This is a genomic window from Leptothoe sp. ISB3NOV94-8A (genome assembly GCF_043421595.1).
Taxonomy (GTDB): Bacteria; Cyanobacteriota; Cyanobacteriia; order Phormidesmidales; family Phormidesmidaceae; genus Leptothoe; species Leptothoe turfae.
The window spans coordinates 519,044-1,441,789 of the sequence record NZ_JAXSQW010000001.1 but is presented as its reverse complement, the minus strand read 5'-3'; the positions used below and the strand labels follow the sequence as shown (position 1 = coordinate 1,441,789).

At 47.5% G+C, this 922,746-nt stretch carries 813 protein-coding genes, 3 tRNA genes, 15 pseudogenes, 1 CRISPR repeat array, 2 riboswitches and 1 other annotated feature (2 of these 835 only partly in view); of the genes and pseudogenes, 407 read left to right on the top strand and 424 right to left on the bottom strand.

The features are described from left to right. A protein-coding gene (locus SPB21_RS06320) for a glycerophosphodiester phosphodiesterase family protein (protein WP_499866013.1) crosses the window boundary here: on the top strand, window positions 1-3,995 show its 3' portion. The gene continues 67 nt to the left of window position 1, outside the view; the window shows 3,995 of its 4,062 coding nt (coding positions 68-4,062); its start codon lies off the left edge, out of view; the stop codon is at window positions 3,993-3,995. 426 nt (window positions 3,996-4,421) lie between these two features. Next, complete coding sequence (locus tag SPB21_RS06315) at window positions 4,422-5,300, top strand: response regulator transcription factor (RefSeq protein ID WP_499866012.1); 879 nt, start codon at window positions 4,422-4,424, stop codon at window positions 5,298-5,300. Window positions 5,301-5,373: 73 nt separating this feature from the next. Here SPB21_RS06315 and SPB21_RS06310 read toward each other — a convergent pair whose 3' ends face one another. Then, on the bottom strand, window positions 5,374-6,051 hold the full coding sequence (locus SPB21_RS06310) for a YHS domain-containing (seleno)protein (RefSeq protein ID WP_499866011.1): 678 nt from the start codon (window positions 6,049-6,051) through the stop codon (window positions 5,374-5,376). 69 nt (window positions 6,052-6,120) lie between these two features. Then, on the bottom strand, window positions 6,121-7,161 hold the full coding sequence (locus SPB21_RS06305) for a serine hydrolase domain-containing protein (RefSeq protein ID WP_499059220.1): 1,041 nt from the start codon (window positions 7,159-7,161) through the stop codon (window positions 6,121-6,123). A 242-nt stretch (window positions 7,162-7,403) separates the two neighbouring features. Between SPB21_RS06305 and SPB21_RS06300 the strand changes: the two genes are divergently transcribed. Further along, the gene (locus tag SPB21_RS06300) at window positions 7,404-10,142 is read left to right on the top strand and encodes a WD40 repeat domain-containing protein (RefSeq protein WP_499866010.1); all 2,739 of its coding nucleotides are present in this window, start codon (window positions 7,404-7,406) and stop codon (window positions 10,140-10,142) included. Here the strand turns inward: SPB21_RS06300 and SPB21_RS06295 are convergent. Beyond that, window positions 10,043-10,258: a tetratricopeptide repeat protein gene (locus SPB21_RS06295; RefSeq protein ID WP_163659329.1), complete on the bottom strand. Its 216-nt coding sequence runs from the start codon at window positions 10,256-10,258 to the stop codon at window positions 10,043-10,045. The two genes, SPB21_RS06300 and SPB21_RS06295, sit on opposite strands and share 100 nt — an antisense overlap. A gap of 17 nt (window positions 10,259-10,275) precedes the next feature. Continuing rightward, window positions 10,276-10,431: a tetratricopeptide repeat protein gene (locus SPB21_RS06290; protein ID WP_499866009.1), complete on the bottom strand. Its 156-nt coding sequence runs from the start codon at window positions 10,429-10,431 to the stop codon at window positions 10,276-10,278. 197 nt (window positions 10,432-10,628) lie between these two features. On the opposite strand from SPB21_RS06290, the gene hpsE reads away from it, so the two are divergent. The 3 genes from hpsE to SPB21_RS06275 all read left to right on the top strand — a co-directional run bounded on the left by hpsE (window position 10,629) and on the right by SPB21_RS06275 (window position 13,976). Then, a complete protein-coding gene (gene hpsE / locus SPB21_RS06285) occupies window positions 10,629-11,609 on the top strand; it encodes a hormogonium polysaccharide biosynthesis glycosyltransferase HpsE (protein WP_499866008.1) in 981 nt (326 codons plus the stop codon). Between the two features lie 134 nt (window positions 11,610-11,743). After that, window positions 11,744-12,898, top strand: a complete 1,155-nt coding sequence (locus SPB21_RS06280) for an FIST signal transduction protein (RefSeq protein WP_499868678.1) — start codon at window positions 11,744-11,746, stop codon at window positions 12,896-12,898. Window positions 12,899-12,905: 7 nt separating this feature from the next. Beyond that, on the top strand, window positions 12,906-13,976 hold the full coding sequence (locus SPB21_RS06275) for a sensor histidine kinase (protein WP_499866007.1): 1,071 nt from the start codon (window positions 12,906-12,908) through the stop codon (window positions 13,974-13,976). A gap of 78 nt (window positions 13,977-14,054) precedes the next feature. Here the strand turns inward: SPB21_RS06275 and SPB21_RS06270 are convergent, their stop codons facing one another. From SPB21_RS06270 to trxA, 5 genes are all read right to left on the bottom strand, one after another. Further along, entirely contained in the window at window positions 14,055-15,794 is a 1,740-nt protein-coding gene (locus SPB21_RS06270; protein WP_499866006.1) for an ATP-binding protein, read from the bottom strand. A gap of 311 nt (window positions 15,795-16,105) precedes the next feature. Beyond that, a complete protein-coding gene (locus tag SPB21_RS06265) occupies window positions 16,106-16,729 on the bottom strand; it encodes a Crp/Fnr family transcriptional regulator (RefSeq protein WP_163659334.1) in 624 nt (207 codons plus the stop codon). Between the two features lie 149 nt (window positions 16,730-16,878). Next, window positions 16,879-17,898 (bottom strand): hypothetical protein, encoded by a 1,020-nt coding sequence (locus SPB21_RS06260; RefSeq protein ID WP_499866004.1) that lies wholly within the window; start codon window positions 17,896-17,898, stop codon window positions 16,879-16,881. 202 nt (window positions 17,899-18,100) lie between these two features. Then, window positions 18,101-18,406 (bottom strand): DUF4342 domain-containing protein, encoded by a 306-nt coding sequence (locus SPB21_RS06255; protein WP_163659336.1) that lies wholly within the window; start codon window positions 18,404-18,406, stop codon window positions 18,101-18,103. Window positions 18,407-18,532: 126 nt separating this feature from the next. Beyond that, window positions 18,533-18,868 carry a thioredoxin gene (gene trxA, locus SPB21_RS06250; protein ID WP_163659337.1) on the bottom strand — a complete coding sequence of 112 codons (336 nt, stop codon included), beginning with the start codon at window positions 18,866-18,868 and terminating at the stop codon, window positions 18,533-18,535. Window positions 18,869-19,036: 168 nt separating this feature from the next. Between trxA and SPB21_RS06245 the strand changes: the two genes are divergently transcribed. Further along, window positions 19,037-19,363 (top strand): ArsR/SmtB family transcription factor, encoded by a 327-nt coding sequence (locus SPB21_RS06245; protein WP_163699212.1) that lies wholly within the window; start codon window positions 19,037-19,039, stop codon window positions 19,361-19,363. 118 nt (window positions 19,364-19,481) lie between these two features. Here SPB21_RS06245 and SPB21_RS06240 read toward each other — a convergent pair whose 3' ends face one another. Next, window positions 19,482-20,762, bottom strand: a complete 1,281-nt coding sequence (locus SPB21_RS06240; RefSeq protein ID WP_250565781.1) for a glycerate kinase type-2 family protein — start codon at window positions 20,760-20,762, stop codon at window positions 19,482-19,484. A gap of 278 nt (window positions 20,763-21,040) precedes the next feature. On the opposite strand from SPB21_RS06240, the gene crtL reads away from it, so the two are divergent. The 4 genes from crtL to SPB21_RS06220 all read left to right on the top strand — a co-directional run bounded on the left by crtL (window position 21,041) and on the right by SPB21_RS06220 (window position 26,732). Next, the gene (gene crtL / locus SPB21_RS06235) at window positions 21,041-22,285 is read left to right on the top strand and encodes a lycopene beta cyclase (protein ID WP_163699207.1); all 1,245 of its coding nucleotides are present in this window, start codon (window positions 21,041-21,043) and stop codon (window positions 22,283-22,285) included. A 399-nt stretch (window positions 22,286-22,684) separates the two neighbouring features. Then, window positions 22,685-23,173: a response regulator gene (locus SPB21_RS06230; protein WP_163699205.1), complete on the top strand. Its 489-nt coding sequence runs from the start codon at window positions 22,685-22,687 to the stop codon at window positions 23,171-23,173. Window positions 23,174-23,273: 100 nt separating this feature from the next. Beyond that, window positions 23,274-25,175, top strand: a complete 1,902-nt coding sequence (locus SPB21_RS06225; protein ID WP_163699203.1) for a thiamine pyrophosphate-binding protein — start codon at window positions 23,274-23,276, stop codon at window positions 25,173-25,175. Window positions 25,176-25,883: 708 nt separating this feature from the next. Next, entirely contained in the window at window positions 25,884-26,732 is an 849-nt protein-coding gene (locus SPB21_RS06220; protein WP_163699201.1) for a hypothetical protein, read from the top strand. A gap of 16 nt (window positions 26,733-26,748) precedes the next feature. Here the strand turns inward: SPB21_RS06220 and SPB21_RS06215 are convergent, their stop codons facing one another. Beyond that, on the bottom strand, window positions 26,749-27,717 hold the full coding sequence (locus SPB21_RS06215) for an integron integrase (RefSeq protein ID WP_163699199.1): 969 nt from the start codon (window positions 27,715-27,717) through the stop codon (window positions 26,749-26,751). 287 nt (window positions 27,718-28,004) lie between these two features. On the opposite strand from SPB21_RS06215, the gene SPB21_RS06210 reads away from it, so the two are divergent. The 4 genes from SPB21_RS06210 (at window position 28,005) to SPB21_RS06195 (ending at window position 30,337) form a co-directional block, all read left to right on the top strand. Then, window positions 28,005-28,634 carry a hypothetical protein gene (locus SPB21_RS06210; RefSeq protein WP_499866000.1) on the top strand — a complete coding sequence of 210 codons (630 nt, stop codon included), beginning with the start codon at window positions 28,005-28,007 and terminating at the stop codon, window positions 28,632-28,634. A gap of 250 nt (window positions 28,635-28,884) precedes the next feature. Next, window positions 28,885-29,499, top strand: a complete 615-nt coding sequence (locus tag SPB21_RS06205) for a HEPN domain-containing protein (protein ID WP_499865998.1) — start codon at window positions 28,885-28,887, stop codon at window positions 29,497-29,499. Window positions 29,500-29,532: 33 nt separating this feature from the next. Continuing rightward, window positions 29,533-29,679: a hypothetical protein gene (locus tag SPB21_RS06200; RefSeq protein ID WP_499865996.1), complete on the top strand. Its 147-nt coding sequence runs from the start codon at window positions 29,533-29,535 to the stop codon at window positions 29,677-29,679. Window positions 29,680-29,857: 178 nt separating this feature from the next. Then, window positions 29,858-30,337, top strand: a complete 480-nt coding sequence (locus SPB21_RS06195; protein ID WP_499865995.1) for a GNAT family N-acetyltransferase — start codon at window positions 29,858-29,860, stop codon at window positions 30,335-30,337. Window positions 30,338-30,376: 39 nt separating this feature from the next. Here the strand turns inward: SPB21_RS06195 and SPB21_RS06190 are convergent, their stop codons facing one another. The 4 genes and pseudogenes from SPB21_RS06190 to SPB21_RS06175 all read right to left on the bottom strand — a co-directional run bounded on the left by SPB21_RS06190 (window position 30,377) and on the right by SPB21_RS06175 (window position 33,615). Next, entirely contained in the window at window positions 30,377-30,505 is a 129-nt protein-coding gene (locus tag SPB21_RS06190; protein WP_284681678.1) for a hypothetical protein, read from the bottom strand. Next, window positions 30,505-31,462, bottom strand: a pseudogene (locus SPB21_RS06185) (reverse transcriptase domain-containing protein); the annotation flags it as partial. The gene SPB21_RS06190 and the pseudogene SPB21_RS06185, both read right to left, overlap by 1 nt. A gap of 466 nt (window positions 31,463-31,928) precedes the next feature. Continuing rightward, a complete protein-coding gene (locus SPB21_RS06180; RefSeq protein WP_163699272.1) occupies window positions 31,929-33,350 on the bottom strand; it encodes an MATE family efflux transporter in 1,422 nt (473 codons plus the stop codon). A gap of 25 nt (window positions 33,351-33,375) precedes the next feature. Next, window positions 33,376-33,615, bottom strand: coding sequence for an NADPH-dependent FMN reductase family protein (locus tag SPB21_RS06175; protein WP_163668305.1), 240 nt, complete (start codon window positions 33,613-33,615; stop codon window positions 33,376-33,378). A gap of 602 nt (window positions 33,616-34,217) precedes the next feature. On the opposite strand from SPB21_RS06175, the gene SPB21_RS06170 reads away from it, so the two are divergent. The 4 genes from SPB21_RS06170 to SPB21_RS06155 all read left to right on the top strand — a co-directional run bounded on the left by SPB21_RS06170 (window position 34,218) and on the right by SPB21_RS06155 (window position 40,989). Then, a complete protein-coding gene (locus SPB21_RS06170) occupies window positions 34,218-34,868 on the top strand; it encodes a pyroglutamyl-peptidase I (RefSeq protein WP_163699270.1) in 651 nt (216 codons plus the stop codon). A gap of 349 nt (window positions 34,869-35,217) precedes the next feature. After that, window positions 35,218-35,483: a binding site (T-box leader), on the top strand. A gap of 66 nt (window positions 35,484-35,549) precedes the next feature. Further along, a complete protein-coding gene (gene ileS, locus SPB21_RS06165; RefSeq protein WP_499865992.1) occupies window positions 35,550-38,834 on the top strand; it encodes an isoleucine--tRNA ligase in 3,285 nt (1,094 codons plus the stop codon). A 276-nt stretch (window positions 38,835-39,110) separates the two neighbouring features. After that, the gene (locus SPB21_RS06160; protein WP_499865991.1) at window positions 39,111-39,884 is read left to right on the top strand and encodes an isocitrate lyase/PEP mutase family protein; all 774 of its coding nucleotides are present in this window, start codon (window positions 39,111-39,113) and stop codon (window positions 39,882-39,884) included. Beyond that, window positions 39,838-40,989: a bifunctional transcriptional activator/DNA repair enzyme AdaA gene (locus SPB21_RS06155; RefSeq protein WP_499865989.1), complete on the top strand. Its 1,152-nt coding sequence runs from the start codon at window positions 39,838-39,840 to the stop codon at window positions 40,987-40,989. Before SPB21_RS06160 ends, SPB21_RS06155 begins: the two co-directional genes overlap by 47 nt. A 20-nt stretch (window positions 40,990-41,009) precedes the next feature. On the opposite strand, the gene SPB21_RS06150 is transcribed toward SPB21_RS06155, so the two are convergent. Further along, window positions 41,010-41,612 carry a TetR/AcrR family transcriptional regulator gene (locus SPB21_RS06150; RefSeq protein ID WP_499865987.1) on the bottom strand — a complete coding sequence of 201 codons (603 nt, stop codon included), beginning with the start codon at window positions 41,610-41,612 and terminating at the stop codon, window positions 41,010-41,012. A gap of 184 nt (window positions 41,613-41,796) precedes the next feature. Between SPB21_RS06150 and SPB21_RS06145 the strand changes: the two genes are divergently transcribed. The 8 genes from SPB21_RS06145 (at window position 41,797) to SPB21_RS06110 (ending at window position 46,319) form a co-directional block, all read left to right on the top strand. After that, the gene (locus tag SPB21_RS06145; RefSeq protein ID WP_163668294.1) at window positions 41,797-42,261 is read left to right on the top strand and encodes an ester cyclase; all 465 of its coding nucleotides are present in this window, start codon (window positions 41,797-41,799) and stop codon (window positions 42,259-42,261) included. 97 nt (window positions 42,262-42,358) lie between these two features. Continuing rightward, entirely contained in the window at window positions 42,359-42,985 is a 627-nt protein-coding gene (locus tag SPB21_RS06140) for a GNAT family N-acetyltransferase (protein ID WP_163668292.1), read from the top strand. A 192-nt stretch (window positions 42,986-43,177) separates the two neighbouring features. Further along, window positions 43,178-43,768: a hypothetical protein gene (locus SPB21_RS06135; RefSeq protein ID WP_499865985.1), complete on the top strand. Its 591-nt coding sequence runs from the start codon at window positions 43,178-43,180 to the stop codon at window positions 43,766-43,768. Between the two features lie 107 nt (window positions 43,769-43,875). Continuing rightward, window positions 43,876-44,214: a DUF2004 domain-containing protein gene (locus tag SPB21_RS06130; protein ID WP_163702194.1), complete on the top strand. Its 339-nt coding sequence runs from the start codon at window positions 43,876-43,878 to the stop codon at window positions 44,212-44,214. A 164-nt stretch (window positions 44,215-44,378) separates the two neighbouring features. Further along, window positions 44,379-44,843, top strand: a complete 465-nt coding sequence (locus SPB21_RS06125) for a Tse2 family ADP-ribosyltransferase toxin (RefSeq protein WP_163702192.1) — start codon at window positions 44,379-44,381, stop codon at window positions 44,841-44,843. Further along, window positions 44,827-45,351, top strand: coding sequence for a hypothetical protein (locus tag SPB21_RS06120; protein WP_499868677.1), 525 nt, complete (start codon window positions 44,827-44,829; stop codon window positions 45,349-45,351). Before SPB21_RS06125 ends, SPB21_RS06120 begins: the two co-directional genes overlap by 17 nt. Before the next feature lie 108 nt (window positions 45,352-45,459). Beyond that, window positions 45,460-46,014, top strand: a complete 555-nt coding sequence (locus tag SPB21_RS06115) for an alpha/beta fold hydrolase (RefSeq protein ID WP_499865983.1) — start codon at window positions 45,460-45,462, stop codon at window positions 46,012-46,014. Between the two features lie 38 nt (window positions 46,015-46,052). After that, window positions 46,053-46,319, top strand: coding sequence for an alpha/beta fold hydrolase (locus SPB21_RS06110; RefSeq protein ID WP_499865982.1), 267 nt, complete (start codon window positions 46,053-46,055; stop codon window positions 46,317-46,319). Between the two features lie 288 nt (window positions 46,320-46,607). Here the strand turns inward: SPB21_RS06110 and SPB21_RS06105 are convergent, their stop codons facing one another. Further along, window positions 46,608-49,307 carry a right-handed parallel beta-helix repeat-containing protein gene (locus tag SPB21_RS06105; protein WP_499865980.1) on the bottom strand — a complete coding sequence of 900 codons (2,700 nt, stop codon included), beginning with the start codon at window positions 49,305-49,307 and terminating at the stop codon, window positions 46,608-46,610. Window positions 49,308-50,294: 987 nt separating this feature from the next. Then, window positions 50,295-51,086, bottom strand: a complete 792-nt coding sequence (locus SPB21_RS06100) for an AraC family transcriptional regulator (RefSeq protein WP_499865979.1) — start codon at window positions 51,084-51,086, stop codon at window positions 50,295-50,297. A gap of 209 nt (window positions 51,087-51,295) precedes the next feature. Here SPB21_RS06100 and SPB21_RS06095 point away from each other — a divergent pair, with 209 nt between their 5' ends. Next, on the top strand, window positions 51,296-51,484 hold the full coding sequence (locus SPB21_RS06095; RefSeq protein WP_250565099.1) for a hypothetical protein: 189 nt from the start codon (window positions 51,296-51,298) through the stop codon (window positions 51,482-51,484). Window positions 51,485-51,511: 27 nt separating this feature from the next. On the opposite strand, the gene SPB21_RS06090 is transcribed toward SPB21_RS06095, so the two are convergent. From SPB21_RS06090 to SPB21_RS06070, 5 genes and pseudogenes are all read right to left on the bottom strand, one after another. Further along, window positions 51,512-51,880, bottom strand: a complete 369-nt coding sequence (locus SPB21_RS06090) for a transposase (protein WP_499865977.1) — start codon at window positions 51,878-51,880, stop codon at window positions 51,512-51,514. 218 nt (window positions 51,881-52,098) lie between these two features. Beyond that, window positions 52,099-52,488: pseudogene (locus SPB21_RS06085) on the bottom strand (transposase); the annotation flags it as partial. Window positions 52,489-52,683: 195 nt separating this feature from the next. Beyond that, window positions 52,684-53,958 (bottom strand): ISNCY family transposase, encoded by a 1,275-nt coding sequence (locus tag SPB21_RS06080; RefSeq protein ID WP_250564713.1) that lies wholly within the window; start codon window positions 53,956-53,958, stop codon window positions 52,684-52,686. A 65-nt stretch (window positions 53,959-54,023) separates the two neighbouring features. Beyond that, window positions 54,024-54,635, bottom strand: coding sequence for an IS110 family transposase (locus tag SPB21_RS06075; protein ID WP_499865975.1), 612 nt, complete (start codon window positions 54,633-54,635; stop codon window positions 54,024-54,026). Window positions 54,636-55,096: 461 nt separating this feature from the next. Next, window positions 55,097-55,276: a hypothetical protein gene (locus SPB21_RS06070; RefSeq protein ID WP_163668277.1), complete on the bottom strand. Its 180-nt coding sequence runs from the start codon at window positions 55,274-55,276 to the stop codon at window positions 55,097-55,099. A gap of 311 nt (window positions 55,277-55,587) precedes the next feature. Here SPB21_RS06070 and SPB21_RS06065 point away from each other — a divergent pair, with 311 nt between their 5' ends. Together SPB21_RS06065 and SPB21_RS06060 are read left to right on the top strand one after the other, a co-directional pair. Beyond that, the gene (locus tag SPB21_RS06065; RefSeq protein WP_499865973.1) at window positions 55,588-57,639 is read left to right on the top strand and encodes an ABC transporter ATP-binding protein/permease; all 2,052 of its coding nucleotides are present in this window, start codon (window positions 55,588-55,590) and stop codon (window positions 57,637-57,639) included. Window positions 57,640-57,825: 186 nt separating this feature from the next. Then, entirely contained in the window at window positions 57,826-58,278 is a 453-nt protein-coding gene (locus SPB21_RS06060) for a hypothetical protein (protein ID WP_163668273.1), read from the top strand. Window positions 58,279-58,350: 72 nt separating this feature from the next. Here SPB21_RS06060 and SPB21_RS06055 read toward each other — a convergent pair whose 3' ends face one another. Further along, window positions 58,351-59,619 (bottom strand): M23 family metallopeptidase, encoded by a 1,269-nt coding sequence (locus SPB21_RS06055; RefSeq protein ID WP_499865971.1) that lies wholly within the window; start codon window positions 59,617-59,619, stop codon window positions 58,351-58,353. A gap of 474 nt (window positions 59,620-60,093) precedes the next feature. Between SPB21_RS06055 and SPB21_RS06050 the strand changes: the two genes are divergently transcribed. Together SPB21_RS06050 and SPB21_RS06045 are read left to right on the top strand one after the other, a co-directional pair. Next, complete coding sequence (locus SPB21_RS06050) at window positions 60,094-60,465, top strand: hypothetical protein (protein ID WP_163668269.1); 372 nt, start codon at window positions 60,094-60,096, stop codon at window positions 60,463-60,465. A gap of 265 nt (window positions 60,466-60,730) precedes the next feature. Beyond that, window positions 60,731-62,551 (top strand): DUF2330 domain-containing protein, encoded by a 1,821-nt coding sequence (locus tag SPB21_RS06045; protein ID WP_499865970.1) that lies wholly within the window; start codon window positions 60,731-60,733, stop codon window positions 62,549-62,551. Here SPB21_RS06045 and SPB21_RS06040 read toward each other — a convergent pair. The 14 genes from SPB21_RS06040 to cpcB (SPB21_RS05975) all read right to left on the bottom strand — a co-directional run bounded on the left by SPB21_RS06040 (window position 62,548) and on the right by cpcB (SPB21_RS05975) (window position 77,968). After that, complete coding sequence (locus tag SPB21_RS06040) at window positions 62,548-65,196, bottom strand: phycobilisome rod-core linker polypeptide (RefSeq protein WP_163698676.1); 2,649 nt, start codon at window positions 65,194-65,196, stop codon at window positions 62,548-62,550. The genes SPB21_RS06045 and SPB21_RS06040 overlap by 4 nt on opposite strands. 95 nt (window positions 65,197-65,291) lie before the next feature. Then, window positions 65,292-65,552 carry a rod-capping linker protein CpcD gene (cpcD, locus tag SPB21_RS06035; RefSeq protein WP_499865968.1) on the bottom strand — a complete coding sequence of 87 codons (261 nt, stop codon included), beginning with the start codon at window positions 65,550-65,552 and terminating at the stop codon, window positions 65,292-65,294. A 64-nt stretch (window positions 65,553-65,616) separates the two neighbouring features. Beyond that, a complete protein-coding gene (locus tag SPB21_RS06030; protein ID WP_499865966.1) occupies window positions 65,617-66,489 on the bottom strand; it encodes a phycobilisome rod-core linker polypeptide in 873 nt (290 codons plus the stop codon). Window positions 66,490-66,578: 89 nt separating this feature from the next. Beyond that, window positions 66,579-67,397, bottom strand: a complete 819-nt coding sequence (locus SPB21_RS06025; RefSeq protein WP_163698670.1) for a phycobilisome rod-core linker polypeptide — start codon at window positions 67,395-67,397, stop codon at window positions 66,579-66,581. A gap of 94 nt (window positions 67,398-67,491) precedes the next feature. Next, the gene (cpcA, locus tag SPB21_RS06020) at window positions 67,492-67,980 is read right to left on the bottom strand and encodes a C-phycocyanin subunit alpha (protein ID WP_163698668.1); all 489 of its coding nucleotides are present in this window, start codon (window positions 67,978-67,980) and stop codon (window positions 67,492-67,494) included. Window positions 67,981-68,044: 64 nt separating this feature from the next. After that, the gene (gene cpcB, locus SPB21_RS06015; protein WP_499865964.1) at window positions 68,045-68,563 is read right to left on the bottom strand and encodes a C-phycocyanin subunit beta; all 519 of its coding nucleotides are present in this window, start codon (window positions 68,561-68,563) and stop codon (window positions 68,045-68,047) included. 539 nt (window positions 68,564-69,102) lie between these two features. Then, the gene (locus tag SPB21_RS06010; protein ID WP_499865963.1) at window positions 69,103-69,885 is read right to left on the bottom strand and encodes a phycocyanobilin:ferredoxin oxidoreductase; all 783 of its coding nucleotides are present in this window, start codon (window positions 69,883-69,885) and stop codon (window positions 69,103-69,105) included. Window positions 69,886-70,150: 265 nt separating this feature from the next. Beyond that, complete coding sequence (locus SPB21_RS06005) at window positions 70,151-72,070, bottom strand: response regulator (protein WP_499865961.1); 1,920 nt, start codon at window positions 72,068-72,070, stop codon at window positions 70,151-70,153. A gap of 9 nt (window positions 72,071-72,079) precedes the next feature. Continuing rightward, window positions 72,080-72,460, bottom strand: coding sequence for a response regulator (locus SPB21_RS06000; protein ID WP_163698660.1), 381 nt, complete (start codon window positions 72,458-72,460; stop codon window positions 72,080-72,082). Next, entirely contained in the window at window positions 72,457-74,673 is a 2,217-nt protein-coding gene (locus SPB21_RS05995; RefSeq protein ID WP_499865959.1) for an ATP-binding protein, read from the bottom strand. The genes SPB21_RS06000 and SPB21_RS05995 overlap by 4 nt, the downstream gene beginning before the upstream one ends. Window positions 74,674-74,897: 224 nt before the next feature. After that, window positions 74,898-75,767 carry a phycobilisome rod-core linker polypeptide gene (locus SPB21_RS05990; protein ID WP_499865957.1) on the bottom strand — a complete coding sequence of 290 codons (870 nt, stop codon included), beginning with the start codon at window positions 75,765-75,767 and terminating at the stop codon, window positions 74,898-74,900. A 26-nt stretch (window positions 75,768-75,793) separates the two neighbouring features. After that, on the bottom strand, window positions 75,794-76,609 hold the full coding sequence (locus SPB21_RS05985; RefSeq protein WP_163698656.1) for a phycobilisome rod-core linker polypeptide: 816 nt from the start codon (window positions 76,607-76,609) through the stop codon (window positions 75,794-75,796). Between the two features lie 230 nt (window positions 76,610-76,839). Next, on the bottom strand, window positions 76,840-77,325 hold the full coding sequence (locus tag SPB21_RS05980) for a bilin-binding protein (protein ID WP_163698654.1): 486 nt from the start codon (window positions 77,323-77,325) through the stop codon (window positions 76,840-76,842). Between the two features lie 124 nt (window positions 77,326-77,449). Then, window positions 77,450-77,968 carry a C-phycocyanin subunit beta gene (gene cpcB / locus SPB21_RS05975; RefSeq protein WP_163698652.1) on the bottom strand — a complete coding sequence of 173 codons (519 nt, stop codon included), beginning with the start codon at window positions 77,966-77,968 and terminating at the stop codon, window positions 77,450-77,452. Between the two features lie 620 nt (window positions 77,969-78,588). On the opposite strand from cpcB (SPB21_RS05975), the gene SPB21_RS05970 reads away from it, so the two are divergent. Then, the gene (locus tag SPB21_RS05970) at window positions 78,589-79,374 is read left to right on the top strand and encodes a phycobilisome rod-core linker polypeptide (RefSeq protein ID WP_499865955.1); all 786 of its coding nucleotides are present in this window, start codon (window positions 78,589-78,591) and stop codon (window positions 79,372-79,374) included. 102 nt (window positions 79,375-79,476) lie between these two features. On the opposite strand, the gene SPB21_RS05965 is transcribed toward SPB21_RS05970, so the two are convergent. Beyond that, window positions 79,477-80,391, bottom strand: a complete 915-nt coding sequence (locus SPB21_RS05965; protein ID WP_163698648.1) for a LysR family transcriptional regulator — start codon at window positions 80,389-80,391, stop codon at window positions 79,477-79,479. A 384-nt stretch (window positions 80,392-80,775) separates the two neighbouring features. On the opposite strand from SPB21_RS05965, the gene SPB21_RS05960 reads away from it, so the two are divergent. Beyond that, entirely contained in the window at window positions 80,776-81,516 is a 741-nt protein-coding gene (locus SPB21_RS05960) for a hypothetical protein (RefSeq protein ID WP_499865953.1), read from the top strand. Between the two features lie 35 nt (window positions 81,517-81,551). Here the strand turns inward: SPB21_RS05960 and SPB21_RS05955 are convergent, their stop codons facing one another. Further along, a complete protein-coding gene (locus SPB21_RS05955) occupies window positions 81,552-81,977 on the bottom strand; it encodes a GNAT family N-acetyltransferase (protein WP_499059495.1) in 426 nt (141 codons plus the stop codon). A gap of 84 nt (window positions 81,978-82,061) precedes the next feature. Then, window positions 82,062-82,805 carry a DUF2314 domain-containing protein gene (locus SPB21_RS05950; protein WP_163668259.1) on the bottom strand — a complete coding sequence of 248 codons (744 nt, stop codon included), beginning with the start codon at window positions 82,803-82,805 and terminating at the stop codon, window positions 82,062-82,064. A gap of 125 nt (window positions 82,806-82,930) precedes the next feature. Between SPB21_RS05950 and SPB21_RS05945 the strand changes: the two genes are divergently transcribed. The 4 genes from SPB21_RS05945 (at window position 82,931) to SPB21_RS05930 (ending at window position 86,893) form a co-directional block, all read left to right on the top strand. Next, the gene (locus SPB21_RS05945) at window positions 82,931-84,130 is read left to right on the top strand and encodes a MerR family transcriptional regulator (RefSeq protein ID WP_499865952.1); all 1,200 of its coding nucleotides are present in this window, start codon (window positions 82,931-82,933) and stop codon (window positions 84,128-84,130) included. A gap of 134 nt (window positions 84,131-84,264) precedes the next feature. After that, window positions 84,265-85,095: an AraC family transcriptional regulator gene (locus SPB21_RS05940; RefSeq protein WP_499865950.1), complete on the top strand. Its 831-nt coding sequence runs from the start codon at window positions 84,265-84,267 to the stop codon at window positions 85,093-85,095. A gap of 595 nt (window positions 85,096-85,690) precedes the next feature. Further along, the gene (locus tag SPB21_RS05935) at window positions 85,691-86,536 is read left to right on the top strand and encodes a leucine-rich repeat domain-containing protein (RefSeq protein WP_499865949.1); all 846 of its coding nucleotides are present in this window, start codon (window positions 85,691-85,693) and stop codon (window positions 86,534-86,536) included. A 48-nt stretch (window positions 86,537-86,584) separates the two neighbouring features. Beyond that, a complete protein-coding gene (locus SPB21_RS05930) occupies window positions 86,585-86,893 on the top strand; it encodes a hypothetical protein (protein WP_499865948.1) in 309 nt (102 codons plus the stop codon). A gap of 263 nt (window positions 86,894-87,156) precedes the next feature. Here the strand turns inward: SPB21_RS05930 and SPB21_RS05925 are convergent, their stop codons facing one another. Continuing rightward, window positions 87,157-87,819, bottom strand: a complete 663-nt coding sequence (locus tag SPB21_RS05925) for a hypothetical protein (protein WP_163664339.1) — start codon at window positions 87,817-87,819, stop codon at window positions 87,157-87,159. A 364-nt stretch (window positions 87,820-88,183) separates the two neighbouring features. Continuing rightward, window positions 88,184-88,909: a Uma2 family endonuclease gene (locus SPB21_RS05920; RefSeq protein WP_499865947.1), complete on the bottom strand. Its 726-nt coding sequence runs from the start codon at window positions 88,907-88,909 to the stop codon at window positions 88,184-88,186. Window positions 88,910-89,200: 291 nt separating this feature from the next. Here SPB21_RS05920 and SPB21_RS05915 point away from each other — a divergent pair, with 291 nt between their 5' ends. From SPB21_RS05915 to SPB21_RS05905, 3 genes are all read left to right on the top strand, one after another. After that, window positions 89,201-89,497, top strand: coding sequence for a helix-turn-helix domain-containing protein (locus tag SPB21_RS05915; protein WP_163703062.1), 297 nt, complete (start codon window positions 89,201-89,203; stop codon window positions 89,495-89,497). Window positions 89,498-89,993: 496 nt separating this feature from the next. Further along, complete coding sequence (gene katG / locus SPB21_RS05910) at window positions 89,994-92,231, top strand: catalase/peroxidase HPI (RefSeq protein ID WP_499865946.1); 2,238 nt, start codon at window positions 89,994-89,996, stop codon at window positions 92,229-92,231. 199 nt (window positions 92,232-92,430) lie between these two features. Continuing rightward, window positions 92,431-92,991, top strand: coding sequence for a redoxin family protein (locus SPB21_RS05905; protein ID WP_163664342.1), 561 nt, complete (start codon window positions 92,431-92,433; stop codon window positions 92,989-92,991). A 119-nt stretch (window positions 92,992-93,110) separates the two neighbouring features. On the opposite strand, the gene yddG is transcribed toward SPB21_RS05905, so the two are convergent. From yddG to SPB21_RS05885, 4 genes are all read right to left on the bottom strand, one after another. Continuing rightward, on the bottom strand, window positions 93,111-94,010 hold the full coding sequence (gene yddG / locus SPB21_RS05900) for an aromatic amino acid exporter YddG (protein ID WP_499865944.1): 900 nt from the start codon (window positions 94,008-94,010) through the stop codon (window positions 93,111-93,113). 68 nt (window positions 94,011-94,078) lie between these two features. After that, window positions 94,079-94,834, bottom strand: a complete 756-nt coding sequence (locus SPB21_RS05895; protein ID WP_499865943.1) for an AraC family transcriptional regulator — start codon at window positions 94,832-94,834, stop codon at window positions 94,079-94,081. 36 nt (window positions 94,835-94,870) lie between these two features. After that, a complete protein-coding gene (locus SPB21_RS05890; protein ID WP_163664346.1) occupies window positions 94,871-95,752 on the bottom strand; it encodes a DMT family transporter in 882 nt (293 codons plus the stop codon). Beyond that, the gene (locus tag SPB21_RS05885; RefSeq protein ID WP_499865942.1) at window positions 95,749-96,273 is read right to left on the bottom strand and encodes a MarR family winged helix-turn-helix transcriptional regulator; all 525 of its coding nucleotides are present in this window, start codon (window positions 96,271-96,273) and stop codon (window positions 95,749-95,751) included. The genes SPB21_RS05890 and SPB21_RS05885 overlap by 4 nt, the downstream gene beginning before the upstream one ends. Window positions 96,274-96,424: 151 nt before the next feature. Between SPB21_RS05885 and SPB21_RS05880 the strand changes: the two genes are divergently transcribed. Continuing rightward, window positions 96,425-96,982, top strand: a complete 558-nt coding sequence (locus SPB21_RS05880) for a TerD family protein (RefSeq protein WP_163664351.1) — start codon at window positions 96,425-96,427, stop codon at window positions 96,980-96,982. A 276-nt stretch (window positions 96,983-97,258) separates the two neighbouring features. On the opposite strand, the gene SPB21_RS05875 is transcribed toward SPB21_RS05880, so the two are convergent. Continuing rightward, on the bottom strand, window positions 97,259-97,843 hold the full coding sequence (locus SPB21_RS05875; RefSeq protein WP_163664353.1) for a DJ-1/PfpI family protein: 585 nt from the start codon (window positions 97,841-97,843) through the stop codon (window positions 97,259-97,261). 216 nt (window positions 97,844-98,059) lie between these two features. Between SPB21_RS05875 and SPB21_RS05870 the strand changes: the two genes are divergently transcribed. Then, window positions 98,060-98,431, top strand: coding sequence for a DUF7980 family protein (locus SPB21_RS05870; RefSeq protein WP_163664355.1), 372 nt, complete (start codon window positions 98,060-98,062; stop codon window positions 98,429-98,431). A 15-nt stretch (window positions 98,432-98,446) separates the two neighbouring features. Here SPB21_RS05870 and SPB21_RS05865 read toward each other — a convergent pair whose 3' ends face one another. Genes SPB21_RS05865 through SPB21_RS05855 form a run of 3 tightly spaced genes read right to left on the bottom strand, consistent with a single transcriptional unit; the run spans window position 98,447 to window position 100,250 of the window. Continuing rightward, complete coding sequence (locus SPB21_RS05865) at window positions 98,447-99,178, bottom strand: DUF2927 domain-containing protein (RefSeq protein WP_499865940.1); 732 nt, start codon at window positions 99,176-99,178, stop codon at window positions 98,447-98,449. A 41-nt stretch (window positions 99,179-99,219) separates the two neighbouring features. After that, window positions 99,220-99,840, bottom strand: a complete 621-nt coding sequence (locus tag SPB21_RS05860; protein WP_499865939.1) for a GNAT family N-acetyltransferase — start codon at window positions 99,838-99,840, stop codon at window positions 99,220-99,222. Between the two features lie 20 nt (window positions 99,841-99,860). Further along, window positions 99,861-100,250 (bottom strand): 2TM domain-containing protein, encoded by a 390-nt coding sequence (locus tag SPB21_RS05855; RefSeq protein WP_499865937.1) that lies wholly within the window; start codon window positions 100,248-100,250, stop codon window positions 99,861-99,863. 318 nt (window positions 100,251-100,568) lie between these two features. Between SPB21_RS05855 and SPB21_RS05850 the strand changes: the two genes are divergently transcribed. From SPB21_RS05850 to SPB21_RS05775, 16 genes are all read left to right on the top strand, one after another. After that, window positions 100,569-101,558: an NAD(P)/FAD-dependent oxidoreductase gene (locus SPB21_RS05850; RefSeq protein ID WP_163701904.1), complete on the top strand. Its 990-nt coding sequence runs from the start codon at window positions 100,569-100,571 to the stop codon at window positions 101,556-101,558. 70 nt (window positions 101,559-101,628) lie between these two features. Continuing rightward, on the top strand, window positions 101,629-102,177 hold the full coding sequence (locus SPB21_RS05845; protein ID WP_499865936.1) for a hypothetical protein: 549 nt from the start codon (window positions 101,629-101,631) through the stop codon (window positions 102,175-102,177). Window positions 102,178-102,315: 138 nt separating this feature from the next. Continuing rightward, complete coding sequence (gene hisC / locus SPB21_RS05840) at window positions 102,316-103,377, top strand: histidinol-phosphate transaminase (protein ID WP_163664366.1); 1,062 nt, start codon at window positions 102,316-102,318, stop codon at window positions 103,375-103,377. A gap of 683 nt (window positions 103,378-104,060) precedes the next feature. After that, on the top strand, window positions 104,061-105,098 hold the full coding sequence (locus SPB21_RS05835; protein ID WP_499865934.1) for a hypothetical protein: 1,038 nt from the start codon (window positions 104,061-104,063) through the stop codon (window positions 105,096-105,098). A gap of 95 nt (window positions 105,099-105,193) precedes the next feature. Then, window positions 105,194-106,489, top strand: coding sequence for a S8 family peptidase (locus tag SPB21_RS05830; RefSeq protein ID WP_499865933.1), 1,296 nt, complete (start codon window positions 105,194-105,196; stop codon window positions 106,487-106,489). A gap of 120 nt (window positions 106,490-106,609) precedes the next feature. Then, window positions 106,610-107,437, top strand: a complete 828-nt coding sequence (locus SPB21_RS05825; protein WP_499865932.1) for a hypothetical protein — start codon at window positions 106,610-106,612, stop codon at window positions 107,435-107,437. A gap of 123 nt (window positions 107,438-107,560) precedes the next feature. Continuing rightward, window positions 107,561-109,240, top strand: a complete 1,680-nt coding sequence (locus tag SPB21_RS05820) for a hypothetical protein (protein ID WP_499865930.1) — start codon at window positions 107,561-107,563, stop codon at window positions 109,238-109,240. 156 nt (window positions 109,241-109,396) lie between these two features. Continuing rightward, entirely contained in the window at window positions 109,397-110,428 is a 1,032-nt protein-coding gene (locus SPB21_RS05815) for a hypothetical protein (protein WP_163664375.1), read from the top strand. Window positions 110,429-110,482: 54 nt separating this feature from the next. Beyond that, window positions 110,483-112,858 (top strand): hypothetical protein, encoded by a 2,376-nt coding sequence (locus tag SPB21_RS05810; protein ID WP_499865929.1) that lies wholly within the window; start codon window positions 110,483-110,485, stop codon window positions 112,856-112,858. After that, entirely contained in the window at window positions 112,848-113,180 is a 333-nt protein-coding gene (locus tag SPB21_RS05805) for a hypothetical protein (protein WP_163697827.1), read from the top strand. The genes SPB21_RS05810 and SPB21_RS05805 overlap by 11 nt, the downstream gene beginning before the upstream one ends. Then, window positions 113,170-113,934: a hypothetical protein gene (locus SPB21_RS05800; protein WP_499865927.1), complete on the top strand. Its 765-nt coding sequence runs from the start codon at window positions 113,170-113,172 to the stop codon at window positions 113,932-113,934. Before SPB21_RS05805 ends, SPB21_RS05800 begins: the two co-directional genes overlap by 11 nt. A 197-nt stretch (window positions 113,935-114,131) precedes the next feature. Further along, window positions 114,132-115,412 (top strand): hypothetical protein, encoded by a 1,281-nt coding sequence (locus SPB21_RS05795; RefSeq protein ID WP_499865925.1) that lies wholly within the window; start codon window positions 114,132-114,134, stop codon window positions 115,410-115,412. Between the two features lie 90 nt (window positions 115,413-115,502). Continuing rightward, window positions 115,503-116,762: a hypothetical protein gene (locus SPB21_RS05790; RefSeq protein ID WP_499865923.1), complete on the top strand. Its 1,260-nt coding sequence runs from the start codon at window positions 115,503-115,505 to the stop codon at window positions 116,760-116,762. Window positions 116,763-116,869: 107 nt separating this feature from the next. Further along, window positions 116,870-119,098 (top strand): hypothetical protein, encoded by a 2,229-nt coding sequence (locus SPB21_RS05785; protein ID WP_499865921.1) that lies wholly within the window; start codon window positions 116,870-116,872, stop codon window positions 119,096-119,098. Between the two features lie 184 nt (window positions 119,099-119,282). Then, window positions 119,283-119,498 (top strand): hypothetical protein, encoded by a 216-nt coding sequence (locus tag SPB21_RS05780; protein WP_036019430.1) that lies wholly within the window; start codon window positions 119,283-119,285, stop codon window positions 119,496-119,498. A gap of 287 nt (window positions 119,499-119,785) precedes the next feature. Then, window positions 119,786-121,240 carry a cation:proton antiporter gene (locus tag SPB21_RS05775; RefSeq protein WP_499865919.1) on the top strand — a complete coding sequence of 485 codons (1,455 nt, stop codon included), beginning with the start codon at window positions 119,786-119,788 and terminating at the stop codon, window positions 121,238-121,240. 13 nt (window positions 121,241-121,253) lie between these two features. Here SPB21_RS05775 and SPB21_RS05770 read toward each other — a convergent pair whose 3' ends face one another. After that, complete coding sequence (locus tag SPB21_RS05770) at window positions 121,254-122,525, bottom strand: adenylate/guanylate cyclase domain-containing protein (RefSeq protein ID WP_163664391.1); 1,272 nt, start codon at window positions 122,523-122,525, stop codon at window positions 121,254-121,256. 890 nt (window positions 122,526-123,415) lie between these two features. Between SPB21_RS05770 and guaD the strand changes: the two genes are divergently transcribed. Both guaD and SPB21_RS05760 read left to right on the top strand, forming a co-directional pair. After that, window positions 123,416-124,759 (top strand): guanine deaminase, encoded by a 1,344-nt coding sequence (gene guaD, locus SPB21_RS05765; RefSeq protein WP_499865917.1) that lies wholly within the window; start codon window positions 123,416-123,418, stop codon window positions 124,757-124,759. A 196-nt stretch (window positions 124,760-124,955) separates the two neighbouring features. Further along, entirely contained in the window at window positions 124,956-125,540 is a 585-nt protein-coding gene (locus SPB21_RS05760; protein WP_499865915.1) for a PAS domain-containing protein, read from the top strand. On the opposite strand, the gene SPB21_RS05755 is transcribed toward SPB21_RS05760, so the two are convergent. The 4 genes from SPB21_RS05755 to SPB21_RS05740 all read right to left on the bottom strand — a co-directional run bounded on the left by SPB21_RS05755 (window position 125,532) and on the right by SPB21_RS05740 (window position 129,120). Continuing rightward, complete coding sequence (locus tag SPB21_RS05755; protein ID WP_163664398.1) at window positions 125,532-125,780, bottom strand: hypothetical protein; 249 nt, start codon at window positions 125,778-125,780, stop codon at window positions 125,532-125,534. The two genes, SPB21_RS05760 and SPB21_RS05755, sit on opposite strands and share 9 nt — an antisense overlap. Window positions 125,781-126,002: 222 nt before the next feature. Next, a complete protein-coding gene (locus SPB21_RS05750; protein WP_250564933.1) occupies window positions 126,003-126,656 on the bottom strand; it encodes a response regulator transcription factor in 654 nt (217 codons plus the stop codon). 357 nt (window positions 126,657-127,013) lie between these two features. Next, on the bottom strand, window positions 127,014-127,982 hold the full coding sequence (locus SPB21_RS05745) for a sensor histidine kinase (RefSeq protein WP_163664402.1): 969 nt from the start codon (window positions 127,980-127,982) through the stop codon (window positions 127,014-127,016). Window positions 127,983-128,319: 337 nt separating this feature from the next. Continuing rightward, window positions 128,320-129,120 carry a pre-peptidase C-terminal domain-containing protein gene (locus SPB21_RS05740; protein ID WP_163664404.1) on the bottom strand — a complete coding sequence of 267 codons (801 nt, stop codon included), beginning with the start codon at window positions 129,118-129,120 and terminating at the stop codon, window positions 128,320-128,322. A gap of 42 nt (window positions 129,121-129,162) precedes the next feature. Between SPB21_RS05740 and SPB21_RS05735 the strand changes: the two genes are divergently transcribed. From SPB21_RS05735 to SPB21_RS05725, 3 genes are all read left to right on the top strand, one after another. Next, complete coding sequence (locus tag SPB21_RS05735) at window positions 129,163-129,597, top strand: hypothetical protein (protein WP_250564934.1); 435 nt, start codon at window positions 129,163-129,165, stop codon at window positions 129,595-129,597. Window positions 129,598-129,868: 271 nt separating this feature from the next. Further along, window positions 129,869-130,228, top strand: a complete 360-nt coding sequence (locus SPB21_RS05730; RefSeq protein WP_499865912.1) for a hypothetical protein — start codon at window positions 129,869-129,871, stop codon at window positions 130,226-130,228. Between the two features lie 12 nt (window positions 130,229-130,240). Next, a complete protein-coding gene (locus tag SPB21_RS05725; protein ID WP_499865910.1) occupies window positions 130,241-130,720 on the top strand; it encodes a hypothetical protein in 480 nt (159 codons plus the stop codon). A gap of 142 nt (window positions 130,721-130,862) precedes the next feature. Here SPB21_RS05725 and SPB21_RS05720 read toward each other — a convergent pair whose 3' ends face one another. Both SPB21_RS05720 and SPB21_RS05715 read right to left on the bottom strand, forming a co-directional pair. Next, on the bottom strand, window positions 130,863-131,906 hold the full coding sequence (locus SPB21_RS05720; RefSeq protein ID WP_499865908.1) for a Shedu immune nuclease family protein: 1,044 nt from the start codon (window positions 131,904-131,906) through the stop codon (window positions 130,863-130,865). Between the two features lie 329 nt (window positions 131,907-132,235). Further along, on the bottom strand, window positions 132,236-132,451 hold the full coding sequence (locus tag SPB21_RS05715; protein ID WP_499865907.1) for a hypothetical protein: 216 nt from the start codon (window positions 132,449-132,451) through the stop codon (window positions 132,236-132,238). Window positions 132,452-132,829: 378 nt separating this feature from the next. Between SPB21_RS05715 and SPB21_RS05710 the strand changes: the two genes are divergently transcribed. Then, a complete protein-coding gene (locus SPB21_RS05710; RefSeq protein ID WP_499865905.1) occupies window positions 132,830-134,140 on the top strand; it encodes an IS110 family transposase in 1,311 nt (436 codons plus the stop codon). Between the two features lie 173 nt (window positions 134,141-134,313). Then, a complete protein-coding gene (gene glgB / locus SPB21_RS05705) occupies window positions 134,314-136,614 on the top strand; it encodes a 1,4-alpha-glucan branching enzyme (RefSeq protein WP_163664406.1) in 2,301 nt (766 codons plus the stop codon). A gap of 56 nt (window positions 136,615-136,670) precedes the next feature. Here glgB and SPB21_RS05700 read toward each other — a convergent pair whose 3' ends face one another. Both SPB21_RS05700 and SPB21_RS05695 read right to left on the bottom strand, forming a co-directional pair. Beyond that, window positions 136,671-136,922, bottom strand: coding sequence for a hypothetical protein (locus SPB21_RS05700; protein ID WP_163664408.1), 252 nt, complete (start codon window positions 136,920-136,922; stop codon window positions 136,671-136,673). Between the two features lie 144 nt (window positions 136,923-137,066). Next, the gene (locus tag SPB21_RS05695; RefSeq protein ID WP_499865903.1) at window positions 137,067-138,236 is read right to left on the bottom strand and encodes a metallophosphoesterase family protein; all 1,170 of its coding nucleotides are present in this window, start codon (window positions 138,234-138,236) and stop codon (window positions 137,067-137,069) included. A 259-nt stretch (window positions 138,237-138,495) separates the two neighbouring features. Between SPB21_RS05695 and SPB21_RS05690 the strand changes: the two genes are divergently transcribed. Next, the gene (locus SPB21_RS05690; RefSeq protein WP_499865902.1) at window positions 138,496-139,062 is read left to right on the top strand and encodes a Uma2 family endonuclease; all 567 of its coding nucleotides are present in this window, start codon (window positions 138,496-138,498) and stop codon (window positions 139,060-139,062) included. Window positions 139,063-139,140: 78 nt separating this feature from the next. Here SPB21_RS05690 and SPB21_RS05685 read toward each other — a convergent pair whose 3' ends face one another. The 4 genes from SPB21_RS05685 to SPB21_RS05670 all read right to left on the bottom strand — a co-directional run bounded on the left by SPB21_RS05685 (window position 139,141) and on the right by SPB21_RS05670 (window position 142,031). Continuing rightward, a complete protein-coding gene (locus SPB21_RS05685; protein ID WP_499865900.1) occupies window positions 139,141-140,853 on the bottom strand; it encodes a S1 family peptidase in 1,713 nt (570 codons plus the stop codon). Between the two features lie 14 nt (window positions 140,854-140,867). Further along, the gene (locus tag SPB21_RS05680; protein ID WP_499865898.1) at window positions 140,868-141,176 is read right to left on the bottom strand and encodes a CU044_2847 family protein; all 309 of its coding nucleotides are present in this window, start codon (window positions 141,174-141,176) and stop codon (window positions 140,868-140,870) included. Between the two features lie 255 nt (window positions 141,177-141,431). Continuing rightward, window positions 141,432-141,731, bottom strand: a complete 300-nt coding sequence (locus SPB21_RS05675; protein WP_499865897.1) for a hypothetical protein — start codon at window positions 141,729-141,731, stop codon at window positions 141,432-141,434. Between the two features lie 9 nt (window positions 141,732-141,740). Then, window positions 141,741-142,031, bottom strand: coding sequence for a hypothetical protein (locus SPB21_RS05670; RefSeq protein WP_499865895.1), 291 nt, complete (start codon window positions 142,029-142,031; stop codon window positions 141,741-141,743). 73 nt (window positions 142,032-142,104) lie between these two features. Between SPB21_RS05670 and SPB21_RS05665 the strand changes: the two genes are divergently transcribed. Further along, window positions 142,105-142,890 (top strand): DUF4058 family protein, encoded by a 786-nt coding sequence (locus SPB21_RS05665; RefSeq protein ID WP_499865893.1) that lies wholly within the window; start codon window positions 142,105-142,107, stop codon window positions 142,888-142,890. A 107-nt stretch (window positions 142,891-142,997) separates the two neighbouring features. Further along, window positions 142,998-144,377 (top strand): IctB family putative bicarbonate transporter, encoded by a 1,380-nt coding sequence (locus SPB21_RS05660; RefSeq protein ID WP_163699768.1) that lies wholly within the window; start codon window positions 142,998-143,000, stop codon window positions 144,375-144,377. Window positions 144,378-144,612: 235 nt separating this feature from the next. Here SPB21_RS05660 and SPB21_RS05655 read toward each other — a convergent pair whose 3' ends face one another. Further along, window positions 144,613-145,083 carry a nuclear transport factor 2 family protein gene (locus SPB21_RS05655; RefSeq protein ID WP_499865892.1) on the bottom strand — a complete coding sequence of 157 codons (471 nt, stop codon included), beginning with the start codon at window positions 145,081-145,083 and terminating at the stop codon, window positions 144,613-144,615. Between the two features lie 221 nt (window positions 145,084-145,304). On the opposite strand from SPB21_RS05655, the gene SPB21_RS05650 reads away from it, so the two are divergent. The 3 genes from SPB21_RS05650 (at window position 145,305) to SPB21_RS05640 (ending at window position 149,139) form a co-directional block, all read left to right on the top strand. Beyond that, window positions 145,305-145,847 (top strand): OsmC family protein, encoded by a 543-nt coding sequence (locus SPB21_RS05650; RefSeq protein ID WP_163664422.1) that lies wholly within the window; start codon window positions 145,305-145,307, stop codon window positions 145,845-145,847. Between the two features lie 264 nt (window positions 145,848-146,111). Then, window positions 146,112-147,281 carry an acyl-CoA dehydrogenase family protein gene (locus SPB21_RS05645; RefSeq protein WP_499865890.1) on the top strand — a complete coding sequence of 390 codons (1,170 nt, stop codon included), beginning with the start codon at window positions 146,112-146,114 and terminating at the stop codon, window positions 147,279-147,281. Between the two features lie 241 nt (window positions 147,282-147,522). Next, entirely contained in the window at window positions 147,523-149,139 is a 1,617-nt protein-coding gene (locus tag SPB21_RS05640; protein WP_499865888.1) for a CmpA/NrtA family ABC transporter substrate-binding protein, read from the top strand. Here SPB21_RS05640 and SPB21_RS05635 read toward each other — a convergent pair whose 3' ends face one another. Then, on the bottom strand, window positions 149,140-150,405 hold the full coding sequence (locus tag SPB21_RS05635) for a PAS domain-containing sensor histidine kinase (protein ID WP_499865886.1): 1,266 nt from the start codon (window positions 150,403-150,405) through the stop codon (window positions 149,140-149,142). It lies immediately after the preceding gene. A 222-nt stretch (window positions 150,406-150,627) separates the two neighbouring features. Between SPB21_RS05635 and SPB21_RS05630 the strand changes: the two genes are divergently transcribed. The 5 genes from SPB21_RS05630 to cynS all read left to right on the top strand — a co-directional run bounded on the left by SPB21_RS05630 (window position 150,628) and on the right by cynS (window position 155,570). After that, the gene (locus SPB21_RS05630; RefSeq protein ID WP_499865884.1) at window positions 150,628-151,404 is read left to right on the top strand and encodes a response regulator transcription factor; all 777 of its coding nucleotides are present in this window, start codon (window positions 150,628-150,630) and stop codon (window positions 151,402-151,404) included. A 249-nt stretch (window positions 151,405-151,653) separates the two neighbouring features. After that, window positions 151,654-153,294, top strand: a complete 1,641-nt coding sequence (locus SPB21_RS05625; RefSeq protein WP_163664432.1) for a CmpA/NrtA family ABC transporter substrate-binding protein — start codon at window positions 151,654-151,656, stop codon at window positions 153,292-153,294. A gap of 36 nt (window positions 153,295-153,330) precedes the next feature. Next, window positions 153,331-154,170: a nitrate ABC transporter permease gene (gene ntrB, locus SPB21_RS05620; protein ID WP_250564935.1), complete on the top strand. Its 840-nt coding sequence runs from the start codon at window positions 153,331-153,333 to the stop codon at window positions 154,168-154,170. Next, window positions 154,167-155,066 (top strand): ABC transporter ATP-binding protein, encoded by a 900-nt coding sequence (locus SPB21_RS05615; RefSeq protein WP_499059419.1) that lies wholly within the window; start codon window positions 154,167-154,169, stop codon window positions 155,064-155,066. Before ntrB ends, SPB21_RS05615 begins: the two co-directional genes overlap by 4 nt. A gap of 60 nt (window positions 155,067-155,126) precedes the next feature. Continuing rightward, window positions 155,127-155,570, top strand: coding sequence for a cyanase (gene cynS / locus SPB21_RS05610; RefSeq protein ID WP_006519990.1), 444 nt, complete (start codon window positions 155,127-155,129; stop codon window positions 155,568-155,570). 362 nt (window positions 155,571-155,932) lie between these two features. Here the strand turns inward: cynS and SPB21_RS05605 are convergent, their stop codons facing one another. Then, entirely contained in the window at window positions 155,933-156,616 is a 684-nt protein-coding gene (locus SPB21_RS05605) for a TetR/AcrR family transcriptional regulator C-terminal domain-containing protein (RefSeq protein WP_250565824.1), read from the bottom strand. 203 nt (window positions 156,617-156,819) lie between these two features. Here SPB21_RS05605 and SPB21_RS05600 point away from each other — a divergent pair, with 203 nt between their 5' ends. Together SPB21_RS05600 and SPB21_RS05595 are read left to right on the top strand one after the other, a co-directional pair. Further along, window positions 156,820-157,878, top strand: a complete 1,059-nt coding sequence (locus tag SPB21_RS05600; protein ID WP_499865881.1) for an NAD(P)-dependent alcohol dehydrogenase — start codon at window positions 156,820-156,822, stop codon at window positions 157,876-157,878. Continuing rightward, window positions 157,860-158,477, top strand: a complete 618-nt coding sequence (locus SPB21_RS05595; protein WP_499865879.1) for a gluconokinase — start codon at window positions 157,860-157,862, stop codon at window positions 158,475-158,477. Before SPB21_RS05600 ends, SPB21_RS05595 begins: the two co-directional genes overlap by 19 nt. Window positions 158,478-158,611: 134 nt before the next feature. On the opposite strand, the gene SPB21_RS05590 is transcribed toward SPB21_RS05595, so the two are convergent. Then, complete coding sequence (locus SPB21_RS05590; RefSeq protein ID WP_499865878.1) at window positions 158,612-160,186, bottom strand: carotenoid oxygenase family protein; 1,575 nt, start codon at window positions 160,184-160,186, stop codon at window positions 158,612-158,614. Window positions 160,187-160,283: 97 nt separating this feature from the next. On the opposite strand from SPB21_RS05590, the gene SPB21_RS05585 reads away from it, so the two are divergent. Beyond that, window positions 160,284-160,628, top strand: coding sequence for a hypothetical protein (locus SPB21_RS05585; protein ID WP_163699790.1), 345 nt, complete (start codon window positions 160,284-160,286; stop codon window positions 160,626-160,628). A 4-nt stretch (window positions 160,629-160,632) separates the two neighbouring features. Here SPB21_RS05585 and SPB21_RS05580 read toward each other — a convergent pair whose 3' ends face one another. The 5 genes from SPB21_RS05580 to SPB21_RS05560 all read right to left on the bottom strand — a co-directional run bounded on the left by SPB21_RS05580 (window position 160,633) and on the right by SPB21_RS05560 (window position 165,878). Further along, window positions 160,633-161,130: a TIGR03943 family putative permease subunit gene (locus SPB21_RS05580; RefSeq protein WP_163699792.1), complete on the bottom strand. Its 498-nt coding sequence runs from the start codon at window positions 161,128-161,130 to the stop codon at window positions 160,633-160,635. A gap of 6 nt (window positions 161,131-161,136) precedes the next feature. Beyond that, a complete protein-coding gene (locus SPB21_RS05575) occupies window positions 161,137-161,943 on the bottom strand; it encodes an ABC transporter ATP-binding protein (RefSeq protein ID WP_163699794.1) in 807 nt (268 codons plus the stop codon). A 77-nt stretch (window positions 161,944-162,020) separates the two neighbouring features. Next, window positions 162,021-162,890: an ABC transporter permease gene (locus SPB21_RS05570; RefSeq protein WP_499865877.1), complete on the bottom strand. Its 870-nt coding sequence runs from the start codon at window positions 162,888-162,890 to the stop codon at window positions 162,021-162,023. A 291-nt stretch (window positions 162,891-163,181) separates the two neighbouring features. Next, window positions 163,182-164,231 carry an ABC transporter substrate-binding protein gene (locus SPB21_RS05565; protein ID WP_163699797.1) on the bottom strand — a complete coding sequence of 350 codons (1,050 nt, stop codon included), beginning with the start codon at window positions 164,229-164,231 and terminating at the stop codon, window positions 163,182-163,184. A gap of 84 nt (window positions 164,232-164,315) precedes the next feature. Then, window positions 164,316-165,878 (bottom strand): amidohydrolase family protein, encoded by a 1,563-nt coding sequence (locus SPB21_RS05560; protein WP_163664452.1) that lies wholly within the window; start codon window positions 165,876-165,878, stop codon window positions 164,316-164,318. A 371-nt stretch (window positions 165,879-166,249) separates the two neighbouring features. Between SPB21_RS05560 and SPB21_RS05555 the strand changes: the two genes are divergently transcribed. From SPB21_RS05555 to SPB21_RS05545, 3 genes are all read left to right on the top strand, one after another. Then, window positions 166,250-167,728: an amidase gene (locus tag SPB21_RS05555; protein WP_499865875.1), complete on the top strand. Its 1,479-nt coding sequence runs from the start codon at window positions 166,250-166,252 to the stop codon at window positions 167,726-167,728. A 479-nt stretch (window positions 167,729-168,207) separates the two neighbouring features. Further along, on the top strand, window positions 168,208-172,818 hold the full coding sequence (locus tag SPB21_RS05550; protein WP_499865873.1) for a PAS domain S-box protein: 4,611 nt from the start codon (window positions 168,208-168,210) through the stop codon (window positions 172,816-172,818). Window positions 172,819-172,830: 12 nt separating this feature from the next. Beyond that, window positions 172,831-174,570, top strand: coding sequence for a two-component system response regulator (locus SPB21_RS05545; RefSeq protein ID WP_499865872.1), 1,740 nt, complete (start codon window positions 172,831-172,833; stop codon window positions 174,568-174,570). A 79-nt stretch (window positions 174,571-174,649) separates the two neighbouring features. Here the strand turns inward: SPB21_RS05545 and SPB21_RS05540 are convergent, their stop codons facing one another. The 6 genes from SPB21_RS05540 to SPB21_RS05515 all read right to left on the bottom strand — a co-directional run bounded on the left by SPB21_RS05540 (window position 174,650) and on the right by SPB21_RS05515 (window position 180,996). Beyond that, window positions 174,650-175,783 carry an aromatic ring-hydroxylating oxygenase subunit alpha gene (locus SPB21_RS05540; protein WP_499865870.1) on the bottom strand — a complete coding sequence of 378 codons (1,134 nt, stop codon included), beginning with the start codon at window positions 175,781-175,783 and terminating at the stop codon, window positions 174,650-174,652. A gap of 147 nt (window positions 175,784-175,930) precedes the next feature. Beyond that, the gene (locus SPB21_RS05535; RefSeq protein ID WP_499865868.1) at window positions 175,931-176,941 is read right to left on the bottom strand and encodes a fatty acid desaturase family protein; all 1,011 of its coding nucleotides are present in this window, start codon (window positions 176,939-176,941) and stop codon (window positions 175,931-175,933) included. Between the two features lie 188 nt (window positions 176,942-177,129). Further along, entirely contained in the window at window positions 177,130-177,777 is a 648-nt protein-coding gene (locus tag SPB21_RS05530) for a transglutaminase-like domain-containing protein (RefSeq protein ID WP_163664462.1), read from the bottom strand. Window positions 177,778-177,927: 150 nt separating this feature from the next. Beyond that, window positions 177,928-178,671, bottom strand: a complete 744-nt coding sequence (locus tag SPB21_RS05525) for a metal ABC transporter ATP-binding protein (protein WP_163699809.1) — start codon at window positions 178,669-178,671, stop codon at window positions 177,928-177,930. Between the two features lie 113 nt (window positions 178,672-178,784). Beyond that, window positions 178,785-179,741, bottom strand: coding sequence for an alpha-tubulin N-acetyltransferase (locus SPB21_RS05520; RefSeq protein ID WP_163699811.1), 957 nt, complete (start codon window positions 179,739-179,741; stop codon window positions 178,785-178,787). Window positions 179,742-180,135: 394 nt separating this feature from the next. Then, window positions 180,136-180,996, bottom strand: coding sequence for a metal ABC transporter permease (locus SPB21_RS05515; protein ID WP_250564939.1), 861 nt, complete (start codon window positions 180,994-180,996; stop codon window positions 180,136-180,138). Between the two features lie 447 nt (window positions 180,997-181,443). Between SPB21_RS05515 and SPB21_RS05510 the strand changes: the two genes are divergently transcribed. Further along, window positions 181,444-183,099, top strand: a complete 1,656-nt coding sequence (locus SPB21_RS05510) for a right-handed parallel beta-helix repeat-containing protein (RefSeq protein WP_163664468.1) — start codon at window positions 181,444-181,446, stop codon at window positions 183,097-183,099. Window positions 183,100-183,114: 15 nt separating this feature from the next. Here SPB21_RS05510 and SPB21_RS05505 read toward each other — a convergent pair whose 3' ends face one another. From SPB21_RS05505 to SPB21_RS05485, 5 genes are all read right to left on the bottom strand, one after another. Beyond that, entirely contained in the window at window positions 183,115-183,972 is an 858-nt protein-coding gene (locus SPB21_RS05505) for a transglutaminase family protein (protein ID WP_499865867.1), read from the bottom strand. A 111-nt stretch (window positions 183,973-184,083) separates the two neighbouring features. Beyond that, window positions 184,084-185,034, bottom strand: coding sequence for an alpha-E domain-containing protein (locus SPB21_RS05500; RefSeq protein ID WP_163664472.1), 951 nt, complete (start codon window positions 185,032-185,034; stop codon window positions 184,084-184,086). 63 nt (window positions 185,035-185,097) lie between these two features. Next, window positions 185,098-186,543 (bottom strand): circularly permuted type 2 ATP-grasp protein, encoded by a 1,446-nt coding sequence (locus tag SPB21_RS05495; RefSeq protein ID WP_250564940.1) that lies wholly within the window; start codon window positions 186,541-186,543, stop codon window positions 185,098-185,100. Between the two features lie 416 nt (window positions 186,544-186,959). Continuing rightward, a complete protein-coding gene (locus SPB21_RS05490) occupies window positions 186,960-187,484 on the bottom strand; it encodes a zinc ribbon domain-containing protein (RefSeq protein WP_499865865.1) in 525 nt (174 codons plus the stop codon). 124 nt (window positions 187,485-187,608) lie between these two features. Continuing rightward, window positions 187,609-188,961 (bottom strand): AAA-like domain-containing protein, encoded by a 1,353-nt coding sequence (locus SPB21_RS05485; protein ID WP_163664476.1) that lies wholly within the window; start codon window positions 188,959-188,961, stop codon window positions 187,609-187,611. Between the two features lie 1,262 nt (window positions 188,962-190,223). Here SPB21_RS05485 and SPB21_RS05480 point away from each other — a divergent pair. From SPB21_RS05480 to SPB21_RS05455, 6 genes are all read left to right on the top strand, one after another. Further along, a complete protein-coding gene (locus SPB21_RS05480) occupies window positions 190,224-193,316 on the top strand; it encodes a peptidase domain-containing ABC transporter (RefSeq protein ID WP_499865863.1) in 3,093 nt (1,030 codons plus the stop codon). A gap of 116 nt (window positions 193,317-193,432) precedes the next feature. Continuing rightward, window positions 193,433-194,767 carry an HlyD family type I secretion periplasmic adaptor subunit gene (locus SPB21_RS05475; RefSeq protein WP_499865861.1) on the top strand — a complete coding sequence of 445 codons (1,335 nt, stop codon included), beginning with the start codon at window positions 193,433-193,435 and terminating at the stop codon, window positions 194,765-194,767. A 152-nt stretch (window positions 194,768-194,919) separates the two neighbouring features. After that, window positions 194,920-195,258, top strand: a complete 339-nt coding sequence (locus SPB21_RS05470; RefSeq protein WP_163664482.1) for a HetP family heterocyst commitment protein — start codon at window positions 194,920-194,922, stop codon at window positions 195,256-195,258. Between the two features lie 381 nt (window positions 195,259-195,639). Further along, entirely contained in the window at window positions 195,640-196,407 is a 768-nt protein-coding gene (locus SPB21_RS05465) for a peptidylprolyl isomerase (RefSeq protein WP_499865860.1), read from the top strand. Window positions 196,408-196,463: 56 nt separating this feature from the next. Beyond that, the gene (locus SPB21_RS05460) at window positions 196,464-196,658 is read left to right on the top strand and encodes a hypothetical protein (RefSeq protein ID WP_163664486.1); all 195 of its coding nucleotides are present in this window, start codon (window positions 196,464-196,466) and stop codon (window positions 196,656-196,658) included. Between the two features lie 35 nt (window positions 196,659-196,693). Next, a complete protein-coding gene (locus tag SPB21_RS05455; RefSeq protein WP_163664487.1) occupies window positions 196,694-197,032 on the top strand; it encodes a HetP family heterocyst commitment protein in 339 nt (112 codons plus the stop codon). 172 nt (window positions 197,033-197,204) lie between these two features. On the opposite strand, the gene SPB21_RS05450 is transcribed toward SPB21_RS05455, so the two are convergent. The 7 genes from SPB21_RS05450 to SPB21_RS05420 form a co-directional block, all read right to left on the bottom strand. Then, entirely contained in the window at window positions 197,205-199,550 is a 2,346-nt protein-coding gene (locus tag SPB21_RS05450) for a GNAT family N-acetyltransferase (protein WP_499865858.1), read from the bottom strand. A gap of 386 nt (window positions 199,551-199,936) precedes the next feature. Continuing rightward, window positions 199,937-200,134: a hypothetical protein gene (locus SPB21_RS05445; RefSeq protein ID WP_163664491.1), complete on the bottom strand. Its 198-nt coding sequence runs from the start codon at window positions 200,132-200,134 to the stop codon at window positions 199,937-199,939. A 419-nt stretch (window positions 200,135-200,553) separates the two neighbouring features. Continuing rightward, window positions 200,554-200,829: a hypothetical protein gene (locus tag SPB21_RS05440; RefSeq protein ID WP_163699829.1), complete on the bottom strand. Its 276-nt coding sequence runs from the start codon at window positions 200,827-200,829 to the stop codon at window positions 200,554-200,556. A 284-nt stretch (window positions 200,830-201,113) separates the two neighbouring features. Beyond that, on the bottom strand, window positions 201,114-201,362 hold the full coding sequence (locus SPB21_RS05435) for a hypothetical protein (protein ID WP_163664495.1): 249 nt from the start codon (window positions 201,360-201,362) through the stop codon (window positions 201,114-201,116). 318 nt (window positions 201,363-201,680) lie between these two features. Then, the gene (locus SPB21_RS05430; RefSeq protein WP_499865856.1) at window positions 201,681-202,559 is read right to left on the bottom strand and encodes a hypothetical protein; all 879 of its coding nucleotides are present in this window, start codon (window positions 202,557-202,559) and stop codon (window positions 201,681-201,683) included. Window positions 202,560-203,204: 645 nt separating this feature from the next. Continuing rightward, window positions 203,205-204,959: an ABC transporter ATP-binding protein/permease gene (locus SPB21_RS05425; protein ID WP_499865854.1), complete on the bottom strand. Its 1,755-nt coding sequence runs from the start codon at window positions 204,957-204,959 to the stop codon at window positions 203,205-203,207. Between the two features lie 64 nt (window positions 204,960-205,023). After that, window positions 205,024-205,416 carry a YybH family protein gene (locus SPB21_RS05420; RefSeq protein ID WP_163664501.1) on the bottom strand — a complete coding sequence of 131 codons (393 nt, stop codon included), beginning with the start codon at window positions 205,414-205,416 and terminating at the stop codon, window positions 205,024-205,026. A gap of 595 nt (window positions 205,417-206,011) precedes the next feature. Here SPB21_RS05420 and amt point away from each other — a divergent pair. The 9 genes and pseudogenes from amt to SPB21_RS05375 all read left to right on the top strand — a co-directional run bounded on the left by amt (window position 206,012) and on the right by SPB21_RS05375 (window position 216,984). Next, window positions 206,012-208,612 (top strand): ammonium transporter, encoded by a 2,601-nt coding sequence (gene amt, locus SPB21_RS05415; RefSeq protein ID WP_163699835.1) that lies wholly within the window; start codon window positions 206,012-206,014, stop codon window positions 208,610-208,612. Between the two features lie 424 nt (window positions 208,613-209,036). After that, window positions 209,037-210,524 carry a tetratricopeptide repeat protein gene (locus SPB21_RS05410; RefSeq protein WP_499865852.1) on the top strand — a complete coding sequence of 496 codons (1,488 nt, stop codon included), beginning with the start codon at window positions 209,037-209,039 and terminating at the stop codon, window positions 210,522-210,524. A gap of 142 nt (window positions 210,525-210,666) precedes the next feature. Beyond that, complete coding sequence (locus SPB21_RS05405; protein WP_499865851.1) at window positions 210,667-210,849, top strand: hypothetical protein; 183 nt, start codon at window positions 210,667-210,669, stop codon at window positions 210,847-210,849. A 354-nt stretch (window positions 210,850-211,203) separates the two neighbouring features. Next, complete coding sequence (locus SPB21_RS05400) at window positions 211,204-213,021, top strand: hypothetical protein (RefSeq protein ID WP_499865849.1); 1,818 nt, start codon at window positions 211,204-211,206, stop codon at window positions 213,019-213,021. Between the two features lie 55 nt (window positions 213,022-213,076). Further along, window positions 213,077-213,331 (top strand): annotated as a pseudogene (locus SPB21_RS05395) (ATP-binding protein); the annotation flags it as partial. Between the two features lie 198 nt (window positions 213,332-213,529). Further along, the gene (locus SPB21_RS05390; RefSeq protein ID WP_163702958.1) at window positions 213,530-213,772 is read left to right on the top strand and encodes a hypothetical protein; all 243 of its coding nucleotides are present in this window, start codon (window positions 213,530-213,532) and stop codon (window positions 213,770-213,772) included. Continuing rightward, window positions 213,772-214,176, top strand: coding sequence for a type II toxin-antitoxin system VapC family toxin (locus SPB21_RS05385; RefSeq protein WP_163702957.1), 405 nt, complete (start codon window positions 213,772-213,774; stop codon window positions 214,174-214,176). Before SPB21_RS05390 ends, SPB21_RS05385 begins: the two co-directional genes overlap by 1 nt. A gap of 94 nt (window positions 214,177-214,270) precedes the next feature. Then, window positions 214,271-215,818, top strand: a complete 1,548-nt coding sequence (locus tag SPB21_RS05380; protein WP_499865847.1) for an ATP-binding protein — start codon at window positions 214,271-214,273, stop codon at window positions 215,816-215,818. Window positions 215,819-215,820: 2 nt separating this feature from the next. Continuing rightward, the gene (locus tag SPB21_RS05375) at window positions 215,821-216,984 is read left to right on the top strand and encodes an ARMT1-like domain-containing protein (RefSeq protein ID WP_499865846.1); all 1,164 of its coding nucleotides are present in this window, start codon (window positions 215,821-215,823) and stop codon (window positions 216,982-216,984) included. 28 nt (window positions 216,985-217,012) lie between these two features. On the opposite strand, the gene SPB21_RS05370 is transcribed toward SPB21_RS05375, so the two are convergent. From SPB21_RS05370 to SPB21_RS05300, 15 genes are all read right to left on the bottom strand, one after another. Further along, complete coding sequence (locus SPB21_RS05370) at window positions 217,013-218,023, bottom strand: sulfotransferase family protein (protein ID WP_499865844.1); 1,011 nt, start codon at window positions 218,021-218,023, stop codon at window positions 217,013-217,015. A 122-nt stretch (window positions 218,024-218,145) separates the two neighbouring features. Continuing rightward, window positions 218,146-219,306: a hypothetical protein gene (locus tag SPB21_RS05365; RefSeq protein WP_499865842.1), complete on the bottom strand. Its 1,161-nt coding sequence runs from the start codon at window positions 219,304-219,306 to the stop codon at window positions 218,146-218,148. Between the two features lie 311 nt (window positions 219,307-219,617). Next, window positions 219,618-222,128 carry an alpha/beta fold hydrolase gene (locus SPB21_RS05360; protein WP_499865841.1) on the bottom strand — a complete coding sequence of 837 codons (2,511 nt, stop codon included), beginning with the start codon at window positions 222,126-222,128 and terminating at the stop codon, window positions 219,618-219,620. Between the two features lie 2 nt (window positions 222,129-222,130). Next, the gene (locus SPB21_RS05355) at window positions 222,131-224,065 is read right to left on the bottom strand and encodes a condensation domain-containing protein (protein ID WP_499865840.1); all 1,935 of its coding nucleotides are present in this window, start codon (window positions 224,063-224,065) and stop codon (window positions 222,131-222,133) included. Beyond that, complete coding sequence (locus SPB21_RS05350; RefSeq protein WP_499865839.1) at window positions 224,062-225,438, bottom strand: glycosyltransferase; 1,377 nt, start codon at window positions 225,436-225,438, stop codon at window positions 224,062-224,064. The genes SPB21_RS05355 and SPB21_RS05350 overlap by 4 nt, the downstream gene beginning before the upstream one ends. 2 nt (window positions 225,439-225,440) lie before the next feature. Then, entirely contained in the window at window positions 225,441-226,166 is a 726-nt protein-coding gene (locus SPB21_RS05345) for a methyltransferase domain-containing protein (protein WP_499865837.1), read from the bottom strand. A gap of 1 nt (window position 226,167) precedes the next feature. Then, a complete protein-coding gene (locus SPB21_RS05340; protein WP_499865835.1) occupies window positions 226,168-228,993 on the bottom strand; it encodes a non-ribosomal peptide synthetase in 2,826 nt (941 codons plus the stop codon). Further along, the gene (locus SPB21_RS05335; RefSeq protein ID WP_499865833.1) at window positions 228,993-234,467 is read right to left on the bottom strand and encodes an amino acid adenylation domain-containing protein; all 5,475 of its coding nucleotides are present in this window, start codon (window positions 234,465-234,467) and stop codon (window positions 228,993-228,995) included. The genes SPB21_RS05340 and SPB21_RS05335 overlap by 1 nt, the downstream gene beginning before the upstream one ends. 2 nt (window positions 234,468-234,469) lie before the next feature. Beyond that, window positions 234,470-234,709, bottom strand: coding sequence for an acyl carrier protein (locus SPB21_RS05330; protein WP_023070732.1), 240 nt, complete (start codon window positions 234,707-234,709; stop codon window positions 234,470-234,472). 92 nt (window positions 234,710-234,801) lie between these two features. Next, entirely contained in the window at window positions 234,802-236,460 is a 1,659-nt protein-coding gene (locus SPB21_RS05325; protein ID WP_499865831.1) for an amino acid adenylation domain-containing protein, read from the bottom strand. A 9-nt stretch (window positions 236,461-236,469) separates the two neighbouring features. Beyond that, window positions 236,470-237,618, bottom strand: a complete 1,149-nt coding sequence (locus tag SPB21_RS05320) for an acyl-CoA dehydrogenase family protein (RefSeq protein WP_490793279.1) — start codon at window positions 237,616-237,618, stop codon at window positions 236,470-236,472. Window positions 237,619-237,648: 30 nt separating this feature from the next. Further along, complete coding sequence (locus SPB21_RS05315) at window positions 237,649-238,755, bottom strand: ornithine cyclodeaminase family protein (protein WP_499865830.1); 1,107 nt, start codon at window positions 238,753-238,755, stop codon at window positions 237,649-237,651. Window positions 238,756-238,814: 59 nt separating this feature from the next. Continuing rightward, window positions 238,815-240,023, bottom strand: coding sequence for a HupE/UreJ family protein (locus tag SPB21_RS05310; protein ID WP_499865829.1), 1,209 nt, complete (start codon window positions 240,021-240,023; stop codon window positions 238,815-238,817). A 701-nt stretch (window positions 240,024-240,724) separates the two neighbouring features. Further along, a complete protein-coding gene (locus tag SPB21_RS05305) occupies window positions 240,725-244,123 on the bottom strand; it encodes a GAF domain-containing protein (protein ID WP_163703116.1) in 3,399 nt (1,132 codons plus the stop codon). 82 nt (window positions 244,124-244,205) lie between these two features. Then, window positions 244,206-246,071, bottom strand: coding sequence for an AAA-like domain-containing protein (locus SPB21_RS05300; protein WP_163703117.1), 1,866 nt, complete (start codon window positions 246,069-246,071; stop codon window positions 244,206-244,208). 764 nt (window positions 246,072-246,835) lie between these two features. Between SPB21_RS05300 and SPB21_RS05295 the strand changes: the two genes are divergently transcribed. Next, a complete protein-coding gene (locus SPB21_RS05295) occupies window positions 246,836-247,726 on the top strand; it encodes a metal-dependent phosphohydrolase (protein WP_163665336.1) in 891 nt (296 codons plus the stop codon). Between the two features lie 198 nt (window positions 247,727-247,924). Here SPB21_RS05295 and SPB21_RS05290 read toward each other — a convergent pair whose 3' ends face one another. Continuing rightward, window positions 247,925-248,185 carry a hypothetical protein gene (locus tag SPB21_RS05290; protein WP_499865827.1) on the bottom strand — a complete coding sequence of 87 codons (261 nt, stop codon included), beginning with the start codon at window positions 248,183-248,185 and terminating at the stop codon, window positions 247,925-247,927. Between the two features lie 77 nt (window positions 248,186-248,262). On the opposite strand from SPB21_RS05290, the pseudogene SPB21_RS05285 reads away from it, so the two are divergent. Further along, window positions 248,263-248,406: pseudogene (locus SPB21_RS05285) on the top strand (transposase); the annotation flags it as partial. Between the two features lie 268 nt (window positions 248,407-248,674). Here SPB21_RS05285 and SPB21_RS05280 read toward each other — a convergent pair. The 6 genes from SPB21_RS05280 to SPB21_RS05255 form a co-directional block, all read right to left on the bottom strand. Further along, window positions 248,675-249,109 carry a hypothetical protein gene (locus SPB21_RS05280; protein WP_499865826.1) on the bottom strand — a complete coding sequence of 145 codons (435 nt, stop codon included), beginning with the start codon at window positions 249,107-249,109 and terminating at the stop codon, window positions 248,675-248,677. 524 nt (window positions 249,110-249,633) lie between these two features. Next, window positions 249,634-250,062, bottom strand: a complete 429-nt coding sequence (locus SPB21_RS05275; protein WP_163665342.1) for a DUF1622 domain-containing protein — start codon at window positions 250,060-250,062, stop codon at window positions 249,634-249,636. Window positions 250,063-250,161: 99 nt separating this feature from the next. Continuing rightward, complete coding sequence (locus SPB21_RS05270) at window positions 250,162-250,596, bottom strand: GNAT family N-acetyltransferase (RefSeq protein ID WP_163703119.1); 435 nt, start codon at window positions 250,594-250,596, stop codon at window positions 250,162-250,164. A 272-nt stretch (window positions 250,597-250,868) separates the two neighbouring features. Continuing rightward, on the bottom strand, window positions 250,869-251,243 hold the full coding sequence (locus SPB21_RS05265) for a VOC family protein (RefSeq protein WP_163665346.1): 375 nt from the start codon (window positions 251,241-251,243) through the stop codon (window positions 250,869-250,871). Window positions 251,244-251,345: 102 nt separating this feature from the next. After that, a complete protein-coding gene (locus SPB21_RS05260; protein WP_348918750.1) occupies window positions 251,346-251,804 on the bottom strand; it encodes a GNAT family N-acetyltransferase in 459 nt (152 codons plus the stop codon). Next, the gene (locus tag SPB21_RS05255; RefSeq protein WP_163665348.1) at window positions 251,773-251,922 is read right to left on the bottom strand and encodes a hypothetical protein; all 150 of its coding nucleotides are present in this window, start codon (window positions 251,920-251,922) and stop codon (window positions 251,773-251,775) included. The genes SPB21_RS05260 and SPB21_RS05255 overlap by 32 nt, the downstream gene beginning before the upstream one ends. Window positions 251,923-252,901: 979 nt before the next feature. On the opposite strand from SPB21_RS05255, the gene SPB21_RS05250 reads away from it, so the two are divergent. From SPB21_RS05250 to SPB21_RS05235, 4 genes are all read left to right on the top strand, one after another. Next, on the top strand, window positions 252,902-253,534 hold the full coding sequence (locus SPB21_RS05250) for a hypothetical protein (protein WP_499865824.1): 633 nt from the start codon (window positions 252,902-252,904) through the stop codon (window positions 253,532-253,534). 519 nt (window positions 253,535-254,053) lie between these two features. Continuing rightward, window positions 254,054-255,358 (top strand): cadherin domain-containing protein, encoded by a 1,305-nt coding sequence (locus SPB21_RS05245; RefSeq protein ID WP_499865823.1) that lies wholly within the window; start codon window positions 254,054-254,056, stop codon window positions 255,356-255,358. Window positions 255,359-255,642: 284 nt separating this feature from the next. Next, window positions 255,643-255,927 carry a transposase gene (locus tag SPB21_RS05240; protein ID WP_163665354.1) on the top strand — a complete coding sequence of 95 codons (285 nt, stop codon included), beginning with the start codon at window positions 255,643-255,645 and terminating at the stop codon, window positions 255,925-255,927. 13 nt (window positions 255,928-255,940) lie between these two features. After that, window positions 255,941-256,696 carry an IS3 family transposase gene (locus tag SPB21_RS05235; RefSeq protein ID WP_163665356.1) on the top strand — a complete coding sequence of 252 codons (756 nt, stop codon included), beginning with the start codon at window positions 255,941-255,943 and terminating at the stop codon, window positions 256,694-256,696. 78 nt (window positions 256,697-256,774) lie between these two features. Here the strand turns inward: SPB21_RS05235 and SPB21_RS05230 are convergent, their stop codons facing one another. The 18 genes from SPB21_RS05230 to SPB21_RS05145 form a co-directional block, all read right to left on the bottom strand. After that, window positions 256,775-257,569 (bottom strand): arylamine N-acetyltransferase family protein, encoded by a 795-nt coding sequence (locus tag SPB21_RS05230; protein WP_163665358.1) that lies wholly within the window; start codon window positions 257,567-257,569, stop codon window positions 256,775-256,777. A 373-nt stretch (window positions 257,570-257,942) separates the two neighbouring features. Next, window positions 257,943-258,428: a hypothetical protein gene (locus SPB21_RS05225; protein ID WP_163703123.1), complete on the bottom strand. Its 486-nt coding sequence runs from the start codon at window positions 258,426-258,428 to the stop codon at window positions 257,943-257,945. Window positions 258,429-258,455: 27 nt separating this feature from the next. Next, window positions 258,456-258,587, bottom strand: coding sequence for a hypothetical protein (locus SPB21_RS05220; protein WP_499865821.1), 132 nt, complete (start codon window positions 258,585-258,587; stop codon window positions 258,456-258,458). Between the two features lie 137 nt (window positions 258,588-258,724). Further along, a complete protein-coding gene (locus SPB21_RS05215; RefSeq protein ID WP_499865820.1) occupies window positions 258,725-261,631 on the bottom strand; it encodes an NHLP bacteriocin export ABC transporter permease/ATPase subunit in 2,907 nt (968 codons plus the stop codon). 40 nt (window positions 261,632-261,671) lie between these two features. Then, a complete protein-coding gene (locus tag SPB21_RS05210; RefSeq protein WP_006519918.1) occupies window positions 261,672-263,858 on the bottom strand; it encodes an NHLP family bacteriocin export ABC transporter peptidase/permease/ATPase subunit in 2,187 nt (728 codons plus the stop codon). 245 nt (window positions 263,859-264,103) lie between these two features. Continuing rightward, window positions 264,104-265,204 (bottom strand): agmatinase family protein, encoded by a 1,101-nt coding sequence (locus SPB21_RS05205; RefSeq protein WP_250564988.1) that lies wholly within the window; start codon window positions 265,202-265,204, stop codon window positions 264,104-264,106. Between the two features lie 101 nt (window positions 265,205-265,305). After that, window positions 265,306-266,589, bottom strand: a complete 1,284-nt coding sequence (speE, locus tag SPB21_RS05200; protein WP_163703126.1) for a polyamine aminopropyltransferase — start codon at window positions 266,587-266,589, stop codon at window positions 265,306-265,308. A gap of 308 nt (window positions 266,590-266,897) precedes the next feature. Continuing rightward, the gene (locus SPB21_RS05195; protein ID WP_163665372.1) at window positions 266,898-269,432 is read right to left on the bottom strand and encodes an EAL domain-containing protein; all 2,535 of its coding nucleotides are present in this window, start codon (window positions 269,430-269,432) and stop codon (window positions 266,898-266,900) included. A gap of 54 nt (window positions 269,433-269,486) precedes the next feature. Next, window positions 269,487-273,329: a CHAT domain-containing protein gene (locus SPB21_RS05190; RefSeq protein WP_499865818.1), complete on the bottom strand. Its 3,843-nt coding sequence runs from the start codon at window positions 273,327-273,329 to the stop codon at window positions 269,487-269,489. A 207-nt stretch (window positions 273,330-273,536) separates the two neighbouring features. After that, a complete protein-coding gene (locus SPB21_RS05185) occupies window positions 273,537-274,280 on the bottom strand; it encodes a DUF928 domain-containing protein (protein WP_499865816.1) in 744 nt (247 codons plus the stop codon). A gap of 660 nt (window positions 274,281-274,940) precedes the next feature. Continuing rightward, window positions 274,941-275,198, bottom strand: a complete 258-nt coding sequence (locus SPB21_RS05180; RefSeq protein ID WP_163703129.1) for a hypothetical protein — start codon at window positions 275,196-275,198, stop codon at window positions 274,941-274,943. A gap of 161 nt (window positions 275,199-275,359) precedes the next feature. Then, window positions 275,360-276,787: a dihydrolipoyl dehydrogenase family protein gene (locus tag SPB21_RS05175; protein ID WP_163671433.1), complete on the bottom strand. Its 1,428-nt coding sequence runs from the start codon at window positions 276,785-276,787 to the stop codon at window positions 275,360-275,362. 478 nt (window positions 276,788-277,265) lie between these two features. After that, window positions 277,266-278,042, bottom strand: a complete 777-nt coding sequence (locus tag SPB21_RS05170) for an ABC transporter ATP-binding protein (protein ID WP_499865813.1) — start codon at window positions 278,040-278,042, stop codon at window positions 277,266-277,268. 2 nt (window positions 278,043-278,044) lie between these two features. Next, complete coding sequence (locus tag SPB21_RS05165; protein ID WP_163702807.1) at window positions 278,045-278,890, bottom strand: ABC transporter permease; 846 nt, start codon at window positions 278,888-278,890, stop codon at window positions 278,045-278,047. Window positions 278,891-278,960: 70 nt separating this feature from the next. Further along, window positions 278,961-280,013 (bottom strand): ABC transporter substrate-binding protein, encoded by a 1,053-nt coding sequence (locus tag SPB21_RS05160; protein WP_163671430.1) that lies wholly within the window; start codon window positions 280,011-280,013, stop codon window positions 278,961-278,963. Between the two features lie 235 nt (window positions 280,014-280,248). Next, entirely contained in the window at window positions 280,249-280,944 is a 696-nt protein-coding gene (gene hypB, locus SPB21_RS05155; RefSeq protein WP_163671429.1) for a hydrogenase nickel incorporation protein HypB, read from the bottom strand. A 72-nt stretch (window positions 280,945-281,016) separates the two neighbouring features. Then, window positions 281,017-281,370 (bottom strand): hydrogenase maturation nickel metallochaperone HypA, encoded by a 354-nt coding sequence (hypA, locus tag SPB21_RS05150; RefSeq protein WP_163671428.1) that lies wholly within the window; start codon window positions 281,368-281,370, stop codon window positions 281,017-281,019. Window positions 281,371-281,377: 7 nt separating this feature from the next. Further along, entirely contained in the window at window positions 281,378-282,556 is a 1,179-nt protein-coding gene (locus tag SPB21_RS05145) for an agmatinase family protein (RefSeq protein ID WP_163671427.1), read from the bottom strand. Window positions 282,557-282,672: 116 nt separating this feature from the next. After that, a riboswitch (guanidine-I (ykkC/yxkD leader) is annotated at window positions 282,673-282,786 on the bottom strand. A 176-nt stretch (window positions 282,787-282,962) separates the two neighbouring features. Here SPB21_RS05145 and SPB21_RS05140 point away from each other — a divergent pair. Further along, window positions 282,963-283,538: a GNAT family N-acetyltransferase gene (locus tag SPB21_RS05140; RefSeq protein WP_499865810.1), complete on the top strand. Its 576-nt coding sequence runs from the start codon at window positions 282,963-282,965 to the stop codon at window positions 283,536-283,538. Beyond that, window positions 283,505-284,497, top strand: a complete 993-nt coding sequence (queG, locus tag SPB21_RS05135; protein ID WP_499865808.1) for a tRNA epoxyqueuosine(34) reductase QueG — start codon at window positions 283,505-283,507, stop codon at window positions 284,495-284,497. The genes SPB21_RS05140 and queG overlap by 34 nt, the downstream gene beginning before the upstream one ends. An 82-nt stretch (window positions 284,498-284,579) precedes the next feature. Here the strand turns inward: queG and SPB21_RS05130 are convergent, their stop codons facing one another. Next, window positions 284,580-285,356, bottom strand: a complete 777-nt coding sequence (locus SPB21_RS05130) for a hypothetical protein (protein ID WP_163663353.1) — start codon at window positions 285,354-285,356, stop codon at window positions 284,580-284,582. Window positions 285,357-285,562: 206 nt separating this feature from the next. On the opposite strand from SPB21_RS05130, the gene gcvT reads away from it, so the two are divergent. Further along, the gene (gene gcvT / locus SPB21_RS05125) at window positions 285,563-286,639 is read left to right on the top strand and encodes a glycine cleavage system aminomethyltransferase GcvT (RefSeq protein WP_163663351.1); all 1,077 of its coding nucleotides are present in this window, start codon (window positions 285,563-285,565) and stop codon (window positions 286,637-286,639) included. Between the two features lie 39 nt (window positions 286,640-286,678). On the opposite strand, the gene SPB21_RS05120 is transcribed toward gcvT, so the two are convergent. After that, a complete protein-coding gene (locus SPB21_RS05120; protein WP_163663349.1) occupies window positions 286,679-287,080 on the bottom strand; it encodes an NUDIX domain-containing protein in 402 nt (133 codons plus the stop codon). A gap of 201 nt (window positions 287,081-287,281) precedes the next feature. Between SPB21_RS05120 and SPB21_RS05115 the strand changes: the two genes are divergently transcribed. From SPB21_RS05115 to SPB21_RS05105, 3 genes are all read left to right on the top strand, one after another. Further along, the gene (locus SPB21_RS05115; protein WP_499865806.1) at window positions 287,282-289,678 is read left to right on the top strand and encodes a glycoside hydrolase family 9 protein; all 2,397 of its coding nucleotides are present in this window, start codon (window positions 287,282-287,284) and stop codon (window positions 289,676-289,678) included. A 52-nt stretch (window positions 289,679-289,730) separates the two neighbouring features. Then, entirely contained in the window at window positions 289,731-290,486 is a 756-nt protein-coding gene (locus tag SPB21_RS05110) for an aspartate/glutamate racemase family protein (protein WP_163663345.1), read from the top strand. A 192-nt stretch (window positions 290,487-290,678) separates the two neighbouring features. Then, window positions 290,679-291,149, top strand: coding sequence for a hypothetical protein (locus tag SPB21_RS05105; protein WP_163663343.1), 471 nt, complete (start codon window positions 290,679-290,681; stop codon window positions 291,147-291,149). A gap of 80 nt (window positions 291,150-291,229) precedes the next feature. Here the strand turns inward: SPB21_RS05105 and trmB are convergent, their stop codons facing one another. Beyond that, on the bottom strand, window positions 291,230-291,886 hold the full coding sequence (gene trmB, locus SPB21_RS05100; protein WP_490794563.1) for a tRNA (guanosine(46)-N7)-methyltransferase TrmB: 657 nt from the start codon (window positions 291,884-291,886) through the stop codon (window positions 291,230-291,232). A 155-nt stretch (window positions 291,887-292,041) separates the two neighbouring features. Between trmB and SPB21_RS05095 the strand changes: the two genes are divergently transcribed. After that, the gene (locus SPB21_RS05095; RefSeq protein WP_499865803.1) at window positions 292,042-293,145 is read left to right on the top strand and encodes a metallophosphoesterase family protein; all 1,104 of its coding nucleotides are present in this window, start codon (window positions 292,042-292,044) and stop codon (window positions 293,143-293,145) included. A 324-nt stretch (window positions 293,146-293,469) separates the two neighbouring features. After that, on the top strand, window positions 293,470-293,853 hold the full coding sequence (gene gloA2 / locus SPB21_RS05090; protein ID WP_163703694.1) for an SMU1112c/YaeR family gloxylase I-like metalloprotein: 384 nt from the start codon (window positions 293,470-293,472) through the stop codon (window positions 293,851-293,853). Between the two features lie 448 nt (window positions 293,854-294,301). On the opposite strand, the gene rpsU is transcribed toward gloA2, so the two are convergent. The 3 genes from rpsU to SPB21_RS05075 all read right to left on the bottom strand — a co-directional run bounded on the left by rpsU (window position 294,302) and on the right by SPB21_RS05075 (window position 297,296). Continuing rightward, entirely contained in the window at window positions 294,302-294,502 is a 201-nt protein-coding gene (gene rpsU, locus SPB21_RS05085) for a 30S ribosomal protein S21 (protein ID WP_163671611.1), read from the bottom strand. A 468-nt stretch (window positions 294,503-294,970) separates the two neighbouring features. Then, window positions 294,971-296,458 carry a tetratricopeptide repeat protein gene (locus SPB21_RS05080; protein ID WP_163702901.1) on the bottom strand — a complete coding sequence of 496 codons (1,488 nt, stop codon included), beginning with the start codon at window positions 296,456-296,458 and terminating at the stop codon, window positions 294,971-294,973. 79 nt (window positions 296,459-296,537) lie between these two features. Further along, window positions 296,538-297,296, bottom strand: coding sequence for a DUF1350 family protein (locus tag SPB21_RS05075; RefSeq protein ID WP_163671610.1), 759 nt, complete (start codon window positions 297,294-297,296; stop codon window positions 296,538-296,540). A 366-nt stretch (window positions 297,297-297,662) separates the two neighbouring features. Here SPB21_RS05075 and SPB21_RS05070 point away from each other — a divergent pair, with 366 nt between their 5' ends. The 7 genes from SPB21_RS05070 to SPB21_RS05040 all read left to right on the top strand — a co-directional run bounded on the left by SPB21_RS05070 (window position 297,663) and on the right by SPB21_RS05040 (window position 304,716). Further along, window positions 297,663-298,223, top strand: coding sequence for a PEP-CTERM sorting domain-containing protein (locus SPB21_RS05070; RefSeq protein ID WP_499865802.1), 561 nt, complete (start codon window positions 297,663-297,665; stop codon window positions 298,221-298,223). Between the two features lie 125 nt (window positions 298,224-298,348). Next, a complete protein-coding gene (locus tag SPB21_RS05065; protein WP_499865800.1) occupies window positions 298,349-299,929 on the top strand; it encodes an alkaline phosphatase D family protein in 1,581 nt (526 codons plus the stop codon). 128 nt (window positions 299,930-300,057) lie between these two features. Next, window positions 300,058-300,131 (top strand) — tRNA-Val (locus SPB21_RS05060). Window positions 300,132-300,617: 486 nt separating this feature from the next. Further along, window positions 300,618-301,211, top strand: a complete 594-nt coding sequence (locus SPB21_RS05055) for a TetR/AcrR family transcriptional regulator (RefSeq protein ID WP_163663331.1) — start codon at window positions 300,618-300,620, stop codon at window positions 301,209-301,211. Next, window positions 301,192-302,586 (top strand): HlyD family secretion protein, encoded by a 1,395-nt coding sequence (locus tag SPB21_RS05050; RefSeq protein ID WP_499865799.1) that lies wholly within the window; start codon window positions 301,192-301,194, stop codon window positions 302,584-302,586. Before SPB21_RS05055 ends, SPB21_RS05050 begins: the two co-directional genes overlap by 20 nt. Window positions 302,587-302,615: 29 nt before the next feature. After that, window positions 302,616-303,785, top strand: coding sequence for an ABC transporter permease DevC (devC, locus tag SPB21_RS05045; protein ID WP_163702897.1), 1,170 nt, complete (start codon window positions 302,616-302,618; stop codon window positions 303,783-303,785). Between the two features lie 229 nt (window positions 303,786-304,014). Continuing rightward, on the top strand, window positions 304,015-304,716 hold the full coding sequence (locus SPB21_RS05040; RefSeq protein ID WP_163663323.1) for a DevA family ABC transporter ATP-binding protein: 702 nt from the start codon (window positions 304,015-304,017) through the stop codon (window positions 304,714-304,716). Window positions 304,717-304,871: 155 nt separating this feature from the next. Here the strand turns inward: SPB21_RS05040 and SPB21_RS05035 are convergent, their stop codons facing one another. Beyond that, complete coding sequence (locus tag SPB21_RS05035) at window positions 304,872-305,045, bottom strand: hypothetical protein (RefSeq protein ID WP_163663321.1); 174 nt, start codon at window positions 305,043-305,045, stop codon at window positions 304,872-304,874. After that, a complete protein-coding gene (locus tag SPB21_RS05030; RefSeq protein ID WP_499865798.1) occupies window positions 305,042-305,989 on the bottom strand; it encodes an alpha/beta hydrolase in 948 nt (315 codons plus the stop codon). Before SPB21_RS05030 ends, SPB21_RS05035 begins: the two co-directional genes overlap by 4 nt. A gap of 264 nt (window positions 305,990-306,253) precedes the next feature. Here SPB21_RS05030 and SPB21_RS05025 point away from each other — a divergent pair, with 264 nt between their 5' ends. Beyond that, window positions 306,254-307,180 carry an AraC family transcriptional regulator gene (locus SPB21_RS05025; protein ID WP_499865796.1) on the top strand — a complete coding sequence of 309 codons (927 nt, stop codon included), beginning with the start codon at window positions 306,254-306,256 and terminating at the stop codon, window positions 307,178-307,180. A gap of 34 nt (window positions 307,181-307,214) precedes the next feature. Here the strand turns inward: SPB21_RS05025 and SPB21_RS05020 are convergent, their stop codons facing one another. The 15 genes from SPB21_RS05020 to SPB21_RS04950 all read right to left on the bottom strand — a co-directional run bounded on the left by SPB21_RS05020 (window position 307,215) and on the right by SPB21_RS04950 (window position 317,423). Next, complete coding sequence (locus tag SPB21_RS05020) at window positions 307,215-307,769, bottom strand: CPBP family glutamic-type intramembrane protease (protein WP_163663315.1); 555 nt, start codon at window positions 307,767-307,769, stop codon at window positions 307,215-307,217. Window positions 307,770-307,922: 153 nt separating this feature from the next. Beyond that, window positions 307,923-308,111 carry a hypothetical protein gene (locus SPB21_RS05015; RefSeq protein ID WP_499060370.1) on the bottom strand — a complete coding sequence of 63 codons (189 nt, stop codon included), beginning with the start codon at window positions 308,109-308,111 and terminating at the stop codon, window positions 307,923-307,925. Window positions 308,112-308,174: 63 nt separating this feature from the next. Beyond that, on the bottom strand, window positions 308,175-308,393 hold the full coding sequence (locus SPB21_RS05010) for a VOC family protein (protein ID WP_499061614.1): 219 nt from the start codon (window positions 308,391-308,393) through the stop codon (window positions 308,175-308,177). A 93-nt stretch (window positions 308,394-308,486) separates the two neighbouring features. Then, complete coding sequence (locus SPB21_RS05005) at window positions 308,487-309,212, bottom strand: carbon-nitrogen hydrolase family protein (protein WP_499865794.1); 726 nt, start codon at window positions 309,210-309,212, stop codon at window positions 308,487-308,489. Between the two features lie 102 nt (window positions 309,213-309,314). Further along, the gene (locus SPB21_RS05000; protein ID WP_499865792.1) at window positions 309,315-310,007 is read right to left on the bottom strand and encodes a hypothetical protein; all 693 of its coding nucleotides are present in this window, start codon (window positions 310,005-310,007) and stop codon (window positions 309,315-309,317) included. Between the two features lie 297 nt (window positions 310,008-310,304). Continuing rightward, window positions 310,305-310,985, bottom strand: coding sequence for a DUF8091 domain-containing protein (locus tag SPB21_RS04995; protein WP_163663307.1), 681 nt, complete (start codon window positions 310,983-310,985; stop codon window positions 310,305-310,307). Window positions 310,986-311,134: 149 nt separating this feature from the next. Beyond that, the gene (locus SPB21_RS04990; protein WP_499865790.1) at window positions 311,135-311,746 is read right to left on the bottom strand and encodes a glutathione S-transferase family protein; all 612 of its coding nucleotides are present in this window, start codon (window positions 311,744-311,746) and stop codon (window positions 311,135-311,137) included. A 32-nt stretch (window positions 311,747-311,778) separates the two neighbouring features. After that, window positions 311,779-312,417: a thiopurine S-methyltransferase gene (tmpT, locus tag SPB21_RS04985; RefSeq protein WP_499868675.1), complete on the bottom strand. Its 639-nt coding sequence runs from the start codon at window positions 312,415-312,417 to the stop codon at window positions 311,779-311,781. Between the two features lie 90 nt (window positions 312,418-312,507). Next, entirely contained in the window at window positions 312,508-313,311 is an 804-nt protein-coding gene (gene panB / locus SPB21_RS04980; RefSeq protein ID WP_499865788.1) for a 3-methyl-2-oxobutanoate hydroxymethyltransferase, read from the bottom strand. A 67-nt stretch (window positions 313,312-313,378) separates the two neighbouring features. Continuing rightward, complete coding sequence (locus SPB21_RS04975; RefSeq protein ID WP_499865787.1) at window positions 313,379-313,774, bottom strand: hypothetical protein; 396 nt, start codon at window positions 313,772-313,774, stop codon at window positions 313,379-313,381. A 161-nt stretch (window positions 313,775-313,935) separates the two neighbouring features. Continuing rightward, entirely contained in the window at window positions 313,936-314,565 is a 630-nt protein-coding gene (locus SPB21_RS04970) for a cysteine dioxygenase family protein (RefSeq protein ID WP_499865785.1), read from the bottom strand. Beyond that, window positions 314,562-314,954: a NifB/NifX family molybdenum-iron cluster-binding protein gene (locus SPB21_RS04965; RefSeq protein ID WP_499865784.1), complete on the bottom strand. Its 393-nt coding sequence runs from the start codon at window positions 314,952-314,954 to the stop codon at window positions 314,562-314,564. Before SPB21_RS04965 ends, SPB21_RS04970 begins: the two co-directional genes overlap by 4 nt. 304 nt (window positions 314,955-315,258) lie before the next feature. Then, window positions 315,259-315,963, bottom strand: coding sequence for an RraA family protein (locus tag SPB21_RS04960; RefSeq protein WP_163703177.1), 705 nt, complete (start codon window positions 315,961-315,963; stop codon window positions 315,259-315,261). A 104-nt stretch (window positions 315,964-316,067) separates the two neighbouring features. Continuing rightward, entirely contained in the window at window positions 316,068-317,003 is a 936-nt protein-coding gene (locus SPB21_RS04955) for an EamA family transporter (protein WP_499865783.1), read from the bottom strand. Between the two features lie 21 nt (window positions 317,004-317,024). Beyond that, entirely contained in the window at window positions 317,025-317,423 is a 399-nt protein-coding gene (locus SPB21_RS04950; RefSeq protein ID WP_499865781.1) for a VOC family protein, read from the bottom strand. A gap of 155 nt (window positions 317,424-317,578) precedes the next feature. Here SPB21_RS04950 and SPB21_RS04945 point away from each other — a divergent pair, with 155 nt between their 5' ends. Then, a complete protein-coding gene (locus tag SPB21_RS04945; protein ID WP_163703174.1) occupies window positions 317,579-318,079 on the top strand; it encodes a MarR family winged helix-turn-helix transcriptional regulator in 501 nt (166 codons plus the stop codon). A gap of 716 nt (window positions 318,080-318,795) precedes the next feature. Continuing rightward, window positions 318,796-319,506, top strand: a complete 711-nt coding sequence (locus SPB21_RS04940; protein WP_163703173.1) for a PEP-CTERM sorting domain-containing protein — start codon at window positions 318,796-318,798, stop codon at window positions 319,504-319,506. A gap of 59 nt (window positions 319,507-319,565) precedes the next feature. Here SPB21_RS04940 and SPB21_RS04935 read toward each other — a convergent pair whose 3' ends face one another. Beyond that, entirely contained in the window at window positions 319,566-321,533 is a 1,968-nt protein-coding gene (locus SPB21_RS04935) for a GumC family protein (protein ID WP_499865779.1), read from the bottom strand. A gap of 193 nt (window positions 321,534-321,726) precedes the next feature. Between SPB21_RS04935 and SPB21_RS04930 the strand changes: the two genes are divergently transcribed. The 5 genes from SPB21_RS04930 to SPB21_RS04910 are packed head-to-tail and all read left to right on the top strand — an operon-like array spanning window position 321,727 to window position 327,902. Then, complete coding sequence (locus tag SPB21_RS04930; protein WP_499057733.1) at window positions 321,727-322,524, top strand: glycosyltransferase family 2 protein; 798 nt, start codon at window positions 321,727-321,729, stop codon at window positions 322,522-322,524. 56 nt (window positions 322,525-322,580) lie between these two features. Continuing rightward, a complete protein-coding gene (locus tag SPB21_RS04925; RefSeq protein WP_499865777.1) occupies window positions 322,581-324,068 on the top strand; it encodes a hypothetical protein in 1,488 nt (495 codons plus the stop codon). 33 nt (window positions 324,069-324,101) lie between these two features. Further along, window positions 324,102-325,448, top strand: coding sequence for an O-antigen ligase family protein (locus SPB21_RS04920; RefSeq protein WP_163663239.1), 1,347 nt, complete (start codon window positions 324,102-324,104; stop codon window positions 325,446-325,448). After that, a complete protein-coding gene (locus SPB21_RS04915) occupies window positions 325,445-326,656 on the top strand; it encodes a glycosyltransferase (RefSeq protein ID WP_499865776.1) in 1,212 nt (403 codons plus the stop codon). The genes SPB21_RS04920 and SPB21_RS04915 overlap by 4 nt, the downstream gene beginning before the upstream one ends. A 13-nt stretch (window positions 326,657-326,669) precedes the next feature. Beyond that, the gene (locus tag SPB21_RS04910) at window positions 326,670-327,902 is read left to right on the top strand and encodes an O-antigen ligase family protein (protein WP_499865774.1); all 1,233 of its coding nucleotides are present in this window, start codon (window positions 326,670-326,672) and stop codon (window positions 327,900-327,902) included. Here the strand turns inward: SPB21_RS04910 and SPB21_RS04905 are convergent. Next, the gene (locus SPB21_RS04905) at window positions 327,826-329,016 is read right to left on the bottom strand and encodes a nucleotidyltransferase domain-containing protein (protein WP_499865772.1); all 1,191 of its coding nucleotides are present in this window, start codon (window positions 329,014-329,016) and stop codon (window positions 327,826-327,828) included. The genes SPB21_RS04910 and SPB21_RS04905 overlap by 77 nt on opposite strands. 90 nt (window positions 329,017-329,106) lie before the next feature. After that, window positions 329,107-331,002, bottom strand: coding sequence for an asparagine synthetase B family protein (locus SPB21_RS04900; RefSeq protein ID WP_499865771.1), 1,896 nt, complete (start codon window positions 331,000-331,002; stop codon window positions 329,107-329,109). A gap of 459 nt (window positions 331,003-331,461) precedes the next feature. Between SPB21_RS04900 and murJ the strand changes: the two genes are divergently transcribed. Continuing rightward, entirely contained in the window at window positions 331,462-332,844 is a 1,383-nt protein-coding gene (gene murJ / locus SPB21_RS04895; RefSeq protein ID WP_499865769.1) for a murein biosynthesis integral membrane protein MurJ, read from the top strand. Window positions 332,845-332,901: 57 nt separating this feature from the next. On the opposite strand, the gene SPB21_RS04890 is transcribed toward murJ, so the two are convergent. Beyond that, window positions 332,902-334,725 (bottom strand): ABC transporter ATP-binding protein, encoded by a 1,824-nt coding sequence (locus SPB21_RS04890; RefSeq protein WP_499865767.1) that lies wholly within the window; start codon window positions 334,723-334,725, stop codon window positions 332,902-332,904. A 348-nt stretch (window positions 334,726-335,073) separates the two neighbouring features. Here SPB21_RS04890 and SPB21_RS04885 point away from each other — a divergent pair, with 348 nt between their 5' ends. Beyond that, the gene (locus SPB21_RS04885) at window positions 335,074-335,361 is read left to right on the top strand and encodes a PqqD family protein (protein WP_023074026.1); all 288 of its coding nucleotides are present in this window, start codon (window positions 335,074-335,076) and stop codon (window positions 335,359-335,361) included. Between the two features lie 38 nt (window positions 335,362-335,399). Here the strand turns inward: SPB21_RS04885 and SPB21_RS04880 are convergent, their stop codons facing one another. From SPB21_RS04880 to SPB21_RS04865, 4 genes are all read right to left on the bottom strand, one after another. Further along, window positions 335,400-336,638, bottom strand: coding sequence for a cytochrome P450 (locus SPB21_RS04880; protein ID WP_499865765.1), 1,239 nt, complete (start codon window positions 336,636-336,638; stop codon window positions 335,400-335,402). 38 nt (window positions 336,639-336,676) lie between these two features. After that, window positions 336,677-337,447 carry an SAM-dependent methyltransferase gene (locus SPB21_RS04875; protein ID WP_499865764.1) on the bottom strand — a complete coding sequence of 257 codons (771 nt, stop codon included), beginning with the start codon at window positions 337,445-337,447 and terminating at the stop codon, window positions 336,677-336,679. Window positions 337,448-337,479: 32 nt separating this feature from the next. Continuing rightward, window positions 337,480-338,487: a P-loop NTPase family protein gene (locus SPB21_RS04870; protein ID WP_499865763.1), complete on the bottom strand. Its 1,008-nt coding sequence runs from the start codon at window positions 338,485-338,487 to the stop codon at window positions 337,480-337,482. A gap of 254 nt (window positions 338,488-338,741) precedes the next feature. After that, window positions 338,742-340,541, bottom strand: coding sequence for an asparagine synthetase B family protein (locus tag SPB21_RS04865; RefSeq protein ID WP_499865762.1), 1,800 nt, complete (start codon window positions 340,539-340,541; stop codon window positions 338,742-338,744). A 445-nt stretch (window positions 340,542-340,986) separates the two neighbouring features. Here SPB21_RS04865 and SPB21_RS04860 point away from each other — a divergent pair, with 445 nt between their 5' ends. Next, window positions 340,987-342,084, top strand: a complete 1,098-nt coding sequence (locus tag SPB21_RS04860) for a hypothetical protein (RefSeq protein WP_499865760.1) — start codon at window positions 340,987-340,989, stop codon at window positions 342,082-342,084. 25 nt (window positions 342,085-342,109) lie between these two features. Here SPB21_RS04860 and SPB21_RS04855 read toward each other — a convergent pair whose 3' ends face one another. Together SPB21_RS04855 and SPB21_RS04850 are read right to left on the bottom strand one after the other, a co-directional pair. Beyond that, window positions 342,110-342,313: a Nif11-like leader peptide family natural product precursor gene (locus SPB21_RS04855; protein ID WP_499865759.1), complete on the bottom strand. Its 204-nt coding sequence runs from the start codon at window positions 342,311-342,313 to the stop codon at window positions 342,110-342,112. Window positions 342,314-342,331: 18 nt separating this feature from the next. Then, the gene (locus SPB21_RS04850) at window positions 342,332-342,697 is read right to left on the bottom strand and encodes a lasso peptide biosynthesis B2 protein (protein ID WP_348918274.1); all 366 of its coding nucleotides are present in this window, start codon (window positions 342,695-342,697) and stop codon (window positions 342,332-342,334) included. Between the two features lie 630 nt (window positions 342,698-343,327). Between SPB21_RS04850 and SPB21_RS04845 the strand changes: the two genes are divergently transcribed. The 7 genes from SPB21_RS04845 to SPB21_RS04815 all read left to right on the top strand — a co-directional run bounded on the left by SPB21_RS04845 (window position 343,328) and on the right by SPB21_RS04815 (window position 351,491). Continuing rightward, window positions 343,328-344,299 (top strand): hypothetical protein, encoded by a 972-nt coding sequence (locus tag SPB21_RS04845; RefSeq protein WP_499865758.1) that lies wholly within the window; start codon window positions 343,328-343,330, stop codon window positions 344,297-344,299. Between the two features lie 400 nt (window positions 344,300-344,699). After that, window positions 344,700-344,981: a PqqD family peptide modification chaperone gene (locus tag SPB21_RS04840; protein WP_023074035.1), complete on the top strand. Its 282-nt coding sequence runs from the start codon at window positions 344,700-344,702 to the stop codon at window positions 344,979-344,981. 68 nt (window positions 344,982-345,049) lie between these two features. Then, the gene (locus tag SPB21_RS04835) at window positions 345,050-345,451 is read left to right on the top strand and encodes a lasso peptide biosynthesis B2 protein (RefSeq protein WP_499865757.1); all 402 of its coding nucleotides are present in this window, start codon (window positions 345,050-345,052) and stop codon (window positions 345,449-345,451) included. 16 nt (window positions 345,452-345,467) lie between these two features. Then, complete coding sequence (locus SPB21_RS04830) at window positions 345,468-347,384, top strand: asparagine synthase-related protein (RefSeq protein WP_499865756.1); 1,917 nt, start codon at window positions 345,468-345,470, stop codon at window positions 347,382-347,384. Continuing rightward, a complete protein-coding gene (locus SPB21_RS04825; RefSeq protein ID WP_499865754.1) occupies window positions 347,381-349,060 on the top strand; it encodes an O-linked N-acetylglucosamine transferase, SPINDLY family protein in 1,680 nt (559 codons plus the stop codon). Before SPB21_RS04830 ends, SPB21_RS04825 begins: the two co-directional genes overlap by 4 nt. Window positions 349,061-349,072: 12 nt before the next feature. Next, window positions 349,073-350,089 (top strand): NAD-dependent epimerase/dehydratase family protein, encoded by a 1,017-nt coding sequence (locus SPB21_RS04820; RefSeq protein ID WP_499865753.1) that lies wholly within the window; start codon window positions 349,073-349,075, stop codon window positions 350,087-350,089. Window positions 350,090-350,147: 58 nt separating this feature from the next. Beyond that, window positions 350,148-351,491, top strand: a complete 1,344-nt coding sequence (locus tag SPB21_RS04815) for a glutathione S-transferase family protein (RefSeq protein ID WP_499057695.1) — start codon at window positions 350,148-350,150, stop codon at window positions 351,489-351,491. Between the two features lie 95 nt (window positions 351,492-351,586). Here SPB21_RS04815 and SPB21_RS04810 read toward each other — a convergent pair whose 3' ends face one another. After that, complete coding sequence (locus tag SPB21_RS04810; protein ID WP_499865751.1) at window positions 351,587-352,591, bottom strand: alpha/beta fold hydrolase; 1,005 nt, start codon at window positions 352,589-352,591, stop codon at window positions 351,587-351,589. Window positions 352,592-352,742: 151 nt separating this feature from the next. Continuing rightward, window positions 352,743-353,672 carry a fatty acid desaturase gene (locus SPB21_RS04805; protein ID WP_163670582.1) on the bottom strand — a complete coding sequence of 310 codons (930 nt, stop codon included), beginning with the start codon at window positions 353,670-353,672 and terminating at the stop codon, window positions 352,743-352,745. Window positions 353,673-353,822: 150 nt separating this feature from the next. Here SPB21_RS04805 and SPB21_RS04800 point away from each other — a divergent pair, with 150 nt between their 5' ends. Together SPB21_RS04800 and SPB21_RS04795 are read left to right on the top strand one after the other, a co-directional pair. Then, complete coding sequence (locus tag SPB21_RS04800; protein WP_499865749.1) at window positions 353,823-354,542, top strand: GntR family transcriptional regulator; 720 nt, start codon at window positions 353,823-353,825, stop codon at window positions 354,540-354,542. A gap of 140 nt (window positions 354,543-354,682) precedes the next feature. Further along, a complete protein-coding gene (locus SPB21_RS04795) occupies window positions 354,683-356,110 on the top strand; it encodes a PDC sensor domain-containing protein (RefSeq protein ID WP_163670578.1) in 1,428 nt (475 codons plus the stop codon). On the opposite strand, the gene SPB21_RS04790 is transcribed toward SPB21_RS04795, so the two are convergent. From SPB21_RS04790 to SPB21_RS04725, 14 genes are all read right to left on the bottom strand, one after another. After that, window positions 356,107-357,429, bottom strand: a complete 1,323-nt coding sequence (locus SPB21_RS04790; RefSeq protein WP_499865747.1) for a dicarboxylate/amino acid:cation symporter — start codon at window positions 357,427-357,429, stop codon at window positions 356,107-356,109. The genes SPB21_RS04795 and SPB21_RS04790 overlap by 4 nt on opposite strands. Before the next feature lie 50 nt (window positions 357,430-357,479). After that, entirely contained in the window at window positions 357,480-358,577 is a 1,098-nt protein-coding gene (locus tag SPB21_RS04785) for a peptidoglycan-binding protein (protein WP_499865746.1), read from the bottom strand. After that, a complete protein-coding gene (locus tag SPB21_RS04780; protein ID WP_163670573.1) occupies window positions 358,574-359,377 on the bottom strand; it encodes an aspartate/glutamate racemase family protein in 804 nt (267 codons plus the stop codon). Before SPB21_RS04780 ends, SPB21_RS04785 begins: the two co-directional genes overlap by 4 nt. A gap of 79 nt (window positions 359,378-359,456) precedes the next feature. Continuing rightward, entirely contained in the window at window positions 359,457-359,849 is a 393-nt protein-coding gene (locus tag SPB21_RS04775) for a DUF4280 domain-containing protein (protein ID WP_163670571.1), read from the bottom strand. Window positions 359,850-359,862: 13 nt separating this feature from the next. Next, window positions 359,863-361,872, bottom strand: coding sequence for a VgrG-related protein (locus SPB21_RS04770; RefSeq protein ID WP_163670569.1), 2,010 nt, complete (start codon window positions 361,870-361,872; stop codon window positions 359,863-359,865). Window positions 361,873-362,086: 214 nt separating this feature from the next. Beyond that, window positions 362,087-362,572, bottom strand: a complete 486-nt coding sequence (locus SPB21_RS04765) for a CIS tube protein (protein ID WP_163670567.1) — start codon at window positions 362,570-362,572, stop codon at window positions 362,087-362,089. 65 nt (window positions 362,573-362,637) lie between these two features. Then, window positions 362,638-369,795, bottom strand: a complete 7,158-nt coding sequence (locus SPB21_RS04760) for a hypothetical protein (RefSeq protein ID WP_499865743.1) — start codon at window positions 369,793-369,795, stop codon at window positions 362,638-362,640. Between the two features lie 3 nt (window positions 369,796-369,798). Further along, window positions 369,799-370,347, bottom strand: coding sequence for a phage tail protein (locus SPB21_RS04755; RefSeq protein ID WP_490794745.1), 549 nt, complete (start codon window positions 370,345-370,347; stop codon window positions 369,799-369,801). 1 nt (window position 370,348) lies between these two features. Beyond that, entirely contained in the window at window positions 370,349-370,606 is a 258-nt protein-coding gene (locus SPB21_RS04750) for a hypothetical protein (protein WP_163670561.1), read from the bottom strand. A 7-nt stretch (window positions 370,607-370,613) separates the two neighbouring features. Then, a complete protein-coding gene (locus tag SPB21_RS04745) occupies window positions 370,614-371,045 on the bottom strand; it encodes a hypothetical protein (protein ID WP_348918745.1) in 432 nt (143 codons plus the stop codon). Between the two features lie 11 nt (window positions 371,046-371,056). Continuing rightward, window positions 371,057-371,542, bottom strand: coding sequence for a phage tail protein (locus SPB21_RS04740; protein ID WP_499865741.1), 486 nt, complete (start codon window positions 371,540-371,542; stop codon window positions 371,057-371,059). 8 nt (window positions 371,543-371,550) lie between these two features. Then, entirely contained in the window at window positions 371,551-372,033 is a 483-nt protein-coding gene (locus SPB21_RS04735) for a phage tail protein (RefSeq protein WP_006519850.1), read from the bottom strand. Between the two features lie 45 nt (window positions 372,034-372,078). Next, a complete protein-coding gene (locus SPB21_RS04730; protein WP_163670557.1) occupies window positions 372,079-372,576 on the bottom strand; it encodes a phage tail protein in 498 nt (165 codons plus the stop codon). Window positions 372,577-372,688: 112 nt separating this feature from the next. After that, window positions 372,689-374,401 carry a phage tail sheath family protein gene (locus SPB21_RS04725; RefSeq protein ID WP_163670555.1) on the bottom strand — a complete coding sequence of 571 codons (1,713 nt, stop codon included), beginning with the start codon at window positions 374,399-374,401 and terminating at the stop codon, window positions 372,689-372,691. A gap of 480 nt (window positions 374,402-374,881) precedes the next feature. Here SPB21_RS04725 and SPB21_RS04720 point away from each other — a divergent pair, with 480 nt between their 5' ends. From SPB21_RS04720 to SPB21_RS04705, 4 genes are all read left to right on the top strand, one after another. Then, the gene (locus tag SPB21_RS04720) at window positions 374,882-376,159 is read left to right on the top strand and encodes a Pvc16 family protein (protein WP_163702945.1); all 1,278 of its coding nucleotides are present in this window, start codon (window positions 374,882-374,884) and stop codon (window positions 376,157-376,159) included. Window positions 376,160-376,165: 6 nt separating this feature from the next. Beyond that, on the top strand, window positions 376,166-376,429 hold the full coding sequence (locus SPB21_RS04715) for a hypothetical protein (RefSeq protein ID WP_499057680.1): 264 nt from the start codon (window positions 376,166-376,168) through the stop codon (window positions 376,427-376,429). A 69-nt stretch (window positions 376,430-376,498) separates the two neighbouring features. Further along, window positions 376,499-376,714, top strand: a complete 216-nt coding sequence (locus SPB21_RS04710; protein ID WP_499865740.1) for a hypothetical protein — start codon at window positions 376,499-376,501, stop codon at window positions 376,712-376,714. Between the two features lie 328 nt (window positions 376,715-377,042). After that, on the top strand, window positions 377,043-378,995 hold the full coding sequence (locus tag SPB21_RS04705; RefSeq protein ID WP_499865739.1) for an ATP-binding protein: 1,953 nt from the start codon (window positions 377,043-377,045) through the stop codon (window positions 378,993-378,995). A 215-nt stretch (window positions 378,996-379,210) separates the two neighbouring features. Here the strand turns inward: SPB21_RS04705 and SPB21_RS04700 are convergent, their stop codons facing one another. Next, the gene (locus tag SPB21_RS04700) at window positions 379,211-379,420 is read right to left on the bottom strand and encodes a Nif11-like leader peptide family natural product precursor (RefSeq protein ID WP_163671186.1); all 210 of its coding nucleotides are present in this window, start codon (window positions 379,418-379,420) and stop codon (window positions 379,211-379,213) included. 202 nt (window positions 379,421-379,622) lie between these two features. On the opposite strand from SPB21_RS04700, the gene SPB21_RS04695 reads away from it, so the two are divergent. The 6 genes from SPB21_RS04695 to SPB21_RS04670 all read left to right on the top strand — a co-directional run bounded on the left by SPB21_RS04695 (window position 379,623) and on the right by SPB21_RS04670 (window position 389,300). After that, window positions 379,623-379,979, top strand: coding sequence for a GPW/gp25 family protein (locus SPB21_RS04695; protein ID WP_163671187.1), 357 nt, complete (start codon window positions 379,623-379,625; stop codon window positions 379,977-379,979). A gap of 8 nt (window positions 379,980-379,987) precedes the next feature. After that, on the top strand, window positions 379,988-382,162 hold the full coding sequence (locus tag SPB21_RS04690) for a putative baseplate assembly protein (protein ID WP_499865738.1): 2,175 nt from the start codon (window positions 379,988-379,990) through the stop codon (window positions 382,160-382,162). A 10-nt stretch (window positions 382,163-382,172) separates the two neighbouring features. Beyond that, on the top strand, window positions 382,173-383,189 hold the full coding sequence (locus tag SPB21_RS04685) for a phage tail protein (RefSeq protein ID WP_499865737.1): 1,017 nt from the start codon (window positions 382,173-382,175) through the stop codon (window positions 383,187-383,189). A 19-nt stretch (window positions 383,190-383,208) separates the two neighbouring features. After that, window positions 383,209-384,489: a hypothetical protein gene (locus tag SPB21_RS04680; protein WP_499865735.1), complete on the top strand. Its 1,281-nt coding sequence runs from the start codon at window positions 383,209-383,211 to the stop codon at window positions 384,487-384,489. Window positions 384,490-384,569: 80 nt separating this feature from the next. Next, window positions 384,570-386,720: a WD40 repeat domain-containing protein gene (locus SPB21_RS04675; protein WP_499865733.1), complete on the top strand. Its 2,151-nt coding sequence runs from the start codon at window positions 384,570-384,572 to the stop codon at window positions 386,718-386,720. 12 nt (window positions 386,721-386,732) lie between these two features. Next, a complete protein-coding gene (locus SPB21_RS04670; protein ID WP_499865732.1) occupies window positions 386,733-389,300 on the top strand; it encodes a COG1470 family protein in 2,568 nt (855 codons plus the stop codon). 260 nt (window positions 389,301-389,560) lie between these two features. Here SPB21_RS04670 and lexA read toward each other — a convergent pair whose 3' ends face one another. The 3 genes from lexA to SPB21_RS04655 form a co-directional block, all read right to left on the bottom strand. Beyond that, window positions 389,561-390,214: a transcriptional repressor LexA gene (lexA, locus tag SPB21_RS04665; protein ID WP_499865730.1), complete on the bottom strand. Its 654-nt coding sequence runs from the start codon at window positions 390,212-390,214 to the stop codon at window positions 389,561-389,563. 137 nt (window positions 390,215-390,351) lie between these two features. Beyond that, a complete protein-coding gene (locus SPB21_RS04660; protein WP_499865728.1) occupies window positions 390,352-391,017 on the bottom strand; it encodes a DUF4230 domain-containing protein in 666 nt (221 codons plus the stop codon). A gap of 212 nt (window positions 391,018-391,229) precedes the next feature. Further along, window positions 391,230-391,370, bottom strand: coding sequence for a hypothetical protein (locus SPB21_RS04655; RefSeq protein WP_499865727.1), 141 nt, complete (start codon window positions 391,368-391,370; stop codon window positions 391,230-391,232). A 177-nt stretch (window positions 391,371-391,547) separates the two neighbouring features. On the opposite strand from SPB21_RS04655, the gene tnpC reads away from it, so the two are divergent. Together tnpC and SPB21_RS04645 are read left to right on the top strand one after the other, a co-directional pair. Next, entirely contained in the window at window positions 391,548-392,765 is a 1,218-nt protein-coding gene (gene tnpC, locus SPB21_RS04650; RefSeq protein WP_499865726.1) for an IS66 family transposase, read from the top strand. Between the two features lie 17 nt (window positions 392,766-392,782). Beyond that, a complete protein-coding gene (locus SPB21_RS04645) occupies window positions 392,783-393,010 on the top strand; it encodes a hypothetical protein (RefSeq protein WP_499865724.1) in 228 nt (75 codons plus the stop codon). A 666-nt stretch (window positions 393,011-393,676) separates the two neighbouring features. Here SPB21_RS04645 and SPB21_RS04640 read toward each other — a convergent pair. Then, window positions 393,677-393,883, bottom strand: a pseudogene (locus SPB21_RS04640) (integrase core domain-containing protein); the annotation flags it as partial. A gap of 68 nt (window positions 393,884-393,951) precedes the next feature. Between SPB21_RS04640 and SPB21_RS04635 the strand changes: the two are divergent. Then, window positions 393,952-394,098, top strand: a complete 147-nt coding sequence (locus SPB21_RS04635) for a transposase family protein (protein WP_163671203.1) — start codon at window positions 393,952-393,954, stop codon at window positions 394,096-394,098. Window positions 394,099-394,100: 2 nt separating this feature from the next. On the opposite strand, the gene SPB21_RS04630 is transcribed toward SPB21_RS04635, so the two are convergent. After that, window positions 394,101-395,543: an MATE family efflux transporter gene (locus SPB21_RS04630; protein ID WP_250566036.1), complete on the bottom strand. Its 1,443-nt coding sequence runs from the start codon at window positions 395,541-395,543 to the stop codon at window positions 394,101-394,103. Between the two features lie 97 nt (window positions 395,544-395,640). Then, window positions 395,641-396,351, bottom strand: coding sequence for an SDR family oxidoreductase (locus SPB21_RS04625; RefSeq protein ID WP_499865722.1), 711 nt, complete (start codon window positions 396,349-396,351; stop codon window positions 395,641-395,643). A gap of 117 nt (window positions 396,352-396,468) precedes the next feature. Here SPB21_RS04625 and SPB21_RS04620 point away from each other — a divergent pair, with 117 nt between their 5' ends. Next, window positions 396,469-397,365: a LysR family transcriptional regulator gene (locus SPB21_RS04620; RefSeq protein ID WP_163671205.1), complete on the top strand. Its 897-nt coding sequence runs from the start codon at window positions 396,469-396,471 to the stop codon at window positions 397,363-397,365. Between the two features lie 205 nt (window positions 397,366-397,570). Here the strand turns inward: SPB21_RS04620 and SPB21_RS04615 are convergent, their stop codons facing one another. After that, window positions 397,571-398,251, bottom strand: a complete 681-nt coding sequence (locus SPB21_RS04615; protein ID WP_163671884.1) for a response regulator transcription factor — start codon at window positions 398,249-398,251, stop codon at window positions 397,571-397,573. Window positions 398,252-398,337: 86 nt separating this feature from the next. Then, the gene (locus SPB21_RS04610) at window positions 398,338-398,517 is read right to left on the bottom strand and encodes a hypothetical protein (RefSeq protein WP_163671206.1); all 180 of its coding nucleotides are present in this window, start codon (window positions 398,515-398,517) and stop codon (window positions 398,338-398,340) included. Between the two features lie 193 nt (window positions 398,518-398,710). Here SPB21_RS04610 and SPB21_RS04605 point away from each other — a divergent pair, with 193 nt between their 5' ends. Then, window positions 398,711-400,363 carry a phytoene desaturase family protein gene (locus SPB21_RS04605; RefSeq protein WP_499865720.1) on the top strand — a complete coding sequence of 551 codons (1,653 nt, stop codon included), beginning with the start codon at window positions 398,711-398,713 and terminating at the stop codon, window positions 400,361-400,363. Window positions 400,364-400,420: 57 nt separating this feature from the next. Here the strand turns inward: SPB21_RS04605 and SPB21_RS04600 are convergent, their stop codons facing one another. The 5 genes from SPB21_RS04600 to SPB21_RS04580 form a co-directional block, all read right to left on the bottom strand. Continuing rightward, on the bottom strand, window positions 400,421-401,419 hold the full coding sequence (locus SPB21_RS04600) for a sll0787 family AIR synthase-like protein (protein ID WP_499865719.1): 999 nt from the start codon (window positions 401,417-401,419) through the stop codon (window positions 400,421-400,423). Between the two features lie 196 nt (window positions 401,420-401,615). Next, the gene (locus tag SPB21_RS04595) at window positions 401,616-402,128 is read right to left on the bottom strand and encodes an MSMEG_0567/Sll0786 family nitrogen starvation N-acetyltransferase (RefSeq protein ID WP_163703163.1); all 513 of its coding nucleotides are present in this window, start codon (window positions 402,126-402,128) and stop codon (window positions 401,616-401,618) included. A 241-nt stretch (window positions 402,129-402,369) separates the two neighbouring features. Further along, complete coding sequence (locus SPB21_RS04590; protein ID WP_499865717.1) at window positions 402,370-403,452, bottom strand: MSMEG_0568 family radical SAM protein; 1,083 nt, start codon at window positions 403,450-403,452, stop codon at window positions 402,370-402,372. A gap of 114 nt (window positions 403,453-403,566) precedes the next feature. After that, window positions 403,567-404,565 (bottom strand): Nit6803 family nitrilase, encoded by a 999-nt coding sequence (locus SPB21_RS04585; RefSeq protein WP_499865716.1) that lies wholly within the window; start codon window positions 404,563-404,565, stop codon window positions 403,567-403,569. Window positions 404,566-404,762: 197 nt separating this feature from the next. Beyond that, window positions 404,763-405,245 (bottom strand): MSMEG_0572/Sll0783 family nitrogen starvation response protein, encoded by a 483-nt coding sequence (locus tag SPB21_RS04580; protein ID WP_006519826.1) that lies wholly within the window; start codon window positions 405,243-405,245, stop codon window positions 404,763-404,765. Between the two features lie 329 nt (window positions 405,246-405,574). On the opposite strand from SPB21_RS04580, the gene SPB21_RS04575 reads away from it, so the two are divergent. The 3 genes from SPB21_RS04575 to SPB21_RS04565 all read left to right on the top strand — a co-directional run bounded on the left by SPB21_RS04575 (window position 405,575) and on the right by SPB21_RS04565 (window position 407,758). Then, window positions 405,575-406,864 (top strand): MSMEG_0569 family flavin-dependent oxidoreductase, encoded by a 1,290-nt coding sequence (locus SPB21_RS04575; RefSeq protein ID WP_499865714.1) that lies wholly within the window; start codon window positions 405,575-405,577, stop codon window positions 406,862-406,864. Window positions 406,865-406,882: 18 nt separating this feature from the next. Next, the gene (locus tag SPB21_RS04570) at window positions 406,883-407,119 is read left to right on the top strand and encodes a WD40 repeat domain-containing protein (RefSeq protein ID WP_499865712.1); all 237 of its coding nucleotides are present in this window, start codon (window positions 406,883-406,885) and stop codon (window positions 407,117-407,119) included. 63 nt (window positions 407,120-407,182) lie between these two features. Next, a complete protein-coding gene (locus tag SPB21_RS04565) occupies window positions 407,183-407,758 on the top strand; it encodes a Uma2 family endonuclease (protein ID WP_163703159.1) in 576 nt (191 codons plus the stop codon). Window positions 407,759-407,788: 30 nt separating this feature from the next. Here SPB21_RS04565 and SPB21_RS04560 read toward each other — a convergent pair whose 3' ends face one another. Beyond that, complete coding sequence (locus SPB21_RS04560; protein WP_499057647.1) at window positions 407,789-408,013, bottom strand: hypothetical protein; 225 nt, start codon at window positions 408,011-408,013, stop codon at window positions 407,789-407,791. Window positions 408,014-408,282: 269 nt separating this feature from the next. On the opposite strand from SPB21_RS04560, the gene SPB21_RS04555 reads away from it, so the two are divergent. Both SPB21_RS04555 and SPB21_RS04550 read left to right on the top strand, forming a co-directional pair. Then, on the top strand, window positions 408,283-408,867 hold the full coding sequence (locus tag SPB21_RS04555) for a TetR/AcrR family transcriptional regulator (protein WP_163671134.1): 585 nt from the start codon (window positions 408,283-408,285) through the stop codon (window positions 408,865-408,867). A gap of 252 nt (window positions 408,868-409,119) precedes the next feature. After that, window positions 409,120-409,518, top strand: coding sequence for an allophanate hydrolase-related protein (locus tag SPB21_RS04550; RefSeq protein WP_499865710.1), 399 nt, complete (start codon window positions 409,120-409,122; stop codon window positions 409,516-409,518). 74 nt (window positions 409,519-409,592) lie between these two features. Here the strand turns inward: SPB21_RS04550 and SPB21_RS04545 are convergent, their stop codons facing one another. Together SPB21_RS04545 and SPB21_RS04540 are read right to left on the bottom strand one after the other, a co-directional pair. Beyond that, window positions 409,593-410,312, bottom strand: coding sequence for an MOSC domain-containing protein (locus tag SPB21_RS04545; RefSeq protein ID WP_499057640.1), 720 nt, complete (start codon window positions 410,310-410,312; stop codon window positions 409,593-409,595). Window positions 410,313-410,369: 57 nt separating this feature from the next. After that, on the bottom strand, window positions 410,370-411,038 hold the full coding sequence (locus tag SPB21_RS04540; protein WP_499865709.1) for a M24 family metallopeptidase: 669 nt from the start codon (window positions 411,036-411,038) through the stop codon (window positions 410,370-410,372). Window positions 411,039-411,189: 151 nt separating this feature from the next. Here SPB21_RS04540 and pdxR point away from each other — a divergent pair, with 151 nt between their 5' ends. Beyond that, window positions 411,190-412,650 (top strand): MocR-like pyridoxine biosynthesis transcription factor PdxR, encoded by a 1,461-nt coding sequence (pdxR, locus tag SPB21_RS04535; RefSeq protein WP_499865708.1) that lies wholly within the window; start codon window positions 411,190-411,192, stop codon window positions 412,648-412,650. 265 nt (window positions 412,651-412,915) lie between these two features. Here pdxR and SPB21_RS04530 read toward each other — a convergent pair whose 3' ends face one another. From SPB21_RS04530 to SPB21_RS04505, 6 genes are all read right to left on the bottom strand, one after another. Then, on the bottom strand, window positions 412,916-413,899 hold the full coding sequence (locus SPB21_RS04530; RefSeq protein WP_499865707.1) for a DMT family transporter: 984 nt from the start codon (window positions 413,897-413,899) through the stop codon (window positions 412,916-412,918). Further along, window positions 413,896-414,882, bottom strand: a complete 987-nt coding sequence (locus SPB21_RS04525) for an ABC transporter ATP-binding protein (protein ID WP_499865705.1) — start codon at window positions 414,880-414,882, stop codon at window positions 413,896-413,898. Before SPB21_RS04525 ends, SPB21_RS04530 begins: the two co-directional genes overlap by 4 nt. Continuing rightward, window positions 414,866-415,900, bottom strand: a complete 1,035-nt coding sequence (locus tag SPB21_RS04520) for an ABC transporter ATP-binding protein (RefSeq protein ID WP_499865703.1) — start codon at window positions 415,898-415,900, stop codon at window positions 414,866-414,868. The genes SPB21_RS04525 and SPB21_RS04520 overlap by 17 nt, the downstream gene beginning before the upstream one ends. Window positions 415,901-416,416: 516 nt before the next feature. Continuing rightward, window positions 416,417-417,283, bottom strand: a complete 867-nt coding sequence (locus SPB21_RS04515; RefSeq protein ID WP_163670669.1) for an ABC transporter permease — start codon at window positions 417,281-417,283, stop codon at window positions 416,417-416,419. Then, window positions 417,280-418,308, bottom strand: a complete 1,029-nt coding sequence (locus SPB21_RS04510; protein ID WP_163670671.1) for an ABC transporter permease — start codon at window positions 418,306-418,308, stop codon at window positions 417,280-417,282. Before SPB21_RS04510 ends, SPB21_RS04515 begins: the two co-directional genes overlap by 4 nt. Before the next feature lie 155 nt (window positions 418,309-418,463). Then, window positions 418,464-420,155, bottom strand: coding sequence for an ABC transporter substrate-binding protein (locus SPB21_RS04505; RefSeq protein ID WP_163703148.1), 1,692 nt, complete (start codon window positions 420,153-420,155; stop codon window positions 418,464-418,466). A gap of 141 nt (window positions 420,156-420,296) precedes the next feature. Here SPB21_RS04505 and SPB21_RS04500 point away from each other — a divergent pair, with 141 nt between their 5' ends. From SPB21_RS04500 to SPB21_RS04490, 3 genes are all read left to right on the top strand, one after another. Beyond that, window positions 420,297-420,917 (top strand): hypothetical protein, encoded by a 621-nt coding sequence (locus SPB21_RS04500; RefSeq protein ID WP_499865701.1) that lies wholly within the window; start codon window positions 420,297-420,299, stop codon window positions 420,915-420,917. Window positions 420,918-421,108: 191 nt separating this feature from the next. Then, window positions 421,109-421,402: a DUF433 domain-containing protein gene (locus SPB21_RS04495; RefSeq protein WP_163670677.1), complete on the top strand. Its 294-nt coding sequence runs from the start codon at window positions 421,109-421,111 to the stop codon at window positions 421,400-421,402. Then, window positions 421,399-421,743: a DUF5615 family PIN-like protein gene (locus SPB21_RS04490; RefSeq protein WP_163670679.1), complete on the top strand. Its 345-nt coding sequence runs from the start codon at window positions 421,399-421,401 to the stop codon at window positions 421,741-421,743. Before SPB21_RS04495 ends, SPB21_RS04490 begins: the two co-directional genes overlap by 4 nt. 108 nt (window positions 421,744-421,851) lie before the next feature. On the opposite strand, the gene SPB21_RS04485 is transcribed toward SPB21_RS04490, so the two are convergent. Genes SPB21_RS04485 through SPB21_RS04475 form a run of 3 tightly spaced genes read right to left on the bottom strand, consistent with a single transcriptional unit; the run spans window position 421,852 to window position 423,358 of the window. Next, on the bottom strand, window positions 421,852-422,295 hold the full coding sequence (locus tag SPB21_RS04485) for an HNH endonuclease (protein WP_499865699.1): 444 nt from the start codon (window positions 422,293-422,295) through the stop codon (window positions 421,852-421,854). Window positions 422,296-422,330: 35 nt separating this feature from the next. Next, window positions 422,331-422,762: a hypothetical protein gene (locus SPB21_RS04480; protein ID WP_499865698.1), complete on the bottom strand. Its 432-nt coding sequence runs from the start codon at window positions 422,760-422,762 to the stop codon at window positions 422,331-422,333. An 11-nt stretch (window positions 422,763-422,773) separates the two neighbouring features. Further along, on the bottom strand, window positions 422,774-423,358 hold the full coding sequence (locus SPB21_RS04475; RefSeq protein ID WP_499865696.1) for a hypothetical protein: 585 nt from the start codon (window positions 423,356-423,358) through the stop codon (window positions 422,774-422,776). Window positions 423,359-423,677: 319 nt separating this feature from the next. Here SPB21_RS04475 and SPB21_RS04470 point away from each other — a divergent pair, with 319 nt between their 5' ends. Genes SPB21_RS04470 through SPB21_RS04460 form a run of 3 tightly spaced genes read left to right on the top strand, consistent with a single transcriptional unit; the run spans window position 423,678 to window position 426,412 of the window. Beyond that, window positions 423,678-423,971, top strand: coding sequence for a DUF433 domain-containing protein (locus tag SPB21_RS04470; RefSeq protein ID WP_163670685.1), 294 nt, complete (start codon window positions 423,678-423,680; stop codon window positions 423,969-423,971). Window positions 423,972-424,030: 59 nt separating this feature from the next. After that, window positions 424,031-424,666, top strand: coding sequence for a LysE family translocator (locus SPB21_RS04465; RefSeq protein ID WP_499865695.1), 636 nt, complete (start codon window positions 424,031-424,033; stop codon window positions 424,664-424,666). A 9-nt stretch (window positions 424,667-424,675) separates the two neighbouring features. Next, window positions 424,676-426,412 (top strand): CHASE domain-containing sensor histidine kinase, encoded by a 1,737-nt coding sequence (locus tag SPB21_RS04460; RefSeq protein WP_499865694.1) that lies wholly within the window; start codon window positions 424,676-424,678, stop codon window positions 426,410-426,412. Between the two features lie 96 nt (window positions 426,413-426,508). Here the strand turns inward: SPB21_RS04460 and SPB21_RS04455 are convergent, their stop codons facing one another. Then, window positions 426,509-427,183, bottom strand: a complete 675-nt coding sequence (locus tag SPB21_RS04455; RefSeq protein WP_490795137.1) for a response regulator transcription factor — start codon at window positions 427,181-427,183, stop codon at window positions 426,509-426,511. A gap of 204 nt (window positions 427,184-427,387) precedes the next feature. Between SPB21_RS04455 and amiF the strand changes: the two are divergent. From amiF to SPB21_RS04400, 11 genes and pseudogenes are all read left to right on the top strand, one after another. Continuing rightward, window positions 427,388-427,640: pseudogene (amiF, locus tag SPB21_RS04450) on the top strand (formamidase); the annotation flags it as partial. 416 nt (window positions 427,641-428,056) lie between these two features. After that, window positions 428,057-428,287 (top strand): annotated as a pseudogene (locus tag SPB21_RS04445) (cysteine hydrolase family protein); the annotation flags it as partial. A 151-nt stretch (window positions 428,288-428,438) separates the two neighbouring features. Further along, window positions 428,439-428,966: a DM13 domain-containing protein gene (locus SPB21_RS04440; RefSeq protein WP_499865692.1), complete on the top strand. Its 528-nt coding sequence runs from the start codon at window positions 428,439-428,441 to the stop codon at window positions 428,964-428,966. 278 nt (window positions 428,967-429,244) lie between these two features. Continuing rightward, entirely contained in the window at window positions 429,245-430,177 is a 933-nt protein-coding gene (locus SPB21_RS04435) for an alpha/beta fold hydrolase (RefSeq protein WP_163670693.1), read from the top strand. Between the two features lie 291 nt (window positions 430,178-430,468). Beyond that, complete coding sequence (locus SPB21_RS04430) at window positions 430,469-431,131, top strand: YdcF family protein (RefSeq protein WP_163670695.1); 663 nt, start codon at window positions 430,469-430,471, stop codon at window positions 431,129-431,131. Window positions 431,132-431,170: 39 nt separating this feature from the next. Beyond that, entirely contained in the window at window positions 431,171-432,856 is a 1,686-nt protein-coding gene (locus SPB21_RS04425; RefSeq protein ID WP_163700793.1) for an ArnT family glycosyltransferase, read from the top strand. Window positions 432,857-433,020: 164 nt separating this feature from the next. Beyond that, on the top strand, window positions 433,021-434,523 hold the full coding sequence (locus tag SPB21_RS04420; protein ID WP_163670698.1) for a sodium-dependent transporter: 1,503 nt from the start codon (window positions 433,021-433,023) through the stop codon (window positions 434,521-434,523). A 111-nt stretch (window positions 434,524-434,634) separates the two neighbouring features. After that, entirely contained in the window at window positions 434,635-434,862 is a 228-nt protein-coding gene (nrtS, locus tag SPB21_RS04415; RefSeq protein WP_163670699.1) for a nitrate/nitrite transporter NrtS, read from the top strand. Window positions 434,863-434,979: 117 nt separating this feature from the next. Next, entirely contained in the window at window positions 434,980-435,507 is a 528-nt protein-coding gene (locus SPB21_RS04410) for a GNAT family N-acetyltransferase (protein ID WP_499865690.1), read from the top strand. Between the two features lie 103 nt (window positions 435,508-435,610). Next, on the top strand, window positions 435,611-436,534 hold the full coding sequence (locus SPB21_RS04405; RefSeq protein WP_499865689.1) for a helix-turn-helix domain-containing protein: 924 nt from the start codon (window positions 435,611-435,613) through the stop codon (window positions 436,532-436,534). 373 nt (window positions 436,535-436,907) lie between these two features. Beyond that, complete coding sequence (locus SPB21_RS04400; RefSeq protein WP_499057593.1) at window positions 436,908-437,405, top strand: YbhB/YbcL family Raf kinase inhibitor-like protein; 498 nt, start codon at window positions 436,908-436,910, stop codon at window positions 437,403-437,405. 400 nt (window positions 437,406-437,805) lie between these two features. Here the strand turns inward: SPB21_RS04400 and SPB21_RS04395 are convergent, their stop codons facing one another. Further along, window positions 437,806-438,003, bottom strand: a complete 198-nt coding sequence (locus tag SPB21_RS04395) for a hypothetical protein (protein WP_499057590.1) — start codon at window positions 438,001-438,003, stop codon at window positions 437,806-437,808. A 180-nt stretch (window positions 438,004-438,183) separates the two neighbouring features. Between SPB21_RS04395 and SPB21_RS04390 the strand changes: the two are divergent. Continuing rightward, window positions 438,184-438,331, top strand: a pseudogene (locus SPB21_RS04390) (transposase); the annotation flags it as partial. A 216-nt stretch (window positions 438,332-438,547) separates the two neighbouring features. Here the strand turns inward: SPB21_RS04390 and SPB21_RS04385 are convergent. After that, complete coding sequence (locus SPB21_RS04385; RefSeq protein ID WP_499865688.1) at window positions 438,548-439,468, bottom strand: ankyrin repeat domain-containing protein; 921 nt, start codon at window positions 439,466-439,468, stop codon at window positions 438,548-438,550. 758 nt (window positions 439,469-440,226) lie between these two features. Between SPB21_RS04385 and SPB21_RS04380 the strand changes: the two genes are divergently transcribed. Then, window positions 440,227-440,841: a hypothetical protein gene (locus SPB21_RS04380; RefSeq protein WP_499057584.1), complete on the top strand. Its 615-nt coding sequence runs from the start codon at window positions 440,227-440,229 to the stop codon at window positions 440,839-440,841. 56 nt (window positions 440,842-440,897) lie between these two features. Here SPB21_RS04380 and SPB21_RS04375 read toward each other — a convergent pair whose 3' ends face one another. Then, window positions 440,898-441,443 (bottom strand): hypothetical protein, encoded by a 546-nt coding sequence (locus SPB21_RS04375; RefSeq protein WP_163698644.1) that lies wholly within the window; start codon window positions 441,441-441,443, stop codon window positions 440,898-440,900. A gap of 389 nt (window positions 441,444-441,832) precedes the next feature. Between SPB21_RS04375 and SPB21_RS04370 the strand changes: the two genes are divergently transcribed. Then, window positions 441,833-443,014, top strand: coding sequence for an MFS transporter (locus SPB21_RS04370; protein ID WP_499865686.1), 1,182 nt, complete (start codon window positions 441,833-441,835; stop codon window positions 443,012-443,014). A gap of 147 nt (window positions 443,015-443,161) precedes the next feature. On the opposite strand, the gene mfd is transcribed toward SPB21_RS04370, so the two are convergent. Next, window positions 443,162-446,668 (bottom strand): transcription-repair coupling factor, encoded by a 3,507-nt coding sequence (mfd, locus tag SPB21_RS04365; protein ID WP_163698640.1) that lies wholly within the window; start codon window positions 446,666-446,668, stop codon window positions 443,162-443,164. A 403-nt stretch (window positions 446,669-447,071) separates the two neighbouring features. Between mfd and SPB21_RS04360 the strand changes: the two genes are divergently transcribed. Continuing rightward, window positions 447,072-449,252, top strand: coding sequence for an ATP-binding protein (locus tag SPB21_RS04360; RefSeq protein ID WP_499865685.1), 2,181 nt, complete (start codon window positions 447,072-447,074; stop codon window positions 449,250-449,252). Window positions 449,253-449,304: 52 nt separating this feature from the next. Here SPB21_RS04360 and SPB21_RS04355 read toward each other — a convergent pair whose 3' ends face one another. Continuing rightward, on the bottom strand, window positions 449,305-450,891 hold the full coding sequence (locus SPB21_RS04355; protein ID WP_163702561.1) for a glucose-6-phosphate isomerase: 1,587 nt from the start codon (window positions 450,889-450,891) through the stop codon (window positions 449,305-449,307). A gap of 426 nt (window positions 450,892-451,317) precedes the next feature. On the opposite strand from SPB21_RS04355, the gene ccsB reads away from it, so the two are divergent. After that, window positions 451,318-452,313: a c-type cytochrome biogenesis protein CcsB gene (gene ccsB / locus SPB21_RS04350; protein ID WP_163670705.1), complete on the top strand. Its 996-nt coding sequence runs from the start codon at window positions 451,318-451,320 to the stop codon at window positions 452,311-452,313. 89 nt (window positions 452,314-452,402) lie between these two features. Here the strand turns inward: ccsB and SPB21_RS04345 are convergent, their stop codons facing one another. Further along, on the bottom strand, window positions 452,403-453,056 hold the full coding sequence (locus SPB21_RS04345; RefSeq protein WP_499865682.1) for an SDR family oxidoreductase: 654 nt from the start codon (window positions 453,054-453,056) through the stop codon (window positions 452,403-452,405). Window positions 453,057-453,605: 549 nt separating this feature from the next. On the opposite strand from SPB21_RS04345, the gene SPB21_RS04340 reads away from it, so the two are divergent. Next, the gene (locus SPB21_RS04340) at window positions 453,606-454,214 is read left to right on the top strand and encodes a DUF1997 domain-containing protein (protein ID WP_250565196.1); all 609 of its coding nucleotides are present in this window, start codon (window positions 453,606-453,608) and stop codon (window positions 454,212-454,214) included. On the opposite strand, the gene SPB21_RS04335 is transcribed toward SPB21_RS04340, so the two are convergent. Further along, complete coding sequence (locus tag SPB21_RS04335; RefSeq protein WP_499865680.1) at window positions 454,211-455,026, bottom strand: DUF362 domain-containing protein; 816 nt, start codon at window positions 455,024-455,026, stop codon at window positions 454,211-454,213. The genes SPB21_RS04340 and SPB21_RS04335 overlap by 4 nt on opposite strands. On the opposite strand from SPB21_RS04335, the gene folP reads away from it, so the two are divergent. Both folP and SPB21_RS04325 read left to right on the top strand, forming a co-directional pair. Beyond that, a complete protein-coding gene (gene folP, locus SPB21_RS04330; protein ID WP_163670707.1) occupies window positions 455,025-456,140 on the top strand; it encodes a dihydropteroate synthase in 1,116 nt (371 codons plus the stop codon). The two genes, SPB21_RS04335 and folP, sit on opposite strands and share 2 nt — an antisense overlap. A 400-nt stretch (window positions 456,141-456,540) precedes the next feature. Then, on the top strand, window positions 456,541-458,529 hold the full coding sequence (locus tag SPB21_RS04325; RefSeq protein WP_499865679.1) for a ShlB/FhaC/HecB family hemolysin secretion/activation protein: 1,989 nt from the start codon (window positions 456,541-456,543) through the stop codon (window positions 458,527-458,529). 185 nt (window positions 458,530-458,714) lie between these two features. Here the strand turns inward: SPB21_RS04325 and SPB21_RS04320 are convergent, their stop codons facing one another. Continuing rightward, a complete protein-coding gene (locus tag SPB21_RS04320; RefSeq protein WP_499865677.1) occupies window positions 458,715-460,403 on the bottom strand; it encodes an EAL domain-containing response regulator in 1,689 nt (562 codons plus the stop codon). Window positions 460,404-460,928: 525 nt separating this feature from the next. On the opposite strand from SPB21_RS04320, the gene SPB21_RS04315 reads away from it, so the two are divergent. The 10 genes from SPB21_RS04315 to SPB21_RS04270 all read left to right on the top strand — a co-directional run bounded on the left by SPB21_RS04315 (window position 460,929) and on the right by SPB21_RS04270 (window position 476,222). Further along, window positions 460,929-462,131 carry a glycosyltransferase family 4 protein gene (locus SPB21_RS04315; protein WP_499865675.1) on the top strand — a complete coding sequence of 401 codons (1,203 nt, stop codon included), beginning with the start codon at window positions 460,929-460,931 and terminating at the stop codon, window positions 462,129-462,131. 329 nt (window positions 462,132-462,460) lie between these two features. Continuing rightward, entirely contained in the window at window positions 462,461-463,654 is a 1,194-nt protein-coding gene (locus SPB21_RS04310; RefSeq protein ID WP_163670711.1) for an SLBB domain-containing protein, read from the top strand. 76 nt (window positions 463,655-463,730) lie between these two features. Then, window positions 463,731-465,149, top strand: a complete 1,419-nt coding sequence (locus tag SPB21_RS04305) for a GumC family protein (protein WP_163670713.1) — start codon at window positions 463,731-463,733, stop codon at window positions 465,147-465,149. Window positions 465,150-465,237: 88 nt separating this feature from the next. After that, window positions 465,238-466,671: an O-antigen ligase family protein gene (locus tag SPB21_RS04300; RefSeq protein WP_163670715.1), complete on the top strand. Its 1,434-nt coding sequence runs from the start codon at window positions 465,238-465,240 to the stop codon at window positions 466,669-466,671. Between the two features lie 43 nt (window positions 466,672-466,714). Then, complete coding sequence (locus tag SPB21_RS04295; RefSeq protein WP_499057555.1) at window positions 466,715-468,025, top strand: oligosaccharide flippase family protein; 1,311 nt, start codon at window positions 466,715-466,717, stop codon at window positions 468,023-468,025. A gap of 893 nt (window positions 468,026-468,918) precedes the next feature. Beyond that, window positions 468,919-470,121 carry a glycosyltransferase gene (locus SPB21_RS04290; protein ID WP_499865673.1) on the top strand — a complete coding sequence of 401 codons (1,203 nt, stop codon included), beginning with the start codon at window positions 468,919-468,921 and terminating at the stop codon, window positions 470,119-470,121. A 267-nt stretch (window positions 470,122-470,388) separates the two neighbouring features. Continuing rightward, window positions 470,389-471,366 (top strand): alpha-mannosyltransferase, encoded by a 978-nt coding sequence (locus SPB21_RS04285; protein ID WP_163670722.1) that lies wholly within the window; start codon window positions 470,389-470,391, stop codon window positions 471,364-471,366. Window positions 471,367-471,706: 340 nt separating this feature from the next. Next, window positions 471,707-472,693, top strand: a complete 987-nt coding sequence (locus SPB21_RS04280) for a glycosyltransferase family 2 protein (RefSeq protein ID WP_499057550.1) — start codon at window positions 471,707-471,709, stop codon at window positions 472,691-472,693. Between the two features lie 109 nt (window positions 472,694-472,802). Next, window positions 472,803-474,683, top strand: a complete 1,881-nt coding sequence (locus SPB21_RS04275) for a glycoside hydrolase family 9 protein (protein WP_163699061.1) — start codon at window positions 472,803-472,805, stop codon at window positions 474,681-474,683. A gap of 219 nt (window positions 474,684-474,902) precedes the next feature. Further along, entirely contained in the window at window positions 474,903-476,222 is a 1,320-nt protein-coding gene (locus tag SPB21_RS04270) for a glycosyltransferase family 1 protein (RefSeq protein WP_163699063.1), read from the top strand. Between the two features lie 85 nt (window positions 476,223-476,307). Here the strand turns inward: SPB21_RS04270 and SPB21_RS04265 are convergent, their stop codons facing one another. After that, a complete protein-coding gene (locus SPB21_RS04265; protein ID WP_163699066.1) occupies window positions 476,308-477,024 on the bottom strand; it encodes a polysaccharide deacetylase family protein in 717 nt (238 codons plus the stop codon). An 805-nt stretch (window positions 477,025-477,829) separates the two neighbouring features. On the opposite strand from SPB21_RS04265, the gene SPB21_RS04260 reads away from it, so the two are divergent. After that, entirely contained in the window at window positions 477,830-479,236 is a 1,407-nt protein-coding gene (locus SPB21_RS04260; protein WP_163699068.1) for a type III PLP-dependent enzyme domain-containing protein, read from the top strand. A gap of 58 nt (window positions 479,237-479,294) precedes the next feature. Then, on the top strand, window positions 479,295-480,581 hold the full coding sequence (locus SPB21_RS04255) for a carboxylate--amine ligase (protein ID WP_163699070.1): 1,287 nt from the start codon (window positions 479,295-479,297) through the stop codon (window positions 480,579-480,581). Between the two features lie 202 nt (window positions 480,582-480,783). Here SPB21_RS04255 and SPB21_RS04250 read toward each other — a convergent pair whose 3' ends face one another. The 6 genes from SPB21_RS04250 to pcrA form a co-directional block, all read right to left on the bottom strand. Continuing rightward, entirely contained in the window at window positions 480,784-481,773 is a 990-nt protein-coding gene (locus tag SPB21_RS04250; RefSeq protein WP_499865670.1) for a glycosyltransferase family 2 protein, read from the bottom strand. 221 nt (window positions 481,774-481,994) lie between these two features. Next, window positions 481,995-483,671 (bottom strand): alkaline phosphatase family protein, encoded by a 1,677-nt coding sequence (locus SPB21_RS04245; RefSeq protein ID WP_499865668.1) that lies wholly within the window; start codon window positions 483,669-483,671, stop codon window positions 481,995-481,997. Between the two features lie 753 nt (window positions 483,672-484,424). Then, a complete protein-coding gene (locus SPB21_RS04240; RefSeq protein ID WP_163670741.1) occupies window positions 484,425-484,703 on the bottom strand; it encodes a GIY-YIG nuclease family protein in 279 nt (92 codons plus the stop codon). A 2-nt stretch (window positions 484,704-484,705) separates the two neighbouring features. Further along, window positions 484,706-485,038, bottom strand: a complete 333-nt coding sequence (locus tag SPB21_RS04235) for a hypothetical protein (RefSeq protein ID WP_163670743.1) — start codon at window positions 485,036-485,038, stop codon at window positions 484,706-484,708. 39 nt (window positions 485,039-485,077) lie between these two features. Then, window positions 485,078-485,731, bottom strand: a complete 654-nt coding sequence (locus SPB21_RS04230) for a hypothetical protein (RefSeq protein ID WP_163670746.1) — start codon at window positions 485,729-485,731, stop codon at window positions 485,078-485,080. Between the two features lie 197 nt (window positions 485,732-485,928). Beyond that, window positions 485,929-488,289 (bottom strand): DNA helicase PcrA, encoded by a 2,361-nt coding sequence (gene pcrA / locus SPB21_RS04225; RefSeq protein WP_163670748.1) that lies wholly within the window; start codon window positions 488,287-488,289, stop codon window positions 485,929-485,931. Between the two features lie 95 nt (window positions 488,290-488,384). Between pcrA and SPB21_RS04220 the strand changes: the two genes are divergently transcribed. After that, on the top strand, window positions 488,385-489,200 hold the full coding sequence (locus SPB21_RS04220; RefSeq protein WP_163671865.1) for an NAD-dependent epimerase/dehydratase family protein: 816 nt from the start codon (window positions 488,385-488,387) through the stop codon (window positions 489,198-489,200). Window positions 489,201-489,226: 26 nt separating this feature from the next. On the opposite strand, the gene SPB21_RS04215 is transcribed toward SPB21_RS04220, so the two are convergent. From SPB21_RS04215 to SPB21_RS04135, 17 genes are all read right to left on the bottom strand, one after another. Next, window positions 489,227-489,736 carry a hypothetical protein gene (locus SPB21_RS04215; protein WP_499865666.1) on the bottom strand — a complete coding sequence of 170 codons (510 nt, stop codon included), beginning with the start codon at window positions 489,734-489,736 and terminating at the stop codon, window positions 489,227-489,229. Window positions 489,737-489,911: 175 nt separating this feature from the next. Beyond that, on the bottom strand, window positions 489,912-490,268 hold the full coding sequence (locus tag SPB21_RS04210; RefSeq protein ID WP_499865664.1) for a hypothetical protein: 357 nt from the start codon (window positions 490,266-490,268) through the stop codon (window positions 489,912-489,914). Window positions 490,269-490,271: 3 nt separating this feature from the next. Next, the gene (locus SPB21_RS04205; protein ID WP_499865663.1) at window positions 490,272-490,895 is read right to left on the bottom strand and encodes a hypothetical protein; all 624 of its coding nucleotides are present in this window, start codon (window positions 490,893-490,895) and stop codon (window positions 490,272-490,274) included. A gap of 42 nt (window positions 490,896-490,937) precedes the next feature. Next, entirely contained in the window at window positions 490,938-493,286 is a 2,349-nt protein-coding gene (gene gpJ, locus SPB21_RS04200; RefSeq protein WP_499865661.1) for a TipJ family phage tail tip protein, read from the bottom strand. 15 nt (window positions 493,287-493,301) lie between these two features. Then, window positions 493,302-494,837, bottom strand: a complete 1,536-nt coding sequence (locus tag SPB21_RS04195; protein WP_499865659.1) for a terminase large subunit domain-containing protein — start codon at window positions 494,835-494,837, stop codon at window positions 493,302-493,304. Further along, a complete protein-coding gene (locus SPB21_RS04190; RefSeq protein WP_499057523.1) occupies window positions 494,809-495,390 on the bottom strand; it encodes a terminase small subunit in 582 nt (193 codons plus the stop codon). The genes SPB21_RS04195 and SPB21_RS04190 overlap by 29 nt, the downstream gene beginning before the upstream one ends. Window positions 495,391-495,422: 32 nt before the next feature. Continuing rightward, the gene (locus SPB21_RS04185) at window positions 495,423-495,842 is read right to left on the bottom strand and encodes a hypothetical protein (protein WP_499865657.1); all 420 of its coding nucleotides are present in this window, start codon (window positions 495,840-495,842) and stop codon (window positions 495,423-495,425) included. Further along, window positions 495,839-496,270 (bottom strand): hypothetical protein, encoded by a 432-nt coding sequence (locus tag SPB21_RS04180; protein WP_499865655.1) that lies wholly within the window; start codon window positions 496,268-496,270, stop codon window positions 495,839-495,841. The genes SPB21_RS04185 and SPB21_RS04180 overlap by 4 nt, the downstream gene beginning before the upstream one ends. Then, on the bottom strand, window positions 496,270-496,512 hold the full coding sequence (locus tag SPB21_RS04175) for a hypothetical protein (protein ID WP_499865654.1): 243 nt from the start codon (window positions 496,510-496,512) through the stop codon (window positions 496,270-496,272). Before SPB21_RS04175 ends, SPB21_RS04180 begins: the two co-directional genes overlap by 1 nt. After that, window positions 496,512-497,228, bottom strand: a complete 717-nt coding sequence (locus SPB21_RS04170; RefSeq protein ID WP_499865652.1) for a hypothetical protein — start codon at window positions 497,226-497,228, stop codon at window positions 496,512-496,514. The genes SPB21_RS04175 and SPB21_RS04170 overlap by 1 nt, the downstream gene beginning before the upstream one ends. Before the next feature lie 3 nt (window positions 497,229-497,231). After that, the gene (locus SPB21_RS04165; protein WP_499865650.1) at window positions 497,232-497,633 is read right to left on the bottom strand and encodes a hypothetical protein; all 402 of its coding nucleotides are present in this window, start codon (window positions 497,631-497,633) and stop codon (window positions 497,232-497,234) included. Continuing rightward, the gene (locus tag SPB21_RS04160; protein ID WP_499865649.1) at window positions 497,626-498,006 is read right to left on the bottom strand and encodes a hypothetical protein; all 381 of its coding nucleotides are present in this window, start codon (window positions 498,004-498,006) and stop codon (window positions 497,626-497,628) included. Before SPB21_RS04160 ends, SPB21_RS04165 begins: the two co-directional genes overlap by 8 nt. Then, entirely contained in the window at window positions 498,006-498,407 is a 402-nt protein-coding gene (locus SPB21_RS04155) for a hypothetical protein (protein ID WP_499057512.1), read from the bottom strand. Before SPB21_RS04155 ends, SPB21_RS04160 begins: the two co-directional genes overlap by 1 nt. Beyond that, the gene (locus SPB21_RS04150) at window positions 498,407-498,808 is read right to left on the bottom strand and encodes a hypothetical protein (protein ID WP_499865648.1); all 402 of its coding nucleotides are present in this window, start codon (window positions 498,806-498,808) and stop codon (window positions 498,407-498,409) included. Before SPB21_RS04150 ends, SPB21_RS04155 begins: the two co-directional genes overlap by 1 nt. Before the next feature lie 8 nt (window positions 498,809-498,816). Further along, window positions 498,817-499,758 (bottom strand): major capsid family protein, encoded by a 942-nt coding sequence (locus tag SPB21_RS04145; protein WP_499865647.1) that lies wholly within the window; start codon window positions 499,756-499,758, stop codon window positions 498,817-498,819. After that, complete coding sequence (locus SPB21_RS04140; protein WP_499865646.1) at window positions 499,755-500,264, bottom strand: structural cement protein Gp24; 510 nt, start codon at window positions 500,262-500,264, stop codon at window positions 499,755-499,757. Before SPB21_RS04140 ends, SPB21_RS04145 begins: the two co-directional genes overlap by 4 nt. 3 nt (window positions 500,265-500,267) lie before the next feature. After that, on the bottom strand, window positions 500,268-501,488 hold the full coding sequence (locus SPB21_RS04135; protein WP_499865644.1) for a DUF2213 domain-containing protein: 1,221 nt from the start codon (window positions 501,486-501,488) through the stop codon (window positions 500,268-500,270). 126 nt (window positions 501,489-501,614) lie between these two features. On the opposite strand from SPB21_RS04135, the gene SPB21_RS04130 reads away from it, so the two are divergent. Then, window positions 501,615-510,212 carry a tape measure protein gene (locus tag SPB21_RS04130; RefSeq protein ID WP_499865643.1) on the top strand — a complete coding sequence of 2,866 codons (8,598 nt, stop codon included), beginning with the start codon at window positions 501,615-501,617 and terminating at the stop codon, window positions 510,210-510,212. Window positions 510,213-510,263: 51 nt separating this feature from the next. Here SPB21_RS04130 and SPB21_RS04125 read toward each other — a convergent pair whose 3' ends face one another. The 3 genes from SPB21_RS04125 to SPB21_RS04115 are packed head-to-tail and all read right to left on the bottom strand — an operon-like array spanning window position 510,264 to window position 512,198. Next, window positions 510,264-511,070, bottom strand: coding sequence for a PspA/IM30 family protein (locus SPB21_RS04125; protein WP_499865641.1), 807 nt, complete (start codon window positions 511,068-511,070; stop codon window positions 510,264-510,266). 2 nt (window positions 511,071-511,072) lie between these two features. Then, window positions 511,073-511,510, bottom strand: a complete 438-nt coding sequence (locus tag SPB21_RS04120; protein WP_499865640.1) for a hypothetical protein — start codon at window positions 511,508-511,510, stop codon at window positions 511,073-511,075. A gap of 40 nt (window positions 511,511-511,550) precedes the next feature. After that, window positions 511,551-512,198, bottom strand: a complete 648-nt coding sequence (locus SPB21_RS04115) for a hypothetical protein (RefSeq protein ID WP_499865639.1) — start codon at window positions 512,196-512,198, stop codon at window positions 511,551-511,553. Between the two features lie 356 nt (window positions 512,199-512,554). Between SPB21_RS04115 and SPB21_RS04110 the strand changes: the two genes are divergently transcribed. The 4 genes from SPB21_RS04110 to SPB21_RS04095 all read left to right on the top strand — a co-directional run bounded on the left by SPB21_RS04110 (window position 512,555) and on the right by SPB21_RS04095 (window position 515,807). Next, window positions 512,555-514,225 (top strand): site-specific DNA-methyltransferase, encoded by a 1,671-nt coding sequence (locus tag SPB21_RS04110; RefSeq protein ID WP_499865637.1) that lies wholly within the window; start codon window positions 512,555-512,557, stop codon window positions 514,223-514,225. Window positions 514,226-514,286: 61 nt separating this feature from the next. Beyond that, entirely contained in the window at window positions 514,287-514,451 is a 165-nt protein-coding gene (locus tag SPB21_RS04105) for a hypothetical protein (protein ID WP_499865635.1), read from the top strand. Window positions 514,452-514,635: 184 nt separating this feature from the next. Beyond that, a complete protein-coding gene (locus SPB21_RS04100; protein WP_499865634.1) occupies window positions 514,636-515,427 on the top strand; it encodes a hypothetical protein in 792 nt (263 codons plus the stop codon). A 164-nt stretch (window positions 515,428-515,591) separates the two neighbouring features. Further along, complete coding sequence (locus tag SPB21_RS04095; protein WP_499865632.1) at window positions 515,592-515,807, top strand: hypothetical protein; 216 nt, start codon at window positions 515,592-515,594, stop codon at window positions 515,805-515,807. Here the strand turns inward: SPB21_RS04095 and SPB21_RS04090 are convergent. Continuing rightward, a complete protein-coding gene (locus SPB21_RS04090) occupies window positions 515,804-516,394 on the bottom strand; it encodes a hypothetical protein (protein ID WP_499865631.1) in 591 nt (196 codons plus the stop codon). The genes SPB21_RS04095 and SPB21_RS04090 overlap by 4 nt on opposite strands. A 56-nt stretch (window positions 516,395-516,450) precedes the next feature. Between SPB21_RS04090 and SPB21_RS04085 the strand changes: the two genes are divergently transcribed. Then, window positions 516,451-517,119: a phage minor tail protein L gene (locus SPB21_RS04085; RefSeq protein WP_499865629.1), complete on the top strand. Its 669-nt coding sequence runs from the start codon at window positions 516,451-516,453 to the stop codon at window positions 517,117-517,119. Here the strand turns inward: SPB21_RS04085 and SPB21_RS04080 are convergent. Together SPB21_RS04080 and SPB21_RS04075 are read right to left on the bottom strand one after the other, a co-directional pair. Beyond that, window positions 517,116-517,688, bottom strand: coding sequence for a tail assembly protein (locus tag SPB21_RS04080; RefSeq protein WP_499865628.1), 573 nt, complete (start codon window positions 517,686-517,688; stop codon window positions 517,116-517,118). The two genes, SPB21_RS04085 and SPB21_RS04080, sit on opposite strands and share 4 nt — an antisense overlap. Next, a complete protein-coding gene (locus SPB21_RS04075) occupies window positions 517,685-518,512 on the bottom strand; it encodes a M67 family metallopeptidase (RefSeq protein WP_499865627.1) in 828 nt (275 codons plus the stop codon). Before SPB21_RS04075 ends, SPB21_RS04080 begins: the two co-directional genes overlap by 4 nt. A 175-nt stretch (window positions 518,513-518,687) precedes the next feature. On the opposite strand from SPB21_RS04075, the gene SPB21_RS04070 reads away from it, so the two are divergent. The 3 genes from SPB21_RS04070 to SPB21_RS04060 are packed head-to-tail and all read left to right on the top strand — an operon-like array spanning window position 518,688 to window position 522,871. Beyond that, window positions 518,688-518,990, top strand: a complete 303-nt coding sequence (locus tag SPB21_RS04070; protein WP_499865625.1) for a hypothetical protein — start codon at window positions 518,688-518,690, stop codon at window positions 518,988-518,990. Window positions 518,991-519,011: 21 nt separating this feature from the next. Further along, window positions 519,012-522,161, top strand: coding sequence for a hypothetical protein (locus tag SPB21_RS04065; protein WP_499865624.1), 3,150 nt, complete (start codon window positions 519,012-519,014; stop codon window positions 522,159-522,161). Further along, the gene (locus tag SPB21_RS04060; RefSeq protein WP_499865622.1) at window positions 522,131-522,871 is read left to right on the top strand and encodes a hypothetical protein; all 741 of its coding nucleotides are present in this window, start codon (window positions 522,131-522,133) and stop codon (window positions 522,869-522,871) included. The genes SPB21_RS04065 and SPB21_RS04060 overlap by 31 nt, the downstream gene beginning before the upstream one ends. A gap of 122 nt (window positions 522,872-522,993) precedes the next feature. Here SPB21_RS04060 and SPB21_RS04055 read toward each other — a convergent pair whose 3' ends face one another. Further along, complete coding sequence (locus SPB21_RS04055) at window positions 522,994-525,393, bottom strand: NACHT domain-containing protein (protein WP_499865621.1); 2,400 nt, start codon at window positions 525,391-525,393, stop codon at window positions 522,994-522,996. 114 nt (window positions 525,394-525,507) lie between these two features. Between SPB21_RS04055 and SPB21_RS04050 the strand changes: the two genes are divergently transcribed. From SPB21_RS04050 to SPB21_RS04040, 3 genes are all read left to right on the top strand, one after another. After that, on the top strand, window positions 525,508-525,684 hold the full coding sequence (locus SPB21_RS04050; RefSeq protein ID WP_499865620.1) for a hypothetical protein: 177 nt from the start codon (window positions 525,508-525,510) through the stop codon (window positions 525,682-525,684). 326 nt (window positions 525,685-526,010) lie between these two features. Further along, window positions 526,011-526,355: a gamma-glutamylcyclotransferase family protein gene (locus tag SPB21_RS04045; RefSeq protein ID WP_499865619.1), complete on the top strand. Its 345-nt coding sequence runs from the start codon at window positions 526,011-526,013 to the stop codon at window positions 526,353-526,355. Window positions 526,356-526,566: 211 nt separating this feature from the next. Next, complete coding sequence (locus tag SPB21_RS04040; protein ID WP_499865617.1) at window positions 526,567-528,774, top strand: NACHT domain-containing protein; 2,208 nt, start codon at window positions 526,567-526,569, stop codon at window positions 528,772-528,774. Here the strand turns inward: SPB21_RS04040 and SPB21_RS04035 are convergent. From SPB21_RS04035 to SPB21_RS04025, 3 genes are all read right to left on the bottom strand, one after another. After that, a complete protein-coding gene (locus SPB21_RS04035; protein WP_499865616.1) occupies window positions 528,764-529,639 on the bottom strand; it encodes a hypothetical protein in 876 nt (291 codons plus the stop codon). The genes SPB21_RS04040 and SPB21_RS04035 overlap by 11 nt on opposite strands. A 176-nt stretch (window positions 529,640-529,815) precedes the next feature. Continuing rightward, window positions 529,816-530,097, bottom strand: a complete 282-nt coding sequence (locus tag SPB21_RS04030) for a helix-turn-helix transcriptional regulator (protein ID WP_499865615.1) — start codon at window positions 530,095-530,097, stop codon at window positions 529,816-529,818. Window position 530,098: 1 nt separating this feature from the next. Next, window positions 530,099-530,374: a helix-turn-helix domain-containing protein gene (locus SPB21_RS04025; protein WP_163671085.1), complete on the bottom strand. Its 276-nt coding sequence runs from the start codon at window positions 530,372-530,374 to the stop codon at window positions 530,099-530,101. Between the two features lie 354 nt (window positions 530,375-530,728). Here SPB21_RS04025 and SPB21_RS04020 point away from each other — a divergent pair, with 354 nt between their 5' ends. The 6 genes from SPB21_RS04020 (at window position 530,729) to SPB21_RS03995 (ending at window position 532,894) form a co-directional block, all read left to right on the top strand. Then, on the top strand, window positions 530,729-531,085 hold the full coding sequence (locus SPB21_RS04020) for a hypothetical protein (protein WP_499865614.1): 357 nt from the start codon (window positions 530,729-530,731) through the stop codon (window positions 531,083-531,085). Window positions 531,086-531,147: 62 nt separating this feature from the next. Further along, complete coding sequence (locus tag SPB21_RS04015) at window positions 531,148-531,324, top strand: hypothetical protein (protein ID WP_499865613.1); 177 nt, start codon at window positions 531,148-531,150, stop codon at window positions 531,322-531,324. Window positions 531,325-531,328: 4 nt separating this feature from the next. Next, on the top strand, window positions 531,329-531,520 hold the full coding sequence (locus SPB21_RS04010) for a hypothetical protein (protein ID WP_499865611.1): 192 nt from the start codon (window positions 531,329-531,331) through the stop codon (window positions 531,518-531,520). Window positions 531,521-531,529: 9 nt separating this feature from the next. Further along, complete coding sequence (locus SPB21_RS04005) at window positions 531,530-531,784, top strand: hypothetical protein (protein WP_499865609.1); 255 nt, start codon at window positions 531,530-531,532, stop codon at window positions 531,782-531,784. After that, window positions 531,768-531,965, top strand: coding sequence for a hypothetical protein (locus SPB21_RS04000; RefSeq protein ID WP_499865607.1), 198 nt, complete (start codon window positions 531,768-531,770; stop codon window positions 531,963-531,965). Before SPB21_RS04005 ends, SPB21_RS04000 begins: the two co-directional genes overlap by 17 nt. Before the next feature lie 50 nt (window positions 531,966-532,015). Next, window positions 532,016-532,894 carry a helix-turn-helix domain-containing protein gene (locus SPB21_RS03995; RefSeq protein ID WP_499865606.1) on the top strand — a complete coding sequence of 293 codons (879 nt, stop codon included), beginning with the start codon at window positions 532,016-532,018 and terminating at the stop codon, window positions 532,892-532,894. Window positions 532,895-532,989: 95 nt separating this feature from the next. Here the strand turns inward: SPB21_RS03995 and SPB21_RS03990 are convergent, their stop codons facing one another. The 3 genes from SPB21_RS03990 to SPB21_RS03980 all read right to left on the bottom strand — a co-directional run bounded on the left by SPB21_RS03990 (window position 532,990) and on the right by SPB21_RS03980 (window position 535,293). After that, window positions 532,990-534,738, bottom strand: a complete 1,749-nt coding sequence (locus SPB21_RS03990) for an anti-CBASS protein Acb1 family protein (RefSeq protein ID WP_499865605.1) — start codon at window positions 534,736-534,738, stop codon at window positions 532,990-532,992. A gap of 109 nt (window positions 534,739-534,847) precedes the next feature. Next, window positions 534,848-535,054, bottom strand: coding sequence for a hypothetical protein (locus tag SPB21_RS03985; protein ID WP_499865603.1), 207 nt, complete (start codon window positions 535,052-535,054; stop codon window positions 534,848-534,850). After that, complete coding sequence (locus tag SPB21_RS03980; protein WP_499865602.1) at window positions 535,051-535,293, bottom strand: hypothetical protein; 243 nt, start codon at window positions 535,291-535,293, stop codon at window positions 535,051-535,053. The genes SPB21_RS03985 and SPB21_RS03980 overlap by 4 nt, the downstream gene beginning before the upstream one ends. A 550-nt stretch (window positions 535,294-535,843) precedes the next feature. On the opposite strand from SPB21_RS03980, the gene SPB21_RS03975 reads away from it, so the two are divergent. The 3 genes from SPB21_RS03975 (at window position 535,844) to SPB21_RS03965 (ending at window position 539,646) form a co-directional block, all read left to right on the top strand. Next, the gene (locus tag SPB21_RS03975) at window positions 535,844-536,464 is read left to right on the top strand and encodes a hypothetical protein (RefSeq protein WP_499865600.1); all 621 of its coding nucleotides are present in this window, start codon (window positions 535,844-535,846) and stop codon (window positions 536,462-536,464) included. A gap of 181 nt (window positions 536,465-536,645) precedes the next feature. Next, window positions 536,646-538,886: a putative phage tail protein gene (locus tag SPB21_RS03970; protein WP_499865599.1), complete on the top strand. Its 2,241-nt coding sequence runs from the start codon at window positions 536,646-536,648 to the stop codon at window positions 538,884-538,886. Between the two features lie 4 nt (window positions 538,887-538,890). Then, entirely contained in the window at window positions 538,891-539,646 is a 756-nt protein-coding gene (locus SPB21_RS03965; protein ID WP_499865598.1) for an FHA domain-containing protein, read from the top strand. Between the two features lie 10 nt (window positions 539,647-539,656). On the opposite strand, the gene SPB21_RS03960 is transcribed toward SPB21_RS03965, so the two are convergent. The 7 genes from SPB21_RS03960 to SPB21_RS03930 all read right to left on the bottom strand — a co-directional run bounded on the left by SPB21_RS03960 (window position 539,657) and on the right by SPB21_RS03930 (window position 543,492). Beyond that, window positions 539,657-540,037, bottom strand: a complete 381-nt coding sequence (locus SPB21_RS03960; protein ID WP_499865597.1) for a hypothetical protein — start codon at window positions 540,035-540,037, stop codon at window positions 539,657-539,659. A 3-nt stretch (window positions 540,038-540,040) separates the two neighbouring features. After that, on the bottom strand, window positions 540,041-540,448 hold the full coding sequence (locus tag SPB21_RS03955; RefSeq protein WP_499865595.1) for a hypothetical protein: 408 nt from the start codon (window positions 540,446-540,448) through the stop codon (window positions 540,041-540,043). Between the two features lie 64 nt (window positions 540,449-540,512). Then, entirely contained in the window at window positions 540,513-540,770 is a 258-nt protein-coding gene (locus SPB21_RS03950) for a hypothetical protein (protein ID WP_499865594.1), read from the bottom strand. A gap of 619 nt (window positions 540,771-541,389) precedes the next feature. Next, entirely contained in the window at window positions 541,390-541,953 is a 564-nt protein-coding gene (locus tag SPB21_RS03945) for a hypothetical protein (protein WP_499865593.1), read from the bottom strand. A gap of 228 nt (window positions 541,954-542,181) precedes the next feature. After that, on the bottom strand, window positions 542,182-542,499 hold the full coding sequence (locus tag SPB21_RS03940) for a hypothetical protein (RefSeq protein ID WP_499865592.1): 318 nt from the start codon (window positions 542,497-542,499) through the stop codon (window positions 542,182-542,184). Then, entirely contained in the window at window positions 542,496-542,816 is a 321-nt protein-coding gene (locus SPB21_RS03935; RefSeq protein WP_499865591.1) for a hypothetical protein, read from the bottom strand. The genes SPB21_RS03940 and SPB21_RS03935 overlap by 4 nt, the downstream gene beginning before the upstream one ends. Window positions 542,817-543,027: 211 nt before the next feature. Further along, window positions 543,028-543,492, bottom strand: a complete 465-nt coding sequence (locus SPB21_RS03930; protein WP_499865589.1) for a hypothetical protein — start codon at window positions 543,490-543,492, stop codon at window positions 543,028-543,030. Window positions 543,493-543,756: 264 nt separating this feature from the next. On the opposite strand from SPB21_RS03930, the gene SPB21_RS03925 reads away from it, so the two are divergent. After that, window positions 543,757-543,939 carry a hypothetical protein gene (locus tag SPB21_RS03925; protein ID WP_499865588.1) on the top strand — a complete coding sequence of 61 codons (183 nt, stop codon included), beginning with the start codon at window positions 543,757-543,759 and terminating at the stop codon, window positions 543,937-543,939. On the opposite strand, the gene SPB21_RS03920 is transcribed toward SPB21_RS03925, so the two are convergent. From SPB21_RS03920 to SPB21_RS03890, 7 genes are all read right to left on the bottom strand, one after another. Beyond that, a complete protein-coding gene (locus SPB21_RS03920) occupies window positions 543,923-544,171 on the bottom strand; it encodes a hypothetical protein (protein WP_499865587.1) in 249 nt (82 codons plus the stop codon). The genes SPB21_RS03925 and SPB21_RS03920 overlap by 17 nt on opposite strands. Window positions 544,172-544,255: 84 nt before the next feature. After that, window positions 544,256-544,438, bottom strand: a complete 183-nt coding sequence (locus SPB21_RS03915) for a hypothetical protein (protein WP_499865586.1) — start codon at window positions 544,436-544,438, stop codon at window positions 544,256-544,258. Next, window positions 544,435-546,108 (bottom strand): hypothetical protein, encoded by a 1,674-nt coding sequence (locus SPB21_RS03910; protein ID WP_499865585.1) that lies wholly within the window; start codon window positions 546,106-546,108, stop codon window positions 544,435-544,437. Before SPB21_RS03910 ends, SPB21_RS03915 begins: the two co-directional genes overlap by 4 nt. Beyond that, a complete protein-coding gene (locus tag SPB21_RS03905; RefSeq protein WP_163701616.1) occupies window positions 546,105-546,800 on the bottom strand; it encodes a hypothetical protein in 696 nt (231 codons plus the stop codon). Before SPB21_RS03905 ends, SPB21_RS03910 begins: the two co-directional genes overlap by 4 nt. 2 nt (window positions 546,801-546,802) lie before the next feature. Next, a complete protein-coding gene (locus SPB21_RS03900; protein ID WP_499865584.1) occupies window positions 546,803-547,246 on the bottom strand; it encodes a hypothetical protein in 444 nt (147 codons plus the stop codon). Window positions 547,247-547,409: 163 nt separating this feature from the next. Further along, window positions 547,410-547,883 (bottom strand): hypothetical protein, encoded by a 474-nt coding sequence (locus SPB21_RS03895; RefSeq protein WP_499865583.1) that lies wholly within the window; start codon window positions 547,881-547,883, stop codon window positions 547,410-547,412. A gap of 307 nt (window positions 547,884-548,190) precedes the next feature. After that, window positions 548,191-548,589 (bottom strand): GIY-YIG nuclease family protein, encoded by a 399-nt coding sequence (locus SPB21_RS03890; RefSeq protein WP_499865582.1) that lies wholly within the window; start codon window positions 548,587-548,589, stop codon window positions 548,191-548,193. Window positions 548,590-548,759: 170 nt separating this feature from the next. Here SPB21_RS03890 and SPB21_RS03885 point away from each other — a divergent pair, with 170 nt between their 5' ends. The 3 genes from SPB21_RS03885 to SPB21_RS03875 all read left to right on the top strand — a co-directional run bounded on the left by SPB21_RS03885 (window position 548,760) and on the right by SPB21_RS03875 (window position 549,681). After that, window positions 548,760-549,014: a hypothetical protein gene (locus tag SPB21_RS03885; protein WP_499865581.1), complete on the top strand. Its 255-nt coding sequence runs from the start codon at window positions 548,760-548,762 to the stop codon at window positions 549,012-549,014. A 7-nt stretch (window positions 549,015-549,021) separates the two neighbouring features. Next, window positions 549,022-549,219 carry a hypothetical protein gene (locus SPB21_RS03880; RefSeq protein WP_499865579.1) on the top strand — a complete coding sequence of 66 codons (198 nt, stop codon included), beginning with the start codon at window positions 549,022-549,024 and terminating at the stop codon, window positions 549,217-549,219. Window positions 549,220-549,477: 258 nt separating this feature from the next. Beyond that, a complete protein-coding gene (locus SPB21_RS03875) occupies window positions 549,478-549,681 on the top strand; it encodes a hypothetical protein (protein WP_499865578.1) in 204 nt (67 codons plus the stop codon). Between the two features lie 716 nt (window positions 549,682-550,397). Here SPB21_RS03875 and SPB21_RS03870 read toward each other — a convergent pair. The 4 genes from SPB21_RS03870 to SPB21_RS03855 all read right to left on the bottom strand — a co-directional run bounded on the left by SPB21_RS03870 (window position 550,398) and on the right by SPB21_RS03855 (window position 551,533). Then, window positions 550,398-550,595 carry a hypothetical protein gene (locus SPB21_RS03870; protein ID WP_499865576.1) on the bottom strand — a complete coding sequence of 66 codons (198 nt, stop codon included), beginning with the start codon at window positions 550,593-550,595 and terminating at the stop codon, window positions 550,398-550,400. 2 nt (window positions 550,596-550,597) lie between these two features. Beyond that, complete coding sequence (locus SPB21_RS03865; RefSeq protein WP_499865574.1) at window positions 550,598-550,774, bottom strand: hypothetical protein; 177 nt, start codon at window positions 550,772-550,774, stop codon at window positions 550,598-550,600. Between the two features lie 62 nt (window positions 550,775-550,836). Then, complete coding sequence (locus SPB21_RS03860) at window positions 550,837-551,034, bottom strand: hypothetical protein (protein ID WP_499865573.1); 198 nt, start codon at window positions 551,032-551,034, stop codon at window positions 550,837-550,839. A gap of 13 nt (window positions 551,035-551,047) precedes the next feature. Continuing rightward, entirely contained in the window at window positions 551,048-551,533 is a 486-nt protein-coding gene (locus SPB21_RS03855; RefSeq protein ID WP_499865571.1) for a hypothetical protein, read from the bottom strand. 198 nt (window positions 551,534-551,731) lie between these two features. Here SPB21_RS03855 and SPB21_RS03850 point away from each other — a divergent pair, with 198 nt between their 5' ends. From SPB21_RS03850 to SPB21_RS03820, 7 genes are all read left to right on the top strand, one after another. Further along, window positions 551,732-551,995 (top strand): helix-turn-helix domain-containing protein, encoded by a 264-nt coding sequence (locus SPB21_RS03850; protein WP_499865570.1) that lies wholly within the window; start codon window positions 551,732-551,734, stop codon window positions 551,993-551,995. 173 nt (window positions 551,996-552,168) lie between these two features. Continuing rightward, window positions 552,169-552,891, top strand: a complete 723-nt coding sequence (locus SPB21_RS03845; protein WP_499865568.1) for a hypothetical protein — start codon at window positions 552,169-552,171, stop codon at window positions 552,889-552,891. Window positions 552,892-552,896: 5 nt separating this feature from the next. Then, window positions 552,897-553,361, top strand: coding sequence for a hypothetical protein (locus SPB21_RS03840; RefSeq protein ID WP_499865567.1), 465 nt, complete (start codon window positions 552,897-552,899; stop codon window positions 553,359-553,361). Between the two features lie 4 nt (window positions 553,362-553,365). Continuing rightward, complete coding sequence (locus SPB21_RS03835) at window positions 553,366-553,701, top strand: hypothetical protein (RefSeq protein ID WP_163697275.1); 336 nt, start codon at window positions 553,366-553,368, stop codon at window positions 553,699-553,701. A gap of 3 nt (window positions 553,702-553,704) precedes the next feature. After that, window positions 553,705-554,124 carry a hypothetical protein gene (locus tag SPB21_RS03830; protein ID WP_163697274.1) on the top strand — a complete coding sequence of 140 codons (420 nt, stop codon included), beginning with the start codon at window positions 553,705-553,707 and terminating at the stop codon, window positions 554,122-554,124. Window positions 554,125-554,812: 688 nt separating this feature from the next. Next, window positions 554,813-555,493 carry a thermonuclease family protein gene (locus SPB21_RS03825; protein ID WP_499865563.1) on the top strand — a complete coding sequence of 227 codons (681 nt, stop codon included), beginning with the start codon at window positions 554,813-554,815 and terminating at the stop codon, window positions 555,491-555,493. Window positions 555,494-556,547: 1,054 nt separating this feature from the next. Beyond that, window positions 556,548-556,748, top strand: a complete 201-nt coding sequence (locus SPB21_RS03820; RefSeq protein WP_499865566.1) for a hypothetical protein — start codon at window positions 556,548-556,550, stop codon at window positions 556,746-556,748. 236 nt (window positions 556,749-556,984) lie between these two features. Here the strand turns inward: SPB21_RS03820 and SPB21_RS03815 are convergent, their stop codons facing one another. The 4 genes from SPB21_RS03815 to SPB21_RS03800 all read right to left on the bottom strand — a co-directional run bounded on the left by SPB21_RS03815 (window position 556,985) and on the right by SPB21_RS03800 (window position 562,200). Next, window positions 556,985-557,509 carry a tellurite resistance TerB family protein gene (locus SPB21_RS03815; protein ID WP_499865565.1) on the bottom strand — a complete coding sequence of 175 codons (525 nt, stop codon included), beginning with the start codon at window positions 557,507-557,509 and terminating at the stop codon, window positions 556,985-556,987. A 245-nt stretch (window positions 557,510-557,754) separates the two neighbouring features. Continuing rightward, window positions 557,755-558,177: direct repeats of the CRISPR family, unit length 36 nt; unit sequence GTTTCCAACTATTCCGATCTGAACTGATCGGTAAAG. A 469-nt stretch (window positions 558,178-558,646) separates the two neighbouring features. After that, window positions 558,647-559,327 carry a thermonuclease family protein gene (locus tag SPB21_RS03810; RefSeq protein ID WP_499865563.1) on the bottom strand — a complete coding sequence of 227 codons (681 nt, stop codon included), beginning with the start codon at window positions 559,325-559,327 and terminating at the stop codon, window positions 558,647-558,649. A gap of 812 nt (window positions 559,328-560,139) precedes the next feature. Further along, on the bottom strand, window positions 560,140-561,120 hold the full coding sequence (locus tag SPB21_RS03805) for an IS110 family RNA-guided transposase (RefSeq protein WP_499865561.1): 981 nt from the start codon (window positions 561,118-561,120) through the stop codon (window positions 560,140-560,142). A 507-nt stretch (window positions 561,121-561,627) separates the two neighbouring features. Beyond that, window positions 561,628-562,200: a hypothetical protein gene (locus SPB21_RS03800; protein ID WP_499059895.1), complete on the bottom strand. Its 573-nt coding sequence runs from the start codon at window positions 562,198-562,200 to the stop codon at window positions 561,628-561,630. A gap of 442 nt (window positions 562,201-562,642) precedes the next feature. Between SPB21_RS03800 and SPB21_RS03795 the strand changes: the two genes are divergently transcribed. After that, window positions 562,643-563,428: a hypothetical protein gene (locus tag SPB21_RS03795; RefSeq protein ID WP_499865560.1), complete on the top strand. Its 786-nt coding sequence runs from the start codon at window positions 562,643-562,645 to the stop codon at window positions 563,426-563,428. 205 nt (window positions 563,429-563,633) lie between these two features. After that, a complete protein-coding gene (locus tag SPB21_RS03790; protein ID WP_499865559.1) occupies window positions 563,634-564,368 on the top strand; it encodes a hypothetical protein in 735 nt (244 codons plus the stop codon). Window positions 564,369-564,471: 103 nt separating this feature from the next. Here the strand turns inward: SPB21_RS03790 and SPB21_RS03785 are convergent, their stop codons facing one another. The 8 genes from SPB21_RS03785 to SPB21_RS03750 all read right to left on the bottom strand — a co-directional run bounded on the left by SPB21_RS03785 (window position 564,472) and on the right by SPB21_RS03750 (window position 570,062). Next, a complete protein-coding gene (locus tag SPB21_RS03785; RefSeq protein ID WP_499865558.1) occupies window positions 564,472-564,840 on the bottom strand; it encodes a hypothetical protein in 369 nt (122 codons plus the stop codon). Window positions 564,841-564,994: 154 nt separating this feature from the next. After that, window positions 564,995-565,492, bottom strand: a complete 498-nt coding sequence (locus SPB21_RS03780) for a GNAT family N-acetyltransferase (RefSeq protein ID WP_499865556.1) — start codon at window positions 565,490-565,492, stop codon at window positions 564,995-564,997. Window positions 565,493-565,587: 95 nt separating this feature from the next. Then, window positions 565,588-566,406 carry a hypothetical protein gene (locus tag SPB21_RS03775; RefSeq protein WP_499865554.1) on the bottom strand — a complete coding sequence of 273 codons (819 nt, stop codon included), beginning with the start codon at window positions 566,404-566,406 and terminating at the stop codon, window positions 565,588-565,590. Between the two features lies 1 nt (window position 566,407). Continuing rightward, the gene (locus SPB21_RS03770) at window positions 566,408-568,297 is read right to left on the bottom strand and encodes a DEAD/DEAH box helicase (protein ID WP_499865553.1); all 1,890 of its coding nucleotides are present in this window, start codon (window positions 568,295-568,297) and stop codon (window positions 566,408-566,410) included. A 183-nt stretch (window positions 568,298-568,480) separates the two neighbouring features. Next, window positions 568,481-568,741 carry a helix-turn-helix domain-containing protein gene (locus SPB21_RS03765; protein ID WP_163699263.1) on the bottom strand — a complete coding sequence of 87 codons (261 nt, stop codon included), beginning with the start codon at window positions 568,739-568,741 and terminating at the stop codon, window positions 568,481-568,483. A gap of 9 nt (window positions 568,742-568,750) precedes the next feature. Then, window positions 568,751-569,521: an NACHT C-terminal helical domain 2-containing protein gene (locus SPB21_RS03760; RefSeq protein ID WP_499865552.1), complete on the bottom strand. Its 771-nt coding sequence runs from the start codon at window positions 569,519-569,521 to the stop codon at window positions 568,751-568,753. 45 nt (window positions 569,522-569,566) lie between these two features. After that, window positions 569,567-569,818: a KilA-N domain-containing protein gene (locus SPB21_RS03755; protein ID WP_499865551.1), complete on the bottom strand. Its 252-nt coding sequence runs from the start codon at window positions 569,816-569,818 to the stop codon at window positions 569,567-569,569. Then, on the bottom strand, window positions 569,811-570,062 hold the full coding sequence (locus tag SPB21_RS03750) for a helix-turn-helix domain-containing protein (protein ID WP_499865550.1): 252 nt from the start codon (window positions 570,060-570,062) through the stop codon (window positions 569,811-569,813). Before SPB21_RS03750 ends, SPB21_RS03755 begins: the two co-directional genes overlap by 8 nt. A gap of 166 nt (window positions 570,063-570,228) precedes the next feature. Between SPB21_RS03750 and SPB21_RS03745 the strand changes: the two genes are divergently transcribed. From SPB21_RS03745 to SPB21_RS03700, 10 genes are all read left to right on the top strand, one after another. Next, window positions 570,229-570,714 (top strand): hypothetical protein, encoded by a 486-nt coding sequence (locus tag SPB21_RS03745; protein WP_499865549.1) that lies wholly within the window; start codon window positions 570,229-570,231, stop codon window positions 570,712-570,714. 80 nt (window positions 570,715-570,794) lie between these two features. Further along, window positions 570,795-570,971 (top strand): hypothetical protein, encoded by a 177-nt coding sequence (locus SPB21_RS03740; RefSeq protein WP_163701576.1) that lies wholly within the window; start codon window positions 570,795-570,797, stop codon window positions 570,969-570,971. Window positions 570,972-571,146: 175 nt separating this feature from the next. Beyond that, on the top strand, window positions 571,147-571,404 hold the full coding sequence (locus SPB21_RS03735) for a hypothetical protein (protein WP_499865548.1): 258 nt from the start codon (window positions 571,147-571,149) through the stop codon (window positions 571,402-571,404). Next, the gene (locus SPB21_RS03730) at window positions 571,388-571,591 is read left to right on the top strand and encodes a hypothetical protein (RefSeq protein WP_499865547.1); all 204 of its coding nucleotides are present in this window, start codon (window positions 571,388-571,390) and stop codon (window positions 571,589-571,591) included. Before SPB21_RS03735 ends, SPB21_RS03730 begins: the two co-directional genes overlap by 17 nt. Window positions 571,592-571,615: 24 nt before the next feature. Next, the gene (locus tag SPB21_RS03725; RefSeq protein ID WP_499865546.1) at window positions 571,616-572,119 is read left to right on the top strand and encodes an HNH endonuclease; all 504 of its coding nucleotides are present in this window, start codon (window positions 571,616-571,618) and stop codon (window positions 572,117-572,119) included. Beyond that, complete coding sequence (locus tag SPB21_RS03720; protein ID WP_499865544.1) at window positions 572,025-572,552, top strand: hypothetical protein; 528 nt, start codon at window positions 572,025-572,027, stop codon at window positions 572,550-572,552. Before SPB21_RS03725 ends, SPB21_RS03720 begins: the two co-directional genes overlap by 95 nt. A 1,017-nt stretch (window positions 572,553-573,569) precedes the next feature. After that, window positions 573,570-574,013, top strand: a complete 444-nt coding sequence (locus SPB21_RS03715; RefSeq protein WP_499865543.1) for a hypothetical protein — start codon at window positions 573,570-573,572, stop codon at window positions 574,011-574,013. A gap of 3 nt (window positions 574,014-574,016) precedes the next feature. After that, window positions 574,017-574,913, top strand: coding sequence for a hypothetical protein (locus SPB21_RS03710; RefSeq protein ID WP_499865542.1), 897 nt, complete (start codon window positions 574,017-574,019; stop codon window positions 574,911-574,913). Between the two features lie 37 nt (window positions 574,914-574,950). Continuing rightward, on the top strand, window positions 574,951-575,223 hold the full coding sequence (locus SPB21_RS03705; RefSeq protein WP_499865541.1) for a hypothetical protein: 273 nt from the start codon (window positions 574,951-574,953) through the stop codon (window positions 575,221-575,223). A gap of 192 nt (window positions 575,224-575,415) precedes the next feature. Further along, complete coding sequence (locus tag SPB21_RS03700) at window positions 575,416-575,688, top strand: hypothetical protein (RefSeq protein WP_499865540.1); 273 nt, start codon at window positions 575,416-575,418, stop codon at window positions 575,686-575,688. Between the two features lie 398 nt (window positions 575,689-576,086). Here the strand turns inward: SPB21_RS03700 and SPB21_RS03695 are convergent, their stop codons facing one another. The 19 genes from SPB21_RS03695 to SPB21_RS03605 all read right to left on the bottom strand — a co-directional run bounded on the left by SPB21_RS03695 (window position 576,087) and on the right by SPB21_RS03605 (window position 583,455). Next, on the bottom strand, window positions 576,087-576,353 hold the full coding sequence (locus SPB21_RS03695) for a hypothetical protein (RefSeq protein WP_499865539.1): 267 nt from the start codon (window positions 576,351-576,353) through the stop codon (window positions 576,087-576,089). Continuing rightward, complete coding sequence (locus SPB21_RS03690; RefSeq protein WP_499865538.1) at window positions 576,350-576,517, bottom strand: hypothetical protein; 168 nt, start codon at window positions 576,515-576,517, stop codon at window positions 576,350-576,352. The genes SPB21_RS03695 and SPB21_RS03690 overlap by 4 nt, the downstream gene beginning before the upstream one ends. Further along, window positions 576,507-576,677, bottom strand: a complete 171-nt coding sequence (locus SPB21_RS03685; protein WP_499865537.1) for a hypothetical protein — start codon at window positions 576,675-576,677, stop codon at window positions 576,507-576,509. The genes SPB21_RS03690 and SPB21_RS03685 overlap by 11 nt, the downstream gene beginning before the upstream one ends. 50 nt (window positions 576,678-576,727) lie before the next feature. Then, the gene (locus tag SPB21_RS03680; RefSeq protein WP_499865536.1) at window positions 576,728-576,940 is read right to left on the bottom strand and encodes a hypothetical protein; all 213 of its coding nucleotides are present in this window, start codon (window positions 576,938-576,940) and stop codon (window positions 576,728-576,730) included. Window positions 576,941-576,942: 2 nt separating this feature from the next. Further along, on the bottom strand, window positions 576,943-577,086 hold the full coding sequence (locus SPB21_RS03675; RefSeq protein ID WP_499865535.1) for a hypothetical protein: 144 nt from the start codon (window positions 577,084-577,086) through the stop codon (window positions 576,943-576,945). Beyond that, complete coding sequence (locus tag SPB21_RS03670) at window positions 577,076-577,480, bottom strand: hypothetical protein (RefSeq protein ID WP_499865534.1); 405 nt, start codon at window positions 577,478-577,480, stop codon at window positions 577,076-577,078. The genes SPB21_RS03675 and SPB21_RS03670 overlap by 11 nt, the downstream gene beginning before the upstream one ends. 49 nt (window positions 577,481-577,529) lie before the next feature. Beyond that, window positions 577,530-577,602 (bottom strand) — tRNA-Arg (locus tag SPB21_RS03665). After that, window positions 577,565-578,242 carry a 3'-5' exonuclease gene (locus SPB21_RS03660; protein WP_499868673.1) on the bottom strand — a complete coding sequence of 226 codons (678 nt, stop codon included), beginning with the start codon at window positions 578,240-578,242 and terminating at the stop codon, window positions 577,565-577,567. Before SPB21_RS03660 ends, SPB21_RS03665 begins: the two co-directional genes overlap by 38 nt. A gap of 2 nt (window positions 578,243-578,244) precedes the next feature. Next, on the bottom strand, window positions 578,245-578,670 hold the full coding sequence (locus SPB21_RS03655) for a hypothetical protein (protein WP_499865532.1): 426 nt from the start codon (window positions 578,668-578,670) through the stop codon (window positions 578,245-578,247). Next, window positions 578,657-579,025, bottom strand: coding sequence for a hypothetical protein (locus SPB21_RS03650; protein WP_499865531.1), 369 nt, complete (start codon window positions 579,023-579,025; stop codon window positions 578,657-578,659). Before SPB21_RS03650 ends, SPB21_RS03655 begins: the two co-directional genes overlap by 14 nt. 25 nt (window positions 579,026-579,050) lie before the next feature. Further along, the gene (locus tag SPB21_RS03645) at window positions 579,051-579,347 is read right to left on the bottom strand and encodes a hypothetical protein (protein WP_499865529.1); all 297 of its coding nucleotides are present in this window, start codon (window positions 579,345-579,347) and stop codon (window positions 579,051-579,053) included. A 4-nt stretch (window positions 579,348-579,351) separates the two neighbouring features. Then, the gene (locus SPB21_RS03640) at window positions 579,352-580,125 is read right to left on the bottom strand and encodes a hypothetical protein (RefSeq protein WP_499865527.1); all 774 of its coding nucleotides are present in this window, start codon (window positions 580,123-580,125) and stop codon (window positions 579,352-579,354) included. Window positions 580,126-580,234: 109 nt separating this feature from the next. Beyond that, complete coding sequence (locus SPB21_RS03635) at window positions 580,235-580,615, bottom strand: hypothetical protein (RefSeq protein WP_499865525.1); 381 nt, start codon at window positions 580,613-580,615, stop codon at window positions 580,235-580,237. Window positions 580,616-580,652: 37 nt separating this feature from the next. After that, window positions 580,653-580,862, bottom strand: a complete 210-nt coding sequence (locus tag SPB21_RS03630; RefSeq protein WP_499865523.1) for a hypothetical protein — start codon at window positions 580,860-580,862, stop codon at window positions 580,653-580,655. Between the two features lie 70 nt (window positions 580,863-580,932). Beyond that, window positions 580,933-581,103 carry a hypothetical protein gene (locus SPB21_RS03625; RefSeq protein ID WP_499865521.1) on the bottom strand — a complete coding sequence of 57 codons (171 nt, stop codon included), beginning with the start codon at window positions 581,101-581,103 and terminating at the stop codon, window positions 580,933-580,935. 33 nt (window positions 581,104-581,136) lie between these two features. After that, on the bottom strand, window positions 581,137-581,388 hold the full coding sequence (locus SPB21_RS03620) for a hypothetical protein (RefSeq protein ID WP_499865520.1): 252 nt from the start codon (window positions 581,386-581,388) through the stop codon (window positions 581,137-581,139). A 342-nt stretch (window positions 581,389-581,730) separates the two neighbouring features. Continuing rightward, complete coding sequence (locus SPB21_RS03615) at window positions 581,731-581,976, bottom strand: hypothetical protein (protein ID WP_499865519.1); 246 nt, start codon at window positions 581,974-581,976, stop codon at window positions 581,731-581,733. Between the two features lie 162 nt (window positions 581,977-582,138). After that, window positions 582,139-582,852, bottom strand: a complete 714-nt coding sequence (locus SPB21_RS03610) for a hypothetical protein (protein WP_499865518.1) — start codon at window positions 582,850-582,852, stop codon at window positions 582,139-582,141. Window positions 582,853-582,864: 12 nt separating this feature from the next. Beyond that, window positions 582,865-583,455, bottom strand: a complete 591-nt coding sequence (locus tag SPB21_RS03605) for a hypothetical protein (protein ID WP_499865516.1) — start codon at window positions 583,453-583,455, stop codon at window positions 582,865-582,867. A gap of 1,087 nt (window positions 583,456-584,542) precedes the next feature. On the opposite strand from SPB21_RS03605, the gene SPB21_RS03600 reads away from it, so the two are divergent. From SPB21_RS03600 to SPB21_RS03510, 19 genes are all read left to right on the top strand, one after another. Continuing rightward, complete coding sequence (locus tag SPB21_RS03600; RefSeq protein WP_499865515.1) at window positions 584,543-584,734, top strand: hypothetical protein; 192 nt, start codon at window positions 584,543-584,545, stop codon at window positions 584,732-584,734. Between the two features lie 155 nt (window positions 584,735-584,889). Then, window positions 584,890-585,351: a hypothetical protein gene (locus SPB21_RS03595; RefSeq protein ID WP_499865514.1), complete on the top strand. Its 462-nt coding sequence runs from the start codon at window positions 584,890-584,892 to the stop codon at window positions 585,349-585,351. Next, on the top strand, window positions 585,348-585,722 hold the full coding sequence (locus tag SPB21_RS03590) for a RusA family crossover junction endodeoxyribonuclease (RefSeq protein WP_499865513.1): 375 nt from the start codon (window positions 585,348-585,350) through the stop codon (window positions 585,720-585,722). Before SPB21_RS03595 ends, SPB21_RS03590 begins: the two co-directional genes overlap by 4 nt. Then, window positions 585,719-585,859 (top strand): hypothetical protein, encoded by a 141-nt coding sequence (locus tag SPB21_RS03585; protein WP_499865511.1) that lies wholly within the window; start codon window positions 585,719-585,721, stop codon window positions 585,857-585,859. The genes SPB21_RS03590 and SPB21_RS03585 overlap by 4 nt, the downstream gene beginning before the upstream one ends. Beyond that, window positions 585,859-586,173 carry a hypothetical protein gene (locus SPB21_RS03580; RefSeq protein ID WP_499865510.1) on the top strand — a complete coding sequence of 105 codons (315 nt, stop codon included), beginning with the start codon at window positions 585,859-585,861 and terminating at the stop codon, window positions 586,171-586,173. Before SPB21_RS03585 ends, SPB21_RS03580 begins: the two co-directional genes overlap by 1 nt. A 60-nt stretch (window positions 586,174-586,233) precedes the next feature. Next, window positions 586,234-586,461: a hypothetical protein gene (locus SPB21_RS03575; protein ID WP_499865509.1), complete on the top strand. Its 228-nt coding sequence runs from the start codon at window positions 586,234-586,236 to the stop codon at window positions 586,459-586,461. 1 nt (window position 586,462) lies between these two features. Then, window positions 586,463-587,557 (top strand): phage replisome organizer N-terminal domain-containing protein, encoded by a 1,095-nt coding sequence (locus SPB21_RS03570; protein ID WP_499865508.1) that lies wholly within the window; start codon window positions 586,463-586,465, stop codon window positions 587,555-587,557. Beyond that, the gene (locus SPB21_RS03565; protein ID WP_499865506.1) at window positions 587,554-589,128 is read left to right on the top strand and encodes a replicative DNA helicase; all 1,575 of its coding nucleotides are present in this window, start codon (window positions 587,554-587,556) and stop codon (window positions 589,126-589,128) included. Before SPB21_RS03570 ends, SPB21_RS03565 begins: the two co-directional genes overlap by 4 nt. After that, the gene (locus SPB21_RS03560) at window positions 589,119-589,490 is read left to right on the top strand and encodes a hypothetical protein (protein ID WP_499865504.1); all 372 of its coding nucleotides are present in this window, start codon (window positions 589,119-589,121) and stop codon (window positions 589,488-589,490) included. Before SPB21_RS03565 ends, SPB21_RS03560 begins: the two co-directional genes overlap by 10 nt. Further along, window positions 589,487-589,723, top strand: coding sequence for a hypothetical protein (locus SPB21_RS03555; RefSeq protein ID WP_499865502.1), 237 nt, complete (start codon window positions 589,487-589,489; stop codon window positions 589,721-589,723). Before SPB21_RS03560 ends, SPB21_RS03555 begins: the two co-directional genes overlap by 4 nt. Window positions 589,724-589,727: 4 nt before the next feature. Further along, window positions 589,728-590,177 (top strand): hypothetical protein, encoded by a 450-nt coding sequence (locus SPB21_RS03550; RefSeq protein WP_499865501.1) that lies wholly within the window; start codon window positions 589,728-589,730, stop codon window positions 590,175-590,177. After that, window positions 590,178-590,795: a GIY-YIG nuclease family protein gene (locus tag SPB21_RS03545; protein ID WP_499865499.1), complete on the top strand. Its 618-nt coding sequence runs from the start codon at window positions 590,178-590,180 to the stop codon at window positions 590,793-590,795. It begins immediately after the preceding gene. A gap of 59 nt (window positions 590,796-590,854) precedes the next feature. Beyond that, entirely contained in the window at window positions 590,855-591,370 is a 516-nt protein-coding gene (locus SPB21_RS03540; protein WP_499865498.1) for a DUF488 family protein, N3 subclade, read from the top strand. Beyond that, a complete protein-coding gene (locus SPB21_RS03535) occupies window positions 591,367-591,582 on the top strand; it encodes a hypothetical protein (protein ID WP_499865497.1) in 216 nt (71 codons plus the stop codon). The genes SPB21_RS03540 and SPB21_RS03535 overlap by 4 nt, the downstream gene beginning before the upstream one ends. Before the next feature lie 54 nt (window positions 591,583-591,636). After that, a complete protein-coding gene (locus SPB21_RS03530) occupies window positions 591,637-592,188 on the top strand; it encodes a hypothetical protein (RefSeq protein ID WP_499865495.1) in 552 nt (183 codons plus the stop codon). Next, window positions 592,181-592,666, top strand: a complete 486-nt coding sequence (locus SPB21_RS03525; protein ID WP_499865493.1) for a hypothetical protein — start codon at window positions 592,181-592,183, stop codon at window positions 592,664-592,666. The genes SPB21_RS03530 and SPB21_RS03525 overlap by 8 nt, the downstream gene beginning before the upstream one ends. Next, on the top strand, window positions 592,663-593,310 hold the full coding sequence (locus SPB21_RS03520) for a MazG nucleotide pyrophosphohydrolase domain-containing protein (RefSeq protein ID WP_499865492.1): 648 nt from the start codon (window positions 592,663-592,665) through the stop codon (window positions 593,308-593,310). Before SPB21_RS03525 ends, SPB21_RS03520 begins: the two co-directional genes overlap by 4 nt. Next, window positions 593,310-594,386 (top strand): DNA adenine methylase, encoded by a 1,077-nt coding sequence (locus SPB21_RS03515; RefSeq protein ID WP_499865490.1) that lies wholly within the window; start codon window positions 593,310-593,312, stop codon window positions 594,384-594,386. Before SPB21_RS03520 ends, SPB21_RS03515 begins: the two co-directional genes overlap by 1 nt. Then, window positions 594,386-594,616, top strand: a complete 231-nt coding sequence (locus tag SPB21_RS03510; protein WP_499865489.1) for a hypothetical protein — start codon at window positions 594,386-594,388, stop codon at window positions 594,614-594,616. Before SPB21_RS03515 ends, SPB21_RS03510 begins: the two co-directional genes overlap by 1 nt. A gap of 60 nt (window positions 594,617-594,676) precedes the next feature. On the opposite strand, the gene SPB21_RS03505 is transcribed toward SPB21_RS03510, so the two are convergent. Continuing rightward, window positions 594,677-596,119, bottom strand: a complete 1,443-nt coding sequence (locus SPB21_RS03505) for a recombinase family protein (protein ID WP_499865487.1) — start codon at window positions 596,117-596,119, stop codon at window positions 594,677-594,679. A gap of 315 nt (window positions 596,120-596,434) precedes the next feature. On the opposite strand from SPB21_RS03505, the gene SPB21_RS03500 reads away from it, so the two are divergent. From SPB21_RS03500 to SPB21_RS03490, 3 genes are all read left to right on the top strand, one after another. Continuing rightward, a complete protein-coding gene (locus tag SPB21_RS03500) occupies window positions 596,435-596,602 on the top strand; it encodes a hypothetical protein (protein WP_163670752.1) in 168 nt (55 codons plus the stop codon). A 38-nt stretch (window positions 596,603-596,640) separates the two neighbouring features. Beyond that, window positions 596,641-596,946, top strand: a complete 306-nt coding sequence (locus tag SPB21_RS03495; RefSeq protein ID WP_163670754.1) for a hypothetical protein — start codon at window positions 596,641-596,643, stop codon at window positions 596,944-596,946. 406 nt (window positions 596,947-597,352) lie between these two features. After that, window positions 597,353-598,402, top strand: coding sequence for a fatty acid desaturase (locus SPB21_RS03490; protein WP_163670756.1), 1,050 nt, complete (start codon window positions 597,353-597,355; stop codon window positions 598,400-598,402). Between the two features lie 205 nt (window positions 598,403-598,607). Here SPB21_RS03490 and SPB21_RS03485 read toward each other — a convergent pair whose 3' ends face one another. Then, window positions 598,608-598,874, bottom strand: coding sequence for a hypothetical protein (locus SPB21_RS03485; RefSeq protein ID WP_006519751.1), 267 nt, complete (start codon window positions 598,872-598,874; stop codon window positions 598,608-598,610). A 345-nt stretch (window positions 598,875-599,219) separates the two neighbouring features. On the opposite strand from SPB21_RS03485, the gene SPB21_RS03480 reads away from it, so the two are divergent. Further along, window positions 599,220-600,083, top strand: a complete 864-nt coding sequence (locus SPB21_RS03480) for a WecB/TagA/CpsF family glycosyltransferase (protein ID WP_163670758.1) — start codon at window positions 599,220-599,222, stop codon at window positions 600,081-600,083. Window positions 600,084-600,217: 134 nt separating this feature from the next. On the opposite strand, the gene SPB21_RS03475 is transcribed toward SPB21_RS03480, so the two are convergent. The 5 genes from SPB21_RS03475 to SPB21_RS03455 all read right to left on the bottom strand — a co-directional run bounded on the left by SPB21_RS03475 (window position 600,218) and on the right by SPB21_RS03455 (window position 604,472). After that, a complete protein-coding gene (locus tag SPB21_RS03475; RefSeq protein ID WP_499865485.1) occupies window positions 600,218-601,423 on the bottom strand; it encodes a bifunctional sterol desaturase/short chain dehydrogenase in 1,206 nt (401 codons plus the stop codon). A gap of 4 nt (window positions 601,424-601,427) precedes the next feature. Further along, window positions 601,428-601,712 (bottom strand): DUF427 domain-containing protein, encoded by a 285-nt coding sequence (locus SPB21_RS03470; RefSeq protein WP_163670761.1) that lies wholly within the window; start codon window positions 601,710-601,712, stop codon window positions 601,428-601,430. Between the two features lie 252 nt (window positions 601,713-601,964). Next, entirely contained in the window at window positions 601,965-602,873 is a 909-nt protein-coding gene (gene rimK, locus SPB21_RS03465) for a 30S ribosomal protein S6--L-glutamate ligase (RefSeq protein WP_163670763.1), read from the bottom strand. Between the two features lie 219 nt (window positions 602,874-603,092). Further along, window positions 603,093-603,557: an ATP-dependent zinc protease family protein gene (locus tag SPB21_RS03460; RefSeq protein ID WP_163670764.1), complete on the bottom strand. Its 465-nt coding sequence runs from the start codon at window positions 603,555-603,557 to the stop codon at window positions 603,093-603,095. Between the two features lie 69 nt (window positions 603,558-603,626). Then, a complete protein-coding gene (locus SPB21_RS03455; RefSeq protein ID WP_006519745.1) occupies window positions 603,627-604,472 on the bottom strand; it encodes an Npun_R2479 family HD domain-containing metalloprotein in 846 nt (281 codons plus the stop codon). A 671-nt stretch (window positions 604,473-605,143) separates the two neighbouring features. On the opposite strand from SPB21_RS03455, the gene SPB21_RS03450 reads away from it, so the two are divergent. Together SPB21_RS03450 and SPB21_RS03445 are read left to right on the top strand one after the other, a co-directional pair. Beyond that, window positions 605,144-606,514, top strand: a complete 1,371-nt coding sequence (locus SPB21_RS03450; protein ID WP_490794988.1) for an efflux RND transporter periplasmic adaptor subunit — start codon at window positions 605,144-605,146, stop codon at window positions 606,512-606,514. Window positions 606,515-606,528: 14 nt separating this feature from the next. Then, entirely contained in the window at window positions 606,529-609,654 is a 3,126-nt protein-coding gene (locus tag SPB21_RS03445) for an efflux RND transporter permease subunit (protein WP_499059977.1), read from the top strand. Between the two features lie 256 nt (window positions 609,655-609,910). Here SPB21_RS03445 and SPB21_RS03440 read toward each other — a convergent pair whose 3' ends face one another. Beyond that, the gene (locus tag SPB21_RS03440; RefSeq protein WP_163695726.1) at window positions 609,911-610,345 is read right to left on the bottom strand and encodes a hypothetical protein; all 435 of its coding nucleotides are present in this window, start codon (window positions 610,343-610,345) and stop codon (window positions 609,911-609,913) included. A 105-nt stretch (window positions 610,346-610,450) separates the two neighbouring features. On the opposite strand from SPB21_RS03440, the gene SPB21_RS03435 reads away from it, so the two are divergent. Continuing rightward, window positions 610,451-612,709, top strand: a complete 2,259-nt coding sequence (locus tag SPB21_RS03435) for a Tex family protein (RefSeq protein WP_499865483.1) — start codon at window positions 610,451-610,453, stop codon at window positions 612,707-612,709. 114 nt (window positions 612,710-612,823) lie between these two features. On the opposite strand, the gene SPB21_RS03430 is transcribed toward SPB21_RS03435, so the two are convergent. The 4 genes from SPB21_RS03430 to SPB21_RS03415 all read right to left on the bottom strand — a co-directional run bounded on the left by SPB21_RS03430 (window position 612,824) and on the right by SPB21_RS03415 (window position 614,101). Next, entirely contained in the window at window positions 612,824-612,970 is a 147-nt protein-coding gene (locus SPB21_RS03430; RefSeq protein WP_499865482.1) for a hypothetical protein, read from the bottom strand. A gap of 178 nt (window positions 612,971-613,148) precedes the next feature. Continuing rightward, entirely contained in the window at window positions 613,149-613,469 is a 321-nt protein-coding gene (locus SPB21_RS03425; RefSeq protein ID WP_163703108.1) for a hypothetical protein, read from the bottom strand. A 12-nt stretch (window positions 613,470-613,481) separates the two neighbouring features. Beyond that, window positions 613,482-613,865 carry an AAA family ATPase gene (locus tag SPB21_RS03420; RefSeq protein WP_499868671.1) on the bottom strand — a complete coding sequence of 128 codons (384 nt, stop codon included), beginning with the start codon at window positions 613,863-613,865 and terminating at the stop codon, window positions 613,482-613,484. Then, complete coding sequence (locus tag SPB21_RS03415; protein WP_499865480.1) at window positions 613,805-614,101, bottom strand: hypothetical protein; 297 nt, start codon at window positions 614,099-614,101, stop codon at window positions 613,805-613,807. Before SPB21_RS03415 ends, SPB21_RS03420 begins: the two co-directional genes overlap by 61 nt. A 1,705-nt stretch (window positions 614,102-615,806) precedes the next feature. On the opposite strand from SPB21_RS03415, the gene SPB21_RS03410 reads away from it, so the two are divergent. The 3 genes from SPB21_RS03410 to SPB21_RS03400 all read left to right on the top strand — a co-directional run bounded on the left by SPB21_RS03410 (window position 615,807) and on the right by SPB21_RS03400 (window position 622,260). Further along, window positions 615,807-617,414 (top strand): glycosyltransferase family protein, encoded by a 1,608-nt coding sequence (locus SPB21_RS03410; protein ID WP_499865478.1) that lies wholly within the window; start codon window positions 615,807-615,809, stop codon window positions 617,412-617,414. Window positions 617,415-617,806: 392 nt separating this feature from the next. Next, window positions 617,807-621,100, top strand: a complete 3,294-nt coding sequence (locus SPB21_RS03405; protein WP_499865477.1) for an NACHT domain-containing protein — start codon at window positions 617,807-617,809, stop codon at window positions 621,098-621,100. 251 nt (window positions 621,101-621,351) lie between these two features. Then, window positions 621,352-622,260 (top strand): TraB/GumN family protein, encoded by a 909-nt coding sequence (locus tag SPB21_RS03400; protein WP_499865476.1) that lies wholly within the window; start codon window positions 621,352-621,354, stop codon window positions 622,258-622,260. Window positions 622,261-622,270: 10 nt separating this feature from the next. Here the strand turns inward: SPB21_RS03400 and SPB21_RS03395 are convergent, their stop codons facing one another. The 3 genes from SPB21_RS03395 to SPB21_RS03385 form a co-directional block, all read right to left on the bottom strand. Further along, window positions 622,271-623,986: a WD40 domain-containing protein gene (locus SPB21_RS03395; protein WP_499865474.1), complete on the bottom strand. Its 1,716-nt coding sequence runs from the start codon at window positions 623,984-623,986 to the stop codon at window positions 622,271-622,273. A 462-nt stretch (window positions 623,987-624,448) separates the two neighbouring features. Next, window positions 624,449-624,751: a hypothetical protein gene (locus SPB21_RS03390; RefSeq protein WP_163670787.1), complete on the bottom strand. Its 303-nt coding sequence runs from the start codon at window positions 624,749-624,751 to the stop codon at window positions 624,449-624,451. Window positions 624,752-624,911: 160 nt separating this feature from the next. Next, a complete protein-coding gene (locus tag SPB21_RS03385) occupies window positions 624,912-625,811 on the bottom strand; it encodes a response regulator transcription factor (RefSeq protein WP_163670788.1) in 900 nt (299 codons plus the stop codon). Window positions 625,812-626,510: 699 nt separating this feature from the next. Here SPB21_RS03385 and SPB21_RS03380 point away from each other — a divergent pair. After that, window positions 626,511-626,816: a hypothetical protein gene (locus tag SPB21_RS03380; protein WP_499865472.1), complete on the top strand. Its 306-nt coding sequence runs from the start codon at window positions 626,511-626,513 to the stop codon at window positions 626,814-626,816. An 888-nt stretch (window positions 626,817-627,704) separates the two neighbouring features. On the opposite strand, the gene SPB21_RS03375 is transcribed toward SPB21_RS03380, so the two are convergent. From SPB21_RS03375 to SPB21_RS03360, 4 genes are all read right to left on the bottom strand, one after another. Next, on the bottom strand, window positions 627,705-629,588 hold the full coding sequence (locus tag SPB21_RS03375) for a sensor histidine kinase (protein ID WP_499865470.1): 1,884 nt from the start codon (window positions 629,586-629,588) through the stop codon (window positions 627,705-627,707). Beyond that, a complete protein-coding gene (locus SPB21_RS03370; RefSeq protein ID WP_163703102.1) occupies window positions 629,589-630,257 on the bottom strand; it encodes a response regulator in 669 nt (222 codons plus the stop codon). 256 nt (window positions 630,258-630,513) lie between these two features. Further along, window positions 630,514-630,654 carry a hypothetical protein gene (locus SPB21_RS03365; RefSeq protein WP_499060002.1) on the bottom strand — a complete coding sequence of 47 codons (141 nt, stop codon included), beginning with the start codon at window positions 630,652-630,654 and terminating at the stop codon, window positions 630,514-630,516. A 27-nt stretch (window positions 630,655-630,681) separates the two neighbouring features. Beyond that, on the bottom strand, window positions 630,682-631,407 hold the full coding sequence (locus SPB21_RS03360; RefSeq protein WP_163670797.1) for a DUF928 domain-containing protein: 726 nt from the start codon (window positions 631,405-631,407) through the stop codon (window positions 630,682-630,684). A 381-nt stretch (window positions 631,408-631,788) separates the two neighbouring features. On the opposite strand from SPB21_RS03360, the gene SPB21_RS03355 reads away from it, so the two are divergent. Next, window positions 631,789-632,988: a M20 family metallopeptidase gene (locus SPB21_RS03355; RefSeq protein ID WP_499865469.1), complete on the top strand. Its 1,200-nt coding sequence runs from the start codon at window positions 631,789-631,791 to the stop codon at window positions 632,986-632,988. A 108-nt stretch (window positions 632,989-633,096) separates the two neighbouring features. On the opposite strand, the gene SPB21_RS03350 is transcribed toward SPB21_RS03355, so the two are convergent. After that, entirely contained in the window at window positions 633,097-634,191 is a 1,095-nt protein-coding gene (locus SPB21_RS03350) for a CBS domain-containing protein (RefSeq protein ID WP_499060063.1), read from the bottom strand. 255 nt (window positions 634,192-634,446) lie between these two features. Beyond that, a complete protein-coding gene (locus tag SPB21_RS03345) occupies window positions 634,447-634,818 on the bottom strand; it encodes a recombinase family protein (protein WP_163670818.1) in 372 nt (123 codons plus the stop codon). Window positions 634,819-634,989: 171 nt separating this feature from the next. Between SPB21_RS03345 and SPB21_RS03340 the strand changes: the two genes are divergently transcribed. The 11 genes from SPB21_RS03340 (at window position 634,990) to SPB21_RS03290 (ending at window position 648,327) form a co-directional block, all read left to right on the top strand. Next, window positions 634,990-635,286, top strand: coding sequence for a 2Fe-2S iron-sulfur cluster-binding protein (locus SPB21_RS03340; RefSeq protein ID WP_006519722.1), 297 nt, complete (start codon window positions 634,990-634,992; stop codon window positions 635,284-635,286). 60 nt (window positions 635,287-635,346) lie between these two features. Next, on the top strand, window positions 635,347-635,571 hold the full coding sequence (locus tag SPB21_RS03335; protein ID WP_163700366.1) for a pyruvate formate lyase-activating protein: 225 nt from the start codon (window positions 635,347-635,349) through the stop codon (window positions 635,569-635,571). A gap of 85 nt (window positions 635,572-635,656) precedes the next feature. Next, the gene (locus tag SPB21_RS03330) at window positions 635,657-636,118 is read left to right on the top strand and encodes a CBS domain-containing protein (RefSeq protein ID WP_499865468.1); all 462 of its coding nucleotides are present in this window, start codon (window positions 635,657-635,659) and stop codon (window positions 636,116-636,118) included. Between the two features lie 189 nt (window positions 636,119-636,307). Beyond that, entirely contained in the window at window positions 636,308-636,856 is a 549-nt protein-coding gene (locus SPB21_RS03325; protein ID WP_163670824.1) for a CBS domain-containing protein, read from the top strand. A 1,580-nt stretch (window positions 636,857-638,436) separates the two neighbouring features. Next, a complete protein-coding gene (locus SPB21_RS03320) occupies window positions 638,437-639,720 on the top strand; it encodes a response regulator (protein ID WP_163670827.1) in 1,284 nt (427 codons plus the stop codon). Window positions 639,721-639,836: 116 nt separating this feature from the next. Further along, window positions 639,837-640,202: a response regulator gene (locus tag SPB21_RS03315; protein ID WP_006519718.1), complete on the top strand. Its 366-nt coding sequence runs from the start codon at window positions 639,837-639,839 to the stop codon at window positions 640,200-640,202. After that, the gene (locus tag SPB21_RS03310; RefSeq protein WP_163670829.1) at window positions 640,199-640,747 is read left to right on the top strand and encodes a chemotaxis protein CheW; all 549 of its coding nucleotides are present in this window, start codon (window positions 640,199-640,201) and stop codon (window positions 640,745-640,747) included. Before SPB21_RS03315 ends, SPB21_RS03310 begins: the two co-directional genes overlap by 4 nt. A 61-nt stretch (window positions 640,748-640,808) precedes the next feature. After that, window positions 640,809-643,139 (top strand): methyl-accepting chemotaxis protein, encoded by a 2,331-nt coding sequence (locus SPB21_RS03305; RefSeq protein ID WP_163700369.1) that lies wholly within the window; start codon window positions 640,809-640,811, stop codon window positions 643,137-643,139. 120 nt (window positions 643,140-643,259) lie between these two features. Next, the gene (locus tag SPB21_RS03300; protein WP_499865467.1) at window positions 643,260-646,766 is read left to right on the top strand and encodes a hybrid sensor histidine kinase/response regulator; all 3,507 of its coding nucleotides are present in this window, start codon (window positions 643,260-643,262) and stop codon (window positions 646,764-646,766) included. A gap of 8 nt (window positions 646,767-646,774) precedes the next feature. Next, window positions 646,775-647,344, top strand: a complete 570-nt coding sequence (locus tag SPB21_RS03295) for a chemotaxis protein CheW (RefSeq protein WP_163700374.1) — start codon at window positions 646,775-646,777, stop codon at window positions 647,342-647,344. A 545-nt stretch (window positions 647,345-647,889) separates the two neighbouring features. Beyond that, window positions 647,890-648,327 carry a peptidoglycan-binding domain-containing protein gene (locus SPB21_RS03290; protein ID WP_163700377.1) on the top strand — a complete coding sequence of 146 codons (438 nt, stop codon included), beginning with the start codon at window positions 647,890-647,892 and terminating at the stop codon, window positions 648,325-648,327. A gap of 19 nt (window positions 648,328-648,346) precedes the next feature. Here the strand turns inward: SPB21_RS03290 and chrA are convergent, their stop codons facing one another. Further along, the gene (gene chrA, locus SPB21_RS03285) at window positions 648,347-649,633 is read right to left on the bottom strand and encodes a chromate efflux transporter (protein WP_163670839.1); all 1,287 of its coding nucleotides are present in this window, start codon (window positions 649,631-649,633) and stop codon (window positions 648,347-648,349) included. 91 nt (window positions 649,634-649,724) lie between these two features. Next, window positions 649,725-650,741 (bottom strand): sulfotransferase family protein, encoded by a 1,017-nt coding sequence (locus SPB21_RS03280; protein ID WP_163670841.1) that lies wholly within the window; start codon window positions 650,739-650,741, stop codon window positions 649,725-649,727. Between the two features lie 2,068 nt (window positions 650,742-652,809). Here SPB21_RS03280 and sat point away from each other — a divergent pair. The 4 genes from sat to SPB21_RS03260 all read left to right on the top strand — a co-directional run bounded on the left by sat (window position 652,810) and on the right by SPB21_RS03260 (window position 658,950). Continuing rightward, a complete protein-coding gene (gene sat, locus SPB21_RS03275; protein WP_163670843.1) occupies window positions 652,810-653,988 on the top strand; it encodes a sulfate adenylyltransferase in 1,179 nt (392 codons plus the stop codon). 567 nt (window positions 653,989-654,555) lie between these two features. Beyond that, window positions 654,556-656,157, top strand: coding sequence for an LA_3751/LA_3752 family putative glycosyltransferase (locus tag SPB21_RS03270; RefSeq protein WP_499865464.1), 1,602 nt, complete (start codon window positions 654,556-654,558; stop codon window positions 656,155-656,157). 220 nt (window positions 656,158-656,377) lie between these two features. Beyond that, complete coding sequence (locus SPB21_RS03265) at window positions 656,378-657,613, top strand: glycosyltransferase (RefSeq protein ID WP_499060018.1); 1,236 nt, start codon at window positions 656,378-656,380, stop codon at window positions 657,611-657,613. A 242-nt stretch (window positions 657,614-657,855) separates the two neighbouring features. Further along, window positions 657,856-658,950 carry a tetratricopeptide repeat protein gene (locus tag SPB21_RS03260; RefSeq protein WP_499865463.1) on the top strand — a complete coding sequence of 365 codons (1,095 nt, stop codon included), beginning with the start codon at window positions 657,856-657,858 and terminating at the stop codon, window positions 658,948-658,950. Between the two features lie 11 nt (window positions 658,951-658,961). On the opposite strand, the gene SPB21_RS03255 is transcribed toward SPB21_RS03260, so the two are convergent. Then, window positions 658,962-662,075, bottom strand: a complete 3,114-nt coding sequence (locus SPB21_RS03255; RefSeq protein WP_163700392.1) for an efflux RND transporter permease subunit — start codon at window positions 662,073-662,075, stop codon at window positions 658,962-658,964. Between the two features lie 24 nt (window positions 662,076-662,099). Then, window positions 662,100-662,720 (bottom strand): permuted SH3 domain-containing protein, encoded by a 621-nt coding sequence (locus SPB21_RS03250; protein ID WP_163670853.1) that lies wholly within the window; start codon window positions 662,718-662,720, stop codon window positions 662,100-662,102. A 117-nt stretch (window positions 662,721-662,837) separates the two neighbouring features. Between SPB21_RS03250 and rppA the strand changes: the two genes are divergently transcribed. From rppA to SPB21_RS03235, 3 genes are all read left to right on the top strand, one after another. Then, the gene (gene rppA / locus SPB21_RS03245) at window positions 662,838-663,527 is read left to right on the top strand and encodes a two-component system response regulator RppA (RefSeq protein ID WP_163670855.1); all 690 of its coding nucleotides are present in this window, start codon (window positions 662,838-662,840) and stop codon (window positions 663,525-663,527) included. Window positions 663,528-663,629: 102 nt separating this feature from the next. Continuing rightward, window positions 663,630-665,021 (top strand): two-component system sensor histidine kinase RppB, encoded by a 1,392-nt coding sequence (gene rppB, locus SPB21_RS03240; protein WP_499865462.1) that lies wholly within the window; start codon window positions 663,630-663,632, stop codon window positions 665,019-665,021. A gap of 143 nt (window positions 665,022-665,164) precedes the next feature. Continuing rightward, window positions 665,165-665,695: a hypothetical protein gene (locus SPB21_RS03235; RefSeq protein ID WP_499865461.1), complete on the top strand. Its 531-nt coding sequence runs from the start codon at window positions 665,165-665,167 to the stop codon at window positions 665,693-665,695. Between the two features lie 139 nt (window positions 665,696-665,834). Here the strand turns inward: SPB21_RS03235 and SPB21_RS03230 are convergent, their stop codons facing one another. The 3 genes from SPB21_RS03230 to SPB21_RS03220 all read right to left on the bottom strand — a co-directional run bounded on the left by SPB21_RS03230 (window position 665,835) and on the right by SPB21_RS03220 (window position 669,164). Beyond that, window positions 665,835-667,040: a hypothetical protein gene (locus SPB21_RS03230; protein WP_499865460.1), complete on the bottom strand. Its 1,206-nt coding sequence runs from the start codon at window positions 667,038-667,040 to the stop codon at window positions 665,835-665,837. Between the two features lie 182 nt (window positions 667,041-667,222). Next, on the bottom strand, window positions 667,223-667,771 hold the full coding sequence (locus SPB21_RS03225; RefSeq protein WP_163700401.1) for a DUF4334 domain-containing protein: 549 nt from the start codon (window positions 667,769-667,771) through the stop codon (window positions 667,223-667,225). Window positions 667,772-667,982: 211 nt separating this feature from the next. Beyond that, window positions 667,983-669,164 carry a tetratricopeptide repeat protein gene (locus SPB21_RS03220; protein ID WP_163670864.1) on the bottom strand — a complete coding sequence of 394 codons (1,182 nt, stop codon included), beginning with the start codon at window positions 669,162-669,164 and terminating at the stop codon, window positions 667,983-667,985. 102 nt (window positions 669,165-669,266) lie between these two features. On the opposite strand from SPB21_RS03220, the pseudogene SPB21_RS03215 reads away from it, so the two are divergent. Beyond that, window positions 669,267-669,362, top strand: a pseudogene (locus SPB21_RS03215) (heavy metal-binding domain-containing protein); the annotation flags it as partial. A gap of 111 nt (window positions 669,363-669,473) precedes the next feature. Here the strand turns inward: SPB21_RS03215 and SPB21_RS03210 are convergent. Next, window positions 669,474-669,710: a hypothetical protein gene (locus SPB21_RS03210; RefSeq protein WP_006519698.1), complete on the bottom strand. Its 237-nt coding sequence runs from the start codon at window positions 669,708-669,710 to the stop codon at window positions 669,474-669,476. A 205-nt stretch (window positions 669,711-669,915) separates the two neighbouring features. Here SPB21_RS03210 and SPB21_RS03205 point away from each other — a divergent pair, with 205 nt between their 5' ends. The 3 genes and pseudogenes from SPB21_RS03205 to SPB21_RS03195 all read left to right on the top strand — a co-directional run. After that, window positions 669,916-670,401, top strand: coding sequence for a hypothetical protein (locus SPB21_RS03205; RefSeq protein WP_163670866.1), 486 nt, complete (start codon window positions 669,916-669,918; stop codon window positions 670,399-670,401). A 61-nt stretch (window positions 670,402-670,462) separates the two neighbouring features. Further along, on the top strand, window positions 670,463-670,591 hold the full coding sequence (locus tag SPB21_RS03200; RefSeq protein WP_499865458.1) for a hypothetical protein: 129 nt from the start codon (window positions 670,463-670,465) through the stop codon (window positions 670,589-670,591). A gap of 470 nt (window positions 670,592-671,061) precedes the next feature. After that, window positions 671,062-671,453 (top strand): annotated as a pseudogene (locus SPB21_RS03195) (transposase); the annotation flags it as partial. Window positions 671,454-671,524: 71 nt separating this feature from the next. On the opposite strand, the gene SPB21_RS03190 reads toward SPB21_RS03195, so the two are convergent. The 4 genes and pseudogenes from SPB21_RS03190 to SPB21_RS03175 form a co-directional block, all read right to left on the bottom strand. After that, window positions 671,525-672,409, bottom strand: a complete 885-nt coding sequence (locus SPB21_RS03190; RefSeq protein ID WP_163700403.1) for a mechanosensitive ion channel family protein — start codon at window positions 672,407-672,409, stop codon at window positions 671,525-671,527. 8 nt (window positions 672,410-672,417) lie between these two features. After that, window positions 672,418-673,596 (bottom strand): MarR family transcriptional regulator, encoded by a 1,179-nt coding sequence (locus tag SPB21_RS03185; protein ID WP_163671499.1) that lies wholly within the window; start codon window positions 673,594-673,596, stop codon window positions 672,418-672,420. Between the two features lie 274 nt (window positions 673,597-673,870). Further along, the gene (locus SPB21_RS03180; RefSeq protein WP_499865457.1) at window positions 673,871-674,068 is read right to left on the bottom strand and encodes a hypothetical protein; all 198 of its coding nucleotides are present in this window, start codon (window positions 674,066-674,068) and stop codon (window positions 673,871-673,873) included. 28 nt (window positions 674,069-674,096) lie between these two features. Next, window positions 674,097-675,160 (bottom strand): annotated as a pseudogene (locus SPB21_RS03175) (class I SAM-dependent methyltransferase). Window positions 675,161-675,341: 181 nt separating this feature from the next. Between SPB21_RS03175 and SPB21_RS03170 the strand changes: the two are divergent. The 8 genes from SPB21_RS03170 to SPB21_RS03135 all read left to right on the top strand — a co-directional run bounded on the left by SPB21_RS03170 (window position 675,342) and on the right by SPB21_RS03135 (window position 683,557). After that, window positions 675,342-678,440, top strand: a complete 3,099-nt coding sequence (locus SPB21_RS03170) for an ATP-binding protein (protein WP_499865456.1) — start codon at window positions 675,342-675,344, stop codon at window positions 678,438-678,440. 47 nt (window positions 678,441-678,487) lie between these two features. Continuing rightward, on the top strand, window positions 678,488-678,613 hold the full coding sequence (locus SPB21_RS03165; protein ID WP_499865455.1) for a hypothetical protein: 126 nt from the start codon (window positions 678,488-678,490) through the stop codon (window positions 678,611-678,613). Between the two features lie 45 nt (window positions 678,614-678,658). After that, window positions 678,659-680,008 carry a transposase family protein gene (locus SPB21_RS03160; RefSeq protein ID WP_499865454.1) on the top strand — a complete coding sequence of 450 codons (1,350 nt, stop codon included), beginning with the start codon at window positions 678,659-678,661 and terminating at the stop codon, window positions 680,006-680,008. Window positions 680,009-680,064: 56 nt separating this feature from the next. Next, the gene (locus tag SPB21_RS03155) at window positions 680,065-680,235 is read left to right on the top strand and encodes a nickel-binding protein (protein WP_499868669.1); all 171 of its coding nucleotides are present in this window, start codon (window positions 680,065-680,067) and stop codon (window positions 680,233-680,235) included. Between the two features lie 94 nt (window positions 680,236-680,329). Continuing rightward, the gene (locus SPB21_RS03150; RefSeq protein ID WP_499868668.1) at window positions 680,330-681,448 is read left to right on the top strand and encodes a class I SAM-dependent methyltransferase; all 1,119 of its coding nucleotides are present in this window, start codon (window positions 680,330-680,332) and stop codon (window positions 681,446-681,448) included. A 101-nt stretch (window positions 681,449-681,549) separates the two neighbouring features. Next, window positions 681,550-681,759, top strand: coding sequence for a hypothetical protein (locus SPB21_RS03145; RefSeq protein WP_163700408.1), 210 nt, complete (start codon window positions 681,550-681,552; stop codon window positions 681,757-681,759). A 59-nt stretch (window positions 681,760-681,818) separates the two neighbouring features. Further along, on the top strand, window positions 681,819-682,505 hold the full coding sequence (locus tag SPB21_RS03140) for a CpcT/CpeT family chromophore lyase (protein ID WP_499865452.1): 687 nt from the start codon (window positions 681,819-681,821) through the stop codon (window positions 682,503-682,505). 134 nt (window positions 682,506-682,639) lie between these two features. Continuing rightward, entirely contained in the window at window positions 682,640-683,557 is a 918-nt protein-coding gene (locus SPB21_RS03135; RefSeq protein WP_499865451.1) for a bile acid:sodium symporter family protein, read from the top strand. A 141-nt stretch (window positions 683,558-683,698) separates the two neighbouring features. Here SPB21_RS03135 and SPB21_RS03130 read toward each other — a convergent pair whose 3' ends face one another. Continuing rightward, on the bottom strand, window positions 683,699-684,289 hold the full coding sequence (locus tag SPB21_RS03130; RefSeq protein ID WP_499865450.1) for a hypothetical protein: 591 nt from the start codon (window positions 684,287-684,289) through the stop codon (window positions 683,699-683,701). A 331-nt stretch (window positions 684,290-684,620) separates the two neighbouring features. Between SPB21_RS03130 and SPB21_RS03125 the strand changes: the two genes are divergently transcribed. After that, the gene (locus SPB21_RS03125) at window positions 684,621-684,797 is read left to right on the top strand and encodes a hypothetical protein (RefSeq protein ID WP_163700415.1); all 177 of its coding nucleotides are present in this window, start codon (window positions 684,621-684,623) and stop codon (window positions 684,795-684,797) included. A gap of 136 nt (window positions 684,798-684,933) precedes the next feature. Here SPB21_RS03125 and msrA read toward each other — a convergent pair whose 3' ends face one another. After that, window positions 684,934-685,404: a peptide-methionine (S)-S-oxide reductase MsrA gene (msrA, locus tag SPB21_RS03120; RefSeq protein ID WP_499868666.1), complete on the bottom strand. Its 471-nt coding sequence runs from the start codon at window positions 685,402-685,404 to the stop codon at window positions 684,934-684,936. A 209-nt stretch (window positions 685,405-685,613) separates the two neighbouring features. Here msrA and SPB21_RS03115 point away from each other — a divergent pair, with 209 nt between their 5' ends. Beyond that, window positions 685,614-686,384 (top strand): CAP domain-containing protein, encoded by a 771-nt coding sequence (locus tag SPB21_RS03115; protein WP_499865449.1) that lies wholly within the window; start codon window positions 685,614-685,616, stop codon window positions 686,382-686,384. A gap of 79 nt (window positions 686,385-686,463) precedes the next feature. On the opposite strand, the gene SPB21_RS03110 is transcribed toward SPB21_RS03115, so the two are convergent. Beyond that, window positions 686,464-686,592: a hypothetical protein gene (locus SPB21_RS03110; RefSeq protein ID WP_284681687.1), complete on the bottom strand. Its 129-nt coding sequence runs from the start codon at window positions 686,590-686,592 to the stop codon at window positions 686,464-686,466. A 285-nt stretch (window positions 686,593-686,877) separates the two neighbouring features. After that, window positions 686,878-687,474 carry a DUF6151 family protein gene (locus SPB21_RS03105; protein WP_163700423.1) on the bottom strand — a complete coding sequence of 199 codons (597 nt, stop codon included), beginning with the start codon at window positions 687,472-687,474 and terminating at the stop codon, window positions 686,878-686,880. 347 nt (window positions 687,475-687,821) lie between these two features. Here SPB21_RS03105 and SPB21_RS03100 point away from each other — a divergent pair, with 347 nt between their 5' ends. Both SPB21_RS03100 and SPB21_RS03095 read left to right on the top strand, forming a co-directional pair. After that, entirely contained in the window at window positions 687,822-688,718 is an 897-nt protein-coding gene (locus SPB21_RS03100) for an ABC transporter substrate-binding protein (RefSeq protein WP_499865447.1), read from the top strand. A 35-nt stretch (window positions 688,719-688,753) separates the two neighbouring features. Beyond that, window positions 688,754-689,101, top strand: coding sequence for a DOPA 4,5-dioxygenase family protein (locus SPB21_RS03095; RefSeq protein WP_499865446.1), 348 nt, complete (start codon window positions 688,754-688,756; stop codon window positions 689,099-689,101). A gap of 89 nt (window positions 689,102-689,190) precedes the next feature. On the opposite strand, the gene SPB21_RS03090 is transcribed toward SPB21_RS03095, so the two are convergent. Further along, on the bottom strand, window positions 689,191-690,078 hold the full coding sequence (locus tag SPB21_RS03090) for an alpha/beta fold hydrolase (RefSeq protein WP_499865444.1): 888 nt from the start codon (window positions 690,076-690,078) through the stop codon (window positions 689,191-689,193). Between the two features lie 22 nt (window positions 690,079-690,100). On the opposite strand from SPB21_RS03090, the gene SPB21_RS03085 reads away from it, so the two are divergent. Together SPB21_RS03085 and SPB21_RS03080 are read left to right on the top strand one after the other, a co-directional pair. Next, window positions 690,101-690,277, top strand: coding sequence for a hypothetical protein (locus SPB21_RS03085; RefSeq protein WP_499865443.1), 177 nt, complete (start codon window positions 690,101-690,103; stop codon window positions 690,275-690,277). A 395-nt stretch (window positions 690,278-690,672) separates the two neighbouring features. Then, window positions 690,673-691,683 carry a hypothetical protein gene (locus SPB21_RS03080; protein WP_163671485.1) on the top strand — a complete coding sequence of 337 codons (1,011 nt, stop codon included), beginning with the start codon at window positions 690,673-690,675 and terminating at the stop codon, window positions 691,681-691,683. A gap of 306 nt (window positions 691,684-691,989) precedes the next feature. On the opposite strand, the gene SPB21_RS03075 is transcribed toward SPB21_RS03080, so the two are convergent. Further along, window positions 691,990-692,973 carry a leucine-rich repeat domain-containing protein gene (locus SPB21_RS03075; RefSeq protein ID WP_163671484.1) on the bottom strand — a complete coding sequence of 328 codons (984 nt, stop codon included), beginning with the start codon at window positions 692,971-692,973 and terminating at the stop codon, window positions 691,990-691,992. A gap of 457 nt (window positions 692,974-693,430) precedes the next feature. On the opposite strand from SPB21_RS03075, the gene SPB21_RS03070 reads away from it, so the two are divergent. The 7 genes from SPB21_RS03070 (at window position 693,431) to SPB21_RS03040 (ending at window position 702,344) form a co-directional block, all read left to right on the top strand. Further along, window positions 693,431-693,577 carry a hypothetical protein gene (locus SPB21_RS03070; protein WP_163671483.1) on the top strand — a complete coding sequence of 49 codons (147 nt, stop codon included), beginning with the start codon at window positions 693,431-693,433 and terminating at the stop codon, window positions 693,575-693,577. 144 nt (window positions 693,578-693,721) lie between these two features. Then, a complete protein-coding gene (locus SPB21_RS03065; protein WP_163671482.1) occupies window positions 693,722-694,552 on the top strand; it encodes a DUF2262 domain-containing protein in 831 nt (276 codons plus the stop codon). 54 nt (window positions 694,553-694,606) lie between these two features. Beyond that, window positions 694,607-695,266 (top strand): hypothetical protein, encoded by a 660-nt coding sequence (locus SPB21_RS03060; RefSeq protein WP_499865441.1) that lies wholly within the window; start codon window positions 694,607-694,609, stop codon window positions 695,264-695,266. An 840-nt stretch (window positions 695,267-696,106) separates the two neighbouring features. Beyond that, complete coding sequence (locus SPB21_RS03055) at window positions 696,107-697,822, top strand: tyrosinase family protein (RefSeq protein ID WP_499865439.1); 1,716 nt, start codon at window positions 696,107-696,109, stop codon at window positions 697,820-697,822. Between the two features lie 218 nt (window positions 697,823-698,040). Next, window positions 698,041-699,174 carry a phosphatidylserine decarboxylase gene (locus SPB21_RS03050; protein WP_499865437.1) on the top strand — a complete coding sequence of 378 codons (1,134 nt, stop codon included), beginning with the start codon at window positions 698,041-698,043 and terminating at the stop codon, window positions 699,172-699,174. A gap of 73 nt (window positions 699,175-699,247) precedes the next feature. Continuing rightward, a complete protein-coding gene (locus tag SPB21_RS03045; RefSeq protein WP_499865435.1) occupies window positions 699,248-701,722 on the top strand; it encodes a multicopper oxidase domain-containing protein in 2,475 nt (824 codons plus the stop codon). Between the two features lie 244 nt (window positions 701,723-701,966). Further along, window positions 701,967-702,344 (top strand): PH domain-containing protein, encoded by a 378-nt coding sequence (locus SPB21_RS03040; RefSeq protein WP_163700454.1) that lies wholly within the window; start codon window positions 701,967-701,969, stop codon window positions 702,342-702,344. Between the two features lie 157 nt (window positions 702,345-702,501). On the opposite strand, the gene SPB21_RS03035 is transcribed toward SPB21_RS03040, so the two are convergent. Next, on the bottom strand, window positions 702,502-702,741 hold the full coding sequence (locus SPB21_RS03035; protein WP_163700457.1) for a hypothetical protein: 240 nt from the start codon (window positions 702,739-702,741) through the stop codon (window positions 702,502-702,504). 512 nt (window positions 702,742-703,253) lie between these two features. Between SPB21_RS03035 and SPB21_RS03030 the strand changes: the two genes are divergently transcribed. The 5 genes from SPB21_RS03030 to SPB21_RS03010 all read left to right on the top strand — a co-directional run bounded on the left by SPB21_RS03030 (window position 703,254) and on the right by SPB21_RS03010 (window position 708,331). Continuing rightward, window positions 703,254-704,039, top strand: coding sequence for a hypothetical protein (locus SPB21_RS03030; protein ID WP_163700460.1), 786 nt, complete (start codon window positions 703,254-703,256; stop codon window positions 704,037-704,039). 81 nt (window positions 704,040-704,120) lie between these two features. Next, window positions 704,121-704,993 carry an AraC family transcriptional regulator gene (locus SPB21_RS03025; protein ID WP_499865434.1) on the top strand — a complete coding sequence of 291 codons (873 nt, stop codon included), beginning with the start codon at window positions 704,121-704,123 and terminating at the stop codon, window positions 704,991-704,993. 28 nt (window positions 704,994-705,021) lie between these two features. Next, entirely contained in the window at window positions 705,022-705,954 is a 933-nt protein-coding gene (locus SPB21_RS03020; protein WP_499865433.1) for a DMT family transporter, read from the top strand. 132 nt (window positions 705,955-706,086) lie between these two features. After that, window positions 706,087-706,452 (top strand): SH3 domain-containing protein, encoded by a 366-nt coding sequence (locus SPB21_RS03015; RefSeq protein ID WP_163700468.1) that lies wholly within the window; start codon window positions 706,087-706,089, stop codon window positions 706,450-706,452. A 310-nt stretch (window positions 706,453-706,762) separates the two neighbouring features. After that, window positions 706,763-708,331, top strand: coding sequence for a S10 family peptidase (locus tag SPB21_RS03010; protein WP_499865432.1), 1,569 nt, complete (start codon window positions 706,763-706,765; stop codon window positions 708,329-708,331). 14 nt (window positions 708,332-708,345) lie between these two features. Here SPB21_RS03010 and SPB21_RS03005 read toward each other — a convergent pair whose 3' ends face one another. From SPB21_RS03005 to SPB21_RS02995, 3 genes are all read right to left on the bottom strand, one after another. Beyond that, window positions 708,346-708,507, bottom strand: coding sequence for a hypothetical protein (locus SPB21_RS03005; protein ID WP_499865431.1), 162 nt, complete (start codon window positions 708,505-708,507; stop codon window positions 708,346-708,348). A 161-nt stretch (window positions 708,508-708,668) separates the two neighbouring features. Beyond that, entirely contained in the window at window positions 708,669-709,592 is a 924-nt protein-coding gene (locus SPB21_RS03000; RefSeq protein WP_499865429.1) for a hypothetical protein, read from the bottom strand. Window positions 709,593-709,737: 145 nt separating this feature from the next. Next, window positions 709,738-710,634, bottom strand: a complete 897-nt coding sequence (locus tag SPB21_RS02995; protein ID WP_499865428.1) for a hypothetical protein — start codon at window positions 710,632-710,634, stop codon at window positions 709,738-709,740. Between the two features lie 399 nt (window positions 710,635-711,033). Here SPB21_RS02995 and rsgA point away from each other — a divergent pair, with 399 nt between their 5' ends. From rsgA to SPB21_RS02980, 3 genes are all read left to right on the top strand, one after another. After that, entirely contained in the window at window positions 711,034-712,119 is a 1,086-nt protein-coding gene (gene rsgA, locus SPB21_RS02990; RefSeq protein WP_499865427.1) for a ribosome small subunit-dependent GTPase A, read from the top strand. Window positions 712,120-712,672: 553 nt separating this feature from the next. Continuing rightward, window positions 712,673-714,181 (top strand): catalase, encoded by a 1,509-nt coding sequence (locus SPB21_RS02985; RefSeq protein WP_163703571.1) that lies wholly within the window; start codon window positions 712,673-712,675, stop codon window positions 714,179-714,181. Between the two features lie 225 nt (window positions 714,182-714,406). Beyond that, a complete protein-coding gene (locus SPB21_RS02980; protein ID WP_499865425.1) occupies window positions 714,407-715,087 on the top strand; it encodes a winged helix-turn-helix transcriptional regulator in 681 nt (226 codons plus the stop codon). Window positions 715,088-715,110: 23 nt separating this feature from the next. On the opposite strand, the pseudogene SPB21_RS02975 reads toward SPB21_RS02980, so the two are convergent. Next, a pseudogene (locus tag SPB21_RS02975) lies at window positions 715,111-715,257 on the bottom strand (winged helix-turn-helix domain-containing protein); the annotation flags it as partial. A gap of 159 nt (window positions 715,258-715,416) precedes the next feature. After that, window positions 715,417-715,953: a hypothetical protein gene (locus tag SPB21_RS02970; protein ID WP_499865424.1), complete on the bottom strand. Its 537-nt coding sequence runs from the start codon at window positions 715,951-715,953 to the stop codon at window positions 715,417-715,419. A gap of 208 nt (window positions 715,954-716,161) precedes the next feature. Between SPB21_RS02970 and SPB21_RS02965 the strand changes: the two genes are divergently transcribed. The 3 genes from SPB21_RS02965 (at window position 716,162) to SPB21_RS02955 (ending at window position 718,593) form a co-directional block, all read left to right on the top strand. Then, window positions 716,162-717,340, top strand: a complete 1,179-nt coding sequence (locus tag SPB21_RS02965; RefSeq protein WP_499865422.1) for a sensor histidine kinase — start codon at window positions 716,162-716,164, stop codon at window positions 717,338-717,340. 8 nt (window positions 717,341-717,348) lie between these two features. After that, the gene (locus tag SPB21_RS02960) at window positions 717,349-718,035 is read left to right on the top strand and encodes a response regulator transcription factor (protein ID WP_499865421.1); all 687 of its coding nucleotides are present in this window, start codon (window positions 717,349-717,351) and stop codon (window positions 718,033-718,035) included. A gap of 240 nt (window positions 718,036-718,275) precedes the next feature. Further along, window positions 718,276-718,593: a hypothetical protein gene (locus tag SPB21_RS02955; RefSeq protein WP_499865420.1), complete on the top strand. Its 318-nt coding sequence runs from the start codon at window positions 718,276-718,278 to the stop codon at window positions 718,591-718,593. Window positions 718,594-718,598: 5 nt separating this feature from the next. Here SPB21_RS02955 and SPB21_RS02950 read toward each other — a convergent pair whose 3' ends face one another. From SPB21_RS02950 to SPB21_RS02940, 3 genes are all read right to left on the bottom strand, one after another. Continuing rightward, the gene (locus SPB21_RS02950) at window positions 718,599-719,885 is read right to left on the bottom strand and encodes a cytochrome P450 (RefSeq protein WP_499865419.1); all 1,287 of its coding nucleotides are present in this window, start codon (window positions 719,883-719,885) and stop codon (window positions 718,599-718,601) included. Between the two features lie 102 nt (window positions 719,886-719,987). Then, entirely contained in the window at window positions 719,988-721,664 is a 1,677-nt protein-coding gene (locus tag SPB21_RS02945; protein WP_163671461.1) for a di-heme-cytochrome C peroxidase, read from the bottom strand. 361 nt (window positions 721,665-722,025) lie between these two features. Next, window positions 722,026-723,159: a DNA alkylation repair protein gene (locus SPB21_RS02940; protein WP_499865417.1), complete on the bottom strand. Its 1,134-nt coding sequence runs from the start codon at window positions 723,157-723,159 to the stop codon at window positions 722,026-722,028. A 533-nt stretch (window positions 723,160-723,692) separates the two neighbouring features. Here SPB21_RS02940 and SPB21_RS02935 point away from each other — a divergent pair. The 10 genes from SPB21_RS02935 to SPB21_RS02890 all read left to right on the top strand — a co-directional run bounded on the left by SPB21_RS02935 (window position 723,693) and on the right by SPB21_RS02890 (window position 730,826). Next, entirely contained in the window at window positions 723,693-724,013 is a 321-nt protein-coding gene (locus tag SPB21_RS02935) for a winged helix-turn-helix transcriptional regulator (RefSeq protein WP_499868664.1), read from the top strand. Between the two features lie 280 nt (window positions 724,014-724,293). Then, window positions 724,294-724,635: an IS66 family transposase gene (locus tag SPB21_RS02930; RefSeq protein ID WP_499057463.1), complete on the top strand. Its 342-nt coding sequence runs from the start codon at window positions 724,294-724,296 to the stop codon at window positions 724,633-724,635. Window positions 724,636-724,744: 109 nt separating this feature from the next. After that, window positions 724,745-725,074 (top strand): DUF433 domain-containing protein, encoded by a 330-nt coding sequence (locus tag SPB21_RS02925; RefSeq protein ID WP_163671456.1) that lies wholly within the window; start codon window positions 724,745-724,747, stop codon window positions 725,072-725,074. An 8-nt stretch (window positions 725,075-725,082) separates the two neighbouring features. Then, on the top strand, window positions 725,083-725,394 hold the full coding sequence (locus SPB21_RS02920) for a DUF5615 family PIN-like protein (protein ID WP_499865416.1): 312 nt from the start codon (window positions 725,083-725,085) through the stop codon (window positions 725,392-725,394). Window positions 725,395-725,580: 186 nt separating this feature from the next. Beyond that, entirely contained in the window at window positions 725,581-726,501 is a 921-nt protein-coding gene (locus SPB21_RS02915; RefSeq protein ID WP_499865415.1) for an alpha/beta fold hydrolase, read from the top strand. Between the two features lie 198 nt (window positions 726,502-726,699). Continuing rightward, window positions 726,700-727,347 (top strand): GNAT family N-acetyltransferase, encoded by a 648-nt coding sequence (locus tag SPB21_RS02910; protein ID WP_348918285.1) that lies wholly within the window; start codon window positions 726,700-726,702, stop codon window positions 727,345-727,347. Window positions 727,348-727,617: 270 nt separating this feature from the next. Further along, window positions 727,618-727,857 (top strand): hypothetical protein, encoded by a 240-nt coding sequence (locus tag SPB21_RS02905; protein WP_499865413.1) that lies wholly within the window; start codon window positions 727,618-727,620, stop codon window positions 727,855-727,857. Continuing rightward, a complete protein-coding gene (locus tag SPB21_RS02900) occupies window positions 727,854-728,138 on the top strand; it encodes a type II toxin-antitoxin system PemK/MazF family toxin (RefSeq protein ID WP_499057460.1) in 285 nt (94 codons plus the stop codon). The genes SPB21_RS02905 and SPB21_RS02900 overlap by 4 nt, the downstream gene beginning before the upstream one ends. A gap of 126 nt (window positions 728,139-728,264) precedes the next feature. Further along, window positions 728,265-728,723 (top strand): hypothetical protein, encoded by a 459-nt coding sequence (locus SPB21_RS02895; RefSeq protein WP_499865411.1) that lies wholly within the window; start codon window positions 728,265-728,267, stop codon window positions 728,721-728,723. Window positions 728,724-728,888: 165 nt separating this feature from the next. Next, the gene (locus tag SPB21_RS02890; protein ID WP_499865410.1) at window positions 728,889-730,826 is read left to right on the top strand and encodes a sugar phosphate nucleotidyltransferase; all 1,938 of its coding nucleotides are present in this window, start codon (window positions 728,889-728,891) and stop codon (window positions 730,824-730,826) included. Here SPB21_RS02890 and SPB21_RS02885 read toward each other — a convergent pair. After that, window positions 730,792-732,177: a hypothetical protein gene (locus SPB21_RS02885; protein ID WP_499865409.1), complete on the bottom strand. Its 1,386-nt coding sequence runs from the start codon at window positions 732,175-732,177 to the stop codon at window positions 730,792-730,794. The two genes, SPB21_RS02890 and SPB21_RS02885, sit on opposite strands and share 35 nt — an antisense overlap. 317 nt (window positions 732,178-732,494) lie before the next feature. On the opposite strand from SPB21_RS02885, the gene SPB21_RS02880 reads away from it, so the two are divergent. The 3 genes from SPB21_RS02880 to SPB21_RS02870 all read left to right on the top strand — a co-directional run bounded on the left by SPB21_RS02880 (window position 732,495) and on the right by SPB21_RS02870 (window position 736,386). Continuing rightward, window positions 732,495-733,529 carry an alpha/beta fold hydrolase gene (locus tag SPB21_RS02880; RefSeq protein ID WP_499057454.1) on the top strand — a complete coding sequence of 345 codons (1,035 nt, stop codon included), beginning with the start codon at window positions 732,495-732,497 and terminating at the stop codon, window positions 733,527-733,529. Next, complete coding sequence (locus SPB21_RS02875) at window positions 733,516-734,901, top strand: aminoglycoside phosphotransferase family protein (protein WP_499865407.1); 1,386 nt, start codon at window positions 733,516-733,518, stop codon at window positions 734,899-734,901. Before SPB21_RS02880 ends, SPB21_RS02875 begins: the two co-directional genes overlap by 14 nt. 426 nt (window positions 734,902-735,327) lie before the next feature. Next, on the top strand, window positions 735,328-736,386 hold the full coding sequence (locus tag SPB21_RS02870; protein ID WP_163671447.1) for an aldo/keto reductase: 1,059 nt from the start codon (window positions 735,328-735,330) through the stop codon (window positions 736,384-736,386). A gap of 6 nt (window positions 736,387-736,392) precedes the next feature. Here the strand turns inward: SPB21_RS02870 and SPB21_RS02865 are convergent, their stop codons facing one another. After that, window positions 736,393-737,205: a peroxiredoxin-like family protein gene (locus tag SPB21_RS02865; RefSeq protein WP_499865405.1), complete on the bottom strand. Its 813-nt coding sequence runs from the start codon at window positions 737,203-737,205 to the stop codon at window positions 736,393-736,395. A 317-nt stretch (window positions 737,206-737,522) separates the two neighbouring features. On the opposite strand from SPB21_RS02865, the gene SPB21_RS02860 reads away from it, so the two are divergent. Next, the gene (locus tag SPB21_RS02860; protein ID WP_499865403.1) at window positions 737,523-741,173 is read left to right on the top strand and encodes a PAS domain S-box protein; all 3,651 of its coding nucleotides are present in this window, start codon (window positions 737,523-737,525) and stop codon (window positions 741,171-741,173) included. A gap of 13 nt (window positions 741,174-741,186) precedes the next feature. Here SPB21_RS02860 and SPB21_RS02855 read toward each other — a convergent pair whose 3' ends face one another. From SPB21_RS02855 to SPB21_RS02840, 4 genes are all read right to left on the bottom strand, one after another. Beyond that, window positions 741,187-742,128, bottom strand: a complete 942-nt coding sequence (locus SPB21_RS02855) for an aldo/keto reductase (RefSeq protein WP_499865401.1) — start codon at window positions 742,126-742,128, stop codon at window positions 741,187-741,189. A gap of 136 nt (window positions 742,129-742,264) precedes the next feature. Further along, the gene (locus tag SPB21_RS02850) at window positions 742,265-743,221 is read right to left on the bottom strand and encodes an RNA polymerase sigma factor, RpoD/SigA family (RefSeq protein WP_499865400.1); all 957 of its coding nucleotides are present in this window, start codon (window positions 743,219-743,221) and stop codon (window positions 742,265-742,267) included. Between the two features lie 832 nt (window positions 743,222-744,053). Further along, entirely contained in the window at window positions 744,054-744,839 is a 786-nt protein-coding gene (locus tag SPB21_RS02845) for an ABC transporter ATP-binding protein (protein WP_163671442.1), read from the bottom strand. A 77-nt stretch (window positions 744,840-744,916) separates the two neighbouring features. After that, window positions 744,917-745,786, bottom strand: a complete 870-nt coding sequence (locus SPB21_RS02840; RefSeq protein WP_499865399.1) for an ABC transporter permease — start codon at window positions 745,784-745,786, stop codon at window positions 744,917-744,919. 90 nt (window positions 745,787-745,876) lie between these two features. Between SPB21_RS02840 and SPB21_RS02835 the strand changes: the two genes are divergently transcribed. Continuing rightward, window positions 745,877-746,188: a hypothetical protein gene (locus tag SPB21_RS02835; protein WP_499865398.1), complete on the top strand. Its 312-nt coding sequence runs from the start codon at window positions 745,877-745,879 to the stop codon at window positions 746,186-746,188. On the opposite strand, the gene SPB21_RS02830 is transcribed toward SPB21_RS02835, so the two are convergent. After that, window positions 746,157-747,176 (bottom strand): ABC transporter substrate-binding protein, encoded by a 1,020-nt coding sequence (locus SPB21_RS02830; RefSeq protein WP_163671440.1) that lies wholly within the window; start codon window positions 747,174-747,176, stop codon window positions 746,157-746,159. The two genes, SPB21_RS02835 and SPB21_RS02830, sit on opposite strands and share 32 nt — an antisense overlap. Before the next feature lie 121 nt (window positions 747,177-747,297). Next, window positions 747,298-748,974, bottom strand: a complete 1,677-nt coding sequence (metG, locus tag SPB21_RS02825) for a methionine--tRNA ligase (RefSeq protein ID WP_163700528.1) — start codon at window positions 748,972-748,974, stop codon at window positions 747,298-747,300. 248 nt (window positions 748,975-749,222) lie between these two features. On the opposite strand from metG, the gene SPB21_RS02820 reads away from it, so the two are divergent. Beyond that, entirely contained in the window at window positions 749,223-750,524 is a 1,302-nt protein-coding gene (locus SPB21_RS02820) for a hypothetical protein (RefSeq protein WP_499865397.1), read from the top strand. 136 nt (window positions 750,525-750,660) lie between these two features. Here SPB21_RS02820 and SPB21_RS02815 read toward each other — a convergent pair whose 3' ends face one another. Further along, window positions 750,661-755,214 carry a caspase family protein gene (locus tag SPB21_RS02815; RefSeq protein ID WP_499865396.1) on the bottom strand — a complete coding sequence of 1,518 codons (4,554 nt, stop codon included), beginning with the start codon at window positions 755,212-755,214 and terminating at the stop codon, window positions 750,661-750,663. A 201-nt stretch (window positions 755,215-755,415) separates the two neighbouring features. On the opposite strand from SPB21_RS02815, the gene blaOXA reads away from it, so the two are divergent. Beyond that, the gene (gene blaOXA / locus SPB21_RS02810; protein ID WP_499865395.1) at window positions 755,416-756,264 is read left to right on the top strand and encodes a class D beta-lactamase; all 849 of its coding nucleotides are present in this window, start codon (window positions 755,416-755,418) and stop codon (window positions 756,262-756,264) included. Window positions 756,265-756,323: 59 nt separating this feature from the next. Here blaOXA and SPB21_RS02805 read toward each other — a convergent pair whose 3' ends face one another. The 6 genes from SPB21_RS02805 to SPB21_RS02780 form a co-directional block, all read right to left on the bottom strand. Then, window positions 756,324-756,743 carry a nuclear transport factor 2 family protein gene (locus tag SPB21_RS02805; protein ID WP_499057434.1) on the bottom strand — a complete coding sequence of 140 codons (420 nt, stop codon included), beginning with the start codon at window positions 756,741-756,743 and terminating at the stop codon, window positions 756,324-756,326. 119 nt (window positions 756,744-756,862) lie between these two features. Beyond that, entirely contained in the window at window positions 756,863-757,261 is a 399-nt protein-coding gene (locus tag SPB21_RS02800; RefSeq protein WP_163669157.1) for a hypothetical protein, read from the bottom strand. 98 nt (window positions 757,262-757,359) lie between these two features. Next, window positions 757,360-757,611, bottom strand: coding sequence for a hypothetical protein (locus SPB21_RS02795; RefSeq protein WP_163669155.1), 252 nt, complete (start codon window positions 757,609-757,611; stop codon window positions 757,360-757,362). A gap of 28 nt (window positions 757,612-757,639) precedes the next feature. Beyond that, on the bottom strand, window positions 757,640-758,785 hold the full coding sequence (locus SPB21_RS02790; RefSeq protein ID WP_499865393.1) for an acyltransferase family protein: 1,146 nt from the start codon (window positions 758,783-758,785) through the stop codon (window positions 757,640-757,642). 60 nt (window positions 758,786-758,845) lie between these two features. Then, a complete protein-coding gene (locus SPB21_RS02785) occupies window positions 758,846-760,132 on the bottom strand; it encodes a S41 family peptidase (RefSeq protein ID WP_499865392.1) in 1,287 nt (428 codons plus the stop codon). 65 nt (window positions 760,133-760,197) lie between these two features. Then, a complete protein-coding gene (locus tag SPB21_RS02780; RefSeq protein ID WP_499057427.1) occupies window positions 760,198-760,932 on the bottom strand; it encodes a DUF5673 domain-containing protein in 735 nt (244 codons plus the stop codon). 329 nt (window positions 760,933-761,261) lie between these two features. Between SPB21_RS02780 and SPB21_RS02775 the strand changes: the two genes are divergently transcribed. Genes SPB21_RS02775 through SPB21_RS02765 form a run of 3 tightly spaced genes read left to right on the top strand, consistent with a single transcriptional unit; the run spans window position 761,262 to window position 763,529 of the window. After that, window positions 761,262-762,101, top strand: a complete 840-nt coding sequence (locus SPB21_RS02775; protein ID WP_499865390.1) for an alpha/beta fold hydrolase — start codon at window positions 761,262-761,264, stop codon at window positions 762,099-762,101. Between the two features lie 43 nt (window positions 762,102-762,144). Further along, window positions 762,145-762,801 carry a hypothetical protein gene (locus tag SPB21_RS02770; protein WP_163700202.1) on the top strand — a complete coding sequence of 219 codons (657 nt, stop codon included), beginning with the start codon at window positions 762,145-762,147 and terminating at the stop codon, window positions 762,799-762,801. Window positions 762,802-762,824: 23 nt separating this feature from the next. Beyond that, a complete protein-coding gene (locus SPB21_RS02765) occupies window positions 762,825-763,529 on the top strand; it encodes a carbonic anhydrase (RefSeq protein WP_499865389.1) in 705 nt (234 codons plus the stop codon). On the opposite strand, the gene SPB21_RS02760 is transcribed toward SPB21_RS02765, so the two are convergent. Next, window positions 763,511-765,499 carry a protein kinase domain-containing protein gene (locus SPB21_RS02760; RefSeq protein ID WP_499865387.1) on the bottom strand — a complete coding sequence of 663 codons (1,989 nt, stop codon included), beginning with the start codon at window positions 765,497-765,499 and terminating at the stop codon, window positions 763,511-763,513. The genes SPB21_RS02765 and SPB21_RS02760 overlap by 19 nt on opposite strands. 297 nt (window positions 765,500-765,796) lie before the next feature. Here SPB21_RS02760 and SPB21_RS02755 point away from each other — a divergent pair, with 297 nt between their 5' ends. The 10 genes from SPB21_RS02755 to SPB21_RS02710 all read left to right on the top strand — a co-directional run bounded on the left by SPB21_RS02755 (window position 765,797) and on the right by SPB21_RS02710 (window position 782,997). Then, window positions 765,797-766,396, top strand: coding sequence for an FHA domain-containing protein (locus tag SPB21_RS02755; protein WP_163669146.1), 600 nt, complete (start codon window positions 765,797-765,799; stop codon window positions 766,394-766,396). Beyond that, window positions 766,374-768,545: a mechanosensitive ion channel domain-containing protein gene (locus tag SPB21_RS02750; RefSeq protein WP_499865386.1), complete on the top strand. Its 2,172-nt coding sequence runs from the start codon at window positions 766,374-766,376 to the stop codon at window positions 768,543-768,545. The genes SPB21_RS02755 and SPB21_RS02750 overlap by 23 nt, the downstream gene beginning before the upstream one ends. A gap of 53 nt (window positions 768,546-768,598) precedes the next feature. Further along, window positions 768,599-770,326 (top strand): protein kinase domain-containing protein, encoded by a 1,728-nt coding sequence (locus SPB21_RS02745; RefSeq protein WP_499865384.1) that lies wholly within the window; start codon window positions 768,599-768,601, stop codon window positions 770,324-770,326. A gap of 87 nt (window positions 770,327-770,413) precedes the next feature. Continuing rightward, window positions 770,414-770,941, top strand: coding sequence for a hypothetical protein (locus SPB21_RS02740; RefSeq protein ID WP_163702800.1), 528 nt, complete (start codon window positions 770,414-770,416; stop codon window positions 770,939-770,941). 170 nt (window positions 770,942-771,111) lie between these two features. Further along, window positions 771,112-772,143: an endonuclease/exonuclease/phosphatase family protein gene (locus SPB21_RS02735; RefSeq protein ID WP_163702799.1), complete on the top strand. Its 1,032-nt coding sequence runs from the start codon at window positions 771,112-771,114 to the stop codon at window positions 772,141-772,143. A 226-nt stretch (window positions 772,144-772,369) separates the two neighbouring features. Further along, window positions 772,370-773,344 (top strand): hypothetical protein, encoded by a 975-nt coding sequence (locus SPB21_RS02730; protein WP_163669142.1) that lies wholly within the window; start codon window positions 772,370-772,372, stop codon window positions 773,342-773,344. Window positions 773,345-773,408: 64 nt separating this feature from the next. Beyond that, the gene (locus tag SPB21_RS02725; protein WP_499868662.1) at window positions 773,409-774,845 is read left to right on the top strand and encodes a carotenoid oxygenase family protein; all 1,437 of its coding nucleotides are present in this window, start codon (window positions 773,409-773,411) and stop codon (window positions 774,843-774,845) included. Window positions 774,846-775,201: 356 nt separating this feature from the next. Next, window positions 775,202-777,400 (top strand): AAA-like domain-containing protein, encoded by a 2,199-nt coding sequence (locus tag SPB21_RS02720; RefSeq protein ID WP_499865382.1) that lies wholly within the window; start codon window positions 775,202-775,204, stop codon window positions 777,398-777,400. 3 nt (window positions 777,401-777,403) lie between these two features. Next, window positions 777,404-781,528, top strand: coding sequence for an AAA-like domain-containing protein (locus tag SPB21_RS02715; protein ID WP_499865380.1), 4,125 nt, complete (start codon window positions 777,404-777,406; stop codon window positions 781,526-781,528). 32 nt (window positions 781,529-781,560) lie between these two features. After that, window positions 781,561-782,997, top strand: coding sequence for an AAA-like domain-containing protein (locus tag SPB21_RS02710; protein WP_499865379.1), 1,437 nt, complete (start codon window positions 781,561-781,563; stop codon window positions 782,995-782,997). 40 nt (window positions 782,998-783,037) lie between these two features. Here SPB21_RS02710 and SPB21_RS02705 read toward each other — a convergent pair whose 3' ends face one another. The 6 genes from SPB21_RS02705 to fbp all read right to left on the bottom strand — a co-directional run bounded on the left by SPB21_RS02705 (window position 783,038) and on the right by fbp (window position 790,825). Further along, entirely contained in the window at window positions 783,038-783,454 is a 417-nt protein-coding gene (locus SPB21_RS02705) for a hypothetical protein (protein ID WP_006519597.1), read from the bottom strand. Window positions 783,455-783,737: 283 nt separating this feature from the next. After that, a complete protein-coding gene (locus tag SPB21_RS02700) occupies window positions 783,738-784,922 on the bottom strand; it encodes an HhoA/HhoB/HtrA family serine endopeptidase (RefSeq protein WP_499865377.1) in 1,185 nt (394 codons plus the stop codon). Window positions 784,923-785,426: 504 nt separating this feature from the next. Beyond that, window positions 785,427-786,767 (bottom strand): glucose-6-phosphate dehydrogenase assembly protein OpcA, encoded by a 1,341-nt coding sequence (gene opcA, locus SPB21_RS02695; protein WP_163669127.1) that lies wholly within the window; start codon window positions 786,765-786,767, stop codon window positions 785,427-785,429. A 132-nt stretch (window positions 786,768-786,899) separates the two neighbouring features. After that, window positions 786,900-788,429, bottom strand: coding sequence for a glucose-6-phosphate dehydrogenase (gene zwf / locus SPB21_RS02690; protein WP_163669125.1), 1,530 nt, complete (start codon window positions 788,427-788,429; stop codon window positions 786,900-786,902). Window positions 788,430-788,528: 99 nt separating this feature from the next. Further along, window positions 788,529-789,668 (bottom strand): transaldolase, encoded by a 1,140-nt coding sequence (gene tal / locus SPB21_RS02685; protein ID WP_163669123.1) that lies wholly within the window; start codon window positions 789,666-789,668, stop codon window positions 788,529-788,531. An 89-nt stretch (window positions 789,669-789,757) separates the two neighbouring features. Then, complete coding sequence (fbp, locus tag SPB21_RS02680; RefSeq protein ID WP_163669121.1) at window positions 789,758-790,825, bottom strand: class 1 fructose-bisphosphatase; 1,068 nt, start codon at window positions 790,823-790,825, stop codon at window positions 789,758-789,760. Between the two features lie 562 nt (window positions 790,826-791,387). Here fbp and SPB21_RS02675 point away from each other — a divergent pair. Further along, entirely contained in the window at window positions 791,388-797,012 is a 5,625-nt protein-coding gene (locus tag SPB21_RS02675; protein WP_499865375.1) for a CHAT domain-containing protein, read from the top strand. A 182-nt stretch (window positions 797,013-797,194) separates the two neighbouring features. Here the strand turns inward: SPB21_RS02675 and SPB21_RS02670 are convergent, their stop codons facing one another. After that, window positions 797,195-800,167: an NB-ARC domain-containing protein gene (locus SPB21_RS02670; protein WP_499865374.1), complete on the bottom strand. Its 2,973-nt coding sequence runs from the start codon at window positions 800,165-800,167 to the stop codon at window positions 797,195-797,197. Window positions 800,168-800,439: 272 nt separating this feature from the next. Here SPB21_RS02670 and SPB21_RS02665 point away from each other — a divergent pair, with 272 nt between their 5' ends. Continuing rightward, the gene (locus SPB21_RS02665; protein ID WP_284681998.1) at window positions 800,440-800,571 is read left to right on the top strand and encodes a hypothetical protein; all 132 of its coding nucleotides are present in this window, start codon (window positions 800,440-800,442) and stop codon (window positions 800,569-800,571) included. A gap of 302 nt (window positions 800,572-800,873) precedes the next feature. Here SPB21_RS02665 and SPB21_RS02660 read toward each other — a convergent pair whose 3' ends face one another. From SPB21_RS02660 to SPB21_RS02625, 8 genes are all read right to left on the bottom strand, one after another. Further along, a complete protein-coding gene (locus tag SPB21_RS02660; protein WP_499057397.1) occupies window positions 800,874-802,169 on the bottom strand; it encodes a dihydrolipoamide acetyltransferase family protein in 1,296 nt (431 codons plus the stop codon). A gap of 237 nt (window positions 802,170-802,406) precedes the next feature. After that, a complete protein-coding gene (locus tag SPB21_RS02655; protein ID WP_499865372.1) occupies window positions 802,407-802,904 on the bottom strand; it encodes a hypothetical protein in 498 nt (165 codons plus the stop codon). Then, window positions 802,901-803,452 (bottom strand): hypothetical protein, encoded by a 552-nt coding sequence (locus SPB21_RS02650; RefSeq protein ID WP_499865371.1) that lies wholly within the window; start codon window positions 803,450-803,452, stop codon window positions 802,901-802,903. The genes SPB21_RS02655 and SPB21_RS02650 overlap by 4 nt, the downstream gene beginning before the upstream one ends. After that, complete coding sequence (locus SPB21_RS02645) at window positions 803,433-803,804, bottom strand: Rho termination factor N-terminal domain-containing protein (RefSeq protein WP_499865370.1); 372 nt, start codon at window positions 803,802-803,804, stop codon at window positions 803,433-803,435. Before SPB21_RS02645 ends, SPB21_RS02650 begins: the two co-directional genes overlap by 20 nt. Continuing rightward, window positions 803,794-804,072 (bottom strand): HU family DNA-binding protein, encoded by a 279-nt coding sequence (locus SPB21_RS02640; protein ID WP_006519609.1) that lies wholly within the window; start codon window positions 804,070-804,072, stop codon window positions 803,794-803,796. The genes SPB21_RS02645 and SPB21_RS02640 overlap by 11 nt, the downstream gene beginning before the upstream one ends. Beyond that, window positions 804,072-805,211: a major capsid protein gene (locus SPB21_RS02635; RefSeq protein WP_499865369.1), complete on the bottom strand. Its 1,140-nt coding sequence runs from the start codon at window positions 805,209-805,211 to the stop codon at window positions 804,072-804,074. Before SPB21_RS02635 ends, SPB21_RS02640 begins: the two co-directional genes overlap by 1 nt. Window positions 805,212-805,238: 27 nt before the next feature. Continuing rightward, window positions 805,239-805,823 (bottom strand): hypothetical protein, encoded by a 585-nt coding sequence (locus SPB21_RS02630; protein ID WP_499865367.1) that lies wholly within the window; start codon window positions 805,821-805,823, stop codon window positions 805,239-805,241. Continuing rightward, window positions 805,820-807,208, bottom strand: coding sequence for a DUF4055 domain-containing protein (locus SPB21_RS02625; RefSeq protein ID WP_499865366.1), 1,389 nt, complete (start codon window positions 807,206-807,208; stop codon window positions 805,820-805,822). Before SPB21_RS02625 ends, SPB21_RS02630 begins: the two co-directional genes overlap by 4 nt. Before the next feature lie 529 nt (window positions 807,209-807,737). Here SPB21_RS02625 and SPB21_RS02620 point away from each other — a divergent pair. Together SPB21_RS02620 and SPB21_RS02615 are read left to right on the top strand one after the other, a co-directional pair. Next, the gene (locus tag SPB21_RS02620; RefSeq protein WP_499865365.1) at window positions 807,738-808,784 is read left to right on the top strand and encodes a pentapeptide repeat-containing protein; all 1,047 of its coding nucleotides are present in this window, start codon (window positions 807,738-807,740) and stop codon (window positions 808,782-808,784) included. A gap of 237 nt (window positions 808,785-809,021) precedes the next feature. Further along, complete coding sequence (locus SPB21_RS02615; RefSeq protein ID WP_499865363.1) at window positions 809,022-813,584, top strand: two-partner secretion domain-containing protein; 4,563 nt, start codon at window positions 809,022-809,024, stop codon at window positions 813,582-813,584. A gap of 47 nt (window positions 813,585-813,631) precedes the next feature. Here the strand turns inward: SPB21_RS02615 and SPB21_RS02610 are convergent, their stop codons facing one another. After that, the gene (locus SPB21_RS02610; protein ID WP_499865361.1) at window positions 813,632-814,012 is read right to left on the bottom strand and encodes a hypothetical protein; all 381 of its coding nucleotides are present in this window, start codon (window positions 814,010-814,012) and stop codon (window positions 813,632-813,634) included. Continuing rightward, complete coding sequence (locus SPB21_RS02605; protein ID WP_499865360.1) at window positions 814,009-814,335, bottom strand: hypothetical protein; 327 nt, start codon at window positions 814,333-814,335, stop codon at window positions 814,009-814,011. Before SPB21_RS02605 ends, SPB21_RS02610 begins: the two co-directional genes overlap by 4 nt. Between SPB21_RS02605 and SPB21_RS02600 the strand changes: the two genes are divergently transcribed. After that, window positions 814,334-814,669 carry a hypothetical protein gene (locus tag SPB21_RS02600; RefSeq protein ID WP_499865358.1) on the top strand — a complete coding sequence of 112 codons (336 nt, stop codon included), beginning with the start codon at window positions 814,334-814,336 and terminating at the stop codon, window positions 814,667-814,669. The genes SPB21_RS02605 and SPB21_RS02600 overlap by 2 nt on opposite strands. Here the strand turns inward: SPB21_RS02600 and SPB21_RS02595 are convergent. The 4 genes from SPB21_RS02595 to SPB21_RS02580 all read right to left on the bottom strand — a co-directional run bounded on the left by SPB21_RS02595 (window position 814,643) and on the right by SPB21_RS02580 (window position 818,456). Continuing rightward, window positions 814,643-815,839: a hypothetical protein gene (locus SPB21_RS02595; RefSeq protein WP_499865357.1), complete on the bottom strand. Its 1,197-nt coding sequence runs from the start codon at window positions 815,837-815,839 to the stop codon at window positions 814,643-814,645. The genes SPB21_RS02600 and SPB21_RS02595 overlap by 27 nt on opposite strands. Beyond that, complete coding sequence (locus SPB21_RS02590) at window positions 815,829-816,482, bottom strand: PD-(D/E)XK nuclease family protein (protein ID WP_499865355.1); 654 nt, start codon at window positions 816,480-816,482, stop codon at window positions 815,829-815,831. The genes SPB21_RS02595 and SPB21_RS02590 overlap by 11 nt, the downstream gene beginning before the upstream one ends. Window positions 816,483-816,485: 3 nt before the next feature. Further along, a complete protein-coding gene (gene terL / locus SPB21_RS02585; RefSeq protein WP_499865353.1) occupies window positions 816,486-817,850 on the bottom strand; it encodes a phage terminase large subunit in 1,365 nt (454 codons plus the stop codon). A 213-nt stretch (window positions 817,851-818,063) separates the two neighbouring features. Continuing rightward, window positions 818,064-818,456 (bottom strand): DNA-binding protein, encoded by a 393-nt coding sequence (locus tag SPB21_RS02580; RefSeq protein ID WP_499865352.1) that lies wholly within the window; start codon window positions 818,454-818,456, stop codon window positions 818,064-818,066. Between the two features lie 95 nt (window positions 818,457-818,551). On the opposite strand from SPB21_RS02580, the gene SPB21_RS02575 reads away from it, so the two are divergent. The 6 genes from SPB21_RS02575 to SPB21_RS02550 all read left to right on the top strand — a co-directional run bounded on the left by SPB21_RS02575 (window position 818,552) and on the right by SPB21_RS02550 (window position 827,803). After that, window positions 818,552-818,830, top strand: coding sequence for a hypothetical protein (locus tag SPB21_RS02575; protein WP_499865351.1), 279 nt, complete (start codon window positions 818,552-818,554; stop codon window positions 818,828-818,830). Window positions 818,831-818,997: 167 nt separating this feature from the next. Beyond that, a complete protein-coding gene (locus SPB21_RS02570) occupies window positions 818,998-820,335 on the top strand; it encodes an ATP-binding protein (protein ID WP_499865349.1) in 1,338 nt (445 codons plus the stop codon). A 2-nt stretch (window positions 820,336-820,337) separates the two neighbouring features. Next, the gene (locus tag SPB21_RS02565; protein WP_499865348.1) at window positions 820,338-822,836 is read left to right on the top strand and encodes a tetratricopeptide repeat protein; all 2,499 of its coding nucleotides are present in this window, start codon (window positions 820,338-820,340) and stop codon (window positions 822,834-822,836) included. 86 nt (window positions 822,837-822,922) lie between these two features. Further along, window positions 822,923-823,921 (top strand): hypothetical protein, encoded by a 999-nt coding sequence (locus SPB21_RS02560; RefSeq protein WP_499865346.1) that lies wholly within the window; start codon window positions 822,923-822,925, stop codon window positions 823,919-823,921. Window positions 823,922-823,959: 38 nt separating this feature from the next. Then, a complete protein-coding gene (locus SPB21_RS02555; protein WP_499865345.1) occupies window positions 823,960-824,208 on the top strand; it encodes a hypothetical protein in 249 nt (82 codons plus the stop codon). A 310-nt stretch (window positions 824,209-824,518) separates the two neighbouring features. After that, entirely contained in the window at window positions 824,519-827,803 is a 3,285-nt protein-coding gene (locus tag SPB21_RS02550; protein ID WP_499865343.1) for a tetratricopeptide repeat protein, read from the top strand. Window positions 827,804-828,244: 441 nt separating this feature from the next. Here the strand turns inward: SPB21_RS02550 and SPB21_RS02545 are convergent, their stop codons facing one another. Continuing rightward, window positions 828,245-828,535 (bottom strand): hypothetical protein, encoded by a 291-nt coding sequence (locus SPB21_RS02545; protein WP_006519629.1) that lies wholly within the window; start codon window positions 828,533-828,535, stop codon window positions 828,245-828,247. A 134-nt stretch (window positions 828,536-828,669) separates the two neighbouring features. Between SPB21_RS02545 and SPB21_RS02540 the strand changes: the two genes are divergently transcribed. From SPB21_RS02540 to SPB21_RS02515, 6 genes are all read left to right on the top strand, one after another. Continuing rightward, window positions 828,670-828,843 (top strand): hypothetical protein, encoded by a 174-nt coding sequence (locus tag SPB21_RS02540; protein WP_499865342.1) that lies wholly within the window; start codon window positions 828,670-828,672, stop codon window positions 828,841-828,843. A gap of 366 nt (window positions 828,844-829,209) precedes the next feature. Continuing rightward, window positions 829,210-830,004 carry a DNA methyltransferase gene (locus SPB21_RS02535; RefSeq protein ID WP_499865341.1) on the top strand — a complete coding sequence of 265 codons (795 nt, stop codon included), beginning with the start codon at window positions 829,210-829,212 and terminating at the stop codon, window positions 830,002-830,004. A gap of 38 nt (window positions 830,005-830,042) precedes the next feature. Next, the gene (locus SPB21_RS02530; RefSeq protein WP_499865339.1) at window positions 830,043-830,414 is read left to right on the top strand and encodes a single-stranded DNA-binding protein; all 372 of its coding nucleotides are present in this window, start codon (window positions 830,043-830,045) and stop codon (window positions 830,412-830,414) included. A 180-nt stretch (window positions 830,415-830,594) separates the two neighbouring features. Continuing rightward, window positions 830,595-830,858, top strand: a complete 264-nt coding sequence (locus tag SPB21_RS02525) for a hypothetical protein (protein ID WP_499865338.1) — start codon at window positions 830,595-830,597, stop codon at window positions 830,856-830,858. 112 nt (window positions 830,859-830,970) lie between these two features. Then, window positions 830,971-831,330 carry a hypothetical protein gene (locus tag SPB21_RS02520; RefSeq protein WP_499865336.1) on the top strand — a complete coding sequence of 120 codons (360 nt, stop codon included), beginning with the start codon at window positions 830,971-830,973 and terminating at the stop codon, window positions 831,328-831,330. A 180-nt stretch (window positions 831,331-831,510) separates the two neighbouring features. Further along, entirely contained in the window at window positions 831,511-831,990 is a 480-nt protein-coding gene (locus SPB21_RS02515; RefSeq protein ID WP_499865335.1) for a hypothetical protein, read from the top strand. 126 nt (window positions 831,991-832,116) lie between these two features. On the opposite strand, the gene SPB21_RS02510 is transcribed toward SPB21_RS02515, so the two are convergent. Both SPB21_RS02510 and SPB21_RS02505 read right to left on the bottom strand, forming a co-directional pair. Then, window positions 832,117-832,431 carry a hypothetical protein gene (locus SPB21_RS02510; RefSeq protein ID WP_499865334.1) on the bottom strand — a complete coding sequence of 105 codons (315 nt, stop codon included), beginning with the start codon at window positions 832,429-832,431 and terminating at the stop codon, window positions 832,117-832,119. A 72-nt stretch (window positions 832,432-832,503) separates the two neighbouring features. Beyond that, entirely contained in the window at window positions 832,504-832,701 is a 198-nt protein-coding gene (locus SPB21_RS02505; RefSeq protein WP_499865333.1) for a hypothetical protein, read from the bottom strand. Window positions 832,702-832,878: 177 nt separating this feature from the next. On the opposite strand from SPB21_RS02505, the gene SPB21_RS02500 reads away from it, so the two are divergent. The 3 genes from SPB21_RS02500 (at window position 832,879) to SPB21_RS02490 (ending at window position 835,131) form a co-directional block, all read left to right on the top strand. Then, a complete protein-coding gene (locus SPB21_RS02500; protein WP_499865331.1) occupies window positions 832,879-833,277 on the top strand; it encodes a hypothetical protein in 399 nt (132 codons plus the stop codon). After that, complete coding sequence (locus SPB21_RS02495; protein WP_499865330.1) at window positions 833,274-833,408, top strand: hypothetical protein; 135 nt, start codon at window positions 833,274-833,276, stop codon at window positions 833,406-833,408. The genes SPB21_RS02500 and SPB21_RS02495 overlap by 4 nt, the downstream gene beginning before the upstream one ends. A gap of 376 nt (window positions 833,409-833,784) precedes the next feature. Then, window positions 833,785-835,131 carry an IS110 family transposase gene (locus SPB21_RS02490; RefSeq protein WP_499865328.1) on the top strand — a complete coding sequence of 449 codons (1,347 nt, stop codon included), beginning with the start codon at window positions 833,785-833,787 and terminating at the stop codon, window positions 835,129-835,131. Between the two features lie 266 nt (window positions 835,132-835,397). On the opposite strand, the gene SPB21_RS02485 is transcribed toward SPB21_RS02490, so the two are convergent. Then, window positions 835,398-835,838 carry a YlqD family protein gene (locus tag SPB21_RS02485; RefSeq protein WP_163669113.1) on the bottom strand — a complete coding sequence of 147 codons (441 nt, stop codon included), beginning with the start codon at window positions 835,836-835,838 and terminating at the stop codon, window positions 835,398-835,400. A gap of 490 nt (window positions 835,839-836,328) precedes the next feature. After that, on the bottom strand, window positions 836,329-838,254 hold the full coding sequence (locus tag SPB21_RS02480) for an AMP-dependent synthetase/ligase (protein ID WP_499057396.1): 1,926 nt from the start codon (window positions 838,252-838,254) through the stop codon (window positions 836,329-836,331). 379 nt (window positions 838,255-838,633) lie between these two features. Here SPB21_RS02480 and SPB21_RS02475 point away from each other — a divergent pair, with 379 nt between their 5' ends. After that, the gene (locus tag SPB21_RS02475; RefSeq protein ID WP_499865325.1) at window positions 838,634-839,461 is read left to right on the top strand and encodes a metallophosphoesterase; all 828 of its coding nucleotides are present in this window, start codon (window positions 838,634-838,636) and stop codon (window positions 839,459-839,461) included. A 283-nt stretch (window positions 839,462-839,744) separates the two neighbouring features. Next, a complete protein-coding gene (locus tag SPB21_RS02470) occupies window positions 839,745-840,659 on the top strand; it encodes a branched-chain amino acid transaminase (RefSeq protein WP_163669107.1) in 915 nt (304 codons plus the stop codon). A 76-nt stretch (window positions 840,660-840,735) separates the two neighbouring features. Here SPB21_RS02470 and SPB21_RS02465 read toward each other — a convergent pair. Next, window positions 840,736-840,936 (bottom strand): annotated as a pseudogene (locus SPB21_RS02465) (hypothetical protein); the annotation flags it as partial. A 1,142-nt stretch (window positions 840,937-842,078) separates the two neighbouring features. Here SPB21_RS02465 and SPB21_RS02460 point away from each other — a divergent pair. The 4 genes from SPB21_RS02460 to SPB21_RS02445 all read left to right on the top strand — a co-directional run bounded on the left by SPB21_RS02460 (window position 842,079) and on the right by SPB21_RS02445 (window position 846,143). After that, window positions 842,079-844,784 carry a TIGR02921 family PEP-CTERM protein gene (locus SPB21_RS02460; RefSeq protein ID WP_499865324.1) on the top strand — a complete coding sequence of 902 codons (2,706 nt, stop codon included), beginning with the start codon at window positions 842,079-842,081 and terminating at the stop codon, window positions 844,782-844,784. A 252-nt stretch (window positions 844,785-845,036) separates the two neighbouring features. Next, entirely contained in the window at window positions 845,037-845,186 is a 150-nt protein-coding gene (locus SPB21_RS02455; RefSeq protein ID WP_499865323.1) for a hypothetical protein, read from the top strand. 127 nt (window positions 845,187-845,313) lie between these two features. Then, window positions 845,314-845,730, top strand: a complete 417-nt coding sequence (locus SPB21_RS02450; RefSeq protein WP_499865322.1) for a hypothetical protein — start codon at window positions 845,314-845,316, stop codon at window positions 845,728-845,730. Beyond that, window positions 845,727-846,143 carry a hypothetical protein gene (locus tag SPB21_RS02445; RefSeq protein WP_499865321.1) on the top strand — a complete coding sequence of 139 codons (417 nt, stop codon included), beginning with the start codon at window positions 845,727-845,729 and terminating at the stop codon, window positions 846,141-846,143. The genes SPB21_RS02450 and SPB21_RS02445 overlap by 4 nt, the downstream gene beginning before the upstream one ends. Window positions 846,144-846,152: 9 nt before the next feature. Here SPB21_RS02445 and SPB21_RS02440 read toward each other — a convergent pair whose 3' ends face one another. Then, window positions 846,153-849,617: a pentapeptide repeat-containing protein gene (locus SPB21_RS02440; protein ID WP_499865319.1), complete on the bottom strand. Its 3,465-nt coding sequence runs from the start codon at window positions 849,615-849,617 to the stop codon at window positions 846,153-846,155. A 239-nt stretch (window positions 849,618-849,856) separates the two neighbouring features. On the opposite strand from SPB21_RS02440, the gene SPB21_RS02435 reads away from it, so the two are divergent. The 3 genes from SPB21_RS02435 to murD all read left to right on the top strand — a co-directional run bounded on the left by SPB21_RS02435 (window position 849,857) and on the right by murD (window position 853,999). Next, window positions 849,857-850,051 (top strand): 4-oxalocrotonate tautomerase, encoded by a 195-nt coding sequence (locus SPB21_RS02435; protein WP_163697378.1) that lies wholly within the window; start codon window positions 849,857-849,859, stop codon window positions 850,049-850,051. 190 nt (window positions 850,052-850,241) lie between these two features. Continuing rightward, on the top strand, window positions 850,242-852,383 hold the full coding sequence (gene glyS / locus SPB21_RS02430) for a glycine--tRNA ligase subunit beta (RefSeq protein WP_499865317.1): 2,142 nt from the start codon (window positions 850,242-850,244) through the stop codon (window positions 852,381-852,383). Window positions 852,384-852,619: 236 nt separating this feature from the next. Next, window positions 852,620-853,999, top strand: coding sequence for a UDP-N-acetylmuramoyl-L-alanine--D-glutamate ligase (murD, locus tag SPB21_RS02425; RefSeq protein ID WP_163669092.1), 1,380 nt, complete (start codon window positions 852,620-852,622; stop codon window positions 853,997-853,999). Window positions 854,000-854,061: 62 nt separating this feature from the next. Here the strand turns inward: murD and SPB21_RS02420 are convergent, their stop codons facing one another. Together SPB21_RS02420 and puuE are read right to left on the bottom strand one after the other, a co-directional pair. Next, on the bottom strand, window positions 854,062-854,847 hold the full coding sequence (locus SPB21_RS02420; protein WP_163697382.1) for a VOC family protein: 786 nt from the start codon (window positions 854,845-854,847) through the stop codon (window positions 854,062-854,064). A 128-nt stretch (window positions 854,848-854,975) separates the two neighbouring features. Next, entirely contained in the window at window positions 854,976-855,881 is a 906-nt protein-coding gene (gene puuE / locus SPB21_RS02415) for an allantoinase PuuE (protein ID WP_499865314.1), read from the bottom strand. A gap of 200 nt (window positions 855,882-856,081) precedes the next feature. On the opposite strand from puuE, the gene SPB21_RS02410 reads away from it, so the two are divergent. Next, a complete protein-coding gene (locus SPB21_RS02410) occupies window positions 856,082-856,933 on the top strand; it encodes an aldose epimerase family protein (RefSeq protein WP_499865312.1) in 852 nt (283 codons plus the stop codon). A 235-nt stretch (window positions 856,934-857,168) separates the two neighbouring features. Here SPB21_RS02410 and SPB21_RS02405 read toward each other — a convergent pair whose 3' ends face one another. The 8 genes from SPB21_RS02405 to SPB21_RS02370 all read right to left on the bottom strand — a co-directional run bounded on the left by SPB21_RS02405 (window position 857,169) and on the right by SPB21_RS02370 (window position 866,613). Further along, on the bottom strand, window positions 857,169-859,022 hold the full coding sequence (locus SPB21_RS02405; protein WP_499865311.1) for a caspase, EACC1-associated type: 1,854 nt from the start codon (window positions 859,020-859,022) through the stop codon (window positions 857,169-857,171). A 32-nt stretch (window positions 859,023-859,054) separates the two neighbouring features. Continuing rightward, window positions 859,055-859,426: a hypothetical protein gene (locus SPB21_RS02400; RefSeq protein ID WP_499865309.1), complete on the bottom strand. Its 372-nt coding sequence runs from the start codon at window positions 859,424-859,426 to the stop codon at window positions 859,055-859,057. Window positions 859,427-859,556: 130 nt separating this feature from the next. Beyond that, window positions 859,557-860,504: a lysylphosphatidylglycerol synthase transmembrane domain-containing protein gene (locus SPB21_RS02395; protein WP_163699195.1), complete on the bottom strand. Its 948-nt coding sequence runs from the start codon at window positions 860,502-860,504 to the stop codon at window positions 859,557-859,559. A gap of 54 nt (window positions 860,505-860,558) precedes the next feature. Continuing rightward, entirely contained in the window at window positions 860,559-862,157 is a 1,599-nt protein-coding gene (locus SPB21_RS02390; RefSeq protein ID WP_499865307.1) for a hypothetical protein, read from the bottom strand. Window positions 862,158-862,265: 108 nt separating this feature from the next. Further along, complete coding sequence (locus SPB21_RS02385; protein ID WP_163669076.1) at window positions 862,266-863,249, bottom strand: glycosyltransferase family 2 protein; 984 nt, start codon at window positions 863,247-863,249, stop codon at window positions 862,266-862,268. Between the two features lie 22 nt (window positions 863,250-863,271). Beyond that, the gene (locus SPB21_RS02380; RefSeq protein ID WP_163669074.1) at window positions 863,272-864,789 is read right to left on the bottom strand and encodes a glycosyltransferase family protein; all 1,518 of its coding nucleotides are present in this window, start codon (window positions 864,787-864,789) and stop codon (window positions 863,272-863,274) included. Between the two features lie 200 nt (window positions 864,790-864,989). Continuing rightward, window positions 864,990-865,745 (bottom strand): ROK family protein, encoded by a 756-nt coding sequence (locus SPB21_RS02375; protein WP_490793050.1) that lies wholly within the window; start codon window positions 865,743-865,745, stop codon window positions 864,990-864,992. Window positions 865,746-865,803: 58 nt separating this feature from the next. After that, entirely contained in the window at window positions 865,804-866,613 is an 810-nt protein-coding gene (locus SPB21_RS02370; protein ID WP_499868661.1) for a creatininase family protein, read from the bottom strand. A gap of 170 nt (window positions 866,614-866,783) precedes the next feature. Then, a riboswitch (Glutamine riboswitch) is annotated at window positions 866,784-866,904 on the top strand. A 42-nt stretch (window positions 866,905-866,946) separates the two neighbouring features. Between SPB21_RS02370 and SPB21_RS02365 the strand changes: the two genes are divergently transcribed. The 4 genes from SPB21_RS02365 to SPB21_RS02350 all read left to right on the top strand — a co-directional run bounded on the left by SPB21_RS02365 (window position 866,947) and on the right by SPB21_RS02350 (window position 870,351). Further along, window positions 866,947-867,117, top strand: coding sequence for a DUF4278 domain-containing protein (locus SPB21_RS02365; RefSeq protein WP_006519530.1), 171 nt, complete (start codon window positions 866,947-866,949; stop codon window positions 867,115-867,117). Window positions 867,118-867,381: 264 nt separating this feature from the next. Continuing rightward, window positions 867,382-868,587, top strand: coding sequence for a PAS domain-containing sensor histidine kinase (locus SPB21_RS02360; protein ID WP_499865305.1), 1,206 nt, complete (start codon window positions 867,382-867,384; stop codon window positions 868,585-868,587). Between the two features lie 160 nt (window positions 868,588-868,747). Next, entirely contained in the window at window positions 868,748-869,482 is a 735-nt protein-coding gene (locus SPB21_RS02355; RefSeq protein WP_163669068.1) for a pseudouridine synthase, read from the top strand. A 71-nt stretch (window positions 869,483-869,553) separates the two neighbouring features. Next, complete coding sequence (locus SPB21_RS02350) at window positions 869,554-870,351, top strand: helix-turn-helix domain-containing protein (RefSeq protein WP_163699185.1); 798 nt, start codon at window positions 869,554-869,556, stop codon at window positions 870,349-870,351. A 28-nt stretch (window positions 870,352-870,379) separates the two neighbouring features. Here the strand turns inward: SPB21_RS02350 and SPB21_RS02345 are convergent, their stop codons facing one another. Continuing rightward, a complete protein-coding gene (locus SPB21_RS02345; RefSeq protein ID WP_163669064.1) occupies window positions 870,380-871,756 on the bottom strand; it encodes a sensor histidine kinase in 1,377 nt (458 codons plus the stop codon). 169 nt (window positions 871,757-871,925) lie between these two features. On the opposite strand from SPB21_RS02345, the gene SPB21_RS02340 reads away from it, so the two are divergent. Together SPB21_RS02340 and gor are read left to right on the top strand one after the other, a co-directional pair. After that, window positions 871,926-873,317: an aldehyde dehydrogenase gene (locus tag SPB21_RS02340; protein ID WP_163669062.1), complete on the top strand. Its 1,392-nt coding sequence runs from the start codon at window positions 871,926-871,928 to the stop codon at window positions 873,315-873,317. A gap of 20 nt (window positions 873,318-873,337) precedes the next feature. Next, the gene (gene gor, locus SPB21_RS02335; protein WP_499865302.1) at window positions 873,338-874,678 is read left to right on the top strand and encodes a glutathione-disulfide reductase; all 1,341 of its coding nucleotides are present in this window, start codon (window positions 873,338-873,340) and stop codon (window positions 874,676-874,678) included. Between the two features lie 78 nt (window positions 874,679-874,756). Here gor and SPB21_RS02330 read toward each other — a convergent pair whose 3' ends face one another. Continuing rightward, window positions 874,757-876,139, bottom strand: coding sequence for an aminopeptidase P family protein (locus SPB21_RS02330; protein ID WP_499865300.1), 1,383 nt, complete (start codon window positions 876,137-876,139; stop codon window positions 874,757-874,759). 140 nt (window positions 876,140-876,279) lie between these two features. On the opposite strand from SPB21_RS02330, the gene SPB21_RS02325 reads away from it, so the two are divergent. Beyond that, window positions 876,280-877,503 carry a molybdopterin molybdotransferase MoeA gene (locus tag SPB21_RS02325; protein WP_499865298.1) on the top strand — a complete coding sequence of 408 codons (1,224 nt, stop codon included), beginning with the start codon at window positions 876,280-876,282 and terminating at the stop codon, window positions 877,501-877,503. A 180-nt stretch (window positions 877,504-877,683) separates the two neighbouring features. Beyond that, window positions 877,684-879,726, top strand: a complete 2,043-nt coding sequence (locus SPB21_RS02320; protein WP_499865296.1) for a chromosome segregation ATPase — start codon at window positions 877,684-877,686, stop codon at window positions 879,724-879,726. A 44-nt stretch (window positions 879,727-879,770) separates the two neighbouring features. Here SPB21_RS02320 and SPB21_RS02315 read toward each other — a convergent pair whose 3' ends face one another. From SPB21_RS02315 to SPB21_RS02250, 14 genes are all read right to left on the bottom strand, one after another. Beyond that, on the bottom strand, window positions 879,771-880,682 hold the full coding sequence (locus SPB21_RS02315) for a phosphodiesterase (RefSeq protein WP_499865295.1): 912 nt from the start codon (window positions 880,680-880,682) through the stop codon (window positions 879,771-879,773). Then, window positions 880,630-881,433 carry a YmdB family metallophosphoesterase gene (locus tag SPB21_RS02310; protein ID WP_499865294.1) on the bottom strand — a complete coding sequence of 268 codons (804 nt, stop codon included), beginning with the start codon at window positions 881,431-881,433 and terminating at the stop codon, window positions 880,630-880,632. Before SPB21_RS02310 ends, SPB21_RS02315 begins: the two co-directional genes overlap by 53 nt. A 147-nt stretch (window positions 881,434-881,580) precedes the next feature. After that, a complete protein-coding gene (locus SPB21_RS02305) occupies window positions 881,581-882,891 on the bottom strand; it encodes an ABC transporter substrate-binding protein (protein ID WP_499865292.1) in 1,311 nt (436 codons plus the stop codon). Window positions 882,892-883,097: 206 nt separating this feature from the next. Continuing rightward, window positions 883,098-883,913: a carbohydrate ABC transporter permease gene (locus SPB21_RS02300; protein ID WP_163670980.1), complete on the bottom strand. Its 816-nt coding sequence runs from the start codon at window positions 883,911-883,913 to the stop codon at window positions 883,098-883,100. Between the two features lie 10 nt (window positions 883,914-883,923). Further along, window positions 883,924-884,850 carry a carbohydrate ABC transporter permease gene (locus SPB21_RS02295; protein WP_499057347.1) on the bottom strand — a complete coding sequence of 309 codons (927 nt, stop codon included), beginning with the start codon at window positions 884,848-884,850 and terminating at the stop codon, window positions 883,924-883,926. Then, window positions 884,847-886,052 (bottom strand): ABC transporter ATP-binding protein, encoded by a 1,206-nt coding sequence (locus SPB21_RS02290; RefSeq protein WP_499865290.1) that lies wholly within the window; start codon window positions 886,050-886,052, stop codon window positions 884,847-884,849. The genes SPB21_RS02295 and SPB21_RS02290 overlap by 4 nt, the downstream gene beginning before the upstream one ends. A gap of 799 nt (window positions 886,053-886,851) precedes the next feature. Next, window positions 886,852-887,748 carry a 3'-5' exonuclease gene (locus SPB21_RS02285; protein ID WP_499865288.1) on the bottom strand — a complete coding sequence of 299 codons (897 nt, stop codon included), beginning with the start codon at window positions 887,746-887,748 and terminating at the stop codon, window positions 886,852-886,854. 177 nt (window positions 887,749-887,925) lie between these two features. Further along, window positions 887,926-888,046 (bottom strand) — tRNA-Ser (locus tag SPB21_RS02280). A 519-nt stretch (window positions 888,047-888,565) separates the two neighbouring features. Next, the gene (locus SPB21_RS02275) at window positions 888,566-889,135 is read right to left on the bottom strand and encodes a hypothetical protein (protein ID WP_499865287.1); all 570 of its coding nucleotides are present in this window, start codon (window positions 889,133-889,135) and stop codon (window positions 888,566-888,568) included. Between the two features lie 114 nt (window positions 889,136-889,249). After that, window positions 889,250-892,120: a CHAT domain-containing protein gene (locus SPB21_RS02270; protein ID WP_499865286.1), complete on the bottom strand. Its 2,871-nt coding sequence runs from the start codon at window positions 892,118-892,120 to the stop codon at window positions 889,250-889,252. Window positions 892,121-892,278: 158 nt separating this feature from the next. Next, window positions 892,279-893,022 carry a hypothetical protein gene (locus SPB21_RS02265; protein ID WP_499865284.1) on the bottom strand — a complete coding sequence of 248 codons (744 nt, stop codon included), beginning with the start codon at window positions 893,020-893,022 and terminating at the stop codon, window positions 892,279-892,281. A 191-nt stretch (window positions 893,023-893,213) separates the two neighbouring features. After that, the gene (locus SPB21_RS02260) at window positions 893,214-895,655 is read right to left on the bottom strand and encodes a CHASE2 domain-containing protein (RefSeq protein ID WP_499865282.1); all 2,442 of its coding nucleotides are present in this window, start codon (window positions 895,653-895,655) and stop codon (window positions 893,214-893,216) included. Between the two features lie 3 nt (window positions 895,656-895,658). Next, window positions 895,659-896,771 (bottom strand): DUF1822 family protein, encoded by a 1,113-nt coding sequence (locus SPB21_RS02255; protein WP_499865280.1) that lies wholly within the window; start codon window positions 896,769-896,771, stop codon window positions 895,659-895,661. Then, window positions 896,768-898,135, bottom strand: a complete 1,368-nt coding sequence (locus tag SPB21_RS02250) for a hypothetical protein (protein WP_499865279.1) — start codon at window positions 898,133-898,135, stop codon at window positions 896,768-896,770. Before SPB21_RS02250 ends, SPB21_RS02255 begins: the two co-directional genes overlap by 4 nt. 261 nt (window positions 898,136-898,396) lie before the next feature. On the opposite strand from SPB21_RS02250, the gene SPB21_RS02245 reads away from it, so the two are divergent. From SPB21_RS02245 to SPB21_RS02215, 7 genes and pseudogenes are all read left to right on the top strand, one after another. Beyond that, complete coding sequence (locus tag SPB21_RS02245; RefSeq protein WP_499865277.1) at window positions 898,397-901,957, top strand: CHAT domain-containing tetratricopeptide repeat protein; 3,561 nt, start codon at window positions 898,397-898,399, stop codon at window positions 901,955-901,957. Between the two features lie 100 nt (window positions 901,958-902,057). Then, window positions 902,058-904,613 (top strand): annotated as a pseudogene (locus SPB21_RS02240) (CHAT domain-containing protein). A 139-nt stretch (window positions 904,614-904,752) separates the two neighbouring features. Continuing rightward, window positions 904,753-907,626: a CHAT domain-containing protein gene (locus SPB21_RS02235; RefSeq protein ID WP_499865276.1), complete on the top strand. Its 2,874-nt coding sequence runs from the start codon at window positions 904,753-904,755 to the stop codon at window positions 907,624-907,626. A gap of 136 nt (window positions 907,627-907,762) precedes the next feature. Continuing rightward, entirely contained in the window at window positions 907,763-910,876 is a 3,114-nt protein-coding gene (locus SPB21_RS02230; RefSeq protein ID WP_499865274.1) for a CHAT domain-containing protein, read from the top strand. A 541-nt stretch (window positions 910,877-911,417) separates the two neighbouring features. Next, window positions 911,418-912,011: a Uma2 family endonuclease gene (locus SPB21_RS02225; RefSeq protein ID WP_499865273.1), complete on the top strand. Its 594-nt coding sequence runs from the start codon at window positions 911,418-911,420 to the stop codon at window positions 912,009-912,011. A 68-nt stretch (window positions 912,012-912,079) separates the two neighbouring features. Next, window positions 912,080-912,853 (top strand): annotated as a pseudogene (locus SPB21_RS02220) (Uma2 family endonuclease). Window positions 912,854-912,932: 79 nt separating this feature from the next. Beyond that, the gene (locus tag SPB21_RS02215) at window positions 912,933-913,532 is read left to right on the top strand and encodes a Uma2 family endonuclease (RefSeq protein ID WP_499865272.1); all 600 of its coding nucleotides are present in this window, start codon (window positions 912,933-912,935) and stop codon (window positions 913,530-913,532) included. A 263-nt stretch (window positions 913,533-913,795) separates the two neighbouring features. Here SPB21_RS02215 and SPB21_RS02210 read toward each other — a convergent pair whose 3' ends face one another. The 4 genes from SPB21_RS02210 to SPB21_RS02195 form a co-directional block, all read right to left on the bottom strand. Continuing rightward, window positions 913,796-915,106 carry a hypothetical protein gene (locus tag SPB21_RS02210; RefSeq protein WP_499865270.1) on the bottom strand — a complete coding sequence of 437 codons (1,311 nt, stop codon included), beginning with the start codon at window positions 915,104-915,106 and terminating at the stop codon, window positions 913,796-913,798. Then, window positions 915,103-915,501, bottom strand: coding sequence for a hypothetical protein (locus SPB21_RS02205; RefSeq protein WP_499865269.1), 399 nt, complete (start codon window positions 915,499-915,501; stop codon window positions 915,103-915,105). The genes SPB21_RS02210 and SPB21_RS02205 overlap by 4 nt, the downstream gene beginning before the upstream one ends. Before the next feature lie 142 nt (window positions 915,502-915,643). Next, window positions 915,644-915,967, bottom strand: coding sequence for a hypothetical protein (locus SPB21_RS02200; protein ID WP_499865268.1), 324 nt, complete (start codon window positions 915,965-915,967; stop codon window positions 915,644-915,646). Window positions 915,968-916,057: 90 nt separating this feature from the next. After that, window positions 916,058-916,618: a hypothetical protein gene (locus tag SPB21_RS02195; protein ID WP_499865267.1), complete on the bottom strand. Its 561-nt coding sequence runs from the start codon at window positions 916,616-916,618 to the stop codon at window positions 916,058-916,060. 184 nt (window positions 916,619-916,802) lie between these two features. On the opposite strand from SPB21_RS02195, the gene SPB21_RS02190 reads away from it, so the two are divergent. The 4 genes from SPB21_RS02190 (at window position 916,803) to SPB21_RS02175 (ending at window position 920,609) form a co-directional block, all read left to right on the top strand. Then, window positions 916,803-917,021: a hypothetical protein gene (locus SPB21_RS02190; protein WP_499865265.1), complete on the top strand. Its 219-nt coding sequence runs from the start codon at window positions 916,803-916,805 to the stop codon at window positions 917,019-917,021. A 519-nt stretch (window positions 917,022-917,540) separates the two neighbouring features. Beyond that, on the top strand, window positions 917,541-917,768 hold the full coding sequence (locus SPB21_RS02185) for a hypothetical protein (RefSeq protein ID WP_499865263.1): 228 nt from the start codon (window positions 917,541-917,543) through the stop codon (window positions 917,766-917,768). A gap of 142 nt (window positions 917,769-917,910) precedes the next feature. Continuing rightward, window positions 917,911-920,220, top strand: coding sequence for a bifunctional DNA primase/polymerase (locus SPB21_RS02180; RefSeq protein WP_499865262.1), 2,310 nt, complete (start codon window positions 917,911-917,913; stop codon window positions 920,218-920,220). 74 nt (window positions 920,221-920,294) lie between these two features. Next, window positions 920,295-920,609 carry a hypothetical protein gene (locus tag SPB21_RS02175; RefSeq protein WP_499865260.1) on the top strand — a complete coding sequence of 105 codons (315 nt, stop codon included), beginning with the start codon at window positions 920,295-920,297 and terminating at the stop codon, window positions 920,607-920,609. Between the two features lie 23 nt (window positions 920,610-920,632). On the opposite strand, the gene SPB21_RS02170 is transcribed toward SPB21_RS02175, so the two are convergent. After that, window positions 920,633-922,746, bottom strand: partial view of a caspase family protein gene (locus SPB21_RS02170; RefSeq protein ID WP_499865259.1) — the 3' portion only. Its footprint extends 1,519 nt past the window's final position; the window shows 2,114 of its 3,633 coding nt (coding positions 1,520-3,633); the start codon falls outside the window, past its right edge — the gene reads right to left on this strand; the stop codon is at window positions 920,633-920,635.

Here is a 922,746-nt window from a genome sequence, read left to right as displayed (position 1 = left end):
CAGACAACGGTCGGATTGATGCGGCCAATCGCATTCAACCCATCTCTGCAAATGGCCGCACCGGTCCCTTTAATGGCCAGCCAGTGCAGGGGTTTAGTGCCGTACAATTCGCGCCTGATACCGACGCTAGAACATTTTGGTTTTTATCTGACAACGGCTTTGGCGGTGAAAGTAACAGTACCGACTATCTGTTGCGCATTTACCAGGCTCGACCAAATTTTCAGGGTCAAGGTGGTGATGGTAGCGTAGATCTGCAAGGGTTTGTTCAACTGAGCGATCCCGATAATTTAATTCCCTTCGATATTCAAAATGAAGAGAGTGCCGAGCGTCTTTTGACCGGTGCTGACTTTGATATTGAGTCATTTGTTATTGATAATAACGGTGATATCTGGGTGGGTGAGGAGTTTGGTCCTTATCTATTGCACTTCAACAGTGAGGGTGAACTCTTAGAAGCACCCATTGCCACTCCCAATCCAGTTGATCTCAACACCCTTAATGGTCAAGATCCTTTAGTCATTGGGCATCGGGGTGCTAGCGGTGACTTTCCAGAGCACACCTTAGCAGCGTATCGGGCTGCGATCGCAGCGGGTGCTGACTTTATTGAACCCGACTTAGTCACCACCTCTGACGGTGTTCTCATTGCCCGCCATGAGCCGCTTTTAGATGACACCACTAACGTGGCCGAGGTGTTTGGCCCCGAGCGCATGGCCACAAAACTATTGGACGGTGTTGAGATCACTGGCTACTTTGCCGAAGATTTTACCCTAGAAGAGATTAAACAACTGCGGGTCGTCCAATCCCGCGACTTTCGCGATCCGGCCTTTGATGGATTGTTTGAGATTCCCACCTTTGAGGACGTGATCGAACTGGTGCAAGCAGTTGAAGCTGAAACCGGTGTACAAGTTGGCATCTATCCTGAGACCAAGCACCCCACGTTCTTTGACCAGCAGGGACTGTCTCTAGAAGAACCCTTAATTGAAACCCTACAGCGGACTGGATTTACCGATCCCAACCGCATCTTTATCCAGTCCTTTGAGTTCCAGAACCTGATTGAACTTCAGGGCCAGCTAGATGCAGAAGGTCTGGGCGATATTCCCCTGGTGCAGCTATACGGCAACACCTTGCCCGATGCACCTGTAGATAACAGTTTCTCGGCTCCCTACGACATCCGCTTTAATGTGGAGCAGGGTAACGATCTAGAGGCCATTTATGGTGCAGACTTTTTAGCGGCGGTGGAGAATCCCCTGTCTAGCACCACCGTATATAGCGATCTGGATAGCGCTGAATTTTTGCAGGTGATCAGCGAGCAATATGCCGAAGGGGCAGGTCCTTGGAAGAATAATATTCTTATCCGGGAAGCTTTGGAGACTCCAGTGGATGGTAATGGTGACGGTGTGGCCGAAATCACAACTCGTCTCACCGGGGAAGTTACCTCCTTCATCGATGATGCCCATGGCGCTGATTTGCAGGTGCATCCCTATACCCTGCGCGATGAAGAACGTTTTCTCACCCTAAATCCTGACGGCACACCCCAAACACCAGAGCAAGAGTTTCAGCAGCTGGTTGACATTGGTGCCGATGGCTTCTTCACTGACTTCCCTCGCACGGGAGATCCTGTCGTAGATCGGTTGACGTCTGACGAGGTGCGCTCTCCCAATAATCCTGACTTTGACTTTAATACCCTTAATGGTCAAACTCCATTAGTGATTGGTCACCGGGGGGCCAGCGGTGATTTTCCTGAGCACACCTTAGAAGCCTATCGTTTAGCCATTTATCAAGGGGCTGATTTTGTTGAGCCTGACCTGGTGATCACCTCTGATGGTGTTCTCATCGCTCGCCACGAGCCTATGCTTGACGACACCACTAACGTGGCCGAGGTGTTTGGTGCTGAGCGCATGTCCACCAAGATGCTGGATGGGGAAGAAATTACGGCTTATTTTGCTGAAGACTTCACCCTGGCAGAAATCAAGCAGCTACGGGCGGTTCAGTCCCGCCCATACCGCAATCAGGAATTTAACAACGAGTTTGAAATTCCTACGTTTGAGGAAGTCATCGAACTGGTTCAGGAGGTCAGCGCCGCAGTGGGCCGTGACATTGGTATTTATCCCGAAACCAAGCACCCCACCTTCTTTGATCAGCAAGGGCTATCGTTAGAAGAACCCCTGGTGCAAACCCTGGTGGATACCGGATTTACAGATCGCGATCGCATCTTTATCCAGTCCTTCGAAATTCAGAACCTGCTGGAGCTACGGCATGAAATCCTCCCTGAGGCTGGTTTAGACGACCTGCAATTGGTGCAGCTCTTTGGTGATACTGAAGGTGCCTTTATCAATGAAGGCGGTGGCGGTTTCTCCGTGCCCTATGACCTGGTAGCCAATGCCAATCTATCTGAAGCTGAGAAAGGGGCCATCTACGGTGACCTGCTCCCCTTCCTAGATTTTGAAAACCCAGGCTATAACTCCCTGGCCAATACTGAAGCCATTACTGAAATTAGCAGCTATGCCGACGGAATTGGCCCCTGGAAAAACAACATCCTGCTGCGTGAGCCCCTGGCAACACCCGTAGACGGTAACGGTGACGGTATTGCGGAAATCACCACTCGCCTGACTGGAGAGATCTTTCCTCTAGTTGACTTTGCCCACGATGCAGGGCTGCAAGTTCACCCCTACACCCTGCGGGATGAAGAGCGTTTTCTCACCTTAAATGAGGATGGTACCCCCCAGACATCTGGAGATGAATTTCGTCAGCTGATTGAACTGGGTGTGGATGGCTTCTTCACCGACTTCCCTGAAACTGGACGGATTATAGTTGAACAGTTTGAAACCGCTGAAGAGTTTGCTAACCTACGGGGTTCACGGGGTTACGAAGGCATGGGCTTTAGCCCCGACCGGAGTACCCTCTATCCCATGCTAGAAGGCACAGTCCTTGGCGATCCTGAAGGGTCTCTGCGCATCTATGAATTTGATGTAGCCAGCCGCTCATTTGAGGGCATTATCGGCCTGTATCAGCTGGATGCCCCCAACCATGCCATTGGTGACCTCACCCCCATCAACGAGACTGAATTCTTAGTGATTGAGCGGGATGGTCGTCAGGGTGAAGCTGCCGAATTTAAGCGCATCTACAAAATCGATATCTCTAATGTTGATGAAAATGGCTTTGTAGAAAGAGAGCTGGTTGCTGATCTATTGGACATTGCCGATCCTAATGATCTCAATGGTGATGGTAGCACCACATTCTCCTTCCCCTTTGTCACCATTGAAGATGTCCTGGTGCTTGATGAAAATACCATTCTGGTGGCGAATGACAACAACTATCCATTCTCCATTGGTCGTGATTTCTCGGGTACCGAAATTGACAACAACGAAATCATCACATTGGCACTGGATGAGCCATTAAATCTAGATCCGCGTTTAGGTGTGGCATCGATACCAGAATCAGTCACTGTGGGTGATGATTCTGACAATACCCTGGTTGGCACTGTCAGTGACAACACGATTGCAGGCGGTTTAGGCGCTGACATGATCGCTGGCGGTGACGGTGATGACATCCTGCGGGGTGACCTCAATAGCCGCGATTCCCAGCGCGGTATCGGTGGCGATGACCTGATCTTTGGTGGTGCAGGCAATGATCGGATCGGCGGTAAAGGTGGCAACGACGAGCTATTCGGCGATGCTGGCGATGATCACATTTGGGGTGACGACGGTGATGACCTGCTACAGGGCGGCCTGGGTAACGACACCCTAGTGGGTGACGACTTTGGTCGTGGTCGAGGTGCTGACACCTTTGTCCTGGCCGCAGGTCAAGGTACAGATACTATCCTTGACTTCGAAGTGGGCACTGACCTGATCGGTCTGGCCGATGGCTTATCCTTCTCAGATCTATCCCTTGGTCAGCATGGCGATGCTGCGGTAATTTCCTTTGGCACTGAGGATCTGGCTCTGCTAAATGGCGTAGCTGCTTCAGCTCTAACTGAAACTGCATTTACTGTGGTTTAGGCATGTAGACGGTCTACAGTTCAAGCAACTCAAACTGTAGACCGCTTTGACGCATATCCTAACCGGGTTCACAAGCTCAGCCCTAAGGGGCGTTGACATTACGCAAACGTTTTTTGCGCAATTTATCCAAGATTGCATACGTCAAACGACTGAAGCGGTTCAACCATTGGCAACTTTGAACTACTTCATTGGTCGTACTTGATATGAGTGTCCTACTACTCACACTGGCATCGGGCATGTTTATTGCTTGCTAGTTATAGCTCCAACTGTACAGGCCATGATTTTTTATGGCCTGTATGCCAATCGCTGGCAGGCCTGCCGCCGGTTTGAGCAGAACTAGAGACAATGAATTTGTCCGTTTGGAACAGATTCACTGGTTCTCGTGGAAACTCAAGTGCATTAGGAAATGGCTCGTGAATCTTTTTTATGACCAAGAAAATCTTATTAATAACGAGCGATTCATCGCTCTGTAATACCCTTCGATCATGGTTTACCCAATGTAACTATGAGATAGTTCTAGCTACACAAGGGGGCGATGAAGGTATTTTATTGGCAGTTACTGAAGCACCAGATATTATTTTAATTGACACAGACCTGCCTGTTATCAGTGGTTGGCAAACAATTAAAATTCTTAAAGCATCAACAGTTACGCAAAAGATCCCCATAGTTGCCTTGACAGTTTGCACAACTGAAGCTGAGCGAACCAAAGTGCAGAAATCTGGCTGTGATGCGTGTGAGTTAAAACCCGTTGATCTACAGAGTATTTTAGCTACAGTAAAAACGCTGTTAGGTCCTGTTCCTATCGCTTCAGAAACAACAAATTCTCTACTCTTTCCCAACCCTTCGCGCTTATCCCAAGGATTGTTGTCAGCATCTCAAAATCAGGTGGTTTACATTGAAGATAGTCCATTAGATAGCCAGGCCATGGCGGCAATTATTCAAGGGGCAGGCTATGGTTATCAAAATATCTCTAAGCCCTTAGAGACCATGCCAAGACTCTTAGAATTCAGGCCTCAGCTGATTTTTTTAGATTTGGTGATGCCCTATACCAATGGTTACGAACTGTGTGCTCAAATTCGCCGGACTGCATCCTTACGGAGAACACCTGTAATCATGGTAACCAGCAACAATGGCCTGATTGACCGAGTACGCGCCAGATTAGTGGGTGCATCTGGATTCTTTAGCAAGCCTGTTAAGAAAGAAAAGATTCTCAAGGTGCTTAACAAATACCTGGCATCAAATGATCAGCATCTTGCTGAACGATCTTATCAAGGTGAATTCTTGAAGTTAGTGGGTCTAGGATAGACAATTGCTGTTGAATCTAGGGTAGCCCTGAGACCGCTCACATTCTCTCACATTCTATGGATAGCCGCCCTTCCTAAGATTCTTCAAGGACTCCAGGCCAGTTGGCATTGGCGTTGCTGATATGGCCGGGAATATCTTGTTCCCACCGTCTTTGTACCCCTCTGCTGTAGTTAAGATAGAGTTTGCCATCCACAATTTTCCAGGCATTAGGATCAATGGATGCAGTATATCCCTGGCTCACGGCCCAGGCACAGTATCCACCATATTGTGGAGCATACTGTGCGGGATTAGCTGCAAATAAGTCTCGATTTTCTGCACTGACAAACTGCCATGTGGCATTGTTCCAGGTATAGGTAAACTCTGAACTACCCGCAACCGGTCCACCTTGGGTAAAGTAAGCAACGGGGTCAGTGCCACGGATGGCCAGTCCACTATTGTCTGCAAAATATTGGATATTTTGGGTTTCAGGTGCAATAGTTTCTACGGCTGCAGTTGTATCTGGCCCAGCACAGGGATTTGCTCCAGCACAGGGATTTGCACTAGCACAGGGATTTGCTCCAGCACAGGGACTTGCACTAGCACAGGGATTAGGCATAGTTGCAACTTCAGTGGCTATGGCCGAACTGTCTTGGATATCGCTAGTTACAGTGGTATCCACGGATTGACTCGATGGATCTACGGCACAGCCTACTGCTAGAACTAAGCTTGCAAGTAGTGTGGCTGTGAATTTACCTGAGGAATTTATGTACATAATTAAAAGTAGTTTTGACTATGGCCATAGCTAATCACAGAAACCTTAATCTGGGCTTAGACAAAACAATTATTCTGAACTATTTTCACTACCACCATACAAATGATTTTCCAACGAAGCTATAGCTTTGGTAGCATCCTCGTCAGTACCAGCTGTAAAAATTAAATCACCCTGCTCTACGTAATCTATCCATTGGGCCGAAAACACTTCATTACCACCATCGTGCCAATAGACTTGCCCAATGCCGTCTAATTCTTCAACCACAAGCCCATAGCCATAAAAGCTCTCATCGTCTTCAAATTCCCGAATATGCGGCGTTTGCACAATAGTAAGCATATCTGGAGATATGACTTGACCAGCAACAACCGTTTGACGAAATTGAATCATATCTTCCACCGTTGAGACTAAGCCACCATTACCAATGAGATTCCAATAAGGTTTGTCGTTTCCCCAACTAGCCTGGCGAATTGTCTCGTCTTGCCTGGTTTTTAGTGAACGGCTATTGTCATAAACAGACTCGTACCCAGTATTTTCTAGCCCTAGTCCTGCAATCACATCTTCGCGCAAATAGGCTTCATAAGATTTACCAGAGCGTGCTTCGATGATCGCGGCGACAATGCCAAATCCGGTGTTGGAATATTGATATGTTTCTCCTGGAAGGAATTCAAGCGACGATTCAAATGCTCGAATGAGAAATTCATCTTTACTCAGCTGTTCTGGATCTGGACCAATAGATTCGCTAAATCCAGCGGAGTGTGTCAATAACTGATGTACTGTGATGTTCGATTTATCGGCTGGTACGTTGTCAAAAATATCACCAAGGGTTTCATCAAAACTGACCTTGCCTTGTTGCACAAGTTTTGCTGCCATCACTCCAGTCACAGTTTTTGTGATGGAATTGATGTCAATCAAGGTTTGTTCGGGTGGTATTGTGTCAATGGCTGGAGCCCCAAACTCTTTGAATTGAATAGGCTCGCTATGGTGAGAGACGGCGATAATAACATTTAGATTTTGTGCTTCAATTTCTGCTAGGGCAGTATCTAATCGCTGATCAAACGGAGCACTTATCGGCAGTGGTTGTGCTTTTGGCTGGCATCCAGTACCGAACATAATGATGACTACTCCAGCTAACCATAGGGACAACTTTGATCGACACATATAATTGCTTCAGTAGTCTGACTAACTAAAAAACCTTGGTGCCATAATAACTGTACAAAGCCCTATTTCAGAACGACAGCGCTTTGGGACGCAATTTGATTGAGGGCTCAAACCTTAAGGAATCATCCATAAAGGGATTGTATCTAGCTGTAGTGGCCTCTTATCAGCCATAAGCACCCTCAAGTTCTTGAAGCATGCTTTCCTTAATATCGTCATCCAAGTTTTCACCAGACGTTATCCACGACGACTTTATCAATATCGATATCACGCCAGAAGATAGAAATAATTTACCGCACCAGTTTTTGGATGTTATCAAACAGCTTAACCAAAACTACCTGCACTGGAAGCACCTTCGGGATACTAAGCAAGCTACCCACGCCACCTTTTATCTATACACCAAGGATGGCATTAAACAAGCGGTTGAAAAAGCAGCTGAGTCGGATAACCCCATAGAACAGAATGTTCTACTAATCTTAGAAACGAATCTTGCCTTGGCAACGATCAATTCATTATTAATCACCTGTGAAGAATATCTCAAGGCAGAGCAATTGCAAAATTGCAAAGACAGCATTGATACCGCCCTTTCTACGCTATATGAGTTTATCAAAACACGAGAAAAACTGAGTCAGTCACGAGATATTGCTATAGAAAGCATTCGACAAGATATTACTAATGATAACGAAAGCACCCAATATGCTTCTTACGGAGCGAGGAAGATTTCAGGTCTACAACATGACGCTAGAATTGATGACCCCAATCTCTACGTTGTTAGACAACAGCTCACATCCCTACAAGAAACCTTTACCCTGATCTACCCAGAAGATATTGGCCAGACTTCTTCCAACTTGGCAGGGAAGCAGCGACTAAATTCTCTGCTCTCCAATATCTTTATTGAATTGGTTAAGCCCAATGCAAAAATCACCACCAATAAAGCGAGTGCTAGTGATAATTTCTCAACTATTACAAATAGGTCTGATGTCCCAGTGGGTTTCTTTTCTCCCAACGGGGTTTACTATTTGAGGCAAGTGCCTGGTGAAGAAAGCATATCAGCGACCACTGCTAAGATCATTGAGGTGGAAACAGGTGAAGAGCTGAGAACAATCACCTATAAAGGTTGGCTTACAGCCATGTCGTTTTCAACGGATGGTGCGTATCTGGCCATTGTATTAGACCATCTTTTTAAAGTCATAGACGTATCGACGGGTAAAGAATTTGCTGCCGTGCAGCACCAAGGTATTGTACAGAAAACCTGCTTCTCTCCAGATGGCACTCACTTAGCCGCAGTTTCTATTGACAAAGCCATCAAAATTGTTGAGGTAGCTACAGGCAAGACGATTCGTACCCTGGCCCATAGCAAAAATGAAGCAGACATATCAAAGTCCATATGCTTTTCGCCCAGGGGGACATATCTGGCCGTTCCCAGTGATAAAACAATAAAGATATTGGCTGTTGCCACTGGCCATGAGGTTACAGCATTTTCCCATACAAGTTCAGCCGATGTCCTTTGCTTTTCGCCAGACGAGGCTTACATTGCCACAACCACTGGCTCAAACACCGAAATTACAAAGATATCCACCGGTGAGAAAATTACCTCTATCTCTCATCAGGGTAAACTGCGAGGTATATCATCATCTCCCTTTGGTACCTATCTAGCCATTGGCTCATGGAATAATACAATTAAACTCATCAAAGTAGTCACTAAAACAGGCGGCAGAAACGTTTATACCATTAAGCACGAAGGGGACGTTAATGCCATCGCGTTCTCTGCCGATGGAGGATACCTGGCCACAGCATCGTCAGATCAAACCGCTAACATAATCAAAGTTGCTACCGGTAGACGCGTTACCACCATTGCCCATGATGCCCACGCCATTGCCCTATCCTTTGCGGCCAATCGCTCGTACCTTGCTACAGCCTCTTTAGATGGCACAGTGAAGTTACTGGATTTACCCAAGCTTGTTGAAGAGGCAAGTGAAGATGAAAGTACTGCAGCTAATCCCCAAGTCGAAGAGTCTTCCCTTGTTCAAATGAACAAAGCTGAGGTCTTTTTTAAGGCTTGGCGGATAGAACAGGCAAATGTCAGCAGTTTCTATGAGTTTATGTTGGCCAAAGCTGAACAGGGTGGTTTATCGGCTAAATACAATGCACCTATTTTAGAGACTAATCTTTTACTGGAAGCTTTATTTTTCTTGGTAGCCAGTGCTGAGAAGAACTACCAAACCATTAGTCCCTATCTGGCTGATTTGGAAAATGGTGAACTGTATCTGCCTGCGTTGCAGGATCTCAGGGATAATGTTTCAGCAGCATTGTCGTCTCTCTATGAGTTTATCCATAGCCGTATGCGGTTAGATGATGATAGCTATCCCCAGGCGCTGGAACGATTTCAACGAGATATTGAGGTAGATATTTATACGAGTCAGCTGATTCTGACTATTTACGAGAAAATTCTGGCATTTCTGCGGTATGACGGCATAAAGCAGAGCAGTGAGTTCCACACGGTAAAGGGGATGCTGGATAAGATCTTTGACATCATTGATGCATTGTTGCCGGATGAGGTGAGGCGTCAGCGCAATGGTTCGCAAAATGGGATGGCCAATAATATTTCTATTGCAGAAGCACTGCAGGTGATTGAGGCATTTGATTTGACGGAAGCCGAGTTGGTGCCGTTGTTGTCGAAATTAAAGCACAGCGGTGTGATGAATGCGGCAATTGCACTAGCGGCGATGTCTAAAGTGACATCAGCGACGGTGGTGGAGCTATGCCGGGGGTTGCCAAATGAGGCGATTAATATACGGGTGGCATTGTTGGCGCTAAAGAAACGGCGGAAGACCCATTATATTGGGACGGTGATGCCCTGGGTGGAGATTACGCAAAGGGATGTTTTGTTGAGGAAGTTGGAGACAGCTCCTGTTAAGACGTGGTGGCGGCGGTGATAGAGCGTTGTTTGCGGATGGGAGAGATGATCTTCTCCAAGAGTTTCCTTGGCCATGCTCAGCGCTTGATCCAGATACTCCTGAGCTTGGGGCACATCATTTTGCGCGTAAGCCAATGTCCCCAGATTCTTAACTAGGTATTACCTTGATCTTGGTAAATAAGCCCTAGCAAATTTAAGCTGGCAGCCACATCGGGATGAGTGTCCCCATAGGCATTCACCTTCACATCGTATGCTTGCTGGGCCAACTCTGTAGCCAGCCTGGTCAAGCTGTCCCTGTCTTCCTCCATTGACCCACCTCAAGGCTCACCAATTTAGGGTCAGAACTTTACAAAAATTAAGTCGCTATGAGACACCCATTTAACAACCTTATCTTGGTCCAGGCTTAACCTGCGAAGTATAGTATTGCGCTGCTCAATACCGGGATATCTCGGTTTTATTTGGTGCATTTTTTTTCATCCTTGAATAAGCGCTTATTTACTTTATTGTGACTGACTTTTCTGTTGTTATCTGCACCTATAACGGTGAGCGTCGTCTACCTATATTATTAGAGCGATTGCGATCGCAACTCATCCCCAAGTCCCTAACCTGGGAAATCCTCATCGTTGACAACAACAGTCACGACCAGACGGCTCAATGTATTCGCGACTATCAGCACCAGTGGCCTAAGCATATTCCCCTGCGATACCTGTTTGAGCCTCGTCAGGGCCTTGCCTATGCCCGCCGTTGCGCCATGGGCTCTGTCAGCAGTGACCTTGTCGGTTTTTTAGATGACGACACCTTACCTGCCGAGGATTGGGTTGCTCAGGCCTATCAATTTGGTCAACTCCATCCCCAGGCAGGAGCCTATGGCAGTGCCATTGATGGACAATACGAAAGCAAACCCCCAGAAGGTTTTGAGCGTATTGCCAGCTGTCTGGCCGTCATTCAGCGGGGAGATACGCCCTTTCAATACCACACCAAGCAAGGGGTTTTACCCGCCGGGGCGGGTATGGTGGTTCGACGCCGAGCCTGGTTCACCTGTGTCCCCACAGAGCCAGCCCTCAGTGGCGTATGTGGCACGAGCCTGAAAACCAAGGGGGAAGATATTGAAACCCTAAGCCATATACGCCAGGGAGGTTGGCCCATTTGGCATAATCCCCAGATGCGCCTGCTCCACTCAATTCCGGCCAATCGTCTGCGCCCAGCCTATTTGCTAGACCTGTTTCAATCCATTGGTGTCAGTCGGTATCCCCTACGTTGTGTGCGCTATCGTCGGTGGCAGCGTCCTTTGATGCTACTCCTACATGGCCTCAATGACCTGCGCAAACTGATCATCCATATCCTTAAAACCAAACAGTTCCACCCAACCGATATTGTCACGGCCTGTGAACGAACATTACTGGTTCACAGTTTTATGAGTCCCATCCATGGATTATCAGTAGGCCAGACATATGGAAGCATAGATACGCCCATATTCCGAAGCTAAAGCGATAATTTGAACACATCGCAATTCTGCTGATTTGCAATATATCCATCGTATGTACAAGATTAAGTGGATATTTAATTAGTTGGGTATGCTGACTAATGGAAGAGTAGATATCAACGTTTTGCGTAGAAGCTATACTAAAAGCAGTAGTTGGTCATAGCAATGACCCAGATACGACGTTTGCAATCGCAGAAGTCTTAGAACAATGTCTGACTGCTTTAGCAGAGATTAAGCCTCAGGCAGGAATTTTGTTAGCCGCCCTTGATTTTGAGCATACTGAAATCCTTAAGCGTATTAACCAAACATTTCCAGGCATTCAACTCATTGGCGGCACAACTGACGGTGAAATTTCATCTATCCTAGAATTTCAGCAAGACTCTCTAGTCTTAATGTTGTTGTACTCCGACCAAGTGGGCTTTCATGCCGCTGTTGGTCGCCATGTTTCCTCAAACCCTGTTGCAATTGCTCAGCAAACCGTTCAATTAGCCCAAGCACAGTCCCAACGCCCAACAGCTTTATGTATCACCACACCTGAAAGTTTAACGACCAGTGGACTGTTAATTCTGGATGGCTTGCAACAAGCCTTAGGGGAAACAACTCCCATTATCGGGGGGACCACCTGTGACCAATGGAAATTTCGACAAACCTACCAATTTTTTGGGCAAGAAGTCTTAAGTGATGCTCTGCCCATTTTGCTATTGTCAGGGCCTGTACTCTGGGGCCATGGGGTGTCCACGGGTTGGACCCCGATAGGAAAAAAAGGAAAAGTGACTAAAGTCGATGGTAACGTTCTTCATGAAGTTAATGGACAGCCCATTTTAGAGTTTTATCGAGATTATTTAGGCGATATTCGTCCATCTCCTGCCTACCGGTTAGCTGTGTTTGAACCAAATCAAAACAGTTGGTATATGCGAGCGTCTAACGGCTCCTATGATTCAGAGTCTGGCAGCATCACCTTCTTTGCCGATATCCCACCCCAGTCAGAGGTACAAGTGGTTCGTTCCAGTCGGGATGAAATGGTGGCCTCGGCAAATTCATCCATGCGACAAGCCCTTAAGCATTATCCTGGAACTCATCCCACCGTAGCCTTATTATTCTCCTGCACAGGGCGTATGCGGGTTTTAGGAACCAGAACTAAAGAAGAATATCACGTCTTACGACAGGCAATTCCGCCTAACATGACGTGCGCTGGATTTTATACCTATGGAGAAATCGCTCCGTCCCGCACCCATGGCGCAGCCCAATTTCACAATGAAACCTTTGTAACGTTGCTGTTAGGCATGGAGTAGCTTCTTCATGGATAATATGGCCCCTGATCAGCTACAACAACGCATTGAGAAGTTAGAAAAACACAATCGGCTGCTACAGAAAAAATTGGCTCGTTCGGAAGCCAATCGGGCAGAATTAGAAAATTCTTACGAGATCCAATCAGAGTTAGTTCGTCAAATTATTCAAGGATTAGAAAAATCCAGAAGTGAGGCAGAGATTCGTAGTCAGGAGTTACAAGCAGCTTTCACCAATTTGCAACTGATGCAAACAAAATTGATACAATCTGAAAAGATGTCTGCCCTGGGGATGTTGGTGGCAGGCATTGCCCATGAAATTAATAATCCCATCAGTTTTATCTATTGTAATATTGACCATGCCTATGCCTATGTGCAAGATTTAATAGATTTGCTCAATCTCTATCAGAAAATCTATCCTGAACCACACAGCAAAATTACGGCCCTCAGCGAAGAGTTAGAGGTGGACTTTATTGTTGAAGACCTGTTCAGGCTCTTGAATTCTATGCAAATAGGTAGTGAACGCATTAGCAAGATTGTGTCAGGATTGAGAACCTTCTCACGACTTGATGAAGCTGATTATAAGGAAGCAGATTTGCATGACGGTTTGGACAGTACCTTGATGCTTCTACAGCACCGATTCAAAGGGTATGGCCACCGTCCTAACATCACCATCATTAAGAATTATAGTCAGTTACCTCAAATCTCCTGTTTTTCAGGGCAACTCAATCAGGTTTTTATGAACATCTTAGTCAATGCAGTCGACGCTATTGAAGATCGCTACACACAACAATCACAATATCCAGGTAAGCTTGAAGCTGGTCAAATTACAATTTGTACATCTACGATTAATTCACAATGGATAAACATATCCATTGCTGATAATGGCTTAGGAATGCCTGAAGAGATTTACAAAAAGATATTTAATCCATTCTTCACGACAAAACCTACTGGCGAGGGAACAGGCATGGGGTTATCGATCAGCTATCAGATTATTGTTGAAAACCACGACGGTACTTTAGAGTGTCGATCTAATGTAGGATCAGGCACTGAGTTTATCGTCAGCATTCCTATCAAGCAATGAATTGGTGAGGCAATCATCCATATCGCCCCAAGGGCCCGATATCTATAGCCTGGCACCCATAGTTCATAACATCAGTGATTAATGTTTAAGAACCGGTAACATCACCGTAACCGTAGTGCCGGACTTGGCACTTGAAGTTATGGAAAATTGACCTTTATGGGCATTCACGATTCGTTTAACAATGGCTAGACCCAAGCCATTACCATTAGGTTTTGTGGTAAAAAACGGTGTTGTAATCTTCTCCAAAATAGATGGAGGAATGGGATTACCTCCATTATGAATCTGCACTGTCAGGTGATTAGCTTTGGATGGATACGTAATCTCCCAAGTCACGATCTCGCCGGCAGCTGTCGCCTCACAGGCATTGGTCAGTAAGTTAATAAAGACCTGTTTGAGTTTGTCAGAATCTGCCGAAACGATGGCTGAAATTGGATTTGCATGGAATTCGATCACCTGATCTGCCACGGAGGGATGAGACTGTAGAGATTTTAGAAGATCCGCACTCCATGTGTTTAGTTCTAAGGGCTTACAATTCAGCGCTTGCGGTTTAGAGAACAGCAAAATTTCATTGAGCAATCGCTTTAAGCGATCGGCTTCTTCTAGGGCGATATCTAACCGGGCTTTAAATCGACCGTCCAGGTCTAGCTTCTGAAAGCTGGTTAGCCCCATCAGCACCGTTGTCAGAGGATTACGAATTTCATGAACAATCATGGAAGATAGTTCGCCAACTTCAGCTAAATGGGAGAGTGCTTTTTTAGCATGGGCTTCGGCCTGCTGGCGTTGGGCATCAAGTCGTCTTCTCTCGCTAATATCTCTAACCATGGCGAGAATACATTGCCGTCCCTCAAACTCAATGGGTGCAGCAGAAATCTCCGCTGGCAGCTTATGTTTCGACTTTGTTAAACAGGTCAGTTCATCGGTCCAGCCCCGACCGTTGTGAAAAACATTCCGGGTAAATTCCAATAATTTAGGCATTTCGTCTGGATGAACCTGAGAGATTTTAATGGCGTTTAGCAGCTCCTGGTGTGAATAGTTGAGTAGCTGGGTCGCCCTTGGGTTGGCCTCTAAAATTTGATCCTGGGCTGGGTCAATCACAAAGATAGCGTCGTTGGACCCGTCAAAAATTTTGCGAAAACGCTGCTCTAAGGATGAATGGGCAATACTTTCTACCTGTAGTCGAGCTGAGACCCGCTGTAGCTCAGTTCTATAGTGATCTAATTTTTGGGTCAGCTGCTGGTTAACGGTCATCAGCTTTTCCTGGAGCAACTGTAGAGGGTGCCTAGGGCTGACTGTCTCCAGGGTATGGTTGCTGACAGAATGACAGCAGCGTTCTAGCTCAATGGCCATGGCAGCCTGATGGGCCATTAACGTCAAAATCTGTTGATCTTCAGTTTGAAAGGGTTCGATGGCAGGTCTTAGGGCCAGCAAGATACCGCAGCAGCAACCTTTAGGGGTAACTACGGGCACACCGCAATAGGCCACATTCAGATTGGCCTGTAATATATAGACCCCCGTAGCTGAATTTCTCTGAGTTAAAATATCTTCAGCTAAGCGACTCCAATAGGCATAATTTTCAGGTTTACCTGGCTGCAGTTCTGGACTGACAATGAAGTCATACTTACCGGACCCTAAGTATTGACCGAGCATCACGCGACTGGCCCCCAAGCCATGACGCAATCCAGAAACTAGCTCTTCCAGATACGCTTCTAGATGGCCAGCCCTGTAGCGCAGTGACGTTAAGGCTGAAAGCCATCGAGACTGGATTTGATGATTGGGAATACAGGCAACCTGGAGCTGAGATTCATTCATCGCGCTCATGGAATCACTTAGATGAGATTTCCCAGAATTTTAGATGAGTAAACCCTGAGAATCTATGATTCAAATCAAGTTTGTTAAGAAAATTGAAATCCCAGGCTGAAATCAAAAAAGATTCTTAAGACTTACGGTAAGTAGGTTGGTGCAATCTTGCATCAGGCATTAACAAGTTATTTGACTGCTTAGAGTCTGCCCTCAAAGCAGTCAAAAGTGGAAAAAGGGGGCTGCAATATCTGATAGCTAAAGCGATTGCATCCCCCCATCCACCTGTATGTAATAGTGGGCAAACCTACGCCACAGCGTACTAGCTACACCTATCCCTCCAGAAATATAATTTTTCTCTGATTACGTTGAATAATGCCATCGTCTTGCAATTTTCGTAACGAGCGTGAAACCACCTCTGGTGTCAGGCAAATTTGCTCGGCAATGGCTTTGATCGGGCAATTGAGAACACAGATGTTTTGCCCCGGTGTTTTTAAATTGTAGAGATAGGCTAGTACACGGTCACTAGCGGAACGGATACATCGCAATGTCATGAGGTTTTTGGCGATGTGGAGCTGTTCTGTTAATTCACTAATAAAAATAAGGGAAATCTCAGGATCTTGATGTAATAGGGTGAGAAATGCCTGTTTGGGGATAGCAACAATGAGAGAGGGCTCAGTTGCGATCGCAGAATTAGCATAAACGCCATGAAACAAGGCGCTTTCGCCAAACCAGCTGCCATTGTCGATGGCGTATTGGTGACTCATCTGGCCATTTTCCAGATAGCGCACCAGCTGTACTTTTCCAGTTTTGACGCCAAAAATCTTCCCTGCTGGTTCTTCACCATGAAAGATAATCTCGCCGGTTTTAACTGTTGAGAGACTGGGAAGAGCCTCAATGAGGCCTTTCTCAAACAAACGCTTGAGGGCTTCAAGATAACGATCCAATGATTCCATTGAAAACCACTTAGATTACGATGCTGTCCAAAGTAAGCAACTCATCTAAGAGCTTCCCCAATAGCTGTCTAAAACCAGCCTCAATTATGCTGAGGGTTGACTTAAAATTTGCCTCTCAGTGATTCAGGTGGAACTTAAGACGATATCAGCTAATCTGCAAATCCCTTTCTATCTTCCACCATAGCAAACGGAATCAAACTTAGGGGCCAGATAAAGTATTGCAAGAACAACACGGAATTAAAGTATAGGAAGGCCATCATGGTGACTGTAGACGCTGCAAAGATGCCAACCCGCTCTGTTAAGAAACTTAGATAGGCCAGCCCCATTAGAAATAGCATCAGTGCTTTGGCCTTGAGGCCCACCAGCCACGGATAATTTTGAAATAGAATCACATCGATAGATGGGGCACCGCTAATATGGCTATCCCCTAGGCGTGTTGCTGAGAACAAAACAGACTTAAAGAAGCCATCGGCATCCCAAATAATAAAGGGCAGGGACGTTATCAACGGCACACTGAGAATAATCAAAAAGCCAATAATCAGGTTTTTAGCGTACTTATCGCGTTTTTTCCATAGATATATTAGATATAGCGGCAGTAAAAATATCGCGATCTGTTTGATGCCCAGGGAGATGCTAAACATCAGCAGAGCGAGTCGTGGTTTCTCCTTTAAAAGAACCAGGGAGAATACTAAAAAGAAAATGGCTGCAAATTCTAGATGATGGACACGAATAATATAAATACTCCAGCGGCCTAGCAAGAGAACAAGCGAGGCCGCTATCCCCAGTAGCCACAACCGACGCTTTTGAAAGTATCGTAGCGTTAGACCCACAATACCCATGTGGAATATAAAGGCTGTGGGTCGCCAAAAGTATAGCCAGTCGCGATAGTCTAGAAAACCAAGTTTTTGCACTAGCGCAGATACAAGATAGGCAATGGGAAAATAAGTGGCATATTTATCATTTTCCCTGAGGTTGCCTGCCAGAACTCTGGCATAGGGGTTTTCTCCAGCCAGAATTCGCTTGCCTTCTAGCCAGATATAGTACATATCATGGCCCTGAAGCTCTTCAGCCGGTGTGTGCCAAAAACTGTAGTGTATGAAAAATCCTGCAGACGCCAGCAGCAGGAAAATAAGCCAATATCGTTTATCCCATTTGTCTAACCCTGACATGGTAAATGCTTGAAACAACAAATTAGTGACTAGAAATAAGGCTTCAGTATGCCACTAAAATCTGACCATGATATGACCACAGGTTACAAAAAATCCACCCAATCCTTTACGCTGACAGGCTGGGTGGAAACAAGGGTAGGGGTAAGACTTTTTGCCTCTACTGTGTCTCTAGAAAGGTGAGTGTGACAAAAGAGACAATGGCCTAGGCACGGCGTTCGACCACTAGGGTAAAACGGGCAACCAGCATGCCAACGGATGCGATCGCAACCAGCGGTGCAAAAAAGGCCAGACCCACGGCTCCCCCCACTAGGCCCGCTGTCAGGGGAATTTCTAACAAGGTGCGGCCTTCAGCATTTTTAATCAAAATCCGTCGCACATTACTCTCATTAATGAGCTCTTGTACTTTGTTAACCAGGTTGTCGCTATTTACCACAAATTCTTCTGTAGTCGTTTCTGGATCAGATTCCGGTGGTGTTGAGTTGGGAGAAGAGGGATCAGAGTAGCTCATGGGTTGACTAACCTAACTTTAAAAAACGAATGTCTAAAGACAAACCTGTCCCTTTGATACTGGCTAGAGCAAGAGACAGGCTGTAATTCTAAGCTTTCTTTTGAGTTTTACGCTGTTATGCGTAACCTAATCCAAATATTTCTCAAGGGTGCTTGACAAGGTGCTAGCGGGTACAGCACCAACGACCGTATCGGCAACCTTACCATCCTTGAAAATTAGCAGTGTGGGAATGCTGCGCACACCGTAGTCACTGGCACTTTTAGGATTATCGTCTACATTGAGCTTGAGGACTTTGACTCGGCCTTCAAACTTAGTAGCCACCTCATCTACGACAGGTGCCACCATGCGACAAGGGCCACACCAGGGTGCCCAAAAATCGACTAGTACAGGGGTATCGCTGCCCAGTACATCATTCTGAAAATCGGCATCTGAAACTTCATTGACCAATGCATTTGTAGCCATCTTTTTGACCTCCTGAAAAACCAACGCGCCAGTAATACAGTAGCCCTATCGAGGCCCTTCTGCATTTACTGAGTGCATCAATTATAGTTCCATAAAGTTGAACTAACAAAGGACGGTCATCCGCCCACTCCCATTTTTACTGACATAGCCCCGTGTCATAATGCAAGTATGCGTCCAATTTCCCATCCAGATACAAACCAAATAACCCTGGCAGAGGTGCTGTACGCCCTGGGTGATCCAGTCAGGCTAAAAATTGTCAAAACCATCGCCCAAAAAGGCGAGCAAGCTTGTCGCAGCTGCGGTGGTGATGAGATTGCTAAATCCACCCTGTCGCATCACTTTAAAATTCTGCGCGAAGCTGGCATTGTCCATACCGAGAAGGTGGGCACCCAGCATTTGAATTCATTGCGCGTAGATGAGCTGGAAGCCAAATTTCCAGGTGTGCTGGCCTCGGTGCTGGCGGCAGCGGATGATGGGGACGTGTGTGAGGAGTAGGGGTTCGGCTTCGCTCACCCCTCGGGTATCGTTTTGAGTTAAGCAGAATCGGCTTCGCTCACCCCTCGGGTATCGTTAGCTGGTTGAGCGAAGTCGAAACCAGCGGCAACAACGGGTTTTATCCTTCAACAACGATGGCCCGAAAGTCATTCACATTGGTCAATGTGGGTCCGGTCACCACTAGTGCTCCAATGGATTCAAAAAAGCTATAGCTGTCGTGGGTGTTTAGATATTTCTGCGGGTTACGTCCTGTGCGCCAGAGGTCTGGTGTAATCAGGGCTCCGGCATTGTTTTCGCTACCGTCGATGCCGTCGGTGTCGCAGGCAATGGCGGTGATGCCGGTTTCGCCGTCCAGGTAACTGGCCAGGGCCAATAGAAACTCGCTATTGCGGCCGCCTTTGCCAACAAAGTTTTGTTTGACGGTAACGGTAGTTTCGCCGCCGGAGAGGATGACGCAGGGAGGGGCAATGGGTTGCTGATGGCGTTTGGCTTGACGGGCAATGGCTCCGTGCACCAGGGCGACATCGCGGGCTTCCCCTTCAATGGCATCGCTAAGGATCAGGGGAGTATAGCCACTTGCGATCGCAACCTTGGCGGCTGCTTCCAATGACTGTTGCGGCGTCGCAATCAGATGGTTGGTGGTGGTACTCAGCCGCTTATCCTCTGGAGGAATGACGGGGTTAGGATTACGCATTAGATAATCCCGAATGTGATTGGGAATGGTGATCCGATACCGGGCGATGATTTCCAGGGCATCGGCGGCTGTGGCCGTATCTCCCACGGTGGGACCAGAGGCGATGGCACTGAGGCTGTCCCCCGCCACATCGGAAATAATCAGCGATACCACCTTGGCCGGATATGCCGCTGCCGATAGGCGTCCCCCCGAGGAGCAGGACAACGACTTACGCACCGTATTCATAGAAATGATATCCGCCCCTGACGCCAGCAGTTGACGGTTGATGTCCGCTAGATTTTCTAGACTGATGCCTTCTGGTGGCAGGGTAAACAGGGCCGAGCCGCCACCGGAAATCAAGCAAATCACCAAGTCATCAGCGGTCAAGGTCCGCACCCGCTGGAAAATTTGCTGGGCTCCCCCCATGCCGTTGGCATCGGGCACCGGATGTCCTGCTTCGATCACTTCGATGGATTGGGTGGGGACAACGTGACCGTAGCGGGTAATCACTAGACCTTCCATGGGTTCTGTATTGCCTGCCTTTGCCCAGGTATTTTCCACAGCCTTGGCCATGGCGGCAGCGGATTTACCAATGCCAACCACCACCACACGTCCTGTGGGTTTTGTTTTTAGGTAAGGCTCTAGGGCACGGGCCACCTGTTCTTGGGGCATGGCCGCAGCCACGGCAGCATCAAATAATTCTCGCAGCAGATCGGCGGACGACATAGTTTGATTGGGTAGTGCAACAGGATTGGGGGAGAGCATAGCCTGATTTCTAAGTAATCATAGGTGGTTCAGATGTCATCGATAGGCCACCATGAGCAAAATGTTCCGGACGGGCCAATCGTAGGGATATTGCCCTAAAATCACGAATCCATAAAATCGCCAATTTGCAACCATTATCAAACCATCCATCGTAGAGACGTTCCATGGAACGTCTCTACGATCGGTAATTTCCCGTTAGGGTGATAATAACCATAGGGATATTTGGGAGAATCAACACGGTGTTTGACGTATTAATCATCGGGGCAGGGCCTGCCGCACTGATCATGGCATCCGCTTTAGCCAACCATGGTTTATCCCTCCAAGGCCTGGCTCCCACAACGCCAGATACTCCCTGGCCCAATACCTATGGCGTCTGGTGTGACGAACTAGAAGAGCTGGGCCTGAAGGACTTATTAGGGCAAAGCTGGCAAAACACCGTCAGCTACTTTGGCCGAGAAGCCGCCACTCAGCCCACACGTCACCATCGCGACTACGGTCTATTTGATAAAGACAAGCTACAGCAGCATTTTCTAACTCAACTGGGCGACATGACCTGGCACTGTGGCAAAGCTGCGACTGTGACCCACACTAGCGACCACAGCTGTGTGACCACCGAGGCTGGCGAAGACCTTAAAGCCAAACTCGTTATTGATACCACTGGCCACAATGCCGCTCTGGTGCAGCGATCGATATCTAAGAATCCGCCTGTGTCCTATCAGGTGGCCTATGGCATCGTGGGCAAATTTTCAAAACCTCCTGTGGCACCGGGGCAGTTTTCCCTGATGGACTACCGGGCAGAGCACCTGTCAGCCGAGGAGCTGGCCGGTCCACCCACGTTCCTCTATGCCATGGACATGGGCGATGACGTGTTTTTTGTGGAGGAAACCTCCCTGGCCCTGTCTCCGGCAATGGCCTACGACACCCTAAAAGACCGGCTGCAGAAGCGCCTTACGGCGGATGGTGTAGAAGTTAGCGAAGTACATCACACGGAATATTGCCTGTTTCCCATGAATCTGCCGCTGCCGGATTTGAACCAGCGGGTGCTAGGGTTTGGCGGTGCGGCCAGTATGGTGCACCCAGCTACGGGGTATATGGTGGGGGCGATGCTGCGGCGGGCTCCGGATGTGGCGGTTGCGATCGCCACATCTATTTCGAACGGAGACGTGGGGGAAGCGCTTGCCCAAGCAGGTTGGCAAACCCTATGGACCACCGAACGTTTACGCAAGCATCACATTTATCAGTTTGGGTTGGAAACCCTGATGCGCTTCAACCATCGTGAACTGTGCCAATTTTTTGACAGCTTCTTCAAGCTACCCCAGACCAAGTGGGCAGGCTTCTTAGCCGATACCCTATCCCCCTTTGAACTGGTCATGGCCATGGTCACCATGTTTAGCCAAACAACGAACCCAGTACGCGGCGGACTCATGGGGGGCGTCGGCACCGATGGACAACTGTTATTCAAGTCGCTGATGGGTAAAGTTTAACTCAGTCATCGGCTAAAGCCCTTTCATATAAGCGTTTGGCATTATCAGGAAAAGTCTCAGTAAGTTTAAGAGATTTCCATCTACCCGTAATATCTTTATGAGTTTTCCATGAAGGGGCACCATAACTTCACACTCTTTGAGGCAACCTGGAAACATCAAACACTTTTGGTGAGCGATGCATCGTAAACCTTCAGGGCAAGAATTTTTACGTGGGTGAATGAGCCGTTGAATACTCAGCTTTTCACCATCCTCCCCAAAATTGCTAGTACAGCGTCAGGCTTATTCACAAACTGTTTTTATACCTTGTTCCCACCCGTTTAGATTTTAATTTTAAGCTTGGCCATCTACTAATTGACGCAGTGCTGACCCCTTGTTTTGTTGCTAGCAAATCCAGTCACCATGCCACTTCTAACTAAGCCCACCCTCAAACGATTACCTTGTTTGCTACCGCGTCTTCGTCCAGATCAGTCTCCTTGCCGGGTGTTAGTGGTGGATGACCATCCCGTCAATCGCACCTTATTGCTGCGTTTATTGAAACGCAGTGGTTTTGCTGTCAGCCAGGCCGTTAATGGGGCCGATGCCTTCACCCGTTGGGAACAGTGGCAACCCCAGCTCATATTTATGGACTTGCTGATGCCTGGGATGGATGGTCGCGAGGCCACACGTCTGATTCGCACCGCCGAAACCATGGAGCAGCGGCAAAACCTTACAAAAATCATTGCCCTCACCGCACAACCAGCATTGGCCTGTGCCCATCAAGTGAATGTCGGCGGGTTTGATGACATTATTACCAAACCCATTCGGCCATACACTATGTTTGAACTCATCGCTCAATATCTTGATCTGCAATACGTCTATAGCTGTTCTGAAGAATGGAGTGCTAGTTAAATCAGTATTCCTCAATACAAACCTGTCTAATTTCCATGCATCCGGTTCCATGGAATGCGAGAATACCCCTTGACAACAAACGTCACAAGGGAGATATGACATGGCTGCATTTCCAATCGACTTGGGCGCTTACAAGCGTATTAGTCTTGATCCGTCTACACCGACGCTGACTGATGAGCAGCGTGAGGCTATCAAAGCAAATATTCAACTTTGCCGCGATGCCATTGTCTTCTTTACAGCAACCGGTGCTGCGCGGGGTGTGGGCGGTCATACTGGTGGCCCCTACGATACCGTCCCCGAAGTCATGCTCATGGATGCTCTTTTTCGGGGTGCGCCTGACAGCTATGTCCCCACCTTCTTTGATGAGGCCGGACACCGGGTGGGTACCCAGTATCTAATGTCTGCCCTGAATGGCGACCTGCCTGCTGAGCAGCTGATGAACTATCGTGCTGCCGGTTCTCACCTACCCGGACACCCTGAGCTGGGTCTTACCCCCGGTGTAAAATTTAGCTCCGGTCGTCTGGGCCACATGTGGCCCTACGTTAACGGTGTGGCCCTAGCTAACCCTGGCAAAACTGTTTTCTGTCTTGGTTCCGACGGTTCCCAGCAAGAAGGTAACGACGCTGAAGCGGCTCGTCTAGCGGTAGCTCAGCATATCAATGTGAAGCTGCTCATTGATGACAATGACGTCACCATTGCGGGTAACCCTTCTAAGTATTTGCCTGGTTACAGCGTTAAGAAAACTTTAGAAGGTCACGGTCTGAAGGTTCTAGAGTGCAACGGTGAAGATATCGATGCACTATACGCCAACATTTGCGAAGCCATCAATACTCCTGGACCGATCGCTGTTATCCTCAAGCGTCCCATGTGCCCTGGCATTGAAGGCTTGGAGGGGTCTAACCACGGTCATGATGTAATCTCTGTTCCTGCGGCTATCAAGTATCTAGAAGCTCGTGGTCACCAGACCGCAGCTGACATTCTCAAGAATACTGAGAAGCCCAGTAACCCCAACACCTACACCGGTTCCACCGATAAAATGGATGCCAACCGTAAGGTCTTTGGTGCTGCTGTGGTAGAAATGCTCGGTGCCATGGGTGAAGAAGAGCGCAAAAATAGTGTTCTCGTTGTGGACAGCGACCTGGAAGGCTCTTGTGGCCTGAACACCATCCGTGAAGCTCATCCTGAAGTCTTTATCAGCGGTGGTATTCAGGAGCGCGGCAACCTATCTGCGGCAGCTGGCTTTGGTATGGAGAAAGGCAAGCAAGGTATCTTTGCCACCTTTAGTGCGTTCTTGGAAATGTGTATTTCTGAGATCACCATGGCTCGTCTCAACTACTCCAACCTGTTGTGTCATTTTTCCCACGCAGGCATTGACGACATGGCTGACAACACCTGCCACTTCGGTATGAACAACCTGTTCGCCGACAATGGTTTGGATGACAGTCATCCCACTAACATTTACTTCCCTGCTGACGCTAACCAAATGCGCGCCTGCGTGAAGTCGATCTTTAACGCTCCCGGTCTGCGCTTTATCTTCTCTACCCGTTCTAAGGTACCCATGATTTTGGATACTGACGGTAACGAGATGTTTGCAGGAGACTACGCCTTTACCTCCGGTAAGGATGACATTGTTCGTGAGGGTACTGCAGGCTACGTTGTTGCCTTTGGTGCTGCACTTTACCGTGCTCTAGATGCGGTAGAGAAACTTAAGGCAGAAGGCATTGATGTGGGTCTAATCAACAAGGGTACTCTCAACGTTGTCGACGAAGAGACTCTTGCTAAAATTGGTGACACTCCTATGGTACTTGTGGTTGAGTCCTTCAACCGTCGTACTGGTCTAGGTAGCCGCATGGGCTCCTGGTTGTTGGAGCGTGGCCTGACGCCTAAGTATGGCTATATTGGTACTCACATTGAAGGTGGCGGTGGTCTTTGGGAACAGTTCCCTCACCAGGGGATTGATTCTACTGGCATTGTTGCTAAGGTAAAAGAGATGCTGGGTTAATTGCAGCGAATAATCTTTTGATTTTTTCTTGATAAAAAGCGGCAGAGCTCTTTGAAGGCTCTGCCGCTTTTTCTTATGTTGAAATTAATGGCTTTAACTAAGCCTAAAGAGTCTTTAAAGAAAGATAGTGAACCTTAACAATCGACCTCACCGTAACTCTCACTACACCTGCATCATTGCTATGAGCGATCACCCTGTCGGGGAAACCCCAATATGCCTAATTGGGATAGCTAATATGCTTCCGGAAAGGGGAGTTAGGCCCCCACGAAAGGGAGGGTTTCAGGGAGGAAAGCCCTGAGCAACCCTCTTCGCTATGGATCAATTTTCACTTTATGAACCTGAGCTGTTGGTTAAAAGCAAAACCGGTTGCTTGGGGTCCCTCCGAGTTCTCTTTCTGGAAGTAGTTAAGTTATCTCCTTTAGGCATATTGGGGTTTCCCATGGGTAGGGCCGTGACGACACCCTACGACCCAACGTACTGGATTGTTCCTAATCGCATTACGTTAAGGAGTTACGGCGGGGTCGATTATATTTATTTCGAACTTTCTCCCGTAAGACATTTCTCCTTAGTACGGCAATGAAGATGCCGAGATGGGGAGGTGGTAAAAATTTATAGGGTAAAAAAGTGAAAAAAGGAAAGTACCCTTACGGGTACTACGTGAATTTTATTGGGGTATTCCATACTTTAATTGGCATTAACTCGTGAATTATGCGATTTACTGGTTCCCCTGAGCATTTAGATACTCATATCTTACGTAGCTATTCTGTACTGCGCTGGTGTATGAGTGTGTTTGGTTTTATTTTGCCTCTGTTGCTTGTGATTGGTGGGCTTAGAAGCTGGTGGTGGCTTGCGGCACCGCTGCCGGTTCAGAATTCTCTGAGTGCTTACTACCATGCTGGGTCGAGCTGCACGGCTTTAGAGGGTGTTTATCGGGATTTATTTGTTGGCATTTTGGCTGCGATCGCAGCTTGCTGTGTTATTTACAGTGGGTTTGGCAAGCTGGAGAACTGGCTGCTTAATATTGCGGGTATTTGCCTTGCGGGTGTGGCGTTTTTCCCGACGGACTGGCCTGAACCTCAGGTGCTGGCATCATGTAAGGACACGCCTGGTTTTGTGGATTATGTGCCTAGTGAGCTGCTAGGGTTGCCGATGTCAATTCATTTTATTGCTGCGATCGCATTTTTTATTGCGATTATGGTGGTCAACATCTACACAGCAATGGACACGGTCAAAATTATTGAAGATGAAAAAAAGAGAGCTTTTTGGAAGGCTATTTTTAGTGTTGCCAGATTTCTGATGCCGATTTCCATTGGCCTAGTGCTGTTGCTGAGGCTGGCCACTGGTACGAGTATTATCGGTGATCGCCTGGTTTTGTGGATTGAGTGGGCAGGTATATGGGCGTTTTCTCTGTACTGGCTGCTCAAGAGTATCGAAATCCTTGGCAGCAAGGTGGATGTTGATATGGTCAATGGCAGGGTAGAGTGGGACACTCTTTCTAATGGTGATCAAGCCAGCAGGCAACTCCAGCGGTGTAAGGTATCCCATGATGGTCCCTGAACATTGTTTGTTTAGATTAGGTATCTAATGGGCTTTTGACTCCACGACCACCGCGATTAAGCACGTGGGTATAAATCATTGTGGTCTTCACATCCTTGTGGCCTAATAGCTCTTGTACGGTGCGGATATCATAGCCATCTTCTAAAAGATGGGTAGCAAAGCTATGGCGAAAGGTATGACAGCCACCATATTTTGTGACACCAGCACGCTGAAGCGCATGTTTCACCGCCCGTTGTATAGACCGCTCATAAACATGATGTCTTCTGATAATCTTGGTTCGAGGATCGACAGAACGTTTCCAAGAGGGAAACACAAATTGCCATTTCCATTCGCTATGGGCATTGGGATATTTACGTTCTAGGGCATAGGGCATTTCAACCGTTCCGTACCCCATTGCTAAGTCTTGGTCATGTAAACGCTTAGCTTTTTGCAACTGTTGCTGTAATGGATCAACCAATGAGTCAGGTAGCATCGTACGACGATCTTTCTGGCCTTTGCCATCGCGTAATGTAATCTGGCGATACTCAAAATCTAAATCCTTTACGCGTAAGCGCAGCCCTTCCATCAAGCGCATACCTGTACCGTAGAGCAAACTGACTATCAGATGTTGAATGCCGTCTAGATTGGCTAAAATGCGTTTTACTTCTGAGCGCGTGAAGACAGTTGGTAAGCGTTGAGGGCGTTTAGCACGCTCAATATCATCTATGTAAGGCAATTCTATATTGAGAACCCGACGATATAGAAATAACAGCGCACTGAGAGCCACCGTTTGAGTCGATGCTGCCACATTCCGGTGGATAGCAAGATGCGATAAGTAAGCTCTGATTTCAGATGCCCCCATGTCTTTCGGGTGTCGCTTGTTATGAAACAAAATGTAGTCCCGAATGTAATAGACATAGGATTTTTCAGTTGAAAGACTAAAGTGCTTTAGCCGAGCAACTTCCCTAACTTGATCAAGTAAGCGTGGTGGCTTTGATTTTGCCATCGTACATGACGTATAACTCCTGTATGGAGTGACTTAACTGTCAAATCTGACGGATAAGTACCCCATTCACCATACTTAACTGTCAAATATGACGTATAACACCCTATTTTCCCGGAGTTATACGTCATGAGTTGCATATAAGTTCTGTAAATAAGGGTGTTATTACCTAAAACTGACGGATAAGATCCGGAAATATGGATCTTATCCGTCAGATCTGACGCTGAATATATAGTTATCTAGTGGCTCCCGAATCGCTATGCTCCAATGCAATTACCAATAGGGTCAATATGAGCAATTGGACTGAGTTCGAGGCTGAATTTAAGATAGATTATCTTGTTCGCAGAATAGAGCACTATATTACAGAAAGAGGCAACTCTCGCAGAACCAATGCCGATATCACTTGCTTTTTGAGCCATAGTGGAGATGACGCAAAAGAGGTGACTCAGTTCGCCAGAGCACTAGAGGTAGACATGAGAGCGTTAGGTATCGAGGTGGAGGTATTCAACACGTCGGACCCTCGATACCGCTTCGATGAGTTCAAAGGTTACCGCTTCGATGAGTCCAAAGATTTTCTGAAGATGGGGGATGCCTTACAAGAGATACTGACGCGTCCTCTTGATGCACTGGCGCAGTACTTAGCCGACAACTTGATTGGATCCAGATTCTACCTCCTCTATGTAACTGAAAACAGCATCGCAAAGCGCAGTGCTTGGATCACATTCGAGATACACATGGCGAGACGCCTCGCTATCCAAAGTTTAGAGGGAAAACCACTGGCTTTCATACCTTGCGTGACTGCCTCCAGCTCATTCGCAAAATTGCCAAAACTCGCGATTTCCTTCCAAGGTATCGACCTCGCGTCAGAGCCTAAGAAGCTGTCGCAAGAGATGGCTCGGATCCTTAGCCACGATACTTGATCGGCTCTCATTAATGATTGAACAGGGTTATTTGCTACACTGCTCCCGAGACTTGTACTACACAGGTTATTGGAATATGCATTGCAAAAATCAAACGCCAGCTAACAGACACATGTACCAGGGCCGCCAATCTTAGCCAGATTTAAGTGGGGCATCGCCAGCAGCAGTGACTTGGTAATGTTGGGCGTTAGCCGACGTTTACAATCACCATATATGTTATTTGTTTATTTGCTTTCTTAAGTGTGTCAGTATGAATACCCCTCCACATAGCGGTACTTTTTTAGCCCAAGCAGACAACGATATCTTAAGTGCTGCAGTGCTACAGCATTATGACCAATGGGTTCACTCGCTATATCATGGTGTACAAGCCATCGAAAAATATTTAAAGGCTAAATTCATTGCTTTCCATGAAAAAAGAGGTGAGAACGGATACGAGGTCTACAATCAAAATAAAAACTTTTTGAAGACACACAATATTATCAAGCTTTGGAATAAAATTGAGTCGCTTGAACCAAGTTATAAAAGTTTTCCTTGGAAACAAGAGCTTCCAATGTTGTCTGAATTTGATCAGCTTACTCGCTACCCATACGTTGAACAGAAAGTTCATAATGGAATGTGTTCTTCTGACTTAGAGCTATGTCTTTTGGTTTCGTTACAGGTGCGACCGAACACTGTGATTCAGCAAGATAATTATCCCCTTGCAAGAGCACTCCGTGGATACTTAATGGAAAATCCCACAGATGTTAAGCCCACTCCTGCTGCACAAATTCTGAAAGATTATTTTCCAGATGCGAATGCACTGGTATGGTGGCCCAATAAACCACCAGGTGCAACACTTGTGCGCCGCATGCCCTACATCAGGTAGAGTTTCTCACCGAGATTTGAGAGAGAGGATAAAATGTATTCTTTGTATGATGCAGTCAGCTTTGTTTTGCTGAGCCAGCGCGACATGACTGATACGCTGACAACTGCCGTCACTTTGAGCAGGGGGGGTAAGATTGTTGCCACCACCCAGCTAACACTGCGTTGCAACGGCGGAGCATGAGGAGTTGAGCAAAATTCAAAGTTACTACTGCCGTTGAACTCCAACGTTATGCTGCTTGTAATTCAGTGAAGGTAGCCTAAAAGTTATCTGTAAGCATTCAGGGCCAAGCCACTAGATTTTGTAGTATATTGTAGTATGTTTATTGAGGTTTACAGAGTTAACTGGAGTTCACATGGGAATGCGAATTGAACCATACGCCCCCTGCTACCTTGATAGTGTTATTCGTCTTTCGCTTCGGGCATGGACTCCGGTCTTTGATTCGATTCAGAAATCGCTGAATGCTGATGTGTACCGGGCGTTCTATTCCGATAATTGGCGTGTGAGCCAGCAGGAGGCTGTCGAGAGTGTCTGCGCTGCAGAAGACACAAATGTATGGGTTGCTATCGATACAGATTCTACAGTGGGTTTCGTAGCCGTGAAACTACACTCAGAGGACAGCATGGGTGAAGTCTACATGGTCGCCGTCGATCCAGACTTTCAAGGTCACGGCATTGGTGCCGCTCTGATAGAACGCGCTCTTGATTGGATGAAAGATGCGGGGATGTCTATTGCTATGGTTGATACTGGAGGTGATCCCGGTCATGCCCCGGCCCGCCACACCTATGAGAAGGTGGGCTTCAAGTTGTGGCCAGTCGCTAGATACTTCAAGAAGCTCTAAGTTACAGATGTAAGTCTCAATGTATGCTTTGTTTTTGAGCTAATCAATTGCGATCGCCGCATAATCGGGATAGGGAGAATCCTCACGAATCCCCCCTCCCACACCACCCGGCATGCGGGTCCGCACCGGGCGGTTCAGCATCACGGAGCAAACACTAACCTGTGTCATCAAACGTAGCCCTGGGCTTTCATCCACAAGTCACGTATCGACAACAATCCCTGTTGTTCTAACCACTCATTGGTCATCCCAGTTTGCGTCGCCAACGTTCTCGACAAATGCCAATAGCCTCGTCGGCTAATGCCCGTCAAAATCGCATGGCGCTTATCTGTCCCGAGGGCCAAAAGCTTGCTGATGCGAGTACGCGGTCTGCACCACTGTTTCCAGTAACACATCCGGATGCGCCGTCGCAACCAACCATCGAGCTCGGGTATCGGGTGATAATACTGTGAGATGCCAAAATAGCCCATCCAGCCTCGCAGATACTGGTTTATGCGCTCCAAGCGGTAGTCCATTGAGACTCTCCAACTGCAGGCTGTTAATCCCTTCAGTCGGTGTTTGAAGTCTGCAAAGGCTTTATCTGACCAATACACCCGGATTCCCTTGAAATTGAAACCCGAGATATTCCAAGGCATGGACATTCACCACCTGTGACTTTTGCCGGTTCACCTTCAGCCTCAGCTTCTGGGTGAGATATCGGCTGATCTTAGCCATTACCCACTTTCCCGCTCGCATACTTTTGACCAGAATCACCAGGTCATCCATATACCGAACAAAGCGGTGGCCTCGTGTCTCCAGTTCCTGGTCGAGATCATCCAACAATATGTTGGCGAGCAACGGTGAAAGGGGAGATCCTTGAGGGGTACCCCAATCTGTTGACTGGATGATGCCATCCACCATTACGCCTGCTCGCAGATAGCGGCCTATCAGCGTCAAGAGCACTTTTTCGCGCACTTTCCGTGACACCCGGGCCATCAAAACGTCGTGCTGGACCGTATCGAGAAATTTCTCCAAGTCCAAATCTACGGCGATGCGATAACCCGCTTTGAGGTAACCTTTTATCTGCTTGATTGCTCCATGAGCAGAGCGCTGTGGACGACTCCCAAAACTTGACTCTGAAAAGCCAGGGGTTCACTTCACTCTGCACCACCGCGTCATTTACCCTGTTCCTTGGACCGTTAGGTTTCGTTGTGGTGTGCCAACTCACCCAGGAATCCAGGCCTTCTATGACGTTTCTGTACCCTTCGGGAAGTCTTACGCCTACGTCAGCTCGCAGATGTGCCGCTGGCTTCCTTCAGACCCTCCCTCGCGAGAGCGTCCTTGCCTTAGGCTAGTAGTACTCGTCTCTCGGATCCTATGACTTTCGAGCATTTGGACGGGGTCCTCCCTCCTACAGGGGACTTTCACCCCATTAGTTCACGTCCATGCCAGGCGTACACACGCCCATGCACACCGACCGCAGTAAGTGAGTCGGTATGATGCAGAGGTTATCTGCAGCGGGTGATGGGGATCGTTGGACTACCTCAGTTAAACCTTCAGGTGCTTATCCAGAGGACATTTGCGAGAAAACTGCACCTAATCAGTAGGCTATGCTCTATCTCGAACTAGTTTTTTGCCAGCCTCCAAATCGCCATCGCAAAAATAGAAATGAACTCAGTAGCAGAGTAAATAGGATTGCGGCGCTCCATCCACCAAAGATACCTACTCCTAATTGTGGCAGAAAATCAACCAGCCCTTCTCCTTGCTCAAATGTCAGGATATGAGTGAGTGGCACAAAGCCCAACCAACTCAATAGAACAGCAAACAGACTCGGCACCTTGACGTCGCCGGTACCTTGAAGGCAAAAGGCGCTGCCAATATTCAATGCATTAAAAGCGTTGTAGACAACGGCTAGCCAGAGTAATGTCTGGCTCAGTTGAATAACGGCTTCAACGTGGGCATCAGTCGTCGTGACGAATAGGGGTATTAGCCACTGCCCGTTAAAGGCAAGTAAGACATTCACTGAAATCGAGTACAGCACACATAAGGCGATCGCTATATTGCCTAATCGCTTTGCCCAGCGGCGATTACCTGCTCCAATTGACTGTCCGACCAAGGTTGTTCCTGCCTGCGCGATACCTAGCGTTGGCATGTAGGCCGTCGAGGTCAGCATCATGACAACCTGGGTAGCAGCCCCTGGTACGACACCAAGCTTGACCTGCATGATTTGAAAGAAGGCAATCCCGGTTAAATCGGCGGTCATAAGAAACCCGAGTGGAAGACCTACCGCAAAAAGATAGCGAATCGCTTGCCACTGGGGCTTCCAAATCCGATGAGATTGGAAGTCTTGACGAATCTCACGGCTGAGAAAAACCCAGAGAAAAAGCACCATGCCAGCCATGAGCGAAAGGGTTGTCGCCCATGCGGCCCCAGCCATTCCCATTCCCAACTGAAACATCAAGCTCTCATTCAAAACCACGTTGAGGAGGGCAATGGCGATCGATACCCACAGCGTAATCGTAGTTCTACCAACGCCATTGAAGAAGGCGGTCAATCCTAAATTTATAATTGCGATTGTCAAGCCCAAGAGACGGGGTATCCAGTAGTCGATGGCTAGCTGCTCAACGACTGGAGAGAATTGAAACAGCTTAAGCAACTCAACTCCTGAAATAGCCAGTAGAACGAACAGTGGGGTGAGCAAGAGTGCACCCCAAAATCCGGCCCCAACCGCTTGGGCGGCCTGATGATATTTACCCTCTCCATAGGCTTGAGCCACTAAAGTTTGTACATACATGCCGACCCCACCAAACAGGACGAACAGTACCAGGATAAGAAAGTACAGCGCCCCCATTGCAGCGATCGCATCGGTCGAGAGGCGTCCAATAAACCAAGAGTCTGTAAGGTTCAGAACAGCTTGAACCCCGTTACTGAGAAACAGTGGAAACGCAAGAAGCAAAATGCCTCGATAATCCACACGACGTTTGCCTCGCCAGTCAACTTTTGCGACAGGGAGGAGTGATTCCGTTTGATAAGCCATCGTAAAGCCCGCCTTTCCCTTGTCGCTACCAAGTTGTTGTCATCTGGCGAATTAAGTCATGAGTTTTAGCTAGAGACTGCCGACGAGAATCTTCTCTTTCGTTTGAGTTTGCAGCACGAATAAACGTGATGTCGCTCACGCCAATAAGTCCCAAAACCGCACGCAGATAAGGTTCTTGGAAACCATAGCTGACGAGGTCTGTGCCAGCGGCATAGCTACTTCCTCTCTCTCTTAGGCTAGAGTCGCGATGCAAAATATGTGACATGTGCAACTCGTTCCTTGAACGATATTTCAGCAGATACCTAGGAGTATGCAGTGGGTTAAGTCTTGATATCTTGCAGCTTTCTCCGATTTTTTGCACATTCTCACTAATGGTTGATAACGATTTTGGGGTCACTTCAGTCTCTACACAATCGCGTCATTTACCCTGTTCCTTGGACCTCTAGGTTTCGTTGTGTTGTGCCAACTTACCTGGGAATCCGGGCCTTCTAAGACGTTTCTGTACCCTTCAGGAAGTCTTACGCCTACGTCGGCTCGCAGATTTGCCGTTGGCTTCCTTCAGCCCCTCCCTCGCGAGAGCGCCCTTGCCTTAAGCTAGTAGTACTCGTCTCTCGGCTCCTATGACTTTCGAGCATTTGGGCGGGCCTCCTACAGGGGACTTTCACCCCATTAGTTCACGCCCATGCCGAGCGTACACAACCGTTTGCAGCGGACAATATGGAAATCCTGGGGTAGCATAAAGGTTGATTGTTGCCGCTGAACACGACCGTTAGACCGCTAGACCTCAGTGGTGACGGTGGCTTAAAAGCTATCTGTGAGTGTTTAAAGTTAAGTCAGTTTAGACTTTTGCTGAGATGGTGTTGTGAGATGAGAGTATTAATCACTGGCTTTGAGCCAAATGATGATGGGTTGAATGCGTCAGAGTCAGTTGTGGTTTCGCTGCGTGATAATCCCACTCAAGAGCTTAGTCAGTACCTTCATTACATTGATTTCAAGATTATGCCTGGTAATACCAACGGTCTTAGGCAGGTAGTCGATGAAACCCTCAAAGTCGTCTCGCCTGATCTTTGCATTGGGATTGGTCAAGCACGAGGCTACAACCGGATAGCTCTTGAACGAATGGCAAAGAATTTAAGATATTTTGTGACATTGGACAGAGCAGGTAATGCACCAAAAGGTGAGAAGGTTGTCCCAAATGCTCCCATAGCTTACTGGAATTCTTTGCTAGAGCAAGATAGTTTAGTTTCCTTGCTAGAAAGCCGCAATATTCCAGCTAGAATTTCCAATGATTGTGGAACTCATTTATGCAATCAGATTTTTTATCACTTTCTTCATTGGAGGGAAACTCGTAAATCTGACATGAAAGTTGGTTTTGTCCACATTCCAGTACTGCCAGAGCAGGTCATAAAGTATTGGGCAGAGTCACCATTTATGCCAATGGAGATGACCCGTCAAGCTCTCTCGCTAATTATCAGTAGACAAATACAGATGATTAATTCAAAACTAAGCGCGGTCTAACAACCCGGTTGGAGCGAGCTAACAAAGCTGGTCGGTGCTGTAGCAAAGGTTTTTGCAGCCGTTCAACCGGAAAGTTATACAGTGCTGCCGACTATCACTGAACTCCTGCAGTGTGCCATTACAGAAATATTAAAGTGATCTGACAAGCAACAGACTGAGAGTGCAGTTTGGCTCTACGCTGGAAAACAAAACGAATTGGCATCTCGCAGCTTCTTGGTTAACTACTCGCAACTTGAGTTTTCATTCGCTATAATCGGAAAAATCTAAATAAACCTTGACCACATCCAGACCTAGTCGTTTGACCTACGGGAAAAACTTAAGTTTTCAAACTAGATGTGGTCTAACCCCAACAAAGGCATTGATGGGAAAGAGTAATTTTTGTGTCGGTGTAGAGCGAGTCAGGGATGGTGTGAGCCTGACCATACGGCAAAAATGAATATCCTCCCTGAGCCGCCCTCCAAAAGAAGGATCGCTCGCGATCGCATTCGAGTAGACAGGGCCGTGGCCTGCACGTTATAGCAGGAGGCTCTTCCCATTTGGGAGTAGCTGCAAAGACCGACGTTGCAAAGCGTTGGCAAAATTGGGTGGTACCGCGCTCACCTCAGCGCCCCAATGTGGAGGAATAAGGTTGGCGATTGCCGACTTTATAACGGCTCTATACCCACAGGGAGTGCGGTAATCATGTTTCGCGATGTTGAAAAAACGCCCAGTTTCTCCAGCCTGGAGCAGACGGTTATAGCTTTTTGGAAAGCGCACCATATCTTCCAAAAGTCGGTAGATAAACCAGCCACCCAAGGCAATTTTGTATTTTACGAAGGCCCACCCACCGCCAATGGTAAACCGGGTGTGCACCATGTCATTTCTCGGGCCTATAAAGACCTGTTTGTTCGCTACAAAACCATGCAAGGTCATCGTGTTGTCCGCAAGGGCGGCTGGGATACCCACGGCTTGCCGGTGGAGCTAGAAGTCGAGAAGCGCCTAGGGTTTACTAAAAAATCAGATATTGAAGCCTTTGGCATCGCCAAGTTTAATGAACTTTGCAAGGCGTCTGTGTTCGAGCGTATTCAAGATTGGCAGGCCATGACCGAACGGATTGGCTACTGGCTGGATCTTGAAAATGCCTATGTCACCTACGAGAATAGTTACATTGAGTCTTGCTGGTGGCTGATGAAGTCGCTGTGGGATCGGGATCTGCTGTTTGAAGATTATCGAGCTACCTGGCATTGTCCACGCAACAACACCAGTCTCTCGGATCATGAGGTAGCGCAGGGATATCGAGATGCTGAGGACCCCTCAGTTTATCCGAAATTTCCGGTTAAAACCCGTCAGTTAATAGAGCGGGGCTGGTTAGATGAGGTGCATAGCCAGCGATCGGTCTACTTGCTGGCGTGGACCACAACCCCCTGGACACTGGCGGCGAATGTTGCGATCGCAATCAACCCCAATGCGATTTATGGCCTATTTGAAGCCCCTACCCAGCATGGCGAGGAGACCCAAAAAGATTTCTACCTTTTGGCGCAGGATCTAGCGGATCAGGTCTTTGGTGAAGGTCACTACCGTACCCTCAAAACCTTTTCAGGGGAATCTTTGGTGGGTCTGAATTATACCCCGATCTTGCAAGGGCGAGTCCCCGACGGAGAAGACCTCACCAATGCGTTTCGAGTCTGGGGTGACGATAGCGTCATGATCGATGAAGGCACTGGGGTACTACACATTGCCCCGGCTTACGGTGACCTGGACCTGGGTCGTAAATATCAGCTGCCCATGCTGTTTTCAGTTGATCTGCTGGGGCACGTCTATCCAGAGGTAAAACTGCCAGCGGCCTCGGCGGGTGACGGTCCCTACACCGGCAAATTTTTCAAAGACGCGGATCGGCTGATCAGCCAGGATTTGCTGGCCCACAATCTGTTATATAGGGCAGCGACGCTGACCCATACCTACCCGTTTAACTATCGGGACAATACGCCCCTGATCAACTACGCGAAAAAGAGCTGGTATCTGCGGACTACGGCAGTTAAACAACAGCTGCTGGACAACAATAACAAAATCAACTGGCACCCAGACTATATCCGGGCAGGTCGTTTTGGTGACTGGTTGAGAAACAATGTTGACTGGGCCTTGTCTCGTGAACGATATTGGGGAGCTCCCTTGCCGATTTGGGTAAGCGAAGATGAGAGCGAGCAAGTCTGCGTTGGCAGCGTCAAAGAGCTGGAGACCCTAACCGGACAGGATTTATCTGAGCTGGATTTGCATCGCCCCTACATCGACGACATTACCTTTGAACGAAACAGCAAGTTGTTTAAGCGTGTGCCTTACACCGTCGATGTGTGGTTTGAGTCAGGGGCGATGCCCTATGCCCAGTGGCACTACCCGTTTGAAAATCAAGATGTTCTGGCTCAAAGCTTTCCAGCCGACTACATTTGTGAGGCGATCGATCAGACCCGTGGCTGGTTCTACAGTCTACATGCCCTGGCCACGCTGCTGACAGATAATGGAGACGAGCAGCGATCGAGGGGTGCTTTGACCCACCTGGTGGAAAATTCGCCTGCCTTCAAAAATGTAATCGTGTTGGGGCATATCGTCGATGAGAACGGCGAGAAAATGTCGAAGTCCAAAGGTAACACAGTGGACCCTTGGACAGTCCTCAACGCTCAGGGGGCAGATGCCTTGCGATGGTATCTCTTTAGCGCTAGTCCACCGGAGACCACTAAACGCTTTTCCCAATCTCTAGTGGACGATACCGTCCAAGATTTTCTCATGACCCTGTGGAATACCTATGGGTTCTTTGTGCTGTATGCCAATCTTGATGCCCCCGATCTGATCCAAGCGGTGCCTGATCGTCCTGATTTTGACCGCTGGCTAGTGGCCAAAGTACATGCGCTGACCAGAGCCGTTACCGATCAGCTAGATGACTATAACCCTAACCAGGCCAGCCGTTTGATCCGCGATTTTGTGGTTAACGATCTGTCTAATTGGTATGTCCGTCGCAATCGTCGCCGCTTTTGGAAATCTGAAAATGATCGCGACAAAGCATCAGCGTATAAGACCTTATACGAAGCGCTGGTAACAGTGACTAAACTGATGGCACCGATGGCTCCGTTTGTTAGCGAACACCTCTATCAGAATCTGGTCCTGAGTGTTTTTCCAAATGAGCCTGAATCGGTACATTTGGCGGAGTGGAGCCCTTGGGAGGAAGAGGCTATCGATGCTGTATTACTGCAAGATATGGACATCTTGATCCGCCTGGTTGAGTTGGGACGAGCCGCGCGATCGACGGCTGGGGTAAAGCTGCGGCAGCCATTAGGAGAGCTTTTAGTACGAGTTCGAACAGCGGCTGAGATGGCTGGTCTCAAAAGATTTGAAGCTCAACTCAAAGCAGAGATCAACGTCAAACAGGTGACTTATTTAGAGTTAGCTACTGACTTTGTTGATTACATCGTAAAACCCAACTTACCGCTACTGGGCAAGCGATTGGGTAAACAGTTACCGATATTGATCCAAACGCTGACCACGCTCGATAGCCGCGAGATTGTCCATAATATCCGCAATCATGTTGACACCGTCATCGACATAGAGGGAGTCCTTGTTCATCTCGAACCAGAAGCCTTTTTAATCAAGGCTAAAAGTCCAGACGGGTACGCAGCTATCGAAGATCAGGGCTATCTTGCTGCTCTGAATACTCACCTCACTAACGAGCTAATACAGGAAGGACTGATGCGTCAAGCTATCCGACACTTACAGGAGGCCCGAAAAAATGCAGGGCTGGCCATCTCTGATCGGATTCAGCTAGGGTTGCAAACGTCGGGAATCGTTTTAGACTCCTTAAAGGCACACCGTGCTACAGTCGAAAGTGAGGTGTTGGCAACTGAGGTGAGGTTTGATGCGATCGCAGTTGCCGATTATAGTGGAACCGTAACGCTCCATAATACAGAGATGCGGTATTGGATTAAGCGACAAACCACATAGTCGCCCCTGCTGTAGAGTGCGTTCCCTACTAAACCCCTTAATCACTCTGCCGATAAATTCCTGGGAACGTACCATGTTTATGAATTCGTCGGAGCAAGCGATCTCAGCATAACAACGCCCATGCACACCGACCGCCGAAAGTAGATTTGTAGGATGCAGAGGTTATCTTCGGCGGGTGATAGGCAACGTTATGCGCCAAAATACTTGTCCAGTTTTCGGTTGTAGGTAAAATCACGCGTCAGTATACTTACCTTTTCACATAAAAGGAATGTACCAATGTCATTCAAAGCCCTACACAACCAGGAACACCCTTTATTACTTTGCAATGTTTGGGATGCCTCCAGCGCCAAGTTGGCTGAAAAGCTGGGCTTTCAAGCTATGGGCACGTCCAGTGCTGCGATTGCAGCAACGCTAGGGTATGCAGATGGTGAAGAAATAGCATTTTCAGAGCTGTATCAGGTCGTCAAAACTATTCAAAAGCATTCAACACTACCATTAACGGTTGATATTGAGTCTGGTTATAGTCGCGACCCCATTGAAATCGCCGAAAATATTCAAAAGCTTGCTGCTTTGGGTGTTGAAGGCGTCAATATTGAAGACAGTATTGTTGTTGATAGTGAACGCAGCCTTGTTGATACAGTCGTTTTTACTGACTGTATTGCGCGTATGCTTAACAAGCTGCAACAGGATAATATTGCCATGTTTCTCAATATACGCAGTGATGTCTTTCTTTTAGGCTATGATGACCCGGTGGCTGAAGCAAAATCAAGAATTCCCCATTACGAAAGTGTAGGTGTAAACGGTATATTCTTGCCGTGCATTCAGACTCCTAAAGACATCGAAGCAGTCATGCAATTTTGTACGCTTCCGCTCAATGTAATGTGTATGCCAGAATTGCCCAATTTTCAAGTACTCCAGGCCCTGGGTGTGAAAAGAATCAGCATGGGCAACTTTTTATTTAACTATATCCACCAACAGCTTGAGAATACGTTAAGTAGCATTTATGCCAAAGGTTCTTTTTCAGAGGTTTTTAACGGTGAAAATCACTGAGACAAGCCAAGCGGAAAAATACTATCAAGCATTACTCAATAAAGACCCTGCCTACATTGGTATTTTCTATGTCTGCGTGAAAACAACCTCAGTATTTTGCATTGCAACCTGCCGAGCCAGAAAACCCAAGTTTGAGAATGTCGAATTTTATACTAGCTATAAAGAGGCTTTAGAGTTTGGTTACAGGCCTTGCAAGATATGTAAACCAACGGAGAATGCCCATCAGGCTCCATCTCAGGTCGAGCATGCGATTAGTCTGGTGCGTGATAATCCCAAAGAAAAAATAACGGATTATGTCCTTAAACAGAATGGTATTAGCTCTAAGTCAGTGCGTCGCTGGTTTAACAAACACTACGGCATTACCTTCCATCAATTTCAGAGAATGTACCGGATTAACAATGCAGTGCATGAACTCAAAAGTGGCAAACGAGTGACAGACAGCGCACTTGATGGCGGTTATGACTCACTCAGTGGGTTTGGTTACACCTATAAAAAGCTGCTTGGTGTCTCCCCTATCAATACAGACAAAGTCATCCTGATTGACAGATTAACAACACCTATTGGCCCCATGTTTGTGTGTGCTTCAGATATTGGTGTTTGTCTGCTGGAATTTGTTGACCGAAAAATGTTGGAAACAGAATTCAAGGATTTACAACGTTTACTCAAGGCAAAAATTATTGCAGGAGAAAACAGCCACATTGCTCAAGCAAGGCAGGAGCTTGCAGAATATTTCAGCGGCAGTAGGAAAACTTTTAGCGTTGCCTTGGACACGCCAGGTACGAACTTCCAGAGAACGGTTTGGAAAAGCTTGCAACATATCCCGTATGGAACAACCAGTACGTATCAACAACAGGCATTGTCGATGGATAAAGCCAGTGCAATCAGGGCCGTAGCTTCAGCCAATGGGAGCAACAGAGTCTCAATTATTGTTCCTTGTCACCGTGTCATTGGTAAAAATGGCGATTTATTGGGCTACGGTGGTGGCCTGGAACGAAAACGTTGGCTCTTGGAGCATGAGGTGCATAACGTTTGCCTTGCAACTGACCGCCTTCCGCTACGCTCCAGGCGGCGGTTGAAGGCAAACGTTATGCGGCATGAGTTATAGGTCTAGGTACGCTGTTAGATTTATCCATTGATGTTGCAAGTCAAAATATCGTATTGCATTCGGATTTCGGCTTGACGATTCACTTGATGGGGGTCTATCCCAATCGTTAACTCACCCACCAAGGCATAGTAAGCTAGGCGGGCGCGAACCATTGCCTCAGCCTCAGAAAATCCAATTTTGAGAAATAATGTTTTGGTGTAGTTGAGCCTTTGTTGATCAACATGAGCAATGAGTTCAGCCACTTTCTGATTACTCTTTGCCCAAGCACGAATGGCATTCTCAATTCCGCCATCGGCCAAACCAGGCATAAAATCGTTATCTGCGTATGCCAGTTCCAATAGGTACAGTAACTTCGTCTTCGGATCAGCATCAAGTTGGTTGACCTGTTTAATAATACCGTTGGTATCGAGCTCTACCCATTCAGCCAAGATTGCATCCAGTAAATCATTTCGATTTTTAAAGTGCCAATAGAAGCTGCCTTTTGTCATCTTTATCCGCTTCGCCAATGGCTCTATTCGGACCGCTTCTGTACCACCTTCTGCTAGAACCATTAACCCTGCATTAATCCAGTCCTGCCGCCCAAGCTTAGATTCTGAAATTTTTTTACCTTGGTTTTTAGCCATACGCTACCGTATTGACATCTTCAAAATCATAGCTTAAGTTAGTTGCATACGGCAGCGTATGGAGAGTTTCATACACGCTTCACTACAAAAGCGAGCGTTCCAGCTTCTAGGCTGGACAGTCAAGCTCACCGTAGGTTTAGTTATTTGTTTTTCTTTGTTAATGTTTAGTTGTGAGGCTCCATCAATGGCTCAACCTATAAATTCATCACCTATCACTCAGGACTTAAGCCAAGTGAATAAGAAGATGGCTCTTCGGTTTGCGAAAGAAGGTTGGGGTACACAACCAAATTGGCAACAAGTTTGGGATGAGTTAATGGCTCCCGATATCATCTATCACTTCAATAGTTTGCCGGATAAAGTTGTTGGCTTGGAAGCTAATAAACAGTTCAATCAAGATCTGTTTGTTGGATTTCCCAAACTCAAGAACACCATCGAAAATGTTGTGGCTGAAGATGACGTAGTTATTTATCGATCGACCCTAGAAGGTAAGCAGTCCGGCCCCTTTTTAGGGATGCCTGCAACCAATAAAACGGTGAGAGTAAATGATTTTACAATGCTCAAAATTAAAGATGGCAAGATCAGCGAGTGGTGGTACGAAACTAACTTGCTATCTGTGATGCAGCAATTGGGACTTATACCCGATGCTTAGTCATTGTTGAAATTAAGAGACCGATAACACGTTTGGGCGATGTATCTGGAAATTCATCGCCTGATACACTTCAACCTCATGTTCAGGTCAGTAAATCATGCATTGCTTTGATGTGGTCCAGTTACAACAGTCACAAATTCCGGCTGCAAGTGAAATTGCCGCAAATGCATTTGAATCTGATCCAGTTTTTAGTTATCTGACACCAGACGATCCAGACCTACGATTTCAAGCTTTAACTTGGTTGACTAATAGGGTCATGGCCTACTGCAAACAGTATGAACATATCTACACGACATCAGCCTTGCAAGGCATTGCGGCCTGGTTACCACCTGGAGAATTCTCTAGCAACCTGCACCAGCAATTAAAGATTTTATGGCAACTTCAGTTATATCGGTTGCCGATGAAAGTGGGTTGGAATCGATTAGGACGATGGCTGAATGTCTTGTACACAACTGAAATAGCCCATCAACAAGACATGGGCAGTGCCCCCTTTTGGTATTTGGGGCTGATGGTGGTACATCCAGCACAACAAGGACAAGGGATTGGTAGTCGCTTACTACAGCCCATTTTGCGACGAGCGAGTGATGAGGGCTTACCCTGTTATGTCGTAACGTTTACAGGACAAGCAGTACGTTTTTACCAGAAAAATGGGTTCGAAATCGCTCACGAGCAAAGGTTCGCACCCGACGCACCGTCATTTTGGACACTCAAGCGTAATCCATGACCGATTAGCTACTTTAGACCAAGATTGTTGATGTTGCATAATAATTCTGTTACAGTAAATTGCCAAGAATTCATGGTGGAGTTGCGATATCATTTCAACCGCTGAACAGCAACGTTAGCTGACTTTGCGGTCAGAGGTTGCATCAGATCAGAACATGAGCGAGTAGCTAGTTCTAGATTTTTCCATAATTGTATGAAAGTACCAAGCTTCATCACTCATTATCATTTAGCAGATCGCCAACCATTCCTGACTTTATCTGATCTAGAAAATGGTAGTGATAGTCCTATCTTTCAAGAGCTAAGAAATCGACACAAATATGATGCTGGTTATCAGAGAAGATATGGGACTAATTACATTAACACTAGGCGAAAGATTGAGAATGACTTGCGCCGTCTTTTTATAGAACGTGGTGGAAAACCGATTAGAAACTATCCTTTCTACTTTGTTCTCGGTGCATCAACCTGGCTTAAGCATCTGGCTAAAGAGCACCTTGAAGTAAGCATACCAATTTGTGATTTGAATCCAGAAACGACGTCTTTTACTTTTCCAGATAGTTATGTCGCTTTATCTGACAATAAAAAGCCTTACCATGGGAAGGTTTTCCTGCTCCACGAACTCAATAGTTTGATTAGCGAGTATGGAATGCCATGTGATGATGACTACCATAATTATGAACGCTATTGGGAAGGAGATTTTGAAAAGTATATCGAGTTTCAGATTTGGGAAAATAACATAGTTGAACCTTTTATAGATAGATATTACAAAGAGATAGCACACAGGTAGAACTCTACTCAGCTAACACTGCGTTGGTGCTGACGGGCTCAAAGCTATCGACTAAAATCAGAAATACTGACCGCCGCTCAGCTCCCTGTTAGCCGCGCATCTTGAAAATGACCGCAATTCCAAACGAGCTAGCCCGACGAATACAGGTGGCTCTTGAAGTTATTCAAGGTTCTGTTGGAACTGAGGAAGGTGAATTCGGTGCTGATCTGTTTGTCTCACATCACTTAGACGAAATGGACGCTGCCTATTGGTTGGAAAGACTGGGAACTGCTAAGCCAGATTCAAAACAGATCTTGGGACTTCTGATACTGCTCTCTCCCTCCGGTGAAGAGGAAGGCGAATTCGAACAGCTTGACTTTACTCTGCCTGGAGACGTTTCAAACTACATTCTCAGTGTTCAGTTCGACGATAGCGGAAACATCGATGAGATTTGCATGGGATCCTAATATATAAGGATTTAGCTGGATCTCAGCGAAAAGCTCATAAATTCCTTAAAGCAAGAGGGTGAATGTCGCCGTTAGCTTCCAGCCTCGATGTACGAACCTTAATATTCCTTGGGTATTCCATAAATGATTTAACATAACCTCTGAAGTCAATTTCTGGTAACCCGATGGCACGGCTTTACTATCGAGGTATGGCAGCGACGAATGGCAAACCAAAAATAGGTCGTAGCGCTCGTCTTCTAGGCGTGAGACCTGGATTGGATATTGATGTGTCTCATATGCTGCAAGGTTGGCTAGATGCTCAAGGTTATTTGTATCTTGAGGCGGAACGAAATGATTCAGGTGTAGAAGTGGAAGTCGCCATCCGACATACAAAAGGCATGTCCACATCGCTATCTATTGAAGGACTACCGCCTTTTCGGAAACCGAAGGCTTTCGGAGGAACAGGTAGAGATCCATTATGGCAAATTGACAGCAAGCACATTAATGGAGATTTAGAAGCCATCCAAGACAGCGCTACCCATGTCAGCATTATGCCAAGGGTTACAATGCTATTAGAACGGTATGAGGAAGCATTAGCAAAAACTCAGAACTATTGGCAAAAGGTGATTGATGATGGCGTGGGTATTTAGTCTATCGGCGGAATGTGGCTCAAATCAGAACACGGCAGAGCAATTCGCTCAGCATTTTGAGACTGTTTCATGGTCTCTATCAAATGGTTCTCAATCCCAGTGCTGTCCCACTGTTTTTCAAGACATTAATGGAAACTGGTGGTGCCGAATATGTCCTGATGGCATAAGCGAAGTAGGTATTGAGGCACCGGACTCAGCTTACTTAATGACAGAGCTAGGTATTTTGCTTTATCAACATTTGCAGTCTGCTCCAACCTTTCGTTACGCGCTAGTCGGACTTGAAGTTGATGAATTCAGAACGTTTGATGAATTACTAGATGAGTCATCTACCCTGAGTATGCCAGGGTTGGTTTTATCCGAGAGTATTTGGCAGTCACTTAGTTCACCATCTGTATTTAGAGCGTTTAGTTCAGGCTATGTTTGGCAGCCCTACGAAGGTGAAACTTACAAGCCTTTGACAGTATCTCCATTACTGAAAGAACAGATGAGTCGTTTGCTAGCTGCATAATGGTGTCTGCTCAACCTAGCTAACTCAAATGTTAGCCTGCAAAGTTGAAGGACGTGAACTCCAAAACGATAAGATACTAAACTTAGCACCCAATTGAAAAAAGTCACGATGAAGACAACAAATTTGCTAACTCTACCTGACAACCGGCGATTAGCCTATGCAGAGTACGGCAACCCTAACGGGCATCCCGTTCTTTACTTTCATGGTGGCGGAGCTTCTCGTTTAGAGCCGTTGTTGTTAGGCGATGAAGTATTTATTCGATTAGGCCTACGACTGATTGCGCCAGACCGACCGGGCATAGGGCAATCAAACTTTCAACCGAATCGCGGATTTTCTGATTGGACTAAGGACGTTATATTTCTTGCCGATACTTTGGGGCTAGATAAATTTTCAGTGTTGGGTGTTTCGTCGGGAGGAGGTTATACTGCTGCCTGTGCTGCAAAGATTCCTCATCGATTATATTCAGCCGTTATCGTCTCAGGCGCATGGGAATTTACCGCTGCGGATTTGCTGAAATACAAGCGTTGGGATTTGTTTTTAATCAAGTATTTTCCCTGGCTCTATCAAGTCTCAATGAGATTAACACAGCGATCGCTTAATGCCCCTCCAGACAAACTATTAAAAACCTTAAAAAAAGACTTCCAGCAGCAGATTATGCGGTGATAAAATCGCCAGGTCAAATAAAGCAAAGCTGTGAAATTTTGAATGAGGGACTTCGTTCAGGAACACGAGGAACTGCCTGGGATCTTCAGCTTTACTTCAGGAAGTGGGACTTTAGTTTAGATGAAATTCGGATGCCGCTAACATTGTTCTATGGTGAAGAGGATAGGAACGTTCCACTTGATCTGGTAAAGCAGATTGCTGCGACTCTCCCGACGACTAAGCTAGTAATGTATCCAAATGAAGGACATATCTCAGTGGTGGTGAATCAGATTGAATCGATCGCCAAAGCGCTCCTAAGTGAATGAGAACTTTGTATTTGTTACGAACACTTCGGATTAAGATATGGCGATTTTCAGATTGTAATAAAGGCTATTGAGTATTTAGAGCAAATACAACAGCAAAACATTATTGAAGCACTTCGAGAAGCTATATTTTTCCATTAAATAGAGCGAAAGGCGGCATTCAAGAAGAGTAGAAAAAGCTGATTTGTGGCTAAACCACGTCCAATTTGAAACCCGGATTTTTAGCTTAAGGAAAAACTGTGGATCTGGACGCGGTGTATCTTGTGTAACCAGGCCTCACGAAAACAACCGTTAGGGGCAAGGAGCGACTCCCGCCGTACCTTCTACAAAGGCCGCATTGGTGGCAATATCGTTGGGGTTAAAGGTGCCAACATTCCTTGCGGTAACATTTGCCTGGTCAAGCACTTGAAACTGACCGGCCCCATTGCTCACCAATTCAAAGCCATCGCCGCCAGGATTAGTAACACTGTTGTTATCGAGTGCCAGGCAGAGGTCTGTATCAGCCGTGTGCTCGATTCGAACACCATTAGCGCCAGGATTGGTAATCGTATTGTCGGTCACCGTCGCAGTGACGTTGGCATTGTCTTCAATTAAGGTGAGTTCAATCCCGTCATCACCTGCATTGGTGATGGTATTACCAGTCACTGTAATCGCTGCTGTGGCATTTTCTTGAATATCATTAAAGAAAATGCCCTCTTCCCCTACGTCCGAGATTTGATTGTTGGTGACGGTAATCGTGGCATTGGCATTATCTTCGATAATGTCAAATTCTATGCCTTGCGTTGCCGCGCCGAGAATAGTGTTCTCTGCAATGGTGATATTAGATACGGTATCGTTTTCAATGTCATCAAAGATAATGCCTTCTTCATTCGCCACCGTAATCGTATTGCCGGTTACAGTAATGGTGGCGTTAGCCCGGTTTTCAATACTGTCAAACTCAATCCCTGTTTCATCACTAAGAATTTGATTGTTTTCAACGGTGATATTTGCGATCGCATCATTTTCAATGTCACCAAACTCAATACCCTCAAACGCTACATTGCTAATTTGGTTATTGGCGACGGTAATGGTGGCATTGGCATTATTTTCAATGTTATCAACTTCTATACCATCCCCCCCTGCGATCAGCGGATCCACATTTCCTGCATCAATCACATTGTCTGAGACTGTAATCGTGGCAACCGCATTGACCTCAATGTCATCAAAGAAAATATTGTCGAGTTGAGCATCCGTAATTTGATTGTTTTCCACCGTGATATTGGCGGTGGCGTCTCCCTCAATGAGGCCAAATTCAATGCCCGCTGCACCAATTGTGTTCAAGGTATTATTGGCGACGGTAACCGTTGCATTATCTGTTCCGTTAATGCCACCAAAGAAGATGCCATCGTCAGTTGTAGTCGAGATTTGATTGCGAACAATCGCCACGGTGCCATCAATATCAGGCAGGTTAATGCCGACATTGGCATTGGTAATTATATTATCTTCAATCGCAATACCCTCACCATTAGCCACAATGCCATCTGCCCCAGCCGGATCAATCGCCAGACCCGAAACTAATGTGTTGTTGCCGATTGTTGCAGTGCCGCTAACGGTCGGTAAGTTGCCGCTGCCAGAGCCTGGCAATATCACTTCCCCAAACTGAGTATTTAACAATTGTGTAGGCCCGACTGAGCGCACGTCTACCCCATCTGGCAGTGTAAAGGCACCGCCTGCATCACCCGCCTGCACATAAATAATGTTGTCGGCGTTAGCTGTGGCAATAGTAGTGGCATTGGCAATGGTATCAAGCGGCGCTTCAAAGGTACCCGTCGCTGTGGCTGCCCCTGTAGTCGGGCCGACATGATGGAAAACAAACGCCTGGTTCGTATCTGGGTTTATAGCAACAAAGGCAGCTTCGAGAATCGAGACATCCGTTCGTTCCTCTACCAAAACAGTGTTGGTCCGCGCAATGGGTTCTCCTGCTCTGGCCCACAGCCGCGCTTGTGAATTTTCTTCCGTATCAGATGGACGTTTTGTTGGGGCTCCTAACAACGCACTCACTGAAAAGACCGCGTTCGTGCCAAATACACCGTCATTCTGAACGCCTAGACCAACACGCAAGTTGTTTTGAATGCGGTAGTCTAGCGAGGCTCGAATACCTAAACTAGTTTGAGAGGCTTCTCCACCCAAATAATACACACCGCCTCGCCCCCACAAGCTACTCCTTTCACCAAAGTCAAACAGCTCAAGGCCACTGTCGAGTGACACGGTGGTCACGGCAGCTTGCACCTGGTCAACTCGCTGCTCATCAAACAACAATTGATTACCGACAAACTGAGGGTTTATGACCTGGGTTTCGGTGGCAATGACCTGACGGGCATTATCCGGAAGGTTGGCATTGAACGTTAAGTCCCAGTTCTCTCCTAGTAGCTCAGTGCCAATGCCCACCTGGGTAAAGGTACGCTCGCCCGTACTGCGAGCATCTAGCCCAGCATAGATCCCCCATATTGTGCTGTCGTTTAGCAGGGCTCGGTAGCCAGCTTGCAAGCCACCGCCAAAGTCGCCGGTATTATCTACGCTCACACGACCATCAATAAAGGTAACATTTTGCCCCGGTGTTTGAAACAGCGGGAGAAAACCACCAAAGCTACTAAAGCCCTTGAAGCCAGCACCTTCGTTGTAGTTGACATTGAAGAAGGGTTGCAGACGAAGCGCAGCAGCTCCTGTCTCTGTTGGGATTGTTTCTGGGGTAGTGGACTGGGCAGTCTGAGCTTGACTAGTCTGAGTTTGAGCGATCTCATCAATGGAAACCGGTGTGGCGATTCTCCCAGGGAGAGGTTGCGCCATCGCTTCAGCTGAAATGGCCAATATACTCGCTAAAGATAAGCAAGAACTCAGGCATAGCTTAACACCTTTATTGCCAGTAATCCGTAGCTTTTGAAAACATTTCGAGAGACGAGATAGATTTTTAGCATCCTGTGTGGGGATAATGGTAACACCATTGACTGTCATGGGATTTTCCTGTCGTAAATTGTTGTGAGCTATAAATGGTTGAACCTTGGCCACATCAAAACCAGCGTCTTCTCCGAAGAAAACTCTCGGGCTTGAAATTGAGTTTGGTTTAAATGAATTGGTGCGCTCTTTAGATGTGTTTAGGTCCTTAAAGAGCCACGCAGAAGGTTACTTCCAGTTATGTTGTTTGGATTCCAGAAACCATGGAAAAATTGTTTTTGAAATCCAAGGTGAGAAGAACTTAATCGATAGATCTTTCTTGCTGGACAGGCTAAAGAAAGAGAGCATTGACACACTTAAACGCCTCTGATGAAGGCGTTTAAGTGTTGTTTTAAATATTCTTTTTTAGGTAGAGCACAGCAAATAAAAAGCAGTTGCTTTTCAATGGCAATTCCATACGCGAAAATCTCACGTATGCATAAAGCTAGATAAGAACACAATTGGTTGTCAGTTATGGATACGAATAACAGTTAAACTTAGATGACTTTAATTTTTAGCACTTGTCGAACTTTTTATATTTAGATTAGACAAACCACCACAAAGCAAGCGATCTATAAACCAATCCTTGATGTTCAACGTGAATCTCCTCATATCAATCAATATTTACCTACTTGACTATCAATACGAATGAGGGGGCGATTTGGATGAAAAATATTTAAATTGACCTAAAAGCTAGCAAGCGTAAGGGTCAGGCCTTGCTGCAGCTTCAATGTCTCACCCATAATTTTTGAGGATCGCGCCCTGCTCATAACTTCCTTGACGCAGGAGATCCCAGGTTAATTCTAAGGCGGACACGGACAAAGCTTCTGGCCTTGACGCCTAACCCTGTGCAGGAGCGAACGAAGTGTCCGATATATTCAAAGCTGTCGGATGGGGAGAAAGGCTTTCGGAACAAGTTAAACTTTCATTCGAAAGAAGCTCCTGAAGTCCAAACCGCTATGCGACCTTAAATCGCATTAGCATCGCATCAGTTATTTTGTTGCAATCTTAGCTTTTTCGATAACGACTAGGAGTTATTCCAGTAGCTTCTCGAAAATGTTTGGTCAAGTGACTTTGGCTATTGAACCCACATTGCAGGGCAATTTCTGCGATCGCAAGTTTTGTTCCTTTTAATAACTGTTGAGCCTGCTCTACCCGCTGCTTAAGCATATACTGATGGGGGGTGATGCCCATCGACTGCTTAAACAAGCGGCTGAAGTGAAACTGACTCATACCGGCTACCTCAGCCAGGTCTGCCAATTGAATCGACCGATCGAGATGAGCCTGAATGTAGTCTGAAATTTGCAAAATCTTGCGATCGCCTAAGTCTCCCTTATACAAAGCAACGCGAGGCTGATCAGCAGAATACTCACGGAGCAAATTGATCGCTAACACATTCGCCAGCGATTCCACATAAAGTTGCCCCACCCAGCCATCACCCTTATGCATCTCGCTACGTAACAGCATCAAAACTTGTTCAAGCTGAGGATCGCGCATACAAAATACTGTGCGGAGTTCCAATCGAGCTGGGTCAAGCTCTACGACAGATTGGGCCACGAACTGCAGAAACTGTGCCGGAATTTGCACATGAAAATAGTGATCGTCCCCCTCAGCTCGATAGGACGCTGGGATCTGAGCTGGGATAATAGAAATGTCTCCTTTGGCATAGAGCCCCGTATACCGGCGGTCGCCCACCACCTGATGAATACGGTGGGGGCGGGGGGCCAAGCAGAGGGCAATAGCATGTCGTTCCCCTTCTAGCAGGTCTGTGCCACCGGGCGGTTCCTGAAATTCTTCCACCAATAACGGCTACCAGCCCAGGGTTTGGCTCGAAGCAATCGGTTTAGGTCCAGAGCTGCTCAGAGGGCTACTGTTATGCTGAGTTGCCTTTGCCATAAGACGTTTAAGACTTTTTCAAAAATTGGCCGCAAGATTCTGATAAATACGCAAGTTTCAATCAGAAAGCTATCTACGGTTCTCTGCAAGGTCTCCAGGATACTCAAGTACCCATGCTGCTGAATATGCTGGGCTACTGGGGCGTTGGGCTATCGGTGGGCTATGTGCTTGGCTTCCAGTTTGGGATGGGCAGTCGGGGACTATGGATCGGACAGTCGGTTGCGATCGCAGCCGTGGCTATCCTCTTCAGCTGGCGGCTTTACCAGCTAATCGGTCGCCGCAAGCATGTATTTTCGGCATAGAAATAGAGGAGACAGATGTGGAAAACATCACCATGAGATCTCCACGATAGGATAGAGCTGATCGTTTTTCCAAGTTTTAGGATTCAGTACAATATAGTGTCGCAGTGTTTGTAGCGCCTCGTTGTCACGGATAATGTGTTCGTAATAATTTCGTTGCCACAGGCGTTGATGGAAAGGTTCCCAATCCTGGTGATGTACCCCGGTAATATAACCGTGGGTCGTAATGGATTTGAATGCGCCAACAATATGTCCCAACGTGATTTTTTCTGTAGGGGCTGGCCTTGTACCTGCCCTGCGATCATTGTCGCCTAATATCGATCCGCTATGGGTAACGTTATTGCAGGATAGATTTGATAGGGATGCTGGATTATGGCATAGGTTGTCCAGGGCACCCACAAGCGATTATGTTTGCTGTCAAGGGCGGTTATTGAAAAAACGTGAGAATACAGCGTTGCAACAGTGGGTTCTCACCGTCTTTTTGACGGCAAATGTTGAAAATCAATCACACTCCTCTATTCTCTCTTTTCTAGTGTTAAAAAGGAGCAACAACTCATCTAAATTGATCAGAAAAAGGTTCTACATTTGCACAGAAAAAAGCGCTGTGACCATTGAAACTAGGTCGTTTGGAAGAATGCTGTGACTTTGTTGTCATCCCAGGGTTCATTCTTCTTGACCATTGCGTTCAAACAGATGATAAACTTTCTCATACACGCAATAATCGCCACTTTCTTAGCTTTCCCTCTGGCCAGTAGCTGTTGATAGAAGGCACGAATCGGTGGATTGCACTTCAGCGCTGATAAAGTGGCCATGTATAGCAGCGCCCGCACCGCGCCTCGACCGCCCCAAATACGTCGCTGTCCCTGAAAGCGACCGCTGTCTCGATTAAAGGGCGCAACACCGACCAACGCTGCAATCTGTCGCCGATTGAGCGTACCGAGCTCCGGCAACAACACTAGAAAGCTTGCCGAAATTAGCGGGCCAATGCCTTTGGGCGAACGCAAAATAGACTTGCGCGCTTTCCACTCAGAGACTGAATCGCTAAGGTCTGCTATTTTCTCATCAAGTTGTTTTATCTTCTTTTCTAACCAGTCGATATGCTCACTCACTTCATCTCTGGCTCAGCAATTCCAAATTCCAATGTACGGACAGGAGTGGTATGTAAGAGAGACTCCTGTTGAGGATGTCAGTCACGATGAGAATCAAGAGGTATTTCGAAAGGGACCCGTCGGCTTGGTATCATCGAGCATGAACTCAATCAATGCGTTCCAACTCTCAAACCAGAGGTACTTGGTCAAGGCGACAATATCTTGAAAAAAGCCTTTTCGGGTACCTCGAATCTGTCGAATTCGTTGATAGCGTTCGTCTACATATCCCAAGATGGTATGAAACAGGAATGCTAACAGATTTAGGGTCAATAAGAACGAGGCTAGATGCTGTTGCCCATGGCCAAAATTGTGCTCTAAATGATAGCCCTTCGTTTTGAGGACATTGTGGTTTTCGTTTTCAGTTTTCCAACGACTGCGAGCCGCCTCAACTACAGCAATGACCTGCTGCGGGGTATTGAGCTCTAGTGGAGTGATCCAACTGTTGTGATAGAGTCGCTTGCCGTCTCGTTGTCGAGTGACGGTGACCTCACACCAATTCAGTACCCGGTCCGACGGGGTGCCACCTAATGGAACATCGGTTAAATATCGGTACCGATAGTGGACGTTCTCCTTACCCTGAGTTCGCGTTTTCTCGATGGTTTTGACCTGACCCTTGGCCGCATTGAACTCAATCCAATCGTAGAGCACTGGATGCGACTCCGGTAAACACACGAAGATGAAACTCATTCCCTGAGCTAGGACTGTTTCACACATCGGTAGACGACTGTATAGATCATCGCCGAGCAAAATCACATCTCGCTGAGCGAACATCTGTCCATGAGTCGCTATCCAACGCTTAGCTGCAGCCTGCTCACAATCTTGCTTCTCATGACCATCTTGAGGATAAATAAATTCAGGGGACAACGAAATCACCGATGATTGGCTCGGCGACACCACCACTGGCAAGATAGCTTTATGACTGTAGGTGACCTGGCCATTGCGATGCGTCTGGATTGAACAACACGGACAACTTACCTCATGCGAACTGTAGTATTGGGTTCCATCTAGGGTGACCAATAGATGCTTGCCAAGTACCTCAAACCCACGCAGATATCCCTGTTTCTCTAAATCCTGATAATTCAAGATGAACACACCCGATAGCCCCCTCGCAGGAAGCGGGTCGAGAATATTACGAATTTGTTCGACACTCGGAATGTTGGTCAAGCCAAATAGACTCTGGGCATTGTCTTGACCATGACGGCTTTGCAACTGTCGTTGGTACTCTAAGAATGACGGGCTTTGCATGAAAAACGCACTAAATGCTCCTAAGACCGCATCTTGAAGGCTATAACGAGTCGCGTTACTAGGCTGACGTCCATCCTTCATCATTCCTATGCATGAGGTCAGACTTCCGAGCACACTGTCGAATCCGAGCACACTTGAGACCATGACGACTATCTTGCCAAGGGCAAGACCCATTCGAATGAATTGACTGTATCGGATAGGGGCACGCTGTGCACAACTCGATTGCTAGCTCCAGGACACAGACACCTGTTCTTAAGTCGGAATTTGGAATTGCTGTCTCTGGCTGCACCCTTCACCAACAGTGTCCGACGGTTCTTCTCCGCGCTTAGAATCTCAACTAACTGCTGCCGACGCGTGACCCACTGCTTTAGCTCGCTTTCGGCGGCAGAGGCAAAGACTGTCGCGGCAGGCTCGGTCACCTCACCGTACTTGGCAATCACATAGGCATCAATCGGGTCGGTCTTAGCCAGCTTACTCAGGGCTCTGGCTAAGTCTCTGACCGGACGTGGGTTGACCACGCTTACTCGGATGTCATGCTGATGTAGCCTCAGCGCCATTCGTGCCTCGTGGCCGCCTGTGGCTTCGCAGACAACGGCTGGATCCGGTCGTTCTAATACCTTTTGCCTCAGCGCTTCGATACCTGCCGCATCGTTGCTGTATGAGCAATACGTTTCTGCGCTCAGGTCATACACATCCAGCTTGTCTTTGCTGACGTCTATGCCTATCCAATTCACCGGAGTTACCTTAGCTGATGTCGTCATATGATCTCTCCTAAAGGAGTACGGTATTGAGGCTCCATCCACTGCACTCTACCTTGCGTGATCCGGTCTCCCATGGGAACCTGGCGATTTTTTCGAGCTCTCAGTTCGATGAATAGTAGCGGTAACCTTGCTTGCGGTCGGACTATGATGAGCTATCATGAACGGGAGGACCTGGTCTAGTGCTACTACGCTTAGCGTATTTGAGTAGACTCCTAAACAAACCCGTTCTTAACATTTGCTCATCGGTTCTAGGGGATGACGGTCTCCTGCTACCCCTCTAAACATACAAGGGGAGCCCCTACGTTTTCTGTATAGATTCAGTATTATGTTGACCATTTTGAATATCTTTGGGCATGGTGGATTTATATAGAGATAACAAGGTATCTGAATAACAAAAGGGCACCCACAAGGGGAGCCCCTACATCAACCATTTAGGTTTTATTCAAACCGTTTACTTGTCTCTATTTGCTTTGATTGTCTAGGTGCTCCAGGCGAGTCTCCTGGATATCTTTAACACTCTTAGACTGGTTATCCAAATGCTCTAAGCGTCTTTGATGTACGCTGTTGCCACCAGAAACATCTGTCAGCTGCTCATCAGAGATTTGCTCATCGGCCTGGGTGTTCTTAGTTTGATCTGTCATGGTGCATGCCTCAAAAAAATTAGGACAGTTACGAGCTGTGAAAGGAGAAACACAATGAACGCTTTTCCTTTCATGGGTATTACTTTATCCAGGCTCCATCGCTGTAGTTTTAATGGTTGCTTAGAAGTGAATGACAAAATGGCATAGGTTTGCTGAGACTCTTCTCATAGAAATCATCCTTGGTAGTGACCCTTGTCACCGGATAAACTCAGCCATTTTAAAGCAGTATTTACAGTTATCTCAGCATTTTGTCAGAAATTCTTCAGATAACTCTGCCATCCTTTGGAGCACCTTGTTACTAGATTGCTAACATGCAAGACCCATCGTCATCTTCATTGCCACTGGGTGCCACCCCCAGTCGCTTTCAGTTTAACCGCCAACTGTGGGAACGATTTGTGGCCATTGCCCAACCCTATTTTTATCCCACTGGCCCCAGACAAACTAGAGTCTATCTGGGGCTATTATTATTGTTGTTATTCGTTGTAGTCGCTGTTGCGTTTTGGCTCACAGTCGGTTTGACTTTACTGGGCAGAGCGCTATTTCCTGACTTTTTTACTACTTTGGCTGGACAACTGGTGGCGCAAGTGATGGCGTTATTGTTGTCTTGGATGCCCTATGGGGCCGTGGCAACTCTAGCCATAGGGGGTGCAGTTGCGTATCGGTTGAGGCGCGGCTTGCAACAGCGATGGTCCCAATGGAGTTTGCTCGGTCTTTTATTATTGTTGTCGTTTATAGTCAACGGCATCAATGTCTCCATTAGCTATGTTTTTAGATTTGTAGAAAATGCCCTAAATCAGCAGGATGCCAATACGTTTTGGCAATTTCTGTCTGTATATGGCGTGATTATTGTGGCGGTTATTCCAATTATTGTGTTGTACCGCTATGTACGCCTGAAGCTGGCATTGCGCTGGCGTATGTGGTTAACGGAACATTTCTTGGAGCGCTATTTTAGCAATCGTGCTTACTATGAGTTAGATTCGAATGCCGCCAATACGGAAATTGATAACCCAGATCAGCGGATTACCCAGGATATTAAGTCGTTTACAGCGGTTACGTTATCGTTTTTGCTCGATATTTTAGACTCGGTGCTGACGCTAGTTGCTTTTACTACCATTCTCTATACCATTTCTAAGCCGCTGACCATTGGGCTACTGGTGTATGCCATTGTGGGAACTGCGATCGCAGCCCTCACCGGTCGTCGCCTGATCAAAATCAACTACGATCAGCTCCGCCTTGAAGCCGACTTTCGCTACAGCATGGTGCATGTGCGAGACAATGCTGAATCCATTGCCTTTTATCGGGGTGAGCAACTAGAGAGAGAACAGGTCACCCAGCGTCTGCTAACAGCCGTCCGTAACTTTGACTTGTTGATTATTTGGCAATCCTTAATTGACATATTCCAGTATGGATACAACTATTTCACCCGGATTGTTCCCTATGTGATTGTTGCGCCGTTGTATTTTGCAGGGGAAACCGATTTTGGCACCTTCACCCAGGCAGCTATTGCCTTTAATCAGGTGCTGCGGGCGCTGTCGCTAATTACTAACCGTATTGACGAGATTGCCGAATTTGCCGCCAGCATCAATCGGCTTGGGGCTTTCTATGGGCACATGGAGCAGCCCTATGTTGCCCATCAGCACGAACATCGCAGTGAGATTCAGACGCATATTGATGCTCAATTGACGTTGGAAAAGCTGACGATTTTGACACCCAATTCTAGCCAGACCCTGGTCCAAGATTTGTCTCTACAGGTAGGGGCAAACGACCGCCTACTGATTGTGGGGGCAAGCGGTTGTGGTAAAAGCTCGCTATTGCGTGCGATCGCAGGGTTATGGACCAATGGCCAGGGTCAGATCCTAAGGCCAGAGGTGCGAGATATGTTGTTTTTGCCCCAGCGACCTTACATGCTGTTGGGCACCCTGCGAGAGCAGTTGACCTATCCCCATAATTATCAGCACCCAGAGGTGACGCTGCTAAACGTGTTAGAGCAGGTAAATTTGGGCGGTTTACCCGAGCGGTTTGGCGGTCTCGATACAATTCACGATTGGCTCAGTGTTTTATCGTTAGGACAACAGCAACGGTTGGCCTTTGCCCGGGTGCTACTCTCTCAGCCCCGATACGTCATGTTAGATGAGGCCACCAGTGCTTTAGATATTGAAAATGAGCGGCATCTCTATCAATTGCTAGCAGAAACTGAGACAGCCTACGTCAGCGTGGGACACCGGCCATCGTTGTTGGAGTACCACCATAGGGTACTGGAGTTAAGGGGCGATCAGCCCTGGCAGGTGGCGTCATCGGCAGCCTATGGCCGCAAATCCTCAGAGAGACAAGTATCATCGCCATTTATTTTTCACAAAGGCTAAAAAGCCCAATACAATTTCTTTATAGGCCAAAAATTACAGACCTATGGCAAACTGCTAACTGCATGCAGTCGTTTGCTGTGCCCATAGCTGCTGCCATCCATAGCTTCCAGCAATCACTGATGCTGTGAACTACATGCGCCAAGCTATTTTTGCTCAAGCTATATATTTACTACAGTTCGAAAAAAAATGATGAACATTAAGAAGTGGACGCCCCTTTCACTCTCTGTTTTAACAACGCTAGTCCTATGCGCGGCTTATCCAACTCCCCTGGTGGCCCAGGCACCAGCCCTGGGAGATCCTGTGACCACAGTGCCGGTGGCTCAAGACGGCATCACCATTCGCCTGGTAAATCAAACAACGGACACCATTACCTATGAAGCATTGGGGGATACTCAGCCTCGCCGCCTCACACCAACAGCAGACATCACCTTGCAACAGCTAAACACCCCAGCCACCCTGACGTTCTTTTACGAAGATATTCCGAAAGATCGCCAGACGGGGGTGGGCTTACTACAAACGGCCATCAACTTTGATGAAACGACCGGTGTCTTAGATATAATTATCCGCCCCACCAATGATTTAGATGCGGATGTCAGTAACCTGACCGTTGAGGCCAACGGCAACGTGTTTGTGTTTTAAGGAGATGCGGTCGCAGCTTATGTGCGGGCGCAGCTTATGTGCGGGCACAGCTAATGCGTACTGATTAATTGGCTAATTGGCGAGGGGCTGGGCTGGGCGGAACGGTAAGTCGGCTACAGCCTCTCCGCTAATGGGCTGAAGGGTGGAAGCCCCTGAGAAGGTTAGCAACGACGAATTACCCAGGGCCTGCGCCAGGGTGCCTAACGTTTGCTTAACCAGTGAGTCTGGATTTAGCACAACCCAACCATTGCTGGTGAGTTGGCGCAGCTCAAAGTGTAGGTGTGGCCCCGTGGAGTTACCTGTGCTACCCACCAAACCAATCACTTCACCTTGTTCTACCCATTCACCGGGCTGCACTAAAATCTGTGCCAGGTGGGCATAGCGGCTCTCCAGGCTGTTGTCGTTGTGGCGTAGTATGACCGTTAAACCGTAACCCCCTAAATATTCTGATACGGTGACGCGACCGGACTGGGTAGCAACAACGGATGTCCCCATGGGGGCGGCAATATCAGTCCCTGAGTGGAAGCGCTGTACTCCAAAAATAGGGTGCATCCGCCAGCCAAAGAGGGAGGATATGGAGGCAGGTACGGTCAATGGAAAAATGAATTTTTCACCCAGCTGTAGCTGCACAACGGCTTGGGCTGCTCTATTGTAATAGTCCCGAGCAGCGGCGGTTGTGCCGCCCGGCAGCGGTAGGCCTGGAATATTAATGGCAGAACCGGCAAAGCCACCTTGGGCTTGGCCAGGGGTTAAACGGTTTGCGATCGCACCTGCCAACCGACCCACGGTGCCACAGGCAGCATTGCTCACTCCATTGCGACCTTCTAACAAAAACTCACAGCCGCTAGAACGTTCAGAAATAACCACATCCGGCATCGTAGCGCCCACGCTATAGGATGTGGTATCAATCAGCCCAGCCCCATAGTCAGCGGGTGAAATCACCTCTACGTCAGGGGCACTGTTAGAAACCTCAGCCTGCCTGCCTGTCCTCAAGGACTCCAGGGTGGGGGCAGCCGCTGGCGCTGGCTCAATAAAAACTGTGCCATAATCAACAGCTCCAGACGATGGAGCCTCAATGGAGCTAGGCACAACGCTGCTGGGTGCTACAGGCTCTACCACTAAGGGGGCGGGAGCAACAGGAGGGGCAACTTGTCCTTGAGGGGTTTCAACGGCAGATTGAGGGGTGGCTAAATCACTGGCCGACCCCATCTCAGCTTGGGCCAAGACGGCCTGAGTACTCAACAGACCAACGACAGCAAAGGTGCTAACCCTCAAAAACTGTGAGCTTTGAAGCGGGAGGTTCTGCACTAGTTGAATAAATGTTTTATCAGAAGCGGTCATGGCGAAATTGGTATTTGAGTAGGAGGCCCTGCCAATCGTTAGAGTTAATTTAGGTGCCCGCTGAGCTTGAGAATTTTAGCGTTTAACTTAGCCATTTAGACTTACGTATAACAGAGTAGCAATAAACTGAAGGAATCATCATATCCGGAGTCCACTGAAACGTGGCAATCGATAGATACAGGTTAGGAATACCTAGTAATGGAGCCAATGTAGGCCCTCTCAGTTATGTATCGCGCCCTAGCCCATATACGGATACGGGATAGCAAAAAATGACATAATTTTTATGCCACTTCTCAAACCGGCATAAACGGCTTAATAAAGCTAACAATCCTGTCCTTAATGCTTGGATAGACGTGCTGAGAAATCTACCTTGAAGCTTTGACAAAGGCTCCTGCCCTATAGCTTCAAAGCGCTTAAGTCGATGCTAGGTTGAATAGGGACATTGTGTGATTAACGTTTCAGAGTTGAACTACCATGAGTCTGCTCCGTTTCTCCCAGTCTGTTGCTCTCCCAAGGGTTCTGGCCTGTCCATTAACAGTTTTAGCAGCCCTCTCGTCAGCCACACCGGCGTGGGCCAATGCTGATGAATATGCGTTTACACTGGTCAACGATACGTCCGTCGACATGCTGGAGTTTTATGCTTCGCCCCAGGTGGCTAACGATTGGGAGGGCGATCTCCTGGGGAATGAGGCGGTTCGAGAAAATGGCGATTGGACTATTATTACCCTGTCCGGTGACCGTGGCTGTATCTATGACTTTCTGGCCGTATTTTCCGATGGTGACAAACTGGAAAAATATGGCATTAACGTATGTGATTTAGAAACCCATACGTACTATGAAAACTAAACTTCTATCTTTGGAACAACGTCCCGCCCTAAATTGATACCCTGTTCTAGTGTCCTTTTTGTCAAGGATTTTCTTAGCCTGCAGCCACACTTGCCGTGTGCCTGAGCTTGATAAGTTCTCCCGTTCACTTGGGCAAAGTGGACGTAGCTGACTCGCCATTTTTCACTAAATGTCATCGTCATGGTTCGTGCGCTTGTTTACAATCTGTATCCGGTGGCTGAAACCCTTAGGGATTGTTTTGGTCACCGTTTGCCTCTGTATTGCCATGGCTGCACCCGTGCAGGCATTCTGCGGGTTCTTCGTTGCTAAAGCAGACAGTACTCTAGAAAATACGGCTTCCCAGGTTGTCATCGCCCATAGTGGAAATCGCAGTGTCTTTATGATGGCCAATGATTTCCAGGGGGATGTTCAAGACTTTGCCCGAATTGTTCCAATTCCGGTGCTCCCAAGTCGCGATCAAGTCAGTGTCGGTGACGGTGCACTCATAGAAAAGTTGGGTGCGTTTACGGCACCGCGATTGGCTCAATATTTTGATCATCCCTGCCAACAAGAATACGATTGGTATCGAGTTATCGTCTTTTTGGCTAGTCCGATCATTGTATTCTTTTTGCTCTCATGGATCTGGCCCAGACTGAACAAACTGGCACTGGCAATCACACTGTTGTTCCTGACGCTTCTGGCTGTGGCTGCTGTACCCTCCTTTCTCAATCAGGCGAATAAAGCAGGGGGGCCTAATCGAACCATTACCCAGTCTATGCCCGCTGTCACCGTTGAAGATGAGTTTACGGTTGGAGAATATGATGTTGTTATTTTAAGTGCTAATGAGTCAGATGACCTGGTGACCTGGTTGCAACAGAACGATTATCAGGTGAGCTCAGATGCAACTACAATGTTGCAATCCTACATTGATGCAGAGATGAAATTCTTTGTGGTGCGGGTCAATCTAGGAGAATTTCAAAAAGTGGGAGGACAATTTTTACGTCCCATTGTCTTGGACTACGAATCGGACGAGTTTATGCTACCCATTCGTTTGGGGACTCTGAACGCCAAGGGCGACCAGGATTTGATTATTCATGTTTTATCGCCTACTGCCTACGCTGAAATAGCTAATTATCAGACGCTGCCTGTGCCGACCGATGCAGAATCTAAACCCCGTTGGCCGTCTGGTCATGAGTTGCCAGCCTTTGTTCAAAGCGAATTTGGCGACTTTTACGAAACAATGTTTCAACGCACCCATGAAAAATATGCCAATGCTGTGTTTTTGGAGTATGCCACCCGCATATTTGGTGAAAATATTAAGTGTGATCCCTGTGCAGTGGCCCCTGAAGAACTGCCAACAGAAGAGGATCTAAAGGACATGGGCGTATGGTGGAGTGAGGAGTTTCCTGAAACCTGGATCACTCGATTGCATGTGCGCTACAACTCAGACACCTTTCCAGAAGATTTACGCTTCCAAGAAGTCACCCTTGAGAAACTGGCAGAAAAGCCTGGAATTGCAGGACGTTCGTTCCCGGAATGGGCGGGTGTGGACTTTCAGGCGAGATATGTGATTAGACGGCCGCTTGGATCTGCCGTTTGTATATCCCGCTGGCGCTATCAACGTACCATGGCTCAAGCTGCTGAGAATCTGGCGATGCTGACGGGCTGGGATAATGGAGAAATTCGGCAGAAAATGACTGCTGATCGTCGCGTTAATGCGCTAGATAAGCAGGGGCAAACTAAACTACACCAAGCCATTAATGAGAATGATCTTGCCAAGGTACAACAACTGATTGAGCAAGGGGCCAATGTGAATATTGTTGGTAATCAGTGGAGGGGGATGACGCCCCTGGTGAATGCGATCGCAAATGATCAGCCAGAGATCATTCAACGTCTGCTGGACAATGGGGCTGACCCTAACGTTAGTTGGCGAGGGGAGCCCATTCTCTTATGGGCCATTGGGTTTAGCGATCTGACAACGGTTGAACAATTACTGGCGGCTGGCGTTAACGATTCCACACTCCAAATGGTTTGGGAGACGGCTCAAACATCAGACAATGAAGCCTTAATTGAGGTGTTGCAACCCTATGTAAATCCTAAAACTTAAGGGGCCACGCTAGAGAGCACACTATTACTAGTCTGGCGTGTTAGCTGCTGATATAGCCGCTCAGTGTTGGGAAAGTTTGCAGCCGGTAGCGTTGGGAACCGACGATAGGGAACCGTATCATTGCCGAAGAACTCAGCATATTCTGGGGTCTTAATCATGGCTTGGATGAAGCCACGAATACCTTGGGTAGCCAGCAGTTGGTTATATTTCCGAATCTCTGTTTGGTTTAAAGGAGCACGTCCTAGAAAGTGCTTTGTTCCCAATTCAATTACTTTAGTGTTGGGATATGGAGCATAAAATTCTTTCATATATAGAGTGGAACAACCTAAGTCTTCAATGAATTTTTTTAGGTTGATTTCACCATGACTCAACTTACTTTCGAGAGAAGTAAACTCAGTTTTAACGATATAGGGAGAAATATCACGCTCAAATATCTGGCAATAGGCGGCTTGTATGACAGACTGTATATTTATCTTGTCGCCGAGGCTAGTGAGCTTGAAGATTCTTGTCTGAATGCGACGAGTATCCACACCCTGGCTAACACGCCGATTTAGTTCAACCTCGCCATAGACAGAATTTACGGTCCCTAGTTCTACAAATCGAGGTACCGGGTAGTGGGTAAGTGGCTTGAGACCTGTCGCTCCAACAGACCCTTGCCGGAGGGCACGCAGCGCTTGACCTGCTGGTGTAATATAACGTTCGTATGGAATGATATCATCGCCAAAGGCCTCGATATATTCCGTACTATCAATTAGGGCATCTACCAAAGCATAGAATCCCTGCTTAGCACAGATATCGAAGTATTTATTGGTTTCACAACGTCCGTAGGTGGGACGTCCCAGTAACCGACGATGGATATACTCCACTGCCTTCATGACATATAAAGGGGTCCAATAGGTCCGGCGAAATACTTCAGATTTGGCAAGGAGTCTCACAAAATCTCGGACACAAATCTCGCCATTCTCTAGACGGATTTCTGCGGACTTAAGCGCTTGACCCGCATACACATCACGGCCAAAAACCTGACGATAAACAGCTCGAATAATTGTCTGAGTAGAGCTTTCAGAGAACTTGACGCTCTGGCTATTTCTAGATGGCACTTGATCCAGTTTGAATACCTTAGGCCCTAAGGTTCCGGGTGGTTTATGCCAATCTCTAGGATTACTAACTTGGTTATCAATACCGGCACCATGGTGAATTAAAATCCGGCGAGTGTCTTTGCTAAAGAAAGCGGGACGAGTGCTGGGGTTACGGGTTTCTTTCGAGAAAATAGCTCCGAACTGGATTTCGAGGGGATCGTTGCCAGAACCATAGGGATGCTGATCGGGTAATGGTTGCCCATAGGCGGCAAATGTGGTGATGAACTGGGGGACTTTGCGAAAAGGCGCACTGTAGTTCAAAAGATCATGCTGAGGTCCCCAATTACTACATTCCTGGGCTTCTTGGCCAAAACCACGCAGGTAGGGAACAGTTTCCTCGCCAAAGTAATCGCTATACTCGTGGGAATTGATCAAGGCATCCACCAAGGTGGGCAGACCACCTTGAGAAACAATAGAGAAATACTTTTGCACCTCTTTTCGAGAACTGGGACCACGCCCTAAAAGATGTTTGAACGCTAGCTCAAGGGCACGGCTATTGATATATGGATCAAAGAAGTTCTTGCGGTAGAGAGGGGACTTTGCGAGGCGGCGAATGAATTCTCTCATGGTGATTTCACCACTTTTGACCTTGGATTCAATGTGGGAGATGTGGAGAGAATAGGTACGGGTGATATCGCGCTCAAATACCTGTCGGTAGGCAGCCTTAATGACTGAACTTTTCTCAAAGCTTGAAAGATCAGTCTTCATGACAAACTTAGGTCGACGTTCTGCTGCATTGAAATAAATCTGAGGCAACCGTAGACCTTGAAGATCCTGAGACGATCGTTGACGAACCTGATCCGAAGGAGCGGGCGCTTTGAATTCGTTGATCAATACATTGAAATATTGAATCACTATTTCTTGGGCTGCCAGATCTTGGCGAAAATACTTTAGGCTGGCTGTCTGCATTATCTGTAGTGCAGCGATCGTAGCAGCGGATGAACAAGCATTTTCAATGATCTCCCGCAGACCGCGCACGTTGACAGACAGAATATTGGGATCACCCGCAACAATGGCATAGGTGAGATAGCGCAGAAACCAACTCATATCGCGTAGCGATTTCTGCATTTTTTCAGGTCCGTAACGACCAATATTGATGGGGCGAAATCCAGGTGGTATGGGTGCATCGGCAACGGTTAAGAAATCGCGAAACCCACCAAAAAGCTTATTGTATCCGTTGACTGTTCTATTTGTGGTGCTAGCCTCTGCTGACAGTTGAGGCTCGGGGGCGAGTTCAATTTCAACTCTTTCTAAATACGAGAGGGGAGAACCACCGGTAAAAATACGGTTAGCTGCCTGGGAAATAATCAGTTCAGAGTATTGAGTGATTATGGTTGCGATCGCAAGCCGCTTTTTCCCCGACTTAAAAAACTCAGTTAGGGTACTTAGCTCACCCCTTTCCATATAGCGGTCTTGTTGTTCAGCCTGAACAATTGTGGCCAATGGTAGGGTCTGATAAAGTTGTGGCTGAACCAAAGGACTTCCACCACTTGCGGTTACAGTCATTCTGTTTCCAAGACTCCCTTGTAATAACGCGTTAGGTTGAGTTTTTTCAACGTGAAGCATTGTTAGCAGTGCCTATTTGCTCTGCTGAATCAACCTTAATCAGGGTCTGTTACCCCTATGGTTCCTTCTGAGATGTTCAGGGGACGAATGTTAACAATGGTACCGCCTAGCAAATGGATGCGCTGCATTTCTTCATTCATACGATGGAAAGGAACTTGAATGAATTGGGTATGACTTTGACGAATGGGGAACTGATGAATAAATGTCACCTCATTTTCGCTGAGCCCACTTAATTCATACACAAACATGCGGTTGTCTGAAGTAGACAACGTACTGGTTGAATATTGTCCTAACATAGTTATCACCTTTTAGTAACAATCGAGTGAAGGATAGTCATAAAGATTGATGACTTTGAATGTTTTACGCACGGGCAATACTGGCAACCCGTCCTCCAGTTTTGTTGATGCGTTGTAGAGTTTGAGATAGAGTTTCGTAGGGCACTATAAAAACTCGATTACTACGGCGAATACTGGGATAGCCTGGTGTACTCATACCAGCAACTTCAATTCGATATAGGGTGCCACGTTCCTGGGTTGTTTGAGGCCGTCCAAAAACACGGTTTTGAGTATTATTTTTCTCGGACCCTAAATACGTACTTACTCCACTGCCAGTACCTGAAGGGGTATTAATTACAGACGTTGTTCCTAGGGCCAATTCTGTTGCCAAACGAGATTTTTTGCCAGCGAGCTGTGAACGATCACTATTGGCATAGCCTCGATAGAGGTTAAACATTCTGGTGAACCCTGAGATACTTTGTCCTACTTCCGTTCTAAAACTACGATAATAGGGAACAATATTATCGCCAAATGCCTTTTCATATTCCGGTGTATCGATGTAGGAATCGATATCAGCATCAAACCCTTCGGTTTCATAGCGATCTAGGTGCTCAATAATTTCTGCTTCGCTATAGGGTGCCCGACCTAACAAATGCTTGAAGTTTAGTTCAATAACACGGGTTTGAAAGTTAGGATACAAAAACTTAGCCTTGTATAGCTCAGATTTAGCAACAGCTCGAACAAGCTCTCGAACGGTTAATGTTTCGTTAACAAATAGAGATTCTAAACCAACGAGCCGTTCTGATTCCATTAAGTAATCATTACCCAAGACATGTCGATAAACACCATGAATAATGGCTTGTATGGTGTCTGACGAGGCATTGGGACGAAACTCTATAGGATCTTGCTCATTAAACGGTGTAGTGCCTAGCCAAGCAGCCGATCGGGTAATAGCCACAGATCAATCTCCTTCAAATTGTTTGACTCGGTAACTTAATTACCTTGATTTAGATATCTGTATGAGGTAACACTCCAAACGTGGAAATATTACGCTGATGTAATATTGATAATGCGACTACCCCGCTGATTTAGTCGTTGCATTGTGGATGATAATTGTTCATAGGAAACTAGATATTCTTGGATACCGCGACGAATTTGCGGGATACGTCCACTAGCGGATTGAGAAACGCGAATGCGATAGAGTTTATCCCGTTTACCCCTGGTGATACCCTGCAATTCCTTACCAAAGCCTGATGTTCTTACAGGAGTGGCTGTATTCGTTGCTAATTCTGTTGTTAAGCATCCCTTTTTATTCTGGGTTCGGGCTCGATCGCTACTCGCATATCCTTGATACAGTTGAAACATTCTGACAAAGCCGACTGTTTTCTGATTCCTCTGGGTAGCAAATCCTCGATAATATGGGACAATTTGGTCACCAAAGGTATCGCGATATTCAGAAGAATCAAAATAGCTGTTAATTTCAGCCTCGTATCCTTTTTTGATATAAAGGTTCACATGTTCGGAAATTTCTGTTTGGTCATAGGGAGCTCGACCCAGAAAATGTTTAAAATTCAGCTCAATAAAACGAACCTGAGGGTTGTTACTAAAGAACTTGTGTTTGTAGAGATTTGACAATGCCAATGCTCTTACAAAATCACGAACATGAATATGTCTTTGTTTTAGCAAAGACTCAGCACTAGTCAGATGTTCTGAACGCATTATGTGATCGTTGCCAAACAACTGACGATAGGCAGCCTCAATAATGATTTTAATATCTGTTTCAGTTGCATTAGCCCTAAACTCAATGGGGGCTACCTGGGCAAATGGTTCAAATCCGAGTGAACTGGCTGATGCTGCGCTTGTCATAATGGCTTCCCAGAACTATCGTTGATTATCAATGCTGTTATGACATCCGCGGCCTGAGCCCTGATTGTGTCAGGCCGCGGATAAGGTTTAACCGTTAACTAAGAGCGTTAATGGCATAGTCAATGTAGGAATTTGCCTCAACGGCTGCATCTCCACTTAAGCCATGGTTCGCTTTGATATGACTGAGAGCTTCAACATACCAGCTTGGGGATAGCTCAAACGCTTTGTTAATTTCTGCTGCCCCAGCAACCAGGTAGTCGTCCATAGGGCCTGTACCACCAGCCACTAAACAATAGGTGATCATTCTCAAGTAGTAGCCAATATCGCGGGAGCACTTGGCTTTGCCTTCCGGTGTGGAGGCATAGTTGTTACCCTGCATTTGTGTGGTATAGGGGAACTTTTGGTATACAGCTTGAGCAGCACCATTCACTAGGCTATCTGCATTTTTTGTCAGGGTTTGAGCAGCCGATAAGCCTGCTTGAGCTTGACGAAAGCGACCAAAAGCAACTTGCATTTCAACGCTACTTAAGAAGCGACCCTGGGAATCGGCTGTTGAAACAGCTTCTGTCATGGGTGTTTTCATGATGCTAAATCTCTCCAAAAACTACTTACAAAATTGACAAAAGAGTTATTAGTGTTTTTTGAAATTAACCAACAGCACCTGCTGCTCGATCAAAGTAGCTACTGAGTTCGGCCATCAAGGAGCTGCAATCGCCTTGGGTAATGCCAGCTCTATCATTTGCGATCGCAATCGCCGCTTCTTTCATCTTATTCACACCTTCTGCCACTGAAGCACCCGGTACACCCAAGGCTAAATAGGTCTCACGCAACCCATTCAAACACCGATCATCCAAGACACTGGCATCACCTATAAAAATTGCATAGGTAACATAGCGCAGAATGATTTCCATATCCCGTAAACAGGCCGCCATACGACGATGGGTATATGCATTCCCTCCGGGTGCAATCAGTTGGGGTTGCTCCTTGAACAGAGCCCGTGCTGCATTGGTAACAATGGCACTGGCATTACCTGTTAGCCGGTTAACCACATCCATGCGCTTACTTCCATCTGCAACGAGTTGAGTCAGCGCGTTAATTTGGGAATCGCCAATGTATTCACCTCGTGCATCGGCTTGGGCAATCACCTTGGTAAAAGCATCGAACATGGAAAAATCTCCTACTTAAAACAAGCATATACAAGTACTGAAGCTGTTAAGAAAAGCTTCAAATTTCACCAACAAGATGTTCTAGATAAGTCAGATTCAAATGAGTGAAACTAATTTCCTTCTATTTGAGTGAGGAGAGCAACGCCCCAGCAGGAAAAATGGAAGAACATCTTAATAGAGAAAAACATCAAAAACATATCCCCCAAGGCACATAGACTTTATCGTCAATAAATCCTTGTGGCACAATGATCTAGGAACTGTTGGAAGGCAGCCTAAACATTGCTGTATAAGGCATGGAATCAATATTGCCTCTAATCTATTGCCGATCAAGTCCACTGTGCTGTAAAACAAAAAAATATTTGCCAACAAACTTTGAGGGAAGAGAGCCTTGACCGTAATCAAGGCCCTGACTTTTGAACCAATTTGATTTAATCAATTTGATCGTGCAGAAGCTGTGCATGGTTTTGTATCTGAATGCTTACAATCCCCAAGCGCTTGTAGAATAAGCCTTTGAGTGATTGATGATAGGCTTATATACCTTATGAAGGTTTACATCCTGTTGTATTTTTCTCAGTTACAGCCATATCTCCGCAGTCAAACAACATAGTCCGCAGATATCGATCAGCCCATTCAGTCCCAAAAGCAGACTCTAAAATTCGTCTGGTTTTATCATTTTTTTGTTGTTGTAAACAATAACGATGTTGTCCTTCTACAACGATTGCTTTCTGCTTCATGGATTCAACAGGACTGGTCTGATTACTTAATTGACAATGAATTGATAAAAAATCACTTGCTTGAGTTAGAAATGACATTTCTTCTTGTTCATTTGTAGGGCTAACAAATAAACAAAACTCAGAAAAAATATCCCCCCAAGTTGGTAGCTTCCTCGGTTTGACAAACCGAGGACTAGAGAGGTTTGTCAAAGCTTTGTGATACTTGATAGGTAAACCTTGGACAGCAGAAACAGGAGATAAGTCGACAATTGCAGCACTAATTTGTCCTCGACCCGCTACAATATCCACTCCAAAAATGGGTAAGGGAAAGTTGGTGCGTGGAAACATGACGCAATGCAGAATATCCAAATGTTGACCCACTTTGGCAAGCTCTAAATGAATTTTGCGAAACTGTACTGTTTGATAACAGTGGTTTTCAATGGTCAGTCTCTCACCTTCAAGGCTCCCTTCTATATAGCCTAAATCTTTGGGTATCTGATAAGGATAGAGTACAAACTGATTTTGCCAGGTTGCTTCAATGGTCTTGGCTAATTGAGCAATTAAAGGATGCTGGTGTTGACATAGGGAGTTATAACAAGCTTGCTTCATGATTGTACGTAAGTCACTGCGAAATCTTTAGGGCAAGGGTTGCTTTAGAGCAAGGGTTGCTTTAGAGCAAGGGTTGCCATTCTGTGTGTAATCACAATCGCCAATGCGTTGTCCTGTCGCATTGTTTAATTTTTTGAGTACACGGGAGAGTAAAAACCGATGGGTTGAGTATTGCAAAGGTATCTTTCTACCATGCCGTACCACTGTGCAGCCTTTGTGCACATCCAAGATTGCATAGACGAATATCTATCGCTAAATATGATGATTATTCTAAGGCTAACGCTATATTTTCTTGATTACACCAAGCGTGATAACGTCTTAATCGATTCAGGATACGGAACACTAAGTTCTGTCCCTGGGTTAATTTAGTGATGTAGTCATCTGCCCCAACAGCAAACGCTTTAGATTGGCTATCTTGATCCCCATGGACGCTCAAAAAAATGATGGGTATATGCTGCCAGTCAGGATGACTACGAAGCACTTTGCAAAGATCAAACCCATTAATTCCAGGCATCTCAATATCTAGAACAATGATATCGGGTATGACCTGGTTAAAGATTGTCCAAAAGCGCTGTGCATTTGCTAAAGGCGTAATTTGCAAATGCCAGGGTTGTAACAATTCCATCATCTGTTGTAAGTAATGACTGTCGTCATCGACTAACATGATTTTGCTGTGACGGTATCTCAGGTATGTTGCCTGATCAATAGCCTCTAGTACTTCTGCAGGACTCACTGGATACTCTAGTACTTTGGTAGCTCCTCGACGAGTTAAATCCAGGCGATTACTAAAATCTGCTTGAGGAGTGATTAATACCATGGGCAGCTGAGGCCAGTGAGTATTCAATTGGGTGCTCAATTGTAATAGCAGTTTTGAGTTAGATTCAGCCAGTACAAGATCGGTATCGCTACTAACCAGGTTGATGAGTACCAGGTCTGGAAGCTCGGTGACAACATCAAGGTTAGGGGTTTTAGAGTCATTTAGGCCTAAAACTTGAGATGCCATTTCAGTGGAGGTGGCCACATCTATGCCTAGGCCCTGGGCTACGGCCAACGCCATCAGTTGCTGAATATAAGAAGCTTCATTGACATCTACTATGAGAATTTTGGGCAAATGAGGGGCGTTTTCTGTCCAGGAAACTAGCTGTGGTGGATTGTCCAATGTATGGCCTAAGGTGGTCACCAATGCCTGAAATTGTTTTACCTGTGTCGGTGATAAGGTCGACACTGCGTCCAGGAGTTGCTCTATCTTTACAGCTAAGCGATGGCTCTCGATCAATCCAAAAATCCCCAAGGTCCCTGCTAGACTATGGGCCATTTGTTTGGCCTGTAGCTGCTGTTGCTCATTGATGTCTTGTTCTTTGAGAGTTTGTGACAAATGTGCTAAGTAATGCCAACGTCTAATGCTTTCATCTTTGTGAGTTTGCCAGGTTTGAGTCAGACCTTGCAAATACTGAGCCTGACGTTCAGATGAAATTGTTTTCGATAGTTTTTGGTGGTGAAGGGATGTTAATGGTGATGTCCCGAGGCGATATCCCAACCCTCGTACGGTTTCAATTACGTCAGCTGAAATTCCAGCCGTCTTAAGTTTTTGCCGTAGTCCCCGAATATGCGATCGCACAGTCGCTTCACTGGGAAATTCATCAGAAGACCAGATCTGATCCAATAGTGCAGATGTGCTAAAAACCTGATGGCCATGACGTAAGAAAAATTCTAGCAGAGCATACTCTTTAGCCGTCAGTTTGATGGGATGCCCCTGATAGGTGACATTACAGCTGGCTGGGTCAAGACAAAGGTCTCCCCATCCCCAAACGGGTTGTGGTTCAGCAGACGTACGTCGTACCAGTACGCGAATACGCACTAACAATTCTTTGATATCAAAGGGTTTGACTAAATAATCATCGGCACCAGCCTCCAACCCTTTGATTTTGTCGACTTGTTGATTTCTAGACGACAACAGTAAAATAGGCACACCGTATCCTTCACGGCGCAACCGTTGACAGAGTTGCATTCCATCCAGGTGAGGCAATCCCCAATCTAATAAAATCAGGTCATAGTTAAAGGTAGACGCATAGGACCACCCCATTTCGCCATCAGCCACCCGGTCAACAATATAGTTTTGTACTGTTAACTGCTGGATGAGAACTTCAGAAATTGCGTTGTCGTCGTCTACCAATAAGATTTTCATTAAATCCCCCTAGAGTTGCCACCCTATCAACTTGGCTATTTGACTGGCCAATGATAAAGGGTTAAAAGGTTTAGTAATAACCCCAGTCACCCCAATCTTTTGAAATAAGCGTTTTTCTGCTGTTCCAGTTTTAGCCGTCAACAAAATAACTGGAATATCTCTGGTCTGAAGATTATTATGTAACTTTTCAAAGGTACTAATGCCATCTACGTCAGGCATCATTACATCCAGTAGAATGGCATCTGGCTGGCGTGTTTCAGCCAGATGAATTCCTTCCTTTCCCGAAGATGCACAAATAATTTGCCAATTAGCTTCCATCTTTAAGCTGAGCCTAACCACCTTCTGAATAGGCTCTTCATCATCAATCACCAGTATCAGTTTGGATTTCATAATGTTTTTAATACCTGATCCTTGGAAAGCGGAACAGTAAAATAAAAGCTGCTACCAATTCCTATCTGGCTTTCGGCCCAAATTGTGCCGCCATGTTGTTCGATAATCTTACGACAGATCGCTAATCCTAGACCTGTTCCTCCCTTCTTACGAGAATCAGAAGAATCAACCTGTTGAAATCGTTCAAATATACTCTCTAGGTTATCGGAAGGAATGCCCTGTCCATGATCTCTCACACAGAAAAGTGCTGCCTCTAAATCAGATAATGAAGGTTTGGTAGAGCCATTAGGTAATTGTGGAGCAATAGAGTGTGATTGCAGGCTTAAGAGAATTGTTTTATTAGGAGCTGAAAACTTAATGGCATTTCCAATGAGATTGGTTAGAGTTTGCACAATATAGTCTGGGTCAGCCCAAATTAAGAGTGGTTCCAGCAGGGTATGGATCTCAATATCATGTTGTTGAGCTATGGGCTGCATGGCCTCAACCGCTTGCTCTGCTAAATCAGCAGCATTACATGTGCAATTATCCATAGTGACTTCACCGGATTCTATCCGCTGTAGATCCAGGACATTGTTGACTAAACGTACAAGTCTATCAGTACTTTCATCCGCCACCGCCAGCATTTGTTGACCTTCTTCTGATAAATGCCCTAAACGCCCTGTAGCAATCAGCTTTAATGAGCCATGCAGTGATGTTAAAGGAGTCCTTAATTCATGGCTAACAACAGCAATAAATTCATCTTTCATTCGTTCAATGGCTTTGCGATCGCTAATATCCGTGGTCAGTGAAAAGAAACCATTGATTATGGCTTGCCCCTGTTCCGTAAGTTCCAGATGAGGAATATAGCTGACACTCATCGAGTGGATATAGCCATCTTTAAAGATAAGTTCACTCTCATAGGTCACCTGGTTACCACTTAAAGCCGCTTCAATATGAGGACGAATTGTCTCATAATAGTCAGGATCCTTAAAAGCTTTGATGGGATTACCATAGAGGTCTGTAGGATCTTGACCTAGCCAGGAATTATAAGCCTGATTGTTAAATCGATAACATTGTTGAGCATCAACATAGGCAATGAGAACTGGCAAATTATTCGTAATCAGACGTATTTGTTCTTCACTTTGTCGCAGTGCTATTTCAATCTGCTTCCGTTCTTGAATTTCTTGGTACAGGGCTTTGTTGGTTTCAGTCAACTCTGCGGTGCGTAATTTGACCCGTTCTTCTAAATACTCCAGCATCTGCCCCTGGGAAAGCGCAATACTAATCTGAGCGGCGAGCTGCTGCATTAACTCTAATTCAAAGTCTGTCCACCGCCGTGGACTTTCGCATTGATGGGCAATGAGCAGCCCCCACAAGTCTTGGTGATTAGACTTATCAACTTTTGTTTGCTTAGGAGTCAGGGGATACACAATTGGAACAATCAACTTAGACTTAATGTCCCACCGCTCAGTAAATTCAACTAAACATTCAGCAACACCAGCCTCGGGGTCATGAACATCGGTAATAGCATGTACACGTCCTTTCGCATAGAGTTGTTGATAATCGGTTGGAAATACCTCTTCAGGAAAGGTCATCCCTAAAACGGCTGGATAGGAGTCCTTAACCGCCTCACTCGTTGCCTTACCCGTACCATCGGGCAAAACTTTATAGATTAAGACTCGGTCAGCATTCAGTAGTTTTTGAACTTCCTCAACGCTTGTCTGTAAGATTTCTTTGAGTTGTAATGACTGCCGAATTTTGAGGGTAATGTCTGCAAAAATCTGGGCCCGTTGATGCTTCCGCTTAAGAATGACTTCAGTATTCTGATAATTTGAAGCCATTAGCAGGCGCTTGTGAGAAATGACGCCCTTTAATCCACTCTGCTCATCCAACACGGGAAGATAGCTAATCTGATGACACTCAAATTGCTCTAGCAGTGATTCTATGGTGGATAATTCAGATGACACAACTGTTATCACAGGCCGTGTCATCACCTTAGATAATCGTAGTCTGGCCCAGTCCGTTCTTTTCGCAATGAGTTTTAGGACATCTTGTCGAGTGACAATACCAACCACCTGAGCCCGACGTAACACAATAATACAGCCAACTTCAGGATGAGTGGTAAATTTCGTTAATGCTCTTGGCAGCGAAGTTTGACTGGAAGCAGTCAATGGTTGAGCATCCATGACCTCTTTCCAGGAAGAAAATTCACTTACGCTAACGTCAAGCACCATCAGCGATAAACTCAATTGCGCTACTTACCAATTTATTAGGTATTTGACAGTTTTTTAATGATTGTTTAGTTTTTTTAAGTTTCAAGTAATTGTTCAAATTATCATTAGCAAAAAAATATTGCTGGTAGGGAAGTAATCACTTTCCTGCCAGCAATAGTCTGCTTGACCCTGGCCAGAGCTACATTGTCCCCGCAAGAGACTATGAGTTCTAACCTTGACGTAGTTTAGAGTTCTATGATGCTTGCGATTTTTCCCCTCTGACGCTGTACCCGTTGCATATGGGGGGTTAACTCTTCATAGGGAATAATGACAGCTTTGTTGACCCGTCGGACTTTAGGGTAGCCTGGGCCACTGATCGCAGCGACCTCAACCCGAAAAAGCCGACCAGACCCAAAAGCTTTGGAGCCACCAAATGTGCTAACGGATGCGTCTCCTTTAAGCGCAGGTATAAAGGCGATACTACCTGCGCTACTTAAAGGAGGCTGAACTACTGTAGCTGTGTTCCGTGCAAGATCTTTGACAAGTTGGGGGGCATTTCCAGTAAATTGAGCTTTGTCGCTACTGGCATAGCCACGATAAAGCTGAAAAAGACGGGAAAACCCTACGGAACGTTGCCCCACCCCCGTGGTCACCAAGTCCCGATAGTAGGGCACAATAGTCTCTCCAAAGTAGGTTTGATACTCAGCTGAGTCAATGTAAGCATCAATATCTGCTTCAAAGCCTTTAGATTCATACAAATCCATGTGTTCTACAATTTCAGCTTGATCATAGGGCGCTCGACCTAGCAGATGCTTATAGTTCAGCTCAATTGTCCGACTTTGAAAGGTGCTGTAGAAAAACTTTTGTTTGTACAGGTCTGATTTCGCCACTTGTCGTACAAATTCCTGTACGGTGATTTTATGATTGCGCAACAATGATTCCGCAATAACTAGCCGCTCAGACGACAGCAGATGAGGATTGCCCAAGACCTGCTGATACACGGCCAGAATAATCGCTTCAACGTCTTTTGCTGTGGTATTAGGTCGTAGTTCTAATGTGGCAGCATCACTAAACGCGGATGTCCCTAGACGAGAGGCTGCTGTTGTAATAGCCATCAGACATTTTCCTTTATTTCACAGAACTAAACAGCAGTTACACTCAGTACCTTATTGCCGGAACGATTTAACTGTTGTAGCTTGGTCGTTAACTGGTCATAGGAAACCAGTACCTCTGTCACACTTTGTCTAACAACAGGAGAACGCGTTGACGCTGCCCGGACCACTCGCAGTTGATAGACATCACCACGAGCCCCTCCTAAGGGGCCAGATAAAGCCACACGCTTAGACGCACTCAGCGGAGCCGGTAAGTTTTTAGCGACGGCTACGGTCAATTGAGGTTGTTTTTGCCCTTGTGCCCGATCGCTATTAGCATAGCCACCATAAAGTTGTAACAAACGGCTAAAGCCAACTGTCCGTTGACCCGGATGATCGGTTTTAAAATCTCTGTGGTAAGGAACAATATTGTCCCCAAAACTATTCTCATACTCTATAGAGCTGATGTAAGCGTCAATCTCAGCTTCGTATCCTTTGGTCAAAAAGAGATCTAAATGATAGGCAATTTCAGTTTGATCATAGGGCGCTCGACCTAGCAGATGCTTATAGTTCAGCTCGATAAAGCGAACATGAAAGTTGGGATATAAAAACTTCTGACGATAGAGATCTGACTCTGCAATTGCCCGGATAAAGTCTCGAACTGAGATGATGCCCTGAGCTAGAAGGGACTCTGGTTCTTCTAACCTATCGTTCTCCATAAGATGCTCATTGCCAAGCACCTGTCGATAGGCTGCTGAAATAACAGCTTGGACATCATTTCGGGTCCAATTGGGTCTCAATTCAACAGGGTTAGCCTCATCAAAGGGTTTAATTCCCAATCTCCCAGCTTCTTGCAAACCAGCCATCTTTTTACCTAACGTCACTACTTAATAAACAAGCCTTGCCATGGATTTTTAATGCTATAGCTCCCACCGTTGTCTAAAATGTCAAAAAATAACGTCGCTAATTCTCTAATCCTCTAATCTGAAAATGCGGTAAATTCTAGTGATTACAGATTCATCTCATAAATCAGCGACGTTAATACAGTCGGACTATGGATTTGAAAGGACCATGACCTCTGAGCGATTACTGGCCTCTAGAGAGCGTTGATAATGTAATCAATGTAGGAATTGAGCTCCAGACCAGGGTCTCCCGTTAAACCATGGTTGGCCTTAATATATTTGAGTGCCTCAGCGTACCAGCTTGGAACTAGCTCGAAACTACTGTGCATTTCAGCCAAGCCTGCCAGTAAATAGTCATCAGCTGGCCCCGTGCCACCTGCAATCAGACAGTATTGAATAATCCGTACATAGTAGCCGATGTCGCGCAAGCACTTGGCTTGACCACGGGTATCAAAGGCATAGTTGCTGCCTTGCATAGTCTTTGTATAGGGAAAGACCTGATAAACTGCATTCGCAGCACCTTCAGCCAATTGTTGTGCCTTAATACCGAGTTCCCTGGCTGCTTCTAAATCGGCTGTTGCTAAGCGTAAACGGCCAAAGGCAATTTGAAGTTCAACATTGCCCAAATAACGGCCTTGGGAGTCAGCAGCTACAACGGCTTCTGTTAATTGTGTTTTCATTGGTATGATTTTTTACTCGTGTTTTAGCAGGGATGATTGAGGAAAGCATTGATTAGAACAAGTTGCTTAAAGGAATAGCTTGTTCAGAGATTATTTGACGTTGTTGTTCAGGGCTAAGGCCAAATTAGCTGACAGCAGCAGCAGCTCGATCAAAGTAGCTAGCCAGTTCAGCCATCAGGGTACTACAATCACCAGGTTGGATGTTGTTGCGGTCATTTGCGATCGCAATCGCTGCATCTTTCATCTTGAGAATACTAGTCGCCATCGAAGAGCTAGGCACACCTAACGCTAAATAGGTTTCGCGCAAACCATTCAAGCAACGATCATCTAAGACACTGGTATCCCCTAGAAATACTGCATAGGTGATATAGCGAAGAATAATATCCATATCACGTAAACAAGCCGAAACTCGGCGATTTGTGTAAGCATTACCACCGGGAGCAATTAATTGAGGCTGCTCTTCAAATAATGCTCGTGCAGCATTAGTGACAATTGCAGAGGCGTTGCCCGTAATGCGATTCACAACATCAGTGCGCTTTGCCCCATCCTTAACGACAGCCAATAGAGCATCAATCTGATCAGGACCCACTAACTGACCCCGATTATCAGCCTGCGACACAACCTTCGTAAAGGCATCTAACATTGATTCAATCTCCTAATTTTTTCTTGTCCACTGAGTTAGGTGCTGAAGCCTGACTTCGCCAATGCCAGCTAACGTCTGCTTGAGTAGTCTAGAAAGATCGCTGACTAACCTCCCTGATGCCACAAAACCGTCTAAGAGTAGAGGCAGTGAACAAACTAAACTGTCAGGGTTCTCTACAGGACTCTTTCACAAGAACCTGATGAGATTTGGTATTAGCTTTATCAACGATAGAGTAGCAGTGTAAGAATCTGAATCTTTCAATACCTGATCTTAAGGGTTTACAAGCTCAAGATTCTAATTCTTGTAAGCTAATCTTATGTCACCCATTAGACCAAGGAAATTGTGCAGGAATTGTGCAGCCCCTAAGAAAGAATATGAAATAAAAGACACTTGAAATAGAAAAATATAGCTTGCCTAAGCTATTCATGGCAGGTTTTTAAGAGTTACTCTAGGCAAAATAAGAGTCAAAAATATTTAGTGATCTTCCCATGTTTGAGATTAAGGTCTGTAACATTTTTTTGATCCATTCAAGATTTGACGAGTTGTTGCCTTTTATAATTCACTGTGAGTTGATATGTTTTGGTTTTTCAAAATCTATAAGAGTGAAGACTTGAAAAAATATGACTATTCCTCTATTGGCTTATTCTCCTTCCTGTCCTAACCAGCGCGTTGATCCACTCGGTGCTCCAGATGACGAAACAATTATCTATTCAACCGATGATTTATTCTCGCCAACAGAAATGGGGGCTCTTATCGATGCAGCCTATCGACAAATCTTCTTTCACGCTTTTAGGTGGGATCGTGAAATTGCCCTAGAATCTCAGCTGCGCAATAGACAAATTACAGTGCGGGATTTTATTCGGGGATTGCTGTTGTCCAATACCTTTATCGATAGTTTCTACAGTAAGAACAGCAACTATCGCTTTGTCAAACACTGCATTGAAAGGGTTTTGGGACGTCGAGTCTATAGTGAAGCGGAGCAAATTGCCTGGTCGGCAGTGGTTATGAGCAAAGGGCTCCAGGGCTTTATTGCTGAGTTAATAAATAGTCATGAATATCTTGAAAACTTTGGCGAAAATGTTGTGCCTTATCATCGTCGTCGAGTTTTGCCTAGTCGTACTATAGGTGAAGTTCCCTTTAATATTGCTTCTCCTCGCTACGATGCTTACCATCGTGATCAATTAGGTTTTCCACAGCCAATCTGGCAAGAGGCGGTGCGTACTTTCCGCTCCTATGAGCTACAACCTAAGGTTGGAGATCCGGCTTTATTTCTCGATATGGCAAAGGGCTTTACTTCCCAAGCGTGCCAACCAAGTATTACATCTACCGATAGCATTGATATTGATGCCACTGTCCCTTATCGAGACAACAATGATATAACATCATCCCCATCATACAGATGGTAGCTGAGAAAATCTGACAACAAAAGGTTCGGGCTGTTGTCTTTGGGAGGTTAGCTAGGGTGCACCAATGAATGTCTTTCGGTGTAACTCTGAATGATGTTTATGTTAAATGCTTTGTGGTTCTGTCAAGTCATTACAGATATCTTGAATTAAACGTCGTAACCACTGGTGTCCAGCATCATTGTCATGGCGAGGATGCCACACCATGTGCATGGGAAACTGTCCAAAGTCAGTGGGTGGTGCAAATACACGATATTGAGGATTGCCTACATAATGTTGGGCAATGCGTTTGGGCAGTGTGGCACAGTAATCTGTTTTGGCAATGATGGGGGCAACTGCTAGAAAATGAGAAACTGCGATCGCAACCTTACGCTGAATCGATTGCTGTTTAAGCATAGTAAACACCCCATTTTCTAGTCGGCTAGGAGATGCAACAATCACATGCTTCATGGTTTCATAGGCGTCTATGGTCAGCATATCTCCGACACAAGAATTTTCAGCCCGCACAACACAGGCAAATTCGTCCTTCAAAATGGTTTGACACATCACTTGTTCAGGAGGGTGGTCAAACTGACTGAGGGCCAATTCAGTGACTCCGCCATTGGGTTTAGCTGCCGCTAAATCAGCTCCTATGGGCACTAGCGTTAACCGTACCTGTGGAGCTTGCTGGTGAACCATTTGAGCTAAACGAGGAATCAACACAGATTCAAAATAGGGATTTGCAGCAACATGAAATCTTCGCACACTTGTTTTTGGTGCAAAGATAGGTTCTCTTTGAACAACAGCATCTAAATCTTCCAGGGCTTTTTGCACAATGGGGGCAATGGCCTCAGCCTTTTTTGTCGGCACAATCCCATACCGAGTGCGGGTAAAGAGCGGATCGTCAAACAAACGCCGTAATTTTGCGAGTGAACCGCTGACCGCAGGCTGCGTCACACCTAATCGCTGACTGGCAGCTGTCACGCTTCGCTCCGTCATCAATGCCGAAAAGGTTCTGAGGAGGTTGAGGTCATAGTTCATCTTAGATATCACTCCCAGCGATATCTAAACTATAGCTTGGTGTACATAGTTCACAACATCAGTGATTGCTGAAAGCCATAAATAGTGGCAGCTATGTGCCCAGAAAGCGACTGCATGTAAGCAGCAGTTTACTAAGCTAGAAATTAATATTTGCTATATTACAGACGAACCACCAATTAACTGATGGAGGAACAGAACACTGGCACAGGATAATCTAGCTAACAGTTAGTAGAGACAGTGCATATTTGTATACTGGCCAGGCGATAGCATTAAACGACCTGAGGATCCTAAGGACCAGGAGATGGTTCAAGTGTGTCGAAATCCATCGCGTTGCACCCAGGCGAACAGATTTAAAGTTTATTTTGGAGGCTCGGTGACTGAATAATGCATGGCTGTTATCATCTAACACCGGGCAAAGATTTTGACGTTTCTTTTGAAGGATTTAGAGGAATCAGCTGTTTCGAGTCTTCCTATGAAATTACTTTAGTGGAGGCATCCTTCCAGCGGACAATCGATACTTTATTTGAAATAATAAATTCGAGACTGCACCTTAGGGATTGCTACAACAGAACTATTCTTCCAAGCTCAAAAAATGCCTTTGTAGTATTTAAACTAGTGGATCATAACTGGATTTATATCAGTGAATTAGCACCACAGATAATTTTTTCGGCACTAGATCTCTGTAGGCTTTCAGAATTAGGTAGTTGCAAAGTTATACATTTTGAGAATGGAAGCAGTGATGGAACAGTCAATCTATCTTTATTTAACTCAGGTATATTAGCTGAGCAATTGGAGTTCGTAGGCTCAAAAATCAGAGGTTATGAGGGTAGTGCTGACGACAATATTGATTCATTGCTAGATCGGCTACAACAAGCAGGAGAACCTATCATCACTGACCACTATTACCGATGTATTAACACCAAGCAGGAACTGGATTCAGTACAAGTTGTTTTTGATGCAGCCGGTATGGCGTCTGCTTCCTTAAAAATGCAGGGCGCATTTGCACCTTGTATTACCTGGGACAGACTGCAAACATCTCAAGAATTGAAGATTGCCATAAAAAACTTAGATGACCAAAAAATACAAAGACTCGATTATGTGGAAGTTAATGAAGCAAGGAATTAGTATTTAGTTAAGCTTTTTTCGTTGTATACCGCTTTTTATAGTTCTAGTTCCCAAAATTCTTGATCAAAATTTTGGCCATACTTTCTAATATTTTTCTTACTGCTCATTAAATTAAAGCCAAGAGTTTTATATAGTTTGCGAGCAGCGTTCAGACAGCTGTAGGTTTCCAAGCGTAATGTCTTGAAATTATGCTTGCGAGAGTGATTGATGATGGCATGCATCATGGTCCTGGCAATGCCCTGCCCCCTAAACTCATGGACTACCAGAACAAAATTCACAAATGCCGTTTTCTCTGATTCTTTTGAAACTGCTATGGAACCTGCTCGATGCCCCTGAAAATAGGGAATTAAGAAGAGATCAAAACCACTGGCATTATCGAAAAACAATACTATTTTTCGAGCAATGTCGATTTCAAATTGTGGCTCTAATTGAAAATCTTGAGCATAAATTTTTCCGTGCATTGAAATGACCCAGCCAATATCACCAGGTGTGGGTTTTCTGAGTACTATGTCCATCTAGCATTTTGAACAATAAGCCAATAATTTTTACCTTTCAGTGGTTGTTTCTAACAACTGAATGATATTCGACCATCCTAGGGAGCGCGCATAGTCAAGTGGTGTCCAGCCCCGATTGCAACAGGTGGTCTGACTGGCTCCCTGTTTTAACAGGACCTTGACGGATTCTATACGACCATGGAGTGATTCTAAGTGTAGCAATGTCTGACCAGTGTCAAATATTGCCCTGACAACATCTGGATTCTTCGCAATTTCCTCTGCTATTAGGTTGGCGATCGTCCCCTCAAATTCGTCATTCCGCTCAGGGATAAACACCGTATCTGGCTCTGGAAAGTCCAACCCCCAGGCCTGATCATATTCTTGACGTTCTACCGCCTCCATCCGCCCCCTGGTTACCTGTACAGTGTGGCCCCCATAGACCTTGCCTTCTAACACACAGAGCCAATCACTAAGATCGGTCAGCGGGCACCGGACCTCATCACCTTCGACCCAGGACGTGAGGTGGCTAGGTGTGTTGAGCAAAATGCCATAGATATCAATGCCGTCAAAGTTGATTTGATCAATCCACATATGCTCGACCGGTGCCTGTGGGTTAGCGGCATCATCAGAAAATGGAGCCTTAACACAAGCCAACTCCAGGGCAGGAATAATTCTGTTGAAGTCCAGAGCTACTTGATTCCAGAAATATCGAAACGTTTCCCTAGCCTGTTGTGATGCTTGTAGTAACTCCGGATCATCATCTTTATGAAAAATAACAGGATCGTCTTTGCTCATGACTGCCTCGTTTTTTATGGGTCAATGCAGTTCTATGCACAATGCCAACATACCTTACCCCCTTGCACCTGACGCGATGTCAGGTTTTAGCATGCAGACATCAACCGCAGCCCTAAGGAGCTGAGATGACGAGCCAAATGAAAATTGGTGAACTTGCCAAGCAAACTGGACTCTCGATCCGGACGTTACACTATTACGACCAGGTAGGGTTGCTGTCACCGTCTCAGCGCACCAAGGCAGGACATCGCCTCTACAGTGAGCGGGATATCATCCGGCTTCAGCAGATTGTATCACTCAGGCAGCTGGGCTTTACATTGTCAGAAATCCGTGACTGTCTAGATAGTCCTGATTATGCCTTACCTCAGGTGATTGATCTGCATCTGGCGCGCCTGCGGGAGCAGATGGCGCTGTCGCGGACATTAGTGCAGCGGTTGAGTGCGATCGCAACTGATCTTAAAACCACGAAATCTGTTGCGGTTGAAAACCTGATGGAAGCAATGGAGACCATTTCAATGTCTGAACAATATTTTACTCCCCAGCAGCAAGCTGTGCTCGCCGACCGTTTTCAGGAGCATCAAACAGAGTGGCAAGAAATGCTGAGCTTAGCCCGTTCTGAAATGACCCAAGGTAGTGATCTCAAAGGCATCAAGGTAAAAGCCTTGGCCAACTATTGGCAAGGCATTATGAACTCCCTAATTTGTGGTGATGAACAAATTTATGAGTCGTTTGCGAAAATATACCAGCAAGAAGGTGCCGCCGCCGCCAATTGGGGCACGATGGATGAGGCAACGTTTGACTATATTCTCAAAGCCATTGCCTTCTCTTCTTTAGCTGAAGATATTGAGCTGCACATATCGGCAAAAAACTATACCCCTGAAGCGATTAATGTCATTACGTTAGGACAAGAAATTGCCCGTCAGCTAAACCTGGGTGTCTTTGGCACAGAGACCATGTTGTTGGGATTGTTGGCTGAAGGGACCAGCCCAGCCGCAAACGCCTTATCCGCTGCCGCCGTCACGTTTGATGATGCCCAACGCCATATTGTGGCCTTACTGGGAGCCCGTCCTGAACCACCGGTCGACATTCCTCCCCCCCCGTCGCTACCGTTTGCCCCGAGGGTGAAACGGGTGTTAGAACTAGCCCGAGAGACCGTCAATGTGCTTGGACAGACTCATGTCGCCCCAGAACATTTGCTCGTTGGCATGCTAGAAGAAACTGAAGAAGTGGAATTAGCGGGCCATTTAGCCGGTTTGGCAGCCCGTGTGTTGAGAGAGAAATTTGGTATAAACCTTGATCGTCTGATGCAACAGTTAAAGGCTAGCTAAACATACAGAAACACAGATTTCGTCATTAGCTAATTTGGACCATCCCCATAGCAAAAATCCTAGGGAGCGCAAAAACTATCAAGCGTGAGCTTATAGACGTGACTAGGATTAGAAAAGACGCCAATGGAGTTTAGATGAACGTAGTACACAAGGGACTTTGGTACATTGAAAGCCACTTCCGTAATTCCGTAGGCCTGGAGGATGTGGCCAGAGCTAGCCACGTATCCAAGTTCCATCTCACCCGCGCATTCTCAGAAGTTATGGGAATGTCGCTGATGAAATACGTTCGTCGTCGTCGTTTGACAGAAGCGGCCAAGGTGTTAGCTGGGGGAGCGCCGGATATTCTCTCAGTTGCCCTTGACCACGGCTACAGTTCCCACGAAGCCTTCTCACGTGCCTTTAAGGAAGAGTTTCATCTCACACCTGAGGTGGTGCGATCGCAAGGGAACCTGAACAACTTATCACTGATGGAGCCAATTGCTATGACTACAACACCACTCCCTAAACTCAGTACGCCACGAATCGAGACTCTGGCCAACAAACGCTTGTTTGGCATTGTAGAACGGTACGATTGCGAATCGGCAGCTGGGATTCCAAATCAATGGCAACGATTTGTCCCGTATCTCGACAGCATGCCTAAAAAATTGGGCAGCGCTGCCTATGGTGTGTGCTACAACTACGACGATGACGGGGTGTTTGATTACCTGTGCGGTGTCGAAGTGCAAACAGATAATGGCTTACCGTTTGGGTTGGTGCAGTTGAATTTACCAGCCCAAAAGTATGCCGTGTTTAGCCACAATGGCCATATCTCAGAGATTCGGTCGGTAATTTCTGCCATTTGGAGTGATGGCCTACTGCAATCTGGGTATGAAGCCGCAGCAGGACCGATGTTAGAGAAATATGACGAGACATTTAACTCCGAAACAGGGCTAGGTGGCTTCGAGATTTGGGTTTCGATCAAATGATCGGTTGTATTTGCTTGCTACTTTGATTGGGTAGCTTAAGTAGAAATAGGCTATGGGCTTAAGTGCTTGAGTGAAGAGCCTTGGGCCCATGGCCTATTGTGTTCCGAGGGAAATATCCAGCATTGCTCTCTCGGCATGCCGCACAGGTATATTTTTACTACGAGTTATTACTGATATGCTTGACCATTTCTTCATATAAAAGCCGACATTATTTATCTCTTTCATACAGTCTATTCATTAGTCTATGGGTAATTGAGTGCTTATTGTTATTCCCGCTCTAACTAAATCAGTTTTCCAGCACTGGCTAGATTGCTTATGCGCTGATTATCGCCAGAAGGCTGACTATGCAAGTCATCTAGCTTGTAGTAGTACATAGCTTTTAGCTGTCGCTGTATTTAGATTTCAAGAGAGAGCGTTACGCGTATAGCTAAGGATATGCTCTCAAACCCAGATCCATAAATCAGACAATTTGATTGATATCAAGGCAATCCTTTGAAACCTGTATCCGGTTAAAATAAAGATGCTAAGACTGACAACTGTTCAAACTCTCTTCAAACGTTCAACATCAAGCATCAAACCTATCTCTAGAAAATTGATGCTAGTTTTCGCATTCAGTCTGCCGCTAATCTTCAATCAAGCAACCGAAACGGTAGGGCAAACTGAAACGGTAGAACAATCAGTTGAGACGCATACGTTCAGTAGCTTTTTAGATTGGTGTGCCAATCGAGATAACCTTGAAGAATCAGCTCGCATGACGGTCGATAGGCTGTTGCTGTTGACCGAAACGTCTGACTGCAATCAAGCGAATGAACGTCTCTTAACCCGAACTCACTTGAGTTTACCGGGCAACCAAGGGTTTAATGGCAGCCCGGCAAGTCCTACGACTAGTGCAATTTCAAACCTTGAGCCGTTGCGATCGCTAACGCATCTCACCAGCCTTGACCTGTCGTACAACAAAATATCAGATTTGAGTCCGCTACAGTCCTTAACTAATTTGAGAGCCATCAGGCTATGGTACACCCCTGTTGCCGATCTCGCACCTCTACAGACGTTAACAAATCTCACTATCCTTGAGCTGATCGGCACTGAGCAGGTTACTGATATTAGCCCCCTCAGTTCACTGACTCAGCTTTCCCGTTTAGCCATTAGCGATAGTCAGGTTACTGACATTAGTGCAGTGCGCTCACTCACTCAGCTGGAAACCTTACAAATTGCCAACAATCAAATTACCGACATTACCCCCTTAAGCGCCCTGAGCAACTTAAAGGAACTCACAATGAGCAACAACCAAGTCACTGATATGAGTCCGCTGCAATCGTTGACTAACTTAGAATTCGCCTATCTGTGTCGCAATCCCATTGATAACATTGACGTCTTACGCCCTTTGGCCGATAGAACAGAAATTCTGTTTGGAGCACTCTGTCCAGCATTTGATATTTGAATTTTGGCCCTACCGTTGCTTGGTGAACATGTCTTGTCAATCTCGACGATGACAACCGCTTTATTGAGATATCCGGTGAAGGTCATTTTCATCACTATTCAGCTTTGGGAACATAACCATGAGGCAGCAATATTGGGTCTTTATCAGTTCGGTGGTAACTTTGCTAAGTCTGCGATCGATGCGGGGGCGTTTATTTGGGATGCCGTCAATGGGATGCGTAGCTTACAGGCTGTCTTTACAGATGAATTTGGCCTTGATTTAACGGGTTGGAAATTGGGCGCAGCGACTGGAATTTCTGATGATGGTTTAACCATTGTCGGCACTGGCATCAACCCAGAGGGAAATTTTGAGGGTTAGATAGCTGACCTCCACGGCGCGTCTTAAGGTGGTCCATTATCGACTGATATGGAGCGAAACAGAATTCCTGCTTAAGGAATCAGAATTTATTAATGCCCAGCTTTTTGCCCTCATCCTAAATTCTTCTCCCGAGGGGAGAAAGACTTTGAATCTGACTCTCTCTCCCAGGGAGAGAGAGTTGGGGTAAGGGCTATCCGAACATCAGCAAAGTCATAGAACTTGAGATCTATGGGTTTCTGCGTAGCGTTATGGAGGTTGCTTAACTATCTTTTCTGTCTTGGCTGCCACCCATCGTCAAATCCCCAACTTAACCATGCAATATACTGGTTAACTAGAACACCGGCAATGTTAATAATCTGACTGGCTTCACGATAGCTAACAGATGTTCCGTCAATGCCAGCATTAGCTAACTTTAATATCTTTTGGATCAATTGTGCTTGTTGCAAGGTTATTGAACCAGCGTCGTGCAATTTCTTGATCAAGCGTCCTCCCGAATCTTTTGGGGTAACATCAATGCCAAAGCCTGTAGCAAGATTTTTAGCCAATACATCAACTTCCAAACGTAATCCGGCAAGCGCAAGGTTTGGATCATCCTCGACAAGATCACGATAATAGTTGACGTTAAGGCCACTTGGCGAAGGCTGCAACCCTAACTTTATCATCCTTAAATTAGCTTCTGTTAGAGGTAAATTTTGTACTCCTTTTGCCTGTGGGGATAGTGGTTCCGCAATTACTTGCTCAGACAATTTTTTCGCTTCGAGGATCTCGGCACGCAGGCTTATTGATACACCTCCAGGCAAATCAGCTTTTTCTAATCGTTTAATAAGGCTTTCGATTTGTTTACGAAACATCAAGACAATTGTCAGAATGACGGATGGCCATGCAAGAACTTTGATATATTCGAGAAGAAGCTTTGCAATTTCCATCAGCTGTTTCAGTAAATAAAAACGACTTCTAAGCTTTCAATATTTTGAAAACATAAAAAGAGAGAAGTAAGCGAAGTAAGCCTGTAGTACTACATCACCAAGTATTAAGCCCGTATAACTTGTAATTCAACTCAGACTTGCTGGATAAGATCCATGCTTCCGCATTTTATCCAGCAGATTTGCGTAATAACATCCCTATTTACAGAACTTATACCGAAATTTTGCTGTATAACTCCAGGAAAGTAGGTAGGCTCTTACCCAGCACTTTTGAGAGTTATCCAGCATTTACTATGGCACTATCCAAGCTGCCCTTAACTGCTAAACCAGCCGAAAAATTTCTCGACCACTCAGTTTTAGACAACCCCTAAAGAGTTTCTTCAAAAGCTCGTAATGCTCGACTACTGCCTACCTGCTGTGCCTGCTGAATCACCCGATCAACCATCACCTTGATAGGTAATCCAGGAAATGTAGGGCTATTCTCAACAACAAGATAATCCTCACCGCCTATCACATAAATTTTGAGTCCCCGATCATAAATCCAAAGCTCAGGAACTTTCACAGCTATGTAGGCATCCAATCTAGTCTTAGACGTATAATCTGACTCAATTGCCAGATCTGGAGGTGGGTCAACCGCTAAATTAAGACGACTTTTGCCAATAACAGCTTCGTAGTTTGCAATATAAAAACAGTCATCCGGTTCTACACCTGCAGTTTTAAGCTTACCTCGAAATGTTGTTGAACCAAGAGATTCCCAATCACAACTTTGACGACGCAACAAAATTTTAACAATGTCAGATATTAAAATCTTGCTACGCCCATGATCAGGCAAAGGAACCATAATTTCTAACGTATTCTGACTATAAGCAATACGGCTATTGCGAGACTCACCCAGCTCCTGCAAAATTGATTCAAATTTATGCCAGCTAATGTCGGGAATTATGATCCGACTCCCCGGTTCTAAGCAAATTTTATGAATGGCGATCGTAGCAACCATATGCACGCTAGCGACGGCAGTGACTTTAGGATAACACGATTCATTAGTACTAATGAATCGCTCCGTAAGTTGGCCATTATCTGCTGCAAACACCATCTGCTTCCCAGCAGATAACCTCCCAACAGTCAGAGGCGTGGGTCACATTGCGCCTAGCAGCAGAGCTAACGCCTCACAATTGATTGCAGAAAGCAGCTCAGAACTGCAAACCTACACAGAAAGCGATAAGCAATCATACTTATTGTTTTATTCTTAGACTGGAATTATTCTTAAATAAGACTAGATTCAGCAATAATTAGACTAATCTTGACTTGGTATAAGCCGCTTTGAGTCTGATTGCGAGTCTTCCAGCAAACATTAGGTTGTTCAGGCATTGGATAAGAGATCACAATGAGAGATGAGAATGATGGCTCCATTCCGGAAGATAGGTCTAGGTTGGCACGAGAAGGACATAACAACGTTGCCTTAGATCCTCGTGCAGAGTTAGGGCATCAGTTACGTCAAATTCTAATCAAAAAAAGGTTGAAGCAGCGAGAACTCGCAACATTGCTGGCTATTCAGCAACCTGAAGTATCACATCTATTTAATGGTCACTTTACTCGATTCACAATCGATAAATTGATTCAGCTTTTTTATCGATTAGGGTGGGTGGTTGAATTTCAAATCCATCCACGCGAGATCGACTAAATATATTTCAGATAAATACAAAAAGAGTGTCTGTAAATTAGTTTATTTTTGCATGCTCTTAAAAAAAAAAAAATTAAGATTAATAGATTTTTAATCCTAAAAATCTAAGTGGATTGGTTAAATAACCTGTGATTATATTTTTAGGGAGAAATATATCTCTGAAAACCTTATTTTTGATGGGCTTTAATTCTAAAATGCCTTTCTGGCAAAAGAATTTATAGAGGTCTAGCTATTTAATTGGTTGATTTCATCTCAAGGATTTATACTTATTTATTCCATGTAAAAACTCCTGTTAAACACCTATTTTTATAGGAAAAAAACTATAAAATTAAAGTTTTTAAAATTCAGCTATTTTTCATATTCAGGGATTATTATTGGATTAAATATGTTGTTAGCCATGCCAGCGACAAACAACTTGATTAATTTTTTTCGTGCCTATTGGAGCATATTGACGCGGCGTAAAGAAGTTTTCACTACACACTCTTTAGGAGACACTATGACCGACTTAAGCAGTAGCATGACCAGTCAGCCAAGTAGCAGTAAAGGAGGATGCCCATTTACTGGTGCGACCCAGAAGTTTACCGCTGGCACTGGAACCTCTAACCAAGATTGGTGGCCAAATCAGTTGAACCTGAAGATTCTCCACCAGCATTCTCCCCAGTCGAATCCCATGGGTGAGGTCTTTAACTACGCTGAAGCGTTTAAAAGTCTTGATTTAAATGCCGTTAAGAGAGATATTTTCGATCTGATGAGAACATCTCAGGATTGGTGGCCAGCAGACTACGGTCACTATGGACCATTCTTTATCCGGATGTCCTGGCACAGTGCTGGTACCTACCGCATCAGCGACGGACGTGGTGGCGGTGGCACCGGCAACCAACGGTTTGCTCCCGTTAACAGCTGGCCTGATAATGGCAACCTTGATAAGGCTCGCCGGTTGCTTTGGCCCATCAAGCAGAAATATGGCAGGAAAATCTCCTGGGCCGATCTGATGATCCTCGCTGGTAACTGTGCCCTGGAGTCAATGGGGTTCAAAACCTTTGGCTTTGCCGGTGGACGTGAAGATATTTGGGAGCCTGAGGAAGACATTTATTGGGGCTCTGAGTCTGAATGGCTTGGCGACAAGCGCTACACCGGTGACCGCGAACTTGAAAATCCGCTGGGTGCGGTTCAAATGGGTCTTATCTATGTGAATCCAGAAGGTCCCAATGGCCGTCCTGACCCAATCGCTTCAGGCCAAGACATTCGCGAGACCTTTGGTCGGATGGCGATGAATGACGAAGAGACTGTTGCCCTCGTTGCCGGTGGGCACACCTTTGGTAAATGCCACGGTGCTGGCGACGCCGCATTGGTGGGTCCTGAACCCGAGGCGGCTCGCATTGAAGAGCAGGGTCTAGGTTGGAAGAACAGCTTTGGTAGCGGTGTCGGTGTTCATGCGATCACCAGCGGCATTGAAGGGGCATGGACCACCAACCCAGTGAAATGGGATAACAACTACTTTGAAAACCTATTTGGTTATGAGTGGGAGCTAACAAAAAGTCCTGCCGGTGCCCACCAGTGGGTTCCCAAAGGAGGTGTTGCTGACGATGCGGTACCCGATGCCCACGATCCATCGAAGCGTCATGCTCCCATCATGACCACAGCGGACATGGCCATGAGAATGGACCCCATTTATGGGGCGATTTCACGACGTTTCCTTGAGCACCCAGACCAGTTTGCTGATGCGTTTGCCCGTGCATGGTTTAAGCTGACACACCGCGATATGGGTCCCCGCGTACGTTACCTCGGCCCTGAGGTTCCTGCAGAAGAGCTGATCTGGCAAGATCCGGTTCCGGCAGTCACCCATGAACTGATTGATGGGCAGGATATTGCAGTCCTTAAGGAACAGATTCTTGGTTCTAGTCTCTCCACCTCTGAATTGATTTCAACGGCCTGGGCATCGGCCTCCACATTCCGGGGATCTGATATGCGTGGCGGAGCGAATGGAGCCCGCATTCGTCTTGCACCGCAAAAGGATTGGGACGTGAATCAGCCGGGACAATTAGCCACTGTGCTACAGACGCTGGAGGCCATCCAAAGCACCTTCAACACGTCTCAGGCTGGTGGGAAAAGAGTTTCGCTGGCTGACGTGATTGTTCTGGGTGGATGTGCAGCTGTTGAGCAAGCGGCGAAAAATGCTGGTTGGTACGATGTTAAGGTTCCCTTCACCCCTGGGCGCACCGATGCATCAGAGGCGCAAACTGATGTGGAATCATTTGCTGTCCTTGAACCCATGGCGGACGGGTTTCGCAACTACGTTAAAGGCAAGTACACCATACCTGTAGAGAAACTGCTGGTGGATCGGGCTCAGTTACTGACGCTGAGTGCGCCTGAGATGACGGTTCTTATTGGTGGCATGCGTGTTTTGAATGCAAACGTTGGCCAGACCCAACACGGTGTGTTTACTAACCGGCCAGGGACATTGACCAATGATTTCTTCGTAAATCTGCTCGATCTTGATACAACGTGGAAGGCAACCTCTGAAGCGGAAGATGTATTTGAAGGGCGCGATCGCAAAACGGGCGAACTTAAGTGGACCGGTACCCGTATCGACTTGATCTTTGGTTCAAACTCTCAGCTGCGTGCACTTGCTGAAGTTTACGGCTGTGAAGATTCACAACAACAATTTGTGCAAGACTTTGTGGCAGCCTGGAATAAAGTGATGAACCTCGATCGCTTTGATCTTCTCGATTAGTCTCAGTAAATAGGCCTTCAAGGGGGGCTGAGCGTAGCCTCACCCGATGCTCGGGTGAGGCTATATAAACCTTTAGAAATCTTGAACGCAGATGGATGTATTTGCTGTTGGTCTCAGGGTAGTGTCTCTACTCAACAATCTCGTAGGTCAGGAGGGGATAACTGACTCCACTGTTGCCTGCAAGTAAGGAGTTAGTAAAGTGGTATTTAATCATAGGGGCCAGCGTGTTCCCCAAGTTGCCTTTTGGATGTTTGCTGACGGGGGATGGTACAAGACTTCGACGGCAGATCTCTTTAATAATAAAATCGTAGTGGCGTTTGCGGTGTCAGGAGCCTTTATCTATCCCTATGCTTCTATTCAGCTATTAGGCTACAACGAATACTCCAAGGTATTTCGTAGAAACGGTGTGGATGAGATCTTTTGCATTTCGGTCAATGATCCGTTTTCACTGGCAACCTGGGCTGAACAAGAGGGAGCCGATCAGGTCAGCTTTATCCCCGACGTAAATGGCGACTTTACTCGCGAGATGAGGATGATGGTAAATCTTTCCAGTCAAGGAATGGGTTACCGCTCTTGGCGTTATTCCATGCTAGTGAGAGACAGTGTGATTGAAAAAATATTCATTGAACGGGCCCCGATTGAAACAATTCCGGTGATTTCTAATGCTGAAACAATGTTGAACTACATTAACCCAGAGGCTGAAACGCCTGAGCAAACAGCTGTACTGATGCAAATGTGGCGGACGATGCTTTCTGACTAAAAAAGGGTGAATACAGGTAATGACATCGCATGACATCATGCAGTTCTTGGTTGGAATGAATATATCCTGGTGGTGTCAAGGAATAGACAGCAGGGGTTAGGGAGTAGGGTAGGGTCGATTCAATGCGATTGAAAATCGTTTGCTGGTTTAAAGAAATCCATAATGGCCAAAAATGCGCCACCTACAATTAGTAGACAGGCTAGCCAGATCGACCAGGTTGCTTCAGCCAACCCGCAGACGATCAATAGAATGGTCGATAACAAAGGAGCTGTGTAAGAAAGCGCGCCTAACACCTTAATATCACCATGTTTAACACCGTAGTCCCAGGTGAAAAAGGCCAGACCGACGGGACCCAATCCCAAACATAGAATCGCAATCCACTGCCAGCCTGTGGGTAAGATGGTTGGCTCAAACATAAAATGACAGAGCCAGGCCAAAATTGCCGTCGCCCCACAAAAGCCGCCCACGGCATTGGTGGGAATATTGCCAAACCGCCGTGACAATAACGAATAGCTTGACCAGGTCAACGCGCAGATAAGTGCGGCCAAATAGCCTGTAGTATAGCGAGGGTCAAAGCTTAAGGATTGCCCTTTGGTGATTAACAAACCAGCACCGATGAAACCTGCGATCGCACCTCCCACATGAAACCATTTCAGCCGCTCCCCCGGTAATAGTGCTGAAAAAAACACAATCAACAATGGCCACAAATAGGCAATCAAACTTGCTTCAACAGCAGGCGCATTTTGCAATGCCATAAAGTAGAAAAAGTGATAGCCAAACAGCCCGGCAATACCCAGAGCCCACACTGCTTTGGGCAGTTTTAGATGATCCAGCGGATTGCCTCCATCTCGTATCCAGGTGGCAACCCCAATGAAAAAGGCAACCGTAAATGACATTGCCGTCAGTTGAAACGGCGGGATCGGCCCACTAAGTTTGGTCAATAAGGCCAGAGTGGCCCACATTAAAATAGCTGTAAACCCAATAGTGGTAGTTTTTTTTCGACTCACACTCGATTGCACCGCAGCAACTCCCTAATGGTTACGCTGCCCATCATAGAAGCGTAGCCAATGGCTAACTTATCCAGATTTCAGGAATAAGTTAGCTGGATTTCGGATCCGGTGCGATAACGCTTTGGTGAGACACCTTCTAGCTGTTGAAACAAACGCGTGAGGGATGACGCCTGCTCAAAACCGACCTGTTGCGCAATTTGATAGATTGGTAAATCAGTATGCAGGAGTAGATTCTTTGCTTTTTTAAGCCGTAGGTCTTGAATATACACCTTAGGAGATTTTCCCGTTTTTGCCTTAAACCATTCGCTGTAATAGGAAAAGCTATACCCCTCAATCTGGGCTAAGTAAGCCACATCCAGATGACAATGGTAGTGTTGGTGAATATAATTCAGGGAACGAGAGCCGAACGATTGAGCCAGCAAGCTACTGATATAGTGCAACAGATGCAATAACGAGCCAGCTGGAGACGAGTTCTCCCCTAATTCACCCTGTTTATCAATTTCAGCTAACAAGAGTAAACGAAGAGCATGCCACCGCTCTTCAAAATCAGCTCGAATACCCTGGGATATTTCATGTCTGGCCAGATCTGCCACAAGATGAGCAGGAATATCGAGCACTAGAAACTCGTTTGTATCTTGGGCATAGAAATAGTGTGAACATCCAGAAGGTACAAAAAAGACAGACGACTCATCCAGCTCAAATTGATGTACCTGGGTTTTGATAAACAGGCTACCGGTAAGCGGCACAATTAACTGAGCAAAGGGATGATCATGGGTACAGCCCTTTGCAGCATAGGTTCGCTTTTCACCAATAATTGTCTGTAGCATGGACATAGCCTTAGGAACCCCACACTTACAATACTATCTCGCTTAGGTCACTTGCAGCTTGTTAGCCCAATAGGACGATGCGACAACTAGCAACCCACCAATTCCTTGGGCTAAGCTCGGTTGCTCGCCAATCATCACAATGGCACTGGCTACACCAAAAACAGGAATTAAAGCAAGATAAAATGCCGCATGGCTAGCAGGCACATGCCGCAATGCAGTGAGGTATAGCAAAAATGCTAAGGCATATTGCATAATTCCTGAACCAATTGCTAGCAACCAAAACTGTGGTGAAATATTGGCTGCACTGATCCCATAGCTGGGATTAAGCAGAGATAACGCCCCAAAACATAGCACCGTTGTCATCAAACCGATGGTCTGCTGCGATGTGGTGAGCTGTAAAGGATTTGCTGTTTGGATCTGTCGCTTACTTAAAAGAGCATAAAATACTGCAAAAAGTGTGCCCAGGAGTACGAGTAAATCGCCCCTGAGAGACGCATGGTCAATACTTTGAACATCTTTCAATATCAGTAAAGACACGCCGCCAAAACTAATGCTAGCCAAGAGTATTTTTCCTAATGTCAGTTTTTCACCTAAGAAAACGGCTGCTAACAAAATGGTTAGAATCACCTCAGTTGAACCAATTAATGTGGCATTGCTGGCAGTTGTCATCTTGACACCAAAAATACCAACCATATAGGCCAAAGCCGGTTCAAAGATACCGGCCACACCTTGCTTAAGTTGTTGCCAGGACAAGGGAACCTGATGCTCTGTCAGATAACAGACCGTAAAAAGAAAAAGAACACTGGACAGTAATTGAATAATCAGCAGTGTGGTTGCTGAAATTTCTGAAAGGGCAATTTTTGTCAGGGTTACCCCGACTCCCCAGCAAAAGGCATAGCTGAGGGCAATAATAATATTGTTCATGGGTTGTTCAGCAACTGGCAATATTTTTGTTCCACAGGGCAACTATCAGCTGGACACACGTCTTCTTCACAAAGACGACAAATTGCAAAACTTCGTAGCTCGCCAGTAGTCATCGCTGTCAGCATCTTTTCCAGCAACTTTGTTAGCTGTTGGCGTTCATCCAGACTCAGAGGCTCTACAGCCAGGTTCAACTGTTGTCGACGCTCGGTTAAAATTGCTCGCCGTCGACCTTGCCCTGCCTCCGTAAGAAATAGGGCAAGGGTGCGACCATCTGTCCCAGGTCGACGTTCCACTAACGCTTGGGAAGCCAAACGATCGATCAAGCGCACGGTACCTGGATGGGAAAGACTGAGAATTTGACTGAGGGTATTGATCGAAAGACCAGGGTTAGCACCCAATGTTACCAAGGCAGCAGGGGCTTCACCGCCATATCCAGCGTTGACTTTAACCACTGCATTTAAGGCATCACCAAGGCTGAGAGCCAACGCACCTAGAAGGTTTAGGGTTCTTTCATTATCCATAGAGCACATTCATCAGCCTATATTTATTTTATATGTATGCATTATGCATATATTTTTGAAAAATGAAATTGGTTCCCATGGTTTGCCATGGCTACCCTAAACTGCCCTTGATGTTTAATACTGTTTAGTTAGCGTCTGCATTACTCGCATTATGATCTCCGATTCTGCACCTCAACGTCTACCCAAGTATGTCTCTCAGCTCCGCTGTGGTCTCGGTTGGGATGCTCAAGCTGAAGCAGAACTAGATTTAGATATGGCAGTCTTAGCCCTCACTGCTGACGGTAAACTGGCCGCTGGAAAAGAAGGCGTCATCTATGCAGGACATCCGCATCACCCATCTGGCGCTATTCAATTACTCAATGACAATATTACGGGAGCAGGCGAGGGCGATGACGAACAGCTTTTAATTCGTCTACAGGTTGTGCCTGCTGAGATTACAAAGTTATTGTTTGTTGTCAATATTGACTGTGGGGAAGAGCAACAACAGGACTTTAGCCAAACTGAGAATGCATTTTGGCGCATCTTGGATAATGCTAATCAGCAGGTTTTACTCCGTTCCGCATTGTCTAACCCTCAGTGGCAAGGTATTACGACACTGTTTATTGCCACATTGGAACGTATAGAGACTCAATGGCAACTAGCTTCTTGTCTTGAGGCCAGTCCATTAAATAATCTCAATGAACTGCTTTATGGGTATCTGCCAGCCTAAACTTTTGTGTCTAAGACCAGGCAGGGAGTCCCTATCAGCTTAGTTATGCCTGCATTCTCTTTTTTCAAAAAACTGACCTGAACGCTCCCAGCGACTGCATTCTTGTAGCGTCTCAGTAAAGTTAATTTTAATCAGGGAGTGCATTTCTGACCCTAGGGTCTCTGTTGACAGTTCCTGGTTTGATATGTATGCATGGTGTGTGCCTATTGGATTTGATTGTACCCTAGCTATCCATCCGTCTCAAAAGCCTTCCAAAAGCGTTCTGACCGCTTAGTATCATTCAGGCTTTGTCCAGTCAAAATCCATTTGTTTGGCTGTTTTTTGAGCCAAGGCTTGCCCACAAAATTTACTCACTAAATATAAGCTCATATCAATACCTGCCGAGATACCAGCTGACGTCACAACCTTGCCAGTATCAATCCAGCGGATATCTTCTTGCACATCAAGATTAGGATACTGTTGGCGCAGATCGGCGATATCTTCCCAGTGGGTTGTCACAGACTCTGTAGTAATCACCTGAGCTGTAGCGAGTAGGAAAGCTCCAGTACAAACAGATGCTGTTAGTTTAGCGGTTTTGGATTGCTGAGCAATCCAGCTAATGACCGGAGGCTTGAGCATTTCTTCGGTATGCACACCTCCAACAATAATTGGCACATCAATTGGAGGATGATTATGAAATCCATACTCAGGAAGCACTTTATAGCCACCCCGAGCAGTAACAATTTCCCCCGTTTGGCTCACTAAAAATGTCGTGAAAGGTGTGCTGCCAGGACAAATTCTAGAGGCCGTGCAGAATACTTCAAAAGGACCAGAAAAATCTAGAACCTCTGCCTGGTCATAGATGTAAATCCCTATGTTCATAATGACATCCTAGAATTGATAACTGCTTTCCTCTTCTACCATGGAGTGATCGGGGAGCTTCTAGTTTAATGACGTTGCATTACAAGACCTAAAAATAATATAAATCACTTACATGCATGCTATCGATAGCTCAAACACACTTCTAGCTACCCTAGTACACGGTCACAAGTTACACTAGAATTTGAATTTAATCATTTAAATCTAACGGCTGCCCCCTTGACTCTATTTAAAAACCTGCGCGGTGGCGCACTGGTAAGCATTGGGTATATGTTGTCTCCCCTCTCATGGTGGAATGATCTATTTTTTAACCTGCCCATCGCTCTGGCTTTTGGTTATGGGGTGAGTTGGCTAAATTCCCATTGGTTTCTCCCAGGCACAATAATTGGCTACTGGCTCTCCAATGTGCTGGGGATGATTATGATGCAGTTGGGAGCAATCGATATATTTCTGCCCGACGATAAACGGAACATTATCCGAGATACCTTAATTGGCTTGGGCAGTGCCACCCTCTATACAATCATTGTTTCTGCCTTAGTTTACTTCCACGTATGGGATATTCCTGACTTTATAACGGACCTACAGCTCTAATCTCCAAGAACATTTTCATAGAGATTTAAAGACTGTATTGAAGTCCTGTTTGGTCATGTTGGCTTTTACTTTATCGCTGTATAAAATCTTGATTATCTGCTGATCAATCGCTGAATATTCTGTGGTTTCCGTCCACTTTTGGTAAAAAATACTCTCTGGATATTTATATGAGTCATTTAACAATCCTAAAGACTGAGTAAGCTCTTCTCGTAATATATGTTTCTGAGCATTTTCATCGGTAGCCCTCAGTACATCAACATACATTGAGCCCTGGTATATTTCACCATTAGCATCCCAATAAACCCAAAGCAGTCCCCAGTTATCATCCACATAGGGTTTAGCGTTCGGCTCTATATCTGAATACTCTGCTGCACTGCCAAAATGAATTAAATAATTAGACTCTTCTTTAGAGGCTGTTCGTGTCAGCTGAATTGACTCACTTAGCTGGTTAAGCTCGTCGATAATTTTGGTTAACTCTACATCTAAATATGTAGAGTATTGCCCAGAAATAAATATTTTTATATCCGTCTCCCATTTGATAACTCGGCCTGTGGATTCACCAAATTCTGAACTCAGAGCAACCTCATAGAAATAGTCTAGAATCTCGTTCGTTTGCTCCACTGACATATTCGTGATCTCAGCATCAGAGCCATCTGCAGTGGATATTGAAGAATTTTCACCATGGGGCTTAAGACAACTACTAAGGCTGACAAGCATTAGAGTAGTGCCGACCAAAAAACGGATCATCAATTGCTAGGTGGCATGGGATTAACTAGCCGGATCTTAGCCTAATCAGCCGGCGACGTAATCTGCGATAGCAACCAATATTGGAGGCCACTTTTGGGGGCTATATCAGTGTGAATAACTTCAAAGCCAAGGTGCTGGTAAAGGGGAACATTTTTCTCGTTATCCGTTCTCAGTAGACAGGTTGAGTAACCGCTACTATACATGTCCCTCAGTGCTGATTGGAGCATCCGTTTGCCCAGCCCCTGCCCCTTGGCCTGCGGATGCACACCCACGAGCCATAGGTAGGCAAACTCCTTTGGTGCTTTGGACAAAAGCACATGTTCACAAAAGCCATCATGGGCTTGTAAACGATTAAATGCATCAAAACCCATGTTCAACGGCGTCCAAATCAATCCGCTCCGGAGTAGCTGAAATAGATTCAAGGGAAGGACATGCCCTGGTAGCCAGGCAAGTACGCCATGTTCTGGAGCAAATTGAACGTTACCGTAAAGCATAGCAGAACGGATAATGGGTAGAAAAAGCTGTGCCAGATTTCTCTCCCGTGTTGCAGCATCGGGAAATAGATAGGCCATAAAGATGTCTTGGGCAAAGGCTGCGCCTAAAACGTCAGCAGCCGTTTCTTGTTGAGCAGTGGTTAAGGTATTCTCTGATTGTTTAATCATAATTCACTACCAAGCTTGGTTTAGACCTTTCCCCATGATTGAGTCTTGGTGCAGGGCAAGAAGTCTTCTGGCAACAGCAGACCTAGACCCCAACCTAAGAGGGGATAGATAGCCCAGGTAATTGTGCCGCTGAGGGTGACGTTTAGGGCAAGTAAAAAGGCATTGACAACCGCATAGGTTTTCAGACTCTGTTGGAATTTCTGGCGCTTTGAAGCTTGCATAGAGACGGACTGCTTGGGCACGGGTACCTGTTGCAAAGTTTGCTCTGCCTGCTGGAGAACCTCTGGGGAGATGCCTAGGTCAGTAGCCATTTCTATGAGTTGCGATCGCGAAAATCCATCTTCCTGCCGCTGTCCCATGGCCGCCACCAAAATTTGCCGCACCTGCTCAGCTGAGTAACTTTCTGCCATTACTAAACCTCCCTACAAACATCATTCAATATTTACGCTGTCAACTTAAAGATAGCCAATCATATTGACACTGTCAACATGGTTTTTTCGCCTGCCTTGGGGCCATTAGATAAATACGCTAAAGCTCCTTACACCAAGCTTTCAGGGCGCTGTAAGCCGCCAATGCCTTAGAAGTTCCTGAGAATTCAAGCCAATATACAGACCTGTCTATATAATTGAAGTTGTGAGCGACCTTAGACGGCTATTCTTGTCAGCTGTTTTTGGCTTATAAGTACAGACCTGTCTACCTATGCAGTTGCGTAAAGGAGATCCTTGACTATGAAACTTAATAAACGAAATCTCCAAGAACAAAATGATCATATTTACGATGCAGTTGTTGTAGGAGGCGGAGCCGGTGGTCTCTCTGCAGGGATCTATCTGCAACGCTATCTTCTCAATACCCTGATTATTGATAAGGGCAAAGCTCGCTCATTGTGGATGCAGGAATTACACAACTACCTGGGTCTGCCTCCGGATACGCCAGGACGGGAACTGCTTAAGCAAGGGAAAGAGCATTATCTTTCTCTGAATGGCGACTGGCTGAATGCTTTTGTAGAAGACGTGACCGACGCAGGCGACTATTTTATTGTGCGTGTCAAAATTGGACGTAGCAACAGTGTCTATCACAGCTTTAAGACCCGCTATTTAGTTGCTGCCAGCGGTGTAATTGATCATCTGCCCCAGCTTGAAAATATGCAAAATGTCTTTGATTATGCTGGCTACAATCTGCATGTGTGCCTGATTTGTGATGGCTATGAAGTTGTTGATCAGCGTGTGGGTATTTTTGGTGCCAGCGAAGCCAGCCTGGGGGTTGCCGAACCGTTAAGCTGGTTTACTCGCGATATTGTTCTATTGACCAATGGACAGTTTGAGGTCAGTCCAGAACGTAAAAAGTCTCTAGCTGACCAAGGCTTTGAATTAGTTGAAACGCCCATTAAGCAATTCCTCGGTGAAAACCATCAGATGACTGGTGTGGAGCTAGAAAATGGCTCCAAGGTTCAGCTGCAAGCTGGGCTAGTTTCCATGGGCTCTCGCTACCACAGCGATTACTTAAACGGTATTGATCTGGACTATAAAGGCGGCAACCTGATTACGGATGATATGTTGCGCACATCTCACCCACGTATCTTTGCCATTGGTGACCTTAAAGTCGGTATGAATCAGGTGATTGTGGCCGCCTCTGATGGCGCAAAGGCAGCTACCCAAATTTGGCGAGACATTCGCCGGGTAGAAGGTAGCCGACGTGCTGGGAAAGCAATTGCCGCCTAATAAATTTGTTGTTGCTGAGGATCGGCAACAACAAAAATCTCTTTTACCATCTCTATGTCTTTTCAGAATCATGCTCCCTATTACTATTGAACGTATCCTCCATGCCATAGCCCTTACTAGTCTGGTATCTTCATTTGCCCCCGTTGCCGTCGCTCAACCGTCTACTAACTTGGTAGATGCTGTACCTGAAGAGATCGCCTTAGATCTGAGATCGCCTGACGTACGCAACGGAACTTATCTCTTTAGTAGTGACCTACAGCCAACGTCATCCGATAGCCTTGCTGACAGCTCTGAATCTGCAACTGTTGAATATATGGTGTTACAGCTAGAAGAGAATCAAGTAGTCGGTGGATTCTATCAGCCACTATCAGAATATAGCTGTTTTACAGGAACTGTTCATGGAGAGAGTCTGGATTTGTGGGTGTCTCCTCCTGGTACCACAGAGGTTTATCCCTACAGCATTTTGACCCAGCTACAGCCTACCATAGCGGGGCATCCAGAGGCGACTGGTCTAGCCCCCTATGAACTAGAACTCAGAGATGCCCATCGTCTTAGCACGCTGGATCAGGTGAGCCAAAATGTTCTTAATGCTTGTCTGATTGAGCTGAGCGTTCGTTAACCTAGAAAAGGATAGTCGGGTCCCAAAGGCGTAACCCAGTTGCAGGAGGGGTCACCGAAGATTTAACGCGACAAATATCAGAGCATCACAACGATGACCTACAATGAATAGGTTTATGATCATGTTGCTAGAGCTGCCATGGGTTATTTTCGTTCTGCCATTGATGCGATGACGGGGTATGTACCTGGTGAACAGCCGGCACCAGGTACCAGGGTAATCAAACTCAACACCAATGAGAATCCTTATCCTCCTTCACCTCAGGTGGCAGTAGCGTTAAAAAATATCAATCTTGATCAGCTCAGACGCTATCCTGAGCCATCTGCCAGAGAGTTTCGTCAGGCAATTAGCGAGGTATTTCAGATACCTGCGGATTGGGTGATTGTGGGTAATGGCAGTGACGACATTTTGAATCTTTTGGTACGGGCCTGTGCTGAAGGGGATAATCGTAAAGTTGTCTATCCCATACCCACCTATGTGCTTTACAAGACACTGTCTGCAATACAAACCGCCGATATCGTTGAGATTCCCTATCCTCAGAATTTTCAGTTACCTATCGAGGCGCTAATTGCAGCAAACGGTGCACTCACATTTGTTGCCTCTCCCAATAGCCCCTCCGGTCACATGGTGTCCTTGGATGATTTACGGGCTCTGGCTCAAAATGTGTCAGGTGTGGTTGTGATTGATGAAGCCTACGTGGATTTTGCTGAATTCTCGGCCCTACCATTGGTGCAGGAATTTGAGAATGTTATTGTCTTACGAACACTGTCCAAAGGCTATGCTCTGGCTGGGTTGCGGGTGGGTTTTGGCATTGCCAATCCGACGTTATTAGCAGGGCTGTTGAAGGTGAAGGATAGCTATAACGTGGATGCGATCGCAATCACCTTAGGCGCAGCCGCCATCCGTGATCAAAATTATAAAAATGCCCGTGCCAGTCAAATTAAAGCCTCCCGGTCTAAGCTATCCATCGATTTAAAGCGTTTAGGATTTTCAGTCCCTGAATCCCATGGCAATTTTATCCTGGCCACACCCAACAGCCACCCTGCAGAGTCGCTGTATCTAGCTCTAAAAGAGCAAGGAATTCTTGTCCGTTATTTTAAGCAACCTGGCTTGGAGGATAAACTACGCATCTCCATCGGGACTGAGGAAGAAAACAAAACACTCATAGAAGCATTAGCTAGCTTGATTCAAAACAACCCATAAAAATTTCTCTATTGAGTTAAATATAGGGAAAGGTCAACCAATTTCGGTGTAACGTTGCGCCGAAATTGGCTTGCATACTATCTGATATGTGCTTAAACCAGATATTTGATTAAGTAATGTCTCATTTACTGAAAAAAGATAACATGTTCAGAAAGGTCCGTCGGTAATTTCTGTTCTCGCATATGATTAATCTAATAACTTAAGTTAGTGATTTTGCGAAAAGTCGTTTCGCTTTTTCTAAATCAAGTAGTACGAATCTATTTGATAGCGGTGTGTAGCGGGCACTGACATGAAGAGTCCCGCGTGTAAACTTCTGCTCTAACTGTAGTATGCTTGCCATAGGGCTACTGTATTCCTTCTTCTGGTCTGGTTGGAGACAGAGGGTATGACCCAGGAGGACATATGATCATTTTTCACAATGCTTTGTTTAGGCGTTATTCCCTGGCTTACATTTGTTGAAGATAAAGTTGTTCTAGCGAGCTATTACAGCTTTACAGAGAATTAGCGCTCTATAGAATTCTATAGGCGGTCCCTGACAAGGATCAGAGAAATTTTGGTCTGAGACTTCTGTCTGAGCGCGATCTAAGCTGGCGATCTCGGTGAGGTGATCGTTAAACTCTCCTGTTTAGCCTTGGTTTTAAGCACCATGGTGCCAGCTTTTGTTGGTTTCTATTTTAGAGAATATGGTTGAAACATCACTCTCAGTAGAAAACTGGGTGGCTGTTAGCCAAATGTTTGGGTTGACCGATTTAGTTGATGAGGTGAATGGATCAACAACATCGACTTCAACACCAGTTTTACTATCTTCTTTTCTCCACCATGGCCAGTTAACAGTTGTAGCTAGTGACAACCAAGGTACATTATTTACTAATCCCACGGACCTCAGCGCCAGGATAACCTTTATCCCTGATGTCAATGGACGATGGTTTATTGAGCGTCCACGCCCGATAGATCAAGCAGAATCAGAAATATTGGAACTTGATTCCCAAGGCAGTGAAGAGTGGGCCAATGTAGCAACTGTTGACTCTTATCGTCCTTTAGGTGCAATCCTCTTTAGGCGAGAAAGCTGGGATGACAATACATATAAAAAGGTTGGAACACAGATAACAAAAGGACTAGATCCTGGAGAAAACATCTACTTAGTCTGTAATTTCTATCGTGAAGGCTATGAGGTGCCGGGGAATGTCAATCTCGCTACCAATTTGTATTCTTCGAACAGCGATAGTATAACCGTTTGGTGGTTCCTTGAGGTTGATCAGGAGGAACCTACTCGAGGTGAATTTACAGTCAAAGCTACCTCGAGACGTCTATTTACCAATAACTTTGATCGCACATTAACATTTTATTTTGTGGCTGAGGGAACATGGCAAATTTTCCCAACCGGTCAGTTAATTGAATATATCGGTTATACCGCTATGTATACAGAGGCAGCCGCTACATACCTTCTACCTGGGGCACCCGCTGGCTGCGTACTGGTGGGACGAGGAGAAACAATAAAAGTGGAGACTGGTGATTCTGGGTTAGACGGAGATGATTTAGTCCCCCTTAACGATCAAAGAAGTTGGTCGTTAGACCCAGGAGAAACAATTCTTTTCGTGGCCAATGGCGATCTTTCGCATGCTACAAAACATGAGGATGGGCAAGATGGAGATATTGATTGGACGTTTGAGAAGCATTCTGGTGAGATTGCAGTTAAGTGGACTGTAGTGGAGGTGAGCTAACCACAGAGTACCATTTTGAGCTCGATAACATATTGTCATCTGATGATTAACTGAGCGGTATAAAAAACGCTGCTGGCACCGATGATTGATTTTTTATGAAACCCCATATCCTAGTCACCTTAACAAAAGACGTTGCCCCTGGTCAGATTCCTTATTGGGAGGATGTTGCCCAGCATAAAGCAAAGGCTCCTACTCAGCTCACGCCAGCTGTGGATCAGGTGGCGAAGAAATATGGTCATTCGTTTCAGGTGACGCGGGAGTATAGGTCTGCTAAACCTAATGGTTGGGACCAACATGAACAAGAGAGCAAATTTGATCGCACATATCGTCTGATTTTGCAGCAGAATACAGAAATTCCCGCCGCATTAATTCAGGATATTACGGTTATTCCTAACGTCGAAGCTGTCAACTCCGGTAAGGTGGCGACAGCCGAGCTGCCGGTGATTGCTAAGGGATTGAGTTTTGATACAGATATGCGATCGCGCCGGGCCATCTATCTACCAGAGGCCCATGACTACAGCCAGGGCGATTCCAAAATTACAGTGGCGGTGTTAGATACCGGCATCGATCTCGATCATCCCGAGTTAAAAGAGGTGTTGCTTCCCGGCTATGACTTTGTCGATATTCTCGATGGATCTGGAAAGTTTCTCGGAGACTATTTGGACTATGATGAGGACCCGGAAGACGAGGTGGGTCATGGCACCCATGTCGCTGGAATCATTGCTGGCCAGGGCTTAAAAATGCCGTTAGGAGTGGTGCCCAAGTGCAAGATTTTGCCTGTGCGGGTGTTGGGAGCGATGAAACGTGGCTCTAAAAAGGTCGGCGCAGGTTTGGTGGATAACATCAATTCAGGCATTAAGTGGGCCATTGACCACGGTGCAAATGTGATCAATATGAGTCTTGGCATTGAGCACACAGACGGTGGGCTACCCCATGAAGAAGTAGTGAACTATGCTCGCCGTAAAGGCGTTTCAATTGTTGCCGCGTCTGGCAATGATGGCCAGGAACACCTTTATTATCCAGGGGCACTCCCCCATGTGATTGCGGTGGGAGCCTTGGATGAGTCAGGGGAAATCACGTCGTTTTCCACCTATGGCAAACAGGTTGATTTTGCCGCTCCTGGCACAGATATTTATAGCACTTACATCGGTAATGACTATGGTTTTTCCACGGGAACATCCCATGCTTCACCCTTTGTTGCCGGAGCGATCGCCTTGCTCAAGTCCTATGCTCGACAAAAATACAAGACTAACTTATCTGATCGGCAAGTGAAATATTTGCTCAAGCATACCGCCGACAAACTGGATAAACGGTTTAAACATCCCAAGGCAGGCTTTGGCAAGCTTAACTTATTAGATGCCCTGCGACTATTGGACTACAAGCTTGCCTGATAATAAAAGGTTGCTCACGGGGAGGCATACAGTCTTAGGTGAACATGATTATTTTATCTCCAGTTGACTTTGAGATCACTGGTAACTATCCTCAAGCCCACTTCATCGGAGAATAATTTAATGTCAACAACAACGGTCGACCTTAATCTAGTTGTTTACGCAACTCCGGAAGAAATTCAAGCCGATAAGGCTTCTCTTGAAACAGACAACTACACTGCAAAGCTGGAAAATACTGCATATGCTCTGCTCAATGTGATTGAGGCTCTCAAAGACTATCTTCCAGATATTGAGGTATATAACGGTGTTTATCTTCCAGTTACAGTAGCATCAGCTGCCCTGGCAGAGCTTGCGAGGGTAGGAGAGACGTTGAGTCTAGCATCGTCATCAGCAAGTAGTTTTATTACAGAAATACAAGAGTCAGCCGAGTCAGCAGCCTCTTTCGATCCAGGTTCAACCGCAGCAACAGAGGCTCAAACATTACTAAGTAACGCTCAGACAATACAAACAACACTAGAAGAAAGTATCTCAAGCTTTAATGAAGATTCAGGTGAGATAGTTGAGAGTGGTAATTTCATAAAGTCTGTGCCTGCAAATATTCCAAAAATAAAAGAAGTAGCCTTGCTGTATATTTCGCAGCCTACTAAAAGCCCAGCCACCAACAATGATCCTTTAGAAGTAGCCACAGCTACACTAAAAAGTGCCATTCAAGAACAGGTTACTGACGTTTTAAGTGGTCTGGAAGCGAAAGTATTAGAGGCAGCAGCCTTAGCAGCTACAGCAGCGGCTGCATATGATAATTGGGACACCCTAAGTGACCTATTTGGGATTGAGAGTGCTGAGGGGGAGAGTCCTACTGATGGGGAAAGCACCGATCTAGCTCTGAGTGAAGTGGATAATTGGCTGGTTGTTCAACAACAGTTTGGTCTCTCAGACTTACTCGTCGGCTAGGCTACAGGCGTTAGTAGGCTTAGAGTTTGAAGCACTAAGGTTTATTTGATGACAGTTTTTGCCTTGAGAAATTGAAATTTCTGACTTTATCAGTTTTTTATTGATTTATTGCGGGAAATTACCATGGTTCTTACCTACGCTAACGGTTCTACCACCTACACGGAATACACTGCTGAGTTGGTACTACAAATCAATCCACCAAGCGTCACCTTAGATTCCTATGCTGAAACAGCCTTAAGTAATACAGAAACCTATTTCATCAATCAGGCAGGAGATGACGATCCTAGAGATTACATAACCAGCGAGGGTTTGTTAAGTAGAGTTAATACCCTGACTGAAAAGCTAAATGGCTCTGGATTAGACAATATTCCAAAATTATTACTTTCCAGACCAATCATTTATGCCACCTTGATTAAGGCTGCCCGCGAAGACGAGAGCGTATCAGATGATGATCTTGAAGGGTTATATAGCTCGGTACTGCGAAATGTAAACAATATTCCCAAGCGCTATTTCCTAGCCCAGATGCTTACCCTGGTGCTCAACGATAGGCGCATTCGGCTAAAGTCCACTGATAAGCGTTGGGAACAATTAGACGACCTCACGCTGTCCCAGGGGCTGCCCATCACCATTGGCCAGGTGGAGCCTGCCGTTACCGACCTGCTTTCCACTCTTTACACTGAAGGGAATATTCCTTACTATGTAGCCCAGTTTGCTGAAAGAGACGACAATCCAATCTCTCCCTATTCCTTTACGGCCTCGCTTCAGCAGGGAATGACCGATTATTTGGTCAAGCTGGGTATTGAGATTGATGATGACACCTTTACGGCTGGCGGCTACGATCAGTACTTCCTGATGGCCTACAATGAGGCCCTCAAAACCAGTACGGTTGCTGAAGACCCCATTGATGCTGCACGGGTTAAAGGTGGAGAGACTACTTGGGATTTCTCTGTCGACACCTTTGAGAGTATCGAAGAACAAGGGGTAAGCTCGGACAATATTTTGGCGGCGGGCGCGCTGGACTACATCTACTGTATTGGGGAACGCATGCATGTGTTTGATGTGGCCAATGCACTGGTATTACGCTGGGCTAGCGGCATGCTGGATGTACCTGAGGGGACGACAGCTGCTGCACTTTACCGTTACCACAAACTCCGTAGCGAACGCTCCACACCTCAAGAGCGAGCCATGCTCTACCGCCGAGTCCTGAATCGAGGTGCCGGTCGCCTGCTCTCGAATATGGTTCCCAATGAAGATTTTCCTCGGCTATGGCACCAGCTGATGTCTGAGGTGGCTGAGTACATTCGTAAGGCAGAGGGCAGCTACTCAGCAGATGGTTGGGTTTCCCGAGCCCCCATTTACCAGGCAACAAAGAACCTACAGTACAACCTGAGTGAAAACATGACTGGGATGTCTCACCTACAGGTAACTGAAGACTATGCCCACTTGCAAGAGGCGCTAGATATCATCAAGTCTGAGGATGTGGTGATCTCCTACGGTGGTCGCCGTCAGAGTATTTGGACGGTGATTGAGCAGATTGCCAAAGAAGATTTGGGAATTATGGTCTCCAGTGCTCCCATTCGTACCGCTGCAGTGGAGGGCAACAAGGTTTTTCAGTGGATTGCCAACTTTAACGAAGGTTCAGTTCAAGACAGTATTTTCCAGAATTTCCTCTCTTCGGCAGAGGCTTGGATTATTGCCCAGGCTGCCATGGAAGAGGACGATGACTCCTTTGGGCAGGACGATGACGATATGGACGACGATATCGACATGGATGAGGATGACGATTTTGATGATTGGAATTAGGTAACGAGTAACGAGTGACGAGTGACAAGTAACGAATAACGAATAACAAGTAACAAGTAATAAGTAACAAGGACAGAAACAAGTTACAGGTTACTCGTTATGAGTCAAACGGGGTCCATTTAACAGTTCTATTTGGCGTAGAGAGGCTAAAGTGCCATGTCACAATTGATGTATGACGAAAATATTCAGACAGAAGCGCGGGCGCGGGCGCGATCGCTACTGTCCCAATCCCAATCATTCCGGAATATGGATCGCAATGAACAGGCGGCCATGTATAAGGACGTAGTCATGGCTCAGTGTAAAGAATTGGCTGATGAAGACGGTGGTCAATTAGCAACTCAAAAAGGATTGTCAACGGGCTTGGCTGCCAGTGATCAAATCGATGACAAACGCCATCTCAATGAGCGAATTGGCCCAGAAACGGGAGAGATGGCTGCTGACTTTATCAGTGATGTCGATTTTCCTCAATTTGTCGAAGACTTGCTCACGGGTGTTTTTGACGCGAACTTAAACGTCACCGTAACGCAGATGCAGGAATATCAGAGCCTGTTAAAATCTGCGACCAAATCCCTCAGCAGCTTTGTCAAAAATGTCAGTGATGAAGATGCCTTTGCCCACATGGCAGATAGTATGGGCGATCAATTTAGTTTTATTGAAGATGAGCAGGGGCAACCGGCCCTCGGTAATGCCAGTGGACAACAGCTAGATATTGGCGATAACGAAGTTAGAGCCAGAATTATGGACGCTAAACTGGCACTGGCTCAAGAACAACGAGCCCTGCTGCGAGAAACTATTTTGATGGGTATTTCTCGATTAGTGGTCGAACGCGGTACGGTCAAAGCAGCCGTTGTCTTTGATGTTAAAGCAACTGAAAAGATTAGTAAATCTGACAAGGCTGCCGATTCATCTACCACCAAATCTGGTGGCACCCGTGGAGGCGGCCTGTTTGGGTTCTTGGGCAGACGTAGTTCCAGCACGAACAAGCGCAGCAAGATTAGCGTGTCTTCTGCCAAGAGTACCGCAACTACTGATTTAGCTGCGCAAATTACCGGTTCGGTCGAGCTTGTTTTTAAATCTGATTACTTTAAGTTAGACAACTTTGCCTCGATGTATGGTGGGGAAGCACCAAAACCCCAAAAGCAGGCTCAACCAGGAGGACAACCGGGGCAGTATTTGCCGGGGCAGTAGCTGATGTTTTGTTTCTAGACTCTCTCTTGGTTTTAATGACATCGGGTAAGCACAATGGCTCTGGCAATCTTAAGGTGGCAAGACACGGACGACGACTATACCCACGTCGATATTGATATCGGAATTACCAATCGATATTACCGATATCAGATTGGCGATGAAGCGATCCGTCGTTTTAATGGCCTCAAGCAGTTAGAAGATCCAACCTTTATCTCGCCCCTAATGGGGCCGCTGCCAGAGGAAAGTTTGGGCCGTAAGACATTGGAAATTCCAAATGAGCAGTTTGATCGCAAACATCGTTATCTTCAACTCTTTAGTTTTCGAACGGCTCAGCTAGAAGGCCCCGCTCTTTCTGAAATTGTTCAGATCCCCGCTTTCGGTTTGCAACGTGAGCAGGATGATTCCCACAACGCTGTCTCCCTAAGTTTGGAGGACTCTATGCCATCACAAACCATCGAACAGCCTCCGGTTGAGGTGGTCGCTTTTTCCTATAAAGAAGCCTCTCCGGTGAGTACGGCCATGGCCTTCAAAGGCTTATCATCCGTCATTGGTGGCCTTAAAAAATTTGCCCCCCTGGCAAAAAAAGCTACGGCTGTTGTCACCAGTCCCCAGGCTCAGAACGCCCTGAAACAGGCAGGTACGTTTCTCAAGAACCCTCAAAATCAGCAAATGCTGATGAATGCAGGCACGTCACTCCTGTCAAAAACTGGGCTCACAGGACAGCAGCCCATGAATAACCAGGCGATGATGCAGCTCTTGATGAATTTTCTCAATCAGAGCGGTATGGCGGGTACGCCCCAGATGGGCATGATGCCAGGGGCAGGTACCATGCCTGCTATGACAGGAGCTAATCTAATGGGGGCTCAACAAAATCCAATGCTGGCGGCAGGAATGTTTCCAACCCAGCAAATGGGCTCTCAACGGCCCAACTCCTCGGCAGTGAATACAGCGATGTTGGCGCAACAACAGTTGCAGAAAAATCAGCTGCAACGATTCCCCACAGGGACTGCCAATCGCACTACTAACTTGAGTCGAGCCCGATCTTTTTCAACAGCCGCATCCGTCCCCTACAGTGATCAAATGGCCCTGCCAGCCTTGGCAGCCCTGCCGTCACTATTAGGAGGATTAGGTGGCGCGGGGGCAACGGGCGGAGCTTCGGCCCTGATGGGAGGTGCCAACATGAGCGGTTTGGTAACGTCCCTAATGCCTTTATTGCAGCAGGTCTTAACTCCTGAAACGGTGCAGATGATGATGCAAAACATATCCCCCACCAAGATGTTGGGGGCGGTCACCGACAGCGTCACCCAGGTAGCCAAAGTCAGTCTGGAAGATAAAAAACAAGATCAGCAGCACATTGAGAAATTAATCGCGAATGCAGACGATACTGCCATGGAAAAGTGGGCCTATGGAGCGGCGGTGGTCAATGCCCTAGCTTGGTCACCTGAAGTTGTTGACTATCGGCGGGTGGGTCGGGTGCGGCTGGACTTTATGGATGTTACACCCCTGATGCTCCACGGGCGTTCTCGGGTGCTCTACCATCAGGATCACGACATTGCTTTTCCCCTTAAGTTAGAAACACCCCGCCCGATCCGTAAGGGAATTCTCCAGATCCTGGTGAAGGATCCAGAGAGTCTGGAGATTTTGCTTGAGAAGAAGTACAAAGTTGACGATCTCACCAGTGGGCCGTTGGATGTGGTGCCCACCTTAAGGCGAGACCAGCTGGAACTGCTGGAACCCAACGAGGATTATTTAGTGACGGTGGTGCTGGCCTGGAAGGGGCGATCGCAACGAAACCCCAGCCCACGCCGCAAGAAACCCATGGGCACCAGCATGACCCAGATGATCACCCTGATGCGAGACTATTGCTTTAATCGCATTGAAGGTCAGTCGGAAACCGTTGCCCTCAATGATGTGGATCGCTATCGGTCTTACTGGCACAAGGTATGGCAGGGGCAACTCTCTAGTCGACGGCGTAGGTTGACCCTGGACTGTAAGTACTACTACACATTGGAACGCGATCGCACTGTCCTGGCCCGGATGGAAACCCTCTCCCGCATTCAACAGACCAGCGACACCCGTCAGGAAGGAAAACTCAAGGCTGGGATGATGCTCAACCCCGAGCGTTTGAACGAACTGCTCGGTCAAATCTCTGACCATGAGCCCCTCGACGACGAACAGTTAAACGCCCTGTTTAATACCGACAACATCAGTCTGTTCAATGCCCTGGCCCGCACTGAGGTCAAATTTAAAGGACGCAAAGGCAGCAGCGTTGCCCTGTGGGTCTATCCAGAGTTAAAGATACAGCGGATTTTGCTAAAGCAAGCCTCAGAGATTGACGAAAACGGTCATGTCACCGAGCTAGTAGAAGCTCCGGTGTATTTCCCCATGCCCACCAAGGCCCACTTTATCGGAGTTAGCGATGATGACTAATGCAAATTCTTCTCCAGACGACCTCACTGGCCATGAACAGTTTGAGGAGCTGGATCCGTTGTTGCCCTTTGCCGATCTCGTTCATAGCCTGACGGACTACGAAAAACAGCGGGTAAACTCTGAGACGGGGCAGGTATTAACGGTGGAAGCAATTAAGGTGGATATGCCCATCGAGTTGCGGGTCACAGTGGATGATGCCGGCCAGGTCACCCTCAAGGGGGCGGCTCCCACCCAGCGGACGACAACAACAGTCTTGCCAGTGTTTCATCGTATGCAGCTGCGCATAGTTGAGGATCACGGGGAGGAGCGCCATGGCCAGTAGTGGAAACAAATCCTGGAATTTAGAATCTTTTCTTGACTCCTTGATCTTTGAGTTAGACAAGGCTCAAGACACCCTGTCGGTCAAAGGGTTAAACCGTCGGTTGACCTATATGGTGCAAGACATGAACCTAGAATTACAGTTGTTTCCAGAGTTTGATGGCGATAATGTGCGTTTTACCACCGCCAAACCCGGCGAAAAGGGGGCCTCTAAAATCTCTTTCCAGTTGGGGTCCATCAGCGATAGCCAAATTCGTGAAGTCACTCGGCCACCGATCCAACAGGGAGAAACCTCCATTGATGAGGTGGACCTGCCCGAAACTGAGCGCAAAGAGTTAAAAAAACTAGGGATTAAATCCACCGAAGATCTGCGTCGAACAGTCCAAGATCGCAATGTGGACCTGGGCAAAGTCACCGAAAAGAAACTCAACTACGGTAGCTTAGCCAACTTAATTAACAAAGCCCATCGTCAGGAAAAGCCCCCCAGTGTGGCCAAGGCCAGTCTCTCTAAATCCCAGGGCGACACGGTTTTAACCTTAGAAGGTAACAATCTAGCCAGTGCTCAGTCGTTGGATCAGTTTCCGGCAGCGGTGATCAACGATCAGCCGGTGGAGATTCTCTCAGCCAGTGATAAGCAGCTCAAGCTTAAAGTTAAGCAGCAGCATCTGCAAGGTCAGGGAGGGAATCAGCTGAAAGTGGCGTTGGATCCCTACGCAGTATTTACGATGAATTTAGAATCGCAGGTGCAACCACCATAGGGATGGAATTTGGGGGATCGGTTAGTGGCAATAGCGGTTAACCCACCCCGCCTTTTGGGAAGCCCCATTTTGCTATTTGGGATAACACTTCTCGATAGAGAAGCTCTATTGATCCCAGGAGAGGGATTTAAACAGAGACCTTATTAAAATCTTGTTACTTAAATTTTGAACTTTGAATTTTCACTTTTGAATTCACCATGTCTGCCTACATGCCACCTAGCCACAATCGTCTGTTAGCCTTGGAGCAACACATTCGACCCCAGCAGCCTCGGGTCAGGCCGTCGCGCCAGTCTCGCTTAAAACAGCCCCAGCCCCGGTACTATCGAGAGCTGACCACTCCTAACTCAGCGTTACAATCGCCCCGGCAGCCACAAACTCAGCAACCCGCCGGTCCCTATCGTCAGCTGGCGGCCCAGCTTGGTCAGCGTTACTATACTCCCTCCCAGACCCACACATCAAAATCCGACCTCCCCACCATTTCCACTCCCATTAGCCCAGCCATTGTCGAAACCTTTGAAGCAACTCCAACAACAGTTGCCCAAAAACATCGTCGCCAAACCCTCAACTCCCTACTGACATCTCCCCCTTGGGCTGAGGTTTCGACGGTAAGCTCAGCCGAATTACTTAAGCCCAAGGGCTCAGCCGAACTGCGTCAGTCGAAGCCTTCCCCTCGCTCACCCAAACCAAACCCGACTGCTCCCCTAGCCAGCTATAAGTCCCTTGCCACTAGTATCCGCCAGGCAAGACTAGGTCTCTCCACTGCCACTTCAGAGCCCACAACTCCGGTTGAACAGCCTCGCTCATCTGCAATGAATTGGGCTATTGACGAGGTTCTTACAACAGAAGCTGATGCCTCACCAGTAGCATTGAATAGTGTTGTGCAACAAGATGTTATGGAAGTAGAGAGTACACAACAGCCTATGACAAGGGAGACAATAGCATTAGAGGATAGTCTGCAAAATCCCGTCAGCGATTTGCCATTAGAGAATTACTCAGGGAGTGCTCCTGACCATGGGCAGGATACCCAGTCGGATGTTCCGTCGATTGAGATCCAAGTAATCGAGATATTCTCTGATGGTCAAGATCAGTCTCCATGTGAGGCTATGTCACCAGAAGAGGCTTTATCTGAGGATGATATCCTAGCTTCGGCAGCTACGATTGACGTAGTGCCAGTAGTCACTGCCAACGATACCTTTAGTGAGGTTGCACCACCGTCATTCTCTCAACCAATCGCAGATGAGTCCATCACTGTTCCTAAGAATTCTTCTGATGTCCCTCAGCAGGCCCATGAGAAAAGTGTGACTGCTGTTACATCGGCCTCTAATGCGGCAGCAGGATTACGCAACAATATGTTGCTGTTGACCTATCAGCTGGCCTGTCCGCCACAACTAGTGAACTATATGGCCCAGCTAAAACACAAACGCCATAAAAGAAAACGTTCCACACAACCTCCACCAATTACATCACCATTTGCCTAAAAAGTATCTTAATCACCTAATTAAATCCCAACCTCTCGCCCTTTTTACTTTTTACTTGTCCCTTTTTACTTGCCCTTAGGTACTGGTCCCATGAGAAATCGATTGCTGGAGTTAGAACGAAAAGTATATACCTCTCCAGGTAAGCCGGGCAAACCACCAAGAAAACGTCGGGGTAAACGCCGACCAGGCTTGCCCAAACGAGGACCACGCCCCGTGGCAGCCCGGTGTCGTCGTCGAGTACGGGTGAGGGCACAATCATTTGACTGGGATGAACCCATCGAGCTGATCTACAACAGCGAGCGTGATTCCTATGTGGCCCAAGAACCCTATGCAGCCGCCCATGACTATGAGGACGAGGGCTATGACGAGGGTTATGAAGCCAGTGCCTTTGGCTTAGACGAGGACGATGGGGCCGAAGCTTTTGAAGTAGAGTCCTTTGAGGTGGATGAGGATGACGAGTCGGATACACCCGTTGGGCAAGCATTTTCTGCCATTGATCTCGATGAGGAGACATTGGCAGAAGATTTAGATTTTAGTGATCTGGATTCGGCACTAGAGCAAGAAACGCCAAGCAAGGCAATGAGTGATAGCGATTTTGCGGCGGATCTGCAGGCGATTATCACTGGTCAGAAAACCTATGACAAAGACCGTGGTGGCATGGTGAGCGCCAATCCAGATGAGCAACAGATGTCGACAGCTGCTGCGACAGATTCTACATCAGCTCTCCCTGACGACATCAGAGAGACAGCGGATAATCCCCACGATGTATTTTCTCAAATGGCTCAACACATGCCTCACAATCAGATGAACTCCACATCATTGCCCCTGGCAAAAAGTAAAGAGGACACATCTGACGATGAACAAAAACCTCATGATGTATTTGATCGCATGGGGCACAACATGAGTTATGCCAACTCATTTGATTTAGGCAGTATCTCCCTGGAGCAGCGCTTTGATGAATTTGATGACTTGTTAAACAAGGAGAAGACCATACAATCCACAGCTCAATCAGTTCTGATGGATGAGTTTGATGAATTGCTAGACAACGAGAAAAGAGCCCAATCCAGGGCTCAATCAGCTCAACTAGAGGAAGGGGCGAGTGCTCAGTCAGTCAGTGCGTCGTTAGCCTTAGATGAGGCCGCGTTAGAAGAGGATCTAGCACAGATGTATGGAGTGATGACGGAAGAGCGAGAACCTGAACTTCAAAAGACCACGCCTGAAATGCATAAGGCAATGCCTGAGCCGGATGAAACGACATCGAACGCAGAATCTCAATCGAGGATAGCACAGGAAACTGTTTCAGAACTACCCGAAGAAACCTCGAATGGGGAAACGGAGGAAACGAAGTGAATATTTCCTGTTTCAAGTTTTTAGCCGCAATTGCACACTAGCTGAGCTAAGCAATTTGATTAACAAAATTAATCCAAGTACCCATATCCAAACGAGAAAAAATTATCATGACTGACCTCTTTGACTTAGAAAACACTGTTGCTAAAGCAAAGCAACAAGCATCCCCAAAAATTGCGGACTCACAGTCATATAATGGCGGTTCTTCCACACAGAATACTTCAGGCAATCGCTTACTGGCTGTGCAACAAGAGCTAGAAAGAACTCAACTGAGACAATCTCATTTCAAAGTCCACCAATCAGACAATATTTCTAGTCAGCTATCTTTACAAACAGGTCATGGAGAGATTAGCCGTTATAGTCCAGACAAAGGTGTAGGTGCAATCAAGCACAAAAGTCCAAAGAATGGCGAATTTATGGGCCTGAAAACAGTTAAGTTCAAAGATGATAATATATCTGGTGATAGGGAAAAGCTGATTAAAAAAGGCACACTAGTCAAATACAGAATTGAGACAACTAAGATCAAGTACGGAGATGCTAACGTTGTTGGTAAATCTCTCAAGATTGATACTGCCCAAATTGCTCAAAGGCTAGTGGGTAAGAATGGAATTATAATGTCACTTCCAGGCGATAGTAGCTCCGGTAAAATTAAGCAAACTAACGGTACTATAGTCAGCTTTAAATGGGAGAACCTTCTTAACGGTGGACAACTAAAAATAGAATACGACGACGCAAATACTCGACCTAATATCAGGAAATATACGCAGGTTAGCTATCGAGTTGATCCAGACTCCCCTAATAAAGTTGCTGGCAAAACTCTTGAGTTCCGCAATGCAATGGTACGCCTAAATGCTCTACCGATTTTACTTGAGAGGCAGACTCAATTAGAAAGATACCTGAGCCATACTCAAGGAGTTGGTTTCGAGTTGGAGTGTGCAGATTTTTATTTAAATGGCGTGAAAGGGGTTACGAATCATGACACGTATGGAGACCCCGTAATCAGCACAACCCACTTCGCTTCAAAAATTGATGAAGGACTGTCTCTGGTTAACGCTGCAGATCGTTTACCTGTGATTCAGGTCGTGTTGGAAGAGAGAAAAGGTGGAGCCGATCCGCATATAGAAGTCGTCACTGCTCCTTTCCACGAGCGAGGCCTTTTAAGGCAACTCAAAAACTACATTAACAATACTGTTCTCGCAACAGCCAACGGCAACACTGCTGGAACTTGGGCAGCAGCCATACCCACACCAGGCCCACAAATTACAACCTTGTACCACGCTGGTGGCCCTGCTGTCCCCGGTGTTTCAAACCAGGTGAATCTAGCCTGGCAGCAAGACCCAGGCTATCCAGTGATGTTTAATAATCTGCGGTTAGCGAAGAAGAAAGCTGGAGCGCGGCTTATTCAGTGTAATGTGGATCTGTTTTTGGATCAATTTTATCTTGCACCAGCTTTCATCCGCTCCATGATTCATGGCAAGTCACATTTGAAATTCTATAATGCGGCCTGGCGAACGGTAGATGCCTGGAAGCATACCTATCAAAACTTGTTAAGACCCAATGATCCTCGCCATCATGTAGCTGGACTCCTCACCTATGCTTTATACCAAGCCTTTGCTGCACGAGCATACGGTGGCAATTCTAAAGAGTTTGTTCAACCGCTCATCAAGTGTGGCGTTGATGTCCTTGCCAGAGTGGGGTTAAATGCAGCTGAGCGAGGATTGCTTTTAGATATTGCTAACTTTGTGGTTAATGGCTATGATGCAGCTACATCAGCTGCAGGCGCTGCACCTGTGTTGGGAGCACTAGCAGCGCAAACAGCAAGGCGTAATGAGTTAATGACCCCGTTGAATAAGGAGCTTGAAGGAGCTTTCTCTGTGGACGAAGATGGCTTGGAAAAGGATGATTTAGAAGGGCCATTAGACGACGTCCGCTTTTCTTTCGCTACATGGTTTTTAGTCAAGCAGGAAGTTACAAAAATCATCTCCAACAATGTTGATCGAGGCAATGCAACTGACTTAGTCAGTTTATATCCGGGAGGCCCGACTAATGAACAGCTGAGAAATTCTGGGATAAACGATAACCAGGATCTTGACAACTGGATAGATGACATACAGATGACTGATTCAGGCGACAATCTCATTGATTTGTATGATTCTTCACGCAGAGTCAGGACATTAGGCGATAGTGTAGATTGGGATGGCGAAAGGAAGGGAGGTGCTACCACAGCTGGGAAGCATCTAAAGCCAAGATTGCATGTGGCTGCAAACAAAACAATAGTTGTGGTTGAGGTTAGAAAGAGCGAGGCGAAATTCAACAAGCGTATGTATCACAACTTGTAATCAAGATTAGCGCCTCCGTGGGAGTATCCGAATTTTTGTGTCAGTGCGGGCAGCTTGCCTGCGCATCCCCGTCTGATCGAATGCCACCCAGAGGGTCGGTATCAAAAATTGACTACTCTCCCCTTGGGGGGGTGCTAATCTGCGCAACTCAGCCTACTGGCTGTCTACCTCTATTAGTCAGGTAATGATGATGCCCCAGACACCTCACCCTTTTGGTCGAGCTTTGGATATCGATCCCTTAGACGATCTCGACGACCTCACTGAATCCGACTTAGACTCAGCCGATGAATCCAAGTCTCCCGTGTTGCTCAACGGTATGAAAATCCTCTTTGATAAAGCCGTTCCTGTTTCTCCTGTCAATTTGTTACCAAAAATATCACACAGACGCGATCGCACATAGGGTAGACATTGTTATCTTCTTATTCCTTGAGGACGCGGAAGCTTTAGACGGATTGAAAGGCTTCCAAAAAGCCTGCGTGAACAATCCTATTGTATGCGTTTGTCATGGCTGATAGTGCCTGAGAGGCGGTAGAGTCTGGGTTATGTGCATTGAGTATCCCTGTATATAACTGGCAAGCCATATAAGTCAAAATCAACCACAGGATGCAAAGGCCTAGTTTTTTGCATCGATACACCTTGCTGGTCCGTCCCATGCTATTCCTACAATAGGATGCCTTAAAAGAAAAAATGATAGTAAACCATGAAACCCTTAGCCTTATTTGGATTGCCCTGCCCTTATTTATAGGCTTCAGCATTTACCTGCTACCCAAATTAGATCGGGCTCTGGCCATTATCATTTCATTGGTTTCATTCGGCTATGGGTTCTGGCATGTGCTCAATCCGGACCCGGTAACGTTTCAACTATTAGATAACTTCGGCGTCAGCTTACTTATTGATGGTCTGAGCGGCTTCTTTATCCTTACCAATGCCGTTGTCACCACAGCGGTCATTCTCTACTGCTGGCAAAGTAACAAAGGCGCTTTCTTCTACACCCAAGCTATCATTTTGCACGGCAGCGTTAACGCCGTCTTTATTAGCGCAGATTTAATTAGCGTCTATGTTGCCCTAGAAGTCATCAGCATTGCCGGATTTTTGTTGATCGCCTACCCCCGCACTGACCGTTCCATTTGGGTAGGGCTGCGTTATCTATTTGTCAGTAATACGGCCATGCTGTTTTACTTGCTCGGGGCTGTGCTGGTCTATCAAACCAATAATTCCTTTGCCTTCACTGGGTTGGCAAACGCTTCAGCAGAGGCCATTGCCCTCATTTTTATCGGCCTTTTAACCAAAGGCGGCATCTTTGTTTCAGGGCTGTGGCTACCGCTCACCCACTCTGAATCGGAATCACCCATATCCGCTCTGCTGTCAGGCGTCGTGGTCAAAACCGGTGTCTTTCCCCTCGTCCGGTTTGCACTCATGTTGCCTGAGATTGACACTATCGTTCGTTTCTTTGGTGTGGCAACCGCGCTTTTAGGTGTGGGCTACGCTGTATTTTCTAAAGATACCAAGCGTATCCTGGCATTTCATACCGTTTCTCAGCTCGGGTTTATCTTGGCGGCACCAGCTGTAGGTGGCTTTTATGCCCTCACCCATGGCTTGGTAAAATCAGCCCTTTTCCTGATTACGGGCAAGTTGTCCAGTCGCGACATTAAGGTACTGAAGAAAAACCCCATCCCCACGTCTATATGGGTAGCGTTAGCCATCGCCAGTTTTTCCATCTCAGGTTTTCCCTTACTGGCAGGGTTTGGCGCTAAAGTACTGACTTCTAAGAATCTGGTGCCCTGGCAAGTGATCGGCATGAATATTGCGGCCTTAGGCACAGCCATCTCATTTGCCAAGTTTATCTTTTTGCCCCATGTTCATAATTCGGAAAAATCCGAAGATGGCCCCAATGCAGGTTTTTGGTCAGCCCTGGTAATATTGCTGGGCGGATTGGTGTTGGCAAATGGCCTTTATTATGAAGCTTACAGTTTGAAAAATGTTGTCAAACCCCTGATCACCATTGCAGCTGGTTGGCTAGCGTACTTGCTAATTTTTCAAAAGCTATCGATCAAATTTCCCCGTGTACCTGAGCAGTTTGACCATTTGATTGGGACCATGAGCCTGATGTTAACCTTCCTGTTTTGGATGGTGCTGGCATAAGTGTGGGCTGAATCTACTTCTGCGTAAACTCCCAAATGCCTTGCCAGTCGTCGGGAAGTCCCTGTTTTTGTAGCAGCTGCAACCGCTCTAGATAAAGCTGCACCGTCTTATCGGTGGGGTTCGCTTGGCAAACCTGTTCAAAACAGGCCTGGGCTTTGGTTAGCTGGCCCTGTTGATAAAAATTTAGAGCCTCTAAATATTGAGGTAGGGTTTTGAGCTTGTGGGCTCGCAGGGTCTTTTCTTCGGCATCCAGCACTTCGTAGACAGTGATGGGGGTGTGCCGACCTTTGACAATGGCACGATCAATCAGGCGCACTGGGTAGCGATCGCAATCCGTCAGCTTCCGCAGAACATCTTCTGAAACCAGCAACTGAACACCATAGTATTTGGTGAGTCCCTCCAGTCGGGCTGTGAGGTTCACATTGTCAGATAAGGCATCCCCTTGCATGCGATGGCTCTCACCCACAATGCCCACCATCATGCGCCCCACGTGAATACCCATGCCTACACTTAGGGGGATATGACCATGGGCCCGGCGATGTTGGTTATAGTCTCGCAATCGCTGGGCCTGGGCAATGCAGGCCTGCAGCGCATCATCCACCCCATCTGGGAAGACGGCCATTAAGCCATCGCCCATGTATTTCATAATCAGACCGTTGTGATTAGCAATTTCTGGGCTAACGTATCCCAAATAGGTATTGATAAAATTAAAGTTTTCCTGGGGTGTCATGGTCTCAGCCAGGGTAGTAAAGCCACGAATATCGGAAAACAAAATGGCCATTTCTTTGCTGACGTGATCCCCTAGCTGTAGATCAATCACGCTCTCTTTTTGTAAAAAATGCAACAGTTCCTGAGGAACAAAGCGACTGTACGCCTGCAATAGTTGTTCTAAATGTTGGTTAGTCTCCACCAATGTTTGTTCATGGTGTTTGACGGCTAACACTGTTTCTGTAAATACCTTGGCTAGATTACCTAGCTCATCATCACGCTGGGCAATTTTTTCTAAGTGTTGGGAGGTAAACACATTTTGTTGAACTGCTGCCGCTGCTGAGGTAACAATTTTCACCTGGTCAATGTAGCCTAGCATTTCCCGCTTTTGTTGATTGAGCGAATTTTCCAGCACGGTGGAATGTTCGGTCACAATATTAGCTAAGGCCTCTAAACTGTCACGTTCGCTCTGGACGAGCGCTAGTAAATCACGCAATCGCTTATTTTCTGCGGCAAGCTGTTGCAGCGATTGGCCGTCAAGGGCGTGATCATCAGAGTTAGAGGAAAGAACATTCATAGGGGAGAGCAGCACCTTTAGCCATGTTTACATGGATGCTAAAAAAATCCAGGAGTATTTACATAAGGACGACTCAGCCATTTGGCGGATTAGTCATGAATGCCAGATAATGGGGGTCGCAAAATACCTTATCGCACAGTGGAGCTACCTGGATCATTAGGGACCATGGTCCCATAGCGGAACACAGGCGTAGACCTTGGGAGTCCTATAAAGGGCGTTCCTTAAACAATCTAACGTGGGGGCCTGAATTCGCCAATTTAGAACCGGTACGGTGATGATGCGATCGCACAGTGGTTTGAATCAGCAGTTAACCTAAGGTGATAAATGGCACTGGGCTATCTATTTCTTAGTATTTTTTCCAGAGACGGAAAACTCAGGCAGTCAATTAATATTAATCTCAGGGTAATCGACGGTTCGTTTGCTCAGCCACGATAGCTGTCCCTGATCAGCCATGGTGATGGGCATAGCGCTTAGGAAGGAGCCAAAATCAAACGGACAATTAACCTTGGGACATTCCTGGTAAAGAAGCCATCAGTTATCCAGGTCCCCTGTTAGGGGGAAAACTCCGGTCCTCCCCCTTGGTAAGGGGGAGTTAGAGGGGGTGATGCAATCGTCATCGCCATTTTCGATCACTTGTGTGTACACCGTAGCTTCCGTAAGGGGGGCCTTCAACCGATATAGTCTGTTCGAGAAAACCCCTTACACAGTAGTGGGGAGGGACCTGAAACCATGGCTTTACCCACATCATCTAAGTCAGAATTCTTTGGTCAGTTCGTTAGTGAGCTACAGGAAAAAATCTGTATTGTTTTATGAGAGTGGAGAGTAGAGATTGGGGTTCTGGGGACAGGATATGATGAGGTGGCTTATTCCTTAGTTTCTCTTTCTAGTCAATGTCTGCTTCAGATGGTCAGTCAGGTTGGTCCCTGCTCAAGGGTATTCGTGGGTCGTTTTTAGATTTTATTGACGATCCCTTTTATCAGCCCGAGACAGACAGCCTTCGCTATATAGCCGATGGGCTACTGGTACTGGATAATGGCAAGATCAAGGATTTTGGCCATTATGCTGACATAAAAGCTAAATATGGAAATATTTCAATTATTGAATATGCCAATCGACTGATTATGCCGGGTTTTATCGATACCCACATCCACTATCCCCAAACTGGCATGATTGCCGCCTACGGAGAGCAACTCTTAGAGTGGCTCAATCAATATACCTTTCCGACAGAAAGCAAATTTAAGGATAAGGCCTACGCCCGAGAGGTGGCTGAGATTTTCTTGAATGAGCTGTTGCGCAACGGTACCACAACAGCCCTGGTCTTTGCCTGTGTTTTTCCACAATCTGTTGATGCCTTTTTTGAAGCCGCAGAGCGTCGTAATCTTTGTATGATTGCCGGTAAGGTGATGATGGATCGCAATGCGCCTGAAGTGCTTTGTGACACAGCAGAATCATCCTATCAAGAGACTAAAGCGCTGATCCAAAAGTGGCATAAACGAGGTCGGTTACATTATGCAGTCACCCCTCGATTTGCCGTCACCTCGACCGATGAACAACTGCGCTTAGCTGGGAAGCTCTTAGCAGAATTTCCAGATGTTTATCTCCACACCCATTTGTCTGAGAATGTGGATGAAGTGGCCTGGGTAAAACAGCTTTTCCCTGATTATGAGGGGTATCTGGATACCTATGATCAGGCCGGTTTAGTTAAGGAGCGTTCGGTTTTTGCCCATGGGGTGCAGCTAACCGATAAAGAATTTAAACGTCTGGCAGAGGCTAAATCCGCCGTTTCTTTTTGCCCCACATCTAACCTGTTTCTTGGCAGTGGTTTGTTCAAAATCGAACAGGCCAAGTCAAAAGAGTATCCTGTCAAAGTAGGGCTGGGAACAGATGTAGGGGCAGGCACAAGCTTTTCAATGTTGCAAACGGCGAATGAAGCCTACAAAGTCGCCCAGTTGCGTCGTCAAAAGCTGTCTCCTTTTAAAGCATTGTTCTTAGCGACCTTAGGTGGTGCCAGGGCGCTCTGCCTGGATGACGTCCTGGGTAATTTTGACATTGGTAAAGCTGCAGATTTTATTGTGCTGAATCCACGGGCCACACCGCTAATGGCCTTTCGTAATGCGTCTGAGGCCCCCAGTAATCTTCAAGAACTGGCCGATCGCACGTTTTCACTGATCATGATGGGGGACGATCGGGTGGTCGAGGCAACTTACATCTTAGGAGAACGGGTTTCAATCTGATTTGCCGTTACTGATTTAGGCCACCCATGGATTAGCGAGTGTTTACAGCCAGTTGCTTACCCAACTATAGGGAGCCCAGAAAGGGTGATTTGTGTGCTTTTGATTAAGCCAGTCATAAGGTACATAATTTTCCACTTTTGGAAAGTATCTGACCATCAGGTCCTTTACAGTACCAGTAGTTATTCTTATTCGAGTTATGTCAGATAGTGATCATCCAGTCCCTCACGCTGTCGATGTTTCAGATCAACAGGCTGTGTTAGAACATCGATTGTCAGAGCTAGAACAGGAAAAAAATGACCTACAGCTGATGCTGGATATGGCCCTTGAACACTCGGATACACTTTTAGATACCCTACGAGAAGAAAATCAAAAGCTGGTGCTACAACTGGAGCATGCTACAGGCTTAACTGATTTTGAAGAAGCGCAGAAAAATCAGTCAATAGAACAGTTTCAGCTTGTTGCAGAAGCGTTGCCAGTGGGGTTAATGATCGCTCGCCTTGTGGATGGGCATATTGTTTATGGCAATCCGACCATCTGTCAGTTTCTAGGAGTTTCTGTCGAACAGTTAGGGCAACAGAAAATAACAGATTTCTGTTCTGACCCAGGGGACTCTCAGCAGCTAATCATGGCCATGGTTAAGCAGCACACATTCAGTGGTCAATTCCGCTGGGCACAGCCTGATGGTAGCTCTCTTGATGCAACGGTTTCGCTTCAACCGTTTATCTTCAAAGATGAACAAACCATCCTTACTGTTATTCAGCCTGTAACAACATTAAGCTAGCAGCAGTCCAGGTCGCCACAGATTGGCTCGACACACAAAGGCACTGTAGTGACAAATTAACTGGCGTTGCAGTTCTTGAGGTTGACATTGGGCAATGTCGTACTTTGCGATCGCAACCGCAATTGATCGCGCATGTTGCTTGGGAATACCAATGTGGATCAGTTGTTGCCAATAGCTAGAACCCACTTCCTTAATCTTGAGAAACTGCTTGCACTCTGCTGACGTTTGAGGCACTGGCATGGTTGAATCTCCCTAGAAACACACTTGGTTTAAATCTCTTGCTTTGCGGAACAATGATGGGTTGAGTGCAAGTTCGTCAGCCGTAGGCTGTATTGCTCAACCTAAGTGTGGCTTAATTCAATGGAAAAATCTTTCCTTGGGTGGCAATTCGGAAATCTGTTTTTTCCAAATCTGGCAATTTATAGTCCATCGTCAAACAGCGACGATGTGCCCCCGTAGCAATTAATGAATCAAGCCTATTTTGCGAGCTTCAATCTCAATTTGTACCTTTAGATCTTTGTCAGGCTCATCACCAATTAGCAAAGCATCCTGAATACGCACCCAATAGTTGCGAATGGTGCGATCGCTAGTGCCCATGCGTTTAGCCACAGCCTTATCCGTCAGCCCTTCCTGAAACCTGAGCTGCAGCAGTTCCAACCATTTAGGATGAAACTCCGGTCGTGACTTTACCTTTTGGGGTAAATACACCGACCCCCGCATCGCAAAATCAATATAGTTAAGCATCTCCTGTAGCGGCAAAGACTTATCCATGGCAGCAAAGCCCCCCTCATAGCCTTTAATCATGCTCTTCAACCGCACCAGAGGATTAATATCCGTACTAAGCACCGCAATGTTCGGAGCTAGGGTGCTGGTCAATAATTTCTCCACGAGTTTAAGACCCACCTCTGGGGTAGCCACCTCACCGGATGCATGGGGAATGCTCAGATCAACCACCATCAGCCCAGGTTGTACCTGTTGCATCTTCTGAATCGCCGCCCCATAGTCTTGGGCCGTAAAAATATCTGCCCAGGGATAGGCCTTTTGTAAAGCAGGCACCGTACCCTGCAACACAGCTTCATGGTCATCAACGACCAAAAAACATTGCTTTCTTGACATGTCTTCGCCTAAATCCATAGTGTTGCCCGATGGTATTTGGCATCACCATACTGGAGTAGAAAGGTGGGTGCAGCAAAACTGACAGCAAATTTTACCTATCTAGCAAGCCACAACCTCCATTTCCTACCCCATAAGCAAGACGATGCCCTGTGATGGAGTTACGTTCTAAAGCAAGAAAACTCAAAGATCAGAATTTCCAAGATTAGCAACCTAAAAACCAAAAACCAAGAACTAAAAACCAAGAACCAAGAACCAAGAACCAAGAACTAAAAACCAAAAACCAAAAACCAAGAACCAAGAACCAAGAACCAAGAACCAAGAACCAAGAACTAAAAACCAAAAACCAAAAACCAAGAACTAAGACGGCCAAACCAACTCACACCACATCCCCTGGGGCACATTACATCGGCGCTGGAATTTCCCAGACAGAGATTTAGCCAGTCGTTGGGCTTGATGCGTGCCCTGCTGGTCAGATGTGGAGAGCCCTTTTTCCTCAGTAAGGCCCTGGCCATTGTCCACAATGCTCAGATAGTGGCTATCTTGATGGCGTTCACACAGCACATCTAATCGGGTTGTACCTAAGGCATGTTTACCCACATTACATAGGGCCTCTTGCAAAAACAGACAGAGGCCCCGTTTCTGGTCCAGGGATAAGGCTGCCGTCGTCAGCGAGCTAAAGTCTGGCGTGATCTGAAACAGAATGGTCTTAAACCCAGGAAAGTCTCTTTCTAAGGTATGTTCAAAGGTTTGCAATAGTAACCCCGGTAAATCTTCACTCAGGTCTAAGGTCAAGCCACCTTCTAGACAAAGAACTTCATGATGATTATCCACAGCCCCCCGCATGGATTGATAGATGCCCCGCAGATCGGTATTGACTTTTTGGAGTTGCGATCGCAACTGTTCATCCGAAAACGAACTAATATCCGTCCGTAGCAGAACCGCTAATTCTTGCAATGGACCATTGTGCACTGCCTCGTAGGTCCGTTCGATGGTGAGCGAACGCTGCTCTAAAACCTGCCGGGCCAACGCCATCGCTTCTTCCTGCGCCTGCTGACGCTCAGCAATCTCCCGAGCCAAATTCTGATTCGCCGCTTCCAACTCGGCGGTGCGCTGTTTCACCCGCTCTTCTAATACACCATTCAACTCCCTGACATGGCGTTCAGCCAACTGTAGCTCATGCTCCAATAGGGTGGAATGCTCCACAACCGTATCGAGCATGATCTCTGCATCGTGCTTTTGAGCCTCTAACGCCTGTAGTTTCTGGGTTAAATCCTTAACCAACACCAATAGGTCGTCGCGGCTAGCATCCTCAAAAGATGAAGGCATAGGCATCTAAACGGGCCAGCGTCACAGCAAGCTAACACCTACATTACCAATACCGAGAAATATAGCGGTTGTGCACCGCCTAAACACTCGCTTTACTGCCCCTGCCAAGTTTTTCCTCAAAACCTAACCATCTACACCAGCAACCACCATAGACCGGCATATCCAGTAAAAATTAAGACAAAAAAAAATCCCTCAGCATTAACTGTGAGGGATATGTCAAGGTTCATCTACTCATTCACACTTTCTTAAAGACCCATAGCCATCCGGAAAGTTTTGACCATTGTGTAAAGAAATCGCCAATTTTCAATAAATCCAAAAAAATTGAAGTGTATTGATGCTACTGACCGGCACCATCCAATGAACCCTCAGGCGTCTGACCAGACCGGACAAATTCTGCCTGTTCGAGAATCAGCGAAGCAAAGTCCCCTTGCCCGTTCGCCCCATAAAGCTGAGCTGCTTTTTCATAGTTATCCACAATGTCTGCCCGAACGTCTGTCGGCAAACTGCCAGGCCCCGCAAACGATTCACCTTGCAATAACGCCTGTTGACGTAGCAAAGCATCAGCTCGACCCAAATAGGCATTTGGATCCTCAGGCATTAGAACGATGGCTGCCGAATAGGCCTCAGCCGCCTCACCATAGTCCTCAGACTGCATTAACTCTAATGCCCGATCATAAACCAGCTGATAGTCAGAAGCAGATTTGACCGAGAGGCGATAATTCCCCCCAAACTGTCCATAGAACGAGCCTGCTAGCAATGTATATTCACCATCTTCAGGCAACTCTGCCACAATCGTTGCCTGGGGAGTCCCGTTATAGTCGTCATTCTGTTCCAGAATTTCCCCAGCTGGATTTAATAGCGTGACAAACGTATCAAACTCCTCGCTCACCATCTCGATAATGATGGCTTGACCGGCTTCAGCCGTAAACGTATAAGTATCTTGCTGCGGTTGAAACTCAACCTGCTGCTCGTCAAGCAGGGTTTGAGCCGCAACCGGGGTAGCTACAGCCGTACACACCACTAAGGCTGTCCCCGCGTAGATTGCCCGTTGAGCCAGTTTCAATAATCTACCGAGTCGTCCACTAGACTCGCGATGTATCTGACGACCCATTAAACTGAGTATGAAAAAGCTAGGCATAGAACTCCTTAGCGCTGCCCACAGCAGCAATTATGATTAGTAATGCATCACGATAGCGGAAATTTTCCATCTAAACCCATGGTGCCCTGGCAAAAAATCTTAGGTATTAGCATCAGCTGTCTCGGACTCTGGTCTCACCTCAGCACTAATGGATTAGCACAATCCATTAGTCCAGCTATCATGCCCGCTGACGAGCAGCCTGTAGCAAATCCTGCTACCACTTCGGGAGTCAATATAGACCAAATTGTGCTGCCCCCCGCTGACGATGTGCCAGAAGAAATATTGAGAACTGAAATTATCTTTGAAGCCCGCTCGCCATTAGATGGCGCACCCTTATCACCCGCTGACTACGCCCAACTCCATTCAGAGCTCGCCACACGCCAAACCGTCCTCACCCTCAATTCTGACATTCGCTTCATCATTCTGCTATTGCAGGCCCGCCGTGCCTTTAAACCAGTGATTCCGTTTTTGCCATAAATTTTGGGGAGTAGGGCATGGGGTTAGAGAATGAGGGAACTGCCAAAACAACTTTTCTTAGAAAATCAACCTAGCACTTGTTTTTACATAACTTAATCAAGCTATTGTTTGAGATATGGCTTAATGCTACTTTTTTCACACATACGGGCTTTTGCGCAGGGCATTCCCTTCTGGCCTGACCTAATGAAAAGGCAACGTCATATCCAGAAATCATATGGAAATGCTTATGGAGTTGCCAATGGTTTAATCAGTCAGAATCTACGCAAAAGCTATGGCTAAGCAATCTAGGTCAGTTCCCACCGAAATAGCATCCCAGCTCGCCTCGGCAGAGTTAGCCATCCTGCAAGAAGCCCTCGATCATTTTGATGGCAGCTACCGCAGTCTGATGGACCATCTAAAATCCCTCAATGCGCCCCAGGTGGTTTACATGATGGTCAACGGTGCGGCTAAGTTTGAGATGGGTAAGCCCCGTAAGGACGTGGACTTAGGAAATGCTGAAGAAATGAATGTATGGGGTGATGGCTATACCCTCACTGAAGAGTCAATGGATGACCTGTCTGACCCTCGACAGACCACAGCTGATGCATTTGTGATGGCCAAGCGGTTGAATGGTTGGTTACCCTGGGAATAGGAGGTTGATACCATGCGATCTCAAGACCCAAACCCCATCACCCAGCTTAACCAGTTGGAACACCATGATTGGCTAGAAGCAGAGCCGCTAATCTTCCAGTGTTTTGAGCATGGGTTGTTTCAATGGACCAATCCCAAGTTTTTGTACTTTCTAGACAATGTTGTCATTGGTTTGCTTACCCTGCATCGGCATGAGCATCGGCAGCTACGGGGTGTGGTCTATGCCCGAGTGATTGAGGAAAAGATGCCCGTTGGCATTGATGATGGTTTACGGGATCGGATGGTTGCGATCGCAGAGGGTAAACCCCCAGCGGCCAGGCTAAAGAAGAATGGTTGGCATGGGCCGAGTTGTTCGTGGCCATCATATCGGGCTAACCTATGGAACGGTCGTGCTTTTTGGATCATGCAGCATCGGCAGCAGGACAAGAAATTAACCGTTAGCCTACTGCGAAGTAGGGCTAAACTTAAGCGAGAAAAGCGTGATGCTTCGTAGATTTGTTATGGATGAGTATGCGATCTCAGGAATAGCATTTTTGCCAGAAAACAACCATGAAGCATCCTTAGTAATGGGAAGAAGAAGACCTCAACGCGCTTATTACAAAATGAGTGCAGGTAAGAAGCAACAGAAAAGGAGACTATTCAAACAGATTTAAAAGATTTTCAGCTTTTCTAAAAAGTTCATCAAAAGAAATAATGGAAATGTTTTTTAGCTCACTTCGAAAAAGTTCAAAGGCATCTCTTTTCTCAGGGGATGTTAACTCCAAGCTTATATTCCCACCTAAGATCAAGCAGGTAGGGTTAAACGCATTAATCTCTTCATCAGTTTCACGTCTATGATCATGACTCAGGTGAACAAAAGATTTAAGTAATCTATCTCTATACGCTAGCATTTGACCTACTACACCCGATAGTTCAGGAGATATACCATATGTATTTCTATATTTTTTGCCTAAAAGCTTAGTTCCTGGAGTCTTTATTTCCAGTAAGACGACATTCTCGGTTAAACTATTCTTCAAAAGAAAATCGACTTCTCTGCCTCCCTTCTTGGTAAATCTCGTTCCGCCTACAAATGCCTTATCTTGAAATATTACTACTGGATAAGGAAAAACTTGACAAATAAAAGCAGGGTTTTCAGATAATTTGGTTTGCCAGAATTCTTCATCATTACAAGTCTTATTTTGGTTCCAAATATTTAGAATTCGCTTGAGAGCATTGACTTGTGAACCTTGCCAGAAAGTATTGATGAATCCATCATCACTTAAAAATAACGCATGGTACATCCAGAAAGTCCAGTACATAGAAAATGCTGATTTTCTAGTTTTTTCCTCTTGAAAAGATTGCTTTGTTTGAATTAAATTTCTAAGCAAATAAAATGCTAAATATTCTCTTTTATCTTCATTTTCATCAAGATAGCTCTCAATCTCTCCAATATCTATAGAACTCCTTTCCCATACAAAATCTTTTAATTTAGGACTTTCTCGCAGAGTAGTTTCTGCGTATGTTTCATATATTTTCAGTAGTCTATCTAGCTCTTCAGGAGTATTGGGACAACCAATAGCCAATCGAGCTTTCAATAGCTCTAAAGTACCTTGTTTATTCAGTTGAAGGGAAGTTCCACTTCTTTGTGTTAATCTTTCTAACCATTCAGGTAAAGATGTATTTTCTTTAAATTCTTCCATATTTCGACTTTTTGCCTAAACATCAGAAAGTGATTCTACCGGATTATTTCAGACTCCATTGATCCGCTGGTTCGACAACTAACTTCTGAGTTTTCCAGTGGTCAAGAACGTAATCTAGATATTCCGGGTTAGTGATCTAGTACCTGGCAACCCTCGCCCCACCGCAGCCGATAGTAATGTTTACCGTGGCTTGGATACTTAATAAATTCCAAATCACTCAGCATTCTCGCTAATGAAGCTTGCGCCCCGACAACATCACTTGTCATCGCTGTAGCCCAAAATCTGGTCGATAGCAGTCTCCGTCTTGCCTAAAAATTTTCTTAGTTCTGTCAACAGTCGTCGGAGAACCAATAACTGTTGACTACGAGTTCCCCCGGCGAACCTACCGGTATGGCCCCCCTGCCTATTTGTTCCAATAATTCAGACACACTGACCCCATAGGAGTCAGCCATATCCATCAAACCCTGTTTGCCATCCGGCGAAAGGGAAGCATTCAGACGTTCAGTTTTCGGCTGACCATGTTCACTATGTCCAGCTTTCGGCATCTTCAAGAGCCTAATGAAGAACGCCCATATTATACGCATAAACCTGGGAAACCTAATGCTGCAACTGCTTTCGTATTTACACAAATACGTTTGCTTCTAACTCTTGCATTATACACAAGATAAATATTATATTATGCGTAATATAGCTCAAGGGGCCCTCTTTATAGGACATCAAAAAAAGACAGGATCTAGCGCCGCCTGACGAGTCCTCTAGGGTTCAGAGGACGAAACCTCACAGATGCGAGGTCGCGGACTGAATCGCATGGTCTTAAACAGAACACGACCTGGTATGGGTTTCTTGTTACGCCGGACCATTTATCAAAAACACAGCAGCTTGTTATTCCATACCGTGACTAGACGATAAGGAATGGGTTCTCTATGAAAATTGTTGGGTGTGACTGTGGCAAAGACAGTCTTTATGTTTGCGTGCTCGATCAAGTACCACAAGACTTAAAGTCCTTCAGCAGAAGCTATAGACCAAATGTTGTTAAGGCCAGTAAGGAGGGCATTGACTGGCTGTTAGAGCAAGATGCTGATTGTTATGTTCTAGAACCTACTGGCTCTTATTCGTATCTTTGGATTGACCAGCTCAAGAAGCATGGAAAAGACGTCAGACTTGTCAGCCCAATTCGAGTCAGAGCTTATTGCCGTTACAAAAATATTTTTAATAAGGCAGATAAGCCTGATGCGGCTGCGATCGCATCCTATTCACTCGAAAACTATAGCGATGCCCACGCATTTCTAGGCACTGAACAAATGGAGCTGAGAGAACTGTATCTCTCACTGAAAAATACCGTTCGCAACCGTAACCCTTTAGCCAATCGACTAGGACAGCGGCTGACCTATGAATGCCCCGAAATAGCCCCTACAGTTGAAAAATGCCAACGCCCCTGGATGGACGAAAAGCCCCCAGCAATTCTTAGACGTGTAGCAGAGGAAGGCGAAGATAGAGCCCCCTACTGGAAGCAGCGACAGGAACGCATCGAAAACACAATCGGACGCGGATTAAGTCGGCACACTAAAGAGTTAGCCAAGGAACTCTGCAACTTCCACAGAATGGAATACTCACTTGAGTTGCAGATAGCCGAACTAATGTCGAATGAAATATTCGCTAAATACCAATCCATATTCGATCAGTTCTGCCTGCCACCCAAAACCAGAGCAGCCATCCTAGGAGCTATCTACCCCTTCGAATCATTTTTGAATGAGCACAGCAGACAGATTATCGAATACATCCCCGGCGATTTCAGCAAACGCAAGGACAAGCTAACCAAACGAAACCGCAGTGAAGCAAGTTTCAAACTAGCCCTTGGTATAGGAAAAGTACAGGTTCAGTCCGGCAAAAAGCTCGAATGGAAGGCTGGAGGACCCAAGCATGTACGTACTGCAATATGGATATACATATCAGTCGTAATTGTGATCCTCGGCAAAAATAATAAGGCTAAGCAGAAGGATATAGAAAAGCTTGTAGATTCACTAGGCAACTCAAAACAGAGTCATTGGCTGAATAATGAACTTGTCAGAGCCACAGCTGAGTATATGGAGATACCTAGACATGTGGCATCTCTAAGACTGCACTATAAGTTCGCCAGATCCAATGAAAAGGATAAACTCCGTAGAGCAGCAACAGCCTCCAGATTTGTGCGCAGTCTCTATAAAGAGCTCGTCAAAGAATTTGCCGTAAAGTAATGTAAAGTGAGAGGCAATTGTAGGTTAACGCTCCACAGATCTAGCTATGGAAATAATTCCGTTAAGGAACGTCTGTTAACCTAACTTCATAGTCTTTGCTCACACAAAGGCATTAAGAACCACCCTCTCTTTAAAAGCACGTTTTTATATACGGTTATTAGGTTTAGATTTCTATGGCACTTACAACGGCCCCAGAGCAAATTGACCGGATTGTTGGCAATTATCACCATAATCCTTTTGACGTTCTCGGTCCCCATCGCATTCAGATAGATGGCAAAGATGTATGGACGGTTCGTGCCTATTTACCCAAAGCTGAGTCTGCCTGGGTCATCATGCCTGATAGCCGTCAGGCAGTGTCGATGACTAACGAGCATCACGGTGATTTCTTTGAATGCATCCTGGACGTTGATGATTTAGCGAGCTATCAGCTTCGCTATGAAGCGGACGGCCACGAGCATGTGATTTACGATCCCTATGCCTTCCGGTCTCCCTTAGTTACTGAATACGATGCTCATCTATTTGGTGAAGGTAATCACCACCGGATTTACGAGAAACTAGGGGCACACCCCACCACCATTGATGATGTTACAGGCATTTATTTTGCCGTGTGGGCACCCAACGCTCGTAATGTATCGATTTTAGGAGACTTTAACGACTGGGACGGTCGCCAACACCAGATGAATATTGGCCATGGCGGCATTTGGGGCTTATTTATTCCAGAACTGACCGTCGGTGCCCACTATAAGTACGAAATTAAAAACCACGAGGGACACATTTACGAAAAGTCCGACCCCTATGGGTTTCAGCAGGAAGTTCGTCCCAAAACAGCGTCCATTGTAGCTGATCTCAACAGTTATGGATGGCAGGATGACGCCTGGATGGAACAACGCCGTCATCAGGAACCCTTATCTCAACCCATTTCGGTGTATGAATTGCATCTGGGTTCTTGGATGCATGAATCTTCTAACAATCCTGCTCTACAGCCAGACGGGACTGAATCACCGGTTGTAACCGTTGCAGACCTTAAACCCGGAGCCCGTTTTCTCACCTATCGAGAACTCGCCGATCGCTTAATTCCCTACATCAAAGAATTGGGATTCACCCACATTGAGCTATTACCCATAGCTGAGCATCCATTTGATGGATCCTGGGGCTATCAGGTCACAGGTTATTATGCCGCCACCTCTCGCTATGGCTCTCCCGAAGATTTGATGTACTTCATCGACCAGTGTCACCAAAACGGTATTGGGGTGCTGGTGGATTGGGTGCCAGGTCACTTCCCCAAGGATGGCCACGGTTTGGCATTCTTTGATGGCACTCATCTTTATGAGCATGCTGACCCCCGTAAAGGCGAACACAAGGAATGGGGCACTCTGGTCTTCAACTATGGCCGCAATGAGGTGCGCAATTTCTTGGTGGCCAATGCCCTATTTTGGTTTGACAAATACCACATTGATGGCATTCGCGTAGACGCCGTAGCGTCCATGCTCTATTTGGACTACAACCGTAAATCAGGTGAGTGGGTTGCCAATGAATACGGCGGTCGTGAAAACATTGAAGCTGCCGATTGTTTACGCCAGACAAACCATCTACTGTTTAGCTATTATCCCGGTATTCTCTCCATTGCAGAAGAGTCTACCTCCTGGCCGATGGTGTCTTGGCCCACTTATGTAGGCGGTCTTGGCTTTAACCTCAAATGGAATATGGGCTGGATGCATGACATGCTGGACTACTTCAGCATGGACCCCTGGTTCCGTCAGTTCCACCAAAACAACGTCACCTTCAGTATCTGGTACGCCTTTAGTGAGAACTTTATGCTAGCCCTGTCCCACGACGAAGTGGTGCATGGCAAGAGCAACATGATTGGCAAAATGCCCGGTGATGAGTGGCAAAAGCACGCTAACATGCGCTGTCTCTACACCTATATGTTTATGCATCCAGGTAAGAAGACCTTGTTCATGGGCATGGAGTTTGGCCAATGGAGCGAATGGAATGTCTGGGGTGATCTGGAATGGCACCTGCTACAGTATCAACCTCACAAAGAACTAAAGGCATTTTTTGAGCAGCTCAACACCACCTATCGGAGTGAGCCCGCCCTCTACACTCAAGACTTTGACCAACAAGGGTTTGAATGGATTGACTGTAGTGATAACAGACACAGTGTTGTGGCCTTTATCCGTCGGGCTAAGGATAGCGATGAATTTATCGTTGTTGTCTGTAACTTTACGCCTCAGCCCCATAGCCACTACCGAGTTGGTGTACCTGCCAAAGGTTACTATCGCGAAGTGTTTAATAGCGATGCCCGCGAATTTGGTGGTAGCAACATGGGCAATCTAGGCGGCAAGTGGTCCGAAGATTGGGCTTATCACAATCGGGCCTATTCGTTAGATTTGACCTTGCCTCCGTTGGCAACGGTTGTGTTTAAGCTGGATCCCGCAAGAACGTCTTCCGCAGCCTTGTCTGGATTTGTATAAAAAATAAGTCGGGTCCTTCTATAGAAGGACCCGACTTATTTGCGCCAGATCATTTTCTATGGCAGCCCCATGGTTTCCCAATCTTTGGCTCTTGACCCAAACATCTCCGCAGCCTTTTGCTCAGCGGTCTTGAGGGACGGGTGCCACTCTTTCAGGGTGTAATCACCGTCTAATTCTGTCGCCATCAGACAATAGCCATGGCCATCGAATTCGATGGTTAATCGAACAGTTGAACCAGGTGGCAACTCGGCTGGTCGGTTCGGCACATTTTGAGGAATTTGCCACGAACGAATTTGCTTAACCACCATAGAAGGCATGAATGATGAATAATTCGCCTTTAGAGACAAATTATTGCCACAACTTTTCCTTATACGTGATTTAGCGATGGATTCCGTATCGACTTAGTGGGCACTCCATGACAAGAAAGAGATAGGGAAAATCCGAGAAAGTACTTAGTTGTCGCTTCGAATGTAGTCCTGGCCCTGCTCTTCGGCTGTCAAGTCAGATAAAGTAATGTCGTTTCTTAGTACACGTCCGGTGGGGCCAACGATCTGTCGCGGTAGGGTTTGGGTGTCCACCAGTTCCATACGATTCATGTTGTAGGTGGTATAAACGGTTTCGCCAGTCTCAAAGAAAAAGTCTAATACCGTCATTGTTTGCATGGCGGCATCGGTGCGATAGAGCCAGGTGCGAGGACCGCTGCCGAGGGCACCGCAGTGGAGCAGGTTTAGATTACCAACGTGGCCGGGATAGTAAGCGTGGTGGTGACCACTCATGTAGGTGTGGACGTTGTGACGTTCTAATATGGCCTGAAGTTGGTCGGCGTTATTGAGAAACTCACCGTAGCGATCGCGACCTTGAGAAATGGCATACAGCGGCAGATGCCCTAGAGCAATGCGAAACTTGGCAGACTGGGCCGCTTCGCTACTTAGCTGTTGGTCAGCCCAGGCAACTTGATCAGTAGGCACATTCGCCGATGATGCATCCCAGACAATATAAAAAATATCGTTCTGCTTAAAGCTGTAATAGTAAGGGAAATCACCCATATCCACATACTGTAGGTCCAAATCATTTTGGTGGGCCTGCCAGTAGCGGGTAGTTACTTCGCGATCAATGGCATAAATATAGCCGCCCCCCTCGTAGGTCTGGCTAGACCCATCGTGATTGCCAATGGTCAGCGCATAGGGAATATCAGCCTCGCGAATAGGCTTAAGAATGAGGTTATCAAACCCTTCCCACATGGCCTCCACTTCGGAGGTACTTAAGAAAGTGGCTTGACCTGCCACCATATCGCCCATGCACAGCACAATATCCGGTTCCCATTGGGGTAGGATGGAAACGCCTTTTATCACTTCACGGCGATAGTCTACAGACCCATAGCGGGAATTCAGATCACTGATCACCACTGCTCGCACATCACCGCGTTTAGGCGCAAAGAGTTCTTCAGGGCCAATGGGTTGACCAAAGTTGGGATGGCGTTTGGGGACCGCAGGGGCAGCGGGGGAGGAACTGGTGGACACCTCTGGGGTGCTGCTAGTCGTAACCGATTGAGCAATGGGGCGACTGGAGCAGGCTCCAATGGCTAGGCTACTGAGCACGAGAAAGCGACGCCGGTTGAACATGGGGAAAGCGGAGGATACGTGTCTGGTTAGGATCAACCACATCCAAGTTGAAGCCTGTAGGTTCTTCTACTGAAAAACTCTAGTTCTGGACGTGGACAAGGTTTATCTATGGGAAAGGTAGCGCAGGGGATGAAAGACGTAAAGTATTTTGGATGCTGGGGCATTAGAATCCTTTCTCCCCAAAGGGTACTACCCTAGTAGGGTGTCAACATGTTGGCCCCCTACTGTGAACCCACAAATTTCACCAGGAAGTAAAGCCATGACATCGATCAAAATTCAACCCATGCGTTGGACGGTTGACGATTTAGAGGGTCTTCCTGAAAATGGCAATCACTACGAAATCATTGATGGAGCCTTACATATGCCCCGTGCGCCCCATGTGGACCATCAGAATGTGGCTGGGGCCATCTATGCCGAACTGCGAAGCTGGTCTAAACAAAGTGGTCTGGGTCGAGCGGCCTTTGCACCAGGGGTAATTTTTTCACCGACGGATGCGGTGATTCCGGATGTGATTTGGGCCAACAACGAAAGATCCAATCAATTACTAGATGAGGCTGGACACTTTACGGGGGCACCTGAAATTGCTATTGAGGTGTTATCTCAGACTCAGAAAGATAAAGAGCGCGACCGGAAAACTAAGCTAAAGCTGTATTCCAATCAAGGAGTGCTGGAATATTGGATCTTTGAGCGAGAACTCAATGTGATTGAAATTTATCACCGTGAAGAGGGGCGACTAGTTAAGGCAATGACGCTCTATGATTCAGATACTTTAGAAAGCCCGATTGTGCTTGGTTTTAGCTGTAGTGTTGCCACCTTATTTGAGTAAAGTTCTCTTTGGACCAGACTACTGCCTTGCTTACGTTACGGACAAAAGCATTAATGGGAACCTGGATATTCTTCTTGCTCATGAGGACTCATCTCCTATAAAGTCCATAGACTTTATGTTTTCTGCACTAATACAAGTTTTACAAGGCTCGTGTTTTTGTCTAGCCTCTGCATGAGAGTTGTAGCAGCTAATTTTATTCATCTCATGAGGGCGAGCCCTCTCTGGATAAAACTTACACTTTCTACTGAAATGATATTTATTTTTAGTTTTACTCTTCCCCCAAGCTCTATAGGGTCCACCTACAACTGGTTTACCTGCGACACTTTCAAGGAGTACCTTTGTTTTACTAAGAACCTTCAAATGTGGATATTTTTTGATATCACCTTCAAGTTCTTCGAGAACAGACTTAACTAAAACAGCATAGTCATTCTCCTCACCTTCATCTTCTTCATTCAAACGATCTGTTTCTGATTGTGAAAACATTTTTTTCAGATAACCTAGCATTTCACTGAAAAGAAACATACCTAAGATAGGATTTTCTGAAAAAAAATCCAGTAAATCCCAAAGGATGACATGGAATTGATTAGTTAATCCAAGTTCGTTGTTAGGATACTTTAAAAGTAACTTATTGATAATCTTATCAACTTCTCTATAGCGTCTGTCTGAGGTTGTTCTTAAAAATCCAAATCTTTTTTTCCAATTTTCCAAGTTAGGATATGAATTACCTTTTAACTCTTTTAAGTCATTCAATAAGTCTTGCTGTTCATATATTAATTCCACTGCCCATAGCAATCTTGATGAACTTGCTAGATCCCGTGAATCTAGAACCAAAATCGTAATTACCTCAGAAAGGATAGACGCTTTAGATTCAAGCTGATTAATAATCCTGGCTTGCCCACCAGCCTCAAAATCCACCTTAGATAGATCTTTAACAAGTTCTTTTCTCTGTTTGTTAATTTCGTGACCTAAATCTCCAGTTAGAGTGTGTTTAATTAAAAGATTAATAGTTTCAACTGGAAACGCTCTCGGTGCTCTAAGTCCTAATATTATCCACTTAAACAGGACAGATAGCAAAAAACATAGGGCTTTTAGATATGAAGACCACTTTTTATCATTTCTATCTAATCGATTCCAATCTGAGGGAAAAGGCTCAACATTCTCTTGAAGATAATTGGTCCAATCATTATTTGTTCGATGGAAATAGTCATGCACTTCCTTTAGTGCAGGAAATTTTTCAAAAATAACTTTTGGTGATAATGCTTCACCGCCAAGGTCAATTTGTCGATTTCTGCTTTTGTTAATGACCCCACAAATTTTTCCTGTTCTTTGGTTCAACAAAGGCGCGCCACTCATACCAGGACGAACTTGCCCTCCTTTAACCTTAATGAGCTCACGTTGTCTTCCTGCAAAGCCCTCACATTCTAGGGTGACAGGGTCACCGTCGGGATTTCCTCCCTCAGAATCCGTATACCCGAACGCAAAGCAATCATCTCTAAAATTGATTTCGCATCCTATAAGAACGCAAGGATGCGTGAATGTAGGATTTGTTTCTAGGATAGCTAAATCTATTTCAGGCGAAAAAGAATGAACAAGTCTCGCAGGTAATTCCCTGTCGCTCCTTATGAGCGAACAAATTATTTTCTTGTCGAGGGATTGCTTTAACACATGAGCACATGTAACAATATATCCTGGAGCTATGAAAAACCCAGTGCCATAGGTATTTTGCCTTCCTAAGATTCTGATCTTAACAGTACAATTTTCAGTAAGTTCCTCAATAGTTGTATGATTCATTTCTAGAGGTGAATCTATTCTCCCCATTCCAAGTTAACTTCTATATTTGCTTTGCCAGCACCTTTAACGATGACAGCTGTTAGGTTGCCTGAATCAACACTTATTTCTATACCAAATTTGACCGATGCTTTTTGAGGCTTAGCTTTCTGAATAGTACTTTTAATAGCATCCGTTATTCCAAGCAAAGCGTTTTCAACTTCCTTGAATGAAAAATTATTAAAGGAAACTTCTTCTCTACCAAAGCTTGATGTCTCAAATTTAATCGTTGCACCATTTGGTAGATCTACAGCGACTCTTTCTGAGTTGAGTCCAAAATCTGACATATAACTATGAAGTAGAGTGGGTTAATTATCGATTACTACCTTTATTAGAAGAATAGTAACGTCATAATATGCTGATAGGGTATCTACGATATTAGATATGGTCAATAAATTAGTAACTACTAAGTGGTTACCAATTAAATTATTAGAATACGTTAAATATAGCTCGTACTACTTTCCATCATAAAAAAAGCAAGTCAACTGATAATGACTCTATAGGGGTTTGTTCAAAAGCTTTTGCTGCAATGTGCTAATAGTTTAATTAATTATTTTTAATTTTACTACTGAATGTAACATAACCTTTCCAATCGGTACAACATCCTTTACTACATTGCTTCTTGTACTGACAAATCCAATCTGTAGGTCTCCGGTGGTCACATAGCCAAAGATTGTTGCTAAGTTGTTTTCTTCTTGACGGTTAAACAGGTCAGCGGCCATTATTTCTGCCATACATTGGCCTACCCCAGCATTGATGCGGTCGTTTTTGGTCTCTACCAGGGCTAGGGCCGGGACTGAAAGGACTGTAATGTGATCGCGACCGACTAACAATATAATCACAGCGTCCCGTTAACCCCTGGGATTTCTCCACCGTAAACTCAATGAAAACAGACTGATCTGGCGGTTCAGCAGCTCACGCGCAGCGGACAAAATAGGAGCCACAATAAATTCTGACTTAGCTTTCTCAGTACCAATAGCATCGGCCAACGGTAGACGGATTTCCAAAAAGTCCGATAGCCATTGAGGTGGATTTTGGCCCTGAACATCGGTAAACAGTGCCTGATCTTCAATCAAGTTAACGGCAAACTGCTTTTTAACGTCACTGATTGTAAAGTCACCGTAATCCATTTTTGCGGGCATCCAGGACTCCTACACTAGGATAGTAGTTGAGTTTGCCGATCGTTCTCATCCAACCCCCTAAGGAGTAAGTCCAGTGCCTTCGCCATTTCCTGGAATGGATCCATACTTAGAGCATCCGGAAATTTGGCCAGGTGTTCACCTCCTTCTGATCGCAGCTTTAGCAGAGTCGTTGACTCCCCAGCTGCGGCCTAAATACTCGGTTGCAGTTGAAGTGCGAATGTACGAAACAACTGGAGACCAGTCATTATTGGTGGGCATTCCCGATGTCACCGTACAAAAAACACAGCAGCAGACCAATCAGTCTATAAATGTTGCGGTGGCGTCTCCTCCATCGCAACCGATGCTGGTTGAAGTGCCAATGCCAATGACGGTTAAGCAAGGCTATTTAGAAGTACGCGAAGTGACCACTAAGGAAGTCGTTGCTGCCATTGAGGTGCTGTCCCCCATTAACAAGCGCCCAGGACAGGGACGACGGACTTACGAAACCAAACGGGAGCGGGTACTCACTAGCTCCACCCACCTGGTTGAAATTGATCTACTGCGAGCCCATGAGCCCATGCCGATTTTGGGTCAAGGTTGGCACAGTGACTATCGTATTCTGGTCAGTCGGAACGATCTAAGACCCCAGGCAGAGCTTTACAGATTTAATCTAAGGGATAAAATACCCACCTTCAGACTGCCGTTACGTTCGGGCGATCAGGCCCCCACTGTAGATTTGCAGTGCTTGTTAAACCAGATTTATGAGCGTTCTGGCTACGATTTGAAACTGGATTACCAGAAAGAGCCTGTCCCAGAATTCGATGAAGAAACTGATTGGATAAATGATCTTCTGACTGACAAGGGATTACGGGGCTCTTAAACGTGAGCACAACCGTGAATTTAATTTTTACAAGCCCTAAGTTCTATGGCTTGAGGGAATAGACACTGACCCGCTACTATACAGGCGCATATTTGCTGGCTGCCCTAATGATTGATTCAGTGTTGCGTACCCTTACCTTTGGTCAGCTTTCGCTACAGCAGTGGCGAGAGGTGAGCCTTATCCATTGGCTGCTAACGCCATTACGTAAATGGCGTCAGGGTAGCGGGCTACTGCCCCATGGCGACCTGATAGCAGCTGCTATCGTAGCGGTGCTGCTGGTACTGTCTCCCTATACCTCCACCACCCTCATTGGTATTTTGCTGGTGGCCTGTGCAGCGCTGTGGTTTCTCCTCACAGTCAGCGATGAGGCCAACGGTTGGCTCACGCCTATTCATTTGGGGGTCACCCTTTACTGGGCCACCATGGTATTAGCTACGGCCCTGTCGCCGGTCAAAGCTGCCGCCGTTTCTGGGTTGATTAAGCTCACCTTGAATCTGTTGCTGTTTATGCTGCTGGCACGGATACTGCGGCAGCCAAAGTTGCGTACGGGGGTGGTCTCTGTCTATGTGCTGGCGACTTTACCCGTAGCGGTCTATGGTATGCGCCAATATTTTTTTGGAGCTGAGGCCCTGGCCACCTGGGTGGATCCGACCACTAATTTATCTGGGGCAACTCGAGTTTATAGCTATCTAAAAAATCCTAATTTGTTGGCAGCCTATCTGATGCCTGCAGTTGCCATGAGCGTTAGTGCCTTTTTTGTATGGCCCCGCTGGCTACCTAAGGTGTTGGCAGCCATTGCTTTTTTTCTAAATCTTGCCTGTTTGGTGCTGAGCTACAGCCGTGGCGGTTGGATAGGGCTGTTGGGATTATTTTTTGTGCTGGCAGTGCTGCTGGTGTACTGGTGGAGTGAACTGTTTCCATCTTTTTGGAAGAAATGGGCACTACCGATGTTGTTGGGGTTAATGGCCGGTTTGGTTGTATTTGCCGTGCTGTTTGTTGGCCCGGTGCGTGAACGGGCTATGACCATGTTTGCCGGTCGGGGAGACAGCAGCAACAACTTCCGCATTAATGTGTGGGAAGGGGTGATGGATATGATCCGGGCGCGGCCTGTCATTGGCATTGGCCCTGGTAATGAAGCTTTTAACAGAGTTTATCCGTTCTACCAGCGTCCTAACTACACTGCTTTGAGTGCCTATTCAATTTTTCTAGAAACCCTGGTTGAGGCCGGCATTATTGGCTTTACGGCTCTGTTGTGGATGTTAGGAACAACCTTATATCAAGGGTTACACCAGCTACGGCGTCTGCGGATGGATATGAATGGGCAGGGCTATTGGCTGATTGGCGCGATCGCAACCTGTTCTGGTATGTTGGTCCACGGTTTAGTCGATACCGTCTGGTATCGTCCCCAGGTCAGCACCCTCTGGTGGCTGTGCATGGCCATTATTGCCAGTTTCTATGTGCCTCGCCAGCAACGCTACGAAGAATAGGGCTACGTTATGACATCCCCAGAGCCCATGGGCCTGAGGACGATGAAACATCCTGGATAGGATTACCGGAGGAGACTAGTTCTGTTCGTCAGATCTGTTCTCACAGTGTCTTCTTTGTGATGGGGGTGATTATTAACAATGGCAACAGAATCCCTGGTCTATGGGGAGTTCCCCTAGGAATATTGGCAGGCACCCTGCGGGGCAGTGCCCCATTATTATAGTTGGTGCGATCGCACTACTCTGGAGAATCTATCAGCCCCGGGTGATCGTCTGGACGAGGACCGGGCGCAGGCCAGAAAAAGCGACGTTCTTCTTCAGTAATGGGCTTATCGTTAATGCTCGCCTCTCGGCGACGCATTAACCCATCCTCGTCAAATTCCCAATTCTCATTACCATAGGCGCGATACCACTGACCGGCATCATCGTGCCATTCATACTGAAAGCGCACCGCAATCCGATTCTCACCAAAGGCCCACATCTCCTTAGTCAAACGATAATCCAGTTCCTTATCCCATTTTCGGGTCAAAAACTCTCGAATCGCATCTCGTCCCTGAAAAACCTCAGCCCGATTGCGCCAGTGGCTATTTTCTGAGTAAGCCATGGAAACCCGTTGTGGATCTCTACTGTTCCAGGCATCTTCTGCCATACGAACTTTTTTAACAGCAATCTCATAGGTAAATGGGGGGACCAGTTTCGCAGCTGACATGGGCAAGAATCCTGAGTAATCAGTCAAAGAGTGAATTCGGAGTTCATTCTCCCTATATATACCCCTCAGCGTGCCAGGTAGATGGGACGAACTTTTGGAAAACTAGGATTTTCTTGGGGCTCTCAGTGCTCTCTATTTTTATCAATCAATAACATTGACCTTTCACCTCCCAGGAGTTTCTTGTATCTTAAGTAGAGTGATCATTCTACTTGGATAAAATCATGGCCGAAGCAACTACCGTAACCGCTGAGGTAAAGGCACCGCTTACCCCCATTCCTCAAGACGGTCTAACAGATTTAGCCGCTAAGAATAAGGCCAACCCTGCCGATAAAACCCTAAAAGTTAAAACTGTCTGCACAGGCAAGTTTCGCAGCCTTAACTACGCCCGTGATCTGGACGCATTTGCCATTGATGAACCTCCTGTTCTTTTGGGAGATAATACCGCACCCAACCCATCTGAGATTGTGTTGGGAGCCCTGGGTTCCTGCTTGGTGGTGGGCATTCAGGCCAATGCCGCTGCAAAAGGCGTTACCTTAACTAAGCTAGAAGTTGCCCTAGAAGGCGATATCAACATTGTTAGCACCTGGGGGACTGGAGAATTGGCCAAGCCTCAGGCTGGGTTTACTGACGTGCGCGTTAAGGTAGACATCGACGGTGACGCGGACCGGGCAGTGCTAGAGGAAATGGTGACCCATGCGAATACATGGTCACCGGTGTCTGCGACATTAAGCAACCCTATGCCGGTATCGGTTTCAACGGTTTAATTGGAACGGTTGGATTAAATTTATCTAAAGTCGGAGTTTCTACCGTGAGAAACTCCGGAAACTTCTCTTTAACCTTTTCGTCTCTGGCTTAGGGCATTTCTTGCGTATATTCGTTTGGGTAATGTCGATTCTGGCAACCAATACAATATTTTGGCATCGTTAGGTCTCCATTAGGTTTTCAAGCTTCAAAAATCTAACCCAGCGATCATCACATACCGCTTTATCAGCCCAACTCAATACATCGGCCTTTTATAGAGCATCGCCATGCAAACCATTTCAAAATCATCGAATCATAAGGCATCTTCGGCAACCTTAGATTCAGATCCGGCCATTGCTAACCTACGCACTATAATTAATCAAGTGCTGACACCTAAGGTGCAAGACATTGATCTCAAAGGAGAGTATCCGGATCAGATTATGCACCAGCTAGGGACTACCCATGCCTTTGCCCATGCAGTGTCCACCGACTACCAGGGGTCGGGTAAAGGATTGAGAACAGCGATTCAAAGCATTGAAGAAATTTCTAAAGACTGTCTTTCGACCGGATTTATTACCTGGTGTCAGGTGGCCTGCACCTGGTACTTAGAAAACACTCAGAACACGACGCTGAAAGCAGAGATGCTGCCTAAAGTCGCGACTGGTCAGGTGCTAGCCGGTACTGGGTTATCAAACCCCATGAAGCATTTTGCCGATATTGAGAAAATTGCCCTGACGGCAACGCGTGTGGACGGTGGCTACATCGTCAACGGCCTGCTGCCCTGGGTGTCTAATTTGGGGCCTGGCCACTATTTTGGGATTGCCGCCAAACTGGCTGATTCGGAAGACTACATGATGGCGCTTGTTTCCGATGCGCTAGAGGGGATGTCGCTGCGGCTTAATGCTCACTTTATTGCCCTGGAAGGGACAGGCACCTATAGCTGTGTATTCCGTGATGCCTTTGTTCCAGATGAGTGGGTTTTGGCATCTCCCTGTGAGGAGTATGTCGCCTGCATTCGCCCTGGATTTATTTTGACCCAGATGGGTATGGGGTTAGGATTAGCCGATAGCTGTATTGAGCTGATGCGGCGGTCTAATAAGCGTCTGGGTCATGTAAATTGCTATTTGGATGATCAAGTTGAAGACCTGGCTGATGCTTTGCACATGGCTCGGTTGCATACCTATAGCCTGGCTGACCAGCTGAATGAATGTACAGGGTTGGCTGATCCACAACTGGATCGCGAGATTATTCAAGCCCGGGTAACCGGTGCAGAACTCTCGTTACGGTCTGCTCAAGCGGCCATGCTGCATGCGGGAGCCAGGGCCTATGTGCATGGTAGCCCAGCAGAGCGTAAGTTGCGGGAAGCTTATTTTGTGGCGATTGTGACTCCCGCTCTCAAGCATCTGAAGAAGATGTTGGCTGATATGAAGCAGCAACCCGCTTTATCGGTTGCCTAATAGTCTCAAATTGGGAGGGTGGGAATTGCTTACCCTCCTGCAGGCTGCTTGACCGGAGGGGACATTCAAGTTTAGGCAATATAGCCTTTGAATGCATCACTTAGCCGACCTTGCAGGCAGTGGACACTGAGGGTTGTAACGAAAGTCAAAGTCTGTAAAACGGTATCCGTTGATACGAAAATAAGATAGATTAACCGTTCTAATAGATATAATCAGGCTTTAGTTCTACCCAAAAATTAATATGAAATCGGTCACGGATCAGTTCCGCCAGTGGAATAGTCTTTCTTGCCAATATGGTGGGACTAGTACCATGCCGACCCGCTGCGTTGTTTGTGGAAGTTATCATTCTACTCAGGACCACTGGCGTTTGATGGCTGAGTCGGAGATGCCCCAAAATCCGGCTGATCTGATCGATGATCTGGCTAAAATGCGGTTTTATAAGCCGGAGGCCATTGAGACTGCTGATGCTATTAGTCAGGCGGAGCTACGAACGGCTCTGTTTGTGAGTAAGGTGGGCAAGGGTAGCCCTAAGCGAGAGCGGCTGGTTCGAGATTTAATTGACCTGGCAGGCGGTCTGGATCAGGCGTTTGGTGCAGCCTTTGGGCCTAAGGCTGGAGAGTTTTTTAGTGATGCTCAGCGCATCAGTCAGGTAACTCGGCGTAAGTTTTTACAGAACATTGCCGTAGGGGCAGCTTTGGTCACGTTAGCCAACTGTGCCGATTCAGCGGAGGTTACTGATGATCCTCAAGGGTCTGTTGCTGGTGCCCCTGCTGGCTCGTTGGAGAAAACGAGTCTGAAGCTAGCGTTTTTGCCGATTACCTGTGCGACTCCGATTATTATGTCGCAGCCGCTGGGCTTCTATGAGAAGCATGGTCTCGATGTGGAGCTGATGAAGTATGCTAGCTGGTCGGTGGTCAGGGATGCTGCGATCGCAGGTGAACTCGACGCTTACCACATGCTTGCACCCATGCCCATTGCCATGTCCCTTGGCTTGGGGTCCACTCCTTTCTCAATTAAGCTAGCCAGCATTGAGAACAACAACGGCCAGGGTATTGCCGTTGCCAACAAACACCTGGGCAATGTCAACGGTCCCGCCGACTTTAAGGGCATGACCATCGGCATTCCCTATGATTATTCCAACCATAACCTGCTGTTACGTTACTACCTGGCCACTGGCGGGTTGGATCCAGACAACGATGTGAAGCTGTTGATTTTGCCCCCACCGGATGCGATCGCAAAAATGTCCACCGGTCAAATCGATGCCTTTATCCTGCCCGACAACTTTACCCAGCGGGTCGTGCAGGATGACATTGGTTTCATTCATCTCTTAACCAAAGACCTGTGGGAAGGGCATCCCTGCTGCGCCTTTGTTGCTGCTCAGAATTGGATTGATGAACACCCCAACACATTCCGCGCCCTTAACAAGGCCATTATTGACGGGGCTACCTACGCCAACAATCCAGCCAACCGTAAGGAAATTGCAGCGGCTATTGCCCCTCGTGAATATCTGAATCAGCCCTTGCCAGTGCTGGAAGCTGTCATGACCGGTCAGTTTGAAGATGGTCAGGGCAACACCTTTGACATTCCCGATCGGATTTACTTTGACCCCTACCCTTGGAAGAGTTTTGCCAGCTGGATTACTACACAGCTCGTACGCTGGGATTACACGGCGGCGGATAAGATTGCCGATGGTGGTCAAGAGTTCTTCTTGACGGATCTAGCACGGGAACTCGCCCTAGAACTGGGTGTGGATTCACCCGAGGAAATCTCCCGGATCGAAAAGATGAAGTTTGGCGATTTTGACCCAGACAAAGCCGATGAGTACTTGAAAGAGCAGGTTGATAAGTTTGGCGTTTAACTAACCCGGATGACCGATCTCGGAGTCTCGTCTAGGATAGACTCCGAGATCGGAGTGGGTCTCAACAACTGGCAACGACAATGGCAAAATCACCTTAAACGTTGTCCCTGTGCCCAGCTGGCTTTTGACCTGAATATCTCCCTGTTGGAAATCAACAAACTGTTTGACAATACTTAGGCCTAATCCAGTACCTGGAATGTTACTGACATTCTTGCCTCGGTGAAACGGTTCAAATAGATGGGGATAATCTTCCGGCGGAATTCCTAGACCGTTGTCTTTGACTACAAAAACTGCCTGTTCCTTATGGCGGAATAGAGACAAATAAACAGATCTGCCATCCAGGGTGTAGCGAACAGCATTAGACAGAATATTGGTCAAAATTGAACGCAAAAGCGTTTGATCTAGTTTCGCGATCAAAGGTTTGTGTCTGCCAGTGAATTCCAGCTGCCCCGTTTGTGAGGGCAGTTCTGTCAGCAGATTGCGACAAAAGTCGACGAGATTTAGGGGCTCAGGGTTGAGGCATAAGCGCTTGGCTTCCAATTTACCAAGCACTAAAATATCGTCGATCATCTGAGTCATGCGCTCAATATTCTCTTTAATAGTCACAAGATATTGATTTTTCTGCGACTGCGATAATTGTTCGTCATACCGATTTAAAGAGGAGACTGACAGCGCAATATTATTCATTGGATTGCGAAATTCATGGCACACCATGGAGACAAATCTGGACTTGAGGTCACTCAACTCCCGCAATCGCTCATTGGCCGCATAGAGCTCGGCTGTCCGCTTTTTTACTTTGAGTTCTAAATCTTCGTTGGTCTGTTGCAAGACCGTCTCAGCCCACTTGCGTTGGCTGATATCGCGAAAGGTCACCACCGCCCCAATCAGTTCGCCATGATCGTCGCGCATGGGCGTACTAATGTATTCCACCGGGAAACAGGTGCCATCCTTGCGCCAAAAGACTTCATCGGTAACCCTTTGCACATGCCCTTGTTGGAAAACTTCATAGATCGGACAACATTCCCTGGGATAGGGACTGCCATCAGCATGGGAATGATGGAGAACTCGATGCATCGACTGACCGATCAAATCCTCCATCTCCCAATCGATCATGGCAGCGGCAGCTGGATTCACAAAGGTAACATTGCCCTGCAGGTCTAACCCATAGACCCCCTCGCCCACGGCGTTGAGAATTAGCTGATGTTGACGACGTAGAGCTTCAAGTTCGTCATGTTCTGAAAGGCTAGCGGCATCACGTGGTTCCATAAAGCTGTTCAAGACTGTAGTGCACTACACCACGACTGGTTCCTAAAACCCTTAAACCTGTTAGTTAAGCATACAAAATACCCTCAGCAGAGGGTAGGCCCTTGCTGATTTATTGGAGCCATCGGTCTAAAATGATTGGTTAGAACGGGTTAGATTTGTTTTTCCTGGAGGTCAGCAACGGCAAGAGTATTATCTTAATTTCCATCTAAGATGGTAGGGGCCATGGTGAAAACGATTCTGGTCATTGAAGATGAGGCCCAAACAAGAGAAATTTTTCTCCGCTGTTTGAAATTTGAAAAGTTCAAAGGCATTGGCGCAGAAAATGGGTCTACTGGCGTTAGACTAGCGACAAAACATCGTCCTGATCTGGTGGTTTGCGACATTATGATGCCAGACATGAATGGCTATGAGGTATTGACCTCCCTTAGAGGGAACGCGGTGACAGCTGCAATTCCATTGATCTTTTTAACGGCCAAGGTAACAATGGCAGACCTCCGACAGGGTATGACCTTGGGGGCAGATGACTATTTGACAAAACCCTGTACGGTAGAGACTTTTTTGGATGCGATCGCATCCCGCCTAAAGCGTCAAGATGAACTTAAACGCGGGTTACAAGCAACATCTTTTATGGATGCCCAGGGTCAGGATCAGGCTACTGCTGAAACAATCTTTCCTGAATGTCCGCGACTGAACGCTGTTTTCGAATTTATCGAAGCTCATTATCAAAAACCCATTAACTTAACCGATGTAGCTCAGGCTGTGGGCTACTCTCCTGCTTATTTAACGAATCTATCCCAAAGCCATACAGGTCGAACAGTAAAAGCTTGGATTATTGCCCGGCGCATGGCTCAAGCTCGACAATTATTGTCCAATACGGCTGAGTCCATTAAACAAATAGCCAGCTCTATCGGCTACACCGATGCTGGCTATTTCACTCGACAATTTCGCAAGCTCCATGGCATGACGCCACAGGTTTGGCGGAGTGGTCCCAATTCGTAACAATCGCAACAAAACAACGCTATAAACAGCCAACAGACTTAAAAAGTCCTAGTTTTGCAAAAAATAATCCAATGTAATCTCTAGAAGTGATTGGTATAAATTTTACTATCAAATCCCGCATATAAACTTAGTTCGTGTCCAAGTGTGGAGTTCTATGGCAAAGGACATTATCCATTTTCCCTTGGACGCCGTTTAACTTACGTGGATAACCAATAGTCTCAGTCAACGCTAGTTAAGGTGAGTAATCCTATGGTTTTAACCTCCGCACAAACTGATCAAGGGTGGAACAATCTAAATTGCGATCGCGGCAATCTCACCGATTTTCAGACGGCCTGCGTCATCTGTGGTGGAGCTCATCTGACCCATTCCCATTGGGAATTCTTACAAACCATGCCCCAGGACCCAGTGGAGATGGTAGATGACCTGATGAAGATGGGGCTGTATAAGGATCAGCAGCTGCGAGCTGCCGATAATGTCAACGCCTACGAGCTCCGCAAGACTCTGTTGCTCAAAGCAGCGGGCAAAGGTGATCCAAAGCGTGAAAAATTGGTGCTGGCCCTGGCAAGACAAGCGGGCGGGATTGAAAATGCGTTTGCAGCGGCCTTTGGCCCCCAAGCCGGACTGTTCTTTACCGATGCCATTCGCAACAGCCGATTTACCCGTCGAGAGTTTCTTAAGAACTTAGCCATTGGTGCGGCACTAGTGACCCTCAGCAACTGTGGCCCTAATTCCCAGCAAGCGGCAGAAGAAGAAGATGCCGCCGCTCCGGTGGATGTCTCCAACCTGGAGAAAACGGATCTCAAGATTGGTTTTATTCCCATTACCTGTGCTACACCCATTATTATGTCCGAGCCTTTGGGCTTCTACGCCAAGTATGGGTTTAATGCCGAGGTTGTCAAGATGCCCAGTTGGGGGGCCGTACGAGACTCTGCCATTGCTGGAGAATTGGACGCTTATCATATGCTTGCACCGATGCCAATTGCCATGACCCTGGGCCTAGGGTCTGCATCCTTTGGTGTCAAACTCGCTAGCATTGAAAATATCAATGGACAGGCCATTACAGTTGCCGAACGCTATAAGGGACAGATCAACGGTCCAGCGGACTTTAAGGGCTTTACCATCGGCGTCCCGTTCCCCTATTCCATGCATAATCTGTTGCTGCGCTACTATCTAGCAACTGGGGGTATCGACCCCGATGTGGATGTTAAGATTCGCCCCGTGCCGCCACCGGATAGCATTGCCCAGTTGATTGCTGGAGATATTGACGCTTACTTAATGCCCGATCCCTTTAATCAGCGTGCCGTCTTTGAAGGGGCTGGGTTTATCTTTAAGCTGACTAAAGACCTATGGCCAGGTCATCCCTGCTGTGCGTTTGCCGCTAGCGATCAGTGGATTGATGCCAATCCCAATACCTTTAGAGCGCTGAATAAGTCCATCATTGAAGCGGCTGGCTATGCTCGTGATCCGGCGAATCGTCCTGAAATTGCTAAGGCAATCTCCGAGAGAGCATTTCTTAATCAGCCAGTTGAGGTGGTTGAGGCTGTGCTGACCGGTAACTTTGAGGATGGTCAAGGTAACACCCTGAGTGTGCCGGATCGAATTGACTTTGATCCATATCCCTGGCAGAGTTTTGCCAACTGGATTTCTTCGCAACTGGTGCGTTGGGATTTACAAGGGGATGGTAAAGCTAATCAGGTTATTACCAGCGAAACCTATAATCAGATCGGGAAAGATATTTTCTTAACTGACTTAGCTAGAGAGTTAGCTCAGGAGGTGGGGCTTAACCCACCGGAAGATATTTACCGCACTGAGACCCTTGAATTCGATACCTTTGACCCTGCTGATCCAGCAGCTTATGTCAAAGAGCAAATTGATAAAAATGGTGTTTAAGTTCAGCGGTCAGATCTTGAAGGAGGTGCAGATTACATGGCCTTAAGTAAGCCAGCTTTAAATAAAGTTAATGGCGTTGACAGTAGGTCCCCATGGCTTAATGAGAATGTCAAGGCGTTGGGACTATTTGTTATTTCGCTCATTCTTTTCTTAGTGTTTTGGGAAGTTGGTGCCAACCTGAAGTTGTTTGCTAAAGGGATGCCCACTGCTTCTAAAACGTTGCAAGAACTATGGTGGTGGACTACTCATCCCTTTTTTGATAATGGCCCCAACGATTTAGGCATTGGGTGGAATTTATTAATTAGTTTGCGACGTGTGGCAATTGGTTACATTTTAGCCTCTGCGATCGCAGTTCCCCTGGGCATTCTCATTGGCATTTCACCCATTGCCTACAAAGCCTTTAACCCTTATGTACAGCTCCTAAAACCAGTCTCGCCGCTAGCCTGGTTACCTTTAGGGCTCTACATATTTCGAGATTCCGAAAAAACGGGCGTCTTTATCATTTTGATCTCCAGTATCTGGCCAACGCTGATTAATACAGCCTTTGGTGTCGCCAATGTAAGTCCAGAGTATCTAGATGTCTCCAAAACATTGGGAGCATCAAGGTTGCGGACCATCTTTAAGGTGATTATTCCAGCTGCTCTACCCAATATTGTCTCCGGTTTACGGATCAGCATGGGCATCGCCTGGTTGGTGATTGTGGCGGCTGAAATGCTTTTAGGGACCGGGTTAGGCTACTTTATATGGAATGAATGGAATAATCTCTATATTCCGAATATTCTAGTTGCGATTTTCATCATCGGTCTGGTTGGGCTCATCTTAGACAGTATGTTTGGTGCCCTAGAAAAATTTGTTGCGTTTGGGCGTAAAGCATGAGCATTGCTTCCGTCAATTATTCCAATAATGGTGCCGTATCTCCTGAACCTGAATTTCCTTCGGCCCAGCTTTCCATTCGGAATGTTACCAAGGTGTTTGCAGGCAAACGGGATATCTTCAGTAGGTTGTCAGGTAAGACAACCCGAGATTTTGTCGCCATTGAAGACATCAGTTTAGACATAGAACCTAATACATTTGTCTCTATCATTGGTCCTTCGGGCTGTGGTAAGTCGACATTGCTCAATATGGTGGCCGGGCTATCCCCCGTTACTGGGGGTGAAATATTGCTGAATGGTCACCCCATTCAAGGGCCTGGTCCTGATCGAGGCATGGTTTTTCAGAACTATGCCCTGATGCCCTGGATGACCGTTGAAGAGAATATTCGGTTTGCGGTTGAAACCGTTTTTCCCAAGCTGTCACCCAAGCAAAGGACTCGCACCATTAAAGAGCAGATCCAGTTAGTGGGGCTGGAAGGGGCGGAGAAAAAGCATCCCCATGAACTTTCAGGAGGGATGCGGCAAAGGGTCGGCATTGCTCGTGCTTTGGCTATTAATCCTCAGATTTTACTGATGGATGAGCCCTTTGGAGCCTTGGATGCCTTAACTCGTGGCTTCCTACAGAGTGAAGTTGAGCGCATTTGGGAACAACACCGGAAGACAGTCATCATGATCACCCACAGTATTGAGGAAGCCTTACTGCTGTCGGATCGCATTGTGATGATGACTCGGGGGCCAGCTGCTCGCATTGACGAGATCCTCGAAGTCCCATTCCCCCGACCTCGCGATCGAGAAACCATCGATCAGCATCCGGCCTACCACGATCTTAAGGCCGAAATGGAACACCATCTGTTCCGTGAAACCCGTGCTGTTGAAGAGTCTCGTATCCGGGTTAAATAATTAGAGCTGCGTTAAGCGTTATTCCTGTTTAAGTTTTGCAATCAAGAGGTGATTTTTGCGATGGCTATTTCTGAAATCTCTGCCAAGTTTCTCGCAGCAAAGAAAGCCAAAGGGGTATCATTTGCTGATTTAGAAGCCAAGCTAGGCTATGACGAAGTCTGGATTGCATCAGTACTTTATCGTCAGGCTAGTGCTTCAGAAGAAGAAGCCACCAAAATTGTTGAGGCTTTGGGCATGGGAGCAGAATATGTTGAGTATCTCACTGAGTGTCCTGTAAAAGGTGGGTTAGATCCTCTGGTACCCACTGATCCGCTGATTTATCGCTTCTATGAAATTATGCAGGTTTATGGCATGCCGGTTAAGGCAGTGGTCCATGAGAAGTTTGGTGATGGCATCATGAGTGCGATTGATTTCTCCATTGATGTGGAGAAGGAAGAAGATCCCAAGGGCGATCGGGTGAAGGTGATCATGTGTGGCAAATTCTTGCCCTACAAGAAGTGGTAAGACAAACATAAATGGTAGGGGTATACAGCTAGCTGTGCGCCCCTAACGCATGCATATTCACAAGAGTTGTTGTGTTAGCAGCCTTAGCTGGAGTCTTTCATGGCTTTGCCTACGGGGAAGGGATCTGATTATCATTTTGATCATCTGTTGTGATGGGCTAGTGTTGTTACCAGAGTAAATATTTCTATCCCCTCTACTCTCATTTTGCTTTCTTTCTGGGGCTGACTCTTACCCAATCATAGTGGCGCTTCTACCTGGACCAGAAGCGCCACTTTTTTAGTAGTACTAATTTAGTACTACTAACAGCAAATCTGCATTCAGTGTGTTGTTAAGCTTTCTCTAAATTCAGCAGTAACGTGTTCCTAAACTAAACTATCAGAGGTTTTACGAAAACTATCGAGGCTATTAAGCAGCAACTCTAGACCAAACTCAAAGTCATGAATGCCGTTATACCGACCATCCATGACATAATGCGTGAGCTTGTTCAAGTAAGGATAGGTGTCCACTGGGAGCATGGCAACATGCTGCTGCGCTGCCTCTACATACTCTGCTTCTTCAAAGGGAAAATTCAACTTCTGTAGGGTAAAACCATAAATATGGCTATCGATGGCATTCCACACATGATCCGCCATTTCAAATGAAAAGCCCGCTTCCACCAGGCAGCCCAGGGTAGCATCCACATAGCGCAACATTGCTGGCCCCACATTGGCCCGTGACACTATAGCCATGGTTGCCCAAGGGTGACGTAACAAGACCCTATGGGCTGATATCGCCCGACTGCGCATCGCTGTTTTCCAGTCCACTGCCACATCAGGCACCTCTATCTCACTGGCAACAATATCCACCATGCCGTCTATCAAGTCATCCTTATTGGCCACATGGTTATAGAGCGACATAGCCTTCACCCCCAGCTGCTGGGCAAGCTTTCGCATCGAAAGCGCATCGATGCCATGGTCATCGGCCAATTGCATGGCCGCTGCTAATATCCGTTCGCGGTTTAACGGAAACGATGGGGATGTATCTGTGGCATTCGTCTTTTTGCCCATTTAGCTTTTCTTTAGATCAGCCCTAACCCTTCACCATTCAGCTGTTTTTAAACATTTGGCTCGATGCACATCTTGACATACTTACAGCGTAAGTTAAACTTACAGTGTAAGTTTAGGATTTGAGACACTCAGCGCTGATATTGGCTATGGAGCCTGCGCTGCGCTCATCTGCAAAACGACTCTTCGCATGGGAGAGACCCATTATGCAAACGCTAAAGACCTCTGCCTCCGTTCAAGGAAACACGTTGGAAAGTGACAAAATGAAGGCCATTCTCCAAGACGAATATGGTTCGACCGATGTCCTGCGACTAGAGAATGTGGACAAGCCAGTTCCACAGGATAATCAGGTGTTGGTCCGTGTTTATGCATCATCTGTCAATGCAGGGGACTGGCATTTGATGCGTGGCACGCCATTTTTAATCCGGTTAATGTTTGGCGGAATTTTGAAGCCCAACATTAAAACCCTTGGGGCAGATGTGGCAGGATCTGTAGAAGCCGTTGGTAACGAAGTGACGCAGTTTAAACCAGGGGATCAGGTGTTTGGAGATGTGTCCGAATATGGGTTTGGTGCGTTTGCTGAGTATGTCTGTGTGCCACAGGATGCCTTGGTGCTAAAACCCTCCACCGTACCTTTTGCCGTCGCTGCCGCCATGCCAGCTGCAGCCATGGCTGCGCTTCAAGCCCTGCGCGATTGTGGGCAGATTCAACCAGGGCAGAAGGTTTTAATCAATGGTGCATCTGGGGGGGTGGGGTCGTTTGCGGTGCAGATTGCTAAGGCATTTGGCACTGAAGTAACGGGAGTGTGTAGTACAAGCAAGGTGGAGATGGTGCGATCGCAAGGTGCAGATCACGTCATCGACTATACCAAAACCGACTGCACCCAAGCAGAGTCTCAGTACGATCTCATTCTTGATGCTGCCGCCTACCGCTCGGTATCTGACTTTTTACCTGCCTTAAAACCGGGCGGAACCTATGTCATGATCGGGGGTGCCACCGGATCATTCTTTCAGGCAATGCTGCTGGGGCCTTGGTTAGCAAAGCGCAGGGGGTGCAATGTGAAATGTCTGGAGATGAAACCCAATCATGATGATCTGGTCACTGTGGGAGAGCTGATGGTTGCTGGCAAGATTACTCCTTTTATTGATCGTACCTTTGGCCTGGATGAGGTACCTGCCGCCATGCGTCACGTTGAACAGCGTCAGGTGCAAGGAAAAGTTGTCATTAACATCGGGGAAGAGAGCCCATGCGCGACTGCCCGCTAGTCTGGATAATTATGGGTGTTGCTGGTTCGGGTAAAACGCTAGTGGGGCGGATGCTGGCTGAGCGTCTAGAGAGCGACTTTTTAGAAGGGGATCGGCGGCACCCGTTATCCAATATTCATAAAATGTCTTCGCAGCAGCCTCTCGACGATGGAGATCGTCAGCAGTGGCTGTTAGAAATTCAAGGGGATATGCACCGGGCAATTGCCAAAAACCGCGAGACCGTTATCACCTGTTCTGCGTTAAAGGTCGCCTACAGAGAACAACTTTCCGCTTTAGATCGCGTTCAGCTAGTGTGGCTTGATGTGCCCAAGGCAGAGCTAGAGCGGCGACTGCTCAGGCGGTCAAATCACTATATGAAGCCTGAAATGTTAGCGAGTCAGTTCGCGACCTTGGAACCCATTGCTCCAGACGAGACTGTAATTACGGTCGATGGCCGTTTGTTGCCCGCCAGGATTGTTGACGAGTTGTTGAACCAGGCCACTTGGTTGTTTCCAGATTTAGAAAAGCCTTGGTGGAAGAGAGCTGGGGGAGACGACTCAACTAATTCTGATGTGGGTGACGCTGTCATGTATTCAGACATTTATGGCGATGATTTCTAACATCTCAAAGGCGATCGCAACGGTGAGTTTTAACCTGATCGCATACGGTGCCATGTGCTCGCCCTAGGATACCCTACGCTATCCAACAACAGAATATTTCATACAGAACAGGGGGCAGGTACAAGACCGTGCCCCTACCGTGGCCCGTAATAGTTGGGTACCCATGACCCATGCAGACCTGGCACCAGTCGATGATTTAACCACAACCGACATACTGGACCGGCGGCTAAATCTTTTGCATTGAGGATCACCAACGATGAACGCTCCTTGGCATGGTCGTAAACCATGCCAACCAACCAGCCCTCATCCTCGTCCCCACCGGCAGGGACAAACACCGGTTCATCGGTAAAACTGAGACCATCTTCCATCCAGATTTGAGACTTTTGGGTATGCAGATCCACCTTGAGATAACCGATGGGGGGAGACGACTCCCCCACACGGTTGCTATAGGTCATGTAAAGATAGCGCACAGCCTGGGTTTCATACTGAGGGTGGCAACAGGGGTACTCAATGCAATAGTTCTCAAGAACAACCTGGTGATTGACGGTGCCTTGCTGGGGCTGAATGGTTGTTTGCCAAAGATAGGTGGGAGCAATGACATCAAAGTCCGGCGCATACCCCTGCCAGCTACTCAAAAATCCCTGTTCCAGCCCGGCCTCTGGCCAACCGGCACTATAAACCACCACAGACCCATCTGGCTGATCATAGGCACAGGCCTGGTGAATTGAAAACCAGGGGCTGGTCTCAACAATTTGTACTGGCTGCCCTGCCATCGGACCATCGGGACGGGGCACTAAATGTATCCGCGTTGGCTGCTCGGTTTGTAGTTGCAAACAATCCGCCGGGGACTGACGACCCAGGATAAAGGGTAACGGGTTAAAGGTAAGGCGGTTTTCAACAAAGACATAGTATGTGGGTGTGAGGGCAAAATCATGGGGATTCACCATGGCCCCAGGTATCTGAAACTGGGAGCGGGTGCATTCTTGCCATTGTCGGTCATATTCCACAATGTCAATGGTGAGGCCCTTGAGCTGGGCGGCCCAGTGCCATAGGATAATGCGATCGCGCACCGGATCACCATGGGGATGGGCCGTCGTTGCCCACTGTCCCTGAGCAAAGCGTTGTAAAGTTTGCCAACGGGATTTTGGTAATGACTGAGAAACCAACTGCCCCTGGGCATTTTGGGAGCCGATGGTGTCCAGCGTATGGGGATTCACCTGATACGGTAGTCCAGCCTCGTACATCGCTAGCAGTCTGTCGCCCCAAGCCACTGCGTTTACATTGGCCGGTTTTTTCAGATAAAGCTCCAACAGATTGTCTTGAGGTTTGCGAGTCCCAAAGGTGGAGCGAAACAAAAATCGATCAGCCTGTTCTTCCTGTACAAACTCCGCCGTTTGCACAAACCTGGAATCAAAAAACACCCGCCCATCATCACGAAAGGCGATCCGACAGAGATAACCATCGCCATCTAAAAAATGATTGACTCGTTGGTTACCCCGCTCAAACCCACTGGGACCATTGTGAAACCAGGTGGAGTTTAACAATGCCTCCGGTAACAAACCTTCAATTTCGGTGATTTCGTAGGAAAATTCTGCTCGCTGGGACCGAAATGCACCAAACCATGCCGCCTTTTGCGCCTGCCTTAGACGATCATCACGTTTACCCCAAACAATCTGGTCAGCATTAACAGGTCCCTGGTCTGTAATCATATTTGAAAGTGTGCATCCACCGATTGCTTATGTACCAGAATAAAATATAGCGCTACCGTAGAGGTGTAGATACCATGACCGCTAAGGAAATATCTCTATGCTACCGTTACTGCCCACCCATCCTCTGGTGCTCAAGGTGATCAAAGGGGTCTCCTGCACATTAATCGCTGGAGCATTGGGACTCGTGGCAACCAAGCTGAGCGGCATGATTGCAGAACATACATTATTAGAGAGAGTTTTTTGGATTGGTGCAGCCGCATTGTTGTTTCATATTTTAGAAGGTATAGCTGCGGGTATTTTGGCCCATCGCTTAAAGGAAAACCCAGTTAAAGCGGGCATGTATACCTTTTGGACTGGGATTGCAGGCATTACAGAAATCTTGCAAAGACTGGAAGATAGCCGCCAGGTAACAACAATTGAGTCAGGAATTAGGATCAAATAATTTATCAAAAAACACCGTTAATGTAGGCTTTCTTAGGTTCAGGAATCGATTGAATTTGCTTAGGAATCACCACTAGCGTGGGGCGATTACGCACATCCACTGTGCCAAAGACTCCCTGTACCTGTAGCCAGGTATCATTTTCAAAGTCATCAGCGGTATCGATGTGGATCGCTAACCCCAGGGGCACCGTATCCGCCAGGCAACAGCGAATGATACGGCGAGCCAGGACAAATTGGTTAGGAGCCCCTGGAAACTGACGATGAACAAAGCCAACGATGTCAACGGGCTGTCCTGGAAAAATATCTAACGGTTCTCTCACGGACGTAATCAAGCGTCGCCATTGCAAGACATTACGTTTGAGGGGATCGGGTTCTTCCCCAGCAGGCTCGGCATAGGACCAGATGTCGATGGCGGCTTTATTTTCGTCTGCTTCGGCGGTCTTCGCCTGGGTTCCAGTGACCCACTGGGCCAGGTTTTTCAATAGGGGAAATCGAGTAACCATAGCTATTTATTTAATGCGAGTATCCAACATCTCTGCCAGTTCTTGCTCTTCAAAGGCTTTGACCACCTCAGAACGCAGATGATCCACAAACAGATTGCGATGATACTCAAACCCTTTGCTCATCATGTCGCGGGGACGGGACATCTCTACTGGCACCATGGCCAAAGTGCGGCCTGGGTTGGCGGTTAAAATCAACACCCGATCCGCCAAGTAAACGGCTTCATCAATGTGGTGGGTAACAAAAATAACGGTCTTACCAGTGCCTTGCCAAATATCTAGCAAGAACTTTTGCATTTGATGACGGGTTTGGACATCCAGGGCAGCAAAGGGCTCATCCATTAGCAACACATCGGTGCCAAGACAGAGAGCTCGGGCAATGCAGGCCCGCTGTTGCATCCCCCCCGAGAGCTGATGGGGATAGCGGTTTGCCGCTTTTAACAGCCCCACCTGTTGTAAATACTCCTTGGCTCGCTGGTGGCGTTCCCGTTTTCCTAAGCCCTGTAGATTTAACCCAAAAGCAACGTTATCAATCACCGACAGCCAGGGAAATAGAGACGCCTGCTGGAAGATCATAGAACGATGGGGAGACGGTTCTGTGATGACCTCACCACGAAATCGCAGTGTCCCCGATGTGGGTGTTTCCAAACCAGCAATCATGCTTAGCAGGGTACTTTTGCCGCAACCACTGGGACCAATAATCACTAAAAATTCCCCCGGTTCTACGGAGAAACTGATGTCGTCAATGGCTAAATTGGCTTCAGAGCTGTCAGGATTCCAGATTTTACTGACGCGATCGCAAACAATCTCACCCATCCATAAACCCTCCTGTACACCGTTTCTCAACTCCGTTGAATAAACCTCGCTGGATGGGTGGGCCAATGCCCACCCTACTATATTTGCGCCGATCCTTTCCACCACAGCACCCGTTGCTGCACCTGCCGAAATCCAACATCCAACAGGTAGCCCACCACCCCAATCACAGCCATGCCTAAAAACATCAGCTTGGCATTAAACATTTGCCGACCTACCATCACAATGGCTCCTAGCCCGGTATTCACCCCCACCATCTCAGCTGCCAACACCGCCATCCAGGCCGCAAAAAAGTTAATCCGCAGGATAAAAAACAGATCTGGAATCACCGCCGGTAAAATCACCTTAAACATCACCTGACGACGGCTGGCACCCAGAACCCGTGCCGTATTGATATACAGCTGATTGACATTGTTAATAGCATTAACCGTCGCCAGGGTAAGCAAAAAGAAAATGCCAATAAACACCACAAAAATGGCCGCATTATCCCCAATACCAAAGGCCATAATGGCAAAGGGAATCCAGGCAATAGGAGCAATGGGAGCCAGCAGCGTAATCACTGGTAGGGTGAGTTTACCAAAAATCTTAAAGTAACAGGCCAGGCCACCCACCCCAATGGCGGCAATAAAGCCCAGCACCAGACCGGCCACTACCCGCTTGAGGGTGGCCACAATGGCGGTAAGTAAAACAAAATTGCCACCCGTGCGCTCCACACCAATTCTGGGCGCAAGAAACTGTTCCTGATTACCAATTTCAGCAATAAACTCGTGGGGTGGGGGCAAAATCAAAGTGTTCACCCACCCAAGCAAGGTTACTAATTCCCAAATTCCAATAAACAGACCCAGCGAGAGACACCACCACATAGCTGACGTGGCTACAGTCTGCCACCAGCGACTGCGCGTTTTAGAAACGCGAGGTTCGGCTAGACTGACAGAAGATTTTAATTGCATGTTTTTAAGAATTGAGGAGTCAAGTTTGGGCATATACCGTTAACAATTAAGGCATCATTAAACAACAACCTCATGACTTGAATTTTATGCTCCAAAACTTCTGCAGAAACCAGTCCGGAACATATATAATCGACCCCACCGTAACTCCAAACTTAATGCCATTAGGAATAACCTAGTACGTTGGGTTGTAGGGCGGCGTTCCGGCCCTGCCCAGGGGGTTTGGGGAACTCGGAGGGACCCCAAGCAGCCGGTTTTGCATCCAGTCAATATCCTGAACCATCACTGTGAACTTTAAACAGTCACCTTCACCTTCACCCGCTCCCAAAGTTCAGGGCTTTCAGCAATCACATCTTCCAACAAAGAGAAATTAACAAAGTTATCATCCAGATCCATATTAATGTAATTCAACTCCTTCATACTTTCCGCACGCTCATACATAAAGTTACGCTTATCCCGTACATCCACACCGGGAGGCTGAGCCTGGGCAGAGGCCAACAGGCTCTCCATATCGGTCTTATAATACTTATCGATGGTGGCTTGAGCTGCCCCTTCAAAGTTATTTTCAATCTCATACTGAGCTTCAAAGAAGACTCGAATAACGTCTTTCACCATCTCGGGTTCGTTTTCAATGATTTCGTTACGAACGGCGAGAACACAGTCAGGATAGCCACTGCCATAAATATCAACACCATTACCCAGAATATTGCCGTTGGTCTGGGTTTTAGCTTTGGTGGCATAGGGTTCAATGTGGCTGACAGCATCCACCTGACCCGCCAGATAAGCGTTTAACAGTTCAGTTGAGTCACCCAGGTACACCATTTCCACATCGTCGTAGGTCATACCTTCTTTCTTTAAATAGTCATAGACGATGACATCCAGAGTGTCGGCCTGGAAGGTGGCAACTTTTTTACCCTTCAGATCAGCAAAGGATTTGATTTCGGGCTTAGCGACAATGACTAAGCCTTCGACACCACTGCCAGCAACAACTTGGAAAGATGCACCCTGGGTATAGGCTGCGATCGCATTAGTAAACGGAATCACCGCCATTTCTACCTGGCCCGTGGCCAACTGCACCGCCACATCAGCAGGCATCGGCGTCAGAGCCGCTGTTCCCTTAAACCCATACTTGGCAAAGAGTTGTTTCTCAGCAGAGTAAAACAGAGGCATATTACATAACCCCGCCCCATGGGCAAACTTAATCTCACGACCATCCCAACCGCCTGAGCCTACAGGCTTTTTACCCGGTGCGCAACTACTGAGGAAAGATAACAAAGCAGGCGTCATCGCTGCCCCCAGACTCATACCCAGAAAACGACGACGGTTAGTACGGGAATGAAACATGATAAAAGTCTCCTTAGTTTAATGTATTCATCAGATAACGAAGCCAATGGACTGAAGCAAGAACAAGAACTTTAGAATAAAGCTTCACCCTAACGATGGGTGATAGCTCTGACAACTGGTGCAGTAAAACGACTTATAAGCCTCTGGTCTAAACCAGCCGTCATAGACCTTTTTCACATAGGGAAAGACGTCTTTAGCAAGCTCTCGACGGCGTAATTCATCCGGTGTGAGGGGAGCCTTGAGCATTTCGGCCAACTCATCCAGCAACGCATCCTTGTCCACATGGGTAAACGTGCCATTCTCTAGAATTACCTCACCTGCCACCATGACAGCATCAATACCATGGGGGCGACTCCGGTGAATAACAGCTTCCAGAACAGGAATGGTGTCATCGAGATAGGGATAGGCCAGATGCTCCCAATCCATCACCACCAAGTCTGCAGCTTTACCGGGCTCTAATACACCTACTTCATTGGCAAAGCGCGTAGTATGAGCGCCATTTTCTGTCGCCATTTGAAATACCTGGGATGCTGCGGGCACCAGAGAATCCATACCGGGGACTCGATGCAACTTGAGAACCAGCCGCATTTCCTGGAGCATATCGCGGTCATCATTGATGCCTGCCTCATCCAAACCCATGCCCACTCTAACTCCCTTCTGAGCATAATGATTAAGAGGAGCAACACCACTTTGTAGGCGGAGGTTAGAACTCGCATTGTGGCAGATCATCGTCCCTGTTTCGGCAATGAGATCAATGTCTTCTTCCGTCAGCCACACACCATGCCCCAGGGTTAAATGGGGACCTAAAACACCTAATTTGTGAAGATGCTTCACTGCGGATGTACCTGTACGACGATGGGCATACTCCATCTGATAGGGAGTTTCCAGGAGGTGCATGTGCATGCCAACACCATACTTATGTGCATACTCTGTCTGGGTAGTAATGGCATCATCGTCACACCAGTGCAGATTGGCAGGCGCTAACTGTAGGCGAATGCGATCATCGGCAGCCCCTTCCCACTTTTTCCAAAGTGTTTCAAAGAACCAGAGAAAGTCTTCCAAAGGTACTTCGTGGGGCTTGAGCAGGGCCTCCATATCCGCCGCAATACTGGGAGGTAATTTAGCGACAAATTCATCGTTAGATTCATAAACAAAATGGTTCTGCGTACGCACACCAAAACAGTAGGATGCTCGCATACCAATGTCTTCATAGGCTTTGAGTATCTTGTCTGTAATCTCTGGCCACAGGGTGGCAGGTCCTGGCAACCAGCCATGGATATGTTGCACCGTTGTAATCCCTGACTCCACCATTTCAAAAGCAGAGTAGAGAGTATCCAGATAAAAATCCACTTGCCTGGCAGACAGACGACTGGCAAACCAAAGCTCTAGGGGATAGTCCAGCGACCCTAGTTGAAAGGGAGTTAACCCCACATGGTGGTGACTATTAACAAAACCTGGCATCACCACATGGTGAGCTGATCCCAGCATCTTATCAGGTTCATATTTTGCGGACAGTTCCTGATACGTCCCCACGTCTATAATGGTACCGTCATCTACAAAAACAGCACCATCTTCAATAATCTCAGCCTTTGTGCGGCTGATAGCTTTGCAAATAATATATTTACCCCGGATGAGAGTGGATGGCATGGCAGAATTCGCTGAGACAACGAACTTCGAAAGAGAAGTCTAATAAGGCCCCAACTGCTACAGCTAACTGTAAAAAACTAAGCTAATACTGCTCTAGAAAGGGCTTCAGGGAATGTTGCGCTAGTGCCCAAAACACCTTAATGTAAAGCCTAAACCACGCCAAGCTTAGACCGAGCTATGAAAGAAATCATAAGTGAACTGTTTTTGAAAGAACCGTATAAAACAATACGCTTCTCTGAGAATTTCAGTGATTTTTTGTAAACATTACTAAAAATGGGTGTTGCTGATCTTCGGGATGATTTTATCTTTCAAATTCAGACGATTAGCGAGGTCTACCGATCAATTTACCCCCCAAATCAGCACGACAAAAAATGATACTCCCACGATCACCCTTAGATAGTTTGAGTGTTCAAGCGATAGCTAAAAAACTAGCAACAGGGGAGTTAAGCATTACAGAATTATTACAGGCTTGTTTTCAGCGAATTGAGTTACGAGAATTTCAGGTACGTGCATGGACATATCTTGATATGGACCATGCACAACAGCAGGCAACTGTGTGGGAACAGAAATTGCAACAGGAGGGAAGCCAAACCCTGGAAACTTTTCCACTGTTAGGCGTCCCCATCGCGGTAAAAGATATCTTTGCCACATTAGAGATGCCCACTGGCTGGGGAACAGAAATTTATCGTAATCGGTATATGGGTTATGATGCAGCAATTGTCTCAAAACTCAAGGCAGCGGGGGCAATTATATTGGGCAAAACCGTTACCACAGAGCTGGCCACAGCCGCCGCAGGACCGACAGCCAATCCCCACAATTTGGCCCATACTCCTGGTGGTAGCTCCAGCGGTTCGGCAGCAGCGGTGGCAGATGGAATGGTGCCAATTGCCATGGGCTCACAAACCATGGGCTCAATTTTACGTCCGGCTGCCTACTGTGGCATATTTGGATTCAAACCGAGTTTTGGGCTAATTTCTCGCTATGGCATGATGCCCGTTGCTCCAGTCCTCGATCATGTAGGAGTCTTTGCCCGTTGCTTAAATGATATTCACCGATTGTTAACTGTATTAATAGGTACAGATAATCGAGATCCAGATTGCCAGACGACTAAACAGACTTTTTCTTTTAAAGCAACATCACTATCAGTTCGGTCAACAAAAGATTTTCAATCAATCCGCCTGGGCCTGATCAAAACATCTCACTGGCAACAGACAGAGCGTATTGCTCAATCTCGATTAATGCAAGCTATTACAGTGTTGAGACAGGCTGATATTCGAGTGGATTTGGTGGCGTTACCTGCTAATGTTGATCCCTATTGGAATATTGTTCAAACCCTATGTGCCCATGGCTTGTACCAAAATCATGGTGCTCTTTTATCCAAGGCTCCCGATCGGTGTTCTCCCTTGTTACGAGATTGGTTGCAATGGGGAAAATCTATTTCTGCTGATACTTCCCAGCAAGCTTGCCGATGGCGCTATCGCTATCGTGAACAATTACGCCCTATCTTTGCCAAATACGATGCCATGTTAAGTCCGGTCACTCTGGGACCTGCACCTTTGGGACTGGCCAATACAGGTTCACCCATATTTTGTGGGCTGTGGACCCTATGTGGGTTGCCAGCTCTAAATATCCCTCTAGGAAAAACGGTGGATGGTTTGCCACTGGGCTGTCAGTTGGTGGGCTCCCTCTATAATGATCAAAAACTCCTAGAAATTGCCCATCAATGTTGGGCGATTTTAAGTCCTGTTTTTGGAGAGATTACGCTGCCTCCCGTGTCATTCCTGACAGATGAAGGTATAAAACAATGTCAGAGTCATTATGGGTTTGAATTCTCTCCAGGGTATAGCTAAATTTAGCAATTAGGCAGATTGTTGAACTTAAACAACAGCGTCGCCAGAATGGGTTGCCTTTAGTGCTGGATCCGGATAAGGGATCACTATAAAATCGTTTGATCAGCGTTGTATCTAATTAGCTTTTGCCTGGGGTTATATAACTTTTTGTATAAAAATACTCGCCTTAAAAGCAATCAAGATTGTGAGAATACAATGGTTGATGCTACATAAATCCCTGAAATGGGAAATTATCAGTCAAGGTGCTAAATGAGCGTTTTCTTGCAAGATTAAACAATTCCTAGATTTAATCCGCTCACAATCTTAAATTTATCAGTATAAAGAACCTTATAAGCTTTTGTGCCTTGCACTACAATGATTTCAGGTCAAAATCTGTTACACAATTTTCAGCCCTTCCTGGGTGGGGATTAGATGTCAAGTCAAGTGTTTAAGTTACTCAGCATTTAGATTTTCTTAGTGTCGCCTACCGAGGCTCGGCTATGTCAGATCAGGCTTTACCGTCTATTCCAGGCTATATTCTGACCACAAAACTCTATGCAGGCAGTGGCACCGTCGTTTATCAGGCCGTCAGAGAGAATCATATTGTCAAACCTCTCGCTTTCGTCCCCTGGCACCACAACTATGCCCTGATAATGGCAGATGTGGGCGCTATCTCCCTACGGGACTATATACAGAACCACGGTCACCTTCTGAACCAGTATCGGATACTACACAAGGACATCAACCCGGCCAACATCCTCATCCATCCCAATACCCACCAAATCTGGCTAACCGACTACAACTGCGAACTCGAACGGCAAGTAGAAGAACGCACCCGAGCACTGCAGGCAAGTGAAAAACGGTTGCGGCTTGCTATGCGTGCGGCCAACCAAGGCTTTTATGATCTGAATCTACAGACGGATGAAGCCATTGTCAGTCCAGACTATGCCTTGATGTTGGGATATGATCCAGCGACTTTCTGCGAAACCGAGGCAAATTGGCAGTCACGTTTGCACCCAGATGATCGAGAACGGGTGAATCAAGCTTACTTGACCTATAAAATCGGTCAAACTCCCCAGTACAGAGCTGAATTTCGGATGCAGACTCGGCAAGGAAACTGGAAATGGATTCTCACCATGGGACAGTTCATGGAATGGGATGAAACTGGAGAACCGACAAGACTGCTGGGCACCCATACAGACATTAGCGATCGCAAGTTCACTGAAATTCAATTGGCAGCGCAGAATGCGCTTCTAGCAAAAATTGCCCAAGGTCAGCCCCTATTGGACGTGCTGAATGCTTTGATTTATCACATAGAACATAGTTTGGAGACAGTGCTCTGTTCTGTCTTATTGCTCGATAAAGAAAATCGACTTCGTCACACAACGGCCCCGAGCTTACCCACTGCTTATACCCAGGCAATTGATGGCGTGTTAGTTGGTGAAGGTGTGGGGTCTTGTGGGACAGCAGCCTTTCTTAATCAAACAGTTATTGTGGCCGATATCGCCACTGACCCCCTATGGTCTGCTTACAGAGACTTGGCATTAACCCATGGTCTCAAAGCTAGCTGGTCAAGCCCAATTCAGGCCCGTGGTGGCCAGGTTTTAGGGACATTGGCAATGTATTACAAACAGGTGAGATCACCGCAAACCCATGAATTAAAAATGATTACGCAGATGGCCCATATTGCAGGTATTGCCATCGAACGTCACCAAGCAGACGCTCAACTGCGCCAAAGCGAAGCCACTCTACTCAAAGCACAACAGGTCGCTCACGTCGGTAACTGGGAGTTTGACATCGCTAGCCAGACTATCACCTGGTCACCAGAAATGTTCCGCATCTATGGGTTAGAGCCAACCGCATCAGCGCCGTCCTATCCAGACTATCTACAAATGCTGCCGGCTGAGGCTTGCCTGCAATTACAGAGTTATGTCGAACGGGCACTCGCTGAAGGCACCCCGTATACAATTGAATACAGTCGAACTCGATCCGATGGGTCGCTGAGCCATCACGAGTATCGTGCCGAGGTAGAACAAGACGAACAGGGACAGGCAATTCGTTTACTTGGTACGGTCCTTGACATCACTGACCTTAAACAAGCTGAACTGGCCCTACAAAATCTGGTTACGGGAACAGCCGCAACCATTGGTCAGGATTTCTTCCCAGCCCTGGTTCATCACATCAGTGTAGCCCTCGACGTTCCCATCGCCTTAATCACTCAATTTGTGGATCAAGAGCTGCAAAGTCTGGCCTTTATTGTTGACGGTGAACCGCAACCGAATTTTGCCTACGATCTTCCAGAAACCCCCTGTCGTGATCTTGTTGTTAACTATTCCTACCATTGTCCCAGTGGTGTTTCTGAGCATTTTCCCAATAACCCTATGCGAGAGAAAGCCGTTGAGAGCTATCTAGGGGTAGCCCTGCGCGATCGCCAAGGTCAAGTACTAGGAAGCTTGTGCATCTTTGACCGACAACCTTTGCGGGATCCCAAACGAGCCAAACAGATTTTAGAAGTCTTTAGTGGCCGAGTTTCAGCTGAACTAGAACGCCAGCGTGCAGAAAATGCCCTCCAAAATCTGATTGAAGGCACGGCGGCATTAACCGGTCCTGACTTTTTCCCAGCTCTGGTTCAACACATTGCCACCGCTTTGAATGCGTCCCATGCATTTGTTACCGAAATTGTTGAAGGCAATCAATTGCGCTATTTGGCCGCTTGGGGGGATGGCCAGCATCTACCGAACGAGATTGTTGAGGTCGAAGGTACCACCTGTGGATTTACCCTTAGGGCAGGGGTGTATCACTGTGAGAGAGAGGTCATAGCTTGCTTTCCTCAAAATCCTAGACTGGTGTCGATGGCGGTAGAAAGTTACATGGGTGTGGCGCTACAAAATCGTCAAGGTCAAGCACTTGGAACACTCTGCATTTTTTCACGCCAGTCCATAGTCAACCCGGAACACTCCCAGGAAATTCTACGAGTGTTTGCGGATCGGGCCGCTGCTGAGCTTGAGCGACTAAGAGCGCAAACAGCCTTAGAACAACTTAATCAAAAGCTGGAACAGCGTGTAGAGCGACGTACCCAAGAATTAGCGCGTTCTGAGCAGGACTTACGCACCATCTTTAACAATGTCTACGATGGCATCATGATTCACGATTTAGGGGGTACCGTCCTTGACGTTAACGACCGATATGTGGAGATGCTGGGAGCGACGCGAGAGCAAATTCTGGCTGCCAGCATCGCTGATTTTATGGCCCCAGAGGCTCCTATCGAACAGATTTTGGAAATAACTCAACAGGTGGCAAAGGGTAAAGATCTGAGGGTGAAATGGAAGGCCCGTCGATTGGATAATGACACTACGTTTGATGTGGACGTGTCCTTAAAGAAATTAATGTTAGGTAACCGTCCGGTCATTATCGCATGTGCCCGTGATATCAGCGATCGCCAACGTGCTGAAAGCGCCTTACATTTAAGTGAAGCCCGTGCTCATGCAGCCTTTGAGCAGGCCGCCGTAGGCATTGCTGAAAGCAGCTTAACCGATGGTAAAATCACCCGCACCAACAATTATTTTTGTCAAATGACCGGCTATACAGCCCAAGAGCTTGAGTCTTTGACATCGGCTGATTTAACCTATTTTGAAGATCTCAACGACTCACAACAACAAATAAAACAACTCTTCACAGGCGCAATTGATAGTTTCACCCTTGAAAAGCGTTATATCCGTAAAGATGGCTCCTACTTTTGGGCGACCACAGCCGTTACCCTGATCCAAAACCCAGCAGAAGACTCCCCTCGCTGTTTAGCAGTTATTCAGGACATTAGCGATCGCAAAGCCGCTGAAACCCAACTCCAACGCACCAATGCAGAACTGGTCCGCGCCACCCGTCTCAAGGATGAGTTTTTAGCCAATATGAGCCATGAACTGCGCACCCCGCTTAACGCTATTCTAGGATTGTCTGAAGCGTTGCAGGAGAAAGCCTTCGGTCCCTTGACCAAGCAGCAACTTAAATACCTGAAAACCATTGAACACAGCGGCACCCATTTACTAAACCTGATCAACGATATTCTCGATGTCGCCAAAATTGAAGCAGGACAACTCGAACTAGAGTTAAGTGTCACCAACATTGAGAGTCTGTGTGAATCTAGCTTGGCACTCGTTAAACAACAAGCACTCAAAAAACGCATTTCCCTCACAACAACGATCCCTCCCAACTCCCCCACACTGGCTATTGATGCACGACGCATTCTACAGAGTCTGGTGAACCTACTCAATAACGCCATTAAGTTCACCCCTGAAGGGGGATGTGTGGCCTTGGCGGTGCGTTATCATCACCAGGACGATCCGTCGAAACCATCTCACTTACAAAAACCATCTGAGGTTATGCAAGCTTCCCATGCATGGAGTTGGGAATCTGGCCCCCTCACCGCTAGACACTACCTCAAACTCAGTGTGGCGGATACGGGCATTGGTATTGCTCAAAAACATATCACTAAACTCTTCAAACCCTTTTCCCAAATTGATAGCACCCTCAATCGAAAATATACGGGCACCGGTTTAGGCTTAGTTTTAGTCAAACAAATGGCCGAGTTGCACGGGGGAACCGTTAGTTTAACCAGCGAAGTTGGCGTGGGTAGCTGTTTTAGTATTAATCTCCCCTATGAGTCTGTTGCCCCGCTGATTGAACCAGGCCAATCACCTCATCAGATCAGCCCGCTAAGCCTGCCTGTCTCTGGTCAACAAGACAACTCACCCCTGATCCTATTGGCGGAAGACAATCAAGACACCATTAGTTTAATGGTGTCCTACTTAGAGACCATCGGCTATCGACTGATGGTGGCTAACAATGGTCTAGACGCCCTTGAATTAGCCCATACACATCATCCTGATTTAATTTTGATGGATATCCAAATGCCGGACTTAGATGGTCTCAAATCGATTCAGCGGATTCGTCATCAAGATTCAACCCTCAAATCCGTTCCCATTATTGTCCTAACCGCCCTGGTCATGGCGGGAGATCAAGAGCGTTGTCTAGCAGCTGGTGCGAACGAGTACCTCGGTAAACCCGTCAAGCTCAAACAACTAGCCCTGACCATTCAAAAATTGTTAGTTCAATAAGGTGGTCATTGCATGAAAATACCGATTATTCTTGTTGTGGATGATGAGCCCAATAACTTTGAGGTAATTGAGGCACTGTTGGCAACCGAAAATTACGAATTACAGTCTGCAACCAGTGGTAAAGAGGCCCTTGAGATCCTTCCTTCTGTGCAACCGGATCTGATTCTCCTGGATATTGCAATGCCTGAGATGGATGGCCTGGCGGTCTGTCAAAAGATAAAAGCAATGCCCCAGTGGCAATCTATTCCCATCATCATCGTGACGGCTGTGACAGGCAAGCTGGTTTTAGCCAAATGTTTAGAGACTGGCGCAGATGATTTTATTAGTAAGCCCGTTAGTGGGTTAGAACTTAGAGCGCGTGTGCGTTCAATGCTGCGTATTCGCCAACAACATCAGCAATTGTCCGCATTCAATACCCACCTGGAAGCAACCGTACAGGAACGAACAGAGCAGTTACAAACCATGATTGCTCAAGATAGCTTAACCAAGTTACCTAGCCGAACCAATCTCCTGGAAAAATTAGCCGAATGTTTGGATAGGAAAGACTCAACCTTGGCCGTTATTATTCTCGACTGCGATCAGTTCCACTTGGTGAATGGTTCGTTTGGCCATGTGTTTGGGGATAAACTTCTAGTTGCGATCGCCCAACGATTACTAAAAAAGATTCGCCCCAGCCATATCCTTGCACGTCTTGGTGAAGATGAATTTTGCTGGGTTGTCAATCCAATTTCTGAGGCTAATGCCACCGCCATTGATTCAGTGATCCAAACAATTAGTAACAGTTTCCATCAGCCGTTTCTGGTGGAAGGGTGTGAAATTTATATGACCGCCAGTGTGGGGATTGCCTTTAGTCAGGAACCCTGTCAAACAGCGGCACAACTGCTCCAGGCTGCCGATACTGCCATGTATCAAGCCAAGCTTAGAGGTAAGGGAAGTGTTCAAATATTTTCCCCGCAGATGCATGTTCAAATCCATGATCGATTGACTCTAGAAGCAGATCTCCAACGAGCATTGAATAATCAAGAGTTCACGGCATTTTATCAGCCCATTATTCACCTTGAAACTTTGAAGATAGTCGGCTTTGAAGCGTTAATTCGTTGGCAACATCCTGAGAAAGGCATTCTGCCACCAGGTCTCTTTATCCCATCCATAGAGGCCTCAGGTTTAATTGAACCTGTGGGAATTTTAATCTTCCAAAAAGCTTGTCAGCAACTGCAAGTTTGGCAGCAACGGGGGTGGCCAGAGCTAACCATGAGTATTAATGTCTCACCCCGACAATTCAACTCTCCAAACTTATTAGACAGCATTGATCAAGTATTGACTGAAACCCAGGTTAATCCAGCCTGTTTGAAGCTTGAAATCACGGAAAGTGCCATCATGGGAAATATTGATAATGCGACTGCTCTGACAAAAGAGTTGCAAGCTCGACAGATGCAAGTGAGCATTGACGACTTCGGTACAGGGTATTCATCTTTGAAATATTTAAACTGCTTTTTAGTCAATAATCTCAAAATTGATCGTTCCTTTATCAAGGAATTTACCTCAGAAAGGAATCATTATCCAATTGTGAACACAATTGTAGCGCTTGCTCAAGAATTAGGGTTATCGATTATTGCAGAGGGGATTGAAACACAACAACAGCTTTTATGGCTCCAGAACTTAAAGTGTGACTTTGGACAGGGCTATTTTTTCTCTAAACCACTGCCAGCCAGTGAAATAGAAAAAGTGTACTTAAATCGGGACAGCGATTAAATAAGTCCCAGCGTTGCTGAGCCTCGGGAGGGTTTAACCTAAGAAAAAGCTGGTGTAAAGTCAGCTTACCAGATCGATATCAATGACCCGATAACCGCATAACATAATCATCAAACTCCTTGATATACACCTCCAACGGAGCATGCAATAAACCTGATTTATCCGAACCAAAATTCGCACCTGCCTGCATCCGCTCAACCATTTCCTTATCTTCAATGGTCGCTATTTCAATCACATTGACAATCTCTTTCACAAACTTATCAGGATCAGGTATTGTCTGCATCGCATGGTGAGAGAAAGAAACTCCCCAACGAGCATTTGTCTGGTCAACAGATTTGGGTTCAAGGGCCATCCACCAAACAAAATTTGGTTCAACCGCAACTAAACCATTCGGGAAAACACCCGCCACATAAAACCGTCTATGTTCATTTTCATCTAGCTGGGGGTTATAAATAGCTGGCTGATGTTCATGGGTATACGAATTACTGTGAATCGTAAAATTGGGATCGCCAGTCGGGCCATATTCAACTAACTTGGTTGGGTTCGCAGGGCCAATAGACTTCGTATGGGTGTAAGTGGTGTGATAACTCTCAATAAAGTTGTGGTAGATCAGCTTCCAGTTAGCATTCCATTGTTCCTCATGCACCACATGCCGATCTTCATAACGATCTAGCTCAAAATTCTTAAGTATATAGCTAAGATTTTTCAACCGCTCAGACACTGGCAGCAAGTCTTGTCGTAGAGCAACAAAAATGTAACCAAGATACTCTTCTGTCGCCAGGGTTTCCAAGGAAAGTCCATCAATGTCGCCCGCCCTAAACCCTTCCCGCTCAGGCACACTGACTAACTCACCATCTAATTTATAAACCCAGCAATGGTAAGGGCACACAATACTTTTTGTGGACCCACAGCCCTCTAACAGTTTGACGTAACGATGCAGACAGTAGTTTGCCATTGTCCGAAGGTCACCATCTTGCTGACGCATGACAATAATAGGCCGTGACCCTAAGGATGCCGTCATATAGTCCCCGGGATTGGGAATCGCCCCCGAACGCCCTACCATCACCCAATCGTTATCAAAAATGCTGGTCATCTCATGGGCAAACAGATCAAGATCCGTGAAAGTCTTTTGCTGACGTGCCAGCATCCGACTTGGAATGTTGGGGGCCAGGGACTGATTTAATGTGTAGTTGAACTGTTTAGAAGGGCTCATAATGTATCGCTTCTTTTCCCGTAGTACCGTCTGTGCACAAAGAATATCAAACGAACCAAATACTGCGATAGTGACTATACGGGGACTGCACAAAAATAAAGCCCCTGGTTGGGGCTTTAGATGGGTGGATAAAAAGCAATAACAGGCCTAATGCTTCGTTGAGAGCCCCCCAGCCATAGGAATTAAAATGAAGCGATTCATCAATCGCCGCACCGCCTGGGTATAGCCCTGTTCGAGTTCCATTGCGGGCATCCCATGATCATCCAACACAGTCTGAAGCCGATCATAGGCCTGGGGCAGCTGATTAAATGGAATCGATGGAAAGGCATGGTGTACAGCATGGTAGTTGAGACCTCCCACTAACCAACTAAACCAGTGGCTCGTCTGTAAATTTCGAGAAGAATATAGTTGCGTCAGTTGATGACCGCCCACTTGCTGCCATAAACCATAGTGTTCTAAATGTGCTCGTGTTTGGGCAATCACGCCAACAACTCGTTCTAGGCAAAGCCAAAATAACAAATAACGCCAAATACTTGTGTGGGAAAGAATAACAACCGCAATTAAACAAGCCTGAACAATTCCTATGCCCAAAAAATCAGCAAATAACTGAAATCTCAATCGGGGTAATAAATCCTGACATCTGCGGCCACCCATGAGGGTTTTAAGGATGATTCCTAAACCACCCAAAATCAGAATATCTATCAGCCACTGGTGGCGCATGTACCACTGTACGAAGGGCGATGCATCCTGATATTCCTGGGTAGTCCATTGAATGCGCTCTGGGTCGCGTAAATCTAGACCATTCCAACCGTGGTGTAACCGATGCAGCTTTGCATAAACACCGACGGGCCAGAGCATCGGCCAAGATATGATTCGTGCCAGCGTCTCTTCCACAACAGGCCAGCCTAGAAGTGTATGGTGAATCGCGTCATGGGTACAGATCAGCCAGAAGGCATAAAACACACCTGCGACAACAGTCCATCCCCAGAAACTGAGGCCAGCAGCATGGGTCCAGGCCAAGGTTATACAGCCTATTACAGCAACTCCCAATACACCAAAGCGTAAGCACCCTACCCAGAAATTGACGGCCTGCAAATCGGTAACGGCTGCTTGTAGAGCCTTGTTGGAAACTGTCGGTCGCAAACAGGCCTCTGTCATAGTGATATGTTTTTGATTAGGTAGACTCACCATTGTACCTAGCCCCATTACTATTGACGCTTGGCAACAACAAACCATGGGGCCATTGGCTTGAATGAATAGCCCATGGCGCTGATGGTTTTGCCTATCTTACTAATGTAACGGTAAAAAATGAAGAAATTATGAGGTTTAGTGGGAACACAAAGGCCCTAAAAATTAGAGGGATGAGGTCTGAGATTTTGCCATAGTCCATACTTTGCTGCCATCTCAGGAGAAAGATCTGGAAGCTTTTGCAGCAAGCTATGCCAAGTTTGGTAATTATTTAAAGCGTCTACAACCACTGCCAACGGGGCTGGCAGAATCGCAGGAAAATCAGTCTCTTCTGTTAATCGCGGGCTAAAGGCGAGTTTTTCCTGAGGGGGCATAAACCGTGCATCTATCCCCCCACGGTTTCCCCTCGGGTCAATGCGATACCAGCCGATTTCAGGTAAATAAACGGCATTTAACCCGTGGAGACAATAGGGTGCACCCTGATCATTGACACTTAGGCGTTGATAACAAAAGCCAGTCGGAATGGCATTAGCCCGCAGCAGGGCAGCGAGCAGATGGCTTTTGGCATAACAATAACCCGTCCGATGCCGCAGCACATCGGACGCGCGACAGGTCACCGGGTTTAACTGATAGTCAAAACTGTGACGAATTTCATCCCGCACCCATTGAAAGCAGACCTGGGCAATTTCCGTCGGTTTTCCATGGCCTTTTGCGAGAAAAGCGGCCAGCTCCACAATGGACGGGTGTTGCCAATCAATAATGTTGGAGGTCTGCAAATAGGCGGTTATCGCTGGTTGATCACTCATCTCGACCTAGCCCTTAAAACAGTACATCTTAAGGATGGTAACGGAGATATTAGATAGCTTAAATCAGCCGCTTTGAACCCATCCATCAAATGAGTTAATGGGGTCTGCCCATGAACATGAGCTTGCCCTACAAAAAATTGGCGGAGCTGGTTAACTCACTAATCGCATGGCCTGAGGCGTGCCAAAGCTCGATTGAGAATTCATACCAAAGGCGCGTTGGATATTGTCCATGGTCATCACTGCATGGGGGCGATCGTTGGCCAGCAGTTGCCGATTGAGTAATAGCAATCGATCATAGCGATAAAGATCATCACCCCATTCATGGCTACATACCAGTATTGTTTTTCGTTGGGCACTGAGTTCGGCAAAAATATCGACCATCACGGCCTCAGTCTTCTTATCAATGCCAGTGAATGGTTCATCGAGCAAAAAGAGTTCTGCCTGCTGAGCTAAGGCACGGGCCAGAAATACACGCTGCTGCTGCCCGCCGGAAAGCTGACCAATGGGACGATCTTTGAGAGATAGCATATCTACACGATCAAGGGCTTCACTGGTCATCCGCTTAGCATCAACGCCAGGGCGACGGACCCATCCTAAGGCTCTAGTCTGGGCCATCATCACAACATTCCAGACAGTCACAGGATAGTCCCAATCAATTTGCGATCGCTGCGGTACATAGGCCACCCGTCGCCGCTGTCGTCGCAGAGGTCCACCACAAAATAGCACCCGTCCCTGGCAGGGGGTTAGCCCCAAAATGGCTTTGATTAGAGTGCTTTTACCTGCTCCATTGGGGCCAATTAACCCCACCAGCTCCCCCGGTTGCAAATGCAATGTAATTGCATCCAATGCCGAAACGCCCCGATAGTTAACGGACAGGTTTTCAACCTCTAGCATGGGTAGAAATGATAATCGTTATCGTATGGCAATCGCAACTATAGCAAATTTTTGAGGGCATGCCATGGTAGAGGTTGATTTATTCCTTTAGATATTGGTAGATATCGGGTAAATCAACTGGAAAATGCATAGGATGGCACCCCCAACGCATTGCCCAGTAAACCTAAACGGTAAAGGTTGGCCAACGGTTCCTGAAATGAATTAGCGTTAATTCCCAGAAAATAACGGCTGCGAACATTTGCCAATATCTCTAAGGGCAAATGCCCTGCCACGTTAGATAATTCTGGTTCCGGTGACCACAGGGGGCTGTGGCAGATAATCTCTTGAGCCGAAAAAATCAGGTCATCCAGGGTATTGATTTGCAAAATCGTCGTAATATCAGATGCCGTAGCTCCATAGCCGTAGGCAAAGGCAGCAGCCAGGGCAATGTTGAGGAAGCCATGCACTTCTACGGAATTGCCATCGGGTAGCAGTTGCCAACTGCGTAAGGGCTGATGTAGACCACCAGTCGCCTTCAAGGGAATCTGCCCATTGGCACAGGTTACTAGCAAATGGGCTAATGTATCAATGCTGGGGCAATCGGCAGCAGTTGGCCCACCCATGCGCACCTTAATGGCCGCGCGGCTACCTTGCAATACTGCCAAATAGTCGGGTAGGGTCGCATCCAGGGGTACCTCAAAAAAGAGATCGCTGTGGGGTGGCAGATGGGGAAGCAGGGGTGCGATCGCATCTGCACCTGCCAGCTTAAATTCAAGGGCTGAAATCGTAAACCGGTTTTGTTTTTTTAGCCACGGCGCTAAATTCTCTAGTGCTTGCGCCGAAGGCTCTAAGATGACGCTCAGTGGCCAAAAGGCTGCTGCATATTGTTGCTCTAATTCATCTAAACAGTTTTCAAACTGAGATAATTGAGATAAACATAAGACAAATCGTCCCAGCATCCAACGATGGGAACTGTCACTATATCGCTCATAGGCAGTGATGGCTGCTGCCATACCTAGGCTCGTAGAAGAAAGCAACCCTGCATAGTCAATCAATGTTGAGAGCAGTAATCGAAGGGAAGGAGCAGTCATCTTAAATTAATGAACAACCAGAAAAATAAATTTAATGACTTGTAACAAGTTTTCAGAGGGCGATATTCAGAAAGAAGAATCTTGAACAAACTAGTTTCATTATAGTCTCTCCCATCAAGATGAGGTATCGATATGTGATTTGGACAAAAAATCATGAAGAGATTGCCATCAATGCCTGAAGCCACTGATGGCAATCCACTGTAATGTCGATACCAACTCAGCTTGAATTGTTGTTAGAGATAGTTTGTTATGGCCTCGTTCCCTATCAATTCTCAAGCCTTGAGATATTGATCATTGTCGATTCATTTCCTAAATCAGCCATGACAGAGAGGTGTTCTCTAGTCGAATCTTCCTACCATGGAGGCGGCGTAGAAACGGTCCAAAAAATCGGGTATCAATTTAAGGTGTTGTTTTGGCGCTTAGAAACCCAAAAACGGTGGGTCAATATTCCCTGGCTAGGGCTAAATAGCAATGTCAATAAAAAACAGCTAAATAGGGTCAATGTAATCGCTGGCCCCGACGGAATATCAAGGTAATAGCTCACATACATACCCACCAGGCTAGAAATCACACCCAGGCCTGAACCGACCATCATCATCCAGTGAAGTTCAGTCGTTAATAAAGAGGCGGCAGCCGCCGGGCTAATCATTAAGGCCATCACCAAAATAACTCCCACCGCCTTCATGCCAGCCACAATCGCCAGGGTAATCAGGGTCATCAATCCCACATTGATCCGGGTAACCGGCAGACCACTCGCCTCTGCCCCTAACGGATCAAAGGTAAAGAATAAGAGTTCTTTATAGAAAATTTTGACAGCAACTAGAATAATGACGGTAATCCAGCCAATCTGCCAGACATCACCCATTGAAATACTCAGAATATCGCCAAACAGAAGCCCTTCAAGGCCGATACGACTGCGTAGGATCGTCAGCAGGGTAATGCCCAACGCAAAAAAGCTGGAAAAGGTAATGGCCATGGCCGTATCTACCTTGACCTTGGATTGAGCCTGAATCCAGGTGGTCACAAACGTACTGATAATGCCAGAGATAAAGGCTCCCAGCAGAAGGGGGATGGTCAGGAAATTTGCGATCGCAAGCCCTGGCAGTACCGCATGGGCAACCACATCCCCCAACAAGGCCATCCGCTGCACAATTAAATAGGTACCGACGACTGGGCAAAGAATTCCGATGAGCACACCCGCCAGTAGTGCCTGACGCATAAAATCATAATTCAGCGGATCAAATAGCCAATCCATAATGGACCTCAAAACTGCACCATATCAACCACACTAATCCCTTATTCGTGACTATAATGTCTGTGAAGCTGCCCTAACCTATATCAAAGGGATATACAGCAAACCCTGTAAACATTAAGCAACCAAAATCAAGCAACCAAATTTGGGTTTTCTAAGGGACATCTACCACTACAGTGCCCAACAGTGCCCACGTCCTTAGAAAGGTCCGCCATGACACCTCAAATTTGAGGATTCTATCGAGCAAATCCCAACGGTTAGTCGGTTTCATAGACTGGTTCCTACTCTAAATCAGCAACAGCAAAATTTATCTGTGGAGACGTCTATTTTCTCTACTGATATGCATTAAGAACACCAGGATCTAGTAGATAGCCTGGCAATTTTGTCTACAAAAATCCTACTCTTCTGCAACGCAAGCCTGTTCACAATCATCTAGGACTTAGCCATTGTATGTTTTTTTATATACTTGTCGCCATCTTGTCAGGGCTTGAGACCTCAGCCTATCCCCACATCAGTCACCCTACAGAAATTGTCAGTTCCGTCACAATCGCTGACAATAGCACCGCCAGATCATCCACCACTATTGACATCACTAACCTTCCTCCGGAAGTTTTTGAAGCCAATCCAGGGCTTGATAATGCTGTTGCTAATGACGGTCGAGATGACTCCACAACAATTCAGGCAGCCATTAACTGGCTTACGGCAGAAAGTAGAGCCGATACCACGGCCACACTTTACATTCCTGAAGGTGTTTTTGACCTGGCCAAAACCCTTAACGTCAACAGGGCCAATATCGTATTTAAGGGGGCCGGTCGTGGACGCACAGTTTTACAAAATAGAAGCTCATTTAAGGTGGGTACCCAAGGACTACCCGATGGCGAAACAGTTTTTGATTCCATTGATCAAAATGCCTATTTGTTTAGTCTCAAGAAAACCGCTAATAATGTCTCCTTTACAAATATGACCTTAACCGGGCCAGAGATTCATGGTGCAATTTTTAGTGGGCGTAATCAAGGCCTGGTGCTCAAGAACCTGGAGTTCAAGGACTTTTTGTGGAGTTCCGTTAGACTGTTTCAGGTGAAGAATGCAACCATTCATGACAATATATTTATTGATGCGGGTGGCCAAGGGCATGGGGACAGTGGCATCACCAGCGGCTCGATTTTTGCAACGTATCTCAAAGACTCCGAAATTTACAACAATGACATTTCTAAAAGTGGCCAGCGCAACATCAATGTATATGGCATCAAAGGCCGACAGTTTAGAAATGTAAGAATCTCCAACAACAGCATCAAAACAGACTTTTCCATTGAGCTGCCATTTGAAAACGATCGTTTTGTTGAAATTGATCACAATTATCTCAGTGGCACCATTTCAATCCCAAAGTTTGGCGGGGGCAACATCCCTGAGGATGGCTTCACATTTCACATTCACCATAACTACTTCACTAGCTCCTATTCCTTAGAATGGGCTCGCAATGGTGCTGAGATCAACAATAATGTTTTTGTTTTTGACACTGGCAAAGATCATGGCAATTTAATTTCAAACTTTGGTGAAGAACCCGCCAACGGTCCCACAAAATTCCATAACAATCTGATTGTGAACCCGGGTAGGGGGGTGGTTTGGCATAAAGGCATCTATAACAACTTTTCGTTTTACAATAACGAGGTGATCGCCAATCAAACTGAAACCCCCAGAAAAGCGGGCTTATTTGGTTTCCATAAAAAGACAGACTTCAGCACCATTGAGATTAAAGACAACCTCATTCGGGTCAACGGCATCTCGCGTCCGCTCATGCGTAACCAAGACAGTTATCGTGCTGTCATTGAGAACAATAAACTGATCAATATTGCCGATGTGAATGATTTTAATAACCCTGAGACAGGGTCACCCCAAGGTCTGCTCGAACCCTTGAACTTCAGGGTAGGCGTCAATGGGGAGTTCACAGTGAATGGAACGGAGTTGAGTGCTACCCACAGTGAGACAACCACGGCCATGTCTCAGGACGACCCTGGGATGCCAGGATCCCCCAGAGGGAGGCAATGGTCCCCCAGGCAGTTCGTTGCATCGTGGCTGAAGTGGGTGGGTGCCATGGTCACAGGCTAGGTCACGCTTTGCGGCCTAGCCATCCACTACATTTAACCGGATGTTTGCCGTTAGGGTGCTCTGACCCAAATAGCCGGACTGTAGTCTGCCGGTGATGGGAGCGGCCTGGGTCGGTTCCACTGCGGCTGCTAGGGCAATATGACCATCGGCAACGGCCAAACCCAGGGTCGGGTCAAAGCCCCGCCAGCCACCGCCGGGTATGTACACCTCAGGCCAAGCGTGTAACTCATGGGTCGTTTGGTCAGCATCGCCCCGTTGATAACCGCTGACAAATCTTGCCGCCAGCCCCACCGCTCGACAGGCAGCCATAAAGAGCACGGCAAAATCGCGGCAAGACCCTCGCTGTTTGGCCAGCACCACACCCGCTGGCCAGGGTGGGCCATGGTGGCGGGTTTCATAGGTACAGGTTTGGTAAATGGTTTGGGTAAGACCGGTCAAAAATAGGCCCACATTGCCGTCCACCTGATGCAGCTGTTGTTGAGCCCAGTCAATCACAGCTGGGCTATGGGTACAGGGGGATGTCAGATAAGGGGCAACTAGACGCTGCACAGACTGGGGATAATCTAGGGGAGCCGTCATTGCCCAGTCTGGAGAAAGATAGTCAAAGGGATTAGACCGCAGGGTTTCTACATCACATTGACTGGTGATGGTCAAGGTGGCGATAGGGGTATCGACAAACTGTACCTGGCGACAAACATTGCCCTCTAAATCAAGCCAGTCAGTAGATTTGTCAGGTGTAGGGGCAACCTTACAGGTGAATTGATGCAGACGTTGACTACCGTCTACCCGTGGTTGCAGCCGCAATAGATGCAGTCCTAGCTGTACAGGTTCAACATAGTGATATTGAGTTTGATGGACAATGCGATAGCGCACAGCGGGTTTTAGGGTGAGCGTTGGTTAAGGGCTAATGGGTTTTTAACCAGGGTTATCAACACACCATTGTAGGGGCCTTACATATAACGTCCCTACAATGGTCTATCCCCATTAAGCCAAGACCGAGACCCCAAAAAAATTTTCGGTAATGGCACTACCCACATGGTTCAGGTCATCCTGGAGATGATCCAAAAATTCGTGGAGCCCGGTTTGGAAAATCTCATCTAGGGTGATGTATTCGAGGTGCGATCGCAACTTGCCCAAACGCCGCTCACTACTGAGCCGCCAGGTACCTATGGGTGAGCCTGAGATTTTATTCAAAGACTGCTCAGCCTGTAAAATGCAACAGCGAATAGACCGGGGAAATTCGGGATGCAGCACCAAAAAGTCCACAACGCCTCTGGGATTAATGAGATGCTGACACTTGCGGTACATCTCGTAGGCACTGGCGGAGCGCAATAGGGCAATCCACTGGAGGTTATCTAAAGAGCTACCCACCGCCGCTATCGATGGCAGCAGAATAAAATACTTCACATCTAAGATCCGGGCTGTTTTATCCGCTCGTTCTAAAAAGCGCCCCAATCGGCCAAAGTGCCAGCCCTCATTGTGGGACATGGTGGCATCCATCACCCCAGCAAAGAGGTGACTGGCAAGTTTCACCTCAGGGTAAAACGCATAGAGTTCAGCCACTTCATCGGACTTAGCCGCAGCTTCCACCATCAGGTAAAACTCATTTAGCTGTTCCCACATTTCCGATGAAATAATCTCTCGCACCGAACGGGCATTCTCCCTGGCCGATTTCACGCAGGCACGAATGGAATTAGGATAGTCCGCATCAAAGGTGAGAAACCTCAGCACATTTTCAGCCGTCGCTGCACCATAGCGCTCTTTAAAGATCTCCTGATCGCCCGTGGTTACCACCAGTGGCTCCCACTGTTGTAGCGTACCCATGGGGGTATCAAGCAACAGATTCAAGTTAACATCCACAAAACGGGACACATTTTCCGCCCGTTCCACATAGCGGTTAATCCAATAGATGGAATCAGCAACGCGACTTAGCATAGTTGTTTTTAAGAAAAGTGTAGGGTGGGCACAACCCACCAAAAGGGGAAAAAATAGACCTACTTAATTCGCCGCTGCCACCACCCACGTATCCTTACTCCCTCCCCCCTGGGATGAATTCACCACCAGCGACCCTTTCTTCAAAGCCACCCGCGTTAACCCCCCTGGATTCACATAGATATCTTCTCCGTTCAAAATAAACGGGCGCAAATCCACATGGCAGCCTTGAAACTGACTGTTAACCAAAGCCGGTACCCGGGAGAGGCAAAGGGTGGGCTGGGCAATATACCCCCGAGGATTCGCCTTAATCTGGTCAGCAAAGGCATCACGCTCTGGATCGGTGGCATGGGGGCCCACTAACATGCCGTAACCTCCCGAGGCATTGGTGGCTTTGACCACCAGCTGATCCAGATGGTGGAGTACATAGTCCTGCTGCTGGGAATTTTCGCAGAGATAAGTAGGAACATTGGGGATGATCTGCGCCTCATCGAGGTAATAACGCACCATGGCGGGCACGTAACTGTAGATCATCTTGTCATCGGCAACACCGGTACCTGGAGCATTGGCGATCGCAACCCGCCCCTGACGATACACGTCCATGAGCCCTGGCACCCCCAAGAGAGAATCAGGATGGAAGGTCAGAGGATCTAAGAATTCATCATCAATGCGGCGGTAAATCACATCTACCCGCTGCAACCCTTTAGTGGTCTTCATTTGCAAATAGCCGTCTGCCACAACTAAATCTCGACCTTCCACCAGTTCAATGCCCATCTGTTGAGCCAAAAATGAATGCTCAAAATAAGCAGAATTATAGATACCGGGAGACAACAGAACCACTCGCGGCTCGGGCATTCCGTCGGGTGCCAGGTGCAATAGGGAGGCGAGTAGCTGACTGGGATAATCGTCCACTGGGTTAATATTGAGGGCCTCAAACAGGGCTGGAAATGCCCCTTTCATCACCCGTCGATTTTCTAAAACGTAGGAGACGCCAGAGGGACAGCGGAGATTATCTTCAAGGACATACCAGTTACCGTTGCGATCGCGAACTAAATCAGTCCCAGTGATGTGACACCAGATCCCTTTCGGCGGCTTTAAACCCAAGCAAGGCTTCAAAAAACCCGTGGCAGACTCAATCACCTCCCTGGGAATAACACCGTCCTTGATAATATTTTGACCATTATAAATGTCGTCCAAGAAACAATTTAACGCTTTAATACGCTGTTTTAAGCCTGTTTCCAGCCACTGCCACTCATTGCGAGGCACTACGCGAGGCACTACATCAAATGGAAAAATTCGCTCTGTTCCTTGATTATCGTTATAAACGTTAAACGTTACGCCCAGCTTAAACAACATATTCTGAGCCATCTGTTGGCGCAGCATCAGCTCATCAATGGAAATGTCACTGATACGCTTCACCAATAGTGCCGCCTCGGGTCGAGGCACCCCTCGTCTGACAAATAGCTCGTCGTAAAAATCTCCGGGATCGTAGGAATTAAACACAATCAGCATTCTCAAAGCGCATATTCCACTGATTAGCGGCTATCGGTATCGCAAATTGTAAAAGTCCATACATCTGGCAAAAATTTAATACCAGGTTAAGCCATTAATGGGTAAAACAGCGTTCAGTTATCACCATTACGTTTTTCCATGAAGAACAATAACGCTCAAAACTTTGAACACTATTGTGATATTGCTATGGTAATCATCGAGAGAGTGCCACAGGCATCCAAGCTCAACCCCCAGAGAGCATTTGAGAACAGAGGCAAACAGCCTGCCACAAACACCTCCTGGAAATTGAAAGAATCCAGGCTGACAGAGGATGTAGCATACGAGACTATCCTTTTATACACATTCTGTAAAAACAGTTGTTCAATCCCCGTTTAAACAGAAAGGCTGTGGCTATAAAAGACCTGGAAAAATCTCCTTCAGCTTAAGGCGTGACCACAACTAGAGCAAAAATTATCCCCAGGGGCAACTTTGGCACCACACTGGCTACAAAACTGTCGAGTAGCCGCAGGTTGAGGCGCTTGATTAGCCGCATTCATCTTTAATTCCATATTCCCCATATGCATTTCCATCGGGGTCATCGTCATTTGCATCGTCCCCATGGTCATCGGTGGCATCGGCGGCATAGATGAGGTGGGCATAGCAACCGTTTGTCGCATCGACAACTGCTGTGCACCGACCATAGATACCTCACTACCTGCCAGGGTAATGCTATTACCCTGGATATACACACAGGTTTCACCCTGGGCAGTCAACAACTTAACGATAGCCCCAGCGGTATTTTGATATCCCTCTGGCGGTGCAATCCAAGGCCCCGTAGTCATGCTGCTACTAGCCTGTTGCTGTTGTCCTGGCATTCCCATAGTCGTGGTGACAGTCGTTTGATCTCCCTGATTATCTAAATAAACATGGTGACCAGGGTTGAGTTCACATACGTAGGCCATGATGATCTGATTAGGTAGGGCTATCATTAAATGATGCCTTCCCAGCCGGGAACATGAATAAACATCAGAAAATCTTAATCCTGAGCTATACTCAGCCGTTGACCGCTATTAAATTATGAAAGACTTACGAAAGTTGCGCACTAAAGTACAAACGATATAGCTCACAGCTAGGTATTACCTGGTTACCCTGTAGCTGTATGAGTCCCATACTATCTAACTCATAGGCCAACATCGGATCAACCTTGGTACTCTGCTCCGCAGTCATGACGTCTTTGAGAGCAGCGATTAACTCAGGACGCAACTGCAAAGCCACTAAGTAACCACGCAAATGATCTTGGTAAATGCTGGCCAGGGTCGGTGCATCGCGTAACAATTGCCTTACAGTAACAGCGCCCTGACAAAGGTTATAAAACGCCAGCTGCACGAGATAGGGGTGGCCACCTGTCATCGCTAACAATGAGGAAAGCCAAGTTATATCGGCATTACCTTCCGAGTCATGTAGTTTATAGCGACCTGCCAACTGCTGCATCTGATTCAAGCTAAAATAGGGCAACTTGATTGGCAAGCCGACGTTGCATAAAGATTGGCTGATATCGAGAAAACTGTGAAACTCTGAGCAATAAGTTACCACTAGTCGGAGATTTTGCATTGAAACAATGCGCTTCGCCCGTTCGTGCCATGATCTCAAGACTGAGAAAAAACAACGAGCCATGTCAATATGCTGCAAGAGCAGATCTGCATCATCCACAAATAATACCAGCGGTTTTTTAAGCTGCCTAAGGATATATTGCTCAATATACAGGGTAGAACTTAAACGAGCACCCATTTCTACATCCCAATAATCATCAAGTTTAGGCTCTAGATCCAGCTGATAGCTGATGTTGGCACAGAACCAACGTAGAAATTTAGTCTGGTCCTCTTTGAGACGACCATCAATCTCTTGACAGTCCAAGTAAACAGTCCGATAGTTTTGAACGGCTGCATGCGATAGCATTCTGAGCAGCAATGAACTTTTACCCATTCTCCTAGGAGCTTTAATGCGCACCATTCCTCCTGGCTCACTTATCTCTTGACAAGCCATGTCTTCAATCGTTGGATGACTAATATATAGCGCTGAACCAACGGGAATAGAACCAGCAGGAAACTTACTTTTGAAGCATAACTCTGTTAAATAGACTTGCCTGCCAAGGAGAGATTGACTGTCCTCAAGAAACTGTTTTTGGTGAGGGGCTAAGGATTGTGGTTCAAGGATCGGACGCAGTGTAACTTTACTAATGGGAGTTTCAAAGGTATCCGACAACAAATGCCATAGCTCAAACGCCACTTTTTTTAGATAAGCCGCATCGTAATGCAATTCCTCTGCCATACTGGCATAGGTTTCTCCTTCCCAAGACTGGCGTAAAATCAGTTCCTGCACGGGAAGCAACTGCTTTTGCCCTGTTGCATTAAGCACATGAACTATCTCATCAGGGGTCATAGGGCTCCTAGAGATATGGGTAAGCCATAGGGCATATACGCACTATCATATATCGCTTATGGGGATAACTTTTGTGTACTAAATTAATTTTATTAGAGTTTTTCAAGAAAGTAACCTTTTGGGTGTTGACAAGAATCAGACTTAGTGAATGCATGCCCCTCAGGCACCCTGACGTGCCTGAGGGTAGAATAAGATTTCAGATTTTATTAAAAAATGTCACAAACCGCACTGAGCCATCATCATAGTTGTTGGTTTTTGTATTGAATCTTATTTTTAAAAAAAAATACGTTTGCGCTATCTAATGGAATAAGTAACCCTTCAAGAGGAATACAAGTAACTTTTGTCAGATGGAAAAATCTCTTAGTTTATATACACTGAGTTGAGACAAGAGTACGGTGACAGTGCGATTGCTGAGCAATTACTATACACAATCAGTCAATGTGAGAGCTCTCTCGCAGTTGAGTAAGTACGATGTGCTCATGATTTCATTCAGTCTCTGTAGTTCGTCAACCGAAAAGCGATGGGAGCATCAATATGTCTAAGGAATATTGAAGTGAAAATCAAAGAAGAGCCTGCATATTAATCTCCTAAGACTTTCCATGGGAAGAGAGTAATTCGCTTGATCTCATTTAATCTAACCCTTTGAATATCTTAGGCAGTTGTTAAAAACCCAGTTATTGGGCAATAGTGCTTATGATTTTAAGCAATTAGGCGTATTGTGCTCTACCACCAACAATACGGACATACTAAAAAAGCCTTCCCTCAGACGGGGGAAGGCTTTTTGCGAAGATTGCAATACATACTACATGCTTCGATAAAGCATCAGCTTAATTATTTATTTAAATTTAATAACAACTTAAATTCAATATTGTTTTTTGTTAGCGTCTCATATATATACTGTTGCTGTGGTGAGTGAGATTATTGCGCATATTATGGCAATAACCCACATTTTCTTATAAAAAACTTCAATTTAACCTAAAACGGTAATAATAAAAAATGATTTTTCCCTGTCAGCTTCACCATAGTCGGAAAGGATTTTTCTTTCTAGAAAGTACCTTACAATATTTATCTACGTACGTTCATTCAATTTTCAATTCATTTCCTAATACACAGATGTTTGTTCCATACAGCTGTGGTCCAAGGGTAATCGGTAGCTAACCTAAAGCTGCTTAGTCCCGCAACTAGATTTCTGTTGCAGGAAATCTAAGAATTTTAGTTCTAAAACTTCCTGGTTTTTACCTGCACACGTTTGGATTTGGGTGATGAACTACTCCTCAGTACCTTTTAATATTGCTGCATTAATTAATGTAGCTTCTGCTATTCCGACTGCTTTTAATCAAGCCTTCCAAATTTGTACATACAAGATAGGCGATGAATTCTTTGCCTATGGGGAAGGTCCTCAAGGTTCTCCGTTATCCCATGAAGAGGGTGCAGGGCTTTATATCATCTGTGATGGTCGTGCTCGTATTGTTAGTGATGCAGAGGTGATGGGTGGCACCCCTGTGCAATCTCTAAAGCGCGGTGATACATTTGGGGTGGAGCCAATATTAAACGATCACAAGCTCACATATCGGGTCGTAGCCGCTGAAAATGTTGAAATTGCTTGGATGTCGTTAACCACTTTCCAACGTTGGATTAACCAGCTACCAGATTTAAAGACATATCTACTTTCCCAAGCCCAACACCGCGAAAAGCTAATCTTCTTCAAGACGATGACCTCTTTCCAAGGGCTCAGTAGTTATGAGCTAGATCCGTTTGTCGGTGCCTGTCAACAGCAACAGGTCCCCTGTCAACAGCGATTAGTTGAATTAGGCGATGACTCTCATTTTTGGTTGAGATCAGGCCATATTCAATCATCTCGCCATGGACATAATCCATTGTTGCCGGGAGATAGTTGGGGGTATCCCCAACCGATTCCGACTGATTGGGTTGCCCGAGAAGCGTTGTCAATCTATAGCCTCCCCAAAAAACAATGGGCTCGATTCCCGTTTTTACACCCCGTAGAATCTACGTTATCCAATGGATTCAAAACAAATACGGTAGAAACACCATCATTTAAGAACAGGATATCTCTTGAAAATGTGTTGAATTCCACATCCACATTAAATTCAGTTACGCCTCCTGCCCATAGAATGGGCTTGCCTGAGAACATTTCTGAGCAAGGTCTAGTGGAGTTTCCTCAACCCCGTTATCGAGGACGCCACCCCTGGCAAGGTTTTCCTTTTATTGAGCAGCAAAGTACAGCAGATTGTGGTGTGGCTTGCCTGGCTATGGTAGCCCAGTACTGGGGTAAACAGATCAGTCTTAATGTTCTACGAGAACTGGCAGGGACTAGTCGAGAAGGGACGTCCTTAAAAGGGCTAGTCAGAGCTGCTGAGAAAGTAGGCTTTGAGACTAGGCCAGTTCGGGCGAGTTTAGATCGTCTGCATGAAAAACAACACCCATTTGTAGCCCATTGGCAAGGAGACCACTATGTTGTGGTCTATCGAATTCAGTCTAAACGTATTTTAATCGCAGACCCAGCCAAAGGTCGTAAATGGATACAGCAGAAAGAGTTTTTAGAAGGATGGACTGGCTATGCTCTGCTCCTGGACCCCACTGACCGGCTACAAGCGTTGACTGCTGAGGGTCAGCAATCGATGGGTAATCTGATCAGATTACTATGGCCCTACCGCACTCTCATTAGCCAAATCATTCTCACTTCATTGCTAATTCAGATTGTTGGTTTGGTAACTCCCCTGTTTACTCAGGTGATTCTGGACCGCGTGGTAGTACAGCGTAGTATCGTTACACTCAATGTGTTTGCTATGGGTCTATTGCTCTTTGGTCTCTGGCAAATTGGGTTAACGGCTGTACGTCAATACCTCCTAGATTACTTTTCAAATCGTTTAGATCTTTCATTAATCAGTGGTTTTGTACAGCACACATTAAAACTACCCTTAAAGTTTTTTGATTTTCGCCATGTGGGGGACATCACAACACGAGTTGAAGAAGGACAGAAGATTCAGCTGTTTCTCACACGGCAGCTAGTTATTGTTTGGCTAGATGTCGTGATGATGGTTGTCTATATTGCCTTAATGGCCTATTACAACTGGCATTTAACGTTATTGGTTTTAGCATTTATTCCATGCATTGCCCTACTAGCTATTGGAGCGACACCATTATTGCGACGGGTATCACGCAAGATCTTTAATGCTGATGCTAAGGAAAATTCGACTTTAGTAGAAATGATGGCAGGTATTGGCACCATTAAAGCTGTCTCTGTGGAACAAGAAGCTCGCTGGCGTTGGGAAAATGACTTAATTCAGCTACTCAATGCTCGATTCCATGGTCAAAAACTGGCCAATGCATTGCAAGCATCGAGTGGCGTTATTCACTCATTAGGGAGTACGGCTTTAATCTGGTACGGTGCCTATCTGGTGATCCAGGATCAGCTAACCATTGGGCAGTTTTTTGCCTTTAACATGCTGATTGGCAGTGTCATCGGCCCCGTACTGGCTCTCGTAGGGCTCTGGGACGAATTCCAAGAGGTGACAATTTCCATAGAACGGCTCAATGATATTTTTTCTGCTAAACCTGAAGAAGCCACCCAACGTTCTATGTTGGAATTGCCATCTATTCAAGGTCACATTAAGTTCGACAATGTAACGTTTCGCTATGCAGAGGATGACGAGCGTAACATTCTACAGAATATTTCTTTTGATGTCCCTGTTGGAGAAACCGTTGCCATTGTAGGACGTAGCGGCTCAGGTAAATCAACACTCATTAGCCTACTACAGGGGCTGTATCATGCGAGTAGTGGTCGTATTCTGGTTGATGGCCATGAAATTCGTCATATTGCTCCCCATTCATTGCGATCGCAACTCGGGGTTGTCCCTCAAGAATGCTTCCTATTTTCTGGGACTATTCTAGACAACATCACCCTACATCGCCCCAACTATACCATTGACGATGTTGTTGAAGTCGCTAAGCTTGCCGAAGCCCACAGCTTTATTCAAGCATTACCCTTGGGATATAACACCAAGGTAGGAGAAAGAGGGGCCACACTTTCTGGAGGGCAGCGACAGCGCATAGCCATTGCACGAGCTTTGCTAGGACAGCCACGTGTCTTGATTTTAGATGAAGCAACCAGCTCACTAGATACCGAATCCGAGCGACGTTTTCAACACAACCTAGCCCAGCTAAGTCGTAACCGCACCACCTTTATCATCGCTCACCGACTATCGACCGTACGCCAGGTCGATCGCATTCTTGTTCTAGATCAAGGAATCCTTGTGGAACAGGGCAGCCATGACCAGCTGATTGCGGAACGGGGCTTGTACTACTATCTAGCCCAGCAACAGCTAATGCTCTGAGTCGCCAGCCCAGTAATGAGCATCAGTTACTAAGCGTTATTCTTTCTTTTTTATCAAGAGACGGGTCGCTATGGTCACGACCCTATGCAAAGCCCCCTTTTTTGGAGTGCAGACCCATGACACACGTATCTAGCATTACCAACACTGCGCCCACATCCACATCATCGCCTGATTCAGCCATCACAGCCTGGTCACCCGCGGTGCAATCCACCCTGGACCGCCCACCATCGCAGCTGCCCTACCGTCTGCTGACAGGCGGTATTACCTTTTGCATTGCATTTGGCATTTGGGCCTATGTGGGAAAAATTGAGGAAGTGAGTTCTGCCCGCGGACAGTTGATCCCCCAGGGAGAAGTCTATAAAGTGATGCCTGTTAAACAGGGTAAAGTGTTAGACATTTTAGTCAAAGAAGGTGAGCCAGTGCAGGCTGGCCAAGCCATACTGAAGCTAGATGATCAGCTTGACCGCAATGAAATCGAACGACTGGAACAAGCCCTAGAAGCTGCCCAAGACAAACTTAGCCAAACCCAAGCCTTGGTGGCAAAAACCCGTTTAGAGATTCAAACCCGACAAGCAGGTGTCCAGGCCAATAGCCTGACCTATACAGTAGCTATTGAGCAGGCTAAATCCAAAGCCACGACGACACAAGCACTAACAACACAAATTCAGACAGAAATTACGGCCCATCAAGAGCGTATTCAGCGGCTGCATTCTCTACAAGAGCATGGAGCAATCTCCCAGGAATATTTCTTTAATGCTGAGCAATCTCTTCTATCACGACAGCAAGCCATGACCCAATACGAGGGTGATTTGCAAGGACAGCTGTCAGAAGTCAAACGTTTAAAGGCAGAACAAAAACACCAACAGGCAGACGGTAAACGTCATGTATTAGAAGTTCAGCAGCGCCTGCAACAGCTAGAAGTAGAAACAACTCAGCTGAGAGCTAACATTCTTGAAATCAAAACTCAACTGCGAGGAGCCTACGCTAAATTAGGCCATAGAACTCTGGAAGCACCGGTGGATGGTGTCGTTCTTAACGTCAAAATTGCGAACCCTGATGAGGTTGTAGATGCAGGCCAACCGATCGCAGAAATCGCGCCAAAGGAGGCTCCATTGATATTATTTGCTAAGCTAGCTAATCGAGATGCTGGCTTTGTACAAGCTGGCATGACTGCGCGGATCAAGTTTGATGCCTATCCTTTTCAAGACTATGGCGTAGTCGATGGAACCGTGGTGACCGTTGCCCCTGATGCCGTCAAGGATGAGAAATTAGGAGAGGTCTATGAAGTTGAGATAGCTCTCTTGAGCCATTATATGGAAACTGAAAAAGGACCTAAAAACTTCAAGCCTGGGCAAACGGCCACCGTTGATATTAGTCTGCGTCGACGTCGAGTCATCAACATTTTGATCGATCCTTTCAAACAGTTAAAAAAGGGTGGAATCAATTTATAGGCTCTAGATTGTAGATGTAATAAAGATTTTCATCAAGGCATTTTAGACGCTTGACAGCTCCTTAAGCTCACTAATGTGAGCATGTCCGTGAAACAAATACTCAGTTCACAATAGAGATTCAATCATTTAACAACAGATAGAGGATATCAAAAATGGATAAACAGTCAGATGATGTCATGACAGCCATTTTAGATGGTAAATACTCATGGGCCTGTGTATTATGGCTACGGGGCAAGGGATATAATCCTAAAGAATACATTCCCTGTCGTACCTACAATCGCTTACTCAAACAGCAGCAAATTGCCTGCAAACAGAACAATAATTCAGCAGGTAGCCAACATCAAAACTCTACCCATGGGACAGGCTCACACATCACAGACCTATCTTATTTAAAGGACAGTCATCAGAACGACCGGTCTGTCCGAGGTGGGTTTAGAAGCGTTTGTTCACGGTTCAAACTGAATTCTTCCAAACCACTATCTCTCCATTAGAATTCATTGATAAGGGGCTAATAGGCAACACTTACTCCAAAATAATTGAGCGTATAAACAGGCAACGATTAATCTGGTTGATTTTCATCAAAAATAGGTCAAACCCTTTATTCAAAAGCTTTTTGAAAGCTCAGCTGAATAAAGGGTTTATTGCTTTTTGTAACAATTGTTACCGTTGGCCAAAATGGCCTGACATCTACCTAAAACCAAGCTATTCTCAAGAAAACTTAGAATTCACGGCCCCATGATTAAATGGATGATCGGTCATCACCATTAACCATAGATGTGGGCTTAGCATTCTAAATAGGAAAAACTCATCAGTTTTACACTTCTCAACGAGAGAAACCATTAAGCTGACTATACACTGGAAGACTCTGACATATGACAGATTTTTCTAAGGCTGATTTCACCTCAGAAGAGATTGTTAGTTACCTTAAACAAACAACTCAACTTAAAGGTATTTACCAAAAACTACTGAGTCAAAAAGTAATCCAGCATGGGGCTCGCATTAGAGATATAACAGTTACCCCTTCAGATGTTGAAGCTGAAGCGGAGCGTCTTCGCCGTGAGTATCACCTAGAAAAAGCGACTGACACCTTTGTTTGGCTAGCTGACCACTTAATGGGCGTTGATGATTGGGAAGCAGGCATATATTCAAACCTTTTAGAAAAAAAGCTAAAGGAAAGTTTATTTGCCTCAGATGTTGAGAAGTATTTTTCACAAAAGCGACTTCAGTTTGATCAAGTTTTGCTCTACCAGCTGCAAGTCAAAGAATCCCACATTGCCACAGAAATACGGTATCAGATTCTGGAAAAGGAAATCACATTCTATGCTGCGGCCCATGTATATGATATCAATTTAGACCGTCAGTTGCGATGTGGCTATGAGGGTAAGCTGTGCCGATGGCAATTGGAGCCCCATGTGGCCGCTGCTATTTTTGGCTCCCCCCCAGATAGCGTTATTGGCCCAATTGAAACAGACTCTGGCTATAGTCTGTTTATGGTTAAAGCCTTTATTGCAGCTCAGTTAACACAGGAGATTCGACAAGAGATTATTCAGGAGCTTTTTGATGAATGGTTGGCACAAGAGATTAACCATTTAGTTTATAGTGACTTGGATTCAAATCTATTGGATCCAGCCTTCACATAACCATGTGTCGAGACGATTGATTTAATAAGTACCCATGTAATTAGGAGAATTGGACCATGAAACGACAAAATTTTGTAAAAAAGCGTATTATTACTGCTAACGGACAGGTGGTTGCAGAGGCGAGTAGCACTGTTATTATTTCGGATAATTCGACCCCAGAGAAGACAAGTTATCAGCAATGGGTAGACGTAGACATATCTCCCAACCAGTCAAGTAGCTGTGCCAGTAGCCATTCTAGCGTGACGGAATAGCTTTGAAATGACTACTCACACACTGGAGGGAATCGATGAATAAAGCAGAGTTTGATGAAGTGATCGAGGCCATTCTTGATGGCAAATATTCTTGGGCTTGCGTTTTATTTCTTTATGGTGAAGGCCATAATCCACTTCAATATATGCCCTATCGAACCTATCATCGCTTAATGAAAGCAAATCGACATCAAGAGAGAGCGTTGCAAGAATCACTAACTATGCCTCAATGCTCTACAGGGCATCAAAACACTGGGCAAAAAATTACCGACCTCAAATACCTAAAGACCGTTGATACGTCTCAAATCAATATTAGAGGTGGCTGGAAACAATGGTTAAGCCAAACCGTTTCGCCCACATTGAAATGGAGTAACTAAAGTATCAACTCACCGGGTATCAACTCCATCACAGGTCCAGGCATCAGAACCTTACTGATGCCTGGCTTCTGGCTACATACATCTGAGGCTTCATCAATTAACCAATACTTCCCGACTTTAAGTTGATGCTCAACTCACCAGTTAGGATCAGCTGTGTAAGGACAATTATTGACTATTGTTTGACACAGCTGACTTTAATAGTGACATTATCTCGTTCCTGTAATGCGGTACGCAATGCGTGTTTAGCATCTGTCAGCGATGAATTCATGCTAATGGCTATGCGATAGGAGTCAATGGCAGCCTGTAGATCACCCAATTCCTTTTGCGAATTGCCCAAGGTGTAAGCCCTATCAGCATACCTTAATTGCTCAGATTGAGAGAGTTTGCCTTGATGATAAAGTATAGTCGCTATGCCTATATCTGCAGTTGGATCAGCAGGGTTAAGATTTAGTGCTTTTTGATAACAAGCAATGGCTTCATCCCAGGATTCCTCACCTTTTAACTGCAGCATTAGAGCCAGATGAGAGTAGGCATCCAACAGCTCGGGTTGCATCAGCGTGGCTTGTCGATAGTATGAAATCGCAACCTCCAACTCTTGCTGTTTCTGATATTTGTTGCCTAGCTCATAGTTAGCCAACGCATATTGATGATTTTCTGACGGTGGTAACTGCTTCTGGTCATATAGTATATTGGCAACAGCAACCTCAGCTTCCCGATAGGCGGGTTTCAGCTGCCACGCCCTTTGATAGCAAGCAAGAATATTATCGTTGTCTACGTCACCCTGGATCTGAAGGGTGAGTCCCAAATAATAAGAGGCTTCTGCCAAATCAGGCTGCATGGCAATGGCTTGTTGATAGTATGCGATCGCAACACTCAAATCACCTACCTGACGTCGCTGGTCTCCTAAATCCATATTGAGGTTTGCATAGTGCGAATATTTTTCAGAGGACAATTTACCTTGCTCATACAGGGCATTCGCCCAAATCACATCAGCCTCGACACATTCAGGCTGTAGGTCTTTAGCTTGTTGATAACAATCAATAGCGCCATCCCAGTCACCTTGCTGCTGTAATAAGTAGCCAAGATTATGGAAAATTGCTGCCGTAATCACAGGTACCGTAGGTAAATCAAGCGCTCGCCGAAAGGTCTGGTCAGCCCTATGTAAATGCCCCTGGGTTTGATAGAGCGTCCCTAAACTAAACCATGCCTTGAGATTGTCAGGTTGAAGCTCTAACAACTTTTTAAAAGATATTTCAGCCCCTTGCCAATCTCCAGTACGCTGACAAATAACGCCTAATCCATAGAGAGCCTCAGCATGCTCCGGCTGTGTATGCAAAATTTGACGATAACACTGCCCAGCCTCAGATAAACGGCCCGCCTGGTGATAAATTGAGGCAATTTCCAGGGCTTGAGGCAATGTCCTTATATCAAGCTGAGGCGATCGCTGTGACTCACCTCGACGTTGTAACGTTAAGATTTTAATATGCTGAGGCTGAGCACCCAACGAAAATTTATAGGCCTCATTTCCCATCAAAAAATCATACACCTCAAATTGGTTTTGAATAGCAAACTGAATACTCAATGCATGCAAAATTAAACCTGACGAGAGATTTTTAACCGCCTCATCACGTCCCCCCAACCAAAAAAGCATCGACTTCTTCTGCCAATCTATCAAATTGGCAATGGCACCCAGGGGTTGATCGTTTCGCCATAAAACTGGCAAATAAAGACAATGATATTCAAAACAACGTCGTAAACTCAAATCAGCATTTTCTAAAATGTTGCGACAGTGCTCATTGCCTTTTCGACCCGACCAGCTTTTTTCCCAAAAATTCAATAGAACTTTAATATGCTGATCCAGTGTTTCAGCTGTCGGTTGCGTTACCCTGAACTCACCATTTTGACTAACTTTTCTTAAAAGGCGTTTGACTTTTTGACGTGTATTCGAGCTTAATTTCTCTTGAAGATAGATATCCCAATTCTGAGGCAACAGAATATGGGGAACAATATTGTTATCTATAGAGTCAACATCACTCGTGTGATGAAGTTCCTGAACAAGATAGTTTTCTTTAGAAAAATCTTCTAATAATAACTTTGATCGAGTATCTGCTGTTGAAAGATTAGCAATGGTTAGAGTTGACCATGCTGTGAAATGTTGTAGCAAATAATTAGCAAAAGCAGAAGCCACATCTTTTTCATAGTTTGGAAGACAGATAAAAGGAATATGCATCGCATCTGTCACACCAATAATTGATAGTTCGTTATATAGCTGACCTGGTAGTTTTTCATCAGTATTAATAACGAGGGGAAAGAAAGCTACATAATTTTGATTGGGTTCAGTTTCCTTTGCAGCTAAAATCATCCAAGGTTGTTCATATGCTTCATGGCAATTAAGTCGACCATTTAGCCAAACCCAAGAAATAAAAAAAAGAGATTTAGGATCAGATTGGTATACCCATTCCCACTCTTCTTTTATTTCCTTAAATTGATCAAGCGTATCAACAACGTCAATTCTCATAGCTATATTGAACTTGTCGGCTATTGGCTGTATACAGTTGGTAGGCCTTGAAGCTTACTGGCTAACGATATCAGGTCAAAAAAGAACCACTGCATTCATCTGAAATCATCATCATCTGAATTACAGTGATTCTTTTAGGGGACTGAGTAGAGCTCTGACATCTAAGCTAATTTGGGCAGCACAGAGGTCTTGTTCAACCTACCTAAACAGTTAAATTGACCTATCCTATGCAACTCCTGAGAAAATTAGAGCGTTGTTGAATCTCGACATGAAACAATCCGTTAAATCTCAACTGTTAGCAAGTTTTACGAACAATTCACTCTCTAAATCAACAACGCTAGAATCGGATGCCAAATGCAAATTAGAGTAGAGGTGCTGATTACTGATTAGTCAACACTAACTTTAGTAATTGCAGTGGCTTTTGCATTCCCTTTGAATGCATAGGCACTAGCTTTTGAAGACGCATTCACCTTTACAACATCGATTTTAATTTTGACGCCACGACGACGGCGACGGCGATGAGAACCACCAACGATATCGGAAGATACAGTTGTTTCAAGATAGCTCAAATCAGAAATATACATTATCTTTCTCTCCAAGTTTTGTAGTATGCTCACCAACCAAGTTTCTGATTGGTGAGCATACTATATCTACCTGTTCTAAGAGAATGTTGCCAACTTGGCAGGAGTTTTTTTATACGTTGCCGTTACTAATCTTTGGTATAGCTCTTTACCTGTGAAATCTAGGCCATTAGCCCGTTTTATAGAGCACTTCATCTTCTAAATCAGTAAGGTTTTGATTCCTAGCTTCTGACGTCTAAGTACTATCCTTAGAAAAAGGTCTCGTTTTAAGGTGATATTCTCTTTATAGCTTCGTTACCCATAAAAATAAGAGTCAGTTACTTGACTGACTCTTAAACTTACTAGCCATGTTCAGATGAAAAAGACTAGATTTAATATTGTGACACAAGGACAATGGCTTCTGTTCAACCTTAGAAATCAGCTTACAGCTGAACAGAAGCAGAGGCGCGTGCCCGACCACCACCCACTGCAGTGGCACTGGCTAAAGCACTCCCCCTCAGGGCTCTGGCAAAAGCACTAACACGGCGAGTACCATGGGGGCCAACATAGGTTGTAAAATCGACGTCGAAATCAGCATCAAACTCGGCATCTAAAGCAACGTCGACACCCCGAGAGCTGCGACGAGAACCACCATGAATATAAAGCTGATTTGATATATCCTTGAAAAAATCAAGGTCTGAAATTATCAACTGACTCATTTTTTTCTCCTTATCGGACGATAAGTTGTTACAACGATGAGAAATGAACCTCGACAGACAGATAGTACAAACAGTGAAACGATCTTGCCATTTCCCCACTCGTTGTTAGAATACAACAGCAATGGGGCATCTGTAAGTTAAGGCTCACCAAAAGAACAATATGGTGCCTGATCTTTTGGTGAGCCTTAAAGGTTCCCATCCTTGCAAATACTAGGATTGTTGAATGGTAAAGCTGATCAAATTAGAAATAGATCAAAGATCCACTCCAATAGAATCTGCTAAACTTAACGACGACGACGACGTCTGCTATTGCTAGCATACGATGTGGAGCTAGCGTAAGAACTGGAGCCAATACCAGCCGCCGCATTAGTTTCTACATAAGCATCGGTTCTAGTGTATTTACCCAGTGCATCTGCAGCCGCATCAGCTGTAGCTTTAGCAGATCCACCGCGATGACGACGGCGACGACGACCACCTAAGATATTTGTTGTTTCAGAAACAGTACCTAGATAGCTTAGATCGTTGATATTCATGAGTTTGGCTCTCCAAAGAAGATGTCTAAAGCAACCTTTTGTTGCTGTTGTAGATACAATATTGTTTTTTTTGAGAAAGATGTGGCCATTTTGGCAGATTCTTGGAAAAATATCGCATTTAGTTCGGCAGCTGACATTTTTAGCAAGTGTGGCCATTTTGGCAGTTTTGACCAATATCAAACTCAGTTAAGTTACCTCAAAACACATTTTCCCCCTCAACGACCTTAAAGCAAAGGAGCGTTAAAGGGGGAAAAGACAAAGAGAAGAGATGTTTAAATAATGTGAGACAATCTCTTAATCAATTAAGATCTCCTTACACTAGCCATGGAGCCTTTTTTTTAATGAGAAGCCAGTTAAGCCTAAGAGTGGTGCAATTAAAGCTAATACACCAGTGGGTTCTGGCACCGACTGTTTACAGTCTTGCTGGCTGGCAGCCGTTGCCACACAGGCAGAACTGGTTTTAACTTCCACCAGTTGTAGGTAGGTATCTGTGTCAAAGCTACGGCTATAGGATCCTTCCACAAAGGCATCGACAAACTCACTTTGTCCGCCAAAGGATGTGTCAAAGAACGTGTCAAATGTCAGCGCACCGCTCGTCTGTGGTTCAGTGAAATTATCGTCTGAGCCAAGTGCGGATAAACGTCCACTGAGTGTAAAGGTATCCAAAAGAGATAAAGAATTGGATTGAGTACCTCCATAGAGAGCGAATGAGACTTCACCAGTTGCCTGGGCAGCTTCAACATCAGGACGATCAATCTCTGTTTCGAGCAGCAGCGAGGCAATAAAGTCAAAGCTAAAACTGTTGCCAGAGGCGACAAAGAAGTCACCAATGACTTCAGAAAAGCTTTCACCAATGCCAAAATAGTTGTTGCCGTCGTCACCTATCGCCTCGCTAAATGCGACATTACAGGCACCAGGATTTCCTAAGCCGAACAAACATGAATCTGCACCAGCCGCATCATTAAAAGCTGCAGCATCTGCTATAGCATCTACCATAACTTCACCATCTTCGGCGATGGCAATAGTATCCGTATTTGTATCTGTTGCGCTACCAAAGAAATCTTGATTAAAGGTTACTTCTAGTAAGCTTTCTGAAAACGCAAGACTAGCGGCCTGACCGGGGGATGAGATCGCAACCACCCCCGACGTAACAGAAGCCATCAAAAGCCAAGAGGCTTTACCTAAACATCGATTCATGGAATCTCCTGACATAAATTAATTTAAAAAGCATGCGTCATGACGCAATTACGTCATTTGAATTGGTATTTGCCACAGGGAATTTCTAAAAACAGACAGCCCGTTCCTGATCTGACTTGGCAGATGTGTTGGGGTATTTGCCAGTTCAATCGCTTAGTAATCTGTTGTTCTCAACGATTACGTCTGTTTTTAGCAATCGAGCCAGGCTAAAGATAACAAGTTGTTCAAATACGTCCAGGCAGTTGTAGACAAATAAGTCTTCGTTGCTTCTGCATTAAATCCAACAGAATTATTTAAATTGAGATGCTCAACAGCTCACTACAATGAGTGACAGATTGGTTATGCCCCCCTCTGTCGCGATGCGACTATGCAAACTATGGCACCCTAAGATATCTTACCGACTAAAACAGTGGCAGATATCTAACTTGACACCCGGTAGTCACACTCTAATGGAGACTTAAATTAGGTTGAGACTATAGTGTTTTAGCGTTTAACTGTTGATTAGCACCTAAGTGCTTTCCCGTAAGTACATTTAACTGTATTGCCAGGGTCCCTAGGCAAAGCCAAAATAAAGTCTGTGGTGACTTTAATAAAGATTACTCAGTAAAGTTGCCCTAACCCACCTGTCCATATATGTTTGATGACTTAGACCACGGAATCAAGCAGCGATTGTAGCTGCCATGTATGGTCTTCTGACAGTCGTAATATAGATTGATGGTATGCTTCCAGAGATTTGCGATGGCCAACACTAAGGTAAGCGGTTTTGGTAGCCGCTAAATGACCATACAGTTGTTGTTCATTGTCACGATCAAGGGCACTGGTGGCTTCATCGAGAATTGTATATTTTGGCTGATGCAGCAGCACTCGGGCAAAACTCAGTCGCTGTTGTTCCCCGAGGGATAACACATCGCTCCATTCTTCTTCAGCATCAAAGCCACCAAAGCGTTCATCTAAGTCAGGCAAGTTAACTTGCTGAAGTGCTGTTTTGAGCTGGGCATCATTTAACTCAATATCGGGATAGGGATAGAGCAACTGCTGCCGGAGGCTACCTAAAATCATGTAGGGCTTTTGCGGTAGAAATAGCAAGTACTCCAGTTCGGGGCGCTCAATGGTGCCGTTGCCAGAGTTCCATAGACCTGCGATCGCACGCATCAGCGAACTCTTGCCACAACCACTGGGGCCAACCACCAGTAGCGAACTTTGGGTATCTAATGCCAACGAGAGATCTTCAATTAGCGTGCGCTGATAGTTAGGCGTCTGCAATGTCAAATTCTGTAGCGCCAACTCTAAACCAATCTCACGATTGATAACGGGGTGGGCAACAACTATTGCCGACTCTGCCTGCTCTATTTCCTCTTGAGTATTCTCCTCTGGTGAACTCTCTGGCTCCTCAATGTGGCCAAGGGATGTGGCAAAGTCATAGAGACGATCAATCCCAGCCCCAAACGCAGTCAAGGATTGAAAGCGGGCAACAATCAGGTTAAGAGAGAAGAAAACGCGAATAAATGCCCCCTGGGCTTCGCTGACCTTACCCACTTCGATATCACCGTTGAATATGCCAGGGGCAACCACCAGCGCCGGTAAGATAAACGGAATAAATTCATAGGCATTGGTCACACCATTCAGTCCTAACTCCCAGCCCAGCAGACGCTTGTAATTATCAAACGCCGCCATAAATCGGTTATTAACCTGGGTCGATTCTTGAGTCTCACCTTGGTAAAATGCGATCGCTTCAGCATTCTCGCGCACCCGCACCAGGCTAAACCGAAAATTAGCTTCCCGCTTCAACTGTTCAAAATTTAGACGAACCAGGGGCTGGCCAAACACACCCACTGTGACCAGGGTGCCGACAATGGCATAGCCCACCAAAAAGAGTACCAGCTCTTTAGAAATTCCCAACAAGACGCCACTAAAGGCAATAATTTCCAAAATTGAATCAGACAGCACCAGCAGTAAGGTCAGGGACTCTTGGGTAAAGTTCTTAACATCCTCAGCAATCCGCTGGTCAGGGTTATCAATATCAGGATCAAACTGATTAATGCGGTAGAACGCTCTATCAGCAAAGTAACGCTCTACAAAGTCGCCAGTCAGCCAGCGTCGCCAGGCCAGACCCAGACGGTCACGCAGGTAGGTGTAGCCTGCCAGCAGCGGCGCATAAACGACTAGAACACTGATAAAAATGACAACGGTTTGCCAAAATCGGGATTCATTTTTGGCAGACAACGCAGAGATCAGCTCCCCCCGCTGATTATTGAGGACAACGCTAAGACCGGTATAGGCCAGGAGAAGTACAACAATGATGAGCAGCAGTCCTCGGGCTTTCCACTTTTCATTGCTGAACCAGTAGGTTTTGGCAATGGTCCAGAAACGTTGAAAGATTTGGAGGTTAAAGCGTTGCATAGAGGAGAATTCATAGCCAGATCCGGTCTTGTTAGTGTAAAGGGTTTAGCGGAGCAGTGGCTATTTACTGGGGCTTTTCATTCCAGATCTGACGATGGATTTTCCAATCTCCCTGCTCTTTTTGCATGAGCCATAGGCCCCGAAACTTAATTTGCACCGATGGGCTGCCATCGTGGGGGTGTACGGTCACCATGGCGATGCCAGTGACGTAGCCAAAGTCTCCCATAACCTGGATTTCTTCGGCGGTGAGTGTGGGAGCTAGATCTTTATCGGCAACCTGCTGCGCATATCCTGCTGCAATACTGGCTCTACCGTAATGGTCAGGAACATGGGGTGGCATTTGTATAGCTGCTTTGGTAAACATGGCGGCATAGGCATCGGAATCTTTGGCCCTGGCGTTTTCGGGATAGATGTCCTCGAATATTGTTTTGATTTGGTTGCGATCGCTAACCGACATAATTCCCTCTCTAATGATTCTTGCAGGTGTAGAGATCTCTTCCGCTGTAACTTACTTGCCTAATCCGCTTAAGTTTTGCACTCTGGTATACATCTCAAACGTCAGCAGGTTATAGCCTTGAGAACGTGCCCAACATAGAAAGACCTTGACCCCCAATATGTAACTATTCGATCTTACGTCCTATCCCTACGCCTACGCTCGTCCTGTCATGTTGGGAACACGGGGGGCTGTGGCAACTTCTCAACCGCTAGCAGCAGCAACGGGGGCAGAAATTTTGAGGCGGCGCTGGTTGTATTTTGTGAGCTTGTGGGCCGCAATAGAACAGGTAGTGCCAAAATTTACACTACTGAGTTGACGATACTGAAATTTATGTGCTCAAGTTTCGCTAGACTATCGGCATTTGAGTACCTAGCGTACAATTTGTATACAGTATATTGATGTAAATCACAGATAGAATGAGATGCAAGTCATATTGCAATCAAACCCAAGATGCATTTGCGTCTGTCTGTCGTTGCATTAACACTGACACTGAATATTCCCAAACGTTGCATCTGCTCAAATCAACCAAAGCTATATTTCTTTATTGACTGATTAAATGCACGGCAAAATAGATATATTGTGGCTGGTGTGCAGCGCTGGTCTGGTTTTTTTAATGCAAGCAGGGTTTCTGTGTCTGGAGGCCGGAGCAACTCGTCGTAAAAATAGCATTAATGTTGTTATTAAAAATATTGCTGATCTCAGTGTCTCAGTCCTCATTTTCTGGACCATTGGTTATGGTCTCATGTTTGGCCAATCCTACGGTGGATGGTTAGGTAACAATAGCTACTGTCCACCCCTAGAACAACTATCTGCCTGGTTTAATGCATTTTTCCTCTTCCAGGCCATGTTTTGTAGCACAGCTGTGACCATTTTATCGGGGGCAGCCGCTGAACGGATTAGTTTTAAAGGTTACATTGCCATCTCCGTAATTATTTCAGGTCTGATCTATCCCCTATTTGGTCACTGGAGTTGGAATGGATTGTTCCAGGGAGAAATGCTGGGATGGTTGGGGCAGCAAGGCTTTATTGATTTTGCGGGTTCCACCGTGGTGCACAGTGTGGGGGGGTGGAGCGCCCTGGCAACTATTTTATTTATTGGCCCCCGCTTGGGCCGGTTTTCTAAAAAGCGATCGCACCAGAGTATCTCAGGTTCCGACTTTCCCCTTTCGTTTCTCGGCACAATGCTGCTCTGGTTTGGCTGGTTTGGCTTCAATGGGGGCAGTGCCCTGGCGTTGAATGATAATGTTCCCAACATTTTGACCCATACCCTATTAGCCGGGGCCGCTGGCATCGTTACCCCCATACTCATAGCCCTCATTCGCCAAAAGACCCTGACCGTTAGTACAACCATGAACGGGGCCCTGGCAGGGCTAGTCGCGATTACGGCCAACTGTCACGCTGTATCCACAGCTGAATCTCTCCTGATTGGTGGCGTCGGCAGTTTGTGCATGTTATGGCTCACCAAACTGATGGAGCACTGGCATATTGATGACGCCGTTGGTGCAATTCCCGTCCATCTAGGGGCCGGTATATGGGGCACCTTAGCCGTCGCTATTTTTGCGGATCCGGTCATTCTCAACACAGGTCTGAGCCCACTAGAACAGCTTAAAGTTCAAGTATCTGGCATCCTAGCCTGTGGCCTATGGAGCTTTACAGCAACACTATTGGCTCTGGTACTTTTGGATCGTTGCTTTGCCCTCAGGGTTACTGCTCGGCAAGAGTATGTGGGACTTAATATCACTGAACACCAGGCTAGAAACCCACTACAGGATTTTTATACAACCATCAGTCACCATGCACGCACGGGTAAACGAACGCGACGCATACCAGTCGATACCTTTTATGAAGAAGGGCAACTGTCCCAGTGGTATTTTCAGGTAGTCACAACATTAGAAAAAGCAATTGAAAAAACAGAAGCAATTTTTGAAACAGCGGGTGAAGGAATTTTATCCGTTTCTGTGGATCAGCTCCTGATTCAAACCACAAACCCTTCAGTTGAGCGTATCTTTGGCAACTCTAAGTCAGAGATGATTGGACACAATTTTTCACACTTTGTCTATTTGGAAAACTGTACCTGGGACAATAAAGTAGTCTGTCTCAAACGGTTACTGCAGCTAACCAGCGACAGTCAACAACCCCATGAAATTTTAGGGAGACATATTGAAGGGCATTTATTTCCCCTTGAAATAACCGTTACCCAGACACAGGTTTTTGACGATCTTTTTTATACCATCATGATTCGTGACATCACAGCGCGCAAGGTGGCCGAGGCTGAACTACGCTGTTCTGAACAACGCGAACGAAATAAGACTATCGAGCTGACTAACACCCTGAATAAACTGAAACAAACCCAGGTCCAGTTAGTGCACAGCGAGAAAATGGCAGGCTTGGGGCAGTTGGTAGCGGGCATGGCCCACGAGATTAATAATCCGGCAACCTTCATACAGGGTAATCTATCCCATGCCGCTGACTATGCTCAGAATTTGATCCAGTTAATATCCCTTTATCGCCAGGGATACCAAGCCTTATCACCCCAGACCCAGACTCAACTACAGGCTCAATCTGTTATTGACGATCAAGAAATTGATTTTTTGCTAGATGATTTTCCAAAGCTAATTAATTCTATGCAGGTTGGTGCAGAACGTATTGGTGACATTATAAAATCACTGCAAACCTTTGCACATCAAGACAAAGCAGATTTCAAAGCGGTCGATCTCCATGCGGGGTTAGAAAATGCATTACTGCTTTTAACCCATCGTCTAGACTCAGCCCATACGCCCGTTGTTATCGAACGCCACTATGGACAACTACCTAAAGTGCCATGCTATGCCAGAAATTTAAACCAGGCGTTTCTCAATGTTTTGACCAATGCGGTGGATGCCGTAACGATGCCTGCCTGTGCTCAACCTAAAATTGCGATCGCAACCCACGCTACCGATCAACTTGTCACTATTACTATAAAGAACAACGGACCAGGCATTCCTCCAGAAATTAAATCCAATATCTTTAACCCATTTTTTACCACCAAACCCGTCGGTGAAGGGACTGGCTTAGGCCTGGCGACAACCCATCAAATCATCGTCAACCAGCATCATGGAAAGATCTATACTACAACAGGAAAGGAAACTACCTTTGTCATCGAAATTCCGTTGCCTTAGAGAAATTTGGTTACATGTAGGTGGTAAGCTTAGCTTCGCAGAGAATCGTTTACAACGAGAGAGTGCAGCCTTTGATAAATTTAGTAATCTCGTAGGATGGCGTGTGGGAGTTATGGGACCAATGACGGATGTAGATTTTAATTCTTCCAAATTTGAGTTTGGACAGGATGACTAGCTCTGAAGATACAAAGGTGGGGAGGTTAGATCTCCTATGCCCATTGCCAACCGTTATATCTGCCCAACTTTTCCAAATCGGTTAGGGTGGGCAAGCATCAATATCGGTAGGGGTTATAACAGATATCCATAGGTGTTTGCCCACCCTACGGTTGTTTTTCTCCATAGAGTTAATAAAATAAGACCAATGGGGGCAAACTCCTGATAGGGTCCATAGGATGGTGTCAAAACAACTGGCATAAAAACAACAATGAGCTATCAGCAGGCAGTGGATTGTGTTGAGCGGGGCGAACTACGTACAGCATTAGCCCTATTGGATCAGGTGATTTTAGCCAACTCGCAACAGACAGAGGCGTACCGACTACGGGGACGGACACGGCTTCAGGTGGGAGATAGTGCGGGAGCGATCGCAGATTACACCAAAGTCATCCAACGAGAACCAACGGCGCAGGCGTACCTGGGACGAGCCCTCGCCTATGTCACTACCGCCACACCGTCATCAGCCATTATCGATGCCCAGCAAGCATTAAAGCTAGATCCTCAGCTAGCAGCAGCGCAACAATTATTAGGTAAAATGTATCGTCAGGTGGGTCAGCCCCAAGCAGCAATCAACGCCTATAAGGCAGCCACTAAGTTATATCTGGCACAAAAGGATAAGGCGAACGCAACCGCTTGCTTGGAGCAGGCGAATCAGTTACAGACAGAGTTAAATCAGCCAGTCACGCCGACCGCTAAGGTATCCCAGACTCCAGGAAAGACCTCTGGAACACCAGCTCCCATGGTGTCACCAACAGAATTTTTGCAGCGGGCAAGGGAAAAAGTGACCCAAGGTCTATTCAGACAAGCATTGGCAGATCTAAATTGGTTGTTGGAGATCGATCCGAATCATCTAGAGGCCCTGTGCGATCGTGCCTATCTCCAAGCCCAGCTCCATCGTTACGAGGCAGCAACACGAGATATGACCAGGGTGCAGCAGCTAGCTCCCGAAGATCCGATGGTTCAGGTGCAACGGGCCAAAATTCGGCTGGCATTGGGAGATGCCTACGGGGCAATGACAACAATAACAGAGTTGATCAAAACAGAGGCGACAGCAGAGCGGCTGACGATACGGGGGCAAGCCTATCAACAGCTGGGAGATATGGACAATGCGTTTAAGGATTATTCGAATGCGATCGCAATAAAGCCATCAGCTGAACTATATGATGCGCGAGCATCGGTACAGTCTGGGAAGGAGGCGTTGGCGGATTATCGGCAGGCGGCATCATTATGGCTAGATCAGGGGAATTGGCGAGCGCAGAAGGTAGCCGCGAATCGGGCGGAGGCAATTCGTCAGGAGTTGGATCAAGAAAAGGCGGAGGTCGAGGCGGAGCGGTTAATTCGGGTGCCGATTAAGGCGATGCGGTCGGGGATGCCGGTGATTGAGGTACGGTTTAATGATCGACACTCGTTTGATATGTTGATGCAGCAGGATTTGCCTCGCACCATTATTACCGAGACGATGGCATCGATGTTGGGGATTAAGGGGACTCCAGGGGGATTTTTGCAGATTCCAGGTGAGACGGCGGTTCCGATCAGTAATGGTTGGGTGCGATCGATTCGGGTGCAGTCGGCAGCCGCGATGAATGTGCATGTTGCGATCGCGCCCAGCTTTTCAGCCGGTCTCCTCGGCCAAGATTTCCTGGCCTATTACAATGTCCGCATCCTGGCCAACGAAGTCGAACTCTACCGTCGTCAGTAATAGTTGTCAGGTCGTTTGGGGGGATGGGGCATCGATGCAGCTCCAGGGGCATTTGCAGATGATTTCGGATTTAGTAGCTCATGGATTGAATTTGCAGGCGGCACTGGATGCAATCTGTTGACAGTTTGATCAGGGTAATCGGGTGTTTTTGGAGCAGACGGTGCCACGGCATGTGGCGTTGGGGGTAAGTGATCTTTACCATGATGTGCAAGTTGTTGCGGACCCAGGGATATTTGGGAAGGGGCAATTGATTTTGCGGTTGGAGAATGGTGTGCTGGCGGCAAAATCGGAATTACAGGCGGATGGGATGGCTCCCAGTATGTAATGCCTATGAGCCTTACATACTGGGAGCAGCTATCTTTGTGATTTTTACCCTAACGTCTTTTTGGTGGTTTCTTTGATTTTTGAGGTAGTTGCGCGCTGGCTAGCGTAGATTTTTGGATTACAGTTGGCTTTCAAAAGGCATCCTAGCCGATATATTTAGCAACGAACTAGCGAGGTTACATATTGACTAAAAATTAGCTATAAAAGCTATACAGACTATGTAATTAGGTGATTGGGAGGAAAGGCTATTAGTGTCCCTCTTGGATTTTTCTTAACAGACAAGCAAGTTAGAAGCAGCATTGAACTGATAACTTGTCAAGTTCAGTCTAGCTCACGAAACCATCGAAGTTTAGACTTGGAAATTCTTAGAAGAGAAAATGCTCTTGCCAGCATAGATGTAGATAAATTTTATGCTGACTACATTCAAAATGATCTTTGCTTTAATTACCCCAATTTATTCTGTTCAACTCCATATTCTGTACCTAAAGGTGATGGTGGAGTGCGTCAATTTCACTTCCTTGAGTTTCCTCTCTGGATCCTTTACTATGCCTTAGCTTTTTATTTTCTTGATTTAACACAAGCAATTCGAATTGAGTTAAATGGCATTCAAAAGCGTGCATCGATCCATACTTACTATGGCGCAAATATTCGTTTAGATGATCCCCAAAGAAGTCAGATTCATTATCAAGAAGACTATCAAGAATTCACAAGAAACATACGCCGAACTGTACGTCAACAGATACAAGGACATAAGGTAGCTGTTCTGCATCTGGACATCCAAGATTTCTTCCGCTCAATTGATCACTCTAGACTTATCGAAGTATTGGCTGAACAGGCTTTACCTGCATCACAGTTGCGTCTTCACTATGATGAACATACAAGATTGGCAATTCGAGAAATTTTATTCCTAATAATGCAACGATCAGAAGGGCTGCCAATATCCCAACAGAATATTGCTTCTAACCTTTTGAGTCATTTATTTCTTTATCCTCTTGATTGTTATATACATGAAATTCAAATAGAAGGTATTCCTTCACTTACTTTTCATCGATATGTTGATGACATGTTTCTTACTGTTCAATTTCCTGATACGGATACCCACGAGGATATTGGAACAAGAATGCTAGATATCTCTACTCGGATTGGCGAATATTTGTCCAGCAATCTTGCTCTAAGCCTAAATCCACTTAAAACTAGGCTAGATATTCTGACAACAGAAGATGAAGTTGATGATTTGATTGAGCGTAGCCGATTAGTTAGTTTTTATCAACCTCTACCAGAAGAAGGTGGAGAATCCCCTCAGGAAACTCTAAAGCGTGCAATTCTGGTGTTAGGTAGCCTAAGAGAGAAGTTTAGAAGTCAAGGCTACATAGATAGAATTGCAGCCAATGATGATTTAGCATTGAAGCAGTGCTTTCAGAAAGCCGTTGTGAACTATACGTGTAGCGAGGAGGCTAAACAACAACTTAAGACTGTTTTTCAAGATTGGAATCCCGTATTAACATTAAAAAGTATCAAGATTTTAGTATTTCTGATCTCACGTGTTCCAATTGTATTGAATACACTTTTAACTCATATATGTGAAGGGTTGAGAGTTCAAAAACCATCCTCAACTACTATTTACTTAGCAGAGCATTTAATGCTCATTGATGAATATAATGGAGAATTTGATAACGAAGTTAGACATCTTTCTCAAAGAAACTCCAATCCACACAGTGGCTTACTTAGCCGTCTTGTCGAGCCTCTTACTTTCTCAACAGCTCGCTATATCGATATAGAAGACGGGCACTTACAAACGCACAGAAGTTTAATGCAACAAGTTCGACGTACTATCCTTGCAGAAAAACGTGGCGTTCATGGTTTAGCCTATAATCATTTATTGAATACTTTGCAAGAATGGTGTTTCTGCAATCAGCAACCCTCAATAAGTCGCAGTCATTATGACCGCAAACAAGTTGTTGCTTGGCTGGAATCTATTGCAAGTCACTCTGAACTTATGTTTGTAATAACTATATTTGATCGCCGTAACCGTAATACCATTTCACATCCTGGTGATGAAAGTGCTGAAATAGCTCCAGTAAGTCAAAATGAATATGAGGAACATTTGCAAAAACTTAATCTTATCTTGCCTAATATTAGCCGACGACTTTCTGCCAACTCTAATAGAACATAAGGTTTTATCCACAAGATATTTCTATTGCTAATTACTCTATTGCTAATTACTTATTATGCCCAAATGGTTCAACACGGCTGGCCCTTGCCAGCCTGAAATCCATTACATGTTACCGCCCACCGCACGGTTCCCAGGCCTCGAGCGCATTATCGCTCAACGCGGCTACTTCGTCGTCCATGCCCCCCGCCAAACCGGTAAAACCACCGCCATGTTGGCCCTGGCCCAAGAACTAACCGCCAGCGATCGCTACACCGCCATCATGGTCTCCACCGAAGTCGGCCAACCCTTCAGCCACGATCCAGACAAAGCCGCAACAACATCCTAGAATCCTGACGACAGGCCGCCAGAGCCTGGTTATCCCCAAACATGAAAATCTCGTATGCATAGTGCCTTTTGCATACCTAAAATATCAAAAGCCACCAGAGCCAACACTAAGAAAACCGTCGAATCCAGATTTGCTATCCTATTTCTATGTCAATCTCAATGAGTAGTCTGACGGAGAAACCCCATGCAAATCATGATCAATCTACCGCCAGATCTCGAACAAGATCTAGTCCGACAAGCAGCAGAATCAAATATTCCGCTCCAGACCTTCATTCTCCAAGGCTTACGGCAGATAACCCAAGCATCAACTGTGTCGATGCCTCAATGGCCAGACACAATCCTATCCTTTAGTGGAGTCCCCGATTTTCCTGCCTTCGAATCCTACCGAAGTGAACTGCTTCCACCTCGCGAGTCAGAGCTATTCTGATGCAATACTTACTCGATACTTGCGTTATCAGCGATTTCATAAAAGGTGAGCCCGGTACTCAAACTCGCCTAAAGCAAACAGCCCCTACCGATATAGCCGTTTCAGTGATTACCGTTATGGAATTGCGTTATGGCCTGCTAAACAATCCTCAGCGTGCCCAGAAAATAGAACCAACAATTGTTACGTTGCTCGATTCTATAACTATTCTCCCTATGGGGATTGAAGAAGCTGAAGAAGCTGCCCAAATTCGAGCACGTCTTAAAGAGCAGGGTCAACCAATTGGGGCTTACGACATATTAATTGCGGCGACTGCTCTACAGCATAGTCTTCTCATGGTCACGGCAAATCAACGGGAGTTCGATCGAGTTCCTGGGCTACAGACAGAAAACTGGCAACAGCCCTAATCGTTTGTAATCTGAACAAATTCAAGAATTCACTACGCTAACGTGTCAGTCTACATTGCTATACTGCACGTATCATTTCGTCGGGGCTTCCTTGATGCCCAAATGGTTCAACACAGCTGGCCCTTGCCAGCCTGAAATCCATTACATGTTACCGCCCACTGCACGGTTCCCAGGCATCGAGCGCATTATCGCTCAACGCGGCTACTTCGTCGTCCATGCCCCCCGCCAAACCGGTAAAACCACCGCCATGTTGGCCCTGGCCCAAGAACTAACCACCAGCGATCGCTACACCGCCATCATGGTCTCCACCGAAGTCGGCCAACCCTTCAGCCACGATCCAGACAAAGCAGTAACTAATATCCTAGAATCCTGGCGACAGGCTGCCAGAGCCTGGTTACCCCCAGACCTACAACCACCTCCATGGCCCCAGGTAGACGGCAACCGCATCGGAGCCGCCCTGGAAGCCTGGTGTCAGGCGTCCCCCAGGCCGTTGGTGGTTTTCATCGACGAAATCGACGCCCTTATGGATGATGCCCTCATCAGTGTGTTGCGTCAGCTACGTGATGGCTATCCCCGCCGCCCTAAAAACTTCCCGCACTCCCTGGCACTAATCGGTCTTAGAGATGTACGTGATTATAAAGTCGCCTCAGGTGGTAGTAACCGTTTACAAACAGCCAGTCCCTTCAATATTAAAGTTAAATCATTAACCCTACGAAACTTCAATCAATCAGAAATCCTTCAGCTCTATCAACAGCACACAGAAGAAACCGGACAACAGTTTACGACAGACGCCATACAGGCTGCATATGAATTAACCCAGGGCCAACCCTGGCTAGTCAATGCCTTAGCCAAAGAAATTGTTGAAGAACTTGTTCCCAATCCTGAGCAAATCATTGACGTTGGCCATATCTACGCAGCCAAAGAAATTTTAATTCAACGACAAGACACCCATCTGGATAGTTTGGCTGAACGCCTGCGAGAAGATCGTGTGAGAGCGATTATCGAACCTATTCTGGCAGGGCAATCGTTACCCGTAGTTCCCAATGAAGATTTACAGTATGTGTTAGATCTCGGCCTATGTAGGCTGGCCAATGGCGGTGGCATCGTCATAGCTAATCCCATCTATCGGGAAGTGTTACCACGGGTCCTGGCCAAAGTACCCCAAGCTTCATTACCGATGATTGCTCCATCCTGGCTAAATGACCAGGGAGAGTTAATACCAAATGCCTTACTCAAAGCATTTCTCTCATTTTGGCGACAACATGGTGAACCATTGCTTAAAAGTGCTCCGTATCATGAGATTGCCCCCCACTTAGTTATGATGGCTTTCTTACATCGAGTTGTGAATGGTGGCGGCACTCTGGAACGGGAATATGCTATCGGCACCGACCGGATGGATCTGTGTTTGCGCTATGGCAAAACCATACTGGGAATCGAACTGAGAGTGTGGCGACAAGGACGAACCGATCCACTAAAAGCAGGGTTAGAACAGTTGGATCGCTATCTGGCTGGATTAGGTCTTAATCAGGGTTGGCTAATTATTTTTGACCAGCGTCAGGGATTACGGCCCATCGCTGAACGAACTACAACTGAGGTAGCAGAAACCGAGAGCAAGCGTCAGGTGACGGTGATCCGAGGATAATCATGAACACATCGATCAATACTCCTGACCCCATCAAACGCATCCGTGGTGAAGGGTTTGTCGATTATACAATTACCCGTCGTCTACCCAAGATTCTGTCTACTATTGAAAAACAACTACAGGATCATAGGCAATTAGAAGCTGCCCAAAGACTGCTTCAGTCTGTTATGGAAGGCAGCCCCATTGATACAAAAATCTTCTCTTGCCCCACAGCTTACTGGGAAAACTATCTTGATCACCTAAGCAGGTTAACCTGGAACAATCTAGCGTTTTTTGATTTAGAATTTCTCTTCTATCACGGATTAAACTCCATCGCGGGCTATTTTGATAATGGTGTAGATGTCTTTTGGCCCACTCGTCAAAGGGCACTAGCCGAAGCAATTCCAGCCCTTGACTCCGGTTTAGAAAAAATTTTACAGCTATCTGACACAGATTTACTAAAGGCAACCATTCGTTGTTCATTGTTTGCTAATGAAGCAGACTACAGTCAACTCATCACCTCACGAAGTGATTCTAATTTATGGAATGATCGTGTGTTACTTGACGAAAGCGACGAGTTTATCTCTTGTTTAGAGCAGCATCCTGTTAAAGGAGACATTCATATAATCGCTGATAATGCTGGGCATGAGCTCTGTTGGGATCTGGTCATGGTCGATGCATTACTCAGATCATTCAACAATATTCGGGTGATCATTCATGTGAAACCATGGCCCATGTTTGTTTCCGATGCGCTCTCCATTGATGTAGAGGAAACCCTTAATCGTTTTGTTGATGAGAATCTTTCTGAAGGTATTTGCCTAATGGGACAGCGGCTTAGGTCCGCTATGGACTGTGATCGACTGCTCATCCAGGCTGAAGCAGATTGGGGTGAACCCAGACACTTCAGTGCTTTAAATGACGACCTTAGCAACACCCTGAGTAACTCAACTATTGTTATTTCAAAAGGTGATCTCAACTATCGTCGATTTGTACAAGACCGACAATGGCCAATGGATACCCCCGTTGAAATCGCCACTTACGGAGTTCCCTTCAAAGCTCTGGCGTTGAGAGTACTCAAATCTGATGCGCTAATCGGTATTGATTTATCAATTGCCGAAACAGCCGCCGCAAAATTTGATAATTGGCGCACTCGCGGTCATTTTGCTGTGATCCAATCCCTGGGTTAATGCTGCTTTTGGCAATCTCTTAAACACGTTATCTCCCAGCCTTATAACCAAGCCGCACTAACTGCTCTCCCGCAATTTGATCACACATGGCAATCTCAGCCTCAGACAGCTTCTCTTTCCAATCCCCCACTAAACCGGATCGGACATATTGCCCATCGCCCTTTTGTTGAACCTGGCTAATATCCGCCGCCTTCACAATCTCCTTAACCTGCTGTTCATGCCATGCCAGGTTAGCAAACTGAAAAATCTGCTGTAGACACCTATCTGGGTCTGCCTTCAGCGCCTCATACCGCACCGTATGTACCCGGTTACTTAAACTGGGTCGCTCCCGAATCAGTTCGCCCCACTCCATACATTGCTTCCACTGTCGAATTGCGCCAGCCGTGCCTATCTGCGCCCAGCGTTGCTGCTTCGCCAGGGCATTGTACGACACACATACATCCCGCCCATCTCGAACCACCTCAATAATCCGAGCTTCTGGAAAACGCCATAAGATCTGCTCCCCATAGCGAATGTGCATCGGTGTCTTTTCTAAAACCACCTGCCCCGGCTTGCCATGCTGCTCAAAAAAACGATCGAACATCGCTGCAATTAGCTCTTCTGCTTGTACCAACCCACGGTTAGTTTCTGGCACCTGCAAGCGAATCGCCTTAATCAGTGACCTTAAGTCTCCATAGTCCACCAGCCCATGTAACCCATGACTATCAGGCCGATTAAGAATCTGATGCTCTCGTAAAATTCCCCGCCAAATGTCCGCAGGCTGAAAACCAAACAACAGTGGTTTCAAACCATAGCGCCGTAAAATACCTTTCCAAGACTGTAACCGTTTCTTCCACTTCCACGTTGGCATCTCCACAAACGGCTCATACACCAGCCGATAAACATGGGTTTCCCTGGGTACCGCTAAAACATCTGGATGCCCTGCAATCAACGATGTCACCCACGACGTCCCAGAACGTGGACAGCCCACGATAAACAGCTTGGGGTAGGGGGTTAATTGACCCATATCAACACTTTCACCGACCTCTTGTGTATGCATAACTCAATAAAAATAAGGTTAGCAAGTGGCTGGCAGACAGACTCTTCTTAACGAATGAGCCCTAAATCCTAAATCCCTCTGTCTAAAAGACCATGACCTTAAGGGCGGTTCTTCTTGTTCCCTTAAGAAAATGGAGCCGGAGAATGGGGCAGGCTCTGTCCTATGCTGACGTCCGTACATTCATCAGTATACATGGCTTGGGTAGATGGAACCGGATGAAGCAACTTGGCAAACTGGATGGCACATTGGGCCAGAGTACGGTTTTGATAATGGGTATAGGCATTATCTGCAATTGCCTGCAGCGTCGATGGTTGGGCAAACGCTTGTAGCGACGATGTCACTAAATAATGATGGTTGGCCACAATCTCATCTTGAGGCTTTAAACCATAGCCATTACAAATCGGCAACAGCCCATGGGAGCAATAGGCTGCATATACTGTGGATTTCGCTAGGTTTTGAGGAAATCGTCGATAGTCAAAGATTCCTGCTAAGGACTCAGCCAGTAGCTGGTTCACCTCAGCCGCTGGTAAGAAACCAGTTCTGACTACATTTACATCCAATCCTTGATCGTCCCACTCAACCGGACGACCCACATCATAAAGGGTGTCGATATTCAATGTGTGACAAATATGATTGAGTGTCTCCGTATTGTTACGGTAAACGCGGGTGCGATCGCTACTGCCAAACACCACCAACGAATGCTTACGTGCAGCAAGCGGCTTCACCTGCCCTAATTCTCCAATTGTTGAAAAGTTAGGCACACAGTGCACTGGCAACTCCGTCCATCGCGCCAGTGTCTGCTGAAATGCCACATTGTTGGTCACCACCACATCAGCTACTTGAGCCAGCCCACGGGATACCCGTCGCTGCACAAAATTTGGACAGCGAATCTGCTTATAGCGCAACGTCGGTAACTCATGAAACATCACCACAATCCGCACCCCCCTTTGCTTCAGCACCTTCAGTGCATCCACTAACCACATCGGCACATCTAGTTTTCCCCGCAGATAGGGATAATTACTGTATTGAAGAAAAATAGTTGATATATTTTCTGGCACACGGTTCAGTAGCCCTTGCACCGTATGGTTTTCGAGTCGATGTACAGGGAACTGATCTACTTGGGGCCGCAGTTTCGGGTTGGGTCTGAATACTAAAAAGTCAGACAGGATTTGGTGGTGATTATATAGCTGGTGGGCCAGCTGTAACGCATAGTCACCGACACCATCCACATCGGGGAAGATGCGAGGCACTATTTGTAGAATTCGAGTTGGTTGAGCAGTCATAAGTGTGTAAGGAGTGTGATATTAGGAATTAATGTGTGAATGAATTCGTATAGAGAAACTGTTCCTTAGGTTGTCCCCCCCACCGTGTATACACATCTCGGAAGTGAGCTCAAAATCCTGCATTACCCCCCTTAATCCCCCCTTACCAAGGGGGGAAACTCCAGTTCTCCCCCTTACCAAGGGGGAGTTAGAGGGGGTGAGGCAACCGAAAATGCTAGTTTTCAGTACTTGTGTGTACACCGTAGCCTTACGACGGGGAACCAGATATCGCCAAGCCTTTGATATAGGTATGCAATTTACCCACATCGCCCTTACTCCAACTTCGACAGATAATCTCTCACCGGCTTCACCAACAGTGGTGTCGCCTGCTGATTAAACAAATTCCCAAAGAATCCCGGAATCTTTGTCACCTCCACACCATCCTTTGCGACCACCTGCCACCCCAGCTCACGGCCAAAATACCAATCTAAAATCTGGATCTCTGCTCGGAACAACCTCACTCGTCCTGCATAGGGCTGGGGCACATAGCGTTCTGCCGCTAGCTCATTAGCCTCTTGCGCTCGAGCATAGCGATATTCGTAGGGAGTTTTGGGCTGCTCGGAATTAGAAGCTTTAGTAACAGGGGAGCTATCTTCAGAATTCACTAAGTTAGAAGAATCCTGACTCGTTTCAAAGTCTCCCAGCATTGGAGGGGTAGGGGGGCCTGCAACCGACCTTAGCTTTTGCCAAATCTTCCCTGGCAACGAGGCTAGTTTCTCCCATCCCCCGTGGTAGTAATAATTCTTTCGTACCCAAAAAACACCTAATTGCAAACGGCTTTGCAGCTTCATTAGCGCTGTTTCAGGTAACTCCCCTGGTCGATAGGAATCAATCAGCACAACGCTAGCAACATCCTCGCCATCGGCCTGTAACTGTTGGGCAATCTCAAAGGCGACTGCTCCTCCCAAGCAGTGTCCACCCACCAAGTACGGACCTTTTGGCTGCACCATGCGCATTTCGTTGACGCAATCTGTTGCTAATGCCTCAACGGTGGTATGGGTCACCTCACTACCATCAAGATCAGGTCGTTGCAAAGCATAGAATGGTCGGTCAGTTCCCAATAAATAAGAGAATCTGGCCCAGGTGAGAGCATCTGCTGAGCCGCCATGGAAGAACAAGGGTGTCTGAGCACCGCTAGTTTGAATTGGTACCAGGCTGGACCATTGAGAAACCGGCTGGTCTTGACTGAGCAGTGCTGCAAACTGACGCACGTTAGGAGCCTGAAACAAGGTTGCTAGCGGTAGCGCACAATCCAACTTTTGTTGCATCTCGTTAAATAGCTGCACTGCTAACAGCGAATTACCCCCCATATTAAAAAAGCTGTCTTCCACACTGAGAGAATTCACCCCTAAAACAGATTTCCAAATTTGAGTGAGCTTTAGTTCTAACGGATTGCTTGGTGCAAAGAAACTGCCTTCTAACTGATCCCGACTGAGATTAACTGCAGAGTCTTCTACAGACTTAAGAGATTGCTCTACCACTAACAGGTCCTGTGATGGCACGATTTCACCAACAGACTGTTCCGGATGCTCAACAATGGCCAATAAAGCCTGCTCGAACTGCTTTAACAGGATAGGTAGCGCCTGCCTATAGGGTTCATCTGCCTGCAGCATTACCGTCAGTGCATCCCCCGGTTTCACAATTACGGTCAGCCCATAGGTGCTCACCAATCCGGACTGCATCTTCTCCACCTGCAAACTACGGGCTACTGCTGTCTGCATTGGGTAGTTTTCAATCACCAACAGACTGTCAAACAAACGCCCCACAGTCTCACTCCAGTTCTGAATTTGGTCCAGCGAGGCATAGGCATAGCGACTGGTCATCGCCTGTTGCGACTGAAGCGTCTGTAACCAGTCAAGTACGGTTTGTTCAGCCACAATCCTGACACGCACTGGCAAGACATTGATCAGCATCCCCACAATGGATTCCACGCCATCTAAATCTGCTTGACGACCAGAGACCGTTGCACCAAATACAACATCAGAATTGCTACTGTAGCCATGGAGAATTAAGGCCCAAATGCCTTGTATTAGGGTATTGAGGGTAAGACGGTACGATCGCAAAACTTCCTGCATCTTTGCAGTCACCTCAGGAGAAAAAGTAATGCGTGGGAGGACGTTTTGAGTTTTGAGCTTTTCTTCTCCTTTCAAAACTGGTAAACCCATCGGTTCCCCATAGCCTTCTAATGCCTCGCGCCAAAACTCTGCTGCTGCCGCTTCATCTTGTTGTTTCAGCCAACGTACATAATTTTGATAACTGGGAACAGCTCCTAAAACTGGCGACTGCCCCGCTAGCAATGTCTCATAGGCATCAAATACCTGATTAAATACCAGCGCCCCAGACCAGCCATCCAGCATCAGGTGATGACAGCTCCACACCAGTTCATAGTCTGTGTCACTCAGGCGAACTAAGGCAAGGCGAGAGATGGGAGCTTGATTGAGGTTAAAGCTTAGCTGCCGATCCGTCACCAGAAAATCGGCCAACGCTGCCTGCTGATCTTCATGACCACGCCAGTCTAGCTGTGTCCAGGGAATAGAAGCCTGACGCGCTACCACCTGTAGCGGCTGCTTCACGCCTTCCCAATAGACCGACGTTCTCAATGCTAGATGACGACCTACGACGAAGTCCCAGGCTTGCTGCAACAGGGTGACATTCACATCGCCACGCAACGTGCAGCGCATATGGATTAATCCATCCTGGATAGAAGTCTGCAGACTATGCCACAGAAATGCTTGCTGTAGGGGAGTTAAAGGATAAATTGTTTCAATATTCTTCTTATCCATCGTTATACCTCCCCAGTAAGTTGGCCAATAAAGTCGTCTAGTTCGGTCTGATTAAATTCCGCGTCAGGAAAGTCGGATGGTGTAAAACCGCCGATGTCTGTGTCAGAGCATTGGACAATAAGAGATTTCAGAGCACTACGGTATTGATTAGCTAGGGTTTCCAAGGTGTCTGGTCGATGAATCTTGGTGTCATAACGCCAGTTGACCTGCAGTTGTCCGTTGGCGACCCAGGCATTGATCTCCAGTAGATAGCCACGCCTGTTTCGTGGATCCCTCAGCGTGCCAACATCAATATCCTGGATTACCTGTAAACCTGCAGATGAGAGATCTTGCTGACCTAAATAGTTAAACAAGACTTCGGAGTCAGATGCTTGAGCCAATTTCTGTCGTATCGTCTCATTTCCTAAATGGCGCAACATTCCATAGCCAATACCCCGATCAGGAATCTGCCGCAGTTGCTCCTTGACTGATTTAAGGGACTCCCTACAGTCTTTAGTATTTCTCACCTGTAGATTGACTGGATAGGTAGTCGTGAACCAGCCTACGGTTCGCGATACGTCGATCTCAGGGGTCATCTGTTCTCGACCATGGGCTTCTACTTCCACCCGGACAGTACCTGATGTTGTGCCCACCCACTGCAACAACGTCTGCGCCAACGCAGTCAGCAATGCATCATTGATTTGGGTGTTGTAAACAGCAGGAACAGTTTGGAGTAATGTCTGGGTATCTTCTTCACTCAGGGAAACCGAAACTGTCTGCGTTGTTCCTTCTATAGATAATGTTGTGTCATCATAATCACGCCGCAATTGGATGGGAGACTCTTCCACCTGGGTTAACCAAAAGTCAGCTTTGGCTTGTTGTGTAGCCGCCCTCAGTGTTTCAGACCAGGTCTTGAACGAAGTTGTCTTCTCAGGTAGTTGTGCAGTCCCACCTAGCAGTGTCGATAAGTCACCCAGAAGAATCTGCCAGGAAACAGCATCGACTACCAGATGGTGCAAGCTAAGCAGTAGCCAGTCCGGTTGGGTTGTATCGCGCATGAACAGAGCTGTCCGCATGAGGCCACCTGCGGCTAAATTCACATCTTTGTGCAGCTTAGTGCCGTGATCAGCAATCGCCTGAACTTGCTCAGATTCACTCAAGTGTGTGAGATCTATTTGAACTAGCTGTGGTGGGCTGCTGGCATCAGCGTTGATTTGTTGGTTAGGGAAGGTCAGCCTAAGGGCATCATGGTGGGTCCAGAGGGTTGCGATCGCACCCTCCACCATCTCACTATTCACCCCGTCAGGCACCTCCACCAACATTGCCTGATGCCAGTGGTGTGCAGATTCCATCTCCTGCTCAAAGAACCACTGCTGAATCGGAGTCAGGGGTACTTCTCCAGTCACCACGTCCTGGGTGGCAGCCACTTCAGGGGTAATATTTACGACTGCCGCTAATTCCGCTATCGTTGGCTGTTCAAACAGCTGGTTAGGCGCTAGCCGTAGTCCAGCCTCTCGTGCCCTAGAAACAATTTGAATGCTCAGGATCGAATCTCCACCCAGTTCAAAAAAGTTGTCGTGGATGCCAATGGCGCTGAGCCTCAGCAGATCTTGCCAAATTTGAGCTAGGGTTTCTTCAATGGCATTGCGCGGAGTCTCACCTGCATTAGAGGTAGCTATCTTTGGTTCAGGCAAGGCGTTAAGATCAACCTTACCATTGGCAGTACGCGGTAGGATCTCTAAAGGAACAATGGCCGCAGGCACCATGTAATTGGGCAGTTTAGATTTGAGGAAATCCTTTAATGCAGAAGGATTTAGAGAATCTCCATTCGTTTTAGGCACCACATAGGCAACTAGCCGTTGGGGAGAATGAGACAGCTGTTGTGCTAACGCCACTCGCTGACTTGGCGAGAGCTTCATCACCCGTTGACGTAGTTCCCCATAGTTATCTTTTGTCATGATGCACCTCCTCCCCGCTGGTTGCTAACAGCTAAGAAATCGCGTTCTGCCCGTTGAGAATCCAATAAAGACTCAACAACCCGAGCGGCGCGGTGGCCATAGCGATGACAGCACTCACCCATGCGCTCGGCCTGTTTTTTATAGGACTGATCACTCAGCAAGGTCTGAATATACTGGCGTATTTTCGCTGATTGATCCTGAACAATATCGCCAGCAATCCCCAGACCGTGGTAAGCCACACGAGCTGCATCCCCATCTTGATCAAAATGCTTGAGGGAATAAACCAACATCGGCACACCAAAGTACAGACACTCATTAATGCTATTAATGCCGCCATTATTGATGACACAGTCTGCATGCTGAATTATCGTTAACTGAGGTACCCAGTTAAAGGCATAAACATTAGGTGGCAAGTTTGGTAGTTTACAAGAACTCAACTTTCCCCCCAAGCCCAACACCAAATCCCATTCTGGACAAGCCGAGACGGCCTCTATCAGCTGTTGAAGAAATCGCTGATCGGTCGTTACAAAGGTACTACAGGCACAATATATAAGAGATCTTTCACCAGACGTATGTTTCTCAAAAAGTTGTGAAAGAGCCGTTTCTGTTGCTGACTCAACCCTTGGCTCCTGACGGTTTTCTAAAACCATAGGACCAACATAATTCATAGAGGAATGAGGGTCATGGGGAAAGTCCAGTTCCAGCGCATTAAAACAGAGAATGGGTAGTGAGCCGTGGGGATACGGTACTAACCACTGATCGCGTTGATTACGCCAGGGATAGCCGATCTGTCGTGCATAGCAGCGCAGTATCGAGACTCGATCAATGCCCATGCGCCGCCAGCGCTCTCGCTGGAATTCCCACCATTTTCTCCAGCTATAGCGCCACCAACTCCACTCAATGGAGATTCGCTGTCCTGACAGTCCTTTACCTGGCACAATACTAGTATGAATGGGCGGTAGATTAGGACGCTTCCAAATAGAGAGAAACTGACATAGCAACGCAACCGAAAACTGACCAGTGACAGCCGCCATGATGTGAGGATGCATCTCCATATCAATTAACAGCAAGTCTGGAGCCAGCTCGCGTATAGTCTCGACAAAGTTCTGCACACCGAGGGCATCAACTGCTCGCTGCTGTCGTTCTCGCAGTGTTCGCCACTTTCGCCAGCGACCCATTGACGGCTCACCTGCTTGAATTACCCAGGGATCGAGCTGCACGTAGGGAATACCCTGGGCGGTAACCGACTCCCGTAGCTTAGCCGGGCTCGCATAGGTGACTCGATGTCCAGCCTGTTCCAGCTGTTTCACCAATGCAAAACTGGCATTAAGAATGCCGATCAGTCCTCCAGTCATACAAACAATATGGGCCATTGTCACCCTCCCTCCATTGAGTTCTTCTGTGCAATCACACACAGATCCTCAATGGGCATGTTGTGGGTAAATGGAACAGCAGCCCAAGGATTCAGCAAATCCAAGCGTTTGATGTTTTTAAACTGATTAACTCTCTCTAGCTGATACTTAAGACCCTCATAGTCATAGCTCCACCGATGGACTTGACCCGGTTCTTCGACTGGCGCATATCCAAATTGGTGAGCATGGAATGAAAAAATAAAGCTTGGCGGTGCATCTTTTGGAATTCTGCGCTGAGCGTATTTCACAAAATAATCCATGTGACGATAGTTTGTGAAATACCCATTGATATGGATTCGTAAGTCTGGGACTGTGATTAATAGATAGCCATCTGGCTTCAGAATACTAGAACAGAACTTTAGAAGGTCTATCCCCTCCTCAAAGCTAAAATGTTCAAAAACATGCTGCATTCTAACTAAATCAAACTGCCCCAATTTCGCACGATCGACCTCTCCTAGCTGGCTGATATTGGCCTGATAATATCTTTCAGCACGGTCAGGAGATAGGCCATCAGCTGAGCCCAAATCCAAGCACATAAACCCCTCTTCAAACCGGCGGCTACCCATATCTAGCCAGCGGGTTCGACCTTCCTTTAATAGCCTTTGCTTTAGGGCACTGTCGCGTCGAAGCTTGAGCTTCTTTAAAGCCCTAACGAGAGTGTATTTTAACCATGATTCCTTCATTAACATGCTAAAAGCCCTCCCCCATTGCGTTGGCTAATAATGTCTCTGTTTTCTCAAGAGGAAGAGAGGCAAGAGCAGAAACTAAACTATCGACATCCGATGGCTGGAATGTGTTGCGAGCAACAACTACGGCTTCCTGAATTGCTTGATGGTCTTGTAGAACATCCTCAATCTCTCCTAGCTCAATCCGATATCCACGAATTTTCACCTGCCGGTCACACCGTCCTAACCATTCCAGGGTGCCGTTGGAACGATATCGGGCCAAATCGCCAGTCTTATACAATCGCCCCCTGTAGGGTGGGCAATGCCCACCCTTCGGCATCACAAACGACAACGCCGTCTTCTCCGGCTGATTCAAATATCCTTGCGTCACCCCATCACCACCGACATAAATTTCGCCAATGGCCCCAATGGGAACCGGATTCAAATCTTTATCCAGCAGATAAATTTGCGTGTTGGGAATCGCCTTACCAATTGCCACAGGTCCGGGCTCAATCTGCGTCGGAATGCGATACGCTGTACACCACACAGTTATCTCAGTGGGACCATATTCGTTATACAACTCCGTAGCAGGCAGTTTGGCATAGTGATTCTGAACAAGAGTACGCGGACAGGCTTCACCTGCCACAATCACCGTGCGGAGTTTAGCTAGCTGTTGCGGATTAGCGGATTCCAACAACAAAGAATACAGCGTTGGCACACAGAGTGTGTGGGTAATTCGCTGGTGAGCAATCAAATCAGCCAACTGCTGCAAATCTTGCTCTATGCGCTCAGGCGGTAAGACCAGAGTTCCTCCCTGACAAAGCGTCCAAAAGATACCGGCAACAGAACTGTCAAAGGCAATGGATGAGAGCAACAGAAATCGGCCAACGGGTTCTGGGTAAACGTGGGTGCGGGCGGTTGTGGAATGCACCAAATTTTGATGGCTGACCATGACGCCTTTGGGGGTGCCGGTGGAGCCAGAGGTGTAGATGATGTAGGCGATGTCTTGAGGTTGAGGGGCAGGGCCAGCAGGGGAGGCAGAGGGGGATGAGGGGATAGGGGGATAGGGGGATCGTAGGGGCTGGTCTTGTACCTGCCCCTGTGCCTGCCCTTGCACCTTCCCATTCCCATCCAAATAAAGAACAGAAACAGAGGTATGCGGCAGGATAACTGAGCGCTGCGTCAGCAAGAATTTTGGGTTGGTGTCTTCTAGGCAGTATTTCAGCCGTTCAGCCGGATATGCTGGATCAAGGGGTACGTAGGCTGCGCCTGCTTTGAGCACGGCTAGAATACTAATGATTCTGTCTAGAGACGGCTTTAGGCATAGGGCAATTCGATCACCAGGGGTAACGCCTTTTGAGCGAAACAGATTGGCCAGTTGATCGGCCTGTTGATTAAGTTCGCCATAGGTGAGTGTTTGCTCTTTAAACACAACTGCTAGAGCGTCTGGTGTTTGCTGTACCTGGGCTTCAATCAGTTGGTGAATAGTTAAGTTACGGAGATAGTCGATCGTCTCCCAGGTGGTTAGCTGCTGCTGTTCTGCTGGTGTGAGACGGGGCAGATCAGCGAGTTTGCTTTGAGGCTGTTCGATAAAGGCAGTCAGCAACAGTTCTAAATGGGTGTGTAGGTGTGCGACTACACCTTCCTCAAACCTGCCCGAATCAAATAAAAGCAATAGTTCCAGCGATTCACCAGGAACCACCAGCAGCGCCAGCGGATAATTGCTCTGCTCCAAATAGCGCACGTCACTGGTATCAAACCCCAGTTCTGTAACTGCTGCCGCTGGATAGTTTTCAAACACCACAATGCTCTCAAACAGGGGACTGCCCTGGGGCACATCACTCCAGCGTTGGATATCGGTAAGGGCTGTGGTTTCGTACTGTCGCAGGTCGAAAAGCTGTTGCTGTCGCAACCGTAGCCAATCGATGAGAGTTTGGTCAGGCTCAATGCTTATCCGCACAGGTAGGGTATTAATAAACAATCCCACCATGGTTTCCACACCGCTCAGAGCAGCCGGACGACCCGATACCACCGAACCGTAGGTCACTTGGTCCTCACCGCTGTAGTGGTTTAACAGTAATGCCCATGCTCCCTGAACCAGGGTATTCAACGTTAACCGATACTGTCGCGCCAGATTTTTAAGGGCTGTGGTTAAAGACGGTGATAGGGATTGTGTCTGTTGCTGGTAGTGTTGAGATGTGCCAGCAGAACGAGCAGCAGGCAGCGGTGTGGGCTCAACAAAACCCTGAAGCTGTTTTCGCCAGAAAGATTCAGCCTTACTGGGATCCTGTTCTTGCTGCCAGGCAATGTAGTCGCGGTAGGGGCGTGTGGGCTGCAGCTGGGGTACGGTTCCCTGAAGCAACGCGCCGTAGTAGGTCAACATGTCCTGCCAAATGAGGGGCAGTGACCAGCCATCAAATAGCAGGTGGTGAGAACTCCAAACAAACTGATGGACGTTGTCGCGTAGGTGAATTAGGGTGAGGCGCAGCAGTGGAGCCTGGTCTAGGTGAAAGCCTTGGGTGCGATCGCACTCTAAAAACTCATCCAACTTAGCCGTCTGTTCAGCATCCGTTACCCCACGCCAGTTCAATGACCGCCAGGGCAGCTCCACTTGCTCACGAACCACCTGCAACGGCTCATCCAACCCGTCCCACAGAAATGCCGTGCGTAAAACCGGATGCCGTGCCACCGTCTGTTGCCACGCCTGCTGTAGGAGTTCTATCTGGAGATCACCGCTGAGCTTACAGGTGTATTGATTCACATAAACACCAGCCTGGGTGTCGGCCAGGGTGTGAAACAACATACCTAGCTGTACCGGCGAGAGCGTATAGATATCGGCAACATTTTCCATTAACCCTGACCTCCTGCACGATCGGCCTTATTTAACAAAGCTGAAAGCTTATCGAGCTTTTTGCTGTTAAGCTTTGCCAGGGGAAAGTCTGCAGCTGTTACCTTGTTGCCTGGTCCCTCCAGAATTGTTTGGAGATGCTGCATTACACCATCAGCGAGTGCCTGGGCTGTAGAGTCGCCTAGACCGCTATAGCACCAATCAATATGGAGTTGGCCTTCTCTAATAAAGGCGCTGATGTCTAGGGGGTGCGATCTCATCTGTCTTGGACTCCGAGATACCTGTAATGGCTGAGCAAATCGGAACATTGATTTGGGTGGCAATAGCTGCTCTAGAGTCCCAAGATAGTTAAATAAAATCTCAGGCTGAGGCTGTTTAGCAACATCCACATCTTGGAAATAACGCAAAATACCGTGCCCAATACCATTTTGAGGAACCTGTTCTAGAGTCGTTTTTACAGATCTCAGTGTCTCATTAGGATCAGCTTGGGCCGTCAGTGTGACCGGAAAAAGTGATGTAAACCAGCCGACAGTGCGCACCAGGCGCATATTGGAAATGATAGATTCTTCTCGTCCATGACCTTCCAGGGCAACTTGCACCGTAGGTTGCTCAGTGTGTTGTTTGACAGCTAAGGTCAAAGCCGCTAACAACAGTTCCTGAGGACGCGCTCTAGACGTTTGCAGAAAGGTTTGAGTCAGGTCATCACTTAACTGTTGAGAAACAGTGCGAGCAGTAGCTTCGGCCTGAGGAGTACCATCTAACTGAGCAGCGGAGTCAGGCTGAGAGAGCCAATAGTCAATTTCTGATTGAGGTAATGAGATCTCTTTAAGCCCATACGCCCATGCTTTAAAAGAGTTAGTCTTCAATGGCAGTGAAGGTTCTTCACCCTGGCTTATCTGCTGGTAGGCCGTCTCTAAATCTTGAATTAGCGTCAGCCAAGACAAGGCATCTACCGCCAGGTGATGTATGACCAGCCCTAGCTGCTGGCGGTCACCCAGATCAAAGAGAACCGCTCGCACAAGATCTCCTTTGGTTAAGTCAAGCTGGGTCTGAAGTTTGGCAATGGTTTTAGTAATGATTTCTTGAGGATGGGGCTGTGCCGAGACATCTACTTCGATAGTGGCCACATCAGACACAGGTTCACCATAACGTTGCTCCCAGCCTGCATCGGTTTGAGTATAGGTCAGCCGTAAACTATCGTGATGATTTATCACGGCTGTCAGGGCAGATGTCAACACTGGCAGGTCTAATATTTCAGCCACATCCAAAACCACTGTCTGGGTAAACTGCTCTGGCTCTGGCGATTGTTGCTCAAAAAATGCCTGCTGGATGGGAGTGAGAGGTATCAACCCTGTCAAATCTTCTGGGGCCATATGCTCATGCTCAGGGGCCACTACAGCAGACAGCTTTGCCAGGGTGGGATGCTGAAAAATCTGGTTGGGAGATAAGCTAAAACCAGCTTCTGACATCCGGGCAGCAATTTGAATGGCCATAATCGAATCGCCGCCCAGCTCATAAAAGTTGTCGTGGATGCCAATGCGATCCACCTTCAGCACCTGCTGCCATAGCTTGGCTAATGTCTTCTCCACAGCCGTAGCAGGGGCAACAAATTCTGCCTGTAGCTCGGGACGACTGGCTTTTGGATCCGGCAGAGCTGCAAAGCTCACCTTGCCATGCACGGTCAAGGGCATGTGCTCCAGCTGAATAAAATAGGCGGGCACCAAATTGCTGGGCAATCGCTGGGCTAAAAAGCGTCTCAAGTCTGCTGTCGAGGTCTGCCCCACATAATAGGCCGCCAGCTGGGCTTTGTTTATTTGCGCGTCTTCGTAGCCAATCTCCTGAAGAATTCTCTCCACATCGGCCACGTCAATCTCATCATTGAGTTCGTCGATGGCCGCTTCTGGCGTTTTGTGGCCCATACGTACATCCCAGCTGTAGGGCAGAGCGTAGTTATGATAGCCACGCTTCTTAGTATGCAGATGAATGCCCACATTGTTGATCAGACAGTTGGTAGAACGCCCTGTGTCTGACGGACGAATCCACGGTACCTGCTCCTTTAGGAAAGAGAGCATCTCTGCTAGCTCAACATCGCAGTAACGGTAGAAATCAATAATCTCCACCGCTTCAAAAATGTCATCGGTTTGAAATACCGCCACATCCATCAGCTGTGATACGGCATCGTCAGTGCGATGGTAGGCTTTGCGAGCGGCCAGAATGGTCTCGTCAATCTGGTCTACATCAAACTCAGACTGGCCAAACAGTTCCGTAAACCATTCTTCTGTCAGACGGGTTTCAAAAAACTGTCCCCGTGAGAGACCCGTCACAATGCACGGAATCCCCCGCTCGTAAGCCAGCTGCATACTCAGGGTATAAATGGTCTTAAAGCAGCCGTTACACACGTTACAGTGGCGATTCAGGCTATCGACAAAAATGTCGTTCATCGCCGGTGTGGTGCCAAATTGATGCTCCACACCCAGAGTCTTAACAACACGTCGAATGTTATCTTTTGCTTGCTCAGAGATATAGCCGTTATCGAGGGTAAAGGCAAACACCTTGAAGCCCATGGTCACCAGCTGAGCCAGGGCATAGGTGCTGTCCTTACCACCGCTGAGCAGCATCAGACAGTCGTACTCACCCTGTTTGCGCTGACGGGCTCTCTCTAGACGAGACTTGAATTCGTCAATCGACTTGAAGTATTGCTCGGTGCGATCGCGATAGGTTTCATAGGTTTGACAAATATCACAAACACCCTCGTGATCAAAGGTAATGCCAGGATAGTTGGAGGCAATGCCACAGCGAGTGCAATAGGTCACAGGACCAGCCTGTACAGGACCAGCCGACTGAACTAAGCTAACGGCACTAGCACTTACTTCAGGATGGTCCATCAGGGCCGCTTCGATTTCCCCTAGCTCAATGCGGGTACCGTGAATCTTTACCTGACGGTCACCGCGCCCAAGGTACGTTAGCTGTCCATTTTCCTGCCAGCGACCCAAATCGCCCGTGCGATACAGTCTTTGATCACCTCGATAAACAAACCGTTCCGCCGTTAATTCAGATCGATTGAGATACCCCCGCGCCAGACCAGGGCCACCGATAAAGATTTCACCTACGGCTCCCTGGGGCACCAGGTTTAACTGTCCATCCAAAAGATAAATTTCCGACCCTGCCGCTGGTTTACCAATGGAAACAGAGGTGGGCGCATCGGGCTCCATTTCAAATTGATGAATCATACAGCCAACCGTAGCTTCTGTGGGACCGTACTCGTTGTAAATCTCAAGGGGATGGTCACTAGCATTGGCAATGGCACCTGCCAACGATGTTTTCAGATCCTCCCCACCTAAAATCAGCGTCTTCAACCGAGAGCCAATGGCCATGCCCTGCACCAAGGACAGGTGAGAAGGGGTTAGTTTAATCACATCTACTACATTCTCTTGGAAGATCTGCTGCAGCGAAAGATCAATAGCTTCATCCCCTTCAGGATAAATCACCACCTGTCCACCTGAGAGCAGAGGCACATAGATAGAAGTAACCGTTAGATCAAATGTAAAAGGAGAGAACAGGGGAAACGCCAGGGTTCTCCCTCTCACATACTGTTGAATCGCCCAGTTAACGTAGTTGGCTAATCCACGATGTTCAACTTCTACGCCCTTAGGCTTGCCTGTAGACCCTGACGTGTAGAGCAGATAAGCAAGCTGATTAATGCCAGACGGATTATTTAAATTGTTGTTTGGCTGCGACGTTAAATCTAATGTGTCCAACTGGATATTCACGGCATGACTGTTCAGGTGCACCGTAAACTCAGACTGGGTCAGCACCCAACGTACCTGGGTGTCTCTCAGAATATGGGCAATGCGCTCATTGGGGTGGCTGGGATCAATGGGCACATAGGCTCCTCCGGCTTTAAGCACTCCCCAGATAGACACCAGCATCTCAACAGAACGGCGCAGACAGATGCCAACGGGCATCTCGGGCATCACACCCTGCTGTCGAAGATAGTGGGCCAGCTGATTGGCTCGAGCATTCAGCTGACTATAGGTCAAAGTTTCATCGTTACAAGAGATTGCAACAGCATCTGGGGTTCTCTCCACCTGTTTTTCAAACTGTTGCACTACGGTTTGAGTAACGTCAATGCGATCGCACTTCCCCAGATCTACAAGGTGAGTCTTTTCCGACCCATTAACAATCTCCACCTCAGCAATGGGTTGGTTAAGATCAGCCAACACCGCATCCACCAATGCCAGAAAATGGCCTGTGGCCCGTTCCTGTAGTTCTGGCTCAAACAAGTCACAATTAAAGTCGAAATGTAGCTGCAGACTGCCCCGATCATCAAAATCATGCACCTGTAGCCGTAAATGATGTCGTGGATCGCCAGCCCCTGGATGAATCCATTCTGAAGACACTGGACGACCATCAAAATCCGACAGCCTAGCGTGGATAAAATTCAGTACCACATTGACATCACGACTGGGGGCAAACTGGCTAACACCAGGCTGGGCATAGCGCAGCATACCACCGCTAGCATGACTCACTTTACGTAACAGCGATGCAAAGGTTTCCTCTGGTTCAATGTCAGCTTGTAAAGGAAACAGTTCGATAAATACGCCGATAGTCTCTTTCAACAGTGCGGTAGTGCGACCATGGGCAGGGGTGGCAAATGCTACTTGATTGCTGCCGCTAATCCGATGGAGATAGGCCAGCAGAATACCAGCCACCAGGTTAAACAGAGACAGCTGGGGCGTTAACGCCCGTGCATCCGAGTTCATCGCCAGCTGTTTCAATGCAGCCGTTCTTTCTGGGCCTAGTTCCCATGAAACACGGCGGGTGCGAGGGGATACCTGGCTTGCTGATCGATGGTAAAGATCTACTGAGTTCGCCTGCTGTTGTTGCCAGTAGTCAATGGCGCGAGACGAGGGTGATGGCAACGATACATCACTATATGCTGGTAATGCTGGGGCCTCTGACAAATTGCCCGCTATCGAACGATGATAGAAGTCTCCTACTGTTTGGTAAATCAGTTGAACTGACTGAATATCCGTAATCACATGGTGCTGACTGATATACCAGGCATAACAGTTAGAACTGAGACGTATTAGAGCTGTTTCAAAAAGTCTCTCGGATAAATTGAACAGTGTCTGACTACGATTCTCTGCCCAGGTACATGCCTTTACTTGGGGATTCCCTTGATCGCTGAAATCAAACACCGGCACTTCATAATCCAGTTGAGACAATACCCGCTGCTGCGGCACACCGTCCACTTCCTCAATCACCATCCGTAGAGCATCGCTGCGTTCCACCAATGCTTGGAATGCCGCCTGAAAATGAGCAGGCTCAATCTCACCGGATAGCGTAAACAAAAACGCCATGTTGTAAAGCGGTGATTCTGGTGCCAGCTTTTGCCCCAGCCACAGCAGATGCTGGGCCGTTGTCAGATTAGACTGGGCGGCAGTGGATTGAAGTGGCATTGCAACAACGGTCATGATTACAGGCTCCGCTTAGCAAGGTAGGCATCAATGGCCTTGATGGTCCTAAAGTTAGTGATGATGATGTCCGACTGGGGCACATCACAGCCAAACTTATCTTCCACAAAAGCCACCAGCTGCATCACTCCCATGGAGTCAATAATCTCTTCACCGAGGAGATCATCGTCTGCCTCAACCTGCATCCGACCGTTAAGCAGGGTCTGACTAATATATTGTTTAAGAATTTCTTGGTTATCCATCACTGTGAGTCTTGAATTTTGAGTTAAAGTTTGCCCGCCAAGAGAAATCACCTTATTTCTATAACTAAGAACTAAGAACCAATAACTAATAACTAATAACTAATAACTCTCCTCTCCGCCTGTTGTTGCAACGCCCGTCGATCAATTTTGCCAGTGCCCGTTCTAGGGAATGCGGTCGCGATCGCAATCCTCCTCGGCACCGCATACCCCGGCAATCGTTCCCCCACATAATTAAGCAGTTCACCATCACTCAAGGTAGCCTCGGCCTTCAGAATCACCACCGCTTCCACTTGATAGCTACCGGCCTCAGCCGACACCGCATAGGCCGCCGCTTCTTCCACATCAGGGTGTCCCACCAAAACCGCTTCCACCTCATCCAGTTCAATGCGATAGCCCCGAGTTTTAATCTGACGATCTTTCCTGCCAACAAATTGATAGTTACCGTCCGGTAACTGCTGCACTAAGTCTCCTGTGCGATAAAACACAGCCGTCTGATGAGCAATTTCAGTCCGGTAAAAAGCACTCTTATTTAAGTCAGGTCGCTGCCAGTAACCCATCATCATGGTCGGTGTTCGCACCAGCAGTTCACCCACATCGCCTGACATAACTGGATTGTCCATATCATCCACCACAATTTCCTCTGCATTAGCCCAGATTTGCCCAATGGGAGCCACCTCATCAGGCATCGCCTGGCCCTCAGACAAAGGAGGGACATGGTAATAGCTACACTGGTTGATTTCTGCTGGGCCATACACATTACTAAAACGTGCCTGGGGCAAACGTTCCATCAACCCATACATATATTTTGCCGGGTAGGGCTCTCCACCAAACAACACCCAGCGCAGTGAGCTTAAATCTCTCTCTTCTAGCACACCCCGCAACAGTAGCTGGATTAACGCAAACGGTACCGAGTACCAAATGGTTAACGCTTCATCCTGGGCCAACTGCGAAAGACTAGCAGGCATTTTCATATAGGCTTCAGGGATAATCACCGTTGTCGCCCCTACCAACGGCCCGGAGAAGTAGTCCAGGGTAGACATGTCGAAATGAAGTGACGAGTGATTACCCAGACGGTCTTCGTGGGTTAAACCATAGGTATGGGCCGCCATGCGCGCATAGTTTAGACCACTGCGATGGGTATGCATAATTCCTTTAGGAGTGCCCGTAGAACCAGAGGTATACATGATGTAAGCCAGGTCTTGCTCCATGGTGAGCACCGACGGTGGCGTATCGCTGGGTAGAATATCTGACCAGTCACAATGGTCCACAGCCTGTTCCAGGGCAAATGTTTCTGGCAAACCAATGATGTACTGTAGGGGTGCACCGCTGCGTGCCCTAATTCCATGGGCTCTGCTCCCATGCATGCCCACACCATGGGCCTCTCCCACCAGCGTATCTAACAAATCCGGCATCCGCATCCGCTTTGATTTCTGGGTAATCAGGTGACGAATACCGCAATGGTTAATGGCATAGGCTGTACGGGCAACAGGCGCACTCGGATCAAGCGGCACATAGGCAGCACCGGCTTTCCAAATGCCATAGATTGAGATCGCACTCTCCAAACTCTTATGCAAGTAAATCCCTACCCGGTCTCCCCGCTTTACCCCCAGATCAACCAGCTTATGGGCCAACCCATTTGCACGCCGCAACAGTTCGCCATAGGTAAGACTCTCACCATCACAACGAAATGCTTCGCGCTCAGAAAACTGCTCGGCAGAGTGATCTAAAATTTGAGACAACAAATAAATCATATCCACCTCCTACAATCCCAATGAGCGCGCAATAATGTTGCGCTGAATATCCGAGGTGCCCGCATAAATCACCCCGCCAATGGCGTCCCGTAAATCTCGTTCCACCCCATACTCCGTGAGATAGCCATTACCGCCATGGATCCGCACCGCATCTAACCCTGAGGCCACAAAACACTCGCTCAGATAAAGTTTGAGCAATGCCGCCTCAAGCATGGCCGGTTGCCCGCGTTCTTTTAACCAAGCCACCTTATACAGCAACAGCCGCGCCGTCTCCAGCCGCAGTTTCATATCAGCCACTCGATTCGACACAGACTGAAACTTACCAATGGGTTGACCATACTGTTCCCTCGCTTTGGCATACTCAACCGTCTTCTCTAGCTGACGCTCCATGGTGCCTAGCTCGCTGGCCAGGTTAAAACAACGGTCATACTCCAGCGAACTATGGGAGAAACTAAACCCGGCTCCTTCCGGCCCCAGACGATCTTCTTCGGGAACAAAACAGTCTTCAAAGAAAATCTCTCCAAAGGGCACTGTGCGTAGACCCATTTTCTCCTTGACTGGCCCCGTGGAAAAACCCGCCGCTGTCCGCTCCACCAGAAAAGCCGTCACCCCCCACTTGCCTAGACTCGGATCAATGGTGGCAAATACCAGGGCCAAATCACAGATAGGAGCACAGGTAACGAACTTTTTACTGCCGTTGAGCACATAGCCCCCGTCACACTTTTGGGCATGGGTCTTTAGACTATAAACATCTGACCCAGCATTGGGTTCAGATAAGGCATGCACACCGATCCATTCACCTCGACATAGTCGTGGCAAATATCGTTGCTTTTGGTCATCAGTCCCAAACTGCTGCAAAAGAATCTGCACCGTCCACATCTGGGCATTCAGACCCAGGGTAAGGCCATTATCTTCACAGCCATAGCCGAGGGCTTCCATCGCCAGCACTGCTGTCATAATGTCCAGGGCAGGCGATCCACTATAGTCTTCCGGCATACACATGCCTTGAATACCAAACTCAGCACATTTTTTCCAGTTCTCCCAGGAAAATTTGCCATGGTAGTCGCGCTCAACCATGTCACCATTGAGGTTCTTTTGCGCAAACTGAATGACACGATTCTTAAAAGCGAGTTGTTCGTCTGACCAGGAAAAATCCATGACAAATCTTGGGGGCGAGATGTGGGTAGATTACAGGACAAAACTGTAGGGATTTTTGACCTCAGCGGTGGCGCTTTCTAGCTCAACTAAGGTACCGACCTGCAGCTCAGTTGCATAGTCCAGCAGCATATTCATGGCCACCTGATCCTCAAGGGCAAATCCGGTGGAATCAAAAACCGTGGTCTGTTGCTGATGGTGACGATACTGGGCTGGATGCTTGACTACGTTAGATAGCTCAGCTCCAATCTGCTTCAGGTTCTTAAACTGCTGACATTCGCCTTCGCGAATGGCCTGATCTCGAAAATCAGGACACACAAAACTGCGCTCTAAAAGACTTAAGGGTACCTCAAACTTACCAGGAAAATCAGCCCCCACTGCGTTAACGTGCAGCCAGGGTTTCAGATTTTGATCGGGAAAGACCGGTCCATCATTCACATCCACGGATGTTGCTGTGCAGAGGATATCAGCTGCGGCAACAATATCAGCAACGTCTGCCTGGCAAATCTCTAAAGGGTTTAACCCCAAACATGCCACACGCTCAGCAAATGATTGACTCACGGCTGGATCGCTATCGAAAATGAGCACCTTCTTAAGATCAAAGCAGCGAGAGAGACCATGAAGTTGTGTAACGGCTTGGGCTCCTGCACCAATCAGGCCAAGGACTTGACTGTTGGATGAGGCGAGGAGTTGGGTTGCGATCGCAGATGCCGCTCCTGTCCTCAACGCCGTCAGAAATGTACCATCGATCACCGCAGACAAATGCCCCGACGCCGGATCATAGGCAGAAACCGTGGAAAGGACCGTCGGTAGGTTATGCAAGCTCGGATTCTGGGGATGATATCCCACCGCTTTGATCACAATCTGACGATGCTTTTCGAATAGCGGCATCCATTCCACTAAACCCACATGGGGTTGCTCATAGCTGAACCCAGTACGCACGGGCACCACAGTTTTTGCAGGATCGAAGTATTCAAATGCCTGGGTGAGGCGAGTAATCGTCTCATCCATCAGGACATCTAAACCCACATACTCAACAATTCGTCGGGTATCCTCTACCGTGAGTATCAGCGTTTGTAACGGTGACTTAGAAACCACAACGACGTTATCAACCATGCTAGATTGCGCCAAAGAAACCATGGAAAACCTGTTTGCCAACTTACCATCTTAAAAAATGATGCTTCACCCCACTAGCCACCCTAAAACAGACCCTGTAGCACTGGTAAAACTCGAATATTGACATCAAACGCCCGTTCTATAAACCAATAGAGTGACATTACCCCCAGCATCGAAGCTCCTGTTTTCATGACAAAACTGGGATAAAATTGTTGGTTTCGCAACAAATAGAGCACTGGAAAGACTACAGCAATAATCATCAATTGCCCAATTTCCACACCCAGGTTAAATCCAAACAAGGATAGGGCCGCGTTTTGACTGGTCACCCCTAATTCTGCCAGCACATCGGCAAATCCAAATCCATGGAATAACCCAAAGAGAAAAATGATTAACCATGAGCGTCCCCGAAAGATGGGATAAAAAATATCCACCGCAGCTAGACCAATGGACGCCGCAATAATAGACTCCACTATGCGAGAAGGCACCTGTACAATCTGTAATGTAGCCAGGCAGAGCGTAATACTGTGGGCAATCGTAAAGGCCGTAGCAATCTTGATAATGTACACAAACGCAGTTGAAAACTTGCCCACTGGCTGCCACATTGAATCGTCTCGTCGCCTCAACACCGATGGCAGCAATAAAGCAACTAAAAAGAGAACATGGTCAATACCTTCTACGATATGTATTACCCCAAGATGAACGACCGCCGAAAAGCCCTGCCACAGACTACCGGATGTTAGATCTAAAGTCTGAGTCTGCCCCGGTTGTCTAAATATCATTAGCGGCGTAGACTCATTTTGGAAGGTTCCAGTCATCCAGTTTTCTTCCACCAGCAACATATTTGTATGCTGCGGTAATTGCTCTAGAATCACATCGTAGGTAACATCAATAGCCTCAGGCGTAGTCTGAAAACCCTCTAAGGTATACTCAAGCGTCAGAAACTGGGCAAATGTGGTGTTCAGGAATCCATACTCTTGGAATGTAAGGTTACATGCCAGAGGAGAACAGTCAAGGGTTAGATGTTCATCTACATAGGCTCTAATCTGCTCTATGTGAGGTTCAATATCTCCTCTACGAACCTTCTTTTTACTAGCAAGCCCCAGCTCAAGTACCTCATCTAATTCTTTAACGGGCATTTCTACCCGTGTCGAGACAGCATCTTCCCTAATTTGAAAGTAGACATAGCTTTGCCCTAAATTATGTGCTGACGCACTCGGCAATAAAGATGAGCTAACAACACACAACAAACAGGCCAAAGTAGCCAGTAAAACTCTGGCTGCGGTAGATCGCATCAGCTTACCAAGCATGACTCTTGCTAGGTCAAAATGACCTCTCCTTAAAATATCTCGTGAATATGAAAAAACACTGAATTCTGTCTTAAACCTAACTAATTCCCAAACCTCAACTAATCAGAGACCAGTTAATGTCTAGAATCTCCACACAAGTCCCGCTTAGTGCTTCCCCAAGAACTATACATTAGATTTACTGTTCTCAAAACATCATAGATATAGACCGTTATTCCGATAGTCCAACAAATCAAAGATTTTCTATGGATAGTACGGAAAGGTATGAAAACTGGTTTTAAAGCTCACATAAACTTTATTTGAAGTTAACATGAAGACAATGGTGTCACCATACAGTAACTATTCCAACAGTTCAAAACAGTTTTTATGAATATATTGTGAGATTATTCTTGTAGTCAGCAAAACAGACAGTATATAAGTCTTATGGTCAACAGTATTAGTCTAAATCTAAACAAGCTTTAGGCAATAAAGCATGAGGCGAAAGTCCTAAGTGTTAGGGTGGGTCTTTAGCCCTATGGAAGAAATTGCCAGGAATCTCAAAACATTACGTTAAGACATATTGGAACTATTTCGAAACATATTGAAATATTGAGTTATTTCTTCCGCGTCAATATCTGCCTTGTGTAATATAAGACGCTTGCAAGAGCCAATAGTCAGTTTTATAGAGCTTTGTCGAAGACCCTGAGACGTCACTGCTTGGACAAATTCTCTCTCAGAATCTGCTCCTGTTGTCGTACGGCAGCCAATAGCTCTGCGTTCTGAATGATCATTCCCACCTGATTATTAAAGATATAGAGACACTTTTGATCGCTATCATCAAAACTAGTTCGATACAATTCTGGCACGGGTTGGTCGTACACCAGCGGCAACTCAGGATAGTGCCCTGCTTTCTGTTTATTAATCAGCTGGGTCACACCAATCAACTCACCGTCTTGATTAAGAATCGGCATACAAAGTAGACTACAGGTACGATAGCCGCTGCTAGCGTCAGTATTCCTTGCTCGTTCAGAGGCCGGATGGTCGTACAGGTCAAAGGGAATGTTTAAGGGGTCACGGCTTTTAGCCACTTCTCCTGCAAATCCTTCACCGATCTGGAGTCGAATTTCTTCCACCTGACCATTATCAAACTGGATGCGGCTCCAGAGTTCATTGCGATCGCAATCCAACAACCACAAGGTGCCCCGATCTGCACTCATTAGTTCTTTAGCCGCATCAATAATTCGCCCCAATATCTCCTCTGGCTCAGCTGTATTAAAATCGCAGGAACGCACCGCCCCCATCAACGTGGCCGCCACCCGCTGCCCCCGCGATGTCTTATGGTACGAAAAGAAGCTCTCCAATATAATCTGAATGGCAGCGGAGCTAGCATTAACAGTTTCAATGTCCTCTGCCGTAAACCCCTGACGATCAATGCGCTCTTCTAAGGGTAAATCTGGGTTCAAATAGGGCAATAATTTGTTCAAGAGCTGCACCACGGCAATCAACTCACCCCGATGATTGATCAAGGGTAAAGATAACAACGTGTACGTTCGATAGCCTATTTTTAGCTCTTGCTCTTGGGCAAACGCTGAACGTGGGTCGCCATAAAAGTCGTAGGGGATATTAATCATTCGATGGTGGGCTGCAACCTCTCCTACAATGCCCTGGTTGAGAGGCACCCGAATTTCCAAATCATTGGCTTCGCTATCGGTTTCTGCCACAATGGACCAAAATTCCTGACGGTCGGAGTCAAATAGAAAAATGGTCGTCCGATCGGCTCCCAACGACTGGCCCAATTTAAGGGTAATAGAACGCAGGGTGGTGTCTAAAATCTCATCGAAACCCTGTTTGTCCATGACCTGATTTAACAATTCCAGGGTTCTGCTGACAACATTACGAGGATAGGCCGACTGACGTTCAAGTTCGTTAAAATACTGAACATTTTGCAGGGCAATACCCACCTGGGTATTAAAGACCTCCATATGTTGTTGGCTAGTAATGTCAAAACTGGCCTGAAAACAGGCAGGGGGCTCAGGCCAGGTACTGGGATCGTAAGGAGGGAAATCACCCTGGCGGCGTTTATTGATCAGTTGGGTGACGCCGAGGAGCTGGCCGTTGCGATCGCACACCGGCATACACAGCAAACTACAGGTACGATAGCCCGTCCGCCGATCCGTCAACTTAGCCCGCTCAGACTGAGGATGGTCATATAGGTCAAAGCTAATATTTAAAGGTTCTCCCGTTTGCGCCACCATTCCTGCATAGCCCTGACCAATGGGAATGCGGATTTCTTTGACCTCACCATTTTCAAAGGGAATATTCGACCAAAGTTCTTGACTTTCAGGGTCAACCAACCACAGAGTCACCCGATCAGCATTCATCAATCGCTTGGCTGCATCAATCACCCGCCCAATAATTTCATCAGGATTGAGACTACTCTGGGACACGGATGTTGTCGCTTCCGTCAGGGCCTCAGATGTTTGTATGCGCTGGGTAAGACGATAACAGTAATGACACTGTTCTAAAATCCGTTGAATCGGTTCAGCATAGTCCCTTAATTGCACCTGATCTTCTTGGTTAAAGCCCACCAAATCAACGCGTTCTTCTAAGGGGGCGGTTGGATTATGGGAGAGTTTGAGCTTATTCACTAAATGAACAAACGCGATCAAATGCCCTTGAGATTGAGGCAAAGAAAAAAATAAATCATTATACGTAATATAGTTCTCGGCTTCACGAGCAGACCCTTGAGTAGCTTGAATAAACTGTTGAAATTCTGTCAGCTGGCCTGCACTCGCCTCATTGGTCAAAATCTTAATCGTAGGGTATTTGATATCACCGCTATTGGCTTCAATGGACCACAGCTCATTTTTCTCTGGATCAATGAAGAATATTGTCGTGCGGTCGGCACTCAACAACACACTCATTTTCAAGGTAATATCACTCAAAATCTCATTAAGGATATAGTCAAACCCCTTACCCTCCATGACATTGAGCATGGACAAAAGTTTTTGCTCTTGTTTAGAGACAGTTTTCATAAACTCCTCGTAAACGTTAGACAAAACCCGTTGCACCCATTGGTTATTAAAGACCGTGGCATAAATCCGATTGTAAACACGCAGTTGTTCACCCCGTTTTACCACCAGTCCTGCCAGCTGTAGCTCTAACTGTTCACCACTGTCATCGGCAGAGACATACCGATCTTTGAGAATCCGCTCATACAGCTGTAATAACGGTCCCGTTCGTTTCTCAATATTTAGCAAGCGATCGCGAATTGTCTTTAAATGAGGTGGCTCATCCTGAACTTCCCAGTTATCTAAAACGCGAGCTTCCACCAAAACTTCCACATAGCGCCGTTCTTGCCCTGCCGTAATCGGCTCATTCTCAGCCGTAATGACCTGACATAGCTTCTGAGTCAATAACGGCTGTCCCCCCGTCCAGTTCAAAATACATTTCAGCACCACCTCTGGACGTTCAGCATTAACCAATCCTTTGGCCAGGGTGCGGGCTTCTTGAAACGTAAACCCATGCAGATCAATAGCCCGTCCCACATTAAAGGGGGTGCAATACTTATCTGTAATCAAATCAGAGGGTGTCGTGACCCCTAACAGCGCAAACGTTAGCTGCCCCGAATCGAGACAAGAACGAATACAGGCAAAAAAATCATCGGTCTCAAACGGCAAGCGCCGCATGCTGTCAATCTCATCAATAAAGATAACAATTGGCTGGGTAACATTATCTAACAATATCTGTTCTATAAACTCGTTGAGTATCTTTACCGGTGATAGATAGTCATACTCTTTTAACCACTGACGCAGATTGACAGGCAGGTCAAAACTGGTCACTAAACGCCGCATAATACCGGCATACCACTGTTGAGCCGTAATATCTCGACTACCAATCTTGTTCAGATCAATGGCCACACAGGCAACACCAACCTGTTGCAAACGATAAAGTGTACGCACCCGCAGACTGGTCTTCCCCATTTGGCGAGAGTTAAACACATAACACAGCTCGCCCGCTTTCAATGCTTGATAAAGCGCCTCATCTGCTTCCCGCACGATATAGCTTGGAGCATCCAGAGGTAAATGTCCTCCAACCTTATATTTCATACCTATATCACCCCCTCATTTACACACAAGCCTGTCATCTCTTTGATCACAGCTTCAGACCATTCCCTCTAGATAATCCCCTTTAGACAATCACCTTCAAACGGCCACTAAAGTACTGACGATACAATTCAAAGCGAGGAACAACGCCATTGCCTTCCAGTTTTACTAATCCAAGACTGTGAAGCTTGAAAGCACATTCCGATTCCAGACAAACGGGTTCATGTCGAACCAGCACCTGGCTAAATGAATTAGCCAGAACAGAATTACGATGTAAAACCCACAAATGGCGGCGCAGATGGTCACCATAAATGCCAGATTCTGTTGGCGCACTTTCTAGAAGCTGCTTCCAGGTGAGGCGCTTTTGAGCAATGTGATAAAACGCAAATCTCACAAGATACGGATGACCACCAATCAACGTCATCAGCTGTTCAAGCTGCTCAGCTGTCCAATTCAATCCGTGACGACAGGCCAGATCGGTCACCTGGTCTAGATTAAAATCCTGCAGTTCAATGGGCAGACCGACGTTAAACGGCGACTGGTTAATATCCAGAGGAATATAGCCCTCCGTCGAGTGCACCACCACTAACCGTAATTTTTCCCAAAGACTGCTGCCTGCCATGCCATAACCCGCTTCTTCATACCAGGCCCGCAATAGTCCAAAAAAGTCATCTACAATATTGGCATAATGAAACACCCGATCAACCTCATCCATCCCCAACACCAGAGGTGTGGTAATTTCAGGCAGCAGATAGTCCTCAAAATAAGCCGTACAGTTATCCTTACTGCCATAGGTGTCCGTCCAAAAATCCTCTAGCCGAGGCGGAAGATTTAGTTTGCGAGCCACACGCACACATAGCCAGCGCAGCACCTTATCAAGGCTATTGAAAATCTCCTGGTCCGCATGCTGAAAGCTAAGGGGAATCGTTTGATATCCCTGCTCGCGCGCTTTAGACAAAATCCGAGCCATCAGAGATGTCTTACCCATCTGGCGTGGGGCCTTAATGCGAATCAGAGCCCCTGGTTTGAAAATTTCTTCATAACACAGCACGTCTTGAGGATTGCGTTCAATGTAAAAGGCAGAAGCCAGGCGTACTTGCCCCCTGGGTAGCTCTGGATCTGCAACAGGCCGTGGGGCAGGCAGAGAGGATTCAGACCGCTCTACATCAGCAGAACATAATGATGGACTTTCAATTGTTTTTTCTGTAGAGCTAACCTTAGCAGTACCCACTATGGGCGGTTTGCCAACCTGAATAATTTGTACGAGATCTCGAACCAGTCGTTGCTCATCGTTGGGCTTCACCCAGCTATACTGTCGAGCCTGCGCTAGATAATTACGCAGGTCATGATTTAAAGGAAATGGTGACTCTGTACATACATGCAGCACTAACAACCACGGTTTATGGCTGTAGTAACTAACATGATGGTCCCAAATGCGTTGCAAAATCTCAATGACCATCTCACTCATCGCCATTTGAGATGACAACACCAAAATAAAGTGGCTGCAGCAGATCAGCTTTGCCTCCAGCTGGCTAGCCCAGCTACCGCCTGTACTGGATACCGTATCTAAATTAGCTGAAAAAGAATGGCCTACTGGTTGAACCGCCCGGCTTAAAATCTCAGCGATCTGAGCATCTGGCGTTTGTTGTCGATAAATAATGGCAATCTGTTTCTGTTGTTTAATTGCCCGTTCAACACATCCTTTCAGGCGTTTTTTAGTAATCTTTTCCCCTAAAACATCGGAGAGTTTATGCCAAAGTCGATAGCCGACAGACTTCTCAATGTATTCTGCCTTAAACGGATAAATTTCCTCATAGGTTTTTCCATGCCACGAACCCAGAAAAACCTGACGTTCTAGGTCATTAAGTCGTTTTTCTGTCTTGGCATAGACTAATCGATCAACAAATTCCAAGGCTGCATCTGCATCCATAGCAAAATCGCTGCTGAGCATGGGAGTGACGAATCATGGTAGGTAGTCGAGGCAGGGGATGCACAGTCCTAAGTTACCCCGCTGTTTATTTTCTGACAAAGCTAATGTGGAGGTTTGGAGGGCTTTGCTGAGGTTTTATGAGGTTTAGATGAAGCGAGCGTTTGAGCAGCTATCCTATACTTAGCAAATTTTTCCCCAGATTGTGAGCTTTTCTGGTTACACTCCAGAGCTTAACGCCAGATACTAAGGGTGACGGGGATAGTCAGATAGCACAAAAATACTGGACTAGCCATGGGGTTACTCCCCTGTAGCCTTGGCCCATGATTCGAGCCAAACTATAGACTTAAGCAAACGCCTGTGCAGCGCCAGTATTAAATAGCCCAATGCAAGCATAGTGCCCCATTACAGTGTCAAGCAGCCGCACCTGGGAGGAGAACATAAATGGCACCTGTTCTTTGATATTTCTCTGTTTTTCTCCGGCTATTACTGCTTTTCAAAAGGGTCAATGCCAGCACGGCCAAACCCAAACCATCTTAGCTATCTATCGAAAAGGTAATCGACCTATTCGGCGGTCAGGATGACGAAATTATTATCGTTTATCAAAAGAAACGCTAATGCAAAGAGCAAATATATTCATCAAACCAAGTAAGATTGACATTAAGACTGAAAAGGGTAGGTTAAATGAAACATATAATTTACCCATAGCTCATAGTTCCTTAAACGCAAGCTCTTTAACCTGCAATCAAGTTCCACGGACATTAAAAGTGCTATACCCCTCCACCTCAATGAAGCAAGCTTGTGTAAATCAGCTGCACGAGAAGTATATCCAGATGCTGGGGAAACCTTTGGGCTACCTATCTGCAAAGCCTGAACAAGCGTTTCAATTGGACTATGGTCATTTATTAAGCACGTTTGCTGCTCAGGTATTGGATAGGCTTAGTGCCAGCACAGCATTGTACCACAATGTTGAACACACGATCCTTGTCTGTCTAGTAGGGCAGGAAATCTTGCACGGCAAGCATCAGCTTGAGGGTAATGTCACTTGTGAGGACTGGCTGAATTTTATGGTGTCGTTGCTCTGCCATGATATTGGCTATGTCAGCGGTGTCTGCCAGCAGGATGATATTGCACAACGCCGTTATGTTCGATCGCGGGTTCAGACCTCTGGTTTAGTGCCAGAAACAACCTGGGTTACCCTACCTCCAGGGTCAACAGATGCTAGTTTGGCTCCTTACCACATTGAACGAGGTAAGCTATTCGTGCAAGAGAATTTCAGCCACTATGAAGTTTTAGACCTCCAGGCAATTAAGCGCAACATTGGCTTTACCCGATTTCCGGTACCAGATGAGCCAGTCTATCAGGTTACGGGGCACTATCCTGGTCTGACCCGTGCGGCGGACCTGATTGGTCAGCTTAGCGATCCGGGTTATTTACAAAAGACAGTGGCGCTTTTCTATGAGTTCGAGGAATTAGGGAAGAACCAAGAGCTGGGCTATCGGACTCCTGAGGATCTGAAATTGGGTTTTCCTAAGTTTTATCGCACTCAAGTTTATTCCTACATTCAGCCTGCGTTGACCTATTTGCAAGCAACCCCCCTAGGACAACAGATTGTTGAAAATCTAGAAGCTAATGTGGAGGCGGTAAATATTAAGCAACCAGCTCTCACAAAACGCTAATTTTTTTTGAGGATAATATTGGATGAAATTGCTTCAAATTAATCAATATTATCTCAAAGTTCCAGGCCATCCCCTTGAAGCTAGCGACTCAAGTTTCAAAGCTTATTAAATAGGCTATATCGTAGTTTTCTATCTTCTGTAACAACTTTAAACTTGTATGAAGAATAGAATTACATGTAACTGTTGAATAGTCTAGTTCTAGTCAGGAATACGCTCAAAGCTTCCTTCACGTAATTCCACCAATATCCCATCACCATTACTACGCTCTTCTTTGGATTCAGAAACAACTCGGTTACCTGAATCAAATCTCAACCTACCAGTTGCTCCGTAATCTAATGCGACTTGTGTCGCTAGCTGCTCTTGAACTTGGGTGCGACAAAAAGCAGTATTTTCCATAGTTGGCACACAAGAAGATTTTTCAAGAGCTTCATAAAAAATAGCTGCTGCATCATATGCCATAGCGCTACGCCAGTTTATAGCATTATCGACTCCCCATAATCCAACAGCATAGCGTTCAAATGTATTTCTATAGTCATGCCGCCGTCAAGGCTGGTCTCACGTTGGAGGTGAGTAATGGACCGGTCGAAGGATTAAACAATCGACTGAAAATGTTGAAGCGGCAAATGTATGGCAGAGCAGGGTTCGACCTACTGGCAAAACGATTTATTTTGGCTGCATGAAAATACCTCTCTACTAAACTAGCAAGAGGGCATTGATCAGATAACAACAGTTTCGGTAACAACCTCTGCAAGGTGGACTTCCAAGGCAATAACTGCCTTGACCATTTGCGCTGCCAAGCAACTATGCCTTTGACCTGAAAGGGATGTGGCAGCATCTCTAACGGAAATGCAAGGAGTTCAGATGATAACTGAACGGTGATTTAGGCCAATTTTAGTCACCAAAAGCTCGGAAGAGCCCAAAGTACTTGACATTTAATAGGCGATTAATTTACTGAATCTCAATGCTTTCAATCGACCAGCTTTGAGGTGAGTGATTAAAAGTCGCCACAAAATCAGCCTCAGTTCGCCCGCCAACCTGATCGATGGTTACTTCCCTGAATTCTTCAGACCGCCCTTCTTGTTGGGCGCGAATCGTAAGCGTAATGTTGCTAATGGGCGAGGCTCCAGAATTCCTTAGCGTCCCCCTTATATTATTGCCGACAACCCAAACGCCATAAGTAGATAAGTCTGATAGCTTCTGCTGATTGAGCGCGGCAACCGCTTGCTCCTCTCTCACCTGGGCCGCTACGTCCCGCTCGTTGCACATGTAACTCAGGTCCGTGCGCACCCCATGCATGTCCATGTAGCACACAGGTGTAGCCAATGCCGAGGGAGCAGCAGCAGAGATCAAGGCAAACGAAGCGATAACCGGGGTAAGTTTCATGTGTCGTATGTAGGGAAACTACACTACACACTTCCCTGGGGTGGCTTGCTATCGGGAGCCTTTTACTAAATGAGACTTTCGGCTAACCCCCTCAATAGATAGCATTGAGCATTCCTTCGCAACTTTTAAAGACACTCGGAGGTCGATGCTACATATTCCTCAGGACAAAAGGGTGCTCACCAGACTCTAAATTCACTGTTCATGTCCCTCGGCTGGTAATAGCTGAGGGATTTTTTTCAAAAAAATACCCCAACAAATAACCCCCGAAGCAATGAGCGTCAGGGGGTGTTGCAAGGTGCTATGTCTATCTTGAGTTAGGGTGCCCAGGTGCAGGGTGCTCTAAGCCATCTCCGTCTCCAACCGCTTCCAGATAGATAGGCACGGGGTTAGGCGTGTAGGTTCCTGCGCGGTTTGCCTTCATGCGACCGATAAAGGTAAGCCTCGGTGGTTCCCTTAGCAGGTAAGACAAATGCTGCAAGAGGTTTACCCAATAAAGGTGTTTTATCCTGATGCCCTGTCCTCACTTAACTTGTACTTAACTTCTCAGAACTTGTACTTAAGTTATCAGCTGAAGATCTCACTAGCACAGCTTCTTCCAACCGGTGTAATTCTTCCAGTTCTCGGGTGAGGAAGAAGTTGAGGCCCGTTCGGATCACCGCAAGGATTGCTAATTGGCCCAAGGACTCAAAGGATGGGAATACCGCTGTCGCTAAAATATCGGCGGCTAATTGAAATTCTAAAGCCAGAGCCAGGGCTCGCCCAAAGCGGGCACGGACTCGGGTGTAGTGATAGGTGTTGGGACGTCGTAAGAGTAAGAACGCAAGTCGCCCACTCGTAATTAGCCCAAATAGGATGGTACCAATGGAAATAGCTTCAAAACAAACCTTCAGCGAATAGGCAAATAATCCGATAGTCGCTTCAAAATTTTCGACGAAATGTGTGAGAACGTCCATTCACCATCACCTCAAGAGTTCAGTGTCTTTAGTCTCGTTTAGCCTATTGTTTTATCCACACATTAAACCGATTATAGGAGTTGAAGCTCCAACGAGTGGTTAGGCGCGCACCGAACGTTTGACATACACGATCTCCGGATCGTCGGGATCAAGATTATGGATGACTCCTGACCGTTCGTAACCCAGTTTCTCAAGGACATGTTGAATGTGCGAATTGGATTCGTTGGTCGAGGTGAATAGATCGCTCGATTGCGATTGTCTTTCGAGAAACGCCACCAATTTAGGTCCGTGCCCGGATGAGCGATGGGGTTCTGCAAGGTAGATGAGATCAATGAATGAGCGGCCAAAGAACCCATGGGAGATGACTCCGTAGCCAATAATCTCACCGGAAATTTCGACCACCCAAGCGCAATCACTTTCCACCGTGTTTCGGATAAAGTCCCTTCGATTGGAACTGCCACGGGCAATGTGATCGAGATCGCTTAATGTGGAAGCATCGTTGACGATCGCCCGGCGGATTATATGGTCTGGCATGTGCGCCTAACGTATGGCTGAGCGACGGCCAGTAGTTTTTCGATACCTGGATGTAAATAGTTCCGTCCGCTCCTGCACAGGGTTAGGCGGCAAGGTAAGGGCCTTTACCTGTGTTCGCATCGCAAATATTTTAGGCTGAGAGCGCTTGCTTCAGGGAGTTTATAAGCATGGTGTGGCCCCTAAAATTTATTAGAGAGGTATTAGAAGTTGCAGCAAGAACCACACCTTACAGTTTGTTGTTATGTGGAATTACCATTGATGGCGTTGTGCAATTACTCATACCGGTAGAATACAGCGATTTTATTTCCGTCAAAGTCTCTAAAGTACGCACCAAAGAATGCCCCCTCGTTCCTTTCTCCTGGAACACCTTCACATGAAGCGCCTAATTCGACAGCCTTGGAATAAACTTCTTTGACCTTCTCTATACTTAGCAATTTAAACGCAACCATAGTTCCATTACCATGAGTAGCTGGCATACCGTCAAACGGTATGCTTATAGCTAATTTGGTATCGCTATCCGGAAAGCTGAAAAAGACAACTTTTTCTGATTGATGGATTAGTTTTCCACCAAACAAACCTAGCAATGTTTCATAAAACAAAACTGCCTTTTCGATATTTCCAGTACCAAGCGTAATATGTGAAATCAAAATTTAACCTCAATTACTAGTGTAACGGCTTGGGCTTGAGCGAACGACAATAATGTTTCATTATATCAATAGTGCATATTTCCGTTCCGTTGCAAGTGCTTGTTAGCCATTGATGGTGAATGAGCGTATTTGCTCTTCTGATCGAGGCCATATATAGGCTGAGCACTGTTTATGCCAACCTAGTTTTTCATAAAAGCTGTTTTTCCCTGGTACGGCTGTCAACATTGTAGTAAGAAAAGGCTTGAGGTCGTTTTCAAGCTCACTAAGGATTTTAGAGCCAATCCCATTCCTTTGATATTCCGGCAACACAGCCAAATCAACTATCCATCCATAGTAATATCCATCATCAACTGTTCTACCTACACCAACCAATTCATCACTAATATAAGCAAAGCGTTTAAAGGAGCTTCTTTCGAATGAGAGTCTAACTTGTGCCGAAAGCCTTTCACCCCATCCGACAGCTTTGAATATATTGGACATGTCCTTCCAGTTTGTATTTTCAACTGAAGTTGTATACCTGACATTCATATCAATATTTTTGATAGCTAATAGCTCGTTCACGGATACGGCGTTTATTGATAAATTCTAAGATCTTTTTCTCATCGCTTCTGGCTAAGCCGCTATATTTTTCAGCAAGGGTTAATGCAAATTTGTCATGAACCCAATCTTCTTCAGTCATCTCGGCGAGGGACTTGAGCGGTCGTGTTTTACGGGTCCAACGAGATTGATACTCCTTAAGAGTTTGTGTAAATTGCTCAATCGAATTGAAACATAACATTGAGGTGTCAATGGCAAAAGCATAAAACGCTTCATCAGAATGCCCCTAGGTAAACTGTTCAATTTTGGAGCAGCAATCAACAAATATTTTATCAATGTCGAATGGCATTAAGGTTATCTCTTTGCAGCATAACGCCTAGCTCAGTGGCGCTTGAGGCGGCACCTCCCCTACACATCCTGGCCGCTCGCTTTGGACAACGGTTCTGGATGCGATCTCGGGGCAAGCCTTTTCACTCATGCGGCAATTCTACCCCGCCGCAACACCCACGCCATCAGCGCGTTGGATTGCCGAAAACGAGCCACAAAACCGCTGGAAATCGCGGACAAAACATCCGTGACGACTAACTCATTATTGGGAGGAAACTTTCTGCCTAATCCCCTGATTTAGTAGATTAGGTAGAAATATTTCAGTCTAACACCCCCGATAAGATAATTAGCTGGACAGCTGTCAGCCTAACATGCTGATTTGGGTGATTAGGTGGAAACTTTCTACTGAATCACCTAAGGCTCTATACCGTGGATTAGTTGCACTAGACACAACGGGGCTATGGATTTTTCAGAGCTTTCAGCGATCACAGCAGAACGGCAGCATCAGGCTTTGAGTTTATGTCCCCGTTTTTTTGCCATTAGCGGGCGTCATCATGGGGTATGGCTTACTAATCTCCCCCCCAACCCCTGCCGCTCCCCTTTGCCATCCTGGAGGCTTTGGCTAAGATGCTGAGCATTTCTATGTTCTCAGGAAAGTCATGCAAAATCAGTAAAAAGTCATGCATTCTCAGTCTTGAAGTCGGTCGATGACCCATGACAATAAAGGCGTAATGACCACAATGAATATCATTACGCCTCAAATTAAAGCCTCATAGAAATGGAGAATTGAGATCATGAAATACAAACAAATATTATTTGCTGCTGCCACACTCATTGCGACCGCAGCCTTTCCAAAATTATCAGTCGCTGATACAGGTAACGTGGTTGGTATTGGTATTGCCGGGTCTAATGACCACACCTACTACTTCTACACTGGCGGTCAGGTGAGTTCTGGTACCACTGACGATCCAGAGCATCACCGACAGACCTATAGTGCCAACTACCCGCCTCAAAAATCTGTTATTGCAGTCGGCATTGCTGGATCAAATGATCATGTTTATTACTGGTATGCCGACGGCACGGTAAGTTCGGGAACGACCAATAACGCAACTAGGTATCGAGACTACTATCCAGGTAACCTTCCAGAGGATGAGGATAAAGATCTGATAGCGGTTGCCATTGCAGGGTCTAACGACCATGTTTACTATTGGTGGTCGGATGGAACCGTAAGCTCAGGTACTACAGACAATCCCGTGCTTCACCGAAATTATTATGAGTCTAACCAACCAGAGAATAAGAGTTTGATTGGTGTCGGTATCGCTGGTTCAAATGACCATGTTTACTATTTCTATTCGGACGGAACAGTGAGCGCGGGCACGACTGACAACCCAACCAAACATCGTACGTACTATAACTCGGGGCTTTGACACTCATTCAGCCAAATCAGAGATTATGGTTGATGAGCATCAAAAGATCGAGATACACCTTACCCTTCCAACCCTGGCTTCGGTCAGGGTTTTGTTTTGGTTAGGTGACTGCATCTCCTTTAATCAAGTCCGTTACCCGTTCACTCCACTTAAGATTCTGACCGATTCAAGCCGCTCTAAAGTGGTTGTGCTTGGCTGCAATATTTATGCCCAGGGGTACGAGCTGATGAGTTACTGAGAAACTAGAGGCAGGGTTCGGAGAAAGTTGAAGAATCTGGAAAATTAATAGGTGTCAGGCATGGGAATTAGGATGGATTGTTAGTTTCAGCATGCGCTAGATCACAGAACGTTGAGTAGTGGATCACATAGTCTCATCAGACCTGAATAAACCTGAATATTTACCTGAATAAACCTGAATATTTCGGTCTTTTTCCTACCCTTGAGATTCGCCATAGTAAGGCCAGCGACATAGGGAAAAGATTGTCACTTATCTTGTAATTGCTTTAGGAGATTGAAGGAATGTTTGGTGAATTTTTTAATCAAATTATCGATAGCGGTGTCCGCATTGGAGATGAGGGTAATAATGTCTTAAACGGAACTAATTCAAGCAATCAGCTTTTGGGTCTGAGTGGCAACGATCGTCTTAAAGGAATGGCCGGAGCGGACTTGCTAGATGGTGGTACTGGCAATGACTGGCTGTATGGTGGGAAAGGTCAAGATCTACTAAAGGGCGGTGCCGGTAATGACTGGCTGTATGGTGGGAAAGGTCAAGATCGATTAGAGGGTGGTGCTGGCAATGACTTACTGGTGGGGGGATTAGGTAACGATATACTGGTGGGTGGAGCAGGTAACGATATTGTTGTGCTAGCTCCCGGTAGCGGGTCTGATACCCTGATAGACTTTCAAAATGGACAGGATAAGATTCAGCTAGAGGGTGGCCTTACCTTTGATGATTTGGATATCCTTTCTCAAGGTGCTAACAATACAGATATCTTTATTAACAAGGCTGGTGATCCAAATGATGGTGAGAAATTGGCCACTTTGATAAGAGTTCACCCTACACAGCTAACTAAGGCTGATTTTATCAGTGCTCCAACTATTACCAGCACTTTTACAGCAAGTGTTCCAGAGAATCAGATTGGCGCAATTAACGTAGAAACGTCAGATGATAGTGATTCTGAAGGCTCTGGTTTAACCTATAGCATTTCAGGGGGTGCTGATGCAGCATTGTTCTCCATTAATGCTGATAACGGTGTAGTCACCTTCAACAATGCACCTAATTTTGAAGCGCCTGGGGATACCAATGGTGATAATAACTATGACGTTGAAGTAACGGTGACTGATTCGGATGGGTTAACGGATACTCAAACAGTCACTATCAGTGTGACGGACATAGCAGAGGATGCCGCGTCAACAAATAATATCCAAAGCTTGCAGGCAACAAATAACATCAAAGATTTGAAGTCCTTTCTGAAACGAAATAGGAAAGTTGATTTTCGAACCGCAAATTTACTCAAAGATTCGACCCTCGATAGCTATAATTGGAAAGGCTTAGAGGACAATAAAGAAAGTGTGATTTTTCAGCTTAAAGCCTACCAACGCTTGCTAAGAATTGTTCCCAATGGTCAAGAAGACGTCGCTATAAAGTTACTACAAGAAGGGTTTCACTCTTCTTTGCAAATTGCCAATACGCCTAAAGCAAAGTTTCTCCAAGATACTCATAGCATCTTTAGTGGCGACACAACCCTGGCCGAACAGTTGTATAAGCGTGCGTTGGCGGTGCGTAAACTGGTTATATTAAAATATCTGAACCAAGCCCAGTAGCAGTCTAACCATGCTGTTGCTCCATCATAGTAAGAAGCGTATGCGCTTGGGGGCGTTTGGGACAGAGTTCGGGAAAGAAAACCCCTCTGGTGACCAATCGGCCAGAGGGGAATGTCAACTATTTGCTTTACACAGAATTACCTGACGTATTAACGTACATTGTGGTTCCCACACAGCAACATCAACCTTAGTACAGATGGGAGGCGAGAGCAGGACTATAGTGACCCCCAAAATTAGGACAGGACTGAGAGAGCGTAAGCTAGAGTCCAATAAGGGGAATGAATATGGCCAGCAAACCCAGAAACTACAGTAGCGAATTTAAGGCAAACGTGGTGCTGGAGATCGTCAGTGGCCAGCGGAGTGTGAGCGAAGTGAGTCGAGCCCATAAAGTTCATACATCCGTGATCAATCGTTGGCGCAATGAATTTCTAAACCAGGCGCATTTAGCGTTTGGAGGCAAAGGAGGTGGGCATGAATCAGTCGAGCGAATCGCGGAACTAGAACGCATGGTAGGTCGGCTAACGATGGAATTAGCGGTAGCAAAAAAGCTTCAGACGTATGGAATCTGAGCGGAAACGAACGATGATTGAGCAGTTAAAAGCCGAGTATCCGATCCAGGTAATCTGTGATGTGATTAGCTACAGCCGAAGCCGCTATTACTATCGGACAGAATCAGATAAACAACAGCAAGAGGAGGAACTGAAAAAAGCGATCATTGATGTAGCGGGACGGTATCCCACCTATGGTTATCGCCGGATTACGAAACAATTGCAGCGAGAGGGATGGACAGTTAATCATAAACGTATCAGCCGATTAATGAGAGAATTAGGACTACTGGCCAAGCGGCGCATACGTCGGAAACGAACAACGAATAGTGGGCATGGCTATAAGCGGTATCCTAATCTAGTCAAAGGGTTGGCAGTAGAGCGTCCAGGGCAGGTGTGGGTGGGCGACATAATGTATATTCGATTGAAGGATGAGTTTGTTTATTTAGCGGTGTTAATGGATGTGTTTACCCGCAGTATTCGAGGCTGGCACTTGGATAGAACGATGGAGAAACAGTTAACGATAACAGCCTTGGAGAAAGGACTGAATCAATATATTCCAGAGATCCATCATTCAGACCAAGGGGTGCAATATGCGGCCAATGCGTATGTTCAGCTATTGGAGGAGAACGAGATAGCCATTAGTATGGCGGGTGTGGGCAAAGCCTATGAGAATGGCGATGCTGAACGACTGATGAGAACAATTAAAGAAGAGGAGGTTGACTTATCAGACTATCGCAACTTTAATGAGGTACATACCAGAATAGAAGAGTTTTTAGACGAGAGAAACTGAGAACCTAAGGTTACCTTTAGCGGTGCGGGGGGTATCTTTTAAAGAAACTGAAAAACAACTTATTTATCAGCTGTAAGGCTAGTTAGGCAATACATCTAGACCTATAAGAATATCAACGCATACTCCTTTTTTAAATTCTATCCCGAACTTAGATTTCAGAAGATTTCGATACGCCTTCTCATCTGCCACCATCTGTTCCTGACGCTGCCCTCCAGCAGTTACGATCAAACGATTATTTGAAAGCGTGATACGTCCATCTCGCGTTGCCAGTGAGCAGAGTGATTTTTGTTTGAAAGCTGACTCTAGAGAAGTCTGTTGATGCTCGCACATGGTGCTGAATTCAGCAAGCTGATGGGGAGTCAATGAAAAAACATATTGTGACTCCCAAGTAGACTCTCGTCGACGCTGGAGGAGCCTATCAGTCCCTGATTCTATCAAGCGATATGAACAACCATATTGCACATCCTCTGCTCCAGCATCGAGCCGTAGCGGTTCTAGAAATGAATCTCCAAATCCCACATCTGCAATTAGACGTTCCTCCATCTCAACCAATAGAACTAGATGGTCAAACTCAGGCCCTGGTTGATCGCCATTAAACACTTGTGCTGACAAGAGTACTACCGTAAAACCAAGCTGCTCAAGTAGCCATCCAAAGAGTCCATTCAGCTCGTAACAGAAACCACCTCGCCGATGCTGAACAATCTTGTCGTAGAACGACGCGAGGGAAAGGGTAATCGGGCGACCTAGAAGAATATCCAGATTTTCAAATGGAACAGCAAGCATGTGCGCCCGATGAAGTTGTTTCAGCGTCTCTGTTGTAGGTTCACGTGGCCCGCAGTATCCAATGCGTCTAAGATACGACTCTATATCCATGGCTTTACCTCATGTCGAAAACCACAATGGGCAAGTTAGCAGTTGTTGAATGACTCGAAATAGCATTGATGGCTGAAATAATGTACCAGATGGCTGAACCATATGAAAAACATTAAATAATACCAAGGTCACTTGAGGTTCTTTCGTTGTTAGCTGAATAAGTTGATCCGTATACCAGCCGATCGCTTGTTCTGGCAGAATTGGAGGTTGTGTTAGGCCTTTCACACTGGGATATTTCGCGTCTTGACTGGTCGCTGCGATCCAGGAGTTGCATTGACCTTGGCAAGTTCTTTTTGAAAACGACTAGGTAGTTCTGTTAAAGCAGTTTCTTGCAAACATTGCCGCAACAATATGGCTCCTAATGCGGCTACCGTTATCCCCTGTCCATAGATCGGTGTAAATGAGCAGACAGAATCTCCCAAGGCAATAAATCCTTGTAGCTAGCAGCTAAGACGTTCCGTTCATAGTAGCGTAATCGATTGCCTGGTGGATGATAAATTCCGATTTCAGTTGCAGGCCTTGCATCCTTCACGGCATTGTAAATGTGTGGACTTGGCAAATTTCGCAAGGACTCTAGAAATTCAGCTTCATTTTTAGAAGGTCGATGCGGAGCCGTCGCACAGACACCGACAATCCAATGGTTATTTTCAATTGGATAAAGTACTCCCATGGACGTTCGCTCGGGAGGAGCTGCTTGAATGTACACCCCTCTCCAGTCTGCTTGAAAATTAGCAGGGATTTCATAGAGGCGGCTGGCATAGCCCATTGACGTTGTGACTACTGTCTCTTCTGGGGCATCATAGCCGATCGCTTTCAACCATTTGGGTGCTTGAGAACTATAGCCACTGGTATCAATCACCAAATCTTTAGCAAAATATGTAGCTGCTTACATTGAGGCACGCCTTTTCGAGGCTGAGGACTTGTGGTCGGAAAGCGATCGCACTCCAAAATCAATCGTAACTTGCTCAAAATAGTCCACTTCCTGAATGTGAGGCAGTGCTGCTACCGTTACACTCACAAGCTTAGATTGATTGATAGGCTGTGAATTGGCAGCGATCACAATCGTTCTCTGCAAATTCTATAGGGCACCCTAGTCCAGTCCACTAGAATGGGTTAGCAATAACGCAATGCATCCTAAGATAGAATTCATGGAGCTTAAGCTAGCTGTCGTTTTATGAGCTCTGCAAAAACGCCTGGTTGTTTTGCTAACTCATCAAAGTTGCCTACCTGAACTACACGACCAGCTTTAATCACATAAATGCGGTCGGCATTTCGAATGGTGCTCAGACGGTGGGCGACAACAACACGGGTAACGTTCAGCTGGTCTAGACTTTCACTCACAATTGCCTGGGTTCTATTATCTAAAGCACTGGTAGCCTCGTCCAACAGTAACAGTTTTGGGTTAAGGGCCAACGCTCTCGCAATAATCAATCGCTGTCGCTGTCCTCCAGAAAGGTTGCCGCCTCCCTCACTGACTACTGTGTGTAGCTGCATTGGAAAATTGCGGATATCCTCAGCAAACCCAGCCATCTCAGCCGCTCGCCAGGCATCATCTTGGGTAATCAGTGCTCCACCTGAGATATTTTCAAAAATGGACCCAGCGCTGATGTGACCATTCTGCAACACCACACCCAGCTGTCGACGGATGGCAGTTAAATTTAAACCGCACATATCCCGACCGTCATAGTAAACAGTGCCTGAATGGGGATGTTCAAACCCTAGTAGCAGCCGCAGAACAGTAGACTTACCAGAACCAGATGGTCCCACCAGCGCAATAAACTCTCCAGGCTTAGCCTCTACTGTCACATTGTCTAAAATCAACGGGCCATCTTCCCGATAGCGGAAGGTAACACGATCTACACAAAATGCTCCCGATAGCTGCCCCGGATCGGTTTTTTCAGTAGTAACTTCAGGAGATGCCGCGAGGATAGGTTGCGATCGCATCCACAGCGGAATCACATCCATCACATCGATCATCGTCAAACTCAGATTAGTGATACCGCCGATAAAGATCGCAAAGGCTGCATTAAATGCCAGGAATCGCCCCGTCGATAGTTCAAATGGCCCTACCAGCGTACTTGCCAACCAAAACAGGGCAATAGTTGTCACGGTGGGAATCACCGTATTAAACACATTGACCGAGTCTTCCAACTGCTGGGTGCTGAGCTCTATCTCCAACAGTCGACGATACTTGTTACCCCACTGAGCAAACGCCCGCGACTCCGCCCCAGCAATCCGCAGTTTTGAGACTCCATTGATCAGCTGCACCATGAGACCATACAGTTCTCCCCGAATCTCCAGCATAGGTCGCTGTTTCTTTAGCAAAAATGCGCCAGAAGTGACGGTGACGACCATAATCAACAGCGCTACTACCAGTGCCAGCGCAGCCAATTTACCACTGTAATAAAACAACAATCCCAAATTCAGCAACGCAAACGTCCCTGACAAAATCGCATCTAATGCCGAACCACTGAGTAACCGACGAATCGACGTAATACTTGACACCCGCGACAGTAAATCCCCTGTGGCATAGTCCCTAAAAAATGAAGTCTGGAGCTTTAGTAAGCGATCCCACACTGCTGCTTGCAATGCCACATCAGACCCCGTCTCCAGTCGCATGGTGGTAATCGCCTGCACCAGCTGAAAGCTTGCTCGCCCAATGGCCACAGCCACCAGCGCCAAACCAATTTGCAACAGCAATCCTGCACTACCAAAGGGAATCGCATCATCCACCAGCACCGCCGTCATCTGCGGCAGCACCATTCCCAACAGAGTCACTACGACTCCCGCCAGCCCCATCACTGTCAGGTCTCGTTGACGCCCCTGAAACGCAAACTTCAGTAAATTCCAGGCCGTCAGATGGCCCTCAGGCAAAGGCCGATAAAACATAAACGCCACCGGCTCCACTGTCCTCGCAACCGCTTCAGTCACGGGTATGCGCTGACCATTCGCTTCCAGTAGCTCATAGTGAGTCTGACGCACCGGAATCAATGCCACTGGACGACGCTCATCTTGCGTATAGGCCACCAATGGGCCAACATCCTGCCGCCACCAGCGCCCCCGCAACAACACCTGCCGCATTCGCAGCTGAGATGCCCTGGCAATCGCCTCCAACGGCTCCTTAACCTGTTGCGCCTGTTCAGACTCTGCCGGAGGTTCAATCTTCACTCCCAAGGCATGGCCCACGGCCCCTGCCACCCTTAGCAGCGGCGTGTCTGCCAGCAAATAATCCCCTGAACTTGGCTGCAAGACAGAAACCAAACCCTGCAGTGCCGTTTGTGTCACTTCCTGGTTTAGTTGTTGGCGAGCCGTAAACTGTTGTTCCCCGCGTTGTCGATCTGTCTGCCACCCTTCTTCAATGACTTCCAGCGCATACTGGTGAAACAGATTTAACCCCTGCATAAATTCCTTATAGGAACTCTTAGAGCAAAGCTGATCAGCAGAAACAATCTCTAACTCCACTGACTGATCTTCTGGAGCCTGCAACCAAGTTGTCCGCGAAATCGGAAACAAAGGAGACGAAGGCCCAAGCACAAACCGCTCCACATCTAGCCAATATGCCTGATGGGTCGTAGGTCTCACCCACATCATCGCGGCCTTTGGACTATAGCCCTCGGCAGGCTCACGGCTCACGGTCCCAACAATTTCAGAAGACTCTGCAATCGATCTGCCAGGAAATCCCTTGACCTGAGTCAGTCCACCCACCCATCGCTCAACCTGCCTGAGCAACGGTATGGTCACATGGCCACAAATACCCCCATCCCCATTAGCATCTGCTTCTTTGGCGATAGGTTCTATCTCACTTGCCTCAAACGCCACCGCCACTAAAGCCAGATCACAGGATCTAGCCTCAGTCTCGATGATCAAATCCCCTACATCTACAGTCCACAGATAGCGGCGTTCGCCTACGGGTTCACCATTCTTCCAACCCACGGCAAATATGCCTAAGCGACCAGATTTAACTCGCCACAGTCCGGAAGATAGTAGAGGAAAGACATCATTACTGTTGATGGAATAAATGCCAGAGGTATTAGACGTGCTTTGTGAATCTGCGAGAACCATGGGATCAAGTCGTCGATAAAACAGTTAAACTCAAAACTCTCTAGGCAACCGCCAATGCCGTCCCTGAACTGCGAATCAAGTCTCCATAATGGCCAGCCTCTTGCCAAAGTTCTTCATGATTTCCCCTTTGCACAACTTTCCCTCGATCCAACACAATAATCTCATCCGCATCTCGAATCGTACTTAACCGATGCGCCACAATAATACACGTACACCCACGCCGCCGTAGATTCTGATCAATCATCTTCTCAGTCTCCGTATCTAGCGCACTCGTCGCTTCATCCATAATCAAAATCGACGGGTTATTAACCAATGCCCGCGCAATCTCCAGTCGCTGCCGCTGACCACCACTGAGGTTTTGGCCCCCTTCCAACAACTTGGCATCATACCCATAGGGCATCGCCAAAATTGCTTCTTCAATCGCCGCGTCTCGACAAGCCTGCTTCAAATCGTCATCCGAAACGGTATCATCCCAAAGCGTTAGATTATCCCGTACGCTACCGGCAAACAACAGAATATCCTGTTCTACCATGGCAATGGAGTTTGTTAGTGTGGCTTGGGAAATCTCTTGTCGGGGGCGGCCATCAAAACAAACGTCACCACTTCTCGGCTGATACAGTCCCGCAATCACTCGCGCCAATGTAGATTTACCCGAGCCGCTGCCACCCACGAGTGCGATCCGCTGCCCTGGTTTAATGGTGAGGTTAAAGTCTTCAATCAGAGGAGGATCCAGCGGGCTGTAACCAAAGGAAAGATTACGAATCTCCACGGCTCCAGAAAGACGGTGATTATTGGCAGCCTCCTCTTCTTCAGAGACATTGTGCTTGCAGTGCTGGCAAAAAGCGACATCTGTCTCGTTTTCCAACACGTCATCCAAACGGTCAAGATTGCCCTGTAGGGTTTGTAATGTCCCGGCAAACTGCACTAGGGCATTCACCGGCCCCTGGAAGCTTTGCATTAACAGCTGGAATGCTACCAACATACCGATGGTGAGACTGCCGTGGATGATGCGCCAGCCGCCAATGATGAGCAGCGACAGTGCAGCCAGGGTGGACAGTAGCGATGGCAACAGGCCAATCACACGGTTAGCCAATCCCAGGTTCTGCTGAGCATTGACCGCTTTGGTGTGATACCCCGCCCAGCGAGCAAAAAAGTCAGACTCTAAACCACCTGCCTTGAGGGTCTCCATGCCCTGTAATCCAGCGACGGCAATTCCTGATGCCTTACCGTATTCTTGCACCAGTCGCAGGTTGGCATCCTTACGTTGCCGAGATACCCACTGTAGAACGCCGACATTAATGATGGCAAAAGAGATGACGATGATGGTTAGGGGGACATCGTATTGGAGCATTGCGATCGCATAAAACACGATCATCACCGAGCTAATAATTGTCGTCGTCAGTCTCCCTGACAGCACTGCGGCCACACTGTCATTTAGACTAATGCGACCGCTAATTTCCCCCGCAAACCGCTGGGCATAGAACCCCACCGGTAGCTGTAGTACATGCCACACAAATCGACTGGCCATACCCACCGCCAGCTTGATCCTGAGCGCTCGCAAAAAGCGCAATTGCAGCATGGTCAATAGGCCCTGCACCAGCACTATTAAGGCGATGCCCAAAAGCACATAGGGTAACCAGTCCAAACGCTTAGCCAACAGAATGTTGTCAATATAAATGCGGCTAAACGCAGGCAGTGCTAGCCTTGGCAACACCAGCAAAAAACCTGCCAATGTGCAATAGAGTAAGGCTCCCGTAGATCCGGCCAGTCGCCGTACCAGGGAGCCAATTACGTTGGGTTTGCGACCACCCTTTTCAAAGGTATCCGTTGGCGCAAACGTTAGCGCAATTCCCGTATATCCCTCATCAAATTCTTGACGTGTCACCCGGCGCGGTCCAGTCGCTGGGTCGTTGAGACGCACATGGCTAGCCTCAAACCCATCCACCACCAAAAAGTGGTTGAAATGCCAGAATACAATAAACGGTGGTTTTAGCTGTTCTAAGCTATCCAGACTTTTCTTAAATCCCTTCGCCTCCAGGCCATAGGTGCGTGCGGCCTTAAGCACATTGGCTGCCGTCACCCCATCCCGTGAAACACCGCAGGCATGGCGCAACTCCGCCAAGGGCACATACCGACCGTAGTAACCCAAAACCATACTGAGGGCGGCGGCACCACATTCCACCGCTTCCATTTGCAGAACCGTTGGCGAATTAACCCGACGCGCCATTCAAGTTACCCCTTTGAACGAACCACCTAAAGCTAGTTTTAATTGCTTGGCAGAATAAAAACAGCACCTGAACAAGCATCTAAACAAATCATTAGAAAGCGTTGAGAAGGCAATACTTCTTAACTTGGAGGGTTGTAGAGTTCTGAGTTTTTAATTTTGAGTTGTGAGTGCTCGGTTATTGGTTATTAGCTAGTTGTTTTTAGAGGCATATCCTAGGCAAAGGCTATTAATTCAAAACTAAGCACTCACAACTCAGAGCCACCCTCACCCATATTCATAAGACTAAATAGCTTATATAGTATCCGCGCACTCACATTGCCATCCCACTCATGGTTACCGGTCTCGCAAATGTCGCAGCCAATAATATGCCGCCCACTGCGAACCACCTCACGCCATAGACAATAAGCCTCTTCAAGGTTTAGTCCGCCAGGGACCGGTGTACCCGTATGGGGACATAGCTTCGGATCGAGACCATCTACATCGCAGCTGATATACACATGCTCAGGCAAATGGCGCACAATGTCCTGACACTGTTCCAGCCAGCTTTTCCCAGCATAATTTGCCTGCTTTAGCTGTGTATCTAGATAGGTCACAATCCGGTCATTAGAGTCTTGAATCATGGACATTTCACCATGGGAAATATCCCGAATGCCTACCTGCACTAGCTTTGAAATCTGCGGCAGCTGCATCGCGTTAAACATAATCGATGCGTGGGATTCTTGAAATCCCTCGTAGGCATGGCGCAAATCACCGTGGGCATCTAGATGCAAAATACCAAAACTGAGATATTCCTGAGACAGAGCTTCCAAAGCCCCTAACGGCACACTGTGATCGCCACCAATAACGACGATCTTTTTCTGCTGCTGTAGGGCCACTTGGGTTTGATGGCTGACCCAGCGACTCATGGCGCGGCAGCCTTGGTTAATGCGCTCTAGGGCAGCCGCTAGATCTAGATTATCGTCAGGGGTTATGCCCTGCTCAGCATTGCGGATGATTGCGATCGCATCCGGTCTTAACCGCCGATTCTCCGCCAGCAACCACTGTGGAATCGGCAGCATATAAATACCCTGTCGCCATGCTTCAGGATTATCAAAATCATAAAAATCAAGCTGGGGCGATGCCCGTAGAATAGCCTCTGGCCCCCGACATGTGCCATCCTGGTACGACGTCGTCACATCCCAAGGCACGCCAATCACCACCGTACTGGCATGGGCATAATCATGGGGAAACCCAAACAAATTGCCATTGACAGCACCTACCCCGCCCGGATCAAAGCTGGCAATTTTGTTAGAAATACGTTCCTCTGAATCAAATGACTTCTTTTCAGATTGAGACTGTTTACCCATACTATCCTTCAAGGTGAGCGTTCCTTGAGCGCAGCTAAAAGAGACTACTGTCAAAAAATTTTAGCTTCAGCTCCGCTCGCTTAGCAGAAAGCGCAAACTAGTTAACTATCAAGCATGGTACGAATAAAGGTGGGCAAGCAAAACGCCGCCCCATGAATGTCGCTGTTGTAATATTGCAGACCAAACTCTTTAGAAATTAACTGGGCTCGTTCCCGATCAAAATCTGCAACAGGATGTTTGCCCCCCTTAGTGCAGTAAGTGAAGCTCCACATGCCCGTAGGATAGGTGGGAATAAACGCTAAATAACAAAAGACACTGTCGACATTAAAAATATCCTTCAAACAGTGGTTGAGCTCAACAAATGCCTTTTGGTTAAAATGGGGCGACTCACTCTGGGCCGTCATCACCCCGCCTGGTCGTAAACAGCGATAAACATCTTGATAAAACGATTTGGAAAATAGCCCTTCAGCCGGACCCACAGGATCAGAAGAGTCCACAACAATCATATCAAAGCAGGCATCTGGAGCCTGCTTCACATACTCAATGCCGTCATCAATAATTAAATTGAGCTTGGGATGATCAAAGGCCGACGACAAGCTGGGTAAAAATTCCTTAGAGGCCCTGACAACAGCATCATCAATTTCTACCATGGTCACCCTTTCAACAAGGTCGTAGCGCAAAATTTCACGGATGCTGCCCCCATCACCACCGCCCACCACCAGAACGTCCTTCACCTCTGGCTGCATCACCATCGGCACGTGGATAATCATCTCATGGTAGCCCTTCTCATCTTTTTCGCTACACATAACCATTTTATCAACGGCCAACAACTTACCATACTCAAAGGTGTCAAACACCTCTACCGTCTGGTAAGGGGATTTTTCTCGAAACAGACAGTCTCCTTTATGGCGAATCGAGAGGGCCATGTTTTCATTGCGATCGGTAAACCAAACGCTGCGACTATACTTCGGAACTACCATCTGTTGTGCGGCCTCATCCCTCAGCTCTCCCAGTTCCATACTCGCTTTCTCTAATAAATCCAGTTGACCCCGGTTAATTTCCACCGCTGAGCCATGTTCAGCTTGAAATGCTTTTTTGAGAATTTTATAGGATGTCCATGGATTAACCGAATCACCACAGGTAAATAAGTCTACAGCTGCATAGCGGTACTCTGGCCAGGTGTGAATTGCCAAATGACTTTCTTGAATAACGACTACACCTGACACTCCAAAGGGAGAGAAATGATGAAATACCGAGCTAATGATCGTAGCTCCCGACTCTTTAGCTGCACCGACCATGCTTGATTCTATGCATGGCACATCATTCAGCACTTCAGATGAGCAACCATGGAATTCCACTAAAATATGGCGACCAAGAGATTTCATGCACCTACAGCCTCAATATAAGCTACTTAAAAACAGCCATCTTCAAAAGAAACAAATACTTGCCATACCCCTCATGTACCGATAAAGGCTTAAGACCCAACTGGGAATTAGAGAGGTGAGAACCAATAGTAGACCGTCCACATAACTTAGCTAGATAAGTTTATAACTAAATTGACTGAACTGAAACAATCAGACACCATCATAATCATATATTCTTTTGAAAGAGAACTATGATGGTAGTTGGGTCCAAAATTTGAGGACATAACATGCGATCGATTAAAGAGATTGTCATAACTCCCTACGCCCCACTAATCTTCAATCTTCCAACGCTTATTCTGCCTCAACAGCTGCGCAGCTTGGTCTCTAGGCAAAGGTTTTGCAAAAAAATACCCCTGCACATATTGACAACGCAGTTGCTTTAGCAGACAGGCTTGTGCCATGGTTTCTACACCTTCGGCAATAATATCCAAATTCAGACGATGCCCTAAGGACACAATGGTGCCAACAATATCTGCATGTTCACTAATGTTTTCCATGCGGTCAACAAAGGATTTATCAATTTTTAGAGAATCAATCGGCAGCCGATGGAGATAGCTCAGGGATGAATACCCCGTACCAAAGTCGTCGAGACTGATGTGTAAGCCTTTCTCCTTCAATCGTTTCAGCTGCTGAATAGCGGCTTCTACATCTTCCATGGCCACACTTTCTGTGAGTTCTAGTTTGAGGCCACGGGGGTCAATTTGATGCCGCTGTGTAATAGTGGCAATCGTCGTCGCCAGATCTTGTTGAACAAACTGTCGACTAGAAAGATTGACACCAATAAATAGGGGTTGAGGCATGGGAAATTGCTGTTGCCATTGGCGAATTTGATAACAGGCTTCATCTAAAATCCAATCCCCCATAGTTAGAATCATGCCAGTGTCCTCAGCAATGCTAATAAAGTCATTGGGGGGCACGGTGCCACGCTCAGGGTGCAACCAACGAATCAGGGCTTCAAAGCCCGCTATTTTACCCGAGGCTACCTCGATAATCGGTTGATAGTAAAGCTGGAACTGTTCATCATCTCCAGCGTGGCGCAACTCCATCTCCAGTTGAAACTGAGAGACCGAGTGGGTGCGCATGGTTTCGTTGAATACTTCATAGCGATCGCGACCTGATTTTTTGGCTTTACCCAGAGCCCGGTGAGCATCTTGCAACAGTGCATGGGCTCGATATCCCAGCCCTTTATGATGGAGCGCGATCCCAATACTGATGGTGGTGCTGACCAACTGCCCACCAATGTGAATAGAGTGCATCAGCTGTTTTTGCAGAGCAGCCGTGGTGGAGATCGCCTCTTGACGATGGGCCACTGACGGCAAAATTAGGGCAAACTGATTGCCACTTACCCTGGCAGCCGATGCATGGGGCATCAGATAAACGATGCGTTCGGCAACAATTTGCAGTAGCCGATCGGCCACTTGCACGCCCAACGTTTCATTCACTGATTTGAATAAATCCAAATCAAGTAACAGCAGGGCCACCATAGGCTGCGATGCATTACGCTGATTTAGACAGGACTGTAGGCGCTTGAGGCTAGAGACTCGATTGGGCAAACTGGTCAGCGGATCGTAAAAGGTGCGATAAAAAACTTGATAGGCGATGGTACTGCTCACCACGGTGGCAAAGCCCAAAGCAGGTGGCACAATGGGAATCCAACCCTGGTAAAGAAACATCCCCCAGCCGGTAATTACCAGGGAAGCCAGTGCGATCGCACTAGTTAGGGTCAACAGCACAAACCGCTGAATATGCCAAACTAAAACACTTCCCATCAGACACCAAAAGCCTATCCACAGCATTTCCTGCCATTGGGTCCATCCCCAAATCAGAGAATAGTCTCCTTCAACAACTGACAAAATTTGACGCACCGCATGGGCATGTAAAATCACCCCCGGTGTTGTTGCAACCGATCCTGCTTGGGTATTGAGGGAGGTGAAAACAGTGTCTTTAATACTAGGGGCTACGGTACCTATCAAGACCACCTTATTTTTGAACCAATTGGGATCAACCTCGTTATTAAAAACATCCGTCAGAGAGACTTGGCGAATTGATCTGTCGGTGGTCTGGTACTGAAACATGACCTGGTAGCCAGCCATGTCTTCATTCTGATAACCGCCCGTATTTTGGGCCAAAGTAGGGAAAAACCGACCAGCAATGGTGAGGCCTGCTAAATTTTTTTTTAGAATATCGGGGCCATAGCGGTTTTTCAGCACATGCAGGCTTAACTTTAAACCCAAAGCATAGAATTCATCAGGCTTAATGGAGGCAAACATAAAGTTGCGGCGAATCACCCCGTCACTATCAGCCACAAAATCTGCAAATCCCGTACGTTCTAGATCCATCCCTTGCGGCGGTGGGGTGCTGCGGGTGGGATCCAACCCTACATCATATACGCCATAGACATTCTCCACCGCCAGTTGTCGATCTAACTGTTCACGACCGGGAGGATGATCAATGTCTCGATAGATATCCAGGCCAATGGCTACAGGTTCATAGGTCTGTAATTGTTCTAGCAGCTCAGCTATCGTTTGATCACTTAAAGGCCAATGGTTGTAGCGCTTGATATCCATCTCATTAATGCCTACGACCACCACATCGGGCAGATCAACATTGGTCACAGCATGGCGGACACGACTGTCAAATAGTTTAAGTTCTAACTCTTCTAGTCCCCCAAGTTGACGAATACCAATAACAGCAAGAGCTACTCCCAGAGCAATTAATACATAGCCATAGCGCTGCAGCCATCGCCACAGCCACAGCTGCACAGAACGTAGACGACTACGACCGTAAAAGCTACCAAAGTGCAATGGGCCCCCTTAGGATTAGGCAGTCAACTGGATATGATGAATCAGGCGGTAGATTTACCAAGGATTCCCAATCATCGTAAAACCAGACCAATAGGCCGGATGGCTAAAATCCCAACTGCCGCTGGTGCCTAAACCAGACAGATGCCCAATTAGCTGACCATCACTGCCATATACGGTGCCATCTTCAATACCAACCTGGCCGCGCAACATCGCCAACTGGGCCTGACGAAGGGCGGCACTGCGGGTTAAAGGCTGTTCAAGGGCACGATAAAATTCCGCCATCAGGCCCAGGGTGCTCTCATCATCAATGGACCAAAGACTGGCAAACGCTGTTTGAACGCCTACATTAACCGCTAATCCTGCAAATCCAAATTCGGCAGCAGCATCGCCCACTGCTGTGGCACAAGCACTTAAAATCAAGAAGTCAACCGCATCAAGCGGTAATGTCTGCAGCTGTTCCAGGTTCACAGTTTGATCCCAAAGCTGCACATAGGATGCCTCTAAACTGCCAGGCTGAAACACTGCATGGGTAGCTAAATGAACAGTCTTAAAGTTTCCCTGTTCTAAACGCTGCCGTAGCACATCCAGGGTGGCCTCATGATCCAAATATTGCTCATCATCCTGGCGTTGACTAGCCAGTGAAAGCTCAAACGGAACCGCCGCCAGATCGGCATGGGCTTCAAAGTTAGCAACCCCCATAGCCAGGGTAGCCTGTAATGCACCAGGCTCCGTTAACAAGTCTATGGAGGGCTCTAGGGGGGTCAACCCAGCACTGGGCAGTAGGCCAATACTGTAATTCTCGATCAAAAAGCGTTGCCCATCGTGGAGAGCGGCCATCGGCAAAGAGCGTAGCCCAGTATCTAGAACGAAACCAATATGGTCGATATCAGCGACTTCCAACTCGTCTAATATTGGTCGCACTAACCAATCATACAGCTGTTGCGCGGCAGGCAAATACTGAGCAGGGCGCAACACTGGATTTGTAATTGTCTGATGAAACGTTTCTACAACAGCTTTCACGTCTGCGGCAGTAGCCTCAACCGGACGATACACGGGTGCCCCCTCACCAGTGACAAGGACTAACTCGACATGGGTGTCTTTGAGACGAATGTACATCAGAGCCGGTGTAATGGCCTGAGCTTCACTCACCTGCCTCAGAGTTTGCTGGAGTCTCTGTAAGGAGGGTGAGGCGGGCATCGGTAGATTGAGGGCTCTAGCGAACTCAGCTGAGAACGACCTCTCTATTTGAGCCCAAATCAACTCGCTATCGCTAACAGAGCCTTCTTGCTTTTCTCTAGCACCATTGGCTAATGCGTTATGGTTTAGACTGTCGATATTCTCAAGTCCAAGCACAGTGGAAAGATTAGTCAGGTCTGCAACTGGCGACAAAGGTTCTGGGGAGTCAGATTGTGAACCTGACGGGAAAGACTCAAATAAGTTATTGAGTTCAATGGTCTCTAAACTAACTTCTTCAACAGTCTGAGGAGCCGTCAAGGTATCTAAACCGGTCGTAATCTCACCTGCTGTTCCATTTATCCCACCATCACCCAGGGAGAAAGGGATAGCAGGATCACTATTGTAGGTTAAACGAATGGTTCCACCATTTGTTGTCAATAGGCTGGCATTGGTGTCAGCAATCGTATCAATAGCTCGAAATGACTGTTGCGTAGTCACGTTAATATTGCCACCTTGCCCCTCTCCTGTGGCGTTAATAGAGTCCACTACAATCATGCCATCAGCCCTTAGGCCAATATCGCCACCCTGGGTTTGAGCTGAATCAGGGCTAACCGTGATAGACGTAATTTGCTGACTCGTAATGTCTCCTTTACTGGCATTCAACCTAATGGAACCACTATTGCCTGTATTACTGCTAGCCGCCTCTGTATTGGTATTGAGTGCAGCAGTCGTAATATTGCCAGAACGATTAATAAGAGAGATATTACCAGCATCACCAGCGTTGTTAACAGTGGCTTGAACAGATGTTGTCACATCAGCGGTGTTAATGTTGGCAAATGCATCGATAGAAACCTCTCCTCCTGCTCCTGAGTTATTGTTGCCAGAGGTGCCAGCATTCAGAGAACCTGTCACAATGTTGCTTCTGCGACTAATAAGGGTAATATCACCACCGCCACCGCTATTGCTGAGGGCCGTGGTGGCCGTTGTAATATTGCCAACGCTGATCGCACCAGGTGCCGATAAAGCTATCTCACCACCATTGCCACTATTATTAAGGGTGCCACGCGCTGCGCTAATAAGATCGCCACCCACAATACTCCCGCGAGTTGATGTAAGCTGAATATTTCCCGCATTCTCCGAGTTATCGATGGCGGAAAATGCACTAGTATTTAATGTTCCGACCGTAATGTCAGCAGCTGTAATGGCAATGGCTTGCCCTGAAGTGCTCAGACGATCGCCTGGAGCCATGGTAAAACTGCCCTGACCATCGCCATCTGCATCCGCTAAAAAGCTGATACTGCCAGTTCCTTGGCCAAAGGTTAACTCGCCATCGCTTAAGGGTTCAATGGTAATGTTGTTGTCTGCTTGTAGCAACAAATTAATATTGCCGATGATGGAAGACTCTAGGGTGTTTTCATACAATATTTGAGGCTCACCCGTGTCCATACTTCCTGGATCGCTCCCCGCCCGAATTTCAATATTTTCCGGGTCGAGCAGTAAGGTGCCTGGGGCACCTTGCGATCGCAAATCTACTTGTCCACCAAAATACAGCTGCTCCTTGCCAGATACCTCGACTATCCCTCCAGCGGTATTTCCCCGAGCCCTAATCGCCCCCCTAAATTGGGTGAGTCCATCTGACCAGATGACCACTTGTCCACCCGCCTCACCATCAGCAATAATTGTAGAAGCAGCATCGATAAAAGTTGACTGAGCCGTCGGCAACAAGCCCCTGCCCTGATAGTCACCACCAATCAAAACTTGACCACCGTCAGTGGTGCGCAATGTCGCTCCTACAGTCGCCACATGGTCACCAACAATCTGAATACGGTTTAAGCCTAGATTGGTTGTTTGCTGAGTTGTTAGCAGCCCCCCCACTAGCGCTGTTCCAACAGGAACATCGAGCAACTGTCCCCCAGTCAAGCTTAGGGTTCCATCCTGATTGACTTCAATGGCCGTAGCATGGTCAACTCCTGTGGATGTAAGCCACAGGGGTAACGATGCCCTGGGTTGAGCCGCCGCCGCAAACTGCAATCCACCAGCCAAACCAACAATCTCATGGGTGCCAACCGCAGCGATGTTAATTGCTCCACCTCTTATGGTTCCCTGATTAACAACACTATGACCAATTAAGGATAAAGAATTATCGGCACCAACCGTCAGATCACCTAAATTCGTAATGTTACCAGGACTGTCAGGATTGAACTGTAACTGTAAAACGTTACCCTGTACATCACTGGAAAGACCCGTTAGTCCAAAATGTCCCCGCTCAAAATCTAGACGTTCAGCTGTTAAGACGGTAAAATCACCTGCCAAATTGATAGATGCGTCAGTACCGAATAACACACCTGCCGGATTGATCAAATACAAACTAGTTGGACCCCCAATAACGTCTATCAGTCCATTGATCTGCGAGGGCATGCCATTGGTGATGCGGCTAAAAACAGCTTCTACGCAAGATGTCACCTGAAATTCAGCCTGATGATTTTGCTCTAAGTCAAATTGCTCAAAGCTATGGAACAATAGTCTGGCATTATCCGCTGTTGTCCCTCCAGAAATCTCAAATTGATTGTTCTGTTGAACAACTTGAGTTTGTATAGAGTCTTGAGCTGAGATTACCTGGGCATTAGCCCATGGGATCCCTTGCCAAAGAGCTGTGTTAGCGATCCCAGCAGCACATATCTTTTGACCATAACTACGCCATAATATTTGAAGCTTACCCATGACGATTAACACTCCTCAGGTGACGATTTCTGATCAGTACAGTTCCCACCGTCGGTTCTACTGCAGAGTCTCAAGCTGTGGCACTGGAAATAAAATCAATTAACGTCCAAATTTTGGATGTGCAGACGTTCCATGGAACATCTCTGCAACATTTACGTTTGGAATTTTACGTTTGGAATTTATTGATGGCTTGCTCTTGAGCAACCGTTAGTTTATCGCCTCCGTTGTTGGCAGCATAATTTCCACAGAGCTGGCACTCACCGACAGAGGAACAATTTGTTCTAGCCTAGCTGAAGCCATTAGCGTATGCCATTGACTCCATACATCTTGATTGTGTGGATGACGTTGCATCTGTTCCAGCAATACTCCCAGATGGTCATACCAAAGTTTGTTGGCGTCTAAGCTAGAACCCTCAACCCGATCAACCCAACCCTCCACTGAAATATTCTCTGAGCGGTTGTTAGGGTTACAAACGATGGAAGCTGCCCAACGATATCGCTGATTGATTTCTAATTTGGGCGCTCCACCCATGACACCTAAATCTAAACCAACAAGATCAGCGGTAGGTTCAACCGTTAAGTTCGTTTGATAAATAATCTCATCCTGGGCATTAAACAGATAAAACTCTAACTGTTTGGTACTTTTGACATCTGGCACACTAAGCCAAAGTGTTGGTTCCGCTAAGGCCGTTGCCCCTAGATTAGTCTCTGGCACAATGGCCACCAGAGGTGCCGTATTTTGGGCACAGGCAGATGTTGGCAGACGAGAGGCACCACTGATGCGTCTGCCTGGCAAACCTTGGCGAACTTCTTCTTCCTCAGAAGCCTGAACTATACTAGGAGAACAACATTGAAGCCCTAACAATGTTGCTACTCCTATCGCTGTCAAGCGCACTAACCATTTAGAGGCAGGTAAAGAAACTGGGGTAATTGTGTTATTTGTGAGTTTCATGTGAAATAGTAAATTCGATGTCCTGCGGTTTATACGTGTTGTTATTTTTGACAAAGTTCTCAATTTAAATAGCACCCATAGAATAAACAGGACTCAGAGAAGACATACCGTCTAGTTCTTTATGAACTAAAAAGCACAGAGCGAAGCAAAATTAGTTTTACGTTCTATGGATGAGGCTATCTCCTTAATTCCCTCAACATGCCTCTCTTTAACTTTTCTAAGCCATGGGCTACCTGAACCAAAACCGTGGTTGTACTTACCTGATTATGTGTATTATGCGAAAATAAATTTACCTATTTAGACAAAAGTAGAGCTATTTACGCTCTAGCTAACAGGCACTAAAACCCCCGAAATACGTTGCCTTTCAAACCCTAAGTCTTTTATTTAATTTTAAAGTGAAGATTAAAGTAACTGTTTTTAGAAGAAATCAACTAATAATGTTTCGCCATTTGTCGGAAATAAATAATGACGCAATAACAGACATATAAACTCATCAACTTACACAACAATGTTATCTATAGTTTTCAGCAAGAGCTGATGTTGTAAACGATGTGCGCCAAGCTATACATCAGAGTTGAGTCATCTAGACACACAAAAACCGTCCTAGATACTTTTTCTAAGACGGTTTTGTATAGGTGAAATCTCAGTATTTATGAGGAACTATCGTTTAGATTTCACCTGGGTTTTGTGCTTTCTAGACTTAGAGCCAGATTTGCCCTTGTAGTCGTCATCATTATTTCTGCCGTTAGCCTCCCGAGAAATGTAGTCGATCAAGGCTAAGCTTAGTGACTGATCTTCAAAATCTCCATAGGATGTGCGCTTGGTTGATCGTTTTTCAAGCCGTTGATTAGGCTGTTGGAGAATTTTACTTCCTGCTAAAAAGATACCAATGACGATGAATAATGGTAGGAAAGGCATGGGGGTAACCCTCGTAAAATTCAGTAGATGCGCTGATAACAGGGAACATGCATTTAACTTTACCTGTGTGAAATTACCGTGAGGATGATTTTGATCACACGTCCCATAGGATTTTGATAGAGCGTATCTGTGATTAGTAGGGTTGGATACTTAATGATCTCTTAAGCAAGGGAACGTCGCCAGCTGAAGAACCCACGCAGTATATTCTGTAACCGATCGTTTTGGGCATAGCTTTGCTTAGTCAGTTGCAAAGCCGTCTTAGCATTGATTTCTGACAGTGTGGGGTAGATGTGAATGATGCTCTTAAGGGCTCCAATTTTCATTTTGTAGCTCATAGCCAAAACCACTTCATGGATGAGCTCACCGGCATGGGGACCGACGATGTGAGCCCCTAGAATTTCACCGTTTTGACGGGTAATAAATTTGGCAAATCCATGGCCTGCGGCCTCAGCTAAAGCGCGATCGACATCCTTAAACTCGTGCTTTAGTACAGCTACGTCATCCCCGTATCGTTCCTTTGCCTGCGCTTCTGTTAAACCAACGCGGGCAAGTTCCGGTTCTGTAAATGTCGCCCAGGGGATAACCCGATAATCGGCTTTTTTAGTGGCTAGGAATAGCGCATTCTGGATCACAACAGCGGCTTCATAACCAGCGACGTGGGTAAATTGGTATCCACCAATAACGTCGCCAGCACCATAAATGTGCTTGACGCTGGTCTGAAGTTTTTCATTGACCTTAATACCGGCTTTACCGACTTCTACACCGGCTGCCTCCAGACCTAAGGATTCTACATTGGGGATGCGACCTGTGGAGAGCAAGATCTCGTCCACAACAATGACTTGGTCGCCGACATAGAGATGCTTTTTGCCGTCAATCACCTCTACTTTCTTGGCTCGGCTTTTGGTAAGAATGCGAATGCCTTCGGTCTCAAGCTGCTTTTGGACAACAGCCGCTGCCTCAGGTTCTTCCTTAGGCATAATCTGATCGCGGCTGGCAATGATAGTGACCTCAGCTCCCAAACGGGCAAAGGATTGACCGAGTTCACAGCCAATGGGACCAGCGCCAATTACGGCTAGGGAATCGGGTCGCTCTTTCAAGGAAAAGACCTGTTCATTGGTCAAAAAGCCAGCTTCTTTGATGCCTTCAATGGGAGGAATTGCAGGTCGAGAACCGGTTGAAATTAGAAAATTACGTCCTTTTAATTGCTTGCCGTTGACTTCAAAGGTTTTTGAGTCAGTAAACTGACCGGAGCCATAGAAAACATCGACGCCGAGGGCTTCAAATCGCTCCGTTGAGTCATGCTCTTGAATGATACCGATAACGTTCTGAACATGGTTGATGGCTTCTTCAAACTTGATGGTGGGTTTTGAGGTGTAGATGCCAAACTGGGACCCAGTCCGTACATGATGGGCCACCTGACCAGCGTGGATAAGGGACTTACTGGGGACACATCCATAGTGGAGACAGTCGCCCCCCAGTAGATGTTTTTCGACTAAGGCAACACGAGCCTTGAGCTGAGCCCCAGCGCTAGCGGCTACTAAACCGGCAGAACCGCCACCAATAACGACAAGATCGTACTCCACTGCCATAGTTTGCTGCTCCTGTTTGGGTTCATGTTCGAAGCTACAGGCCATTCCTGAAACCTGGCTGAGAACCTCTAGAAAAAAAGCTAAAGGTCATCGCTGTGGCAATTTTTCCCAACGTTGGCTTAGTTTGACGACTGCAGGTGGCAGAAGCAACTAAAAATGCTGCTTTGCCTACCCAGTTTTATTGAACTAGGTTTGTCTAAATATAGGGCTTAGCCCTTAGCTATCTTCACATGACTGTAAAAAGTTCAAAATCAGCTGTTACCGATGCAAAATGCGAGCCTCTAACTGGTTCACTGCCTTTGGGCACTATCATTCCCATAGTGCCAAGTACAGCCAAAATACGGGTCCTTTATAAGGGCCATCGGGTAGGAGGGGTGTTATGTTCGGCATTGGGCAAAAACCGCTCGGGCAGTTCACTCTTGGCCATCAGTGGCTGGGATAGAGGCTGTTGACATAGAATTGCTGTGCAAACCAGCGGCTAAGCAGTTACCAGATCTAAGTCCTGTTTGCCTCGCAATAGGTCGGTTATTTCATGTTTGTACGACTGAAACTTAGGATCGCGCTTCATGGCGTAGGTGCGTGCTTCAGGTAGATCAACGGTAATCTCACGCTGAATGGTTCCGGGACGTGCCGTCATCACATAGATCCGCTGGGATAGAAACACGGCTTCTTCCACATCGTGGGTAATCATCAAAATGGTGCAGCGGGTGCGTTTCCACAAATCCAACAGAAATAGCTGCATGACTTCTTTGGTTTGCACATCCAAGGCTCCAAAGGGTTCATCCATGAGCAGGATTTTAGGATGACAGGCCAGGGCGCGTGCGATCGCAACCCGCTGTTTCATTCCCCCCGACAACTCTTTAGGCAATGACTTAGCAAAGTTAGCCAGCCCTACCACATCCAAGTAGTAGCTAGCCCGCTCACGCCTTGCCTTTTGGGTTACCCCCTGTAGCTTCAGACCAAACTCAACATTGCTCTGTACCGTCATCCAGGGATAGAGGGTGTACTTCTGGAATACCATGCCACGGTCAGCCCCTGGCCCCGTCACTGGCTCAAAATCAACGGTAATCTCACCGCCGGTGGGCGTATCCAAACCAGCAACCAATCGCAGTAATGTTGACTTCCCTGAGCCAGAAGCGCCCACAGCACAGACCAGCTCCCCTGTTTCAACATGGATATTAATGTCTTTAAGAGCTAGCAGCGGCCCCTGCTTCGTTGAAAATTGTTTATAAAGCTTAGAAATTTCAAGATGCATAACTAATCAAACGCCCACTTACAGCTTGTCTTGAGCACCCAACGAAAGATTAAATCTAAAGCAAATCCGATGACTCCCAACATAATCAGGCAAGCAAAAATCTCATCAGTTTTAAAGAAGCGCTGGGCCAGCAGAATACGTTTGCCCAACCCTTCCTCGGCTGCCACCAACTCGGCAATTACCACCAAGTTCCAAGCTGTGGCGACGTTAATACGAAAAGTATCGATAATACTCGGAATAACGTAGGGCGTAATCACTGACATCAGCACCTGCCAGCGTCGTCCCCCCAGAGTATAGGTAGTCTCGATCAAGTCCTTAGGCACAAATTTAACCGCATCCATAATCATCAGAGTGTTGTAAAACACCGTACCGATCACAATAAGTGCGATTTTAGGCTCTTCATTTAGACCCAGATAGATAATTAATAGCGGAATAAACGCCGGAGCAGGCATGTACCGCAAAATCCCAACAATCGGCTCCAGCATGGCGCGAATACTGGCAAAGGCTCCCATACTGATTCCCAACGGTATCGAGACAATCGCTGCCAAGGTGAAGCCAGCCGTTACTCGCCCAAAACTTGCAAAAATATCTTGGGTGATAAATCCTTTTTCCCATAGTCGTTGAAAAGCGCCAGCCACATTCTGAGGACTAGGCAAAAACTTAGGATTTACCCCCGTATAGTTAGACAGTAGCCACCAGGCTGTTAAAGGCACTACTACGGAAGCAACAATTAGAATCCAGTTCAGCGAATCTGGAATCTCTTCAGCAATACGCCAAAACACCGTGGGCTCTAGGCTTTTAGGCGTTGGCTCAAAATCATCTTTGAACGGTTCAGATGTTTGAGTCATCGGTCGTTCTTCCTAAGAAAACATAAAAAACAGGTAGGGGCGCACAGTTCGCCCCTACCATCAGAGCTATTTACAAGCCCTCTGAATAGGCTTGCACGAAACTATCATCTAAGATGGCACCCAAATCTTCAGGACCGGCCTCAATAAAGCCCACATCCACCATAAAGTCGTTCATTTTCTGCGCAGCAAAGGGCATATGTTTCATACCCTCACCCTCGCTAAACGCTTCTAAATTCTCTTCAATGGTGAAGATGCGAGTACCCGCTTTGAAATCTTCATAGTCTTCAACGGAAACACCAGAGCGCTCCGCCATGATTTTATTGGACTCCTCTGGATTTTTGGCGATGTAATCAAGGGTGGCAAACCAGGTGTTAACCAAAGCCTGCACCTGTTCAGGTTGCTCATCAATCATTGTTTGACTCACCACCAATAGGTCCGGAATTGCCCCTGGATAATCCTTGGACGATAACAGTTCTTTGCTACCTTCACGTTCCAGGGCAATCCCCCAGAAAGGTGGCCATCCAGCAAAAGCATCCACCTGACCAGAGGCAAACGCTGCCGCCGCTGCCCCCGTTTCTAAATTCTTGATGGTGATATCAGAACGAGACATACCAGCCTCCTCCAGGGCCTGGGTAAGCATAAAGTCACCCACCACACCTTCTTCTAGGGCAACAGTCTTGCCCTTTAGATCTTCAACACTATTAACCCCTTCGGCAACAACCACTTTGTCATTGCCGGCTGAGTTGTCATTGACCAAAACAGCCACTTCCCCATTGACAGCATCCGCCGCAAATGAAATGGTGTCGTTCAACGTTTGACTATTCCCATCCAGCTGACCAGCAGCAAAGGCCTCCATGGAGGCTAGATAGCCGTCAAACCACTTGAGTTCTACATTGGCTCCATTGGCCTCGAACAGTCCTTTTTCTTCCGCTACAGCCCAGGGTAGCCAGCCGGGCCAATTACTGTATCCAATCACTAAAGGAGCACCTTCAGCCGCAGCTATCTCTGGGGCATCAGCGGCAGGTTCAGAGGTGGTTTCTGGAGCATTGCCAGCACACCCTACAGCAACCACCACACCAAAGACAAAGGCTAAACATGTAGATAAAAATCGTTGTCGTCGCATCGCACACCTCACTAAACTGTGGAACTAGTTAGTAGCTGTCTTGGGTAATCACATCGGCATTGCTGATCCTCGGGATGACTTTAGTTGTGAGATATCGTCAAATAGCAATAGCTCTAGATTGATTCATCCCCTAAATCAGCAATCGCATCACATCCAGGTTGTAGCCAATGGTTTTGTCTGCTGAAAACCTAAAGCTTTGCATAGGGACAAAGCTTTTATACAGGACCTTGGAACGTCATACTGTGAGCTGTAAACGGTTTGGCTGATTAGCAACCGTCTGCTGAACCCACTCAAACCAGCCCGCTAGACCGTCACCAGTCTTGGCAGACACACGAAAGATCATCACATTGGGATTAATTTGTCTGACGTTAGCTTCAATCTCTTCTAAGTCAACATCCAGATAGGGTGCTAAATCTGTTTTAGTGATCAACAAACAATCTGCTTCTCGGAACATCACCGGATATTTCAGAGGTTTGTCTTCTCCTTCAGTCACGCTGAGTAGAGCAACTTTGGCATGCTCACCCACTTCAAATTCAGCAGGGCAAACCAGATTACCGACGTTCTCAACAACAACGAGATCCAGACTGGCGGGATCTTGCTCATGTTGCAGCTGATGTATGCCACCAGCCACCATTTTGGAGTCTAGATGGCAGGAACGACCGGTGTTGATGGCAATGACCGGAACACCGTACTGACGGAGGCGATTGGCATCCAGCTCAGTGGTCATGTCCCCTTCAATCACAGCGATATTTAAGCTCTGTAAGCCGTTAAGTGTAGTTTCCAGCAGCTGGGTTTTACCCGCACCAGGACTACTCATCAGGTTGATACAGGTGATGCCCCATTCATCAAAATGGGCACGGTTGTGATCGGCTCCTTTCTGATTGGCATGGAGCAGATTCATTTCGAGGGCGGCGTCAAAGGTTTGGTGCATTGTATAGGTAATGGGCAATGGACAACGGGGTGTGGAGACGTTCCATGGAACGTCTCCACAAGGGGGGTGGCATTAGGCCACAACACATTCAAGGCGGTCAATTTTTAATTCCCGACCAGATCGAATATCTTCCATGGGGCTATGACAGGTGGGACAAGCATATTGGCTGCCAAATTCAGGTCGATAATCAGCGCGGCAAGTATGACAGTGGGCCACCAGGGGAACATCCTTAATCACCAACTGAGCACCGTCGAGAAACGTTCCCTGGGTCTGTACGTCAAAGGCAAACTGCAAACTGGCCGGTTCGACACAGGTAAATGCCCCCACAATCAGATGAACCTTTTCAATGATCGGGGTTTCCGGCTGAGAGTCCCACCAGTCGCGAATGGTGCCAATTAAGGCTTTGGTCATGTCGGTTTCGTGCATGGTGGGTTTATTGCCAATCGTTGCCGACATCCATGTTGGCCTCGGCGTGAATATAGTCAGGGGTGCCTGTCCTTGGCAGCTGTCCAGATTGCACCAGGTGAGCCATGGCATCACAAATTACGCGGGTGGCCATCAGAGAGGTCATGTCACTGATGTCGTAGGGTGGTGAGACTTCTACCACCTCTAGGCCGCAGACTGGGGCATCGCGAATGATTTTGCCCAGCAGGTATAGGGCCTCACGCGGCAGGAGGCCACCGGGCTCAGGCCAACCGGTACCGGGGACAAATCCGGCATCAATGCAATCAATATCGAAACTGATATAAACACAGTCGGTGCCATCCAGGGCTCGTTCTAGGGCAAAGTCAGCGGCGGCGTCCAGCCCCATCTCAGTAATGTCTGTAACCGTGAGAATGTTGGTGGCCCGCTCACGACATACTTTGACGCCCTGGCGTGGCACCTGCCACCCGCCAATGCCCAACTGTACTAAATTCTTAGCAGGCGCATTTTTCATATTGGTGGCATGGAACCAGGGGCAGGTATGCATGCGCTCATCCAGGTCAGTTTCTTGAGTATCCACATGGCGATCAAAGTGGATAATGCCGACTTTTTTATCCCCCAGGTGACGGCATACACCTCGCACAGTGGGAAATCCGATGGAGTGGTCACCGCCGAGAATGATGGGAAACGCACCGGAACTGAAAATATGGGCGATGCCTTTAGAAATTTGGTCAAAAGACTTTTCGTTGTTGGCAGGAATTGTAAAAATATCGCCCACATCACAAAGGGTAATTTGCTCTCGTAGATCAATCCCCATTTCAAAGTTGTAGGGGGTGTAGAGAGCGGAGATGCGACGAATACCTTGGGGACCAAAGCGGGTACCAGGACGATAGGTGGTGCCAGAGTCGTGGGGGACACCCACAATGGCAATGTCATAGTCACCCACCTTGCGGACGTCCTCGATATAGGGAGCTTTGAGAAAGGTATTAATGCCAGCGTAGTGGGGGAGCTCGCCACGAGAGAAGGTGGGAATGGTGCGATCGCGAATACTATCGGCGGCCTCTAACCCATACTCCAACCCTTGGGCCACTTCCTGCTGCCAGCCCGTGAGGGGCAGTTGAGCCTCACGCTCTAGGGCGCGGTTCGCCTCTGAATCAGCTGGATTACGAAAGGTAGGTGTGTCACTCATGATGTTGGTGCATAGCGCTAAATAGGCAAGGACATTGAACCGTTATGACATTCAACAGGAAATCAAAAAATTAAAAGCCCGAGAGAATCCATAGCAGACACAAGCTGCTGAACGGTTTCTCCCGGGCTTTTATCCCGCCGTGTACCAGAAAACTGGCGGTTTCTCTCGGACCAGACATTTAACATCGAGATATCTCAAATGATTAAATCGGAACCCTAGAAACCTTCCTTGTTGGCTCCAGTATTAAAGGTCACTACCTTTTGAGAAGTATCTTTTGTTACCAAATTTCCTATTAAATTGTGACGTATTATTTTCAGTAAGGAGAGAAATAAAGACTTTCCTAAAAAACAAGATTGGGATACAAATAAATCAGTATTCAAAGATAAAAGGAATGGACAATGGGGATATGGTCAATGCGGTAGAGTACGCCGTGGGCTATCTAATTCGGCCAGCCCAACCATCAGATGTGGAACATCTACCCGCCATAGAGCGAGCGGCAGCCCAACGTTATGTCCCCTATCTCGGTCCATTGGGGCTAACTCCAGGAACACTAGACGATATTGTCTCCGTTGATTTTCTAAATCAGGCATTGCATCAACGGCATCTATGGGTAGCAGCCACGGCAATACCTCAGACCTCGCTCGTCGGGTTTGTAGTCGTTGATCGCTTACCCACCGGCTATTTTGTGGTGGAGCTTGATGTTTTGCCTGATTACAGTCGACAGGGTATTGGCACAGCTCTGATGAAGCAAGTGGTTGAGGCTACCCGTAAGCAAGGCTTTACAACGGTCACCTTAACCACATTTCGCCATATCCCTTGGACAATTCCTTTTTACCAACGGTTAGGATTTGAAATTGTTGTTCCAGAAGACTACACTCCAGATATCCGTGCCATTGTTAACCATGAAGACCATCATGGATTTAGTCGTCAGGTCCGGGTAGTAATGCAGTGCCAGATTCCATCTCTCCCTCCTCCCCAGTAACCAATCCACTGCTTGCTGAGATTAAGCAACAGGTGAAAACATTAGGCTTCCATCGCGTTGGGATTGTGGCTGTGACGCCTGAGCCAAGTGTTCAGGAAAAGACGATGCAGACACGGCTCCAGCAGTGGTTAGACCAGGGGCATCAGGCAGATATGGCATGGATGGCCAACCCAAAACGCCAAGACATTCGCCGGGTGATGCCAGAGGTGAGGTCGATCATTTGTGTAGCGCTCAATTATTACACCCACCACCAGCGACCTGAAAGCCCTGAATATGGCAAAATCGCCCGCTATGGCTGGGGCCGCGACTACCATCGGGTCATGCACAAAAAGTTGAAACAGCTATCGCTATGGCTACAGGCGCAACCGGATGACAACGGTCAGCCTATCCTGGCTCGCTATTACGCCGATACAGGACCGGTGCAGGATAAATTCTGGGCCGAGGAAGCGGGGTTGGGCTGGGTGGCTAAAAATGGCAACCTGATCACCCGTGACTATGGTTCTTGGGTGTTTTTAGGCGAGGTTTTAACCAATCTACCCCTACCGGCATCGCGCCCACACACTAACCACTGCGGCACCTGTACCCGCTGTCTTGATGCCTGTCCGACCAGTGCAATTCGTGCCCCCGGTGTGGTTGATGCTAGCCGCTGTATTGCCTATCACACCATCGAAAACCGTAGTGAGCAGCTGCCATCTCATGTGGCCAACCATCTGGATAACTGGGTTGCCGGTTGCGACATTTGCCAGGACGTATGCCCCTGGAATCAGCGCTTTGCCAAACCCACGGATGTGGCTGAGTTTGAACCCTACCCTGGTAATGTGGCTCCTAAGTTAAAGGACCTGGCCAACCTAAGTGACGAAGAATGGAATCAGCAATTTCCCGCATCAGCCCTCAGACGCATTAAACCGACCATGTGGCGACGAAATGCGGCCACAGCGTTAGCAAACCAGGGTGAATAGATTGAATCTTGAATTTTGGGTGATGAGCCTTTGACTTGAGGCAACCATCTTAAAAGGCGAATAATTCAAAACTATTCCATCTTTAGATAACTAGCTTTGCCGAAGCCTCAGTCAACACATAGGCATAGTCTGAATTTTCTAAAGCAGTATGGACTTCGTCGTAGTTAGCGATGAGATCTGAAAGTCTTTGGTGCACTAATTTTATGGAGTACTGAACCCGCTTACGCTGCTGTAGCGACAAGAAACGACACAGACGCTGGGCTACTGTGTCGTGGACGTTGGGATCTAACAGATCAGTTTCATAGGTGATAGTCAGATGAGGTACCTGGGCAACAATGGCGGCTTCAGAAATGCGTTGCTCATCTAGCTTTTTGAGGATGGCAATCAAAGCTGTAGGGTTGATGTGACGACTACCAGGCTGTTGGGCCTTAAGAACTGCAATCCCATGGCGCATTAAATCTCGCCGCCGCAGATGAATGACCTTATACCCCTGGTCGTAGAGGATGGCCATAAACCGAGAGGGTTCGCTCATACCATGGGTCTTAATCAGATCTGCTGCCGATAGTTTGAATCCGAACAGATAATCGGGACAAGCCAATCCATGGCGCTGAATATGCCGTAACGGGAAAAAGTGTCGCTGTTCTAATAGCGGTTCCATGGTCCACGTCGATGGCAAGGAACCATAGCGAGTGTCGGTCACCACCTGACGTAGCAAATCCGTCACCATGCGCCCACCGCTAAAGTCTTCGCCAAACAACACAAAGCGATGGGATGGTTGAGCCGTTAGATTGCGCTGACCGCGATTTATCAGACCCTGAAGCTGATGGGCAAACCAAGAGGAATAGTGTGTAGATGGCATGTTCTGTCATGATCGCTAACCCTGAGAGGTCTTAGTATTCCCTGAAGAGCTATTCCAATCAATTGCAGCGAAATTTTACCTTCCCATTGAATAGCATGATTTATACCCCATAAAGTACGGAATTGCCTATCCATAGATGTCTTTCAATAGATAAAAATAGGGTCAAACGAGAGAGTAGGATTGTCTATACTGTCTCTCCGCTTGCCATGAGTTTGCTTCGTACCCCGCTTTACGATTTGTGTATTCAAAACAAAGCCCGCATGACTGACTTTGCGGGCTGGGAAATGCCGGTGCAGTTTAGCGGTATCAAGCAAGAACATGCCGCTGTACGTAATCAGGTGGGCATCTTTGATATTTCCCACATGGGGAAATTCATTTTGACTGGGGATCATGTTTTGCGATCGCTACAGCAACTCGTTCCCTCAGATTTAGACAAACTCTCCCCTGGCAAAGCACAGTACACCGTATTGCTTAATCCCCAGGGCGGCATCATTGATGATCTAATTATTTATGACGAAGGTGAACAGGTCACTCTCATCGTCAATGCCGCAACAACTGATAAAGACAAGACATGGCTACTTGAACATCTAGCCAATGTCGAACTGCACGATAATTCCCAAACCCATGCCCTAATCGCTATACAGGGTCCCAAAGCAGTAGAAACTTTACAGAAAATCACAGATATTGACCTCAGCGTTATTCGTCGTTACAACCACGCCTATGGCCAGGTGCTGGGACACAAATCGTTCCTTGCCCGCACAGGCTATACCGGTGAAGACGGGTTTGAAATAATGGTAGAGGCTGACGGTGCTACTGCTATCTGGCAAGCGCTACAAGAACATGGCGCTGAACCCTGCGGTCTGGGGGCAAGGGATACCCTGAGACTAGAAGCATCCATGGCCCTTTACGGTCAGGACATTAACGATGAAACCACACCGCTAGAAGGCGGACTGAGCTGGTTAGTCCACCTAGATAAAGTGCCCAACTTCATCGGTCGAGATAGTCTTGCCCAACAAAAGGCGGATGGAATCACCCGTCGTCTGGTGGGCCTACAGCTAGAAGGTCGCAATATTGCTCGTCATAACTATCCAATTATTCAGGATGACAAACAAATAGGTATTGTTACCAGTGGCACCCTATCTCCCACACTGGGATATCCAGTGGCACTGGCTTATGTCCCCATTGAACTCGCTAAAGTGGGCACAGTAATCAATGTCCAAATCCGTCAGAAAACAGTACCTGCTACCGTAGTCAAAAAACCTTTTTACAAAGCATCAACATAGAGAGCTAGTGAGAAATAACTAAGGATTTCTGATGACGGGTTACGACATCCTAAGCTGCGGCAAAATACAGTCAGTAATCAGCGGAGCAAGCTCAATTACATAATCCTCCGCCATAATCGGTATCCACTGGAGCTCAACAATTTCATTAGATGCCGTAGGAGTACCAATCAAATCCCCTTGAAACACAGTGGCCACCAGCTCAGTGTCAGCTTCATTGGCAGCCGTTGTCACATATTTACCAAGGAGCTCAATAGTGCCAGGGGCAATCTCACAGCTTAGTTCTTCCCGAACCTCTCGCTGAATAGCCGCTTTCGCATTCTCACCCGGCTGGAACTTACCACCGGGAAACATAAACTTGTGGGTATTTTTTTTACGGACAGTGAGCAGCTGTTGGTTCTCAACAACTGCATAGGCAACAACATGGAGTACAGATCCGGACACAGTTCAACAATTTAAGAAGGGTTAAGTAATCCTAACGTTTCCAATTGTCCCAACGTCAATTTCAGGCACTTAGATGTCTTATATCTCGATGACAGCAAATTTACCGCAAATGTCATCGAGGCAAATCCAAGGAACTTTTCAAACCCAGGAATAGACTGTCTACTAAATCCCACTGTCCAACTTCCACACCTTCACACCCAAATGTTAGAAAACCTCCTCTCTTTTCTACTTGGTTGGACTACCGTTAACCATTGCAACGCTAACTTGGCAGGTATTGAAATTCCAGCCATCGTCAACTCAGCATCCTCAAAAGAGGATGATGCATCGGGTATCTCAGTAACCCACGCTTATACCGTCAGCAAAAATGTAGTGGCCCTACGTGTCGAAGTGGGTGAACTGGTTCGGGGCAAACAGGTTGTTTACAATGCTGAACCTGGTGACACCATTAAGAAAGACGGTTGGGTATCGCGGCAGGGGACGTTTCTGGGGCAGCTGGTTCCCGATGTACCCAACATGATTCGATTGGCAGATCAATATGTGGGCCCTAAATTCAACACCAACTGTATTGACAGCCTTAACCAGTACCAAATCCTAACCAGTGATGGTAAAAAGGTTGCTCCTAGCAATGTCTATCGCAAAAGCAACATCAGGTCCATGGCAGAAACTGGGCCCTGGCGGTTTGAGTGGCCTACAACCCACACCATATTCCTAGAAATGCCGGACGAGCTAGTGGTGGGTGAAACCTATCAGCTCAAATTTGGTAAAACCGTCCTGCAAGATACTAGTTTTATCTATAAACCCGAACAAACCCGCAGTGAAGCAGTTCAAGTCTCACACCTGGGGTTCGACCCCGATGACCCGGCCAAAGTAGCCTTCTTATCTACCTGGATGGGGAACGGTGGGGGCCTTGACTATAGTACGGGCAAGGCATTTTGGCTGATTGATACAGCCACGGGTAACAGAGTTTATGAAGGTCAAACGGCCCTATCGCAATCAAAAGACTACAGGGACTCACAGGATCGCAACCATAATGACACCGATGTTTTCATTATGGACTTTAGTGACTTTTCCACACCGGGACAGTACCGTGTCTACGTGGACGGGGTAGGCACATCCTATGAGTTCGAAATTGGTGAAAATACATGGCGTGATGGATTCTATGTCTCGGCCCGGGGAATGTACCATCAACGTAGCGGCATTGCCCTCGAACAACCTTACACCGATTACCGACGACCTCGCCCTTTCCATCCAGAAGACGGCATGGTCATTTACCGCTCCACCGTGCCGCTGATGGATACTCGCATGGGTTTTAACTATTGGGATGGGATAAATTCGTTCGAAGCATTAGTGGAAACCCGCACCGAGGAAGAAGTGCCTGATGCCTGGGGTGGATGGATGGATGCCGGAGATTGGGACCGTCGTATTTCTCACCTGCATGTTAGTCGGTCATTTCTAGAACTGGTAGAACTCCATCCAGAGTTCTTCGACTCAATTAAGCTGAATCTACCTGAATCCAACAATAATTTACCGGACATTATGGATGAGGCCCTCTGGGGTTTGGATGTGTTTCGCCGTTTACAGACCGAAGCAGGCGGCATTCCAGGCGGCATTGAATCCGCTGAGCATCCAATTAAGCCCCAGGGCAGTTGGCAAGAATCCCAGATGGTCATGGTGTATGGCCCAGGCATTTGGTCTAGCTATTTCTATGCCAATGTGGCAACGCGAGCCGCCTATGTGCTGCAAAATTACGATCAGACCTTAGCTAAAACCTATCAAGATAGTGCTATTCGGGCCATGGACTGGGCTGAAGCAGAGCTATCCAAAAAGACTGAAGAACAGCATGAAATTGTGCACTCAGCTCGTAATCTAGCGGCTGCAGAGCTCTATCGACTGACTGGTGATGACCAATGGCATCAGATTTTTCTCGACACAACTGTGTTTACCAGTGCCGATGTCTCCATCTCACCCCATAGCTATCACGATCAGAGCCATTCGGCATTTGTTTATAGCCGTACCAATCAACCAACGGTCAATAAAACTATTCAAAAAAATGCAACCGATGCAATCATTCGGGCAGCTAAAACTGATATCGAAAGTATTGAGAGCACCGGTTTTAAGTGGAACGCAGATCCGAGTCGTTCGATTGGCTGGGGTTCTACGACCACACCCAAAACTCGGGCGCTTTTCCATGCCCACACCCTAACAGGGGATGAGGACTATTTACGGGCGGGCATTTTAGCAACTCAATTTGCAGCAGGGGCCAACCCTAGCAATATGATGTACACCATTGGTCTGGGTCACAGAAATCCCCAAATGCCGCTGATGTCAGATGTACGGGCATTGGGGCAGGATCCACCGCCAGGTATCACCATCTATGGCCCGATGGATGTTCAAAATCCCAATGGCCATGCAGGTCGATGGGAAGCACCGATTAAGAAATTTGCCGATGAAGTCAGTCCTTCCCCCTGGGAATGGCCCACCACCGAAGCCTATTTTGACTCGTACTATTATGTGCCAGTGACCGAGTTTACCGTGCATCAATCCATTGGCCCAACAGCCTATAGCTGGGGATACATAGCAGCCAACGATAAAAACTAAGGCTGGGTCCTAATGGCATGGGAGCATTGTCATGTTCTAGCTCCCTAAGGCCATGGCTCAACCAACGTGTCACATAAAGATCATCAACGGCAATACTTGCCAGCCGATGACGGCGAATATCAATGCCTCAGCCCAAGCTATCAAGTTCCTTAATACGGAGATAATCACTGTACAACCTCAAACAGGACCTGAGTCCATTGAGAGTTTTTATGATGAGTATCTGGCTATTCCTGGGATTTTGGAACAAATTATTCTGGATACTAGCTCTGATGCCTTTATTTTGGCCTGTTGGGGAGATCCTGGCATCGAAGCAGCCCGTGAAATTACGTCGAAGCCCGTAGTGGGAATTGCCGAGGCCAGTCTCTACATGGCCAATATGTTAGCGGCTAAATGGAGTGTTGTTACCACCCTCCACCGTGTACGAGACATGGTGGAAAAAACAATTCAAAAAACAGGGCTAACAGCTCGATGTGCATCGGTACGCACCACAAAACTATCGGTGCTCGATACGGAGCAGGATCGGACTGCCACATTAGATATTCTGATCAAAGCTAGCCAACTGGCTATTCAACAGGATGGAGCTGAAGCCATTTGCCTGGGCTGTGCTGGTATGAGTGGTTTGGAAAAACAGTTAGAAGCACGCTTAGGGGTGCCGGTAATTGACGCTGTGGCAGCAGCGGTTAAAATGGCAGAATCTTTGGTGCACTTAGGAAAAAGTACCAGCAAACACCTTACCTACCGCCTACCGGAACAGAAAGAAATTAAGGGATATAATCCTCACTTTCAGGCCCAGAGTTTTTACCCTTAGAAAATTAGAAATTAAAGAATTATTTCACCATAAACCATCAATTTTTATCCTGATATTTTGGAGATTGTACCAGTGATAAAAAGCGTCATCTTAATAGTATCTAACCCTATTAAAGGAGATACTGTAAGAGTGTAGGGATGCTAGAAATAGTGAGTTATAGCATCCAATGTGTGCCCCTGAGGTGTGACCATCATGTTTAAATCAACAACTTTCAAATCAACAGCATTCAAATTAACGGGTCTTGTTTTACCCTTAGCATTAGCTGCCGTTGCCCAAGCTGCCGATGAAATGAGCCTGGCCCTGGGCTTTACCTCTACTCAAGCAACGGGTGAAACGGTTGGTTCCTATGGTTTATCAAACATCGCTAACCGTGACAGCAATGGTGAGTTTTGTCTAGGATACGCTGACCGCACGCCAGACCATGTTTTGACGTTAGAGGAAGACTTTAGTGAGCTAACGATAGCGGTTGATAGTGGTGGCGCAGACACCACATTGCTGATTCAAGGGCCGAATAACAACACTGTGCGTTGTAACGACAGTGCCAGCCGTCAAAATCGTGACGCTATGATTCAGGATACCTTTACCAAAGGTACCTATCGCGTTTGGGTTGGCTCCTTTGAACCGGAAGGTCGCCATCGTTACGCACTCAAAGTCACCGAATAGAGCTTTTTACCAAGACGTGTTCTAGAGAGGCACGTGCTGGACAGCTATTCATTCTCTTAAACTCGTCTCTAGAAGGTCATCTAGGCTTTGATAAAGAGAGCCCGATAAACAGGTTTGCCCTGCCCTAGGGTGACTCGTTCTCGGTCAGTTTGGGCTGGCAAGGGATTGTTTGCTAACCAGGGTCCTGTGGTGCCAACGGGTGCTGGATGAGGAGGCTCAAAGGAACGCCGAAAAGAGGAATTGGCGGCAAATACCTCAACCATGTCCTCTGCCACAGCTTGCACATCAGATTGCAGCCAAATCCATGCACCGGGCAGCATATACTCAGCCAAATCTGCCACTAGCTGCGGTTGCACCACACGCCGTTTCTGGTGGCGCTTTTTAAACCACGGATCGGGAAACTGAATGCTCACTCGTTGGGGGGGGTGAGGCAAACTTGCCAATAGCGGTCGTAGGGAATTGTTGGCATTACAAAACAGCATATGTAGATTGTGCAGTCCCAGCTGGTCACGATGTTTCAGACACTGTTCTACTAAGGGGGCTCGAATCTCCAAACCAAGGAAGTTCCAATCTGGGCAAGCTTGAGCCATATCGCTGATGAAATAGCCTTTAGCGCAGCCAATATCTATATGTAATGGTTGGGCAGGCTGGGCAAAGACATCGGCCCAGCAAGGCGGGGTAACAGGGGTGGCGTAGCGAATATTGAGTGGGTTAACGTGCTGGCGCACACGGGACATAGTCGAAAACAGGCGATGATGGCACTAGGCTAAGGACACAGTTTTGAGCTTTGAGTTTTAAGGTCTAAGCCAATGGCTTAATTCAAAACTCAAGACTAAGTGCTCACAACTAACTAAGCCTTGGTACCGTTTGCTTATCTACCCTATCAACTCCTATGTCTCTTTTGGCTCGTTTTGCAGTGGTTAGCGATCTGCACGTTGCCCTGCCCCACACCATCTGGGACTCACCTAATCGATTCCATCTTGTGGAAGTCAGCATCCCAGCCTTGGAACAGATTTTGGATCACCTGGAACAGGTGGGTATTGATTTTTTGTTATTGCCTGGGGATTTGGTTCAGCATGGTGAGCGGGAAAATCATCACTGGCTGGTCCGTCGTCTGGAGCGGTTGCCGTTTCCGGTCTATGTGGTGCCTGGCAATCATGATGTGGTGAGACAGGCAGGGTGCGATCGCACCATTTCCTTAGACGAGTTTGTTGATCTTTACCAGGCCTTTGGCTATACCGATCCAACCCGTCCGTACTATCACCACACTATTTTGGATGGGCTCCATCTAATCGGATTAAATTCCAACGGCTTTGATGTAGAGGGCGAGCCCTTTTACACCGGCTGGCTCGACTCAGAACAACTAGACTGGCTAGATGAACAGCTAGATCAGCTCACCAACCAGCTCACCCTGGTGATGCTGCACCACAACGCCCTAGAACATCTGCCCCGCCAATCCCATAGCCGCATGGGACAGCGTTACATGGTCAAAAATGCGCCTGACCTCACCCAGCGTTTGCAGGCTGCTAGGGTGCCCCTAATGCTCACTGGCCACCTACATGTGCAAGATGTAGCCCAAACTGATGGACTCTATGAAATCACCACTGGCTCCCTCGTCAGCTATCCTCACCCCTACCGCATCTGTGAACTGACGACTGTAGACGATCGCCACCGGCTGGATATTACCTCTCACCGCATTGAGGCGGTACCTGAGTGGCCCACTCTACAGGCCACTTCCCATCAGTGGATGGCCGATCGCTCCTTCCCCTTCATAATGAAACTACTCACCAGTAAGCCCCTTAACTTATCTTCAGCCGAGGCAGCGCAATATGCCCCTGTCCTAGAAAATTTTTGGGCCAAAATTGCATCGGGTGATGGTCTATTTAACTACCCTGAGCTACCCCCTAAGCTGCAACGCTATTTTCAAACCTTTAGCGCCACCAACAGCTGTGGACAACCTGACTACATCGATAACAACGCAACGCTTTGGCTGTAAGTCTAAAGCAGGGGCTAAACCCATAAAGTGAAACCCCGACCGCATGTGGGCCGAGGTATTTGCCAAGTTAGTTGTGACTGATTAAATGCACCAAACATTCTTAAGCCACCTTTAAATTAGCAAGGGATTTTAGGAAAAAGCATAGTCGCTGCATCTGAAAAATCATCTAAAACGGATCGTCGACCGTAGACGTTTTTTAAAGTCAGCTTTTAACAATAATCGCTGAAACAGCCTTGACAGCCCCTATGTCATTAAGGACAAGCCATTACTATCCTCAGGGACAGCTGTTCCATGGAACGGCTGTCCCCATTAACCGATCAATCCATGCACATCAAAGCCATTCACCACATTGCCATCATCTGTTCAGACTATGGGCAATCAAAGCACTTTTACGTTGACATTCTAGGAGCTGACATTATTTGTGAAACCTGGCGCGAACAGCGGCAATCCTACAAGCTTGATCTCACCCTGGGCAATGCCCAATTAGAACTATTTTCATTTCCAGAACCACCACCTCGACCCACACGTCCTGAAGCCTGCGGTCTACGCCATTTAGCCCTAGCCGTCGACAATCTGGACGCCAATATTGCTCACCTACAAAAACACAGCATCCCAGTAGAACCCATCCGATTAGATGCACTAACCGGCAAACGCTTCACCTTTTTCCAAGACCCTGACGGGTTGCCTTTAGAGCTTTACGAAGTTTAAGGATGCATCACATTAAGCAACACAGCGTGCTCGTCTAAGTCAAATGACTGATATTGCACTGGCGGCAAATTTCTCAGACATGTATGGGCACCCTATGCATACAGTTCAGGTTAAAAGTGTCCTTTCTGAACACCAGCCGTAACGGCATCTTTTTTTCACCACCAGCTAAGCAAACGCCTTTGTTTACGACTGTTTACAAGGTTTGGCTTGATTGGTGTGATACGAAACTTAAAATTTTGTGATCTGACGCACCGTTATGAACTATAGACGGGAGTAAAGTTAGGACATATAAGAAAACTATATTTCTAAACCGCCTGACCTTAAAAGGCTTGGCGCTATTATAGGCAGAGCCGCTTAAAGGCTAGGGCTATATCTATGACTAAGGGGCGATGACGGTTAACCGTCATTGCCCCTTAGTTGCTGGGTCGCTATTGTTCAGGCAATGTGCTTAGGCGCTGGCATTGGCATTGGATTTAAAGCGGCGCTTACGACGACGAGAAATTGCCTTGCGTTTAGCTTTTTCAATAGGGGTTTCAAAATAACGTTTCTTTTTTATATCTGAGAAGATATCAGCCCTCGATACCTGACGTTTAAAACGTCGTAATGCTGACTCAATACCTTCATTTTCACCAACAATGACCTGGGCCATCTGACCTAACACTCCTTGAGTAATCACTAGATTTAAGCGTTTTAAAATACGTGCGTCGACGGCAAGCAGCATTGTCAAAGTTATGCAGGGCTGACGCTTCAACCCTGATATACATAATCCTATGGACAGCTAGAAAGTCTGTAGGATGAGTGCAGCCCAAGGCACTGTATTCCTAATAGACAGGCAACTTGGCGCTTCTAGCCAACTGCTCTACACAACGTTCAAGATTTTATGACATCCGAAAATTTGTTCGAAGACGACGTTCCAAACAGCTTTGAATATTAATATATTTCAACCGATGCAACAAATTAAGCTTGGTAAAGCAACCGCAATAATTATGTGGGCGGTTGCTCAATCAATGCACCTTTTAGTGTTGCTAATCCTCGGTATGATTTCACCTTTCAAGGCTAGGTTGTTAGCCTGTTGGGTTGAGCCGTTCATGCTCTAAATCAGCAACAGCAATTTGCGTTACTCTGCATCGTCTGCGGCCTCCTCTGAATTGTCATCTGAAGGCGATGCGTTTTCCGCTTCTGCTTCTGCCTGCAGCGCTGCGGCTTGGGCAGCATAGTCTTGCGCCTGTTGCGGCTCATTCTGAGCTTGATGCACTTCAGATAATAAGCTGAGCAGGCCAAACTCGGCTTCACGATCGCCCATGTCTTTAGCAATCACTAAAGCCTGTTCAAGATGACCTTGGGCCGCAGGATAGTTCTCCAGCTGGACATTGGCAAAGCCTAAACCAGACAAACTTAAGCTTTGGAATAGGGGCTGATTACGCTCCTGGGCAAGAACGAGTAAATCGTCAAAGGATGCGATCGCAGCTTCATACTGACCACTATCTAAATAAGTAGAACTTAGACCCAGCAGTGACTGTAGCTCTGCACCCACAGCGTTGGACTCACGACTCAGCTGCAAACGGTCCTCATACAGCTCAACTGCCTGATCCAAATCTCCCTGGTCGTAGAATGCCAGCGCCAATACGTATAGCGCCGTGAACTGCACATCTAGGACCCCTGCCTCTTCAGCCAGCGCCAATGCCTCGGTTTGAGCCTCAATCGCCTTGTCAAGGTTTTCTAAGCGATAGTGGGCCACCCCCATATTGCTCAGCGCCAGGGCCTGCGATCCTGGGCTTTGCAACTGAGTTGCTACGGTCAGCGCATCTTCAGCCGCTGTCAACGCAGTTTCATACTCTCCCAGGGCCAACAGCGAAGAACTTGCCACATTTAAAGCACTCAACAAGGCTTGGCCATTCCGTTCTGATTGCGCCAGGGGAATCACCAACTGGGCCGCCTCCAGGGCTAATACATCTTGACCAATGGTTCTGTAGCTGGTGGCCAAAATGCTCAAAGAATTCAACCGACCTGAGTCAAACTCAAGGCTGTCAGCCAGGGTGAGGGCGTCCTGGGCATAGGTAATGGCATCCGGTAAATTGCCCTGGGATTGGGTCGCGAGTGCCAGCACATTTAGGGCGACCACCCTAGATTCAGGATCATCCACCCCCTCTAACGCCGTCAGCGCCTGCTCACCGTAGTCAGAGGCAGTTGTATAGTCCCCCTGATTAACGGTCACCAGCCCTAGCATAGTTAAAGCAAAAGACTCCTGGGCCAAATTCTCATTGGCCCGGGCAGCGTCAAGCGCCTGTTCAAGGGTAGTTTTTGCCTCCGCCAGATTGCCGTCTTCATACAGGGATAACCCGGTGAGAATTAGCTGATCTACGTCATCCAAAGATTGCTGCTCTGGTGCTGCCTCTTCAGACTCTAATGCGTCTGCATTAGTCTCAACGTCGGCTTCTGAGGACACTTCTTCTGAGGTCGCATTCTCTTCTGAATCATCGGAAGTTTCAGCAGCCTCACTTTCCTCAGCCTGCGCAAGTAATCTAGACGAATCAGCCCAGGCTAGCTGGCCTGGGAACGTAAGTAGCAGAGCAACGGTACTGAACGTTAGCAAGCGAAACAGCATAGTGTGGAGCTCAATATGGCAAGAGTTTATCCACCCTAGCAGCAAATGTTAGAGACGTCGTCATAGAGTAGGCGGCTTTTTAACCCAGCCATTGGAGCATGGTTTTCTTAAGCTGCCCTAAGTCTTTGTAGAACTCTTGTTTAACAAACTGACCAATGGCATCAAAGGCTGTAAATGACTGACCGGGCTGCCAGCGGACATCTTGGGCAATGGGTGTGGTGTGTGTACCTTGGAGAATCTGAATCGCAGTGAACTGGGGAAAGCGCTGGTAGAGCACATCACTGAGATCGTAGGTTTGGTCAATGGTATCTCGGCGAAACTTGATCAGCAGATTATGGCCAATGGCGTAGCGATCGCGAACCAGATTAAGGGTTTGGTTGGGGCTGGGGGTAAATTCCACATCAAAATCTGGAGCAAACTGAACGAACTGTTCTAACAACGGAATAGATTTGCGGGCGGGGTAATTATTAAAGGAAATCAGAATATTGCCTGCTCGCTCGATGTTGTACAGACTGGCAATGAGCAGATGAACTTTGCAGCCCATGCTGTGACCGACACCATATATAGGTATGTAGCGATCGCCAATGATCTGACGCCGGAGATAGATCATGGCCTGGTCAAATGTGGTCAGCACCTCGTCTGCGATCGCACCATGGTCAAAGGTATTGATAAAGGGCGTTGCCACAATGCAATAGCCCTGCTGATAAAGATTTTCCAATAGCCAACTATAGGTTAGGTGCGGCGCAGCGGCAATAAACGCCCCCCCTAAGAAATGAATAATGGCCTTTGGGCGATCGGGAACGAGAAGCCAGTTACCAGAGACTTCTTGCCAGGTCATACACACGGAATCAGGAAACTGCTGTTTTATCCTAACGGTCTGACGCCTAGAACGCAGCCTCAACATTGAAACCACTCTAGATGCTTTAAAGCGGGGTATGCCACCAATAACAACTTATTTCTATGTGTTTTGGCAAACATAATTTCCGCCTAAAAAAGGGTATTGTTGTTTCGTATTTATATTAGTTTGCAAGGCTCTTTTTAGATTGCTCAGGCATCTTTTAGAAAGCCTGCATCCTTGTTAAAAATGTCCTCTGACTAACCGTTTGAGACATTCTAAAAGATCGTGTAAAGACTCTTCTCTAAAGCTATATAGTTTAGTCTTTTTCACACATTAAGTAAGTCTTAAAAGCTGGAAGTTCATGCAATGAGAATGGCTCTTTCAACGGTTGCGATCGCATCCACTCTAGTCGGTTCGACGGTTCTATCCACAGCCCCTGCCTACGCAGCCAGGTTTCAAACAAACTTCTTCGTAGATATTGTCAGCGGTGATTTTCTAGTGGGGGACACATTCTCAGGGCAGGTCACCTATGACGATAGCTTACTGAGCGGCATTGGCCTGGAGCAGGTAGCCCCAGACTTTGGGTTGATTTCCCTCACCTTTGACTATGTGGGTTCCGACCTGAGTACAGCGGTCACCTATAGCAAGGGCGATGACGATACCGACAGCGGCTTTCCCCTGGCAATATTTCAAGACGGTGAACTCGTAGGCTTAGACTATTCTGTTGCCATTGCCTCAGACCTGAGTTTTCAGTTTCGCGAAGAGCCCTTGGGCAGTGGTGATTTTGGCTTTTTTACTGACAATTTTTCCACATTTGAACTCAATACAGGCACCGTTACATTTGCCGAGCCCATGCCTGTTCCAGAACCTGCCATGGTGGCGGGCCTGGTGACGCTCGTTGGCCTGGCCCTACGCCGTCGCCCATAGCCTCAGCTATCAAAACTTGCTGCCGTTACTGATCATTATTCATAGGGCCATCTTGCCAGAGCGAGGCATCCCCTAAATCAGCGGCAACAACTTTCTAACAGTCAGCATTTACCAGGAACATCAGCATGCACCGTTCATCTATTGATCGTCCCATGTCTAATCGTTTCAATCGGCGTAGCCTATTGGCAGGCATGGGTGCATTTACCGGCCTTATCCTTGTCAATCAGCACCCCGTTCTTGCCCAGACAAGGTTTTCCAGCTATCCCTTCACCTTAGGTGTGGCCTCGGGCGATCCCCTACCAGATGGCATCGTGCTATGGACCCGTCTGGCACCGGATCCTCTCAAGGGGGGTGGCATGCCCAATAGCGATGTCACTGTCACCTGCACCATTGCTACGGATGAAGCCCTACAAAATGTGGTCCGGAGAGAGTCTACTTTAGCCCGCGCCGCTTTAGGCCACTCAGTTCACCTGGAAGTATCTGGCCTAGAACCGGATCGGGTTTATTGGTATCGCTTTGAGGCCGGTGGTGAAGAAAGCCTGGTTGGCCGCACCCGTACAGCACCTGCATCGGGCACTCCGTTAAATGACCTGCGGTTTGCGTTTGCTTCTTGCCAGGACTACGAAAATGGGTTCTACACGGCTTATCAACACATGGCCCGGGAAGACCTGGACCTGGTTATCCACCTGGGTGATTACATTTACGAAGGGGGGATTAGCGCGGACGCTGTACGTCAGCACAACAGCGGCGACGTGATTACCCTGGAAGACTACCGAAATCGCTATGCCCTCTATCGTTTAGACCAAAATTTGCAAGCGACCCATGCCGCATTTCCATGGGCCTTCACTTGGGATGATCACGAAGTAGACAACAACTATGCTAACCTCATCCCTGAGGATGAACAAAGTCCCAGAGACTTTGCCATACGTCGTGCTGTTGCTTACCAGGTTTACTACGAACACATGCCGATGCGGCGACAGTCTGCCTCTCGCGGTGCCTTTCTCCAGCTGTATCGACGGTTGAGTTTTGGCAACCTGGTCACCTTTAACATTTTAGATACCCGTCAATATCGCACCGACCAACCCTGCGGCGATCAGTTTGGCCCTCGCTGTGCCGAGGCGTTGAGTGAGGCTGCTACCATGACAGGCCAACGTCAGGAGAACTGGTTATTCTCGGGGTTAAATCGCTCAAATGCGCGCTGGAATGTGCTGGCCCAGCAGACAATATTTTCTCAATTTAACTTTGGTAATACCCAGTTTTTACCGGGGGATTTCTTTAATCCTGACCAGTGGGATGGGTATGTGGCTCAGCGCGATCGCATTATCGAGTTTTTACAAGCTCGCCGACCGTCTAACCCCGTCGTGATCACCGGTGATATTCACTCCAGCTGGGTTTACGACATCAAAGCCGACTTTGACAATCCTGCCTCTGCCACCGTGGGTACCGAATTTGTCGGTACGTCAATTTCGTCGAGCTTTGGGGATGGTGCAGACACTAACGCGCTTGTGTCGCTGGCAGTGCCTGGTAATCCTCACACTAAGTTCTTTGATGGTCTTAATCGGGGCTATGTGCGCTGTACCATCACACCCGATCTTTGGCAGGCGGACTATCGCACAGTGGAGTCCATAGAGTCGCCTACATCAGCAGTGCAAACCCTGGCATCCTTTGTGGTTGAGGATGGGCAGCCAGGGGCTCAGTCTGCGTAGGCTTGGGATGACGTCAAGGGTTGGGTGCGATCGCACCCAACCCGGGACTCTAAAAACTACTCAAACAAATTCTTGCGAAGAAACGTTGCCCTATTTCGAATTACCGTGTTACGCTTATAAGCCATTGAGGACGTATAGCTCAGTTGGTTAGAGCGCATCGTTGACATCGATGAGGTCCGCCGTTCGAGTCGGCGTACGTCCATCCTCTTTCAGCTCAGCCCAGCTAAAGTATGGTACAAACGTGGCCCAAAAAGCTACCCTGAGCCATGCTTGTAGGTGGGAATTCTTCTCGTCTGACTACATCTTGGAATTAGACCAGATGGGGTCTTTATCTCCCATCCCTTGATTGCGTGCAGGTACTCTGCTTTTTCGTGCCATGCGCTTAATGTATTAACTTCATTCCTGTAATGTCTTTCCTGTTCACAGTGATACTTAGTCTTTGTTGATGCGCTATTCATTCTATTGATACTCCTTTGAATACTGCTGAACGCTGAACTGATTGAGGCTTGTAGGCGTCTGCCGATGTGGGTTTCTTGGTAAGCTCCTGAAGCATGAAGCTAGCTCTTACCTTGAACATACTGACAATTCTTGATTTTTATCTAATCGAGTCTTGATTATTTATAACGAACATATGTTATAAATAAATAGAGGGGGGTAAAATTATGTCTACCGTTCTTCACACGTCGTTATGCCTAAAATTGTCGATCATGATCGTTACCGTAAGGAGTTGCTAAGCGGGTGTCTCGACCTCTTCGCTGCACGAGGATACGGTTCGATTACGATGCGGCAAATTGCCAAGGGTCTGGGGGTGTCTACAGGCACCTTGTACCATTACTTCCCAAGTAAGGAGAGTATTTTCATCCAGCTCGTGCAGGAGCTATGTGAGCAAGATATCTATGATTTTCTGGCGCAAGTCCCTGAATTGAATGATTTAGAGGGTCGTCTACAGGCCATCGTGGATTTTGTTTTGCAGAATACGCAGTATTACTATCAACAGCTATTACTGTGGGTGGATTTTTCCCAACAAACCCGCCCTAATCCTGACAGCGATATCCAAGCCTTGCGTGAAGTTTGGCGACGGACACGAGAGTTGCTGGCTGACTATCTGCAACTATCTAAGCCCGAATTAGTGGATTTTGTCATGGTGTTTATGGATGGATTGGTTTTGCAACATGTCTATGATCATGGCTACGATATAGCAACCACAGAGACCCCTTCATTTGAACAACAAAGTCAACTTATGATTCAGATGGTGATACACCATGAACAAAACTGTTCTTAGCCTTAATTCAAGATTGTTATGGCTGATACTGTCGGCACTGGCAGCTTCTGGCGGTATTTTGTATCTTGGCTTCTCTCTCTACAGTCAACCGGTTGTAACCGAGTCTGAAATGGCGGCTATGCCAACGGAGTTGCCGGGGGTTGCAGCATTAGGTCGGTTAGAACCTACGGGAGAAATTGTTCAGGTGGCGGCTCCATTGGAGTTGGATGGAGATCGCCTAGCAGAGCTGTTTGTTGATGTGGGAGACCAGGTGAACCAGGGCGATGCGATCGCTATGCTTGATTCCTACGATCGGCTTCAGAATGCAGTGATCCAAGCTCAACAACAAATTCGACTGGCCGAGGCCAGGTTGGCCCAGGTACAGGCAGGAGCAAAATCCGGCGAGATTTTGGCGCAGCAGGCAACGGTGACACAGCGATCGGCTGAACTGACAGGACAGCTGCGAATACAACGAGAAACTATTGCCCGCATTGAGGCCCAATACGAAGGCGATCGCGCGGCTCAAACGGCTACGATTCGTCGATTGCAGGCAGAGCTACAAACGGCGACGGCTGAACTAACTCGCTACCAATCTCTTTACGAAGCTGGGGCTATTTCTGCCTCTCTCTATGACGAAAAACAGTTAGCGGTAGATACGGCCCGCCAGGCTAAGGTGGAAGCTGAAGCCGTACTAGAGCGAACTTCAACAACAGCCCAGCGACAGTTACAAGAAGCTCGTGCTGAACTTGTTCGCTTGGAGCATACGGGGCAGGCTCAGCTGGCGGCGGCTCAATCGACCCTGGAACAGGTGGCCGAGATCCGCCCGGTAGATGTGCAACTGGCGCAGGTGGAATTAGATGCTGCCAAAGCAGCCTTATTGAGCGCTGAGCATGATTTGGCTAAGGCGACTATTCGAGCCCCAAGTGCGGGTCAAGTCTTGAAAGTTTATACCCGACCCGGAGAACAGATGAGTACGGATGGCATTGTTGCCTTGGGTCAAACTGACCAAATGTTGGTGATTGCAGAGGTGTATCAAAGCGATATTGGTCGCGTTCGCCTGGGTCAATCAGCAACAGTGCGAGGTCAAGCTTTCTCAGGTGATTTGCAGGGGGAAGTGATTGAAATTGGTCGTCAGATTAGTCGCCAAAATGTCTTCGCCCGTGAACCTGGTGAGAATCTAGATCGACGCGTCGTCGAGGTGAAGATTGCCATCAACCCTGGGGATAGTCAGCGTGTGGCCAACTTGAGCAACCTCCAGGTACAGACGGTGATTGCGGTTAGCCGTGCGGCCCAAATCCCACCAACTCCAGCTAAACCTATCGTTGATATTGGTCTTGGTAATCCTAGCTTACAGAATGTCTTGTTCACACCGTTCAGCTCTAATTTGCTTTTTTAAATAACGAACGTTCGATTTTCTTTGTGACCATGTTTAAGCCTCGATTTCTCAAAAAAACGCCGTTGGCCTGGCTGCAGGTCAAGCGAGAGCGGACACGGTTGATGGTTGCGATCGCAGGTATTGCCTTTGCCGACATGCTAATTTTCATCCAAATGGGATTTGAAGGTGCGCTTTACGATGCGGCCATTCAGCCCCACCGCAACCTGCAGGCAGACTTAGTATTAACCAATCCCCAGATGCAAACATTGTTCTCGGTAAAAGATTTTCCCAGACAGCGGTTATATCAAACCCTGGCCCATGAAGATGTGGCTTCAGTCAGCGGTGTTTACATTGCCACCGGGCAGTGGAAAAATCCCGAGACCAGGCTAGAGCGAGCTATTTTAGTCTGGGGGATTGATCCAACAGAACCCTCCTTTAATTTTCCGGAGGTGAATCAGAATTTACACAAAATTCAGCCCCTCAATCAACTGTTGTTTGACCAGGCGGGGCGACCTGAGTATGGGTTTACAGCGGCTGCTTATGGGGAGACTGGTCAATTTTCCGCAGAACTAAATGGGATGCAGGTGGATGTGACAGGGGTGTTTACCAACGGTGCGTCTTTTGCCGCCGATGGGAACGTGATTGCCAGTGACTCAACATTTTTGCGGCTCTTTCCTGACCAGAATGCTGACCACATTGAGGTGGGGCTGGTGCAGCTAAAGCCTGGGGCTGATGTTGAAAAGGTACAGCATGAACTCACAGCCGCTTTGCCTGACGACGTTTTAATTGGTTCACCAGAAGATTTTGCCCAAATTGAGCGGGAGTACTGGGCCAATGGTACCGGCATTGGTTTTATCTTTGGCCTGGGCGTCGGTGTGGGCTTTATTGTCGGCATTGTGATTGTTTATCAGATTCTTTACTCCGATGTGTCTGAACACTTGCCAGAATATGCCACCCTCAAGGCCATGGGCTATACCGACAGCTACTTGCTGAGTGTCCTCATCCAAGAGTCGTTGCTGCTGGCTGTGTTGGGTTACGTGCCCAGTATTGTTCTCGCCTTTGGTCTTTATCAGCTGGCTTTTACAGCCACAATGTTGCCCATTGCCATGACCAGTCGACGAGCCGTTACCGTGCTCATTTTGACCATTGTTATGTGCTCTGTTTCAGGAGCCATTGCCATGAGAAAGCTACGTACTGCCGATCCCGCTGACATTTTTTAGTGAGTTTCTCCATCTAGACTGTTTATTCCCTTTATTGCCTGAGTCTTTTCTATGAATATCGTTGTTACAGCTTAATCACACAGAATGGTTTTTAGGGTATGCCCTACAGCCTACTTAAAACCAACACTGAAGGATATATCCTCTAATTTCCCCTACTACAGCTTCTACGTACATTCTCCTTGCGCCTAACTACTTTACGCTATCTCTACCCTGATTCTCCGGTGTGACCATGTCTCCAGTTATCGTCTCTCAACAATTGAACCATCACTTTGGTGAAGGAAATCTAAAAAAACAGGTTCTATTCAACATCGACCTAACCATTCGTGTTGGCGAAATCGTCATCCTCACCGGCCCTTCTGGTTCTGGAAAAACGACGTTACTCACTCTCATGGGTGGTCTGAGGGCAGCACAAAGCGGGAGTTTAAAGATTTTAGGGCAAGAAATTCTCGGAGTCCCTAAGCCGGTGCTGAATAAACTGCGGTGCAATATTGGCTATATTTTTCAGGCCCATAATTTGCTAAGTTTTCTCACAGCTCGACAAAATGTGCGCATGTCCCTGGAGCTACATCCTCATTTTCTCGATCAAGATCTAGACGAGGTAGCAGCTAATATGCTGACGCATGTGGGGCTGGAGGACCGGATTGATTATTACCCTGATGAACTATCGGGGGGACAGCGCCAGCGAGTTGCGATCGCACGGGCCCTAGCCAGTCACCCCAAAATTGTCCTGGCCGATGAACCCACAGCTGCCTTAGATAAACAATCAGGACGGGATGTGGTGAACATTATGCAGCGCTTAGCTAAAGAACAGGGCTGTACCATTTTGTTAGTTACCCATGACAATCGCATTCTCGACATTGCCGATCGCATTATCTACATGGAAGATGGGCGGCTCAAGCCGAACCCTCTCTTGGAACCTGTTAGTGCTTGATATTCCTATTCTGAGTCGGGGGGTATAGAGCAATTCCCAAGATAGGTGTCGTCAATACCCCCACCAGCCTGTTGATGTTCAGCGGGTCAAGCATTGGGTATAACAGCAGTTGGTATATTACCTGCGATCGCAGGTAAATTAGGTAAAAGCCACCGCTAAACCATCGCCCGCACACACATCACAATATGACCAGTGTCAATGTTTAGGCTGTCAGCGTGCTCAAAACTGTTCAAACCAACCCTCACCGAGGAACGCTGACAGGGTACCATCAAGAACATAATCACAAAGCTGGCAATCCGGTGGCCTTTACCGAGCGTTTTAAGGTTCATGGTTGATTACCATATTTGCCAAAGAAAGTAGCAATTCTGTCCACGGCCTGATCGACATATTCTTCAACATCGTACAGGTCTACATGGGAAGCTCCAGGCACTTCAAATAGCTCTTTTGGTTCGGTACATTTTTCGTAGTAGGCCACTGTCAGTGGACCGGTATCGGCCAATGCTTTTTTCCCGTAAATGCCAAGATACGGTGTGTAAAGATATTGAGCCCAGCTGGTCGCATCGGTCAGCGCATTAATATCGGCAATACTAGCCAGGCTGCGGTTTGAATAATTTGGATAGGTTTCTGCACCGGCACGCTTGGTCATGTAATAATCAAAGCCCTCGCGGGGTGCACCTTCGGGAATCTCGTCTGGTGACTTGCCTTCATATCCGAGGGTATCCATATAAACTGGCTCACCCGTTTCATACTGTTGCTGCCGTGCTTCATTAGCAGCTATGAACATGGAGATTGCCATATCTTTATCCGCTGTCGCCAGGTAGGTAGAACGGTTATCCAGCATGCCACAGACGGTCACAATGGCTTTCATCCGTTTGTCGGTCACAGCGGTCAACGCCATGTAACCACCACCAGCACAGGCGCCAATGCCATAAAATTGGTCGCGATCCACATAAGGGAGTGTCCGCAAAAAGCTAATGGCGTTGTGAATGTCTTCGATTTTGATAAAGGCATTTTCGTAGTTGCGAATGTCGCTTTCGCTATCACCATAACCAGTATGGTCAAAGGCCAGAAACAAGAAACCTTTTTCTGATAGCTTACGCCCGTAGAGTGCACCCATCTGTTCTTTTACCTGGTTAAAAGGCGGTGTAAACACAATGGTGGGATACTTTTGCAAAGCGTCAAATCCCTCCGGCGCATAGAGATTTCCTACCAGCTGGTAATTCCCGCTTTTAAAGGTGACGGTATTCTTGCCCGCTGTAATGTTGGTACTCATAGTTTTCTCCTGTCGGTTAGTCAACCATGAGTTGCTGTGCACTCATGATTAAATTAAAAATTACGTTTCCATCCCCTTCCAATGCATAAAGCTGAAGGGTGGGGAGAGTAAATCACATGTTCGGTTGTGGCTTATAAAGGCCTAGCGGAATCTATTTGCAGGTTAAGCGCTTGAAAAGCTAAAATTCAGCCCCATTCCTCTCATTTTTTTGCCTATTTATCTCAGTGAGGTTTCAAAATAGGAAAAATAGGTCATCCTAAATGCATGAACAAGCATGACATTGTCCAACTTATCGATCGATATGCAGTGACCGAGGGAGTCATCGATACCCCATTGGAAGGATTACGGCTGTTTCGCATGAGTCACTTAGTGGAACGGGTACCGGGAGTATATGAGCCCGGCATCTGTGCCATTGTTCAGGGCAGCAAACGGGCCTACTTAAATGGCACAACCCATGTCTATGATGAGCATCAATACTTGTGCTGTACAATGCCCCTGCCTATAGAAGGGGAAATAATTGAGGCTTCACCGGAAAAACCACTGCTCGGATTCTCCTTGAACTTTGACACCCATGTGATCATCGAGACCGTCATAGAGATGGCAGCCATGGAAAATGCTAGCGGCTCTACTGCCGAGGTTATGCCAGGGTTGACAGTGGCAAAGTGGGATGATGGTTTTACAGAAGCACTGGGACGGCTGTTGGAATTGATAGATGATTCGGTTGCCCTGCACATGCTCAGCAACGGCAGGATGAAAGAACTAATATTTGCTGTTCTTCGAGGTGAAGCTGGTTCCTCAGTGCGTCAAGCCTATGGGGGAATGCAGAAGATATCACGGGCACTGACTTTTCTAAGAGCTAATCTTCATGAGGCGATTTCAATTGACGATTTGGCTCAACAGGCTGGCATGAGCCGCGCAGTATTTCACCGTAAGTTTAAGGAAGTTACGACTTATTCCCCCATTCAGTTCATTAAACTTCATCGTCTCAACGATGCGTCCAGCCTTATTGCCAGTGGTACTACAGTCGGTGAGGCAGCACATCGGGTAGGCTATTCTAGCCAGTCACAGTTCAGTCGAGATTTCCGGCGGTACTTTGGCCAATCACCTCGTCAGTGGGGACACACGACAGGTTCAATAAACAGAGATATTCCACCTACTAAAACAATGTCGAGGGAAGAAAACACCTCTTGAAAAAAGAGCAAGGAGTCCATATAGTCGTCAGTTTTTATGAAGTCAGACGATCATAGCCTCCCAGCCAACAAAGCCAGATCACGACAGGGATCCAATGGATCAATATAGGGGGCCATGCAGAGCCCGTTGTCTCGTACGCCAGAGTACAAGCAAGCCCCAAGAGGGTGGCCTGAATTAGAAAACCTGGCATGAAAAAAGTAGGATCACCAGCTTTATACAACGTTAAAGCATTTAGGGGATGGTAGACCAGGAACAGCAACAGGCTAATGCCTGCATACAGCCACCAGCTTGTTAAAGAGACAGTTTCACTGGGGTGAGGTATAAGTACAATCCGAAAACCAATTTCTTCGATAAAGGCTGGGGCCAAAAAAGCTTGAACACTAATCTGCAACCAATGGTCGACTGGTGAGTTCCCACGAAAGAAATGAGAAGCACTGCCAATACCCAGGGCTAATAGCCCATAAACCAGGAATATACCTGTAGCTATAATCCAATCTTGTAATGTCGGAAAAGTAGTTAGGGCGGTAATGGTGCGCTCCCAAAAAACATTAGGTATATTGCTGGGTTCAAAGATTATGAAGTAAACCATTTGCAATTAACCTTCACCTTCTCACCGAATACATATTTCTTTACCCCAATTTAAAATAGATCATCTCATAGATACTGTTCCTTGTGCGATTCGACAAAGTTCGCGCTGAGGTTCAGCCCTGAGATATCTGAGGCTATCAGCCAGGTTTTCGGATCATAACGTCTCACAATACGCGACAAGCTGATCAAGTCCTTCATCCCAACTACTGCTGTGTTGATCACGAGAAGCTTCAAAGACTGCGGCTTCTGCTTGAGTTGGACTGACCGGCTCCCAAATTAACTGTGGATTTACTGCTTCATACTTCGTGAGTAGCCACATTTCGTGACCATTGGGAGCGGTCATTTTATGTAGAAATGCCCCCCTGGGTGTGATGTCAGCAGAGACGTACTCGCAGGTGAATGCTTTTTAGGCTAAATGGGCCTTGGTACGACTTCGATCTATCCCGTCTTCAATGCCTACATGAATAGCGTGATCACCCACACTTAGCCAGAACCCTCCACGAGCTTGAAGGGTCTTGGGTTTTGGGATTTCTTGGAGCTTTAGTACATGGCAATAGAAGTCTCTGGCAACATCTTCTTGCCGTGATGGAACCGTGATCTGAACATGGTGTAAGCCAATAATCATTTATTTGATAATTTCTTCGGCATTGCTGATCCTTGGGATGATTTCATCTATAAAGTGTGGGCATGGGGCATGTTTGACAGATTGATGCATCCTCTAAATCAGCAATAGCATTTCTTCTGTGTCGGTGTCATACAGTAAGATACCTTCGGTCATTTCATCAAGCTGTCCTACTAGCAATCCATCTTGATTCCAGATAGCTGATTGACCAACACTTTCAAAGTCATCACTGGGTCCCAAACAGTTGGCCATGAGCACAGGCATTGAATACTGCTTGGCAATAATTGGATAGTGTTTGAATGCTTTGGCAATTCCACGGGCCGGTTTAGCGACACTGGCAATATAGACTGTGGCTCCACTCTCAACGGCTTTCGCAACATGTTCTGGCTGTAGCGATTCGTAGCAAATGGCAGGGGCTATATTTTCTTTCTCAATTGTTAAAACAACCTGCTGCTGGCCATGGACAAAATAAGGCAACTCGTCTGAATGTAAGAGTTGTTTTGAGTAGGTTTGTCGGAGTTGATGGGGCTGAAAAACAATCATGCTGATTAAGATGCCAGCATCGTGCTTAGTTGGCATGCCAACCCCGATAGTGATGTTAGAGTTGTCACTAATGTGTTGAAAGTCATCAAACCTTGCATCATCCCGATTTGTTGCCAGGTCTTTGGCAAGTGTGGGTTCATACCCTGTTATAGAAAGCTCGGGAAAGAAAATTGCATCTGCCTGTTGTGCAACGGCTAAGGCAATAAACTTTTTGTGAATAGCAATATTTTTATCGACGTCCCCTTTGATGGGTCTTATTTGTGCTGTACAGGTTTTCATCTTCCCAAATCTCGGCTTCACGCTTGGCGATTTGCACTTTTTGTAACCCTATATTGGTCAAAACCCTCCCACGTTTGCGAGTGATGCGCTGTTGTGGCATGCCTAAAACGTCTCAAACGATAGGTTGGCCGGTGACTCTGTTAATTGTCGTGTTTCGGAGGACTGCTCCAGGCTGATAGCCGTCGTTGGTGTATGATTATCAACGACTTCGAACTGAAGGTTATCCATCCAGACTTGACCATCTCCTGCCAGCAGTAGACCAAACGCAATGTTGTTACTTTCGACCGGTACATCTAGAACAATGTCATAGGGTTGCCACTCTGTCGTGCCTTGAATCGATCGATTTTCCATATTGTCAAAGCTCAAGACTTGACCAGAGGCGCTGTCAACCCGCATCCACAACCCGGCCCAATCTTCAACGGCCTTAGCCTTGATATATCCCGTTAAGCGTAATCGCTGTCCCTGGTACGCACGGGCATCAAAGACTTGCATCAATGTGCCAAAGCCCTCTGACCCATTATGTTTGCCTTGCACGGTACCACTGGCAGTGCCATCGTAAGTAGTACGGCGATCTGCCCCCATTTCATAATCATTAGGATGACTGCCAGCCTCAAACCATCCGTCCAAAGGTTTCACAGTTTTAGACCGACTCCAACTTAAAAGTGGTCTTCTCTTGAACACTGATGAGCCGATGCCAACTACGGGGGCTGCAAATAGGTAGCTGCCTGTAGTTGCTGTTCCAAGGATGCCGAACAGCCATAACAGTCTAAATTGCAGTTTAGATGGATAAAACATGGGGCAAAAAGTGAAGCTTTAAGCCTAGTGTGGCCTCTAGATTAAAAAATGACCATGAATGATTAAGGTTTTAAACATTGACTTAAGGTAAATTTTGATTTTTGATACCTGAGCTTTGAATTATGGATGTAGCTCACAATTTACAATTAGCGAGTGAAGGGATACTTCTATTTAAGCGGGTAATAGGGTGATCGTGGTGGGGCAGTGGAGATTTGCGATCGCACGCTTCTTGACAATCTAGAGACATAGTATTATAAGGTGACCGTTCTAATAGATACTGACAAAAGTAGTCCCTTATTAGGTACCTGAAATAGTGTAGAGATTGGCCCGTCCTTGCTTACCTATCAGCTTAATGAGACTCGCTTTTCGTAGAAAATAAGCTATTTTCTGCGCCAACTCTCTTCTAATATCTCTTGCTTCCGCCAGATCTTTCGTAGTAAATGACTCTAGCCCTTCCGGCAGAAATACTAGCCAATCTGCTGGTCCTTCAAATCGCCTCTGGCCTACGACGTCTAATAACCGACGTTCTTCAGTGCGCCATCCTCGCTTGCGCCATCTTCGCTTTCCCTCAAATCGTCTCACTTCTTCTTCCTGGATCATCAAGACTTCTAGTGAGAAATTAGGGCTCGAAACCAACTGGGGAAGACTCACCATTTCTCGGAATAGATCCTCCACCCGTCCTCTTTTCGGTGACTTGCGGCGACTGCCATAACTCCCCTTAGCCTCGTCCAACTTAACAATCCATTTTTCTTGAGCTATGGGATAGATCAGCCGTATCCGATGGGAACGTGTCAGATTGATCAGTTTCGACTTGACAGCTGAGAAATTGCCGGTCTGGATTTCCAGCAATAGATCATCTCGAACAATGTCAATTACAAACCCATCAACCGCCACTTCAAATCGATCACCTGGCTGTGCGTACCAAGTCTTCAGCGATGCATGGAGCGGCTTTTCATTAAGTAATCCAATACTTGACATGTCGCTCCAGTTCCTCAGCCATCGGTTTATTGGTTAATAATGTACCACCCTGGATTTAGCTACATGTTCAACGTTAAGCCTCCCTCTGTAGAGCTTTGATCTACAGCCGTCGCTAGAGTCGGAACATTCGCCATGAACTGATTTCATCATTAAGCATTGTCCCTGGACATTGTTATATAACCCGGAATACTTTCAAAATCTTTGAACCATCGCCGGATATTGACGTAGGCTGATAAGTCAAATCCACCTTCATCGGCGACATGGGTATAGGCATATAGGCTAATGTCTGCAATTGTTACCTGATCGCCTAGAAAGAATTTATGGTGAGCCAGGTGTTGGTCCATAACCGCAAGGGCCCGATGCCCACCGATCTGTTTGGCATGATATTCTGCTTCTCGTTCTTTAGGTAATCCTAAATACTTATTGATATACCTGGCTGTTGCAATGTAGGGCTCATGGCTATACTGTTCAAAAAACTGCCACTGTAGCACCTTTGCCCTTGCATAGTTCTCTTGGGGAAGCCATGGGGTATCTACAGCCAAATAATTCAGAATTGCGTTAGATTCCCAAAGATACTTGCCATCACCTAGTCGAATGACGGGGATTCTGGCATTGGGATTCATCTGCTTAAATTCTTCCGTGTGGGTCTCACTGGCAAGAATATCAATAGGGACCCATTCATGCTCGACTTTAAGAAACTGCATTAACAATTTTACTTTGTAACAATTGCCCGACAACATGTCTCCAAAAACTTTATACATGGCATTCCCTAGTTAGATTTGACAAGAAGTTATTATGTGTTTTTTAGTAGCCAAATATTTTTTTTCGCAGCACATTTACCTTTTAACCCACCAACAATATCTGTGCTGACCAGGAGATTTAAATCATAACTATCTCCATAATGTTGATTGACTTCCTCGTTACTAACTGAAAAAGGAGGACCTGCCATCAGAGTTTGATCGTATTCATAGCTAATGAGCAGCTGTGGTGCTTTAGACGTAACCTCCATTAAGTGTGCTGTATATTGATTGCGCATGTCTTCGGGCAAGGCTACTAAAGCTGCTCTATCATAAACTGCATCGATTGGGCCAAGTACCTGGTTAGACACATCGAAGATATTGCCAACAAAAATATCGATATTCTTGGCGCTATAGTGCTTGACTGCATCAACGTCTGATATGGTGGGCTCTAACTCAAGTTCCATAAATAATTGCTCAACGGCCATTTCAACCAACTCAGCACCAGCAACACGATAGCCATTAGAGAGCAGCCAAGCAATATCACGGGTTTTACCGCATAATGGCACAAATACACGACTGTCTTTGACTAAAGAAAGCGTTTGGAAATAGTTGACCAGTACAGGGTTAGCGTCACTTCTGTGAAAAGTAATATTATTGTTTTCCCATCTCTGCAACCAAAAACTTGTATCCATACTTACTCCTTTGTCCTTCTCAAGAATCATAAAAGTCTACTCTTGCAGGCTACAATTGTTTTTCACTAAATTTCTAGCTAGATTCATTCGTTATTTCAGTACCCAGTTATAGGAATGTTCAGCACTGGGATAGGCTCCTTCTCGAACTTCTTCAGCAAAACACTTTGCTGCTGCCGTGATATGTCTATGAAGCTGCGCGTATTGCTTAACAAATCTGGGCGATTGTCCCTTGTGTAAACCCAACATTTCAGTTGAGACAAGCACCTGACCATCACAATCAGGCCCTGCTCCAATACCAATTGTGGGAATCTTGAGTGCAGCTGTAATGTCATGGGCAGCCACACTGGGAATTGCCTCCAAGAGGAGAGCAAATATTCCAGCATCCTCGAGTGCCAAAGCATCTTGAATCAACATTTCAACGGCAGCGGTCGTTCTGGCTTGCACCTTATTGCCACTTAATTGATGATAAGACTGTGGAGTAAGGCCCAAGTGGCCCATTACTGGAATACCATTTTGAGTTAAGCGTTGAATTAGTTGATCATGTCGACCTTCTAGCTTCACTGCTTGAACGCCAGCTTCCTTGATAAGTCTGCCTGCATTTTGGACACCCTCTTCCAAGGTTGTGTATGAACCAAATGGGAGATCGCCAATGACGAGTGCATGATGCACCGCACGAGCGACAATTTCACAGTGATAAACCATCGCATCCATGGTCACTGGGAGAGTGGTGTCATGGCCTTGAACAAAAATGCCCAGGGTATCTCCGACAAGAATTAGTGGGATGCCAGTCTCATCAAAAATAGTCGCGGTCAAGTAGTCGTATGCCGTTAGCATTGCGAATCGCTCCCCCCGAGATTTATAGGAAGACAAATCTTGAATAGTGATACGACTCATCTCTTTAAAGCCCACTATACGGAAATTAATTGGCTGCTAGATACGACGACTTTTAGAAGGTAAAGGCTTATTCTACAACGCTGGTTTGAATAAATCCATAATCACCAGAGGCAAAGCGAATATGAATCCATGGCTCCCCGGTGTCTGCCAGAATAAACTGCTGCAGCACAATGACTCTAGCAGGTGGCTCAAACGTTAATGTCTCTCCATAGCCTGGAGAGATCCATACGGTTGCAGGTTGTACGAGTTCTGCCAGTTGATAAACTGTACGAATATCTTCGAGCTCGTCCTGAAAAAATTGTCGAAGTTTGTAGGCCTCCTGACAATCTGCGTTTATTGCTGGATCGATGATGGCTGCACATCCTTCAGCTGTGGGCGTAAATAGGCCTTGAGCTTGGGCACGTTCAGTTTTAGGCGTTAGCGCTAACAGAGCTGTAAGAGTACCCAGTAATAGGGTTTTCATAAGGAGAAATGCGATAGATCTACTCCTTATACTATCGGGAGATACACTGATTTCACCTTTCTAAAAAGGTATATCTACAGTTCAAAGCCCTCTATACTTTGCAGTGTCAGAGTTCTACAACTCAAAACTAAGAACTCAAAACTGAGAACTGATATTATTCCTTAAAAGTTTTTGGCTTGATGGGTCTTGGGATCAAACTTAAATCTATCCTTGCTGTGGGTTTCACCATAGAGGTTAAAGGTGACCAGAGGAGTACTCCCAAAGGCCTCTACGCAGTGAATTGCACCAGGAGAAAAGCTGATAACATCCCCAGGACGAAAGATTTTTTCTCCCACTGGAGTCAGTTTATCTTTGAATGTTTGAGTCGGAGTATGTTGCCAGAATGTATTTTTCTCTTCCCCCTTTAATAAGGTCACAACGCCCCATGTGCCATGATTATGAATGGGAGAAACCATTCCAGGAGGGTAGGTGTTAGTTTGAACCGTTAGGGGATATCCAATTTCATTATAGAGCGTCTGGATTGCAACATCACTTAAGGTACTAAGTTTGGGGTGTTGGGTCTGTAACCAATAGGAGTTAAGGGCCAACTTACGGACTAGATGTCGAATAGCAGGCAGACAGTCATACTCATTGAGCGATTTTTTGAGAACGTCTTCTACCTGGGTTAGAAAACGATGAAAGTGGTAGGGCGTTTCCAGTAAGTCCCATTGCCGAGGGGTGGTACAGGCTTGCACCTGACCATCGTCAGCAACCATCCAATCTTGTCCCTGTGTTGCTCGTCTCTGGGTCACACGTTCACCTCAGACGGATGCAGGCAAGCCTGGTGTTCATGGGGCAAGCCTGCGGCTAAGTCCCCCATCCAATAAGCTGTTACAGCCTGATCTGGATTTGTCTCAGTGGTGGTTAGCAACTCTGTATTTCTCTGTTGTAGCCGACGCCGAACGCCTTCACCAGCGGAAGCAGCTATGGCAATGTCAACAAAATGCAGTGGGTGACGTTCACCGTCTCCTCGTACATGCCATTCATGCAGGCAACCTATATCGGTTAAGTTCAGTGTCCAGGCTAAGCGTGCATTGACTTCATCAGCAACAACATAAACTATCCACTGCAATGCCCTTCCTGCATGGGGCGCAATGGTTCCACCATTCGCGACAGCAACAGCGACCAATTTTTCTGTCATCTGCTTAAAGCCTCCAAATAAGCACAATATCTTAGGCCCAGGGCCTATACCAAAATGCTTGGGGCCCATTTACTCGTCAGGTCAAGATATGGGAATTATAGAAGATGGCAATTGTTAAGTTGTTGGTTCTTGTTAAGCCTGTACTCAAAGGCTGGAAGTAGCCACCAGTCGTGATTTTCAAAATAGTTTGGGCTGATGGACGAGTATTTTTTGGGCAACCAAATCATACTGTCCACCCAAGCTAGGCATTGCTTTGGGCGTTATTCCATGGGCTTATTAGTCGGCGGTGCCAAGGTTGATAGTTTCAAATTGCTTGACCTAATTTAGCAATATGCTGATTGAAATCAGCTTGTGGATTAGCCGCTCGCTCCTCCATAAAGGTGTCAAGGTCAAGTAACTCTCCCAGGGAAATTCCTGACCGTATCTGGGCTGCTAGAGACTCCTCACGTTGGTACGACTGCTCCGCCCACTTCAAGAGTTCTGGTAGATCTAAACTCCCAATGAAAATGACCCCATCAGCATCCCCAAAGGCCCAATCTCCTGATTTGACGGTAGTATCGCCGAGGGTGAGTTCTAAACCGATGTCGCCTATCCCTTTCAAATTTTGGGGAAGTTTCAAGGGACCCATGGGATACACGCCTCTACAGAAGATCGGCACCCCAATCTCAATCAGTTCAGTGGTATCGCGAACCAGTCCATCAACAATGATACCTGCAATACCCTTGCGGCTAGCTTCGGTGGCGATCAGATCGCCAATCAAGGCCACATCATTTGAGTGGTTTGTGATGACGATAACATCACCAGTGCTTGCCTGATGGATCCCAGTCAGGATGGTGACCAGATCATTATTGGCCTGGATGGTAACCATTGGACCTGCTAATTTCATGGCCCGGTCAATGGGCGTGAGACCGCTTGGAGCTGCGTCGAGTGAGATACCTGCCCGAAAGGCAGCATCGGCCAAAAGGGCACAGCTATACTGATTTTGGAAAATTGTAGGGAAGTCAGTCATTGTGCACTCCTTTAGGCTGAATCATCGAACTAGGTTAGCTACCCAAGGAATAGATTATAGACAAAGGTCATTTGAACTGAAATTTGTAATCTGATTGAGGCCAACTAACGGTGGTGTTCAGCCGCGTTCAGTATTTTTGTCTCAATACCCGATTGAGTTTTAAATAACAACTGGGTCGGACGCGAGGCCATAATCTTTTGTCCCACCAAAATGGTGGTAAAGATAATGGCGATCCCACAGAGTTGAATAGGTGTCAGTGTCTGATGTAGCCAGAAAAACCCAAGTAGTGTGGCCATGACCGGACTCAGGAGACCTAAGTAGGACACCGCAGGTGCAGAGAGCTTACCAATACCGCGAAACCAGAGTAAGTATGCCAACCCAGTGCCGACCAACCCCAGATACAAAAGACCTTGTAAATTGGTTGTGGTCAATGGGGTAAACGGACCTTCTATAACCAGGGCAATCGGCAGCAATAGTGCACCACCTACCGTGAGTTGCCATGCGGTAAATACGAGCAGAGAAACAGGCGGTCGCCAGCGTTTTACTAACACCGTACCCAGCCCCATGGTGGCGGCCCCAGCCAGGGCGGCGAGAATACCTAAGGTGTCAAGCTGAGCCGTTGGGTCCAGGACCAAAAGGCCAATGCCAAAGAAGCCTGCGATCGCAACTAAAATCGACCCTTTAGCAGGCCTTTGCTGTAAAATCACCCATGACAACAAGATAACCAGTAAGGGTTGAATTGCGCCAGCTGTGGCAGCTACACCACCGGGCAGGCGATAGGCCGCTATAAACAACAAGGCCTGGAACATACCAATATTCAAACCACCAAGCACAAGAATTCGCCACCACCAAATACCGTGGGGTAATTTTCTGAGGGTAATGGTCAGCAATAGACCAATGGGGAGCGATCGCAACGCCGCTATCAGCAGGGGATGACCAGGGGGCAAAAATTCTGTTGCGACAATATACGTTGTCCCCCAGGAAATAGGGGCCAATGCCGTTATCGCGATGTCGATTAGTTTAGACGTAGGATATTTCATCGTTGTCTGCTCACAGTTGTTTCATGAAGTAGGAAGTTCCGTAAATTCGAGGACATTCAAGTCCGGATCACGGATAAAGATTGACGTTTTACCATCACCAAACGTGACAGGTCCACCTGCAATTTTGATGTTGATTGACTCAAAAAAAGCTTTGGCATCCTCGACCGATCCCACCTCAATGGCATAGTGGGTATAGCCGGGATATCGCACGTCCACATCCATGAGAATATTGCGCCTGTCGTGATCATTATCACCATGGGCAATCAGGTTAATCTCTATGCCACTTGGATGCTTCACGACAAAAACCTGTTCTTTATAATCTTCTCGAATCACTTGGAATCCAAGAGTTTTATAAAACTGCATCGATTTCTCGACATTCATCACCCGAATACCAACGTGATCTAATTTCTTAATCTGCATAGGTTGCTCCGTAAGACTGGCGGACGTAATAAGACGTGACAACCAAAGACATCTTTCAAAAAGGAAAAAAACCTTTGTTTGAAAGTATCTTAATATCAAGATACTTTACATAAAGCTAGACGTCAAGTGTCTTGATATCGAGATATACTGAAACCATGACTCAAGACAACATCGATAAAATTCTGACCCAGTGGCAACGCGAGGCCCCTAGCCTGGATATTTCATCTCTGGCCGTGGTTGGGCGTATTATGCAGCTAGCCCAATTACTAGAGAAGCATCGAGAAACCGTACTGGCCGACTTTGGCCTCACAGTGTGGTCCTTTGATATGCTGGCAACTCTGCGGCGTCAGGGTCCCCCTTACCAACTCAAGCCAACTGCCCTGTATAAGTGGTTAATGCTGTCTTCGGGGGCCATGACCAATCGCATTGATCGGCTAGAAAAAGATGGCATGGTGACCCGTCTACGCGATCCTGATGATCGTCGCAGCGTCATTGTGCAACTCTCTGAGGCTGGTATAGAGAAGATCGATGCCGCAATGCCCGTATTGTTCGAACGGGAAAATCAGTTTTTAGCAGACTTAAGCCAGACCGAAACAGCAAACTTTATCACGCTACTACGGCAGTTTCTAGCGACGGTACATCAGCAAGTGTTGTAGCTAATTCTGGGTACTTTTACTTTTACTAGCTTGAATGTAATCCCTTTTTGAAGTGAGTAATGGCCCATGTCACACCAACACCATTTGGAATTTTCCCATGGGACTCAGTCATTATAAACATCTTTATTTATGCTAACTTCCCCCTATTAGCCAAAGGTGGTTCAGGGCCGTAAGATTCACAGCGATCGCTCCTACATATACGTACTTTCCGTATATTCCACAGCATTTTGGAGGATTGAGATGAGCAACCTTTAACCCAATTTAGCTTTTAACCAACAAGCGTGCGTGTACGTTCTATTATCACTACAACGGGTCAACTAATCCGTATTCCCACGCTTGACTCCTCTTGATTTCCTAACCTCTTCAACATTTTCTGAAACCTGTCTCTAGTTTCTCTGCGACTCATCAAATCATGCTTTTGGCATAGATTACAGTTGCGTCGTAAGTGTCGACAATGACCATCATAATTGCCCCATAAGCCATTTAGCTGGCTATTTTTAGACGTATCTGCACAAGACTATTTCTGATGCACTTTTATCAAATTGCTTTATCAGAATTTGTCAAAGACTGGCATTTTGCGGGGATTTTATTGATGCAAACTTTGTTTCTAATGTCTCATATTTCTGTGTTTTTTCAGCTTCTGAAAGCATTCTCTATAAGCGTTAATAGTCTTAATCAGACGTTGTCCCGTTGCTTTCATTATCAAGGAGTTCAGAATGCTTAATCAATCTAAGGGATATCTTGTTGCTGCTTTTAGTTCACTAGGACTTTTGGCTGCCATGACACAGCCAGCCTCCGCTAACACTTTCCGAGGTATTGAATTTCCCTTAGGTGAATCTTCTTTTGCAGATGAAGTGGTTGACTATAACAAAGTCTACGCCAATGGTCTAACCAAAGAAGACGCCTATGGCAAGAATTGGAAGGCATCAGCCCAGGCATTTGATAATCCCACATCTGTTTTAGGGGTCGCTAATTCCTCATGGAAAGGAAATAAGATGCCCATTGCTCAGCGAGATGACTTTTCTCTAGGTAAGGGTGGTTCGATTACCGTCAAATTTACAGACAACGTCTTAGTGGGTAGCGACGATGATAAAGATGATTTATGGATTTTTGAAGCAGGTGGTCTCGTTGAGGGAATGTTTGTTGAAGTTAGTAAAGATGGCAATACCTGGTTGTCCCTAGGTGAAATTGGTGGGACTCAGCATGCCGGTATCGACCTTGATGCCTTTGGATTTACCTCTAACGATGCATTCTCCTATGTAAAAGTCACAGACAATGGCAAAAATCGTTATAACCAGGGGTGGGCTGGTGTCGATGTTGACGCGATTGGAGCGATCTCTTCTAAAGATGTACCTGAACCGGCTTCACTGCTTGGTCTGTTAACAGTAGGTAGTTTTATAATGACTTCTGTACTCAAGCGTCGCTAAAAGTATCGATGACCCTTTTTGTATAGCTGCGATCGGATGGATTAGCTGTCGTTGTATAGCTACATAGAACCGATCGCTACTATACCTAAAATGTTAATTCCGCATTGCTGCAATTCACGCATTAATTGTTGAAACATTCTTTGTTTGACTGATCTAATCCTAACGACCAGTATTAAGCCCTCCAACTGACTAGAAATTAGTCGTGCCGCCGCCGAACTTTGTATAGGTGGGGTATCAATCACCAGCGCATCATGCTGTGTTTGAAGTTTTTCTAAAAGCGGTTGGAGAGAGTTGGCTGAAAATAAGTCTATAGGATTTTTGATAGGTCTCCCCGCGAGCAACAGGGAGAGATGATCAGTGAGTTCAATCGTTGATGCTGGAGAAATCATGTCAGCGTTGACCAGCAGATCGGCTAACTTACTTCCGTCATGGTCTAATGGCCCAGTCTGAACAGAATCACGTAGATTAGCATCTATCAAGAGCACACGTTGGCTTGATCGAGAGAAGGCTAGTGCCAGGTGCTGTGTAACCGATAACGTTGACGTATTATCGGCAGAACTAATTGCCAAGGTGCTGAGGTGCCTGTCAGGGTATAGTAGTTTAAGATTAGTTTCTAATAACCTAAAAGAATCTAGCAGGTCATGTGAACTGTGAAACTTAACAGACGGATAGAGTCCTTCTTGTGATTTAAATGAATCAAGGGGATATCTTATGCTTAACAGAACAGGTATATCTACGTCGTTTTCAAGCTCTTCAACTGAACGATACGTTTCGTCAAACTGATCGGCTATTAGCACTGTTCCTGAGCCAATAAGGATGCCTGCAAATAATCCTAAAGCAAGGGTGCGAGGTACTGATGATACGGGCTGATCAGGTTCTTCTACATCAGAGATGATCTCCCATGGCGGCACTTTCTTCGCAAGCTCAAGTTGTAAATCCTCTCTGGCAGAAAGTAATCGATTTAAACTATCTGTTGAAATCTGTAGATCACGTTGTAGGTCTGTATATTGGTTATCTAAATAGGCTAACATCTGGATATCTTTGTTAATCCCTTGTGTAACCTGCGTTAATTCTTCCTTCTGCTGTGTCAGTGCTGTTAGGTCGTTTTCAGCTTGCAACAATTCAAGGACATTATCTAGCTGAACAATATCGCCTGGATGCTTAATATCTTCATCGAGGCTAGAAAGAGCAGCGAGTCCTAGCCGTGCTTGCTCTTGGTCCTCGGACTTTAAACTATTTAGCAGCAGCAAATATAGAGACACTCCATTGGCTGCTGCTAGATTCTCATCAACCTGTAAGCGCTCGGTTAGTTCATTTAACAGCGCTTCTGAAGAACGGATGGAAAGATCGACGGTCCGCATTTCACTCGTTGACTCGCCAAGCTGTTGGCTCAGTTGCTGACTGAGTTGTTGTGGCTCGTAAAAGTTGTGGCTTTGCCGAAAATCCTCTAATTTTTCCTGTAACTGTTCAACTCGCGCTTGCACAATTGGGAGTTGTTCTTCTACCAAGGCAGTTGCCTGATCGATACTGCGGAGGCTAGTTTTTCTCGCATAGAGTATGTAAGCCTCTGCCAGGGCCTCTAGGACCTGCTCAACTTTTTCAGAACTCGTCGCTTGAAAACTAACCTCCATAATTTCACTACGGGGTAGATGTTTTATCGTAAGTTGCTTCTGTAATGTTCTATATTCTTCGCCAGGAAAATTTTGCTGAATTTTGGGTAGGGCCGGTGCAATCACCTCATAGCTTTCAAGTAGCTCAATAATTGTTTGAAAATCACGAAACTCCGGTGGTACGTAGGGTCGTTGCCCTCCCTCAGACAGTGACTTAGTGGGTACTGCGAGAAAATCTGGATTGAGTAAAAGCGTTAAGGTTTCTCGATAGAGAGAAGGCTGGATGACACTTTTGAAGCAAGCCAACAAAAAAATAAGCCCCGACATCCCTAAAAAGAGCGGTAGTCTGTATAGAATAAGGCGTGGTAGATAACGCAGGGCTGCAATAACAGTGCCTGAGTGAGAAGTACGAGTCAAGGTTATTACTGAGGACAACTAACGCGATAAACAGTAGTATCCTTACTATTCGCTCGCTGGGGTGAGAGGCTTCATTATATTTGAATTTTGCTATTTGCAGTAGTTGTTATCAATTAAAGTTAAGATTTCCCCAGACAGTCAGACTTGATTACTTCCCATAAGGGATATGTCTGGTTTTCGCCAACCAACTCGAATGCGTATTTCTATCATTACAGCAGTTAAAAATCGAACAGCAACTATCCGCCACACGATTGAATCAGTTATCGGACAAGATTATCCTGATATTCAATATATTGTGATCGATGGTGGCTCCGTTGATGGAACCGTTGATATCATAGACAACTATCGCAATAAGATTGATTATTTTACGTCTGAGCCCGATGGCGGTGTATATGATGCCCTGAACAAGGGACTCAAAATTGCCCAAGGGGATATTGTTGGCTTTCTACATTCAGATGATTTTTACCATCATCACCGGGTTGTACGCTTAGCCGTTGATGCGATCGCACATCACCAGGCCGATATTGTCTTTGGAGACATTGTATTTATTGATCCCTGCCGGCTAAATCATATTCTTCGAATCTATCGCTCCCATCGATTTCACCCCGACTTATTTGCCCAGGGTTGGATGCCTGCCCATCCAAGCTGTTTTATTAAACGTGAGGTGTATGAACACTATGGCCTTTTTAAGACATGCTATAAGTTGGCCTCAGATTTTGAATTATTGCTCCGGTTTATCAAGATCAACCAAGTGAAATATTGCTATTTGCCAGAGATCTTAGTCTGCATGAGACCAGGGGGATTAAGTAATCGTAGCTTGGCCAATCGCTGGACAAATAATCAAGAAATTCTGCAAATTTGTAGAGAACAGAATATTCCAACGAATTTGCTGAGGCTGTTGGCACGTTATCCCGCTAAGCTCTGCGAAAAGCTCACTTGGCTGCCCGCTTATCAAGGGATGCGCAAGCGTAAGTCCGTTATTTCCATATAGTTTTCTGTTTTATTCAATTTGTTCCGTATGACTCCATGGCTATGGGAAGTAAATCAGTGGAATTTCCGAGAAAGGTGATTTTTATCGAACTCAATGAAGTCCCTTTCAAGATAATTGATAATTTTATTCGGCAGAATCCTACTTCAGATCTAGCGCTGGCGCTACCGAAGTTTCACCAGTATCTAACCCACATTGATGACAAGGTTTTGAGTCCGTGGATTTCCTGGCCAACCCTCCATCGAGGCGTCCCGGCCCACAGGCACGGTATTTCTAACTTGGGAGAAAATCTCACTCTATTAGATCAGCAATTTCCCCCAATTTGGCAAATATTATCCCGACATGGTGTGAAAACGGGGGTGCTTGGTTCGCTACATTCCTCTCCTTTACCCCAAGAGCCAGACAGCTATGCCTTTTATCTGCCAGATAGCTTTGCCCTTAGCCCCGATTGTATACCGGCCCACCTATCCAGCTTTCAGGCGCTAAATTTATCCCTGGCAAGTCATTCTGCACGCAATGTGTCTGGTATGGTGCCAGTGAGGCAATCCCTTGAATTGTTAACGAATGTTGGACGTTTGGGGATTTTGCCATCCACATTAGTAGCGCTTGTCAGACAACTGGGGTTAGAGCGTCTGAAACCTTATCGGAAAAATCGTCGCCGCACCTATCAAGCTGTTCTGCACTTTGATTTATTTTTTAAGCAGCTCAAAGAGATTCGCCCTGACTTTGCCACCTGCTTTACCAATCATGTCGCCTCCGCCATGCATCGCTACTGGGCGGCAGCATTTCCAGAGGACTACCAGAATTTTGGGTTTTCATCGGCATGGGTGGCACGATACCGGGATGAAATTGATTTTGCCTTGGGCCAGTTTTCTCGCTTCCTGGGCCGGTTGATCCACTTTGTTCAGCAAAACCCTAGTTATATGCTGTGGATTACCTCTTCCATGGGGCAATCGGCAACGACGGCAAACCCGATTTTGCGACAGCTGTATCTGACTCAGCCCGCAAAACTGATGGGCACCCTCGGTGTGCCTGATCACGCCTGGAAACCCCAAAAGGCGATGCTGCCGATTACCAGCATTTGGGTAAATACCCCCTGGAGAGAATCTGTCCGTAAGGCGCTCAACTCTCTAACCATTGAGGGTGTTCGTGTGACCGTAGAAGAAAAGGCAGACGGGTTCTTTTCTGTCCATCTAGACAATAAGAATCTGGTGACATCTAAAACAACTCAGGCCGTCATTCAAGGACAAGCCTACGGGCTACTGGACTTAGGTCTAGAAAATGTCACCATTGAGGACCAAAGCGGAGCCAGCGCTTATCATATTCCTGAAGGATTGTTGCTCATTTATGATCCACTGACCCAGGCGGTAAACCATCGTCGCAGCTGTGTTTCTGTTCTTGAAATTGCCCCTACATTGCTAGAGCTATTTAACATTTCAGTGCCAGACTATATGCTGCCGCCGTCTGAACGAGGCCGCCTAGCATCCGATCTTGTTACTAAGGCAAATCAGCTAGCAAATCAACCCGCTACTGTGGCGGTATCCTAACCCATTAGTTTGAGGGGGTTTGAGGTTGTGTTAATGGAACAGACGCGACTGTCTGGAGTCTGTGAGTCTTCAGACAGTCGTAGATCAACCTGGTTACCACTACTGGGCTGGCTGCCACTGGCGTTAGCGATTAACAGCATTTTTTGGCAAGGACCCATCGCCTATTGGGGACGGTGGCTAGGTCTGCTTGTTTGGATTGGTTATGGATTTTTAACCCTTGTTACCAGTCGGCAATGGCGGCTGAGAGAGTTTGATGGTCTGGCCATATGGGTGTTTTTACTGATTGTTATTAGCACTTTTTGGGCAGGCGAGAATTTGAGCAGTGACCATAGTCTTGCCGCTGTAGATTTTCGCCAAACAGCTCTCATCAAAGCTTGCTCGCTTTTCTTAGGCTACCTGACCCTGACCTGGGGACTGGAGAGCCTATTGATTTCCCTTCAAACCGTTGTCCAGGTGATCAACAAATTTGTCATTGCCGTAACATTACTGTTGGCAGTTGGTTTGTTGGGTAATCTAATGGGGGCTATTCCCTGGATTGCAGGAGCCGGGGCAGGGCTGTTTGTTAACCCCAATACAACCACGGCGCTGGCGCTGGTGACGCTGCCCCTGGCGATTTGGTTTTATGTTCAACATCCAGGACTGATGGGCGTTTGGCCGAGTTTGACCCTTGTTACGGCCCTGGTGCTGGCTCAGGCGCGCTCAACAGTTATGGTGTGTGGACTGTTGGTGTTCTTCTACTTAGTCTGCTGGCCAGGGCTACGACGGTTACGGCTGGCTAATTTACTGTTCCCGTTGGGATTGATGCTACTGGGCCTGGTGCTCTTTTTGAGCATCGACTTTTGGGGGACTAACCTGGCCGATAGTTTGGTTCATGGGCTGCGCCCCAACTTTGATAATGCGCAGCGACCGGGACTGAGCAGCTATCGGCTAAATTTGTTGTGGCCAGTATTCATCCAGGGGATTGCAGCATCGCCTGGGACGTTCTTGATTGGCCATGGCTGGGGTAGCGAAGAGGCGTTGATGCTATTTCAGGCAGACCAATCCCGTTTTTTTGCCGCCTTGAATCTCATTAGTGCCCACAGTGCCTATTTGGGACTTACGTACCAGATTGGCCTAGTGGGCGGGGTGTCGGTATTTGGGCCGCTGTGGGCAATGGTACTGCGGCAGATGCTAACACCTCTACCCGAGACCATAACCCCATACTTTCAGCTCAAGGTTTCACTGGTGGGTGTTGTCCTCGCTGCCTTGGGTGTGTGTGTGTTTGAGTCTGGCTTTTATAACCTGGGGGCGATTTACATGCTACCAAGCTGGATAGCGATCTATCTGGTGACGCGCTTGGATCAACTGCCTGGGCAATCAGAGGAGAGGAGTCCTGTATGAAAGTACTACATGTAATTCCATCACTCAGTCCAGCTTTGGGGGGACCCACGGTGGTGGCGCTAAGGCTGGTCAGTCATTTACGAGCCTGCGGTGTTGACGCTGAAATCGTCACGACCAATGACAACGGTGGGCAGGTGTTAGACGTGCCTCTGGGTGAGCGGATACTTTACCAGCAGGTGCCTGTGTGGTTTTTACCGCGCTTTAGTTTGCCGATGAAAGAATTTCTATTTTCTGTGGCGCTCACCCGTTGGCTTTGGCAGCATGCGGCAGATTACGATCTGTTGGATCTGCACTATTTGTTTTCCTATGCACCCACCTGTGCTGGCATGCTGGCTCGCTGGCAACAGATTCCATATACCGTGAGAACACAAGGACAGTTAGCCCCTTGGGCGCTGCGGCAGAGTCAGTCTAAAAAACAGCTATACAGCTGGCTGATTGAACGGCGACATTTGAACAGGGCGGCGGCAGTTCACTGCACAGCATCACTGGAGGTTGAGGATGTGCGGCGCTATGGTATTACCGCGCCGACAAAGGTGTTGCCCTTGGGGGTGAGGAGTTTGGCGACTAATCCCAACGCCCGTGGGGAACTACAACAGCGCTATAGTATTCCTCTCAATAGGCCGATTATCCTATTTTTATCGCGTCTGCACTATGTTAAACAGCCGGATGTGCTGCTGCGCGTAATACACCAATTAACTCAGCGAGGGCGCTCAGCTCATTTGCTAATGGCTGGAACCGGCGATGCAGCCTATGTCCATAAGTTGAGGGGGCTGATTATGGCTTTGGGACTAGAAGACACCGTAACCCTAACTGGGTTTGTTACGGGCACGGATAAACAGCAGCTATTACAAGGGGCAGATATGTTTGCCCTACCTTCTCAGACAGAGAATTTTAGTATGGCGATCGCAGAAGCTATGGCAGCAGGATTACCTGTTGTGATTACGCCAGAGGTGCAAATCGCACCGGATATTCTATCTGCCGGGGCGGGGGTCGTCGCCAAGGGTACCTGTGATGACTTTACAGCGGCCATAGCAGGGTTGTTGGCCGACCCGGACCGACGGCACCAGATGGGAGAACGGGGACAACATTGGGCCAAGCAACATTACGACTGGTCCGTGATTGCGGGACAGCTAACCCAGGTTTATTCCGGGATTTTACGACAGCAGTCGCAGGAGACGGGGATGAGCGCACCGGTGGTGGTCCAATGAGACCTGTCTGCGGATGAAACGAGAGAAGATTTGGTACCATACCTATTCTTCTGGGCGGCTGCTATGGCTGAGCTACCTGGGGCTGCCGTTTTATGTTGGCCTGGTAGGGCTGGGGGTGACGCTGCTGTTGGCGGTATGGAATTACAATATGCAGCTGCTGCGTCCTGGCATTGTGCGCTGGCTGGGGTTAGTGGCCCTCTGGATGGTGGGACAGACATTGTTGGCCCATGACCCGGTCAAGGCTGGGTTTGGGTTGGTGCATTATTTGCCCTACTTTGGGCTGTTTGCAGTGCTGCTGGTCCTGGAGTTTTCTGTGGCGGACTGGCGGGGGCTGGCTTGGGGACTGCTACTCGCGTCAGTTCCTGTGAATGTGGTGGGCTTGGTGGAGTACATCCTCAAAGCACCGGGAGTGGAGGCCATTTTGGCTGACCAGACGCTGGTGAATTGGATGTATCAGGGAGAGCATTATCATCGGGCGGCCTCTATTTTTTCGAACCCTAATGTGTATGCCAATTATCTGGTGGTCTTGTTGGGGCTGGGGTTGGGATTAGTGGGGCAGTGGCCGCAGCGCTGGCGACAGCTCACGCTGGTAATCGCACTGGGGTTAGTGGGCATTGGCATTGTGTGTTCGGGATCGCGTAATGGGTGGTTGGTGGCCTTAAGTCAGCTGATGCTGATGCTGTGGCTGGGCAGACTGCGGGGCCGGCTACGCTGGCTGGGGAGGATAGGCGTGCTGGCGCTGGTGGGAAGTGGGATTTTGGGTGGCATCGGCACCTACGAGCTGACACTGGCAGATATAAACCAAAGCTTGCAACATGATTCTCGATTGAATACTTGGTGGGTGGCCTGGCAGTTGGTGCAAGCTAGGCCCTGGCTGGGTTGGGGGTTGGGTAGCTTTGCGCAGCTATATCCGACGCTGAACCCGCTGAAGGACTATTTGCAGATGTCCCACGCCCACAATATTGGGCTAATGCTGCTGGCAGAAGGAGGAGTGGTACTGACCCTGGCGCTGGCGTTACCGGTGGGATATGTGTGCTATCGGGGGGTGCGATCGCTGCTATTGCCTTTGTTCAAGGACGGAACCAGGGCAACACTGCTGGGCTATGGGCTAGCCCTGTGGGGGCTGCTGGGCTTTTCGCTGTTTGACCTACCGTTTTACGATGGACGGATTAATGCTCTGCACTGGATGGTGTTGGCGGGGGTGTATGGGCTGACGGGTAAAGACGAGGCATCAACATCTGGATAAGCTTATGCAACAGGCGCAGTGGCCGAGCGAGATAGGACAGTCCCCAGTGGGAGAAATGCGGGGAAAGCCATGTGCGATCGCGGGAATTGGGAGTCAGGGCATAGCCAACAACATGGGTCAGCAAGCGCAGGTCGGTCCAGCTGGGTCGGTGGGGGTGCTGACACAGTAGCAGAGCACGGAGGCAGGCTTGCTTGCTGCTGCTGATAGGGTTGGATTGCAAAAGGCTGAAGATGCCCTGGTGGGGGTCGCGCTCAGTGAAGAGTGTGGCAGCGACCTGATCAATATGGCGGTTAGCGATAGGGTCGCTATAGCTGGCGTGATCCTCCTGTAGCGGTAAGGGCAGGGTGAGGGGAATAAAACGGTGGGTCAGTTGTAGGGCGCAGTGCACCAGACGGAGGTTGTTACCGGCCAGGGTGAGCACCTGTTCTGGATCAAGCTTGGGCATCAGATCGGCCAGGTCACAAAGCTGCGACAGACGCAGACGGTCAAAGTAACTGTCTTTAACAATTTGGACGCAAAGGATAAGAAAATGGTCTTCTGGACTGAGGGTAGGTAGGGTAGTTCCCAGGTAGGGCAGGGGACGACAGCGCTGGTGTAGGGCAGCAAGATCGAGCCGGTAGGGAAAGCAGGGCGGGGCGATTTGCCAGTGTAGGTCGATGCTGAATTGGCCGTTGGGGGCGGTGAAGTCTCTGCCCCAGGGAGTTCTGTCCCGCAGGCAGTAGCCCTGGGCCAGGAGAAGAGACTGGGCGGCCTCGGCATCTGTCGCATCGACCAGCAGGTCGAGGTCACAGTAGGTGCGGCGGGAGAGGTCACCGTGGAGGGTGAGGGCCAGGGTGGGGCCTTTGCAGGGGAGGACGAGGATATTGGCCTGGTGAAAAGTGGAAAGGAGATGGGTGAGGGTTCTAGCAAGCTGCCAGTTGTAAACCGTGAGGGATTGGGCGGTTTGTTGTAGAGGGCATTGGAGGGAAGGAGGCAGGGTATGGTAGAGCCGAAGCAAGACGCCGTGGCGCTGTGATAGATGAAATAGGGCAGGCCATTGAGGTGACTCTAGTGCGGCACTAGTCACTGTTTGGTTGAGATAGGATAGCAGGTGGGTAATTTGTGGAGAGTGCACGGGTAAGGGTTGCGTAAAGGGGTGACACTAGCAAGGCTTTGGTAACCAAATAAGACTTAAGACAGACCAAGACCAGGACCCATAACACCATCAAAGGCTACAGGAGTGAACATAACGGCAGTGTTCTCCTTGCGGAGCTGTGGCAACAGTCAATGGTTGTTCACTAAACGGTTTAGCTTCAGTAGAAACCTGTAGCCAGTAGGCCAGCCCCAACAGTCTCTCTGTTGCCTCCATAGCCTCAGTTCCTGCCGAATCTGCTGCCCGAAGGATCTTCAACAGTTGCTCGCGATTCACATAAGCCTCTAATCCCGGCGCGGTTCTCACCAACTCTTCTATCCACACCGGCAACATCGCCTGCATCACCGTGGCATAGTCCTTTGGCGCTTCAAACACCATTTTCTTACGGGTGCGAATGGCCTCGGGCAGCTTGCCATACATCATTTCTCGCAACAGCCGTTTATCCACCAGCCAGGGAATCGGTGGAATCGCCATCAGAAACTCCACCAATCGCAGGTCAAAGAAGGGGTAGAGCGGCTTCACCGGTAGCCCAGTCATACCCGGATCGTGCATTTCAAAGAGATTGGACCAAACGGCGGTGTGACCCATGCCGTAGCGAGAGATTTTGTCTAACGCATCGGCCTGCTGGACGGCAAACCGTTGCTTGAGTCGCCAGCGAGCCGCAAAGTTGTGGTCTAACGCAGGGGGCACCGTTGCCCGGTTGCGGATAATGGAGCGCCGCCAGGCCCGCCGCCAGAATACCCTTGGTGTGCGGTGGGTCTTAAAGTAATCAAGCTGTACCTGCCACCAGCGCTGTCGCAGCCCCTGCTGCCACCATTCCCAATGGTAAAACTCACCAAAGCGCAGGGCCGAGTCGCCGCCAAACCCGGTCAGCACCGTGCGGGCATGGTCGCCGCAGCGCCGCATCAATGTTGTTATGGTTTGCCTGCCCATGACAGAGCCCGGTGGCAGCACAGGCGAGCGGGCGGGGTGCAAATCGGGCACCTGGCGATACCTGCCGGTCGCATCGAGTGTGTTTAGGGGAACGCCCATGGTGTGCGCCACCATGGCTGCATAGGCGTTTTCTTTTGGCATTATGATCCGGTCTTGCATTGTGAAAGCCTGCAAATGGCCCGCCTGTCCCCGTTGCTGTAGTATGTGCTGGGCCACAGCAGCAATACTATTGGAATCTATGCCACCGCTGAGATGAGTTGCCACCTGGGGACTGCGCAACCGGTCAGATACGGCCTGTTCAAACAGTTCAGAGAAGTGTTCGACATAGTCTTCTGGGCGCTTGTACAGCGTCAGCGGTTGCACCCTAGGCAGCTGCCAGTAGGGGCGCACCTTGAGCACGCCCGGTTCCCAGGTTAGGGTATGGGCCGGGGGTAACCGGCGCACATCGTCAAAAAGAGTGGTGGGATAGTCCAGATTCATGCCCCATAGCACCTGGTCTGCCATGGCCTGCTCATTGATGCGATCGCTAACGCCGGGATAGCGACGCACACAGTCTAGGGTGTTGCTACACACCAAAGTCTCTTTTACCTGGGCATAGAAAAAGGGCACCACACCAAAATGGTCGCGGGCGGCAAACAGACGCTGTTGCCCCTCATCCCAGATTAAAAAGGCAAAATCCCCCTGGAGATGCTCAACACAGGCCGTATCCCAGGCATGGTAAGCTCTCAGCACTAAAGATGCATCCGAACACTGCGATGAAATATCGGCATAATAGGACCTGAGCTTGGCAATGAGCTCATCGCGGCCATCCAAGCGTACGTCTGCTGAAATCCACACCCACTGATCGAGCGTCAGGGGTTGCTGCTCCTGTTCTGGGGCCGTTCTCAGCAGCGCGTGTCCCAGACCTGCCAGTGGTGTATGCCAACAGGTTTGAGCATCTGGCCCGCGAAAGGCCATACTGTCTGTTATTTGACGCAGCAATGCTTGACTGACCGGCTTACTGGGACGACTAAATAAACCAACTATTCCACTCATGCTGCTGTGCGACCCTTAGTTAATAACAGAAATCATCAATAGACCTTCTTCCACTGGACCGTTCACCGGTGTCTGCATGTCCTGGTTAAACTGTTCTACTAAGAATAGACACTGGCACCACAACCTACTGCATACGATTAAAAATGTCACATTAGAACATTTAACCAGACTATTAATTCAAAAAATCTGTTAGATTGAACTTTCTCTATTGACTGGTGCTAATGGTGTTGATTTTCTGCGTGAAAATACAGTGAGTGTACTGCCAATATTTTTCTCGGATTCTTGGTAAACCAATGGCTAAGGCTTAAGAGGACTACACTTACAAAAATCTTTCTGTTCTATGGGTAAACACTGTTGTTTTCTACGAGAAGGAAGGTTTGTTCAATGTCAGCTTACGGTACTGTGGAGACTTTACTGGTCTTCAACGAAGCAAACTTAAATCTTAGTTAGGATTGAGTCTTGCCCAAGCGTTTGTCCCTGTTTCCAAAAATTGTTCAAATTCTGACTTCATCGGCCAGCGTCGTGGCGGGGGCAACCCTGGCCACCCGGCTGGTTGGTTTGATGCGAGAGCAGGTAAACGCAGCTGTTTTTGGGATTGGGCCGCTCTATGGAGCCTTCCAGTATGCAGTTTTATTACCAAACCTGTTTCTAGTTGTCCTGGGGGGGATTAATGGCCCGTTGCACAGTGCCGTTTTGACTATTTTGGCGAACTATCCTCCGGAGAAGTCCAGGGCCATTGTTCGGGCGTTAACGGTGGTGATCGGTGGCGCAATGTTGGGGGTGACTGGCTTGCTAGTTTGGTTGGCTCCCCAGGGTATTGATCTGATCGCGCCGGGGCTGGCGGTGGGGGCGGGTGACGTCCGAGGCTTGGCAATTCGGCAGTTGCAAATTATGGCTGCGACGGTGTGGTTCGGCAGCATGATCGGCCTTAACATTGGTCTGTTGACCTGGCATCGTAACTATTGGCTGCCAACGCTGAGTCCGCTGCTGTCGAGTTTGGCTGCGATCGCAGGCGCATTTTGGTTTAACCATGGGGTCAAACAACAGTTCAATAGCGCTGACCTAGCGAGCGGTCAGGTGCTGGCCTGGGCCTACTTAGCAGGGGCGGTGCTGCAGTGGGGAGTGCTGTGGCTGGGCCTGCGGGGGTACCCACTTAGTCATTCGTTGAGTGTGGCTTGGCGACATCTGAGCACGTGGTCAGAAATCCGCGTGGCGCTGCGTTTGATTGCCTCTAGCTGCTTATTTATGAGTGTTACCCGAGCAAACTGGTACATTGACTTGGCCTTTGCCTCATGGCTACCTGAGCCGGGGGCGGCGGCCAGTGCGCTAACGCTGGCGTTTCTAGTAGTGCAGGCCCCGGCAGGGATTTTTTCCAATGTGATGCTCGTACCGCTGGTGCCAAACTTGGCGCAGGTGGCTAATGAGCCTGGGGAGCTATGGGAGCGATCGCAGCGAGCTTTAAGTCTTATGCTCCGATTCGTTTTACCCATGGGCGGGCTGATGGCACTGTTGGCCACCCCCATTGTGGCACTGACGTATCGGCGGGGGGCCTTTGACCCGGAAGCGACATTACTGGTGGGGCACGTACTACGCTGCTATGGGTTGGGGCTGGGGGCGTACCTGAGCCGAGAACTGCTGGTCCGCGTCCTACATGTGCTCCGCGCCCATCGAGCATTAGGCTGGCTAAGCGCCTGGAGTCTGGGGTTAAACATTTTATTTAACGGTTTTCTATATCAATCCCTAGGCGTTGCGGGGCTGGCGCTGGGGAGCAGTGTGGTCGATGGGGTGTTGAGCCTTGGCATGTGGCTTTGGCTGCGGGAGCGATTGGTGTTGAAACCCTGACAAGTTAACTTCCATGCCCCTGTGGGCTTGTACTTGAGAGCAAATATCCGTTTCTCTCTAACGATATTTTTCAGCTTGTATTTCAAACAACTGGAAATAAAGCCCTTGATTGTTCATCAGCTCAGCGTGGCTGCCACATTCAACGATTTTTCCCTGTTCCATTACATAAATACGGTCGGCCAGCCTCACAGTGGACATACGATGACTAATCAGAACAATCGCCTGGTGACGAGCTAAGCTTTTTAATTTTTGAAACACAGCATATTCTGCCTTGGGATCCATAGCGGCAGTGGGTTCATCTAAAACCATAATTTGTGAGTCTCGCAAAAAGGCTCGGGCTAAGGCAATTTTTTGCCATTGGCCTATGCTTAGTTCTTCGCCTTGATCAAAGAGTTTGCCTAAAATAGTTTCATAGCCCTTAGGAAGCGTTTGAATAATTGACTCAGCACCAGACTGACGGGCCGCAGCTTCGATCCGTGTAACGTCATGGTGGTGTTCAATATTGCCAAAGCTAATATTCTCGCGGGCTGTGAGATAGTACCTGGCATAGTCTTGAAAAATAACGCTGATTTGTCGTCGCAGCTCGGAAATTGCGTAGTGTTTAATATTTTTACTCTCTAAGTAGATATCTCCTGATGTGGGATCGTACAGCCGACAAAGTAGCTTAATCAGCGTCGTCTTCCCACATCCATTTTCACCGACTAGGGCAATGGTTTCACCGGGGGCAACCCTGAGGTTAATGTTGTGCAGAACCTGGCGTTGAGTGTTGGGATATTTAAAATTAACCTGCTCGAAAACAATGCCTTCCTGAAATGTGGTGGGTATTACTTGGGGCTGCTCAGGTTCCAGCACATGGGGTGTTAGTTCCAGAAATTCGAAGATATTTTTGAGGAATAGATTATTTTCATGGAGTTGCGCCAAACTATTAAAAAACTGTTTTAATGCGGTTTGCCCTCGCTGCATAGCTTGATAATAAAGAACTAAGTCACCAAAGGTAAATTCGTTGTTAAATGCTCGATAAATAATATAGCCATAGCTAACGAGTAACAATACTCCACCAAAGAGCTGGGTGCTAAAGTTGTAGACAGCTTGCTTGGTTGCGATCGCTAATTTTTCTCGATAAATTTTAGTTTGTACTGTGCGATACCGACGTCTTAAAAATGAGCCTAAATTGAACAGGCGAATTTCTTTAGCAAACTTTGCCTCCGTCAGTAAATGACTCATATAAAAAGATTGGCGCTGCAAAGCTGTACGGCGACGTTGCCAGCGGTAAAAGACACGGGTATATTTCAGCCGAACCCACAAAACAGGGAGGGAGGCAGCCACTAGAAGAGCGATAATCTGCCAAGAAATAGACAGCAAAAGTCCACTGAGGGCAGCTAGCAAAACAGCATTTTTGAAGACATTCGCCAGACTACTCAAAATTTGATTACAGCGAAACGATGCTTCATTTTGAGCCCGTTGGAGCACATCATAATACTGAGGATTTTCATAGTATGCCAAGTCTACGGCAATGGATTTTGCATGGAGAATATCTTGCAGGCTGTTGGTTACTTTTTCACCCTGTGCCGTGTTGACCAAGTCAGTGGTGCTTGTTAAGACAATATCAACAATGGCAATGCCCCCAAGTACTAATAACCATGGCATCAGGTGAGTATAGCTATGCCATGAATTGGGAAGGGCATGAGCTGTACTAAAGATAGCTCCAATATTGTCTACAATTACTTTGCTGACGTAGAAAAAGGTGGCAGGCAGCAGACCCTGAAGCACAAGCAATAGGGAGCTTACACATGTCCACTGCGGTGCGCTTTGCCAAATTATTTTTATGGCAATAATAAGGTATATTCCTTGCGGAAGAATGGTTGGAAGCCAACGCTGCATCTCAGTTCCTGACTTGGGTTAGACTGTGTGACCTGAATAGTGCTCAGCGTACTCATTTAATACTATAAAAAGTGTTTTTGACAGTCTGGAAAATTATTCAGGCAACATTCGTATAATTACTGATGGCAACTCACACAATCGTTGAGATCCTCTTGTTGTAAGACCATTAATTTAATAGAGATTTTTGGCTTGCCGTAATCAATCCCTAAGTTTATCTGAAGTCTATCTGCAAAATCTAAATCTAAGATTCTAGTTTGTCACAGGAAAAGAATGTGAATCAATTGCGCTCTTGAGTTTTCTCCAGACTATGGGTTCCAGATCCCGATTTCGTTCAACAATCCTAAAACTATGATGCAATTTTCGTTAGATCAAGGACTATCCGTGACCTCCCATGTGTTGGCTCAAGACTTAGCCGGAGAGTCTGTGTTGTTAAATATTCAAACTGAGGAATATTTTGGACTGGATGATGTGGGGACTCATATGTGGCAAACCTTGATTGAGAAGGAGTCCATTGAAATGGCCATCGCCACCTTGCAAACTGAATATGATGTGGAGCCAACACTGCTACAGCATGATGTGGAAACATTAATTGACGAATTATTAACCCATGGTTTAGTTGAACTGAGTGCTGCATAACCTCCTTGGCTATTCTATAATCATGCTGGCTCGATTGATTAGAATGAGAGCGGTAATGATTTTAATCCCCGTCCCAGAAAAGACTCTTCCCAGTCGAAAGACTCTGGCGCTGTGGATACGAAGGATAACTTAGGTAAACGTTGTACTAAAGTCCCCACGGTGATTTCCGCCACAAGTTTAGCCATATGTTTGCCGATACACAGATGAATGCCTTGGCCAAAGGACAGGAAAGGATTGGGGCTACGTTTAATGTTAAAAACATCAGGTTCAGAAAATTTAGCCGGATCTCGATTAGCGGCAGCGATAATACAGTTCACCACTTGCCCCTGTGGAATCATGTGATCGTCAAGTTCAACATCCACCAGTGCTTTGCGTGAGACACCCTGCACCGGACTGTCGTAACGCAAGACTTCATTAATTGCCGTCCCCATTAAGGATGGCTCACTCTGGAGTAGCTGCAGTTGATGCGGATGTTGAAGTAAGGTGAGCATGCTTATGCCTAATAAATTTGCAGTGGAAGAGTGCCCAACGGTAAACATGAATATACAGGTTGAGAGCAGTTCTGTTTCACTTAACTGATGGTCGGCTACGGCTTGCATCAGGGTGGCAATTAAGTTGTCCTGGCCTTGAGTAATGTTGCGACATTGATCAAACCAACTTTGAAAGTAGTCAGCTAAGCCAGCGATCGCTAACAGTCCCCGTTCTCTCGCCATGGGTGTCACATCCATATCTGCAATTACAGATAAATCTTCTGACCACTGCTTAAACTTGGGATGCCAAGCTTGGGGCGGAATGCCTAAGATTTTGCAGTTCAAACTGAGGGTGAGGGGATAGGCGAGATCTGCAATCAGGTCCATCTGGCCTTGAGCTTGGACCCGATCAATCAGGGTATGGACTGTTGTTTGCAGATGCGATCGCAAGGCCTGAACCCGGACAGGCCGATAGGGATGATGTAAAAGAGAACGAATTCTGCTGTGATCGGGTGGGTTTCTCAGCACTAGCCATAGGCCCATCAGGTTTTGGCTTTCCTGTCGCAGTTTGAAGAATCGATGCAGAGGCCGTTGGCTGCTGATTTGTTGTACCGATGACTGGTGGTGTTCTGTACGACCAAACTTAGAACTTTTGAGAACGTCTGCAACATCAGCGTAGCGCGTCAGTAACCAGTCGTTATGGTCAGACCGATAATAAATGGGATGATGGGTCTGCAGATAACGATAGGTAGGATAGGGGTTGGCCCGAAACTCTGGCAATCGAGGGTCAAAAGGTAGACAGTCCATTTCGGCTTTTTTTAGCAGCTAACGTTAAATGAAATACCTCAATTTGCCACGATGTCTATCAACGGGAAAGACTGACACCAACCTCTGGGCGATCGCAACGCAGTATCCACCAGGCCACGCAAAACGCCAAGCTGTCCAGGGGGTTCAGAATCACCATAGACCCGCTCAAAATTCTGTTGCCAAAGTAAGATCGTCCGTAGGGAGTAAACCCGTCGATTTTTTATAGATTGAATGGTCCAGCCTGCCGACTCCAAATTGCACACCAGTTCAGAAACAGTGCAAAGCACAATGGAGTTACCAAATGTTAAACGATCACCGCTATAACCATCTGCCGCACAGCTTTCTGACAAAATTAAGCGTGCTCCACAGGAACGTAGACGATGTAACAAGCTTAATTTGTCCTGAATATGGGAAATCATTTCAAGGCTAACTATCACATCATAATCGCCAGGAATTCTCCTAGAATCTTGATCTAAATTCTGTTGCCATACATGTAAACCTAGGCTTTGACAATAATTCATTTGGGCCGTACTACAGGTAATCCCAGTGACCGTGCATTCCCGTTCTGCAATTAATAGTTGGGCCGGACCACCCCAACCACAGCCAACATCTAAAACGTTTGAACCCGGGGGAATATGGGGATAATAATTTCTAACCGTTTGTTTTAAGCCTGTTTCTAATGTTTCAGTACCTCGAAAATAACCAAAATGATAATGTAAATCTTCACCAATAATCTGTTTCCAGGCCTGAACCGATTCAGTTGAATAAAAACGATCTAAGTCCAAGACTACTCCAGTGTCCATGGTCATCTAACAATTCCTGGGTTAATGGCATTGCAGCTCTAGACCGCACTCAGCCTCACATCTTCTACAATCGCATCACAGAGTTGAGACAGTGCCTGCAAATTATGACTGCGTTTCACCTTTCGCACAGGTACATCCCTGACCACAGAACTCATCGCTGCAAATTCCCTAGCTTGCTGATCGGCATCCGCGTTCATCAACTGGCCAGCCGATCGATGTCTCATCAGTAGCATCACAGCGGCAGCCGGGGAAATGGGGTCGATTGTTGGCACTGTCGCTGTCAGCTGATCTTGATTCACGGTATCTAAGACATAAATAGCCGACAACGGTAGGGGATGAGGATAAAAGTTCCATGCCGTTTGATTGAGCGCTGGAGAATCACTGGGAGTTAACTCAACAAAACGTTTCTCCGAAAAGCTAAAAACCCTTGTCAAATCAGCTTCTGATCCATATACAGCCTGGATCGTTTCAGGCCATAGCCGTAGACGAGGATAGCCCGGATGGACATGCCAGGACTGGGATGAATTGTCCAGTACCGCCACATCGTCAGCCAGCATTGGGTAGCCTTGACTGACCAAGGCTGCTGCTGTAGTTGATTTTCCGGCTCCGGTGTCACCTACGATGGCAATGGCCTGTTTCCCCATGGCAACCACACAGGCATGAAGACACAACCTACCTCGCAACCGCAACACACAAGCTAAAACGGGTCCCACTAAGAGGCCAGTAACTTCTTCTAGAACCGAGCGATCCCAGGTGGCTGAAATGTCAGTACCCAGAGCATCGATCTCAAAATTAAGCTGTCCATCGCCACGAAACCAAAGTTGGTAATAGGGTACATCGCCCTGGGTGACAACCGTCAATCCTGACGACACAAACTCAACATCAGGAGACGGTATCTGGGATTTCTCCCCACCCATTAAGTCAACCTTGACATCAATGGGTAAATCAGGGCTAGCGGAGATGAGATTAGGCAAACATCGATTTACCTGGAGGGTCAGGCCATAAATCCTGTATGTTTTATTCTGCTTAGAAGCTTGTTGAGGCACAGATATAGACCGTTCAAAACGTCAGCTATGAAGCATATTGGAAAATTCCACTGCCACCGTCTGAACCCACAAATGTTGTGCTAGTCAGCGTAAGCTCACTCACTTTACCTAATTTATCGAATTTAGGAGAATGGTATAGACGCTTGCCTGATTTTGGTGTCTTATTAGGAGTCGTTTGAGACATGATAATCATCCTGTAGTATGGTACTTGAGTGCCGTTATTCTTGACTGAAATGAAACTCAGCCTATGGATGCTATGAATGGCATAGCCAATAAGCAAGTTGTAAAACGCTTGATGCCTGATTATAGCCCAGGGAAGTGAGAGTTTCAGGCTTTTGCAACGTTTGTAATAGTTGTTCTGACTTAATATAAGGTGTTAACGCAGTGGTATGAATTAATTCTGTCATCCAGGGTTGGATGCCTCGCTGTTGCATCAACTTGTAATGGGGAGACTCACCTAAAGGGGTTTTAGGCCGCTGCCGCACAGAATCTGGCAATCGCCCCTGCATCGCTTCCCGTAACAAGAACTTACTTTGGAACCAGGGGACTGGTGGGACGGACAGTAAAAATAACACCAGGTGCAAGTCGAAAAAGGGAAAGCGCGATTTAACGGGGAAGCCGCTGAAGCCAGGGTCAGACCAGCCAAAAATGTTAGACCAAAGGGGTTCAGCGGCCATCCCATAGCGTTCTAGTTGTCGTGATATCGTCAATTGTTCTTGCAATCTTGCGGCTAGGTCCGTTCGTTTAGCAAAATCTGGGTTAAACCAGCCAGGTAACACCATCGTTTGGTCTCTTCCAAGCCATCGATTAAGGCGAGTTCGGAGGTGGAGCTTTGAGCGAAGTGTTCCCATACAGCCCAGGAGATTAGGAATAAAATACTGGTATTGTAGTAACTGAGATAGATTGATGGGCACTGGATAAAGGGCGGGATCCCCGCCAAATCCTTGCAGTAAGACGCGACCATAGGTGGCTACCCGGCGAATAATCTCCACCTCTGCCACCTGGGTGGGAATTAGGAGAGGTTCAGGATAACGATAGTCTGGTTTCTCTGGGGGAGCTTGCTCAATAAAATCTTCTGCAATAAGGTATTCCAGGGGCACTCCAGCCTGTTGAGCAACCTGTGCCGCATAGGTTCCCTCATCTTCTTCGATCAAATGGTCGTAAACAATTGCGTAGGCCCGGAGGTCAACCTTAAAGCCACAAGTTGTTTTCAACAAACCATGGGCCGTGGCCGCAATACTGGTGGAGTCCATGCCGCCACTTAAATGGGTACCTACTTGACCGGTACGCAGCCGATCGGCCACAGACCGGTCAAATAATTCTCGAAAGTGTTCGATATACTCCCGTGGGTCTTTATAGTGGAGCATTTCCACCTGTTCTGGCAACTGCCAGTACTGCTGGATACGCACCTTGCCTGCGGACCATATCAGGGTGTGAGCTGGGGGCAACCGTTGAATATCGGCAAAGGTGGTACTGCTGCGATCCATATTCATACTGAACAACAGTAGGTCTGCGATCGCCTGCTCGTTCAAATAATCGGACACGTGCGAATGCAGCCGTAGACAATTCAAATGGTTGCTGACAATGACACCGTTACCAACGGTGGCATAATAGAGCGGCACCACCCCAAACTGATCCCGTGCACAAAACAGACGCTGCCGGGGACCATCCCATAGGGCAAAGGCAAAATCTCCACTCAGTCTGTCTAAACAATTCTCTTGCCAAACCTGATAGGCCTGTAAAACCAGTTCAACATCGGCGGCCTCTGGTTTTACCATGCACCCAGCCTGGCGGAGTTGATCGATTACCCCCTGGCGGCGATCGAGGCGGATATCTCCAGTTAACCAAACCGTGCCATTTAAACTATGGGGTTGCCATTCTTGCTCAGATTCCCAAGTGGTGCGCAACAGGGCATGGCCAAGCCCCACATAACTTTCACTCCAGATATTCTGGGCATCTGGGCCGCGAAACACCATTAAATCTGTCATTTGCTGAAGCAAAGAACAGTCAAGGGGGTGACCCTCTCCATTGAGAATAGCAACAAAACCACTCATAGTATTAGAAAAAGTTCAAAAATGTGAGCGGATCACATGTGCTCTTAAAGCAAGGACTACAGTTTCTGGATTGCCCACGGTTACGATAATTATGATTTTCGGTTTTTACGCATACTCAACAAAACAAACGAATGATAAGTGAAACATACTTGTAAAAACACTCGTAAAAACACATAAATCACCGCAGTAAAGCAGGCGTAGGCCCCTACGCAAAATTATGTACACCATGGGAGTTATTGAATCATCTAAAGGAAAGATTAACCCGATCTATCTGAAGACTAAATGGGATTACTGCCCCATTATGGTGATCATAAAGACCTAACTGTTGAAGGTCTAACGCTATGGCGCTATCGTATTTATGGCTTAGCGTTAGTTGCTAATCAGCCCATTTCCAGGTTAACGAGGGCATCAGCTAGTTAACTTGCGCATAACACTCCTAAAACCGATGACGGCTGTATTTGCTGAATCCATTGACTTACTCTTACCCCAACTCTCCGCCGCATTATTGGAGCCAAACCAGGTGCCTGGGCTCAAAATCCTTGCCAGTCAGATGGCCCCGATTTTACGGGGTGGATTTGAGTGTCGTCTAGGGGACAACTCACCCCAGGTGGACATTCAACAATGTGTCATATCTGGCAATGATGAACCAGCGCTATTGAAAAAATATCTTGCCGAGCCATCCTTGGCAATTAATCCGCTATGGAACCACATTCAGACCTTCCTCCATCACTGGTCGGATCCCGACTCCAGTCTTCATGACAGCATTCCAGAGATTTGGCTTGAGTTTGACAGTGATGTCTCAAACCCTCGGCTGTTGCCCTCGCTCTTCTTTGCTTTACCCACCCATCTTTCAGATCCATCCCAATCATTTGTTCAGGCCAGCCAAGTATTGGATAGTCTTCTGGGATCCACTTGGGTACCCTGGCAGGATTCGTTAAAACGTTGCTTTACGGCTTGTCCAGAAGGTACTTTCGTCAGCCATATTGGCGTCATGTTGTCCCGTTCTGTCGAGGCATTGCGGGTGAATGTCAAGCGCCTACAGCCGGAGCTGTTGGTCCCGTACTTACAACGGATAAAATGGCTAGGCCAAACCGATGAAATCGAGTCACTTATGACAAAACTAGCGACCCAAGTGGATCGGATCACGGTGTGCCTGGATGTGGGGCAACAGGTATATCCCAAGTTAGGCTTTGAATGTATTTTCCTAAAGCAGCCCCAGGATGAACCCGGTTGGGCCAATTTTTTAGATACCCTCGTTGATCAGGGATACTGTACGCCTGCCAAGCGACAAGCTTTTTTGCAATGGCCAGGACAAACCACCCCCATGACTATCCCCACCCATTGGCCGGGGGAGTTGATTAAGGCCTCATTATTGCGCCCTCAGAACTGTTTTACCAGCCTGAGCCGCCGCGTCAGCCACATCAAGGTGGTCTATCATCCCCACTCTCCCTTGGAAGCAAAAGGATATTTATGGTTTGCCCACGAATGGCTCTCTCCACCCTCAGCAAGTAGGCCAAGCTCGATATCAGTGTCCATGGATTGAACGCTTTGCCTGTTCATTTTCAGTCTTACTGAAAATGAACCCAGCGCATCATCCAGTCATGTCTGTGCGCCTGTTGCAGTTCTTCCATCGTAAATTCAAAGCCATACATAGCTCCGATATCTACCAACGAGGCTAACCCCACCTGTAGATCCGTCGATTCAAGCTGATGTTGAACTGTCTCATTGCTACGAACATGCTGAATAAATTGTAAGGCCGTTTGAATCGACATCTTGTTTACTTAATTTACTTACAAAGAAGAAATGTCAATGGGGCGATCAAACATGGCAAATCTTTCCCGCACATCCTGGCGATCGCCCAGGATCAAGTCTTGCCACTCTACCCAGGCATGGGCTTCAAATTTTTGGGCATCTTGTCGCACCCCAATGCGCAACTGGCCATCAATCCCCTGAGCTCGTAGTAAGCTCCATAATACTAATGATTTTTTTAAACAGTTAGCCCAAGGCTGACAGTATTTTACCGCCAACTGCACCATCCGAGTTGTGGTAATAAGCCGGTGTGAATGATTAGGTGGCGGCGAAGCTGGGATAGGGAACAGTTTTACTAATATTGCTTGGGTGAACTTTAGCCCCCAGAATTTTAAGGATAGGGCCACTGATGGCAAGAGCAGAAAAGTCTGTAGTAACAGCCATCGGCTCTCGACATCTAAACTCCATAGCGTACGGAACTTACGAACTAACCTAGTTAAGATAATAATAACTTTCGATTTTTACACATACTCAACAAAACAGGTGAATAATACTCGACCCTCACCGGTAAAACACTTGTAAAAATACATAAATTTCATTCAATATTAACTTGTTGCCCAAGGGTTTTTAACAGTCCAAAGATTGATTTAGACAACATTCGTATAACTACTGATGGCAGCTTACACAATCGTTGAGATCCTCTTTTTGTAAGACCATTAAGTTAGTACTGAGATCTTGCACCTGGCAAGGAAGCATTAACCCGCCTTAGACTCAAAGTCGCAAGGCTAACTGGCTCAAAACCGCTCAAGCGGTTAAAGAATCCCTAAAAGCTCTCTATTTAGAGCTGCCCAGCCAATCTTGTCCCTTGAGTGGACAGCCCTCAATTAGCGTTGGGTTTTTAACCCAGCGTGGGTTCGAGCTTCACAACCGACCTTAGGGCAAGATCTGAGTAGTAGAGATTTTTAGTCTATTGTAATCGTCTCCTAATTTATCTGAAAAATCTAAATCCAGGATTCTGGTTTTTTAAAGGGGAAAGGATGTGGATCGATTTAGAGACAAAAACCACTGAACAATTGAAGATACGTCTACACCATCCAAACAATCATTTTCATCATTATTGTGGATTTGGGTTGCACATCGTATCGGAGTTCGAATGCCCCGAACTATTGCCCATTGCTGCCACTCACTCACCCCCCGATATTGTCATCAGAGTTGGCCCTGTCCCTAGACTCTTAGAGGGTCACCAGCTTGATGATGGATTTAGTCAGGTTAAACCAGACGCGTATCTATTGCGTCTTGACAATATCGCTAATTATTACGTCACCAATGGCTGTGAGATTGTGGTTCAGCCCCATGCAGGTTGTTCTGATAATCTTATCCGGTTGTATTTGTTTTCCCAATGCATTGGTGCATTACTCCATCAACGCCATCAGCTGATTCTCCATGCAAGCGCGATCGCAACTGACCAAGGTGCCTTAATTTTTATGGGACCATCTGGTTCTGGAAAATCAACCCTGGCAGCAGGCTTGATCGATGCTGGGTATAAACTGCTGGCAGAAGATCTATGTGCTCTTGAGTTTTCTCCAGGCCGTGGGTTCCAGGTATTGCCAGGCATGGCCCAGCTTAGATTATGGCATGACACCATCCAGCAGCTGGGACACAATAAAAAACTGATGCAAAGGGTATGGCAAAAGGAAGATAAGTACTCGCGTTTATTACAGGATGAGTTGGCGTCAGTGCCCACCGCCCTGAGAATGATCTATTTGCTTAACCCAGGCGATGTTGAGAACGTGGACATCACACCACTATCAATGCCAGAGATGACAGCTGCCATTGTTAAGAATGTCTTTCGAGGGGAGTACACCCAAGCGTTGGGCGTACAAAAACGACTCTTTAGGCAGACGGCTGAACTGATTCGTGCTGGCCAGATATGCCAGCTAACACGACCTAGGAATGGTTTTTCACTGATAAATCAGATCACACTATTGCAGAAAGTACATTCTCTTTAAAGGGTTTCTGAGTCTGCGGACAATCAATTTAAATTTTACCGTTAGACCTGGTTTAGACTAAGTTTTCTTTGTGAATTTGGGAAATATGAATTAGTAGCATCTCGAAAGGGATGCTAAACACCCTTTTGCAACATTAAAATCATTAACGAGGATTGAGCAGGATGAAAAACGAAGCATCTACCCATAAAAAACAATGGACAGCTCCCGAGCTAAAGAAAATTAGCGTTAAGGATACCAACAGCGGTCCTTTCATCCCTAATGTAGAAGCTGGTGCTTGTAGACCTTCATGATATCTACTGAGTCAAAACAGTATCGATAGATTCTGAGAGAGATGGGTTGAAGATGAGGGCTTTATTTGCATAATCGAGATGCACTTCACACATGCCCCTGGGAGACGTAAATGCTTGAGCTGACAACTAAAATTGTGCAAAAAGAAGACCTCATCGCAGCTAACTTAGGCAACGAAGTGATGATGATGAGTCTGGAGACAGATAATTACTTCGCGCTCGACTCTGTGGGGAGCGAGATCTGGCATTTAATACAGCACCCTGTAACAATTGCTGAAATTTGTGCTGCCTTGCAGGAACGTTATGCGGTATCAGCGGATACTTGTCTCGCTGATACACAAGCTTTTCTACAGCGGATGATCGATGAAAAAGTAGCCCATGTTGTTGAATCATAGTGCACAGCAATATAGATAGGGCTCTACCAGGATGGCGCTATAGAGTAGGGCGCTACATTAACCTGCCGATGGCAACACAGTTCATGTTGTTGGAAGCAACTGCACTGCTGGCGTTGTCTCGCTGTGCGGTACTTGTTTTACCGTTGCGTCTTCTCGGATCTTGTCTTGGCCATCTGAATTGTGAAACGCCTAAAGTTTGCACGGGGTCTCACCAGCTGATTGCCCAACAGATTGCCACAGCTATCACTATGGTAAGCCCTTACACGCCTTGGCGCAGTAACTGTTTGGCACAAGCTATCTCAGGAAAGCTCATGCTGCGGATGCGTGGGATTTCCAGTACGCTCTATCTAGGACTCAGCAACGAAGGTGCCCAGCTGGCGGCGCACGCTTGGCTACGTGTTGGGGAGCAAACGATTACGGGCGGGGCGATCGCTGCTCAGTATCAGGTTGTTGCATTTTACGGAAAGTAGACACGGTAAGTAGACTATGCGCGGCATTTTTGGGATTTTCCACAAAAACGGCCAACCTGTCACCCCTGAAACATTGGGGGCCATGCGAGCCATCATAAAGCTGTGGGGGCCAACGGGCACTCGCGCCCACTGCACTGAGGAGATCGGAGAGGAGATCGGATTCGGTTATTCTCTTTGTGACCTAGACTCTACATCAAATCCTGAGCGTTTGCCGATTACCCATCCACAGGCTTTAGGACTGTTTATCATAGCCGATGCACGGATCGATAATCGGGAAGAATTATACGAGATATTGAAGATTCCCGTGAGTGAACGTCGCACACTCACTGATAGCCACTTAATTCTATTAGGGTACGCGAAGTGGCAGAAAGCCTGCGTTGGGCAGTTAGTTGGGGCGTTTGCTTTTGTTATCTGGGATCAGCAACGCAAAAAATTGTTTTGCGGTCGGGATCATATGGGGCTGAAGCCATTTTTTTATTATGACGCTCCCAGCTGCTTTGTCTTTGCCTCAGATATCGAAGCTATGCTGGCCTGTTCCTCCGTGCCTCAAAAGTTGAACGAGCCGCTGCTAGCTGCGCATCTCCAAGAAGATACATATTTTGCTGAGAAGCATCAGACATTTCAGGCCAATATTTTCAAGCTCCCCCCTGCCCATCACCTGTTGGTGACAAAAGAGACGAGCCGGCTGTGTCGTTATTGGTCTTTAGGCAATATTCGCGACGTTCGCTTGCCATCCAATGAGGCCTATGCCGAGCAGTTACGAGACTTGTTGTTCCAGGCTGTTGAATGCCGTATTCAAACGAATCTGCCCATTGGTGCGCACCTAAGCGGTGGGCTAGATTCGTCCACTATTGTCGCCATTGCATCGCAGCTGCTACAGCACCAAGACAAGACGCTGAAGGCCTATTCCTGGTCACCCCAGCCAATTCGAACAAACAAACCAGCGGGAAATGAACATGATCTTATCGAAGCACTCTGCCGTCAGTATGCCATTGCTTGTAACTATATCGACCTCAGTGTAGAGGATGTTGTGCGCACGTATCGGCGTGATTTTACCCGTGTGCCCTACGAAATGATGCTGCGAGAAGAACTTGTCTTGCAGCAGGCTAGCCAGGATCACGTGCACGTGATGCTTTCAGGATGGGGCGGTGATGAAACGGTGACAGGACATGGTTGGGGGTGTCTCTCTTCACAGTTCTTGCAAGGCCGGTGGCAACAGCTGCACCATGAATTGTGTGCCTTCACAAAGACAAGCGATAATATCTCACAAGTACGACAAACGGCGCGATATGCCCGTCTGTTTTACGAAAAAGTGTTGATCCCTCTGATCCCAGAGCCCATTGCAGTGCTGCTTGCGGGGCGACACAGCCGCTATCCAGAGAGCTGGATCAATCCTCAGTTTGCCGATGCCCATGGGCAGGCGGTGCGAAGATTACGGGGCGTGGCTTTGCGTGAGCGTCCTGGTGTGCAACAAATGCAGTGGCGCTGGCTAGACAACGGTCACATTACTAAGCGCCTTGAATCCTGGGCCATCAATGGGGCCAGGCAAGGTGTCTCTTATCGTTATCCACTGCTAGATCGGCGGATCTTAGAGTTTTGTTTGGGGGTGCCGCCGGAGCAGTTTGTGCAAAATGGCTGGACGCGTTCTTTAATGCGCCGCGCCGTGGGGGGTATACTTCCCCAAGAGATCCGGTGGAATCGTTCTAAAGTAGAGCAAGCGGCCTTTGATGTGATTGGCCAGGTGATGGTCGCGGCCTTGCCAGAATTGCTCGAACAGCTCCAGGCAGACCCACGTTTCCATGCTGTCGCTCAATATCTCGATTTGAAACGTCTTACGGAAGCTGTAGATCAGGCAACAGGGTTTGAGCGGGGTACGGAAGCGTTAGCCATCACGTTGGCCTGTGCAAATGTTTGTACGAAGGTGGTCGCATGATGGGCACAAACCAGGACACGGTAACTGACTGCCATCAAATGGCCACGTTGTATCTGAATCACCCGCCCGAGCCAAGACTAAGTGTGTTGGCCATTGGCTGGTACGAAAAAGCGTTAACGCTTGAGCCAGAGAACGTTGAGAGCTATTTGGGTCTGGCGAAAGCGTATCATCATCTTGGCCAATCTGAACAAGCTTTGCAATGCTGTGATCAGGCGATCGCACTTGAACCGGATTCTCTAGCCGCCCGCTATTTTGCCTGCATGCTACAGATCCCGATTATTTATCGAACACAAAAAGAGGTATTGTCCAGCCGACATCGATATCATAGTCAGCTGCTTGAGCTGCACCAACGTTTGCAGAAGGCTCCAACACAGGCTGTTGCCGAACTGGCGACGGTTGTCGGTACCGTGAGTCCGTTTTACTTGATCTATCAAGGGTATGACGATACTGAGTTGCAGAGACTCTATGGAGATGTGGTCTGTCATATTATGGCAGCACGCTATCCACAATGGTATTATCAACGCCCATTACCATTTCCCAAGACACCTGTTCATAACACAACAGAGCCACTACGGATCGGCATTGTTTTCGGTCATTTTCACAACCATTCTGTATGGAAAGTGATTTTAAAGGGGTGGTTGCAGCATCTAAATCATGAACGGTTTCAACTATTTGGCTATTCGTTAGGGACAAAAAAAGATCACGCAACAGACCTGGCGAGATCGCTACTGCATTCCTACACAGATGGGACACGATCCATCGAAGCCTGGGGCCAGATTATCAGCACCGATCATCCCCACGTCTTGCTTTATCCAGAAGTCAGTATGGATAAGATCAGCATTCAGCTATCAGCGCTGCGCCTCGCTCCCATTCAATGCACTACTTGGGGCACCTATGTCACCAGCGGTCTACCAACAATGGACTATTACTTGAGTGGCGACTTGCTAGAACCCAGGAATGCACAACACCATCACACAGAAAAATTGATTCGATTGCCCAATCTGTCCATTCACTACACGCCGTCCCAGGTTACCGGAGCGGATCTACAGCGACAAGCATATGGACTGCGATCATCATCTGTTGTTTATCTATGTTTGCAATCCCTGTTTAAATACCTGCCGCAATATGATCGCCTCTACCCTCAGATTGCAAAGGCCGTTGGCGATTGCCAATTTGTTTTCCTCAAGCATAAGTCCTCGGAGGCATTGACACGTATTTTTGAAAATCGCTTGCGACCAGCTTTTTCTGACGCTGAGCTAGATATGGATCAGTTTGTGGTGATGCAACCGACATTGTCAGATGCTAATTACCATCGTCTCAATGCGCTTGGAGACATTTTTCTAGACAGCATTGACGTCGCTGGGACAACCACAACGCTGGAAGCAATCACCCATGATTTACCGGTTGTAACGATGCCAGGAGAGTTTGTCCGTGGGCGCGTCAGCAGCGCAATTTTACAACAAATGGGCGTGATCTCAACGGTGGCAACCAGCGTTGAGCACTATGGGGAAATTGCCATCTGTCTCGGGCGCAACAAGCACTGGCGTCAGGTCGTAACAGAACAAATGGCGCAGAATAAGCATCGCCTCTATGATGACCTGTCTTGTGTTGAGGCATTGGAAAAAAGCTTTTTCACATTTCTAGAACAAACGCCCGTGTTTCAACATGTACTTTAAATATATGGCTCCATGATCCATACCTTTTTACGTGGTCAGCGTGTTCTTATTACAGGCGTGAGTGGCTTTTTAGGCCTGGCACTGTGCGATCAGCTAACCATTGCTGGTGCCCATGTAACGGGCATTGACATTGATCCACCTGCGGCGAGCAACTCAGCGTATGGGCGTTGGCTAAAACTGCCGCATCAATTTGTCCAACTTGATCTACTCACTCCACAGCTTGGTGAGTTTTTAGTCGATCAACGGTTTGATACAATTTTTCATCTAGCGGGCATGGCCAACGCCTCAGGTTCTATCATATGGCCCACTCAAGACTTTTCACAAAACTTAGTTGCCACCGTCCATTTACTCGATGCGCTGCGCAACTGTGAATTCAGAGGTCGTTTTATCTTTGCGTCTTCAGCGGCTGTATATGGTGAGCCCCCCACCCATCGAATTACGGAGGAGACACCTGTTAGACCTATTTCCCCCTATGGTGTCAGTAAATTAGCCGCAGAAGAGTACATCCGCGTCTATTCAGACCTTTATGGGTTTGAAGCTGCGATCGCACGTCTTTTTTCTATTTATGGACCAAGACAGAAAAAACAAGTGGTGTTTGACATTCTGCATAGGACGTTGCTTTCCGATGAACCCATTTCGTTATTTGGCAGTGGTCGGGAAGTGCGAGATTTCATTCACGTTGAGGATGCCACACGCGCACTCGCAACGTTGACTAGCCAGACAAGAATTGGCGCACCCATATTTAATGTATGCTCTGGTAACGGTACGGCAATTCGTGATCTAGCCTATCTAATTGTCACGATGGCCCATCAAAGCATCGAGCGTGTTACCTTTAAAGGCAATAAAAGAGGAGGCGATCCATCTCACTGGGTAGGCTGTAACAAGGCCCTGCTTCGTACGGGATACACGGCAGAATATTCATTATTTACTGGGTTGCAAGCAACACTAAATTGGTTTAATCAATGGCGACATCAGACAAGTAAGGGGACCACCAAAAGTGTGGTAAAGCTTGCAAACGCCTTGAAGTGACCTCCTAGGGTGGTGCGTTTAGCGTTAGCTTGGAGTAGTCAGCATTCAATACGCAAGCATGACTACTCAACCACTGTCTTGGACCGAGCTAGAAGCGCTAGACACAATTCAACGTGATCGCATCAATGGCCCAACAAATCCTCAAGCAACGCTGAGATTATTCGGTCAAAAAGAGCCGCTGCTAACGCTGTTCAGGGACAACCACGCATGGTGCCCTTACTGCCAGAAGGTGTGGCTATGGCTAGAGGAAAAGCAAATTCCTTATGCCATTAAAAAAGTAACCATGTTCTGTTATGGCACCAAAGAAACATGGTATAAAGCCCTTGTCCCATCTGGGATGCTGCCTGCTATCCAGTTTGATGAAAACTTTTCTGCTAAACTATGCCAGGCTGAAGCCTGGTATAAACAGAAGGTGCCTTCAGGTACGCTGCCTGGGGTAGAGTTAGATGGAAAGCGACTTACAGAAAGCGATGATATTCTAATCGCTCTGGAGCAGGCATTTGGACCACTGACCGTAAGCATGTTGGCTCCCCAGGCAATTCCCCTGCGACGGTTAGAGCGCCTGCTGTTCCGTGCCTGGTGTAGCTGGCTGTGCCAACCCGTTCGCTCTGCCCGTCAGGAGCAGTTTAACCGCGAGCAATTTGTGGCTGTGGTAGCTAAGGTGGAAGAAGCGCTAGCGGCTACTCCTGGCCCGTACTTTTTAGAAAAATTCAGTGTTGTCGACCTGGTATTTACCCCCTACGTGGAGCGCATGAATGCCAGCCTGTTTTACTACAAAGGCTACTCCATGCGCGAAGAGAATCCTGGTTTGGCTGCCTGGTTTGACGCTATGGAAACTCGCCCCACCTATCGCGGTACCCAGAGTGATTTTCATACCCATGTCCATGACCTCCCACCCCAAATGGGAGGCTGCTGGGAAAATGGCGAACCCGAGGCCAGGGCTAATCAACAACGGGTAGACCAGGGACCTTGGTTGGGTCTACCGGATGTGGGCTACCCTGAACCCGAAAACTCTCGTGTGGAAGCACTGCATCGGGTATTAAAACATCGTGGCAATATTATTCGCGTCAACCCCACAGACGATCAGATGTTTGATGAAGCCCTGCGCTGTGCTCTCACCAACTTGATGACGGGGGAAGCGTGTGAACCACCCCAGGGGAGCGATAATGGTCTGCGCTATCTGCGAGACCGGGTCAATGTCCCCCGCGACATGTCGATTTATGCAGGAAAGCGGTTGCGGATGGCCCTAGAAAAGACAGCGGCGCTAGTCGGTGATGCTCAAGGACCAGCTATTCCAATACGTAATCGGTATGATCAAAATCCGGCAGAATTCTCTTCAGAAACCCCTGATGGTGCAGCAGAAAAATCTCTGCCGTTTGGATTGAACTGGCTGAGGGGATAATAAGGGGACTGCACAAAATAAAGCCCCAGGTTGGGGCTGTCGATGGGTAGATGAGTGATGGGGTAATGATGTAAGACGTTCCATGGAACGTCTCTTTAACTGGCTAGCAACATCTCAACCGTTTGCTTAATAAAGATCTCGTCTTCAGGATTCTGGTAAGGATTGCCAGCTCGATGGCCCCAAATGGAACGAATTGGAACGTAGTTACTTCCGGAGATTAGTTTGGCCTCTGCCTCACAATCTTCCGGTGTAAAGTACAGATCTGTTGTAGCAGGCATCACCAAGGTCTTGGCCGTAATTGACCCCATTGCTTTAACATAGTCACCCCCATAGATGGGATTATCTCCCACATTGCAGTGTAGCCACGTCTCAATCATTGCCAGTAAATTATGCGGATCGCGCCGTCGATAACCCGCTTCCCAACTCCGCAGCAGATAGTCTTCTAACGACCCATAGCCCCATGCCAGATAAGGCTTTGCTCGATAATAAGCTGGCGACGCAGCCCAGCTGGCATAAATCTGAGTAAACGTGTGAAACCCTTTTTCCGGTATCCCTTCAAATCGCTCACCATTCCAGGTGGGATCACCCTGTAAAGCAGCCCTCAAACTGTAGAGAAAAATCCGATTATGATCAGTAGTTTTAGCGGTGCCACACAATGCTGCAATCCGCTTCACCCGCTCTGGATAAAGTGCACCCCAATGATATCCCTGCTGGGCTCCCATGGACCAGCCGTATACCAGGGCTAACTGATCAATGCCTAAGCTGTCCAACAATGCAGCTTGGGCTCGCACATTGTCATAGTGGGTGAAGCAAAACCCTGGTCGCTTGGCATCCTGACAGGTGCTAGGCGATGTGGAAAGGCCGTTACCAAACATATTTGGCATAATTACAAACCAGTCAGTGGGATCCAAAATACTTTCTGGACGCACCAACCAGTCAACATCACTGTGCTGTGCTCCGTAAGATGTGGGATATAGTACCCCATTACTGCGCTCTGAATTTAACTCTCCATAGGTTTGATAGATAATCTCTGCTTCAGGCAACACTACACCACACTGTAGTGGAAACTCTTTCAAAACAAAGCTGTTAGGAGACGTCATGATTCTGTTTACGAATGAAGTAAATGCAGTGCTCAATGCTCAATGCTCAATGCTCAAATCAAGACGTTAATCTCTTCCTAGACAGGTGACAGGGGGGATTATCCAAAGGGAAATTACCTCTTTTGAGGAGAGAAAGGATTAATGTTCTCTCTTATTGCAAAGCGCTAATAATTGATCGATTCACCTGGAAATATCCTGAATCGACTCGAGAGAAAGAATCTTTCAGTTTTTGGTGAGCCTTGGGCAACGCATGAAATGGAATCGACGGATAAAGGTGGTGTTCAGCGTGATAGGGCATATTCCACATCAAGAGTCGGAGCGGCCATATCGTTAATGTTGTGCGTGTATTTGTGAGAGGATTATCATCATTCGTACACCCTGTATGCTCTGCAATGAGTACAAATCTGAGGAATGGCTGTCCTAACGCCAGTGGCAACAACCAGTAGGTGACAATAAACCAGGGATGCCCTAGGGCTGTGGAAAGTAGTGCGATCGCAATATACGTTCCTAACTGTAGCCGAGTTGACGAGATCACGTCTCCGTAGGAACTTTGTGGCAAAAAGTAATAATCTTCCAGTTGCCTAAAAGAAATCTTTAGATGGCCTTTAATTTTATCATACCACCAAGAAGCACCACTTAGCCGCCATAGATACTGGCCTAGATTTTCAGGTTTAGGATCATCCAGTTCTGGATCTTTTCCGGCAATTTGTGTATAGCGATGGTGCCACTTATGGTAATAACGATAGAACGTGCTGTTATAGAACGATAATAGACCCGCTAACCATCCCACAACATCATTGGTCCTAGAATTAGCAAATGCTGTTCGATGAACACATTCATGGGTTGGACAAAACATCATGGCAAGGCCGATCCCATAGAGCAACAGGGCGGGAAACTTTAGCCAACTGGACGCACTTCCCCACAGGTAGCCACTGACACCAAGCACAACTACATGTAAGGCTAACCTAGCTACACCGTCCAGATTAGTGCGTGTATTCAATGTCTTAAGCTCACAAACATCCAAGATTTTATGAGGTTTCGACACCGATACGTTAGGGGCTTGAGTCGAGTCAGTTAACATCTTTCCAACGTTGATGGGACAAGTGCTCAACGGTTCTGACATCTTGAACTCTTGAAACACTTGTTATAACAAGTAAAAAGTAGCACACCATAGCTGCTATAACAAGGCTAGGTGATATTTCATCAAATCCTGACATAGGCACTCTTCCATATGTCGTCAACATCTGTTCCTTTACACATCAGTATCTCGGAGAAGCTTCGCCAGCAAATTGAGGCAGGTGATTACTTACCTGGTGAAAAATTGCCCAGCGAACATCAGCTGATGGAGGCTTTTAATGTCAGTCGGATTACGGTTAGACAAGCCGTGGCCAACCTAGTTAGTCAGGGGTTGGCACAAGCGCAACAGGGGCGGGGTGTTTTTGTCACTCCCAGGCAAAAGGTCGCCTATGCATTATCTAGCCCCTTGGTTTTTCTAGAACGAGATCTAGCACGTAAAGGGATTCAGTTCACATTTGAAAATCTTACTTTTAGAAAAATTCGTCCTTCTAACGCTGTGCAAACATGCTTACAGTTGCCTGATAAGTCAACAGTTTATCTGCAAAAAAAACTGCTGCATATGGATGGCGTCGTTGGTGCAGTGGATGTCAGCTATCTTGTATTGGAACTGGGGCAGCAGTTTGGTGCTCAGCTGAAGCGGCAAATGACATTTCCAACCCTTGAAGCTCATGGAATCGTCATTGCGCAGGTTGATGCAGTCATTGAATGCACTCATGCTGACTATGAAATCAGTGGTTATTTAGACGTGCCCTTAGGTCAACCACTGATTGTGTATCGCTATACGGCTTACACCCATGATCAGTCCCCCATCTTACATGGGGAAACAATCTCGCGAGCAGATCGTTTTTGCTATTCTCTCTCCTTTGAGAAGTGAAAAATAGTCATCCAGTTTCAGGTGAATAAGATAGGAGTCCGGTGGAATCAGCAAATTATGTTGATGCTGTAGCGACTACGGGCATGTTAGTAGGAGATTCTTGGCTTGATTCAAAGCCTCTAACCCTAGCAATCACTCCTATGACAGCTAAATTCAAAAGTTCTCTAGCCACCGGGATAACTACCGGAGTTAATGCGACTAAACAGCTTGTTTCTATTCGCTGGAGTTTGCCCCTGTGTGTGGTCACCCCCTTAGTGTCTGGCATTCTTTTGACGAGCGGGTTGGCTTTTCGTAACGGTCAGAAAGCTGTAGATGAGCTAGTGGGAAAAATTAGTACAGAAGTTGCTGCCAATATTGAAAAACAGGTTGACAGCTACTTGACCAAACCATCGCTGATTGCTTCTGTAATTGAGACCGAGGTGGCTAGTGGCAATCTCAATATTCAAGATACTCGTCAGTTGGGGCAAACTCTCTGGACGTTCACCCAGTCCGATGAACTGACTAATAATCTTTTCTATGGCAATGAGTTGGGTGAGTTTGTTTACAGCGAACGTCAAGATGATTCAACTCGTATGGATTTTGTCGATAAAACCACAAATTTTCAACGCATTGCCTATGAAGTGGATACTAAGGCTAATCCAACAACCCAACTGACAGTATTCGACTACGATCCTCGGGTTAGAACTTGGTATAAAGAAGCCGCTTTCAACAAAGAACCTGTCTGGAGTCAGGTCTATATTGCCAATTCTAGGGCGGATCTTACCCTGACTCGTGCCACACCCATTTTTGATCAAAATGGCCAGCTACAGGGGGTATTTGGCATAGATGTTTACCTCTTTGAGCTCAGTGACTTCCTTAAAAACTTATTTGTTAGCCCTAATGGCAAAGCATTTATCATCGAGCCATCTGGAGATTTGATTGCAATTTCTGCCAATGAGAAGCCATTTATCGTGCAAGGAGACAAAAAACTACGTCTAGCGGCAACCAATAGCCAAAATGAATTGGTACGAGAAACTGTCAATCATCTGTTAGAGAATATCGATGATCTGAATCAGATGAAAAAGCAGTACTCCTTTAGATTTGATTTAGACGGGCAAACGCAGCACGCCCATATTTATCATCTAAAAGACTTAGGAGTTGATTGGATTATTGGAGTCACCATTCCTCAAGATGACTATATGGCCAAAATTCGAGAGACAGCTCAACATACCCTACTTATTGGTATTGGTATTACAGTGATTGCTTCTTTGTTAGCGTTAACCGCAGCCTTGCATATTATTCGTCCCATTAATAAGCTAAATCAAGCGGCAGATGAGATTAAGCGTAATCGGTTTAATCCGCGGACGTTAGCCCATGTTATTTCACGACCTGATGAGTTTAGTAAGCTTGCTAAACTATTTAATGATATGGCTACTGTGGTGATGAGCCGCCAACAATCTCTATCTGAGCAGGTTAAGTTGTTGAAAACAGAGATTGATCAGCATGGTAACGCTGGTGACGATCGTCAGCGGCTGGAGACATTGTTGAGACATGCTCAGCAGGTGCGACAAGCCTATAGAAATCGCTAGTTGAGACCAGGGATAATAGTTTTGCCGCTAGATTTATCAGCAATTACAGCAGTTGTTGCAATGCCGGTGTGAACAATACCCAAAGTACGGAATGGGTCCATAATGGGATCAATCGCTACGAATAAAACTAAGACAGCCTCCAACGGCAACTGTAACGGCTCTAGCACAATCCCCAGCATCGTTAATGTGAGAATGCCAGTAACCCCCGCTGTTGCCATACCGGCAAAAATAGATCCGACAATTACAACCATGATGCTAACTGGACCTATTGGCTTGTCATATAGCTGCATCACAAAAACTGAGCCCAAGGCAAAGTAAATGACTGAGCCAAATCGACAAAGTGTAATTGACAAAGGCGTAACCAGGTTTACAGTTTGACGACTAAAATTTAAGGCTTCGGTTAACTGGGCAATAGCTGATGGTAAACACGCTAAGCTGCTGGACGTCGCTAAGGCCAGGATGGTCGGCTCACGTAAAGCTGACAACACTTTAATGATGGGCATCTTGGATTGTTGCCAGACCACTATCGTACTCAAAACATAGATGACTAAAAACGTGACTAGGGTAGCTATGACAAAATTAATCATTGATAACATCACATCTAGCCCCTGTTGAGAGAGCTGATAGGCTAAAAGACTAAAGAGGCCAAGGGGTAAAATCATGGTCAGCCAGTCAATTAGCTGATTAAATGTTTTATAAATGGCTTCTAAGATATCGAAACAGGGCTCAGTAACGCGATCGCGAATCAGCCCCAATGAAATACCGACAATAATGGAGAAAATCAATACCTTTAATGTTTCACCCTGGCTCAGGGCATTAAAAATATTTTCGGGCACCAAGCTAATCAGAAATGAGGCCATCCCTCTGGAGGATTCTTCAGGAATTGGCCCTGTCAACGCCATTTCTAAATCAATGCCAGAATTATTAACCAGGACTCCTAGAGATTCCAGTGTTTTGGTAGATAGATTACGCCCAGGTCCCATCATAGCCGCCAGAATAACGGTTAAGCCACTGGCAGACAAGAGACCTAAAGGAAAGATTACCAAAATACGTTTGATATATTGAGCTGCATTGCTGCTCTGCATCAGTCGGCCAATGCTAGTGGTAATAGCGGCTAAAAGAATAGGTAAAACACACATCTTCAGTAACCCCAAGTAAAAATTACCGAGGGGTGCTAGCAAGATGGCAAATTCTTGATGTGTAGTACCGACATAGATTGCTAGTGCAACACTAATGAGAATTGCCCAGGGACTGCGTAACCATTTGAGTGAGAGAGTATTTGACCAAAACTGTTGTTTAGTCGCAGGATTAATCGTCATAATAAGCCCGTATAGATGTTGAACTTGTAGAGGCGCATAGCTGTTGATCCCTACTCTTTTTCATCGGTCTCTAGATGATCGGCATAGTCTTCTAGAACGGTGTCAGCTGTGTAGTCAAGACTATAGGTATCTAAATACTGATTAACAAAGTCTTGTAAATGTTGACTATCCCAAGGTAAGGCCATGGCAATTTGGTCTTGGGTGTCATTTAAGGCAATGGTTTGTAACCTGAGGGCTGCGTCTGGATTTTTATGAATAATCTTTTTGACTTCAAGTTCATCTCGATAGGCTGCCTGAATATCGCCATTAATGACAGCTTCTACAATGTCCTCCCATGTGGGATATTCTTGAATCGTGGATTTAGGAAACTTTTGTTTAATAAAACTAGCGTAAGATGAACCTTGAATAACACCCACGTTGCCGCTGAAGTTACGAATGGCTTCAATGACCTGATTTCCTTCGGTTTGTTTAGCCAGCTGCACCCGATTAACTAACAATCCCTGACGCATGGTGACATAGGGGCGGGAGAATCGCACCCGTTTGGCCCGACTGAGGGTGCGACTGAGCTTAGAAATAGCAATATCAGCCTTCAGTTGATATACCTGATCGACAACATCATTAAAGGTATTCGCTGAGCGGTTAAACTCTAAATCAACATCTAGGGCATCAGCTAATCCCTGGGCAATAGTAATGTCCAACCCCTTTGGTGTGTTGCCTTCTGTAAAAAAGGGAGTGTTATCGGTGCTAAGTAACGCGACGACTAATTTTCCGCGATCAAGAATGCGCTGAATATCAGGAGGCATCTCTGTCCGGGGAGCATGGATAGCTTCTTCTGTACCTGCAAGCTGGCGCTGAGTTTCAGTGCCAGCGATGCCATCTGGCTGTAGATTACGGTCTCTTTGAAATGCTTTAACGGCAAGCTGAGTAGATTTGTTATAGCTCCCGTCAATCTCTGCCTCAAAGTATCCTAAGGTATGCAATCGGGTCTGTAGCTGTTCAACAGCGGTCCCTTCACTCCCTAATCGTAGAGTGTTTAGGGTATTGGCCAGGGCAGGCTGGGCAGCTAGTTGAGCCAGACCAATCAACAGGGTGACAATAAGGAGATGCGATCCCCATCGAGGTAGTCGCAGTGACGATATATTAATCATGGGAAACTCTTGACTGACACAGTGGATGACTCTGAAATTATTCCGTAGGCAAGATCGAGGGTGAGATTGGCCATGATATCCAGGGGATCAATCCAGTTAATGGGTAGCTGGCTGAGTTGGGCAAGACCGATGGATATTTCTGTACATCCGGCAATTAACAGTTCTGCCCCTTGAGCCGCTAGCCAGCGAGAAGCAACGATCAGCTCGATGAGAGCAATGTCTGAAACCCAGGCACCCGTGGCTTTGATTCCCCAGTCCGGTGAGTAAATTGCTTCCATAATACGATGCTGAATAGGAGAACCTAAAGGGGGCAAAATGGGGGAGATCCCATATTGAGCAAGGCTAGTGGTGTAGAGTTGCGATCGCAACGTTCCATCTGTTGCCAACACGCCCACCTGCCGTACATTAGGAAAACACTGAGCAATATAAGCCGCTGTTGCCTCCATCATATGTAGCCAGGGAATATCCAACTGTGCCTGCACCGTATGATAAAACCCATGGGCAGTATTGCAGGTTACCACTAAAAAACCGGCACCCATCGCTTCTAATAAACAAGCACTGCGCACCAGATAGGGAACACAGTCTGGTCCAGTCCCTGTCAAACTTTGAGTCCGATCTGGCGTAGACGCAGCACTCAACAACAACCAGTTAGGATGCTCCTGATCACACTGTGTTCCCCGTCGCGCACTATGGTGTAGCAGGCGTTGTTCGAACTCAATATGGGCCAACGGACCTAACCCACCCAAAATGCCTGGAAGCTTGACTTGCCGCTGGGAATTTTTGGGAAGATTATCTGCCATTATGTACCCATAGCTTTCCTGGGAGTTTGTTACTCCTTGAGGATGCCCAGTTGACTATGGGTTTTAGCAGAAAAATTGGCTATGGAACCTGAACCGTAAACTGTCCGGGATTCATAATTGTTATCACTCCCCCCCAAGTACACATGCACTTAGAACTGTTGTTAAGGGCTGGAAAGTTATTGATATTTACCGTAGGAGAACCTGGAACCCAGGGAGCTGGAATAACAGGTAAACAGGGCATGGGCGTCAGTACGCCCAGGGCAGCGGCAGTAGCGCTCGCCACAGTGGGATTAGCCAGGGAAGTACACATGCCAAAGGGAGGAATATTCACAATAGGCGCATAGTCCATGATGGTGGCGGCTAGAGGGCCAGAAGCCATGACAGGTGGTCCTTTGGGTAAGACATTTAAGACACTGGGTGCCACCCCAAAAGGGCATTTGAGCATGGCTCCAGCAACAACTTGCATTCCCATAATTTACCTCCAGTTAATTCAACTTCAACAAACTCCCTGCCACCTTCGTCATCCCCGAACACTGAACATTTACGGTCGCCTTCCCCTTCACATCCACCATCGAGCCCTCCATTTTCGCCGTTGCATTTGCCTTTATATTCACCTGAGTTCCCGAAATATCCACCCCCGTAGAACTCACAACAATCTTACTACCACCAACCTTAAGCGTAATCTTCGTCGCTCCGGTTAGCGTGATTTCACCGCCATTAATATTAATCTTCTCACTGTTACCACTCGTGCCTGATTTCGCATTAAGGCTACCGGTGGAGATAATATCTACCTTCTTGCCATTATCATCCATCGAAATTTGATGACCATTCTTAGTCTTAAGCTCTATCTTTTTATTCTTATCGTCAAACTTGAGCTCATGCCCGTCTTTCGTTTTGAGGTCAATATATTTATCAGTGTCATTGAAGTGAAGCTGATGCTTATCCACTGTGGTTAAATACACACCTTTTTTACTATCACCCTTATCTTCTTCCACAAATTGCAAAGTATGCCCTAGGCGAGTTTTCAAAGTTCTCAAACGAACCTTACCATTGGCAATGGTTTCCTCTGTTTTCTCCGGTGGTGCATCTTTACCGTTCCACACTCCCCCTAAAATGTAGGGTCGATGTATATCCCCATGTTCAAAGGCAACTAGCACTTCGTCGTTAATCTCAGGTAGCCAGTCAACACCTCGGCTGGGTCCTGCTCCCATAGACACCACCCGTGCCCAGTTACTCATGTGGTCTTCGGTTAGAGTGGGCAGTTTTACCCTGACTCTTCCCCACCCTTTAGGATCTTTGTTATCGGCAACAACCCCCACCATTAGGGTCTGCCCTGGCAATAGCGTATTTTTAGTTTCCAACGTTTGTAACAAGTCGCCACCACGCAGTCCTCGTACCGAAAACTCAGTCATGTAAATGCGCTCGTGGAGCACATGCCGGGTCTCGGTAATATAGTAACTGCCGCTATAGTTACCCATACCCGTGAGTTTAACCACTCGCCCTGGTCGGATTGACGGATCGCCCTCACTGCGAGCATCAGCCTGGACAAACTCTCCACCCACTTCGTCATAGAGCGCCTGAGCCATGGTTTGAGCCTCTTTAGCTTGGGAGATCGGCTGATCAACCATGATTAACGTCGGTGTTTTGGGTTTACCATCAAAGCTGCTAACAGTTTTACTACCGTCACCACTATCGGTATCAGTTAAAACCTGTTTTGCTTTACTAATGGTTTCAGAAATTACCTCTTTTCGGCTATAATCCCAACCCCGCACTTCCACACTTTTGACCTGTTCAGCACTGCTTACGCGCACACGAAAACTGTGGATATCCTGTAGCCATTCTAGGGACAGAGTGCTGTCTTTTGTCGGTTTACGAAAGTTGAGCTTGCCATCTTGAACAAATAGTTCAAACCCATGGCGAACAGCTCGTTCCCGCAAAAACTCCATATTGGTCTGGTTCTGCTGAAACACATAACCACTAGAACCACCGATATCTCCGTACCCATAGGGTCCTCCGGTGGAGTCCACTGTCCCTGTAGAAATACCAACTTCTGAGGCAACGGATTTAACAATATCAGAATCCGTTTTATTTTGAAATGAACGGTTATGACGTCCTCGATGTAAGCGATGGGAAGCATCGTAACCACGAATAATGATAGGAGCTTGGGCTTCACTGGTGAAATGGGTTTCAATCGCTGTGATTTCTCCTTTGATCACCGTGCCTTTGTTCTCTTCGTCAAATTCGTCTGACTCGGTGGTACTGGATGTAAACCCGATTTCTATCGATTTGCCAATCTCAAATAGTTTCTCGTGTTTCCAGACTTGATAATTTTCTTCACCAGCGTAGTAATCATTCTGAATTACCAGGGTAAACATTCCTGGCAGATGTAAACTTTCCTCCACCACGATTTGTAAAAGATCCTCCATTAAATCACTGGAGGCGGCTTTGCCATCGATCTTCAGTGTAGGTGTGGCGACAAACTTGGTGGCAGCCATAAAGAAGCTTCTTACAAAGAGAACTTGATTTTAAAGAGGTAATGTCAACAGAACATGGAGGTAATTACCAGTTTCTGAAAATAAAAAACAATTGCTTTTACGTATTTTCACGTCAAGCTTCTATTACGCCCCTGCTCCCTTGCCATCTGCCTTTCTATAACAAATGGCCAGGCACAAGGCCATCTCCTACTTACTTTCATGCCCTCGTTTTTATCTAGCGGCTACTGCTGCCTCGGCTAGGCGTGCCTGTATTACCTGAGCCACTGGTCTCACCAATTTCTTGCAGAGTTATATCCACTGTTGCCCTTACTGGAGTGCCATCAGGCAAAAACATAGTTAGCTTATAGGAAAGTGACTGAACAAAACAACGTAAATATTCTTGTTTTCCCCAAGTAAAGATATACATAGGAGGACGTTCTTTACTGTCTAAGAATTCAACCGCCTGTCGAAAATTTTCGATGTGTTTGTCGAGTACATTTTCGCCTGTCTCATAGGTGTCAAACATCAAACCACCAAGGGTGATGCTATAGGGGTCCGGTGAGCCAAAGCTAATTTTAGGAACACCATCATCCGTGCGGGCACCACCAGACGAATTGAGATTCATCTTACGACTAAAACTCAATTCAGTTGGATTAAACATAAACTCGATATTGCTACCACCTCCTTGGGCAATGAGTTTGGCTTTGACAAATTGGCTCATGGTTCGATCTAATGTATGGTTCGATCTAATGTTCGGACGGATAACTTTTCAAATTTGATTGAGGTTTATCTAGGGTATTTAGGTCCTCTACGCTCCTGTTCTAAAGAAAGTCGTTGTCGCAATAGGCTATAAACTTCTTGAACTAGCATCTCTAAATACTTGCTGTAGTTGTGGCTATCATCGGTTTGTGCATCGGCTGATACAGTAACCGTAGAGGAATTGTCTGGACTAGCTTGAATAACTGTGGGCTTGGTCGAAGATACTGGGCTTGCTACTTGGTGTTGAACAGTAACTGTAGCTGGCTTGGCAAGTTTGACAGTGGGGCTTGCTGACGTTATTTGGCTAGGTTTTGATGTTGATTTTCTAGCAGTGGGGCTAGACTGTTGAGAAGATGCTTTTTTCGTAGACTGATGACCTGACAATTTACGCTGTACAGGTGTCACTAAATTTTCTAAATTAGACCCATTGCCAGGGATATTGGTAATAGCATGTTGCTGTTGACTAGAACCATTGTTAACGTTAGAGACCTGGCGCTGAATTGTGTCAGAGTTGGTCTTTGATGGTTGCGTTGTAGATTCTGAATCTGTATTTGTAGGTTGATCAAAGGCAGGGGAGTTCTGTGGGTGACTGTTGGTCAGGTCTGCAACTAATGATTCTAGAGTAGACCACTCACCAGGAATGTCGTTGATTGTCTGGCGTTGAATTGTGGAGCTTGATGAGGGTAACTCTGAGGCAGTAGAGTTACCTTTCAGGGATGTTTGAGATGTTTTACCGTGTAACGATGGCAATGGTTCCAACACGCTTAGCGATCTGAGTACCGCTAGCGATTGTTTCTGTCTAGAAGGGGTTAAGACATCTTTATGAGTTGAAGTGATACTCGTGGATATAGATGTCGCTGACTTGTCTTTTGTCTCTGAAGAACGTTGTAACTTTGGGGAATCGAAGGCGATATTCGACGAACGTTGTCCAGTGGATTTCAAGCTTGCAAATTCTCCTCTACCAGACTCAGGCGACTGAATTTGAGTATCACCTAACTGCATCGAAGAATTGTTTGATGTCCCAAACTGAGTAATCTGCTCAGCCACAGAATCACTAATCACGTCCCGTTGGACTGTAGTTGGTTCTATGGGAGTCTGTTTGGATTCAGATAGTGTGTTGTTAGCTAGGCCATGCTTCCTATTCTCTTGCGATGGCTGTAGAACAGGTGGCTGGCCACTTATTGCAGACAAGTTGCTTCCGTTAGGATGATTGGACCGCTGACTGTTTTCTAACGGTGTCTGGTTCAATGGTAATGTGGCTGATTTGCTTACTTCAGACCGGTTGAAATTGGCAACTTGACGCTGTATAGGTGAATCAGGCGTTGGACTGTTTGCGCTATCAGAATGCCGCGTCGTTGGTTCTTGGATATTGGTTACATTATTAACCGACCTCGTCCGAGATGGAGAACTGTCAGTTAGCTGACCTGGCTTAGGCACGCGTTGAACCGATGGCGTTGCGTCAGAGCCTAGCGCAGCATCATGTAGTTCATTAATCTGAGTTTCTGACCAGCCCTTAAGAGATGCTGCATCCGTTTGGTTTAAGACATCGGGATCTGACGCAGTAGGCTGTGTTAGATCAGTAGTACGTTGAACTGAGCCTGTTGAGGTGACATCAGATTGTCCATGACTTGATTTCTGAATCGTCTGGCTTTCCGTTAACCTATCGGGATGATCTGTATCCGTTGAGTTTAAGGTTGATGTTGTTTGACTTGCCTCAGTTACGTGTTGAATCGAAATGGCTGACGTAGCAATAGGTTGAACGTTATTTAATTTGCTAACTTGATTCTCTTCTGATGAGTCATCAAAAGATTGAGACAGACCATAGGGAATTGATTCACTCGGCTGTGTTGAGTTAGGGACTCGTTGGATTGATTCTGTTGGCCCAGAAATGGCTTGCTCATGGTTTTGTTCTTGGATAATCTGATCTATTGATGAGCGATCAGGGGGTGCTATATTTTCTTGGCTAGGTTTATAGACATCTAATGCGGTGGGCTGACTTGAATCGGTTGCACGCTGAACAGACGTTGCTGAGTGAGAAATGGATTGAACATCCTTTAAATTCTGAGTCTGAGCTTCGCCTGATAATTTGTTGGAAGATTGGGTTAGCTCATCAGGAGAAATGGATGTGGTAGTTTGTGTGACTTCGTTAGTGCATTGAATCGGATTGATTGAGTCAGAAATGGAGTGTACATCACTTACTTCTTGAATGATCTGCTCTGCTTTCTGAGGACAAGATATGTCCGTTTCAATTGAGCCTGGTGATGCTAAGTGAACTGACTCATATACACGTTGGACCGGCACTTCCAAACTAGATGTAGCAGCTTGAAGGTCTTTCAATACGTTGACTTGAGTTTCTTTCGAGCAATCATCAGAAGATTGGGTTAGCTCAGGAGAAACGGATGAAGTTAATTGAGGGGAAATAGTACGTTGGATTGAGGTTGGTGAACTAGAAATGGGGCGCTCATCACTCGATTCTGGAATATCCTGGGCCGCTTTCAAGCTGTCAGGAATGGCTACATCTGTTTGGTTTGACTGATGAGAACCTGATGCGGTGGCCTGGTTTAAATTAGTGGCACGTTGAACCATCTCTGTTGGGCCAGATGTTGGATCAGATGTTGGGCCAGATGTTAGGCCAGCAACGGATTGACCAGTACTCGATTTCTGAATAGTAGTCTTGACCTCAGGCGCATGATGAGGGTGAGCGATGTCTGTTGGGATCGGGGCTGATGTGATTGTTTGACGTGGTTCATCCGCACATTGAATTGATCCTGCTGAGGTGGCAACGTGTTGAACATTGCTTGATTCGTTAACCTGAATGTCTGGAAAATTGTCAGGAGACACTCTATCGGCCTCAATTGAGGTTGCTAATGTTGGCTCAACAGTAGTATGTTGAACAGGTTCAGCTGAGGTAGACGTATCTTGAGTATCACTCTTATGATTGAATTCAGTCTCTGCTGACTGCTGAGAAGACAGTTGAGATAATGGCAATTGAACAGCTATAGAATTATTGCCTACATCGCTTGAACTTGGAGACCTTTGAACCTGACTATGGGAGGTATTTTGAGCTATTGTTGGAAGATCTGGTGTGACTGATGCTTGACTGACTGCAGTTCGGTCTTGAGGAGATATCTGATCAGCAACGTTCTTACTTTGTATAGGCTCTATCGTAGAACGCTGAACAGACCCCATTGACTCAGGTGGTATTGCTGGAGTCCCAAGATCTAATGCTGGCCTGTTAAATGTGGGATCTTGCTGATTAGATAGTGTCGGATCCTGCTGATTAGATAGGGACAGTTCTATCTGTGAATATATAGATGGTGAATCCTCAATATTGTCTGGCACGCCAGACAAATCGCTGGGCTGTCGTTGGATTGGGGCTGAGGCCGTTGGAGACAAATTCGCCTGGGGTGATATTTCAGTCTGGTCTAATGCAGTCTGGATTTCAGGGGAAGAGGTTAGTGGATTGGCGGCGAATGCCAACTGGTTTGCGGCTTGAATCCCATCTGGAGCAGCAGAGGGCTGAAGATTTTCCTGTTGGTTGGAATCAGTTGATGGCGCTGATGTAATCTTACTAGGGTTGACAGCTTGCTGCATCGAGATAGACGGCTGCGACTCATCTTTTGATTGAATCTTGTTCTCAGTCGAAAAATCTCTTTGGGGAAGGATTTCATTTGAGTCAAAAGATTGGGATTCAGTATTAGATGCCTCTGAAAAGCACTGAATAGATGAGTCCTTAAGTGGTACTTCTGGAGTGAAGGAAGCACTGGCACCTTTAGTATCAGATAGTTGAGTTGGGTTTATCTGATGTGATTCGTGAGACACTAATGGAGTTAATTCAATCGATTCAGCTGCCCGCTGACTTGACTTGACTGAATTAGAGATAGATTGAATGTCGCTTGAAAACTCATTTGTCTGAGGGTTATTGGGCAACGGTTGAGCCGCATTAGCTGAACCCAATTTGTCAGAAACTGAGTTGGATGGCGACTTGGATTCGGTTACCCGTTGAATTGATTCAGTTTGGTGGGAAAGGGATTGACTCGAGATTGAGACATCAGGCAATGAAGCCTCGGAAGGATTGTTGATAGGGGGTTGTTGAGAAACAGTTGGTTGGTTGGAAGCGCGGGAGATTAGTGTATCGGCTTGACTATAGGTAATATCAGTTGTGGTTAATTCAGAATGTAACTGTTGAACTGAAGGAGATTTATCTGGTTCGATAGTCTGTGGACTCTCTGCTATGTCTGTTGCTCGCTGGAGAGTGCTATGAATATTCGCTGTCGGTAACGTATTAGAGTGATTATTTGATTTGTGTGCGATCGCATCCCCAACCACCTGCGTTGTTTCTACTGGTCCTGAATCATTAGAGACCTTGGGTGACCCTGATAAATCAACTCTCCGTTGAACTGATTCTTCTGAGTTAGCAACAGATTGGCTATGGCCCAAATTCTGACTAGTCTCAGTGTCGGCAAGGTTATTAGCCGATAGCTGAGTTGCGTCCGTTTGGCCAAATTCAATAGGCTGAGTTGTATCTACTTGCGCTGATTTGTTAGACTCCCTAGTTGACTGAATTAAATCCGCTGATCGTTGAACTGTTGCTTCCAAATTATCACCGGATTGATCATTACCTGAATTCTGAAGAGTCTCAGTTTCAGCAAGATTATTAGCCGATAGCTGAGTTGCGTCCGTTTCGGCAAGATTATTAGCCGATAGCTGAGTTGCGTCCGTTTGGTCAAAGTCAATAGACCGGTCTGTGTCTACTTGCGCTGATTTGTTAGACTCCCTAGTTGACTGAATTAAATCCGCTGATCGTTGAACTGGTGCCTCCAAATTATCACCGGATTGATCATTACCTGAATTCTGAAGAGTCTCAGTTTCAGAACGACGATTAGCCGATAATTGGGGGCTGTCTGTCTGACTAATTTCACTCACAACTGAGTCCGAGCCTGAGGACTGAGGTGTTCCAGCGACTCGTTGAATGGGGTCAACCTGGTTAGATATTTTCTCGAAAAGGCTATACTGGCTGGAATTCTCCCCTTTTATGGAAGCAATGCTATTATCCCGACTAGGCATAATAGGGTCTCCCAGATTCTCAGAGGGATAAGACTCAAAGCCCTCAGAATTGGGGGATTGGCTTCGATGTGAGGCTTCGACGGTGAGCTTAGCCGAACCGCTCAGCCGAACGGGGTCTGAATAATGGTTAGCTTTTTTCCTAGAAATATCCTTAGGTATGGACGGGGTTGGATGGGGATAATTGAATAATGTTTCTGACAGATTACTTGCAGACGGCTGACCTGTATCTACTGGGCTGGAGTCATGGGAGCCTTCTATTGTCTGAGATGGTTCGGCTACACGTTGAATCAGTTTGGGTGCATCAGTAACAGATTTCTCAGTGCTCAGTGCATCAATTGAGTCAGCCGCTGACGCATGACTGAGAGACTCTTGCGATCCAGATAGTTGATGGTTTGAAGAGTTATCTATATCACTAAAATTAGGTGACCTTTGAATTTCAGAATGAGCAGCTATCTGATCGGTCGCTGATGGCTCTGATATAGCAAAATCCTGACTGACTGGAGTTGGTCTCTGCGCGGGTGATTGGATACCCTGATCACCGATATCAGATCCAGCTATAGCCCGTTGAATAGGATCTATTGTGGAAGATAATGTCTCAGGTGTCGCTGTGCAGTCGAATGATTGATTAGAATTATCTGATTTCAGATCTAGAGTTTCTACCTGAGTTAGCTCTGCTTGTGAACTGTTATCACCAGCATTGATTGTTTGTTTAGATAACAGATCAACCTTTCTTTGAATTATATCTGGGCTATCTGAATTCGAATGAGACGATGCTTTAGCCTGGTCTAAGGCAATCTCCTGAGTTTCAAGAAGGGCCGATAATCCATTGGGGGCTGTCGGTTGCTGATTGGACGCTAGTTGAATGTCATCATGGGCAATACTCGTTTCACCAGAGGAGGATAAATGGCCAGGTGGCTGCTGCGACTCATCAAATCGTTGAACAGGCGAGTCAGTTGCACGTGTTCCTAAAGTTGGCCCTATCTCAATATTGGGAGACGGATTTGAAGTTGTGGGTTTTGTATACTCTAAGCTTGATTGAGTGGCTACGTCCGCAGACTGTCCAATAGTTGGGTGATGCTGAGTAGCTCGTTGAATCGGAGAAGATAATTCTCGCAGACTCTGAATGGATTGGTGAATATCAGTTGAGCCCAGTCCCATAGGTGGCGGCTGGGCAACCGCATTTTGCTTATTATTGTTGACCGTATCTGCAGCCCTCTGTAAACTGCTGGGGGCAGTTTCTTTTGATGCCTTAGGGATAGTAGTGGATGAATCAACTGTATTTGAACCTAGAGTTGAGCCTGACTCAGCAGTTAGAGACAGATCTAAAGATTCTTGGGGTTTCAACCCTAACCCAGCTTGAGTTTTTACGTCGGTAGATGGCCCAATCTTTGGATTATCCTGGTTAGTCGATTGTTGAATTGGAGACGATTCACGGAGACTCTGAACGGATTGGTTAATATCGGTTGAGCCTAGGCCAATGGGAGACTGTTGAGCGGATGTTGGTAGATGTGGTTCCGGAACAGATTGAGGACTATTGGTAGGGGATACTTGGGGATGATTGGATGTAGTGTTGCGAGTATTCTCATCCGTTAGCCGTTGTATGGTCTGAGCCTCAATTGTCGCGGAGACCTCATGGGTATCAGAAGGGTCACCATCTGTTATTTTATGAGCAGCCTGAAAATTTGATGTAGATGCATGGGTTGGAGATGCTTGGGCAGTAGACTGATGAGGGGAGAGATGAGGGGAGAGATGAGGGGAGGTAGGTGCGATCGCATCAGAACGACCTTCTACCTCTGGCGAAAAGTAACGCTGCAAACGGCTACGAAAAGAGGCAGTCTGCTCGACGGAACTAGGTGTATTTTCTCCCTTAACGCGCGATTTCGCATGGTGAGCTGAAGGTGCTGGCGTGTCTACACTACGCGCAACTGTATTATCTGCGATGCTGGATTGCGATGCATGATCTGTTCCGTCAGAGGTATTGACAGGAAACCCATGGGGATAAAACGTTTTAAGATCTAAGATCGCTAACGATGACGTCCCCAACGAATGTCGCTGTACCCCACTACCCAGGTTACGAAATGCGCCTAAGGGAGACGTATGCCCCAGCTGTCTTGCCATCGATTACTTACTCTCAAAGTAGCCAGTATCAGAGCGTTTTGTTAGCATTGTGGCCCCACCGCCACCGCTGCCAAAGGTGACATTTAAACCTTCATACGCTAGCGTAAGTTCCTCGATGGCAACGGCACTGCCATCTGCCTGTAGAGAAGGTGCCTGCCACCCCACAGGAACAGCACCAATCAAAGTCCAACATTGTTGGGTTTGTCCCGCTTGATTGAAAATTAAGATATTGATGTTGCGGCGATACTGTTGGAGGGCAGTGCCTGACGTGCGCGGTTGAAACAATGTATTAAGCCAGTCCCAAAAGACTTGATCGCCACTCATACCGCGCTTTAGCGTGACATCCGAAAATTCAGGTGTACCCAACAAAATTCGCTGCTGGTCATTTAGGCCTCCTTCCGCGACGGTTTCCTTTTTAACTTGCACGCCAAGTCCACCACATTCTGTAAAACAGGCTGTGATTTTGCTTTCGATCTCCACATAAAATCGATTACTGGTGACATAGTTAGCTGCGGTAGAATTCTCAGAGCTGCTGCTTGATGTAGTGGCCATTTTATCTCCTGCAAGACCGTTCCTGTTGTAATTTCATGTCGTCACACAGGAGTTGGTGGATGCGATCGCAAAATTGTTGCATCGCTAGGGGATTATGGGCTAGCTTCTCAGCTACCTGAGCCATCATTCGTTTTACTTCCAGCGTATGATCACTCTGCACAATGGCGGGTGCCACAAACGCTGCTGGGTTAGAAATATCGCTACTGGGCGGCAAAACAGTTGTGCGTTCAGCCCCAGCCATAGAATCTAAATTAGTCATAACGTATTTACCCCGTTAGGCGATTGATGTTTCTATAAAAGTTCTGTAGATAATTTAAGTCTCCGGCAAATAAGCCCTCAATGACGGTGGGACTGACCTCAGGTAAGGTGCCCAACGATAGAATAACCCGTGCCAAAATAATCACCGTGGCATAGGCTGGATTCATCTGAACCCTTGGATCAGACATGGGTTCAATCTCATCAATGGTGCGGGCCAATCGCATGGTGCCGTGTTGATGCACCTGACCAGCCGCATCCAGATAGCCCGTTGGCAGCCTGAACATAAACTCAGTTTGTATACCAGAGGAGCCATGACTGGGTGCTTCTGGTTGAAAATCTGAGGCGATGGTTTTGGGCGGCAACGGATCAATGGGTTGAATAGAGGGCTTAGTTTTGGGTGGTGCTAACCCTAAATTGTTGCTGAGTTGAATGGCTGTCATAATTCTCTTTCTCAGTTACAAACGCGTTTGAGCGATTCGACAACAATTTCTACTTCTTCAATGTTGTAGTCAGCTCCTTTAACATCTAAATCAGAGATTTTATAGCTGACGGGCCAAGCTCCAGTGAATTCAAAACGAAATTGTTCATCCCCCGCTTGATCATAGATGCAAAGAGCACCGTTGCGACGCTGGTCAATCCAATTACCCTCGCCAATGGTATCCATCCACTCCCAAAAGGCTGTGGAAATGGTCAAACCTCGTTTGATTGTGATGTTGGTATAGGAGCTGTTTCCTGGAATTTTAGATCGAACAATGTGCCCACGGCTGTTTCCCTGTTTCCCCCAAACCTGGGGGGTTACTTCACAGATTTCGATGACATCTTGCGATCGCGCAAAACCACTACATTCCATGAAGTAACCATCGGTTGAATCAACACTACCGTCCAGCCTAAGTTCCAGATAAAAACGAGCTTTAGTTAAAATCTCTGGAAATGTCATTAGTTACACTATTTGTTTCGAGTAACTTGAGTAAAGTACAACTCCAGTGTGTCTTCCGCTAAGTTGCCACCACTATCAACGGCAAGGCTGCCAATCTGTTTCTTACTGCCTGGAAATAGATCGATAAAGTTATAGCGCATGGCCTCTTTCCCATTCGGGTCATAGACCACTAGCGAACCCGTTTTGCGACTATCCATCGCCTTGGAACCACCCCCCGAATAGGTGTCTGGGTGGCAATCGTTATACCAATCTGATAACTTCTTCTGATCAGATTCGTTACCCGCTACATAGGTCAGGGTAACGGTACTGTTGTACTTCACACCGCCAATCGTTGCCTGGGTTTGAGTTTTGGCATCTTTAGTCACACCAATGGCTGAATCTCCACCAGCCACTTCTAACTCAATCTCAGGCCCAGTACAGTTTTTGATTGACAAAGCTGTTACGCCATCAATCTCGAAATAGAATTTTGAATTGGTTAAATATTGGACCATGACTATGTTCTCTTGACTGTTCTCTTGACTGACCTAAAGGTCAAACTACATGGTGCGGTTAAACTTTTCGCAGGTAATGGTATAGGTCTCTTCGATGTAAGCGTCCGCCGTTACATCGAGATCGGCACACTTATATTTAGAAGGCCATGCCTCAACAAATTGCCATTTAGCTACCTCATTGCCATCGGTATCGTAGGCAGTAATGCTACCTTCTTTTTTGTTGTCGCCCCATTTACTCTTGCCGCCATTGGAAGAAGGTAAACAGTTCTCAAACCACTCGTAGAGCTTTTTGCTGGTACTGTCACCATCGCCGCTGGCAATGCAGACACAGTCAAAGGTAAACAGTCCTTCAAAACCCGCTGAGTTTACTTGCCACAAGGTTTTACCACCCTTGGTGGTGCCAACAGCCTGCTGTCCACCCTGGACCTTAGGAGAATAGTCAGGAATATTGACACTCTTGAAAACAGACTTTTCCCCTTCACAAACTCCGGCAAGTTCCAGATAAAAACTACTTGGGGCTATTGGCTTATTGAGATCAGCCATGGGGTTATCTCCTTAAAATTCTGAAAACGTTGACCAAAACCCCTCTCTCTTTCGGAGGGGGATGACGTAGAGGCACTCCATGGAATGCCTCTACATCCTTGATTGATATCCCTTATTGATTAGGTGCCCACTGGCTGATACGGAAGATGACAAATTCTGCCGGGCGTACAGGGCAGACACCCACTTCAACATATAAGCGGCCCAACATAATGGTGTCGTGGGTATTCAGCTCACCATCACACTTCACATAGAAGGCTTCTGCTGGAGATGTACCAAACAAGGCTCCCTCGCGCCATAGCCGTTCTAGGAAGTTACTGACCGTGCGACTCACACGAGCCCAAAGATCAGGATCGTTAGGTTCAAAGACAACCCACTGGGTGCCAATTTCAATGGACTTTTCGATGTAGCTCAACAGTCGCCGGACGCTGATGTAACGCCACTGAACATTGTCAGGTTCAACCAGGGTACGAGCACCCCAAACTTTTAAGCCACGGTTGTAGCTGGAGAAGTTACGAATGCAGTTTACACCCAAAGGATTCAGCAGTTCTTGCTCACGCATATTTGTCTCGTAAGCCAGGCCAATAACACCCCGGGGTGTTTCGTTGGCAGGTGCCTTAAACACACCGCGAGACTCGTCAGTACGACACCAGATACCCATCATGTGACCAGATGGGGGAACCAGTTTAGGACGACCGCCGTTGCGGGGGTCAGCCACCTTGATCCAGGGATAGTAGGTGGCCCCAAACATAGAGCGACGATTGAATGTGGTCAACCACTTAGCCGCATCTGCCGGACGCTGACGACTGGGTTCTACGGGATCCATGCTTTTGCCTGGTTTTACCGGCGGTGGATCGATAATGGCCATGCGATAAGCGGGGCCGGGGAATGAATTCTCACACATGCTAAGCATCATTTCCATGACACCGTGCACCTGATCGAGATCAATCAGACCTTTCTCGTAGGCTAACAATAGGTCTGGACAAGCCACCATAGAGACTTCATCAATCTCATACAGACCTTGAATGCCAGTACGATCGTCGCGGTTGCCTTGAAGATCGCGATTAAAGCGCTCTGGCTTGCCAACATAGGGGGGAGGTGCGATCTCATAGGAGCCATTAGCCGGTCGGCGAGAGAGAGCCTGGCCAGATTGTGAGATGTTCTCAACCACAATATACTCAGAGGGCTCTAGCATCGTGACAGCATAGTCAGCAACATCGGAGGCCACCTCTGGATTCATGCTCAGGTGATCGTACTGCTCTAAGATTTCATCCCCTTGTCTGACGATGACTGTGAAGTACTCACCATTATTAATGGGGGGTTCCGCATCCTCATCGGCATCGTCAGGTAAAGGCTTAGGTCCTCCATCTAGAACACTGACAGTTAATCGACCCGCACTGGATGGAAGCGCCAAGGTGCCTTCTTCCTCAGATTCAGAGGCTTTTAGATAGAAGGAAAGAGAAGGTTTACCACTGGAGGTGATCAGTTTGGTTGCATTCTCAGATGCAGCAGGTTTAGGCGTGCCCGGTAGCTTAGTGCCAACACTTACCACCCAACAGCGACCGCCACCATTCAAAAACCAACCCTGTACAGCAAAGGGAAGGTAAGCGCCAAAATCAGTGAACCCATCGGAGCCTGGCTTGCTAAAAAATTCTAAGTATTGAGCCCAGTTGGTAACCATCATGGGCTCAAACAGTTCAGCGTCTCCTCGTACGTCTTCGGTAAAGCCGATAAATCCGGCAACACTCATGCTGACGCCCTCAATGGGGCGACTACCTCGGTCTACCTCTTCGACGTAGACCCCTGGCGCAAAGTAGTCTAAGGCCATACTAGTTATTCTCCATCCAGTTTGAGCTGTAGTATCTGTGTTTTTCCGTAGAGAGAGGACGTTCTCCTCGTCTAACAGGAAGATAAAAATATAAGTGTTGCTAATTAAGTTTTAATCTGTTATCCGCAAAGGGCAGTGATAACAGGCTAAATCGTCTCTTAACCATATCCAAGCTAAAATCGATTGCTTCTTCTACAAAAACGAATGTTCTGGATGTGGTCAAAGTATAAATCGGCAACAACAATGTGAGTGGATTGACTCCTAGAATACTGTTTTCCCCAGAATCCCCATGCAATATCAATAAAAATCAAATTACGTATATTTAGTTCCCATTACTACGTTTGAACTATCCAAAATTACGGATGGAATAATGGTTTATCCAGATTGCCCAATGGCAGTAGACGCTAGTATTTATCAAACAATGTTGAATTCAATCGTTAACTGGGCACTTCTATAGCAGACGTTTTCATACATGGCTGAATGAGTAATCATCTTGCGATCGCAACTGTCACCGCTACACTACAGCGGTTGCTTCAGGGCGCGATTCAGCGTGATGTAGACGGAGCTCGAGTTACCACCCTAAAGCCCAACAGCATTGGCAGCAGCACCCCTGAGTCAGGCATCAACTTGTTTCTATATCAGGTCGCCCACAATAATGCTCTGCGCAATGGTGATACTGCCACATTTCGCTCTAAAAAAGGCCCCATTCGACGCCACTCCTCTCTGGATCTTTACTATATGTTGAGCGCCTATGGTAATGATACAGAATTAGAACCCCAGCGGTTGTTGGGGAGTGTAGTGCGCACTCTGAGCGATAAAACTGTGCTCACCGCCGATATGATTGACACTGCAATTGTAGACTCGGCGTTCTTAGCCAATTCAGATTTAACCACCCAGACGCAACAAATCAACATCAATCCAGTGCCCATGGATATGGATGAGCTGTCTAAAATTTGGTCAACATTTTTTCAGGCACCCTATTCATTGTCTCTGGTTTATAAAGTCATGGCTGTTGTCATTGATGGTGAAATATCGACCCAGAAAGCCCTGCCAGTGCGAGAGCGTTACTTTGGTGGGATGGTTCCATTTCCCCATCAGCCAGTAATTGAGAAAGTAATTGCCCAATCAGGCCCTCTGTCCCCCATTGATGAAAAAACTCCCCTGCGAATTTTAGGGAAGCTGTTGCAAGGACCCAATACTCAAATCAAAGTTGGTGATGCTGAGATTGTCCCAAACTCAATCACCGACAATGAAATCAACGTGTCGCTTACAGACGCCCCCCGCTTATCTTTACGGGCAGGCATTCAGTCTGCACAGGTGATTCACTATGGAGGTCAACAACAATCGCAACATTCCTCAAAAATCGTTAATCAATCTGTACTGATCAATTCCAATGCGTTACCTTTTGTTCTGCGTCCCACCGTAACATCGATAAAAGTTGTTGATATAGAAGGCGTTGACGACGATCCACGGACGGGGATTTTACAAATCTCCACCTATCTACCTGTCGGTGCTCAACAGCATGTAGTGCTTGCCCTTAATGAGTGGTCCACAGATGCCCCAGTCACCTACCTCTTTACCGCATCTCCCCGCGCAGCAGATACCGACAGTTTGACAATTTCCATTAGCGGCGTGAAACCTGGCGACTATCTTGTTCGTCTACAGGTTGATGGGGCTGATAGCCTATTAGGTGTTGATACTGATCCTAACAGCAGCACCTTTAATTGGTTTAATAGCCCCAGAGTCGTCGTCAAATAAATTGTCATGAGTGACGTTTCCGAACCCAATGCGGACCAGCCAGCCGAACCTGATTTTGAGGCCTTAAAAAATAAGATGAACCTAGAACTCGAAACAATTAGTGTTAATCAGCTGCATAATTTAGCGACCCAAGCAGTTGAGAAAAAACTCATTACCGCCCACGGTTATCGTGGGGGACAGTATGAATTACTCCGCGATGGAGAATTTGTTCTGTTATCTCCGACAGAAGCCATTCAGTATTTGCAGGACCTGTTGCAAACGAATGATTAGAATTTGTTAAAGAGCAATTGCATGATTTAAATTTTATGCCCTGGCACCCCAAACAGCTGGTTTTGCTCTATGCCGACAACTCAGGAAACACAGTTATCACAATTGATAATACTGAGATCTTGCACCTGGCAAGGAAGCATTAACCCGCCTTGGACTCAAAGTCGCAAGGCTAACTGGCTCAAAACCGCTCAAGCGGTTAAAGAATCCCTAGAAGCTCTATATCTAGAGCTGCCCAGCCAATCTTGTCCCGTTAGTGGACAGCCCTCAATTAGCGTTGGGTTTTGAACCCAACGTGGGTTTGAGCTTCACTTTACCCTTCTCGGAGAGTGGGCTCGAAACTGTGAGCAACTCTCCAACTTATGTATACACGGTAGCCTAAAGTGGGGCCTAACTCCCCCTTTAGGAGTAATTAAGTTATCTCTGTTAGGCAAATTGGGGTTTCCCCGAAAGTAGGCTCTCGTTTATCGCCAATATTCAGATTTAGTAAAGGATACGGCTAGGTCGATTAATAAGGTTATGCCTTAATCTCAAACTATTTCTTAACAGCACATTAAATACTCGTCTATCTTGCCATTGGTGAGATATTGCTAATAATTTTACTGAGCCAAACACCATGACTGTTGCATTGTCACCGTCTAAATCTATCCAAAGTTGGCACAGTGCCAATCAGCAATATCTCAGCTATTCACTCGCTCAGATCCGTCAGCGATTAGAACAAAAAAACGAAACACAAACTCCTTTAGCCCACCCCACCCCACCTGCATTAGACAACAACTACAACGGTCAACTATTTGCCCTAGAACTATTAACCCGTTGTCTTGGGCTCACTCACTTTGAGCAAAACATTCTCCTGCTATGCGCAGGCATGGAACTAGATGGACATTGGCCTAAACTATGCCAAACAGCTAGCAATAACGCCTATCCTACCTTTGGATTAGCCTTAAGCCTATTCGAGAACGTCTGCTGGGAAGCGTTAACCCCCAGTGCCACACTCCGAAGGTACCAGCTGATTGAAATCGGTGGCGGCAATGCGTTAGTTGCGAGCCCTCTACGGATTGATGAGCGAATTTTGCACTATCTGACAGGGGTGCAATATCTTGACCAACGTTTGCAAACACTGATGCATGCCGTGCATGCACCCAGTTTGTTAGTGCCTTCCCATCAACGTCTCATTGACCAGATAGAACAGACCTGGACTCAGAGGTTGCCGGGGAGTCTCCTGTCAGTTATTCAATTGATTGGCGGTGATAGCTCTAGCTTGAGAACTGTAGCCTCTGAAGCCTGTCAGCATCTGAACCTGGAACTACAGGAGTTGTCTGCTGAAGCGTTACCTACCGATTGGCAACAGCTGAAAACATTGCAAACATTATGCGAGCGTGAATATCGATTGAGTCGCATGGCAGTGCTTTTAAACTGTGAGGATTTAGAGACTGAAAGTGCGGAGAGACGGAGTGCGATCGCAACCTTTATTGACACTACCAATCTCCCCCTGATGATTACTGGTAGAGATCGCCGTCGGCAGCGGCAGCGCCCCCTTTTCACCCTCGAAGTAGACCACCCCACATCGTCAGAACAGCGTCAACTTTGGCAGTCTGGCCTCGGCCATCGCGGAACGACTTGGCAGACCTCTATCAACTCGCTAGTGTCTCAGTTTAATCTGAGCCCTAGTGCCATTCATACCGTTTGTCTACAGGGGCAAACAGTTAATACCCCTGAGCCCCTATGGAACCTTTGCCGTACCCAGGCTCGACCTCGCTTAGATGAATTAGCCCAGCGTATTGATGCTCGTGCCACCTGGGATAGCCTGGTATTACCCGAAAAAGAACAACAGATAATTCAAGAACTCTCTACCCACGTGGCCCAGCGCTCTCGCGTTTACGAAGACTGGGGTTTTGGTGGCAGAAGTGGCCGTGGATTAGGCATTAGTGCTCTATTTTCTGGTGCGAGCGGCACGGGTAAAACGACAGCAGCTGAAGTGATCTCACGGGATCTCAATCTTGATCTTTATCGGATTGATCTAAGTACAGTGGTGAGTAAATATATCGGTGAAACTGAGAAAAATTTGCGTCGTATTTTTGATGCCGCTGAGGGCGGGGGGGTGATTCTACTCTTTGATGAAGCCGATGCTTTATTTGGTAAACGCAGCGATGTCAGTGACTCTAAAGATCGCTATGCCAACATGGAAGTTAGTTATCTTCTACAGCGGATGGAGTCTTATCGGGGGTTGGCCATTTTAACCACCAACCTGAAGAACTCCATCGATCAGGCATTTCTCCGTCGTTTACGGTTTGTTGTTCAATTTCCTTTCCCCGACGCTAAACAGCGAGCTGAGATTTGGCGTCGTGTATTTCCTGCGGATACTCCCACTAAAGACTTAGTCTATGAGCGTTTAGCAAAACTGAGCATTGCTGGCGGTAACATCCGGAATATTGCCCTGAGTGCCGCCTTTATCGCAGCCGATGCTGATGAGCCTGTGATGATGAAACATCTACTGCAGGCAGCTAAACGCGAATATCTAAAGTTAGAGCGCCCATTAACCGACACAGAAATTAAGGGATGGATATAGGGGTACACCGCCGTGCCTTCTTCTTGACACTAGAAAAGCCTTAGAAAAGAGAGTTTCAATCCCTCTTTTCTAAGGCAATGCAGAGAAAATGATCAGCTATGCAACTATGCTAGTACCCATGGCAGAAACTTGGCAGCGATCGCATCCACCCATCCACATTTGAATTTGATAGTGGGCAAACTTACGCCACAAAATACTCGTGTGACTCAGATGCTTTAAATTCCAGGAATCTCAGAGAGTTCACACTCTAATTCTTCCACCGAGAAATTAGTCATCTCTCGCCATTCTTTCATCGTAAACGAAAAGCCCTTTTGGTTAGCCATCGCTACAAATATCTCTGGGCTAGGTGCTGCACTGAGGGAGTTGCGTAGGGACGGGTTTGTTTGAGCTTCGCGAAAAAGCTTAGCTACTTGTTCTCTAGCCATAATTTAAATACTCGCTAAAGGAATTGAATCAATTAAAATTCATTTGTGTTTACTGTTGTACTCTGAATACCTGGCTAGTGCGAATCGTTAGAATCACGGAAGTTTTCTCACGTTTAGGTGGTTAACATAACAAAAAAAGTTGACAGCAATAAACATATTGGTAAGCACTAAAGAGATTTTAGGACAGGGTTGGGGATTTCCCATGAGGTTAACGCTTCAGGGGGGACTTCAATTTAGTCATGACTATCGTAATCTTGAAGAATCAATTGTCATCATTCTCAGCACTCGTTTAGGCGAGAGAGTCTATCGCCCTGATTTTGGCTCTCGCCTCCATGAATTAGTGTTTGCTCCCCTCAATGATGACACTCTACTGCTGGCCCAGATTTATGCTCGCACAGCGATCCAAAAGTGGGAACCTCGTGTCTTGGTTGAAGCAGTTACAGCCATACCGATGCCTGATACAGCCAGTCTCAGTATCACAGTTAATTATCGAATTCGAGAAACACCTCATCGACGGAGTTTGGTATACCCCTTTTATCTCACCCCATCTGATGAATAGCGAGCCCTATGGAATTTGACTTTCTGCCCAAACTACCTAATTCCAATTTAGACGACCGCACGTTTAAGGAGCTGGTCGAAGAGTGTCTGTTGCGTGTGCCCCGCTACTGCCCGGAATGGACTAATCATAATCCTAGTGATCCCGGCATCACCATGGTGGAGCTATTTGGCTGGCTCACTGACCAAATGATGATGCGGTTTAATCAGGTGCCGCGTCGTAACTATGTAGCTTTTTTAGAGTTGTTAGGTATTCGTTTACAGCCGCCTGCGCCTGCCCATACCGCCATTACGTTTTACCTGGCTGCAAGTTTGCCAGAGCCCTACCAAATTCCTGTGGCAGTAGAGGTGGCAACTGAGCGTACTGAAACAGAAGAGGCCATTATTTTTAGTACTGATCGGCCACTCATCATTGGTCTTCCCTTGATTAATCATCTGTTGACAGCAGATATGGCTGAGCGTATTCCTAACGTTTTACAAGATCGGCTCTCTACCCGTTGGAGTCGTAATACCAGTGGTGATTGGACCGGTTGTGAACAGACTATTTTTAATCCCACCCCTCAACCTGGTAACAGCTTTTATCTAGTGCTTGATCCAGCTCAGTCCCTTGAAGGCAATGTGATCGCCCTACACTTTACGGGTGAAACGGCAACGCCCACTGGTATTCGTCCTGAGACACCACCCCGCCAATGGCAAGCCTGGGATGGTCAAACCTGGGTGCCAGTTCTCATGCAAGAAAGCGATGACGAGACCTGTGGGTTTAGTTTTTACAATACGGGTAGCACCAGCGATATTCAGCAGGGAGAGGTGGTGCTGCACCTGCCTCAACAATTTCCAGTGACCGACTTTGCTAGCTATCGGGGCCGTTGGCTACGCTGTGTTTGTACAACTCCTGACAGGGGAGTTCCCACCTATAGTAATTCTCCTCGTCTCTTGAGTGTTTCAGCTCGTTCCATTGGTGGCACCATTGATGCTAGCCAGTGCCTGCTGGTGCAGGATGAATTGCTAGGGGAAAGTGACGGGCAGCCAGGCCAAAGCTTTCAATTGCAGAGCCAGCCGGTGCTTCCCCGTGATGAAACAGAATTTTTATCGATCATTCTGCCCAGCGGTATTCAGCAAGACTGGCAAGAGGTGACTGATTTTGCTGACTCTGGTCCAGAGGATTGGCATTACACCCTCGATTCGCTGACGGGGATGGTGCAGTTTGGCCCCCTGATTCGAGAGCCTGGTCAGCTAAAAACGGCGACACACGTGCGATCGCAACAACAATCCCACGGCACCACCGTACTCACTACCCCCCCACAGCTGCTGGAACGACAGTATGGCGCAGTTCCCCCCAGAGGGTCCATGATTACCATGCGTGCCTATCGCACTGGGGGTGGACAGCGGGGTAACGTGCAACCCCATACATTACGGGTGATTAAATCAGCTGTCCCCTATGTGGCCTCAGTGATCAACCATGGGGCCGCCTACCATGGAGCCGATGCTGAATCATTAGATAATGCCGTACTACGAGTGCCGCGATTGTTGCGTACCCGAGACCGAGCCGTCACTCCAGAAGATTTTGAAACCTTGGCCATTGAGGCCAGTCAGGGGGCTGTAGCCCGCAGTATTTGTCCTCAACAGATTAACAGCCAGCCGGGGGTGGTGAATGTGATGTTAGTGCCCCAAGCCAACACCGCCACCATTGATACTGCCATGGGGATCTCTCCGGAGTCCTTTGACCTTACGCCTCAGCTGACCCAACAGGTTACCCAGTATCTAGATGAGCGCCGTCCTTTAGGTATCCAGGTGAAGCTACAGTCCCCTGAGTATGTGGGCGTGACTGTCAAAACAGAAGTTGCCATTGATGCAGCCTATGGTGCCCCTGAAGCTCAGCAGGTGATTCTCCATGATCTGCAAGTCGCCCTCTATCGGTTCTTAAATCCCCTTGTTGGAGGCCGTAACGGTCATGGTTGGCCTTTTGGTACAGCGGTGCATCCGTCAGACATTATCACATTGTTGCAGGGGATAACTGGAGTACGTTATCTCGGGGCCGTCATGCTTTATGAATTACGACGTCAAGACAATGGCTGGGTGCGTCAGTTAGCCCCTGATAACGTTGTTAAACCAGGACCATTAGGCCTGGTCTGTTCCTGGGCAGATACTCAGCTACGTTCGGGCCACACCATTAGTCTGATTAATTAGGGAGAGGCCGATGTCACAGGTACAAACGGGACAAATGATGAGTCTTGAGCTATTGCCTCTCCAGGTGCCTGAAGCGGTTATAGACTCAGCTACCGTATTCTCTCGACAAGCGGTAATGCCGCAGTCGTTAATCAGTAAACTGTGTCTACGGCCAGGGGAGTTTAGTGAATTAGTGGTGCGGATCAAAAACCACTCTAGTGAGTCGATCCAACTTAAATTCTCGGTCACTGGAGATATGCCCTCTAGCTGGTGGCAACTGCGCACAGAAGGCTCTAGTTTACCTGGCCATCACCAGATGGAAGTTGTTCTGTATTTTGCGATCGCAGCCGATTTCTTTGAACAGCCCCTCGCCCCTGAGCAACTGCCCCTGAAACTAGATTATACAGGCCAGCTAACCGTTACCGCCATCACCTCCCGAGGTGACAGCCAGGAACAAATTAGCCCTTTCCAAGTGTTGGTCAGGCCGCCAAGCCTGTATCTCGATTTTCTCCCCGACATCTATCGCAATGTTGATTTTGTCGGTCGATTTCTAAAGATCTTTGAAACCACCTTTGAGCCCACCGTTGATATTCTCGATCACCAATGGGCCTACCTTGACCCGCTCACAGCCCCCCAGGCCATGCTACCGTTTCTGGCCCACTGGGTGGGCTGGTCATTTCAAGGACCACTCAGTTTAGCCCAACAGCGTGCCTTGATCCGCTATGCCATGGAGATTTATCGATGGCGTGGCACCCGACGCGGTTTGCGATTTTATCTCCATCTGGCCAGTGGTCTCCCCTTAGACGACCATGTATCCGATGAATCCCAACGGTCCATTGGCATCCACGAAAACTTTAGCCAGGGCTACGTGTTGGGTCAAACCATTTTAGGAGAATCCACCATCCTCAGAGGTAATCTTCCCTATCACTTCAACGTGCAGCTACGCCCTCCCAGGGATTATCCCCTCGATGAGACCCTGATTCGCACCATCATCGAACAAGAAAAACCCGCCTTCTGCAGCTACGACCTTGCCATCGAACCCCAATAACCAATACCCAATCCCCCCCATGAACCCCACCCCCCTCCGGCGTATCCAAGTCAACGACGGCATAATGAATCCCAGCCCCCTCCAGCGCATCCAAGTCAACGACGGCATGCTGATCACCGCCAACCATTGGCAAATTGCCCACAGCTATCACCAACAACGACAAACTATTCATTATGAAGCTCTCCATCGGGGTGGTATTGTTAGCGGCTTAGGAGTGAGTGTGGGTCCCATTCCCGAAGTCGCACCGAGTAAATATCGACAGCCCCGCTGGTTAACTATTCAGCCGGGATTAGCCATCGATGCCCAAGGCAATCCCATAGTGGTTTCTAATTTAGAAAGCTGTTATCTCTCAGCCCAGCCCATTGCTGAGACGACAATTTACATTGTGCTGAAACATTCAGAACGGTCCTCTCAATCTGAGATTGTTCAAGAAGCATTTCAGATTATTGAAAAAGATGTCCCGGCAGAGAGTGATGAGGTAGAACTTTGTCGAGTGCGATTAGGCGTGGGGGACGTTGCGATCTCACCTCCTGAGGATGTCTTTTCTCCTGCGCTTAACCAGCTTGACTTACGCCACCGTCAGTGGGTGCAGCCTCGCCCCCAGCGAATGGCTAGCGTTGCAGCCTGGTCTTACCATAGCTCAATTATTGCTCAGTTCGAAGACCTATTTGCCGCCTTGCCAGGCCTATATCCAGCATTGCAGGGACAGGTGACAGCGCAAGTGTTGGAGAGTGATTTAACCTATCTTGCCTATGAAGATTTTTGTGAGCTGACTCGCCCCGATCAGCGGCAGGTTGCTCAGTATCTTCAGCAAGGGGGTGTAATTTTGGTTGGAGCTGCAGCCGACCAACTGGGTGAACTCTATCGGGTTGAAGCTGAGCTCAATCAAGCTCTCTTCGCCAAGCCTCAAGGCTTAACGTCATCGCTATACACCTCGGCAGAGCAGGAACTACATAACGTTCAAGGTTGCATTGCTGAAGCTGTGGCAAAACTAACTGAGCCATTGCTGGCTTTTCTAAACGCAGAAGGATTAAGTCTTAAATCTGTAGGCAGAGAAGTGCGATCGCACCCCTTTAGCTTTAGTCAGTGGCCCACGATCCATGGTCAGCCCATTGATCTCCACGGTTGGGGTGGGTTGTTACTGCTGGTGGGGCCGTTGCCTCAGGCTTGGAGCCTGAGCACAGACCTAAATCTCTCCCGCGAAGAGATTCGCAGTGCTCAGGAATTGGGGGTTAACGTGTTGAATTTTGCAGCACAGCGGCGGTGTATGTATCAGTGGTTAGCGCCGCCGCCATCATAAGGGGGCATTGCCCAACTTCAGTTTCCTGATGCCTTGACCAATTCTCAACTAATCCGATTGCCTGACCCTATTGCCTGACCATGGCCAAACAAATTCTGACCCAGCTTTCTACCCATACAGTCCATTTAGGCATGGGTAATGACCAATTTGAAGTCATGGTCAATAATCTTAGCGATCGGTTTGCCACCTTTGCCTTAGAACTGTCAGCTTCGGGGCTAGCTCGCCAGACTACACCAGATTGGTATCGGCTCACTCCAGACATCTCGGCAAAGATTCCGGCGGGGGATCAAGTCAATTTTGTGGTGAGCATTCTAGAAACTCCCCCGATCCCCGGTGGTTTCACTGGCAAAATGAATCTCAATGTCAATGTGACCTGTCTGGAGTTGGGGGAAGAAGACCGCCAGCTAGTCAACCTTGTTGTTGCCGGATCTGGTGTATTACCGTCCTCCCTTAGCGTCCCCAAAACTGAATTTCAGGCTGTTCCAGGAGATTTGATTGAGATCCCTTTACAGCTGTTTAATCCTAATCGTAACACCGCACATACGCGGGTTACCCTCAAAGGTTTGCCCAAAGCATGGCTTACCGACGGTCACGAGCGGCGTTTACAAGTGGCCCCCCAGGGAAGTGCCCATGGGGTATTTATCTGCCAGCTACCATCGACTAGTGAGGCAAAACCCTATCCATTTAGCATTGAAGTAAACCAGGCCGAGGCACCGATTGTCAGACAAAAAGGTATCCTCACAGTGTTGCCAACGGGCTGGGTTGAATTTGTTTATGAACTTGAGCAGCCTGAATGCTCAAAATCACCATCGGAGGAGAGAGTAAATGCTGCGTCGCATCGCTATGCCCTGGTCCTCAATAACAAAAGTAATGTCCATCAATCTGTTGCCATCACCCTAAATCGAGTTGATATTCCCTGGCACCAGAAAATTTGGGCGATGTTACATCGCCGCCCACCCATACCTGCATCAACGACATCGCATTTACTTCAGCTCACCCCAGCCCAGGTTGATCTCAAAGTGGATGATCTGGCCCAGATGAGTTTAACCCTTTCGCCAAAATCCCCCTGGTGGGGCTGGCAACGACGGCAACAGTTTCAGCTACGCCCCCAGCTACATCAAACAGAAATACGACCATCGACTCAGATCGTTGAACTGGTAGCCACCCCCAAAATTCCCTTCTGGTTACAGTGTCTAGGTTTCCTTAGCCTGAGTATTATGGCCATTATGGCTGTCTATTGGCCCAGTGGTCATCGCGGCTCTGTGAATAGTGTACAGTTCGACGGTCAGGCGAATGCCGTGATTAGTGGGGCAGACGATCATACTCTATATCGTTGGCAAGTCTCGCCGCGTCTGCAAGATGTAGCAAAGCTTACAGATACGAATAAGTCTGTGCGTGTCGTTCGTTATCGTCCCCGCAATAATGATTTGTTAGCAGCTGGTTTAGAAAATGGAGAAATTCAACTATGGGATTTTTTATCCCAGAAGTCTCCTAAAACTTTGGTATTTCATAAGGATGATCGAGTCTTTGACCTGCAATTTAGCTATGATTCCCAAAGTCTTTTTAGTGCCCACGGTAGCGGGCTAGTACTGCGCTGGGCCATGGATGATTTATCTCACCTGGGTCAGGGCACTGTTCCAGAACAGGAGCAACACTTTGACTTTGCTATTCAAGCGATAGCACCGATTGATTACACTAACCAGCAACATAATCAACAGTCCCACTGGCTGGCTGTTGGCGGACGCTTTAACCACCTGGTTTTATGGAATCTAGAAACGGATCAGCAACACTTCCTGAAGTACCCTGCTGGGGAACCCAATCACTATATCTCTAGCGTAGATACAGCAGATGCTACTTCAACTCGCTTAGCGGTTGCAGATAATCAGGGGCGCATTACCCTATGGGATTTGGATAAATGTCTCCATAGTGTTACCGCTTGCAAAGTAAGCGACCAATGGATGGATGGCCATAAAGGTAAACCTATAAATACCGTAGCCCTGAGTAAAAATGCCTGTTACCTGGCTAGCGGTGGTGACGATGGTCGTGTCATGCTCTGGTTTCTGAATACGGCAGGGCAGGTGATGGAACAGAAGAAAATAGCCCACTTTAGTAAACCCGTTAACAGTGTTGACATTTTGCAACAAGATAAAACCCTGCTAGTGGTCAGCGGCAGTGATAACCATCGTGTCAAGCTGCATCGCACTCAGGCCAACAATAAAATCTGCCCATAAGGATACGTCGCAATGACTCATTTTTCCCTACCCATGCGATCGCTACCCGAGGTAGCTATGGAACCGTCTGAGATTGCCCTATCTCAGCCCATTGGGATTATCCTCTCCTCTTCTGGAGAAGACTCTGTGCTACCGGGCGAGCGTTTAGAAATTGGGGTGACCATTAACAACAAGGGAAACCAGAGTGCCATTATTGATGTCTACCTAGACGAATTACCAACGGCCATTCATAACTGGTGCTCTACGACACAAACCCGTCTGGCGTTGGATCCTGGTCAAGGGGAAGAAGTCACCTTTGGGTTTGATGTGCCAGCGTCAGCTTTATCGGGAGCCTATCGCTATCGATTGATCGTAGACGCTCCTAACCATTATCCTGATAGTCCGCCCCAGCGATACGAACAAGTCTTGCAGGTGTTGCCACCGACCCATACAACCGTCAGAGTAAATGCTCCGACGTTTGCCGTAGAGCCAGTTACCACCACCAATAAGCCAGTTAAAACACTGCCAGGCAATCCGCTTCAGTTTCAAATATATGTTTATAACAGAGCGGACCGAGTGGATCGGTTTCGGCTACAGTGCACTGATTTAGCTGAAGATTGGGTAACCATTAATTATCCCCAGGGATTCCAAGCGCCAGGTTTGGCCATAACAGAACCCTATCTGGATTTGAACCCAGGTATGGAGGGCGTTATTTTATTGACCATTACGCCACCATCTAATGCCCTGGCAGCAACCATGCTAGCTACGCTACAGCTTAAATCTGAGAATAATCCACAACTCAAGCTGCTAGATGTTCTATACATCACCATTGATCCGGTTTATCAGCTGGATACTCGCTTTCGCACCCTGGTGAGTCGGGTACAGCGACAGCCAGGTTTATATAGTATTCAAGCCAGTAATCAAGGAAATACCCCCAGAACCCTGGAGTTCAAAATTTTAGGGCTGGAAGACGCTGATCTTTGTGACTATCAGATTCAGCCTCAATCACTGACCCTAGCTCCGCAACAAACCTTACTCAGCCAGATTTCTGTTCAACCTAAAAATCCCTGGCAGCGACCACTGTTTGGGGGTGGGCGAGTAATCAACTTTGAAGTTACAACAACTGACCCAGAGAAAAAGCCACTCCTCGACATGCCCATGCAGGGGCTTTTAATGTGGGAAGCGCGCCCCTGGTGGCAAATTTTGCCAGTTATTTTATTGTTGCTAGGCTCATTTATCGGGCTAATATGGTTAGCCTGGTATTTTTTTATTCGCCCCCCTGCACCCACCAACATTTTACGGTTTTCAACCGAGGATACAGCCTACAGTGCCGCCCAAGGAGACACAGTACATCTTGGGTTTGACATTGCCAACCCAAGGCGGATACAGCATCTAGAAATCGTTGGCCTATCGGCTGAAGGTAAGCTGTTGAGTGGTCCTTTAAAGTTTGACTTTACCCAGGGTCTGCCTGCCACTTTAGAGCCTCTATGTGTGCAGCGACCAAACCAGCTGACTTGCCGTAATATTCGCACTGATGCCACACGAGCAGGCGAATATACGTTTACCCTTTCATTGATTCCTAAGCCAGGTCGTAATGCTACACCAGCAACAGCAACAGCACTGCCTGTGACAATTACCCCTGCACCGCTACCGGCCATTCTAGAACTGGTCCCGACCTTCGCTTCTTATGCTGAAGCACCGCCACAGCCAAAGACAAAATCTAAGGAGACCCAGGCAAACGCTGCGAAGAAGGCCCAGGCTACGGATGGGAAAAGAGCACAAATGACAGATCTTCCCATAGCGTTTGTTCCATCTCTGCCAGAAAAAGATCCCCATGTTGCCAGAGTCAACTGGAAAGTAGATCATCCAGAACAATTAGAGACGCTACACCTGGTTGGACGAGATGCAGAAGGAGCTGTCGCTACACCAGTGTTTTCATTCGATTTTCAGGCTGGGATACCCAAAGAACTCACTGATTTCTGCCTATTAGACACCCAGTTAATTTGTCGTAATGTCCCCACAAGTCTGCGTCAGGCGGGTATATACACGTTCGATTTAATCGCCATTCCTAAAGGAGAGTTGCCTGAAAAACCTATTTCATTGACCAGTGAACCCACACACATTCAGCCGCGCCCCCCCCGTTTGTTGACGTTCACGCTCAATGGAGAACCGGCTCAGCCTAACTATTTGGTCCCTGTTGATGAGGGACAGCCTTTAGTAAATTTGGAACTAGCTTGGACCGTAGAAGATAATCCGGGTACTCAAGTGATGCTGATGCCAGCCCCTGGAAATGTCCCCGTAGCAGGTGTTTTACCTTTACCCCTCAGCCCAGAACCGGGTGAAACGCTCGTCTCTTTGCAGGTGATTAATGGGGCTGGAGAACAGCTCACCCGCTCGATTACGATTACCACCTATGATCCGACACCAGAGAGTCCCACAATTGTTATGAATACAGGGGATGCAGCAGCTGGTGATGGTGATGGAGCCAATGCTGCTGGCAGTGCTGATGCTGCCGGGAATAATGGAGGCGCAATTAGGGTGCCAGTGCCTAGCCGACCAGGTACAGTATCCCCGCAGGAGCTACCCCCACAGTTTGAATAAAGCTTGTTCTCAAACCATTTATACCAATTCTTAGTTTTAAGGGTTGAGTTTTGAATGATGAAAATTTTAGCATTTCAGACAATGGACGTAACTGGATTTGAACCAGTGACCTCATCGATAGTCAGGATGGAAAGCGCTAAATAACCCTATTTTTGGCATAGAACAGGCTTTCAGTTTGGCTCATTTTTACAGTTTATTGGGCCAACCGAAAATGAGAAAAATTGTCGTTAAGAAGCGTGGAAGCTCACTTGAGTTTAAGTTTATGCTGGATGGTGTAAATTTTCGTAAAGCATGGGGCAACGCAACCAATCCACAGCATGTCGCGTAATATTCAGAACCTCCTTAACTGGATATTTCATGGTTTCGTATTTTGGATTTTCTGGAATTAGTTCAACCTGCTTGCCCTTTCTTTGCCAAAGTTTAAGCGTGGTTTGATCTTCTCCTTTGATGCGTGCGGCAACGATCGTCATATCCTTAAGCTCTTTAGGATTTTCAGGTTGATCCAGGATGACAATATCATTATCCAGAATATGCGCATTAATCATACTGTCACCCTTAACACGCAAAGCAAAACGCTTCATACCTTGAGGTCGTGGTGAAAATAAGTCAGATGGAATAAATTCTCTCTGCGTATCTTTAGGGAAAAAATCGACAAAGCTACTAGCTGCAATGGTTCCTTCAATGGAAATGCCATCTGGTTGTTCCTCGACAAGTTTCAGAGTCCTTGCTTTTTTAGGATTCCCTTCAATCAGTCCTGCTGTTATTAACGTTTTTATGTGATGTTGAACCGGACTAATAGACTTGAACTTGAATCCATCTTGAATCTCTCGATAAGTAGGAAAATAATTCTCATCACTAACAAAATCCTGAATCCATTTCAGAATTTCACGGTTCCGAGGAGTGAGAGAAGTCATAGCTACAGTTACCAAGAACTTAAAGAGTAAAAGCTACTCCTTTACCCTTTAAGTTCAATTGTACTATATTGATGTTTTTTTGCTCAAAGTCTTTTGAAGTATTCAATCACAGGCACTATCAGCTCATCGCCATCAAATTATTTAGCAGGACAGGCAGTAGAATCACTAACCTTAAATTCAACTTGCTTAAAGCCTACTTTTTTAAGAATAGTTCTGACCTGTACTTCAGCGTTGTGAACTGCCGCATTCAAAATGTCTTGAGAGCAAGCTTTATGCCACATTTCTGCATAGGCTTCTTGCTGGGCTTCCTCATAAATGGTTGCACCAGCTTTGTGACCGAACCATTGTCTGTAGTTAGCTAAAGTTTCAGAACGTTCTACGTTCAGATTAATATCTATGTTCGCTGGTGGTAGCAGTAGTTTTACAGTTCGCTTTTTGGCATCAAAGTCGAGCACTTCTATTTTTTCTAGATCGATACCTGCTTGTGATTCACCCACTGCTGCATATACTAAGCTTGTTTCACCAATGGGAACAATTAAAAATTTCTCTGTTTTATCAATCGCTACATTTGCTGTTATGTCTTGGCTAGCAGTAATTAATGTACTCTCAGCCTGGATCGTACCCACCAGAACATCACGGACTTCCTCTGTGGTATCGATACTAAAAGGATTCGTTAGAACAGCATGAACGATAAACCATATGGCAGCCAAGGCGGCTGCTACTATTAAACCCACTGAAATTGTATTGCTTACAAAATCTTCTAGAACATTACGCAAACTTACAGTGCTACTGCCAGCTGACATACAATTTATACCCTCTAAAGTTAGGAAATTACGAACTACTGGCCATTGCAACTAAGGCAGAGCCAATTCAGAAAGTATGGCTAGGGGCAATCTGGTTTGTAATTGATAGAAATACTAATTTTTAGCGGCGATGAATAGGATTGTGATGCTCAATATCGAAGTGTTTTCCGAAAAGCTTTGACGGCTTGGGTCTGGCTAGGAGAACCCACAAACTAGGCCAGCACGGTAAAGTCCAATCCAGGTAATAAGAAGGCCACCAACGCATCATACTGCTGCCAGGTCACGCCTTCTAGAGTCAGGTGCTGCTCAGCGGCGGGCGGATTGTCTTTGAGGTTAATTAAAGATGCAGTCATCGTTTGCTTACCTTCTTGGCTCAGGGTGTATGGCTGGGGTTGGGCTGTCTACACAAAACAAACAAGAGCTAAAACAATCTCATCTGTCCTTCTTCAAACTCTAGCTCAGGGTAACCGTCCCAGAAAGATAAAGAAATCTTAGGGAATATAGGTTTCGAACTTCGCTAAGTTGTGCGTATGGGCGAAGAGATTGAAATTTCAGGAATACAGGTATCCAAAGCGGACTGGGAAGCAACGCCTCCGAGTATCCGTGCTTTGGTGCTGGTATTGAGTGACCGCTGGAGGCAACAAGACGAGCGTATCCAACAGCTCGAAGAGCGTCTGAATCAGACATCGAAAAACTCATCGAAACCGCTATCACTTGATGGCTTCGGTCAGTCGTCAGGCAACACAAAAAAGAGAAAGAAACGCCCTTCTAACGAGATATCAAAGCCATCATCTCGTCAAGCCCGAAAGCTTCAGCATAGCTATCGTCAAGTGTGTGCGCTGATGGCTGACTTGTTTGGCGTAGGTCTGTCGCGTGGGTCGGTGGATCGCTTGCGTGATGAGATGAGCACAGCACTCAGTGCCCCAGTTGCTGCCGCCAAGGACTATGTTCATGCACAGCCCGTCATCCACAGCGATGAAACCAGCTTTCCTCAGGGGAATCGTGATTGTGGTAATCCCAATCGGACCAAAGGTTGGATGTGGGTACTAGTAACGCCGTTAGTGAGCTTTTTTGAAGTGGTCCTGAGTCGGTCTCAAAAGACAGCCAAGGCTCTGATTGGTGAATCTTACCAAGGAGTCGTCACCTCTGACCGCTACAGTGCCTATGGTTGGATTGCATTAGGGCAACGGCAAGTGTGTTGGGCGCATCTCAAGCGAGATTTAACGACCATGGCCGAGCGAATAGGAGCATCCCACGAAATTGGGGAAGCTCTGTTGCGCCGTCAGCGTCGGTTGTTTCGCTGGTGGCATCGGGTTCGCGATGGCACCTTATCCCGTGAGCAGTTTATCCGTCAGGTCACCTATCTACGACAAGGGTTTAAAGCAACGTTAGACGAGGCAGCCGCACTGCCGATTGACCCGAACGAGAAGTCACCCTTAGCAAAAACGGTCAGAACCTGTCGGCGGTTGATTAAGGTTGAACCTGCCCTATGGACCTTTGTTTCAACAGTCGGGGTGGAACCGACGAATAATGCGGCTGAACGGGCCTTGCGACCAGCGGTGATTTGGCGAAAAACCAGTTTTGGTGCTCAATCTCAACGGGGAAGTCAGTTTGTCGCACGGTTGATGACAGTGACCACGTCGCTCAAGGCGCAGGGCAGAAATATTCTCGATTTCCTTGCTCAAGCTTGCTTGGCAGCACGGACTAAAAAAGAGCCTCCTTCTTTGAACCCACAACAGCAACGCTAGGGACGGTTACCAAAAAAATGAATCAAAATCCTGAAAATTATCAAGCGCTAAAAGACCAAATCAGTAATCTGATCGAGTCGTATGATCCGTCCGGTTCTGCACTGCTTGAAATTGCGGTTGATGTCGCTGACAGGTACTCAGCACTCGCGCAGGTATCAGAACTGTTAGCCGCATCCCATAGTCAAATGCGAGTGCTTGAACATCGCCACGCGCTACTTGAGAAGCACGGCATTCCAATTCAATAAAAACCATTGCATCTACTACATGCCTGGAAATCAAGATATGTCACTGAATCAACATGAAAACTACGAATCGAAAACCAGGCTTCACCCGCCATAGGGGAAGCAGTCAGTAACCACATCAATACGCGCTTTGAGCGGTAGCTGTAGATTCGGTTACCGCTCGCTTTTTGAAGAGGGGTACTGAAATGCTTGCAGCTAAAGGCTTTGAGGGTGCGGGGATTGTGCGTTTCTTGCTGTTAGAGGTATCAGCATTCTGATCGAGGTCGCGGCAGAGGATGAAGGCATCATTGATAAAATTATTTGGCTTAAGAAAATACTGGATGGTGATGCCCAACACGAAAAGGAGCTTAAGCAATCTGGCACTGTGAATGATGATTGCGCTTGAGTATAGAGACGAATTACTCAAGGAAAACGGAATTCCAATCGAGTAACCCGCAACTTAGTCTCACTTGCTTCCGAAAAATCACTGCATCTACTTGATTCCTAGAAATGAAATCATGTTGCTGAATCAAAATGAAAAACACAAAAGCAAAACTACGCCATGGCAGACATCGGGGTACTGGTCGGTAGAAGCCTAAGCCATGGATAAATGTAAGCGGTAGCTATGGACATTTCAGGCTACCGTTCTCCTAACATGTAATAGATCAAACTTCATCTGACAGAAGGGGATTATCTGACACTTAGAGATGTGTCAGGTTGTGTTTGATTTTTTACACTCTTTTCTCCGTATTGATCTAATTGTTTTTCGTTTGCTAAATGCGCACTATCGAGAAAGGTTTGTATTGGTGTCTTGCCGTAGCAATATCGACCTGAATGGGGGCGTTCCCAATTGTAATACTCTATCCATTCATCCACATTATTTTGTAGTTCCTCAAGACCTTGATTAGGGCAAACGCATACTCGGAATGGGAATATCAAGGGGCATCCTCCTGAGCTCATGCCCTATGCCTGCCCCAGTTGAGAATTCAGTTACCCTGCTTGAGCATTGCAGAGCCCTTGAAGATCCCCGAGTTGAGTACCTGGTGGAGCATCGTCTGCTCGATATTATTGGCCTCACGATTTGTGCGGTGATTTGTGGGATGGATAGATAGTATTAGTGGATTGATTGTTGAGTAGTTGAGTAGTTTTCCATTTTTTCTGAATAGATAGGTGGCAGGATTAAGCCATTTTTAAGCCCATCGAAGATCTGGTATAGGCGAAAGCTAAAGAGCACAGCAACTGCAGCGATCGCAACCGACTGTCCAATCCATAGACCCCGACTACCCAGCTCTAGCTGAAACCCTAGACCATAGCTCACCGATAGACCCACACCCCAAAAGCCCAGCACATTTAGCGCCATCGGTACTCGGGTATCTTGCAGCCCCTGTAGTGCACCGTACACAGCCTTTTGCAAACCATCCAACACCATCGTGATCGCCGCAATCGTCAGCAACGGCATTGCCAACGTCACAATGCCTGCATTCTCAGGGCTATTCACATCTAAATAGATGCTAATCAGCTGTTTGGGGAACAACAAAAATGCTAACGACCCAACGGTCATCGAAACCGTCGTCAGCCCCAGACTTACCCAGGTAGCCTGTTGCATACCTGCTAAATCTCGCTTGCCAAACCACTGCCCTATGCGAACTGTGGTGGCAAAAGAAATCCCTAGTGGCACCATAAATACCACCACAATGGTTTGCAGCACCACCTGATGAGCTGCCAGTGCATCGGTTCCCAAGCGACCCATTAACAACATAATGGTTAGAAAGAATCCTGACTCCAAGCCAGAAAAAATGCCAATAGGCACACCCACCCAAACTAGCTTTTTGAGTACTCGCAGTTTAGGCCAGTGTAAGGTATGGAGAATCTGATACTGTCGAACAGCAGGATGCAGACGCACATACAGTGCAAGAGCAATAAACATTCCCCACCAGGTGAGCATGGTGGCTAAGGCTAGACCTGACAATCCCATGGCGGGCAAGCCTAATTTTCCAAACCCCAATATATAGTTGGCAACAATGTTGAACAGGGTACCCACTACAATAGTGACCATAATAGGCTTAGCGTGGGACAAGGCAGACACTGTTGAGCGTAGAGCCGTAAACCCTGCCATGGGCAAAAAGCTCCACAGGATAATCTTGAGATAAGTGTCGGCCAGTTCAACAACAACTGGGTCTTGACCACTGCGAAGCATCCAAACACCCAAATGACCAGTGAACGCCATGGCTGGTATGGCCACCAGTAATGCCAACCATAGACCCTGACGAGATACCTGTTGAATTCTGCCTCTCTGTTCAGCCCCAAAGGCTTGGGCTACCAAAGGACTAACCCCCATCACCACACCGGTGAAGGCGGTCATAACCACAATGTAGATAATGGCGGCCAATCCCCCGGCTGCTAAGACATCTGGCCCCATGCGACCCATCATGATGGTGTCGGCAAAACCAGTAGCGGATTGTGCCACCTGGGCGCTGATTAGGGGAACGGCTAAGTTGAAAAACTCCTTTATTTCAGAACGCAGAGCATTCTGACGAATTGTTATGGGGAAGGTCATGGTAAAAAGCGTTTCAATAAAACCACTGTAAAGACTTCAGGCGGCTATCAATATCTATGGCTTGCAACGGTTCCATCAAAGCCATAGAACTCAGAGGTTAAATCGCCGCAGAATAGGCCTCATCTACTTTGAGGGTGGTACCTGAAATAAACTTGGCATCGTCTGAGAGCAAAAAGGCAACGGCTTTGGCCAGCTCTTGGTAGGTGGCAGGTCGGCCCCACATCAGGTCGTCTGGCACATTCCAGCCTTCTAGTTCGGCCATATCATCGGCCACAAAGAAGGGGGCAATGGAGTTGATGCGAATACGATCGCACCGATACCGTTTGGCATACAGCTTGGTAAAGCCTTCCATCGCGGTCCGCAGGGTACCGCTAAAGGGGGTTCCCAATGATGGTTCGTGGGAGTCACAGGCAGAAATCGTCACCATGGCCCCACCCCCCTGCCGTCGCATGGGCTCTGTCACCAATCGAGCCAGACGAACAACGCTGAGAAATAACATTTCAAAATGGTCAAGCCACATTTGATCTGAAATCTCCAGCAAATCAGGCCGAGGCGGATCACCAAAGCTCATAACTACCCCATCAATACGCCCCCACTGGTCCAATGTGCTTTTTACAAGGACTTCCAAATCAGCTGCACTCGACAGAGAACCCTGGACCCCAATGCCCTGCAGAGATTCTGCCAGATCTAAAACAGACGCTGAACGGGCCAACAGAGAAACGTTGTACCCCTGGGCTGCCAACTCTTTGGCACAACCGGCACCAATGCCCCGGCTAGCCGCCGTTACAATTACGACTTTGTCCCCCATTGTTGTCAACCTCACTAACTGTTTTTGGTCTAACACAGCATTATTTCCACCTTAATCTGTGCTTTTCTAGAAGAGAAGTCCATAGGCAGGCATATCACCTGTGCCCACGGGGAATAAATGCTAAGTGTTTTTAACCAGCTGCCGGAGCTAATCGCCTTTGTTGAAAGTGTTGATGTGGGAAGCTTTAGTGCCGCTGCGCGTTCGTTAGGCACGACCCCTTCCGCCATTAGTAAGCGGGTGGCCAAGCTAGAAGATCGGTTAGGTATACGACTATTGCAGCGCACTACCCGATCACTAAGTCTGACCGCCGAGGGAACGACTTACTACGATCGGGTAGCACGACTGCTACAGGAGCTGGAGGATGCTAACGACAGCGTTATCTCGGGCGGTCGTCCCCGAGGCAAACTAACGGTTAGTGCATCCCTCGATTTTGGGCAACGGTTTTTAATGCAGCGACTGCCTATCTTCTTGAAAGAATATCCAGAAATTCAGGTGAATTTGCAATTAACTGAGCGACTGGTGGATTTAGTGGCTGAGGGCATTGATGTGGCGATTCGACTGGGGGACCTGGAAGACTCTAGCCTCATTCGCAGACACCTGGGCTATGCGCAGTTTATTTTATGTGCGTCCCCCGGCTATTTACAAAAGTATGGCAATCCCGCCACACCAAAGGACCTGGTGCAACATAACTGCATGCGCTATCTCTTTAACGGGCAACCCCTTCCCTGGGAATTTCTCATTGATGGCGTTTGGCAAATAATTCCCGTCCGGAGTTCCTTTAATTCTGACAGTGGTGAATCTCTGAAAAATGCAGCATTAAGCGACCTTGGCATTGTCCGTATGCTGAGTTTCCATGTAAAAGAAGAGTTAAAAACCGGACAGTTAGTGTCGCTCTTTTTTGAACAGCTGCCACCGGGATTAGCAACCCAGGCTGTTTTCACCCACCGCCGTAATTTATCTCCTCGGGTGCAGGTATTTCTTGAGTTTTTGAGCACTCACTGTACTGTTTCTTAAAATCATTCACTGTGTTTTTAGGGCGATCGCACAGGTCGATACATAAAAATGAAGCACAGTGTGAATTACACGTGTAGTTCTTATCGGTAAAAGTGATTTATGATTTGAGACAATGACCTGAAGAAAAACTGGCTCCATGGGTCTGACAATCGCCAGATGGCGTTATGGCAATCAGACGAGGATAGCTGAGAAATCTTTCTAGAGCTTATTCATACGTAAAGCGGTAACCCGTTCCCCTAATGGTCTCGATCAGATGACGACCCAGCTTTTTCCTTAGATAGCCCACATAGACATCAACAATATTGGAGCCCGGATCGTAGGTATAGCCCCAAACGTCATCCAGTAGTTTTTCTCGGCTCATAATTTGCCCTGGATTACGTACAAATGCTTCAGCCAGCAAAAATTCTCTACTAGAAAGCTGAACAGCATTCCCATTAACTCGCACTTCTCGGGTGCGTAAATTTAACTCTATCCCCTTAAAGCTCAGAAAAGTCAGGGGGCTACTGGGGCGACTTTGAGCAACGTGCACATTATGTAGACGGGCTCGAACACGGGCGAGCAATTCCGCAAACTGGAATGGTTTGGTGATGTAATCATCTGCACCATGATTAAAACTGGTGACTTTATGATTGATGCCGTGATGAGAAGAAAGCACAATCACCGAGAGTGGTATTCCCTGTCTTCGTATCTCATCGAGCACAGTAATGCCATGCTTCATGGGCAGTTCCAGATCAAGAATCATGAGATCAAACTGTCTATTTAAGACGGCTTCGATCGCATCTTCGCCATTATGAACAACAGCTGTTTCATAGCCATTGGCCTGCAACCCCTTTTCCAAAAAGTGGGTAACTCCAGGAGCATCGTCCGCAACTAAAACACGTTTCATCATGATTACAACTAAAATTCAAAACTTGAGGCAAGTAGTCTAAAGCCTTAGAGATCACTTGATCAATCATGTCTAAATATTCTATCTCAAAATTTCATTGTACTAAACGGTTTAGTAAGGCGTACATCATCCACAGTCTTTTCCAATATCTGCGCCCGTCCATAGGCTTCATGGGTTAGGGTCTCTTGCTCTTGCCATAAGGTTTCGATCTGTTCTTTTTGAGCCTGGACTTCTTGGGTCAGGGCTTGGGCATCCTCCGGCGTCATCGGATGTTGACAATAGAAACATTTAGAGCTAAGTTTATGTTGTCGATGTCAACATTGATGTTATAGCCTTAGTTTGGGGGTCGATTATGGATGGCCTTAGTGGGCAAAGTTTATTCAACGCTGCGTCGATACTCTGATCATTCTCTTCATTTTGCGATCGCAATCATCATTCGTTTGACCGTTGGAGGTCACCATGAAAACTACACGCAAAGACTACGACCTAATCTTGATTGGCTCTGGTATTGGTGCGTTAACCGTGGCTAGTTTGATGGCCCAGCTACGCGATAAGCGTGTGCTGATTCTAGAGCGCCATTTTGTCCCAGGTGGTTTTACCCACACGTTCCAGCGTAAAGGGTTCAGCTGGGATCCAGGTCTGCACTATGTTGGGCAAATGGAAGCAGGCTCTGAAGTTCGTAATTTGTTTGACCTGATTACGAACCAACAGGTGCAGTGGCAAAAGATGCCAGAGCCCTTTGAAAAATTTGTCTATCCCGAGTTCAGTTTCGACCTCTATGGTGACCCTAAGCAGTTTCAAGCTGATCTCACCAAGCGATTTCCAAAAGAATCCCAGGCAATTCGTCAGTACTTTAAGGATATTCCTAAAGCAGCTGCAGCATTGTTTCTCGATGCGGCCAAACACAACAGTGCTTTTCTGTTCAAAGTAGTCGGTGAAGTGGCAAAACTCTGGCATGGAACTAGTCTCAATCTGACAACTCAAGACTATCTAGATCAACACTTTCAAGATCCCCAACTGAAAGCATTGCTCGCCTCTCAATGGTTAGACTATGGTCTGTCACCAGCAGACAGTCCCTTTGCCCTCCATGCCACGATTGTTAACCACTATCTCAACGGAGGCTATTATCCTGTAGGCGGATCTGGCACCATTGCTAACAGCGTACAGCAGGTAGTTGAAGCTAAGGGTGGCAACGTATTGGTGAGCCGAGAAGTTACTGAAATTTTGCTTGACGGTGACAAGGCTGCTGGGGTGCGGGTGCGTAATTTGAAAGCAAAAGAAGAGACATTTGAAGACTATTATGCACCTACAGTCGTATCTAATGCTGGAGCCTATAACACCTACTTCAAGTTCATTCCAGACAACTATCCCATTCCATTCCGAGAATCTTTGCAACAGTTTGTGGCAGCGCATCCACCAGCCACAAATGTGTCTGTATACATCGGTTTCAAAGATGATCCACGGCGGTTAGGTTTCAAGGGCGAAAACCATTGGATTTACGATACTTTTGACCATGGGGCTGTGGAGCAACAAAAGGGGAGCTGGATTCATACAGGTCAGCCGCTTCAGGTATATCTGTCGTTTCCATCGCTGAAAAATCCTTATGCCAAAAAACACACAGCCGAATTGATCGCCTCTGCCGATTACGCTAGCTTTGCCACCTGGCGCGATCAGCCTTGGTTACATCGAGATCAAGATTACAATGCCCTCAAGCAACGTATCCAGAACGTTTTGCTAGAGATGGTTGAACAACATTATCCAGGGTTCTCAGATCTCGTAGACTACTGCGAAGTATCCACACCTCTCACTAATGAACATTTCACAGATCATCCTCAGGGTGGAATATACGGATTACCCATGTACGCAGAACGATTTGCAGCTAAGAACCGAGGCTGGACCAAGATCAAAACACCGGTGCCAGGGCTATATATGACCGGCAGTGATGTTTGTATGATGGGTATTGCTGGCTCAATGATGGGAGCAGTTTTGACGACCAGTCACTTGCCTGATGGGATATCTATGGCTCAGGTATTTGCAAAGGCGGCGAAGGCCCAGGGGCATAAAGAGAATGGCCTTACAGAAACATCACACACAATGCGTTTAGGAACGTAGATCAAAAGTTCTACGATTCATAGTTCTGCAGGCTGTCAATTTAGATAATCCCCCTAATTATTCACGTTGTCCAAACCCTGTTAATGGATAAACCATATCCCAAAACAGCTCTTGCTCTCCCGCCTGCTGCAGAATGATTTGAGACCCCGTTGTCACCTTGCCAACAGCCTTACACGTTAACCCATGGGGCTGAAACAGTTGCTTGACCTGGGCAAGACGCTCAGGCGGCACAGTAAAAAGAAAACCAAAGCTAGGAAAACTCGTGAGCCATTTCTCCCAGGCAACGTTCGGTGGGTGCGGTACCAAATCCAGGTTCAAGGTAGCCCCCACCCCTGACGATTCAGCCAGCATTAGCAGGGTACCCACCAGACCGCCCATGCTGATATCCTTCCCCGCAGTACACAACTCAGCGCTCGCCAGCTCAGGGAGTAAGGCTATCTGTTGTCGCAGCATCGCAGGCTCAGCCGTTGTTGCAGCATTCCAAAACGGATAGGTCTCGTAGTAACTGCCCGCCATGTTTACCACCATGACCAAATCATCGCCGGGCTGCGCATCAAAACTGGTGATTAGCCGCTGTGCGCGCCCCAATATGGCAACGGCAAGGCCATCGTAGGGGCTATGGCAGTTGGTATGCCCGCCAACAATAGGCACATTATACGCACGGGCAGCCGCCTGCATTCCCTTCCACAAAGGAGTGCAAGCGGTGACAGATTGACTCCAAAGTGTATCCACTACGGCGATGGGTATCCCTCCCATGGATGCAACATCCGAAATGTTGACCATAATGGCACACCAGCCCGCAAACCAGGGATCCTGGGTCACGAGCTGGGGCCACAGACCTTCGGCAGCCAGCAGCAGATAACCATCGCCATCGGGGATGGCCGCACAGTCATCACCTAAGCGAAGAGGTTCTCCAGCAGCCGTTTGCACATATTGCCCAATGGCTGTGGCAGCTGTTTGGATATCCCGTTTGTTGAGGATACTGACAGATTCCTGTAGGGAGTTAACCAGGGTAAATAGGCTGGGTTGCTCGGTTTTAGGGGTGGTGGGTTGCATGGCCTTCATCCCCCGGTCCCTTCTCCCTGGGGAGAAGGCGGGTTAGGGATACTTAGGCATTTTCCCGAAAAGGTTATATCAACTGGAAGTCCTCCTTTTTTGGGTGAAAGTATCTGTGTTATCCCCATTAGGCATACTGGGGTTTCCCGAATTCTGGGGGGAACAAGAGTCAAGTCTAACACTCTACAACTCCCCCTTAAGCCACCTGCGCCAGTGGTAATTCTGGACGAGGCTGATCCGTAGCAGGGTAATATTCCAAATCAGCTTCCATCAGATGGTGGGGGTGTCCCAGGATTTCAATTTCCTCCAGGCTATGCCAATGGAGGCGGGTGAAGAAACGCACGTTTTGCAGTTGAACGGTGGCGAGGAAGCGATCGCACCCCCAAGTATTTGCTGTTGTTACTGCCTTTTGAATCAATCCTTTACCAATGCGACCCACCCGCCGAAAGTCTGGATGCACACCTAAACGCCCACCATACCAAAGCCGAGGTTTCTCCTCATAGATACGCACCACACCGACAACCTGGTCAGGCTGGTCGGGCGTGTGGGCAATGGCCACAATGGGGTACGACGTATTGTCAATGGAATCGCGATCATGCCCCTGGAATAGACCTTGCTCTTCACAGAAAATCTGTTGCCGCAGGTTGAAATAGTTGGCAATATCTGGTTTAGAAAGGGCAAGTTGAAAACTATACGTACGTTTTTTCATGGCTTTGAAAAATTTGTATGAACATAATTCCAATGGTGAAATTATTTCTGAGAACCTCCTCCCCTGACGCTACGCTTTAGCGCATGCCCTTTGGGCTTTAGGGTAGGTGACGTAGGCGACGGGATCTCGACCGATAACGCCAGTTGTTGATACCCCCCTCCCTACTGGTTCTCCTTATTAAGGGGAATCAGATACCGCCAAGCCTCTGACGTCGGTAGACCATTATTGGCCCATAAATTCTTTAACTCTCAAACAAAGACAACGCCGAACAAGCCCCACATTTAGCGCAGCCCGCCTTCATCTCACTGGATAACAGATTCGCCTGCTTCAGCATTCGCCCAATGCCCTGATACAGGTCATACATAAACTCACTGCTGGGAGACTTATGGTCAGCCAATGGCGTGCCCCCAATGGGAACAAAGGGAACAACAAAGGGATAAACACCGATATCTATCAGCCGTTCGCTGACCTCCAGTAATGTCTCTTGGCTATCCCCCAGTCCAGCCAACAAATAGGTGCTGACCTGACCGCGACCAAAGACTTTGGTGGCTGCTTCAAACGCTTTGAAATAATAGGAAAGAGGTACTTTGGCTTTACCCGGCATAATCTTAGCGCGCACCTCGGGGTCTGCCGCTTCTAGGTGCATGCCTAAACTGTCGATGCCTGCTGCACGCATGCGATCAAACCAGATAAAATCATTGGGGGGCTCACACTGGGCTTGAATGGGAAGATTTACACGGGCACGAATCGCCTGTGCACATTCGGTTAGATAGGCCGCACCGCGATCGGTTGTGTTAGGGGTGCCTGTGGTCATAATCATGTTCTCCACTCCGTCCAAACGGACAGCGGCTTCAGCGACCTCAGCCAGTTGTGCGGGTGTTTTTTGAGCAATGGTGCGATCGGCGGCTAACGATTCACCAATGGCGCAAAACTGACAGGCTGTTTTCCGATTCTCATAGCGGATGCAGGTTTGGAGAACTGTTGTAGCCAGAACATTGCGACTGTGGAGCAGAGCAATCTTCCAATAGGGAATGCCGTCAACAGTTTGTAGATCATAAAACCGAGGCTGTTCTGGAAAATCTAACTCGGTGATCACCTGATCATCCTTAGTGAGAACAGACTTGCCAGACTCACAATCCACACCATAGGGTGACTGGGCTGCACCATCCGTATACACCGGAACCATAAAGGTGGTTTCACCAATGGTGACTGCCTTATGGTCGGATGGACCCGCTCCTCCTTTACGGCCCGATGCACCAACGGTATCGGTGACCAAGTTGAGGCCCTTGGTCTGAAGCTCAGTAATCACCTGCTGTGAATTCATGGTGGAAGAAAAAAGAGAAATCTAAAGGGTGAATGAATTTGAGGGAATGGGGAGTGGGGAATCGGCAGTGAGAGCAGCTGGGATGAAGCAGGTTGTCTTGCTGAGGGCACTGTTTTATTCTGGCGTTTCTTCGGGGATGGGCGAAGGATTTAAAACATCAGAGGAGATATCTTGAGTTGTGCTCTCTGGGGATACAACAGAATATGGGGTTTTATTAACGGTTAGTTGTAATAAATCAGGACGGGCGTAGTGGCCGACTGAGTCCATCATGCGCTTACGTTTAGTGATTAGGGAAAAGTCTAGATCTGCGATCGCAATCCCCTCTCCTTCCCGAATCGGTTCACACAACGGCACCCCTTCCGGACTAATAATGGTGGTATAGCAGCCACCCCGCAAAACTTTCTCCAACGCTTCATTGGGAGCAATCTCACTCACCTGATCAGGCGTTAACCACCCCGTAGCATTGACCACAAAACAGGCAGACTCCAGCGCATGGTGGCGAAGCGTTACCTCAGTCTGGTTTGCAAAAACCTCTCCTACCATGGAGCCAGGAAACTGAGCACAGTGAATCTGTTCATGGTTGGCCATTAAACTATATCGGGCCAGCGGGTTGTAATGTTCCCAACAAGCCAGGGCCCCGACCCGACCAACTGCCGTATCGCACACCTGTAAACCAGACCCATCCCCCTGCCCCCAAACCATGCGTTCATGGTAAGTAGGCGTGATTTTGCGTCGTTTAAGCAGACAGGTACCATCTGCATCAAAAATTAACTGAGTGTTGTAAAGAGACCCCTTATCCCGCTCATTTACCCCCAGCACAATGACCATCTCATGGTTACGAGCGGCACGGCTCACCGCCTCAGTGACCGGCCCAGGCACCTCAACAGCCTCTTCGTAAAGCTTCATATGCTCTTTGCCCATCAGCACGGGGGGCAGCACAAATGAAAAGTATGGATAGTAGGGGACAAACGTTTCCGGAAAGACAATTAGATTAGCCCCCTCACGGGCAGCGTCATCAATGGCCTTCAAGACTTTTCCCAATGTACCTTCACAACTATGCAATACAGGTGAAATCTGTACCGCAGCTGCTCTTACGGCTCGAGAATAGTCCATAGATACTTTCTCCCCCACAGGATTTTCAACATCATTTTAGAGTGTTAGACAGTAGGTAATAGGTGTTAGACAAAACTGACACCCAATACCTACTACATAGTACCCGATAGCAGAAACTTGGCAGTTATTTCATCCGCCCATCGACTCATCCCCATTTGATAGTGGGCCAACTTACGCCACAGAGTACTAGTGCCTTTTTACATGGTCCAAGTATCGAGAACAAACGCCCCATCCTTACGATGCATCAAGATAATGTCCAAGACATCCAAAGGATTAATGGGCGTAATGCCAGGGATTAAAGAAGGCTCACCATGGCCATATAGCGCCTGCAAGGCAAATCGGCAAGCATAGACTTTACCACCCTCTTCCATAACCTTCACCAGTTGATTATTCATGGCCAGGTGCCCAGGAAAAGCCTCGTCTCCAATCTTGGGAAAACCGCGCTGCACCCCTAACGTAACACCAGGACCATAAAGCAGAACCGATGTTTCAAAGCCCTTACGGATCAGACGAGTTGCCTGCAATAAGTTAACTAAACCAATAGACCCTTCGAAGGCAACTGTGTGAAATGCGACCAGTGCTTTCTCTCCAGGTTCTGCTTGAACATCAGGAAATACCTTCTCTTCATAGTCAACAAAAAAATCACCGGCCTTATGAGCTGGAGTAGTTACTTCAGGCATCTGACGCTGCTCCCAATATGAATTTGTCAGCAGCTTAAAAGGTCTCAGTCACCATTCTCGTATCTGTTGTTACAAAGTCAGTAAGCCTGACAAATGAGACAGCTAAATCAATTTATTTCCATGAGAGATATTCCCAAAGGACAGTCTCCTGTTCAAAAGTGCAGGTCAAAGGATGTCGGTGTGAATTTTATGCGTCTTTAGACAGGGGATTTATCGTTAACGCCTGACCATAAGCCGAGATTTCAGGTTTTAGTATCTGTTGCTACAGGGGATTCCAGTGCTGATTTTTATGGTTGAACTGTAACCCATTGTCTTCAGGGACTGAATTTATGCGGGCACTCACTAGTTCACATTTTCCCGTTGCTATTGTTGGTGGAGGCCAAGCTGGTCTGTCTATTAGTTATTGTCTGAAGCAACACGGCATTGACCATATTATTTTTGAGAAGAACAGAATCGCTCACTCCTGGCGCTCGAAGCGATGGGATACATTTTGCCTGGTGACACCTAACTGGCAGTGTTTGTTACCTGGCTATCCATACCCTGGCAATGACCCGAATGGCTTTATGCAACGGGACGAAATTGTTCAATATATTGAAGATTATGCTAAATCTTTCAAGCCCCTGATTAAAGAGGGTGTCACTGTTTCGAAAATCAGTAAGCCGGAAAACGTATTTGAGATAGAGACCTCTATTGGTCACTACATTGCAGACCAAGTTGTGGTTGCCACGGGCGGTTATCACACGCCTAAAATGCCTAGGATGGCTGAGCGGTTGCCGTCGAGTGTGACCCAATTACATTCTTCTGAGTATAAGAATTCTGAGACTTTACCAGAGGGGGCTGTGTTAGTCGTCGGTACAGGCCAGTCAGGCTGCCAAATCGCAGAAGATTTACACTTGGCTGGCAGACAGGTGCATCTATGTGTTGGCGGTGCACCCCGTTCACCTCGAAGATATCGAGGTAAGGATGTGGTGGACTGGCTAGATCAGATGGGTTATTACGACATGTCTATTGACGAGCATCCTCAGAAAGAGTCTGTCCGCACCAAGACAAACCACTATGTAACAGGGCGAGGCGGCGGACGTGAGATTGATCTACGACAGTTTGCCCTAGAAGGTATGAAACTCCACGGCAAACTCAAGCATATCCAAGGTGATTCCTTAGAATTTCAGGATGATCTCGGCCACAATCTCGATCAAGCAGATGCTGTAGCTGAAAGTATTAAGCAGACTATTGATAGCTATATCGCAAAGCATCGGCTTGATGCGCCCATTGATCCTCCTTATCAAGCCGTTTGGCAACCTCAAACGAGTCTTTTATCTTTAGATTTGGTAACAGCAAAAATCTCCACAGTTATTTGGTCTACTGGGTATCATACGAATTTTAGCTGGGTAGATATTCCTGTATTTGATGGCAAAGGGTACCCGGGTCATGAGCGTGGAGTTACGACTATCCAAGGTCTCTATTTCTTAGGATTGCCCTGGTTATACACCTGGGGGTCGGGGCGCTTTTCGGGCATTGCTCGTGATGCAACCTATTTGGCAGATTGCATCGCGTTGAAAAATAGAGTGTTACCCCGACATTTGAACAGCAATATCAATGAAGTTGCATTAGGTTCATAAATTAATCAGACATTCTTTGTGGATAGTGACGATGCCCATGAACATGATAAATCGGTGGTTGCGATCGCATTCCATCCCACCACCCGACTACTGGCCTCAACGGCCCAAGATGGTCAACTCTGCCTATGGAAAAGTGCAACCTCCTTACAACAAACCCTAAAACGACGACTCTGCTCAGCCAACGACGACTCCGCTCAGCCAAAAACGGCCCCTGAGCGGCCCCTTCGGCCCCGCTCAGGGGCCGCTTACCATTGATTACTCAGAAAATAGTTTTGACCGCTTACAATATGGGGGTAAGGATAGCTCGGCTCGCTTGTAATGACTGCCATCAATCTCAATTTAGAACCGTTAGTCGAGGAGCTGAGCCATGAGCAGTTCTACAGACTATGCATGGCAAACAGAGATGTTGTCATGGAGCGGAGTTCGACAGGAAAGTTAATTATTATGTCCCCAGTCGGTGGTGAAAGTGGTCGGCAGGAAGCTAACTATATTATCGATTTGGGTATTTGGAATCGTCAAACGGGTTTAGGAGAAGTATTCAGTTCCTCCACAGTGTTTAACCTACCCAATGGGGGTGATCGGTCTCCAGATGCAGCCTGGATTACGTTAGAGCGATGGAATGCGTTGACGCCAGAGCAGCAAACAAAATTTCCTCCCATTTGTCCTGACTTTGTGATTGAACTGCGGTCTGAAACTGACCGGTTGAAACCACTTCAGAAAAAAATGCAAGAGTATCTTGATAGTGGTTTGCGCCTTGGTTGGTTGATTAATCCCCAAGGAAAAACTGTTGAGATTTATCGACCAGGGCAAGCCGTTGAGATCATAAAGTGTCCGACTACGATCTCAGGAGAAGATGTTCTACCTGGGTTCGTTTTAGAGGTTAAGGGTTCCTGATTTCTGAAATTGTGGATTCCTGGGCATAGTTTACTGGGTTAGGAGCTGTTCAACTTCAGCTGATTTTGAGGATATGTCCAGCTCTTGATAAAGAGATAGGCTAGCAGTTAAAAACTCTTTGGCTTTGATATCTGCGTTGGGTTCTTGTTGATGTGCCCAAGCTAGGTACATCTCACCCAGCAGTTTATTGGTTTCTGCTAAATTAACCAAGCTATCTACCGGGCTATCATCTCGGCGAACATAAAAATCTTTCAAATCCTCGCTTACAAGCGGTTCGTCAGGCTTAAATAACCGATAAATAGGCCGCCAGAAACTAATGCCACAATTTCCTGGGCTTGGATGTAGACAAGTAAATGGTTAACCACCCTTAGGTTTTATACACATTCATCCACCCAAGTCATGTAGCTAAACTATATGACCATAATTTTGCTAGTTGCAAACAGTGTCCAATTGCCCAAAAATCATAAGGCTAAAAGATATACTAAGTAGGCTTGTCACCCTGAAGCTCATCTTCCAAAGCTACAATGGCTAACCTGAAACGGACCCGTGAGGACATTTTGAAATCAATTGTCAGCACAGTTCATCGTCAGGGACTGACAGCGACAGGGTTAAGTAAACTGTTTGAAGTTAGCGGCGCATCATCGGGTAGTTTCTATAACTATTTTCAGTCAAAACATGAGCTGGGTCATGCCCTGATTGACTTTGAATGGTCTCAGCTCCAGGCCGATGTATTAGAACCTGCTATCTCCCATAGTGAGGATCCGATCAAGCAAGTCTTCTGGATTTTAGATCGACTAGAAGAAAAGCAAATGAAAGCGCCCAAATGCGGTGGCTGTTTACTCGGTAATTTGATTGTTGACCTGGTGGAGCAGGATCCCTCATTTCGCGACCATTTAATGCAGGTATTTAGCAAATGGGAAGGGGCCATAGCCCAAACGTTGCGTCAGGCTAAACCTCAACTCAGGGATGATATTAATCCAGAGCACCTGGCTGAACAAATCATCACGGCCATTGAAGGGGCAATGTTGATGAGCAAGTTACATCGAAATCAGGCCCGGCTCAAGCGAGGCTTCAATATCGCACGACAGGCATTAAAGAATGCACTGTAGAATCTGATAGGTAATCATCACATACCCTTTGGTGCAAATCCCTGTTCCACAAAGCCTCTACATATTTTTGACTAATGGAGAGCTAGCGATGGGAGAATTTTTACACTTTAGGAAATAAAATCAATTAACTGCCAAATTAGTTGGATGTACAGACGTTCTATGGAACGTCTCTTCCACAGTTACGTTTGGAATTTATTGATGGCTTGCTCCTTAGACATTTATCGCCTAAATAATTTCTTCTCTCTGAAACCTATGACCGAAACTATCAAGCTTGCTGTCAATGGCACTCTGATGCGGGGATTTGAACTTAACCCCAACCTTCTCAACGTCAACGCCACCTTTGAACGCGACGCTCAAACAGAACCCACTTACCGCATCTGGTCCATAGATGACAAATATCCAGCCATGATCAAGGTCAGCTCAGGGGGCGTTGCTGTAGCTGTTGAAGTATGGCAGGTGCCCCTGGCAGGTTTGGGTGTTATCCTTTCCCAGGAACCGCCGGGGCTGGCCGTTGGGAAGGTGAAGCTCCACGATGGCGAAGAGGTGTTAGGCGTGATTGGAGAACCGTTGACGGTGGAAGGGAAAAAGGAAATTACAGAATTCGGTGGCTGGCTGGCTTATCAGGAGGCTAAGGGGACTGCGCAAAAATAAAGACCCAGGTTGGGGCTGTAGATGGGTGGATGAGTGATGGGGTGATTAGTTAAGCGCAACAGACCACCAATCCACTATTCATTTTCACCGATCAACCGAGGTTTTGTATCCACCCTAATACCTCGACTAGCACGATTGGCCAGAGTCTGCTGCCAGTTTGCAGCCAGCAGTGGCAGTTCAGCCAGTTCAGCCACCTGGTCACGGCTAGTAGTACGATGATGCATCGTTTCATTCGCCCGCATCACCGTCCATTGAGGATAGGGACGATTGATTAAAACAAGCGGCTGCTTGGGAGTAACATACCCCTCTTGTAACACTCGAAAATACCAACCCGTTTTACCTGTGCGTTGCACTTGCAGGGCAAGATCTTTAATGCGCCATCGCCGTGACAGTTTCCAACAGGGTTGACGAGGTTGAGAGACCTGCACAATAGCGTCTCCTACCCCATAGGTATCACCAATACAAACCGATGATTCCGTTTGGCCAACCACTGTAAAATTCTCTCCGAATGCCCCATAGGGCAATGCTGGATTCATCAGCTGTTGTCGCCAATCAGGATAATGCTCAGCCGCATAGGCCAAAACGGCTTTTTCAGGCCCACCATGGTGACGTAAGTCAGCCTGTCTGTCTCCCTCTAAATTAGTTTTACCCAACCAAATAGACGTCTCAACCGGCTCTTTAAAAAAGCCAGTTGACCAGGGTCGATCCATGGGGTCAGATGCATTTTTAACCCCTAACTTTTTAACCAAACCTACCTGTATTGACGTTAGGTAGGGCGTCTCTACTAAGCTCATAGGCCTTGTGGTGGCTATATTATTTGACGGCGGCACTAATGGTGTCAAATGATGGCATCAAATGAGAAGATCTTCATAAAATGCACCAAATGCTCTATGGGGGTGACGAATTTGAATCTCTAGTACCCACAACTTAGATGACGGACAAAAGGAAATATCCGCGAGACCGCCTTTATAGTAAACATCATGGGGAAAGTCCCCCAGGCGATGACCACTTAAATCCATATTTAACACCCAACCCATCTGATGGGCAGTATCTTGTGCAAATTTATAGAGGCTATCCCCCCCCAGGGCATCTATTTTCCACTTGTCTGATACCGCTTGAAAGATGTGTTTTACATCGTCAGCACAGCGCCGTAGTATCAGATTTTCCCCTGTGACAAAGGTATCCCCTGCGGCCCCTTCATAGTTTCCCCAAACTGGACCCACATCAATGAAGTAAATATCATTTTCTCCCAGGCGAATGCCAGATACTGAGTCTGCCCCAATTGTTTTGATGGTGTTGGGGCCAAACCGTACACAGGGTTGATGCCAGTTTTGGCGAGCACCCATATTCTGCAGGGTTGCGATCGCGATCTCGTTGGCTTCTTCTTCCAGCATACCAACCTGAATTTGCCGAGAAATCCGTCTGACTGCCTCAAACGAACGGTCACGGCTTGCAAAGAATAGATCCTCAGAAAAATTAGCTTGGGTTCTTTCGAGTACCTGTTGTTCTAAGGTGTGCATAAAATGACGGTCCCTTGAAACGTAGTTATATGAGCCCTTAAGTCCTTCAGGCCTATAGGCTTACAAGCTATTGCTGAATGACACATTACATCCTATAAAAAGATTGGACTCATGTAATGGACCAATTCAAATAAAAAATAGTGTACCAATTATGTTACACCTCCAGCTTGATCGGCAGCGCTCCCATCATCCCTATTACCTGCAAATTATGGAGCAAATTCGTGGAGCTATTCTTGCGGGTCATGTATCCAGGGGGTTTCAATTGCCCCCCAGTCGACAACTTGCCATAGAACTCGGCATTGCTCGACGGACCGTTGTTCTGGCCTATGAAGAGCTATGCGCCCAGGGATATTGTGAGAGCCAGGTGGGCAAAGGTACCAGCGTTGCTGATGTCGCGTTGCTGCATGTAGCTCCCCTGGAACACAGAACAACCACTGGATTACCCCAATGGCTCGTGGGGAAAACCCCTAGGTCAGCTGTCCCTGAGGGTGAGTGGCAACCTACCCTTAACGACAAGAGCATCTCCCCACAGCAATCCTTGATTTGCTTCACACCCAGCCTGGCTCAAACAAATTTACTACCCCTGAAAGCCATGCAAAAGGCATTTCAAACGGTGATGCAAACGGCGTCCATCCATTTACAAGGGTACGAAAAAAATAACGGTCATCCCGAACTATTAGACGCTATTTGTCACCATGTTTTATCAAACCGAGGTATAACGACCTCTCCCGATCAGATTCTTATTACCAATGGGTCGTTACACTCTTCATATCTACTCGCTGAATTGTTTACCCCCCATGGTGGTGGCCTCAGTTATGGTGTTCCAGGATATCTGCCGATCTCTCGAAATTTTATAAAAAAAGGAATTCAAGGCATTCCTTGTGCTGTCGATACAGACGGAATTTGTCTCACTGAGGCGGCCCATTTAGCCCGATTTCACTACGTGATGCCGGAGCATCATTTTCCTACCGGTGTAACATTATCACCTGAACGCAGAGGACTCCTGTTACAACTTGCGAGTCAACAAGATGCATTAATTATTGAAGATGATTATGACAGTGAATTTTATTTTAACCGCCATCCATTACCAGCATTAAAAGCGGCTGAATACAATGAGCGGGTTATCTATTTAGGGACATTCTCCAAAACGTTATTTAATGGTTTGCGGGTCGGATACATCATCGCTCACCCGGAAATAATTCAGCAACTGATGGATTTACGTTGGCAAATGGATGGGGGAACCAGTCTAATTCTACAGCTTTGGTTAGCTGAATTACTCAAGTCTGGCACCATCGATCATCATTTACGTCGTATGCGCGTACATCATCGTAAAAAGCGCGATCTAATTGCTCAATATTTACACCGAGATTTTCCTCACTGGCAATGGCAACCACCCACTGGCGGCTTACAATTTTGGATTAAATTACCACCGAAACAATCTGCCCTCAGGGTGGTCCAACAATGTCGCGCCCTGGGCGTAAACGTTTTTTCCGGTCATCATTATTACTCATCTGAGTGTAAACAGGAAAGAGACCATTTAATTCTCGGATTTGGAACAGTGACTGAACAGCAAATTCACCAGGCCTTTAGTCAACTAAAGAATCTCCCCTGAAGCCAGACCCCACATCTGCTGCAAGCCCTGAAGCCTGTAATATGATCGCTTCGGCTGATTCGCTACTGAAAAGACTGATCAGCAGAGACGGATGCGTAGACCGGATGCATTAACGGGTGGGATTGCAGGGCAGCCAGGCCGCTCCCCGCCGCATAGATAAACTGTCGTCTTTGCATAGATGTGGGGTTTGTGGGGGTGAATCGGCTGGGACGTTGGGTCCAGAATACAGAATTTCCTTCCCTAGGACAGCCCCATAGCCATGTCACTAATCAGCATAACGGGACTTTAAACTCAGCATAGACACACCAGTGGTCACCAACCCAATGCCCACAATCTGTTGTTGCTGCAACGCCTCTTGTAATATCCACCAGGCAAATAATGCCGTTAACGCAGGTGCGCTGGCGCTCAGTAATGCCGTTAAAGAGGCCCCAATCAGACCAATACCAGAGTTACTTAGAACATAGGCAATCAGTGTAAGGGTGGCTGAAAATACGGTCATCGCCAGAACGGGTGGCCAGGCATCTGGGGGTATCGTTATTTGCTGATTGACCAATAGAGTCAGACTGGCCAGCGTTGCCACGATAACAAAGGTATACAACGAAAACGGAATCGGATGTAACCCTGGATATTCAGGGTTTGCTTTGAGGGAGAATTCAGCAACAATACCATAGAGGCCAAAGCTAACCCCGGCACCAATCGCACAGATAATGCCCAATATAGGATTGGATACCCATTCAGATGGCGGTGTCAGGGTGGTGAGTACGACCCCCGTAGAAATGACCACCATTAGCCAAAGCTGATAGGGGCGTGGAGATTGTTTGAACAATTGCCACGCCAATAAAATAGTGATGGCTGGATAGATAAAAAAGATTGCGATCGCAACTCCAGCCACAATCTGACTCAGCGCTGTATACAACAGCGTTAAACCAAAAAACAAACAGACTCCACTCGCTGTCACAGCTCCCCACAGTTTGGGCATAGTTGGCAGTGTTTGCAAAACCTTAAACGTGCTGGGATATAACCAGGGGGTAAGTGCGGTTAATAGCAATGCCATGATTACCATACGCAAAGCCAGCAACAGGACAACATGACTCAGTTGCGGAGTAACAAATCCACCAAAAGGAATCTGACCAAACAGCTGGCTTGGTGTAAAAAACAGCCGTAATACTACATTTTGAACCGAGAGACCCAGGGCGCTTAGCAATACTAAGCCAATCCCCATAAGTTTACTAGAACGAAGTGGCGTCATTGAAGAGATGCAGGATAATGACAGGCCACCTGATGATAGTCGTTAATGGGCTCCAGCGTGGGTGCTGTTTGCTGACAGCCATCATCCCCCTGCGGACAACGACCATACAATCGACAAATGTGGGGTGATGGGTTGATGGGACTGCGCGGCTCCCCCGTCAAGGGAATCCGATGGGGATTTGCCTCAAATGCAGGAATAGCGGAAATCAGTGCCTGGGTATAAGGATGTCTGGGCCGATTAAAAATCTCATCCGTTGGCCCCGTTTCCACCAGCTTGCCCAGGTACATGACCAGGATGCGATCGCACAGCAGCCTCACCACATTCAAATCATGGGAAATAAACAAATAGCCCATAGTCATCTGTTCACGCAGCTCTGCCAACAGATGCAAAATCACCGCCTGCACCGACACATCCAACGCCGATGTCGGCTCATCCAAAATCAGGAGTGTGGGATTTAAGGCAATCGCCCGCGCAATCCCCACCCGTGCCTTTTGCCCCCCTGATAGCTGATGGGGAAACCGACTTAACAACTCTGGCGGCAATCCCACCTGCTGCGCTAACTCCGTCGCCCGTTGTTGTAGTCGCTGCCGATCCTGCCTTGACCCCAACCGCCGAATCGGTTCTGTAATTGTATCAAACGCCGTAAACCGAGGATTCAAACTATCACTGGGATCCTGAAACACCATCTGTAGTTTTGCCCGCTGAGCACTGTGCGCAAACTCTCCCACCGACACCTGACCAATATCCACCCCATTAAACACAATCGATCCAGCTGTCGGCTCTAACAGTCGCGCAATCAACCGCATCAACGTAGACTTACCACAACCAGACTCACCCACCAAACCCACACTTTCCCCCGGCAAAATCGTCAGATCCAAACCGTCCACCGCATGGAGATATTGAGCCTGTTTGCTTCCAGACATCCAACGAGGTGTCTTAGTAGCAACAGGAAAATGTTTTGTAAGGTTAGTGACTTGTAGCATTTTCTCTCTCCAACGGATACCAACACCCCACCCAATGTTCCTCCCCAACCTGTTGATAAGCCAGCCCTTCTTTTTGACATTTCTCAGTCGCCCGATCACACCGACTAATAAACCGACACGGCGGCAAATCCTCCCGCCGCAAATCCGGCAAACTCCCCAAAATCGGAATCAAATCATCAAATCCCTTATGGGGCTCCGGCGTCGCCGCAATCAGCTTCGCCGTATAGGGATGACGCGGCTGAGTAAACAACAGATGGGTGGGCGCACTTTCCACAATGTGACCAGCATGCATAACGATGATGCGATCGCAATATTCCGACGCCAGTGCCAGATCATGGGTAATCACCACCGTCGCCATCCGTTGCTCTGTTGCCAGCTCCTTCAACAAATTCATTACCGTCGCCTGGGTCGTCACATCTAACCCCGTGGTTGGCTCATCCGCGATCAGCAATTGGGGGGAACAAGCTAGAGCTAATGCAATCATAATCCGCTGACACAGACCACCCGATAGCTCGTAAGGATACGCATCATACCGCTGCTGAGGATCAGGAATTTTCACACTGATCAACAATTCCAGGGCACGCTTTTTCAGTTGATTGCGCGGTAAATCTGCATGACAGCGCAGCACATCCACCAGCTGTTTACCCACCTTACGAATAGGGTTCAGCGCCACCCGAGGATTCTGAAAAATCATCGACAGATCCTTACCCCGCAGATATCGCAGTTTCTTTTCAGGCATCTTCAGGAGGTTATAGTTCTCTGCGTTCTGGGTCCAGAGAACTTCTCCGTTGGTCACGTGGCCTGCGCGGTCAAGGATACCCAGGATGGCCAGGGCTAGGACAGATTTACCTGAACCACTCTCACCGACGATGCCTAGAGTTTCACCCTTGTTTATGTGGAAACTGATGTTTTCTAAGGCTTTAACGATGCCGGTGCGGGTACGAAATTCGACTGACAGGTCTCGAACTGACAGCAGAGAGGTTTGAACGGGTTTAGTAGTGGTGAGTGGGGAGATCATGCGTTAGTGCTTACGAGTCTAACTGCTGCAATACTGTCCTCCCCTTTTAGAGGGGAGGCTGTTTCATTGTCTGGACAGAAAATCTGAAGGCATTGAAAGCTCATTTGAGGAAAAGCATGCTCTACTTGGAGGTGGGTCAAACAACAATGCGATCACCTGATTAATCGTCCCCGCCGCAACCCCTATTTATGCAATTAAGGACAACTCAGTAGGGTGGGTTCTAGGGCGGCCTTCCGGCCCTAGCCATGGGGGTTTGGGGAACTCGGAGGGACCCCAAGCAACCGGTTTTGGTTCCCTCCGATCCACCTCTCGATTCACTCTGAATAAAGTCATCATCCTTACAGATTTTCTCTGGTGAATACGAAACAACTCTGCCTTACGAAGGGGAGATGCCGAAGGCGGAGGGGTCTCGACCGTTGGCGCAAGTTTTCCAGACCCCTCCCTGACAGTTCCCCTTGGTAAGGGGAACCAGTTTTTGCCAAGCCTCTGGGAGATTTTGAACTTGATTCCCATGGTTTAAGTCCTCATTCTTGGGTCAATCAAATCTCGCAAACCATCTCCTAGCAAGTTAAAACAAAACACCGCTAACATTAGCACCGCCCCTGGGAAAATGGCTAGCCACCATTCGCCAGAAATAATATAGGTGGCTCCTTCAGCGACCATAATCCCCCACTCGGGGGTGGGCGGTCTGACACCGAGACCAATAAACGACAATCCGGCTGCATTCAAGATAGCCCAGCCCATATTTAATGAAATATGCACCATCATCACGGGCAACACATTGGGAAACAGGTGAGCGGCCATAATGCGTAGATGACCGTTGCCTGCTAGCCTTGCGGCTTCTACATACCCCGCATCCCGACGGACTAAAATCTCGGCTCGTACTACGCGGGTATAAAGGGGAAGATTGATCACCGCCGTGGCATAGATAATATTCTCTACAGTATTACCGAGGGCGGCGACGAGACCCATGGCCAGGATAAATAGGGGGAATGCCATGAGGGTGTCAATGACGCGGCTGATGATGCGATCGCACCAGCCCCCAAAATACCCGGAACAAGTCCCTAAAATACTGCCCAGTGCAAAGGACAGTGCCACCGCTACCACCGCAATGCCCAGGTCCAACCGGGTCGCCACCAGCACCCGGCTTAGCACATCCCGACCCAGGTCATCGGTGCCAAACCAATGGTTGGCTGTGGGGGAAGATAGGGCAACAGCTGCATTGCTAGCGACGGGATCGTAGGGTGCGATCGCATTGCCAAACAGGGCAAACAGTACGAACACAAAGAACAATAAAAATGCCCCAAATGTGACTACATTCTCGCCGATAATATAGCGAGCCTGGGCCAGTGAAGATTTGGAAACTGTTTGAGATCGGGTCATGGCTCCACTCCCGCCCGAGGATCAATCACGGTGTACAGCAAATCAATTAACAAATTCAGCACCACATAAAGCAACGCCATCGTCAGCACAAATCCTTGCACCGCCGCATAGTCCGAAGCAATCAGGGCAGACACCGCATAGGAACCAATTCCCGGCCAGGCAAAGACTTTTTCCACCAACACATTAGCCCCAAGCAAAAAAGAAAACACCACTCCCAATGTGGTCACCACCGGCAACATGGCATTGCGAAAAGCATAGCCAAACAGAATCGTATGGGGCGCTAATCCACTAGCTCGGGCCGTGCGAATAAAATCACTGGACAAGACACTCAGCATTGATGCCCGTGTCACCCTTGCTAAAGGAGCCAGAGCAAACAGGCCTAAGGTGACTGCAGGCAATATTAGCTGGCCAAATGCCGCTTGAAACGTTTTCCATTCCCCAGCCAACAAACTATCCACCAAAAACAATCCTGTCACCTGCTCCGGCGATGAGTAGAGAATGGCCAGCCTTCCTAGGGGAGCTGGTGCCACACCCAAACGAAAATAAAATACATAGATTAGCAATAACCCTGTAAAAAAGGTGGGCAATGACACACCTGTTGTTGCCAAAACTCTGACACCATGGTCAATCCAAGACCCTGGACGAGTAGCCGCCAGAATACCCAACGGTAAGGCCAAAGCTAAGGAAAAGACCAGCCCTGCCAAGGTCAGTTCAAGTGAAGCAGGCAATCGTGTGAATAAATCAGAGACAACGGTTTGCCCTGTGGTCAGAGAATTACCCAAATCTCCTTGCAGGATTTCGCCAACATAAATAATGAACTGTTCAGGCAGACTACGATTCAGCCCCAAAGTTTCTCGAATCTGATCAATAGCTTCTTGGGTCGCAGCAGGTCCAGCAAAATAAGCAGCCGGGTCTCCAGGGAGCGCGCGGGTAAGCACAAACGTGACGACAATGACACCAAGGATGCTAGGAATTGCGGCAATAATGCGACGGATGACAACAGAGAATGTAGAGGGACGAGACATAAGCTTTAGGAAGGGCGTAACCCTGTTACAGAGGCTTAACGATAACTGGTTCTCCTTCGTAAGGGGAACCGTCAGGGAGGGGTCTTCGAGATGCGGCACAAGTTATCGAAAACCCTCCGCCTACGGCATCTCCCCTTCGTAAGAGGAGGACACCCCTAAGCCTTCTTCAACTGCCGATAATCCAACTGTCTGTGGAACCAATACTGATACCCACTCACCCCAGGCTGCATCGCCACCGACAAATACGGCTGCGCCACCACGATCCGGGGCATCTCCTCAAACGCAATCTTCAGGAACCCTTTGACACTTTTCTCATACTCCGGATCTCCTGGTTCTGTGGCCAACGCCTTATCCACCAGCTTGTCTAACTCCGGATTCTGATAAGAACTACCATTAAACGTCGCATTCTGCCCGTGGTACGAATAGAAGAAGAAATAATCAGGATAGTTGAGCCAACCACCAAAGTTGTTAACAATCATCGGGCGATTCTTCTCCACCAGCACAGCCCGAAAGTTGGAGCCAGGAACTTTTTCCAAAGTAGCGTTAATGCCAATCTCAGCCAGGGACTCTTTTACTAATACACACAAGGGTTCAGCCCATTCTTGAGTACCCAAATTAAAAGCCAGTGTTGTATCAAACCCATCCGGGTAACCAGACTCAGCCATCAGTGCTTTTGCCTTCGCCATATCAGTGCTGTAGGGATACGGCTGCGGCCAGTCAATACTCTTCGGCTCAAAACTCTCCCCTCCATACATTTTGACACACTCACCATAGAGGGCCGTGTCTACAATGGCATCGTAGGGCATAGCATAGGCCACCGCCTGTCGTACTTTGACATCGCTAAAGGGGTTAGGAGTACCGTCTAGCTCCGGCTGAGAGTTCAGGTCAATGGTGTAGAGACAGTTTTCAATGGGGGTGGAAACAACCGTGTGCTTACCCATGGCTTTGAGTTCGCTAATGTCTTTTTCAGATACTTCATAGTTAATATCCACATCACCCTTTTCTAGCAAGGCACGACGATTACCTGACTCAGGCACATTCAGCCAAATAATCTTCTCAATAGCAGGGGCAGGACCAGATTTCCAGTCATCATTGCGCACCAATACGACTCGCTCTTCGGGGGCAAAGGTATCTAGCTTATAGGCACCACTACCAGCTGAATTGGCGTTGGTCCACTCCAGTCCCCAAGGGTCTGCTTCACTAGCATTAGGTTCAATTAGAGTAGAGTTCATGATGGCAGGGATGGGTACCGCCATGTCCATAAGAGTAAGCTTATCCTTTCTGAGGAAGTTAACTTGGAAGGTATGGTCATCCACAACGACAAACTGGTCAGGACTTTCCAGGGCTCCTGCTTTCATCTGGAATGAGGGGAAGCCACCGACGGACACAGCCCGGTCGTAGGACCATTTCACATCCTTGGCGGTGACGGGGGTGCCATCGTGGAAAATAGCGTCTTTGCGCAGATTAAAGGTGACGGATAGCTCATCGTCAGCGACGGTCCAGGATTCGGCTAGCTCGGGTTCGATGACGGTATAGTCATAGGAGAGGGAACCATCGTCTAAAGTTTTGGTGCCAAAGGTGACGAGGCGATCGTAGAGGCACCAGGAGATACCGTAGGCGGGGCGGTTGGTGCCCACTTGGTGGAGGTCCAGACCATTGGGAAAGCCACCACCTTGGACGACAGTGAGTACGGCAGGTTCAGCACCTTTGCCAGGATCGGCAGTGGTTGCACCTTCGGTTGACTCAGCGGCAGGTTTGGATGATGAAGCACAGGCATTAATAAGGGCTGCTAGGGATACGCCTCCGGTAAATGCTGTACCGCGCTTTAGTAGGTCTCGTCGCCGCATTGCCTGACTCCTTCGCTGACAAAGATGTTTAACTGGCAGCAGGTTAGGCCAGACAGACGAAGTTTTTCAGGAAAAATTCGGGAAGAAATCGGGAAGATTGAAGTATGGTCTACTTCTAGTTCCCGTACCATTTTTAAGCTTATGCCTGATACAACAAAAAATTATCCTCAAGCATGGTCCCGCTACGTAGCTCAAACTAGTGAACCAGGAAATATCCTCCCTGTAGAATTAGCTGATAATTTTGGACAACTAGCTAGATGGTCTGCACGATTTAGACTAGCAAAAAGCTTTAAAGCCTTAGACTTGGGTGACGGTTATGCTAACGCTGATACACCCCAACTGTATTCAGCCATTACAAGAATCTTTTTCGTTTATTCCACATTTGAAACATATTGCCGAATTATTGGCCTGAATCCAAGCAAAGAATCTCAATTACAGTCCCTCCAAAATTCTCAATCTCAATATAAAGTAATTAAGCGTATTCGTGAATTAGATCCGAACAATGCTTTACCTGAGTTTCTTTTTCAACATTTGACTGGAAACAACCTTAAGCAAATGATGTCTGACTTTCAAAATGGTCAAACAGTGAATGTTAGCTTTTTAGCTAGATGTATACGCCATGTTTTTGCCCATGGCATTCTAGCTGCTAACTCTACACAATTATCACCCAAACGATTCAATCAAATATCTCAAGTCATTTCAGATTTTCTCTTAAATTATATGGATCAGGACTTTGACAACCGCACACCGCAAACAACATGAATGTTCTTTCAGAAAAACACTGGACCAGAATTCAGGAAACCATATTCTTACTGGCTATACCAGGTATGCAGAACTCTATCAAAGAAGGTTTAGCCACACCTATTGAAGAATGTGCAGAGGAACTAAATTGGTGAGTTAGAAACTTGTGAAGATATAATTGATCTTACATTATCCATCACCAGGTTGAATTGATGACAACCGCAGCTGTATCAAGATACGTTACGCGTAATCCAGACATATTAGGAGGGGAACCCATCATCATGGGCACTCGCGTTTCAGTGCGAGCGCTTGTTGGTCAATGGCGATTGGGCACTCCTGCAGAAGAAATACCCACACAGTTCCCTCAGCTGACGCTGGCACAAGTTTTTGATGCCCTCAGCTTTTATCTGGACAATCAAGTAGAAATCAACGAATACATTGAACGAAATCGTATTCCAGAAGAACTCATTCATCCTGCTGTCCGCAAAGCACTGGAAGCAGAATGAAAATATTTGCATCGCTCTACACAGATGAAGATATTGCCAATCTAGTGGCTACACTCTTGCGAAGCAGAGGTTTAGACGTCTTAACAACTGTCGAAGCAGAAGTGACAGGATACTCTGATGCAGAACAATTAGCCTTTGCCACATCTTTAGAACGTTGCATTCTGACCCATAATCGAGTTGATTTTGAAAGACTACATCTAGAATACGTTCAATCAGAAAGAGAACATTCAGGTATCATTGTGACTCCACAGAACAATGCTTATGAAGTTGCCAAGCGAGCTGGCATTATCCTAAATGCTTTGACTGCTGATGAAATTTACAATCAGTTGTTATATGCCTAGTTATTATACCTGTGGGTGATGAGACATTTTTCATAAGATTATATTGAACACTCATTTCTGGTTTGTTCAGTCTGATTCCGGTAAATTCTTCCACACCTGGCTATTAGCTTATAAGGTTTTCAGCAATTGGCGTGGGCGAGCAAATTGAACATCTTCGTAGCGATCGCGATGATGGATAAACATATAATGCTCATACTCATACCAATGGCGCTCTCCCTTCTCCTTATTACAATCTCGACAGATCACCCAGAAATTCCTAAAATCAAGTGAAAGCCAGGGATACTGAGCTCGAGGCAGTTTGTGATCGATGGTAGGACCACCACAATCAGAAAATCGTTGATTGCAAACCGGACAATGACGGTCAGCATTATTGCCAACCCACTTTCGGCTTTCAGGAGTTGTTCCACACTCGCTATTACCATTGATGTAGCGCCAATGGTCAAACTTGCGATAGTCTTCAAAGTCTTGGGTGGTTAATCGGTTGTAACGCTTCTTCCCAACTTTATCAGCCAGGGCAAACAGTTCTTCTAAAGTTTTCTGATTGTCGGTCATAACAGATCACTCCCAATCTAGAGAGAATTTAAAAACTATCGGCGTTTGCGCTTGGACCTTGATTTAGCTTTTGTTCTTGACTGGCTATAGTCAATGAATTCTGTTTCCAGCTCTGGAAACTGCCGATCCACCTCATTAGCAATTTCGTTAGCCTCTGCAGCTAGCTGGCGATTGAAATCAGCAATTTCCTCTGGAGTTTGATACTTATTACCAATCCGATCCACTTTCAGAAACAATTCTTCGAGCGTATCTTCATTCGGATCTGGTTGTAGCAGCAGTTCATTGATTTTTTGATACAGGGTAATGACATTATCCCAACCAACATTTTTATATCCCTGTTCTTTGAGCAAAGTTCGATCTTTTTTAGGTAGCTTGCTACGCCGATCTGAATTTGAACGCTGCACCTCGCGGTAGCCCATACCACTGAAGAGACGCTTTTTGCTTTTTTTTCGTTTCTTGGTAGCCATGGCAATACCCTCTACCCCAGAGTCCATCGGAATAAACGAATCAACGCCTTACGGATTTCACTATCCTCATACTGCAGCAGCATTTTAGTATCTCGGGCCAGCCGTAAGCGGATCTGGTCAACAAAGTTTTTAAGTTCCTTATTATCCTTCTTGAGCTGAGTATTCGCGTCCACCAACTCGTCATTCTGCGTCGTCAAGTTCTGAACCCTGGAATTTAGATACGACTTTTCAGCCGTTAAACGCTTAATTTCTGCCTCAAGGGCCACCGTTTCCTTGCTAATAACCTGCTTCCGTTCAGACAGGTTGGCCTTCGCCTTCTCCATTGTTTCGATTTGCATTTCCAACTCCTGATATTCCGATTGGAGTTTTTTTAGCTTCTTTTCTGCGTTGCTGCGAAGTTGACCGTAATGCCGGTTATTTTTGCCAAGCTCTGAATTCTTTGAGGCGTAGGAATCCACAAGCTTAACGGCACTGGGCTGGCTTTGCAAAGTTGCCAACAACTGCTCACAATCCTCAGTATCAAGGGGCTGACTAATATTTTTGTTAATGCCGTATCGGTTTTGGAGAATGGCCTGAAGCTCTTTCTTTGAGGGCATTTTTCTATATTCTACGAAAACTGGAATATCCGTACCCATAACAGATGTTAACTTAAATTAGATTCATATATCCCCGAACTACATCCGTATAGTTTGGCAATTATTGGTGACTAAAGCGATGTGGCCTTCTCTGCTTAGTAAGCTAGGTTGCCATCAGCATGACCGGACTATTAACGATGCATCTTTCAGACAAGATGTCGGGTAATACTACATCAGTAGCCACACTTTCATCATTGGTGAGCCAAGAAATTATCACACACATAAACGAAAACTATACTAAGGGCACTAAGGACTGATTACACCTGTGTGGATTAAATCGATGACAGCGGCACCTACATCAAGATACGTTACCCGAAATCCAGATATCCTAAACGGTGAGCCAACCATCGTAGGCACCCGCGTTTCAATCAGCGCCATTGTCGGTCAATGGCGCTTAGGAACCTATGCCGAAGACATTCCCACACAGTTTCCTCAACTTACGCTGGCACAAGTCTTTGACGCCCTTAGCTTCTACTTAGACAACCAAGTAGAAATCAACAAATATATTGAGCGTAATCATATTCCAGAAGAACTCATCCATCCTGCTGTTCATGAAATATTTGAACATGAATAGCTTCGATGGCTTCATCCATAAAGCTGTGATAACCTACCAGCTAATCAACGGAGCCCACTATGGAAATATTTGCCGCCATTTTTAGTATTGCCATAGCCCTGACCATCGGAGCCATGAGCCCTGGTCCTAGCTTCGTGATGGTCGCTCGCACCGCATTAGCCGTTTCCCGCAAAGATGGCCTAACAGCGGCGCTAGGCATGGGTGTTGGCGGCGTCCTGTTTGCCACCATTGCCCTACTCGGTCTCCTCACTCTCCTCACCGCCGTACCCGTTCTCTACATTTCCCTAAAAGTCCTAGGAGGAGTCTACCTGATTTATCTCGGCTATAAAATCTGGCAAGACTCTGCCCAGCCGGTCACCTTGAATCCTACCGAGCAACAGACTCAGCAAAATCCAGTCTGGTATTCATTTTTCCTGGGCCTCACCACTCAAATCAGCAATCCCAAAACCGCTGTTGTTTATACCAGTGTTTTTGCCTCTTTACTACCCAGCAATGTGCCCGCCTTCGCAGTCATCGCCCTGCCAATTGTCGTATTTATCATCGAAGCTGGCTGGTATTCCTTAGTTGCTTTAACACTCTCTGCTACCACCCCTCGCGGCCGCTATCTCGCCTCCAAAAAATGGCTGGACCGCATCGCTGGCACCACACTGTCCTTGCTAGGTGCTAAACTCATCTTCGAAGCGAATAACCCATAGGTAAGGCATGTGCGTATCCGTCATCCAACATTACCTATTGTTCTCACCCTTCTTTTAGGCACTGGCCTATCTATTCTGGCCACCCTTGCTGTTGCTCGCTGGGAACATGCCAACTATCGCCTCCAGTTCCAACACCAAACCGATGGCCTCACCACTGCCCTTCAGCGTAGCATCAACCGCTATACCGATTTACTCCTGGCCCTGGGAGACTTCTACACCGTCTCAGAACAAACTGTCTCCCGTGCCGAGTTCAACCGCTTTGTCCAACGGGCACTCAAAACTTACCCCGGCATCCAGGCTCTGGAATGGGCTCCAGTAGTATTCGAACAAGATCGCAACACCTTCGAGACTACTATCCAGACCGAAGGCTATGCCTCCTTTCAAATTACCGAACGAGAAAACCGTGGCGGCCTCACCCGTGCCGCATCCCGTCCTTATTATATTCCTGTTACCTATTTGCAACCCTTAGCAGGCAATGAACTTGCCTTCGGTTACGATCTTATCTCTGACCCCACTCGCCGCACCGCCCTTGAAACCGCCCGAGATACTGGGCAAATTGCAGCCTCCGGTCGAATTCGGTTAGTGCAAGAAAACAAAAATCAGTTTGGTTTTCTGGTCTTCTTGCCCCTATACAATAACTCCACAATTCCCCCATCCCAGACAGCTCGTCGCAATCAGCTCAACGGTTATCTACTAGGAGTTTTTCGGGTTTCAGATGTAATCGAAGAGTCCCTGGAAACCCTCAATTACAACATTGACTTTATCCTAAGAGATCAGAGTGCAGCAGCTTCTGAACAGTTATTAGGTAGCTATGATGCTGCTACTCAAACAGTGACAACAGAGATAGATCAGCATGTGGCTAACAGAACGCCATGTCCCTCATCCACTGACTGCACCCACACCCTTACTACCGGAGGACGTCAGTGGGCCATCACCTTTACTCCTGCTGCCAGTTATCCAGCCCTAGCACCCTGGGGTGCCTTGTCTACGCTAATTATCGGTTTGTTGCTCACGACAATAGTTGCTCGCTATCTCTTCCAAGCCCAAACAGAACTCTCTAGGGCCCGAGAACTGAGCGAAGCTAAAATTCGTCTTTTTTCCATGGCTTCCCATGAGCTACGCACACCCCTCAGTACCATTTTGCTCTCAGCCCAGGCGTTAGAAGCCGATACCCAAGCCAACAATCATCAGCATATCTATGGACGTATTCGAGCCACAGCTAAGCGGATGAATCAGCTACTGAATGATCTGTTGACCCTATCGCGGGCAGAGTCTGGCAAACTACAATTTGACCCCGAAATTATCAACCCAGAAAAGTACTGTCAACAGTTAATAGAAGAGGTTCGGTTTAGCTTTGAAACATCTCCAGTCATTAGTTTTACAATATCCGGTGATTGCCAAAAAGCTTATATTGACCGGCAGCTACTGCGAGCAATTTTGACTAATTTACTCTCCAATGCCATAAAATATTCTGGACCTGAACCCCAGGTAACTTTAGAATTATCTTGTCACCATCATGAGATTATTTTCCAGGTGCAAGATCAGGGTATTGGTATCCCCAAAGCAGACCAGGCCAGACTTTACGAAGCCTTCTATCGAGGGACCAATGTGGGCAATATTGCCGGTACCGGTCTGGGATTATCAGTCGTCAATGCCTGTTTACAGCTTCACCAAGGTACCCTCGCCTGCAAGAGTCAGCTAGGCCAGGGAACAACTTTTAAGGTGACTTTACCACGCATTGATTAACGCCCCGAGGCACACAAATTCCCATGTAGGGTAATATAGGGGCTGGCCTTGCACCTGCCCTGAGATAGCTACACAATCATGCTAGAGGTAGGTATATTATTTTCCCTGTAACCGATACCCTACACCATGTACAGTTTCAATTAATGTTTTAGGTGCGCCAGCCACTTTGAGTTTATTGCGCAAACTTTTAATGTGGGCTTTAACAGTCTCTTCATCGGGTGGACTCTTCATGGACCAAAGAGATTCTAGAATGAAAGAACGGCTTAGCACTCGTCGACCATTGCGCAGCAGCAGTTCTAAAATTGAAAATTCTTTTGGGGTCAGGCGTAGGGCTTGTTTGTTGTAGTTGACCTCATAGGTGCTTGGGTCTAAGCTCAACTTTTCCCAAACGAGAACCATAGGAGACTGTGCACTGCCCCGACGTAACAAAGCCCGGATCTGGGCCAAAAGCTCAGATAAGTCAAAGGGCTTAACCATATAGGCATCTGCCCCAGAATCCAAACCCCGAACCTTATCCTGACTGGTATCCCGCGCCGTCAGCATCAGCACTGGCAGCTCATAGCCATGACTACGCAACCGCTGACATAGTCGAATCCCGTCTAGGTAAGGCAAGGTCACATCCATCAGCGTCAGGTCATAGTCCATCAGTTGCACCTGACTCCAGCCTGATTCCCCATCCTTAACAGCGTCCACCACGTAGCGCTGGGCCTCTAACACCTCTGTCAAAGACTCTGCAAGTTGACTATCATCCTCAACCAACAGAAGACGCATTGCTACCTATACCAACTGTCAATACTTCCTATCTAAAGATGACTAGATCATTACTCCTATGCTGTGTAATTGACTACACCTATTACTGACGATTTGTTACCGCTACATTACAAAACACTTAACTTGCAACAAAGTACACAGTTCTCTACGTAGGTCTCGTCTAAATTAACACCATAGGTCTGCATGGCGAGGATAGGGTGATGGGTGGATGAGGAAGTACGCCCAGATTTAGTGCGCGAGGCCCGTCAGCACTAGTCCGTAGAAAACAATATTTACCTGTTTGGTCATCGAGGCTATGTAGCTGTCAAAGGGGGTGCTCAAGACTGTCCCTATATCTATCAGGCAAGATATGGTGACCGGTAATTATCGGCTGCCTTGGGAAGACGACGTGGTGTATACCGATGGTACTTCATGTGGATTTGACGCTCCAACCCGTGAGTATAAGGGAGAGGAGTGATCTTCTAGTGTTTTGAGCAATGGTTAGTAGCTTTTCTATATTTTCTAAGCTGTGCGGTTTTGACTGGTTGTATTCAACCTGAGCCTTGGTAGGGTGTGGTTATTGGACAACCATAACGTCACCACAAAAATTCCAGCTACTAAGCCCAAGCTGATCAGGGCAGTAATTATAAAAATTTTATTTTCTCTCATGACATGTTCGCTATAGGTGCGATGAAGCTAAGGTGAGATGCCCAAAAAGCTTCGAGAATTTCTGATAGTTAAGTAGCTCAAAGCCACTGCAATCGTAGATGCATTAGATATGGACGTAGACCTGAACACTTGGTTCCCTAAATCAAAAATTAAAATTTGGTTCGTTGCGAACATTTTGATCAGAGATAGAAATGGTATGCCTGCTTTGGAGCGAGTGTAATACCCATGGGTCGTTACGTAACCTCAGCCCCCTATTCCTATCCTTACAATGGCGATCTGCGTCCCGACAATACCGCTGATCATCATTGATATGCAAACGGACTTTTGTCGCATTTTGGTACGTGGTGAAGCAGGCTGGGAAATCATCCCTAAGCTAGCTCCTCTACCAGGGGAAACTGTGATCGATAACCTGGTAAAGGGGCATTTTTTGCGACTGATCTAGACTTGTTGTTGCGTCGTAATATATAAAAAATCTTCTAAGCCAAAGCTTATCTAAGAACTCTTTTTACTCAGGCGAGATTCAGCTTAGCCCTGTTTACTAAAAACCGTCAAGCCGGTCATCGCTGGCAGTTCAAGTCCTTCTGACTATTTTTTCTCAGTAAACAACATGAAACTTACTTACTTTGCAGCCCTGGCTGTTTCTTCTATGCTGACTGTTAGCACAGCGATCGTTACCAACAGTTTTCAACCGGCATATGCAGCTCCCTGTGCTGCTTCAAGTGTAAATCCTTGTGCTGCTAATCCTTGTGCTGCTGACCCCTGTGCTGCTGACCCCTGTGCTGCTGACCCCTGTGCTGCTGCTAACCCCTGCGCTGCAACGGGTACAGGCAGCTTTGTTACTGTATCCAGCGATACCGTTGGTGGCGTAACTATTGTCGAAGAAAATGGTAAGCGCTATCTCGAATTTGACGAGACCTTCAGCACTGATGACGGTCCTGATCTATTTGTATTGCTACACAAAGAAGCGACTCCCCAAAGCTATAGCTCTGACAAGTTTGTGAATCTAGGAGATCTACAATCCATTAACGGTAGTCAGCGCTATGAGATTCCTGAGGATATCTCCATTGATGAATTTAAGTCTGCTGTGATTTGGTGCCGTCAGTTTAATGTAACCTTTGGCTTTGCAGCGATTTAGAACGGGATAATATTTTGATTCTAAAAGTCTCCTAAGTAAAAAAGAAAGGTTTATTACTCGATTTTTGAAGATCCCCCTTAACTCCGCTCTGCCCCTAGCAGGTAAAGCTCTGGGGGATTTTCAATTGTTAGAAACAAGGTAAGGAGTTGTGAAAAAATAAGTTATTTCTAATTGCATATATTCGGGGTTACGACGAGGTCGATTGTGTATGTCAGGAACTGCCATAGATCAAGCCTCAAACGCTAACAGCCCCATTGGGAGAAAATACTTCCGTTGCCATGGATAATGGAAAGGTACGTCAGCAGACGTTTTGTACTTTTCCCGATTTTTGCTTAATGGCAACCACATTACCCGCTGATGTTCAGCATCTAACCGAAGACACATCGGTGGCCCTAGCCAGTCAAATCCAGTTTGCTGATATCTCTACCAATCTCACAGAATCGCCCATAGCCACTAGCTATATGTGTGCTGGAACCGGCAAACCTATCCTATTAATCCATGGATTTGACAGTTCGATTTTTGAATTTCGTCGTTTAGTCCCCCAGCTATCTGCTAATGCTCAAGTCTGGGTAATGGATTTACTAGGCTTTGGGTTTACTGACCGCACTACGGATGCCCCCATTACTCCTACGGCTATCCAGCAGCATATCTATAGTTTTTGGCAACAGCAGATCGGCCAGCCAATGATCTTGGCCGGTGCTTCCATGGGAGGAGCCGCCGCCATTGACTTTACCCTCAATTTTCCAGAAGCAGTGGAGAAACTGGTGCTTCTAGACAGTGCCGGATTTGCTGCTGGACCAGCCATGGGAAAATTTATGGTGCCTCCCCTTGATGGCTGGGCAACCACATTTCTCAAAAATCCTGGTGTACGGCGGCGGATTAGCCAACAGGCTTACTACGATCGCACCTTTGTGACTCCGGATGCTGAACTTTGTGCTGCCTTACATCTACAGATGCCCAACTGGAAAGAAGCCCTGATTGCATTTACTAAAAGCGGTGGCTATAACTTCTTGACTAACTATATTCAAAAGATTGAACCACCGACGCTGATTGTGTGGGGTAGGCAGGACAAAATCTTGGGTACCAAAGATGCTCAACGCTTTCAGCAGACCATCCCCAATAACAAGCTGGTGTGGATTGATGACTGTGGCCATGTGCCCCACCTAGAAAAACCCAGGAACACAGCCCAGGCAATTGTGTCTTTTGTGTAGGTTCAATTGGTAGACCTGGGTAACACCCAAAAAATTTGCCTTTATGGTATGTATATTGGAACATTAAGGTTTACTAACTAATTATCATATAGAAACCTAATGTGCATTTTGTCAGACGCGGGTAGCGCGTCTGCCTAATCTCACACGACTAATACGCCCATGAACCTCGGAATGATTCTAGACATTTGTCCGGAAAATATCAGTGTGAGCCGTTGGGTCCAGTTTACGGGTTCCATCACTTGGTGGGTGGCGAAATCTCCCCTGGCAAGCTTAATGATAGGGGGCATGCTTATGCTCAGCTTCCTAATTATTAGTGGACTCTTGATGCGGGGTTTTATTCTGCTGGGTCGAGGCCGCTCGATTAAGCGGGTGTGGAGCTGGGGTTTTCCCATCGCATTTTTGGTAAGCGTTTCACCATTGCTGATTGGAGAGCCCTTACTGACGCATTTCCTCCCGGCCTATCAGGGACAAACCGCCGATGCTGTTGTCATATTGGGGCGCGGCAGGTCGTTACAAAATAGCCGGGTGATGGCAGCGGCTGAACTCATGGCGATGGATCGTGCCCCACAGGTATTTGTCAGCGGCCATGGAGATGCACCTTTTCTGGCTAATCAATTAGAGCGTGTGGGCATAGCTCCTAGCAAAATCTCGGGGGAAGCTTGTTCTCGCACCACAGAACAAAATGCTAAATATACGGCTCAACAGTTGATGCCCAGTGGGGTTAGATCAATTATTTTAGTGAGTGATCCTCCCCATCTATTGCGATCGCAGCTAGTTTTTCGCAGCCTTGGGTTTGACGTCATTCCTTACCCCAGCCCCCTGCCGCAGACGCTGGGGCTACGGTATCGCCGTCTACTGACCATGCGAGAGACCCTGGGTCTCGTTGCCTATGGTGTGATGGGACGCTATCAACCCCGACCGATTCACTCCATGAATCCGACCGCTGCACAGTAAACTAGTGCGGAAACATGGTTTATCGGAGGTGCGATCGCAATGGGGTCAGCTTCATCACAGTCATCTGTCCGCTGGGTCGCCATCCTTACCGTGGTTTTCACCCTGTTTATTGCCTTTTTCTGGCGTTTAGACAGCATTGGCTTAATCGATGAAACAGAGCCTTTATTTGCCGAAGCCTCCCGTCAGATGTACGCTACCGGCGATTGGATCACCCCTTATTTCAACGGTGAAACCCGGTTTGATAAACCTCCCCTGGTGTACTGGGGGATGGCCTTAGGGTTTCACATTTTTGGTGTGGGAGAATGGGGCGTGCGACTACCCTCGGCATTGGCCGCTGCTGGTTTAACCGGGTTTAGCTTTTACACCCTGCAACGGTTTGGCTATGCCCATGGAGGGCAGTCCGCCGACATTCAAGATAAACGACAAGCCTTCACCCTGGCAGCTGTAGTGGGTGCCGTCTCCATGGCCCTCCACCCAGAGACCCTGGTGTGGGCCCGCACTGGTGTCTCAGATATGTTGCTATCAGGCTGTATGGGAGCCGCGCTGCTGTGTTTCTTCTGGGGGTATGCCCAAGCCCCCCGCTGGTACTACGGCTTCTACATTTTTGTCGCCCTGGCAGTATTAGACAAAGGCCCTGTGGGACTGGTCATTCCAGGGTTAATTGTGACAGTGTTTGCGGCCTATGTGGGCCAGATTCGCACCCTACTCAAAGAAATCAAACTGCTACAGGGTAGTCTCATAACACTGTTGTTGACGGTGCCCTGGTTCATCGCCGTCATCGCCATCCATGGTCAAACCTACATCGACAGCTTTTTTGGTTACCACAACTACGAACGTTTTACCGACGTCGTCAATGGCCACGCCGCCCCCTGGTATTTCTACTTTGCCGTCGTCGCCGTCGGCTTTTTACCCTGGTCCCCAGGGTTACCCTTTGCCATGACCCGCTTGCGCCCCTGGGCCTTAGGTTACTGGCGACATCAGCCCAGAGAGAAACAGCTAGGACTGTTTGCCCTCATTTGGTTTCTCACCATTTTCTGCTTCTTTACGGCTGCGGTGACTAAGCTACCCAGCTATGTGCTACCGCTCATGCCAGCAGCAGCCATCCTGGTGGGGCTTATGTGGGCCGGGCCGCGTCAGCGCGGTACCTGGATCAGCGCTATCTTGAGCATTGTGTTCTTTGCAATTCTCTCCATAGCCTCTTACCTCACCCCCAATTGGATCGGGGGTGATCCAGTCATGCCAGACTTTCCGGTATTAGTACGAGATTCTCAGGCTATGGCCTATGGCTCCATTGTATGGGGGCTAGCCACCCTGGCAGGGCTAGGATTGTTGCTAATGCGACGTGTTCGCTGGGTATGGGCCGTAAGTTTTATAGCATTCATGGCATTTACTGTAGTTTCCATTTTGCCCGTAGCCGCCATTGCCGACAGCCAGCGTCAGCTACCCTTACGACAGCTAGCCGAGACCATCCAAACAGAACAGCAACCAGATGAAACCATAGCAATGGTAGGGTTTATGAAACCCAGTCTGGTGTTTTATACCCAAAGCCCTGTACTATATACCTATAACCCTGATTCAGAGCAATTACAGGCCACTGGTCAAGCCCTGGTCGTGGGTCATCCCGATGAAATTGCCACAGCCATTAGCGCCAGCCAGTCAGGAGAGATTTTACAAACAGCAGGCACCTATCAGTTAGCTCGCGTAATCTTCACTCCAGAGCACTAACGGAACAGCATCTTTGCACGTATCCCGTAATGCCTTAGCTTAACAAACCCTTGTTGGGGTACTCTGTTTAGCTTTGAACGCTTTACTAACGCTTTGGCAACGTTGTTTCCCATAGCCTGTGACACAGACAATATCAGGAACCGCATCAACAAGAATTCAATACTATGGCACGTCAGCAATGGTCTTCCAAAACAGTTTTTATCCTCGCAGCTATTGGTTCAGCCGTTGGCTTAGGGAATGTTTGGCGCTTTCCATATCTTGCCGGTAAATATGGCGGTGGGGCTTTTCTAATTCCTTATTTAGTAGCGCTATTAGTTGTTGGGATTCCTCTCCTGATGCTGGAGTTTGCCATTGGGCAAAAAATGCAGCAAGGGGCAATCGGTGCATTTAAGAAAATGCATCCCAGGTTCCAAGGCTTTGGTTTAGCTGCAGTTATCGCAGGCTTCATAATCATTGCTTACTACGCAGTCGTCATGGCCTGGACCCTTATTTATTTTTTGGCAGCCTTTCGCGTCAGTTGGTCAGAAAATGCAGAACAATACTTTTTTGAGTCGGTCCTGCATCTAAGTGAAGGGATAAGTACAGTTGGTGCCATTAATTTCCCCATTCTGCTTGCCTTGGCAGCTGTGTGGATGATGATTTATTTTTGTATCTGGCGTGGGCCTCACAGTGCGGGTCACGTCGTTCTCTGGACTGTACCATTGCCTATTATCCTACTAGGCGTCTTATTTATCAGGGCCGTTACCCTACCTGGTTTTTTAGACGGTTGGCAGGTCTATCTCATTCCCGCTTGGCAAGTATTACTTAAGCCTGAAGTCTGGTCAGCCGCGTTCTCTCAAATTTTCTTTACTCTCTCCCTGGCCTTTGGCACAATGCTGACCTACGCCAGTTATAAATCTCCTGACAGTGAGATTGTGCAAGACACCTGGATCACAGCCTTGACCAACAGTGCCATTAGCTTATTCTCAGGTTTTGTGGTCTTTGCCGTCTTGGGATACATGGCGTTGCAAACAGATACCCCAGTAACAGAACTGGCGGCCTCTGGACCAGGTTTAGCGTTTGTGGTCTTTCCCCAAGCCCTTAGTCTCATGCCACTACCAGGGGTGTTTAGTGTCCTCTTCTTTCTCATGCTATTCTTCCTGGGGATTGATAGCGCATTTTCCATTGTGGAAGCGGTTAACGCAGCCATCCTAGATCTTAAACCTAACTGGCAGACTCAATACGTATCCATCGGCGTCTGTTTGTCAGGCCTATTGGCGGGATTAATATACACCACCCAGGCAGGTCTTTATTTTCTAGACATTACAGACCACTTCATCACAAATTACACCCTCATATTGATTGCTATTGCCCAAGCAATTTTAGGAGGTTGGATCTATGGAGCTGAAGTACTGCGTCGATACATTAACAACGTCAGCAACTGGCAAGTAAATCGATGGTGGTCCATATTGATCAAGTTTATTGTTCCAGGCTGTCTAACTGCACTCTTAGTAGCTCAACTGATCAATGATCTCCGTGTTCCCTATGAAGGCTATCCAAGCTGGGCGTTAGCCTTTGGCTGGCTGTGGGTGTTGTTCCCAATTGTCATCATGGTCGCTCCTTTCATCATCAAACTAGAGGGAAGTAAAACGGAGCATTATTCCGCCACTATTCCCCCCAGGAAATAGTTAGGGTTTCTAAGTAACACAGCCCATCAAAACTGTTCGATTCGATACATTTTGTGTTAACTTTTAAATCTATGTACCTGAAATAAAAAACATTCGTTACCAGCATCTGCTATGAAAAGCTACTTTTCTGCCCTGATTGATCGTGATCTATGTCCCGGTGCGGTCAAAGTTGCGCTTGTCGTTGGTACTCTTCTGTTCAGCATCAACCATGGCCCCGCCCTTGCTAAGGGTAAAATGACACCCACCCGCTGGCTGGCTGGACTGTTAACCTACGTCGTGCCCTACTCTGTCAATATCCATGGGCAGTATGCTTATCGCAAGCGTCAGTCAGCGTCTTAGTTGGATACAGGTACTTAGTTGAATACAGAACACGACCATGGCATGGTTAGATATGCCATGGTCGCCCATGCTAATGGGGGTAGAACGACTGCCGACTAGCCTGGTTCAAGGTGACCTATGCAACCCTTTCCAAAAACTCTCCCCGAGCTAAAGACTCGGCAGTTCAGGCTGCGTTCCATGTCGACTAATGACAAGGCCAGTCTATTTGCTATCTATGGCGATCCAGAGGTGATGCGGTTCGCAAGTGATGAGACATTCTCGACCCCAGCAACAGTTGACGAGATGCTCTCAAGTGTCAGCCAGCTCTTCCAAGAACAGACATCTATGGAATGGGGTATTGAGCGACGTACCGACCATACATTGATTGGCACCTGCGGTCTGCACTCCTTTGATCTGACAAACAACTCGGCAGAGGTGGGCTGCATGCTTACCAGGTCAGCCTGGGGACATGGGTATATGCAAGAAGCACTGCGCGCAGTTATCTGGTATGCATTTTGCGATCGCAAAATCACGCTCTTGCGAGCTGATATTGATACCCTCAACCACCGTTCTATTCGCTTGTTTAGCAAGCTGGGCTTTATCCATCAGGGAGGTACCATCTATGTTTGCAAACCTAAGTGCAAACCTGAGGGAGGCGATCTCTGATCCACACTAAGGATTTCTAGCAGATATGGCTTTGATGCCTGAGTAGGCCTGTAGAATATCAAAATTAAAGTGTTTCAATTATTTGTCAAAGCAGATGTCTCAGGTGTCAGACAAGAAGCTTAAAGAGAAATTTTGCCAGCAACTTTTGTTGACTGCTCAAGAATTAATTCCTAACACAGCGGTAAATAACACTACAGTTCAACCCTTAGCCACATTAACAAAGTTAGTAGTTCGCCATCGAGAGACGATACGCACTCTGAAAGTAACCTACCCCTCGCTTGTTATCATCCTATCAGGATCCAAAATCTTCTATATCAATGAACAACCATTGACATTTGAAGCGGGCGATTTATTTGTTATCCCTCCGCATATTACTTTCGATGTCATTAATCAGCCTCCAATCCAAGGCGAGTACATTGCTCTCATCCTGGAACTATCAAATAATTTACTGGAACGTGTTCGGAGGGCGTATCCAGAAATCATTGAATCTCAGCCAAACTCTCCCATCACTGAAGCACTCTCAACTGTAGATTTCAATATTGTGTTATCGCCATCCCTAGCAGATGCACTCATCCACTTAGTCAAAGGAACGTCCAATAGATATCATCAAATCCTTATGCTCAATGAGCATCGTCTTATAGAAGTAGTCTTGCTATTGCTACAAAGTAATGTTCGAACGCTGCTTTTAAAGTCCATTTATCCTGATTTTGCTACGCATCTTCGTTCGTTGATCAGTAACAATCTTGCAGATGATTGGTCCCTAGAACGATTGGCTCAAAGACTTGATATGAGTGTTTCTACCCTCAAGCGACGGCTGCAAAGCGCCAATTTAAGTTACCGTCAGCTGCTAGATGAAGAGCGCATGCACAAAGCCATGGAATTACTGGAACAAAGTCATCAGAGTGTTGCCCAAATTGCCCTGGCCTGCGGTTATAAGTCTCAATCTCGGTTTGCAGCCCGATTTCGTAAATACTATGACCTGAACCCATCGGATATTCGTTCTGGCAAAGCAAGTCATGTTCACTAATCTTAGGCCATTTGGCAGATTGAGCTTTTGAGGCGCAAAATTGAACTTCCCTGCATCGATCTCTACCTTTGATTGCCTTGATAATCAAAGCGTCTAATACAAAATCCAAACAACAACCCCGAGTCAAACTAGATACCCCGTAGGGGCTGCGCCATTTATTAATCCCGACTAAAGACAATCATCGTCGGGGCACTCCCTTGTGGAGGGCGGCTGAGCGCACCGTTGAAGCCTGCCCTGCAATATCAAGCGCTATCAGTCAGGATTTCATATTGGCCAGGATTTCGTGTAATTCCAAGAGGTATTTATTATGCTGAGAAAAACAACGTTATTTATGTTGGTTTTGTGTAGCGTGATTGTTTTTCAATCTGCTACCATGGCAAGTCCATTCTCTCTCACTAGCCCCCAGATAACCGAGAATGCCACATTACCCCAGTCCATGGTCTTCCAAGGCTTTAGTTGTGAAGGGGGCAATCAGTCGCCAGAACTAAGCTGGACTGGTGCACCGGCTGGGACCAAAAGCTATGTGATCACTATGTATGACCCTGATGCGCCCACAGGTGTGGGCTGGTGGCATTGGCTATTGTTTAACATTCCTGCTGACACGCATAGTCTGCCCCAGGATGCTGGCAACCCAGCGGCTAATTTGCTGCCCGTAGGTAGTCAACAGGGCTATACAGATTACGGTTCCAGTGAATATGGGGGTGCCTGCCCGCCCGTCGGTGATACGCCCCACCGATACCTTGTTACTGTCTATGCCCTGGATGTGGATTATTTGCCCACCGGTCCTGAAACGACTGGTGCTAAACTCGCTTTTTTGATGCGTGGTCATATTCTGGCAGAGGCTACAATTACTGGACGCTATGGGCGATAAATTGATTATCTTCAGCTCACACCGTTTAATCTCCTCAGGTTGACTGCCTGAAACATCTTAGGTCTCCCTATGATATCAAGTACGACACCGTGCCCAAGACCGTGATGCGTAAGTCCTGATAGCGTTTGCCATGTTGGGTCAGCCAACGTTTGGCAGCAGCGACCTCACAGTCTTGTTTATCATGGCCATCCTAAGGCACGACAAACTCAGAGACTAAAGGGAATCAAGTGCTCTCGCCCCGGGCACGCTAGCACCGGAGTAACGACACTATGGAAATATTGGAGCTTTCCGGATTTGAGTTTGCGATGGGAACATTACGGACATTGAATTTGGGTCGATCTAAAATACTCGGTCCCATCGATGGGCATGAGCAACTCATCTTTGAAGCTACGAAACGTCTTTAATTGGTCCGTTGCTTTGAGGAGTTGAGACCCGCATCGAACATGGCAAACAGATGATGGGGAGGAACCTCATCGAGCAATGAGCGAATTTGATTGTCGCTGGGCACCTCATGAGTGCCGAATAAATTCTCGACATTGCTTCGGCCTTTACGGTCTGCCATCGCCTTTTGATGGGCCAGAAACGATGGATCTTGCATAAAAAACGTAAAGATTCAGGGGGGTTAGTCTCCTTCAGGGATCAATGAAGGTACAGGAGAACCATGTCGAGAGGCTTTTAAGGCATCACTCAGAAAGTCAAAGATCGAACGTTGCTGAGCTGTAATAGTTAAGACTTTATCAGTCAAAAACTGATCCCAAAGTTGTGGGCGGGGGCTTGTGTGTTAATGGATAATTGTTCAGTGCATCTGGGTGAAACGGTTCGTGAATTGATTGAGGCTGCCGGAGCTAAATTAATTTACTTGCCTCCCTATTCACCAGATTTTTCACCGATTGAAAACTGCTGGTCTAAACTTAAGAGCCGCCTTAAATTCATCGGTACAAGAACCTATCCCGACTTGGCCAAAGCAATTGAAGAAGCCTTCTCAGAAGTCTCTCTTGACGATATTAGTCCTGGTTCACTCATTGCTGTTACTGTACCTCAGAAGATTAGAAACCGCTATAGCTGAGTTTCTCAAGCCTGACCTACTTACTTTTCATTTCATGCTCATTATGCTGTCAAAGAAAATAGGATTCTCTAAAACCCTATTCATTCTTGATAAGCAAATCTACTACCTCTAGGCTACTGTGTTCAATTGCAACTTCAAGAGGTGTTTTATCTTTGAAATTTTTGAGATTTATGTTTGCGCCATTCTCAATGAGAATGGCTGCTATTTCATGATGGTTGAAAATCGCTGCATTATGGAGAGGGGTATTTTCATTCCAATCTGCTAAATTTACATCTGCCCCAACGCTTATTAGAAAAATTGTCACATCTAGATGATTCCCTTCAACAGAGCGATGAAGTGCACTTGGAACATTTGAATTAGGCTCTTTGTTTACCTCAGCATCCTCATCAAACAAAAACTTCACAAGTTGTAAATTACCTCTAGATGCAGCATTCTCTAGTGCTCTAGATAAGTATGCGCTTTCAATATGCACATCCGCTTCAAATAGGATTCTAAAAATTTTTGAACCGTCATAGTATCCAGCATTAGCAATTAGTCCCCCATCAAACTCAAAAACAGCATTTTCACTCTTCAGAAACAAGCTCAACAGCCTAGGCCGATTGAGCACAATTGTTAGATTTAATGGTGATTCAGCAGCCTTGGAAATATTTATATTTGCTCCATTTTCTAGTAATAAATTTGTAATCTTCATATCCCCTTTTTGAACCGCCATATATAATGCTGTAGTCCCAATATCCTCAGACATAATTGGGAACGGTATAGCTTTTTTCTGAGCATCAATATCGACACCTAGATTAATCAGTTTAGAGACGATTTTATAGCTCCTCGTTTCTGCTGCACACATGATCAATGGTGTTCGGCCAAGATATGCGGAAGGGTTACCACCTGTGGTCAAGTAAGTATTGAGAACTTTGATATTTTCGCAAGCCCTTTGAGGTGGGCCAATACCTACCCAACTTACCCCCCCCCATCGAAACCGATAACCGATAAGGGTCATTGTGATGAATAATAAACACCCCCCAATCAAACATGCTCTCTGCATCTTTTGAGCCTTAAAAATGAGTCTCTAAATTGATTCGAACGATTATTTCAGATGTCAGTTAAGTTAACCATTATTCCTAGCAATTGATTGACTGAATATCCAATAGTTCTGATAAACGGAAATGTGGGCTAGGACTGAACTCGGAAGCCAGAAGTCGGCAGTCGGAAAGGGAAGGCATTGCGTAGGGCTTTGCTCTTCTCGCAGAGTCCTCCTACTTCCGAACTTCGAACTCTAACTTCCTGGGGAAATCGTCCCGCTTTGCGTTGGTAACCTTGATGACGTCTTTGTCCAAACTGTATTGAGTGAGGAAATCGATCCAGGCTATGGAGTTTGATCTTTCAGAAGTTGATTACGAGAACAAGTAACATTGAATAAGAGCGGATTAGGGGACCTGCAACAAGGCCAATTTCTTTTCAACAGAATGAAGCATATGTAAACTCAGCCTCTGATACTGACTTAGTCGAAAGGATTTTGCAGGATCATATTCGGCAGGTTGAAAACCGACAGCAAAGACTCATCGAACAAGCAAATAGATTGTGTCCAGGCGGCTATTGCTCACAGGATGTTGATATTGAAAAAGCGATTATGGATGTTTATGGTTCAACTGGATGCCCAAATGTAGCTACACTAGAGACCTATGTGAGTGATTAAGTAGCCTAATGCGTGGCAAGAAAATTCTAGGTAGATACGTTTCGGATTTTGAGTCAACGCCTATGCCTGATAGAAAAGGATTAGGTGCACTTAACTCCAATGACCACTTAATATTGGTGAAAGCTAATATCGATGAGGTTGGCTTTGCTCTAAAGAAAATAAGAAATTGTGGACTTCATCAGCAGAATGTTTATGGAAAAGATATAACGTTAGGAAATCGAGCATGCTGTTACAGCATACAATTAACTGGTCATGGTTGGTCCGCTCTACAGTATATAAAGGTTGCTCCTGTTCTTGCAATTTTTAATAGAGAGGATGCGCAGGCAATTTCCAGATTTTTGAGCTCGGAAGCAGTTTTCTTCGAGTTCAGTGACACTGGTACCTATTTAAATTATTTTTACTACAGGTTAGGTGCGCTTTTGGAAAGATTGGAGTATGTTGAGATATCCAACAAAGCTTATTACGAATTTTATTCTGAATATCGCTCTTTGGGTTTCGATGTAACACGCGATGATGCTTTTCTTGTTGCGAATGATTTCTTTTACAATAAGGGGATTTATCCTATCGAGATTACTTGGAAGGGTATTGGTCCGTTTGTGGCAGGAGACAATGTTTTATTCGAATTTACGCGACTGGACATAAAGGATGTTGTGCAAGCTGACTACTTTGAAATTTAACAGAGAGTATCGTTTGTAATAGCACTACCCAAAGCAGGCATGGCTCAACAATATAACTAGGAGCGAAATATAATTCTGAAAATACCTACAAAATCATCAACATTTAAGCGCTCATCTACAATCGTAGCAACGTTATTATGTCGAGCCTGCCTAGACCAACAAGCATAAAAAGCGCTGATTTGTTGATCTTTTAAGAAGATGTCTGCAGTTGACCAATCACCTTCATACTCATCTTCTAAATCATCGGAAGGATAACTGAAATGGCTTATGATTCCTGCTGATGTGTAATGCGTGTAGCGGATAGAATCTTCTGTATCACACACCGTAAGGAAAACCACTTCACAATTGAGGCTGGAGACTATACCTTTAATAAAGTCAAACTTCGGCCTACAGGCCAAGAATTCAACATTAATCCACTCATTACCCTTGAATTGATATAGTAAAGCGCTTTGACAATTATTGACCGATACAGTTTTGCTATACACATTACTATCAATGTATATGTCTGCCACCTCTTGAAGATTATCTATAACCCTCAAGAGATGTTCTTTCAAAAAATGAAGCGTCAGGGATGCATTCGTATCAGGCAATCCGTAGTGCACTTCAGAGAACTTCCTAAGTCTTCAAAAAGATGAATGAACATTAGTTGATTGGTACAACCTCAGCGAAGCAAGCTGGATTAACCACACAGCCTTGGATATAGCATGACATTTTGACCTATCCCATTTTTTATTGAGGCAAGATCGGATTTCCGCCCTACTCGTACTACATGAAATCAGTATACTTGTGCCCATAGTGCATTGAAAAACTTACAATGAGATTCCCACCCTGGTAACTTTCTAAAACTCGATCGCAGCAGCATACCTTATCTGTCCCATGGTCACAGGTAAGATATCGTTTCTGTTCGTGGATTCCTCCGCTTGGTCCAGCTGGACAAGAAATTTGAACATTACGTTTGTCATCAAATTTTTCAGGACAGGAGAATTTCACAATGCGATTGACGGGTAAACACAAAACCCTCAAGACGGTGATGAGTTTAACTATCATCTTCTTGATCATTGAACTATTGGACGAGTTAGTTGGGGGTGTTTTAGATCCGGCTTGGCCCCTAATTCGTCAGGATTTAAACCTGTCGTACGGGCAGGTTGGTTTACTGTTGGCCACGCCCAGTACCATCAGTCAGATAATCGAGCCAATTTTTGGCATCTGGGCTGATATGGGACATCGACGGCGATTGATTATAGGTGGAGGCATGGGATTTGCGATCGCGCTCTTCCTACTCTCCTTTAGCCAAGACTTTACCGGATTTACGCTCGGGCTCATGCTGTTAGGTCCTGCATCTGGCAGCTTTGTCAACATTGCCCAAGCCACCCTGATGGATCTTGAGCCCACACGCCATGAACAAAACATGGCACGTTGGACCCTGGCCGGTTCCTTGGGTAATGTGATGGGACCTTTGATTCTGGCCGTTGCGATCGCGCTCAACCAAGGCTGGCGAGGGGCACTGTTTATTTTGGCCGTTCTTAGCGGGTTAATGGCAGTGCTGCTATGGCGATCGCCCAACCTGTTTAAACTCACATCGTCCCCCGAAGCTCGGAAAGTCCATAGTCTTAACCATGGATTCCGCAATGCGATATCCGCCTTAAAACGTCCCAATATCGTACGGTGGCTGACATTACTACAGTTCTCCGATTTGATGTTGGATGTATTCCGTGGCTTTGTTGCACTGTACTTTGTTGACGTAGTGAATACTAATGCAACCCAGGCCAGTTTTGCAATGGCCATTTGGTTGGGCTTTGGTCTCCTAGGAGATTTTCTTCTGATTCCTTTACTCGAAAGAGTGAGAGGCCTAACGTACCTCAAAGTCAGTGTGATTTTAGTGCTATGTCTTTATCCTGCTTTTTTGTTGGTTCCTTCCCTCACCACCAAGTACATCGTTTTGGGGTGTCTTGGTTTCCTCAACGCCGGATGGTACTCGATTCTACAAGGACAGCTCTACACCGCCATGCTAGGACAGAGCGGTTCGGTCATTACCCTCAGCAACCTATTTGGCCTCATCGGTAGTTTAGCGCCCTTATTAATCGGTGTTGCCGCTCTCTACATTGGATTAGGAAACGCCATGTGGATATTAATCGCCGCCCCGATTGCTTTGCTGATTGGCTTGTTGCGATAGGGTAGTTTTCTACAACTCCCATGGATGCACATCTGGAAAATAGCGATTATCGTAGGGCAATCCCTTGTGGTTGCCCCTACGGGATTGCTGATGTTTAATCGGATTTACTGAACGCGGATTGGGTATAAGCAGGATTTTGACCAAAGACTACACATCACTTCCCGCTAAGGCAGGCTCATTTAATGCCCCACGCATATACCCCAACCACTCAATCAAGTTCTCCAGCTGCTTGTCCGGTTTCATCACACCGAGACCACGCACCGTTACTTTACCCGACCCATAGATAAACCGTGATTTCAAATGACCCGGTACCTTCTCATGCAGCAGCTTCCAGGCTGGCGCTTCCATGGGTGTCTCCATCACCACATGCTGCTTGCCCTCCGGCTTAATTTTCGCAAAGCCCAAGGGTTTGGCAATCTGCTTCAGCTCTAACATTTTCACTAGCTGTTCCACTGCCGGTGGAATGGTCCCAAACCGATCGTTCAGGTCCGTCACAATTTGCATCAGCTCACGCTTCGTATCTGCAGCCACCAGTGAGCGGTAGACGCTCATCTTTTGATCGGTATCGCCAATGTAGTTGTTGGGAATAAATGCCGTCAGTTTCAGATCTACCTGAGTCTCGTCCACCTGAGGAATCTCCTGACCACGAATCTCGGCAATTGCCTCCTGTAGCATGTCCATGTACAGGTCAAAACCAATCACCTCCATCTGACCAGACTGTTGCACCCCTAGCAGGTTACCAATGCCGCGAATTTCCATATCCCGCATGGCTAGCTGATAGCCCGAACCCAGCTGGGTAAACTCTTGAATTGCCCGCAGCCGCTTGCGTGCCTTATCTGAAAGTTTGTCTTGCCTTGGGAAAAACAACCAGGCATGGGCCTGAATGCCAGAACGCCCCACCCGCCCCCGCAACTGGTAAAGCTGGGATAAACCAAATTTTTGGGAGTCTTCGATCAGGATCGTATTCACCCGAGGAATATCCAGACCCGATTCAATAATGGTGGTACACACCATCAAGTCTGCTTCACCATTGCTAAAGGCCAGCATAGTGGCTTCCAGCTCGCCCTCTGGCATCTGACCATGGGCAACCGCCAACCGAATAGATGGAATCATCTCGCGAATGCGAGCAGCAATCTCTTCAATCCCTTCCACCCGTGGCACCACATAGAATACCTGTCCGCCCCGATCTAACTCTTGGCGAATGGCAGCCCGCACCTTCTCCATATCGTGGGGAGCCAGGTGGGTCATAATCGGTCGTCGGGATGGAGGTGGCGTTGTAATCAAGCTCATCTCCCGCACACCTGAGAGCGACATGTAAAGCGTACGGGGAATCGGGGTGGCACTCAGGGTCAGCACATCCACCTGGGTTTTCATGGCTTTGATTTTCTCTTTTTGGTTCACCCCAAACCGCTGTTCTTCATCGACCACCAGTAGTCCCAAATCTTTGAATTTAACGGCTTTTCCTAACAGCTGATGGGTACCCACAACAACATCTAGCTCGCCTGTCGCTAACCGCTGAATAATATCTTTTCTCTCACTGGCAGTGCGGAAGCGGTTTAACAACCCCACCTGGATAGGATAGGGGGCATATCTCTCTTTGATGGTGTGGTAATGCTGCTGGGTGAGAATTGTTGTGGGAGCTAGCATTGCCACCTGCTTACCAGCGATTACGGCCTTAAAGATCGACCGAATAGCCACTTCGGTTTTACCAAAGCCCACATCGCCACAGACCAGTCGATCCATGGGGCGAGGGCTTTCCATATCCCGTTTCACATCCTGCGTGGCCTTCAGCTGATCGGGGGTGGGTTGATAGGGAAAAGAATCCTCCAATTCCTGTTGCCAGGGCATATCCACTGGATAGGTAAAGCCTTCCAGTTCAGAGCGCTGGGCATAGAGCTTGAGCAGATCCACTGCAACCTTTTGGATGGCTTTTTTGGCACGGGTCTTTGTTTTTTCCCAGGCCTTGCCAGTCATTTTGTTCAGCGCAGGCCGTTTCTCCGCTGACGCTCGAAATCTCGACAGCGAGCCCATTTGGTCCGCAGCCACCCTGAGCAAACCGTCGGCATATTTGATCACCAGGTACTCTCGTGTTTCCGCATCAATGGTGAGACTTTCTAGCTTGAGAAACTGGCCGATACCATGGTTACGGTGTACTACATAGTCGTTGGGTCGGAGCTTATTAGGGTCGACTTTCTTAGAGGCCGCCCGGCGACGTTTGCGCACATAGCTGGGGGTGGCCAGGGTGTGTTGACCAAAGAACTCCCGATCGGTGACGATGCCAATGCGAAAGGTGGGCAGGATAAAGCCTTCCAGTTCTGCCAGGCCAGAATACTTGACGCCAACGGGCACATATTGACCATGGAGTTTTTCAATGGCAGGGTAGTCTTTGGGATTGGGGATAAACTGGGCAGGACAGTCATGCTCTTGAAGTAGGGCCACTGAGCGGGTGGGCTGGGCAGAGATGAGCCAGATTTGATGTTTGCGATCGCACTCCCCTCGCACCGTTTCCGCCAGCTTGCCAAACTGATGGGGAATGGCCGGTACCGGACGGCTAGATAGGTTGAGTCCTTCCCCCTCCTCAGCAATCTCCGACATCAGGAGCTGGGAAAACAGAGACAGATCGTCCAACGCCTCATCAAAGGAGCGATGCAGACGCGGAACCTGATCCCCCGGCAGCTGAATCTCGTCACTACTGCCCAGGGTTTCATTGACCTCATGCCAATAGTCATCCACCTGCTCATACCAACGACCACTGTGGGCTCGACATTGATCAGGCTCATCAAGGGTAATCAGCGTATCCTCTGGCAAATACTCCAGCAACGATGCCGGTTGATCAAACGCAATCCCCAAAAATCGTCGCAGACCTTCTACCCGCTGACCACTTTCATACCCTTCCCTAACCTCCAACGGCATCAGGTCCATGAGCACGCCTTTCTGATCTAACTTGGAGGCAATCAGCGGACTGAAGTCCGTTGCCGTCAGCAATAGGGTGGAAACTTTATCCAACGACCGCTGGTTTGCCGGATCAAATTCCCGCAGCCGCTCTAACTCATCGCCAAACAGCTCCAACCGCACCGGCAGTTCCGCCGACACTGGAAACACATCAATAATGTCCCCCCGCTGACTCCACTGTCCTTCTGTTTCCACCGTCGGTACCTTTTCATATCCCAGGGTAGCCAACGTCCGTGACAGCTCCTTCAGGTTTAGCTCCATGCCCTGCTCTAACTGCAAACAGTAGGGCTTAAAGGATTCCACAGGGGGCAAGTGTGGCTGCAACGCTCGCTCCGTTGCCACAATGACGCTGGGCTTGTCAGATTCCTTAAGCAGATCCGCCAGCACCTGTAGCTGTCCCCAGGTCATCTCCGACTCTTGGTCAAACGGATCGTAGGGCGAGGCCTCTGATGTCGGATACAGGGATACCCTGGGCCAGCCCATGGCGTCTAGCTGCGCGGCCCAACGCCCCGCTTCCTCTAGCGTTGCTGTTATCACCAGCAGGGGACAGGCCTGGGCCTGGGCCAAGGCTGAGGCCACCAGCCCTTTGGGTAAACGGGGTAACCCATTGAGTACTAGCTGCTGCTGTTTATCTAGCTTTATAAGTAATTCTTGAGCTAAAGCAGCCTTACTAAGGGCACGAACAACAGACGAAAAAGCCATGAAAGCAGTGGAAATGGGTTACAGCATCTATAGATTGTAAAACCTGATTTGCGGAACAGGATTGTCAATGCAGCACAGGATTGCTAATTCTAAATCAGAACACAGTACTGCCCATGGTTAACGCCATATCCCCAGGGATTATCGCAATGTTTCCTAAATTTTGGCCATTTCTGAGGTGACGTTGGGATTAAAGGGAGAATTCTGGCAACATTCAGACATTTATCAGACATTTAGCTGATGTAGATATGGCATAACTAGCCGTATCTTAGAATGTCTAACCATCTATCATATAAATTCCCCATAGGGACAAAGCATTGCCCCAGGGATTAAAGCAGGGAAACTTACCGATAGCTCAAGGGTGCATCCAGTCAGTTGATACGGTTTGGTTGGATCAGTACAACCCATGCCATCTTTCAAACGTTACAGTTATTTTTTAACCGGAACATTTTTAATTGTTCTGCTTATTTCCCTAAGTTTTTTAGGGTTACAGTGGCATGCTGTCTATACCCATGAGCAGATTGTCATTCAAAATAAGTTCTTTGAAAATGCCGTTCACCTGGACGGCATTGTTAAATCGGTTACTAATCAATTGCATATTCTGCAAGTAACCGCCGAAGAGGATCTCAAATTGTCCATTAAAGATCCAACCACGTCACCTCTTCGCAAACAGGTGATCCAGACAAGAGACTCCCGCTACAAATTATTTCCGCAAATCGGTGAATCCCGGGATACCTTCGGCAATATACAAGGAATAGGGGCGCTGTCCCATCAGTCTAATGAGTTTGAACGTGAGTTCAACATGACGCTGCGGCTGATGCCGATCTTTCGAGGCATCAAGGAAAATTTTCAGGAAGTGACCTGGGTTTATTACATCTCAGCCCAGGGGTTTATCAATCTGTATCCCTATAGTGAAGAGATTGAATTTGATCAGGCCATGTTAAAAATGGCATTTTTTGCCCAAGGGCTGCCTGACCATAATCCCCAACGACAAACATCATGGACAGATGCCTACCTTGATTTAGCAGGACAAGGGATGATGGTCACCGCTAATGCACCGATTTACGAGCAAGATCGGTTTCGTGGCACAGTTGCCATTGACATCACCCTTGAGCGTCTTAATCAGGCCATTCAAAATTTTGATTATGCCAAAGGAACACTATTGATTTCAGGGGCTAATCAACAGTTATTGGCCTATCCTGGTCTGAAAACCACCAGTGCTTCCGAAATTCAGACCCTTGATACGGTCTTACCGGACGCTCTCAAAGCTGAAACAAATTTGATTTTATCTAGCCCTAATAATCACGTGCAGGCTATTGGGTCGTTTTTAGTGATTCACCGCAGGATAGCCGATACTCCCTGGGATTTAATTTTCTTTATTCCGAAAAGCGCTATCTATTATGCAGCCGTGACCAATGGTCTCCTAGCATCCATGATTCCACTGATTGGTCTAGGGCTCTGTTTATGGGCAACGAGTCGCATCTTAACCGATAGCTTTATTCAACCCGCCTGCCAGCTAGTAGATCATATTGAGCATGAAAAACAGGCGATCTCGACAGATCTTCCTGACACCCTGCCCGATATTTGGGTGCCTTGGTTTAAAACTATCTCCCGTGCCTTTAGAGAAAATCGAAACCTGTTAGGAGCACTCGAAGTCCAGCTAGACAATTTAAAGAAAACCCAGCTTCAGCTGGTACACAGTGAAAAAATGTCCGCACTAGGGAACTTAGTCGCAGGTGTGGCGCATGAAATCAATAATCCCCTCGGCTTTGTAAGAGGAAATGTGGCTGAGTTACAACTATCCCTCAAGGATATTACTGCCTATATCCAGCTATGGGAACGAACGTTTCCATCCCCGGGAGAAGAGCTCAGAACCGCCCGTGAGCAGCTGGATATTGAGTTTTTGTTAGAAGACTTGCCCCATATGCTGGCTTCGATGAATGCGGGGTGCGATCGCATTCGCAATATCAGCAATAGTCTGCGATTATTTGCCCGCGCTGACCATGACCAAAAACTCAAGGCCAATGTCCACGAAGGCATTGACAGTACCCTACTGATTTTGAAATATCGACTCCAAGCCAACCAGTACCGTCCTGAAATCCAAATTATCCGTGACTATGCCCAACTACCAGACATCATGTGTTTTCCAGGGCAACTGAGTCAGGTGTTTATGAATATCTTGGCCAATGCCATTGATATGTTCGATGAACTCGCCGAAGAAACATCATTTACCGAGCTAGAGACCACACCTCAACAGATCACCATCTCCACCCAACTCACCCCCTTGCGGCAGGTGGAAATTCGCATTCGGGATAATGGCAAAGGAATTCCCACGGATCTATGGGCCAAAATTTTTGACCGTAAGTTTACAACTAAGACCGTCGGCAAAGGTACAGGATTAGGGCTGGCGATCGCCCACCAAGTTGTCACCGAAAAACATGGTGGTCGCCTGGACGTGTATTCTCAGCTAGATCAAGGCACCGAATTTTCAATCCTGTTACCGATTGAAACCAGCGACAGGTCAACGGATGACCAGACCGATGAGCCCAAGCAAGTCAGCATAAGCACGGCCAGCACAGGTCATTAACCGCTGCCGCTGGCCATGCCTCAAACGGATAGCTCACCCAAATTAGAGCTCGCTAGCGAGCCATCACCCGCATCGTGCCAGGATTGCCCGCATTGCCATCAATGGCCACCATGCGACCATTGGCATCCAGATGTCTGATAATTTTATAGATATCCTCAATGGCATCTGGGCGGCCCACCTTATCAGCCACCTCAGCCAGGGTCAGAGAACCGCCGGTTTTACTCAGCACGTCCACCACCATGTTCTGTAGATTGAGAATACTAGCCGCCGCTTTTTTACCCGCTTCTACACCTGGCTGATGATAGGCATTGATATTGACCACTGCGGCATACAAACTCACGGCCCGCTCATATAGGGCAATCAGCGAACCCACAATCACAGGTGTCACCTCAGGAATGGTGATTGTAATGGACTGACGCTTATTTTCAAACAAGGCTTTGCGAGTCCCTTGCAAAAAGCCTGAGAGATAATCACCAGCGGTCACACCTGGGTCAATTTCCGTCGAACTCCCCTCGCGATCCGTCAGCACCTCAATCAGCGTCACGAAGAAATTATTCACCCCTTCCCGCAGCTGCTGCACATAGGCGTGCTGGTCAGTGGAGCCCTTATTGCCATAGACCGCAATCCCCTGGAACACCTTATTGCCGTCTAGATCTGTTTCCTTACCCAAGGATTCCATAATCAGCTGCTGTAGATAGCGGCTGAACAGCAGCAGGCTGTCCTTGTAGGGCAAAATCACCATATCTTTCTCACCCTTACCATTACCTGCGTGGTACCAGGCCAGAGCCATCAATGCGGCTGGGTTGCTTTTGAGATCAGGGATTCGCGTTGCCGCATCCATCTGTTTAGCACCCGCCAGAATGGCACGAATATCGATGCCCTGGAGCGCAGCCGGTAGCAGCCCCACTGACGATAGCTCCGAGGTCCGTCCGCCCACCCAATCCTGCATCGGGAAAGTGGCTAACCAATTGTCAGCCTGAGCAACTTTATCGAGCTTGCTGCCCCGACCAGTGGTGGCTATTGCATACTTCGAAAAGTCCAGCCCCCGCCGTTCATAGGCGGCCTTGACTTCTAACATGCCATTGCGGGTTTCTGGGGTGCCGCCAGATTTAGAAATGACAAGCACCAGGGTGGTTTTTAGCCGATCCCCTAACCTGGCCAGGGTCTTATCGATACCCGCTGGATCGGTATTATCAATGAAATTAATTTGCAACGGCGGATTGACTGCCCCCAGGGCCTCAGCCACAAATTCTGGCCCCAAGGCTGAGCCGCCAATACCGATGGACAGGATATCGGTAAAGCGCTCTTCACCCGGCGGCGTAATCGTTGCCGTATGAATTTGCTGAGTAAAATTTTCTATATCGCGCAGGGTATTAACTATTTCGCTACGCAGGTCTTCATTCGGAGCAAGATCGGGATCCCGTAGCCAGTAGTGACCCACCATCCGATTTTCGTCGGGGTTTGCGATCGCACCCTTTTCCAATGCATCTATCGCTTCAAACGCCTTTGCAAACCGAGGTGTCATCTCAGCTACAAAGGCATCATCAAACGTTACACGACTGACATCCAAGTAAAATCCTAGCTCCTCGTTGTAATAAAGCCAGTCTTGATATCGTTGCCACAACGCAGTCGCATCCATAGTTACCTCTCGAGGGCTGCTAATTTTTTGTCACTAAACTATATTCACATCCAGCGTTGACAGTTTTCGTAGTAGAAAACTCAGAGTTTATGCCTTGAATGTGTTTGGGGCATAGGGCAAAAATCCTGAGTCACCTGGACATTTACATCTGCCAGAGTCGACTGAAACGCATTGTATAAGGGATGCGTCTGAATCTAACCCACAGAACCTATGCCATCTATGCCATCCATGTACCGACTGCCAGTGTAGTGAGCATTTATCCGGAAGACCCCAAAATTCTTGAAGGATTTCACGATTCGTCGAGGAGCTCGTCAAACAGACAACCGCTAAGGGTTCTCTGGCTCCTCATTTCTCTAGTAAAATTGTAATGGCCGTCACACAAGCGGCCAGTACACATCAAATCGCAGGGCTTCACATTACTTCCTAATGGATTTAGTTACCCTTCAAGGACTGCTTGACAACGCTTCTTTTGCCGTCCTATTTCTGACGATGCTTCTCTACTGGAGCAGCCTTGCCTTTCCTGGAATTAACTGGCTTAAAATCCTGGGCACCACTGGCATGGCCATTGCCAATCTCTGCATTGCCGCTTTATTGGTAGCCCGATGGATTGAAGGCGGTTATTTTCCCCTTAGTAATCTCTACGAGTCTCTTTTCTTTATTGCCTGGGGGATTACGGCCATCCATTTTGTTGCGGAGCGCATGGGTAATAGCCTTTGGGTCGGTGCTATGACCGCACCGGCTGCTATGGGGATCACTGCATTTGCCACCATTTCTCTCCCCAGCAACATGCAGGTCTCAGAGCCTCTGGTACCTGCCCTCAAGTCCAACTGGCTGATGATGCATGTCAGTGTCATGCTACTGAGCTATGCGGCCTTAATGGTCGGGTCATTGGTTGCGATCGCATTCCTTGTTATCACCCGTGGCCAGGCGGTTGAACTGAAAGGGAGCTCCGTGGGCACAGGGGGATTTCGCGATCGTAAATACATCCTCAATCGGGCTGCAGAACAGAAAGCCAAGGAAGCTGCGATGGCTACCGCTAGTGCAGGCGGCGGTACTGCCGTGCTAGAAAAACCAGCAAAGACGGCCCTGTCCATACAGCGTCTCACCCTGGCAGATACTCTAGACAACATTAGCTATCGCATTATTGGTCTTGGGTTTCCCCTACTTACCATTGGCATCATCTCCGGCGGTGTCTGGGCCAATGAAGCCTGGGGCTCTTACTGGAGCTGGGATCCCAAGGAAACTTGGGCCCTAATTACCTGGCTAGTGTTTGCGGCATACCTGCACTCACGCATCACCAAAGGTTGGCAAGGCCGTAAGCCTGCATTTATTGCGGCATCTGGTTTTGTGGTGGTTTGGGTATGCTATCTAGGCGTGAATTTGCTGGGTAAAGGGCTACACAGCTACGGTTGGTTTTTCTAGTGTAGGACCGGTGAATAGTTGACCCTGGAGGGGGGAATTGCCCCCCTCCAATTTTTTACACAAAAATTGGGACGCCATCCCATGGGGAATTATCGGACCCCGGCAAACAACGCCCCAAATGGCTGCGCCTGCGCCTCAGAATTCATCACAATCTCGACAATCTTATTCTCAGATTCTGGTTCGCTCAGAGCGGCAATACACACCTGCGCTACCTTTTCTCGGGCGATCCCACCCTCAAACAGGGTATCTGCCGACGCCATTAAAATCGGGTCTCCACTGTCCTCATTACGCAGTCCCCCAGGCCGCACAATTGTGTAGGTCAAGCCACTATTGGCAATATAATTCTCCGCCTGCTTTTTCCAATAAAGCACTAGCCAAAACAGGTTAAGCGGATGGAAGAACTTAGATACACAGAGTGAAGAAACAATCACAAAGCGCTTGACACCGGCTAATTTAGCCGCATCAACCAGATTTTTAGTGCCTACAAAATCCACCTGGTAGGGGCCGGTCATATCAAAACTTGGGGCAGCCCCCGTTGCGCAGATAATGGCATCGCAACCTGCGATCGCAACAGCCAACGTTTCAGGCTTAAGCACGTCCCCGACAACGACTTCCACAGCCTCTGAAAAATCAGCCTTGGAACGATCTCGCACCATTGCCCTCACAGCCACATCTGAACCACTCAGTTGATTCGTAATTCGTCGCCCAGTTTGTCCCGTCGCTCCAACAACCAATACTTTCATTTTCATACCTGTAGTTACGCCCCAACCCCTCTCAACGTAGCAAACTGTAACGTTGGCTGCACCTTAGATACCTCAGCTCTGTTATTACTGACAAAGCCCTGCGAACACCTTGGAACATTAAGCAATTCACACCAGACTCACACTTGATGTTCGTATCTTTGAATTTCATTAAGCCTCTATCGAAAAAATTGTGGTCCTAAAAAAATCGACTAAACTTAACGAATAACAATAAAGTTTAAATGGGGGAGCTATGGCTGATAACAGCAGGGTTTGCCCGTAAGTCCATATCCGTGGTTTAACGATGGTTACTTATTTTTTTAACTCAGTAACCTGGGGGTATAACGGTAAATCAATTATCCCGACAATTAACCCCTGTACTTGCCCACCATGGAAATAGCCAAAAGCTATCGCTAAGCTATCCATTAGCAAGCACCCAGCGCATCTTGACAGTTTACCGATAGATTGTTTAGAACTTTAAATTTTATGCACGTGTCTTCTACGCAGCATTCTCACTCAGGAATTTCTGGCACTTCGCAGACGTCACCTAGTATGGTTTCAAATGACCAAACGTTGAACAGCAGTAATAATTTGGGTGTATCCGACACGATCATTTTTGAAGGCTATTACGTTGGCAATATGGAGATGTATGCCGACGTCGATACCGTAGCCAGCTATCTAGACTCCCACCAGGGTTGGTTTACCCGATGTGCTGAGCCGATGGATGTTAAGCCCATCGGCCATAATGGATACGCCATTTCCCTGGGTCGCTTTGGCAGCCTCAATTTTCAGATCCAGCCAAAAATTGGCCTGCATCTGCTACCTCAAAATCGTGGCGTCTATAAAATTGAGACAATCCCCGTGCCTGGTCATAAACCTGAAGGATACGATGTAGACTTCAGTGCTGCCATGTCCCTGGAAGAAAAGCAAAACAAGAAATTGCCCAAGGGACAAGCCACCCACGTGGAATGGGAACTTAATCTGCAAACTAAGGTGCAGATGCCCAAATTTATTCAGGCATTACCCCAATCCCTGGTGAAGGCCTCCGGTGACAAGTTACTGAACCAAATTGTGCGGCAGATTTCTAAACGCCTTACCCACAAAGTTCAAGAAGACTTCCACACAATGATGAATCTACCTTTACCTGGGCGTAAGGGTTAATCCTCAAGTGTTTGCCTTAATGCCTCGATAGGTGCCAAATAATTCGCCTCAGGCTCTTGGGCTAGCTGACAGGCCTGGCGATCTATAGTCAATAGATCATTACCCCATACTACCTGTCCAACTGCAAACCCTTGCCCCACATCAGGTCGCCAATCTTGGCTGATAAACTTTTGGCTACAGTCGGCCACGCCACCATCGAACAGATGACCGATAGTGCCATAAACATCTTGCAAAATCTGCGGTACTGAAGGTCTATGGAGTTGGCCTCTAGAATGAGCACTGCGGGCTTTGTACTTAGCCCTTGGGAATAAACCATATAGGTTTTTTAAGGTAGCCGATACTAACGGACTTTCTTTCAGGCTAGTCACTTTGAAAGCACTGACAGAAATACGACAGTCCACTTCCTTCAGCAGCTTGGGTGCCCATAGCTCTGAATAACGTACAGGCTGAGGGGAACGGTTGCGATAGGCAACACAGGGCAATGTATCGGCATCAAGTACCGCCATACCATCATCCAAAATGTCGTAGAGGCCATTTTGATTAGCAATTTCTGCTAAAGAGAATTTGGAGCAAACACCCTCTACCACCAAAATCTCAGCTTGAGGGCTGGCCTGGCGAAGTCCCTGTAGCACTTTTGATAAAACCGACATACCAACCGTTACCGGTGGTCCCTTGGGATACCCCAAATTCGGCTTTACTAAAATTCTCGTTGCCCCTTGAGCCGTTACTGGCGGAGTATAAATAAAGTCTGCCACTTTAGCGGTATGAGTAGCAGTGTCAATTTTCTTCGTCTGAGTAGTCTGAGCAGCCATGGCCTTTACGGTAGTAACCCGCGGTTTTAAACAGGAATTTGAACGGTGGACCGACGCACTTGAAACTGCCAACGGTCTGAAACCGCAGCTTAAAAGCTGGTTTGTCGATATTCGTATCTTCGACGGTAAAGACCTGGTGTGGATGTACAGCAAGCTACGTGCTCACCCAGAGTACATTGGCCCTGGCACCTATGATCGACTGGCACGATTATTTATGGCCGAAGGTCAACAGAAGGTGGCTAGCCGCCAAGCCTGGACTATTCGGGGGCATCAGTTTAACTGGGGTGAACGCACCTATCTGATGGGGGTAATTAATATCACCCCTGATAGCTTTAGCGATGGTGGCCAGTTTAACTCCGTGGAAACAGCACTCAAACAGGCAGAGGCGTTGTTAGCAGCCAATATTGACATTTTAGATCTGGGCGGCCAGTCGACTCGACCAGGAGCAGAGCAGATTTCCCTGGGTGAGGAACTGAACCGGGTGATACCCGTGATTGAGGCCATTCGCCAGGCTGACAATGCAGACCTCAATCAAGCCGTGATTTCGGTGGATACCACCCGAGCCACGGTGGCTCGGGCAGCGGTTGAAGCTGGTGCAGATATTATTAACGATATTTCGGGAGCTACCTATGAACCCGATATGCTCAAAGTTGCTGCTGAAAAAGAGGTGCCTATAATTTTGATGCATCTACGAGGTACGCCGGAAACGATGCAGCAAATGACGGACTATGGCGACCTGATGGGTGAAATTTCCAAGTTTCTACGGGAGCAAATTGAGCAGGCTTTAGCCGTCGGCGTTCCTATACAAAATATTTGTATTGATCCCGGTATTGGATTTGCAAAAAGCTATCCTCAAAACCTGGAAATTTTACGTAAGCTGCCAGACCTCGTGGAGCTGGGCTGTCCAATTTTAGTCGGTGCCTCTCGCAAGAGCTTTATCGGTTGGATTTTGGATCAACCTGATCCCAAACAGCGGGAATGGGGCACTGCTGCAGCTTGTACAGCAGCCATTGGGGGAGGAGCTGATATCCTACGCGTTCACAATGGGGCAGCTATGGCGGATGTTGCCCGGGTTGCCGATGCTATCTGGAGACAGACTGAGTCAACAGACTGAGTTCTAGCAACATTAACGAGTCAGTTGACTGCTTCATCAATGTGACGCTATCTGTCACCTTTAGGCAGGGAGCAAGTCTTTCAGAGCGGTGCCCCCTGAAATCAGCAATGGTGAATATTCCAGGCATAAATTTTGATTAGTTGGGCACTCTAATTAACGGATGCTGATGCTCAGCCTGTTAAAAGTTACCGGAAATCTGCGTAAATCCCGGTAGGGAATAGGTTGTAAGGAGTTACCAATAGTAACTAGGTCTGGCTAGTCCTAGGCATAGTATTGGTCCTTTGCAATTAACGTCTTTGGTTGTGATACAGTCAGCACGGAAAATCGGGTTTGTAATAGGCGTCCTTAAGCCAGGCAACCGATGGCAGTGTAACCCTGTGGTGGAGATAAGAGGAGACCCATGCAACAGAAACTAACAACGATTTTGTTGTTGAGTACCGTCATCGGCATTAGTGCAGGTACTTCTGCAGAGGCAAGTGGTTCTCTACTGACAGATCTGTCAAGACAAGAATTACCAACATCCAAATTATTAGATAGACATTTAACTATAGAGGTTAAGCTAGTTGAAGATGCTTCCGCCACAGGTGATCGGGTAATCGATGACAATTCCGCGTCTATTGAGGCTCCTTCCCCTAAAAGTGATTGGGTAGGCGATGCCCATGCCCCATCTGTTGTCACGTCTCCTAAAGCATTTGATGCGACGGAAGCCATACCGTTACCTGAACCCATGGTTCCTGAAGAGATTGGTGGACTAAACCTGCGTCAGTCAGGCGTTATGGTCAGTCAACAAGTGCCTGCTACGCCACCCCCAGCAGATAGTTTGCCAGAGCCATTACCAGAAGCCGAGCCAGAAATAGAAGATCCAGATCCCGTATTACCAACAACACCTGTACCTCCTCCTGAGTCGGCTGAGCCACCTCCAGAAACAGGCCCTACAGTTACGGTTCAGCGGTTTGAAGTGCTGGATAGTACTGTGTTTGATGAATCAGACTTCGATACTGTTCTGTCATCTTTTGTGGGTCGGGCACTAGGAATCGATGAACTACGGCAAGCTGCAGATTCCATCACTCAGCTTTATCTCAATGAGGGATACATTACCTCGCGAGCTGTTCTGCCTAACCAGCCGATTACGGATGGCGTTGTCAAATTACAAATTATTGAAGGTAGCTTAGAGGAGATTCGCATAGAAGAAGCCGATCGACTAGCTAACTATGTGCGATCGCGAATTAACCTAGGGGCCAAAACCCCTCTAAACCAGTTTGATCTAGAAGATCAGCTGCGACTGCTACGGGCCGATCCCCTCATTGACAACATTGAGGCCAGTCTCCGAGCAGGCACAGGTTTGGGGCAAAGTATTCTGGTGGTGCGCATTGATGAAGCCGAGCAGCTTGAAGCCCATCTCACCCTAGACACTGATTCACCCGTGAGTGTTGGTGTGGTTCGTATGGGCGCTAATGTTACCTATCGCAACCCCCTGGGTATTGGTGACCAAATACGGGCAGCTGCCTATCGGGCTACCACAGGGGGATCCCACCTATATGAACTGAGCTATAGCGCCCCCATCAATCCCATGAACGGGACAATTTCGGCGCGTTTTTTGCCCAGTGAGTTTGAGATTATCTCTCCCCAGGAACTAGCCTCATTTGACATTGAAGGCGATGCACAAGTTTACGAGCTAACCTATCGTCAGCCCCTGGTGCGCAATCCTCGCGAGGAATTTGCCCTTTCCCTGGGGTTTCGTCACCGGGATGGCGACACCCGCATTGCATCAACAGATTTCTCTAGCAACAGTGCCAGTGTCATCCAGTTTGGTCAAGATTATTTGCGTCGAGATCCCCAAGGAGCATGGGCGTTGCGATCCCAGTTTAGTCTGGGCGTTGATTGGCTAGATGCAACAAATTTGTCATCGCCCCAAGCAGACAGTCAGTTTGTGGGCTGGCTGGGCCAGGTGCAACGGGCCCAGGTTCTCAACCCAGATCATTTGTTGATTATTCAAGGTGATGTTCAGCTAGCATCAGATACCCTGCTGGGGTCAGAACAGTTTGTCATTGGGGGTCGCCAATCGGTGCGGGGCTATAGTCAGAACGCCCGATTTGGCGATAATGGTGTTCGTCTCTCAGTTGAAGATCGAATCACGATCCAGCGTGATGAATCAGGAGCACCGATCATGTTGCTCAGTCCGTTTATAGATATGGCAGCTGTTTGGAATACTGAATCTGGCACCACCGTTAACGATGATCGTTTTCTTCTCGGTACCGGTGTAGGCTTCACCTATCGCCCAGTTGAGAAATTAAATCTACGTCTGGATTTGGGTGTGCCATTGGTAGATATTGATGACAGCGCTCCTCAAGATGTATTCCTATATTTAGATTTTGATCTTGAGCTTTAGAGGGATATCAACTTAGGCTGGGAAAGCTAGCCCAGGTCAGGAGTCAGAAGTCAGGAGAAATAATCAAACGAGTATGACTGAAACCGTATAAGGTGCTTGCACTTAAATAATTACCCCATTACCCCATCACTCATCCCCCCATCCACAGCCCCAACCTGGGTCTTTATTTTTGTGCAGTCCCCTAACTATATCGGTCTCACTGATTGAGCAGCGTACCTTTTAGAGGATCCCAGCAAGAGTTTTTCAAAATCTTTGGCTGAGAGAGCGGGGCTAAAGAGATATCCTTGCATACTGTGACATTTAAGTTGCTTAAGGATTGATAGCTCCCTAGCTGTTTCTACACCACCAGCAATGGTAGAAATATTTAGCCCTCGAGCCATTTCCATAATAGCTCTGACAATTACTTGATTACTTCTATTATTGTGCAAGTCACGAACAAAACACTTATCTAACTTGAGAATGTTCACCGGTAAAGATTGTAAGTAGCCAAGGGAGCCAAAACTAAAATCATCAATGGCTATACTAAACCCCCTACTTTGGAGGTCAGCCAACAATAACTTAGCCCGACCAAAGTCTTCCATAATTAGTCGTTCAGGCAATTCCAAATCCACCATAACAGGATTGACCTTTACAGCCTCTACTAAGGTCATCAACCGATCTATAAACTGGGAACTGCGCAATTGATGAGCCGATAGATTAACAGCAATGCTAATGCCGGATAACTGTATTCTTTGCCAATGGGCCAGTTGCTGCAGTGCCGTTTCCAAGATCCACTCACCAAGAGGTAACATTAGCCCATGTTCTTCCGCAACTGGGATGAACTGAACTGGCAATACAGGTGGCTCGCCTGGCACAATCCAACGCACCAAGGCTTCTGCCCCAATAATCTGACCACTGCTTAACTCAACTTGAGGCTGAAAATAAAGCTTTAACTCATTCCGTTGCATCGCCCATTTCAGCCGCTCTGCCAACGATGGCTGGCTAGCCGATGGGCTAACTTGATTAAGTGTTGTTTTTAGCGCCTTAAGTGTGGTGGATTCAGGGCTTTGGACAACCTCAATGTGAATGTCTGGAATCAGACGGTGATTATTGATCACCATTGGTTGTTGTAAATCAGATTTTAGCTGGGCAATAGTTGCTTCATAACTGGTCTCCTCAGGCGTATTCAATGCTCTTAAAAAGACAATAAATCGATTTGCTCCCACATAAGCTAGGGTATTGATCGAGATCGTTGGGTGGTTCCAACACTCTCGCCATTGGTGTAGTTGTTGCCCAATTGTTTCAAGAAAAAGCTTCCCAAAGACATGGCCATAGCCAGTTTGCAACACATCATAGTTATCAACTCGAATCACCCATAAACTCGACCAAGGTGACTGTCGAACCACGTCCAACTGTTTTGCTAAATCGGACCACTTAATGGCAGAGGTAAATCTGCAGGATGCATCAACAGATTTAGATTTTAAATACTTAGATAAATGCTCCCGCTTGTTAAGCTGTGCCCGCACCGCACGCAAAAAGCTTTGTAAGTCAATGGGCTTTGTCAGGTAATCATCAGCCCCATGCTCCATACTACGGCGGAATGTGTCGGAGACATCATGGCCAGTCAGCATAATGATGGGGATAGTGGCTGTGGTTGGATGCGATCGCAAACATGCCAACACCTCATATCCATCAATATCTGGTAACCCTATATCACAGACAATCAGCTGGGGTTGATGCAGCTGCGCCAGATGCAGACCATCCTGTCCTGTAGTTGCCCTGAAAGGAGTAAAGCCATTAAGACTAAGCAGATCACAAAATACCGTAGCTAAATCAGCATCATCATCAATCACCAAAATAGTTGTCATTACCGCAGATGTTTCAGGCATCACCATAGACTTAGGGTCATTTACACTCGATTAGCGTTTGCACCAACATTACCTATCGCCATCGATAGAGTACCCAGCCCTTACCCTTGGTGTCTTAAGTTCATCACCCCAGCTCATTTTCAACTTACTCGCACCATAGGTAATTTCTCTGAATCTCCCAAATCTCAAGCTACATATGATACAAACAAAGGCTAGGGATTTTCAGATAAGTTGAAATTAGCTTAAAGCTCACCAGTCCGACCGTTGCTCATCAACAGAACTGGACTGTAACAATCAAGAATCTGTAAAGACTGTGCAAAGATGCCCACACAGACAGGGAAGTAAAATTCTTGTTCGTAAGGGTTAAATATAAGTGAAATATAGGTGAAAATTGACTTTATACCCTCTCAATAACAGCAAAAAGCTAACCCCTTGATTGTGCCAACATTTACGATGAAGACCATCGAACGGTTGTTGGATGGTGTTAGAAAAATCACATTTAATAGCCAGGTCTATTATTAACGTCTTATACTCACCCTCTAGCTATCTTTTATGGATCTACAGCAATTGCGTTTACTTCTGGTGCAAAGTCATGAGCCCTATCAAGAGGGCATGGCGAATGGCACTTTGAATGCTGAGCAGCTAATTATGTTGGAAGGCTTAACCACCTGGGGATTTCAACTACAAGAAGTAGGAGTGTTGGGCTGTGTGTCAGACGCCCCCTATGATCAGGTCCTGAATACGGGTGTGCGCGTAATTGGCAATGGACCCGTTACAACTAATGAGACGATCTTTAAACGGCTGGCAGACTTCTGTCCCACCCATCTGATTGTTGATGTTCCCAATCCTGCAATTTTTCGTTGGGCCACCCGTCAGCACGTACGTTGTATCGGCATGTTTCGAGAAACGCTGACTGCACCAGGTTTTAAACAACAATGGAACAACTATCAACTCTCCAAAGTACTGAACCATAGTGGCATTGAATGGGTTGGGGGACTGGGGCTAGAAAGATGCAAGACTCTGGCACAAATAGGTGTGCGCCGTGACAAACTGATCCCCTGGAATTGGCCGCCATCTAACCGAGCTGAAACGTTTGAACCTAAACAGTTGAGATCGCGTCCCGATCCCCTACAGCTAATTTATGTAGGCCCTCTTTTCTCCACTAAAGGCATTGGCGATTTACTGATTTCTACGGCACAGCTCAAGGCTCAAGGCTGGAACATTCATCTCAAGCTAGTAGGACAGGGCAATATTAACCGATTCAAAATTCAGGCAAAACGATTACAACTCAGTCACGTTGAATTTATTGAAGATATTCCGGACCACAGCCTCGTTCACCTGATTCATCAAGCTGATATTTTTGTGATGCCGAGTCGGCACGAATCTCCAGAAAACTCCAATACTATTCTCAATCACTGTTTACAGGCTCACACACCAATTGTGGCCTCTGACCATCCCATGTTTACCGGCAGTCTAAAACATAATGTCAATGCCATGATATTTCCGGCCGGTAACGCCCGTGCCATGTCTCAACGGATTGATTATCTACTAAATCACCCAGAAACCTACACCAAACTTTCTACAACTATCCAAACAACCTGGCAATCTTTACAGCTACCTGTCCACTGGATATCTCTATTAGAAAAATGGCTGAAAGAAACAAGTACAACACATCAGTGGTTTCAACAGCACTCACTGACAGCTCCCCTTTACCAGCAGCCCTCAACAGCACAGTTTATACATCCCCTTACGTGAAGTTAGACCATACCATTGACTGCGAGAAAACGACACCGTAATCACTAGGTTCAAATTCAGCAAAGGTATGGAGCTACAGACAACAATCAAAATAACCGTAAATTTACGAAACCTGATTGAATTACAAGCTTTAGGACAAATAGTCGGAACAGACACGGGCATGCTGTATCAGTAGGGTAAATACATAGAAATACTCGTCAGCTCTTTCTTACTCTAATCCAGTAAAACTAAAAGAAATTGAAACTTTCTCAGACGTAGGTCAGTCCTATACACCAGTCAACGCGAACTAGCCTGCAATTTTCACTTGCCTACACTTTCCTAAGACAGTCATGGAAATCGTTCAATTCCCGCACACTCATCCCCCATCCGGGCCTCGTTTGAACCTATCGTTACTTCCCTGTGGGCAAAAAGCTATTCAGCCAAAGATCTTTAGTCTTATAGGAGTATTATTTCTCAGTAGCTTTTCCATCAGTCTTGTAGCTTCCCCAAGCTTAGCCCAACTACCTGTATTAGAGCCTACAGGCAGCAGCACTAGCCAACAACGGCGGCTCAGTTCACCTCGTAACGAGTCAACCGTTGCCCTGGAAACTTACGCCCTAGGTCCTGGGGATCAAATCAGAATTGATGTCCTATCCTCCAATGAACTGTTCAAAGAACCTATTGATCAAATTGTCTTATTGGATGGCTCAATCACCTTACCTTGGGTTGGTAAAGTTAGTGTCACAGGGCTGAATCCACTGCAAGCTGAGGAAACAGTCATCGCAGCCTACAGCGAGTACATCCGTAACCCACGCATAACATTCCAGTTACTACAGCCACGCCCGATCAGAGTAGGTATTGTGGGTGAAATCAAACGGCCCGGTGGTTACACGTTACAGGTCAACTCAGAAGCCGGTGAACAATCCGAGGCAAGTGAAAGTCGGACTCGTTTCTGGCCAAGTGTAACCCAAGCCATTAGTAATGCAGGTGGGATTACACGTTCTGCAGACGTGCGCTCTGTACAAATTAAGCGCGAAGGTGTCCCTGAGCTGATTCAGGTCAATCTCTGGGATTTAGTCGAAAGTGGGAACCTTCGCCAGGATGTTTTGCTACGAGATGGCGATCAAATCTTTATCCCCACTGCACAGGATATCAATAATGCAGAAGTGATTGCCTTAGCTAATACGACATTTGCCCCTGCAACTATCACAGTCAATGTTGTGGGTGAAGTCGCATCTCCAGGTAGTCTGGCCGTCGCTCCCGATACATTACTCAATCAGGCCATTCTGACAGCTGGGGGCTTCAATACGCGAGCGCGTTCCAGTCGCGTTGAACTGATTCGTCTTCACCCCAACGGCACTGTCTCCCAACAGAGAGTTGATATTAATCTTGCTCAGGATGTGAATGATCAGCAAAATCCTATTCTTCAGGACGGAGATACCATTGTTGTTGGTCGTTCAAGCCTTGCTGCCACTTCAGATACGGCTGGTCTGATCTTCTCACCCCTGACTAATTTACTTCTCGGGCTTTTTGGCATCCGATAATCAATCCTGATACTAATTTATCTCTTTACTTACTGTTTCTGTTTCATTAATCGTTTGGATGGCAGCCTAACTTACTATGAATTTCATTCGTAACGTTATTGACCTCAACCTGCAATATTTATTTGCAGCAACTCGCCGAGGTATTGTACCCGCAACGACAGCATTTGTCTTGACGGTTTTAGGGGCTGCCGCAGTCGCCAAACTACAAAAACCAACCTTCTTATCCGAAGGCAAACTTTTATTTAAGCCAGACCGAGCAGCCACCCTCACCGGGCTAGAAGAAGATGGTAGCCCTTTACAAACCATCAGTTACGGAACCCAATTGAATTCTGAGATTGAGATTATCACCTCAAAGCCACTGATCCAAAAAACCATCGATACACTACAGCTCAAAGATGATGAAGGCAAGCCCTTAAAAATTGAAGATCTTCTGGAAAATCTTCAGGTAAGCGTTGTATTCCAAACAGATGTACTGTCCTTTACGTACCTAGACGAGGATCCCGTAAAAGCAGCCGATATTGTCAATACCTTGATGGGGTCGTATCGTTCCCAAAAACTAGCAAGTACTCAAATAGACACCGAAAGTGCAGGGGACTTTTTAGACCGTCAGCTACCTGTCAGCGCTGAAAAAGTAAGGCAAGCAGAATATGAGCTACGAGTTTTCCGAGAAACCTATGACATCGTTGACCTCGCTGCAGAAGTAGAAATTTCAGTTGCCTTCCTAAATGATTTACGCCAGGAGGAATCTAGATTAAGGGTCAGCTTGAGGGCACTCCAGGGCGTCCAAGAAGCGCTAAGTAATGAACTTCGTCTCAGTGTGTCTGATGCCATTACGGCAAACGCCTTAAGCCAATCTAAGTCAGTCCAAGATATTTTGACGGACTTAAGCGCGGTTCGTCGAAAAATTGCAGTTCAGCAAGTAGAGTTTACTGAAGAAAGTCCCATTCTACTGGACCTGCGTGCTCAGGAAGCTTCCCTCGTCAACCTCTTAGATGACAAAGTCCAGGGGATAGCAGGGGGGCCTGTTCAAGAAGACTTACTTCAGATGGGAGCTACCCGAGAAAGGCTAGTTGAGGATTATGCTAAAAACAATATTCAACTTGTTTCTTTCGAGGAGAGCTTGAAGGCTGTCGAAAATAATAAACAGATATACCAGCAGCGCATAGATCTGTTTCCAGAGTTAGAACAACGTCAGCGAGATTTACAACGTAAATTAGAAGCAGCCCAAGAAACCTATCAGGAATTATTGAACCGAAGCCAAGAGCTACAGGTTAAAGAGAATCAGTTGACTAATTTCATTCAAATTATTGAACCCGCTGTTCCTCCGGAGAAACCGTCTTCTCAGGTGGCCATTAAGATCATTGCCATGGGAATTGTTGCTGGCTTTGCCCTGGCTTTGACCATTATTGTTGCCATTGACTTCTTTATCGTAGATGTTAAAGGAACTAATAAGGTTTATGATCCCGATGCCTATAACATTCCTTCAGGGCTCTAATAACAAGATATTGCTTGTTATTTTACATATTTTCTTAGAAAGACCATCTATCCAACATATTTCAAAATCCCTATAAGCCTGTTGCCCTATGGTGCTTCAAACTACTCCAGCAAGCGAACCTCCTTCTGAAGAAGTAGAAAAGAAAAAGTCACCCGGTAGAGCTTTATTAGAAAAGATCTTAGAAAAAGTCGAATTCACCTATGTGTTTATTTCCTTCTTTTTCTTCACAGATGCTGTAACGATGGTTCTTCTTAGCGGTGGAGCCAGTGAAGGAGATGGATTTAGCTACGATTCGATTAACTATATTCCCGTTCATCTTTTCTACGTTATTCATAATTGTCTTACGCTTTTTTTCGTGGCGTGCAGATATAAACGAACGCTCTATATTTTGCTGAGCAACCCAGTGCTGATTGCAGCCAGCACCGTTGTGGGTCTGTCATTTTTCTGGTCTTTTGCCCCTGATGACTCCCTATCTGCAGGGATCTTTGCCACGTGTAATATGTTGTTCGCAGTGTATTTAGCAGGACGATACACCTTGAAACAGCAGATCACAATCCTCAGCTATGTGCTGCTAAGTATATCCATCTTAAATTTTGTGTTTGTCTATGCACTGCCTCAGTACGGCATTATGGGCCCACCGGTTCATCCAGGGGCATGGCGAGGTGTCTTTACCCATAAAAACGGTGCTGGGAAAATGATGGTACTCGCCTGTGGTGTCATGTATACCATGTTCAATGAGGTCAAGGATAAACGCCTCAAGTGGCTCTACATCATTGGATTGTTCCTCTCGCTGCAAATGATCAACAAAACTGGATCCGGAGGAGCATTACTCAATTCTGTTTTTATTTTGACTATCGTTACAGTGCTTCAAGTATTTAAAACAGAAACTCGTAAACTACTTCTATCACTGATTTTTCTGATCTCGGGAGCCATATTTGTCTCCGTCGCTTATGTTCCTCTAATGACATTTGCCCTCGGGTTAATTGGAAAAGACGCAACCCTAACAGGGCGTACAGATATTTGGGAGTACATTTATACAATGATTGGCCATCGTCCAGCACTCGGTTACGGTGTTGGTGGTTTCTGGCATGGGACAGCCGGGCCGTCTTTATATATATGGCAGCGGGCGGGCTGGCGTGTACCAGATGCGCACCAGGGGTTTCTGGACATGACCTTGCAAATTGGCCTGATTGGCACAACCTTAGTGTCATTAGTGCTATGGCAAACGTTGCTTAGGGGGCTTGCCAGAACTCGCTTGTTTAAAACATGGGTAAGCAGTTGGCCTGCAGCCTATACCCTCTATATCGTCCTAATTAATCTGGCAGAATCTTCACTGTTAGCACCTAACAGCATTTTTTGGATTCTAATTTGTTCCATGAGCTTTACGACATCATTTGAAGCGAAATATTTGAATGACTTTGACAGATTTAGTCTGGGCAACAACAACAATATTATGGGGGATAAAATCATGGACAAAATCAAGCCCTCAAAAAATGTCCAGACTACCCAAACTAATATTTAATTTATAGTTTGCCAAATTTATCCTTTACAACTGAGTCAATGAGGTGAAAAAGATAATTTCCAAACTCAAAGGGATCTTGAGTGGATCCTTAGTAAAAGACAGCATGTGGATGCTATCTGCCCAAGCACTCGGTATATTTATTCAAGGGGCCTACTTTGTCATTGTAGCTAGAGTCTTAGGAGCTGAAGCATACGGCATATTTATCGGCATTGCTGCCTTCGTTAAGCTACTGTTTCCATTTGTTGGTCTCGGCAGTGCGGATATTTTTATCAAGTATGTTTCAAGGGATCCAAAGGTTTTTAGAGGATATTGGGGTACAGCACTACTCACCTCTTTAACCTTTACCGCTGCCCTAGTCCCCATCATGCTAGGCTTGGTCAAGGTCATTTTTGCTCCCAGTACGTCACTACTGCTTGTCTTATTTATACTGCTAGCAGACCTCTTAGGGGGGAAAGTATTCGATCTAGCTGCAACTGCGTTTGTGGCTTGCGATCGCTACAAGGTAGCTGCCCAAAGTAAGGTTCTATACGGTGTAGGAAAACTACTTGCAGCCATTGCCCTCCTGGTCCTCTTCGAAGATGGTAATATTGTTGCCTGGGGTGGTTTATACTGCTTAGGCTCAATCATACCAGCGACTGTATCACTGCTAACGGTGAACAAGTTATTTGGTCGTCCTATATTCAATCTAAAAAAGTATCCACCCAAGTTTGCCGAGGGCTTTTTCTTCGCCATTGCCCAGTCCGCAGAAACTGTAAACGGCCAGATTGACAGAACAATGTTAGTCAGTCTGGCATCTGCTGATGCAGCTGGTATTTATGCTGCAGGGTATCGATTTATCGATGTTGGATACATCATTATTATTGCAGTCATGAGTGCCACCTACACTCGCTTTTTGCGATATGGCGCTTCTGGCATTAAAGCAGGTCTACAATTTGCCTTTAAATTGGTCCCTGTGGCCGTAGGCTATGGAGTTATTGCAGCAATTGCCTTACTGACTCTTTCGCCATTTACATCAAATATTTTAGGACCAGAATACGCCCAGTCTGCTGGTGTATTAATATGGCTGGCACCTATTCATTTGATCGCAACTCTCCAATTCATTGCTGCTGATACGTTAACTGGTGCAGGCTTTCATAGAGCCAGAAGCGTATTGCAAGTAACAGCAGCTTTTATTAACTTTGGAGCAAACCTATACCTCATTCCTCGGTATTCTTGGCAGGGGGCAGCGTGGGCAACGTTGACATCTGAACTATTCAAACTCGTAACCTTATGGCTAGTAGTATTCTTTTGTTACCGACAATCAAAAGAGCAAGAGCAGGTTATTCAGACTGAAACTGCTTCTGACAGCGATTAGAGGAAGACTCCACAGGAACACAGTAAATCTCTTACATGACTTTCTTAAAAATTCTCTGGGATAAAATAGTTCAAAATTAATTAAAATAAAAAGATTTTCAAGAGTATTTAAAGCAAGTTAGCCCAGAAACAATAAGTCTATGTAGACTGACAGCATTAATAAAAGTTTTGTTGCCATCAATCAATATTAGAAGCATATTTATGGATTTGAGGAGACCCCTCAATGAACTATGCCGCGATGATTGTTTACTATATAAGACAGCTTATGACAAGCTTAATCTTTAAATCGCAATCACTACAATTCAATTCTGTTTGCGACAAAGTACGTATTGTCATAGACAACTCTTCCATTCATAATAGAAAAATATATTCCTTAGTTGCAGCTATCAGGGCGTAATCAGGCATCTACCCAGTTACTCAGCAGGTTTTTATCAATTGAAAACTGTTGATATATGCTCAATCCCATTCGTATTCAATGGGCATAAGGATTGTATTTACTTAGTTCTAGCCATCGAGCAGACATTTACATAATTCTCTACGAATAGTCTTCACAACCATTTTTCCGACATCGTCAGCATATTTTACCGCACTAGAGAAGCTGTCATAGCATCTTAAGGAACAATAACTGTATAGTTTAAGTCATTTTGAAAGAAACAAATTGCCTATCTGAGTATGAAGTTCACTTTTAGGGCATTATAGGATTTTTTAATGCCAGGCTAAAGGGGTAGGGCGATTTGAGAAATAGGATGGGAGCATTAGGCGTACATGCTATCTAAGGCTAAAAGATTAAATGTCATTTCCGATGTAATTCCTAGGAAAGCATTAATTTTTTATGAAATCAAATAGTGTTTTTAGCTGTTTTATTGAGTTAAACAAAGGGTTCTCTGAGTAGTAATGAAAGCAACTAATGTTTTGTTCTTAACTACGCTGCTTCCTAGTCGAAGGAAAACTGGAGGTGAAGTCGCATCTCAGGCTTTTATTAATGGCCTGAGACAAAACGGATATAAGGTTTCAGTCGTAGGCTACATGCGAAAGGATGATAGTTTTGAGCCAGAAGCTCATGAAGTGTTAGTAGAAAAGCGGCATATAGAGACAAGTAGTGCCAAAATTGACGCTATCCTCTGGCTTTTACTCAGCTTCCTAGTTAAGTTGCCCTATTCAGCTGCTAAATATTACTCTCAAACCTATGTGAAATTGGTAAACACTCTTCTTAGTGCCAAGCAATATGATGTGGTTTTTATTGATCACTCTCAACTAGCTTGGTTAGCAAAGTTAGTTGCTGGGAAAAGTAAGATTATATTTATTGCTCATAATATCGAGCATGAAATCTACCTCAGCCACTTCAATAACTCTAAGAACTTATTCGAAAGATGGCTCTATGCTCGAGAAGCCAAAATGGTAAAAAGAATAGAATCTGAGCTTTCGAAACAAGCCGCAGAAGTTTGGACCTTAACTGAGCATGATGCCAATCATTTTTCTAGACTCAAAGGCGTTTATAACGTTAAAGCGTTAGCCTTACCCTTAGGTCCAGAGAAAGTTTGTGAAAATGTGATTGAGAAGAGATTTGATATTGGATTAATTGGCAGCTGGACCTGGAAATTTAATGAGGAAGGGTTACATTGGTTTTTTAAGTTTGTTTATCCTGAACTATCCAGTCAGCTATCCATTCACGTTGCTGGCAAAGGTGCTGAATGGTTAAGCGGGAAATATCCAAATGTTAAGTATGAAGGTTTTGTACCAAACTCTCAGGTTTTCATGGCCCAAGCTAGAGTGATCGCACTACCTATGTTGGGAGGCAGCGGTATACAAATCAAAACCCTTGATGCTCTTGCCTCAGGATCAGCAATTGTAGCCACTCCAACCTCTATGCGAGGTGTCTCTCTAGTCTCTCCAATCGTCCAAATAGCTGAACACCCTAAAGAGTTTGCCCATCTATTAGCTGCTGAGGCGTTTAACTGGACCACGGAAAGAACGCGAAGTGCAGAAAAAACAACTTCAAATTGGTTACAAACACGGAAAGAAAAGTTTCTGAATGATATTGCCAGTTCCGTAGAAAACGGAGCACAAGCATTCACCCAAATGGCTAAAAGTCACTAATCTTCTCACCAATATAGTTGTTCTAAATAACGTACAAAAGATATCTTCTAAGGGCATGAATAGATACGGAAAGTCTTCATCTATCAACAGATAGAAAAGAAACTTTGCACCACCTAGTGCGTCAATGTTTGTGTCGGAAAGAGCAGTTTCCACTTCGTCTGATATTTTCACGTTTGCATACCCCATTTCGGAAACACCAGAACCAATTTTTGTAGATGGGACAGGGAAGATTCAGTGGTGTAGCACTATAAATTGAAGGATTAATCTATGAATGATTTATTAGAATACAAGATCGATGCGTCTAATGCTGCAAACTTATTTAATGAACAAGTTAAGGCTCCAGCACCTGAAATGAAAGATTTTTCTGGAAGAGGGTTTGTCATCTGCGCAGGAGGCCCTTATCTAGAAAGCGCTTATGTTGTTGTCCGTCTCCTACGGCACTATGGTGCGACGCTACCGATAGAAATCTGGCATGCTGGTGAAGATGAGATTCCAGCCTGGGCCAGACCAGCATTTATGGAACATGATGTTTCGTTGCATGACATCATGGACTGTTGCAAAAACCGGCCTCTAAAACAGATGCGTGGTTTTCCTATTAAGACAGCAGCCATTCTCCACTCACAATTACGGGAAGTAATGCTCATTGATGCTGACTGCTTTCCCGTATGCAATCTAGAGTTTCTGTTTGACACTAAGGAATATCAAGAGAATAGAGCTATTTTCTTCCCCGATTATCAGCGTCACATACTCCTACCTGGTAAGCCTGTTTGGGATCATGTAGGTATGCCCTATAACGGTGATACAGAATTTGAAACGGGTTTACTACTCTTTGACAAAGTTGCTTGTTGGAAAGCCCTAAACCTTGCTGAATGGATGAATCTTGGTTCGGAGTTTTGGTATCAACATGCAATGGGTGATAAAGACACATTCTATTTATCTTGGCGAAAACTCAACCACCCATATTTTCTAGCTCCAGACTGCTCACGAGTTCCAACTGTTCTGAGTCGACACTACTGGACTGGCAAAAAGCACTTGGCCGATCACCGTACAGGAACCTCCAAATATACGGTGCCTTACAAGAAGGGTATCTTTACAAGCTACCTATCTCCTTATAAAGGTCGTCCTGTATACAAAGATTTTATTGATGAATGTTTACAACGATTTGTCAATAGCAATTATGGATTACATATCAAGTTCTTAGATGCTCTGAAAACCTACAAAGATGCCTCTGAGTCTTCACAATAAATATGCTCAAGTATGGTTAGGGGAGTACACAAAAATAAAGACCCAGATTGGGGCTGTAGATAGGTGGATGAGTGATGGGGTAATGGGGGGATTATCATAAGCACAAGTGCCTTAGTTTAGGCAGAAGCAGTAATCAAGACCTGAGCTATACAACATGTAGCTTCCAGGAACAATCTTTCTGATTTTCATTCGTAATTGTACGTGGGGCATTCTAGATATGTGTTTTACTATGTCCATTTTTTAGCTATCAACTGAAGCAACTATTTCCGATAGGGCCATGCTGAAATGGGTTCGGGCCATCCAATAGTTCCAAATCTAATTTACTTACTTAACTTGAAAGATGCAGGCAACCTCCAATCAACGATCCGATGGTGAGGCTAATATCAATTCCTCCACAACTCTGACCCAGGTTTCAATTTGTGCCGCAACGTATAAACGCCCTCACTTATTGCAAAAATTGTTGGAGTCTTTGAATAACCTTACATTTACTCAGATTCCTATACCTAGTATCGAAGTCATCATCGTTGATAACGACTCTACTCGTTCTGCGGAGGCAACGGTTGAAGCCCTAAAATCTTCTTTCCAATGGTCACTCAAATATTTTGTAGAGACTAATCAGGGAGTGACGTATGCGCGTAATCGTTGTGTTGCTGAGGCATCTGAAGATTCGGATTTCATTGCCATGCTAGATGACGATGAGACTGCAACTCCCCATTGGCTAGAGGAACTTTTAATCAATCAACAGAAGTTTAACGCTGCCATCATTACAGGTCCAGTTCTTGCTGTTTATAAGGAAGAACAGCAAGTGCCTAATTGGATTAAAGCTGGCGACTTTTATTCATTTCCTCGCTATGAAACTGGAAAAAGAATGGATACAGCTTTCACAGGCAACGTTATGTTTAGCACTAAGCTGTTGAAAGATCTGGAGGAAGATGAGCCACTCTTTGATCATCGTTTTGCCCATAAGGGAGCAGAAGATGCTTACCTGTTTTCATGCTTAAATAAACAGGGGTATAAAATTGTTTGGGCTGATGAAGCAGTTCTCTATGAGCCTATTGCCGATCAACGCTTGTCTTTAGATTGGATTTTAAACAGAGGATTCTGGTCTTGGAGTGTTCACAGCTTAATTGAATCAGAGCTTTATCCTTCATTTAAGGTTCAGGCTATTCGAACAATCAAAGGATTGGGGTTAATTGTCATGGGGTTTCTCTCTATTGGCCCATCTATATTTCTAGGTAAGAGTAAAGTAGCCCAGGCATTACTTAGAATGTATCGGGGTATGGGAACACTCTCCGGACTCTTAGGGCGTCAAGGTAACTGGCAGTAGTGCATTACTTGGGCTTGCCTAGGATATATTTGTGCTTTCGAATTTGTTTGAGATAGTTATAGTCATCTCTACAGCATCTTCTAATAACTCCATCTACACAAGCATTCCTATGATTAAATCTACGCTTACCAAACCTTTTCGAAATTATCAGGCAATACTAGGCACAATTGCTAAGGTCGCTGGTGCTGTTACTATTGCTCTTGGTGCACTGAGCTGTTCAGATGGCGCTCAAGAGTCGACGGTTAAAGAGTTTCAAGTTTTAGTAGACCAGTTTGGCTATCGCCCCCAAGATCCAAAAGTTGCGGTTGTTATTGGTCCTTTAGGTGGCGATCAACCTTACGAATTAAGAAATTCTGAAACCGATGAGGTGATTGAGGTTATTACCCCAGTCAAGTGGACAAATGGGGCGGTTCATTCACAGTCAGGAGAACGTGCCTGGTGGGTTGATTTTTCAGACCTGGATGAGCCTGGTAAGTATGTCATCGTCCGTGAAGATGGAGAGACACGTTCAGCTGAATTTGAAATTCGCTCAGACATCTACAGAGATGTCTTAATTGCTGCTACTCGAATGTTTTTCTACCAGCGCAGTGGTTTCTCTAAAACAGAACCCTTTGCAGACGCACGCTGGACTGATGGAGCAGCTTACATGGGTCCTGGACAAGATACCCAGGCACGATTTGTAGATGACAAACAAAATCCAGCAACCGAACGCGCTATGCATGGTGGTTGGTTTGATGCCGGTGACACAAACAAGTATGTTACGTATACGTTGCAACCTGTCCATCAGCTGCTAAGTGCCTACAGTCAAAACCCCAAAATTTGGACGGATGATTTTAATATTCCTGAGTCAGGTAATGGTATTCCTGATTTGTTGGATGAAATTAAGTATGAACTAGACTGGCTCATACGGATGCAAGACGATGATGGTGGAGCCTTTATCAAGATCGGAAATTTGGATTACAACCCGCCAAGCCCTATTCCTAGTAAGGATACTCGGCCTCGGTATTATGGTCCCAAGTGTTCATCATCTACAATTGCGATCGCAAGCGTCTTTGCCCACGCCGCAGTAGAGATGCAGTCTATTCCTGAATTAGAAGACTACGCTGCTGAGTTAACATCCCGAGCCAGAGCAGCCTGGGACTGGTTCCAGGTCCATCCAATAGACACAGATTGTGACACAGGAGAAATCAAATCAGGAGACGCAGATATGACTGCGGACGCCCAGTTGGGAACAACAGTGAGCGCCGCTGTTTATCTGTTTGCAGCAACAGGAGATCCACAGTTCTCCAACTATGTTGTTGACAATATTGACCTGGCACAACCCTACAGAGACGGTCCCTGGTCTCGCTACGATCCCTGGCAAGGAGATGCGTTAATTTTCTATTCCCAAATGCCTGATGCCGATGAGGCTTTAAAAGAGGAAATTTTAACCGATCTAGAAGATAAGTTAATTGACTATCATCCAGAAGCCTATGGCAGCGATGATTTACTAGATCCGTTTCGCTCCTACATGCCTGACGAACAGTATCATTGGGGCAGCAATATGACTAAGGCCAACTATGGGAACATGAATTATGACCCTGTTATGCTGGGCATACATAAAGCGGAATGGCCAGCCTACATTGAGCGGTCCTTAGGTGCCATCAACTATTTTCACGGTGTAAATCCATTAGGCATTGTCTTTCTCAGTAACATGTATGAGTACGGTGCCGAGTACTCCGCTAATGAGATGTACCATCAGTGGTTTGGTCAGGGTGAATTTGAAAACGCACTGACATCGAAAAAAGGACCCGCACCTGGGTTCTTTATGGGCGGTCCTTACAAAGACTATTCCGGAGATGAAGCAATCGCGTCAGGACCTCCAATGAAAGCCTATATCGATGACGTAGAGCCCAATCAACCCACATATGAAATCATAGAACCCGCCATCTACTACCAGTCAGCTTATATCAAGCTACTATCTAAATTTGTTACCGCAGAAGAGAACTAGATCAGTCCCTTTTGTATATCTGTTCTTACACAGCTGATATCTTGAAAACGATAACCACTTAGAACATGTAACAGTCGAATCAGCGTCACTTTTTCTTGATTGCAAGCATCTACCTAAACGTCTATGACTATTAAACAAGTTGAATGTAGATGCTTACATATGTATTGCAATGGTGAAAGCGTCATATTCATATGCCGTCACATCATAGGATAATTATTTATGGCTAAAAAGAGATTGAAAGTATTACTCATTATTGAACAATGTAATCCTGCCTGGAACTCAGTTCCCCTGGAAGGATATCGATTGTATGCAGGTATCAGTAGATTCGTTGACACTACATTAGTAACCCACGCACGCAATAGAGAAGAGCTAGAGAGAATACACCCAGATGCAGACATCACTTACATTGAAGACAGTAAACTGATTGAAAACCTAGAGCTGCTTGGGGATCGTTTGAGCCTATATAAGGGGCAAATCATCTGGCCGCTGCGCAATGCGTTTACATACCCAGTTTACTGGGGATTCAATCGGGCAGTCTATAGTCGATTTAAAGAAGCTATTGTTCGCGGTGACTATGATCTAGTTCATACCATCACCCCAATGATGCCACGCTATCCTGTAAAAGCAATTAAGGCATGCAAGAAAACTCCGTTCATTCTAGGTCCAGTCAATGGTGGAGTTCCGTTTCCTGACGGATTTAAGGAGCTGGGGCGTCGAGAATATTCTTACTTTAATTTCCTACGCTGGATAGGACGCTCTATCATTCCTGGGTACCGGGAAACTTATAAAAAAGCCCACTATATTTTGGCAGGCTCTAGTTATACACTGAGTCTGATTAAAGAGCTATTCCCTAAGACTCGCGACAATCAGATAGAACTATTTTATGAGAATGGTATTACCAGCTCCTTTGTCAGATCTGAGGAAGAAGTAGCCCAAGCGAAAATACCTACAGAAGCGTCAGTAGATAATAAAGTTAAACTCCTATATGTTGGTCGACTTGTTCCTTACAAGGGGGCTGATATGATTTTAGACGCTATTAGCAAACTGGACGAGTCTATAAAGCTAAAGATTCATCTAACCATTGTTGGCAATGGCTCTGAGCAGGAAAGCTTAGAGCACCAGGTAAAACAGCTAAAACTCAATGATCATGTGCATTTCACTGGATATGTTGAGCAGTACCAGACCTTAGAATATTATCGACAGTCTGACATTTTCTGTTTTCCCTCAGTTCGTGAATTTGGTGGGGCAGTCGTTTTAGAAGCCATGGCTAATGCTTTACCTTGTATTGTGGTTGATAACGGTGGCATTGGTGAGTATGTAACAGAGAAAACAGGCTTTAAGATCGACCCTTTATCCAGAGAGTTTGTAGTGAACAAATTAGCTATTTATATTGCCCAGTTGGTTGAGGACCATATTATGCGACATGATATGTCCTATGAAGCACTTCAGCGTGCAAAGGAGTTTACCTGGGATACAAAAACTCGTAAGATTGTCGATATTTATTCAGAAGTTGTAGAAAGAGAAGCAACAACAGTCTAGTAAGACTCATCTGTATTGGCATTGAAAGCACATAAGCCCTTAGCAATGCGCCAAGGGCTTATGTGCTTGGGCTTCTGATATCTATTTATGCCGCCTGTAATGCCATCAACTGAGAAACTGTTTTGAACTGATACCCCTCTTTCTGAAGCCTTTGCAAAACTATTTTGGTTGCTGCCACAGTCTGGGATCGATTGCCTCCGCCATCATGTAAAAGAATAATAGAGCCAGGCTCAACACTGCAAACGATAGACTCAGCAATTTTTTCTGGATCAGCTGTTTCGTAGTCCTTAGGATCAACATTCCAAAGAATATTTGTTTTTTCTCTACGGGCAAGCTCCCAAGGCAACCGAACACGCTTTAAACCATAAGGTGCACGAAAATGTATTCTTGATTCGACACCCAAATCAGATAGTATGTCGTCCGTCTTTTGGATTTCAGAACGGACTGTTGCCAAACTCGTGTCTATTAATCTTTGATGGGAATACGAATGGTTACCTAGCTCGTGCCCTTCATCAATCATACGACGAGTTGTTTTGATATTTTTTTCAATATTTTGACCAATTGCAAAAAAGGTTGCTTTTGCATCAAACTCTTTTAATACATCAAGTAAGTTATCTGTATAAGGTGGATTAGGACCATCATCATAGGTCAACGCTAGAACTTTCTCAGTTGTATCCACACATGTAATCATCTTTCCAAACAGCTGAAACTTGTATGATGTTGACAACCAATTTAGGGTGTAACGGCTTAGAAAGCCTAACAAAACGCCGGAGACAAGGGAGATAGCTAGAAAAGAATTCATTTTATATGTGCGCGAGGTGACTCTCTAGGATAGGCATTAATGTACTTTCAGCCTCAAGACCAAAGGGGTTTCGGTATGATGGGAGCTCAGCTAAAGCAAGGATAAATAGATTCTAGTTCTGAGTGGTTTTGAAACAACAATTTCATTGAAGCAAAAGCCTTTAGTTACTGCTGAGGCCATGTAAAACCAAACGTTCTAAACCAAATATTTTAGTCACTAGTATGGTATCGGATACTATAAAATACTGACTTATAGGCTAATCGAGAATATTTTATCATAGTAACTTAAATATCTGATCCAGCTATTTAGTGAAAAACTTGAAAACATGGCAATAAAATACTATAAGCGATTAATAATAAGATAAAAGCACCGAATACCCGTAAAATTTCGTTGTATGGGTTTACAAACAGTAGGTTCAACTAGGTTCAACAAGCTTGGCAACAACATGAACCCCACATAGGAGAACACAGATAATATTGAAAGGCTACGCAACAGTATGGAAAGAGCAGCATATCAAAGTAATCTCTTGTCTAGTTACCTGAATATCCTCCAAAGTTGTTCAGCCTTGAGGACAATACTAAACAGGCAAATACACAGAAATTGTTTCGACAGTTGGAAGCATTTTCCAGGCAAAATTGCGAACTTTATGCTTGTTTTCAGCGATCGGACTCGATATGCGTCACTCTCTAATGTTTTCTTGACGTAGATGTTTATCGTATTAAGAAACCATGGATCTAGGGGACTTTTATTCTTTGATCAAGTCATACATGAATAAGAATTAAGAATTGGGGAATTGCAAGTAATTATGCCAAAGACTCAAGCAAAACGGCTCGTGCGCAGTATTGGTGCCCAAGCATTGCAAAAGCGAGTGGGCATGCGTCAGGATTTATCTCCCCAGCTCTGGAATATGTCCTATGAAAATAGTGCGCTTACGCTACATGGCGTCAATCTTCAAACTCTTCTGGAGCAATATGGTAGTCCCCTTCATGTATTGAACACACAGAAGCTAGCGCAGAATGCCCATGCCATGATGTACGGGCATCAAAAGCAGCAGATTCTCAATGTTTACTATTCCTATAAAACTCATCCTATTCCCCGCATACTTCAACTCCTGCATAGTTATGGCGTAGGTGCCGAGGTTATTTCTCCTTATGAACTATGGTTAGCGTTACACCTTGGTGTAGACCCTCAAAAGATCATCTACAATGGCCCTGCCAAATCAGACAAGTCCATCGAGATAGCCATTGACCGAGGTATTCGCTTACTTAACGTTAATCATCGCGAAGAGCTAGAGCGTTTTGCTAAAATTTCTCGGCAAGTTGGCAAAAAGGCCAATATTGCAATTCGATTGATATTCGCCAAGGGCTGGAGTGGCCAGTTTGGTCTTGGTGTAGATACTGGCGAGGCGTTAGCAACTTACCGTCAGGCCCTCAGTATGCCTGAGCTTAATGTTATTGGTGTGCACTGCCATCGAGGTGTTCTCTTTGATGGTCTGGATGATGTGGCAGGATACTTGCAAGGTATTAAAGATTTTTTGAATACTTTGTATCAGGAATTTGATTTTCACCCAGAGATTTTGGATGTTGGTGGGAGTATTGCTATTCCAACGGTACGTTCATTTTCAGACTTTGATAAAAAGCTAAGTGAGACCTTCCGTATTGAAGTAAGAGAGCCGACACCACAGGATTATCCTACGCTAGAAGACTTTGCTGAGTTTATTTCTAAGGATCTCACAGGGTATTTTCAAGACGTTAGTCGTCCTATACCGGAGCTGGCTGTTGAACCAGGAAGGGCGATTACGGGGAATACCCAAGCACTACTATCGCGTATTGTTGATACTAAAGAAACGTCCGAAGCATTTACCTATGGAATTTTGGATGCAGGCATTAGTGTTGCTGAGATTGTAAAGTATGAGTTTCATCAGGTTCTTCCTCTACAGCAGAAAGCTCAGAATCCGGAAAAGCTTTATCGCTTAGTGGGTCCTATTTGTCATATGGGAGATACACTCTATCCTGCTTGGCGACTACCTGAACTAGCTAAAGGTGATGCCATTTCCATTATGGATTCTGGGGCTTATTTTGTGCCTGAAGCGCGAGCTTTTTCGTTTCCTAAGCCCGGCATTGTCGGATTAAATAGCAGTGGTGAATCTTTTATGATCCGCAAGTCTGACACTTTCGAAAGCATTATCCATATGGACTGTTTGGCTGACTAGGCCACATGTTTGAAAATTTGTTTTAGAAGAATCTCCTAATTATTTAAGATCTCGTCCTATGGTAGCTATTAGCTCATCTACCCAAGCTCCAATTATGATGACTATGGGAGATTATGGGGGAACCCTCGCAGTTGTGAGGTCCTATGGGAAGCACAATCAGCCTACATTACTGGCTGATCCTAAGACTTCTACACTCACCCATAAATCTCGCTATCTTTCAAAGGCCCTCAAATCCCCACCAGTAGAAGATTTTGAGAGTTTTGTTAACTGGCTAATAGAGTATGGCAAACAAAATCCTGGCGCGTTTCTCTACCCGTCAAGTGATGATATGACATGGTTGATCTCTCGGTATCGTGATCAGTTAAGCGACTATTACAAGCTCTACAGCCCTGATGTTAAAACCATTTATGCGCTGCTGAATAAACCAGAGCTACATGCGATCGCAGAAAAGCTAGGGATTCCTGTTCCCTCTACAGTTGCGCCCACATCCGTAGAAGACCTTAAGGCGCAGGCTCACAAGCTTAGGTATCCAGTATTGATCAAACCTAGAACCCAAATTGGCATGTTGCGACGCCAAAAGGGTCAGGTCTGTGAAACGCCAGAAAAATTACTGGAAATTTACCCAGACTACCAACAAAAATTTTATTACCATCCTCTTCTCATTGACTTTGACCCAGAGGTCAATTGGCCCATGGTGCAAGAATTTCATGCAACCGCCGGTCAAAATACCTACAGCGTCGCTGGTTTTGTTGATGAAAGCCAAGAGATATTCCTAACCCGTGCATCGGCTAAAGTTTTACAATTTCCTATTCGTGTAGGCGTAGGACTCTGTTTTGAAAGCCGTCCTCTGAATCCTAAGGCCATAGACCATCTCAAAGCTATCTGTAGAGAAGTTGGCTATTACGGCGTATTTGAAGCCGAGTTTATTGTGCATGGCAACCAGCTATTGTTAATGGACTTTAATCCAAGATTCTATGGGCAAATGGCCTTTGAATTAGAGCGTAAGTTACCATTAGATCAACTAGTTTTAGCCTATGCCAACAATGATTCTGAATATGGCAAAGTCATTCAAAAACAAGATCAGACATGGGACCATCACAAAGTTTATCGTTTTAGTAATCGATGGCGCTTGTGGTTGATTTTGACAACTCAAGCTGTTGTGGGGCGTTTTTCTTGGGCCGAGCGTCGTAAGTGGCTAATCTGGGCCGGTCACACAGACACTGGCTGCGATCCGGTCTACACAGATGATGATCCGAATCCTCGTCGTGCTGATATCCTATCGGTGGTCAAAAGCTGGATCAAGCATCCTCGTAGTACATTTAAGACTTTTTTTGCAGATCTTTGATGGCCATGATTGTTTCCAGTCGCTACTAGTAGGCGCTAAGTTAACAGTATGAACTACTTGGAATCACCTAACTGATATTGCTCATCACATGCCTAGCAAGAGCTTATGCTGCCGTTGTTAGGCATTAAACTTCATCCATATAACAAGTTGAACCGCGTAGTCACCTGAGGCAGAAGACTGCGTATTTTAACATGACTAGAGCTTAGCTAAACTTCTTGTATACTTTAGTCTTAAAAAAGATAGCACCAAAGTGTCTAGAGAGTGACTTTGGCACTTCTGATAGTAGGGTTTGATAAAATAAAGGATATTTCAGAGATTCTAACCCAGCTCTGAAGAGTTTTCCTCGCTTGAGAAAAGCAACGACCTTATAATAGTCTTTTAGTTTTTTCGTCTCTTTAAGCTTTAGATTTAACGCATCAACCAGCTCTGTATTTTGCTTTAGATAACTAGCTTCATCTTTGAAAAAACGCCTGACCGCTGCACATTCTTCATTTAGTCTTTCAACTTTGTTGGTGCTGGTCGTTAATGCACCATCCCTAGACCGATAGTAATAGTAGGGTTCTGGCAACAGCAGAAATTTTGCACCTCTCACCAAGCAGTCTAAGTCTAACCAAAAGTCCTGTGAAACTTTGATCTCTGGCTTATAGGTGATATTGTTCTCAACGAGCAACTGCCTGCGAAAAAGTGGCTTGCTGAATCCTAGCTCTAGACCTTGTCTGCCCTCAATATCAGAGAGGACAAACGACACAGGATTAATAGCGAGAACATCAACAATAGATGGATCATGATACTTAATCATTGTTGTTCGAGGTTCTGTTTCTCCATCTTCAATGATGTAAAAATCATCCGCCACCATATCTGCTTGATTTTCCTTCGCAAAGGTTAAAAGTCGCTCCAATCGCTCAGGTGCATACCAATCATCAGAATCTAAAACCGCAACCCAATCTCCAGTTGCTTCTTGCAGAGCCCGATTTCGCGCAGCCCCTGCCCCTCCATTTTGTTTTTGACAAACTAACTTTAACCGATCATCCTGTATTCCTTTAAGAACCTGGACAGTTCCATCTGTAGAAGCATCGTCAACAACTATGATCTCAAAATCCTCAAACGTTTGAGACAAAACTGAGTCAATCGCTCGCTTAATATAGGTTTCAGTGTTATATGCAGGAACTATAACTGATACTTCTGGCTTCATAATAGTAGTGTGAACTTATCTAAGTGTGTCTGCTCCCAATAGAAAAAGTGACTGGTGGCCAGTAACCTGACCACCGGGTAGATTAGGATTCTAAAAATACTTTAGTTTCTACACAGGTAACCTACCTGTCTATGTCACGATTATCTCCTTAGCTGTCGTCACTAAAAAACATTGGTCAGAACGATGAAATAGAAACTTGGGGTTGCGATCGCAGCCTATATTCACACTACAGTGGTAATTGCTTTAGAACGGGAAGAAGCAAACAAGGATTTACCATCAAAGTGCTCTGGAATGGGTGCACCCAAGGATGATAGGAACGTAGGCGCTAGATCGACAACGTGACCATTTTGCAACGTTTCACCAGCTGGAATTGCGGCACCCTTAGCCACAAAGAAACCACGAGAACGATGACCACCAGGACGATTAAATGTCACTGGGCCAATCCGTCCTAGAGTAGGGCTATCGACCACATCGGTTGGTAACTCGTGCCAAACAACCACCAAGTCTGCATCGGGTAGAGTTGGATTATCGTCCAACGGATCCTGACGGGTGCGTAAGACTTTTTTCACCAATGGCTGGCCCGTACGACCATCAGTCAGCTCATACAGCATGGCTATAATATCTTCACATAGTGCATCGTACTCATCAGGAGTGACCTTGCCATCTCCCTCTCGTCCCTGCAAATTAATGCGAATGTGACCATCCGCAAAGGCAGGCAGCGCAAAGGCTTTCATGTCTGGCCATAGGGGAGAAAAGGCCATGCCAGGCATCCATCCTAAGTGAGGCTGAGTAGACTGTAGCAATCGTGGTGATGCCAATCCATCCTGGGTTTCACTTAACCACTTCTTAGGTGTCCAAGTATTAATCAATCGCTTGATCGGATTAGGCTCATTAATCTTGCGCCAAACCTCATCTGGCCAGGAGCGACGAATGGGTCGCTTAATGGGTGGAGGTGGTGTGGTACCTAGCTTACCGGGAGCCAGCCCCACCTTACCTGGGAAGTTAAACCGATACATGACTTCTCCTAGGAAAAACATGCTTAACAAATCTGTGAGGTTGGCCCCTATCCCGTGGACAGAGTAGCAAAATACCGTTGCATCCTCTGGAGCGGCAGCTAGGATTTCACCAATAGCCCAGTCAACCTTCTTATAGATGGTCAACAGTGGGTCAGTTTTGCCACGGCGATAGGTGTGCAATGGATGATCCGGTTGGCTTTGATCGTACAGGTCATGGCCAGCGGAGTGGGTATCACCAAAAGTGGTCAAGAATAAATCCCAAGAGTCTCGCTGGAGCAGATCTTTACAGACATCTACTCGCTTCTCAATACTTTCCTGAAGAGCCGTTTGAATCCAATTTACGTAGGTAGGGTCCCACCAGCGACCGTTATCGTTATGCAATACCGGATTACGACCATGCTTTTCGACAATGTCAGAAAACAGTTCTTGGGGTTGAGAATGGCTTTGAACAAAGGGAAAGTGGCCGCCCCAACCCAGGATTTGTGCACCTTTAACTTGGTCACACAGGGCTGAAACTGGAATATCAAATGCTGCGACTCGATAGTCATCGCCTAGCGCATAAAAAGGAGAAAAGTTTTTATAGTCATAGCCACTCTCGACTTCGTCACACACGACGCTGTAGCTTTCTGGAGAATATTCTATAGTGTCCCAGAAGCCTGTTTTATTGGGATAACAACCCGTGGAAAAAACCACCCAAGATGGTTCTGTAGAGGAAAATTCTGCCTCGCCGCTAACATAGGGAACCGTATTTGCTAGCCGACCATAGGTGCCTTCTTTTCTCAGTCGGGCAAGGTTAGGTAGCAGCCCTTGATCCATCCAGGGCTCCAGTAGGGTAGGATCCGCTGCGTCTAAACCAATACCAATAACGGGTGTCTTTGTCATAAGATTAGTCGGGACAGATAATAGAGCTAGGATACAAATACTAGATGCGCTAAACAGAGAAACTGTTTGCCATCCAGGGTGTTATTAATCAATAAAAAACACTAGGGACTGATTCCTAAAGTTAGGCTGAAGAAATCAGCAGATATACGGAGTTTTTGGAATCTAGGGGGTCTTATGTCTGGGTCCTCAATAACAATATTGCCTAACAGACATACTCGATTTTGGAAACAGATGGTGACAAAATCATTTCCTGATGTGGAATAGTTGTAATGTTTTAGACGAATGGATCGACGATGATGTTTGTCTAGATTGTATTTGGTGGGCATCACATGGCAATGGATAGGTAATCCAGAATTCCCCCATAATCATCCCTAAAGACCGAAATCCTGTAGGGGCAATGCCTCGTGCTTGCCCGTCGATCGCCTGCGCTAGGTACCGATGGTGCGATCATATTTGCCGTCCACCATGGTCGGATAATCAAAGGGTTGAACAATGGCATAGGTTATCCAGGGTACCCACAAGGGGATACCCCTAACCACTCCAGGGTCTCTGTCATTATTCCTCGTCTATTTGGGATACTGCTCACGGCTGTGGATTCTGAACTTGCAATTGAATTGATTATCAAATTCTGCACAGATTACGATTTGCTGAAGCGACGGCTTGGAGTAAGCTGCAAATCGATCCGAAGAGCGGTAAACCGATGCGAGGACGAAAAAAATTGGATTTGCCTCTAAGCAATCTCCATGTAGTCGCCTATACAACTGGAGGAGTCTTTTGATTCAGTTTTGGTTGATAGAAACGGATTGCAAGATTTTCAGCACGGTTAAGCAACCAACATGGCAGCTCTATCCATTGGATAAATCCGCTAACTCCACATTCAGCAATAATTTCATGTAATTTATGGTGTCCTTTATTCCAGCGTTTATGGATATTTTGGGCTTGTCCTACATAAAGCACTTCGCCCGTAGCACTTAAAACCTTATAAACACCACTCACCTCAGGAAGTAGATTGAGTTGAGTAATAGGTAGCATCTCTACAGCTCTTCAATATGGATATCGTTATTCAGCTGAGCCTCAAGCTGAATTCGTTTCCAATCCATTTCAATATCTTTGTCACTGAGACCAGACAAACGTCCTACTCTTAATAAAGAACGTTTCAGCATAGCTTCTGATTTATTCAATTCGTCTAAGGAAATATCCGAACTATCCTGAAGCAATAGTTTTAACTGCTCAAGAATTTCTAACCATTGAGCTTTATAGCGTAAATCCCGTCCATGGGTTAAATCGTGACGCTCTTTCCTCAGTTCCTTAGTGCTTGAGGTATTAGTTAATTTATAAACCTGCTGTTTGATAGCTTGCATTTTCATAAGGCTTTCTATGTAGTGATTGCCCTTACTCAGATCTAACTATCTCTTTGCATAGCGTATCGCAGATTTAACCAACTTGAGGATCTCAGATTTTTCTAAATCCAGTAAATCCGCACCTAGAGCAATTGCTTTATTTGAAGAACGAGTGCCATAAATAGCATTAACCTGCTTAGTTACAGAGTCGGAAACGCCTTCACGTTTCAGGATTTCTTTGACAAGCTCTCTCTGAACTCGATAGGTGTCATTCCAGGTTTGGAGGGTTCGTTGACTATTTTCTAGATGGCCAATCTCTTTAATTTTCTCTGACCAAGAATCAAGCATTTGGGACAATGCTGATGCAGTGCCAACACCCAACCGCTGCATTAACCCTTTGAGGATATTACCTTTGCGTTGACTATCCTGAATAACTTTTACATGTTCGTCACGATAAACTTTTAGAATTTTTTCTGCAGACCCTGTCGTTGCCTGCTTTTGCTGCCATGCAGAGACATATCCCTGTTCTGAGCGAATATTATCAAGGACTTCGTCATAATTGGTCACATTATGGCGGTAATGGTTAAAGAGTTCTCGACCATCAGCATCAACATAATCGATAGGACGACCATCGTTTCCGGTTATCCTATAAAGCTCCTCCGGTTGAGTGAGCTTGATTTTATCTCGAATTTGAAAGTCCTTCTCTTTGTCAGATGCCATGGCTGAAAACTGATAGAGTCTTTTGCTGCCCTTGCTTCTAGCACAAGTGCCTCTATAAGGATTCACAGTGATACCCGTAAAATCAGATTAGTTCTACATCAAAACAACAAAAATAAATTTGCAGCTCACTTCTTCAAACAAGTTTTAATAATGATTGAGCGAAATAGCAAAAGAGTAGGATAGGCATGACCATCCTACTAATCGACTCGCGTCAATGTTGCTGCTCTTGGATCAATAATTTTTTTACCTAAGCCAGGAAACTTAATTGCTAGACAAATCTTATTGCCAGCACCAAAAATGTGAGTGATGGTGCCTTCGCCAAAGGCACCGTGTATGACCTTTTCACCCACACCCCAATCATCCTCATGGGTTCCCGGCTTTTGCACTTTGGGTTCAGGATTTCTCAACTTTGCTGTACGCTTAGGTGTCAACTCTAATCGAGGTAGCGCCGTCGCCGTATTGGCCAGGATGTAATCCTCCGGCAGTTCGCCTAAAAACATTGAAGGTGTGGCAATCTCTCGCATATTCCCGTACAAACGCCGTTCCCGCGCATAGGTCAGAAACAATCTCTCCTGAGCGCGGGTAATACCCACATAACAGAGGCGTCGCTCCTCTTCGATGGCGGCGGCATCATCCAATGATCGGAAGCTCGGGAACAACCCCTGTTCCATCCCCACCACAAACACCACTGGAAACTCTAATCCCTTCGATGAGTGCAACGTCATCAGGGAAACTGCATTGCTCTGCTTATCATCGTCCATATCTGAACTCAGCGCAGCACTGGCCAAAAATGTCAGCAATGTGGCATCTTCGTTCTCTTCTTCAAACTGGATGACGGCGTTATATAACTCATTAACGTTCTGGATGCGATCTAGATCTTCATCAGTGCCCTTATCTCTCAAAGCCCGAATATAGCCAGAGTCTTCGATCACCTCCTGCACTAATTCTGAAGCAGGCACGGTTTCTACCCGTTGCTGCCAGCCCTGGATCATAGTGGCAAAGCGGTTAACTGACTTACTGGCACGACCGGCTAAGGTTTTTACGGATGTGTCATCCGACAGAATTTCCCACAGGGGCATCCCTAACTCACCAGAGGCCTTTTCCAGATTCTCCATGGTGGTTTTACCAATGCCACGTCGGGGTGTGTTGATCGCCCGCTTGAGACTTACCGTATCGGCTGGATTGGCAATGAGTCGTAGATAGGCGAGGACGTCCTTAATCTCACGACGATCATAGAACTTAAGGCCACCCACCACTTTGTGGGGCACACTGTAGCGGGTGAGCACCTCCTCAAAAGAACGAGACTGGGCGTTGGTGCGATACAGAATCGAAAAGTCTCCCCACTTTAGCTCAGGATTCTTGTCTATGGAAATGCGAATCTGGCTCACAACATAGTCCGCTTCGGCTCGTTCATCGTCGGCTTTATAGCAGAAGATAGATTCCCCTGTGCCCCTGGTGGCTCGAAGAACTTTATCGATGCGCTCGGTGTTGTTTTCAATTAGATGGTTAGCGACTTCGAGAATGTTCGAGGTGGAGCGATAGTTCTCTTCTAGCTTCACCATGGTACGGGTATCGTCATCCGATAGCCCATCACCAAAGTCGCTCTGGAAATTCATCAGAATGGTGAAGTCGGCAGCACGGAAAGAATAAATAGACTGATCGGCATCACCAACGACAAATACAGATCGCTGATTCCAGTCTTCAAAGACTTTTGTGGTGGGGGCATTATTGGTGGCAAGTAGCCGCAACAGATCGTACTGGGTGCGGTTGGTGTCCTGATATTCGTCCACCAGCATATGGCGAAAGCGGCGGTGCCAGTAGCCCAACACTTGCTCGTTCTGCTGAAACAGCAAGACCGGAATGCGGATCAGATCATCAAAGTCGAGGGCGTTGTTTTGGGCCAGTCCCTTTTGGTAATGGCGATACACATCAGCGATGACGCGCCCTTTAAAGTTGGGGTTCTCCTTCTCGTACTCGTCAGGATCGAGACCCTGGTTTTTGGCATTGCTGACGGCGTATCGGACAGAGCGGGGATTAAACTTGCGGTCGTCCAGGTTGAGGGTACTGACGACGATATTTTTGACCAGGCTCTGGGCATCGGATTCGTCAAAAATTGTAAACGCTTTGGTCCAGCGATGACCGGCACGGCTTTGGTATTTTTCGATATCAAAGCGCAAGATACGGGAACAGAGGGCGTGGAAGGTGCCGATCCACAGGTCTTTAATAAAAGTTTTGTAGACGTAGGAGCGCAGCTGGGTTTGCTCGTAATCGGGCAGCAGGTGTAGGGGCTGACCGTGGCGACCAAGAGCTTCCTGCTCGGCAAACAGCTTTTCGATGCGCTCTTTCATTTCCTTGGCGGCCTTATTGGTAAAGGTCACCGCCAGGATATTTTCGGGGTCCACACGGTGGTTGAGGATCAGGTTGGCAATGCGGTAGGTGAGGGCACGGGTTTTGCCAGAACCGGCCCCGGCGACCACAAGCAAGGGTCCACAGAAATGTTCGACGGCCTGACGTTGAGCGGCGTTGAGCTGACTGAGGAAATCGGCTGGTGTGGTCATTGTGGCAGTGGGTTAGGGGAACGGCGGCCGGGTGATGCGCTGAATCAGTATTCTAATGTAACGGATCTAGTGTGGATGGGAGCGGTTGTATGGTCATAAATGCAACGATTATTGGCTGTGGCTATGTGGGTAAGGAGGTGGCTCGACTGTGGCAGCAGCAGGGCCTGAGGGTAACGGTGACGACGACCAGCCCAGAGCGTGTCGAAGAGTTACAAACTGTGGCGGATCGCGTACGGGTGTTCAGGGGAACGGAGCCAGAGGCGGTGCAGGATTGTTTAGTGGATCAGCAGGTGGTGCTGGTATGCGTGGGGTCAAAGCGCGGGGCGAACTACAAAGAGACGTACCTGGGAACGGCAAAGACCCTGGCGGAGGTGCTACCGAATACGCAGGTGCAGCATCTTATATATACAAGTACGTACTCTGTGTACGGTCAGCATCAGGGGGCAACGGTCACTGAAGCGACGACCGTAAAGCCTGCAACAGCTAATGGTGAGGTGATTGCGGAGACGGAACAGACATTGCTGGGCTTAGGGGGGGTAAAAGTATGTGTGTTACGGCTGGGAGGAATCTATGGACCGGGCCGGACATTGGAGAGGATTTATAGTCGGGCAGCGGGTCAGACGCGACCGGGCACGGGCGGTGAGTGGGCAAATTGGATTCATCGGGATGACATTGTGGGGGCGATTGATTTTGTGCGATCGCACGCCCTCTCAGGCATCTATAACGTAGTGCAGGATGAGATTCCAACGGTTAAGGAATTGATTAATGAGGTGTGCGATCGCTACAATTTAGCCCCAGTGCACTGGGATCCATCGCAGCCTAGTGCAAGAGCTTACAATGCAAAGGTTTCGAATGCAAAGATTAAGGCGGCAGGATACCAGTTCGTACATCCGCAATTTTTTGATTCGTAGGGGCACTGTAACGTTGCAGCACATGCCTATTGCACATTCACATTAATCACCGACCCATCCTGCGGCCCCAAAATCACCTCCAGCGGTCTCTGATCCGCATGGGCTTTAACGGCTTGACGGTAGACCTTATAGCTAGTGGGTAGAGTTTTCTGCTGTCCGGGTTGATCCACCGTCAATGTATAGTCAACGGATTTGATCAGCTCAGGTGATTCGGGCTGCTCGTTTTCGCCCTGGCGAGCTTCAACATCATCCACGGTAGGTTTGGGGGGAAGTTCGGGCCACCAGAGACCTTCGTTATCTGGACCGGTAACGGCCAGGCCAGGTCGAACACCATTTTGGTTTTCTAAGGAAGTGGAGGCGAACTTTTCGAGCCGGGTGTCGTTGGGGCGATCGCGACCGTCGGCGCGGTTGTAGCGTACTTGCCAGGTATAGGTAACGGTGGCATTAGCACTATAATTGGTGGTGGCAAAGTTGGTTGTAACAGGTTCACAGGCTGCGATCGCAATGCACAAAGCAGCTAGGGTGATAGGTCTCATTATTGGTCGCTCAATTTTTGATTTCAGGATAGCCGTTTATGCCTAATTTTTATACTTTAGGTAGGGGTGCTTCAGAGAAGGTCACCCACCCCCACCGCATTATCCGGGGCTAGGGTCAGGGGGATGGCGCATGATGTGGCCAGCGCCAGGATCGGCGCCACATCCAGTCTGAAGGTCATTCGCTTACAAAAGTTTCCTCAAACGTAGCGGAGAATTCATGAAAGGCAACTCCCGACCTCGCTCCTAGGAATCTGAGTCGCCAATTTTTGCAAAAGTAAAGCCGCCGCCCGTCAGGGGTTTCATCTGGCGAAAATCCGAATGGTCTCATTCGGCGTTCTTGCAAAAACTGGTGCAGTTCCAGCCCATTTCTAATATTGCCAGAGACAGCCCATCGACTACGAGATCTCTGTAACTGATTCCGCCTGCCACGAGAGACCATCGCATTTTCAGCCGCTTCGATCTCGATTGGGCGCATTGCAAACGATGAGCGATCGCCGGGTCTGCCAATGTATGGAATATCAGGGTAAGGCACTGATTACTTAACAACCCCCCTCAGCCGAACATCTGTTGACCCTGACGCTGTTGACGCCGCAAACCTCACGGACTGATACCGCGCTACATTTAACTCCAGCCATGCCGACGCGCCACCTGCCAACGTTCGTGGGTCACCAGCCGGAAATCCGATCGCACTCGACGCAATCACGGGGTTCAACACATTCCCAGTCTGCCGTCCTGCATTTGTGTCGTAGTCTGCTGCACTCTGAGCAAATGGATTAAAAAAACCGCCCAGGGCAGAGTGATAACGAGCAGAGCACACAAATGTATTGAGCGCTGTGGCTCCAGTATTCTCAATCTGGATGCCCATCGTTCTCGAATTCGAGACATCCACAATGACAATCTCAGTTGGTGAGGCTCCGACGCTCACCACCCCTGAATCAAACTCAGTCGTTCGGGATTCGCGTAGTAGTGCCTTTAGAATTGAGATCGCGCTAGCATCAACTGTCTCATCGGCTGCTGCAATATCTCCGACTACACCCAGTGCATCACTGTAGAACTTCTGGCCCACAATCTGCACGACACCATCAAGCCCGAGATCTTCGCCGCGAATTTTTAGCGCGGTTTCGTTGCCGTCCAGGACGTCGTAATCAAAGTTGGCCATAGTGTGAGATCGGTGGAACTATTGTTAGTTTAGCTTGAGCCACTAGAATGCGATCGCACTCGCCCTTCTCGAATAATTCAACACCAAATTAGCTTGGGGCGGCTCTCTGACAACCACGGCTCTGGATAAGAGTGATAGCACAGTCGAAGGAACTTCGATTTCAGCTTCGTAGTATGCGCCTTCTGCCCAGTTAGAAAATTTACCTGTAGAGAGTAAGCTAGCAACGCGCACCTGATAGATCGGATCGTACAATACGCCCTGAAAATCGTAGGAAACACCTTGAGTTGTCGCTTGGCTTTGCCATTGACCAAACTGCCCACGCTTGTATTCCAGAATGTAGCCTGACACAAAGGCCGCATCGGCAGGCGGCTGCCAACTAACTTGCAGCACATAGCTGCCAGAGTCTAGGGCCAGCAAGACAACATTGATATTAAATGGCGGTGATGCCACAGCCGGGGCTATATCCCCAGGAATCTCCTGTGGTGAGATTGGAATACCTTGCTCTATTCGCGCCTCTTTATCGGGCAAATAGATAGAGCCGAATACCTCAATCGTCGATAGATCACCTTCTTCTGAATTAATCGTCAAACACCGCCATACACGACCCGGAACCGTTGTGATTGCCCAGCTCGCACCCGGCACCGGAGCCGCACTAAATGCCATTGTTACAACCAGCTGGTTAGTTGAGCCAGCATTGTTGGCCAGCAGCCTACGCTCAACTTCGCCTGAGGGCACGATCACCTCTACATGGACTGCACCACCTGGGATTGTGACGGTACGGTCTAGGTCTAGCTGTGTTGTGGTTGCACTGCGCAGAAGCCCTGCTGCAATACCGCTGCTATACCGGTTGTCGTAGACCGTGAATAGCTTCCCTGGACGGAGCGCCGCCGCTTTACCTCTGGCTTGGAAATTTATCGTGTCCGTTTCATAGAAATTAGTAACCAGTTCATAAAGTCCCGCCCTGACCGCCTGCGACCTGGAGTAACATCCATAGGCCGTAAATTTGGTTTCGCGATACCCAAGAACCTCGAATGCTTCCTCTAACTCAACCGGCTCTACCGTGGGCTTGAACTGGTCATCCGGGTCATGCCAAGTGACCAGGGCCACCGAATACTGAGAATTCAAGTGAGTTGATGGATAGGTGAACTTACCATCAACTACATCAGCATTGGTAAATTGAAACTTTGACGTACCTGGCCGGTCTTGCCAGAACCGCATCTTCTCACCATCAAAATACCGATGCGCGTTGCAGTTGCTCAGCACGTCATCAATGTGTTTAAACCCTTGGGCTTCGGTTTGGATTAGGGTAGACAGCCGGAATCTACGCTCCAGATAGCCCAACCCAGAGTTGATTTTTTGGTTGTTATAAGCGCTGATCTCTGCGAGATCCATTAGGTCAACGTCATTGATCGAATAATCACTGCCATAGCCATACATCGGGTCTGTCAACAGAAACAGAGCAATCCATGCTGGGTCGGATGTTGGCTGCGGTGAAGGTACTAGGCGTCCATTCCATGGAATGGGCTGTCCGTTTCCGCCCAATATTGGATCAAGCCCACCCGCTAGTGGGTTCAACGAATCTGTCAGCCCCGCAACCGCTACACGCATATTGCTCGGAATCAAAATTCTTCCAATCATTCCGCCGATACGGTAGCTACGCCTCGGCGCACTGTTAAATTGCTCTGCCCCAAATTGCATCGCCACGACATGTAGATTTGGGTACGTTGGCGATGTCGTGATTATTTCTTGGTAGCTTTGCCATCGCAATTGACGAAGCTCAGTTTGGTCTCCTTCATCAATGTCAGGACTCGCTTTGACCATCCGTATTGAAAAGTCACGGACACCGATCGTTACGGGGATGAATGCCTCAAATTCTCTAATCTGCGGGAAGCGATCGTTGATCGTCCGGTCATAGCGCAGCACAAATGGGCCAATACCTTGTTGTACAAAAATCTGAACGCGAACCGCGTTGCCCTTTACGTCGCCGTCATCTTCTCTGCGCTCTAGTGCAACGCCAAAACGAACAATAACGGCATCAATCTGATCGTTGGAAAATGTTCGCGTAACAAACTGCGAGTTTTTTACCTCAACGCCAACACCTGTCTCGCTAGACTGATACGTGCCGAAACCTTGCAAAGGAGCTTCGACATTACGACCTGCCCTTTGCTGAAACAGCAGGTCTGAAAAATTTCGGCTACCGTCTAAATTTTCAAGTGGCGTTCCATCTAGGAATACATCCCGAATCGTTCGCACGCCTCGGCACGGCCCTGCACTCAGAATCTCAACGACCTGAGCATAAGAATCAGACGGGTTCCCCGCATCCTGAGTTTTGGGCTTTCGTTGTTTTCTGCCGCCGCCCCCACGACCGCTTATTAAATGCTGATCAACCATCGAGAGCCCCCACAATTAAATCGCATTCAACCAATCCGCCGCATTAAACTCGGTCACTTTCTGAGACAAGAATGAAAATGCAGCAGAGGATGCATCGGCTACATCGGTTACACCGGGCACAGAAGATCCATTAAACTGTGCCAGCCAGCCCACGTATTGGTCTGTCCAGGCGCGACGCAAGAAATAAACTTGTCCTTGAGACAATGCGGTAGCGAATGGCAAGAATCGCTGTAATTTATCACCGGTTGGTTTGTCGGCGCTATAGCTAAAACCAGCTAGCCGATCTCGCATCGTTTGTGACCATTTTAGGCCAGCGCTACCGCCCTCTAGCTCGGTCGAGACATAAACTTCAGCCCCATCCATTTTTGCAGTATGAACAATAAGGTCGTCCCCCGCAATTGGGTCTAAGCGATCGCACAACACATCCAGCACTATGTAGATGCCATCGCAGGCCAGCATTTTCACTCCAGCCGTATAGTAGGAGGTTGTTTTCGTGGTGGCCGCCAAGTCCCAGGCGCGGACAATGATGGGTTTGGCCTTAGGCGTAAGAATCTCGCTAATGTCGTCAATAAAGTGAGGCCATTGGCGGTTAAAGACATTGCCAGTCTGAAATCTGATCTTCCAGTTGCCGCCTTCTAATCGGGCTCGCTCGACGGGATGCAATGCTTGCAGGTTGGCGCGATAGTCGGGGTCAATCTGAGTGAGGATGGGGTTATCACTCAACTTTGACGGGATAAATGTGAATGACTTAGGCAGTGCATTGGGATATTTCTGGGTTAGTTCAGCTGGTGTATCTGCCCAGATTACCTCGTCGTTAATCGTGATGAAATGCCGCACGGCTCCCGATCTCTCTTCTATAGCAAAGCCATCATCGTCAATCCACCAATCGATAAAGGATGCCAACCAAGAATCTGGGTCTGGGTTGCAGGTGAATCGCATATAAGGCTTGACGCCACAGGTCGAACGATTTCGGGAGAGAAGGTAGAAAGTAGTGGCGCGATCGAAGTGAGTCGCCTCATCAATGATAAACAACGGCACCTGCGAACCCTGCCATCGGTAAGCATCCTTCATGCCGTGCTGCATGTGCGAAAATTTGACTGTGGCCCCAGAAGGAAATTTCCAAGTCAAATCATTCTCGCGGGCTTTGCCCCCAAGCGGCATGTAGATTTTGCGCGAGGTCTCCCACAGCCCACCGGGGGCTGTTATTTCGGGGTAGGTTTTACGGAGGATGACGGCGGCAAATTCGGGGTTGTCGATGTGGTAAAGCGGCTCTAAGAGTGCCGAATACGATTTACCACCACCCGCTCCGCCTCCCGTTAGGGCTAAGTCAACATGGCAACGTGCAAACTTATCTTGCTTCCCTTTCTGTGGCGTGATGGTGCCAGCGGGTAAATCTATGCGCTCTGTTGTTCCTTTGTGGGGTAGTGCGATCGTCGAAAACTCAGAAGTGAGGAATCGATAATTGTCAGCGTCGTGTATTTCAAGCCTAGACGATACATCTTGCGGATTATGTTTGATCGGCTTAAGTACCGGAATTGGGACTGGATTCATACTTTTCAACTGTCCATCCTACAGAGTTGTTCTCGTCGGGTATTAATGCCAGCCCATAGCGCTTAAGCGTTGCCCGAGCTTTATTGAAATCATCTCGAATCCCAAAGAAATCAGCCAGTAATCCTAATGCCTGCATTTTGTTGTGCATTTTCAGGCTCTTTTTAATGGTCGTTCCTGACTCGGTAATAGACTCGTTGAAAGTTACAGATTCAATTGCCGCTGTTACATCAGGGGGCAATTCTTCAGAGTTACTAAGTGTTAGTTCAGAGTTATTGAATTTAAGGGTGCTCGTAATGTCGGCGTAGGCAACTCTGGCAATCTCTTCAAGGGTACGCTCTAGCGTGGCAACTGAGCGTGATTCAACTTGGCTGCGGAGATTTGCAAGATAGGCTTGAACGCTACCATTTGCTACCAGCCTTGCTGCGTGGTTCTTTGCGCCTTTTTTAGCATAGCCAGCTCGAATATATGCCGCTGCTCCGTTAAAGTCTTTAAGATATTCACGACAGAATAATTCTTGTTTATCGGTTAATCCTGTTTTGGGGTTTCTTGCCACTTACCAAAAGAGATACATTGCATCCATGTTAACTAGCCAGTAAATATCGACATCACAGGCGGCGCTGCATCATCCGGATCAATGCCCTGCTCTAATAGCAAGTCTCTTAGCTCATCATCAGCGCTATAGCCTGGAGGAATCTCAAACCCATCCGCCAGCCATCTTAAGTCTAGAGCCGCCTGTTCTCGCAGGAACGACTTAATCTGCACGCGGTTACCCGTAAAGCGAATGCCGCCGTCTGCTCGTTCTAGAGTTTGGTTGTCGTAGTTTTGTCGTTCAACTAACGCGGCTACATAGTGCAGCCGGTAGCGCACATCATCACCGCGCCGTGCGGCTGTATCGTCTAGTTTTGCTAAAATCTCAGACTCACGATCTGTGTTGTTGGTTTGGGTGAGGCTCTGAACTCGCTCTAGGGCTGCTGAGAGATCGGAATAGCGATCGCTGATACTCATACGCCACCCCTCGGTACGGCAAAGACAAAATTATCAGAACCCAAGCTGTTGGGTGGGGCATTCAAAGTAATAGCCCCACCATTAGTAGCTTCAGATACGCCCGTTTGATAAGCAATCAAATCAGAGTCCGTATCGTCGTCACCTTCAATGAACAACGCAAACGCTCCTACTGTTTGGGCGTCTGCCACGGCTGTAATTGTTGTGTCGACAAAACGCAGCTCTAGCCGGTCCTCGCTGTCGTTATAGATCACGCTGGCTGATACATCGGGCCGGTCGTAGCCCGTGAGTTCATTGAAGGCGATGTCGCTAACGAATTGATGAGTGGCATCGTAGGTATAGCTCGATAGCAAAATTGCTTTTAGGCTAGGGCTGTTCCAAGCGGCCCCTCCCGAAAATAATGCAATTAATCCTTGCTTAAAAAAGAGCATCAGACTTTCAGTGGCAGTACGATATCTCGATCTCGTGAGCAGTGCGTATTCCAGTTCACCCCAGCACTCAAATCTTGGGGCACATCGACCGTGAGAGAAAGGGGGCGATCGCAGGCGGCAAGCGTAACGCCGCCCCACAACCCACCCCGAATCACGACAACGGAGGTTTTAACCTCAGACGCTTCAATAATGCAATCAAAGCAATACAGAAAGCGGCCATCGGTTAGGCAATCAATCTCCACTAGGGCGCGTAGGTGTATGCGGACGAGACAGTGAACGAATCGCCCTGGAATACAAGGTCAAACGATGCTCGCCGCACTTCGTTCTGGTTCCCTGGCTCCTGGTAGTTTTGGATAAGGCCAGCACCCTCTCTGCGCCCACCATCGGGCAAGGTCAGCGTGGCATAAACTTCACGTCCGTAAAAACCACCACCCTTTAGAGCTACGTTCTGCACCAGCTCAAAGAAGGCGCGGTTGTTGGGGCGGATAATAAAGGAACAGTTCAAGGTCTTTGATGCCCGAATCAATGCCACTTCCGTACCGCTACCTGACTTTGTATCCGTGGTATCGACTGATGTGTCAGACGTAGAAAGGTCAAACGACTGCAAGCCTTCCATCGGCAAGATTCCATCGACAAAGGTTGCAGTAGCACCAACCGGCACGTCTGCTTTTAGCGGGAAAATAGTTGCCGCTACTGGGGTGTCTTCGGTCAGTGTTACATCCTGATCTAAGACTATTTGTACCCGACTATTGTTGGCGGTATCTTCAAACGAGAACGAGGCCCCGGCATTCAGCGTTTGGGTGTCACCAGTCTCTGCAGCAATATCAATCGTAGTAGCACCAGATGTCGCCGCAGAAGCTGTTAGGGTGATCGTTGGCGGAGTACGGCTGCCGATGGGCAACAGCACCAGATCAAGAGATGCATTTTGCAGAATAATTGAGCCGACTGCTCTGGCCATTGTTTAACTCCTTGTCAGAAAGTAAGGGGAATATAGAGAGAAGACGATCTGCTCATACACATCGTCTGATGATGGAGAATGAATGGGCTGACGAAACTGATTAAAGGTCGTCTCAATACGGTTGGCGGCTTCAACTAAATTCACCGACTGCCGATCGTAGTTGACGAGCGTGACGCGGGTGTAAGCATTTTTATGAGCCCCACCAGAGACACGATCGCTACTGCCCATAAGAAAGCGATCGATGCCACAGAATAAGCCCGTCACTGAATTACGTCGTACATCTTCAGGGGGTTCTACGGTAAAAGCGGGTTCACCATCCGAGAACTGGCCCAGTAAATCACCGATCTCATCGCGTAGTTGAGTCGCTAAGGGAATCAGGATTTCATCTGTCGCAATACTAGCCATGGCGCACCTCCTGAGAGTTCAAGAGTTTACCGGTATCTACTTTGTCGCGCAGCCCAGGGGGAATGTATTGACCATTCCGGCGTTGAGTACCACGCGGGTGATACCACCGACGATCGCGCAAGTTGTTTTGCATTTGTCCCGCAACATCTTCTACAAACTCTTGGAAAGCTTGATGAATAGCGCTATCAGAAATTTCAGAGACAACGATTTTTGGCGGCTTAAGTTCATCGACAGTGGTGGCCATCCACGGCGCAGGCGGGATGCTGCCACCGGACTTTAGCTGAGCCCCATTATGGACGATGGGTGCATGCTCAGCGTGATAACCAATCGCGCTGGATGCTTTGGTTAGCTTGGGCGGATTCCAATCCAACATTAGCCACCTCCAACTGAATAAAAGTAGCCAGAGATCGGAGACCCCAATGCCTTGGTCACTGCAACAAATCGGCTTGGGACAATCTGCGCCGCCTCAAACTCGCCATTGAACTCCAATTCAGTTGCCAGTTCCTTAAGAACAGCACGAATCCGTTTCCCCAACGGAAAGTTGTCCGGCTGAAATTTAGGACTCACAAAATAGCCGTCTACTCGAACACGAGATACATCCGGGCCAATCTGCTCACTGAGCTTAGCCATTTCCTCAGTTGGTCTGACAGACGCTTTAATGATTTGTTGCTCTGATGGTACGGCAGGACGAGCCACGCCAAACGCATCCGTCTCAGTTGCACCGGGCACTGAGTAATAAAGAAACAAATTCTCACGCCGTCGCCAAACTGACATTAAGCACGCCCCTCCTGAACTTCAGAGATGCGCTGGTTGATTGCATTGCGGAGCGTCACACGCTTATCGCGGTTGGCCCAAGCTTGCAACAGTTCAACATCATGCTCAACGTCAACAATCTTCTCGGCTTCATCCACCGTTAGATCATCTAATGCCCCCAGTCGAGCCAGTCTGTCAGCTTCGCTCTTGGCTTCCGGCTTGGCCTCAACTTCGCCGCCACCCTTCACCCATTCAATCGCGCCCCATTCTTCATAGCGTGACAGACTGGGATGAGCCTTGATGGTTTCGACTTGGCTTTCGCTTAGGTCGTAGTTAATGCCAGGGTGGACAGGAACGCCATCAAGATAGCGAACTCCCTGAGAGGCTGGTTGTGTCTTTCGCGGATTGTACTTAAGCAACATTTAGCCCCCTATGCTGGTTTGACGACATCAACATAACGGCCCGCCAGCGGATACTTCCACCGAACGCCAGAGATGCAGGAATACATCGGGACAATGTACTGAGCGTTCCGGTATTCTGTTTCGAGTACCTGTGTGGGCTCAATGTGCCGATCTAAGATTTCCGCACTTCGGGGATAAATAGCAATGCGGTCTTTGTTGGTCCCAACACTATGTACTCCATAGCGCTCAAGCTTTTCAGATTTCAGCTCTGGCGAAGTCCCGAACGTCATCCGCGAGAACCCCGATTCTTCGCCGCTGAATAACTTGCGCAAGTGTTCGATAGCGCTGACTGCAGTCCCGCTAAGGCGTTTCGATGATAGTTGCTTCCACAACCGAAACGCCATCTCAATGTGATTGGGGTATTCGGTTTCGTCGGTCGAATCGGTCACGGCTGCAACTTTCTCAACAAAGAAATCAACCAGATTTTCTGCTGTTGTCGCGCCAGCATACGGATCAAAAGACGTGTCATCTACAGGAGTTAGCGGATTGTTTAGCATTCCCGTCAAGCCATACTGAGCGCTACCGAAAGCAGTTAGCTCATTGATGCGGCTAGCGATTGCTCGCCGTGCCACCCGTTGCCGTTCGTCAGTCAGCGGCTGATTAGCAAATGTAGCGGCTTGCAATTCTCTCACCGTGTAGTGAAAAGAACTGAATACGGCTACCACCGGGTCTCGGGTCTCGCTGACATTGTAATCAGCCAGCGGAATATCAAAGGCTTGGTCAGCGACAACAGCAGCCTGTCCACGACCTTCAATCTGTTCCTGCACCAAGACTTGAGCGCCAGGGCTCAGATCAGCAACGGTCGGGACAAGTATTCCGTTCTCATACCGAAAGGGTCGAAACCGCTGACGAATAACGTCAGGTAGTTTCTGTTCTAAGTAACGACTCAGGTGAACTCCATAATCTGTCATCGTTTCAGTACCTCAATTTTGCAAACTTCACCAGCTGCCGCGACTTCTGCAAACTTGAAGCGGGCCGATAAATCTTCAGCGGAAGCAGTATCGGCATCAGTACGATATTGACCGGGCTTCCCTGTCCCACCAAACCGCACAAAAACAGGATCCGCAGGCGTTACATCTTCCTCGACAATGCCGTAAAAGAAACCCTCGACTATATAGCCAACGGGGCGTTTATCGGCATAGCCGCGATCTCCGTTTGCGTCGATAGATTCATGATCGATCTGTTGGATCGTGGTCGCGATCGCTACACCCAACACAGATTGACCCGCTGCTGAAATTACTGTGGCAACAGGACGCTCGCCTCGGGTGGCAGGAGTCGCTTCAACAATGACGCGGCCAAATGGCAAGACGCCATCCATGCCATTGGATGCGGTACGAATGACAGCATGCTCTGTCGTTGCTACTTGTCCTTCAAATCCTTTTCGGTCGGTGACCGTTTGATAGTTGGTAATCGCCATTAGTTAGTTACTCCACGCCTCCGAATATTGCTTGGCTGCATCTGCGCGAGCCTTATCAATTGCGCTTTCTGTAGACGGCGCGTGGTCTTGACGCGACTTCTCTAGCTGCGCCAACATGCCTTTCAGTCCGCTGCTGATTTTCTCCTGCTCGCCATCGTCATCCGCCGCATCTTGCCTGGACTGTTCGGATAGCTCAGGAGCGATCGCACGCCATGCACCCTCAATAAATCCATCGTCCTGGAAATTAGGATCAGCCGCCATATCCGCCCGATGCTTGGCAATCCACAGGCGCTTCACATCGGCGGAAGATGCGGAAAAATCAGGCTCAAAGTTAGCATCCATGTGCGGCAAAATGCGCGACCAGCAATCCAGTCGATCTTTCACTTCACTCGCTACATACTCTTGAACTTCTTTGGCATCCAGTTTTGGAGAAGTTTCCAGGGAATCAGCCTTGGCCTTGTACTTTTTCATATCGGACTTGAGAACTTTATTCTCGCCGTCCATGGCCATGTGCTTTTTCTTCATATCCGCATGGTCTTTGACCATGGATGAAATCGCACTAGATAAGGCTTTGGCGTCGTCGCCTTCGACTTCGTAGTCTTTATTGCCGAGGGTTATTTTCATAGTTTTTCGGGGTACAACGACAGACGTTAGGGGGTTAGAGATTTCGCCATCACGCAGCAAACGATCTACGAGCGCATCATCAACAGCATCGGTATAGCTACGTACTTCAGAGCCATGACGACCGCGCTTTACAAGAGCAAAATGATTGTGCTTTCTAGGCAGCTGGTGATATGGATTTTCTTTAGTGCCATCGCCATCCATCCAGTCAGTTAGGTAGGCGGGCGATATCTCTGGATACTCGCCAGATTCAACAGCGGCGATCGCATCCTTGGAAAACAACGTCCCAACGATACCTAGAAAATCGCCATCAATGACAACGGAATGCCCGGTACTGCCCTGGATATGCTGCCGCACTGTTTCAGGAGAGATTAGTTCGTCCGGGTGATCAAGTGTGATGACTCCCATCTTGGCCGAATCAATCGAATCCCGATGAAATAGCTGTTGCGGTCGAATAATCTCATATCGCACACCGTCCTTCATCTGCTCGTCTTGGTACGCCAGCAATTGATTCGCCTTGCCAATACGCATATAAAATCTCAGCCGACCATCATCGAGCCGCTGCGATTTCAAGATAAATCCAGTGTCAAAACGCGATTTCAAGAAATCATCCAAAAAAGCACTATGTCGAATATAGCACTACTATTGAGAATGGCTGCAACCCCTGCCGATTAAGGCTTTTAAGGGCTATTTGCTGTATACATTTTCTGTTTTTGTCAACTGGAAGTTATGTCTCAATCTATCGGAACGTTGTTTCTTGAGCTTGAACTTAATACAGAGAAATATACGGCGGGGATGCAGGCGGCCAAGGCACAGGCCGAAAAGTTAGAGCGCGACCTAAAAAGAACTCTAAATATTGGTGGACGTAATTCGTTCGATATTGCGCCGAAAGTAGATCTTAGCGGGCTGCATGAACTGAACCGGGTTTATGACTCGAAGATTAAGCACCGGAAGCAGGTGCAGGCTGACTTAGACAAAAATCCCATCACACCTCGTGTTGATAGCTCTGCGCTAGATGCACTAGAGAAGCAGTTAGACCGACTCAGTGGGAAACAGATTCATATTGCAGCAGAGGTTAGAGCCCAGGTCTCGGCAATGGGCGGCGCGGCTGGCGGGGGTGATCATTCAAAAGAAATTGCTAGCACGCTAAAAGACATCAGCGGTGCGGTCAAGGATATTCGCCAGGCGGTTAAGGGCGTTTCAAGTCTGCCGCAAGCGATCGCTAGTCAATTACAGCCAAGCGCAGTTAGTCAGGTTGGGTCAGCGATCGGCGGGGTTTTGTCTGTGCCAGGGCAAGCGCTCTCTGGCGCAGTTGGAACGATTGCAACGGGTGCTCTTGAAAACGTTGGCAGAGAAGCAACGGCTGATTTCTCCAAGGGTCTTTCGTTGGGAATTAATCGGGAACTCTCGTTTTTGATTGGCTCGTTTGACAAAGTTGGTAATCAGCTAGGGCAAGGGTTAATCAAAGGTGTTCTCGATTCGTTTGGCCGAGACGCAGACATGATCACCAAGGTTCTGGAAGCGGCCATTGGGAAGCAAACGATATTAGTTGAAGGGGCTGCTGTTCGGGGTAAACAGTCAGCTGAAGCCAGGTCAAACCGAGGGTTTGCTAGTGCGCAATCGGCAAAGGAATTTGAATTTGTAAAAAGCAATAGAGGTGAGATATCCAAACTTGCTAAGCAACTCGATACTGAATCGAAGGAATTAGCTAGAAAAGAATCTGTTATCCGAGACCGGGTTGCAGAAGCTGAAAATAGCCTGGGGATGGAAGCCGTATCGCAGACATTAGAATCCTCGCGGCGTGATTATCAAACAATCCAAACAGAATTACTAAATCAGCTAAAGCGCCAAGAGCAAGCACGCGAAGATATTGATACTTTCCAAAAGAAGCTTGATACTGCCTCAAATCCTGCTACTCGAAAAGATGCTCAAGTCAGGCTGGCGCTTGCAGAAGAAACGTTTGCCGATAGCTCCGACATAATCAACGTTCTCCAGGCGCAGGCGACTACAGTTAAAGCTGATATTGATACGCTCAGTAATCGCGTTGAGATGATTGCCGAAATCGCGGCTAATCGGTTCCAAGGCTTGATGGATGAGCTTACCAAGGCGGATGACCTGCTAGCCAATAAGCAACGACAATTTGAGCGATATGTCAATGCGGTTGAAACGTTTGATTTGCTAGATGTGCCAAGTGACATGGCAACGTCGAGCCCAGTCGTCAATCGAGCGAGAAAGAAAGATAGCCCTGAAGCGCAACAAGTTTCGAGAAATTATCAAATCCTTGTCGGTGAAGTTGCTAAAAGATCTGGTGTTTCTTTGGCCAATCAAGACATCCCCAGACTGGTTGCCAATGAAAATTTGCAGGGTGCGAACGCAATGTTCGTGCAAGACACAAACTCAATCCAGATCTCATCATCTGTCATTGAAGCGCTTAATCAAGGAACACTCACCAGCAAGCAATTAGAAACATTAGTCCATGAGTTAAGACATGCTGCACAAAGCGACTTTGGCCGCGCTGGCGAAAATATTGCTATACCAACTCTTGACCTTACTCCTGAGGAGCAACAGAGATATGGGCCTGGTATAGAAAGGTCTGTTCTAGGGGGGCGAGGGGGATCAGAAAGTTACCGCAGGACGATTGAATCAGATGCCTATGCGTTTGCTGGTCGTGAATCGGCTGACATTGGTGAAGCCTTATCACGACAAAGGGCGATTGATTCATTGCAGTTAGAAACAGGTATCGGCGGCGGAAAAATCAAAGATGCTTACGCTCAGATTGAAAAACAATATGTCGCTGAACTGCTATCTATCCAAAGCAAATTTGATATCGATTCATCTCCTGAAGCAGCCAAGGCAGTCCAGGCTTTTGCATTAGTAGAGCAACGAGTCAATGACCTGGCAAATAGCGCGGCAAATTTAGATGATTTGTCAATTGAAGAAATATCTAAACTGCAATTCCGACTTAGATCCGCACTAGAAAAGGCTGAGGCTGCACTGAAAAAGCAGGTCGAAAAATTTGAATCCACTGTTCAGGGCAAAGCCGTACTTGGCGAGCCCTTGCAAATGCCGGTCAACCCTCTAAGGGAACCAGAGCTTGTAGAAGTCGCCCAAGGTCAGCCCCAAAAACAACGCCAAGCCAGGCAAGCCACTGCTCAAGCTGGCGTTAGTCAATCGTCCAGCCCCATAGAGAACGTATCTCAGCAAATAGAGGGTGTAGCCGATGACGTAAAAGAGCGACTCACCTTTCAAGATATTGAGGAGATACTTAGCGAACTCAACCAAGTCGCTGCTGGATTTAAGACAAAATACACTGAACTCAAAAAGCAGATTAAGGAAAATGTTAAAGCGGGGCAAGAGAACATCGCTAGAGCCCAAATTGAGGCGTATCTAAAAACATCAGAAGAATCACGAACTGAGATTGAGCAGGTTATTGAAATGCTCAGATCTGAGGGAGTTGATGTTGGCGTTGAATCCGCACTTGGTTCTAGGTTTCAAGGTATCAAGGGCCAACTGGCACAGAAGGAAACGTTTGCTAAACGACAGCTCAATAAACTCCCAGAAGCAACCAGCGTTGGGGGCAATATTAGCGAAGGGATGGCGCAGGGGGTAGAACCGCAGGCCGTTGTCGATGCCATTGAGAATATGGCAGAAGCTGGAATTAAAGCGGCTGAGGACACACTTGAGATTCAGTCGCCGTCTAAAAGATTTTTTAGGATGGGTCTGTTTAGTAAGCTGGGTTTTAATCTTGGATTCTCCAAAGGTCCGTCCACTGTCAGCGCAGATCTTGAGGAAGAACTTAAGGCTGCACAAAAAGCAGTAGAAGAGTTTGCCCGTACCAAGAAAATCAACAAAAACGATACCCAATTCACAAACCGCCAGAGCGCCGCAGAGCAATCCCTAAATGAAGCTGAACAGGCATCAGCAAAATTTGATAGGGCGGAGATGGAGATTGAGCGCCGCTTTGCTAAATCTCAGTCCGGACTAGACAACACACTGATTCAAGCCGAGGCAGGGACAGAAAGTCTTGTTGGACGCATCAACCGAGTGCTGAAATCTGAGGGGATTATCAATGGTGGCGGATGGCTCGCCGAACTAAAGGATCAGGCGCTAGGGGTAGTTCAAGGTTTTCTTGGATTTGGGGCGCTCTCATTTGTTGGCCCCATGCTGGGGGAACTTGCTAATCAATCTGTTAATGTCGCGACACAGCTAGAAGGCTTGCGCAATACATTGAAACTGCTTGAGGGCGATTCCGTTAGCGCGGCTCAAAGTTTAGATGATGTATTTTCTAGGGCTAACGAACTGGGAGTTGATGCACGCGCATCAGTGAGCGGGTTTGTCCAGACTCAAGCCGCCGCGCGCGGGACAAGTCTTGAGGGACAAGGCGCAGAGGATGTTTTTGACGCGGTACAGCAAGCCTCGGCGGTATTTCAGCTATCCGGAGAACAAACTGAGCGCACCCTTTTAGCACTGCAGCAGATGTTGTCGAAAGGAAGTGTTCAAGCAGAAGAATTACGAGGTCAATTAGGTGAGGCGCTTCCAGGGGCGTTCCAAATCGCCGCGCGGTCAATGGGTGTGACAACCCAGGAGTTGTCAAAAATGCTGGAGCAGGGACAGGTTGTTAGTGACGAATTCCTGCCCGCCTTTGCCCAACAGTTAGAAGCCGAAACCTTTAGCGGGCTAGCAGCATCCGCCGATTCTGCCCAGGCTTCGATGAACCGATTCAACAATACTGTATTTGAATTACAGGCGAGTGTTGGAGAAAACCTTCTCCCGGCACGGCAAGTCGGAGTGGAAGCGTTAACGGCAGGGCTGAAACTGGCTCAGGAAAATGCCCAGCTACTGATCACCACTTTCACCGTGCTATCTGCCTCGATGGCAATGAAGCTGGGAGGCGCTGCGATCGCAGCCGCCAAATCCCTTGGTATCATTCCACCCGCAATGATGGGCATCCGAACCGCGACGACAGCCACTATTAAGACGTTGGCGGTCTTTGCCGTTAAAATCGGCCTAATCAATGCGGCACTGAAGCTTGGACAGATTGTATTTAGCGCCTTCGGTGAAAATGCTGGCGAGCTTGGCGATATTGTTGAGTCGAATACTGACAGGCTAGAGCGCTTTGCCGATTCATTAGATCGCATCGCAGGCAGTGGAGAAAAAGCTGCTGACAGCCTGGGCGGGGTAAAGCTGACTGGCCCTATCAGTGTATTAACCGAAGGGATAGGTGGCTTCCTTACGAATGAAGCGTCCAGGAGTGGAGCTAGAGGGCTTGCTGACCGCACTGACATTGTTGGTCAAGCGTCTAATTTCATCAAAAATCGCTTTGCTCAAAAACAACAAAATGATGCTCTTGAAGCAGCGGATGCACTGCAATCCAACACGGCTAATGTGATTGCGCAAGCTGCAGAATTTACATCAGGGCCTCGCAACGATGAACTACAGCGGTTTGGCGAGCTGGATAAAGAACTCCAGGTATTGCGGCAACGACTGAGAGTAACAGAAGCGCTCGACACTGACAACCTAGCTAAGCAAAATGCACTCGAAGGGCAAATCAACCGGAAGCTAGAAGAACGTGAACGGCTGGTCGGCGATGTAGGGACGACTCGCCAGGTGGTTGATGAGCAACTGAAAACTCAGGAGGACGGGCTTGCTGCACTGAAAGTTCTTTATGAGCAAGGCAGTATCACAGCCGAAACGTATAACACGGCAGTTGCAGACCTCACCCCGCAAATCGCATTACTAAAAGCACAGCAAGAGTTATTCAACCAAGCGCTTGACCAATCCGTTGTTGATATTGAACGCATTGCTGATGCAATTTCTGATGCCGCCGCCGCCCTCGATGCCGCCGCGATTAATTCAGCGCGGGCTGGTTCTATTGGTCGCAGTAATTTAGCCAGGGCACAAATCGCTGGAGCATCTGAGGGACAAATAGCCAGTCTATCTCGGGGGCTGGAGCAACAAGCGCTGGCGTCTGAACTATCCGCCACGGCACAGGCCATTGCCAAACTTAATGCTGAGTTAAGTTCAGTCGATTTAGCCGACAGCCTCAATGCATTGGGAGGACGAGAGGCATTGTCAGGGCTCAGAGCGCCTGAACTTGCCCGGATGCAAGATCGGATCGGCGATACAGACCCGGCATCAACAAAAACGCTGGGTCTCCTGATCAACCTAGATGAATACGAAACTCAGGCGCTGGATATCCAGGCTCGAATTGATGAATCTGCAGCCACAGCAGCGATGGACCTGCGCGCGCTGGGTGAATCTATCACGGATTACTACCAGGGCATTTCTGAAAGCTTTGAGTCAACAATGCTCGAAGTGGAGCAAACGTTAGCGCAGGCTGAATTTAACCAGTTGCAAGCCGACCTGACCCGCAGCGTTAACAACATCACCGACGAATTCCTGGGCACCTATACCGATACCATCACCGATACCATTCAATCGATCTTTGATGGTGTGATGGAAGGGTTGCAGCTAGAGGCCACGGAAGCTGGAATCCGACAGCAGCTGGCCGGGACGATACAGCAGGGAGTGGGCTTAATGGGGCAAGTGCCGGGGCAGATGCCTGTGATTACATCAGGTGTGGCTACTGATGTCGTCAATCTTGCTGAACAATGGGATGGGAAGCACTTCAATGAAGGCGTATTTGCTCAGTGCGCTTACTTTGTCCGAGAGGTGTTCAAGAGCGCAGGGATAGAGCTTGGGGTGAGCGCTGACAAACTATCTTCAGGAGACCCCAGGGCGGGTGAACTGGGGGCCGGGTTCGCTTCTTCTTTGATCGGCTCTGATATTGGGCAAGTGGGCAGAACATCCGACCCAACTGCTATTCCCGCTGGCGCAATCGTAGGATTCACAAATACATACGGCAATTTTGAGCAAGGTGCAATCACTCACGTCGGGGTATCCACTGGCGACGGGCAGATGGTTGATAGATCCACTCAGTCTAGACCTGTGCAAGAACGCGCTATCTCTACATTCAAGCCTGACGCTCAAGGCCAATACGTCTACGTAATACCCAGTCAGCTTGCCGCCCCCGCTATGGCCAACTTGCCTCAAGCACAGGCGCGACCGCAGACGGATTTCTCCAACCTCACCGTCAAAGGGCAAGCGGCATCTCAAGAGCAAATCAATAACGCTCGCATCATTGCTGAAGTAGGGCGGTCACTGGGGGCGAATAACGAAGAGATTGCAGGTGCGATCGCAACCGCTATCCAAGAATCCAATTTAATCAATCTCACTGGCGGCGACAGGGATTCACTTGGCTTATTCCAGCAGCGACCATCAATGGAATGGGGTAGTCGCAATCAAATCTCAGATCCGGTCTTTTCGGCTGAATCATTTTACACAGGTCGTGGCAGCAACATTGGACTGCTCGAAACTCAGCGGGGGCAAGATATTTTTGCGAGGTCTCACCAGGTGCAACGCTCTGCTCATCCAGACGCACCACGTCAATGGGACCAAGAAGGTCAAGCGCTGGCAACGGCCCTTACGGGAGGAGGAGTATTCACAACGCCAGCAGTCAACACCAGCGGCATCACGCAGGGTCAGGACCTGGCAGCGCTCGGTGCGAATCAGCAGATCGACGCAGCCCAACGACAATTTGACGCACAGCGAGATCTGAGACGGGCAGAGGCTGAAGCCAATACCCGCAAACTGCAGCAACAGTTGCTAGACGATCGTCGCCGTGAAGATGACTCTCAGCTACAGCGCGATCGCGAAATTGAGGATGCAAATCTTGACCTGGCCCCCGACAATGCCACCACTCGCCGGACTAGGGACTTTATCCAGTTAGACCGCGAACAGGCTGACAGTACTCGTGACCTGCAACGCCAAATCGAAGACATGGAATTGTCTTACGATTCAGCTCAGCAGTCTATTGATGAATTCAATCGCACTATTGAAGCGGCTGAGGCTACTGGCGGCGACCCATTCTTGATTGCTCAATCGCGTGAGCAAGTCGAATCGCTCAGAGAGGCCCAGTCAGACCTGCTCCCAGCAATAGAAAATCGCCGCAAACATCTAGCCGACATGGAGGCACTACACCTTGAGGAGCGAAAACAGCTAGAGGTAGAACATGAATTGGCTGTCGAAGCTGAGCGCATTGCTAAGGCCAGGGCCGAGGCTGATATCACAGGAGATCTTTCACGGTCTCAAATTGAGCTAGCTCGCCAGAATGGAGCCCAATCCGTAGCGATAGGGCTCAACGCCGACATCCAAGTCACGGAGCTAGATCTAGAAAGGGCTGAAGCCTTACTCAAACTCAGGGAACAGCTTGCCAACGAACAGATCACAGACGAAGAATACGAGTTACGGCTGAAGCTGGTCACTGAAACATTTGACAATCGACAGGAATTGCTAGGTCGTGAAAATGATCGAGAAAACCGTGCTCAGGAATTAAGGGATGGGCGTGCTGTTCTTGACTCCAACATGGGTGTTGCCAATGCTGCTCTGTCCCTGGCTGATCAACGCGGCTTTGGCAATTCTCGGCAGATGAATGAACTCAGAGAAAATATGGCGATCGCTGAAGAAAATATGCGATTTGCCGAGCAACTAGAGTCTATCCACAATAATGCCGACCTATCAGCAGATGCGATTGAGCGCATGACAGCCAACGCCGAAGCGATGCACGAGCTTAATTTGGAAGGGATTAATGCGCAATTCTCTGAAATGACGGAGATTTTGCAAATGGCACAGGGGCACGCTACCGACGCATTTGCATCATTCCTGGATGGTTCAAAAACAGCGGGTGAGGCGTTCAGTGGCTTTATCGACTCCATGATTTCTGGCTTAGCTCAAATGGCCTCTCAATTGCTGATGCAAGAAATCTTCGGCGGCTTATTTGGTGGGCTAGGTGGTGCAGCCGGTGGCGGCAGTGGTATCTTTGGCATCGTTAAAGGCTTATTTGGTGCAGCCGATGGCGGCTATGTCCCTAACTTCATGTCGGGCGGCTCCATAGCCGATGCCTATCGTCGTGAGTCAATGGCCCCTGGTCAGCCCAGACTAGCCATGCTCAACACAACTGAGGCAGTGCTCACCCAACGACATCAGGCGCAGATCAACGCAATGCTGGCCCCCATGGGTAGTTCGCTGGATCAAGTCTTCGCTGGGAATTACGCTGGTGGGGGATATATGGGACAAAAGGCAGCCGCAGGGGTTGCGCCAAGTGGGACCAGGGTAGCACCGGCTATTTCTATCTCAAATCAGTTCGCTAGCACTGGCGACTCACAGCGAGATGGTGAATTTGCTAAGAAATTGGAGCGGAGGCAAGCGGCGCTGGTCCGGCAGATTATTCAAGAGGAGCAGCGGCCTCGGGGGCTGTTGTCGCGTTAATACGATTCTGAGATCCAGTAGCTAACGATATCAACAGCGTGGCCAATATCATCAAAGCTGATCGAGCATTCGCTTCAGCTCCTCTAGTTCCACATCAACCGCTGCACAGCTAACAAGAGTGTTCGAGGGTTCAGAATTGGGAGACTGGGGCAATTGCTGGATAGATCCCAATAACTGCGCTTTCATAGCTGCCAGTTCTTCATCAAAGTCATTGTCTGACTCTAGCATGGCAAACTGACTCTCTAAATCGGTTTCAGTAAGTTCTTCTTCTGCCTGCGAACGTGCCTCTATTTGCAGTATTTTCTCTTCCATGCGCTCAAATGCTGTCATTGCAATGCTGGCACCCAAATTGCCTGCTGTTTTTTGCAATTGCCCATTCACCTTAGCAGCCGCAATCTGCGCTTTCAGTCTGGTTTTCATACTTTTTGCTTCAGCGATTTTGGCTTCTAGAAAAGTTAGATTTTGTTTAAGGGTTTGAACTGAAGCTGGTTCTTGATTGATCTGAACTTCAAGATTACTGAGAATTCCAGTGTGCATCTTTTTACGGATCAGCGCTTCCCGTGCTAGATACTCATCTCCTTTTTGCAAAGCAAGATGTGCCCGCCGTTTCCATTTATTGACTTCCGTTTGTGCCTTTTCATACTGCTGTTGAAGTCGCTTTTGGTTGGCAATTACATTGACGATTGCTTGACGTGCGTTCTGAGAGTCTGCTTCCATCTGCTCGATCTCGCTATCTAAAAGCTTTTCTGGATCAATGCCTTGCTGAAGCAGACGATTTAAGCCAACTAAATCCAGTCCAACCTTATATTCAGCGCCAAATTTGGTAGTTGGACCATCGCTAAACTCGTCGTCACCCATTGTTAGTAAAGACCCTCTGCGTACAACCAATACTCAACCGCATCATAGGCTTGGTCTAAATCGCTGAGAAACCCAGCCAATACGCGATCGCTACCCACTGAATAGTCATGACGCTGATTGCCGTGAAGATAATAACTATGTGCTTGAACAATTTTGGTGCTGTCCGGAGTAAAGACAGCCACGCTCGTCATTCTTGATTCTCTGACGAGTTGAATGATTTGAATCAAGTGATAACCATCGCTGGTCATCGAGGTGATGGTGATGGAGTTTTCTTCCTGCCGGAAGCAAACGTTTGGCCCAACAAAAGTAAAGTCAATCCGACTGTTGCAATAGTCCTCAAGCGCATTAAAAAAACGATTCGCCCGCGCCTCACCTTGAAAACCTAACGAGCCAGCCGAGATCGCACTCGCTAATACCAAACTTTGTAGAAAACGTTTCATTTTTACCCCTTTACTATTGGTTAAAGTTTGAAGCGCACCCTTATTCACCTATTGCATTGTTCGCACTTTGGCCAAAAACCGTCCGCCAAGCTTCAACAGTTCCTTCTCCAATATCATTAATTACTTCGCCGCCTCTACCCTCAATGGACACACGGATGATGGCTTCTCCTGCTGGAGCGCTGGCTAAAATCTGTTTTTGCTCATCGTCTAGCGTGAAGTTGCCGTTTACTCCTTCTAGCGAAAAAACGATATCGCCAATTTTTACGTCTAGCGCATTGGTCTCGTACCAAATGACGTTCGTTCGGCAGGAGAAAACCCCACATCGTTTCTCCCGTCTGCGTGCGACAATCCTTACGCCTTTTTCTGACCAAATTGAGATGACCGATTCGTCCCAATTAGACCAGGCAAGATTACCTGAAAAATTATTATCTGCAACGGCTAGATACTCACCATCAAACGGGTGAACGATAAGTAGGGGACGAGACCAGGGTAGGTCAAAAACGCTATCACGCCAGTCGTTTATTTCTAGGCGCTCTATTTCTCCATCATTAAAAGTTTCTTTAGTATCATCTGTTTCACAGAATGCGGACGCTCGATCTTCGCAATTAGCTTGAACTGGGATGCCTGTTAAGAGGATTACCGAGGCTGCGATCGCAAGACAACCAAGACTTTTGTATAAAAATTTCATTGCCTGAGAAAATAGTAAGTACCCCTACTTTCTCAAGGTATTTTTGCTGACAGGACCTATATAGATCGCTTTACAGGTTTGAAATATAACACTGGGTGCCTGTTAGTACAGAGATTTGTAGTACACGCCCGATAACAGCTAAAATTGATTGATTACTGCGAATCATTCAATGTGAAGCAATTAAGTAAGCTGCATAGCAATCAATCAATGTCTACCATCGTTTTATCATTTAGCTCTTCATTGTTGTTTATGGCAGCTTTATGATAATTGCAAAGCTTGCGTCCAATGGCTTTGTAATTTCCTGGGACTTTACGTTTATCGAGAAGCGCTGACAAGAAGCTTTAAAATAAACACTTATGAATTATTTGTACTACGGGGATAACTTGGAGGTGTTAGGGAAGTATATTCCGAATGAATCGGTTGACCTTTGTTATATCGATCCACCCTTCAATTCAAAACGGAACTACAACCAAATCTACAATAATCTAGGTAAAGAAGACTGTGCTCAAGCCCAGGCATTTGTCGATACTTGGATTTGGGATGACTTAGCCATCAAGGGATTTCGGAAAATTGCTGCTAATGACAATGGCCTGTATTCAAAGCAGACATTATTGCTATTGACGAGCCTCGAAAAAGTATTGGGTAGAGGCAGCTTGCTTGCGTATTTGGTTAGCATTACTTTGAGAGTTGCCGAAATTCATAGAGTCCTTAAGCCTACAGGGAGCTTCTATTTTCACTGTGATCCGACAGCAAGTCATTATATAAAAATTGTCCTTGATTCAATCTTCTGCCCTAATGGTGGAGATTACAAAAATGAAATCACTTGGAAGAGGACTACGGCTCACAACGACTCTTCTAGGTATGGAAATAACGTAGACATTATCTTCTTTTATACAAAGAGCAAGGATTACACTTGGAACCCTTCTTACTCAATGTATACAGAAGACTATAAGAAGCGATTTAAGCGGAAAGATGCTAATGGTCGTAGATGGACTGATGATAACCTAACGGCTAAAGGACTGTCGGGGGGAGGGTATGAGTATGAATACAAGGGCTGTCATTCCCTGTGGCGAGTCCCACCAGACAGCATGGAGCGTCTAGATAGTGAAGGGAGACTGCACTTCACGAATAAAGGTGGGATTCGATTAAAGCGTTATCTTGACGAGATGAAGGGTATCCCATTGCAATCTCTATGGGATGATATCTCCCCTATCAATTCTCAAGCCAAAGAAAGGTTAGGGTATCCAACTCAAAAACCAGAAGCTCTACTCCAAAGGATTATCGAGGTTGCGACCAATGAAGGTGATGTAGTCCTTGATGCTTATTGCGGATGTGGTACAACCGTGGCCGCTGCCCAAAAACTAAACCGTCATTGGATAGGCATCGACATCACCTATCAGTCTATTGGTCTGATTATGAAGCGTTTAACTGTTTCTCATGGGAAATCCGTCATAGATAACATTAAGGTGGCGGGTGTTCCTAAGGACATGGAATCCGCGATCGCATTAGCTAATCGAGAGGATGACCGTGTGCGAAAAGAGTTTGAGAAATGGGCCATCCAAACATATTCTAAGAACCGCGCTGTCGTTAATAGTAAGAAAGGTGCAGATAGAGGCGTTGACGGTTTTTTACTTTTTCTAGAAGACCACGGCGGGGAGTATGGGCGCGTTATTTTTCAGGTGAAATCCGGCAAGGTAAGCTCCAGAGACATTCGTGACCTTTATGGCACAATGAATCGCGAAGATGCATGCATGGGTGTATTCATAACGCTTAAGCCACCTACATCGGCCATGCTCAAAGAAGCCAAGCAATATGGATTGTATGACAATAAAATAAACTCAGAATCCTATCCTGTCGTTGATATTGTCAGTGTCGAAGGACTTTTGACTGGGGAAAGACTGAGCGTTCCTATGGCACTTGAAGTCTTCAAAGTCTTGCCCAAAATTGCTGACAAATCACATAAGCAGTTGTCAATCTTGCCTAATGCTATTGACGATGGCTTTGATATTTATTGCCAGAGTGCTTGACATACTCATCCATCCAAATCAAAGATTATGGTCGGAGCACTAAGAATCATCTGCGTAGTCAATGAATCTCCCCAACAAACCCCAGCCTGCTGACTACGACCCGCACCACTCCGGTGCCTGTATCCCGGTGTATGAGACCAGGGCCGTTAAATCCCCTTCACCACAAACACCCCCTTCACCACATCCCCCGTCCCCGCGCTTTGCCCTGCTGGCGGTTGTACCGTAGATGGCTAAATAGAACTCTATCTATTATCGTCAAACAACAAATTAGATAGAATGGGCGAAGTTCCGATTAATCCCACCTCATGCTACCCTTCCGTCAAAAACAAACCTCAACCGCAATCTCATTCCACCGCATCGACGTTCCAGGATTCACCACAATCTACCTGAAGAAGCTGGGATACATCACCGTGAACGAAGCGAGCTCGGCTGAGGTGACGGACAATAGCCTGCTGGAATCTCAGTTAAGCTCTCAGGTGCTGACCCTGGAAGCAATCGCTGAGATCATGGAACAAACGGGGCTGAGCTTTGAGCACGCTAAGGCCAAGCTATTTGGTGAAATGATTCAAGTCGAAGGGGCTGAGGTGGTCACGGAAGAAAGCCAGAACCAACAGCTTGCTCTGTTCCGTAATATGGGTCGAGAGCGATACCTGCAACTCGGTCGCGCATTGGCCCAACAAAACCAAGACCGCAGTCTGATTGACCGCACAGCGACAATCCTGATTCAGGGCCGGACGCTGTACGGAATTCGATTAACCAAAGCGGCCCGTGCTGGGAAGGAGGAACTAACTATTGGGCCGTGCCCCTTCAGCCTGGAAAAAGGAACCTGGTTGAATGCCGATGGGCAATTAATCCAAACAGCAAAAGCTGTAGCAGAAGGCGATGAGACTATCCCCCTCAAAGAACCGTTGAAAAATCGCGTCGGTGGAGAGGTTGCTTTTCTTTGTGGTGAAGATCTCACCCCCCTGGTTGGCTATTCTGATTGGAGCGTTGAAAATACACGCGCCCTGCCCGTAGCACCCATAGATGCAGTCAGAAAGATCCATGAATTTTACCTCAGTGAACGAATGGCGTTCACCCAAAAAGAGGACGACTCCAATATGACAGCGGGAAAGTTAGAGAACTCGTCCGGGACCTCCGAAGCAGACGAGAAATTGCCACAGGAATTGATTGGAGCAGCGTCTACTGGCAGTGCTGCCTAGCCGGGCTCCCCGCCAGCGATCCTAGGTTTAGCTGGGAGAACTTTGGCAACCAGCCCGAATGGCTTGCACTTGAGGCCTATAGTCAGATCCTTAAACAAAAACGACGGGACGCTAATATTGCATCCCGTACGGCATCTTATGGGTTCGCTGGGATTCTGAATTCGTTGTCTGCTTTCGGGGGTGGCAAAGGGAAAGCGATCGCGGCTAATGACCTCCTACCTTTTGAACCGGAAGATAATAAGAAACCGAAGCCGATCAGCGATAAGGCCATTGATGTTATCTGTCGCATGTATGCCAAACTGCCTGATGCTGTGGCAGCTGCTGTCATTCAGATTGAAGGGATTGAAGATGAGGTGAATCGGCGAGCGAAGGTTGGCTAGCTGGCTCTCTTTTGATACTGAATCTTGCCCGATCTCGATGGCATTGCATTAACGAGATCTCTAAACTCGGTCAGCGCCATGGCCCCAATAACAGGCAAATAAGGACGAGCCTTGGACGGGAACATCCCTAGGCTGGTGAATGTGGCCCCCAGTATAAGCCCAGTTTGAATGTCAGTCCATCGGTCATCACGGCTGTTGGCCCCGGTTGCCTCGCTTAGTTTCACCACCCAGCGGTGCCATTGCTGACGATTGTACCCCTGATAACGATCGCTTACTGGAGAGCGATCGCACGAGTCGGATTCATGCCGATGACACACCCATCGAACAAAATTCTGAACGCGAACACGCTCAAACAACACCGGTATGGCCCCTGGGGCTCTGAACAGCCAACCCCGAGAGTCAACTTTGGTAAATAGCTCCTGGCTATAGGTCAGGTCGATATCAAGCCCTAACGGAGCTGCTGATTTAGAGAAGGTAGCGATCGCGTGGGCGTGTTCATCTGGAGATAGATCATTGGGCTGGTAAGCCAAACCGTCTACGATGCCGAATGAGGGCACATCTACCAATCGCCTTGTGACCTTTTGCATTGTTACCATGGTGCTGTATCAGCCCAATGCTAGCAAAAGAACTACGCTGAGCCAGAATGTCAATCACATCAGAGCTGCAATCTCTCGATCAGGACGTCATCATCCAGCTTTTTCGAGTGTTTGGTTATAATCCGGGCGCTGGCGACGAATTCTATTTCTGTGCTCACACTGGGGTAACGTTCCTCTCAAAAGTTTACACACCACGGGCTTGCTCTCTCTCAGGATTCAAGGTTACAAGCCAGGGCACGGAAATGCAGGCTGACTTGACCGTCTCAGATGCCGATCGCTTTCTGACTCAGGCAGATCAGCTATTTCCGCATATTGTTGGCGGGCGAGTTGATGTGTTGTATACGCGCCCTGATTATTTAGATGGTGGGCCACTGGGGAATTTACCGCAGAGCGATCGCGTCCTCTCTCAAGTACGGCTACGCATCATGAGTAGAGTGCTAGTACCAGGAGAATCGGCTACCTACCGGTTGGAGAATTCCATCTCAGCAGAGGGAAGATCTTTGCCAAACCGCAAAGCGCTGAGAAAATGCGATCCAACTGTACGGTATCGAGGTGCCGAATGCGGATATACGGGCAGCAGAATGTTCACGGTGACAGGGCAGCCCACCCTTAACGCAAATCTAGATCGATGCGGGAAAGGGCTAGCTGATTGCAGACTCAGGAATAACCAATCTCGCTTTGGTGGCGTGCCTTCGTTGCGGCGGCAACAAGACTAGCCTCTTACTTCGAATGAACGAATAGTGGCTGATGCAACCAAAGAGCCCACTTCAATCACGTAACCCAGCGCGAGAGGATACGGGATGCCTACTGATGCTGTATTAACCGGACCAGAGAATACGTTAGACCGTGTATTTTCTTCATCAGGATTAGGCGCATCAGGCTTTCCGCCCATTACACCCTGGAACAACAGCAGTCCGCCCATCACCCCAGTCATCAGCGGTGACAAGCCTAGAAAACCTACCCCTGAAATCGCTAAGCCGATCAATGCTACACCAGCAATGATTTTCCCAATTTGCCCGCCGCCGCTGATGACGGGATAGATATGCAGTTCTCCCTGAGATACCGATGCCTCACAGAAATCTATCTCATTTAGTTCTTGCCGGATACCGCATCGTTCTAGGACAACTTTAAACACAACGCCTAAATCTTCTGCTGCCCGCAGGTAAGGCTCCAGCAACGGAAAGTTGAATAAGGCCAAGCGAAATGCTTTGTGTGGTGCGGAGATCTCGGCTTCAAAATCCTGCGCTAACGTACTCAGGACGCCATGAAACTTTAGTGAAATCATGTCAGATGCCGATGCCTCCATGCAGACTTAGTTCGATTCTCCCAGATCGGACCAGAATGAACATACAACTCAGAGACCATGCCTGGCTCTTGCAAATGCAATGCTGTTTTCTTCTCAGGATCTATCACAATCGACACATGATGAGGCGTTACCCCAACCAAGGTAGACAGCAATATATCGTTCGCCCTCAAAGTCGCTCCTTCAGGCAGTTTAACGAATCCTTCACGACTAAAGTTTTCTCGATAAGCGTCCCAGCCCTCCACGAAACAATCTTGCTGGCGCTTGGGTCTAGGATAATTCCGAATTTCTATTCCCAGCTTACCCCGAAAATAATTGCGGAACAGCGTCAAGCAATCGCTACGAGGAAACTCAAAGCGCCATCCCAGATAGAAAGCCAATGAGCTAGGATTAGCCGACCCGCGACGCTCTAATGGATATGGATGTAGCCCATCTGGATCGAACAGATCCCACGACTCAAAATCAGGATGGCAATGATAAACCACATACGGGACATTCGCCGCGATCGAATTATGCACATCGTCCGGCGACAAATAACCGCTAACTTTAGGACTTGTGTGGGAATGGAAAACAGCCTTGATGCGATCTCGGTTTTCTTCAAAAAAGCTCTGAGAGTCTGGATCAATTGCAAAATGCGTTTCGCGGGCATCGCTGTACCCCGGATCACATTGCTTATACTCGTGCGCTATGTTCTCAGCGACATGCAGCGAATCGTCAGCCAAGACGAACCCACACACCTCGTAAGGAGATCCCTCTTGGGCCAGGACTGAGATCTTCTGTTTAACTGAAACAGCGATTTTATTCATTAATCAATAAAACGCGAACCTCACAAGAAGACCCGCGTTGGTACCTGAAAATCGTCAATGCGCCAATCTTAACACTCGCAAAAAAGCAAATAAAAACTAGCACAATTCGGCAAAACTCTCAGAGTTGCCCTCTGTTAAGACTGAAGTAGAATAACAGCAGTTTCGTCAATAGCCCATGTCCGCACCGTCGCCTAGCCTCAGAGTAGAAATAAAAGAAGGGTTTCCACTGTCAAGCCTTGCTGACAGCCCTTTGCTAAAAATACCCCCTGTAAAAGAATGGGCCGCCACAGGGAAAATCAAAGGTGTGGTTTTTATGTCTAGCTATGTTTCAATTAGCTTTTTTGACGAGGCAGATATGGAGTTGGTAGAAAGCCAACTTTCTGAATACGTGCCCTCTAATCAACTCAAATTAGAGGCAGAGAGCAGAGAACCCCAGAGTGTCCGCATCTACTTTAAGCCAAAAGGGTTAGCAGAATAGCAACAGTTCCTTTGATCGTCCATGTCAGCCCCCCAGTTAGAATTCAAGGTTTCTATCGATGTCGAAATGTCAGCGGCATTTGGTGGCTATGCGTTGGAGTTGGGCGACGAATACGTTTCAACTGGTGCAAATTCAATTGTTCCTCGGATTGAGTGGCAAGTTGGGTCAAACGCAGTCCCACAATTAGAGCGAGATCGCCTGAAGGATTTGCTAGACCTGTACCATGGGTGGATCCCGTTTCAATGGCAACCGTATGATGGGTGGCCATTGGCATTAGTGATTTGCAAAAACTATGAATTTGAAGAACTCCGAGGAGAGCCTAACCCACTTTACAATTTTAGCGCCACATTTATTGAAGAGCCGGGCGGCAGCTGCGAAGAATTGAGGGCAGAGCTAGACCCGTCATTGATGCTTGATATACTCGACGGCATTGACGACCATCTTACCCGCTTTACGAGAAATCAAGCGCCGTTCCTGATTAACAATGATGGTGTTTCGATTAACAGCTTTCACGAAGTGCTTGGGCGGGGTGGCTATTTCCCCGCAACAGCAGGAACGACCGAAGGTCAAGCAGTTGGGGTTAGGTCAGCCATCAAAGCGTATCGGATTACGGGTGCGCAGTCCTGGCTTGACCGCGCTATCCTTCTGGCTGAAGCCATTGAGGATTATTACTATGTTGTCCCTCCTCCACCTGTCGGCGGCAATGCTTTCGATTACTTCTACGTGCCGCACTGGTTAATCAATGCGCGTGGCAGTTTCCCGACGAAAGGTATTCAAAGAGATCCACCGATTTCTAATGGCCGGTTTGGCGAGATTTTTACTTTTAGTAATGGCGTTGCTACGATTCCCGGCGGTCTGTTAGCTGATGTTTATAAGGTCTATTCCACTGACGGCTTGTTGCTATGGCCCTACGTCTACTCCCCGCTAATCCAAGGCACTGAGTACACAGTTAATTATTGGGTTAGCGACCTACTACTAGAAGGAGATCGCTTTCGGATTGCACCTGACTACATCCAGCCTGGAGGCACGCCATTAGTACCAACGACTGAGGGTGCTGGCACGATTGCTTTAAACTCCAATTATTCAGGCCAAGCAATTGTTGTTTATTCAGATTATTCAGGTCCCACGGTTGGGGTAAACGAAAAGTTTGAGCCATCGCCATTGCTGCGTCCAGTTGGCGCGACGGAAAGTTTTGCTGCCTTTGATGTGTTTCCCTGGCTATCCGAAGCCTATGATCTGCTATTCGAAGAAACCGGCGATGCTAAATGGGCGCGGGCGCGGGATGCGACCATTGGAACTGCGATCGCGACGGCTACGGTTCCAAATATTTCGTATTTTTATAAAAAAGAACCGTTCTACGACATTCCGCTAAGGTGGCCAGGGTCGCAGGTGTTTTGGATTTTCAACAACAACGAAGGGACCATTGAGCGTATTAACGGAGGTGCAAGGGACCAGTGGTTGCGCATCGTTACCAGTACACCGGATCAGCCTTTCGCTTCGATGGAAGTGCAAAATTTTGCCACCATTGTCCAGCTTTATGATTACGGCACGATATCGATTGAGGTGGTTTGCTCGGTCGATGCGATTCTAGAAATTGTGCTCTCAGCGAGCACGGATGCCTTTGACCAGTCCCAGCTTTATAAGGTGTTCATGGTGGCACAAGCCAATGTACCAATCACACGCACCTTTAACGCTTGGGATTTTGCTCGCTATGGCTATGGCTTTGAGGTGGGCGACTACCGATCAGGCGGCGAACAATATTTAGTGTGGCATCCGCGCCTGGCCGATAATCCTGTTTATCTTTATTCTGACAGTGACCCCGACACGATCTCAGAGTCGGAATTGATCGAAGTGACCGCGCCGTCAGTGCCCGGTTCATCACAACTATCAAGCGGTCTTGCCGTTCGGCTAACACTGCGAAAGACAATCTTCGCTGGCGCTGGCTTGGTGCTGCTGCAAAACGATGGACGCTCTCTCGGCGGTGCCACGAACCAACCACCTCAGCTATATGTGAGAGTTCAGGGCGGGGTTGTGACCTGCTTTATTACAGATGCCGACGACGACAAATACTCACGTGATATCGGCCCATCACCAAACTGGCAATTAATACCGGCGGGCTGGGTGAATTATGTCGGTGGTACAGACGCTGTAAATTCTCAGCAGATTCGCGGAATTGAGTTTGAGCCAGACGACGACAACCAAACCGTAACAGTGGATGTGCTTTGGGCTGGCGAGGTTCCGCTAGAGCGCATTCCGCTACCGTTGATTATCTACAAGGGCTCATTCGTATCGCGGGTGCAGGCGGCTCACACGATTGAGATTGGCGACTTTAAGCCGAATAACAATCCATTTGACGAACTTCCCTATACACCCGGTGTCTGGCCGTTCACAGTCAATACGGACAATGGGTTGGTTGAGGCTTATCGTGGTTCGCCCTATGCCGCATATCAATCGCCATCATTCTGGATTAAGCAAGGCAACAGCGAAGCCGCTGACAATGTGATTGAGTTCCTTTCCGATGCGCAGACGGCTTATTTCCAGCAACATCCCACTGGCAGGACTGGATTATTTGCACCGGTACTCAATTGGGCATCCTGGGACACCATGGCTGTCTCCCAAGACCAGATCAATAAATTTTCCTGGATTGGCGAAGACCCTAATACGCAGTGGATTGGGTACACGGCCAGGACAGTCGTTGAGGCTGCCTACTCCTGGTATCTCAGGCCAGGGGATGCGATCGCACAAACTGTCGCTATGCGAGCTCTGCAATTTCTCAACAATGACTATTATTTGCGTGGTCAGGTACGACCATTGACAGACATTCTGCCAGCGGCTGACCCGGTTTCTCTTTACGAAGAACCACACGCCTCCGCACTGATTATGAAAGCGGCGATCTATGCCAATCTTGCAGGAGGTGACCCAACCATTACCTGGCCGCTCATCATCCATACTTGGCGACATCTTAAGTCTCAGTACATTGATACGATTAGCGATCCGATGCGTGGGTCATTCACTGCTGGGCAGCCTACCTTTGATTCGGGGGGGACGACGTATCGTGAGAATTTTGCATTCTGGGTATTCGAGCAAATTGAGGCGATCTCGCTACTCTATGAATTCCGCAGTGAGCTGACCATCCCGCCATGTGGCCTTACCTACCTGGGGGCACCTTGAATCTAGACGCACTGCCATACAAATGGGACCCCAACATTCAACGGTTTCGATGGATCAATGGCGCGGCGGCTGGCAAACTAGCATCAGAGAAAGCTGTTCTTTCTGTAACCAGCAAGGTCATTGATGCGGAATCATCCCAGCTAGAACAACTGGGGCGCGATTTTTTTGCTGGCAAGCTGAACGCTCGTGAATTTCAACAACAGTCTGGTGAAGCACTACGCCGCATCCATGGGTCAAGTGCAATTATCGCTAAGCGTGGCCCGCAAAATGTGACAAATGAAGACTGGGCGCAAATCACAGAGATCCTCAAGCGTCAGTTTTATAAAGGTCGTGGTGCTGATGGCAGACCCTACGGGCTGAAGCATCTCACCGCTGATGTAGAGCAGGGTAAGGTCAGTGAGGCTCAGCTTGTTGCCCGGCTTAAAATGTATGCAAAATCAGGCAGGCTGTCCAGCGATTTAATGCAGCGACGGGCAGCAGCAGTAGAGGGCAAGCTCTACGCTACCCGTCACCTATCTCCTAATCATGTTCATTGCGCCTCTTGCCTGCGCCACCAGCAGCTCACGCCACGGCTCGCTAGTGAAATCACGCCGCCCGCTACTCAGTGCGAATGTCGCACTAACTGCAAATGCTATGTGTTGTTTATGTCGCTGGAGGATGCAATCAAGGGTGGGCTATCAACGGCTTCGGGCAGGCTGTCAGCTGCGTGACTTGACGCTCATCCAACCAAATCAAAGATTATGGTTAGAGATTCTTCTTTCATAGAGTCTTGGCTAGGCTGAACGACCCCAGCCCTCAACAACCCGTTTCCAAGCTTACGTCAGGGTGAGCATTAGTTATCGTCAGGCCCCATCCCAGTTAGCAACCTAGACTCAATCGCTTCCCATTCCTTGCGAGACACACGGACAGCGGCGTTTTTGCAGTCGATGATCAGCTCGACAGCGTAGAGGTACTTTTCTAAGGCTTGGGCTTCTTCAAGTGAGAAGGTTATAAGTTCTCTGTCTAAGTGAAAGAAGGTTAGGAAGGTGTCAAGTAATTGATCAGCAAAGTTTTGCCAGTCATTAGATATAACGTCCTTGAAAGGAATTTGTTTTTGTAGGTCTTCTAACTCTGTTGATAGTGCACCATAGTCGATGGCTTTGGCGATGGTGCTGGCCCTGGCGATGGCTTTGGCGATGGTGCTGGCACTGGCTCTGGCGCTGGCTCTAGCGATGACACTGTCGCTGTATTTGTCCATGGAAATGGCCCTAGGACTATATTCGTCGCTATCGAGGACTCTGATACAATAGTCGACGATTGAGATTTCGTTTTTGATTTTGCTGGCGATGACGTTGTCGATTTTGCTGGCAAGGTCAAGGGCACTGGTACTGGCAGTACCAGTGCCGCTGTCAAGGGCACTGGTACTGGCTTTGGCGATGGCTTTGGCGATGGCGATGATTCTGTCGGCTCTAGCTCTAGAGCCAGGGAGGACGATAGGTAAGGCACTGGCGATGGCACTGCCACTGTCTTTGGCGATGGCAGATACCAAAAGCCACGCTCTTGAGGCTAGCAATTTGTTGCTAAGCTGTGACCTATCGCTCAGGTTTGTTGCCCACTGTAATAGTCCTTGTAACTTCGGCAGGCTAATAAACGTATTGGCCTGTTGCTCCATCGCCAGCAAAAGCTCATGACTACGCCCACCTACCAATCCTGACACCAATAAAAACACCTCTCGCCAGCGTTTATCTGTCAAATGCTCGCAAACTAATTCATCAATAAGCCATTGACTGCTGATGTACTGCGCTGCAAGGTATTCCTGGAGTGTCAAATGGGAAAACGAGTAAGCATTCGCAGCTCGCTCTACCAATATCCCTTGTTGAAATTCAATGGCATTGAGTACATTGGCACCGTCAAGGTACTTTGGAGCATCCAACGTATCAGCAAGAAACGCTGCAATCTGTTCAGTAATCTCCTGTTCTAAGAAAAAGAGCTGATCGTCTGTGAAATTTTGATAAGCAATCTTAGACAGTAATTCTTTTTCCAAACCAGTATGCAGGCCTTGATAAATTGGGTCTCTTTCAATATTACGCTTCATATCCCACTTTTTCAGCAAGACATTTAGCCCTTCTTTATAGAGTTCGGCTTGATTACTTGGAAAACTGCCTGCATCTTCGAACACAATACAAAGCATGGTAAGCAAAAGTGGGCTGGAGGCTAACTCCTCAATTCGTTTATTTGTTTTCAGGTTTTGAATAAAGCTTTCTGCTTTAACTTCATCATCTTTAGCATAGAACCACTTATTAACAAAGTTAGCGATCTGTTCATCATCAAAGTCGGCAATTTCAACCTCAGTAAAGTGCTCAAAAGTAAATTCCTGTGCAGCAATACGACAAGTGATCACAAATCGATTCCGGTCAAAGCGATTGGTTAGACTCTGAATCTGTTGTATCACTCGAACAGAATCTACCTTTTTTACCTCATCTAAACCGTCAAGTAATATAAGCACCTTGTCTTGTCTCAATAGCTGCTCAATAAATGTTTCGTCCGAGTCTGTTTTGCTTTTCGGGACAGATGCTAATCCATAATCCAGCAACAGCTCATTCAAATAGCTCAGCAGCTCTGGTTGGTTGGGAGCTTCTGCAAACTCTTTAAGTGATACAAAGACGGGGACATATTCACTATGAAAACTATCGGTGAAGCATTGAATTGCCAAATGTTTGAGAAATGTTGTTTTCCCAGCCCCCGGTTTACCCAAAATCATGAGTTTATCGTATCGTTCAGTAGCCTCTAGTCCTGGAATCGAATCTGTCGAGGAAGCATTTTCGGTTAGCTGGTCGACACTTAGCCATCTGCGTCCGGTGATTTTTTCCAGAATTTTAACGTTGGTATAGATATCATCCAACCCAATCGGTTGGGACATATCAAGCACCTTCATAGTGCCGTAGCGCTTTTGCACTTTGTCTTGAATAATATCTCGGACAATGCCAACCAGTTCATCTGAACTATCGGGCCTGTTGTCTCGTGCAGAACCCGATTCCTCAGGTTCTGCGATGTCATCCCAGGCGACTTCGAGCTCTTCACAAATGGGTTGAAATATGCGCCTTTCAACCCGACCTCGGTCAAAGAATTTACCTACTGTTTGCCGAGAGCAATTGACACGACCTGCCAAAAATTCCTGTGTCCAGCCTTTGCGCTTAAAAGCTCGCTTAGCTGTTTCAATGCCTGCGATCGATGCTCGTAATGACCGTGCCATAGGTGTTATCGGAACTCTTACATATGTTTGACATAACTCCAACCCCGTACTTTAACCATGGCTCGTCAACGTTAGCGCACGCTGGAAGAGTCATCCAAGTAACGGAGTTCAATCATGCAAACGGCTATTCAACCTACACCCAATAATCAATCTATTCAAACACAGCTGCCACCAGCAGTGACGCATGTAACACCTACACCGGTATCTCAATCAGGTGATCTGAACACCTTCATCGTCGTTGTGGCCGTTACCGTACTGGCCAAGGTGCTATTGGGTCGCTCTGAAAAGTGAGGGTTATAACCTTGGAAGGCAGGGGTTAGACAGCTGCTAGCCCTTGTCCCACATCTATTAACAAATAGCCCCACCTCCGACCTTAGTCGGACATTTCAGCCCTGAAGTCTCTAAAATGCTCCACCAAGGTCTTGTCGAGCATGAAGGACGATGCCACGACAGAAAGTCTTTAGGAAATATATTTGGAGGGTAACTGTACTGAAACTTTCCACATAGCATGTTCACACTGGGTAGATAGGCTGCAAGGTCGCAGTATAGTAGGCCAATAAGGGCAGATAGACTGAAAAAGTAGATCTAGTAAAGAGTTAGCTACCTCAAGGAGATCGATGACTCACCGACTTTTCGTCTATGGAACGCTGGCCCCAGGTCGACCTAACGAGCACGTCTTAGCAGATGTTCCGGGAAACTGGGAGCCAGCCACTGTCATTGGTACTCTGGTTCAAGAAGGCTGGGGTGCAGCGGTTGGCTACCCAGGTATCATCTTGGATAAACATGGCAGTGAAATCAAAGGTTTTCTCTTCAGTTCGGAGAGGTTGGCTGAGCACTGGTCTCGCCTTGATAAGTTTGAGGGTGAAGGTTACGAGCGCGTCCTAACGACTGTGAAGCTTGAAGACGAGACAGCCATGGATGCCTACATTTATCAACTCCGCGCAAAGCTCTTACATTCATAGATAAGAGTAATCGGTATAAACGCAACGTGCTAAGCAGCAGTAGGTTAAGGCTGAATTTACAAGGTTGTAGCACCCATCAATCAAACCAGCTTTAATAGCTATAGATACAGAAAGCGGCCCCCAACCGCCAAGTTAGAGCCGCTTTCTGTGTGTAGCTGATCATGGTTAAGTATGCTGTAGATATACTGACCCTCAGCTCAGTCATGCCCTAATGGTGAACGTTGTCTGGTTACTCGCTCAAGCCGCTGAAAATGCTACGGCCTCATCACCAGAGGACCAAATTTCGGAATGGCTTAGCAACGTTCCGGGACTTGCCTGGGGCCTGGCAATTCTACTGCTCGTAGGAGGCGTGATTCAATCTATTGACTCAGTGCGAGACTGGTCTAATAGACTGCTTAGCAAACTCCGCCCCCAAAAACGCGAAATCACCGATGAACAGCGGCAGGAATTACGTCGGAAGTTAATAGACATTGCCCTACGGGAAGTCGTCAAACGTCTAGAGGATTCTCTACACCATAAGATTCGTCTAGACCTGAAACGAAAAGAACAACGTGAGCGCGTAGGACGTCGTGATTTGACACCGGTTGACGATTTTGAATCGTCGGATCAGTTCATTCGTCGTGAATTTAATCCCTTTGACTCACCTTCCCCAGCAACCCCTATAGCTTCTGGCATCTCAACGTATGACCTCCTAGCACGAGATGATATTCAGGGTCGACTGCTCATCCTGGGAGAACCTGGTTCTGGCAAAACGAATGAGCTTTTGGCAGTCGCTAAAGCATTACTGCAAACGGCACAGCAATCAACCGATCAGCCTATTCCCATCATTTTTGAATTATCAGAATGGTCAAGCAACAACGAGAAATCATTTGCTGATTGGCTAAGCGATCAGCTCAAAGAGAAGTACAACGTTTCTCCTGATGTATCGAAACAATGGATCGAACAGAATCAGCTATTCCCCTTACTTGATGGCTTAGATGAATTGCGGCGGGTGGATGAGGCTGAAGCGGCTACGTCTGAAAAGATGGATCAAAAACGTCAGGCCAAACAGATCCAATGTATGCGAGCCATTAACGCGTTTTTAGATGTACATCCAGCCATGTCGATGGTCGCGTGCTGCCGTCGTAAAGAATATGAGGCATTAGAAGCCCAAGGAGAATATCTCAAACGGTTAAACGGGGCTATCTATCTTCAAGCACTCGATAACAATCAAATTGAACAATACTTCAAGGATTCTAATCGCGGTCCTTTGTGGGACACTCTGAGAAATCAACCCCAGCTTCTGAACTTAGCCCGTTCTCCACTCTTCCTGCTCATGTTTGTTGTGGCATATCAGGGACAGCCGATTCAGACAACAGAGGAGTTATTGGATCTCTACATTGAGAAACAGCTTGATGATTTGAACAATCAAGGAGCCTATCCACCAGGGCGATCTCCGTCTAAAGAGAAGACCCATCACTATCTCAGCTGGTTAGCCTCTAAGCTTGAAAAGCGAGGTGTTACGGAGTTTTTAATTGAGCGATTACAACCTGACTGGTTGGATCGAAAACAAGATCTGAAGCGATATATAGTCCTTTTTAGGCTAATTTTCGGGCTGGTTGTTGGGTTGATTGTCGGGTTAGGTTTCGGTCTGAGTGGTGGTCTGAGTGGTGGTCTGAGTGGTGGGCTAGCGGACGGACTGATTTTCGGGTTGTTCGGACTGATTGTCGGCCTGAGTGGCAGGCTAGCGGACGGACTGACGCCTATTAAACTACCAGAAAACCTGAGTTTCTTTTGGGGAAAGGCGTTGCGCTATGGACTGCGTGTCGGGCTAATTGTCGGGCTGATTCCCGGGCTGTTTTACTTGTCAACTTACTGGCTGATTGCTGGGCTACATGTCGGGCTGCGTGTCGGGTTGAGTTTCGGGTTGAGTTTCGGACTGATTGGCGGGGTGCTCGCCGGGGTGCTCGCCGGGCTAACGATATTAGAATCTGATATTGATAAAAAACAATCGCCTAATCAGGGAATCAAAAGATCACTAAAGACATCTATGGGTGTTGGGCTGATTAGCGGGTTGAGTTTCGCGCTGCTTGGCGGGTTGAGTTTTGCGCTACTTGACTGGTTAATTGCCGGACTGGGTGAAGAGCTAAGTGCCGGGACGAATTTCGGACTGAGTCTCGGACTGATTGTCGGACTGATTGTCGGACTGATTGTCGGACTGACTGTCGGGATGACTGTCGGGATGATTGCTGTCATCCAACATATCTCCCTACGCCTTGTTCTCCACCAATCTGGCGTTGCCCCCTGGAACTACGCGAAATTCCTTGCCCATGCCGAAAACCATCGCTTCATCCAGCGTACCGGCGGACGCTATCGCTTTGTCCACGCACTACTGCAAAAGCACTTTGCAGAACGTTATCTGCAGCAGCCTACTCCTTAAACAACTCCAGCACCCTCTCCGACCACTTCAGATGCTGGTAGGTAGTCATGTCACCATTACCACCAGTAGCCGCAGTCATCGACGAATATTCTTTACCTCGTTCAGTCGGCAGGTAGCTGGGCTCACCCTTAGCTGGCTTCTGGTTACTGATCTGCAGCCCCAGCTCTTTCAGCAACCGGTTAACCTTAACAGCACTAATACCTAGACGCTTACCCAAAGAGGTCGGAGTTAACCAAACAACATCCTCAGCATCAACCGTATTAGTCGCTGCTAGAAACTTCTGAGCAGGTAAAAGAGACGATGCTAACTCAGGACAAGCCTCTTGAGCCGTCGATAATAAAATTCCCGCCTTCAAGCTGTTTGACTGTTGGGGGTTATTCCCGAATTCAAGATCTGCAAACGCATCTCTGACGATTTCAATCGCAAGCTTTGCCTTTTCAGCTGGGGGTAATGTCAGTGGGGCTGGCTCTGGAGCAATGTTTTTAACTTCGACTAACCCTTTGGCTGCATAACAAGTGGCTCGAATACCCATATCTAAAAACTGATCACAGGCATGCTCAGCTTGCTCGGTACACCATCGGCCAGCTTTGTAGGCATAGTATTTAAGGATGACACCCAATGCCTGATCAGGAATGCCAGTCTCTGAAAACTGCTTTACCTGCGCACCCTTAAAGCCTTTAGCTTCAAGCATTTCAGCCAGCTTACTCTGTCTTGCCTGCGCACCCTTAAAATGTTCTCGCAAGGCGTTTTCACCTCTACCAGCCAATCGTCCTGCGGCTCTGATGCTAACAATTGCTACACCGTCACTTTCACGTATGGTTATCTCGTCTGCGATATTTCGAAACTCGATTATTTCACCGCTCATTTTTTAATCCTCAGAAACTTCATTTCGTAATTCAAAACTCTTTTTTCCTTTCGTCCCTTTAAAATTCCATTGCCGCCAACTCATTTACCTGTCGGCGGCTTTACTCATTTGATTGTCAAAAATCTCGTGTTCTCATTATAACGAACAGCACCCGTTTAAGGAGAGAACAAAGGCTGCTAAAAAGAAGTACTTTCTTCTCTTTTTGTTACGGGTTTCTCATTTAAATCTTTCCGCCACTCGATCAACTCTGATAACGACAGCGGGAAAAGTTGTAGCTGATTCTCGTCGCCTAATTGGGAGATCGCATCCATGATTTTACCAATGCGATCGTAGCTGGGTTTCTTCCTGCCCGCTCTCCAGTCAGAGATCATGGTTTTGCCTACTCCGATGAACTCAGCTAGGTCTTTGTTGGTGATGTTGTAGCGAGCTTGGGCCTCTTTAAGTTTCAGGATGAGCATGTTAGACACTTATCCCCACTTCACTCATCTCATCAGGCGTGAGACTGAATTCAATCACATCAGTCAAAGTGATCAATTTGCTATCAGCTCTTCTGAGTTTGTTTAGCCCGAGTATAAGTCCGTTAAGGCGCTCTCCATTAATTCTTGGCATCTCAGATCCGCGCAGGTTAGTCATGGCATTGGCAGTTACCCCTATCTCTTGAGCGAGGGCTTTTGCCTGAATACCTTCCCTGTCCATTACGTCCCGGAGTCGCCAATGAATCATGCTTGAAACCATGAAAATCACTCCCAGGATGTTACTACGCTCACAGTATAGCCATGCAATAACAGTCTGTCTAGGATAATCTGCAAAAATAGTTGACAATCATAGTTTAACTTGTAATAATAAAAGCCAAGAGGACGACAAAGCATAAACCTCTCTAAAAAATCCTTGCCTGTGTGACCCCGCTTCTACAGCCAATGCAACGTTACGGGGGGCCTGAGCAGCTGAGCCTATCAAAGCTGCCCTCTAATGCAGCCGTAGCCGGTCCAAAGCCCGGATTGAGAAATGCAGATGGGAGAGCAAGGACTGGAGTAGCGCCAACTACGACCAGCCCTCTAATCAAACCCTTATCTAACAAGGATTTGCCTAATGAAAACTCTAACCCGCGACCTAGTATTTGTCGCCCCGTTTACTACCGTAATCACCGCCCCATCGGCCCCGCATTGCGATATCGACACCGCCCAACCCTTCCACGCCATTGCCGATGATGCCCTGGACGCGGTGGCCGATCAGTACTTCATCACGCTGCAGAAGCTAGCGACGTATCAATCCAGCCCCACTCAGCCCGACTGGATGACCTTAGAGCTAACCCTAGAGCTACGCCGCCTTCCTCAGCCAGCAAAACCCCGCATCGAGGACTGGGTATCCGACAACCTACCGGGCTGGCACATCGTTGATTGGGCCATGGCAGAGCCAGACGATGAGTTTGAGCCGATGCCTTTCTAACGATTGCCTTGTGGCCGCTACCTCTACACAGCGGCCTTACCAACCCTACGGAATTTAGAACAATGAGAACACTTGCATTACTGATCGCCTGGGCCTGTGCATGGCTCGCCTGGCAATTGACTCAATTCGCTAAGCCCGACAGCCGAGCACTGTATTACCTGGATGAAGGTTCGGCCATGGTGCAGACCGATGCTGAAGACATGCTCAGCGGGGTTGTTAAAGCGTTGGTGGAGGCTTGAGACGATGAAATTCACCTTTATCCATGACGGCATCCTGCATATCCATGTCGATAGCTTCAAGGCACTGCAGGCTGAAATAAACGCAGACAAGACCCGTGAGACACCGTGCATTATCTGGTATTCAGACGGGTTACCGCTGGCGATGCCTGGCTACTGGAGTAAATGCCTGAACCCGAAGTTCGGGCTGAGAGCATAGGGGGCGGTCATGGAAAACCAAATCACAATCCCTGTCAGTCAGACCCATAGCGACGACCAACTACAGTCTTTTCTCATGGCTCTGATCCATGGGTATGGACTAACCGCTGTATTGGATGCGATGTACCAGGGGCTCCTTATTCACTATGACCAAGATCGGGTGGAGTATCAAACGCAGGGGCCGATCCTGGACTCGATCAATGTGGCACGGACGGTTGCGGAGAAATTGTTAGAGGAGGAACAGAGCGATGACACACGTAATTAAGACTCTTATCCGCCTCATTTTCCTCTCTGTACTATGGGCGCTAGTACGCTTTACCCTTTTCTGCCTGGAAGTATCAGAACTTAACTGGGAAGCGTGCGCGGTATCTGGGGCTGAAGACCACCTGATCATCAAGATGCGCCGACAGGTCAAAGCACTAACACCCGACTTTATCAAGGTATAGCCCATCAATACGAGGAATGCCGGTTCTCTTTGGGACCGGCCTGTTGTGCTATGTCTTTGCAACTGCCAACCACCATACGGATTTATACTCGCCTATTAGACTCGGGCCATGAGCATGCTCGCCTCTGGCATGTCCTCCGCTCTCTGGATACCCAGGGTAGCGGTTGGGTGTGTTTTGATGTGACTGCCATAGCCGATCTGATGGGTGTTTCTGTGCGGACGATCCAACGATGGATAAATCGTGGGTTGGCAACAGGTTGGTTTAGGTCAGCGCGATCGCACAATAGTTCTTTAACACTCTATCTATGTGGCATTCGGGCTGTGAAGATTGCCTTGGGTGTGGATGGACTCGGTGCGATCGCAGATGTTGAACTGCATCATCTAGGTCGATCCGAAGCCAAAGCACTCTGCACAGCATTAGAAGCCCAGTATCGGCAGAAACAAGCGTATTGGGCTGCTAGGAAAGAGAAGAAGGGCCAGGCCAAGAAGTTAGTTTTGAAACCGTGGGAAATGGCGACCTCTGATCAATTGCCAGGGGAAAAAAGCTTAGTAGTGGTTTCAAATGGATTTCAGATACCGGGTTGTTCCATTGCAGGCTTAGCCAGAGAGACAGACTGGAGTCAGTCAACCATCAAACGACGACTCGATAATCGATGGAGACTTGAGCGTAAGATTGAACCGATTCAGAAGAAGAGAGTAGCCATAGAACTAGATGATCCAGAATTGTTGTTCCTGCTCAGAGAGTCTAGCTGTGGATTCTTGGTTACTGAAAATGCTTTAGGTCATACTCGTGTGCTTAAAGTGCTGACCGATTCAGGCCGCTCTAAGGTTGTGAGTCTGGGTTGCAATATCTATGCCCCCTCCCATGAGTTGCGGAGTTGTCGGAGTTTGAGAAGACGGATGCGATCGCAGGATGATATAGCAATTTAATAAGGCTCATGTTTGTCGTTGAGGACAAGAGACCCATCCCTTCGGGTATAGGCGGAGCACTGCGATGTCTATTGGTAGGGATACTGTATAGCGCCCTAACCCTCCGAAAACTCACCGCCCACAGCTTCATCGATCGCTCCCAACGCTCCCTCTACAACAACCGGGCTATTAACATCATTTGCGATCGCATCCCACTCCCCATCTTCGAACGGTAATTCATCCTTGCGGCTAGAGCGGGGATGTCCAGCGGGGAGAAGATCATTGTCTGTGGTGTAGTTACGGTTCTTAGGCTTGTCGTTGCGCAGCAGATAGAGATATGCATTGACGCGACCCATCGCCCACTGGCTGCGACTTTTTGCGGTACGGCGAGGGCTACTTGAAAAAGCCCTCGCTCCACGCCGCCACACTTTTTTCAGCGCCCCGACAGTAACCCGCTTGCCCTTTTCAGGATGCGCTTCATTATGAGCGCGCACTTTTTCCTCCAGCGCGGTGACCGTAGCCTCGTTTAGTTCGATGTTGCCACCGCCTGCTGATGCACTGCCCTCGGCTTTTTTACTAGGGCCCTGGATGCGTTCGTCATCCGCGGCATCCATATGGGTATTAGGGCGGCTCTCTTCCGGTAATTCTGCCAAAATAGCGGCTGTTTCCGCTTCAAGCTTGGCAATCTCCGCTTTTTCTTTATCGCTTAATTGGATCAGGGATTGCCAGCCAAACAACACCCGACCGCCATAGTCTGGTCCATCTTTGGCTGCAACAATTAATTCACTAGCCCGGCGGCGTGGCCCCGTCCAAATATTGCGCTGATACGATGCGACCAGGTTGGCCCACAAACGCTCATCGGTTTTGCCAGATTCGCTGAGGCTGTTTGCTCCAGAGTGATTAAATAATTTAGTACGAGGGTAGCCGGTCTCGGCCAGAAAGAAATTCTCAACACGCTCTAAGATCTTGTCGATTCCACCAAAGTTCCGGGCCAAATAATCCACAGCCTCGTTGTCTTTGTCGATCGCCAGCCCCTTCAGGTTGGACATTGACATTTGCAATGCCGCAAACCTAGAAATTAATTTATCGGTCTCTCCGCGCTGGGCCAGTTGAGAGAGCCCATTTAGCATATAGATGAAAAGATTCGCGTCACTCAGCATCGTTGAGACGCTGGTGAACGACTGCATGTAAATCGAGAATCCGTTAAACAATGACTGAACGACTGAATCGTTATTACCTTGATTGCGCTGCAGCTGACGGCTACGCAACCGTTTACCCGGAAACCTCAATACGCGATCGCTGTGAATTGTCGAAAAACCACGGTCTACTCCATCGAACTGCGGCGCATCTAATTCAACGTTCAGATAGTAAGTCCTAGGATTCCGATAGCCAAAGCTGGAATCGGAGCGCAGTTCATCACGGTCAACAATGCCTGCAATTTCTACTGACTTGATCCGACCCATATCGACCGGCTCATTGATGGGTTTGCCGTCTTTGATGTCCAGTAGGATATAGCCGTCGCCATACAGCCGCCCCAGACTCGCGGCTTCGTTGAAATTGTCGATTAGGTCAAGGCGATCGCAATACAATCCAACATCGTGCGCTAACTCTTCATCGTTATCGTTATCCGGGAAACGCCAGTCGCCCCAACTCGCGGCGGCATCATCCGGTAACAACTCCACCACTTTTTCAATCAGCTTACTTGAACGATGCAGACTGCCAAGCTGTTCGCGATCTAGGATGTACGGGTCAAGGTTGATCTCAACTGATTGCAGTTTGTCCCGGCCCGCTACCCCCATTCCCGTGCGTTGGTTGGACAGCGCAGAGAATGAGTTCATTAGTGTTCCGTCGGCGCGGTAGAGCATGAGGAAGGGCTGCAAAGAGGAGAGATTGCCTCAAGTTTAGCCGAACCCTAGTAATTTCAGCGAACAGGAAGTCTTCCTCGTCTCAATATTTTCTAGAAGTGGGCTTGAACTATTCCGCTGTGTAGCATGTAAATGCTTGAGCAAAACTAACACTGTCTGCGGGGGATAGCTTGATACGCTTTATCCCGTCTATGCCATGAACGTCAAACACAATATTGCCTGCGTCACTAACGGCGATATCAATCATCGCGTCATTGTCAGTGCAACAAATACGAAGAAACAAACCATCACGCTTATCAATTGTTAAGTCTGTCAAACCAACAACCTCTCCACATCAACCCGACACACCCGAGCGATCGCGCCCAGATAGCACCCTGGTACTGTTCCCTTGGCCTCCCATCGGCTGATTGTCATCTGACCAACAGGGGCTATCTTTAACTCAGCCCCAATCAAAGCGCCTAACTCAGCTTGCTTAAAACCAGCCTCGGCGCGAACACCACGCAATAGAGCAGCCATCCTGGTTTCAGGGGTCTGGATTTTCTGAGTTGTTTCCATGGGCGTAACGGGTCAGGAACTGTTTGCAAAACACCAATAAATAGTGCTGTAAACTTTCTCGGATTATAACTAAAACCCTTTGTCAATCAACGGTTAGTCTTGACGAGAAGCATTTCTCTGCATGGTTGTCAGCTAATGCCCAAAAGAACCACAACTGTAACTGAAACTCTAACCACAGCTGGGCGGTTTGGCGTCACGACCAGCAACGTGTCGAATTGCCGGATCATCAACACCGGCTCTCAGCCATTGACTGGGCTTGCAATAAAAGCTTATATCTCAGAATCCGACCCAGGCGGCACTATCATCGACACGGATGCTGAGTTTGCCTCGCCCAACAGCGGTTCCGCCATCCAACACGCTGAACAACGCGACAGCTCAGACGTGCGCGAGACTATCGCCCCCACCACGCTACCCCCTGGCTCTCAGATCTTCTTCGCATTGGCCACGCAGACCTCGTATGTACGGGGATTACACAGCATCGAAATCCTCGCCCAAACCGCAGCGGGCCAAACGACAACACTCGACGTATACGTAGGGAGGGCCTAACCCAATGAGCGCGTGGCGTTCCCCCGAAACAGCCCAAACCACCCCCCTCTCCGTCGCCCATTTGTTGATGGCGGATCAAGGAGGGGTGTATCCGCTCACCTTCAACGACCCCACACTCGCCTTAATCCCGTTCATCCGGACGCCATTCACCCAAGATGCTGGCTTACCATCCGAGGTGACTTCTCCCGCATACATCCTTGGCGACGGAATCTCCTTGCTAGATGACTCCGGCGAGCCCATCCCAGAAGGCGCAAGCACTGAAGGACGAAGGATACGGCTTGACCCAGGGGCATTGTGGGAGATTAACTATCACGTCTCGGGGCAGGACATCATCAACGCGTATGTAGATGTTGGCCTCATGGATGCAGCTGTTTTCGAAGCGCAGATTGCAGCAGGGGTTCCCTCACCTCAACGACTTGGGCTTCTGAATTACGGAAGTGATGCGACGCTCGAACCCGAGGACCGCACCGATAATCTACGCGGAAAGTATGGCCTCGCGTGGATAAATCTCTTGGAGGAAACCCAGCCGATGACCGTATGCCTTGGGGCGTACAACGTTAACAATTCCGCGCCGAAGAATGTGGCGTGGTGGCACACCTACATGGACATAAGGAGGATTTTTTAATGCTCGCGACAGTTCCAGCCAGAACACTAAATCCACAGCAGCAAACCATCGTGAACAATCCCCAAGAATTGCAGATCGGGGACGTGAACATAAAATTCCGTGGTGACTCGGCAGTGATCACGAACGAAGGATCTCAGCCGGTTCTCATTGCGGGCTCTAGGCAAACAGGAGGGGCTGACTGATGGCATGGAGAAAGCAGCCTATAACATTTGCCGCGTCAGCTGGTGACGACCTGGCAATCACTATCGACAGTGTTTCAGATTTTCGATCATCTTCAAATATTGCAGCAGAGGCCACCAAAGTAACTATCCGAGGTTACTACGGTGCGAATACACCTGGCGGCGGGGATTTCTTGATTGACAGAACCGACACAACCTCTACCGATAATAGTGGGACTGTGTTTGTTAACACTGATGGATTGAGAATCAAGCGATCCACTAGCGACGAAGTTTTAGCCAGCTGGTTTGGCATACGCCCTGATGGAGTGACCGATTACTCAAGCCAAAAAAATGCCATTTTTGAGTATGCCCTAACAAACAACTTAGGCATCTGGTTCGATCAGCCAGGTACTTACTTTTTTGCGGGGAACGACACTGCTACTAACGCAAACATTTCCCATGGACAAACATTTTCTGTTCGGGGTGGCCCTGGCGTAAAAATCAAGCTTCAAGGCGGATCTAATTATTTTATAGATTTCAACTCGAATGCTATTGCGGCGAATCTCACAGCAGACGTGAATCGTGGCGACAGAAGCATTCCCACAGATGATGCGACCATTAAAAATGGAGATATTATCTATCTTCGATTGGTGAACGCTGCCAATAATTCAGAGATTGCTTGGGAGCAGCTTTTTGGAGTGACGCTGGATGCTAATGGTACCGTCTACACTCAGGCGAGTAAGTTTTTCTTTCCATCTGCTGATCCTTATACATTGCCTGACGGGACAACTGAACTAAGAACTAGGGTGGTCATCTACAAAAACACCCCTAATTTCATTATTAAAGATTTTGAATTTACCTTTGATTTGGTTGGTGACAATTCTTCAGCTAACTTCCGTAGGGCGATTGAACTTCATGGCGGAAATGTTCAGTTAGAAAATTTAAGCCTTACTACTAACCGAGATGCTACGGCCAGTGAACAGGGCGGCTTTTTCAATCTTCCTGGAATTATAAATTGGCGTCATGGACGAATGACCGCTAAGAATATAAAAGCTAAAAACAGCGGCTATACCCTATGGGTTCAATGGTGCCAAAGTGCGTTGATTGAAGACATTTCGGGGGAGAATATTCGGCATTTCATTACTACCAATAACGCCCATGACATAACAGTAAAAAACGCTAATGTGCACAATGGTGGAGTTCTAGATGCCCATGGAGCATGGGACTATAAAGCTTTTAATATCACAGTTTCCAATCCTGCAGGTGGTGATTTAGATAATGTTCGGGCACAAGGAAATGTAGAAATTTTTGATAGCAGCTTCGATATTGATGAATTGCTTTTAAGTGCTCCGGTAAGTGCTTACACTTGGGACGCTTGGGCAAACACAGAAGCAAATCGGCAATTTTTCTTTGAGAATATGTTGTCAAACTTAAGTGTGAAAAACACTAAAGTGAGCGGGAAGATAGTTGCTGGGACTTATAAAAAAGTGCAGTCTTTTTCTGATTGCGTGTGTAGTGGGGTATCGCCTGGTGAAATGACCCTAGGAAGCGTGGTGAACATAGGAGCCACTGTGGAATTCGATAATGCGAAAGACTGGAGTGGAAATTCGTTACTTCTTCCTGTTACACCAGGTAATTCGCGAGCCGTATTTCCAATTGTTAACAAGTCTAACCCCCAAAATGAAGTTGCGACGTGGGTCGTTGATGCTGCCGATAGTGCGAACGGGAATCAAACATTTATTGGGCTGCTAGAAGCGTACAACGTTAATGTAGACAGCCGTTACGGCTGGCAATTTAGCCGAGCCCTGAATGAAAGAATTTACGGTAGGCAGGATACAGACCCGAACACGATAACAATCGTTTTAATAGTTTCATGGTCTGGATTTCCCTACGTATCTCCCCAACAAAATAGAAACATCCAACTTTGTCCATACGGGCGACTGTTGCACTCGAATGGTGGGACAGCAACAAACATGGTGTATGAGGACGAAGCAAACCTCATTTACACCAATTCAGGAGCGACTTTGATAAACAATTTCTCGCAAACTCGTGGAAGTAGTGATTATCAACCTTTAAGTATTACTGAAGTCCGCAGCACCCAAGGAAATGTCGGGGGTGGCCCACTAGAACCCTTGCCTAGCGAAATCGGCACCTACACGAATTTGCACAGAATTGAGTTGGATATAGACATTGATGTCCGGCAAGCCAATGGATCTATTGCTTTCGGGCTCAGGGGAACCACACTGTTCTACCCCATCTCCTAACCCCATGACCCCACTCACCCTCTACGAAATAGCTCCGGGACAGGTCCCCCGAGAGATCCCGATCGCGACCGGGAGTGACGGGGATTTTCCGCTGACGATTGGGCGTGATTCTCATGCCGATATCCAGATTGGAGTGATTGGCTGGAAAATCTTGGTACCACATCCAGATCCAAGGGAAAGAGCCAACGGTGAGAGGGTGCCGATCTCTTCACTGATCTCCCGCACCCAAGCCACTATATTCAGGGATGAATCGGGGAAGCTCAGGATTAGAGACGGAAACAGCCATCCCTCTGGTTCAGGAATTCGGGAGGGACGGACAAATAAACTTATTAGACGTCCTTGGTTGCTCGGCCCAGGTGCGCATATCAAGCTCACGCCTGAAGGAGGGGGCTACCGCTGTTGGCTAGAGTGGCCTGCTGAGAAGTCTGAATCGGAAACGCCTACCCTCGGCTTCGATCAATGGCAAAACGAGAATCTGAATGAGGAATTGGCTGAGCAGAGAGCAGCACTCAAAGCATTGCAAGAGGAGTTGATTACTGCCAAGAATGAGTCCCGCGAAATCGACACTAAGCAGAACCAACGAATCCTTAGCGCTGAGAAGAAAATCTCTCGGCTACTACTCCTGGGCGCGATCGCGGTCGGAGTCTTCGCAGTCAGCTTAGGCATCTCCACCGAGCAGATCCAAACAATCGTACAAGTGATTGCGATCGTGTCTGCGATCGGTGGGGGCGGGTTTATTCTCCAGAACGAGAAACCCTAACAACACTGCATCAAGCCGCCTGAAATCGTTCACTACATATCTGATCCATGATGCACGATGGAGTCTTATGCATAAAGGCGATAACTTCTGCCTTAGTTTTGCTATGGGTTTTAGTTGAATTTAGATAGACTCTTCCATCTATTGCAATCGACAGATTTCTTTCTACTACAGCAACAAGATCGGCGATAGACATTCTTTCGATGTGATGCAACACATTTGGACTGCCGCCATATTCGTTGCGAACCACAGCCCGTAAATAATTTTCGGGTAGCATGTCTACATAGTCGTAAACCATGTCCTCATAGAACCTTTCTATTTCTGAGATAGCGTAACCCATAATAAAAGCCTCTAGTAAAAGTACGGACAGTATTTGCGGCTTACCCAGAGCCACGGGCTACTGCTTGAGAGAAAACGCCCAGTTGATCAGCGCCTCCCCTTCGCTGAGATCGAGTTCGGGGACACTGAAGTCAGCAGCCTCTAACTCTGGCTCCTCGTAACACAGCAGCGTGGCACAGAGGATGTCCAGTCCAGTCACTGCACCAGGAATACCGTAATCTTTCAGCCAACGGTAGACAGCCGTAGCAACAACGAAGACTGCGCAGAAGGCAAGCACCGCCAATAGTGCAGCCATGGCCGCATACACTTTGCCATGGTTCTCCCACCACCGCCGGACAATCACGCCGGAATCATAGGCATCACTACATGCCCCCTTGAACCAACTGATCAGAGTGAGGCAGACAGCGACGGCTTCGACGGTTGCGTCGTTGGTGGTGATGGAATTGATAATCTCTTGGTATTTCATGTGTCGGTTCTCCAAAAAGATAAATGTGTCGTGTGCCCCGTTGCGGTGGGGCTGACCGGTTCCCTTATTCGGGATCAGTGAACTCAAAAATAACGGTGGCAGTCAGCCCTTCGTGGTCAATTTCGATGACCTCAATGACCTTGTACCAGGTGCCGACCTGCCCCCGAAACGGCTTTACGACTGTATCGACGTCGTAATCAAAGTAGCCTTCTCCTTCCGGATTGCGCTCAAGGAACGTAACTTCGTAGGCGGCCTCGCCAACCTGAGAGGCTTGAGTGAAAAGTTCCTCAAAAGAAGCCATGTCGAGGTCGGAATCAAACATAATCGTAACCCTAAAAACAACATCCACAGCAGTGTGGTGCGCGATGCGAACTGCTAGTGGTGTGTCTCTCCTTCCCCCAGCTAACGCCTCGCTGACCCGACACGAGTTAAGGGGGATGGGCCTGCCCGCGAACTGCCCTGACCCGCGAACGTTGGTGAATCCGCCGAAGCGAGATTAAGAACAACGCCCGCATGGGGCAGCCCGTTGAGGGCTCGTTAATAAAATAACTGGGTTCGCCATCGCTGGGATGGTTCCCGGGCACCTATGTCTCCTAAGGGCTCCTTGTTTAACCGGCTGGCCCCCGGTACGTGGCATCCTGCGCCGTTAGATATACTATGCCGTAGACCTACGGCTATGTCAAGGACTTTGCTCGTTTTTTATATCTATTAGCATTCGCTTCACGATCTCAGGCTTCGATAGTAGCCACAACACAATTTTTCTTAGGGCTGGCGCAGGGCGTTCTTGAATTTCGTCTATCAAGACTTGAAGCTTGTCCCTGTCCGAGGATGTCAATGTCAGTTTGACGTACCTGTCCGCGTCAAGCTTTTCGTTAGAGGAGAATTGGCCAGCGTTTGCCTTGTTCCCTCTTTGCTGCGACTCCCATTCGTTATTGGTCTTTTTACTCATCAAAATCAGACTCCGTCCTGAAGACAATGCCTAGCGCTTCACAATGGCGCTCAGCGATATCAAAATACTCATAAACGCTTTCGCCAATCAAGCAGACCATGGGAATTTTTTCAGGGAAGTAGGATGAATAAACCAGAGCTTGGCCGATCGCATGCTTCCAGTTATGGGCCACCTTCACTTCAATAACAAATTCATCTGTGAGCACATCGATCCTGCCTGCTGGGTTAGCGTACTCAGTTTTTCCACCCAGGTTTGCCGCTAGCCGCTGAGAGAATTGCAGCTCAACTTGAAGTTTTTTGCAGGAATTTTGGATTGAAGCTTTTTGAACTTCTGGCTCAGTCTTCTTACTTTCCCGGCTACTCGCACCAACCTTAATGGTTTCTAAGTGTTGAGGTTGAATAGGCTGTTCGTCAACAGCGAGATCGATATAGGGGTTGGAAGAGATGCTTTGAAGCTCTTCCTCTGAGAGTTTCCTAGTGACACATGGGAATTTAAGAGGTTTCTCTGACTCCCATCTGAGTTTTGAAGGGCCATTAGACTGCACGCATGAGGGCACATAGTCAACTCGGCTATTCCTGGGCTCTCTTGTCGACCTAAAAGCTGGACTCTTTGATCTTTTCTTTCCCATGACATTTCAGGTTAATCTCCTCAACATTATAACCGTTGACCTACGGTTATTTCAGTAACTTAAGAGGATGTTTGTTAACCCTTTGTAAAGAATCGGCACAACAAAAAAACCGCCCACGAGAGGCGGCGTGAGGCGTGTGCGTGTGGTGGGGGTGGTTTACTCCAAAACGTTTTGGGGTGCGGTTCTCCGATTAATCCAGCGAGATTCCACCCCTGATTGCCTGTGAATTAACGAGAACTGCCGCTGAAACCACACCCAACCCCAGCTAAGTTTGGGGATTAAGAATGCGTCGCTGAGCACCAGATCACCGTTTTGGACATCAGGGAACGGTTCTTCTTTGATACTTGGATGCGCGAGTGCCCAGACGTTGGCGGCTAATGCAGTTTGGCGGCTGATCTCATCAACACTGCCAGGTTGGGTGGCTCTCTCTAGGGCCGACAGCCCAACCCTGGTAGCTAACTTTCTCCAGTTCAAGCGGCATCACCTCCTGGGTTCATAATTCCTGAAATCTTATCTCGGATAGAGGTAACCTCTGATTTCATTGTCGCTACTTCATTGGGAGTCACACGACCATCTTCAAGGATGACGGCCAAGCCTTCTAAACGCCCCTGGATGTACTCAACAGTTGCCTCAACACTGGCTACTTTATCAAAGACGACACCAGTAGCATTTTCTAGTTTCTCTGCGCGGTTGCCATCGGAAAGAAGACGGGTAGCAATGGCCGTGAGGGCAATAGCCAACAGCCCATCAAAGCCGATGAGTGAGGCGATCAAATCAGGATTATCTAGCATGGTTGATTGTTGTAGAAAGCGAAGACACATCAAGCATAGCTCATACGTCCTGGATGGTTGTTCTTCTTTAAAGACATGAAAAAACAGCCGCGATAAAGACGGCTGCTGTCTTAGATATAAAGTTTCTTGATTCTAACAAAGAAGCGCCACCCCGAGAGGCAGCGCTTTCGTTCCCTATTTGCAAACACACACCCGTGTTTACGGCTCCATTCTAGCGAGGAAGTTGGGTGGTTTGGCTCACAGGCATCCGCACCACCAGCCCCTCACACATAGGCTCGCCGTCTTCTACAACGACAAAAGCAGCCTTCCGTTCGCTGGGGATTGCATCTGCTGTAATGCGCCAACTTAGAGTGGTGCCTCCTGGGCACCACTCAGCCTTGACCTCAAATGAAGAATCAAAGTTTTCAACTATTTCTCGGCATTCCTGGACAGTTGTAGGCTCAGCAGATTGCAAAGATCCATCTTCGTTTATCTCTAGGAAACCATGACTGCCAAAGCGTGCTGTCCTTCCTTCCCAGGCACTGCATTCATCACGGATTAACCCGTCAACCTCTAGCAGATCGTCGCTCTGCCCCCACAGGACAATCAACATGTGGTGCTTGGCTAATTCTCTATCTTCCAATTCAAACGGGTATTCCTGCCCTGTAATTTTTTCTGCAAACTCTTGTGGGGTCATAGCCTATCCTCCAAAAACAATCAACATCACCAACGCCACCACCCCAAACCCTCGCGCTATCATCGGCAGCCTGCACCAGCAATGGAAAATCCTCTGCACTGGATTTGGATACCGCCATAGCCATGAACAGGGGAGTTTCTGGGCCCGCCTGTTCTGGATCGTTACTGCGCTCTTGTTCATCCCGAGTAGCGGAGTGCCACCCAGAAAATGCACCAACCGGTGTGCTCTCGGAGTGAGTAGCAATAAATTCCAGCCTGGCCGTTCATGTCCATAAGCGCCGCTGTGAGTGTGGTGAAAGTTATACCCACGGTACTTGCCCTGGTGGGTCTTCCCCACGGGTGCGCCAGTGAATTGGCAGGTGTGGCGGAGGCGATCAAGCCAGGCGGGGTGGTGGGGTCGGAGGCTGTAGTATTTAGACATTTGATTTCCCTTAGCTTAAAAATTTAGCCAATCCGTTAAGCATTCCGAGCCCAACCCGAACCGCCGGGTTCTCAATTTCATATTCTTCGAAGTGGGGAGCACGCAATGCCCACCCACGCTGGGGGTTGTAGCCTTCGACAATACGAAGCTGATCGTTAATAAGCAAAGCATCCCCAGGTTGAAGCTGAGCGGGGGTAATTTGTATCGTTTGGCCATTTCTGACCACTTCGATGACATCCGAGAATCTAGTGTTACTCATTGGGTTTAACCGCATATAGACCAGGTTTGGAGGGGAGGTTGGCGCGATCGCGCAGGGGGAGTGTGCGCCAGAGAAAAATGGGTTTCATTCTGCTAGCCCTAGCCTTTTCGTGATCTCGCTTTGCAGTGAATCCAGTTGTTCAAATAAATCAGGATGACTGTGCTTTATGGTGCCAGCCAAATAATTCATTGCATCAACACACTGCTGCTGATTCTCTTTATTTGATTTCTCGAAAGGAATGATAGATATCACAGGTTTTCTATTCATCGGATAACTCCAAACAATGGGCTTTCAGGCGGCCAAATAGTAATACTCTGGCCACGCTCATCTATCTTGAGCAACTTCATGGCGGCTGCTTTCTTGGTCAGAATCCGAGCGGTCTCCCTGCCTTTAGCTCGAATATCTTCGTCGTGGCTGCCTAGCTTGAGATACTTTTTTAGCTCATAGCAATTAGCTAGCAATTGAGCCAGGGTGATCTTAGATAGATCCTTGTCTTCTAGATATCGAATGACAGACAAAGCAAACATACGAGCATTAGACTCTATTCCGGAGTCATCAGTTGATGTTTCCTCAGCAGCAGGATGAGGCGCACTGACTGACCAAATATTGTCTAAAGATTTTCTAACTGCATCCATTCCGTCGCTTACAACTTCAACCGACTTGACGGGAACGGGCTCATAGGATTTCGGCTGTACCATGCCTTGCAGTTCAGGGAAGTACGCCAGCAGTGAGCGAACATAACAAGGAGAGCCTTCATCATTAAGCTCAAACTGCAACCAATCAGGAAGGGTAATGCAGTCTTGCGAATCAGCCAACTTGTCAGAATCCATCTCTAAATAGACATATTTGCCGCTTGGATAACGACCTCCATGGGCCAGCTTGCGTCTCTCAGCAACACCAACCGCCTCAGACATGCGCTTAGCTCTCAAGATAGTGGCTTCCTGCTTGGCCTGCTCATTAAAACCAGTCGGTACCCCCATGGCCGACAGAGTCTTTCCATGAATAACTAACCGAGCACTCGCCCTTGTTTTTACAAAGCCAGTTAATAGCTGACTCCATAGTGGTTGAGTGATTGCTTCTCTACTCTGTTTGGTCAGTTCATCAAACAACCAAGAGTGACCAGAAGCACGACCTTTGACCAATTTAGAGACAGCCTCAACCTCATCCTTGTAGCCTTCAGGGCAATCTACTACAGACGCAAATCTAAATGGATAAATATCACTATCTGTAGTGGCGTAATGAATTTCTTTATCTAATAACGCAGACTCGAAAACAGACAGAATCACAAGCAGTGTAGATTTACCTGACTGCTGTTCTCCGGTTACCGCCACAATCGGGTCGTGGATCAGTCCCCTTAAGTCGCAACCAGATAATGCCAAATCTTCAAGTAATTTTTCAGCACGCTCGTGGATAGGGATCTTAGTTAATTCAGTCACACTAGGAGCCCTAAATCTAGCCTGTTCCGCTTTTACCTCTGGGCTCACATCCGACTGACTAGAAACTTTATCTTCAGGAGAGGCATAAACCTCTCCCTCATATCTCGACTTCCTGTTTTTTAACCAAGGGTTATCTATAAACTCATCTCGATGCTGCTGATCTCTAGCCTGCCCAGGCTGGTTCGATTCAAGCTGCTTAAATTGCGCTTCAAGTAGCTTTTCTTCTTGCTGAATAACTACTTCAGCTAATTCAGATTCTTTCCTGTCAGATTCTTTTTTAGCTTGCTTCTTTGAAGTCGCCTTAACATCGCGATACCCCAAGTAGGCTAAAGCCACCAGTGAGATAAGCCCGAAGGGTTGAAGGTACAAAAAAGAACCGATCGCCAATGACGCCCAGGTCCCCATAAGTATCGTGTCATCTTTGATAACGCTACCAAGGGTTGGCTCACTTAAATCGTCCTCAAACTTAATAGCCTCAGTGTATTTTGTTAAATCACTCATGCTGTTTCCTCCGCCATAACCCTTGTTACTCGAATGGCAACAGCCGCCTTCAGCAGAAAATGCAGCGTTAGTTCAACAGCTGCCATGGTTGCGATCGCCCAAAAGAAATTCCCCCAATTCCAGAGAGACGCATCTAGATAAAACCCAGTCGTCAGATCGCTTAACAATCGGCTGGTGTCTCCTCCGGCATAAGGCGGATATTTGATAAAGCATGCGATCGCTTCGACCAAATAGGCGGCATTTCGATACTGCCTGAGACCCTCCATCCAACTACGATTTCGCCCCGCGATACTGTACTGACAAATCATTGGGGCAACCTGAATGATTTGTATCCAGCTCCAGAACACAAAGCCAACTAACTCGCCAATTGCTGAAACCAATGTGTTGGCGCTTAGTAGCAGGACAATGCCGCACATAACCAGCCAGGCTGCCAACCAAGGCTTTTTCTTGAAAGACCGAGCAGCTGCAAACAGGAAAATAAGGCCTAAAACTTTAGCGACCCTGCCACCAATCAGCCAGTCTGCAAATCTAATCAAAATACCTTTGTCAATTTGGGACATGTAATCTACGCCCAACGCAAACCACGGCTGGAGGTTAAGCAACAAAACGACCCCTAATACAGCGGTCGCCAGCAACCAAAAACCGAGAGTAGCAATTTCGCTAGCCCGTCTAGCTCCTGAATTTGAAGTCATTTTTAGTAAGCTCCTGGCTGTTTTGAAAAAGAATCTAAGTATTCGTCGGCATCATTGGGGCCAACACGTTTTACCTGCGCAACGCGACCTTCCCACACCTCAGCCGTATCGCCGGACCTAGTGCAGACAAGTGACCCATCGCCCAGAGGGATAGGGCTGTCACTAGCTGCCTTTACCTGCACTCCTTCGGCTAATCGTGTGTCACCGCCTGTCTCTCTAGCTACAACTGGGACACATCCAGCCTTGACCCTGGTTAGCGCTATCTCTGAATCCTTCTGCGCTTGAGTGGCATACATGCTAGCCATCCGGTCTTTCTGCGCCTGTTCCTTCCGCTGCTCTCTGATCTCAGATGCATCATTCCAACTATCAGATAGTTCGGGAGAACTCAAGAACGCAGGACCCCCTACGCCAATTAGCAAGATAAGCCAGGATGTTTTGATGATCATGATCAAGCAAGATATCTGAGACAGTTTTAATCCCTGTTTTTTGGCTTAGACACGATATCCGAGATATCCAAGATAGACTCCAAGACACGTAGACACCTTTATTTTCAGTATGTCTAGCGTATCTAAGGTATCTAAGATATCTCGGATATCCAAGACAGGTTGTCTAAGCTCCAGGCAATGCCTGTTGAGCCATCTGCTGCGGACTAAGAAACAAGTTCTTGCTCCTAGCCAATGACTCAGGTGTCGATTTTTGCCAGCGACTTTGCTCGGTGAGGGCCATAAATGCTTGCCCTACCTGGGATGCGTACTGATCGGGTTCACTGATCCGGTCTGTTGCACCCATATCAACAACTTCAGCGCACACCTTGTCTAAAATGCGAGCACCCATCTGTGCACGATTGTGAACAATGGCCTTAGCAGCAGCATCCTCAACCTGCTCCTGGGCCACAATCACTTGTTGTACAAGGGCTAACGCTTCATTACCCATAGATCCTTGAATGGCTAGAGCCATATCAGAAGCGTTGGCAGTAGCTTTGGTTTGTTGCTTTGTCTTGGGGGTAGGACTGAAGCCCTGGCCGGGGGTGGACTTTTCGCCGCCATTTACCGCATTTTTAAGCGACTCTGTTTCCTTGAGCATCTTTAATTACCTCGACTATTTGTTGTTCAAATCTTTGAATAAAAGGACCAATTCTACCCCCTCTTTGAAGCCACAAACTAAGCGCAACAAGGGTTTCAAGTTGACCTTTTGTGTACAAGTTGTTTGGAGAAGTCTGAAAATAAAGACATTTTCTCCAGTACCTCAAAGTTGAGTAAGGTACTTTTCTCCCTGTGCGTTCACGAATATTGAGAATCAACTCTGCAGGAGTAAACCCAACTGGATGAAAATCAAATTCTACGCACATGAGCAATCACAAACAATTAGCGCCAATTGCGCTTTGTTGCTCCTATGAATAACGGCAATTGTCTTTGACATTCATCAATGGCATGCATCTCTGGATTAGAGATATTTCAGCAAAATCTAAAATGCCAGGATCTACCGTAAGCCAACCTATACGGGCTTTCATTGGAGAGCATCGCTGCTCCGCTTCTTTTAAGTCCACCAGCAATTTTGGCTTATGAGTTTGCCAGCGTTGCTTTAGATTCATCGTTTTACCGATGTAGTAAATGTCTGAACCTACATAAGCAACATAGACGCAACAAACTATGGGTAGCTTGCTTTTGAACTGCAATGGTATTGATGGCAAAGCTAAATGGTTAAACCCATTTAATGCTCTAGCAACATCTTCATCATTTGCAGGACACTCACGCCTTCTAGCTCTTTCGTCTGGGTCATATATAGCCATGAGCAACGATGAACAACGACAAGCAATTGGCGCTAATTGCTCCTCATTGCTTGTCCATAGGCTAGCACAAAGTTGCTTATATGCAACTCATATAAGTCAATAAGCTTTTCTTAGGAGCCTAATGGCTAATTCTCTGCTTTCGGTTAGTATTCTGTAGTAAATAAGCAACCATGGGCGGTTTTGTGGCTAGTAAAGTTTGGGCGACTGTTTCGGATCAGCTCTCCGTAAATCTTGATAAACGCGCAACCGAAGAAGGGCGTTCTAAAAGTGACTTAATCTCTTATCTCTTGGAACGGTCCATGGATGGATGGCAAGGGCGCGCAGAAATGCTCCAGGCTTTAGCCACTCTAAAGGCGAAACTGGGCGATACTACTCCCGATGTCCAAGCGGCGATCGCAGCCATAGAAAAGGGACTCACCGACTAACTTCATCATGAAGCAAGAAGAACTAGCCATAGCCCTCGTCAATACCCTAATGGAGTACTACGAAGTTAGCTCTGTTGAGCAGCTAATCAAAAGAATTGCCGCAGAGTTTGAGTCTTCGGCGGATGAACAGGGGGCACCCAGGGATGACAGCTCGTGGGTCATGCGAGAAATGCAGATCAAGTTGGAAAAGCTTTTGCTCGACTAACCCCACACAAAAAGCCTGGGAGCCAGTCAACCCCCAGGCGAAATGCGTAACATGCAACCAGAGCGCGGCGACACCCCTGGCTGCGTGATCCAGGCTACCCAAAGTGGCCCATTATATGTCCTATACTACGACTATTACTCACTTAAGCAGTACTAACTAACGCCCGGTCATGTGCTGGGCGTTTTTGTGTGGGTCCTCAGTCTCCAAAATAACCCCCCAGGCGCATGGCAAACTCCTAGGGGGTCAGGGGTGCATCGTGTGCGGCAGTTATATGCCGTTCCGGATTTTCCTAGTGTGCCCAAGTGGTGCGAGGGAATCGCGGGGATAGCCTTTCGTCAGCATGGGAATGCTAAGGAAGAATTAAAAATGAAGTATGTATTAGCACACAACGCCCTTAAGCAATTAGGGGCATTTTTTATAGAAAAAATCCCTCAGCAGGTGCAAGCCAAGGGACATGAATAAGTGCATTTAGATAGAGTCCGGTAGTCCCCCTTTTGTCTTGTGTAATACATGAAATTGACTACCGAATACTTTCAAAAGTTGCAAAGGAATGCTCAATGGATGGTATTGAGGGGTTAGTCGAAAGTGTTGAACACTCAAGGTTGACCTACTCGTTGAACACACTCCGGTACCCTTGGATGCAGTTTCACAAGGCATTACGATGAGAACCCTGGCAGTTATCGCTTTGTTGTCAGCGCTCACTGTTGCACCCCATACCTCCGTTCGTGCCTGCCACATGGACATGGGAGGCGAGATAGGATGCTGGACAATGCAGATATTACACGGCTGTCACACGCAACCGTAACATCACTGATTCATTACCAGGGCTATGCACCAGGGGTTCGCTTCCCTAACTGTTATGGGCTTATTGACTGTACTTTGCTCTAGGCAATCTTTTTTGTACGTTAAGGATTTGCCAAGAGGGCCAGGACAGGGGCAACTGTCTTGACCCTCGCCCACATCTGCACCAAGGCGATGCCATCGTGTGGGAACTTGGTGTACGTTAGTACGTCATGGTAGTTAAGCGTAAAGCGTATAGTTGACCTGCCCCCTCTGGTGACCAATCGGCCAGGGGGGTTTATTGTCTGAGCTACCCTCTAGTCCTCTAAACATACAAGGGGACTAACCAGAATGCCAGCCCCACCAAAGCAGAGCTGGCTAAACCTCGTATTGATGGGCTATGCCTTGATGAACTTGGGTGTTAGTGCCTTGAGCTGTCGGTGGATCTTCACCTGCAAATGCAGCTCAGCCATGCTCACAGCATCGGCCTCATGGATAAGCTCAGACAGCTCTAGAACAAACTGGGTGAAGCGTACTAGTAGCCATAGTACAGAGAGGAAGGCTAGACGGATAAGGGTTTTAATTACGTGTGTCATCGTTACGCCTCCGCCCATGCATTAACAGCGGCTTTGACCTTCGACTCAATCTCAAGCTTCAGATGAACCTCAAGATCACTCAGCTGACCTTCGATATAGCTACCTTTGTCCACGGCTTGAGTCAGTAGCCATAGGGGACAAACAACAAGCCACAGCATCGTGTATAGGAGTATTCGCATCGTTCTAAATTCCGTAGGGTTGGTAAGGCCGGTCCCGTAGCGATGGAACCGGCGGTGAAGGGTTAGCCGTTGTACTTGGCCAGAGCTGTTTGCATGTCCTCAGTGTTCTCTTGAGGAGTCGCTAAGACCTGCTCTACTGTCATCCCAATCTCGGCCAGGAAAGCCTCAACACGAGTGGTCGGAATGCGATAGTCGGCTCCAGTCTCAGAACACTCTGCGTACAGCTGGCCAAAGGTAGGGTTTTGGGTGAATGTGATCATCGCTAAGCCCTCCCTATGCTGCGATCGCGGAACGACGGACGGGAACCTTAGGCCACTTCAGGTAAAGCTTTCCATTGGGGCCATCCGGGCGATGCGGCACAACCACGCTTCCCACCTTCAACTGATTCGCCAGACTCAAAGGCACCCACAGCTCATCTGTCCAGCTGCCATCCAAGCCGCCAATGGTGATGCGTTGGACACGGTTACGGCTGATGTACTTGCAATCGGAATAGAACCCGCTGGGGCGACTCTTGGGACCTTTGGTGATGACCTTGGCTAAAGGTTCGGGGTTGTGGGTCAGCGTGTAATCCTGTTTAGCTGCTTTCAGGCATTCGTCAGCAGTGCCACCAGACACAACCGCTGGATATGCTGAGTAGCGGCTGTACTCCCATTTCAGGGTGGTGATATTAAAGTCAATCTTTCCAATAACTTCGGAACCCCAAAGGATGGTGTAGTTATCCCCATTGGGACTAGTCGAAAACTTGGGTATAGTTTGCATAATCCAAATTGCGTAGTGGTTTGGGTTGCTTAGCCCGGTGTCCAACTTTCCAGGGGAAGACATCGGGCTTTGCTATATCTCGATAGTAATTCACCTATAGGATAATTGCAACACCAATAAGATAATAATTTATCTCCAAAATCAATTTCTTCATGCTATGCTCTATCCAGCCGTATACTGAGGTGGTAGTAAATTGCTGTGAAATTGCTCATTTTCAAGCTCAAAGAAGCTCAGGCTAAATATGACGTCTCTGGCAAAGATTTGGCAGAGCACCTTGATGTTGCTCCAAGTTTGATATCTGAGTGGAGATCAGGGAGGAAAAAACCAAATCTCCAGAGGGTAGATGAAATTCTTGAGGCAATATTGAAACTTGGCAACGAACAAAGACTGCAACTATATCCTTTGTCACTGTCTGAGTTAATTGAGTGGCGACCCAATCAAAGCGTAGAATCCACCAACTAGGGATTCTAAAAGAGAGAATTAATTAACTCTTAGCGAGATTCTTCGCTATAATTGACGCAACAGATTTTGCAACTGAATAGGGATAACCAGCGAGCCAGAGTGCGTTCGCTGGTAGTGGGATTTTAAAGGGACGAAAGAAAATATCTCCTAAGCAGAGCATCGAGGTAACAAAAATGACAAAACCAATATTGACGATAGTCCCGGAGCTAGGGGCTAAGATTCGGCGTACTGAAGATGGCCGATGCAGTGTTTACGATTTGATTGGAGCTGCTGGCAAGGGCAGTCCTCGCGAAGTCTGGAAGCGTCTGGTCGCAACGTATCCAGAAGTTGTCGCATTTTGTGACGACTTCAAATTTCCAGGACGTGGACAAAAGAAAACACCTGTTGTTGACCTTCAAGGTTGGCTTCAAATTCTTGGGCTACTTCCTGGTGCAATGGGCAAGAAATACCGAGAAGAAGCGGCTCAATTAGTTACTCGGTATATCCAGGGTGATGCGACTTTGGCTCTCGATGTTATTGACCGCAATGAAGATCCTGAAGAGCTGAAGCGGATAGAAAAGCGGGCTAAGTCAAAAGTCACCCGCAAACTATTCACAGCTACATTGGCTCAGCATGGTGTTGAGGGGCGTGGGTATGCCGACTGCACCAATAACCTCTATGTTGGGCTCCATGGTGGTACAGCAAAACAGCTGGCGAAAAGCAGGGGATTGACCAAAAAAGATAGTCTTCGTGACAACATGACTGCTAGCGAGATTGGCCAGATAGATTTTGCTGAAGATTTGGCAACGCAACGACTTAAGAAAGTTGGAGCTAAAGGTAATCAAGAATGTGCATCTGAAACATTGTCTGTGGCCAGAAAGGTGGCTGCATTAAAAGCTGAGTTATTAGGAGACTGAAGTCAATGATCTACCCACACGCCCACACACTCCTAACTATCATGGAGCAGCACAATTGGGGATGGAATTTGTGTAATTTCATCAATGCGTCCCGCCCATTTCTGGTAGCCGAGAGTGGTGCTAGCGATACGTTTGGAGTAATTGGTTTTGTAGGGTATCCCTGCTCTGTGGATGAAGGCGTTGAAGAGATACTAGCTCAACTCAATGTTGACCATGATGGGCCAGAGAATCACTACCTACTGTGCTTCTCCGGTGTACCCACGCCTGAGAATTTTACAGAACTCTGGCTTCAAAAGCTGCCCCTAGAAAATGTCTCCATAACTTGGTGCGACACTGCAACCCGGGTGAAATGGCAACGTCAGGTAGCCGCCATGATTGACGAGCATCATCCGGGTGGAGTGCGGCAGTTCTTGTTAGACCATCCCTGCCAAGGTGCTAGAGGGCAGCGTCAAAGATTAGTAGGAGAATAGCAGCATGACCCCAGCAGAACTGCTCGATAAATTTGACCAATGGTTAACCGAAGCCAGTGAAGAATCAATCCGTGAGAATTGCCGGACTGAGGGTGCAGTTTTCTTTGCCTTCATGAAGAAGCGTGGAGTTCAACCCAGCTGGTGTGCCAAGATGATCCAGACAGCTACTGGATATAATCCAGCATGGCTATGGAAAAATGCGACACCTGAGGTCGTCAAGCATTCGCTAGAAGCCTACTTCTATTCAAGGAACTACATTGAGTTACTTGAGGAAGAGCAAAAGCGGCAGCTGGCCCCAGATGAAGCCTTAAAGCAGTCAATCCCGTTTTGGAGGATGTAAACCATGTCAGACCTGAAGACTGAATTTATCAACCGCTGGAACATTGAGCAAAACTGGGATTATGAATCTGGCGATGATTCCAATGGTGAGCTATGGGCAGACAGAAGCAGTGAAAAAATTGCTTTAGAGATGCTTGAGCAAGGCGTATTCTTCTGGGAGCATCGCGGATGGGACCATACTTTGATGCTGGCTATTAGCCCAAGCTTTATGCCCAGCGAAGATAGTCAACGGCTATCCAAACGATTGGTTGACAATGCTCCTTTGGGTTGGGTTGATCTGAACCCAAGGGTTATGGCCTGGGCTAATGGCGATTTTTCAGAGCATGCCAAATTACAGGAAATAGTAAAAGCAACCCAACCTGAATGGCTTGATAGGCTCGCAAAGAACCGTGCTGCTAGGGCTGAATTAGAAACGGCTGTTTAGGATGCGATCGCACTAGTCAAAACTTTCAGGGCAGTAGAGGTGAGCGTCAGCGGTTGGTGGGGAAGTGAGTTGGGGCATCAAGCCTAACGACATGAACAATAGGAATTCAGAAGGGGCGTGCGTCATGCGTATGCCCTGTTTTTGTGTGGGTAGTTTCCCCTTGCGGGGTAGTGGGTTCTGAACCCCTAAAGTTCATGATGGGAGAGATTAATCTGATCGCGTTTCCGTCCCCTTTCGGGGTAGTAGATTCTGAACGCAATCTCAGCAATGGTCCTACACCAGCTATGCAGTGTTTCCGTCCCCTTTCGGGGTAGTAGATTCTGAACCCCCACCTTCTGGAACCCTTACTACACAAGCCCTCTAGAACCCGATTTCTGAGGGGGTCTGGAAAAGCCCAAATAAATAGAAGCTATTCCCAATAAAGCCCTGTGGAAAACGTCTGAAGCCCTTGCCCAGCAATTGATCTGAGGGGGTCAACGAAATAATGCGGTTTTCGAGGTTCGGCAGACCCCCACGAATCGTAGAGGTTTCACCTAGATTAACTGAAGTATTCAGGGATGTCCATAAAAGCTGTTAGAAATCGTTCAAAGGTCCGCATACTGAAAGAGCTCCATGCTTCGAGTTCTTAGGTATGAAAAGACGATTGCTCCCCCTGGTAATAGGTCTTGGCTCTATCGCCTGTGTGTCGATGAGCGCACCCAATCAGCCCGTTGCTGAAGTACCAGTACAGGCAGCACCCTCCATCGCTCAAGCACCAGCGGACGATCAAGCAACCGTTGTCAGCACTGGGGACGGTGACACACTCAGAGTTAGGCGTAGTGATGGCGAAACGATAACCGTTCGCTTAGCCTGTATTGATGCCCCTGAGTCCTCACAACCCTTCGGAAAAGAAGCTGGCCAGCGGTTAGCTGAGCTTTTGCCACCTGGGGAGTCAGTGACTCTACGAACTGTTGATACAGATCGCTATGGCCGCACGGTTGCCGAAGTCTCGGTAGGTAATATTTCTGTGGGCTATCGGTTGATAGCTGAGGGGTATGCAGTGGTCTATAGGCGATACCTAAGCGGATGTCCGGATAGTGCTGACGCCTTGCTCAACGCGGAAGACAGTGCCAGAACATCAGGCTTAAATTTCTGGAGCCAGCCCAATCCTGTCATGCCTTGGGATTTCCGGAGGGGGGTCACTGCCAATGAAGAGCCACAGCCTGAACCCGCAGTAAACGCTGATCTACCTTCCTGTGTTAACAGCGATTGTAACTGTAGCGACTTTCAGACTCAGGCCCAAGCGCAAGCGGTCTTAGATGCTTTTCCAGGCGATCCACACCGGCTGGACAGGGATAAGGATGGGGTGGCCTGTGAGAGTCTTCCGTAGGGGGGATGGTATGGGGTGCGATCGCTCCCTACAGAACTGGGCACTTTAAACACCAAGGGCAGACATACTGCCTATTCAACTTCTATAACAAAGCCGCCTCCAATGCCTTGCGTGTTGGGGGTTATTTAATGCGTATCTGCACCCACACCCCAAAATAAACCCCCAGGCGCATACTCCCAGGGGGATCAGGTGTTCCGCAATGCGGAAGCTTTGCAGATAGCCCTAGTGTGCCCAGGGAGGCTTGGGGATAGCGGGGGAAAGGTTAAGGGAATGTGAATCTCGCCCGCTATCTACAGCTCAATGCATTCATCTGGGCTCGAACGTCAGATGTCTGTACTCTTAACTGCTCTCGCTGATTCATCAAAGGTGCCATCTGTCTCCTAACCTCGGCTATCTGCCTTTGTATTACATGATATCTAGAGGAGCTGGGTGAAAGAGATGACAGATTATTAAAGAGGGCTATCTTGAGATAAGCAAGGCGATTCTGCCTATGGGTTAAGAGTTGCATCTGAAACTCTAAATCGCTTGCCCTTGAGCTCAGCGTAAGCAACTGAACCTGACAATCAGACAGGCCCGGGATTGACTGTTTTTGCAGTACAACTGGCCATGCTGCCTCACTTGCTTTCGATAGGGGCAGCATGGCCAGTAGGAACAAAGCTGCCAAGGAGATCGAAACTTTCATAATACAAGCCTGAGTTTAGCGCTTAAATCCTACCATCCACCCCAAAAAACAAAACCCCCAACCAAAGTCAGGGGAGCATGGAGTTTGCACGCAGGAATACAGTAAGCCCGCCACATCCCCAACGAGATGATGCAGCAGGCGAGACCAGAATAACACAGGGTTTGTTACTGACCTTCAGGCCATCGCACCGCATCTGCCTTACCTGTGAGCACAGCCCAGGCTCCTTTAATTCGGTCTTTGAGCCCTGCCAGCCCTGCCAGCCTCATGGGTCTAGCGGGGGTGGCAGGGTTGATCGTGTGTAAGTTGAGAAACTACTCGACAGAGGTTGGGTAGCCTGTCGTTATGTTGCTAGCCAATTAATGGTGTCTGAAGATGTCACAAAGTTATTTAGCCCTTGATGACTGCTCCATCGTCCTCAAAGGGGCTAAGGTTACTACAGGGAGGACATACACCAGACGGGGTATCCCGAGGATAGAGATCACGATTAGTGAGGATGATCGCACGATCGTTCTCACTCAGGACCAATTTCGAGCGAACTTTATTGCTGCGACGGATACGCCTGCTGCTCAATAACACTCAGGTTACCGACTTCATCCAGAAAAACTCTTAGATTCAGCTGCTCGTCACCATCACTGACTAACCAGTATCCCATTAGATACTATGTAGACTAGGTTCCCTTCGACATTTGTCCCTCACGACTCGCCCTGCGATGATAGTTCTGAAGATTTTCCTAGGACTGCTGGCTGCATGGTTCATAATTGGCTTTTTGGTCTCTGCCATTGGAGTGCTCATCTTTTACTTCAATCTCCCTAAGTACTGGTGACGCTCGAACCTTTCCCCCGATCCCCCCAAGCAATTGTTGTCTCATCCCAAATCATTGCCCTGCGCTTAATCTGTCTGGCTTCCAAAACGCATTTTCTTGTTGCTTTCGGGATATTTAGCTCCTGAGCCATATATATCAAGGAGATCGAACCGTCGGCCCTTGTGTCAATTGGGACCAACTCTGCCGCGATTGCAAACACTGACTCCTGTAAATTAGGCGGAACCGCCTGTTTCGCTGCCCTGATAATATGTACAGGATCATGTCGCTCATAAAAGTGCCTGATTCTGGCAATCGCATCCTCCACTTCATTTTGGGAGTAGCTTTGAAATAATCTCATCTTTGAAATAACACTTGAGACCTTCTCCACTGCGTCTTCAGACATCAAAGTGTCTCTTTTCATTAAAGATGCTAGAAGTAGTGAGATCACTCCCTCAGCCACACTTATCTCGGATAGCCCAGGAATTACAAGTAGATCTGGACAGTCGCAGAATATTTCCTTAAAAAGTGCCATTATAAAGGTTCCAAATAAAGTACAGTGTGGCACTTAGGGAAATGGTCACACTACAGCTATGTGGCAGTAATCGCTACTGGAAGTCCGTCATACTTCTGGGGGTTTTGTTTTTGGGGCCCACAAAAAAGCAACCGCCCCGAGAATTCCCAGGGCGGCTTCTTGGTGCTTATAGCTATTCCGATCTGGGCCGACCGGTAAAGCCGTCGCAGATATCAACCATATCTGTTCCTTGTAGTATCCGACGAGTTTCCAACTATTCCGATCTGAGCCGATCGGTAAAGGATAAGTCCACAAGTAATAGCGAAAAAGCCGGAGGCATCTGGTTTCCAACTATTCCGATCTGAACTGATCGGTAAAGACTCCGGGATTGAACTCGGTACAAACAAGCATGAAGCCAAAGTTTCCAACTATTCCGATCTGAACTGATCGGTAAAGTCAACCCGCACCCGAAAGGGTGTGTGGGAAATTTGAAGAAGGGTTTCCAACTATTCCGATCTGAACTGATCGGTAAAGCATCCTTTCTTTGTTCTCTGCCGTTCAGCGCGAGTTTGAAGGGTTTCCAACTATTCCGATCTGAACTGATCGGTAAAGCCTGGGTGCCATATGAACTCGATCCACCAGAGCAAACTGAAGTTTCCAACTATTCCGATCTGAACTGATCGGTAAAGACACCCCCAGCAGAAGCCCGTCATAGAGCACGCCCCAGACGGCCAAACCACGGATGCCGATAATCCTATCCTACCAGCCTTCAGGATTTACGGCCGTAACCACTGAAACCCTTGCCAAATAAGGCCCCACGGATGTCAACCAAAACATAGGGCTTTCAGCGATCAGCCGATATGCGTGGGTAGAGGCAGTACCTTCTCATTCCTTTAAGCCTCCCCCGCTACCCTCACCCCACTCTGGGCACACTAGGGCTATCTGCAAAGCGTCCGCAATGCGGAACACCTGATCCCCCTAGGAGTATGCGCCTGGGGGTTTATTTTGGGGTGTGGGTGCAGATACGCATTAAATAACCCCCAACACGCAAGGCATTGGAGGCGGCTTTGTTATAGAAGTTGAATAGGCAGTATGTCTGCCCTTGGTGTTTAAAGTGCCCAGTTCTGTAGGGAGCGATCGCACCCCATACCATCCCCCCTACGGAAGACTCTCACAGGCCACCCCATCCTTATCCCTGTCCAGCCGGTGTGGATCGCCTGGAAAAGCATCTAAGACCGCTTGCGCTTGGGCCTGAGTCTGAAAGTCGCTACAGTTACAATCGCTGTTAACACAGGAAGGTAGATCAGCGTTTACTGCGGGTTCAGGCTGTGGCTCTTCATTGGCAGTGACCCCCCTCCGGAAATCCCAAGGCATGACAGGATTGGGCTGGCTCCAGAAATTTAAGCCTGATGTTCTGGCACTGTCTTCCGCGTTGAGCAAGGCGTCAGCACTATCCGGACATCCGCTTAGGTATCGCCTATAGACCACTGCATACCCCTCAGCTATCAACCGATAGCCCACAGAAATATTACCTACCGAGACTTCGGCAACCGTGCGGCCATAGCGATCTGTATCAACAGTTCGTAGAGTCACTGACTCCCCAGGTGGCAAAAGCTCAGCTAACCGCTGGCCAGCTTCTTTTCCGAAGGGTTGTGAGGACTCAGGGGCATCAATACAGGCTAAGCGAACGGTTATCGTTTCGCCATCACTACGCCTAACTCTGAGTGTGTCACCGTCCCCAGTGCTGACAACGGTTGCTTGATCGTCCGCTGGTGCTTGAGCGATGGAGGGTGCTGCCTGTACTGGTACTTCAGCAACGGGCTGATTGGGTGCGCTCATCGACACACAGGCGATAGAGCCAAGACCTATTACCAGGGGGAGCAATCGTCTTTTCATACCTAAGAACTCGAAGCATGGAGCTCTTTCAGTATGCGGACCTTTGAACGATTTCTAACAGCTTTTATGGACATCCCTGAATACTTCAGTTAATCTAGGTGAAACCTCTACGATTCGTGGGGGTCTGCCGAACCTCGAAAACCGCATTATTTCGTTGACCCCCTCAGATCAATTGCTGGGCAAGGGCTTCAGACGTTTTCCACAGGGCTTTATTGGGAATAACTTCTATTTATCTGGGCTTTTCCAGACCCCCTCAGAAATCGGGTTCTAGAGGGCTTGTGTCGTAAGGGTTCCAGAAGGTGGGGGTTTAGAATCCACTACCCCGCAAGGGGACGGAAACAGTTTTCGTCTTTTATGAAGTGATCTGTGCTCATGTTTAGAATCCACTACCCCGCAAGGGGACGGAAACGTAATACCACCCGCATCATCAGTTTGTGTCACTGCTAGGTTTAGAATCCACTACCCCGCAAGGGGACGGAAACGTGACGAGACTGCAATGCCGAGATAAGAAACCACGTTTAGAATCCACTACCCCGCAAGCGATTATGTTTGCTGTCAAGGGCGGTTATTGAAAAAACGTGAGAATACAGCGTTGCAACAGTGGGTTCTCACCGTCTTTTTGACGGCAAATGTTGAAAATCAATCACACTCCTCTATTCTCTCTTTTCTAGTGTTAAAAAGGAGCAACAACTCATCTAAATTGATCAGAAAAAGGTTCTACATTTGCACAGAAAAAAGCGCTGTGACCATTGAAACTAGGTCGTTTGGAAGAATGCTGTGACTTTGTTGTCATCCCAGGGTTCATTCTTCTTGACCATTGCGTTCAAACAGATGATAAACTTTCTCATACACGCAATAATCGCCACTTTCTTAGCTTTCCCTCTGGCCAGTAGCTGTTGATAGAAGGCACGAATCGGTGGATTGCACTTCAGCGCTGATAAAGTGGCCATGTATAGCAGCGCCCGCACCGCGCCTCGACCGCCCCAAATACGTCGCTGTCCCTGAAAGCGACCGCTGTCTCGATTAAAGGGCGCAACACCGACCAACGCTGCAATCTGTCGCCGATTGAGCGTACCGAGCTCCGGCAACAACACTAGAAAGCTTGCCGAAATTAGCGGGCCAATGCCTTTGGGCGAACGCAAAATAGACTTGCGCGCTTTCCACTCAGAGACTGAATCGCTAAGGTCTGCTATTTTCTCATCAAGTTGTTTTATCTTCTTTTCTAACCAGTCGATATGCTCACTCACTTCATCTCTGGCTGCACCCTTCACCAACAGTGTCCGACGGTTCTTCTCCGCGCTTAGAATCTCAACTAACTGCTGCCGACGCGTGACCCACTGCTTTAGCTCGCTTTCGGCGGCAGAGGCAAAGACTGTCGCGGCAGGCTCGGTCACCTCACCGTACTTGGCAATCACATAGGCATCAATCGGGTCGGTCTTAGCCAGCTTACTCAGGGCTCTGGCTAAGTCTCTGACCGGACGTGGGTTGACCACGCTTACTCGGATGTCATGCTGATGTAGCCTCAGCGCCATTCGTGCCTCGTGGCCGCCTGTGGCTTCGCAGACAACGGCTGGATCCGGTCGTTCTAATACCTTTTGCCTCAGCGCTTCGATACCTGCCGCATCGTTGCTGTATGAGCAATACGTTTCTGCGCTCAGGTCATACACATCCAGCTTGTCTTTGCTGACGTCTATGCCTATCCAATTCACCGGAGTTACCTTAGCTGATGTCGTCATATGATCTCTCCTAAAGGAGTACGGTATTGAGGCTCCATCCACTGCACTCTACCTTGCGTGATCCGGTCTCCCATGGGAACCTGGCGATTTTTTCGAGCTCTCAGTTCGATGAATAGTAGCGGTAACCTTGCTTGCGGTCGGACTATGATGAGCTATCATGAACGGGAGGACCTGGTCTAGTGCTACTACGCTTAGCGTATTTGAGTAGACTCCTAAACAAACCCGTTCTTAACATTTGCTCATCGGTTCTAGGGGATGACGGTCTCCTGCTACACCTCTAAACATACAAGGGGACGGAAACTTAAAATCTTCGTCATAGTATTCGCAGATTGCCCGGTTTAGAATCGACTACCCCGCAAGGGGACGGAAACATTCGGGAACAGTGTAAGGCAGTTTGCCGAAGGCAGCGGTTTAGAATCCACTACCCCGAAAGGGGAAACCAACCACACAAAAACAGGGCATACGCATGACGTACACCCTTGCCAAATTCCCTATATGTTACTCGGCTTAGCGGTTTTTCTCCCTAATGCTATAGCCGAACGCGTTTACTATAATCACAGTTTTACCGCTAGCTGTCCTAAATCTAACTATCGGGCTGCATTCACAAATTTTTGATGCAGCATTTTGCATATTGGTACCAAATTCTTTTAGCTCTAAATCACTCTGCTTATAAGCCAACGGAGTTACTACAACATCGACCAGTCCCCTGCCATTTTCAATACTGATCTCATTAATCAAAGCCTCTGTAGGGTCTAATTCTGAAATCACATCCTTAAAAGCTCTAATTTCTTCAGCATCAAATCCTCTCTTATCCTTCTTTTCCCTTTCTGCTTCCTGCTGTGCTGCTATTGCTGCCCTAGCCTGCTCTTGTAATTCTGCGTTTCCCTGACTAGCTTTCCATTCAGATCTAAGTTCAGCACGCCTGACTTCAGTTTGACGATGCTCCAGCCAGGCAACGCCCACCCCGCCGACCAAGATCAAAAATCCTAGACAGCCAGCTGTAATGAGCGCAGGGCGTTTCCAGTTGCTAGCGGGTTTACTAACCAAGCTTTTGGCTTTGAACTTTTGACCGTCAGACATAAGAGAACACAGAAACCAGCGCTCTTATTATTCAGCAGGGTGTCAAAACAATTAGCATTAGATAACTATATTCAGACCTTCAGTTAACTAACACCAACCCCCAGACAACCCCACCCCCGACCTTAGGTCTCATATCTCAGCCCTAAAGCCTCCCCCATACTCCACTAAGGTCTGGCCGGGATGCAGGACGGTGCCACGGCGGAAAGTCTTTAGGAAATATACAGAACCTTTCAGGCGATCGTTCAAGGCTGCATGCTAGGTTGGGCGATGTCTGCCTAATACCCTGATTTAGCAGATTAGGTGAATATTGGCCTTCTAATCAATTGTTATGCTGAGAAGAAAAAATGGTTCGACAGAAGAAACTCCGCCATCTCTGCCGTGCGACGAATGCTAACAAATTAGCTGGAAACATTATTGGCTTTTCGACATTGGGACGACTGAGATGACTGAATCGGAAGCCTTGAACTTTGCCGTCGAAGCAGCAAAAGCCGCCCAAATCGCAGCGGAAGAGGCAGCTGCTCAAGACCCCGATTGGTGGGTTATTGTACTCAAACTCATAGAACTTAGTCCTGGGTTGTTATTGACACTAACAGTAATTGTCACGCTTTGGTTCAACCGAAACAGACTTGGTGCCGTTCTGGATCGGGTGTCTGGTCTCAAAGCTATGGGTGTGGAAGTCCAACTGGATGCCGTCAAATCACTCAGTAAAGCGGTCGCTTCGCTAAGCGACGATCTAAGAATCCAGACCACTGTCTCCGGTGAAATTAAGAATATCCGAGTTACTGAAGACGACGAACGTCGAGCGGTTAAGCGTGCGGAACATGCTATTGAAGCACTCAAGGACCGAACCGTGATCTGGGTCGATGATTGTCCACAAAACAACGTATACGAAGTTCACGCGCTTGAACTCCTTGGGCTCAAAGTGATTCAGGTAACCAATAACGGGGACGCCATCTCGATGATCAAGGACAGTAGCCAGAGGATACATGTTGCCATTTCAGACATTGGTAGACCCGATGGAGCGCCCTCCGGACTAGAATTATTGGACAGTTTTGCTGAAAATAGCTTAGACATCCCTCTTATTTACTACGTAACAATCGTAAACAAGGACAAACCGTGGCCAGCCACCTCAAATCGTGAAACAAAGGCATTTGGACTTACAAATCGCCCTGACGAGCTAGTCCATCTCCTTCTGGATGTGCTGGAACGACGCTGGCCACTTTCCTAGCACTGCGTCACCTATTGGCCACCCACTTCCGCAATCTGCGTGGTAGGTTGGCCAATGTCTACCTGATCCTCTTGTCAGGGGATTAGGCAGAACAATTCTAGATAATCTTCTTGCAGGGGTGTTAACCAGACATTTTCTGAATAACTCCTATGCTCAGAGTATTATCCAGAAAAAATCGGTATACATAATCGTTACGCTGACAAAGATGCTCGACAACAATCACACATCGTTTTTCCCGCCGCAATCGAACTGTACGCTCTGGCGGTACATGGACCTAACGAAATTGCTTAGCCTCCTTGAAACCAGCAAGCTTTTCTTTCCGCGATCTGATAAGTTTGACGATCCCTACGAGGGTGCATGGTCGAAAGCGGGGATCAAGCTGCTCCGTGATCCGGCAACAAACGGAGGGTTACCGCCAGAAGCCGTCGACCAATTCATTGCGGGCACCCAGCGACAGCGACAAGAAATGTTCATTAGCTGCTGGTTTGTAAGTGATCATGAGTCCGCAGCAATGTGGCAACTCTACCTTCAAAGCCCGGAGGGAATTGCGATAAAGACCGATCACGACTCCTTGACTAAGGCAATTGATGCAGCTCCGTTTATGGGGCGCACTACTATGGTTCGCTATATCGACTACGAAACTACACCAATCCCGTTTGGGAACGGTTTTTTCCCTTTCATCCATAAACGACTTAGTTTCGCACATGAGAACGAACTCAGGGCAATTGTCTGGTCCCGAGAAAACGTAAACAAACCGCAAATACCAGCCGGTTCCACGTCATTAACTATCGACATCGAACCAGCTGAATTGATCAAAGCGATCCACGTTTCTCCTAAGGCACCAACTTGGTTCGGCCAGCTTGTTGAACAATTGATAGCGAGATATTCTTTAACAATACCAGTAATTCGTTCCGGACTTTATAATCGGCCAATATACTAGTCGGCCTAATTGGGATTGGGAGAATCCTCACGACTCCTCTTCCCTCAAAACAACTCCAACACCCTCTCCGACCACTTAAGGTGCTGATAGGTGGTCATGCTAATCATCCAAGTGCCTCATTCAAAATCGCTACTACCTGAACTAGAAAATCCTGGTCCAAGCGCTCAAACAATTGCCCTGCGAATGCGCCAGGCTCGGTTGTCGCTCCTACAGAAAACGTCTGCCGAGGCTTGACAATGCCCGCATCAATAGCCGCCGCTCTGGTTGACGTATACTCACCGGCTAGCATCTTCTGGTGGATCTCTGGAGCAGTCTCAGCTATGCGTTGGGCGAGGTATTCAGATCCTCTTTCTTGTTTATCAACGTAGTCATGACTACGTTGATTCTCTGACTTGGGTTTGCCTTTCCGCCCATGAGGGTTGTTGTTGCCGCCAGGCCTGCGTTCAAGTGTCGGATCAGCTTTTGCGGCCACTTCAACGACAGCTAGGCATTCTTTAGCAGTGGTGGGTTTATCAGGACTACCTAGTTTTTTGTATTGAAGCTTGTTAGCAAAACGTTAAGCGCTCGTTGGCGTTGTCCCTTGGTAGGTGACTTTGGTCAGAGGATAGCACAACAAAAACAGAACCCTATAACTCTCTTTCTAACCAAAGTTGTTTTCCACCATTCCACCTAGAACGGTTGGTAATCAAACCGTGCTTTCTGTACAGAAATAGTGAAGCAGAATTTTTTTCGTTAGTGTTTAAAGCCAATAACTTAGAACCTCTCTTCCTTGAACGTGCTATTACAGATTTTAGAAGGTTAGAGCCAATGCCTTGACCTCTATATTCCTGAATTACGAAAACATCTTCAACTTTAGTTTCTATTCCAGAAAGCCAGATAGAATAGTAGTCTCGGCTCTGAGTGTATCCTACAGCATTACCGTTATGCGAAATAGCCAAAAGGAACTCAATACTTGTGTCTGAAAGTGCGATTTCAATAGACTTATAAAGAACCTCTCGCAAAGGCTTATCTTGCTTTAAAAAATCTCTAAACAGTAGGATAAGACCCGTAAGGATAGAAACATCATGGCAAGTTGCTACTCTTACAAGGACAGGAGCCTTTTCTTCTATTGATATGGATTCCATATTGAGATTTCAGTAGAGAACGATTGATAGAGATAGTCGCATAAGCCAGCTAGATTTGAGAAGATCTCGTTCTTTCTAAACCCTTTGGCCATCTTTTAGCCCTCATCTACTAACGCATTATTCAAAATCGCGACCACCTGAACCAGCAGGTCATGATCTAGGCGCTCAAACAGCTTCCCGGCTACCTCCTCAGCCCCAACCCCCTCAGCCCAGGAAACCGTAATTCGCTTTGTCCCACTCAGGCGTTCTCTTACGAACTCAGTGGCCTTTCGCTTATACTGTGGCCGCTCAAGCAGGTTCATGGGGGCTGGGTTCTCCTCAACCCATTTCTCTAACTCAGTCCCGATCTTGTCTACCTGTTCTTTAACCTCTAATTGCTTAGGCGTTGGCTTATGCTGGTTTACCCTGGGGCCTAACTTCACCGCCTCACTCTGGCCTAGCAACCCAGAGTGGTATAACTCCCTGGCAATCTGGGGGGCACGAGCGATCGCACGATCCCTGTCCCTTCGTTCTTTTGGTTTCTCCACATCACGTGGAGAAACCACTTTTTTCTCTGTGTACTGGTTTCCGTTGAAATTCCCCTCTCTAGCATCTTCAGGTGTTAGAGCTTCAATAACCTCTCTGCGCATGTTCTCGAACTCTTCCACCTTTTCTTTGAGTTGATGGCGGAATGGAGCCTTGATTGCATGGTTAAGCACTTCTTTGGACACACCTGCACCATTTGGGTAGGGTTTGGTTAGATACTCCTCTAGCGTCGCCGCTGATTCCTGCCAAGTGCCTTCATGAATAACCCCATGAATCATGTTGATAAACAAGTCTGGGCTGACACCTTTGGCCTCTGCGGCTCTGTGTATCTGTAGGGTGTACCAGCCTGACGTTGTATATGTGGATGGTCGGATAATAACGTCAGCCATATCAACCTCCTTTAGCTGCTGTCTTTGCAAATCGCCATTGTGAAATCTTGGCTCTCAGGTACTCTTCACCTAGAGCAGGAATTTTGCCGACATACCTTAGCATGTTCGTAAGCTGTTCTCTGTCAGCGTATTTGGGTTGAATGTCAATGCCAGTTTCCTGCTTCAGGATGTACCAAGCCGCTTCATAAGAATTGTTTCTTGAAAGCGTTGTGTCTACTTGATATCTCAATAGCCGAGAAATCGCATTCGGATTTCTGGATTTTTCGGTGCCTGTAACTTCGTATAGCAACTGATCTCTCAACTGTTGAAGCGTTTTATCTGGATGCATCGACGGTGGGATGAATCCATCTCGTTTCATGTTTTCAGCAATATTGACCCCTGCATCACGCAAAATCTTTGCAATGGACGTTGTTGCTATGCCCTCCAATCCGTGTTTTTGTTCTAAGTAGGCAAGTTCTTGATGCCCCAAGTCCTTTGACTCATCGGTGCCTTTAACTACAGATGGCAATACCTCCAGATCTGCCATTGAACCAGATTCCTTCTTTTTCCCAGTGCTGTTTTTAGGCTTAGAAGCTTGTTTTTTCTTTATCCTCAACCCTGCCATCGCCTCACTCTTCTTCGCCTCAGCATAGGCGACAGCCTCAGGATCACACGGCATGATTACTCTTGCAGGTTGCACATCGAATGGTAGTTCTTTTCTGACCCTGGCTACTCTGCCAAATAGTTGATCCAAAAATCCCCATTCTCTATAGTTCGTTAGGCAGCACAATACATTGAGGCGATTGCAGCTAAATCCTATAAACGCTTGCCTAACGGTGATCAGGACATCTATTGATTCATCTCGCTTGAACTTTTGAAGCGCTTCAATACTTTTAGGGCCATCACTAGAAATAGCGACCACCGTTTTTAGGTGTGGATAGGTGGTCTTGAAGTACGCTTCAATCTTCTTGGCCTGTCCCTGATCATAGGCAGCAACCAACATTCCAAAATGCTGCCATATAGCCTTAGCATCGTTTAATTCATTGACACTGATATCAATGAGATGTTGATAGAATTCAGCCTCTTTAAGAAAGCGTCCTAACTTTCTCTTCATTTTTGAAACCTGCATCAATTCAGAAGGCTTTCCAACTTTATGCCAAATGCCTTCAGCGTCGGGCATTTTGAACATGACATCGCGCAGATACCCTTGGGCAACACCTTCTTGATAAGAAGCGGTTACATCGTATACCGGGAAAATCTCATTATTAGGGTCTGGCGCTGTATATTGAACACCCCAAACCCGTTCACCGTTACCCCTTGACGTGCCACCCATCACCAAAATATAGGGATAGAACTCAGCTAACTGGTCCATCGTCCCAGCGAATTTGTTGGTGGGTTCACCAGTCTTGGGGTCAATGCCCAGATATTGAGCTTCATCTAACACCAACAACGTTCGCTTCTGCTTAGCAAAATCTCGATGAAACTCAGGGCTACTGATCAACGATGAAAAACAAATTGAATATCCATCTTCTTCGCCAGTACAAAACGCCTGATAAGCATACCTGGGTTCATATCCTTTGAAGTCACGAGGATTAGAGCCAACCGTAAAGGCTTTAAATTTTGGACTATCGAACAATTCATTAAATCCAGAATGCCAAACGCCATCGTCATCGTGATACCCAGACCAATCCTCAGAGAATTGACCACACAACGCTGTTCTTGGGTTAGCGTGAACAACCGCGTCAATCATACCCAGCCTGTAAAGTTCAACCGCTACACCAAACGAAAGAGCCGTTTTACCGCTCCCTGGGAAAGGATTAGCGGTAGCAATTCGCGACCCTTTCTTGTACTTCTTAATAATGAGAGGGATACCCGTCTCTTGAAATGGCCGGTAACGAATAGAATCTGTCATCTCTGTTCAGTCAAACTCCTTGAAATTACGCTTACCTAAAAAGTCTTTTTCCTTTCGTCCCTTTAAAATCCGACTACCAGCCGCACCTCTGGCACCGCTAGCAATCGCCTATTCACTTGCTCATTTCTGTTGGCCACAGTCTAGCACAACAAATCTGAAGAGAGACCTTAAAACACTGTCCTCTTAGTTAAGATTCTCGTCTTTATGTACGCGCCATTCCAATACATCTGACAATCGCAATGGAAGCGCTTGCAATTGTTCTGGATCACCGATCTTCACTAACGCAACCAGTATTTCATTGATGCGGTCTAAGCCTGGTTTTGTCTTACCACTACGCCAATGGGCGATCGAGCTTTTGCTAATGCCTAGCTCGTCGGATAGGGCATTCACCGAGACCTTATAGCGGGCCATGGCCTCAGTAAGGCGGAAGATTATTTGACTCATGGTTATTCCTCATTCTTGATTATTCTCACTTGGAGGCGTCAACAACCTAGCCTCAATCGCTTCCCATTCCTTGCGAGAGACACGAACAGCGGCGTTTTTGCAGTCGATGATCAGCTTGGTAGCGTAAAGATAGTTTTCTAGTACTTCTGATTCTTCAGGTGAGAAGGTTATAAGCTCTTTGTCTAAGTGGAAGAAGGTTAGAAAAGTATCAATCAGTTGATCAGTAAGCTTCTGCCATTCGTCAGACGTAGCTTTACTGGAAGGTATGTGTCCTCTTAGGTCTTCCAACTTCGATGAAAGTGCTTCGTAATCAATGGCGATATCGCTGTCATCATCGCTTTCGTTGGTTCTATAGCTATCGCTGACGGCAGTAATGATACTACTAATGTCGATGACGATGTCGCTGGCTCGGGTGATGACGTTAGTGCTGGCTCTGACTCTGGCAATGTCGCTGGCGATGGCAATGATGCTGTCGCTAGCCCTGGCCCTGGCTCGGGTGATGACGCGAACGCTACGGTTGTCATTGTCATTGGCGATGTCATTGGCGATGTCATTGGCGATGACGCTAGCGCTGTTGCTGTCGCCAGCGATATCGATAACTGAATGCAAAAGCAGTGCCCTTGAGGCCAGCATTTGATTGTTAGGAAGTGACTCATCGCTTAGACTCATTGCCCACTGCAATAACCCTTGCAGTTTTGGTGAGCTAATAAACGCATTCGCTTGTTGCTCCATCACCAGCAACAGGCCAAGCTCATCTCCGCCTGTCAACTGTTCAACCATCCTCAATCTCCCCACCCAGCACTGTCGACAACCTGGACTCCCCCACTAACCCACTAACACCCAAGTACCTTGCTCGTTTCCTTGGTTGCCACCCTTAGAAATCTCCACTAACTCCGATATCCGAATCTGGATATCGGCTGAAAGTCCCTCTAAATAAGCTGTTGTAGACTTCAGCTCAAAATACTTAGCCACCTTTCTGTTGGTGGCTTTAGCCATATCAGTCAGGCAAGTATATCCATCTGATTTGCGCTGGGACATTAAAAAGCCGTTGTAATCGTGCTGAATAATTTCAGTCATCGAACTTCACCCCAAACGAAACACCTAAAGCTTTTTCAATAGCCTGCAAATTCTCAATCGACAAAGTCCCCTTAAGAGTTTCCTTCTCAAGGTCATACCAATAGGTCCGACTAACACCAACCTCTCCGCATAGGGCTTCTAGCGATTTATCAGAAGCTAGTCGCGCCTCCTTAATTCGCTTTCCTAAGCCTTCTACCTCTACTTCAAGGATTTTTCGGACCCGCATTACTAATTTCTGCAACATCGCAATTAGTGTAAACGGATAACTACTAGTGACATTATAACTAAAAACTATTAGTTGACAAGTAGAAACTAGTAGTTTACATTTAGGGTATAGCAAAGCCCGATGTCTTGCCGTAGGAAAGTTCGACACCGGGCTAAGCAACCCAAACCACTTAACAATTTGGATTATGCAAACTATACCCAAGTTTTCGACTAGTCCCAATGGGGATAACTACACCATCCTTTGGGGTTCCGAAGTTATTGGAAAGATTGACTTTAATATCACCACCCTGAAATGGGAGTACAGCCGCTACTCAGCATATCCAGCGGTTGTGTCTGGTGGCACTGCTGACGAATGCCTGAAAGCAGCTAAACAGGATTACACGCTGACCCACAACCCCGAACCTTTAGCCAAGGTCATCACCAAAGGTCCCAAGAGTCGGCCCAGCGGATTCTATTCCGATATGCGCTACATAAGCCGTAACCGAGTCCAACGCATCACCATCGGCGGCTTGGATGGTTCATGGACCGATGACCTATGGGTGCCTCTGAGTCTGGCGAATCAGCTGAAGGTGGGCAGTGTGGTTGTACCTCATCGCCCGGATGGCCCCAATGGGAAGCTTTACCTGAAGTGGCCTAAGACTCCCGTCCGTCGTTCGGCAGTAGCCGCATAGGGAGGGCTTGAGCGATAACCCTTCACCGCCGGTTCCATCGCTACGGGACCGGCCTTACCAACCCTACGGAATTTAGAACGATGCGAATACTCCTATACACGTTGTTGTGGCTTGTTGTTTGTCCCCTATGGCTACTGACTCAAGCCTTGGACAAAGGTAGCTACATCGAAGGTCAGTTCAGTGATCTTGAGGTTCATCTGAAGCTTGAGATTGAGTCGAAGGTCAAAGCCGCTGTTAATGCTTGGGCGGAGGCGTAATGATGACCTACATCAATCATGACGGTACCTTGCTCGTCTACGTCGAAACCGTGTGGGCTGCCCGCCAGTGGTGGTACTTGCTACACGACACCCAAACGCCCTGCATCATCTGGAAGAAAGGCACGGATACACCTTGGGCGGCATTCCCGTTATCTCGACTGTTAAAGGGGGTGTCATGAAGGATCAAATCACCATTCCTATCAGCCCCGACCAATCAGATAAGCAACTAGAAGCGTTTGTGATGGCACTGATCCATGGCTACGGGTTATCTGCGGTCCTGGATGCAATGTTCGAAGGCTTATTACATCACTACGACGAGATTCGATTAGACCACACCATTCAACGCCCCGTCCTCGATTCGATCAACGTGGCGAGTGTGATGGCTGAGCAGTTACTACAGAAGGAGAAACAGAGCGATGACGAAAGTAACTAAGACTCTCATTCGCCTCATTTTCCTCTCTGTACTATGGCTACTAGTACGCTTTACCCTTTTCTGTCTGGAAGTGTCTGAGTTGAACTGGGAAGCGTGCGCGGTGTCTGGCGCTGAGGATCATCTGATCGTGAAGATGCAGCGGTTGGTAAGAGCATTGTTGCCAGGGTTTGTTAAGCCGTGGTCTTAGTCGATGGGGTTTTTGAAAAACACAATGCCTAATAACGCTTCATCCAAACAACGGCAGATATACACTGCCTACATCAATTCTCAAGCCTGGCGAGAAAAGCGATCTCAGGTCCTTGAACGTGATGAGTATCGTTGTCGCATATGCGGTTTTAGCGACTCCGATGGGTTAAGCCTACAGGTTCACCATTCTAGCTACGAAAACCTTGGCAATGAGCCATTGAACCAGTTAGTAACGCTTTGCACGGATTGCCACCCGATAGCCGATCAATGCCAAAAACGACAACGGAAACGACTAGGGCAAAACAATCAAGTGCGAATGGACCCAGGGGCGTTTTTGGAAGAAGTAGAAAGTACAGAAATAGTTGAAATCAAACGAGGTAAGGATGACATTACAAAAGTTTCAAATCCGATTAACAGGGCAAGCACCCCTACTAATGCACAGCGGTCAAACAGCCGATCCGCTGAATCGTTATTCAAAAGCTCTGAAGGCGGTATCGAGCAAACGCGCCAAGACGGACGCCGATTTTGAGGAGATGGCAAAAATCGAGTGGTATGCGAGCCTTTACACTAATAAGAAAGAGAAAATTATTATTCCTGACTTTGTTTTAGAGGCAGCGTTTGTGGCTGGCGCTAGGAAATCCAAACTAGGTAAACAAGCCCAAGCAGGATTGTTTGTTGATGGCCATGCTTTGCTCAATTTTGATGGTGATGATTTACCTATAGACGAGTTATTCAAAAGAGATCAAAACCGTCATTGTGCTGCGGTTCGCGTCCAAAGAGCCCGTGTCATGAGAACGCGAAGTTTCTTTGAGGATTGGACTGCGACAATCAAATTGGTTTATAACGACTCTATGCTGAATAAGCCTGCCGTTATCCGTGCTATTGAGGATTGTGGCGAACAGGTTGGACTTTGTGACTGGCGGCCAAAGTATGGCCGATTTGTTGTTGAAACTATTCAATAAGGTAAACCAAATTTTGCGAAACAAGGGTTTAAAGCCCTTGTCACAGGAGAGTTAACACGACTTCTGTCTGATGAGCTTAGTGTTTCCGGCTTGACAGGTTCTGGCCCGGTGGGGCTAGGCTTGGTTTGGCGTGGCCAATCAAGGCGAGGCGAGGTGGGGCAAGGAAGAGAGGTTCATAAACCATGAACCTCTCTGACCCACGGCGGCTCCATCACGATCCCGTAACGGGGTCGGGGCTTAGAGTTACTGCGTGGGCCTGGTGCGTCGGGGAGGCGGATTTTGGTCATCAGCGAAATACAAAAGGCCAATGAATACCCCTAGTAAAACTGCTTGGGCTCAAGTCAAAGTCCCCAGGCTGAGACTGAAGATCCTTGACCACTGTTTTGCAGTGCTTTCGGAACCGCCACAATCCCACCACTATATTTTTAGTCTTGGGGGACCAATCATTGATTAAGTGCTGTTCATTTGTACACTGCCTGCGAGTTGGTACAGAGAGAACCGCACTGAATAAAAGAGAGCGTTGGGCTCTGTCAATTTTGAGGCAGTCTATCTGCCAATGCGTTGAGGTCTTCATTACTTCAGTCAAGCTAAATTCTTGCCGCCATCCTAACACCCCCAACCCGCGATCACGCCAGGCTTCCGGCCACCCTGCAAGAATCTCCTGAAAAGACTGGTTTTAAAGGGGTTGAGCGAGAAAACTCTGGGTGTGCGATCGCGTGGGGGGTCGCAATCTTTAAATGAGAATGCACCGTCTACTTTAAAGAACCTTTTAAAATCAAGGGTTTTGAGAGATTCTTGCAGCATATAGCAAAACCGCCAGGGCATAAAGCACCGGCGGCTGTTTGTTTTGCTATAATTTGGGAAGTCAGACGCAAGACACCACTAATGCGAATGACTAAATGACACATAGGAAATTCAAGCTGTGTCCTCACAATTCTACCAAATGAAATAGAAGATTGCACTCTGTTTGGCCAATGGGCTGAGCGGAGTTTTGTTGTTTTAAGGAGCAAATTGAATATGGGTGAAGCTAAGCGGAGAAAGGCGACTGATCCTAACTATGGAAATCCGCCTGATCTTATGGTCTCTTGTTTCTGTCAGATTTGCGTTGAAGGCAGCGAAGGGGGTCGGTTTCAAAGGCATGTTGATGCCGCGTTGGATCAATCAATTGATCTGCATCAAGACTTATTAAGCATTTGCATGCTAGAGGCTTGCATTAAATATCCTTCGGTCGGGATAGAAAACATGCGAGACATTGATATTGCAGGCAACTATCTTGGTGCAGCGATCTCCAACTTTAAGGAATGGGGCTTGCACCCGACTGAAGATAATGTCAGCAAAGCTCTTGATCGAGTCGACGCATTTCTAAAAGAGAAAGCACTTAAACATATTGACGAGATAGAGAAAGCGCCCAAGACCGCTATTGAAAGTTTCTTCAAAGCATACGCTTACGCGCAAAGCTAACTCATGACCACCCCTGCTACCACCAAAATTGTCGTCCGTGTTTTCACCCGCATCTTGGACTGTGGCCAGGAGTGTGCCCGACTGTGGCATGTCCTTAGAGCTATGGATGCCCAGGGTAGGGGGTGGGTGAGAGTCTTCTATGCAGAGTTAGCTCAAGTAATGGGCGTCTCTGTACGGACAATCCAGCGGTGGGTGAGTCAGGGTTTAGCAGGCGGTTGGTTTAGAAACCCAGTTATTGCTCACGAGGATGGCAGCCGGACTATCTACCTAGCTAGTACCAAGGCAGTGAGAAAAACTCTGGGGCTAGAAGACATAGGCGCGATCGCTGAGGTCGGGATTGAGCATCTAGGCCGGAGTGAAGCCAAAGCATTATGCACGGCGTTGGAGGCGCAATATAGACAACGACAAGCCTACTGGGCGGCTAAGCGAGCAGCAAAGGGCAGACGGAAGCAATTGGTATTAGACCCGGAACGAATGGCGACCTGTGAGACAATGCCACGGGAAAAGAGTCATGTCATCGTGTCGAGCCCATTTAGCATTCCTGGCTGCTCCCATGCTGGTTTAGCCAAAGCAACCGATTGGAGTCAAGCCACCATCAAACGACGACTCGATAATAGATGGAGATGCGATCGCAACCTCGACATCATTGAGAAGAAGAGAGTGGCTACTGAACTGGATGATCCTGCACTACTATTTGAGCTAAGAGAATCCGGTCAAGATTTCCTGGTTACCAAGAATGGATTGGGATTGACTAGGGTGCTTAAGGTTGTCCGTAGTACGGGCCGCTCTAAGGTTGTGAGCTTAGGCTGCAATATCTACAGCACTGGCTATGAGCTTCTGAGTTGTCGGAGTCTTCGCCGGAGACTTAAAAAGGATGCTTCGCAGTTGGTTAGAGCATAAGTATAAGGCTAATGTTTGTCGTTGAGGACAGGGGACCATGATTACCCAGTTAGAATTGCCATTAAGAGGCATTGCCGAGATAGAGTTAAGATCACGGCTAGACAAGCTGGGTTGGGAGATTGAAGAAACCACAGTGACTGATTTCTTTCTCCTGGAACAAGACCCTGATGGCAACATGGATGCTTTCCAGTTATTGTTTTCCAATCCTCACCACTGGATAGATGTGTTGTGGGTGGGCGATGAGTTTGTGGTTACTGGGTGCGATCGCGCGTTCAATGAATTTGGTGTTTCTTTGGATTTAAATAAGTGAAGTTTATCCAGCAGGGAAAGGAGTCCATGGGTGTAGAGCAGATCAACACGACCGACCAACTCAAGCTTGCACTGATCAAACAATGGGTAGCCGAGTCTCGCTGCTGGGTAACTCAGAAATCAGTCATAACAAGGACTCAAGGGCGTTTCTCATGCCCTTGTGCAAATTGCATGAAATTCAGGAGAGAGGATCATGAGCAAATACGAAATCACAAGCCGAGACTTGCACACCGGCTTCGACATCCCCCAGTCTGTCGCTGTCTGCCCTGAATGTGGAGCTCAGCTGCATGTGGAGTTTGATGAGTGGGAGACTGAAACCAGCAGGCCCACCTATGAGGGAATGGATCTGTGCTGTTTCGAGGAAGATTTCGAAGACCCAGAAACGGCCCATCGGCATTGGCAGTGTGATTGGATGACTACAATTGATAAGGTTTGGAAGTATGTGAAGGACCAACGCAAGGGATGACCGCCATAATCAACCCCGCACCCACACCACGACCCAAGCCAGCGCAATAACCCCAACCAGCAGCCCCAGCGGATCACCCCCGCCCACACAATGCGCCCCGCAGTCGAGCAAGGCATCGGCCTTGGCGTCAGACACGATGGCGCGATATTCGGATGCGGTGAGGCCTTCGGGAGTCATGGGCGACAGAGGTGGTTGGTTGTAGGGTGCCCAAAAAAATAGCGCCATTCCTCAAGGGAGCAGCGCTGGTGTGGTGTGGGTGGGTGGCGACGATTATGGGGTGCCTCTCGGTTTTTCAACAACTGCACCTGGGTTGTCCGCCCTGGCCTCTCTGAAAGCTTGACCAAGAGTCTCGTGCGTATATCGAACGGTCGCGCCGTTGATCCTAAATATGTAAGTCCTCATTGTCTTTTATATGCGTTGTACTTTTCCTTCGCTTTGCCCCTGAGGTCCATTGGATCATTCCCGTCTGCCCAAATATGATTAATCTGAGATGGGGTTAATCCAACGTGCAGCCCAAGCTGACCAAAGTACTCCCAGTAGGAGGAGCAACTGTCAGGCTCTTGGAACGTATCAAACAATGTTGCCTCTGAGATGCGCTCCTGGATGGCAGCAACTAGCCCTTCCCGACTAAATACAGTTGTTGTTGCCTGTGGTTCGTATTTCATCGCACCACCACCCTGTCATTGCTCTTGAATGGCTCAAAGTCTGGCAGCCGAGGACTAAACACCTGTGCCTTAAGGCTCAGTAAATCGGCAGATTGATGAGCCGTGATAGGAGTAGGGACCACTCCAGAAGTTGGTGTGCTGATTGGTTGTGGTTTATTTTTCATCGGTTTTTACCTGTTGGGTGATTGGTAGCGCGTGATTAGGTTCATTTCGTTGCAGCAACTGCTGTCGTCGTTGGTTCCGTTGCTTGGCTACTGCGATCGCCTCCTCTAAGCTGCAATCACCAAAAGCCAATGCGTAAGTAATCGTCGTGAAGTCGTCCATGACCGTCTCCTGTTGTGGTCGGGAGATCAGCCTCTATGATTCTGAAAGCCTTAAAACTCGGGGAAAAAGTCTGGGTGGTCGGCCATCGCCTGGCGCACTACCCGATCTCTTTCCTGCAAACTGGTCGTGGATGCCCCTGTGAAAGCGCCATAGGCCTCAACAGCACTGGCGTAAGTGTTGGTTCTGTCTGGGTCGTTGATCGAAGCGGCCATACGCAGAGCGATCGCACGCTTCATGTCACCCATTGTTATCGGTCTAGCCATTTCTACAGCACCTTCACCCTGTCTGGATGGATATAAATCGGCGGGTCAGGCAATCGGGGTAGTGTGGGTCTGGCTGCCGTCAGCAAACTTGGGTTGATTTTCTCCCTCGTAGCTGGTCGCCATGGTGGGATGGGGTTATTTGCCATAACTAAGCTCAGTAACTTTAATACCTAATTCTTTTGCCAATGCAACTTCACGCTTGGTCTGCTCGCCACCCTCATACGCGACTAATTCGTCAATTTTGCCGAGGAAAAACAGAGATTCATCACCCCAGTTTTTGCCGACAAAATAAACCTCGTCGCACGGGTAAAGATTGTCTGCACCCTTTGCTTTGCCAGCCGCAATGCCAACGGTCCACATTCCGTGCTCATCAGCTAATCGATACGCGATACCAAGAACGCCCATATCACTTAAGCCACTGACTATGGTTAAGTCGTGTTCAGGGTGATTTTTAATAAATTGTCTTAGCTGATTGCGCGCATCTTCATGATCAAATTCTTGCGCGCAATAACCTGCAACACCAACCTTGTAACTAGCCATATTATTTATTTCTCCTTTCATCTAAACCAAGGGCCGGGAGAGCGACCCAGGCTGCATCCTGGACTCGAACCAGGGACCGATCACTTAGGAAGCGATTGCTCTATCCAACTGAGCTAATGCAGTAAGACTGGGCATGGAGCCCAGAGATTTATCGAAGCAAAACCCCGCAGCCTTGGCCTTGGCCTGACCTTCTTTGTCGCTGGGCACAGACCGCCACGTTGCCCATACCTTGGGTTCTAACTCTTTAGCCAACAGTCGCCCTGCTTCAGGTTCCCGCTGGAGAATGTGGGCGATCAGCTGGCAGTCGGTTAGGGCTCGGTGGTTTGCCCACACAGGGATCCCATAACACAACGCCAACTCCACCAAATTGCAACCTTGTCGGGTGGCGCGGGGCCAGGTGATGGCACGGGTGTCGATCCAGGCTTCGTACTCAACCCCAATTTTCTTCTCGACAAAGGCTTTGTCAAAAGCAGCATTATGGGCAACTATCGCATCCGCCCAAGCCAAATGAGACTCGACTAAATCAAGCGACTCCTCAAGACACTGGTGATGAAAGCTATTAGCCGCCCCCGCACTAATCCCATTCAGATGCTCTGTGGGGCTAACATCCACGCTCACGGGCACCAGGGTAGAAATCTGCTGCAATACCGTGTTGTGAGACAAACTGAACAGGATGCAGCCCAGTTCGATCACCTCGTCGGTGGTGGGGTTGAGTCCTGTGGTTTCCACATCAACAATTCCGAGCAAATCTAACTTAGCCATAGCTACACCCCCTTGAGCGCCAACACGGGCACCTTCTCTGCTAACTGCTCTAATCGTTCGTCGTACTGTCGCTGCAGTGCTCGTCCCCTATCCGTGAGTCTCATTTGTTCTAGCCGCTTGGTTAGTGCCTCCAGATCTCGCTCGATCTGAGAGATGGCGGTAGCGTTAGCCTGGACTGCCGCTGCCTTCTCTAGCTCGATCTCTTCATAGAGGTTGTCTAGCAGCTGATCGTCGGTGTGCTTAATCTTTTTGTTGGTAAACCGAATCTGAATTTTGTGACCAGATGGGCCAATAGGGAAGGTCTTTGCCTCCTCCCCAGCCACTCGCTCCATGGCCTCAGCGATCGCTTCACCAGACAGCGCAGAGATGCGGGCGGCGAGGGCTAAAGATTCAAGCCGCAAAAGATACCATTGCTCAATTGCATTCATGCCCACACCCCCGCAAAATCTCCAAAACTTCAGCCCCGTTGATCATTAGTCGGTCCCACCTTCCCGGCGTCCCGAAACAAGCCGCCCACCAATCGGCGCAAGAGCGAGCCAAAAGATCTTTGGCATAAAAAGCTTCCCACCCAGTAGAGCCTTTGAGTAAACGAAACACCAAGTCTTCAGAACCTGGGGCTCGCTCAATAATGTACGGAACCTGTTCGTCGGACTCAACGCCCGTGCTACAGCATGTACGCTTGGCGCTGATAGTGGCGTAATGCCGGGGCCAGAGATAGCAGTACCCACGCTCCATTTGCATCTTTTCGATGGCTTCTTTTGAGAAAAGTTTTTTGAGTGTCATAACTCTCTACTCAATACTTACGTGCTTAAATTTCTCCCCCACCCCCCACCGGAGCCATCCTGAATCCGTCTATGGCTTCTGCGACATAAATCAGACGAGTGACTGTCATGCTGCAGGGGAAGTCGTATAGATGGCAACCCATGGACTCCACCCGAAACCCTCCACCAGGCAGTTGCTGGACGCAACGAACTTGACAGGTGACTGGGACATGACGAGCCGCCATATTGGCCATGGACGGATTTAGGCAATAGGCTAAATCAAGAGAGAGTGTCATGCCCGGTGTCACATGGAATAGCTGGATGGGGGTTTCGGTAGTTTTCATGGGGCTAAAAAGGTATAAAGTCAGGATCAACAGCGCCCCCACCAACACCCACCGCAGCAGCAACAGAGCACATGGCATTGATGTATACCTCACCATCACCACCGGCCCACTCATTAATGGCTGTGAACTGCTTGGGTGCCATGGCCCACTCTTTAGCCTTATCCAATAGTTCTGGGGTGCTATTGGCACGTTGCGCCATATCGTTTAGCAAACGCACCACCCGACATTCGTTGTAACTACCTGCTGCACCATCGGGCATAATGCCGTCATAACCAAGAGGGGCCGCACCATCTTCAAAGACAGCCTCTAAATTCACCTTGGCTTCCTGCCATTCCTTGACGATGCGCTCGTCCAGCGGCTTGGCAGGCTTAGGAATGACTGTGTATTTGGTGTTGATTTTCTCTCCCTCCTTTTTGAGAAGGATGTTGTAGTTCTTGGGGTGACCCCAGTCTTCATCGTTAGCAAACTCTGCTAATGATCCCTGAATGCCAGCTTGGGTGATCTCCCAGATTTTTAGCTGACTAGCGTCGTAATCCCACACCAGCACACACCAAAAATGCTTCACTCTATCCGGCTTGCCATCATCGTTTAAGCGGATATCAGAAGGCGTTTGATCGGGCTTCTCTCGCATCCGCACTGGCTTATTATCCATGTTCCAGTACTGCCACCCAATCACCACATCACTCAAGATACGAAGCCGGTTGTCGCCAGTGACAGGCTTAAAGTAAGAGCCGCCGCCACTGCTAGGAACTTCGTAATCTTCAGGTAAAAAACTCATAATCTGTTCTCCAATTAGTTATGGGCTAACGTCACACTGACTACCGCCCTGGACACTAAACGTCAGCCCCCAAGCCACCGCAACCACTCGGCAGGTTGCGCCATTCTCCTCAAAACGGCTGTTCACACTCATCCCGAAACTCAGGCCAATCCCCCCACAACAGACAGTCATGGATGACGCTGTCTGGGAAATGCTCCTGCACCCAATCCTCAATCTTGGGCCGACGTGGGCCGACAGCAGCCCCTACCGTTAGCCGGATGATGTGTTCTGCCTCAACAAACCGATGGCCGGTCTCTCGGCAGATCTCATAACGGTGAACACTCACCCAATAGTCAGCCGTTGGGGCCTCATCCAGTACCGACCGATGAACCCCATGGAGCAATTCACTCCAGATACCATCTTCGTCGAGGCTGCAGCAAGGGCCGCAGGGAGTGACCTGGGGTAAGGCGAGCTCTGCTGTGGGGTGGGGGATACGCATTAAATTAGGCATTATCCAGAAATCTCCTATCTGTTTTTCAATAGGGGCTCTAACCCTCGTACCACTGCGCTAAATTGAACGGCTTTGGTACATCAACTTCTTCTCCAGCGTCAAGATCAGCATTGAGCGAAGACTCTTCATCCGCATCAAGTCCCAATGCCTCTATAAAGGCGTCTACATTGCCTTTAGGGATTCTTACTTCCTGATTCCCGTAGGTGACGTATAGCTGCCCAAATGTCGTATTCTTCGTGATCTTCATTACTTTCTCCCTAAAAAAACAAACAACAGAAAAGCCCCAGCCGAAAGCCCCCAATGGCTGGGGCAAGACTCTAAAACTCAATAACAGTCCCGTCAGGCGCGACGACCTCAACGTCGTACCCACAGCAACCATTGCCATAGAACCGGGCAACGAATGCATCGTAAGCCTGATCAGGCGTCATCCCTGGAGACTGGCAAATCTCGTCTCCGTCAGGGTGCTGAATCGTGTAAATAAATTCCATCTCTAAAGTTTCCAAAAAACTAAAACTCAATAACTAAGCGGCTTCAGATCCCACCCCGCCAAACAGGCCATACACAAACTGTTCGCAATCCTGCATGGTTCCGCTATCACTTGCAGGGATACCCTCAACACAGGGAACAAACTTCCATCTGGCGTCAGACCAGTACATCACCCAATCCTCAGGGGTAACGCAAGTGATAGTCCCTATCTGGGTCTTGCTTCCGTCCTCGCCAATGCCATACACAGAACGCTCGGTTAATGGATGCTGAACAATAAAGTCTTTCATATTTCTAAAAATCTGTACTACGAAATGAACAAAGCGGGGCCGAAGCCCCCTGAGGATTAAAGATGCAGCCCGGTTGGCTTGTAGTATTTCAGGACCTGCGAAACTTGCAGGGAACCGTACCGCTCCGACCCATGAAACAAGCAATTCACTGTCGTGAACTGCCGCCCCCGACGGGTCCAAGTCTTAGGCTCGGAAACAACGGACATAACAGCGCCGGTCTGACGGTTTTGAACTAGTGTGTCTGGGGCAATGCGGAAGACGGTTGAAGGGGTTTTCATAACTCTTACGAAATAATTGTTGTACTACGAATGAAGCGATAGGGGCCGAAGGAGCCCCCGACAATTACTGGAACGGGTCTAGCGTTGGGTCAAGGACGCTCTCGGATTGCCCCCCAAACGGGTCGGCGGCAACAGGACCAGAAGCGCCCATCACCTGATTAATCTCGTCCTCGGTGAGATTCCCGTTCTCTTGCTGCCAGAGGCTTAGCGCCTGCTGGTAGGTGTTGGCGGTCTGTAGCGTGTTGACCATTTGCTGCAACTGAGACTTGATTGTGGCGATTGACTGGGCGGTGACTGTGGAGGGTGTCATAGCTGCTATTAAGTTCTGAACTCAATCTTGAGCCCAATATAGCAGTTATCCTGCAAATTTGCAATCGAATATCAGATTTACTTGCAACTTGCTGTCTTGCTGTCTAGGGAGACACAGTGATCCGCCTATACCCAAAGGGCTAGGGTTTTGATTGGATGAGCGTCAAGTGTCCCAATCCAAGCTGTAGTTATTTGATCTGCAAAAGTTTCTCAGTGTTGCTCTAGATACGGCCACCTTTGATTGAGTGATCCACTCGTGGTAGGCGTCGTGCACTTCACCAGTAATGACCACAAGATTGTGCTCATCCGCAGCAAGCGCAGGTGCGGTTGCCCTGGGTTCGATGTGGTGGATGTGCTTTTCCTCACCGCGACTAAAGTTGTACCCAGATATCTGGCAGCGTGAATGCTTCTTCTTTAGCCGAGTCATTACGGCTTTCTCAACACTAGCTAAATTCTTGTCCTGGATCAGACTAGCCATCACCAGCTGTGGGTGCCCAGCGACAAGGTAAGCCAGCAACGCAATGCTAGCGCGATAATCCAAGGCTCTTTTCGGCCTATCCTGGGCTAACTGTTCGAGCAAAATGTATAGACCTACAGGCAAAACATAACCTGCGCCATCAGGCTGCCCGTACTGATCCAAGTCGTCAGCATCGAACAGGAAGGTCCTTATAGTGTTTCGGTACTGATTGACGATCTCCCTTGCGTCATCCCTGCTTCTGGTCAGTAGTACGCCATGGAGTTCGTTGAGTGACACGTAGGCAGCGCCATCTTTGATGAGAAGATTCTCATGCATGGCGTTAAACTTAGCAATCTGGTGCTTGGACAGCGTTGTCTTCAGGGCAACCTCGTTGTCCCTGTTGAGTCTAATTTTTCCCATGATGCCCCCTGATCAGAGGCCCATGCCGCCGTTAAGTTTTACGACGGCTAACATTTGTTTCCTGAGTTTGTTGATATTGGCCTGTTGTTCATCTAATCCGCCATTATCTGGGTGGTACCGCTGGGAAAGCTCTATATATATCTTTTTCGCTTCAGATTCCATCTCGGTCGCCTTTTCGCTGACTCCGAAATCCTCAAACTTGGCTCGATCAAAGTTGCGATCGAGCAACCAAAAACCTACCTCATCAAAGGCGTTCTCTCCAGCCTCACGCAGGCGCTTGACCTCTGCCTTCAATGCCTCTACCTGCCCTTTGAGCATAGCGATTTCCTGCTCAGGGCTAGGTTTATTTAGCTTCTGTATCAACGCGTCCCAGCTGCGAGCCTTAATCCCTAGTTGAGCCTTAGCTTCGTCGAAACTTGAGTATCGCCCTTTCAGCTCAGCTACTTGCTTTTCTAGCAGGAGTTCTTCAGGGCTAGGCTTCGGCCTGTTAAGCTTTTCTGCCAAAGCTTTCCAGCTGGAAGCTTTGATACTGAAATGAGCCTTAGCCTCGTTAAAGCTCGAAAACTGTTGTTTTAGGCTTTTTTCGGTATATTTATTATCCATACTAATAACAATAAAATAAAGCGCTTAATGCACTCCTATACAATGACCCTACAAGGCATCAGCCCTATTTATGCAGGGCTTTATGAAGAAATAAAACACAATTAGACCTTAGTCGGTGTTGTCCCTTGCGACCAAATTATGCCTTGAATTAAAATTTGGGGCTCTACCTGTTGCCTCCTATTGAAAAGAGTCTATGAAAAACAGTTTTTAACGCTATACTTCAAGACTAAAATCACACCTTTGGAGAGCTTTGATCACGAGTCACGGTACAACAAAAATGTAGTGTATCGTTATCTACCAATGACAATCGGTGTATCCCCTGAAATCGACGCTAATCGCTACTTGAGTCATGCCAGCCAGAATAACTATTTCAATCCCAGATGAAAACCTTCCTAAGGCGATGCGGCTTCTTCTTGAAAACAGGGCTCAAATCAAAGAGCTTTTAGATTTACCTGGCACAGAGTTAAACCTAAAAGCTGAGGGAATAGATATTAAATGGGATTCAGAGGCGCTTAGCGCTTTGCGTCCCCGTTGTAACTAGTCAGAATATCAATAAGCTTTCCGGGTTGCTTTATTGAGCCCCCTTCTGCATCTCGAACTATTCCGCACTGGGCGATAGCCGTCAACAATATAAAATTATCCCCGGCGCTTTTGCTGGGGTCGTACCCCCATGTTTTGTATCGCCCCAGTAGGGTAACGAATGAATCATGGTAGTAGGGATCTGCGAGCTGATTTAAGCCAGTCTCTTCAGCCATCCACTTGAGCAGCATACTAATAGTTAGTCCGCGCTTGCGCTCCGCCGGGGGAGTCCCCTCAAAAAAATTCCGCAAACTAGGCGGCCAAGCGGAGCGGTCGTTGATGAATGATTCTATATTTTCCCCAAGCGTTTGCTTTCCCCTATCTGAATACACAGCATTAACCACTATTCTGCATCCCCCATTATTAGCCGTAAACCTTAAAATGCAAAGTGTTTGACGATTTTGATCTTCGACGCCTAGATTGACTTGAAAACACATAAATAACCTCCAATTGCAATATTGCAGAGCAACTGCTATATTGGGCTCAACGATGAGTTCAATACATCAGAATGGAAGGCAAAACCCTGAGGATGGACACGGATTCACGCTCCAAGTTTTACGTGTCTGGCAAAGTCAGCTCCAAGGTAAGGAGCTTTCATGCAGAAAACAACGAAGATAAACAGCTTTGGTTCACCGTCGAACAACTGCTGGAAGCTGGCTTGAACGTGCTGTCAAAACAAGAACAAAAGAGAGCTGCCTGACCCATCAATAAAACTAAATGTGTTCTATTGACTCAAATCTATGTTACACGAGGCTCGTATGAAAGCGTCCGCAACAAAGAAAGTGTACGACAAACAGAACAACCCCAAGGTGCGGGCTTCCCTACTGCGGGGTTTGGGGATGAGGGGGTGTGACCATGCCTGATAAGGAATTGTTGATTAAAGAACTCTCTACTCTATTGAGAGAGAAGCTCAGCCCCTTAAGTTGGATGCCTGGTCCCATAAGCCCAATGCATGGAAATCTCCCCTTGGAGATGGCCTATGTGAGGGTTGAGCCCTGGGTTCTAGGTTTCGACGGGATAAGTGAGCGTGGGGCGTGGCAGTTGGCCTCTGAGCTGGCCTTGGGATATTCTCGGGTGCCTGTGCTCGCGTACAAGTCTCCTCTAGAAGACAGTTCTGAGTGCTGGCGCTTTCGGGTGCCTCTATATATGGCTGGGCCAGACTTTGAAGGCCATCCCGAGGCTTGGCACGACTTTAGCCGTACTATCGCGCTCTTTGCTGATGAATTCTCTGGCCTGCTTCTGGATTATCAGGAGCTACGGAGCATCAGGGCTGATTCGGCTGAGATGGTGAAAAGTGTGTTGGGGGTGGATCTATGACCGTCTACACCTTTAACCTGGATGGCCCCATCGTCCCCAAGGCCAGGGCTCGTACTACAGCCAATGGCACCTACCACCCACACCGGTACAACAATTGGAAGAAGAGCGCGATCGCGTCAATCTCCAATCAGTACCAGGGACAGCCCTTAGAGTACGCAGAAATCACGATCAGCCTCAGCGGCAAACACAACCGCCAAGGTGATGCGGATAACGTGGCAGGCTCTGTCCTGGATGCTCTGGTTCAGGCCAAGGTCTTGATCGACGACAACATGAAACGGGTGCCCAGTCTGGCCATCTGCCTGGACTGGCAGAAGAAGGCTGAGCCTAAGGCTGTGGTTGTGTTGAGTACGTCGAAGGAGGTGGCGGCATGAAGCTACTTACTTTTGTCGCAGGTGTTGGGGTCGTCGCACTTATCTGCGATCGCCTGCCTATCCCCACCCTGTGGGCCATGGCCGTTTCGCTGGCCCTAGGGTTTGTCCTTGGGTTGCTAATCGAGAGGTTTTTGTAATGCACACTCACCCACCCACCGAATGCGATCGCGAGTTGATCTTTGCCGACAAAGGCAAGGGTAAGCCTATCAGTATCACCCCTGAGGATATCAACAACTCTGTTTCGTGGTACGAGCAGCACTGGGCTCAAGTTTCCGAAGCCTTGCCTGTGGCCATTGAGGGCGTTACTTACACCCAGAGATGGCAACATAGATTTGATTACCAGACGTTGCCTCAGTGGCGTGCAGGACAGCTGAAAGGCTTGGCCAAGGCCTATGTCTATCTGGCGTTGCGGAAGTTGTGGCGGGGGCTTAGAGAAAGGGCTAGCCCGTAGCCGCAGAAGCGTTATTCCGTGCATCTACTTTCATTGTTGTTTAGTAAGTAATTCCTGGAAATGAGACGAACAGAACAGACCGTGCCCCTGGAGGTGCGGGGGGATTGTGCGGCTGAAATTGGGCCGACAGCTATTCATAGGGCCGTTGATAAGATTTACCAATCCTTTGGCGAGAGCGATCCGATAAGTGCTCTCGTTCGGCAAGATGCCTATCAGCTTTACGAGACTCGCTTGGGGCTTGAGCCTGGAATCATGGGGCGAGCTTATAAAGCTCTGAAGGAGGTGTGAGATGAAGTGGTTTAGGTTTTACCACGAATTCATGGACGATCCCAAAATCGCCATGATGTCAGACTCCGATCAACTGCTCTGGGTAAAAGCATTGTGCCTTGCTAGCGATAATGAAAAGCGGCGCGGTTACATTGATCTGACAGATGAGGAGATTTGCTGGAAGCTTCGTATTAGCGTAGAAAGCTGGAAGCATGCCATTGATAAGTTCAGGTCTAAAGGAATGCTTGAGCATGTTGAGGGTGGCTACAAAATTCTCAACTGGGATAAGCGTCAATTTTCATCAGATTCTAGTGCAGATCGGGTTGCAAAACACCGCGAAAAACAGGCTGAAAAAGCAGCCAAAAAAGCCGCGAAAAAGTTACAGAAACAATCAGCTAAAGTTACTGAAACAGAACAGTCACAGCCATGTAACGTTACAGTAACGCCCCCAGATACAGATACAGATACAGATACAGATACAGATACAGATACAGAACAAGAGAAAGAGATCAACGCAGGCCACAATTCTGCGTTACCTAGCGGCAACACGACCGAACAGGAGAGCGAACCAAAAAAAACGGAGCCTGAAAATGACCCCTACCCCCACATCGACAATGCAGCTTTTGAGGCTTTCTGGAAGTGGTACAAGAAGCACGTTTGCTCGATTAGTGGCTCAAATCCTGGCAGCAAAATTGCAGCCGCTAGAGAGTGGCTGCTTCTGGAGTACTCAGACTTTAACGGCATCGGCTGGACAGAATTCAAGAAAGCCTGCGGGCTTTACCTGAAGGTCGCAACAGACGCACAAGGGGTCGGTGTTCAGCATGCGCTCAGGTTTCTTTCTGGCGGGTCTGCTGGGGTTCCTCAATGGCTAGAGCTGTACCAGGAAGCCAAACAGCCACAGCAGCCGGAAGAGTCCGACTTTGTCCCGCCAGAGGCTCAGGAGATGACAAACCCATGGTTAACCCGAGAGATTATCTCGGACGAAGAAGCCCAGCGGATCATGGCTATCAACCAGTGGCATCGCTCAGACGAGGAAGCTGAGGCTCTATCGGTCTACGGCAGAGTCAAGTGGGAGCGAGAGAACGCAGCAAGACAGGCTGAAGGGGTGGCAGCATGACTAGCGCTCTCCCGCCATTCAACATCCTTGACCATGTTGACAAGCTAAAGCCAGCAGAAGGCCGTGACAAAAAAGGTTACTATCACTGCCCAGTTTGCGGTGACGACAACTTCACGATTAGCAAAACTGGGGCTTACCAATGCTGGGGGCAGCAGTGCAAAGAGCGGGATATTCGTCAGGCGATCGCGCCGCTAGGAGACCTACCCAAGCTTGAGCCCATTAAGCTACAGCACGCCAAAGCTACCAAAGTTGACAAAGAGATTGCGCTTAATACAGCAGAGGTTCAGGCTAAAGCCGAAGAGCTGGCACTGCTGGTGGCAGAGAAAGTTTACAGCCCAGAGCAAGCCGCGATTTCAATGGCGGAGTGGTGCAGGGCTAACCATAAGGATGGATTCTCAGCCAGCAAATTACTCCAAGGTATCCTCAAGCAACTAACCCCTAGCGGTGATTGCCTAGAAGGTGTTCAGGAGGATGCCGAAGCCCTGAAAGAGTTGGTCTTTGCCTACGCTAGCGAAAAGCGATTTACTGAGCGATTTGTCATCCGTGAACGACTACTGAGGAAGTTCAAGGTCAAGGATGACCAGCTAGAAGGACTGCTTGAAGAGTTAATCCCAGATTCTGGTTTAGATGTCGTCAGGGGTGCTGAAGCTACTTCGGATGGCATGACCTACATTCAGCGGCTAAGCATGTTGCGGAATGGAGAGATCCCGCCAGGTGTTGGCACAGGATTGGCAAATCTTGATCGGTTGCTGGGGGGGCTAGGGAAAAAGACCCTTACTTTTATCGGGGGTAAAACTTCTCAAGGAAAAACGACATTGGCTCAGGGCATTACTCGGCATGTCGCTAAATCTACACGGCAGCCAGTCGTGGTCTTCAATCTCGAAATGACAACTAACCAGTGGAAAGACCGATGGGTGGCTAGTGAGCTGGGTATTGACTGCGCTCGAATTAAATCGGGCCGATGCAGCGAGAAGGAGTTTGACTTAATCCTCGACTGTATGGCGCACTTTGAAGAATTACCTATTTTCTTGTCTGAGTGCAGTGGTGTTACCCCCAGGTTTGTTTCCCGAACTTGCGCATCTGTTAAGGCTCAAACTCAGTCAGATATTGCCTTAGTGGTAGTTGATTACATCAATTTGATGACCTTCCCTGGCGAAAAAAACCGGGTTCAAGAGGTTTCAAAAATTGCTAGAGCGTTGCAAAACATTGCTAAGGAAATTGACGCTCCTTTTTTGGTATTAACGCAGCTTAATAGAGGTTCGGCAAACAGAGCAGACAAAGAGCCAATTTTGGAGGACATCAGAGAATCTGGCGAGATTGAACAGGTGGCTGATGCGATCTTGTTTGTCCATCGCCCTAATAAGGGGAAACCAGAAAATGGCCCTGACAATATTGGCAAAATCATCTGCGCCAAAAATCGCCATGGACCGTGCGGTGTTTTCGATACGTTTTTCGAGGGAGCATACCAAAGATTTACAGGGTTTGAGCCAGAGGATAAGCACCGCACGTATCCATCGGATAAAGCGTCTACAACAGCAGAGGTTGAGGAGAGTATTTACGAATGGAATTAACAAAAGGCACCCCCATCCTCAACTATCGCCTTGGCGTAATCGATCGCATCGCCAAGCTTGGTACCAACAAAACCACGGGCGAAGTCGAAAAAATCAAGACTGTATCCGGCGAAGTATGGAATGTTGCCGACCTCACCCCTCAAGGCGACATTATCGGACCACTCGACAGGACCGCGCTAGATACGTGCCTGCTGATTGTCCGCGAGTGTTGCCTGAGTGATGTCCAGGGGGCTCAGCAGTCCGCCCAAGACCTTGAGCTACTAGGATGCCTCACTCAAGAACAAAAACAGCAGGTGTGGGGGCAACTGACGGGGGACGAGAAACAGCAATTGCGAAAGCTGAAGGAGAGTATCGCAAGATGATGAATTTACAGTACTGGGACGTAATCCGCGAAGGAAGCAACGTTTGGGTCACCTATGAGGTTTGCCCTGGCTATGTTTACGACCCTTTAGTCAGCTGCTTGGTGGGTAACCCCAAAGAGTTAGACGGGCTTTGCTTTTCAGTAGCTAGCAAGACTTGGGGCAATCAAGCAATGGCGGATGAACTTAGAGCGATTGTCGAGTCGTTGAAGCAAGAGAAATTAGAAAGGATTTAGTGTTATGCCACAAGACTTAGTTCAACCCCCAGGATGCGCTGGATGGCACCCTGATGAAGTACGGCCCACCGTTGAGGAAGCCAGTAACCCGCTCTTCGACCTAAGTGATGGCGACAATGTTCGCAAATTAGCTAGAGCGATCGCGTCAAGCAACACGATGGAGCATGCGGGTTTCTTGAGTGGAGAGCTTAGCTACGCCTACCAACATCAGTCTTATGACTGCATTTCAATTGCTCAGTCAATTTCTGGACTTGATCCTGTCGCAATAAAAGAAGTTATTGACCTTCTGAAACCTCTAAATACGGATGTTTCAGATTTGCTTGTTGCTGCTCTAGAAGAGGCTTTTGAAGCAGGACAGGATGAATATCAGGCACATCTCAAATACGAATCGGACCCTGAGTACAGAAAAAAGATGGATGAAATGCACAAACAGCTATTCGGAGGCAAAAAGTAAATGGAGTGCAACTTATGCCAAAAACAGATTGAATCGGAGTTTTTTCGGTGGGGCGTTGGCCAATATCAGCAGGATTTGTTTTGCGATCAGCTTAACCCCGAAACTCATCTCGATATTTGCCCTAAGTGCAATCAGCGGTTCCCCGTTGGCGCACTTGGCCCTGAGTGGCACTGGCAGGCTCTGGATGCCACCCAAACACCAAAGCCGCCGCCTTTGGGTAAGTCAGGCGAGGTTTACCTAATCGCTGATGGCAGAGCCGTAAAGATTGGCAACAGCCGCAGTGTCAATAAGAGACTCAAAGAGCTGCAGACGGGAAATAGTCACCCTTTGAAGGTCTTGGCGACCCAGAAATCTGATGATTGCGAAAGACTAGAGGGCTATTTGCATGGAATGTTTGCAGAGCAGCATTGTCTTGGTGAGTGGTACGAGCTGGATGACGGTCATATAGCGACAGCGACATCTGTCCTAGAGAGAAATGCAGTCAGTCAGCCTGATGCGCTTGCGGGATTGGATTATCTACGCCGTTTGGCGAGCGTCTATTTTCAGGGGCTTGGGGTTGGTTCGAGCGTCGTTATCCCCTGGGAAGTTGTTTCTAATCGTTGTGAGGTGACGCTATGAGCATATTGCCGCCTAACCCCACCCCCGAACCAGACGTGACATAGCGAGGACGATGAGTGATGAAAACAAGTAATTTTGCCAACAACGCACACCACAACCTGCAAGGCATCTCGATCAGCCGATACCCAGCCACCAGGCAAGGATTCACCGGGCCTGAATTTCCGCCGTTGTTCCCAGATGCAGGACTACTGAAGGATTACAAAGAGGGGCGTATCGACTGGGACGGCTACGTGGCTCGTTATGAGCAACAGCTAAGCCTTTTGAAAGCAGATGAGACATATGCCTACCTGTGCCAGATCTCCGCTGAGATTGGCGCAGATGAGCCCGTGTTGCTCTGTTTCGAGAGTGCCAAAACGCTAGACAAACAGCCCTGCCATCGGCGGTTAGTTGCGGCGTGGTTTGAGCGGGAGATTGGGGTGGAAGTGCCTGAGTGGGATAAGTCGATGATCGTTCACGACACTGGCGAGGATATGTCCCCAGAGGAGCGACAGGGGTGGGGTCTACCAAGGACATTTCCTACGGGTCGCGTGGAGAGAGAAAACGATTTTAGAGAATTACTGAGGACTAACCAATGAAAATAATTTTCTATCAATGCGAGTCACAGGCGGCTCGCCAGCAAGCAAAATCCCTGGGGCTGACTTACCTGGGCCGACAGCGGTTGAACGTAATGCACATCGATGATGGACCGCTAAATACTGCCAAAGCGATGGAGGTTCTTGGCGCGATTCGAGATGAGTCTGATTACTTTCGAGGGTGGGTGCAAGTGAGTTTAGAGAAGAAGGGATGAGTTCTGATTACACCGACCACTAGAACCCCAACTAAAGTTTCTGAAAGGAGAATTATGAAACCATCCATCAAATCGATAAAAATCAATGGCGATGATTATCCGACCATTGTTGGCGACATTTTCGATAATGGTGCCGACTTCAAAGATGGCAAATGCGAGGGCACTAAGAAGGCCAGCGAAGAGCTTAAAAATGCCATGAATGCTTTGATGTCATTGGTCCATGAGGTAAACGACCTGGGGGATAAATGGCTAGACATGTTAGGTACGTTTGCCCGGGTGTCGGGTGTAATTTTTAAGCCTGAAGGCATTGTTATCACAGCCCAGCTACAGCACGATTACGCCGATGGGGTGAAGGTCGCGATCTCCAATACTCCATACATCAAATACGACGAGTTAACCCAGCAGGAGGACTCTGCTCTAGGTGCGCTCAAGAAAGAAGTTCAGCGCTATCTGGATGCGCTACCTGTGCAGGGGGCTATTCCTGGGCTAAAAGAAGCCTCATCTGAAACTAAGGAAATTATTCACACGCCAGAGCGTGAGGCCAAGTATGGCAAAGCTCACAATGATGCGGTTGAAGCAGTGATGGGGGTGATTGAAAATGCCTGATAACACCACCACACCACAACCTACACTCACTGTACGACGCCTACGTGAAGCTCTGGATCGGTGGGCAATTGAGCAGCCGAACGTGATCCGTTTCGACAATGATGAAGACGCCCCCGGATGGGAGGCTCAGATCTGGTCTCCCCGATGCGACATCCAGTCACCAGACCGCTCTGGCTACCACTGGGAGTTTATTGCATCCCAGCTTCAGAATGGCGGGGCGATTACGTTCGATGTCAAAGATTGGATGCTGTTGCTTGCACTGGCAATTCAGCATCAATACATTCCCTGGCTACAGTTGGCAGCCACCACGCAATGCACCGGGGCAAAAGCGGCGCGGATGGTGTTGGCGGGGATGAATGAGGACTCGGAAGAAACTCCACTAATGAGTCTAAATCAGATTTTGGCAATAGGACGGACGCAGATAGATGTGGCCGCCAGAGTTGAGGAAAAGAATTTAGGAGAGGACCCCAAGTCATGAACAGCAACGAATATCAAAACCTAGCAGCCCGAACACTGATCGATGGCCCTGAGCAGCCGCTAAGCGTTGATGAGGTCGTCATGTTGGCTACTGCATTAGCTCTTCATGCTCGACTGGGGGCATTCACCGAAAAGCTTAAAAAGAATGTATTGCACCGGCATCAGCAATATGATGTTGCAGATTTTTTGGATGATATTGGGGATTTAGAGGTTGACTTAACAGCCATTTGCGAAGACAAAGCTTCAGCGCCTTCATATTTGTCTGATCGAGACACTATGACACTTTGGAACGCCATTGGCCTGCTTGGTGAGTCTTCAGAAGTCGCTCAGCTGCTTTTGAATTACGGGCTAGAGCCGGGTCGTGAACTCGAAATTTATCCTGATGCCCGCAAAGAATGGACAAAAGAACTAGGTGATGTGGCTTGGTATCACGCTGCTATTGCTACAAAGCTTGGACTACAGCTGAGCGACATTCAGGAAGCCAATATCGATAAGCTCAAAAAACGCTTCCCTAAAGGCTTTACGAGTGCCGACAGTGTAGCAAGAGTAGACACCAGCGAACCCTCCAAAGACCTAGCCCAGATCTTGGGGCAGGCACAGCAGGATTTGGGCGGCCAAATTGAGATTGAGGGGGTGGAGGCGTGATGGAACAAGTTTTAATCCCCCGATACCCAGGGGCAAAATCAAATCGTAAAAAATATCCTGTTTGGGATGGGCACACATATGACCAAGCGGTTGTTCCGTTTGCTGGCAGTGGTCGTTGGTCTATCCCAGCGTTACAGCAGGGGCATGTGAAAACTCTGACTGTCGCTGATGCTGATCCAGCAGTGCGGGCGGTGTGGGAGCAATTTACTTACAACACTGATAACGCTTGGCTGGAGGAATGCATTGACTCCTGGGTAAGTGAATTTAAAACCATCTGGCATAAATGTAATGCCGAAGTCTTAGCAGGTAGACTGTTTTATCGGCTCTGCTTCATTCATGACAACCCAACAGCTGGCCATGACTCTGATGGGCAATCGTTTGATAGCTATGATTACGCAGCGTCTAAAATATTGCTTCATAAGCTGTGTTTCGGCGGCAATGTACGAAGCAACAGTCAGGGAAAATTAAACATTTCTCTCCGCTCAGACTGGAAGCAATCTTTAGAGAATTGGGGCTATCAACTGCCCTGGTGCCCGCCTGGACGCAGCGTGATTATCCATAAAGATTGGTCAGAGTGTTTTCAGCAGTCACTCACCGGCAAAACGATAGCCTTTATTGATCCGCCATACTACGCCCCAGGTAATGGCCCACGGATCAAGGGTGGAATGTCAAAGGCCTACGCCATCCACGGCGGCAATCCTAATGATGCGGCCGTACTCGAACTGTTTATGGGAGCAGTCAAAGCCGCTATTGATGCGGGCTGCGATCGCGTCGTGGCTACCAACTACTGGGGACACATGCTTGTGACTGTTGAATACGATTCTTATGGTCAGTCCAGTGTTTATCCTGAGCGATGGGTTGAGTATGAAGAGACGACTGACTTTATGCGGTCAATGGGGTTTGAGTGGTTTCACGATTTAGGCCCACTGCAAACTATGAACAACCGAGAATTTCATATTTCCAAAGCTGGTACCACAGAGCAGCGCACAGTTCGCCATGAAGGTTGGTGGGAGATGGGCGGAGTGAGGCAGCACGGACGAGTTGACCAGTTGAGTTTGTTGGAGGTGGCCGCGTAATGAGCCCCATCGAGAAGCAAAACATAGAAAATTTTAGGGCCCGGCTCGAAGCCTGGTGGGAAGCTCTCCCATGGCATGCGCGCCTGAGACCCCTACTGGTCAGGGCTTGGCGCTTCGTGGTGTGGTGGTTTGTGGGGGATGAATCAGAAGAAGAGCAGGGTGTGGATGGACATGTGGAGCATCTGGAGCGGTGTTGGGAGTTGGCAGCAGCTAGGAGGGTGGAGCGGTGACCTCAGCAAAAGAGATATTTCAAAGGCGAGCTAAAGAATTTTATGCAAAAAAATACGGGGCTATCGATAAAACTCCACCTCCACTCTCCGTGAAAGTGGCAAAGACTTTGCCTTTACAACAGCCCGCTTGACCAGGGTGTCAAGAATTACCCGTAATTCATGCGGTTCTAGTTCTTCCCAAAATTCAGGGTCTGCCGCTACTATTTCATACATTTCGACATCTTCTCTAGTAACAGTTTCTTCAGCGTCCTGTCTAAGTTGAGACAACTGACTCTGTTTGATCCGTATCACTTCACTCAGTAGCGGGTCTTCCATTGACTGAAGTTTTTCGATTTCATTTCCCAGTTTGATTATTTTGGGATCTTCCTCTGTATTTGGTTCGGAAAGTTCCTGTGCGACGCTTATAGCGTGATCGCACACCTGTCTAATTACTTCTTTATAAAAGTCAGCTTCTTTGATTGAGTTTTTATACTCACATGTTCTTTTGATAGCTGAGTCTAGATTCCCTCGGCAGACCAAGTAAGAGTACCGTCGCCCTTTGGTGATTACGCTGCTCCCGTTATGCTTGCCCCCGCATAGCCCGCAAATTATTTTCCCTGCCAGTGGCCTGCGCTGATGCTGTACGTCGTTGACCGGGTTAGGGACTGACGATATGTGTTCAATGGTGGCCTTAACTGCTCGCCACCGGTCAGGGTCCATGAGCGCTTCATGCTCGCCTTCCCGCACTAATTCATTAGGAAGCCCTGGAAAATCAACCAGATAGCCGCGCAATGTTGGGCACTTGATCCACCGCTTCAGTCCATTGGCACTGGCAGGAAAGTTTTTAGCTACTCCTTTCCTATCAGGGTGATGCTCACCATATCGTTTTGCCATCTCCCGGCAAGTTGCCCGGTAGCCTCCGAGCTCAATTAGAGTATCGATCACCTCAATGGCTACTTCCCTGTAAGTTTTGCCATTGCCTCCAGGGAACAAATCCTCGTTGACAATCAATTTTTGCCCTTCATCTTTGGTGTACCCAAACCGAGGATTGACAATACGGTTTTGACTGCGCCGAAATGCATGTCCCTTAGTGCTGTGCTCCCTGGCTTGGTCGCGTTGGTACTGCGCGAAGGTGGCGTCTAAGTTTGCCTGAAGGTTGCCAGCAGCACTAACCAAATCGCGAGGGGATAGACCCTTATCGAGTTCGATTAGCTCGCATCCATTTAATAGGATGGCATCTCTAATCCGAGCCCAAACCCCAATGTCACGATGGAGCCTAGAGTGATACGGAATTACAAAGAAACGTTTATCGGGCTCCTTTAATCGAGCGAGCGCTTTTTGTAGGTCTTCCCGCTCGTATTTGCCCCCAGATTCCGCATCAAAATATATATCGACTGGATTAATCCCTACGGATTCTAGCCGCTCAAGGTATCGCTCGGGACCATGACCCTCCTCTTCTTGGCGCTGGGTGGAAACCCGGTAATATCCGATAGCTTGGCCTGGATTAAATTCGTTCGTCGTCACTCAACCTTGCTCAGCTCACCACAAAGCAAGGTAGCATCAAGTTAGTGCATTGCGAACTTACCGCAGGCTGCGATCGCAACTAAACCACCGATCAATACAGAACCCAAATATTGTCTGGCTAACACCATCGCTTTTGCTTTACGTGAAAGTACTCATCCTATCAAGTAAGCCATGGCCCATTCTCCGCAATACACAGGAATGTTCACTTATAAAATCGCACCTGGACGTATCCTTAACCCTACGGATGCATTTGTGATTTTGAGAGCCCTATCATCAAAAAGTCTTAAAGGATTTTAAAGAAAATCTCTAAATTTTATGGATAACAACCTCACCCATGCTCTGCAACAGATGATTTTTTCCTATGGTTGGCGGGCAGTTCTCGCAGAGTTAGCTCAGCTCTCCATTGACCAAGGTCAGCATACTAATGCTGATTTGTTGTTGCAGGTCTCCTATGATGGTCCTAAACATCCATTGGTGCGTTAAATCCGCCATCGGTAAGTTGTGCTGACCTAATGTTAACCATGTTAAAAAAGTTATGTTTGGCAGGAGAATTACTGGGCCTAGTATTGTTATTCAACTTGTTGCTAGTTCCAGCTATCCAGGCAGCACCCTTATGCCGAACGGTGGATAATCACCAGGTTTGTGTTCTAAAAATCACCCGGAGTGCTAAATATTACTGGGAGTACCGAGCTGTGGTGCAGGTAGACGATACCCGTCGTCCCATGGGTCGGTATAACTGCCATACCCATGAATATATCCGCCGTGATGGTCAGCCCGTAGCCGATGATATTGCGACCCAAGTCATCTGTGCTTTTTTCAAGTCCTAGGGGTTTGACTGTGGTCACCTGATGCAATCACCCCCTAAGTTAGGGATGACCAAGATAGGCATTACTTACTACATATTTATTGATTTGTGGCATACCGAATTAAACAATGAGGCATTTATATTCAATGCTCAAAGGAACTCCATTGACACCTTTCAATTCATCTGAGAACGCAACCACGCCATAGTAGAATCAAAACAATTTGTTAAGCAGCTCTAACAAATATTAAGCAGAGCTGCCCTCCCCGTTGCAGGGGGGTTGGTCCGGCGCATGGCAGCCGTTTCCGGTTGTAGTGTGCTTTTTAGTGGCGTTGTAAATGGCTGCTGAGGACTGCTAACCAAAAACGTCCCAGCACCACCTGGGCGGTAGTTTGCAACGACGATTGTCAATTCAGAGCGTGGAAAATTTTATGACCGCAACACTTGATAGGTTATCAACCGATCGGCTTTCTGATGGGCCGTTGGCTAATGTAACGCTGAGAGATGTGATCAACACCATACCGAAGGAGTGCTTTAAGAAAAATTCTCGCAAGGCATGGCAACAGGTGGGTCTAAGCGTTGTAATGACGATTTTAGGGTATATTGCGATCGCCCTATCACCTTGGTTTTTGCTCCCTTTTGCCTGGTTCTTTGCAGGTACAGCTCTAACGGGTTGGTTTGTCATCGGGCATGACTGCGGTCATCGGTCCTTTGCCAAACGTCGTTGGGTTAATGACATCGTTGGTTACATCTCCTTTGCTCCCCTAATCTATCCCTTCCACCCCTGGCGACTACTCCACGACCATCACCATCGCCATACCAATAAGCAAGATGTCGATAACGCTTGGCATCCCTGGACTATCGATACCTATACATCAGAGAGCAAGTTCATGCAGACGGCTTACTGGCTAATGCGCGGACGTCTTTGGTGGCTGGCTTCCATTATTCACTGGGCCGGCATTCACTTTAATCTAAATAACTTTGCTGAGCGGGATAAGCGTAAGGCTCAAGTATCCATTGCGGTCGTTGTTATATTTGCAGCTATTGTTTTCCCCACAATGATTGCCACCTTAGGTGTTTGGGGTTGGGTCAAGTTCTGGTTGATGCCCTGGATAGGCTATCACTTCTGGATGAGCACCTTTACGCTGGTACACCATACAGCGCCTGATATCCAGTTTTATCCTGAGGAAACCTGGAATGAAGTGGAATCTCAATTGGCCGGTACGGTTCACTGCGACTACCCTAAATGGATCGAATTGTTATGCCACGATATCAGCGTCCATGTGCCCCACCATATTTCTACAGGTATCCCAGCCTATAACCTGCGTATGGCTCACCAAAGCTTGAAGGATGCTTGGGGAGACCGGGTGCATATTCGTGAGGAAAAGTTCACCTGGAAATTTATGCGCAGCATCATTGACCATTGCCATCTCTATCACGCTGAAAAGGCCTATGTACCGTTCAAAGCCGTTCGTCGGTAATAGCCCAAGCTATTAAGTTCCAAGCGTCGATAGCCTTAAATAAGGCCCTGGAATATGCCGGGGCCTTTTTGCTGAACGGGCATCGACCAGCATTTCGTATTAAAGGTAACAAAATAAAGAAAAATGCCTAAACAAATGACATTTAAAAATTAATTTTGTCTATCAATGTGGCCCAGTTTAATCGTATTAATAGATAGCAAAATTATTAGGGTTTTATATTTACTCCAATTTCTTTGAGGGATTTTTCAATTTTTGATAAATCCATCTCTGACACACTTTCTGTCAAAGCACTGATTTGAGCGGACATTGTCAATGATGCGGCCACCTGAAGTCGCTCACCCACTGTCATCTTTTCGCCAAAATTACCAAGTAGCCACTCATCAAAACGACGGAAGGCAATAGTGGTATCGTAAAAAGCTGTATCGGTTACGCTGGGCATTGTCACGCTCTCTTGGGTGTTTACCGAGGCCATAGTTCTCAGGGTAAAATGCTCTTAGGATGAGCATTCCAGTGGCGGGTCAGATTACCTAGCCCTTGAGGATTTTACATAAGTCAATACTTAGCGTGCAAACGCTGCATAGTGCCAAACGTCTAATCCTCATATGAATAATACCCTGGGTCACAAGGTCCTTCAGGCTAATTTCAATCTCCCTATTACCCAAGCAACCGATGCGCCTAAACAGGTACCTCGGGCATTAATGAATGACGGTGACGCCTAATTTGCATCAAACATCCAATTATTTTAACTAGGAAACTGCCAGGTGACATTTACCGGCGACTGGGGAACATTCTAGTCAGTGCACTTCCCTAAGTTCCCATGAGTCAGCAGGTTCTACAGAGGCCTACGCCCTCTGATTATAAGCGTCTGTTTCGCGTCGCTGTTTTAACTTCCACAGCGGCTGGAATGCTTGAGCGGCAGCGTGCACGACTGCGCGAGCGGGTCGAAATTTTAGGGGTGGAAATTGATAATATCTCTCAGCGTCAGTTTTTAGCAGAGCTCACAAGAGGCGTGATTTTCACACCGAATGTGGATCATCTGATGAAGCTCCAGGACGATGCTGAATTTCAGGAAGCCTATCGCCAAGCAGATTACAAGGTATGCGATAGTCAAATTTTGATGTATGCATCTAAGTTGTTGGGCAAACCCTTAAAGGAAAAGATATCAGGGTCTGACTTACTCCCTTTGTTTTGCGATTATCACCGCAACAACCCAGGCATCACAATTTTCTTCCTGGGAGGTGCCAAAGGTGTTGCCAAACAAGCCCAAGTGAATATTAATGCCAGGTTTGGACGAGACATGGTGATTGCAGCCCACTCACCTTCTTTCGGTTTTGAAAAAGATGAGGCTGAATGCCAGTCAATCATTGACATTATTAACGCCTCAGAAGCTACGGTTTTAGCTGTGGGGGTGGGCGCGCCTAAACAAGAACTATGGATCGCAAAATATCGTAGCCATATGCCCAAGGTAAAAATCTTTATGGCGGTCGGGGCCGCCTTAGATTTTGAAGCAGGCAACAAACCCAGAGCACCGCAATTGTGGAGCAGTTTAGGCATTGAGTGGCTATATCGACTAATGTCTGAGCCTAAACGCTTGTGGAAACGCTATTTACTAGATGATTTACCGTTTTTTAAGTTATTGCTTAAACAGAAGCTTAAACAGGTTACGAAGGGAAAGGAGTAGGGGAGTGTTACTGGTTATTGGTTATTAGTTAGCTGTCGACATGGCATTGTGTCTGCGGAGTCACCAATAGCCATCAACCAGTAGCCAATAACCAATAACCAATAACCTCAGAATCTAACCTCCACCCCTTCCAATTACCGAATATTCTCCCCCTTAGAGAACAGCTTAAAGTAGAGCGACTGCATTATTTCCTTAATCGGAAACATGACATAGGTAATCGGGTTGATCGTGACGATAATGTTCCGAATATCTCGCTTAGCTAAAGCAACAATTGCGCCTGCAACCCAGTCAGCCGACATCACACCCACGGGGTTTAACTGGCTCTTAAATGGCCCCAGCACAAGTTTACGAATCACACAGGGTGAATCTTGACGGCGCAGGGTGATTAGATCTCCTAGCAGACGTTTTGATGTTTCGTATAGCGGGCTGAAAGCAGGATTTACCTCAGCTTCAGAGGTATTGATCCACAGCTCTTTCGTGGCAGGACCTAAGCGATTGTCCACAGTTTCTAAAAATACCTCCATCAATCGCCAGGCAGAGAGCGCGTTCACGTCAAGGGACTTGGCGATCGCATCTGCCGACCGCTCACCGTGCACATTGACCCCATGGTTAATTACCAGAATATTCACTCGGCTTAAGGCCTCCTTAAGTTCGTTCTCATGGCCTGAACGCCAGGGAATGACCTTAACAGCCCCTTCAATAACAGCATCCGCCGCTCGGCTGATGGCAATGGGCTTTGCCCCCTGGGCAGCCAGACGTTTAATCAGGGCACGTCCCAGGGTGCCAGAGGCCCCAGTCACAGCGACAGTTTTGCCCTTGAGAGACAGTGCCGTACCCATAAGCTTGTCCGATAGGGTGAAATAGCCTGAATAGTAGGCAGTAGTTTCATCAAAGTGATGCCGCCAGTGATACGCACGGTTAACAAACCATACCTGAGGTGGCGCATTGAACGGACCTGGCTTGTGGGTCAGGTCCGTGCTACGAAGAAACCCTTGCGATCTCAACAGCGCTGCGATCAAAAAAACAGCACCATAGAAAAATCCTAACCAAAATCCCCATATGGGAGTGAAGAGCGCCAACAACGCCATCACCGCCATCATCACCAGCGCCTCAGGCACATCGTTATAAAGCTGAGCCTTACGGTACAGCTCATCGCTCACAACAGAATAGTCCTTACGATAAACCTTGTGATGCCAATTATGGAGTTGAATAAATGGTTGCCAAAAATGGCCTACCACATGGTAGGTATCTCGCACCATCTCTACGAGCAATAAAGACAATAAGCACCATAAGCCTTGGAGCAGCCAGCCTGCTTCAAAGCTGATAACAACATCCCCCACAGAATTAAACCTCTACAGTGACACCGCGCCAGAAAGCAACATAACCTTTGATATTGTTAGCCGCTTCCTTAGGGTCTGCGTAGTACCAAGCAGCATCTTTGTTTTGTTGGCCATCCACGTCAAGGGTGTAATAGTTCGCCACCCCTTTCCAACCACAGGTTGTAGTCTTAGTGCTCGGCTTAAAATAGTCCATATTCAAGGTCTCAGGTGGGAAATATTGATTCCCATCAACCACCTCACAGTTGTCACTCTCGGCTAGCACAGCCCCATTCCAAGTTGCCTTGGGCATGACTCTTGTCCCTTCAGTGTTGCGAATTGTTTCGTATCTGATGGTAAATCTTAATCGAACTAGATGGAAGGGGAGTGACAGGGAGAATAGGCCGTGGGGCACGGGCAATGGGCAGTCAATAACTTGCCCTGAGCCGGTTAGGGGAAATTTTAACTACTTGGTTTTGAGTGACTGAATTACCTATACTGGTCGCAACGGATTGAAGGTCAGCAGCTCAAAACTTAAAATTCACAACTTAAAGCTCTTCATCCGCTATTTCCTTTTCTCCTCCTGAGCTTTGCGCTTGATTCGCCATTGTTGTTCTAGATACTGAATAATTTTGCTGGCAATATCGATATCTGTTGCCCGCTCAATGCCCTCTAGTCCGGGGGAAGAGTTAACCTCAATGACAACAGGTCCTTGGCTAGACCGCAACAGGTCCACACCCGCCACTTTAAGCCCCATGGCCATGGCAGCCCTAACGGCAGTATCTCGCTCTTGGTTGCTGAGTTTGACACGGCGTACGCTGCCACCCCGATGAATATTAGAGCGAAATTCACCGGGCGCTCCCTGGCGTTTCATGGATGCCACGACTTGATTATTGATAACAAAGCATCGCAGGTCCTGGCCTTTGGCTTCCTTGATATATTCTTGGACCAAAATATTGGCATCCAAACCGCGAAACGCCTCAATTACAGACTTTGCCGCCTGGTATGTTTCTGCTAAAACAACACCGATTCCCTGGGTACCCTCCAGCAGTTTAATCACGAGCGGGGCTCCCCCCACCAGCTCAATGACTCCCTCTGTATCTTTAGTGGAATGGGCAAATCCGGTGACCGGTAATCCCACCCCTTCCTTAGAAAGCAATTGCAAACAACGTAGTTTGTCACGGGAGCGCGCAATGGCATCAGAGCCGTTGGCACTGAGCACCCCCATCATCTCAAACTGGCGCACAACAGCGGTGCCATAGAACGTGTAGCTAGCACCAATACGTGGAATCACCGCATCAATATCGGTCAGGGGGCTGCCTTGATAAATTAACCGAGGACTATCAGCTGTTATTTCTATGTAGCAACGCATATGATCGATGATTTTCATCAGGTGACCACGTTTGTTGCCTGCTTCCAATAGCCGGCGGGTGGAGTACAAGGACGCATCACGGGACAGCACACCGATTTTCATAGGAAGCGCAAACTGAGTAAAGGCACCGAAAAACCTATTTAACCTATGATTCCATAGAGTGAGGTTGGAGAGGGCAATTGGCGATGGAGAATGGGGAAAAGTTCTTAGTTTTGAATGCTGAGGTCTGAGGTCTGAGTGTTGAGTACACGCCCCTGGCCAGGTTCATACCAGCAAAACAGCGATCACTGAAAATTCAAAATTCCTACTGCATACCTCCTCCTATATTGACTCTTCACTCTTTGACAGCCTCCGACTGCTCTGCAAAAACGAATGACCAGGGTGGACTAAGAAGCGATCGCGAATGGCCTGACGCCCCAGCAACATACGAAATCCCATCACATCTCGATTGGCAAGGGTAAGCTCAATGGGCCAGGTGGCACCGCCAAGAGATACAGCGGTGAGCACCACAGGGCGTTTTTCTGTGTGGCCACCGGAATCCGTCACCGTCCGTTGGCAAAGGAGTTTTGCCTCGGCTTGCACCAGCTGCCGATCATCATGCTGAACCGGAGCAATTTGGAATCGCACTTTTTGGATGCCACCGGCATCAAACTGTTCAATGTTGATGGCATGGATCGACGAGGAACGAGCCCCTGTGTCTACTTTTGCCTTAACACTGGTGATCCCAAATTCAGGTAGCCTTACCCACTCACGCCACCCAATCAGTGGCAGCTGTTGGGACTCCATCTATTCCCTATGCTCCGATTGCGTACAACACCTTGCTCACTCTATGACAGGTGGTGCACGAGACAACCATCACAGGGGTAGCAAATCCTGCTCATATTCAACGATAAAGACGTTGGAGTAAAGGTTAGCAATAATTTGCTTACCCTCTTGAGTTAGAGCGAGATAGCGTAGACTGTCATGGATGTAAGGGTGAACAACGCCCCAGTAAAACTTAGGATAGTTACGGCGCAGATCGTGGGGAGTTTCATATTTCAACTCCTTATTTTGACCCGTTTCGGCAAACTCATAGAATAGGGCACTGATCTTTTTGAGGTAACGGGGATCACTCAGCTGACCAATTAAATCTGCTGCTCGAATTAACCCTGGATAGTTAATTGTGTCTTGATGGTCCTCTTCTTTGGGCACTGGAAAGCGAGTGAGCTCAATACTATGTTGAATCCGTTTAGCATCAATCCGCTCATTGTTACCAAAACGTTCTGCGACAAATAGCTTGCCACGGTCAACGTGATAGGGTGTCAACGCCGCATCAGTGGCACCGGGAGTAAGTTTAATCATATCGCCATGGCCCGTGGCATATAGGTGTTCATGGTCAAGGTCGTCACGACAGACACCTTTGACATAGCCAATGTCATGGCAAACCAGGGAAATGATGAAGTGCAGCCAATCTTCAGCGGTGACGCCTCCTTCACGGGTATGTTTACCCCTGAGGATTTCTTGACCCACCAGTGTGACTAAAATAGTATGCTCGACATTGTGGTACAGGGCATCGCTGTTGGCAATATTTTCAAGGGCCATGCTACCAGCCCAAGCAATAATTTCTTCGTAGTCATGGTGCAGCCCACCGTAGGTGCGTCGATAGCCAAGACGTAGTTTTTCAACAAAATCAGCGATTAGAATCTCGGTGACATTGAACATGGTAAGGGCTGCTTTTATGGGAGGAAATAAGGGCACTGCGTTTAAAGCTGAGCTAACGCTAACACACCGTAGGGCTACCCTTATATAGCCAAAGGTACTGTAACGGAATGTATGCGCAGCGCAGGTTGCATATGGTTTACTGACAAAAATTTAAAATTAGATATTGACAGCCTCTCCCAGCCTGATCCCACTGCTATATCCGAGGTCTTCTCTACAAAAGAACTCCAGGGTGTGGGCAGGGATTGTCTGGCTGCGATCGCAAGTGCGCATTTTTTCAATATGCACTGACTAAGCTACACAGCACGCCATGACACTGACTGGCATATCGCGGATAGATACCTGATGCCGACATGGGCGGCAGTATAGTTAGAAATTTTGCCCCATGCCTGACGTTAGGGTGCCAAATAAAACTGTCACTGGCTGTGATCAAAGTCATGCAAGGATACGCCATAATGGCAACAGGTTTACATTTGTTAAAGATTTCTACTGTTGCTGATCTAGGGGATACATAGCTCTGTCTGCATTGCCCCGGATCGTTATTTTTCAGATTCAAGCCTCCCAGGCTCAGCAACGTCAGATTTCTTATACAGGCATCCGATAAACAGGGGCCCTGTTTACAGGGGGTCCTGTAAACAGGGTTGTCCTTTAGTTGTACTGGTATTTTCTAGGCTGTGACGTATCGAAATTTTCAAGACGACCCTCAACTCAAAGAATCTACCAATGGTCAGTATGCGAATGGTGCTGCTTTGATTAATGCTTCACCCAAGCAGCGCTCTGCCCTGGTGGGGATACGGGGTTTAGGACTGGGACTACTGCTGGGGATTGGGGTTTCCTTTGTGGGAGGGAGACTGCTATCACGGCCAGCATCTGAGCCAGCAGAAATTCCAGCCGCAGCCACTACGGTGGATCCATCTGGCGCTACCAGTGTGACTGCACAACGGCTGCAATCGGCCAATATTCAACAGTCTTTAGCAGCTACGGGAACCGTACAAGCATTTGACTTACTACAGATTTCTCCCCAAGTCAGTGGCTTGCAGATTCGTGATGTGCGAGTGCGCGCAGGCGATCAAGTGAGTACAGGACAGGTGTTAGCCGTTCTGGATGATTCAGTACTGCAAACTCAGATTGCTCAAGCTCAGGCCAACTATGCCCAGGCAGAAGCACAGGTGGTGCAAGAGCGGGCAGAGCAGGCCCAAGCAGAAGCAACGGCTGCCGAAGCTCAGGAAAACTTTAACCGCTACCAGACCCTCTACGAACAAGGGGGCATTAGTTCACAAGAGTTAAACAGCCGCCGCACTGAAGCCATTACGGCTCGCGAAGCCGTCGGTGTGGCCAAAGCCGCAGTCCAAAGTGCCCAAGCCACCGTAAACAGTCGCGGTGCCGAGATTAGCCGCCTAGAGACCCAGTTAGGCCAAACCGTCGTCACAGCCCCGGCGGCTGGTCAAATTGCTGAGCGACAGGCCACGGTTGGGGATACCTCATCCACGGGCACCGCTCTATTCACCATGGTTCAAGACGGTTTATTGGAATTAGTGGTGGATCTACCTCAACGGCAGCTGTCTAATATTCAGGTCGGCACTCCGGTGATGGTGACCGCCTCAACCAACAACCAAATTAAGATATCGGGGTCTGTGCGTTCTATTGAACCTTTAATCGATCAACAAACTCGCCAGGCAGCGGTCAATGTCAGTCTGTCGGCCAATAGCGAATTACGCACAGGGATGTTTCTACAGGCCGAATTCATGACGGGTCAACGCACCGGCATGGTGCTGCCAGCGACGGCGATACTGCCCCAGGCAGACGACACCTTTAAGGTCTTTACGGTGGATGAATCAGGAGCGGCAGAGCTGGTCACCGTCACCGTTGGAGCGCGACTCCCAGCAACCGCCAATCAGCCGGAACGACTGGAAATTTTATCGGGGCTAGATCAGGGTACCCAAGTGATTGTGGAGGGGGCAAGCTATTTGCAACCAGGCGATCCGGTATCTGTTGTGTCATCGCCCTTTACAGGCCCATCAACTCAACCCACCCCAGCGGAATAATCGGAGACTAACCCATGAATTGGAATATTTCTGAGTGGTCGATTCGTCGACCGGTGCCGACGCTGGTGTTGTTTTTGGTGCTGACCTTATCAGGCTGGTTGTCGTTTACCCAGTTAGGCATTGATGCCAACCCGAATATTGATATTCCGGCAGTCATTGTGTCGGTGAATCAGCTGGGAGCCGGTCCAGAAGAGATGGAAACCCAGATCACCAAAACGGTGGAGGATGCGGTTTCTGGCCTTGGCAATATCGACAATGTGCGCTCGACGGTAACCGATGGTAATTCCACCACGGTGATCAGTTTTGACCTGGGGGTGGATACGGAACAGGCCACCAACGATGTGCGAGATGCCGTCACCCGAGTGCGGGCTGAACTGCCTCAAGATGCTCAGGAACCCCAGGTACGACGTCTCAAATTTGAAGGCGGACCGATGCTGACGTATACGGTCAGTTCTGGAACACGATCGGTGGAGGATTTGAGTGACCTGGTGGATCGCACCATTGCGACGGAGTTGCTGTCGGTAAAAGGTGTAGCCCAGGTACGCCGGTTTGGTGGGGTGGATCGCGAGATTATCGTCGATCTCAATCCCAATGAGCTAGACGCTCTCGGTATCACTGCCACCCAGGTCAACAATCAGATCCGTAATTCCAATATCAACCTGCCCGGTGGTCGCAGCGACATTTTGGGCCAGGAACAGGGCATTCGCACACTGGGTAGTGCACCCACGGTGGAACGTCTACAGAATCTGGGTATTCTCCTACCCGATGGCAACACGGTGCCTTTAAATACCTTGGGAGCCGTTGAGGATGACTTTGGTGAAAAACGGCAATCGGCTTATTTAGACAATCAGCCGGTGGTGTCGTTTTCTGTATTTCGCAGCAATGGCAGTCTGTTAGTAACGGTGGAAGATGGGGTGCAAGATGCGATCGCAACCCTTACCGAAACCCTCGACGACGTCGAATTTGACCTGATCTACACCCGTGCCACCGACGTTCGCGATTCCTATAAAGCCTCCATTGATGCCCTCATTATTGGCTCACTACTCGCAGTTATTGTTGTTAGCGTTTTCCTACGCAACTGGCGCACCACATTAATTACCGCCACCGCCCTACCTCTTTCGATTATCCCCACCTTTATTGTTCTGCAATCCCTGGGCTATACCCTCAACAGCATGACCCTGCTGGCCCTCACCCTGGCGGTCGGCAACCTGGTGGACGACGCCATTGTAGAAATCGAAAACGTAGAACGGCACATCGACATGGGTAAACGTCCCATGCGGGCGGCCATGGATTCTACGGCTGAGGTGGGGTTAGCGGTGGTGACCACCACGGCCACCATTGTGGCCGTATTTTTGCCCGTGGCCTTTATGGGTGGGGTGCCCGGTCAGTTTTTCCAGCCCTTTGGCGTCACCGTAGCCGTCTCCACCATGTTTTCTACCCTGGTGGCCCGTCTGATGACCCCCATGATGGCGGCCTATTTACTCAAACCAAAACCAGTGCAAGAAAAGTCTCCCGGTCAAGCCGATGGCTACCGAGCTGGAGATATCTACGTACCCAAGGGGCTACTGCCCTACTTTCGACTGGTGCGGGGGGCACTGCGCCATCGAATTTTAACGGTAGGCTTAGCCATTGGCTTTTTCATCGCCAGCCTGATGTTATCGCGGTTTATTCCCACCAGTTTGTTTGCCGCCGGTGACACGGGTTTATCTAGCCTGGCCATCGATCTACCGCCGGGCAGTACCCTGGCCAAAACAGAGCTGGTTACCCAGTACGTGAGTGATCGGCTTAAAGCAAATCCCGCCGTAGATAGCGTATACATTTCCCAAGAGCCCGCCGAAGCCTCAGCCGTAGCTCGACTCAAACCCAAACAAGAACGCCTATCGCGAGGCCAGTTTGAAAACGATATGCGCCAGGTGCTACGACAGATTCCCGGTGCCCGCATTAGTTTTGAAAACCAGGGTGGCGCGGGTGGTAGCGGTAAAGCCCTGGAGGTGACTTTGCGTAGCGACAATCCTGCAGCTCTCAAGGCCACGTCCGATGCCCTCACCCAGGAAATGCGCCAGATTTCTGGGTTGGTGGAGGTGAGTTCCAGTGCCAACCTGGTACAGCCCGAGATTTTGATTCGCCCTGATGTGCAACGGGCAGCTGACTTGGGTGTAACAGTCAGAGACATTGCCAGTACTGCCTCCCTGGCCACACTGGGTGATGCCGAATCTGACCTGGCGGAATTTGATGTGGGCGATCGCCAGATTCCTATTCGGGTACGGCTAGCCTCAGAGTTTCGCAATAACCTATCCACATTAGAAAACCTCAAGGTTCTCAATAACCAGGGACAGCTGGTTCCTCTGATTGCCGTCGCCGACATCGAGTTTGGCAGTGGCCCAGCCCAGATTGATCGATTAGACCGCTCCCGGCAGGTCACCATTGGTGCCAACTTAGACGGCATCACCCTGGGTCAAGGGTTACAGCAAGTTTATGCCCTTCCCTCCTTTGTCAATCTCCCCGCAGGGGTTTCTCAACAACCCTCCGGCGATGCCGAAATCATGCGAGAGGTCTTTAGCCGGTTTGGTATTGCCCTGGCGACGGCGATTGTCATGATCTACGCAGTACTGGTCTTGCTGTACAACAGCTTTATCTATCCCTTTGCGGTGATGGTCGCTCTGCCCTTGTGTATTGGTGGGGCACTATTGGGACTGATGATTGCCCAGAAACCCTTGGGGCTGTTTGCCTTGATCGGCATCGTTCTGTTAATGGGTCTGGTGACCAAAAACTCAATTCTGCTGGTGGACTATGCCCTGATGGCCCGAGAAAAAGGAATTGCCCTCCGGCAGTCGGTGATTGAAGCGGGTCTGACACGACTCCGCCCAATTTTGATGACCTCTATTTCCACCATGGCAGGCATGGTACCCATTGCCATGGAGTGGGGTGCTGGCGGTGAAACCCGTAGCCCCATGGCCATTGCCGTTATTGGTGGTTTCTCGACAGCCACCCTACTCACCCTGGTGGTGGTGCCGGTATGTTTCACCTTTATCGCTCAGTTTAATGAAGGTATTGGCTCTCTGCTAAGGCGGCTAACGGGGCTGGGTCGAGAGGAAGATAGTGATGAGAAACCAGAGGCGATCGCAACTGGTGTGAAATAGTTCTCGCAACACCATCAACAACGACAAACAGTGAACCAGGGATCTGGTTCACTGTTTTTTAATAGCAACCGACACAATCACCCTCTGAATATGAAACGGTGATCTCTCTTGAAACAATTGAGACAGCATTTAAGAATGGACACATGAAGATGTAAAAAGATGTAAATCCCTGATTTTCAGATGTGCAAACTCAACAAAGATATTGTTCTTCTATATCAATCTCGCATGTTAATCCATAGGATTTCCTGACATTTTTTCAAAACACATTACGAACGCCAAAGGCTTCTTGGACAGGTTGTTGCAAAAAGTAATAGATATAGAAGCCACTAAAGGCCACAGCTGCCAAACTGATGGGGTTGACCATCAGTAGGCCCCCTAAATTGCCAAAAATACCCAGGGCCTGCAGCATTAGATTTAAGTACCAGGCCCATGATTGTAGCGCCCATAGGCCAATTGCGATCGCAGCGTTCGCCAATGCCAGCACTAGAAATATTCCCCCCATCACTTTAGGAAACGTTTCTATGACCTCTGGAGGCAGTTGCTCTAATAGCCCCGACATCTCAGGCTCTAGACGCATCTGCTCTAGAATTATTTTGCTTAGAAAAAAGGCAGCAATCCCCATCAGACCTAGCAATATGGCCTGTAAACCATCAATAATGGCCAAAATTGTCACACCTACGGGTCGTTTCATAACTCTGGGACAGCATCTGTAGTTTCACGGTATAGCAATTAAGGACGATTGGGGGCAAGTATGACTCGCTATAATCATGGCGACTTATTTTCTTAGAAACTCCCTATGCAGTTTGCTCCCGTCATTGCCAAGGATCTATCGGTTCGACCCGCTCAAGTGGAGGCAGCGTTAGAACTACTGGAAACGGGGGCAACGGTACCGTTTATAGCCCGCTATCGTAAGGAAAAGACGGGGGAACTGGATGAACGGCAACTGCGGCAGATCGAAGAGCAGTTTGCCTATCTGACGGAGCTAACGAACCGCAAGCAAACGGTGTTGGAGTCGATTGAAGGCCAGGGCAAGCTGACGGATGAATTACGCGATCGCATCCAGCGTTGTACCAGCAAAACTGAGCTAGAGGACCTTTACCTGCCCTATCGGCCTAAACGTCGTACCCGTGCCACCATAGCCCGTGAAAAAAGTCTAGAACCGCTAGCCCAGCAGATTGCTCAACTCAATAAAACTGGCGAAGCCGTGAAATCGCTGGAAGATCTGGCGGCTAACTTTATCACGGACGATGTGCCCGATGCAGCAACAGCGTTGCAGGGGGCGTCAGATATTTTGGCAGAGGGCGTTGCAGAGCAATCGGATCTGCGGGCCTATGTGCGGCAGACGCTGCTAAAAACGGGGGTATTTAGCTCGAAAATTAAGCCGGACTATCCCGAGGGCAGCACTAAGTATGAGATGTATCGCAAGTATGAATGTGCGATCGCAAAGCTTGCTCCCCACAATTTGCTAGCCCTGCTGCGGGGTGACAAAGAAGGCATCCTTAAGGTTAATCTCACCGGTGATGAAGACCAAATTCTTGACCATTTAGAGACCAGTCAGATCCGCACTAAGCAGGCCAAGGTGCGACAGTTTTATCAAACTCTGATTAAAGATGCCTTCTCTCGGTTGATGAAAAACTCTCTCACCAATGAGGTGATTGCAGAGAAAAAAACCTGGGCCGATGGCGAATCGATTGATACGTTTGCGGTGAATATCAAAAACCTGTTGTTGGCAGCCCCAGCAGGGATGAAGCCAACGTTGGGAGTGGACCCTGGCTTTCGCACCGGCTGTAAGGTGGCAGCGATTGATGGAACTGGGAAGTTTCTGGAGTATAAGGCGATCTTTCCCCATACGGGTAAACAGGAGAGTGCGGCAAAGATTCTCTCAGAGATGATCTCTCGTCATAAGATTCAGCTGATTGCCATTGGCAATGGTACTGCTAGCCGAGAGACCGATGCATTTGTTGCGGAGGTGATTAAAGGTGTAGATCCAAAGCCGATTAAGGTGATGGTGAATGAGTCGGGGGCATCAATTTATTCAGCCAGTGAGGTTGCGATCGCAGAGTTCCCCGATCTCGATATCACCGTGCGCGGTGCCATCAGCATTGCTCGACGACTGCAGGACCCGCTGGCGGAACTGGTAAAAATTGAGCCCAAGTCCATTGGTGTCGGGCAGTATCAGCATGATGTGGACCAAAAACAGCTCAAGCAAAAGCTAGATGCCACAGTGGAAAGCTGTGTGAACTATGTGGGTGTGGATTTGAATATTGCTTCCCGCGAATTACTCACCTATGTATCGGGGGTTAGTTCGGCCATTGCCAATAATATTGTTGCCTATCGCAATGAAAATGGGGCGTTTAACAATCGGCGACAGTTGTTAAAGGTGGCAAAGTTAGGGCCGAAGGCCTATGAGCAGTGTGCGGGCTTTTTACGCATTCGGGATGGAAAGAATCCGTTGGATAACACGGCAGTGCACCCAGAGAGTTATGACATTGCTACAACAATTTTGAAGGATAAAGGAGTGGATGGGAAAAAGGGTTTGAGTGATTTGAACCTGGAGAATCTGGAGCTGCAACGGTATGTGACGGATGCAGTTGGTTTGCCCACATTGCGGGACATTGTGGAAGAGTTGGAGAAGCCAGGGCGGGACCCGCGAGCGGAGTTTACCTATGCGAGCTTCCAGGAGGGAGTAAATGAGATTTCAGACCTGAAGGAAGGCATGGTATTGGAAGGGGTGATTACCAACGTGGCAAACTTCGGAGCGTTTGTGGATATTGGCGTGCATCAGGATGGGCTGGTGCATATTTCGCAGTTGGTGAATCGATTTGTTAAGGACCCGAAAGAGGTTGTACAAGTGGGTCAGGTGGTGAAGGTGAAGGTAATGGAGATTAATAAGGAGTTAAAGCGGATTGGGTTGAGTATGAAAGCGGTGGATGGTGGCGCTGGGAAGGCTGCACCGAGCCCGAGCAAGAAGCAGGCGGTGGAGAAAGCTGCGCCGAAGTTGGCTAGCTTGGCGGATTTGCAGGCGAAGTTTAGTCGGCCAAAACGACGGAAGTAAGCATTATCTGATGGGGCTCTTCTGTCTATTACGATATCCAATTTGCCAGACAGTGTCTGGCAAATTGAGTTGATCCCATTACACTGAGCTATTGATGATTTCTTTGGTATTTGGCTATTTCAATAGTTGCCGAAGAGCCTGCCATTCTGGCAACCAAGTCCATGAAGTTTCAGCCCGCTCTAACTGAACAACAATTCGTTCTGTAAAGGTTTGGATGGATGTTTGGGGATTGGGCAGCCAGTTATCTAAACTTGGCTTCATAGCGCAAAACAAATCTTTGCCAGAGAAATAAATCAGAAAATAATTGTGCCGATGTCCAGATGGAGTGAATTCAGGTAATAGACATCAAATTGCTGTAGAACATTGTCCGGGGTAATCAGCCGATCTCCTTTACTCATGGTGACAATTTCTGTGATTTTGTCGCGACATGACTGCTGATCTAGGCTATTGGGAAATGTGTCAGCAGTGGGAAAACTACTGACATTCTACCCCAACGGTTCCTAAACCCAAAACAGGAAAGAGCTGTTCTCGCTACAGTATAGAATCGCAACCGCTCAACCGCCTGCATCAAAGCTTGATGGTAGTCTTCTAGGCTAAACCATCCCTTGGATAGCCAGGTTTGTTCAACGACGGTAGGATCGAGTAGATAGTTTTCGATTTCTTTGCGTTCCCATGTCCATCCCACTTGAATACTATTTTCAAATAGGGCAATAGGCTGCTGGGTAACGGTACTAGAAGCACAATCAAAATCTCTCCTCACAGTAAAGCTGTGTTACAGACAAAGGGCACCTCCAGTGAGGCGATGTAATTCATGGGGACTAGCAATGGCACTAGCAGCTTCAGAATGGGTGGTGATAATAAACTGACAGCTAGGCTCTAATCTCACAAGCTGTTTCATTAGATGCTGAGCTGCTGGAGGATGCAGATTCAGATCTATTTCATCAATAAGAACGATAGAGTGAGCAATTTGTTGTCTAACAAATTCATAAAGAATTGGGAAAATAGACTGTTCTCCCGCTGACATTTCAGCAATATCGTAGTGATGTTGTTGTTCATCTTCTAGGAGAAAGTAGGCAGTTTCTTCAGTAGGTGAGTCTAGTGTTGGTAGACTTTCAACACCGTAAAATTTTCGTCCAGGAAAGACTCGTTGGTACAGGGTTTCAAGCTGACAAAGGGATGACTGCTGCGCAAGTCGTCTGACTGGTTAGCGTACCAGCGGTGAGCGATATCGCGAGTAGCCTGTCTTTCGGCAGGGGTAAAGGTGACAGTGAGTTCTATTTTGGGTGCGCCGTTGCGCCAGTAGCGCCCAGGGAGAAAGCCGCTCCAGTTGAAGTCGGCAATGTCAGTAATACGTCGGGTGGCCAAGGCCAGGGGTAGGGCAATGGCCTGCAATAGAGTGGTTTTGCCGGTGCCATTATCGCCAAGGATTAATTAGCGATCGCTAATTTCGTCCAGGACCTGATTTTCAAAGGATAGATCCAGGGTCTCGAATCGCTTAAAGTTACGGATGGAAATCGATTTGACTTTCATGGGCGATTGACCGCACAGGGGATACCAGCAGGTGCTCCTAGTTTAGGTGAATCTAGTATAGAATGTGGCCAGCCTTGGGGCATTGATGGCCATGGGGTGCATCAGATTGGAAAGAAAGGTCTATTCAAATCATGACTATATTTTTTGTTTGGGGCGGGACTATTATCCCATCCTTTTTTTCTTATCTATCGAGGGTCCCACAACACTTGGATACGCCCGTTTACTTGAGATAATGCCGATTTTAGTGCCGCTTCCATCAAGCAACCTATCTTCTCTCGTTAACTTAAACGAGTTCATAGTAAAATTGTCCTAATTATTAAACTGCTGCGCTCCAACTCTGTGGCTAGCTATTCTGGATGGTTACGAACAGCAGAGTAGCAGAGTTCAAAGATGATAGAAATTAAAGGTAGCCCGATTCCTATCTTGAGGATAAGCGCTAGTAACTGACTCTGCTGTATCGCGTTCTCCTTGAGATAGACGATAGAAGATATAGTAAGGAATGCTATCGACCAGAGTAATCCAACAAGAACTGTTGAACGAATTTTCTCTTGTAGCAATGCGTCTCGTCTTTCTGAACGAAAAATGATAGTTGCAGCATGAACGCACATGCCGCTTAAAAAGCCAACTGCTAAAGAGATAAAGAAGTACATGTACATGTCTTCGAAAAGTGAATTTCTTCCTTACAAGTCCTTGCTTGGAAGCCCCTGCAAAAAGAGGTTAGGGAAGACAATACTGATTATGCTTGAAGTTATTCCAGAAAATATAGCTAGTAAGGAAATTCGTACATATGAAACATCATTAAACAGGTAAATAGGGAAATCAGTTAATCTAACTAACAACCAAACCATCCCAGCAAAAATTACTATTAAAGCCAATGCTCTACTGAAGTATATTCCTATGAGCCTAGATACTGTTGGAAGGGGATCACTACCTTTACGAAAGACTCCTATCAAAACAACCGACATAAAGGAAGCAGTCCAAAACGAGAACCCAGCGAAGGCTGCTAGATAGATGACTTCACTCAAAGAACGCATATGGCTTGAATTCCAATTGCTGTCAAATTTAATTTTAATTATTAAGCCATAGACATGGCAACTTCAATTCAAAACTAAAGGGCCCAACATAAAAAAGATTACAGAGAGCCTTGAACATGCAACGGTTACTGCACAACTAGGTTCGACCACATTAGAGATTAGGCCAAGGTAACACTCTTGCAATGGCGATGGCCTGTTAATGACCATTGAATGGTCATTAACAGGCCATTAACAATTGTTGAACTCTTCTTATATAGAGGGCTTGAGTATCTCACCCCTTAGCAAAACAGTGCCGAACATAATTGACAGAAACTATCATAACGATTCATAAGCTTAATACATGAGAAAGGGCAATTTTGCTAGCATTACCTCAAGCTTTGTCAGTATATTTCCCTAACAACATTGTTGTTCTTGACACAAATCCCGCAACGATTGCCAATTTAGTGGTTCCCAATTTACATCGCGTAATCTGATCGATTCGCAAAAACAACATGGCACGGCTGTTCTAGCACAATCTCGCAGGACACCTCCTTATGAATAGTCTCCGGGGGAAAATCGCCTTCAAATGGAGCGAACTCCTATTGGGTGTATTCGCAATTTCCATATGGTTATGGATTAGCCATGATGGCCGACTGCACTGGGATGAACCAGGCTATCTCTACACAGCCGCCTACATACCCTGGCAACAGATTCTCTACGAAGGCTTTGAACCCAGCGGTATACCCGGATTTAACGTTTCTCGCCTTGGCCACATAGCAATCATGAAAGGGATCGCCGCATTCCATGGGCCAGGTCTGGATTTTGTTAACTCGGTCATAGTAGTCTATTTGCTAATGCTTGTCGCTCTAGCTGTAACCGGATATCTCACCCTGCGGTTACTCATGCCCGGTGCCAAGGGACTAGGTCAAGCAACACTTCTCTCCCTCTTTGCACCAATGACGGTGTTTCTCGCCTTTAAGACCTGCCCTGACATACCCGCTCTTTTATTTGCTGCCCTTTCCTGTCTCTTTCTACTAATGTCACTTGAACATCAAACGTGGTTCAGGTGGCTAATACTCTCCGCTATTTTCCTTGCACTCACTGGGTTAACCAAACACGTCCATGCATGGATATATATTTCATTCGCCGCAACTATTCTGCTCTTTGGCCAATATAAATGCTCATTACGGAACGCCATCTTGCGCATCGTCGCCATTGGCATTGGCTCCTTAATCCTCTTTGGCCTAACGCTATTTGTATTAAAAATTCCCCTTAGCCAATTTTTAGAATTTATGGCAGTGGCCAATCAGCAAACTAAGCCACTGGTCGCTAAGCTTTTTCAGCTATCGCTCACCTATGGTTTATTTTTACTAGCGTTACCCCTAGCGTTACTCAACCCTAACCGACGCTGGAAATGGTTTATGGTCGTCTGGCTTTGTCTAGCAACAGTACCATTCCTTGTAATTCTTTCACGATTGGAAACCCGATATCTGACCCTCAGCGTTATCCCTTTGGCTGGCCTGGTGTGGTTAGCCCTCGATACTCTAAAGATATGGGCCAATCGTATGCCTAAACCCAGTTATCGAACCCTTTGGGCGGCTGGCATGGTCAGTATTATCGCCAGCGCAGCCCTGATCCAACCCTTAACCGAGCACGAAGTCAGGACCGATCAGTTCGCAACAGCCATCGACAAGATTCAGCTTGACGCAGGTGACCAGCCATTTTCTGTTCTAGTCCCTTGGGAATATGCAGATTTTCATTACCTGCGTGTTGCCTACCCAGAGCTAAGTGTCTTTAGTGTCTATGAAAACAATAACCTGACCCCAGATGAGCTGATTGTTTGGCAACAATTTCAGGATAAATACTACGATGACCGAGTATTGCGCACGCTGGATGGAGTTAATGCTCTACCGGGGTTAAAATACTACATTGGATTTGAGTCAACATTTTCAATTGAAAATCTCAGACAGATGCTAGAGTCTTTACCTCTGGGAAATTTCAACGAAAAAATATCAGCAAAGATCCAATCGATATCACCCTTGAGACAGCTTGAGAAAAGCTGGATGTGGAACCATTCTGCTGTCAACATTCAAGCATTTAGTAGGGTGGGCCACTATCAAATTTTTAGAGTAAGCCTATTGCCACAGTCAGACTCGGCTTAACTGCCTGCACAAAACTAAAGACCCAGGTTGGGGATGTAGATGGGGGATGAGTGATGGGATAATGGGGTGATTATTTAGTGCAAGCGCTTTAACTGCCTGTGCTGGGGTGGTAGATTACTCTCGCAGTCGTTTTTCACTGGCTAAGCCGCAATTGATTTCTCTCTATCTTGGTCCTGTATTCAGGTTTCCATTTTTCGTGCTGCTAGTCTAAGAGCACTACAGTTTCCATGGACCCATCAGAGGACTATTACTATCGGCTTGGGTGCGATCGCAATTGCCGGTTTCTGCCAACAGGGTCTACAGAAATCGGCTTAGGGTCTGGCACAAATACTACGTACATAACCCAGAACTATATAGAACTATAAGTCCTGTGAGTGTGTTCGTCTATTGCCATGACTACCCCAAATAATCCATTTCCTGGGCTACAGCTATTTTTATCGAAATTTGGCACCAATATTGCGATGTCTAGTGGCATCGCCGCAGCACTGATCTGGAGTAAGAAAGTATCCAATTTAGACATCAGCGAGGTTTTCTTTTTTTCCTTCACATCAGCAGTTTTTCTAGAAATTCTCAAAAATCTCTTTCAACGTTTCACAAAAAGACTAGAAACAAAGCTAGGAGAAAAAGTAGACTCTCTGGCAGATTACCTTTTTGACGGAGTCAGCTTATTGATTCAACTGTTACGCTATCAGGCTCCGCTAAGGTTTATAGATCGCTATCAAAAGTTTGTACAAACCCTTTATGGTGATTTTGAGCTCCCCGGATCTAAGGCCAATCTTGCCTTTAACTGTGAGCTAGAAGAAGTCTATATCTCTTTTAACTTCTCCTATGACGATTACCACAAAACCCCCATACGCCCAACCGATGAACATGGTCTATCTGCCATTTGGCAATCGTTGACTAGCAGAGGGCACGGTACTCGAAAATATCAACCCATTATGATTACGGGTAATCCTGGTGCTGGTAAAACCACCCTGCTTAAGTACCTGCTATTGGCCAGTTCAGGCGTAAAACGCACTAAGGCCACCCGTAAGTTTAGGCGATTAATTCCCGTTTTTTTACCCCTTAGAGAAATCACTTCAACTATTTTGAGTGATCCATCTCAAAATTTGGCAACATTGGTCGAAACCCAGGAATCCATTCAAACATTGAACCCTGCGTTGGGATGGTTTCATCGCCAGTTAAAGCGAGGGCGTTGCCTGGTAATGCTCGATGGCATGGATGAAATTGGTAATGAACAAGACCAAGCAAAAATAGGACACTGGATTTCTCAACAGATTCGATTATATCCAGATTCAGCGTTTATCGTAACATCTCGTCCTTTTACAGATCGCAAAGAGATCATCAAAGGAATTACAACATTTCTCGAAATTCGCTCGATCAACTTCAAACAGGCAGAGAGGTTTATTCTTTCATGGTATGAGCATCACGAAGAGATGAAAAGTCAGGGCGCTAAAAACAAAAGAGATAGAGCAGCCACTGTCGTCAAAGCTCATCGTAAAGCCAATGAGTTGATTGTTAGGATCAAGCGAAATCCCTACCTTTTTCAGCTGACGAGTACGCCATTATTACTCATTATGATCATCACCATCTATGAGAATGGGTACGAACTGCCTAAATCACGAGGAGCACTGTATAAAGAGATTTGTAAAGTGATGATCGAGCGTCGCACTGTTTCTGAAGGACAGCAAAAGAGCATCCAACTAACCGCTGATCAAACGCTTTTAGTGCTTCAGGGTTTAGCCTTTGAACTAGTAATGAAAGAACGACTACTGTTCTCGCTTGAGGATCAGACTATTCAAAGCCTTGTACGCAAAAGCTTAAATGAATGTCCAGGGGGTGAAAAAATTAGTGTTGAAGCCTTCATTTCCTATGCCGTCAACGATGTTGGTTTACTGATCTTAAGTGATAAAGTCGGCTTCTATGAATTTAATCATCGCTGTATTCAAGAATATTTAGCCGCTTCGATGATTAAAAATAAACGTTGTGAGCATCTTTTGATTGCGCGTATTTTACATGCATGGTGGTCAGAAACCATTCGTTTATATGCGGCCCAAAGCAACGCAACTCGCATTATTGAAGAGGCTCACAAATTAGCCACATCAGGAACCAAGAGTGTAGTGGCTTTCAAACTTGTCTATGATTGTTTAGCCGAAGCTATGCAGGTTGACTTGCCGTTGCGGACACGGTTAGAGAATGCTCTAGACATCCATTTAAATTCTGATGATCCAATATTACGTACAAAAGCTGCAGAAGTAAAAATAGTTCAGCGGTTTGATCGGTTGGTGCCCGTTGCCCGTAACCTGGAGATTGATCAAACACATGTCATGGCTTGTGAATATCAATTGTTTATTGATGAACAGCGCAGATCAACAGGTGTTGCTCATCAACCAGACTATTGGTTAAAGCCTGTTTTTACGGCTGATATGGCATTGCAGCCAATTATGGGTATTCGGCCTCAGGATGCGACTACATTTTGCACCTGGCTGACGCAAAAATATGGCCACGGTAATTTTGCGTTTAGACTACCAAAAATCACTGAAGAAGTAAGTTTTTTTCAGGAGAGACTAATCCAGCAACAGTCATCTGGCGGCTGGTGTACTCAAGATGACATCTGTCAACTAGCAAATATTAATCTAAACCAAAGTAAAGCCTGGAGACATGCCATTAACCAACAGCTATCCCATCAGATTTACTGGGCACAACAACTTAAAACACAAGTCTCCAGAACCATAGATGTCTGTCTAAAATATCAGCAGATGGATGGCAAGGCTTTTTTCAATCTCACAGAGTTGCTGCCCCATAACAGGTTTAGCTCTCACCACACTACCAGACTCGGGCTTGATGTAACCACTGTTGATAACCTGATAATGGCCTTAAAGCTTGTCACCAGCATCTATCAGAAAATCCAAAGAGCACGCACCGAAGCCAAAGGTTATGGGATCTCTCAACAGAGGAAAGCTATTCTGGAGTTAGCCAGTTGGACCGATCAGAGTCCTATTTTGAGGCACTATCAATTAGGGAATACCTTTCGTCAGTTTGAGAAAAGACTTGGTTTGCACGATTATCCTATTCGGGACTTAGCATTTAAAGTTGTCAAAACTGTTTTAGCAATACTTATTGAGTTTTTGACGTTGACTGAGCATCATATAGTGGCACGTATCCGTGACCTAAAAACAGCTTGGACATTATGTGAGGAGGGCATATCTATAGAGCTACAGGACATGTCTAAATGCACAGCCATTGGTCAAATACTGCTTGCTGATCTCAAAAAAGGGTGTACGGGTACAAAGCAGATGCCTAAGCTACTGAAGCAATTAAGTGGCAATGAGATAGGGCTTATACATCTCATGTATCCTAAGTGGATTACTCACGTTGAAAACGACTTTGAACAAAGCTTTTCACGACAGTTTGCCTCCCAACGAAATGTCATGAATACGTGTGCCCATTTGCTGATGGCATCATCTATGTGGTATTCCTTGGCAAAAGCTCATCCCCTGGGTAAAAACACTCAAATTATTAAACAACTAACCCAGAACAAAAAACTATCTGACATGAGCTACCTAAATAAACGTAACCAGGCACTTAAAGCATATGTGTTAGCCATGCTTTTGGAACAACAAATTCAGGGAAGACTATCTCCTTGGGGCAGCATTCGCATCGTAAGAGAGCGAATTTTAGACTAAAAGGTTATCACTGGGAGAGCTCTAAAATTTTTACTAGACACCCCACTGTCTTACTCAGGGCGTACATTCGTGCGCCCTTTAAGCTCTGGATTCGTCATCACTATCCTACATAAATGCATGACGATAACGCCAGAATTAGCGATGCCGTACCATCCACTAAACCTTAATCTATAATGACACTTAGTCTCTATGTGTGTTAGACCTGGAAAATTGCACAGCTTATCTATGTTTAAACTTCAAATACAGAAGCCATGAACATTAAAAGTCCTTTCTCTAGAACTTGCTTGACAGCAATGCTGCCATTGGCTGCTTTTTTCAGCTTAGTACAACCAAGCCAGGCTGAAGATAAGACCTTCCTATGGGAAATTGAATCCCCTAACAACACGGTGTATCTGCTTGGTGCCATCCATCTTTTAAGAGAGACGGATTATCCCTTGGCTCAGCCTATTGAAGCTGCATTTGAAGATGCCGAAACCGTTGTTTTTGAAGTTAACATTGGTGCATCCGAAAGCCCAGAAACTCTACAAACCTTTTTGGCAGCAGCAGCACCCGATAGCCCAGATGAAGTCATCTATAACGCCCTCGATGACGAGACCTATCGACTAGCACAAGAAACAGCTACCGCCATAGGCCTGCCCTTCGCTGGATTTAACAACTTTGAACCTTGGGCTTTCTTCATCAACCTATCTGTTTTCAAACTCTTACAGCTAGGCTTTGAGCCAGCCTATGGCGTAGATACCTATTTCTTCAATGAAGCGAGCCTAGCCAATAAAAATGTCTTAGCCTTGGAAACCATTGAAGAACAATTTGGGTTCTTAGACGATATGCCTCCGTCTATCCAGGCAGACCTCGTTAAGCAAACCATTTTAGAATTAGATGCCTTAGAAACCGTAATGGGTTCAATGATTTCAGCCTGGAAATCAGGTGATGCCCCTACATTTGAAAGTTTGATACTAGAGGGCTTTGCCGGTTTTCCTGAGGCCTATGATGCTCTGCTGGTACAGCGTAATCAGAACTGGATGCCGGACATTGAATCTTATATTAATCAACCCGAAGACTACTTGGTGGTGGTTGGTGCTGCCCATTTAGTCGGTGACGATAGTGTAGTTCAACTGCTACAAGATAAGGGGTACACCGTCCAACAAACTGGCAACAACTAATAAATATGCCTTAAGTCTGCTGCCAAATCTTAACCGTTGTATCAGCACTGCTGCTTACAATCACTTTGCCATCTAAGCTACAGGCAACGGAGCAGACAGCGGCTTGATGCCCTGTTAGAGTATCAATATTTTGTCCAGTGCTTGCATTCCAAAGCTTAATTGTTTGATCGTAGCTACCACTTACAACAATCTGATTACCTGTACTAAAGACTAAGGAACTTACAGCAGCAGTATGACCTTTGAGTTCAAACAGTTTTTTCTGGCATTGACGATTCCACATCACAATTTTGTCGCCGCTACCGACTGCCAAAAGAGAACTCTGGCGGCTTAAAGCTACAGCTCGATTAGGTTGGCTATCAATGGAGAAAGAACGAATTAATTTGCCAGTTTTAGTGTGTCGTATATGCAGCTGATTACTGTTTCCTCCATAAACCATGGCTTTGCCATCCCACCCCATGGCTAAAGCTAAGATTTCTTCTGGATAGTCCTTAAGGGCATAAATTTCTTTGCCAGACTTTAAGGACCACAGACGCACCGTTGCATCTTGACTCGTACTGACTAAAAACTGGTTATTGGGGCTAAATGCTAGGGCCGTAACCGTAGCTGAATGTCCCGAGATTAAATTACCAAACGAGCGCAGTAATTCCCCTGTGCGCATATCCCAAAGTTTGATGGTGGTATCGGCACTACCACTAGCGATCAATTTACCATCCCAACTAACCGCAACACAGTGAACTGCTTGACTATGGCCACTGAGGGTTCTCAGTAAACTGCCGGTCTTGACGCTCCACAACCGTAGGGTTTTATCGTGGCTGCCCGTGACTAGTTTTTTTCCGTCTCTTGAGATCGCAACAGCAGAAACATCCCCCGTATGGCGCGACAACGTATGAATACACTGCCATCTAGACAAAGATCTAGACGTTGAATGAGAGGACTTTCTCGGTGAGGACTTTCTCGGTGAGGACTTTCTCGGTGAGGACGATGGCCTCGATGAGGACGATGGCCTTGATGCTGGTTCCTTAGCTTGTTGCTCCAAGTCGCGCAGGCGTCTAAAATCTGCATTAGCCTTATCGTCATAGCCTCGACGAAAGTAGGCCTGGCTGCGATACCGATAGGCTTCTATATGGTTAGGATTAAGATGAATGACCGTAGTGAAATGTTCAATCGCAGCTCCATATCTTCGCGATTTGAACTGAAGCACCCCCCGTTGAAATGTACGTTCAACATCAGGTCGGCCATTCACATCAGGGTTTGAGGATGGGGCTGACGACATTTGCTGTTTGAGCGTAGCCACCTTTTCAAAATCGGCTTTAGCTTGCAGGCCTAAACCGAGCTGTTCTAAGGTAAACGCCCTAGCCTGATACGCTTGTAAATAGTTTGGCCTTTTGCGAATAGCTTGGTTAAAACTCTCAACCGCTTGTTTACGTTTACCCGCTCGAAGCAACCCAATCCCCTCTTGATAATGCTCCTCAGCGCTGGGAGGACGTACTGAGATTTTAGTACTTACATTTTTTAATGTATCCCCATAGGGAGCATGAATAAGCTTGTGGTAGGCTTCTTTGATTAACTCAAATTTCTCCCGTGCCTCTGGCAGTTGATCTGGCTTTTTAGAAAATTTATCTGGATGCCACTGCTGGGCTAAACGGCGATAAGCTCGTTTAATATCTTCTTTTGTGCTGCCTGGCTCTAAATTGAGCACGTCATAATAATAATTAAAGCTTGTCATGAGCTTAAAAGTGCCTAATTATTTTATTCGCTAGATGATTCCGCTCAATAATAGAGAGAAGACTAGGTCATTTAACAACAGTTATTCCCGAGATGATCATTCGGGCATTGCTGATCTTCAGCATGAATCTACCTATTAACTGTAGGCTATCAACCCGTTTAACAGATAGATTTATTCTCTAAATCAACAACGACTGAATCCGAGCTACCCAGGGACATGGAATCTAAAGACAACGATAATATAGTAAGTTTGGAGTCATGCTAGCAAATCTTAGACTTATCTGGGACAGCCATCACCTAATTTTGGCAAGCCTCACACCCTTTTGACAGAGCTTTATAGGATATCCTCACATGAAAAAAGCCCTGACGGTTGCCAGGGCAAATGCTCAATGCACATCTGCTGAGTACTTACCAGGCTTTGTAGCGAGCGCCGCGATAAGTCAAATAACCGTAATGACAGCCTCTAATCATTAACAATAACTGAACCAGCAATCTCTTCTACCGCAGGTAGTCCATTGCTAAACGCACCACGTGCCCCTGTTGCCAATGATCGAATATATTGCCCATCAGCTGGTACATAGACACACTGCATCACAGTCATCCCGTCCATCTCAGCCTCCAGCAAGTAACCATAACCACCTGCAAAATCCACAGACTCTTGCTTGACAATATTGACTAATGAGAAGCCTCTAGTACCGCGTAAGAGATGCTCCGATATATCTGTGGTATTTTGCCCATACAGAACATTTTGACCTCTTTCAATCATTACTAGTGGCCTCATCCCAGATGGGCCAGTGGCCTCAAACTATGGTGACGATGCACCAGCCAAATAGCTGCATTTAAGTCTCCTCGTAACTGTGCCACATCCTGACGGTTCTCTTACATTTCCTCTAGGCCCCTTTTATACAGAAAGTTTTGCCTAAAGTCTAGCGCTTAAAAACGGTATTTGATGAAGAGAGACTACTCAGGGGCACCATGTTATCAGCCAGTGTCTGATTGGGTTTACAGCCATATTTCTTTAACATAGCCAGAACACGTTTCTCTCTGATGGGTTTATGCAAAAATCCATACGCACCAACAAATTTGGAGCGCAACCGATCAATAATGCCATTATTATTGGTTACGATGACAATTGGCGTCTTCTTGAAACCCGTAATACGCCGAATCTGAGAACATAGCTCATAGCCATTGGCCATGGGCATAACTAAGTCCAGAAAAATAATCTGGGGCTTTAACTCCAATAATTGCGGCAAAGCTTGTAGAGGATCAGAAATATTAACGTAGCTGTAGCCCGCATTCTGTAGAATCTCAGACATCACCTGACTATCAGTCGGATTGTCATCCACATAAACAACTGGTGTAGAAGATAAGGATTTCTCCAGACTCATCTTCTTTTGTACAGAATCAACTGTTTGAGGTTGCAACGGAATAGGCTGCACCGTACTTGCCTTTCCCTGAGGAGAATCTGAAGAAGATAACAGAATTTCAATTCTTTGTAAAAGGTGCTTGAGGGAAAGAGGCTTCCGATCATAGGCATCAAAGCCGGCTTGAATGAGCAGTTGCCCATCTACTGATCGCTCTGCTATGACAATAACCGGAATCAGCCACGTAGCTCTAGATTGCTTCAGATTTTTAATTAACTGCCACCCATCTACCACGGGTGCATCTAGGTCTACCATCACCAAATCTGGAGCTTCGGTCAGCGCCAACAGGAGACCGTCATCGCCTCGATTGGTTGAAACTACGTCATATCCATATATATTAAGCCCTTGTTCAAGTGTCTGATAGTCTGACTCACCATCACTTATAAGTATTATTTTGACCATGAAAACAAATTATTTTTTTTCAGGTAAAAGCCCAATGAAAGGCTTTACATTCTATATAAAGATGGCAATAACTCTATTTGCTCTCAACAAGACATATTTTTGATCTATCAAAAGAATGATCAACCAAATAGAGTCAGGGTCTGCCTTACGAGAATCAGCCTAGCAACATCTCCAAGCAGTGTAAATCAATTTACAACAGACCGTTTAGCTGAAGAAATATATCCCAAATACTCTTGCGGTAGAGCCCAGATGAGTACTGCCAATGTCCCCAAGGGGACCACAACTATCAATTAACTCATAAGAACAATCAAATTTAAACCATATGATCAAAATATTAATAATAGGAGAATAGGAGACTTTTATTCAGTAGATGAACCTTAGCTAAGGGTTCAAGTTTGACTAAGTCCTTTCCGGAAAAATTGGCTTAAGTCTATCTTTTCTATAAGCATAAGAATATAAGTTTTGAAAATAACATTACGGCCATTGATACTAAAGATTCATGTTGTACACGTTTGAACTCGCATAAAAACTTTGATAAGCTCTGGTTTAGCCAAATAAAACCCACAAATCGAGCCAAACACTTATTCTATGCATAGATAAAAAATATAGTTTTTTAGAGTGAAAATAGTCGTCATTTAAGACTAAATAACCTATGGTTTGGCTAGTTATTAGCAACTATGTGACACTAACCAATCCACAATGCAAACTGTAAAAAGAACCAAAATAAGGAAATCAGGTATAGACGAGTTTATGGACAAGCCTTTGAGCCCTGCCGAGTACTGCGCTAAGTGGGTTCCTGAGATGCATAATATTAAGCCCAATGAATATGGATACAAGGGACTTTGTATTAAAGAGCTGCATCGCATTACTGGCTATTCTGAAAAGACGATCAAGAATTGGGGTTCTAATTTTGAACGAGCACCTCAAGTTGCGAGTCGACTTTGCACAATGGCAAATATTTTGAATCAAACATGCTTAGATTGGTCATACTTTGCAGATAATTAATATTTTATTTAAACGCCATTTAAATAAAATATCTGGTCACCAATAGCGACCAGATTCTTTGTATTTCTCATGAGAAATCAGTTGATTATTTACTGTTTTTCATGAGAAATTTCTCACAAAGAAGAAGGCATAGGAAATTATTTTAATACATAAGAAACGTTGGTGACTTTTGATTTTCTATTAGAATAAATTATTATAACTTTTCAGGCTATACAACTAAGGTATAGTCTGAAGATCAGCTAGCATCCTTAAGCAACTTAGCCACGGTCAGACATGATGGGCACATCTATCGTGATTTATGATGTCTAGCATTGTTGTTCCTCAAAAGACTGAAATCTGAACCATCATAATTTAGGGGATCCTATAGTTCGATTTGTCTCCTTAACCAGCACTGGCGGATACCTTAATCTCAATCCAGCAAATCAGCTCGCTCCATATTGCAAGACAATAGATAGCACGTCTTGAATTTATAAAGGCTGATCTGAGTCTCCTAATAAATAAACAAATATGGAGAAATACTGCAAAATATGGAGCAAAGCTTAAGCAGATATGAAGTAACGAATAATTTTTGATTTTTGCTCGTTATCTTTGAGCGTATCAGGTTATACAGCCTGAAACTGTGTTGGCTGGGTGTTGTACCGCTATGTCCCATTATCAGACCTTGAAGGAGAGCGACGTCAAAGGTTTGAGCAACACGCAACCTATAGACTAGGGCGGTGGTGAGTTTTTGTCGCTTCCTCACCTTTATTGTTTCCGAAGAGGGCTTCAACTCCCTAACAGAGCGGTCGTAGGAAACAAACGTTCTAAGTCACTCCTCTCCACTTTGATAGGAGTGACTCGTCTTTGCATTGAAAATCATCGGGCATTGTGGTGCCTTGGCTGGCTGCCTCACCGGGACTTCCACTTTGCTTTGCGTGTGGACCAATAAAGTTCACTACAGACGCCACGGGGTTCCAAACGTTGACGTTCAAAGTGACCGCCCAGATGGTTAGCTAGCTTAGTTGCTTGCTGAGTGCCTCGACCAATCCGTCGATAATTTTGATTAGGATCTTGACTCACCCCGTTATCTACAACGCGAATTATATTTTTAGAGTCTTCTTGACGACAAATTACCACTAAGCGAGAACAACTTCTGGCATATTTACCCACGTTGCAGAGGGCTTCTTCTAAAAAGCGGCCAATCTCTCGCTTGCGATCATCACTTAAGCCTTGTTCTAACATCGGCTCGAAAGTTCTAATGTGGACTTTAATGCCTTCAAAGTGAGGGAATTCATTGCGCTGTAACGTATGTTCATAGACCTCATAGAGCATTTCATGCAGCGGCTGATTTAATCGAATAATGCGGTTACCATCTAGCTGTAAACAACAGCTCTCCTCAACCAGAAACTCTTGCTGCATGGCTTCATAGATACCCCGCAATTCTTGATTGAGGGATCGTAAGTCACGATGTAGGTCAGAAGAGAAATTTGGGTCTTCGGATACACGCGACAAGATAGTCGACAATTTTTGCAGTGGCCCGTTGTGAATTTGGTCAAATGTGCGCTCTATAAGCTGCTGACGATCTTCTAGACGTAGCGTCAGCTCATATTGTCTTCTATAGGAGGGATATAGGGCGACACCATTTAAGAAGAAGGCAACGGCAGCGGGAATGAGCGGAATCCACCAGCCGATGTATAACAATCCATAGCTGATAAATGTTATGCCTAAGACCAGGATGACAAGGCTGACAAAGTAATAGGTGGCTTTAATTTTGAAACGGGCTAAGACAATGCCCAACATACCCCAGCCGACAATCCAAGTATATTCGACCCAGTCGGGCCACCCCCTTAATAAAGGGCGATCATCTAAAACAGCATTGATAATTTGACTAATGGCATGGGCCTGTAATTCTACACCGGTTACCAAACCAGGGTTAAAGCCATCAATAGCAGCGGTATTGACGATATCTTTGACACTTTGGGCGGTGACTCCAATTAAAACAAGGCGATCTTTAAGCAGGGTTGGAGAGAACTCCCCAGTTTGAATATCTTGATAGGTAATGATGTCAAATGGGGTGGAGCCGCTGCGAAAATTGATGAGTATCTGCTCACCCCCTGCATCTGTTTGAACATATCCTCCTGTGTTGGGTTCAAAGGGTACTAGCTCCACAGACCCAAACCGCATAGCGCTAGGGTTACGAAGGCCATTTTCGAGCATTAGCCCTGCTTGAACCAGGTAAGCTTCAGCCAGGCGGATGGTGAAGGAAAAACGATAGTTATTGTGCTCATCTGTTGCCCCTAAGAGACTACGACGAACAAAACCATCATCGTCTAACAGAGTGTCAACAAAACCGATGCGAGATTCTGGAGCATCGGTAGGGGGAGGAATACTGGGCGGTAAAATTTTGTTGATAACAACTAAGTTGTCCAGGTCTTGGATCGTTTTAATAAAATCCTTGTGACCGGGTTCTATGGGGATGTCGCGCAATATGTCCAAACCCATGACGGTGGGTTGATACTGATTCACGTCTGTTAGTAAATCGGACAATACTCCACTGGGCAGTGGGTATTCGCCAATGGCTTGAATATCTTCTTCAGTGATGGCAACTACTGTAATGCGCTGATCGGTGATTTCTGCGGGTCGCGATCGCAACCCAGCATCCAACGCCTGCCACTCAAAGGGTTGAAAAATACCCAGGAGTCGAGCCGCCACCACAGCACCAACAATGGGAATCCCAGGTAAAATGCCCCGGACACCATCAAGCAGCCACCGTTTGAAGACGCGTGTGCCCATTTAATCCAACAGACCCTCCTGACGCGCCCGAATTTCTGTTTGAATGCGCATATTTTTTCCCTCATCTGGATATACCCCCAGGGCATCCTGCACTCTGGTCCAATAGTGTCGTACGGTGCGCTCAGATATGCACATCTTTTCTGCAATTGTTTTATCTTGCAACCCCTCTTGAAACGCCAACCGTAATACCTCTAACCATTCCGGTTTCACTTCTAGTTTGACCCGCATCTCGCGCGGCGTGTAGACCAACCCTTGCAGCGACCAGTCCACCTTGGTCAACATCTCTCGCATGGGGGCACTTTTATCAGAAATGGTGAACCCACCCTGGTGCATTTCAATGGCAGGCTTGAGTCTTACTAAAGAACGTACATGAGCACTTTGCACAACAAAATTAAGCTGTGGGTAGTCCGTCATCAGATCGCGCAGCAGCTGAATGCCAACCTCTGTTTGAGCAGGCGCATTTGCCTGGGGAGGAATAGAAAGATCCATAATCGCCAGATCAGGCTGATCTTGGGCAATGATATCCTTTGCAGATTGAGCATCTTGGCCAGTTAGAAATTTGGTGTCTGGATATTGCGTTTGCAACAGATTGAGGGTGCCTGCCAGGACAGCCTCATGATCATCCACAATCACAATTAACTTAGGGGGCAGCTCTGATGTAGTTGGCATAGTCTAGTAATTGCTCCGATCAAGGTTGATTAGGGACTGGGATAAAGACCCGCAAAACTCACAACTCACCTCGACATCACTCCATATCATCCGACAACGCCCCGGCATAAAGAGTTGAAATATTTGTTGATTTTTATTCAATTCCCATTGAAGCGATGTGGAGTTCATAGTGTCTGGAGTCAGGTTATCTAAACTGAGCTGCAACTTTTCCCTATCCTTTATTTCTAGCAGGCCTAGGGGTATACGCGCTGGTTGTTCAGCGGACTGAAACACTAGTAAACATGTTGCGCCCATACCCCAGCACCCTACGCTGTTGCTCGGCCTGTTGCTGAGGCCATGGCAAAGGTTGCTCCAAACCCAGTTGAACCACCCTATGGTGACTTATCCACCGTTGCATTAAATTAAGACAATCAGTGACGGCTGGTCAATGCTCAGGAGTTGCGATCGCATCTTCTAGAATGGCCAAATCATTCAGCAACGCTCTGCGCATGGCAACCACATCGGGCTGTTCACCCTGGCCCAAAATTGAGATGGCATCATACCAATAACCAGCCATAGCATAGGTTTCAGCTTTTTCCGAGGCGTTGGCCGTCGTAGAAATAGTGCTGACTGACATGGGAACAAACTCAATTTCAGCTTCGTAAACCAGCGCCGAAGACGGGCGATTGGGGTTACACTGCAATACCAACTGCCATAGATACCGTGTTCCAGATTGCAGTTCCACTGGCGGCTGGTACTGGTTGATGCCCGGTTCATAGGACAGCATTTGTAAATGCTCTAGTTCATAGGAGCCCGATGCATCGATCGTGTAGAAGCTAAACTCCACGGGAACAGGCTCATCGTCTGGTAAAAACCAAGTCAGTTGGGGTTGAGTGTTAGCTGTAATCCCAACAAAGCCCTTAGGGGCAAAAATACTCGGCGCAGATTCGCCGCTAAAGCAACCGCCACGTCGGGTGCCGGTGGGTGTGCTGGGGGACTGCGGAGCAGAGGGGTTAACCGGCTGAAAATAACGGGGGGCGGTTGATATGGTGACACCCTCAGGCGCTGAGCCGTCTGATCTGGTGGGCTGATAATCAGCATATGCGATCGCACTCAGGTTGCTAGCCACCCAGACAATGCCTAAAACTTTTATCAAGGAATGATTTTTCATTTTGATTCCACGATAGACACCACCATTCACAACTCTCGAACTCTGCCCCAGTTTTCTTAAATATATAGGACGTTTTCCAGCAGCAGCTAGTTTTCCTTTCACGGATATCTTTTATCCAACGACCCTACGCCATATAAACAGTCATCGTTACCAGTTTGAAGTATGCTTTTGTCGAAAATTTGCCAATGCAATTGCTGATTCAGAGGATTCACCGGTCTAGAGCGATTGCTATTGAACGGTGTCTTACAACTAAAGCTATCCCAAGGATCAGCAATGCCCTGTCAATTCTCAGCATCTCGCAGCTTAATTCAGACCGCTGCCTAGCAACGCCGTCGTCTTCCGCTTACCTTAGTCAACATTCAGTAGTCAGTATTTTCCGCAATGCTCAGCCAGATTCAAGCCATTACCCAAAAAATCACCCCCCGCCTGATCGAAATTCGTCGTCACATCCACGCCCATCCAGAACTGAGTGGTCAAGAATACCAAACGGCTGCCTATGTGGCGGGGGTGATGTCATCCTACGGATTTCATGTGCAAGAAATGATTGGCAAAACCGGTGTTGTTGCCAATCTAGAAGGCACTGGACAAATTTCTGACATCCTGGCCATACGTACGGACATGGATGCTTTGCCCATTCCCGAGCAGGTGGATTTGCCCTTTGTTTCTAAAAATCGGGGCATTATGCACGCCTGTGGCCATGATGTGCACACCACCGTAGGATTAGGTACCGCCATGGTGCTGGCAGAACTGACTGAACAGCAGCCTTTTGCTGGGACCACGCGATTTTTATTTCAGCCCGCTGAGGAGACGGTGCAGGGGGCGAAGTGGATGATTGCCGATGATGTCCTAGCAGATGTGGCGGCGATCTTTGGGGTACATGTGTTTCCCAGTATCAAGGCCGGTAAAGTTGGACTGCGACGCGGCGTCTTAACAGCAGCAGCGGATGATCTAGAGATTGTCATCATTGGCGAGTCGGGCCATGGCGCTCGCCCCCATGAGGCCATTGATGCCATTTGGGTGGCCTCCCAGGTGATGACCACCCTACAGCAGTCCATCAGCCGGCGACTAAACCCGCTACATCCTGCTGTCATTACCATTGGCAAAATTTCTGGGGGCAAAGCGGCCAACGTCATCGCTGACCGCGTCGTCATGCAGGGAACGGTGCGATCGCTTCAGCCTGACATCTATGCCAAACTCCCCATCTGGATCGAGGAAATTGTCGCGGGTGTCTGTGCCATGCATGGCGCTAAGTACGAACTTAACTATCAGCGGCGAGTGGCCTCGGTGATCAACACCGACCACTTAGTGGCCATCGTTGCCAATGCCGCCCAAACTGCCCTGGGCGATAGTCACATCGAATGGCTAGCTGAACCCTCCATGGGCTCTGAAGATTTTGCCCTCTACACCGAACGGGTACCTGGCACCATGTTCCGCTTAGGCGTCGGATTTGAGGGACGACACAATCATCCGCTGCATCACCCTAAGTTTGAAGTGAATGAGGAGGCGATCGCAACTGGTGTGCTGACGATGGCAACCAGCGTTTATGAGTATTGGCAACAGGTTGAGGGGAAGGGGGGGTAGGTATTGGTTATTGGTTACGGGCTCTTAGTTCAAGGCCTTTAATGGGGAGCACCCATTTAACAACAATCAACCAATACCTAAGAACCAATACCTAAGAACCAATACCCCCTATTGCCCCAATATTGCCTGTACCTGCTGTAGCGATCGCAATGCACCTTGCACCAAACCCTGTTGCTGATCTGACCTCACATTAGCGTCATCTGATAAGCCCAGTAGCTTAGTTTCAATATCAAATAGTAGGTTGGTGATCTGGTCTGCGTTTTTCGCAGGCTGGGGTGTTGTCCTCAGATTCTGGGCTGAGGGGGAGCCCTCCCCAATTTGGTGCAAGGTACGCTGAAGGCTCTCGATGATACCGTACATCTCAATGGGATCAAATACTCTCAGCAGACTGGTTTGGGTGACAATGCCCAAACCGCTGCCCCAATTCCAGGACACCACCAGACGGCGCACATGGCGTGTTTGCATTGCTTGATGAGCTGTCCACAAAGAATCCGTAGGCTCTAACAAAAATAGCGGTGTGCTCATCACATCCTGAGCCGTTAATCGCTGTAGATTTAGCTCCAGGGCCTGAAATTGCACAATATCGCGCTCTGTGACAATGCCCATGGGCGTAAAGGCCTGGAGCTCACGGCGGTCGGTATCATGACTATCCACTTCGACAATCACAATGCAGCTGACTCGGTGCTCTGCCATCTGCTGAGCCAGCTGCATCACCGGCGTATTGGGCGACGCATGGATCACATTGGTGGACATCACATCCGCAACCCGCCGCATCCTGAGCAAATTTGCCGGACGCAGTACCCGCCGAATACTATCGGGGGTGACAATACCCACGGGTTTATTGTGCTCATCAACGATGGGCAAATGCCGAATCCGATAGCGACGGAATAAAAATAGGACCGCAAAAATATCTTGAAACGCCGACTGTTGTAGGGTCTTGACCGGCGATGTCATGACATCAGCAACGGTGAGCGCACTTAAATCCACACCATCGGCAGTCAGTCTGACAATATCGCGCTCGGTAAAAATACCAATGGTCTGATCATTATCTACGATCAAAACACAACTAGAATGGCGGTGATTAGAGCTGCCCGTCGTCAACCCACAGTTACTCCGTATAGCACCCATAGTTGCGATCGCCTCACCCAAAGGCCAATCAGGAGATACCTTTAATACCTGGCGATCAATGGCGTCTGTCATCATCGGAGTGACCGTTTGCCATGGATCAGACGGCGTGGCGCTCCCATCAGGAATCTGATAGTCACCCAGCTCAGCACAATTGATGTCGGGCATAGGCATTGAATTCAAGGCCTTATCAAGGGTCATTAGGGATGTAACACATAAACAAGATTAAAACTTTACCAAGCATGGACTTTAGCTACCCTGAGGTATATAGTTAAGGATGTAACATTACATCAACCCAAAAGCCCATATGAATAGCATTTGGAGGGGTTTAGGTTATGCCTCAGCCTCATTATCAGATGCATTGGCAGGCTTGCCAGGCTCACCCGTTACTCTGGGCGTTTTTCCGTAGAGCCTGTCTAGGACACGCTTAACCGATATGCGCTGCCATTCTTTACCCCGCTTAGTCTTATAGCCCTGGGTATTCATCCAGTTAGCAATTTGCTGTAGCGATTTTCCAGACTTATGGTGACGACGTATCAGCTCAATGATTTGCTGTTCTTTTTCGTCGGCCACTAAATTGCCATCGACCGTTTTTTCTCCAAATGGAGGCGAACCGTAGCCAGCATATCCTCCCTGGGCTGCTTTACTACGTCTTCCTAATTCTAGTCTTTCCCAAATGGGGTTCTTTTGAGCGTCGGTAGACATAGGAACTATGAACGGATGGTAATAAGCATGGAACCAAAATGGCACCCAGTACTCCTAGCATATCGGTGTTTGGGATGCGGTTCTGCTAGTAGCCTAACAAACTTAATCGTGGCTAGGCCTACTTCCGCAGGGGAAAAGCAGCTGTATTTTTTGTAGAGAGGAGAATAATTGATGGCGACGTATAAGGTGACACTAATTGGCGAAGATGGTGCACAGCAAGTTATTGACGTGCCTGACGATCAATACATTGTTGATGCAGCTGAAGAGCAAGGCATTGATTTACCAGTTTCTTGCCGTTCTGGTGCTTGTTCTACCTGCGCTGGCAAACTAGTTGCTGGCAGCATAGATCAATCAGATCAGTCATTTCTGGAAGATGAACAAATTGAAGCCGGATTTGTTCTAACTTGCGTAGCCTATCCCCAGTCTGATTGCACCATTCAAACCCACCAAGAAGACAACCTTGAATAAAACTGTTGATGATTCATATAAGAACTAGCAACGCCTAATTTATATGATGGGCCAATCGCCATGCCGGAATTTACACCCTTTTCCTCTCAACAAGTTCATTGTCCATATTGCGGAGCCATTGCTGATCGCTACTTTTTAGACCTTAGTCAGTTATCTGAACAGGTAGCACAGCGATGTGCAGCTGATGACTTTGTGACGCGAACTGTTTGTGACCATTGCGATTATTTAATGGTGCTCTGCACCAAGAGTGATGCAGTCCTCGAGGCCTACATAGCAGGCTTTTAAAACATCAGACATCAGACGTTTTGCCCAACGCCTATCCATAGAAGCTTTTTAAGCTTTTTATTTGTAGATCAGGAGATTTGCGACAATGATGGCAGCAAGAGAAATCATGACCCAGGATGTGGTCTCCATTAGCGGCTCAGCGACAGTGGCTGAAGCTGTTGCCTTGATGAAAGAAAAGGGACTACGAGCACTGATTGTAGATCGTCGCAACGAAGACGATCCCTATGGCATGGTGACAGAAACTGACATCGTGTACAAAGTAGCCGCCCATGGCCATGACCCTAAAGAAATGCGGGTTTATCAGATTATGACCAAGCCCTGCATTGTAGTGACACCAGAGCTGGGGGTAGAATATGTAGCGCGTTTGTTTGCCAATACTAAAATTCGTCGTGCTCCCGTAGTTCAGGGCCATCTACTCGGCGTCATTTCAATTTCAGACATTTTACGCAAGAGCGACTTTGTCGAAAAACCAAAGAAGGATTTCTATGGAAATGATGCCTACATGGATAATCCAGAAGTTCTGCAACAGCGGGAATATGATGTTTAGGCATCAGGCTAAAGATATCAGGTACGGAATAAACGTTAGGGCCTGCCCCTAAAATTCAGCCTATGCTTATAAACTTGAAGCTAGGGCCTAGGGCTTGAATTACCAATTAATTAAAGTCAGACGCAAGAGATTCTCCCAAACTGAGAATCTCTTTTACTTATCTTCTTTTTGACGAGGAACAGAGCAATCATGATGCAGGCAAAAGATATTATGACCGCTGATGTAATTACCATTAGTGGTTCGGCCACCGTTGCTGAAGCAGTTGAACTGATGAAAAACAAAGGATTGCGCGCATTGATCGTAGACCGGAGAAATGAAGACGATCCCTACGGCATGGTGACGGAAACCGATATCGTCTATAAGGTAGCGGCCTACGGTCACAATCCTAAAGAAATGAGGGTGTTTGAGATTATGACTAAGCCTTGCATTGTCGTACCACCAGATCTGGGTGTGGAGTACGTAGCCCGCTTGTTTACCAATACTAAGATCCGTCGGGCTCCAGTTGTTCAGGGACGTCTGATGGGCATTATCTCAGTGTCAGACATCCTCTGTAAAAGTGACTTTGTAGAGAAACCTAAGCGACTATTTATTGAAGATGAAATTGATGTCGCCCGTCAAGAAGCGCGCAAAGTGTGTGAGGACCAGGGTGCCACATCCCCTGCCTGTGCTGCTGCTTGGGATGTAGTCGAAGAACTACAGGCAACGGCAGCCCATCAAAGAGCGACTAAAAAAAGCTAACGTTCGTTCGGACTAATCGATAGCAGCCGTAGAGATTTAAAACCTCTGTTCTGTCTTGGTCAAGACAGAACAGAGGGTAACTCCCTGCACTTTAAAGTTCAGGAACGTGTCAGCTAATAAAGTGACGGATTTGACCCAACTTAAAGCGAATCGTCCAAGGGTGATAGTTCTGGACTGAAGGAACCTCAGTTTTTAAATGGCTAGATGTAGGCTAATGGGACGCTTCAGACGGACTCCAGACCTGGGTGCTTGGGATGCGATCGCGCATTACATCAATTCATTAAGCCACTCAGATCAGCTCCCTATCATACTTTAGTCTAGGGCTCTACACAGGTCACTAGCCACACCATGACCAAAGACTTCATTTATTAATTCATCACCCACACAATAGATACCCGATGGATAATGTCCACGTTTCCTAACTATATAAACTATATAATGTCTACGTTTCCTAACGATGTAGATATTCCAGATTAAGATATTGTCAGAGCTGTAGGGTCTCTCAAGCAGCTTAAACTCTTCAAATCCCAGAATTTAGATCAGGACATTTTTTTCATACCCAGACGACAATCTTGCAATACAAAAAGTATTGATAAATCTACTTTGGTCTACAGGCAAACGACTGGTCTGGTAGAATACTGTATTAAGAACGGAACATCTGCATCTATTTAGAACGGATCATCTACATCGTCTAGAAGTGCACATCGGCTAACCTGTTAGCATCTGCCAACTAGCAAAGCAGGTTTATCTACCACATCAAACACTTCTAGAGAAAACTAGCTACAACATCAGACCATCTAGGCATGGAATAATAAAACCAGTGTCTTTTGATACCCAAACATACTCGGCATCTGAACAAGTAATGATACGTCTCGAGGCATGAAAGATCTCTTATATTTCTCATATAAAAATATAACCGAGATTTCCCTAAAACAACAACCTTTGAATAAGCTTTGGCTGATACAGCCTAAATGCACAATGCATTGCTAGATTGTTATTGGTCAAATTTTAAGGTACGGGACCTTAGCAGGTACATGAATAGGACAGTTATTGCCTGAAGTTCAATATATATGTTGTTCACGACAATACATTGCTATGGTTAATACCTGATCTTGGCCATTAATACAAAGCAATCGCACTTTATAACATCACTAGAAGTCCATCCAAAACCAGTACTAAAGTTTCGACCTAGATTGCCGGAGAAACGACTTCAAACAGTGAATAATTCTTTGTATCGATTGTGTTTCCCTTTGCTTCAAGCCAAAAAATCACATAGGAGTAGATGTATAAAATCTATTTCTAGACTAAATATTAACCTCAAAAAGAATGGGTTTCAAGGTATGTCTTAAGATTTCAGCAAAATCAATGATTTTTGGGATTCTTAGGAACTTTTTAAACCTATTTTCAATCGATAATCGATTTACCAATAGATTCTTCGAACTTTATTCGAATGCTTAAAAATCCTCTGACGTTTGAGAGTTTTTAGGTTTAACGAATTCACATTGTCTCGATTTTTTGATTCGACATTAGGTAATAGCTAATGAATTGAGGCCTACGGGAATTGTAAGGACATGAACTTTATGAAAAGCTTGCAAAAGTCAAGACTCACAAATACCACCAAAACCATCCGTAGCTTTCAACCTCTGGTTTTGCTAGCAAGCTTCGTTCATACCTATGGAAGCGGATGCTTAGAAGTTGATGCAAAATCAATGTCGTGGTGGATTTATTTCAAAGACGGCAAACTTAACTATGCATCCTATGCATCAGATAAAAGCCTCGCATATACATTAAAGTGGCTCAAGCTTAAATTAGCTGCTATGAGTCAAAAAGCATTTGCCTGGCTTGAGGAAAATTCTGAAGAGTTACTAAATATAGAACCTGAGAATACTCAATCAATCCAATATTTTGACTACCAAATCATTTGCTATCTAATCGACCAAAAATATCTCGAATTATGGCAGGCCCAAGAACTGATAGAACAGCTGACAAGAGAAGCCATTGAGTCGTTCCTATCTCTGTCAGGGGGAGCCGTCAGAATTGAAAGAGAACTTTTTGAAATCCCAATATTTACCAGGCTTGATCCTAAGGCAACCATTGAAGATTGCCAGGCACGTATCAAAACTTGGAAACTACTACGTCCCTTAATTACATCTCCACATCAGAGACCTTATATTGTCAGTCAGGATACTTTCTTTAACACTAACAATTCAGATTCTATTTCCCCCAGGTTAAAAAGTAAGTTAGGCAACATTTTACGGGGATATAGCATTCGTCATATCGCAGCTATTTTGCAGCAAGATGAACTGGATGTTGCTAAGTTTTTGCATCCCTACATTGAGAATCAATCAATCCTACTACGGGCACCGGAATCTCCATTTGATCGACTAACAGGGCTAGAAAAACCACTAGCAAAAAAGGCCCAAGGCATAGATCCAATCAAAGGAATAAATTCAAATAGAAGCCCTTATTTATCATCAAACTCCCATAAAAAACAAAAATCTCGCCCTGTAATTGCCTGTGTTGATGACAGCCCAAATACATTAGACCAGATCGAACGTTTTTTAGGTGAAGAAAACTTCTCTGTCTTTAAATTTATTGAGCCCATTAAAGCCACATTTCAACTAAAACGGCTGAAGCCAGATATTATTTTGTTAGACCTAACAATGCCAACAATTAGTGGATATGAATTATGTAGAATGCTGAGACGTCTTCCCGGATTTGAAGATATACCTGTTGTAATGGTAACAGGCAAGAAAGGGATTATCAATAAGACAAGAGCTAAATTAGTAGGTGCTACCGATTATTTGGAGAAACCTTTTAATAGAGCTAGTTTGCTAGATGTGATATCTAGAAACCTGTCTTAAAAGATATCTAAAATAGTCAGTTTTATTTACATATAATTTCTGACTATTTGAATATGTCTTTGATGGATTGATTTTCCCAAACAACATTCAAACAACAGCTTTTGAGGTGAACTAACGTGACTAAGATCTTAGTTGTCGATGACTCTATCAACGAATTGGAACTTATCAGCAATTATCTGAGGAAAGGTGGATACACAGTCATCGTAGCCACTGATGCAAAAGAAGCGTTGAGTAAGGCCATTGAGCATCAGCCAAATGTGATCGTGACTGACTTGGTGATGCCAGGTATGAACGGCCTAGAAATGTGTCGTAATCTCAAGAAAAATCCGGTAACTCAGAAGGTGCCAATCGTAGCGTGCACCTCAAAATCAGGTGAGATTGATCGTCTCTGGGCCATGAAACAGGGAGTCAATGTCTATGTGACAAAACCCTTTACTGAAGATCAGCTTGTTAACGCCGTTCGATACAGTCTAAGTCAATGAAGTCATCTGTTCTTGCCCATCGACAAATTCAATCTGAGGCAACGTCTGGTGCGGCCTGCTTGAGTTTTCAGCTGAATGAACAAACTCCTGCTCTGTTCTCAATGAAGCAGGTGCAGGAGGTGATTGTTCTTCCAGCAAAGCAGATTACGCCTATGCCAAATATGCCCCCCTGTGTGCTGGGGTTATCCACTAGGCGGAGTCGAGTGATGTGGCTAGTGGATTTGGCCCATATGCTGCTATCTACTCCATTACCGTCCAATACTCGTAGTTATAACGTTGTGATTATCCGGGTAGCTCAAAGAGCACAGCAACAAAATATGCTTGTCTCGACAGCTCATAACCAGGCGCTCTTGGGTTTGATTGTCCCTACTATGAAGGGAGTTATCCGCTTTTCACTAGATTTAATTCAAACACCCAAAGGGCATTTTGCGCCAAGCATCGCCCCTTGTCTGCGTGGTTGTTTATTACAGCAAGATGAGATGTTACTGGTTCTGGATGCTGAAGCCATTGCCCGTTCTCCCATCTTGCAAAGTGCTTGGGGTTAATTCTTTAGCGCTTAATTTTCACTGTACCTTCTATCCACTTTACATCTAAGCAATTACCACAATGGCCCCTAACACCGAATTTCCGTCCCAATTGGACAACCTCACCGCCGGCAACGGTACTCTGCCTGACAGCATGGACTCCACTGGCTATTCTCCCGCCGTGACCGCCAATCGTCAGAACGATGAACAGTCTAGGGCTCAGACATCCTCCGCAGGCTTTTGGCAAAAACTGACGCTTAAAACAAAGGTGCTGGGCTTGGCCCTCTCGCTGGGAGTGGCTCCGGTACTGGGGGTAGGTGGCCTGGGATATTTGCTAGTGGAGCAACGGGTAACAACCCAGGTAAATGATACTCGACAAGCAGCAACAGATGACATTGCTAAGTTTACGACAGAGTTTATGGATGGTCGTTTCCAGGACTTGAGAACGTTTTCACAGCTGAGCACATTTGCTGATCCTAAAGTGCGTGGGGCCATGACTACGGCTGAGAGAAATGCGTATCTCAGACGGATGGTTGAGTCGTCACCAATTTATGACGATATTGCTGTTGTGGACCTCAACGGCAGTCCGATTGCGGTCAGAGATCCCTCAGTAATTCAAGGCAATGTAAGTCAACTTGACTGGTTCCAGAATGTGATTAGTACCCAGGATATTACCTGGGTACAACCAAGAGCGCCTTTGGCGGGTGATCTGGCATTCGTGCTGGTGGGGGCTGCGCCAATTTTTGACACCCAAACAGGGGAAATGATCTCTATTGTTCGTGTGCGTCTTGACCTCGAGGAACTAAAGCAACGTATCAGTGATTTTACGGCTCAACAGTCTGAGGTGGGGCTAATCGACGCTAATGAAGAAATCTTTCTGACTAACACGGAAGGCACAGAACTCAACCCAATTCTGGCTAACCTCTCTGATCGGGTGTCCTGGTTGCAGGATAGAGAACCTCAGATTACGGTTCTAAACGCAGGGAATAATCCTCAGCTAACAGCCTACGCTCCTATTATTAACGGTGATGAAGATCCGCAGCTGAACTGGAGTGTCGTTAGTTTGGTGGACACGTCCACGGCCTATGTGGCATCACGGCAGCTGTTGAACACGGTGCTTGTGGGTACGGGGATTACGGTGTTGCTGGTGGCTGCGATCGCAACCCTGGTGGCCACCCGAGCTACCCTACCGATTTTGCAAATTACCGATTCGGTAAAACGCTTGGGTCAAGGTGACTTTGGCACCCGAATCAACACCCAGGGCGCAGACGAAATCGCCCAGTTGGGAAGCAATATCAACCTGATGGCATCACAAATTCAAACCCTGCTGGTGAAGCAAGAAGAATCGGTGCAGCAACAAATTTCTGCCCAAGCCCAGGTAGAACGCGCTGAAGAAGAACGTAAACGTAACGAGGTTCTACAGCGCGAACTGGTGCAGCTTTTGAACGAGATGGAAGAAGCATCTAACGGTAACCTCACGGTACGTACAGAGCTAACAGCGGGTGAAATTGGTATTATCGGTGACGTTTTCAACGCCATTATTGAGAACCTACGTTCAATCGTTGTCCAGGTGAAACAGGCAACTGGACAGGTAAATTCGTCTATTGACCAGAGTGAAGGTGCGATTCGCGAACTGGCCGATGAAGCCCTGGCTCAGATGGACGAAATTACCAACACTCTGAATTCAGTTGAGCAGATGTCTAACTCAATTCAAGAGGTGGCCGACAACGCCCGTCAGGCGGCACAGGTAGCACAGGTGGCATCCAACGCAGCCCAAGACAGTGGAACTGCCATGGACCGTACGGTAGAAAGTATTCTAGACCTGCGGTCTACGGTAGCAGAAACCGGTAAGAAGGTAAAACAGCTGGGTGAATCGTCGCAGCAGATTTCTCAGGTGGTTTCGCTGATTAACGAAATTGCCATGAAGACCAACCTGCTAGCCGTAAACGCCAGTATTGAGGCGGCCCACGCAGGGGAAGAAGGTCAAGGCTTCGCAGTGGTTGCAAGTGAGGTTGGTCAGCTGGCGGAACAGTCGGCGGCAGCCACCAAAGAGATTGAGCAGATTGTGAAAAACATTCAGATGGGTACCCGAGACGTGGTAGAAGCCATGGAACGGGGTACAACCCAGGTGGTAGAAGGTACTCAGCTAGTACAAGAAACTAAAGAAGGCTTGGGACAGATTGTGGAAGTATCGCAGAAAATTGACGAGCTACTACAGTCTATTTCTAAAGCAACCGTTTCACAGGCTGAAACATCCCAGACGGTTACTCAGCTTATGCAACAGATTACGCAAGCTTCTAAACGCACATCAGATTCTTCCCGCGCCGTAGCCGGAAGACTACAAAATACGGTAGAAGTTGCCCGCGAACTGGAATCCGCTGTGGACCAGTTCAAAGTCAAGACAGATATGTAATCAACCATCGCTGGTTTCAGAGTATGGCTTAGGCTGCTTTCCTTCCTCTCTGAGACCAGCAACACGACAGTAGACATCTCTTCTATATCAAAAATTATTCTGCTCTATTAAATTAAAGCCATGTCACATGAAGCAGATCGTGAGGTCTGGCTCAACTTCTTAGATGAAGTTGATGAATATCTCAACACCATTGAATCAGGATTAATCGGGCTTGCAGAAACCGGGGTGGATCCACAGCAAATGGACGCAGCGCTACGGGCAGCCCACACCATTAAAGGCATCGGCTCGATGATCGAATGCCCAGCAATGACCCATTTGGCCCATCGATTCGAAGATTCTTTGAAGATTATCAAAGTTCGTCGAAGCGCCATCCAAGTTGATGCTGCCTTGGAGATGCTGCTATTAAGGGGTCTGGACGGTATGCGCCAGATCAGTTCCCTGCATCGACAGGCCCTGCCCATTACCGATTCATGGCTCAAGGAGAATGTCTATCCCAGCTTTGAGAAGCTACACGATCGCTTAGGCGAAGTACAACCTAGTGATGAGCTGGCATTGCTCGCTGATGAGTCCGACGACAATACAGCCGTTGTCATGTTCGGAACTGAAGTAGAGGAGCTGTTGGAACGGCTAACATCGGTCTTGGACACACCAGGTTCTCCCTGTCTGCGGGAAGAACTAGAAATGATGGTGGAGGAATTGCACGACCTAGGAAAAATGCTAGAGCTAGATAGGTTTTGTCAGCTCTGTGAGTCGATCCATCAACACCTAGTGACGGCTGTTCCAGAACAAATAGAGCCCATTGCCCATAAATCTCTAGAACTTTGGCAGCGTTCTCAGGCACTGATCATGGTTGGCCAATTTGCGAAGCTACCCACTCAGTTAGAGATGCCTTCGGTCACCACAACTAATGAGTTTGACAACATTATCTTTGAGGCAGCTGATGCCATCCCAGATTGGGTAACAGACGTCCCTGAGATAGAAATTTCTGACCTTAAAACATTGGACACAAGCGCGGCAGCTGTTAGCTCTCCCGATATCGTGAGTGATGCTGAAGTCTTTGAGGAGAACCTCAATCAAATTGAGGTCACTATCCCAGAGGAGATCATCGTCGAGCCGGTATCGTCCGTAGACTACTCCATAACATCTTTAGAGAATGCAGAGTCTTTAGAGAATGCAACCCAGGTTTTTCCTGATAGTCCTAACCAGGACTTAGATGAGATTCAGGAAACGCAGCACGCAGCAGTAGAGGCCAATACGGACGTTTCCCCCAGCACCATTGATAGTGTCGATGGTACTCCCGATGACGCTGTAAATTCTGACAGTGCCATTGATTGGGCCAGCATTGAGGCAGCCATCGAGAATTTTGACCCAGCCGAGTTTCAATTTGATGATCCCTTAACTACCAACGAACCCACGGCAGCCCCTGAGAATCTAAAGACAGTTTTAGAACCCGAGGTTGAGTTTTCGTCCTTCTCTGCACCTGTTCAACCAGAGCCTGCTACTACCGCTGAAAAGGAAGTTTTTGAACCTCAAGTTGAGTTTTCGTCCTTCTTCCAACCTGCAGCACAAGCAGAGGAGCACGAAGAATTTGTAGAGATTTTTGTTGAGCCAGTAGAGTCTCCTGCTAAAAACACGCCAGAGGTTCAAGAAAATACCGTTCGAGTCCCGATTAAGCTGCTCACACAGCTAAACGACTTGTTTGGAGAATTGATCATCCAGCGTAACACCATGAACTCGCGCCTGGATCAAATGGAAGACTTAATGAATTTGTTCTCCCAACGAATGGTCAATTTAGAGGGAACAAATACAGAACTGCAGATGTTTTGTAATCAGCTCTCAGTGGATACATCTGTACCCCATATGAAGGCTAACAAGAATGAGGGTAAAGCTCAAGGGACAAAGCAGGGTAAACCCCAAATAGAAATTACAGGTGCGATCGCAACCACTGAACAAGCCTTTGACAGTCTAGAGCTTGATCGATACAGCGATCTACACCTTTTATCTCAGGATCAGCGCGAGACCCTGGTCCAATTACGGGAGGTGACCAGCGATGTCAAGCTTAACATGCGGGAAATCAAGCAGGCATCCAGCAACTTGAACCGCACCGCTAAATCATTACAAATCAACGTTACACGGGCCAGGATGCGCCCTCTCTCCGACATCGTTGAGCGCTTCCCCAGAACTGTACGAGAGCTATCTCTACAGTACGGAAAAGCAGTCGAGCTGAAGATCACCGGCGGAGCCACCCTGATTGATCGCTTTGTCGCAGTACACCTGCGCGATCCCCTCATGCACTTGCTACGCAATGCATTTGACCATGGCATCGAAGACGCCGAGACCCGGCAAATGCAAGGAAAACCACCCCAAGGAACCATTGAAATTCGAGCCGCTCACCGAGGTAACCAAACACTGATCTCCATCAGTGATGATGGTGCAGGCATTAACCTCACTAAAATTCGCAGTCGTGCCTATCAAATGGGCCTCACGGATGAAATACTTGATAGCATGAGCCAAGGCGACCTGCTGGGTATGATTTTTGAGCCTGGATTTAGTACAGCGGCCCAGGTCACCAACCTCTCAGGCCGAGGCATTGGCATGGATGTGGTACGCACTAACCTCGAAGAGATTCGAAGTGAGGTCAAAGTTGATACTCAACCTGGTCTTGGCACCACATTTACCATTAGCGTCCCCTTCACCCTATCAATCCTAAGGGTTCTACTGGTTGAAAGTGGCGGCATGCGACTGGCATTTCCCACCGACGGTATTGAGGAAATGATTCGCCTCAATACCGTGCAGGTCTTCGATTCTCCAGAGCAAAAGGTGATTAACTGGGAAGGGTTGACTGTGCCTCTAATTCAGCTAGACCAATGGTTAGATTTTCGCTGCCCATTACGGCCCACAACAACTGAAAGCACACCCATTATTAATGAGCCATCCATCCTAATCATTAATCGAGGAGAACGCCTCAGCGGTATTTATATTGACCGTTTCTGGGGAGAGCGAGAAGTCGTTATTCGCCAGGTTGAAAACGTTATTAGCTTGCCACCAGGCTTTAATGGTTGCACCATTTTGGAAGACGGTAATGTGGTGCCCTTGGCGGATGCAGCCAAGCTGCTGGAATGGATTGATAATGATAATGATGATACCATCTCCCCAAGAGGCTCCCAACCCTGGCAACAACTTTTACAATCCAGCGAAGAACCTGAGCCACCACGTCCCTTGGCCTTGCCCCAAGCGCAACAAACCAGCGTTCTGGTTGTTGATGACTCCATCAATATGCGTCAACTATTGAGAACAACTTTAGAGCAAGCGGGCTATAGCGTAGAGCAAGGCAAAGATGGTCAAGATGCCGTAGACCAATTGCTTGGCGGACTTGCTGTGGATGCCATTGTCTGTGACATTGAAATGCCACGACTAGATGGATATGGTGTATTGGCAGAGATTAAATCCGATTCTAAGCTGAAGGACCTACCCATCATCATGCTCACTTCGCGTGGCAGTGAAAAACACCGTCAACTAGCCATGCGTCTGGGCGCAACCGCCTATATCACCAAGCCCTATCAGGATCATGAGCTTCTGCAAATGATTGAGCAGGTACTTGAACAACAACCCCTTAGCGCAGTGTAATCAATCCCATGCCTATTCCCTCTCCCCTCAAATCTCGACGTCTGAGATCCCATAAAGGCGAAACAACTCAACAGGTTATTGTTTTCCAAATTCAATGCGAATGGTTTGCCCTACCCATTTTCACCGTCAAGAAAGTTATACCTAAAAGCGATACCCAAGGGAATTACCCTAATTCAGGCGCAGGGTTAACTGTCTACGAAGGCAAAGAACTACTCATTCTAGACATTGCTCAGCAGATTTTTGGCCATCGACCAAACTCAACCAGTTTTCCAGCAGCAGATTCAACCACAGAACCACCAGAAGCCACAGAACCATCACAACAAAAACCTGAAGAGGGTTATCTGCTGATTATCCGTAACCGCCATGGAGACATTATCGGATTACCCGTCACATCTTCTCCGACCGTACGTCGGTTTGCTGAGTCAGAAATTGTCCCCCTACCTGCCAACTACGCAGTTAAAGTCAATATGCAGTGCATTAGTGGGCTGATTATCCAAGCCGACAACCAGCCAATTCTGTTTCTTTTAAATCCAGATCAGCTGCTACATACTCAACCTTTGCTGCCACCAACCACTTAAATGGTGACCCCAAACGTCTGTACATCCAATAGTGGAACCTAATTAATTTTGGTTCTTAAGTAGCGCGGGAAATTTCGGTGACAAAAAAAGCCAGCATCCAGGAGGCAGGAAAGCGCTGGATGCTGGCTCCTAACTCCCTACCTATCCAGGGTGTCCCAGATTAAACGGATACCCCCAGAAAGTTCCAATTATAGTCAAAATCCATAGCTCTCAATCAGCAGAGCCCAAATTCTTGAGTTTTTAATTAAATCAAGTGCTTTAATGGGCCTGTGTGACCCATAGCACGAGATACTTAAGAAGTCAGATACTGATGAAAATATGTATCATAGACTACAAGTAATACTCTGGCCTGGAAAACTCTTAATCAATCATTACAATACGAGCTTTTTAACATGCAAATTGAGGCTGACTAAGTCATAAAGATGCAAATATTTTTGTGTCTTTATATCTCAAATTTCCGAATACAAGTTAAGTCTAGATGTTTTTACTGTTTCAGAAGACATCTACTTCAATCTACTCTAATTATCCTACTATCAAGGTGATTTATGATTTCCTCAACACCAAAAGCATTATTAAAGCTCGGTTCTAGTCACCAAAAAGTAATCAAATTACAACAGCTTCTCAGTCAAAAAGTAGGACCAATTTCTATCACAGGCATTTTTGACTATGAAACCGAGATTGCTGTCAAAACCTTTCAATCTCGCATGTTTCTAAAACCGGATGGAATTGTTGGATTTCTCACCTGGCAAGCTCTCTACACAAATGCCCCAGTCAATATGCCAACGTTGCGACAGGGGTGCCATGGCAGTGCAGTTGAATCGGTGCAAGAATTGCTCTCAATTGATTTATACTACACTGGCGTTATTCATGGTCAATTTGACCATGAAATGTATCAAGCGGTCAAGCGCTTTCAAGCGGATCAAGGTTTACCCACCACTGGAGTTGTTGATGCCCTAACCTGGCGGTTGCTCAGCGAGATTTAGACTCTCGCTGAGCAACAAACTACGGATAAAGCAGTATGCCGATGGCACCTGCAATGGGAATGATCAGGGCTACCTCAATTTTCCACTTGAGTAGCGCAGCCATGGATCCCCCAAAGATAACGGCTGTAACCAAGTAAGCGACCATGGGTTGACCAAGCTCCAACATAGGCTGGGCAAATGATATACCAGCTACAAAAATCAGTCCAACTACCGCAGGGCGAATTCCTTTGAGGGCTGCCTGGATAGCCAATGACTGTTTAATACGCTGAAGTAAGTGCGAGCAGGTTAACATCAACATCGCTGGTGGGAAAAAGATACCCACTGTTGCCACCAGGGAACCCAAAATACCTTTGACTGAATAGCCAATGGCAGCGGCACTAATCAAAATCGGTCCCGGTGTCAGCTGACCCAGTGCGATCGCATTTGTAAATTCTGGTTGAGTAATCCAGCCATAGGTGTTGACCACCAACTCCTGGATCATAGGAATAAACACATAGCCACTGCCAAACAACAGCAGACTCATGCCAGAAAAGGTGATAAATAAGCGAGCCAGACTATCATCACTGATAAATGGCAACGGCACGATATATAGCACCAAAAAGAAGCTCAGAAATACAAATGAGGCAATAATATCGCCTTTAGAAACCTTGGACTCAGCCACTGGTGCTGGGTTTTCATCCAGGGCTGCCTGTCGCTTCACCTCATTGAAATACCAGAAGTAACCGACAATACCAGAGATGGCCACAATCAATAATGTTGTATAGAAGCCACCCACAAACTTCAAAAACAGGGCAGATATAACCGCAATTAAAATCGCTCGCCAGTTGCGAATCGACTTTATTGTTTTCTTACCCATACGCCAGGCCGCAGCCAAGATAATGGCCACCATAGCTGGGATAAAAGCCATAAAAGCCTTCTCTACCGCTGGGATAGACTCGAATCGCTTAGCGTAGATAGAAAAGATAACCAGTATCAGGTAGGAGGGCAACAGCGAACTAACGCTGGTAACCAGGGCACCTAAATTCCCACGAATTCGATAGCCCACATAGGCAATCACATTGGCGGCCATTGGCCCAGGTAAAACGGCTGCAAGGGAAATACCATCCAGCATATCTTCATGGGTCATCAGCTTACGTCGCTGTACCACAAAGCTTTCTACCACAGAGATCAAAGACATAAATCCGCCAAAGGCGGTGCTGCCGATCTTGAGAAATGTCCAAAACAGGTAGCTAAAGCTAACAGCTTCCCGTTCATTTGCAGATGCACTCGGCCCCTCGGGCTGAGTGGCCATAGTGTTCTTAGTCATGGGTAGTGCAGATAAGATGTGCTATTTACTAACTCAACATGATGGATCGGGATGATCCCAACCCACCATTGTTGTTACACTCGGAAAATCATTACGAGACAGTGGTCAGCGGACGACGATCCTTAATTGCTTGAAGCAATGCCGCCTGACGCTCACGGCGACCCAGATCTTCTGCATCCATAGTCTCTTTTCTCTCAGCCTTCAGACGCTGATTCTCAGCATCAAACTGAGCAATCTCCTCAGCACTGAAGGTAGCCACATCGTTTGGGGATGTTTGAGTACGCTCATAGCCCAGGGCATCTAGAACATCACCAGCCACCAATTCAAAGATTTTCACATCCTCTTCAGATGCCTGCGTTAAGAACTTTTTGGTATTCTGATTCATGATGGGCTTGGTCACATTGTTCCAGAGAGAGCTGGATGAAGCCGTATTTTTAGCTTCACTGGACTCATGAAAACTCATCATTGAAGGGCTATATTCCACCTCTAGAAACTTACACAGGGCCTTGAGACTTTCCTCAGGAGACCCGGTTAGAGACTCATAGCTGATGCTAAAGAACTGATTTTCATCAAACTTCTCACGCATCTTTAGGGCTGCACGCTGAGCTTTTGCCCAATCCTGTGCAATATGATAGAAGTGCTTTTGCCCAATAACAGCCTTCTTAAAGGAGACCGCTACATCTCTACCATCCCTATATAGGTAAAGATACTTTGCCTTAGGAAGATACTCATTAATCTCGGGCACATAGTGAACATTAGCCAAACTCTTGCAACACCAGGTTTCTGCCCCCCGGGTTTCTGCTAGAACATCGTAAACAGCAGAAAATACAGCAACTAGAGTATTTTGAGTGCAACGGTTGGTGATGTCTTGCCGATCTAAAACAACACCTTCCCAAGGGACCGGATTAAGTTCAATCAGCCGACAAACATCATCAACTAGCTGAGCAAATGTAGATGCATCCGAGAGATCCTCATAAGCAGACATTAGAGGCATTAATCTCTGCAAAATATGTGGTGGATGAGGTGCCTCAATCATAGGTATCTGGTTCAACATTAATCGCATTAAGTTTGAACCAGAACGCTGAGTACCAATCATTAATATAGACATAGCCCTGTTTTACTCCGCAAAAAACTGACTTAAAAAACTGACTTAAGAGAATATAGATCTTTGCAACAATCCAGCAGCTTAGCAGGCTGTACGCCATAGCGTACTACAGCTGAAGCCGGTTAGCAACCCATCAATGCGCTCATTAAGTGTCAACAACTGTTCGTTGTTAAAATAGCGTATGCACAACAACTTAATCGGCATGCAGAGACTCACTCTGCATGCAAAAACCATCTTGAAGAGCAGTCGATCAAAACACCAAGACACCCTTGAGAACCTTACTTATAGCAAGGTGACGCATTTATAAATGCAGCAAAATTGACAAAAACAACCTGCCATCCCAGAAAAACCGTGATAATCGTGATAATCGTGGGAGTATTGCCAGCACAGACAACAACTACTTAAGAAACTTGCTAAAAACAACTAGTCAACAGCAAAAGCAGCTTGTTCATACTCGAAACAGAACACCAGCCGCCTTTGCAACACAAACGCTAACAAATCGAAATAGCCTACAAGCATAGGCTAATTGTCAAAATTAAAACCACTTTCTAGACGGCTATCAGATAGTATAGAAACCCTTAGCCAAGCACTAGAAAAAGGTGTGAAAAGGTCAACAATCTCTCAAAAACACCTAAGTAAGATTTCAATGAGAAAGATTAACAACCATATGGTTTTTCAATATGCTCAACACATTTTTGTATATTTACACTCCCAACGTTTCACACCACAAAAAGCAGCATACTCCTCCAGAAGGAAGAACCTGTACTTAAGCCCATAATAGTCTCAAAACTTATTCCATCAGCCATTTGGCCTAAAGAACATGAAGCTTTTATAGGACTTTAGACTATCTTAAAAATAAACGTTGTCAGTAATAATACCAGCTTTATTTGATTTTTGTTAACTTTGATTTTTTTTCGAAGTTGGTTGCCCTATTCATCTGGGTAGAAAGAACATAGTCCAGGAATACCAAGGATTTCTCCCTGCTGACAATCTGCTCTTATCAGAGTTGCCCCATGACTCGACATTTCTAGAAAACATTGTTTGTTTATCAAGCTCCTGTAGCATCAATACGTTCAGGATTCATGTTGTATTCGATACAAACTATCAAAGCATTTTTACTGATGAGTCAACGCTACTTTTTATACTCTGGAAGAAATACAGAAAACGACATCAACAATTAATTCTGATCGAATAAAAACATTCATTCCATGGAACTGTTGGCAGTTTTTTAATGATTGAGTTAAACAAGTATTATTGTTTAGGCTACGTTAGAGTTTGTGCAGGGACCATAGTTAGAAAATATGGAAAGGGCTTTGACAGCCATGATGCTTGGCAACGATAGCACCCACATAGGAGTGAAGTGGTCACTAAATGCCGCATAGAGCTATTAAAAATTGCGCTGTATAGACTGTAGTGAATGATGTTCTAGTTGCGATCGCTTACCCAAAAAGTAAGTAGCTGCCAGGCATCTACTGTTTGATAAAAGGGCATCTCACTTGAGCTTTTTTTAAGCTCTAAAGGCCGATACTGGCTTCAAGCGAGTAAAGGTCAATGACATCTATGATTAAACGATGTGTATAACTAAAGACAGCAATTTATATGGCTAGAAGATAATCTACAGCCAGAAGGAAATAATTATGTTGAATATATAGATCTAGACAAAAGGAAGTATGAAAAGGCATAGACAAAGGCATAAAGTATTTGTAAATGTAGGCTTGTTTACTATCATTTCATGACGTTTAAAGCTAACCATTCTCAGGGGTTGGTGTCGTAGGGGTGTGCTTCTATTCAGATAATTTTGGCTAACTGATGTGAGGGTTGTCTCTTGCACATGTAGTTTGCTGAGAATGTTTTTAGCTAGTTGTTTTGTTTTGCTCAAACAAAGACTAGCCAATGTTCACAGTATGCTTTGTGGCCATCCCCCATCGATTTCTCACTGGAATAAACTGCAAAAAACTGCTTAATTGGAGAAGAGAAGAACAATCACAGGCGTATGTCCGAGGCTTGTTTTTTCGATTTTTATTGTTGAATGTATTCTGGGTTAAGAATAAAGACGCAAAGGAGATGAACTATGTCTGCAGGTTTAATTGAGCCCCATGGTAAACAGCTAATCAATCGCTCTTTGGAAGGCCATGAGCGTCAGGATACTTTTGAACAGGCGCATGCGCTACCACGTATTACGCTTTCTAAGCGCAACATTGCTGATTTGCAGTGTATTGCAACCGGTATCTACAGTCCCCTAGAAGGATTTGTAAATGAAGCTGACTATAATTCAATTGTTAAAGATATGCGTCTTAGCAATGGACTAGCATGGTCCATTCCTGTAACGCTACAAATTCCTGAATCAGACGCTGAAAAGTGCCGCCTAGATAGCCAGATAGCCCTAGCTCATCCCAATGGCGAGATTCTGGCAGTCATGACAGTTAAGAGTAAGTTCACCCCTGACCAAGACCACGAAGCCCAGAATGTTTATCTTACCACTGAGGATGCTCACCCCGGTGTGAAGGCCATGAAGGCTGAGGGGCCTGTGTATTTAGGGGGTCCCATCTCACTGGTTAATGATATTCCTTACGACAACTTCTTGGAGTATCGTCTTAGCCCTGTGCAGACTCGCCTGGAATTTGCTAACCGCGAGTGGAATACTGTTGTGGCCTTCCAAACCCGTAATCCTATCCACCGGGCCCATGAGTACATCACTAAAACAGCCCTTGAGACTGTTGATGGCCTCTTTATTAACCCACTGGTGGGTATGACTAAGTCTGACGATATCCCAGCAGATGTTCGAGTGAAGTGCTATGAGACTATCATGAGCCTTTACTATCCTAAGGATCGCACCTTGTTGGGTGTTTTCCCCGCAGCCATGCGCTATGCCGGTCCTCGTGAGGCAATTATGCATGCGATCGCACGTCAGAACTATGGTTGCACTCACTTCATTGTTGGTCGTGATCACGCTGGTGTCGGTGACTATTATGGGACCTACGACGCGCAGACGTTGTTCCGCGAGTTCAATGCAGATGAATTGAAAATTCAGCCCGTTAAGTTTGAGCATGCCTTCTACTGCAAACTGACTGGCGGTATGGCGACGGCTAAGACCAGCCCCAGCGCTAAGGAAGATCGCATTCACCTATCTGGCACCAAGGTTCGCGCCATGCTAAGAGACGGAAAGAAGCCACCTGCTGAGTTCACTCGTCCTGAGATTGCGCAGATTTTGATCGATTCTATGCAAGCTCCCGCGTTGAGTGCCGTTTAGATGCGATTTAGAAAATACGCGATCTAACCAAGATCATGATTCAAACAAGTTTGCCTGATATGGGTAAGCTTTAATCTGAGGCAGCCCCCCGTCCATGCGCAAGCTGACGGGGGGCTGCTAATAGTATGTCTGCCCATCACTCCTACGACTGCAAGTGCTTGTGCTCTTAATTTTACTCCTACTTGTTCTATCTAGATTTTCTGCGCCAATGCTGGTCGTGGTTAGACTCTTGTTGGCAACGATGTCAGCCTAGATGTCAGCCTATTTCTGGCAAGCACAACAACTTTTAGCTGAGCCTTCGGTAACAAGTTAGTTGGCAGCCAAGAGCAACCCATTAGATCGATCGTTTAGGAAAGCTTTGCAAAAACCATGGCCATTTTAAAGCTTGTTGCAAGTATTAGACCGTCTGTACTGAGCAAAGCATAAAGTTCTGTGGAAGTTAGCAAGCTTATGGACCAATTGTTCTGGCAAGTCCGTAAGAATACAGATAAATACTAAGCTTAAAAATCTAACTATGTAATGCTCAAATCAAGGAAGTGGTTGTCCTGGATTTTACCTGGACTCATATTGATATTAGGAATAGGGTTAAGTCTAGGCCTGCAGGTACACAACCGCGATGGAGTATTTTTCAGCAGCGATGCGGGTTTAAAAGCCCTCCTGGCCCAACAGTTTAGCACTGGCACATGGCAGGCCTCCTTAGAGATTCCCCAACCAACCTGGGTGTTAACCCTCTGGCGACAGGGATTGTATCCCTTTGCACCGCCCTATGCCTATGAACAACAGGGCAATTACTTTATTACCTTTCCGTTTGCCTTTCCAGCGATTACCGCTCCGTTTTATGCGCTGATGGGCTACTACGGTTTTTATGTGGTGCCACTGGTTTCCCTGTGGATCATTTGGCTCCGGTTCTGGCAGCTGTGTCGGGTATGGCAAATCCGCTCACGATTCATCGCCCTCAGCTTGGGGCTAATGATTTTGGCATCGCCTCTGACCCTGTATGGAGCCATGTACTGGGAGCATACCCTGGCAGTAGCACTGGCCTTTTGGGGGCTGTCCGGGCTGTTGTTGCATGCTTTACCCCAGGGGGCAAACGATCGCATCAGCATCAATGAGGCCCTAGTGAATGGTGCCTGTATCGGACTGTCGGTATGGTTACGACCAGAGTTTTTGTGTATGGTCATCATCTTGACAGCCATGACAGTGGCCAGCCATGCATCTCGACTACCCAAACGATTATGGGTGATTGTGCCCCAGGGATTAACCCTGGGCTTAGTGATTGCCTTTACCGGGGCGATGGCGCTAACAGTATTGGGCCTACTTGGCGTTAACAGCGTTATTTATGGCCATCCCTTGGGCATCTATGTTTGGCACGCCCCCTTATCCCTTGGGCAAAGGTTCGCTCAGATTGGGCGTAATTATGGGTTCATGGTAATTTCCCTGGTGCGTTATTTCCCGGCGGTGCTCCTGGCGTTGGGACTGCCCTGGATCATGCAGGGACGAACACGTGCTGCCAGCATGGTGCTGCTAGTGATAGGGGTGACGTTTGCGATCGCAGTTCCCCTGATTGCCCCATCTGGAGTCGACGATCCACAGTGGGGGCCTAGACTGTATCTAATCTTGGTACCGCTCACCGGTTTGATAGTGGCCGCTGGGCTCGATAAACTGTGGCCAGATAGCCCGAAACGCTGGGGTGCTATGGCCGCTGTAGCATTGATGCTAACGGTGGGAACCCATGCCAATCTGGTGAATGGCGGTCTGAATACCTACGTCGATCCTCAAACAAACTCTATTTCTCTGCCCAGTAACCATGGGCCTGTGGCCCCTGCCATTGCCGCCTTAGCCACCTATAACGAACCCTGGGTTGCCATGGCACAGCAGCAGATTGCCCAACAACTCTGGCCCAGTGCGCGATTGAAGACTTTTTTTCGCACCGAAACCGATGAGGCCATTGAGCAGTTAGCGTCAGAACTCGTCAACCAGGGCGAGTCGTCATTTCTATATATTTGCTATGCTGACGTCCCCTGTGCTGCCACTGGCAAAGGGACCCTAACCTCCGTATTATTCAGAGGGAACCATGATCATGACACCGCAATGAGTATATCCTTTAAGTCATTGGGTACCTTTGGTAAATATCCGTTCTATCGCGGACTTATACAGACTAAGCAGTAACCTAAATATTAACGAAACCGTAGTCTAAAACAATAGTTAAAGTACTATCAACTAACCCATACAGGTGAGTTGCATGCAATGGACCTGAACGGTAATTTATATCCCGGTGCTGCTGATCCGAACGATGATTCCATCTGTCAAATTTAGGCTTTTAGCAAGTTTTACGGAGCAATTCATCCTCTAAATCAGCAACAGCTATATCTCCTGTAGATATTTATCGATGACTTATATCTCTGAGCTGGTTAAGCCTCCCCAAGGGCCGCTAAGGATCGCATCTACCCCTGCGAATCTACCCTTTTCTCTGGTTATTCCCACCTATAACGAAAGCAAGAATGTCGGCAAGCTGGTGGCGCACCTGGTGGCGCTACTGGACAATCTGTTGCCAGACCAGTACGAGCTGATTGTAGTGGACGATGACAGCCCCGATAAAACTTGGGAAGTGGCCCAAAAGCTCACATCTCACTATCCCCAGCTACGGGTGATGCGGCGGCAGGAAGAACGAGGGTTATCGTCAGCGGTAATCCGAGGCTGGCAGGTGGCACAGGGAGAAATTTTAGGCGTCATCGATGCGGATCTACAGCACCCGCCTGAGACCCTGAAGCACATGGTGAACCATGTGCAAGATGGGGCTGATCTATCCGTGGCCAGCCGTCATATTGAAGGGGGTGGCGTCAGTGACTGGAGCCCGTTGCGGCGTTTTTTGTCGCGCGGGGCGCAGATGTTGGGGCTGTTGATTTTACCCAGGGTTGTCGGTCGGGTGAGCGACCCCATGAGCGGTTATTTTATGGTGCGTCGCAGCGCCATTGCTGGCCATACCCTCAACCCCCTGGGCTACAAAATCCTGCTGGAGGTGATTGGTCGCGGCCATGTGGGCGACATTGCCGAGGTGGGCTATGTTTTCCAAGAGCGTAAGGCAGGAGAAAGCAAAGTCACCTGGAAACAGTATGTGGAGTATTTGGGCCATTTGGTACGGTTGCGATCTCAGGGTCGCATTGCCCGCATCCGTCAGAAATTTCCCATCGGTCGATTTTTGCGGTTTGGCCTGGTGGGGCTGAGCGGCGTGTTTGTGGATATGGCGGTGCTCTATTTGCTGAGCGACCCAAGCACCCTGGCCTGGGGGTTAACCCGCAGCAAAATTGTGGCGGGAGAAGTGGCGATTTTAAATAACTTTTTGTGGAATGATGCCTGGACCTTTGCAGACATTTCGCGATCGCAACAGGGTTGGGGAGCCCGGCTCAAACGATTCCTTAAATTTAATGTGGTCTGCCTGTCGGGGTTGGTGCTAAACGTGCTGCTGCTGAACCTGATCTTTAACGTCATCTTTGGGCAGCAATATCGATATTTAGCAAACTTGATTGCGATCGCAGTCGTTACCGCCTGGAATTTCTGGATGAACCTAAAGCTGAGCTGGCGTGTGACCCAAGTGAAGAAAACAAATTCTCAAGAGAAAAGTTAACCACTGCTGGCTTAGCAGAACTACCCTAGCCAGTAATTTTTAGCTTAAATTCTCTCAAGGCTCGATAATGATCAAATGTCTTGCCACATCACCCCTGAAATTTTCAAGCACCTTTACAAGAAAAACAACAAGGGCTCTTATTAGTCATAGTTTTGTTTTGATTAGTAACAGCTACGGCCATGGGTTCGGAATATTAAACCAGTCTCATGTAATTACTGGACAGTCCTTTTTGAGACTTACCCATGGGTTTACCTATCCTCAAAACTATCTCCGCAACGGTACTGCCAGCCATTGCATTTGATACCTTAGCCCAGGCAACCCAGGATGGGAAAGCAAAGAAAACAGTCAACTACCGTGCTGCTGTTCGGCTAAAAGTAGACGAGCTAATGCAGCAAGGCATTGAACAGTATCAGGCAAGTCTATTGGGGACGGCCCTTAAAACCTGGCAGTTGGCACTCAATATTTCCAGCGAACTGGGAGATCGACCCGGTGAAGGTAGAGTGCTGGGAAATCTGGGTCTGGTGTATAACAGTTTGGGGCAGTATGAGCGGGCGATTGATTGCTACGAAAAGAGTTTAGCCATTGTGCGTGACATTGGCGATCAAAAGCGAGAAGGAAGAGTCCTCGGCAATTTGGGCAGTGTTTACTTTAGCTTGGGGCAGCAGCAGCGGGCGATTCAACTGTATAGGCAACGGCTGGCCATTGTTTGTGGACTCGGGGACCAGGCCGAGCATGGTAAAGCACTGGGAAATTTGGGCAATGCTTATTTTGCCCTGGGGCACTATGAACGGGCGATTGAAGTTTATAATAAACGACTTGCGATCGCCCGTGAAATTACCGATCGCCCTGGAGAAAGCGATACCCTCGGAAATTTAGGCAATGCCTATCTAAAACTGGGGGATTATGGGCGGGCCATTGACCTCTATGGACACCAGCTGGTAATTACGGTTGAGCTGGGTGACCAACAGGGGGAAGGCAATGCTCTGGGAAACTTAGGCGTAGGGTATCGCAACCTGGGACACTATGAAGAAGCCGTAGAATGTTATCAGCAACGGCTTGCGATCGCTCGCGAGATTGGCGACCGGCGAGGGGAAGAAAACACATTGAGAAACTTAGGATTCTTGTTTAAGTCTCAAGAACAACCGGAACTGACCATTCTCTTCTATGGGCAAGCAGTGAAGGTACAAGAAGAGATCCGTCAAGATTTCACGGACAGAACCTTGCTCCGGGCCTATACAGAGAAGGTTGCCGATACATACCATGCCCTGGCTGACGCCCTGTTTGAGCAGGGACATATTTGCAAAGCACAACAGATTCTCAACCTTCTCGCAGTTTAAGTCTCCTCAACTTAAGTCTCTTTAATCTGTTTAAGACCAGGGACTAACCATCGACCAAACTGGGCATAGAGGGCGGGAAGCACCAGTAGTGTGAGGGCCGTAGATGTAAACAAACCACCCAACACAACAATGGCTAGCGGCTGTAGAATTTCGTTCCCGGCTCCGCTTGCCAGGGCCAGGGGCAGCATTCCCAGGGCAGAGGTGAGGGCCGTCATCAAAATGGCATTGACTCGCTCTAAAGCCCCCTGGGCAATCACATCTTTGGAATGCATTCCCTGGGCAAATTTTCTGTTGTAGTTATCCACCAGCAACAATCCGTTGCGTACGGCCACACCAAACAGGGTAATAAAACCGATTAGTGAGGCAACGGACATAACCCCCCCCGTCAACAGCATGGAAACAATCCCACCCACCAGCGCTAAGGGCAGATTGACCATAATAGCCACAGTGGCCGGTAGAGATTTGACTGAGAAAAACATCAGTACGGCAATGGCGATGGCCGCCAGGAGGCTATACACCAGCAAACTGTTGGTAGCCCGCTGCTCAGATTCAAACTGACCGCCATACTGGATAAAGTAGCCATTGGGCAGAGTCACATTTTGGCGAATCTGGGTCTGAATATCGCCGACAACGCTACCTAAATCTCGCTCGGCTACATTGGCTGATACCACAATCAGTCGAGATACATCTTCTCGATTCACCACATTCGCCCCCATACCGTAGTCTACGGTGGCTACGGTCTCCAGCGGAATGCTCTCTCCAGTGGGTGTGGAGAGGGGGATTGCTCGAATCGCGTCCAGGCTATTGCGAGCAGAGTCTTGAAGACCGACGATAATGTCAATCAGTTGTTGGTTTTCAGGTATTTGGGAGACTATACGCCCGTTTAGGGCTGTTTCCACCAGCTCTGAGATGGCGGCCATATTGAGGCCGTAGGTGGCGGCGGCTTCGCGGTTGTACTGAATGTGTACCTGGCGAATGGGGAGCTGAGGTTCTAGCTGCAAGTCGACTACACCTGCAATAGGTTCGATTACATCGCGCACCTGTTCACCGATACTGCGTAATTCTGCCAGGTCAGAGCCAAAGATTTTGATTGCGATCGCACTCCTCACCCCAGACAGCACCTCATCCATCCGGTGGGAGATAAACCCGCCAATATTCGGTGCCACACCAGGCAGCTTAAGAAACGTCTCCCGTAGTTCTTGCACGCTGGCGTCTCGATCGCTCAGGGCCAGATCACTCAGTTCAATATCCACATGGGCCATGTTCACCCCGGCACCATCTGCATCCCCCGGTGCCCGTCCCGCCCGTACCTGCACCCATTCATATAAAGGGTTGTCCTGGAGAGACGTCGCTAAGGCATTGCCTGCACCATGGGTAATATCCAGTGAGATACCGGGAAACAACACCATGGAGTTCACAAGAGATTTCTCTTGAAACTCGGGTAAGAACACTCTCCCCAGGGAGGGCACCACAGTCACCGTTGCCACCAGTGCCGCCAATGCCCCTGCCAAAATCAGCTGGGGTGCTCTGATGGAGAGATTTAACAACGGGCGGTACAGCCGCTCCACCCAGCGCGATACCCAAGTCCCCTCCTGGGGCAGGGGCTGATTTGCCAGGAGAATCGCACAGAGTGCTGGAGAAAGGGTCATGGCCACCAGTGTGGAGGCCGCAATGGAGAACAGATAGGCCAAGCCCATGGGAGCAAAGATACGCCCTTCCACACCCGTCAGGCTAAAAATGGGAGCAAACACCACCACAATGATCACCGTGGAGAAAATCACCGCCAGCCGCACCTGTACCGAGGTTTCGTAAACCACCTGAAAAGGAGATTTAGGACCGCCCTCGGCCTGGTTGCGCCGTAGACCGCGATAGCAGTTCTCCATATCCACAATGGCGTCATCCACCACGGAACCAATGGCTACCACCAGTCCCCCCAGGGTCATGGTGTTGATGCCCAGGCCAAAGGTCTTCATAAACAACAAACCAATGAGCAAGGATAGGGGAATAGCACTCAGGGTGATAATCGCCGTACGCCAGTTCATTAAAAACAGCAGCATAATCACCGAGACAATGATGATGCCCTGCACCAGGGAGCCGCTGACATTGCGAATGGCAGAGTCAATAAAGTTGGACTGACGGAAGGTACGCACCACCTGCACATCCGTGGGAAAAGTGGGCTGCAAAGACGCCATGACAGCTTCCACAGCCTTAGTGACTGTGGGTGTGTCCACATCCGGCTGTTTGTTGATCATCAACACCACTGCGGGCTGGCCGTTAAAGCTAGCATCGCCGCGCTTGAGGGCTGCCCCGGTTTGCACCTGGGCCACATCCCGCAACAGAATTGGTTCACCGTCCTGAACCTTCACCACAGACTGTTGCAAATCGGCAATGGACTGCACCTGACCGATACCGCGCACCAGCAGTTCCTGGCCACCGCCAATCAGAAAACCACCCGGCGCATTGGCATTGGCAGCCTGGGCCGCCTTGGTCACATCGTTGAGGGAGAGATTGAGCGCCCGCAGCTGTTCTGGGTCAACTAAGACCTGCTGCTGACGCTCTTCACCGCCGTAAACGGTTACCTGAGAAACACCGGGTACTGAGAGAATCTGGTTGCTGAGGGTGACCTCTACCAAACGGCGTAGCTCCATCAGTGAGGTTTGCCCGGTGTCTTCTACGGTAAAGGCATACTGCAGAATAGTGCCCAAGGGAGAAACGAGGGGAGAAATCTCAGGGGGATGGGTTCCCTCGGGGAGCTGGTTGGCCACCTGTTGCAGGCGTTCTGTAACGGCCTGACGGGCTCTGTAGATGTCAGCGTTTTGCTCAAATATCACCTGCACCATAGACAGACCTACCTTGGAAGACGATCTCACGGTGGTCACCCCTGGCAGACCATTTACGGCACTTTCCATAGGCACCGTAATCTGGGTTTCTACTTCCTCGGGGGCTAACCCAATGGCTTCCGTTTGAATATCCACCTGCGGTGGGGCAAAGGGGGGAAAGACATCCAGCGGCATCTGGGTGATGCTAAACGCTCCCCAAAGGGTGACGATAATGGCCAACATTACGATGAGCCATCGTTGGGCAATGGAGTTTTTTAGGATTCGATCCAGAATCGAGTTCAACATAGTGATCTGAGGGCGTCTGCCTGATTAGAGGAGTTCTTTTTTCTTGTTGCGACTGCTGACTAGCAGTGCGATCGCACTTCCCACAAAAATGACTCCGCCTGTGGCCAACGCTTTTAGCGGCAGACCACCGGACTGGTCGGCACTAACCTGAGCAACAGGTTGCTCTGAAGTTTCAAGAGTTTCAATGGTTTGGGCGACGGCGGTTGGAGAAGCCCCATCGGTTTCTAAGCCAGTGGCGGCCTGGGTTTTGCGTGATTCGGCATAGAGCGACAGACTGCCCTGGATGACCAGTTGCTCACCCACTGATAGACCTGCGGTGATTTCAATCAGTTCGCCCTGGGTAGGGCCAGTGACCACATCCACCGGTTCGTAGAAACTTTCATACTGCACAAACACCAATTGCCGACCGTTATCGTCCACAAGGGCCGTCACCGGAATTAGGACAGCGGCGCTGCCATCGGTGGCAGGTTCAATTGGGGCTACCTGAATCCCGAGCAGCGGGTCGGTTTCAGCATTGATTTCCACACGGTTCACGCCGCCCGTTGCCTGGAATTCATCCCCATGACCCACATGGGCAAGTGCCCCAGGAGGAGCGATAGAGAAGCTCAAGGCCAGTAGTGAACTAAACAACAAAACGAATTTCATATAACCTCCCAACGGTATCTGATAAAAGCTTCCACAGAGTGCCATAGGGCAGATGAAATCGAGGTGAAATGGACACAACTTCGGTAGTATTGGCTCGTAGTTGATTGCCGTCGTGTTATGCGGGTGCTGCTGGTAGAAGACGAAGAAGATCTGGGTCAGGCGATTAAGCAAGTGCTGATGGACGAAAAGTACGTCGTGGATTGGGTCACGGACGGTGGGCAGGCCTGGAACTTTCTAGAAAGCCAGTGGACCGATTACACGGTGGCAATTTTCGATTGGCTACTGCCGAAACTCTCAGGCTTAGAGCTATGCCAACGTGTCAGAGCACAGCAAAATCCGTTGCCCATCCTGATGTTGACAGCCCTGGGACAAGCAGAAAATCGGATTGCTGGCTTGGACGCTGGAGCCGATGATTATTTAGTGAAACCCTTTGTCATGGCGGAGTTGCTGGCAAGGTTGCGGGCGTTGCAACGACGTTCACCCCAGTGGCGACCCCAACAGCTGACGGTAGGGCCATTTACCCTGAATGATGCCAATACCACCCTGCAAGTTGACCTGGAGGATCAGCCCCAACAGGCAATTCCGTTAACGACAAAAGAATTCCAGGTGCTGGCCTATCTGATGCAAAACCCAAATCGCATTCTCTCCGGCAGTAAGATTCGCCAACAGCTGTGGGATTTGGACGAGGAACCCGTGAGCAATGTTGTTGCCGCCCAAATGCGCTTGCTGCGCCGCAAGTTAGCCCGCCACCATTGTGACTGTCCCATTGAAACAGTGCCAGGCCAGGGTTATCGGTTCGTTCCATGAAGACTAGCCAACAGTTATTTCGCCGCAGTCGTCTGCGGTTAGCTTTATGAAAACCAGCACGAGTCAACAGTTATTTCGCCGCAGTCGCCTGCGGTTAGCTTTATGAAAACCAGCATAAGCCAACAGTTATTTCGCCGCAGTCGTCTGCGGTTAGCCCTGTGGTATGCCCTGGTGATGGGTGGCATTTTAAGTCTGTCGGGGTTGGTGATGTATCGTGCCCTCTTTCAAGCGCGCTGGGGAGCACTGGAGCGAGAAATTGAATCCATCGCGGGGACATTACACGACAGTTTGGAACCCATGCTGCCTGCATCGGCAACACCGGCCACCGTGCTACAACAGATTTTTCCAGATCTGTGCCTGGCCAATCAACCTTGCGATGATAGTCCCACTCTGATCGAGCGCCATACGATGGGGGTGAGCGATCGCACCACATATTACGTACGCCTGTTCGACCGCCGGGGCCAGCTGTTGGCCTTTTCCCCCAACCAACCCCAGCAACCTCAGGATCTGAATCCTGCCCCATGGCAAACGCTCCAGGTAGAGAATGGACCTCGCTACCATCAGTTCACGACGGTTTTGCATGGCGCTGCCCATGGCCATTCCGGTTCAAATGAGGTTCATACCCATGCCTCCTGGGGCTATTTGCAAATTGGCCGCACCCTGGCGGATTTTGATGCAGAAACTCAACGGATTCGCTGGACCCTAGCGTTAGGGTTACCCCTCACCCTGGGGCTGGTGGTGGTCTCTAGTTGGGGACTGTCAGGGGTAGCTATGCAGCCCATTTATCGGTCTTACCAGCAGCAGCAACAGTTCACGGCCAATGCAGCCCACGAACTGAGATCGCCCCTAGCTAGCCTATTAGCCACAGTGGAGGCCACCCTACGCCTATCCCCAGCTCAGCTTCAGGAGATTCCCCCCAGATTACAAACCATCGAACAGCAGGGACGGCGTCTGAGTCAGCTGATTGCAGATCTACTGCTGCTGACTAGCCTGGAACAAGCGGCTTCGGCCTCCTCCTTTAAACCTTGTTGTCTCAATGATCTGATCACCGATCTGACGGAGGAATACCAGGAACTGGCAATGACTGCCAATGTGGATCTAACTTGTCAGCTGCCCAGTGATGAGCTGTATGTATCGGGTCAGGAATCTCAACTTTACCGATTGGTGGCGAATTTAATTGACAATGCGATTCGCCACACACCTGCCTATGGGGTTGTTGCTGTTGATTTAACAGCTAGCGATCGCACCGCTATGATCACAGTTAAAGATACGGGTACGGGCATTCCAAAAACGGAACAGCCCCGAATTTTTGAGCGTTTTTATCGAGTGGATGGGGGACGCGATCGCAAAACAGGAGGAACCGGCTTAGGGTTAGCCATCGCCCAGGCCATTGTCTCGCGCCACCGAGGAACCCTCACCGTTGAAAGTGTTATGGGCCAGGGTAGCCTGTTCACCATCCATTTTTCTTGCCTTGCTGCCCATGGGGCGCACTAGAAAATTGTTGCCTGATGAGTTGAGGCCGCCCATAAGGTGCACCGTTAGAAAGTCAGTTAAAAAATCGCCACAAGTTGGGATTGACAAGATTTCGATACACTCACAATGAAGTAACCGATATCATTGTCAATTTGGATCGCATCATGAAACGATTTTTAGTCTGGAGTATGGTAGCACTGCCACCAACCCTTCTTATTCTCCTATCCCTAAAACCGCTAGAAATTCATTCGATCCGTTTTCTTGGCTTTTTTGCTGCTGCGTTCGTAGCAATCCTGATCATGGCACTGAGGGTAATTCCTGATCTTCAGTCCCAAAGACGCTTTCGACAACAGGCGGCGGTATCACTCATCATGGTGGTTTCTATCATTGTATTTAACTGGCCGCTGAGGATAGCTTACGGGTTTTCCCGTCCTGCCTTTGAGCAAGTGGCAGGGCAGGTGATGACAGGAGAAACATTAGAAACTCCCCGACGCATTGGCTGGTTTCGCATTGAACGCATTGAGGCTCCTGGCCCTGCCGCCAATGGCATTGATTACCAGGGTCTGCGTCTATGGACTGGCGTTCACCCCCATGGAAATACTGGCTTTGTACAAGCGAGTCCCGATAATCTGCGGTTTAATTTGTGGAGCCATTTCAGATTAGATGAGAACTGGCAGTTTATTTCTGAGGACTAATTAAATGATAGGGAGACCGAATTACGGCGTTTCCCTAGAACGAATGGTTTGGGCAACTAGGCTTGCAAGCCGGTGGATATGATTACAAAGAGTCCATTCTGTAGGGGCAATCCCTCGTTGTCATTGCTACGATGCGTCGCTAAGACAGCAGATTAACCATAAAATATTGGGGATATATATCCAATACCTTCATCAGGCCAAAGCCCAGGAGCCCAGTACCCAGGAGGGCTGCGCCGAAGCCGATGGTGTTCTTCACCCACAGGGTGCAAAATTCCACGTATTTATCCATAAGGAAAATGACGAAAAAGGTGCCTGCGATCGCATTGACTACACCTAAGTCCAGAGATGTGGCCACTGCGATCAATAGGGGACCACTGAGACAGGTAACAACGTTTCGTAGCCAATACTTTTCCTTCGCCACCCACTTAGACGACAGAATTAGCATCCCCACAAAATAGACAAATGTGCCAGTGAATAAAGCACCGGTTTGAAACACATCCAGCGATCTGGGTAAATAGTGCTGGGTGAGACCCAGGCCAAACAGGATTAAACAGGCAGCGGCAAAGGTGCCCTGACCAGCTTTATCAGTGCTGTCAAACCCGATGATGATGGTCAATGGCCCCGCTAACAAAATAAACCCAAAGTAGGCCACAAATGCTAGGGATGCCAGCACCCCCAGGGTAATACTCTGGTTCCACCAGGCTGCCCCGGCATAGACCGCGCAGCAGGTACCGGACACAAATTTGATATCTTTTCCAACCCCTTGAAAGAACGTTTTCCAGTTCTCCTGGCTATGGAGTAAGAGCAGGCTTAAAAAGAAGATGACCGCGCCGAAAAAATTTAGGGTGAGTCCCTTTTGCAAAAACATTAAACCGGCCCCCACTCCACAGAAGAGAACTTTATATGCGGTTATGGGTATCTTTTTCAGGAATTCTATAATTGACAGGGCAACGGTCAAGACAAGGCCCGACAGAATTTGGAAAAGCTCTTTAATCACCCCAAAGCAGAGTAACCCCGTGCCTAATACGCTCACCATAACGGCCAGCACCCTGACGATTACTTGAATACGGAAAATTGCTTTAAACTGATTCCAGTGGCGTAGATCATTGACGGCAATGGTTTCACCCCGAATGTTTGATGCCTGGTCTGCATAGAACTGTCGCTGCGCGTTGCCCACCTCAGGAGATAACACATCCCTTGATTCCAGGTCATCTATCGTAAGAACATGGGTTCTTAATAGGGAGATGTCGTTATAGTCAGGGGCTGTATTTGCTGCGGATGCTGGTTGTACAAAACCAGTCAACAGAATGAACAGCAACAGCAGCGCACAGAAAATTCTTTTCATACCAAATCCAATTCGGTAAACCCGATTAACAATGGATAATTCTGTAGGGGCAATCTCTTGTAGTTCCCCTCTATCCACCCATTGATAATTATGATATGCAGGCTAACAGAGTAATGAGTTAACGGACATGCGCCTATCTAATTGGCACACTCGAATAAGGAGGAAAGCTCTGAGTTTATCGCTTACTCTCCAGAGTCTCTTCTAAGCATAAAAAAGAACGGCTGAGGCGACTCTTTAAAGTCCATCAGCCCCAACACAGTACTATCATTTAACTTCCTAAAGGTGTCATTAATAGGCAGATAGTCATAAATCATCGTGGCGCTGACTTTGCCACGGTATTCCATCATGCGCAGTCTAGCCTGACTTTGTTCTGTTTTCAGCAACGAGGTGGATAGACCCAGCAGTGGTTTCATAAAATCACTCTTGATGCCTGGCATGTTCAAAGCCCATTTCATCGCCATGGGCTGGGGGGCAACTTTAATAATCTCTCCCTGGCCATCTAAAAACAACAAGGGATGTACGGTCTCAGGGTCGATAAATTCTTTTCCGTACCAGTTGGATGCTTCTAGCATGCCATCCATAGGGTGGGAGGTGTGCAGTCCAGAGCCTTGCCAGCGACCAATCATAAACTCCAGATTGATGGGGTCTAGAGAATCGAATAGCTGCAAGGCTTTTTCGGTGGTGGTTTTGCCCGTTTGAAGAATTGCCTGACGGTTTTCTGGGGTTTCCATTATTTTTGTTGGGTCGGGTTAACCGAGATAGCCAACAGGATTGGTTTAGGATATCCCATGCTAAATTCAAATTCAGTAGCCCTGATCGAAAATAGCCAATTCTGTAGGGGCAATCCTTTGTGGTTGCCCTGCGACATTTACAGGCACCTGTCCAGAATCCTATTACCCATATTTCATCTTGGAAGATTTTGGCTAATGGCAATAATTACGTCTACTCAACGCCCCAGGCATTTAGCAAAGATGTTGCGCGCTCAACTTCAGCTTCATTCTCCTGTTGCTCATACAGTCGACGAGCTTTTTGCAAAGAATCAACAGCGGCTTCTCGTCGGCCCTGTCCCCATAATGCCAAACCTAGGTTATACCGAGCACCCGCATCCTCAGGAAACTGACGAACAATTTGTCGATATGAAATGACTGCTCGAATATACTGCTCTCGCTCTAGCAGCATCGACCCAAACTCTGCCTGAGCTGGCACAAAACTAGGGTTCGCCTCAATCGTTTCCTCAAAATGAATAAATGCTGCAGCATTATCACCTCGCTCCTGCATGATCAGCGCTAGCTGATAATGACTTTCCCAATCCCGAGGGTTCGCTGAAATCGCACGTCGCAAAGATTCCTCCGCTTGACGTTCCCGACCCTGGTAAATCCAAATTTTAGCCAGGTTGCCATGGATACTACCCCGGTTACTATCAATCCGTAACGCCCGTTGCAACGGCTCTAATGCATCCTCAAAACGTTCTTGCTGCAAGTAAAGGAGACCAATTGCCTCATACACCTGGGCATTATTAGGTGCCAGGCGAGCAGCTTCTTCCAATGCATTGAGTGCCAGATCATACTCATTCTGCCTCAGCAACATATTGCCCAGCCCCAAATAAGCATTGGCCTCACTGGGAGCCATGCGCGTAATCGTACGGTAGGCATCTGCTGCCTCGGCATAGCGCTCTGCCTGATAAAGACCGTGAGCCAACCCATACCGGAATGACACATTGCGACTATCGCGATCAATGGCCTGGCGATAGCTCTCTACCGCTAGCTGATAGTCCCCCTTCAGAATCTGGAGATAGCCAATACCTGAATAAAGCCGCGCATTATTACGATCAATGGCCAGGGCCTCTTGGTAGGCTGCGATCGCAGCTGAATAGTTTTCGTTATCCACATTTTGCTGGGCCACCCGCAGCAGTTCCCCCAGCCGTTCCTCGTCCGCATCCGACAGCTCCGTCAGCTGAGTTTCCTGCTGAATTTCCTCAAGCGCTTCACTTTGAGCCAGCAAAACATCAGGGGGCTCAACCGCATTCGCCGCCACCGGCAAAAGCCAAAGCATCCCAGCAAGGGTGGCCACTAGCCTTAATTTTGGTGCGGGCGATAGTCCCATGGGTGTAGTAACCATTGACATTGATGTAGACTCCTCACTGACTCAAATAATTCTGCATTCAGCTGGCAGAACGCTACCCAGAGTTTGTGTCTTAATATGACGGTGCTGCTAATGGGATAGTCAATGATTTTAGCAACTACCGATACACTTCAAGGGAAAAATATTAAACAGTATTTGGGAATCGTCACCGCTGAGGTGATTTATGGTAGTAATATGCTCTGTGTCTAAGAAGCCTGATTTGCATAACTTTCAGGGCTTGGGGTCCAGGATTGAACTAAATTTGACTTAATTGTCACAGCCCCACAAGCGCTAAAACTAAAAACTGTCACTTCAGTCGCTATCCGCAGGGGTTTCATTGGCCTCGCTATCAAGCCAGCCTAAGTCCTCAGCAATTGCTTGCCTTGCTATTTCTTGCCAGTTCTTTATTCTACCGTCTTTGATTGCCTGTTTCATGCTGGGCGGCATTCGAATCGTCATCTTTTCTGTGCATGGCTCTGACCACTCATATTTTTGCTTAAACCCATATTCTGTAATGTTGGGGTTGCCTCCGGGTCTGCCTTTTGCCATTGGTCCTTATGAATGAACAACGCCCAGATCTACGCCACCCCCAACGCATTATCCGGGGCGAGGGTTAGGGCAGATCTGCAACGCTCGGCATGGGTGGCATCGGAAATAGTCCCGCCAATCTTATTTAAAGATTGAAGGTTCTCAGCTTTCCTTATAAAGAGTCGAATGTTTTGTTCTGAAACACGGGCATAGTACAAGCACAGTAATGCAGACTGTAATACAGTTCCGCATTAATGCCATGCTTAAGATCATCATCCCCCTATCAATTGCCCTTGCTTCTTCGGTCACAATCTCAGGGCAGGCACTTTCCTGCTACATGGAGACTGCGGAAGGACGGATCGATCTGAGTCATATGTGTGGGGATGGAAGTACTACAAATGCACCTGCAACGCCAACAGCTCCCCCACCTCAACGAGGGGAACGGGTGATTGTAGCACCGGTTCCCACTGAGCCAATAGCTACCTTTCAGGTGCAACGGATTAATCGGGAAACCGGCGAAGCTTATGGCATTGTCCGGTTTAGCAATGAGGCTCCTATGGGCACTGTTGTACGTTACTGGGCTGATGTTGATGGCGTAACTCGCTCATTTGGCTCAGTCGTGAGAGAGCGAGGACATCGCAACATAGGCGTGGAATTTTGGCTCCCTGCGGGGACTAGCCTTAATGACATTGAAAATGAAGGGGCGGGGTAGATTCACCCACCCCCAGGTAGTATTTCATCTGCGATGAGTTTCATGGAGGACGTCTGTCCCTGTGACTGCATCGTTACGGGTGCGTGACAATGCCGATATTACACTGATGTCACACGCAACCGTAACATTACTGATGCGTTACCATGGCTATGCACCAGGGGTTACCTCTACAATGGGTTCGCTTCCCTAACTGTCAAGGGCGTCTTGAGTGTAGTTTTCTCTAGGCAATCCTTTTGTACGTGAAGGATTGCCTAGAGAGTCAGGACAGGGGCAACTGTCCTGCTCTCATCTTCATTTCCTACATCTTTCAACTTTCTCCGCACTCTAGTCCCTCGTCAACTCATTAGCTCGTAGCCCTGGGCATAGATATTGCAGCCAAGCACAACCACCTTAGAGTGGCCTGAATCGTTCAACACTTTGAGCGCACGAGCATGACCTAAGGTATTCTCCTGAACCAAGAAGCTAGTGATCGGGCAGTTAATGCTGCTCTGATCAGGCTGGGTTTACAAGTTCAGGCAAGACCGTAAAAAGCCAAGCAACTATTAGAACGCACCAAGACACAATAAAAATAAGGCTCAATATGGAATTCAGGGAGGTCTGTGGCCTGAAGGGATAGACTAAATGGCGAAATAGCTCTGTACCTGGGTTAAGAAATATCCTGAGCGTCATCGTTATCATTGTCATGACTGTGAGAGAGATTTTGATGACCTGACGAAAAGCATCTTTTCAGGGCGTCATCAGCCGCTTCGAGTCTGGGTTGTCTGCTTATATCTAATGGGGCTTAACCTCTCCAATCAACAGATTGCTAAAGAGCTAAATTTGAACAAAATGATGTGCAAAAAATGACGCATAAACTCCGTCAAGCGGTTGTTGATAAGGCCCCTGTAGTCACTCTTTCGGGAGACATCGAGTTTGATGAGGTCCATGTCAATACCATTGAGGGCGTTTGGTCACTGCTACGCTCCTGGTTACGGCCTCACCGAGGGATTTCACAAGGACATCTTCCCGTGTATCTGGGTTTCTTTGAGTTTATGCATAATGCCCGACGATGAGGAAAAGCATTATTAGCCAGTCTATTATGTAGCTACCGTACTCAGCTCACTCCTTAAAACGCATATTGAGCCTACATTTCTTCTTCACCTAGCGTCCTCGGATAGGGCAACTGATGCCGGGCGCAGGCTTTTTTGATGCGCAAAATCAGATCGGTCTTATAGACATATTCATCCCGTGCATCCATGGGATAGGATCTCAGCTTGAGGTGGGTTGCCCAGGTTTCTTCTGACACCACCACCATGACCGGCAGCTTAAGCTGGGTATAGCGACTGCTATAGGCGGCCTGGTACAAAATTTCGACGGCCAGTTCCGTATTGGCTTCGTGGGCAAAGTAAAACTCAGTCATCACCTGGGCTTCGAGTTGACCGCTGTTGGCATTGGAAATGGGATTGGTCCAGGTAACGTTGTGGGGAATGGTAACGGCGTTGTCGTCAGGGGTTTGTAGCCGCACACCCCGCAGGCCATAGTCAATCACTTCGCCATAATGGTCGCCAATTTGGATGCGATCGCCCATACGAAAGGGGCCTTCAAACAGGTTGACTACACCAGCAATGATGGAACTGGCATAGTCTTTAAAGGCAAAGCCTAGGGCAACGGCAATGGTACCTGTCAAGGCAAGCAGATTCGAGCCGGTTAGATTTAGGAATAGGGGCAACAAATAGGCAATGGTGACAATCAAGACGATACCCTTCAGAAAAGGGACTGACTGCTTGATAATTAGCCTGAAGCGACGCGGTACTTGCTCTGAAAGGATGTCAGTGCCAACCCGAATCAGGAATAGCAAACCATAGGCCGCTAACACGGCAAAACTGCCCTGCAGAATCTCTGATGTGTTGGGTCGCTTAAAGATATCGAGGACATCTGCCGATGTAGTGAGGTCCTGAGCTGTGGCAAGACTTGTCAGAGCCAGCAACGCTATGGTGGTCGCGATCGCAATCTTCACTCCCTTAACCATGGCTCCCCCTAAGCTTTTCCAATTAAAAAGTTGTTATTGCCAAGTTCTTTGTAGAGCTTGGGATAATGGGCCGGATGGACAATCAACCGACGACCGCGCTGACGGATAATGCCTTCGCGCCGTAGCACCTGCAATCGGGAGCGGATATTGCGTTCGGCTTCGCCCAGGCTAATGGCCAGGTGCGATCGCGTCATTTCTCGATGAATCAATAATGAATGCAGCAAATAGCGATCCATTGCTTCCAGGGTCATCAGCCCCGGTAGCGTTGGTTTAGTGGGCAACAGTTCAATTAAGGCGGTTTCATTTGCGATCGCGCCTTCATCTGTTAACACATCAGCCTTAATTTGCAACGACTTGAGCCACAGCTGAGCCGCTGTACTAGCGATACCGTCTGCCGTGCTGGCCAGGCTATCCCAATAGCTATCATTTGCTTCCGAAAACTGCACCATGGGACCCGTTGCTTGGGTCTCTAAGTTGGTTTCAAGTAACGGAGCCAGCCAGGTTTTTAGCTCTGCCCCAGACAGTTTTGGCAATGAAATCGTCTGTTCAAAATAGGCACTGATCTGACAAACCCGTTCTAAAAAACTCCAAGACCAGTGATTACAGCCAAATACCCAAAAGCGAGAAGTGTCCTGGGCACTCAGGGTTTGCAAATATTCAATGCCCTCCCACCCTTCAATGCAGCGCAGAAAACAGGGCTCTAAACTAGACACCACCATGATGTTGGGCACATGGCGATCGAGATCTGTCTGGGTAACCGGCGTGGCAATTTCACTGGGCACCTCATCATCAGGCTCTAACTCCCGCTTAAGGTGTTGAGGCACCGTCAGCGGATCGGGTGGCCGATGATATCCCCCTAAGAAAAAACGCACTTCACAGTCAGGTAAATCCTGATGGACACTGGCTTTAAGGATCGGTCCAATCTCTTCCACCGGACGACCTAGCACCACCAGCGTATTATTCTCAACCTCAGGATTTGCCTGCCAGTCCTGCAATGCTTTAGTTAAGGATGCCTGAATAGCGGCTTGGTAGGGTTGAGGTGTCGGTAGTTGAGCCACCTGTTCGTTCACACTGTTGAGCACCCCCGGCGGCGCATTCACCAGTTCTTCGGTCGGCTCAGAGCTAGCAGAATGAGAAAACCGAGCTGGAATCGTTTTTAGTAAAGAGGAAAATTGTTTCCTCACCACGGTTACCTTATAAATAAGAACTGGTACCAATAGTACCGTTCTTTGATCCCTCTCGAATACTGGTTCTTCGTTTTTCGTTCTCCGTTTTTCGTTTTGGAAGCCTGTTGTGGCAAAACCACTTTAATTTGAGAGATGTAGTTGAAGTTTCAAAAGAGGGCTAATTGGATCAAAATTGCTAAAGGGGTTAAGAGATTGGTGAAAGCCCTATTTCTAGAGCTTCACAACCAAGTTTTCGCTACGCTTTGAGAAGTCTTACACCTATAGCAAACGGCCCTCAATTAGCGGTGGATGCGGTGGGTTTTGCACCCACTGTGGGCTTCAGCTGAGAGTCATCGATCGCCAGCCTGGGCTGAATCATATCTGACAAAGACGGATTTAACAAAACAGTTCGAGGCAGCTCTTGTGTTGTGGACAGAATATTTACAACACGTCGCTTTTGATAGTGTTGAACAATATTACAGATAGTGCACATCTCCAGTTCACTCCTTAATTACAACTGCTTAATCTTTCTGAACGATGTAATAGTTATTTTGAAAATCATGGTCTAGCTGCTTAATCGTGACTTGGGTAAAGCCAGCATCTTTTAGCATAGACAGCGCTTTTTCTTCTCCCCACATCGCACCTAAGCCCATGCCGCCCTGGGCCAGAGATACCGTCATACAGTGCATACAAGAAACGGTATAAAGAAAGGGCGCTGCTGGGTGATCCATATTGCCTGCTACGTTGGTGGTAGCTCGAATATCTTGCATCAGATAAATACCGTCGGGTCGCAATGCACGATAAATATTCTTGAGAACAATATCGGGATGGGCCTGATCGTGAATCGCATCAAACGTAGTAATCAAGTCATACTGCTCAGGTGCATCAAAGAACGTGGCATCTTGTACTTCAAACTGAATATTAGATAAAGGGCGATACTGGCTCTCTTCACGGGCTGTGGTGATGGCCGATTCAGATAAATCAATGCCCCGAAATCTGCTATTCGGAAATAGTTTTGCCATTGTGTTGAGGGCACGACCGCTACCACAGCCCAAATCCAATACTTGTATGCCTTGTTTTAGGTCATCCATCAGCCCTGGTACTAAAGGCAACACATATTCTGTTAAAGCTGACACCGTTGTTTGACCGCTATCTTCCGCCATCACCGGATGGAATCGCTTAAATTGAGCGTAGGGCACACCCCCCCCGTCATAAAAACAGTCAATAATCGGATCCTCCACAGTCCCTAACAGAGGGATATATTGAGCAAAGGCGGCAATGTTGTCAGGGCTAGCCGCACGGGTGAGCACAGCCGCATACTCACGGGGTAGGAAATAGGTATCCTCTTCCGTGTCATAGGTGATGAATCGGCCCGTCACCATTGCCCCCAGCCATTCACGCACATAGCGCTCATTAAGTCCGGCAGCATCAGCAATCTGCTGGCTGGTGGCAGGCGGCAGTTCAGCTAGCGTGTCAAATAGCTCAGTAGGTGGCCAATGGAGGTCATCAGTGCCAACGCGCCATTGTTTAGGATATCTAGCAAGCGCTCAGCAAACGCTTCAGTTAAGTCAGCGGATGTCGTCATGGTCAGTTCTCCACATTGCAGGTGATGGTCTAACCCTAATCAACCCAACGTTCTACCTCCGTTCCCACACCGTTCCCACCCAAATGTAGAATCCTCAACTGAGGTTATATGAGGTTCACTCAAACAAATTACAATGGACTGCAAGGACGATTGCAGCTGTTATAAGGTGCGAGTGTTGACTGTGGGCAAGCAGTTCCTAAAGGTGTCTTTGCTGGGCAGCTTTCACATTGTCCAAGCAGGAGCAGGCAGTGTAGAGTTGCGATCGCGATCGCAACACCTGCTCGCCTATCTAATTTTGCATCGCCATGCCCCCCAGTCTCGTCAACGTATTGCTGGACAGTTATGGCCAGATTCCGCCGACACTCAAGACCGCACGAATCTAAGAAAAGAACTGCACTATCTGCGGCACACCTGTCCTGCCATCGAGCAGCTCATCACTATCACCAAATCCACACTACACTGGCAGCCACAGATTCCCTGTGAAGTGGATCTTGATATTTTTGAAACTGCCCTAGCCTCAGCAGCGGAGGCAGACGGAGCTGCCGCTGTTGGTTTTCTTGAAACTGCCATCAAAGTCTATCAAGGGGATCTGTGGCCAGACTGTGATGCTGACTGGATTTATAGCGAGCAAGAACATCTCAGAAAAAGCTATGGCCAGGCCTTGGCTCAGCTGACTCGACAGCTGCAGGCCCTGGGTGAAATAACCAAAGCGATCGCAACGGGACAGCAGTGGTTACAGGCTGAACCTCTCGAAGAAAGTGCTTATCAGACGTTGATGGCCCTTTATGGGAAAATAGGAGACCGCTCCACCGCCTTGCTGTTGTACCACCAGTGCATGACTACCCTGCAAACGGAATTAGGGGTACCTCCCAGCCCTACAACAGCGAACATTTATCAGCAGCTATTGTTAGCAGAGGAAAGTGCTGTTAAGACAACAACAGAAGCTCTTCAATCTGCACAGCCTGCTTCAGCTATACCATTGTCTCTGGCTGCCCCCAATGCTACGAGCACCTTAGTTGGACGGGAGCAGTTGTTTGGCAGCTTAGAGCAATGGCTGTTATCGACCTTGGACAAGCCTGCACCTTTATTATTACTAACCGGAGAGCCTGGCATTGGCAAAACTCGACTGCTGGAAGCCTTAGCGAAGAGTGCGGCTCAAGACAGCTGGCATACTTGCTGGGGAAGTGCCTTTGCAGCAGAGCAGCTGCGTTCCTACGGCGTGTGGATAGATTTACTGCGTACCGCCCATCTCTCTGAGTCCTTTCCCCAGCTAGGGGATACCTCAAACAATTTACAAAATCGGGGACAGCTGTTGGACGCTATGGTGCAGAGCTTGAGGGCTATAGCCAGTCCTGAACAGCCTCTATTGCTTTTATTTGATGATATTCACTGGTTAGATGACGCGTCAACGGCACTGCTACACTATGTCTTTCGTCTAATGGGGCAAGGGCCATTGCGCATTGCCTGTGCCGCTCGACAACAAGAACTGCAAGAAAATTCAGCCGTTCTTACCTTAATCAAGTCCCTACGGCGGGCTAAACGACTACAGGAGATAGCCGTTCCTCCCCTGTCGGCTAAGGCGATAGGGGCACTCGTCACACCGCTGCTCAACTCCGAAGATGGAGCCAAACCACTAGATACTCAAAAAATCTCTCAACAAATCTACAGCGACAGCGGTGGTAATCCGTTATTTGCCTTAGAAGTCGCACGGGCCAATACTGGAGAGACCAGTGATCTACAGGGATTAATTGACGATCGTTTGCAGCGACTGGATGGAGCCGCAAGAGACTTGATTCCTTGGGCCGCAGCGCTAGGACGACGCTTTAATCCAGAGATTTTGGCCCTGGCGGCCAGCTACCCACCCATGCAGTTTCTGTTGGCCATGGAACAATTGGAACACCAACAGATTGTGCAGCCCGTTAACCCAGGGGCCTCAGCCAGCTTTGATGAACAGGGTAACTATGATTTTGTTCATGATTTGGTGCGCCAGGCAGCCTACAATCAGCTGTCGTTGCCCCGCCGTCGCATTATCCATGGTCAACTGGCTAAAATCCTGGAATCCCAAATGGTGGAGGATGATTTAGCCAGCCAGGTGGCCTACCATGCGGGTCTGGCGGGTAACCATGCCTTGGCGGCTAAGTCCTGTGTCACTGCTGCCAGCCGCAGTTTACGGCTGTTTGCCTATACAGATGTGATGCAGCTGGTAAATCGGGGGTTAGAACATAGCCATTACTTGCCCAGTTGCGATCGCATCTTCTACTCCACCCAACTCCTGCGCACAAGAGTTTTAGCCGGTGTATCCACATCAGACGCCACCACTGTAGAAGCTCAAATCCAGCAACAGTTAGCGGATTTGGTGGGTCTAAATCTGCCAGAAGCAGAAGCCGCTGCGCGACAGGCCCTTGCTTTCTTAAAGTACACCCAAGAGAACTTGACCGATGTGCATCAACAATGTTTAGAAGCCATAGAGGTTATGGCTCCAATTCCCCGGCTACAGGCAGAAAATCTAGCCGCGAATGGCTGCTGTTTAGCTGAAATTGAACGGGATATGGATCGGGCTGAAGCCATTTTATTGGAAGCCCAATCTCTGGCCAACCCGCTGGGTGCATCCATCAGCGACATTCATTTAGGACTAGGCTGCATTTATCGTTACCGTGGCGACTATGACCTAGCTCAGCAGCAGCTAACAACCGCCCTGCAAGTAGCTCAAAGTCACACACCCAATCAGCGCGATCAGCTAAATGAGAGCCATAGTCTCGCCAATCTGGCCATGAACAGTTGGGACCGCCAACAGCCTGACCCTGGCTATGCCAACGCCCTACTGGAGTTAGCGCCTAACCTACCCCAGGGGAGTAATGCCACCTTTGCAGACGCCTTAATTGCCCTATACGCCTATGGCAACAACCCAGACCAGACAGGTCAAACAGCTCTGACGGAGACATTGAGCCAACTTGATCAGCTGGATGCTCAACGGAAACGAGTTTTTATCGCCAGCCATGCTGCTGAGATTGCCCTCCGGCAAGAGGACGGGGTCATCGCTCTCACCTATGCAAGCATAGCTAGCCAAGCGGCTAACATTGTTGAGCATCCCAACGATATGGCTGTGGCAAATGCCCTGTGTGTTCTCAGTGCTAGTCTGCTAGACGATCACACAACGCGGCATCACCATTGGCAATTGTTACAGGCATTGCCTGCTACTAACTTAAGTAGTCGGGCTCAGCTGTTAATCGCCGAAGCTAAACAGACTGTGAAGCAAGGGGAAAAACGAATCTCAGACTGAGATAGTATCCCCATAACGCAATTTCTTTGTTTACGGATGACATCACCATGGCCCTTATTGTTGTCGAAACTACGTACGATCCCCCCATTGACCAGGCACTGTGGGATGAGCTAGTGGAGCGGTCAGCCCCCTGCATGACAGAGCGTAATGTCACGACTTGGAAGGTTAGCTAGGTATTCCATCTAGGACAATAGACGGACTGACGTTGGAAAGGCCCGATGCATTGTCCGTTAGTTGGGATTGGCTCTACCCTACAAGGGTTTCTGCAGAACTATCGTCCGGTCTTTTGCCGACAGGCCGGGTTTGACCATGTCAGTCGTTATATCAATGGCCTGTTGTTAAGCCCAAATAAGACTCTACAAGGAATATACGCTCAAATCGTCTGGCCAGAGGGGACCCAGGTGAGCCGCCGAGCGATGCATGAATCGGTGTTCGAATCGCGATGGAGTCGCGATGAGCTCATGCGTCGACATCGGGCACTGGTGGCCCCCCGCTATCGAGGTCGTGGGCGAGCGGTGATTAGTCTGGACTGGACCTATTCGTATCATCCCTACAGCCGCAAGATCTATGGAGCCAAGTCCGCCTATGATTATGTGCATAGTGGTTGGAGTCGCTATCAAACAGTGGTCACCGCTGCCATTGCCAATCCCCATCGGGTGGATGGCTTAGCGGTTGAGGCGCAACCGCCCAATTATCAGAAAGCAGAGTTGGCGTATTTAGCGATGACACAACGAGAGCATTACGAACAACTTGACCAGGTGCGAGAGCGATTGCTGGAATTACTCCATTATTATTTACACCAACAAAGCTATCAGAAACGAACGGAGATGGTGGTTGAGAGTGTTCGCACTATCGAAGCCGAAGGGCAGTACCCTCAAGCAGATTATGCCTTTGACCAGGGCGTGTTGACTCGTCCGTTAACCGAACTGATTGAATCTAAAGGCAAACATTGGGTCAGTGAGATTGAACGGACGCGACTGATTATGTGGAACCACACCTGGCAGCAGGTACAACACGTGGCTCAACAACTTAAAGAGAGTCATCCTGAGAGTTTTCGACACAAGAACGTTCGTTGCCGAAACAGTCAATATCGAGAGGTTTGGGCATTTACTAAAGTTGTTCGTCTCAAAAAATATGGTCGCAAACGTATTGTCATTGTTCATGAAACTGAAGACCTCAGTGATGCCCCTCGTTTTCTCTTAACCGATGCCCTGCATTGGGATGCCAACCGGACCTTTTCTACCTGGACCTTTCGATGGCCGATAGAAACCTTTCACGAGTTTGCCAAACAGCTGACGGGCTTTGAAGACGCTCAGCTCCGCAACGAGGAAGCGGTCAAACGCCACTTCTGCTTAAGTTGTATAGCGCAGTCTGCCCTTCAGCAAGCCAGCTGTTATGGACAAAAATCTGAGCGGTTTGACTTTGCTGATCACAATCAGCAACCCATCGGCCAGCGACTGTACTCCTTGTCTCGGGATGCCTTCGAACAGGTGGTCCAGTTGATTCATCGACTCACGGGGCAAGGGCAATCGGTTGATCTCATTATGGAGGTCCTGATGCCGAGCTAACCCCCATCTCACCAGTTATTTTTCTCTGCTCGTAACCTTCCAAGTCGTGTAATGTCATCTGGAAACGCACCTATTTATCGCGCGATCGCAAACGCAGTATCTGTGAGCTTGACGCGGCTGATGCTGACACAGTCCGGGCTGCTTATCAACGAGGCAATGTCCCCTATGACACCATTTGGTCAGCCGATTTAGTGGATGAGCTACCGGCAAGTATCGAGAAATCATAGGGCCTACACCCAGGGAACGCCCAAAAGACGGTTAGGGAACGCAGCAGTTTCTATTCTTGAATCATGAAAATTCCAACTCTTTTTGGAGCCCATGATGACAACGATAGACTCCCTAACCTCACTGACCATTGAAGGTAATACTCCAGCATTTGACACCGACAAGTCTGCAGGCTTTGCCGAAAACTTGCTCAACATCCTCAACAGTGGTGCCCTGGCCCAAATGCTATCCATTGGCCATCGCACCGGGCTATTGGACACGCTAGCTGAACTGCCGCCTGCCACCAGTCAACAAATTGCCGATGCGGCCAAACTGACTGAACGCTATGTTCGCGAATGGTTAGGGGCCATGGTCACTGGCCACATTGTCATTTACTACAGTGGCAACAAAACCTATCGACTACCGGCTGAACATGCCGCCTGGCTTACCCGCAGCGCCAGCCCTAACAACATGGCCACCACCATGCAGTTTATTCCCCTCATTGGGGGTGTCGAAGATGCCATTGTCGATTGTTTCCACCAGGGTGGCGGCGTTCCCTATGCGGCCTATCAGCGTTTCCATACGGTGATGGCAGAAGAAAGTGCCCAAACTGTCATCACCGCCCTTGAAACCCAAGTTTTACCCCTGGTCCTTGGCTTAAAGGAACAACTGGCTGAAGGCATCTCTGTCGTTGATATCGGCTGTGGACAGGGACGTATATTACACACCCTGGCCAGCTGGTTCCCCAACAGTCGCTTTGTCGGCTATGACCTATCTAGCGACGTCATTACCTGGGCCAAGGCCGAATCACAACGGCTGGGGCTACAAAATGTGACATTTCAGGTACAAGATGCAGCCTTGATTGTGGAAGAAAATCAGTATGACCTGGCACTCTCATTTGATGCCATTCACGACCAGGCACAGCCAGGTATCGTCTTACAAAATATCTACCGAGCCCTGCGACCAGAAGGGCTCTATCTCATGCAGGAGATTCAAGCATCTAGCAACCTAGAGGATAATCTAAATCATCCTGTAGGACCATTGTTGTATAGCATTTCCTGTAATCATTGCACTGCCGTTTCCCTAGCAGCAGGCGGTCCGGGGCTGGGAGCCATGTGGGGTCAAGAACTGGCCCTGGAAATGCTACAGACTGCGGGCTTTAGCAACATCGAAGTACAACAGCTGGAAAACGACTTCCAGAACACCTATTATCTCGCCCGCAGGCTCTCTCAATAGCGCCAGGTGCATGGGCGCTAAAGCACTCACCACAGCAATGATGATCACCTAAAAACCAGCGAAATTGATTGATTAGCCCCTGTTTCTTTAAGTCTGGCCACATGAAAAATTTTCTCTCTTCCATTATGATTTCCCACCGTAAACAGCTGCTGATTGTAGGCCTTGGTCTGGGCCTAATGGTGATAGCGGCTAAGTTAACCCAGTCAAACGTGTATGCATCAGACCCTGTTATTCAGAACGAACAACAGTTAAACACACCACAATCGGATACGGATGATTTCTCAGAAATTATTCATCAGATTTTTCCCTAAAAGCCTTGCAATTAGATTAATTCAGCAGCGTAACACCTGCAGTCATCCCTATCAAACTTATGATGCGACTTTTGCAAACAGGGGTTAGTGCAGCCCTAATTTCCACCATAATCAGTGCTCCAACACTGGCTGCCACCCTGACACCAACCGAACAGGTGCAGCAGGCAGTGAACTGGTTCACGGGCTTCTTTACCAACCAGGCACAGGTTAACAGTGACCCTGCCGTGCCGCTGCTGACCATGGAAAACTGTGCCGTACCGACCAGCAGCACAACGACCTCGCAATATGTCCATTTAGAACAATTTTTGGGTGACACAGGTGGGTTACTCCGCACCCGAGCCTATGAATTTAGCCCTGGAACCACAGATGTTGACCTGAGCATATTTAGCTATCGCAATCTCGGCACTGCCCTAGGCACCTGTGACCAAGCAACGGCCATTTTAGACCTGAGCGATCTCCTCACACCCAGCTGTGACCTGACATTAACCTACAGAAAAGACGAGTTTTTTGGCACCAATGTCCCAACGGGCTGTCCCACCAGCTTCCCAGTGCCCGGCAGCACCGTAGTTTCAACAGTGACCATCGCCGCCAATACCGTTGACTCCACCGATACATTTCTCTTACCCAACGGCGGAGCCATTGGCACTCCTATCACCTTTAATCGCGTGAGCACACCTGAACCGACATTAATCGTTGGCGTTATCGCGGTAGGATTACTAGCAACCGCTGGTTACAAACGACCATAGGACTAAGCGTCAGCAAATTCTCCGTTTCTGCAATTTCAAGTTGCGAACTCAACTTAAAATTCAAAATTCAAAACTCGCCTTAGTCTCCAAACATCTGCCCCGTACCAGCCTGCTGCAGCTTTAGAGAAGACATCATGGAATCAAGTTTTTTAACCGCAGTTTTTCTACCGCTAGCCCTATTTATCATCATGTTAGGCATGGGGCTGAGCCTGACAACTCGCGATTTCCAAAGGATTCTGACCGAACCTAAAGCTGTCATTCTTGGACTGGTTGCTCAGCTAATTATGCTGCCAGTGGTTGGCTTTTTGTTAGCTAGCCTTTTCCCACTCTCACCGGAGTTGGCCGTTGGTGTGATGATTTTAGCCGCATGTCCAGGCGGTCCCACATCCAACATGGTGACCTACCTGGTGCAGGGAAATGTTGCACTTTCCATCACCCTGACAGCTATTAGCAGCCTGATTACAATCGTTACTATCCCCCTCGTGGTTAACTTTGCCATGCAACAGTTTATGGGGGAGGCAGCAGCTATACAACTTTCTTTTTTAACAACGGTTATTCAAATTGCCGTCATTACCCTCATTCCTGTTTCCATCGGCATGGCGCTTCATCACTACGTCCCCAGGTTTGCCGCCAAGGTGGAAAAGTGGGTTAAGTGGCTGTCGTTGTTTTTCTTAGCGCTAATTATTGTTGGTCTGCTGGCCAAGGAACGGGCCAATGTCGCCAGCTTTTTTGTCCAGGTGGGTGGAGTCACGCTGGCTTTAAATGTGCTGACCATGGGATTGGGATTTGCGATCGCAACCCTCGCCAAGCTCGACGCCCGCAGTGCAAAAGCCATCACCGTTGAAGTGGGTATTCAGAATGGCACCCTAGCCATCGCCATTGCCAGTGCACCCACCTTTTTAAATACCCCCAGCATGGCAATTCCCGCCGCCATCTATGCCCTAATCATGTTTGCCACCAGTGCAGGTTTTGCCTGGCTAATCCGCTACAAGAAGGCGGTGCCTGCCAGTTCACAACAACAGACGCCAGAGAGTAGCGAAAGTCGTTTATGAAGCTGTCCATCTACGGCCACCGTATATACATAGAGCATTGGCAAGAGCATTGGCAGCACGAAAGCTGGTTTTGCTGACTTTACCTCAGCTGAACGTGTTCAGGGATCAGAATCTAGCCCATCACTAAGGGGACTGTTACTCCTACGACTGATGTAAAAAAGGCAATACAAACCAGAGGGGGGCCTTCTGATCGAGAGTTACCCTGGCCGTTGCATGCATACCGGCCAAAGGAATCATATTGAGACTGCTCGCCGACCACTTATAACCACTACTCGTATCAGGATCAGGTGTCAGTTCTATCAACACCTCAATCGTTGCAGGAGCCGTTGGATCTTCTAATTCACGTACCCCATCCAGGGTCATTACCATCGGTAGTGATACTTCACTGACTTTACCCTCAATGCCACCAGCCGCTTGCTTATTACCTTCCACATCCGGGATCAGCAGTACGTCCATACCGCGCTCAATCTGAGCCAGCTCCCCACTGGGAAAATGAGCCACACCCACCAGCTCACCAGACGCCCCCTCAGCATAGGCCAAAATGGCATGGCTGCTTGTAGTTACTGGGATCCGACCCTCACAGGCCCAAACAATAGTAGCCCCCAGCAGCCCACCAATCGTCGCTAGAGGCAGCCAACTGCGCGGAGAAACGATTTGCATAAGCTGATCAAGCTGCTCTGGCGACGATAAACGCTCCAAAGCTTCTTGACGAAAAATACTACTGTCGCCCATCCGAAATCTGGCCTCTAATAATGAAGGTTGATAATCCAGTAAAATTCACCTATTATCTATGCCCTTATAGCAAAAAGTTTAGCTTTTTTGGAGATACTCAGGAGATTTTAAGTATTCGAGATGCATTTACGTAGAATCTCTGACAATTGGCTTTTTATCTCTTAATAAATCCTCAGAAAACTCGTTGAAAGCCAACGGATCATTAAAAGTTCATGAGAAGTCACCAAAACCTCTTCCATTTTTTGACATGCTCGATATTATTGGAAAGTCCTGCATTGTGCATTTGACGATTGAACAGGACTTCCGTTGTTTCTACATTGAGGTAACTTCCATGGAAGAGCAGAACAAGAACGTTACTGACGAGCAATTGTCTGATGATCAACTAAAGGATGTTGCAGGCGGTAACAAGCTTCATGAGCAGCGTCTTGAGCACTTGGACAACCAGTCCAAGAGCGTTAAAGATATTCAAGCAGAGCGCCTTGATCAGCTTGATGAGCGTACAAAGTAAGTCCAGTAACATCTAGATACAGTGACTCAGACCATGGGTTATCTGTATTAATGCTCAAAAAGTAATAGCCCTGCTAGTTTTTGAGCTAGCAGGGCTATTTTTATGCCTAATATGTCTGCAACTCCTAACACCTCTATCACTTCTGCCACTGTTGTTTGTTGCTTTTTTTATCAAAATATTGTTGATGTTCTTCAGTGGCTAACCAATAGGCAGTCGCCGCAACAATTTCAGTCACTATTGGTTTACTATATTGCTTCGCAACAGTTCGCTTAGATTGGTGGGCTAGCTGTTGTTGTTCTTCGGTGTGATAAAAAATTACTGAACGATATTGTTCTCCACGATCAGCACCTTGACGATTAAGACTCGTCGGATCGTGGATTTTCCAAAAAGTTACTAATAGTGCTTCATAGCTAATTATGGCCGAATCATATTCTATTTGGGCCACTTCAGCATGGCCAGTAATGCGAGAGAGTACGTCCAAGTAACATGGGTTTTCAAAATGTCCCCCCATGTAGCCCACGGACGTTTTGGTTACCCCTGACAGTGAGCAAAATGCCCGTTCTACTCCCCAAAAACAACCGGCTCCAAATGTTGCCACTGCAACCATTTCAGTAATCTCCGACACATTATTTTCACTGAGATAAGTCGAGTAAAGCTGACTCACCTATCTAGTAGTGTAACGGTCGATGAAACCAAGGTAATTGTTCAAACTGTGTTCACAGGATTGTCTTGGCATCTGTTCAACTTCGAGATGCTACTGTCCGTGGGGCTCTATCTCAAAAGCAAGTTAATTCAAATCGTTCTTACAGAGCACCCATGGGGCTTAATTCACAGGCCAGCACACTAGTTTTAGCAATCGGCATCATACTCACAAGCTGTGGCGGTGGCGGCGGCAACGAAGACAAGGCTAGCAGCGGCACAACAGAACCACCCTCTGCCATCGAAAATAGTTGTACAACTATTTTGGCAGAACTGTTTGCCGACCTGCTGACCGAAACCAATACTATTCGTCAACAAAATGGAGCAAGGCCACTGAGTTTTTCTTATCGGCTAGGCAGAGCGGCGCAAGCCCATGCCCAAAATATGGCGACTGAAAATTATTTTAGCCATAGAAGTTCCAATGGTTCAACCCTTGCGGATCGGATTACGAGAGTCAACTATGATTACAGTACCGCTGGTGAAAATATTGCAGCTGGCCACGATTCAGCTGCCTCGGTGGTAACAGCCTGGTTCAATAGCCCTGGCCATAAAGAGAATTTGCTCAATACAACCTATACCGACATTGGTTTTGGTTTGCATTTTGACAGTCGTTCTACCTATGGCAATTATTGGGTACAAAACTTTGGTCACGCTGATAGCCTTGCCAGTCATGATGAGCGTGCCTACATTCCTGATGAGGGTGGCTGCAGCATTGGTGACAATATCGCTAGCAACTATACAGCTGTTCTAAACAATGTAATTGTGGCTGATGTTGCTCCATTATCGAGTAGCCATCACCATCAGCCCGTGAGTACTATGGAGCCTACCCTGGGTTTAGGAGTTCTATTTGCGGCCTTAGGGTTCAGCTGTTCTAGAAAGAAAGTTTAAAGGACTTCCATCATTTAAACTTTAAAGAAGGGTATCCACAAGGGAGTGCCCCTACAGGATTGTTCATTTTTAATTATGTTTACTCTTCAACCTTGGGATCAAAGAGTTCTTGCCCTGATTGATAAAACGTCAGACCGCTAACAGTTTCTGCTATAGCACCCTGAGATACATCACCCCAAAAATGGCGGTAAGATGCCTGCTTAACCAAGTGCTGCTCCCCCGAGTCCGTACCTTAGTGCAAGAGGAGTGTAGCGGATGATAATGCTTTAAAGTAGCCCCATCTGGAGTTTTTTGATACTTCCCAGGAATAAGTCTGATGATGAATGGTTCGATTTAGGTAGCTGGCAAAATCCAAGGCTACTGCACGCCGATCCGTTCGACCGTATCTTGCTCGGTCCGATCACATCAGGTGAGGGTGACCATCAGAATAGCTTTGTCAGGTATTTGCGTCTGTTCTTTGGACTATCATCCTTGTTCCGGCGCAGCGCGGTTGCTAAACAGCACTCATAATGTCCTCGTATTCTTGGCAGCTCAGTATTTTGGGGCTAACGATAGGAATTCCGGAGTCTACCAAGAAGAAGGGCGTCTGTTTATAACTTCCATCAATACGTGCCCTGAAAATTCTAGTTACATTACGGATGATTGTAACGATGAGGTCTACTGGGTTCGATTTTATTTCTCCTTTTGAATATGTTGTATTAACAGGTATGCATGTAGCCCCAAAGGCATTATCCAGTGTGATCTCGGACGACTCTAAACAGTTATGGACAAGGCCAATGAAAGACATTTTATAGATTGGTAAAGTATTTCCGATCGGTGTATTACAGCAAGTCGTATACCAGCGCAGTAAACCAGTTTCAGTAAGTCGCACACATGCTAATACTTCAGTTCCTTGAGTAAAGGAAATATTTTTTGGCAGCGTCTGAACAATGTCTGTCCCACCATGACGATCAAGGATTTCACTCCCTTTGCCTAGAAAGTGAGCAAATGCCTGACAATCCTGGCAATAGCAGATGACCCGATTCGCATGGGTGACATCATCAACAGTACCTTTAAGGCAACCACATTGACACTGTATTGGATGGCTCATGTCTCATTTCCCCAATAAACAGAACTTAATTGCTTTTGCTGTCTAACTGCTGTTTATCTATTATTAGATCCACGATCTACCTTTTCCATCTATCTCCCTACAAAGAGTTGCTATATTGCAAACGTTCAGTCTATCCAGCCCAATCAGGAAGATAGGCTACAAACTATCCCTAGGGAGACACGGAGACGGGGAGAGCTTGAGCACTAACCGATCTCTGCGTCTCACCCTGCCCGTGTCAGTCCTACTCACAATTTAGACCTTGATAGACTACTCGGCTTTTTTTAGCAATGTTTTGCTGTAAGCAAATTTTAGATGAATAATGATCTGAAGTTGATTGTTGGTGGCTGATGTCTAAATTACGTTTGGGCTTAGAGTGGTTTTTAAATCCAGATCATGTGCCTCTATTAGTAGGTCTTGAGCAAGGATGGTTTGCGGACGTTGGTTTGGACTTAGAACTGGTTGAACCCTCAGAGCATGTGGATGCGATCGCAGAACTGCAAGCTGGCACCCTCGATATCGCGGTTACAGAGCCGGTTCATCTGGTGGAAGATCGAGGTAAGGGCCATGCCGTGGTGGGTTGGGCTCGCTTTTTGCATACCAACGGTGGCGTCATGTACTTTACAGGACGCGGTATCGAGCGGCCTAAGGATATGGTGGGCAAGCGCATACAGTACCCCGGTGCACCGTCTGCGTTAGGGCGGGCCATCGCTAAAACCATGATTGAGGCCGATGGCGGTGACTTTACTGAAGATGCCATCACCTCTGTCGATAATGGCTTTTTGCATACCGACGCACTGGTTGAGGATAAGGCCGATCTGGCAACGCTGGTGTTCTACAACTTTGAAGTAATCGAAGCTCGACAACGCGGTTATGATGCTCAGTTTTTTGCACTCAAAGATTGGGGCGTTCCTGATTTTTGCCAGCTTATTCTGATTGCAACGCCCGAATTGTTGCAACAGCGGCGACAAGACTTGCAGGTATTTTTGAAGGTATTACGACGGGGGATTGACTTTATTCACCAGCACCCTCAAGCGGCCCAAGCCATTTACGACCAGCGTACCGGAGCCTATGCAGGCGATCAGACCGGGCAAGCCATCTACGATGCAACAATCTCTTGTTTTACCCACGACTTTTCCATGAGTGCGGATTACTACGATCGTCTACAAGCCTGGATGCACAACACCGGACAGATTCCCCAATGCTTGTCAGCTAACGACTATTGGACTAACGCACTGGCACTTTAGATGTTTTTATTTTTTATTCAGAAACCGGCTCACTGATGATAAAACGACCCACCAACATTTACGACCAATACCACGCCCACGTTTATTTCGATGGCAGTTCTGTGGCAGCAGCCTCCTCACTATGTCAGAAGGCTGGAGAACTGTTTGGAGTGAAAGTAGGCCGATTCCATCAGAAACCCATTGGACCGCACCCTTGCCGGAGCTGTCAACTGGCATTTGATAAAACCCAGTTTGATCAGCTGATCCCATGGCTGGAAAATAACCGAGGAGATTTCACGGTGCTTGTCCATGGGCTGACAGGAAACGATCTGCAAGATCATACTGAACATGCTTCCTGGCTCGGAAAGCCTATGCCACTAAATCTATTGATCTTCGGGGATTAGCATGGGCCTAAACAAAGCTCTTTAAGCGATGGAAACTCACTCTGGCCATTGTGCCTTAGGGAGGAAAAACTGACCCCTAACGTAACTAATCAAAGCCCATTCAGCCAGTTCAAAATTGATTCATTGACCACCTCTGGGCGTTCATCATGGGGACAATGGCCAGTCTGAGGGATGGCCTGAAAGGTCGTTGGTGGCTGGGCACTGGGGGACTCACTGAGAGTCTTATATACGGCTGCTCCTTGAATCGGAGTCCAGGGGTCATTTTCCCCCCAGAGCACCAAGAGGGGCTGCTGAATTTTAGGTAACAGATCTTCGGGCTTTGGGCCAGCAGGTGCGGTCACAACAGAGGCAAATACTTTTTGGGCCCCTGGATCACAGGCAGGGCGATGTAGCATATCGACCAGTTCGTCTGTAATGGCGTCTCGATTGCGATAAACCTGCTTTAAGGAACCCCGAATTCGAAACTTACGCCGCACTTCATTAAAAATAAAGGGACCAAATAGGTCAGAACTAACGAGCTGTGTAAATGTTCCCATAACAACTCGTAGGGGAAAATTCAGTTCATCCGGGCGATGGTTAAGGCCCCCGGCGCAGTTGAGGAGTACTCCCCCTTGGGTCATGTCTGGCGCATTAGCCAGCATCATCAGGGTAATGAGTCCACCAATGGAATTGCCAATAAAGACAGCCGGTCGCCCAATGTGCTCTTGCCAATAGTCCTGCAGCAATGATTCCCAAATTTCGAGAGAGTAGTCGAGGGCCGGTTTATCCGATGCACCAAAGCCTAAGAGATCCAGAGCATGCACCTGATAGCCAGCTTCAGCCAGGACAGGGATATTTTTGCGCCAATGCCCGACCGATGCGCCAAAGCCATGGACTAGCACAATTGGTAATCCAGCCCCCTGAACGATATGACAAATGCGGTGCCCTCGCCAGGTCCAATATTGCTTTTCAAGAGCGGTGGTTAATTGAGCGGTCATAGATGCTTTGTTAGGAGAAGAAATGAAAACGAGCTGCGTTGACGGCAGAGAGTCCTTCTTCATCATAAAGCGGTTCTTGTTAGAGGGGGGTCCCAGTAGTGGGGTGGTCTGGGTGATTTTGGGCAAGACCTGGTTGCTTGAGCGCAGGCTGTGGCTGTGTGGTGAAATGTGCGATCGCGATCCCTATGATCAAGATTGACTGTGCAAAAGGTATTAATTCTTATTTAGCTAATGCACATGTATCGCAATCTGGCAAGAGCCCTATACTGAAAACTTGATGAAGCTGTCTGGATAACTCCGGCATTAGATTTTTATCCAGACAGTTTCGGGATAACTCCGACTGGGAGGTATTTATCTAGACAAAGTCTGGATAACGCATAGGTAGGTCCTAGTGGGATAGGCTGCAGATATAATTACGACCTTGTGAAAAGGTAGAGCACTGTTGGGACAATCATCGGAAGGTAGATTATCACAGCAATTGTTCGTAAAAATGGACATCTGAGCACAACTTTAAGCAGATTTGGTCTCGTACTGCCCTAGTTGCTTTCTGGGAAAAATTCTCATTTTTTGATACCTCCTGATCTTTGCTCAGGCATGGCGAGAATTACTATAGTTGATAGTATGGATCTATTTAACTCAATAGAATTGACTTCTAATCTCTATATGGCGTACCAGGAAGAAAATACAAGTCAAAAGCAGAAGGATTCCAAAATTCAAGGCTTTCTTGCTACTCTTAATACTTTCAAAGTCGGATTTATCAGTGGTTTACTGATAACGTTCTTGGCATCAATTGGCGTAGGACATTTGTTCCTTAACATCTTTAAACTAGGTTCTGTATCTATTGGTGACAAGAGCTTCGGTCAAGTAGCATCTCCCGTAAGCAGTACAGATGACTCAAACGTACAAGACGTTGAATCTAGTCAAATTGAACAAAATGATGGTGAGGTTCAAAACTCAGAAGGTATAAATCAGGCTATTGATGGGACAATCAACCAGGAAAGCTCAAATAACCGAACTTCTAATGAATTAGGGAGTAATCTCGAAAACAGTGAAATCAGTGGAGAAACTGTATCAGTAACAATTAACTATAACAGTAACGCAGACCTTCCAGGTTTTGACCCTAATAAAGGATATGTAGAGACACCACCGGACATTGGTCAATTCAACGATGCCATATTAATTACGAATGTTGGCCTAGGATCACAATATGCTACGTTCTCGACTAGAGAAGTGTTTATTAATAAAAAAAAGTATGATTCTACCTTTTCTCTAATTACTGATGGAAATTTGCCAACTAGAGTAAGCTTTAACCTAGAGCTCCCAGGCGTCAAGGCAGACGGTGTTTTCTTGCAGTTTGGATTAGCAGATCTTTCTTCAGGAACAACAACACTCACCTATTTAGTAAATGTTTTTGGTGATGGAGAAATTCTATGGTCAAACCAGATCAAGTATGAAGAGTCACAAATTTCTTCTGTAGTTCTTAATACTACAGGCATACAAGACATCTATATTGAATATCAAGTTGTTGAGAGTGCTGGCATTAGTAACTCCAGACTTAGAAATTACCCTCTTTATTTTACGGAAGCTAAAGTTCTAGAAAATTAATGACTCTAGTGTTGCACTCTCCTCACTATTTATCCAGAAAACCATGAGGAATGACTGGACTCTCTTCCTCGCACTAATCAGACGGGTAAATGCCCTCTGCAATAAACTGATGCACACTGGAATATTTCCACTCTTGTGGCCTCTTACACAATCCATGATGGGATAGATCGCTTACACAAGCTTCTGTACAATCTCTATAGTTCCGAATTCTTTAGCTAAATTCTCAAGCGAAGCTGTTCCCCCTGCTAACTCTGGTTAGACATAGACAGAATAATCAAACCGCTAAATTTACCAAGTTTAGCAAAATCAAAAATCATCGTATGACCCTAAAAGAACTACACCTTCAGGAAAGGTATAGTCAGCAGAGTTATAATCATCTAAAGGGTTATCTCTAAGATCAAGCTCTTCCAAACTTGTAAGTTGATTAATACTCTGAGGAATATTTCTTAATTGGTTCCAACCCAATATCAGGCCAGTTAAGTTGCTAAGCTGAGCAATCTCACTAGGTATTGATTGAAGATTATTACCCAACAGATCAAGATGAACCAATTTGTTAAGTTGGCAAATTGATAATGGCAATGATTTGATCTTATTAATTCCTATGTACAGAGCCTCTAGAGCTCTCATGTCCGATATCTCTGCAGGTACGGCGTCTAATTGATTATCCTCAAGCCTTAAGTACTTCAAAGATTGCAGTTTCGTAACGCTAATGGGAAACTTAACAAAAAAGTTCTTGCTAAGGTTTAAGTCCTCAAGGGCATCATTCTCATCTATTTCAATAGGCAGTTTTTTGAGACGATTATCATCCAGTAGAAGAATTTTGAGGGATTTCAATTGAAGAACTTCTGAAGATACTACGCAAATTCGATTAAAAGAAAGATTAAGCCATTCCAACCCCTCTAAACTAGACTTGTCTAGATCGATTACAGTGAGCCTATTTCTAGAAACATCTAATTCCTTTAATCTAATTAAACTTGAAATCTCTTTTGGAAACAGTTTGAAATCATTATTGGTCAAAAAAGCTCTTTCAAGCTGCTTTAATTGAGAAAAGGAATGTGGTAGATGTGCTATTCTGTTGGAACTTAAATTGATTTCCTCTAAGCTACTTAAATTACCTATCTCTAATGGCAGTTCTACTAAATGATTAGACGAGAGATTGAGTTTTATGAGCTGATTAAGCTCACCTATGTTAGAGGGCAACTCGTCTATCCGTTTGCCTGATAGGTCGAGACTCTTTGTGCCATTACGGGCAGCTTGTTCTAGAACTTCAATTAACTCTGACTTCTCCAAAGCTCCTTTTTCACCATTAATAAACTACATACTGTTAGAGAAATCTGGGTCAAATAAAGAAGTAGGACATGAACCGTTCTCAATGCAGAATCGCTCTAACTCGCGAGCATACTCTTCTTCAGTATTACAGTCATCGAAGTCGCATGGGAAAATTGGCGTCATCATCTGGCAACGTTAAGAGGCGATGAAAATGTTCCGGCAATAATACAATAGCCTCGATTGAAAATGGATGGTGTTTTTTAACGGTAATGAAGGCGTCTCGAAGTGCTCGACGTACCATATTACGACATAATCAAGGAACCCGTTGATAGGTGACTTGGGTGATAAAGTAGGTACCTCCAGCCATGTAGGGACGACGGTAATTTAGCATCTTGAGAGCGACAGTGATTATGTTCACTAGGGTGCCCAAGATGGAGTGGTGTTCCCGAAGGCGGTGCGTTCCAATTCTGGGAGAAGTATGAAAAATGTCTGTAGTCAGGAACGCACCCTACGCTTGCTTCAAGGAAATCCATCTGAAATCTTTGATCTGCTAAAGCTTAAAATTTTTCGAGAAAATTATTATAGTGGTCAAGGTCCTAACGACAGCGAAGAAGGATCGCCTTAAAGTAATCAAATCAATGTAAGAAAATAGAGTTATTTTGGTAATTGGCATCGGTTAACATTGCGTTGGTGCGGCGGAGCAAAGATCATCAACTACAATTCAAGATGCTGACCGCCGCACAATTCCAACGTTATGTGACAAAGGCATATGGATGACATCTTCGCAGATGCAAACCGCCGAGAAGACCAACTCTACAATGAACTCGCAGCTAGCCCCGTTAGCGAGTTGACCGGCGTTGTCAGCTCTAATGGCGTCGGTGCTGGAAAATCCGGTGGACAAGAACTTTGGTCGTTGCTACTCACCTTCGATGCGTGGCGCGTTGGCTCAGACCCGGTCCGAACTGAGTCCCTCACGCTTCGCCGTCGAGTCACCGATGTCGAACTTCGGACGTTTCAAGCTTTAATAGATGCAGAAACGATAATCAGAATTAGGGCTCGCATCGCCGAGAACAATGTACTTGGTAGCCCCCAGGGGCAGCTTGAAGAATTCATTCAAGTTGATCTGGCAGACTCCGAGTTGCACACACATTTGGCCGAACTCCAGAAACCAGTAATACATCAAGACAAGCGATTTGGCACTCTTACGTTCGATCGACAGGTAAGCTGGTATTCCGGCAATGTGAAATGGCATGGTGAAGCCGTCGACTTGAATGTGAACGTTGAAGAAGCTGACGAACTCATTCCCGCACTCCATGTCGCCTACGCGCTCTGGGATGCCGAATCAGCTTGGAGTAAACGAGTCAGCGACTATGCTGTTGAAAAACTCTTGCCACTGAAGAACGACAACTGGCTTAGCGATGAAGAAATGGAATTATCACCAGAGAAATTCAAGAAGAAAATGATTTTGCAGGCTATCTCTGTCTATCCGGATGGCGAATTTGAATTCTGGCACGACGATGGTGATTTATTCTGGGGGCACTCAATCCAGATATCGGGCAACCTGACCGATGGGCTAACCCATGCTGACATTCCCGGATAGTCACATAAGACAGACGTTAGGTGTCTTGAGTTACTGGTTAAGACGTAGCATAAAATGGCTCCTCAGAGCCTAGTGACAGGTCATCTTGGTATGCGAAGGATACGAGATATTGAGATTACTGCTCAAGGAGTGAAAAGTTACTTCATCGACTGGGAAGAGGGATTTTTTACAGGCAACTGTTGCCAGGGAATTGAGTTAATAGAGACTGAGCAAGGACTGACATTTACGCTTGATGTACCTGGAACTTTGCGAGTCGCTTGTACTTCGCTCGAAATCTTGCAGCACCCGGACAGGAAAGAGATTGTTCAACCTTGGTTTAGCTCTACTGATTTCTCTGCTTATGCTGTATTGCAGAAATTACCAACCCCGGAAGATTGGATGAATCACTTTCACGAACAAGGCTGGGATGTAGTTTGGCGTTATTACCATAGTAATGAACAAGCATTGGATCGAGTCCCAAATGATTACACAGGATGGTTCCTTCAGCTTCGTTCTCGCTTAGATGAAAATCCACAAGGTTTATTTTTTAAGCACTGTCAGTTAGAAGGAGAGAAATTTTCACTGAGCTTGTATAATGATGCCCCTGCCATACAAAGGTTGTGGGTTGAGGCAGGAAAGTATGTTGCAAATTTCCCAAAAGTATCGGTTTGGTGCGGCAACACTATTATGAACCAAACAGAGTGGCTTGCCCATCTCGCGCAATTCGACACCTAATATAGGATCTGAGGTGGACGCGGACGCTTATTCACTGGGCGTCGTTCGGTATTTTAGCTGCGCCGCTAAGTTCGAACATGTTAGGCAATGTCGGAAGTTCCACAAAATAGTCGGACCTGAGAGCAGTATTCTCCTTAAGCGCAACAAAGCCGTCTATATCGAGATACCTAAAGTCGCCTGCACGAGCCTAAAATCGCGATCGCACCGCTTGTGGGTGTCGACCCCAGAGCCATCATCGCTTCTACTGCGAAATACCCGGCAACAGCGATGCGGGTCGGCTTAACTGGCACATCCGTTGAACCCTCAACCAATGCTAATGCAAACTCACTATTCTGTTCCCGTCACCCAAGGAGCATATTCTATGGTGTTAGTGCCTTAGCAAGAGACAATCAAAGCATCTGGCATTGAACCAGCCAAAAATATAAATCGTTTGCTTGTAGCATGGATCGACTTATATATAATAGGCATAGATATACACAATCCAACGAGCGTCATCCGTAAACGATTATAAGTGAGCAGAGTATCTCTTTGTAAGGAATACTACAAATACAAATTTTGCCTTAATTGGCTTAAAGGAGCGGTTATCAAAGCTCAAGATAGCTTTATCACCCCTTTTTTGTTGATGCTCGTTATGAATATTTGTTTCAAAAAGAACCCGAAATCGTCGCTCTCTGAATAAATTTACAATAATTTATCGTACTACATCTGGCAAAGCCGATAAAATTCGTCTATGCGGACGAAATCACCCTCCATTATGGATGGATAGAATTTTCACAACGTAAAGTGCTGCTTTTCGACAATAGCCTTTGTAATGTATTTTACATGGAGTTGAATCGATCTATGCACAATGATTACCCAACTCGTTATTCTGTGCGTGAGCTAGAACGATTACATGCTCGTGGTAATAAAAAGCCGCTTGAGGATTTGATGCGTGCCTGGAAAGGTATCAAAGAACTTCCCCCGGATGACCTGGACTCATTTTTTCGGATTGGGGGATATCATGGTGAACCCTTTATTTATCGACCTTGGGTTGATAAATTATCAGAAATCGATACTTATGTTTACTGGGGTGGATATTGTAATCATGGCAATGTTTTGTTTCCCACATGGCATCGAGTCTATGTCTATCGTCTAGAACAAGCGTTACAACGTATTGTTCCAGGCGTAATGATGGCGTACTGGGACGAAACTAGCGTAGAATCTCTGGCTGAGGGCATCCCCCATTCCCTTACTGCTGAGAAGTTTACTTTTAGCGATGATGACTATAACGGAGAGTTAAAAGGTAAAACCATTGATAACCCTCTTCGCTCATTTGTTTTGCCTGTTGCAGTCTCTGATGAAATGAATGTCCCTAGTCAAGGAGATATCAATCATCAGTATGCAAAACCCAAAGGCTATGAAACAGTTCGCTACCCGTTATCTGGCCTAGTGGGGACGCCAGAAGCTCGGCAGGCTACTAAAGCCCACAATGATCAGTATCCTGATCCAATCGGTCGGACCCAAAAACTCAACGAAAATGTAATCCAGTGGCTAATCGGAAAACCCCCGACAGAAGTAACTCAAATGCCACCTGGGCAGCTTCCAAAAAAGTTGGATGATGAGCCACAACCAGCAGAGGAATTTAGCATTTTTCTCAGGTATCTCAGATGTTTGGATGCTCCAAACTATACTGTTTTTTCCAACACGACATCCGCGGCGGCATGGAATCATGGTTCAGAACAGGCAGATATTGCGATTCCATTAGAAGATCCCCATAACGATGTTCATCTTGCTGTGGGAGGCTTTGATCTAATCATTGAGGGAAAAGAAGATCAAGATGGACTATTAGCAGGCGCAAATGGTGACATGGGCGAAAATAATACGGCTGCCCTAGATCCAATTTTCTTCTTCCATCACTGCAATGTTGATCGTATGTTTTGGGTATGGCAAAAGAAACAACAGCAACAGCAAAAACTTGAAGTTATTGCCCAGTATTCTGGCACTAGTTCAACCGATTCACAGGGACCGACGCCTGGTTTTGCTCCGAATTCCAGCCTTGATCTGAACTCGCCGCTTCACCCATTTACTAAGACTATAGATGGTATGGAGGTTCCGTATACATCTGAAGACTGCATTGATATTGAAAACCAGCTTAACTTTACCTACAGTATTGGGTCGCTTGATCCAGATGGTGAAGAGATGTTTCAAGCAGAGAAAGCAAGCCATGACGATCGGTTTAGCTCAAAAACGTTGGTGGTTACAAAAATTGACCGGGCCTTATTTCAGGGGTCGTTTGTCTTAAGAGCCTATGCAGAAGTTGGAGACGAGACCTACTACCTGGGGCACCATTCTGTTCTCAGTCGTCGGAATGTGGTGAAGTGTGCCAATTGCCTGACCCACTTGGAAGTGAATGCGTTTTTCCCCTTGAGCAATGTCCCGGCAGAAATTGTGGATAGTGGGCCCATGAACTCTGCAGAAGCTACAGATAGTGATCCCATTCACTATAAAGTACAAATTCATCATCGGGGTGAAAAGTTACATCCGAACTTGGACATTGCCTTCCATATAAAAGGCTAGTGACTTTTGCAAACTAGAATTCAGGGTAAATCTATTCAGGGTTTACCCTAATTAACTTGTGATGCGGAAAGATCGCTTATGGTGCTCTTTCTTCTAGCCTTTGAAATACTTCTGAAGTATTGTTCAGTTTCCTGCGTAAATCTCACACTTACTTATTGCAATTTCTTAATAAGGAGATACCTCTCATGAGTGCCGTTTATCCCCCACTGACTGAGAAGATGAAGCAGTTGATTGCTGAGTTGCGAGATATTGTTAGTAATCCTGTTGTAGAGGCAGCCTATAATGATGCGATCGCTAATGTGACTCCCCTCATTGAACCCACTGGAGAAAGGAACCCGTGGATTGGTCAAACTATTGATTACTTTGTTGAATATTTTGAGCAATGGTTTACTTTCTTACCACAGCCGAATGGTGGGCTTGGCAAGATTGTTCCCTTTACCTATTTTTATCGGAATAATGAAACCGCATTTTTCTTTCTCAATCAGTTGAAAAGTCGAAGGAAAAACGCACCGTATACTACTGAAATATTTAACTGGACGGTAAAGTTTATTCTTGCTCGTGGAGAGTTTATGGACTCTCCAGAATCTAAGCAGTACATCAAAGAATGGGAAGCGGCCCCCGCCACCCAAATACAGGACTTTATTATCCCAAAAGGTGGATATCAGTCTTTTAATCAGTTCTTTACAAGGGAATTAAATCCTGAGGTAAATGCTCGTCCGATTGCAGCATATGACGATGATTCCATATTAGTGGCTCCGGCTGATTCAGAAATCAATTTCATAGAGTCTGACTTGACCTTGACCACTGATCTTCGGGTTAAGACTAGAGAAATCAACGTTTTCGAACTTCTAAACAAGTCTCAATACGCTCAACATTTTGTTGGAGGAACTGCGGTTTCATGTGTATTGATGCCCAATAACTATCATCGATTTCACTCTCCTGTGGCTGGCAATATTGTTGAGTCGATGGATGTCCCTGGTATTTACAATGGCATTACGGATGGTGAACATTGGTTTAATCACTTCAACGTGGGTGAAAGCACAACGAATTTCAGTATTTTTGAAGATTTTCATCGTGCTTATTACATTATTGAAACCAAGAAATATGGTTATGTTGCATTAATCCCCGTGGGATTAAATACCATTAGTAGTATTAGTGCATCACTTGTCAACAATCAATCCACAATGGTCCCTCCTGACGCCTGTCCAGTAGCTGTTAAAAAAGGAGATGAGTTAGGGCACTTTGCCTATGGTGGCTCCCTGAATATTCTACTGTTTCAGTCAGGTGTATTTAATGCAATTTCGGTATTAATGGGACAGCGGTTAGGAAGTTTATCGTCGGTTAGCAACTGACAATTACAATGCATCTCTAAAAACAAGCACAAGCCTTTCAATTAAAGCAATGAAACATTTGCCTAGAGTTTTAATGACTCTCTTTTCGGTAGGCATATTTTGCTTATGCCTGAATAGTCCTGCATGGGCAACTACTGAGAGTAGTCCGTCATCCCAGTATTACAAACAGCCGTTAACGGCTCCTGCCCAAATCCAAACAAAACTGGGTGAAACAGGAATTGAAGCCACCATTTCAGTGGACTATAACATTCTAAATAATGCAGGTTATAAACCTGGTCATTCCTCTCTCAATCCTCATTCTACCATTGGTCCAGATGTGGTTTCCCTACGGAACTATACAATTCTGGATGTGGCTCAAGGAGAATTTACAGTTGCAAACCTGAAAAGTAAAATTCCAATCCTCAATAATAAAAAAACGTGGGTTACTGATTTGATTGGACCAACCCTTCGCGTCAAACCTGGAGATACTATCACCCTGCATCTGATCAATAACTTGCCTGATGATAGAGAGGCTGGCTATAAGCAATGGCTAGACCAAGGCTATCGGCAAATCAGCAAGAATCATCCTGAGATTACCTTTAATGAATATCGCCAATATCATACTCGCCAAGATTATTTTGATGAGGGAAATGTGTCATGTATTGGTAATGGTTTAGTGTCCAATGCCTCCTGTAACATGACGAATTTTCATACCCATGGTCTTCATGATTCACCGATGACTGTGCCAAAGATGAAGGCAGAATTAGCGGCTATAGGGCAAGCCCCTGACACCATTCCAGAGGAACTGAAATACTGGATTGGTGATGACGTGATTGATAGCCTGTTACCAGGAGGCAATCAATGGGATATCAAGATTAAAGTTCCACAGGAGCATCCGGCTGGAACATTCTGGTACCATCCCCACCAACATGGGACCACATCGGTGGATTTGGCCAGTGGCCTAGAAGGGGCCATCATCATTGATGATATCGGTCCAGAAATCCCTAATTTTAATCCGGATCAAATGGAGAAGAACGATGGGAAGAAGGTTAAATCGTTAGATGCCATTCTGGCCGATGCAGGAATTCATGATCGCCTCCTTATGTTTCAGCACCTGCCCTATGAGGCCCCTGATGGGAAAAGTGCTTGTATAACAACAACTCCTTGTGAAGTCGGTTGGGCCGAAAATGGAGCACAGGATGCCAACTTTGCAGGGCAAACCTTTACGGGGTATACGTTGGTGAATGGCCAAACCTATCCGTTAATTGAGATGGCTGCTGGTGAGATTGAACGGTGGCGTCTGATTAACGGAGGAGTAGCAGAACCACTTTCCCTATCTATTGTTCAATTAAGCACAAAAGGCATTGGTAGCCTAACAGGTACGCTTGATGCTCTGGTTGCACCTAATCGCCTTCCTTTTCTGACCAATACCAATACTAATCAGGTTGTTATTGGAACCGGGGCAACTACAGCAGATACATGGTTAGCCGATACCCGTAACTTTACGCCTCGCCAGGAAGATACAGGAATTAGCAGCTTACCGCTAAATATTATTGCCTATGATGGCATCACCACGGGGCAGATTGAGCGTCACACCACCTGTCCCGGTATTAGTGGGAGTTCCTATGCAAACTGCGTGACGATGGGGCCGGGAAATCGTGTGGATGCGCTAGTTCAATTTCCTACTCAAGGAACGTATTTGGTGCTCAAAAGCCCTAATTATAGGTATTTGAGCAATGCTGTTGCCGCCAGCACGGAAGACATTGCGGCAATTATAACGGTGCAGGGCCGAAACACCGATCAAGTGCTACCGCCAGAGAGTGAACTTCTGGCCTATGCCAATTATCAGTACTATCCGCCTGCCCCCAAAATGGCTACTGTATCTCCAACCGCTAAGTATGAAGGACACTTTATTTTCTTCCCAGCTGCAAAAACAGGGCCTGCTCCAACACATCCAGATGAGACACGGTACATTAACAATATTACCTTTGGCTTTGCCTTTAGTTGTACCGATGAGAGCAGGGACAAGAATAAGTGGTGCATGGCAACTGACTTTTCATCAGCGTCTGAACTCGAGTTTGATACCCCTGAAAAGGGGCTAGATTATGAGATCTTTACGGAAGATATGAGGCCGATTGTACTGACGAAAGAAGCATTGGGAGAATGGACTCTGAAGGTGGACGATAATGGTACGATTCAATCCGCCCATCCATTTCATATTCATACCAATCCATTTTATTTGAAGGAGATCAAAACCTGTGAGAAGGCTGTAACCACCATTAAAACGCTCAAAAACACTGCAGCCACCTATCAAAACACCTACGCAGATTGCACATCGACAACTCCTAATCGCTGGCAAGATACCCTACTGGTACAACCCAATCAGATTTCGACATTCCGCTATCAGCCTTTAGATTACGAGGGATCGTTTGTGTTTCACTGCCACTTTGTCGATCACGAAGATAATGGCATGATGCGTTGGGTCAAGGTCTGCGGTAAGGATAATATCCAATGTATTGAACAAGAAAAGTATGGGCTTTTGCCCGACTTTACTCCAGATGATCTGTAGGCTTGTTATTTGGATTAAATCTGTTGCTACAACTTTGTGGCTTTCACAATTTAGGAGTAGGTTTGTTTTGTTTTATACAGGTCGTGTCATGTTGGGTTGTAATAAATATAATCAAAATAGACTGTAAAATTATGCTCATTAACGTGCTGAGACGTACCATCGCTAATAACGGCAATATATCCCGCAAAAATCAATGACTGCCTATTTACACTGTCTATGCACATCAAGTAGAGAAAATTGAACTATGCTAGATGCCATTTTTGACAATGCTTCTGAAGCTGATTTAGGACTATTAGAACAAGAGCTTAGTAAAATACTTTTGAATGGCGAGAAAATCATTAAAGGTTTCAAATTGATGCGAGACTTCTTTGTTTTTACAGAGCATCGCTTGATCCTTGTCGATGTTCAAGGACTGACAGGTAAAAAGAAGGAGTATCACTCGCTACCCTATAAATCTATTACCCATTTTGCAGTGGAGACTGCTGGTGGTTTTGATCGAGATGCTGAAATGAAGATTTGGATTTCAGGTGAGTCATATCCCATTGAGCGAGAGTTCAAACGTAGTGAAGGAAAGATCTTTGAAGTTCAGAAAATTTTGGCACACTATGTATTAATGAATTAGTCAACCGATCAGGAAAGTTAGCAAGCGTAGCGTGACTAAAGCATCACCTCCTTCTATCCTTCTCTCTCTCTGCAAATAGATTCTTGAGAACGCACCATGTTCATGAATTCCTTGAAGGGTGTGGAGATCGCACCTGAGCAGATGCGATCGCTAAGCCCTAACTAATCTTCACCTTTTTGGTCAAAATCGCCATTACCTCATTGGGTCGCCCGGTGGGTAGCGGACGGCTCCAGTCGTTGGGCTCGGTGTAGTTGAGCTTATGCAGTAGTTTGATGGTGGTTTGCACAAAGGTCAAACTACCCAGCAGCAGATGCCGTCCGGTTTCATAGGAGGATTCTGGCAGTGGGGCAGGCTGACGGGTGAGCGCATCTGCGCCCTGGGTTGGGTCTTGAAACATGGTTCTGGTTCTCCAGAGAAACGACAAGGAAAGCCAGAACCTAATCTCTCAGCCCCCACAAGATGCATGGCAAATCGCAGGGGTTGAGGCATAATAAGCCCAGCCCAAAGATTGCTTAGGAATCTGCGGGTTAGCCATCGGTTAGGTGTGTCAGCACCTACCGATGGTGCCAAGGTATTAGGTTCTAGTAGAACAGCTGCACCAACAGCGCAGCATTGGGTAACTGTAGAACGGGCCTAAGGCTTTCGTCAAGCAGGCTGTAATAGGCTGTATCACTCTGTTATCAAAGCACTTAGGGGATACTTTTGCTCTGGAAAATGCTCATTTCACTGGTTTAACTGTCAAAAACGGCAGATATTGAATCCATCGATCAAGGATGTTCGAGATGACGTAGCCCCGTAAGCAATATATGTATCATCGGTTACGCATTTTTGTGGGCGTCTACAGTGCTTGACTGATAGATAGACTGGAAAAGTAGATCTAATATATTGTTAGCCAGACCAAGGAAGTGCATGGAAATTCGCCGCACCACTCTCCGTAATCGAATCGTCAGTGCCTTGAGCAATGCGTTAAGCACCCTGCCTTTTGTTCTGGCGGGCTGGGAAGGCGGGAGTGCCGCGTTCGATCTTGTGGATGAGTACTCCGATATCGATTTAAATTTCCTGTTGGATGGTGCAAACGCAGAAGAACCCTTTTACGCCGCTGTCCAGTTGGCCTTAGAAGAGGTATCGCCCGTAGTAGCTTGCCACTCCGAGCCTCCTGGCCGATACTTCAAGCTGGCTGCTAGCGGAGACTTTCTATTGGTGGATGTATGTGTTTTCCAGAAAGGAGACTACGTCGAGTATCTCGATCCTGAACGCCACGGGAAGTTGCAGCCACTCTTTGACAAAGGGGAGTGGCTACGGTTTAAGCCCTCAGAGAGGGACTCGCAGGAAACTCGCCGGGCCAAGCGCAGTCAAGACCTCGAAGAGTGGTTTTCCGTGAGTCAGAGTTTTGTCCAAAAGGCGATCGATCGCGGTCAAGAGGCAGAAGCCCTTGCCGCGTTTTGGGGGTACACGCTTAAGCCACTCGTGGAACTGCTTCGCATGCGATATTGTTCCACACGCTGGGACTTCGGGATGCGTTATCTTCAGCGAGATCTTCCAGGCCCCGTATACAATCAATTGCGAGACATCATGTTTGTAGGAGAACCTTCTGACCTAAAAGAACACCACGCGAAAGCGGTGGTTTGGGGGCAATTGCTACTTCAAGAATTGGAGCTATCCAGAGCAGGCGATCCGCCGCCGAAGGCTGGCTAACACTACGCTGCATGCAGGTGAGCTTGAACGTTATGCGGCCCAAATACATTGAAGTCATCCTAGTTTTTTCGTTAGCATCTCTTGTGGAATGGATTTGAAGAATTGAAGCCTAGGAAGCAAAACGAAAAAATCCATTTCTGGATAGATCCGCTGTTAGGCGATCTAGAACTACTACATGCAAAATATTTGACTCACTCTTTTGGCCGCCATGCTCACGAGGAGTTTGCGATTGGGGTTATCTATTCTGGAGTCCAGGCTTTAACCTATCGCCGCTCTGAACAATTATTAATGCCAAAGGGTAGTATCGCTGCGATTAACCCAGCAGAAATTCACACCGGCTATGCAGCTAATATTGAAGATGGTTGGGCGTATCGTATGCTGTATCCAGCTTCTGAGTTGTTGCAGCAGATTGCTGTTGAGATTACAGGCTTTGAGCATGATGTGCCTTTCTTTCCTACACCCGTAATTTTTGATCAGAGATTAGCGCATCAAATTTATCAGATGCATTGGGCTCTTGAAGATCCCCATACATCAGCCATAGAAAAAGAGACATATTTATACAATGTTTTATCCAAGCTGATTGTGCGTCATGCGGATAGACAGCCTTTGGTGCAGTTAGTGCCTAAAGATAATCGAACGGTGCAGCTCATTCGAGATTATTTAGAAAGTAATTATCAGCGTAATATTTCATTAACTGAACTATCCAACCTCACTACTCTGAGCAAATTTCATCTTTGCCGAACTTTTCAACAAGTGATGGGTTTACCACCCCATGCTTATCTTAATCTAATCCGTGTACAGCAAGCTAAACGGTTACTGAAATTAGGAATCCAAATTTCACAAGTTGCGCTAGATGTTGGGTTTTATGATCAAACCCATCTAACCAAACGATTTAAGGCATTTTTAGGCATTACTCCTCGTCAATATGCCATAGGCACCGCAAAAACGTACTAGAATCCTGATGCTCCTTTTATCTAGGCTTGTGGCTAGTCTTTCTATTGATTGCAACATGCCTACTGACTCACGTACCATAGGGCGTTTACCTATCTTCTACCTTGCCTATTTAGCCCTTGGCATTATCTGGGGGACTAACTTTCTCTACATGAAATGGGCAGCTCAGCTTATCACCCCTTCACAGATTGTTTTTCTGAGAGTACTTTTTGGCTTTTTCCCAGTGCTAATCTATGCCATCTTGCAGCAGCAAATTCGGCGATCACACTTGAAGTCAGCTCATCATTTTTTGGTGATGTCCCTACTAGCAACAACCCTTTACTTTTACTGTTTTGCTCAGGGGACAGCATTACTTAACTCTGGAATCGCTGGCGCACTGAGTGGTCTAATCCCCATTTTTTCGGCCATGACAGCAACACTATTTCTGAGAGAAGAAAAACTGTCTCGACTAAAAATGCTAGGCATTCTGGTCGGTTTTGCTGGCGTACTCATCATTGCCAGACCTTGGAGTACAGAAGATTCTATCATCAATATTTACGGTGTGCTTTTCATGATGCTGGGCTCGTTGAGTGTCGGCATCTCATTTATTTATGCGAAGAAATTTTTGACCGGAAAGCAGATATCACCTGCAGCACTCACGTCATATCAGATGTTATTTGCCTTGTTGAGCATGACACTAATAACAGACTTAGAGGGAGTGGCTCAAATACAGAGTGATGAAAAAGCGCTGATTGGTCTAGTTTTTGGGCTTGGTATTTTAGGAACTGGTGCAGCTTACATATTGTACTACATAATTGTAAACAATCTGGGGGCTATCACAGCATCTTCTGTTACCTACATTCCACCTATCGTAGCTTTATTCATTGGTTTCTTCATTGCTGGAGAAATTATTGTGCTTGCCGACTGGCTTGGCATGGCGATTATCCTGATTGGCGTTTACATTCTAAGATTAGGCACGAAATAAGTAGGTTGATAGATATCTCACTTTTCAAATGGGCCATAACACTACGCAGGAGCAGACAGATGACAAAATCTGTAAGTTGATATAAAGCATGAGCCGCCGCTCAGCTTCACATTAGCCCGCAAGAATACCCATATGAGAACCAAGAGATACCTCGTCACTCAAGACCATACGAGTGAGTACCCTGAGCCTATTACCTTCACGAAAGGTGCCCCTCTTACTGTCGGTGAGCGGTATGAGGGTTCGGAAGGCTGGAAGGACTGGTTTTTCTGCAGTACACCAGGGCAAGAAAGTGGCTGGGTTCCAGCTCAGATCATTGAAATCATTAACGGTAATACTGCCCGTGCTCGTGAAAACTACACGGCAAGAGAGCTGAGTGTACAAAAAGGAGATCTGCTTCTCGGTTCGAGAGCGCTGAACGGCTGGGTCTGGTGCGAGAATCCTGCCAGTTCGGAGTCCGGATGGGTTCCACTTTCAAACCTTCAGGAAGTAAATCAGTGACTTCTGTCCTGCCGTATTGGGCTAACAATCACTTCAACCGGACTGGCTTTGTCGCTGACGCTCTAAAGCTGGCCGGTTAGGCGGGGCGTTATACTTTGCTGTGCTTTTGGGTACTCCAACATGAATTGGGGGAAGAAAATTCCATGAGTTATGAATGCTGATTTTCTAATGATGGCAGCAGAGCAATTTAGCCACTTGAAGACTACTTCCGGTGATGATGATGGGTTCTTCTTTTAGGTAAGCTCTTGTCTCAATCTTCGGTACGGCGGATGATAGGTACTACTTTGTCGCGCGCACCAGCCCCGAAAATATGATTGGGGTCGGGGATCGCGCCGAATACTCCCCCGCGATCGCACTAAACCTCAGCATCACCATGTCGACTCAAGACCACGCTGCCCCCGACCCCAAGACAACTCCAGAAGCCGGAAAATCCCCAGAAAAAAAAGAAAAAAAACGCCAACTCCTCGGTATCGAGCCCGTAGAAAAGCAGCATGAATTAGCACTGCCCGATAAAACCCTGGAATACACCACCCATGCAGGCTCGATTCCCCTCAAGGATGAATTTGGCGAAACCGAAGCCGAGATTTTCTTCACGGCCTACACCCTCACCAAAGCGAGTGTCCCTCGACCGCTGATTTTTGTCTTTAATGGCGGTCCGGGCTCTTCATCGGTGTGGCTGCACCTGGGTGCCATCGGCCCCCAGCACGTGGTGATGACACCCGATGGCTTTCAGCCGCCCCCACCCTATCGCCTGCAAGCCAATGCCTCCACCTGGCTCGATCGGGCCGATTTGGTCTTTATCGATCCGGTAGGCACGGGCTTTAGCCGAGCCATCGACAAAGACAAGGATAAAAAATTCTGGAGCTTTCAAGGCGATATTCACTCTGTTGGCGAATTTATTCGCTTGTATTTAACGCGCTATCAACGCTGGACGTCACCGCTCTATTTAGCTGGAGAAAGCTATGGCACCACCCGTGCCGCAGGCCTCGCCAGTCATTTGATCGATCTTGGCATTAGCTTCAATGGTATTGTCCTAATCTCTAATGCGATGGATCTGCGGCCAGTCTTTTTCGGACGCAGTGACGATTTGCCCTTCTCACTATTTGTCCCCACCTATACAGCCGCCGCCTGGTATCACAAAAAACTCGCCCCCGAACTCCAACAGCGATCGCTAACGGATATCTTAGCGGAAGTCGAAACCTGGTCGGAGCGTGATCTCACCCTCGCCCTAATGCAGGGCGATCGCTTACCAGAGAGCGAGCGACAAACCATTGCTACCACCCTCGCCCACTATATTGGTGTGGATGTGGACTTTGTGCTGGGCTCGAATTTACGGATCGATATTTCCCGATTTTGTAAGGAATTACTCCGCACTGAAAAACGCAGTATCGGCCGCTTTGACGTGCGCTACACAGGTATTGAAGCCCTCGCGGTTACCGAGCGCCCCGACTTCGATCCGGCTGTTTACGCCATCCAACCGCCGTTTACGACCACATTTAATGACTACGTGCGTCGCAACCTCGGCATCGAAACCGATCTCAACTATGAGGTCATCAGTTGGGCTGTCAATAAAGCCTGGCAATGGGAAAATGGAGAACTACCCACCACGGCGGCGGCCCTGCGGGAAGCGATCGCAAAAAATCCCTTTATGAAAGTCTTTGTTGCCCAGGGCTATTACGATTTAGCCACACCCCATTTGGCAACGGACTATACCCTGGCTCATATGAACCTTGACCCAACGCTCCGGGATAATATTCAAGTCAAATGCTATGAAGCTGGTCACATGTTTTACCTCGATGAAAGTTGTTTGGCAGCTTTCAAAGCCGATGTCGATCGCTTCTTGGCCGCAAGCTGGATGCAGTCAGAAGGGAGCCTCTAAAGATAACATCTCCTTCAATTTAGGTGTTTCAGATGGGTAGAATCGAGATACCCAAAGTCGTCTGCATGAGCATAAAAGTCGCGATCGCACCGCTTGTGGGTGTCGACCCCAGAGGCCATCATCGCTTCTACTGCGAAATACCCGGCAACAGCGATGCGGGTCGGCTTAATTGGCACATCCGTTGCCCCCTCAACCAATGCTAATGCAAACTCGCTATTCTGTTCTCGTTACCCGAGGAGCATCTTCTATGGTGTTAGTGCCTTAGCAAGAGACAATCAAAGCATCTGGCCTGAAACCAGCCAAGAATATAAATCGTTTTTATGTAGTATGGTTCGATTTATATATCATCAGCATAGATATACACAATCCAACGAGCGTCATCCGTTTGGTCAACGATGACCCTGCTGTAGTAAACAAAGTCACACTTATATTCGGTATACTTTTCAGCGATATCTGGCTGCCACCAATTTGGCAACCTCGACGACCACTGACTTTTGACAAGCTCACTAATGCCAGTTGTTCCTCGAAAACAGCCATTTTCAGACTGGAGCCAATTAGCCACATCCTCTGAAGCCGCCTCAAAGCGGATTAATGCTCTTGACCAGTCAATATGCTTTACACTAAACGAATTCACTAAACGAAGATTAGTAAAACTGTCTGGTAGTTCAGTCTTAAGGGAGCCGTGAATTCTTGATTTTGCTCCAACCCGTGCTGCTAACTCTGGAAATACTGTATAGATAATAAACAAGCCATAAATTGTAACCATGGCTATGATAAATGGGATTATTGCCCATCTTGATGGGCGAGCATTATCACGTCTCGGATGTTTACGCCAAAGTCCCACCTGTCCCAGGACACCAGAGTGGTAACCCAGGGCTGTAATTAACATGAGACCCATGCTAATCAATAGAAGCCAAATATTGAAGATGAAACTACTTACACCCACATCACCTATTCCAGGAAGAGAGTAGTTCAACAAGGGTAATGCCAGAAAGCCGTCTAAGAGCAATATGGTAGAAAATATCAAACCTATAATCGCAGTTAGGTAGACTGCGGTTACCAAGGGTGTAGTTGGTAAACTCGTAAAGATACTGAGTAAGATTAAAAGAACTATTAACGGTAAGGCAGGTAGCACAACAGAAATAAATAGCACACTGTCATTTTTATCAACCATTGCCCTGAGTGCGAGCATGACAGAGATTATGATGATCAGTGTAACTGCAACTCTAAGGCTAAAACGCGCTACCTTTTTCGCTTGCATGTGACGGGCCTCTTAATAACTGTTTTGATTTACAATGATGCATATGTAGGACAAATTCACCTGTATCTCGATGGTAGGCCATCGCCATCGCTACACTAACAACTGTTCTCTCTACTCTTTTATCGTGCTTGTAGTATGGCTCGACTTATATATCGTAAGCATAGATATACACAATCCAACGAGCGTCATCTGTTTGGTCAACGATGACCCCGCTGTAGTACATAAAGTCACACTGATATTCGGTGTACTGTTCAGCGATATCTGGCTGCCACCAATTTGGTAACCTCGACGACCACTGACTTTTGACAAGCTCACTAATGTCAGTTGTTCGTCGAAAACAGCCATTTTCAGACTGGAGCCAATTAGCCACATCCCCTGAAGCCGCCTCAAAACGGATCAATGAGCTTGGTGAGTCAAAAGCCTCTGCACTAAAGTCATTCACTAAACGAAGGTTAGTGGCACTATCTGGTAATGGCGTATTGAGTGCACTGTTAATCCTTGCTCGTTTTCCAACGTGGGCAGGCACCTCTGGCAGCGCGACATAGAAAAAAGAAACGCCATAGTTAATTATCATGCCTATGATGAATGCAACAACTGCCCATGGCGACAGTTGAGCATGGGCCCTATTCAGCGACTGCCCCCAGACTGTTTTCCTTAACACAACGGCACGGTAGCTCATCGATACAATGACCATGGCCCCTGTCACCATCGGCAGGAGCACAAGACCCAAGATCAGCCAACCTAACCTTCCCCATGGCAGAGGCAATGCCAGAAAGAAGTCTAGAATAATAAGTGTGAAAAGTGTTTGACTGATAATTGCAGCCGGATACGTTATCTTCACCAGAGGTGTAGTGGGTAACCGGGCAAAGATACTCAGTAAGAGTAAACAACTCGTTAATGGTACAACAGGGAGTATAACAACAATAAATAGCACGTAGCCTTCTTTACCAATAGCTCCCCAAAACTTGAAAATTCCCAGGGCGATGCCCATCACTAAAATCGCCAGCCAGAGGCTTAAATGGGCAACCTTTCTCCTTTGCATCCAGGGGACCTCTTATAGTTATTGTTTTAATTCTAAAAATGTCAGTTGACACTGTCGGTTGACACTGTCAGCAGTTCCCCTATTTATAGGCTAGACAAGCCGTCGATTTTTGGTACATCATTTGAGTCCATGTTGTGTAACTTTACCAATATCTCGACAGTAGGCCATCATCCCCGCTATACTAAGAGCTGTTCTCTCTACTCTTTTCAGGAGCTGAACCTTTATGTCTGAGTCGGTAACCCTTGTCGCTACATCTCTAAATCCGTAGGGAATGCACCCTTGAAACTGCTGGGATAATCCCTGACAGCATTTCTTTGCACCATTCCTCTACGGTTATGGCCTATGGGCAGATGCCCTGTAGGTCTCAGACTCAGTTGACCTAGAGGATTTTTTCCTATCATGACTTTAGCTAATTTAGGCTGGAGCGATACCTTCGCTTGCAGCTTTGCACCCTACGTGGAACAAGGGTATCGCGTAGGACGTGTTGCTGTGGTTCATCGCAGTCAGTACCATCTCTATACTGAACAAGGTGATACAACAGCAACTCTAACTGGCAGATTTAGACACCAGATTCAAAGCTCATCAGACTTTCCAGCTGTGGGCGATTGGGTTGTACTTCACCCCCAGAGTCAAGCAGATCCAGCGTTAATCGAGGCTGTACTACCTCGTAAAAGCCAATTTCTTCGTCAAGCAGCCGGTAACCGTACCGATGTCCAGGTTGTTGCCGCTAACGTAGACACTCTTTTGCTGGTCAGTGGTCTAGACTTGGACTTTAACCTGCGTCGCATTGAGCGCTATTTGGTGATGGCTTGGGAGAGTGGGGCTAGTCCAGTCATTGTGCTAAATAAGGCCGATATTTGTGAGGACCTGGACCACAAGCGTCGGCTTGTGGAAGACATCGCGTTTGGTGTGCCAATTATTACCCTGAGCGCGTTACAACACAATAATCTGGAGGCATTAAAGCCTTACCTTAAAGTAGGGCAGACCCTGGCTCTCCTGGGTTCGTCTGGTGTGGGCAAATCTACCCTGACAAATCAGCTGATGGGGAGTAACCTACAGGCGACTCAAGCAATACGTGCAGACGATAGTAAGGGACGTCATACTACCACCTCTCGGACTATGCTGCGCCTGCCCACCGGAGCTCTCTTAATTGATACTCCGGGTATGCGTGAGTTACAGCTATGGCTGGCTGAGGATAGTCTGGATAATCGTGTGGATGAAACCTTTGCTGATGTCGAAGCCCTGGCTCAGCAATGTCGGTTCCGCGATTGTCAACATCAGTCAGAGCCGGGGTGTGCCATCCAAGCAGCGTTAGCCTCAGGAGATTTATCTAAGAAACGCCTGAGAAGCTATCACAAGCTGCTAAAAGAACAGGCCCATTTACACCGGCGACAACACCAACAAGCTCAGCAAAACAGCAAAGCTCGTTGGAAATCGCGCACTCAAACCATACGACAATTTAAAAAGAGTCAGGGCGATAGGTAATAGGACGTGCCCACGGCTTTCATACCCACGGCTTGCGTGACAACTGCTTTGTGTAACTAAATATTGCCAATTTCCAGGCCATCACTACTGCCATTCCTATGCATTGACAATCCAATTGACACCCCATAGGAGTGGCAGTTAACACTTGATATAAAAAAGTTTCAGAGCTTTGCCAACAATCCCTAAGCTCCCTAACATACACATTTCATGCTTTGGATAAATAGGTAATCATCTCTATTGATGAATTCCTATTTTAGAATTATTCTGATTTAAATATGAATCTAATTCAATAGTTAGCTAAAGTTAAGATAATTCCTGGCAAAGATATTGAGCGATTGACTGTACTTTTAGACGATCTGTGCCCTTAGCCAGAATCATCAGGTACATCATTTTTTCGTCAACTTGTTCTAGAAGAGTCTTTTCAGGCTGTTATCAACAGTCTGCTTTAGCTTGTCTAATGATACAAACTAAGGACACTACCACTATGAAACCCCCAAGTTTCTGGGCTAAACTTCTCAAAAAAACTCGGCCAATTTTGATCTTTACAGTCACCATGGCATTGATGGCTAGCGTGTCCACGTTAGCCATCGCTCAGGTTCCCTTACAAACCCGTGATAATGGTGCCCCTGTTGGCGATAATCAAAACTCTCAAACCGCTGGTTCAGGGGGGCCTGTTCTCTTACAAGATGTGCATTTAATTGAGAAACTAGCTCGGTTTAATCGGGAGCGTATTCCTGAGCGTGTTGTCCATGCACGCGGCACAGGTGTGCATGGTGAGTTTGTGAGTACGGCTGACCTGTCGAGCATTACGATGGCAGCACCCTTCCAAGGCAGAGGCAAGAAAACACCAGTCTTTGTCCGTTTTTCAAGCGTGATCAATTCTAAAGGGTCACCAGAAACGCTGCGTGATCCACGGGGATTTGCGACTAAGTTTTACACGGACCAAGGCAACTGGGATTTGGTGGGCAATAATCTCCCTGTCTTCTTTATTCGGGATGCGATTAAGTTTCCCGACATGGTGCATTCTCTCAAACCGTCACCCATTACAAATCGACAAGATCCTAACCGCTTCTTTGATTTCTTCAGCCATGTGCCAGAGAGTACACACATGCTGTCTCAGGTTTACTCTGATAAGGGCACCCCGAGAAGCTATCGCGAGATGGATGGTAATGGGGTTCATGCCTATAAGCTTGTGAATCGCAATGGTGATTATCAGTACGTTAAGTTTCACTGGAAGAGCTTACAGGGTGAACATAATTTAACTGCTGAGGAAGCAAAAGCTATGCAGGCAGATGACTTCAATCATTACACAGCTGATCTGTATGCCCAGGTAGGACATGGCAATGCACCCAAGTGGGATCTTTATATTCAAACCTTAAGCCCAAATGACTTGGACAAGTTTGACTTTAACCCTTTGGATGCTACCAAAATCTGGCCAACAGACTTAGTGCCTGAACGCAAAGTGGGTACCATGACACTAAATCGAATGCCAACTAACTTTTTCCAAGAGACCGAGCAATCTGCATTTGCACCCAGCAATATCATCCCTGGTATTGAACCCTCAGAAGACCGTTTGCTACAGGGACGTTTATTCTCCTATGCCGATACTCACCGTCATCGTTTAGGGGCTAACCACATGATGCTACCCATTAACCGTCCACAGGTGGATGTTATTAACGGTAATCAGGAAGGCCCTGGCAATATTGGTCGTTCTAGTTCTGATGTTAATTACGAGCCTAACCGTCAACAGACCTTTGGGGCTAACGAAGATTATCGTTTCTCTCAGTTACCCATTGCCGGTGTAACGCAGAATGTACCCATCGAGAAAACATTGAACTTTGCCCAGGCAGGTGATTTCTATCGGGGACTCAATGCAACTGAGCAAGCGCATTTGGTTTCTAACTTAGCCGGAGACTTGGGAGATGTTAAAGATGCTGCCCTACGCACCAAGATGACGGCGTTCTTTTATAAAGCAGATGCGGACTATGGGACTAAATTAGCTAAGGCAGTGGCTGTTGACCTTAATGCAGTTAAGCAGCGTGCTTCGACGTTGTCTGAGTAGGTGGTGCTAGCTGACTAAAGCGATGCCTGTTTGCGGTTTCCCTTGCGAAGGCAGCCGTGTATACACATCTCGGACTTGTGTGTACACCGTAGCTTGCAAAGGGGAACCGTTTTTAAATCTCTTCAATCTACGGAGGTGACCAAAAACCGTTGCGGCTAATTCTTAAATATACAGATGTTGTATGCAACGTCTTTTCAATTTGCCTTACTTTCAACTTGAGGAAACATGCAAACTCACATTCTTTTGATCGGCATACAACCAGAACTGGAAAAAGTTTTAGACGCGATTCTATGTCAGCAAGGATATCGTATCAGCTTCCTGGCTCACCGGATGGCAACAATGGAGACAGTCTGGCAGTTACGCCCAGATCTTTTGATTATGGGTTGGCCGACTGCTAATAGACTTGATTTGGAACCCTGTCGCTATTTGGCATCGTCGATGAAGAAAACACCGATTATGCTGATAGGTAATGGTAACAGCCAAGACCAAATCGATAGTTTGAATATTTGTGCCAATGACTATCTGTCTGTTCCACTGGACATGGACGATTTCTTGGCCCGAGTGCGCGCCCGAATTCGACGGGTAGAGTGGGAGAGAAAGACGGCGATCTTTGCCTTCGAAAATTTAATGCTGGATACTCAATCCTATGAAGTTTACTACAACAAACAGCTGATTTCGCTAACTTTAAAGGAGTTTGAGCTATTGAAATACTTTATGGAACATCCTAAACAGGTGCTGACCCATCAGCAGATTATGAATAGCGTTTGGCCTGATTTTCTGCCAGGAGAAAGTATGAATATTTTGCATGTTTATATTCGGTATCTTCGCCAAAAACTAAAATCAGCAGGCAAGTTTATCTGCACGATACGCAATGTGGGTTACATTCTCAGCACTCGTGGGGCGTAGTGATCAGTAGGTCTTGGCAAGACTTATCTGGTGGGGTGACTTTTAAGGCGATAGCCCATGCCCCGTACTGTTTCAATGTAATCGCTGCCAAACTTTTTGCGCAGATGTCGAATGTACACTTCAATAATGTTAGAGCCTGGATCATAGTCATACCTCCAGACACGATTGAGTCCATCGCCTGAATTTAAGCTGAAAAAAATTCAGGTTGGGTTGCCAGTCCCTATTATCAATTTTCGAATGAAAGGGGGCAGACGTTGTGATCTGCCCCCTTGTTTGCTTCACTTTTTACTGAGGCACAACCGGCACAAGCACCGTCACGTATACGCCACTTACCTGGAACTGGTAATGGGTTGCTCACGAATCATGGATTCTGCGATCGCAACCAATTCTGCGGTATCGATTGCAGAATCTAAGGCACCAACACCATAAATTTGCCCATCTTGCCGCCAAAGAATATTGTGGGTTTTGAAAAACCCTTGGCCCCAGGTCAGATGATAACCATCCAGCTCAGAGGTGATGGCTATGGGTGACACCGTATCTGCCGGTGGGGGCCAAGACTCTGTTTCAGTCAGCACCCCGATGGACCCCAACGCACAAGCAGATGCCCGACAATTAGGGTCAGCTGATACATTGACTCGGAAGCCATTATCATCAGATTCAAAATAAGGGTAGAGATCAATTGAAGAATTAGGGAAATAGGCGGGTAAGCGTAAACTTGTCCCTGAAGGAAGTTGTTGACGAATAGTCGAAAGTACGGGGGTGAAAATGTCAGCGGGTGCGGCCACTGCTTTGTCAGCAAGCCCTAAAGCACCACTGAGTATAATCGTAAAACCTGCCAACAATGATACGTTTCGTGAGATTGTCATACCGTTGACTCCAAAGGTGACTTTGATGTTTTTACGGTAGGTTGATTTCTCCTAACCTGCGAAGTCACACCCGTCATGCATCACCATGACATCTGTCATTCCTTTGGGAATTTTGCCGGAATTCAACCCGTCATAAGGCACAATCAAATCAGAATCAGTCGTTCAGGGCAAGATTAGTTCTGTAAACACAGCTAAAGAGCACAGAGATATGTCGCATACAGCCGTTCCCATCTCACCAAAAGTGCGAAAAATTATGCGCTGGGTGGAGTGGGTCATTCTCATCCAATGTGTCATAGACAATGTGATGGGCGCTCAGATTGACCCACGGTTTGGGCAACCTTGGCAGCTGGCCCTGTTTGTTGGCATGGTTGCCGCCTTGAGTCTGCGGTTTCCTAACCAAGCTTCTCTACAGCAGCGTCGTCTTTATGTCGCCCTAGAGATGACTCTACTGATTATTGCGCAGTTTTCTCGGATTTCATTTTCAAGTTTGTTTGAGTTATTCATTATTAAAGCCTGTTTGTTGTTGCCGATGAGTGATGCAATCATTGCTACAGTTGCAACCACAAGCATACGGATCATGCAATTTACTTGGGGTTTACCCACCGCCATTGAAGAAGTCCAATTGCGCGGTCTGGACTTTTATTTGAACCCCCAAAGGATTTTGATTAACACTCTAACAACAGCCATCACAGTTGCTGTATTCGTCGTGACGATGGGTTTCTTGTTTGCATCAGAGCAACGGAACCGATATCGAGCGCAAATCTTAACCCAAGAGGTTGAGTCACTAGCAACTCAATTGGAACGCTCCCGTATTGCTCGGGATATCCATGACTCTTTAGGACATTCCCTCACCACGTTGGATGTGCAGTTAGCCCTTGCCCAACGATACAGCCAAGCGACTAACAACAGTACTAAGTTGCAACAAACATTGGAAACTGCCCAACAGCTTACAGTTCAGTGTTTGACAGAGGTGCGTCAGTCGTTACAGACAATGCGCGAGTCTAACTTTGAGCTCAATACGGCCCTCCACACATTGGCGGAGCAGCTACGTTCGTCCTTTACCATCAACCTAGACATTAAACTACCCCCGCTACCTCAGCAGCTCAGCTACCAGCTTTATCTAATGGCTAAGGAGGGGTTAATCAACGTCCAAAAGCACGCCTATGCGACTCAGACTCATCTTTCGATGCTGACAGTGGACCATCAGCTTGTCGTCACCCTGCATGATAATGGGTGTGGTTTTGACATCGGCACTCAATCCTCAGGATATGGGTTACAGGGAATTAAGGAGCGATCGCAACTTTTAGGCGGACAATTTATCATAAATAGTGGTCACCAGCAGGGGACTACATTGCTCATTACTATTCCGCTGACGACAGCAGCCTGATTTAAACCATGATTAATCTCTTGTTGGTGGATGACCAAACAAACTATCGACAAGGTTTAGCTGAATTGTTGTCCCTAGAATCAGATCTGACAGTGGTCGGACAGGCAGAAAATGGAAAAGTGGCCATTAGTCTCACTCAGCAATACCAGCCCGATGTCATTTTGATGGATGTGCGGATGCCCCTATGTAATGGTGTCGAGGCAACGCGCATCATTCACCAACGTTATCCCTGGATTCGTATTTTAGTGTTGTCCACTTTCGACGAAGACGAGTATATTTGGCAATCCTTGCAGTATGGTGCTTTGGGCTATCTACTGAAAAGTACTCCCGCTAACCAGCTGGCGGATGCTGTTCGTGTTTTGGCCCAAGGGTACAGTCAGTTGGGGCCAACCATTGCTCCTAAAGTATTTGCCCAGCTGAATCCCAACATCACTCTACGGCCAGAGCAAAGTAATGAACATCAATTTAAACACTCATTGAGCGAGCGTGAACAAGAAATTGCTAAACTTCTAGGAGAGGGTAAAACGAATAAGGACATAGCCCAAACCCTTCATTTGAGCCATGGCACCGTACGTAATCATATTAGTCGAATGTTAAGCCAGTTAGAATTTCGCGATCGCACTCAGATCGCACTCTGGGCACAAAAACACTTGCGAATAAATGATGGAGCCAAGACCTTACCTCAAGAAAATTAAAGAAGAGACTGAGCATTTCAAAGTGACTAGAGACTTCCTAAACCGATATCCTGTCATGCTTAAACATTTGCTAGATGAGCCAAATTCTTAACTGCTTTAAACAAATGGTAAGAATTTTCTGGCTCTATTCTCTTGTGAAATTTTATGACCTTTAAAGCATCTTGAGCACGAAACGTAGAGGGGCAATTAAGATAAACACTTAACCTGCTGTACAACATAGTGATGCTATAGGGGGATACGATGGGTCGCAGATTGATAGAGAAAAATCCTAAGGTTCGAGCAACAGCTGCTATGTGGACTTTATCCATGGGCATGTTGGGTGTATGTATTCCCCTAGTCGCTATTACCAACAGTGGGATTATCTTACCGTTACTGGTAATTCTCAGCACAGGAGGAGCGACAGCTGCAGTGTGGCTTAGCCCTGGCAGACGTCGACCAGAAGACATCCAGTTAACACAAACTGTAAAAGCATTAGAAGAACGAATTATCAACTTAGAAACAATTTGCACAGGTCTTGAACCTATTGATGAGCCTCGTAGTCTATCTGAGATAAAATAGTGCTCTTATTCCTCATGACACCATTCCAATCGATACTCTTCTGGAAACGGTCCGCCCTTATAGTCCACTTTGCTAACAGCTTTTACTCCTGGCAATAAAAGCACCTGTCGAACAATCTCTGTAATCATCTGGCGGCCAATGTGACGCCCTAAGCATTCATGCAGGCCTTGACCAAAGTGAAATGTGTTAGTTTCGGGACGGGTGGGGTCAAACACCTGGGGCTGTAGGAATGCCGTCTCATCAAACATAGCGGAATGGGTAATAGCGATGACAGTTGTACCGGGTTTAATTGTGCGAGCATAGTCGGTGCCGGTTGCCAACTGTGTTTCCTGTTCACAAACTCGGAAAAAGTATGGCAAAGATGGATTAAATCTCAATGCTTCCAGCACATAACCGTCAAACTCGCTGGGGTCATCTTTTTGGGCAGCAGCTATGGCCTGTTTTAGGATCTCAGGACGTTCAAAAAGCTCGACCAGGGCATTGATAGCGGCATGGGATGTCGTCTCCACAGTTCCAATTAACAATCCGCCCAGGTTTCGAATGACTCTGGCAGGGTCAAACTTTTCCAAAGCACCTGACATTGATAACTTCAGTAATCGTGTTGCTGGATCATTGTTATCCTTGCCAACTTTTAGCTCTGCCCCTCTACGTTGAATCAGTTTGATTAAATAGGCCCCTAAGTTCTGACCAGCTGCCTCACGATTAGCCACAATCTGAGTAGGATCCTTGACCACTACAGAATCAAAAGCTTGATTATGGAACGCATCGTATTGGCTCCAGTATGACCACTCAAATAAATCGTTAGGATCACTTTCATCAAAGCCAAATTGCTCCTGTACAAACGCAATGGATACGGCTCGACACAGTCCACCCACGGCATCAATCGTACCTTGAGCATTGTGCAGCAGTGATGAGGCTTTAGCCGCAACATATTGACGAGTAGAGGCAAGCTGCTCAAGATCCAGCACAGAGCGCATAATCGCTTTTTCTCGCCAATGGATCGCTGTATCATCCTGCGACATCCAGAAATCACTTTGTTTCGGCTTATAGAGTGCCACGCTAAAGACATCGTATTGACGTAACACAGATGTGCAATCACTAAAGCGGGTAACAATTGTTAGTTCTGGTAGCTCCAGAACAGGACAAGACTCTCGCAGTTCTTCATATAGGGAAAGCGATTCAGTATCCATCCACGCGCGCACCTGCCGCCATCGTTGTTCCAATGGTAGTTGCTCAATCTTTTTAAGATAGCCATTTTTTGGGCAGAATTTCTTCAAGTATCTTTTCATCATTTGTTGCCATGGGTTGAACGTAATACTGCGCCAGCAGCCTATGCCAGCAGCCTATGCCAGCAGCCTATGGAGGATAGTTTTTCGGTGATGACGGTATGGGCATCAAAGGGATTTAAGATATTCAATCAATGCTGTCTTGTCATGGGGAGAAAGTTTAGTCCCAAACAAGTGGCCGCCATTACTTTTGCCTTCCTCTCGGGTGTCGTAGAGGAAGGAGCCTGCTGCCCTTAACCCAACATGATCTGGATCAAACTCATTCCCTCCAGTTTGAAACGTTGTGGGGCGTTGCTCAGGTACAGACAGCACATCCCAAAGTGTAGGTACTGAACCATTGTGAAAATAAGGAGAGGAGGCAAAGATGCCTGCCAACGGAGAGGCCCAGTAAACGGCTCCGCTCTTTTCCGATGAATTATTGTCTAAGTTGCTGTACTGTTCTTTTGCGATCGCAAACTTATTAGGCCTACCCTTCGAATCATGGTTTTGATAGTTTGTCGCTATCCTGTAACCAAATTCTTTCCAGAGTTTGAATTTACGGAATCGCAACATTTTTTTAGATAAATCCAGCAGACCGTCTGCACGCTCTTTTCCATGCTCATTAAATATTTGGTAGGCAACAGGATCCGTGCCTACATCGAATGCTAAGCGCTGATTAAACTGTATGCCTAGCCGATTTGGCGGTTCACTGGTTCTGGTATGGCATTGGGCACAGTTCTGCTCGAATAGAGGTTTACCCTGCGCAATCAATGTTTGATCGAACTGCCCTAAAACTGATTCAGGCCACTTTGGAGTGCGTAGTCTCTCAAGAGAGTTTTGTATTTTCTCAATATTATCGAAGTCAATGGATTCTAGAATTACTTTCTTTTTAAACGCCTCGATCATCTTTGGTGGACGAATCGGCGATGTGGAAACAGACTGAATCCAGTTTCTGGCGCTCGGATGGTGAATTTCAGCAAACCACTGTGCCCATGTGTCTTGATGAGCAAACCATAGGGGCGGATAATTGGTACTGCCTTCCAGTTGAATCCTTAAGGGAGTTTTACCGCTAGATTTTATAATCCCTTTCCGAACCATCCAGCCGATAATGCCAACATTGTTGTAGTAACCTCGGGTAAGGGCATTCAGATTGCCAGGGCCAAACTCTGCCGCTGGAATTTGCAACTGATCCATCACCTCGGTAGCAACTCCATAGGGACCAATAAATTCACTAATTTCATCTTTTAGCTGGTCTAGTTCCACCTGGGTTGGAGTGTTTCCTAGAACATCTGTCGCAAACGCTTTGATCTGAGCATCATCATCTAACAGAGTGTAGAAAGCCCCATACAAATCTTCTAAGAACTGGGGAATATCCACTAACCCTGGCCCACCATAAACTGGCAGTATCCATGGTGAATTAGACCTAGAACCATCATTTGGACGATAGGTCAATTGTCGAGCATGGCAGGCAGCACAGGTGATACCTACGTAAGGTCGATCACCAAACTGTACGGGTCGTTGATCGATGGCAAACCCGATGGGCAATCCATATGGGTTAAGCTCTGATTCCTTCGACGGAATAAAACCATACCCTGGGCCGAGTTTGTCGATAAATTTTGTATCCGGCGCTTTTGGATCAGGAAGATTGAGAAAGAATTCAAGGGGAGCAAGATTTGTCCCCTCCGAAGCATGATTGAAAAATTGAACTTCCTGCTGTGACCAACCCTGGTTTAAGTCTGCAACCTTGGGTTTTATATTTGCTGACGCCTCTCCATAGAAAGAGAATAGGAAAAGGATCAAAGCCAAAAGACAATGTAATACTTTAGTTAACATCTCCGTCAGTATTTAGAAGAATTTCTTTAACATACTGATTTATTCATAATGATTTGGACAGCCTAAAGTTATGCCTATTGATTAGATAGGTCCATTGCACAAAGGTAAAATGGGTGGTGCGATCGGAAGTGATACGACTATATTTTTACGGAATAAACATCTCCCAACTTGCAATAACTCTCTTATAAGAGGTTTTTAAATTCATCACCTGCGTAATTTCAACGATTTTTGATGGGAAGGACTTTGTTCACTATCACCTGAGCCTTAGGATGACAGCTCACCCCCATATCGTTTGAAGGTCAGTAAATCTCGTGATTTTTGCACTTATGAACGTTTAAGCCTCAATGAGTTCAAATGTCAGCGATCCACAGGCTTGACCATTAACCTGTAAAATAATTTGGTGCTCGCCAAGCATTAAACGTCTTGTCGTCATCAAACGCATAGGATGTTTCTTTTTGAGGGCAACGACCTCACCCTTCTTAAGGTCAACTTGCTTAATCTTAAAAACTTTTTGGGTCCTCTTTTTGCCATCATTGGCAAAGTACATCAAATAATCAACCAAAAGCTTTTGGGACTTATGAGCACGAATATCGAACGAAAATTCAAATGCATCACCGACCTTCACTTGGGGAGTGCTGGTAGAAAAATTGGTAATAGTAATATCTGGTTTACTGCCAAATCCAATGAGCTTTAAGGCATCTTTATGCCCCTGTTTAGTCAATGTCCGCAGAGCATGTTTTGTTATAAAAGAGATCTCTTTCTCTGTTTGTCGTTTGCTTTTTATCCAGCTTTTCAGAAGATCAATCACCAAGTTTGGATCAACCTTACTAATATCATTCAGGTGATTAGCCACTGAACGCGTCACATAGCGAGTCTTATCTGCATAAAGGCTTTCCAAAATAGGTAAAGGCTTTTGGTAATCAATCGTTAGCTTTTGCGCCCAAGGAAGCTTGGGTCTTGTACCTTCACTGGCCCAGCGGCGCACATGATAATTGTCGTCATCCGCACAATCCGATAAAAAACCAAGCGTTTCGTCAGGAAACGCATTAATAAAATAACGGATAGCGTATTCCGCCGAGAATCGTTTCGTAATCTCCTTCAGACCACTTAGGGATACGTCTAAATACTCTGAGCTACAGCCATGGAGGGCAACATACAGAGAGAACGGCGCAAAAATAAAATCACCAAAGTCATCATCTGTTTTAGTAGGATCAAGCTCTGATGGCAGCGACTTTAAGATAATTACCAACGACTCCCCATAGTCATCTGGCAAATACCTATGCAAGCAGGTTGAAATGTGGGCAATACGCTCCTTTAGTTCCAGCTTAGGAAAGGCTTTAACAACATCCTGATGAAATTTTTCTTGAGCAAAATCAGGAAATGCCTGAACCATCAAAGTCGCTAAATATTCAACCTTATCTGAGTTAAAGAGCTGGTCTTTTAGGGAAAAGGAAGATTTTGCTTTCACGAATACAATTTCTCCTGGCACATCAAGGAAGACGGTTTTCAAGATATCAGTTGTTTTTGTAGGGACACACCGATGTGTACCCTTCGAGATACAGACAAATTACCGATGTCCTGCATTGGGCGCATGGCCATGCGCCCCTACAATGGCATACCTAATTTTGCATAAATTATTCATGATCAGAACTCTCAGACCATACCATTGAAAATAGCCAGTATTGAATAGGTAGCATGACCTTCCTTGTAGCTGTCCCTTGGATATTTTCCTTAATCATAGGCGTTATTGTCGGATGGTTTATCCGCCGCAAATCCATTTATATTCGGTTGCTATGTGCTGGGCTAAATGCCATCGTTCTGGGGGTATTTTCCGCTGCATTTTATGCTCAGTTTGCTGACATCGTTTTTGGCTGTTCGGGTTGGGGCTGCATAGGTGTAGTCCCTATCGCCAGACAGGTAACGATAGTGAGTATGATTCTAGCCGCATTATCTGTCTTAATCGTCAGATGGGTGACACATTTATCGAGAAATCACCCTTAAATCAAGCGTATTTCTCTCTCTACACATTGGACGCTGATTATTCTCCGCGATATGTTGAATGGCAAAAATCGTTTTTCAGAGTTTCTGGACTCCCCAGAGCGGATCACAACCAATGTACTCACGGATAGGCTGGTGCTGATGGAAGAGACTGGTCTGGTGAATAAAATCCCCTATCAGCTACGGCCAAAGCGGTTTGAATATGAGCTTACGGAAAAAGGATTAGGACTACTACCTTTACTACAAGAGATGTGTCGTTGGGCCAATCATTTCATGTCAGAAACATGGACAGCACTGTCAAGTTTTATGAATCGTAAAATATAGCAATCAGCCGCAGACAGTGATATGGCACTTAGATAGCAAGCCTGGACCATAAATAAATCTTAAACAGCTCAATTTCCATCTAGGGCGGATGTTTATACTGAAACTTTCAGCCTAATCACCCATATTGGCAGATTAGACTGACATATTTCCACCTAATCATCTATATAGGGATCTTAGGCAGAAATATTTCTACCTAATCCGCCATGTAGGATAGATAGGTGGAAAGTTTCCCTCTAAGTAATTGTTATGTCGCCCCAGCAGGAAAAATTGAGATATTGCCATGAGCGAAATCCCAATTATCACATCTGAAATATTTGTTGCATATTCACAATGTCCCCGAAAAGCTTTGAGTTTGTTTACATTTCTTGAATATGACTCCATCCCATGGCATAACAATACAGCGGAAAGGGCTCTTCGTCATATCGCTATTCAAAGAAAGATATCAGGCTATTTTTTTGAAACTGGTGCTAATTCATATCTGACTCTACTTGGAATTATGCAAACTTGTAAGTTTCAAGAGAAATCATTTTTGAAGTTTCTAGTTTCAGGTGAGAAAGATGTTGATGCTTTTAAATCACCCAAGGTAAAGAAAAGAACCCAAACTGCAAAAAGTCATACTTAAATCGATGAGTAATGCTATACCTTAAGGCTATTTTAAGTTTCTTGAAATAGTGATAAGACCTTGAATTTAAGTTACGATCATTATGCAGATGATGAATAGGATTTAACTGATGAGTCTTGTTTTAGAGCGTGAGGCTCCTCCTCTTCACGAGGATGAAACTGGAGCAGTTAGAGTTGGCAATTCAAGAGTCTTGCTGGAAATTGTAATCAGGGCGTTCCAAGATGGGGCATCCCCGGAATCCATTGTCAATCGTTACGATACATTGTCCTTATCTGATGTCTATAACACGATTGGCTATTACCTTAGACATATGGATACTGTCGAAGCCTATTTGAATCGACGAGCAAAGCTGGCTGAGTCCGTACAGCAGCGTTTGTCTGCAATTCAACCTGATCTGAGTCTCATTCGCTCACGTTTGCTGTCTCAACAGAACCCCTAATAGCGAATATGTTGAGTTTATTGAGTGATGAAAACTTTAATGGCGACATTGTTCGAGGCTTACGACTTCGTCAACCTAGCCTTGACTTACTTCGAGTTCAAGATGTTGGTTTGAGGGAAATAGACGATCCAGCAATTTTAGCCTGGGCTGCAGATAATGAACGTATCCTACTCACCCATGATCGTGCGACGATGCCAGATTTTGCTTACGAGCGTCTAGTTCGAAAAGAACCCATGCCAGGGATGTTTGTGATTAATGATCGAATGCCTATTCGTCAGGCGATTGATGAGCTGCTACTGCTGGTAGATTGTAGCGAATAGGCAGAATGGAAAGATGTAGTATTGTATTTGCCCCTGTAAAGGAAAAGTTGACATCAAGCACAACGTACATAACGTTGCCCATGCACACCGACCGCCAAAAATGGGTCGATGTAATGCAAAAGTTATCTGCGGCGGGTGATGGGCAACGTTATGCGTCGAAATCATCCCTCTCATGCATAGAAGCGTATGATTGATCGTCAACTCCCTTACATCGATTTCCAGGCCATCAACACGCAATGCCACACGCTTGCTGATGGGCGAATATTAGCTTTCGCCCGCTATGGAAAAGAAGGCGGAACGCCCATTTATTACTTTCACGGGTGTCCGGGATCCCGATTTGAGGCAGCGCCGATTCACCCATGGGCACTCGCATCCGGTTTTGAGATTTTCGCCCTCGATAGACCGGGTTGCGGTCGCTCCTCTCACGCAATGAACTATCATGTGCTCGACTGGCCGAAAGACGTCATCGACTTTGCTGATTATAGGTCGCACGAACGATTCGGTCTCATCGGCTTGTCTGGGGGTGGCACGTACATCAATGCCTGTGCCTATGCAATCCCTAATCGGCTGCTTTTTGCCTACGATGTGGCGGGCTGGGCACCTGTGGCTCAAGTCGAAGACCTGCGAAGCTCACTGGCACCCCTGGATCTCTTCTTCTTGAGGATCGCGCTAAGCTTCAAACTCTTGTTTCAGATTCCCTTTGCGCTCATAGGGCTGGCTGCCCGACATTTAAGCGACCGAGGCTTCGCAAGCTTGTTACGCTCGTCAATGAGTGACGACGATAAAGCGTTCATTCTTGGTTCCGACAATAATGCGCACTTTTTCCGCAGCATAGTCAAAGAGAGCTTTGCCCAAGGGAGTCGTGGTCCTGCAGACGATGCGACCCGATGTTATCGAGATTGGGGATTTCGCCTAGAGGAGATAAGCTACCCGGTGGAGATCTGGCACGGAACGGATGACTTTTTTGCGAGCTTTTGCTTTGCTCAGTATAAGCATCAGGCCATTAGGGGCAGTGTGCTGCGAGTCTTCAAGGGACGGGGCCATCTTCATCCGGTAACAGAGTATGAGGCTTTGTTTAAAGACATTAGACTTAATCAGAAATTGTAGACCCCCTGCACAGCAAGGGTTTCAAAAAGCACTTGATTTGATAACAACCCAACGTCAAAGATTGTTCAGATTTTGAGAGATAACTTTGCCGCCATCAGGCAGTTTGGAGATAGAGAATCGGAAAGTATTTTAGTGTTGATATAGTATGAAGCCGCCGCATAACGTTAGCTGCAAGCTTTACTCTGAAAAAGGAATACTGTGAATATTAATATTCGTTTAGAAACTAAAGATGATTATTTCAAAGTCGAAGAACTGACACGAGAAGCGTTCTGGAATTTATATACGCCAGGATGTGATGAGCACTATTTGTGTCATATACTGCGCGATCACAAAGACTTTATTAAAGAACTTGATTATGTCGCAGAAATCGATGGAAATGTAATAGCTTCAATCATGTATACAGATTCGTACCTTTTTAGTAATGACCTAGAGAAGGTGCAAATCGTTTCATTTGGCCCTTTCTGTGTTCATCCTGACTATCAGAGGAAAGGCATAGGTACAGCATTAATTGAAAAGACAAAATCGCTAGTAGAAAAAAGGAATATTCCAGCAATTGTTATTTATGGAGATCCTCATAACTACTGTAAGTATGGGTTTAAAAATGGTATTGACTATCAGGTCAGCAATATGGATGGAGAATATCCTTTAGGTTTACTAGTTTTAGAGCTTCAGCCTGGATTCTTTGGAAATAAAGAATGGAAGGCGAAGCAAAGCGATGTATTTGTTTTTGACCATAAGAAAGTCATAGAGTTTGACAAAAAGTTTAAGGAAAAAGAAAAGAAAATCCAATACAGTCAAGAGATATTTAAAATGCAGATTAGGTCTTTCTTGAAAAAAAACAGCTAACAATCATTTCAACCTGACGTTTTTCGCCGCTACGCTCTGAAAAGCGCAGGTTAAATGGGCGGTTATGCGTCACTTGGGAGCTGCTAGGCATGTGCCTTCAAGATTCTTGGAACCTAACCAGAAGATATCTAGATGCAGCAACGGCATTACTACCTGCTGCCTTAGTACCTGGTGAGGATGTTCGAATCGATTCATACAGTTCCTAATGTTGTACTTAGTAAAGGTTATTTATAATAGGTTTGCAACTGAAAACCGATAGATGCCTATATTATGCTGCTAGCCACTAGTGAATCCCTCAAACAGGATATTGAAAAGCTCACTAACAAGCAGCTTCAGCAAGTTGCTGAGTTTATTGCCTTTCTTCAATTTCAAGAAAAACGGCAACGTATAACCCTTGATCCGGTCCTTTTAGCTCCCCTTGCAACTGAGTTTGCAGAGGAAGACCGTGTGCTTGCAGAATCAGGTATGGACGACTACGCGGACATGCTGGCTAAGGAAGACCAATTATGACCCAGCAGTTGAATCGTGGAGAAGTCTGGCTGGCAAATCTCGATCCTACTCAAGGTTCTGAACAAGCAGGTATTCGTCCTGTCATAATCTTCCAAAATGACATGGTTTCAAAGTTTTCTACGACAACAATTACTATTCCTCTTACAACAAATAGTACGTCTGGCCAATCCCAGGCGATCGCACCAGGTCACAGAGGCCAGAGTGTAGCCCAACCGGGGCTCCCATTACCTCCAAGAGCCCCTGTCAAGGTGGGTACGAGCAGCGCAATATCTAAAGGTTAGCCTGTTATTGACGATCTAGTTAACTCTACCTTTAGATTAGGTTGACATGTTGATGCATCAGCTGTGCAAAATAGATAAATAAAAAATCTCCTTTCATAAAAACTCTGGCTATTAAGGAAGCGACCGATGGGCTATTACATGCGCTACATCGTTAATGAAGACAAAGAGATCAGCCTTGGTATGATCGAAACTGCCCTCAGGCGTAAAGACCCAAACTATAGTCTTGCTAATCAGGCTCCTACGCAAGAATATGCAGAACTCTTATTAGGAACAGATGTCTATGGAGCATTAGCAATTAATCGTCGTGGTTCAGAGCTAATGGATGAAGAGCTTGAAGAATTACTTGAGGATATAGATAACGAAGAGGTTGGAGATCGCCAAAGAGTCCAGCATTTGCTACAGAATGCTCATTTCACCGTTATACTACAGGTGCTCTGGCAAGGCAGGGGATTGGAAGCAACCCTTGAGAAAATTGATCCTCTTTGGGAGTGGCTTTTTGAGCAATATCAAGGGCTATTGCAAGCAGATGGTGAAGGCTACTATGACATAAACGGGCAGATTCTCGAAGTAGGAGAAAGTAATTAACACTCTCTATAAAATGACAGGGATAGAGTCTCGATGTCTACCTGGCATGATGGGCACAATACTGCACTTTATAACCAATTTGCCCGTCGGTATAGGCTGTATAGGGATAAAGGAAACAGCCACGGAACTCGGAGCATTGTCAATTAAGCTAATTCACAATCCCTTATGACTTCTTTGTTTGTACCGGGTCGCCTTTGTCTGTTTGGTGAACATAGCGACTGGGCCGGAACGTATCGCACAATTAACCCTGACATTGAAAAAGGTTATGCCTTGGTTGTCGGCACCAATCAAGGCATTTACGCCAGCATCAAACACCATCCTCAAGATTTAATTTTCCAAGCCACCCTCAACGATGGCAGTCAATGCGCACCGATTCAATTACCCATGCAGCCTGATGTACTTTTAGAAGAAGCCAAACAAGGAGGATTCGCCAGCTACATTGCTGGTACCGCTTATCAAATTTTGAGCCGCTACGGGGTCCAGGGCTTGGCAGTCAATAACTATCGGACCGATTTGCCCATCCAAAAAGGATTGTCATCCAGTGCTGCCATCTGTGTGCTGATTGCGCGAGCATTTAATCAGCTGTATGACCTACAGCTGACCATTCAAGACGAAATGGAACTGGCCTACCTGGGCGAAAGAACCACACCAAGCCTATGTGGCCGTATGGATCAGGTTTGTGCCTTTGGCAATAAACCGATCTTGATGACCTTTGATGGCAAGCGGGTAAACCTGGAAGCACTGCCTGTACCAAAGATGTTGTTTTTAGTGATGGTTGATTTGGGTGGCTCTAAAAATACCCAAAAAATCCTGAGCGATTTAAATAATTGTTATCCATATCCTAAAAATCAAATTCACCAACAGGTTCAGCAATATCTAGGGACTATCAATGCTAAATTTGTTCAGCAAGCGGCTAGCGCTATCAGGCAAGGAGATGCAAAACGTCTAGGCACTTTAATGACCCAGGTTCAAGCTGACTTTGATCGCCATGTGGCACCAGCTTGCCCCGACCAGTTAACGGCTCCCAAGCTCCATTGTTTACTCACCCATCCAGCCTTGCAACCCTTTATCTATGGTGGTAAGGGGGTTGGCTCTCAAGGCGATGGTACAGCTCAGTTAGTGGCCAAAGACCAAGAGAGTCAACTGGGTGCGATCGCAATTATCCAACGAGATTTTCCAGAAATGCAAGCCCTAAGTTCCACCATTTCTCCCCAGTCAACCATCAAGAAAGCCGTTATTCCAGCAGCTGGTTTTGGTACAAGAATGTTTCCTGCCACCAAAGTTGTCAAAAAGGAACTGTTGCCGATTATTGATCACGATGGCCGAGCAAAACCCATTATCCTCAAAATTGTAGAAGAGGCTGTTGCAGCAGGCATTGAAGAAATTGGTATCGTTGTCCAAAAAGGGGATCTGGAAATTTTCCAAGCATTTTTCCAAAATCCACCCAAGCCAGAACTATTGGCCAAACTTTCTCCAGAAAATCAAAAATATAGCCAATATCTCCAAAGCCTGGGTGACCGCATTACGTTTCTCATTCAAGACCAGCAAGAGGGCTTTGGCCATGCGGTGTACTGTGCCAAAACCTGGGTTAATCATGACCCTTTTCTGCTGTTGCTGGGAGATCACATCTATCAAACCCAAGAGCAACGCTCCTGCGCACAACAGGTGTTAGCAGCCTTTACCCAAACCAATAGCAGCGTTGTTGGGGTAACAGTGATGTCTGGAGACATTATCCACAAAGCAGGCTGTGTCACCGGCACCTGGCGAGAGCCAGATACTATTCTAGACATTACCCAACTCTACGAAAAACCTGACCTGGACTATGCTAAGACCCATCTCCATGTGCCCGGCATGCCAGAGTCAGACTTTTTAGGAGTTTTTGGCATGTATGTGCTCAAGCCAGAAATTTTTGATGCTCTACAAACAGAAATAGAGAATAACCTGCGGTCTAAAGGAGAATTTCAGCTAACCACTTGCCTGGAGCGATTGCGGGCGGAATCTGGCATGGTGGGTTATCTAGTTAAGGGGCAATATTTTGACGTGGGCATGCCTCAGTTTTATCGGCAGACTATGTACGATTACGCGATGTCTCAGACTCCCTAAAATATCTAACGATGAGCCATCCGACTGAGATTAAACCAGCGATGCCCAGGGTTAACCCTGTATAGGGTACTAACATAGCCGCAACAGGTAAAACGGCACCACTCAGCGTAATGGTGAGCACGCCCCAGCGCTTTCTTTGCTGGGTTCCCAGCCCAATGCTGAAGAGCAAGAAGAAGGGCAATAACAGCCCCCAGGCTACGCGGGCATCAAACAGGCGGCTGGCATAGGTGAGGCTTAATAGACAGGCAAAGAAGATGGCGGCTGCGATCGCAACATCCTGCAACCGCATCGGCACCGTCAAATAAAGCAGCAGCAACCACCACAAAAAGAGACCGGGAGCCAACAATAACAATCGCGGTAATATCCCCGTCTGACGAATGCCCTGCGTTGCCGTAAATACCCCAAACGGATTACGCACCGAAACATTCTCATCAAACTGCCAGGTAAATCTCGTACCCTGGCCTTCTAAACTCGCCTCTGTTGGCACAATGCCGCTGGCAAAGTCAGCATTGGGAAAATCAGCTAGTACCGTTAACCTAAACTGAGAAAGTAGTCGCCCGTAGGCGCTATAGACCCAACGGGGTGCCCCCTGGGCCTGATAAGAAACCGTATACTGGGTGGACTCTCCTGGGGCCAGCTGCAACGGAAACTGATACTCTCCCTGGTTTACAGGTTCTAACCGCTGGCCTTCCCGTTCTATCCGGTAATCTTGTAATAGACTGTATCCATCTGGTGGAGGCACTTCAAAGAAGAAGTCTTGGGTAACATCCAGGGTATTGGTCACCTGATACTGGCTGGTAAAATCAGATTGATAAATCAAACGCTCGGTGGCGGGGTCTACGACCTGAGTCAGAGTGACCTCAACATTAGAGGCACTGGGCGACAAAAAACGATCGATCTCCTGTAGTCTTTCAACTTCGGTGGGTTGCCCATCAATGTAAGTGATAGTGGTGTAAGGTTCTTCAATGATATAGCGCACGTAGGGAGCGCGTTGTTCTACCCTGGCCCCAGCGACACTACTGGCAACCTGTTCAATTTTGGCTTGTTCCCAATGATGATACCGATTAGCTAGGGTGGCGCAGAGAAAATAGCCCCCGACGAGTATGGCCACCACAAGTAAGCTATGCAGGGCCACCGTCAGCAAGCGATCATAGCCGAACATGACTGGAGTGAGCCAGCCAGTGCGATCGCTCCGGTGCGCAAATCTTAAAGCCGCCAGTACGATACCAAAACTGGCTAATATCCAGAGCAGCCACCGTCCCACCAGCAACAGTTGTTGACCAAACGCCTGTAACTCTTGGGGGTGGGTAAGATCAGGGATGGTCGGGATGCCATTGATGCTGAGCAACATATTGCTAATAAGGAACGTACCATACATCCATTGCTAACACACCAAGATTTAAAGAATGCAAATCGGTATATTTTGTTAGAGTTGCCGACTCAACGTTGACCATTCAATAACCTGAACAAGCAATACTCAGCTAACTAAAGCACTGACCACCAACTAGTAGCCGATGGCAGAAAACCTGACAATGTCCCTGAGGTATCATCTGCATACTAAAAACTTAGACCACACCATCACGTTTTCTAACTTGTAAGATAGGATAGTTGTTCCAAGCGATGGAATAAAAGATAAGTAGACAAGGCAACTCAGCTCAAAATATTTCTATGATCAAATGGCTAAGACGTCTCACCCTTGTTGTCGCTGCAATACTTTTTCTGACCCTAATAACAGGGTTTGTTTATGAACAATGGTCGCGCCATGCGGTCGCTCAAGCGTTTTCTCCCCCTGGGGAACTTGTGGCAGTCAACGGAAAACTATCCCACCTTTATTGTACGGGTGAAGGCAGCCCCACCATCGTTTTAGAATCTGGCATTAACGAAGGTGGATCACTAGTTTGGGAAGCCGTGCGACCGGCCATTAGCCAGGTGAGTCGTGTGTGCGCATACGACCAGTCTGGAATTATGTGGAGTGAGCGTCGAGAACAGCCAAGAGACGCAGACCATATTGCGGAAGACCTGCATAACTTATTGATGGCCGCCCATGAATCTCCCCCCTATGTGATGGTGGGCCACTCCCTGGGGGGGCTGCTAATCAGAGTCTTTACCGACCATTTCAGTGATGAAGTTGAGGGTCTTATTTTTGTTGACTCATCTCACCCAGAACAAAATCAACGGTTTCCTGAAGATCTCATGGAAATAATGGCCTATCCTCCAACACTGCTGCTCAGAACTATTTCGACACTGGGCATCTTACGTCTACAGTCTCCTCCTGCTCCCAGCGCGCTCCCCAAAGAAGCTGGTAAGGCAATTCATGATTACCTACCAGAGAGCATGACAGGCATTGCTGATGAGATTGCAGCCATGGATAGCATTTTTGCTCAGGCACAATCCACTGGTCCATTTGGAGATATGCCAATGGTTGTGCTTACAGCAGGCCATTTTCCAGATGAGTTACCCTATCAACTTGATGAGGATGGGATGGCTAAACTCCGGAAAACATGGTCCGAAATATGGCCTACCCTACAGACAGAAATTGCAACCTTATCCACTAACTCAGATCATCGCACTATCCCAGAATCATCACACAACATTCCCTATGAGGCTCCGGAGGCTATCGTAGAAGCCATCAAAGATGTTGTTATGGCTCAGCGTGAAGGTAAACCTGTGGATCATGGTACTGGAAATAATGAGGCTCTTTAGAGGTTGGAAGTCTTACATTTATCTCCTACTCATTGATGTTAAAGACTCTAAAGTCTTACTTCAGTCAAATAGAGATAACTATTCCCTACCCTGCATTAAGCTGAATCAAGGCCTCTCATTTGATGATGTGGCATCTGTTAAAAATGCAGTCAATAAAGATTTTGGCATCTCTACTAATGTCTTATACTATGCCAGCTATGAAGTTGATCAAAACAAGCACACTGTTCAAGCCATATATGTATTAGAACAACATCCACCTGGTGAAACAATACAGATCGGTACCTGGTTTGATGTATCAAGCCTGGCAGGGGTTGCGCTTGATCATCCTGAACACAAAACAATGATCGAACAATGTTTGACTGAGCTTACAACAGGTCAAACGCCAACGCTTCGCCCTCCTTGGGCAAAACCTGGTTGCCTACAGCAGGCTAGCAACTGGGTTGATGCGCAACTAGAAGACTTGGGGTATTCATCAATCACAGCCATAGAATGTGTCAGAAACTGGTCAATATCATGGGTTTTAAGCATTAAAACTGCAGAAGGGACTCTATACCTAAAAGCAGCCTCTCCAAACGTGCCGCTATTTTGTGATGAGCCCGTTGTCACTCAAACACTGGCATGTTTATTCCTCGATCAAATACCCACTGTGCTTGCTATTCATCCACAACATCATTGGATGTTGCTAACTGATTTTGGTAAGCCCATCGGCCATCGGATTCCTCTTAGAACAAAGGAACATATTTATCGTTCATTTGCTAATCTTCAAATTCAGGCAACCCAGCATTGCGATCGCATGCTAGCTGCAGGTTGTTTAGATCGAAGGCTACATGTTTTGCATACACAGATTGAGCCCTTCATCAACGACGAAGAGACCCTATCAGCATTATCAGCGGCTGAGGTTGAAATTGAACAGCTCCATGCCGTCGCACCAAAACTCAAAGATTTATGCTCGCGGCTAGCTAGCTATAATATCCCTGAAACATTGGTACATGGTGATTTACACCTAAACAACGTCGCCTTCCATCAGGAGCATTATTTGTATTTTGATTGGACAGATGCCTGCATATCCCATCCTTTTTTTGATTTGCTGAAGTTCTCTCTAGCGGATAAACAAATATCTCTACTCAGCGACGTGACAAGGCTATGGCAACAGCGAAGCATAACGCGTCTACGACATGAATATCTAAAACAATGGCAACAATATGAATCACCTGAACGTTTATCAGCGGCCTGGAATATCGCAAAACCTTTATGTATATTGCACCATGCCATCACCTATCAAACTATGATCAAGGCTCTAGAAGCAAGGACAAGGCCTGAGGTTAGCCATGTTCTACCTTACCTTTTACGGGAGCTCATCAGCATGTGCTGATACTCAAGCTAGCGGGTATAAAAGGCATGTATACAAAACATTTTATACTCTCACCATAGTCGCAGGCTATACCAAACGACAACAGGATATTTTTCTTGAACTTAATCTAAATCAAATCAGATACGCAAACGAATAAAAATTCTTTGAATTGAATTTGGGATTTTCCAGATTTTATGGGCCATAGGATACCAAATCTGAATTCATCAAACCCGATGAACAACGGACCATCTTGTAGACGTACTCCTTTGGGGACGTACTCCTTTGGGGACGTACTCCCTTGGGGATGTCCTTCGATACGGGGCGCTATCAATCACGCTTTCTGTAAGTTCTTTATTTTGTTTATTTAAATTCTCTACTGATTTTTCGGAAAATTCTCTTTAGAGGTGACCAAAACCTGTAGTTTTAAATATCTATTATTGTTTAATTATGCAGGCACTACTCGATAAAGTTAAGACTAAAATTGCAGATAAGCGATATAAGCCTGACCCTTTAGAAATCTCCCGTGAGTCACCGGATATGCCCATGGCATATACCATTCTGGGCAATACCAACTTAAAGGTGAGTGTGGCCGGTTTAGGTGGCGGAGGATACAGCCGCTTAGGTCAAGGCTATAATCGCCCTGTGGATGAGTCTATTGCCATAGTTCATAGGGCTTTAGATTGGGGTATTAACTTATTGGATACAGCAGAATCCTATGGAACAGAGCACATTATAGGTGAGGCCATTGCCTATCGAGGGCGCTCTAATTTAGTGTTATCGACCCAGAAAAAGATTTCTGTCGGTGGTCGTTTTAGGCCAAGAACCTTAATTCGTGCCAATGAACTTGAAGCGGGGTTAAACAATAGTCTTAAAAAGTTAAATACAGATTACATCGATATCTATCATCTGCATGGGGTTCGCCCTAGTGACTATGACTATGTGAAGGCTGAATTTTTACCAGCCCTATTGAAATTTAAAGACGCTGGAAAAGTAAGATTTATTGGCATCACGGAGGGGTTTGCTTCGGATCCTGAGCATAAAATGCTGAGTCGTGCGGTTGAAGATGACTGCTGGGATGTTTTTATGCTTGGGTTTAATATCCTGAATCAATCTGCCCGTGAACGAGTTTTACGGAAAGCATTAGCAAAAAATATCGGCATTCTAAGCATATTTGCAGTTCGGCGCGTCCTCGCCAGCCCAGCAACCTTAAAGCCGTTAATCGATGAGATGATCGAAAAGTCTCTCATTGACCCCCATAAGATAGATCTCAATGAGCCCCTTGGATTTCTGATGAAAAGTGGAGAAGCTGAAAGTCTTGCTGATGCCTCGTATCGCTTCTGTCGCCATGAACCGGGCGTTCATTCTGTGCTGTTTGGCACCGGCGATGGCCAACATTTAGAAGAGAACATTCGCTCGTTGTTACGGGGGCCGTTATCCCAGGCCAGCAAAGAAATGCTCAACCATGTGTTTGGCCACATCGATCAAATTTCTGGCCAAACGGATTAGAGGGACCTACACTGGTGTCGGAAAATTTACGTCCTCTAGAAACGAAAGCGGGTTGCCCATGTTGGTGGCAAAGCCGAGGATATTGCGATCGCAATGTTGATAAATTACCCCACCATCAGCAATTACGTAGGTTGCTCCCCGCTGGGTAATGTGGCTCACATCCGGCACATAGGTAGTCCATTTACCCAGCACCTCTGCCATATTTCGTAACCGCAGGGTAGCCAACTCAAAAGGCCGCTGAAACCCTTTACCGCCAGCCCGTTTGAAAAACTCTCCTTTGATGGGTGGCAGGGGTGTTGCTTGCACCACGTCATCGTCTGCAATCAGCTGGGGGGCGTTGCGATCGCCCAGATAGCCACGAAATACTTCCGATAAGGTGCCAGGGCTGCCAATCCCAGCGCACATCAGCAATAGGTTCAGCCAAGCATTCTGGCGCTGATTAAAGCCGGGAACCGATAATGTTAGCCCTGGGTAAAGGCCTAACTCTTGGTGAAGCGTACCGTCTGGGTCTAGCAGTAGAGACTCTTCGGGGAAACCAGTGTAGGCACAGAATGCCTTGCCTGAGTTGCGATCGCCAATGCCCACCGCCCGGACCACCACTCCTTTTTGGGTCAGCTGCTCAGCGCAGCGCCGCAGCCACCAGGCATACTCCAAACTATCAAAGTCGCCTAGCTGGGGCCATACCAACACCAACTGCTTGGTAGCATTTATTAACAATGCAGTGTCTGCACCATCACTGACCCGTTGTCGTCGAGTCTGATGTAAAACCTCATAAACAGCTGCTGGAGTTTTATTGTTTGTAAATGTATCTACAGCCATTGTAATAATTGCTCCAACATCGCTGATCGGTAACGCAACCCATTGAAAAGGAACTCAATACCTGGCTTATAGATTCGGAAACTGAATAAGCGCAGTTTGCCGTTGATGACTTAGAGTATGAATCGATCAACCTCATAAGTTACTAACTTATGACTTGAAAGATAAAACCATACGGAGAAAGATAAAACCATACGGAGAATTAGCAACAACGACGAGTTGAAGTTCAAACTCAATTTTACAATAGGGAAAAATTTATCAGGTGTTACATTTGCCTATTCGCTAACAAGCAAAACGCCCTGCTCCCATTCAAAACACTGATGGATAAAGATCTGGAAACTTATCAGCAACGAATGGCTGAGCTAGAAGCAGCTAACCAAACCCTTCGAGCTCAACTAGCTGCAGAGCACCAGGCACATCAGCATACCACCCAGGAGCTTCAGCAAGTGCGCCATGAGCTGCAAACTTTGCAGACACAGCCATCGGCACAGGCGCTATATTGGGTCCTGGATAACCTGCCAGCCGCCGCTTTCTGGAAGGATCACAATTCTGTTTATCTTGGTTGTAATCAGCAGTTTAGTAAGGCGGCAGGTTTAGCATCTCCCGCCGAGATTGTTGGCAAAACTGATTTTGATCTGCCCTGGAAGCGGGAAGAAGCTGAATGGTTTCGAGCCTGCGATCGCCAGGTCATGGAGTCAAATACGCCTGAGTTGAACCTTATCGAACCTCAACGGCAGGCAGATGGTAATCAATACTGGCTGGAAACCAATAAAATTCCACTGCATGATTCCCAGGGTGTCGTTGTTGGCATTTTAGGAACCTATATGGAAATTACAGCCCGAATTGAGGCTGAAAACCAGCTAAAACAGCTCAATGAAGCATTGGAACAACGGGTTGATGAACGCACCCAGGAACTCCAAAGTAGTGAAGCCCGCTTGCAAAAGTTGGCGGCCAACCTACCGGGGCTGATTTTTCAATTTCGGCTGGAGGCGGATGGCACCCGGTCATTTCCCTATGTGTCTGAGGGCTGCCGTGATATCCATGAGCTGGAACCGGACGATTTTGTGCGGTGTTTTGATTTAGTGCACAGTTGCGATCGCGATGCCCTAGAACAGGCACTTCAGGTGTCGGCCCTAACGCTTTCTGGTTTTCACCACGAGCATCGGATCATGACTCCCAGTGGCAAACTTAAGTGGGTACAAACCATCGCCCGTCCTGAACAGATGGCAGATGACTCGATTTTGTGGGATGGATTGATCATTGAGGTTAGCGATCGCAAGCGAGCCGAAAAAGAACAACAGCGGCTACTATCCATTCTCGAAGCCACCCCTGATATTGTGGGCATTTGTGACGCCCAGGGTAACCACCTCTACCTGAATCAGGCTGGCCAAACAGCCTTAAAAATTGCCGCCGAGGACCTTGGGCAGGTCAAAATTCAGGCCTGTCATCCGCCAGAAATCCTGGAAAAGATCGAAACTGAAGCGCTGCCAACCGCAATCCAAACGGGCATGTGGCAAGGAGAATCGTATCTACGTAGTCAGAGTGGACAAGACTTTCCTGTCTCCCAGGTTATCCTGGCCCATCGCGATGAGGATGGCAACCTGGAGTTTTTATCTTCAGTCATGCGAGACATCAGCGATTTAAAGCAGGCTGAAGAACGAATACGTCAGAAAGAAGCTCAATATCGTCAAATTTTTGAAACTGTTATCGATGGCCTCGCCATTGTCAATTTGGAAACAGGAGAAATGTTAGAGGCTAATCCGGCCTACTATCAAATGCATGGCTATGTCGATCAAGCATCTATCCCCTCACACCCTGGAGCCTATATCCATCCAGATTCCCAACCTATCTACCAAGAATTCCTGACCACCGTACAAGCAGGCCATACCTTTAGCGGCCAGACAACCAATATTCATCGAGATGGAAGTTTAATTGGGCTTGAGATTAAAGGCCTTCCCTATAATTATCAAGGACAACCCCATGCCCTATGTGTCCTGCGGGACATTAGTCAGCGAGTCAAACTGGAAGCCGAACGACAACATCAGGAACAGGCCCTGCGTTGGATTGTAGAAGGAACCGCCACCCAGACAGGTGAAGCCTTCTTCAAAACCTGCGTTAAACATTTAGCGTTAGCCCTCAATATGCAATATGCCTTAATTGCTGAGCTGATTGAGGATGGAGATCAACAGATTGGTAAAACCTTAGCTTTCTGGAATGGTTCAGATTTTGGCGAGAATTTTCAATACAACCTGGCGGGCACCCCTTGCTATAACGTTGCCCACAACCATGCAATCTGTTGCCATGATCACTCGATTAAAGAACAATTTCCTGAAGACAATGTCCTCGTCACCCTCAATGCGGAGAGTTATGTTGGCATTCCAGTTTTAAACCCTGGTGGCAAGTTCTTGGGATACATTTCTGTCATCAATACCGAGCCCATGGAACAAGATGTGGAGCTCCAGGTATTTATTTTAGAGATTTTTGCGGCCCGAGTTGGAGCAGAGATGGAACGGATGCAGTTCGAGCAAGCATTACTGGCCTCCACTGAGCAAATTCAACAACAGGCCCAACGAGAACAGCTACTGAACCAGATTGCCAACCAGATTCGTATATCCCTCAATCTTGATAATATTCTGGACACAGCAGTTCAAGAGATCCAACGGTTTCTTGAGGTAGATCGGTGTCATTTTGCATGGTATATCGAGGCTAATCATAACAATGATGGTTACTGGCACATTACGTCTGAAGTACAGGTGGCGGGACTGTCCAGTTTTATTGGCAAACATGCTGCCAGCAGTTTTGGTGCCCTCACAGACAGATTGTTGCAACAGGAAATTTTACAGTTAGATGACATCTCCACCGTAGACGATGATGAGGTGAAAGCGGTCTTAACGACCTTAGGCAACAAGTCTATGTTAGTGCTGCCTGTGTACGCAGAATCTGGAAAGTTTGGCGTTATTTCCTGTATCCACAGCCAAGCTGTGCGCCCCTGGCAGGATCACGAGGTAGACCTGCTTAAGTCAGTGGTAGCTCAACTCAAAATTGCCCTAAACCAGGCAGATTTACTGGCCCAAAGTCGTGCCCGTGCCGAGGAACTAGAGACGATCCTGACTCAGCTCCAAAAAACCCAGTCTCAATTGGTGCAAAGTGAAAAAATGTCCAGCCTTGGGCAGATGGTGGCTGGCGTCGCCCATGAGATTAATAACCCGGTTAGCTTTATCTATGGCAACCTCACCCATGCCAAGAGCTATACTCAAGATTTAGTCACACTGATCGAAAGCTATCAGCAGCATTATCCCAACATCCCCCCTAAGATTGTAAACATCATTGATGAAATCGAACTGGATTTTCTCAAAGATGACTTGCCTAAATTATTTCAATCCATGGAAGTGGGTACTGAACGCATCCGCGAAATTATTAAATCTCTGCGCTTATTTTCCCGGCTGGATGAGGCAGAAATTAAGCAAGTGGATTTACACGACGGCATCGATAGTACACTGACTATTTTGCAAACCCGCCTGCGGGCGCAGAGCTGGCGGCCCGAAATTCAAGTCATAAAAGAGTATGACGATTTGCCGCAGATCGAATGCTATGCCGGGCAGCTCAACCAGGTGTTTATGAACCTGTTGAGCAATGCGGTAGACGCCCTGGAAGAACTGGATCAAACACGCACCTGGCAACAGATGGAAAATGAGCCGAGCATCATTCGGATTCAGACCCAATTACTGGGGCAGTTGAAGCATCCAGCGGTTGCGATCGCAATCACCGATAACGGCCCAGGCATCCGCAAAAATGCCATCGAACACCTGTTCAATCCCTTCTTCACCACTAAGCCAGTGGGCAAAGGCACGGGTCTGGGTCTCTCCATCAGCTATCAAATTATTACCGAAACCCATGGCGGTACGATCACCTACAACACTGAAACGGGCCAGGGAACGACATTTACGATTACATTGCCCATCAGGCAGTAAGTAACGCAAAACGCTACAACCAGGGTGTAGTCACCGCCCTAATCTTTTCCTGCTCTTCTGGCATCATCGACCACCCCAATGCCCCAGCATTTTGTTCTGCCTGTTGAGCATTCTTGGCCCCTGGAATTGGCACCACATCCCCCTGGCCCATGAGCCAATTAAGAGCAACCTGGGCAGGGGTTTTATCATGGCACTGACCCACTTCCTTCAAAACAGAAATCACCGGCTCAATTTTACGCAAACCGTTCTGATTAAATCGTGGGTCAATTCGCCGTGCTCCAGTGGGTGGCTGATAGGTCTCCACGGTATACTTGCCAGTCACCAGCCCCTGGGCTAAAGGACTGTAGGCCAAAATTGTCATGCCGAGTTCCTTGGCCGCACTAAGCACACCATTGGACTCAATCTTGCGGTGCAAAAGAGAATATTGCACCTGGTTCACGGCCAGAGGAATGCCGCGCTCGGCTAGATAACTATGGGCCTGATGCATCTGGCTGGCAGAATAATTACTCACCCCAATGGACTGAATGCGTCCTTGTTTAACTTCGTCCGCCAGAGCATTCATAAGAGTTTTTTGACCCATCAAAAAATCAAAGGGCCAATGGACTTGATAGAGAGCCACCATGGGCAGTTGTAGTCGCTTCAAACTAGCCGTCAACGCATCGGCCACCGCCTGAGCATTAAACCGCCAGGGCAATGGAAAGTACTTGGTTGCTACAACCACGGGAGTCGCTGTCCCCTGGATAAACTGGCCCAACAGCTCCTCTGACTTACCCAAGCCATACACTTCCGCCGTATCAAAGAAGCTCACTCCTGCGGCCAGGGATGCATCAAATGCTTGCTGCACATCACTGGCACCATAGTCTTTGCCATACTGCCAAAATAAAGAATCTCCCCAGGACCAGGTGCCCACTCCTAAGGGGGCAATGTCAGGACCATTGGGAACAAGTTTCACCATTTGATATTTACCGCTTGAAACAACGTTGCCACTTTACCCATTCTCATCTCCATCCTGAGCAAAAACAAAGGATGCGTTGTTGGCGCATCCTCCGATAAATCCTTGATGTACAGACGTTGCGTGCAACGTCTCCACTTTAGCTAGCCAAATACTCACGCATATCAGCCTGACGCTTCCGCAAACGCGTCAGCGCTTCCCGCTCAATTTGACGTACGCGCTCGCGGCTAATGCTCAACATCTCACCAATCTTGGCCAACGTCATATTCTTACCATCATCCAAGCCAAAGCGCAGATTCAGAACACGCTGTTGCTGAGGGGTTAATTCTGCCATTAGGCGATCTAGATCTTTACGCAATAACGACTGAGTCGCATAGTCCTCAGGAGACTGACCAGGGTCTTCAAGCAAATCACCAAGATTAGTATCTTGATTATCGCCAATGCGCAAATCCAGCGATAGCGGAGAACGAGACTTTTCTAAATAATCCCTGACCTGCTTTGGTGTCAGCTTAACTTCTTCAGCTAGCTCAGCCACCGTAGCCGCCCGACCTAGCTTCTGAGACAGCTGACGCTGGGCTTTTTTAATCTTATTTAGCTTCTCAGTAATGTGAATTGGTAAGCGAATTGTGCGGCTTTTCTCAGCAATTGCACGGGTAATGGCCTGACGAATCCACCAATAGGCATAGGTAGAAAAACGGTATCCCTTGAGCGGGTCAAATTTTTCCACACCGCGCTGCATACCAATGGTGCCTTCCTGAATTAAATCCAGTAGGTCCACATTGCGCTTGATATACTTTTTAGCAACGGACACCACTAAGCGGAGATTTGCTTCCACCATACGGCGCTTCGCAAGGTCACCAGCATCAATGGACTGAGTCAGCTCATCCACTGATATACCGGCAGCCTCAGCCCATTCCAACTTGCTGGGCTCACGCTCCAAGCTTGCCTCAAGCTCAGTCCTGTAGGCCTGCAGAGCAACAAAGCGCTGAACCTGTTTTCCATAAACAACTTCTTGCTCATGGGTTAACAGTGGCACTCGCCCAATTTCCTTAAGATATGTGCGAACTAAATCGCTGGATGTTTGAGCAGCTTTCATAAATACGAGAAGTCACGGACTACAGAGAGAAATCAAAGTGCCCTTTTAACAAGAGCAATGGCAGACATAATTCACAAATGCGACGCAAACAAAGACGTATGGGTAACGAAAATATCTGAAAACTTTTGAAACATCAGTCGTATCGATCCGCAGGATGTTTCGCAGCGATAAAAACGCTTACAGATATAGATAAAACTACATAGACTACAGTGATAACAACTTAGATTGTTACATTAGGGGTAAAACCATACGTGCTGTTCAACTGAAGTAGTGATGCTGCTTTGTAGTAAGCCTAGGTTAGCATAATTTAAGTAATGTAACTTTTATTAGAAATATTTTTTTATTCCTTTGTTGTAATTTCGACTCTTGGCTGTCAAGTCTTGCTTTGGTGAATCCTAAGATAATTGATCTATATGGGCTAGGCTGCATCAATCGTGACAAAAGCGGCATTAAGTCATTGATCATTTTCTAAGGAATTTCAATGGAATTTGAGGCAGCGCATCAGCCCTATAGACATCCGTCAGATGATTTTGAGCCAACCTATCAGGAAATTAGTCAGCAATGTGTGTTAAGGGCGTTTTAGCTTATGGGTGTTCTGTCGACTGTTTCAATGAGGTTTGAATTTTTAGTTTTGAATAATTGATATAGATAAGGTCAAGGTTAGCTGGTCTTGAAATATGGAGCCTCCGCAAGAGTAGGGTTAATGCCCACGGTTTGTGTCTCCTGGGATCAGGTGTTTTTCAGGAATGAGTACTCTGTGGTGTAAGTTTGCTCACTATTAAATGTGGATGGGTGGATGGGTGAGTGGGTGAAGGCAATAGCTGTTAATGCTTTAGCTTAGCAATAGGCTATCGTCGCTGAGGCCATCACTGGCAAAGCGGTTTAGCAAGTCGTTAACTGATAGGTGGGCTTTCTCAGAGGCACTGGCATCATAGACAACGCGGCCTTCGTGCAACATCAGCAGACGATTGCCTACGGTCAGGGCCTGGCGCATGCTATGGGTCACCATCAGAGTGGTGAGGTTATGTTCAGTGACCAGTTGCTCGGTCAGCTTCATGATGAAGTGGGCTGTTTTGGGATCGAGGGCGGCGGTGTGTTCATCCAGCAACAGGATAGTGGCTGGAGCCAGGGTGGCCATGACCAAACTCAGGGCTTGACGTTGGCCGCCAGAGAGGAGGCCGATGCGATCGCAAAGTCGATTTTCCAATCCCAGGTCTAAACTCGCCAGCCGCGCCCGAAACTGGTCTCGCAGACGATTGTTTAGCGCCGGTCGCATGCCCCGCAGCTTTCCCCGCCGAAAGGCCAATACTAGATTCTCTTCGATGGTTAGCTCAGCACAGGAGCCAGCCAGGGGATTCTGGAATACCCGTGATACTAGTGTGGCTCGACGCGCTGTGGACCAAGCTGTCACGTCGTCGGTACCCACGGCAATGCGTCCGCGATCACAGCTAATGTCGCCACTAATAATATTTAGCAGGGTGGATTTCCCCGCTCCATTACTGCCAATAACCGTAATAAATTCCCCAGCGGCAATATCCAAGTTAATCCCCAACAGTGCCGGTTTCGCCAGGGGAGTACCAGGGTTAAAGGTGACGTGGATATCGTTCAGGGAAATCATGGGGCAGGGGGAAGAGGGAAGAGGGAAGAGGGCAGGGGAGAAGAGGGCAGGGGGAAGGGGGTGGCTCACTAGAAAATCTAGCGCTTAAACCTGGCTAACAGATTGGCCTGAGGCAATACCAGGGCCAACACGACAATGATGGCCGTCACCAGGTTAAGGTCCTGGGCTCGTAAACCGAGGAAATCTGCATTGAGCGCCATGGCAATCACCAGGCGATAAATCAGACAGCCTAAGATAACCGCCAGCGTTGCCCAGCGTACGGTACGACTAGGGAAAATTGCCTCACCTAAAATTACTGTGGCCAGGCCGACCACAACCGTACCCACGCCCAGGGCTACATCCGCAAAGCCATTCACCTGGGCAAACAGGGCACCGGACAGGGCCGCTAACGCATTACTCATGGCCATTCCCAATAAGATCAGCCGGTTGGTATAAATTCCCTGGGCATTGGCCATAATCGGGTTCATGCCAGTGGCCCGCATTGCCAGGCCAATATCTGAGGTCAAGAAAAAGTCGATGGCCAATTTGGTTAACCCTAAACCAATGAGCAAAATTGCCCAGATGGGTAGCACTGTTTCCAGCCCATCAAACAGTGTGGGCTGGTTTAGCAAGGGCACATTGGGTCGCCCCATAACGCGCAGATTAATGGAATACAGCGCAATCATGGTGAGAATACTGGCCAGGAGATTAAGGATGTTGAACCGTACGCTCAGAATAGCGGTGCATAAACCAGCCAAAGCCCCAGCCACCATGGCCACTGCTGTCGCGACCCACGGGTTTACTCCCTGGGTAATCAGGGTGGCCACTACGGCAGCTCCCAGGGGAAAACTACCGTCCACCGTCAGGTCTGGAAACTTAAGCACCCGAAAGGAGAGGTATACGCCCAGGCTGAGAAAGCCATAGAGTAAACCCGTTTCGATAGCTCCAAGGAATGCGACAAGGGACATGGAAAAACAATCGGTATAACGTAGATGGGCTGGAGCGCAACATTTTGCGCCCCTAGGATAGACTAGATTATCGGAGGATGTCGTAGTCCCATGGCCTGCAGTGACTTTACACTACGTAAAGTAAAAACTGACTTTGCGATCAAGTTAGTTGAGACGGGTTCATGTTTGCGAGGATTTCCGCCGGTACAGCCCAGTGATTACCGGAATCAGACCCTGGAACGCAATCTATCAATGGCCATTGCTGTCGGTACAGAAAAGGCCAGGTCTGAACTGTTGATTAGCCCTATTTTTGTTGGGAATTTTGAAGGATATACGGAGCGTGTAGGGCCATTGTGCCGGGGTACACCATGGTGTACCCCGGCACAATGCGTTATTCAAATACCTGGTTGGCGCTGTCTTTGATGGCGTCAGAGACGGTGACACCCATGGCTTCTGCAGCGGCTAGATTTATGGCTAAATCTATGGTGTTGGCCAGCTCGACAGGGATATCGCCAGGACTCTCGCCCCCCAGAATGCGGGCAACCATATCACCGGTTTGGCGACCAACTTCGTAGTAGTCAAAGCTGGCAGTTGCGATCGCTCCCCGCTCCACCGAATCCGTATCCCCAGCAAATACGGGCAGCTGGTTGTCATTGCCCACCTGAATCACCGATTCCAACGCCGACACCACCGTATTGTCAGTGGGAATATAAATCGCATCCACCTTACCCACCAGGCTTTCTGCTGCGGTCGCCACATCGGCAGAGCTCGATACCGTTGCTGCTTCAACCGTGAACCCCTGCTCATCTGCTTCTGTGTTTAGCACATTCACCAGGCTGACAGAGTTGGATTCTCCCGCGTTATAAATCACACCTACGCTTTTTGCACCGGGCACCATATCGGCAATCAGTGCTAGATGTTCATCAACCGGGGACAAGTCGCTGACGCCAGTTACCGTACCACCGGATGCTTCTAGACTGGGCACCAATTCTGCTGCGACGGGATCGGTTACGGCTGAAAAGACCACGGGAATAGTATCGGTGTTACCCACAACCGCCTGGGCTGAGGGGGTGGCAATGGCCACAATCACATTGGGACTATCGCCTACAAATTTCTGGGCAATCTGGGCTGCATTAGATGCCTGACCCTGGGCACTTTCCCACGCCCACTTAAGAGAACTATCAGCTTCGTCGTAGCCTTCTTCTTTGAGTTTGTCCTGCAGACCATCCCGCACCGCATCAAGGGCCGGGTGTTCCACAATTTGGGTAACAGCGACATAGGGGACATCAGCCGTGGCAACCGGATCGCCGTATTCGTTTTGTTGAACGGTGATGGTGCCGCAGCCAAGCAGTGTCGCTGAAAGCAAGCCAGGGGCGATTAGGGTTTTGGTTAAAAAGCGGGTGCTTGTCATGGTTAATCTGGTCTTTTAAGGAAAAGAATTTTTAAGGATATCCTCCCATTACCAAGGGGAGGTGCCGTAGGCGGAGGGGTCTGCTCTCCCAGGCGGGGATGGATGGTGTGGGGCCTTGTCCCTACTCTCCACCGTATTGGGCCTTAAGCTCAGCTACGCGATCATCATCGAGCTTTTGAAACAGAGGTGCAGGCACATCAAATGGACGGCCAGCGGCCAGAATGGTCAGGTCCACCGCATCGGCCATGGTGCTATGGCGCTCGTCTTCGGTGAGCTGGAGGGCATCGTACAGGGCCTCGGCGGTGTGGGGAATAAAGGGGGCACTTGCGATCGCATACAGCCGAATCAAATTAATACAGGTGCGAATCACCACAGCAGCGTCTGCTTTATCGGTCTTAAACAGCGCCCAGGGGGCACGCACATCAATATACTGATTGCCCGCTGTCCATAGGGCATTTAAGGTTTCAGTAGCACGGCGGAATTCTTGCTTACGCAGATGGCCCCGCAGTTTTTCCACCAGCTCACCACAGGTCTTTTGCAGCTCAGCTTCCGCTTCGCCAGGGGTGCCACCCTCAGGCAATTCTTTACTAAATCGAGACGCCGTGAACTTGAGAATGCGGTTGACAAAGTTGCCCAGGTTATCCGCCAGTTCTTTATTGACACGATTCTGAAACTGCTCCCAAGTAAACGCAGAATCAGACGACTCGGGGGCACTGGCCATCAGCATATAGCGCCAGTAATCAGCCGGGGCAATCTCCAGGGCCTGGTCTAAAAAGACACCACGCTTCGAACTGGTGGAAAATTTGCCACCATAATAATTGAGCCAGTTAAAGCCTTTGATATAGTCCGCCAGCTTCCAAGGCTCACGGCTACCAAGGATAGTTGCGGGCCACATAATGGTGTGGAACGGCAGGTTGTCCTTAGCCATAAACTGGGTGTAGTGGATATCATCGCCACCCTTCCACCAGCTTTCCCAATCGTTGCCAGTGGCATTACCCCAGGCTTTTGTGGCCGACACGTAGCCGATGGGGGCATCAAACCACACATAAAAGACTTTGCCTTCAAAGCCGTCAGCGGGTACGGGCACACCCCAGCTGAGGTCGCGGGTGATGCCTCGACTCTGTAGACCTTCATTAAGCCACTTGAGGGCAATAGATTTAGTTAGCGTCGGCCACTGTTCTTGCTTTTCGACCCAGGCACGCACTTCGTCACTAAGTTTATCGAGCAGCAAAAATAGATGCTTAGAGCTGCGGACTTCCAGGTTAGTGCTACCAGAAATGGTGGAGCGGGGGTCAATCAGTTCAGTCGGCGTCAGCACCTTGGTGCAGTTTTCGCACTGATCGCCTCGGGCTTTATCATAGCCGCAGTGGGGGCAGGTACCGGTAACATAGCGATCGGGTAGAAAGCGTTCGTCGTCTAGGGAGTAAATCTGGCTGATTTCCCGTTCTTCAATAAAGCCGTGTTCGGCCAGCTGACGATAGAAGTGCTGGGTGAGCTCATGATTCTCTGGGGCGGAGGTACGGCCAAAGTAGTCAAAAGATAGGCCAAAGCGTTCGTAGATGTCTTTTTGCTTTTCGTACTGGCGGGTGCAAAATTCGGCTACGTCTAGCTCTGCTTCCAGGGCGGCAATTTCGGCTGGGGTGCCATGTTCATCGGTGGCACATATATATAGGACGTCTTCACCTTCTTGACGTAGAAATCGAGCATACACATCGGCGGGCAGCATCGATCCCACCAGGTTGCCCAAGTGCTTAATTCCATTGATATAGGGAAGTGCGCTGGTGATCAGGTATCGCATTCTAGGTTTGCTTTATCGTAAGCCGGTGTGCCCTATACACCCTAGCGGTTTAATCGCTTTGGCTCAATAGTAGCGAGCCTTTTTAAGACCGGCCAATCCAGATCTCCCTCTAATGACGATTTCTCAGAAAATTGCGCATGGGTAATGAAAAGTACCCGTCAGGGGCATGACGAAGCTTTATAGCTAATTTCATACTGAAATTATTAATCACTCCATGACAACACCCGCTAGATGAGGCAGGAATAACCATGTCAGACAATATTTTTCAAGAAATCTGGGATGCGGACCAGGGTGGAAATGGGGTGCCTGCCCTCAGACCTGGTGAAGCCAGGGATGAAACTCAGGGGTATGTAGTTGTGGATGAACGCGCCACTGAGGTTGATGCTGAGCACCGGGTGCTCAAGGAAGTGGTTATCCCTGCCGATAAGTTGGAAACCTATCAGCTGTGTGAGCGAATTTTTGATAACTATGCCCTTGAGCGCGCCGTCCGTGAACAGGTTAGCCCAGCCGAAACCCAGGAAGAACTGGACTTTATTGATGCGATTCTGCCAACGCCACCGATTAAAAAGGCGCAACAGTTTTTAGAATCTTCTCTGGATTTAACCATTTCTCAAAGCTTGATGGCAGCAATGATCAAAGAGACCTGGTTTGACATGGGCACCTCGGGTGATCAACAAGATGCATCAGGCTTTGAGCATGTTTTTGTGGGGGAACAATCCAGTAAAGCGAGTAAAGCTGGCGGGTATCATTTTTGGTATAAGTACCATTTAGATGATGCTGGCCAGAGCGTTATACCTGGCAATGATGGTCAAGATAGAATCCAGTATTTGGGTACTCGATATGAAAAAGCCAAGGAACCTGAAAAGGGAGTGCTGGTTCCTGAGGTTGTTACCTTAGAGTTAACGTGGCATGCTCCACTAGGTGATGGCAGTCACAATACTAAGCCTTTGCATAAGCCCATTGGCGGCTTTTTTGTTGGCTGTAGCCCTGAGGGGTTAATTGCCCTAGGCTTGGTCAGGTGTCGTACCCAGAGTAATAAAATCACTCGGATCAATGGTGCTGAGTATCAGCTTGACTTGCACCGTCTGGACAATAACCGTAATGCCATCCGCACCTTTTTCCCTCGGTTTCGCCGCGCCGATGTGATTGATATTGATGATGGCAAAGACAAAGACAAGGACAAAGATAAGGATAAAGATCAACCACCTGGCAACACAGAGTCTAGTCCTTTCAGGGTTGTTGCTGCTATGGTCAATCCCCAGAATCCAGAAGGTGGCAGAGAATTTATTCAGATTATTAATGCATCTCAACAGACGGCTTCGTTACTGGGTTGGCAAGTCATAGCCCCTAATGGCACCCGCTTTGAGCTGGCGGATATTGAGGTGGCACCGGGGGATGTGTTTAAGTTTATTGTCCCGACAAACCAGGGTGTATTACGCAATAAGGCTGGCACCATCCGACTACGCAGTCCAGAAGGGAATATGGCATTAGATTATCCCTATTCTGGCGATCAGGCGCGGGAAGAAAATCAGCCGATTTTGTTTGGATAAGGGGACTGCAAAAAAAAAGACCCAGGTTGGGACTGTGGATGGGTGGATGAGTGATGGGGTAATGGGGTGATTATTTCAGCGCAAGCGTCTAAGCGGTTAAATAGCTATAGAAGGGTTCTGTGTGACACTGTGGGGTTCAGGGCCATTGTTGGCAAACGTCGCGGATGGCTTGCAAAATGTCAAAAAATGCTTGCTCGTTGCCGAGGCGAATAATTGTGGGTTTGCTCTTTGGCAATGCGTCAAAGAGATCTTCACGATTTTGATAGGCCAAAATATTTAGGACATTAACCCAATCGGTAAAAGGAATGGATAGCTGTTCTAAGTTGGGCAAAAACGCCTGTAAAGCAATAGAACAATAGTATTTATCTTTGATGGTCCAGACGATCTCGAGGGCTTTGGGCCAGAGGTTTTCAGGCAGGTGCTGAGCCATCCCACGCAGGGCACGCGAGCACGATGATTCATCTTTGATCTGTCGTGTAATCTCCAGGGCTTCTGGCCAGAATACGTCCGGCAGATGCTGGGCCATCGCACTCAGGGCACTCGAGCACAAATATTCATCTTTGATCTGTTGAGTAATCTCCAATGCTTCCGGCCAGAGTTCCGGCAGATGCTGGGCCATCTCAATCAGGGCACGCGAGCGCGATGATTCATCTTTGATCTGTTGAGTAATCTCCAGCGCTTCTGACCAGAATACGTCCGGCAGATGCTGGGCCATCGCACGCAGGGTACTCGAGCACGATGATTCAGCTTTGATCTGTCGCGTAATCTCCAGGGCCTCCGGCCAAAGTTCGGGCAGATGCTGGGCCATTGCACTCAGGGCACGCGAGCGCGATGATTCATCTTTGATCTGTCGCGTAATCTCCAGGGCTTCTGACCAGAATACGTCCGGCAGATGCTGGGCCATCTCAATCAAGGCATTCGAGCGCGATGATTCAGCTTTGATCTGTCGCGTAATCTCCAGGGCTTCTGACCAGAATACGTCCGGCAGATGCTGGGCCATCTCAATCAAGGCATTCGAGCGCTGATATTCATTTTTAACCTGTCGCGTAATCTCCAGGGCTTCCGGCCAGAGTTCCGGCAGATACTGGGCTATCGCACTCAGAGCACGCGATCGCGATGATTCATCTTTGATCTGTCGCGTAATCGCCAGGGCTTCTGACCAGAATACGTCCGGCAGATACTGGGCCATTGCACTCAGAGTACGCGATCGCGATGATTCATCTTTGATCTGTCGCGTAATCTCCAGGGCTTCTGGCCAGAGCTCTGGCAGATATTGGGCCATCTCAATCAAAGTACGCGATCGCGATGATTCATCTTTGATCTGTCGCGTAATCTCCAGGGCTTCTGGCCAAAGGTCCGGCAGATGCTGGGCCATCTCAATCAAGGCACTCGAGCACAAATATTCATTTTCTATTTGTCGCGTAATCTCCAGGGCCTCCGGCCAAAGGTCCGGCAGATGCTGGGCCATCTCAATCAAGGCACTCGAGCACAAATATTCATTTTCTATTTGTCGCGTAATCTCCAGGGCCTCCGGCCAAAGGTCCGGCAGATGCTGGGCCATCTCAATCAGAGCACGCGATCGCGATGATTCAGCTTTGATCTGTCGCGTAATCTCCAGCGCTTCTGACCAGAATACGTCCGGCAGATGCTGGGCCATCTCAATCAGAGCACGCGATCGCGATGATTCAGCTTTGATCTGTCGCGTAATCTCCAGCGCTTCTGACCAGAATACGTCCGGCAGATGCTGGGCCATCTCAATCAGAGCACGCGATCGCGATGATTCAGCTTTGATCTGTCGCGTAATCTCCAGGGCCTCCGGGCAGAGTTCCGGTAGATGTTGGGCCATCGCACTCAGAGCATTCGAGCGCTGATATTCAGCTTTGATCTGTCGCGTAATCTCCAGCGCTTCTGGCCAGAAGCCTTCCGGCAGATGCTGGGCCATCTCAATCAGGGCACGCGAGCAATGATATTCAGCTTTTATTTGTCGGGTTGTTTCCAATACGGTTGACCAGGGTATTACTTGCCGCTGGGCAAGTTCAGTCCACACCATTACACGGTCAGAAGGATCGCTAATTTGATGGGTAATATCGATGACCTCAGAAAAATAGATGGAGGGTAACTGAGCAACAATTCGGCTCAGTGCCAAGCCTTTATAAGAGAAACCCTCGGTTTGGTCTCGATGACTTCCATAGCGGTCTTGAATTTGTTGAATAGTTGCAAGCACAGCAGGCCAAACACTCGAAAACTGTTCCGCCAGCTTACTTAAAGCATAAGAACGATAAGCAGCATCGTTGATTTGTCCGACAGTTTTCAACACCTCGGGCAGTAGAGCCTTGGGCATATACGGCACAATTGCCGAAATACATGCTGCCCTATGCCATGGGTCCTGGGCCTGCTGTGCATAGGCCAACCCCTGAGCCGCCTGCCAAAATCCGTGTTTCACCAATCCCCTCACCATCTCGGCTGGCACATTGCTCGCCAAACTATTCAGCGATCCACGAATTAATGCATAGCGATACAGCAAGGTAACAGAGTTACCAGGAGATTTCTTATAAGCCTCCACTGCTAGCTGCCATGCCCGCCCTAAATCATTCACAAAGCCTGCTGGTTTACCAATTTCATCACAGGCTTCATACCAACCATTACGTCCTTCTTTATTGCTTACCTGCAACAGCGTATGAATCTCTTCGGTTTGTTCCGCCTGCTCCATATGCCAGGTGAGATGGGCATAAATGTAGCCATCATCTTTTAGCGTATACCACTCACCATTCTCCGCTTTCTCTCGATACTGTTCCAGCAATTTCCCATGGGCCTCAGATTTTGTTAATCCCAATCCTGGCAATTCTCCGTCGCGTTCCGGCTCTTGCGAACTCCTCAACAACCGCTGTGCCAAATCATGCATCAGGTCATGCATCCGATAACTGGGCTTATCATCGGCTAGCTGTGCGCCCTGTAACACCAACGCTTTGCTCCGAAACGTGCGTAAGATAGCTCTAGCCTGCCGCGAAGTTACCTGCCAAAGCGTTTCTGCCATCTCCTGGGTGAGATTCACATCCTCTGGCACCACCCCTAACCAGGCAAACTGTTTCAGCTGCTCTGGCGAGAGTTGTTTCAAACTCAGATTAAAACAAGCCAACAGACTATACTTCTTTCGCTTCGCATCATCGGGTATCTCTGCTTGACCATAGATATCCAACGTCTCTAAGCGAGCAACTTCATCCTGTAAGTCTTCTAATAACTCTGACCAAGTCACCCCTTCTTCAATTTGAGACGCGGCTAACTCTAACGCCAGGGGTAAATATCCCACCCGCTCAGCAAAGGCAAATGCCTGCTGCCGATGCGCATCGCTCAAAGTCCCCGATAGCTTCTGGGTCATTAGCTCCAGAGCCTGATTCGCGCTCATCACATCCAGGTCATATCGCTGGGCATCTGAGATTCTGGCCTCCCGCGTGGTCACTAAAACACAACAGCCACCACCCCCCACCCGAAACGGATCTAAATGCGCAGGGTTCCAAACGTCATCCACCACGAGCAAAATATGCTTGTCATACAGCAGTGTGCGTAAATGATTGGATGCGGATTCAATCGCAGTCGGTTTATAGTCATGGTCCCCCAAAGCCTGAATCCAGCCGCTTAGCAAGGGCAAGATATCTGGATTTTGACCCAGCGTTGCCCATAAAATACCATCTGAAAACCGACACTGAATCTCTTCATCATGGGCTAACTTTGAGGCTAACACTGACTTGCCAATGCCCCCCAGACCATAGATAGCACTAACAACTAATGTGCCAACCTTAGTCTCCTCGCACAACAGCTGTTGTTTTACCTCTTTTTGATGCTCCGAACGTTCAACAAAGTGATCCGGTAACGGGGGCATTTGCAATGGCATCCTAGGCAAATTAGATTGCCTGACAGCCGGTTGCGGTTTTGATGATGGCACCCTATCCGGCAACATGTCTGGCGGAAACTGCACAATGGATAGAGATCGTCCTGTCCCAAACCGCACAGGTTCTTGACGACCACCTTTGAGCGTTTGCCGCACCTCATCAAATAAACGGTCGCTACTGATTTTGCCATTAACATCTGCATTTTCTGGAACCAACGCCTTGAGGATGGCTCCTGTAAACAGACTGTGGTCATCATTCTTTTTTGCCAATGCCGCCTCAAAGCCTCGACAAGCCGTAATTAAATAATGGTCTTGCTTGGCTCCAAATGTAGAAAAGCTTTGCTTTACCAGAGTACGCTCAATAAAATCGCCACTGTGGCAGGCGTCGATCAGCATTACCAAATTACTCAGATTGGCTGCTTGGATCAGTTTATTGAGGCTATCGAAAGAAATCGCTTTCTTCTGATCAGTGACCTGGCCATCACTATCGACGGTGACGTCGCAATCGGAGGTGGTTAAACAGCCTTCGGTATTACCTAAGGTGTCGACCACACTAATGCCGTGGCCTGTAAAATAAATGATGGCTTCACTGTTAGCAGCCTGTTGGGTTAAAAAAGTGCGCAGTGCTTTCCCCAACTGCTGCGTGGTGACGTTTCCCTTTAAGACGGTCGGCTCTTTGTCGCATTGCCCGTATTTCTGTAGTATTGTGGCAATCGATGCAGCATCTTCAGCTGGTTTACTCAAGTTTGCCAGATGTTTACTTTTATACTCAGAAATGCCAATAACCAATGCGTAACGAGCCATAGAGTCTAGACTTTTCCAGGGACAATGCACTAATAGCGCTAAGTTTTCCCTAACATAACCGATGTCAAAGCTACAACCCAGGCCATGTTACATGTAGAACGGCTGAGGTATGTTTCCGGTTAAGTTAAATGACCTTTGTCATGGAGGCGTTCCGGTAAATGGTCTAGTATGCAACAGCCCCTTTTAAGGCTAGACACATTTATGAAGCATATTTCTCACATTTCTCATTGGCTCGGCTGTTTAACCCTAGGTAGTTGCCTGATAGCCCTCCCATCATTTGCGGCCACACCTTCCCCACCAACATCGACCATTGCCCAGGCTCGGCGCGAATTTGTGCAACCTGACTTTCAACAACATTTCGAGGACCTGGACATAGAAGGGTCAATTATTATTTATAGTCAAAATCAGGAGGTGGCGTTTGAGTATAATCGAGATCGCAACACCACCCCTTTCTTACCAGCCTCCACCTTCAAAATTCTCAATTCTCTGATTTCATTAGAGACTGGTGTTATCGCCAACGATCTGGCAATTCTCACCTGGGATGGAATAGAAAGAAGCTATTCCACATGGAACCGTGACCTGAACTTAAGAACAGCGTTTCAGATATCAGCCGTATGGTTTTATCAGGTGCTCGCCCGCCGGGTTGGCCATGAACGCATGCAACAGTGGGTGACCGACGCTAACTATGGCAATCAAACCATCGGCAGTGCAGAAGAGATTGACACGTTTTGGCTCACGGGCGATATCCGGATCACACCTCAACAACAGATTCAGTTTTTGCGTCGTCTGTACAACAACGACCTGCCATTCTCAGAAAGAACAGTGGCCATGGTCAAAGACATTATGATTGTTGAGCAAACGCCAGACTATACCATGCGTGCCAAAACAGGCTGGGCCCTGGCGGAAGAACTCGGCTGGTATGTCGGCTATGTGGAGCAAAATAACAACGTATATTTCTTTGCCACCAATATCGATATGCTTGATGGGGTAGATCCCAGCCTGAGGGCAGAAGTCACACGACGTTGCCTGGCCATGCTCAACTTATTATAGGCGTATCGTCGGGGCGCACATTGGTGCGCCCCGGAAGCATTGATTATGCTTTCGACAATTTATGCCGCAGTCGCTATAGGTGGCTCGGGTGCATGAATCGTATGGATCGCTGGAATATCCCACGCTTCCGCAATATAGCCATTGACAATTCGCCAGACAACAACGGCATCTAGCTTGATGGACTGACCGTCCAGAGTCATGGTGTCTTGCACATGGGTCACCACTAACTCATCGCCAATGGGAATAATGGCAACGGGCTCCACGTGAAACGTTCCCCCCGTCATCACAGCCAGCTTTTCAAAGAAGGCTTGCAACCCCTCTACCCCAAGATAATCACCCTGCATGTCAGGCAGCTGAGAATTGAAAAAATGCCAGACAAATTCTTTTGAGAACAGACCTGATGCACCAGCAATGTTGCTATTGTCTAAATACTCGTCTAAGCGTTTTAAAAGAGTTACATTTGCATGTTCCTTAGCCATGGTTCTGACTCCTGAAGGGGACTTTTGTGCAGAATGCTCATACCCTAGCGAATCAAATAAGGACCACCCAGAGTCCATGGTCATATATTTACATGACTTTTGTCATTGTTATTGGCCAATCAATCGAGGATGTACTGCCATAGGAGAAAAAATAAAGCGCTATACCAAGAAACAGAAAAGACTACAAGCCATACTCCACAGAGACCCACAGCCTTGAGAAAGACAGAAAGTGGGTTGCGATTTATCCAACTCAGGCCACTTCGATGGCCACGCCAGTGAGACCAGGTTAATAACGATATATTAGTGGCCAGGGCAATGGCTAAAATCCTTATTGTTGTGATCCAATATCGCTCAGGATTCAGCCAGCTAACTCTGGCACCAGCATTAGTCACCTGAGGTACAAAGCTAGGATCGCGTAGAGGAGATACCTGATACGCTACCAAAGCAAAGCCCACTGTAAATAACAGCAACACATTCAAACTGACGATTAACCCATGGTCAATGCGTTGTCCATGCATCTGTAAGGCTCCAACTATTTTAAGATTGAGTTGCTGAAAGTTAGCTAGCCTAGCCTTTAATTCTTACCCTACGGGGAGCATACTTTAGTTAAGCTTACTTAGGCGATGGGAGGTAGGGATTCTAAAAAATTCATCATAGGCTTCAAAAATCGTTTGCCAAATAGGGCCGACAACGTGCCACACAACGCCACAATGATGACGACTGCTGTAATGTTCCCAGTGGTTAGAGCGGGCCTAACGACTGCCAACGGCAATAGGGACACAACGAATCCCAGTAAAGCTCCTAATAAAAACTGATAGGCAAAATCAGTTAGAGTACGAGGCTCTGAGGGTTTTTCATTAGGGGTCATGGTGGAAAATCTAGCTCCAAACTAATAATTAGGGAAATACAAGTCTAGCGAACGAAAACCTGCGCAGGGTAGCGCTAACGAAAAAACACAGGGGAATACCGATCAGGGTGACCAGACCAAATTTAGCTAGGGGGCCGATGGGTAAAGCAACCATCACCACTTGCAGACAGATAATCAGTAACAGATGGATGAGATAAACCGCATAGGCATTGTCAGCAAGCATCTGTAAAAACTTGTTCTGACTATTAATCTTCTCACGAAATAAAACTAATAGTCCAATGCATAGGCCAACACAAATTGTGGCTTCCCAGGCACTCCAAACAACAGAGCGCCAGTCTAAACCACCGCCAGCAATTAGAGCAGGCAACAGCAGCCTGCCGCGACTGAGGCTATAGCCATAGCGCAGCAGGACAGCCCCCAATCCTATGGCAAGCCAGATAAAGCCCTGTCTTCTGGGCATTTGTTTAAGCCAGTTATAGCGATAGGCAACAACTCCTAATACAAAGAGACTGACGTACTGGGGAAAATGGGCAATCTCTGTGGGTAAAAATCCGCACAATTGCACCCATCGATCAATCGGATAGTCAATCCGCACTATGGCTGTTAGCATCGTCAGGCTCAGCAGATAGGCGAGAATGGTTTGATGGCTGGGCACAGGCCAAGGTGCCCCCATAGCCTCTGACACCGTGGCTCTGCGTCTCATTACCTGCTGCCATAGGGTGTAGCCCAGGGCATATACCAGTAAGTGTAACAAAAACCAGAGGTGTGCCACTTCTATCTTGAGGGGGTGAATATAGGTTTGGCGGATAAAGGTCAAAAAAGAGTCTGACGGTGCTGTCAGGTGATGTAGCACGGGCGGAAAAACAACCAAGCTAAAAAATATTAAAGGTATCCCCAATCGTTGAAACCGGGTCAAAAGAAATCTTCGTGCTCCTTTACGTTCATACGCTACAGGGGTTAAGTATCCGGCAATAAAAAAGAACAGGCCCATAAAAAATGCCGCATTGATTGCAAAAAAAGATCCTAAAATCGCAGCATGTTCCGAATTAACTATGGGCCAGGCTCCCCCGGTCGGACCATAGGGCTGGGCAGCATGATGGGCTAGCACCAGCATGGTTAAAAAGACTCGCAAATTGTCGACAAACACTAGTCGGGCTGAAGGAAGTGTGTGCATGACTCACCCACGAGGGTTACGGCTGCTGACAGACAGTGATGATTCTCACTGCTATGGTTCTCACCGCTGTGACACAGGTGTATTCAGTACGGTGATGGCAGTTGCGATCGCACGTTCTTTCTGCGGATCACTGCCCTGGGCATATTCAATGGGAAAGGGCACCACGTCATCCGGCGTGACGCCCACCCCTTCTAGACGAACGGTTTCATCCACATAGACATCGGCCACCGCCACATATAGCAAACTATCGTCGGGCATAATAAACGCTCGCCCGGCGGTCACAGCACCAGCGGTAGTCGTACCCACCACCGGACCGATATCATATTGCTGAAAGCCATAGGCCAAAACCTCTTTTGCACTTCGACTGCCCCCATTGACCAGCATGACCACCGGCTTTTTCCATTGGCTATGGTGAGTCACACGGGCGCGATCGCGACCAATACTGGTCAGACTAGGTCCCCTGGCCGTATACAAATTCAACGCCGTCAGGGGGGCACCCCCCCAACCATCTCTCAGGTCCAACACCAGCGCATCGGCCTTGCTGAGGCGACCGTACAACAGCTCCTGTTCTAGTTTTTCCTGATACTGGTCCCCCGCATAGGACCAAATATGAACATAGCCAATCTTTTTGCCCGCTTTTTCAATCACCTCCACACTGTCATCCATGATATCTAAGAACATGGTGATGCCGTCATACAGCTTGGGGGTGATGGTAATCTCTTTCTGGCTGCTCGCATTTAACGAGGACTGCACCTGCAAGCTAACGGGCTGTTCCGCTTTCCCTAAAAAGGACTGAATGGGATGAAACGGCTCACCGTCCACACCGAGAATCTGGTCGCCCACCTTTAACCCAGCCTGATCAGCAGGGCTACCCTTAAAAATTCCCGTGATAAAGGTTTTACCCGCTTTCTCACGGGTCACAATACCGATATCGGCATACTCCAGCTTGCCTTCAGGAAAGCGTTCTTCCAAGCGGGTTTGGAAGTCAGATACCCGCGGATAGAAAATCCCCAATAACTGATAATAGGCGGGTTCATCCGGCGTATAAAAATGGGTATGGGATGTGTCCAGCGCACCGAGCATTTCATTAATCAGAGTCGCCTTTTCTTGCTGAGACGAGGCCGCCGCCACCTGAGGGCGATACTCTTCCCCTGTGGCTGCCCAATCAATACCGTTAAACTCAGGATCATAAAAGTTGTCATTAACGGTTTCCCACACGGTATCAAATAGATCTGGTTGCTGCGACGCAGCCGGTATGGTCAACCGATGGAGCATGCCGATTAAAAGGCCAATCAAGGCGACAATCAGCAGGCCCCGAACCCAAATTTTATTTCGCCTAAGCATCATGAGTTCGCCCTCAAACATATCGTGGTATTAGACGCTACCAGCCCCAAAAACGTATCGATCAGGTCTTAAGGAAGTGCCAGCGTATCTGGCGGAGAAAAGGGAATATGAGTCTGGAGCACTCGATCCATGGCATCGCGATGTTCTTGAGGCACCTTAATGCTCATGGTGTGAGGCAAAAAGACTACCCGAGGTCGCACTCGAATGGTCAACGTATTAGGATGGGTTACCTCCCAGCAATAAGACTTCATTCGCTGCCAGGGGATAGCATTATACATAAAGCACAGGCCATTTTCTCTTAGTTCAAGTTTGTTCAGACCAAGAGAGATAATTAACATAGCCAACGTCCACCAAAAGGCTATCTTAAGAGGTATGTATACAACCACATTTGAAGTATCTGAAATCCCAGCTGGAGAGGTCACCATAATCCAGGTAATAACAAGGGCAACGACAACCTCTGCTAAGCCAATCCATAACAGCATCTTATTGTGCCAGGTGCGGCCAGCGTCAAGCAATAGGCTGCCAGCCTTACGTTTACGCACGGGCCAGCTAAATAGCCACACACCAATGCTAACGATATAGCTGATGTAGAAAAAGCTCCAAACCAACTGTCCGCCGATGGTTATTAGGAAGGGGGTGAATGCGATCGCAACCCCCACTAAAATCCAGGGCAGCGCGTAGCCCATATTACGATTGGCGGCTTCTTTACCAACAGCGTTTGCCAATAGAAAATAGCTACCCAGTAACGCCAGACTGACAACAACGATATACCCCAAAAAAGCCATAAACAGCTCCTTAATCATTGGCAATACCTTCAACCCTAAAAGCTTCTATTTCGAATTCCCATGACAAAAGTCATTCATACCAATGACCTTCTGACATGGACCTAACTTTCTTCATGCAGGACACTTAATATTTTCAGTCTCCCCATGCACGAGCACCATGGTTAAGTACCTCACTCTACCAACCTTACCGGTTGCTAGCAGTAACGAACATCCACTTATGCATGAGTCACAACAGGTTTTGCATAGGACTCTGCCCGCAGCTCAATCCTAAACGGTGTCTAATACCTAAAGTCATCCCCAAGCCCAGCAATGTCGCGAAGATTAATCGTTCATCATTAAGCAGTATTGTGATAGTCCAAAACCCAGACAGTAGTACAACATATTATCTAGAACTAGGCGATCGTTCGTCAGAGACTCTGCTGTTGTTGCATGGGATTGGTGCCGATCATGGGATGTGGCAGCCACAAATGCAAACCTATGCAGATGAGGGATTTCATGTGCTTATCCCAGATCTATTTGGCCATGGCCAATCCTCTAAGTTAACAACTCCACAGCTATCTAGCTGGCATAATCAAATCAACTGGCTGTTAGCCCACCTTGCCATCGAAACATGTACCATCATTGGCGTGAGTATGGGGGGGGTCATTGCTCAATCATTTGTTGTTAACTACCCCAACGTGGTGACAAGGCTGATCGTTGCTGACTCATTTGGGGAACTGCGTACACCTCAAGAAAAACTATTAGGCTTCTCTCAAATCATTGGGTTTAACCTGTTCAAACTATTGGGCAAACAACTCCTGGCAAAAAGCATCTGCCAAACATATCGAGCTAGCTATGCCAGAATGGCCCAAGACTATTTTGGCCAGGTTAGTTTAAAAGCAGATCTCCAACAGCTGATATTAGCAAGAAAGGCCATTAATCGCATTGATGTCTTGCAGAGGTTACAAACTATCACAGTTCCTGCTCTGATTATTGTTGGCAAAGACCTGGGAGAATCATTTATTAGCATCAATCAAAAGATTGCTAATGCTCTACCTAACAGTGAGTTGGTCATATTAGAACAGTCTATGGATCCTTCTAATTTGGTGAATCCATCTGGATTTGATCATCAAGTCTTAACGTTCTTGAACTCAGAAACTACAAGCAAAGAACAATCTCAACCCTCTACTCCCTACTCACCGTCTTAACCTAAATTTTGAACTTGACGCACTACATTAGGAGCAATCACCCATGACCACAAGAACATTACCGAAAAAGAAAACACAATTATTCCTAGCCTGGATTTTTGCCAATGCAATCGGAGGATTTCTAATTGGTTTCTTAGAAAACAATGGTGCCCAGTTTATGGCAACACTTTTTTTGTCAGGAGCCATCATTGGCTCGTTGCAATGGTTAACCTTTAGATTGATGCATCTGCAAGGGGGACGCTGGACGCTGTGGCCCGTGGCTAGTGCCTTAGGGTGGATTGCCAGTACATTACTCAGCATATTACTCAGCATGCTGCTGGTGTCGCTAACATCAATAGTGACGTCTTCCACAGCTGAGGCAATTGCCTGGGAAGAGTTCTGGCAAAATCTGCTGATGAATCCGTCAATTTGGATATGGGGTATGGCCATCGCCCAGGGCATGATCCTGAGTTACCATGCGCGTCAACGTTGGCGCATACTGGGAGTTTGGCTATTGGCAAGTTGTTTAGGAGCCGCCTTGAATGGAGCGGTCAGTGCCATACTCTGTCGTAGTGTGTGCCAGGCCTTACCCAGTTCGCTGATCGGTCTTGTTGATGGAAAAGGGTGGGCTGTCTATGGGGTGATCACTGGGTTTGCACTGTTGTGGGTCTTTAGGGATAATTCTGTTAGATTACAATCTCCTGTACACCGCCCAGATTAAGGCTATTGCGGCTTTAGTAGTTTATGTTCGGCCCCCTGCTAACGCGACGTGACTTTCTTCAGCTCAGTCTTGCAAGTATTCTCTGGGGCTATGACGGTGATCAAGGGCCTGCCCACTGGTCTACGCTATCTAGTGATTACCACATCTGCGGTGACGGTCAGCGGCAATCTCCCATCAAGATCGACAAAACTACGGCGACCGAAGAGACAGTCAGTTTTGACTATCGACCCATGCCCATTTCCCTGCTCAACAATGGTCGTACCATTCAGGAAACTGGTAATGACCGCTGCTCTCTCACCCTTGATGATCAGGTCTATAATCTGAGTCAATTTCACTTTCACACCCCCAGCGAACACACTGACGGTGGCGCGCCCTATCCCATGGAATTGCACCTGGTGCACCGTCATGCCGAGACTCAAGCGTTAGTCGTTGTGGGGGTATGGATCACGCCAGGCTTAGAACAGCCGGAACTCGCTGTTCTAGGCCAGCATCTGCCTAAACAATCGGGAGAACAGATTAGTGCTTCTGCCATGGTGAATCCGGGCAACCTGCTACCAACGGAGCGAACACTGGTGCGCTACAGCGGTTCTCTGACAACACCTCCCTGTTCTGAAGGGGTAACCTGGCTAATGATGGTGAACCCCATCGAAGCATCGGCCCAACAGATTGAAATGTTTCATCAAGTGTTGGGTAATAATGCTCGACCGCTTCAACGACCTAGTTTTTGACGAATTTGGGTTCGTAATGCCTGGGCCTCTGGATAATCTGGCTGTAGTTCAATGGCTTTTTCGATGGATGCGATCGCAGCATCAAACCGCCGCAGTCCCCACAGGGCTGCTCCCCGATTACTCCAGGCTTCTGCAAAATTCGGATCCAGTTCAAGGGCACGATCGTAGGCAGTTAGCGCATCCTGGAACCGTTGCTGTTGCAACATAATGCCGCCTCGATTGTTCCACGCTTCGGTGTAACTGGGGTCGATGTCCAAAGTCTGGTCATATAAAACCAATGCGGCCTGGGGTTGTCCCTGCTGTTCCAGGGCATAGCCTTTACTCCACAATGCTTGGATATTGTCAGGGGCGATTGCCAGGGCCAGCTCACAAGCTTCAACCGCCTGACCGTAGTTCTGCAATTGATTCAGGCTATAGCACCGTCCCCAATGGGCTTCCACCTTGTCGGGGCTGCGTTCCACCAACTGGTCATACACCTGAAGCGCTTCTTTATAGTGGTTGCGATCGCGCAAATCACTGGCCTTGGCGAAAAGCTCATCTAAGGATGGTTGGGCAACGGGCTGGGCAGCGGGCTGGGCCGGTGCCGCCACTTTTGTGGGTGTCTTGGGTGCTGCGGTCGGTGCTGCGGTCGGCACTGCTGTAGCCCCTGGAGTAGCGGGTTCTACGGCGGCACTCCCAGGCTCAGAATCCGCCGATGGACTACCCTCTGCAGTCTGGGGAGACTCGGCTTCAGATGCCGGAGTCGCTTCAGCAGGAGCTACCGCTACCGTAGGCGCAGCTTCAGGCTGGGAGGTGAGGTTGGCAGAGGTTTGGCCATTGCGTACCAACCCCAATGCCACGACGGCCACAATGCTTAATCCCAAAATTGACCAGCGGCTTTGGCGACTATTTAGCAGGGTGGGCAACGCCTCAACAGTGGCCTGGGTGGCATCTTGCAGAGAGCGAGTAACTGCTTGAAGCTTTTCAATGGGTAACGTTTGAGTTGGCGCTGATATGGAGACTGTTTCAATTTGGCCCTGGTCCGAGGCTGGTGTTATCCCTGGGCTATTAGAGGGCTTTGCGGGCGCAGCCATCTGGGTGGGTAATCCACTGACAGCACCAGTCGCAATCGGTTCACTCGCCATCGCCGGTAAAGACCGTAGGTCAGTCAAAACCTCCGTTGCCGTTGGATAGCGATCGCGATAGTCATAGCGCACCATGCGCGCCAAAACGGCCTGAAAGGCTTCACTAATATCTAAATCAGGACTTTGCCAGAGAACTTCGCTGGTGCGAGGGTCACGCTGTAGCAAGTGGGGTCGAGTCCCCGTCAACGCCTGCAAGCAGATCATACCTGCAGCATAAATATCGCTACTAAACCAGGGATTGCCAGCCAGTTGTTCATTAGGCATATACCCCTGGGTGCCAATGGAAATAGTGCGCGTAACTTCGCCGTTTTCCCGCCTCTCACTGACCTGTTTAACGGCCCCAAAGTCAATCAGCACCATATGACCATCGGCTCGACGGTGGATCAGGTTAGACGGTTTGAGATCGCGATGAATCACCCCTTGCCCATGGACAAAGGCCAGGGGGGTCATCATTTCTATCAGCAACTGACGAACCCTAGCTTCAGACCAGGGTTGCCCCGGTTGAATCAACGTAGACAGAGACTCTCCCTCAATCAGCTCCTGGGCTAGATAAAACTCTTGGCCATCTTCAAAGTGAGCCAGCAAACGCGGAATCTGAGAGTGCTCACCCAGCTGGTAAAGCACCCGGGCCTCCGTTTCAAACAGACGTCTAGCCGTCGTTAAGCTCTCAGCATCCTGTAGATGGGGCTTGAGCTGCTTAATGACACAGGTTGGATGATCAGGTAAATGTAAGTCGGTTGCTAAAAAGGTATGGCCAAACCCACCCTGACCAAGGGGTTGGATAAGTTTGTATCGGCCTCCGAGTGTTTCTTTAGATTTAACACCCAATAGTTGTATCAGGTTCATACGGCGATCCCAAGAGCAGTAATGCCTGAAGTGGATTTAATATAATTGCCCCCATACCCTCAGCAAACGCATGATGGGCAGTCGTTAATAGAGTTACTAAGTTAGGCAGATGTACGGTCCTAACCTAGCGATTTCACCTAGGAACTAGCCTGCGAAATAGACAGTCCTGCTGACCGACCACTACCTCTGAAATTTCTGAACTGACTTTTCTGAACTGAATTTAAATACATCCCGTCTTTATAACGAGTAGAGTAAGATCGTCCTCGAAACCGTCGTATCGTTAGAACAAACGCCCCCATGTCAGGTGAACCGGTCGTTATCCAATTTAACTGGGAAGATCCGGTGACGGGAGAATCCCAGTATGCCTCGCGTCAACTGCCCGTTGCCATTGGCCGTGAAACTAGCAAAATGCCAACACAGCTAGAAAATCAACCGGTGTCTCATTTGGAATTGATCCACCAGCAGGTATCGCGATGCCATGCGGTGATTTCCATGACCAACCGGCAGCTATACCTTTCAGACAAAAGCGCCAATGGCACTTTTCTCAACGGTCGGCCCATTCAGAAAAATGGTCAAATCTTTAAACCTAAAGACACCATCCGCATTGGTCCGTTTAAGTTAACGGCCATGATTATCAACACCACCGATGCGAATTCTACTGAATTAAATCGTGAGTATAGCCACCTGGCTAAAAGTGAGATGGCAACCGCAGAGCCCAACGCTATTCTAGGATGGCTGATCGGGGGTGGCATTCTACTGTTAATGGGCATCGGTTTATGGCTGGGAGGCCAGGCGTTATTAAACCGAGCTCGCCCCACCCTTGACGACCCGGCAGAATCATCTTTAAACCTCTCCAATATGGAAATTGGTGCCCTTGAGATTCCCACAAAACCATAGCCCACAAGACCATAGAGTTACCCCCCTGGTGCGCCGCTGCAAATATTGGGTTTTGCTTTGTCTATCCCTGGTGGTTTTTACCTGGGGAAACTTGACACTACCGGCTCAGTCTCAGACAGTTGAGGTGGACGAGCCAATAGACAGATCGACAGCAGAAGTTGTGGTCAATGGACGGAGAGTTTTTGATGTCCGTGGAGTGGCTGATTTCACTCCCCTTGAACGAGCCAACAGCATTAATAAACGGTTAAGGGAAGAAGTACAGAAACCTGAACCACCCAATATTGAAGTTGTTGTTGATGAAGAGACGGGGTTAGTTTATCTCCAAAGCCAGGGTGAAGACGGTGAAGACCTGATAGCCACCGTCACCCAGGTGGATTTAAGTAGGCCTGGCTATCGTCTGGAACAGCAGGCTGAAGATTGGGCAAACGAGCTAGAAGCCGCTATCCGTAGAGGGCAGTTAGAACGACGGCCCAACTATTTACGCCGGGCATTACTTTACAGTCTAATGGTGTTGGGAATTGCGATGACAATTCACCTCTTCCTCCGCACCTTTGGTCGCATCAGTTCTCGCTTCCTAACCCAGTGGTTTACCACCACCACCGGCCCATTCACCGTATGGGAAAGACCCATTACGTTCTTCTGGCGGCTGGGGTTAATCAGCTTAAAAGGAGGCCTGTGGCTGACATTTGCCATTTACATCACCGATCTGTTTCCAGAGCTACGTAGATGGCGTCATACCATTGCCACCCTGCTGACTGCCGAAAGCATCACCCTGGGCGACAACCAATACTCTGCCTTAAGAATGGTGCTGCTGCTAGCCCTCACCATTGGACTTTGGTTTGCCGCCCGGTTAATCTCTAGACTCTTCCGCACCTATATCCTCCGCAGAGCCCAAGTCGAAGCCCGACTGCAAGATATTCTCAGCGCTCTAGTTCAATATGTTCTGCTGTTTTTGGGCATTATTGTTCTGCTACAGCTGTTGGGAATTGACGCCAGCTCCCTGACAATTTTAGCCAGTTTGTTGGGTCTAGGTATTGGTTTTGGTGTTCAGAACATTACCAACAACTTTATCAGCGGCTTTATCATCACCCTAGAGCGCCCGATTCAAGTGGGAGACTTTATTAAAATTGGTGACTTAGTTGGCATTGTCAAACAGGTGGGAGCCCGTAGCACAGAGATTAACACGTTAGATAAAGTCACCATTATTGTGCCAAACTCTCGTTTTCTAGAGAGTGAAGTCATTAACTGGAGTCACGGTGACTCGATCTCTCGTTTACGGGTGCCGGTCAGTGTTGCCTATGGTTCTAACATTTCCCAGGTAAAAACCGCCCTGTTAGAAGCCGTTAAACGTCATCCTGAAGTCTTGTTGCGACCTGAGCCAGAAGTCTGGTTTCAAAGTTTTGGCGATAGTGCCCTAAATTTTGACATTATGGTGTGGACGGGAGAACCTCGCAAACAATTTCGCGTCAAAAGCGACCTTAACTACGCCATCGAGGCCAGCCTGCGCCACTACGATATTGAGGTGCCATTTCCTCAGCAGGATCTACACTTGCGATCGCCCCAACTAGACGACATTCTAGAACTCCTTAAACAGCAGTCCATTGGTATTTCGGACGGCTACCGCAGTATCCCCTCCCCCTACATTCCCCCAGCCACCGACACGACAGCAGAAGTCCCCGAGGACCCCATCGAGCCACCCGTTGAGCAAACGGTAGACCCCAAGTCACCACTGCCTGACTTTTTGGTAAATCTTGATCTAGAAGCCCTGGCCGATGCCCTGCAAGGACCACAGGGTATCACCCTGCAACCTCATCCAGAGGAACCGGACAGTGACCCCACATACTTTACCGGCACGGCGGCTGTAGAATGGCTAGAGCAAAAACGGGATTACACCCATGAAGGAGCCACATTAGTCGGCAAATGGTTACTGCATAAGGGGCTGATCGCCACCACCATCGAAGGTCAAGACTTCGAGGCCAGCCAGGCCCTCTATCAGTTTTATCAAGATTCACCAGCTGCCCTGGAGAAAGATATAGAATCACCCTCAGATCCAGTAATTTCAAACCAAGACATCACGGAGAGCGACACCGAAATTAAAACCGAAATCGTTGTCCCCAATCCCAATTACCGCCAGGACACCACCCATTGACCCCCCTTGTTTTCCTTTCCTGATTCTGCTGCTCACTCTGCCTGCTAATCCCCATGGACCTAAACTTCCTCCGATCCCGCCAATCCGGATCAGACCAACCCCTAGGTAGCCGGTACAAAATCGTCGAGCAGTTAGGCAGTGGCGGCTTTGGCCAAACCTTCCGAGCCCAGGATTTGCACCTGCCAGGGCATCCATTGTGTGTGGTCAAGCAGCTCAAACCCCAGGTGGAAGATGCTAAAGGATTACAGGTTGCTCGGCGGCTATTTGATACAGAAGCTAAAGTTCTTTATCAGCTGGGGTCCTATCCACAGATTCCTCACTTACTGGCCCACTTTGAAGAAAATCGAGAGTTTTACCTGGCCCAAGAATTGATTGAAGGCCATTCCCTGGAGGGCGAGTTCAAAACAGCCCCCTGGGACATTCCTAAAGTCATTGATTTCCTGGCCGATGTGCTAGAAACCCTGGCCTTTGTCCATGACAATCGGGTGATCCATCGAGACTTAAAACCATCCAACCTGATCCGCCGACAAAGCGATCATCGCATCGTTGTCATCGACTTTGGCGCGGTTAAGCAAGCCGGTACTCAACCGGCAGGGTCTGGCGTTAGCCACACCATTTCCATTGGCACCCAGGGCTACATGCCCAATGAGCAATTAATCGGTCAACCCCAGTTCAGCAGCGATGTGTATGCCGTTGGCATTATGGGCATTCAGGCCCTCACCGGCCAACCGCCTAGGCAGTTAATGCCCAATGCCCAAACCGGAGAACTGGAATGGCATCGCTATGTGCCCCATAGTCCCCTGGAGCTGATCACGATTTTAGACACCATGGTGCGTTACGACTTCCGTACGCGTTATCCATCAGCTAAGGAAGCCCTCAGGGCCCTACAGTCTTTGCCGCAGGGCCTAGGGCAATATGTAACTGGCACCGGGGCAAGTGCCACATCCGGCGCACGCAGACCGGCTCCACCAGCTCAGCCCACCGCGCTGACGGTACCGGCAATGGCCCCCCAGCCCCAGCCGCCAAACCGGGCCAAAACCTCCATGGCTACAGAGGTCGTACCGCCGCCGTCCACGACTAATACGACTAACACGACTAACACGATTAAGAAGATACCAGCCATTATCATCGGTGTAGCCATCTTGGGCATCGGCCTCCTGATGGGGCGAGCCTGCACATCAGCCACCTCGAATACCGCTGAGGTTCCAGTCGCCAGTCAATCGCCCACGGCACCAATAGAACCAGCTCCGGTTGAGGCTCCGGTTGTTGAGCCTCCTGTTACAGAGGCAGCCCCCCTTGAGGACCTGGAGACCCCAGCTCTAGACACCTCAGAGAGTCCCCCCATGGAGGAACCAGTTGCCATTGAAGCAAGCGAGCCCCCTGGGGAACTAGACGCAGAAATAGTGCCGGATGAGGCTCCGACAACAGAGTCACTGGAGCAGCCAGCAGCAGCCCTGACGCCAGCCACGGCCCAAACCGTTGTCACGACTTTTTATGCCTATCTATCCAGTCAGGCCTGGGATCAGGCCAAGGCACAAACCAGTGGCAGCGTAGCCCAGAATTTTAACCCCGAATTCTTTCAACAGTTTCAGCAGGTCTCGGTTGAGAATTTGCGAATCAAAAACCAAACCTCCGAAGGCATCGAGTTTGAGGGCCAGAACACCTATGTGTATAGCGATGGCGCAATCCAGAGAGAAGCACGCACATTTACAGTGCAGCTGATCGACGGGCAGCCCCGCATCGTGGATTCATCGTTTGTGCGGGTCATACAGGCTCGTTAGTTTAGCCTGCACATAGGCTGAAACTATCAAGCCTACAGATGTATTTGGCGATGCCCCCCTTGCAAAACTGTCATTTAGCGCTAAGCTATGGCGCAAGACCAATGTGTTTCTACGTTAATGCCATCGTCCAGCCACAATGCAAAACCATCCCATGCCCTTGCACTCAAGCAAGCGGCAAATTGGCAATGCAGGACCTGTGGACGACACTGTCGGCGTCATGACGAATCCCTGGACGATTTTGCTGCACGCATTGGTAATGAAGTAGAGGCGATCGCAGCCCACCCACGCCGCTGGGCCCTCCACGTGACCAAACTGCAGAAGCATACCCCCACTGTTCAGCACAAGACTGCATCAAAACAAACGGGCTCAGACCCGGTGGCTTTGCTTTGCGGCTCCTGTCATCGCAAATATCACAACTCTCACCGTTGGAAAAACCGACAACGGCAGTATCACCAGCACCTGGAACACATTGGCCAGCTCACCCTCAACGACATTCGCTTGCCCCTAACAGGTCTACAGCTATCGCTCAGTGAATGGAGTGATCCTTATGAAATTGTGAATCCTTTACAACCGCGCAAACGGACAAAAACGTCTAAAACGTCTGGTAGTCCGTGAATCGGGCCGTAGCAAGTCGTTTAATGCAGCATCTTTAATGCCTTTAATACAGTCAGAAATCTAACTCCTAAGAACCGTAGGAATTAGAGATTCTTGGCAAGATTGTCTGCAAGATTGTCTGCAAAACCGCTCAAATTGTCTTATTTTTAGCCCTATTCGTTAGCACTCCCATGGCCCGACGTACCCAGTTCACCATTGCGACATTTAATCTATACAACATTAACCGTCCAGGCCTAAGGATCTATTCTGATTTAGACGGCTGGGATAAAGGAGCCTACGAACGCAAGCTAGAGTGGAGCCGTCGTACCATTCTCAACAATGAGGCCGATGTTTGGGGATTCCAGGAACTCTGGCACACAGGTGCACTAGAAGATATTTTCGACCATAAAAAACTGGACGATTATCAGCTCTTAGTGCCTGAAGACCATCGTGGACAGCGGATTGTCTGTGCCGGGGCAGTACGCAAAGATATTCTGGTTGGCGAGCCCCAATGGATCGACGCATTTCCAGAGAAATTTATTTTGGAAAGCGGTGGCGATGACGCCCAAACATCAGGCATCTCTGTCAATGTCAACAGATTCTCCCGACCAGTCCTGCATTTTCAGGTGCAGGTGCGATCGCAATCGTCTCCCATCTCCGTCTACGTCGCTCACTTTAAGTCCAAAGCCCCCACTAAGGTCTACCGCGAAGGCTGGTACCGGGATGAAGATGAATACTATAGACAGCATAGTGAAGCCCTAGGCTCAGCCATTTCCACCATTCGCCGTACAGCCGAAGCTACGGCCCTGCGGATGATTCTGACAGAACGCATGAAAAATACCCATGAGCCAGTGGTCGTTCTGGGGGATCTCAACGATGGGGAAAGCAGCAATACCCTAAATATTTTGACTGGACAGCCCAACTATATTTTGAGTGGATTAGAACAGGGCGGTAGCGATGTGGACCTTTATGCAGTGAGTCGGCTACAGCAGTACCGTAGCGATCGCAACGTGTACTACACCCACATCTACCAAAACTTCCGAGAGTCATTAGATCATATTCTGGTATCCCAAGAATTTTACGACAACTCACGCCAGCGTCTGTGGGCCTTTAAGGGCATGGATGTCAGCAACGACCACCTCAATTGGGACAACCACAAAGAAGACGGCTCCTCAGACCACGGCATTATCCGTGCCCAGTTCGAATACCGCCCCGCCAAGTAATCCCCATGCCCCCCTTCGACACGCTCAGGGTAAGCTCCCTCACCCAGTAAAGAATACCTAAAATATCCCGAAGCTCCCCATGAGCGCGGGTAAACTGAGGTAAGAGGCGATACTGTACCGTATTGCTCAATTTTTCAAAGGCTTGAGCTTTTATTGAGTATGGCTAACGCTCTCTAACCATGATGATGCGTTAGCCCTAAACGGTATAGAAATCGGCACTGAAAATATGCACCCCACTCCCCATTGGTTTATTCCCTTAAATGAGTTAGATGCAGCCACAGGAGCATCCCTCAGGCCCGCAGATGCCAAGCCATCTGCGACAGATCCTGTTGCCAAAGAAGGAGATTCATTTCTCGTCACCTTAGAGAGTCTGTTAATTGTAAAAACCTACGACAGTAGAAGCGATAACGATCTGCTGGTCCGTTCTCGTCTCAAGTATGGCAATGCTCCCATGGTAGAAGCCATTAACTTCTTCGAGAATGACGTTCCAGCCGGCATCGTCAGAGACAATCTGCTGTGTGAGTATATCTACTCGCAAGAAAAGTATTCCACCCTGGACCGAGTCCATCTGGAAGTGGAGATCATGGAACTCCCCGGGGAGATTAGCCTGAACAAAGACATTGGCCAGGGTCTTCAAACCATCAAAAATACCTTTGGTATGGTTCTCAGCTCCTTTTTACCCTTTGGTGGTGTTACCTTCGATGTTATGCAGAAAGTAAACACCGTCAGAAAAGAAAAACGCCGCATCTTTCTTAGTAGTCTCGATCTATATGGCGATGGGGGAGAAGGGGAAGCACGTCTACGGTATGGAGCCTATGTCTTTTTCAAAGAGACTGTAGATGGCTCTAAGTTTAAGCTGCATAAGCTACAGCTACAAACTCCCGAAGATGGCACCCAGCCATTTCCCCACGACTATATTGTTGTCAAAGTGGTGCCAGCCCCCATCCGGGTGGGCAGTAATGAAGCAATAGCCCTACGCCACCAGAAATTAGCCGCTGTCCTAGGCTCCACCAATGGGCAAATGGATAACACAGCCAGGCATCCAAACTTTGATCATAATTTAATTCCCGATGCCGATCAGCTACGCAATCTAGCCCTGTTTTATAGCCTCCAAAAACGCAAAGACGCCCGTGAGGCCCTGGGCGAAACTCAGAATCAACTTTATCAGAGACTACGCCAGGAACTGCAAGCGTTTATCTAATAACAGATTAGTTGATATCATCTGCATCCCTATACTGGTAAATGTTGATGCCCTCAAAACTGTGATGCAAGCCCCCACGCGAGATCGCGACACCTTTGGCCAAGGTAAACCCCTCTGGTCTCGTGCGATCGCAAAACCTGCCGTCGAATTTGGTCCCGTTACCCTACCCGTTCTAGCGGGGCAAATCCCAGCAGACTTGAGAGGTAGCCTGTACCGCAATGGAGCAGGCCGTCTACAGCGTGGCGGACAAACCACCCACCATTGGTTTGATGGCGATGGCGGCATCCTGGCCATTCATTTTACCGACGCAGGGGCAACCGGGCTGTATCGCTACGTTCAAACCCAGGGATTCCAGGCAGAAGCCGCCGCTGACGAATATTTATATGGGGGCTATGGACAAATGGCCCCCGGCCCGTTTTGGAAACGCTGGGGCACTCAGCCCAAAAATGCAGCCAACACCTCTGTGTTAGCCCTACCCGATAAGCTCCTGGCCCTTTGGGAAGCGGGTAACCCTCATGCCTTAGATCTAGACACCCTAGACACCATCGGCTTAGATAACTTGGGCTACCTACAGCCAGGGCAGCCCTTTTCAGCTCACCCCAAACGGGATCCAAAAACCGGAGACATCTACAACTTTGGCGTTGTCCTCGGTCCTAAAAACTCCATTCAGCTATACCGCCTTGATGCCTCTGGCCAGATGCGCCAACAAAGCCAGATTCCACTACCTCGGACTGCATTGGTTCATGACTTTGTCATAGCAGGCCCTTATCTAATTTTTCTGATCCCACCCGTAGTCTTATCAGTATTGCCCATCCTGTTAGGAACCAAGGGTTTTAGCGATGCCATGGCGTGGAAACCCCAACATGGCACCCAAGTTATCATTGTTGATCGCAATACCCTCACAGAAGTCTCACGGTTTGCCACCGATCCCTGGTATCAATGGCACTTTGGCAACGGCTATCAAGCAGACGATGATTCCATTGTGATCGACTATGCCCGCTATTCAAATTTTGATACCAATCAGTGGCTCCAAGAATTTGTCACCGGATTTCCCAAAACCCAAGCCTCATCAAGACTTTTTCGATTACAGATTGACGCGATCGCAGGCAAAGTCTTATCCAACGAACCACTGTTTGGCCTAGACAGCGAATTCCCCATGACATCTCCCAATGATATAGGGCATCACCATAAATCTCTCTTTTTCTGCTACAAAGCCAATCCCAAAAACGAAGAATACTTCGACAGTATTGGCTGTTTAGACCCTGATGATGGCCATACCAACCTCATAACATTTCCCAAAGGCTGCTATCCCATCGAACCAATCTACGTCCCCAATTCCCAAGGCTCCGGCTGGATCTTCACCATCGTCTTCGACGGCAACCACGACCAAAGCACAGTCCAGATTTTACAAGCCGACAACCTAGAAGCAGGCCCAGTTTGTGTGTTGGAACTCCCCGAGATTATTCCCTTTGGATTTCATGGAACTTGGAAATCTCGGTGATTATGACCTGTTTAATCCTGGTTAATAGCACATGATGTCACGGGGCAGGCACAAGGCACAGCCCCTACAGGAGGTCAATGCAGAACAAATACAAGCGACCTTGCTGTAACCTCTGAGCCAGGCAAATTAGGCTATCCCAATATGAGGTCAGAAAACTACAAAGCTAAGTGCAGCGATTGCAGAATTCATTAGAGCATCTGCCCAAATCTTCAAATAAAACCGCAAAACATCAAACAGCCGTCATAAGCAGGTGACCTATGTAAACAGATGTCTTCGGAGTAAGACATCAACTAAAATTTGTGTAATTTTAAGTAAAGGAATAAATTTCTGATTGGCCACTGCTAAGCTGTCTTACTATGCCCTTAAATGCCAAACTACCATTGCGCAAAATTTTGGTGCTGGCGGCCAATCCTAGTGATACAGCCAGGCTGAGTCTAGATGAAGAAGTGCGTAGTATTCAGCGCAGTATCCAGCTATCCAAAGAGCGGGATCAGTTTCAAATCGTTTCAGAATGGGCTGTCCGCACTGAGGATCTAATTCAGGCACTGATGTCCCACCAGCCTCACATTGTGCATTTTGTCGGGCATGGTGTTGGTGATCATGGCTTAGTCCTAGATGATAGTCGAGGTCGGAGTCAGCTGGTGCCGACGCGAGCCCTGGCACGCTTATTTCAGCAGGTCTCCAATGTGGAGTGTGTCTTGCTCAATGCCTGCTATTCCGATAGTCAGGCCCAAGCTATTAGCCAGTTTGTATCCTGTGTCATTGGCATGAATCAGCCCATTGGCGATGTAGCGGCCATTAGTTTTGCACGGGGATTTTACACTGCCCTGGGTCATAGCAGCTCCTATGAAGCCGCTTATGAAATGGGGCGTACAGCCATTGATTTAGAAGACATTGCTGAGGAAGTAGCCACACCCGTTCTACGGACCCGTGCTGGCAAGGTCATTGATGATCGGTTCGGCAGTAAAGCTAGCCCTTCAGACAGTCGAACTGCCACACGGCGGATTTTCATTAGCTATCGCGATGAGGCTCCGGATAAGGACCTCGCCCAGGACTTTTACGATGCGTTTCAGGCAGCTGGCCATGAAGCCTTTATGGCGGCAGAGAGCATCAAGCTGGGAGAAAATTGGCGTAAGCGCATTAGCACTGAGCTGCACCAATGTGACTATTTTTTACTGCTGCTGTCGCCTTTGTCAGCGACCAGTGAGATGGTGACTGAAGAGGTAAAGCGGGCGCGGAGTCTGCGGGATCAGCGAGAAAACAATCGCCCGGTGATTTTGCCCATTCGGGTGCAGTTTCCTCTAGATGACCCGCTAAATTATGAGCTGCGGGGGTATTTACAGCAAATTCAGCAGAGGGAATGGCACTCAGCCGCAGATACGCCTGCCTTGTTGCAGGAGTTGCAGTCGCTAATGCAGGAGCACAAGGCGCAGCGGGACATTGCCCCGGCTGAGACCGAGTCTGTAGTCCCCATCCGACCGGTGGCCGATAGCATCGATCGACCGCCGCTACCGGTGGCTGAACCGGAGCTACAGCGAGAGCCAGGAGGTTCGGTACCGCTAAAATCTGGCCTTTATGTAGATCGTCCACCAATAGAAACGGATTGTTTTGCTGAAATTGAACAGCCAGGCTCGTTGATTCGCATTAAAGCACCGCGACAAATGGGTAAGACATCCCTGATGGCGCGAATTCTGAACCATGGCAGGGAGCTTGGGTATGCAACGGTGCCGGTGAGTTTTCAGCGGGCAGACAGTCGGTTATTCAATGACTTAGATTTGCTGCTGAAGTGGCTGTGCTCCCAGGTGGGCAGACGATTGAAAAAGCTTAAAGAACTAGAAGATTATTGGATGGGCTTTGGCAGTAAAGACAAATGCATTGCCTACTTTGAAGAGTGTTTGCTAGAGGATTTAGATACGCCCTTGATTCTGGCACTAGACGAAGTAGATATGGTGTTTCCCCATGCCACCGTGGCGGATGATTTCTTTGGGTTGTTGCGATCCTGGTATGAGTCGGCCCGCTATGGGGATTTTGGTAGCGAACTATGGGAGAAACTGCGGCTAGTAGTGGTACATTCCACAGAGGCCTATGTGCCGTTGAATATTAACCAGTCACCTTTCAATGTGGGCAAAAATGTAGAGTTAGAGGAGTTTTCGGCGGAGCAGGTGCAGGATCTGGCTCAGCGGTATGGGTTGTCGGCCAGTGCCAGTCAGACTGAGGCGCTGATGGAGTTGGTGGGGGGACATCCCTATTTGATTCGTAAGGCGCTATATCATCTGCGGCGGGATGATTTGAGTATAAATGCATTAACTGAAACAGCGGCGACAGAGGCAGGGATTTACAGTGATCATCTGCGGCGGCATCTCTATGTGCTACAGGATTATCCACAGTTGGCAGAAGCGTTTCGGCAGGTAGTAACCAAGCGTCGTCCGGTGGATATTGATGCGGAATCTTCGTTTAAGTTGGAGAGTATGGGGTTGGTGACGCTATCGGGGAATCAGGCATCGCCACTATGTGAGATTTATCGCGAGTATTTTAGAGAGCACTTGGAGGGGTAAGCTATGGCTGCAGCATATCAGTACACAGTCGGTGGTGCTCTCAGGCAGGATGCGCCAACCTATGTGACTCGCCAGGCGGATCAGGAGCTATATGAGGCTCTGAAAGACGGAGAGTATTGCTATGTATTTAACTCGCGGCAGATGGGGAAGTCAAGCCTGCGGGTGCAGGTGATGCAGCAGCTGAAGGCGGATGGTGTGGCCTGTGGTGTGGTGGAAGTGAGTGGAATTGTTGGAGAAGGAGCCACGGCTGAGCAGTGGTATCTAGGTTTAATCCGACGGTTAAGTCGAAGTATAGGGCTATCGATGAAGGTGTTGCCCTGGTGGAGAGAGAGAGAGGGGCTATCGCCTGTACAGCGGTTTAGTGAGTTTGTTGAGGATGTATTGCTGAACGAACTGCCTGGACCGATTGTTATTTTTATTGATGAAATTGACAGTCTGTTTAAGTTTGACTTTAATGATGACTTTTTTGCGCTGATTCGGTCGTTTTATCAAGAGCGGTCGGACCTGAATGCGTTTGAGCGGCTGAGCTTTGTGCTGTTGGGGGTAGCAACGCCAAATGATTTGATTCGCGATAAGATGCGTACATCGTTTAATATTGGTGGTCGGCTGATTGATCTTAAAGGGTTTCAGACGAAAGAGATAACCCCTCTAACAATAGGATTAGAGGGTGTGACCGAGAATCCGACAGCAGTGTTGCGTGAGATTTTGCGCTGGACGAAGGGGCAACCGTTTTTGACCCAACGATTGTGTCAGTTAATTGCAGAGTCGAACTTTATCCTTACCGCTGGAAGTGAGGCAGATCTGATCTCACAGCTCGTACAGTCGCAGGTGATTGACGACTGGGAAGCCCAGGATGTATCGGTGCACTTGAAAACGATTCGGGATCAAATTTTAACGAACGAAGAGAGAATGGGGCGGCTGCTGGGGCTGTATCAGCGAATTTTGCAGGCAGAGCAGATTGCGGCGGATGGCAGCGATGAACAGATTGAGTTGCGGTTATCGGGGTTGATACGGGAAGAACAGAATTATCTGCGGGTGGCAAATCCGATCTATAAGGCAGTATTTGACCAGGAATGGATTGATGCTGGATTGTTAAAGCTACGTCCTTATGGAACGGCCATTGCTGCGTGGGTATCCTCTGGGCGGCGAGATAGTGCCTGGTTGTTGCAGGGTGAAGCATTGCAACAGGCACGGACCTGGGCTGCTGGGAAGCGGCTGAGCGATGATGATCGGTTATTTTTGGATGCGAGTCAAGAACTGAGGCAAAGAGAACTCCACAAGGTGTTATCTGTTGAGCAACAGGCCAAAGCAATTTTAGAAGCTGCTAATGGGGAAGCTGAAATGCGTCTGAAAAAAGCAGATGAACAATTATTGGTTGCAGATGAGCAGCTTCAAGAAAAGGAAAATAAATTAGCAAAAGCTACACGGAAACTTTCGTTAGTTAGATTCGCTCTGGCAGCTACTGTTGCAGGGGTAATTGTGACGGGCAGTATTGCAGTTTGGCAAATTAGCGCAGCAGAAGCAAAGTTAAGCCGAGCTAGGAAAGTAGCGCAGTTAGAGAGAGATGGAGCCTTTGCTCTACGACAGTGGCAACAGTTCCCCAACGTAGAATCATTGCTAGTAGCTATAAAATTTGGGCAAGAACTTCATGAAGTGGCTAAACAATGGAGTTCTAATGAAGCTTACCCTGCCTTCAGTCCGATTCAGGCTTTAGCTAGTGTACTCCGAGAAAATATCCCTGAACTGAATCAACTTTCAGGCCATACAGCCAGGATCCTAAACGCGAGTTTCAGTACCGATAGTCAACACATCGTCACCGCTAGCGATGACACCACTGCTCGCGTGTGGGATGCCACCTCTGGAGACCTCATTACAGAGCTTAAAGGCCATACAGCCAGTGTCTTAAACGCGAGTTTCAGCCCCGATGGTCAACGCATCGTCACCGCCAGCTCTGACACCACTGCTCGCGTGTGGGATGCCACCTCTGGAGACCTCATTACAGAGCTTAAAGGCCATACAGCCAGTGTCTTAAACGCGAGTTTCAGCCCCGATGGTCAACGCATCGTCACCGCCAGCTCTGACACCACTGCTCGCGTGTGGGATGCCACCTCTGGAGACCTCATTACAGAGCTTAAAGGCCATACAGCCAGTGTCTTAAACGCAAGTTTCAGCTCCGATGGCCAACGCATCGTCACCGCCAGCTCTGACACCACTGCTCGCGTGTGGGATGCCACCTCTGGAGACCTCATTACAGAACTCATAGGCCATACAGATATTGTCTTAAACGCGAGTTTCAGTCCAAATGGTCAACGCATTGTCACCGCCAGCGATGACACCACTGCTCGTGTGTGGGATGCCACCTCTGGAGACCTCATTACAGAACTCATAGGCCATACAGGTATTGTCCTAAACGCGAGTTTTAGCCCAAATGGCCAACGCATTGCTACCGCTAGTTTTGACACCACCGCTCGTGTGTGGGATGCCACCTCTGGAGACCAACTTGCCGAGCTTAAAGGCCATAGATTCAGTGTCCTAAACGCGAGTTTCAGCCCCGATGGCCAACGCATCGTCACCGCCAGCTCTGACCACACCGCTCGTGTGTGGGATACCACCTCTGGAGACCTCATTACAGAACTCATAGGCCATACAGGTATTGTCCTAAACGCGAGTTTTAGCCCAAATGGCCAACGCATCGTCACCGCCAGCTCTGACACCACTGCTCGTGTGTGGGATGCCACCTCTGGAGACCCAATCGCCGAGTTCGCAGGCCATACAGATATTGTCCTAAACGCGAGTTTTAGCCCCGATGGCCAACGCATCGTCACCGCCAGCTCTGACACCACTGCTCGTGTGTGGGATGCCACCTCTGGAGACCTCATTACAGAGCTCATAGGCCATACAGATATTGTTCTAAACGCAAGCTTTAGCCCCGATGGCCAACGCATCGTCACCGCCAGCTCTGACCACACCGCTCGTGTGTGGGATGCCACCTCTGGAGACCTCATTACAGAGCTCATAGGACATGCAGCCAGGGTCCTAAACGCGGATTTCAGCCCCGATGGCCAACGCATCATCACTGCGAGTTTTGACACCACTGCTCGTGTATGGAATGCCACCTCTGGAGACCTCATTACAGAGCTCAAAGACCATACATTCAGTGTCAGAAACGCAAGTTTTAGCCCCGATGGCCAACGCATCGTCACCGCCAGCTCTGACCACACCGCTCGCCTGTGGGATGCCACCTCTGGAGACCTAATCACTGAATTCAAAGGTCATACAGCTAGTGTCCTAAACGCGAGTTTCAGCTCCGATGGCCAACGCATCGTCACCGCCAGCTCTGACACCACTGCTCGTGTATGGAATTCTACCTCTGGAGACCAACTTGCCGAACTCAAAGGCCATATAGCTAGGGTCCTAAACGCGAGTTTCAGCCCCGATGGCCAACGCGTCGTCACTGCGAGTGATGACACCACCGCTCGTGTATGGAATGCTACCTCTGGAGACCAACTTGCCGAACTCAAAGGCCATACAGTCAGGGTCCTGAACGCGAGTTTCAGCCCCGATGGCCAACGCATCGTCACCGCAAGCGACAACACTGCTCGCCTGTGGGATACCATCTCTGGAGCCCCACTCGCCGAGTTCAAAGGCCTTACAGACATTGGGATGAACGCAAGCTCTGACCACACCGCTCGCCTATGGGATACCATCTCTGGAGAGCCAGTTGCAAAGCTTAAAAGCCATAGAGGCAGTGTCCTGAACGCGAGTTTCAGCCCCGATGGTCAACACATCGTCACCGCCAGCTCTGATAACACTGCTCGCCTGTGGAAAACCGATGACTTAGATAGCCTATTGACTCTTGGTTGCAATCACCTGAATTCTTATTTTGTAAGCCATCCCGCAGATTTAGAAGCACTCTCTTTCTGCCATACTACAGCTCGTAAGTTGTCAGCAGTCCCCACTCTAATCAAAGAAGGGGATAACTTGGCCGCCCAAAGTCAAATTGATCTAGCGGTAGAGCGCTATCAAACTGCATTGGATTGGAATCCCAATCTACAACTTAATCCTGCACAGCGTGCCCAACGTCTTGCTAATGAGGCTAAAGCTAATGGCAGAGGAAATGTTCGATAACTACAGCAAAATATTGCTGAAATGTAACCCCTATGAGTAAACTATCCGCCTACCAATACACCGTTGGCGGAGCCCTACGCCAGGATGCCCCTACCTATATCTTTCGCCAGGCTGACGAAGACCTCTTCCAAACACTGCTGAAAAGAGAATACTGCCATATCTTTAATGCTCGCCAAATGGGCAAATCCAGCCTACGGGTGCAAACCACCCAGCGCCTAAAAGTCCAAGGCATAGCCTGCGGGGTCATTGAAGTTAGCGCCATAGTCGAACATGGCATGCCCTCCGAAACCTGGTATCTTGGTGTCATCCGTCGCCTCAGCCGTAGCCTGGGCATCAAGTTAAAAGTTATCCCCTGGTGGCAAGCGCGAGACGGTCTGACACCAATTCAGCGCTTTAGCGAATTCATCGAAGACGTTCTCCTAAAAGAAATTCAGCAGCCCATCGTTATCTTTATCGACGAAATCGATAGCCTGTTTCAGTTCGACTTTAGTGACGATTTCTTTTCCCTCATTCGTTACTTTTACCAAGAACGAGCTGAGCATCCTGACTACCGCCGCCTCACCATCACCCTCATTGGTGTTGCTACACCATCAGAGTTAATTTCAGCTCGCGATCGCACCCCCTTCAACATCGGCACCGCCATCCAACTCAGAGGCTTTACCCTAGAAGAAGCCAAACCCCTCAGCACCGGTCTGGCACACCTATCAGAATATTCAGAAGGACTCATTCAGTGCATCCTCCGCTGGACAGGCGGGCAGCCATTTTTAACCCAAAAACTATGCCAACTCATCGTCAGCGAAGCCGACATTGAACCTCGGGCCTATCCAGCCCCCTACGTTGATAAACTCGTCGAACGAAAAATTATCCAAGACTGGCTACAGCAAGACACCCCTGAACACCTCAAAACCATTCAAGATAGACTTCTCCATAGTTCCCGTGCCCAGAGACTGCTAGAAGTTTATCGAGACATACTACAGTCGCGCATTGTCTTGCTCGACGGCAGCCCAGAACACAACGAATTACAGCTGACGGGTCTTGTCGTCAAAGAAGGAGCCTATCTGAAAGTCGCGAATAAAATCTATGCCGAAATCTTTAGACCCTGGTGGGTTGACCGCCGCCTCACATCCCTATGTCCTTACCAAAAAATGCTAGACAAGTGGCTTTCTTCAAAGTGTGATGCTCGGTGGTTACTCAATGAGCAAACATTACAAGAAGCCAGAACCTGGGCCGGCACCCAGAGCCTAAGCGAAGAGCATCATCAGTTTTTGATGAGCAGCCAGTCCCATATTTATGAGCAGACCATTGCCCGACAGGAGGCGATTCGCAAACGAGAGAAAGAACAAATGCTGAAAGAAGCAGATGCGATCGCAACTCACCGCATAGCCAAACTCAAACAACAACTCACCCTCAGCCTAATTATCTGTGGCATTTTACTATTATCCATAATAATCCTAATTTTTACCCGCTAATTTGTAAATGTACAGACGTTCCATGAAACGTCTCTCAATACTATTGCTTTGTCTTAGGCAGCTGCCCCTGCGGTCTCAGCCTACGCTCACCCTGGGCAAGAGCCTTTTGCACTTCAAACAACTGTTCCTTATCTATAGCCTCTACAAAGATCCTCAACAAAAACAAACTAGCCCCATCTGATAACGTCTCAATACCGTCGGGATAAATCACCAAAAATTTCTCCTTTTCGCTCTCACTCATCCCCAAGGCAATACTTTTACCATCAACATAAATCTCTTTCCGCCGCCCAACAACCTTCGACTTAATCTCAAACTTTTTATCCCATATCTGCCAGTTAATCCATACTTCTTCCTGTTCCTGCAGACCTGGATCAAAGCCATAACGACCAACAATATAATATGTCGGCTCCTGAGCAACAGGATCCAAAGCCTGCATTTCAATTTGGCATAACAACATGGTGATTACTCCTCAAAACAAATGGCCAACAAACCTTGATAGATCTTGACTAATACAAAATCCTGGTTACCTGTCCCCGATATCGAAGGGCAACCATAAGGATATGCCCCTATGAGATTATCCACTTTTAATCGGGGGTAATGCATTCGGATTTGGTATGGATAATCCTGTAGGGGCTGTGGCTTGTGCGTTCGACTGAGCGTTCGACTGAGCTCACGCCGAAGTCTCACGCCGAAGTCTCAAGCTGAAGTCTCACGCCGAAGGCCAGCCCAGCCCCTAAAGCCTATTGAGCCGCCTCTTGCAACTCGGCAGGTCGCACGGTCAGATTCTTCGTTTGATCACCCCGAATTACCTCGAATTTCAACGCCTGACCAATCTTGCTACCCTCAACAACATCTTGCAACTGTTCGGCATTAGTCACAGCGGCATCATCGATTTTAACAATCACATCACCACGCCGCAGTCCACCTTTCGCCGCAGGGCTATCTGGCACCACCTGCACAATCAACACACCTTCCGTCTCAGGCACCATCAGCACAGAGTTTGGATCTTCATTGATCTGCTTCGCCTGCTCCACCGTCAGATTGGTCATCTGGATACCAATAAATGGGTGAGGCACCCTCTTACCCTGAGCCAAAAAGCTTTGAATTTCCTTCGCCTTATTGATGGGAATTGCAAAGCCAATCCCTTCTGCATCAGCCCGAATAGCGGTATTAATGCCGATGACCTCTCCCTGTTCATTGAGCAAAGGACCACCGGAATTCCCCGGATTAATGGCCGCATCTGTCTGCACAAAGTCCAGACGCTTATCTGGGATACCCACCTGAGAGCTAGAACGGTTGAGAGTACTAATAATCCCTAAAGTAACTGTATTATCCAGACCTAGCGGGTTGCCCACAGCAATTGCCCAGTCGCCTACCTGTAGCTGGCTAGAATCTCCTTCAGGGGCTACGGGTAAGTTATCGCCTGTAATCTTAACAACTGCTAAATCAGAAGGTTCGTCAGTTCCCTTCACTTCGCCATCAAAGGTACGGCCATCCCGCAGGGTAATGGTGACCTTGTCCGCGCCATTTACTACATGGGCATTGGTCAGCACCAAACCACTGCCGTCGACAATAAAGCCAGACCCTTGCCCCTGTTTACGATACTCCTGGGGTAACTGAGGAAATGCATCTTCGCCAAAGAAACCACGGAAAAACGGATCGTTAAAAAATGGATCAGGCCCACGGGTAGCAACCGTACGTTCCGTATCCACACGAACAACGGCTGGACCCACACGATCAACCGCCGCTGCAACAAAATTATGGGGGCTATCTGGAATCCTTGAAGCCTGTACTAGCTGCGCTGCAGGCGCTCCCACTTCCGCAATGGTTGGTGGGATGATCCATTTAGAAAATAGCCTCAACGAGGTTAATGTCAATGCCACACTGAGGACAATAACTAACGCGTAGTTCCTGATCTGACGCATGGGACGTGCTCTCAATTCAACGGGTTGCGGTCTGACCGTCCATGGTCAAACCTGGTTTAAGTCTTTCTTCATAGTTTGCAACGTCTTTAAGACTTTGAAAGTCAGGATAACCCTACAAAATAAGGAGTGATGTCTTCCAGATGCAGTCACATGCAATGCTTTCGGAGCGCTGAACTGTCCCTTATGGAGAAAGATCAGAATAAGGCTTTAAATGCAACATTAAGTTAGATGCTCAAACAACAAAAGAGCCAGGCATAGCTATGCCTGGCTCTTTTGTACCTAGAACAGATATAGTATCTAATCCGAATTCATTAAGCTCGATTAAAAATGGACAATCCTGTAGGGGCACCCCCCTTGTGAATGCCCTTCGGTACCGGGCGCTATTAGTCAGGATGTCGTATAAGATCTGCCCTTACGGGATTATTCATACAATCAGGTTTGCTAAATTCGGAGCCTTGGCACCTGAAACCTAAAATCCAGGCGTCAGCAATTGCCTCTTACTCACTACTTCTCAGCATTATTTAACAGCTTCAAAATCTGAGCTGTAACCGCCAAACTCTCCTCAAACAGCACATCTTCACCCCAGCGCTGTAGCTGCTGTTCTAATAACAAATCAGAACGTTGGTCAGAGATAGCTGTTACTTCTTGGATATAGCAAGACTGCGCACCCCCACCAGACTCCATTCGCATACAGCCTGCCGTCTCAGAGCAGAGAATGGTGCAGCAGTTAGCATCAAGATTAGTCGATGACATCCGCAAGCCGGTCAAATCACCCAGTACTTCCCCCACATCAGCCACCGGAATAGCAGCTAATTCCACATCAATGGAGCGGCCATGGTTACCTTTGAGGGTAATGCGTCGTAAATCGTAGTCGCCGCCTTCTAATTGATAATCTTCAGGCTGCCACTGTAGACGACTTGCTAACCAGCCAAGATACAGTAGTGCCTGGGCGGCATTACCTTTCTCGTAGTCGACACCCACCTGGTCCATTTCCAACAATGCCAACCGTCGCTCAGGTGGATCGAAGGAAGCGGCAGATAGTTCTTGCCACGGAGCTAGACGATACCAGTTTAAGTCAGCCACTTTAGTACCGCTGTCCACTAGCTGATGGATCTTTAGTAGCTCTGACTCAGGATTGCCATAGTAGCTGGAGTCTAAAATTATGCAGCTACCGAGGGAGGCCATGGACTGAAAGAGAAGCTGCTCTGGATTAGGGGTAGCTTTCCACCAGATAAATTTAGGCAGATCGTCAATCACTAAAGATTTAACCAGGTTATCCACCCGATCCAGCGCTTTCTTCGTACCTCGCAACGTAATGTATTCACAGCACACTAGACGACTGTTACTACTTTTCTGAATCGGGCAGTAGGCAGACACCTGGGCCGTAACGCCAGTATCTTCATCGCCAAAGGTGGGGCAAAGGGTAATCACCCGACAAGGGTTTTGGGCCGCTAGGGCTTCGTTAAGGCTAAAGCCCCGCAGGTCGGCATTTGTATAGCGACGCAGCTCAGGAGATAGGGCCCGAAACTCATCGCGCAGACGCTGTAAAGTTACTTGATCCACCCGGTTGGTAATGGGTAAGCCATAGGTTTGCTGGGCGATTGCGATCGCACGTCTTGTCTCTGGCCCATGCTGCCCATCAATAGGCTTGGTATAAAAGCCTAGAGTTGCCAACAACTGCTGAATCTCTTCTGGCTCATAAATGATGACATTAAACGTCGTGGCTCGCGTCGCTACACCGGAAGCATCAGCAGCATAGTTATGCCATATCTCCCGAAGCTCGGCTTCAATATCGTCAACTGAAATGTCTTTAGGCTTTTGTAGCGTAACTAGAGAGGTCACCATGGCTTTAACCGCGCAATTGAATAGTAAGGTCAGGGGGTGGAAGTTTTGAGGTTTGAGGTGTTGGGTCCTAGTTATTGGTTATTGATTCTTTGGGTTGAAATGGCTAATAACTAATAACTAATAAACGTATAACTAAAGTCTTCGCCAACGACGACCGACTTTATTCAGCAAGAATTCGGCCTCTACTGGCTCCCATGTACCTGCTTCATATAACGGAATCTGGGCAGGATCGGCTGGGCTATCCCAAGCTTCTAAGACTGGTGTGAGCACCCGCCACGATTCTTCTACTTCGTCTCCTCGGGTAAATAGGGTTTGATCCCCGAGCATGGCATCCACCAACAAGCGAGCATAGGCATCGGTGCTGGGTTTACCAAAAGCTGCATCATAACGGAAGTCCATATCCACTGAGCGTGTCCGCAAAGAACTGCCCGGTGTTTTCACTTCAAACCGCATGGAAATACCTTCATCGGGCTGAATTCGCAAGGCCAGAATATTGTCATTCATCTGCTTTGCCGCCGACTGGAACATTAGGTGAGGCACCTGCTTGAAGTGTACTGAGATTTCCGATACTTTTTTTGGCATCCGTTTACCCGTACGTAGGTAAAATGGCACCCCTTGCCAACGCCAGTTGTCGACGCGCATCTCAATGGCGGCAAAAGTATGGGTCGTCGATTGTTCTAACCCGTCTTCTTCTTGGCGGTAGCCAGGTACAGGCTGTCCTTTCATCCAGCCATTGGTGTATTGCCCCCGCACAACACAACGGTCCAGGTTAAGAGGATCGGCCAGTCGTGTTGCCTGCAATACTTTAACTTTCTCGTCCCGCACACTGGAGGCTGCCAGAGAATTGGGCGGTTCCATCGCCGTTAGGCAAAACAACTGCATCAGGTGGTTTTGCACCATATCCCGCAGGGCTCCAGCAGTCTCATAATAGCCAGCACGCCCTTCTAGACCAACGGTTTCTGCCACCGTAATCTGCACATGATCGACAAACTGCCGGTTCCACAATGGCTCAAAAATGGCGTTAGCAAATCGGAAGACCAGTAGATTCTGAACGGTCTCTTTACCGAGATAGTGGTCAATACGATAGACCTGCTCCTCCGGCACCACCGCTCTTACTTTTTGGTTCAAAGATTGAGCCGATGCCAGGTTACGGCCAAAGGGTTTTTCAATAATTAAACGCTGCTTGGTTGGGTCTGTCAGCATGCCCGCAGCCCCCAACTGTTGGGTGGCTTCAGCAAAAAAGCGTGGAGCAACCGACAGATAAAACAGCCGATTGCCTCGCGTATATCGTTTCTCATCCAGCTCAGCTAAAAAGACTTTCAGCTTCTGATAGCTCTCTGGCTTGTCAATATTACCCGGACAGTAAAACAGTCCAGCGGCAAAGTTCTCCCAGAGCATCTGGTTATGAATACCACCACCGTAGTCTTCAATACCCTGTTTTAAATGCTCACGGAAGAATTCGTGGCTCCATTCTCGACGAGATACCCCCACAATTGTTAGCTCTGGTGGTAACCGACGCTCTTGGCGCATTTTATAGAGAGAGGGCACCAGCTTACGCTGGGTTAAATCTCCCGACGCACCAAAAATAACTAAAATCTGAGGCTCTGGAATACGATCTTGCTGGAGACCAACGCGGAGGGGATTTTCGAGGAGAGAAACCATTTGGGGGTAAAGGGAAAATAAAAATGGTAGGGGCACCGCTTATGGGTGCCCTAGGCTGCGAAGTGGGCACCCACAAGGGGGATGCCCCGACGTTTATTGTTATGCAGGCGACAGCTGCTTAACCTTCATCACCAATGAATCCATCAGCTGGTCAAAGGGTTTAATAAACTTATCGATGCCTTCAGCCAGCAGCTCATCCATCACCTGCTCAAGGTCAATGCCCACGGTGGGAAGAGTTTCAATTACTGCATAGGCAGCATCCACATCACTTTCAATGCGGCTGTTCACATCACAGTGATCGGCACAGGCTTCAATGGTCTGGGGAGGCAGGGTATTTACAGTATCTGGACCAATCAGCTCATCTACATACATGACATCGCTGTAGGCAGGGTTCTTAGTGCTGGTGCTAGCCCACAGTAGGCGCTGCACGTTTGCACCGTTAGCAACCAGTGCCTGCCAACGATCGCTTTGAATGATCTTTTTGTATTCTTGGTAAGCCAGCTTGGCATTTGCGATCGCAACCTTACCTTTCAAGCCAGCAATCTGATCCCGCTTACTCTTATCGGACTCCGCCAGTTGATCAAGGGTATTGTCAACCTTGCTATCGATGCGGCTCAAGAAGAAACTAGCCACCGATGCCATGGCGCTAATGTCATGGCCATCCGCCAAGCGACCTTCTAGACCCCGAATATAGGCCCAGGCCGTATCGATATAGCTCTGTACTGAGAACAGTAGCGTCACATTGACGTTGATCCCATCGCGGATGGTCTGCTCAACGGCCTTTAGCCCCTCGGGTGTACCTGGGATCTTAATCATCAGGTTGGGACGCCCAATCGCAGCTGCATAGCGACGGGCTTCAGCAAGGGTGCCTTCAGCATCATGGGCCAGATTGGGGGGGACTTCTAGGCTGACATAGCCGTCCAAACCATGGGAGGATTCGTACACTGGCTTAAGCACATCGCAGGCCCGTTGGATGTCATCAAAGACCAAAGTCTCGTAAATTTGATCAACGGACTGACCAGCCCGTACCCCCGCTTCAATTTCTTGATCGTAGATTTCATTACCTGCGATCGCTTTTTCAAAGATCGCCGGGTTAGAGGTAATCCCATGTACATCTCGACTGTCAATTAGCTTGACCAGCTCGCCAGAAACAAGCAAATCTCGGCTCAGATTATCCATCCACACACTTTGACCATGGTCTTTTAGATGCAGAATTGGACTGTCATTCGCTGTAGTCATAGGGTAAATATCCTATATGGGTGTTTCGTGTTTTCAAAAGTTTTGTTTGTACAGAAAAAATTCCGCTGTCGACAACAAGGAGTTACCAATTAAGCTTGGCCAATGGCAGCGATTTCAGCTTCACGCTCGCGAAATCGATCCTGAATAAACGATTTCACTAACGCCACATCTTCTGTACTGCCCAAAACTAAAGGCGTACGCATATGTAACCGATCGGGAAGCACATCTAAAATTTCCTGGGTTCCCGTTGAGGCCTGTCCCCCCGCCTGCTCTGCCAAAAAGGCCAGTGGAGCCGACTCATAAAGCAAGCGCAATTTACCATCCGGGTTTTTCACAGTGCCTGGATACAGGAAAACTCCGCCCTGGGTCAAAATACGATGAAAATCTCCCACTAACGCACCACTGTAGCGAGCTGAGTATCCCTCATGGCGGTGTACGTAACGAATATAATCTCGGATAGAATCATCCCACTGCCAGAAGTTACCTTCATTTACACTATAAACAGGCCCATGGGCAGGAATTGTAATGTTCTCTTCCGAAAGAATAAACTCTCCCAGGCTGGGATCAAGGGTAAACATATGGACCCCTGTACCGATGGTATATACCAGTACCGTACTTGGGCCATAGAGAATATAGCCTGCCGCTAACTGTTCTCGTCCTGGCTGCAACAGGTCTTTGCCCGTTTGCCCTTCATCGTTACCCCGTTGCTGGCGAATGGCAAAAATTGAACCAACATTGAGATTGATATCTACATTGGATGAACCATCAATGGGATCGTATAGCAACGTATATCGCCCAATGGGACAGTTCTCAGGAATATAGAATGGAGCCTCCATCTCTTCAGAAGCTAAGCGACAGACCAAACCGCTTTGCTTAAAGACATAAATAAAGACGTCGTTGGCGTAGACGTCCATTTTCTTAACCGATTCCCCCTGTACATTTTCACGCCCGGTAAACCCGAGGGCATCTTCGACTAAGCCCGCTCGCGATAAGTGCCGAGCAATCAGCTTGCCAGCCAGGGCAATGCGATTCATCAAAGCGCTTAGATCTTGAGCATCTGGCCCAAAGCTTTGAAGTTGCTGCAATACATGGCGCGACAGCGTCATTGAGTCACGATCTAACGTGGCCTCGTGAGATGGTTGATAGGTTTCAACCATAGAACCTCCATTCCCTCTTGTGATTGAGGTGGGTGAGCGAATGAAGCATCTATTGGCCATCGGGACAACATCCGAGTAATTAAGAAATTATTTGGATCGCTTACCAATGCCATTAGATACTTCTATTGCCCATGTTAGAAACCTGATCTAGGAAATGAAAAAAACTTTTAGATCAGTTACAGAAACACTCCTAAATTTGTCATCCAAGGTGCTTACAAAGTTTTAAATAGCTTTAAACAAATAAGAAATAGATGAGTCTGGCCTGAGTCACATTTCATAGGTCTAACAACATTCACCCCCAGGGATCATTTATTCATTACAAAACGAATAGGGCGATAAGCAAATGTACGTAAAAACAAGTAGGTAATTACATCTACTGCGCCGTTTACTATAAATCTTGTTACTACTGTAAGCATTTACACCGCCATCGCTTTCACAGCAACTTTAGGATAAAAACCCGTGTCATTAGGGTTACATTTCATCGATAAGTTAGCTGTGATTAGAAAGGGGGAGTTGTAATAATTACAACCTTCTTTTGTCAGGCTTCAGCATTATCAACATTATGGGCTATTCGGGATGGCAGCAGCCCGCTAAATATGTCTTACAGTTAGTGGGCTGGTTAGGTATTTTTACCCTAAGTAGCCCTCCTGCCTGGGGGCAACTACAACCTACAGGAACAACAGCTATCACCACGGCAGGGGATCAGATTCAAATCACTGGGGGTACTCAGTCAACAGATGGAACAAATCTCTTTCATCAGTTTGAAGCGTTCAATGTAGCCACTGGCGAAACGGTTACATTTGTTGCTCCTGACTCAGTGGAAAATATCCTAGGGAAGGTTAAGGGAAATCAAGCATCCATTATTGATGGTGGCTTAGCTGTTCCAACCAGTGCTAATCTCTGGTTACTCAACCCAGCTGGCATCCTCTTTGGCCCCAACGTTCATCTCAATCTCAATGGAGATTTCACGGCCACAACGGCTGACACCATCGGATTTGATCAGGGCTGGTTCACCCATGGTGCAGATCCTCAAGCGTTAGTCGGCCATCCTAACAGTTTGGCATTTATCTCTCCCCCCGCTCATCTGATTAATTTAGGAAACCTACAGGTCGATCCTGGGCAACATATCCGGCTATTCGGGGGCAGTCTTACCAATGTAGGGACGATTACGGCTCCTGCAGGCACAGTTACTGTGGCTGCCGTGACAGATAGCAACCGAGTTAGCTTAAGCCAGGCGGATCAAATACTCACCCTGGAGGTTACACCCTGGGCTGAGACAGTTTCTGGTCCTAGCGTCACGCCTACCAGCCTGCCAGCCCTCCTCACCGGCAATAACATCGACAATGCCGATACCCTAACCGTCAACACAGACGGTACGGTCAGCCTCACGCAAACAGAAACCATTACCCCCTCAGCAGGACATGTGGCCATTACTGGCACCATCAGCAGTGCTGGTAATCAGGGTGGGCAAATTGCACTTTTAGGCGACCGGGTCTCCCTGGTCGATGCAGCCATTAATGCCGATGGGATCAACCAAGGCGGCCAGATCTATATTGGCGGTAATTATCAAGGCACAGGTCCTCTACCAAACGCAACGTACACGTGGGTAAACCAGGATTCTGAAATCAATGCCAGTGCCCTACAGCAAGGCCATGGGGGCCAGATAATTGTTTGGGCCGATGACGCCACGGTGTTTAGCGGCGGTGCCTATGCCCAGGGAGGACAGCAAGGGGGTAATGGCGGCTTTATTGAAATTTCTGGGAAAGACCATCTAGGGTTCGATGGAGAATTTTCCCTCAGCGCTCCCCAGGGTGAATCAGGTACCATCTTATTTGATCCCGACAATATTCGCATTGTCAGCGGTGGTACACCTGCTGAAGTTGCAACAGAATCGCTTTTATTCCCCAATATCAATGCGACTGATAACGACCTCGGTACGTTAACCCTACACGCCAATACGTTAGAAAGCTGGAATGGCAATGACAACATTATTCTACAGGCCAATACCAACATCGACATTGATTTAGGTAGCAACAATGAACTGACGTTTCAACCAGGAACAGGCTCCATTACGTTTATAGCTGACGCTGATAACAACTTTATCGGTAGCTTTTTCATGAGTGGAACAGACAATACCTTGAAAACGTCGGGGCGAGATATCAGCATTTCAGGCACAATTATTACTCTCCAGTCCCTGGATACAAGAACAGGAACAGGGGCTGGCAATGTTAATCTTGCAGCTCCACTGCTCACATCTGTATCAGGTAGGCTAGACGCTGAGGACATTACCGTCAGAAGCAATGAGCTAAATTTAAATGGTGGCAACAACTCCATTAGTGGCACAACGTTATCAATTGCACCTGACAATCCAACCCTAGCCATTAACGTAGGTCCCAGCACTAATACTTTATTCGATCTGGACCTTTTAGAAACCGATGTTTCAGCCCTGCAAGATGGTTTTACTAACATCACCATCGGACGCTCCGATGGGACAGGTACCATTACCCTCAATGATTCTGTTACGGATGGAGGCACAACTCCGTTTCAAGATCCTGTCACTCTCCTTGGGGCAAATGTTCTACGAGGTCCCAATCGGGTAACACCTTGGGTGATTACAGCCAGCAACCAAGGTCATCTCAATGGTCTTTTTAGTAATGGTCTTAGCTTTAAAGAGATTGAATCAATTGTCGTTGGCAATGGTACCAATGATACTCTTTCAGGGGCTGATGGCAATGACACCATCACGTTTTCAGGGGTGGATGCCGGCACGTTTAATGGCATAAACTTTGCTGGCATTCAAACAGTTAATGGTGCCGGTGGAGACGATCGCTTTATTTTTGGAAATGGAGCTGTTATTAGCGGCATCGTTGATGGTGGGACGGGTAACAACACTCTAGATTACGGTGCCTACATTACAGATATGACCCTCGACCTGGAAACTGGTAATGCACCGGGTACTGGGGGCATCCGCAATATTCAAAATATAATTGCTGGAAGTGGTTCTAATACACTGCAAGGGACAAACACTGATGATGTGGCTACACTCACGAGTGCAGCCACTGGCACCTTAAATGGTACTAACTTTCAAGGCTTTGAGACTATTCTGTTAGGGGATGGTAACGATCGTTTTATTGTCAATGGAGGAACGTGGACCACACTGGATGGAGGATTAGGAACAGATACCCTAGATTACGGGTCTAGTGCCGTTGGTGTCACCATCGATCTTGAGAATCAAATAACAACAAACGTCGCAGCATTCACCAATATAGAAGACTTTCGAGGTAGTGGTAATACTGATACATTACAGGGAACAAGTGGTAACGACGACATTACTCTCACTGGTACGGATATTGGCACTATCAACACCCTAGCCTTCAATGGCTTTGAAAATTTAAACGGTCAGGCCGGCAATGATAATTTTATCTTTAGCAATGGTGCCTCAATCACGGGCACCCTAACTGGCGGCGATGGCAGCGACACAGCTAATTATAGCGCCTACACCACCAATATTAATGTTGATTTTCAAACCAATAATGCAACCGGCCTTGGTGGATTTAATACACTGGAATCCTTCATTGGCGGCAACGGTAACGACACGTTTAGGCTTAATGCAAATACCCCCATTGAGTTTATAAATGGCGGAATCGGTAGTAATACCTTAATCGGTGACAATGTTGACAGTACTTGGAACTTAACAGCTAGCAATACCGGTAATGGCACAGGAGTAGACAATTTCTCCAACATCCAAAATCTGATCGCAGGCAATCAATCCGACCAGATCAACATTCTTACCAACGGTGCCGGATTTACTGAAGATTTAGATGGCGGTGCCGGTCCACTTACCTATATAGGAGACACTATCAGTCTAGGCACGGCCCTTGTAGGGACTGAAGCATTAAATCTTTCTCCCTTGTCAACCTCCAGAGATATTCAACTAGGCGGTTCTGATACCCCCTCTGCTCTGACAATTTCCACAGCTGAATTAGCAAGTATCTACAGTGGCTTTACAGCTATTACCATTGGTCATGCGGAGGGTAGTGGCACCATTACCCTAGGAGACAATATAACCCTACTTTCTCCCACTACGATTATCTCTCCTCAAGACAATGGAAAAATTGATACCCAAGGCTTTAATCTGACAGCACCTGACCTTACACTATCAGCGGCAAAAGATATCACAACTGCTAATCTCACAGCTCCAGGAGGTGTGATGCTCAACAGCGGTGGAGCTATCAGGACTCAAGATATTTTGACCACAGGCCCTCTGGATGGTGGTGATACCATCGTTAATGCAGCAACAACAATTACCTCACAACAGATTGACACCACTGGCACTATAGGGGGCAATGTCACCCTGAATGCAGCAGATACTATTCAGGTTCAAAGCATTCGAGCCGAGGGAGATAGTGCAGGCGGCAATGTGGATATTACCACCGACCAATTCTTTCGAGCCACCAACAGCTTTACCAGTTTAGACGGATACGTCGCCAGTATTTCCACAGCCGCCACCAATGGCACAGGTAACATTACTATTCGCCATGGCGGCAATAGTGCTACCCCTTTTCGAGTTGGTGATAGCAGCATTTTAGGCAGTGATGCCCTGATCACCAGTGGTGAATTTAAAGTTGCCATAGACAACTCGTATTTAAATAGCTATTCCCTTGGCAATATCAGTTTTTTAACCCAAGATATCTTAGCACCTCCCACTCCTCCCACTCCTCCCACACCGCTCACCCGTAATCCTTCTCTCACAGTTAACTCCCCCCTAAGTACTAACCTGCCTACGGTTATTGAACTACCTACAACTAATTCCCCATTTACTACCGATCTGAGGTCTCCGCTCATTAACAGCCGCGCTACCCCCTTAGATGAAGCAACGTCTTCAGTGGGTGCCAATGATTCTAACAGTGCGCTGTTTGAACGTTTAGAAAATTCATTTTCCGATCAGTTTAAGTCTCACTTAAATCTATACGAGCGTGTTAGCATCTCATCCACCAGCCTGGCCTCGGCCCAAGAAACCCTTGGTAATGTTGAAGAGATTATGGGGATAAGGCCCGGTGTTCTATACATATACTTTTTGCCACCGGAAGAGAACACTACAGCAGCATCCGAGTCTAGTCCCTTAAACCCCAATAATGATGAATTGGGACTCCTTCTACTCACTCATACAGGACAGACCATACGACGAAAAGTTGAAGGGGTTACCCGCAGTGACGTAATGGCCATGGCAGAGAATTTTTACGCCCAGGTAACCAACTCCATATCTGTCCCATCCCAATACTTGCCCCCTGCTCAACAGCTATATAGCTGGTTGATCTCGCCCATAGAAAATGAATTACAAAGCCAAGGAATCCAAAGCTTAGCCCTGGCCATGGACACAGGTTTACGTACTCTACCCGTTGCCGCACTTCACGATGGGAATGAGTACTTAGTTGAACGTTACAGCTTAGGAGTGATTCCCAGTTTTAGCTTGACTGACTTTAATCCTGAAAATTTTCTCTATTCTCAACTGGAGAACACTCACCTGCTAGCCATGGGAGCGGCGCAGTTTCAATCACAACAGATTCTACCTGCTGTACCTGAAGAACTAAACATTGTTACCGAAGCATTTCATGAGAGTGAGGTATTTCTCAATGAAAGATTTACCCTCAATAATTTGCAAACCCAAGTTGCCCGCAATCAGTATGGGATTGTTCATTTAGCGAGCCATGGTGTGTTTGCCCCCGGTGAACCACACAATTCCTATATTCAACTGTGGGACCAGCCCCTACAGTTGGATCAGGTCCACACCTTAGGCTTACAGGATGCCAACATTGCCCTGATGGTATTAAGCGCTTGCAACACGGCTCTGGGCGATCGTGAGGCCGAATATGGCTTTGCTGGCTTAGCGGTGAATGCGGGGGTACAAACCTCCGTTGCTAGTCTCTGGCCCATCAGTGATGAGGGAACGCTAGGGTTAATGACCTATTTTTATGACAATCTACAGGAAAATTCAGTGCGAGCCAATGCCCTACGCCAGGCACAGCTAGCTATGTTACGAGGTGAACTGTCGTTTGCAGATGGGACATTATATGGTTTTGATGGGGAAGCATTAGCGCATTTTCCAGAACTGGAATATCACGGACGTTGGGATTTTGACCATCCTTTTTACTGGTCGACATACACCCTGGTGGGCAGCCCCTGGTAGAGATATGCTTTATATTCTAGAGAAATTCTTCAAGGTCTGAAATTTGCCTTAATTTTATAGCAGAAATTTTAAAAGTATCATTAATCTCTAATCTCTACAAGACCTATAGAATTGAGAAATAGTTCGATTTTCAGAAAATTGACTTTGAAGAAAAATCATATTTCTCAAAACGGCTTAAGAGGTTATAAAGCACCTAAAGCTGTTTCTACTTCAAGCAAGGCTTTTCGAGTTTCTGTAACCCTCTCTCTACGTCCGATTCTTTCGAAAATATCTAAAGCATCACTAAGTTGTTCTAAAGCTTCTTTCAGTTTCTTCTTCTTTTTACGTATCGATGATTCATTCTTAGCTAATCGCCTAGCAATTAAACCATATCCACGATAACACCATGCAATGGTATGGTCTCTACCAATATATTGAGCTATCTGGAGTGCTTTATCAAAACGTCGTTTGATCTCCTCAAGAGGCTTCTGACCTAGCCAAATTTCAACATGACCTAAATTAGCTGCACTAAATGCTATAAATGCATCTCTGTTTCTCCAGTTACTATTTTGTGCATCATCTAAGACTTTAGAATATAATTTTTGAGCAATCTCATAATATTTTATGCTCTCATCTTTTTGATTAATAATGTTATTCCAATGACCTCTATCAACAGCCAAATCTCCTTGATTAGAGTCAGTAATTGAAATAGTGTACTCCGGTTCCTCTGAAGACCAAGTCAGGCCATGTTCCTGTAGATACTGTGTCAGTAGCTGACGAGCCTCATCATGATAATTGTTTGATTGTTCAAAGAGATTATTGATATCTCCAATCATTTCAGGAATTGTAAGTTGTTTATATTCCTCTACAGCCTCTATCGCCTCGCCATGGGCAATTAGAGCACTCAATTGAAGGTTTTTGGCCTGATAAAGCTTATAAAAAACATTATCTGTTGCAACTTTTTTCAAGCTTGACTTAGCTTTTTTTCGCCACTGCTTAGCTTCTTCATAGTTGTTTTGACGACTGCAAACCCACCCTGCTCTGAAAGCTAACCTCCATGAGATTTCAGGATTCCTATCTGTTGAATCATCTTCTAGATTAAATGCAGAACTGCATATCTGAATACGGGTATCCCAAAAACCTCGTTCAAACAGAAAATGATGTAATGATTCGACAACTTTAAACGTATTTGCAAAATCTCTTTGAGCTTTACACCAATCAAATGTAGCAATACAGTTCTTTAAATCTTGCTCCAGTTTATTGTATTTTGTTAATTCTAGGCCTGGACGACCTAATTCCTCCATAAGTTCGGTAAAGTAATCAACGGCCTTACCATATATTTCTTGTTTTAAATTTGTGTTGCTGTTTATCTTTTCACTTGCGAAACTACGAATTAGGGGATGAATAGAATATCGAAACTCATCGCCACCCATTTGCTCACGATGAGTATGTAAAAGTGACAACCTTATTAGATGATCAATTTCAGAACGAAATTCTTCTTGATCAGTATCACTAATAATTTGAATAGCTTGTTCTGAAGCAGGTGCCGCAAAAAATGTCATCCCCATTAGAATTCTTTGAGCATTATTGCTAACAATTTTCCATGATGCACCAATTAAGGTTGTGAACATTGCCTCTACCTTAGAGACATCTGCTGATAATGCTTCATCTGGACTGGTTCCTCGACCAGTTAGGCTATTAATAATTACATTGAGAGACACATTTTCGGAAAGAAGGCCAATTATCACCCCCAATGCAAGTGGCAAACCACCAGTCGCACTATAAATAGCCTTCACTGTGTCCGTTGTAAAAGCGTGCTTCACTCCTTTCTTTAGTCTTGCTCGCTCCAGCATTCGTCGTGTTTGCTGACGTGTTAAACCTTCAAGCGTTATCAAACAAGAAGCTTGAGGATAAAATTGTCTTGTTGTGATAAGAATCTTACTTGGATAAAAGGTTTTATCACCTAAAAACTTATCAATTCGATCATCTCCTATTCTTTCAAAACTATCAATCACTAATAGATATCGTTTTTTTCGAAGTAAATCATTGACCTGTTCTTGCTTCTGAGCTAAGGTTAATTGATCAGAACGATAATCAAGCTTTCTCAATACAATATCCAGTAAATCAGCTAAATCAATAGGCGACTCATTTGCTGAGGCCCATATAACTTTCTCAAACTTATTTTTAATATTTCTAACAATTTCAGTTGCAAGCACAGTTTTACCTGTGCCACCCATACCTTGAATAACAACAGTTTTGACCCATCTTTCTCTAGATTTTAGTGGTTCTTCAATAGTTTCACGCTGTTCTGGTCGATCAATAAATTCCACAGGTAATTCAGGTATCCCGTAAGAATCTTTCAAGAAATCTTTCTCTGCTTTATTACTCTTTTGATCAACATCTTGATTGACTTGTTTTAATATTTCAACTTCATCTCGGAGAGCTAAAAAATCTAAGAATATCTCTTTGGGAAGACTCTTAACATCTTCTGATGAGTCAATCAGCTTCTCTAGTTCCTTTAATTTTTGGTCTTTTCGCTTTAAAATTTCTGCTTCAACATTTTTAATATCATGACTGTTAGCTTTACCCTCTATCAATTCCCTCCTTTTCTTGAGGATCGGAATACTAAAGTCTGGCCAATCTTCCATTTGGATAGAATTACAGCCTAACTCAAAAGCTTCTTCGTAACTCCAACCATTTCCTAAGGCATCATAAAAAGCTACTGAGAAAGATATAGCAGCTTCATCATCAATATCTTTACTCATGCCAATCACATAATCTATGTGCTGACTAATAGCATCAGCCTGTTTCTCTGAATAGCAGGCATTTAGTAGCACGCACTCAACCCCCCTGCTAGAAAAGAGCTTAAATAAACTTTTCAGAGCTTTAGATGAAACTAACTGTATATCGCCTAACTCATCTTCTAGTACAATCCCATCCTCGTGAACTCCATGTCCAGAAAAATGAACTATTTGTGGGTTTATGTCTAGTAAATGCCTACGAAAATCTTTTGGCCTTACAGCCCATCTTGAAATTAAATTAAAGCTATCTCTATGAAGTGAACGCTTAAGCCCTTCTTCAATTTCTCTCACTTCTTCTCCTAAGCGCAACTCTGAAGATTTCTTAGGATGAGCTGCCAATACTAAGATCTTTTTAGATGTAGAATGGCGATTCATGAGCTTAAAACGAGCATTATATTGGATTTAGCTTAGCGTTCTTCAAATGAAGCGTGTCATAATTTCAATTATAACTTTCATATTCTGAAACATATTTTTATCATGTCCCCCTTTTTACATGACTATTTGTAAGCTGTAGCAGTTTGGTCCACTACCTGAAGAGGTTGCTATATAGCAGAATGGCACTGACGTAAAAGTCGCGGAAAAGGCCTCAGGCATGATGATCTGAGAAGCTTACAACCTGGAAGCCCCAATATACTACTGCCTTTACTATGCCGAATCGTGTGGAGATTCTCAAGCAAAAGTATCAAGATAGTCTCGGTCTGCCCTTTGCTCAGATCTTGAGTAAATGTGAAATGGGTGTGACTTTTTCCCAGAATGTAGCAACCGCGTTCAGTGCTTAAAGTTCAACTGATGGCTTGATTCGACCTACGTCCGTGCCATTCGGATGTAGCATCTTTTTCTCGCCCCAAACTACGACATCCAGGACTTTGTAGCATAAGTTAAAGATGTAAGAATGTAGCATATTCTCCCTTGAATGGATATATCAATGCGTCCTATGCTCTATTTGATTCCAATAGTTATCGCTTGCTCTAACGTCTCTATAAAAAGACATCGCATTGCTTAAACGCGATGTCTTCAAGGATCATCAAAGATGTCAAATTAGTTGATGATTTCACTACTCTACAGAGGACAGAAACAAATCCTACAGGGTCAAGGACTGAGGATTGTTTTCAATTAGATCCGCCAGGTCTTTTAAGAAGGCAGCACCATCAGCACCATAGATAATGCGGTGGTCACAGGTCATATTTACGGTCATCTGCTTCTTAACACCGATCATGCCGTTCTCGTCAGCAACCACGGTGGGCTTAGCGCCGCCAATGGCCAAAATTGAACCAGTGCCAGGGGGCAAAATAGCATCGAAACTGTCAACACCAAACATCCCCAGGTTAGACAGGGTAAAGGTGCCAGTAGTGTACTCCTCAGGCTGTAGTTGCTTACTACGGGAGCGAGCAACGAGGTCTTTCCAAGCGCGGGATAAAGAGTAGATATCCATCTGATCAGCGCCGCGCAGAACTGGGGTAATCAGACCGCCATCGGGCATAGCCACGGCCACGGCCACGTTAATACTGCCGTTGTATTGAATACCGGCGTCGGTATAGCTGGCATTGACGATGGGGTGCTTAGTTAGGGTGACCGCAACAGCTTTTGCAAGCAGACCAGTCATGGTCACGCCCTTAGGCTTGATCTGCTGATACAGCGCATCTAGGGCATTAGTGGTGATGCTGTAGCTGACGCGGAAGACAGGTACGGTCAGGCTAGCGTTCATGTTGCGAACGACGGCCTGCTGCATGGTGTTAAAGGGAGTCACCTGACCAGGTACCGGCGGGGGTGCAGTGGGTGCAGCGGGAATCGAAGCAGCGGGTGCAACAGCGGCGGCAACGGCAGCAGGTGCAACGGCAGCGGCAGCAACGGGCGTAGGTGTTTGACCGGCCGCTTTTTCAACATCCTGAGCGACGATGCGACCGTGGGGACCAGACCCCACTAGGGTTTTGATATCAACTTTGAGTTGCTTAGCCAGCTTTTTGGCACGGGGTGAAGCGATGAGGCGGCCACTGGTGACGGTGATGGCGGTAGCAGCAGCACCATTATCGTTTTGTGCAGCAGGCGCGGTGGCGACGGGTTCGGGGGTAGGAGCTGGAGCAGTGGCTGGGGCAGCGGCAGCGGCAGCGCCTTGCTTTTTGGCTTCTTCAATTTCGGCGTCGGTTTCGGCTAGGAGTGCGATCGCACTCCCCACTGGCGCAACACCACCAGCTTCTACAACGATAGTGGCCAGATACCCTTCATAGAACGATTCGACGTCCATGTCAGCCTTGTCAGACTCAACGATGACAACGGTTTCACCCTTTTCTACCTTGTCACCAGGGCTTTTTGTCCAAGAAACGATCTTGCCCTCAGTCATGGTTGAGCTAAGGGCGGGCATGAACACTTCGCGAATCATTGGAAAATTCCAGGACGGATGGACAACAAATAAATTAACGAACCGTAAAGGCGCGCCAGCATACGCCCTAATATCTTAGAACGAAAGATTAGGGGTTACAGCCTAAGCATTATATTAGCCAAGCTGTACCAACCAGCTAAAAAATTTATCTATACTCTGAAAAGGTAAGGTATATGGGTAATTGGGGGAGACACCCTTAGAGTCGATGAGATCCCATGACTACGTGGGGAAAAATCCTCAATCAATTTCTGGCCAGCCACTACTAAAGTCGTAGTTCAGCACAGCATCGATTCCAGTTAGTGCTGCGATCGCATCCAAATGCTTACGCTTAGTCCCAGCGATCTGAGCTTCTAGCCCATAGAACACAGTAGCCTTAGCATTAACCGTAGCTGCCAAATCATGGAGGGCAATACCGCCAGTGATAGCTTCAAGCTTAAGCAATGGGGCAACGCTTTCATCGTCTCCATCAGCTGCAAGATAATCAGCTGCTTCCTTAGCCTTGGCTGGCCAGGCTGCTCGCTCTACTTCAGAAGAGCCTGCTAGTACCTGCGATCGCAACTCATCAGCTTGTTGATTGATAAGAGTATGGACTTGAGCGATTGCATCGGCCACCGTTTCCGGTTTAGTGAGCAATGACAGTTGTTCTTCGCTGACCCGCTGAGTAAACGGAGGAGAGGGACAACGCATAGCTCCTCCAGCCGGATTATTCGGATTGATGTACCAATAAGTGGTCATAATGGCCAGTACCCCAATACCCACAGATCAGTCTGATAAATACTGCTAGAGTAGCTGCCGGATCGAGAGGCCCAAATTTGTCCATCAACCGCTGGCACTATCAGTTGTTGAGGAATGATAGTTGTTCCAGTACTAGTGAGGCTAGCGGAATAGTCTTCATTTTGTGGATGATTAAAGTAACGCTCGGCAATTGGCTTAGTAATAGCTGGCGATTCAAAATAAATCCGCAACGTATAGGAAGAAGCTTTGCCAGGGTTACCCAGTAAATGAACCAGACAGTTTCCCTCTTGAGGAATTGAGCTAAGAGTATAGGTCTGGCCCGAAATAACGCTAAGGTTATTCCACTCCTTTACCCGTGGATCAAGCCGAACGTAGCGACCACCCCCTTGATTGTTGCTACCCAGGTTATTACCAAGAACATCAAGCAGCTGTATGGAATGTTCTTCAAAATTGGTCGGCTCAGCCATAGCCAGAACTGTTCCTCCCAGCGTAGTTATCATGTTCTCGATTTTGTCGAGAAACGTAGTTTTATAGTTTGTCGCTGACATCGGATTTTTCAGCCTCAGCTCGTGCAATCGCCACGGTGATATCAGCCTGTTTCATCTTGGAGTAACCCAAGATATCCAGCTCCCTAGCCATAGACTTTAGTTCAGTCATGGTTTTGGTATCGGCCAGCTCAGTGGACCGAGCTGTGATTAAGTCATCTGCTACAGGCTGCTCGGTATCGGCCACCGGTTCAGATTCGTCTAGATCACCATCGGCATAGTCGTGAAAGCTGGGTTCAGACTCAGGCTCTTTCCATAGCGTATGCACATCAGGGTCATAGTCACTCTGGTTGATAATGATGTAGTCAGAGCCATCCTCATTTGAGATCACAACCGTTGCCACTTTAACCATCATTCACCCGCTCCTTAAACGCTTTGCCTGCCCGGAACACAGGCTTAGTTCGCTCAGGAATAGTCATCGCTTTCCCAGTACGTGGATTACGGCCTACCCGCTCCTTGGCCTCCACCGATTCAAAAGTACCAAAACCCACCAGAGTGACCCGATTCCCCTCAGTCACCTGATAGATAATCACCTCGATCACCTCAGACACAATCGCATCAACAACAGTCCGCGTCGCCCCAGTGCGATCGCAAATCGCCCCGACCAGTTCACCTTTATTCATCAGCCCGCTATCCTCGCCGCTAACCGAGCATCCACCAATTCAGCACCCCACAGGCAACTCAGATAGAACCCAGTTTGGTGATATTCATCTCTAATTTCCAGACGTAGGACCACACCCGTCATATCGTCCACCCAGGTCATAAAGCTAGACGTCATACCAGGGATGCGCAATCGTGCAGCAGGTCGCGAGTCAAAGGCAAAGGCCATGGGATGAAAGGCCAGATTAATGGCGTGATCACCCTTGAAAGTAAGAGCCGCATTATTGACCCAGGCCACCTTAGCCTTAGGAGCATAGGTGAGAGTGCTACCGACACCAAAACCAATCACAACATAGGTTTGAGTATCCCCTGCGACAGTAAAGATATCGCCTGCTACCGGTGGGCCATCCCCCGTGTCAATCACAACTGTTGTATCGTCTACAGCATGATTAGCCTGGTTTACCAACCAGCCTGCTGGGGTGCCATTAGGATTACTATGATTGATGTCATCCAGGCCAACATCTTCGTACCAGTCAAAGCCATAGGCATGACTAATTTCACCTTCCCGAATCACCTCAGTAGAGCCGAAGTTCAGCGCTCGAGCAAAAGCATCTAGACCGGTAGCATTACCGTAAGCATCGGTATTGAGCACCAGGCGACGCATAAATTTAGGGCACTTCTGCTTAGTAAGTACCTTTTTAGCGTTCTGGGCATCGGTGGGAGTAGCGGCAAAGGGAGTTGTTCCACCAGTACCGATATAACCATAAATACCTTTGTACTGTGCAGCAATGGCCGCCGTAATGTCTTCAACAATGGGGCTCACGGCATTGGCGAGAAACATGGGCACCTGGTCATCTGCTGATTCAATCAGTGAGATTTGTTTCTCGGTCAGGGGAAAGTTGACCTCTTTCCAGTAGTTGAGATTGACCTTGACCGTACTCGGAGCCGGAGCGGACTGACTAGTCGGTGGTGTTGGCCCTGGCACCACATCACGGGAGGCAAACTCAGGGGGGACAATCACCTCTGTCACGCCACCAGGACTGTGGGCCTGTTCTCGATCTCCAGCTGGAATGTTGTTGACCAGCATGGGTAAACAGGTGTGCTGACGGATGGTCTGGGCACCAAGCGCCAAAACTTTGCCGTATAAATCTTCAATTGCCATGGGATAAACTCCTCTATCAATCAGGCCTTAGCCCAAGGACACACGCACTGAACCGCTGATGACGTCATCAGGGTTGACGCCGCTGACGATGCCGTCCTTTGCCGTCAGCTGTTTCGGTGTTTCTTCTGTTGAGTTGCCCTCACCGGCACTGCCACCAGTGCCCGCTGCATCATCCCCAAAAAACATGGCGGGGTATTTGGTTTTGAGACCGTCATAGAATCCTTCAGGAGCAGTGATGTCGCCGTTTTCGCCAACGTCAAGACTATTGGCGACTTGCGGAAGCAACAGCTCCTCATACTCGGGTCGCAGCTGAGCTGAAGTAAGTCCTCTTAGGGCGGTGAATTGTTTTTGACTGGTGACCAGCTGTGTTTTTGTGTCTGCAAGCTGTGTTGTTAACTGGTCACGTTCGTCGGTCAAGGTTTGTAGCTGGTCCGCCTGGGTTTGGTACTGGTCCAACTGCTGTAAAGCGGTGCGGGCAGCTTCTGGGTCAATGCCGTCGTATAAATCGGCCTGGGTGATGGCCTGGTCAAAACTGGAGAGTATTTCTGTATCAACTGTGGGTATGGCCCCTAATTGCGATCGCAATTGAGTCAGCGTTTCTTTTAAACTCATCGATCATCATCTCCGGGTAATAGGTGTTTACGTTGGGCAACCGCCCGCAACTCCTCGCGAGTAATATCCTCACGTTCTCGCATTTGAACTAAGACCTGTAGCAACTGGGGGTCAGCACTCAGGTCCCTAAAGAACTGGGTATCCAGTTCAGCTCTACCGCCACTGGGTAGACCCAGATATTGAGCGTGCCAGCTGAGACATTCGGTAATGCCCAGGGCAAAGTCAGAGGCGAACAGGTAGAGCTCAGACTCAATGGTGGTGGCCTGGATAATTGAGGTCATGGCCGCCTGGCGATCTGAGGGTTTAACCAGAAAGTCCGCCCCCAGAAAGTTCAACTCTTGCTCGATGTCCTGCACCTCTTGCCGACTGGCATACAGGCTATTGGCATTGGGTTCTGCCCAGGCGAAGGCTCCGCCGATGGGGACATCCACCACTGACCTTGGGCCCAGGGTGAGATCTGAACCATCACCACCTACCCGCACAGGGGAAGGAAAACAGCAGTAGTGCATCTTTTGTCGGTGGTCACTTTTTACCTGGTAGTGGCTGATGTTGAGCTTGGCCATACTCAACAGGGTGGGATTAGATTCAAAGAACCCAGTGCGATCGCCACCGTATAAACAAACCAGCGGTATCGCCTTAAAAGGAACTAGCCGACCCCGCACCCGACGACCCATAACACCTGATTTCTCAGGTCGATGCACCTGCTGTGGCTTGCCATCACGACCCTTAACCACCTGGTAGGTGTCAAATCGACCGGGTCGAAGCAGGCAATAGTACGTTTGTTCAGACTCTCCGTAGGTGCCGTCGGCTTCGATGACCTGCGATCGCAGTACCGCCCAGACCAGAACCTTACGGTTGCCCACCATGTGATAGCGCCAGTTGATCACCTGCATGGGAGAAATGGGCGACCAAAAGGGCTGGCGACCGGCGCTCAGGGTGTCGGCCAGGGAGACAACAGAATCGTCTGCGGGTGGAAAGTCAATCAGGCAAAAGGTATGACCCAGCCGTAGAGAGCGCATACCGAGGAGGGCACAGAGCCTGTCCCCGGTCATGCGATCGCCATCGAGGCTGTGCCAGTGCTCACGAATCGGGTCGGGCACAGCCACCAGGCGCACACCATTGTTGAAAATCATGCCAACAAAGTCGCGCACAGCCTGGCCAAACCGGTCGGAGAAGTGAGACTGTACTAGCCGTGATTGGTAGTCGCCATCACTTTCGCCGGGCATTTGGGGCAGGTACCGCCGGGCGCGGGCGGTGGCCTTGGCAGTGCCGTCTGGCTGGATGTCAATCCAGGCTGAGTCACCTTGATAGACGTCTTCGACTAGTCGCCAGTGGGGTAACTGGCGGCGGTAGGCGTTGCATTCATAGTTGATGAGTGTCGTCATTCTCAAAATGAGACTCATGAGACACCTGTCATTTAAGCGCAATCACTAGGGGCATGCAATCAGTAGCAGGAAAGTTGGGTGTTTCTACGGGTTGGCCCATGGACGCGGAATGGAATGATGCAACTACGAACAGGGCGCGTCACACTGTCTACCTGTTAGTAATGCAGGATTTATACCATTGGGGATAACCTCCCCTGGAGAGAGTTTCATTCCGCAAGTCGTTGGAACACAAGTAAATCCTTACAGGAACAATTTTTAAGGCGAATCTCGATACCCAAATCCCTGACCTCGCCGTACCCCCTTTTATGCAATTTAGAATCTCCCCTTCCGTAGGGTCCTAGGGCGGCGGAACGCCCTAGCCATAGGGGTGTGGGGAACTCGGAGGAGCCCCACGCAGCCGGTTTTGCTCTCAACCAACAGCCAAATCAGCTCACAGTTTTAAGTATTAGATGGCTATACCCCCATATCGACTTTTTAATTGCTAAGGCTGATAAGTTTTGCCAGTAGTCTTAATTTCTATTGGCAGCCTATGAATCGCAGGGAAAGACTTCAGCAGCGCCGGGTTGAGATGACCGAGCGCATTGCCTATCGGCTTTATCAACGACGGTTAATGCATGGGTATGAAGGGAGTAGTGAACAGGATTGGCAAGCAGCAGAGAAGATTGCTCGGAGTCCCATTGCTTGTAATAGCTTTCGATTAAATCAGTGGCTAAAAGGTCGATGGCGGCGGTCAATCAGTTGGTATGAATCAACGCCTGTTGAACATGCATTAGAGACGCTAACAGAGGATCTAAAAAACCTGGCAGTGTTTGACCTGTTGGCACTGTTGGCAAATCTGACCATCATTATTGGCTTTGGAGCATTTTTAACGAATGGGGAGCGACAGCGGCATGATCAGCAGGTATATGAAGCGTGGCAGGTGATTACCAACGCCTATGGCCAGCCGGGGAATGGGGGACGACAACGGGCGTTGGAGTTTTTGAATTCGACGCCAGGGACATCGGGGCGACGGCGGTGGTTTGGGGTGCCTTGGCCACAGGAGAGTTTGCAGGGGGTGGATATTTCGAAAGCAAGCTTGACCGGGATTGAGTTGCCTGGGGCCTATCTAGGATCTGCCAATCTTCAGCAAGCCAATCTATGGTCTGCTAACCTTCAACAAGCCAACCTATGGTCTGCCAATCTTCAGCAGGCCTACCTTAGGTCTGCTAACCTTCAACAAGCCAATCTATGGTCTGCCAATCTTCAGCAGGCCAATCTATGGTCTGCCAATCTTCAGCAAACCGACCTAGGGTATACAAATCTTCAGCAGGCACTACTATTAGCCACTGACCTGCGAGTATCTAAAAACCTAACTAACCAGCAGCTAGCCACGGCAAAGCTCTGCCATGTGGCATTACCTACCTACATTCAGAACTTGAATCCCGACCGAGACTGTGAAACCATGCCCCAAGCCTTGGTTGAATACTTTGAGCAGAGATCACAGAAAAATCCAGACCGCTTTCGTCCGTTCTTATTAAAACACGCCAAAGAAATCGTTGAAGCTACTCGCCAGAATAAATGGGATGATCTGGAGTAGAAGGAATGTTAACAATTTTAATACTACAAGATAGATAATCTTATAGAGGTGAGATTTTGCACCCAACCTGAAATATAGATTTCTATCAATAGTGTTCTCTCAGCTAGTCTTTAAATAGCGTTAAGGCCCTAGATGCAGACAAAAAAAGCAGTGATATATTGACAACAACTTACTTTTTCCAGGGCTTGAATTTGCTTACGCACACGTGCGATCTAAGGCTACCGGAGATATCTAGATATGAAAGGTTGCTTAAGGCAGAATGAACAGACTAGTCCTTGGGTGCTGGGTGCCCTTCTGATGGTAGGGACTACCCTTGGATGGTATGCACCAGTGCGGGCTGAGAGCATAGTGATTCCCGACAATACGTTGGGTGCTGAGAGTTCATTCGTTAATGACCTGGATGCTCTGACTCAGATTGTTGAAGGTGGTGCAAGTCGAGAGGGTAATCTTTTCCATAGTTTTTTAGAATTTAATGTAGCGGAAGACCATGGTGTGTACTTTGCCAATCCAGCAGATATTGAGTCTATCCTGACGCGGGTGACCGGGGATAATTCGTCTAATATTTTTGGGCGATTAGGGGTTTTGGGAGAGGCTAATCTGTTTTTGCTGAATCCTAATGGCATTGTGTTTGGTGAGAATGCATCGTTGGATATAAATGGCTCGTTTTACGCATCAACAGCAGAGTCAATCTCGTTGGGGGAAGGCGTTTTTAGTGCGACTGTCCCTGAGAGTAGTCAGTTGCTGACGATTGATCCAGAGGTTACGTTTTTTAGGTATTTGACGCCAGGACTAGGAGAGATTAATAACAGCGGTGATTTGTCTATTGGATCGGGGAAGACTCTTACGTTATTAGGAGATACTGTTCTGAGTAGTGGTGCTCTGACTGCGTCGGGGGGAACGGTACAGGTTTTAGGCAATCTTGTAGGTTTGATCGACCAGGCGACTGTTGATGTTTCGGGTGCTACGGGTGGTGGCACTGTGTTGGTTGGTGGAGACTATCAGGGGCAGGCACCAGTGCCTGCTGCGGAACGGACGTTTGTGGGTTCTGAGGTAGTGATTGCTGCAGATGCTCTGGATGTGGGTGATGGGGGGCGAGTAATTGTTTGGGCGGATGGGGCAACTCGGTTTGGGGGGCGTATTAGTGCTCAGGGGGGACCTCAAGGGGGAGATGGTGGTTTTGTTGAAGTGTCGGGTCTGGAGTTTTTGGATTTTGCAGGTGAGGTGAATACCCAGGCGGTAGACGGGGAGGCGGGTCAGCTGTTGTTGGATCCGGCGAATATAGTTATTGCTGATGTGGCTCCAGTGGGGTTTGTCTCGGTGGGACAAGGGGATGGGGTCTTTGATGATTTTTTGTACGGCGAGGCGGAGGATGCGGTGCAGGATAGTCATTTGACGCCGGATACTGTGGAGGCGTTGTTGGATTTAAATGACCTGACGTTGGAGGCAACAAACGTTATTGTTGTTGCGGATGATGTAAATGCGTTTAGTAGTAATAATTTAACACTTCGAGCTATGCGTATTGGAGTTCTGGATGCTCGTTTGAGGCAATCGGGAGGAGGGATTATTTTAGAAACTCCTCAGGTAGAGGGGAGTCTTGTGCTTGTTAGAGGTGGGGTGGTTGATACCATTGTGCTGCCTGGTGTTCGTTTAGAGGGAGGAGATATAAGCATCACCACCCATGATTTAGTAGTTGATGGTGATGGCTTGATTAGTGCTAGTACAGGTGGTGAGGGCAACTCCGGCCAGGTCAAGATTGAGGCCACAGGCGATATTATTGTCGATGGAGCAAACTCTTTTATTGGCAGTGAAGTAGTTTCAGGTGCAGTTGGCAATAGTGGTGGCATCTCGATTACTACTGGCAATCTATCTGTACTGAATGATGCGGCAGTCAGTGCCAGTACAGGTGGTGAGGGCAACTCTGGTCAGATCAAGATTGAGGCCACAGGCGATATTATTGCTGATGGAGCCGATTCCTTTATTGGCAGTCAAGTAGTTTCAGGTGCAACTGGCAATAGTGGTGGCATCTCGATTACTACTGGCAATCTATCTGTACTGAATGATGCGGCAGTCAGTGCCAGTACAGGTGGTGAGGGCAACTCTGGTCAGGTCAAGATTGAAGCCACAGACAATATTGTTGTCGATGGAGCCGATTCCCTTATTGGCAGTCAAGTAGCTTCAGGTGCAGTTGGCAATAGTGGTGGCATCTCGATTACTACTGGCAATCTATCTGTACTGAACGCGGCATCTGTTGGTGCTAGTACAGGTGGTGAGGGCAACTCTGGTCAGGTCAAGATTGAAGCCACAGGCGATATTATTGTCGATGGAGCAAACTCTTTTATTGGCAGTCAAGTAGTTTCAGGTGCAACTGGCAATAGTGGTGGCATCTCGATTACTACTGGCAATCTATCTGTACTGAATGATGCGGCAGTCAGTGCCAGTACAGGTGGTGAGGGCAACTCCGGTCAGGTCAAGATTGAAGCCACAGACAATATTGTTGTCGATGGAACAAGTTCCTTTATTGACAGTGTAGTAGGACCACGTGCAGTTGGTAATAGTGGTGGCATCTCGATTACTACTGGCAATCTATCTGTACTGAATGATGCAGCCATTAGTGCGAGCACCTTTGGTGAGGGCAACTCTGGTCAGATCAAGATTGGGGCCACAGATAATATTATTGTCGATGGAGCAAACTCTTTTATTGGCAGTGAAGTAGTTTCAGGTGCAGTTGGCAATAGTGGTGGCATCTCGATTACTACTGGCAATCTATCTGTACTGAATGATGCAATAGTCGGTGCAGATACTTTTGGCAAAGGCGACTCTGGTCGGGTCAAGATTAAGGCCACAGATAATATTATTGTTGATGGAGCCGATTCCTTTATTAGCAGTGAAGTAGTCCCAGGTGCAGTTGGCAATAGTGGTGGTATCTCGATTACTACTGGCAATCTATCTGTACTGAATGATGCGGCAGTCAGTGCCAGTACAGGTGGTGAGGGCAACTCTGGTCAGGTCAAGATTGAGGCCACAGGCGATATTGTTGTCGATGGAGCAAACTCCCTTATTGGCAGTCAAGTAGCTTCAGGTGCAGTTGGCAATAGTGGTGGCATCTCGATTACTACTGGCAATCTGTCTGTACTGAACGCGGCATCTGTTGGTGCTAGTACAGGTGGTGAGGGCAACTCCGGTCAGGTCAAGATTGAGGCCACAGGCGATATTATTGTTGATGGAGCCGATTCCTTTATTGGCAGTCAAGTAGTTTCAGGTGCAACTGGCAATAGTGGTGGCATCTCGATTACTACTGGCAATCTGTCTGTACTAAACGCGGCATCTGTCGGTGCGAGTACAGGTGGTGAGGGCAACTCCGGCCAGGTCAAGATTGAAGCCACAGACAATATTGTTGTCGATGGAACAAATTCCTTTATTGACAGTGTAGTAGGACCACGTGCAGTTGGCAATAGTGGTGGCATCTCGATTACTACTGGCAATCTATCTGTACTGAATAATGCAGCCATTAGTGCGAGCACCTTTGGTGAGGGCAACTCTGGTCAGATCAAGATTGGAGCCACAGATAATATTATTGTTGATGGAACAGATTCCTTTATTGGCAGTCAAGTGGTTCTAGGTGCAACTGGCAATAGTGATGGCATCTCGATTACTACTGGCAATCTGTCTGTACTAAACGCGGCATCTGTCGGTGCGAGTACCTTTGGTGAGGGCAACTCCGGCCAGGTCAAGATTGAGGCCACAGATAATATTATTGTTGATGGAACAGATTCCTTTATTGGCAGTGGAGTAGCCCTAAGTGCAGTTGGCAATAGTGGTGGTGTCTCGATCACTACCAATCACCTTTTTGTGCTTGATGGCGCTTCTGTAACTAGTCGTACTGAAGGCAATGGTACGGCCGGCATTTTGCGCTTACAATCTAACCTTGATACTGACCTGAATATATTGCTATCGGAGGGTAGCTCAGTTAGTGCTCTAACAGACAGTCAAGAGGATGGAAGAGACCTAATCATCCTTAGCGATCGCACACTAACAATCCAAGGCCCAGGAGAGTTAACTACTGAAAGTTTGGGCACCAACACCGGAGCCGCAGGCAACCTCAATATTTTTGCTGACTCAGTTCTCTTAGATGACGGTGTTGAACTCTCTACCCAAACTGCTTCTGCTGAGGGGGGAGGGAATATTAACTTCTTTGTGGATGGAGGCATTATTCTGCGGCGAGGCAGTTTTATCAATGCTGAATCCACCAATGAAACCCCCGGCAGCGGTAGCGGTGGCAATATCACCTTAAATGCAGGTGCTGTTGTAGTTATCCCGGCTGAAAACAGTGACATTATTGCCAACGCTATGGGCGGCGATGGGGGAAATATCCGCATCAATGCGGCTGGTATCTTTGGGTTTACAGAACAGAGTGACTTTAGAACCACTGATGAGTTGCGTGCCAATGGCTCCAGCGACATTAGTGCCAGCTCTCAGTCAGGGCAGCAGGGGACCATCAACCTCAATGCAGATTTTGAGCAGACTCAAGCACTGGATGAACTGCCTGATAATTTTATCAACGCCGATCAGCTGGTGTCTTCAAGCTGTATTGCTCGCAGCGATGATGCTGAAGGTGCTTTTGTCGTTGCAGGCAATGGCGGTCTCCCCCAACAACCAGACAGTACTACAAGCTCTGGATATTCTACCGGCACCATTCAAACCGTCCCTGAGGCTACAGCTTCCCAATCTTTTCAAGAACCAGAAGGTGTTTACCAACTAACTGACGGTCGTTTGGTGATGAGCCAACAGTGTCAGGAGTAAGTGTTGCAGCAACAGCCTAACCTCCCAATCACTCATAGCTGCCCCTCCTATGCCCGTCTAACTTGAGCATTAGCAGTTGGTGCCGCATAGATATCACGATAGATATTCAGCTGTAAAAGCGTTGACAGTTCCTGGACCTGCCGCCTGGCTTCTGCTTTTAAGGGCTCCAATCGCTGACCGGGCAAATACTGATTTGTACCCCCAGCATTGCTGGAAAAGGTTTGGGAGGCAAACGGTGTAGCCTGGGCGAGTTGTTTGCCTAGCCGCTCTAACGCTCTCAGTAAAGTCTGGGCCGTTACCACCGATTGAGGACTAATGTTTTCGACAGTAGCGCAGCGAGTCTGGATTCGCTGGATAGAGGCCTGGTCCACCGGGTAGCCCATATAGCGACGAATAGCTTCTTTGTCGGTGTCTGTAAAGGTGCTCATGTGCCGCTCGTTCCAAAGATATCGATTCTTACGTCCAGGCTGAGGGCATTGGCCACAATTTGCACATGTCGCCGTCCTTCCCGGCGTAATTCTGGCAAAAGTGTGGAGCCTTCGGTGGTTCGTTCGGTATTGATGCTGGTCTGGATGTTATCCAGCTGGGTCAGCCAGCCTTCTACCCGTACGATCGCATTTGTCTGAGTTGTCCCATCACTAATCGATTCCACCTGTGTTAAGGCTTGCGACACCAAGGATACACTCGTACTATCTAGGGGATACCCTAAATAGGCCATTATCTTTTCATCTGTAGCCGCTGCAAACGCCATGGTTTCTAATCCCACCGTTAGCCTTGATAGTACCCAGGACATCAAACGGATTGCGATCGCATTAGAAGCCTGGATGGCTATGCAACAGCGGGGACCTGAGATGGAATATCCAGCCAGTCAGCTCAGCACGTTTGACTGGGAAGCTATCGGAGGTCAAATAATGGAAGCCGACGACCAGGGAGCCACTTTAGTCAATTGGATGATGCATAATTGGCGACGATCAACCGTAGGAAAAGACTTCATTTTTGAAAGACCGGTCAACCAAAGTTGTCGGGCTATACTGGCCGTGTTTAGCACAGCAATCACCTCATGTGCTCAGAGCACCATAGACTGAGCGGTTCTCGTTTGTATACTGAAACCGTCGGTTAAAATAGCGTTGAAACTGTTCTCGCTCCATATTCCGTCCGGTATAGTCCATGTAGCCCCGTTGTTCTACAACATACTCTCTGGTTAGATGAGGGACAATTACCCCATAGGTTCTCATCCGGCTAATAGTATCCAGTGAACGATTAAGTTGTCGTCGTCGTCGCCGTTGGTTTAGCGTCCGGTTCACATCATCCCAAAAGTCTTTATGGTCTTTCCAATCTGGATTCATCCGGTGTAAATTACGGCCAAACTGTTCAAACTCACCCACATGAGTCCTACCCAAGTTGACAGTCGGAAGATCATTGCCAATATTGACGCCACTCAAAAACTCTCCATCATTGAGCACCTTGACTGCTGAGATAATGTGCTTACAAAACTTGGGTGGTCCTGGCAATGCCCCCGCATTAGACTTTACCCAGCTGCGATCGCAATAATCACTCGGGTAGCTTGGCACAAATAGCTTAGGCTGAGTCTTAGAATAATCTGGGCACGTGCAGGTATAGGAATACTTTCCATTCCCATTATCACCGCCACCCCCATTACCGCCACCGGCAGCACCTAGCCAAGGAAGAGAACCGCAATTATCCTCTGCCCCCCCTAAGGTTTGTATGTCTAGAAAATAAGGGGTTTGGACAAAGCGATACCTAAAATTTGTCCTGCCATAGTTGGCCATCAATGGATTGCCCGAAGCGTTGTACCATGGCCAGTTAATTTTCAGCACCTTATTGGTTATGCGCCATGTCATACGACCAATCGGGCCATAGGCAAGATACCAATGTGACGTATAAATAATTTCACGCCCCCGAGACAGATAAGAGTATCGAAACTTTGCACCGTAATTAAGGCCGGCGCATTGGCCACCAAGTACAGAACCTGCACCACTTTCATAATGACCATTACCCGGATCAGGTTCTACGGGCTCGTTTTTGGTAGCCGTAACCTTCCACTTACCGTGATTGTTAGCCGGACCACGAGCACTAAAAAAGCCGAACTCATAGCCATTAGGAATTGTTTTTTGACTGGTTGGTGTCAGTAATGAACCACGCTGAGAACGGGCTAAACGGCTGACATATTGAGCGGTCTGAAATTTAGTGTAGGTACCCTTTTGTCCTGGCTTGCGGAAGTATTTACGAGACATTTGCAGCGGTATAGGCTGACGCGAACCGACGGCAGCGCTGGTAAAACTGTTGGATGTACTGTTCTAGAGGTTTCCCGTTTCTAACCTCTGCTGTGAGTCCATAAGGTGTGACAAACACCACTGCAACCGCAGTTGCTTTGAGAGCGCATTTGTTCAGGTTCCAGGCAGCATAATAGGCAGCGGTCTGAAGCAAGGCAGATTCCAAGGCTTCGCCATGGATTTTGTAGGCGGTGGTTTTGATATCCACCACTGTGATACCAAACCCTGGCATGTTATAGAGCAGGTCAAGGGTGCCAGCATAGCCATGGTCCAGGTCATAAACCAGCTGATCGGTCCAGATGGGGGACAAGGAGTTAAGCAACGAGGTCAGCCATGGATCAATTTGCTGTTTGAACTTGGCATATTGGGGGCATAGCCTGGCAGGTTGCTTGGTGAGCCGGGCTTTGATATAAGCATCAATAGCACTGCCTCTTTGCTGGGCGGCCTGGCTTTTCTGCTGATACTTCAAGGGGTTTTTCGCCTGGGCAGTCATAAGTTTTGCTCGGGCGTTAACGGGCATAGTCACCCTCAGAATAGTGGTGACAGAAGGGAGGTTTACAGGTTGATCGGTGTAGTCAGTGACTGAATACCAGCGATTCATCATGGTTTATCGGAATGAAGCGGTACCAAACTTAAAAGCACCTTCGCCGCTAAGGTCTAGATAAGCCCCAGCTGCGGCATCTACCTGATCATCGTGACGACCATCGGGAAACTGGCTAAGCTCATTGAGTAAACTAGCGTTCCAGATGGCCTGCACTATTAAGACTTCACCAAATTCAGCAGATCTGGCTAATGGGGCAGCTCGTTGGGATTTAGAAATTTGAGAGATGGTGCCTTTGGCATCATAGCCACGCAGTAACCCCCTGAGTCGTTGATCTTGATACACTCCAGCCTGGCCCGGATCGCGTTGCCAGCGCTGGGCAACATGTACGCCATCCGCAGCAGCGGTGGTGATCAATGCCTGTTCTGCAGCGCCAGGGGGTAATCTAGCGCTGGTCATCTCTGCTATAACCACACGGCCATCGGCCAAAAGCCCCATTTTGCAGCTGGCTGTAAAATCTGGATCGCCCTTTTGCTGGTCAGAGCTGGCGGCAAAATCCCAGAAGCGTACCCATCGACTAATACCTTGGGGGATGCGAGCACAAAATTTAAACCACTCACCCTTAAAGAATTTGCCTGCAGTCCGTTTGATACGCCAGTTGCCGCCAAGCAGTTGCAATCGCTCTACTTCAGGCAAGGCTTTTAGGTTGAGCAGGTATTCTGGATTAGTCTTTAACAGAGCCGGATTGTTATAGATACTGCTCGGAATAAAGGTGAGGGATTTGGGAGGTAGCCCAGTCTCACTGTCTCGATAGGTCTCATCCACCCATGCGATCGCACCATTCTCCCGCATAAAATATCTCAGCTGGCCTGCCTTTTTTGGATCAGGGTAACCTTCATCATCAAGGAACCAGTCAATTAGCCCGGCTACAAAACTATCAGGGTCCGGGTTACAGGTTCCCCGAATGTAGGGTTTAACACCACAAGTCGAACGGTTACGGCTTATCAAATACCAAAATTGAGACTCCGTAAAATGGCACATTTCATCCCAGCAGATTAGGGGCACTTCAGCCCCCTGCCAGGCAAAGCAGTCTCGGTCTAGTTTCAAATGCCGAAAAACCACCTTGGCACCACCAGGAAAAAGCCATTCTAGTCGTGCGCGCTTGAGAACTCCACCCAGCAGGGGGAACAGGTCCATTGAGGCATCGAGCAGGCCACCAGGGGCTGTGATTTGTGGTGATGTGCGTCGAAAAATGACAGCACTAAATCTGGGATTAGCAACATTGCGCATACACTCCAGCAGCAAAGACCAGGTTTTACCGCCTCCGGCACCACCACCATAGATGACGATATCAGCGGGACTGCTCAGGAAATTGGTTTGTGGTCCAGACTGTGGCCTTATCTCTACAGCGGCAATTGGTACCACCTCCATTGTTGTTGTAGGGAGCACAGCAATGCATTAGAAAAAGTTGTTGTATATTGCTCACCCAGGGGCTGCAACAACTAAATTCAAAAATTTTTATTTCCACTCTAAAAAGCAAAAGAAGGGATGGAATGGGGGGACACCCCAGAGTCGATATGCGATCGCACCCTAATGGGGTAGCTACTGTCTTACAAAATCATCAATCCCAAAAAATAACGCTCACTATGCAGCATTCCCTCTCTGGTTGTCTGGAATGTAGACAACGACCTGGGCCGTATCAGTTTGCTCGGGCTGGGGCTTATCGGTCCATCCGGCTTGAGCCTTAAGCCAGAAGATAGCGGCGGTGACGTTTCCGGCCATGGCCTGGTCATACAGTGACTGGGCGATATTATCGGTTGAGATCGCACGTCCTCGCTCATAGGCAGCTCTGATATCTTCCCTCGTTAGCCAGCGGTCCAGGGTGCTGGGGCTGATGCCAATTACAGTTGCGATCGCATCCAGCTTAGCCCCTCGCCCCGCCATATCTTCCACAATGCGCAGGTCTTTGGTTTCGACTTTCTTTTTGGGTCTGCCAGGCTTTCGTTTGGCTACCTTGTCCGCTTTTGTAGAAGGCATGGGATAACTAATGTTGTTGAGTTGATGTTGTTTATCAGCGACAAGGTGATACAACATCTAGAGTTCCCGTGCCTTAGAGGGCGTTATGACAAATTATGCTTGATGGGTTATCTACGGTTATCACGGTCATTATTGGCATTGCCAGCTTAGTTAGCCTGGTCATTGGGGTGGCTACCTGGTATGCAGGAGCAGTTAAAAAGACCTACGCAGCCGAGAGAAGTTTTAATCATCTTCAGAATGACCTACGGCAGCTGTCGGGCAATGTAGCCTTAGTCCTCGACGATGCGAAGGATCGGTTTGATGCCATCGATAGAAACTTAGAAGAGATTAAAGAGAACATTGAAGAGATAAAAGCAAAAAGATTTTTCAGGTAGGGTGGGCACTACCTAACCTATACATATCTGTCTGCTGCCCACCATAGATATATCTATAAATCGGAAAGTTATTGGAACAGGTAACCCAATCCCCTACACCTTCGCTTAAAATTGCCATACCCCATTGAACTTAGATTCAGTTCTATAGCCTGCTGGATGGTACCGCTGTGAGTGAAGCCCTCATAACCCAGATTTATAACGCCTTTGACCCTAAGCGTCCATTGGAGCCGGACAGCCCCTTTTATGTCACCTGCCATAACGTCCGGGGACAGGAAAACATTCTCAACGAAGTAGGACGCAATATCCTACGTTCAGATCAACCAACCTATCAGCTTTATACAGGTCATCGGGGGGTAGGCAAGTCCACAGAACTGCGTCGGTTACGACAATATTTAGAAAATAATCAGCGCAAGGTTATCTATTTTGAAGCAACAGATGATCTCGACGACACGGATGCGCAGTACACAGATATTTTACTTTCCTGTACACGCCATCTATTGGAAAAATTGCAGGCTGATGCCAATCCAGGACCATTAGTAAATTGGTTGCAATCTCGCTGGCAATCGTTGAAAGATCTAGCGCTGACAGAAGTTGCCTTCGAAAACCTTAAACTTGACGGACAAATTGCCCAGTTTGCTAAGCTCACGGCAACCCTACGTCAGATCCCCAGCACCCGTCAAAAGATTCGAGAACAGGTCGATATTCATTCAGTGTCCCTCATTGAAGCTTTAAATGAATTTATTGCCGAGGCACAGCGAAATCTTCAAGCCAAAGAGTTGGTCATTATCGCTGACAACCTTGACCGCATTGGGCTGATTCCCCGTGACAATGGTAAAACCAACCATGATGAGATTTTTATTGACCATAGCAGCCAGATGTGTCGACTGGCCTGCAATGTGATTTACACAGTGCCCATCTCCCTGGTGTACTCCAATCGTGCGTCGCAGCTACGGGATAACTATGGCAATTGCCATGTGCTACCCATGGTGATGGTACGCCTACAAGATGGCACCATCCATCCGCCCGGACTAACAACCATGAAGCAATTGATCCAGCAACGGGTAGAGAAGTTTACGGACATGGCCTTAGTTCCCGATGTGTTTGAGAGTGACGCACTGTTGGATAGCCTCTGTCTGATCAGCGGTGGCCATATGCGAGAGCTCATGCAGTTAGTCCAGACAGCCCTAAACTGGACAGATCAGCTACCTATCCGGCGACCAGCAATATTACGAGCCATTGCCAAAGGGCGAGATGACTATCGTAATACGGTGGATGAGGTGGACTGGGATAAACTAGCAGAAGTGGCCCAGACAAAGCGAATTCCCAATGACGATGATTATCGGGGACTATTGTTCAACCGCTGTGTGTTGGAATATCGCATGGTGCAAGAAACCGACGATGATTTCCAAACGATTCGTTGGCATGATGTCCATCCCCTAATTCAGAAACTTGAGGCCTTTGAGCAAGCGGCTAAACGCTACCAGGCATCCCATCAGGAGGAGTAGGCATGATGTTAGATCCCCTAGAAAATCTAGATTTGTCCGATCTGCCAGATTATGACGCCGATCAGGAGTATCAGGCCCTCTTACGTGCATTACGGCGACAAGTAGGATTTGGGATTGTTTTTGTACGCTGTTCCCCCGATCGAGGCCAAAAGTTGGTAGACGATCTAAAGCGAGATTTACCAAGGAAACACTGTGAGTTATTGACATTGACAGAGCCTTTGCCAGATGGAGATTTTTTGAGATGGGCCTCATCGTTTTTAGCCGAGCATCCAGCGGATATGTTATTTGTGCAGGGTATTGAGCATTCTCTGCTGGAATATGAAGAAACTAAGCGACAGATCGGCTGGACGTCATCAGAACGTCAGGGCTACAGCTGGAAAGATGTGCCCCCCATTTTGCGTAACTTAAACCAGCAACGCGATCGGTTTCGCAATCAGCTTCAGACATGTTTTGTGTTTTTAGTGCCACTGTTTTTGGTACGCTATATAACGCGACGGGCTCCTGACTTTTTTGATTGGCGCTCAGGGGTATTTGAGTTTAAAGATCCACAGGACTCAATTACACAGAAGACCCAAGACTCCTTTTTGAAAGATTACGAAAAAGTCCAAGAAATGGACCCCAATAAGAGAGTTCAACAAGCACTTAGAATTAGGGATCTACTAGATGAATCCTCTATATCACCCAATGAACGATTCCATTTGTTGTTTGATCTAAGTATTTTTCAAATTGTTGATGGCTCCTTTAAAGATGCGTACATTAGTTGGGATAAGGCTTTAGAGGTTCCTATTTCTACCGCAGACAATCTAAATCGTAAAGGACAGCTTCTAGCTGCTCGAAATCAGTATGAGGAGGCGATTGCCAGCTACGACAACGCCGTCGAACTCAAACCGGACTACCACTTAGCCTGGAACAACCGGGGCATTTCTCTCGATGACTTAGGGCGCTATGAGGAGGCCATTGCCAGCTACGACAAAGCCCTCGACATCAAACCGGACTACCACTTAGCCTGGAACAACCGGGGCATTTCTCTCGATGACTTAGGGCGCTATGAGGAGGCCATTGCCAGCTACGACAAAGCCCTCGACATCAAACCGGACTACCACGACGCCTGGTACAACCGGGGCATTTCTCTCAAGAACTTAGGGCGCTATGAGGAGGCGATTGCCAGCTACGACAAAGCCCTCGACATCAAACCGGACAAACACGACGCCTGGGGCAACCGGGGCATTTCTCTCGATAACTTAGGGCGCTATAAGGAGGCCATTGCCAGCTACGACAAAGTTATTGAGTTCAAACCGGACTACCACGACGCCTGGAACAACCGGGGCAATTCTCTCAAGAACTTAGGCCGCTATGAGGAGGCGATTGCCAGCTACGACAAAGCCGTCGACATCAAACCGGACTACCACGACGCCTGGTACAACCGGGGCATTTCTCTCGATAACTTAGGCCGCTATGAGGAGGCCATTGCCAGCTACGACAAAGCCCTCGACATCAAACCGGACGACCACTTAGCCTGGAACAACCGGGGCAGTTCTCTCTATAACTTAAGGCGCTATGAGGAGGCCATTGCCAGCTACGACAAAGCCCTCGACATCAAACCGGACAAACACGAAGCCTGGAACAACCGGGGCAGTTCTCTCTATAACTTAGGCCGCTATGAGGAGGCCATTGCCAGCTACGACAAAGCCCTCGACATCAAACCGGACGACCACGAAGCCTGGGGCAACCGGGGCAGTTCTCTCGCTAACTTAGGGCGCTATGAGGAGGCCATTGCCAGCTACGACAAAGCCCTCGACATCAAACCGGACGACCATGAAGCCTTAGCCAATCGTGGTGACATTCATAGGCGTTTAGGACAACATCAGCAAGCCCTGGCAGATCTCAATCACGCTATTGACCTCAAACCTGATTATGATTGGGCAATTACCACCAGAGGCCAGACCTATGCCCAGCTTCAGCAGTACGAAACCGCCCTGCAAGATCTCGACCGCGCCATCGAAATTGACCCTGACTACACCTGGGCCATTGGCTATCGAGGCGAACTCTACCTTTGGCTTCATCGCTATCAAGCAGCTCTCACAGCCTTCAACCATGACCTAGAAAAGAAATCTGACAGTGACTGGACTCTCTACTGCCGTGCCCTCGCCCTTGCCCTAATAACCAACCAGGAACTCGCAACCGAGCATCAACCCCCTCCACCAACCCTGAGCATATCAGATGCCGCCCTCTCAGACATCACCCAGGCCATCCACCTCGCCCAAACCGAACACCAAAAAGACCCAACAAACTGGCAAACCCACTTTAACCTCGCCCTCTACCACCTCGCCGCAGGCCACCCCTCAGACGCCCACACCCTCTACGAAACCGGCCTCAAGACAGCCCCAGCTTGGGCCATCACCATGGCTCACCACGACATCAGAGACTACCTGCACCTCTTTCCCACCAACAAAACCGCACATACTTATGCCAATCTCCTACATCCCCCTCTCACTCCATAAATTGGATTAGCCCGTAGGTTGGGTTAGCCCCAAGCGTAACTCAACACCCCGATTATTTTTAAACTCAACAATATTCGGTCTATCACATGCCCATCTACACCTTTAGAGATAAGCAAATTTCTGAAATTAACCGCACTCAATTTGGCATAGAAGGGATTCGAGAACGCGCCGACCTCCAGGCGGCATTAAGGGACAACATAAATGTGATATCCCCAAACACCCTAGTAATTGCCGAAGAGTTTTCAGGATGGACAGAGGGTGCTAGAAGAATTGACCTACTGGGCATCGACAAACAAGCCAATTTAGTCGTCATTGAACTTAAGCGAGATGAAACGGGTGCTCATATGGAGCTTCAAGCTCTACGCTATGCAGCCATGGTTTCTACAATGACGCTTAAGAGAGCCTTTGACGTGCATCAACAGTATCTTGATCAACGTGGCATAGAGAAAAATGCCGAAGAAGAAATTCTCAATTTTCTAAATTGGAGCGATCCCTTAGAAGATCAATTTCCCACAGATATCAGAATTGTACTGGCATCAGGTGACTTTTCTAAAGAGCTAACCACTACCGTAATGTGGTTGAATGAGCGAGACTTAGATATTCGCTGTGTCCGGCTACAGCCTTACAAACTCGGTGAAGAACTCCTGCTTAACATTGAACAAATTATTCCTTTACCAGAAGCAGAAGAATATCAAGTAAAAGTACGAGAACAAGCCGAAGCTAAACGCGCTGCTGCTAGATCTACTAAAGATAAAACGCAGTATCATTTTCTCGGTAAAACATATAACAAACGTCAGCTAGTATTGGCCATAGTCACCCACTATCTCCAAACTCATCCAGATAAAACGTTTGAGGAGTTACGTCATATCTTTCCTGATGAGATTCATAAAACCTATGGCGTTGTTGCTTTATACGAAAAGGCCAAAGAAAAGACCAGCCCAGATCGTTACTTTTTAAATGATGACCAGCTACTCAAAACTGGTGATGGTCTCGTAGTAGCTGTTTGTAACCAGTGGGGAATTGGCAACATTGGTTCCATCCTCAAGATTGCTGAGGATTTAGGATACCAGATCGATGAAGTGTAAGAGTAAATACTGCTAACCTAAAAAAGCATCCTGGTAGGATGGGCAACGCCCACCGTAAGAATTCCACTCTGAAAAGCAAAGTAAAGAGTCGGTTGGGTGGACATCATCGGAGTCGATGTAGTTGCGATCGCACCTTAGGAACACCACAGCAACCCAAACAGCATAAGCAACAGCAAATGCGAGAGCTGATCTATGCCCAGCATGTAGCTAAACCTATGCCCCATCATACTGATGAGAATATACAAAAATCAAGAATCTCTTATTGGCTCAGGTGCGATCGCAGCTAGAAAACCCCATAAGATGGGGTAGCGATTGAGACTCACACTGAGACTGACAAATAACACAAAAACCCTTAAACAATTCAACACAGCTTAACCATGCTTCCCCTCACTAAGGCTACTGTGCACATATAAATCAGAGAAAATGGCTATATCCCCCTAGAGACAATAGGTTCAGTCAAACCTAACCAAGGGTTCCCCTTGGCAAGGGGAACCGTCAGGGAGGGGTCCCGGCAACTAACGCTAGTAACCATCTCCCCCAAAATAACCATCCCAAAAAAATCTCGGCTAAAATTGCACTAACATGCCCGATGAGCCCATGCCCTCCACCCAAAAGCCCTACGTCTCCCGCTCAGAAGCCGAAGAATTCCTCGCAGCCATTGCCAAGGCCCTGGCAAACCCCACCACCAGCCCCACAGTCTTCCACATCTATGGCATCGGCGGCGTCGGCAAAACCACCCTCCTCAGCACAATACAAGACTCTCAGCAACATACTGCCAACCTAGGGCAAGTAAGCTTTGGCCGCACCGAAGGCATCGACCAACCCATTCCCCTCATGGCCAAGCTCTACGAGCAAATCGCCCCCCACGATGCCTGGAGTAGCGATCCATTCTGGGAACGCTATGACCTCTATTTCGAAACCATCCACACCCTCGAAACCCAACCCAAAAATCGGCTAGGGTCCGTAGACGATACCCAGCTACAACACGTAAAAACCCTACTAAGACTAGGCGTAGATGTCGCTGGCAAAATGTTCCTGCCTGAAAGCCAGGAGAAACTAGCAGAGCAAATCGTAGAGCGCGGCACCGCCGCCGCCGTTGCCGGTCTATCCCTCAAAGATGACGTCATGCAGCTTTTGCAACAGCACCGGGCTACGAAACGTAACACCGCCCTGCAAAAGCTCATGCTAGACCCCCTGGCAGAACTCACCCAGGCCTTTGCCGACGGGCTAAAGCAACAGGCCCAAAAACGTCCCGTCGTACTGATGCTAGACACCTATGAAAAAGTGCCCCTGGTATTAGATACCTGGCTATGGCGTACACTCCTGGGTAATACCCGTCTGATGGACTACCCAGTCAGGCTCGTCATTGCCGGGCGGCGCAATATTCGCCGGGAGGAAGGATGGCGTAAATTACATCAAGATACCAACTGCATTTACGAACGCACCTTTGACAAATTTACCCCAGAACAAACCACAGACTACCTCAGTCAGATCGGCCTCACTGACGAGACTGAAATTCAAAATATTTATCAGGTCACCAGGGGACTACCCTATTATCTCAACTGGGTGCGCGAGCAGCGAGAAAAAAAACTCCCCCTCAACCTGACAGAAGGCAATCAGGAAATTGTCCGGCTACTGTCAGAAGGCCTCAGCAACCCACAGAAAACCGTAGTACAACTATCCGCCTGCTGCCGTTGGTTTGACCTATCCGTCATCCGCCACCTCACAGAACACTATGATCTGGATTTTGCCACCGCCGTTGACGACACCCGCAACTGTTTTGGTTGGTTAATTCAGCAAAACTTTGTCGAACCCGCAGGTAATCGCTGGCGGGTAGATGATGTCGCCCGAGATGTTTTTCGCATGGCCCTACGCCAGACTGACCCACAACAGTTTGAACAGATCCACAAACAGCTGGCCGACTATTTTCAACGTGCCGCCCACCAGGAAGTTCCACCCGAGGCCCCACCACCCGACAAATACGAAAATCCAGACTGGCATACACTCCAGACCGAGTATTTATACCATTTGGCATTTGCCCGACAGCCCGATTTTCAGACTCAGATTATCACTAATCTACTAGAAGCCAGATTTTTCAACCACGATGAACTATTGCAGATGCCCCCCCAAGCCATCCTGGCAGAAGGCGCACTAGACAACGAGCCCACCTACCTCAATTACACCACCCGACAATTCCTAAAAGAAATCTCCCCCGCCATTGTCTACGGCTGGGCTGTCTTGGAAGAGTTTCCCATCGACTATCCCTACAATCAAGCAAACTATGGACTTTCCAAAGCGGCAATAGATAAAGCAATACAGCGATGCCTGGCAGCTCCCGATCAGCTTCAAGGGTTAGCCAAATTCATGGCATGCCTGTGTAAGGCAAAACGTTGCTCTAATGCCCAACAACCAGCCTGGCTAAGTAAGGCTCAAGACCAGGCTAAAATTTTAAGCGCAGTCTCTTCCCCTGATTTTGTCGTTAATTTATATCTTTGGAAACTAGGCAATTCTCTCTCTGACTTAGGGCGCTATGTTGAGGCCATTGCCAGCTACGACAAAGCCCTCAACATCAAACCGGACGACCACAATGCCTTGATAAATAGAGGCACTGCCTTAGAAAAACTGAGAAAATATGAAGAAGCACTTATTTCCTATAACAAAGCATTAGAGATCAAACCTGATGATGCACTCGGTTGGTACAATAAAGGAGTCCAACTGAGTCAACTAGGTCGCGATGAGGAAGCCATTGCCAGCTACGACAAAGTTATTGAGATCAAACCGGACTACCATGAAGCCTGGTACAACCGGGGCATTTCTCTCGCTAACTTAGGGTGCTATGAGGAGGCCATTGCCAGCTACAACAACGCCGTCGAGGTCAAACCGGACTACCATAAAGCCTGGTACAACCGGGGCAATTCTCTCGCTAACTTAGGGTGCTATGAGGAGGCCATTGCCAGCTACAACAACGCCGTCGAGGTCAAACCGGACGACCACTTAGCCTGGCACAACCGGGGCATTTCTCTCGCTAACTTAGGGTGCTATGAGGAGGCCATTGCTAGCTACGATAAAGCCGTCGAGGTCACCCCGGACAACCACTTAGCCTGGTACAACCGGGGCATTTCTCTCTATAACTTAGGTCGTTATGAGGAGGCTATTGCCAGCTACGACAAAGCCGTCGACATCAAACCGGACTACCACAAAACCTTAGCCAATCGTGGTGACATTCATAGGCGTTTAGGACAACATCAGCAAGCCCTGGCAGACCTCAATCGCGCCATTGACCTCAAACCTGATTATGCTTGGGCAATTACTACCAGAGGCCAGACCTATGCCCAGCTTCAGCAGTACGAAACCGCTCTGGAAGATCTCGACCGCGCCATCGAAATTGACCCTGACTACACCTGGGCCATTGGCTATCGAGGCCAACTCTACCTTTGGCTCCATCGCTATCAAGCAGCTCTCACAGCCTTCAACCACACCCTAGAAAAGAAATCTGACAGTGACTGGACTCTCTACTGCCGTGCCCTCGCCCTTGCCCTAATAACCAACCAGGAACTCGCAACCGAGCATCAAACCCCTCCCCCAACCCTGAGCGTATCAGATGCCGCCCTCTCAGACATCACCCAGGCCATCCACCTCGCCCAAACCGAACACCAAAAAGACCCAACAAACTGGCAAACCCACTTCAACCTCGCTCTCTACCACCTCGCCGCAGGCCACCCCTCAGACGCCCACACCCTCTACGAAACCGGCCTCAAAACAGCCCCAGCTGGGGCCATCACCATGGCTCACCACGACCTCAGAGACTACCTGCATCTCTTCCCCACCAATAAAACCGCCCAAATCTGGTGCACACGCACAAAACAAGCATTTGCCCCATAAGTTGTTGCTACGCATTTCAGTTTCGCTCGTTCCTCGCTAGTGGCCAAGGCACAACATTGAGTGGTTGGGCGCTTGTTTGTTTGTGCGTCCAGAGCAACGCTACGGCACCATTCTTCGGTTGGCACACTATCCCATAATTAAAGTTGTTGTGCCACTTATTTTGTTGTGCCTCCGCGTCACTCTTCCCACACTATTGTTACGCTGCCCGTTTTTTTATTTTCCGCCCTGCGACCCTTAGCCCCTCGCCCGCATAGGCTAGCACCGCAAACCCCCATCATCAAGCACTTATAACAATCCTGACAATAAGGCAAAAGGTTATCGTAGCGCTTGACGACGGGTGCCCGTTTGCGGTGCTTCTCTGTGGCTGGGCGGCGTGCGGTGCTCGGGCGGGTTATGCCCTGGCTATTGTCGTGGTTTGGCTTGTTATCTTTTATGGATAGCTTACCAGGGTAGCAGATTGCCTGCTGTTTCACTCCCCTGACTCTGCGGCCTATCCAACCATAGCAACAGGTTGCCTACATCTCCCGTTAACAGTGCGGCCCATTGGCCCCTATCCTCAGCTATGGCGACCACGCTATAACCCTGACTGTCTAGCCAGGGTTTAAGACCATAGGGCAGTGGGCAGGGCACAGCCAGCACTATACCCAGGCTTGCGCCATCTCGGTGCGGCCTGGCCCATGGGCAACAGTTTAGTTGTTGTGGCTTACTTAAAGTTAGCTGTTGATGGGGCATTGGCCTATCTTATCCTACTCTCCTATTATACACCTTTTAGGGTGTAAATCAATATATCTAAACAACATAAAACGGTTATATTTACAGTCTTCAAGGTGTATAATAGGATAAGCAGCCTAACAGGCACAGCAATCATGCGACAACTTGAATTAAACCTGAAAGTATCGGAGGACAATCTCATCCGGTTAATGCTGCAACGTGCAGCTGTTGTTAACAAAAAGATTCCGGCAATCGGAGAGAATCTCAAAGCAGCTGAAAAATACAACTTTTATCGAGTTGGAAATGTATATGTGAATAAATTTGATTGATGAATACCTATCTTATTTGTTTTGTTCACAATCCCTTGCATCACGCTAAACACTATCTTGGCAAAGCGAAGGATGTGACCAAACGGATTCAGCCGCATAGACAGGGTAACGGTTCAAGGTTGTTATCTATTGTTGTCTCTAAACAAACCGAAGCCACCATAGCAGCTTGTCAACAGATGTTTAAACCGGATGCGTCCACCGAAAAAAACTGCCAGTACTGCCAGCACTGGCAGCCAATGAGACTCATTTTTACTAGAGATACTGTAGTGCCAATTGGGGCATTTTGCACATTGAGGGCAGCTGGCGAGATGCCTCAACGATCTACAGATTACGCACAACGTTGTTACTTTTATTGGACAAGAAACAATGATTAATTTTGTCGAAGGCAATGCAGTTGATAAGCTTGCGGAACTGCTTAATACTCAATTGCGTTGGTGCTATTGCCTGACGAGTGTACCTTACTACTCCCAGATAGATTATGGTTTCGAACAACAACTTGGCTTAGAGCCCACTAGCAATGCCTATATAGAGGCTATGGTCAGTGTGTTTCATCTGATCTATCAGGGAATGGATGAAGGTGGCGTGTTATGGCTCAATATTCAAGACACTATTAACGGCTACAGTACGGTTAGGTCTGGCGGCAGACGTCAGGGAAACATTAGTTTTAGACGGAAGCCCGAAGAGGGGTATCGTAGCGGTGAGCCATTGCGGATACCTGAGCGATTAACCGAGCGACTATGTCAGCAGGGATGGTTTTTGCTTGAGACTAAGATATGGGACAAAGGACAAAGCAGCCAGCCACACCGGGGACAGCGCACCGGCACAACTCACGAATCCATTATTATTATGGGTAAGAGTCGCTACAGTCGACCTAAGCTCCACATCAGGGCCGATGTTGAAACCGTGCTCCGTATTGCACTAACAAAGCATCGTAATCACCCCTGCCCAATGCCTTACGACCTGGCCCATAGGTTATTATCTTGTGCTACGCGGGACAGGGCAACATTGATTGATCCGTTTTGTGGCACAGGTACCAGTCTGATCGCCGCCCATGACTATGCCTATGATGCCATTGGGATTGATTTAGATATCGGCATAGCCCAGGAAGAAGTACGGCTGAAGTGTACAGATATTTTCTGGGGGATATCTCGCTATGCGTAGGGGCTTTTACAACATTAAAGAACTCGGGGGGGAGCCAAATGAATAGCAGAATTGATCTAACAGTTGAAGCTATCGCTGCATTTAAGGCTATCGCCTCTACCCAGCCACCCAACTGGGTGCGCCCCCTGTCAGCTTATACCAATGGCTGGCCCCAGGCTATTGGGGCAACCGTTATGGCCAGTGATGACTACGGCCCCACAGTTGTTGCCTGGTGTGGTCATATTTACACCAGGCGCAGCGGACAGAATAAAACCTATGGTGCAGCTATCTGGTTTAGTCGGGCCATGGGTAAGAATGATGCCGGAGAGAATAATTACGTTCGATTAATTACATTTAAAGAGAAAGCCATACCCCACGCAGAACCGTTACCAGAGTATGTACAGCAAAAATTGAATAGCGTTACAAAATAATGCTTGACGCTACAAAGCCCTGATGTATAATCGGGCTGTCTACAAACTTTAAAATGTATGGGGACTAAGGAAGTACTAGCAGCGCTGACAGAAGGGAAGAACATTAATGAGCTTTCCATATAATGCTTGACGCTACAAAGCCCTGATGTATAATCGGGCTGTCTACAGACTTTAAAATGTATGGGGACTAAGGAAGTACTAGCAGCGCTGACAGAAGGGAAGAACATTAATGAGCTTTCCATTGCTTACGGAATTGCCAGACATGGCGATAGTTTTGTTAAAGAACGACGACAAGATTTTTACCGTAAAACCATAGAGCGGCTATTGGAAAATCCTAATAACTCCCGATATGAGAATGTCATTTTGATGTTCAAAGCGTTGGGTGTTGATATTGAGACAGCCATCTCAATCGCAGCTAACGCCAAGCTACAGGCAGAGAAATAACAAAAAATTTTCTCACCTCTGAAAAGGTAAGCAGCAGAGAATGAAGGCCCCCCATGAGTCGATGTAGGCTACGAGCCTCTTTGGAGAGCTTCACCAACGCAACGGGGAAACTATGGCACGAAAACGCAGAGACATACCAGAAGATATTGCCAAGCTGATCACAGATGATCAGCTAGAACAGCTGCGTGATGCGCTAGAACATTTTGACGGTAGCTATCACGAACTAATGGATCACCTAAAAGACTTGGGTGCCACCTCGATTATTTACATGATGGCTAACCGTGGCATCAAGCGTACCATGGGCAAAGGCCGAGGCGAGGTAAGTCTAAGCGACGACGAGGAAATGAATGTATGGGGTGATGGCTACACCATCAGTAAAGATAAAATGCATGACCTCGAAGACCCAGAGCAAGTTACCAGTGACTCATTTATTGAAGCAATGAAATTAAACGGCTGGCTTCCATGGGACTAAATTATGTTGAGATCGCAACCCATGCAACAACCTGAAACCATACACTAACTAAGCAGTAGCTATGGAAAGATAATCACAATGTCTATACTATGTGGTGTACACCTTAGCTAAATGCTACCAACGACCCAGAGCAAGTTACCTGGCCAGAATGCAACAGTAAGCTAATCGAGTTGCCGCCCCATGAAATCCGTTGCCGCCCATCACCCCATCATTGAACAGCTTAACCAGCTGAATGCGGCTGACTGGCTTGAAGCAGAGCCACTGATTTTTCAGTGCTTTGAAGAAGGGATATTCGAATGGAGCAATCCTAAGTTTCTAGCATTTTTAGAAGCTACCATTACAGGCCTGTTGACCATTCCCAGACATGAGCGTAAGCAGCTGCGAGGGATGATGTATGCCCGATATGTGGCAGAGCATATGCCAGTGGGTATTGATGATGACATTAGAAATCAGATTGCTGCGATCGCAGCCGGTCAGCCAGTACCCAAACTAGTTCGAGGCATATGGCGGGGTCCTAGCTGCGTATGGCCATCCCACCGGAGTAGTTTGTGGAGCGGTCGAGCATTCTGGGTAATCCAGCAGCAGTTTGTTGATGGTAAGTTAGCCGTAGATCTGCTCAGAAGACGGGCTAAGCTCAGACGACAGCAAAAAGCCTCGTAGATTGGGTTAGCGACCAGCGTAACCCAACATTTCCTGTTTTTCTATTGATGGTTATTTTTTAGAGAGTCTTAGCAACAACTTCAAAACATTCGGCATATGCTCACCTTGCTCAATATACCAAGAGCCTCAACCCTTCTTAACTCGTCTAGGTTTGTTGCGAGTATCCCCCTTAGCCGTCTTCTTATCCCAAGAACTCACCAGCTGCTTACACTGCGATAGCTGACGACCTTCTCTAATCCACTGGGCCAGTCTACTCGCTCGATTCTCAACCAGTTCATTTCCCACAGCACCACCCCTCACATGCAGCTGGCCCAACACCTTGCGCCCCATCCCCCACTGCAACCGATAGTAATAGTTGCCATGGCTCGGATATTTGTAGAGCCCAAACCATTTAGCATTGCCCGCTAGCGAAGCCTGAGACCGAACAGCACTATGCGCCATGGCCTAACATCTCATCGATGGTTTCTATAGCCCGGGCTAAAATCTGCCTTAAGTGTGCCAGCAGTTTAGGACTTAGGTACTGCTGGCCAGGGGTTCCCCCGGCTGTTTTATCTCTAACTCTCCCCTCCCTAATAGATCTAGCAGTTCTGACACACTGACTTGATAGTCTTTCGCAAGGGCGGTAAGACCTCTTTTACCTTGCTCAGTGAGTAAGGCATTGACACGTTCTGTTTTTGGTTGACCATGCTGTGAATGGCCTGCCTTTGGCATCTGTCTATAGAGATGATTAAGGAACGACCACATTATACTCACAAACCTGAAACGGCCTGTGAAATCCATCTTTCGTCTGTTGTGTAAAGTCACATTAATCTATTGAAAAATGAGTAGAATACACCTATATTATACTCATAATAAAGTTAAGTTAGCCTTTTATAGGGCATCAAAACAGTGAACAGGTTATCTATACTCAGCCTCCTGCTTGCGTTTGGGCCAGCGCTTACGGCATCTAGCTGTGAGACCCTGCAAGCGCAATCTAAGATCGCTTTGCAGGGTGCATCCGTCCAGGCTTCCGCCCCAGCAAACACAGGATTCGATGTCACTAAGTCAGCGTTTCCTGAGCAAGATTTACAACCCTATGGTGTAAACGGCTCCATCGATGCGGCTGACACCAAAGCCTTGTTGCATCTTGCCTGGCCCCAATCCTATGACGCCATCATCAACAGATTTGGGTTTCCCAGCTATCGCAACACCACCCAAGATTTTTACCAACTGCCCAATGGTCGATGGGTAGCCATCAACTATAGCGGTCGTACAGCGCTGGGCTATTCCCTCAGCGATAGCCAATGATTGAACCACTAGAATGGCGTGCGATCGCAATCAGTGAACTAATAGACCTGCTCTATCTACTCAACAGTGATCCTGAGTTTAAACAAGCAGATTTCCAACAACGAGTTTTGATGCTCTCAGAGAATAAGTAATGCAGTTTCAGCCAAATAGAGAGATTCTAGACAGCACTCTCCAACAGCTAAAGGGACAACCTATTGAACTGTGCTTAGACGGGATAGACGCCCTAACAAAACACACACAAATCACCTTAGCCCCTTAGCCAATGGCAGCAAAGACTCAATACACATATATGTTTTATGGGTTTAAGAATATGCTGGCCACCAGGCTTGAAGAAAACATGCCCTTTAACCGCCTGAAGAGATTCCCTGGGAAGAATCGAAATCTCACATTTCACGAGATAGCGGGGTAACCCGTAGGAAGCAAAGAGTCTTAAGAATAAGATGATCGGCAAAACCGATTTACCAGCATATTGGACAGCTTCCAAAAAGTCTTGCTTTGAGTGGCAGTATGGCCGTTTCGGCTTCAAGAAATAGAGAACTAGACTTTATGACAACAAAAGTAGTTGGATGTGACTGCGGAAAAAGCAGTCTCTATGTTTGTGTAATTGAAAAGAAACCTAGAAACTTCAAGCAATTTGCACGTTCCTATAAGCCCGAGATTCTAAAGATATCCCAAGATTCAATCGATTATCTATTAGGTCTTGACGCGGATACCTATGTACTAGAACCCACAGGTTCGTATGGCTACATTTGGATAGACCAATTAACAGCACATGGTAAAGACGTTCGCTTAGTTTCACCAAGACGTGTGACCGCTTATCGCGTCTACCAAGGCGTTACCAATAAGCAAGACAGGCCAGATGCAGCAGCTATAGCCTGCTATTCATTTGAAAATTACGACGACCCATCAGCTTTCATTTCACTCGACAAAATCAAGTTTAGGCAAAAATACCTATCGCTAAAAAATACAATTAACAACCGCAGCCCGATACACAATAGGCTATGTCAACGGTTAACATTCGAGTGCCCCGAGCTAGTAAAAACAGTAGAAAAATGCGCACGGTCATGGCTAGACCCTAATCCACCAGCCACCATCCGCGCAATCGCTGGCCAGGAAGTTAAAGGACCATGGTCCACATTACGCGAAGAAAAAATAGCCAACACCATCGGTCGAGGCATATCAGCTCACAGTAAGTTCCTCGCAAACCAGTTATGCAGCTTCTACGAAGAAGAACTTCGTCTTGAGGAGGAGCTAGACGTGCTCATCTATCAAGAAAAGCTAAGAGCCTATAACTCAATATTCGATAAATTCGAAGTAGCCCCAAAAACCAGAGCCGCTTTACTATCCGCAATTTTCCCCTTTGAAGCATTTCTCGACGACGACGGAAAAGAAATTATCGAGTACGTATCCGGCAAAAAAGGCCAATCCTCACGCAGAAATCGCAGTGAAGCCGCCTTCAAACTAAGCTTAGGCATGGGCCTAGTCTTCAAAGAATCCGGCAAAAAGCGAGGATGGATCAAAGGCGGTCCCAGATACCTCAGAGCGATACTGTGGACCTACGTCAGCACGACCGTGGTAATAGGTGGCGAATCCGCCAAAGTCAAAAAAATAGCCACAGACGTCGAGCAATGCATACATACCCTAGGCACTCAAAAAACACCACACTGGCTAAACGGTGAGTTAGCAAACGCGATCGCAACGATTACAGACACCACCAGAGAAGTTGCATCACTGCGGTTGCATTACAAATTTGCCAGACCAGGTGAACCAGACTTCAAAAGGCGAATGGCAACCGCTTCCAGATTCGTGCGGCAACTCTACAAAGCGCTAGTCAAAGAAATCGCAAAGCGATAGACAAAAGAGCGGTCTGACCAGTAGGAAAAGTCCTACGCTGTAAAGTCAGGCTAATAGCATCTTATGGCAAAGGCCCCAGAATAAAAATATTAAGAAATCTTATTCTAAAAGACTTTGTGTCATTAAATTAAATGGGCAGCAAAATAAAAAACCAACCGCGAAGTCACGGTTGGTTTCGAATATAAATTTTATGTTTGTGCGTAGGCTGGAGCTTACTTCTCTCTTTGGATTTAGGGATACACACCTAATAATGGGTAAGCCCCAACCTATAGTTCACCGCGAATTTCTTCAATGACACCGTCACGTAGTAGGATTTCTACTTGCATTTTTTTGACGAGGTTATCGCCAGTGGACACCTTGAAGAAACCATCGATCTGGCCTTGGCTGACTTCTTTGTTGAGTTCTAGGGTTTGAACTTGCTGTAGCTGTTGTAAAACCTGGTTCTTTTGCTGAAGTAGCTTGTTTTTGTCTTCGTTGATTTTATTTTGTACAGCGGCCATTTGTTTTTGCACAGCTTCGTTGGCTTCTTGCTTTTGTAGCTCAGTTACCATGCGCTGGCCTTGCATTTCGAGTTGTTGTAGGCGACTGTCAATGCCGTTGATCTGCTTTTGTAGTTGATTTTGGGCTTCTTCTTTCCAAAGTGGGGTAACGACGGCTTTGACGTTGATGACTCGTTTTAGGAGTAGTTGGGATTGCGAAGCGTCCATGAAACTATAAATAAAGACTGGTTTTAGTGATCAATTTCACTAGGTATATTACCCTCTCCGGTAGGAAAGGGGACTTTTGCAAGATTTTCTATGGGTTTGAGGGACTCGGGGAGGATATTTAAGGGGTTGATTGGGGGCCATCTGTGTGTCCTTTCCGGAAGTAGTTAGGATCTCGTTTAGGCAAACTGGGGTTTCCCTGGGTAGGGCCGGGACGCCACCCTACGACCCAACGTATAAGGGTATCCCACATTGCGTAGACAGACGTTACGGCGGGGTCGATTTTGTAGATTCTGACCTGCATATCTTGTAGGGGCATCCCCTTGTGGGTGCCCTGGAATAACCTATAGATTCTTTGGATTTTCTCTATCGCTCCACATATATATCTTAGGGACATCCCCCTGTGGGTGACCCGGGATAACCTATACGATTTTTCAACCCCGTGATGGCATGATTCTGTCATTACGCAATCACGGTAATTGTTAGATATCCCCTATTTGAATAGCCCATCGATAACGTCTTGATAGTTGCGGGTAACGACTGGACGCTTGATTTTCATGGTTTGGGTTAGCATACCGTTCTCCATGGAGAACGGTTCGCCTAACAGCGTAAAGGGACCAATGCGTTCATCGGGGCGATGGCCAGGGCGAGCTTTGACTTCGCGGGTGAGTTCTTGTTTAAAGAGGGTTTGGACTTTGGAGTTATTCAGGGATTCGACGGGGTTGGCTTCGTCGATGGTAATGTCCTGGGTGGTGGCCCACTGGCTGAGGGCTTCTAGATTGGGAACGATCAGGGCTCCAAGGACTTTTTGGTCTTGGCCGACAAGCATGATCTGATCGATGTACTTGCTGCGGGCACAGGCGTTCTCGATGGGCTGGGGTTCGATATTTTCACCGCTGGTGAGGACAATGGTATCTTTGGCACGACCGGTGATGACCAGATCGCCGTTGGCAGTAATTTTGCCAAGGTCACCTGTGTCGAACCAGCCGTCGGGATCGATGGCTTTGCTGGTGGCGTCAGGATTTTTGTAGTACCCCTGCATGATTTGGGGACCACGGACTAGTACAAGGCCTTTCTGACCCTGGGGGACGTCTTGACGGCTGTCTAGGTCGACAATGCGGGTTTCGGTGCCGGGTAGGGGTTGACCGTCGGCCCCTCGCAGGTTTTGCCAGGGGCGACGTACGTGGGTGATGGGAGAGGTTTCGGTGAGACCATAGCCACCGAGAATGGCAACGTCGATGATTTCATAGAAGTCTTCCAGGTGATCGGCAATGGAACCGCCACCGCTGACGACGAAGTTAATGTCGCCGCCTGTGGCTTCGCGGATTTTTTTGTAAACCATGGAGTCGCCCAGCTTATGGAAGGGTAAGAGGACGGCGCACTGAATGCTGGCCATGGCTCGGTCAAAGGCGCTGGGGCTATAGTCGAGGCTAAGGTTCTCGGCAATGCGCTTGGCGGCTATGTAGCGCTGGCTCTGGTGTAGAAAAAAGTTGATCAGTTTTTGCTTACTTTCGGGTTGCTCGCGAAACTGTTTTTGTACGCCTTCATAGATGGACTCCCACAGTCGAGGGACACCCACCATGTAATTAGGTTTGTAGGCTTTGAGGTCTTTTTTGACGTGGCGAATATTGGTGTACACCTGTTGTACGCCCTGGGACAGGGTGAAATATTCAAAGGTGCGTTCATAGCAGTGCCAGATGGGCAGGATGCTCATGACTTTGGAGCCCGGCTTGGGATGCACGACACTACAGGCCCCTGAAATTTGGGATAGTAGGTTATCTTGACTGAGCATGACGCCCTTGGGTCTGCCGGAGGTGCCAGAGGTGTACATTAAAGTGGCGAGGTCGGTGCGATCGCATTTCACAGCTTCCAGCTCCACACCGACCCCCAGCTCCATCAGCTGTGTAAAATTCAGCAGTTTGGTCGTCGTCTCTAGCTGAGGCGTTTCATCCGACAGCAGCCCAATAAACCGTAGATTTTTATCCCCAAGGCAGTCGGCTAGCTTATTCAAGGTGGCTTGATCCTGCACAATCATCGCCACAGCATCACTATTTTCAAGGATGTAAGCGAGTTCATCTTTATCAGCTTGGGAACCGCGCACAGCATCCACCGCTCCAACGGTCATGATTCCCTGGTCAGCCACTAGCCAGCGGGGCTGATTATCTGAAAAGAGAGCAATTTTGTCCTGGGGGTTAATGCCCAGTGTTTGTAGACTGGCAGCAAACTGTTTAATTTGTTCGTTTAACTCACCATAGGTCAGCTTTAGCTGGGGGGTACTGTGGGGATCTTCCAGGGCGATTTGGTTGGAAAAGCGCTCAGCAACGATGGGCCAGATGCCAGCCACCGACTGGACATGACTGTAGTCAATCGCTTGGGCAAGATTACTTTGTTCCTGGGGCGTAAGTGTGGCAGCAGTCATAAAAACGTCCTGTAAAACGGTATCTAAAAGTGCCTTGGGTGAGTTTAGTTTAAAGGTATCAACTCAAATCAGAACGTTTCCCCCAGGATAATGCTCAGGAATCAGAAGCTAGGAATCGGGACATCACTGACTTCTGATGCTTGATTCCCTACCTGGTCAGAGTTTTTCAGTTTAAGTTGATATCCAAATTTATTTAGAACTAAGAACTCAAAATTAAACTCACGTGGATTTTATAATTTCATCGATAAACTCTGCACCCATAGCCTTACATAGACCAGTCCGGCAACTGTCAAAGTTGACAATGGGCCATGACAAGCCACCATGGTCAGGCTAAACATCAGAAGTTAAGTTAAGTAACGAATCTTTCGTTCCTGAAACTATGCGCCCTTTATTTGTTGGTCCGCTGACGGTTGAAACCCTGGAAGTACCTATTCGGGATTTACCTGAGCGACTCCAGGGCACGGTCATTGTGCAGCTATCGGATTTTCACTACGACGGAAAGTGCCTGGCTGAAAAAACATTGGCCGATGCGATCGCAACCGTCTCCACCCTCAACCCCGATTTAATCGTCTTCACAGGCGATTTCATCACCGCCGAACCCGACCCTATTTATCCACTGGCCAAGCAGCTAAGTCCCCTCGCCAAAGCCTTTCCCACTTATGCCATCCTGGGCAACCACGATAATTACTGGCCCATGGCTCGAGGCATCGTCACTAAGGCCCTAATCGACATCAATATCAGAGTCCTTTGGAATCAAATCGACTATCCCCTCGGAAATGACCTCGCCTTGGTCGGCCTAGCCGACTACTACAACCGCGACTTTACCCCAACTGTCCTAGACCAGCTACCCACCACATTGCCGCGCATCGTCCTCTCCCACAATCCCGACACCGCCGAACACATGATGCCCTGGCGCGTCGATCTACAGCTATCCGGCCATACCCACGGCGGTCAAATCATCCTACCCGGCATCGGCAACGTCGCCCGTCACTGGTTCCAGTTCCGCAAGCGACTGCCCACAATACTCCGAAAAAGCAATATCCCCTACCTGAGCGACAAATGCGCCAGCGTCGTCGACCACTGGGAATGGGCCATGGGCCTGCACAGAGTAGGCCAGAATTTACTCTATGTAAATCGTGGCCTGGGCAGCTATGCCCCAGGACGGTTGTTTTGTAATCCAGAAATTACGGCGATCACTCTGATCTAATGTTTAGTTTTGAGTCCTAAATCTTGAATTTTGAGTGAGTTGCCTGAAACAGGGTATTACCAAGCCAATGGGCATTAACTCAAAACCAAGGAAGGAAAATTACTAAGGTCCAATTTTTGAATGTAAAGACGTTCCAGATTCTATTAATCGCTTACTCCTAATGAACTCAAAACTTTCCCTCTCCAAAATCTTAAGGAACCCCAACATTACCCCCTACCAACTTTCCGTTTACTCAAGAACTCCTCTATCCTAGGTAGAACAATTTCTTGAAGCTGCCGAGCCAATGCACAACTTTCTGCCGATTTCCTATTTTGAGGGTCAGTTTTGTCCATTTGAAGATGCCAAAATTTCCATTGCCACCCATGCATTGCACTACGGTACAGGTGCCTTTGGTGGCTTACGCGGCATTCCCGATCCTCAGAATGAAAATCGGGTCTTGCTATTTCGGTTAGATCGCCACTGTACCCGCCTAAGTAAAAGTGCTCGATTGCTGAATTTTGATTTACCGGCGGACAAAATTCAGCATGTAATTACAGAATTTGTAAAGCACAACAGCCCCAAAACATCCTTCTACATTCGGCCCTTTGTATACACCTCAGACCTGGGCATTGCCCCTCGACTACATAACGTAAAAAAAGACTTTTTCGTCTATGGTCTGGAACTTGGGGATTATCTCTCACCAGAGGGTGTCAGTTGTCGGGTTAGTTCCTGGTATCGCCAGGAAGATCGCAGTCTGCCGTTGCGAGGCAAAATTAGCGGCGCTTACATTACCTCTTCCCTAGCCAAGACTGAGGCCGTCGAAGCAGGCTTTGACGAAGCCATTTTGATGAACTCCCAAGGTAAAGTCAGCGAAGCCTCAGGGATGAACATTTTTATTGTGCGCAATGGCAAACTAATTGCCCCCGGTTTTGAGCAGGACATTCTAGAAGGTATCACCCGTGACAGCGTACTCCAGGTCGCTCAAGATTTAGGTATCGATGTCATTGAACGCCCTGTAGATAAATCAGAGTTGCTGATTGCCGATGAAGTATTTCTCAGCGGTACTGCAGCCAAGGTAACCCCAGTACGACAGGTGGAGAATTACACGCTATCAACAGTGCGACCCATCACCGATAAAATTCGCGAAAAACTCTCAGCTATTACAGAAGGACGAGACCCACAATACAAAGACTGGGTATTTGGCATCGACCTAACCTGATCTTCCTAAAGATAATTACCTCTGGTCCCCAAGAATAAGCAATCAGTTAGGCCCCACCTTTTGATGTACAGGCGTTCTATGGAACGCCTCTCCAAACAATAATTTTTTCCTCATAAAATCCTCGTCCCACCATGCGGTCGGCCATGCGGTCGGCAATACTGAGAAGAGTTTGAGACCGTTTTGTCACTGGCGTTTCTGCCCAGCTATCTTTAGCAGCGTGAGTGTCATTTAGGGCCAGTCCTACATCGGCTGCCATAGAGTATAGAATTTGGCAGAGATTTTTACCATTTACTAGGACAGATTTTCAACATACTGAGCTGTGTGGGCGCAATCCGCTGGTCACTAATTAAAGTTGTCGTAGTGAACAGCCAGATATTTTTGTTTTTTTGACAACAGATTGCACCATAATACTCAAGATTTTTCATAATTGATTGATTGTTTTTATGTCAGACTAAGGCGAAACAATCAATAGAGCTTGTTTTTTGATAATACTGGCTACGCTATAACAGGCCTTGAATAAAACACAGCGAATGGTAGAACTTGTTTAGGGTTGGAGGTACTGTTTGTGTGGTTTGACTGAGCTACGTGACGAGTATTATCAATGCTGCTCATTAACAAACTTTTCTGCTGCTTCCAGTGATTCAAAGGTTTCGGGATAGCGATCTCTAAGCACAGCAGACAAACAGTTGAGATCGCGGTCTTTATAAGTCGTTAAAGCAAAAGGCAAAGCTGCATTGAAAATCAGAGGAAAGTCATCTGTGAAATTAATGCTATCAAGGATTAACAAGCTGAAATATGGAGAAACATTACTGTAGACCTGAAACCAGAAAAAATTGATGAATTTGGTTAAACAAGGACCTCCCTACAGTCCTTTGATTTCCTAGCAGGCCATACCCACAGCCAATTCTCTTACCTCAAAATTCAGATTTTGTAGCCACCAGTGGACACATAAGCCCATGGTCTTGATCCGTCATAGTGTCCAGTGAGCAGTTGTTAAAGTACTTAAGGTGCTAGTTGAGCCAGGTCAGAATTCTGTCTCGACCCAGCAATCATCTGCTCAGGACATCTACTACGATCTTTCCGTTCCCAGTAGAATTCGCGAGGCGGGTTTCGGTTACTAGTGTTAGCAATCGAAACCCACCCCGCCTTCGCAATAGCCTTCCCACGAAGAGAAATTTTTATTAACCACAAATAATTTCAAGACTACACTACACACCTCCAACACCCCTAGGAATCACTTCATCCCCTCCTGATGAAGTGTATTTGCACTAATAAAACTTGGAATCCTTAGGTGGCAAGGTATTGCTAACTTTTTGAGGCTCAACGTGAAATCCCCATAAAGTTTCCAGCCTTTGCCCGTAAAGCCCTTTAGCCGGGTTGTGTCAAACCAAACAGTCTGCGTTATTCCTTGCATAAGTCATGAAAACCGCGCTCCACTGGCTATCTCACACAATCTTCTGGACCTGGAACATTGCCTTTATTGGCTTTATCTATTTCTGGCTACTGCCAGTGGCAGGACTCCCCATCCTCGAAGCCGCTCGCATGGGCGAAATTCCACCCGCCTTTGTCGCTAGCATTCTTGGCATGCTGGTGGTACCCCCAATCTGCACCGTGGTCGGCGGCAAATGGCTGCGCAAACATCCGATATTACTGATGCGGTTGTTTTACGGTGTGGAAGTGCCCCTATTTGGCCTGTGCCTGCTGCGGTTATTCCTTATTCGTGACACCACCCCAGCCAGTGCCCATATCCTAATAACGGTGCTAGCTGCCATTGCCATGTTTGCCATCGAAACTCTGGCTGGCTATGCCGCCTACCGACCGCGATTGGCCTGGGCACAAATGATTGGCCACAGCTTAATCCTGGTCACTGGTCTGTATGCAGGCACACTACTGCTGCTCTACACCGTGCCTGCCCTATGCGTTCTGATCTACGGCACCATAACGGGGCTCTTGAATATTAATTGGTGGCTGTGGTTACAAGATATAGGGCAGATGTTAAGCCAGCCTCACTTAATTCTTGTCGGTTTTCTCTTTTTTGTTCTGTGGGGTTCAAGCGCTTTGGTGCTTGTTTCCATGCCCTACGTTTTCGTCAATTTTTATGTGCTCTCCTGGCATCGCATTCGTAAAGCGTTTGCTAAACAGCACGGCCATGGCTGGGCTGTTACTGGCGCTGTCGTTGGCATCAGCTGTTTGCTCTTCGGACTATTGCAACTTCCCCAGCCCCAGGCCAGAGCCTTTAGCCTGTTAGATGGTCCTGCACCGCAAACCCCAGCCGACCGTTTAACCCTGGTCAAACAGTCAGAAACTATTCGTAAGGGCCTGGTTCATGGCTATCTCTTCCGCTATCGCTATCTCGGTACTGCCGAAGAAAGCAACCAGCTGCGAGAAATGTATAAGGCGGTTTTTGACATGCCGGAAACCGATGCTCAGGTATTCCAAGACTTTCATAATGGGCTGCTGTCACCGTTTTTGTATAAAGGCGATCGCAACGACGATGACAAAGCAGAAGCACTCTACACCAGCTTCTTTGACACGCCCATTCAAAAGGCAGAACGCACCGAAATTCGCAGCGCCCTCCAAGCAACCGCCAACCGAGACGAAACCCAGGCTGGTGTGCTTAACCTGGACCAAAAGGTCATTCGTCTGGCAGAACAGACAGTCACTGTAGAAGAAAATGGCGACTGGGCTGAACTTGAAGTTTACGAGCAATACGAAAACAAAACTGCTGACGCCCAAGAGATTTTCTACAGCTTCTCATTACCGGAAAGTGCCACCATTACGGGTCTCTGGTTGGCCGAAGCGAAAGATGGTTCTCGCTTTCCCTTCACCGTATCGCCCCGTGGTGCTGCCCAACAGGTCTATAAAGGTGAGATTGAACGGGCAGAAACCCAACGGGCAGAAGACCCGGCATTACTGGAACAAGTTGGTCCCCGTCAATATCGTCTGCGTGTCTTTCCGATTCCTGCTGCCGTATCTACAAAAGAACCTGGTGAGCTACACCTATGGATGACCTATCAGGTACTCCAGCAAGACGGTGCCTGGCCTTTGCCCCAGCTCACCGAAAAACGCAATATCTTCTGGACTGACAAAACTATTCATCAGCGGCGGGGCAAAAACGTCCTGGTGAGTGAAGATACCTGGTTTGAACCCACCCTTCAGGCTAGGAAGAAGGCCAAACCCACGGCTCACCAGGTGCAGCTAGCGGAAGGCTATCAGGTTACGGCAACACCGGTAGCCAAAACTGTCGTACCAGGCGGAAAAAGAATCGCAGCTATCTTAGACACTTCCTACAGTATGGATAACGGTGCCCATGCTGAAGCCTTGCAACAGCTTGAAACGATCCAAACGCAAAACACCATAGACTTTTATCGGACAACGGCCACTGGGGAGACCTTGACACCTAGCGACGATCTCAACTCCTTGGACCTGATTGTTCCCTACGGCAGTCTGCAACCGGCAGAGATGCTGCAACAGTTTGAGGCACAGCGCCTACCAAAAACTTACGACGCTATCTTGTTGCTGACCGATGCAGGCAGCTACGAGCTAACGGAAGAGGAGCTTGAGCTACCCAAACTGTCTGCGCCCCTGTGGTTAGTGCACATGGGCCATCAGCTACCCTCTGCCTATGACGACAAACTGTTAGAGGCCATCCAAGCAAGCGGTGGCGGAGTGGCCACGGATGTTACCGCTGTGCTACAGCGTTTAGACAAAAATGTGATCGATGGTTATGAATGGTCTGTAACAGCCAGTGATGGCACTGATCAGACAGATGAGTTTGCCCCTGTGGCTGCACGGCAGATGATTCTACAGCGCAGTCGTACGGCGGATATGACCCAGTTGGAGAATTTGGATGGGGTACACGCTGTTGCAAAACGGACTCAAATCGTGACGCCTTATTCTTCCATGCTCGTCTTAGTTAACGACCGTCAGCGAGAGCTGTTGCGTCAGGCTGAGGCTGCTGCTGATCGCTTTGACCGTGAAGTGGAGGATGGTCAGGATGATCTGACGGATCCGTCTAACCCGCTAAATTCAGTCTCTGTACCTGAGCCGGGCTCCGTAGTGGGCATGGGAATCATCGCTGCTGGGTTGATTTTGCTAAAGCGCAAACAATCGGCTAGCAAATAGCGCAAAGGAACGATGTGGTGGCCTCATCACGTCTTGACTATGGAAGGTCTTGAAAATGGCGTTTGCAACTGTAGGTAGTCGTTTGCGATCTCATTCATTCACTAGCGCACATTTACCACCCCGTGGAGTTCCCCTATGAGTCGCCTCCCTGACAATTCAATACAGAGCCCAAAATCACAAACTATCGCTGATACCATTGTCCAACGGTTGAATCAGCTACCTTTATAAAGCCAGCATCAGGTTTTGGATTTTGTGGAGTTTCTGCTGCATCGTCATAAGCTAAACAAAGCAGTTGAAGCATTTAATGATGACGTTGAGGAAGATTTGACAATCTGGGAAGCAGCTAAGGATGAAGATTGGCTGGCGTTAGAGGCTGAGTTAGCTGCTGCAAAAAATAGCTGACGTTTAAAAATTATGGGTACTTGGGTAGCGCGATCTCATTGATCACAACCATGACTGACTTGTCTGAAATATCCTAGTGCAGGCATACTAAAGCTTACAAAGCGAATATGTACAAGGATCTATAGGAATGGGATTCCTAAACTTTTTTCAGAATCAACAGACTAACGATAGTCAGCTAGCACTGTTAGAAGGGCAAGAAGCGACCTTAATCGACAGTACTGAGCCAACTAGAAAGTTGGCCAATGAGCGACTGCTTAATGAAGCCACAAAGCGTGGTGGTAACCAGCGAACTTACAGACGGATTAATGCCGCAGCCGTTCAGCAAATGCTAGGAGAAAATCCAGCTCAGCTTTACGATGCCCTAGGTATTCCTCGTCATATTCGCAAGAACCTTCCTCAGGAAGCTAAAGAAGCGTTAATGGTTGGCGATATTGCTGCCTTTGAGCAAATTTTGAATGATAATGCTATTGGGCATGATTCATTGGTTGAATCTGCAACGGAAGGCTATCGAAAGGCCAGAGGTATATTCAGGTGGAACCGATGACGCTGAGTATTGCGACCCTTAAAAACGAAACCTATCTGGAGTGGGAACTGCTGCATGATGAGCAGGGAGCCTATGCTCAGGGTTTTAAGGCGGATATCCGCAAGCAGTTTGGTGACTTGCGTAAGCGTGAAACTTGGGAGCGGGCAGCGGTTTATTACACAGCCTTGGGTGTGGCTGAGACGCCAAATCTTGAAGATTGGCAAAAGGTTTGTTGGATAGCTATTCCAGGTTACTTGGGTAAAGATTTGCTGATGGAGCATTATCAGCCTGAGTTACTGGACTGCTTGATGCAGATGCCTAAGTTTGTTGAGATTGTCAAACTCGGTCTTGAGCAGGTTTACCAGCGAGAAGACTTAGACAAAGAGCAAGCGCAAATTGAATCCTTAAAAGACCAGTTGTTGGCAATTGCTTAAATTAAAGTGTTACTCCGCAGGTGGATACTGTTCATTAATATATTTTTCTGCTGCTTCTAGAGATTCAAATTGTTTAGGGTATCTTTTGTGTAATATAGCGGGTAAGCGATTGCGATCTCGATCCTGATAAGCTTTTAATACTGGCGGTAAGTTCGCATTACAAATTATAGGAGGTGTGTTGCCTTCAAGCTGCTGCCTTGTTAGATTTTCAACTGTCGACAATAGGACGTTCAGCAAGATAGCATTAGTGAAGTTAGCACTGCTAAGGTTAGCATTAGCGAAGTTAGCACTGCTAAGGTTAGCATTAGTGAAGTTGGCACTGCTGAGATTGGCTCTGACAAGACTTGCGTTGTTAAGATTGGCACTATAGAGATTAGCATTTTCGAGGTCAGTACTATATAAGTCAGCACTATCGAGCTTGGCGTAGTTTAGATCAGCCCTATCAAAGTTGGCATTTGAAAGGTTAGCATTGCAAAGATTTGCCCTATCAAGGTTAGCACTAGAGAGATTAGCATCACATAGATTAACATTGGAGAGATTAGTGTATTGGAGATTAGCTCTAGAGAGTTTGACCTTGAAAAGGCTGGCTATTGAGAAATCAGCTTCTTTAAGGTTGGCTCTGTTAAGATTAGCTCTGTTAAGACTGGCTCCTCTGAGATTAGCGTTGGATAGATCAGCTCTATTAAAATAAGCTCTTTCAAGATTTGCTCTATTAAGATTTGCTCCACTGAGATTGGCTCTTTCAAGATCAACTTTAGAGAGATTAGCGTTAGAGAGATTAGCGTTAGAGAGATTAGCGTTAGAGAGATTAGCGTTAGAGAGATTAGCGTTAGAGAGATGTGGCCCAACTAACTCAGAAAATGTGCCGCTCCCCAGAGAATCCCCATAATGTATAATTTTGAGCAATCTTTCTCTATCAAAGTTTTCTGTACTTGGCTTTTCACAAGGATGAAACTGAATATCAGAAGTTAAGTAATCATTTGGGTCCACTTCACTATTAGGACGCTTGGCCGCAGCAAATGTTCTAGTTTCTATGAAGTCTGGGTAGTGCACAACTTCAACAAACCCTTTTCTCTCGAATTGTTTTGCAATAAATTCTCCATAGGAATAAAATCTCTGGATATGGGGAGTTGGAGCATTTTCTGACATGTTAAGGGATCCATTAAGTTGATCAACTGCAGCAAGCTTAAATAAAATGATTAATATATTTAACCCAACAAGCGCATTAATCTGATTGAGACTAATGGATACACTGTAGTCCTTAAGCTGTAGAAGTTTTTTCTGAGGCAAGTTCCCAGTTGGCTCCTGATTTAAAAACTCGCCTTCGCACCAACACTCATAAAAAGTATGTAGCCGCTGAAACAGCCCAACTCGATCAATCTCACTTTCACCCAGTAGTTCAAAAACATACTCCACAATTTCAACGCTAAGACCACCAAATCCTAACAGATCATAAATTTGTTCGTAAAGGGTCTGATCATTCAAACGAAAGGATTTGCTGCGCTCCAATTCAGTCCAATTTTCAAAGGCTGTAATCAGCCGTTCAGCAAACAAATACTCACTAAAACTGTTATGAGTAAACTCCACTGAGCCTCGTTTATCTCCTCCGCCAGGCCGTAGATAAAATGTCGCCAGCAAATTATTAAGAACCTTATCCTCTGACTGTTTTGTTGTTTCTTGAACAGTTTTAAGTGATGTAGCCACTGGGTTTTCACTGTCTTGAAAACGTGCTTTTAGCATTGACAGTTCAGCTACTTTATTCCCTGATTGCACCACACAGAGAGCAGCTTCTTGTAAAACTTCTCGCAAATCGTCAGAATCATCTAAACCAGAAAGTCGTAAATTTTGATCCTGACGTTGCTTTTCAAGAACCCAATTAACTGACTCTCGATATATTCGCAGCTTTGCCTGACTTTCTTGCTTAGCATCAGCGAACATCTCACTAGTTAACTGGTTTTCTCGATGCAATCGTGCCAACAAATAAATTAATAACGGCTCCCTAGCTAAATTAGCATTAATTTCTTCTGGACAATTTTTCAAAAATTTTTGAAACTGCTTTGCATCATTTTCACCAAAGATTTCTTGCCAATTGCATAACCACTGTTCCCTCAGAGAATCATCCATAGGCTGAAGCTTTACCCGGTCTAATTTTTCATCTTGGATAATGTGCTGTGCCACCCCCTGTAAAGCAAGAGACCTACCTGTAAGTAAACATTGGTGATGGCTATTCTTTTGAAAGTCTAAGACCCGTTGTAAAAGTATTTGTAAACTTCTTGCTGAACGGCCTTGAAGTAACAGCTCATCAAAACCATCTAAAATAATGAGAAACCGTATGTTTTTATCCTTGAGCCACCCTTCCCGACCAACAAACTCTACAAGTTCTAATTCAGGGCAGTCTTCCAAAGTCTTGGTCAGGTTATTTTCAATTACTCGCAAGTTCCGTAAACGTATAAACAGCGGAATATAGAAAAATGCAGAATCTTGACATACCTCAGCCGCAAACATACGGCAAAAGACAGATTTTCCCTGGCCAGCGTCCCCTTGGATAAACATTACCTTACGAGGACCAGTTTGCTCCAAAATACCTTGCGCCCAGTCATGAATATTGATAGGTCTTACGTTCTTTTCTTCACCTGATTGCTCTAGTGGTTTCACCTTAAGCGGCACATAGATATCATCAAATGTAATTGGCGGATTGCTTTCATCAAAAACCTGTTCTGTGGGCAGTGGCGCAATTTTCTCTTTTAAGTAAGCATCAATGCTGACATATCGATCCTGTTCCTGCTTTCCCCCAGTGCGGTAAAGCTTCGCCAAGGGTTCCACGCTATCCCCTGCTTCAGCTATGGCCTGATACAAATACCGAGGCGTTCCCCAACCCACATCTTCTGCTAGCTTCTGTGCCGCTGCTGCTTCTAACCCAGCCTGCTGCAGCTGTTCTGTTAATGCGCCCTCAAACTGTTCCGCCAGTTTAGACTCTCGAAACCGGCTAGTGACAATTTTTAGCTCACTAGAACTCAGCTTATCAGTCTCCAATTGAGTAATCTGCTTTTCTAACAGCTTTTGCAAAGAGACCTTGGCCAGCTTATCCGTAATCGCAGTATCGGTAACTCGCTCAAGCACAGCTTCTAAACTTTGCAAATAGGCCAGTTGCGCCACCAGTATTACAGAACTTGCAAATGTAGGCTCCGTTTTACTCAGGTTTAGATAGAGCTTCAGTAAACCAATGCCAACTGACACAAATGGTAACCCTGAAACAACCATCTGAGCATCTGGATCGCTCAATATCTTAAAAACCGGCTCTACCTTCTCAAAATAGGGTTCTAACTGATTCAGGGTATTCTTATGCTCTTCCCACTTTTCCCCCAGCTCACCTGCTGCACTAACGGCTTCAATACCTTTCTCGGTCAGTTCACCCCACGGAATCTCTTTTACATCCGTATTCAGAAACCGCCAAAACCCTTTCAGACTAGCCATCAATGATTCTTGATTAGGATGAACTGTCTAGACCATAGCTAGCTTTTTTGCGGATGGCAAAGGCATTAATAATCTGCAATGTGCCCTATTCCCTATGGAAGGCTGTGCCAACGACTCCGCTCAAGGCACATCCACAAGTGCAGGGGCTGGTCTTGTACCTGCCCTGGGATAACCTATGCTACCAATCCAAAAGCCATATCAGTAAAATTTAGCAACGTGAACCTAAAGACAAAAACACCATGCCCATAATTCGTGTTGAGATTTTGCCTGGTAGAACCGTTGAGCAAAAACGGGAACTGGTTGAGGTGTTGACTCGCGAGACCTCTCGCATTGCGGGCTGTAGTGAGCAGTCTATATATGTTGTTATTGAGGATGTGAAGAAGGAGAATTGGGGTGTCGGTGGGGAGCTATGTTCGGATAAGTTTCCTGATTAATAGAAGCGCCGGGCTTCGACTCCGCTCAGCCCTCGGATTATGACTCGACTCCGCTTAGCCTTCGGAGTATGACTCGACTCCGCTTAGCCCTCGAGTGTCGACGTTGACTGAGCGGAGTCGAAGTCAACGTTCCACAACTCCTTATTCCTGCCATAATACTAAGGTTTTACTCGACCTTTTTAGCGCACCCATGGCGACCTTCTTACTTGAAGTCGGTACTGAAGACCTCCCAGCTAGTTTTGTTAGCGATGCTCTTGAACAATGGAAAGCGAAGATTCCTGCGGAGTTGGAGGAGCAGTTGCTTAGTCCGGAGAGCATTGAGTTCTATGGCACGCCACGGCGGTTGGCATTAGTGCTGAACGGGATACCTGAGCGTCAGCCTGACCGTGAAGAGGAAGCCAAGGGTCCATCTGTGAAGGCTGCTTTTAAGGAGGGGAAACCGACTAAGGCGGCTGAGGGGTTTGCTCGCTCCCGTGGTGTCAGCATCGATGATTTTGAGATTCGTGAAACTAAAAAGGGTGAGTTTATTTTTGTCACTCAGAAAATTGCTGGGCGGGCGGCTACTGAAATTCTGGCTGAGTTGATACCTCAATGGATTCTGGGTCTAGAGGGTAAGCGGTTTATGCGTTGGGGTGATGGTGATCTGAAGTTTCCTCGTCCGGTGCGCTGGTTGGTGACGCTGATGGATGACCAGGTGCTGCCGATTACGCTGACGAATGGGTCTGAAACGTGTAATAGCGATCGCACTTCCCAAGGTCACCGTGTCCTTCATCCCGAACCGATTACGCTACAGAGCGCCAGCGGCTACGTTGACGCCATGAAGTCCATCTATGTGGATGTGGACCCTGAAGAGCGTCGCCAGAAAATTGTGGCTCAAGTGGAAGACGCGGCGAAGTCAGTCAGCGGCGAAGCTATTGTCAACCCAGGCTTGCTGGATGAGGTGATTAACCTGGTGGAGTGGCCCACTGCCGTTGTTGGCACATACGATGATGAGTTTCTAGAACTGCCCTCTGAAGTGGCCATTACTGAAATGGAAAGCCACCAGCGCTATTTTCCGCTGAAGTCGGGCGATAGCTTACTACCGAATTTCATCACGATTTCTAACGGTGACCCAGAGAAATCAGCCATTATCGCTGAGGGTAATGCTCGGGTGATTCGTGCCCGTCTTTCAGACGGGATGTTTTTCTTTAATGCAGACCGTACTCAAACCCTGGCGGACTATCTGCCTAAGTTGGAGATGGTTACCTTTGAGGAACGGCTGGGTTCCGTGCGCCAGAAGGTGGACAGAATTGTCGGGGTGGCAGGTGCGATCGCAACCCAACTCAACCTGGACGCTACCCAAACCGAGCTTGCCAATCGGGCTGCCCTGCTCTGTAAAGCCGACCTCGTCACCCAAATGGTGGGCGAGTTTCCTGAGCTGCAAGGCATCATGGGCGAAAAATATGCCCGCCACAGCCAAGAACCAGACGCCGTTGCCACGGCTATTTCTGAGCATTACCTACCCAAAGGTGCAGGGGACAGCCTGCCCCAGACTTTAACCGGTCAGGTGGTGGGCCTCGCTGACCGAATTGACACCCTGGTGAGCATTTTCAGCCTGGGCATGAAGCCAACGGGTTCCTCCGACCCATTTGCCCTGCGTCGTGCCGCTAACGCTGTTGTCCATATCATTTGGGCGGGTGAGCTGAGTCTAAACCTGAGTGCATTGCTCAAAGATGTGATTGCCAGCTTTGCTGCCGACCGTGATGGCGTCAATGCCGATGAGCTGCAGCACGAGCTAGAGGATTTCTTTGCCCAGCGTGTACATACCCTACTGCAAGACGATGAGGCCATTGACTACGACTTGGTCAATGCCGTCGTCGGTGATGGGGACCTTGACTACCGTCAGCGCATGCTGAGCAGCCTTCTCGATGCTCGCGCCCGCGCCCGTTTCCTTGAGGAAATCCGCACCAATAGCACCCTCGCCAGCGTCTACGAAACTGTAAACCGGGCGTCTAAGCTAGCCACCAAGGGCGACCTAGACACCGCTACTCTGGACCCCGCAGGTGTTGTTGATGCCAGCCTTTTCCAATCTCCTTCCGAGACAGCCTTCCACGAAAGTCTGCAACAGCTAGTGCCCCAAACCCAAGCTGCCCAGGCAGAGCGTGACTATCAAAAGTTAATTGACGGTCTTAAGAAAGCGGCTCCGGTGGTGGCTGAGTTCTTTGATGGTCCCAATAGCGTACTGGTTATGGATGATGACGCTGCCATTCGCCAAAATCGACTGAATTTGCTGAGTCTACTGCGTAACCATGCCAGGGTACTGGCGGATTTTGGGGCGATTGTTAAAGGCTAGGGAATAGGGACAGGGAGGGGAGTGATTCCCAGTGAACAGGCTTCACAGAACTAAATCTGCTTCATAAGTTTTAGGGACGCATATCCTAGTTAATGTAGGCAACGTTGAACTGTAACGCTTTAGCAGATTAGAGCAGGGCCAAAAAATTTCCTTTATTCTTTACGGCCCACTCTCTACTGCCCACTCTTCCATCTAATCTGCTACATTTACTGACTTGAGATAGCAGGGAATCAACCATGGAATCAGCCAAGCTAGGTCAGTCCGAATCGCAGCCCATTGCCTATGTCATCGGCCTAGGGCTGTCTGGCGTGGCTGCAGCCCGGTTATTGAAAAAAGAAGGTTGGCACGTTGTGGTTAGCGATCGCAACAATGGCGAACGCCAACTTGCCCAACAGGAGACATTGACCGCTGAAGGCATTGACGTCAAACTGGGTCACACATTCCCTGGCGATGATCCAATGGATCTGGCAGTCGCCAGCCCAGGTGTCCCCTGGGATGCACCTGGGCTAATGAAGGCTAGAGAAAACGGCATTATCACCATTGGTGAAATGGAGTTAGCCTGGCGGGCTCTGAGCCATTTGCCATGGCTTGGTATTACTGGCACCAATGGTAAAACGACCACCACCGAACTTGTCGCAGCCATTTTCAAAGCCGCCAAACTAAATGCCCCAGCCTGTGGCAACATTGGCTACGCGGCCTGTCAGGTTGCCCTCGATCCAGAACCTGACTGGGTACTGGCAGAACTCAGCAGTTATCAAATCGAAGCCTCCATTGGTCCTAAACCTAAAATTGGTGTTTGGACCACATTTACCCCCGACCACCTGAGCCGCCACAAAACCATTGAGAACTACTATGGGATTAAAGCTTCTCTATTAGAACGCAGCGAAAAGCGCGTTCTCAATGGTGACGATCCTTGCCTGCGAGAAACCCTGGCCAATCGTTGGGAAAATAGCTATTGGACAAGCATTGATGGTCCCAATGCCATCATGCCCTTAGTTCCCAGTACCTACATTGACCAACAAGGCTGGGTGATCCATGAAGATGAGAGAATTCTTGCTGTAGATAGCCTCAAAATGGTAGGTCGTCACAATCTGCAAAATCTTTTGATGGCTGTTGCGGCTGCCAAGCTTGCGGATATTCCCAATGAGGCCATAGCAAGTGCGATCGCAAACTTCTCTGGTGTCGCCCACCGGCTAGAATACATCACCACCTGGGAAGGTATAGATTTTATCAATGACAGCAAGGCTACCAACTACGATGCGGCAGAGGTAGGTCTCAGCTCTGTTAATAGTCCCGTCATCTTGATTGCAGGCGGTGCAGCCAAAGCAGGAGACGACACAGCTTGGCTAGAACGCATCCAGGAAAAAGTGGTTCAGGTGCTCCTCATTGGTGATGCCGCACCTCAGTTTAGCCAGCGTTTAATTGATGTCGGCTACGGTCGCTTTGAAGACGTTGGCACCATGGAAAATGCGGTGCAACGTAGTAAAGAAATTGCACTGGGCCTCAAGGCAAAAGTTGTTTTACTGTCTCCCGCTTGCGCAAGCTTTGACCAATATACAAATTTTGAAGCCCGTGGCGATGACTTCAGAAATCAATGCGAGAGATTTTTGAAATAACAGAACAACAATTTACACCCCGTGTAGGGACGTTCCATGAAACGCCCCTACACGAGATTAATTTAATCGTCTGGGTCGTTTACCTGCATCAAGGCTATAATCGCCCCTTGCGGATCTTTCACCGTTGTAAAACGCCCCGGTTCAATATCGATGGGGTCCATCAAGGCTTCTCCACCCAAACGATTCACAATTGCTAGAGATTCATCCAGGTCAACAACATTAAAATACACCGCCCAAGTCGAAGGAATCTCTGGAGGCAGCTTTGCCTTATCCATGTCAAACATGCCACAGTTATCGTGGCCCTTCACCTTAGTTGAAATGTAATTGGGTGGTTTTTCATCCACCTCAAGATCCCAGCCAAAAACAGCCTTATAAAATTCCGCTGCCTTCTCTGCCCCTCGGGTTTGCAGTTCTGTCCAACAGAAGGTGTTTACCTCGTTTACCAGACCGGCACCATAAAAGTCTTTGGCTTGCCAAAGACCCACAATGGCTCCCGTCGGGTCTTTCACCATGGCCATCCTACCTGAGTCCATAATGTCACAGATGGGCATTTCAACTGTGCCACCATGGTCTTGCCAACTTTTTACAGTTGCCTCTATATCATGGGCTGTGATGTAACTACTCCAATGGGGCGGGACCTGTTGCATATTATCGGGTCTGGCAAACAGCGCGGCTACAGGGCGCTCACCCTTGAATGCCATGGAATACACACCACCTGTGTCCACCGGCATATCTTGAAACTTCCAGGAAAACAATTCTGTGTAGAACTGTTTAGCAGCTTCCTGGTCGGTGGTCATCAAATCGACCCAGCTGAATACACCATTCTCGTAACTGTCTCTGATACCCATAAGTGTCGTCTCCGGACTCAAGACAATACAAATATACTAATCATAATTCAAGCAAGTGGCTAGGTCCCCACATTACAAAATGTAGAGGCGTTGCATGCAACGCCTCTACATTTAAGGCAACGCCTCTACTAGGGCCGATGGTGCTCATGCCAATGCTGCGCAATCTCCACCCGCCGACATACCCAGACGTCTGGGTGCTGCATCACATAGTCCAAAAATCTTCCGAGAGCAGCTGCCCGTCCCGGTCGCCCTGACAATCGACAGTGTAATCCTACACTCATCATTTTGGGTGCCGTCTCCCCTTCGACATAGAGCACATCAAACGCATCCTTGAGATACGTAAAAAACTGATCGCCCGAGTTAAACCCCTGATAGGTGGCAAACCGCATATCGTTGTTATCCAAGGTGTAAGGAATCACCAGATGGGGACGACCATAGTCCTGATTCCAGTAAGGCAGATCGTCTGCATAGCTATCAGCATCATAGAGAAAGCCCCCTGCTTCCACCACCAGACGCCGGGTATTCGGGCTCAGTCGGCCTTGATAAAAGCCTAGGGGACGGCTACCGATAACTTGAGTGTGAATTTCAATGGCTTTGCGAATATGTGCCCGTTCAGTGTCTTCGCCCACATATTGATAATCAATCCAACGATAGCCATGGCTGGCCACTTCCCAGCCTGCCTCCATCATGGCTTTGCCAGCGGTAGGATTACGCTCCAGGGCCATCGCCACCGCATAGACCGTCACCGGCAGGTTGCGCTGGGTAAACAGCCGATGCAATCGCCAAAATCCCGCACGACTGCCATACTCATACATGGATTCCATGTTGATATTGCGCACCCCTGGTAGTGGAGCTGCCCCTACGGTTTCAGATAGAAAAGCTTCAGAGGCTGGATCGCCATGCAGGATACAGTTTTCGCCTCCTTCTTCATAATTGATAACAAACTGTAGCGCTAGTCGAGCGTTATTGGGCCATTGAGGATGGGGAGGATTTTGACCATAGCCAATGAGATCACGGGGATAGCCAGCAGACATATAGCAGCAAACCTCGATAGTGAATAAAGGTTAGCCAGAATATTAGCGTAAGGAGAAAGTAGAAACGGATTCTGTATAGATTGTGTACGGAGGCAATCGGGCAACAAAGCCCATAAAGATTCCGTGGTGGTGTCCCAGATTGCATGGCAAAAGGACTATCCTATGGCAGTGTTTAGAAGCAACGCCCCGAGGAAACCCCTATGAGTACTATTACGACTGAAAAACAGCAGTATTTAACCTATTTATTGACTGATGGCGATTCCCAGGTGGCTGTAGTACCAGAGCGTGGGGGCATCGTCACTAGCTGGCAAATCCAGGGAAAAGAGGTCTTCTATCTAGATACAGAACGATTCAAAGATCCTAACCTCTCGGTGCGAGGTGGTATTCCATTACTATTTCCCATTTGCGGCAACCTGGTAGACGACACCTATACCCTTGCAGGCGAAACCTACATGCTTAAGCAGCATGGCTTTGGCCGCACATCGCCGTGGGAAGTAACCCAAAAATCCACCGATGATGGAGCTAGTTTAACCATCACGCTCAAAAGCAACGATGAGACTCGCGCTGTTTATCCTTTTGATTTCCAGTTAGACTTTATTTACACCCTTAAAGGCAATACATTGGAGCAGCGTTTCCGTCACACAAATTTGTCTGGCCAGCCCATGCCTTTTTCGACGGGCACTCACCCATATTTTGCAGTAGCCGATAAGACCAAGCTCGTCTTCGAAATCCCGTCTACCGATTATAAAATCAAGGGTGGTAGAGATGTATTTGCTTATAATGGTCGATTTGATTTTGATCAAGAAGAGATTGACTTTGCTTTCATTAATCTTGAAGGACAAACAGCCACTGTAAAAGATGGTGATACTACATTAACCATCTCCTATGACGAGAATTATTCCACCCTGGTTTTCTGGACCGTAAAAGGAAAAGATTTTTATTGTCTAGAGCCTTGGAGTGGTCCTCGCAATGCTATCAATACCGGCGACTTTTTGCTAAGTGCAGCCCCCCAAGAAACTGTGGAAACTGTTATTTCTATGACCATTAGCTAGAGGGTATCAGGAAGTTAGGGGTCAGAGTTCTAGTAGCTCACTGAACCCTGACCCCTAACTCCTAAGCCTGCAAGCTGCCATCTGACATCCATCCGAATTCATTAAACCTGATTAAAATGGACCATTCTGTAGGGGCACTCCCTTGTGGATGCCCTGCGATACCGAGCGCTATCAGTCAGGATTTTGTATGAGAGAAAATTGTAATTGGTGACAGTCGTTATCAGCAGTACTCAGCTTAATTGCCTGGTGTAATAGGAGCTAGGTGAATAGCCCGGTTAACGCTTGCTTTATGCTCAAAGGGTGTGAATGTTCTAACCATCTGTCTTGCAACTGAAGAGTATTTAAGCAACGTTTCATCTACGCTATGGAGATCCATGATATAGACCTTATTGCCTAGCTGTCGGGCAATGCGTTCCCCTTTTACCGGCTTACCCCTATTATCATTGCCGTACCAAGCTTTGCACACAAAGCCTTCGGGTGGAGGAGTGCAAGCACTACCATCGCGGTATCGAACATGTTTAAAGTCGGGTACATCTTTTAGGACATATTCGCTGAATTCATCTGTTGGTATAGGACTTTGAATAGTTGTTACATTAATTGTCCCCGTAAAATGACCATCTAATGATTTAAAAACTACTTTGTCTATGGTGTCAGATTTAATCTCTTCCACTGTGTAAGATTTGGGAATGACGACTTGATATAAGTTGTGAGGGTGATTATAAAGCGTTGAAGAATTAGATATTAGTTGTGGATTGCCTATGGGTGATTCGGTATCGGGAATTTGAGCATCACGATCCTGGGTATCGGGAATCTCAATAGTGGGGATATCAGGATTATTGATAGTTGGGTTAGAAGAGACGTTTGTGAATAGTGCGATCGCACCAACGATAACCCCAACACCTGCAATACTCCCCATTAACCACAGAAAGTTAATCGACTTAGACTGTGGTTTCTCCTCAGGAGACAATAACGGTGAGATTTGCTGAACTACAGGTGCTGGTTCAGGCTGAGGGGCTGGCGTTGGTTCAGGTGAGGGGGCAAATTTTGCCTCTATCGGCGCTACATCCACATTTTCTAACCCTAAGACCTGTTTAAACCGATCGAGTTCGCTACGGGTTATTTGGGTAATCGGTTGCTGCTTTTGAACGGCTTGAGTAAACGCAGTTTCATATTGCTGCAAACGTTGTTGATATTCCTGATAAGGATGCAGGACTTCTGCCTCAATGGTGGCCGCCTCATCAGCTGAAATGCCCAACTGCTTTTGTAAGACATTAAGGGTGGAGCGACCAATGGCTGAGATCTCACCACGGCTAGCAAACTGTTCTATTTCTTTGCGATAGCGCAGTTTAGGATCATTTATCGGTGCTTGAGCCACATGAATTTTAAACCCTTCTTCTACGATGTAGATTTTGGGCCTCATTGCTGGAGCGGCTTCTTGCACCTTGGCGCTGGCATATTCATGGAGCTCATCAATGGAGATAAACCCATCATTGTCAGTGTCGGCTGCACCAGTTTGAATGCCTTCGATAATAAATCGGGTATAAACCGATAGGGTTTCTTGATCTTGTTCAAAGGAATATTGTGTTGAAGAAGAAGACGTGAGAACGGCCCGACCTTCTCCACCTAGCTGGGTTTGCAGGTCAACCGTATCATCACTTTTAGCCTGCATCCCTTCTGCAAAGGCCCCACTAAAGCAACAGTCTAAAATAATGACTTGCCGTTTACAGCGGCTATTGTCCATGATGTCGTGGAGAAAGCTAGCTGGCACTGCCGTGGCTTTCACCAGCTCGCCCCTAGCATTTTTTCGGGTTAGACGGGTAGCAAAATACAAGCGGCCCCTATCGTCTTTAATGCCATGACCCGAAAAAAAGACTAATGCCAAGTCTTCTTTTTTTCGGCCTGAAAAAATAACTTCAACCGCTTCCTGTAACTCTAGGGGGTCAGGGTTTTCAAGGACCTGAATTTCATCAAAATTGCCCTGCTGCTCCAGGACTTGTTTCATGGCAGCAGCATCCTTAACAGCGCCAGGGAGAGGGGCCAAGCCAGCTTGATACTCACTGACACCTACAATTAAAGCGACCTTAGCCATACTTACGCTCTCTCCCTATGTGATGCTAGCCATTAGGCTGCAATGAATGCCTGAGCCTGTTGAATAGCAGCTTCTAAGTCGGCCCGATTGCTGGCACTGACCTTGAGCTTTTTACCGTTGCCTTCTACCTCCAGCTCAATAGTCTTTCCACCTAGACGGTCGCGCAGAAATTCGAAGGCTTGTTTAGCATTGGCTGCATTGACTTCAGCGGTGAGGACACCCACTAAAAAGCCACCCAAAGACTTATTCCCAATGGGTGGGCTAGGATCTTTGACGCGGGCAACGACTACATCTTCCAGCTCTCGAATTTGTGGCAAGAGCTTATCCACTTCCTCATCCCGTTCTTCGTTGTCTAGTTCGGGGTCATTAAAAATGATGGTGTACTTAACAGTGGCGTCTGACATGGGTTGGCGTGAAAATTTATTTAATTTTCTAACCCCCACTTAAGGGGTCTCAGGTTGATACACAAAGCATAGTGTGCATTCCCTATGCCCATGTGGAGCAGAGTGAATCTTTGTAGATTGTCTATTGGCTCTAGGCTTTTTTAAATTGTTTGACGGTGCTCAAGTACTGGTTCAAGAAAGGTAAGCCACCGATGGCGGGTAAGAAATAGCGAGAGGTGCACAGAACGCCTAAGGCAGCGCCAGTTGCTGCACTAAAGTAGGGCGCGTAAAGAGCAACTAAGGCGGCATCACGGGTGCCGACACCGGCAAAGGTGAGAGGCAACAAACCAGCCAAAATTGCTAAAGGCGAAAGGGCGAAACTTATCACAGGTGGTGCCCAGGCATTCAGCGCCAGGATAAAGAGCCAAATCTGCAATAGGTGCAGAAACCAAACAAAAATTGACATGCCAGCAATGCGAGTTAGCTGGGTAGGATTACCCCAAAAATAATCATGCATTTCGTCCCAGGAGTCTTGAAACGAGGCCAGCTTTTCGGCAATTTTTTTAGGGGCAATGCGGCGCATTGTGGTGAATCCTATTCTGGCAAACCTTTTGGACCCCAGCATCAAAAGACCAAAAATTAAACCGCCGAGAATGCCTGCAGTCATGGTCCAAAAGAAGGCATCTTTCTGGGGGTAAAGAATGAGGCCAAAGGCACACCACAGTAGCAGCGATAACATGTCGCAGGCTTTTTCAAAAATGACAATAGATAGAGACAGGGTACCGCTGAGATGACCTCTCTCTTTCATAAAGTAAGACTTAGCAATGTCGCCCATTTTTGAGGGTAGCACCATGTTGAGTACGCTGGCGGCCAAGATTAGTTTGTTGGCCTCCCAAATGCTGAGTTTTGCCTGTACAGGAATCAGCTGCTTTAGCCGCCAACCGGTGAAAAATGTAATGGGAATAACCATACCCAGGCTCACCACCATCCAGAAAGGATCGCACTCTCGGAAAACCTTAATGAGCTCGGGAAAATTGATCTTGTTGTACAAGATCACCAAAATGAGGGTGCTAACAAAAATAGATATAAAACGTTTCATATGATTTTTAGGTGGAGACGTTCCATGGAACGCCTGTACATTGGGAAAATCAGCCTACAATTGCCGTTCAACCTCCAGAGGCTGAGTCGACGAAAGAGAATGCACCTCATTAGTTAAATCTTTCCAGGGTTGCAGCTGACCTGACTGAAATGTACGGCTCATGACGACATAGATAGAGGTCTGGTCACTACCGATACCAGCGGTGAGAACATTGTTCCAGCCGCTGGTAGCGATAAGCTTATCTGTGAGCATCCAATGACCGTCTTGCCATTGAAACGTTCGCTGAAATCGGAATGGAGCGTCATTTTTGCCGGTAATCAGCATCTTTTGCAATAGCTTACGGATCAAATTAGGGAAAAATCGACCAACCGTTAGCATCACCACCCGCAGAATCATTAGATTTAGGGGGGTCATTTGCTTTTGTTTAGCCCAACCTAAAGGGCCTTCGATGGTGATTTGGTTCTCCTGGATGTCGTATTGATAATCGCCGACTAAATGACCAACGGCATTTTTTATCTTGCCGCTGTCTTTTACCTGTAATGAAAACTGGGTATCTGAAAGGACCAGCTTGTTATTACGGAAAAACTTAAAGGCTCCACCTTTATTTAGGGCCAGGTAAAGCTTTGTGTCGGCTCGCTGGTCGATCAGAATGCGGGCATTGGGGAACCACACGCGCCCCAGATGTGGGGGCTGCGTCGGTGGGCGAACATCGACAAAATCTTTCCAGGTCAGCAAATAATTCCAGGTGTGGTGACCAACAATGTGGTCATCGGCATAGCAAGAGCCACACCCATTTTGCAGACCTTTGAGAAAGCGGTCGTTGAGACTCAGGGCTTCAGGCATCCAGCGGCCCACTAGCTCGAAGCCATGGGGGAAATAGTTGTAGGTGTTGCGGCTGGTGTACTCACCGCCATAGGAGCCATCGGGGTGGACAAAATGGCTAGCAAGACGGACACCGTTTGCGATCGCATCCCTTAACCGCTCATCGTTGCGATCGCCCAGGTCATACACCCGAGCCAAACAAGCAATCGTCAGGGTGTGATATCCCGGATCGCAGCCCTCATACTCCTGGAACCATCCCTCAGAATCCTGCCAGGACAGCACCTGCTCCAATCGTTGCTGAATTGCCCCCTGCCATTTCTGCGTATTCAGGACCCGAGAGGCTAGCTCTAAGCATAGAACAATCAGTGCCTGGTGATTGGTCAGACGACCGCTTTCTTGGTGGTGGGCTAACCAATCAGCCCGAGTTTCAAAAAATTTGAGAGCCTGCTGATTCTCCAGTTTCAACAATCGATAGCTTTCTAAACAGGCTAGTAACGAAAACGCAGCTGCCCCACCCGCTCGCTCAAAGGGGAAATAATCATCACAGGACCCATCCGGGTGGGCACTCTTCGCCGCAAACAAAATTCCTGCTTCTACCCAGGTCTTAATATTGGGCTGCTGATAGTAAGGATTATCCGGCAGTGGCATGTCGTAGACCAATGCTAGGGGCCAGACAAACTCCTGGGACATGCCACTGGGAAAGTCAATAATCTTGTATTGCCAATAATTGCGATCAAAGCAGCCGTAGTTAGGACTGTGGGGGTTACGGTCCTGCAATGTCAGAATTTTAGGAATTTCAGCGAGGGCGGCTTTAGCAAATAAGTCTTTCATATAAGCGGGGGAATAAACATAGGGTGCGGTTGAGGCACAAAACCCAACAAGGCAAAGAAATCCAGGAGCGCAGGAGGGTGGGCACCGTCCACCAAAAAGAATAAAGCGTTACCTCATTTCTTTCTCTCGATGCTTGTTCATGTGCTCCTCAATCTCCGACCGTCGCAGACGCAGCTGAATATCCTCCAGCAGCTTCCGGTTCGCCGACATCAAATCGGCAATCAAACCAAAGATCCAGCACTGAACGCCAATTAAAATCAAGATGGCTGAAAAAATCAGACTGGGCACATGACTGCGCCCGGTTTGCTCAAACTCAGTGAGAAACAACCAGATCCAGCGAACACTCAGTAAAAAGCCTAGCCCAAAGGGAATCGCCCCCAGAATCGTAAAAAACGACAGGGGACGATAGGTGATAAAGATGCGCAGAATCGTAAATAGAGACCGCTGCACATAGGACGTAATGCTTTTAACCAGACGAGAGGGCCGCAGATAGCCGTTGGTACGAATAGGGACCGATGCAACCGCCATACCCTTTTGCCCAGCTTGAATGATGGTTTCTAGGGTATAGGTATATTCGTTAAAGACGTTAAGCTGCATGGCCGCATTGCGACTGATGGCGCGAAAGCCGCTGGGAGCATCGGCAACGGGGGTACTGCTGGCTACCCGCACAGCCCAGCTACCGAGGCGTTGCAGTATCTTTTTGATGGGCGAAAAGTGTTGGATTTCCATGATCGGACGCTCGCCAACCACAATTTCAGCCTCGCCATGGAGAATTGGCTCAATTAGCTTAGGAATATCCGCTGCACAATATTGGTTGTCAGCATCGGTATTGACAATGATGTCGGCTCCAGCTTTGAGGCAAGCATCTAAGCCGGCCATAAATCCACGGGCCAGTCCTTGGTTATGGTCAAAGTTGACAACGTGGTCCACCCCCCACTCTTTGGCGACATCCACCGTGCGGTCAACACTGCCATCGTTAATGATCAGCCATTCAACGTGATCCACACCAGGCACCTGCCGTGGCAGTTCCGACAGGGTAACCCCCAGGGTATTTTCTTCGTTGTAACAGGGAATTTGAATAATAAGTTTCATAGGAGATGCCTGTGATGCTTGCCTAGAAGGGGATTTGGCTCGATTTTAGTTTAATAGGGGGCTTTAACCCGATCTGCCAGCTGAGGCGTAGGAGTGCAATACCGATGGCTACCATGGTGGCTGCGATCGCAACTCCAACCCATATGGGAAGACCCACGGCGGGTAAAAACCACCACCATACGGCCACAATCCTTAGCAACTCAGCTTTCGTAAATTCACCACGCGGTGGCGGTTCACCGACATTGCTAATGATCTCTTGCACAGGGGTATTAAATGCATCCGTTAACTGTCGCCCAGCTGCACCCCAAATATTAAAAATCGGTGCCTGGGAAGGCTCACTCCAAAGCGACACGGTTTGCATCAGCAAATCCATACTTTGGTCGGAAACCTCAGCAAAATAACGCTGATAGTAGGTCAATAGTATGGGGGCATTGACCAAGAAACCCAACACAATCAGGCCCACTAACGGCATCCGCCAACGCTTACCCAACAGACCAACAGCGACCATCATCGCCGGAATGATGGGGACTAAGAAACGAGGCCCCCAATTCCAACCATTAAAGTCCCAGCCGCTGTGCAGCAGCCAAAAGCTAGCCACAATGCCAAATAGGGCAACAAACTCCAACTTACGACGCTGCCACAATACCCAAAAACCAACAATGGCCAAAATTGTGGGAGGGCAGTACCAAAACAAACCACCGCCGCTACCAGGACTAACTAACTGCCCCAGAGCCCGCATCAAAAAGCCGTCTCCGCCTAACTGCGAGGTGTCTTGCCCCGATGAGGTAAAACTGCCAAACCGGACATAGTTATAGGCCAGAAACAGACCAACACCGATGGCGGTGCCAAGGCAGGGGGCCAAAATGCGATCCCAGCTACAGCGTCGCAGCAAAAAATATAGGGCCAACACCGGACCCAGGAGAATGCCAGCCGGTTTAGCCGCAATGGCCAAGGCAACCAATAACCCGCTTGTCCAATGCTCCCAACGGTATTTTCCAAATGCCAGATAGAGGGCCAGGGTAATGATGAACGCTAAAAGCGGCTCAGCAAAAAACTCACGGGCATAGACCATGGCCGTGGTGCCAAAGGCATAGCCAATGACGGCGATAAAGGCCCCCCGACGCTGCCCTCCCAGTCTTAGAGTTAAGGCATAAATCAGGATAGCGGTAGCAGCTGTTAGCAAAATGTTGAGCACCAGGCCTAAACTTGCGGATGTGTACCTCACAGGCAAGTTAAACGCCTCGCCAAGGATCATGCCGAACCAAACAAAGGGCATGGCAATGATGGGCAGTAGTGGATAACGAATAGAGTAGAATTGTCCATCCGGTCCCTGGATGCCCCCTGTTCCTTCAGGAATAGAAAAGTTACCCTTTTGAATCAGGGATTGGGACATGTGCAACATATCGTTGCCATCCACCCCCCAAATACCTGGTTTGAGGAAGGCCAAATAGATCAGACTAATAGCAACAAATAAAGCAATGGTCGGACACCCAAAAAGCTGATGGTGTTTTGCTGGTGGATCCTTTACCTGGCCAGTCATATGGAAATTTAATTGGTGTTCGCGTGTTTAGAAATCAAAATAAGAACCAGCCTAAATCTTGAGGATTAAGCCAACAGCTTGCTCAAAATTCAAAACTTTCTAATACATGGTGCCCGCTGCCTCAATGGGAGACAGCAGCGGTATCCCCTTTTCTATTAAATCGGATATTAAAAGAATTGATAGGAAGAATGCAGGTGTTCTCATTCTCGCCATAGGGCAATTCCACCCAGCAGCCCCAATACGTTTGGTACAATGGCAGCATTAGGTGGCAGCTTCAGAGTGATGTGCTTGGTTTCACCACCACCGATGTAGAGGTGATCGTAGTTGAATAAGTGCCCAAGGGAATCCATGGCCTTTTGCAAGCGGCGGTTCCATTTTTCCTTACCCACTCTTTCAAGGGCAGCCCGGCCTAACTGCTCTTCATAGGATTCTGCTTTGCGAAAGCGATGGTGAGCCATTTCTAAGTTAGGCACCAGATGACCATTGACGAATAGGGCAGAGCCAAATCCAGTGCCCAGGGTAATGACTAACTCCACACCTTCCCCTGAGATTGCCCCAAAGCCTTGAATATCAGCGTCATTGGCTACTCTCACAGGGCAGTTTAATCGCTGAGTTAAGCGTTCGGCTAAGGGATAGTTAACCCATGATTTGTCCAGATTGACGGCGGTGTAGGTGATACCGTGACGCACCACACCCGGAAAACCAACGGAGGCGCGGTCAAAAGCGGGTTGGTCAGCAGCGAGTTTTGCGATCGCATCCATCACCGTCTCCGGTTTAGCTGGTGATGGGGTTTTGAGCCGTGCTCGCTCCCCCAGGGGTTGACCCGCTGCATCTAGCAGGATCACTTTAATGCCGCTGCCACCAATATCGATGGCCAATGTAACCGCTGCTTTTTGATCGGTTGCGGCTTTCTGGGTGTCAGGTTGATTGGGGGCAGGTTGCTTAGTGGTTAGCATGGAAACTCCTTGGCCAGGTTAGGTGGTAATGGCAAGTGCCTCCTATTCTGCCCCTCGATCACTCACGCCAACGCTGGGGTGGTTCGAACCGATAAATTTCTTCCAAAACTGTTACCCAGCCAGTTGCCACATCGGCCAAAATTTGCTCGCCCTTTTCCGCCGTGGCTACGGTTGCATCCCCGACAACGCCACTTTTAGAAATGTCACGGGTGGTCCAGCTAAAGGGCAGCGCACCTTCCAAGCTTAAAAGCGTTTCATGATCAGGTTTAGGTGGATATTCTTTAACGGCTCGGTCCATGTGAACCTGGTCGGGTAAAATCGCCAGCATCAAACTGGTTTCAGCATCCCCGGCGTGAATACCCTCCTGACGCTCCTGGGGGTTTAGCAGCTGGCCTACCTGGTGGGGCACTTGCCAGACAAAGTGGGGAAATACCCAAAAATCCGGCTGTCTCTGATGGATATCGCGGGCCACAATGTCCAGGACCTGGGGTTGTCCGCCATGGGAGTTAAGGAATACTAGTTTGCGAAACCCAGCACGATAAACACTCTCTGCTACATCTGTGAGCACAGCCATTAGGGTTGACGCTGATAGGGTAATGGTGCCCGGAAAACCCCAGTGCTCGTTAGATTTGCCATAGCAAAGCGGCGGCAGGCAATAGGCCGGAATCGATGGCCCTAATTGCTCCAGGGCACGGCCAATGATGGCGAGTCCCAGGGCTGTATCAACCGCTATGGGCAGGTGAGGGCCGTGTTGTTCAATGGCACCCACAGGTTGGATAATCACAACCTGCTCCTTATCAGCCATGGTGTCGATGTCTTGCCAGGTGAGGTAGGGGTAGAAGCGATGGGACGGAATAGTTTGGTTCATCATAAGCGGGGTAGAGACTGTAGAGGCATTCCATGGAACGCCTCTACAGTCAGAAATTGGAGCTCTTAATTAATTCTGTGCCCTAAGCCAATACACGTAAGCTTCTAAAAGAAAACAAAAAAAGATTGACAATATAATCTTGCCTTCTGTATATTTAAATACAGAAACGAAACGTTCATTCCTCTCCGGATTAATTGCATCTACCAGTTGCGTTTGGTCTTGATGGGAACGGAAGTAGGAAGGGTGGCCATTGACTGTTAGCCATTGACTGTCCAACTGAAGGAACGCGCCTCATCTTAACTCTCTACGCTGATTATTAAGGAGGCGAAATCCATGCAACTGTCTTACCGTGGAGTTAAATACACTGTTCCTGAGCGCAACGTCGCTGTTGAAGATGGTGATGTTGTTCGTTACCGTGGCGCATCTTATCGTGTGAAAAAGGCTGTAGGCTCTGCACATGGTCATGTACATGGTCTAAAGTATCGCGGTGCTCAGGTCCGCTAAGGTTTAGCGTTTCCCTTTCGTTACAAGGGTGCGTATAGAACAGCTATACTGTTCCATTCAATTTGTTTTGATTTCACAGGTTCCTTCTAGTTTGAAGGAGCCTTTTTTATTAGACAATTGAATATCATTCTTGCTTCTTGACCTGGGGTATTATGCTGAGAGCCATAAGTCTGTTGTGCTGTGCTCTCTTTCCTAGCAGGTTTATCAATAGGATTATTGTTTCTTTTGGTTGCCCGCCTACGTTCTGGTGCTAGGCGGAAAGCTTTGTTTGAACGTATCAGTATCCAGCCTGAGGCCCAATTTTTTTCTTACGAAGCTCAGATTGCCAGCGCCATTGCCAATCAGAGCACACTGGTGGATGAGCTACAGACTGAAGTCGATGAAAACAATCGGGTTCTACAATATGCACCGTTGGGGTATTTGAAAATCGATGAGGAAAATCGTCTGCTCTGGTGTAACGCTAAGGCCAGGCAGCTTTTAGGGATTGAGCAGACTGACTACACATCCCCCAGATTGCTCCTGGCGATCGCAAGATCCTATGAGTTGGACCACCTTGTTGAACAGACTCGTGAAAGCCAGATTGAGTGCAAAAAGGAATGGACACTCAGGTCGATTTCCCCTGATCCCGCCAATGTTTTAGAAGGACCGGTCTATCCCTTGAGCGGTTACGGCATTCCGTTAAGTCGTGGCCATGTCGGCATATTTCTGGAGAACCGCCAGGAAGCCGTCACCCTGGCACAGCAACGGGATCGCTGGACGTCAGATGTGGCCCATGAGTTAAAAACTCCGCTAACGTCAATTCGTTTGGTGGGCGAAACCCTACGCAATCGGATTGATCCCAGCCTCGTCAACTGGGCCGATAGACTATTGCGGGAAGTGAATCGTTTGAGTGCGTTAGTCGATGACATGCTGAGCCTAAGTCATATAGAACATCGCCAGCAGGAGCAATTAGAAGAAACCGACTTGGTTAAGTTACTACAGCAGGCGTGGCAAAGTTTAGAACCCCAGGCAAAACAGTGGGATAAGCATTTGGAGTACCAAGGGCCTGACCATGCGATCGTAGCCGTTAACAGCGGATTGATATATCGTATGTTGCTCAATTTATTGGACAACGCACTGAAATACAGTCCCTCGCATCAGACTATCTATGTCCATTACCAACCTTCTGATAAAGCCGGTATTCAGGGCATGTTACTCGATGTTTTTGACTGTGGTGAAGGGTTTTTAGAAAAAGATTTGACCTTTGTTTTTGATCGTTTTTATCGCGCCGATGTATCACGCACTCGTTCGGGGGATGATGCGATCTCAAAAGGCACAGGATTGGGATTATCCATTGTTCAAAAAATTGTGGAGTTTCATCAAGGCACTGTACAAGCTCGCAACCACCCTGAAACTGGAGGCGCTTGGCTACAGGTTTGGCTGCCCAAGTCTCTGAACAGGACAGATGCAGACTATTCGGTGTCTAAGTAACGTGTTCATTACGTAGAATCACTGATGTACACTAAGACAGAGCTTCAAACTTTTCTGTATTAACAGGCTTAGTTAAAGTGCTGTAACATGCACCCGAGGTTGATCTTCAAAAGAATATATTTGGTTGGGAGCATTGTCTAAGCTGTTATTGTCTAAACCCGTGTCATCCGACGAAAAACTTCAGAAGCTTCTGTCACAGTGGGGTGTGGCCTCACGACGTCAGTCGGAGTTGTTGATTTCTCAAGGGCATATCACCGTCAATGGTGTTAAGGCCCACATTGGTCAACGGGCCAATCCAGCGGTGGATGATATTCGGATTGATGGCCGTTCTCTCAAACCAGACAATCGTCCAAAGAATCACTATGTGCTGCTAAATAAGCCTCGGGGCGTAGTTTCCACCTGCGATGATCCCCAAGGTCGCAAAACGGTGATTGATTTGCTTCCCCAGGAACTACGTCAAGGCGATGTTCGTTTACATCCTGTAGGTCGTCTAGATACGGATTCTACTGGGGCACTGTTACTCACCAACCATGGCCAACTGACTCAAACCTTGACCCATCCCCGGCACCATATTTCCAAAACCTATCGGGTGAGGGTACAAGGTTCTCCCAATCAGGCCAGTTTAGACCAGTGGCGTCTTGGTGTGAATTTAGCAGGCAAAATGACCGCGCCTGCAGAGGTTAGGGTGTTGCACCCTAACGCCCCTACGTTGCTAGAGATTGTTTTGCGTGAAGGTCGTAATCGTCAGATTCGTCGTGTTGCTGAGCAATTAGGTCATCCTGTCATTAGTCTTCATCGCAGTGCCATTGGTTTTATCTGTCTAGGAGATTTACCGTTGGGGCATTGTCGTCACCTAACATCAGAAGAGACTAAGAAACTCTTGAGTCTTCTCTGATTCACCATTTCCAACAACGTATGCTTGGATCACGTCAGTGTGGTTAAATTGTTAAGAAACATTTTGAACTTATGAAACGGCAAGGCTACACGAGTAAACCGCAGCATGAGCAGTTATTGGCCATAGGGTCTATGCTACGTGATGCTCGTGTTGCAAGTGGTCAGACGCTAGACGAAGTGGCCGGTAAAGTTTTAGTTCGTTCCAGGCTGTTAATGGCCCTAGAAGAAGCTCAAACATCTGAGCTGCCTGAGCCTATTTATATTCGTGGTTTAATCCGACGCTACGCGGATGTGTTGGGTCTTGACGGTAAGGCTCTATCTCAGAACTATGTGGCAATGCCTGCCCTGAAAGGAGGGGGTCGTAACTGGTCCTATGAGTCTGTCCAGCTGCGTCCCTATCACTTGTATGCTGCCTACGTGGCCCTAATTGCAATCTCAGTCAGCGGCTTGTCATACCTCATGCAGCGTGCAATTCCGCAAAATGCCGCTGAGCCCATTGTGGATTCTGCCACTGCTGAACAGTTAGCTCCTCGACAAGCTGCGCCCACGGCACCTGCTCAAGTGTCACCTGAGCAGGCCGAGACAACGCCGGCTCCTAAAGAGCCAATTGTGGTAGATGTCGAGTTCGTTCAACAGTCTTGGGTACGCGTGACGGCTGATGGCGATGAGGCGTATGAAGGGATTTTGCAGGAGGGAGCTGAACGTTCCTGGACGGCTCAAGAGTCTCTGACTATTCGTGCCGGTAACGCAGGGGGCGTGGTTTTGACCTACAACCAAGGAACGGCCAAACCCATGGGTAAACCTGGCACCGTCGTTGAACAAACGTTTACTCCCAGCACACCGGGTGAGCTAGCCAGTTTAGTCTGGTAGTAGCATGCCCCTACTGGGTTATCCATGGTTAATCGGGTTTAATGAATTCGGATTTTATATGACAAGGCAGCGTTGCCGTTACCGTTGTTCCTTGTCCAGTCTGGCTCTCTAGCTGGATGCGGCCTTGGTGGTTAGTGATGATGGCTTTTGCGATCGCTAATCCCAACCCCGAGCCTGCTCCATCACGACGGCTGCGGGCCTTATCCACCCGATAAAACCGGTCAAACACTTGGGGCTGTAGTTCTTTTGAGATCCCAATACCAGTATCGCATACGGTTACTTTGGATGCCTCTTGGCCTTGCCATTGAGTAGTGGCTAGAGTGACGGTCACCTTCCCCTCGGGGGTGTACTGGATAGCATTGCTAATCAGGTTCGTAAATAGGCGAATCAACTGGTCGCGATCGCCAGGCATGGACACCTCAGATGGCATGGGATTATAAATCAAATCTAACCCCTGCCCCTGAGCTACGAGAGACTGTTCTTCAATCACGTCTAATAGCAGTTTATTAAGGTCCAGGTGCTCCCACTGCATCGGTATTAGCCCCCCATCCTGTCGAGCCAGAAACAGCAGGTTGTCGACTAGGCGACCCAAGCGCCGGGTCAACCGTTCTACCACCTGTAGCTGACTGTGCTGAAACTCCACATCCGGCTCAGGATCCGCCAGCGCCACCTGCACATTGGTTTGGATGACGGCAATGGGATTGCGTAGTTCGTGGGAGGCATCCGCCGTAAACTGCTTGAGCTGCTGATAGGACTGGCGTACCGGGGCCATGGCTAGCCCCGACAGGAGCCAGCCAATGGTGCCAGTGGCCACCATGACCAGCCCAGACCAAACACTGAGATCGATTACCAACTGACGGCTGGGTTTGCTCACCTCAAACCAGGGATGACTAACCCGCAAATAGCCCAGTACCTGGTTGTTGATCTGCACTCGGCGGCTAATTTGCCGGAGTACCTGATCGGTATCCTCGCCATCGTTCTGACCATTGTTTGAACGATGTCTAAGATGCACCGTTTCCCCAGCAGCATTTACCTGAAGTGGCAGGTTGCTAGGGACTGACAGGGTACTCCACTGTAGTTGACCGTTGGGGCCAAACCATTCAATGTCAATGTGGTCGTCTTCTAGGGTCTGGGCATTATCGCGAAAGCTATCTTCCACATTCACCTGTAGGGGAGCTTGCCCTTTAACACCTGCAGCGGTCAGCACCCGACCTGAGGATGGTGCTGCGGCTTCGATCACCAATGAGCGCTGCACCACCTCTACCACATGATTTAGGGTGTCATCTACCCGCTCCACCAGCGTATTGCGCACATAGAAGTACACGCCGCTGGCAAAAAGGATCAGCAGAATACCGGTGATGGCCGTGTACCACAGCGCCAAACGGCGGCGGGTGGTCTGGAACATGGGAGATTGTGTCAATGAAAAACCTCAGGATTAAAATGACAGCAGCAGGATGATTCTGTTTTAAGCCTGACAGAAAACATGCTTAACAGAAGCTGGTCAGATAAGTGAGTTCACGACATCATAGATTGTGTAACACTCTAAACTTTTGCTCCATCTGCCCTACTGAACTATGACAGCTCAGCTGACAAAATCTTTTCCCATTCCCATTGCCCTTGAGCAGCAGCGAGCTTTCTTTGCTTCGGGGCAGACTAAACCTTTAGAGTTTCGTCTAGCTCAGCTGGCCAAACTCAAGCAGGCTATTATTGACCGTCAATCAGACATTGTAGCTGCGGCTAAGGCTGATTTAGGACGACCTGAGTTTGAAGCTTATTTTGAAATCGCCACCCTTTCAGAAATTAACCTGGCGCTCAAAAAACTCAAACGTTGGATGAAGCCCAAGCGGGTCAAGTCAACGCTGGAGAACTTTCCGTCGTCGGCATGGGTACAGCCTGATCCGTTAGGCGTAGTCCTGATTATTGGTCCCTGGAACTATCCGTTCCAGCTGATGGTATCGCCGCTAGTGGGTGCGATCGCAGCTGGAAACTGTGCCATTCTGAAGCCATCTGAGCATGCCCCCCATACAGCCAACGTTGTTTCCGACCTGATTGCCAATACCTTTGACCCCAGCTATGTCACTGTATTTGAAGGAGATGCCAGCGTCAGTCAGCAGCTACTGGCCGAAAAGTTTGACCACATCTTCTTTACGGGTGGCACTGCCATTGGTCGCATCATCATGGCAGCTGCGGCTAAGCACCTCACGCCTGTAACCCTGGAGTTAGGTGGCAAAAGCCCCTGCATCATTGATGCCGATATCAACCTTGACCATGCCGCTAAGCGGATTGCCTGGGGCAAGTTTATCAATGCTGGCCAAACCTGTATTGCTCCTGACTACCTGCTGATTGACCGCACCGTCAAAGATGCATTTTTAGCCAAACTCACAGCAGCGATTCGTGAATTCTTTGGTGATGACCCGTCCCAGAGTGCTGACTTAAGTCGTATTATTAACCAGCGACAGTTTGACCGATTAACCGCTCTCCTCGATAGCGGTGATGTGCTTATTGGGGGGCAAACGGATGCTGGCACTCGCTACATGGCTCCCACCGTGTTGAATAACGTCACTTGGGAGTCTCCAGTGATGGAGGATGAAATTTTTGGTCCCATTCTACCGATATTAACCTACGACCAATTTGACCAGGCCCTGGCTCAAATTAATGCTCGCCCCAAGCCTTTAGCCCTTTATCTCTTCTCTCGGGATCAGGCTAAACAACAACAGGTATTAACCGGCACGTCATCCGGGGGCGTTTGTCTCAACGATACGGTGTTGCATATTGGTGTTCCCGATCTACCTTTTGGAGGTGTGGGACAAAGCGGTATGGGTAGCTATCATGGCAAAGCCACGTTTGATACCTTTTCCCACTACAAGAGTGTTCTCAAAAAGACATTTTTGTTTGATTTAGACTGGCGTTATGCGCCCTACAAGCCAGCTAAGCTAGCCCAGATTAAAAAGCTTGTTACCCGGTAATTACAGAGGAAAACCTACCTATGGCCTATGATTTTGACCTGTTTGCGATTGGTGCTGGTTCCGGTGGCATTGCGACCGCTAGACGGGCTGCCCAGTATGGGGCAAAGGTCGCAGTGGCAGAATTTGATCGCTTGGGCGGCACCTGTGTAAACCGGGGGTGTGTGCCCAAAAAGCTCATGGTGTACGCCTCTCATTTTGCCAGCCATGTGCAAGAGGCCGCAGGCTATGGTTGGACGTTTGAGCCAGGTAAATTTGACTGGTCTCGCATGCTTACAGCCGTCAACGACGAAGTCACTCGGCTAAATGCCATCTATCAACGCATGATTGACAATGCGGAGGTGACTCTCTTTAAGGGCCATGCCCGAATTATGGATCCCCATACGATTGAGGTGGCAGGACAAACAATCACAGCGGAGAAAATTTTGATTGCCGTTGGCGGCAAGCCCAGTAAACCCAACATTCCGGGGATTGAGCTGGCCATCACCTCCGATGAGATTTTCCACTTAGCGCAGCAGCCCAAACGCATGGTGATCTTTGGCGGTGGCTACATTGGCTGTGAGTTTGCCTGTGTCCTCAATGCTTTGGGAACAGAAGTCACCCAAATTATTCGACGCGATAAGATTTTGCGAGGCTTTGATGAAGATATTCGCACCGAGGTCCAAGATGCCATGCTGCGCCACGGCATCCGCATTATTAATGATGAGCTGGTTAGCCTTGAGAAAACCAATGAGGGACTTCAGGTTAATCTCAAAAATAACAACCTGGTATTGACTGATGTTGTTGGTCTTTCTGCCCTGGGGCGTATCCCTCGACTAGAGAATCTGGGTTTGGAAAATACTCGGGTAGAGGTGAAAAATGGAGCCATTGTTGTCGATGCCCATAGCCAGACAGCAGAATCCAATATCTATGCCGTAGGAGATTGCACAGACCGCATTAACCTCACGCCTGTCGCCATTAATGAGGGGCGGGTGTTTGCCGATACCCACTACGGTGGCAAACGTCGGGTAATGAGCCATGAAAATGTCCCTTCAGCCGTATTCACTACACCAGAGGTGGCCACGGTGGGTATGACTGAAACCGAGGCCATGGAGAAATATGGCGAAGTCGCCATTCGGGTGTATCGGTCCCGATTCAGACCGATGTACTATACCCTGCCTAAGCTAGAAGAAAAAACGCTTATGAAACTGATTGTGCATGTGCAGACTGATAAGGTTCTGGGGGCACATATGGTGGGTGATGCTGCCGCTGAGATTATTCAAGGGGTGGCGGTGGCGGTCAAAATGGGGGCAACGAAAGCAGATTTTGATGCCACCGTAGGGATTCACCCGAGCTCGGCAGAAGAGTTTGTCACCATGCGGTAAACAAGTGAATACGGGAAATCGTATTCCTGGTGTAGGGATGTTCCATGGAATGTCCCTACACCAGGAACAATTAACCCCCTAATTTGTTATTAGTGCCTCGATATCCTTAGCGTGTGTTGGTAGATCTTTTGTGATGACCTCACAGCCATTTTCGGTCATCAGCACATCATCTTCGATGCGGATACCTCTGACATCACTAAACTGGGCTAGGCGGTCCCAGTTGACGATGTGGGCATAGCGATCGCAATTACTTTTATCCTCCAAAATGCCCGGCACCTGATAAAAACCAGGTTCAATGGTCACGGCCATGCCCGTCTGTAAAGGCCGATCAAGACGCAGAAAGCCGAGGCCAAAACGGTCACTACGACTACGACCGCTGGCATACCCTGCCAGATCACCCAAATCTTCCATATCATGCACATCTAACCCCAACAGATGACCGACACCGTGGGGAAAGAACAACGCGTGGGCATCTTGTTCCACCAGGTCATCAGGCTGGCCGATGAGAATACCAAGGTCTACCAAACCCGCTGCCAGAGTTCGACAGGCCAAGAGATGCAACTCCCGATATTCCACGCCAGGTTTGGCCGCCTCAATGCAAGCATCATGGGCTGCCAAAACCACATCATAAAGGTCCCGTTGAGTCGATGAAAATTTGCCACCAGCAGGCCAGGTACGGGTAATGTCTGACGCCCAACCCGCCTTGGTTTCTGCCCCCACATCCGCCAACACTAAATCGTTTTCCCCTAGGGCATAGTGGTAATGGTTGTTGTGGAGAACTTCACCATGGACCGTCACAATACTGTTATAAGCACAGGCCATGCCATGGGCCATGATCACCTGTTCCATAGCTGCCCGAACATGGGCCTCAGTCAGGTTTTTTCCCAGTTTTGTTGCCGCCATGCCTGCCCTGTGGGCTGCGACTGAAACCCCTGCGGCACGACGCATCTCATCCAGGGCATAGTCATCGTGACACATGCGTAATTGCACAATAGCCTGGAGTAACGCCAGATCTTGATCCTGAGATTGTTTGGCGATAGGAATCGAGCGATTTAAAAGTTGTTCCTGGTGCACCGCTGTGGCATTATCTTGTACCTTGAGAGTTGCCACCTGATCGCCCACAAAATGTTTTAAGTCTTCTAGGGGCAGGGCTTTGCCAGCACCAATTTTATGGGCCAACTCAGTGCGACTAGGGCTAGGACCATGCCATAGTGCTTCAGCCGGTGTCGCCTCATCCATAAATAACGTTAAGTGCCCATCTGCCATATGAATGACCGCATTTTCCAAGGGCAGCCCTGCAAAATAAAGAAAGTGACTGCTAGGTCGAAACGGATGGGTGTTAGCCGGAAAGTTGCGTGGCGTTGCTTGCCCCGACCAGAGTAAGACCGGGTGATCCAGGTGCTTTGCCAATTGCTGGCGACGGTGTTCAAGGGATTTTGCAAGGCTGGAAGCAAATGGCATGTTAGAAAACAGAAACGATCAATCCGAAGGGTAGGCAACGCCCACTCTCCTATCGTAACCGGAGCCTTTGATATGGTTAGGTATGACTGATACGGAGTCTGAATCAAAATTCAAAGAATCAAAATTTAAAATTAAAGCCTATGGTGCCTGCAAACGATGCGGAAAAGTTGATCCTAGACCTGGTAACCCCTGTGGAGGCGTTAGAAACAGCGGCTTTAGGGGACTGTTTAGGACGAGTTTTAGGCCAACCCATAAGTAGTCAGCTGGATTTTCCCCATTGGGATAACTCAGCCATGGATGGCTATGCGGTGCGGTACGACGATGTAAAAACAGTACCCGCCACATTGACCGTTGTAGAGGAAATTCCGGCGGGACAGGTGCCTAAATGCGAGCTACAGACGGGGGAAGCAGCTCGCATCTTTACTGGGGGCATGGTGCCCACGGGTGCCGATACCATTGTGATTCAAGAAAATACCCAGCGTCAGGGACCGCAGGTAACTGTATTGACCGCTCCTTCAGCCCAGGCTTTTATCCGTAAGCAGGGTAGCTTTTATCAGGCAGGTGCAGAGTTATTAAAGCCTGGCATCAAAATTGGAGCTGCTGAAATAGCCGTGCTGGCGGCAGCGCAGTGTGTGTCAGTGCCTGTGTATCGACGCCCCCGTGTGGCAATTTTATCCACCGGAGATGAGTTAGTTGATGTAAACCACCCCTTAGCACCTGGGCAAATTGTGGATTCTAATCGCTATGCCTTGGCAGCTTTGATCGCTCAAGCAGGTGCGGTGCCTGTGCCGTTAGGAATTGTGCCAGACCAAAAGGCAGCCACGCGGCAGGCCATTGCTGATGCCCTCAATCAAGCGGATGTCGTGATTTCATCCGGTGGAGTGTCTGTGGGTGACTATGACTATGTGGACCAAATTTTGACTGAATTAAGGGCGACTATTCACATTCGTTCGGTGGCCGTAAAGCCTGGCAAACCCCTGACGGTGGCTACGTTTGGGAGTGGGAAGAATCAGCAACTTTATTTTGGCTTGCCGGGTAATCCGGTCTCATCGCTGGTCAGTTTTTGGCGATTTGTACAACCAGCCCTGCGTAAGCTTTCTGGTCTGGAGACTCGTTGGTCACCGACCTTTGTATCGGCAAAGACAGACGATGATCTCAAGGCCGGTGGTCAGCGGGAGACTTATTTATGGGGGCAACTTTCCCTAGGTAACGATGGCTATCGATTTACCCTGGCGAAAGGAGGACATAGTTCTGGAAACTTAATTAATCTGAGTCGCACCAATGGCTTAGGGAGGGTGCCGCTTGGGGAAACCCTGATTCAGGCAGGCAGCACAATTAAAGCCATGGTTTTAGGTGATGTGTAATCTTCTTAAGCAATTGTCTTGATAAGATGCTCAGGGGACGAACAGTGTAGACAGGGCAAGTAAGACATGGTGTCTTTGTCCTTTAAGTTGGATCACTTTAGCGAATAGCGTATACACTACTGAGTCATTGCGCTAAAGTATCGCCATATTCAGCGTATTCTTTCTCTGGCTGATCTGTTTATGAGCTCCAAACGCAATCGTCGCCGCCCGTCTAAGCCTATTTCTGTGCCCCGCAGTCGGCCTCAGCGTATGCCAGTGCCGCCTACTCGTCCGGCACCCTCTCCGTCCTATGCAGGGGGATCTCCTGTAGATGCGGCTCCTGCTGAGACTGCACCCCAGCCATCTGACTTAAAGGGAATGGTGGTTTTTAGATGGGTTGGTAGCTGGCAGTTTCTATTGTTAACGACCTTGATGATTCTGGCAGGCAGTTTGGCCTTTGCGGTAACTAGCTTGTTTCGGATGCCGAACCTGCCCAACTGCCGAGCGATTTTTTGGCCCACGGCGTCGGCAGCCATGCGCTTGCAGTGTGCTGAATCCTATGCAAATCAGGGAAGCGTGGATTTCTTGTTAGAGGCCATTGCCCTGGTTGAAAGGCTACCGGATGATCATCCGCTGCGGGCTGAGATCAATGCCAAGGTGGAAACCTGGTCCAGTGAAATTCTAGAAAGGGCTGACGATCTATTTCATCAGGGAGAGCTTGAAGCTGCGATCGCAACCGCCAATAAAATCCCGGCCAATACAGCAGCAGCAGATCAGGTTGAAACAAATGTTCGTCGCTGGCAGCGGGTCTGGGGAGAAGGCTCAGAAGTCTTTGAAAACGCCAAAGAAAAGCTAGTTGATGGCAATTTCAAAGAGGCGTTTCGCCTATCAGTTTTGTTATTAGATGTCAACAATGACTATTGGTCAGACACCAAATATACCGAGCTGACTAAGCTTATTGCCATGGCGCGGGAAGATAGTCGTAAGCTCGGCAAAATTAAACGCCTCGCCGATAAGGGAACGGTCAAAGGCTTTCAAGATGCCTTGAAACTCCTGGCTTCCATCAAGCCTGAGAGCGTGCTCCATGATGAAGCAAAGGCTGTGAAAAAGACTATCGCTAGGGACATGCTACGGTTGGCTGAGAGATTCTTAGCCCGTCAGCAGCTACCCCAGGCCGAAGAAATTTTAGGGGCAATTCCTAGAAATGAAGGATTAGATCAGGAAATTGCTGATTTTCAGGTCTTTACAGAAGCCTATCGGCGCGCTTGGAGTGGTGATGCCCTGGGGTTAGATTCTGCCATTACCCGCTTACAAAGTTTAGGCAAAGATCGGCCACTCTATGATCGAGCCCAGACGTTGATCGGTCAGTGGCGTTCCGAGATTAAGGCCCTGGCCCAATTGGATATTGCTCGTCAAATTGCGGCCCAGGGGAATATCAATGATCTGCGTTCAGCCATTGTTGAAGCCAATCAGGTGAATCGCGATAATCCTCGCTGGGATGAGGTTTCCGACCAGATTGGCCAATGGGAAGATCGGGTGGAGACAGCGGAAGATTTACCCATTTTGAATCGGGCTGACCAGCTAGCGGCTGTGGGCACCCCTCAAGCACTGCGCCAGGCAATTCAGGAAGCTCGCAGAATTGAGTCTGGTCGAGCCCTGACGGATGATGCTAAAAAGCGCATTGACGGTTGGCAAGGACGGATTGAAGCCATTGAAGATCGGCCCCTGATGGATCAAGCCCGTCGGCTGGCGGCAACGGGAAATTTATCGGGTGCGATCGCAACCGCATCTCGTATTTCTCCAGGACGTTCTCTCTACCAAGAAGTCCAAAACGATTTAGCAGTCTGGCGTGACCAGCAACAAAACCAAACCCGGATGCAGGAAGCCAACAGTATTGCCCGTTCTGGCGCTGCCAATGACCTGGCCCGTGCCATTGTTACGGCTAACCAAATTCCTGTCAGTAGCAGCCAATATACGGATGCGCTGCAACAAATCAACCGCTGGAGTTGGGATCTCTTAAATCTGGCCGACAGTGAATCTCGCAGTAATTTAGATCGTGCCATTAAGCTGGCTACGCAAATTCCCTCTCAGGCCGAAGCGTATACGACTGCTCAAGCAAGAATTCAGACTTGGCAAGCGGCGAATCAACCGCAAGAAACAGACGTCATCGAGTGGACTGAATCAGAGGCTGCACCTGTGTTTTTAGAAATGGATGAGACTGTTGACGCTCAATCTTTTAGATAATAACATCTGAGAAAAGATGAGAAGCCATTCGCGGGATAGAATCGCTAGATAACTGGCGCATTTCGACGTTTTTTGGGATCAGAAAATGGGAAAGGACCCGTAAACTCCCCCACATAAACCGTGTGGGACACCAAAATATCTTGATGCCATAGGTGTAGCTGGTAAGCAGCAGGTTCCATGACAAAGGTTCCTGCTGCGTCAGGTTGGAGATCGAGAACGACCTGGTGAACCAGACTGGACTGGGTGCTAGCGGTGGTCCCGGCCCACTGGCAATGAATACTACGGTGCAGATGACCACAGCTCACACGCACAATCTGGGGATGGTGGCGGATGAGATTTTCCAGCTCTGTACGTCCCTCCAAACCGATATTGTCCATCATGGTAATGCCCGTCGGAAACGGCGGGTGATGCATAAAGAGAATGGTGGACTTGGTGGTATCAGCGTTGAGTTGAGCCTCTAACCAGGCGAGACGGCCAGCATCCACCAGACCACTTCCCTTACCAGGAATAGTAGTATCTAGCAAAATCATCCGTACTGGATAGTCTTCTAGGGTGTAACTCAAATGCCCTAGATGATGATGGGGTAAATACGTATGATGACTAAATACTTGTTTTAAAGATTCTCGGCAGTCGTGGTTTCCTGGTAACAAATAGATGGGGGCATTGAGCTGCGAGAGAATGATTTTTAGTTGTTCGTATTCAGCTTCCGTGCCTTGATGAACTAAATCTCCTGTGGCAATGACTAAATCGGGTTGAGGGTTCAAGTCGTTGATATGGGTAATGGCATTGGCCACTAGGGCATTGGTATCCACCACACCGTAGGCGCGATCATCAGCTACTTGGACATGGAGATCACTAATTTGGGCAATGAGAGTCATATTAAGTCGTGGGTTATGCAACACATCATAGGAGATCGCCAGGCCAGTTGCGATCGCACAACCTAACAATTTCACCACTCTGATTATCAAAAATCACCGCTCCTAGCTGCAACGGTCCTGGTGCCAGATCAAAATCTACAGGTGCATCCGGCTGATTTTCCTTAGACAGGAAATATCGATTGCCCATGCCCAATACTCCACCCGTAGGTCCATTCATACCCACATCGGTCACAAAGAAAGTCTTCTGGGGTAGACGATATAGATTTAACGTCGGTTCGTGGGTGTGGGTGCCCATTATGGCCATCACCTGACCGTCTAAAACGCGGGCCAGAGACCATTTTTCAATGGGAGTATTGGCGTGGTAATCGATAATAATTAAACTGTTTTCTGAAAATGTTTGAGCCTGAAAATAGTCAAACGGTCGCTGGGTGTGATAGCGCTTCCCAGCGGCAGTATCGCCAATTAGGTTAACAACGGTGACTAGTTCCCCGCTCACCTCCAGGGTGATATGCCCACGTCCGGGTAAATCATTGGTCACGTTGCCTGGGCACACTATTTTTGGATGAGCCATCACAGCATCGGTATTAGGCGCATCCCAGGAGTGATTCCCCCCGGTCAGCACATCTACCCCTGCGTCGGTTAAGCGAGTGATCACATCTAGAGAGATACCGAACCCACCCCAGAGATCCTCCGGATGACTAACAATGGCATTTTCCATATTGGCAATAACCAAATCAATGGAGTGCTCTTGTCGCCAGCGGGGGATATCGGTGACTAATTGGTCAACTGCCTGTTCACCAACAATATCACCAAAAAATAATACACGCATTTTCAGACAATATAAGAAAAGGAGAAGCCGCATGGACGACATCTCAGGTGAGGAGACAATCTGGCTTCCCCTAAAGAGTAAGAGTATGTGAGAGTAAGAAAGAACAGATGTCTCCCTGTCTGAGAGACATCTATTTCAAAGGAACGCTTACTTCACCAGGTCCTGAGCCTGATCAGCCGCCTTGGTAATCGCCGCTTCAGGGGTTTCCTTACCAGAAACAACCGCCTGTAATGACTCCTTGATGGTGTCAATAATCTTCAGGTTATTCTCACCGGGGAAGGAGTACCAGCGGAAGATGTAAGGAATCTGATCAATAGACGCCTGGTAGTTGGGGTTAGCCTCGTAGAATGCTTCGTCAACGGCTTCTTTGTGCATGGGCATATAGCCAGTGCCGTTCACCATAATGTTGTTACCAATGGGACCAGCGGCAAACATAGCATACTCGTAAGCGGCTTTGGCTTCTGCGGGGTCATCGGTAATGATCACAGCGGCGTTACCACCGGTAGGTAGACGACGTTCGCCACCTTCATCCGTGGGGAAGAGGGCAGTCTTGAGGTTAAAATTAGACTTCTCTTGCAGGTTAGCCAGAGAGGAGGTGGAGCTAAAGTAAAACCCTACTTTGCCACTGACAAAGGACTCAATGCCCTGCTCACGACTCCAGTCCTGCATCACCCCTTCATCCACAAAGCTACGGAGCAGCTGAGCGGCTTCTATACCAGTTTCGCCACCGAAGGTGATGTTGCTTTCACTATCGTCCATCATGCTGCTGCCCTTGGAGTACACCAGGGCTTGATAGGCCCAGTTACCCGTAATCAAGTAGTCATACCACATGCCAGTGACGTCACCACCCAAAGCCTGAACTTTCTTAGCTGCTTCGATGACCTCAGGCCAGGTTTGGGGAGGATTCTCAGGATCAAGACCGGCTTGCTCCAATAGCTCTACATTGTAGTACATGATGGGAGTAGACACGGCAAAGGGAATGGCATACTGCTTGCCGTCGAATTCTCCCAAGGCCATCATATTTTCATAGAGACCACCGTCGGTCCAACGGGAATCTGCCGCCACAAACTCACTCAGGTCACTGGCATGGCCTGCATCTACAAACTGACGCACCTGGTTAATGCCCTGGAAAGAAATGGTGGGGGCCTGTCGCTGGGTAATGCCCACCAGGGTACGCTGGGCCAGTTCTTCGTAGTTCGCCAGGGGGGCCTGGAGGGCGATGTCGATATTGGGATTCTCGGCCTCAAACTTTTCGATTGTCTCCCTGTGTACATCGGTAAATAGATCACCGTAGGGATAGGCCAAAGTGATGGTAACGGGGTCTTGACTATCAGCGGCGGCTGTGTCAGGGGAGGCAGTATTCTCGGAGGTAGTAGTAGTACCGCTGCAGCCAACAGCTAACAGCATCAGTGTGGCGAGAGCACCACGGGTTAATGTTTTTGTTAACGGTAGAGTCATAATCAGGATTCCTTACAACAAGTTAGTCGGAGATTATGCAGGAACTCAAAAAACAGAGGAAACACAAAGGCAAAGACACCAGATATCAGGCATTAGAGTAGAGATACTGCTAAGACCGGGTATCAACTTAATCTGGAAAATGTTGGTTGGGTGAGGTGTTGGGTATCGGGTGTCCGAAGACCTATTGACTGGTATTTAGCAGATTTTTACTTGATGCCAGTCATGGTAATGCCCTCAATAAACCGACGACGGGCAACTAGAAACGCAATGGTGAGGGGTGCCACAATTAGGGTGGCGGCGGCCATCATTGCCCCCACGTTGTCGCCACTGTCCCCACCCTCAAAAAAGGTAATACCTAGGGGAGGGGTAGCCTTTTCCCAGTCATAAATCACCAGCAAGGGCCAGAACAAATCGTTCCAGTGGACCACGATGGAGAAAATGCCAAAGGCTGCCAGGGTGGGTAACGAGAGCGGTACAATCAGGTTCCAGAGAATGTACAATTCATTGGCCCCATCTACCCGAGCCGCGTCAATCAGATCTTGGGGAAAGGCTTTGAAGCTCTGGCGGAAGAGAAAAATGCCAAAGGCGCTGGTGGTAAAGGGCAAGATCAACGCCCAAGTGGTATTGATTAATCCTAATCTACCCATCAACAAGTATACCGGGATGGCGGTCACCTGGGGAGGAATCAGCAACACCCCCAACACAATGGCAAACAGCACCCCCTTCAAGCGAAAATCTTTACGGGCCAGAACATAAGCTGCTGGAATGGTCGTGAGATATTGAAACAGTAAAATCCCCAGGGTAACAATGGCCCCGTTGACAATAAACGAGCCCACATGGGCGTCAATAAAGGCTTCAGTGTAGTTGGCCCAATCCCACTGCTGGGGGAATAGCCTGATCTGAGCGTTATAAATTTCGTTCTCTGGCTTGACCGACAGACTCAGCATCCAGATAAAGGGGGTGAGCATGACCACCCCACCAATGGCCAAAATAAAATGCAGAAAGAGTTCGTGCTTTTTCATCAGAGGCTCCCTAACGGTAGTGGACGTATTTTTCAAATACCCGCATCTGATACATGGTCAGCAGCAGCATGATGGCGAAGAACAGTGTGGCGATCGCAGATGCCAATCCTGTCCTAAAAAACTCAAACCCTTCACTGTAGAGGGTATACAGCAGAATCTCACTGGCGTTGTTGGGGCCGCCTTGGGTCAGCACCTTCACCGTGTCAAAAATCTGAGATGACTTGATGATGGTGATGATAAAAATAAACAAACTGGTGGGACCCAGCATCGGCCAAGTAACGTGGCAAAACTTATCCCAGGGAGAGCGGGCACCGTCAATCAGTGCCGCTTCGTACAGCTCTTTGGGCACATTTAACAACCCGGCAATAAACAGCACCGTGTAGTAACCCACCAGCTGCCAGATGGAGATAAAGCCAATGGTGTAAAGCACCACGCTCTGGTCGTTGAGCCAGTTAATGGGGGTGAGGCCAAACAGTTTGAACAACTGGGCCACCATGCCAAACTGGGGATGCAAAATCCAGGACCATACCTGGGCCATGGCCACCAGCGTCGTGGTTACGGGCAAAAAGTACACCGTTTGCCAAAAGCCTTGAAAGCGATTTAACCCATTGATGGCCAGGGCCAGTCCCAGGGCCAGGAAGAATGACACTGGGACGACAAACAGGTCTAACTTGAGGGTGTTGATCAGACTTTTACGATAAACCTCATCTGTAAACAGTTCTTTGTAGTTGTCTAACCCGATGAGGTCAATGGAGGATGACCCCAACTGCCAGTCGGTAAAGCTAATACCAATGGTGGTCAAAGCAGGTACTACAAAGAACACCAGCAACAAAAAGAAGGCAGGCAGCAGATACAGGGGGTAAATTATCCAGGGGGTGCGATCGCGACTCTTCACACGAGTACCTACGCGATCTCGACCGGGAGCAACCAGGGTCATACGCTTACCTCCTCTAGCACAGTAACTGTGGCCTGAGAAAGCCGGAAGCCATCCTGGTTAAATAGCAATGCCTGGGACCAGTCGGGTTGTAGATGAACAGTATCGCCCGGGTGCAGTTGACGCCCCACCATAGCCGCCACCCGAGCCACTAATTTCATCGGCTTTGTCGTATCATCCCCACTATTTTCCACTTCACCGATGGGATGAACAATGACTAGAAACTCGTTACCCAGATTTTCCAGGATGTGAATGCGTCCAGTGAAGGCATCTCGGGCCTGAGTGGGCAACAACCTCAGGGCTTCAGGCCGTAAACAAAGTGAGAGGGCCTCGCGCACCGGCACAGCAACACCATCAATGTGTTTCGGCACCCCCTGCAAATGATTACCAAAGCCATAAAGCTCTCCAGCCGTTGGAGAGCTTACTGCCAGGGTATTAATTTTGGGACTGCCAATAAACTCAGCCACGAACAGATTGGCAGGGTTGTCGTACAGCTCACTGGGGGCAGCAATCTGCTGAATACTACCCTCATGCATCAACACCACTCGGTCCGACATAGTCATGGCTTCACTTTGGTCGTGGGTGACATAGATAAATGTGCCCCCCAGCTGCCGCCGTAGTTCAATAATCTCCGCTCGCATATCTGCCCGCAGCTTGGCATCCAGGTTAGACAGAGGCTCATCCATCAGGAACAATTGGGGAGATCGCACCATGGCCCTGGCCAGAGCAACCCGCTGCCGCTGGCCTCCAGACAGTTGCCCTGGCTTACGTTTTAATAGCTCCCCCAGGTGCATCAGGTCAGCCGTTTGGGGAACCTGTTCTTGCAGATGGGCTTCCAGGGTTTTACGAGCTTTGAATAGGTGACTAATAATGGGAATGCGTGTGAACCAGGGGGCCTGCATCCTCAGAGGAAAGGCAATGTTCTCAAATACACTCTTGTGGGGATACAGGGCATAGGATTGGAACACCATGGCAATATTGCGCTGAGCTGGGTCCAACTCATTGACGGTCTGCCCTGCAATCATCACGTCACCCTCGCTGACGGTTTCCAAACCAGCAATAATTCGCAACAACGTGGTTTTACCACAACCCGATGGTCCTACCAGAGAGACGAATTCTCCATCGTCAACGGTGAGATAAATATTGTTCAGGGCTTGACTGGCACCAAAATATTTGGAGATACCTTGTAGCACAAGATTAGTCATCGTTTTGGGGGAGTGCGATCATAGATGCTATGCCCAGAAACAGACCAAACATCTATGTTGTATAGATGTTTAGACATTAATTGTCGAGCATTCAATCCACATCAAGAGAACTTTAAGTTTGGATTAAGGTATGTATTTCAAAGAAAGCGAACGCTGCCTGGTAAAGCCTATGAATACAGACCATAGACTGTGTCAATGGCTTTGATTGAAGAACTTGAATAAGACAATTTTCTAGTGGACTGTCAAGACTAAGATTTAGGATAAGCCGTGGGGCGAGTAAAGAGTGCAGAGAGGGCACTCCTTTACCCTTTACTCTTCATCAATACATAGTCCTAATTTTTAGTTTGACACAGTATTAGCCCCAACTCTTTTGGTTACTTTAGGGTATTTCCCTTTAAGAGCTTTGGCCTGAATATCAATGACTTCCACCTGATGCCACCAGTCATCCCCAACATCAAACCAGTACCCAAAGAAATCTCCCTAACTGAAATTCATAGAAATGTTCTTCTTATCGATCAAAGGCACTAAACAGGAGCTTGTGTAGGTCCTTAAGGGTGTGGTCACCCTTAAGTTGAATGATGCGTGAGTTTCAGGATTATCTTCTATAAACTCTTCTGTTACTGGGCCTCTTCTGTTACTGAGCCATCAATGATGACGACATACAGAACAAACAATATTTCATCCGATTGTTTCGTTGCTTTTGTTTTACTAGCGATTATTATTGCTCTGTATTAAAACATTAAGGCGTTAGATACAGGAACATATACAGCAGGGGTGATTACGGAAAGTGTATGAATGTTCATAGCTTTACGAACCGAATGGTATTTGATGTCTCATAGCTAAACAGTCCATCTTCCAAGTGACGAGATTTAATCTCAGCTTTGACCAGTTGCTGATCAACAGCCTGTTTCAAATAGCGTTCAGGTAGTTCTTCCAAGGGTACCAAAGGTTTAATTTTTGTTGGTGTGCGGTACAGTTTCACCTGCTTGCCATTGCTCAACGGAATCGCCTCAGCACCGTTATCAATCAAATATTGAGTCACCTGGGCCTTCAAGGACTTCACCGTTGCATCCAAGGCATTGCGCTGAGCGGTCAACTCTTCTATCCGAGCCTGCCACTGTACTAGATCTTCTACGTCCTGAATATCCACCAGGTCCGGGTCGTCCTCTAATGAACTATTGGCTATTTCCTTAATTCGTTCCAGTGTGGCCAGACAGTCACCCAGAGCACTGTGATCACCCTCCAGGGCCTCAACTTTGGTAGCGCCCCGAAACCGTTGCCATAACCGCATGGCACATAGGATATCGCCAGTGTGGGGTGTATCCCTACCGTGGAGTATGGCAGTGGCATCCAACATGGCCATATCAAAAACAGCGTTATAGGCCACTAAGGTTTTACCATCCAGGTGCTCCACCACCTCATCATGGATTTCAGGCCATGCGATCGCACCCTTTGCTTTTAGCACGTCCTTCGTCAGTCCATGAATCGCCGCCGCTGCCGGTGCAATGGCATGCACCGGGTCCAGAAAATAGTTGCATAGAGTAGCCCCCACCGGGTCAATGATGGCAATTTCCAAAATCTCCGCCGTCTTGCCTAAACCAGAGGTTTCAGTATCGAGAATGACGTACCGATCTGGATTTGCCAAAATTGCCTGGGCTGTTTGGATAGCATTGTTTCTCGCAGCGATAGGCGTCATAGCTAGATATCCGGTTAGATGTCTGTGGGTGACTAACTATGTATAAATCCAACTGTAGAACCTATACCGACATCTACAGAGAATCTACATGTTGACTTGACACTCACTATCTACGCCCTTATGTGCCCATGCCAAGGTCACCTTCAGCTATCAGGGCGGTTAAACTGAAACGTATAATGGAGAGGGAGGGATTCGAACCCTCGGAACCTTGCGGCTCACTCGATTTCAAGTCGATATATGCGATCTTTGAAAGGGCTTCTGGGAAAAGATTTTAAGAACCGTTCAAAAAGACTGATCTAATCTTGACTTAAATGTGCCAATTCAATGTGACGCTTTGATCCGCTCTCAACGAAAGATTTAGGTTGATCCACTCTGGATCATCTAGTTGATCCACTCTCTAATAACCATATATCAATGAGTTAGATATATTTTGATCCACCTACTCTGTGTAACTTACACGAGGTTGATGGAGCAACTATGAAGGCCTTCCGAAAGGTTTCCAGGCTCCCCTGGTGTCGCTAGTGCTATTTGTAGGGACGCCAGCAACCTCCAGATAATTACATACCTAAGGATAGGTGAGGTATTTGAGATCGCAAAGCCGCATGCCTAACAGCAGCAATCCCTTAGTAGTTTTAGTCAGGATTTAAACGCGATCACAACTTAGCTCATCCAAGTGTATCTATGGTGAGAAAAGTAGGTGGGTGCATAGGAATTACAGACTGAAAGTTCTTTGCTATGAGTTGTATGCCATAGCAAAGAACCTCAACGACTTGCGCGTAGAATATGCCTTTTCGAAAGGATCTATAAAAACCTCAATTTATAAGGCCTTAAGGAAGGTTTGGATGATTTGCCATTTGGATAAACGGGGACGGAAGCGCTTTGATTGTGCCTGGGAGAAGTAGCCGTTCATGCTGTACTTTTCGGAAGGGAAGGGGATTACGGCAGACGTTGAGCCACTGCCTCTTAAGGCAGAATGGCCGGATGCGTTGTTGCTGTCTGTGCTGGAGGACCGTGGTTCAGAGGGGCTGACAGATGCATCGGTTTGGGAAAAGGACTGACTCCGTTGCAAATAATTGAGTTCAGCTTTGATTTCTTGGTTTTCTTTGATTAGGTGTTGGATGGCTTGGGCTTCACGTTCGGATTCTTTGGCTAGTGTGGTGACGATGAATGGGGTACTGACACCAGTGTAGAAGGCGGCATAGTTGCTGGTGGGTTCGAGGATATAGGCAATGAAGCCACCTAGTAGGACAAAGGGAATTGAGACAAGTAGATAGTCCCAAGACCAGCGCACAATTGGGCTAGAGCGAAGTTTGTAAAGACGGATGATTTCGGGGGCAAGGGCTCCGATACAGCCGATGAGAAATGGGTGAAAGGTAGGGTAATTCATGGGAGAAACTCTTTAGGATGAGGATAGGGATATCTGGTGATGTATCCGGTTTCACTAAGAGCTATCCTTCAGGTGATAAGCCTATGTAATTTCAGCAGCGCAGAGTGGTAACCCTTATTCTGCTTCACCGACCAGGGTAAATGCGGCCCAATGCTGAGGATTGTCGTCACCCTGTTCAATCATTTGAAGCATGGCCTGGCGAAGTGCCTGGGCTTTATCCTGGTCTTCTTCGAGAAATTGGCGATAGAACTCATCCATCAGGCCGGCAGTGTGATGGTCAGAGGCATTCCACAGCGACACCAGCATGGTGGGAACGCCTGCGGTGAGAAGAGTGCGAGAGAGACCGTCAACGCCGTCGCTGGTAACGCGGCCTTGTCCGGTCTGGCAGGCGCTGAGAACCACGAGTTCGGCATTAAGTGGGTTGGTGCGGGTAAGGTCTCGGAGTTCATCGGCGGTGAGACTGCCATCGTCTTGGTCAGAGGCGGCCAGGGCGAGTAGGCCTGGAATAAAGCTGTATTGAACACCGGGTAAATCGGTTCGTTCATTGACGGAGACTAAGTTGCCGTGGGTGGCCAGGTGAATAAAGCGAGCGGAGTGTAATTGTTCTTTAACCTGTGTTTCGGTGGCTTGATCGTGGAGGAGAACCGTGGGAGAAGTGCCCAGATACTGGCTGAGGTAGGTGCCTACGTTGCGTGCTTCTCGTTCTGCGCCTGGTAAGGTCTGCCAGCCATAGGCGGTTGTCAAGGTGTCGGGAAAGTAGGGGTTACCGACGATGAGTGCGGCTGTCGTATTCATCGATTGGATGCGGGTCCGATGCTGGCGAGCGAGTTCGAGGGATTGGATGGAGGGGGCCGTGAGAATGATGTGGTGTTGAATCAGATAGTTGCCTTCACTATCTCGCAAAGCAGCAAAGGGGACGCGAAAGAGTTCTCGGTGAGGAATGAAGATCACTCGTTGTTGGTCATCTGTTGGGAGCCACTGGGCAATGGGCTCAATCAGCACCTCATGGAGTTGTTGAAGCTGGGTGTCAAGCTGTTGACGAGAGAGTGATGAGACTGAGTCCGATGAATCGCCACGAGTCAGGGCTGCTTGGGTGTCTTGAACAAGGGTACTCAGCGGTGTTTCAGGGTGCTCTCCCCCGCGGCTACCGTTTTGACCAAGCGTGGCAAACTGGCCGGTGGTATCCATCAGGGAGTCGTCTAATGCGGCGGCATCGCTCTCGGTCGAGTAAATCGTGCCATCAGGTTGGATGACCCAGATGAGGAGGCGACCAAACGGCAAGACAGAATACTTCACTAGGGTAGCGTTTTGTTCTGCAGCAATAGCTTGGATACGCTCAAGGTTAGGTGGGGTAGATAGCTCAAACTCATCAGCTGCCGTGTTCAGCGAACGAGACATTCTAGTGACTAGCGCTTGAGCACGACCGCGTTCGGCCACTTCTAAGGCCAATTCAGGTTGGCCTTGAGCCATTAGCGTCAGTTGCCAGAGGTGATAGGTCTGCTGTTGTGAGTCAAGCAGTGAGAGACGATTGGTATCAGTCAAGTTGGCGGAGTGGAGGGACTCTTTGATTTGAGCGGACGTCTTCAAGTAGCGTTCGGCTTCAGCTAGGTCTTCCAAATCCCAAAAGGCCAGCCCCAGATTGTGGAGTGAAATACTTTCACCTCGGCGGTGACCAATCTGCCGAACGATATCGAGCTGTTGCTGATAGAAATTGATAGCACGCGTGTACTCGTCCAAGACGTGATAGGTACTTCCCAGATTGCCTAGGGAGGTTGCTTCGCCTTGTCGGTCGCCGATCTGGCGTTTGATGTCAAGCGATTGCTGGTGATAGTCGATGGCGCGACCATACTTCCCCAGGGCGCTATGTGCACTCCCCAGATTGCCTAAAGAAATTGCTTCGTCCTGTCGGTCACCGATTTGGCGGAAGATGTTGAGTGCTTGCTGGTGGAAGTCGATGGCGCGATCATACTCCCCCAGGGCGCTATGTGCACTCCCCAGATTACCCAAAGAACCTGCTTCGCCGCCGCGGTCGTTTGTTTGTCTGAAGATGTAGAGTGCTTTTTGGGAGAAGTTGATGGCTTGTGCATAGTCACCCAAGTCACTGTGCACAAGCCCCAGATTACCCAAGGCGTTGCCTTCAGAGCGGCGGTCGCCGCTCTGAAGGGCAATAGTAAGATGTTCTTGGTAGAAGTTAATGGCCTGAGCATAGTCGCCCAAGGTATGATGTGCAAGCCCCAGATTGCCTAGGGAGGTTGCTTCGCCTTGCCGGTCGCCAATCCGTCGGGTGATATCGAGCGATTGCTTCTGGAAGTCGATGGCGCGTTCATAGTCGTTCAAGTAATAATGCGCCACTCCTAAATTGCCTAGGGAGATTGCTTCACCTTGCGCACTGTCTTGTAAAAAGGTGATGCGCACATTCTCTGTACGAAATAGGGCCAAGGCTTCTTCCCACAGCATCAAAGCAACTCGAAACTCGCTGCGCTGATAATGGGCATTGCCCGCTTGGCTTCGCTCTTTGGCTTCCAACAGCGTCACCTCAGCTGCACTCAACAACGGATTAGGCTGACCTGCTGAAGTTGAGTGAATCGTTAATTGGTAAGCTCCTTGGCCCTTAGTGTCTTGTGCGCGCGTGATGACTCGGTAGCGTGCCGCGGCGGGAAGTGCAATGACCAACGCTGCATTGGAATTAACAGAACTAACATCGTTGTTTGTCGCGATACGATCGCCCTGATCGTCTTCAAGAATAAGATAAGGATCAAAAGCCTCACTCTCTAACAGAATAGTAACGGTTTGGTTCGCTTGCCCTGAAAACTCATAACTATCGTAAAATCTGCCACTTTCTAAGGTATCATCTCCATCTTGAAGGGTTCCTTCCACCTCTATTAATGGAGCAGGTGCGGTGGTTTGGGCCATAGCGCGGGGACCACCAAGGACTGATAACATTAGTGCCCATAGCAAGGTAGCAAAACGAGGGTGAAGAGGCATCTTTAGGAAACTCCGTTGGGGGGCATACAAACTCAAGAACGACCACGACTCGAAAAACTTATATGCCCATGGTCGTTCCAAACCTTTCAATCAGCTATATCCGTACCCTTGCAAGCCTATGCAACTGGCAATCTGTATTACATTGCCAGTTGCATAGACTAATCACCTGACGGCTGAGCGCAGAAATCATGGCCAGCGATCTCATCTTTAAGCGCTACCAAATCAGCCGGTAATTCATCAGCCGTATAGACTTCTCGAACCACATCAGCCCACAGGCCTTCGTCCGCAAAGAACTTCACCCGCTTGCTCAACGCATCCTCAGACGCATTAATCTCTGCCAGCGCGGTCTCTAGTTCTAACCGGTTTTCTTCATGCAACGTCCGGAAACTTGTTTCCCCGAAGATTGTCATTGGACCAGCAGGGCCATCCTGCGATAGCTGCCAATAATATGAACCACCTGGCTCTAGCGGAATCGCATCCTCTACATCGCTATAGGCTAAATGGCGTGCCTCTGAGTCAAGTTCCTGGCTCAACAAAACCTCATGGGTTCGAGAATGAAGTACCTTGATGTGAGACCATTCTTCTTGCCAAACAAATACCGGATTTAATCCCCAGATTTGTAATGAAGTAGCCTCGTCAGTCTCTTTATCAATGAGCATTCCTGGAACAACAGCACAGACATTCTTCGATTGATTAAGACGGCCTCGAGATCCACCAGGCACTTCCTGACGTCGTAACCTATCCCAAATCTCACTCCAGGTAGAGGCTAACTGAGTAGTTGCGCCCTCTAGTAGAACGCTAGGAGTACGGTGCTCGATGGCAGCATGCAATGGAAACGCAGATACCATTGCAGCAGCCAGAACAGTCACAACAACCAGAGATCTTTGTCGCTTGATTTTCACGGAATGTATGCTCCTTAAAGATTGAAAAGTAGTCAATAGAGGGCGTTTAACCATTCAATACACAGTTACCTTGAGCGTTTCTTCATCATCACCGGCTTGCTCCTGATTCTTAGAGAAACTCGCAATAAGTAAGAATTCTAATTAATACTCATCCATGTACTGCCCCCTGTAGTAACGAATGAAAAATGATCCTAGGCAACACGGCGACCATCACTCCCAGATCGGTAAGCCAAGTAGGCATATAGCCATAGCACCGTTACCGGTAAGACAATTGGCACAATCACCCCGGCCACTTGGAAGATCTGCAAGCATAGGAATCCATACCCCAGAGAGGCTAGGCTAGGGGCAAGCGCCCATTTCTTTCGCTGGCGGTTGTAGGGCACACGTAATCGCAATTCTTTTGCCGCGATCGCAACCAACAAAATCATCCACAAGTCAGGAATGGGATAGACCCGATGGTTAGCTAGCAAGTGATGCAACATGTAGGCATGGACTTCACCACCAGTGAAAAGGTCGTCATTCTTCCATATCGACCATGCCGCTGGCGGCGGAAGATTGTCATCTGATTTTTCAATTCCCGCCTCGTCATATCCACCAGGAACAATCATCACAACGGTATTCGTCAAATCCGTGAAGGTATTTCCTTCGCCTGTGCATTGGTTCAGCAGCTCACAGGCCGAAATCGTGCGATACGCCCGATCGGGTGGGAGGGAAAAGTCCAGGATGGGATGGAACCAGGCTTGCAAGAAATTTTCAGAAAAACTGGTGATACCAAACAAGTTTTCAGGAGCAAGGGACGATGGTTGGGTGGTGGCAGCGGAAAACGTATATCCCCAGGGGAATGAACTCGACGCTTGCTGTGCTAAAGGCGCTGATGTTTGCGGTGAGGGTGGTTTGGTATACAGACGAGCCAGTTCATAGGCAAACGGGCAGACATTTTTTCTGGAACCGCAGCTGGTGCCACTGGCCGGTAAATCCAGTAGGGTGGGATAAAAGTTAATGTCCCCGTGGCGGGTTTGGTCAAAGGGAATCAGCTCTTCACTGACAAATCCCTGGTCTGTATAGACTGAACGCTCGTTTTCGTCGTGGGCAAAGACCAGTTGTGTTTGATTTTGGGTGGCCTCTTCAATGGCCTGTTTCAGTTGGGAGCGTTGCTCCGGCGTTGGCTCCCCCTCACCATCATCTAGCAGATAGTCAATACCTACGATAGAAGCATTGCGCTCAGTGGCAGCTTCAAGCAGACTGGCAAGATAATCTTGGGGGATGGGACGAGGTTTCTCGATCTCAGCCTCTTTCAACGATAGCGGGTCAACTTTTACCAGCAGGATAGGAGATTCCACCTGGGCGGGAATATCGCCTGTAAGCTGGCGACTCAGGGCCTGTACCCAAAGCCGCCCATCCAATAGCAAGTCTTGGACCGGGGGCAGCAAGCTGGTGAACAGACAGGCCGCCAGCCCGATGGCTTCACCACGGCTGGGTAAACGACGCTTCAGCTTATTTCGCAAACCAAAGGGCTGAATGCGAAACAGGTCTGCATTGGGATGGCGAAAGAGAGACGGCACCCAATGGGCCGACGGATAGTCAAGCTGATTTTCCTGTTGTTGGAGGCACTCACAGGCATCCAACAACGCTTCATGCACATCTTTATACTCAGTCAGACTGGCCAAAAACTGTTGGATGAATAGATGAGCAACACGGTCATGAATCGGCTCCCTCATAATGGCCACTTGACTCAGACCCAGGTCAATCAATGATTCGGCAAGATTGAGACCTTGGCAGGAGTTAAAGACCGCAAACTGCAAGCCATTCTGTTTTACAGTTTGTAGTGAGGGAGCAATGTCTGTGACGGCGAGAGAACGGTTTTTGGCAAGGTGAATCTCGCCACCTGTGAGAGATGACTCATTACTGTGGCCTGCAAAAAAGAGAATGTCCCAGCCTGCTGGATCGGCAATTTTTTGACAGATTTTCTGAATTAAATCCGGTGAATTGCCATACTTTTGACAATCAAACAGCTCCACCTTGGCGACGGTACTGAGAGAGTTGATAGCCTGAATATCTTTTTCCAGATTCAGTTGTCCATCGTTACCGAAAATGGCTAGAATCCTGGCTTGGCGACGAATGGGATGAGTACTGCTATCTTGAATATTTTGAGGTTCTCGAGCGATTCGAACCCGTCTAGGTACCCCTAACTCTTTCCCAATTTCCCAGGTCTCCCAGGGTAGCCGAGCTAAGTCCAGGGGAAAACAGCGCAAACAGACATCAACCCGATAGGGTTTAGTATCAACAGCTTTGTGGGCTGCAGTAGCAATCGCTGTTCGAATATCGTGTAGTTCAGAAGACCTAAGCCAGCGGTGGAAGGCATCCAATAGTTGAGCTTCGGCTTCCACCAACTGTTTCCGATAATTAGCTGGGGCTGGCAGGGACGCAGATGAAACCTGACCACTGACAACCTTTTCGCCCCGCAGCTGCCGGTAATAGCCCAGATAAGCACTCTGCCAATCCTGGTACAACTCATCGAGGCCAGATGGATAGCCAAGTTCACAGGCTTGACGGACATCCTCACCGGAGAGTTCAAACGTACATCGATGGTCGATGCGTCGGACACTTAGTTGGAACACACAAGTAGACATCATGACTTATTCCTCCGGCTGAAACTGAATGGCAGCAGACCACCGATGGGGGGTGTCCGCGGCTGTGTCATCCGCCACAGCAACCGTGATGTCAAAAACATCATGACGATTGCCTTTTACCTGGGCAAACAAGGCGGTTGTCTGATTCTCAACTGCGAGGGTTTCGCGAGCCAGTTCGACACGGGGACGCTCAGGGGTGATTTCGTCGATAATCAGGGATACGCCTGGGGGGAACAGCTGATCAGGTTCAGGACACAGAATCGTCAGCAGCATCCAGTCCTCAGACCCATCGGGCTCAAGCCAGGCAGCTGCAAACAAACGGAATGTATGACCTGCTAGAACAATGACTTGGTAGACCTCACCAGCTTCTGCTGGCAGTGTGAGTAAGGAATGGTCCCGTAAAGCCGCGGTTAACTGGTCGCGAACTGATGCGGTGTCAAACCGCAGAGCCATGACGGTAACAGGCTGCCAGCCATCGTTTGGCAGCAGTGAATTTGCCTGTCGCTGTAGCCAGGTACCCGCATTGGCCAGGGGTTGGCGGATGGCTTCTACCAGGGAGAATGGGTCCGGCGTGGTTGGTACAGGTAGTGCGATCGCACCCGGCGAAAGACACTGTAAAAACAACAGCAGTGCATTGCCATCGCCATTGAGCCCCGCTGCTGGGAGGGGGTAAGTTTGGTCGGCATCGGCGGTAATGTCATCACAGACGGCTGTGAGTTGGTCATAGGTCAGAAAGCCTTCTAGACTGGCTACCTCGGCTTCTTCATCGATTGAGATCGCTACATAGAAATGAGCCATGCTGTCCGGTTGCTCTACGGCCACCTGGGGGATAGCCACTTCATCATCCGCCAGACTGACGGGAATCAGGCAGACTTTGAATGGGCCAACCTGCCCTAGGGCAGTAGATGCGGTTGTGCTTTTAAGCGCAGTAAAGGACAAGCTTGGCTCTCGTTCCTGTAACCAGCGCTCAAAGCCCTGCACTGCCAATTGCTGTAGGCCATAAGCCCAACGGTCTTGGGCAGGCACAGGGGACAGATCAAGACTGTCTGGGTCAAGGGGGATGACATCGGCGGTGTGCTCCACGGCCACCCAGTCATCTAACCAAGTGGGTGTTGTCATGATGATTTCCTCCGGGCGGTGGCACATTGACAGAGTTGAGTGGCATAGGCACTGGTCATCTGTCGATGCTTACTGGTGTAACCTTCTCGCCGGTCGGCGGCAATAATTCGCTCAACATAGGGATCGAGAAAGGCTGAAATCTGTTGGTCAAGGGCTTGCAGGCTGTCTGTAGAACGGGTGGCGGTGGCCAGCTTGTTAACGCGCTGGAGTAAACAGGCCAGCACCTGGCGACGGATATCCGCCTGCAGGATGTCTCGCTTTAGCAGCCGACTGACGCTGGGTTGGTCCCGCAGGCCAACGGTCGCTGCAATTTCTTTCATCGGTTGGCTGTGGCAGTAGAACAGCATAAGTGCATGTAAGAATTGCTCAGCTTTTGTCGCACCCTGACGTTTTTGCTTCAGGTATGTGAGGCGCTGGTCAATGGTGTGGTCAACCGCATGGGTCAGGCAGGGTTGGCAGTAGCTTTCTAACAGAGTTTCAATGCCTGAGTCGGCAGGTTTTTCCGAGTCCTTGTGTGGCGGTGGTGAAGGTCCCCGGCAGCGGTCCTGGCGGACATACTGGGCTAGTTTTTTTAGTCGGTTCAGAATAGCAGGGGGATCGACGGGTGCTGGTAATGATAGGCAGGTACTAATCTCAGTAAGCTGCTGTTCTGTTGGGGCAGGGTAGGGACGGCGACTGGGATTGATCTGACGCTGTTCGAGGATTTGTGCTTGATAGACCTGATGAAAGGCGTTTAGAAGCTGGATGTGGCGTTCAATTTCAGCAGGTGTGCAATTTTCAGCAATGAGGATGCGTCGGCATTTGCCTTCACGAATACGGCACAGGAGTTGCCAGTCGGTTTCTAGTACAATCCCGTGGTCTCGTAAGCATCGTTTGATGGCACGGCTGCTTTGAAAACAGGTGGTACACCAGCTGGCGAGGCCGCCTTTTTCAGGATTGAAGGTGTCTAGGATTTTTGCGGTGAGTGGGTCGTAGAGTTCTCGATCCGCGGCCTGGCTGGGTGAGGTGAGAGGTGATTCGAAGATGCAGCAGAATAGTTCGATGGCGGTAAAGGGTGTTTGGGTGATGGGGGCATTAGGGTTGGCCGGGCCTTTGCCAAATCGATGATGCAGGGTGACGCAGCGCTGATGGAGGGCGTGGGTAATAAAGTTACGCAAACAGGTTTCTGCCAGGGCTTGCTCTGGGGAGGTGCTTCGGTAGGTTGTCAGCAAGTACTGCTGTAAAGCACGCTCAGATGTAGTATCTGGAGTTTGCTCAGCGTCTAGACGCTGGATGAAGGCTTGGGCCTCAGGCTGAACCAGCCGCTCAATGTTTCCACCGCTGGTTAGGGTTACTTGTTGCCAATAGGGGGCGCAATCTTCCATCGTTGCTACTCTCAAGCGTCATAACCTGCGAACCATGCTATCGTCCGCAGCAATCACCCAGTTATATCCGCGCTTGGCGGACCCTATGCATTTTTTCAAGAATAATCTCTGAATCAGTCTGTCTGAAAGGTTTTGGCTAGTCTAATTAATTGCGAGTAGTACGCGTATCGCGGGGCGGCTTTTTTTCCCATTAAGTTAAGGCTTTAAAACTGCATAGGGTGGCGATCTCGCGGATAGATTGGGTTAAACGGCTGGAAACATGTGTTTCAGAGATGGCCTCGGCCTTATCGCCAGGCTTATCTTTTATTTATCGCCGTTGTTCCCCTACGGAGTTCTACAGATATGCCCTCTGCTTTGCAATTTGCCACGTTGCTACTAGCAATGACTGGAACGGCCCTTGGGTCTGGATTGACTGCTCGCGTTATGGCTCAATCCGCTATTCCGCAGCCCTTGCTGCAGGTGGAGGGTACTCTTCATGCCGATGACGCCATCCTAAGCAATGGCAGTTTCTATGATAGTCATGAGTTTACGGGACAAGTCAACCAAACCGTTACCCTTCTATTAGAGAGTGAGGCCTTTGACGCTTATATAACTCTTGTAGACGATCAGGGAAACCGCATTGCGACGAATGACGATATCAATTCCACGACTACCAATGCAGCACTAGTAACGACGCTGCCCAAACCAGGACGCTACAGAGTCATCACCTATGCCTATCAAGCAGACGTTCAAGGAGCTTATCGCTTGACGGTGCTTCCCACTCCAGCTGGTCAGCCCAATCCTTTGTTAAGTTCAGCCGAGGTAACACTACTTGAGGCCAACCAGCGAATTGAAGAAGGTAACGAACAATTTAGTCGCAGCGAGTATCAAAGCGCCTTAACTCAATGGGAGAGAGCTTTAATACTGTTTCGTACAGAGGATGTACGCGCTAAGCTTACCCAGGATAGTTACCAAGGTGAAGTGTCCTCGTTGCGTGGTTTAGGAAATGCATATTATTCCTTGGGTGAATATGGGCGCGCCATCGACTTTCATCAGCAGTCCCTCGACATCGCCAAAGAGATTGGAGACCGTCGTGGCGAAGCGTATTCATTGGGCACCTTGGGGCTAGCGTATGATTCCTTGGGTCAATATGAGCGCGCCATCAACTTTCATCAGCAGTCCCTCGACATCAAACGGTCGATCGGTGACCGTCGTGGCGAAACCAACTCATTAGTCAATCTAGGGAATGTGTATTTCTCGTTAAGTGAGTATGGGCGTGCCATCGATTTTTACCAGCAGTCCCTTGATATGGCCCGAGCAATTGGCGACCGTTACGGCGAAGCGAATGCCTTAGGCAATCTGGGGAATGTTTATGGTGCCTTGAGCGAATATGGACGCGCCATCGACTTTCATCAGCAGTCCCTCGACATCGATCGGGCAATCGGTGATCGTCAAGGCGAAGCGAACACGTTGGGTAATCTGGGGAATGCATATAATTTCTTGGGAGAGTATGGACGCGCTATTGACTTTCACCAGCAGTCTCTTGACATCGCCGTAGCGATTGGTGATCGCTACGGCGAAGCGGTCTCCTTAAACAGTCTGGGAAATGCATATTATTTCTTGGGCGAGTATGGACGCGCCATCGAGTATCACCAACAATCTCTCGATATCAAACGAGAGATTGGCGACCGACCTGGCGAAGCGGCCTCCTTGAGCGGCCTAGGGAATGCATATGACTTTTTAGGAGAATATGGCCGCGCCATTGAATATCATCAACAGGCACTTGACATTGCCCGAGAGATAGGGGACCGTCAAGGCGAATCGGCCTATTTGGGCAGTTTGGGGCTGGCGTATCAAGCCTTGGGCGAGTATGCGTCAGCCATTGACTTCCAACAACAGGCACTCGACATCAACCGCGCGATCGGAAACCGCGAAGGCGAAGCCAATTCCTTAAGCAGTCTGGGGTTGGCTTATTTCTCCTTACGCAAGTATACGCAAGCTATCGATTTCCAACAGCAGGCGCTAGGCATCAATCGAGAGATCGGTGACCCCCGAGGCGAATCGGTCTCATTAGGTAATCTGGGGCTTGCGTATGATGCCTTGGGTGAGTATGCGCAAGCCATCGACTTTCATCAACAGTCCCTCGAAATCACCCAAGGGATTGGCTACCGCCAAGGTGAATCGGCTTCATTAGGCAATTTAGGGAATATATACAATGACTTGGGCGAATATGGCCGCGCTATCGACTTCTATCAGCAGGCACTCGAGATCGCCCAAGCGATTGGAGACCGCCAAGGCGAAGCATACTCATTGGATAATTTAGGGGTTGCTTTTCTGAATCTAGATGAGCTAGCCGATGCCGAGCGATACTTACAAGCCTCCGCTCTTGTTAAAGAATCGCTCCACTCTACTGGGCTTGAGGATTTCAATCGCCTCTCTCTGCTCGACTCGCAACAGATCACATATCATGCCTGGCAACTGGTCCTGATTGAACAAGGTCAGCCTAAATTGGCATTAGAAGTGGCTGAACGTGGACGCGCTCAAGCCTTGGTGGCCAGCATGACACGTTTACTAGATCGAGAGACCGAGATCTTTGAGTCATCCATTCCACTTAACCTAGAGCAAATCCAATCCATTGCAGTCGAACAACAGGCCACCCTGGTGGAATATTCCGTTCTACTCTCTGGTCGCATCCTCATCTGGGTTATCCAACCCGATGGCACGATTCAATCAACATACAGCGATGTCGCCGCCTTAGAGGATTTCCTGATTGATGCCACAGGCCAATTTGCCACTCTTGGCGAAAACGGTAGTCGCGGGGATAAGTTACCTGAAACACCCCTGAGCACTCTCGTTCAAGATACCCAGACATCCCTGACTCGTGGCGGTCCGTCAGACTCGTCAACTCAACTCTCTCGTCAACAGCTCGATACCCAACTTCAACAACTCCACGAGATTTTGATTGAGCCCATTACTCAATGGTTACCAAACGACGACCAACAACGAGTGATATTCATTCCGCACCGAGAACTCTTCCGCGTCCCCTTTGCCGCCTTGCAAGATAGCGAAGGCAACTACCTGATCCAAAAACACACCATTCTCACCGCCCCCTCCATCCAATCCCTCGAACTCGCTCGCCAGCATCGTACCCGCATCCAATCCATAAATACAACAGACGCCCTCATCATCGGCAACCCCAACTTTCCCAATACCTTGACCACCGCCTATGGCTGGCAACCGTTACCAGGTGCAGAACGAGAAGCACGCAAAGTAGGCGATCACCTAAGCCAGCATTTAGGCAAATCTCCCACCATTCTCATTAACGACCAGGCCACCGAAACACAGGTTAAAGATCGGTTGCACTCCGCTCGCTTTATTCACCTGGCCACCCACGGCAACCTAGTCTCCGTCAATGAAAAAGTCGGTCTACCCGGTGTGCAATACAGCTTTCTTCCAGGCCTACTCGCTCTGGCTGCCTCTGACCAAGACGACGGCAGTCTCACCGCCGATGAACTCCGGGATCTCACCCGCACCAACCCCCTCAATGCCGAACTCGTCGTCCTCAGTGCCTGTCAGACCGGCCAAGGCCGCGTCACCAGCGACGGCGTTGACGGCCTCTCTCGCACCCTGCTCACCGCAGGCGTTCCCACCCTGTTGGTATCCCTATGGAATGCCTCTGACCATCACACCGTTAGCCTGATGGATGAGTTCTATCGCCAATTTCTCATAGAAGAACAAGACAAAGCCCAAGCACTCCGACAGGCCATGCTGCAAATGATTGAAAAAGGCGACGACAATCCCCAACATTGGGCCGCATTCACCCTGGTAGGTGAAGCAGAGTGACCTGAAATTACATAGGCTGGCAACTACGCGGATAGATTTGATTAACGGCTCATAGCACGTCCTTCAGAAACCGCCTCACCATTATCGCCAGGTTCATCCTATGTTTGCTGACGTTATCTCACTACGGAGTTCCCTAGCCATGCCATTCCCTCCGCGTTTCGCCACGCTTCTGATAGCCCTGACAGTATCTGCTCTTGTGCCTGGACTGACCGCCCGCGCCATGACCCAACCCACCGCATCGGCTCCCCTACTCGATGTAACAGGAACACTCCAAGCCGATGATGACACACTAGGCGATGGTAGTTTCTACGATAGTCATGAGTTTTCAGGGCAAGCCAACCAAATCGTTACTCTCCTACTAGAGAGTGAGGCCTTTGACGCCTATCTCATCCTTGAAGATGCTCAGGGGAATCGCATTGCGACGAACAACAATATCAGTTCCACGAATACCAACGCAGCTTTGGTTGTTGAACTGCCCACTGCAGGACGCTACCGCGTCATTGCCAATGCCTATCAGGCCAATACCCAAGGCACCTATCGCTTAAACATTCAACCCACCCCCGCCGACCAGCCCAATCCGTTGTTGAGTGCCGCCGAGGTAACGCTGTTGGAGGCCAACGAGCAGTTTCAAGCAGGTATTGCACACTTTAATCGCGGTGATTTTAGAGCCGCCCTGTCGCTATGGGAAGAGTCCCTGGCATTATCTCGTGCAGACGCGGTGCGCACCGCCTTCTCCCAAGACAGTCGCCACGGCGAAGCAAACTCGTTGGGTAATCTGGGGATTGCGCATCATAACTTAGGTGAGTATGACCGTGCCATCGACTTCCACTACCAGTCCCTCGACATCAAACGATCGCTCGGCAACCGCCGCGGCGAAGCAAACTCGTTGGGCAATCTGGGGAATGCGTATCGTAATTTGGGCGAATATGGTCGCGCTATCGACTTCTACCAGCAGTCCCTCGACATCGTCCGAGTAATCGGCGACCGCCAGGTCGAAGCAAACGCTTTGGGCAGTCTGGGGAATGTGTATGGTTCCTTGGGTGAGTATGACCGCGCTATCGACTTCCACCAGCAGTCCCTTGACATCGCCCGAGCGATCGGCGACCGCGAAGGCGAAAGTATCTCACTCCATAACCTGGGGGTAGCCTTTAGAAAACTGGACGATTTAACCGCCGCTGAACAGCACTTTCAAGCCTCGGCTCAGGTGAAAGAATTACTCCACGAGCAGCTAGCGGATGCCAATCGCCTCTCACTGCTCGATTCCCAACAGAGCACCTATAGTTTCTGGCAATTGACCCTGATGGAACTTGGTCAGCCCAAAGCGGCCTTAACGATGGCTGAACGAGGACGTGCTCAAGCCTTAGCCGTCAGCATGACACGGTCACTAGCTCCAGAGACCGATGAGTTTGAACCAACCACCTCACCTGACCTCGAACATATCCAATCCATTGCGGTCCAACAAAATACCACCCTGGTGGAATATTCGGTTCTACCCTCTGGCCGCATCCTTATCTGGGTGATCCAGTCCGATGGCACAATTCACTCAACCGAGAGCAAGGCTGCTGCATTAGACAATTCTTTGGTGGATACTACTGACCAATTTGCCATGCTTGGCCAAAACGGTAGCCGTGGGGGAGAGTTACCTGCAACACCTCTCAGCAACCTCATTCAAGACACCCAAACATCTCTGACTCGTGGAGGTTCATCAGACTCGGTCTCTCCACTTTCTCGTCAACAGCTCGATACCCAGCTTCAACAACTCCACGAAGTACTAATTGAGCCCATTGTCCAGTGGCTTCCCGAAGACGACCAACAACGAGTAATCTTCATTCCCCACCGAGAACTCTTCCGCATCCCCTTTTCCGCCTTACGAGATCGTAATGGCAACTATCTAATTCAAAACCACACCATTCTTATCGCTCCATCCATCCAATCCCTCGAACTCGCCCGCCAGCATAGCGATCGCATCTAAACAGCTAATGCAACAGACGCCCTCATCGTCGGCAACCCACACTTTTCCGACACCTTAACAACCGCCTATGGCTGGCAGTCGTTACCTGGATCAGAACGAGAAGCACGCAAAGTAAGCACCCACCTCAGCAACCATCTGGGCAAATCTCCCACCGTTCTCCTCCACGACCAAGCCACCGAAACACAGGTTAAGCAACAGTTACACTCCGCTCGCTTTATTCACCTAGCCACCCACGGCAACCTAGTCTCCGTCAATGAAAAAGTTGGACTACCCGGTGTGCAATACAGCTTTCTTCCAGGCCTACTCGCCCTAGCAGCCTCTGACCAAGACGATGGCAGTCTCACTGCCGATGAACTCCGAGAAATCACCCGCACCAACCCCCTCAATGCCGAACTTGTCGTCCTCAGTGCCTGTCAGACCGGCCAAGGCCGCGTCACCAGCGACGGCGTTGACGGCCTCTCTCGCACCCTCCTAACCGCAGGTGTCCCCACCCTGTTGGTATCCCTATGGAATGCCTCTGACCATCACACCGTCAGCCTGATGGATGAGTTCTATCGTCAATTTCTAGAAGAAGACCAAGACAAAGCCCAAGCACTCCGCCAAGCCATGCTCCAAATGATTGAACAAGGCGACGACAATCCCCAGCATTGGGCCGCCTTTACCCTGGTCGGAGAAGCCAAATGACTTGAAATGGCATCGGTTCGCGATCTTGCAGATAGAGTTGATTGAAAGAATTGATTCACTCATACCAGAGACAGTTTCACCACTACAGCCAGGTTCTTGCGCAGTTTGTCAACGTTATCCCTCAAGGAGTCCCTAAGAGATGCCACTGTACCCTCGATTCGCTACGCTGCTATTGGCACTAACGTTACCAGCCCTTTTCCCTGGACTGTCCTCTCGTGTTATGGCTCAAACCATCGCATCTGAGCCTCTACTCCAGGTAGAAGAAACACTCCAAACCGGTGATGAAACTCTGGGAGATGGACGCTTTTACGATGTCTACGAGTTTACAGGTCAAGCTGACCAAACCGTCACCATCTTGTTAGAAAGTGAGGCCTTTGACGCCTATCTCATTCTTGAAAATGAGCAGGGCGATCGCATTGCCACGAACGACAATATTAGTTCTAAGGACCCCAACGCGGCCCTGGTGATTGAACTGCCCGTTGCAGGTCGCTATCGAATCATTGCCAATGCACGACAGGCCAATACCCAAGGACCCTATCGCTTAACGGTTCAGCCCACACCAACCGACCAGCCAAATCCGTTGTTGAGTGCAGCTGAGGTAACGCTGCTGGAGGCTAAAGATCGGTTACAAGCAGGTGATGTGCACTTTAATCGCAGTGAGTTTCAAGATGCTTTGGCGCTGTGGGAAGAGTCCCTAACGTTATTTCGTACAGATGATGTGCGCACCAACTTCTCCCAAGATAGCCGCCAAGGCGAATCGACCTCGTTGGGCAATCTAGGGAGCGTGTATGCTTCCTCAGGTGAGTATGAGCGCGCCATCGATTTCCTCCAGAGATCCCTCAAAATCGAACAAGAAATCGGCAACCGCCGCGGCGAAGCAAACTCGTTAGGCAATCTGGGGACCGTATATTATGCCTTAGGCAAGTATGAGCGCGCCATCAGTTTCCTCCAGCAGTCCCTCGATATTGCCAAAAACATCGGCGAGCGAGATTGCGAAGCTTTCTCGCTGGGCAATCTGGGATTGGTGTACAATGCTTTGGGCGAGTATAGCCGTGCCATTGAACTTTTCCAGCAGTCTCTCGAAATCGCTAAAGAGATTGGATATCGCCGTAGCGAAGCCTCCTCTTTGGGTAACTTGGGCCTAGCTTATCTTAGTTTAGGTGAGTCCAGCCACGCCATCGACTTCCTCCAGCAACAGCTCGACATCTTACAAGAGATCGGCAACCGTGGCGGAGAAGCGAATTCGTTGACAACTCTCGGGGATGCGTATTACGCCTTAGGTGAGTATGAGCGTGCTATCGATTTCCATCAGCAGTCCTTCGACATTGCTAGAGAGATCGAATATCACCAGGGTAAAAGCAACTCGTTAAGTGGATTAGGGAATGCGTATTATGCATTAGGTGAGTATGAGCGTGCCATTGATTTTCACCAACAGCGGCTTGACATTGCTCGAAAGATTGGGAACCGCCGTGGCGAGAGCAATTCACTCCATAATTTGGGGATTATCTTTAGGAATCTAGACGACTTAACCACTGCCGAACAATACTTTCAAACCTCTGCGCAGATACAAGAATCTTTTCACTCTATCGAACTATTGGATGCCAACCGCCTCTCACTACTCGATTCCCAACAAAGTACCTATCATGGTTGGCAAGTGACCCTGATGGAGTTAGGTCGACCTGAGGCGGCCTTAGCTGTCGCTGAACGCGGACGTGCTCAAGCCTTAGCCGTCAGCATGACACGCTCGCTCAACCCAGAGACCGAGGCATTTGAGCCATCTACACCCCTCAACCTAGAGAGCCTTCAATCTATTGCGGTCCAACAACAGGCCACCCTGGTGGAATATTCAGTTCTACCTTCTGGCCGCATCCTTATCTGGCTTATTCAACCCGATGGCACCATTCACTCGACTGAGAGCGATGCCGCTGCAGACGATTCACTAGTGGATATCACAGGACAGTTTGCTACGCTTGGCCACAACAGTCGCGGGGGTGAGTTACCTAAAACACCGCTGAATAACCTCATTCAAGACGCCCAAGCAGCCCTGACTCGCGGTGGGCCATCAGACTCGTCACCTCACCTCTCTCGTCAGCAGCTCGATACCCAGCTTCAACAACTCCACGAGATACTGATTGAGCCCATTACCCAGTGGCTCCCAACAGATGACCAAAAACGAGTAATCTTCATTCCCCACCAAGAACTCTTCCGGGTCCCCTTTACCGCCTTGAGAGATAGCGAAGGCCAGTATCTAATTCAACACCACACCATTCTCACCGCCCCCTCCATCCAATCCCTCGAACTCGCTCGCCAACACCGCAACCGTATCCAATCGGTAAATACGACAGACGCCCTCATCGTCGGCAACCCTCACTTTCCCGACACCTTGACAACCGCCTATGGCTGGCAGCCATTACCCGGCGCAGAACGAGAAGCTCGCAACGTTGGCACCTACCTCAGCCAGCATCTGGGCAACTCTCCCACCGTTCTCCTCCACGACCAGGCCACCGAAACACAGGTTAAAGACCAGTTACATTCCGCTCGCTTTATTCACCTGGCCACCCACGGCAATCTAGTCTCCGTCAACGAAAAAGTCGGTCTACCCGGTGTGCAATACAGCTTTCTTCCAGGCCTACTCGCCCTGGCCGCCTCTGACCAAGACGATGGTAGTCTCACCGCCGATGAACTCCGAGACCTCACCCGAACCAACCCCCTCAACGCCGAACTCGTCGTCCTCAGCGCCTGTCAGACCGGACAAGGTCGTGTCACCAGCGACGGCGTTGACGGTCTCTCTCGTACCCTGCTCACCGCAGGTGTTCCTACCATGTTGGTATCCCTATGGAATGCCTCTGACCATCATACCGTTAGCCTAATGGATGAGTTCTATCGTCAATTTCTCGAAGAAGATCAGGACAAAGCCCAGGCCCTCCGACAAGCCATGCTTCAAATGATTGAACGAGGCGACGACAATCCCCAGCATTGGGCCGCATTTACCCTTGTCGGCGAAGCCGAATGACTTGAAACTGCATAGGCTCATAACAACACAGATAGTTTTGATTGAACGGCTTGAAGCACGTATTCCAGAGACAACTTCACCGTTATCGCCATATCCTGTGTTTGCTAACGTTATCCCCCTACGGAGTTCCTTAGCTATGCCATTCCCCCCGCGCTTCGCTACGCTGCTAGTAGCCCTGACGGTATCTACCTTTGGGGCTGGCCTGACCGCCCGCGTCATTGCCCAACCTACTGCCCTGGCTCCCCTGCTAGAAGTAACAGGAACACTCGAAGCCGATGATGACATCCTAGGTGATGGTTTTTTCTACGATCTCTATGAGTTCACAGGGCAAGCCAACCAAATCGTCACCCTCCTGCTAGAGAGTGACGCCTTTGACACCTATCTCACTCTTGTAGACGATCAGGGAAATCTCGTTGCGACAGGTAACAATATCAGTTCCGCGACTACTAACGCGGCCTTGGTAATTGAACTGCCCACTACGGGACGCTACCGCGTTATTGCCAGTGCCTCTCAGACTAATACCCAAGGCCCCTATCGCTTAACCATTCAGCCCACCCCCGCCGACCAGCCTAATTCGTTGTTAAGTGTTGCCGAGGTAACGCTGCTGGCGGCCAAAGCGCAGTTGCAAGCTGGTCTTGAGCGATTTAAGCACAGCGACTTTAGAGCTGCCCTAGCGCTGTGGGAAGAGTCGCTGTCATTGTATCGGGTAGATGCAGTGCGTACTCGCTTCTCCTCAGACAGTCGCCAAGGCGAAGCAGTCTTGTTGGACAATCTGGGGATTGCATATCATTCCTTAGGCGAGTACGGCCAGGCCATCGACTTACACCAGCAGGCTCTCGATATTAAACAAGCGATTGGCGACCGTAACGGCGAAGCCAACTCGTTGGGCAATCTGGGGCTTGTGTATTATTCCTTGGGCAAGTACGGCCGGGCTATCGACTTACACCAGCAGGCTCTCGATATTAAACAAGCGATTGGCGACCGTAACGGCGAAGCCAACTCGTTGAGCAATCTGGGACTCGTGTATGATTCCTTGGGCGAGTACGGCCGGGCTATCGATTTCTACCAGCAGGCCCTCGACATCGACCGAGCGCTCGGCGACCGCCAAGGCGAAGCGGCCTCGCTGGGCAACCTAGGGATTGCATATCATTCCTTAGGCGAGTACGGCCGCGCCATTAACTTTCACCAGCAACAGCTCGACATCGCCCGAGCGATTGGCAATCGCCAGGGCGAAGCGACCTCGTTGGGCAATCTGGGGCTTGTGTATGATTCCTTAGGCGAGTATGGCCGCGCCATCGATTTTCACCAGCAATCCCTCGACATCGCCCGAGCGATTGGCAATCGCCAAGGCGAAGCGACCTCGTTGGGCAATCTGGGGAGCATGTATGATTCCTTAGGTGAGTACGGTCGCGCCATCGATTTTCTCCAGCAATCCCTTGACATCAAACGAGCGATCGGCGACCGCCAAGGCGAAGCGACCTCGTTAGGCAATCTGGGGCTTGCGCATTATCTCTTGAGCGAGTACGACCGTGCCATCGACTTCCACCAGCAATCCCTCGACATCGCCCGAGCAATCGGTGACCGCCAAGGCGAAGCGACCTCGTTAGGCAATCTGGGGCTTGCGTATTATCACTTGGGCGAGTACGGTCGCGCCATCGACTTCCACCAGCAACAGCTCGACATCGCCCAAGCGATCGGCGACCGCAACAGCGAAAGCATCTCACTTCATAACCTGGGAGTGGCCTTTAGAAATCTGGACAACTTTACCGCCGCCGAACAGTACTTTCAAGCCTCGGCTCACGTCAAAGAATCACTTCACGATCAGCTAGCGGATGTCAATCGCCTCTCACTGCTCGATTCCCAACAGAGCACTTATCGCCTTTGGCAAGTGACCCTGATGGAGCTTAATCATCCTAAAGTGGCCTTAATTGTGGCTGAACGCGGCCGTGCTCAAGCCTTAGCCGTCAGCATGACGAGATCACTAGACCGAGAAAACGAGACATTTAAGCCCCCTGTCCCCCTTACTCTGGAACGTATCCAAGCTATTGCGGTCCAACAGCATGCCACCTTGGTGGAGTATTCAGTCTTACCCTCTGGCCGCATCTTCATCTGGGTCATCCGGCCCGATGGTACGATTCACTCAACCGTAAGCGATGTCGCCGCCTTAGACAATTCCTTAGTAGATACCACCGGCCAGTTTGCCATCCTTGGTCAAAACGGCAGCCGCGGTGGCAAGCTGCCTGAAACACCCCTGAATACCCTCGTTCAAGACACCCAGACCGTCCTGACTCGCGGCGGTGGTTCATCGGACTCTCCACTCTCTCGTCAAGAACTCGATAACCTGCTTCAACAACTTCACGAGGTCCTGATTGAGCCCATTGCCCATTTGCTTCCAACCGATGACCAACAACGAGTAATCTTCATTCCCCACCGAGAACTCTTCCGTGTCCCCTTTACCGCATTACGAGATAGTGATGGCAACTATCTAATTCAACACCACACCATTCTCACCGCCCCCTCCATCCAATCCCTCGAACTCGCTCGCCATCACCGTACCCGCATCCAATCAGTGAACACAACAGACGCCCTCATTGTCGGCAACCCTCACTTTCCCGATACATTAACAACCGCCTATGGCTGGCAGCCTTTAGCAGGAGCAGAACGAGAAGCACGCAACGTCGGCACCCTCCTCAGCCAACATCTAGGCACATCTCCCACCGTTCTCCTCCACGACCAGGCCACCGAAACACAGGTTAAGGACCAGTTGCACTCCGCTCGCTTTATTCACCTGGCCACCCACGGCAACTTAGTCTCCGTCAATGAAAAAGCCGATTTACCCGGTGTGCAATACAGCTTTCTTCCAGGGTTGCTCGCCCTGGCCGCCTCTGACCAAGACGATGGCAGTCTCACCGCTGATGAACTGCGAGACCTCACCCGCACCAACCCACTCAATGCCGAACTGGTAGTCCTCAGCGCCTGTCAAACTGGACAAGGCCGCGTCACCAGCGACGGCGTTGACGGCCTCTCTCGCACTCTGCTGACCGCAGGCGTTCCCACCATGCTGGTATCCCTGTGGAATGCCTCTGACCATCACACCGTCGAACTGATGGATGAGTTCTATAGTCAATTTCTTGAAGAGGGGCAGGATAAAGCCCAGGCACTCCGACAGGCCATGCTCCAAATGATTGAACAAGGCGACGACAATCCCAAGCATTGGGCCGCATTTACCCTCGTTGGCGAAGCCGAATAAGGCGGGCTTACCCTCTATTCATATTGACTTGAACGCTGCGATCGCAACCCGCGCAGAAACGCATCAGTAAGAGAAACTTGTTACTGTTCAGTTAATTAGTAAGTGCCAGCAGTAAAAATTCTGACAGTTAACATGCGTGCTTTGAATGTTAACTGTCACACTCAGTGAAATTCAACTTCACAATCAGAAAACTAAATTGGCACAATGACTGGCACATGAATTTAGTCCAAAACTAGTCCTTTTCACTCTCTGGATATTTTCAAAAGTCGAAAAAGTCTTTCTCATTAAGACTTACAGCTTTTCAATAGAAGATATGAATAGGTGCTCAACTCGCAACTAATCAAGCCTAAAGAATGACTGAAAGCCATATTCATCAATTGTTTTAGACTTTTAGATGATTTATTCTATTAAGCTAGCACTGGACTACTCCTATTAATTCCGAGTACCGAGGTTAGAGTAAGCAACTGTCACATCCCATGGTCAAGGTAATGTGGTGTCTATGCGCGAAGCTATAATTAAGACCTGTTAATGGGCTAAACCCATGACTCAAGCCAGACTTAAACCGCTAACTTTTGCAGAATTTTTAGAACGCAATGATGCTGATGGCATTCGCTATGACCTGTTGGCCGATGGAAGCCTAGTAGCCGTGCCTAGTGAAGCAGAAATCAACAGCGCCATCATTATGCTGTTGCTAGGAAAACTGATGCCATTTATTCAGTTGAGGTTGGCAAAAATTGGCGTCCTAGAACTCGAAGTTAATCCTGTTGGGGATGGCAAACGCAACCGTCGCCCTGACCTGGCCATTCTTGAGCCAGAGCACTTAACCATTGATAGTCTGAAAACCCGTACAGCCCTATTTTTAGGAGCATTGCCACCTCGATTTGTGGTTGAGGTAGTCAGCCCTGGCAACTCTGACAGCGAGAACTACAAACGAGACTATCTCTGGAAACGTCAACAGTATCAGGACTGGGGGATTCCTGAATATTGGATCATTAACCCTCATCAGGCACAAGTAACAGTGTTGTTGCTGGTAAATGACACCTATCAGGAAAAGACCTATCGCAGTTCTGAATTGATTAGCTCAGCGGTATTTCCTGAATTGAGCATCACTGCCAATGAGCTACTGACCATTTAACGGCACGCTAAAATTCAACTAACAGCTCCTGTTAAGATAGTACACATACACTAGCTAACTGCGGTTTAATGAAACCTCCTAGCACGGCTGAACTCGCGTCCACATCAGCTACGGCTGCACCCCATAGTGGTGATAGCCGAGAGTTTAGTGTCTTCCCAACTGGAGACTTTATTGGTAACGAACCACCATTGGAAAGTTCGTTACATCTGCAGCAGATGTTGCTGCTGATTAGCTGTCTGGAATGGCTGTGGCAGGACCGGAACGACTATTTTTTAGCAGGCAATCTGACGGTTTACTACAGCGACCGTCAGATGAAGTCTGAAAAGTTTCGGGGTCCCGACTTTTTTGTAGTGCTGGGAACAGAGAACAGGCCCCGCAATAGCTGGGTAGTATGGCAAGAAGAGGGAAAATACCCTAATGTGATTGTGGAGTTGCTGGCTGATTCGACGGCCTATACAGATAGGGAAACGAAAAAGGTAATCTACCAGGATGCATTTCGCACACCGGAATATTTTTGGTTTGACCCCAAAACACTAGAGTTTGAAGGGTTTGAGCTAGTAGATAGCCGCTATATTCCAATTTAACCAACAGCAGAAAGTCGGCTGTGGAGCAAGCAACTACAGCTATTTTTGGGTATCCACGATAATCAGTTGCGATACTTTTTACCAGATGGAGAGCTGGTACCAATTCCAGAAGAGACCGCAAAGTTAGCCCAGGTGCAGGCAGCAGAGGCCCAGACAAAAATGGAGCTAGCCGAACAAGAAACTGCGATCGCAAAAGCTAAGGCAGAACAGTTGGCTCAAAAATTACGGGAATTAGGTGTGGACCCGGATTCTCTCTAACTCCTATAGATAGTCAGTGGCTCCGATCGACAGCGTTATCATGGGACCATTAGAAAGCTGGCGCTCAGCGAGGTTTGCCATGACGGTTGCTAAATCTAAGCCCATAAATCAGACTATGACGCTGGAGGAGTATTTAGCCTATGACGATGGCACCAATACTCGCTATGAACTAGTGGATGGAATTTTGGTGGACATGGGTGCCGAGAGCGATATCAATGTGATGATTGCGGGCTTTTTAGTCTCTGTCTTGTTGCAGCATTTGCCCCACTATTGCATCCGGCGAGGCACCGAGGTGGAGGTGTTCGGCAGCGAGGCCAACACACGATATCCAGACCTGATGGTATTGACGGAGGCTGGTGTGGCAGCCTTGTCAGGCAAAAAGCGATCGCTGGTGCTCTTAGATATGCCTGCACCGGCTCTGGTGGTTGAAGTCGTATCGAGCAGTGACACGGATAAGGAATCACGTGATCGTGACTACGTTAAAAAGCGCCAGGAGTATGCCCAGCGAGGCATTCCAGAATATTGGATAGTTGATCCGATTGCAGAAAAAGTATTGATACTGAGCCTGACAGATAGCACCTACACAGAGCAGACATTCGTAGGAGATAAGCCGTTAGTGTCACCAGGCCTGCCTGAACTTACCATCAGTGCGCAGCAAGTACTGGCAGCAGGAATGTAAGTAACTTGGTTTTATTGGGCTTTCTGCATTCACGTAGAATCCACATTTGGATCTACGTGTTGAATCTACATGCATATCTGCAGTGAATCTACATGCATATCTACATGTTGAATCTACATGTTTATCTACACTCACTATCTACGCCCACACAGTTGCAAGAATATTGACATTTGTAAAACTGGCTAGAGGAAAAGACTGTTTAGGAGACAAAAACTGAACGTATCTGTCTCCCACAAGCCAAGAAATCTTCACCTATGCCTACCTCAATGGTTAGCCAGCAAAAGCTGATCAATCAATCGCTTCGCGCCAGCATAGTATTTCCCCTGCATTCCCAAATCTTGCTTGATGAATTTGGACGTCAAGTTACCCTGCTGGTGAGCCTGAAAAATAGCTCTCAGGGCAGCAGATTGGACCATAGACGCGCTGGGGTAACCCTCCAGAGTGGGAAATTGAATAACTTGCCCTGGGCCAGCCTGAGCAGTTACCCCAGTTGTTAACTCCGAATTAACCACAATCAGACCGTTACCTGGTGAGTTGCCGCCATCATGACCATTACTGACACCTGGGCCATAGTGTTGACCGTGGCTAATGAGAGGGACAACCGCCGGAACGTCTTCCACCATGGCAGGACGGTCATAATCCGAAAGCCAGTCTGTTAGACGCTGATCGATCAACTTTTTGGTGACCAAAGACTTGGCGTGGTCTTTGGCGTAACTGCCCAGGCGAATGTAGGTCAGGTTTTCCCGAACACTGCCCTGTCCCTCCAGCTTGAGCACCTTCACCGAGTCGGCCTGGGCTAACACAATCAGTCGAATCCTGAACTTACGGGCCTCAAAAATTAGGCTGATCAGGTGTTCAATGGTGGCATCGCCGCAGTTCTTGGCAATGGCGGGTAGCTCGTCCACCAACACACTCAGCAAAGGACAGGCCCGCAACTCGGCTTTGCCCAGCTTGGCGCGGCGATCCATCTCTTCCACCAGGCCGCTGATATATTCGCCAATGGCATCAAACCGGCGGCCACCGCCAATAATTTGATCACAGTAGTCAAAGTCTGAACGCTCACCTGGCCCAGCAGCTTGCCAGTGGGGATGCAGGGCGATGCGCTGACCGTCCATCATCTGGTGCAACCATTCAGCCAAGGTGGTCTTACCGTCCCCCGTATTGCCCAAAATCATCAGGTGGGGGTACTGGTTTGCTTTGAGGCTCAAATCCACCCAGTTAAACAGCTCTGGACGGTAGGGCGTTTCAGGTGTTTCGTCAGCCACCGGCAACGTTTCCACGATGGGTTGCATGGCTTCGTACAGTCGCTGCTGGCGAGAGGCGTCGCTGATGTCGGAGAAGTCGAGAACAATCCGTTCCTTTTCTACTTGGGTAGTCACGGCTAAGCGAGAGGCCCCAATGCTGGCCATGGCCGACAGCAGTAAGCCTAGTCTTACTGCGTGGTTGCTGGTGCGTAGACTGCCCAGGGTGAGGCTGCTGGCGAGAATGAGGGTTGCGATCGCAACTCCCTTCGCCCGTAACCCAGACACATAGTGGTTCTGATATTCCGATGGATGCAATGTGGCTTGGCTCATGCCCCAATCCCCCAAATCGCGACAAAAATTCCCAGGACCATCAACGCCCCCCGATATAAACAGGCCCCGCGCAACGGTGGCAGTTCCCACACCACCTGGAGCATGGCCAGTAACACAGGCGAAATCAAAAGAGACGCAATACTAGCGGCAGCGGCCTGGGGCAGAAGGCCGACAATTACAGCTGAGTTCAGTAGGCGGATAAGCACGGCAGTCGATAACACCCACAGCAGCGCATCGGTATAGATACCTCGGCTGGGCAACGCCACCATATTGGAAAACCGATTGAGGCTTTCTCTATGAATTGATGGACGGTTATTGTCCAGCTCGATTTGTTTAACCGACTGCTGGCCAAACGCATTAGAAACCGGAATTTGAACCTTAGGACCGTTATTCATTTTTCTTTGGTAGTTGTGGAGTGGATGCGATGAAACTATTGATTTGTCTAACTTCTGACTTGATTCGCTCAACGGGGTTTTGACCGTTTAGTAGACAACCGGCAACTACAGCAGCCCCGAAAAGCACACCTCTTTTCATCCTTCAATCTCCCGGATAGTTGTAGATTTCTCGACTCATCCGTTCACCGTTCCAGAAAATCGCATTGCCTAAATGCACTATGGACAGGGCAAGAACAGCGCTGGTGGTGATGAACAGAGCCAGGAACATAAGCACCTCTGCGAACTCGTGGAGCTGGGTTAATGGGCGTTGCTTTATCCCTGGTGATGGCTGGTAATGGCTAGGACGATGTTCTGACAGCTGTTGCGGTGACTTATAAACCACGATGACTGGCGGCTGGTGCCCCCTTGGTCTTGGATGTAGCTCAGGCGGTTGCTGAGGGACGATGGCCCTATTGGCTTTGTTCATGATGGGTAAGTCCTACTCGACAATGGGGCAGCAGGCATAGGTTATGGCTAACGGCACCTATGCCCATCAAGAAGAGGAGAGCGATCGCAACTATTCCCCACCAACCCCAGGGGCGGCGGTAGGGGACTTTCCCGACAGTTCAGCCATATTGGTTTGCAGCTCAGTGTCTAAGGTTCGATTGTGCAGGCTCAATGTTTCAGACCGAATCTGATAACGCAGCTTCGCGGTACGGACCTCTTCGACCTTGGCCTTCACCTTGGCCACCCCCTGCTCCTTTTGCTGGGTCACTGCTAGCTGGTTTTGGTAGTCCGTATCCACTGCCTCAAGAAAGCCATCACAGGCATCCAAAAACCGATCAATATCCTCAGTCTGAAAAGAACTCAGAGGCACTTCCCCGCGCACGTTTTCCAGGTTAATTTCACTGGGCACGGTCGGCAGCGCTAATTGCCCTCGGTGGTTACCTGTCAGGACAGTTAGGGTATTCGGGGCGGACTGCTGCGGCTGGGTTGGCAATGAGAATTCAGTCCTCAGCTGGTTTACAGCTGCCACATCCAGGCCATTGCTGGTGACAATGCCCAACTCCTTACAACGGTTGAACACGGTACTTTTAGCTAGGCCGTTATCCTTACAAAATTTGGTCAATGAAATCATCTTGAACACTCCTAGAACGTTGTCAGCACTAGCCCCGCACAGTTTTGGAACGCAGCACAACAGGTGAATCCGTGCGGGCTCAGTTTCATCAATGTTTTTGATCGTTTTGTGATTTCGATGGTAGCATCACAGTACATGTACTGAACAGGTACCTAACTTAAAAGAATGTGTACGGAGTAAGATTATGGCTGTCAAAGCGTTTGAAATCCCTGTGCCATCAGACAAACCCAGAGTCACGTTATATATCGATACTGACCTTAAGCAAGCTCTTGAGGTCTTAGCGGAACGTGCTGATCGGTCAGTGAGCAACTATGTCATTCAGTTAATCAGGCAGGACATTACCAGAGCGCAACAAGCTGGTGAACTTCCTGCAGCTGATGAATCCAAAAATCAGAAATCCTGAGATCTTCTCCAAGCGTTTTTCGATTACACAATTATTGCTGTTCGCCTACTTTACAAATGTCAATATCTTGGCCTCTGTGTGGGCGTTGATTGACGTTGACAACGTTGATAAACGTTGATCAGTGTTGACTTAATGTTGATAAACGTAGATTCAATGTTGATTCAACGTAGATAAACATAGATTCAACGTTGATTTTCACTATCTATAAACATGTGATTTATTTTCATTAGAAAAATCTTTATTTCTCTGAATAGAACAGAATTGATTTAAAGGCTTGACATGAGAGATAAAGACTTAATGAAAACGAAAGATTCCTTCAAATTTATTGATAATAAAGGTTTTTGATTTTGAATAACTTGAGTCTTTAAAGTGAATAATTCTTCAAGAAACTGGTTTTCAGATAGGTGTGGCATGGATTTGTATGGATTTAACTAACTTTTTGAAAGTTGAATAGAAGCTCTTGAAAAATATTTTCTAGTCGCTAGCATGAGAGAGTTCATATCCTTTTGAGGTATCACTATGAACAACAAGTCTTCCCAAAAGGCTCCTTTGGTCCCTATGACCATTCACCTGCGCCCCAAAGATGTCACCCTAGGGCGTCAGCTGGAAGCGCTGACGGGTGTCAGTTTTCGAGTCCATATCAGGTCTGCAGTGGCGCAATATCTGAGGGCGCATCAAACCACCTTTGACTCTACGAATCCGTTGAATTTTGAGCTGGAGACCACTGTCCCCGGCGAAAGTTCTTGAATCTCTGGGTCTGATCACTGTCCCACCTGATGATCAGGCCCGATTAGGCAAAAAAGCAGAAAACTCAACTCGTACCAGCTCCTACCCCGGACGAATTGAGTTTCCTAAAGTTCAGACCCGAAACCCTGGAGGTATTCGAGTAATGTATGACCCCCATAATAGCCAATCTTGCCCAGCGGTAACCGCTGCGGTTACAAATCGTTCTGCACCGGCACTCTCTTCCCAGAGTTTGCCTGCTGAGTGGCAATTTACACCTATTCGCAAAGGTGCTAAAGCTCCCCTTGGAAAAGATTGGCAGAAAACCCCTTACCCATGGCAAACCGTCGCCCATGTTCTCCAAACGCAACAATTTGCAAGCAAACCCGCGGGAGCCGTTGGTGTTCTCTGTGGTCCCATCTCGGGAGGGTTGTTGATGTTTGACCATGATGGCCATAGCTGTGATGCCCTGATTGAAACGCTATCGGGTTTACCTCTGGCAGAGGCACTACCCCACACAGTCAAGGTCACCAGTGGACGTGAAGGCCGCTATCAGTTGGCCTACCAAGTTCCTGAAAAGTACTGGAGTGCCATTCGTAACCGTGACTATCAGACGGGCACTAAAGACGACAACAATAAACCTGAGCAGATTGAATTTCGGTGGCAAGGGCGACAGTCGGTGACTTTGGGTGAACATCCCATGACGGAAGGCTACCGGTGGGTACATTCTCCAGCGGATACGCCCGTAGCCGAGGCTCCCCTCTGGATGATTGAGCGAATGTTGTCACCAGAGTTCACGCCAGTCAATACCCCGCCCAAGAACCATCGATGGAGCGATCGAGAATGGGCACTGTCCTACCTGGAGGCGATTAATCCTGACTATTTGGATTGGTACACCTGGCGCAATGTGCTTTTGGGTGCTCATGCAGCAGGTTTGAGTGAGGCTGAGGTTAGCCAGTGGAGTCAGCGTAGTGCTAAGCATACTGACCGGGGCTTTAGTGATGTTTGGCGACACATTAAGGGTAAAGCTGATGGTATTGGCCTGGGTACGCTGGGGTACCTGGCGAAGAAAGATGGGTGGGTATCGCCGTTTGGTCAGGTGGGAGATGGAGGGGAGTTGCGATCGCAACCCAACTCATCCCAAATGACTGCATCCCCTAAGCCTTGCTCTCCCAGCTTTGAGGAAGTCAAGGCAGAACTCAGAAAGTACCTTGAGCTAGAAAGTCCTTCAGAACAGTGGCGAGTCATGCAGGAGTTGTCCCGTGCCTCTGGGTACCAGGTAAAGGCACTCAAGGAGTTAGCCGTCACCCTGGATGCAGAAGTCTCAGGGGAAGATTGGGTGCTATCGGCTGGCCAGTTTGCCCAGCTAGATACGGGCTGCAATGAGTTTTTGATAGAAGAGTTTCTGCCTGCCAATGTGGCTATTTTGTTTGGTAGCCAGGGTGGCTTAGGCAAAACTCTCCTGCTCAATGACCTGGTGTATGCCCTGGCGACAGGAACTGAGTGGGGTGGCTATCAGATACCTAAACGGCGGAACATTCTCTTTATCCAAACAGATGAGTCTGAAAGCAACACCCAGGAGCGCTGGGAACTGCGGGGCCTATCTGAGCTAGATAACGTCTGGATTATTCGCACGTTTGTGCCAGCCCAGATGAACCGGCTAAAACGCACCATCGAAGAACTCAACATTGATGTGGTGGTTCTAGATTCCCTCACCAGTGTGCAGATGAACTCAGGGATTAGCTACAAAGATCCGGAGTATGGACGATTGATCTATGAGTTCAAGAAGCTGGCCTCTGAGCTGCGGGTGACACCTATTATCATCGTGCATACCAACAAAAGTGAACGGGCTGATGACCTGGAGAAGATTGCTGGTAGCTATGCCATCGGGGCAGCTGCATCAGAGGTGTTTATTCTCTCCAGACCCAAGGAAGGTAATGCGGATCTACGAGTGCTGAGCCGGGTGAAGTCTAGAAAATTTCCTCTAGAGTTTAATCTTCTATTGCTGCATCCAGACGATCTCTCTTTCGAGAATCAGGGGGCTTGCGATAAGGATGGGAATTTACTCAGCGATAGTCCCAATACGCCAGCTATCGAGGGGTCAGCCAGGGAGCGGGTGAAAGCATTTCTAATACAGAATCCGGGTGTTCGTTTCCATTCATTGGAGGTGGCCAACCATTTGGGGATAGCACCACCGACGGCCCGGAAGTTGCTGAGCGAGATGCACCGTCACCACATTATTAAACGGTCCAAATTGCAGGGGGGCGAGTATGCCGGAAAACCGGGCTATTACCTGCCTTTGCCTGCGGTGGAAACTGAGGACCTGGAGCAGGGGGAAATTATACGGCTGCTCAACCTTAGTGCGGAGAATCTAGAGGAGTTCGAGCAACAACAGTCACGACTGACGCCCACCCAGCGAGAGAGTCTGTATGCCAGGGCTCCACATATTGAAAAGGGGAGGCATGACAGTGATTGAATCTATGCTTTCTCCAATCCTGCATCTACACCAAGACATATTTGTACTGCCTGTTAGATATAGGGAGGCTCACCATGCAGCGTAAGGATTTTGAGGCGTTGGTTGCCCGTGTGGCACTTCTGGAAAGGTATCTACGGGCATTGGGGTTGCCGGTAGCGCCGTGGACGTCTCCTCAGCAGGCGGCGGATTTGTTGAATACAAGTCGTACTCGAATTACGGCTGAGATTAAAAAGGCGGAACATGCTCGAATTCATAAGCTGAAGTATGACCTGGCCTGGAGTGTGCATTATCGGAAGAATGGTGAGCACTGGCAGGTGAATCCGGTGGAGCTGGAGAAGATCATTTTTCTGCCGCCGGATCAGCGGCCTTATATTGAGTTGTCTAGCTGACTTGAAAGTGACTGAGCCCCTTCTCAATCCTTGATTTCTGCAGAACCGTCGTCTTCCTTTCTATAATCTTCGGGGTCATAACCGATATCACCAACGAAACAAAAAGACAACACTAGGTTGAAATTTTCTTCACCAATGTCCCGCAGAGTCAGCTCCAGAGGGGTAATAATACTCTTAACGTCACGAAAGAATTTTTGCTGTTCACGCTTGAGGTAGGGGTCTTCAATTCGCTCCAGGTGTTTGAGAGGTTCTTCAAAACATTCATTCAGAGACTTTGAAGTGGAATGTTCAGGCTTATCTTCACGATGTTCTTCATAGTGACAGGAAATTGCTGCCACTATTTCCCGCATAAAGGTGGGATAGCGTCCCGAAAGAACAAGCATTGCCAACACCGCTTTCTTAATTTGTTCAGCATTTGGTTGTTCATCACGCTTTGAGCGGAACCAAAGAATTTTGAGGATTTTGTAGATATTGATCAATCGCTTTGCTGTTCTGGGCGATAGATCAACTTTTGTGCAGATATCTTTAAGCGTTTGGAATTCAGCTTGGGTAAATTTGGCGACTTGAGGGGGAGGCGGTTCAACCTCTGGAGCAGGTTGTAAAGCCTCTGCTTGGGAAGTTTCCTCAATGTTACTTACTATTGGCACTTCAGTATCTATCAAATCCATTGCTGATTGTGAAACTGAATCCGAATTCGTTATTAATTCACTTTGGACACTTTTTCCTGAAAGTTCAGCATTGTCCTCTTCGATTTCAAGATGACTTTCAAGATAAGTGCCGATGACATTTCCATTAATAGAACGTGTTCGATAGGGAATTTGAATAATTTTCTCTAGATAGTCTATGCCTGAAGGACTAGCCTGGCGTTTAAGAACACCTTTGTAAGTATTCTCTAAAGCACGGGAAATGTATCGGTCGTCGATAGCCAATACGACAACAAACAAAGGGGTCTTGATAAGGAGTTGAACAGCTTCTAGAACGTCCACAACTCGATCAGGTGGGCAACGATCAAGATCATCAATGTAGAGGATAACGCGAGCAGGTCCTCTAGGAAAAAGTTCTCGCAGATGTTCCCAACTTTCAAGTGGCGAAGGTTGAGCTACCTTGTCTGGCTTTTTATAAAGGCGTTGGGATAACCCATCAAGATCACGACTAATTTGGTGAATTAGACCGAGGCGTTGACCATAGTCATTATCTTGAATTCGATTATTAACAAAGTCGAGTAAGGAAGACTGATTAGCTATTAACCCTACTTGACGGCGTTTTTGTTCAACTTGGAGTCTTAGAACTTCAACACCTTGAGATAACTCTGCAATATTGGATTTTTCTTGGGCCTCTTGTAGCCAACTTTGATACTGATTATCGAGCTGAGCTTGAGCTTGTTTCACTTCATTGAGATATTGCTTGGCAGTTTCCCAGATTTTCTGCAGCAATATTCCTGTGATTGGTAATGAGACTGGCCAATAAGCAGTGTACTTCTCGCTTAACCAAATCCGACTGACATTGAAGTATGCCTGAATAGTATTTTGGAGTGCGGTCATTCGTTCTGACCAACTAGGCGATGCACCTACAATCATTAGGCATATCAGACTCGCAAGCGCAATGTAGGCTCTCGGAGAATGGCGTAGCTTTTTCAGCGATGATTGCCAGTTATCGATTTGGTCTGGATCGATACCTAATAACCGATATGACAGGTTCAAGACCGGCTGCCAGATAATGGTTGTTTTCTGGCGCTCTAGCTTTTTCTGAGCTACCAGTTCAGCAATTCTTTTTTGACTCTCTAAGTCGGTTTCAGTAGCCCGTAAGCTTTCCTCAATAGCAGCTAGTTCCTGTTGATCATGCTTACGAAGATTGCTAAGTTCTTTCCAAACTACTCCTTGAGTTCTGGAATTAGAAATTCTTTCCTGCCAAATCAGTAGCCCTAGCTCACCAAGAGACTGCTCCGCTTGAATAAGATTGTCGCGTTCATTTGCCGTCAAGTCACTGTTGATAACACTCCAAACCTTACCTCCATCTCGAAGTTTGCCAAGAGCATATTTCTGTGCGCGTGCCCATATATCAACAAGTACCTGGATAGGCAAAGATTGCCACTGATCTGTGGTACCGGGTGCGATATGGTCGTCTATTTTTTCTTTAA

Bases quoted from the DNA above. Each gene is read 5' to 3' on its own strand.
- SPB21_RS06025 (WP_163698670.1), bottom strand. From the start codon at position 67,397: ATGACAAGCGCAGCATCAGCCAGTTCACTCGGATTTGAACCATTTGCC.
- SPB21_RS03280 (WP_163670841.1), bottom strand. From the start codon at position 650,741: ATGTCTATATTAATGATTGGTACTCAGCGTTCTGGTTCAAACTTAATG.
- SPB21_RS06000 (WP_163698660.1), bottom strand. From the start codon at position 72,460: ATGAAATCCAAACTGATACTGGTGATTGATGATGAAGAGCCTATTCAG.
- SPB21_RS03190 (WP_163700403.1), bottom strand. From the start codon at position 672,409: ATGGTTAAGGGAGTGAAGATTGCGATCGCGACCACCATAGCGTTGCTG.
- ccsB (WP_163670705.1), top strand. From the start codon at position 451,318: ATGGATTTAGTTACCCTTCAAGGACTGCTTGACAACGCTTCTTTTGCC.
- SPB21_RS06045 (WP_499865970.1), top strand. From the start codon at position 60,731: ATGGCTGCACCCGTGCAGGCATTCTGCGGGTTCTTCGTTGCTAAAGCA.
- SPB21_RS05420 (WP_163664501.1), bottom strand. From the start codon at position 205,416: ATGTCGGTTAGCGATCGCAACCAAATCAAAACAATATTCGAGGACATC.
- SPB21_RS04585 (WP_499865716.1), bottom strand. From the start codon at position 404,565: ATGGACTATTCTCGAGCCGTAAGAGCAGCTGCGGTACAGATTTCACCT.
- SPB21_RS05520 (WP_163699811.1), bottom strand. From the start codon at position 179,741: ATGACTGCTCCTTCCCTTCGATTACTGCTCTCAACATTGATTGACTAT.
- SPB21_RS04305 (WP_163670713.1), top strand. From the start codon at position 463,731: ATGAATTTCATTCGTAACGTTATTGACCTCAACCTGCAATATTTATTT.
- SPB21_RS03360 (WP_163670797.1), bottom strand. From the start codon at position 631,407: ATGAAAAATCATTCCTTGATAAAAGTTTTAGGCATTGTCTGGGTGGCT.
- SPB21_RS03295 (WP_163700374.1), top strand. From the start codon at position 646,775: ATGCCTATTCCCTCTCCCCTCAAATCTCGACGTCTGAGATCCCATAAA.
- SPB21_RS02390 (WP_499865307.1), bottom strand. From the start codon at position 862,157: ATGAAAGACTTATTTGCTAAAGCCGCCCTCGCTGAAATTCCTAAAATT.
- SPB21_RS05010 (WP_499061614.1), bottom strand. From the start codon at position 308,393: ATGATTATTGGCTTACACCATGTTCAGATCACGGTTCCATCACGGCAA.
- SPB21_RS02790 (WP_499865393.1), bottom strand. From the start codon at position 758,785: ATGCACACACTTCCTTCAGCCCGACTAGTGTTTGTCGACAATTTGCGA.
- SPB21_RS04010 (WP_499865611.1), top strand. From the start codon at position 531,329: ATGAAATTCACCTTTATCCATGACGGCATCCTGCATATCCATGTCGAT.
- SPB21_RS05275 (WP_163665342.1), bottom strand. From the start codon at position 250,062: ATGGACGTTCTCACACATTTCGTCGAAAATTTTGAAGCGACTATCGGA.
- SPB21_RS05945 (WP_499865952.1), top strand. From the start codon at position 82,931: ATGACGAGCCAAATGAAAATTGGTGAACTTGCCAAGCAAACTGGACTC.
- SPB21_RS04635 (WP_163671203.1), top strand. From the start codon at position 393,952: ATGCCTGCCCCAGTTGAGAATTCAGTTACCCTGCTTGAGCATTGCAGA.
- SPB21_RS02730 (WP_163669142.1), top strand. From the start codon at position 772,370: ATGCACCCCACTCCCCATTGGTTTATTCCCTTAAATGAGTTAGATGCA.
- SPB21_RS04185 (WP_499865657.1), bottom strand. From the start codon at position 495,842: ATGAGTATCAGCGATCGCTATTCCGATCTCTCAGCAGCCCTAGAGCGA.
- SPB21_RS04725 (WP_163670555.1), bottom strand. From the start codon at position 374,401: ATGGCCTTAGACTACTTTGCGCCAGGGGTCTACGTCGAAGAGGTAGAC.
- SPB21_RS03350 (WP_499060063.1), bottom strand. From the start codon at position 634,191: ATGATGACAGACGCCATTGATCGCCAGGTATTAAAGGTATCTCCTGAT.
- SPB21_RS05995 (WP_499865959.1), bottom strand. From the start codon at position 74,673: ATGGTGCTTGACGTTAGCGTAAGTGAATTTTCTTCCTGGAAAGAGGTC.
- SPB21_RS02785 (WP_499865392.1), bottom strand. From the start codon at position 760,132: ATGATGCTTAGGCGAAATAAAATTTGGGTTCGGGGCCTGCTGATTGTC.
- SPB21_RS05410 (WP_499865852.1), top strand. From the start codon at position 209,037: ATGAGCTATCAGCAGGCAGTGGATTGTGTTGAGCGGGGCGAACTACGT.
- SPB21_RS04595 (WP_163703163.1), bottom strand. From the start codon at position 402,128: ATGAAAAAACGTACGTATAGTTTTCAACTTGCCCTTTCTAAACCAGAT.
- SPB21_RS02235 (WP_499865276.1), top strand. From the start codon at position 904,753: ATGCCACTGTACCCTCGATTCGCTACGCTGCTATTGGCACTAACGTTA.
- SPB21_RS03670 (WP_499865534.1), bottom strand. From the start codon at position 577,480: ATGGCTAGTTACAAGGTTGGTGTTGCAGGTTATTGCGCGCAAGAATTT.
- SPB21_RS04885 (WP_023074026.1), top strand. From the start codon at position 335,074: ATGATGCAATTTTCGTTAGATCAAGGACTATCCGTGACCTCCCATGTG.
- SPB21_RS06210 (WP_499866000.1), top strand. From the start codon at position 28,005: ATGAGCAATTGGACTGAGTTCGAGGCTGAATTTAAGATAGATTATCTT.
- SPB21_RS03365 (WP_499060002.1), bottom strand. From the start codon at position 630,654: ATGCAACGGTGGATAAGTCACCATAGGGTGGTTCAACTGGGTTTGGAG.
- SPB21_RS03340 (WP_006519722.1), top strand. From the start codon at position 634,990: ATGGCGACGTATAAGGTGACACTAATTGGCGAAGATGGTGCACAGCAA.
- SPB21_RS04860 (WP_499865760.1), top strand. From the start codon at position 340,987: ATGACGGCTGTATTTGCTGAATCCATTGACTTACTCTTACCCCAACTC.
- SPB21_RS03745 (WP_499865549.1), top strand. From the start codon at position 570,229: ATGCAAACTATACCCAAGTTTTCGACTAGTCCCAATGGGGATAACTAC.
- SPB21_RS05230 (WP_163665358.1), bottom strand. From the start codon at position 257,569: ATGGATATAGAGTCGTATCTTAGACGCATTGGATACTGCGGGCCACGT.
- SPB21_RS02400 (WP_499865309.1), bottom strand. From the start codon at position 859,426: ATGTCAGACGCCACTGTTAAGTACACCATCATTTTTAATGACCCCGAA.
- SPB21_RS02545 (WP_006519629.1), bottom strand. From the start codon at position 828,535: ATGCCCCATCAACAGCTAACTTTAAGTAAGCCACAACAACTAAACTGT.
- SPB21_RS04060 (WP_499865622.1), top strand. From the start codon at position 522,131: ATGTGGCCTTACCTACCTGGGGGCACCTTGAATCTAGACGCACTGCCA.
- SPB21_RS04025 (WP_163671085.1), bottom strand. From the start codon at position 530,374: ATGGTTTCAAGCATGATTCATTGGCGACTCCGGGACGTAATGGACAGG.
- SPB21_RS03390 (WP_163670787.1), bottom strand. From the start codon at position 624,751: ATGATTGAAAGAGGTCAAAATGTTCTGTATGGGCAAAATACCACAGAT.
- SPB21_RS02195 (WP_499865267.1), bottom strand. From the start codon at position 916,618: ATGATTTCATTGACCAAATTTTGTAAGGATAACGGCCTAGCTAAAAGT.
- SPB21_RS04250 (WP_499865670.1), bottom strand. From the start codon at position 481,773: ATGAAGCCAGAAGTATCAGTTATAGTTCCTGCATATAACACTGAAACC.
- SPB21_RS02645 (WP_499865370.1), bottom strand. From the start codon at position 803,804: ATGATGGTTAAAGTGGCAACGGTTGTGATCTCAAATGAGGATGGCTCT.
- SPB21_RS05315 (WP_499865830.1), bottom strand. From the start codon at position 238,755: ATGGTTTCTTTGGCGCAATCTAGCATGGTTGATAACGTCGTTGTGGTT.
- SPB21_RS04465 (WP_499865695.1), top strand. From the start codon at position 424,031: ATGGAAATATTTGCCGCCATTTTTAGTATTGCCATAGCCCTGACCATC.
- SPB21_RS04145 (WP_499865647.1), bottom strand. From the start codon at position 499,758: ATGACAGATTATGGAGTTCACCTGAGTCGTTACTTAGAACAGAAACTA.
- SPB21_RS04045 (WP_499865619.1), top strand. From the start codon at position 526,011: ATGACTCACCGACTTTTCGTCTATGGAACGCTGGCCCCAGGTCGACCT.
- SPB21_RS02550 (WP_499865343.1), top strand. From the start codon at position 824,519: ATGCCCTCCACCCAAAAGCCCTACGTCTCCCGCTCAGAAGCCGAAGAA.
- SPB21_RS06115 (WP_499865983.1), top strand. From the start codon at position 45,460: ATGAAGACAACAAATTTGCTAACTCTACCTGACAACCGGCGATTAGCC.
- SPB21_RS06290 (WP_499866009.1), bottom strand. From the start codon at position 10,431: ATGGAGGAAGACAGGGACAGCTTGACCAGGCTGGCTACAGAGTTGGCC.
- SPB21_RS03520 (WP_499865492.1), top strand. From the start codon at position 592,663: ATGAACAGCAACGAATATCAAAACCTAGCAGCCCGAACACTGATCGAT.
- SPB21_RS06205 (WP_499865998.1), top strand. From the start codon at position 28,885: ATGAATACCCCTCCACATAGCGGTACTTTTTTAGCCCAAGCAGACAAC.
- SPB21_RS05140 (WP_499865810.1), top strand. From the start codon at position 282,963: ATGGTCAATGCGGTAGAGTACGCCGTGGGCTATCTAATTCGGCCAGCC.
- SPB21_RS02650 (WP_499865371.1), bottom strand. From the start codon at position 803,452: ATGTCAGCGACAAACTATAAAACTACGTTTCTCGACAAAATCGAGAAC.
- SPB21_RS04170 (WP_499865652.1), bottom strand. From the start codon at position 497,228: ATGGCCAGAGCAGTCGGCTCAATTATTCTGCAAAATGCATCTCTTGAT.
- SPB21_RS02765 (WP_499865389.1), top strand. From the start codon at position 762,825: ATGTTCGGCCCCCTGCTAACGCGACGTGACTTTCTTCAGCTCAGTCTT.
- SPB21_RS05895 (WP_499865943.1), bottom strand. From the start codon at position 94,834: ATGTCCATGCTACAGACAATTATTGGTGAAAAGCGAACCTATGCTGCA.
- SPB21_RS06195 (WP_499865995.1), top strand. From the start codon at position 29,858: ATGCGAATTGAACCATACGCCCCCTGCTACCTTGATAGTGTTATTCGT.
- SPB21_RS05435 (WP_163664495.1), bottom strand. From the start codon at position 201,362: ATGAATATCAACGATCTAAGCTATCTAGGTACTGTTTCTGAAACAACA.
- SPB21_RS05880 (WP_163664351.1), top strand. From the start codon at position 96,425: ATGATCTCCGATTCTGCACCTCAACGTCTACCCAAGTATGTCTCTCAG.
- SPB21_RS04055 (WP_499865621.1), bottom strand. From the start codon at position 525,393: ATGGCACGGTCATTACGAGCATCGATCGCAGGCATTGAAACAGCTAAG.
- gloA2 (WP_163703694.1), top strand. From the start codon at position 293,470: ATGCACATCAAAGCCATTCACCACATTGCCATCATCTGTTCAGACTAT.
- SPB21_RS03795 (WP_499865560.1), top strand. From the start codon at position 562,643: ATGACTGAATCGGAAGCCTTGAACTTTGCCGTCGAAGCAGCAAAAGCC.
- SPB21_RS03165 (WP_499865455.1), top strand. From the start codon at position 678,488: ATGGCCCTTATTGTTGTCGAAACTACGTACGATCCCCCCATTGACCAG.
- tmpT (WP_499868675.1), bottom strand. From the start codon at position 312,417: ATGGATACAAGTTTTTGGTTGCAGAGATGGGAAAACAATAATATTACT.
- SPB21_RS05820 (WP_499865930.1), top strand. From the start codon at position 107,561: ATGGTTCTTACCTACGCTAACGGTTCTACCACCTACACGGAATACACT.
- SPB21_RS05955 (WP_499059495.1), bottom strand. From the start codon at position 81,977: ATGCACGGAAAAATTTATGCTCAAGATTTTCAATTAGAGCCACAATTT.
- SPB21_RS04770 (WP_163670569.1), bottom strand. From the start codon at position 361,872: ATGGCTGCCACCAAGTTTGTCGCCACACCTACACTGAAGATCGATGGC.
- SPB21_RS03810 (WP_499865563.1), bottom strand. From the start codon at position 559,327: ATGAGCGCACCCAATCAGCCCGTTGCTGAAGTACCAGTACAGGCAGCA.
- SPB21_RS02865 (WP_499865405.1), bottom strand. From the start codon at position 737,205: ATGGCTGTAGATACATTTACAAACAATAAAACTCCAGCAGCTGTTTAT.
- SPB21_RS03750 (WP_499865550.1), bottom strand. From the start codon at position 570,062: ATGTTGCAGAAATTAGTAATGCGGGTCCGAAAAATCCTTGAAGTAGAG.
- SPB21_RS02920 (WP_499865416.1), top strand. From the start codon at position 725,083: ATGTTGAGTTTATTGAGTGATGAAAACTTTAATGGCGACATTGTTCGA.
- SPB21_RS04240 (WP_163670741.1), bottom strand. From the start codon at position 484,703: ATGCTACCTATTACTCAACTCAATCTACTTCCTGAGGTGAGTGGTGTT.
- SPB21_RS06070 (WP_163668277.1), bottom strand. From the start codon at position 55,276: ATGACAGATCAAACTAAGAACACCCAGGCCGATGAGCAAATCTCTGAT.
- SPB21_RS02590 (WP_499865355.1), bottom strand. From the start codon at position 816,482: ATGATGAATCGCTGGTATTCAGTCACTGACTACACCGATCAACCTGTA.
- SPB21_RS05300 (WP_163703117.1), bottom strand. From the start codon at position 246,071: ATGCTCAGCAGCGATTTTGCTATGGATGCAGATGCAGCCTTGGAATTT.
- SPB21_RS03590 (WP_499865513.1), top strand. From the start codon at position 585,348: ATGACCGTCTACACCTTTAACCTGGATGGCCCCATCGTCCCCAAGGCC.
- SPB21_RS03375 (WP_499865470.1), bottom strand. From the start codon at position 629,588: ATGGGCACACGCGTCTTCAAACGGTGGCTGCTTGATGGTGTCCGGGGC.
- SPB21_RS05445 (WP_163664491.1), bottom strand. From the start codon at position 200,134: ATGTATATTTCTGATTTGAGCTATCTTGAAACAACTGTATCTTCCGAT.
- SPB21_RS05240 (WP_163665354.1), top strand. From the start codon at position 255,643: ATGGCCAGCAAACCCAGAAACTACAGTAGCGAATTTAAGGCAAACGTG.
- SPB21_RS04805 (WP_163670582.1), bottom strand. From the start codon at position 353,672: ATGTTAACTGACTCGACTCAAGCCCCTAACGTATCGGTGTCGAAACCT.
- SPB21_RS02815 (WP_499865396.1), bottom strand. From the start codon at position 755,214: ATGGCTCGTTACGCATTGGTTATTGGCATTTCTGAGTATAAAAGTAAA.
- SPB21_RS06160 (WP_499865991.1), top strand. From the start codon at position 39,111: ATGTCATTCAAAGCCCTACACAACCAGGAACACCCTTTATTACTTTGC.
- SPB21_RS02805 (WP_499057434.1), bottom strand. From the start codon at position 756,743: ATGGCTAAGGAACATGCAAATGTAACTCTTTTAAAACGCTTAGACGAG.
- SPB21_RS03560 (WP_499865504.1), top strand. From the start codon at position 589,119: ATGGAATTAACAAAAGGCACCCCCATCCTCAACTATCGCCTTGGCGTA.
- SPB21_RS02175 (WP_499865260.1), top strand. From the start codon at position 920,295: ATGCAGCGTAAGGATTTTGAGGCGTTGGTTGCCCGTGTGGCACTTCTG.
- SPB21_RS05825 (WP_499865932.1), top strand. From the start codon at position 106,610: ATGTCAACAACAACGGTCGACCTTAATCTAGTTGTTTACGCAACTCCG.
- devC (WP_163702897.1), top strand. From the start codon at position 302,616: ATGTTTAAGCCTCGATTTCTCAAAAAAACGCCGTTGGCCTGGCTGCAG.
- SPB21_RS06200 (WP_499865996.1), top strand. From the start codon at position 29,533: ATGTATTCTTTGTATGATGCAGTCAGCTTTGTTTTGCTGAGCCAGCGC.
- SPB21_RS04340 (WP_250565196.1), top strand. From the start codon at position 453,606: ATGGTTTCAAATGACCAAACGTTGAACAGCAGTAATAATTTGGGTGTA.
- SPB21_RS05730 (WP_499865912.1), top strand. From the start codon at position 129,869: ATGGCTAAGCAATCTAGGTCAGTTCCCACCGAAATAGCATCCCAGCTC.
- SPB21_RS04840 (WP_023074035.1), top strand. From the start codon at position 344,700: ATGCTTGAGCTGACAACTAAAATTGTGCAAAAAGAAGACCTCATCGCA.
- SPB21_RS04165 (WP_499865650.1), bottom strand. From the start codon at position 497,633: ATGGCTAGTATTGCGACAGATGAAATCCTGATTCCCTTAGCGACTCAA.
- SPB21_RS04975 (WP_499865787.1), bottom strand. From the start codon at position 313,774: ATGAAAACCCTATTACTGGGTACTCTTACAGCTCTGTTAGCGCTAACG.
- glgB (WP_163664406.1), top strand. From the start codon at position 134,314: ATGGCACTTACAACGGCCCCAGAGCAAATTGACCGGATTGTTGGCAAT.
- SPB21_RS04205 (WP_499865663.1), bottom strand. From the start codon at position 490,895: ATGGCCAACTTTGATTACGACGTCCTGGACGGCAACGAAACCGCGCTA.
- SPB21_RS03890 (WP_499865582.1), bottom strand. From the start codon at position 548,589: ATGGCTATATATGACCCAGACGAAAGAGCTAGAAGGCGTGAGTGTCCT.
- SPB21_RS04120 (WP_499865640.1), bottom strand. From the start codon at position 511,510: ATGAAACGTTTTCTACAAAGTTTGGTATTAGCGAGTGCGATCTCGGCT.
- SPB21_RS05985 (WP_163698656.1), bottom strand. From the start codon at position 76,609: ATGGCTGGTTTGCAAGAAGCTGGGAGATTGGGAATTAAACCCTTTGAT.
- SPB21_RS02720 (WP_499865382.1), top strand. From the start codon at position 775,202: ATGCCCTTAAATGCCAAACTACCATTGCGCAAAATTTTGGTGCTGGCG.
- SPB21_RS05950 (WP_163668259.1), bottom strand. From the start codon at position 82,805: ATGAGCAAAGACGATCCTGTTATTTTTCATAAAGATGATGATCCGGAG.
- SPB21_RS04345 (WP_499865682.1), bottom strand. From the start codon at position 453,056: ATGAAAGTATTGGTTGTTGGAGCGACGGGACAAACTGGGCGACGAATT.
- SPB21_RS03065 (WP_163671482.1), top strand. From the start codon at position 693,722: ATGGATGACATCTTCGCAGATGCAAACCGCCGAGAAGACCAACTCTAC.
- SPB21_RS02530 (WP_499865339.1), top strand. From the start codon at position 830,043: ATGAATAGCAGAATTGATCTAACAGTTGAAGCTATCGCTGCATTTAAG.
- SPB21_RS05375 (WP_499865846.1), top strand. From the start codon at position 215,821: ATGAACACATCGATCAATACTCCTGACCCCATCAAACGCATCCGTGGT.
- SPB21_RS04410 (WP_499865690.1), top strand. From the start codon at position 434,980: ATGCAACCCTTTCCAAAAACTCTCCCCGAGCTAAAGACTCGGCAGTTC.
- SPB21_RS03715 (WP_499865543.1), top strand. From the start codon at position 573,570: ATGGGTGAAGCTAAGCGGAGAAAGGCGACTGATCCTAACTATGGAAAT.
- SPB21_RS04510 (WP_163670671.1), bottom strand. From the start codon at position 418,308: ATGTCTCGTCCCTCTACATTCTCTGTTGTCATCCGTCGCATTATTGCC.
- SPB21_RS04020 (WP_499865614.1), top strand. From the start codon at position 530,729: ATGAAAACTCTAACCCGCGACCTAGTATTTGTCGCCCCGTTTACTACC.
- SPB21_RS04835 (WP_499865757.1), top strand. From the start codon at position 345,050: ATGGCAACACAGTTCATGTTGTTGGAAGCAACTGCACTGCTGGCGTTG.
- SPB21_RS05645 (WP_499865890.1), top strand. From the start codon at position 146,112: ATGCAAACCATTTCAAAATCATCGAATCATAAGGCATCTTCGGCAACC.
- SPB21_RS05145 (WP_163671427.1), bottom strand. From the start codon at position 282,556: ATGAGTGACACACCTACCTTTCGTAATCCAGCTGATTCAGAGGCGAAC.
- SPB21_RS04110 (WP_499865637.1), top strand. From the start codon at position 512,555: ATGAATTATTTGTACTACGGGGATAACTTGGAGGTGTTAGGGAAGTAT.
- SPB21_RS02705 (WP_006519597.1), bottom strand. From the start codon at position 783,454: ATGTTGTTATGCCAAATTGAAATGCAGGCTTTGGATCCTGTTGCTCAG.
- SPB21_RS05580 (WP_163699792.1), bottom strand. From the start codon at position 161,130: ATGGTTACTCGATTTCCCCTATTGAAAAACCTGGCCCAGTGGGTCACT.
- SPB21_RS02260 (WP_499865282.1), bottom strand. From the start codon at position 895,655: ATGATGTCTACTTGTGTGTTCCAACTAAGTGTCCGACGCATCGACCAT.
- SPB21_RS03095 (WP_499865446.1), top strand. From the start codon at position 688,754: ATGATAAAACGACCCACCAACATTTACGACCAATACCACGCCCACGTT.
- SPB21_RS02350 (WP_163699185.1), top strand. From the start codon at position 869,554: ATGAAACGGCAAGGCTACACGAGTAAACCGCAGCATGAGCAGTTATTG.
- SPB21_RS02970 (WP_499865424.1), bottom strand. From the start codon at position 715,953: ATGACAATCTCACGAAACGTATCATTGTTGGCAGGTTTTACGATTATA.
- SPB21_RS05615 (WP_499059419.1), top strand. From the start codon at position 154,167: ATGAGCATTGCTTCCGTCAATTATTCCAATAATGGTGCCGTATCTCCT.
- SPB21_RS04395 (WP_499057590.1), bottom strand. From the start codon at position 438,003: ATGCAAGATCCATCGTTTCTGGCCCATCAAAAGGCGATGGCAGACCGT.
- terL (WP_499865353.1), bottom strand. From the start codon at position 817,850: ATGGAGGTGGTACCAATTGCCGCTGTAGAGATAAGGCCACAGTCTGGA.
- SPB21_RS05385 (WP_163702957.1), top strand. From the start codon at position 213,772: ATGCAATACTTACTCGATACTTGCGTTATCAGCGATTTCATAAAAGGT.
- SPB21_RS04070 (WP_499865625.1), top strand. From the start codon at position 518,688: ATGTCCGCACCGTCGCCTAGCCTCAGAGTAGAAATAAAAGAAGGGTTT.
- SPB21_RS05500 (WP_163664472.1), bottom strand. From the start codon at position 185,034: ATGCTAAGTCGCGTTGCTGATTCCATCTATTGGATTAACCGCTATGTG.
- SPB21_RS03125 (WP_163700415.1), top strand. From the start codon at position 684,621: ATGGAAGAGCAGAACAAGAACGTTACTGACGAGCAATTGTCTGATGAT.
- SPB21_RS05205 (WP_250564988.1), bottom strand. From the start codon at position 265,204: ATGGGTAAACAGTCTCAATCTGAAAAGAAGTCATTTGATTCAGAGGAA.
- SPB21_RS05065 (WP_499865800.1), top strand. From the start codon at position 298,349: ATGCACCGTTCATCTATTGATCGTCCCATGTCTAATCGTTTCAATCGG.
- SPB21_RS02230 (WP_499865274.1), top strand. From the start codon at position 907,763: ATGCCATTCCCCCCGCGCTTCGCTACGCTGCTAGTAGCCCTGACGGTA.
- SPB21_RS03840 (WP_499865567.1), top strand. From the start codon at position 552,897: ATGATCTACCCACACGCCCACACACTCCTAACTATCATGGAGCAGCAC.
- gpJ (WP_499865661.1), bottom strand. From the start codon at position 493,286: ATGGTTGATCAGCATTTAATAAGCGGTCGTGGGGGCGGCGGCAGAAAA.
- SPB21_RS05390 (WP_163702958.1), top strand. From the start codon at position 213,530: ATGCAAATCATGATCAATCTACCGCCAGATCTCGAACAAGATCTAGTC.
- SPB21_RS06055 (WP_499865971.1), bottom strand. From the start codon at position 59,619: ATGACCGCTTCTGATAAAACATTTATTCAACTAGTGCAGAACCTCCCG.
- SPB21_RS04085 (WP_499865629.1), top strand. From the start codon at position 516,451: ATGTCAATCACATCAGAGCTGCAATCTCTCGATCAGGACGTCATCATC.
- SPB21_RS02665 (WP_284681998.1), top strand. From the start codon at position 800,440: ATGCCGAATCGTGTGGAGATTCTCAAGCAAAAGTATCAAGATAGTCTC.
- SPB21_RS04600 (WP_499865719.1), bottom strand. From the start codon at position 401,419: ATGCAACCCACCACCCCTAAAACCGAGCAACCCAGCCTATTTACCCTG.
- SPB21_RS05365 (WP_499865842.1), bottom strand. From the start codon at position 219,306: ATGACTGCTCAACCAACTCGAATTCTACAAATAGTGCCTCGCATCTTC.
- gcvT (WP_163663351.1), top strand. From the start codon at position 285,563: ATGAGTTTGCTTCGTACCCCGCTTTACGATTTGTGTATTCAAAACAAA.
- SPB21_RS04265 (WP_163699066.1), bottom strand. From the start codon at position 477,024: ATGAATTCTTTTCTAGCTATCTCCCTTGTCTCCGGCGTTTTGTTAGGC.
- opcA (WP_163669127.1), bottom strand. From the start codon at position 786,767: ATGGTGACCTCTCTAGTTACGCTACAAAAGCCTAAAGACATTTCAGTT.
- SPB21_RS04565 (WP_163703159.1), top strand. From the start codon at position 407,183: ATGACTGCCATCAATCTCAATTTAGAACCGTTAGTCGAGGAGCTGAGC.
- SPB21_RS03325 (WP_163670824.1), top strand. From the start codon at position 636,308: ATGATGCAGGCAAAAGATATTATGACCGCTGATGTAATTACCATTAGT.
- mfd (WP_163698640.1), bottom strand. From the start codon at position 446,668: ATGGCTTTTTCGTCTGTTGTTCGTGCCCTTAGTAAGGCTGCTTTAGCT.
- SPB21_RS03255 (WP_163700392.1), bottom strand. From the start codon at position 662,075: ATGTTGAACTCGATTCTGGATCGAATCCTAAAAAACTCCATTGCCCAA.
- SPB21_RS03830 (WP_163697274.1), top strand. From the start codon at position 553,705: ATGTCAGACCTGAAGACTGAATTTATCAACCGCTGGAACATTGAGCAA.
- SPB21_RS04940 (WP_163703173.1), top strand. From the start codon at position 318,796: ATGCTTAATCAATCTAAGGGATATCTTGTTGCTGCTTTTAGTTCACTA.
- SPB21_RS02300 (WP_163670980.1), bottom strand. From the start codon at position 883,913: ATGAAAAAGCACGAACTCTTTCTGCATTTTATTTTGGCCATTGGTGGG.
- SPB21_RS03060 (WP_499865441.1), top strand. From the start codon at position 694,607: ATGGCTCCTCAGAGCCTAGTGACAGGTCATCTTGGTATGCGAAGGATA.
- SPB21_RS04875 (WP_499865764.1), bottom strand. From the start codon at position 337,447: ATGACCATGGACACTGGAGTAGTCTTGGACTTAGATCGTTTTTATTCA.
- SPB21_RS05935 (WP_499865949.1), top strand. From the start codon at position 85,691: ATGCTAGTTTTCGCATTCAGTCTGCCGCTAATCTTCAATCAAGCAACC.
- SPB21_RS04680 (WP_499865735.1), top strand. From the start codon at position 383,209: ATGAACCCCACCCCCCTCCGGCGTATCCAAGTCAACGACGGCATAATG.
- SPB21_RS03305 (WP_163700369.1), top strand. From the start codon at position 640,809: ATGGCCCCTAACACCGAATTTCCGTCCCAATTGGACAACCTCACCGCC.
- SPB21_RS03640 (WP_499865527.1), bottom strand. From the start codon at position 580,125: ATGAGTTTTTTACCTGAAGATTACGAAGTTCCTAGCAGTGGCGGCGGC.
- SPB21_RS04825 (WP_499865754.1), top strand. From the start codon at position 347,381: ATGATGGGCACAAACCAGGACACGGTAACTGACTGCCATCAAATGGCC.
- tal (WP_163669123.1), bottom strand. From the start codon at position 789,668: ATGACTACAGCGAATGACAGTCCAATTCTGCATCTAAAAGACCATGGT.
- SPB21_RS05185 (WP_499865816.1), bottom strand. From the start codon at position 274,280: ATGAAACTCACAAATAACACAATTACCCCAGTTTCTTTACCTGCCTCT.
- SPB21_RS03870 (WP_499865576.1), bottom strand. From the start codon at position 550,595: ATGACACACGTAATTAAAACCCTTATCCGTCTAGCCTTCCTCTCTGTA.
- SPB21_RS03105 (WP_163700423.1), bottom strand. From the start codon at position 687,474: ATGAGCCATCCAATACAGTGTCAATGTGGTTGCCTTAAAGGTACTGTT.
- SPB21_RS04520 (WP_499865703.1), bottom strand. From the start codon at position 415,900: ATGATCTCCCCACTCACCACTACTAAACCCGTTCAAACCTCTCTGCTG.
- SPB21_RS05565 (WP_163699797.1), bottom strand. From the start codon at position 164,231: ATGTTTCATTCCCGTACTAACCGTCGTCGTTTTCTGGGTATGAGTCTG.
- SPB21_RS03225 (WP_163700401.1), bottom strand. From the start codon at position 667,771: ATGGAAACCCCAGAAAACCGTCAGGCAATTCTTCAAACGGGCAAAACC.
- SPB21_RS05755 (WP_163664398.1), bottom strand. From the start codon at position 125,780: ATGCCAGTGCCTCAAACGTCAGCAGAGTGCAAGCAGTTTCTCAAGATT.
- hypA (WP_163671428.1), bottom strand. From the start codon at position 281,370: ATGCACGAAACCGACATGACCAAAGCCTTAATTGGCACCATTCGCGAC.
- SPB21_RS02510 (WP_499865334.1), bottom strand. From the start codon at position 832,431: ATGGCGCATAGTGCTGTTCGGTCTCAGGCTTCGCTAGCGGGCAATGCT.
- SPB21_RS02725 (WP_499868662.1), top strand. From the start codon at position 773,409: ATGCAAGCCCCCACGCGAGATCGCGACACCTTTGGCCAAGGTAAACCC.
- SPB21_RS02285 (WP_499865288.1), bottom strand. From the start codon at position 887,748: ATGACGCCTATCGCTGCGAGAAACAATGCTATCCAAACAGCCCAGGCA.
- SPB21_RS04255 (WP_163699070.1), top strand. From the start codon at position 479,295: ATGGTAGCTATTAGCTCATCTACCCAAGCTCCAATTATGATGACTATG.
- SPB21_RS02905 (WP_499865413.1), top strand. From the start codon at position 727,618: ATGCTGCTAGCCACTAGTGAATCCCTCAAACAGGATATTGAAAAGCTC.
- SPB21_RS06220 (WP_163699201.1), top strand. From the start codon at position 25,884: ATGCGATTTACTGGTTCCCCTGAGCATTTAGATACTCATATCTTACGT.
- SPB21_RS05050 (WP_499865799.1), top strand. From the start codon at position 301,192: ATGAACAAAACTGTTCTTAGCCTTAATTCAAGATTGTTATGGCTGATA.
- SPB21_RS02620 (WP_499865365.1), top strand. From the start codon at position 807,738: ATGAATCGCAGGGAAAGACTTCAGCAGCGCCGGGTTGAGATGACCGAG.
- SPB21_RS04620 (WP_163671205.1), top strand. From the start codon at position 396,469: ATGCTAAGTGTTTTTAACCAGCTGCCGGAGCTAATCGCCTTTGTTGAA.
- SPB21_RS02540 (WP_499865342.1), top strand. From the start codon at position 828,670: ATGCGACAACTTGAATTAAACCTGAAAGTATCGGAGGACAATCTCATC.
- SPB21_RS05990 (WP_499865957.1), bottom strand. From the start codon at position 75,767: ATGGCTATTACAACAGCAGCCTCTCGTCTAGGGACATCCGCGTTTAGT.
- SPB21_RS05280 (WP_499865826.1), bottom strand. From the start codon at position 249,109: ATGAAACTTACCCCGGTTATCGCTTCGTTTGCCTTGATCTCTGCTGCT.
- SPB21_RS06255 (WP_163659336.1), bottom strand. From the start codon at position 18,406: ATGAGCTACTCTGATCCCTCTTCTCCCAACTCAACACCACCGGAATCT.
- SPB21_RS05865 (WP_499865940.1), bottom strand. From the start codon at position 99,178: ATGATCCGTTTTTTGGTCGGCACTACTCTAATGCTTGTCAGCCTTAGT.
- SPB21_RS03045 (WP_499865435.1), top strand. From the start codon at position 699,248: ATGACTCTCTTTTCGGTAGGCATATTTTGCTTATGCCTGAATAGTCCT.
- SPB21_RS04700 (WP_163671186.1), bottom strand. From the start codon at position 379,420: ATGGCTAGAGAACAAGTAGCTAAGCTTTTTCGCGAAGCTCAAACAAAC.
- SPB21_RS03800 (WP_499059895.1), bottom strand. From the start codon at position 562,200: ATGTCTGACGGTCAAAAGTTCAAAGCCAAAAGCTTGGTTAGTAAACCC.
- SPB21_RS02330 (WP_499865300.1), bottom strand. From the start codon at position 876,139: ATGCCATTTGCTTCCAGCCTTGCAAAATCCCTTGAACACCGTCGCCAG.
- SPB21_RS05660 (WP_163699768.1), top strand. From the start codon at position 142,998: ATGATTGATTCAGTGTTGCGTACCCTTACCTTTGGTCAGCTTTCGCTA.
- SPB21_RS04005 (WP_499865609.1), top strand. From the start codon at position 531,530: ATGGAAAACCAAATCACAATCCCTGTCAGTCAGACCCATAGCGACGAC.
- SPB21_RS05750 (WP_250564933.1), bottom strand. From the start codon at position 126,656: ATGTCAAGAAAGCAATGTTTTTTGGTCGTTGATGACCATGAAGCTGTG.
- panB (WP_499865788.1), bottom strand. From the start codon at position 313,311: ATGAGTCGTATCACTATTCAAGATTTGTCTTCCTATAAATCTCGGGGG.
- SPB21_RS05175 (WP_163671433.1), bottom strand. From the start codon at position 276,787: ATGGCAGTGGAGTACGATCTTGTCGTTATTGGTGGCGGTTCTGCCGGT.
- SPB21_RS05115 (WP_499865806.1), top strand. From the start codon at position 287,282: ATGTTAGAAAACCTCCTCTCTTTTCTACTTGGTTGGACTACCGTTAAC.
- SPB21_RS03210 (WP_006519698.1), bottom strand. From the start codon at position 669,710: ATGGCAAAAGGCAGACCCGGAGGCAACCCCAACATTACAGAATATGGG.
- SPB21_RS06170 (WP_163699270.1), top strand. From the start codon at position 34,218: ATGAGAGTATTAATCACTGGCTTTGAGCCAAATGATGATGGGTTGAAT.
- SPB21_RS03015 (WP_163700468.1), top strand. From the start codon at position 706,087: ATGAGAACCAAGAGATACCTCGTCACTCAAGACCATACGAGTGAGTAC.
- SPB21_RS03395 (WP_499865474.1), bottom strand. From the start codon at position 623,986: ATGACAAGCTTTAATTATTATTATGACGTGCTCAATTTAGAGCCAGGC.
- SPB21_RS03260 (WP_499865463.1), top strand. From the start codon at position 657,856: ATGGGTTTACCTATCCTCAAAACTATCTCCGCAACGGTACTGCCAGCC.
- trmB (WP_490794563.1), bottom strand. From the start codon at position 291,886: ATGTCCCGTGTGCGCCAGCACGTTAACCCACTCAATATTCGCTACGCC.
- SPB21_RS04645 (WP_499865724.1), top strand. From the start codon at position 392,783: ATGAATCAAAATCCTGAAAATTATCAAGCGCTAAAAGACCAAATCAGT.
- SPB21_RS04290 (WP_499865673.1), top strand. From the start codon at position 468,919: ATGAAAGCAACTAATGTTTTGTTCTTAACTACGCTGCTTCCTAGTCGA.
- SPB21_RS03530 (WP_499865495.1), top strand. From the start codon at position 591,637: ATGAAACCATCCATCAAATCGATAAAAATCAATGGCGATGATTATCCG.
- SPB21_RS05760 (WP_499865915.1), top strand. From the start codon at position 124,956: ATGTCAGATAGTGATCATCCAGTCCCTCACGCTGTCGATGTTTCAGAT.
- SPB21_RS04370 (WP_499865686.1), top strand. From the start codon at position 441,833: ATGCGATTGACGGGTAAACACAAAACCCTCAAGACGGTGATGAGTTTA.
- SPB21_RS03355 (WP_499865469.1), top strand. From the start codon at position 631,789: ATGCTCAGCCAGATTCAAGCCATTACCCAAAAAATCACCCCCCGCCTG.
- SPB21_RS05835 (WP_499865934.1), top strand. From the start codon at position 104,061: ATGGTTGAAACATCACTCTCAGTAGAAAACTGGGTGGCTGTTAGCCAA.
- SPB21_RS03410 (WP_499865478.1), top strand. From the start codon at position 615,807: ATGAATAGTCTCCGGGGGAAAATCGCCTTCAAATGGAGCGAACTCCTA.
- SPB21_RS02340 (WP_163669062.1), top strand. From the start codon at position 871,926: ATGACAGCTCAGCTGACAAAATCTTTTCCCATTCCCATTGCCCTTGAG.
- SPB21_RS03575 (WP_499865509.1), top strand. From the start codon at position 586,234: ATGAGACGAACAGAACAGACCGTGCCCCTGGAGGTGCGGGGGGATTGT.
- SPB21_RS02635 (WP_499865369.1), bottom strand. From the start codon at position 805,211: ATGGCAATTGAAGATTTATACGGCAAAGTTTTGGCGCTTGGTGCCCAG.
- SPB21_RS02985 (WP_163703571.1), top strand. From the start codon at position 712,673: ATGGCATTGATGGCTAGCGTGTCCACGTTAGCCATCGCTCAGGTTCCC.
- SPB21_RS03265 (WP_499060018.1), top strand. From the start codon at position 656,378: ATGACTTATATCTCTGAGCTGGTTAAGCCTCCCCAAGGGCCGCTAAGG.
- SPB21_RS02375 (WP_490793050.1), bottom strand. From the start codon at position 865,745: ATGCTAACCACTAAGCAACCTGCCCCCAATCAACCTGACACCCAGAAA.
- SPB21_RS04605 (WP_499865720.1), top strand. From the start codon at position 398,711: ATGAAAACTACACGCAAAGACTACGACCTAATCTTGATTGGCTCTGGT.
- SPB21_RS03650 (WP_499865531.1), bottom strand. From the start codon at position 579,025: ATGACACTCAAAAAACTTTTCTCAAAAGAAGCCATCGAAAAGATGCAA.
- SPB21_RS06075 (WP_499865975.1), bottom strand. From the start codon at position 54,635: ATGACGACATCAGCTAAGGTAACTCCGGTGAATTGGATAGGCATAGAC.
- SPB21_RS02205 (WP_499865269.1), bottom strand. From the start codon at position 915,501: ATGAATAACGGTCCTAAGGTTCAAATTCCGGTTTCTAATGCGTTTGGC.
- rimK (WP_163670763.1), bottom strand. From the start codon at position 602,873: ATGAAAATCGGTGTGCTGTCCCGTGATGCGTCCTTGTACTCCACCCGC.
- SPB21_RS04490 (WP_163670679.1), top strand. From the start codon at position 421,399: ATGAAAATATTTGCATCGCTCTACACAGATGAAGATATTGCCAATCTA.
- SPB21_RS03380 (WP_499865472.1), top strand. From the start codon at position 626,511: ATGCAAACTGTAAAAAGAACCAAAATAAGGAAATCAGGTATAGACGAG.
- SPB21_RS03035 (WP_163700457.1), bottom strand. From the start codon at position 702,741: ATGTTTCAAGACCCAACCCAGGGCGCAGATGCGCTCACCCGTCAGCCT.
- SPB21_RS03655 (WP_499865532.1), bottom strand. From the start codon at position 578,670: ATGAATGCAATTGAGCAATGGTATCTTTTGCGGCTTGAATCTTTAGCC.
- SPB21_RS03610 (WP_499865518.1), bottom strand. From the start codon at position 582,852: ATGGGAAAAATTAGACTCAACAGGGACAACGAGGTTGCCCTGAAGACA.
- SPB21_RS03335 (WP_163700366.1), top strand. From the start codon at position 635,347: ATGCCGGAATTTACACCCTTTTCCTCTCAACAAGTTCATTGTCCATAT.
- SPB21_RS02255 (WP_499865280.1), bottom strand. From the start codon at position 896,771: ATGACAACACCCACTTGGTTAGATGACTGGGTGGCCGTGGAGCACACC.
- SPB21_RS05800 (WP_499865927.1), top strand. From the start codon at position 113,170: ATGGCCAGTAGTGGAAACAAATCCTGGAATTTAGAATCTTTTCTTGAC.
- SPB21_RS03760 (WP_499865552.1), bottom strand. From the start codon at position 569,521: ATGGTTGAACAGTTGACAGGCGGAGATGAGCTTGGCCTGTTGCTGGTG.
- SPB21_RS05590 (WP_499865878.1), bottom strand. From the start codon at position 160,186: ATGATTACAGACCAGGGACCTGTTAATGCTGACCAGATTGTTTGGGGT.
- SPB21_RS03820 (WP_499865566.1), top strand. From the start codon at position 556,548: ATGTCACAAAGTTATTTAGCCCTTGATGACTGCTCCATCGTCCTCAAA.
- SPB21_RS03230 (WP_499865460.1), bottom strand. From the start codon at position 667,040: ATGAAAAGAATTTTCTGTGCGCTGCTGTTGCTGTTCATTCTGTTGACT.
- SPB21_RS03910 (WP_499865585.1), bottom strand. From the start codon at position 546,108: ATGAGTGATTTAACAAAATACACTGAGGCTATTAAGTTTGAGGACGAT.
- SPB21_RS03680 (WP_499865536.1), bottom strand. From the start codon at position 576,940: ATGGCTAGACCGATAACAATGGGTGACATGAAGCGTGCGATCGCTCTG.
- SPB21_RS02595 (WP_499865357.1), bottom strand. From the start codon at position 815,839: ATGTCTCGTAAATACTTCCGCAAGCCAGGACAAAAGGGTACCTACACT.
- SPB21_RS02290 (WP_499865290.1), bottom strand. From the start codon at position 886,052: ATGACTAATCTTGTGCTACAAGGTATCTCCAAATATTTTGGTGCCAGT.
- SPB21_RS04355 (WP_163702561.1), bottom strand. From the start codon at position 450,891: ATGGATGCGACTGCGTTGTGGCAACGATATCAAGACTGGCTTTATTAC.
- SPB21_RS03720 (WP_499865544.1), top strand. From the start codon at position 572,025: ATGCACAGCGGTCAAACAGCCGATCCGCTGAATCGTTATTCAAAAGCT.
- SPB21_RS05110 (WP_163663345.1), top strand. From the start codon at position 289,731: ATGGCTCAACCAACGTGTCACATAAAGATCATCAACGGCAATACTTGC.
- SPB21_RS05215 (WP_499865820.1), bottom strand. From the start codon at position 261,631: ATGGTTCTCGCAGATTCACAAAGCACGTCTAATACCTCTGGCATTTAT.
- SPB21_RS03345 (WP_163670818.1), bottom strand. From the start codon at position 634,818: ATGTCTACCGACGCTCAAAAGAACCCCATTTGGGAAAGACTAGAATTA.
- SPB21_RS03935 (WP_499865591.1), bottom strand. From the start codon at position 542,816: ATGCTAGATAATCCTGATTTGATCGCCTCACTCATCGGCTTTGATGGG.
- SPB21_RS03855 (WP_499865571.1), bottom strand. From the start codon at position 551,533: ATGCAAACTATACCCAAGTTTTCGACTAGTCCCAATGGGGATAACTAC.
- SPB21_RS03445 (WP_499059977.1), top strand. From the start codon at position 606,529: ATGAATTGGAATATTTCTGAGTGGTCGATTCGTCGACCGGTGCCGACG.
- SPB21_RS02980 (WP_499865425.1), top strand. From the start codon at position 714,407: ATGCAAACTCACATTCTTTTGATCGGCATACAACCAGAACTGGAAAAA.
- SPB21_RS04880 (WP_499865765.1), bottom strand. From the start codon at position 336,638: ATGGACTGTCTACCTTTTGACCCTCGATTGCCAGAGTTTCGGGCCAAC.
- SPB21_RS03495 (WP_163670754.1), top strand. From the start codon at position 596,641: ATGTTAAAAAAGTTATGTTTGGCAGGAGAATTACTGGGCCTAGTATTG.
- SPB21_RS02995 (WP_499865428.1), bottom strand. From the start codon at position 710,634: ATGCAAAGGAGAAAGGTTGCCCATTTAAGCCTCTGGCTGGCGATTTTA.
- SPB21_RS05330 (WP_023070732.1), bottom strand. From the start codon at position 234,709: ATGGATAACCAAGAAATTCTTAAACAATATATTAGTCAGACCCTGCTT.
- SPB21_RS05020 (WP_163663315.1), bottom strand. From the start codon at position 307,769: ATGGTTTACTTCATAATCTTTGAACCCAGCAATATACCTAATGTTTTT.
- SPB21_RS04400 (WP_499057593.1), top strand. From the start codon at position 436,908: ATGGCAAGTCCATTCTCTCTCACTAGCCCCCAGATAACCGAGAATGCC.
- SPB21_RS02495 (WP_499865330.1), top strand. From the start codon at position 833,274: ATGATTGAACCACTAGAATGGCGTGCGATCGCAATCAGTGAACTAATA.
- SPB21_RS05710 (WP_499865905.1), top strand. From the start codon at position 132,830: ATGAAAATTGTTGGGTGTGACTGTGGCAAAGACAGTCTTTATGTTTGC.
- SPB21_RS03895 (WP_499865583.1), bottom strand. From the start codon at position 547,883: ATGCTCAAGGAAACAGAGTCGCTTAAAAATGCGGTAAATGGCGGCGAA.
- SPB21_RS02835 (WP_499865398.1), top strand. From the start codon at position 745,877: ATGGCCTGCAGTGACTTTACACTACGTAAAGTAAAAACTGACTTTGCG.
- SPB21_RS03860 (WP_499865573.1), bottom strand. From the start codon at position 551,034: ATGATCACATTCACCCAAAACCCTACCTTTGGCCAGCTGTACGCAGAG.
- SPB21_RS03080 (WP_163671485.1), top strand. From the start codon at position 690,673: ATGGCGAGAATTACTATAGTTGATAGTATGGATCTATTTAACTCAATA.
- SPB21_RS03645 (WP_499865529.1), bottom strand. From the start codon at position 579,347: ATGAAAACTACCGAAACCCCCATCCAGCTATTCCATGTGACACCGGGC.
- SPB21_RS02885 (WP_499865409.1), bottom strand. From the start codon at position 732,177: ATGTTGCTCAGCATCAATGGCATCCCGACCATCCCTGATCTTACCCAC.
- SPB21_RS05775 (WP_499865919.1), top strand. From the start codon at position 119,786: ATGATAGTAAACCATGAAACCCTTAGCCTTATTTGGATTGCCCTGCCC.
- SPB21_RS02345 (WP_163669064.1), bottom strand. From the start codon at position 871,756: ATGTTCCAGACCACCCGCCGCCGTTTGGCGCTGTGGTACACGGCCATC.
- SPB21_RS03180 (WP_499865457.1), bottom strand. From the start codon at position 674,068: ATGTGCACTATCTGTAATATTGTTCAACACTATCAAAAGCGACGTGTT.
- SPB21_RS04495 (WP_163670677.1), top strand. From the start codon at position 421,109: ATGACAACCGCAGCTGTATCAAGATACGTTACGCGTAATCCAGACATA.
- SPB21_RS05550 (WP_499865873.1), top strand. From the start codon at position 168,208: ATGTCAGATCAGGCTTTACCGTCTATTCCAGGCTATATTCTGACCACA.
- SPB21_RS02845 (WP_163671442.1), bottom strand. From the start codon at position 744,839: ATGATTTCCCTGAACGATATCCACGTCACCTTTAACCCTGGTACTCCC.
- SPB21_RS05735 (WP_250564934.1), top strand. From the start codon at position 129,163: ATGCATCACGATAGCGGAAATTTTCCATCTAAACCCATGGTGCCCTGG.
- SPB21_RS05245 (WP_499865823.1), top strand. From the start codon at position 254,054: ATGTTTGGTGAATTTTTTAATCAAATTATCGATAGCGGTGTCCGCATT.
- SPB21_RS04955 (WP_499865783.1), bottom strand. From the start codon at position 317,003: ATGAAATATCCTACGTCTAAACTAATCGACATCGCGATAACGGCATTG.
- SPB21_RS05685 (WP_499865900.1), bottom strand. From the start codon at position 140,853: ATGAATCATACAACTATTGAGGAACTTACTGAAAATTGTACTGTTAAG.
- SPB21_RS04625 (WP_499865722.1), bottom strand. From the start codon at position 396,351: ATGGGGGACAAAGTCGTAATTGTAACGGCGGCTAGCCGGGGCATTGGT.
- SPB21_RS04775 (WP_163670571.1), bottom strand. From the start codon at position 359,849: ATGGGAATGCAAGTTGTTGCTGGAGCCATGCTCAAATGCCCTTTTGGG.
- SPB21_RS03630 (WP_499865523.1), bottom strand. From the start codon at position 580,862: ATGAAGATCACGAAGAATACGACATTTGGGCAGCTATACGTCACCTAC.
- SPB21_RS06305 (WP_499059220.1), bottom strand. From the start codon at position 7,161: ATGTTCGGTACTGGATGCCAGCCAAAAGCACAACCACTGCCGATAAGT.
- SPB21_RS05005 (WP_499865794.1), bottom strand. From the start codon at position 309,212: ATGAAAACCTGTACAGCACAAATAAGACCCATCAAAGGGGACGTCGAT.
- SPB21_RS04115 (WP_499865639.1), bottom strand. From the start codon at position 512,198: ATGAAATTTTTATACAAAAGTCTTGGTTGTCTTGCGATCGCAGCCTCG.
- hypB (WP_163671429.1), bottom strand. From the start codon at position 280,944: ATGCACCAAACCTTTGACGCCGCCCTCGAAATGAATCTGCTCCATGCC.
- SPB21_RS05055 (WP_163663331.1), top strand. From the start codon at position 300,618: ATGCCTAAAATTGTCGATCATGATCGTTACCGTAAGGAGTTGCTAAGC.
- SPB21_RS03880 (WP_499865579.1), top strand. From the start codon at position 549,022: ATGAAGCAAGAAGAACTAGCCATAGCCCTCGTCAATACCCTAATGGAG.
- SPB21_RS06230 (WP_163699205.1), top strand. From the start codon at position 22,685: ATGCCACTTCTAACTAAGCCCACCCTCAAACGATTACCTTGTTTGCTA.
- SPB21_RS03950 (WP_499865594.1), bottom strand. From the start codon at position 540,770: ATGTTTGATTCCGACCTCGACATGGCTTCTTTTGAGGAACTTTTCACT.
- SPB21_RS02200 (WP_499865268.1), bottom strand. From the start codon at position 915,967: ATGAACAAAGCCAATAGGGCCATCGTCCCTCAGCAACCGCCTGAGCTA.
- SPB21_RS04080 (WP_499865628.1), bottom strand. From the start codon at position 517,688: ATGATTTCACTAAAGTTTCATGGCGTCCTGAGTACGTTAGCGCAGGAT.
- SPB21_RS03825 (WP_499865563.1), top strand. From the start codon at position 554,813: ATGAGCGCACCCAATCAGCCCGTTGCTGAAGTACCAGTACAGGCAGCA.
- SPB21_RS02710 (WP_499865379.1), top strand. From the start codon at position 781,561: ATGAGTAAACTATCCGCCTACCAATACACCGTTGGCGGAGCCCTACGC.
- SPB21_RS05310 (WP_499865829.1), bottom strand. From the start codon at position 240,023: ATGCGATCTACCGCAGCCAGAGTTTTACTGGCTACTTTGGCCTGTTTG.
- SPB21_RS04470 (WP_163670685.1), top strand. From the start codon at position 423,678: ATGACAGCGGCACCTACATCAAGATACGTTACCCGAAATCCAGATATC.
- SPB21_RS05080 (WP_163702901.1), bottom strand. From the start codon at position 296,458: ATGCTGTTTCGCTTGCTAACGTTCAGTACCGTTGCTCTGCTACTTACG.
- SPB21_RS04670 (WP_499865732.1), top strand. From the start codon at position 386,733: ATGACTCATTTTTCCCTACCCATGCGATCGCTACCCGAGGTAGCTATG.
- SPB21_RS02575 (WP_499865351.1), top strand. From the start codon at position 818,552: ATGCTTGATGGGTTATCTACGGTTATCACGGTCATTATTGGCATTGCC.
- SPB21_RS02860 (WP_499865403.1), top strand. From the start codon at position 737,523: ATGGATAAAGATCTGGAAACTTATCAGCAACGAATGGCTGAGCTAGAA.
- cpcD (WP_499865968.1), bottom strand. From the start codon at position 65,552: ATGTTAGGACAATATTCAACCAGTACGTTGTCTACTTCAGACAACCGC.
- SPB21_RS03710 (WP_499865542.1), top strand. From the start codon at position 574,017: ATGACCACCCCTGCTACCACCAAAATTGTCGTCCGTGTTTTCACCCGC.
- SPB21_RS06095 (WP_250565099.1), top strand. From the start codon at position 51,296: ATGCTGCTGAATATGCTGGGCTACTGGGGCGTTGGGCTATCGGTGGGC.
- SPB21_RS06040 (WP_163698676.1), bottom strand. From the start codon at position 65,196: ATGACTGTAACCGCAAGTGGTGGAAGTCCTTTGGTTCAGCCACAACTT.
- SPB21_RS03510 (WP_499865489.1), top strand. From the start codon at position 594,386: ATGAGCCCCATCGAGAAGCAAAACATAGAAAATTTTAGGGCCCGGCTC.
- SPB21_RS03085 (WP_499865443.1), top strand. From the start codon at position 690,101: ATGAAAACGAGCTGCGTTGACGGCAGAGAGTCCTTCTTCATCATAAAG.
- SPB21_RS03925 (WP_499865588.1), top strand. From the start codon at position 543,757: ATGTCCATAAGCGCCGCTGTGAGTGTGGTGAAAGTTATACCCACGGTA.
- SPB21_RS03980 (WP_499865602.1), bottom strand. From the start codon at position 535,293: ATGGAAACAACTCAGAAAATCCAGACCCCTGAAACCAGGATGGCTGCT.
- SPB21_RS04150 (WP_499865648.1), bottom strand. From the start codon at position 498,808: ATGTTGCTTAAGTACAATCCGCGAAAGACACAACCAGCCTCTCAGGGA.
- SPB21_RS04765 (WP_163670567.1), bottom strand. From the start codon at position 362,572: ATGAGCCAATTTGTCAAAGCCAAACTCATTGCCCAAGGAGGTGGTAGC.
- SPB21_RS05960 (WP_499865953.1), top strand. From the start codon at position 80,776: ATGCATGGCTGTTATCATCTAACACCGGGCAAAGATTTTGACGTTTCT.
- SPB21_RS02225 (WP_499865273.1), top strand. From the start codon at position 911,418: ATGACTCAAGCCAGACTTAAACCGCTAACTTTTGCAGAATTTTTAGAA.
- SPB21_RS05575 (WP_163699794.1), bottom strand. From the start codon at position 161,943: ATGGGTGAGATTGTTTGCGATCGCGTCAGTAAAATCTGGAATCCTGAC.
- SPB21_RS05650 (WP_163664422.1), top strand. From the start codon at position 145,305: ATGGCCGAAGCAACTACCGTAACCGCTGAGGTAAAGGCACCGCTTACC.
- SPB21_RS04300 (WP_163670715.1), top strand. From the start codon at position 465,238: ATGGTGCTTCAAACTACTCCAGCAAGCGAACCTCCTTCTGAAGAAGTA.
- SPB21_RS02380 (WP_163669074.1), bottom strand. From the start codon at position 864,789: ATGACTGGCCAGGTAAAGGATCCACCAGCAAAACACCATCAGCTTTTT.
- SPB21_RS04675 (WP_499865733.1), top strand. From the start codon at position 384,570: ATGGCCAAACAAATTCTGACCCAGCTTTCTACCCATACAGTCCATTTA.
- rppA (WP_163670855.1), top strand. From the start codon at position 662,838: ATGCGGGTGCTGCTGGTAGAAGACGAAGAAGATCTGGGTCAGGCGATT.
- SPB21_RS03460 (WP_163670764.1), bottom strand. From the start codon at position 603,557: ATGGAGTCCCAACAGCTGCCACTGATTGGGTGGCGTGAGTGGGTAAGG.
- SPB21_RS04480 (WP_499865698.1), bottom strand. From the start codon at position 422,762: ATGGCTACCAAGAAACGAAAAAAAAGCAAAAAGCGTCTCTTCAGTGGT.
- SPB21_RS02850 (WP_499865400.1), bottom strand. From the start codon at position 743,221: ATGAAAGCTGCTCAAACATCCAGCGATTTAGTTCGCACATATCTTAAG.
- SPB21_RS02925 (WP_163671456.1), top strand. From the start codon at position 724,745: ATGAGTCTTGTTTTAGAGCGTGAGGCTCCTCCTCTTCACGAGGATGAA.
- SPB21_RS02210 (WP_499865270.1), bottom strand. From the start codon at position 915,106: ATGAGCCAAGCCACATTGCATCCATCGGAATATCAGAACCACTATGTG.
- SPB21_RS03955 (WP_499865595.1), bottom strand. From the start codon at position 540,448: ATGAAATACCAAGAGATTATCAATTCCATCACCACCAACGACGCAACC.
- SPB21_RS04720 (WP_163702945.1), top strand. From the start codon at position 374,882: ATGAGTAATCATCTTGCGATCGCAACTGTCACCGCTACACTACAGCGG.
- SPB21_RS02900 (WP_499057460.1), top strand. From the start codon at position 727,854: ATGACCCAGCAGTTGAATCGTGGAGAAGTCTGGCTGGCAAATCTCGAT.
- SPB21_RS05655 (WP_499865892.1), bottom strand. From the start codon at position 145,083: ATGTCAGCTGCGAAACTGGTCCCCCCATTTACCTATGAGATTGCTGTT.
- SPB21_RS04105 (WP_499865635.1), top strand. From the start codon at position 514,287: ATGAATCTCCCCAACAAACCCCAGCCTGCTGACTACGACCCGCACCAC.
- SPB21_RS04610 (WP_163671206.1), bottom strand. From the start codon at position 398,517: ATGACGCCGGAGGATGCCCAAGCCCTGACCCAAGAAGTCCAGGCTCAA.
- SPB21_RS04550 (WP_499865710.1), top strand. From the start codon at position 409,120: ATGACCGAAACTATCAAGCTTGCTGTCAATGGCACTCTGATGCGGGGA.
- guaD (WP_499865917.1), top strand. From the start codon at position 123,416: ATGTCTGCTTCAGATGGTCAGTCAGGTTGGTCCCTGCTCAAGGGTATT.
- SPB21_RS05510 (WP_163664468.1), top strand. From the start codon at position 181,444: ATGTTTTTTTATATACTTGTCGCCATCTTGTCAGGGCTTGAGACCTCA.
- SPB21_RS04420 (WP_163670698.1), top strand. From the start codon at position 433,021: ATGGCACGTCAGCAATGGTCTTCCAAAACAGTTTTTATCCTCGCAGCT.
- SPB21_RS05815 (WP_163664375.1), top strand. From the start codon at position 109,397: ATGTCACAATTGATGTATGACGAAAATATTCAGACAGAAGCGCGGGCG.
- trxA (WP_163659337.1), bottom strand. From the start codon at position 18,868: ATGGCTACAAATGCATTGGTCAATGAAGTTTCAGATGCCGATTTTCAG.
- SPB21_RS02600 (WP_499865358.1), top strand. From the start codon at position 814,334: ATGGTTTCTAATCCCACCGTTAGCCTTGATAGTACCCAGGACATCAAA.
- SPB21_RS04180 (WP_499865655.1), bottom strand. From the start codon at position 496,270: ATGCTCTTTTTTAAGCAAGGATTAATTGCATTATTTTCGGGAGGGGCC.
- msrA (WP_499868666.1), bottom strand. From the start codon at position 685,404: ATGGTTGCAGTGGCAACATTTGGAGCCGGTTGTTTTTGGGGAGTAGAA.
- SPB21_RS05715 (WP_499865907.1), bottom strand. From the start codon at position 132,451: ATGCCGAAAGCTGGACATAGTGAACATGGTCAGCCGAAAACTGAACGT.
- SPB21_RS05890 (WP_163664346.1), bottom strand. From the start codon at position 95,752: ATGAACAATATTATTATTGCCCTCAGCTATGCCTTTTGCTGGGGAGTC.
- SPB21_RS06150 (WP_499865987.1), bottom strand. From the start codon at position 41,612: ATGGCTAAAAACCAAGGTAAAAAAATTTCAGAATCTAAGCTTGGGCGG.
- SPB21_RS02480 (WP_499057396.1), bottom strand. From the start codon at position 838,254: ATGACTGCTGCCACACTTACGCCCCAGGAACAAAGTAATCTTGCCCAA.
- SPB21_RS06225 (WP_163699203.1), top strand. From the start codon at position 23,274: ATGGCTGCATTTCCAATCGACTTGGGCGCTTACAAGCGTATTAGTCTT.
- SPB21_RS04740 (WP_499865741.1), bottom strand. From the start codon at position 371,542: ATGACATTTCCAGAGATTTTAACTAAAGCTCGTTTTTATCTGGAACTT.
- nrtS (WP_163670699.1), top strand. From the start codon at position 434,635: ATGAAAAGCTACTTTTCTGCCCTGATTGATCGTGATCTATGTCCCGGT.
- SPB21_RS04505 (WP_163703148.1), bottom strand. From the start codon at position 420,155: ATGCGGCGACGAGACCTACTAAAGCGCGGTACAGCATTTACCGGAGGC.
- SPB21_RS02965 (WP_499865422.1), top strand. From the start codon at position 716,162: ATGTCGCATACAGCCGTTCCCATCTCACCAAAAGTGCGAAAAATTATG.
- SPB21_RS02955 (WP_499865420.1), top strand. From the start codon at position 718,276: ATGGGTCGCAGATTGATAGAGAAAAATCCTAAGGTTCGAGCAACAGCT.
- SPB21_RS04215 (WP_499865666.1), bottom strand. From the start codon at position 489,736: ATGAGACCTATCACCCTAGCTGCTTTGTGCATTGCGATCGCAGCCTGT.
- SPB21_RS03090 (WP_499865444.1), bottom strand. From the start codon at position 690,078: ATGACCGCTCAATTAACCACCGCTCTTGAAAAGCAATATTGGACCTGG.
- SPB21_RS05605 (WP_250565824.1), bottom strand. From the start codon at position 156,616: ATGGGCAAAAAGACGAATGCCACAGATACATCCCCATCGTTTCCGTTA.
- SPB21_RS05455 (WP_163664487.1), top strand. From the start codon at position 196,694: ATGAATAAAGCAGAGTTTGATGAAGTGATCGAGGCCATTCTTGATGGC.
- SPB21_RS03150 (WP_499868668.1), top strand. From the start codon at position 680,330: ATGACAACGATAGACTCCCTAACCTCACTGACCATTGAAGGTAATACT.
- SPB21_RS05595 (WP_499865879.1), top strand. From the start codon at position 157,860: ATGCGCGACTGCCCGCTAGTCTGGATAATTATGGGTGTTGCTGGTTCG.
- SPB21_RS03620 (WP_499865520.1), bottom strand. From the start codon at position 581,388: ATGAAAGACTTTATTGTTCAGCATCCATTAACCGAGCGTTCTGTGTAT.
- SPB21_RS05335 (WP_499865833.1), bottom strand. From the start codon at position 234,467: ATGACCGTTGTTGCAATGCCACTTCAATCCACTGCCGCCCAGTCTAAT.
- SPB21_RS05470 (WP_163664482.1), top strand. From the start codon at position 194,920: ATGGATAAACAGTCAGATGATGTCATGACAGCCATTTTAGATGGTAAA.
- SPB21_RS03725 (WP_499865546.1), top strand. From the start codon at position 571,616: ATGCCTAATAACGCTTCATCCAAACAACGGCAGATATACACTGCCTAC.
- SPB21_RS05640 (WP_499865888.1), top strand. From the start codon at position 147,523: ATGAAATCGGTCACGGATCAGTTCCGCCAGTGGAATAGTCTTTCTTGC.
- SPB21_RS05670 (WP_499865895.1), bottom strand. From the start codon at position 142,031: ATGCCCGCAAAAATGGATTACGGTGACTTTACAATCAGTGACGTTAAA.
- SPB21_RS03135 (WP_499865451.1), top strand. From the start codon at position 682,640: ATGGAATCAAGTTTTTTAACCGCAGTTTTTCTACCGCTAGCCCTATTT.
- SPB21_RS04735 (WP_006519850.1), bottom strand. From the start codon at position 372,033: ATGGTCCAATATTTAACCAATTCAAAATTCTATTTCGAGATTGATGGC.
- SPB21_RS06245 (WP_163699212.1), top strand. From the start codon at position 19,037: ATGCGTCCAATTTCCCATCCAGATACAAACCAAATAACCCTGGCAGAG.
- SPB21_RS03835 (WP_163697275.1), top strand. From the start codon at position 553,366: ATGACCCCAGCAGAACTGCTCGATAAATTTGACCAATGGTTAACCGAA.
- SPB21_RS02755 (WP_163669146.1), top strand. From the start codon at position 765,797: ATGTCAGGTGAACCGGTCGTTATCCAATTTAACTGGGAAGATCCGGTG.
- SPB21_RS03900 (WP_499865584.1), bottom strand. From the start codon at position 547,246: ATGATCATCAAAACATCCTGGCTTATCTTGCTAATTGGCGTAGGGGGT.
- SPB21_RS04755 (WP_490794745.1), bottom strand. From the start codon at position 370,347: ATGGCCACTACATCAAGCAGCAGCTCTGAGAATTCTACCGCAGCTAAC.
- SPB21_RS04945 (WP_163703174.1), top strand. From the start codon at position 317,579: ATGACTCAAGACAACATCGATAAAATTCTGACCCAGTGGCAACGCGAG.
- SPB21_RS05785 (WP_499865921.1), top strand. From the start codon at position 116,870: ATGACTGACCTCTTTGACTTAGAAAACACTGTTGCTAAAGCAAAGCAA.
- SPB21_RS04915 (WP_499865776.1), top strand. From the start codon at position 325,445: ATGAAAGTACTACATGTAATTCCATCACTCAGTCCAGCTTTGGGGGGA.
- SPB21_RS03250 (WP_163670853.1), bottom strand. From the start codon at position 662,720: ATGAAATTCGTTTTGTTGTTTAGTTCACTACTGGCCTTGAGCTTCTCT.
- SPB21_RS03205 (WP_163670866.1), top strand. From the start codon at position 669,916: ATGCAGACTGTAATACAGTTCCGCATTAATGCCATGCTTAAGATCATC.
- SPB21_RS03695 (WP_499865539.1), bottom strand. From the start codon at position 576,353: ATGAAATACGAACCACAGGCAACAACAACTGTATTTAGTCGGGAAGGG.
- SPB21_RS05690 (WP_499865902.1), top strand. From the start codon at position 138,496: ATGACATCGATCAAAATTCAACCCATGCGTTGGACGGTTGACGATTTA.
- SPB21_RS04310 (WP_163670711.1), top strand. From the start codon at position 462,461: ATGGAAATCGTTCAATTCCCGCACACTCATCCCCCATCCGGGCCTCGT.
- SPB21_RS05725 (WP_499865910.1), top strand. From the start codon at position 130,241: ATGCGATCTCAAGACCCAAACCCCATCACCCAGCTTAACCAGTTGGAA.
- SPB21_RS02735 (WP_163702799.1), top strand. From the start codon at position 771,112: ATGGCCCGACGTACCCAGTTCACCATTGCGACATTTAATCTATACAAC.
- SPB21_RS05000 (WP_499865792.1), bottom strand. From the start codon at position 310,007: ATGTTTTATCCATCTAAACTGCAATTTAGACTGTTATGGCTGTTCGGC.
- SPB21_RS05015 (WP_499060370.1), bottom strand. From the start codon at position 308,111: ATGACCGCTCCCAATGGTCACGAAATGTGGCTACTCACGAAGTATGAA.
- SPB21_RS05600 (WP_499865881.1), top strand. From the start codon at position 156,820: ATGCAAACGCTAAAGACCTCTGCCTCCGTTCAAGGAAACACGTTGGAA.
- SPB21_RS03370 (WP_163703102.1), bottom strand. From the start codon at position 630,257: ATGCCAACTACATCAGAGCTGCCCCCTAAGTTAATTGTGATTGTGGAT.
- SPB21_RS03145 (WP_163700408.1), top strand. From the start codon at position 681,550: ATGAAAAATTTTCTCTCTTCCATTATGATTTCCCACCGTAAACAGCTG.
- SPB21_RS03040 (WP_163700454.1), top strand. From the start codon at position 701,967: ATGCTAGATGCCATTTTTGACAATGCTTCTGAAGCTGATTTAGGACTA.
- SPB21_RS04615 (WP_163671884.1), bottom strand. From the start codon at position 398,251: ATGAAACGTGTTTTAGTTGCGGACGATGCTCCTGGAGTTACCCACTTT.
- SPB21_RS05295 (WP_163665336.1), top strand. From the start codon at position 246,836: ATGAAGCAAGCTTGTGTAAATCAGCTGCACGAGAAGTATATCCAGATG.
- SPB21_RS04280 (WP_499057550.1), top strand. From the start codon at position 471,707: ATGCAGGCAACCTCCAATCAACGATCCGATGGTGAGGCTAATATCAAT.
- SPB21_RS02515 (WP_499865335.1), top strand. From the start codon at position 831,511: ATGAAATCCGTTGCCGCCCATCACCCCATCATTGAACAGCTTAACCAG.
- SPB21_RS04750 (WP_163670561.1), bottom strand. From the start codon at position 370,606: ATGACTAATTTAGATTCTATGGCTGGGGCTGAACGCACAACTGTTTTG.
- SPB21_RS05480 (WP_499865863.1), top strand. From the start codon at position 190,224: ATGAACTACTCCTCAGTACCTTTTAATATTGCTGCATTAATTAATGTA.
- SPB21_RS04040 (WP_499865617.1), top strand. From the start codon at position 526,567: ATGGTGAACGTTGTCTGGTTACTCGCTCAAGCCGCTGAAAATGCTACG.
- SPB21_RS03470 (WP_163670761.1), bottom strand. From the start codon at position 601,712: ATGCCCAAGGCAACTTGGAATGGGGCTGTGCTAGCCGAGAGTGACAAC.
- SPB21_RS03775 (WP_499865554.1), bottom strand. From the start codon at position 566,406: ATGGCTGACGTTATTATCCGACCATCCACATATACAACGTCAGGCTGG.
- SPB21_RS03740 (WP_163701576.1), top strand. From the start codon at position 570,795: ATGCGAATACTCCTATACACGTTGTTGTGGCTTGTTGTTTGTCCCCTA.
- SPB21_RS05625 (WP_163664432.1), top strand. From the start codon at position 151,654: ATGGTTTTAACCTCCGCACAAACTGATCAAGGGTGGAACAATCTAAAT.
- SPB21_RS04690 (WP_499865738.1), top strand. From the start codon at position 379,988: ATGGAATTTGACTTTCTGCCCAAACTACCTAATTCCAATTTAGACGAC.
- cpcB (WP_499865964.1), bottom strand. From the start codon at position 68,563: ATGTTCGATGCTTTTACCAAGGTGATTGCCCAAGCCGATGCACGAGGT.
- SPB21_RS05930 (WP_499865948.1), top strand. From the start codon at position 86,585: ATGACAACCGCTTTATTGAGATATCCGGTGAAGGTCATTTTCATCACT.
- cpcB (WP_163698652.1), bottom strand. From the start codon at position 77,968: ATGTTAGATGCCTTTACGAAGGTTGTGTCGCAGGCTGATAATCGGGGT.
- SPB21_RS02915 (WP_499865415.1), top strand. From the start codon at position 725,581: ATGATTGATCGTCAACTCCCTTACATCGATTTCCAGGCCATCAACACG.
- SPB21_RS02310 (WP_499865294.1), bottom strand. From the start codon at position 881,433: ATGCGTGTATTATTTTTTGGTGATATTGTTGGTGAACAGGCAGTTGAC.
- SPB21_RS06140 (WP_163668292.1), top strand. From the start codon at position 42,359: ATGCATTGCTTTGATGTGGTCCAGTTACAACAGTCACAAATTCCGGCT.
- SPB21_RS03485 (WP_006519751.1), bottom strand. From the start codon at position 598,874: ATGGCCTCGGTAAACACCCAAGAGAGCGTGACAATGCCCAGCGTAACC.
- SPB21_RS03780 (WP_499865556.1), bottom strand. From the start codon at position 565,492: ATGGAATCCATATCAATAGAAGAAAAGGCTCCTGTCCTTGTAAGAGTA.
- SPB21_RS04430 (WP_163670695.1), top strand. From the start codon at position 430,469: ATGCTCAGCTTCCTAATTATTAGTGGACTCTTGATGCGGGGTTTTATT.
- SPB21_RS05290 (WP_499865827.1), bottom strand. From the start codon at position 248,185: ATGGCATATGATGCAGCAGCTATTTTTTATGAAGCTCTTGAAAAATCT.
- SPB21_RS05970 (WP_499865955.1), top strand. From the start codon at position 78,589: ATGACTATTCCTCTATTGGCTTATTCTCCTTCCTGTCCTAACCAGCGC.
- SPB21_RS06240 (WP_250565781.1), bottom strand. From the start codon at position 20,762: ATGTCGTCCGCCGATCTGCTGCGAGAATTATTTGATGCTGCCGTGGCT.
- SPB21_RS04285 (WP_163670722.1), top strand. From the start codon at position 470,389: ATGAATGATTTATTAGAATACAAGATCGATGCGTCTAATGCTGCAAAC.
- SPB21_RS05070 (WP_499865802.1), top strand. From the start codon at position 297,663: ATGAGAATGGCTCTTTCAACGGTTGCGATCGCATCCACTCTAGTCGGT.
- SPB21_RS04890 (WP_499865767.1), bottom strand. From the start codon at position 334,725: ATGCAGCGTTGGCTTCCAACCATTCTTCCGCAAGGAATATACCTTATT.
- SPB21_RS06190 (WP_284681678.1), bottom strand. From the start codon at position 30,505: ATGACACAGGTTAGTGTTTGCTCCGTGATGCTGAACCGCCCGGTGCGG.
- SPB21_RS02840 (WP_499865399.1), bottom strand. From the start codon at position 745,786: ATGTCCCTTGTCGCATTCCTTGGAGCTATCGAAACGGGTTTACTCTAT.
- SPB21_RS06050 (WP_163668269.1), top strand. From the start codon at position 60,094: ATGAGTCTGCTCCGTTTCTCCCAGTCTGTTGCTCTCCCAAGGGTTCTG.
- SPB21_RS03235 (WP_499865461.1), top strand. From the start codon at position 665,165: ATGAAACGATTTTTAGTCTGGAGTATGGTAGCACTGCCACCAACCCTT.
- SPB21_RS04160 (WP_499865649.1), bottom strand. From the start codon at position 498,006: ATGTTGGATTGGAATCCGCCCAAGCTAACCAAAGCATCCAGCGCGATT.
- SPB21_RS02830 (WP_163671440.1), bottom strand. From the start codon at position 747,176: ATGACAAGCACCCGCTTTTTAACCAAAACCCTAATCGCCCCTGGCTTG.
- ntrB (WP_250564935.1), top strand. From the start codon at position 153,331: ATGGCCTTAAGTAAGCCAGCTTTAAATAAAGTTAATGGCGTTGACAGT.
- SPB21_RS02250 (WP_499865279.1), bottom strand. From the start codon at position 898,135: ATGGAAGATTGCGCCCCCTATTGGCAACAAGTAACCCTAACCAGCGGT.
- SPB21_RS04785 (WP_499865746.1), bottom strand. From the start codon at position 358,577: ATGATTAATATATCGTCACTGCGACTACCTCGATGGGGATCGCATCTC.
- SPB21_RS04270 (WP_163699063.1), top strand. From the start codon at position 474,903: ATGGCTAAAAAGAGATTGAAAGTATTACTCATTATTGAACAATGTAAT.
- SPB21_RS04695 (WP_163671187.1), top strand. From the start codon at position 379,623: ATGAGGTTAACGCTTCAGGGGGGACTTCAATTTAGTCATGACTATCGT.
- SPB21_RS05740 (WP_163664404.1), bottom strand. From the start codon at position 129,120: ATGCCTAGCTTTTTCATACTCAGTTTAATGGGTCGTCAGATACATCGC.
- SPB21_RS02880 (WP_499057454.1), top strand. From the start codon at position 732,495: ATGATCAAATGGCTAAGACGTCTCACCCTTGTTGTCGCTGCAATACTT.
- SPB21_RS03995 (WP_499865606.1), top strand. From the start codon at position 532,016: ATGTCTTTGCAACTGCCAACCACCATACGGATTTATACTCGCCTATTA.
- cpcA (WP_163698668.1), bottom strand. From the start codon at position 67,980: ATGAAAACACCCATGACAGAAGCTGTTTCAACAGCCGATTCCCAGGGT.
- SPB21_RS03050 (WP_499865437.1), top strand. From the start codon at position 698,041: ATGAAGCAGTTGATTGCTGAGTTGCGAGATATTGTTAGTAATCCTGTT.
- SPB21_RS02930 (WP_499057463.1), top strand. From the start codon at position 724,294: ATGAGCGAAATCCCAATTATCACATCTGAAATATTTGTTGCATATTCA.
- SPB21_RS05030 (WP_499865798.1), bottom strand. From the start codon at position 305,989: ATGAGTACCAACATTACAGCGGGCAAGAATACCGTCACCTTTAAAAGC.
- SPB21_RS04455 (WP_490795137.1), bottom strand. From the start codon at position 427,183: ATGCGTCTTCTGTTGGTTGAGGATGATAGTCAACTTGCAGAGTCTTTG.
- SPB21_RS05635 (WP_499865886.1), bottom strand. From the start codon at position 150,405: ATGGAACCACGTGATGCCGCTAGCCTTTCAGAACATGACGAACTTGAA.
- SPB21_RS04385 (WP_499865688.1), bottom strand. From the start codon at position 439,468: ATGACCCTTATCGGTTATCGGTTTCGATGGGGGGGGGTAAGTTGGGTA.
- SPB21_RS03735 (WP_499865548.1), top strand. From the start codon at position 571,147: ATGAAGGATCAAATCACCATTCCTATCAGCCCCGACCAATCAGATAAG.
- gor (WP_499865302.1), top strand. From the start codon at position 873,338: ATGGCCTATGATTTTGACCTGTTTGCGATTGGTGCTGGTTCCGGTGGC.
- SPB21_RS03905 (WP_163701616.1), bottom strand. From the start codon at position 546,800: ATGACTTCAAATTCAGGAGCTAGACGGGCTAGCGAAATTGCTACTCTC.
- SPB21_RS04965 (WP_499865784.1), bottom strand. From the start codon at position 314,954: ATGACAGAAAAATTGGTCGCTGTTGCTGTCGCGAATGGTGGAACCATT.
- SPB21_RS03500 (WP_163670752.1), top strand. From the start codon at position 596,435: ATGGATAACAACCTCACCCATGCTCTGCAACAGATGATTTTTTCCTAT.
- SPB21_RS05845 (WP_499865936.1), top strand. From the start codon at position 101,629: ATGCTCCCTATTACTATTGAACGTATCCTCCATGCCATAGCCCTTACT.
- SPB21_RS03100 (WP_499865447.1), top strand. From the start codon at position 687,822: ATGTCTAAATTACGTTTGGGCTTAGAGTGGTTTTTAAATCCAGATCAT.
- SPB21_RS02875 (WP_499865407.1), top strand. From the start codon at position 733,516: ATGAGGCTCTTTAGAGGTTGGAAGTCTTACATTTATCTCCTACTCATT.
- SPB21_RS05250 (WP_499865824.1), top strand. From the start codon at position 252,902: ATGAAATACAAACAAATATTATTTGCTGCTGCCACACTCATTGCGACC.
- SPB21_RS04235 (WP_163670743.1), bottom strand. From the start codon at position 485,038: ATGAAAATGCAAGCTATCAAACAGCAGGTTTATAAATTAACTAATACC.
- SPB21_RS03385 (WP_163670788.1), bottom strand. From the start codon at position 625,811: ATGGTCAAAATAATACTTATAAGTGATGGTGAGTCAGACTATCAGACA.
- SPB21_RS02445 (WP_499865321.1), top strand. From the start codon at position 845,727: ATGACGCTGAGTATTGCGACCCTTAAAAACGAAACCTATCTGGAGTGG.
- SPB21_RS06270 (WP_499866006.1), bottom strand. From the start codon at position 15,794: ATGAGCGCGATGAATGAATCTCAGCTCCAGGTTGCCTGTATTCCCAAT.
- SPB21_RS04590 (WP_499865717.1), bottom strand. From the start codon at position 403,452: ATGAATTCACAGCAGGTGATTACTGAGCTTCAGACCAAGGGCCTCAAC.
- SPB21_RS05540 (WP_499865870.1), bottom strand. From the start codon at position 175,783: ATGAGCCCTTCTAAACAGTTCAACTACACATTAAATCAGTCCCTGGCC.
- SPB21_RS06130 (WP_163702194.1), top strand. From the start codon at position 43,876: ATGACCGCAATTCCAAACGAGCTAGCCCGACGAATACAGGTGGCTCTT.
- SPB21_RS03220 (WP_163670864.1), bottom strand. From the start codon at position 669,164: ATGTCAATGGTTACTACACCCATGGGACTATCGCCCGCACCAAAATTA.
- SPB21_RS05535 (WP_499865868.1), bottom strand. From the start codon at position 176,941: ATGACAGAGGCCTGTTTGCGACCGACAGTTTCCAACAAGGCTCTACAA.
- hisC (WP_163664366.1), top strand. From the start codon at position 102,316: ATGGGTTATTTTCGTTCTGCCATTGATGCGATGACGGGGTATGTACCT.
- SPB21_RS04125 (WP_499865641.1), bottom strand. From the start codon at position 511,070: ATGGGTGACGACGAGTTTAGCGATGGTCCAACTACCAAATTTGGCGCT.
- SPB21_RS02295 (WP_499057347.1), bottom strand. From the start codon at position 884,850: ATGACCCTGGTTGCTCCCGGTCGAGATCGCGTAGGTACTCGTGTGAAG.
- SPB21_RS04515 (WP_163670669.1), bottom strand. From the start codon at position 417,283: ATGACCCGATCTCAAACAGTTTCCAAATCTTCACTGGCCCAGGCTCGC.
- SPB21_RS04820 (WP_499865753.1), top strand. From the start codon at position 349,073: ATGATCCATACCTTTTTACGTGGTCAGCGTGTTCTTATTACAGGCGTG.
- SPB21_RS04325 (WP_499865679.1), top strand. From the start codon at position 456,541: ATGCAACAGAAACTAACAACGATTTTGTTGTTGAGTACCGTCATCGGC.
- SPB21_RS05180 (WP_163703129.1), bottom strand. From the start codon at position 275,198: ATGCCTTTCCTACCATTATTCATCGTCATTGGTATCTTTTTAGCAGGA.
- SPB21_RS04660 (WP_499865728.1), bottom strand. From the start codon at position 391,017: ATGTCAGCTGGCAGTAGCACTGTAAGTTTGCGTAATGTTCTAGAAGAT.
- SPB21_RS06215 (WP_163699199.1), bottom strand. From the start codon at position 27,717: ATGGCAAAATCAAAGCCACCACGCTTACTTGATCAAGTTAGGGAAGTT.
- SPB21_RS02270 (WP_499865286.1), bottom strand. From the start codon at position 892,120: ATGCCTCTTCACCCTCGTTTTGCTACCTTGCTATGGGCACTAATGTTA.
- SPB21_RS04335 (WP_499865680.1), bottom strand. From the start codon at position 455,026: ATGGCTGCTCAGACTACTCAGACGAAGAAAATTGACACTGCTACTCAT.
- SPB21_RS05555 (WP_499865875.1), top strand. From the start codon at position 166,250: ATGATACTCCCACGATCACCCTTAGATAGTTTGAGTGTTCAAGCGATA.
- ileS (WP_499865992.1), top strand. From the start codon at position 35,550: ATGTTTCGCGATGTTGAAAAAACGCCCAGTTTCTCCAGCCTGGAGCAG.
- rsgA (WP_499865427.1), top strand. From the start codon at position 711,034: ATGACTTTAGCTAATTTAGGCTGGAGCGATACCTTCGCTTGCAGCTTT.
- SPB21_RS03320 (WP_163670827.1), top strand. From the start codon at position 638,437: ATGAAAAGCTTGCAAAAGTCAAGACTCACAAATACCACCAAAACCATC.
- SPB21_RS02655 (WP_499865372.1), bottom strand. From the start codon at position 802,904: ATGACCACTTATTGGTACATCAATCCGAATAATCCGGCTGGAGGAGCT.
- SPB21_RS04380 (WP_499057584.1), top strand. From the start codon at position 440,227: ATGCCTGATAGAAAAGGATTAGGTGCACTTAACTCCAATGACCACTTA.
- SPB21_RS02405 (WP_499865311.1), bottom strand. From the start codon at position 859,022: ATGGCTAAGGTCGCTTTAATTGTAGGTGTCAGTGAGTATCAAGCTGGC.
- SPB21_RS04760 (WP_499865743.1), bottom strand. From the start codon at position 369,795: ATGGCAAGACAGCTGGGGCATACGTCTCCCTTAGGCGCATTTCGTAAC.
- SPB21_RS03300 (WP_499865467.1), top strand. From the start codon at position 643,260: ATGTCACATGAAGCAGATCGTGAGGTCTGGCTCAACTTCTTAGATGAA.
- SPB21_RS06180 (WP_163699272.1), bottom strand. From the start codon at position 33,350: ATGGCTTATCAAACGGAATCACTCCTCCCTGTCGCAAAAGTTGACTGG.
- SPB21_RS04730 (WP_163670557.1), bottom strand. From the start codon at position 372,576: ATGGCTGATCTCAATAAGCCAATAGCCCCAAGTAGTTTTTATCTGGAA.
- metG (WP_163700528.1), bottom strand. From the start codon at position 748,974: ATGCGATACCTGATCACCAGCGCACTTCCCTATATCAATGGAATTAAG.
- SPB21_RS05460 (WP_163664486.1), top strand. From the start codon at position 196,464: ATGAAACGACAAAATTTTGTAAAAAAGCGTATTATTACTGCTAACGGA.
- SPB21_RS04245 (WP_499865668.1), bottom strand. From the start codon at position 483,671: ATGACAAAGACACCCGTTATTGGTATTGGTTTAGACGCAGCGGATCCT.
- SPB21_RS05805 (WP_163697827.1), top strand. From the start codon at position 112,848: ATGATGACTAATGCAAATTCTTCTCCAGACGACCTCACTGGCCATGAA.
- SPB21_RS03000 (WP_499865429.1), bottom strand. From the start codon at position 709,592: ATGCAAGCGAAAAAGGTAGCGCGTTTTAGCCTTAGAGTTGCAGTTACA.
- zwf (WP_163669125.1), bottom strand. From the start codon at position 788,429: ATGGTTTCTCTCCTCGAAAATCCCCTCCGCGTTGGTCTCCAGCAAGAT.
- fbp (WP_163669121.1), bottom strand. From the start codon at position 790,825: ATGGTTGAAACCTATCAACCATCTCACGAGGCCACGTTAGATCGTGAC.
- SPB21_RS06300 (WP_499866010.1), top strand. From the start codon at position 7,404: ATGCTTTCCTTAATATCGTCATCCAAGTTTTCACCAGACGTTATCCAC.
- SPB21_RS04705 (WP_499865739.1), top strand. From the start codon at position 377,043: ATGACTGTTGCATTGTCACCGTCTAAATCTATCCAAAGTTGGCACAGT.
- blaOXA (WP_499865395.1), top strand. From the start codon at position 755,416: ATGAAGCATATTTCTCACATTTCTCATTGGCTCGGCTGTTTAACCCTA.
- SPB21_RS05105 (WP_163663343.1), top strand. From the start codon at position 290,679: ATGTTTAAATCAACAACTTTCAAATCAACAGCATTCAAATTAACGGGT.
- SPB21_RS04315 (WP_499865675.1), top strand. From the start codon at position 460,929: ATGGATCTACAGCAATTGCGTTTACTTCTGGTGCAAAGTCATGAGCCC.
- SPB21_RS03515 (WP_499865490.1), top strand. From the start codon at position 593,310: ATGGAACAAGTTTTAATCCCCCGATACCCAGGGGCAAAATCAAATCGT.
- SPB21_RS05130 (WP_163663353.1), bottom strand. From the start codon at position 285,356: ATGCCATCTACACACTATTCCTCTTGGTTTGCCCATCAGCTTCAGGGT.
- SPB21_RS03055 (WP_499865439.1), top strand. From the start codon at position 696,107: ATGCACAATGATTACCCAACTCGTTATTCTGTGCGTGAGCTAGAACGA.
- SPB21_RS06125 (WP_163702192.1), top strand. From the start codon at position 44,379: ATGGCACGGCTTTACTATCGAGGTATGGCAGCGACGAATGGCAAACCA.
- SPB21_RS04130 (WP_499865643.1), top strand. From the start codon at position 501,615: ATGTCTCAATCTATCGGAACGTTGTTTCTTGAGCTTGAACTTAATACA.
- SPB21_RS03160 (WP_499865454.1), top strand. From the start codon at position 678,659: ATGCATTGTCCGTTAGTTGGGATTGGCTCTACCCTACAAGGGTTTCTG.
- SPB21_RS02525 (WP_499865338.1), top strand. From the start codon at position 830,595: ATGGGGACTAAGGAAGTACTAGCAGCGCTGACAGAAGGGAAGAACATT.
- SPB21_RS02275 (WP_499865287.1), bottom strand. From the start codon at position 889,135: ATGAATTACCCTACCTTTCACCCATTTCTCATCGGCTGTATCGGAGCC.
- SPB21_RS05885 (WP_499865942.1), bottom strand. From the start codon at position 96,273: ATGGATAATGAAAGAACCCTAAACCTTCTAGGTGCGTTGGCTCTCAGC.
- SPB21_RS03555 (WP_499865502.1), top strand. From the start codon at position 589,487: ATGATGAATTTACAGTACTGGGACGTAATCCGCGAAGGAAGCAACGTT.
- SPB21_RS05940 (WP_499865950.1), top strand. From the start codon at position 84,265: ATGAACGTAGTACACAAGGGACTTTGGTACATTGAAAGCCACTTCCGT.
- SPB21_RS03550 (WP_499865501.1), top strand. From the start codon at position 589,728: ATGCCACAAGACTTAGTTCAACCCCCAGGATGCGCTGGATGGCACCCT.
- SPB21_RS03965 (WP_499865598.1), top strand. From the start codon at position 538,891: ATGACCCCACTCACCCTCTACGAAATAGCTCCGGGACAGGTCCCCCGA.
- SPB21_RS02820 (WP_499865397.1), top strand. From the start codon at position 749,223: ATGTCAGACAATATTTTTCAAGAAATCTGGGATGCGGACCAGGGTGGA.
- SPB21_RS02520 (WP_499865336.1), top strand. From the start codon at position 830,971: ATGGCACGAAAACGCAGAGACATACCAGAAGATATTGCCAAGCTGATC.
- SPB21_RS03115 (WP_499865449.1), top strand. From the start codon at position 685,614: ATGGGGCTTAATTCACAGGCCAGCACACTAGTTTTAGCAATCGGCATC.
- SPB21_RS06060 (WP_163668273.1), top strand. From the start codon at position 57,826: ATGATGAACATTAAGAAGTGGACGCCCCTTTCACTCTCTGTTTTAACA.
- SPB21_RS05305 (WP_163703116.1), bottom strand. From the start codon at position 244,123: ATGAAATATAAGGTTGGAGGACATTTACCTCTGGATGCTCCAAGCTAT.
- chrA (WP_163670839.1), bottom strand. From the start codon at position 649,633: ATGACTAAGAACACTATGGCCACTCAGCCCGAGGGGCCGAGTGCATCT.
- SPB21_RS03675 (WP_499865535.1), bottom strand. From the start codon at position 577,086: ATGGCAAATAACCCCATCCCACCATGGCGACCAGCTACGAGGGAGAAA.
- SPB21_RS03480 (WP_163670758.1), top strand. From the start codon at position 599,220: ATGAGTCAGCAGGTTCTACAGAGGCCTACGCCCTCTGATTATAAGCGT.
- SPB21_RS05630 (WP_499865884.1), top strand. From the start codon at position 150,628: ATGGTGAAAACGATTCTGGTCATTGAAGATGAGGCCCAAACAAGAGAA.
- SPB21_RS02740 (WP_163702800.1), top strand. From the start codon at position 770,414: ATGGCGCAAGACCAATGTGTTTCTACGTTAATGCCATCGTCCAGCCAC.
- SPB21_RS02625 (WP_499865366.1), bottom strand. From the start codon at position 807,208: ATGACGACACTCATCAACTATGAATGCAACGCCTACCGCCGCCAGTTA.
- SPB21_RS03600 (WP_499865515.1), top strand. From the start codon at position 584,543: ATGGAAGGCAAAACCCTGAGGATGGACACGGATTCACGCTCCAAGTTT.
- SPB21_RS02450 (WP_499865322.1), top strand. From the start codon at position 845,314: ATGGGATTCCTAAACTTTTTTCAGAATCAACAGACTAACGATAGTCAG.
- SPB21_RS04540 (WP_499865709.1), bottom strand. From the start codon at position 411,038: ATGCACACCTTAGAACAACAGGTACTCGAAAGAACCCAAGCTAATTTT.
- SPB21_RS04075 (WP_499865627.1), bottom strand. From the start codon at position 518,512: ATGAATAAAATCGCTGTTTCAGTTAAACAGAAGATCTCAGTCCTGGCC.
- SPB21_RS03545 (WP_499865499.1), top strand. From the start codon at position 590,178: ATGGAGTGCAACTTATGCCAAAAACAGATTGAATCGGAGTTTTTTCGG.
- SPB21_RS04360 (WP_499865685.1), top strand. From the start codon at position 447,072: ATGCCATCTTTCAAACGTTACAGTTATTTTTTAACCGGAACATTTTTA.
- SPB21_RS02385 (WP_163669076.1), bottom strand. From the start codon at position 863,249: ATGAAACTTATTATTCAAATTCCCTGTTACAACGAAGAAAATACCCTG.
- rppB (WP_499865462.1), top strand. From the start codon at position 663,630: ATGAAAACCAGCATAAGCCAACAGTTATTTCGCCGCAGTCGTCTGCGG.
- SPB21_RS02640 (WP_006519609.1), bottom strand. From the start codon at position 804,072: ATGAATAAAGGTGAACTGGTCGGGGCGATTTGCGATCGCACTGGGGCG.
- SPB21_RS02870 (WP_163671447.1), top strand. From the start codon at position 735,328: ATGCAGGCACTACTCGATAAAGTTAAGACTAAAATTGCAGATAAGCGA.
- SPB21_RS03790 (WP_499865559.1), top strand. From the start codon at position 563,634: ATGCTCGACAACAATCACACATCGTTTTTCCCGCCGCAATCGAACTGT.
- murD (WP_163669092.1), top strand. From the start codon at position 852,620: ATGGAATCAGCCAAGCTAGGTCAGTCCGAATCGCAGCCCATTGCCTAT.
- katG (WP_499865946.1), top strand. From the start codon at position 89,994: ATGACCGACTTAAGCAGTAGCATGACCAGTCAGCCAAGTAGCAGTAAA.
- SPB21_RS02630 (WP_499865367.1), bottom strand. From the start codon at position 805,823: ATGAGTTTAAAAGAAACGCTGACTCAATTGCGATCGCAATTAGGGGCC.
- SPB21_RS02960 (WP_499865421.1), top strand. From the start codon at position 717,349: ATGATTAATCTCTTGTTGGTGGATGACCAAACAAACTATCGACAAGGT.
- SPB21_RS05320 (WP_490793279.1), bottom strand. From the start codon at position 237,618: ATGGATTTTTCCTGGTCAGACGAACAACTCGCTTTTAAGAATCGTGTC.
- SPB21_RS06120 (WP_499868677.1), top strand. From the start codon at position 44,827: ATGGCGTGGGTATTTAGTCTATCGGCGGAATGTGGCTCAAATCAGAAC.
- SPB21_RS03310 (WP_163670829.1), top strand. From the start codon at position 640,199: ATGAAGTCATCTGTTCTTGCCCATCGACAAATTCAATCTGAGGCAACG.
- SPB21_RS06010 (WP_499865963.1), bottom strand. From the start codon at position 69,885: ATGAAGCAAGCTTGTTATAACTCCCTATGTCAACACCAGCATCCTTTA.
- SPB21_RS02715 (WP_499865380.1), top strand. From the start codon at position 777,404: ATGGCTGCAGCATATCAGTACACAGTCGGTGGTGCTCTCAGGCAGGAT.
- SPB21_RS03920 (WP_499865587.1), bottom strand. From the start codon at position 544,171: ATGAGTAACACTAGATTCTCGGATGTCATCGAAGTGGTCAGAAATGGC.
- SPB21_RS05855 (WP_499865937.1), bottom strand. From the start codon at position 100,250: ATGGCAGAAAGTTACTCAGCTGAGCAGGTGCGGCAAATTTTGGTGGCG.
- SPB21_RS02370 (WP_499868661.1), bottom strand. From the start codon at position 866,613: ATGAACCAAACTATTCCGTCCCATCGCTTCTACCCCTACCTCACCTGG.
- SPB21_RS02745 (WP_499865384.1), top strand. From the start codon at position 768,599: ATGGACCTAAACTTCCTCCGATCCCGCCAATCCGGATCAGACCAACCC.
- SPB21_RS04780 (WP_163670573.1), bottom strand. From the start codon at position 359,377: ATGGCAGATAATCTTCCCAAAAATTCCCAGCGGCAAGTCAAGCTTCCA.
- SPB21_RS05980 (WP_163698654.1), bottom strand. From the start codon at position 77,325: ATGAAAACACAATTAACAGAAGCCGTTGTAGCTGCTGACTCCCAAGGC.
- SPB21_RS04800 (WP_499865749.1), top strand. From the start codon at position 353,823: ATGTCGTCAACATCTGTTCCTTTACACATCAGTATCTCGGAGAAGCTT.
- SPB21_RS06265 (WP_163659334.1), bottom strand. From the start codon at position 16,729: ATGGAATCATTGGATCGTTATCTTGAAGCCCTCAAGCGTTTGTTTGAG.
- SPB21_RS03685 (WP_499865537.1), bottom strand. From the start codon at position 576,677: ATGGACGACTTCACGACGATTACTTACGCATTGGCTTTTGGTGATTGC.
- SPB21_RS04900 (WP_499865771.1), bottom strand. From the start codon at position 331,002: ATGAGTGGAATAGTTGGTTTATTTAGTCGTCCCAGTAAGCCGGTCAGT.
- SPB21_RS02475 (WP_499865325.1), top strand. From the start codon at position 838,634: ATGCGCCCTTTATTTGTTGGTCCGCTGACGGTTGAAACCCTGGAAGTA.
- SPB21_RS03405 (WP_499865477.1), top strand. From the start codon at position 617,807: ATGACTACCCCAAATAATCCATTTCCTGGGCTACAGCTATTTTTATCG.
- SPB21_RS02215 (WP_499865272.1), top strand. From the start codon at position 912,933: ATGACGGTTGCTAAATCTAAGCCCATAAATCAGACTATGACGCTGGAG.
- SPB21_RS03440 (WP_163695726.1), bottom strand. From the start codon at position 610,345: ATGAAACGACCCGTAGGTGTGACAATTTTGGCCATTATTGATGGTTTA.
- SPB21_RS04995 (WP_163663307.1), bottom strand. From the start codon at position 310,985: ATGTCAAGTATTGGATTACTTAATGAAAAGCCGCTCCATGCATCGCTG.
- rpsU (WP_163671611.1), bottom strand. From the start codon at position 294,502: ATGGCCCAGGTCATTGTTGGTGAAAATGAAGGTATTGAGTCAGCATTA.
- SPB21_RS03990 (WP_499865605.1), bottom strand. From the start codon at position 534,738: ATGCTCTACCGCGCCGACGGAACACTAATGAACTCATTCTCTGCGCTG.
- SPB21_RS04140 (WP_499865646.1), bottom strand. From the start codon at position 500,264: ATGGCGATTACCAACTATCAAACGGTCACCGACCGAAAAGGATTTGAA.
- SPB21_RS05095 (WP_499865803.1), top strand. From the start codon at position 292,042: ATGTCTCTTTTGGCTCGTTTTGCAGTGGTTAGCGATCTGCACGTTGCC.
- SPB21_RS05345 (WP_499865837.1), bottom strand. From the start codon at position 226,166: ATGTTAATGAAGGAATCATGGTTAAAATACACTCTCGTTAGGGCTTTA.
- SPB21_RS05530 (WP_163664462.1), bottom strand. From the start codon at position 177,777: ATGAGTGATCAACCAGCGATAACCGCCTATTTGCAGACCTCCAACATT.
- SPB21_RS05025 (WP_499865796.1), top strand. From the start codon at position 306,254: ATGAACAAGCATGACATTGTCCAACTTATCGATCGATATGCAGTGACC.
- SPB21_RS02440 (WP_499865319.1), bottom strand. From the start codon at position 849,617: ATGGCTAGTCTGAAAGGGTTTTGGCGGTTTCTGAATACGGATGTAAAA.
- SPB21_RS02800 (WP_163669157.1), bottom strand. From the start codon at position 757,261: ATGCATGGACAACGCATTGACCATGGGTTAATCGTCAGTTTGAATGTG.
- SPB21_RS02780 (WP_499057427.1), bottom strand. From the start codon at position 760,932: ATGATTAAGGAGCTGTTTATGGCTTTTTTGGGGTATATCGTTGTTGTC.
- SPB21_RS02185 (WP_499865263.1), top strand. From the start codon at position 917,541: ATGAACAACAAGTCTTCCCAAAAGGCTCCTTTGGTCCCTATGACCATT.
- SPB21_RS05160 (WP_163671430.1), bottom strand. From the start codon at position 280,013: ATGCGACGACAACGATTTTTATCTACATGTTTAGCCTTTGTCTTTGGT.
- SPB21_RS06175 (WP_163668305.1), bottom strand. From the start codon at position 33,615: ATGTCACATATTTTGCATCGCGACTCTAGCCTAAGAGAGAGAGGAAGT.
- SPB21_RS04795 (WP_163670578.1), top strand. From the start codon at position 354,683: ATGACAGCTAAATTCAAAAGTTCTCTAGCCACCGGGATAACTACCGGA.
- SPB21_RS03580 (WP_499865510.1), top strand. From the start codon at position 585,859: ATGCACACTCACCCACCCACCGAATGCGATCGCGAGTTGATCTTTGCC.
- SPB21_RS06080 (WP_250564713.1), bottom strand. From the start codon at position 53,958: ATGATGAAGGATGGACGTCAGCCTAGTAACGCGACTCGTTATAGCCTT.
- SPB21_RS03915 (WP_499865586.1), bottom strand. From the start codon at position 544,438: ATGAATAGAAAACCTGTGATATCTATCATTCCTTTCGAGAAATCAAAT.
- SPB21_RS02950 (WP_499865419.1), bottom strand. From the start codon at position 719,885: ATGATGAAAAGATACTTGAAGAAATTCTGCCCAAAAAATGGCTATCTT.
- amt (WP_163699835.1), top strand. From the start codon at position 206,012: ATGCACGGCAAAATAGATATATTGTGGCTGGTGTGCAGCGCTGGTCTG.
- SPB21_RS04990 (WP_499865790.1), bottom strand. From the start codon at position 311,746: ATGTATAAAGTTTTTGGAGACATGTTGTCGGGCAATTGTTACAAAGTA.
- SPB21_RS04320 (WP_499865677.1), bottom strand. From the start codon at position 460,403: ATGGTGATGCCTGAAACATCTGCGGTAATGACAACTATTTTGGTGATT.
- SPB21_RS03730 (WP_499865547.1), top strand. From the start codon at position 571,388: ATGACGAAAGTAACTAAGACTCTCATTCGCCTCATTTTCCTCTCTGTA.
- SPB21_RS02560 (WP_499865346.1), top strand. From the start codon at position 822,923: ATGCCCATCTACACCTTTAGAGATAAGCAAATTTCTGAAATTAACCGC.
- SPB21_RS03625 (WP_499865521.1), bottom strand. From the start codon at position 581,103: ATGGAATTTATTTACACGATTCAGCACCCTGACGGAGACGAGATTTGC.
- SPB21_RS06315 (WP_499866012.1), top strand. From the start codon at position 4,422: ATGACCAAGAAAATCTTATTAATAACGAGCGATTCATCGCTCTGTAAT.
- SPB21_RS04530 (WP_499865707.1), bottom strand. From the start codon at position 413,899: ATGACGCCACTTCGTTCTAGTAAACTTATGGGGATTGGCTTAGTATTG.
- puuE (WP_499865314.1), bottom strand. From the start codon at position 855,881: ATGTCTGCTGGCTATCCCCGTGATCTCATTGGCTATGGTCAAAATCCT.
- sat (WP_163670843.1), top strand. From the start codon at position 652,810: ATGTCTGCAGGTTTAATTGAGCCCCATGGTAAACAGCTAATCAATCGC.
- SPB21_RS05695 (WP_499865903.1), bottom strand. From the start codon at position 138,236: ATGTTCAACCGGCGTCGCTTTCTCGTGCTCAGTAGCCTAGCCATTGGA.
- SPB21_RS03765 (WP_163699263.1), bottom strand. From the start codon at position 568,741: ATGAGTCAAATAATCTTCCGCCTTACTGAGGCCATGGCCCGCTATAAG.
- SPB21_RS05190 (WP_499865818.1), bottom strand. From the start codon at position 273,329: ATGGGTAAGCTTCAAATATTATGGCGTAGTTATGGTCAAAAGATATGT.
- SPB21_RS02190 (WP_499865265.1), top strand. From the start codon at position 916,803: ATGGCTGTCAAAGCGTTTGAAATCCCTGTGCCATCAGACAAACCCAGA.
- SPB21_RS04015 (WP_499865613.1), top strand. From the start codon at position 531,148: ATGAGAACACTTGCATTACTGATCGCCTGGGCCTGTGCATGGCTCGCC.
- SPB21_RS05745 (WP_163664402.1), bottom strand. From the start codon at position 127,982: ATGCCTTCATCTTTTGAGGATGCTAGCCGCGACGACCTATTGGTGTTG.
- SPB21_RS02325 (WP_499865298.1), top strand. From the start codon at position 876,280: ATGGTGCCTGCAAACGATGCGGAAAAGTTGATCCTAGACCTGGTAACC.
- SPB21_RS02760 (WP_499865387.1), bottom strand. From the start codon at position 765,499: ATGAACCTGATACAACTATTGGGTGTTAAATCTAAAGAAACACTCGGA.
- SPB21_RS03930 (WP_499865589.1), bottom strand. From the start codon at position 543,492: ATGACCCCACAAGAGTTTGCAGAAAAAATTACAGGGCAGGAATACCCG.
- SPB21_RS04930 (WP_499057733.1), top strand. From the start codon at position 321,727: ATGCGTATTTCTATCATTACAGCAGTTAAAAATCGAACAGCAACTATC.
- SPB21_RS05485 (WP_163664476.1), bottom strand. From the start codon at position 188,961: ATGACCCCTGATGAGATAGTTCATGTGCTTAATGCAACAGGGCAAAAG.
- SPB21_RS03755 (WP_499865551.1), bottom strand. From the start codon at position 569,818: ATGACTGAAATTATTCAGCACGATTACAACGGCTTTTTAATGTCCCAG.
- SPB21_RS05830 (WP_499865933.1), top strand. From the start codon at position 105,194: ATGAAACCCCATATCCTAGTCACCTTAACAAAAGACGTTGCCCCTGGT.
- SPB21_RS04960 (WP_163703177.1), bottom strand. From the start codon at position 315,963: ATGACTGACTTCCCTACAATTTTCCAAAATCAGTATAGCTGTGCCCTT.
- SPB21_RS05325 (WP_499865831.1), bottom strand. From the start codon at position 236,460: ATGATTTATTTGTTGTCTCAAATTTTAGATCACTCTGCCGAGCAGTTT.
- SPB21_RS05355 (WP_499865840.1), bottom strand. From the start codon at position 224,065: ATGACAAAAGATAACTATGGGGAACTACGTCAACGGGTGATGAAGCTC.
- SPB21_RS03030 (WP_163700460.1), top strand. From the start codon at position 703,254: ATGGAAATTCGCCGCACCACTCTCCGTAATCGAATCGTCAGTGCCTTG.
- SPB21_RS02470 (WP_163669107.1), top strand. From the start codon at position 839,745: ATGCACAACTTTCTGCCGATTTCCTATTTTGAGGGTCAGTTTTGTCCA.
- SPB21_RS05790 (WP_499865923.1), top strand. From the start codon at position 115,503: ATGAGAAATCGATTGCTGGAGTTAGAACGAAAAGTATATACCTCTCCA.
- SPB21_RS03565 (WP_499865506.1), top strand. From the start codon at position 587,554: ATGACTAGCGCTCTCCCGCCATTCAACATCCTTGACCATGTTGACAAG.
- SPB21_RS02660 (WP_499057397.1), bottom strand. From the start codon at position 802,169: ATGATTCGCGAAGTGTTCATGCCCGCCCTTAGCTCAACCATGACTGAG.
- SPB21_RS05350 (WP_499865839.1), bottom strand. From the start codon at position 225,438: ATGGCCCATATTGTTTGTATGACTGGAGGACTGATCGGCATTCTTAAT.
- SPB21_RS04475 (WP_499865696.1), bottom strand. From the start codon at position 423,358: ATGCCCTCAAAGAAAGAGCTTCAGGCCATTCTCCAAAACCGATACGGC.
- SPB21_RS05430 (WP_499865856.1), bottom strand. From the start codon at position 202,559: ATGAATCGATGTTTAGGTAAAGCCTCTTGGCTTTTGATGGCTTCTGTT.
- SPB21_RS02700 (WP_499865377.1), bottom strand. From the start codon at position 784,922: ATGCGTCAGATCAGGAACTACGCGTTAGTTATTGTCCTCAGTGTGGCA.
- pdxR (WP_499865708.1), top strand. From the start codon at position 411,190: ATGTTACACCTCCAGCTTGATCGGCAGCGCTCCCATCATCCCTATTAC.
- SPB21_RS05440 (WP_163699829.1), bottom strand. From the start codon at position 200,829: ATGAGTCAGTTGATAATTTCAGACCTTGATTTTTTCAAGGATATATCA.
- SPB21_RS04950 (WP_499865781.1), bottom strand. From the start codon at position 317,423: ATGCAGATTAAGAAATTAGATCACGTTGGTATTCGGGTGATGAATGTC.
- SPB21_RS04575 (WP_499865714.1), top strand. From the start codon at position 405,575: ATGCGGGCACTCACTAGTTCACATTTTCCCGTTGCTATTGTTGGTGGA.
- SPB21_RS04910 (WP_499865774.1), top strand. From the start codon at position 326,670: ATGAAACGAGAGAAGATTTGGTACCATACCTATTCTTCTGGGCGGCTG.
- SPB21_RS02180 (WP_499865262.1), top strand. From the start codon at position 917,911: ATGTATGACCCCCATAATAGCCAATCTTGCCCAGCGGTAACCGCTGCG.
- SPB21_RS03140 (WP_499865452.1), top strand. From the start codon at position 681,819: ATGATGCGACTTTTGCAAACAGGGGTTAGTGCAGCCCTAATTTCCACC.
- SPB21_RS05680 (WP_499865898.1), bottom strand. From the start codon at position 141,176: ATGTCAGATTTTGGACTCAACTCAGAAAGAGTCGCTGTAGATCTACCA.
- SPB21_RS05850 (WP_163701904.1), top strand. From the start codon at position 100,569: ATGAAACTTAATAAACGAAATCTCCAAGAACAAAATGATCATATTTAC.
- SPB21_RS04865 (WP_499865762.1), bottom strand. From the start codon at position 340,541: ATGAGTGGTTTTGTTGCTATTCTCAATGGAGAGGGTCACCCCCTTGAC.
- SPB21_RS04275 (WP_163699061.1), top strand. From the start codon at position 472,803: ATGATTAAATCTACGCTTACCAAACCTTTTCGAAATTATCAGGCAATA.
- SPB21_RS03455 (WP_006519745.1), bottom strand. From the start codon at position 604,472: ATGTTCAATGTCACCGAGATTCTAATCGCTGATTTTGTTGAAAAACTA.
- SPB21_RS02770 (WP_163700202.1), top strand. From the start codon at position 762,145: ATGACCACAAGAACATTACCGAAAAAGAAAACACAATTATTCCTAGCC.
- SPB21_RS03010 (WP_499865432.1), top strand. From the start codon at position 706,763: ATGATTGGGGTCGGGGATCGCGCCGAATACTCCCCCGCGATCGCACTA.
- SPB21_RS02320 (WP_499865296.1), top strand. From the start codon at position 877,684: ATGAGCTCCAAACGCAATCGTCGCCGCCCGTCTAAGCCTATTTCTGTG.
- SPB21_RS05795 (WP_499865925.1), top strand. From the start codon at position 114,132: ATGTCTGCCTACATGCCACCTAGCCACAATCGTCTGTTAGCCTTGGAG.
- glyS (WP_499865317.1), top strand. From the start codon at position 850,242: ATGGCGACCTTCTTACTTGAAGTCGGTACTGAAGACCTCCCAGCTAGT.
- SPB21_RS06135 (WP_499865985.1), top strand. From the start codon at position 43,178: ATGAAAGTACCAAGCTTCATCACTCATTATCATTTAGCAGATCGCCAA.
- SPB21_RS03290 (WP_163700377.1), top strand. From the start codon at position 647,890: ATGATTTCCTCAACACCAAAAGCATTATTAAAGCTCGGTTCTAGTCAC.
- SPB21_RS03430 (WP_499865482.1), bottom strand. From the start codon at position 612,970: ATGAAGCCAAGTTTAGATAACTGGCTGCCCAATCCCCAAACATCCATC.
- SPB21_RS03770 (WP_499865553.1), bottom strand. From the start codon at position 568,297: ATGACAGATTCTATTCGTTACCGGCCATTTCAAGAGACGGGTATCCCT.
- SPB21_RS02615 (WP_499865363.1), top strand. From the start codon at position 809,022: ATGAAAGGTTGCTTAAGGCAGAATGAACAGACTAGTCCTTGGGTGCTG.
- SPB21_RS03400 (WP_499865476.1), top strand. From the start codon at position 621,352: ATGAACATTAAAAGTCCTTTCTCTAGAACTTGCTTGACAGCAATGCTG.
- SPB21_RS05165 (WP_163702807.1), bottom strand. From the start codon at position 278,890: ATGACTCAAACATCTGAACCGTTCAAAGATGATTTTGAGCCAACGCCT.
- SPB21_RS06105 (WP_499865980.1), bottom strand. From the start codon at position 49,307: ATGACAGTCAATGGTGTTACCATTATCCCCACACAGGATGCTAAAAAT.
- SPB21_RS03595 (WP_499865514.1), top strand. From the start codon at position 584,890: ATGCCTGATAAGGAATTGTTGATTAAAGAACTCTCTACTCTATTGAGA.
- SPB21_RS05475 (WP_499865861.1), top strand. From the start codon at position 193,433: ATGACACACGTATCTAGCATTACCAACACTGCGCCCACATCCACATCA.
- SPB21_RS03690 (WP_499865538.1), bottom strand. From the start codon at position 576,517: ATGAAAAATAAACCACAACCAATCAGCACACCAACTTCTGGAGTGGTC.
- SPB21_RS03700 (WP_499865540.1), top strand. From the start codon at position 575,416: ATGAGCAAATACGAAATCACAAGCCGAGACTTGCACACCGGCTTCGAC.
- SPB21_RS05770 (WP_163664391.1), bottom strand. From the start codon at position 122,525: ATGAATGTTCTTTCCTCTAACTCTGATGATCACGCCCTTGACGGCCAA.
- SPB21_RS04790 (WP_499865747.1), bottom strand. From the start codon at position 357,429: ATGACGATTAATCCTGCGACTAAACAACAGTTTTGGTCAAATACTCTC.
- SPB21_RS02420 (WP_163697382.1), bottom strand. From the start codon at position 854,847: ATGGGTATCAGAGACAGTTACGAGAATGGTGTATTCAGCTGGGTCGAT.
- SPB21_RS05525 (WP_163699809.1), bottom strand. From the start codon at position 178,671: ATGCTAGAGGTTGAAAACCTGTCCGTTAACTATCGGGGCGTTTCGGCA.
- SPB21_RS04710 (WP_499865740.1), top strand. From the start codon at position 376,499: ATGCCGACAACTCAGGAAACACAGTTATCACAATTGATAATACTGAGA.
- SPB21_RS05545 (WP_499865872.1), top strand. From the start codon at position 172,831: ATGAAAATACCGATTATTCTTGTTGTGGATGATGAGCCCAATAACTTT.
- SPB21_RS05370 (WP_499865844.1), bottom strand. From the start codon at position 218,023: ATGCATACACAAGAGGTCGGTGAAAGTGTTGATATGGGTCAATTAACC.
- lexA (WP_499865730.1), bottom strand. From the start codon at position 390,214: ATGACTTCTCTCACTCCTCGGAACCGTGAAATTCTGAAATGGATTCAG.
- SPB21_RS04545 (WP_499057640.1), bottom strand. From the start codon at position 410,312: ATGAGCTTAGTAGAGACGCCCTACCTAACGTCAATACAGGTAGGTTTG.
- SPB21_RS03535 (WP_499865497.1), top strand. From the start codon at position 591,367: ATGAAAATAATTTTCTATCAATGCGAGTCACAGGCGGCTCGCCAGCAA.
- tnpC (WP_499865726.1), top strand. From the start codon at position 391,548: ATGGGCGAAGAGATTGAAATTTCAGGAATACAGGTATCCAAAGCGGAC.
- speE (WP_163703126.1), bottom strand. From the start codon at position 266,589: ATGAAATCTCTTGGTCGCCATATTTTAGTGGAATTCCATGGTTGCTCA.
- SPB21_RS05920 (WP_499865947.1), bottom strand. From the start codon at position 88,909: ATGGTGTTTGCAGCAGATAATGGCCAACTTACGGAGCGATTCATTAGT.
- SPB21_RS02535 (WP_499865341.1), top strand. From the start codon at position 829,210: ATGATTAATTTTGTCGAAGGCAATGCAGTTGATAAGCTTGCGGAACTG.
- SPB21_RS04845 (WP_499865758.1), top strand. From the start codon at position 343,328: ATGTGGATCGATTTAGAGACAAAAACCACTGAACAATTGAAGATACGT.
- SPB21_RS02890 (WP_499865410.1), top strand. From the start codon at position 728,889: ATGACTTCTTTGTTTGTACCGGGTCGCCTTTGTCTGTTTGGTGAACAT.
- SPB21_RS04830 (WP_499865756.1), top strand. From the start codon at position 345,468: ATGCGCGGCATTTTTGGGATTTTCCACAAAAACGGCCAACCTGTCACC.
- SPB21_RS03435 (WP_499865483.1), top strand. From the start codon at position 610,451: ATGCAGTTTGCTCCCGTCATTGCCAAGGATCTATCGGTTCGACCCGCT.
- SPB21_RS04195 (WP_499865659.1), bottom strand. From the start codon at position 494,837: ATGAATCCAGTCCCAATTCCGGTACTTAAGCCGATCAAACATAATCCG.
- SPB21_RS03805 (WP_499865561.1), bottom strand. From the start codon at position 561,120: ATGACGACATCAGCTAAGGTAACTCCGGTGAATTGGATAGGCATAGAC.
- SPB21_RS04000 (WP_499865607.1), top strand. From the start codon at position 531,768: ATGACACACGTAATTAAGACTCTTATCCGCCTCATTTTCCTCTCTGTA.
- SPB21_RS05450 (WP_499865858.1), bottom strand. From the start codon at position 199,550: ATGAGAATTGACGTTGTTGATACGCTTGATCAATTTAAGGAAATAAAA.
- SPB21_RS05210 (WP_006519918.1), bottom strand. From the start codon at position 263,858: ATGGCGCGTCGGGTTAATTCGCCAACGGTTCTGCAAATGGAAGCGGTG.
- SPB21_RS04685 (WP_499865737.1), top strand. From the start codon at position 382,173: ATGTCACAGGTACAAACGGGACAAATGATGAGTCTTGAGCTATTGCCT.
- SPB21_RS03970 (WP_499865599.1), top strand. From the start codon at position 536,646: ATGGCATGGAGAAAGCAGCCTATAACATTTGCCGCGTCAGCTGGTGAC.
- SPB21_RS05255 (WP_163665348.1), bottom strand. From the start codon at position 251,922: ATGACTGAAGAAGATTGGGTTCATGACAAATTTGCATTAACCCTTGCT.
- SPB21_RS06275 (WP_499866007.1), top strand. From the start codon at position 12,906: ATGGATAATATGGCCCCTGATCAGCTACAACAACGCATTGAGAAGTTA.
- SPB21_RS04745 (WP_348918745.1), bottom strand. From the start codon at position 371,045: ATGACAGCCATTCAACTCAGCAACAATTTAGGGTTAGCACCACCCAAA.
- SPB21_RS05270 (WP_163703119.1), bottom strand. From the start codon at position 250,596: ATGCCAGACCATATAATCCGCCGGGCGATCGTCAACGATGCTTCCACA.
- SPB21_RS02490 (WP_499865328.1), top strand. From the start codon at position 833,785: ATGGCCGTTTCGGCTTCAAGAAATAGAGAACTAGACTTTATGACAACA.
- SPB21_RS06155 (WP_499865989.1), top strand. From the start codon at position 39,838: ATGCCAAAGGTTCTTTTTCAGAGGTTTTTAACGGTGAAAATCACTGAG.
- SPB21_RS02605 (WP_499865360.1), bottom strand. From the start codon at position 814,335: ATGGCGTTTGCAGCGGCTACAGATGAAAAGATAATGGCCTATTTAGGG.
- SPB21_RS04260 (WP_163699068.1), top strand. From the start codon at position 477,830: ATGCCAAAGACTCAAGCAAAACGGCTCGTGCGCAGTATTGGTGCCCAA.
- SPB21_RS05875 (WP_163664353.1), bottom strand. From the start codon at position 97,843: ATGAACATAGGGATTTACATCTATGACCAGGCAGAGGTTCTAGATTTT.
- SPB21_RS05495 (WP_250564940.1), bottom strand. From the start codon at position 186,543: ATGCTGATTGTGTTTAATTCCTACGATCCCGGAGATTTTTACGACGAG.
- SPB21_RS05720 (WP_499865908.1), bottom strand. From the start codon at position 131,906: ATGGAAGAATTTAAAGAAAATACATCTTTACCTGAATGGTTAGAAAGA.
- SPB21_RS04525 (WP_499865705.1), bottom strand. From the start codon at position 414,882: ATGCTACAAGTCACTAACCTTACAAAACATTTTCCTGTTGCTACTAAG.
- SPB21_RS05340 (WP_499865835.1), bottom strand. From the start codon at position 228,993: ATGGAAAATGTTGCCGATATCTATACGCTCTCGCCGGTACAGCTAGGT.
- SPB21_RS05040 (WP_163663323.1), top strand. From the start codon at position 304,015: ATGTCTCCAGTTATCGTCTCTCAACAATTGAACCATCACTTTGGTGAA.
- SPB21_RS03845 (WP_499865568.1), top strand. From the start codon at position 552,169: ATGACAAAACCAATATTGACGATAGTCCCGGAGCTAGGGGCTAAGATT.
- SPB21_RS02410 (WP_499865312.1), top strand. From the start codon at position 856,082: ATGAGTACTATTACGACTGAAAAACAGCAGTATTTAACCTATTTATTG.
- SPB21_RS03605 (WP_499865516.1), bottom strand. From the start codon at position 583,455: ATGGATAATAAATATACCGAAAAAAGCCTAAAACAACAGTTTTCGAGC.
- SPB21_RS04030 (WP_499865615.1), bottom strand. From the start codon at position 530,097: ATGCTCATCCTGAAACTTAAAGAGGCCCAAGCTCGCTACAACATCACC.
- SPB21_RS02365 (WP_006519530.1), top strand. From the start codon at position 866,947: ATGCAACTGTCTTACCGTGGAGTTAAATACACTGTTCCTGAGCGCAAC.
- SPB21_RS05965 (WP_163698648.1), bottom strand. From the start codon at position 80,391: ATGAACTATGACCTCAACCTCCTCAGAACCTTTTCGGCATTGATGACG.
- SPB21_RS02435 (WP_163697378.1), top strand. From the start codon at position 849,857: ATGCCCATAATTCGTGTTGAGATTTTGCCTGGTAGAACCGTTGAGCAA.
- SPB21_RS04435 (WP_163670693.1), top strand. From the start codon at position 429,245: ATGGATAATGGAAAGGTACGTCAGCAGACGTTTTGTACTTTTCCCGAT.
- SPB21_RS04065 (WP_499865624.1), top strand. From the start codon at position 519,012: ATGTCAGCCCCCCAGTTAGAATTCAAGGTTTCTATCGATGTCGAAATG.
- SPB21_RS03570 (WP_499865508.1), top strand. From the start codon at position 586,463: ATGAAGTGGTTTAGGTTTTACCACGAATTCATGGACGATCCCAAAATC.
- SPB21_RS04090 (WP_499865631.1), bottom strand. From the start codon at position 516,394: ATGCAAAAGGTCACAAGGCGATTGGTAGATGTGCCCTCATTCGGCATC.
- SPB21_RS05035 (WP_163663321.1), bottom strand. From the start codon at position 305,045: ATGAACCTTAAAACGCTCGGTAAAGGCCACCGGATTGCCAGCTTTGTG.
- SPB21_RS02565 (WP_499865348.1), top strand. From the start codon at position 820,338: ATGATGTTAGATCCCCTAGAAAATCTAGATTTGTCCGATCTGCCAGAT.
- SPB21_RS02855 (WP_499865401.1), bottom strand. From the start codon at position 742,128: ATGGTGAAACTTGTTCCCAATGGTCCTGACATTGCCCCCTTAGGAGTG.
- SPB21_RS02460 (WP_499865324.1), top strand. From the start codon at position 842,079: ATGAAAACCGCGCTCCACTGGCTATCTCACACAATCTTCTGGACCTGG.
- SPB21_RS04855 (WP_499865759.1), bottom strand. From the start codon at position 342,313: ATGTCGATTCAAACGGCCTTACAATTTATTCAGCATGTTCGTAGCAAT.
- SPB21_RS05925 (WP_163664339.1), bottom strand. From the start codon at position 87,819: ATGGAAATTGCAAAGCTTCTTCTCGAATATATCAAAGTTCTTGCATGG.
- SPB21_RS05170 (WP_499865813.1), bottom strand. From the start codon at position 278,042: ATGCATCTTGAAATTTCTAAGCTTTATAAACAATTTTCAACGAAGCAG.
- SPB21_RS02485 (WP_163669113.1), bottom strand. From the start codon at position 835,838: ATGGACGCTTCGCAATCCCAACTACTCCTAAAACGAGTCATCAACGTC.
- SPB21_RS02580 (WP_499865352.1), bottom strand. From the start codon at position 818,456: ATGCCTTCTACAAAAGCGGACAAGGTAGCCAAACGAAAGCCTGGCAGA.
- SPB21_RS05570 (WP_499865877.1), bottom strand. From the start codon at position 162,890: ATGCAATTAAAATCTTCTGTCAGTCTAGCCGAACCTCGCGTTTCTAAA.
- SPB21_RS04920 (WP_163663239.1), top strand. From the start codon at position 324,102: ATGGAACAGACGCGACTGTCTGGAGTCTGTGAGTCTTCAGACAGTCGT.
- SPB21_RS05380 (WP_499865847.1), top strand. From the start codon at position 214,271: ATGCCCAAATGGTTCAACACAGCTGGCCCTTGCCAGCCTGAAATCCAT.
- SPB21_RS06310 (WP_499866011.1), bottom strand. From the start codon at position 6,051: ATGTACATAAATTCCTCAGGTAAATTCACAGCCACACTACTTGCAAGC.
- SPB21_RS06065 (WP_499865973.1), top strand. From the start codon at position 55,588: ATGCAAGACCCATCGTCATCTTCATTGCCACTGGGTGCCACCCCCAGT.
- SPB21_RS02505 (WP_499865333.1), bottom strand. From the start codon at position 832,701: ATGCCAAAGGCAGGCCATTCACAGCATGGTCAACCAAAAACAGAACGT.
- SPB21_RS03070 (WP_163671483.1), top strand. From the start codon at position 693,431: ATGAAAAATGTCTGTAGTCAGGAACGCACCCTACGCTTGCTTCAAGGA.
- SPB21_RS02895 (WP_499865411.1), top strand. From the start codon at position 728,265: ATGGGCTATTACATGCGCTACATCGTTAATGAAGACAAAGAGATCAGC.
- SPB21_RS03615 (WP_499865519.1), bottom strand. From the start codon at position 581,976: ATGACACCCTCCACAGTCACCGCCCAGTCAATCGCCACAATCAAGTCT.
- SPB21_RS05490 (WP_499865865.1), bottom strand. From the start codon at position 187,484: ATGGCCTACGTATGTGAACTCAACCCTGGTCACCATGTTTATTTAGAT.
- folP (WP_163670707.1), top strand. From the start codon at position 455,025: ATGGCCTTTACGGTAGTAACCCGCGGTTTTAAACAGGAATTTGAACGG.
- SPB21_RS03130 (WP_499865450.1), bottom strand. From the start codon at position 684,289: ATGGGCGACAGTAGTATTTTTCGTCAAGAAGCTTTGGAGCGTTTATCG.
- SPB21_RS03540 (WP_499865498.1), top strand. From the start codon at position 590,855: ATGAAAACAAGTAATTTTGCCAACAACGCACACCACAACCTGCAAGGC.
- SPB21_RS03585 (WP_499865511.1), top strand. From the start codon at position 585,719: ATGAAGCTACTTACTTTTGTCGCAGGTGTTGGGGTCGTCGCACTTATC.
- SPB21_RS06005 (WP_499865961.1), bottom strand. From the start codon at position 72,070: ATGAAAATCTTATTGGTAGACGACGACAACGCAATTTCTGAAGTTCTC.
- SPB21_RS05515 (WP_250564939.1), bottom strand. From the start codon at position 180,996: ATGGATTGGCTATTTGATCCGCTGAATTATGATTTTATGCGTCAGGCA.
- SPB21_RS05560 (WP_163664452.1), bottom strand. From the start codon at position 165,878: ATGCCATCCACTCTCATCCGGGGTAAATATATTATTTGCAAAGCTATC.
- SPB21_RS03975 (WP_499865600.1), top strand. From the start codon at position 535,844: ATGAGCGCGTGGCGTTCCCCCGAAACAGCCCAAACCACCCCCCTCTCC.
- SPB21_RS04500 (WP_499865701.1), top strand. From the start codon at position 420,297: ATGCCTGATACAACAAAAAATTATCCTCAAGCATGGTCCCGCTACGTA.
- SPB21_RS04630 (WP_250566036.1), bottom strand. From the start codon at position 395,543: ATGACCTTCCCCATAACAATTCGTCAGAATGCTCTGCGTTCTGAAATA.
- SPB21_RS05860 (WP_499865939.1), bottom strand. From the start codon at position 99,840: ATGATTAAACAATCAGAGAATACCTTAACCACTGCTCAACAAGAAACG.
- SPB21_RS05780 (WP_036019430.1), top strand. From the start codon at position 119,283: ATGATGATGCCCCAGACACCTCACCCTTTTGGTCGAGCTTTGGATATC.
- SPB21_RS06260 (WP_499866004.1), bottom strand. From the start codon at position 17,898: ATGTCAGGGTTAGACAAATGGGATAAACGATATTGGCTTATTTTCCTG.
- SPB21_RS03865 (WP_499865574.1), bottom strand. From the start codon at position 550,774: ATGCGAATACTCCTATACACGATGCTGTGGCTTGTTGTTTGTCCCCTA.
- SPB21_RS04050 (WP_499865620.1), top strand. From the start codon at position 525,508: ATGCAAACGGCTATTCAACCTACACCCAATAATCAATCTATTCAAACA.
- SPB21_RS05810 (WP_499865929.1), top strand. From the start codon at position 110,483: ATGGCTCTGGCAATCTTAAGGTGGCAAGACACGGACGACGACTATACC.
- SPB21_RS04715 (WP_499057680.1), top strand. From the start codon at position 376,166: ATGAGTGACGTTTCCGAACCCAATGCGGACCAGCCAGCCGAACCTGAT.
- pcrA (WP_163670748.1), bottom strand. From the start codon at position 488,289: ATGACCACACCAGCCGATTTCCTCAGTCAGCTCAACGCCGCTCAACGT.
- SPB21_RS04035 (WP_499865616.1), bottom strand. From the start codon at position 529,639: ATGAGCGGTGAAATAATCGAGTTTCGAAATATCGCAGACGAGATAACC.
- SPB21_RS05360 (WP_499865841.1), bottom strand. From the start codon at position 222,128: ATGGATAAGAAGAATATTGAAACAATTTATCCTTTAACTCCCCTACAG.
- SPB21_RS05585 (WP_163699790.1), top strand. From the start codon at position 160,284: ATGCTACCGTTACTGCCCACCCATCCTCTGGTGCTCAAGGTGATCAAA.
- SPB21_RS04425 (WP_163700793.1), top strand. From the start codon at position 431,171: ATGGGGTCAGCTTCATCACAGTCATCTGTCCGCTGGGTCGCCATCCTT.
- SPB21_RS03885 (WP_499865581.1), top strand. From the start codon at position 548,760: ATGGGCGGTTTTGTGGCTAGTAAAGTTTGGGCGACTGTTTCGGATCAG.
- SPB21_RS03490 (WP_163670756.1), top strand. From the start codon at position 597,353: ATGACCGCAACACTTGATAGGTTATCAACCGATCGGCTTTCTGATGGG.
- SPB21_RS02795 (WP_163669155.1), bottom strand. From the start codon at position 757,611: ATGACCCCTAATGAAAAACCCTCAGAGCCTCGTACTCTAACTGATTTT.
- SPB21_RS04440 (WP_499865692.1), top strand. From the start codon at position 428,439: ATGAAACTTACTTACTTTGCAGCCCTGGCTGTTTCTTCTATGCTGACT.
- SPB21_RS04580 (WP_006519826.1), bottom strand. From the start codon at position 405,245: ATGCCTGAAGTAACTACTCCAGCTCATAAGGCCGGTGATTTTTTTGTT.
- SPB21_RS05235 (WP_163665356.1), top strand. From the start codon at position 255,941: ATGATTGAGCAGTTAAAAGCCGAGTATCCGATCCAGGTAATCTGTGAT.
- SPB21_RS02670 (WP_499865374.1), bottom strand. From the start codon at position 800,167: ATGAATCGCCATTCTACATCTAAAAAGATCTTAGTATTGGCAGCTCAT.
- SPB21_RS03525 (WP_499865493.1), top strand. From the start codon at position 592,181: ATGCCTGATAACACCACCACACCACAACCTACACTCACTGTACGACGC.
- SPB21_RS02675 (WP_499865375.1), top strand. From the start codon at position 791,388: ATGGGCTATTCGGGATGGCAGCAGCCCGCTAAATATGTCTTACAGTTA.
- SPB21_RS05700 (WP_163664408.1), bottom strand. From the start codon at position 136,922: ATGGTGGTTAAGCAAATTCGTTCGTGGCAAATTCCTCAAAATGTGCCG.
- SPB21_RS04815 (WP_499057695.1), top strand. From the start codon at position 350,148: ATGACTACTCAACCACTGTCTTGGACCGAGCTAGAAGCGCTAGACACA.
- SPB21_RS02305 (WP_499865292.1), bottom strand. From the start codon at position 882,891: ATGACTCTACCGTTAACAAAAACATTAACCCGTGGTGCTCTCGCCACA.
- SPB21_RS05465 (WP_499865860.1), top strand. From the start codon at position 195,640: ATGACAGATTTTTCTAAGGCTGATTTCACCTCAGAAGAGATTGTTAGT.
- SPB21_RS04810 (WP_499865751.1), bottom strand. From the start codon at position 352,591: ATGACGTCTCCTAACAGCTTTGTTTTGAAAGAGTTTCCACTACAGTGT.
- SPB21_RS05915 (WP_163703062.1), top strand. From the start codon at position 89,201: ATGAGAGATGAGAATGATGGCTCCATTCCGGAAGATAGGTCTAGGTTG.
- SPB21_RS02555 (WP_499865345.1), top strand. From the start codon at position 823,960: ATGGGCAACGCCCACCGTAAGAATTCCACTCTGAAAAGCAAAGTAAAG.
- SPB21_RS03815 (WP_499865565.1), bottom strand. From the start codon at position 557,509: ATGGCACTTTTTAAGGAAATATTCTGCGACTGTCCAGATCTACTTGTA.
- SPB21_RS03330 (WP_499865468.1), top strand. From the start codon at position 635,657: ATGATGGCAGCAAGAGAAATCATGACCCAGGATGTGGTCTCCATTAGC.
- cynS (WP_006519990.1), top strand. From the start codon at position 155,127: ATGGCTATTTCTGAAATCTCTGCCAAGTTTCTCGCAGCAAAGAAAGCC.
- SPB21_RS02610 (WP_499865361.1), bottom strand. From the start codon at position 814,012: ATGAGCACCTTTACAGACACCGACAAAGAAGCTATTCGTCGCTATATG.
- SPB21_RS04555 (WP_163671134.1), top strand. From the start codon at position 408,283: ATGGCTAACCTGAAACGGACCCGTGAGGACATTTTGAAATCAATTGTC.
- SPB21_RS04155 (WP_499057512.1), bottom strand. From the start codon at position 498,407: ATGTCAGTTTGGCGACGGCGTGAGAATTTGTTTCTTTATTACTCAGTG.
- SPB21_RS02395 (WP_163699195.1), bottom strand. From the start codon at position 860,504: ATGAAACGTTTTATATCTATTTTTGTTAGCACCCTCATTTTGGTGATC.
- SPB21_RS06145 (WP_163668294.1), top strand. From the start codon at position 41,797: ATGGCTCAACCTATAAATTCATCACCTATCACTCAGGACTTAAGCCAA.
- SPB21_RS04655 (WP_499865727.1), bottom strand. From the start codon at position 391,370: ATGACTGCATCTTTAATTAACCTCAAAGACAATCCGCCCGCCGCTGAG.
- SPB21_RS03660 (WP_499868673.1), bottom strand. From the start codon at position 578,242: ATGGCTAAGTTAGATTTGCTCGGAATTGTTGATGTGGAAACCACAGGA.
- SPB21_RS05075 (WP_163671610.1), bottom strand. From the start codon at position 297,296: ATGACCTGGCAAGAAGTCTCTGGTAACTGGCTTCTCGTTCCCGATCGC.
- SPB21_RS03705 (WP_499865541.1), top strand. From the start codon at position 574,951: ATGATTACCCAGTTAGAATTGCCATTAAGAGGCATTGCCGAGATAGAG.
- SPB21_RS05425 (WP_499865854.1), bottom strand. From the start codon at position 204,959: ATGCAACGCTTTAACCTCCAAATCTTTCAACGTTTCTGGACCATTGCC.
- SPB21_RS04485 (WP_499865699.1), bottom strand. From the start codon at position 422,295: ATGACCGACAATCAGAAAACTTTAGAAGAACTGTTTGCCCTGGCTGAT.
- SPB21_RS03635 (WP_499865525.1), bottom strand. From the start codon at position 580,615: ATGCCTAATTTAATGCGTATCCCCCACCCCACAGCAGAGCTCGCCTTA.
- SPB21_RS04230 (WP_163670746.1), bottom strand. From the start codon at position 485,731: ATGGCATCTGACAAAGAGAAGGACTTTCAAATTCGAGATAAAATCAAG.